802 protein-coding genes, 12 pseudogenes and 2 riboswitches (2 of these 816 running past the window's edge) are annotated in these 922746 nt (G+C 70.9%); of the genes and pseudogenes, 362 read left to right on the top strand and 452 right to left on the bottom strand.

All coding sequences use genetic code 11. The annotated features are described in order from the left end of the window. Positions 1-629: the 5' portion of an endonuclease gene (locus tag Q0Z83_RS05240; protein ID WP_317792642.1), read on the bottom strand. Its footprint begins 559 nt before the window's first position; only the first 629 of its 1188 coding nucleotides appear in the window; its start codon is at positions 627-629; the stop codon falls past the left edge of the window. Positions 630-797: 168 nt separating this feature from the next. Between Q0Z83_RS05240 and Q0Z83_RS05235 the strand changes: the two genes are divergently transcribed. Next, positions 798-1592 (top strand): alpha/beta hydrolase, encoded by a 795-nt coding sequence (locus tag Q0Z83_RS05235; protein WP_317792641.1) that lies wholly within the window; start codon positions 798-800, stop codon positions 1590-1592. A gap of 21 nt (positions 1593-1613) precedes the next feature. Here the strand turns inward: Q0Z83_RS05235 and Q0Z83_RS05230 are convergent, their stop codons facing one another. Then, on the bottom strand, positions 1614-2939 hold the full coding sequence (locus Q0Z83_RS05230; RefSeq protein ID WP_449701863.1) for an IS701 family transposase: 1326 nt from the start codon (positions 2937-2939) through the stop codon (positions 1614-1616). A 109-nt stretch (positions 2940-3048) separates the two neighbouring features. Then, positions 3049-5733: an ATP-binding protein gene (locus tag Q0Z83_RS05225; RefSeq protein WP_317792640.1), complete on the bottom strand. Its 2685-nt coding sequence runs from the start codon at positions 5731-5733 to the stop codon at positions 3049-3051. A gap of 93 nt (positions 5734-5826) precedes the next feature. On the opposite strand from Q0Z83_RS05225, the gene Q0Z83_RS05220 reads away from it, so the two are divergent. Next, entirely contained in the window at positions 5827-6837 is a 1011-nt protein-coding gene (locus tag Q0Z83_RS05220; protein WP_317792639.1) for a helix-turn-helix domain-containing protein, read from the top strand. A gap of 132 nt (positions 6838-6969) precedes the next feature. Here Q0Z83_RS05220 and Q0Z83_RS05215 read toward each other — a convergent pair whose 3' ends face one another. Further along, the gene (locus tag Q0Z83_RS05215; RefSeq protein ID WP_317792638.1) at positions 6970-9207 is read right to left on the bottom strand and encodes an MMPL family transporter; all 2238 of its coding nucleotides are present in this window, start codon (positions 9205-9207) and stop codon (positions 6970-6972) included. A gap of 166 nt (positions 9208-9373) precedes the next feature. On the opposite strand from Q0Z83_RS05215, the gene Q0Z83_RS05210 reads away from it, so the two are divergent. Beyond that, positions 9374-10534, top strand: coding sequence for a sensor histidine kinase (locus Q0Z83_RS05210; protein WP_317792637.1), 1161 nt, complete (start codon positions 9374-9376; stop codon positions 10532-10534). Continuing rightward, positions 10531-11193 carry a response regulator gene (locus tag Q0Z83_RS05205; protein ID WP_317792636.1) on the top strand — a complete coding sequence of 221 codons (663 nt, stop codon included), beginning with the start codon at positions 10531-10533 and terminating at the stop codon, positions 11191-11193. The genes Q0Z83_RS05210 and Q0Z83_RS05205 overlap by 4 nt, the downstream gene beginning before the upstream one ends. Here the strand turns inward: Q0Z83_RS05205 and Q0Z83_RS05200 are convergent. Continuing rightward, on the bottom strand, positions 11190-12206 hold the full coding sequence (locus tag Q0Z83_RS05200) for an SGNH/GDSL hydrolase family protein (RefSeq protein WP_317792635.1): 1017 nt from the start codon (positions 12204-12206) through the stop codon (positions 11190-11192). The genes Q0Z83_RS05205 and Q0Z83_RS05200 overlap by 4 nt on opposite strands. A 136-nt stretch (positions 12207-12342) precedes the next feature. Here Q0Z83_RS05200 and Q0Z83_RS05195 point away from each other — a divergent pair, with 136 nt between their 5' ends. Next, the gene (locus Q0Z83_RS05195; RefSeq protein WP_317792634.1) at positions 12343-15075 is read left to right on the top strand and encodes a hypothetical protein; all 2733 of its coding nucleotides are present in this window, start codon (positions 12343-12345) and stop codon (positions 15073-15075) included. 94 nt (positions 15076-15169) lie between these two features. After that, positions 15170-15604: a hypothetical protein gene (locus Q0Z83_RS05190; RefSeq protein ID WP_317792633.1), complete on the top strand. Its 435-nt coding sequence runs from the start codon at positions 15170-15172 to the stop codon at positions 15602-15604. 50 nt (positions 15605-15654) lie between these two features. Here the strand turns inward: Q0Z83_RS05190 and Q0Z83_RS05185 are convergent, their stop codons facing one another. The 7 genes from Q0Z83_RS05185 to Q0Z83_RS05155 all read right to left on the bottom strand — a co-directional run bounded on the left by Q0Z83_RS05185 (position 15655) and on the right by Q0Z83_RS05155 (position 24887). Then, positions 15655-18570 (bottom strand): M36 family metallopeptidase, encoded by a 2916-nt coding sequence (locus Q0Z83_RS05185; RefSeq protein WP_317792632.1) that lies wholly within the window; start codon positions 18568-18570, stop codon positions 15655-15657. Positions 18571-18930: 360 nt separating this feature from the next. Continuing rightward, a complete protein-coding gene (locus tag Q0Z83_RS05180; protein WP_317792631.1) occupies positions 18931-20304 on the bottom strand; it encodes an alpha/beta hydrolase family protein in 1374 nt (457 codons plus the stop codon). Between the two features lie 70 nt (positions 20305-20374). Beyond that, entirely contained in the window at positions 20375-20950 is a 576-nt protein-coding gene (locus Q0Z83_RS05175) for a hypothetical protein (RefSeq protein WP_317792630.1), read from the bottom strand. A gap of 54 nt (positions 20951-21004) precedes the next feature. Beyond that, a complete protein-coding gene (locus Q0Z83_RS05170; protein ID WP_317792629.1) occupies positions 21005-21820 on the bottom strand; it encodes an ABC transporter permease in 816 nt (271 codons plus the stop codon). Then, the gene (locus Q0Z83_RS05165; RefSeq protein ID WP_317792628.1) at positions 21817-22662 is read right to left on the bottom strand and encodes an ABC transporter permease; all 846 of its coding nucleotides are present in this window, start codon (positions 22660-22662) and stop codon (positions 21817-21819) included. Before Q0Z83_RS05165 ends, Q0Z83_RS05170 begins: the two co-directional genes overlap by 4 nt. 1 nt (position 22663) lies before the next feature. After that, positions 22664-23866: an ABC transporter substrate-binding protein gene (locus Q0Z83_RS05160; protein ID WP_317792627.1), complete on the bottom strand. Its 1203-nt coding sequence runs from the start codon at positions 23864-23866 to the stop codon at positions 22664-22666. Continuing rightward, a complete protein-coding gene (locus tag Q0Z83_RS05155; RefSeq protein WP_317792626.1) occupies positions 23859-24887 on the bottom strand; it encodes an ABC transporter ATP-binding protein in 1029 nt (342 codons plus the stop codon). Before Q0Z83_RS05155 ends, Q0Z83_RS05160 begins: the two co-directional genes overlap by 8 nt. 120 nt (positions 24888-25007) lie before the next feature. On the opposite strand from Q0Z83_RS05155, the gene Q0Z83_RS05150 reads away from it, so the two are divergent. The 4 genes from Q0Z83_RS05150 (at position 25008) to Q0Z83_RS05135 (ending at position 29293) form a co-directional block, all read left to right on the top strand. Next, positions 25008-25733 carry a FadR/GntR family transcriptional regulator gene (locus Q0Z83_RS05150; RefSeq protein ID WP_317792624.1) on the top strand — a complete coding sequence of 242 codons (726 nt, stop codon included), beginning with the start codon at positions 25008-25010 and terminating at the stop codon, positions 25731-25733. An 11-nt stretch (positions 25734-25744) separates the two neighbouring features. Further along, positions 25745-26437, top strand: a complete 693-nt coding sequence (locus Q0Z83_RS05145) for a cache domain-containing protein (RefSeq protein ID WP_317792623.1) — start codon at positions 25745-25747, stop codon at positions 26435-26437. Between the two features lie 24 nt (positions 26438-26461). Then, positions 26462-28513, top strand: a complete 2052-nt coding sequence (locus tag Q0Z83_RS05140) for a sensor histidine kinase (RefSeq protein WP_317792622.1) — start codon at positions 26462-26464, stop codon at positions 28511-28513. Positions 28514-28843: 330 nt separating this feature from the next. Then, the gene (locus tag Q0Z83_RS05135) at positions 28844-29293 is read left to right on the top strand and encodes a hypothetical protein (protein WP_317792621.1); all 450 of its coding nucleotides are present in this window, start codon (positions 28844-28846) and stop codon (positions 29291-29293) included. Positions 29294-29362: 69 nt separating this feature from the next. On the opposite strand, the gene Q0Z83_RS05130 is transcribed toward Q0Z83_RS05135, so the two are convergent. After that, entirely contained in the window at positions 29363-30169 is an 807-nt protein-coding gene (locus tag Q0Z83_RS05130; protein WP_317792620.1) for a hypothetical protein, read from the bottom strand. A gap of 196 nt (positions 30170-30365) precedes the next feature. Between Q0Z83_RS05130 and Q0Z83_RS05125 the strand changes: the two genes are divergently transcribed. Next, on the top strand, positions 30366-31508 hold the full coding sequence (locus Q0Z83_RS05125) for a GDSL-type esterase/lipase family protein (protein ID WP_317792619.1): 1143 nt from the start codon (positions 30366-30368) through the stop codon (positions 31506-31508). Positions 31509-31858: 350 nt separating this feature from the next. Here the strand turns inward: Q0Z83_RS05125 and Q0Z83_RS05120 are convergent, their stop codons facing one another. Next, complete coding sequence (locus Q0Z83_RS05120; protein WP_317792618.1) at positions 31859-32470, bottom strand: TetR/AcrR family transcriptional regulator; 612 nt, start codon at positions 32468-32470, stop codon at positions 31859-31861. A 74-nt stretch (positions 32471-32544) separates the two neighbouring features. On the opposite strand from Q0Z83_RS05120, the gene Q0Z83_RS05115 reads away from it, so the two are divergent. Beyond that, positions 32545-32976: a DoxX family protein gene (locus Q0Z83_RS05115; protein ID WP_317792617.1), complete on the top strand. Its 432-nt coding sequence runs from the start codon at positions 32545-32547 to the stop codon at positions 32974-32976. Positions 32977-33303: 327 nt separating this feature from the next. Here Q0Z83_RS05115 and Q0Z83_RS05110 read toward each other — a convergent pair whose 3' ends face one another. After that, the gene (locus Q0Z83_RS05110) at positions 33304-34107 is read right to left on the bottom strand and encodes an SDR family oxidoreductase (protein ID WP_317792616.1); all 804 of its coding nucleotides are present in this window, start codon (positions 34105-34107) and stop codon (positions 33304-33306) included. Between the two features lie 875 nt (positions 34108-34982). On the opposite strand from Q0Z83_RS05110, the gene Q0Z83_RS05105 reads away from it, so the two are divergent. Continuing rightward, entirely contained in the window at positions 34983-35978 is a 996-nt protein-coding gene (locus Q0Z83_RS05105) for a serine/threonine protein kinase (protein ID WP_449701856.1), read from the top strand. Positions 35979-36482: 504 nt separating this feature from the next. Beyond that, positions 36483-36821 (top strand): RNA polymerase-binding protein RbpA, encoded by a 339-nt coding sequence (locus Q0Z83_RS05100; RefSeq protein WP_014689763.1) that lies wholly within the window; start codon positions 36483-36485, stop codon positions 36819-36821. Between the two features lie 1101 nt (positions 36822-37922). On the opposite strand, the gene Q0Z83_RS05095 is transcribed toward Q0Z83_RS05100, so the two are convergent. The 9 genes from Q0Z83_RS05095 to kdd form a co-directional block, all read right to left on the bottom strand. Beyond that, complete coding sequence (locus Q0Z83_RS05095; protein WP_317792614.1) at positions 37923-38432, bottom strand: FxsA family protein; 510 nt, start codon at positions 38430-38432, stop codon at positions 37923-37925. An 82-nt stretch (positions 38433-38514) separates the two neighbouring features. Continuing rightward, entirely contained in the window at positions 38515-39285 is a 771-nt protein-coding gene (locus Q0Z83_RS05090; RefSeq protein WP_317792613.1) for a polyprenol monophosphomannose synthase, read from the bottom strand. Further along, complete coding sequence (gene lnt / locus Q0Z83_RS05085; RefSeq protein ID WP_317797034.1) at positions 39282-40889, bottom strand: apolipoprotein N-acyltransferase; 1608 nt, start codon at positions 40887-40889, stop codon at positions 39282-39284. The genes Q0Z83_RS05090 and lnt overlap by 4 nt, the downstream gene beginning before the upstream one ends. A gap of 469 nt (positions 40890-41358) precedes the next feature. Next, positions 41359-42567 carry a glutamate mutase L gene (locus tag Q0Z83_RS05080; protein WP_317792612.1) on the bottom strand — a complete coding sequence of 403 codons (1209 nt, stop codon included), beginning with the start codon at positions 42565-42567 and terminating at the stop codon, positions 41359-41361. Continuing rightward, positions 42564-42929, bottom strand: coding sequence for a 3-aminobutyryl-CoA ammonia lyase (gene kal, locus Q0Z83_RS05075; RefSeq protein WP_317792611.1), 366 nt, complete (start codon positions 42927-42929; stop codon positions 42564-42566). The genes Q0Z83_RS05080 and kal overlap by 4 nt, the downstream gene beginning before the upstream one ends. Then, a complete protein-coding gene (kamE, locus tag Q0Z83_RS05070) occupies positions 42926-43657 on the bottom strand; it encodes a lysine 5,6-aminomutase subunit beta (protein ID WP_317792610.1) in 732 nt (243 codons plus the stop codon). Before kamE ends, kal begins: the two co-directional genes overlap by 4 nt. Then, complete coding sequence (kamD, locus tag Q0Z83_RS05065; protein ID WP_317792609.1) at positions 43654-45186, bottom strand: lysine 5,6-aminomutase subunit alpha; 1533 nt, start codon at positions 45184-45186, stop codon at positions 43654-43656. Before kamD ends, kamE begins: the two co-directional genes overlap by 4 nt. Positions 45187-45200: 14 nt before the next feature. After that, positions 45201-46739: an amidohydrolase gene (locus Q0Z83_RS05060; RefSeq protein WP_317792608.1), complete on the bottom strand. Its 1539-nt coding sequence runs from the start codon at positions 46737-46739 to the stop codon at positions 45201-45203. A gap of 5 nt (positions 46740-46744) precedes the next feature. Beyond that, positions 46745-47761 (bottom strand): L-erythro-3,5-diaminohexanoate dehydrogenase, encoded by a 1017-nt coding sequence (kdd, locus tag Q0Z83_RS05055; protein ID WP_317792607.1) that lies wholly within the window; start codon positions 47759-47761, stop codon positions 46745-46747. A 132-nt stretch (positions 47762-47893) separates the two neighbouring features. Between kdd and Q0Z83_RS05050 the strand changes: the two genes are divergently transcribed. After that, entirely contained in the window at positions 47894-49255 is a 1362-nt protein-coding gene (locus Q0Z83_RS05050; RefSeq protein ID WP_317792606.1) for a KamA family radical SAM protein, read from the top strand. Positions 49256-49301: 46 nt separating this feature from the next. On the opposite strand, the gene Q0Z83_RS05045 is transcribed toward Q0Z83_RS05050, so the two are convergent. Then, entirely contained in the window at positions 49302-49493 is a 192-nt protein-coding gene (locus Q0Z83_RS05045; protein ID WP_317792605.1) for a CsbD family protein, read from the bottom strand. 138 nt (positions 49494-49631) lie between these two features. On the opposite strand from Q0Z83_RS05045, the gene Q0Z83_RS05040 reads away from it, so the two are divergent. Further along, on the top strand, positions 49632-50312 hold the full coding sequence (locus tag Q0Z83_RS05040; RefSeq protein ID WP_317792604.1) for a class I SAM-dependent methyltransferase: 681 nt from the start codon (positions 49632-49634) through the stop codon (positions 50310-50312). On the opposite strand, the gene Q0Z83_RS05035 is transcribed toward Q0Z83_RS05040, so the two are convergent. Continuing rightward, complete coding sequence (locus Q0Z83_RS05035; RefSeq protein WP_317792603.1) at positions 50309-50725, bottom strand: winged helix-turn-helix transcriptional regulator; 417 nt, start codon at positions 50723-50725, stop codon at positions 50309-50311. The two genes, Q0Z83_RS05040 and Q0Z83_RS05035, sit on opposite strands and share 4 nt — an antisense overlap. A 77-nt stretch (positions 50726-50802) precedes the next feature. Here Q0Z83_RS05035 and Q0Z83_RS05030 point away from each other — a divergent pair, with 77 nt between their 5' ends. The 4 genes from Q0Z83_RS05030 (at position 50803) to Q0Z83_RS05015 (ending at position 53611) form a co-directional block, all read left to right on the top strand. Beyond that, positions 50803-51705, top strand: coding sequence for an aldo/keto reductase family oxidoreductase (locus Q0Z83_RS05030; RefSeq protein WP_317792602.1), 903 nt, complete (start codon positions 50803-50805; stop codon positions 51703-51705). 18 nt (positions 51706-51723) lie between these two features. After that, positions 51724-52020, top strand: coding sequence for a hypothetical protein (locus Q0Z83_RS05025; protein ID WP_317792601.1), 297 nt, complete (start codon positions 51724-51726; stop codon positions 52018-52020). 154 nt (positions 52021-52174) lie between these two features. Next, a complete protein-coding gene (locus Q0Z83_RS05020) occupies positions 52175-52630 on the top strand; it encodes a hypothetical protein (RefSeq protein ID WP_317797033.1) in 456 nt (151 codons plus the stop codon). A gap of 90 nt (positions 52631-52720) precedes the next feature. Next, on the top strand, positions 52721-53611 hold the full coding sequence (locus tag Q0Z83_RS05015) for an NAD(P)/FAD-dependent oxidoreductase (protein WP_317792600.1): 891 nt from the start codon (positions 52721-52723) through the stop codon (positions 53609-53611). Between the two features lie 16 nt (positions 53612-53627). Here Q0Z83_RS05015 and Q0Z83_RS05010 read toward each other — a convergent pair whose 3' ends face one another. Then, positions 53628-54233, bottom strand: coding sequence for a maleylpyruvate isomerase N-terminal domain-containing protein (locus tag Q0Z83_RS05010; RefSeq protein WP_317797032.1), 606 nt, complete (start codon positions 54231-54233; stop codon positions 53628-53630). Between the two features lie 28 nt (positions 54234-54261). Between Q0Z83_RS05010 and Q0Z83_RS05005 the strand changes: the two genes are divergently transcribed. Together Q0Z83_RS05005 and Q0Z83_RS05000 are read left to right on the top strand one after the other, a co-directional pair. Next, positions 54262-54846, top strand: a complete 585-nt coding sequence (locus Q0Z83_RS05005; RefSeq protein ID WP_317792599.1) for a TetR/AcrR family transcriptional regulator — start codon at positions 54262-54264, stop codon at positions 54844-54846. 37 nt (positions 54847-54883) lie between these two features. Continuing rightward, entirely contained in the window at positions 54884-56089 is a 1206-nt protein-coding gene (locus Q0Z83_RS05000; RefSeq protein ID WP_317792598.1) for a pyridoxal phosphate-dependent aminotransferase, read from the top strand. A gap of 3 nt (positions 56090-56092) precedes the next feature. Here the strand turns inward: Q0Z83_RS05000 and Q0Z83_RS04995 are convergent, their stop codons facing one another. After that, positions 56093-56263, bottom strand: coding sequence for a hypothetical protein (locus tag Q0Z83_RS04995; RefSeq protein ID WP_317792597.1), 171 nt, complete (start codon positions 56261-56263; stop codon positions 56093-56095). Here Q0Z83_RS04995 and Q0Z83_RS04990 point away from each other — a divergent pair. From Q0Z83_RS04990 to Q0Z83_RS04975, 4 genes are all read left to right on the top strand, one after another. After that, positions 56262-57203 (top strand): phosphotransferase, encoded by a 942-nt coding sequence (locus Q0Z83_RS04990; RefSeq protein WP_317792596.1) that lies wholly within the window; start codon positions 56262-56264, stop codon positions 57201-57203. The two genes, Q0Z83_RS04995 and Q0Z83_RS04990, sit on opposite strands and share 2 nt — an antisense overlap. A gap of 9 nt (positions 57204-57212) precedes the next feature. Next, complete coding sequence (locus Q0Z83_RS04985) at positions 57213-57452, top strand: hypothetical protein (RefSeq protein WP_317792595.1); 240 nt, start codon at positions 57213-57215, stop codon at positions 57450-57452. A 389-nt stretch (positions 57453-57841) separates the two neighbouring features. Next, positions 57842-58066 carry a DUF397 domain-containing protein gene (locus Q0Z83_RS04980; RefSeq protein WP_317792594.1) on the top strand — a complete coding sequence of 75 codons (225 nt, stop codon included), beginning with the start codon at positions 57842-57844 and terminating at the stop codon, positions 58064-58066. 59 nt (positions 58067-58125) lie between these two features. Further along, on the top strand, positions 58126-58725 hold the full coding sequence (locus Q0Z83_RS04975) for a DUF6082 family protein (RefSeq protein ID WP_317792593.1): 600 nt from the start codon (positions 58126-58128) through the stop codon (positions 58723-58725). 27 nt (positions 58726-58752) lie between these two features. On the opposite strand, the gene Q0Z83_RS04970 is transcribed toward Q0Z83_RS04975, so the two are convergent. The 4 genes from Q0Z83_RS04970 to Q0Z83_RS04955 form a co-directional block, all read right to left on the bottom strand. Then, the gene (locus Q0Z83_RS04970; protein ID WP_093611281.1) at positions 58753-59199 is read right to left on the bottom strand and encodes an Lrp/AsnC family transcriptional regulator; all 447 of its coding nucleotides are present in this window, start codon (positions 59197-59199) and stop codon (positions 58753-58755) included. A 67-nt stretch (positions 59200-59266) separates the two neighbouring features. Beyond that, entirely contained in the window at positions 59267-60409 is a 1143-nt protein-coding gene (locus Q0Z83_RS04965) for an acyl-CoA dehydrogenase family protein (RefSeq protein ID WP_317792592.1), read from the bottom strand. Between the two features lie 20 nt (positions 60410-60429). Continuing rightward, complete coding sequence (locus tag Q0Z83_RS04960; RefSeq protein ID WP_317792591.1) at positions 60430-61086, bottom strand: response regulator; 657 nt, start codon at positions 61084-61086, stop codon at positions 60430-60432. Next, a complete protein-coding gene (locus Q0Z83_RS04955; RefSeq protein ID WP_378078512.1) occupies positions 61083-61883 on the bottom strand; it encodes a sensor histidine kinase in 801 nt (266 codons plus the stop codon). The genes Q0Z83_RS04960 and Q0Z83_RS04955 overlap by 4 nt, the downstream gene beginning before the upstream one ends. 152 nt (positions 61884-62035) lie before the next feature. On the opposite strand from Q0Z83_RS04955, the gene Q0Z83_RS04950 reads away from it, so the two are divergent. Both Q0Z83_RS04950 and Q0Z83_RS04945 read left to right on the top strand, forming a co-directional pair. Then, a complete protein-coding gene (locus tag Q0Z83_RS04950) occupies positions 62036-62725 on the top strand; it encodes an ABC transporter ATP-binding protein (protein WP_317792590.1) in 690 nt (229 codons plus the stop codon). Further along, on the top strand, positions 62722-65052 hold the full coding sequence (locus Q0Z83_RS04945; protein ID WP_317792589.1) for an ABC transporter permease: 2331 nt from the start codon (positions 62722-62724) through the stop codon (positions 65050-65052). The genes Q0Z83_RS04950 and Q0Z83_RS04945 overlap by 4 nt, the downstream gene beginning before the upstream one ends. A 98-nt stretch (positions 65053-65150) precedes the next feature. On the opposite strand, the gene Q0Z83_RS04940 is transcribed toward Q0Z83_RS04945, so the two are convergent. Further along, positions 65151-65474, bottom strand: a complete 324-nt coding sequence (locus tag Q0Z83_RS04940) for a hypothetical protein (RefSeq protein WP_317792588.1) — start codon at positions 65472-65474, stop codon at positions 65151-65153. Between the two features lie 83 nt (positions 65475-65557). Here Q0Z83_RS04940 and Q0Z83_RS04935 point away from each other — a divergent pair, with 83 nt between their 5' ends. Both Q0Z83_RS04935 and Q0Z83_RS04930 read left to right on the top strand, forming a co-directional pair. Then, positions 65558-68671, top strand: coding sequence for an AfsR/SARP family transcriptional regulator (locus Q0Z83_RS04935; RefSeq protein ID WP_317792587.1), 3114 nt, complete (start codon positions 65558-65560; stop codon positions 68669-68671). 10 nt (positions 68672-68681) lie between these two features. Next, complete coding sequence (locus tag Q0Z83_RS04930; protein WP_317792586.1) at positions 68682-69647, top strand: aldo/keto reductase; 966 nt, start codon at positions 68682-68684, stop codon at positions 69645-69647. 64 nt (positions 69648-69711) lie between these two features. On the opposite strand, the gene Q0Z83_RS04925 is transcribed toward Q0Z83_RS04930, so the two are convergent. Beyond that, the gene (locus Q0Z83_RS04925) at positions 69712-71226 is read right to left on the bottom strand and encodes a non-reducing end alpha-L-arabinofuranosidase family hydrolase (RefSeq protein ID WP_317792585.1); all 1515 of its coding nucleotides are present in this window, start codon (positions 71224-71226) and stop codon (positions 69712-69714) included. Positions 71227-71491: 265 nt separating this feature from the next. Between Q0Z83_RS04925 and Q0Z83_RS04920 the strand changes: the two genes are divergently transcribed. The 3 genes from Q0Z83_RS04920 (at position 71492) to Q0Z83_RS04910 (ending at position 76314) form a co-directional block, all read left to right on the top strand. Continuing rightward, entirely contained in the window at positions 71492-72400 is a 909-nt protein-coding gene (locus tag Q0Z83_RS04920; RefSeq protein WP_317792584.1) for a 5'-3' exonuclease, read from the top strand. 104 nt (positions 72401-72504) lie between these two features. Beyond that, positions 72505-75567, top strand: coding sequence for a putative bifunctional diguanylate cyclase/phosphodiesterase (locus Q0Z83_RS04915; RefSeq protein ID WP_317792583.1), 3063 nt, complete (start codon positions 72505-72507; stop codon positions 75565-75567). A gap of 81 nt (positions 75568-75648) precedes the next feature. Continuing rightward, positions 75649-76314, top strand: a complete 666-nt coding sequence (locus Q0Z83_RS04910) for a GNAT family N-acetyltransferase (RefSeq protein ID WP_317792582.1) — start codon at positions 75649-75651, stop codon at positions 76312-76314. A gap of 139 nt (positions 76315-76453) precedes the next feature. On the opposite strand, the gene Q0Z83_RS04905 is transcribed toward Q0Z83_RS04910, so the two are convergent. Further along, complete coding sequence (locus Q0Z83_RS04905) at positions 76454-77635, bottom strand: acyl-CoA dehydrogenase family protein (RefSeq protein WP_317792581.1); 1182 nt, start codon at positions 77633-77635, stop codon at positions 76454-76456. 83 nt (positions 77636-77718) lie between these two features. Here Q0Z83_RS04905 and Q0Z83_RS04900 point away from each other — a divergent pair, with 83 nt between their 5' ends. From Q0Z83_RS04900 to Q0Z83_RS04880, 5 genes are all read left to right on the top strand, one after another. Continuing rightward, positions 77719-79260, top strand: a complete 1542-nt coding sequence (locus Q0Z83_RS04900) for a GGDEF domain-containing protein (protein ID WP_317792580.1) — start codon at positions 77719-77721, stop codon at positions 79258-79260. Between the two features lie 27 nt (positions 79261-79287). Further along, a complete protein-coding gene (locus Q0Z83_RS04895) occupies positions 79288-79647 on the top strand; it encodes a hypothetical protein (RefSeq protein ID WP_317792579.1) in 360 nt (119 codons plus the stop codon). Positions 79648-79769: 122 nt separating this feature from the next. Beyond that, a complete protein-coding gene (locus Q0Z83_RS04890; protein WP_317792578.1) occupies positions 79770-80921 on the top strand; it encodes a vanadium-dependent haloperoxidase in 1152 nt (383 codons plus the stop codon). Positions 80922-81143: 222 nt separating this feature from the next. Beyond that, positions 81144-82358 (top strand): ISAs1 family transposase, encoded by a 1215-nt coding sequence (locus Q0Z83_RS04885; protein WP_317792577.1) that lies wholly within the window; start codon positions 81144-81146, stop codon positions 82356-82358. 256 nt (positions 82359-82614) lie between these two features. Beyond that, positions 82615-83229, top strand: a complete 615-nt coding sequence (locus tag Q0Z83_RS04880; RefSeq protein WP_317797030.1) for an HNH endonuclease family protein — start codon at positions 82615-82617, stop codon at positions 83227-83229. Positions 83230-83239: 10 nt separating this feature from the next. On the opposite strand, the gene Q0Z83_RS04875 is transcribed toward Q0Z83_RS04880, so the two are convergent. Together Q0Z83_RS04875 and Q0Z83_RS04870 are read right to left on the bottom strand one after the other, a co-directional pair. Then, positions 83240-83998 carry an epoxide hydrolase family protein gene (locus Q0Z83_RS04875; protein ID WP_317792576.1) on the bottom strand — a complete coding sequence of 253 codons (759 nt, stop codon included), beginning with the start codon at positions 83996-83998 and terminating at the stop codon, positions 83240-83242. 9 nt (positions 83999-84007) lie between these two features. Continuing rightward, positions 84008-84550, bottom strand: coding sequence for a GNAT family N-acetyltransferase (locus Q0Z83_RS04870; protein WP_317792575.1), 543 nt, complete (start codon positions 84548-84550; stop codon positions 84008-84010). 68 nt (positions 84551-84618) lie between these two features. Further along, positions 84619-84735: riboswitch (SAM riboswitch) on the bottom strand. On the opposite strand from Q0Z83_RS04870, the gene Q0Z83_RS04865 reads away from it, so the two are divergent. Beyond that, positions 84693-85490, top strand: coding sequence for a hypothetical protein (locus Q0Z83_RS04865; RefSeq protein ID WP_317792574.1), 798 nt, complete (start codon positions 84693-84695; stop codon positions 85488-85490). Its footprint overlaps the riboswitch before it by 43 nt. A gap of 73 nt (positions 85491-85563) precedes the next feature. On the opposite strand, the gene dacB is transcribed toward Q0Z83_RS04865, so the two are convergent. The 4 genes from dacB to Q0Z83_RS04845 all read right to left on the bottom strand — a co-directional run bounded on the left by dacB (position 85564) and on the right by Q0Z83_RS04845 (position 89178). Beyond that, positions 85564-86970: a D-alanyl-D-alanine carboxypeptidase/D-alanyl-D-alanine endopeptidase gene (gene dacB, locus Q0Z83_RS04860; protein WP_317792573.1), complete on the bottom strand. Its 1407-nt coding sequence runs from the start codon at positions 86968-86970 to the stop codon at positions 85564-85566. A gap of 268 nt (positions 86971-87238) precedes the next feature. After that, positions 87239-87724, bottom strand: coding sequence for a DUF1810 domain-containing protein (locus Q0Z83_RS04855; protein WP_317792572.1), 486 nt, complete (start codon positions 87722-87724; stop codon positions 87239-87241). After that, on the bottom strand, positions 87717-88112 hold the full coding sequence (locus Q0Z83_RS04850) for a ChaB family protein (RefSeq protein WP_317792571.1): 396 nt from the start codon (positions 88110-88112) through the stop codon (positions 87717-87719). Before Q0Z83_RS04850 ends, Q0Z83_RS04855 begins: the two co-directional genes overlap by 8 nt. 34 nt (positions 88113-88146) lie before the next feature. Then, positions 88147-89178, bottom strand: coding sequence for a glycoside hydrolase family 32 protein (locus Q0Z83_RS04845; protein ID WP_317792570.1), 1032 nt, complete (start codon positions 89176-89178; stop codon positions 88147-88149). A 61-nt stretch (positions 89179-89239) separates the two neighbouring features. Between Q0Z83_RS04845 and Q0Z83_RS04840 the strand changes: the two genes are divergently transcribed. Together Q0Z83_RS04840 and Q0Z83_RS04835 are read left to right on the top strand one after the other, a co-directional pair. Then, entirely contained in the window at positions 89240-89599 is a 360-nt protein-coding gene (locus Q0Z83_RS04840) for a MerR family transcriptional regulator (RefSeq protein ID WP_317792569.1), read from the top strand. Beyond that, the gene (locus tag Q0Z83_RS04835; RefSeq protein ID WP_317792568.1) at positions 89596-89937 is read left to right on the top strand and encodes a VOC family protein; all 342 of its coding nucleotides are present in this window, start codon (positions 89596-89598) and stop codon (positions 89935-89937) included. Before Q0Z83_RS04840 ends, Q0Z83_RS04835 begins: the two co-directional genes overlap by 4 nt. Here the strand turns inward: Q0Z83_RS04835 and glgX are convergent. Both glgX and Q0Z83_RS04825 read right to left on the bottom strand, forming a co-directional pair. Next, positions 89934-92042 carry a glycogen debranching protein GlgX gene (gene glgX, locus Q0Z83_RS04830; protein ID WP_317792567.1) on the bottom strand — a complete coding sequence of 703 codons (2109 nt, stop codon included), beginning with the start codon at positions 92040-92042 and terminating at the stop codon, positions 89934-89936. The two genes, Q0Z83_RS04835 and glgX, sit on opposite strands and share 4 nt — an antisense overlap. A gap of 42 nt (positions 92043-92084) precedes the next feature. Next, the gene (locus tag Q0Z83_RS04825; RefSeq protein ID WP_317792566.1) at positions 92085-93161 is read right to left on the bottom strand and encodes a serine hydrolase domain-containing protein; all 1077 of its coding nucleotides are present in this window, start codon (positions 93159-93161) and stop codon (positions 92085-92087) included. Positions 93162-93306: 145 nt separating this feature from the next. Here Q0Z83_RS04825 and Q0Z83_RS04820 point away from each other — a divergent pair, with 145 nt between their 5' ends. Further along, positions 93307-94689, top strand: coding sequence for an MFS transporter (locus Q0Z83_RS04820; protein ID WP_317792565.1), 1383 nt, complete (start codon positions 93307-93309; stop codon positions 94687-94689). A gap of 556 nt (positions 94690-95245) precedes the next feature. Here the strand turns inward: Q0Z83_RS04820 and Q0Z83_RS04815 are convergent. After that, positions 95246-95530 (bottom strand): hypothetical protein, encoded by a 285-nt coding sequence (locus Q0Z83_RS04815; RefSeq protein ID WP_317792564.1) that lies wholly within the window; start codon positions 95528-95530, stop codon positions 95246-95248. Between the two features lie 854 nt (positions 95531-96384). Here Q0Z83_RS04815 and Q0Z83_RS04810 point away from each other — a divergent pair. The 3 genes from Q0Z83_RS04810 (at position 96385) to Q0Z83_RS04800 (ending at position 100116) form a co-directional block, all read left to right on the top strand. Further along, positions 96385-97098 (top strand): hypothetical protein, encoded by a 714-nt coding sequence (locus Q0Z83_RS04810; protein WP_317792563.1) that lies wholly within the window; start codon positions 96385-96387, stop codon positions 97096-97098. Between the two features lie 1131 nt (positions 97099-98229). Beyond that, entirely contained in the window at positions 98230-99000 is a 771-nt protein-coding gene (locus Q0Z83_RS04805) for a magnesium and cobalt transport protein CorA (RefSeq protein ID WP_317792562.1), read from the top strand. A 48-nt stretch (positions 99001-99048) separates the two neighbouring features. Continuing rightward, on the top strand, positions 99049-100116 hold the full coding sequence (locus Q0Z83_RS04800) for a LacI family DNA-binding transcriptional regulator (protein WP_317792561.1): 1068 nt from the start codon (positions 99049-99051) through the stop codon (positions 100114-100116). Here Q0Z83_RS04800 and Q0Z83_RS04795 read toward each other — a convergent pair. The 5 genes from Q0Z83_RS04795 to Q0Z83_RS04775 form a co-directional block, all read right to left on the bottom strand. After that, positions 100070-101899, bottom strand: a complete 1830-nt coding sequence (locus tag Q0Z83_RS04795; RefSeq protein ID WP_317792560.1) for a glycoside hydrolase family 127 protein — start codon at positions 101897-101899, stop codon at positions 100070-100072. The genes Q0Z83_RS04800 and Q0Z83_RS04795 overlap by 47 nt on opposite strands. Beyond that, positions 101896-102729 (bottom strand): carbohydrate ABC transporter permease, encoded by an 834-nt coding sequence (locus Q0Z83_RS04790; RefSeq protein WP_317792559.1) that lies wholly within the window; start codon positions 102727-102729, stop codon positions 101896-101898. The genes Q0Z83_RS04795 and Q0Z83_RS04790 overlap by 4 nt, the downstream gene beginning before the upstream one ends. Continuing rightward, a complete protein-coding gene (locus Q0Z83_RS04785) occupies positions 102726-103592 on the bottom strand; it encodes a carbohydrate ABC transporter permease (RefSeq protein ID WP_317792558.1) in 867 nt (288 codons plus the stop codon). Before Q0Z83_RS04785 ends, Q0Z83_RS04790 begins: the two co-directional genes overlap by 4 nt. Positions 103593-103607: 15 nt before the next feature. Beyond that, positions 103608-104819: an ABC transporter substrate-binding protein gene (locus tag Q0Z83_RS04780; RefSeq protein WP_317792557.1), complete on the bottom strand. Its 1212-nt coding sequence runs from the start codon at positions 104817-104819 to the stop codon at positions 103608-103610. A gap of 271 nt (positions 104820-105090) precedes the next feature. Further along, on the bottom strand, positions 105091-106206 hold the full coding sequence (locus Q0Z83_RS04775; protein ID WP_317792556.1) for a P-loop NTPase family protein: 1116 nt from the start codon (positions 106204-106206) through the stop codon (positions 105091-105093). Positions 106207-106315: 109 nt separating this feature from the next. Here Q0Z83_RS04775 and Q0Z83_RS04770 point away from each other — a divergent pair, with 109 nt between their 5' ends. Next, the gene (locus Q0Z83_RS04770) at positions 106316-107374 is read left to right on the top strand and encodes a spore photoproduct lyase family protein (protein ID WP_317792555.1); all 1059 of its coding nucleotides are present in this window, start codon (positions 106316-106318) and stop codon (positions 107372-107374) included. A 55-nt stretch (positions 107375-107429) separates the two neighbouring features. On the opposite strand, the gene Q0Z83_RS04765 is transcribed toward Q0Z83_RS04770, so the two are convergent. Further along, positions 107430-108527 carry an alpha/beta fold hydrolase gene (locus Q0Z83_RS04765; protein WP_317792554.1) on the bottom strand — a complete coding sequence of 366 codons (1098 nt, stop codon included), beginning with the start codon at positions 108525-108527 and terminating at the stop codon, positions 107430-107432. A gap of 190 nt (positions 108528-108717) precedes the next feature. Beyond that, positions 108718-109977: an erythromycin esterase family protein gene (locus tag Q0Z83_RS04760; protein ID WP_317792553.1), complete on the bottom strand. Its 1260-nt coding sequence runs from the start codon at positions 109975-109977 to the stop codon at positions 108718-108720. 58 nt (positions 109978-110035) lie between these two features. Here Q0Z83_RS04760 and Q0Z83_RS04755 point away from each other — a divergent pair, with 58 nt between their 5' ends. Further along, positions 110036-110530 (top strand): globin domain-containing protein, encoded by a 495-nt coding sequence (locus tag Q0Z83_RS04755; RefSeq protein WP_317792552.1) that lies wholly within the window; start codon positions 110036-110038, stop codon positions 110528-110530. 26 nt (positions 110531-110556) lie between these two features. Here Q0Z83_RS04755 and Q0Z83_RS04750 read toward each other — a convergent pair. The 3 genes and pseudogenes from Q0Z83_RS04750 to Q0Z83_RS04740 all read right to left on the bottom strand — a co-directional run. Next, positions 110557-110724 (bottom strand): annotated as a pseudogene (locus Q0Z83_RS04750) (sulfurtransferase TusA family protein); the annotation flags it as partial. Beyond that, complete coding sequence (locus Q0Z83_RS04745; protein ID WP_317792551.1) at positions 110721-111119, bottom strand: NUDIX domain-containing protein; 399 nt, start codon at positions 111117-111119, stop codon at positions 110721-110723. The gene Q0Z83_RS04745 and the pseudogene Q0Z83_RS04750, both read right to left, overlap by 4 nt. A gap of 8 nt (positions 111120-111127) precedes the next feature. Then, positions 111128-112303, bottom strand: coding sequence for a PP2C family protein-serine/threonine phosphatase (locus Q0Z83_RS04740; RefSeq protein ID WP_317792550.1), 1176 nt, complete (start codon positions 112301-112303; stop codon positions 111128-111130). Between the two features lie 298 nt (positions 112304-112601). Between Q0Z83_RS04740 and Q0Z83_RS04735 the strand changes: the two genes are divergently transcribed. Next, entirely contained in the window at positions 112602-112916 is a 315-nt protein-coding gene (locus tag Q0Z83_RS04735; RefSeq protein WP_317792549.1) for a type II toxin-antitoxin system PemK/MazF family toxin, read from the top strand. A 36-nt stretch (positions 112917-112952) separates the two neighbouring features. On the opposite strand, the gene Q0Z83_RS04730 is transcribed toward Q0Z83_RS04735, so the two are convergent. Continuing rightward, positions 112953-114353, bottom strand: coding sequence for a GGDEF domain-containing protein (locus tag Q0Z83_RS04730; protein WP_317792548.1), 1401 nt, complete (start codon positions 114351-114353; stop codon positions 112953-112955). Positions 114354-114488: 135 nt separating this feature from the next. On the opposite strand from Q0Z83_RS04730, the gene gndA reads away from it, so the two are divergent. After that, positions 114489-115925 (top strand): NADP-dependent phosphogluconate dehydrogenase, encoded by a 1437-nt coding sequence (gndA, locus tag Q0Z83_RS04725; protein WP_317792547.1) that lies wholly within the window; start codon positions 114489-114491, stop codon positions 115923-115925. Positions 115926-115929: 4 nt separating this feature from the next. Here gndA and Q0Z83_RS04720 read toward each other — a convergent pair whose 3' ends face one another. The 4 genes from Q0Z83_RS04720 to pgm all read right to left on the bottom strand — a co-directional run bounded on the left by Q0Z83_RS04720 (position 115930) and on the right by pgm (position 122859). Then, positions 115930-117369, bottom strand: a complete 1440-nt coding sequence (locus Q0Z83_RS04720) for a GGDEF domain-containing protein (protein ID WP_317792546.1) — start codon at positions 117367-117369, stop codon at positions 115930-115932. A gap of 90 nt (positions 117370-117459) precedes the next feature. Continuing rightward, the gene (locus Q0Z83_RS04715; RefSeq protein ID WP_317792545.1) at positions 117460-118800 is read right to left on the bottom strand and encodes an MFS transporter; all 1341 of its coding nucleotides are present in this window, start codon (positions 118798-118800) and stop codon (positions 117460-117462) included. 48 nt (positions 118801-118848) lie between these two features. Continuing rightward, positions 118849-121149: a putative bifunctional diguanylate cyclase/phosphodiesterase gene (locus Q0Z83_RS04710; RefSeq protein ID WP_317792544.1), complete on the bottom strand. Its 2301-nt coding sequence runs from the start codon at positions 121147-121149 to the stop codon at positions 118849-118851. Positions 121150-121233: 84 nt separating this feature from the next. Then, complete coding sequence (gene pgm, locus Q0Z83_RS04705; RefSeq protein WP_317792543.1) at positions 121234-122859, bottom strand: phosphoglucomutase (alpha-D-glucose-1,6-bisphosphate-dependent); 1626 nt, start codon at positions 122857-122859, stop codon at positions 121234-121236. Positions 122860-122917: 58 nt separating this feature from the next. Here pgm and Q0Z83_RS04700 point away from each other — a divergent pair, with 58 nt between their 5' ends. Together Q0Z83_RS04700 and yaaA are read left to right on the top strand one after the other, a co-directional pair. Further along, entirely contained in the window at positions 122918-124687 is a 1770-nt protein-coding gene (locus tag Q0Z83_RS04700) for a copper resistance CopC/CopD family protein (RefSeq protein ID WP_317792542.1), read from the top strand. A 24-nt stretch (positions 124688-124711) separates the two neighbouring features. After that, complete coding sequence (gene yaaA, locus Q0Z83_RS04695) at positions 124712-125506, top strand: peroxide stress protein YaaA (protein ID WP_317792541.1); 795 nt, start codon at positions 124712-124714, stop codon at positions 125504-125506. A 14-nt stretch (positions 125507-125520) separates the two neighbouring features. Here the strand turns inward: yaaA and Q0Z83_RS04690 are convergent, their stop codons facing one another. Further along, positions 125521-126048 (bottom strand): FKBP-type peptidyl-prolyl cis-trans isomerase, encoded by a 528-nt coding sequence (locus tag Q0Z83_RS04690; protein WP_317792540.1) that lies wholly within the window; start codon positions 126046-126048, stop codon positions 125521-125523. Between the two features lie 198 nt (positions 126049-126246). On the opposite strand from Q0Z83_RS04690, the gene Q0Z83_RS04685 reads away from it, so the two are divergent. The 3 genes from Q0Z83_RS04685 (at position 126247) to Q0Z83_RS04675 (ending at position 134066) form a co-directional block, all read left to right on the top strand. Beyond that, complete coding sequence (locus tag Q0Z83_RS04685; RefSeq protein ID WP_317792539.1) at positions 126247-127008, top strand: hypothetical protein; 762 nt, start codon at positions 126247-126249, stop codon at positions 127006-127008. Positions 127009-127089: 81 nt separating this feature from the next. After that, a complete protein-coding gene (locus Q0Z83_RS04680) occupies positions 127090-132483 on the top strand; it encodes an MMPL family transporter (protein WP_317792538.1) in 5394 nt (1797 codons plus the stop codon). Positions 132484-132641: 158 nt separating this feature from the next. Continuing rightward, on the top strand, positions 132642-134066 hold the full coding sequence (locus Q0Z83_RS04675) for an SDR family NAD(P)-dependent oxidoreductase (RefSeq protein WP_317792537.1): 1425 nt from the start codon (positions 132642-132644) through the stop codon (positions 134064-134066). Between the two features lie 73 nt (positions 134067-134139). Here Q0Z83_RS04675 and Q0Z83_RS04670 read toward each other — a convergent pair whose 3' ends face one another. After that, entirely contained in the window at positions 134140-134931 is a 792-nt protein-coding gene (locus Q0Z83_RS04670; RefSeq protein WP_317792536.1) for a hypothetical protein, read from the bottom strand. 527 nt (positions 134932-135458) lie between these two features. Here Q0Z83_RS04670 and Q0Z83_RS04665 point away from each other — a divergent pair. The 7 genes from Q0Z83_RS04665 (at position 135459) to Q0Z83_RS04635 (ending at position 146832) form a co-directional block, all read left to right on the top strand. After that, complete coding sequence (locus Q0Z83_RS04665; RefSeq protein ID WP_317792535.1) at positions 135459-135902, top strand: DUF5990 family protein; 444 nt, start codon at positions 135459-135461, stop codon at positions 135900-135902. A 116-nt stretch (positions 135903-136018) separates the two neighbouring features. Continuing rightward, the gene (locus Q0Z83_RS04660; RefSeq protein ID WP_317792534.1) at positions 136019-139006 is read left to right on the top strand and encodes a DEAD/DEAH box helicase; all 2988 of its coding nucleotides are present in this window, start codon (positions 136019-136021) and stop codon (positions 139004-139006) included. Continuing rightward, positions 138999-140024, top strand: a complete 1026-nt coding sequence (locus Q0Z83_RS04655; RefSeq protein ID WP_317792533.1) for an SWIM zinc finger family protein — start codon at positions 138999-139001, stop codon at positions 140022-140024. Before Q0Z83_RS04660 ends, Q0Z83_RS04655 begins: the two co-directional genes overlap by 8 nt. A gap of 1038 nt (positions 140025-141062) precedes the next feature. Continuing rightward, entirely contained in the window at positions 141063-141989 is a 927-nt protein-coding gene (locus tag Q0Z83_RS04650; protein ID WP_317792532.1) for an alpha/beta hydrolase, read from the top strand. A 10-nt stretch (positions 141990-141999) separates the two neighbouring features. After that, a complete protein-coding gene (locus tag Q0Z83_RS04645; protein ID WP_317792531.1) occupies positions 142000-143235 on the top strand; it encodes an ATP-grasp domain-containing protein in 1236 nt (411 codons plus the stop codon). A 32-nt stretch (positions 143236-143267) separates the two neighbouring features. Beyond that, the gene (locus tag Q0Z83_RS04640) at positions 143268-145475 is read left to right on the top strand and encodes a glycoside hydrolase family 9 protein (protein WP_317792530.1); all 2208 of its coding nucleotides are present in this window, start codon (positions 143268-143270) and stop codon (positions 145473-145475) included. 76 nt (positions 145476-145551) lie between these two features. After that, complete coding sequence (locus Q0Z83_RS04635) at positions 145552-146832, top strand: cytochrome P450 (RefSeq protein WP_317792529.1); 1281 nt, start codon at positions 145552-145554, stop codon at positions 146830-146832. 23 nt (positions 146833-146855) lie between these two features. Here the strand turns inward: Q0Z83_RS04635 and Q0Z83_RS04630 are convergent, their stop codons facing one another. Further along, positions 146856-147194, bottom strand: coding sequence for an STAS domain-containing protein (locus Q0Z83_RS04630; protein ID WP_317792528.1), 339 nt, complete (start codon positions 147192-147194; stop codon positions 146856-146858). A 297-nt stretch (positions 147195-147491) separates the two neighbouring features. Between Q0Z83_RS04630 and Q0Z83_RS04625 the strand changes: the two genes are divergently transcribed. Further along, positions 147492-149117: an amino acid permease gene (locus Q0Z83_RS04625; protein ID WP_317792527.1), complete on the top strand. Its 1626-nt coding sequence runs from the start codon at positions 147492-147494 to the stop codon at positions 149115-149117. Beyond that, positions 149114-149980: a universal stress protein gene (locus Q0Z83_RS04620; RefSeq protein ID WP_317792526.1), complete on the top strand. Its 867-nt coding sequence runs from the start codon at positions 149114-149116 to the stop codon at positions 149978-149980. Before Q0Z83_RS04625 ends, Q0Z83_RS04620 begins: the two co-directional genes overlap by 4 nt. A gap of 4 nt (positions 149981-149984) precedes the next feature. Here the strand turns inward: Q0Z83_RS04620 and Q0Z83_RS04615 are convergent, their stop codons facing one another. After that, complete coding sequence (locus Q0Z83_RS04615) at positions 149985-150470, bottom strand: hypothetical protein (protein ID WP_317792525.1); 486 nt, start codon at positions 150468-150470, stop codon at positions 149985-149987. 86 nt (positions 150471-150556) lie between these two features. Here Q0Z83_RS04615 and Q0Z83_RS04610 point away from each other — a divergent pair, with 86 nt between their 5' ends. Continuing rightward, positions 150557-151687: a hypothetical protein gene (locus tag Q0Z83_RS04610; protein ID WP_317792524.1), complete on the top strand. Its 1131-nt coding sequence runs from the start codon at positions 150557-150559 to the stop codon at positions 151685-151687. A 7-nt stretch (positions 151688-151694) separates the two neighbouring features. Continuing rightward, positions 151695-151979, top strand: a complete 285-nt coding sequence (locus Q0Z83_RS04605) for a hypothetical protein (RefSeq protein WP_317792523.1) — start codon at positions 151695-151697, stop codon at positions 151977-151979. On the opposite strand, the gene Q0Z83_RS04600 is transcribed toward Q0Z83_RS04605, so the two are convergent. The 3 genes from Q0Z83_RS04600 to Q0Z83_RS04590 all read right to left on the bottom strand — a co-directional run bounded on the left by Q0Z83_RS04600 (position 151980) and on the right by Q0Z83_RS04590 (position 155106). Then, complete coding sequence (locus Q0Z83_RS04600; RefSeq protein ID WP_317792522.1) at positions 151980-152942, bottom strand: serine/threonine-protein kinase; 963 nt, start codon at positions 152940-152942, stop codon at positions 151980-151982. Positions 152943-153193: 251 nt separating this feature from the next. Continuing rightward, complete coding sequence (locus Q0Z83_RS04595; protein ID WP_317792521.1) at positions 153194-154105, bottom strand: glycoside hydrolase family protein; 912 nt, start codon at positions 154103-154105, stop codon at positions 153194-153196. 65 nt (positions 154106-154170) lie between these two features. Continuing rightward, positions 154171-155106, bottom strand: coding sequence for a sulfotransferase family protein (locus Q0Z83_RS04590; RefSeq protein ID WP_317792520.1), 936 nt, complete (start codon positions 155104-155106; stop codon positions 154171-154173). Between the two features lie 927 nt (positions 155107-156033). Between Q0Z83_RS04590 and Q0Z83_RS04585 the strand changes: the two genes are divergently transcribed. Genes Q0Z83_RS04585 through Q0Z83_RS04560 form a run of 6 tightly spaced genes read left to right on the top strand, consistent with a single transcriptional unit; the run spans position 156034 to position 163081 of the window. Next, the gene (locus Q0Z83_RS04585; RefSeq protein ID WP_378078932.1) at positions 156034-156849 is read left to right on the top strand and encodes a glycosyltransferase family 2 protein; all 816 of its coding nucleotides are present in this window, start codon (positions 156034-156036) and stop codon (positions 156847-156849) included. A gap of 43 nt (positions 156850-156892) precedes the next feature. Next, positions 156893-157849, top strand: coding sequence for a glycosyltransferase family 2 protein (locus Q0Z83_RS04580; protein ID WP_317792518.1), 957 nt, complete (start codon positions 156893-156895; stop codon positions 157847-157849). Then, positions 157846-159165, top strand: a complete 1320-nt coding sequence (locus Q0Z83_RS04575) for a glycosyltransferase family 2 protein (RefSeq protein WP_317792517.1) — start codon at positions 157846-157848, stop codon at positions 159163-159165. Before Q0Z83_RS04580 ends, Q0Z83_RS04575 begins: the two co-directional genes overlap by 4 nt. A 29-nt stretch (positions 159166-159194) precedes the next feature. Continuing rightward, positions 159195-161234 carry a hypothetical protein gene (locus Q0Z83_RS04570; RefSeq protein ID WP_317792516.1) on the top strand — a complete coding sequence of 680 codons (2040 nt, stop codon included), beginning with the start codon at positions 159195-159197 and terminating at the stop codon, positions 161232-161234. Further along, entirely contained in the window at positions 161231-162007 is a 777-nt protein-coding gene (locus Q0Z83_RS04565) for a DUF1616 domain-containing protein (RefSeq protein WP_317792515.1), read from the top strand. Before Q0Z83_RS04570 ends, Q0Z83_RS04565 begins: the two co-directional genes overlap by 4 nt. A 24-nt stretch (positions 162008-162031) precedes the next feature. Continuing rightward, positions 162032-163081, top strand: coding sequence for a glycoside hydrolase family 26 protein (locus Q0Z83_RS04560; protein WP_317792514.1), 1050 nt, complete (start codon positions 162032-162034; stop codon positions 163079-163081). Here Q0Z83_RS04560 and Q0Z83_RS04555 read toward each other — a convergent pair. Both Q0Z83_RS04555 and Q0Z83_RS04550 read right to left on the bottom strand, forming a co-directional pair. Beyond that, positions 163071-164117 carry a glycoside hydrolase family 26 protein gene (locus Q0Z83_RS04555; RefSeq protein WP_317792513.1) on the bottom strand — a complete coding sequence of 349 codons (1047 nt, stop codon included), beginning with the start codon at positions 164115-164117 and terminating at the stop codon, positions 163071-163073. The genes Q0Z83_RS04560 and Q0Z83_RS04555 overlap by 11 nt on opposite strands. Beyond that, positions 164114-164917 (bottom strand): polysaccharide deacetylase family protein, encoded by an 804-nt coding sequence (locus Q0Z83_RS04550; protein ID WP_317792512.1) that lies wholly within the window; start codon positions 164915-164917, stop codon positions 164114-164116. The genes Q0Z83_RS04555 and Q0Z83_RS04550 overlap by 4 nt, the downstream gene beginning before the upstream one ends. A gap of 238 nt (positions 164918-165155) precedes the next feature. Here Q0Z83_RS04550 and Q0Z83_RS04545 point away from each other — a divergent pair, with 238 nt between their 5' ends. After that, on the top strand, positions 165156-165818 hold the full coding sequence (locus Q0Z83_RS04545) for a hypothetical protein (RefSeq protein ID WP_317792511.1): 663 nt from the start codon (positions 165156-165158) through the stop codon (positions 165816-165818). A gap of 139 nt (positions 165819-165957) precedes the next feature. On the opposite strand, the gene Q0Z83_RS04540 is transcribed toward Q0Z83_RS04545, so the two are convergent. Further along, positions 165958-166797, bottom strand: a complete 840-nt coding sequence (locus Q0Z83_RS04540; protein ID WP_317792510.1) for a ScyD/ScyE family protein — start codon at positions 166795-166797, stop codon at positions 165958-165960. Positions 166798-166932: 135 nt separating this feature from the next. Between Q0Z83_RS04540 and Q0Z83_RS04535 the strand changes: the two genes are divergently transcribed. The 6 genes from Q0Z83_RS04535 to Q0Z83_RS04510 all read left to right on the top strand — a co-directional run bounded on the left by Q0Z83_RS04535 (position 166933) and on the right by Q0Z83_RS04510 (position 174608). Next, positions 166933-167589, top strand: a complete 657-nt coding sequence (locus Q0Z83_RS04535) for a nucleoside/nucleotide kinase family protein (protein WP_317792509.1) — start codon at positions 166933-166935, stop codon at positions 167587-167589. Positions 167590-167647: 58 nt separating this feature from the next. Next, on the top strand, positions 167648-168829 hold the full coding sequence (locus tag Q0Z83_RS04530; RefSeq protein ID WP_317792508.1) for a metallophosphoesterase: 1182 nt from the start codon (positions 167648-167650) through the stop codon (positions 168827-168829). Between the two features lie 39 nt (positions 168830-168868). Further along, entirely contained in the window at positions 168869-169246 is a 378-nt protein-coding gene (locus tag Q0Z83_RS04525; RefSeq protein WP_317792507.1) for a VOC family protein, read from the top strand. 58 nt (positions 169247-169304) lie between these two features. After that, positions 169305-170207, top strand: a complete 903-nt coding sequence (locus Q0Z83_RS04520; RefSeq protein ID WP_317792506.1) for a phosphotransferase family protein — start codon at positions 169305-169307, stop codon at positions 170205-170207. A gap of 102 nt (positions 170208-170309) precedes the next feature. Next, positions 170310-173792 (top strand): ATP-binding cassette domain-containing protein, encoded by a 3483-nt coding sequence (locus tag Q0Z83_RS04515; protein ID WP_317792505.1) that lies wholly within the window; start codon positions 170310-170312, stop codon positions 173790-173792. A 66-nt stretch (positions 173793-173858) separates the two neighbouring features. Continuing rightward, on the top strand, positions 173859-174608 hold the full coding sequence (locus tag Q0Z83_RS04510) for a nucleoside-diphosphate kinase (protein ID WP_317792504.1): 750 nt from the start codon (positions 173859-173861) through the stop codon (positions 174606-174608). On the opposite strand, the gene Q0Z83_RS04505 is transcribed toward Q0Z83_RS04510, so the two are convergent. After that, the gene (locus Q0Z83_RS04505; RefSeq protein ID WP_317792503.1) at positions 174599-175627 is read right to left on the bottom strand and encodes an alpha/beta hydrolase; all 1029 of its coding nucleotides are present in this window, start codon (positions 175625-175627) and stop codon (positions 174599-174601) included. The genes Q0Z83_RS04510 and Q0Z83_RS04505 overlap by 10 nt on opposite strands. A gap of 26 nt (positions 175628-175653) precedes the next feature. On the opposite strand from Q0Z83_RS04505, the gene Q0Z83_RS04500 reads away from it, so the two are divergent. After that, the gene (locus tag Q0Z83_RS04500; protein WP_317792502.1) at positions 175654-176856 is read left to right on the top strand and encodes an acyltransferase family protein; all 1203 of its coding nucleotides are present in this window, start codon (positions 175654-175656) and stop codon (positions 176854-176856) included. On the opposite strand, the gene Q0Z83_RS04495 is transcribed toward Q0Z83_RS04500, so the two are convergent. After that, positions 176831-177985 carry a dienelactone hydrolase family protein gene (locus tag Q0Z83_RS04495; protein ID WP_317792501.1) on the bottom strand — a complete coding sequence of 385 codons (1155 nt, stop codon included), beginning with the start codon at positions 177983-177985 and terminating at the stop codon, positions 176831-176833. The genes Q0Z83_RS04500 and Q0Z83_RS04495 overlap by 26 nt on opposite strands. A 124-nt stretch (positions 177986-178109) precedes the next feature. Beyond that, positions 178110-179426, bottom strand: a complete 1317-nt coding sequence (locus Q0Z83_RS04490; RefSeq protein WP_317792500.1) for a carbohydrate-binding protein — start codon at positions 179424-179426, stop codon at positions 178110-178112. Positions 179427-179588: 162 nt separating this feature from the next. Here Q0Z83_RS04490 and Q0Z83_RS04485 point away from each other — a divergent pair, with 162 nt between their 5' ends. From Q0Z83_RS04485 to Q0Z83_RS04465, 5 genes are all read left to right on the top strand, one after another. Continuing rightward, positions 179589-180317: an RICIN domain-containing protein gene (locus tag Q0Z83_RS04485; RefSeq protein WP_317792499.1), complete on the top strand. Its 729-nt coding sequence runs from the start codon at positions 179589-179591 to the stop codon at positions 180315-180317. Positions 180318-180320: 3 nt separating this feature from the next. Then, complete coding sequence (locus Q0Z83_RS04480) at positions 180321-181019, top strand: pectate lyase family protein (protein ID WP_317797029.1); 699 nt, start codon at positions 180321-180323, stop codon at positions 181017-181019. 81 nt (positions 181020-181100) lie between these two features. Then, on the top strand, positions 181101-182558 hold the full coding sequence (locus Q0Z83_RS04475) for a GGDEF domain-containing protein (RefSeq protein WP_317792498.1): 1458 nt from the start codon (positions 181101-181103) through the stop codon (positions 182556-182558). Between the two features lie 107 nt (positions 182559-182665). Continuing rightward, positions 182666-184525, top strand: coding sequence for a glycoside hydrolase family 5 protein (locus Q0Z83_RS04470; protein ID WP_317792497.1), 1860 nt, complete (start codon positions 182666-182668; stop codon positions 184523-184525). A 27-nt stretch (positions 184526-184552) separates the two neighbouring features. Further along, entirely contained in the window at positions 184553-185128 is a 576-nt protein-coding gene (locus tag Q0Z83_RS04465) for a GNAT family N-acetyltransferase (RefSeq protein ID WP_317792496.1), read from the top strand. A gap of 41 nt (positions 185129-185169) precedes the next feature. On the opposite strand, the gene Q0Z83_RS04460 is transcribed toward Q0Z83_RS04465, so the two are convergent. The 6 genes from Q0Z83_RS04460 to pgi form a co-directional block, all read right to left on the bottom strand. Then, the gene (locus tag Q0Z83_RS04460; RefSeq protein ID WP_317792495.1) at positions 185170-185955 is read right to left on the bottom strand and encodes an HD domain-containing protein; all 786 of its coding nucleotides are present in this window, start codon (positions 185953-185955) and stop codon (positions 185170-185172) included. A 59-nt stretch (positions 185956-186014) separates the two neighbouring features. Continuing rightward, positions 186015-187790 (bottom strand): rhamnogalacturonan lyase, encoded by a 1776-nt coding sequence (locus Q0Z83_RS04455; protein ID WP_317792494.1) that lies wholly within the window; start codon positions 187788-187790, stop codon positions 186015-186017. 153 nt (positions 187791-187943) lie between these two features. Then, a complete protein-coding gene (locus Q0Z83_RS04450; RefSeq protein ID WP_317792493.1) occupies positions 187944-188948 on the bottom strand; it encodes a hypothetical protein in 1005 nt (334 codons plus the stop codon). Continuing rightward, positions 188945-189871 carry a metal-dependent hydrolase gene (locus Q0Z83_RS04445; RefSeq protein ID WP_317792492.1) on the bottom strand — a complete coding sequence of 309 codons (927 nt, stop codon included), beginning with the start codon at positions 189869-189871 and terminating at the stop codon, positions 188945-188947. The genes Q0Z83_RS04450 and Q0Z83_RS04445 overlap by 4 nt, the downstream gene beginning before the upstream one ends. A gap of 201 nt (positions 189872-190072) precedes the next feature. Continuing rightward, complete coding sequence (locus Q0Z83_RS04440) at positions 190073-191140, bottom strand: winged helix DNA-binding domain-containing protein (protein WP_317792491.1); 1068 nt, start codon at positions 191138-191140, stop codon at positions 190073-190075. 19 nt (positions 191141-191159) lie between these two features. After that, positions 191160-192791: a glucose-6-phosphate isomerase gene (gene pgi, locus Q0Z83_RS04435; protein WP_317792490.1), complete on the bottom strand. Its 1632-nt coding sequence runs from the start codon at positions 192789-192791 to the stop codon at positions 191160-191162. A 224-nt stretch (positions 192792-193015) separates the two neighbouring features. Here pgi and Q0Z83_RS04430 point away from each other — a divergent pair, with 224 nt between their 5' ends. Continuing rightward, the gene (locus tag Q0Z83_RS04430) at positions 193016-194347 is read left to right on the top strand and encodes an SWIM zinc finger family protein (RefSeq protein WP_317792489.1); all 1332 of its coding nucleotides are present in this window, start codon (positions 193016-193018) and stop codon (positions 194345-194347) included. Then, positions 194344-197028, top strand: coding sequence for a DUF7824 domain-containing protein (locus tag Q0Z83_RS04425; protein WP_317792488.1), 2685 nt, complete (start codon positions 194344-194346; stop codon positions 197026-197028). The genes Q0Z83_RS04430 and Q0Z83_RS04425 overlap by 4 nt, the downstream gene beginning before the upstream one ends. A 409-nt stretch (positions 197029-197437) precedes the next feature. Here Q0Z83_RS04425 and Q0Z83_RS04420 read toward each other — a convergent pair whose 3' ends face one another. Together Q0Z83_RS04420 and Q0Z83_RS04415 are read right to left on the bottom strand one after the other, a co-directional pair. Continuing rightward, a complete protein-coding gene (locus Q0Z83_RS04420; RefSeq protein ID WP_317792487.1) occupies positions 197438-198103 on the bottom strand; it encodes an esterase/lipase family protein in 666 nt (221 codons plus the stop codon). 144 nt (positions 198104-198247) lie between these two features. Beyond that, positions 198248-199192 (bottom strand): SIMPL domain-containing protein, encoded by a 945-nt coding sequence (locus Q0Z83_RS04415; RefSeq protein WP_317792486.1) that lies wholly within the window; start codon positions 199190-199192, stop codon positions 198248-198250. 149 nt (positions 199193-199341) lie between these two features. On the opposite strand from Q0Z83_RS04415, the gene Q0Z83_RS04410 reads away from it, so the two are divergent. From Q0Z83_RS04410 to Q0Z83_RS04400, 3 genes are all read left to right on the top strand, one after another. Continuing rightward, positions 199342-201432 carry a serine/threonine protein kinase gene (locus Q0Z83_RS04410; protein ID WP_317792485.1) on the top strand — a complete coding sequence of 697 codons (2091 nt, stop codon included), beginning with the start codon at positions 199342-199344 and terminating at the stop codon, positions 201430-201432. Positions 201433-201622: 190 nt separating this feature from the next. Beyond that, on the top strand, positions 201623-202819 hold the full coding sequence (locus tag Q0Z83_RS04405; protein WP_317792484.1) for a DUF1996 domain-containing protein: 1197 nt from the start codon (positions 201623-201625) through the stop codon (positions 202817-202819). Between the two features lie 43 nt (positions 202820-202862). Continuing rightward, on the top strand, positions 202863-203231 hold the full coding sequence (locus Q0Z83_RS04400) for a YunG family protein (protein WP_317792483.1): 369 nt from the start codon (positions 202863-202865) through the stop codon (positions 203229-203231). Between the two features lie 2051 nt (positions 203232-205282). On the opposite strand, the gene Q0Z83_RS04395 is transcribed toward Q0Z83_RS04400, so the two are convergent. Beyond that, the gene (locus Q0Z83_RS04395; RefSeq protein WP_317792482.1) at positions 205283-205855 is read right to left on the bottom strand and encodes a 3'-5' exonuclease family protein; all 573 of its coding nucleotides are present in this window, start codon (positions 205853-205855) and stop codon (positions 205283-205285) included. Positions 205856-206319: 464 nt separating this feature from the next. Between Q0Z83_RS04395 and Q0Z83_RS04390 the strand changes: the two genes are divergently transcribed. Then, positions 206320-206703 (top strand): hypothetical protein, encoded by a 384-nt coding sequence (locus Q0Z83_RS04390; protein WP_317792481.1) that lies wholly within the window; start codon positions 206320-206322, stop codon positions 206701-206703. Here the strand turns inward: Q0Z83_RS04390 and Q0Z83_RS04385 are convergent. Beyond that, positions 206700-208085 carry an acyltransferase family protein gene (locus Q0Z83_RS04385; RefSeq protein ID WP_317792480.1) on the bottom strand — a complete coding sequence of 462 codons (1386 nt, stop codon included), beginning with the start codon at positions 208083-208085 and terminating at the stop codon, positions 206700-206702. The two genes, Q0Z83_RS04390 and Q0Z83_RS04385, sit on opposite strands and share 4 nt — an antisense overlap. A 139-nt stretch (positions 208086-208224) precedes the next feature. Next, complete coding sequence (locus tag Q0Z83_RS04380; RefSeq protein WP_317792479.1) at positions 208225-209268, bottom strand: glycoside hydrolase family 26 protein; 1044 nt, start codon at positions 209266-209268, stop codon at positions 208225-208227. A gap of 173 nt (positions 209269-209441) precedes the next feature. Between Q0Z83_RS04380 and Q0Z83_RS04375 the strand changes: the two genes are divergently transcribed. Together Q0Z83_RS04375 and Q0Z83_RS04370 are read left to right on the top strand one after the other, a co-directional pair. Continuing rightward, positions 209442-210608 (top strand): dipeptidase, encoded by a 1167-nt coding sequence (locus Q0Z83_RS04375; protein WP_317792478.1) that lies wholly within the window; start codon positions 209442-209444, stop codon positions 210606-210608. A 170-nt stretch (positions 210609-210778) separates the two neighbouring features. Further along, a complete protein-coding gene (locus Q0Z83_RS04370) occupies positions 210779-211468 on the top strand; it encodes a S1 family peptidase (protein ID WP_317797028.1) in 690 nt (229 codons plus the stop codon). 21 nt (positions 211469-211489) lie between these two features. Here the strand turns inward: Q0Z83_RS04370 and Q0Z83_RS04365 are convergent, their stop codons facing one another. Both Q0Z83_RS04365 and Q0Z83_RS04360 read right to left on the bottom strand, forming a co-directional pair. Further along, positions 211490-212893, bottom strand: coding sequence for a hypothetical protein (locus tag Q0Z83_RS04365; RefSeq protein WP_317792477.1), 1404 nt, complete (start codon positions 212891-212893; stop codon positions 211490-211492). Beyond that, entirely contained in the window at positions 212890-213225 is a 336-nt protein-coding gene (locus Q0Z83_RS04360) for a PadR family transcriptional regulator (RefSeq protein ID WP_317792476.1), read from the bottom strand. The genes Q0Z83_RS04365 and Q0Z83_RS04360 overlap by 4 nt, the downstream gene beginning before the upstream one ends. A 161-nt stretch (positions 213226-213386) precedes the next feature. Between Q0Z83_RS04360 and Q0Z83_RS04355 the strand changes: the two genes are divergently transcribed. Together Q0Z83_RS04355 and Q0Z83_RS04350 are read left to right on the top strand one after the other, a co-directional pair. Beyond that, on the top strand, positions 213387-214409 hold the full coding sequence (locus Q0Z83_RS04355; RefSeq protein ID WP_317792475.1) for a glycoside hydrolase family 5 protein: 1023 nt from the start codon (positions 213387-213389) through the stop codon (positions 214407-214409). Positions 214410-214532: 123 nt separating this feature from the next. Further along, complete coding sequence (locus tag Q0Z83_RS04350) at positions 214533-215201, top strand: helix-turn-helix domain-containing protein (protein ID WP_317792474.1); 669 nt, start codon at positions 214533-214535, stop codon at positions 215199-215201. 26 nt (positions 215202-215227) lie between these two features. Here the strand turns inward: Q0Z83_RS04350 and Q0Z83_RS04345 are convergent, their stop codons facing one another. Both Q0Z83_RS04345 and Q0Z83_RS04340 read right to left on the bottom strand, forming a co-directional pair. Further along, positions 215228-215623: a VOC family protein gene (locus tag Q0Z83_RS04345; protein ID WP_317792473.1), complete on the bottom strand. Its 396-nt coding sequence runs from the start codon at positions 215621-215623 to the stop codon at positions 215228-215230. A 44-nt stretch (positions 215624-215667) separates the two neighbouring features. Next, positions 215668-216057, bottom strand: coding sequence for a winged helix-turn-helix transcriptional regulator (locus tag Q0Z83_RS04340; protein WP_317792472.1), 390 nt, complete (start codon positions 216055-216057; stop codon positions 215668-215670). Positions 216058-216181: 124 nt separating this feature from the next. Here Q0Z83_RS04340 and Q0Z83_RS04335 point away from each other — a divergent pair, with 124 nt between their 5' ends. Further along, positions 216182-216943 carry an NAD(P)H-binding protein gene (locus Q0Z83_RS04335; protein WP_317792471.1) on the top strand — a complete coding sequence of 254 codons (762 nt, stop codon included), beginning with the start codon at positions 216182-216184 and terminating at the stop codon, positions 216941-216943. 49 nt (positions 216944-216992) lie between these two features. Here Q0Z83_RS04335 and Q0Z83_RS04330 read toward each other — a convergent pair whose 3' ends face one another. Both Q0Z83_RS04330 and Q0Z83_RS04325 read right to left on the bottom strand, forming a co-directional pair. Further along, positions 216993-217805, bottom strand: a complete 813-nt coding sequence (locus Q0Z83_RS04330) for an SCO6745 family protein (RefSeq protein WP_317792470.1) — start codon at positions 217803-217805, stop codon at positions 216993-216995. A gap of 156 nt (positions 217806-217961) precedes the next feature. Beyond that, positions 217962-218576 (bottom strand): LysE family translocator, encoded by a 615-nt coding sequence (locus tag Q0Z83_RS04325; RefSeq protein WP_317792469.1) that lies wholly within the window; start codon positions 218574-218576, stop codon positions 217962-217964. 70 nt (positions 218577-218646) lie between these two features. Between Q0Z83_RS04325 and Q0Z83_RS04320 the strand changes: the two genes are divergently transcribed. The 5 genes from Q0Z83_RS04320 (at position 218647) to Q0Z83_RS04300 (ending at position 222712) form a co-directional block, all read left to right on the top strand. Beyond that, positions 218647-219627, top strand: a complete 981-nt coding sequence (locus Q0Z83_RS04320; RefSeq protein ID WP_317792468.1) for a LysR substrate-binding domain-containing protein — start codon at positions 218647-218649, stop codon at positions 219625-219627. Positions 219628-219681: 54 nt separating this feature from the next. After that, positions 219682-220074: a VOC family protein gene (locus Q0Z83_RS04315; RefSeq protein ID WP_317792467.1), complete on the top strand. Its 393-nt coding sequence runs from the start codon at positions 219682-219684 to the stop codon at positions 220072-220074. A 70-nt stretch (positions 220075-220144) separates the two neighbouring features. Continuing rightward, on the top strand, positions 220145-220735 hold the full coding sequence (locus Q0Z83_RS04310) for an RNA polymerase sigma factor (RefSeq protein WP_317792466.1): 591 nt from the start codon (positions 220145-220147) through the stop codon (positions 220733-220735). Then, positions 220728-222266 carry a CU044_5270 family protein gene (locus Q0Z83_RS04305; protein ID WP_317792465.1) on the top strand — a complete coding sequence of 513 codons (1539 nt, stop codon included), beginning with the start codon at positions 220728-220730 and terminating at the stop codon, positions 222264-222266. Before Q0Z83_RS04310 ends, Q0Z83_RS04305 begins: the two co-directional genes overlap by 8 nt. 77 nt (positions 222267-222343) lie before the next feature. After that, entirely contained in the window at positions 222344-222712 is a 369-nt protein-coding gene (locus Q0Z83_RS04300) for a hypothetical protein (protein ID WP_317792464.1), read from the top strand. A gap of 15 nt (positions 222713-222727) precedes the next feature. Here the strand turns inward: Q0Z83_RS04300 and Q0Z83_RS55715 are convergent, their stop codons facing one another. From Q0Z83_RS55715 to Q0Z83_RS04160, 28 genes are all read right to left on the bottom strand, one after another. Beyond that, a complete protein-coding gene (locus Q0Z83_RS55715) occupies positions 222728-223240 on the bottom strand; it encodes a transposase (protein WP_378078935.1) in 513 nt (170 codons plus the stop codon). Between the two features lie 60 nt (positions 223241-223300). After that, the gene (locus Q0Z83_RS04290; protein WP_317792463.1) at positions 223301-223450 is read right to left on the bottom strand and encodes a DivIVA domain-containing protein; all 150 of its coding nucleotides are present in this window, start codon (positions 223448-223450) and stop codon (positions 223301-223303) included. Positions 223451-223733: 283 nt separating this feature from the next. Further along, positions 223734-224645, bottom strand: coding sequence for a phosphatase PAP2 family protein (locus tag Q0Z83_RS04285; protein WP_317792462.1), 912 nt, complete (start codon positions 224643-224645; stop codon positions 223734-223736). A 221-nt stretch (positions 224646-224866) separates the two neighbouring features. After that, positions 224867-225712 (bottom strand): helix-turn-helix transcriptional regulator, encoded by an 846-nt coding sequence (locus Q0Z83_RS04280; RefSeq protein WP_317792461.1) that lies wholly within the window; start codon positions 225710-225712, stop codon positions 224867-224869. 4 nt (positions 225713-225716) lie between these two features. Then, positions 225717-226658 carry an SDR family oxidoreductase gene (locus tag Q0Z83_RS04275; RefSeq protein WP_317792460.1) on the bottom strand — a complete coding sequence of 314 codons (942 nt, stop codon included), beginning with the start codon at positions 226656-226658 and terminating at the stop codon, positions 225717-225719. Positions 226659-226711: 53 nt separating this feature from the next. Next, positions 226712-227227: a hypothetical protein gene (locus Q0Z83_RS04270; RefSeq protein ID WP_317792459.1), complete on the bottom strand. Its 516-nt coding sequence runs from the start codon at positions 227225-227227 to the stop codon at positions 226712-226714. Between the two features lie 39 nt (positions 227228-227266). Continuing rightward, entirely contained in the window at positions 227267-228415 is a 1149-nt protein-coding gene (locus Q0Z83_RS04265) for a Gfo/Idh/MocA family protein (RefSeq protein ID WP_317792458.1), read from the bottom strand. Further along, positions 228412-229197, bottom strand: a complete 786-nt coding sequence (locus Q0Z83_RS04260; protein WP_317792457.1) for an ATP-binding cassette domain-containing protein — start codon at positions 229195-229197, stop codon at positions 228412-228414. Before Q0Z83_RS04260 ends, Q0Z83_RS04265 begins: the two co-directional genes overlap by 4 nt. Positions 229198-229199: 2 nt before the next feature. Continuing rightward, entirely contained in the window at positions 229200-230249 is a 1050-nt protein-coding gene (locus tag Q0Z83_RS04255; protein ID WP_317792456.1) for an ABC transporter permease, read from the bottom strand. Position 230250: 1 nt separating this feature from the next. Next, entirely contained in the window at positions 230251-231213 is a 963-nt protein-coding gene (locus Q0Z83_RS04250) for a sugar ABC transporter substrate-binding protein (protein WP_317792455.1), read from the bottom strand. Between the two features lie 218 nt (positions 231214-231431). After that, positions 231432-233492, bottom strand: a complete 2061-nt coding sequence (locus tag Q0Z83_RS04245) for a PQQ-dependent sugar dehydrogenase (RefSeq protein WP_317792454.1) — start codon at positions 233490-233492, stop codon at positions 231432-231434. Between the two features lies 1 nt (position 233493). Next, positions 233494-234423: a sugar phosphate isomerase/epimerase family protein gene (locus tag Q0Z83_RS04240; RefSeq protein WP_317792453.1), complete on the bottom strand. Its 930-nt coding sequence runs from the start codon at positions 234421-234423 to the stop codon at positions 233494-233496. A 236-nt stretch (positions 234424-234659) separates the two neighbouring features. After that, complete coding sequence (locus Q0Z83_RS04235; RefSeq protein ID WP_317792452.1) at positions 234660-235667, bottom strand: sugar phosphate isomerase/epimerase family protein; 1008 nt, start codon at positions 235665-235667, stop codon at positions 234660-234662. Between the two features lie 179 nt (positions 235668-235846). Next, a complete protein-coding gene (locus Q0Z83_RS04230) occupies positions 235847-237523 on the bottom strand; it encodes a ThuA domain-containing protein (protein ID WP_449701862.1) in 1677 nt (558 codons plus the stop codon). 66 nt (positions 237524-237589) lie between these two features. Continuing rightward, complete coding sequence (locus tag Q0Z83_RS04225; RefSeq protein ID WP_378078937.1) at positions 237590-240373, bottom strand: PQQ-dependent sugar dehydrogenase; 2784 nt, start codon at positions 240371-240373, stop codon at positions 237590-237592. A gap of 100 nt (positions 240374-240473) precedes the next feature. Continuing rightward, positions 240474-241511, bottom strand: coding sequence for a polyprenyl synthetase family protein (locus Q0Z83_RS04220; RefSeq protein ID WP_317792449.1), 1038 nt, complete (start codon positions 241509-241511; stop codon positions 240474-240476). Between the two features lie 10 nt (positions 241512-241521). Continuing rightward, positions 241522-242868, bottom strand: a complete 1347-nt coding sequence (locus Q0Z83_RS04215) for a nucleotide pyrophosphatase/phosphodiesterase family protein (RefSeq protein ID WP_317792448.1) — start codon at positions 242866-242868, stop codon at positions 241522-241524. Beyond that, positions 242865-243980: a metabolite traffic protein EboE gene (gene eboE, locus Q0Z83_RS04210; protein ID WP_317792447.1), complete on the bottom strand. Its 1116-nt coding sequence runs from the start codon at positions 243978-243980 to the stop codon at positions 242865-242867. The genes Q0Z83_RS04215 and eboE overlap by 4 nt, the downstream gene beginning before the upstream one ends. After that, on the bottom strand, positions 243980-244831 hold the full coding sequence (locus Q0Z83_RS04205; protein WP_317792446.1) for a TatD family hydrolase: 852 nt from the start codon (positions 244829-244831) through the stop codon (positions 243980-243982). The genes eboE and Q0Z83_RS04205 overlap by 1 nt, the downstream gene beginning before the upstream one ends. A 15-nt stretch (positions 244832-244846) precedes the next feature. Beyond that, positions 244847-245368, bottom strand: coding sequence for an EboA domain-containing protein (locus Q0Z83_RS04200; protein WP_317792445.1), 522 nt, complete (start codon positions 245366-245368; stop codon positions 244847-244849). A gap of 10 nt (positions 245369-245378) precedes the next feature. Next, the gene (locus tag Q0Z83_RS04195; protein WP_317792444.1) at positions 245379-246266 is read right to left on the bottom strand and encodes a sugar phosphate isomerase/epimerase family protein; all 888 of its coding nucleotides are present in this window, start codon (positions 246264-246266) and stop codon (positions 245379-245381) included. A 5-nt stretch (positions 246267-246271) separates the two neighbouring features. Continuing rightward, the gene (locus Q0Z83_RS04190; RefSeq protein ID WP_317792443.1) at positions 246272-247114 is read right to left on the bottom strand and encodes an SCO3242 family prenyltransferase; all 843 of its coding nucleotides are present in this window, start codon (positions 247112-247114) and stop codon (positions 246272-246274) included. Continuing rightward, positions 247111-248271 carry an inositol-3-phosphate synthase gene (locus Q0Z83_RS04185; RefSeq protein WP_317792442.1) on the bottom strand — a complete coding sequence of 387 codons (1161 nt, stop codon included), beginning with the start codon at positions 248269-248271 and terminating at the stop codon, positions 247111-247113. The genes Q0Z83_RS04190 and Q0Z83_RS04185 overlap by 4 nt, the downstream gene beginning before the upstream one ends. A gap of 240 nt (positions 248272-248511) precedes the next feature. After that, entirely contained in the window at positions 248512-249696 is a 1185-nt protein-coding gene (locus Q0Z83_RS04180; RefSeq protein WP_378079002.1) for a Gfo/Idh/MocA family protein, read from the bottom strand. A gap of 53 nt (positions 249697-249749) precedes the next feature. Continuing rightward, the gene (locus tag Q0Z83_RS04175) at positions 249750-250808 is read right to left on the bottom strand and encodes a substrate-binding domain-containing protein (protein WP_317792441.1); all 1059 of its coding nucleotides are present in this window, start codon (positions 250806-250808) and stop codon (positions 249750-249752) included. Between the two features lie 100 nt (positions 250809-250908). Continuing rightward, positions 250909-251910 carry an ABC transporter permease gene (locus tag Q0Z83_RS04170; protein WP_317797026.1) on the bottom strand — a complete coding sequence of 334 codons (1002 nt, stop codon included), beginning with the start codon at positions 251908-251910 and terminating at the stop codon, positions 250909-250911. Between the two features lie 56 nt (positions 251911-251966). Next, entirely contained in the window at positions 251967-253499 is a 1533-nt protein-coding gene (locus Q0Z83_RS04165; RefSeq protein WP_317792440.1) for a sugar ABC transporter ATP-binding protein, read from the bottom strand. A 133-nt stretch (positions 253500-253632) separates the two neighbouring features. Continuing rightward, on the bottom strand, positions 253633-254808 hold the full coding sequence (locus tag Q0Z83_RS04160; protein WP_317792439.1) for an ROK family transcriptional regulator: 1176 nt from the start codon (positions 254806-254808) through the stop codon (positions 253633-253635). Positions 254809-255076: 268 nt separating this feature from the next. Between Q0Z83_RS04160 and Q0Z83_RS04155 the strand changes: the two genes are divergently transcribed. Then, the gene (locus Q0Z83_RS04155) at positions 255077-255787 is read left to right on the top strand and encodes an HAD family hydrolase (RefSeq protein ID WP_317792438.1); all 711 of its coding nucleotides are present in this window, start codon (positions 255077-255079) and stop codon (positions 255785-255787) included. A 26-nt stretch (positions 255788-255813) separates the two neighbouring features. Here the strand turns inward: Q0Z83_RS04155 and Q0Z83_RS04150 are convergent, their stop codons facing one another. Beyond that, entirely contained in the window at positions 255814-258444 is a 2631-nt protein-coding gene (locus tag Q0Z83_RS04150; protein ID WP_317792437.1) for an EAL domain-containing protein, read from the bottom strand. A 139-nt stretch (positions 258445-258583) separates the two neighbouring features. On the opposite strand from Q0Z83_RS04150, the gene Q0Z83_RS04145 reads away from it, so the two are divergent. The 4 genes from Q0Z83_RS04145 (at position 258584) to Q0Z83_RS04130 (ending at position 264321) form a co-directional block, all read left to right on the top strand. Beyond that, complete coding sequence (locus Q0Z83_RS04145; RefSeq protein WP_317792436.1) at positions 258584-260878, top strand: putative bifunctional diguanylate cyclase/phosphodiesterase; 2295 nt, start codon at positions 258584-258586, stop codon at positions 260876-260878. 95 nt (positions 260879-260973) lie between these two features. Continuing rightward, positions 260974-262068 (top strand): multiple monosaccharide ABC transporter substrate-binding protein, encoded by a 1095-nt coding sequence (chvE, locus tag Q0Z83_RS04140; RefSeq protein ID WP_317792435.1) that lies wholly within the window; start codon positions 260974-260976, stop codon positions 262066-262068. A 29-nt stretch (positions 262069-262097) separates the two neighbouring features. After that, positions 262098-263675 carry a methyl-accepting chemotaxis protein gene (locus Q0Z83_RS04135; protein ID WP_317792434.1) on the top strand — a complete coding sequence of 526 codons (1578 nt, stop codon included), beginning with the start codon at positions 262098-262100 and terminating at the stop codon, positions 263673-263675. 31 nt (positions 263676-263706) lie between these two features. Beyond that, entirely contained in the window at positions 263707-264321 is a 615-nt protein-coding gene (locus Q0Z83_RS04130) for a hypothetical protein (RefSeq protein WP_378079006.1), read from the top strand. Here Q0Z83_RS04130 and Q0Z83_RS04125 read toward each other — a convergent pair. Next, positions 264318-265283, bottom strand: a complete 966-nt coding sequence (locus Q0Z83_RS04125; protein ID WP_317792432.1) for a GlxA family transcriptional regulator — start codon at positions 265281-265283, stop codon at positions 264318-264320. The genes Q0Z83_RS04130 and Q0Z83_RS04125 overlap by 4 nt on opposite strands. 71 nt (positions 265284-265354) lie before the next feature. Between Q0Z83_RS04125 and Q0Z83_RS04120 the strand changes: the two genes are divergently transcribed. Further along, the gene (locus tag Q0Z83_RS04120) at positions 265355-266293 is read left to right on the top strand and encodes an NADP-dependent oxidoreductase (RefSeq protein ID WP_317792431.1); all 939 of its coding nucleotides are present in this window, start codon (positions 265355-265357) and stop codon (positions 266291-266293) included. Between the two features lie 27 nt (positions 266294-266320). On the opposite strand, the gene Q0Z83_RS04115 is transcribed toward Q0Z83_RS04120, so the two are convergent. Further along, positions 266321-267520 (bottom strand): MFS transporter, encoded by a 1200-nt coding sequence (locus tag Q0Z83_RS04115; protein WP_317792430.1) that lies wholly within the window; start codon positions 267518-267520, stop codon positions 266321-266323. Between the two features lie 62 nt (positions 267521-267582). Here Q0Z83_RS04115 and Q0Z83_RS04110 point away from each other — a divergent pair, with 62 nt between their 5' ends. Further along, a complete protein-coding gene (locus Q0Z83_RS04110) occupies positions 267583-268584 on the top strand; it encodes an ArsR/SmtB family transcription factor (protein WP_317792429.1) in 1002 nt (333 codons plus the stop codon). Between the two features lie 204 nt (positions 268585-268788). Here Q0Z83_RS04110 and Q0Z83_RS04105 read toward each other — a convergent pair whose 3' ends face one another. The 7 genes from Q0Z83_RS04105 to Q0Z83_RS04075 form a co-directional block, all read right to left on the bottom strand. Beyond that, positions 268789-270651 carry a ricin-type beta-trefoil lectin domain protein gene (locus tag Q0Z83_RS04105; protein ID WP_317792428.1) on the bottom strand — a complete coding sequence of 621 codons (1863 nt, stop codon included), beginning with the start codon at positions 270649-270651 and terminating at the stop codon, positions 268789-268791. Positions 270652-270846: 195 nt separating this feature from the next. Beyond that, the gene (locus tag Q0Z83_RS04100) at positions 270847-271827 is read right to left on the bottom strand and encodes an N-acetylglucosamine kinase (protein WP_317792427.1); all 981 of its coding nucleotides are present in this window, start codon (positions 271825-271827) and stop codon (positions 270847-270849) included. Further along, positions 271824-273080, bottom strand: a complete 1257-nt coding sequence (locus Q0Z83_RS04095) for a family 4 glycosyl hydrolase (RefSeq protein ID WP_317792426.1) — start codon at positions 273078-273080, stop codon at positions 271824-271826. Before Q0Z83_RS04095 ends, Q0Z83_RS04100 begins: the two co-directional genes overlap by 4 nt. Further along, positions 273077-273955, bottom strand: a complete 879-nt coding sequence (locus Q0Z83_RS04090) for a carbohydrate ABC transporter permease (protein WP_317792425.1) — start codon at positions 273953-273955, stop codon at positions 273077-273079. The genes Q0Z83_RS04095 and Q0Z83_RS04090 overlap by 4 nt, the downstream gene beginning before the upstream one ends. After that, a complete protein-coding gene (locus tag Q0Z83_RS04085) occupies positions 273952-274878 on the bottom strand; it encodes a carbohydrate ABC transporter permease (RefSeq protein WP_317792424.1) in 927 nt (308 codons plus the stop codon). The genes Q0Z83_RS04090 and Q0Z83_RS04085 overlap by 4 nt, the downstream gene beginning before the upstream one ends. Positions 274879-274883: 5 nt before the next feature. Next, a complete protein-coding gene (locus tag Q0Z83_RS04080; protein WP_317792423.1) occupies positions 274884-276152 on the bottom strand; it encodes an ABC transporter substrate-binding protein in 1269 nt (422 codons plus the stop codon). A 71-nt stretch (positions 276153-276223) separates the two neighbouring features. Continuing rightward, a complete protein-coding gene (locus Q0Z83_RS04075; RefSeq protein WP_317792422.1) occupies positions 276224-277399 on the bottom strand; it encodes an ROK family transcriptional regulator in 1176 nt (391 codons plus the stop codon). Between the two features lie 164 nt (positions 277400-277563). On the opposite strand from Q0Z83_RS04075, the gene Q0Z83_RS04070 reads away from it, so the two are divergent. After that, positions 277564-278766 (top strand): chitosanase, encoded by a 1203-nt coding sequence (locus Q0Z83_RS04070; protein WP_317792421.1) that lies wholly within the window; start codon positions 277564-277566, stop codon positions 278764-278766. Between the two features lie 74 nt (positions 278767-278840). After that, complete coding sequence (locus Q0Z83_RS04065; RefSeq protein WP_317792420.1) at positions 278841-279608, top strand: NPP1 family protein; 768 nt, start codon at positions 278841-278843, stop codon at positions 279606-279608. Between the two features lie 7 nt (positions 279609-279615). Here Q0Z83_RS04065 and Q0Z83_RS04060 read toward each other — a convergent pair whose 3' ends face one another. The 3 genes from Q0Z83_RS04060 to Q0Z83_RS04050 all read right to left on the bottom strand — a co-directional run bounded on the left by Q0Z83_RS04060 (position 279616) and on the right by Q0Z83_RS04050 (position 281154). After that, positions 279616-280131 (bottom strand): hypothetical protein, encoded by a 516-nt coding sequence (locus Q0Z83_RS04060; RefSeq protein WP_317792419.1) that lies wholly within the window; start codon positions 280129-280131, stop codon positions 279616-279618. 65 nt (positions 280132-280196) lie between these two features. Beyond that, the gene (locus tag Q0Z83_RS04055; protein ID WP_317792418.1) at positions 280197-280397 is read right to left on the bottom strand and encodes a hypothetical protein; all 201 of its coding nucleotides are present in this window, start codon (positions 280395-280397) and stop codon (positions 280197-280199) included. 484 nt (positions 280398-280881) lie between these two features. Beyond that, a complete protein-coding gene (locus Q0Z83_RS04050) occupies positions 280882-281154 on the bottom strand; it encodes a DUF7691 family protein (RefSeq protein ID WP_317792417.1) in 273 nt (90 codons plus the stop codon). Between the two features lie 114 nt (positions 281155-281268). Between Q0Z83_RS04050 and Q0Z83_RS04045 the strand changes: the two genes are divergently transcribed. Continuing rightward, complete coding sequence (locus tag Q0Z83_RS04045) at positions 281269-281553, top strand: hypothetical protein (protein ID WP_317792416.1); 285 nt, start codon at positions 281269-281271, stop codon at positions 281551-281553. A gap of 1 nt (position 281554) precedes the next feature. Here Q0Z83_RS04045 and Q0Z83_RS04040 read toward each other — a convergent pair whose 3' ends face one another. Both Q0Z83_RS04040 and Q0Z83_RS04035 read right to left on the bottom strand, forming a co-directional pair. Further along, on the bottom strand, positions 281555-282457 hold the full coding sequence (locus Q0Z83_RS04040; protein WP_317792415.1) for a helix-turn-helix domain-containing protein: 903 nt from the start codon (positions 282455-282457) through the stop codon (positions 281555-281557). A 78-nt stretch (positions 282458-282535) separates the two neighbouring features. Further along, on the bottom strand, positions 282536-283375 hold the full coding sequence (locus tag Q0Z83_RS04035) for an SDR family oxidoreductase (RefSeq protein WP_317792414.1): 840 nt from the start codon (positions 283373-283375) through the stop codon (positions 282536-282538). Positions 283376-283474: 99 nt separating this feature from the next. Here Q0Z83_RS04035 and Q0Z83_RS04030 point away from each other — a divergent pair, with 99 nt between their 5' ends. From Q0Z83_RS04030 to Q0Z83_RS04020, 3 genes are all read left to right on the top strand, one after another. Then, a complete protein-coding gene (locus tag Q0Z83_RS04030) occupies positions 283475-283774 on the top strand; it encodes a winged helix-turn-helix transcriptional regulator (RefSeq protein ID WP_317792413.1) in 300 nt (99 codons plus the stop codon). Between the two features lie 5 nt (positions 283775-283779). Beyond that, on the top strand, positions 283780-284283 hold the full coding sequence (locus Q0Z83_RS04025) for a GNAT family N-acetyltransferase (protein WP_317792412.1): 504 nt from the start codon (positions 283780-283782) through the stop codon (positions 284281-284283). A gap of 79 nt (positions 284284-284362) precedes the next feature. Next, the gene (locus tag Q0Z83_RS04020) at positions 284363-284758 is read left to right on the top strand and encodes a nuclear transport factor 2 family protein (protein WP_317792411.1); all 396 of its coding nucleotides are present in this window, start codon (positions 284363-284365) and stop codon (positions 284756-284758) included. 89 nt (positions 284759-284847) lie between these two features. On the opposite strand, the gene Q0Z83_RS04015 is transcribed toward Q0Z83_RS04020, so the two are convergent. Both Q0Z83_RS04015 and Q0Z83_RS04010 read right to left on the bottom strand, forming a co-directional pair. Continuing rightward, entirely contained in the window at positions 284848-286305 is a 1458-nt protein-coding gene (locus Q0Z83_RS04015) for a pentapeptide repeat-containing protein (RefSeq protein WP_317792410.1), read from the bottom strand. Between the two features lie 12 nt (positions 286306-286317). Next, positions 286318-287097 carry a hypothetical protein gene (locus Q0Z83_RS04010; RefSeq protein WP_317792409.1) on the bottom strand — a complete coding sequence of 260 codons (780 nt, stop codon included), beginning with the start codon at positions 287095-287097 and terminating at the stop codon, positions 286318-286320. A 66-nt stretch (positions 287098-287163) separates the two neighbouring features. Between Q0Z83_RS04010 and Q0Z83_RS04005 the strand changes: the two genes are divergently transcribed. Further along, complete coding sequence (locus tag Q0Z83_RS04005; protein ID WP_317792408.1) at positions 287164-288606, top strand: dienelactone hydrolase family protein; 1443 nt, start codon at positions 287164-287166, stop codon at positions 288604-288606. A gap of 191 nt (positions 288607-288797) precedes the next feature. Next, positions 288798-289760 (top strand): LacI family DNA-binding transcriptional regulator, encoded by a 963-nt coding sequence (locus Q0Z83_RS04000; protein ID WP_317792407.1) that lies wholly within the window; start codon positions 288798-288800, stop codon positions 289758-289760. A gap of 131 nt (positions 289761-289891) precedes the next feature. On the opposite strand, the gene Q0Z83_RS03995 is transcribed toward Q0Z83_RS04000, so the two are convergent. Beyond that, positions 289892-290338 (bottom strand): Lrp/AsnC family transcriptional regulator, encoded by a 447-nt coding sequence (locus Q0Z83_RS03995; protein WP_317792406.1) that lies wholly within the window; start codon positions 290336-290338, stop codon positions 289892-289894. A 270-nt stretch (positions 290339-290608) separates the two neighbouring features. On the opposite strand from Q0Z83_RS03995, the gene pdhA reads away from it, so the two are divergent. From pdhA to Q0Z83_RS03980, 3 genes are read left to right on the top strand one after another with little or no spacing between them, the layout of a single operon-like run. Further along, positions 290609-291700, top strand: a complete 1092-nt coding sequence (gene pdhA, locus Q0Z83_RS03990; RefSeq protein ID WP_317792405.1) for a pyruvate dehydrogenase (acetyl-transferring) E1 component subunit alpha — start codon at positions 290609-290611, stop codon at positions 291698-291700. After that, positions 291700-292683, top strand: a complete 984-nt coding sequence (locus Q0Z83_RS03985) for an alpha-ketoacid dehydrogenase subunit beta (protein ID WP_317792404.1) — start codon at positions 291700-291702, stop codon at positions 292681-292683. The genes pdhA and Q0Z83_RS03985 overlap by 1 nt, the downstream gene beginning before the upstream one ends. Continuing rightward, positions 292680-293969, top strand: coding sequence for a dihydrolipoamide acetyltransferase family protein (locus tag Q0Z83_RS03980; protein ID WP_317792403.1), 1290 nt, complete (start codon positions 292680-292682; stop codon positions 293967-293969). The genes Q0Z83_RS03985 and Q0Z83_RS03980 overlap by 4 nt, the downstream gene beginning before the upstream one ends. Before the next feature lie 33 nt (positions 293970-294002). Here the strand turns inward: Q0Z83_RS03980 and Q0Z83_RS03975 are convergent, their stop codons facing one another. Continuing rightward, the gene (locus tag Q0Z83_RS03975; protein ID WP_317792402.1) at positions 294003-294587 is read right to left on the bottom strand and encodes a hypothetical protein; all 585 of its coding nucleotides are present in this window, start codon (positions 294585-294587) and stop codon (positions 294003-294005) included. A 41-nt stretch (positions 294588-294628) separates the two neighbouring features. Further along, positions 294629-294925, bottom strand: coding sequence for a hypothetical protein (locus Q0Z83_RS03970; protein WP_317792401.1), 297 nt, complete (start codon positions 294923-294925; stop codon positions 294629-294631). A gap of 48 nt (positions 294926-294973) precedes the next feature. Between Q0Z83_RS03970 and Q0Z83_RS03965 the strand changes: the two genes are divergently transcribed. Then, a complete protein-coding gene (locus tag Q0Z83_RS03965; RefSeq protein ID WP_317792400.1) occupies positions 294974-295342 on the top strand; it encodes a hypothetical protein in 369 nt (122 codons plus the stop codon). Here Q0Z83_RS03965 and Q0Z83_RS03960 read toward each other — a convergent pair. Continuing rightward, complete coding sequence (locus Q0Z83_RS03960; protein ID WP_317792399.1) at positions 295330-296172, bottom strand: DUF1028 domain-containing protein; 843 nt, start codon at positions 296170-296172, stop codon at positions 295330-295332. The genes Q0Z83_RS03965 and Q0Z83_RS03960 overlap by 13 nt on opposite strands. 116 nt (positions 296173-296288) lie before the next feature. Between Q0Z83_RS03960 and Q0Z83_RS03955 the strand changes: the two genes are divergently transcribed. Beyond that, complete coding sequence (locus Q0Z83_RS03955; RefSeq protein WP_317792398.1) at positions 296289-297071, top strand: endonuclease I family protein; 783 nt, start codon at positions 296289-296291, stop codon at positions 297069-297071. Between the two features lie 89 nt (positions 297072-297160). On the opposite strand, the gene Q0Z83_RS03950 is transcribed toward Q0Z83_RS03955, so the two are convergent. From Q0Z83_RS03950 to Q0Z83_RS03910, 9 genes are all read right to left on the bottom strand, one after another. Continuing rightward, positions 297161-297397 carry a hypothetical protein gene (locus tag Q0Z83_RS03950; protein WP_317792397.1) on the bottom strand — a complete coding sequence of 79 codons (237 nt, stop codon included), beginning with the start codon at positions 297395-297397 and terminating at the stop codon, positions 297161-297163. A gap of 161 nt (positions 297398-297558) precedes the next feature. Next, positions 297559-300303: a helix-turn-helix transcriptional regulator gene (locus Q0Z83_RS03945; RefSeq protein WP_317792396.1), complete on the bottom strand. Its 2745-nt coding sequence runs from the start codon at positions 300301-300303 to the stop codon at positions 297559-297561. 88 nt (positions 300304-300391) lie between these two features. Further along, entirely contained in the window at positions 300392-300955 is a 564-nt protein-coding gene (locus Q0Z83_RS03940) for a hypothetical protein (RefSeq protein ID WP_317792395.1), read from the bottom strand. A 10-nt stretch (positions 300956-300965) separates the two neighbouring features. Then, complete coding sequence (locus Q0Z83_RS03935) at positions 300966-302168, bottom strand: ABC transporter permease (RefSeq protein ID WP_317792394.1); 1203 nt, start codon at positions 302166-302168, stop codon at positions 300966-300968. After that, positions 302165-302929, bottom strand: coding sequence for an ABC transporter ATP-binding protein (locus Q0Z83_RS03930; protein WP_317792393.1), 765 nt, complete (start codon positions 302927-302929; stop codon positions 302165-302167). Before Q0Z83_RS03930 ends, Q0Z83_RS03935 begins: the two co-directional genes overlap by 4 nt. Beyond that, positions 302926-304140, bottom strand: a complete 1215-nt coding sequence (locus Q0Z83_RS03925; protein WP_317792392.1) for an efflux RND transporter periplasmic adaptor subunit — start codon at positions 304138-304140, stop codon at positions 302926-302928. Before Q0Z83_RS03925 ends, Q0Z83_RS03930 begins: the two co-directional genes overlap by 4 nt. A 65-nt stretch (positions 304141-304205) precedes the next feature. Beyond that, positions 304206-305600, bottom strand: a complete 1395-nt coding sequence (locus tag Q0Z83_RS03920; RefSeq protein WP_317792391.1) for a sensor histidine kinase — start codon at positions 305598-305600, stop codon at positions 304206-304208. A 41-nt stretch (positions 305601-305641) separates the two neighbouring features. Beyond that, positions 305642-306388: a response regulator transcription factor gene (locus Q0Z83_RS03915; RefSeq protein ID WP_317792390.1), complete on the bottom strand. Its 747-nt coding sequence runs from the start codon at positions 306386-306388 to the stop codon at positions 305642-305644. A gap of 60 nt (positions 306389-306448) precedes the next feature. Next, positions 306449-307666 (bottom strand): efflux RND transporter periplasmic adaptor subunit, encoded by a 1218-nt coding sequence (locus Q0Z83_RS03910; RefSeq protein WP_317792389.1) that lies wholly within the window; start codon positions 307664-307666, stop codon positions 306449-306451. A gap of 174 nt (positions 307667-307840) precedes the next feature. On the opposite strand from Q0Z83_RS03910, the gene Q0Z83_RS03905 reads away from it, so the two are divergent. After that, positions 307841-308479 (top strand): hypothetical protein, encoded by a 639-nt coding sequence (locus tag Q0Z83_RS03905; protein ID WP_317792388.1) that lies wholly within the window; start codon positions 307841-307843, stop codon positions 308477-308479. 246 nt (positions 308480-308725) lie between these two features. Here the strand turns inward: Q0Z83_RS03905 and Q0Z83_RS03900 are convergent, their stop codons facing one another. The 3 genes from Q0Z83_RS03900 to Q0Z83_RS03890 form a co-directional block, all read right to left on the bottom strand. Continuing rightward, a complete protein-coding gene (locus Q0Z83_RS03900) occupies positions 308726-309253 on the bottom strand; it encodes a hypothetical protein (RefSeq protein ID WP_317792387.1) in 528 nt (175 codons plus the stop codon). A 54-nt stretch (positions 309254-309307) separates the two neighbouring features. Further along, positions 309308-310540: an MFS transporter gene (locus tag Q0Z83_RS03895; RefSeq protein ID WP_317792386.1), complete on the bottom strand. Its 1233-nt coding sequence runs from the start codon at positions 310538-310540 to the stop codon at positions 309308-309310. 66 nt (positions 310541-310606) lie between these two features. Continuing rightward, positions 310607-311830, bottom strand: a complete 1224-nt coding sequence (locus Q0Z83_RS03890) for an MFS transporter (protein ID WP_317792385.1) — start codon at positions 311828-311830, stop codon at positions 310607-310609. Between the two features lie 74 nt (positions 311831-311904). Between Q0Z83_RS03890 and Q0Z83_RS03885 the strand changes: the two genes are divergently transcribed. Continuing rightward, positions 311905-312918 (top strand): LacI family DNA-binding transcriptional regulator, encoded by a 1014-nt coding sequence (locus Q0Z83_RS03885; protein WP_317792384.1) that lies wholly within the window; start codon positions 311905-311907, stop codon positions 312916-312918. 13 nt (positions 312919-312931) lie between these two features. Here the strand turns inward: Q0Z83_RS03885 and Q0Z83_RS03880 are convergent, their stop codons facing one another. Continuing rightward, positions 312932-313621 carry a Crp/Fnr family transcriptional regulator gene (locus Q0Z83_RS03880; protein ID WP_317792383.1) on the bottom strand — a complete coding sequence of 230 codons (690 nt, stop codon included), beginning with the start codon at positions 313619-313621 and terminating at the stop codon, positions 312932-312934. 50 nt (positions 313622-313671) lie between these two features. Here Q0Z83_RS03880 and Q0Z83_RS03875 point away from each other — a divergent pair, with 50 nt between their 5' ends. Further along, on the top strand, positions 313672-313932 hold the full coding sequence (locus Q0Z83_RS03875) for a YciI family protein (RefSeq protein WP_317792382.1): 261 nt from the start codon (positions 313672-313674) through the stop codon (positions 313930-313932). 70 nt (positions 313933-314002) lie between these two features. Here the strand turns inward: Q0Z83_RS03875 and Q0Z83_RS03870 are convergent, their stop codons facing one another. Together Q0Z83_RS03870 and Q0Z83_RS03865 are read right to left on the bottom strand one after the other, a co-directional pair. Further along, positions 314003-314584 carry an O-methyltransferase gene (locus Q0Z83_RS03870; protein ID WP_317792381.1) on the bottom strand — a complete coding sequence of 194 codons (582 nt, stop codon included), beginning with the start codon at positions 314582-314584 and terminating at the stop codon, positions 314003-314005. A gap of 41 nt (positions 314585-314625) precedes the next feature. Next, positions 314626-315393 carry an SDR family NAD(P)-dependent oxidoreductase gene (locus Q0Z83_RS03865; RefSeq protein WP_317792380.1) on the bottom strand — a complete coding sequence of 256 codons (768 nt, stop codon included), beginning with the start codon at positions 315391-315393 and terminating at the stop codon, positions 314626-314628. Between the two features lie 59 nt (positions 315394-315452). Here Q0Z83_RS03865 and Q0Z83_RS03860 point away from each other — a divergent pair, with 59 nt between their 5' ends. Next, on the top strand, positions 315453-315821 hold the full coding sequence (locus Q0Z83_RS03860; protein ID WP_317792379.1) for a MerR family transcriptional regulator: 369 nt from the start codon (positions 315453-315455) through the stop codon (positions 315819-315821). Positions 315822-315834: 13 nt separating this feature from the next. Here Q0Z83_RS03860 and Q0Z83_RS03855 read toward each other — a convergent pair whose 3' ends face one another. Next, positions 315835-317037, bottom strand: a complete 1203-nt coding sequence (locus Q0Z83_RS03855; RefSeq protein WP_317792378.1) for a hypothetical protein — start codon at positions 317035-317037, stop codon at positions 315835-315837. Positions 317038-317155: 118 nt separating this feature from the next. Next, positions 317156-318022: an alpha/beta hydrolase family protein gene (locus Q0Z83_RS03850; protein WP_317792377.1), complete on the bottom strand. Its 867-nt coding sequence runs from the start codon at positions 318020-318022 to the stop codon at positions 317156-317158. A 173-nt stretch (positions 318023-318195) separates the two neighbouring features. Between Q0Z83_RS03850 and Q0Z83_RS03845 the strand changes: the two genes are divergently transcribed. After that, entirely contained in the window at positions 318196-320889 is a 2694-nt protein-coding gene (locus Q0Z83_RS03845) for a helix-turn-helix transcriptional regulator (protein ID WP_317792376.1), read from the top strand. Positions 320890-320898: 9 nt separating this feature from the next. Here Q0Z83_RS03845 and Q0Z83_RS03840 read toward each other — a convergent pair whose 3' ends face one another. The 4 genes from Q0Z83_RS03840 to Q0Z83_RS03825 all read right to left on the bottom strand — a co-directional run bounded on the left by Q0Z83_RS03840 (position 320899) and on the right by Q0Z83_RS03825 (position 323684). After that, positions 320899-321303: a hypothetical protein gene (locus tag Q0Z83_RS03840; protein WP_317792375.1), complete on the bottom strand. Its 405-nt coding sequence runs from the start codon at positions 321301-321303 to the stop codon at positions 320899-320901. Between the two features lie 119 nt (positions 321304-321422). Next, on the bottom strand, positions 321423-321995 hold the full coding sequence (locus Q0Z83_RS03835; protein ID WP_317792374.1) for a histidine phosphatase family protein: 573 nt from the start codon (positions 321993-321995) through the stop codon (positions 321423-321425). Positions 321996-322011: 16 nt separating this feature from the next. After that, positions 322012-322320, bottom strand: coding sequence for a hypothetical protein (locus Q0Z83_RS03830; RefSeq protein ID WP_317797025.1), 309 nt, complete (start codon positions 322318-322320; stop codon positions 322012-322014). A gap of 128 nt (positions 322321-322448) precedes the next feature. Further along, positions 322449-323684 carry a CASTOR/POLLUX-related putative ion channel gene (locus tag Q0Z83_RS03825; RefSeq protein WP_317792373.1) on the bottom strand — a complete coding sequence of 412 codons (1236 nt, stop codon included), beginning with the start codon at positions 323682-323684 and terminating at the stop codon, positions 322449-322451. Between the two features lie 257 nt (positions 323685-323941). Between Q0Z83_RS03825 and Q0Z83_RS03820 the strand changes: the two genes are divergently transcribed. The 3 genes from Q0Z83_RS03820 (at position 323942) to Q0Z83_RS03810 (ending at position 326168) form a co-directional block, all read left to right on the top strand. After that, the gene (locus Q0Z83_RS03820; RefSeq protein WP_317792372.1) at positions 323942-324802 is read left to right on the top strand and encodes a universal stress protein; all 861 of its coding nucleotides are present in this window, start codon (positions 323942-323944) and stop codon (positions 324800-324802) included. A gap of 205 nt (positions 324803-325007) precedes the next feature. Beyond that, on the top strand, positions 325008-325592 hold the full coding sequence (locus tag Q0Z83_RS03815; RefSeq protein ID WP_378078949.1) for a hypothetical protein: 585 nt from the start codon (positions 325008-325010) through the stop codon (positions 325590-325592). A gap of 72 nt (positions 325593-325664) precedes the next feature. Next, positions 325665-326168, top strand: coding sequence for a nucleoside deaminase (locus Q0Z83_RS03810; RefSeq protein WP_317792371.1), 504 nt, complete (start codon positions 325665-325667; stop codon positions 326166-326168). 21 nt (positions 326169-326189) lie between these two features. Here Q0Z83_RS03810 and Q0Z83_RS03805 read toward each other — a convergent pair whose 3' ends face one another. Further along, positions 326190-327200 (bottom strand): hypothetical protein, encoded by a 1011-nt coding sequence (locus Q0Z83_RS03805; RefSeq protein WP_317792370.1) that lies wholly within the window; start codon positions 327198-327200, stop codon positions 326190-326192. Further along, complete coding sequence (locus tag Q0Z83_RS03800; protein ID WP_317792369.1) at positions 327197-327517, bottom strand: PadR family transcriptional regulator; 321 nt, start codon at positions 327515-327517, stop codon at positions 327197-327199. The genes Q0Z83_RS03805 and Q0Z83_RS03800 overlap by 4 nt, the downstream gene beginning before the upstream one ends. 158 nt (positions 327518-327675) lie before the next feature. On the opposite strand from Q0Z83_RS03800, the gene Q0Z83_RS03795 reads away from it, so the two are divergent. Beyond that, entirely contained in the window at positions 327676-327957 is a 282-nt protein-coding gene (locus Q0Z83_RS03795; RefSeq protein ID WP_317792368.1) for a WXG100 family type VII secretion target, read from the top strand. Beyond that, positions 327957-328574 carry a hypothetical protein gene (locus Q0Z83_RS03790; RefSeq protein ID WP_317792367.1) on the top strand — a complete coding sequence of 206 codons (618 nt, stop codon included), beginning with the start codon at positions 327957-327959 and terminating at the stop codon, positions 328572-328574. The genes Q0Z83_RS03795 and Q0Z83_RS03790 overlap by 1 nt, the downstream gene beginning before the upstream one ends. Here Q0Z83_RS03790 and Q0Z83_RS03785 read toward each other — a convergent pair whose 3' ends face one another. Continuing rightward, positions 328575-329165, bottom strand: a complete 591-nt coding sequence (locus Q0Z83_RS03785) for a DUF1707 SHOCT-like domain-containing protein (RefSeq protein ID WP_317792366.1) — start codon at positions 329163-329165, stop codon at positions 328575-328577. Between the two features lie 177 nt (positions 329166-329342). Between Q0Z83_RS03785 and Q0Z83_RS03780 the strand changes: the two genes are divergently transcribed. Beyond that, positions 329343-331829, top strand: a complete 2487-nt coding sequence (locus Q0Z83_RS03780; RefSeq protein ID WP_317792365.1) for a DEAD/DEAH box helicase — start codon at positions 329343-329345, stop codon at positions 331827-331829. A gap of 127 nt (positions 331830-331956) precedes the next feature. Here the strand turns inward: Q0Z83_RS03780 and Q0Z83_RS03775 are convergent, their stop codons facing one another. Further along, complete coding sequence (locus Q0Z83_RS03775) at positions 331957-333759, bottom strand: sensor histidine kinase (RefSeq protein WP_317792364.1); 1803 nt, start codon at positions 333757-333759, stop codon at positions 331957-331959. Continuing rightward, the gene (locus Q0Z83_RS03770) at positions 333756-334460 is read right to left on the bottom strand and encodes a response regulator transcription factor (RefSeq protein WP_317797023.1); all 705 of its coding nucleotides are present in this window, start codon (positions 334458-334460) and stop codon (positions 333756-333758) included. The genes Q0Z83_RS03775 and Q0Z83_RS03770 overlap by 4 nt, the downstream gene beginning before the upstream one ends. Before the next feature lie 156 nt (positions 334461-334616). On the opposite strand from Q0Z83_RS03770, the gene asnB reads away from it, so the two are divergent. Continuing rightward, entirely contained in the window at positions 334617-336557 is a 1941-nt protein-coding gene (gene asnB / locus Q0Z83_RS03765) for an asparagine synthase (glutamine-hydrolyzing) (RefSeq protein WP_317792363.1), read from the top strand. Between the two features lie 257 nt (positions 336558-336814). Further along, on the top strand, positions 336815-337165 hold the full coding sequence (locus Q0Z83_RS03760) for an STAS domain-containing protein (RefSeq protein WP_317792362.1): 351 nt from the start codon (positions 336815-336817) through the stop codon (positions 337163-337165). Positions 337166-337176: 11 nt separating this feature from the next. Here the strand turns inward: Q0Z83_RS03760 and Q0Z83_RS03755 are convergent, their stop codons facing one another. Continuing rightward, a complete protein-coding gene (locus tag Q0Z83_RS03755) occupies positions 337177-338172 on the bottom strand; it encodes a sigma-70 family RNA polymerase sigma factor (protein ID WP_317792361.1) in 996 nt (331 codons plus the stop codon). Between the two features lie 106 nt (positions 338173-338278). Between Q0Z83_RS03755 and Q0Z83_RS03750 the strand changes: the two genes are divergently transcribed. Then, the gene (locus Q0Z83_RS03750; RefSeq protein ID WP_317792360.1) at positions 338279-339070 is read left to right on the top strand and encodes an alpha/beta fold hydrolase; all 792 of its coding nucleotides are present in this window, start codon (positions 338279-338281) and stop codon (positions 339068-339070) included. 3 nt (positions 339071-339073) lie between these two features. On the opposite strand, the gene Q0Z83_RS03745 is transcribed toward Q0Z83_RS03750, so the two are convergent. The 7 genes from Q0Z83_RS03745 to Q0Z83_RS03715 all read right to left on the bottom strand — a co-directional run bounded on the left by Q0Z83_RS03745 (position 339074) and on the right by Q0Z83_RS03715 (position 345103). Further along, on the bottom strand, positions 339074-341335 hold the full coding sequence (locus tag Q0Z83_RS03745; RefSeq protein WP_317792359.1) for an excinuclease ABC subunit UvrA: 2262 nt from the start codon (positions 341333-341335) through the stop codon (positions 339074-339076). A 39-nt stretch (positions 341336-341374) separates the two neighbouring features. Further along, the gene (locus Q0Z83_RS03740) at positions 341375-341923 is read right to left on the bottom strand and encodes a MerR family transcriptional regulator (protein ID WP_317792358.1); all 549 of its coding nucleotides are present in this window, start codon (positions 341921-341923) and stop codon (positions 341375-341377) included. A gap of 173 nt (positions 341924-342096) precedes the next feature. Beyond that, positions 342097-342561 (bottom strand): bifunctional nuclease family protein, encoded by a 465-nt coding sequence (locus Q0Z83_RS03735; protein ID WP_092540989.1) that lies wholly within the window; start codon positions 342559-342561, stop codon positions 342097-342099. Between the two features lie 98 nt (positions 342562-342659). Then, positions 342660-343328 (bottom strand): transcriptional regulator FtsR, encoded by a 669-nt coding sequence (gene ftsR, locus Q0Z83_RS03730; RefSeq protein WP_317792357.1) that lies wholly within the window; start codon positions 343326-343328, stop codon positions 342660-342662. Between the two features lie 68 nt (positions 343329-343396). After that, positions 343397-343846, bottom strand: a complete 450-nt coding sequence (odhI, locus tag Q0Z83_RS03725; RefSeq protein ID WP_093611657.1) for an oxoglutarate dehydrogenase inhibitor Odhl — start codon at positions 343844-343846, stop codon at positions 343397-343399. Positions 343847-344056: 210 nt separating this feature from the next. Continuing rightward, positions 344057-344437, bottom strand: coding sequence for a glycine cleavage system protein GcvH (gene gcvH, locus Q0Z83_RS03720; protein WP_317792356.1), 381 nt, complete (start codon positions 344435-344437; stop codon positions 344057-344059). A 15-nt stretch (positions 344438-344452) separates the two neighbouring features. Beyond that, positions 344453-345103, bottom strand: a complete 651-nt coding sequence (locus tag Q0Z83_RS03715) for a DUF881 domain-containing protein (protein ID WP_317792355.1) — start codon at positions 345101-345103, stop codon at positions 344453-344455. A 144-nt stretch (positions 345104-345247) separates the two neighbouring features. On the opposite strand from Q0Z83_RS03715, the gene Q0Z83_RS03710 reads away from it, so the two are divergent. Continuing rightward, on the top strand, positions 345248-345847 hold the full coding sequence (locus Q0Z83_RS03710) for a hypothetical protein (RefSeq protein ID WP_317792354.1): 600 nt from the start codon (positions 345248-345250) through the stop codon (positions 345845-345847). 476 nt (positions 345848-346323) lie between these two features. Here the strand turns inward: Q0Z83_RS03710 and Q0Z83_RS03705 are convergent, their stop codons facing one another. The 5 genes from Q0Z83_RS03705 to Q0Z83_RS03685 all read right to left on the bottom strand — a co-directional run bounded on the left by Q0Z83_RS03705 (position 346324) and on the right by Q0Z83_RS03685 (position 352092). Continuing rightward, complete coding sequence (locus Q0Z83_RS03705; protein WP_093611661.1) at positions 346324-346656, bottom strand: small basic family protein; 333 nt, start codon at positions 346654-346656, stop codon at positions 346324-346326. Further along, positions 346653-347585 (bottom strand): DUF881 domain-containing protein, encoded by a 933-nt coding sequence (locus Q0Z83_RS03700; RefSeq protein ID WP_378079008.1) that lies wholly within the window; start codon positions 347583-347585, stop codon positions 346653-346655. The genes Q0Z83_RS03705 and Q0Z83_RS03700 overlap by 4 nt, the downstream gene beginning before the upstream one ends. Before the next feature lie 179 nt (positions 347586-347764). Beyond that, positions 347765-348367 (bottom strand): CDP-alcohol phosphatidyltransferase family protein, encoded by a 603-nt coding sequence (locus tag Q0Z83_RS03695; protein ID WP_317792352.1) that lies wholly within the window; start codon positions 348365-348367, stop codon positions 347765-347767. Positions 348368-348643: 276 nt separating this feature from the next. Further along, entirely contained in the window at positions 348644-350599 is a 1956-nt protein-coding gene (locus Q0Z83_RS03690) for a vWA domain-containing protein (protein WP_317792351.1), read from the bottom strand. Between the two features lie 68 nt (positions 350600-350667). Beyond that, positions 350668-352092, bottom strand: coding sequence for a sigma 54-interacting transcriptional regulator (locus Q0Z83_RS03685; protein ID WP_317792350.1), 1425 nt, complete (start codon positions 352090-352092; stop codon positions 350668-350670). Between the two features lie 112 nt (positions 352093-352204). On the opposite strand from Q0Z83_RS03685, the gene Q0Z83_RS03680 reads away from it, so the two are divergent. After that, on the top strand, positions 352205-353026 hold the full coding sequence (locus tag Q0Z83_RS03680) for a PhzF family phenazine biosynthesis protein (protein ID WP_317792349.1): 822 nt from the start codon (positions 352205-352207) through the stop codon (positions 353024-353026). Here Q0Z83_RS03680 and Q0Z83_RS03675 read toward each other — a convergent pair. Next, positions 353019-354800 (bottom strand): Xaa-Pro dipeptidyl-peptidase, encoded by a 1782-nt coding sequence (locus tag Q0Z83_RS03675; protein WP_317792348.1) that lies wholly within the window; start codon positions 354798-354800, stop codon positions 353019-353021. The two genes, Q0Z83_RS03680 and Q0Z83_RS03675, sit on opposite strands and share 8 nt — an antisense overlap. Positions 354801-354843: 43 nt before the next feature. Between Q0Z83_RS03675 and Q0Z83_RS03670 the strand changes: the two genes are divergently transcribed. Continuing rightward, positions 354844-356466 (top strand): ABC-F family ATP-binding cassette domain-containing protein, encoded by a 1623-nt coding sequence (locus Q0Z83_RS03670; RefSeq protein WP_317792347.1) that lies wholly within the window; start codon positions 354844-354846, stop codon positions 356464-356466. A 26-nt stretch (positions 356467-356492) separates the two neighbouring features. Next, positions 356493-358064, top strand: a complete 1572-nt coding sequence (locus tag Q0Z83_RS03665; RefSeq protein WP_317792346.1) for a hypothetical protein — start codon at positions 356493-356495, stop codon at positions 358062-358064. A gap of 6 nt (positions 358065-358070) precedes the next feature. On the opposite strand, the gene Q0Z83_RS03660 is transcribed toward Q0Z83_RS03665, so the two are convergent. From Q0Z83_RS03660 to glgA, 3 genes are read right to left on the bottom strand one after another with little or no spacing between them, the layout of a single operon-like run. Further along, positions 358071-358754 carry a hypothetical protein gene (locus Q0Z83_RS03660; protein WP_317792345.1) on the bottom strand — a complete coding sequence of 228 codons (684 nt, stop codon included), beginning with the start codon at positions 358752-358754 and terminating at the stop codon, positions 358071-358073. Positions 358755-358801: 47 nt separating this feature from the next. After that, positions 358802-360418 carry a glycoside hydrolase family 10 protein gene (locus tag Q0Z83_RS03655; RefSeq protein ID WP_317792344.1) on the bottom strand — a complete coding sequence of 539 codons (1617 nt, stop codon included), beginning with the start codon at positions 360416-360418 and terminating at the stop codon, positions 358802-358804. Beyond that, positions 360415-361611, bottom strand: coding sequence for a glycogen synthase (gene glgA / locus Q0Z83_RS03650; RefSeq protein WP_317792343.1), 1197 nt, complete (start codon positions 361609-361611; stop codon positions 360415-360417). The genes Q0Z83_RS03655 and glgA overlap by 4 nt, the downstream gene beginning before the upstream one ends. Before the next feature lie 59 nt (positions 361612-361670). Between glgA and Q0Z83_RS03645 the strand changes: the two genes are divergently transcribed. The 3 genes from Q0Z83_RS03645 (at position 361671) to glgC (ending at position 366713) form a co-directional block, all read left to right on the top strand. Then, positions 361671-363182: a GGDEF domain-containing protein gene (locus tag Q0Z83_RS03645; protein ID WP_317792342.1), complete on the top strand. Its 1512-nt coding sequence runs from the start codon at positions 361671-361673 to the stop codon at positions 363180-363182. Between the two features lie 9 nt (positions 363183-363191). After that, entirely contained in the window at positions 363192-365393 is a 2202-nt protein-coding gene (locus tag Q0Z83_RS03640; RefSeq protein WP_317792341.1) for a putative bifunctional diguanylate cyclase/phosphodiesterase, read from the top strand. Positions 365394-365480: 87 nt separating this feature from the next. Continuing rightward, positions 365481-366713, top strand: coding sequence for a glucose-1-phosphate adenylyltransferase (gene glgC / locus Q0Z83_RS03635; protein WP_317792340.1), 1233 nt, complete (start codon positions 365481-365483; stop codon positions 366711-366713). A 51-nt stretch (positions 366714-366764) separates the two neighbouring features. On the opposite strand, the gene Q0Z83_RS03630 is transcribed toward glgC, so the two are convergent. The 7 genes from Q0Z83_RS03630 to Q0Z83_RS03600 all read right to left on the bottom strand — a co-directional run bounded on the left by Q0Z83_RS03630 (position 366765) and on the right by Q0Z83_RS03600 (position 372680). Continuing rightward, complete coding sequence (locus Q0Z83_RS03630) at positions 366765-367823, bottom strand: TolB family protein (RefSeq protein WP_317792339.1); 1059 nt, start codon at positions 367821-367823, stop codon at positions 366765-366767. Beyond that, complete coding sequence (locus Q0Z83_RS03625; RefSeq protein WP_317792338.1) at positions 367820-368341, bottom strand: SigE family RNA polymerase sigma factor; 522 nt, start codon at positions 368339-368341, stop codon at positions 367820-367822. The genes Q0Z83_RS03630 and Q0Z83_RS03625 overlap by 4 nt, the downstream gene beginning before the upstream one ends. A 225-nt stretch (positions 368342-368566) precedes the next feature. After that, the gene (locus Q0Z83_RS03620; protein ID WP_317792337.1) at positions 368567-369580 is read right to left on the bottom strand and encodes an AraC family transcriptional regulator; all 1014 of its coding nucleotides are present in this window, start codon (positions 369578-369580) and stop codon (positions 368567-368569) included. 10 nt (positions 369581-369590) lie between these two features. Then, positions 369591-369965: a phospholipase gene (locus tag Q0Z83_RS03615; protein WP_317792336.1), complete on the bottom strand. Its 375-nt coding sequence runs from the start codon at positions 369963-369965 to the stop codon at positions 369591-369593. 23 nt (positions 369966-369988) lie between these two features. Beyond that, positions 369989-371380, bottom strand: coding sequence for a DUF4331 domain-containing protein (locus Q0Z83_RS03610; RefSeq protein ID WP_317792335.1), 1392 nt, complete (start codon positions 371378-371380; stop codon positions 369989-369991). Positions 371381-371430: 50 nt separating this feature from the next. Then, the gene (locus Q0Z83_RS03605; protein WP_317792334.1) at positions 371431-371706 is read right to left on the bottom strand and encodes a hypothetical protein; all 276 of its coding nucleotides are present in this window, start codon (positions 371704-371706) and stop codon (positions 371431-371433) included. A gap of 104 nt (positions 371707-371810) precedes the next feature. Then, on the bottom strand, positions 371811-372680 hold the full coding sequence (locus Q0Z83_RS03600) for a lytic polysaccharide monooxygenase (protein WP_317792333.1): 870 nt from the start codon (positions 372678-372680) through the stop codon (positions 371811-371813). A 119-nt stretch (positions 372681-372799) separates the two neighbouring features. Between Q0Z83_RS03600 and Q0Z83_RS03595 the strand changes: the two genes are divergently transcribed. Next, entirely contained in the window at positions 372800-373168 is a 369-nt protein-coding gene (locus Q0Z83_RS03595) for an FKBP-type peptidyl-prolyl cis-trans isomerase (RefSeq protein WP_317792332.1), read from the top strand. A gap of 164 nt (positions 373169-373332) precedes the next feature. Here Q0Z83_RS03595 and Q0Z83_RS03590 read toward each other — a convergent pair whose 3' ends face one another. From Q0Z83_RS03590 to Q0Z83_RS03580, 3 genes are read right to left on the bottom strand one after another with little or no spacing between them, the layout of a single operon-like run. Then, a complete protein-coding gene (locus tag Q0Z83_RS03590; RefSeq protein WP_317792331.1) occupies positions 373333-373500 on the bottom strand; it encodes a hypothetical protein in 168 nt (55 codons plus the stop codon). Beyond that, on the bottom strand, positions 373497-374384 hold the full coding sequence (locus tag Q0Z83_RS03585; RefSeq protein WP_317792330.1) for a hypothetical protein: 888 nt from the start codon (positions 374382-374384) through the stop codon (positions 373497-373499). The genes Q0Z83_RS03590 and Q0Z83_RS03585 overlap by 4 nt, the downstream gene beginning before the upstream one ends. Before the next feature lie 43 nt (positions 374385-374427). Further along, positions 374428-374637, bottom strand: coding sequence for an RNA-binding S4 domain-containing protein (locus Q0Z83_RS03580; RefSeq protein WP_093611701.1), 210 nt, complete (start codon positions 374635-374637; stop codon positions 374428-374430). Between the two features lie 84 nt (positions 374638-374721). On the opposite strand from Q0Z83_RS03580, the gene Q0Z83_RS03575 reads away from it, so the two are divergent. After that, a complete protein-coding gene (locus Q0Z83_RS03575; protein ID WP_317792328.1) occupies positions 374722-375534 on the top strand; it encodes a DUF1775 domain-containing protein in 813 nt (270 codons plus the stop codon). 171 nt (positions 375535-375705) lie between these two features. On the opposite strand, the gene Q0Z83_RS03570 is transcribed toward Q0Z83_RS03575, so the two are convergent. Then, the gene (locus Q0Z83_RS03570; RefSeq protein WP_317792327.1) at positions 375706-376644 is read right to left on the bottom strand and encodes a DHH family phosphoesterase; all 939 of its coding nucleotides are present in this window, start codon (positions 376642-376644) and stop codon (positions 375706-375708) included. A gap of 192 nt (positions 376645-376836) precedes the next feature. On the opposite strand from Q0Z83_RS03570, the gene zwf reads away from it, so the two are divergent. Next, positions 376837-378330: a glucose-6-phosphate dehydrogenase gene (gene zwf / locus Q0Z83_RS03565; protein ID WP_317792326.1), complete on the top strand. Its 1494-nt coding sequence runs from the start codon at positions 376837-376839 to the stop codon at positions 378328-378330. Positions 378331-378437: 107 nt separating this feature from the next. Next, entirely contained in the window at positions 378438-378773 is a 336-nt protein-coding gene (locus Q0Z83_RS03560; protein ID WP_093611709.1) for an STAS domain-containing protein, read from the top strand. Here the strand turns inward: Q0Z83_RS03560 and Q0Z83_RS03555 are convergent. Beyond that, positions 378760-379803 carry an ROK family protein gene (locus Q0Z83_RS03555; protein ID WP_317792325.1) on the bottom strand — a complete coding sequence of 348 codons (1044 nt, stop codon included), beginning with the start codon at positions 379801-379803 and terminating at the stop codon, positions 378760-378762. The genes Q0Z83_RS03560 and Q0Z83_RS03555 overlap by 14 nt on opposite strands. Positions 379804-379918: 115 nt before the next feature. On the opposite strand from Q0Z83_RS03555, the gene Q0Z83_RS03550 reads away from it, so the two are divergent. Further along, positions 379919-381454, top strand: coding sequence for a DUF1800 domain-containing protein (locus Q0Z83_RS03550; protein ID WP_317792324.1), 1536 nt, complete (start codon positions 379919-379921; stop codon positions 381452-381454). Between the two features lie 3 nt (positions 381455-381457). Further along, positions 381458-382732, top strand: a complete 1275-nt coding sequence (locus Q0Z83_RS03545) for a DUF1501 domain-containing protein (RefSeq protein WP_317792323.1) — start codon at positions 381458-381460, stop codon at positions 382730-382732. Between the two features lie 105 nt (positions 382733-382837). On the opposite strand, the gene mmsB is transcribed toward Q0Z83_RS03545, so the two are convergent. From mmsB to Q0Z83_RS03520, 5 genes are all read right to left on the bottom strand, one after another. After that, positions 382838-384079, bottom strand: coding sequence for a multiple monosaccharide ABC transporter permease (gene mmsB / locus Q0Z83_RS03540; protein ID WP_317792322.1), 1242 nt, complete (start codon positions 384077-384079; stop codon positions 382838-382840). Next, positions 384076-385611 (bottom strand): multiple monosaccharide ABC transporter ATP-binding protein, encoded by a 1536-nt coding sequence (mmsA, locus tag Q0Z83_RS03535; RefSeq protein WP_317792321.1) that lies wholly within the window; start codon positions 385609-385611, stop codon positions 384076-384078. Before mmsA ends, mmsB begins: the two co-directional genes overlap by 4 nt. 71 nt (positions 385612-385682) lie before the next feature. Beyond that, positions 385683-386810 (bottom strand): multiple monosaccharide ABC transporter substrate-binding protein, encoded by a 1128-nt coding sequence (gene chvE, locus Q0Z83_RS03530; protein WP_378078955.1) that lies wholly within the window; start codon positions 386808-386810, stop codon positions 385683-385685. Between the two features lie 28 nt (positions 386811-386838). Then, the gene (araA, locus tag Q0Z83_RS03525; protein ID WP_317792320.1) at positions 386839-388323 is read right to left on the bottom strand and encodes an L-arabinose isomerase; all 1485 of its coding nucleotides are present in this window, start codon (positions 388321-388323) and stop codon (positions 386839-386841) included. Positions 388324-388645: 322 nt separating this feature from the next. Beyond that, positions 388646-389629: a LacI family DNA-binding transcriptional regulator gene (locus Q0Z83_RS03520; protein ID WP_317797021.1), complete on the bottom strand. Its 984-nt coding sequence runs from the start codon at positions 389627-389629 to the stop codon at positions 388646-388648. Between the two features lie 169 nt (positions 389630-389798). Between Q0Z83_RS03520 and Q0Z83_RS03515 the strand changes: the two genes are divergently transcribed. From Q0Z83_RS03515 to Q0Z83_RS03480, 8 genes are all read left to right on the top strand, one after another. Continuing rightward, positions 389799-391217, top strand: coding sequence for a DUF2252 domain-containing protein (locus Q0Z83_RS03515; RefSeq protein ID WP_317792319.1), 1419 nt, complete (start codon positions 389799-389801; stop codon positions 391215-391217). A 36-nt stretch (positions 391218-391253) separates the two neighbouring features. Further along, positions 391254-391667 carry a TIGR03618 family F420-dependent PPOX class oxidoreductase gene (locus Q0Z83_RS03510; RefSeq protein ID WP_317792318.1) on the top strand — a complete coding sequence of 138 codons (414 nt, stop codon included), beginning with the start codon at positions 391254-391256 and terminating at the stop codon, positions 391665-391667. After that, positions 391664-392593 (top strand): pirin family protein, encoded by a 930-nt coding sequence (locus tag Q0Z83_RS03505; RefSeq protein ID WP_317792317.1) that lies wholly within the window; start codon positions 391664-391666, stop codon positions 392591-392593. Before Q0Z83_RS03510 ends, Q0Z83_RS03505 begins: the two co-directional genes overlap by 4 nt. 45 nt (positions 392594-392638) lie before the next feature. Then, positions 392639-393139, top strand: a complete 501-nt coding sequence (locus tag Q0Z83_RS03500) for a hypothetical protein (RefSeq protein WP_317792316.1) — start codon at positions 392639-392641, stop codon at positions 393137-393139. Positions 393140-393143: 4 nt separating this feature from the next. Further along, a complete protein-coding gene (locus Q0Z83_RS03495) occupies positions 393144-393884 on the top strand; it encodes a DUF6292 family protein (protein WP_317792315.1) in 741 nt (246 codons plus the stop codon). A gap of 30 nt (positions 393885-393914) precedes the next feature. Further along, positions 393915-394343 carry a hypothetical protein gene (locus Q0Z83_RS03490; RefSeq protein ID WP_317792314.1) on the top strand — a complete coding sequence of 143 codons (429 nt, stop codon included), beginning with the start codon at positions 393915-393917 and terminating at the stop codon, positions 394341-394343. Between the two features lie 1161 nt (positions 394344-395504). Then, complete coding sequence (locus Q0Z83_RS03485; RefSeq protein WP_317792313.1) at positions 395505-398570, top strand: hypothetical protein; 3066 nt, start codon at positions 395505-395507, stop codon at positions 398568-398570. A 2063-nt stretch (positions 398571-400633) separates the two neighbouring features. Continuing rightward, positions 400634-402166, top strand: a complete 1533-nt coding sequence (locus tag Q0Z83_RS03480) for a hypothetical protein (RefSeq protein WP_317792312.1) — start codon at positions 400634-400636, stop codon at positions 402164-402166. A gap of 1 nt (position 402167) precedes the next feature. On the opposite strand, the gene Q0Z83_RS03475 is transcribed toward Q0Z83_RS03480, so the two are convergent. The 6 genes and pseudogenes from Q0Z83_RS03475 to Q0Z83_RS03450 form a co-directional block, all read right to left on the bottom strand. Beyond that, positions 402168-403199 (bottom strand): GGDEF domain-containing protein, encoded by a 1032-nt coding sequence (locus tag Q0Z83_RS03475; RefSeq protein WP_317792311.1) that lies wholly within the window; start codon positions 403197-403199, stop codon positions 402168-402170. 86 nt (positions 403200-403285) lie between these two features. Then, positions 403286-404470 (bottom strand): ABC transporter permease, encoded by a 1185-nt coding sequence (locus Q0Z83_RS03470; protein ID WP_317792310.1) that lies wholly within the window; start codon positions 404468-404470, stop codon positions 403286-403288. Beyond that, positions 404466-405134: pseudogene (locus Q0Z83_RS03465) on the bottom strand (ABC transporter ATP-binding protein); the annotation flags it as partial. The gene Q0Z83_RS03470 and the pseudogene Q0Z83_RS03465, both read right to left, overlap by 5 nt. Continuing rightward, entirely contained in the window at positions 405131-406459 is a 1329-nt protein-coding gene (locus tag Q0Z83_RS03460) for an efflux RND transporter periplasmic adaptor subunit (protein ID WP_317792308.1), read from the bottom strand. The gene Q0Z83_RS03460 and the pseudogene Q0Z83_RS03465, both read right to left, overlap by 4 nt. A 74-nt stretch (positions 406460-406533) precedes the next feature. Beyond that, entirely contained in the window at positions 406534-407247 is a 714-nt protein-coding gene (locus Q0Z83_RS03455; RefSeq protein ID WP_317792307.1) for a L,D-transpeptidase family protein, read from the bottom strand. 247 nt (positions 407248-407494) lie between these two features. Beyond that, the gene (locus tag Q0Z83_RS03450; protein ID WP_317792306.1) at positions 407495-408223 is read right to left on the bottom strand and encodes a CAP domain-containing protein; all 729 of its coding nucleotides are present in this window, start codon (positions 408221-408223) and stop codon (positions 407495-407497) included. A gap of 222 nt (positions 408224-408445) precedes the next feature. On the opposite strand from Q0Z83_RS03450, the gene Q0Z83_RS03445 reads away from it, so the two are divergent. The 8 genes from Q0Z83_RS03445 (at position 408446) to Q0Z83_RS03410 (ending at position 419163) form a co-directional block, all read left to right on the top strand. Beyond that, a complete protein-coding gene (locus Q0Z83_RS03445; RefSeq protein ID WP_317792305.1) occupies positions 408446-409804 on the top strand; it encodes an acyltransferase family protein in 1359 nt (452 codons plus the stop codon). A 261-nt stretch (positions 409805-410065) separates the two neighbouring features. Continuing rightward, positions 410066-410563 carry a chemotaxis protein CheW gene (locus Q0Z83_RS03440; protein ID WP_317792304.1) on the top strand — a complete coding sequence of 166 codons (498 nt, stop codon included), beginning with the start codon at positions 410066-410068 and terminating at the stop codon, positions 410561-410563. Continuing rightward, entirely contained in the window at positions 410521-411942 is a 1422-nt protein-coding gene (locus Q0Z83_RS03435; protein WP_317792303.1) for a CheR family methyltransferase, read from the top strand. Before Q0Z83_RS03440 ends, Q0Z83_RS03435 begins: the two co-directional genes overlap by 43 nt. Further along, positions 411939-412481: a chemotaxis protein CheW gene (locus Q0Z83_RS03430; protein WP_317792302.1), complete on the top strand. Its 543-nt coding sequence runs from the start codon at positions 411939-411941 to the stop codon at positions 412479-412481. The genes Q0Z83_RS03435 and Q0Z83_RS03430 overlap by 4 nt, the downstream gene beginning before the upstream one ends. Beyond that, the gene (locus Q0Z83_RS03425; RefSeq protein ID WP_317792301.1) at positions 412478-413947 is read left to right on the top strand and encodes a methyl-accepting chemotaxis protein; all 1470 of its coding nucleotides are present in this window, start codon (positions 412478-412480) and stop codon (positions 413945-413947) included. The genes Q0Z83_RS03430 and Q0Z83_RS03425 overlap by 4 nt, the downstream gene beginning before the upstream one ends. Beyond that, positions 413947-416022 carry a hybrid sensor histidine kinase/response regulator gene (locus Q0Z83_RS03420; RefSeq protein ID WP_317792300.1) on the top strand — a complete coding sequence of 692 codons (2076 nt, stop codon included), beginning with the start codon at positions 413947-413949 and terminating at the stop codon, positions 416020-416022. The genes Q0Z83_RS03425 and Q0Z83_RS03420 overlap by 1 nt, the downstream gene beginning before the upstream one ends. An 85-nt stretch (positions 416023-416107) precedes the next feature. Continuing rightward, the gene (gene cheB / locus Q0Z83_RS03415; protein WP_317792299.1) at positions 416108-417181 is read left to right on the top strand and encodes a chemotaxis-specific protein-glutamate methyltransferase CheB; all 1074 of its coding nucleotides are present in this window, start codon (positions 416108-416110) and stop codon (positions 417179-417181) included. Next, a complete protein-coding gene (locus Q0Z83_RS03410) occupies positions 417178-419163 on the top strand; it encodes a response regulator (RefSeq protein WP_317792298.1) in 1986 nt (661 codons plus the stop codon). Before cheB ends, Q0Z83_RS03410 begins: the two co-directional genes overlap by 4 nt. A gap of 5 nt (positions 419164-419168) precedes the next feature. On the opposite strand, the gene Q0Z83_RS03405 is transcribed toward Q0Z83_RS03410, so the two are convergent. The 3 genes from Q0Z83_RS03405 to Q0Z83_RS03395 form a co-directional block, all read right to left on the bottom strand. After that, positions 419169-421472, bottom strand: coding sequence for an N-acetylmuramoyl-L-alanine amidase (locus Q0Z83_RS03405; protein WP_317792297.1), 2304 nt, complete (start codon positions 421470-421472; stop codon positions 419169-419171). Between the two features lie 301 nt (positions 421473-421773). Then, on the bottom strand, positions 421774-424272 hold the full coding sequence (locus tag Q0Z83_RS03400) for an ABC transporter permease (RefSeq protein ID WP_317792296.1): 2499 nt from the start codon (positions 424270-424272) through the stop codon (positions 421774-421776). After that, positions 424269-425036, bottom strand: coding sequence for an ABC transporter ATP-binding protein (locus Q0Z83_RS03395; RefSeq protein WP_317792295.1), 768 nt, complete (start codon positions 425034-425036; stop codon positions 424269-424271). Before Q0Z83_RS03395 ends, Q0Z83_RS03400 begins: the two co-directional genes overlap by 4 nt. Before the next feature lie 142 nt (positions 425037-425178). On the opposite strand from Q0Z83_RS03395, the gene Q0Z83_RS03390 reads away from it, so the two are divergent. Next, positions 425179-426342 (top strand): sensor histidine kinase, encoded by a 1164-nt coding sequence (locus tag Q0Z83_RS03390; protein WP_317792294.1) that lies wholly within the window; start codon positions 425179-425181, stop codon positions 426340-426342. After that, a pseudogene (locus Q0Z83_RS03385) lies at positions 426339-426976 on the top strand (response regulator). Before Q0Z83_RS03390 ends, Q0Z83_RS03385 begins: the two are co-directional and overlap by 4 nt. Here the strand turns inward: Q0Z83_RS03385 and Q0Z83_RS03380 are convergent. Both Q0Z83_RS03380 and Q0Z83_RS03375 read right to left on the bottom strand, forming a co-directional pair. Continuing rightward, positions 426973-427989, bottom strand: a complete 1017-nt coding sequence (locus tag Q0Z83_RS03380) for a sulfotransferase family protein (protein WP_317792293.1) — start codon at positions 427987-427989, stop codon at positions 426973-426975. The pseudogene Q0Z83_RS03385 and the gene Q0Z83_RS03380 overlap by 4 nt on opposite strands. Positions 427990-428210: 221 nt before the next feature. Then, positions 428211-429098, bottom strand: coding sequence for a DMT family transporter (locus tag Q0Z83_RS03375; protein ID WP_317792292.1), 888 nt, complete (start codon positions 429096-429098; stop codon positions 428211-428213). Positions 429099-429168: 70 nt separating this feature from the next. Here Q0Z83_RS03375 and Q0Z83_RS03370 point away from each other — a divergent pair, with 70 nt between their 5' ends. Beyond that, complete coding sequence (locus Q0Z83_RS03370; RefSeq protein ID WP_317792291.1) at positions 429169-430086, top strand: LysR family transcriptional regulator; 918 nt, start codon at positions 429169-429171, stop codon at positions 430084-430086. Here Q0Z83_RS03370 and Q0Z83_RS03365 read toward each other — a convergent pair. The 3 genes from Q0Z83_RS03365 to Q0Z83_RS03355 are packed head-to-tail and all read right to left on the bottom strand — an operon-like array spanning position 430076 to position 431949. Then, positions 430076-430591: a GNAT family N-acetyltransferase gene (locus tag Q0Z83_RS03365; protein WP_317792290.1), complete on the bottom strand. Its 516-nt coding sequence runs from the start codon at positions 430589-430591 to the stop codon at positions 430076-430078. The two genes, Q0Z83_RS03370 and Q0Z83_RS03365, sit on opposite strands and share 11 nt — an antisense overlap. A gap of 33 nt (positions 430592-430624) precedes the next feature. Continuing rightward, positions 430625-431200 (bottom strand): DUF305 domain-containing protein, encoded by a 576-nt coding sequence (locus Q0Z83_RS03360; protein ID WP_317792289.1) that lies wholly within the window; start codon positions 431198-431200, stop codon positions 430625-430627. Then, positions 431185-431949, bottom strand: a complete 765-nt coding sequence (locus tag Q0Z83_RS03355; RefSeq protein ID WP_317792288.1) for a lytic polysaccharide monooxygenase — start codon at positions 431947-431949, stop codon at positions 431185-431187. Before Q0Z83_RS03355 ends, Q0Z83_RS03360 begins: the two co-directional genes overlap by 16 nt. A 106-nt stretch (positions 431950-432055) precedes the next feature. Here Q0Z83_RS03355 and Q0Z83_RS03350 point away from each other — a divergent pair, with 106 nt between their 5' ends. The 3 genes from Q0Z83_RS03350 (at position 432056) to Q0Z83_RS03340 (ending at position 434153) form a co-directional block, all read left to right on the top strand. After that, entirely contained in the window at positions 432056-432403 is a 348-nt protein-coding gene (locus tag Q0Z83_RS03350) for a VOC family protein (protein WP_317792287.1), read from the top strand. Positions 432404-432499: 96 nt separating this feature from the next. Beyond that, entirely contained in the window at positions 432500-433603 is a 1104-nt protein-coding gene (gene mraY / locus Q0Z83_RS03345) for a phospho-N-acetylmuramoyl-pentapeptide-transferase (RefSeq protein ID WP_317792286.1), read from the top strand. A gap of 247 nt (positions 433604-433850) precedes the next feature. Further along, complete coding sequence (locus Q0Z83_RS03340; RefSeq protein ID WP_317792285.1) at positions 433851-434153, top strand: DUF1905 domain-containing protein; 303 nt, start codon at positions 433851-433853, stop codon at positions 434151-434153. A 357-nt stretch (positions 434154-434510) separates the two neighbouring features. Here the strand turns inward: Q0Z83_RS03340 and Q0Z83_RS03335 are convergent, their stop codons facing one another. Next, a complete protein-coding gene (locus tag Q0Z83_RS03335) occupies positions 434511-435176 on the bottom strand; it encodes a TetR/AcrR family transcriptional regulator (RefSeq protein WP_317792284.1) in 666 nt (221 codons plus the stop codon). 51 nt (positions 435177-435227) lie between these two features. Between Q0Z83_RS03335 and Q0Z83_RS03330 the strand changes: the two genes are divergently transcribed. Further along, the gene (locus Q0Z83_RS03330) at positions 435228-436175 is read left to right on the top strand and encodes a GDSL-type esterase/lipase family protein (RefSeq protein ID WP_317792283.1); all 948 of its coding nucleotides are present in this window, start codon (positions 435228-435230) and stop codon (positions 436173-436175) included. Positions 436176-436505: 330 nt separating this feature from the next. Here Q0Z83_RS03330 and Q0Z83_RS03325 read toward each other — a convergent pair whose 3' ends face one another. Next, positions 436506-438689 carry a putative bifunctional diguanylate cyclase/phosphodiesterase gene (locus Q0Z83_RS03325; RefSeq protein ID WP_317792282.1) on the bottom strand — a complete coding sequence of 728 codons (2184 nt, stop codon included), beginning with the start codon at positions 438687-438689 and terminating at the stop codon, positions 436506-436508. An 86-nt stretch (positions 438690-438775) separates the two neighbouring features. Here Q0Z83_RS03325 and Q0Z83_RS03320 point away from each other — a divergent pair, with 86 nt between their 5' ends. Beyond that, a complete protein-coding gene (locus tag Q0Z83_RS03320; protein ID WP_317792281.1) occupies positions 438776-440545 on the top strand; it encodes a methyl-accepting chemotaxis protein in 1770 nt (589 codons plus the stop codon). A gap of 38 nt (positions 440546-440583) precedes the next feature. After that, a complete protein-coding gene (locus Q0Z83_RS03315; protein ID WP_317792280.1) occupies positions 440584-441210 on the top strand; it encodes a phosphatase PAP2 family protein in 627 nt (208 codons plus the stop codon). Here Q0Z83_RS03315 and Q0Z83_RS03310 read toward each other — a convergent pair. Next, positions 441201-442601, bottom strand: coding sequence for a sulfatase-like hydrolase/transferase (locus Q0Z83_RS03310; protein ID WP_317792279.1), 1401 nt, complete (start codon positions 442599-442601; stop codon positions 441201-441203). The genes Q0Z83_RS03315 and Q0Z83_RS03310 overlap by 10 nt on opposite strands. Positions 442602-442694: 93 nt before the next feature. On the opposite strand from Q0Z83_RS03310, the gene Q0Z83_RS03305 reads away from it, so the two are divergent. Both Q0Z83_RS03305 and Q0Z83_RS03300 read left to right on the top strand, forming a co-directional pair. Then, on the top strand, positions 442695-443303 hold the full coding sequence (locus tag Q0Z83_RS03305) for a hypothetical protein (RefSeq protein WP_317792278.1): 609 nt from the start codon (positions 442695-442697) through the stop codon (positions 443301-443303). A 39-nt stretch (positions 443304-443342) separates the two neighbouring features. Further along, the gene (locus Q0Z83_RS03300; protein WP_317792277.1) at positions 443343-443984 is read left to right on the top strand and encodes a 4a-hydroxytetrahydrobiopterin dehydratase; all 642 of its coding nucleotides are present in this window, start codon (positions 443343-443345) and stop codon (positions 443982-443984) included. A gap of 78 nt (positions 443985-444062) precedes the next feature. On the opposite strand, the gene aceB is transcribed toward Q0Z83_RS03300, so the two are convergent. Then, positions 444063-445688, bottom strand: a complete 1626-nt coding sequence (gene aceB / locus Q0Z83_RS03295) for a malate synthase A (RefSeq protein WP_317792276.1) — start codon at positions 445686-445688, stop codon at positions 444063-444065. Positions 445689-445717: 29 nt separating this feature from the next. After that, positions 445718-447001, bottom strand: coding sequence for an isocitrate lyase (aceA, locus tag Q0Z83_RS03290; RefSeq protein WP_317792275.1), 1284 nt, complete (start codon positions 446999-447001; stop codon positions 445718-445720). A 129-nt stretch (positions 447002-447130) separates the two neighbouring features. On the opposite strand from aceA, the gene Q0Z83_RS03285 reads away from it, so the two are divergent. Beyond that, positions 447131-448582: a helix-turn-helix domain-containing protein gene (locus Q0Z83_RS03285; protein ID WP_317792274.1), complete on the top strand. Its 1452-nt coding sequence runs from the start codon at positions 447131-447133 to the stop codon at positions 448580-448582. Between the two features lie 16 nt (positions 448583-448598). Here the strand turns inward: Q0Z83_RS03285 and Q0Z83_RS03280 are convergent, their stop codons facing one another. From Q0Z83_RS03280 to Q0Z83_RS03270, 3 genes are read right to left on the bottom strand one after another with little or no spacing between them, the layout of a single operon-like run. Further along, positions 448599-449102, bottom strand: coding sequence for a DUF402 domain-containing protein (locus Q0Z83_RS03280; RefSeq protein ID WP_317792273.1), 504 nt, complete (start codon positions 449100-449102; stop codon positions 448599-448601). Beyond that, positions 449099-449485 (bottom strand): RidA family protein, encoded by a 387-nt coding sequence (locus tag Q0Z83_RS03275; RefSeq protein WP_317792272.1) that lies wholly within the window; start codon positions 449483-449485, stop codon positions 449099-449101. Before Q0Z83_RS03275 ends, Q0Z83_RS03280 begins: the two co-directional genes overlap by 4 nt. A gap of 15 nt (positions 449486-449500) precedes the next feature. Further along, positions 449501-450931 carry an ATP-binding protein gene (locus Q0Z83_RS03270; RefSeq protein ID WP_317792271.1) on the bottom strand — a complete coding sequence of 477 codons (1431 nt, stop codon included), beginning with the start codon at positions 450929-450931 and terminating at the stop codon, positions 449501-449503. A 105-nt stretch (positions 450932-451036) separates the two neighbouring features. Here Q0Z83_RS03270 and Q0Z83_RS03265 point away from each other — a divergent pair, with 105 nt between their 5' ends. Genes Q0Z83_RS03265 through Q0Z83_RS03255 form a run of 3 tightly spaced genes read left to right on the top strand, consistent with a single transcriptional unit; the run spans position 451037 to position 452667 of the window. Further along, on the top strand, positions 451037-451225 hold the full coding sequence (locus Q0Z83_RS03265; protein WP_317792270.1) for an antitoxin: 189 nt from the start codon (positions 451037-451039) through the stop codon (positions 451223-451225). Positions 451226-451270: 45 nt separating this feature from the next. Further along, the gene (locus Q0Z83_RS03260) at positions 451271-452077 is read left to right on the top strand and encodes a class I SAM-dependent methyltransferase (protein WP_317792269.1); all 807 of its coding nucleotides are present in this window, start codon (positions 451271-451273) and stop codon (positions 452075-452077) included. Positions 452078-452109: 32 nt separating this feature from the next. Then, positions 452110-452667 (top strand): hypothetical protein, encoded by a 558-nt coding sequence (locus Q0Z83_RS03255; protein WP_317792268.1) that lies wholly within the window; start codon positions 452110-452112, stop codon positions 452665-452667. Between the two features lie 68 nt (positions 452668-452735). On the opposite strand, the gene Q0Z83_RS03250 is transcribed toward Q0Z83_RS03255, so the two are convergent. Beyond that, positions 452736-453662 carry an alpha/beta hydrolase family protein gene (locus Q0Z83_RS03250; RefSeq protein WP_317792267.1) on the bottom strand — a complete coding sequence of 309 codons (927 nt, stop codon included), beginning with the start codon at positions 453660-453662 and terminating at the stop codon, positions 452736-452738. 66 nt (positions 453663-453728) lie between these two features. On the opposite strand from Q0Z83_RS03250, the gene Q0Z83_RS03245 reads away from it, so the two are divergent. Next, positions 453729-454124: an SRPBCC family protein gene (locus Q0Z83_RS03245; protein WP_317792266.1), complete on the top strand. Its 396-nt coding sequence runs from the start codon at positions 453729-453731 to the stop codon at positions 454122-454124. On the opposite strand, the gene Q0Z83_RS03240 is transcribed toward Q0Z83_RS03245, so the two are convergent. After that, a complete protein-coding gene (locus Q0Z83_RS03240) occupies positions 454096-454530 on the bottom strand; it encodes a hypothetical protein (protein ID WP_317792265.1) in 435 nt (144 codons plus the stop codon). The two genes, Q0Z83_RS03245 and Q0Z83_RS03240, sit on opposite strands and share 29 nt — an antisense overlap. 203 nt (positions 454531-454733) lie before the next feature. On the opposite strand from Q0Z83_RS03240, the gene Q0Z83_RS03235 reads away from it, so the two are divergent. The 7 genes from Q0Z83_RS03235 (at position 454734) to Q0Z83_RS03205 (ending at position 461180) form a co-directional block, all read left to right on the top strand. Then, positions 454734-455858, top strand: coding sequence for an ABC transporter substrate-binding protein (locus Q0Z83_RS03235; RefSeq protein WP_317792264.1), 1125 nt, complete (start codon positions 454734-454736; stop codon positions 455856-455858). Further along, a complete protein-coding gene (locus tag Q0Z83_RS03230; protein WP_317792263.1) occupies positions 455851-456747 on the top strand; it encodes an ABC transporter permease in 897 nt (298 codons plus the stop codon). The genes Q0Z83_RS03235 and Q0Z83_RS03230 overlap by 8 nt, the downstream gene beginning before the upstream one ends. Next, positions 456735-457502 carry an ABC transporter permease gene (locus Q0Z83_RS03225; RefSeq protein WP_317792262.1) on the top strand — a complete coding sequence of 256 codons (768 nt, stop codon included), beginning with the start codon at positions 456735-456737 and terminating at the stop codon, positions 457500-457502. Before Q0Z83_RS03230 ends, Q0Z83_RS03225 begins: the two co-directional genes overlap by 13 nt. A 73-nt stretch (positions 457503-457575) precedes the next feature. Next, a complete protein-coding gene (locus Q0Z83_RS03220; protein ID WP_317792261.1) occupies positions 457576-458589 on the top strand; it encodes an ABC transporter ATP-binding protein in 1014 nt (337 codons plus the stop codon). 114 nt (positions 458590-458703) lie between these two features. Next, positions 458704-460065: a cellulase family glycosylhydrolase gene (locus Q0Z83_RS03215; RefSeq protein WP_317792260.1), complete on the top strand. Its 1362-nt coding sequence runs from the start codon at positions 458704-458706 to the stop codon at positions 460063-460065. Between the two features lie 114 nt (positions 460066-460179). Beyond that, complete coding sequence (locus tag Q0Z83_RS03210) at positions 460180-460548, top strand: ArsR/SmtB family transcription factor (protein WP_093611827.1); 369 nt, start codon at positions 460180-460182, stop codon at positions 460546-460548. After that, on the top strand, positions 460545-461180 hold the full coding sequence (locus Q0Z83_RS03205; protein ID WP_317792259.1) for an SRPBCC family protein: 636 nt from the start codon (positions 460545-460547) through the stop codon (positions 461178-461180). The genes Q0Z83_RS03210 and Q0Z83_RS03205 overlap by 4 nt, the downstream gene beginning before the upstream one ends. A 52-nt stretch (positions 461181-461232) precedes the next feature. Here the strand turns inward: Q0Z83_RS03205 and Q0Z83_RS03200 are convergent, their stop codons facing one another. Next, positions 461233-462198: a sulfotransferase family protein gene (locus tag Q0Z83_RS03200; protein ID WP_317792258.1), complete on the bottom strand. Its 966-nt coding sequence runs from the start codon at positions 462196-462198 to the stop codon at positions 461233-461235. Positions 462199-462248: 50 nt separating this feature from the next. Between Q0Z83_RS03200 and Q0Z83_RS03195 the strand changes: the two genes are divergently transcribed. Next, complete coding sequence (locus Q0Z83_RS03195; RefSeq protein ID WP_317792257.1) at positions 462249-462587, top strand: MmcQ/YjbR family DNA-binding protein; 339 nt, start codon at positions 462249-462251, stop codon at positions 462585-462587. A 48-nt stretch (positions 462588-462635) separates the two neighbouring features. On the opposite strand, the gene Q0Z83_RS03190 is transcribed toward Q0Z83_RS03195, so the two are convergent. Next, positions 462636-463673 (bottom strand): ABC transporter substrate-binding protein, encoded by a 1038-nt coding sequence (locus Q0Z83_RS03190; RefSeq protein ID WP_317792256.1) that lies wholly within the window; start codon positions 463671-463673, stop codon positions 462636-462638. 85 nt (positions 463674-463758) lie between these two features. On the opposite strand from Q0Z83_RS03190, the gene Q0Z83_RS03185 reads away from it, so the two are divergent. The 3 genes from Q0Z83_RS03185 (at position 463759) to Q0Z83_RS03175 (ending at position 466702) form a co-directional block, all read left to right on the top strand. Next, positions 463759-464829 (top strand): FecCD family ABC transporter permease, encoded by a 1071-nt coding sequence (locus Q0Z83_RS03185; protein WP_378079009.1) that lies wholly within the window; start codon positions 463759-463761, stop codon positions 464827-464829. A gap of 8 nt (positions 464830-464837) precedes the next feature. Then, positions 464838-465863, top strand: a complete 1026-nt coding sequence (locus tag Q0Z83_RS03180) for a FecCD family ABC transporter permease (RefSeq protein ID WP_378079010.1) — start codon at positions 464838-464840, stop codon at positions 465861-465863. Between the two features lie 62 nt (positions 465864-465925). Further along, complete coding sequence (locus tag Q0Z83_RS03175; protein WP_317797019.1) at positions 465926-466702, top strand: ABC transporter ATP-binding protein; 777 nt, start codon at positions 465926-465928, stop codon at positions 466700-466702. A gap of 21 nt (positions 466703-466723) precedes the next feature. On the opposite strand, the gene Q0Z83_RS03170 is transcribed toward Q0Z83_RS03175, so the two are convergent. The 5 genes from Q0Z83_RS03170 to Q0Z83_RS03150 all read right to left on the bottom strand — a co-directional run bounded on the left by Q0Z83_RS03170 (position 466724) and on the right by Q0Z83_RS03150 (position 473096). Next, positions 466724-467776 (bottom strand): Ldh family oxidoreductase, encoded by a 1053-nt coding sequence (locus Q0Z83_RS03170; protein ID WP_317792254.1) that lies wholly within the window; start codon positions 467774-467776, stop codon positions 466724-466726. A 72-nt stretch (positions 467777-467848) separates the two neighbouring features. Further along, positions 467849-469489 (bottom strand): thiamine pyrophosphate-dependent enzyme, encoded by a 1641-nt coding sequence (locus Q0Z83_RS03165; protein ID WP_317792253.1) that lies wholly within the window; start codon positions 469487-469489, stop codon positions 467849-467851. Continuing rightward, entirely contained in the window at positions 469486-470346 is an 861-nt protein-coding gene (locus Q0Z83_RS03160; protein WP_317792252.1) for an amidohydrolase family protein, read from the bottom strand. Before Q0Z83_RS03160 ends, Q0Z83_RS03165 begins: the two co-directional genes overlap by 4 nt. Positions 470347-470457: 111 nt before the next feature. Next, complete coding sequence (lhgO, locus tag Q0Z83_RS03155; RefSeq protein WP_317792251.1) at positions 470458-471651, bottom strand: L-2-hydroxyglutarate oxidase; 1194 nt, start codon at positions 471649-471651, stop codon at positions 470458-470460. Positions 471652-471683: 32 nt separating this feature from the next. Next, positions 471684-473096 (bottom strand): aldehyde dehydrogenase family protein, encoded by a 1413-nt coding sequence (locus Q0Z83_RS03150; RefSeq protein ID WP_317792250.1) that lies wholly within the window; start codon positions 473094-473096, stop codon positions 471684-471686. 145 nt (positions 473097-473241) lie between these two features. Between Q0Z83_RS03150 and Q0Z83_RS03145 the strand changes: the two genes are divergently transcribed. Beyond that, a complete protein-coding gene (locus Q0Z83_RS03145; protein ID WP_317792249.1) occupies positions 473242-473538 on the top strand; it encodes a putative quinol monooxygenase in 297 nt (98 codons plus the stop codon). Here Q0Z83_RS03145 and Q0Z83_RS03140 read toward each other — a convergent pair. The 12 genes from Q0Z83_RS03140 to Q0Z83_RS03085 all read right to left on the bottom strand — a co-directional run bounded on the left by Q0Z83_RS03140 (position 473535) and on the right by Q0Z83_RS03085 (position 484159). Then, positions 473535-474476: a uroporphyrinogen decarboxylase/cobalamine-independent methonine synthase family protein gene (locus Q0Z83_RS03140; RefSeq protein WP_317792248.1), complete on the bottom strand. Its 942-nt coding sequence runs from the start codon at positions 474474-474476 to the stop codon at positions 473535-473537. The genes Q0Z83_RS03145 and Q0Z83_RS03140 overlap by 4 nt on opposite strands. Next, positions 474469-474930 (bottom strand): GlcG/HbpS family heme-binding protein, encoded by a 462-nt coding sequence (locus Q0Z83_RS03135; protein WP_317792247.1) that lies wholly within the window; start codon positions 474928-474930, stop codon positions 474469-474471. The genes Q0Z83_RS03140 and Q0Z83_RS03135 overlap by 8 nt, the downstream gene beginning before the upstream one ends. Beyond that, on the bottom strand, positions 474927-475694 hold the full coding sequence (locus Q0Z83_RS03130; RefSeq protein ID WP_317792246.1) for an alpha/beta fold hydrolase: 768 nt from the start codon (positions 475692-475694) through the stop codon (positions 474927-474929). Before Q0Z83_RS03130 ends, Q0Z83_RS03135 begins: the two co-directional genes overlap by 4 nt. Then, the gene (locus Q0Z83_RS03125) at positions 475694-476068 is read right to left on the bottom strand and encodes a VOC family protein (protein WP_317792245.1); all 375 of its coding nucleotides are present in this window, start codon (positions 476066-476068) and stop codon (positions 475694-475696) included. Before Q0Z83_RS03125 ends, Q0Z83_RS03130 begins: the two co-directional genes overlap by 1 nt. Next, positions 476058-476840 (bottom strand): fumarylacetoacetate hydrolase family protein, encoded by a 783-nt coding sequence (locus Q0Z83_RS03120; RefSeq protein ID WP_317792244.1) that lies wholly within the window; start codon positions 476838-476840, stop codon positions 476058-476060. The genes Q0Z83_RS03125 and Q0Z83_RS03120 overlap by 11 nt, the downstream gene beginning before the upstream one ends. Beyond that, positions 476840-478261 carry an NAD-dependent succinate-semialdehyde dehydrogenase gene (locus Q0Z83_RS03115; RefSeq protein ID WP_317792243.1) on the bottom strand — a complete coding sequence of 474 codons (1422 nt, stop codon included), beginning with the start codon at positions 478259-478261 and terminating at the stop codon, positions 476840-476842. Before Q0Z83_RS03115 ends, Q0Z83_RS03120 begins: the two co-directional genes overlap by 1 nt. Next, entirely contained in the window at positions 478261-479154 is an 894-nt protein-coding gene (locus tag Q0Z83_RS03110) for a VOC family protein (protein ID WP_317792242.1), read from the bottom strand. Before Q0Z83_RS03110 ends, Q0Z83_RS03115 begins: the two co-directional genes overlap by 1 nt. A 79-nt stretch (positions 479155-479233) precedes the next feature. Continuing rightward, positions 479234-480163: a LysR family transcriptional regulator gene (locus Q0Z83_RS03105; protein ID WP_317792241.1), complete on the bottom strand. Its 930-nt coding sequence runs from the start codon at positions 480161-480163 to the stop codon at positions 479234-479236. 25 nt (positions 480164-480188) lie between these two features. Beyond that, positions 480189-481139: a sugar ABC transporter substrate-binding protein gene (locus tag Q0Z83_RS03100; protein WP_317792240.1), complete on the bottom strand. Its 951-nt coding sequence runs from the start codon at positions 481137-481139 to the stop codon at positions 480189-480191. Between the two features lie 4 nt (positions 481140-481143). Then, positions 481144-482112: an ABC transporter permease gene (locus Q0Z83_RS03095; protein WP_317792239.1), complete on the bottom strand. Its 969-nt coding sequence runs from the start codon at positions 482110-482112 to the stop codon at positions 481144-481146. Further along, complete coding sequence (locus tag Q0Z83_RS03090) at positions 482109-483590, bottom strand: sugar ABC transporter ATP-binding protein (RefSeq protein WP_317792238.1); 1482 nt, start codon at positions 483588-483590, stop codon at positions 482109-482111. The genes Q0Z83_RS03095 and Q0Z83_RS03090 overlap by 4 nt, the downstream gene beginning before the upstream one ends. Further along, complete coding sequence (locus tag Q0Z83_RS03085) at positions 483587-484159, bottom strand: carboxymuconolactone decarboxylase family protein (protein ID WP_317792237.1); 573 nt, start codon at positions 484157-484159, stop codon at positions 483587-483589. The genes Q0Z83_RS03090 and Q0Z83_RS03085 overlap by 4 nt, the downstream gene beginning before the upstream one ends. Before the next feature lie 146 nt (positions 484160-484305). Here Q0Z83_RS03085 and Q0Z83_RS03080 point away from each other — a divergent pair, with 146 nt between their 5' ends. After that, positions 484306-484716 carry a cupin domain-containing protein gene (locus Q0Z83_RS03080; protein ID WP_317792236.1) on the top strand — a complete coding sequence of 137 codons (411 nt, stop codon included), beginning with the start codon at positions 484306-484308 and terminating at the stop codon, positions 484714-484716. A 112-nt stretch (positions 484717-484828) separates the two neighbouring features. On the opposite strand, the gene Q0Z83_RS03075 is transcribed toward Q0Z83_RS03080, so the two are convergent. Beyond that, positions 484829-485776, bottom strand: coding sequence for a PrpF domain-containing protein (locus Q0Z83_RS03075; protein ID WP_317792235.1), 948 nt, complete (start codon positions 485774-485776; stop codon positions 484829-484831). A 125-nt stretch (positions 485777-485901) separates the two neighbouring features. On the opposite strand from Q0Z83_RS03075, the gene Q0Z83_RS03070 reads away from it, so the two are divergent. Beyond that, positions 485902-486579 (top strand): GntR family transcriptional regulator, encoded by a 678-nt coding sequence (locus Q0Z83_RS03070; RefSeq protein ID WP_317792234.1) that lies wholly within the window; start codon positions 485902-485904, stop codon positions 486577-486579. A gap of 50 nt (positions 486580-486629) precedes the next feature. Here the strand turns inward: Q0Z83_RS03070 and Q0Z83_RS03065 are convergent, their stop codons facing one another. The 4 genes from Q0Z83_RS03065 to Q0Z83_RS03050 are packed head-to-tail and all read right to left on the bottom strand — an operon-like array spanning position 486630 to position 490503. After that, complete coding sequence (locus Q0Z83_RS03065) at positions 486630-488006, bottom strand: HAMP domain-containing sensor histidine kinase (RefSeq protein ID WP_317792233.1); 1377 nt, start codon at positions 488004-488006, stop codon at positions 486630-486632. Then, positions 488003-488701, bottom strand: coding sequence for a response regulator transcription factor (locus tag Q0Z83_RS03060; RefSeq protein WP_317792232.1), 699 nt, complete (start codon positions 488699-488701; stop codon positions 488003-488005). The genes Q0Z83_RS03065 and Q0Z83_RS03060 overlap by 4 nt, the downstream gene beginning before the upstream one ends. A gap of 8 nt (positions 488702-488709) precedes the next feature. Next, entirely contained in the window at positions 488710-489108 is a 399-nt protein-coding gene (locus Q0Z83_RS03055; RefSeq protein ID WP_317792231.1) for an FMN-binding protein, read from the bottom strand. 12 nt (positions 489109-489120) lie between these two features. Next, positions 489121-490503: a ferredoxin reductase family protein gene (locus Q0Z83_RS03050; RefSeq protein ID WP_317792230.1), complete on the bottom strand. Its 1383-nt coding sequence runs from the start codon at positions 490501-490503 to the stop codon at positions 489121-489123. 170 nt (positions 490504-490673) lie between these two features. On the opposite strand from Q0Z83_RS03050, the gene Q0Z83_RS03045 reads away from it, so the two are divergent. The 10 genes from Q0Z83_RS03045 (at position 490674) to Q0Z83_RS03000 (ending at position 505414) form a co-directional block, all read left to right on the top strand. After that, positions 490674-491276: a DUF4956 domain-containing protein gene (locus Q0Z83_RS03045; protein ID WP_317792229.1), complete on the top strand. Its 603-nt coding sequence runs from the start codon at positions 490674-490676 to the stop codon at positions 491274-491276. Continuing rightward, the gene (locus tag Q0Z83_RS03040) at positions 491273-492052 is read left to right on the top strand and encodes a polyphosphate polymerase domain-containing protein (RefSeq protein WP_317792228.1); all 780 of its coding nucleotides are present in this window, start codon (positions 491273-491275) and stop codon (positions 492050-492052) included. The genes Q0Z83_RS03045 and Q0Z83_RS03040 overlap by 4 nt, the downstream gene beginning before the upstream one ends. Next, a complete protein-coding gene (locus Q0Z83_RS03035) occupies positions 492052-493884 on the top strand; it encodes a carbohydrate-binding domain-containing protein (RefSeq protein ID WP_317792227.1) in 1833 nt (610 codons plus the stop codon). Before Q0Z83_RS03040 ends, Q0Z83_RS03035 begins: the two co-directional genes overlap by 1 nt. Positions 493885-494068: 184 nt before the next feature. Then, positions 494069-494962 carry a helix-turn-helix domain-containing protein gene (locus Q0Z83_RS03030; RefSeq protein WP_317792226.1) on the top strand — a complete coding sequence of 298 codons (894 nt, stop codon included), beginning with the start codon at positions 494069-494071 and terminating at the stop codon, positions 494960-494962. 63 nt (positions 494963-495025) lie between these two features. Next, a complete protein-coding gene (locus Q0Z83_RS03025; protein ID WP_317792225.1) occupies positions 495026-495979 on the top strand; it encodes a phosphodiester glycosidase family protein in 954 nt (317 codons plus the stop codon). Positions 495980-495984: 5 nt separating this feature from the next. Beyond that, entirely contained in the window at positions 495985-497049 is a 1065-nt protein-coding gene (locus Q0Z83_RS03020) for a bifunctional glycosyltransferase family 2/GtrA family protein (RefSeq protein ID WP_317792224.1), read from the top strand. A gap of 13 nt (positions 497050-497062) precedes the next feature. Continuing rightward, complete coding sequence (locus Q0Z83_RS03015) at positions 497063-498532, top strand: GGDEF domain-containing protein (RefSeq protein WP_317792223.1); 1470 nt, start codon at positions 497063-497065, stop codon at positions 498530-498532. Positions 498533-498688: 156 nt separating this feature from the next. Beyond that, positions 498689-502210 (top strand): AfsR/SARP family transcriptional regulator, encoded by a 3522-nt coding sequence (locus Q0Z83_RS03010; protein WP_317792222.1) that lies wholly within the window; start codon positions 498689-498691, stop codon positions 502208-502210. A gap of 62 nt (positions 502211-502272) precedes the next feature. After that, entirely contained in the window at positions 502273-504825 is a 2553-nt protein-coding gene (locus Q0Z83_RS03005) for an ATP-binding protein (protein ID WP_317792221.1), read from the top strand. Between the two features lie 49 nt (positions 504826-504874). After that, on the top strand, positions 504875-505414 hold the full coding sequence (locus Q0Z83_RS03000; protein ID WP_317792220.1) for a carboxymuconolactone decarboxylase family protein: 540 nt from the start codon (positions 504875-504877) through the stop codon (positions 505412-505414). Positions 505415-505599: 185 nt separating this feature from the next. On the opposite strand, the gene Q0Z83_RS02995 is transcribed toward Q0Z83_RS03000, so the two are convergent. Both Q0Z83_RS02995 and Q0Z83_RS02990 read right to left on the bottom strand, forming a co-directional pair. Then, positions 505600-505812, bottom strand: a complete 213-nt coding sequence (locus Q0Z83_RS02995) for a hypothetical protein (protein ID WP_317792219.1) — start codon at positions 505810-505812, stop codon at positions 505600-505602. Positions 505813-505859: 47 nt separating this feature from the next. Further along, entirely contained in the window at positions 505860-506327 is a 468-nt protein-coding gene (locus Q0Z83_RS02990) for an ICP22 family protein (RefSeq protein WP_317792218.1), read from the bottom strand. A 430-nt stretch (positions 506328-506757) separates the two neighbouring features. On the opposite strand from Q0Z83_RS02990, the pseudogene Q0Z83_RS02985 reads away from it, so the two are divergent. Next, positions 506758-507705 (top strand): annotated as a pseudogene (locus Q0Z83_RS02985) (ATP-binding cassette domain-containing protein); the annotation flags it as partial. Between the two features lie 224 nt (positions 507706-507929). Next, complete coding sequence (locus Q0Z83_RS02980) at positions 507930-508715, top strand: ABC transporter permease (RefSeq protein ID WP_317792217.1); 786 nt, start codon at positions 507930-507932, stop codon at positions 508713-508715. Positions 508716-509322: 607 nt separating this feature from the next. Here Q0Z83_RS02980 and Q0Z83_RS02975 read toward each other — a convergent pair. Then, positions 509323-509715, bottom strand: a complete 393-nt coding sequence (locus Q0Z83_RS02975; protein WP_317792216.1) for a hypothetical protein — start codon at positions 509713-509715, stop codon at positions 509323-509325. Here Q0Z83_RS02975 and Q0Z83_RS02970 point away from each other — a divergent pair, their 5' ends adjacent. Further along, positions 509716-509925 carry a hypothetical protein gene (locus Q0Z83_RS02970; RefSeq protein WP_317792215.1) on the top strand — a complete coding sequence of 70 codons (210 nt, stop codon included), beginning with the start codon at positions 509716-509718 and terminating at the stop codon, positions 509923-509925. It begins immediately after the preceding gene. A gap of 286 nt (positions 509926-510211) precedes the next feature. Here Q0Z83_RS02970 and Q0Z83_RS02965 read toward each other — a convergent pair whose 3' ends face one another. Then, the gene (locus Q0Z83_RS02965; RefSeq protein WP_317792214.1) at positions 510212-510853 is read right to left on the bottom strand and encodes a response regulator transcription factor; all 642 of its coding nucleotides are present in this window, start codon (positions 510851-510853) and stop codon (positions 510212-510214) included. Continuing rightward, positions 510850-512088 (bottom strand): sensor histidine kinase, encoded by a 1239-nt coding sequence (locus Q0Z83_RS02960; RefSeq protein WP_317792213.1) that lies wholly within the window; start codon positions 512086-512088, stop codon positions 510850-510852. The genes Q0Z83_RS02965 and Q0Z83_RS02960 overlap by 4 nt, the downstream gene beginning before the upstream one ends. Before the next feature lie 110 nt (positions 512089-512198). On the opposite strand from Q0Z83_RS02960, the gene Q0Z83_RS02955 reads away from it, so the two are divergent. Both Q0Z83_RS02955 and Q0Z83_RS02950 read left to right on the top strand, forming a co-directional pair. Continuing rightward, the gene (locus tag Q0Z83_RS02955; RefSeq protein ID WP_317792212.1) at positions 512199-512954 is read left to right on the top strand and encodes an ABC transporter ATP-binding protein; all 756 of its coding nucleotides are present in this window, start codon (positions 512199-512201) and stop codon (positions 512952-512954) included. Then, a complete protein-coding gene (locus Q0Z83_RS02950; RefSeq protein WP_317792211.1) occupies positions 512951-515257 on the top strand; it encodes an ABC transporter permease in 2307 nt (768 codons plus the stop codon). Before Q0Z83_RS02955 ends, Q0Z83_RS02950 begins: the two co-directional genes overlap by 4 nt. A 323-nt stretch (positions 515258-515580) precedes the next feature. Here the strand turns inward: Q0Z83_RS02950 and Q0Z83_RS02945 are convergent, their stop codons facing one another. Continuing rightward, the gene (locus Q0Z83_RS02945) at positions 515581-516762 is read right to left on the bottom strand and encodes an EAL and HDOD domain-containing protein (RefSeq protein ID WP_378078964.1); all 1182 of its coding nucleotides are present in this window, start codon (positions 516760-516762) and stop codon (positions 515581-515583) included. Between the two features lie 210 nt (positions 516763-516972). On the opposite strand from Q0Z83_RS02945, the gene Q0Z83_RS02940 reads away from it, so the two are divergent. The 8 genes from Q0Z83_RS02940 (at position 516973) to Q0Z83_RS02905 (ending at position 528027) form a co-directional block, all read left to right on the top strand. Further along, entirely contained in the window at positions 516973-518520 is a 1548-nt protein-coding gene (locus Q0Z83_RS02940; protein ID WP_317792210.1) for a long-chain-fatty-acid--CoA ligase, read from the top strand. Between the two features lie 436 nt (positions 518521-518956). After that, the gene (locus tag Q0Z83_RS02935; RefSeq protein ID WP_317792209.1) at positions 518957-520234 is read left to right on the top strand and encodes a hypothetical protein; all 1278 of its coding nucleotides are present in this window, start codon (positions 518957-518959) and stop codon (positions 520232-520234) included. Positions 520235-520425: 191 nt separating this feature from the next. After that, positions 520426-521412, top strand: coding sequence for a glutamate ABC transporter substrate-binding protein (locus tag Q0Z83_RS02930; protein WP_317792208.1), 987 nt, complete (start codon positions 520426-520428; stop codon positions 521410-521412). A gap of 40 nt (positions 521413-521452) precedes the next feature. After that, on the top strand, positions 521453-522652 hold the full coding sequence (locus Q0Z83_RS02925; RefSeq protein WP_317792207.1) for a hypothetical protein: 1200 nt from the start codon (positions 521453-521455) through the stop codon (positions 522650-522652). Next, positions 522649-524961, top strand: a complete 2313-nt coding sequence (locus Q0Z83_RS02920) for a serine/threonine-protein kinase (RefSeq protein ID WP_317792206.1) — start codon at positions 522649-522651, stop codon at positions 524959-524961. The genes Q0Z83_RS02925 and Q0Z83_RS02920 overlap by 4 nt, the downstream gene beginning before the upstream one ends. Before the next feature lie 19 nt (positions 524962-524980). Further along, positions 524981-526099 carry a PP2C family protein-serine/threonine phosphatase gene (locus Q0Z83_RS02915; RefSeq protein WP_317792205.1) on the top strand — a complete coding sequence of 373 codons (1119 nt, stop codon included), beginning with the start codon at positions 524981-524983 and terminating at the stop codon, positions 526097-526099. Positions 526100-526111: 12 nt separating this feature from the next. Then, complete coding sequence (locus tag Q0Z83_RS02910) at positions 526112-527377, top strand: vWA domain-containing protein (protein ID WP_317792204.1); 1266 nt, start codon at positions 526112-526114, stop codon at positions 527375-527377. Next, entirely contained in the window at positions 527377-528027 is a 651-nt protein-coding gene (locus tag Q0Z83_RS02905; protein ID WP_317792203.1) for an FHA domain-containing protein, read from the top strand. The genes Q0Z83_RS02910 and Q0Z83_RS02905 overlap by 1 nt, the downstream gene beginning before the upstream one ends. 11 nt (positions 528028-528038) lie before the next feature. Here Q0Z83_RS02905 and Q0Z83_RS02900 read toward each other — a convergent pair whose 3' ends face one another. Next, positions 528039-528821 (bottom strand): inositol monophosphatase family protein, encoded by a 783-nt coding sequence (locus Q0Z83_RS02900; RefSeq protein WP_317792202.1) that lies wholly within the window; start codon positions 528819-528821, stop codon positions 528039-528041. A 90-nt stretch (positions 528822-528911) separates the two neighbouring features. Here Q0Z83_RS02900 and Q0Z83_RS02895 point away from each other — a divergent pair, with 90 nt between their 5' ends. From Q0Z83_RS02895 to Q0Z83_RS02885, 3 genes are read left to right on the top strand one after another with little or no spacing between them, the layout of a single operon-like run. Then, positions 528912-530636: an AMP-dependent synthetase/ligase gene (locus Q0Z83_RS02895; RefSeq protein WP_317792201.1), complete on the top strand. Its 1725-nt coding sequence runs from the start codon at positions 528912-528914 to the stop codon at positions 530634-530636. A gap of 9 nt (positions 530637-530645) precedes the next feature. After that, complete coding sequence (locus tag Q0Z83_RS02890; RefSeq protein WP_317792200.1) at positions 530646-531035, top strand: VOC family protein; 390 nt, start codon at positions 530646-530648, stop codon at positions 531033-531035. Positions 531036-531056: 21 nt separating this feature from the next. Beyond that, positions 531057-531830, top strand: coding sequence for a hypothetical protein (locus Q0Z83_RS02885; RefSeq protein WP_317792199.1), 774 nt, complete (start codon positions 531057-531059; stop codon positions 531828-531830). 25 nt (positions 531831-531855) lie between these two features. Here Q0Z83_RS02885 and Q0Z83_RS02880 read toward each other — a convergent pair whose 3' ends face one another. The 3 genes from Q0Z83_RS02880 to Q0Z83_RS02870 all read right to left on the bottom strand — a co-directional run bounded on the left by Q0Z83_RS02880 (position 531856) and on the right by Q0Z83_RS02870 (position 535975). Next, positions 531856-532191 carry an STAS domain-containing protein gene (locus Q0Z83_RS02880; protein ID WP_317792198.1) on the bottom strand — a complete coding sequence of 112 codons (336 nt, stop codon included), beginning with the start codon at positions 532189-532191 and terminating at the stop codon, positions 531856-531858. After that, positions 532188-533021, bottom strand: a complete 834-nt coding sequence (locus Q0Z83_RS02875) for an ATP-binding protein (RefSeq protein WP_317792197.1) — start codon at positions 533019-533021, stop codon at positions 532188-532190. The genes Q0Z83_RS02880 and Q0Z83_RS02875 overlap by 4 nt, the downstream gene beginning before the upstream one ends. A 200-nt stretch (positions 533022-533221) precedes the next feature. Further along, the gene (locus Q0Z83_RS02870; protein WP_317792196.1) at positions 533222-535975 is read right to left on the bottom strand and encodes a DEAD/DEAH box helicase; all 2754 of its coding nucleotides are present in this window, start codon (positions 535973-535975) and stop codon (positions 533222-533224) included. Positions 535976-536019: 44 nt separating this feature from the next. Here Q0Z83_RS02870 and Q0Z83_RS02865 point away from each other — a divergent pair, with 44 nt between their 5' ends. Then, complete coding sequence (locus tag Q0Z83_RS02865; RefSeq protein ID WP_317792195.1) at positions 536020-536808, top strand: HAD family hydrolase; 789 nt, start codon at positions 536020-536022, stop codon at positions 536806-536808. Here Q0Z83_RS02865 and Q0Z83_RS02860 read toward each other — a convergent pair. From Q0Z83_RS02860 to Q0Z83_RS02830, 7 genes are all read right to left on the bottom strand, one after another. Further along, positions 536799-536990, bottom strand: a complete 192-nt coding sequence (locus Q0Z83_RS02860; RefSeq protein ID WP_317792194.1) for a hypothetical protein — start codon at positions 536988-536990, stop codon at positions 536799-536801. The two genes, Q0Z83_RS02865 and Q0Z83_RS02860, sit on opposite strands and share 10 nt — an antisense overlap. A 41-nt stretch (positions 536991-537031) precedes the next feature. After that, a complete protein-coding gene (locus tag Q0Z83_RS02855) occupies positions 537032-537928 on the bottom strand; it encodes a YegS/Rv2252/BmrU family lipid kinase (protein ID WP_378078965.1) in 897 nt (298 codons plus the stop codon). A gap of 14 nt (positions 537929-537942) precedes the next feature. Next, positions 537943-538908: a twin-arginine translocase subunit TatC gene (gene tatC / locus Q0Z83_RS02850; RefSeq protein ID WP_317792193.1), complete on the bottom strand. Its 966-nt coding sequence runs from the start codon at positions 538906-538908 to the stop codon at positions 537943-537945. 9 nt (positions 538909-538917) lie between these two features. Beyond that, a complete protein-coding gene (gene tatA, locus Q0Z83_RS02845; protein ID WP_317792192.1) occupies positions 538918-539271 on the bottom strand; it encodes a Sec-independent protein translocase subunit TatA in 354 nt (117 codons plus the stop codon). A gap of 132 nt (positions 539272-539403) precedes the next feature. Then, positions 539404-539646 (bottom strand): hypothetical protein, encoded by a 243-nt coding sequence (locus Q0Z83_RS02840; protein WP_317797015.1) that lies wholly within the window; start codon positions 539644-539646, stop codon positions 539404-539406. Positions 539647-539662: 16 nt separating this feature from the next. After that, positions 539663-540652 carry a helix-turn-helix transcriptional regulator gene (locus tag Q0Z83_RS02835; RefSeq protein ID WP_317792191.1) on the bottom strand — a complete coding sequence of 330 codons (990 nt, stop codon included), beginning with the start codon at positions 540650-540652 and terminating at the stop codon, positions 539663-539665. Next, positions 540649-541638 carry a helix-turn-helix transcriptional regulator gene (locus tag Q0Z83_RS02830; protein WP_317792190.1) on the bottom strand — a complete coding sequence of 330 codons (990 nt, stop codon included), beginning with the start codon at positions 541636-541638 and terminating at the stop codon, positions 540649-540651. The genes Q0Z83_RS02835 and Q0Z83_RS02830 overlap by 4 nt, the downstream gene beginning before the upstream one ends. A gap of 67 nt (positions 541639-541705) precedes the next feature. On the opposite strand from Q0Z83_RS02830, the gene Q0Z83_RS02825 reads away from it, so the two are divergent. Continuing rightward, complete coding sequence (locus Q0Z83_RS02825; protein ID WP_317792189.1) at positions 541706-542671, top strand: cation diffusion facilitator family transporter; 966 nt, start codon at positions 541706-541708, stop codon at positions 542669-542671. A 10-nt stretch (positions 542672-542681) separates the two neighbouring features. Then, entirely contained in the window at positions 542682-543764 is a 1083-nt protein-coding gene (locus tag Q0Z83_RS02820; RefSeq protein WP_317792188.1) for a DUF3866 family protein, read from the top strand. An 18-nt stretch (positions 543765-543782) separates the two neighbouring features. Here the strand turns inward: Q0Z83_RS02820 and Q0Z83_RS02815 are convergent, their stop codons facing one another. The 11 genes from Q0Z83_RS02815 to arc form a co-directional block, all read right to left on the bottom strand. Then, the gene (locus tag Q0Z83_RS02815) at positions 543783-545222 is read right to left on the bottom strand and encodes a sensor domain-containing diguanylate cyclase (protein ID WP_317792187.1); all 1440 of its coding nucleotides are present in this window, start codon (positions 545220-545222) and stop codon (positions 543783-543785) included. A gap of 62 nt (positions 545223-545284) precedes the next feature. Then, positions 545285-545935 carry an O-methyltransferase gene (locus Q0Z83_RS02810; RefSeq protein WP_317792186.1) on the bottom strand — a complete coding sequence of 217 codons (651 nt, stop codon included), beginning with the start codon at positions 545933-545935 and terminating at the stop codon, positions 545285-545287. A 49-nt stretch (positions 545936-545984) separates the two neighbouring features. Further along, entirely contained in the window at positions 545985-546185 is a 201-nt protein-coding gene (locus tag Q0Z83_RS02805; RefSeq protein ID WP_317792185.1) for a hypothetical protein, read from the bottom strand. Positions 546186-546255: 70 nt separating this feature from the next. Then, positions 546256-547614, bottom strand: coding sequence for a Pup--protein ligase (pafA, locus tag Q0Z83_RS02800; RefSeq protein WP_106320375.1), 1359 nt, complete (start codon positions 547612-547614; stop codon positions 546256-546258). Positions 547615-547722: 108 nt separating this feature from the next. Then, positions 547723-548526 carry a proteasome subunit alpha gene (gene prcA / locus Q0Z83_RS02795; protein WP_317792184.1) on the bottom strand — a complete coding sequence of 268 codons (804 nt, stop codon included), beginning with the start codon at positions 548524-548526 and terminating at the stop codon, positions 547723-547725. Between the two features lie 31 nt (positions 548527-548557). Then, positions 548558-549397 carry a proteasome subunit beta gene (gene prcB / locus Q0Z83_RS02790; protein WP_317792183.1) on the bottom strand — a complete coding sequence of 280 codons (840 nt, stop codon included), beginning with the start codon at positions 549395-549397 and terminating at the stop codon, positions 548558-548560. 143 nt (positions 549398-549540) lie between these two features. Then, positions 549541-549756, bottom strand: a complete 216-nt coding sequence (locus tag Q0Z83_RS02785; RefSeq protein WP_317792182.1) for a ubiquitin-like protein Pup — start codon at positions 549754-549756, stop codon at positions 549541-549543. 102 nt (positions 549757-549858) lie between these two features. Continuing rightward, positions 549859-551376 (bottom strand): depupylase/deamidase Dop, encoded by a 1518-nt coding sequence (dop, locus tag Q0Z83_RS02780; RefSeq protein ID WP_378078966.1) that lies wholly within the window; start codon positions 551374-551376, stop codon positions 549859-549861. A 47-nt stretch (positions 551377-551423) separates the two neighbouring features. Further along, complete coding sequence (locus tag Q0Z83_RS02775) at positions 551424-552773, bottom strand: acyltransferase family protein (RefSeq protein ID WP_317792181.1); 1350 nt, start codon at positions 552771-552773, stop codon at positions 551424-551426. Between the two features lie 58 nt (positions 552774-552831). Further along, complete coding sequence (locus Q0Z83_RS02770) at positions 552832-554010, bottom strand: acyltransferase family protein (RefSeq protein WP_317792180.1); 1179 nt, start codon at positions 554008-554010, stop codon at positions 552832-552834. Between the two features lie 59 nt (positions 554011-554069). Beyond that, positions 554070-555851 (bottom strand): proteasome ATPase, encoded by a 1782-nt coding sequence (gene arc, locus Q0Z83_RS02765; protein WP_317792179.1) that lies wholly within the window; start codon positions 555849-555851, stop codon positions 554070-554072. Positions 555852-556025: 174 nt separating this feature from the next. Between arc and Q0Z83_RS02760 the strand changes: the two genes are divergently transcribed. Next, entirely contained in the window at positions 556026-556319 is a 294-nt protein-coding gene (locus Q0Z83_RS02760) for a ferredoxin (protein ID WP_317792178.1), read from the top strand. 13 nt (positions 556320-556332) lie between these two features. Here the strand turns inward: Q0Z83_RS02760 and Q0Z83_RS02755 are convergent, their stop codons facing one another. From Q0Z83_RS02755 to Q0Z83_RS02745, 3 genes are all read right to left on the bottom strand, one after another. Next, complete coding sequence (locus tag Q0Z83_RS02755) at positions 556333-556923, bottom strand: hypothetical protein (RefSeq protein WP_317792177.1); 591 nt, start codon at positions 556921-556923, stop codon at positions 556333-556335. Between the two features lie 66 nt (positions 556924-556989). Further along, positions 556990-557925, bottom strand: a complete 936-nt coding sequence (locus Q0Z83_RS02750) for a tRNA (adenine-N1)-methyltransferase (protein WP_317792176.1) — start codon at positions 557923-557925, stop codon at positions 556990-556992. Between the two features lie 21 nt (positions 557926-557946). Next, positions 557947-559098 carry a site-2 protease family protein gene (locus tag Q0Z83_RS02745; RefSeq protein ID WP_317792175.1) on the bottom strand — a complete coding sequence of 384 codons (1152 nt, stop codon included), beginning with the start codon at positions 559096-559098 and terminating at the stop codon, positions 557947-557949. Positions 559099-559175: 77 nt separating this feature from the next. Here Q0Z83_RS02745 and Q0Z83_RS02740 point away from each other — a divergent pair. The 3 genes and pseudogenes from Q0Z83_RS02740 to Q0Z83_RS02730 all read left to right on the top strand — a co-directional run. After that, positions 559176-559547, top strand: a pseudogene (locus Q0Z83_RS02740) (RecB family exonuclease); the annotation flags it as partial. A 222-nt stretch (positions 559548-559769) separates the two neighbouring features. After that, a pseudogene (locus tag Q0Z83_RS02735) lies at positions 559770-560498 on the top strand (RecB family exonuclease); the annotation flags it as partial. Positions 560499-561302: 804 nt separating this feature from the next. Beyond that, positions 561303-561977, top strand: a complete 675-nt coding sequence (locus Q0Z83_RS02730) for a LuxR C-terminal-related transcriptional regulator (protein ID WP_378078967.1) — start codon at positions 561303-561305, stop codon at positions 561975-561977. 14 nt (positions 561978-561991) lie between these two features. Here Q0Z83_RS02730 and Q0Z83_RS02725 read toward each other — a convergent pair whose 3' ends face one another. From Q0Z83_RS02725 to Q0Z83_RS02710, 4 genes are all read right to left on the bottom strand, one after another. Further along, positions 561992-562786, bottom strand: a complete 795-nt coding sequence (locus Q0Z83_RS02725; protein ID WP_317792173.1) for a DUF4097 family beta strand repeat-containing protein — start codon at positions 562784-562786, stop codon at positions 561992-561994. A gap of 36 nt (positions 562787-562822) precedes the next feature. Further along, positions 562823-563293: a toxin-antitoxin system HicB family antitoxin gene (locus tag Q0Z83_RS02720; protein WP_317792172.1), complete on the bottom strand. Its 471-nt coding sequence runs from the start codon at positions 563291-563293 to the stop codon at positions 562823-562825. Between the two features lie 38 nt (positions 563294-563331). Then, on the bottom strand, positions 563332-563973 hold the full coding sequence (locus tag Q0Z83_RS02715; protein ID WP_317797013.1) for an HAD family hydrolase: 642 nt from the start codon (positions 563971-563973) through the stop codon (positions 563332-563334). A 70-nt stretch (positions 563974-564043) separates the two neighbouring features. Then, positions 564044-564748, bottom strand: coding sequence for a neutral zinc metallopeptidase (locus Q0Z83_RS02710; protein WP_317792171.1), 705 nt, complete (start codon positions 564746-564748; stop codon positions 564044-564046). Between the two features lie 196 nt (positions 564749-564944). Between Q0Z83_RS02710 and Q0Z83_RS02705 the strand changes: the two genes are divergently transcribed. Beyond that, positions 564945-565712, top strand: coding sequence for an ABC transporter ATP-binding protein (locus Q0Z83_RS02705; protein ID WP_317792170.1), 768 nt, complete (start codon positions 564945-564947; stop codon positions 565710-565712). After that, complete coding sequence (locus Q0Z83_RS02700) at positions 565712-568246, top strand: ABC transporter permease (protein WP_317792169.1); 2535 nt, start codon at positions 565712-565714, stop codon at positions 568244-568246. The genes Q0Z83_RS02705 and Q0Z83_RS02700 overlap by 1 nt, the downstream gene beginning before the upstream one ends. Positions 568247-568511: 265 nt before the next feature. Here the strand turns inward: Q0Z83_RS02700 and Q0Z83_RS02695 are convergent, their stop codons facing one another. The 3 genes from Q0Z83_RS02695 to Q0Z83_RS02685 form a co-directional block, all read right to left on the bottom strand. Continuing rightward, complete coding sequence (locus Q0Z83_RS02695; protein WP_317792168.1) at positions 568512-568952, bottom strand: SRPBCC family protein; 441 nt, start codon at positions 568950-568952, stop codon at positions 568512-568514. Further along, positions 568949-569278, bottom strand: coding sequence for an ArsR/SmtB family transcription factor (locus Q0Z83_RS02690; RefSeq protein WP_317792167.1), 330 nt, complete (start codon positions 569276-569278; stop codon positions 568949-568951). The genes Q0Z83_RS02695 and Q0Z83_RS02690 overlap by 4 nt, the downstream gene beginning before the upstream one ends. 64 nt (positions 569279-569342) lie before the next feature. Further along, a complete protein-coding gene (locus tag Q0Z83_RS02685) occupies positions 569343-569897 on the bottom strand; it encodes a hypothetical protein (RefSeq protein ID WP_317792166.1) in 555 nt (184 codons plus the stop codon). A gap of 124 nt (positions 569898-570021) precedes the next feature. Here Q0Z83_RS02685 and Q0Z83_RS02680 point away from each other — a divergent pair, with 124 nt between their 5' ends. Further along, complete coding sequence (locus tag Q0Z83_RS02680) at positions 570022-570891, top strand: PAC2 family protein (RefSeq protein WP_317792165.1); 870 nt, start codon at positions 570022-570024, stop codon at positions 570889-570891. 51 nt (positions 570892-570942) lie between these two features. Here Q0Z83_RS02680 and Q0Z83_RS02675 read toward each other — a convergent pair whose 3' ends face one another. The 3 genes from Q0Z83_RS02675 to Q0Z83_RS02665 form a co-directional block, all read right to left on the bottom strand. Then, positions 570943-571134 carry a DUF397 domain-containing protein gene (locus Q0Z83_RS02675; RefSeq protein ID WP_317792164.1) on the bottom strand — a complete coding sequence of 64 codons (192 nt, stop codon included), beginning with the start codon at positions 571132-571134 and terminating at the stop codon, positions 570943-570945. A 2-nt stretch (positions 571135-571136) separates the two neighbouring features. Further along, positions 571137-572078, bottom strand: coding sequence for a helix-turn-helix domain-containing protein (locus tag Q0Z83_RS02670; RefSeq protein ID WP_317792163.1), 942 nt, complete (start codon positions 572076-572078; stop codon positions 571137-571139). Between the two features lie 115 nt (positions 572079-572193). Beyond that, positions 572194-572574: a DUF6232 family protein gene (locus tag Q0Z83_RS02665; RefSeq protein WP_317792162.1), complete on the bottom strand. Its 381-nt coding sequence runs from the start codon at positions 572572-572574 to the stop codon at positions 572194-572196. Between the two features lie 335 nt (positions 572575-572909). Here Q0Z83_RS02665 and Q0Z83_RS02660 point away from each other — a divergent pair, with 335 nt between their 5' ends. Further along, positions 572910-573701 carry a GntR family transcriptional regulator gene (locus Q0Z83_RS02660; RefSeq protein ID WP_317792161.1) on the top strand — a complete coding sequence of 264 codons (792 nt, stop codon included), beginning with the start codon at positions 572910-572912 and terminating at the stop codon, positions 573699-573701. Between the two features lie 33 nt (positions 573702-573734). Here the strand turns inward: Q0Z83_RS02660 and Q0Z83_RS02655 are convergent, their stop codons facing one another. Further along, on the bottom strand, positions 573735-575105 hold the full coding sequence (locus tag Q0Z83_RS02655) for an alpha/beta fold hydrolase (protein WP_317792160.1): 1371 nt from the start codon (positions 575103-575105) through the stop codon (positions 573735-573737). 109 nt (positions 575106-575214) lie between these two features. On the opposite strand from Q0Z83_RS02655, the gene Q0Z83_RS02650 reads away from it, so the two are divergent. Together Q0Z83_RS02650 and Q0Z83_RS02645 are read left to right on the top strand one after the other, a co-directional pair. Beyond that, entirely contained in the window at positions 575215-576468 is a 1254-nt protein-coding gene (locus tag Q0Z83_RS02650; protein ID WP_317792159.1) for a sensor histidine kinase, read from the top strand. Next, entirely contained in the window at positions 576465-577220 is a 756-nt protein-coding gene (locus tag Q0Z83_RS02645; RefSeq protein ID WP_378078968.1) for a response regulator, read from the top strand. Before Q0Z83_RS02650 ends, Q0Z83_RS02645 begins: the two co-directional genes overlap by 4 nt. 216 nt (positions 577221-577436) lie before the next feature. Here the strand turns inward: Q0Z83_RS02645 and Q0Z83_RS02640 are convergent, their stop codons facing one another. From Q0Z83_RS02640 to Q0Z83_RS02615, 6 genes are all read right to left on the bottom strand, one after another. After that, a complete protein-coding gene (locus tag Q0Z83_RS02640; RefSeq protein WP_317792158.1) occupies positions 577437-577718 on the bottom strand; it encodes a hypothetical protein in 282 nt (93 codons plus the stop codon). Positions 577719-577951: 233 nt separating this feature from the next. Then, positions 577952-579196, bottom strand: a complete 1245-nt coding sequence (mshC, locus tag Q0Z83_RS02635) for a cysteine--1-D-myo-inosityl 2-amino-2-deoxy-alpha-D-glucopyranoside ligase (protein ID WP_317792157.1) — start codon at positions 579194-579196, stop codon at positions 577952-577954. Between the two features lie 171 nt (positions 579197-579367). Next, positions 579368-580183: an SCO1664 family protein gene (locus Q0Z83_RS02630; protein ID WP_378078969.1), complete on the bottom strand. Its 816-nt coding sequence runs from the start codon at positions 580181-580183 to the stop codon at positions 579368-579370. After that, a complete protein-coding gene (locus tag Q0Z83_RS02625; protein ID WP_317792156.1) occupies positions 580180-580779 on the bottom strand; it encodes a DUF3090 domain-containing protein in 600 nt (199 codons plus the stop codon). Before Q0Z83_RS02625 ends, Q0Z83_RS02630 begins: the two co-directional genes overlap by 4 nt. 109 nt (positions 580780-580888) lie before the next feature. After that, complete coding sequence (locus Q0Z83_RS02620; RefSeq protein WP_317792155.1) at positions 580889-581581, bottom strand: histidine phosphatase family protein; 693 nt, start codon at positions 581579-581581, stop codon at positions 580889-580891. After that, positions 581581-582633, bottom strand: a complete 1053-nt coding sequence (locus Q0Z83_RS02615) for an LLM class F420-dependent oxidoreductase (protein ID WP_317797010.1) — start codon at positions 582631-582633, stop codon at positions 581581-581583. Before Q0Z83_RS02615 ends, Q0Z83_RS02620 begins: the two co-directional genes overlap by 1 nt. Before the next feature lie 139 nt (positions 582634-582772). Here Q0Z83_RS02615 and Q0Z83_RS02610 point away from each other — a divergent pair, with 139 nt between their 5' ends. Beyond that, positions 582773-583771, top strand: coding sequence for an aldo/keto reductase (locus Q0Z83_RS02610; RefSeq protein ID WP_317792154.1), 999 nt, complete (start codon positions 582773-582775; stop codon positions 583769-583771). A gap of 52 nt (positions 583772-583823) precedes the next feature. Next, positions 583824-584015, top strand: coding sequence for a DUF5703 family protein (locus Q0Z83_RS02605; RefSeq protein WP_317792153.1), 192 nt, complete (start codon positions 583824-583826; stop codon positions 584013-584015). An 81-nt stretch (positions 584016-584096) separates the two neighbouring features. Here the strand turns inward: Q0Z83_RS02605 and Q0Z83_RS02600 are convergent. After that, positions 584097-585485 (bottom strand): annotated as a pseudogene (locus Q0Z83_RS02600) (nitrilase-related carbon-nitrogen hydrolase); the annotation flags it as partial. A gap of 114 nt (positions 585486-585599) precedes the next feature. Here Q0Z83_RS02600 and Q0Z83_RS02595 point away from each other — a divergent pair. Both Q0Z83_RS02595 and Q0Z83_RS02590 read left to right on the top strand, forming a co-directional pair. Continuing rightward, entirely contained in the window at positions 585600-586769 is a 1170-nt protein-coding gene (locus Q0Z83_RS02595) for a sensor histidine kinase (RefSeq protein ID WP_317792152.1), read from the top strand. Between the two features lie 164 nt (positions 586770-586933). Then, positions 586934-587596: a response regulator transcription factor gene (locus Q0Z83_RS02590; RefSeq protein WP_317797009.1), complete on the top strand. Its 663-nt coding sequence runs from the start codon at positions 586934-586936 to the stop codon at positions 587594-587596. A gap of 9 nt (positions 587597-587605) precedes the next feature. Here Q0Z83_RS02590 and Q0Z83_RS02585 read toward each other — a convergent pair whose 3' ends face one another. Together Q0Z83_RS02585 and Q0Z83_RS02580 are read right to left on the bottom strand one after the other, a co-directional pair. After that, the gene (locus tag Q0Z83_RS02585; protein WP_317792151.1) at positions 587606-588295 is read right to left on the bottom strand and encodes a hypothetical protein; all 690 of its coding nucleotides are present in this window, start codon (positions 588293-588295) and stop codon (positions 587606-587608) included. Between the two features lie 22 nt (positions 588296-588317). Beyond that, positions 588318-589625, bottom strand: coding sequence for a M20/M25/M40 family metallo-hydrolase (locus tag Q0Z83_RS02580; RefSeq protein WP_317792149.1), 1308 nt, complete (start codon positions 589623-589625; stop codon positions 588318-588320). A 67-nt stretch (positions 589626-589692) separates the two neighbouring features. Between Q0Z83_RS02580 and Q0Z83_RS02575 the strand changes: the two genes are divergently transcribed. Both Q0Z83_RS02575 and Q0Z83_RS02570 read left to right on the top strand, forming a co-directional pair. Beyond that, positions 589693-590274, top strand: coding sequence for a hemerythrin domain-containing protein (locus Q0Z83_RS02575; protein ID WP_317792148.1), 582 nt, complete (start codon positions 589693-589695; stop codon positions 590272-590274). Positions 590275-590399: 125 nt separating this feature from the next. Continuing rightward, entirely contained in the window at positions 590400-591380 is a 981-nt protein-coding gene (locus Q0Z83_RS02570) for a LysR family transcriptional regulator (protein WP_317792147.1), read from the top strand. A gap of 46 nt (positions 591381-591426) precedes the next feature. Here Q0Z83_RS02570 and Q0Z83_RS02565 read toward each other — a convergent pair whose 3' ends face one another. After that, entirely contained in the window at positions 591427-593970 is a 2544-nt protein-coding gene (locus Q0Z83_RS02565) for an ATP-dependent Clp protease ATP-binding subunit (protein ID WP_317792146.1), read from the bottom strand. A 159-nt stretch (positions 593971-594129) separates the two neighbouring features. Here Q0Z83_RS02565 and Q0Z83_RS02560 point away from each other — a divergent pair, with 159 nt between their 5' ends. The 5 genes from Q0Z83_RS02560 (at position 594130) to Q0Z83_RS02540 (ending at position 599658) form a co-directional block, all read left to right on the top strand. Beyond that, positions 594130-594636: a hypothetical protein gene (locus tag Q0Z83_RS02560; RefSeq protein WP_317792145.1), complete on the top strand. Its 507-nt coding sequence runs from the start codon at positions 594130-594132 to the stop codon at positions 594634-594636. A gap of 258 nt (positions 594637-594894) precedes the next feature. Next, positions 594895-595155, top strand: a complete 261-nt coding sequence (locus Q0Z83_RS02555; protein ID WP_106320458.1) for a hypothetical protein — start codon at positions 594895-594897, stop codon at positions 595153-595155. A 4-nt stretch (positions 595156-595159) separates the two neighbouring features. Beyond that, positions 595160-596080: a hypothetical protein gene (locus Q0Z83_RS02550; RefSeq protein WP_317792144.1), complete on the top strand. Its 921-nt coding sequence runs from the start codon at positions 595160-595162 to the stop codon at positions 596078-596080. A gap of 45 nt (positions 596081-596125) precedes the next feature. Continuing rightward, positions 596126-598945 carry an FtsK/SpoIIIE domain-containing protein gene (locus Q0Z83_RS02545; RefSeq protein ID WP_396349880.1) on the top strand — a complete coding sequence of 940 codons (2820 nt, stop codon included), beginning with the start codon at positions 596126-596128 and terminating at the stop codon, positions 598943-598945. Continuing rightward, positions 598942-599658, top strand: a complete 717-nt coding sequence (locus Q0Z83_RS02540) for a hypothetical protein (protein ID WP_317792143.1) — start codon at positions 598942-598944, stop codon at positions 599656-599658. The genes Q0Z83_RS02545 and Q0Z83_RS02540 overlap by 4 nt, the downstream gene beginning before the upstream one ends. Here Q0Z83_RS02540 and Q0Z83_RS02535 read toward each other — a convergent pair. The 5 genes from Q0Z83_RS02535 to secA2 all read right to left on the bottom strand — a co-directional run bounded on the left by Q0Z83_RS02535 (position 599627) and on the right by secA2 (position 604455). Next, on the bottom strand, positions 599627-599806 hold the full coding sequence (locus tag Q0Z83_RS02535; RefSeq protein ID WP_317792142.1) for a hypothetical protein: 180 nt from the start codon (positions 599804-599806) through the stop codon (positions 599627-599629). The two genes, Q0Z83_RS02540 and Q0Z83_RS02535, sit on opposite strands and share 32 nt — an antisense overlap. 255 nt (positions 599807-600061) lie before the next feature. Further along, positions 600062-600484 carry a TraR/DksA family transcriptional regulator gene (locus Q0Z83_RS02530; RefSeq protein WP_317792141.1) on the bottom strand — a complete coding sequence of 141 codons (423 nt, stop codon included), beginning with the start codon at positions 600482-600484 and terminating at the stop codon, positions 600062-600064. A gap of 199 nt (positions 600485-600683) precedes the next feature. Then, on the bottom strand, positions 600684-601316 hold the full coding sequence (locus Q0Z83_RS02525; RefSeq protein ID WP_317792140.1) for a nucleoside/nucleotide kinase family protein: 633 nt from the start codon (positions 601314-601316) through the stop codon (positions 600684-600686). A gap of 3 nt (positions 601317-601319) precedes the next feature. Then, positions 601320-601886 (bottom strand): winged helix-turn-helix domain-containing protein, encoded by a 567-nt coding sequence (locus tag Q0Z83_RS02520; RefSeq protein ID WP_378078972.1) that lies wholly within the window; start codon positions 601884-601886, stop codon positions 601320-601322. 277 nt (positions 601887-602163) lie between these two features. Further along, the gene (secA2, locus tag Q0Z83_RS02515; RefSeq protein WP_317792139.1) at positions 602164-604455 is read right to left on the bottom strand and encodes an accessory Sec system translocase SecA2; all 2292 of its coding nucleotides are present in this window, start codon (positions 604453-604455) and stop codon (positions 602164-602166) included. 172 nt (positions 604456-604627) lie between these two features. On the opposite strand from secA2, the gene Q0Z83_RS02510 reads away from it, so the two are divergent. From Q0Z83_RS02510 to Q0Z83_RS02495, 4 genes are read left to right on the top strand one after another with little or no spacing between them, the layout of a single operon-like run. Then, a complete protein-coding gene (locus Q0Z83_RS02510) occupies positions 604628-605368 on the top strand; it encodes an ATP-binding protein (RefSeq protein WP_317792138.1) in 741 nt (246 codons plus the stop codon). Beyond that, positions 605365-606339 (top strand): chemotaxis protein CheB, encoded by a 975-nt coding sequence (locus tag Q0Z83_RS02505; RefSeq protein WP_317792137.1) that lies wholly within the window; start codon positions 605365-605367, stop codon positions 606337-606339. The genes Q0Z83_RS02510 and Q0Z83_RS02505 overlap by 4 nt, the downstream gene beginning before the upstream one ends. A gap of 21 nt (positions 606340-606360) precedes the next feature. Next, positions 606361-608241, top strand: a complete 1881-nt coding sequence (locus tag Q0Z83_RS02500) for a CheR family methyltransferase (protein ID WP_317792136.1) — start codon at positions 606361-606363, stop codon at positions 608239-608241. Between the two features lie 53 nt (positions 608242-608294). After that, positions 608295-609023, top strand: a complete 729-nt coding sequence (locus tag Q0Z83_RS02495; RefSeq protein WP_317792135.1) for an ATP-binding protein — start codon at positions 608295-608297, stop codon at positions 609021-609023. Positions 609024-609052: 29 nt separating this feature from the next. On the opposite strand, the gene Q0Z83_RS02490 is transcribed toward Q0Z83_RS02495, so the two are convergent. Further along, positions 609053-610189: a SigB/SigF/SigG family RNA polymerase sigma factor gene (locus Q0Z83_RS02490; RefSeq protein WP_317792134.1), complete on the bottom strand. Its 1137-nt coding sequence runs from the start codon at positions 610187-610189 to the stop codon at positions 609053-609055. Between the two features lie 1434 nt (positions 610190-611623). Here Q0Z83_RS02490 and Q0Z83_RS55710 point away from each other — a divergent pair. The 3 genes from Q0Z83_RS55710 (at position 611624) to Q0Z83_RS02475 (ending at position 616938) form a co-directional block, all read left to right on the top strand. Further along, positions 611624-613915, top strand: a complete 2292-nt coding sequence (locus tag Q0Z83_RS55710; protein WP_396349887.1) for a pentapeptide repeat-containing protein — start codon at positions 611624-611626, stop codon at positions 613913-613915. A gap of 838 nt (positions 613916-614753) precedes the next feature. Then, positions 614754-615275: a hypothetical protein gene (locus Q0Z83_RS02480; RefSeq protein WP_317792132.1), complete on the top strand. Its 522-nt coding sequence runs from the start codon at positions 614754-614756 to the stop codon at positions 615273-615275. 178 nt (positions 615276-615453) lie between these two features. Next, positions 615454-616938: a glutamate--cysteine ligase gene (locus tag Q0Z83_RS02475; protein WP_317792131.1), complete on the top strand. Its 1485-nt coding sequence runs from the start codon at positions 615454-615456 to the stop codon at positions 616936-616938. On the opposite strand, the gene Q0Z83_RS02470 is transcribed toward Q0Z83_RS02475, so the two are convergent. From Q0Z83_RS02470 to Q0Z83_RS02435, 8 genes are all read right to left on the bottom strand, one after another. Beyond that, complete coding sequence (locus Q0Z83_RS02470; protein ID WP_317792130.1) at positions 616908-617291, bottom strand: cobalamin biosynthesis protein; 384 nt, start codon at positions 617289-617291, stop codon at positions 616908-616910. The genes Q0Z83_RS02475 and Q0Z83_RS02470 overlap by 31 nt on opposite strands. Then, entirely contained in the window at positions 617288-618628 is a 1341-nt protein-coding gene (locus Q0Z83_RS02465; protein WP_317792129.1) for a cobyrinate a,c-diamide synthase, read from the bottom strand. The genes Q0Z83_RS02470 and Q0Z83_RS02465 overlap by 4 nt, the downstream gene beginning before the upstream one ends. Next, a complete protein-coding gene (gene cobO / locus Q0Z83_RS02460) occupies positions 618622-619221 on the bottom strand; it encodes a cob(I)yrinic acid a,c-diamide adenosyltransferase (RefSeq protein ID WP_317792128.1) in 600 nt (199 codons plus the stop codon). The genes Q0Z83_RS02465 and cobO overlap by 7 nt, the downstream gene beginning before the upstream one ends. A gap of 285 nt (positions 619222-619506) precedes the next feature. After that, positions 619507-621807 carry a VWA domain-containing protein gene (locus Q0Z83_RS02455; protein ID WP_317792127.1) on the bottom strand — a complete coding sequence of 767 codons (2301 nt, stop codon included), beginning with the start codon at positions 621805-621807 and terminating at the stop codon, positions 619507-619509. Between the two features lie 33 nt (positions 621808-621840). Beyond that, positions 621841-621958: riboswitch (cobalamin riboswitch) on the bottom strand. Between the two features lie 34 nt (positions 621959-621992). Continuing rightward, positions 621993-622823, bottom strand: a complete 831-nt coding sequence (locus Q0Z83_RS02450) for a hypothetical protein (protein WP_317792126.1) — start codon at positions 622821-622823, stop codon at positions 621993-621995. After that, positions 622820-623323, bottom strand: a complete 504-nt coding sequence (locus Q0Z83_RS02445; RefSeq protein WP_317792125.1) for a SigE family RNA polymerase sigma factor — start codon at positions 623321-623323, stop codon at positions 622820-622822. Before Q0Z83_RS02445 ends, Q0Z83_RS02450 begins: the two co-directional genes overlap by 4 nt. Before the next feature lie 133 nt (positions 623324-623456). After that, positions 623457-625148: a gluconokinase gene (locus Q0Z83_RS02440; RefSeq protein ID WP_317792124.1), complete on the bottom strand. Its 1692-nt coding sequence runs from the start codon at positions 625146-625148 to the stop codon at positions 623457-623459. Positions 625149-625420: 272 nt separating this feature from the next. After that, a complete protein-coding gene (locus Q0Z83_RS02435; protein ID WP_317792123.1) occupies positions 625421-626704 on the bottom strand; it encodes a citrate synthase in 1284 nt (427 codons plus the stop codon). A gap of 173 nt (positions 626705-626877) precedes the next feature. Here Q0Z83_RS02435 and Q0Z83_RS02430 point away from each other — a divergent pair, with 173 nt between their 5' ends. Together Q0Z83_RS02430 and Q0Z83_RS02425 are read left to right on the top strand one after the other, a co-directional pair. Next, entirely contained in the window at positions 626878-627684 is an 807-nt protein-coding gene (locus Q0Z83_RS02430) for a universal stress protein (protein ID WP_317792122.1), read from the top strand. Positions 627685-627713: 29 nt separating this feature from the next. Next, on the top strand, positions 627714-630044 hold the full coding sequence (locus Q0Z83_RS02425) for a putative bifunctional diguanylate cyclase/phosphodiesterase (protein ID WP_317792121.1): 2331 nt from the start codon (positions 627714-627716) through the stop codon (positions 630042-630044). A 9-nt stretch (positions 630045-630053) separates the two neighbouring features. Here Q0Z83_RS02425 and Q0Z83_RS02420 read toward each other — a convergent pair whose 3' ends face one another. After that, positions 630054-630695: a hypothetical protein gene (locus Q0Z83_RS02420; RefSeq protein WP_317792120.1), complete on the bottom strand. Its 642-nt coding sequence runs from the start codon at positions 630693-630695 to the stop codon at positions 630054-630056. Positions 630696-630782: 87 nt separating this feature from the next. Here Q0Z83_RS02420 and Q0Z83_RS02415 point away from each other — a divergent pair, with 87 nt between their 5' ends. The 4 genes from Q0Z83_RS02415 to Q0Z83_RS02400 all read left to right on the top strand — a co-directional run bounded on the left by Q0Z83_RS02415 (position 630783) and on the right by Q0Z83_RS02400 (position 635087). After that, on the top strand, positions 630783-631556 hold the full coding sequence (locus tag Q0Z83_RS02415) for an exodeoxyribonuclease III (RefSeq protein ID WP_317792119.1): 774 nt from the start codon (positions 630783-630785) through the stop codon (positions 631554-631556). A 64-nt stretch (positions 631557-631620) separates the two neighbouring features. Beyond that, entirely contained in the window at positions 631621-633270 is a 1650-nt protein-coding gene (locus tag Q0Z83_RS02410) for a PP2C family protein-serine/threonine phosphatase (RefSeq protein ID WP_317792118.1), read from the top strand. 67 nt (positions 633271-633337) lie between these two features. Beyond that, positions 633338-634390 carry a cobalamin B12-binding domain-containing protein gene (locus tag Q0Z83_RS02405; protein ID WP_317792117.1) on the top strand — a complete coding sequence of 351 codons (1053 nt, stop codon included), beginning with the start codon at positions 633338-633340 and terminating at the stop codon, positions 634388-634390. 454 nt (positions 634391-634844) lie between these two features. Then, positions 634845-635087 carry a hypothetical protein gene (locus tag Q0Z83_RS02400; RefSeq protein ID WP_317792116.1) on the top strand — a complete coding sequence of 81 codons (243 nt, stop codon included), beginning with the start codon at positions 634845-634847 and terminating at the stop codon, positions 635085-635087. 183 nt (positions 635088-635270) lie between these two features. Here the strand turns inward: Q0Z83_RS02400 and Q0Z83_RS02395 are convergent, their stop codons facing one another. The 3 genes from Q0Z83_RS02395 to hrpA all read right to left on the bottom strand — a co-directional run bounded on the left by Q0Z83_RS02395 (position 635271) and on the right by hrpA (position 640428). Beyond that, positions 635271-636002: a LamG-like jellyroll fold domain-containing protein gene (locus Q0Z83_RS02395; RefSeq protein ID WP_317792115.1), complete on the bottom strand. Its 732-nt coding sequence runs from the start codon at positions 636000-636002 to the stop codon at positions 635271-635273. Between the two features lie 67 nt (positions 636003-636069). Further along, a complete protein-coding gene (locus tag Q0Z83_RS02390; protein ID WP_317792114.1) occupies positions 636070-636444 on the bottom strand; it encodes a DUF6401 family natural product biosynthesis protein in 375 nt (124 codons plus the stop codon). Positions 636445-636525: 81 nt separating this feature from the next. Then, entirely contained in the window at positions 636526-640428 is a 3903-nt protein-coding gene (hrpA, locus tag Q0Z83_RS02385) for an ATP-dependent RNA helicase HrpA (protein WP_317792113.1), read from the bottom strand. Positions 640429-640555: 127 nt separating this feature from the next. Between hrpA and Q0Z83_RS02380 the strand changes: the two genes are divergently transcribed. Further along, a complete protein-coding gene (locus Q0Z83_RS02380; RefSeq protein WP_317792112.1) occupies positions 640556-640930 on the top strand; it encodes a response regulator in 375 nt (124 codons plus the stop codon). Here the strand turns inward: Q0Z83_RS02380 and Q0Z83_RS02375 are convergent. Together Q0Z83_RS02375 and gsmA are read right to left on the bottom strand one after the other, a co-directional pair. After that, positions 640927-643242, bottom strand: a complete 2316-nt coding sequence (locus Q0Z83_RS02375; RefSeq protein WP_378078976.1) for an ATP-binding protein — start codon at positions 643240-643242, stop codon at positions 640927-640929. The genes Q0Z83_RS02380 and Q0Z83_RS02375 overlap by 4 nt on opposite strands. A gap of 22 nt (positions 643243-643264) precedes the next feature. Beyond that, a complete protein-coding gene (gene gsmA, locus Q0Z83_RS02370) occupies positions 643265-644374 on the bottom strand; it encodes a sporangiospore maturation cell wall hydrolase GsmA (protein WP_317792110.1) in 1110 nt (369 codons plus the stop codon). Between the two features lie 179 nt (positions 644375-644553). Here gsmA and Q0Z83_RS02365 point away from each other — a divergent pair, with 179 nt between their 5' ends. Both Q0Z83_RS02365 and Q0Z83_RS02360 read left to right on the top strand, forming a co-directional pair. Beyond that, positions 644554-645474, top strand: a complete 921-nt coding sequence (locus Q0Z83_RS02365) for a phosphatase PAP2 family protein (RefSeq protein WP_317792109.1) — start codon at positions 644554-644556, stop codon at positions 645472-645474. A gap of 287 nt (positions 645475-645761) precedes the next feature. Beyond that, complete coding sequence (locus Q0Z83_RS02360) at positions 645762-646262, top strand: general stress protein (RefSeq protein WP_317797408.1); 501 nt, start codon at positions 645762-645764, stop codon at positions 646260-646262. Positions 646263-646438: 176 nt separating this feature from the next. Here Q0Z83_RS02360 and Q0Z83_RS02355 read toward each other — a convergent pair whose 3' ends face one another. Continuing rightward, positions 646439-647146, bottom strand: coding sequence for an RNA polymerase sigma factor SigF (locus Q0Z83_RS02355; protein ID WP_317797407.1), 708 nt, complete (start codon positions 647144-647146; stop codon positions 646439-646441). Between the two features lie 348 nt (positions 647147-647494). Between Q0Z83_RS02355 and ppgK the strand changes: the two genes are divergently transcribed. Both ppgK and Q0Z83_RS02345 read left to right on the top strand, forming a co-directional pair. Continuing rightward, the gene (ppgK, locus tag Q0Z83_RS02350; RefSeq protein WP_317792108.1) at positions 647495-648289 is read left to right on the top strand and encodes a polyphosphate--glucose phosphotransferase; all 795 of its coding nucleotides are present in this window, start codon (positions 647495-647497) and stop codon (positions 648287-648289) included. Positions 648290-648307: 18 nt separating this feature from the next. Next, a complete protein-coding gene (locus tag Q0Z83_RS02345) occupies positions 648308-648772 on the top strand; it encodes a PPOX class F420-dependent oxidoreductase (RefSeq protein ID WP_317792107.1) in 465 nt (154 codons plus the stop codon). 164 nt (positions 648773-648936) lie between these two features. Here the strand turns inward: Q0Z83_RS02345 and Q0Z83_RS02340 are convergent, their stop codons facing one another. Next, complete coding sequence (locus Q0Z83_RS02340) at positions 648937-649524, bottom strand: hypothetical protein (RefSeq protein WP_317792106.1); 588 nt, start codon at positions 649522-649524, stop codon at positions 648937-648939. 549 nt (positions 649525-650073) lie between these two features. Here Q0Z83_RS02340 and Q0Z83_RS02335 point away from each other — a divergent pair. The 4 genes from Q0Z83_RS02335 (at position 650074) to glgB (ending at position 657319) form a co-directional block, all read left to right on the top strand. Further along, positions 650074-652038, top strand: coding sequence for an alpha-1,4-glucan--maltose-1-phosphate maltosyltransferase (locus Q0Z83_RS02335; RefSeq protein WP_317792105.1), 1965 nt, complete (start codon positions 650074-650076; stop codon positions 652036-652038). Between the two features lie 45 nt (positions 652039-652083). After that, complete coding sequence (gene treS / locus Q0Z83_RS02330) at positions 652084-653841, top strand: maltose alpha-D-glucosyltransferase (RefSeq protein WP_317792104.1); 1758 nt, start codon at positions 652084-652086, stop codon at positions 653839-653841. Further along, positions 653838-655142 carry a maltokinase N-terminal cap-like domain-containing protein gene (locus tag Q0Z83_RS02325; protein WP_317792103.1) on the top strand — a complete coding sequence of 435 codons (1305 nt, stop codon included), beginning with the start codon at positions 653838-653840 and terminating at the stop codon, positions 655140-655142. The genes treS and Q0Z83_RS02325 overlap by 4 nt, the downstream gene beginning before the upstream one ends. Positions 655143-655213: 71 nt before the next feature. After that, complete coding sequence (glgB, locus tag Q0Z83_RS02320) at positions 655214-657319, top strand: 1,4-alpha-glucan branching protein GlgB (protein WP_378079012.1); 2106 nt, start codon at positions 655214-655216, stop codon at positions 657317-657319. Between the two features lie 21 nt (positions 657320-657340). Here the strand turns inward: glgB and Q0Z83_RS02315 are convergent, their stop codons facing one another. Continuing rightward, entirely contained in the window at positions 657341-657874 is a 534-nt protein-coding gene (locus Q0Z83_RS02315; RefSeq protein WP_317797406.1) for a GNAT family N-acetyltransferase, read from the bottom strand. A gap of 47 nt (positions 657875-657921) precedes the next feature. On the opposite strand from Q0Z83_RS02315, the gene Q0Z83_RS02310 reads away from it, so the two are divergent. Further along, a complete protein-coding gene (locus Q0Z83_RS02310; protein WP_317792101.1) occupies positions 657922-658287 on the top strand; it encodes an MmcQ/YjbR family DNA-binding protein in 366 nt (121 codons plus the stop codon). A gap of 40 nt (positions 658288-658327) precedes the next feature. Here the strand turns inward: Q0Z83_RS02310 and Q0Z83_RS02305 are convergent, their stop codons facing one another. After that, positions 658328-659299, bottom strand: a complete 972-nt coding sequence (locus Q0Z83_RS02305) for a hypothetical protein (RefSeq protein WP_317792100.1) — start codon at positions 659297-659299, stop codon at positions 658328-658330. Positions 659300-659304: 5 nt separating this feature from the next. Beyond that, positions 659305-660024, bottom strand: coding sequence for a PP2C family protein-serine/threonine phosphatase (locus Q0Z83_RS02300; protein WP_317792099.1), 720 nt, complete (start codon positions 660022-660024; stop codon positions 659305-659307). Between the two features lie 419 nt (positions 660025-660443). Between Q0Z83_RS02300 and Q0Z83_RS02295 the strand changes: the two genes are divergently transcribed. Further along, positions 660444-662843: a Tex family protein gene (locus tag Q0Z83_RS02295; protein ID WP_317792098.1), complete on the top strand. Its 2400-nt coding sequence runs from the start codon at positions 660444-660446 to the stop codon at positions 662841-662843. A gap of 34 nt (positions 662844-662877) precedes the next feature. On the opposite strand, the gene Q0Z83_RS02290 is transcribed toward Q0Z83_RS02295, so the two are convergent. Then, entirely contained in the window at positions 662878-664686 is a 1809-nt protein-coding gene (locus Q0Z83_RS02290; RefSeq protein ID WP_317792097.1) for a serine/threonine protein kinase, read from the bottom strand. Positions 664687-664876: 190 nt separating this feature from the next. Here Q0Z83_RS02290 and Q0Z83_RS02285 point away from each other — a divergent pair, with 190 nt between their 5' ends. Then, the gene (locus Q0Z83_RS02285; protein ID WP_317792096.1) at positions 664877-665125 is read left to right on the top strand and encodes a PspC domain-containing protein; all 249 of its coding nucleotides are present in this window, start codon (positions 664877-664879) and stop codon (positions 665123-665125) included. Here Q0Z83_RS02285 and Q0Z83_RS02280 read toward each other — a convergent pair. The 3 genes from Q0Z83_RS02280 to Q0Z83_RS02270 all read right to left on the bottom strand — a co-directional run bounded on the left by Q0Z83_RS02280 (position 665122) and on the right by Q0Z83_RS02270 (position 669001). After that, the gene (locus Q0Z83_RS02280) at positions 665122-665700 is read right to left on the bottom strand and encodes a redoxin domain-containing protein (protein WP_317792095.1); all 579 of its coding nucleotides are present in this window, start codon (positions 665698-665700) and stop codon (positions 665122-665124) included. The two genes, Q0Z83_RS02285 and Q0Z83_RS02280, sit on opposite strands and share 4 nt — an antisense overlap. Before the next feature lie 92 nt (positions 665701-665792). Next, a complete protein-coding gene (locus Q0Z83_RS02275) occupies positions 665793-667268 on the bottom strand; it encodes an NADH-quinone oxidoreductase subunit NuoF family protein (protein ID WP_317792094.1) in 1476 nt (491 codons plus the stop codon). Further along, a complete protein-coding gene (locus tag Q0Z83_RS02270; RefSeq protein WP_317792093.1) occupies positions 667265-669001 on the bottom strand; it encodes a translation initiation factor III in 1737 nt (578 codons plus the stop codon). The genes Q0Z83_RS02275 and Q0Z83_RS02270 overlap by 4 nt, the downstream gene beginning before the upstream one ends. 441 nt (positions 669002-669442) lie before the next feature. Here Q0Z83_RS02270 and Q0Z83_RS02265 point away from each other — a divergent pair, with 441 nt between their 5' ends. Together Q0Z83_RS02265 and Q0Z83_RS02260 are read left to right on the top strand one after the other, a co-directional pair. After that, positions 669443-670246, top strand: coding sequence for a hypothetical protein (locus Q0Z83_RS02265; protein WP_317792092.1), 804 nt, complete (start codon positions 669443-669445; stop codon positions 670244-670246). A gap of 99 nt (positions 670247-670345) precedes the next feature. After that, a complete protein-coding gene (locus tag Q0Z83_RS02260) occupies positions 670346-670972 on the top strand; it encodes a DUF3455 domain-containing protein (RefSeq protein WP_317792091.1) in 627 nt (208 codons plus the stop codon). Here the strand turns inward: Q0Z83_RS02260 and Q0Z83_RS02255 are convergent. Continuing rightward, positions 670948-671583, bottom strand: a complete 636-nt coding sequence (locus Q0Z83_RS02255) for a hypothetical protein (protein ID WP_317792090.1) — start codon at positions 671581-671583, stop codon at positions 670948-670950. The genes Q0Z83_RS02260 and Q0Z83_RS02255 overlap by 25 nt on opposite strands. A gap of 88 nt (positions 671584-671671) precedes the next feature. Then, complete coding sequence (locus tag Q0Z83_RS02250; RefSeq protein WP_317792089.1) at positions 671672-673444, bottom strand: glycoside hydrolase family 6 protein; 1773 nt, start codon at positions 673442-673444, stop codon at positions 671672-671674. A gap of 186 nt (positions 673445-673630) precedes the next feature. Here Q0Z83_RS02250 and Q0Z83_RS02245 point away from each other — a divergent pair, with 186 nt between their 5' ends. Both Q0Z83_RS02245 and Q0Z83_RS02240 read left to right on the top strand, forming a co-directional pair. After that, positions 673631-674446, top strand: a complete 816-nt coding sequence (locus Q0Z83_RS02245) for an RNA polymerase sigma factor (RefSeq protein ID WP_317792088.1) — start codon at positions 673631-673633, stop codon at positions 674444-674446. After that, a complete protein-coding gene (locus Q0Z83_RS02240) occupies positions 674443-675291 on the top strand; it encodes a hypothetical protein (RefSeq protein ID WP_317792087.1) in 849 nt (282 codons plus the stop codon). The genes Q0Z83_RS02245 and Q0Z83_RS02240 overlap by 4 nt, the downstream gene beginning before the upstream one ends. Before the next feature lie 41 nt (positions 675292-675332). Here Q0Z83_RS02240 and Q0Z83_RS02235 read toward each other — a convergent pair whose 3' ends face one another. Further along, entirely contained in the window at positions 675333-675998 is a 666-nt protein-coding gene (locus tag Q0Z83_RS02235) for an HAD family hydrolase (protein WP_317792086.1), read from the bottom strand. 97 nt (positions 675999-676095) lie between these two features. Between Q0Z83_RS02235 and Q0Z83_RS02230 the strand changes: the two genes are divergently transcribed. Then, the gene (locus Q0Z83_RS02230) at positions 676096-677619 is read left to right on the top strand and encodes a sensor domain-containing diguanylate cyclase (protein WP_317792085.1); all 1524 of its coding nucleotides are present in this window, start codon (positions 676096-676098) and stop codon (positions 677617-677619) included. Positions 677620-677906: 287 nt separating this feature from the next. After that, positions 677907-678689 (top strand): hypothetical protein, encoded by a 783-nt coding sequence (locus Q0Z83_RS02225; protein ID WP_317792084.1) that lies wholly within the window; start codon positions 677907-677909, stop codon positions 678687-678689. A gap of 292 nt (positions 678690-678981) precedes the next feature. On the opposite strand, the gene Q0Z83_RS02220 is transcribed toward Q0Z83_RS02225, so the two are convergent. Next, entirely contained in the window at positions 678982-680124 is a 1143-nt protein-coding gene (locus Q0Z83_RS02220) for an acyl-CoA dehydrogenase family protein (RefSeq protein WP_317792083.1), read from the bottom strand. A 44-nt stretch (positions 680125-680168) separates the two neighbouring features. On the opposite strand from Q0Z83_RS02220, the gene Q0Z83_RS02215 reads away from it, so the two are divergent. The 3 genes from Q0Z83_RS02215 (at position 680169) to Q0Z83_RS02205 (ending at position 687992) form a co-directional block, all read left to right on the top strand. Further along, positions 680169-683117, top strand: coding sequence for a glycine--tRNA ligase (locus tag Q0Z83_RS02215; RefSeq protein WP_317792082.1), 2949 nt, complete (start codon positions 680169-680171; stop codon positions 683115-683117). A gap of 225 nt (positions 683118-683342) precedes the next feature. After that, on the top strand, positions 683343-686348 hold the full coding sequence (locus Q0Z83_RS02210) for a DUF7824 domain-containing protein (RefSeq protein ID WP_317792081.1): 3006 nt from the start codon (positions 683343-683345) through the stop codon (positions 686346-686348). Positions 686349-686882: 534 nt separating this feature from the next. Next, on the top strand, positions 686883-687992 hold the full coding sequence (locus tag Q0Z83_RS02205; RefSeq protein ID WP_317792079.1) for a glycerophosphodiester phosphodiesterase: 1110 nt from the start codon (positions 686883-686885) through the stop codon (positions 687990-687992). Positions 687993-688318: 326 nt separating this feature from the next. Here Q0Z83_RS02205 and Q0Z83_RS02200 read toward each other — a convergent pair whose 3' ends face one another. From Q0Z83_RS02200 to Q0Z83_RS02185, 4 genes are all read right to left on the bottom strand, one after another. Continuing rightward, positions 688319-688624 (bottom strand): hypothetical protein, encoded by a 306-nt coding sequence (locus tag Q0Z83_RS02200; protein ID WP_317792078.1) that lies wholly within the window; start codon positions 688622-688624, stop codon positions 688319-688321. 11 nt (positions 688625-688635) lie between these two features. Then, positions 688636-689901: an anion permease gene (locus tag Q0Z83_RS02195; RefSeq protein ID WP_449701855.1), complete on the bottom strand. Its 1266-nt coding sequence runs from the start codon at positions 689899-689901 to the stop codon at positions 688636-688638. A 124-nt stretch (positions 689902-690025) separates the two neighbouring features. Continuing rightward, positions 690026-691288 carry an aspartate aminotransferase family protein gene (locus Q0Z83_RS02190; protein ID WP_317797405.1) on the bottom strand — a complete coding sequence of 421 codons (1263 nt, stop codon included), beginning with the start codon at positions 691286-691288 and terminating at the stop codon, positions 690026-690028. Between the two features lie 29 nt (positions 691289-691317). After that, the gene (locus Q0Z83_RS02185; protein WP_378078983.1) at positions 691318-692604 is read right to left on the bottom strand and encodes an aminotransferase class I/II-fold pyridoxal phosphate-dependent enzyme; all 1287 of its coding nucleotides are present in this window, start codon (positions 692602-692604) and stop codon (positions 691318-691320) included. Between the two features lie 252 nt (positions 692605-692856). On the opposite strand from Q0Z83_RS02185, the gene Q0Z83_RS02180 reads away from it, so the two are divergent. The 7 genes from Q0Z83_RS02180 to Q0Z83_RS02150 all read left to right on the top strand — a co-directional run bounded on the left by Q0Z83_RS02180 (position 692857) and on the right by Q0Z83_RS02150 (position 699626). Next, positions 692857-693699, top strand: coding sequence for a nitrilase-related carbon-nitrogen hydrolase (locus Q0Z83_RS02180; RefSeq protein ID WP_317792075.1), 843 nt, complete (start codon positions 692857-692859; stop codon positions 693697-693699). Further along, positions 693696-695096 carry a dihydropyrimidinase gene (hydA, locus tag Q0Z83_RS02175; protein ID WP_317792074.1) on the top strand — a complete coding sequence of 467 codons (1401 nt, stop codon included), beginning with the start codon at positions 693696-693698 and terminating at the stop codon, positions 695094-695096. The genes Q0Z83_RS02180 and hydA overlap by 4 nt, the downstream gene beginning before the upstream one ends. A 13-nt stretch (positions 695097-695109) precedes the next feature. Next, positions 695110-696108: a TIGR03842 family LLM class F420-dependent oxidoreductase gene (locus tag Q0Z83_RS02170; RefSeq protein WP_317792072.1), complete on the top strand. Its 999-nt coding sequence runs from the start codon at positions 695110-695112 to the stop codon at positions 696106-696108. Continuing rightward, entirely contained in the window at positions 696105-696947 is an 843-nt protein-coding gene (locus Q0Z83_RS02165) for an ABC transporter permease (protein WP_317792071.1), read from the top strand. The genes Q0Z83_RS02170 and Q0Z83_RS02165 overlap by 4 nt, the downstream gene beginning before the upstream one ends. After that, positions 696944-697702, top strand: a complete 759-nt coding sequence (locus Q0Z83_RS02160; protein ID WP_317792070.1) for an ABC transporter ATP-binding protein — start codon at positions 696944-696946, stop codon at positions 697700-697702. The genes Q0Z83_RS02165 and Q0Z83_RS02160 overlap by 4 nt, the downstream gene beginning before the upstream one ends. Next, complete coding sequence (locus Q0Z83_RS02155; RefSeq protein WP_317792069.1) at positions 697699-698454, top strand: ABC transporter permease; 756 nt, start codon at positions 697699-697701, stop codon at positions 698452-698454. The genes Q0Z83_RS02160 and Q0Z83_RS02155 overlap by 4 nt, the downstream gene beginning before the upstream one ends. An 80-nt stretch (positions 698455-698534) precedes the next feature. After that, complete coding sequence (locus tag Q0Z83_RS02150; RefSeq protein WP_317792068.1) at positions 698535-699626, top strand: ABC transporter substrate-binding protein; 1092 nt, start codon at positions 698535-698537, stop codon at positions 699624-699626. Between the two features lies 1 nt (position 699627). Here the strand turns inward: Q0Z83_RS02150 and Q0Z83_RS02145 are convergent, their stop codons facing one another. From Q0Z83_RS02145 to Q0Z83_RS02120, 6 genes are all read right to left on the bottom strand, one after another. Continuing rightward, complete coding sequence (locus Q0Z83_RS02145; protein WP_317792067.1) at positions 699628-700404, bottom strand: hypothetical protein; 777 nt, start codon at positions 700402-700404, stop codon at positions 699628-699630. Positions 700405-700418: 14 nt separating this feature from the next. Continuing rightward, entirely contained in the window at positions 700419-701318 is a 900-nt protein-coding gene (locus Q0Z83_RS02140) for an SCO6745 family protein (RefSeq protein WP_317792066.1), read from the bottom strand. After that, entirely contained in the window at positions 701306-701818 is a 513-nt protein-coding gene (locus Q0Z83_RS02135) for a hypothetical protein (protein ID WP_317792065.1), read from the bottom strand. The genes Q0Z83_RS02140 and Q0Z83_RS02135 overlap by 13 nt, the downstream gene beginning before the upstream one ends. Positions 701819-701838: 20 nt before the next feature. After that, positions 701839-704121: a putative bifunctional diguanylate cyclase/phosphodiesterase gene (locus Q0Z83_RS02130; protein WP_317792064.1), complete on the bottom strand. Its 2283-nt coding sequence runs from the start codon at positions 704119-704121 to the stop codon at positions 701839-701841. After that, on the bottom strand, positions 704118-705953 hold the full coding sequence (locus tag Q0Z83_RS02125) for a diguanylate cyclase domain-containing protein (RefSeq protein ID WP_317792063.1): 1836 nt from the start codon (positions 705951-705953) through the stop codon (positions 704118-704120). Before Q0Z83_RS02125 ends, Q0Z83_RS02130 begins: the two co-directional genes overlap by 4 nt. Before the next feature lie 136 nt (positions 705954-706089). Further along, entirely contained in the window at positions 706090-706701 is a 612-nt protein-coding gene (locus Q0Z83_RS02120; protein ID WP_317792062.1) for a hypothetical protein, read from the bottom strand. 172 nt (positions 706702-706873) lie between these two features. Between Q0Z83_RS02120 and Q0Z83_RS02115 the strand changes: the two genes are divergently transcribed. Next, positions 706874-708286 carry a serine/threonine-protein kinase gene (locus Q0Z83_RS02115; RefSeq protein ID WP_317792061.1) on the top strand — a complete coding sequence of 471 codons (1413 nt, stop codon included), beginning with the start codon at positions 706874-706876 and terminating at the stop codon, positions 708284-708286. 167 nt (positions 708287-708453) lie between these two features. On the opposite strand, the gene Q0Z83_RS02110 is transcribed toward Q0Z83_RS02115, so the two are convergent. Further along, on the bottom strand, positions 708454-709464 hold the full coding sequence (locus Q0Z83_RS02110; RefSeq protein ID WP_317792060.1) for a LacI family DNA-binding transcriptional regulator: 1011 nt from the start codon (positions 709462-709464) through the stop codon (positions 708454-708456). A 91-nt stretch (positions 709465-709555) separates the two neighbouring features. Between Q0Z83_RS02110 and Q0Z83_RS02105 the strand changes: the two genes are divergently transcribed. The 3 genes from Q0Z83_RS02105 to Q0Z83_RS02095 are packed head-to-tail and all read left to right on the top strand — an operon-like array spanning position 709556 to position 712554. Next, entirely contained in the window at positions 709556-710560 is a 1005-nt protein-coding gene (locus Q0Z83_RS02105) for a GlxA family transcriptional regulator (RefSeq protein ID WP_317792059.1), read from the top strand. Beyond that, entirely contained in the window at positions 710557-711528 is a 972-nt protein-coding gene (gene gap, locus Q0Z83_RS02100) for a type I glyceraldehyde-3-phosphate dehydrogenase (protein ID WP_317792058.1), read from the top strand. Before Q0Z83_RS02105 ends, gap begins: the two co-directional genes overlap by 4 nt. Positions 711529-711537: 9 nt before the next feature. Further along, complete coding sequence (locus tag Q0Z83_RS02095) at positions 711538-712554, top strand: LacI family DNA-binding transcriptional regulator (protein ID WP_317792057.1); 1017 nt, start codon at positions 711538-711540, stop codon at positions 712552-712554. A 137-nt stretch (positions 712555-712691) separates the two neighbouring features. Here the strand turns inward: Q0Z83_RS02095 and Q0Z83_RS02090 are convergent, their stop codons facing one another. Beyond that, positions 712692-713258, bottom strand: a complete 567-nt coding sequence (locus Q0Z83_RS02090) for a helix-turn-helix domain-containing protein (RefSeq protein WP_317792056.1) — start codon at positions 713256-713258, stop codon at positions 712692-712694. A gap of 48 nt (positions 713259-713306) precedes the next feature. Here Q0Z83_RS02090 and Q0Z83_RS02085 point away from each other — a divergent pair, with 48 nt between their 5' ends. Then, complete coding sequence (locus Q0Z83_RS02085) at positions 713307-714251, top strand: class I SAM-dependent methyltransferase (protein ID WP_317792055.1); 945 nt, start codon at positions 713307-713309, stop codon at positions 714249-714251. Positions 714252-714271: 20 nt separating this feature from the next. On the opposite strand, the gene Q0Z83_RS02080 is transcribed toward Q0Z83_RS02085, so the two are convergent. Further along, a complete protein-coding gene (locus Q0Z83_RS02080) occupies positions 714272-716293 on the bottom strand; it encodes an MFS transporter (RefSeq protein ID WP_317792054.1) in 2022 nt (673 codons plus the stop codon). Further along, positions 716290-716718 (bottom strand): hypothetical protein, encoded by a 429-nt coding sequence (locus Q0Z83_RS02075; RefSeq protein ID WP_317792053.1) that lies wholly within the window; start codon positions 716716-716718, stop codon positions 716290-716292. The genes Q0Z83_RS02080 and Q0Z83_RS02075 overlap by 4 nt, the downstream gene beginning before the upstream one ends. Positions 716719-717022: 304 nt before the next feature. Here Q0Z83_RS02075 and Q0Z83_RS02070 point away from each other — a divergent pair, with 304 nt between their 5' ends. Next, entirely contained in the window at positions 717023-717625 is a 603-nt protein-coding gene (locus tag Q0Z83_RS02070; protein ID WP_317792052.1) for a hypothetical protein, read from the top strand. A 58-nt stretch (positions 717626-717683) separates the two neighbouring features. On the opposite strand, the gene Q0Z83_RS02065 is transcribed toward Q0Z83_RS02070, so the two are convergent. The 7 genes from Q0Z83_RS02065 to Q0Z83_RS02035 all read right to left on the bottom strand — a co-directional run bounded on the left by Q0Z83_RS02065 (position 717684) and on the right by Q0Z83_RS02035 (position 726730). Then, the gene (locus Q0Z83_RS02065) at positions 717684-718925 is read right to left on the bottom strand and encodes a hypothetical protein (protein ID WP_317792051.1); all 1242 of its coding nucleotides are present in this window, start codon (positions 718923-718925) and stop codon (positions 717684-717686) included. Positions 718926-719048: 123 nt separating this feature from the next. Further along, positions 719049-719768, bottom strand: a complete 720-nt coding sequence (locus Q0Z83_RS02060; RefSeq protein ID WP_317792050.1) for a fascin domain-containing protein — start codon at positions 719766-719768, stop codon at positions 719049-719051. A gap of 130 nt (positions 719769-719898) precedes the next feature. Further along, the gene (locus tag Q0Z83_RS02055; RefSeq protein WP_317792049.1) at positions 719899-721212 is read right to left on the bottom strand and encodes a pectate lyase family protein; all 1314 of its coding nucleotides are present in this window, start codon (positions 721210-721212) and stop codon (positions 719899-719901) included. Between the two features lie 199 nt (positions 721213-721411). Further along, positions 721412-722536: a Gfo/Idh/MocA family protein gene (locus tag Q0Z83_RS02050; protein ID WP_317792048.1), complete on the bottom strand. Its 1125-nt coding sequence runs from the start codon at positions 722534-722536 to the stop codon at positions 721412-721414. Continuing rightward, the gene (locus tag Q0Z83_RS02045; RefSeq protein ID WP_317792047.1) at positions 722533-723996 is read right to left on the bottom strand and encodes a mannitol dehydrogenase family protein; all 1464 of its coding nucleotides are present in this window, start codon (positions 723994-723996) and stop codon (positions 722533-722535) included. The genes Q0Z83_RS02050 and Q0Z83_RS02045 overlap by 4 nt, the downstream gene beginning before the upstream one ends. After that, positions 723993-725414, bottom strand: coding sequence for a glucuronate isomerase (uxaC, locus tag Q0Z83_RS02040; protein WP_317792046.1), 1422 nt, complete (start codon positions 725412-725414; stop codon positions 723993-723995). Before uxaC ends, Q0Z83_RS02045 begins: the two co-directional genes overlap by 4 nt. After that, positions 725411-726730: a Gfo/Idh/MocA family protein gene (locus Q0Z83_RS02035; protein ID WP_317792045.1), complete on the bottom strand. Its 1320-nt coding sequence runs from the start codon at positions 726728-726730 to the stop codon at positions 725411-725413. The genes uxaC and Q0Z83_RS02035 overlap by 4 nt, the downstream gene beginning before the upstream one ends. A gap of 217 nt (positions 726731-726947) precedes the next feature. On the opposite strand from Q0Z83_RS02035, the gene Q0Z83_RS02030 reads away from it, so the two are divergent. The 5 genes from Q0Z83_RS02030 to Q0Z83_RS02010 are packed head-to-tail and all read left to right on the top strand — an operon-like array spanning position 726948 to position 731846. After that, positions 726948-727973: a LacI family DNA-binding transcriptional regulator gene (locus Q0Z83_RS02030; RefSeq protein WP_317792044.1), complete on the top strand. Its 1026-nt coding sequence runs from the start codon at positions 726948-726950 to the stop codon at positions 727971-727973. A 9-nt stretch (positions 727974-727982) separates the two neighbouring features. Then, the gene (locus tag Q0Z83_RS02025) at positions 727983-729281 is read left to right on the top strand and encodes an ABC transporter substrate-binding protein (protein ID WP_317792043.1); all 1299 of its coding nucleotides are present in this window, start codon (positions 727983-727985) and stop codon (positions 729279-729281) included. A 5-nt stretch (positions 729282-729286) separates the two neighbouring features. After that, positions 729287-730264 carry a carbohydrate ABC transporter permease gene (locus Q0Z83_RS02020; RefSeq protein WP_317792042.1) on the top strand — a complete coding sequence of 326 codons (978 nt, stop codon included), beginning with the start codon at positions 729287-729289 and terminating at the stop codon, positions 730262-730264. Continuing rightward, on the top strand, positions 730264-731100 hold the full coding sequence (locus Q0Z83_RS02015; protein ID WP_317792041.1) for a carbohydrate ABC transporter permease: 837 nt from the start codon (positions 730264-730266) through the stop codon (positions 731098-731100). Before Q0Z83_RS02020 ends, Q0Z83_RS02015 begins: the two co-directional genes overlap by 1 nt. Continuing rightward, positions 731097-731846 (top strand): hypothetical protein, encoded by a 750-nt coding sequence (locus tag Q0Z83_RS02010; protein WP_317792040.1) that lies wholly within the window; start codon positions 731097-731099, stop codon positions 731844-731846. The genes Q0Z83_RS02015 and Q0Z83_RS02010 overlap by 4 nt, the downstream gene beginning before the upstream one ends. Positions 731847-732046: 200 nt before the next feature. On the opposite strand, the gene Q0Z83_RS02005 is transcribed toward Q0Z83_RS02010, so the two are convergent. The 3 genes from Q0Z83_RS02005 to Q0Z83_RS01995 form a co-directional block, all read right to left on the bottom strand. Further along, the gene (locus tag Q0Z83_RS02005; protein WP_317792039.1) at positions 732047-733255 is read right to left on the bottom strand and encodes a hypothetical protein; all 1209 of its coding nucleotides are present in this window, start codon (positions 733253-733255) and stop codon (positions 732047-732049) included. Between the two features lie 52 nt (positions 733256-733307). Then, positions 733308-734606 (bottom strand): hypothetical protein, encoded by a 1299-nt coding sequence (locus Q0Z83_RS02000; RefSeq protein ID WP_317792038.1) that lies wholly within the window; start codon positions 734604-734606, stop codon positions 733308-733310. A 126-nt stretch (positions 734607-734732) separates the two neighbouring features. Continuing rightward, positions 734733-735206: an Lrp/AsnC family transcriptional regulator gene (locus tag Q0Z83_RS01995; protein WP_317792037.1), complete on the bottom strand. Its 474-nt coding sequence runs from the start codon at positions 735204-735206 to the stop codon at positions 734733-734735. A gap of 127 nt (positions 735207-735333) precedes the next feature. Between Q0Z83_RS01995 and ald the strand changes: the two genes are divergently transcribed. Continuing rightward, positions 735334-736449, top strand: a complete 1116-nt coding sequence (ald, locus tag Q0Z83_RS01990; protein ID WP_317792036.1) for an alanine dehydrogenase — start codon at positions 735334-735336, stop codon at positions 736447-736449. A gap of 48 nt (positions 736450-736497) precedes the next feature. Here ald and Q0Z83_RS01985 read toward each other — a convergent pair whose 3' ends face one another. Continuing rightward, the gene (locus tag Q0Z83_RS01985) at positions 736498-736665 is read right to left on the bottom strand and encodes a hypothetical protein (protein WP_317792035.1); all 168 of its coding nucleotides are present in this window, start codon (positions 736663-736665) and stop codon (positions 736498-736500) included. A 114-nt stretch (positions 736666-736779) separates the two neighbouring features. Here Q0Z83_RS01985 and Q0Z83_RS01980 point away from each other — a divergent pair, with 114 nt between their 5' ends. Further along, on the top strand, positions 736780-737472 hold the full coding sequence (locus Q0Z83_RS01980; protein WP_317792034.1) for a lytic polysaccharide monooxygenase: 693 nt from the start codon (positions 736780-736782) through the stop codon (positions 737470-737472). Positions 737473-737540: 68 nt separating this feature from the next. Here the strand turns inward: Q0Z83_RS01980 and Q0Z83_RS01975 are convergent, their stop codons facing one another. From Q0Z83_RS01975 to Q0Z83_RS01940, 8 genes and pseudogenes are all read right to left on the bottom strand, one after another. Further along, entirely contained in the window at positions 737541-738362 is an 822-nt protein-coding gene (locus Q0Z83_RS01975) for a MetQ/NlpA family ABC transporter substrate-binding protein (RefSeq protein WP_317792033.1), read from the bottom strand. 68 nt (positions 738363-738430) lie between these two features. Beyond that, on the bottom strand, positions 738431-739078 hold the full coding sequence (locus tag Q0Z83_RS01970; protein ID WP_317792032.1) for a methionine ABC transporter permease: 648 nt from the start codon (positions 739076-739078) through the stop codon (positions 738431-738433). Continuing rightward, complete coding sequence (locus Q0Z83_RS01965; protein WP_317792031.1) at positions 739075-740166, bottom strand: methionine ABC transporter ATP-binding protein; 1092 nt, start codon at positions 740164-740166, stop codon at positions 739075-739077. The genes Q0Z83_RS01970 and Q0Z83_RS01965 overlap by 4 nt, the downstream gene beginning before the upstream one ends. Before the next feature lie 356 nt (positions 740167-740522). After that, positions 740523-740729: pseudogene (locus Q0Z83_RS56060) on the bottom strand (response regulator transcription factor); the annotation flags it as partial. Between the two features lie 501 nt (positions 740730-741230). Next, a pseudogene (locus Q0Z83_RS56055) lies at positions 741231-741701 on the bottom strand (response regulator); the annotation flags it as partial. Then, a complete protein-coding gene (locus tag Q0Z83_RS01950; RefSeq protein ID WP_317792030.1) occupies positions 741677-743068 on the bottom strand; it encodes a sensor histidine kinase in 1392 nt (463 codons plus the stop codon). The pseudogene Q0Z83_RS56055 and the gene Q0Z83_RS01950, both read right to left, overlap by 25 nt. A 59-nt stretch (positions 743069-743127) precedes the next feature. Then, on the bottom strand, positions 743128-743826 hold the full coding sequence (locus Q0Z83_RS01945) for a YqeB family protein (RefSeq protein ID WP_317792029.1): 699 nt from the start codon (positions 743824-743826) through the stop codon (positions 743128-743130). Positions 743827-743936: 110 nt separating this feature from the next. Continuing rightward, positions 743937-745124 carry a PucR family transcriptional regulator gene (locus tag Q0Z83_RS01940; protein WP_317792028.1) on the bottom strand — a complete coding sequence of 396 codons (1188 nt, stop codon included), beginning with the start codon at positions 745122-745124 and terminating at the stop codon, positions 743937-743939. A 185-nt stretch (positions 745125-745309) separates the two neighbouring features. Here Q0Z83_RS01940 and Q0Z83_RS01935 point away from each other — a divergent pair, with 185 nt between their 5' ends. Both Q0Z83_RS01935 and Q0Z83_RS01930 read left to right on the top strand, forming a co-directional pair. Beyond that, positions 745310-746386, top strand: coding sequence for a ferredoxin reductase (locus Q0Z83_RS01935; protein WP_317792027.1), 1077 nt, complete (start codon positions 745310-745312; stop codon positions 746384-746386). Between the two features lie 99 nt (positions 746387-746485). Continuing rightward, positions 746486-747664, top strand: a complete 1179-nt coding sequence (locus tag Q0Z83_RS01930) for a fatty acid desaturase family protein (RefSeq protein WP_317792026.1) — start codon at positions 746486-746488, stop codon at positions 747662-747664. Positions 747665-747745: 81 nt separating this feature from the next. On the opposite strand, the gene Q0Z83_RS01925 is transcribed toward Q0Z83_RS01930, so the two are convergent. The 3 genes from Q0Z83_RS01925 to Q0Z83_RS01915 all read right to left on the bottom strand — a co-directional run bounded on the left by Q0Z83_RS01925 (position 747746) and on the right by Q0Z83_RS01915 (position 749850). Beyond that, positions 747746-748060 carry a putative quinol monooxygenase gene (locus Q0Z83_RS01925; RefSeq protein WP_317792025.1) on the bottom strand — a complete coding sequence of 105 codons (315 nt, stop codon included), beginning with the start codon at positions 748058-748060 and terminating at the stop codon, positions 747746-747748. A gap of 73 nt (positions 748061-748133) precedes the next feature. Further along, positions 748134-749177: a carbohydrate kinase family protein gene (locus Q0Z83_RS01920; RefSeq protein WP_317792024.1), complete on the bottom strand. Its 1044-nt coding sequence runs from the start codon at positions 749175-749177 to the stop codon at positions 748134-748136. 43 nt (positions 749178-749220) lie between these two features. Further along, complete coding sequence (locus tag Q0Z83_RS01915) at positions 749221-749850, bottom strand: hypothetical protein (RefSeq protein WP_317792023.1); 630 nt, start codon at positions 749848-749850, stop codon at positions 749221-749223. 71 nt (positions 749851-749921) lie between these two features. Between Q0Z83_RS01915 and Q0Z83_RS01910 the strand changes: the two genes are divergently transcribed. After that, positions 749922-750539 (top strand): hypothetical protein, encoded by a 618-nt coding sequence (locus Q0Z83_RS01910; RefSeq protein WP_317792022.1) that lies wholly within the window; start codon positions 749922-749924, stop codon positions 750537-750539. Positions 750540-750544: 5 nt separating this feature from the next. Here the strand turns inward: Q0Z83_RS01910 and Q0Z83_RS01905 are convergent, their stop codons facing one another. From Q0Z83_RS01905 to Q0Z83_RS01885, 5 genes are all read right to left on the bottom strand, one after another. Beyond that, positions 750545-751054, bottom strand: a complete 510-nt coding sequence (locus Q0Z83_RS01905; RefSeq protein WP_317792021.1) for a GAF domain-containing protein — start codon at positions 751052-751054, stop codon at positions 750545-750547. After that, positions 751051-751320 carry a hypothetical protein gene (locus Q0Z83_RS01900; protein ID WP_317792020.1) on the bottom strand — a complete coding sequence of 90 codons (270 nt, stop codon included), beginning with the start codon at positions 751318-751320 and terminating at the stop codon, positions 751051-751053. Before Q0Z83_RS01900 ends, Q0Z83_RS01905 begins: the two co-directional genes overlap by 4 nt. A gap of 29 nt (positions 751321-751349) precedes the next feature. Continuing rightward, positions 751350-752939, bottom strand: coding sequence for a methyl-accepting chemotaxis protein (locus tag Q0Z83_RS01895; protein WP_317792019.1), 1590 nt, complete (start codon positions 752937-752939; stop codon positions 751350-751352). An 85-nt stretch (positions 752940-753024) separates the two neighbouring features. Further along, positions 753025-753510, bottom strand: coding sequence for a hypothetical protein (locus Q0Z83_RS01890; RefSeq protein ID WP_317792018.1), 486 nt, complete (start codon positions 753508-753510; stop codon positions 753025-753027). A gap of 141 nt (positions 753511-753651) precedes the next feature. Further along, positions 753652-754455 carry a TIGR02452 family protein gene (locus tag Q0Z83_RS01885; RefSeq protein ID WP_317792017.1) on the bottom strand — a complete coding sequence of 268 codons (804 nt, stop codon included), beginning with the start codon at positions 754453-754455 and terminating at the stop codon, positions 753652-753654. Between the two features lie 10 nt (positions 754456-754465). Between Q0Z83_RS01885 and Q0Z83_RS01880 the strand changes: the two genes are divergently transcribed. From Q0Z83_RS01880 to Q0Z83_RS01865, 4 genes are read left to right on the top strand one after another with little or no spacing between them, the layout of a single operon-like run. Then, the gene (locus tag Q0Z83_RS01880; RefSeq protein ID WP_317792016.1) at positions 754466-755281 is read left to right on the top strand and encodes a hypothetical protein; all 816 of its coding nucleotides are present in this window, start codon (positions 754466-754468) and stop codon (positions 755279-755281) included. A gap of 51 nt (positions 755282-755332) precedes the next feature. Continuing rightward, the gene (locus Q0Z83_RS01875; RefSeq protein WP_317792015.1) at positions 755333-756202 is read left to right on the top strand and encodes an ABC transporter ATP-binding protein; all 870 of its coding nucleotides are present in this window, start codon (positions 755333-755335) and stop codon (positions 756200-756202) included. Positions 756203-756246: 44 nt separating this feature from the next. Then, the gene (locus tag Q0Z83_RS01870) at positions 756247-757251 is read left to right on the top strand and encodes an aliphatic sulfonate ABC transporter substrate-binding protein (protein ID WP_317792014.1); all 1005 of its coding nucleotides are present in this window, start codon (positions 756247-756249) and stop codon (positions 757249-757251) included. Beyond that, positions 757248-758006, top strand: coding sequence for an ABC transporter permease (locus Q0Z83_RS01865; RefSeq protein WP_317792013.1), 759 nt, complete (start codon positions 757248-757250; stop codon positions 758004-758006). The genes Q0Z83_RS01870 and Q0Z83_RS01865 overlap by 4 nt, the downstream gene beginning before the upstream one ends. Here the strand turns inward: Q0Z83_RS01865 and Q0Z83_RS01860 are convergent. The 4 genes from Q0Z83_RS01860 to Q0Z83_RS01845 are packed head-to-tail and all read right to left on the bottom strand — an operon-like array spanning position 757981 to position 761483. After that, entirely contained in the window at positions 757981-759180 is a 1200-nt protein-coding gene (locus tag Q0Z83_RS01860; protein ID WP_317792012.1) for an ABC transporter permease, read from the bottom strand. The genes Q0Z83_RS01865 and Q0Z83_RS01860 overlap by 26 nt on opposite strands. Continuing rightward, a complete protein-coding gene (locus tag Q0Z83_RS01855) occupies positions 759177-759842 on the bottom strand; it encodes an ABC transporter ATP-binding protein (protein WP_317792011.1) in 666 nt (221 codons plus the stop codon). The genes Q0Z83_RS01860 and Q0Z83_RS01855 overlap by 4 nt, the downstream gene beginning before the upstream one ends. Beyond that, entirely contained in the window at positions 759839-760915 is a 1077-nt protein-coding gene (locus Q0Z83_RS01850; RefSeq protein ID WP_317792010.1) for a peptidoglycan-binding protein, read from the bottom strand. Before Q0Z83_RS01850 ends, Q0Z83_RS01855 begins: the two co-directional genes overlap by 4 nt. Position 760916: 1 nt before the next feature. After that, complete coding sequence (locus tag Q0Z83_RS01845) at positions 760917-761483, bottom strand: hypothetical protein (RefSeq protein WP_317792009.1); 567 nt, start codon at positions 761481-761483, stop codon at positions 760917-760919. 142 nt (positions 761484-761625) lie between these two features. Between Q0Z83_RS01845 and Q0Z83_RS01840 the strand changes: the two genes are divergently transcribed. Both Q0Z83_RS01840 and Q0Z83_RS01835 read left to right on the top strand, forming a co-directional pair. Continuing rightward, on the top strand, positions 761626-763167 hold the full coding sequence (locus Q0Z83_RS01840) for a sensor histidine kinase (protein WP_317792008.1): 1542 nt from the start codon (positions 761626-761628) through the stop codon (positions 763165-763167). 27 nt (positions 763168-763194) lie between these two features. After that, positions 763195-763851: a response regulator transcription factor gene (locus tag Q0Z83_RS01835; protein ID WP_317792007.1), complete on the top strand. Its 657-nt coding sequence runs from the start codon at positions 763195-763197 to the stop codon at positions 763849-763851. A gap of 114 nt (positions 763852-763965) precedes the next feature. Here Q0Z83_RS01835 and Q0Z83_RS01830 read toward each other — a convergent pair whose 3' ends face one another. The 15 genes and pseudogenes from Q0Z83_RS01830 to Q0Z83_RS01760 all read right to left on the bottom strand — a co-directional run bounded on the left by Q0Z83_RS01830 (position 763966) and on the right by Q0Z83_RS01760 (position 780935). Further along, positions 763966-765276 (bottom strand): ferredoxin reductase family protein, encoded by a 1311-nt coding sequence (locus Q0Z83_RS01830; RefSeq protein ID WP_317792006.1) that lies wholly within the window; start codon positions 765274-765276, stop codon positions 763966-763968. A gap of 116 nt (positions 765277-765392) precedes the next feature. Beyond that, entirely contained in the window at positions 765393-766247 is an 855-nt protein-coding gene (locus tag Q0Z83_RS01825) for a hypothetical protein (protein ID WP_317792005.1), read from the bottom strand. An 11-nt stretch (positions 766248-766258) separates the two neighbouring features. Continuing rightward, positions 766259-766753 carry a SigE family RNA polymerase sigma factor gene (locus Q0Z83_RS01820; protein ID WP_317792004.1) on the bottom strand — a complete coding sequence of 165 codons (495 nt, stop codon included), beginning with the start codon at positions 766751-766753 and terminating at the stop codon, positions 766259-766261. Positions 766754-766865: 112 nt separating this feature from the next. After that, positions 766866-767855 carry a TAXI family TRAP transporter solute-binding subunit gene (locus tag Q0Z83_RS01815; RefSeq protein ID WP_317792003.1) on the bottom strand — a complete coding sequence of 330 codons (990 nt, stop codon included), beginning with the start codon at positions 767853-767855 and terminating at the stop codon, positions 766866-766868. 39 nt (positions 767856-767894) lie between these two features. Continuing rightward, a complete protein-coding gene (locus Q0Z83_RS01810) occupies positions 767895-769943 on the bottom strand; it encodes a TRAP transporter permease (protein ID WP_317792002.1) in 2049 nt (682 codons plus the stop codon). A gap of 50 nt (positions 769944-769993) precedes the next feature. Beyond that, positions 769994-771307: a KamA family radical SAM protein gene (locus tag Q0Z83_RS01805; RefSeq protein ID WP_317792001.1), complete on the bottom strand. Its 1314-nt coding sequence runs from the start codon at positions 771305-771307 to the stop codon at positions 769994-769996. Further along, the gene (locus tag Q0Z83_RS01800; protein ID WP_317792000.1) at positions 771304-772989 is read right to left on the bottom strand and encodes a class I adenylate-forming enzyme family protein; all 1686 of its coding nucleotides are present in this window, start codon (positions 772987-772989) and stop codon (positions 771304-771306) included. The genes Q0Z83_RS01805 and Q0Z83_RS01800 overlap by 4 nt, the downstream gene beginning before the upstream one ends. Then, on the bottom strand, positions 772989-774314 hold the full coding sequence (locus Q0Z83_RS01795) for a flavin monoamine oxidase family protein (RefSeq protein ID WP_317791999.1): 1326 nt from the start codon (positions 774312-774314) through the stop codon (positions 772989-772991). Before Q0Z83_RS01795 ends, Q0Z83_RS01800 begins: the two co-directional genes overlap by 1 nt. After that, positions 774311-774637 (bottom strand): acyl carrier protein, encoded by a 327-nt coding sequence (locus Q0Z83_RS01790; protein ID WP_317791998.1) that lies wholly within the window; start codon positions 774635-774637, stop codon positions 774311-774313. Before Q0Z83_RS01790 ends, Q0Z83_RS01795 begins: the two co-directional genes overlap by 4 nt. Next, positions 774634-775953 carry an AMP-binding protein gene (locus Q0Z83_RS01785; protein WP_317791997.1) on the bottom strand — a complete coding sequence of 440 codons (1320 nt, stop codon included), beginning with the start codon at positions 775951-775953 and terminating at the stop codon, positions 774634-774636. The genes Q0Z83_RS01790 and Q0Z83_RS01785 overlap by 4 nt, the downstream gene beginning before the upstream one ends. Further along, positions 775953-776594 (bottom strand): annotated as a pseudogene (locus Q0Z83_RS01780) (TIGR03086 family metal-binding protein); the annotation flags it as partial. The pseudogene Q0Z83_RS01780 and the gene Q0Z83_RS01785, both read right to left, overlap by 1 nt. Before the next feature lie 33 nt (positions 776595-776627). Further along, positions 776628-777470, bottom strand: a pseudogene (locus tag Q0Z83_RS01775) (SDR family oxidoreductase); the annotation flags it as partial. Between the two features lie 32 nt (positions 777471-777502). Next, positions 777503-778741, bottom strand: coding sequence for an MFS transporter (locus Q0Z83_RS01770; RefSeq protein WP_317791996.1), 1239 nt, complete (start codon positions 778739-778741; stop codon positions 777503-777505). Further along, positions 778738-779961, bottom strand: a complete 1224-nt coding sequence (locus tag Q0Z83_RS01765) for an AMP-binding protein (protein ID WP_317791995.1) — start codon at positions 779959-779961, stop codon at positions 778738-778740. The genes Q0Z83_RS01770 and Q0Z83_RS01765 overlap by 4 nt, the downstream gene beginning before the upstream one ends. Beyond that, a complete protein-coding gene (locus tag Q0Z83_RS01760) occupies positions 779958-780935 on the bottom strand; it encodes an ATP-grasp domain-containing protein (RefSeq protein WP_317791994.1) in 978 nt (325 codons plus the stop codon). The genes Q0Z83_RS01765 and Q0Z83_RS01760 overlap by 4 nt, the downstream gene beginning before the upstream one ends. Positions 780936-781043: 108 nt before the next feature. Here Q0Z83_RS01760 and Q0Z83_RS01755 point away from each other — a divergent pair, with 108 nt between their 5' ends. Both Q0Z83_RS01755 and Q0Z83_RS01750 read left to right on the top strand, forming a co-directional pair. Then, positions 781044-782300: an ATP-grasp domain-containing protein gene (locus Q0Z83_RS01755; RefSeq protein ID WP_317791993.1), complete on the top strand. Its 1257-nt coding sequence runs from the start codon at positions 781044-781046 to the stop codon at positions 782298-782300. Continuing rightward, complete coding sequence (locus tag Q0Z83_RS01750) at positions 782300-783490, top strand: ATP-grasp domain-containing protein (protein WP_317791992.1); 1191 nt, start codon at positions 782300-782302, stop codon at positions 783488-783490. Before Q0Z83_RS01755 ends, Q0Z83_RS01750 begins: the two co-directional genes overlap by 1 nt. Here the strand turns inward: Q0Z83_RS01750 and Q0Z83_RS01745 are convergent. Then, the gene (locus tag Q0Z83_RS01745; RefSeq protein ID WP_317791991.1) at positions 783471-785987 is read right to left on the bottom strand and encodes an AfsR/SARP family transcriptional regulator; all 2517 of its coding nucleotides are present in this window, start codon (positions 785985-785987) and stop codon (positions 783471-783473) included. The genes Q0Z83_RS01750 and Q0Z83_RS01745 overlap by 20 nt on opposite strands. 8 nt (positions 785988-785995) lie before the next feature. After that, positions 785996-786466: a hydroxyphenylacetyl-CoA thioesterase PaaI gene (paaI, locus tag Q0Z83_RS01740; RefSeq protein ID WP_317791990.1), complete on the bottom strand. Its 471-nt coding sequence runs from the start codon at positions 786464-786466 to the stop codon at positions 785996-785998. A gap of 303 nt (positions 786467-786769) precedes the next feature. Here paaI and Q0Z83_RS01735 point away from each other — a divergent pair, with 303 nt between their 5' ends. Continuing rightward, on the top strand, positions 786770-787327 hold the full coding sequence (locus tag Q0Z83_RS01735; RefSeq protein ID WP_317791989.1) for a hypothetical protein: 558 nt from the start codon (positions 786770-786772) through the stop codon (positions 787325-787327). A 131-nt stretch (positions 787328-787458) separates the two neighbouring features. On the opposite strand, the gene Q0Z83_RS01730 is transcribed toward Q0Z83_RS01735, so the two are convergent. The 6 genes from Q0Z83_RS01730 to Q0Z83_RS01705 form a co-directional block, all read right to left on the bottom strand. Then, positions 787459-788562, bottom strand: coding sequence for a glycoside hydrolase family 53 protein (locus tag Q0Z83_RS01730; RefSeq protein WP_317791988.1), 1104 nt, complete (start codon positions 788560-788562; stop codon positions 787459-787461). A 24-nt stretch (positions 788563-788586) separates the two neighbouring features. Further along, a complete protein-coding gene (locus tag Q0Z83_RS01725; protein WP_317791987.1) occupies positions 788587-789684 on the bottom strand; it encodes a glycoside hydrolase family 53 protein in 1098 nt (365 codons plus the stop codon). Between the two features lie 78 nt (positions 789685-789762). Continuing rightward, positions 789763-790779, bottom strand: coding sequence for a LacI family DNA-binding transcriptional regulator (locus Q0Z83_RS01720; protein WP_317791986.1), 1017 nt, complete (start codon positions 790777-790779; stop codon positions 789763-789765). Between the two features lie 14 nt (positions 790780-790793). Then, positions 790794-791633 carry a carbohydrate ABC transporter permease gene (locus tag Q0Z83_RS01715; protein WP_317791985.1) on the bottom strand — a complete coding sequence of 280 codons (840 nt, stop codon included), beginning with the start codon at positions 791631-791633 and terminating at the stop codon, positions 790794-790796. Between the two features lies 1 nt (position 791634). Continuing rightward, positions 791635-792606: a carbohydrate ABC transporter permease gene (locus Q0Z83_RS01710; RefSeq protein WP_317791984.1), complete on the bottom strand. Its 972-nt coding sequence runs from the start codon at positions 792604-792606 to the stop codon at positions 791635-791637. Between the two features lie 58 nt (positions 792607-792664). After that, positions 792665-793981, bottom strand: coding sequence for an ABC transporter substrate-binding protein (locus Q0Z83_RS01705; RefSeq protein WP_317791983.1), 1317 nt, complete (start codon positions 793979-793981; stop codon positions 792665-792667). Positions 793982-794189: 208 nt separating this feature from the next. Between Q0Z83_RS01705 and Q0Z83_RS01700 the strand changes: the two genes are divergently transcribed. Next, positions 794190-796451, top strand: coding sequence for a beta-galactosidase (locus Q0Z83_RS01700; protein WP_317791982.1), 2262 nt, complete (start codon positions 794190-794192; stop codon positions 796449-796451). Positions 796452-796657: 206 nt separating this feature from the next. Here Q0Z83_RS01700 and Q0Z83_RS01695 read toward each other — a convergent pair whose 3' ends face one another. The 4 genes from Q0Z83_RS01695 to Q0Z83_RS01680 all read right to left on the bottom strand — a co-directional run bounded on the left by Q0Z83_RS01695 (position 796658) and on the right by Q0Z83_RS01680 (position 802116). Next, positions 796658-798889, bottom strand: coding sequence for an MMPL family transporter (locus tag Q0Z83_RS01695; protein WP_317791981.1), 2232 nt, complete (start codon positions 798887-798889; stop codon positions 796658-796660). A gap of 307 nt (positions 798890-799196) precedes the next feature. After that, on the bottom strand, positions 799197-799745 hold the full coding sequence (locus Q0Z83_RS01690; protein ID WP_317791980.1) for a TetR/AcrR family transcriptional regulator: 549 nt from the start codon (positions 799743-799745) through the stop codon (positions 799197-799199). A 38-nt stretch (positions 799746-799783) separates the two neighbouring features. Further along, entirely contained in the window at positions 799784-800551 is a 768-nt protein-coding gene (locus tag Q0Z83_RS01685) for a hypothetical protein (protein ID WP_317791979.1), read from the bottom strand. Beyond that, the gene (locus tag Q0Z83_RS01680; RefSeq protein WP_317791978.1) at positions 800548-802116 is read right to left on the bottom strand and encodes an AAA domain-containing protein; all 1569 of its coding nucleotides are present in this window, start codon (positions 802114-802116) and stop codon (positions 800548-800550) included. The genes Q0Z83_RS01685 and Q0Z83_RS01680 overlap by 4 nt, the downstream gene beginning before the upstream one ends. A gap of 88 nt (positions 802117-802204) precedes the next feature. Here Q0Z83_RS01680 and Q0Z83_RS01675 point away from each other — a divergent pair, with 88 nt between their 5' ends. Then, a complete protein-coding gene (locus Q0Z83_RS01675; RefSeq protein WP_317791977.1) occupies positions 802205-803833 on the top strand; it encodes an amidohydrolase in 1629 nt (542 codons plus the stop codon). 27 nt (positions 803834-803860) lie between these two features. Here the strand turns inward: Q0Z83_RS01675 and Q0Z83_RS01670 are convergent, their stop codons facing one another. After that, positions 803861-804559 carry a hypothetical protein gene (locus tag Q0Z83_RS01670; protein ID WP_317791976.1) on the bottom strand — a complete coding sequence of 233 codons (699 nt, stop codon included), beginning with the start codon at positions 804557-804559 and terminating at the stop codon, positions 803861-803863. A 364-nt stretch (positions 804560-804923) separates the two neighbouring features. Here Q0Z83_RS01670 and Q0Z83_RS01665 point away from each other — a divergent pair, with 364 nt between their 5' ends. After that, on the top strand, positions 804924-805523 hold the full coding sequence (locus Q0Z83_RS01665; RefSeq protein WP_317791975.1) for a laminin G domain-containing protein: 600 nt from the start codon (positions 804924-804926) through the stop codon (positions 805521-805523). Positions 805524-806232: 709 nt separating this feature from the next. Here Q0Z83_RS01665 and Q0Z83_RS01660 read toward each other — a convergent pair. The 6 genes from Q0Z83_RS01660 to Q0Z83_RS01635 all read right to left on the bottom strand — a co-directional run bounded on the left by Q0Z83_RS01660 (position 806233) and on the right by Q0Z83_RS01635 (position 813242). Then, on the bottom strand, positions 806233-806967 hold the full coding sequence (locus tag Q0Z83_RS01660) for a ZIP family metal transporter (protein ID WP_317791974.1): 735 nt from the start codon (positions 806965-806967) through the stop codon (positions 806233-806235). Positions 806968-807105: 138 nt separating this feature from the next. Beyond that, positions 807106-808590 (bottom strand): L-arabinose isomerase, encoded by a 1485-nt coding sequence (araA, locus tag Q0Z83_RS01655; RefSeq protein ID WP_317791973.1) that lies wholly within the window; start codon positions 808588-808590, stop codon positions 807106-807108. Between the two features lie 36 nt (positions 808591-808626). Beyond that, positions 808627-809652 (bottom strand): galactofuranose ABC transporter, permease protein YjfF, encoded by a 1026-nt coding sequence (gene yjfF, locus Q0Z83_RS01650; RefSeq protein ID WP_317791972.1) that lies wholly within the window; start codon positions 809650-809652, stop codon positions 808627-808629. Then, on the bottom strand, positions 809649-810671 hold the full coding sequence (locus Q0Z83_RS01645) for an ABC transporter permease (RefSeq protein ID WP_317791971.1): 1023 nt from the start codon (positions 810669-810671) through the stop codon (positions 809649-809651). The genes yjfF and Q0Z83_RS01645 overlap by 4 nt, the downstream gene beginning before the upstream one ends. Next, a complete protein-coding gene (locus tag Q0Z83_RS01640) occupies positions 810668-812194 on the bottom strand; it encodes a sugar ABC transporter ATP-binding protein (protein ID WP_317791970.1) in 1527 nt (508 codons plus the stop codon). The genes Q0Z83_RS01645 and Q0Z83_RS01640 overlap by 4 nt, the downstream gene beginning before the upstream one ends. A 67-nt stretch (positions 812195-812261) precedes the next feature. Next, positions 812262-813242 (bottom strand): ABC transporter substrate-binding protein, encoded by a 981-nt coding sequence (locus tag Q0Z83_RS01635; protein WP_317791969.1) that lies wholly within the window; start codon positions 813240-813242, stop codon positions 812262-812264. Between the two features lie 323 nt (positions 813243-813565). Between Q0Z83_RS01635 and Q0Z83_RS01630 the strand changes: the two genes are divergently transcribed. The 3 genes from Q0Z83_RS01630 (at position 813566) to araD (ending at position 816311) form a co-directional block, all read left to right on the top strand. Then, positions 813566-814576 (top strand): LacI family DNA-binding transcriptional regulator, encoded by a 1011-nt coding sequence (locus Q0Z83_RS01630; protein ID WP_317791968.1) that lies wholly within the window; start codon positions 813566-813568, stop codon positions 814574-814576. Between the two features lie 334 nt (positions 814577-814910). Continuing rightward, positions 814911-815390, top strand: coding sequence for a hypothetical protein (locus Q0Z83_RS01625; protein WP_317791967.1), 480 nt, complete (start codon positions 814911-814913; stop codon positions 815388-815390). Positions 815391-815603: 213 nt separating this feature from the next. Beyond that, complete coding sequence (gene araD, locus Q0Z83_RS01620; RefSeq protein WP_317791966.1) at positions 815604-816311, top strand: L-ribulose-5-phosphate 4-epimerase AraD; 708 nt, start codon at positions 815604-815606, stop codon at positions 816309-816311. 57 nt (positions 816312-816368) lie between these two features. On the opposite strand, the gene pstS is transcribed toward araD, so the two are convergent. From pstS to Q0Z83_RS01590, 6 genes are all read right to left on the bottom strand, one after another. Then, on the bottom strand, positions 816369-817409 hold the full coding sequence (gene pstS, locus Q0Z83_RS01615; RefSeq protein ID WP_317791965.1) for a phosphate ABC transporter substrate-binding protein PstS: 1041 nt from the start codon (positions 817407-817409) through the stop codon (positions 816369-816371). A 94-nt stretch (positions 817410-817503) separates the two neighbouring features. Beyond that, positions 817504-818832: a hypothetical protein gene (locus Q0Z83_RS01610; RefSeq protein ID WP_317791964.1), complete on the bottom strand. Its 1329-nt coding sequence runs from the start codon at positions 818830-818832 to the stop codon at positions 817504-817506. A 76-nt stretch (positions 818833-818908) separates the two neighbouring features. Further along, entirely contained in the window at positions 818909-820111 is a 1203-nt protein-coding gene (locus Q0Z83_RS01605; RefSeq protein WP_317791963.1) for an esterase-like activity of phytase family protein, read from the bottom strand. A gap of 52 nt (positions 820112-820163) precedes the next feature. Next, complete coding sequence (locus tag Q0Z83_RS01600; protein WP_317791962.1) at positions 820164-826319, bottom strand: DUF4011 domain-containing protein; 6156 nt, start codon at positions 826317-826319, stop codon at positions 820164-820166. Positions 826320-826408: 89 nt separating this feature from the next. Beyond that, complete coding sequence (locus Q0Z83_RS01595; RefSeq protein WP_317791961.1) at positions 826409-828055, bottom strand: hypothetical protein; 1647 nt, start codon at positions 828053-828055, stop codon at positions 826409-826411. 298 nt (positions 828056-828353) lie between these two features. Further along, positions 828354-829352 (bottom strand): NADP-dependent oxidoreductase, encoded by a 999-nt coding sequence (locus Q0Z83_RS01590; RefSeq protein WP_317791960.1) that lies wholly within the window; start codon positions 829350-829352, stop codon positions 828354-828356. A gap of 93 nt (positions 829353-829445) precedes the next feature. Between Q0Z83_RS01590 and Q0Z83_RS01585 the strand changes: the two genes are divergently transcribed. Next, entirely contained in the window at positions 829446-830063 is a 618-nt protein-coding gene (locus Q0Z83_RS01585; protein ID WP_317791959.1) for a TetR/AcrR family transcriptional regulator, read from the top strand. 21 nt (positions 830064-830084) lie between these two features. Then, positions 830085-830687, top strand: a complete 603-nt coding sequence (locus Q0Z83_RS01580) for an NADPH-dependent F420 reductase (protein WP_317791958.1) — start codon at positions 830085-830087, stop codon at positions 830685-830687. A 20-nt stretch (positions 830688-830707) separates the two neighbouring features. Here the strand turns inward: Q0Z83_RS01580 and Q0Z83_RS01575 are convergent, their stop codons facing one another. Both Q0Z83_RS01575 and Q0Z83_RS01570 read right to left on the bottom strand, forming a co-directional pair. Then, the gene (locus Q0Z83_RS01575) at positions 830708-830920 is read right to left on the bottom strand and encodes a hypothetical protein (RefSeq protein ID WP_317791957.1); all 213 of its coding nucleotides are present in this window, start codon (positions 830918-830920) and stop codon (positions 830708-830710) included. Between the two features lie 41 nt (positions 830921-830961). After that, positions 830962-831795, bottom strand: a complete 834-nt coding sequence (locus tag Q0Z83_RS01570; RefSeq protein ID WP_317791956.1) for a universal stress protein — start codon at positions 831793-831795, stop codon at positions 830962-830964. Positions 831796-831850: 55 nt separating this feature from the next. On the opposite strand from Q0Z83_RS01570, the gene Q0Z83_RS01565 reads away from it, so the two are divergent. From Q0Z83_RS01565 to Q0Z83_RS01555, 3 genes are read left to right on the top strand one after another with little or no spacing between them, the layout of a single operon-like run. Further along, entirely contained in the window at positions 831851-832063 is a 213-nt protein-coding gene (locus tag Q0Z83_RS01565; protein WP_317791955.1) for a hypothetical protein, read from the top strand. Beyond that, positions 832060-832548, top strand: coding sequence for an SRPBCC family protein (locus Q0Z83_RS01560; protein WP_317791954.1), 489 nt, complete (start codon positions 832060-832062; stop codon positions 832546-832548). The genes Q0Z83_RS01565 and Q0Z83_RS01560 overlap by 4 nt, the downstream gene beginning before the upstream one ends. 44 nt (positions 832549-832592) lie before the next feature. After that, entirely contained in the window at positions 832593-833750 is a 1158-nt protein-coding gene (locus Q0Z83_RS01555; RefSeq protein ID WP_317791953.1) for a methyl-accepting chemotaxis protein, read from the top strand. Here Q0Z83_RS01555 and Q0Z83_RS01550 read toward each other — a convergent pair. The 6 genes from Q0Z83_RS01550 to Q0Z83_RS01525 all read right to left on the bottom strand — a co-directional run bounded on the left by Q0Z83_RS01550 (position 833747) and on the right by Q0Z83_RS01525 (position 837700). After that, on the bottom strand, positions 833747-834421 hold the full coding sequence (locus Q0Z83_RS01550; protein WP_317791952.1) for a DUF6766 family protein: 675 nt from the start codon (positions 834419-834421) through the stop codon (positions 833747-833749). The genes Q0Z83_RS01555 and Q0Z83_RS01550 overlap by 4 nt on opposite strands. Positions 834422-834504: 83 nt before the next feature. Next, complete coding sequence (locus Q0Z83_RS01545; RefSeq protein ID WP_317791951.1) at positions 834505-834864, bottom strand: hypothetical protein; 360 nt, start codon at positions 834862-834864, stop codon at positions 834505-834507. A 51-nt stretch (positions 834865-834915) separates the two neighbouring features. After that, positions 834916-835524 (bottom strand): TetR/AcrR family transcriptional regulator, encoded by a 609-nt coding sequence (locus Q0Z83_RS01540; RefSeq protein ID WP_317797403.1) that lies wholly within the window; start codon positions 835522-835524, stop codon positions 834916-834918. A 26-nt stretch (positions 835525-835550) separates the two neighbouring features. Continuing rightward, entirely contained in the window at positions 835551-836279 is a 729-nt protein-coding gene (locus Q0Z83_RS01535; protein ID WP_317791950.1) for an ABC transporter permease, read from the bottom strand. Then, complete coding sequence (locus tag Q0Z83_RS01530; protein WP_317791949.1) at positions 836276-836992, bottom strand: ABC transporter ATP-binding protein; 717 nt, start codon at positions 836990-836992, stop codon at positions 836276-836278. Before Q0Z83_RS01530 ends, Q0Z83_RS01535 begins: the two co-directional genes overlap by 4 nt. Positions 836993-837067: 75 nt before the next feature. Beyond that, a complete protein-coding gene (locus Q0Z83_RS01525; protein ID WP_317791948.1) occupies positions 837068-837700 on the bottom strand; it encodes a phosphoribosyltransferase in 633 nt (210 codons plus the stop codon). Between the two features lie 150 nt (positions 837701-837850). Here Q0Z83_RS01525 and Q0Z83_RS01520 point away from each other — a divergent pair, with 150 nt between their 5' ends. Next, entirely contained in the window at positions 837851-838252 is a 402-nt protein-coding gene (locus Q0Z83_RS01520; protein ID WP_317791947.1) for a hypothetical protein, read from the top strand. 5 nt (positions 838253-838257) lie between these two features. On the opposite strand, the gene Q0Z83_RS01515 is transcribed toward Q0Z83_RS01520, so the two are convergent. Next, positions 838258-838965: a GAF and ANTAR domain-containing protein gene (locus Q0Z83_RS01515; RefSeq protein ID WP_317791946.1), complete on the bottom strand. Its 708-nt coding sequence runs from the start codon at positions 838963-838965 to the stop codon at positions 838258-838260. 205 nt (positions 838966-839170) lie between these two features. Between Q0Z83_RS01515 and Q0Z83_RS01510 the strand changes: the two genes are divergently transcribed. Both Q0Z83_RS01510 and Q0Z83_RS01505 read left to right on the top strand, forming a co-directional pair. Beyond that, positions 839171-839860, top strand: a complete 690-nt coding sequence (locus Q0Z83_RS01510) for a GAF and ANTAR domain-containing protein (RefSeq protein ID WP_378078993.1) — start codon at positions 839171-839173, stop codon at positions 839858-839860. A gap of 141 nt (positions 839861-840001) precedes the next feature. After that, positions 840002-841498, top strand: coding sequence for a family 43 glycosylhydrolase (locus Q0Z83_RS01505; protein WP_317791945.1), 1497 nt, complete (start codon positions 840002-840004; stop codon positions 841496-841498). 146 nt (positions 841499-841644) lie between these two features. Here the strand turns inward: Q0Z83_RS01505 and Q0Z83_RS01500 are convergent, their stop codons facing one another. Next, positions 841645-842472 (bottom strand): PrsW family intramembrane metalloprotease, encoded by an 828-nt coding sequence (locus Q0Z83_RS01500; RefSeq protein WP_317791944.1) that lies wholly within the window; start codon positions 842470-842472, stop codon positions 841645-841647. 78 nt (positions 842473-842550) lie between these two features. Beyond that, positions 842551-843852: a jacalin-like lectin gene (locus tag Q0Z83_RS01495; RefSeq protein ID WP_317791943.1), complete on the bottom strand. Its 1302-nt coding sequence runs from the start codon at positions 843850-843852 to the stop codon at positions 842551-842553. Positions 843853-844033: 181 nt separating this feature from the next. Here Q0Z83_RS01495 and Q0Z83_RS01490 point away from each other — a divergent pair, with 181 nt between their 5' ends. After that, positions 844034-845890 (top strand): phosphatase PAP2 family protein, encoded by a 1857-nt coding sequence (locus Q0Z83_RS01490; RefSeq protein WP_317791942.1) that lies wholly within the window; start codon positions 844034-844036, stop codon positions 845888-845890. A gap of 64 nt (positions 845891-845954) precedes the next feature. Here Q0Z83_RS01490 and Q0Z83_RS01485 read toward each other — a convergent pair whose 3' ends face one another. Next, positions 845955-846695, bottom strand: a complete 741-nt coding sequence (locus Q0Z83_RS01485; protein WP_317791941.1) for a DeoR/GlpR family DNA-binding transcription regulator — start codon at positions 846693-846695, stop codon at positions 845955-845957. Between the two features lie 59 nt (positions 846696-846754). Between Q0Z83_RS01485 and Q0Z83_RS01480 the strand changes: the two genes are divergently transcribed. Beyond that, positions 846755-847420, top strand: coding sequence for an NUDIX domain-containing protein (locus tag Q0Z83_RS01480; protein ID WP_317791940.1), 666 nt, complete (start codon positions 846755-846757; stop codon positions 847418-847420). Between the two features lie 31 nt (positions 847421-847451). After that, positions 847452-848825, top strand: coding sequence for an alpha/beta hydrolase family protein (locus Q0Z83_RS01475; protein WP_317791939.1), 1374 nt, complete (start codon positions 847452-847454; stop codon positions 848823-848825). On the opposite strand, the gene Q0Z83_RS01470 is transcribed toward Q0Z83_RS01475, so the two are convergent. The 3 genes from Q0Z83_RS01470 to Q0Z83_RS01460 are packed head-to-tail and all read right to left on the bottom strand — an operon-like array spanning position 848764 to position 851821. Continuing rightward, the gene (locus Q0Z83_RS01470) at positions 848764-850284 is read right to left on the bottom strand and encodes a tripartite tricarboxylate transporter permease (RefSeq protein ID WP_317791938.1); all 1521 of its coding nucleotides are present in this window, start codon (positions 850282-850284) and stop codon (positions 848764-848766) included. The genes Q0Z83_RS01475 and Q0Z83_RS01470 overlap by 62 nt on opposite strands. Further along, entirely contained in the window at positions 850281-850775 is a 495-nt protein-coding gene (locus tag Q0Z83_RS01465) for a tripartite tricarboxylate transporter TctB family protein (protein ID WP_317791937.1), read from the bottom strand. The genes Q0Z83_RS01470 and Q0Z83_RS01465 overlap by 4 nt, the downstream gene beginning before the upstream one ends. Before the next feature lie 44 nt (positions 850776-850819). After that, entirely contained in the window at positions 850820-851821 is a 1002-nt protein-coding gene (locus Q0Z83_RS01460) for a Bug family tripartite tricarboxylate transporter substrate binding protein (RefSeq protein ID WP_317791936.1), read from the bottom strand. Positions 851822-851927: 106 nt separating this feature from the next. On the opposite strand from Q0Z83_RS01460, the gene Q0Z83_RS01455 reads away from it, so the two are divergent. Both Q0Z83_RS01455 and Q0Z83_RS01450 read left to right on the top strand, forming a co-directional pair. Continuing rightward, positions 851928-853541, top strand: a complete 1614-nt coding sequence (locus tag Q0Z83_RS01455; protein WP_317791935.1) for a sensor histidine kinase — start codon at positions 851928-851930, stop codon at positions 853539-853541. After that, positions 853538-854215 carry a response regulator gene (locus Q0Z83_RS01450; RefSeq protein ID WP_317791934.1) on the top strand — a complete coding sequence of 226 codons (678 nt, stop codon included), beginning with the start codon at positions 853538-853540 and terminating at the stop codon, positions 854213-854215. Before Q0Z83_RS01455 ends, Q0Z83_RS01450 begins: the two co-directional genes overlap by 4 nt. 14 nt (positions 854216-854229) lie before the next feature. Here Q0Z83_RS01450 and Q0Z83_RS01445 read toward each other — a convergent pair whose 3' ends face one another. Then, a complete protein-coding gene (locus Q0Z83_RS01445; RefSeq protein ID WP_317791933.1) occupies positions 854230-855144 on the bottom strand; it encodes a LysR family transcriptional regulator in 915 nt (304 codons plus the stop codon). A gap of 103 nt (positions 855145-855247) precedes the next feature. On the opposite strand from Q0Z83_RS01445, the gene Q0Z83_RS01440 reads away from it, so the two are divergent. Further along, on the top strand, positions 855248-858604 hold the full coding sequence (locus Q0Z83_RS01440) for a bifunctional proline dehydrogenase/L-glutamate gamma-semialdehyde dehydrogenase (protein ID WP_317791932.1): 3357 nt from the start codon (positions 855248-855250) through the stop codon (positions 858602-858604). Positions 858605-858693: 89 nt separating this feature from the next. Here Q0Z83_RS01440 and Q0Z83_RS01435 read toward each other — a convergent pair whose 3' ends face one another. The 3 genes and pseudogenes from Q0Z83_RS01435 to Q0Z83_RS01430 form a co-directional block, all read right to left on the bottom strand. Beyond that, positions 858694-858921, bottom strand: coding sequence for an undecaprenyl diphosphate synthase family protein (locus Q0Z83_RS01435; protein WP_378079013.1), 228 nt, complete (start codon positions 858919-858921; stop codon positions 858694-858696). Further along, positions 858889-859034 (bottom strand): annotated as a pseudogene (locus tag Q0Z83_RS55700) (polyprenyl diphosphate synthase); the annotation flags it as partial. The pseudogene Q0Z83_RS55700 and the gene Q0Z83_RS01435, both read right to left, overlap by 33 nt. A gap of 131 nt (positions 859035-859165) precedes the next feature. Beyond that, positions 859166-859819 (bottom strand): maleylpyruvate isomerase N-terminal domain-containing protein, encoded by a 654-nt coding sequence (locus Q0Z83_RS01430; RefSeq protein ID WP_317791931.1) that lies wholly within the window; start codon positions 859817-859819, stop codon positions 859166-859168. Positions 859820-859876: 57 nt separating this feature from the next. Here Q0Z83_RS01430 and Q0Z83_RS01425 point away from each other — a divergent pair, with 57 nt between their 5' ends. Beyond that, complete coding sequence (locus Q0Z83_RS01425; protein ID WP_317791930.1) at positions 859877-860467, top strand: HAD family hydrolase; 591 nt, start codon at positions 859877-859879, stop codon at positions 860465-860467. Positions 860468-860477: 10 nt separating this feature from the next. After that, entirely contained in the window at positions 860478-861398 is a 921-nt protein-coding gene (locus Q0Z83_RS01420; protein WP_317791929.1) for a class I SAM-dependent methyltransferase, read from the top strand. Here Q0Z83_RS01420 and Q0Z83_RS01415 read toward each other — a convergent pair. Then, positions 861361-861840, bottom strand: a complete 480-nt coding sequence (locus Q0Z83_RS01415; protein WP_317791928.1) for an Lrp/AsnC family transcriptional regulator — start codon at positions 861838-861840, stop codon at positions 861361-861363. The genes Q0Z83_RS01420 and Q0Z83_RS01415 overlap by 38 nt on opposite strands. Before the next feature lie 103 nt (positions 861841-861943). Between Q0Z83_RS01415 and Q0Z83_RS01410 the strand changes: the two genes are divergently transcribed. The 3 genes from Q0Z83_RS01410 (at position 861944) to Q0Z83_RS01400 (ending at position 864676) form a co-directional block, all read left to right on the top strand. Beyond that, positions 861944-863131, top strand: coding sequence for a Glu/Leu/Phe/Val dehydrogenase dimerization domain-containing protein (locus Q0Z83_RS01410; protein ID WP_317791927.1), 1188 nt, complete (start codon positions 861944-861946; stop codon positions 863129-863131). Further along, positions 863125-863625, top strand: a complete 501-nt coding sequence (locus Q0Z83_RS01405) for a hypothetical protein (protein WP_317791926.1) — start codon at positions 863125-863127, stop codon at positions 863623-863625. The genes Q0Z83_RS01410 and Q0Z83_RS01405 overlap by 7 nt, the downstream gene beginning before the upstream one ends. A 61-nt stretch (positions 863626-863686) precedes the next feature. Beyond that, positions 863687-864676: an IS481 family transposase gene (locus Q0Z83_RS01400; protein ID WP_317791925.1), complete on the top strand. Its 990-nt coding sequence runs from the start codon at positions 863687-863689 to the stop codon at positions 864674-864676. Between the two features lie 76 nt (positions 864677-864752). Here the strand turns inward: Q0Z83_RS01400 and Q0Z83_RS01395 are convergent, their stop codons facing one another. Continuing rightward, entirely contained in the window at positions 864753-865028 is a 276-nt protein-coding gene (locus Q0Z83_RS01395; protein ID WP_317791924.1) for a hypothetical protein, read from the bottom strand. A 1835-nt stretch (positions 865029-866863) separates the two neighbouring features. Between Q0Z83_RS01395 and Q0Z83_RS01390 the strand changes: the two genes are divergently transcribed. Continuing rightward, positions 866864-867688, top strand: a complete 825-nt coding sequence (locus Q0Z83_RS01390; protein ID WP_317791923.1) for an aldo/keto reductase — start codon at positions 866864-866866, stop codon at positions 867686-867688. 115 nt (positions 867689-867803) lie between these two features. Continuing rightward, positions 867804-868076, top strand: a complete 273-nt coding sequence (locus tag Q0Z83_RS01385; protein ID WP_317791922.1) for a YggT family protein — start codon at positions 867804-867806, stop codon at positions 868074-868076. Positions 868077-868125: 49 nt separating this feature from the next. Here Q0Z83_RS01385 and Q0Z83_RS01380 read toward each other — a convergent pair whose 3' ends face one another. Further along, entirely contained in the window at positions 868126-869100 is a 975-nt protein-coding gene (locus Q0Z83_RS01380) for an acetylxylan esterase (protein ID WP_317791921.1), read from the bottom strand. Positions 869101-869158: 58 nt separating this feature from the next. Here Q0Z83_RS01380 and recD2 point away from each other — a divergent pair, with 58 nt between their 5' ends. Then, complete coding sequence (gene recD2 / locus Q0Z83_RS01375; protein ID WP_317791920.1) at positions 869159-871339, top strand: SF1B family DNA helicase RecD2; 2181 nt, start codon at positions 869159-869161, stop codon at positions 871337-871339. A 216-nt stretch (positions 871340-871555) separates the two neighbouring features. Then, a complete protein-coding gene (locus Q0Z83_RS01370) occupies positions 871556-872194 on the top strand; it encodes a DUF4360 domain-containing protein (protein WP_317791919.1) in 639 nt (212 codons plus the stop codon). On the opposite strand, the gene Q0Z83_RS01365 is transcribed toward Q0Z83_RS01370, so the two are convergent. From Q0Z83_RS01365 to dhaK, 5 genes are all read right to left on the bottom strand, one after another. Further along, the gene (locus tag Q0Z83_RS01365) at positions 872195-873430 is read right to left on the bottom strand and encodes a YibE/F family protein (RefSeq protein ID WP_317791918.1); all 1236 of its coding nucleotides are present in this window, start codon (positions 873428-873430) and stop codon (positions 872195-872197) included. Between the two features lie 104 nt (positions 873431-873534). Further along, on the bottom strand, positions 873535-874197 hold the full coding sequence (locus Q0Z83_RS01360) for an acetoacetate decarboxylase family protein (RefSeq protein ID WP_317791917.1): 663 nt from the start codon (positions 874195-874197) through the stop codon (positions 873535-873537). Positions 874198-874246: 49 nt separating this feature from the next. After that, the gene (locus Q0Z83_RS01355) at positions 874247-875815 is read right to left on the bottom strand and encodes a methyl-accepting chemotaxis protein (RefSeq protein WP_317791916.1); all 1569 of its coding nucleotides are present in this window, start codon (positions 875813-875815) and stop codon (positions 874247-874249) included. 151 nt (positions 875816-875966) lie between these two features. After that, positions 875967-876593 carry a dihydroxyacetone kinase subunit DhaL gene (gene dhaL / locus Q0Z83_RS01350; protein WP_317791915.1) on the bottom strand — a complete coding sequence of 209 codons (627 nt, stop codon included), beginning with the start codon at positions 876591-876593 and terminating at the stop codon, positions 875967-875969. A 1-nt stretch (position 876594) separates the two neighbouring features. Further along, positions 876595-877593: a dihydroxyacetone kinase subunit DhaK gene (gene dhaK, locus Q0Z83_RS01345; RefSeq protein ID WP_317791914.1), complete on the bottom strand. Its 999-nt coding sequence runs from the start codon at positions 877591-877593 to the stop codon at positions 876595-876597. An 84-nt stretch (positions 877594-877677) separates the two neighbouring features. Here dhaK and dhaM point away from each other — a divergent pair, with 84 nt between their 5' ends. The 3 genes from dhaM to Q0Z83_RS01330 all read left to right on the top strand — a co-directional run bounded on the left by dhaM (position 877678) and on the right by Q0Z83_RS01330 (position 879845). Further along, on the top strand, positions 877678-878064 hold the full coding sequence (gene dhaM, locus Q0Z83_RS01340) for a dihydroxyacetone kinase phosphoryl donor subunit DhaM (RefSeq protein ID WP_317791913.1): 387 nt from the start codon (positions 877678-877680) through the stop codon (positions 878062-878064). Then, a complete protein-coding gene (locus Q0Z83_RS01335) occupies positions 878048-878308 on the top strand; it encodes an HPr family phosphocarrier protein (protein ID WP_317791912.1) in 261 nt (86 codons plus the stop codon). Before dhaM ends, Q0Z83_RS01335 begins: the two co-directional genes overlap by 17 nt. 169 nt (positions 878309-878477) lie before the next feature. Continuing rightward, positions 878478-879845, top strand: coding sequence for an endo-1,4-beta-xylanase (locus Q0Z83_RS01330; protein ID WP_317791911.1), 1368 nt, complete (start codon positions 878478-878480; stop codon positions 879843-879845). Between the two features lie 42 nt (positions 879846-879887). Here Q0Z83_RS01330 and Q0Z83_RS01325 read toward each other — a convergent pair whose 3' ends face one another. Next, positions 879888-881165, bottom strand: coding sequence for an acetyl-CoA C-acetyltransferase (locus tag Q0Z83_RS01325; RefSeq protein WP_317791910.1), 1278 nt, complete (start codon positions 881163-881165; stop codon positions 879888-879890). A gap of 61 nt (positions 881166-881226) precedes the next feature. Here Q0Z83_RS01325 and Q0Z83_RS01320 point away from each other — a divergent pair, with 61 nt between their 5' ends. From Q0Z83_RS01320 to Q0Z83_RS01300, 5 genes are all read left to right on the top strand, one after another. After that, positions 881227-882567, top strand: coding sequence for a 3-oxoacyl-ACP reductase (locus tag Q0Z83_RS01320; protein WP_317791909.1), 1341 nt, complete (start codon positions 881227-881229; stop codon positions 882565-882567). Positions 882568-882608: 41 nt separating this feature from the next. Then, a complete protein-coding gene (locus Q0Z83_RS01315) occupies positions 882609-883685 on the top strand; it encodes a MaoC/PaaZ C-terminal domain-containing protein (protein ID WP_317791908.1) in 1077 nt (358 codons plus the stop codon). 412 nt (positions 883686-884097) lie between these two features. Further along, on the top strand, positions 884098-885309 hold the full coding sequence (locus Q0Z83_RS01310) for an acyl-CoA dehydrogenase family protein (RefSeq protein ID WP_317791907.1): 1212 nt from the start codon (positions 884098-884100) through the stop codon (positions 885307-885309). Continuing rightward, positions 885309-886787, top strand: a complete 1479-nt coding sequence (locus Q0Z83_RS01305) for an AMP-binding protein (protein WP_317791906.1) — start codon at positions 885309-885311, stop codon at positions 886785-886787. Before Q0Z83_RS01310 ends, Q0Z83_RS01305 begins: the two co-directional genes overlap by 1 nt. A gap of 78 nt (positions 886788-886865) precedes the next feature. Then, positions 886866-887384 (top strand): DUF6879 family protein, encoded by a 519-nt coding sequence (locus Q0Z83_RS01300; RefSeq protein WP_317791905.1) that lies wholly within the window; start codon positions 886866-886868, stop codon positions 887382-887384. Here Q0Z83_RS01300 and Q0Z83_RS01295 read toward each other — a convergent pair. Both Q0Z83_RS01295 and Q0Z83_RS01290 read right to left on the bottom strand, forming a co-directional pair. Further along, positions 887374-892644, bottom strand: a complete 5271-nt coding sequence (locus Q0Z83_RS01295) for a DUF3320 domain-containing protein (protein ID WP_317791904.1) — start codon at positions 892642-892644, stop codon at positions 887374-887376. The two genes, Q0Z83_RS01300 and Q0Z83_RS01295, sit on opposite strands and share 11 nt — an antisense overlap. A 125-nt stretch (positions 892645-892769) precedes the next feature. Further along, positions 892770-894344, bottom strand: coding sequence for a bifunctional NAD(P)/FAD-dependent oxidoreductase/class I SAM-dependent methyltransferase (locus Q0Z83_RS01290; protein ID WP_317791903.1), 1575 nt, complete (start codon positions 894342-894344; stop codon positions 892770-892772). Between the two features lie 81 nt (positions 894345-894425). Between Q0Z83_RS01290 and Q0Z83_RS01285 the strand changes: the two genes are divergently transcribed. Continuing rightward, positions 894426-894992, top strand: coding sequence for a helix-turn-helix domain-containing protein (locus Q0Z83_RS01285; protein ID WP_317791902.1), 567 nt, complete (start codon positions 894426-894428; stop codon positions 894990-894992). A gap of 19 nt (positions 894993-895011) precedes the next feature. On the opposite strand, the gene Q0Z83_RS01280 is transcribed toward Q0Z83_RS01285, so the two are convergent. From Q0Z83_RS01280 to Q0Z83_RS01270, 3 genes are all read right to left on the bottom strand, one after another. Next, entirely contained in the window at positions 895012-895953 is a 942-nt protein-coding gene (locus Q0Z83_RS01280; RefSeq protein WP_317791901.1) for a phosphoglycerate dehydrogenase, read from the bottom strand. Between the two features lie 63 nt (positions 895954-896016). Further along, the gene (locus tag Q0Z83_RS01275; protein WP_317791900.1) at positions 896017-897519 is read right to left on the bottom strand and encodes a glycosyltransferase family 39 protein; all 1503 of its coding nucleotides are present in this window, start codon (positions 897517-897519) and stop codon (positions 896017-896019) included. A 192-nt stretch (positions 897520-897711) separates the two neighbouring features. Then, positions 897712-899829, bottom strand: coding sequence for a PhoX family protein (locus Q0Z83_RS01270; RefSeq protein ID WP_317791899.1), 2118 nt, complete (start codon positions 899827-899829; stop codon positions 897712-897714). Positions 899830-900359: 530 nt separating this feature from the next. Here Q0Z83_RS01270 and Q0Z83_RS01265 point away from each other — a divergent pair. From Q0Z83_RS01265 to Q0Z83_RS01200, 14 genes are all read left to right on the top strand, one after another. Then, complete coding sequence (locus Q0Z83_RS01265; RefSeq protein WP_317791898.1) at positions 900360-901532, top strand: cytochrome P450; 1173 nt, start codon at positions 900360-900362, stop codon at positions 901530-901532. After that, positions 901529-902269 carry an AfsR/SARP family transcriptional regulator gene (locus Q0Z83_RS01260; protein ID WP_317791897.1) on the top strand — a complete coding sequence of 247 codons (741 nt, stop codon included), beginning with the start codon at positions 901529-901531 and terminating at the stop codon, positions 902267-902269. The genes Q0Z83_RS01265 and Q0Z83_RS01260 overlap by 4 nt, the downstream gene beginning before the upstream one ends. 378 nt (positions 902270-902647) lie before the next feature. Next, on the top strand, positions 902648-904426 hold the full coding sequence (locus Q0Z83_RS01255) for an AfsR/SARP family transcriptional regulator (RefSeq protein ID WP_317791896.1): 1779 nt from the start codon (positions 902648-902650) through the stop codon (positions 904424-904426). Further along, positions 904423-907170: an AfsR/SARP family transcriptional regulator gene (locus tag Q0Z83_RS01250; RefSeq protein WP_317791895.1), complete on the top strand. Its 2748-nt coding sequence runs from the start codon at positions 904423-904425 to the stop codon at positions 907168-907170. The genes Q0Z83_RS01255 and Q0Z83_RS01250 overlap by 4 nt, the downstream gene beginning before the upstream one ends. 149 nt (positions 907171-907319) lie before the next feature. Then, entirely contained in the window at positions 907320-909809 is a 2490-nt protein-coding gene (locus tag Q0Z83_RS01245) for an alpha-L-arabinofuranosidase C-terminal domain-containing protein (RefSeq protein WP_317791894.1), read from the top strand. A gap of 11 nt (positions 909810-909820) precedes the next feature. Next, complete coding sequence (locus tag Q0Z83_RS01240; RefSeq protein WP_317791893.1) at positions 909821-911215, top strand: family 43 glycosylhydrolase; 1395 nt, start codon at positions 909821-909823, stop codon at positions 911213-911215. 90 nt (positions 911216-911305) lie between these two features. Next, complete coding sequence (locus Q0Z83_RS01235; RefSeq protein WP_317791892.1) at positions 911306-911731, top strand: RrF2 family transcriptional regulator; 426 nt, start codon at positions 911306-911308, stop codon at positions 911729-911731. Between the two features lie 12 nt (positions 911732-911743). Continuing rightward, entirely contained in the window at positions 911744-912958 is a 1215-nt protein-coding gene (locus Q0Z83_RS01230) for a globin domain-containing protein (protein WP_317791891.1), read from the top strand. 61 nt (positions 912959-913019) lie between these two features. Continuing rightward, positions 913020-914468, top strand: a complete 1449-nt coding sequence (locus Q0Z83_RS01225) for a PAS domain-containing protein (protein ID WP_317791890.1) — start codon at positions 913020-913022, stop codon at positions 914466-914468. Then, positions 914465-916150, top strand: a complete 1686-nt coding sequence (locus tag Q0Z83_RS01220; RefSeq protein ID WP_317791889.1) for a putative bifunctional diguanylate cyclase/phosphodiesterase — start codon at positions 914465-914467, stop codon at positions 916148-916150. Before Q0Z83_RS01225 ends, Q0Z83_RS01220 begins: the two co-directional genes overlap by 4 nt. A 203-nt stretch (positions 916151-916353) precedes the next feature. Continuing rightward, positions 916354-916716, top strand: a complete 363-nt coding sequence (locus Q0Z83_RS01215) for a hypothetical protein (RefSeq protein WP_317791888.1) — start codon at positions 916354-916356, stop codon at positions 916714-916716. Positions 916717-916733: 17 nt separating this feature from the next. Further along, entirely contained in the window at positions 916734-917456 is a 723-nt protein-coding gene (locus Q0Z83_RS01210) for a YbaB/EbfC family nucleoid-associated protein (RefSeq protein WP_317791887.1), read from the top strand. After that, positions 917453-917767 (top strand): type VII secretion target, encoded by a 315-nt coding sequence (locus Q0Z83_RS01205; protein WP_317791886.1) that lies wholly within the window; start codon positions 917453-917455, stop codon positions 917765-917767. Before Q0Z83_RS01210 ends, Q0Z83_RS01205 begins: the two co-directional genes overlap by 4 nt. Before the next feature lie 12 nt (positions 917768-917779). Beyond that, positions 917780-918574: a hypothetical protein gene (locus tag Q0Z83_RS01200; RefSeq protein WP_317791885.1), complete on the top strand. Its 795-nt coding sequence runs from the start codon at positions 917780-917782 to the stop codon at positions 918572-918574. A gap of 5 nt (positions 918575-918579) precedes the next feature. On the opposite strand, the gene Q0Z83_RS01195 is transcribed toward Q0Z83_RS01200, so the two are convergent. Then, a complete protein-coding gene (locus tag Q0Z83_RS01195; RefSeq protein WP_317791884.1) occupies positions 918580-920010 on the bottom strand; it encodes a flavin-containing monooxygenase in 1431 nt (476 codons plus the stop codon). Further along, the gene (locus tag Q0Z83_RS01190; RefSeq protein WP_317791883.1) at positions 920007-921659 is read right to left on the bottom strand and encodes a GMC oxidoreductase; all 1653 of its coding nucleotides are present in this window, start codon (positions 921657-921659) and stop codon (positions 920007-920009) included. Before Q0Z83_RS01190 ends, Q0Z83_RS01195 begins: the two co-directional genes overlap by 4 nt. A gap of 88 nt (positions 921660-921747) precedes the next feature. On the opposite strand from Q0Z83_RS01190, the gene Q0Z83_RS01185 reads away from it, so the two are divergent. Beyond that, positions 921748-922521, top strand: a complete 774-nt coding sequence (locus Q0Z83_RS01185) for an alpha/beta fold hydrolase (RefSeq protein ID WP_317791882.1) — start codon at positions 921748-921750, stop codon at positions 922519-922521. Positions 922522-922570: 49 nt separating this feature from the next. Here Q0Z83_RS01185 and Q0Z83_RS01180 read toward each other — a convergent pair whose 3' ends face one another. After that, positions 922571-922746, bottom strand: the 3' portion of a protein-coding gene (locus Q0Z83_RS01180) for a hypothetical protein (RefSeq protein ID WP_317791881.1). It continues 40 nt past the right edge of the window; 176 of the gene's 216 nt are visible here — the last part of the coding sequence; its start codon lies off the right edge, out of view; its stop codon occupies positions 922571-922573.

Here is a 922746-nt window from a genome sequence, read left to right as displayed (position 1 = left end):
TCGGTGACCTTGAGGGCGGTCCAGACCCCGTCGTACGACAGCTTGGTGACGCCCGTCGACGTGATGGTGTGCAGCGCCGACTTGAGGCTGGACCCGGTTTTGCCGAGTGCCGCCGCGTAGTAGGTGTCGGTGGTGCTGGAGGCCGTCGGTGAGGCGGTGCCGGTGGCGGTGGGGCTGGTGGTCGAGCCGCCGCCGAGGCTCATCGCGGACGGCGACTTGAGGCCGGCGTGCGAGAAGTACGCGGTGAGCGTCCCGGTGACGGTCAACTGCTTACCGATCAGGGACGGGTTGCTGAGCAGCCCGAACGACGACCGGTAGGAACTGGTGATCTGGACGTACAGCATGCTGCCGGTGCTGGTCGTCGAGGCGCTGTCGGCGATGGCGAGGGCGGTGTCGCCGGTGAAGCCGCTGAACCTGACCGTGTCGGTGGCCGTCGGCTCGCCGACGATGTATCCGGTGACCGTGCCACTGCCACCGGTCTGGCTGCTGATCGCCTGGGCGACGGTCAGCGAGGCGGCGGCCGCGGGCTGGGAGAATCCGAAGACGCTGACGGTCGCGACGAGCAGACCACTGAGGACGGGGACGAGCAGCGCGACGATGCGCCGATGTCTGGTGGTGGGACCGGGCATGGGGGGCTCCGTTCGCCAGGCTGTATAGACAAGCCTCAGTGTGGGCGAGCCGGCCCGGAGGGGTCTCATACCACTTCGGTCATACGCAGGTTCTGCCGGAGGTTCTGCCTGGCCACGACGAGACGGAGGCGATTTCCTGAAGGGAACGCGACAAGGGAGCACACGAACATGAGCACGATCGTCCTCATTCACGGACTCTGGGTCACCCCCCGCAGCTGGGAACAGTGGATCCCCTACTACCGGGCCAAGGGCCACACGGTGATCGCGCCCGCCTACCCCGGTTTCGAGGTGGAGGTCGAGGCGCTGCGGGCCGATCCGCGGGTGATCGCCGAGCTGACCGTCCCGGAGACGGTCGCCCACTTGGAGAAGGTGATCACCGCGCTGCCGGAGAAGCCGATCCTGATCGGGCACTCGTTCGGTGGCACGCTGACCCAGCTGCTGATGGACCGCGGTCACGGCGCGGCCGGTGTGGTGATCGACTCGGCGCCGCCGGAGGGCATCCGGGTGACGCCGCCGTCGCAGTTGAAGTCGCTGTTCCCGATTCTGAACAACCCGGCGAAACGGCACCAGGCGGCCGGGTTCACCGCTGAGCAGTTCCACTACGCGTTCACGAACACGCTGCCGGAGGACGCCGCGAAACAGACCTACGAGCGGTACGCGATCCCGGCCCCGGGCAGCTGGGTGTGGAGTTACGGGCTGATCGCCAACTTCAAGCCCGGCAAGCAGGAGACCTGGGTGGACTTCCACAACGCGGACCGGGCGCCGCTGCTGTTCATCGCCGGCGGTAAGGACCACATCATGCCGCCCGCGGTGAACAGGTCCAACGCCGATCACTACAAGGCCGCGGGTACGGTCACCGAGTTCCACGAGTTCCCGGAGCGCTCACACTGGACCTGCGGCGAGCCGGGCTGGGAGGCGGTGGCCGACTACGCCCTGGAATGGGCACTCAGGCACGCCGCCTAGTACGGCAGCCGCCATTCGTGATCATGGTTGGAATTCAAGGGTGAGGCGGCGGGCGTAGTGGGCTTTTCTGGCTCGTGCTTGGTGGCGGCGTCGCCAGCATGACCAGCGCAAACGATCGGCGATGGTGCGAGTCGGGCGGATCAGTAGGACGTTGATCAGCCGGCGGATCTCGTTGACGGTCAGATCGATCATGTCGGGTTGGCCGTGCCGGTCTGCTGATCGGGCGTCGGCGGCGCAGATCGCGAGGACGGCGAGGGCGGCCAGGGCGAGGGTTGTGAACCGGTGCCAGGACGTCCAGCGTCGGACTTGGTGCTGGTCAAGCCCGACCTGGCCTTTCCCGGCCTGAAAGCTTTCTTCCACAATCCAACGGACTCCGGCGACCCGGACGAGTTGGGCGAGGGTGGCCGGTCGGGATGCCCAGCAGCGGTAGAAGGTCAGCTCACCGGTGGTGTTGTTGCGGCGGATCAGCAGGCTGTGCCGGCCGTCGTCGTCGGGATCGCCGTCGGCACCGACGTCGGCCAGCCAGGCCCAGTCGTAGAACCGTGGCCCTTTCGATCCGTCACCGGCGCTGCGCCGGGTCCAGGCAGTGGCGGGCAGGTCGGCGGCCAGCCGGTCGGCTCGGCAGCGGGTCTTACCTGCATCGATCGGCACGAGGTGGTCGCAGGAGACCGCCAGGACGTAGCCGAGGCGGAGTTTGCGCAGTTCACTGCGGAGTCGGGTGTTGTTGCCATAGGCCTCGTCCGCGGCGACCCACCGGGCCGGGACCAGTGCGTTCACGGCGGCGGTGATCATGTCGTCGGCCAGCTCGGATCGGGTGGCGAACACGACGTCGTCTGGGACGCCGGCCTGCTCACACCGGCTGCGGTCGTCGGTCCAGGATTTCGGCAGGTAGACCCGCCGGTCGATCAGGGCGTGACCGTGTCTGCTCGCGTAGGCCAGGAACACGCCGACCTGGGCATTCTCGATCCGCCCCGCGGTCCCGGTGTATTGACGCTGGACGCCGACCGAGTGCACGCCCTTCTTCAGATCGCCGGTCTCGTCGACCACGAGGACACCGTCGGGGTCACCGAACCGGTCGGTGACGACCTTGCGAACGTCGTCACGCACTGCATCAGCGTTCCACTTGGCCCGGTAAAGCAGCCGTTGCATCGCATCAGGCCGGGCATGTCCGGCCTGCTCAGCCACCTGCCAGCACGTCTTGATCTCCAGGTCGGCGAGCAGTCCGGTGACGAATCCGGCTGCCGCCCGGCGGGGCTCGACCCGGCGGAACCGGCTGGCGAACGAGTCGATAACCAGGTCGATGGTTCGTCGCCATCGGGCAGGCTCTACGCTGTGGCTCTCGGCCACCGCAAGGTCTGATGTTGTGTCCACAACGCACAGACGATCATGCGGTGGCCGTCCTCGTTCCCGCGGGACCTGAGGTCAACTCACGAACGGCGGCTGCCGTACTAGCCACCTAGGTCTGGAGGGCCCCGGCGAGCTGGGCTCGCCGGGTCACCCCGAGTTTCGGGTAGATGCGGTACAGGTGGGAGCCGACCGTGCGGTGCGACAGGAACAGTCGTTCGGCGATCTGCCGATTGGTCAGGCCCTCGGCGGCGAGGGCGGCGATCTGCAGTTCCTGCGGCGACAGCTGATCACGGACCGACGACACACGCCGGCTGCTGCTCTCGCCGGTGGCCCGCAGCTCGGCCCGGGCCATCTCGGCCCACGGCACGGCACCCAGCGAGTCGAACGTGTCGCGGGCCGATCGGAGCAGGTCACGGGCTTCGGCGGTGCGGTGGCGGCGGCGTTCGACCCGGCCACGATGCAACTGCAACCGCGCACGGTAGAGCGGCCACCGAGAGACGGCCGGTCCCAGAGGCGCGTCGTCCAGGACGACGGCGGCATACTCGGCGGCGACCGCCACGATCGGCGCGCGGAAGAGATCCGACAGACCCGCGACGAGGGTACGGACCTCAGCGATCCGTTGTGCGGCCAGAGCGGCGTCGAGCAGCTCCGGAACCAGCCACCACCGCATGTACCGGTGGTAGGTCGGCGAGGCCGGGTCGAAAGCGCGCGCCAGTACGGCGTACGCCTGCTGATTCTCCCCGCGGAAGAGATGGACCAGACCGCGTGCCTGGACCCGCGCCGAATGGATGTAGCTCATGCCCGCGGCGAGCGGGCTGGTGGCGACCTCGTCGAGGAGCCGTTCGGCGGTGTCGAGGTCGCCGCGCATCGCGGTGATCGCGCCAGTGCTGGTGCGGGCGGCGACCGCGTAGAACGCCTCGCCGGTGTCCCGCGCGAGCACCCCCGACTCGGTGAGTTCGGCGATCGCCTGAGCCCAGTCGCCGAGCCACAACCGGCCCCAATTGGCGCTGGTCAGCAGACGCACGATGACGGCCATCCGGCCCTGGCCGCGAGCGTCGGCGACGGCCGCGTCGAGCCATGCCGAACTGCGTTCGAAGTCGCCGAGCACCAGCGCCGCACTGCCCAGGAACCGCAGCGTGTCCGGTCCGCCGCCGGTGGCCGCGAGACGGTGCAGCCGGTCCAGGATCTCGGCGCCGCGCTCCTCCGGAACGGTGTAGGCGATCAGTGCCAGGGCGAGTGGATCGTCGCCCTCCGCAGCGGCGAGCTCCGCGATCCGGGCCCGCGCGTCGGCCGTCTCCGGGCCGGTGGCCTGGAAGAAGCAGCGGGACGCGGCCCGCCACAGCAGCTGGAGGTAGGCCTGTCGGCTGCCGGCGTCACGCGCGGCGACGGCCCGGTCGATCAGCTCGCGGACTCGGGCCGCCGGGTCCCGGTACTGCCCGAAGCGGACCACCTCGAGGACGTTCGCGAGGCGGGCCTCCTCGATCGGCCCGAGCGCCGACAGGTCACTCTCGGTGAGTAGACGCTCGACCTCGTGGCGGGCGCCCACCTCACTGGCGAGCTCGGCCGCGCGCAGCACCAGCGCGGTCGCGGCGGCCGGCTGGTCGGTCAGTTCGCCGGCCCGGTGCAGGGCGGCGACGGCCGACATGGTGGCGCCCCGCAGCCGGGCCTGCTCGGCATAGCGTTCCAGCTCGGCGGCCAGGTCAGGGTCGGGTCCGAGGGCGGCTGAGGCGAGGTGCCAGAGCCGCCGGTCGGGGAAGTCGGCGAGCTGACCGGCCAGCCGCCGGTGCACGTCGAGCCGGGCCGTCAGCGGCGCACGCTGATAGACGGCCGACCGCATGAGCGGATGCCGGAACCGCACCGACGGCCCGGACACCTCGATCAGGGCGGCGTCGATGGCCCGCTGGGCGTCACCCAAAGTCACCGGCTCCCCCGCCACCTCCGACGCGGTGACGAGCAGCCGCCGAACGTCCAGAGCCGCGTCCGCGGCCAGGGTCAACAGCAGGGCACCCTCGCGTACGCCCAGATTGCCGGCCCGTGCCGCGAACGCCGCCTCCAGCCGGCTGTTGAGCGGAAGCGGACCGGCCGTGGCGATCGGCGGGGCGCTGCGTGGCAGCTCGACCAGCGCGAGCGGGTTGCCGGCCGCCTCGGCCAGAAACCGTTCCCGCACCGACGGCGACAGCTGCGGCGCGTGCGTGTCGAGCAGCGCGGCCGCGTCGGCGGCGGCGAGCCGGCCCAGCTCCAGGTCGGGCAGGTCGGCACGCCGCTGCGGGTCGTCGAGCGCGACGGTCCGGGTGCCGCCGACGGCCAGGATGGCGTCGTTGCCGACCCGCCGGCCGACGAACGCCATCACGTCGGCGCTCGCCTTGTCGAGCCAGTGCAGGTCGTCGGTGACCAGCACGATCGGCTGTTCGGCAGCGGCGTCGACGAGCACGTCGAGGGCGGCCAGCGCCACCGCGTACAGGTCGGGGTGGCCCTCCTCGAGACCGAACGCGGCCCGCAGCGCGGCCCGGTGCACCGGCGGCAGGCCGCCGATCGCCGCCGAGAGCGGATACAGCAGCTGGTGCAGCGCCGCGTAGGGCAGGCGGGATTCGCTCTCCACACCGGCTGCGGTCAGGACCCGCATGCCACGTTTCTCGGCGGTACGGGCCAGCCAGTTCAGTAGTGCCGTCTTCCCGATCCCCGGCTCGCCCCGGATGACCAGGGCGCTGCCCCGTTCGGCGGCGGTCTGGTCCAGTAACCGGCCGAGCAGCGCCACCTCGCCGTCGCGCCCGAACAGTTCCGCCCCCGCATGCACCCGTGCATCCTGCCATTCGACTGTTACCGCATTCGCCACGCGCAGTCGTTCGACTCAAGCCGGTCACGGTGACCGTCGTCGAGGCTGAACGGCATGACCGCCCCGCTGTTCGCCACCCTGCTCCGTGACCACCGCCGCCGGGCCCGGATGACCCAGCACGAACTGGCCGTGAAGTCGGGGGTCAGCGTACGGGCGATCAGTGATATGGAGCGTGGATTCTCGGCGCCGCAACGCCGTACCCTCGATGCCCTGGCCGATGCCCTCGGTCTTGATCCGGCCGGGCGGTCGGCGCTGGCCGACGCCGCGCGGCCGACCCGTGACGTGCCGTCCGGGATCTGTGCCCTGCCCCGCGACCTGCCCGACTTCACCGGTCGTCGGGACGAGCTGGCGCTACTCGCCGACGCCTGCCGACCGGGGTCGATCACCGTGGTGCACGGGCCGCCGGGCGTCGGCAAGACCGCGCTCGCGGTACACGCGGCGACCCGGATCGCCGGCCGCGCGTGTTTCGTGGACTGTCGGGGCAGCACCCCGGACCCGGCCGCCGCGGACGAGATCGCCGACCGGATCGCCCGCGTCGGCGCACCCTGTGACCTGCTGATCCTCGACGACGTGGCGGACCCGGCAGGCTTGCCGACCGAGGCCGGGCGGGCCGTCGTGGTGACCAGCCGGCGGCCGCTGCCGGGGTTCGGAACCGCGATCCGGCTGCTGCCGTTCACCGTCGAGGAGTCGGTGCGGCTGCTCACCGCGATCACCGGGCATCCGGAGTCCGGGCATGTGCGGGCGGTGGCCGGGCACTGCGGGCACCTGCCGCTGGCGTTGCGGGCGGCCGGGAACCGGCTGGCGCTCCGGCCGGCCTGGTCGATGGCCGAGCTGGCCGGGCGGCTGGCCGAAAGTGATCGGCGGCTCGCGCTTCTCAGCGTCGGCGATCTGTCGGTGTGGCGGCGGTACGCGTCGGCGTACGCCGGGTTGTCACCCGACGCACGCCGCGCGGTCCACCTGCTCGCCTCGCCCGGCATGGAGACCCTGGTCGAACTGGGTTTCGTCACCGAATTGGCGTATCTCTACGCTCGGTCGCTCACCGGCGGCCCGTCCATCGGCGGGTGATTCACCGGCGGCCCGGCCGCCGCCGGCTCATCCCCCGACGACTCATCCGCCCGCGACTCATCTGCCGGCGGCTCATCTGCCCGCGGCTCATCTGCCCGCGGCTCATCTGCCCGCGGCTCATCTGCCGACGGCTCATCTGCCGACGGCGACCAGCTCTCGCCGGTGGGACAGGGACTCGCCCTCGACGTCCACGTTCGGCAGCAGGCGGTCCAGCCAGCGGGGCAGCCACCAGGCGGAACGTCCGAGCAGGCTGAGTACGGCGGGCACGATCGTCATCCGTACCAGGAAGGCGTCGATCGCGACACCGAAGGCCAGTGCGAAGCCGAGGCTCTTGATGATCGTGTCGTCGGCCAGGATGAAACCGGCGAAGACGCTCATCATGATCAGCGCGGCGGCGGTGACGACCCGGGCGCCGTGCCGCATGCCGGTGACGATCGCGTCGTCGGGTGCGGCGCCGTGCACGAACTCCTCCCGGGTGCGGGTGACCAGGAAGACCTCGTAGTCCATGGCCAGACCGAACAGGATCCCGATCAGGAAGATCGGCATCACGCTCACGATCGGCCCGGTCGTCTCGACCCCGAGAAGCCCGGCCAGATGACCGTTCTGGAACACCGCGACCAGCGCGCCGAACGACGCCGCCACACTCAGCAGGAAACCCAGCGTCGCCTTGATCGGCACCAGCACGCTGCGGAACACCAACATCAACAGCAGGAACGCAAGACCGACGACGATGGCGAGGTACGGGACCAGAGCGCCGGTGAGTTTGTCGGACACGTCGATGTTCACCGCAGTGGCGCCGGTGACCGCCAGGGAGGCGATACCCAGGTCCCGGATGTCGTGCACGAGCTGCTGGGTGGCCTCACTGGTGGGCGCGCTGGCCGGGATGACGGTGAGCATCGCGGTCGCACCGGACGGGTCGGTGACCGGCGGGGTGACCATCACGACGTCGTGCAGCCCGATGATCGCCTTCTGTGCGGCGGCCGCGGCTCCGGCGTCGACCACGATGATCAGCGGCCCGTTGGAGCCGGCCCCGAATCCGGCGGCCAGCTGGTCGTAGGCCTTGCGCTGGGTGGTGTCGACGGCGGCGGTGCTGTCGTCGGGCAGGGCCAGGCGCAGGTCCAGGGCGGGCAGCGCGATCGCGGCGATCAGCCCGAGCGGCACCACCACGGCCGACACCCGGTGCTTGAGCACGCCCCGAGCCCAGCGCTCACCGAACGGGATGCCGGCCGCCCGCCCCGCCCGACGAGACCGAACCTGCCGACCAGAGCCGGCCCCGACCTCGCGGCCCGAAAGCGACGAGCCGGAGCCGGCCCCGACCTCCCGGCCCGAAAGAGACGAGCCGGAGCCGGCCCCGACCTCCCGGCCCGAAAGAGACGAGCCGGAGTCGGCTTCGCGGGATCGGCGGGGCAGGATCCGGCGGCCGGCGAATCCGATCACCGCCGGGACCAGGCTCAGCGTGACCAGGACGGCGACCGCGACGGTCGCGGCGGCGGCCAGGCCCATCGCGGTCAGGAACGGGATGCCGGTGACCGACAGCGCGGCCAACGCGATGATCACGGTGAGGCCGGCGAACACGACAGCCGATCCGGCGGTGCCGACGGCACGCCCGGCGGCCTCCTCCGGATCGTCGTTGCGGGTGATCTCGTGCCGGTAGCGGGAGATCACGAACAGCGCGTAGTCGATGCCGACGGCCAGGCCGAGCATGGTGGCCAGGGCGGCGGTCGACGACGACAGGTCGAAGAAGCCGGTGGCGATCTGGATGCCGAGCATCCCGAGGCCGACCCCGATCAGGGCGGTGAGCAGCGGCAACCCGGCGGCCACGAGCGACCCGAAAGTGATCATCAGGACCAGCGCGGCCACCCCGATGCCGATCGCCTCGGCGGCGTGGCTCTCCTCGGCGTTGCGGGTGACCTCGCCGGAGAACTCCACACCCACCCCGTCACCGGCACGGACCGCGAGCAGCGCGTCGCGTGCGGCGGTGGTGACGTCGGCCGGCGCGACCGTGTAGGTGACGGTCGCGTAGGCGGTGCGCTGGTCGGCCGAGAACACCGGATCGGCGACCGACGCGACCTGCGGGGCCTGCTTCAGTGCGGCGACCGCACCGGCCAGGCTCTTCGGGGTCATCTTCCCGGCGGCGGTGAACACCACCTTGGCGGTGGCCGCGTCCGAGTCACCGGCGCCGAACTTCTCCTCCAGCACCTCCATGGCCTGCGACGACTCGGTGCCGGGGATGGCGAAGGCGCCGGTCGTCGGCTTCGACAGCGTCGACGCGCCGAGACCGAACAGGGCCAGCAGCAGCACCCAGGCCGCCAGGGTGAGCCGGCGCCGCCGGAACGAGAACCGGCCCAGCCGGTACAACAGGGTCGCCACGTTGACTCCTCCACGTCGTCGGGACCACCCAACGGTCCCGGGAAACGGCGGCCGAGTCGTCCTGCCCGCGCGGACATCCGCGTACTGCGTACGCGGTATCCCGGTCCGGTCCGGATACCGCGGGAACAGGACGAGACCGGCCGTCCGGCGGCCTACCGTCGTGACCATGCAAGAGGTGTGGCTGCCGCCGTGGCTGGAACAGCACCGGCACCGGGCCTGGATCGGTGACGTGCTGCTCGCCGCCGCGCAGGTGGTGCTGGTCCTGAAACTCCAGCAGCCGGTGATCACCGTGGTGACCGTCGGCCTGGCGGTGTTCGCCGCGGTCGCGGTGCTGGTGCGGCGTCGTGCGCCGGAGCGGATCCTGGCCGCGGCCACCGCCGTCGCGGTGCTCACCATGATCACCGACACGGTGGCGGCCGGGCTGTTCATCACGCTCGGGGTGCTGACGTTCACGGCCGCCGCCTACAGTCCTCGCCGCCGGCCGTGGCGGCACGCGGTACTCGTGTGGGGCGTGATCGTGGTCACCGGGTCGGTGATGGACTTCGCGAACTGGTGGGGGCCGGACCAGTTCGGGTTGTTCGCGTGGATCTTCGGCGGGGCCGGCGCCGGAGATTCGGCGCGCATGCGACGGGCGTACATCTCCGAGGTCACCGAGAGGGCCCGCCAAGCGGAACAGACCCGCGAAGAGGAAGCACGACGGCGGGTGATGGATGAACGTCTGCGCATCGCGCGGGAGCTGCACGACGTCGTGGCGCACCACATCGCGGTGATCAGCGTGCACGCGGGCGCCGCCGGGCACGCGCTGCGCGACCGGCCGGACGAGGTGTGGCCGGTTCTGGAACACATCCGCGGTGCCGCCGACACCGTCCTCGACGAGATCAAATCGGTGATCAGCGTGCTGCGCGACCCGGACGAGACCGACCCGACCGAGCCCGCGCCCGGCCTGGACCGGCTCGGTGACCTGCTCGACGGGCTGCACACGATGGGTTTCCGGGTCCGTCGTCAGGAGCACGGCGATCCGCGGCCGCTGCCGGCGATGGTCGATCTGGCCGCCTACCGGATCGTGCAGGAGGCGTTGACCAACGCCCATCGCTACGGCGACGGCAGCGCGCTTCTCGACCTCACCTATCGTGCCGGGGAGCTGGAGATCCAGGTGACCAACCGGATGGTGTGGCCGCGTCCGGGCCGGGCCGGGTCCGGGTTCGGGCTGCTCGGCATGCGGGAGCGGGCGGCCGCCGCGCAGGGCGAGGTCACCGCCGGGCCGATCCCCGGTGGCGGTTTCCGGGTCCGAGCCGTTCTGCCGTGTCTACAGGGGAGTCTGACGTGACGATCAGGGTGTTGCTCGCCGACGATCAGGCGCTGATTCGGGCCGGTTTCAAGATGATCGTCGGCGCCGAACCCGACCTGGAGGTCGCCGGGGAGGCCGCCGACGGGCGGGAGGCGGTCGACCTGTGCCACACCGCCCGCATCGACGTCGTCCTGATGGACCTGCGGATGCCGCACATGGACGGCATCGAGGCGACCCGGCGGATCTGCGCAGACGAACGCCTGGCCGGGGTACGGGTGCTCGTGCTCACCACGTTCGACAACGACGACAACGTGGTTCTGGCGTTGCAGGCCGGGGCCAGTGGGTTCCTCGGCAAGAACGTCGCCCCGGCCGAACTCGCCCACGCCATCCGGGTCGTCGCCGCCGGGGAGGCGCTGCTGTCACCGAAGGCCACCCGCGGGCTGGTCGGCCGGTTCCTCGAACAGAACCGGGCGCCCGCCACACCCCGGCTCGCGGCGCTCGACCTGGTCACCGAACGGGAGACGGAGATCCTGGTGCTGGTGGCGCAAGGTCTCTCCAACGAGGACATCGCGCAGCGGCTCTTCCTTTCACCGCTCACGGTCAAGACCCACGTCAACCGTACGATGGTCAAGCTCAACGCCCGTGATCGAGCCCAGCTGGTCGTCATCGCGTACCAGAACGGTCTTGTCCGCCCTTAGGGTCTGATGAAGGACAGCAGCGCGTCGGCGGTGAAGGCGGCGCCCCGATCCGACATGTGCACCAGGTCCTCGCAGTAGAGGCCGTGGTGATTGTCCGACGACGGCGACAACTGGCGGGCCGCGAGGTCGAAGTAGGCGACTCCACTCGCGCCGCCCGGCCCGCCGGTGTCCTCGGCCGCGATCTCCCGCCAGGCCTCGGTGAACCCGGTGTAATCCTGGACCCGGTGATCGGCGCCCACCCGCGGCGTGCCGTAGATGACGAACGACGGGCTGGTCACGGTGTTCGCCCGGACCGTCGCGATGATCGCTACGAGGTTTCGTTTCATCTCCGCCGCGCTCACCCCGATCCGCCAGTCGTTGACGCCCAACTGGAGGATCACCAGATGCGGCTGCATCGACCGCAGCCGAGGCGCCCAGGCCGCCGGCCGGGAGGCGAAATCGCCGCTGGTACGGCCGCCGTGGCCGCCGTTGTAGACCTGGATCCCCTTCTCCTCGTCGCCGTCGAAGGTGGCGAACCCGTGGATCCGCCCCGGCCCGCGCACCACGACCGTCCGCCCGTCCACCACGATCTCCGGGGAGCCCTCGTGCCACACCCGCACACTCGTGCCGGCGAACGTGTAGGTCAGGCTCTCCCCCGGGCCGCCCAGATCGACCGCCTTCAGACCCCAACCGGCCGTGTTGACCCTGGTCCCACCGCCGGTCACCGGCCACCAGCGGGGCGTGCCCCACGCGGCCACGTAGTTGTCCCCGCCCGGGGCGCCCGCCACCGGGAACGCCGTCCGCAGGTTCTCGGTCAGCACCGAGACGTAGCCCCGGCCGTGTCCGGACGCGCCCACGCCCTCACTGCTGGACGAACCCAGGACCGCCACCACGGCCGGGGCGTACCGCCGGTTCGCCAGCGCGGCATGCCAGGTGAGCAGCGGCAACACGGCGGCCGGGTGGGACGCGCGGGCCGGCGCCGACGTCGCCGCGGTCACCGCCACCCCGGTGGCGAGCAGTCCACCCGCTCTCATGAAGGTGCGCCTATCCGTCACGTGTCCCCCGATACGTTTTCCCTCTATTTGAGTCGACCGGCGCAACCCTCGCCCCACACCTTCCGCAGTTACCGCCGCAGAATTCTTGTCGTAGGGGGCCACTAGGTTGTCGGCCATGGTGAGCATTCCTCAGTTGGAGTCGTGGATCCGGGCCGGAGAGGGTGACCGTGTCGTCACCGCTCTCACGGGTCTCGACGAGCCGTCCCGTCGTGCTCTGGCCGCCCAGGCCAAAGGCATCCAGCTGCACTGGAGCGATCCCGAGCTCCAGTCCCTCGCCTACGGCGACTACTCCCGGCACACCGAGTTCTCCCAGCGGCGCGAGGGTGCGCTGCGGGTGGTCGGCGCGGCCTGTCTGCCTCGCGCCGCCGACGTCGTCAGCTGGCTGCGCTCCGACCGGTTCTGGCACCCGCCGCTACCGGCGACCATCGACGCCGTGGTTCAGGTGCTGCGGCTGCCCGGGCGGCCGGCACTGCCCGCGATCGCCCGCGCGATGGCCGACAAGCTGCGCCCGGCCCAGGCCGACGCGCAGTGGCCGCTGATCGAGCGCCTGCTGGCCGAGGCCGAGCTCCCGGCCCCGGCCACCGAGGCCACGCTGCGCGGCTGGATGCGGCGGGTCGGCGCCGACCGCTACCGGGCGGATCTCGCCGACCTGCTCCGCGCCGACGCCCACCTGACCTCGATGCTCCCGCACGTGTTCACCATCCCGCTACTGGGCCAGGAGCTCGACGAGGAGTGGACGAAGGCCCTGACCAGGCTGGCCGCCGACGGAGTCCTGGACCGGTCGGCCCTGCTCGACGGTTGTGTGCTGCGCCTGCACGCCGGCGACCGGACCGGCCCGCTACGCCGCATGGTCGTCCTGCACCGGCTGCTCGCCCCGACCGCCGAGGAGTTCGCGGCCCGTCGCGGCGAATATGTCGGCATGCTCGCCGGCCCCGACTCCACGGTCGTCGAGTTGGCCCTGCGCGGCCTCCGCCTGGCCGACGACGCCGGTCTTCTGGAGCCGGACACGGTCGCCGAGGCCGCGTGGGTGGTCCTGCCCCGCAAGGAGAAGAAGCTGGTTCGAGCGCAGCTCGACTGGCTCGGCGCCGCGCTGACCCGCAAACCCGACCCGCTGCTGTTCGAGGCCCTGTTGACCGGCCTCGCCAACCCGGCCGCCGACCTGGCCGAGCGCGCCCTGAAACTGGCCGGCCGGCACCTGCCCGATTTCGGCCCGTCCGGCCTGGAGCAGCTCACCGAGGCGACCGCCGCCCTCCAGGGCGACGTCCGCCGCCAGGCCACCGCCCTGATCTCCGCAGCTTCGCCGACCTCCGCCGCGTCCTCCTCCCCCGCGTCCTCGTCCGCCGCGTCCTCCTCCTCTGTCGCGTCCTCCTCCTCTTTCGCGTCCTCCTCCGTCGCCGCGTCCGCCTCCTCGGTCTCGGCCGACATTTCGGCTTCGCCTTCGTCGGCCCTCGCCGGTTTCGGGGAGCGGCCCGGCCTCGCCGAGGTGCCACCGGTGGCCGCCGCGCCGATGCCTGACCCGATCGCTTCGATTCCGGAGCTGGTCGCGGAGGCCAAGCACTATCTGCACGACTCCGACGACCCGGTCCGCTTCGAGTTGATCCTCGACGCGCTGGTCCGGTTCGTGGCCGAGGACCGTCCGGCCGTGGCGCGGGCGCTGAAACCGGTCGTCCCGCAGTGGCATTCCGCGTTCGGCAACATGCTGGGCGCCGTCGTCACCGGTGAGGCGGTCAAGTGGTCCCCGGCGGTGTGGGAGCAGAGATCCGGCCCGCCGTTCTGGATGACGGTCCGCCGGTTGGAGGAGCTCGCCGAGCAGATGACCACCACCCCACCACCGGCCCTGCTGTCCACACCCGCCACCGCCGACGGTCACGTCGACCCGGCCCGGGTGCTGCGGTTGCTCGGCGAGGCTTGGGAGCCGGGCCCCTACGACCTGGCCCAGGCCATGCTGCGTCTGCCACGAGAGATCGACCCATCGATCCGGGCTGCGGCCGCCCGGCTCACCTCCCCGGCGGGCCGGATCTGCGCCGAGTTCCTGGAGTCCGGCGGCCTGCCCGACCCGGCCGTGATCACCCTCGAGCCGGTCCGCGCCTGTCCACACCGGCGCGGGGACTACTGCAACTGCGCCGCACAGACCCGCCGCCGGGTCGTCGCTTTCGACTCGCTGAAAACGAACCTGACCGTTTCGCCCTACCTGCTGTTCCAGCCGGCCGAGTTCGCCGGTGACCGGGCGCACGACTACAGCTGGGACCGGATGGTGGGTTGGCCGATGGTGTTCCCCAGCCACCGGGAGATCGCCGCCGCGCACATGCAGCCCCGCCTGATCAAGGCGTCCGATGGAAAGGGTGCGGCCGGCGACATCACCGCCCTTCCCGCTCTGGCCGCGTGCGACGGCCCGTTCGGCCCGGCGATGGCCCTGTGCCTGGCCTACGGTTCCAGCGCGGGCCGACCCGAGGGCCGTCTGGCCACCAGTGACGCCTTCGTGGACCTGGCCGCCCGGAGAATTCTGGACGGCGCGGTGGTCGGCCGGGAGCTGGCCGCCCTGCACCGGGCGAACGCCCTGGTCCTGAAACGGGTGACGGAAACGTTCAGTCAGGTCCTGCAGGCCGGTGCCGCCGCCGAGGTGTGGGCCACCCTCCGCGAGTTCCTGCCGGCGATCCTGTCCGACCCGAAACCGGCGATCGGCACCCCCGACCTGCTCCTGGTGGCCGAGTCCGCGGCCGCCGCGGCCCACGCCCACGACGAGATCCCCGAGCTGACCGCGGTGGCCACCCGCCCCACCCGGAACAGATTGACGACGGAGGCGGCCCGCCTGCACCGAACCCTGACCGACAACCGACCGGCCGACTGATCGGGGCGCTGACGATCGCCTTCGGTGTCTGGAACGTGGGATGCGGGATTCGCGCGGGGGGAGAAAATTCAGAGCGGACCCGCATACTGCCACCATGACTGACTGGGATGAGGTCGTCGGCCACTGGGATCACGGGCCGTTCGCCTACGGGTCGATGGAGACGACCGAGCTGGTTCTGCTGCCCGACGGTACCGGGTGGGGGCTGTGGGCGGGCGCGGCCGGTGGGCAGGACCTGGTCGTGTTCGAGTGGCGCCGGTCGGGTCCCGACAGGTTGGCCATCACCGAGACCCTGCTGGCTTCGGGCACCTGGGACTCCGCCCGGCCCGGCCAGATCATCTGTGCCGAACCTCCGCAGCCCGCCGACGAACGACAGGAGTTCCGCTACGGGTTGACGACCGAGGTCCCGCCGCTCGGCGACGGCCCGGTCCCGACGCTGACCCTGGATGAGGCCTTCCTGTTCGCCCGTCGGTTCGCCCTGGTCAGCAGAGACGTCACCACCGTCGACCGCCCCAAGGTCGTGATCGACTAGCGGCACGGGTGAAGCGGTGGGCGGGGCATTCTGCCCCGCCCACCTTTGCATTATCGGGTGAAGGCCTGGAACTCGGCGATGCGCACGTTCAGCGCCTGCGGGCTAGCCGTGGCGCAGTCGGTGTTGGCGCGCGGGTCCTGGTCCTGTTCGCCGGCGTAGTCGGGGCCGCCGGTGCACTGGGTGGTGACGGCCTCGATGCGGAGATGGGTTGCCGTCACATCCGGGATGTCGAAGGACTTCAGCAGCAGCTGCGGAGCCCGGGGCCGCGGTGACACGGCCGGGAAGGCGTCCGGGCGGCTGGTGTAGACCGTCCTGAAGTCGGCGGGTGCCGAACAGGTGACGGTGGCCGTGGCCGTGCAGGCCAGGACCTTGAACTGGCGCAACGCCGTGTACCGGTTCTGGGTGCCGGCGTCGACGTCACCGGTGACCGGCGGGCGGAGCATGGCGCTCACCTGCACCCGGCGGACCCGCTGCGCGTCACCGGCCAGGTCGACGGTGACGCCCTTGCCGGCGACCGTGCTCGCCAGCGAGGCCCAGTTGGTCGCCTCGTCGTCGTCGACCAGCCGGGCCAGGTTGACGCCGTCACCGGTGGCGGTCGCGCCGGCGGCCGCCGAGGCGACGTTGCGCGGCAGCTTCACGGTGAGCGTCGAGGGCTTGCCCCACTTGAACCACTGCGGCGACACTCGGGCGTGCCCGTGACCGGGGGCCTGCGCGACGAACGCATACGAGCCCGGCACCAGGTTGACCGTGTCGGGCAGGGCGGTCGCCGGGTCGGTGTCGGCGACCGCGACGGCCCGCGCCTGGTAGTCACCCACGAACAGCTTCGCACCGACGACCGGCTTGCCGGACTCGTCGACCGGGCGGAACGTGACAGTGGACTCCTTGGCGTGCGGCGAGCTGAAACTCGGCGTCGGGTCGGCGTCGCCCGCTCCGACGCTGACCGCGCCCTCACCGAGGCCGCGCTTGGCGAACGCGTTCCAGATGATGTCCTGGTTGGCGCCGCCGAACCGGACCAGGTCGGCGCCGAGCAGCGCGTCCCGGGCGTCGACCTGGCTGTTGGCGGTGTTGGCCAGCAGCAGGAACGAGTCGAACACCAGCTGGATCCAGCGCCGGTTGCCGGGGCACGAGGTGACCGGCTTCTTGCCGAGGGCGCACGCCTTCTGCAAGGAGTCGGAGCCGTAGCCGTACCGCTTGATGAACGCGGACCGGACGTCGTAGTTGGTGGCGCTCCACACCTCGCCCGACGCATGCACCTGCAGGCCGACGAAGTCGTAGTCGACGGAACTGTAGTTGAGCCGGTTGTCGGTCATGTTGTAGTTACGGATACCGGCGACCGGGTCACTGGTCACGTACTCGCCGACGGTGAAACCGCGCTTGCCCTTCGGGGCGTAGCCGTTCTCCGCCAGGTACTCGACGGCGAGCAGGTCCGACCAGCTCTCACTCATGCCCTGCGGCGAGCTGAGGCCACCGTTCGGGCCGGCGATCATGCGGTTGGTGATGGCGTGGGTGTACTCGTGGCCGATCACCGACATGTCGTAGTCGCCGTCGGCGCACGCGCCGTAGAAGGCGGCCGCGATCGGCTGCCACAGGTACATGTTGGTGATCGGCGCCTGGCCGTCCGGCGGCGTGATCTGGTTGGCGTTGTTGCGGGCCGCGAAGTCCGGCGGGCCGCCGGAGATGCCACCGGCCTGGGCGTTGCCCTGCTCGGGGTCGCCGCCGTCCTTCTCCATGTTCCAGGTGGCCTCGGTGAAGCCCAGCAGGTACGACCAGTCGTGCATCCGGTTGTGCTGGACGAACAGGTTGGCCCGGGCCGCGTCGATGTCGTTACGCGCGGGGGTGTCGAAGACGGTGGGCGCGCACTGTTCCCGGTACCACTGGTTGGTCCACGGGTAGGTGTAGTCGCGGGTCGGGCTGGGCGTGGCCATCTCGGTACCGACCGTGAACGGGTCGTTGGACAGCCAGTTGTGCACCGCGAACGAGTTGTTGCCGCTGGTCGTGTTGGTGGATGTGCCGGTGGCCGGGTCGACGTCCCACGCCTGCGGGGAGGCGGGACCGGCGACGGCCTCGTCACAGCCACGTGCCCGAACCCAGCAGAAGGTCGAACGGGTGTCACGCGACGAGTAGTCGGTGCGCGGCGAGTTGGGGAAGACATCCCACTTGGGGTTGTCGGAGTCGTGGTCGACGATGTCCTCACGGACCAGGATGCTGCCGTCGCGGGCGTCCACCCAGGTGGTGTACGCCTCGGGGTCGGCGCTGTTCAGTGCGGCGCCGAAGGCGACCTGGTACGCGGCCCGCGCGCCCTGCTCGGGCGTGGGCACGGCGACCAGTCTGGTGCCGAGCGAGGTGGGGTCGCTGATGCCGGCGTTCTCGGCGGCGATGCGCTCGGCGTCGGCCGCGGTCAGGGTGGCGGGCTGCGGTGCGGCGGCGTCGCGGGCGAGCGAGGAGCTCACATACCAGACCTTGCCGTCGCGGAGGCCCACCGAGAGCAGGCCGTCACGGCCGGCTTCGAGGTCGCCGAACTTCTGCCGGAGCAGAACGATGCTGCCCTCGCCGACCTGCTGAGTGGTGAGGACCTCGAGCGATTCGGCCGCGGCCGGCGTGATGCCGAGGACGTCACGGTTACCGTCCACGTAGGCGCGGGCGGCGGCCACCGGGTCGGCCGGGAGCCCGGACGCCAGCGGCTCGGCGTCGACCGCGGTGAGGCTGGCCGGTGTGCCGAAGACGTTCCACCGGGCGGACGCGCTCGCCTCGGCGGCGAGGGTGCGCTGCGTCGCGGTGGGCGCTACTTTGCCTTTGCGGTTGTCGATGATGTCGGCATGGTCCTGGTCGCCGTGCACTTCCGGGGTCCCGGCCGCCGGGGCCGGGGTGGTTGGGGCCGCGCTGCTCCCTGCCCCTGGGGCGAGGACGAGCGCGGCTGCGACGAATGCTGTGGTGGTGGCCGCCATCGCACGGGATGGTGTGCGCACGGAACCTCCTCTATGGACGGTCGTTACCGGTCTTCTCGCATCCGATCGCACGAACGCATGATCACGGGATGGGCCGAACGTCCATAATCGAGATGTTTCAATCAGATCTTCATCGATGTCTCGCGGCGCCGAACCGCAGAGGCGTCGCGTCGGGGGCACGGCGAGGGAGCATCCGCACCGCGACGAAAGAGCACCCACACCAGGCCCACAGAGGACGCCGCAAGGGACCGTCCGCGACGCGACGGAAAAGCACCCACACCAGGCCCACAGAGGACACCGCAAGGGACCGTCCGCGACGCGACGAAAGAACACCCACACCAGGCCCGCGGAGAGGGCCGCGAGGGAACCTCCGAGAAGGGCCTACGACTCGCGGAACACGACCTCGGGATGATCGGCTGACGGGCCGTCGAGCAGCGGCTGCCGGATGCCTCGCAGGTGGAGGTCGAAGAACGCGGTGACGTAGTCGCGGGTGATCTGGGCGGCCCGGCTGCCCGGCAACGGGAATCCGGGATCAGGGATGCCCGCCTGCTCGCCGATCACCGGGATGTCGGTGAAATCCATGTGCCCGCTGCCGGTGACGTCGAGCCAGCGTTTCCAGCCGTCGAGCAGCGGCCAGTCACGCAGCCAGGACGCGGACGGCACCGCCGAGGGCGCGCCCAGCAGCAGGAACGGTCGCCCGCCGAGCCCACCGGCGGGAATCGGCTCGAAGAGACCACCATCCATGTTGATGCCGGCGCGGACGCGCGGGTCGGCGGCCATCGTCGTGGCGGTGGCGTTGCCGCCGATCGAGTGGCCGGCCATGCCGATCCGGGAGCGGTCGATCATGTGGGCGTGACGCCAGGCCGGGCGGGGCCCGGTGAGCCGGTCGAGGACGAAGGACAGGTCCAGCGCTCGACCAGTGGCCACCCGGGCGTAGTCGGACGAGACCAGCGTGCAGGCGGTGCAGGTCAGCGTGCGGCCGCCCGGGAAGTCGGTGCCCGCCGACTCGTAGGCGTGGTCGACGGTGGCCACGACGTAGCCGTGACTGGCCAATTCCTCGGCGAGGTGGGTGAGCGTGTGCCGGTGCAGCGTGAACCCGGGCGACAGCACCACGAGCGGGTGACGGCCGCGACGGGCCGGGGCGGAGAGGATCGAGGCGGTGCGGGTGGCGCTCAACTCCGACGGATCGATGACCCCGGCGGCCCCACGGTCGTCGATCAGCAGCCGCGCCTCAGCGGCCGAAAGATAGAGCGCGGACTGCCCCGACAACCCGACAGCAGGCCGCCCCGACAAATCGACAGCAGGACTCCCGGACAAACCGACCGCGGGACGCCCCGACAAACCGACCGCGGGACGCCCGGACAACCCGACAGCGGGCCGCCCAGACAACCCGGCCGCTGGATAGAACATCGAGACCATCAGCTCGCGAGCACGACCGGGCACCCAAGGGTCGGGCCGCGACCGGTCGGTCAGGTGCAGCACCTCACGCCCGACGGCGAACGGCCCGGAGGTCGCCGGCAACACGAACGGCGACGCAACGCTGGCGACAGCACCCACGGACGGCGAGACCGCAGCGGCCAAGGCCGCAGTCGGCGAGACCGCAGCCGGCGAAGCTGCAGCGGGCGAGGCCGCAGCGGGCGAGGCCGCAGCGGGCGAGGCCGAGAGCAGAGGCAGGGCGGACGCCGCGGCGGCCACCGCCACGGTGACGGCCAGGACCACGGCGGCGGGACGGGAGGAGCGCTCGGAGAAGGTCATGGCCTGAGCCAACCCGATCCGAGCCCTCAGAACAGTCATCCAGGATGGACACTTCGAGGTAACGCAGGCACTACCCCTCAGCCACGACCTGATACTGCGAAAGCCGATCCGGCCCGGTGAGCAGGGCGGGATCCTCGTCCGGCCGCACCGGCAGCGAGCGGACGGTGGCGCCGATCGCGGCGAGACCGTCGGACGACGAGGCCAGATGCACGATGACGAAGCCGAGCTGTGAAGGCTGCCAGAGAACGAGGGACCGGACCCGCCCGGGCACCGACCGCAACGCCGGGTGGACGACCTCCCGGCCACGGCGCCGGGCGAGAGCGATCCGGGCGGGGCTGAGCGGCCCGTCGAACCAGCCGACGAGCGCGACCGAGGCCGGCCCGGTCTCGCCCGGCAGGTCTTCCTCGACCTCGTAGACGGCGTCGTAGGTGAGGTCGACCGGCGGTGGCCCGGCCGCCGCCCGGGTACGTGACGAGGCGAGTTCGGCGTCCTCCCGGCTCTTCCAGAGAGTCAGCAGGAAGCCGGTCTGCCCGGGTCCGGAGAGGAGGAGCAGACCGGCGTAGCCGGGATGACCGGAGATGATCTCGGCGAGTGGAAAGTCACCCGAGGGACGGTTGTCGGTGGTCTGGATCCGCGCGTAGGTCATGTCCCGATCGTCGGCGTCACCGGCACCGGGGACATCAGTGCCAGTACTGAGACGTCACGTACGGCTCGCTCCGGCGGAGGGTCCCGCGATCCGTTGGGCCAGCCACACCGGCAGCACCGACAACACGATCAGCACCGCGGCCACCACGTTGACGATCGGCGCCTGATTGGGCCGGAACAGGTTGTTGAAGATCCAGATGGGCAGGGTGGTGACACCGGGCCCGGCGGTGAACGTGGTCACGATGATCTCGTCGAAGGAGAGCGCGAACGCGAGCAGTCCACCCGCGAGCAACGCCGACCGGATCAGCGGGAATGTCACGTACCGGAAGGTCTGAAAACCGGAGGCACCGAGATCGGCCGAGGCCTCCTCGAAGTTGACGCCGGTCCGGCGCAGCCGGGCCAGGACGTTGTTGTAGACGGTGACCACGCAGAACGTGGCGTGCCCGACGACGACCGAGAACAGTCCCTTGCCGATGCCGAGATCACCCATCACCGAGCGCCACGCGCTGTCCAGGGCGATGCCGGTGACGATGCCGGGCAGCGCGATCGGCAGCACGATCAGCAGGGACACGGTGTCCCGGCCGAAGAACTTGAACCGCTGCACCGCGAACGCCACCATCGTGCCCAGCACCAGCGCGATCGCGGTGGCCCCGAGCCCGGCCTCGACCGAGGTGAGCAGGGCCTGGCGGGCGCCCTCGTTCGCCCAGGCGGCGGCCCACCAGCGGGTGGTCAGGTCGTGCGGTGGCCAGGCGAACGTGCGGTCGCCGTTGAACGAGTTGACCAGCACGAGCAGCAGCGGCACGTAGATGAACGTGAGCCCGAGCGCCATCACGACGCGCAGCACCCAGCGGGCGGACGGGGAGAGGGTCACAGCTCCTCCAGGGCGCCGGAGCGGCGGACCGCGATCAGGTAGATCACCATGATCAGGACGGGGACGCAGGCGATCGCGGCGGCGAACGGCAGGTTGTTGGCGGCGCCGATGTTCGCGTACACCAGGTTGCCGATGAGCTGGGTCTTGCCGCCGACGATCTGCACGGTGATGTAGTCGCCGAGCGACAGCGAGAAGGTGAAGATCGACCCCGCGAAGATCGAGGGAATCAAAACCGGCAGAACGATCGATCGGAAGGTACGCCCACCGCGCGCCCCCAGATCAGCCGAGGCCTCCAGGAGTGAGTCGGGAAGACGTTCCAGCCCCGCGTAGATCGGCAGGATCATGTACGGCAGCCACATGTACGACAGCACGAGGATGGTCGCGCCGATCCCGTACCCGGGCCCGCCGAAGATCGAGTCCATCGGCCCGTCGTTGGCGAGCAGGATCCGCCACGCGTACGCCTTGACGAGATAACTGGCCCACAGTGGTGTGAGGATGGCGATGACCAGCCAGTTCCGATAGCGAGGTGAAGCGACCTTGGCCATGAAGAAGGCCATCGGCGTGGCGAGGACCGCGCAGATCACGGTGACCGCGGTGGCCACCCCGAGGCTGCGCAGGGTGACGTTCCGGTAGACCTCCTCGGTGAGGATGGTCCGGAAGTTCGCGAGTGAGAACTCCCGGACCACGTCTCCGGTGAAGCCGTTCACGGTCCAGAACGCCGACACCAGCAGCACCGCGAGCGCGCCGAGGTAGGCGACGACCAGCCAGAGCAGGGGCGCCGAGAGCAGGCCGGCCAGGCGCAGGCGCGGGTGCCGGTGCAGGTACGAACCGAGACTGGTCACGCTATCCCTTGATCGTCGTCCAGGCCTGGGTCCAGGCCGCGTAGTCCTTGCAGGTCACGTCGGTACGCCCGTCCACGCACTGGGCGAGCGGGGTGGTCCAGTACCAGACCTGCTTGAAGTAGTCCTCGTCCTCGGCGTGGAACGTGGCGCAGTGGTTCTTGTCCGCGGTCTCCGCGCAGGAGAGCTTGTTGGCCGGGGCCTCACCGAACCACTCGGCCACGCCGGCGTTCGCCTTCGGGCTGATGATGTGGTTCATCCACAGGTAGGCGCAGTTCGAGTGCTTGGCCTTAGCCGAGACCATCCAGGTGTCGGACCAGCCGGTGGCGCCCTCGGACGGCAGGATCGCCTCGACCGGAGCACCGTCGGCCTTGGTCAGGTTGGCGATGACCTGCCAGGTGGTGCCGAGCACCGAGTTGCCGGCCTTGAACGCCTGCACCTCCTTGGTGTAGTCGGACCAGTACTCGCCGATCAGCTCGTTCTGCTGTTTGAGCAGGTCGACCGCCGCCTGGAACTGGGTGTCGTCCAGCGCGTACGGATTGGTGATCTTGAGGTCCGGCTTGGTCTTCATCAGGTAGAGGGCCGCGTCGGCGATGTAGATCGGCGAGTCGTAGGCGGTGATCTTGCCCTTGTACGGCGACGCCGGGTCGAACACCGAGCTCCACGAGGTGGGGGCCGGCGTGACGTTGTCGGTGCGGTACATCAGCAGGTTGGCGCCGCGGCCGTGCGGGACGCCGTAGGGCTGGCCGTCGACCGAGTTCCACTTCTGGTTCTTCAGGCCCTCGAAGACATCCTTGTAGTTGCCGATCAGGTCGGTGTTGACCGGCGCCACCTCACCGCCGTAGATCAGCCGCAGCGAGGCGTCACCGGAGGCCGACACCACGTCGTACTCGCCGGTCTTCATCAGCGTGACCATCTCGTCGGAGGTCCCGGCGATCTTGTTGTTGACCTGGCAGCCGGTCTCCTTCTCGAACCCGGTGACCCAGTCGACGGCCTTGTCGGTGCTGCCGTCCTCGACGTATCCGGCCCAGGAGACGACGTTGACGGTGCCCTCACCGGCGCCGAGCGACGCCAGCTTGTCGATCTTCGGGACGGTCAGGCCGCCGGGGCCCGATCCGGTCGAGGTCGAGCCGCCGTCGCCACCGCACCCGGCGAGGGTGAGCACTCCGGCGGCGAGGGCTGCGATGACTATTCTTCCGCTACGCATGCGCGGTCTCCTTTGCAACAGGGGGGATCTCGACGATGTGTTCGTCGTGCCACGACAGGTGGACGCGATCGCCACGGGCGACCAGCGGCGCTCCGTTGTGGCGGTTCTGCGAGACGACCACGGCGCGGCTGCCCGCGTCGAGGTCGACGACATAGCGAGTGACGGGACCCGCGTAGACGACCTCGGCGACGACTCCGGGGGCGCCGTCCGCGGCGAACGAGATCTTCTCCGGGCGGATGGAGAAGGTGCCGGGCCGCTGGAAGAGAGCGGACGCGACCTCGCCGACGAAGACGTTCGACGTGCCGACGAAGCCGGCCACGAACGGGCTGGCCGGTCGTTCGTAGACCTCCTCCGGCGTACCCACCTGAGCGATGCGCCCGGACTCGAAGACCGCGACGCGGTCGCTCATGGTGAGGGCCTCGTCCTGGTCGTGGGTGACGAAGACGAAGGTGATGCCGACCTCGCGCTGGATCTGCTTGAGCTCCACCTGCATCTGCTCGCGCAGTTTCAGGTCGAGCGCGCCCAGCGGTTCGTCGAGCAGCAGCACCTTGGGCCGGTTGACCAGCGCCCGGGCCAGGGCGACGCGCTGCCGCTGCCCGCCGGACATGGCCGACGGCTTGCGCCCGCCGTAGCCCTCCAGCCGCACCGACGCGAGCGCCTCCTCCGCCTGCGATCTGCGAAGCGCCCGCTTGACCCCGCGGACCTTGAGGCCGTACTCCACGTTCTCCAGCACGGTCATGTGCGGGAACAGCGCATAGTCCTGGAAGACGGTGTTGACGTCGCGCTCGAACGGGGCCAGCCGGGTGACGTCCTGCCCGGAGAGGACGACACTCCCGGCGGTGGGCAGCTCGAACCCGGCGATCATGCGCAGCACCGTGGTCTTGCCGGAGCCGGACGGCCCGAGCATCGAGAAGAACTCGCCGTCGGCGATCTCCAGGTCGATACCGGCTACCGCGTCGACGGCGCCGAACGACTTGCGGAGCCCGGTCAGCCGGATCGCCGGGGTGAGTGCATCAGTCACGTGATCGACTTTCTGAGAGGTCCCTGAGTGCCAGGTGCCGAAAAGGTATGGCGTCAGACTTTAAAGGTCAAGACAGCCCGGTAACCGGTTCGTTAACAGCCGTACGGAAGAATCACCGGCATGGGTACGGACCGAGCCAGCGCGCGAGCAGTGGTTTTCGCACCACTCGACCCGCACAGCCGTGCCGAGACCGTCATCCGGCGGCTCACCGATGCCATCACTTTCGGCCTACTCACCGACGCCGAGCAACTACCCAGCGAAGCCGATCTCGCCGCGCAGTTCGGTGTCTCCCGGGTCACCGTGCGGGAGGCGCTGGTCGCGCTGCGCCAGCAGAACCTGGTGGAGACCCGCCGCGGCCGGGGCGGCGGCAGTTTCGTGCGTGCACCCGCCGCCAAGAACGACCTGCACTCGCGGCTGGCCGAGCTGAGCCTGCCCACCCTGCGCGACATCGCCGACCACTACGCCGCGGTCGCCGGAGCCGCCGCCCGGCTGGCCGCCCAGCGCGCCGACGCCGACGACATCCTGCGCATCGAGGAGGTCGACGCGGACACCGGGCGGCCCCTGCACCGGATGGAGCGGGCCTACCACCTGGAGGTCGCCGCGGTCGCCCAGTCGGCCCGGCTCGCCCGCGAGGAGGTGCGCTTCGCTACCGAGTTGGGAACAGTCCTCTGGTCGCCGGTTCTCCCCGGCGACGACTGCGCATATGATCCGCACACGGACCATCGGGCCATCACGGCCGCCATCGCGGCGGGCGACGGCGACCTGGCCCGCCGGCTCACCGAGGACCACATCGAGAAAGCTGTGGAGCGGCTGGTCACCCTGCACTTGACGCTGATCGAGCAGTGAAGGCGAGTCTCGTGGGACAGACGATCGTTCTGGAAGCCGCATCCCTGGCCACGGACCTCGCCGAGCATGCTTTCGCGATCGCCGACGGCCTCCGGCAGGAGACCGAGCGCGTTCTCCGTACCCATGCCGATCTGTCGGTGTTGGAGCCCGCGGTGACCGCCGCGCTCGGCGGGCTGATCAGCGGCGCCGGCGTGATCACCGCCGAGCGCCCGCAGCGGCTGGAGTGGTGGATGGGCGCCGACCCGGCCCAGCGCACCCGTCTCGACCTCGATCTCGATCCGGCCAGTGACACCTTCGTCGACGTCGGCCGGCAGCAGTGGTTCTCGGTTCCCCGCGACACCGGGGTCCGGCACGTCACCGGGCCGTATGTCGACTACGTCTGCGCCGAGCAGTACGCGATGACCTTCACCGTGCCGATCACCCATGACGGCCGGTTCGCCGGGATCGCCGGGGCCGACGTGTTCGTCGCCGATCTCGAGCGCGCGCTGCGCCCCGCCCTGCGTGCCGTCGGCAGCCCGACCGCGCTGGTCAACACGCACGGGCGGGTGGTCGCCGGCACCACCGCGCACCACCTGGCCGGTTCGCTGATCCGGGACGAGGCGATCCGGACCGCGCTGCTCACCCACACCTCATCGACATTGCCCACCGGGGTCACTCTGACTCCGTGCGGGACGCTGCCTTTGACGGTCCTGACCTGGATCTGAGCCAGACATGAAATAGTCTGAAAGATGCGGATGGGGTGGCGTTTCCTGGCCGCGCCGCTCGCGGCCTGGCTCGCACTCACCTGTGTCGGCGCCGGCGTCCTGACCTGGGTCGAACGAACCACCAAGAACGCCGTCGTCCAGCGTTACGACTGGCGGGCCGGCCTGGCCGCCGACTTCGTCAAGGCCATGGTCAGCGACCTGATCACCAGACAGGGCACCCAGGCCCACGCGTTCCTGAGCACCCCAGCGGTGGACGCGGCCGATTTCAAGCGCTCGGTCGGCGGTTTCGGCTATCCGGCCGCAGTCCTGCTCGACGCCGAAGGCCGGCTCCTGCAGGTCATCCCGCCGAACCCGGCACTGCTCGGCCAGAAGATCGCCGACCGCTACCCGCACCTGCACACCGCGGTCACCGAGGACCGTGCCGCCGTCTCCCCGGTGGTCGCGTCGGCCGCCGAAAGTCGGCCCGTCGTCGGTTTCGCGGTGCCGTTCGACACCCCGTACGGACGACGCGTGTTCTCCGGGGCGGTGGCCGTCGGCGACAGCCCGCTCTCGTCCTACCTGTCGACCGCGATCCCGCTGGACGGCGTGAAGGTGCACCTGGTCGACAACGCCGGCGCGGTCGTCGCCGCCAACCACCCGCACACCGGTGTGAGCCTGCTCGCCAACGAGGAACCCCGACTGCACGCCGCCCTCGACCGGGCCGCCACCGGCCGATACCAGGACGGCGGCGGCTGGTGGCAGTACACCTACCGCGACATTCCGGGCACCCCGTGGCGGTTGTCGGCGGCCGTCTCCGAGGACGTGCTGTTCGCGTCCACATCGGGCAGCCGGGCCGCCGGACGGGCCGCGCTGGTCACCGCGTCGGTGGTCGGCCTACTCGTGGTCGCGGCCGCCACCCGGGCCCGCCGCAACCGTCGTGAGCTGCGCTCCAGCGAGCAGCGACTGCGCAAAGTGTTCGACAACTCGCGGATCGGGATGGCGCTGACCGACATGGACGGACGGCTGGCCCGGGTCAATCCGACGCTCTGCCACATGCTGGGCCGGCCGCAGACCGACATGATCGGCCGCCACGTCACCGACCTCACCCACCCCGACGACGTGGACCTGTCACTGCGCAACATCCGCGACTGCCGTACCGGCCGGGTCGACGGGTTCGACATCGACAAGAGATACGTACACGCCGCCGGTCGTGTCGTGGAGGTCGCGATCACCGCGAGCCTGCTCCGCGACGAGGCGGACCGGCCGCAGTACATCGCCACCCAGATCATCGACATGACCGAGCGGCACGCCCTGGAGAACGAACGCCGCCGCGACGCCGCCGAACTCGCCCGGCACGCCGAACGCCTGGAACACGCCAACGAGCAGATGGCCGACTTCATGGCGATGCTCACCCACGACGTGCGCCAGCCGCTCACCACCATCGTGTCGGCCGGTGAGCTGCTGCTCGACGACTGGTCCGGCCTGCCCGACGACACCCGCCTGCACTACCTGCGCCGGATGACCACCGCCGGGCACCGCGCCGACGAACTGGTCACCGAGATCCTGACGCTGGCGCAACTCGACGCGGGTGCGCTCACCGCCCGACCGACCCGGCTCGACGTGAGCCACGTGGTCCGGGAGGCAGTCGCGGCGCTGGGCGCCGAACCCGGGACGATCACGGTCATCGCGCCCGACCAGGTGACCGCGTTCGCCGATCCGGCCCATCTGAGCCTGCTGCTGGGCAATCTGCTGGGCAACGCGGTCAAGTACGGCGCGGCGCCGGTCCGGGTCACCGTCACCCCGGACCGTGACCGGGTCCTGATCCGCGTCGCCGACGACGGCGAGGGCGTACCCGCCGCGTTCATCCCGCATCTCTTCGAACGCTTCACCCGCGCCGAGACCGGCGTCGCCACCACCAAACCCGGCACCGGCCTCGGCCTCTACCTGGTCGCCCGGCTCGCCGGCGCGTCCGGCGCGACCATCACCTACCAGGCCGGTCAGCCGCGCGGCGCGGTCTTCGTCCTCTCCCTGCCCTGCGCCCCCGGCCCGACCCGGTCCGCGACCTCGGCACCGGCCCCGCCCGTCACCGTTCGTTAACCCCCGTGGCGGTACGCGCCAGACCCTCCCGCCTCACCACGCAGTCCCGGACCACGACGCGAGCGCCTGCACCGTCCGGGCCGAAACGCGACCGCCGGGCTGAGGGCGGCCCGTCACCGAGAAGCCGTGCGCACCCCTGAGCGTTCCACGGCCCCGGGCTGGGTGGCGCGGCACGCTTACCCCCACCGCGATGAGCGCTCCGCGGCCCCGGGCGGGTGACGCGGCACCCTCACCCCCACCACCATGGTGAGCGCTCCGCGGCCTACGGCGGGGTGGCGCGGCGGTGGGATATTGGCGGAACCGGATGCGTGGAGCCGTGAGGGGGACACCGTGGCGCATGGGTCTTCCGAGGGTGTGAGCAACCGGGTCCTGGGCGTGCTGACCCTGATCCTGGTCCTGGTCGACGCGGGCCTGGTCGTGATCAACTCGATCATGTGGACGGCGTACCGGGCCGGCGACGTGACCGCGGCCGAGGTGGCGCCGTTCATGCTGTTCGCCGGTTCGGCGGCGGTCGGCGCCGTGGTGATGCTGCTGGCGGCGATCGCCCTGTTCCGGGACGGCCTCGGCCACCGGCTCGCCGAGGTGGCGGTGGTGCTGGCCGGTGTCCGGGTGGTGGCGATCCCGATCGCCGTGGTGGTCGTCGTCGTCACGGTCGGCATGTCTTCGGTCTCCGGTCCGTCCGACATCTTCCTGATCGTCCTGTCGGTGTTCGAGGCCGTCGTCGAGCTGATGGTCGCCCGGGTGGCCGCCGCCCGCACCCGCCGCACCTTCACCGCCTGAGCCGCCTTCACCCCCGCCTGAGCCGCCTTCAGCCCTCGCCTGAGCAGCCTTCACCCGGCTGTGCCGCCTTCAGAGACTGAGCAGACCGAGACGTAGATAGGCCCGGTCGTCGAAGCTGACCTGACCCGGCCGGACCGCCTTGGTGCCGGCGAGTTCGGCCACGCACCAGGGATCCTTCGCCAGCAGACGGGCCAGTTCCGACTCCGATTCGGCGAGGGTCGCACCGAGCTGCGGGTAGCCGTCACTACCGATCACCAGTTCGTCGATCCCGTCCGGCACCCGGTGCACGACGAGCAGCGACGCGGGGACCGGGTGGCCGTCGACCGCCGCATACCCGTACAGCCCGACCTTGTTACGGAAGGCGCTCTGCCGGCTGACGAGCGCCCGGGCGGCCAGGCGTCCCGGATCGTCGTCGACCACCCGGTCCAGGCTGATCCGCCCGGCCGCGGCCTCGGCGGCGAGGACCGCGACCCGGAACGACGTCGCCACCCGGTCGACGAGTTTGCGCGGCCGGCCGATCTCCGCCGGTAGTCCCCGGTAGGCGAAGCCGACGTCACCGATCTGCCAGATCTCCCGGCGTGCACGCGAGTAGACGGTGACCGAGGCGGCGGTGTGGCCCGGTTCGGCACGGGCGGCGAGTTCCGCGGTCAGGGCTTCGAGCGCGGTGTGCACGCCGACGTCCCCGGGGAGCCGGCCGAGGGCGTCACGGCAGGCGTCCATCGCCCACCAGCCACCCGACCGGCCGTGGAAACTCCGCCCGCTCACATCGGTCGCCCCGTCGATCACCGCGGCGTGACTGTCGGTGACGACGATCGCGTCCTCACACAGGTGCGGGTGCCCGGACTTGCCCAGGACGAACTGCTCGATGATCTCCACGGGACCATCCTGCCGGGACCACCGCATTCAGCCCGGCGGCCGCCTCGCGGCCCGGCGCCGGGCGGACGTCGCGTGGACAGCCACGGCGCCTTCGATGGCCGTACCAAAGGCTCTGCTCTGGGGTTTGCATCTTCCGCCTGGGCACCTGCAAGCCGGGTCTCTGACCTGGGCCGACGCTCGATGACAGGATGGGATCATGCGACGTGCGGTCGTGTTCCTCCTCCTGCTGACGGGCTGTGCGGCGGCACCGTCACGACTCACCGTCGGGTCGCCGTCGCCGCCTGGTTGGACCGGCACCTGGGCGGCCGCCGTTCAGGGCGGTGGCCGCCCCTTCGACGACCAGACGCTGCGGCAGGTCGTGCACACCAGCATCGGCGGATACGCGGCTCGGCTGCACCTGACCAACGAGTTCGGCGACCGGCCGCTGACGATCGGCTCGGCCACGATCGGCGCCGCACTGAGGGTGACGTTCGGCGGGCGACCATCGGTGACGATCCCGGCCGGTGGCACAGCGGTCAGTGACGAGGCGGCGTTCGTGGTGCCGGCCGACGCGGATGTGACGGTCAGCCTCTATCTGCCGGCCGCGACCGGGCCCGGCACAAGGCACGCGGTCGCGTCCCGGCACAACCTGGTCGCCGCCGGGGATCAGGTGTTCGCCACCGAACTGACCGGCGCACGAACCGAGAAGAGCTGGTATTTCCTGTCCGGGCTGGACGTGCGCGGCGGCGACGGCGCGATCGTCGCGTTCGGGGCGTCGATCACCGACGGGCTGGGTTCCCCGTTCGGCGGTGACCGCCGGTGGCCCGACCTGCTGTCCGACCGGCTGCGCGCGTCCGGCCGGGAGATCGGCGTGCTCAACACCGGCCTCAGCGGCAACCGGCTGACCGCCGACGACCACGGCGAACGGGCACCGGCCCGGTTCGACCGCGATGTGCTGCGCCGGGCCGGCGTGCGATGGGTGATCATCTCCGACGATGCGATAAACGATCTCGGCGCGGCCGACCCGCCCATGGTGGACCGCATCACCGGCTCCCTCCGGGAGCTGACGACCAGAGCGAGAGCAGCAGGGGTACGGGCGATCTGCTCGACCCTCACCCCGTTCCAGGGCGCCGGTTACTGGACGGACCGGGCGGAGAGCGGGCGGGTCGCAGTCAACGCGTTCCTGCGTTCGGCCGACAGCGGCTGCGACGCGGTGCTCGACCAGGACCTGGCCACCCGTGATCCGGACCGTCCGGCCCGGCTGCTGCGCCGCTACGACTCAGGTGACCACCTGCATCCGTCCGCCGCGGGGCTGGCCGCGATCGCCGACGCCGTGGACCTGGACTGGTTCACCGACTGAGCCGTCCAGCTGGTCGGTCATATCTCCGGCCGGTACCCCTTTCGGCCTGTACCTACCTCGGCCTGTGCCCCTTCGACCCGTACCCCCTCGGCCCGTACCCCCCCTCGGCCTGTGCCCCCTTCGGCCTGTACCCCCTTCGGCCTGTACCCCCTTCGGCCTGTACCCCCTTCGGCCCGTACCCCCCTCGGCCTGTACCCCCTTCGGCCCGTACCCCCCTCGGCCTCTACCCCCCTCGGCCTCTACCCCCTCCGGCCCGTACGCCCCTCGGCCTGTACCCCCTCCGGGGGCGTCGCGGGGGTTTCTGGCGGCGACCGGCCGCAAACCGGCTGGAACGCGCCCGGGTTCCGGGCTCAGGGAGCGGCCGGCGGCGTCGGCAGGGGGCGCGACACCACCTTTCGGGCGTCGCCCTCGACCAGGCCGAACATTCGCAGCAGACCGACCGCCAGCCGGTCGGCGGCGTCGTCGATCGTCTGGTCGTCGGCGTGCAGGCTGTGGTGCAGCACGCCCAGCACCGCACCGTTCACACAGGCGAGCGCCACCTCGGCGTCGTCGAAGCAGAGCCGCCCCACGTCGTGGGCGTGCCGCAGCGCGTCGATCCGGTAGGCCGCCGGATAGCCCGTGCCGACCCGGTCGATGAGCCGGGCCAGGTCGGCGTAGGTGCGCGGAAACCGGGCGGTCACCCGCACCGCCACGGCCAGCGCCTCGGCCGGATCCGTCAGGCCCGCCGTCGCGACGTCGAGCAGCGCTCGATGCTCGGCCGCGGCCGTCGCCACCGCCAGGTCGAAGAGCTCCTGCTTGGACGGAAAGTGGTTGTAGAAGCTGCCGAACCCGACGTCGGCCGCCTCGGTGATCTCCTGAATGCTGACCCCGGCCGGATCCCGGCTGGTCAGGATCGTGCGGGCGGCGTCGACGAGCGCGGCGCGGGTCTGTGCCTTACGCCGTTCCAGCCGCCCACCGTTCATGCAGCCAGTTTAAGCCCGCTCGAAACTGATGGATTCATCAGTTATGATTCGGTACTCATATCTGGAGGGGCATCATGGCGGTCTTCCGCAACGTGGGTCAGGCGCTGCTCGGCGCGGTCCTGACGTTCGCCGGCATCACCCATCTGACCGTGGCCCGCAGTGAGTTCCAGGCGCAGGTGCCGGGTTGGTTCCCGCTTCCCGCCGACTTCGTGGTGCTGGCGTCCGGCGTGGTCGAGATCAGCCTAGGCCTGGCCTTGCTGACGGTGTGGCGACAGCCGGCGCGGGGCCTCCTGGGCGCGATAGTGGCCCTGTTCTTCATCGTGATCTTCCCAGGCAACGTGGCCCAGTGGCTGGAGCACAAAGACGGCTTCGGCCTGGACACCGACACGAAGCGTTTCGTGCGGCTGTTCTTCCAGCCGCTACTGGTGCTGTGGGCACTGGCCGCCACAAGCGCGATCAGCACCATCCGAGGCCGCCTGACCAGCCGGACTCAAGCCACCCGCTGACGCTTCCCCTGCCGCACACAACCCACCCGGTCCGGCTCGCGGCTTTCAGTGGCCGCTTTCCGCCTCGCGAGCCGGCATCGCGTTCACCTCACCCGCTTCACCCACCTCCGCCGGCGAAGCCTCGGCACGCTCGCTGCCAGCAAGCTCGCTGAATGGGACACCGGCCGCCGGTTTCGCGCTCTGATCTCCGCCGCCCGGCACCCCCGCGTTTCCGGAGGTCGGCCACCGCCCTCAGTTCCGGCCGCGCTGGCGACGGTCCAGCGCCCTCGGTTCCGGCCGCGCTGGCGGCGGTCCAGCGTCCTCGGTTCTCGGGACGCCGGCGGTGGCTTAGCGGCTGAGGTCGTGACGCCGGTGGACGATCTTCTCGACGACCCCGCTGGGGAGGAGGCGACGCAGCGCGAAGACGGCCGGAGCGTTGCTGCCGACCGCGTAGCGGGCCTTCGGCCGGTCCGCTTCGATTGCGGCGACGATCGTCTGGGCGACGCGTTCCGCGGTGATCCCGGCACGCTCGTTGCGGTCGAGAGCGGCCAGCATCCGGGCGAAGTCCTCCCGATACGGCGAACCCTCACCGATGTATTTGGTACGGCGCTCACTGATCCCGGTGGCGATCGACCCCGGCTCCACCGTCGTCATCCACACCCCGAACGGCGTCAGCTCCTGCCGGGCCCCATTGCTGAAACCCTTGATCGCCGCTTTCGAGGCCACATACGACGATCGATAGGCCAGCGGGAACGACGCCAGCATCGACCCGACCATGACCACTCGCCCGTAGCGGCGCTCCCGCATCCCCGGCAGCACCAGCTGCGCCACCCGAACCGGCCCGAGCACGTTGACCTGGAAGATCCGCCGCAGAGCATCCATCGGAAGCTCCTCGATCGGCCCCGACTGACTCTCCCCCGCGTTGTTGACCAGCACGTCGACTTCGGCCAACGGCCCCGCAAGACTGTCGATCGAAGCGTCATCCTCAAGATCGAGCGCCAGATAGTCGACACCGTCGGCCCGCTGCTCAGGCTTCAGCCGGTCCGGATCCCGACTGGTCCCGAACACCCGAAAACCCCGGCTGACCAGAGCCTTCGCCGTAGCCAGACCAATCCCGGACGAGGCCCCGGTAACCAACGCGGTGCGTTCCATCGGAAAACCTTAAGACCATCGAGGTACGCCCCGTAAGCCCACCACCCATCCCGCAGCCGTCGCGCCGGCCAGGAACGAGATCGAGGCGCGGGTCCAAGGCTGCATTGTCGTGCCCGCAGAGGCCCCGGCGAGCCTGGCGAATCTTGCACACCTCGTCACATCGACAGGGATCTCACACGATCCTCACATGTGAGCGTGGTTTCTCATGCAAGGCCCACTACCCGGTGGAGACTCTGCAACCTTCTTCCCGTTGGGATGTGGACGGAGCCGCAAGATCGACGCGAGGGTGCGCTTTGTCCAAGATCCACGTGCGCCGAACGGTGGCTGCCGTCCGACGGGAAAACAGGCGGCGGGCACCGGCGCCGCACAACAGGCAACAGACGGCGCGCACCGACGCCGCGCAACAGGCAACAGACGGCAGGCAACGGGCAACGGCGGCCACCATACGCCAGGCGACGCCCAATGGACCGGCAGACGACGGACGACAGGCGACGGGCAACGGACCGGCAGACGACAGGCAACGGACAACGGACCGGCAGACGACAGGCGACGGGCGACGGACCGGCGGGCGACGGACGACGGACGGTGAACCGGCGGGCGACGAGCGGGCGGTGGCGGGGGCTTGCGAGGGTCCTACCGGAACGGAGTCGGGGTGGGACGGGGATCATGTGGGTGGTGAACGGTGTGGTTGCCGAGGTGCGGGGTGACGGCGGCCTAGGGTTGGGGGCGTTATGACTGTGCAGGATTCCGAAGCCGAGACCCGTCCCTGCGGCCACTGTGGTCGCCCGGTTCCGCAGCGTTCGTCTGCCGGCCGGCCGTTCCGCTACTGCCGGGACAACGACGGGGAATGTCAGCGTGCCTCGCGCAACGTGCGGATGCGGCACCGTCAGTCGCCGGGACTGGCGGGGCAGGTCGCCCGTACGTGGGAGGTCGTTGATCGTCTTGATCAGCTTGTCGGGTCGCTGACCGAGGCGCTGCATTCGGAGATGTCTCCGGCCGGTGTGGAGCGGCAGGTCGCCGAGGTTCGGGCGGAGACGTCCGGGCAGGTTGCGGCCGCGCATGCGGAGCGTGACGATGCCCGTCGTGACGCCGAGCACGCGACGACCGCGGCCGCTGCGGCGCAGCAGGTCGCGGGTGCCGCCACCGCCGAGCGTGACGAGGCCCGCCAGCAGGCCGAGGATGCGAAGCGGGCGGCCGAGGAGGCAGGCAAACGCGCCCAGGAGGCGGCTGCGGCCCGTGATGAGGCGGTCCGTGCTGCCACCGCAGCGGCTGCCCTGCGTGAGCGTGCCGAGGCGGAACGCGACGCGGCCGCCGAGGATCTGGAGGCGGCGCGCCGCGAGCTTCAGGACATGCGCGGCGCCCGCGACAGCGCCGAGCGTGACCTCAAGACCGCGATTCAAGATGCCAAAGATTTCCGCGGTACGGCCGAAGCAGCGCAACGCCGCACGCAGGAGGAACTGACGGCCGCTCGGGAGCAGGCGGAACGGCTGGCGGCCGACGCCGTCCGGGAGGGCCAGCGCGCCACCACCGCCGAACGTGAGCGTGACGAGGCCGCCGACCGGGCGCACCGGGCCGAGGCGGAGGCGTCCGCCGCGCGGGAGTCCCTGTCCGCGGCACTCGCTGAACGGGACGCTCTACGGCGTACCACTGAGGATCTTGAAAGGGCCGCCGACCGTGCCGCGCGGGACCAGGCCGATCTCGAACGCCGCCTCGCGTTCGCCCGCACCGACGCCGACGCCGCGCAGAACCGGGTTGCCCAATTGACGTCGCAGGTCAGCGACCTGGCGGCGGCTCTGGCCGCGCTCGGAGCCGCGCGACCGGCCGCGCCGGTGCCGGCTCCGGCCCAGCCGACGGCCTCCGACAACAGCTGAGCAGGAGAGCCGGCGGGTGTACGCGCCGCTGTTCGGGGTAGAAAACCGTGCAGGGCGGAACCCGGCGGGCCGCGATGGGGAGTGGCGTTTCCTGAGTCGAGGCCTCGCGGGAGAAGAAGTGGTGAACATTCTCACGTTCGCGGGCGGGCAGAGGAGGTGGCCGGAAGGCTTCAGCACGTCCGGTGTCAGCCGATCACTACGGTGTGCGCATCCGCGGGTGACCGAAGGTGCCGTGAATTACGAGTGAATCTGATCGAGTGACCGACATCGCACCACCCGAACAAGCTCCAAAGACCCATAAAGTGGACCAAGGGCCGCTTGGGTACCGGTTCGGTTTGCGAGCTGGGGTGAGTGGCCGGTTACGCTCATAGCGTTAACACCGCCGATACAGCGGTGCGGACAGACAACTTAGGCGGCCGGCGGGGATCCCGGCGGAGGAATCCAGCGGCCGCGCCTTTCGTTACACCAACGAGAGCAGCACCACGAGCGAGGGGAAAGCCGATCATGGGCGAACGCATGCTGCGCGGCAGCCGTCTAGGCGCAGTCAGCTACGAGTCCGACCGTAACACTGAGCTGGCGCCCCGGCAGACCCGCGAGTACCTGTGCGTGAAGGGTCACCAGTTCGAGGTGCCGTTCGCCGTCGACGCCGAGGTGCCCACCACCTGGGAGTGCAAGTTCGACGGCAGCGTCGCCCGACTGGTCGACGGCAGCGAGCCGGAGCAGAAGAAGGCCAAGCCGCCGCGCACCCACTGGGACATGCTTCTGGAGCGGCGTTCGATCGCCGAACTGGAGGACATCCTCAACGAGCGGCTGCAGGAGGTTCGCACCCGCCGCGGTCGCTGAGAACCGACACGGAAAGGGCCACCCCGACTGACGGGGTGGCCCTTTCCGCATGCCCGGCCCCGGATCCGGCGCTACAGCGTTCTTGGCGGTGCCGGTGATCAGGCAGCGGCCCCGATCGGCCGGGTTGATCCAGATGGCGGGGTCGTCGGCGTCGGCCGTATCCGACGCGCACCGCAGGTCACCATGTCCACGGTGAGCGACGGATACGTGGGCTGACGCAGCGCGATACGCCCGGTCAGGGCCACGCCCTCCCGGGGTCAAACACAGCCGGCGAGCGCGGGACACGGCAGGGGTGGGGATCACGGCGGGCGCGAGCCGCGGAATGCGGGAGTCACCGCAAGCACAGGGTCACCGCAGACGCGGGGTCACCGCAGACGCGGGGTCACCGCAGACGCGGGCGGCTAGCGCGACGCGACGAGTGCGGGCCTACGAGCGCGGCGGACACGGGCACGACCAGCGCGGACGGGCGCGACAAGCGCGGACGGGCGCGGCGGGCGCGGCGGGCGCGGGCACGGGGCTAGCAAGGGCAACGAGCTGCGGAGGCGTGGTGCCAGGTCGTACCCATTACCGCATGCCACGCCTCACCCACGCACGGCGCGGCGAGATCGGGTGGTCGCCCGCGGCTCGATCCGCACAGCGGATCACCACTCGCGGTCAGTGGGTGGGGCGGTGCGCGGGGTGTGGCTCGATTTCGCACCAGAGTGAATTGCAGGCGATGGGTGGGAGTGGCGGGGGCCGGGCCGCGAAGCACCGAGGCGACACGCCCGGAAGCGCACGCTAGAACGACCCTCCCGGGACTCGCAGCACCGAAACGACCCCCACGCCACGCAGCACTAAGACGACCCTCACTCCGCGCAGCACTAAGACCACCCGCCCGGGACTCGCAGCACCGAAACGACCCCCACGCCACGCAGCACTAAGACGACCCTCACTCCGCGCAGCACTAAGACCACCCGCCCGGGACTCGCAGCACCGAAACGACCCCCACGCCGCGCAGCGCTGAGGCGATGCGTCCAGACGCGCAGCGCTGAAACGACCCGCGCCGGCCACTCAGCGCAAGCAGCTGCCCAGGAAAAGCGGCGGGCAAGCGGCCGGTGTGGGTCAGCGGACGATTTCGCCCTCGATGGCTGCGGCAGGTGGAGTGGGGCGCTGTTCGTCGACCACGACGACCGTTACCGGGTCGCTCTGGTGGACTCGGACTCGGCGTGGGCCGAACAGGTCGCCGGTGGCGGCGCCGCCCAGACGGCGGGAGGCGAGGCGCTCGACGCCGCGCCGGGCCAGGAAACGGCTCGGCGGCAACAGCAGGACGATGCCGGTGACGCCGGTGATGAAACCGGGCAGGGCCAGCAGCAACGCCCCGGCCAGGCCGATCAGCGAGTTGGTGACCTCGGCGGCCGGGGGCCGGCCGTCGCGGGTGGCCTCCTGGAAGGCGCGGAAACCGCGGATGCCCTCACGGCGCAGCAGCAGGACACCGGCGGCGCTGGAGGCGGCGAGCAGAAGCGACGCCCAGAGGAAACCGATGGCGTGCGCCACCGAGACGAAAGCCAGGAACTCAGCGAAGGCGAGCAGCGGAAACACTAGGGGCAGATAGGCCAGTCGGCTTCGGCGCATCGTCGATCCTCCGGAGGGTGCCACGCGAGCCCGCCTCACGACGGGCTCGCTCAAGCATGACACCTCGAAGCTGAGTGTTTCCTTAACGCGGTTTGCGGCCGACCAGGTTGACCAGGCTCTCCTTGCGGGCCTGCACACCCCACACGGTGACCCTCAGCAGCTGTTCCTTGAAGATGTTGCCGCTCATCTTGGAGACACCGATCTCGCGCTCGGTGAACGTGATCGGCACCTCCTTCATCCGGAAGCCCTGCCGGTACGAACGCCAGGCCATCTCGACCTGGAACGAGTAGCCGGTGGACGCGATCGTCCCGACGTCGATCTTGTCGAGGACGGCGATCCGGTACGCCCGGTAGCCGCCGGTGGCGTCCTTGAAGGGCATGCCGAGCGCCATCCGGATGTAGATGTTGCCGCCGCGGGACAGCAGCAGCCGCCGCATCGGCCAGTTGTGGACACTCCCGCCGGGGATGTAGCGGGTGCCGAGGACCACGTCGTGGTCCTTGAGCGCGTCCAGCAGCAGCGGCAGCTCCTCGGGGGCGTGGGAGCCGTCGGCGTCCATCTCGACGACCGCGTCGTAGCCCTTGTCCTTACCCCACGCGAAACCGGCCTTGTAGGCGGCGCCGAGGCCCTCCTTGCCGGCCCGGTGCAGCACGAAGATGTGGTCGTCGGCCTGCGCGAGCTCGTCGGCGATGGCGCCGGTGCCGTCCGGGGAGTTGTCGTCGGCGATCAGGATGTCGACGGCAGGAGTCGCCTTACGCACCCGTTCGGTGATCAGCCGGACATTGTCCGCCTCGTTGTACGTGGGGATGATCACGAGGACCCGTCCCACTCCCGGGTAGCCTTCGGCCTCGCTCACCGTTCCTCCGAAACTGTCACGTCGTCACTGTCGATTCTCGTCTTACGGCGGCGCAGGGGCAGCACGCCGATGAGGGCGCAGACCGTACCAAAGACGATCAGCACCTCGGGCCAGTGGCCCGAACGAGTCGCCAGCGTACGCGGTCCGTCAAGGTTCATGTCACGGACCACCACCGCACCGGTGTTGAAACCGGTCGAACCGTGGACTGAACCCTCGCCATCCACGAAACCGGACACTCCGACGGTGGACACCATCAGGGCCTCGCGGCCGTGCTCGACGGCCCGCAGCCGTACCATGGCCAGCTGTTGCAGGGCCTCGGCCTCGTTGAAGGTGGCGTTGTTGGTCTGCACGGTGAGGATCTGCGCGCCGCCGTCGACGGTGTCGCGGACGATGCCGTCGTAGGCGACCTCGAAGCAGATCACGTCACCGACGACCACCGCACCGGTGTCGATGACACCCGGGTGGTCGCCGGCGAGCATGTTGCGGACCAGCTCGACCTTGTCGGTGACCAGACGGGCGATCGAGCGCAGCGGCATGTACTCGGCGAACGGGACCGGGTGCCGTTTCTCATACTGCTGGTCCAGGTCGGGGCCGGCACCGCCGGGACGCCACAGGATGCCGACGTTGTAGATGTCACCCTCCACGTCGGTGCGCTGCAGGGTGCCGACCAGGATGGGCGCCTTGATCGCGTCGGCGGCGGACTGGATGAGCGCGGCCGCGTCGTCGTTGCGCAGCGGGTCGATGTCGCTGGAGTTCTCCGGCCAGACGACCAGGCCCGGTTGTTTCTGTCGGCCGGCGGCGACGTCGGCGGCCAGCGCGATGGTGGCGTTGACGTGGTTGTCGAGGACCGCCCGCCGCTGGGCGTTGAAGTCGAGGCCGAGGCGGGGCACGTTGCCCTGCACGATGGCCACCGTGGTGGTCGGTCCGCCGATGCCGGCCAGGGGCAGCACGGCCGGGCCGACGAGCAGGACGGCGGTCAGCGCGGCGAACCCGGCGGCGGCCAGGACGCCGGTGCGCCGCCAGGCCAGGGCGAGCAGGGCACCACCGGCGATCGCGACCACGAAGGTGACCAGGGGCGCGCCGCCGTACGCGGCCAGGCGCAGCGTGGGGGCGTCACCCTGGGAGAACGCGAGCCGTCCCCACGGGAAGCCACCGAAGGGGGTGCGGTCGCGCAGGAACTCCTGCCCGGCCCAGATCAGGCCGGTGAGCAGTGGCCACAGTGCCCGCCAACGGTCGGCCAGCGGCGACGTCCAGGCCCCGGCCAGGCCGGCCAGGCCGATGTAGGCGGCCTGCGCGACGCTGAGGATGATCCAGGGCAGCCAACCGGCGCCGATGGTGGTCCACTCCAGCAGGGGGACGAACAGCACCAGCCCGGTCAGGTAACCGAGTCCGAACCCGGCCCGCAGGCGCCTGCGGTGTACGGCCGCGGCGAGCAGCGCCACTCCGACGGGGGCGAGCCACCACAGGTCGTACGGAGGCAGGGCCAGCAGCAGGGCGACGCCGGAGGCGACGGCCAGCGCCACGGCCACCGGCAACCGCAGCGGGCGCGGCGGCACGTCGGCCGCGGGGCCCGGCTCGGTGAGCGCCGGAGGGGGCAGTGTCATTTCCACGCTCGGCAGGCTACCCGGGATATGCAGGGGCGACGGAGGGGCGCGGTCACGATACGACCACGCCCCTCGAGTGCTCCACACCTGTTTGCGGCCGGTGAAAAACCGGCTCGCGGCCGGCGGAACCCCGCTTGCGGTAGGCGGGAGCCGGTGGGCGGCGTACGAAATCCGGTGACCTCGTCATGACCTTCGGACCGACCCGCCGCGCGCCGGCTGCCCGCGTCGTGCCGTTGTCTACTGGCCATGATCCCGGCCCTCGGAGGGCCACCCGTGCGTAGCCCGTCTCGTGCCGCCTGTGTCGCGGCGCCCCCTGGACCTGGCAGAACGCGCGACCCCTGCGGGGACTGCGGCCAGTGGACGACGAAACATGGAACAGGACCTGAAGACGGTACGTCCCTCCCCCGGCCGTCTGTCAACCGGACGCCCCGTGTCGCGGCGTGTCTCATTCATCGGCGTGTCATCCGGATTACCGGATCGAGTTACCCAGCAGTCGGGCGGCGACGTCCGGATGTTCGGCCGCGAGCAGGCCCGCAGCGGCCAATATGTACTGCTCATCGACCAGGGAACGAGCCCGTTCGGGTGGTGCCCAGCCACCGCCGACGTCGGCCAGGACGGCCTGGAGCACCTCGTCGCCGCCGCCGTGTCGCAGGACCCCGCCGGAGCCGATGACGAGACGTACGTCACGTAGGCCGGGGCGGCCGCGGGCGTGCCGCCGTAGCGCGATCACCGCGGCGGTGGCGGCGAGCTGTCGGTCGCCGTCGGGGACGGACAGTTTCTCGGCCACCGCGGCGGTGCGGGTGCCGTCGGCGCCGACGGCCACCCCGAGGTCGCCCTCGACGGTCCGGGCCCGCCACAGGGTGCCGGCCACGTCACGGCGTGGCCCGGTCTCGGCTTCGGCGTCCGGGACGAGCGCCGAGTACACGTCGGTGGTGGCGCCGCCCACGTCGACGACCAGGATGCCGTAGCCGGTGAGGTCGGCCAGTGCCTCCACGCCGGCCAGCACGGCGTCGGGGGTGGCGGCCCGCACGAGCCGGGCGAACCGCCGGCCTTTGGACAGCCGTTTGCCGCCGATGACGTGCCGCAGGAACACGTCACGGATCGCGGCGCGGGCCGGCAGTGGGTCGAGCACACCGATGCGCGGCAACACGTTCGCGGTAGCGGTGACGGGGACACCGCGTCCGGTCAGAATCGTGTGCGCCTCGTCTCGTACCTCCAGATTTCCGGCAAGAACCACCGGAATGCGGAGGCGGGCCGCGGCGAGTCGTCGGGCATTGTGGAGAAGGGTTTCGGCGTCGCCGCCGTCGGTGCCGCCGGCCAGCAGCAGGACGTCCGGGCGGGTGGCGCGCAGCCGGGTCAGGTCCGGGCCGGTCATCGGACCGGCGGCGACGTGCACGACCTGCGCGCCGGCGGAGAGGCCGACGCGGTGTCCGGCTTCGGCGGTGACCAGCTGCTCGTAGCCGATGACGGCCAGGCGTAGGCCACCGCCCGCCGACGAACAGACGTAGAGCCGGTCGCCGCCGCCCACGGCGGCGACGGCGGCGTCCAGGCCCGCCAGGACGTCCGATGACGCGGTGGTCGGCACTTCGGCGCGGCGGATCAGTTCCGCGCCGTTCAGGTCGATCTTGGCGGCTTTGGTGTACGTGGACCCGACGTCGACGCAGACGGCGGTCGTCACGGCTTCGGCGGCACCACGACCGTGCCGACCGCGGTGGTGGCCACGATCGGTTCGGTCAGCACCTGGGCCGCCGACCCGTCGGTACCACGGCAGACGACCCGCACCTCGAAACTGATCTTCCGGGAGCGGGTGCCCATCTTGGTGACCGTGCCGACGATCTCCAGGACGTCTCCGGCCCGGACCGGCGCTTTGAACTGCACGTCGTCGTAGGACGCGAACAGCCCCTCGTCACCGTCGAGCCGGATGCAGATCTCGGTGGCCACGTCGCCGAACAGGCCGAGCGAGTAGGCGCCGTCGACGAGGTTCCCGGCGTAGTGGGCGTGTGCGTAGGGCACGTAGCGGCGGTGCGTCACGGTGATCACTGCGAACCTCCGGCGAGGGCGTGGACGAGATAGGAGGCCACCTCACGCGGGGTGGTGCCGCGGCTGAAGATCCGGTCGACGCCCAGCTCCGGCGCCATCAGCTCGTCGAAGCGGGGGCCGCCGACGATCAGCAGCGGCCGTTTCCCGGCGGGCAGCGCCTCCCGGAACGCCGCCGACATGGCCCGGGTGTTCTGCAGATGGGCGTCGCGCTGGGTGACCACCTGGGACACCAACACCGCGTCGGCCTTCTTCGCGCGGGCCGTCTCCACCAGGTCGGGCACCGACACCTGGGCGCCCATGTTGGTCACCGACAGCTCGGAGTAGTACTCCAGGCCCTTCTCCCCCGCGATGCCCTTGAGGTTGAGGATGGCGTCGATGCCGACGGTGTGCGCGTCGGTGCCGATGCACGCGCCGACCACGTTGAGTCGCCGTCGCATCCGGCGCTTGATCGTCGCGTTTACCTCTTTGGCGCTGAGCAGCGGGAAGTCACGCTCGACGACCTGCACCTTGTCGGTGTCGACGAGGTGGGCGACCTTGCCGTAGACCACGAAGAACGTGAAACCGTCGCCCATCTGCTTGGCGTGCACCAGCATCGCCGGGTCCATGCCCATCTTGCCGGCCAACTGGAGGGCGGCACCCTCGGCCCGTTTGTCGTGCGGAATCGGGAGAGTGAAGGAGAGCTGCACCATGCCGTCGCCGGTGGTGTCCCCGTAAGGGCGAACGATCATGACTCCACCGCCGGGTTGTAGTAGTCCTCGTCGATCTTCGAGACCCCGTCGAGGCCTTTGCCCCGGTCGGCCGGCCGCTTCATGATGCCGAAGGTGCCGTCGGCGATGGCGTTGAGCATGCCGTCGTCGACGATTTTCTCCAGCAGGTCGATGGCCTCGCTCAGGACCTGGTCGGCCCGGCCCCGAATGAACGGGCCCGGGGTGAAGTCCTCGTGCAGGTTCCCGGCACCGTTGAGGACGTACCGGACATTCTGCAGTGCGATGTCCCGGTCGGACAGCCAGGGGGTGACGACCGCCTCGGTCATCATGCCGACCAGCAGGATGCCCTGGCCGGTCAGAGCCCCGGCGAGGTTGAAGAAGCCGTCGAGGAGGTTGCCGCGGAAGACGTCGCCGGTCATGTGCTTGGTCGGCGGCATCCACTTCAGCGGCGCGTCCGGGAACAGCTCGCGAGCGAGCAGCGCATGCGCCAGTTCCAGCCGGAACGAGTCCGGCAGGTCCGGATTTATCTCAAATGCGTGGCCCAAGCCCAGCTGCCAGTCCGCCAGCCCCGCCTCATGAGCGAAATACTCGTTCATCAGCTGCGACACTGTCACCGTGTGCGCCGCGTCCACCGCGTCGGCCGTGGTCAGGTAGTTGTCCTCGCCGGTGTTGATGATGATCCCGGCGCGGGCGTGGATCTGTCGGGAGAACCGCTGGTCGACGAAGGTGCGGATCGGGTTGATGTCGCGGAACAGGATCCCGTACATCGAGTCGTTCAGCATCATGTCCAGGCGCTGCAGCCCGGCCAGCGTGGCGATCTCCGGCATGCACAGCCCGGACGCGTAGTTGGTGAGCCGCACGTAGCGGCCCACCTCCTTCGACGTCTCGTCCAGCGCCGCCCGCATCAGCCGGAAGTTCTCCTGCGTGGCGTACGTGCCGGCGAACCCCTCCCGGGTCGCGCCCTCCGGCACGTAGTCCAGCAGCGACTGGCCGGTCGACCGGATCACCGCGATCACGTCGGCACCGGCCCGGGCCGCCGCCTGCGCCTGCGGGATGTCCTCGTAGATGTCCCCGGTCGCGACGATCAGGTAGATCCACGGCCGCTGTTTCGGATCACCGAACCGCTTGATCAGCCGGTCCCGTTCGGCCCGGCGCCGGTCGATCGTCTTCAAACCGGCGGCGGTGGCCCGTTCGGCCCGCTGCCGGGCCTTGGCGGGACGAGCGGGCATGGTGAAACGGATCGACCCGGCGGCGGCCTTCTGCGCCAGGACCGTCACGTCCTCCACACCCGCCGTCTCCATCGCGTGGAACACCGGGACGGCCACCCCGTGACCGAGCCCGACGTCCGCGCGCACCGCGTCGACCAGCCGATTCACCCACGGGATGCCGTCCGGGTCGGCGCCCGTCACCCCGGCCAGACGCAGCACCGCACGCTCCACCGACACGGTGGTGTGCGACCGCGCCAGGTCGACCACGGGCTGCCCCGCACGTACCGCGAGCGCCCTTGCCCGCGCCACCACGGCAGGATCCAGATCCAGCTTCCCGGCCAAAGAAAACGCCTCCGTTACCTCTCGAAAATCGTCGCGCCGTGCAGCACGGTCCGCAGGCAGACCGGCCGTTCCGGAGTGACACCGTCCATGTCCGGCAGCAGCGCCGGAAGACCACCGTCGACACCACCGGGGGTGTCCCAGACCGCGAGGGTCGCCGACGCGCCGGGCTTGAGCACACCCGCGCCGGACACCGCGGCCGCCCGCCAGCCGCCCGCGGTGCTCGCCGCGAACGCCGACCGCATACTCATCCGGAACCGGGGGTTACGCGGGGCGGCCGCCGCCAGCACGATCGCCCACGGGTCCAGCGCCGTCACCGGCGAATCCGAGCCGAACGCCAGCGCCACCCCGGTCGCGTGCATCGCACCGATCGGGTTGCTGGCCAGCGCCCGCTCCACGCCCAGACGCTGCGCGTACATCCGGTCCGAACCGCCCCACAGGGCGTCGAACACCGGCTGCACCGAGGCGATCACGCCGAACTCGACCATCCGGGCGATCATCGCCTTGTCGATCAGCTCGACGTGCTCGATCCGGTGATGTCCCTCGCGCAGCCGGTCCACGCCGACCTTCTTGGCCGCGATCGCGAAACCCTCCAGCACCGTCGCGATGGCGGCGTCACCGATCGCGTGGAAACCGCCCTGGAACCCGACCCGGATGCAGTCCAGCAGATGCTCGGCGGCCTGCTCGGCGGTGATGAACGCCTCGCCGCAGCCGTGGTCGCCGTCGTGGTACGGCGCACGCACCGACGCCGTCCGCGAACCGAGCGCGCCATCCGCGTACAGGTCACCGGCGGCACCGTGGGCGCCCAGCTCCCGCGCCCGCTCGGCGCCACCCAGCTCACCCCAGAACCCGAACACCTGCGGCAGCCCCCGCCCGGACAGCGCCAGCACCGACGCGAAGTCGTCCTCGCTGGACGTGCCCGGACCGGCGCACTCGTGCACCGCGGCGATGCCCATCGACGCCGCCTTCTGTAGGGCCGTCGTCTGCGCCGCGGTCCGCTGGGCCGTCGTCAGCGAGCCCAGCGCGATCGCCCGGACCGCGTGGTGCGCGGCCTCCCGCACCCAGCCCGACTCGTGGTAACCCTCCACCCCGGCCGCGGCCGGCAGCAGCGACGACGACGCCAGCGCCGAATGCACCGACGCCTGCGACAGATACACCCGGCGGCCCGCCGCGGCCCGCTCCAGCTCGGCCGCGGTCGGTGGCGTCTGGTCGGTCCAGGTCGACTCGTCCCAGCCGTGCCCGTGCACCACCCCGTCGGCCGGCCTGGTCGCCGCGAACGCCGCCACCCGGTCCAGCAGCTCACCCGGTGACCGGACGCCGGACAGGTCCAGCCCGTCGAACGCCAGACCGGTGTCGGTGGCGTGCAGATGCGCGTCCACGAACGCCGGCGTGACCAGGGCACCGCCCAGGTCGACCGTCATGTCGGCGGCGGGGGCGTCGGCGGAGTCACCCAGCCAGGCGATCGTGTCGCCCCGGGTGACCATGGCGGTGGCGCGGGGTTCCGCGGCCGAGTAGAAGTGGCCGTTGACGTAGCGGACCGAGGGAGTGTTCGTCATGCCGGTCAGTCTGCCGCGATCCGCGCCTCGAAAAGCGCCCGCACCGCGGGAACCTGACGCAGCAGATCGACCGCGAACTCGGCATGACCAGGCACATAACCGTTACCGATGAGCATCGTCACGTCCGCCGCCAGACCCTCGGCGCCGAGCGCGGCCGCCGGGAAGCTGGTCGCCATCGAGAAGAAGATGACGGTGCCGCCGTTCGCGGTGGCCAGGATCGCGCCGTGCTCGCAGCCGGGCACGTCCACGCAGACCACCGTCACGTCGGCGGGCTCCCCCACGGCTGCGGCGACGGCGACCGGATTTCGGGCGTCGGCGATCGCGACCTCATCCGCCAGTCCGGCCTCGACCAGCGCGTCCCGCTCCCTTTCATTCACCACCACGGCCTGGGTACGGGCACCCGCGCGCCGCGCCGCAGCCAGCGTGAGTGACCCGCTCTTGCCCGCGCCGCCGAGCACCACGACCTTCGCCCCGGCCGGATAGCCCCGGACCACGCGGTCGGTCAGTGCCGGCGCCCCGCACACGTCGTAGACGGCGAGCGCCAGCTCCGGCGGCAGATCGTCGGGCAGCACGCCGACGATCGAGCGCCCGAACAGGATCGCCGTGCCCTCGGCCGGCACCTGCTCACTGAGCCCGTCCCACCCGGCCAGCCCGTCGGTGATCACCAGCGGCGTCAGCGTCAGCGACACCAGCGTGGCCACCAGGTCCCCCGGCTTGACCGCCAGCGGCGACTCCGGCCCGACCTCCTCGACCACCCCGATCAGCATGCCGCCCGACCCGGTGACCGGATTGTGCATCTTGCCGCGCGTCCGCACGATGTCGAGCACCTCGGCCCGGATCGCGTCGCCGTTGTTCGCATGCTTCTCGGCCAGCTGCCGATAACTGGCGGCGTCGAGGTTGAGCCGCCGCACCCGGATCCGGGTCTCGTCCGGCCCGATCTCCGGCGACGCGGCCAGCCGCCAGGCGGCCTGCGGCAGCACGCCCGCCGGTTCCACTACCCGCCGCAACCCCACCATGCTCATGCTCCTCACGATCTCCACGCGTTAAAAACACTCTCACAGAGCAGCCTTCACCGTAAATCCTGCGTATACATGGTTACTAGGCCGGATAATCTCCGGTACCTTGATCCGAATCCAACGAGGGAGGATCTTCCGGTGGCGGACGACCTGGCAGGCCAGCCGTACGAATACCAGCGGCGCGAGCTGATCGAGCCGGACTGGACCCGGTTCCCCGGCTGGCGCGACGTGACGGCCCAGCAGTGGCAGTCCTCGCAATGGCAGCGGGTCAACTGCGTCAAGAACATCAAGCAGCTGCGTACGGTCCTCGGCGACCTGGTCGACGAGAGCTTCTACGCCGACCTCGAAGCCGACCAGCAGCAACTGGCCACGATGTCGATGCTGATCCCGCCCCAGATGATCAACACGATGGTCCCGGACCGGGTGCCGGACACCGCGTCGTTCTACGCCGACCCGGTCCGCAACTACATGATCCCGGTCGCCAGTGACCGCCGGCAGGACTGGCCGTCACACCCGCACGCCGCCCGCGACTCCCTGCACGAGCACGACATGTGGGTCGCCGAGGGCCTCACCCACCGCTACCCGACCAAGGTGCTGGCCGAGCTGCTCTCCACCTGCCCGCAGTACTGCGGGCACTGCACCCGGATGGACCTGGTCGGCAACAGCACGCCGACGGTCGCCAAGCTCAAACTCCTGCAGAAGCCGGTCGACAGGTACGAGGCACACCTCGCGTATCTCAAGGCCCAACCCGGGGTACGCGACGTGGTCGTCTCCGGCGGGGACGTCGCCAACGTGCCGTGGAAGCAGCTCGAGGCGTACCTCATGGGATTGTTGTCGGTCCCGACCGTCCGGGACATCCGGCTCGCCACCAAGGCCCTGATGGGTCTGCCCCAGCACTGGCTGCAGGACGACGTGGTCGAGGGCATGCACCGGGTCGCCGTCACCGCCGAGCGCCGCGGCGTGAACCTGGCCGTGCACACCCACGTCAACCACGTGAACTCGCTGACGCCGCTGGTCGCGAAGGCCGTCCGCACGCTCCTCGAGGTGGGCGTGCGCGACGTGCGCAACCAGGGCGTGCTGATGCGCGGGGTCAACGCCACCACCGGTGACCTGCTCGACCTCTGCTTCGCGCTACAGGGTGAGGCCGGGATCCTGCCGTACTACTTCTACATGTGCGACATGATCCCCAACGCCGAACACTGGCGGGTGCCGGTCTGGCACGCCCAGCAGCTGCAGCACGACCTGATGGGCTACCTGCCCGGTTACGCCACCCCGCGGATCGTCTGCGACGTGCCGTTCGTCGGCAAGCGGTGGGTGCACATGGTCGCCGAATACGACCGGGAGCACGGCATCTCCTACTGGACCAAGAACTACCGCACGTCCATCGAGGCCGGCGACAGCGAAGCCCTCTCCAAGCTGTACGCCTACTACGACCCGATCGACACGCTCCCGGAGCCCGGCCAGGCGTGGTGGCGCAAGCAGCAGCAGATCGCGGAATGAACTGAGGGGAGGCGCTCAGCGCCTCCCCTCAGTACTGCGGTGCCCTCTACTGGAAGGTCTCGCGGACGTCGCGGCCGGCGTCCTTGACGTGCTCGCCGGCCTGCTTGGCGTGGGCGGCGGTCTCCTGCGCCTTGCCCTCGGCGACGAGACGCTCGTTGTCGGTAGCGTCACCGATGCCCTGCTTCGCCTTGCCGACCAGTTCCTCGGCCTTGTTCTTGACCTTGTCGGTGATGCTCACGTGTCCGCCCTCCGTAGGTCTCGGTACCTCACTTGCTGGTGGCTGTCTACTGCCCGAAAGACAATGCTTTGAAACGCTTTGTGCGGTGCACCACTCCGGCTGAGTCTTCCTGGGAAAACGCCGGTTAGGATCTCCGTCGTGAATTCCCCGTCCGGCGGCACTCACACCCCCTACCTCGACGAAGCCCTCGACTGGCTCCTGCCCGACGGCGCGCTCCGGATCCTCGACCTCGGCGCCGGCACCGGGCGGCTCACCCGCCGGCTGCACGACCGCGGCCTCGACGTGGTCGCCGTGGACCCGTCCGCCGCGATGCTCACCGAGTTGCGGCGCGGACTCCCCGACGTACCCGCCCATCAGGGTGCCGCCGAGGAGATCCCGCTGCCCGACCGGCACGTCGACGTCGTCCTGATGACCGGGGGCCGGCAGTGGGACGACGCCGGGCGGGCACTCAAGGAGATCGCCCGGGTGCTCACCCCCGGCGGCCGGCTCGGCCTGATCCACACGGCCCGCGACGAACGCACCGACTGGGTCGCCCGCCTCGGCGAGATCATCGGCTCCGGGCCGGGCCCGGAGAGCGCCACCGGCCCGCTGTTCGGACCGGCCGAGCGGGCGTCGTTCCGATGGGAGCAGCAGCTCACCAGCGGCGAACTGATCACGCTCGTCGGTTCGCGCAGCCACATGATCCTCCTGCCGGCCGACGAACGCGCCGCCGTCCTCGCCCAGGTCCGCCAGCTCATCGCCACCCATCCGGCGCTACTCGGCCGCGACGGCCACACCCTGCCCTACGTGACCGTCTGCACCCGTACCACCCTCCGCTAGCCGGTCGCCGCCTCGCGGTGGGCCAGGACCTCGTCCATGTGCGACTCGGCCCACGTCTTCAGGCCGCGCATCATCTCGTGCAGGGACAGGCCCAGGGTGGTCAGCTCGTAGTGGACGGTGATCGGGACGGTCGGGGTCACGGTCCGGGTGATCAGGCCGTCGCGTTCCAACGTGCGCAGCGTCTGGGTCAGCATCTTCTGGCTCACGCCGGCCAGCAGGCGGGACAGCTCCGAATAGCGCATCGGCCCCGGGTCGCCCGCGCACTCGGGGCCACTGCCCAGCGCGGACAGAATCATCACCACCCACTTGTCGGAGATCGTGTCGAGCAGCCGGCGGCTCGGACACGCCGCGATGAACGCGTTGTACTCCGCTTTCGCCTCGGCCCGCTTCTGCGCCGCCGTCGTCGTCGCCATCAGGTCACCTCCGAGTACGTGACGCACCCACAAGTGCGTACTTCCCCTGAGGAAGCTACTCCCCGATGGTTACTCACATGGTTTCCACTTCACTTCCCGGCGGCACCTGGACGCTGGGCGATCTCACCGTCACCCGATTCGGCTACGGGGCGATGCAACTCGCCGGGCCCTGGGTGATGGGGCCGCCCGCCGATCATCACGGGGCGCTCGCCGTACTCCGGGAGGCCGTCGAACTCGGCATCACCCACATCGACACCGCGGACGCGTACGGGCCGCACGTCACCAACCGGCTGATCCGGGAGGCGCTTCACCCGTACCCCCGAGATCTGCATGTGGTGACCAAGGTCGGCGCGGATCGTGACGCACAGGGCGGCTGGCCGCCCGCCCGGGATCCGGCCGCCCTGCGCCGCGCCGTCCACGACAACCTCCGCAATCTCGGCCTCGACGTGCTCGACCTGGTCAACCTGCGGCTCGGTGACGCCGAGGGGCGTCGGCCGGAATCGGTCGCGGAAGCGTTCGGAACGCTCGCCGACCTGCGGCGCGACGGGCTGATCCGGCATCTCGGCGTCAGCAACGCCACCGCCGAACAGGTCGCCGAGGCACGAGCCGTCGCGCCCGTCGTGTGCGTGCAGAACATGTACAACCTCGCCCACCGCGACGACGACGAGCTGATCGACACTCTCGCCGCCGACGGGATCGCCTACGTGCCGTTCTTTCCGCTCGGCGGGTTCAGCCCGTTGCAGTCGTCGACGCTGTCCTCGGTCGCCACCCGGCTCGGCGCCACACCGATGGCGGTCGCACTGGCCTGGCTGCTGCAGCGTTCCCCGAACATCCTGCTCATCCCGGGCACCTCGTCGGTCACCCACCTGCGCGAGAACATCGCCGGCGCAGGCCTCGTCCTCACCCCGGGCGATCTCGACGAACTGTCCGTCATCCGTTGGGCTGGAACGGCCGACGAATCCGGAGTGGACCATCGTTGAGCTGCTAATTTTCCGTCCATGGGCTTCATTCAGGTCATCGAGTACGAAACCGACCGGCCGGATGAGATGTGGGCTCTCGGCGAGGAGCGGATCGCCGGCATGGGCGACATTCCACCGGGCTTCCGACTCACCATCACCCAGGATCGAGACAACCCTTCGCGGTACGTGACAGTCGTCGAATTCCCGTCCTATGAGGCGGCGATGGAGAACAGCGGCCACCCGGACACCGACGCCTTCGCGCGGAGGATGGCGGCCCTGTGCACCAAGGGCCCCACCTTCCACAACCTGGACATCCGCCGAACCGTCCCCTCCTGACCGCACCCCGAATCGCCACACACGCCCCCAACCCGCGACGACCAGCCAGGGTGGCTTTTCGGGGTTGAGTCTCGACCTCGTCGAGGGGGCAGGGTTGCTCCGGTGCGTCGACGCGGCGTGGACTGGAGGAGTGGTAGCGGTGACTGATTCGGTGATGGACGGGGTTCGGCGAGCTCAGGAGATGAATCTCGCCGGGGATCGCGGTGGAGCCCGGGCTCTGTTGGAAGGGCTCTGGGACAGCGCTGAAGACGCGCTTCATCGGTGCACCGTCGCGCACTATCTGGCGGATCTTCAGGATTCGGTGGCCGCGGAGCTTCGGTGGGATGAACTGGCTCTGGAGGCCTTTCCGGATCTCACCGACGAACGTGCCCGGGAGATCGACGACACCTGGCGAGCCCGGGCGTTTCTTCCTTCGCTGCATCTCAACCTGGCTGATGTGCACCGCCGGTCGGGAAACGTCGGCGCTGCTCGCACGCATCTGGCCGAGGCGGTGGCGGCGCTCGATGCTCTTCCCGAGGACGATTACGGGGCGATGATCCGGGACGCCGTCGAGAAGGTCCGGGTGGCCGTCGACAGCGGTTCCACGGCGCCGCTCGTTCCGGCCGGTTGAGGGATCCGGGCGGGCTCGGCAGTTCGGGCGGGCTCGGCAGTTCGGGTGGAGGGAAGGCTCGGCGTTCGGGTCGGGGCTAGGGTCTCGGGCGTGGACGTAGTCGTGGTCGGGGCGGGGATCGCCGGGCTTGCCTGTGCCCGGATGCTTGTCGACGGGGGCGCCCGGGTTCGGGTCGTCGAGCGGGGACGGGTCGTCGGTGGGCGGCTGGCCAGCAAACGGTTCGACGGGCGGTATGTGGACATCGGCGCGGCCTACCTCGTCGCTGATCATCCGGAGTTCGAGGCCCAGGTTTCGGCGTGGGCGCAGCGCGGGCTCGCCCGGCCCTGGACCGACCGGCTCCGGGTCTATCCGGGTGGGGAGGACACGGCCGGGCCGGTGCGCTGGGCGGCTTCCGGTGGGCTGCGTTCGCTCGCTGTCGATCTTGCCGACGGGATCGCCGTACAGCTGGAGAGATCGGTTGAATCGGTGCCCGAGGACGCGGACGCCGTCGTGCTCGCCATGCCGGGACCACAGGCTCTGCGGCTCGGGCCGCCGGAGGCGATCGCCGCCGCGGCGCGGGCGCAGGTCTGGCGGCCGGTGATCGCCGCCGTTCTCACCTACCCGTCCCGGGAGTGGGGTGGGCTGCGCGGCGCGTTCGTCAATGAGCATCCGCTGCTCGCCACCGTCTGTGATGACGGGGATCGGCGTGGGGACGGCGCTCCGGTGCTGGTGGCGCATTCGACGGCGGCGCTCGCGGCCCGGCATCTGGACGATCCGGAGGCGGCCGGTCCGGTGCTGGCCGGGGCGGTCGGTGAGTTGCTCGGTCTCCGTGCGCGGCCGGAGGTGCGGGTGCATCGGTGGACGTATGCGCAGCCGGAGCCGGGTGACACCGACTACGCCGTCGACGGGCGGGTCTGGTTGTGCGGGGACGCGTTCGGCCGGCCGCGGGTGCAGACCGCCTGGCTGTCCGGGCGCGCGGTGGCCCGGGCGTTACTCGGCTGACCGGCCGGCGCGGGGGTCAACGGGTCAGGGCGGCCTTCACCTTCCAGTCGGTCCGACGGGGGTGGCCGGGCAGAGCGACCCGCCCGGTGCACCAGAGCAGGACGGCCGACGGGTCGCCGGGCGGGGCGTCGGGGAACAGGCGGGACAGGACCCGGGCGGCCGGTGCCGGCGGGGGCGTCCAGTCGAGACGCAGGCCCTGGGCGACATCCCAGGTGTGCGCGAGGGTCTCGTTGACGCCCAGCGCGGCGAAGCCGGAACGGTCGGTCGGTCCCCAGTGCCAGGCCCGTGCCTCCGGTCCGGCGGCACGCAGCGCGAGCGACAGCAGCCGGGCGGCGGAGCCGACGATCTGCAGCACGGTCCGCGGCGACGTGTCCGGCCGGACCGTCAGGTCGAGTGGCAGGTAGGACCCGTCGGCGCGGGCGGTCGGCGCCTTCAGACCGGGTGGCAGGGTGTCGGTGGCGAGCTGGGTGGCGTACGCGGTCAGGTCGTGGGCCACGTGGGCGGCCGTGGTGAGGCAGTCCCAGTCGAGGTCACCGGCTCGCACCGTCCAGTCCCGATCTTGAAAGGGGATCAGCAGCCGCAGCATCTCGGTCACCGCCGCGTCGAGGTCGTCCGCGTTCATCGAATCCACGTGCCTCATCATGGACGACATGCCTAAGAAGGTGGACCAGCGGGAGCGCCGCACCCTGATCGCCGAGGCGCTGATGCGGGTCGCCGCCGAGCAGGGCCTGGAGGCGGTCAGCCTGCGGCACGTGGCGGCCGAGGCCGGGGTGTCGGCGGGGATGGTGCAGCACTGGTTCCGCACCAGGGACGAGATGATGGCGTTCGCCATGCAGGTGGTCCGGGAGCGTAATCAGGAGCGGGTCACCGCGGCGGTCGCCCGGCTGGGTGACGACCCGGAGCCCCGGGAGCTGCTGCGGACGATCATCGGGACGCTGCTGCCGCTGGAGGACGAGAGCCGGGCCGACGGGCGGGTGGCGCTGGCGTTTCTGGCGTACACGGCGGTGCGGCCCACGGCGTCGGCCGTGCTGCGGGAGGAGACGGCGCAGATGTCCGGCTTCTTCGGGAGCCTGTTGCCCGTACCGGATGGGGCTCTGGGTCTGCTCGCCCTCATGGAGGGCCTCGGGGTTTATCTCCTCGGCGGGCAGGTCACGGCGGCGGAGGCGCGGGCGGTGCTCGATGCGCAGCTGGACCTGCTGTTCACGCGGCCACAGTCCGGGAAACCGGGGATGTGACAGGCTGCCGGGGTCGTCGAGGTGGGAGAGTGTTCCGGTGAAGCAGGCGCAGAGGCTCAAGGCGGTCCGGTACGACATTCGCGGGCCGGTGCTGCGCCGCGCACAGCAGATGGAGGACGCCGGGCACCAGATCATCAAGCTGAACATCGGCAATCCGGCGCCGTGGGGTCTGGCCACGCCCGAGCCGATCATGGCCGATGTGGTGCACAACCTGGGGTCGGCGACCGGCTACAGCGATGCTCGCGGGATCTACTCGGCGCGGGTCGCGGTCGCCCACAAGTACCAGATCCAGGGCGCGACCGACGTCCAGCCGGAGGACGTGATGCTCGGCAACGGCGTCTCCGAGCTGATCGTGATGTGTCTGCAGGCGCTGCTCGACACCGGTGACGAGGTGCTGGTGCCGAGTCCCGACTACCCGTTGTGGACGGGCGCGGTGTCGCTGTGCGGTGGCCGGGCGGTGCACTACCGCTGTGACGAGAGCAACGGTTGGCAGCCCGATCTGGAGCATCTGGCGTCCCGGATCACCCCGGACACCCGGGCCATGGTGATCATCAACCCGAACAACCCGACCGGCGCCGTCTACTCGCGGGAGGTGTTGGAGGGGATGCTCGACATCGCCCGGCGGCACGGGCTGCTGGTGTTCGCCGACGAGATCTACGACCAGATCATCTACGACCGGGCGGTGCACCACACGGCGGCGGCGCTCGCCCCGGACGTGCCGATGATCAGCATGGGCGGCCTGTCGAAGACGCACCGGGCGGCCGGGTTCCGGTCCGGGTGGCTGGCGGTCACCGGTTTCGGCCCGCAGGACACCGACTATCTGGAGGGGCTGCAGCTGCTGGCGAACATGCGGCTCTGCCCGAACGTGCCCGCGCAGCACGCCATCCAGACCGCGCTCGGCGGCTACCAGAGCATCAACGCCCTGGTCACCCCGGGCGGCCGGCTGTACGAGCAGCGCGAGCACGCGTGGCGGGCACTGACCGCGATCCCCGGCGTGGAGTGTTTCAAACCGGAGGGGGCGCTCTACCTCTTCGCCCGCCTCGACCCGGAAATCCACAAGATCCACGACGACGAGCGGCTGATCATCGACCTGCTGGAGTCGAAGCAGCTGCTGTTGTCGCACGGCACCGGGTTCAACATCGACACCCCGGACCATCTGCGGGTCGTCTTCCTGGCCCCGGTCGACGTGCTCGACGACGCGATCGGCCGGCTCCGTGGATTCCTCGCCAGTTACCGGCAGTGACGGTCACGCCGGTTCGCGCACCCCGCCCTCGTCACCGTCGTCGGGCATCGGCTCGATCGGCGCCGGTGGCAGCGTCTCCGGCGTGTCGGGCAGCAGCTCGCCCGGGTCGTCGGGGATCGGCTCACGCGGGTCTATCGGCGGGTAGTCGTCGGGGTTCAGATCCGGCTGGCTCATGATCCCATCATCCGTCACCCGGGCCTTCGGCACCGGACAGCCGACCGATGCGCCGGTCCGGGTCGACGGGGGCGTCTCGCATGCGGTGTTCCGGCTCACCACGACCACCGGGCGGTACGCCGCCAAGCGCCTCAACACAGTCGATGAACGGTGGTGGTGGGACGCCTATCACGAGGCGGCCAGGATCGAGGCCCGGGCGGCGGCCGCCGGGGTCAGCCTGCCCACCCGGCTCGAACCGCTCGTCGCCGAACTCGACGTCGACGGGGTGCGGCAGCACTGGCAGATGCATCGCTGGTCGGACGGGCGCCGGCCCACCGATCCGGCCGGCGACGGTCTCGCCGACTGGACCGGTGCCACCCTCGCACTCCTGCACCGGGACCCGGCCGGCGGCGCACCGGAGCGTGCCCCGCTCTACCCCCTGACGTCGTGGCACGAGTGGCTCGGCGAGCAGGACACGCCGTTCACCCGGCAGGTCCGAGAGCACCTGCCGACCGTCGCGGCCGCGCTCGAACACCTCGCGCAGCCCGGGCCACCACTGACCGCAGTGCTCTCCCATCGGGACGTCAAACCCGACAACGTGCTGCTCACCGACGACGGGCCGGTGCTGCTCGACTGGGACAGCGCCGGGCCGGACATCGCCGAGCACGAGATCCTGCGGTCGGCGCTGGCGATGGGTTTCGAGGCGCGGGAGCCGTTCGAGCGTACGATCGCCGCCTATCTCCGGGCCGGCGGCCGGGCGCTCCCGGCCGATCCGGCGATCTTCCACGGCATCGTCGAGGCACAGCTGCGGACCGCCGAGTGGCTGCTGTGGCGGGCGCTCGGCCATCGTCACGACGAACCCGCCGAACGCGACCACGCCGCCCGCGAATGCCCGGCCCGGTTACGCGGCGCCGCCGAGAGCCTGCGCCGAATTCCCGAGTGGACCACCTGGCTGGGCTAGATTCGGCCGGTGAGCGCTTTTGACGAATTCTCCCCGTCGAACGGCACCTGGAACACGCTGCGGTGGGCACAGGAGATGGGTGCGTCGACGCTGGGCGAGGCCTACGACATGCTCGACCAGTTCGAGAACAGCAACGACGTCCCCGAGGTGCTGGGCGAGGACGACACGATCGAGGCGGTCCGGGAGGAGATCGAGTTCGGCCTGGACACCGTCGGTCCCGACACCGACCTGTCGACCGCGCTGGGATGACATCCCGATTGCACCTTTCCATGAATGCTGAGGCAATGGGCACGGGTCAGAGTCAGAAGCCCGCGCCCACGGCGATTGATCATCAATTGCCGCCTGGTGAGTGACCCAGATTCGGCACGACCGCTTTCGATCCCAGACCACTGGGTGAATCCGCGACGACGGGATCCCGCTGACCGAAATCAATCCCCCAACCCGAATCCCATTGGCGTAGGTTAAACCGTCCGGACGAGATCAGCATTGCCAGACACCACAGATCTAGTACGTCTGGACATCGCGACCTACCCTCACCGATATGCAAGCCGACCTCGACGGACATACCGACCCTCCCCAGCCACGGCACCCTCGAGGTGACGTTGCGGGACGATAGCGATGCGAATAGAGGAGACCCGATGAGCCTCGACGAGATAGCGGGAGCCCAGTGGCGAAAGTCGTCGCGCAGTAACGGCTCCGGCGGCAACAACTGTGTCGAAGTGGCCACTCTGACGAAAACCGTTGCCGTCCGCGACAGCAAGGACCCCACGGGCCCAGTCCTGATCTTCAGTCCGGTGGAATGGGATTCATTCGTCGCGGGAATCCGAGCCGGAACGTTCCACCTCTTCGACGACTCGCAATAAACCCCTTCAGAAGTCGACGTCACAAAGACGTGAGACTCTTGCACGCTTGAGAGGTAGATGTGCCCCTCATATCGACCATTTTGTCCATTCTTGGTCTTTTTGCGGTATCCGTCTCGCTGGCATACCAGTCCCATCAAGCCAAGATCGCTCAGATGATCGGCTCCCGCGAGCGCCACGTCGAATTGACGCAGCTGATGATGCAGTACCCGCATCTGAATTTCGAAAAGATGGACGACGCAGAAGGGCACAATCAGGGATACCGCATCGGGATGAGCTTGTGGATGGCGCACTGGAACATGCTGTGGCACATCAAGAAGATGGACGAAAAGGCGCTGCGCAGCGTGGCCGCAGATTTATTCCAGCGCCGGCCCGCCCGAGACTGGTGGATGGTGGTCGGACAGGCATGGTCGTCGAAGAATTCGCGTCGCGAACGTCGATTCATCGCGATTGTGACGTCCGAATGCGTGCGCGCCTCGACCGCGAATCCGATCTTCGCCGCCCCGATCGACGAGGAGAATTCCCCGATCAGTGCGCCGACCGAAACGACGCCTGCACCAGCGGTCTCCAGCGCCGATCGCGTCGCTCCGGCGCGGCCCGTTTCCCGAGTCGACGCCCGGCGACGCACACGTAGGAAGCGGCGGCCGGCGAGGGGCCGCTGAGGCCTCGGGCGAAGAGACGATCGCAGCTCAGGGGGCGATGCGTGGGGGGCGGTTCTCGTACGGCGTGGAGAGCACCACCGTCGTCCGGGTGGTGACGTTGGCCGCCGTGCGGATGTCCTGCAGGAGGCGTTCCAGGTCGGCGGGGCTCTTCACCCGTACCAGAAGCATGTAGAAGTCCTCGCCGGCCACCGAATAGCAGGAGTCGATCTCGGACAGGTGGGCCAGACGGTCCGGGGCGTCGTCCGGCTGGGACGGGTCGAACGGGCGGATCGCCACGAACGCGGTCAACGGCAGGTCCAAGGCCTCGTAGGAGACCTTGGCCGTGTAGCCGTTGATCACCCCGCGCTGCTCGAGCCGGCGGACACGCTGATGCACGGCGGAGACACTGAGGCCCACCCGCTCGGCCAAGTCGGTATATGACAACCGGCCGTCCGCGGTCAGGGCCGACACGATCGCCCGGTCGATCTCTTCCACGGCGCCACACTACCGACCGGGGCGGCCCGTTCCGTCATCGACCGGGCGAACGTCACGCGCGGAGGTCTCAGCCGCCGGTCATCGAGCGGGCGATCACCAGGCGCTGGATCTGGTTGGTGCCCTCGACGATCTGCAGAACCTTCGCCTCGCGGAACCAGCGCTCCACCGGGTGGTCGGAGACGTAGCCGGCGCCGCCGAGGACCTGGACGGCGTCGGTGGTGACCTTCATGGCCATGTCGGTGGCGAACAGTTTCGCCTTGGCCGCCTCGATCGAGAACGGGCGGCCGGCGTCCTTGAGGCGGGCCGCGTTCAGCAGCAGCGCGCGGGCCGCGGACACCTGGGTGGCCATGTCGGCGAGCATGAAACCGATGCCCTGGAACGACGCGATCGGCTTGCCGAACTGCTCGCGCTCCTTGGCGTAGGCGGTCGCATAGTCGACTGCCGACTGGGCGAGGCCGACCGCGCAGGCGGCGATGCCGAGCCGGCCGGAGTCGAGGGCGCGCATGGCGATGGTGAAGCCCCTGTTCTCCTCGCCGACGAGACGGTCCCGGGGGATCCGGGCGTCCTCCAGGACGATCTGGGCGGGAGCCGACGAGCGCAGACCCATCAGTCTCTCGGTCGCCTGCGGCATCAGCCCGGGTGTGTCGGCGTCGGCGAGCAGGCAGGAGATGCCCTTGGGGCCCGGCCCACCCGTACGGCAGAAGATGTTGTAGAAATCGGCCTGACCGGCGTGCGTGATCCAGGCCTTGGTGCCGGTGACCAGGAAATCGTCGCCGTCGGCGACGGCCTTGGTGGTGAGACCGGCGGCATCGCTGCCACCGTGCGGTTCGGAGAGGGCGTACGCCCCGAGCAGTTCCCCGCCGACCATGTCCGGCAGCATCGCCCGCTGCTTGTCGGTGCCGAACTCGGCGACCGGGAAACACGACAGGGTGTGCACGCTGACCGCCTCGGCGATGCCCAGCCAGGTCCCCGCGAGGATCTCCAGGACCTGGACATACACCTCGTACGGCTGGGCCGCGCCACCCACCTCCTCGGGGTAGGGCAGCCCGAGCAGCCCGGAACGGCCGAGGGTGCGCAGGACCTCACGGGGGAACTCACCGCGCGCCTCGAAGTCGTCGACCTTGCCGGCCAGCTCGCGGGTGGCGAGTTCGCCGGTGAGGTCGAGCAGGTCGTGCGCTTCAGGGGTGGGAAGCAGTCGATCCACGGTCATGCCCAGCAGCTTAACGCTCGTTAACCAGATGGGGTAACCAGGCCGGTCTCGTACGCCAGCACCACCGCCTGGGCCCGGTCCCGCAGATCCAGCTTCGAGAAGATCCGGGCCACATGAGTCTTCACGGTAGCCTCGCTCAGCGTCAACGCCGCGGCGAGTTCGGTGTTCGACAGGCCGCGCCCCAGCAGGGTCAACACCTCCAACTCCCGCGGGGTCAGCGCGGTCAGGTCACGGTGCACGGCCGGAGCCTCGGCCGCCCCGGCGAACCGCTGCACCAGCCGGCGGGTGATCGACGGGGCGAGCAGCGCGTCCCCGGTGCCGACCAGCCGGACCGCGGCCGCCAGGTGCTCGGCGGTCACGTCCTTGAGTAGGAAACCGCTCGCTCCGGCGGCTAGCGCGGCATACACATACCGGTCCAGGTCGAACGTGGTCAGCATCAGGATGCGGCAGGCCGGGGCCCGGGCCAGGATCCGTTTCGTGGCCTCGATGCCGTCCATCCCGGGCATCCGGACGTCCATCAGGATCACGTCGGGACGCAGCCGGCGCTCCGCCTCGACCGCGGCGGTGCCGTCGCCCGCCTCCCCCACCACGTCGACACCACGGGCGGTGAGGATCATCCGGAACCCGGTCCGGATCAGCTCCTGATCGTCGACGATGAGGACCCTCGGGTCGGTCATGACGCGTCCAGCGGGAGTCGCGCCCGGACCCGGTAGCCGCCGCCCAGCCTGCGACGCGCGTCCAGATCACCGCCGTAGACGGCGACCCGCTCGCGCAGCCCGGCCAGGCCACGACCGGCGCCGTCGCCCGGGGCGGGGCGAGGGGCCGGATCACCGGTCAACACGCTCGGCCCGGTGGTCAGCACCTCGACCCGCAGCGCGTGCTCGGCATATCTGATGGTCACCTCGGCCTTTCCGCCCGTGCCGTGCTTGAGCGCATTGGTCAGGGCCTCCTGCACGATCCGGAAGGCGGTGACGTCGATGCCGGTCGGCAGCGGAAGCGGCTCGCCCGACACCCGGACCTCGACCGGCAGACCGGCGAACGCGATCCGGTCGACCAGCGGGCTCAGCCGGGCCAGGGTCGGCTGCGGGGCGAGCTCCGGCTCCTCGCCGGACGGGTCGGGTGCCAGCAGGCCGAGCAGATTGCGCAGCTCGGTCATGGTGTCCCGGCCGGCCCGCTCGACCGCGGCGAGCGCCGCACCGGCCTCGGCCGGCATCGTGGCCAGCACCTCCCGGGCCGCACCGGCCTGCACGATCATGACGCTGACGTTGTGGCTGACGATGTCGTGCAGCTCGCGGGCGATCCGGGCCCGCTCCTCGTCGACGGCGGCCCGGGCCGCGGCCGCCCGCTCGCGCTCCAGCAGCCAGCCGCGCTCACCCATCGCGTGCTCGTGGCGCCGCCGCGCCCGGCGCAGCGCGACCGCCGGCACCATGACCGCCGGCACCATGACCGCTGCTCCGGCGGCCACGACGAGCATCCACATTCCCACGCCGACCACCTTGGCACGCCCACCGTCCGGGCCGCATCAACCCGTGGTCCGACTCCGTACATCTCCGGGATGAGGCGACCGGGGGATTGCATCCGGCGGCCGATGTCATACCCCGGTATCGATCCGTAGCGTCCCCTGACATGACGACAGAGACGGTGGTCCGGCTCGACGATGTACGCAAGGAATACGGCGAGACGGCCGCACTGGACGGGGTCTCGCTGACCATCCGCCGGGGTGAGGCGGTCGCTGTGATGGGCCCGTCCGGATGCGGCAAGTCCACCCTGCTCAACATGATCGCCGGTCTCGACCGGCCGACGTCCGGGGAGGTGACCGTGCACGGCGAGCGGCTCGACCAGATGACCGAGACGAGGCTGGCGCTGTTCCGCCGGCACCACCTCGGCATGATCTTCCAGTTCTTCAACCTGCTCGACGACCTGTCCGCGCTGGACAACGTGGCGCTCGCCGCACAGCTGACCGGCTCGTCGGCGGCGGCCGCCCGACGCCGTGCCCTGGAGCTCTTCGACGAGCTGGGCATCGCGGGCCGCCGCGACGTCTACCCGGCCGCCCTGTCCGGCGGCGAGCGGCAGCGGGTGGCGGTGGCCCGGGCGCTGATGAACCGGCCGGCGCTGCTGCTGGCCGACGAGCCGACCGGCGCCCTCGACAGCCGGGCCGGTGAGCAGGTGATGGACCTGCTGATCGACCTGAACCAGATCGGCCAGACCCTGCTGATCGTCACCCACGACGAACGGCTCGCGCACCGCTGCGCCAGCCGTCTCGTGCAGCTGGCCGACGGCCGGATCGCCGCCGAGTCCACCCTGGACCGGGTGTGAGCGCGGTGTGGGCGGCCGCGCGGGCCGCGATCCGCCGCCGCCGGCTCCAGACGTTCGTGATCGCGCTGGTGGCGCTGCTGTGCACGGCCACCGTGGTGGTGTCGCTGGCGCTGCTGGACGCCACGTCGGCGCCGTTCGACCGGGTCTTCGGGCAGCAGCGCGGTGCGCACGCCGTGGCGTCGTTCGACAGTTCGCTGGTCGGCGACGCTCAACTGAAGTCGGCGACCACCGGGGTGGAGGCGTCGGCGGGACCGTTCGCCCAGACGACAGTCCTGCCGGTGGGTGGGTCCGGGCCGCTGCTGGAGGGGCCGCTGACCGTGGTCGGGCGGCCCGGCCCGGACGGTGACGTGGACCGACTCGACCTCTGGCGGGGCCGCTGGGCGACCGCCGCCGGCGAGATCGTGCTGGGCTGGGAACCCGAGGCCGAGGGGATGTTCGAGGCCGGGCCGCTGGCGTCGCTCACCTCGATCACCTCCACCGACGGGCAGACGCTGCGCGTCGTCGGCTGGGCGCACAGCGTGAGCGGGTCGGCCGACGGTTGGGTGACGCCCGGGCAGATGGCCACCATGCGGCCGACCGGGATGCAGATGCTCTACCGGTTCTCCGGTGACGTGTCGAGCCGGGAGGCGGTGACACAGCGGCTCGCCGGAGCGACCACGGGGCTCCCCGGCGGCGCGCTCGTCGCCGCGCACCCCTACCAGGCGCTCAAGGAGAAGGCGGGCGAGACGGCCGGTGTCTACCTGCCGTTCCTGGGCACGTTCGGAGTGCTCGGCCTGCTGGTCGCGATCATCATCGTGGCCAACGTGGTGAGCGGCGCGGTGGTCTCCGGGTTCCGGCACATCGGGGTGCTCAAGTCGCTCGGCTTCACACCACGGCAGGTGGTCGCCGTCTACCTGACCATGGTCGCGGCACCGGCCGCGGCGGGTGCGATCCTCGGCACGGCGATCGGTGTCCTCGGCGCCGGGCCGCTGCTGGCCGACACGTTCCGTGGGCTGGGCTACGGGCAGGACACCGGGGTTCGGCCGTGGGTGTGGCTGGCCGGGCTGCTCGGGGTGCCCGCCCTGGTCCTGCTGACCGCGTTGCTTCCGGCGCTTCGCGGCGGGCGGCTGTCCGCCGCGGAGGCGATCAGCGCGGGCAGCGCACAACGGCGCGGTCGCGGTCTGCGCGTGCAACGGGCCCTGAGCGGTACGCGTCTCCCCCGCGCGGTCAGCCTGGGGCTGGGCCTGCCGTTCGCCCGGCCGGGCCGGACCGCTCTGACCATGGCGTCGCTGCTGCTCGGCGTGGCCACGGTGACCTTCGCGACCGGGCTGTCCGACACGGTGCTGCGGGTGTCCGCCCTGGGTTCGGAGACCGGCGGCGACATCGGTGTACGGCCGATGAATCCCGACTTCGGAAAGGCGCCGAGCACCCGTACCGACCGGGAGGTCGAAGCGCTGCTGCGGGGTCTGCCCGGCACGTCGCGGATCGGTGTCGCGGTGGGCCGCAGCTACGCGGCGCCCGGCCAGAGCGAGCCGATCCGGGTCGACTTCGTCCGCGGTGACGTCGCCGCCATGGGACACGAACGGCAGCTCCTGGAAGGCCACTGGATGACCGGGCCGGACGAGGTGGTCGCACCGGTCGAGATGCTGAACAAGCGCGATCTGGCGGTCGGCGACACCCTGACACTCGATCGCGACGGCGCCCGGCTGACCGTGACGATCGTCGGCTCGACGCTGATGGGCCTGCCCGGATCGGGCGACGACGCGCTGTTCGCGCCCTGGCGGGACCTTCCGGGCACGATCCCGAACGACTACTACTACCAGGTCGAACTGGTCGACGGCACCGACATCGGCGGGTACCTGGCGGCCGTCTCGGCGGCCGATCCCGGCCTGGACCCGTGGGACAACAGCGGCGGCGACGAGCTCACGCCGATCGTGGCCGGGTTCTCCACGGTGCTGGCGTTGTCACTGGCCGCGGTCGCCGCGCTCGGCGTACTCAACACGGTGGCCCTCAACGTCCTGGACCGGCGGCGCGACCTCGGCATGCTCAAGTCGATCGGGATGACCCCGCGCCAGGTGATCGCGATGCTGATCACGTCGATGGCGGCGCTCGGGGTGGTCGGCGGTCTGCTCGGCATCCCGCTCGGCATGAGCGCGCACCGGGTGGTGGTGCCGCTCGCCGCGGACGCCGCGAAGGTCACCCTGCCGGTGGAGGTGCTGCGGGTGTGGGACCCGACGACGCTGGGGCTGATGGTGACGGCCGGGATACTCATCGCGGTCCTGGGCGCGCTGCTGCCGGCCCGGTCGGCGGCCCGGCTCAGCATCGCGCGGGTGCTGCACAACGAGTGACGCCGAGGTGGAAGCGAACGGCCCGGAGCGGATGCTGGGGGGTCACCGCCCCGGGCCGTCGCCGGTCCGCCTGTCCCCGTGGATCAGGCGGAGCGGACTCAGACCACCTTCTGGATGGTCACGTCGTCGATCTCCTCACCGGTCAGGCAGGACGCCGAGGACGTGGAGCCCGAGGTGGTCTTCCAGGTCCCGTAGATGGTCCGCGTCTGCCCGCTGGTGATCTTGTAGCAGACCACCTTGACCCGGAACGACGAGCCGTTGGTGGCGGTGGTGCACTTCGCGGTGCCGGTCCGGCCCGAGTAGTTCGTCGAACAGCCGCTGAGCGCGGCCTGCGCCGAGCCCGGAGCGGCGAGAACCAGGCCGGCCGTCACGAGACCTCCGACAGCCAGGGCCTTAGCGGTACGACGGATGGCGTCCACCATGGTGTTACCCCTTTCCCGGTCGATCAGGGTTGATCGATCACTGAGGCGAATCATGACGACAGGCGTTGATACATTCCCTATACATGAGGTTCACCGTGCTCGGTCCGGTCGGCGCCAGCGTCGGTGATCAGCCGATCCCGATCACCCGGGCGCAGCGCCGTGCCGTTCTCGCGTTCCTGTTGCTGCACGCCAACCACACGGTCACGGTGACCGAGCTGATCGACGCCCTGTGGGAGACCGAGCCGCCGGCCACCGCCCGGACCCAGGTGTTCGCCGCCGTGTCGGCGGTCCGCCGGGCTCTGCGGGCGGCCGGCGCCGAGCCGGTGACCAGCGTGCACGGCGGCTACCGGCTCGACGCCGACGCGGCCCGGCTCGACCTGCTGGCCTTCGAGGGGTCGGTGACCACGGCCCGCGAGCACGCCGGCCGCGGCGACCTGGAGACGGCGGTTACGGTCCTACGGGACGGCCTGGCACTATGGACCGGCCCGGCGCTGGGCGGGGTCAGCGGCGCCTGGGTGGAACCGGCCCGGGTCTCCCTCGACGACCGCCGACTCACCGCGATGGAGCAGCTGTTCGCGTGGGAGCTCGACCTCGGCCACCACGACACGGTGCTGCCCGAGCTGACCGCCGCCGCAGCCGCCGCGCCGCTGCGCGAACGACTGGCCGGCTGCCTGATGCTGGCGCTCTACCGGGCCGGGCGGCAGGCCGAGGCACTGGCCGTCTACCGGCGGACACACCGGCTACTGGTCGACGAGATCGGTGTCGAGCCCGGCCCCGAACTGACCGCCCTGCACCAGGGCGTCCTCGGCAACGACGAGGCGCTGCGGGCACCGGCCGCGGCCCACGACGCCCGGCCCGCCACGCCTCGGCGGCGGTTCCTGCCTCGCGACATCCCCGACTTCACCGGCCGCGACGCCGAACTGGCCCGGCTCGACGAGCTCACCACCGACGCCGACCTGCTGGTGGTCGGCACGGTCGGGGTGGGCGGGGTCGGCAAATCGGCGCTGACCGTGCACTGGGGGCACCTGACCGCGGACCGGTTCCCGGACGGCCAGCTCTACATCAACCTGCGGGGGTACGAGGAACGCGCCCCGCTGCGCCCGGCCGAGGCACTCAGCACGCTGCTCGCCGCCCTCGGGGTACCCCCGCAGCGGGTGCCGTCCGACCTCGACGCCGCGTCCGCGCTGTTCCGGGCGACCCTGGCCGGGCAGCGGGTGCTCCTGGTGCTGGACAACGCACGCTCGGCCGAGCAGGTCCGCCCGCTGCTGCCCGGGTCCTCCCCCGCCCTGGTGCTGGTCACCAGCCGGGACACGCTCAGCGGCCTGATCGCCCGGGACGGCGCCCGCCGCCTCGACCTGGGGCTGCTGCCGCACGCCGACGCGCTGGCCTTGATCACCCGCATCCTCGGCGCGGACCGGGTGGCCGCCGAACCGGAGGCGGCCGACGACCTGGTCGCCGTCTGCGGGCGGCTGCCGCTGGCGGTGCGCATCGCCGCCGCCCATCTCAGTGTCCGGCCGGCACAGAGCATCGCCGGCTATGTCGCCGAGACCGCCCTCGACTCGCTCGCCATCGAGGGCGACCCGGCGAGCAACCTGCGGGCCGTGTTCGACCAGTCGTACCGGTCGTTGTCGGTGGCCCAGCAGCGTGCGCTGCGGCTGCTCGGCCCGGTGCCGGGCGGGGACGTCACCGCGGAGGCGGTGGCCGCGCTGACCGGCGGCGATCCGGCGGCGGCCGAGGAGATCGTGCGGGCGCTGGCCGACGCCAGCCTGCTCATCGAGCATCAGCCCGGCCGTTTCAGCATGCACGACCTGACCAGGGAGTACGCCCGGAGCCGGACGGACGCCGCGGAGTGGGCGCCCGCGCTGCGACGGCTGACCGGATGGCTGGTCGGTGCCGTCGAATCGGCAGTCGCCGTGCTGTACCCGGCCTACGCGCAGGCGCCCGGCAGTGGCACCGTCACCCGGTTCACCGACGCCGGCCAGGCCCGGGAGTGGTTCGCCGCGGAACTCGCCAACATCATCGCCGTCATCGAGTCGGGAACCGGGCTGGGCTGTCCGGAGGCGGTGTGGCGGCTCGCGTTCGCCTGCCGGTTCTTCTTCAACGGGCGGCTCGACGGGGCCACCGCCCTGGTGCTGGGGCGGGCCGCACTGGAAGCCGCCACCGGCATCGGGGACCCTCGGGCGCGGGCCGCCGCCGACCTGGTGATGGCCCGCGCCTACACCACCGACGGGCACGACGAACGGTGCCGGGTGCACGCCCAGCGCTGCCTCGACCTGGCCCACGACATCGGCTGGCACGACATCGAAGCCGACGCGCACAACTCGCTGAGCGTGCACCACATGTTCGCCGGCGAGCTGCGACCGGCCGCCGACCACGCGCGGCGCGCCTTCGACCTGTCGATGGCGGCCGGGATCGTACCCCCGCAGTATCTCGGCAAGGTGGGTTTGATCCTGCTGCTGATCGGGCAGCTGGCCGAGGCCGCCGACTGCTTCGAGCAGACCCTGGCCAGCGAGAACCACCAGAGCGGTTTCAGCCGCGCGATCAGCCTGCTGAACCTGGCCGAGATCCGCCGGCTGCAGGGCCGCGACGAGGAGTCCGTGCAGCCGCTCGACGAGGCGATCACGATCCTGGCCGCGGAGGGCAACACCCACCTGGCCGCGCTGGCCGAGGCCGACCGGGCGGTGCTCGTCTACCGGCAGGGCCGCCATCAGGAGGCGTGGCGGATCCTGGAACGGTCCCGCGCCACGATGGCCGGGCGGGTCGATGTGATGAGCGGTTGGCAGCTGACCCATCGGCACGCCGAGATGCTGATCGCGTCCGGGCGGGCCGGCGAGGCGATCACCGAACTGGTCGCCGCGCTCGACGGGGTCCGCTCGCTCGGCATCCGGCAGCCGGCCACCCAACTGCTCGTCGTGTTGTCGCGGGCCCATGCCGGCAGCGACCCGGAGCGGGCCGCGGAACTCGCCGCCGAAGCCGTCGACGCCGCCCGGGCCGGGCAGTTCCTGCTGCTCGAAGGACAGGCGTTGACCGCCCTCGCGGTGGCGCTGCGGGCGCTCGGGCGGGACGCGGAGGCACTCGGCGCGGCCAAGGAGGCGCTCGGCGTACACGAGCAGACCGGCCACGAGCCGGGCCGGGCCGAGACCGCCGCGCTGCTGGCCGAGTTGGAGGGGGCAGACCGGGCGGCCCCGCCGAAATAGGGTGATCGACATGGAATACGTACGGCTCGGCCGGACCGGCCTCAAGGTGTCCCGGATCTGCCTCGGCATGATGACCTACGGCTCGCGCGACTGGCGTGACTGGGTGCTCGACGAGCAGGCCGCCACCCCGATCGTGCGGCGTGCCGTCGAGCAGGGCATCACGTTCTTCGACACCGCCGACATGTATTCGGTCGGCGGCAGCGAGGAGATCACCGGACGGCTGCTGCGCTCCCTGTTCAACCACCGCGACGACTACGTGCTCGCCACCAAGGTGTTCTTCCCGGTCGGGGACGGCGTCAACGACCGCGGCCTGTCCCGCAAACACATCATGGCCTCGATCGACCGCTCGCTGCGGCGGCTCGGCACCGACCACGTCGACCTCTACCAGATCCACCGCTGGGACCGGCACACGCCGATCGAGGAGACCATGGAGGCCCTGCACGACGTGGTGAAGGCCGGAAAGGCCCGCTACCTCGGCGCCTCCACGATGTATGCGTGGCAGTTCGCGACCGCCCAGTTCACCGCGGAGAAGCACGGCTGGACGAAGTTCGTGTCGATGCAGCCGCAGTACAACCTCACCTACCGCGAGGAGGAACGGGAGATGCTGCCGTACTGCCTCGAGACGGGTGTCGGTGTGATCCCGTGGAGTCCTCTCGCCCGGGGCGTGCTGGCCCGCGGCCGCGCCGCCGCATCGGTGCGGGCCCGGACCGACCAGATGATGGCCCGCCTGTCGAACGAGGAGGACTTCGCGGTGGCCGACGTGGTCGCCGACGTGGCGAAGACCCGCGACACGTCCCCGGCGCGGGTGGCCCTGGCCTGGCTGCTCGCCAAGCCGGCGGTGACCGCCCCGATCATCGGCGCCTCCCGGCAGTCCCATATCGACGACGCGGCCGCCGCCGTCGACCTGAAACTGACCGACGACGAGATCGCCGCGCTGGAGGCCCCGTACCATCCGCACGCCGTGATCGGCCACTAGACGATCGAGCCACGAGCACGGACGAGCCGCCCCTCCGGATCGGTGGGGCGGCTCGCCGCGCGGGTCAGCGCTGGCGGGTCAGCAGGCCCGGCCGGTACGGCCACTGGCCGTAGTCGCCGCCCGAGCCGGGCGCACGGCCCTGGTACAGCAGTTGCAGGTTGCAGGGGTCGATGGTCATGGTCTGGTCGGCGCTGGTACGCAGCAGCTCACCGTGGCTGATGTCGTTGGTCCAGGTGGCGCCACTGTTGGCCTTGCCGGCGAACGGGTTGCTCTGGGTGGCCGCGTTCGGCGTCCACGAACCGTTCAGGCTGGTCGCGGTGAACGAGCGGAAGTAGCGGCCGTTGGAGCTCTGGGCCTCGACGATCATCAGATACTGGTTCTGGCCCTGCACCTTGTAGACCTGCGGCGCCTCGAAGAGGTTCTCCGCGGTGTCGCTCATGATCGTGGTGTACGAGGATCCGAAGTTGCCGGGGAAGTTCCCGATCGGCATGCTCGCCCGGTAGATCTTGCCGTTGTCGCCGGCGAAGAACAGGTACATGTTCTGGCTGTCACCGATGACCGTCTGGTCGATCGGGCCGGTGTTGGAGCCGGTGATCGATCCGGTGAACAGGGGCTGCGCCGCGGACCAGCCGTTCGGGTTGGTCGGGTCGTTCGACGTGCGGTACATGAACGGCGCCGCACCCCACTGGTAGGTCAGCACCCAGATGTTCTTCGGCGCGAAGTAGAACAGCGACGGCGCGACGGCTCGCTGGTTCATCGCGTTCTGCGACGCCGAGCCCATCTGCGACCAGTTGGTGAACAGGCCGAAGTTCATCGAGCCCCAGTCACTGCCGGTGCCGACACCGTGGGTGGTGGCGTAGACGAGCTGCTGGCCGTTGTAGGGCGCGACGGTGAAGTCCTTGAGCGACGCCCAGCCGGAACGCGGAGTCGCCAGCACACCGGTCGACGACCAGCGGTAGCTCGACGGCAGTGTGCAGGTGCCACCGGGGTTGGACGGTGACGGTGAGGACGTGCCGCCGCCGACCCGCACCAGCTGCCACTGCTGATTGGCGCCGTTCCAGTCGCTGTACTGGACGATGTTGGCGTTGTCGGCGGTCGATGCGCCCTGCACTTCGACGGCCTTGCCGCTGTTGCGGTTGATCAGCTGGATGTAGCCGTCGATGTCCTGAATGCTGAATTGCTGATTCGTGGTGTTGTTGTCTGTCCACTGCACGATCGAGCCGCCGTCGGCGGTCGAGAGGTTGTAGACGTCGAGGACCTTGCCGGAGTGCCGTGACTTCAGCCGGTAGAAGCCGCCACCGGAGTCGACGAACTGCCACTGCTGCTGGGCCTGGTCGTTACGGGTCCACTGGGTGATGCGGGCGCCGTCGTTGGTGGCCAGGTTGTAGACGTCGAGGGCCTTGCCACTCGTGCGGTTGACCAGCACATACGACGCACTGGTGTCGATCGTGGCGGCGGACGCGGCGGTGGCGGTCACCGCGACGGCGCCGCCTCCGGAGATCAGGACCAGCGCGGCGAGAGCAGTGCGCCAGGGCCGCCGTCGCCTTGAGGGTACGGGTGTGAGCTCACCCATCGACATGGGGTTCTCCCGGGGATTAGGGGAAGGGGGAACGGGTGATCGCGGACCGGGGAACTATCCGGCAATCAGATTGAGAACGCTAACAATCAGCGAGTCGATATTGCCAGACGATTTCCGGCGCTTCAAGTTTTCGATATCCATTGCTCGTGCGACTTTCTCGCGACAGCGCACATAACATTTTTCGAGGATTGTTTTGCGCGCCGCCACGCTCACCGCATCCGGACCGGGGCCCGGTCCGGCGGGGCGCGGCGACTAGGGTGGGGCGGTGAGCCGACCACTGCTGGCCGTTGACGCCCCCAGTCTCTACTTCCGTGCCTTTCACGGGATTCCGGAGAAGGCCGCGCAGACCGAGGCCGGCGAGCCGGTCAACGCGATTCGCGGTTTTCTCGACATGCTCGCTCAGCTGATCCGGACCAGACGGCCGGATCGGGTGGTGTGCGCGCTGGACGCGGACTGGCGGCCGGCGTGGCGGGTGGAGCTGGTGCCGTCGTACAAGAAGCACCGGGTCGCGCACGGTGATGTCGAGGAGGTGCCCGCCTCGCTGGAGAAGCAGGTGCCGATCCTGCTGGAGGCGCTGGCCGCGATCGGGATCCCGGCGTTCGGGGTGCCGGGCTACGAGGCCGACGACGTCCTGGGGACACTCGCCGCCGGGCAGCCGGCACCGGTCGAGGTGGTGTCCGGTGATCGGGATCTGTTCCAGCTGGTCGACGACTCGCGGCGGACCCGGCTGCTGTACTGCGGGCGGGGCGTGGCGAAGCTGGAGGACGCCGACGAGGCCCTGGTGCTCGCCAAGTACGGGGTCGAGGCCCGCTGGTACGCGGATTTCGCGGCGATGCGCGGCGACCCGAGTGACGGGCTGCCCGGGGTCGCCGGAGTCGGGGAGAAGACGGCGGCCCGGCTGATCGAGCGGTATGGCGGGGTCGAGCAGATCGTGGCCGCCCTCGACGACCCGGATGCCGGTTTCGCGCCCGGGGTGCGCACGAAGCTCGAGGCGTCCCGTGACTACCTGGCGAAGGCGCTGCCGGTGTGCAAGGTCGCCACCGACGTGCCGTTGCCCGATTTCGACCCGGTGCTGACGGGCTCGCCCCGCGACCCGGACGCGTTGTTGGCGCTGGCCGAGCGCTGGAATCTGGCCGGCTCGGCCCGTCGGCTGGTGGACGCGATAGCGGGATAGGACGGTTGCCGTCCGGTTGCGGGCGGGGCGGTGCGCTCAGATCGGGGTCCGCGGCCCCGATACGGCGGGTCGGCAACCCTGCCGCCCGACGAACGGAGTACGCATTGTCGACGCGAGTGGCTCGCGCGTGCTTCGGCGTTTGGACGCTGGTTCTGACCATCGTCTACTACGCCTTCCCGGACGCGCACTTGTACAGCTGGGCGGCGCTCGGCTACTCGTGTGCGATCGCCGTGCTGGTGGGGGTGCGCCTGAACCGGCCGCGCCGACGACTGCCGTGGTACCTGATCAGCCTCGCCATCGCCTGCTTCACGACGGGCGACAGCGCGTACAACCTGATTCTGGCGCTCGGTGAGACCCCCGATTTCCCGGGTGTCGCGGACTTCTTCTACCTGGTGTTCTATCCGCTGCTCACCGCCGGGCTCCTGATGATGATCAGGGCCCGCAACAGCGGCGACGCGAACCGTTCGGCGCTGCTGGACGCCCTGGTGCCGACGGTCGGGCTGGGCCTGCTGGCCTGGGTCTACTGGATCGCCCCGTTCACCCGCTCCGAGCACCTGTCGATGCTGGAGAAGCTGGTCTCGATCGGCTACCCGCTCGGTGACGTGCTGGTTTTGGCGATGATCCTGCGGATGTTCACCGGCTCCGGCAAGCGCCTGGACTCGGTCACCACGTTCGGCGTCGCCATGATCGGGCTGCTGATCTCGGACGTGTTCTACGGCCAGTCGCAGCTGAACAGCGCGTGGGCCCTGGGCGGCCCGGTCGACCTGGGCTGGATCGTCTTCTACTCGGCGATGGGTTACGCCGCGCTGCGGCCGGCGATGACCTCGCTGACCGCGCCGATGGAGCGGCCCAACCCCGGCATGGGCAGCCACCGACTGTTCTGGATGAGCACTGCCGCGCTGATCGCCCCGGGTGTGCTGGCGCTGGAGTACGTGCAGGGCCGGGACGCGGAGATCGCCCGTGGTGGTGTCGTCGACGCGCCGGTGATCGCGGGTGCCGCGGCGCTGATGTTCCTGCTGGTGCTGGCGCGGGTCGCGGATCTGGCGCAGTCGCAGCGGCAGGCCGGCAGCCGGGAGCGGGCGCTGCGGGAGGCCGGTTCGCTGCTGTTCGCGGCGGCCACCGAGGAGGACGTGACCCGGGCGGTCAAGGAGGCGGTGGCCCGTCTGATGCCCGCCGACCAGCCGTACCACCTGCAGTTCCTGCCGCCCGCGGAGGGCTCGGAGGCCGAGACCGCGGTCCGCCGGATCCCGGCCGCGAACCTGCCGGAGGGTTTCTCGTCGGGCGGTTTCCAGCACGTCGTGCACGCCACCCAGCGGCTGTCCGGGCACCGCACCGGCCGGCTGGTGATCGGGGCGGCCGACCCGGTACTGCACCTGCTGCTGCCCGCGTTCGAAACGCTCAGCTCGCAGATCGCCGTGGTGCTGGAGCGGATCGAGCTGACCGCCGAGGTGAGCCGCCGGGAGGGCGAGACCTGGTTCCGGACGCTGATCCAGAGCGCCGCCGACGTCATCCTGATCCTGGACGCCAACGGCACCATCCGGTACGCGACCCCGTCGGCGGAGACGCTGTTCGGTGCCGACCCGACCGGGTCGCCGCTGGCCGGGCTGATCGCCGGCGGCTCGCAGGAGGCGCTGCGCGAGATCCTGTTCCGGATCCGGTCCGGCGTCGGCGACCTCGACGACATTCAACTGACCGGGGTACGCGCCGACGGCCGCCCGATGGAGATCGAGTGCGACCTGCGTGACCTGCGCAACGACCCGTCGGTGGCCGGCCTGGTGGTGACCCTGCGCGACGTCACCGAGCGGCGCGGCCTGGAGAAGGACCTCACCCACCAGGCGTTCCACGACGCGCTGACCGGGCTGGCCAACCGGGTGCTGTTGAAGGACCGGCTGGAGCAGGCGTTCTGCGTGGCCGAACGGGACGGCGCCACCCTGGGCGTGCTCTTCGTCGACCTGGACGACTTCAAGGAGGTCAACGACACCCTCGGGCACGCCGTCGGTGACCAGCTGCTGCTCACCGTGGCCCAGCGGATCTCGGAGAACATCGGCAAGGGCAGCACGGCGGCCCGGATGGGTGGCGACGAGTTCGCGGTCCTGGTCGAGCAGAGCGACTCGGTCGACGCCGCCGAGCGGGTGGCGGCGGCGCTCGTCGAGGCCCTGTCGGTGCCGGTCGAGGTGATCGACGGCAACGGTGGCGTCCACATGATCAGCGCGAAGTGCAGCGTCGGTGTCGCCACCAACCGGGACGCGGACACCGCGACCGAGCTGCTGCGGCACGCCGACCTGGCGCTGTACATGGCCAAGGGCAACGGCAAGGGTGGCTGGCAGCGCTACCAGAGCGACCTGCACACCGCGATGATGCAGCGGCTGGAGATGCGTACCGCCCTGCACGAGGCGATCGAGGACGAGCAGTTCGTGCTCCAGTTCCAGCCGATCGTCGAGCTGGTCGACCAGCGGATCACCGGCGTCGAGGCGCTGGTCCGGTGGCAGCACCCGGCCAAGGGGCTGCTCGGCCCGTTCCACTTCGTGGAGGCGGCCGAGGAGAGCGGCGCGATCGTCGGCATCGGCGGCTGGGTGTTGCGGGAGGCGCTGCGGCAGTTCACGCAGTGGAAGACCGAGAACCCGGACACCACGCTGCGGTACGTGAGTGTCAACGTGTCGGCCCGGCAGTTCCGGGGCGCCGACTTCGCCCAGCAGGTGCGCGAGGCGCTCGCCGAGACCGGCGCGCGGCCGGAGTGGCTGCTCCTGGAGATCACCGAGAGCCTGGTACTCAAGGACGCCGACAAGGTGCTGGCCGACCTCAAGGCACTGCGGGCGATGGGCGTGCGGATCGCGATCGACGATTTCGGTACGGGCTACTCCTCGCTGAGCTACCTGCGTCAGATGCCGGTGGACGTGCTGAAGCTGGACAAGTCGTTCATCGACGACATCCTGCACAGCCGGCAGCAGCACGCGCTGGTCGACGCGATCGTCACCCTGTCGCACAACCTGGACCTCGCGGTGGTGGCCGAGGGCATCGAGGAGGCCGGTCAGCGGGCCGCGCTGGACGCCATGGGCTGCCAGTACGGTCAGGGCTACCACTTCGCCCGGCCGCTGTGGCCGGCCGACATCCCGGCCCTGGCGGTGCAGCCGGAGCCCTATCCGGTACGGCAGCAGGCGACCGTGTGATGACATCCGACAGATAAGCGTGCGGGTGGTTCGACGGTTATCTACTGGCGCGGCGGCCCGGTAGGGGGCAGGGTCTGGGGTGTGCTGAACAACCCCGTGTGGGCCGCCCTCACCGGGCCGCAGGCGTGTTTCGCCGAGGCCGCGGGCAACGCCGCCCGATTCCAGCCCGAGATCGCCCCGTTCGCCGCGCTCAGTGACCCCGCCGATCCGGCGGCCTGGCGCGACCTGGCCACGATCACCGACTATGCCGTGCTCACCGGCCCGTCGATCACCCCGCTCGCGGGGTGGCAGACCGACCGGGTGACGCCTGGCGTACAGATGATCGGGCAGAGCATGTCCGGGGTGGAGGACCCGGATGCCGTCCCGCTCACCGAGAAGGACGTGCCCGAGATGCTCGACCTGGTCGCTCGCGCCGAGCCCGGCCCGTTCCTGAAACGAACCATCGACCTGGGCCGCTACCTGGGGATCCGGGATGCCGACGGCCGACTGATCGCGATGGCCGGCGAGCGGTTTCGGATGCCGGGGTGGACCGAGGTGAGCGCTGTCTGCACCGATCCGGAGCACCGGGGCCGGGGCCTGGGTGCCCGCCTGACGCTCGCGGTGGCGGCCGGCATCCTGGCCCGCGGCGAGCTCCCGTTCCTGCACGCGGTGCACGACAACGACAACGCGATCCGCCTCTACGGCCGCCTCGGCTTCACGCACAGCGCCGACGTGATCTTCGCGTCGTATAGGTATCAGGCTCAGTGATCCGGCCGGCTGGTCCGCACGCACAGTGCGGACCAGCCGGTGACCACCGCATTCAGCCCGGCGGCCGCATTTCGGCCTGGACTGTCGCCTGCGTCGCGGGGTGGCCACGGGACTCCGCGTGGCCGTACCCGATGAAGGGTTAAAGCTGGCCGTGGTTGGGCGGCAACAGGTCCGCCAGGTCGTATGCGGCGATATGCGCGTATTTGTAATCGATCGGGTCGTGCACGCTGTGTGTGCGGGCGTTGCGCCAGTGCCGGTCCAGGCCGTATTTCGCGGCGGCCGAGCTGGTGCCGCAGAGGGTGAACAGCTCCGAGCCGGCCTCCAGCGCCACCTCACTGCCGAACGCCTTCGCCGCGGCGACCGCGAGGCTGCCGCGCGCCGCGGCCTGCTCGTCGGTCGGGATCAAACCCACTTCCTCGAGGGTACGGCCAGACGACTCCAACAATGCCTCAGCAGCACGGACGCGGGTCGCGAGGCGCCCGTACCGGTGCCGCACGTGCGGGTCGTCGGTAGCGGCCGCCGCGCCGTACCGGACCGCCTCGGTCGACGGTCGGGCCTTCTCCCGTAGGTAGTCGCGGGCCTCCCGCAGCGCCGCCCCGGCGATGCCCACCTCGATCGCCGTGTGCACGAGCTGCGCCCGCGCGCCGAGCTGCTGCGGCACCTGGTAGGCGTGCGCGTAGTCGATGCACAGCCCGGGCTCGACCGGCACCTGCCGGAACGTCGCCGTCCCGCTGATCGTGGCGCGCTGGCCGATCATGTCCCAGTCGGTGTCCACCTGAACGCCCTCGGCGTCGCGCGGCACCATCGCCAGCACCACCCGGCCGGTCTCGTCGAGTGCGCTGACCGCGATCCACGCACTGGTCAGAGCGCCCGTCGTGTAGAACTTGACGCCGTCCAGCCGGCCGTCGGCGATCCGTGTCCGCAGGTCCTGGGCGTGTTTGCCGCCGCGCTCGGCGAGGGCGTTACCGAGCCGCCGCCCGGCCAGCACGTCGCCGAGGATCCGCTTACGCGCCTCCGGCCCGCCGTGCACCACGAGGACATCGACCATCAGGTAGTGGCCCTGCGGGATCTGGGCGATCGCCGGGTCGGCGGCGGCGATGATCCGGGTCACCTCGGCCAGCGTGCGCGGCCCGAGGCCGGGCCCGCCGTCGGCGGCCGGCACGGTGATGCCGAGCAGCCCGGAGGCGTCCAGGGCGGCGATCGCCTCGTGCGGTACGACGTCGGCGCCGTCCCGATCGCGCTGGATCGCGCCCGGGATCAGGGTCTCGGCGAGCTGGTGGGCGGCGGTGACCGCCTCGTCATGGGTCTGGGGTACGGCCATCAGCCGATCCTAAGGAGCGGCGTCCCTCAAGTGACGCCGGGCGGGGCCGATCAGCACCGGCGTCAACCCATCTAGGAGGCGCTGTGCACACTCCGAGTCGACGGACGCCGCCACCACGGCACCGCCGCCCGGCCCGTGGCGTGCCGCCCGCCTACCTGGGGCTCGGCGCTCTGTACCTGGCCGCGCTGGCGATCTCGATGGTCAACCTCGCCTCGGAGCTGTCCTGGTACGAGCCGGCGGCCGAGGTGGCCCGGCTCTCCTTCGGCGTGTTCGGCCTGGTCGCGGCGGTACGCGCGGCCCGGCTGCCGGCCCTGCCACCACGGCTGCGGCAGGCCTGGGGCGCGGTCGCGGCCTGCTTCGCGACGCTCGTCGTCGCGGTGCCGCTGCTGATGATCTTCGGTGACGCCGGGGGCGCGCTCTCACACTGGGACGACGCCACCCATGTGGTGTTCGTGACCGCCCTGCTGATCGCGTTGCAGCGGTTCCCGCTGGCCCCGACGAACCGCCGGGACCGGATCAAGGCGGGTGTCGACGCGCTGACCGTGATGGCCGGCGGGTCGGTGGTGCTCTGGTACACCGCGATCGGCCCGATGCTGCAGCGTTCCGAACTCTCCACCGACGTGCTGTTCAGCGCCGCCGTCTACCCGCTCGGCGACCTGGCGCTGCTGTTCAGCGTGGTCCGGGCCCTGCTGCGCGGCGCCGACGAGTCCGCGCAACAGCCGCTGCGTCTGCTCACCGCGGGCACTCTGATCCTGTTCACCGGTGACGCCGTGCACGGGTTCCTGGACGGGCAGATGGACGCGGTGATGCCGGTCTCCTGGCAGTTCATCTGCTGGATCTCGGCCGACGCGCTCCTCGCGGCGGCGGCTCTCACCCAGGGCCGGGCCGGGTCGGCCGCCTCGCTGCGCCACTTCGGCGTCGGCCGGTACATGCCGTTCGTCGCGGTCGCCGTGGCGCAGGTACTGATGCTGACCGAGGCCGCCCGCGACGGCGAGTTCTTCCCGTGGGGCGGGCTCGCCCTGGGCGGGGCGGTGCTCAGTGTGCTCGTGCTCTACCGGCAGACGATCGTCCAGCAGGAGAGCGACGAACGGGCGCTCACCGACGGGCTGACCGGGCTGGCCAACCGGAGCATGTTCCGTAAGGTCTCCTACCGGACCCTGGCCCGCGGCCGCCGGATGTCGGTCCTGGTCATCGACATGAACGGGTTCAAACAGATCAACGACACCCTCGGGCACAAGGCCGGCGACCGGGTGCTGGTCGAGTTCGCCGCCGCGCTCCGGCAGTGCGTCCCGGCGCCGGGCCTGCCGGTCCGCCTCGGCGGCGACGAGTTCGCGGTGGTGCTGCCGGAGATCAACAGCGCTGAGGAGGCGTACGACGTGGCCGGCCGGATCGCCGCGGCACTGGGCCCCGTCATGGTCGAGGGACGGCTCATCACCCTCGCGGCGAGCATCGGGGTGGCCGTCACCGATCCCGGCGAACTCACCCACGACGAGATCGTGCACCGCGCCGACCTGGCCATGTACCGGGCCAAGTCGCTCGGCCCGGAGACCCGCTGGGCGATCTGGCAGGAATCCCTGGAACCCGCCGCGCAGGCACCCGCCGTCGAACTTCCGGTCGCCGCCTGATTGCCCACGCTCGTTACGTTGGCGGGCATGGTCACACCGGACGTGCCCCGACGCAGCGACGGCATCCTGGCCGAGTTCCGCATCGAGACCGGACCGGAGCCGCGGATCACGTTCCGCGGGTGCCCGGACGGGGCGTGCACCGCGTCGGCGCCGTACTCGGCCCTGCCGGACCTGATCGCGCACTTCGAATCGCTGCCGATGCTGCGGCCCGCCCCGGCCGGCAGCGGCGAATGGGAACGGCTCGTGCACTACCTGCGGGAGCTGGCCCGGACCGGCGAGCTCACCCCCGATCTGGAGATCCGGGTGGCCCGGGACCGGGTGGCCGCCCACTTCGCGGCGGCGACTGACAGATTTATGCCAGATCCATCAGATCCGATGGGCGGATGAAGCGTGCACTGGCACTGATCCTGTCCGCTGTACTCGCTGTTCCAGCGGCCGCCTTGTCTTCGCCTGCCTCCTCCTCCGCCTCCTCCGCCTCCTCTCCTTCCGCTCCTTCCTCCTCGGCTGCCGTGATCATCTGGAACGAGAACGCTCAGGCCGCGATCTGGGACGTCGCCCGCGAGAACCCGTGGGTGCAGAGCCGAAGCTTCGCGATGGTGCAGGGGGCCGTCTACGACGCGGTCAACGCCATCGCCGGGCAGCCCTACCAGCCGTATCTGTCGGCACCCCGGACCACCGGACGGGAATCCACCGACGCCGCCGTCGCGGCCGCCGCCCATCGGGTCCTGACCGCGCTCTTCCCGGCCCAGCGGGACCGGCTCCAAGCCCAGTACGACGAGTTCCTGGCCAGCATCCCGGACGGCCGGGCCGAACAGTCGGGCATCGCCGTCGGCGAGCGCACCGCCGACGCCATGCTCGCGTCCCGGTCCGGCGACGGCGCGTTCGGGGTGGAGGCGTTCCCGGTCGGCACCGAACCCGGCCAGTGGCGGCCCACCCCGCCCACGTTCGCCAACGCCGGTGCCTGGTCGGCCGATCTGCGGCCGTTCGTGCTGCCCCGAGCCGACATGTTCCGGACCGCCGGGCCGCCGTCGCTGACCGGCGCCACCTACACCCGCGACTTCGGCGAGATCAAGGCGATCGGGGCGGTGAACAGCACCACCCGGACCGCCGACCAGACCGACGCCGCCCGCTGGTGGCACGACCGGCGACTCGGCCAGTGGGAGATCAACCGGCAGCTCGCCGTCACCCAGCGGCTCTCCTCCGTGCAGACCGCCCGACTCCTCGCCATGGTCAACATCGCCGCGTCGGACGCCAACACGGCCTGCTTCAACGAGAAACGACACTGGGGCTTCTGGCGACCGGTCACCGCGGTCCAGCTCGCCGAGACCGACGGCAACCCGGACACCACGGGCGACCCGTCGTGGATGCCGCTGCTGATCACCCCGGGCAGCCCCGACTACACGTCCGGGCACGCCTGCGCGACCGGCTCCAACATGACGATCCTGCGCTTGTTCTTCGGCCGCGACGACATCCCGTTCCACGCGACGAGCGCCGACACCGGAACCACCCGCTACTTCACCAGCTTCTCCGGCGCCCTCACCGAACTCGTCAACGCCCGCGTGTGGGGCGGCATCCACTTCCGCTCAGCCGACACGGCAGGCGCCGGGATCGGCGCCAAGACCAGCCTCTACCTCTACCTGCACGCTTTCCGTCGGCGCTGACCCACCCCGTTCGCACCAGGCTGGTCGTGAGGGCTGTTCCGGCGTGCATGGAACAGCTCCCATGACCAGACAGGCAGGGCCGTTGCGTTCTCGCGGGCAGGCGCTCTGAGCTGGGATGATGTCGAGTGATCGGCCTATATGGAGGCGGATGGAGCGGGTGAAGCCCTCAAGGTGATCATGGAGTTCTTGACGCTGCACGACCACCGAGGACTCCACCCGCCGATGGCATCATCTCTGATCTGCGTACTGACCGTGACAACCCCTGGCATCGACACGCCACCGCCGCCGGTCACCGACGGTGAACACGGCGGGCTCCTGGCCGCCGCGAGCCTGGTCCCGGACCCGCGGAATCCTCGCGGGGTGCGATATCCGCTGGCAGCGCTGCTCGCCGTCGCGGTCTGCGCCGTCCTGGCCGGCGCCACCTCGTTCACGGCGATCGCCGACTGGCTGTACGACCTGGACGAGCCGGACCAGCGACGGCTCGGGTTCGACCGGGGCTTGCCTGCCGGCACCACGGTATGGCGACTATTGACCCGACTCGACGATGCCCCGGTCGGCAGCGTCCTGGCGGGCTGGCTCCGCACCCGCACACCACCGCTCGCCGTTCCCCGGCCGCGCCGCTACCGGACCGTGATCGCCGTCGACGGCAAGACATTGCGCGGCGCCCGTCTGCCCGACGGGCGTCAAACGCATCTGCTGTCCGCGCTGGACACCAGCACCGGCATCGTCCTCGCCCAGGTCACGGTCGATACGAAGAGCAACGAGATCCCGTCGTTCACACCACTGCTCGACGCCGTGGAGAACCTGCTGGGCAGCCTTACCGGGGTGCTGATAGTCGCCGACGCCCTGCACACCCAGACCGGCCACGCCGAGCAGATCACCCGCCGCGGCGCACACCTGCTACTGCAGGCCAAAGGCAACCAGCCCACCCTCCATGCCCAGCTCAAAGCCGTTCCCTGGGCGCAGATCCCGGTCGGTGACCGCACCCGCGAGCGTGGTCACGGCCGCAAGGAGACCCGCACGGTCAAGGCCGTCACCCTGCAGACCCCGGGCGGGATCGCGTTCCCGCACGCCCGGCAAGCCGTCCGGATCACCCGGACCCGCACCACCGGCGGCAAGACCAGCCGGGAGACCGCCTATCTGGTCACGTCCCTTCCCGCTGCCGACGCTCAGCCCGCTGACCTGCAGAAGTGGGCCAGATCGGAGTGGTTGATCGAGAACCAGGTCCACAACGTCCGAGATGTCACGTTCCGTGAAGATCTTCATCAAGCCCGGACCGGCACCGGACCCGCCGTCATGGCGACACTGCGTAACACCGCGATCGGCTGGCACCGCATCAACGGCGAAACCAACATCGCCCGCGCCAACCGCCGCGCCGACCGCCGTTCAAACGACCTCATCACGGCCGTGACCAGCAGCTACCGGAACATGCAATGACCCTGTGACCAGACAGGCGTCCCGGCGGTCGCGTTTCGGCGTTGAGATGGGCGGACGTCACGGGGACGGGCACAGCGCCGTTCACAGCTCGTACAAAGATTAAGGTCTTGTTTCCAAGGCGGGTTTGTTCTTTTTTGTTCGGACATAAGAAATTCATGAACGTCATCATCCGGTGACGTCCGGCTCCCGTAGATCTGTGTAGTCCGAATCGGACGACACAAAGGAGCCGATCATGCCCCTCTCCCCCCGTCCCGTGATGGCCGTAGTCACGGCCACCCTGATCACTCTCGGCCTGCTGGCGTCCCCGGCCCAGGCCGCGCCCACCGGAATCCCGTCGAAGTCGACGGCGCAGACCTACCTCACCGCACTGACCGTCGCGGCCGAGGCGAACGCGAGCACCTACGACCGCGACCTGTTCCCGCACTGGATCACCATCTCCGGGACCTGCAACACCCGCGAGACGGTGCTGAAGCGGGACGGCACGAACGTGGTCGTCAGCTCGGCGTGCGCCGCCACCTCCGGCTCGTGGTACTCCCCCTACGACGGCGCCACCTGGACCGCGGCCTCGGATCTCGACATCGATCACGTGGTTCCGCTGGCCGAGGCGTGGCGTTCCGGCGCCAGCGCCTGGACCACCAGCAAGCGGCAGAGCTTCGCCAACGACCTGACCCGCCCGCAGCTGATCGCGGTCACCGACAACGTGAACCAGTCCAAGAGCGACCAGGACCCGTCGACCTGGCAGCCGTCGGTCACCTCGTACCGGTGCACCTACGCCAAGATGTGGATCGCGGTCAAGTACTACTGGTCGCTGACCCTCCAGTCGTCGGAGAAGACCGCGCTCCAGACCATGCTCAACACCTGCTCCAGCTGACCACTATCGGTCAGATGAAGTAGTCCCGGATCTCCGGAACCCGGAGGGCGGCCATGGTGCCGCCCTCCGGTGGTGGGGTTACTCCCGCCAGCCAGAACGTGGTCACATCGGTAAGCAGCGCCTCATCGTCGCGACCGCCCCGATCACGCAGACACCATTCGAGCAGCCCGGCCGGCGAGTCGTTAAACGCCACCGCCGCGGCCCCGAGCCCATCGTCCGGCTTCGCCGCCTCTTCCAGACCATCCAGTTGTACGCGGAAAGCGCGCTCCGGATGAAGCTCGGCGAGCATGGCCGCGACAGGTGTTCCGAAACCGCCCCCGTGCACGCCGTATCGGACATAGCCCAGCCGAGCCATGAGTTCCGCCCAGGCTTCGGCCGTCTGTTCCGCGCCGGCCCGCACCCCACCGAACGGGAACCCCGGCAATGTCGGAACGACCAGGTGGAAGTCGGTCGCCAGCACCCTGAGATCGTCGAGAATCCCGAAGACGGTGCCCGGCCCGCCGCGCCCCACGATCAGCGGCAACGCTCCCGGCTTCTGTGAACGCACGTGCAGAAAGTGCACCCGGCACCCGTTGACAGTGGCGATGAACTGCGGAAACGAGTTGAGGCGAGCCTCCTGCCGCCGCCAGTCGAAGTGGGCCTGCCAGTGCTCGACGAGTCCGGTCAACTCGGCCCACCCGGTCCCGGCCGGCCATCGGGTGCGGGCCAGCCGTTCGACCAGGCCGTCGAGATCGTCCTGGGGCACGTCCACACGGAAGGACTCGATCACCCTGTAGGTTTACCGCGTTTCGGACAGCCGGTGTTCCAGGTAGGCGCGACATTCCGGCCACTCCTCGGCCACCACCGAGAACAGGGCCGAATCCCGCAGCCGACCGGCCTCGCCCGGAGCCCAGGATCGGGACCAGTTCCGCAGCACCCCTTCGAACCGGGCACCGACCCCGGCGATGGCGGCCCGCGACCGGGCGTTGCGGGCGTCCGTACTCAGCCCGACCCGGCGCGCGCCCCACCCCTCGAAAGCGTGCTTGAACAGCAGATACTTGGCTTCCAGGTTGATTCCGGAGCGCTGCGCCGAAGCGGCCAGCCAGGTGAATCCGACATCGATCGCGGAGAGCGGCTCACCGCGCGGATCCCAGTAGGCGGTGACACCGACGGCCCGCCCGGCCTGCCGGCTGATCTGCGCATACGGCGCCAGCCCGACCCGAGCGACCTGCTCAGCGATGTACCCGTCGACGGTCGCCGCGGTAGGCACCCAAGTCCAGCCATAGGACTCACGCGACTCCCCGGCGGCCGCGGCCAGATCGGCGGCGTGCCACTCCCCCAACGGTTCAAGCCGGACAAAACGGCCATGCAGAACAGGATGCTCTAAAGCAGTCATGAGAGTCCCCTTGGGCTCGCGGCTTGTCCAGCGCAGGTCGCACTGAACCCGGTCATCACCCGGGGCACCCCGCCCACGAAGCGGAGGGTTGCCGGCCAGCAAGCCGGGGCTGATCGCTGGCACTCATGACCCGCGCGAAACATACCACCGCGCCCCCACGAATCTCGCCCCGGTTTCCTCCACCACACCGCCCGCCGAACCCCGCGCCCCCACCCGCACCGCGGCCCGCCGCGCTCCCACCCACCGCACCGCCACGCCACCGCCCGCCGGACCCGCGCCACCACCGCACCACCGCACCACCGCCCGCCGGACCGCGCGCCACGTCGCGGTCCACCGTCACCGCCACCGCACCACCGCACTGCGCCACGTCGCGGTCCACCACCGCACCGCCCACCACGCTTCCACCCGCCGCGCCGCACGACCGCCCACCGCACCGGTGCCCGCCGCCTTGCCGCCCCGCCGCGCCGCCGTGCCGTCCGCACCGCCGCACCGCCGCACCGCCGCACCGCCGCACCGCCGTGCCGTCCGCACCGCCGCGCCGTCCGCACCGCCGCGCCATCGCGCCACCCGCGGCGTGCTGCACCGCTGCCCGCCGCACCACCACACCACCCGCGCCACCACACCACCCGCACCACCACACCACCCGCACCACCACACCACCCGCACCACCCGCACCACCACACCACCCGCACCACCACACCACCCGCACCGCCGCACCACCCGCACCGCCGCACCACCCGCGCCGCCGCACCATCGCGCCAACCGCGCCGCGCTGCGCGGCAGCCCGCCGCGACACCGCGCCGTCGCGCCGCAGGGAGACGCACTGCGCGGCCCGGGCGAAGCAAGATGGGAACCGCCAAAGCGGCCCCGGCGCTGCCAGCGGTAATACCGGATCGCTGGCGACGAAAGCGAGGCCCACCTCGGGCCGGAAAACAACGTCGGCCGGGAGGCGAAGGCAGCTAAACGGTGGCGAGGGCGACCGCCGCCTCGTCCAGAAGAGGGGCGGCGGTGTCGACGGAGGCGTTCACGATGAAAGTGAACGCCAACCGCCGCCCACCGGCGCCGGTCACGTAACCGGACAGCGCGTTCACCCCGGACAGCGTGCCGGTCTTGGCGCGGACGTTTCCGGCAGCCGCAGTACCCCGCATCCGGTTACGCAGCGTGCCACCGACCATCGGGTCTGCTGAGCCCGCGACGGGCAGCGCCGCCCGGAAAGTGGGGAACCACGTGCGCCGCTGTGCCTTCTCCAACACGGTCGTCACCTGCCGGGCGGTAACCCAGTTACGGCGGCTGAGACCGGACCCGTCACCCATGGTGAGCAGCCTGGTATCGACGCCGAGACGTCCGAGGGCACCTGTCGCCGCGGCCAGACCGGTCGGCCAACTGCCCGGCCGCGCCGGATCGGCGGCCCGTGACATCGCCTTGACCAGTAGCTCAGCGATTCCGTTGTTGGACAGCTTCAGGAACGGCGGCAGGATCTCGGCGAGCGGCCGGGAAACCTGCGCGGCCACGGCTCGGGTGCCACCGGGCGTCACACCCCGCGAGGTCGGCCCGCTCACGGTCACCCCATGTCGCCGTAACGCCGCCCGGAACAGGCCTGCCGCGGTGGCCGCCGGATCTGGCACCGAGACCAGCGCGGACCCGGAACGACCGGCCGCCACCGAGCCACTCAGCGTGACGACCGCCCGGCCGTGTGCCCGAACCGCCCCGACACTGTCCCCACTCCGGGTGACGGCCCGGTTGATCACCCGAACACTTCCGGTCGGCGGCCAGACCCGCACCGTGGGCCGCCGCCCCGCCACACCCCGATATCGGATCTCCACGGCCGCGTTGTCGAACCGCTCGTTCGCCGCGAACGACAGCGCCGAAACCGGCGCGGTGAACCCGTAACTCTCGTCTTGCCAGGACCAGTCGAGCCCCAGCGGCACCCGGTCGAACCAGGTGTCGTCGACGATCAACCGCGCATACCGCTTCGCACCGGCCCGGGCCACGGCCGCGGCGAGCCGGTCGATCCGCTCATATGTCAGCGTGGGGTCGCCCTGCCCGCGGAGGTAGAGAACCCGGCCGTGCCCGCGCACGGTGGTCCGGAACCGGTATCCCGCACCCAGCACCTCGAGCGCGGCGGCCGCGGTCAGCAGTTTCTGGTTGGAGGCGGGAAGCACCCGCACGTCTGGATCATGCTGGTAGACGACCCGCCCGCCGACCGCCTCGCGGACCTCGACCGCCACCGTCGCACCGACCAGCCGTTGATCGGTGAAGATCTGCTCCAGCCGGGCGACGAGCGGATCCGTCGGCGCGGGCGCCGCGACGGCCGGGCCGGGCGGGATCAACAGGACACCAGCGAGAATCACCGAGACAGCACGCATCACCCTGATGGTCACACGCTCGGTGTGGACGGCCCGGCGACCCACCGCCGCGGTCCCCCTTCGGATGACCAGCACTTCCATGCCCGCCATCGTGCCCGCCGGGATGGAGCGGACACGATAGCGCCAGCGTGAGTCTTCAAGGTAGCCCCAGCGTTACCCCACACCAGGCAACCGCCCAGCCGTCACCCGATGCCGACAACCGCCCAGCGGTCACCCCACACCAGGCAACCGCCCAGCCGTCACCCCACACCAGGCAACCGCCCAGCCGTCACCCCACGCCCAACAACTGCAGGGTCAGCGGATCAGGCCCGTCGTAGTACCGGCCGAGCACCCGCTCGAAAACGCCGGCCTCGTCGCCCGCCCGAAGCCACGCGGGCGACCCCGCCGCCGCGGGTGCGAATGCCGGCGCGGACGAGGATGAGGACGCTGCACAGGCGAACAGCGTCATCGACGACCGCAGCTTGAGCACGTCCGGATACCCGAGGATCTCCTCAGCGGTACCGCGCTGATGCCCGAGCACCGCCTCGGCACACGCCACGAGACGCGCCCCGAGGACCGGATGAGCCAGATAGGCCCGAGCCTCCTCGAGGTCGCGAATCGCGTACCGCCGGGCGGTGGAACTGACCCCGAGCCCGTCGAGCTGCGGAAACACGAACCACATCCAGTGTCCGCGCTTGCGGCCGTCGGTCAGTTCGGCGAGGGCCTGCTCGTGGACGCCCTCCTGGGCGTCCACGAAGCGCCGCAGGTCAGCCACGGGCCCGTCGGGTCGCGCGGTCGTTGGCCTTCTGGATGGCGTCGACCAGTTCCGCCTTGGTCATCCGCGACCGCCCGGTGACGTCGAGCCGTCTGGCCACGTCGAGCAGGTGCTTCTTGCCGGCGTTGGCGTCGACCCCACCGGCGGTCTCGGCTCTGGTGTCCCGCCCGCCGGCGGCCTTGGCGTCGCTGGGACCCTTCTTCGCCTTGGGTTCCCAGTGGTCACCGACCTTCTCGAAGGAGTGCTTAACCGCGGAGAACGCGGTGCGATGGGCCCGCTCCCCTTCGCCGTACTGGTCGACGGCCGAGTCGTGGGTCTTGATGAACGTGTCCTGCGCCTTCTTCGGCGAGCGCTTGAGGGTGTCGGGGAGTTCGTCACGTCCAGGCATACCGAAGGGGTTCCCGGCCGTGCGGAGACGAAACTCAGAGCGCCCCGAACCGGGCGAACCGCACTCCGGGCACGGTCGGGCCGGTCCGCCGGGCCACGCCCAGTCCGCTCACTCCTTCGACGGTGACCTCGACGATGTCCGCGTCGGCGAACAGGGTGGTCTCCCCTCCGGCGGGCATCGTGAGGATCAGGTCGCCGTGGTCGCGTACCTCTCCGCCGGCCGCCGTCAGCCCGGTCGCGCCGCTGATCAGATAGGGGTCGAGGTTGGGATGCGGGGTGGCGATCAGCCGGTCGTCGCGGACCGACAGCACCCAGGGCAGGCTGAGCGTGCCCGGCGCGCCGAGGCGGGCGAGGGCGCAGCGCCGCCCGGAGGCGTCGACGAACGTGACCATCGGGCCGACGTCACCACGGCCGAAGGTGCCCCAGGCCCGGGCGGTGAAGTGCATGCCGTCGTAATTGCCGATGCCGTAGGTGAGCTCCCGTCCGGCGGTCAGAAGGAGCACCCACGATCCGTCCAGGGGGAACAGTCGGGGGCAGCCCCAGGTGGTGCGGTCGCGGAAGACGATCACCCCGTCGTACGCCCAGTTCAGCAGGTCGCCCGAGTGGTACTGGAGAATCCCGGCGGTGCCACCGCGGAGGGTGCCGGCCAGCAGCATCCGCCAGCCTGAGCCGGCCCACCACACGTACGGATCACTCATCTCGGTGACCCCGGACGGTGGCCCGCCGAGCAACGGACCGGAGGGATCGCGCTGCCATCCGGCGAAGCCGGGGGTCGGGGTCGCTCGGGCGACCCCGCCGCCGGTGAGGGTGTGGAAGAGGACCGGGCCGTCCGGGCCGGTGACGACGGTGCCGCAGCGGGCCGCGTCTTCGCCGGTCGGCGGGCCGGCCTCCTGTTCGGTCCAGATGATCAGGTCGTCCGAGGTGGCCCGACCCCAGGCCGTGGCGTCGCCGGAGAGATGCTCGTAGAAGACCTGGTAACCGCCGCCGGAGGCGAGCACGCCGAAGAGGTCGCCGACGCGGCCGGCACGCGGGGTGAAGTGCAGCCGGGGCCGCGGCACTCGTTCCATGCCTCAGCGTGGCATCGACGCCTGTCCCGCGCCAGTGGGCGGACGCGGTTAGTCTGACCGGGTGCCTTACACACCGGGGGAGACGGCGGAGCGACTCGGCGTCAGCATCGACACCATTCGCTACTACGAGAAGATCGGGCTGCTGCACGGCATCCAGCGGACATCGGCCGGCCGGCGGATCTTCTCCGAGGACGACCTGTCCCGGCTCGGGCTGCTGCGCTGCCTCCGCGATTCCGGCATGCCGATCGCGCGGCTGCGCCGCTTCGCCGAGCTGCTGCAACTCGGCGACGAGGGCGCCGAGCAGCGCACGGCGCTGCTGGAGGAACACGACCGGGAGATCGACGAGAAGGTGGATCGGTTGCGGTTGGAGCAGAAGCGGGTACGGGAGAAGATCGCCTGGTACCGGTCGGTGTCGGCATGACCGTCTCGTGGGTGAAGAGCCTGACCTTCGACTGCGCCGACGCCCTGGTCGTGGCCCGGTTCTGGGCGGCGGCGCTGGGCGGCGAGTTGGATGAGGACGCGACCAGCGACAAGGCGTTCGTCGAGGCCCCCGGCTGGGGCGGCCCGAACCTGTGGTTCCAGCGGGTGCCCGAGCCGAAGACCGCGAAGAACCGGCTGCATTTCGACCTGCGCGCGCCGAACGCGGATGTGCCCGCCGAGGTCGACCGGCTGGTCAAGCTCGGCGCCACCGTGGTGACGCCGGGCGAGCTGACCGTCCTGGAGGACCCGGAGGGCAACATCTTCTGCGTGGAGCTCTAGTAACGGCACCTGAGCAGGACCAGCGTGTGGCGTGACACGGTGAACCGCGTACCGGCTCGGGCGGTCTTGCGTCTGGTCGCCAGCAGCGGGTCGGCGGTGTTGGCGGCCACCTCCCAGGTACGCCCGTAGTCGCGCCCCGGCAGGGTGAAGGCGACGTCCTCGTCCAGCGGGTTGAACAGCACCAGGAACGAGTCGTCCCGGATCTCCTCACCGAGCGCGTCGCGTTCCGGGATGCCGTGGCCGTTGAGGAAGACGGTCATGGTCATGCCGCTGCGGGTGTTCCAGTCGGCGTCGGTCATCACCTGGCCGTCGCGGCGCAGCCAGGCGATGTCCGGTAGCGCCGAGTCCCCGGCCGGCTGGCCGGTGAAGAACCGCCGGCGCCGGAAGATCGGGTGGTCGGCCCGGAGCTTGAGCAGCCGCCGGACGAACCCGGTGAGTACATCCTCGTTGCGGGCGTCGACCCAGTCGACCCAGGAGATCTCGCTGTCCTGGCAGTAGACGTTGTTGTTGCCGCGCTGGGTGCGGCCGAGCTCGTCGCCGTGGGCGATCATCGGCACGCCCTGGCTGAGCAGCAGGGTGGCCAGGAAGTTCCGTTTCTGCCGCTCCCGCAGCACGATGATGTCGGCGTTGTCGGTCTCACCTTCGACACCGCAGTTCCACGACCGGTTGTGGCTCTCCCCGTCGCGGTTACCCTCCCCATTGGCGTCGTTGTGCTTCTCGTTGTAGGAGACCAGGTCGTGCAGGGTGAAGCCGTCGTGCGCGGTGACGAAGTTGATCGACGCGATGGGGCGGCGGCCGTCATCCTGGTAGAGGTCGGAACTGCCGGTGAAACGGGAGGCGAACTCACCGAGACTGGACGGCTCACCACGCCAGAAATCGCGGACCGAGTCGCGATACTTGCCGTTCCACTCGGTCCAGTTGGGTGGGAATCCGCCGACCTGATAACCGCCGTCGCCGACGTCCCACGGTTCGGCGATCAGTTTCACCTGCGACACCACCGGGTCCTGGTTGACCAGGTCGAAGAACGCGGCCAGCCGGTCCACCTCGTGGAACTCCCGGGCCAGCGCGGCGGCCAGGTCGAACCGGAACCCGTCGACGTGCATCTCGGTCACCCAGTAGCGCAGGCTGTCCATGATCAGCCGCAGCGACTCGTGATGCCGGACGTTCAGGCTGTTCCCGGTGCCCGTCGTGTCGTAGTAGTACTGCTTGTCCTCGTCCACGAGCCGGTAGTACGCTGGATTGTCGATGCCCCGGAACGACAGCGTCGGGCCCAGGTGGTTGCCCTCGGCGGTGTGGTTGTAGACGACGTCCAGGATCACCTCGATGCCGGCCTGGTGCAGGGCCTTGACCATGGCCTTGAACTCCTGCACCTGGCCACCGCCCTCGGGAAACGACGAATAGCCGTTGTGCGGGGCGAAGAAACCGATCGTGTTGTAGCCCCAGTAGTTGGTGAGGCCACGCTCGATCAGACCGCTGTCGTGGACGAACTGGTGCACCGGCATCAGCTCGACGGCGGTCACCCCGAGCCCTTTCAAATACCTGATCATCGCCGGATGGGCCAGGCCGGAATAGGTACCCCGTACATCTGCGGGGATCTCGGGGTGTTGGATCGTCATGCCTTTGACGTGGGCCTCGTAGATCACGGTCTCATACATCGGGATCTTCAGCGGCCGGTCGTTGCCCCAGTCGAAATACGGGTTGATCACCACGGACCGCGGCGCGAAGGGCGCAGAATCAAAATCATTGAAAGACCCGGAATCACCGAAATTATACGAGAAAAGCGCCTGATCCCAGCGGTAGTTGCCGTCGACGGCCTTCGCATAGGGGTCGAGCAGCAGTTTCGACGGGTTGCAGCGCAGCCCCCGCGACGGGTCGTAGGGGCCGTGCACCCGGTAGCCGTACCGCTGCCCCGGCACGACCCTGGGCAGGTAGCCGTGCCAGACCAGCGCCTCCCGCTCCGGCAGGTCGATCCGGGTCTCCTTGCCGTCCTCGTCGAACAGGCACAACTCGACGCGGGTGGCCGCCTCGGAGAAGAGCGCGAAGTTGGTGCCCCCACCGTCATAGGTGGCGCCCAGCGGGTACGGATTGCCCGGCCAGATATGCATGGCCCCCACCTTGCCCAATAAGCGCGACGAGGAAAACTGTGATCAGGTCAACGCCGCCATCAGCAGGCGCCCCGCGATCGCCGGCGTGTCACCGCCCATCTTCAGCGTGTTCACCGAGAACACCATCCGCCGGCTCAGGTCCAGGGTCGCGCCCATCCCGTTGTTGTAGCCCGGCCGGTCGCCCGACTTGCCCCAGATCTCCACGCCATCGACGATCAGCCGGCTCAGCCCGCAGCCGTACGCCGCCGTCTCGAACGGCACGGTCAGCATCGCCCGCAGCTCACGCGGCGGCAGCAGCCGGCCGCCCAGCAGCGCGGCCAGGAAGCGGTCCAGATCCGCGGTCGTCGAGATCATCTCGGCGGCGGCCCACTGCAACGACGGGTTGGCCCTGGTCACGTCGACGTACTCGCCGTCGATCAGCTCGTAGCCGTGCGCGTGCGGACCCGGGATCGCGGTGTGCGTACCCGGCAGATAGGTGTGGCGCAGGCCGAGCGGCCGAAGGATGCCACGGCGGATCGCGTCCGCGTACGGCCGCCCGGTCACCTTCTCGATCACCAGCCCGGCCACGATGTAGCTGACATTGCCGTACACCTGCTTGTCACCCGGGGTGAACAGCGGCTCCTCGTTCCACAGCACCTGGTAACCGGGCTCGAACGTGTCGAACCGGTGCGCCAGGAACCACTCGCGCTCCTTGTGCGGAATCTCCCGGGCCCTCAGCCCACTGGTGTAGTCGAGCAGGTGCCGCACCGTGCCCGAATAGCCCTCCGGCAGCCGTTCCGGCAGGTAGCGGCGCACCGGCGCATCCAGCTCGACCAGCCCGGCCGCCACCAGCTGCAGCATCGCGGTCGCGGTGAACGCCTTGGTCATGCTGCCGATCCGGAACCGGGCATCCCACGGCACCGGGCTGCCGCTGCGCACGTCACCCACCCCGGCGCGGCCGCGCCAGCGCCCGGCCGACCCTTCGACGCGGACCAGGGCGCCACTCACCGCCGGGTCGAGCGGGTCCAGCGCTGCGGCGAGCGCGGTCTCATTAACACCTTGGGCGTACGCGGGGACGCGCCCCGTGAGCGCCAGGGCGGTTCCGGCGAACGCGGCTCCGAGCAGGGTACGACGCTGCATGTCAGACAACCTCCGAAGTGGACTGGAACCCACTCTTCCCGGCCGGGTCGTCATGGTCATCCGGGCTGTTCCCGGAGCCGTACCCCTAGGAGATTTCAGCAACACCCCGGGGTTTCCCGGAAAGATCACGGGTAGAACCGGGAGAGTGCAACCGCGTCGCTATCTGATCCTGGCCATCTGCTGCATGAGCCTGCTGATCATCAGCCTCGACGTCACCATCGTGAACGTCGCGCTGCCCGCGATGGCCGAGGACCTGGACGCGCCGGTGTCCGGCCTCCAGTGGATCATCGACGCGTACCTCCTGGTCCTGGCCAGCCTCCTGGTCCTGGCCGGCTCGACGGGCGACCGCATCGGTCGGCGTCGCGTCTTCCAGTCCGGGCTGGCACTGTTCACGATCGGTTCGCTGCTGTGCAGCCTGGCGCCGAGCCTGGAGTGGCTGATCGGATTCCGGACGATCCAGGCGGTCGGCGGTTCGATGCTCAACCCGGTCGCCATGTCGATCATCACGAACACGTTCACCGAGCCCCGCGAGCGGGCCCGCGCGATCGGCGTGTGGGGCGCGGTGACCGGTTTCAGCATGGCCCTCGGCCCGCTGGCCGGTGGTTTCCTGGTGCACTCGTTCGGCTGGCCGTCCATCTTCTGGATCAACGTGCCGGTCGGCATCGTCGCGTTCCTGCTGGCCTGGCGGTTCATCCCGGAGTCGCGGGCCGAGCATCCGCGCCGCCTCGACCCGGTCGGTCAGGTCCTGGTGCTGACCCTGCTGGCCGCGCTGACCTTCGGCATCATCGAGGGCCCGTCCGAAGGCTGGTCGTCCCCGCTCATCATCGGCTGCTTCACGCTGGCCGTCGCCGCGCTCGCCGCCCTGCTGTGGTGGGAGCCGCGCCGCGAGGAGCCCCTGATCGAGCTGCGCTTCTTCCACAGCGCCCCGTTCACCGGCGCCACCCTCGTCGCGATCTGCGCGTTCGCCTCGCTGGGCGGTTTCCTCTTCTTGAACACCCTTTACCTTCAGCAGGTACGGGGGCTGTCCGCGCTGGAGGCGGGCCTGTACACCCTGCCGATGGCGCTGATGACGATCGTCGCGTCACCGCTGTCCGGCCGCCTGGTCGGAACCCGCGGCACCCGCCTGCCGCTACACATCTCCGGCGTGTCGATGGCGGCGGGCGTGGCCCCTCTGATCTGGGCCGGCCCGTCGACGCCCGCATGGCAACTGTTCGCCGGCTACCTGCTCTTCGGTTTCGGCTTCGGCATGGTCAACACCCCGATCACCAACACCGCGGTCTCCGGCATGCCCCGGGCCAGGGCCGGGGTCGCCGCCGCCATCGCGTCGACAAGCCGCCAGGTGGGCAGCGCCCTGGGCGTGGCGGTGATCGGCGCCGTGGTGGCCTCCGGCAGCACCCCCGCCGACCAGGCGGGCTGGTGGATCCTGTGCGCCTTGGGCATCGCGGTCCTGCTGATCGGCCACATCACATCGGGCTCGTGGGCCCGCTCCACGACAACCCACGCCACACCCACCCGGGTCCCGGCCTGACTTCGCTCGTCGGTTCCGCCAGTCCCTTCTCCGGCGTCGCACCCCCTTTCCGACGCCCCCAGCGGCCGAGCACCCGTCCTCACGGCCGACCCGCACCTGTCACCCGCCGAGCGGCGCGCCCTCTGCCGACGGCCGCCGTCCTCCCCTCACGGCCGACCAGCGCACCCCCTACCGACGGCCGCCGTCCTCCCCTCACGGCCGACCAGCGCACCCCCTACCGACGGCCGCCGTCCTCCCCTCACGGCCGACCAGCGCACCCCCTACCGACGGCCGCCATCCTCCCTCACGGCCGACCAGCGCACCCCCTACCGACGGCCGCCATCCTCCCTCACGGCCGACCAGCGCACCCCCTACCGACGGCCGCCATCCTCCCTCACGCCCGGCCACCGGCGGTCTCCCCCAGCGGCCCATAGCCCCGGTCACCGCCATTCGCCCGCCCCGGCGGCCGACGGTCCGATCCAAGCCGCGTGCAGCCACCCATCCCCTCCCCGGAAGGGCGGTGAGCTGCGGCTTTATCCGTACTGGTCGCTGCGAGGCCGGGGACGGCGGGCGGCGGCTATCTTCGACGCCTCGGTGCTCCGCGCTCCCACCAGTCTTGTGCCGGCCCTTTGCGGATCAACGCCGCGGTGAACTCCGGCTGAGTCAGATTGCAGAATTTCCACAGCTCCTTCGCCGCCCGAGAGTATTGGAACAGGATCTCGTCGAACTCGAAGGCGTCGAGCTCACCGGCGCGGTAGGCATCCAGCGCGACACCTACCTGGTTCACCAGAGTTCGCAGCTCAGCCTCGTGGTAATCCCTGACCGCCGAACGAGCGGCCCGCCGCTCTCCCGCACCCGACACGAAGCAGAGATTACCCAGCGCGGCCGACGTGTCCCCCGTTCTCCTCTGGACCGATCCACCTTGAGGCCCGGCGGAGAGTCACCGGTGCTGAATCGCGACCACCCGTCCTCAGATCAAGTCAGACCGCTCGAACGTCGCCAGACCTTCCGGTCGATCACGATCTCAGCAGCCCATGCGCATGCAGCCGCACTGAGCCGAGCCTTCTGACGCCCCCGAACCGACCAGCCGACGGGATGAAGGCCGCCTGCTGCCGCTGCTTCACTCTGCAGTTCGACGTGCCCGAATCCGGCCTCCGTACGAGAACGTTTTTGGCACCCTATTGTGAATATAGCTGTGGATAAGTTTGGCATGATCAAATACTGACACTCGCGGAGCGGGATGGGGAGAATTCGTGAATGGGACAGGGGTCATTGTTCAGCAGGTCGGAGATCGCTTCGATGCGCGACCGAACCCGGTCCAGAAACTATTCAGCAGCCCGCGACGAATTCCGCCGCGAACACGAACGACACCGCACATGGGGCTTGCAACGCCGCCACGCCGAAAAGCTACGACGGCTCCGTCAGAATGAACCCGCGCCAAACAGTGGGGACAACCAGAGCCCCACCAAAGGTCACGACGAGCCACCACCCACGAGCACCAGCCAGACATCACGCGCAGGGTCCGGTCAGCCACCCGCTCCGGGAAGCGGTCAGCCTCACAGCAGAAACAGTCATCCTCGCAGCAGAAGCGGTCAGCCCCACGCCGCCGAAAGCAGCCCTGCGCCAACCGAGCGGATCACCCGAAAACCTCAGCCGCGAAACGGCAAGGCACCCGCAGCAGGAGGCATCCATGACCCTCACGCACAGCGCGAACAGGTGCCTGCCACGGAAAATCAGGTACTCACCAGGGACGTGAGTCGGATACCTGCGACGGCCGGCAGCCAAACATCAGGCATCGGAATCGGCCCAGCGCCCGCCGCGGACGGCGGCCAGCAGCCCGAAATCAAAAACAACCAGAAACCCGCCGCAGACGGCAGCCCGGCACCCGACATCGAAAGCAACCGAGTAACCGGTTCGGACTTCGCCCGGATTCCCTTCGCCGGAAGAAGCCGTATGGTCGCGTTGCGAAGCGGTATCAAGCTTCTTACGAAAATCAGCGAAGCGCTCGGCTCAAGCACCAGCCGGTTTCCTTTCACAAGGCCCAGCGAAGGGCCTGCAGCAGTCGGCGCCCCGGCAATTCCGGTGGCATTCCACAACGTGGTGAACGAAAAACGGCGAGAGGTTCCCACCTACGCGAAAATCGCCGCACGTCTCATTGCCTGCAACCCAACGCAGCCGGCCCTGGCGATGAGCACCCGCCCCTGCCGCCCCGGCCCAATCATCGCCACTCCAGCGGGCGTCATCATCTCTGGATACAACTCAGCCGTCACCGTCCCCCGACGTCGCGCCCCGCCGCCACCCCGCCAGTACCGCCCCGAGCGACCACCCACGATCACCACCACCCACCACCCACCATCCAGCCATCACCACCCAACCACCACCCGTCACCACCCCGCCCACCATCACCCCGCGATCACCGTGCCGCACTGACCGACCATCACCGCCCCACCTTCATCGTCCGCATCCAGCCGACGAGATCATGGCCAGCCGCCGTCGGCCGTCGCCCGTGCTCTGTTCTTGGTGACTTGATGGCTGATCGCCGCCCGTCGATGGATCTCGGCAACTGGGAGCGGGTGAATGGCTTCGTCCCGGACCCCGACAGGCATGACGGACGCGGCAAGGAGGGGATAGTGCTTGGCGGTGATGTCGCTGGTCAGCCCGAATCTGGAGGGTGCGGGCGGCCTTGCTCGCGCCGTTTCAGATGGCTCGCTGTGGTTTTCGAATGTGGGTGGTCGCCGCGGGATTTTGGTCACGGTTGCACTCGTTGATGTTGGTTCTGCCTGTGTCTGCGGTGGTTACCCGGTGGTGGTTGGTGACAGATTGGGCGATTGGTCAGTTTCTCGCTTCTCGTATCGGTCTCCGCCTATGTCATCGGTCTGGATCTTCGAGGGGTCTGCGGCACCTCGACGACGGTAGGTGACGCGCGTGCGGATGGCCGGTTCGACTGGTGGCGGAGACGGGGCACCGGCAGCACGGGCGCCGAAGATCGGCGGGGTTTGCGGAGGGTGGCTCCGGCAGCGCCCGATGGAGACGACGGATGGTGACAGGAACAGCGGAGACGAGGCGAGGCGGCGGAGACGGGCCAGGCGGAGCGGCACAAGGCGAGGCGGAGCGGCGGAAGGACCGGAGGCGGGCACGGAGGCCGGGCGAGGTAGCGGAGGCCCAGCTGGCGGGAAAGGCCCGGCTGGCAGGAAAGGATCGGCTGGCGGGAAAGGATCGGAGGACCGCGAAGTAACGGAAATGACCGAGAGTCCAGCGAGGCAGCCGAAGGACCGGCCAAGCAGCCGAAGGACCGGCCAAGCAGCCGAAGGACCGGCCAAGCAGCCGAAGGACTGGAGGTGGGCCGGGGAACGGATCGGAGGCCCGGCGAGGTCTCGGAAAGGACCGGAGGCGGGCGGGTGGGGGAAGGAGCGGGGGCTCGGTGAAGTGGGAAAGGGCCGGGGTGCGGGGCGGGTTGCGGTACTTGTTGGCCGTTTTGGTGGGTGGGGTGGCGGCAAAGGTGATGTCGGGGGACGGGAAATGGTGCTAGTCCTTAGCGACTACTTCCTACTCGGGTTAGAGGTGACCGGCATGTTGCCCGGCGGGATGATGCCCATTACTCAGCTTGCTGCGATGATTCGCCGGACTCCTCCGCAATCTGCGCTCAGCATGTTGAATGGGCTTCCGGCTGATCGGTTTGTGGCGGTCTCGGAAGCGCTCACTGGGGCTGAACTGGCCAAACTCATGCTCTCTCCCAAGCCTGGCGGGCGGGAGCGGGTGCTTCAGATGTTCGGGGACAAGGATCTCGTCCGGGCCTGTTCGGCTGTCGGTACCGGGCAGGCTGTGGGGCTGGTCGGGGAACTGCCCCCGGATCGGGTTCGGCGTGTGTTTCGGGAGTTGGCCGAGCCGGTTCAGGCGGCGCTACTCGACACGCTTTCCGGGGAGCGGCGCGATGAGCTGCTCGGGGAACTCGATGTGGGGCGGGCCGGCGAGGCTCGGAGCCAGATGTATGTGCGGGGTGTCACCGAGGCGCTGCGGCGGTTCAATGCCGACGTCACGGTTCCGGACCGGGCTCCCGCCGGAATCATGTACGTCTCGGCGTACCACAAAGTCGTTGCCGTCTCTGCTCTTCTCGAGGATGACGGGCGGGCCGGGGTCACCGCGGTCGAGGATGCGGCCTACTGGCTGCGGGCCCACGCCGCATTGTCGATCAGCGGGCTGCCGATCGATCCGGCGGTTCGGCGGTATTGTGCGGACGCGCGGGAGCAGGGGCGGCCGATCGGCGCGGTGACGTGGATCGATGAGCGTGACGACGGGCCGCTCAAGCGGGCCCTGGCAGCCCTGTTCTCGTGACTCAACGCAACGATGGTCGAAAACATCTGAGTGTTAGGGTTCCTGTCGATGCCTACTTCCGGGCGTGAATCAGGAGCAGAGCAGCCGGGCGGTCGGAAAGCTGTGCGCTCCATCGTCACGATGCGTGATATCGCCGCGGCTTCCGGGGTTTCGCAGAGCACCGTTTCCCGAGTGCTGAACAACGCGCCGACCCGGGTACCCATCGCGGCGGAGACCCGGGAACGGGTCATCGAGACGGCGAGGCATCTCGGGTACCGGCCGAATCCTCTCGCGCGTGGGCTTCGGGGCGCCTCGACGAATCTGATCGGGGCGGTCGTCCGGGACTTCAGTGACGTCTTCTACGCCGGGGTCATCGAGGCCCTCGTCGTCGAGTCGATGGCGCACGGATACAACGTGGTGCTGGGGCACGTGCACGAGGGAACCCCGCTCACCACGGTGCTGGAGACCCGGCACACCGATGCGATCGTGCTGCTCGGCGACATGCGGGCCTACCCGGAACTGCTCGCCGACCTGCGGGGGTCCGCGGTGCCGGTGGTCGGTATGTGGCAGGGGCCGGGGCCGATCGAGTTCCCCACGGTCAACCCGGACGATCGGGCCGGCGTGCAGACCGGGCTGGCGCATCTCGCGGAGCTCGGACACCGTCGGATCGGGTTCCTCAGCGCCGAACTGCCCAACGAGTATCGGATCCGCGAGGACGCGTACGTCGACTTCATGCGGGACCGATTCGGCGGGGTGCCCGGCGGCTACCTGCGGCGGTGCCCGGGCACTCTCGACGGTGGCGCGGCCGCGCTGACCGAGCTGATGAGCCTGCCCGAGCCGCCGACCGCGGTGGCCGCGTCGACCGACCTGGTCGGTGTCGGCGCCCTGCATGCCGCGCACCGGCTCGGCATCCCGGTGCCGGGCCGGCTGTCGGTGGTCGGTCTCGACGACATCCTGATCGCGGGGCACACGGTGCCCGCGCTGACCACGCTGCGGATGCCGATCGCGGAGATCGTCGGCTTCGGTGTCGCCCAGGCGGTGTCGTCGGCCCGCGATCCGGCCGGCGGGCGTGAGCCGGGCGTGACTGTCTTCAAGATGCCGCTGGTCGTCCGGGACTCCACGACGTCGGCTCCGTGAGCCTGGGGATCCAGACTCGCATGGCCTCGGTGGTCCGGTTGGCCCACGCGAAGTAGGGGATGGCCCCGGCGGTCAGGCCACCGGTCATCGGCACGTCGACACCGATCATCGACTCGGTCAGGTCCGGGCGGGGCACCGGGGTCAGCGGGCGGCCCGGATCCCAGGTCAGTTCCTCGATCTCGGTACGTACCGGGGCGTCGGCCGACTCGATGCAGTAGACGAGCGGCCCCCGTTCGACGGCCACGCAGCCGCGCACCGCGTCGATCCGCGGGTCGGGTTCGGTGATCCGGGCCGGCAGGTCGAGGTTGAGTTCGACGACGTCGCCGGGCTGCCAGCGGCGGTGTCGTTTGACGGTTCCGGCGCTGACCGCGAGAGTGCCGTCGGGGCTGGTCAGGGTGGCCGAGCGACACCATCGGGGCACCCGCAGGGAGAGCGTCCACGGCTCCGGCGAGGTCCGGTCGATGTGCACGGCGACCCGGCCGTCCCACGGGTAACCGGTGCCGATCCGCAGGTCGGCCCGTGGGGTGCGGATCTCGGCTGAGGTGTACTGGTGCAGTTGGACACCGCTGTCGTCGTACGTCGCCAGGTATTGGTCCCAGGAGCTGAGCAGGCGCATCAGGTTCGGCGGGCAGCAGGCGCACGGATACCAGGGTTGGCGTGGTCCGGCGCCGCCCGGGGCCCGATGGGTCCGCCGTTGCAGCGGATTGGTGTAGAAGAAGCGGGTTCCACCGAGGGCGATCCCCGGCAGCACCCCGTTGTACATGGTGCGTTCGATCGTGTCGGCGTAGCAGGTGTCGCCGGTGGCCAGCAGCAGACGCCAGGCAAGCATCACCCCGGCGATCGACGCGCAGGTCTCGGCGTACGCGCGGTCGGGTGGCAGCTCGAACGGGTCACCGAACGCCTCGTCCCGGTGCCGGCTGCCCACTCCCCCGGTCAGATAGGCACGAGTGCGGATCATGTCGTCCCAGCGTGCCCGGACCGCCGCGAGCAGCCGGTCGTCGCCGAGTTCCACCGCCACGTCGACGGCGCCGCAGTCGAGGTAGAGCTGCCGGACCGCATGGCCGGCCACGGCGCTCGCGTCGCGTACCCCCTCATGGTCCTGCCAATAGCTCGCGCCGAAACGATCCGCACCGGGCAGGGTGCGGTGACCACGCAGCTCGAGCATCCGGGCCGCCATCGTCAGATGGCGCCGGTCGCCGGTCAGGCGGGTGAGTTCGACGAGCGCCATCTCGATGTTGGGATGGCCGTCGACGAGCGAGCCGGGCAGATGGTCGACGGCTCGGAGCGCGACGGTGAGCAGCCGGTCGTCGCCGAGCGCGCGATGCCAGGCGACGGCGGCCTGGATGAGGTGGCCGAGGCAGTAGAGCTCGTGCCCCCAGGACAGGTCCCGGTACGGCTCGTCGTGCCCGGCCTGCACGTAGCTGTTCAGATAGCCGTCGGCGCGCTGGGCCGCACAGACCAGGGTGATCACGTCGTCGGCGGCGGCGACCAGCGCCGGGTCGGCCGACCAGCCGACCGCCTCCAGCCACTTGTAGACGTCCGAATCCAGGAACGGGAAGGTGGCGCCCGAGGAGTCGGCGGCGGCCCGGTAGCCGCTCGCGAGCCGCAGGTTGTCCAGGGTGGCGGTGCTCCGCAACCGGTCCAGGCCGTGTGGGATGGTGCGTTCCCGGTTGAGCCGGATCCGGTCGGCCCAGAATCCGGCGGCGATCTCGACGCTCCGGGCGTCCATCGGATGGAGCCGGGTCCGGGCGGTCGCGGACGGCTGCACCACTGTCACGCTCATTTGACGGCTCCGCTCATCAGGCCGGCCATGTAGTACCGCTGAAGCAACAGGTAGACGAGGACACAGGGGATGATCGAGATGGTGACGCCGGCCTGGAGCATGCCCCAGTCGGTGCCGCCCAGGCTGGTCTCGGTGCGCGCGGTCGCCAGGATCACCGGGAGCGTGAACCGCTCGCCGGCGCTCATCATCACGAGCGCGCCGAGGAACTCGTTCCAGGACGCGATGAACGCGAACAGGGTGACGGTGACGACCGCGGGCACGGTCGGCGGGATGAAGATCCGCAGCAGCGTCTGCAACGATCCGGCGCCGTCCATGACCGCCGCCTCCTCGGTCTCGCGGGGCACGGCGGCGAAGCTGTTGCGCAGGATGTAGAGGCTGAACGGCAATTGGATGGTGGTGTGCAGGACGGCCAGACCGATCGCCGAATTCGTCAGGCCGATCTTGGCGAACATCAGGAACATCGGGGTCAGCAGCGCCTGGTACGGCACGATCAGCGACAGCAGGAGCACGATGAAGATCAGTTCCTTGCCGGGGATCGGGAAGCGGGCCAGCGCGTATCCGGCGGGCACCGTGAGCAGCAGCGTGAGGACGATGGTCAGGACCGCCGCGCCGAGGCTGTTGCCCAGGTAGGTGAGCAGACCCTCCTGGTAGTCCCAGAGACGGCGGTAACTGTCCAGGCTGATCCCGTGCGGCAGGTAGGTCGGCGGGGTGGCGGCCGCCTCGGCGGCCGGTTTGATCGACGCGAGCATCGAATAGACCAGCGGCAACAGCATGATCGTGCTGATCGCGACGCAGCCGGCCGCGACCAGGAATCCGGTACGTCGATTCATGCCTCGCTCCGGCGGGTGAGGACGAGTTGCACGACCGTGAAGGCCAGAATGGTCGCGGCGAGAATCAGCGAGAGGGCCGCGCCGTAGCCGAGCTTCAGATAGGGGAACGAATTCAGATAGACGAAGAAGACGGACGTCGCGGTCTCGTTCTGCGGCTGGCCGGCGGTCATGATGTAGAACTGGTCGAACGCCAGCAGCGAGCCGATCACGCTGACCAGGGTGACCAGCAGAACGGTGCGCATGGTCAGCGGCAGAATCACCCGGCCGACGCGCTGCAGATAGCCGGCGCCGTCGACCAGACTCGCCTCGGTGATCTCCGTGGGAATCGCCTGAATGGCTCCGACGAACAGGATCATCCCGAATCCGATCACCTTCCACACCACCGAGACGCTGATCGCGGAATTCGAGGTGCCGGCGTCGACGCCCAGCCAGAGCACCGGCTGGTCGACGACACCGAGATCGAGCAGGATCCGGTTGATCACCCCGAAATCGGTGCTGAACAACCAATACCAGAGAAGGCTGGAAACCCCAAGACCGATAACGACAGGGACAAAAATTATGGTACGGGCGATGGCGCGCACTCTCGAAGCTGAGGCGGTCAGGAGCGCGAGAAGATATCCGCCGACGATCAGCACCGGCGTGATGAGGGCCGTGTATTCGAGAGTGAACAGGAACGACACCCAGAACTGACGGTCGCTGAACGCCGTCCGGAAGTTCTCCAGGCCGATGAAATGCGGTTCGGCGATCAGCGACCATTCGTGCAGCGACAACCAGATCATCCGGCCCAGCGGGTAGACCGTGAAAACCAGCACGAATGCCAGCGCCGGAGCCACATACGCCAGGCCGGTCCATCGGTGCCGCATGCCGTTCCCCTCTCGTCAGGATTTCGCGGCGATGGCTGACATCTCCTTCTTCGCGTCGGCGATGACCGTGTCCAGGTCGTCGCCGGTGTAATAGGCGCGTTGCAGCATCTTGAGCCACGGACCCTGCGGCGAGTTGATCTGCTCGAAGAACGTGAGCGTGTACGGGGTCCGGCCCACGAGCAGTGCCTTCGCCACGTCCTGGACCAGCGGCTCGGCCTTGAAGTACCGGTTGTCGACCATGTCGCTGCGGGTGGTCAGGTTGAGCGCCTTGGCGTACACCTCGACCTGCACCTCGTCGGAGAGCAGGAACTTCATGAAGTTGACCGCGTCGTTGACCCGTTTGCTGCCCTTCGGTACCACGACCAGGTCGCCGCCGATGAACGAGGCGCTGGAGCCGGCCGTCATCCCGGGCAGCAGGGCGATGCCGAAGTCCATGCCCGGGTTCTGCTGGCGGGCCAGCGTGATGTTGAAGTTGCCGGTGCCCATCATGCCGACCTTGCCCGAGCCGAACTGCAGGTGGAACGTCTCGCCGTTCTCGGTCCGGTCGCCGTCGTGCACGTTGCCCGCGGCGACCATGTCCCGCTCGAACTGGAGCACCTGTTTGACTCCGTCGCCGACGAGCGGTTCGTCGCCGGGCCCGGCCGCCTCGATCTTCGCACCGGACGCCCACATCAGCGGGCCGACCGTGAAGATGTTGCAGCCCGCGCAGTTGCCGGGCAGGTAGTAGCCCTTCACGTCGCCGCCCAGCGCGGTGATCTTGTCGGCGTAGGCGCGCAGCTCGGGGAGGCTGGTCGGCGGTTTGGCCGGGTCGAGGCCGGCCCGTTTGAAGAGATCCTTGTTGTAGAAGAGCGCCGACACGTCGGCGTAGAGCGGGACGCCGTAGAGCCGCTGGTCGTAGGTGGCGACCGTGATGTGGCCCTTGCTGGCGGTGGCCAGCTCCGGCCAGGCGCCGACCCGGTCGGTCAGGTCGACGAGCTGCCCGGCCTTCTCGAACTGCGGTGCGTAGATCAGGTCCATCCCCATCAGGTCCGGGACCTGGCCGGACGCGATGCCTTGGGCGATCTTGCCGACCATCTCGGTGTGCGGGATGTAGGTCAGTTTCACGGCGCAGCGAGGGTTCTTGGCGTTCCAGGCCGCGACGAGCATGTCCACCATGTCCTTGTTGCCGCCGGACCGCTCCCACATGGTGAGCTCGCCGTCGGCGGCGCAGCCGGTCGTGGCCGGCACGATCTGATCGTCGGAAGAATCGGGTGACGCATCCCCCTGGGAGCAGCCCGCGACCCCGATCAAGGCCGCGACCGTCAGGAGGGAGATCCACTGGCGGGTCCGTATACCACGTGCCTCCTGTCGAGTTCCCCCGACCCGAACGCCGGGTTTGGCGGGACCGTACCGCCTACCGCATACGTTTGCGTACATACGTTTGCTTAGTCCGGCACGACTCGTGAGTCCCGACAAAACGAACTCTTCAGGGACCGTCGGCCCGGTTCGGGCCGGAACGTCAGGCGTTGTCGCGGAGGCGGCGGGTCTCGGCCAGCAGCGGTTCGAGCAGCTCGTCGCGGACCCGGTGCAGGGCGCCGACCTGACCGACGGCCGCGGCGGCGGAGCGCGACCGGGGCGTCTCGGAGACGGCGCCACGGGCGGTGGTGAGGAGCCGGGCGGCGTGTTCGGCCGCGGCGAAGGCGGTCGCCTCCTCGGCCACGGCGGTGCGCCGGTTCAGGTCGACGGCCAGGTCGGTGAGCGCCTGCTCGGCCCGGAACAGGCGGGTGGCGACGGTGGCCCGGTGCCCGGCGGCCAGGTCGGCCAGCAGGTCGCGCAGCTCCGGACCGCCGAACCGGCCGGGGTGACCGGCCGCGGCCCGAGCCGAGACGAACACCGGGGACGGCGGGTCGGCGCCGAGCTCGTCGGCGGCCTCGGCGATCCGGCGCCGGTAGAACGGGGCCACCCGCTGCTGGAACCGTTGCCAGCCGTCACCGGTGTCGGCGTCGAGGAACGCGTTGACCACGAAGACGATCGAGTGCGGGCCGTGCGTGTCCAGGTGGCCGCCGAGGTGGTCCAGCTCGGCGCGGGACAGCGGCCGCCGGGAGTCGGTCACCCATAACAGCAGGTCACCGGCGTGCGCGACGGCCGCGGCCCGGCCGTCGGTGGCCAGGTCGGCGCCGATGCCGGGCGCGTCGGCCAGCAGCAGCCCGCCGGGGACGCCGTCGCCGCGGACCGTCACGGCCAGATGGGAGACCTCACGTGCGCTGCCGCCGAGCAGCGACCCGTGCTCGGCGATGACCGCCCGATCGAAGTCGGCGAACCGTCCGCCGCCCGGTCCGAGCAGCTCATCGGCCCGGCCGGCGCGGATCGTGTACGGATGCCCGGGGTCGGCCGGCAGCGCCCGGCCGATCAGGACGTGGAGCAGGCTGGATCGGCCGGATCCGGCCCGACCGCCGAGCGTGACGCGGACCTCCGGCTCGGCCAGCGCGGCTGCCGCCCGCTGCAGGCGTGCGCACAGATCGTCCCGGAACGCCCGCCCGACGGCCCGGTCCAGTTGTCCGAGCACACCGAGGGAGACGGGTGACGTCTCGGGGTCGAACCGGTCGGCGAACTCACTGATCGCGGGCGTCGGCATGACTCTCCATCCGGGTCTGCACTCCGTCCAGTATGGACTCTCGGGGCACGGATCAGCCGTCCCTCCGTCCGGCATGGCCGCGTCGGACGGCGACCGGGATAATCGGGTCATGGGGGAACTGCTGGACATCCGGCGCATCTATCTCGAGCCGGCCGCCGCCGAGTTGCCCCGCGGGCGCGAGATCCTGTCCCGGTGGCCCGGCGCGACCCTGGTCGAGGTGGAGAGCCATCAGCGGATTCCGGAATTGTTCGGCGACGAGACGAATGTGCGGCGCTGGGTGCGCATCAAGCAGGAGGCGCTGGTCCTCGGCGTGAAGAAGACGATGACCGCCCGACCGAACGGGCGGTCCGCCGATTTCATCGCGCCGTCGACCGCCAACGGGTGCGCGATGGCCTGCGCCTACTGCTACGTGCCCCGGCACAAGGGGTACAGCAACCCGATCACCGTTTTCGCCAATATCGAGCGCGTCGTCTCGTACCTCCGCGGTCATGTCGGTCGTCAGGGCCGCAAACCGGAACCGAACGAATGCGACCCGGAGGCGTGGGTTTATGACATCGGGGAGAATTCGGACTGCTCGGTGGACGCCCGGATCAGCGACAACGTCCGCGACCTGGTCGAATTGTTCCGGGACCAGCCGAGCGCGAAGGCCAGCTTCGCCACCAAGCACGTCAACCGGGATCTGCTGGCATGGGACCCGCGCGGGCGGACGCGGATCCGTTTCTCGCTGATGCCGCCGGCCGACGCGCGGGTCCTCGACATCCGCACCAGCCCGATCCCGGAACGGATCGCGGCGATCGACGACTTCGTGGCCGCCGGATACGAGGTGCACGTCAATTTCAGCCCGGTGGTGGTCCGGGACGGCTGGCTCGACGACTGGCGTGATCTGCTCGATCATCTGGACGCCGGGATCGGTCCGGAGGCGAAGAGACAACTCGCCGCCGAGATCATTTTCCTGACCCACAATCGTGGGCTGCACGAGGTGAATCTGGGCTGGCATCCGCGCGCCGAGGAGTTGATCTGGCGGCCCGAGCTCCAGCAGATGAAACGCTCGCAGAACGGCGACCTGAACGTCCGCTACCGCACCGGGGCGAAAGGGACGTACGTTCGCGCGCTGACCGACCTGATCGCCGAACGGACCCCCTACCTGCGGGTGCGGTACGCGTTCTGAACCGGCGCACGCCCGGCGGGGTGGACCGCCGGGCGTGCCGTGGGAACGGGCCGGGTCAGGTGAAGCGGGCGGCGATCCAGTCCGTGACCAGGGTGACCGACTGGGAGACGGCCTGGTCGTGGCTGGCGCCCTCGATCGTCTGGAGCGTGACCGGAACCCCGTAGGCGGCGATCTGGTCACGCAGGATCGGGGCGGTGAAGTACGGCACGGCCTCGTCCTCGGTGCCGTGCACGAGCAGGACCGGCGCGCTCAGCGCGGTCTGGGCGGGATTCTCGTAGGAGGCCATCTTCGCGACCACGGCGTCCGGCACCACGCCACCCTCGATCAGGTCGGTGGCGGCGAAGTCCTGGTAGGTCGCGAGGATCTCCGGCAGGCAGCCGGACTGCAGGACACCGATCTGCGCCTCGGCCGGCGCCGCGAGCACGTTGTTCGGTTTGAAGCTCGGCTCGACGACCGAGACCCCGTAGAGGGCCATCACCAGATAACCCTGGGCCGCGTTGCCGGGGATGTAGTTGATGAACTCCTGCGTGTTGTTGACCGGGGCGATCGCCGCGGTGCCCTTGAGCACCAGGTTGCCGTCGTAGCTCGGGGCGAGCTGGCTGGCGAACAGCGAGCCCTGGCCGCCCTGCGAATGGCCGTCGACGACGTACTGGGTGGAGAGGGCGGAATCGAGGTTACGGGCGGCGCGGACGTTGTCGATCAACGAGCGGCCGACACTGGCCCCGATCAGGTACGGATGGTTCTGCGGTGTGCCGATTCCCGGATAGTCCGGGGCGGCCACGGTCCAGCCGCGGGTGAGCATCGCGGCGATGGCGAGCCGCGCCTCGTTCCAGAAGACCGCCTGGTTGGTCGAGGGGGCACAGTTGTCGGCGAGCCCGGTGGTGCCGTGCCCCCACGCCACGGTCCGGTTCTTCTTGTTGGTCTTCGGGGTGAGGACCAGCCCGGTCGCGGTGATGATGCCACCGTTGATGTTCGTGGTCACGTACGTGATCCGCTTCCCGTTGGCGAGAGCGGACAAGGTCGGCGGCAGGCTCGCGGTCGTCGAGCTCAGCACGTATCCCGGCAGTGTCGCGTACGCCGGTCCGGCGGTCGCGACGAGCATCCCGGCCGCGGCGATCAGCGCGGCGAGAAGAAGTCGGGAGATCTTTCTCATGGCACCACGTTCCCCTGCAGAATCCGAAGTGGATGATCGATGGATGCCACAGCCTAAAGCTGATCTACCCCGGAATGGATCGGTAGCCACGGGCAAACGTGCGTACCTTTTCGGGTATCGGCACACGTCAACAGAATGATGTGCCACCGCAACCCAAAAGATCCATTTAATCGGCGGTTCATTATCGTAATCAGACACCGCTGGGGTACGTCTCCGGCTCGTGGACGTTCACCCGGAGAGTGTGCAGGGGCCGCAGTGCCCGCGTCTCGGCAAACCACAGAAACGCGTCGTACCGCTCGCCGAGGACCGTCGGGACGTAGTTGGCCCAGCGCTCCCGCTCCGGCCGGTAGACCACGCCGATCGCCCGGTGTGGTAACTCTGTGGTGAGCAGATCCGGTCGCGGGCCCTCAGTCGGGAAGACGAAGAGTGCGGCCGGTGGGGCGGCGTTCTGTAAGACTTCCTCCAGGGAACCGGGCCGCGCCGCCGGCACACCCATCGCCTCCATCGGCCCGCCCCACACCGGCCCGGCGACCACCGTGCCGTGGTGGGTGGCGAACCCGACCAGCACCGCGGAGTCCGCGCCGAACCGCTCCCGAGCCAGCTGGCCGAGTGTCACCTCGCCGTACCCGGACTGGTCGGTGGCCCGCGCGTCGCCCACGTGCGTGTTGTGCGCCCACACCACGGCCTTCGACGCCGGGCCGTAGCGGCGCAGCAGCCGGTCCAGGGTGGCATCCATGTGCCGGTCCCGGATGTTCCACGCCTCCGGGCCGCCGCGCACCATCGTTCGGTAGTAGCCTTCGGCGCCGGCCACCACCTCGGCGTTCTGCCATACCCCGAAGTCACCGTCGCGGAGCTCGGCCAGCATCGCCACGACCCGCCTCTCGCAGGCGGCCGGCACGAACCGGGTCGCCCAGCCGTACGCGTTCGGGTCCTCGTTGTACGGCTCGAAGCACCGGTAGGCGTCCAGCGCGGCCGGCACCCGGTCCGGGTCGTGCTCGCGCAGCCACACCAGGATCTCCCGCATCGACTGCCACAGCGAGTACACGTCCAGGCCGTGGAAACCGACCCGGTCGTCCGGCGCCCGCGTCTCGTTGAGACCACGCAGCCAACGGGTGAAGTCGACGGTCTCCTCGTTGGCCCACATCCAGGTCGGCCACCTGTCGTAGCGGATCAGCGCCTGCCGCGGGTCCGGGCCGGCACCGCGGACCGCCGCGTTCACCCGTTCACAGTCCGGCCAGTCACCCTCGACCGCGACGAACGAGAACCCGCGCTCGGCGATCAGCCGCCGGGTCAGCGCCGCCCGCCACTCGTAGAACTCGTGCGTACCGTGGGTGGCCTCGCCGATCAGCACCACCTTCGCACCGGCCGCCCGGTCCAACAGGATCTCCAGATCCCCCGGATCGTGCAGCGGCCGGGCGATCGAGGCGACCTCGTCCCCATACCGGATCACCGACGCCGGGTACCCGGACCGGGTCGCGTCATACGTCCGACCTTGCCATGCTGGACCGATGGGACGTCCCACGCTGTACGAAGCTGCCGGCGGAGCACCCGCCATGTCGGCTCTGGCCGCCGACTTCCACCAGCGCTGCCTGGCCCACCCCGGGCTGTCACACCCGTTCGAACGCGACATCGACCCGGCGCACGTGGCGCACCTGGCCGCCTACTGGGGTGAGGTCTTCGGCGGGCCGGACGACTACAGCCGGACCCGCGGTGGGCACGGGGCGATGATCCGGGTGCACGCCAACCAGTGTGACGAGGATCCGTTCGCCGGAGCGTTCGTGGAGTGTTTCGACGCGGCGGTGGCGGCCACCCTGCCCGACGATCCGGAGCTGCGGGCCGTGCTCGGTGACTACATCCGGGCGGCCACCGCCGAGGTGGTGTCCTACATGCCGCTGGCCGCGGCGGGGCCCGGCGAACCGCCGATGCCACGGTGGTCCTGGGCTGGGCGCCACGGGCTCGACGCCTCCGTCTCGACCGGAGAGCCGGACACCCGTACCCCATAGGTCCGGGGTTGGATCTCGCCCAGATATTCGTGGCCGGTGAGATGGCACCAGGCCGGAAGGTCCAGCGGCGCCGCCGGATCGGAGGCCTTCAGGTGCACCACCGCGCCCGGCGGCAGGGTCGCGATCAGCTTGCGCAGCTCGATCAGGAGCAGAACACAGCGGCGGTCGCCGCCGTCCAGAACCGTCGGCGTCACGGCAGCAGCGCCAACGTCGCCGGAAGCTGCGAATGCAGCGGAGCGGGCAGGTCATCCGCGGCGAACCAGGCCAGATCGTCGAACTTGTGCGGCTCGCCGATCCGCACGTCGGCCGGATCGACCCGCACCGCGAAGACCACCGCCACCCAGTGCGACGGCGGATCGTCGCGCAGCACGTTACGCACCCCCAGCTGCCTGATCTCCAGCGGTACGGCCGTGTACTCCTCGCCCACCTCACGGGTCACCGCGGCCTCGAACGTCTCGCCGAACTCGAGCGCGCCGGCACCGCAGTCCCACGCGCCCGGCTCGTCGCGGGCCTGCTCCGAACGCCGGGCCAGCAGGATCCGGCCCGCGCCGTCGTGACACACGAACACACACGACACAGAAGGCTTCATGCCATTGATCATGCACGGGGGCGTACGGCCAGGATGCACGTGTCGTCGTCCGGGTTGGCACGGCGCAACCGGGCCAGCATCTCGGTCAGCGGCCGCTCCGGTGCGGTCCGGACCGCGTCGTCGACCGCGGCGATCACCGAGTCCAGGCCGACATCGGGGCCGCGGTGGCGCTGCTCGACCAGCCCGTCGGTGTAGAGCAGCAGCACGTCACCCGGGGTCAGGGTGACCACCGAGTCGGCGTACCGGGCGCCGTCCACCACACCCAGCATCGGGCCCGCCGGGCGGGGCAGCGGCGCGGTCCGGCCGTTGCGGCTCAACAGCGGTGGCGGATGCCCGGCCTGCGCCCACACCAGCTCGTGCGATTCCGGATCGAACCGGGCGATCACCGCGGTCGCGGCCAGTTCCGGGTCGTCCGCCTCCAACTCCCAGATCAGCCGGTTCAGGTGCTCCAGCAGCGCGCCCGGGTCACTCGTCACCACCGACAGCGCCCGCAGCGCGTGCCGCAACTGGGCCATCGTGGTCGCGGCCTGGGTACCGTGCCCGGCCACGTCACCGACCGCCAGCAGCACCGAACCGTCCCGCAGCGCCGCCGCGTGGAACCAGTCCCCGCCGATCATCGCGTCCTCCCCGGCCGGCAGGTAACGCACCGCCACCCGCAGCCCGGGCAGGTCGATCGGCTCGGCCGGGATCGGCAGGATGATCTGCTGCAACCGGGCGGCCAGCTCGTGCTCGGCGGCCAGCGTGCGCTCCACCTCGGCCAGGCGTCCGGCGGTCGGGTCGGCCAGGCGTGCCCAGGTGATCAGCAGACCGGGACCCAGCCGGCCGGCCCGGATGGTGAACTCCGACTCGCCCACCCGGATCGGGTCGAGGTCGACCGGTTCGCCGGTGTCCAGGACCCGCTGGAAGGTCTGCCAGCGGTCGCCGGCGATCTCCTCCGGGTAGAGGCGGCTCACCGGAAGCCCGATCAGTTGCGTGCCCCGGTGACCGTCGGGGGTCACCGCCTCCGGGGTCACGGCGGCCCAGACCAGATCGGTCATCATTCCGCGGTCGTCGACCTCGGCTGCCAGATATCCGGACATTCCCGGCAGAGAGTCGAGGACGCCCTGAACCGTCGCGGCCCATCCCCACCCGTCGTCACGTTCGCCGACGCTGCGCGCCGTCCCCGCGTACGCCTGACCTCCCACCGCGAACCTCCCAGCCCACTTCGAGGTTCCTGCTTACGCCTGCACACCACACGACGGCATCCCCCGATCATCCGGCCGGGTGCCTCCGGATACATCCACGTCGCACAGGTCACCCCATCGAGGTCCGACGTTCGGCCGGTACGGCCACACCGCCCCGGTCGGGGCCGAGCCGTGGCGGCCACCGTCCGGTGGCGGTTCCGCAAGGCCGCCGGGCGGGGCGGGCGCGGGCGAGATCGGTGCGGCGGTACGCTTCCTGCCATGCCGATCCGGACCGCGCCGATCTCCGGTTCCTGCTGACATGCGGCGCGGGGAGATCTGGACCATCGGCGACCGGGCCGATCTGCGGTATCGGGTTCTCGTGTTGTCCGGGGACAGCTACAACGAGCGGAAGAACGCGGCGCCGTTCTGTGCGCCGATCGTCCGGCAGCGTGGGGTGACCGAGTTGCCGCCGTATGCGGTGGCCCTCACCGAGCAGGATCCGATCACCGGTGTGGTGGTGGTCAACCGGATGCGGCGGTTGCCGGCTTCGACCGGGGCCGAGCGGATCGGGATGGTCACCGGGGCCAGCATGGCCCGGCTCGCCGAGGCGATGCGGGAGCTGTTCGAGCTCTGACCGGGGCGCGACGAGCGACCGGGCGCGAGGTGGGCGTCAGGCGGCTCGGCGGGTCGCTTTCTCGGTGTACATGGCCGAGTCGGCACGACGGATCAGTTCGTCGGCGTCCAAGGTCTTGTCGGAGAGGACGGCGCCGATGCTGGCGCCCACCCGGACGTGTTCGCCGGCCACCAGGATCGGTGGGGCCAGAGCACCGTGTAGGTGGGTGGTGAGGCGGTGAGCCGCGGCGGCCTGGTCCGGGTCGTCGCAGAGCAGGACGAACTCGTCGCCGCCGTATCGGGCGATGAACGCGCCGGACGTGCGCATCCGGGCCGCGACCTCGGTGAGCAACTGGTCGCCGGCCAGGTGGCCGAGACGGTCGTTGACCTGTTTGAAGCCGTTCAGGTCACAGAACAGCAGCACCACCGACGGGCGGCCGGCGCGCTGTTCGGCGGCGAGGGCGGCGTCGAGGTGATGCCACAGTTCGGCGCGGTTGGGCAGGCCGGTCAGCAGGTCGTGGGTGGCCTGGTGGCGGAGCTGGTGTTCGGCTTCCGCACGCTGCCGGCCGAGACGCGCGACCCGGAACGCGACCAGTACGACGATCAGCAGGTTGCCGACGGTGAGCAGAGCGGCGTCGCCGCGGATGTCGAGGATCTCGCGGATGCCGGAGACGGTGGGCACGACCGTCACGGCGGCGGTGAGCAGGATGACCCGGCCGGCTCGGAGGCGGTCCGGGGGGACCGGGCCGGGGCGGGCGATCAGCGGGGCGGCCGGATGCAGGACGGCCAGGCCGAGCAGCACGTAACTGGCCATGAAGACCATCTCGTGGAAGGCCGAGGTCTGCGCGGTGACACTGCCGGTGACCAGGATCGCGGCGACGCCGGCGATCAGGTCGGCGAGGACCGCGCCGGCGAGCAGCAGCAGGGGCGCGGGGCGGGGCCGGGACGTGTGCAGGACCCGGATCAGCATGCCGAGGACACCGGAGAGCAGCAGCACCGTGGCGAGCATGGTGGTCTGCAGGCTCAGTGCGATGCCGGCGGCGTCCAGGGACGGTTGCAGCAGCAGGGTCCAGAGGAGGGCGGCGACGACGATCGCGGCCACCCCGGCGTCGAGGAGGCCGCCGATGTCGTTGCGACCACGGCGGAGGACCAGAGCGACCGCGGCGGCGAGCATGTGCAGGTTGCTGACGGCGAGGACCAGATCGCCGACGGACGTGGTCACACCGGCCAGCGACGTGACGGTGCTCGCCACCATCCAGACGGCGCCGAGCAGCAGCAGGACGTACGGCAGCCGGTCACCGCGCGGGACCCGACGCAGCAGCCACCCGGCCCCGGCGGCGTCGAGTACTCCCATGACGAGGAACAGCCAGAGCCGGCCGGACGAGGAGACCGCGGGCACGGCCGCCGTGCCGGCGATGCCGACGACGAGGAAGGCCGCCATGCCGGAGTAGCGGGTCACGGCTGTGCGATCGGCCGTGACGGCGCAGACTTGAGCATGCTCACCACGTGGACGTGATCGAACCGCAAAGGCCCCGTTCCCGTAAGAATGACCGCGGGGCCCGTAACGGGCGGGTAACTAGGAAGGACGTAGTCGATGTCGCAAAAGGCGCAGATCGGTGTCACCGGCCTGGCGGTGATGGGCCGTAACCTGGCCCGGAACTTCGCCCGGCACGGGCACACCGTGGCGTTGCACAACCGCTCCTACGGCCGCACCAAGGAGCTGGTCGAGGAGTTCGGTCACGAGGGCACCTTCCTGCCGGCCGAGACGGCCGAGCAGTTCGTGGCGAGCCTGGAGCGCCCGCGACGCGTCGTCATCATGGTCAAGGCCGGTCCGGCCACCGACGCCGTGATCGACGAGTTCGCTCCACTGCTCGAAGAGGGCGACATGCTGATCGACGCGGGTAACGCGCACTACGCGGACACCCGGCGGCGGGAGGCGGCGCTGAAGGCGAAGGGCCTGCACTTCGTCGGCGCCGGTGTCTCCGGTGGTGAGGAGGGCGCACTGCACGGCCCGAGCATCATGCCGGGTGGGCCGAAGGAGTCGTACGAGGCGCTGGGCCCGCTGCTGGAGGACATCGCGGCGAAGGTGGACGGCGAGGCGTGCTGCGTACACGTCGGCCCGGACGGCGCCGGTCACTTCGTGAAGATGGTGCACAACGGCATCGAGTACGCCGACATGCAGCTCATCGCCGAGGCGTACGACCTGCTGCGTCAGGTGGGTGGGTACTCCCCCGCCGACATCGCCGGCATCTTCCAGGGCTGGAACGAGGGCCGGCTGGGCTCGTACCTGATCGAGATCACCGCCGAGGTGCTCAAGCAGGTGGACGCGGCGACCGGCAAGCCGTTCGTGGACGTCGTGCTGGACCGCGCCGAGCAGAAGGGCACCGGCCGCTGGACCGTGCAGGCCGCCCTCGACCTGGGTGTGCCGGTGTCGGGTATCGCCGAGTCGGTGTTCGCCCGCGCGATCTCCGGCGGCGTGACCGAGCGTGAAGCGGCCGTGGCGGCCGACCTGCCCGGCCCGACCGGCGGCGGCGGGCACACCGGCGATCTGCAGGCCGATGTCGAGCAGGCGCTGTTCGCGTCGAAGATCGTCGCCTACGCGCAGGGCTTCCAGCAGATCCAGGCGGCCAGCAAGGAGTACGGCTGGGACATCGACCCGGGCGCGATGGCGAAGATCTGGCGGGCCGGCTGCATCATCCGGGCCAAGTTCCTGGACTTCATCAAGCAGGCGTACGACAAGAACCCCGCGCTGCCGACGCTGCTGGTGGACTCGTACTTCCAGGACGCGGTCGCGGGCGCCCAGGACGCGTGGCGCCGGGTCGTGGTGACCGCCGCGCAGCAGGGCATCCCGGCTCCGGGCTTCTCGTCGGCGCTGGCCTACTACGACAGCCTGCGGGCCAAGCGTCTGCCGGCCGCTCTGATCCAGGGCCAGCGGGACTTCTTCGGCGCGCACACCTACCACCGGGTGGACAAGCCGGGTTCGTTCCACACGCTGTGGGCTGCCGAGGGTCGTCCCGAGGTCGACGCCTGACGGTCTAGATCGTCACCGGGGCCGGCGTCGCGGGGCGCGCCTTCACGGCGTACATCGCGGCGTCGGCCCGGGCGATGAGGCTCTCCCGGTCGCCGCCGTCGCCGGGCCAGGCGGTGGCGGCACCGACCGAGGCGCCGATCCGCACGATGCCGCCGGGCACCTCGATGGGTTCACGGACGAGCGCGGTGATCCGGTCGGTCAGGCGTTCACCGCCGCACTGGACGACCACGAATTCGTCGCCACCGAGCCGGCCGACCGCCCCGTGCGGGCCGACCGCCGTGGTCAGGCGCTGTGCGACGGTCTGCAGCACGAGGTCGCCGGCCTGGTGGCCGTACCGATCGTTGACGGGTTTGAAGCCGTCCAGATCGCACAGCAGCACGGTGACCTCGGTGATCGCGCCCCGGTCGAGGGCGGACATCGCCTCGTCGATCCGGGCGACGATGTGCCGCCGGTTGTAGAGGCCGGTCAGCTCGTCGTGGTGGGCCTGGTGGGCGAGAGTCTGCTCGGCGGCGGCCCGCTGCACCGACAGCAGGCGCAGCCGCAGCACCACCATCGGGACCACGATCATCGTGCTGACCGGCAGGACCACGCTGGCCGGGCCGTCGGCGCGGATCGCCTGGACCGCCACGATCAGCGGGTTGGCACAGAGTGCGGCGCCGAGCCGGCCGAGCGGCGGGTGGCGGACGCCGGCCGGAGCCGGGCCGGGTTCGGTGATCAGCGGGGCGGCCGGCAGGAGCGCCGGGGCGGCCAGGGTCAGGTAGGCCAGCATCATGATCTGGGCGGTCCAGACCGAGCTGCCGTGCACGGTGTGCACCGCGATCACGTCGTTGGCCAGGGTCAGTGTGGCGGTGAGCACCAGGTAGCCGAGCGGGCCGCGGGCGCCGCGGGCGGTGACGCCGATGCGGACCAGGCAGCCGAGCACGGCCGCGAGCACCAGCACGTCACTGAGCAGCAGCGCCTTGCCGAGATCGGTGGCGGCCGGGCCGAGGTGGGGGCCGATCAGCCATTCCCAGAGCGGTCCGGCGGCGCAGAGGCCGAAGAGCGCGGCGTCGATCAGGCCGCCGGGGTCCGTACGGCCGTGCCGGCGCAGTGCGCTCGCGGCGCTGAGCAGGAAGACCAGGTGCGCCGACGCCATCACCAGGTCGGTGGTGGATCCCTCGGCGCTGCCGAAGTGGTGCTCGGGGATCCAGTCCGGCCAGAGCACGGTGCCGACGGTGAGGAAGCCGAGTCCGGCCACCGCGGCCAGCCAGGGCAGCCGGTCGGTGAGGTGCCGGGCGCCGAGGGCCAGCAGGTAGGTGACGATCGGCACGGCCGTGACCAGAGCGAAGATGACCTTGCGCAGCTCCGGGTCGGCCAAGCCGTACCCGGTGGCGCTGATCATCGCCAGCAGGACCAGTCCCGCATGCACGGGCCAGGCAGGCGCCGTCGCACGCGGCCATCCCATGGGCTTGCCCTTCCGTCCCGGTTTCTTCCGACTCAGCCTGATCGGCGGGCGGGGCGACGGCCTGAGGAAAGGACGTGGGGCGGCGCGCGGTCAGGCGGAGACGGCGGCCGGGGACTCCTCGGCCACCCGGCCACTGAGCGACCGGTAGGGCCGGCTGGCCAGGGCGAGCGCCGTGGCGATCACTCCGATGATCCCGGTGAGCACGAAGACCAGGGCCATGCCGCGGTTCGGCCCGGTGCCGAACCAGGAGCCGATCGCGTCCGCTCCGGCTCCGCCGTCGCTCATGAACGGGATGAACACGAACTGCGTGATCGGCGAGATGAGGAACGCGGTCAGCGGCGACGCGGCCTGCTCGACACTCTGCGCCAGGCCGAAGACCCGGCCCTGCCGCTCGTACGGCACCACCCGCTGCAGGATGGTCTGTTCGGCGGCCTCGGCGTACGGCATCAGCAGCATGTACAGATACATGCCGATGGCCATCGGGACGATCGACGCCCAGAGCGGGAAGATCAGGATGATCATCCAGAGGACCACGTTGATCAGCAGGAGCAGCCGGACCGGGCGGGACCCGAGGCCGGTACGCGCCACGAGCAGCCCACCCACGATGAAGCCGGTGCTGAGCACCCCCCAGAGCAGCCCCCACGCCTGCACCGAGACCAGCGACAGCCCGTAGGCGTCGGCGAGCGCCATGAACACGCCGCCGAGGAAGTTGTTGAACGTGGAGAACAGGATCAGCGCGGGTAGCCCGGGGACCCCGCCGATGATCCGCATCGTGCCCCGCAGGTCGACTCCCGGCGTCGCGGCCGGATCGTCGTGGGCGACCTCCCGCTCGGGGATCGTCACGAACGACATGTGCACGATCGAGAGCCCCAGCACCACGAGCGCCAGCACGAGGATCGAGAACATGCCGTCGAAGGCGACCAGCACGCCGCTGATCACCGAGGTGACCAGGAAACTGGTGCCGGAGACCGTACCGACCAGGCCGTTGGCCCGATCCCGCCGGTCCTCGTCGATCAGCAGCGTGACCAGGGTGGGCAGGGCGATGGTGCGGATGTTGCCGGCGATCACCCCGGACATCAGCAGCAGTACGAACACCCAGAGCCGTGCGTCCGCCGGGTCGTGGAACGCCTCCGCCGGCACAGCCAGGTAGACGCCGAGGGCGGCCGCGTACAGCCCCAGGGAGGCGACGGCCGACCCCTGCAGGGCGGTCTTCTTGCGGTGCCCGTCGACCAGGCTGCCGAACCAGATGCCGGTCAGCGCGGTCAGCACCAGGAAGATGCCGGAGATGACACCTGTGGCGAAGACCGATTTCGTCTGGAGGTACGTCCAGAAGGTGACGGCGAACCAGACGCTGAAGTTGATGACCGACACCAGTCCGGTGTTGACCAGCAGCTGGTAGAAGGTACGCACATGGCCGGTGATGACGGTCATGGGTGCACGGTAGTACGTGTACCCAGGTTGAAGTCCAATCGATAAGCGTCAGGCGGCGTTGACCGGATCCGCCGCCATCAACGCCCCGCAGTCCGCGGCGGGCAGTGGTTTGGCCATGTGGAAGCCCTGACCGTACCGGTAGCCCATGTCGCGCAGCCGGTCCAGCTGCTCCTGGTTCTCGATGCCCTCGGCGACCGCCTTGAGTTGCAGGTACTCGGCGAGTTGGGCGACCGCGGCGGCCACCGCGAGCCGGCCCCGGTCGGCGCCGTCGGCGATGCCGTCGACGAACGACTTGTCGAGCTTCAGCACGTCGACCGGGAACGCGCGGAGCAGGCTGAGCGACGACTGGCCGGTGCCGAAGTCGTCCAGTGCCAGCCGTACGCCCATGTCGTGCAGTCCCTGCAGGGTCTCCTGGACCTGCCAGCCGTCGACCACCGACGACTCGGTGACCTCCAGGATCACGTCGCGTGAGGTGAGACCGGTGTCGCTGAGCACGGCGGCGACCTCGTCGACGAACGAGGCCGACCGCAGCTGCCGGACCGCCACGTTGACGTTGACCGCCTCGACGGCGCCGTCGCCGAACTGGGAGCGCCACTGGGCCATCTGCTCGCAGGCCTCGCGCAGCACCCACGCGCCGAGCGGGACGATCAGCCCGGAGCGTTCGGCGACCGGGATGAACTCGCCCGGCGACACGAACCCGCGGACCGGATGCTGCCATCGGACCAGCGCCTCGCAGCCGTGCAGGCGGCCGGTGACCAGGTCGAAGACGGGCTGGTAGAGCAGCCGGAGCTCGCCGCGGGCGATGCCGTTGCGCAGTTCGCCGGCGAGCGTGGCGTGGTTCATCATCTCGTCGCGCATGCGCGGTTCGAACCGTACGAAGGAGGCCTTTCCGCTCTCCTTGGCCGCGTACATCGCGATGTCGGCGTTGCGCAGCACCTCGTCGGCGCCCTCACCGGTGTCGGCGATCGCGATGCCGGCGCTGGCGTGCAGCAGAAGCTGCTGCTCACCGACGCGGAACGGGTCGGCCAGGGCGAGCAGGAGCCGGTTGACGGCGGCCTCGGCGGCGACCGGGTCACCGTCGGGCAGCAGTACGGCGAACTCGTCCCCACCGAGCCGGGCCGGCATCTCCCCGGCCGTGCACCTGTCGCGCAGCCGCTGGGACACCTGGAAGAGCAACTGGTCGCCGGCCGCCGGGCCGATCGTGTCGTTGATCATCTTGAAGTCGTCGACGTCGATCAGGACGGCGGTGACCGGCATTTCGGCCTCCAGGCGCTCGCCGATGGCGACCAGGAACCGGGTGCGGTTGGGCAGGCCGGTCAAGTTGTCGCTGAGCGCGAGGCGTTCCAGTTCGTCCTGCTGGCGGCGGATCCCGCGCAGCGCCATGGTGTTCTCACGCAGGCTGAGCAGCTGGCGGGCAACGACACAGCCGGTGATCAGGAGCGCCCCGATGATCACGACGCGCTGGCGGGCCGTCATGTCCTGGGCGCTGACCGTGATCACCAGGCCGGCCGTCGCGACGACCGCCACGAACGGCAGCATGTTGAACACCGACCGGGCCGGGAACGACAGCTGGGACGGCTGGTTCAGGGCACGGCACTGCAGGTACGCGCCGATGCAGATGGCGGCGCCGGTGAGCGGGAGCGCCAGCACCGACAGTGCCAGCCGGGACAGCTCGCCGCCCGCGATCAGCAGGATGGTGCCGGCCACGCAGGTGATCGGGCCGGTGGTGAGCACCCGCAGCGCGGCCGGGTGGACGACCGTCTCCGGTGCGGCGGCCGCCTTGCCGACGACGACGAGCAACAGCACCCCGCCGACCCCGACGACCGCGGCGACCACCTTGTTGGCGAGCGAGGTGCCGGCGGGCGCGAGGTCGAGCACCACGTACCAGAAGATCAGGCCGCTGGCGATGGCGATGGTGAGGGTGTCGAGGATGCCGCGCAGCCAGTGCAGGGCGGTCCGGCGCGGGCCGGGCAACCCGAGGAAGGCGGTCATCAGCCAGCCGACACCGACCAGCATCGGCACCGCGACCCAGGGCGACATGCCGGTGTTGTTGTTGGCCCGGGCCAGCGTGATGATCGCGGTGATGGTGAGTGCGGCGGCGGCGATCTCCATCCGACGCCAGAAGACACGCACCGGCCGGGGCAGTTCGGCCACCCGGACCACCCGGTGGCCGGCGTATGTGGCGGCGGCCAGCGCGAACGGGCCGCCGACATATCCCCACCGCACGTCGTCGGCGTCGCGGATCAGCATCCACACCAGCACACCGATGTTCGCCCAGACCGCGACCAGCACGGGTACCAGTCCACCGGTCGGTAACCGGGACTCGGAGGCGCTCTCGGGTGTGGTCATCGGTCTCGTACGGCTCCTGCCCGGATCAGCCGGTCTGCTTACGACTGACTGTCGGCGCGGGAGCCGCCGACCTGAGACGAACCCTCAGCCGGCCAGTGCGGCCGAGACCACTGCCCGTGCCTCCTCCTGGATACGGGCCAGGTGCTCGGGCCCCTGGAAGGACTCGGCGTAGATCTTGTACACGTCCTCGGTGCCGGACGGGCGGGCCGCGAACCAGCCGGACTCGGTGACCACCTTGAGGCCGCCGATCGCCGCGCCGTTTCCGGGGGCGCTGGTCAGCACCGCGGTGATCGCCTCACCGGCCAGCGAGGACGCGGTCACCTGGGACGGCGACAGCTTGCCGAGCACGGCTTTCTCGGCCGGGGTGGCCGGCGCGTCGATCCGGGCGTAGGCGGGCGCGCCGAACCGGGCGGTCAACTCCCAGTAGTGCTCGCTCGGCGACTTCCCGGTGACCGCGAGGATCTCCGAGGCCAGCAGGTCGAGGATGATGCCGTCCTTGTCGGTGCTCCACGGGCCGCCGTCGCGGCGCAGGAACGACGCGCCGGCACTCTCCTCCCCACCGAACCCGATCGAGCCGTCGAGCAGGCCCGGCACGAACCATTTGAAGCCGACCGGCACCTCGTCGAGGCGGCGACCCAGGTCGGCGGCGACCCGGTCGATCATCGAGGAGGAGACCAGGGTCTTGCCGATGCCGGCGCCGGACGGCCAGCCGTCGCGGGAGGCGTAGAGATACGCGATGGCGACCGCGAGGTAGTGGTTCGGATTCATCAGGCCGCCGTCGGGGGTGACGATGCCGTGCCGGTCGGCGTCCGCGTCGTTGCCGGTGGCGATCTGGAACCGGTCCTTCTGCTCGATCAACGACGCCATCGCGTACGGCGAGGAGCAGTCCATCCGGATCTTGCCGTCCCAGTCCAGGGTCATGAACCCGAACCGCGGGTCGACCAGCGGGTTGACCACGGTCAGGTCCAGGCCGTGGCGGGACGCGATCTCACCCCAGTAGTCGACGCTGGCGCCGCCGAGCGGGTCGGCGCCGATCCGGACACCGGCGTTGCGGATCGCCTCGACGTCGATCACGTTGGGCAGGTCGTCGACGTAGTTGCCCAGGTAGTCGTACTTCTCCGGGCTCTGTGGCCGAGCCGCCCGCCGGACCTCCTTGAGACCGGCGGCGATCAACGCGTTGGCCCGGTCCTGGATCCATTTCGTGGCGTCGGTGTCGGCCGGTCCGCCGTTCGGCGGGTTGTACTTGAAACCGCCGTCATCGGGCGGGTTGTGCGACGGGGTGACGACGACGCCGTCCGCCCGGGCCCCGTCTCCCCGGTTCCAGCGCAGGATCGCGTGCGACAGGGCGGGCGTCGGGGTGTACCGGTCACGGCAGTCGACCAGCACCCGCACGTCGTTGGCGGCGAACACCTCGAGCGCGGTGATCAGCGCCGGCTCGCTGAGCGCATGCGTGTCCCGGCCCAGGAAGAGCGGCCCGGTGGTGCCCTGGTCGCGCCGGTACTCCACGATCGCCTGGCTGGTCGCGGCGATGTGGTCCTCGTTGAAGGCGGTCCGCAGGCTGGAGCCGCGGTGCCCGGAGGTGCCGAAGGCGACCCGCTGCCCCGCCTGTGCCGGGTCCGGGTGTTCGGTGTAGTAACGCGAGATGACCTGGGGAACATCGATCAGCTCGGCGGGCTCGGCCGGACGGCCTGCACGGGGGTGGACGGACATGACGGCCTCCTCGGTGGCGGGGTCAGGCGCTGTAACGGATCGTATCCACACCGCCTACTTGAACCTTTCCCGACGCCGATACGAACTACCCCATGTGACCCGGGTGCTCGCCTTCCTGTTCGTGCTGCTGACCGCCGTCCTCGTGCTGCCCGCGTCGCCCGCCTCGGCGCACGCCGCGACGGTCGGCTCGACCCCCGCGCCGGGAAGTGTGATCGGCACCGCACCATCCGAGGTCACCGTGACCTTCAGCGAGCCGGTCACGCCGGTCGAGGGACGGGTGCAGGTGATCGCCCCGGACGGCGAGCGGATCTCCGGGAAGGTCCAGGGCGGCGGTACCGTGCTGCGGATCCCGGTCCGCAAGGCGGGCAAGCCGTTGGGCACCTACCTGATCAGCTTCCGGGTCATCTCGGCCGACAGCCACCCGGTCGGCGGCGCGATCACCTTCTCGGTCGGCGCGCCGTCGGCCCGCCCGGAGGAACCCGCCGCGACCACCGGGCCGCATGCGTCGGTCGCGGTCGCCGTCCCGCTTCTCAAGAGCATCGGGTACGCCGGGGTCACGCTCATCGTCGGACCGGCGCTGTTCCTGGCGTTCCTGTGGCCGCCACGGCGCTCCCGGGCGGGTGCGCTGCGGACGATCCGGATCGGTCTGGCCCTCACCGCGGCGGCCACTCTCGGCGCGCTCGGCACCCAGGCACAGCAGGGTTCCGGGGCGCCCATCTGGACACTGACCGGCGCGGAGTTCACCGAGGTGCTGGCCAGTCAGTACGGGCTGCTGCTGCTCGGTCGACTGCTGGTGCTGGGTGCGCTGGCCGTACTGCTGCCGCCGCTGCTACGCCGGCCACGACGGACCGTGACCGTTTCGCAGACCGTGCCCACCCCCGTCCTGGTCGGCGCCGGAGCCCCGGCGCCGGAGCCGACGCCCGCGGCGAAGCCGAAACCACAGGTGAAGCCGCGGAAGGCGCAGTCCTGGGCGGTTCTCGGGCTCGGTGCGGCGGGCCTGGCGACGTGGCCGATGACCGGGCACGCCATCGCCGTTCCGCTACCGGCGGTGACGATCACGGCCGGAGTCGTGCACATGGCGGCGATGGCCGCGTGGCTCGGCGGCCTGGTGACGCTGAGTGTGTTCCTGCTACGCGGCACGCACGAGCGGATGCTCGCCGTGGTGCTCCCGGTGTGGTCGCGATGGGCCATGCTCGCGGTGATCTGGCTGGTCATGGCCGGTGCGGTGCAGGCGATCATCCAGCTCGGATCGGTGCCGGCCCTGTGGCGGACCGACTACGGAAGGCTACTACTGGTCAAGATCGGCATCCTGGCCGTGGTGCTGGCCGCGGCGGCCGGCGCGCGCCGGATGGTGAACCGGGCCCGCAACGGCAGCGGCCTGCGGCGCACGGTCGGCGTCGAGGTGGTCGCCAGCGTGCTGATCCTCGCGCTGAGCTCGGTGCTGGTGCAGGTCGACCCGGGCCGCAGCGCCGCCGCCAACGAGAAGTCGATCAGTGGCCAGGGTGTCTCCGAGACACTGACCAGCGATCTGTACACCGTGCAGTTCAACGTCTACCCGGTCGAGTTGGGCGAGTACAACACGGTGCACGCGTTCCTCTACCGGCCGGACGGCGCACCGCTGCAGGCCGAGGAGTGGCAGTTGTCGGCGCGGCTGACCGACCCGGCGCTGGAGTCGGTGAAACAGCCGATCGCCGGGATCCTGCCCGGCAACCAGGCCCTCGGCTCGCTCGAGTTCCCGCTGGCCGGCACGTACGAGCTGGTCTTCACGATCCGGGTCAGCGAGATCGACCGGGCGAGCGTGAAGACGACCGTGACCGTCGGGCGGTAGCGCGGGCCCGGCTAAGGTCTCGACGTGCTCATCCTGCTTCCGCCGTCCGAAGGCAAGACCCCCGCTCCGGACGGCTCCCCCGTCGACCCGTCGTCGCTGTGGCTGCCGGCGCTGGCCGCCGCCCGCACCCGGGTGCTGAAGAAGCTCGTCGCCCTCTGCGCGCGCACGAGTGAGCGATCGATCGCGGACAGCCTCGCGGTGCTGGGGCTCAGCGACGGGCAACGTGGTGAGATCGCCCGCAACGCCGAACTGCTCACCGCACCCGCCGCCGCGGCGGCGCAGGTCTACACCGGCGTGCTCTACGAGGCGCTCGGCGCGACCGAACTGCGGGGCGCCGAGAAGGACTGGCTGGACCGGACCGCCGTGGTGTTCTCCGGGCTCTGGGGTGTGGTGCGGCTCGGCGACGCGATCCCGGCCTACCGGTGTTCGGTCGGTGTCACCCTGCCCGGAATCGGTGGGCTCACCCCGTACTGGAAGAAGGGTCTGAAAAAGGTCCTGGACGAGGCGACCGCCGAGGCGCCGGTGCTGGATCTGCGGTCGGGCGCCTACGCCGCGATGTGGGCGCCCGGGCCGAACGCGGCGGCCCTGCGGGTGTTGCACGAGCGAGTCGTCGGCGGAGTGGCCAAACGGTCGGTGGTCAGCCACTTCAACAAGGCCACCAAGGGCCGCCTGGTCCGCGCGTTGGCGGTCGAGCAGGCCGCGCCGGGTTCGGTGGACGAGCTGGTCACCGCCCTGCGCGACCTGAAGTTCACGATCGAGGAGCAGCCGGGCCCGGCGGGCGGGCCACGGCGGCTCGACGTGATCGTGACCGAGCTGTAGCGGGCCGGCCGAAGCTACTGCGCCGACAGGATGTCGACGACGAACCGCAGGTCGCCCTTCTCCGGACCGTAGGCGAGGGCGGCCGGCACGTCGAGCTGGATGCGGCTGCCCACCTTCTGCCCCGGGATGCCCTTGTCCCAGCCCTGGATCAGCTGGCCGGTGCCGATCTGGAAGCTGATCGGCGACGACTTGCCGCCCTTCCATGAGGAGTCCATCTCCTCACCGGAGGTGTAGCCGATCAACTTGTAGTTGACGCTGATCGTCTGCCCCGCCTTCACCACCGGGCCGGTACCCGGGATCCGCTCCTTGATCACCAGGTCGCTGAGGGTGCCGCTGCCGGTGGTGACGACCGGCTCATCGGTGATCTTCTCGTCGGCGGACACGGCGGCCGGCGCGGCGGCCGGGGTGGGCGCCGGGTCCTTCGGGTCCTGCCGGACCAGGACGAAGACCACCACCAGGATGACGAAGACGACGATGCCGCTGATCACCCCGGCGATGGCCTGTCCGCGGCGATTGCTGGTGGACGTGATCATGTCGCTCATTCGTTGATCTCCCGGTCGGCAAGTCGGAAACTCCGGACACGCTACTCGCAACGGGTGGGAACCCGGCGAAGAACCTCCTCCGAATCGCTGAGGTGGGCGATCCACCGTACGTGCCCGACCGGTCGCCCCCTCTTCTCCGGAGCCGATCGGGATGAGATCGTTTACCGCTCCTGCCCGCCCCCGAGATCTGGAGGATCCTTGCCTCTGCCCGATCCCGGCGGACGGCGTCACCTACGGGAACACCTCGAACAGGGCGCCGTCATCCTGGCCGGCGTCCTCGCCGTCGTGGCGGTCGGCTGGGCGATCCACGCCGGCACCGGCGACGACGAACCCGCCGCCGCGCCGCCGACGGTCGCCGCCGCACCGGCCGAGCAGGTCCCGATCCCGGTGCCCAGCATGTCGCCGAGCCCGTCGATGGCCCCGATCAATGAGATCATCGTCGAGCAGGTCACCGTCGGCGACACCGTGGACCTGGCCGCCGAGGGCCGAATCGACTGGGTGCACTGGGGCGAGAAGGGCCGGTTCTCGCTCGAACGCGACAGCGGCGGTAAATTCACCCTCCTCGAGGGCACCCCCGGCGAGCCACGGCTGCGGCACACCGCCAGCCCGCAGCGCTTCACCTGGACCGGAGCTCCGGCCGGCGGCGCGACCAGCGGCGTTACGACCTGCGGCACCGGGCATGGGTTCACCCTGTCCGCACCGGCCGGGACCGGGTCGCACACGCTGCGGCTGTACGTCGGCGCGATGAAGGCCCGAGGCGACCTACGCATCGAACTCAGCACCGGCGGAGAGGCGTACACCGACTCCTTCGCGGCCCGCGGGGCGTCGATGGGGACAACTGCCTACGTCGTTTCCTATCGCGGATCGGCTACTGGCAAGATCTCGATCAAGTGGATCACCGGCGCGACGTTCGACGAGAACTGCGGCGGCGTGGCCCTCCAGGCCGCGACTCTGAGCTGAACCTTTGAAACTTCGCAAATAGGGAAGGGGAACCCTGTGTTCGCGGGCTGGGGATCGCGGGTCGCCCGCCTGAGGTGGCCGGTGCTCATCGTCGCGCTCGTCGCGGTGATCGGCTCCGGCGTCTGGGGCCTCGGCGTGTTCGGTCAGCTCACCGAGGGTGGCTACAACGACCCACGGAGCGAGTCGGCCCGGGCCGCCGAGACGGCGGTCACCGCGACCGGCGGGCAGGGTGGCGACGTCATCGCCATCTACACGCCCGATCAGGGCGGCAGCATCGACGACGCCGCGCTCACCAAGCGGATCAAGGAACGGCTCGGCGCGCTGCCCGAGTCGGCGGTCGAGGCACAGAGCTCCTACTGGGACAAGAAGTCACCGGCGTACGCGTCGAAGGACAAGTCCAGCGCCGTCGCCGTGATCACCCTGACCGGCGAGGACGACGCCGCCAAGATGGACGCCTACGCCGACATCGAGGACGCCCTCACCATCCCCGGCGCACACGTCGAACTGGCCGGCGGCATCCCGCTCGCGCACGCGTCGTCGCAGCGGTCCACCGACGACCTGGCCTTCGCCGAGATGGTGTCGCTGCCGATCGTGCTGATCCTGCTGCTGCTCATCTTCGGCTCGCTGGTCGCCGCGTCCCTGCCGGTGCTGGTCGGCGGCGCCGCGGTGCTCGGCTCGCTCGGCGTGCTGCACGCGATCGCGCTCACCCACGAGGTCAACTCGTTCGCGGTCAACGTGGCCAGCCTGCTCGGACTCGGCATGGCCATCGACTACGGACTGTTCATGGTCGGCCGGTTCCGGGAGGAGCAGGCCGTCCACTCCACGTCCGAGGCGGTCCGGCGTACCGTCGCCACCGCCGGGCGTACCGTCGTCTTCTCGGCCACCCTGCTGATGACCGCGCTCGCCGGGCTTCTGCTGTTCCCGCAGGGGTTCCTCAAGTCGCTCGCGTATGGCGGGCTCGCCGCGGTCTTCCTGGCCATGCTGCTGTCGCTGACCCTGCTGCCGGCGCTGCTCGCGGTGCTCGGGCCGCGCGTCGACCTGATCCCGATCCGGCTACCCGGCCGGGTCACCGGCGGCACCGGTGGCTGGGAACGGCTCGCCGGATGGGTGCTGCGGCGGCCGGTGCTGGTGGCCGTACCCATCTTCGCCGCCCTTCTGGTCCTGGCCCTGCCGATCGCCGGCGCCCGCTTCGGGGAGAACGACGAGCGGCAGCTGCCCGCCGGGGATCCGTCACGTGTCGCGATCGAGACGCTGAAGGCCGACTATCCGCAGTTCGCCTCGGACGGCGTGCAGGTCGTCGTGCACGCCGCGGACGGGAAGAAGCCGGACGTCAAGGCGTTCAGCGCGGAGGCCGCGAAGGTCGCCGGGATCGAGAAGATCACCACCACCGGCGGCGACAAGGCCACGGTGATCCTCACCGCCGACCTGAAGAGCACCGACGCTTTCAGTGACGAGGCCCGCGACGCGGTCGACGGTCTTCGTGCCCTCACCCCGCCCGCCGGTTCCGAACTGCTGGTCGGCGGGGTCACCGCCCGTAACGTCGACAGCCTCGAGGCGATCGGCGCCAAGCTGCCGCTGATGATCGGGCTGCTCGCCGGGGCGACGCTGGTGCTGATGTTCCTGGCCTTCGGGTCGATCCTGCTGCCGATCAAGGCCGTGGTGATGAGCGCGCTCAGCCTCACCGCCACGTTCGGTTCGCTGGTGTGGATCTTCCAGGAGGGGCACGGGGCGTCGTGGCTCGACGTCACGCCCACCCCTCTCGAAGCGGGCATCGTGGTGCTGATGGCCGCCGTCGTGTTCGGGCTGTCGACCGACTACGAGGTGTTCCTGCTGTCCCGGATGGTCGAGGCACGGCTGCGCGGATCGACCACCCGGGAGGCGGTCACCATCGGGCTGTCCCGGACCGGACGGGTCATCAGTGCGGCGGCGCTGCTGCTCATCGTCGTCACCGGAGCGTTCGCGCTGTCCTCGGTGACCACCATGCGGTTCATCGGCGTCGGCATGATCATCGCGCTGGTCCTCGATGCCACCGTGGTGCGTGTGCTGCTCGTGCCGGCCGTCCTCGCCGTGCTCGGGGACGCCTCGTGGTGGGCGCCGGGTCCGTTGCGGCGGCTCCAGGAGAAGGCCGGACTCGCTGAATACGCCGGCGAGGAGGAGGCCACCGGGCGGCACGCCTGGCGACCCGTCGACCCCTCGATGGAGGAGACCCGGGTCCTGGACGGGACGCTGATCGCCCGGGCGTTGCCGGCGGCGCCGGCGCAGGCCGCGCTGCCCTCCGGCAGCGAAACCTCCAATACGGTGGTCCTGGATTACGAGAAGGTCCTGGATTACCTCTCCGAGAAAAACCTCTCCTCCGGTACGCCGTCCGACAACCCGATCCAGAATGAGGTTTCGACGTCCGCTGCCGAGCCGGACGACCTCGCGTCTCAGGACGCGCCGGTCACGGTGACCGCTTCGTCCGGGGCCGTTTCGGCGCCGTCGCTCTCCTCCGCGGGTGACACTTCCTCCTCTGCGGGTGACACTTCGGATTCGCCGTCCGACCCTCTTTCCGGCGATTCGCCCTCCGACCTTCTTTCCGGTGATTCATCGGATTCCGCCACCGACTCCAGCACCGACTCCACCACCGACTCCACCGTCGGCGAGCCCGAGGAGGACTCGGCCGGGCCCGACGACCTGTGGGCCGAGGTCGAGGCGACGCTGGCGGCCGGCGCCGAGGTCCTCAAACCGGACACCGAGCCGTCCCTGATCGAGGCCTACGCCGAATCCCAGTCACCTGACGACTTCGACCCGTCCGCTACCCAGGTTCTGCACCTTCCGGCCGACGACACCGCAGCCACCCAGGTCATCCGCCTGCCCGACAGCGACCCCGCCCCCGAAGAACCGGTGATCTTCTCGGAGACCGTCTACAACGGGCTTTTCACCGAGGAGACGGTCCGCGCGGCGACTCCCGAACCGGAGCCCGAACCGGAACTCCCCGCACCCGACGACGCCGAATCCTCCCCTGAGTCGGTTTCCCACGACACGGCCGCCGCTTCGGAGGACGCCGCTTCGGAGGACGCCGCCGTCGAGATCGCCGACTCGGACTCCGGCGACTCGACCTCGATCGGCGCCGACAGCCTCATCGGCGTGGCCGGCGTTCCGTCCACCGACGTCGACTCCCGCGATGTCCCATCCCACGTCGTCGCGTCCCACGTCGTCCCACCCGGCGCCGCGCCCGCCGACGAGCCGCCTTTCGCCTACGACCCAAAGATCGACGCCTATTCCGCCGATATCGCGCAGCCTGACGTCTCCTTCACCGATATCCCGCAGACCCACGCCTCCTCCGCCGATATCGCGCAGACCCACGCGCCGTTCGCCGATATCGCGCAGACCGACGCGCCCTTCGCCGACACCTCGGGGGTCGGCTCCGGGCCGCTGCCGGTCGGACCGCTCGCGGCCGGGCCTGATGCCTCCGCAGCAGCCGACGTCGAATCCGCCCAGGTCAAGCCAGCCGAACCGGCGATCCCGGACACCGGCCGGACCCGCTCGGAGAAGTCCACGGCCGCCGAGGACGAAGAGGTCGCCTACTTCCTGGCCCCCTTCGTCGACGACGAGGAACCCCCGGCGACCCCTTCGGAAGCCCTCGTCGACCCGACGCCCTCCGTGGCATCCGCCGAATTCGCCCCGCACCCCTACGAACCGGCCGCCGAGCTCCACAAACCGGTTTCACCCGCCGTCGCATCCACGACTTACCGCTACGAGCCCGAGGCACCTTCCACCGAATCCCCCTACGAGCCCGTGGCCGCGTCCACCGAATCCCCCTACGAGACCGTGGCCGCGTCCGCCGAGTCCACGAATCTCGCTGACGCCACCGCACCGGCGCAGGCCGAGCCGATCGCCGACCCGTTCTCCTGGCGTGCCGACCCACGGTTGGCGAACCTCACCGCCCCGGAACCGGACGCGTTCCCCTGGTTGGATCGCTACGCCGCACTCCCCGGCACTCCGGAACCCACCCCGACCCGGCCCGAGGCAGCGCTCCCCCACCCGCTGGCGGACCGCCCCGGATCCTCCCGCCCGCAGACCCTCGACGACTGGCTGTCCACTCCCCGCACCCGCCCGGAGCAGCCCCACCCCTACCGTTCCGAGGCCGCCATCAGCGCGGCCGCAGCGGACCGTCCGCAGTCCCTCGACGACTGGACGAACAGCCGAAACAGCTCCGCCCGTCCGGAAACCCTCGGCGACATTCCGGCCGCTGCGGCCGTCGACCGCGCCCGCCCGGCCAGCCTGGCCGACCTGCCCGTCCGCCAGACCACCCCGGACAGACCCGCCCCCGAGCCGGAAACGACCGACTCGCGGGAACCAGAAGCCGTCGCGATCATCGAGGCACCCGCTCCCACGCCGATCGAGCCCCAGGCGATCGAGCCCGACCCGATCGAACCCGACCCGATCGAACCCGACCCGATCGAACCCGAGGCGACCGCGCCCGAGCCGATCGAACCCGAGGCGACCGCGCCCGAGCCGGTCGAGCCCGAGCCGATCGTGGCCGAAGCGACCGAGCCCGACCAGGCCGAAATCGCCTTCGAACCCGCCGCCGAGGTACCGGTCACGGTCCCGGACCTGGAGCCCGCCCTTCCGGACCTCCAGGACGCCGCTGACCATGCGTCAGCCGAACCGGAAGCCACCACGTCGGACACACCCGACGAAACAGTCGGATCCGACGAGGACGACGAGCCGACCACCTCGGCCGACGTCGACCTGACCGAGGACAAGGAGCAGCTCAGCACTCCGCTGGAAGCCGAGCCCACGGAGATCGACGCCTGGCGTGACCCGGCCGTCCTCGCACGTTCGGCAGTCGATTCCAGCCTCTCCGACGAAACCGGCAGCACCGAACTCGACGTCGCCGGCATCGAAGATTCCGAGATCCCGTCCGAACCGGTAGCTTCCACAGAACCGGCGAACACCGAGATCATCCCGACCGAGCCGGCACCGGTTCCGGAGGCGCCCACCGCCGACGAACCGGCCCCCGACAACTCACTCCCGGACGTGATCGAGGATGCGGTGGACGAGACTTTCGAGCAGCCGGCGGAACCATCGGTTCCGGCCCGCCGCCCGCAGACGCTGGACGAGTGGCTGAACTCCCCCACTCCCCGCCCGCAGACGCCGGCCGGCCCCGACGTGGCCGCCGACACCGGCGCGTGGCCCACCCCCGAACAGCAGCCCACCGAGGCCGACTACCTCCGGGGCCGCCGTCCGGAGACCCTGGACGACCGGATCCGGGGCACCGTGCGCCCGGCGACACTCGCCGACCACATGCCTGAGCAGGGCCGTTCGAGTAGGCGTCCGGCGAACGGCGGCCCGTCCTGGACGGGTGGGTCGGGCGAGCACCCGTACGATCGACAGATCCGCCGCCCGGCCTCGCTGGCCGACCACCCGGGCCCGGCCCGGCCGGGCCCGGAACCGACCGCGGAGGAGCCCGGACCGGACGCGGCACGCTGACGTTCGACGAACCGGCCGTCCGAGGATCCTCCGGGATCATCGGGCGGCCGGTTCGTTGTTCAGGTGAGCCGGATCGCGCCGATAGGACGGCCGGTGGGGCGCGGGCCCGGCCGGAAAGTACAGTGCGTGCGGGCAGGGAACAGAGGGGGACGTACGAAATGACCGGCATCGACCCGGACGCCGTAAGTGTGGATCCGGACCGTCTGGCGGTCTGCCTGGCGGTCCTGGCCGAGGTGGAGCAGCTGCCGACCGAGCACCCGGACGCGGTGCGGGTGCGGCGGGCGACCGCCGGCCTGTTCAAGACGGTGAAGGTGCAGCGCCGCAAGGAGCGCCGTCAGGCCGTCGTGGCGAGCGACCGCGCGGTGACCGAGTCGACCGCGACCGGCGCACCGGGCCGGATCGACGACGAGACGGCCGGGATTCCGCTGCGCAGCACGGTCCGCGGGGCGACGGCGGGTGTGCTGAAGCAGGCACGTGGCTGCTACGTGTGCAAGCAGCGGTTCACCGTGGTGGACGCGTTCTACCACCAGCTCTGCCCGTCGTGCGCGGAGCTCAACCACTCGCGGCGGGACGCCCGGACCGACCTGACCGGCCGGACGGCGCTGCTCACCGGCGGTCGCGCCAAGATCGGCATGTACATCGCGCTGCGGCTGCTGCGCGACGGCGCGGACCTGACGATCACGACGCGGTTCCCGCACGACGCGGTCCGCCGCTTCACGGCGATGCCGGACAGCGCCGACTGGCTGCACCGGTTGCGGGTGGTCGGCACCGATCTGCGAGACCCGGCGCAGGTCGTCGGCCTGGCCGAGTCGGTCGCGGCCCGCGGTCCGCTGGACATTCTGATCAACAACGCGGCCCAGACGGTACGACGTACGCCCGGCGCCTATTCCGAGCTGGTGTCCGCCGAGTCGGCTCCGCTGCCCGACGGACCGCTCCCGGAGCTGGAGTTCTTCGGCGGTGCCGCCTCGATCGGCTCCTCGCCGGCGGCGGCACTGACCGCGGCGTCCCCGCCCACGCTGTCCGCGAAGGAGGTCACCGAGATGGCGTTGACCGCCCGTTCGGTGGCCATCGACGCGGGCGGCCTGGTCCCGGACACGACGTCGACGAACAGTTGGAGCGACCGGGTGCACGAGGTCGCGCCGCTGGAGCTGCTGGAGGTGCAGCTCTGCAACGTGACGGCCCCGTTCATCCTGGTCAGCCGTCTGCGCCCGGCGATGACGGCGTCGAAGTTCGCGCGGCGTTACGTGGTGAACGTGTCGGCCATGGAGGGCATCTTCGCCCGCGGCTACAAGGGCGCCGGCCACCCGCACACGAACATGGCGAAGGCGGCGCTGAACATGCTGACCCGCACCAGCGCCGAGGACATGTTCGCCGACGGCATCCTGATGACCAGCGTCGACACCGGCTGGATCACCGACGAGCGTCCGCACCCGACGAAGATGCGCCTGCACGAGGAGGGCTTCCACGCCCCACTGGACCTGGTCGACGGCGCGGCCCGGGTGTATGACCCGATCATCCGCGGCGAGCAGGGCGAGGACGTGTACGGCTGCTTCCTGAAGGACTACGCCCCGGTCGCCTGGTGACCGAAGCGAAGCGGGCCACACCCTGAGGTGTGGCCCGCTTCGTCATGTAGGGACATTCGCTGCCGGGGCAACGTTACGCGGCGCCGCCACGGCCGCCGCCGAAGCCGATGCCACCGCCGAAGCCGATGCCACCGCCAAAGCCGCCACCACGGCCACCGCCGTCGCCGCCGCCGAAGCCACCACCGTGGCCACCGCCGAAGCCACCACCACGGCCGCCGCCGTGACCGCCACCGTGACCGCCGCCGAAGCCACCACCGTGACCGCCGCCGAACCCGCCACCGTGACCGCCGCCGAACCCGCCACCGTGACCGCCGCCGAAGCCACCACCGTGGCCACCGCCGAACCCGCCACCGTGACCGCCACCGTGACCGCCGCCGTGACCGCCGCCGTGACCGCCGCCGTGGCCACCGCCCCAGCCGCCGCCGAAGCCGCCGCCGTGACCGTGGCCCCAGGGTCCGAACCGCACGCCCGGCCACCGCCAGAACGGATGCCGGTACCCGCCGCCGATGCTGTACGAGTTCAGCACGTACGTGGGCCGGTACAGCCAGTTGTCGGGCCAGCCGCCGCCCCAGGCGGTCCAGCGCCAGTTGTCCTCCGGAACCGAGAGGATGTAGACGTCGCCGCGGCCGGGAATGGACGCGAGTCGATAGTCGAAGGCGTCCCACGCGCCTTGCGTGATGCCGTAGGCACCGGCCTTCTGGCACAGGGAGAGGCTGCTGTACATGCCGACCACGTAGTCGTCATCGTCCCAGCCGTCGGCCGCCAGCAGCGACGAGGGCGCGGCCTTTTCCGCAGCCTGCGGTGCAGGCTCGGCCGCTGGTGCGGGAGATGCTATGCCCAGCGCTCCGGCAACTACCAGGCTCATGCCGGCAACCGCGAGCATTCGCTTCGGGTTTTTCATTGTCACACCTTTTCAGGACAAATCGCCATGACTTGCCAACCTCATCACGCCCCCCAAAGGGCAGCCCGAGGTTTGCCGGAATGCTGACCGTTCGGACGACCCGACCTGGGTCCGTAAAGACAGGTTTGCCACTTCCGGGTTTACTCACGAAAGGCACCTGACCAGGCCTTTCGTCAACTCGGCCGCCCGGCTGGCCACCCCCGGCCACGCCTCGCGGGACACCTCTTCACAATGTGCAAAAAATTACTTTAAACACTAGAACCGGCATTCACTGTGGCCCGTTCTCACCCACCGGATGACCCCGAGCACACCCCGTTACCCATGCCTCATCCGTCGCACGACCGCCCGCATCACCGAACAGGAAGCCCACCGGCCCGCCGCAAACCGGGCAGACGCTCGGCGTCGGTTGTTCGGCGGCGGATCAGCCGGGTCGGAACGGGCGCTTGTGGGCCGTACCGTCGGAGCGGGTTTGTGGTGTTTAGAGTCGGGGGATGCGGATCCGGATCGAAGGGCGTGAGCTGCCGGGCCGGGCCGGGGCGCCGCAAGCTGAGGCGTTGCGGCTCGGCGGAGTGCAGGTGGGTGTGCAGCGGCGCACGGAGGTCGTCGACCGGGTGGCGGTCTTCGAGGACCACGCCGTCTGGGAGATCGACGTGGACAGCCGTGACGTGGACGGGTTCGTCGATGTCGGCGGGCCCTGGGTGCATGGGCGGCCCGGGGCGCGGTTCCTCTATCTGAGCTGGGGCGCCACCGACACCGGCGGGTTCGCGATGTTCCGGCGGGCGAAACTGATGTTCGGGGACATCCCGGGGGACCTGCTCCGAGCCGCGGCCGCCGGTGAGTGTGTGCTGGTCGGGCGGCTCGGGCTGACCGGTCCGGACGGCGGGCCGCGGTGCGCCCGGGTCAAGCCGCCCGAGATCGTCTGGAGTGCGGGGTGACGGTGGTTACGTTTCCCGGGCTGGTGGGGTCGCGGCGGACCGAAAGTGTCGGGGGGTCGGCCTAGAGTCGGCGGCATGTTCAGCAACCGCGTTGCGCAGCGGCTTCCGGGGCCGGCATGACCGCGATCGTCCGGGCCGGTGCGGCGGGTCTGCGGGTGCTGCACGGGCTGGTCGGGCGCGATGGTGGGCTGAGCCTCTGGGCGGAGGACGGGGTGGTCGCCGGGGCTCCCGCCGGGCGCGGCGCCGCGCCGCCACATCCGTTCGCGGTGAGAGCCGGCGAGCTGCCCGCCGGGGAGGCTCGGGGCGAGGCGACACTGGTGCTGCCGTCGACCGGGGCCGGGCCGCTGCCGTCCCCCTGTCTGGGGCTGCCGGAGCGGCGGGGCACACCACGGGCCCGGGCCTGGCGGGTTCCGGCGGTGAGCGTGCCGTTCGTCGATGTCGACGTGATCGCCGAGTTCGAGGGGCGGGCCGCGCCGTCGGCCGGGTGGCTGGTCGAGTTGTGCGGGTTCGCGGCCGGGCTGGTCCGGCGCGGGCGAGTGCTGCCCGGCGTGCTGATCGACGGTCCACGGCCGGTGGCGCTGTGGCGACCGGTGGTGACCGGCAGTGACGCGGTCCGGTTCGCGGCAATGCGCGACCGGATGCCGGCGGCCTGCCGGGCCGAGCAGCCCGCCGCCGGTGTGGAGCCGGGCGCCGACGAGGTGATGACGGCCGCTCTCGGCCGGCTCGTCGACGGGCTGGTGCGGACCCGGCTGGCCGAGGCCCGGGTGACACTCGCCGACTACGGGTGGCTGGCCGCGCTGACCGGCGACCCGGAGTTCGACGCCGCGCCGGCGCTCGCCGACACCCTGGCCGGGCGGCTCGGGGCCTGGTTCGAGCAGGCGGCCAGTGGCGCCGAGGTGCGGGTGTGCTTCCGGCTCAGCGATCCACGCGAGCACGAGCCGGTGATGCCCGCCGAGGTGCCCCTGCCGGAGGACACGTGGCGGCTGGAGTTCCTGCTGCAGGCGGTCGACGAGCCGAGCGTGCTGGTTCCGGCGGCCGACGTGTGGCGCGACCGGTCGGCGCCACTGCGCCGCTGGACCTCGCATCCCCAGGAGCGGCTGCTCGCCGGGCTGGGCCGGGCCGCGCGGCTCTATCCCGACCTGGCCGACGCTCTGCACGGTGCCCATCCGGGGCAGATGCTGCTCGACACCGAGGGCGCACACCGGTTCCTCAGTCACGCCGCGCTGCTGGAGGAGGGCGGCTACGGCGTGCTGCTGCCCGCCTGGTGGCGACGACGGCCCAGCCTGGGGCTGTCGCTCGAGGTCCGCGGGCGTGACCCGGTGTCACACGTGCTCCGCGACCGGGCGGTCGGGCTGCGTGAGCTCGTCGACTACCAGTGGGCGCTGGCGCTCGGCGGGCGCACCCTCACCGAGGACGATCTGACCGACCTGGCCCGGGCCAAGGTGCCACTGGTGCGGCTGCGTGGGCGGTGGGTGTTCCTCGATCCGGAGCGGCTCGCCGCCGGGCTGGCGTTCCTGCGGCGTGGTGGTGGGCGGATGACCGCCGGCGACGCGTTGCGCATGGTGCGGCTGCTGCCGCCTGAGGAGCTGCCACTCCCGGTGACCGATGCCCGGGGCGAGGGCTGGCTGGCCGACCTGCTCAGTGGGCGGCTCGACCAGCGGCTGGAGTTGCTGCCGCCTCCGGCCGGGTTCGAGGGGGTGCTCCGGCCGTACCAGATGAGGGGTTTCTCCTGGTTGGCCTTCCTCGACTCGCTGGGGCTCGGTGCGTGTCTGGCCGACGACATGGGCCTGGGCAAGACCGTGCAGCTTCTCGCGCTGCTGCTGCACCACCGGGCGGGGCCGGCGCTGCTGGTCTGCCCGCTCTCGGTGCTGGGCAACTGGCAGCGCGAGGCGGGGCGGTTCGCGCCGTCCCTGCGGGTGCGGGTGCTGCACGGCGCCGACCGGGAGGATCCGGCGGTTCTCGCCGCCGGGGCCGACGTGGTGCTCACCACCTATGCGACAGCGGTGCGTGACGCCGACGCGCTGGCCGCGATCTCGTGGGATCGGGTGGTGCTCGACGAGGCGCAGCACATCAAGAACAGTGGTGGCGCCGCCGCGCGGGCGGTCCGGCGGTTCCCAGCGCGTAACCGGATCGCGCTGACCGGCACCCCCGTGGAGAACAGATTGGCCGAGCTGTGGTCGATCCTCGATTTCGTCAATCCGGGGATCCTGGCGTCGGCGCACACGTTCCGGGCGCGGTTCGCGGTGCCCATCGAGCGATACGCCGAGGAGGACGCGGCGGCCCGGTTGCGCCAGGCGACCCGGCCGTTCCTGCTGCGACGGACCAAGGCCGACCACGGCATCGCCGGTGAGCTGCCCACGAAACGGCACGTCCGACACCTGTGCGGGATGACGCTGGAGCAGGTCAGCCTCTACCGGGCGGTCCTCGACGACCTGCTCGAACGCCTCGCCGAACCGGGCGAGAAATGGCGCAAGGGCCTGGTGCTGGCGGCCATGACCAAACTCAAACAGGCCTGCGTGCATCCGGCGCTGCTGCTCAAGGACGCTTCACCACTGCCCGGTCGATCCGGCAAGATCGACCGCCTGGAGGAGATCGTCGATCATGCGCTCGGCGCCGGGGAGAGCGTGTTGTGCTTCACGCAGTTCGCCCGGTTCGGCGGGATGCTCACGCCGCATCTGACCGCCCGGTTCGGGGTGCCGGTCTCGTTCCTGCACGGCGGCACACCGCGCGGCGCCCGGGACCGCATGGTCGCCGACTTCCAGAAGGCGGAGCGGCCAGGGGTGTTCGTGCTGTCGCTGAAAGCCGGGGGCACCGGGATCAACCTGACCGCCGCCAACCATGTGGTGCACATCGACCGCTGGTGGAACCCGGCCACCGAGAGTCAGGCGTCCGACCGCGCCTTCCGCATCGGGCAGCGCCGAGACGTGCACATTCACACCCTGGTCTGCCTCGGCACCCTCGAGGAGCGCATCGACCGTGTGCTCACCGACAAGGGCGTCCTCGCCGAGCGGGTCGTCGGCTCCGGTGAGGGCTGGCTCAGCGCCCTCTCCGCGGGGGAGATCCGAGACCTGTTCGCGCTCGCACCGGAGGCCATCGTTGACTGACTTCGCGCCGGCGTTCCTGGGCATGTTCGAGTCCCTGCGGATGGGGCCGACCTTCGCACGCGGCCGCCGTGACGAACGGGCCGGGCATGTTCGGAGCCTCACCGTCTCCGGCAGTCTCGTCGTCGCCCTGGTCCGCGGGCCGGACGATCCGAGCGCCTTCCGGGCACGGATCGCGGTGCGGGCGTTCGGTGCCTCCGAGTGGGCCCGGGTGGAGAAGACACTGGTCAGCGAAGCGCGATATGTCGCCGACCTGCTCGACGGGCGGATGCCGACCGGTATCGAGGCGGTGTTCGCGGGTGCCGGGCTCGGCCTGTTGCCGTTGTCGCTCGAAGAGGTCGCCATGGACTGCACGTGCGAGCGGTGGCCGATGCCGTGCACCCATCTGGCGGCCACCTGTTATGCCCTGGCCAGAGCATTCGAGAGCGACCCGTTCGAGGTGTTCACCTGGCGGGGGCGGCCACGTGACGAGCTGCTGATGCGCCTGCGTCGCCTGCGGGAGGCCTCGGCTGCCGACGCCTCCCGCGGCGAGGGCGCCGATACGTCCCGGGGAGCTGGTGCGGAGAGGGCGTGGGGCGGGAGTTCCGGTGCCGGTGAAGCCGCGGATGCCCCCGGCGCGACCGTGGGCGGTGAGGGGACGGCTTCGGGCCATCCGGTGCCGGCGGCCGACCCGGCCACGTTCTGGGGAGAGGTCGCCTGGGCGGAAGCGCCGGGTGCGTTTCCGCGTGCGGCCGCGGGGCATCACGACCCTTCGAAAGGTGGAGCAGGGGCCGGAAGTTCGGCGACTCAGGCTTCGGCGGGTGAAGGGGGCGGCGGGAGTTCGGCGTCTCACGCCGCTTCGGCGGGTGTTACCGCGAGCCCGGGTTTTCTTGACGCGGGGTCGGCGCGCGGGCGAATGCTCCGGCCGGATGCGTTACTCGACCAGCTTGATGCACCGGGGCTGACGCATGCGGGTCAGCCGGTCATCGAAGTGCTGCGGGTGGCGTATCTGGCTCTGCCTGATGCCTCGGACGCCGACTGACGGCTTACTTCGACGCTTTTCGGCTTGCGCTCGGTCCTTGCGCCTCGGTCCTTACGCGTCGCGCCTTACGCGTCGCGCCTTGCGCGTCGGTCCCCTTGCGCGTCGCGCCTTGCGCGTCGGTCCCCTTGCGCGTCGATTTCGGCCGTCGCGCCTTGCGCGTCGAATTCGGCCGTCGCAGCTTGCGTATCGGGTCCGCGCCTTGCGCCTTGCGTATCGGGTCCGCGCCTTGCGCCTTGCGCGGCGGGTTCGCGCCTTACGCCATGCGCGTCGGTTCAGCCGCCGAACCTTGCCCCGCGCACGCCGGGCTCACGCCTCGCACCTTGCACGCCGGGCTCACGCCTCGCACCTTGCACGCCGGGCTCACGCCTCACGCCATGCGCGTCGGTTCGGCCCTCGAACCCTGCCCCGCGCACACCGGGCCCACGCCTCGCATCCTCCACGTGGGGTTCACGCCTCACGCCTTGCGCGTGGGTTCGGCCGTCGAACCCTGCCCCGTGCACACCAGGTTCGCGCCTTACGCCTTGCGCGACGGGCTTCTTCGTCGGGCCCTACGCCGTGCACGCCGAATTCGGGCCTCGTACCTTGCGCATCAGGTTCGGCCGTCGGACCTTGCGCCTTGCGCGAAGCCGCACCGCGGAAAGCGGGAAAGATCGGGCCGCGACAGGTGCGGAACGGGGCGGTGCCGGCGCACAGCGGGCGCGCGGGCCCGAGCGGCGTTAGTGTGCGTTCATGGAGGGTGCCGGTGGGGCGTGGTGCGATGGTGCCGTGCTCCGGTTCCGGTATGCCGATCCGGGGCGCCGGCTGGCCGGGGTTCGGTTGTGGTCCTCGGCGGTCAAGGGTGACCTGGCCTTTCGGGACGATCTCGGGGTGTGGGAGCTGTGCTGTGCACGGCCGCCGTTGTGGCGGCTTGACTATCACCTGGAGCTGATCGGTCCGCGCGGTGAGCGCCGCCGCACGGTGGAGGCGGAGTTGTGCTGCCCCGATTACACGGAGCCGGACTGGTTGTCGGCTCCGGCTGCGGCGGGCACCTGGCGCCGGATGCCGCTGCCCGGTCTGACCGCCCGAGTCTGGTCCCCGCACGCGGACACCGACCGGATTCTGGTCGCCCACGACGGTCCCGAATACGACGGTCGCGGCCGGCTCGGTGACTACACCGCGGCAGTGATCGGATCGGGACGTGTCCGGCCGTACCACCTGGTGCTTCTGCCGCCGATCGGGAATACCGGAAGCCACCCGCGAAGGGCGCGGCAAGACGAGGCCGGGATTGCCGGAAGCCACCCGCGAAGGGCGCGGCAAGACGAGGCCGGGATTGCCGGAAGCCACCCGCGGAGGGTGTGGGAAGACCAGATCGGGAATACCGGAAGCCACCCCCAGACGACGCGGCAAGACGAGACCGGGATCGCCGGAAGCCACCCGCAGACCGCACGGCAAGGCCAGGTCAGGAAGACCGGAAGCCGCCCGCGGACGGTGCGGCAAGGCGGACGCGAGCGGATCTTCGCCGCCGACCCGGGATACGCGCGGTTTCTGGCGTGGGAACTGCTACCGCGGATCAGGGCGCGGCTGGGCGGCGGCCCGGTGGTCGGCGCCGGGGTCAGTCTCGGTGCGCTGGCGATGTTGCACGCGCAATGGCGATTTCCGGTGTCGTTCGCCGGGCTGTTCCTGCAATCGGGAAGCTATTTCCAGGCACGGCTCGACGGGCAGGAGGCCGGTTTCCGGCTGTTTCGGCGGATCGTCCGGTTCACCGGTCTGATGCGGCATGTCCGGGACGGGCCGGCGATTCCGGTGTCGCTGACGTGCGGCTCGGCCGAGGAGAACCTGGCGAACAACCGGGACATGGCGGATGCGCTGCGAAAACAAGGGTATGCCGTGGACTTCGCGGAGAACCCGGACGCGCACACGTGGACCGGGTGGCGGGATGCGTTGCATCCGCATCTGACCGGCCTGCTGCGACGGGTGTGGATCTAGGGGAGGCGATGTGGCCGACGTCGAGCACACCATCGGCATGCTGCTGGGCACCGAGGACGACTGGCCGCGCGCCTATGAGGCGTTGCTGCGGCGGCTCGGGGTGGTCTCCGGGGCGGACGGGAGAAGTCATCGGGCCCGTCCGGTCCGGGTGACGATCGAGCCGTTCAATCTGCGCGACACCCCCCGGCACGACCTGGTCATCGACCGTCTGGCGTACTGGTACTACCACCCGCGCGAGTGGCTGAAGAAGGTCGCGTTGATGGACGACGTGTACCTGTTGAACAGTCCGTTCACGTTCCAGTCGATGGAGAAACACGCGGCCTATTGTGCGATGATGCGGCTCGGCCTGAAAGTGCCGGAGACGGTTCTGGTGCCGTTCAAGAATCCGCTGGAGAATTCTCGCTGGGCATATACCGCGGAGCGCTACAACCGCCCGTTCGATCTGGAGGCGACGGCCGCCGCGATCGGTTATCCGCTGTGGATGAAACCGTATGACGGTGGCGCCTGGGTGGGCGTTTCGAAGATCCGGAATCCGGCCGAACTGCACGCCGCCTATGACGCGTCGGGTGAGCGGCTGATGCATCTGCAGGCGTCGGTGGAGGGCTATGACGTGTTCGCCCGCAGCCTGAGCATCGGGCCGGAGACGATGGTGATGAAGTTCCGCCCGGAGCAGCCGATGCACGCCCGCTACGAGGTGGACCACAATTTCCTGTCGGCCGAGGCGGGCGACGAGGTGGTCACGATCTCCCGGCTGGTGAACGCGTTCTTCCGATGGGAGTTCAATTCCTGCGAGTCACTCGTGCGCGCCGACGACGTACACCCGATCGATTATGCGAACGCGTGCCCGGACGTGTCGCTGACGTCGTTGCACTACTATTTCCCGTGGGCGATGACGGCGCTCCTGCGGTGGACGGTGTTCTGCGTCGTGACCGATCGTCGGCCCCGGCTGGACATGGACACCGCGGCATATTTCGCGGTGGCCGACTCCGATCGCTCGTATGGCGAGAAGCTGTCGGAATACCGAAAGCTGGCCGACGACTACTTCGAGATCGAGAGGTACCGGGAGTTCTGCGAGAAGAGCCTGGGCAATGTGGACGAAATCGTCTACGACTGGGTCTCCTCGGAGGAGTTCCGGTCATTGCTCCGCGAAACGGTCCGCGCCCACTACCCGGTGCACGAGCACGAGAAGTTCCTGGCGCACTTCGGCGGGCTGATCGACGCCTGGATCCGGGACCAGGGGCGTTGACGCCGCAACACGTACGCAATCAATATGTGTCCATGCATCTCTGGGAGCGCTCCCGCAACATAGCCGCAATCACTGTGCTGCTGATCGCCGGCGCCGCGGCGCCGGCCCAGGCCGAAGAAGTCGAACAGGTCGTCAACGGCGGTTTCGACAACGGCACGGACCCCTTCTGGACCAACGCCGGCATGACGATCGGCCTGACCGACGGCCGCGCGTGCGTCGACGTGCCGGGTGGCACGGTGAACCGCTGGGACGCCGCGGTCGGCCAGAACGACATCGACCTGGTCGCCGGTGAGACGTACCGGTTCAGCTTCGACGCGAGCGGTGACGCCGGACATGTGGTCCGTGCCATCACCGGCCTCTCGGTCAGCCCCTACGACACCTATTTCGAGCAGTCGCCGATCCTCGGCGACTGGCAGCACTACGAGTGGACCTTCACCGCCAACGCGAGCACCAGCCAGGGCCAGGTCGCCTTCCAGGTCGGCGGCAGCCCGGACCCGTGGCGCTTCTGCGTCGACAACGTGTCGCTGGTCGGCGGCGTGCCGCCGGAGGTCTACGAGCCGGACACCGGCCCGCGCGTGCGGGTCAACCAGGTCGCCTACCTGCCCGACGGCCCGAAGGTCGCCACCCTGGTCACCGACTCGACGACGGCCTTGCCGTGGGAGCTGCGCGGCAGCACCGGCCGCGTCCTGGCCCATGGCACGTCGACCCCGCGCGGCGTCGACGCCTCCTCCGGCCAGAACGTCCACACCATCGACTTCGGTAGATTCAAGAAGAAGGCGAGCGGCCTCACCCTGGTTGCCGACGGCGAGGTCTCCCGGCCGTTCGACATCGATTCGCATGGGTACGACCAGCTGCGCGTCGACGCTCTGAAGATGTACTACACCCAGCGCAGCGGCATCGAGATCAGCGACACCCTGCGGCCCGGATACGCCCGCCCGGCGGGACACGTCGACGTGGCCCCCAACGCCGGTGACGGTGCGGTTCCGTGCCAGCCCGGCGTCTGCGACTACACCCTGGACGTGCGCGGCGGCTGGTACGACGCCGGCGACCACGGCAAGTACGTCGTCAACGGCGGCATCTCGGTGTGGGAACTGCTCGCCGAATACGAGCACAACCGCGGTTCCCGCAAGCTCGACCTGGACATCCCGGAGAGCGGCAACCGGGTGCCGGACATCCTCGACGAGGCCCGCTGGGAGCTGGAGTTCCTGCTCAGCATGCAGGTCCCGGCCGGAAAGGCGAACGCCGGACTGGTCCACCACAAGATCCACGACCAAGCGTGGACCGGCCTGCCGCTGCTGCCGCACCTCGACCCGCAGCCGCGTGAGCTGCACCCGGTCTCCACCGCCGCGACCCTCAACCTGGCGGCCACCGCGGCCCAGGCGGCGCGGATCTACGGAAAGTACGACAGGGCGTTCGCGGCCCGGGCCCTGAAAGCGGCCCGCACCGCCTACACCGCGGCCAAGGCCCACCCGGACCTGCTCGCCCCGGAGTCCGACGGGGTCGGCGGTGGCGCGTACAACGACAGCAAGGTCAGCGACGACTTCTACTGGGCGGCGGCCGAGCTCTACCTGACCACCGGCGAGAAGAAGTACGCGGCCGACATCCTGGCCAGCCCGGAGCACACCGCCGACGTGTTCGGCCAGGTGGCGTTCGACTGGGCGGTCACCGCGGCGGCCGCGAAGATCGACCTGGCGCTGGTCCCGAACCGGCTGCCCGGCCTGACCAAGGTCAAGTGGCAGGTCATCAAGGGCGCCGACAAGTACCTGGCGATCCAGCAGCAGCACCCGTACGGCGTCGCCTACGCCCCGGCGAACAACGTCTGGGACTGGGGCTCCAGCAGTGTCATCGCCAACAACCTGGTGGTGATCGCCGCCGCGCACCGCCTCACCGGAAAGGACCGCTACCGGACCGGCCTACTCACCGGCCTGGACTACCTGTTCGGCCGCAACGCGCTGAACATCTCCTACGTGACCGGGTACGGCGAGGTCGCCTCGCAGAACCAGCACAGCCGCTGGTACGCCGCACAGCTCGACCCGGCACTGCCGCACCCGCCGGCCGGCACCCTGGCCGGTGGCCCGAACTCGTCGATCCAGGACCCGGTCGCGCAGGCGAAGCTGAAGGGCTGCACCGGCCAGTTCTGCTACATCGACGACATCGGCTCGTGGGCCACCAACGAGCTGACCATCAACTGGAACGCCGCTCTCGCCCACGTGATCGGCTACGCGGTCGAACTCGACTGACATCTGTCACACCGTGACGGGTCCCTCCCGCCCTAGGCTCGATCCCGAGGGCATCCCGAGGGCAAGGAGGGACCCGTTGCGCGCTCTACGTTTCGCCACCACCCTGTACCGTCGTCGACTCGACATCGCCTACCACGGCTACGTCCACGGCGACCCGATGTCCCGGCTGCATCTGGCGCCCGGCCGCCACGACCCGTACGCGATCTACGAGGGCCTGCGTGCCCAGGGCGACCTGGTGCCGACCCGCCTCGGTAACTTCGTCACGGTCAGCCATCAGGTGTGCAACGCCGTCCTGCGCGACCGCCGGTTCGGGGTGATGGCGTCGGCGACGACCGGTCCGGCCGCTCCCGGCCAGCAGGTCGACATGTCGTTCCTGGACCGTGACCCACCCGACCACACCCGGCTGCGTCGCCTGGCCCAGCCGTCGTTCAGTCCACGCCAGATCACCGGGTTCCGCCCGCAGGTCGAGCAGACCGTCGACAAGCTGCTCGGCGCGGCCGCCGAGCGGGGCACGTTCGATCTGGTCAGCGGCTTCTCGGCGCCGCTGCCGATCGCGGTGATCAGCGATCTGCTCGGCATCCCGGACAGTGACGCCGCCGGGTTCGCCAGGCACGGCGCGGCCATCGGCAGCGCGCTCGACGGCATCCGCTCGCTGCGCCACGCCGCCCGGCTGCAGACCGCGAAGACCGAGCTCGACGCGGTGTTCATCAGGCTGATCGCGGCCCGGCGGGCGGCGGTGGAGTCCGGGGCCGCGCCCGTCGACGACGTCATCGGCCGGATCCTGGCCACCGAGGGCGACCAGATCTCGGCCCACGAGATCCTGCCGATGCTGCGGTTGCTGCTGGTCGCCGGGTTCGAGACGACCGTCAACCTGATCGGCAACGCGGTCAACGCGCTGCTCGACCACCCGGAGCAGTGGGAGGCGCTGTGCGCGGACCCAGCCGGGCTGGCCGGTCCGGCGGTCGAGGAGACACTGCGCTGGGATCCGCCCGTGCAGCGGACCGGGCGGTGCGCCCGGGAGGATCTGGAACTGGCCGGGCAGCGGGTCCGGGCCGGGCAGTTCGTGGTGACGCTGATCGGCGCGGCCGGCCGGGACCCGGCGGTGTTCACCGATCCCGACCGGTTCGACATCCATCGCACCCCGGAGGCCGACCACCTGGCGTTCTCCAGCGGCATCCACTACTGCGTGGGCGCGCCGCTGGCCCGGCTGGAGGCGACGGTCGCCCTCCAGCGGCTGGCCGAGCGGATGCCGGGCCTGCGCCGCGCGGGCACGGTACGCCGCCGCAGCTCGGGCCTGATCCGGGGCCCGATCCACTTCCCGGTCCAGGTCAGCGCGGTGCCGACCCGGACGCGGTGAGACGGCTCAGGACGCTGTGACCGTCACCCGCCCACCCGCCAGCCCGGGCACGCGTTCGTCGAGGGCAAGCCGAGCAGCCCGGTCAGCCCGGTGAGCCGCAGCTGCCGGTGCACGAACTCGCTGGGGTTGCGCACCACGAACCGGGTGCCCTGGTCGAGAGCCGACCGGTGACCGCCGACGAGCAGCCCGATCCCGGTCGAGTCCATGAACGTGACGAGCGTCAGGTCCACGATCATCAGCCGGGGCCGGTCCCGGTGCAGGGCGTCGAGCATCGCCACCCGCAGTCCGCTCACGGTCGATGCGTCCAGGCTTCCCCGCACGTCCACCACGGTCGCCCCGTCGGCCTGCCGTCGTGCCGTCATCGCGGCCCCGCCCATAACCCCGCCTCCGCCCCGGCGAACCGAGCATCCGCCCGGATCACACCCTCCCGTGCGGCGGCCCCCGAGTAGCGGACACGGGGTACGCGCCGAGCGCCGCAAACGGACGGATCGCGCTCCGGCGCACCGCTCGACCGGTGGGCGGGTAGCCGTACCGCATCCGTCTGGTGATGGGCGGAAATCGCAAGTGGAGGGACGGGTTTCGGCGCATCGCGCCGATCATCTTGCGTGGCCGTGGGGGCCGGGGAGACGGTGGCTGGGAGATTCCTGGGAGGAGAGCCGATGGCTGGACGGGGCATCTTCGCGGTACGAGACGTGCGCTCGCTGATCTCGGAGACATCCGAGGAGGGCACGCAGCTGAAACGGGCGGTCGGGGCGACCCAACTGACCGCCATGGGGGTCGGCGCGATCATCGGCACCGGTATCTTCGTGGTCATCGGCAAGGGCTCGTCGCTGGCCGGACCGGCGGTGATCCTGTCGTTCGTGCTGGCCGCGGTGGCCTGCGCGTTCTCGGCGCTGTCCTACGCCGAGCTGGCGTCGTCGATCCCGGTGTCCGGCAGCGCCTACACCTACGCCTACGCGACGCTCGGTGAGCTCGTCGCGTGGATCATCGGCTGGGACCTGATCCTGGAGTACGGGGTGTCGGTCGCCGCCATCGCGGTCGGCTGGGGTGGCAACCTGAACGCGTTCCTGGACGCGACGTTCGGGTATGCGCTGCCGGATGCGATCTCGGCCGCCCCCGAAGAGGGTGGCGTGTTCAACCTGCCGGCCGTTTTCATCGTTCTGGCGATCACGTTGCTGCTGGTCCGTGGCGTGACCGAGAGCGTCCGGGCCAATCTGATCATGGTCGCGATCAAGCTCGCCGTGCTGGTGTTCTTCATCGTCGTCGCGTTCGTCAACTTCAGCACCGACAACTTCACCCCGTTCGCGCCGGAGGGTGTCGACGGGGTGACCGCGGCCGCGGCGATCATCTTCTTCGCGTACATCGGGTTCGACGCCGTCTCCACCGGCAGCGAGGAGGCCCGCAACCCGGCCAAGGACCTGCCGATGGCGATCCTCGGCTCGCTGCTGATCTGCACGGTGTTCTACGTGCTGACCGTGGTCGGCGCGATCGGCATCGCCAGCCCCGCGCAGATGGCCGAGTCGGACGCCCCGCTCGCCGCCGCCCTCGACCAGGGCGCCGGGCTGAACTGGGCGGCCGCGATCCTGGCCCTCGGGGCGGTCGTCGCGATCACCAGCGTGGTCCTGGTGATCTTCTACGGGCAGACCCGGATCTTCTTCGCGATGTGCCGCGACGGCTTGCTGCCGCGCCGCCTCGCCACCGTCAATCAGCGGTACGGGACACCCGCGCGCCTGACCATCGGGCTCGGGGTGCTGATCGCGATCCTGGCGGCGCTGGTCCCCCTGGGCACCATCGTGGAACTGGTCAACATCGGGACGTTGTTCGCGTTCGTGCTGGTCAACATCGGGGTGATCGTGTTGCGCCGGACCCGCCCGGACATGCCCCGGCCGTATCGTGTGCCGTGGTCTCCGGTCCTGCCGCTGCTCGGCATCGCGTTCGCCATCTACCTGATGACCGACCTGCCCTGGGACACCTGGCTGCGGTTCGTGGCGTGGCTGGCGGTCGGCCTGGTGATCTACTTCGCCTACGGCTACCGCAACTCCCGGCTCCGCACCGCCCCCGTTTCGCCGGTGCCCGCCGCGGCGACCGAGGCCGCCTCCCCCGCCGGGACCGCACCGTCGACCGGGGCCGCACCGTCGACCGGGGCCGCGCCGTCGACCGGGGCCGCATCGTCGACCGGGGCCGCGTCCGCTCCCGGGCCGGCGGAGACGTCTGCGCCTTCCGCTCCGCCGGAGACGCCGCCGACCGCTCCCCCGCGACCCGACGACGACGGGAGGAGATCATGACGGCCGCCGGGGCGGTGATCGTCGGCGTCGACGGCGGCCCCTCGTCCGCCGACGCGCTCGCCCTGGGTCACTGGGCCTCCACCACGTTGGACGCCCCCCTGGTGGTGGCCGCCGTACATCCGGCGCCGTCGGCGATCGGCTCGGGCCGGGTCGACGCTGAATGGATCAGCGACCGCCGGGCCGCCGCCGAGCGTGCCCTCGACGAGGCCCGCGCCCTGCAGCCGCTGAACGCCGAATACCGGGTGATCGCCTCCAGTTCAGCCGCCCACGGCCTGCACGACCTGGCCGAACAGTTGACCGCGGCCCTGATCGTGGTCGGCTCGGCGGCGGCCGCACCGAACTCCCGCACCTTCGCCGGCAGCACTGCCGGGCGCCTCCTCGCCGGCAGTGTCTGCCCGGTGGCGGTGGCCCCGGCCGGGATGCCCACCCCACCGGGAACCCTCGGCCGGATCGGCGTCGCCTATGTGGACACCCCCGACGGCCGGGCCGCCCTGGCCACCGCGGCCCGGCTGGCCGGCCGCACCGGAACCCCGTTACGACTCGTCACGGTGGTGACGCGGGGTGACGCGGCCCGCCCGTTCCTGCTGGGCGAGGACGCCGAGCGGGCCTTCCTGGACACCGCCCGGGAGTCCTACGAGGAGGCGCTGCGCAAGGCCGCCGAATCGGTCCCCGACGTCACCGTGGAGTGGGAGCTGCGCTCCGGCGACGTGGTCGAGTCCCTGGCCGAACTGGACGACGTCGACGTGCTGTTCTGCGGTTCCCGAGGCTACGGCCCGGCCCGCCGGGTCCTGCTCGGCGGCGTCTCGGCCCGCCTGCTGCACCGAGCCCGCCGCCCGGTCGTGGTCGTACCCCGCGCCCCCTGAAGCCTTACGCCCGGCTCCCCCGCTTCCACGCGGCCCGCATCTCCCGGTATCCGTCGTGCACGAATCGCGGCGCGTCCTTGGCCGGGTCGTCGTGCACCGATGCGAACGGCAGACCGAACTGTCCGATCCGGGACACCCCCCAGGCCCAGCGCGGCACCCCACCGGCCCAGACCCGCACGATCCACCCACCACTCGAGACGAGGTCGATGTCCTCCACGTCGAACCAGTAGAACCGGAACGTGCGCAGCGGATTGACGAGCTGAACGTGGTCGTCGTGCAGCACCACCCGGACCAGAGCGATCCGTAGGAGAAACGCTCCGAGCAGCGCGAATCCGGTCATCGCAGCGATCAACCCGGCCGGCACCGGTCCCGGGTCGGCGGCGGTCAGGAACGCCAGGGCGGCGAGCAGCGGCAGACAGATCAGCACGCCGCCCGAAACCGAGAAGAAGAGCAGGCCGGCGAGGGACCGAAGCACGCGGGGACGGCTCATGTCGATGAATTTAGCGGGGTAGCTGTGCCGCGCACCACCGTGCGACTCTGCATTCATCGGGGGAGCAGCCGACCATGGGAGGCCATGTGACGTTCAGAGTTGACCCGGAGGCCCTCGATCAGGCGGCCGCGCTGCTCGATCGAAATCGCAACGTGATCCCGGACATTCAGCGATACATCACGAAGCATCTCAGCAAAGGTACTGCTGACCAACTCGGCGGTCAGGGTCTACTCGCGTACTTCAGTTACAACCACGACGAACAGATCGAACGCGCGGACCACCGCCTGCACTGGGTCAACGGCGTATGGCAGAGCGGAGCAGTCAATCTCGGCGTTTCCGCTGCGACCTATCGCTCCATCGAGAAACAGAATGCCGCCGAACTCGACGCCGCGATTCGGATCCCCGTCCTCCTACAGAGACCGGCGCTCGACCCGGATCCAGCTCATTGGGATCACCACTTCGCACCGGCGGCCGGATTCGACGACGTGGCCGATCCCACCCGCGCGGTGGCGTCACCGCCGGACGAGCCAACCGACAGCCTGGAACCGAAAGCTGCCGAGGTGGCTCAGTGGGTCGGCAAGGTCAACGACACAGTGAGCCTCAACTGGTGGCTGCGATTCGCGATCAAGGAGGTATACGGCCGAGATCCGGTCAAAGAGGCCCTCGACTGGCTCGCCGGAGACTGGACGGTGTTCGCGCGATACGCGGTCGCTTGGAAACACGTCGCGTTCTCGGTGGCCGCCATGACCGACAACATCGCGCACACCGACGACGCGCTGGCAGCGACCTGGGACGGTAACGCCGCCACTCTGGGCCTGACATGGATGCAGCACTTGCACGATGCGATGACGGTGGAGACCGAGTTTTACGACAAGTTCCTGTACGGCACGTGTGAGGGTTACATCGAGATCGCCTATTACGGCTACGAGAACCTGAATTATCTCGTCGGCGAGCTGATCGACCTCCTGCTTGAGGCGGCTCTCGCCATCATGGGACTCGTCACCGACGGGCTGAGCACGATCGCCGCTGCGGTCATCGCCCTCTGCGACGCGATCCTGTTCATCGTCGACTTCTTCCGGCAGATATACCACGCCGGCAAGATCCTGACCGCGATCGCCGGTCTACCCGAGGAGCCACCGCTGGTGGTCGCTGACCTGTTGCTGGCAGACCCGGACCCTCTCGGCCGGAATTGCATCTCCGTCCCGGCGTCGAAGTGAGGCCGATATGAACGCAGATGATTTCCCTGTCCCGCCGATCGATCGCGAAGCCATTTCCCGGATACGCGCTGAACTCCGACGTCACATCCGTGACGCGCCGCCGGCCACCGACGCGATCGTCCGAGAGATGCAGGAGAACATTCTCAATGGCGCTCGGGGCCGGGACCTGTTGCAGATCGAGGCCTACCGCGAGCACTTCGCAGCGCACGGTGACAGGGTTATCCAGCGTTTCCGCCGGCTCCGCGAAGACTTCGACAGGGAGCGTGGGCGTACGACCGAGGAGGACTGTTAGTCAGGCCCGGTGGCGACCGATGTGGTCGGCGTCGTCGGCGGGGGCCACCGCCGACGTCGGGGCGGCGGCGGCTCGTTCGTCCCAGGGGGAGATGGCCGGTGGGCGGCTTCCGGGTGAGGACAGTTCGCCCAGCGGGACGTAGACGCGGGCGTCGACGGCCTCGGCCAGCAGCAGGGCCGCGACCAGGGCGGTCGGCCGTTCCGACGGGTCGCGGGCCAGGCAGCGGGAGCACAGGTCGAGCACCTCGGTCGGCAGGAAATCCAGGTGCGGGAGGGGCTCCGGGTCGGCGAAGCGTTGCGCCATCACCATCTCGGTGTGGGTGCGCGCCGACCACGGCAACCGTCCGGCCAGGCAGTGGTAGAGCAGCGTGCCGAGGGCGAACATGTCGGCGGCCGGGGTGGCCGGGTGGCCGTCGAAGCGTTCCGGGGCGATGTAGGCGGGGGTGCCCATGACCGGGCCGTCCGGGTCGACCTCGGGGGTGCCGACGACGGCCGCGATGCCGAAGTCGAGGACCTTCGCGCCGGACGGGGTGAGCATGATGTTCGCCGGTTTGATGTCACGGTGCACCACGTTCTCGGCGTGGGCGGCGGCGAGCGCGGCGGCCACCTCGGCGCAGATCCGCACTCCGATGCGCCAGTCGATCGGGCCTCCGGCGAGATGTTCGCTCAGGGTCTGCCCTTCGACGAGTTCCATCACGATGTACGGCACATCGCGCTCCGCCCCGGGCGAGGTCCCGAAATCGTGCACCCCGGCGACGTTGGGGTGGGCGAGCCGGGCGGCGGAGCGGGCTTCGGCACGGACGAGCGCGACCCCGGTCTCCCCGAGGGTGCCCTCCACCGCCGGATGCATGATCTTGACGGCGACCGGCCGGTCGAGGACCCGGTCGTGCCCGCGCCACACCTCCGACATGCCGCCCAGGCCGATCCGGTTGACCAGCCGGTACCGGCCGCCCAGTGTCCGCATCCGCACCCCCTGTAGCAATGTTTCAAGGGCTGCCGTTACCCGAGCCGGCCAGGCACAAAACTAAAGAGATGGCGGAGCCCGTCACCTTGTGGGTGATTGACTCCGCCATTCGACAGTGCGGCCGTTTTTCGCGCCCACCTGACGTCGCCGACGACGTTAGGTCATCACCCCGGGAGGCCAGAGACCGACCCCCACCTGGGGTGATCACGCTCTCAACTGATCATCGTGTGCCCGCGGACGATCACGCTGAGTCAGAACAATTCGGTACGCAGATCGTGCGCCCCATCCGGCCGGGTGGCCTCGTAGTACAGCCGCTGCCGTCCGTCGGGAAGCGCGACGAGACTGAGGTAGCGCAGCCCGTGCGGCTCGTGCGGGCTGCCGACCGGCTCCCGTTCCTCGGCGGTGAACTCGCCGAACGTGCCGTCGGCCAGCCGCACGCCGTGCGCGACGCCGGTGCGCTCCTCCCAGTTCTCCCCGGCGGTGGCCCGGCCGTCGTAGGAGGCGACGATCCGGTCACCGTCGACGACGACCGACGAGACGCGTACGCCCCGGGCGTCCCATGCGCCGGGCCGGCCGCGCAGCGCGGTCCGCACCCATGTCCAGTGCACGCCGTCGGGGCTGGTGGCGTACTCGGTGGTCATCCGGTCGGCGTCGTCCCAGGACTCGAGCGGATGCACCGACGCCCACAGGTGCCAGCCGTGGCCGTCGTGGTGCAGCACCGGGTCCTTGACGCCGGCGGTCTCGTCGCCGGCCAGCACGGTGCGCGGCTCGGCGTCGGTCAGGCCCTCCGGGGTGTCGGCTTCGAGCAGGTCGACCCGCCAGTGTTTGGTGCCGGGGGTGGCGGCGCTGACGTAGAGCCGCCACCGCCCCTCGGCGGTGCGGACCAGCGCGGGCCGTTCGAGCGACTCGGCGCCGAACCGGTCCTTGGTGATCTCGGCGACCACGGTGAAGGTGAGTCCGTCGGCTGAGCGGGCCACCACGTTGGCGATGCCCCGGCCGGCGCCGATCGGGAGCCGCAGCCGGTACGCCAGATAGACGTACCCGTCAGCGTGGACCGTGCTGGGGGCGCCGGACCAGGCGCCCGGCTCGGATCCGGGCGGCTCGACCACCACCGTGGCGTCTTCCCAGCCGGGCAGTGGCAGAGCGGTGGTTCCGATGGTCAACGCGGCTCCCCTGGTAGTCGGCGACGAATCCGTCAAGCTTGCATCATCTATCGAGATAGTGGGGTTTAGGCGACTCGGGCGTGTCGGTCCAGACTGAGCCAGTCGTCGTACCGTTCGCCGGTGACATCCTGCAACAGGGCGATGTCGTCGGCGAAGTAGGGCAGCAGCGCGGCGCGTTCCTCGGGCGTGGTGACCGGCCGGTTCCCCTTGGTGCGGTGCAGCAGGGTGAGCAGTGGGCCGCGGGCGGCCAGGCGCAGCGGGACCGGGAACCGATGGCCGAAGTCACCGCCGGCCCGCAGCAGGCTCCGCAGCACCCGGTTGACCCCGTTGTCCTCGACGTAGTGCCGGTTCACGTTCTCCCTGGGGATGGCGGTCAGGATGCCGGTGCGCACACCGAGGAAGGAGCAGACCCGGTCCAGGGTCTCGGCCGGGTTGTCCTTGAGGTCGCGGTAGCGCAGCAGGAGCACCTGATCACGGGAGAACCGCTGGTAGAGGTGCTGGAGCTGCCGCCCGTAGAGGCCGAGGCCGATGTAGTGCCAGAAGTCGGCCCAGTGCCGCGCCTTACGCGCCTCCTCGGCGTGGCAGGCGGCCAGGAAGTCGGCCTCCTCCTCGAGACCGGCCACCCACAGGTGGGTCCAGTTGGAGTGGGCGCGGTCGACCGGGTCACGGAGCAGGATGACCAGCTTCACGTCCGGAATGAGCGCCTGGATGCGGTCGTGGGCCGTCAGATCGTACAGATAGAAGGGTGTCGCCTCGCCCTTGAGGGTTTTCGGCGGCGCCGCGGCGAACAGCTTCTCGTAGTCCGGTCGGCGCCAGATGTGCTCCTGGTAGGTCTGCACGTCGCCGGGGCCGCCGATGGTGGGCGGCGGGCCGTCGGAGAGGAAGAACTTGGGCTCCTTGACCGGCGACAGGTAGAGGTCGGGGTGGCCGGTCAGGGCGGCGTGCAGGGCGGTGGTCCCGGCTTTGGGCACACCGGCGATCAGGAAGTCGGGAAGAGACATGCGGATCCCCCTCGGCTGAAATGACACTTAGCCTACAGATAAACTAGGATTTCGCAGCCCCCGGCCCCGGTGGCGGACGCCTCGTTGGGCCATGATGCCCGCTACCGGCCGCGCGTACGCCCGAAAAAAGCGAACCGTCCGGTAACCGACGACCCGGACCCGACGGGGCGGCCGATCACGGCGTCGGCCGATCCGGCAGCCTCCGGACGATTACCGGCCGCCTGAACGGCCGAGGCCGATCAACCGCCGCCACCACGGCGCCGCCGAGCGGAACCGCCGGCAGCCGGCACCTGGACAAAGGGCACATTCAGTGCCGGATCGGTAGTGCTCGTGCGCCCGGTACGGGTGCCCACAGACGCAGAGTCCGGTTTCAGTCGCCATCACTCCACCAACGGTCCACAGCGACGCAGGCCACGCGCTTCCAACGAGATCGATGCTAACCCTCACCGACTGCAACTACACCTTCACCGCAGCCGGACCGCCTCAAACACGTTCCGTGAGTGTCGTATGCCGGCTCGTAGAAATCGCCACCGAACCGACTTGTCCGGATTTAAGGAACTTCTCCGATTTTCGGATATTCGTCGTAGACGTTCCTTCTCGCCCTTCCAAGTCCACCGGTGTCCACTACTAACAGTGAGATCTGGCAGGAACCCTCACGATGTCGGCAGCGTTACTAGCTGGTACTTAACGTCACTGTGACCCTCATGGCCCCGTCGGACTGTTGACGCTGCGTAATCCGTTGCTAGGTTGATCACTCGAAGCGAGCGGCCGTGCAAACCGCCCGTCGCAACGGTCGTATTGCCGCCCCCGGAAGGGACCGACATGGAGTTCTCGCACGTGACCCCGAACACTGATAGTGACCGACTGCAATCACCGACCGTAAGCGTCGTCATTCCTACGTTGAACGAGGAGCGGAACCTCCCCCACGTGTTCGCCAAGCTCCCGCCGATGATCACCGAGGTGGTCGTCGTCGACGGCGGTTCCAAGGACCGCACCGTCGAGGTGGCGCGGCAGCTCCGGCCGGACGCGGTGATCGTTCAGCAGACCCGCACCGGCAAAGGCAACGCGCTGGCCTGCGGCTTCGCGGCCTGCACGGGCGACATCATCGTGATGATCGACGCCGACGGCTCGACCGACCCGGCCGAGATTCCGCTCTTCGTCGAGAAGCTGATCCGCGGCGACCACTTCGTGAAGGGCTCCCGGTTCAGCCACGGCGGTCACAGCCACGACATCACCCGGCTCCGCAAGCTCGGCAACGACGGGCTCAACCTGGTGGTGAACATCCTGTTCCGGACGCACTTCACCGACCTCTGCTACGGCTACAACGCCTTCTGGCGCTCGGTCGTGCCGGCCCTGGACCTGCCGGACGTCCAGCTGCCCCGCCCGGTCGGCGGCCGCAAGCTGTGGGGCGACGGCTTCGAGATCGAGACGATGATCAACATCCGGGCGGTCGCCGAGAAGCTCAATGTCGGCGAGGTCGGCAGCATCGAGCACGAGCGGATCTTCGGGCAGAGCAACCTCAACACCTTCAAGGACGGCTTCCGCGTGCTGCGGACCATCCTCAGCGAGTACGGCCGGATGCACCGCCGTCGCCGTGGCGGCCTGCGCCCCTTCGTGGAGAGCCTGCGCCTGCCGGCCAAGCCGCAGCTGCGCACCGCCACTCCCCGGCACGCCGCCGACCCCCGCCGCGAGGCCGCACCCCTCAACCGGGCCGCCCGGTCACGAGTTCCGCTCGACGACTGACGACCCGCGACGAGCCACACAGGAGCCCTCCCCCGTGAACCCCGTGAACCACACCCCCCTCGCCACGACGATCGTGATCCCGACCTACTCCGAGGTGCGTTGGGAATACCTGAACCGGGTGCTCGCCTCGGCCCGGTCACAGACCCACACGCCCGCTGAGATCGTCGTGGTCGTCGACCACAACCCGGCGATGTTCGAGCGGATCAAACGCGAGCTGCCCGGCATCACGGTGCTGCAGAACGCGTACGCCCAGGGCGTCTCCGGTAACCGGAACACCGGCGCCTTCCACGCCCGGACACCGCTGATCGCGTTCCTGGACGACGACATCATCGCCGACCAGAACTGGCTGGCCCGCCAGATCGAGCCGTTCACCGACCCGGCCGTGGTCGGCACCGGTGGCGCGATCCGGCCCGCTTGGGAGGGCCGGGCCCCGCGCTGGATGCCGGCCGAGTTCCTGTGGGCGGTCGGCGGGTCGTACAAGGGCATGCCGACGCGGACCTCGCCGATCCGCAACGTCTGGTCGGCGAACATGATCGTCCGCAAGGACGCCTTCGAGCGGGCCGGTGGTTTCCGGGTCGGCTTCGGCAAGCTCGGCTCCCGTAACCGGCCCGAGGACACCGACCTGTGCCTGCGGATGAGCCAGGTCAGCGGGGGCCGCTGGATGTACGTGCCGGCCGCGGTCATCCAGCACGAGGTGCCCGCCGAACGGGCGAGCTTCCGGTTCTTCGTGCGCCGCTGCTACGCCGAGGGCCGCGGCAAGGTGCAGATGGCCGGCCTGCACGAGAACGACGCCCTGGGCGCCGAGAAGAACTACCTGTGGTCGCTGCCCCGGGCGATGTTCCGGCACCTGGCCGCCGGCCTCTCGGGCCGCGGCTCGGACCACTTCCTGCGCGCCGGCGGTGTGGTCGCCGGCGTCGCCGCCGCCGGTGTCGGTGGCGTCGTCGAAACCGTCAGCTCCAGGCGGCCCGGCCGCCGTACCCCGGTGGAGGCCACCCCGTGACCGCGACGTTCCCGGCCACTCCGCGGCTCGACGACACCGGTGTGCTGCCGGCCGTCGTCCTCGATCTGGAGATCTCCGAGCCACTGCCGTCGGTCGCCGCGACCGCACCGGACGGCCGCCGGGTGCAGCAGGCCTGGGCACTGGTCCGGCTGTTCACCGAGCCGCTCGGCACGATGCTGGTCGACGTGCCGGAACAGGGTCTCACCCCGGTCGCGCTGGCCGCCGCGATCGACGCGGCGCTCGGCGACGTGCTGCGGCCCCGTCTCGACGGTCCGGTGCCGGTCACCGGGATCGTCCCGGCGACCGAACCGGCCTTCCTGGCCGGCCGGCGCGCGGCCCTCGCCACGGCACCCGACATCACCGTGGTGATCTGCACCCGGGAGCGGCCCGGTGCGCTGGCCCGCTGCCTGGACAGCCTGCTCGGCCAGGTCTACATGCCGGCCCGGATCCTGGTCGTCGACAACGCCCCGGCCACCGAGGCGACCGCCGAGGTGGTCCGGTCGGCGGCTCGTCGTGGCCCGATCGAGTACCTGCGGGAGCCGAAGGCCGGCCTGTCGTTCGCCCGCAACGCGGCCGAGGCGGCGACCCGCGGCGAGATCGTCGCCTGGCTCGACGACGACGAGCTGGCCGACCGGTACTGGCTGGCCGAGGTGGCCCGCGCACTGGTCGACAACCCGGACGCCGACGTGGTGTCCGGCGTGATCGTGCCGGCCGAGCTGGAGACCCGGGCGCAGGTCTGGTTCGAGCAGTTCGGCGGGCACAGCAAGGGCCGCGGCTTCACCCCGGCCACCTTCGGGCCGCACACCGCGCACCTGCAGAGCCCGCTCTACCCGCTGCCGCCGTTCGGCACCGGCGCGAACATGACGTTCCGGCCCGGCGTGATCGAGCGGATCGGTGGCTGGGACAACGCGCTCGGCGCCGGCACGCCGGCCATGGGCTCGGAGGACACCCTCGCGTTCACCCAGGTGCTGCTGGCCGGCGGGACGATCGTCTACCAGCCGACCGCGGTGACCCACCACTACCACCGGCGTGACTTCGAGGGCCTGCACAAGCAGATGGTCGGGTACGGCACCGGGCTGACCGCCGCGTACACCGGGCTGCTGCTCGGACGGCCGGGACTGCTGTGGCCGTTGATCCGGCTGGCCCCGACCGCGCTGCGGGATCTCACCGGAGCGGACAGCCTGCGGGTGTCGACTCTCCAGGACGATTTCCCACGTGAGCTGCTCACGGCCAACCGGCGGGGGATGATGGCCGGACCGGGTGCGTACCTGCGAGGACGCCGCGCGGCCCGGGCGAAGCTGCGCGCTGCCCGCTGACCGACAACCCGATTCTGGAGGGTCTTTCCATGGGGGACCACCCGACGCCCGACGTGGACGGGGCGCCGGAGGCGGAGCAGGAAGCGCCGGGTGACGAGACGGTCGCCCTGAAGACCACCGACGACACGGTGATCCTCCGCCTGCCCGACGCGCCGAAGAGCAGCACCGCGACGAAGGTCAACGCCCTGACCACGGTGCGCAAACAGGCCGAGAGCGAGACCGCCGGGGACCAGCCGGCCGCGCGTAGCGTGTACGACCTGGGCTGGGCGCCGTGGGTGCTGGCGGTGTCCAGCTTCGGCGTGGTGCTGGTCGCCCTGGCCTACGCGGGCGGCCGGCACGAGGCCGGCTGGGCGATGGCCGTCTACTGGATCGGCCAGGTCATCGTCTTCTCCCCGGTGGTGTTCCGGCTGCTGAGCCGGCTGGCCGGGGTGGCCGAGTCGTTCGTGCTGGTGATGGGGCTGGCCGCGAACCAGTACATGCTCAAGTGGATGTACAGCCCGGATCAGTTCCGGTTCCCCGACGAGCTCCAGCACTGGCTGGCCACCACCCTGATCACCGAGTCCGGCGACCTGTTCCGGCCGAACAACGCGCTGCCACCGGCCGTGCACTTCCCCGGGCTGGCCGAGATGGGCGCCGGGTTGTCGCTGCTCACCGGGCTCCCGGTGACCGCGGCCGGGACGATCGTGGCCGGGATCGCGCACCTGATCTTCGTGGGCCTGCTGTTCGCGGCCGTGCTGCGGGCCGGCAACTCCCCGGCGATGGCCGGGGTCGCCTGCGTGACCTACGCGACGGCCATGCACTACCTGTTCTTCAATTCGATGTTCCTGTACGCGACCGCCGCCCTGCCCTACTTCATGCTCACCGTCTGGGCACACCGCCGCTGGCGGACCGGCGGCGGCCACAAGTTCCTGGCCCTGGTCGTGGCCGGCATCCTGATGACCACGGTCAGCCACCATGTGACGGCGTTCGCGCTGGTCGCGACGTTGCTGCTGTTGGCGGTGACGGAGCTGGTCCTGGATCGGCCGCGCCCGTGGGCCACGCTGATCGCACCGGCCGTCGCCCTCGCGGTGGTGTGCGCCTGGATCGGGCTGGTGGCCCGGGACGTCCTCGCGTACCTGGAGTCCCCGGCCCGACGGCTGGCCGACGCGCTGAGCCAGATCTTCGGCGGCGCCGCGAGTGAGCAGACCGGTACGGCGAGCGCGGTGCCGCTGGGGCAGCTGGCCGTACAGGGGCTGGGTCTGCTGGGTCTGTTCGTGCTGTTCCTGGCGGTGGCCCGGGACATGATCGTGCGCAAGGACCGGGACAGCTGGCGGTGGGCGGCGCTGGTCGGCGGGGCGGTGTTCTTCGCCGGTAACGGGGCCCGGTTCCTCGGCTCGGGTGGGCCGGAGATCGCCGGGCGGCTGTCGACGTTCACCTACATCCCGATGTCGATCATCGCGGCGATCGCGATCGTGCACGCGGTACGGATCATCCCGGACAAGGACGAGAGCGGCCGGCGCTGGCGATCGGTGCCGCCGCCGGGGGTCGCGGTCACCACCGGGCGGCGTCTGGCCAACCAGGTGTACATCGGTACGACGCTGATCACGTTGCTCATGGTGGGCGCCCGGACCGGTGGCTGGCCGCCGGTGTCGGCGCTGGTGCCGGGTCCGTATCTGCCGGCCTCCTACGAGCGGTCGGTGGACGCCTACGGGGTGGACGCGGCGCACTGGCAGGCCCGGAACCTGCCGCACTCCTCGCGGGTCGGCGGCGACCTCACCGCGGTGGCGCTGTCCTCGACGTACGGCCGGATCGACCCGGTCCGCGAGGTCGGCCCGCTGTACTGGGCGTCGTGGTGGACCGAGGGCGAGGAGCAGTTCGCCCGTCAACTGGCGCTCGGCTACCTGGTCGTGGACCGGCGGCTGAGCGACCGGATCCCGGCCGACAACGCGTACTTCCAGGACGACCCGATGGCCGGCCGGATCACGACACCGCTCAGCGAGTCCCAGCTGGGCAAGTTCGACCTGATCCCGGAGATGTCGCGGATCTACGACAACGGCACCGTGCGGATCTACCGTTTGGAGGACTCGTGAACCCGGTACGTGCCGGTGTGCTGGCCGGCCTGACCGTGCTGGCGTCGGTCGCCGTCGAGTTCGGCCCGCTCCCGCTGTCGCTGCCGGGTGGGCTGCTGCTCGCGATCGTGCTGCCCGGGTACGCGCTGAACGAGGCGATCTTCCGGCCCGGGCGGCGCGACATCGGGGTGGTCGAGCGGGCGGTGCTGGTGCCGTCGCTGAGTCTGGCCGTGCTGGTGCTCGGCGGCCTGGTGCTGTGGGGCGCCGGCGGGCACCTGAACCGGACCAGCTGGACCCTGGTGTGCGCGGTGAGCACGCTGATCGCGACCGGGGCCGCCTACTACCGGACGCTGCGGGCGGCGACACCGGAGACCGGGCCCGGGCCGGTGCGGGCCGCGCGGGCCGGGATTCAGGACCGCCTGATCCGGGACGTGCTGCCGCTGGTCCTGGCGGTGCTGCTGGTGGCCGGGGCGGGCGTCTGGTCGTACGCCGACTCGGTCGACACCTACGACGTCACGGTGAGCACCCTGTCGGCCCAGCCGCCCGGCCCGATCGACGCCGACGGCAACCGGCCGGTCCAGGTGGCGGCGACCGGGCTGGCCGCGGGCGAGTGGACGCTGGTGCTCAGCGACCCGGCGGGTGTCGAGGTGAGCCGGCAGGACGTGGCCCCGGACGGCACGGGTGGCTGGTCCGGCCAGGTCAGCGTGCCGGGCGACGAGCGGGTCACGATGAACCTTTTCCGAGGTCAAGAGGCGGCTGCGTTCCGTACGCTGATCATCTCGGAAGTTCCGTAGGACCGCAGACCTGGAGTCGCCCGCATGCCGTCTCGCCGCTGGATGGTCGCGGCACTGCTGTTGGTCGCCGGCTGTACGCCGGCCGCCGAGGCGCCACAGGCGGCGGAAACACCCGCGCGACCGGATCCCCGGTCGGCTCGGGAGATGATCGCGCTCCCCCGGGAGGCCGGCGCCTGGCCGGGCGTGAACGGGCTGTCCGGGGTGAACGGCTTCCCGCTGCTCGACACCGCCTCGGTGACCGATTTCTGCACCGACCGCGGCCGCCCGTGCGGGATGGCGCAGACCTACACCGACCGCACCGACTACGAGTCGATGACCCGCGGCTCGGCCTGGGTGTTCGAGTCGTTCGCCGGTTTCGACGGTGTCCTGGTGATCTCCCAGTCGCTGGTCCCGGACAAGGGTGAAGCCCTGGTGAAGGACTGTGCGGCGGGTGTCTACGACCAGCACTGGCGGGATTTCGGGACGCTGATGACCCAGCACGGCCGGGGTGCCTCGGTGGTGCGGCTGGGCTGGGAGATGAACGAGTCCTCGATGGCCTGGCGGGGCCTCGACGCGACCGCCTACATCGACTGCTACCGGCGGGCCGCGACCGCCATCCGGGCGACGAACCCTCTGGTCCTGCTGGACTGGACGATCAACGCGCACAACACGCCGGCCGATCTGTGCGGCGGGCTGAGCACCAACTGCTACCCGGGTGACGAGTACGTCGACGTGATCGGTGTGGACAACTATGACCACCATCCGTGGTCGCCGACCGAGGCCGATTTCGATCGGACCGCGGCGGCCCCCGAGGGCCTGGACTGGCTGTTCGCGTTCGCCCGCGCGCACGGCAAGCCGTTCTCGGTCGGCGAATGGGGTGTGATGCCGACCGGCGACGCCGGGAAGGACAACCCGGACTTCGTGCGCTGGATGCACGCCTGGTTCGCGGAACACGCCCCGTACCTGGCGTACGAGGCGTGGTTCCAGCGTTGTGACGGCACCGTCTCCCAGTCGGCGATCCTGCGGCCGGACGATCCGGACTGCCTGCCGAACACCGGATCGTCCGAGGTGTACCGGGAGCTGTTCAGCCGCTGAACCGGGCGTTGCCGGCCATCTCCCGGTACGCGGCGGCCGCGTCCGGCAGCGAGTCGAGCCGCCAGTGCTCGGGATAACTGGGGTGGGTGTCGGTGTCGAACCAGACCACCCCGCCGATCGCCGGCCGCTGCTCCACATAGGTGGTGAGCTGACGGATCCAGTCGGCCTTGGTGGTGCCGCCGTAGTCCTTGGACCCGACCTCGGTGATCATGATCGGTTTGCGCGGCGAATACTTGGCGTAGACCGGGTCGAACAGCGTGGCCGGCGCCTCCTTGTGCAGGTTGTAGCCGGAGACACCGACCCAGTCGACGTAGTCGTCACCCGGGTAGTAGGCGTCGATCCGGTTCCAGTCGGCCTTCGGGCTGGAGTTCCAGTTCGGGCTCCACACCCACGAGACGTTCTCGGCACCCTCGTCGTCGAAGATCTTCCGCAGCTTCCGGAAACACTTCACGTACCCCTCGGTGTCCTGGTCGTTCTTGGCCCCGCCCCAGCGGTACCAGTCGCCGTTCATCTCCCAGCCCCACCGCAGCAGGGCGGGCTGGTCCAGGTCACGGATGCGGCGGGCGGCCGCGGCGATCAGGTCGTCGGCGTCGCCGTCGAGGATCTCGCCGTACTTCGGGCCGCGCCACGACACCATCGGGATCGAGTCCTTCGGCTTCCCCTCGATCCTGTCCGGGAGCTTGTCCTCCCACGCGTAGAAGACGTGGGTGATCCGCTGATCCCGGCCGATCTGCCCGCGGCGCAGCTCGACCGCCTCCGGGTAGGTCATGCCGTCCAGCCCCAGGTAGGAGCCGAGCATCGCCTTACCGGCGGTGAACGCGACGGTCCCGCCGAGCTTCTGTCCGGCGTCGGTGAAGGGGGACGGGGTCGCCGACGGGGCCGAGGTGGGTGTGCCGCTGACCGCGAGCGGCGCCTCGCGGGCGGCCGCCTTCCACATGCCGAAGACACCCGCCGAGGAGGCCACCCCCAGCCCGGCCAGGCCGAGCAGCCCGCGCCGGGTGACCACGTCGTCGACGCGCCGATGCGAGCCGGTCACGTCAGCTCCCGACCGGCTTTGCGGGCCAGCCGGCGGACCATCCGCCAGCCCGGCTGGGCACACTGCCGGAGCCGGGCGGCCGGGGTGGCCGCGGTCTGCGCGACCAGGGCGACCAGGTCGGCGCCGGTGTGGTCCGGGGTGGGCTGGAAGCGGGGCACCGCGAACCGGCGCTCGGCCGGGGTGTGCGGGCGCCGGCCGACCTCGGTGGCGTTGTCGTGGCCGGACCGCTCGACCACCCGGCGGACCAGGGCGCTGTTGTAGCCGTGCGGGTAGGCGAACGACCGCACCCGCCGCTGCAGGCGCTGTTCGAGCTGGTCGCGGCTGCTCACCACCTCCTCGCGCAGCTGCGCCGGAGAGAGCACGTCGAGCGGGTGGTGCACGAGGCTGTGGTTGCCGATCTCGATACCGGCGTCGGCCACCTCGGCCAGCTCGTCCCAGGTCAGCATCGGGCCGAAGTCGTCGGCATACCGGCCGAGCCACCCGGCGTGACCACCGAGGTGTCCGACCGAGGCGTAGAGGGTGGCACCGGCGCCCACCTTGCGCAGCGCGGGGACACCCTCGGTGAGGAAGTCGCGGTAACCGTCGTCGAAGGTGAGCGCGACCAGGCGCTCGGTGCTGCCGGCCGCCCGCAGATCGAGCGCCTCGGTCAGCCCGACCAGTCGGTAACCGGCGTCACTCAGTGCGTTGAGCTGCTCGGTCAGCCGTTCCGGTGGCACCGCGAGGTCACGCAGCGGACCGTCGACTCCGGAGACCGAGTGGTACATCAGCGCGGGCAGCGTGGTCACCGCGTCCTCCCCCATGATCTTCTCTTTCCGGCCGCCAAAGTTACCCGCTGTGATCGCCGCGCCGGGTCCTCCGTTCGACTGGACCTCTGGCCTTTTCACACTACAGCCAGTAATGTCCGAGACCTTCCAAGTCCTCGGCCAGCGCAAACGGCGTCACACGATCATTACTTAAAGTGATATGTGAACCGAAGGCCAACCGGAGACGTATCGGAGGGCAACACCGAAACCGCTCTAAACCCCGGGAGCGCGCACCATGTTCCGCCTCATTCAGTTGCACACCGAAAGCGGCGTCCCACGTATCGGCGTGGACCCCGACGGCTACGCCAGCGCCCGCGCCGCGCTGGCCCACTACCGGACCGCCCCGGCCACGTACTTCGCGGTCGGCCGCTTCGACCATGAGGGCACCCTCACCGAGGTGATACTCGACCCGATATGCGGGCTCGACGGCGCCTGCCAGCGCCCGGCTTCGGTGATCCACGCGCAGACCTACGAACGCCTCTGCGAGCGGTGCGCCTCCGGACTCGACGTGCTCACCGTCCCGCAACTGGCCCGGCGCCTCGGGATCGCCTGTCGGCTCGCCCCGAGCGTCGCCCGCTTCCGGCAGACCGCGCTCGGCGGCCTGCGCGCACCCTCCGGCAACCGGATCGCCCGCGAGTTCCCCGACCACGTCCACGACGCGGCCTGGCGCCAGGAACTCTGCATCAGCCTCACGCAGAGCCCGACCGCTCTGAACGGCCTGCTCATCGGGGTCGGCGCGCTCAGCCACCGGCAGGTCCTCGACCTCTTCCCGGCGCTGTGCGCCCTCGGCGACGAACTCCCCGACGCCATCCACGAGGACCTCACCCGGGCCACCGCGCGGCCGCTGTCCCCCGCGGGCGTCGCCGGCCTCCGGCTCGGCCTGAAGAACAAACCCTGACCCCTTATTCGGTACGGCTACGCCGGCTCGCGTGGCCACGACGCGACGCAGGCGACAGTCCCGCCCGCCAAGGCGCCTCTCGGGCGGAAGCGTCGGGTCACCGGCCCGGCCCGCAGAGCTCTGCGGGCCGGCCGAGGTCTTACAGGCGGATCTTCAGGACCGCTCCGGTGTCTCGGCAGGTGCTGCAGGTGGAGACGTAGGCGTGGCCGCCCCGGAGGGCCAGACCGCCCGGGGAGTTCAGCCCGGTTCTCGTCACCACCCGACGGGTGCCCTGCACGTCGACGCTGGTCAGCGTGCCGCGCTCCAGGACGTACAGACGGTTGCCCGGCCCCCAGGCCAGGTCGACGACGCCGGTGAAGCCGGTGGCCCACACCCGCGGGGCCCGGCCGGGTTCGACCCGCCAGATCCGGGCGGCGGGTGGGCGTACCAGCGAAGGGTCGAACGTCTCGCCGACGAACCAGGCGCCGTCCGGACCCGCCGTCACCGAACTCGGCACCCCCGGCGCCGGGAAGGTCGCGACCGTCCGCAACCGGCCGCGCGGGCCGATCCGCAGCAGGGCCCGCTCACGGGCGTCGACGATGACCGAATCCGCCGCGGCCACCGGCGCCGGGCTGGTGGTCAGCCGGTTCGCGCCACGGTAGAGGCCGGGTTCGGCGGTGGACGTGTGTACCGGCTCGCCGTCCGCGTCGATCGTCACGTCGGACGGTCCGGCCACCCCGTCCTCGGCCGACGGCAAGCCCGATGCCACTCGCCACTGGTGGCCGAATTCGATCATCGTGATCGCTCCCGAGGGGCCACCGCGTCCGGCCTCGGCCACGTACAACTCCCCGCGCGATCCGAAGGCGAGGCCTCTCGGGTTGTCCAGACCGCGGGCGACGATCTCGACCGATGTCCGGCCCGGCAGCGGAAGCACCGGATCGGTGCCGTGACCGGCGATCAGCAGCCCGAAGACAGCAAGATAGGAACGGATCGTGAGCAACTAGAACCCCCGTGTAGTCGACTCTCCTCGGACAGGTTCTTTTGCCACCTTTGCCCTCGCCTATCGCCCGAACGGCCGTTCACCGCCGGGAGTCGTTGATCCGACCCCCGGGAGGATGACCGGTACGGTCGGCGCATGACCTTCGCCGAACTGGTGTCCCGCGCCCGTGACCTGGCCGGGAACGGTCGTCGGGCGGTCCTCGGCATCGCCGGCCCGCCCGCGGCGGGCAAGACCACCCTGGCCGCCGCGCTGGTCGAGGCGCTGTCCGCGGATCCGCCGCCCGGTTTCGGACCGGACTGGGTGGCGCACGTGCCGATGGACGGTTTCCACCTGGCCGACGTCGAGCTGGACCGGATCGGGCTGCGCGACCGCAAGGGCGCCCCGGACACCTTCGACGCCTGGGGCTTCGCGGCCCTGCTGCGGCGGCTGATCGAGGACCGCGACGAGATGATCTACGCGCCCGGGTTCGAGCGGGTCCTGGAGCAGCCGATCGCCGGCAGCATCCCGGTGCCCCGGACCGCGCGGCTGATCGTCTCCGAGGGCAACTACCTGCTGCTCGACCAGCCCCGATGGACGCCGGTGCGGGAGCTGCTGACCGAGGTCTGGTATGCCGAACTGGACGACGGCGAGCGGCTGCGGCGCCTGATCGAACGGCACATCAGGTTCGGCAAGGAGCCGGCCGCCGCGGAGGCCTGGGCGACCGGCACCGACGAGCGCAACGCCGAGTTGATCGTGGCCGCCCGCGACCGGGCCGACCTGATCGTGGATTACGCAGCCCTGGCCATCGGCTGAGAGTGGGCTGAGTAACGGCTTTCGGATTTCGGTGCGGCACGGTGGCATGCTTGCCGTCATGTCGGTGGATGAGGCGGTCGAGACCGAGCCGCGCAGGCGCGGGCCTCGGTTCGCGCGTTTCGGTCTGGTTCTGGTCGCGGTGCTGTCGCTGTTGTTCGGCGTGCCGTGGGCGACGCTCGTCTGGTCCGGCAACGACTGGCCGCTGCCGGTCTTCGTCGCCGGCACGCTGCTGTTCCTCGGGGTGGCGGCCGGTTTCCCCTATCTGATGTTCCGGGGGCACGGCGGCCACCGTGACCTCGAGTCCCGGATCGCCGACACCCTGCTCGGTGTGGTCTGGGTGCTGTTCACCTGGTCACTGATCGGCCAGTTGGCCGGCCTGGTGCTGCTGGCCGCCGGGGTCGACGATCCGATCCGCTCGCGGGTGGTGTCGGCGGGCGTCGTGGTGGTCTCGGCCGGCCTGCTGATCTGGGGTTACGCCGAGGCGATGCGGGTGTCGCGGGTGCGGCGGGTGGACGTGACGATCCCCCGGCTCGGTCCCGGGCTGGACGGGCTCAAGGTCGTGCTGATCACCGACACCCACTACGGGCCGATCGACCGTTCGCGCTGGTCGCGGGGTGTCACCGAGGTGGTCAACTCGCTCGACGCGGACATCGTGGCGCACACCGGCGACATCGCCGACGGTCTGGTCGAGCAGCGTCTGGAGATGGCCGCACCGCTGGCCGACATCCGGGCCCGGTTCGCGCGGGTCTACGTGACCGGCAACCACGAGTATCACAGCGGCGCCCAGGGCTGGGTCGAGCACATGGAGCACCTCGGCTGGCAGACGCTGCACAACCGGCACGTCCTGGTCACCCGGGGCGGCGACACACTGGTGGTGGCCGGTGTCGACGACCGGACCGCGGGCGGTTCCGGCCTGCCCGGCCACCGGACCGACCACGAGGCCGCGCTGTCCGGCGCCGACCCGGATCTGCCGGTCCTGCTGCTGGCCCACCAGCCGCAGCAGATCAAGGACGCGGTGGCGCACGGCATCGACCTGCAGCTGTCCGGGCACACCCACGGCGGCCAGATGTGGCCCTTCCACTATCTGGTCCTCACCGACCAGCCGAGCCTGCAGGGCCTGTCCCGGCACTCCGAGCGCACGCAGCTCTACACCAGTCGGGGCACCGGTTTCTGGGGCCCGCCGTTCCGGATCTTCGCGCCCAGCGAGATCACCCTGCTGACACTATGGTCCGGTCGATAGCGGTCACGTTCTGACCGCTATCGGCGGCAGGATGGTGGCATGACCGCAACGTGGAAGATCGAGCTCATCCCGGTTCCGGTGACCGACGTCGACCGGGCCAAGGCGTTCTACGAGAAGATCGGCTTCACCGCCGACCACGATCACCGGGTGTCCGAGGGTCTGCGGTTCGTGCAGCTCACGCCACCCGGTTCGGCCTGCTCGATCGCGATCGGCGAGGGCATCACCGAGAAGACACCGGGTACGCAGGAGATCCAGGTGGTGGTGGCGGACGCGGACGCCGCCCGCGAGCAGGTGCTGGCCGCCGGGGTCGAGACGGGTGACGTGGACGAGCAGCCGTGGGGCCGGTTCGTGTACTTCCGCGATCCGGACGGCAACAGCTGGTCCCTGCAGGCGATCGCCTACCGTCCCGAGGGATAGCCGTTGGCCTATGTTGATCCCGGAAACACGCCGGGACGACACCACGGGGGTTCGAGAAATGGCCGACCGACATCCGGCCCGGGAGATCGCAGCCGCCGCGCTACGCCGCGATCCGGGACCGCTGACGGTAGCCGACAGCCTGTCCCATCAGGTGTTCGTCGGCGCCGACGTGGTCGTGAAGATCATCGAGGCGGGCCGTCATCCGCGTCTGGAACGGGAGATCGCGCTGGCCCCGCATCTCCCGGCCGGGGTCACGGCGCCGCTGCTGGCCAGTGGCGTCCACCCGGCCGGTGACGGCGAGGTCCGGTTCGCCTGCTACGCACGGATGCCCGGCACGGCACCGGGCATGGGGCTGCCGCAGGCCGACGCGACGGCTGCACGGACGCTGACCGAGCAGGCGGTGCGGCGTCTCCGCGTCCTGCACGAGTGGACACCGCCGGCGGACGCCGTCCCGATCCTCCGAGAACCGCTCGACCACGGCGGCTTCACCGGCCGTACCGCATTGGTGGAAGAAATCGACGCGATCGCCGCCGTCGCGCCGGCCGCCCTGATCGACGGACTGCTCGCGATCGCCGAAGGCGCGCCGGAAAGTGTCTCCGCAGCGGTGCCGGTGCACGCCGACTGCCACTGGGGCAACTGGCTGGCCGACGACGGCACGATCACCGCGCTGCTGGACTTCGAGTGGGCCCGGTTCGGCGATCCGATGGACGACTGGTTCTTCGTGATCGCGGACAGCGGGCCACACCGGTGGATCGCCCTGGACGTGGTCGCCGAGGCGACCGGGACGGCGCCCGACGAACTGCGCGCCGCGTGCGAGATCCGCCACGCGAACCACCTGGCGGCCGATGTGCGCCTGGCGGTCACCGACCCGGCGGAGCACGGCGCGCTGCTGACGCCCCGGCTGGAGAGCCTGCACGAGGTCATCACCCGGCGGACCTGGTGGAAGTCCTCTGTCGACTGACCCTCGCCGGGCGGAATGTCGGGAATAAACCCGTTGAGCCGTGCTCTATGGGCCGAGCAGGATGGTTGCACCGCCTTCCCCTTCGCGCCCTGAGGATTCTTCATGCGTCTGCTTCGCGACCTGTGGGCCACCAGCCGAAGTCGCACCGCGCTCGTCGCGTTCCTGATAGTCATCGGCGCGTCCGGTTCCGCCGGGTCCTTAGCCTTGGCCGGACCGGTGCTGGTCGATCGGTCGGCCACACTGTTCACTCTGCTCGCCGCGGGCCTGGTCGCCTCGGTGATCAGCGATGTGGTGGTCGGCCTGGTGGTGGCGAAACTGACCGCCGACTGGGCCGCCCGCACCCGCCGCGACCTCAACCGGGTCGCCTTCGGCCAGGACATCCCCACCCTGGAGAACACCCCGGTCGGTGAGCTGCTCGACCGGATCGACTCCGACGTCTACCAGGTCGGCGCCGAACTGCGCGGCAGCGGCGTACGGCTGGCCCAGTCGCTGGCCGTGGCCACCCTGTCGGTGGTCACCACGTTCTTCGTCTGGTGGCCGGCCGCGCTCGCGATGATCGCGGTGGCGGCACTGCTGTTCGTGGTGATGAACAAACCGGTCCAGCGGATCGGCCCGGTCCGCATCGCCGAGGAGGAGGCCTGGTCCGACCTGGCCGCGGTGATGGAGGAGGCCATCCACGGGCAGGACGACGTGCGTACGAGTCTGGCCGCGCCGTACGTCCGTCGCCTCTACGCCCTGCGCTCGGCCGAGGTCCTGCGCCGTGGCCGCCGGGTCTGGCGGATGTCGGCGAAGGTCACCATGGCCGCCGGCAGCATCACCCGCACCCTGATCGCGTCCCTGGTGGTCACCGGCGCCTGGGCGCTGATGAGCGGCCACATCGACGCGGCCCGGCTGACCGCGGTGTGGCTGCTGGCGCTCGGTTTCGGCGGCACCCTGGAGCACCTGACCCGGATGGTGCCGGAGATGCAGAACGCGCTGGGCGCCTGGGGCCGGGTGCGGATGCTGGCCGAGGTGCCCCAGGAGCCGGTCGACGGGGTCGACCCGGTCGACGGTGACCTGGTGGTCCGCGACCTGACCTTCCGCTACGGCGAGTCGGACAGCAGTCGCCCGGCGGCCCTGCGCGGGGTCAATGTGACCTTCGCACGCGGCCGTTCGTACGCGCTGATCGGCCGGACCGGCTCCGGCAAGAGCACTCTGGCGAAGATCCTCACCCGGGCGGTCGACGTGCCACGCGGCACGGTCTTCCTGGGTGGCATCGACATCAACGACATCGGTGTCGAAGCGCTCCGCCGGCGGACCGCGATCGTCCCGCAGCGCACCGAGATCCTGGCCGGCACGCTCGCCGAGAACATCGCGCTGTTCGACCGTGACCTGCAACCGCGGGCCGGGCAGGCGCTGGACGAGCTGGGCCTGACCTCCTGGGTCGCCGGGCTGCCGGACGGCCTGGAGACGAGACTGGGTGAGGGCGGCTACAAGCTGTCGGCCGGGCAGGAGCAGCTGGTGGCGTTCGCCCGGATCCTGGTCCGGGACCCGCAGGTGGTGATCCTCGACGAGGCGACCGCCCGGATGGACCCGGTCACCGAGTCATGGGTGCAGCGGGCCACCGACCGGCTCCTGGAGGGCCGGATCGGCGTGATCGTGGCGCACCGGCTGTCGTCGGTGCAGCGCTGCGACGAGGTCGTGGTGCTGGCCGACGGTGAGGTCCTGGAGCAGGGCCCGCTGCGTGAGTCGCGGCGGTTCGCCGAGCTGATGGCGAGCAGCAACCTCGCGGTTCCGGCGGCTCCGACCACCGGCGGCGGGGTCCTGGTGGCCGAACACGACTGGGACACCGGGATGCGTGAGGAGCTGGGCCCGGACGCCCTGTCCAACCCGCTGCCCACGGTGGAGCCACCGGCCCTGCCGGAGGCTCCGCGCGCCCGCACGATGCGCGAGATCATGCGACTGGCCACCAACGACAAGCGGTTCGGGCTGGCCGCCTGCGCCTGGTTCCTGCTGCTGGTGCTGCTCGGCTTCGACGGAGCGATCCTGCCGCTGCTGTGGGCGAACGTGGTCGACGGCCTGGGCAACCCGATGCTGCCCGCGCTCGGTATCGCGGTCGCGCTGCTGGCGCTGGTCCCGTCGCTGTACTTCACCGGAGCCTGGTTCCCGGAGTGGTGGGTCCGGCAGATGCTGCGGATCAGCCTGCGCCTGCTGCACGGCCAGATCGGCCCGCGTCGGGTCAGCAAGCACACCCCGGCCGAGGTGGTGGCCCACGGCGGCGACACCGAACGGGTGGTGCAGCTGGCCGACAACGTCATCGACAACACGGTGGCGATCTTCGCGCTGGTGTCGATGACGCTGTTCGCCCAGTCGATCGTGCCCGGCCTGTTCTTCGCCGGGACGATGCTGCTGTCCGGGCTGGCCGCGACCCTGTTCGGACCGCGGCTGGAGAAGGCGGCCCGCCGGACCGTCGCGGCCCGGGCGGCGTTCGCGACGTCGCTGGTGTCGTCGCTGTCCGCGGTGCGCACGGTGAAACTGGCCGGAGCGACCGATCCGGTGCTGCGGCACCTGGGCGACCTCGACGAGACCCGCAGCGAGCTGCAACGCCGGGAGATCGCGATCCAGGTGTGGGCCCGCTCCACACCGTCGATCGCGAGCGGTCTGCTGCCGATCGCGGTGTGGGCGCTCTACCTGGGTGGTCACCTGACGGCGGCGGCGACCCTGATCGCGGTGTCGGTGCTCGGCGCGGCCCGGTGGTTCGCGTGGACCACGGCGTCGCTGGTGTCGCACTTCCCGTCGGCACGGGTCTGGACGAACCGGACGGCCGCGATGACCGGCACCTCGGAGTACTCGGCCGACGTCACCGGTGTGGACATCTCGGCCGGGACGGCGCCGGCGCCGCCTACGGCGCCGCGCGAGCCGCTGCGCACCCTGCAGCTGTCCGGCTTCAGCGCGGTGCACGAGAACGGGGCATTGGGGGTACGCGACATCGACCTCACCGTCGAACGCGGCGAACTCGTGCTGGTCCTCGGCCCGGTCGGATCCGGCAAGTCGTCGCTGCTGCGGGCGCTGGCCGGGATCGTGCACCACACCGGCGAGCTGCGGTGGAACGGTGACCCGGTCGACGAGCCGGAGGTGTTCCTGCGGCCGAACCAGGTCGGTTACGTGGCCCAGCTACCGCGGGTGCTGTCCGGGACGGTGGCCGACAACATCCAGCTCGGACACGAGGTGGACGCGGCCGACGCGGTGTCGGTGGCGCAGCTGGAACACGACCTGGCCGCCGCCGGTGGTGGTCTGCAGCTGCTGATCGGCCACAAGGGCACCCGGCTCTCCGGCGGTCAGTTGCAGCGGCTGGCGCTGGCCCGGGCGCTCGCGCCGCGTACCGAGCTGCTGATCGCCGACGACGTCTCGTCCGCGCTGGACGTGACGACGGAGCTGTCGCTCTGGCAGGCGCTCCGTTCGCACGGTGTGACGGTGGTCGGCTCGACGTCCAAGCGGGCCGCCCTGGCCCAGGCCGACCGGGTGGTCGTGCTGATCGGCGGCCGCGCCGAGGACCAGGGCACCTGGGCCGAACTGGCCGACCGCTGGGGCCACCTGGCCGGCTGACCGGCCTCGGTTCGCGTGGTGATGTGTGGTGCTTGCGCCGCACGTCACCACGCTACGGTTGGCGGCGTGCGCGCGTTCGTCCTCCTCAAACCGGACTGCCTCCGACGCGGGCTGGGCGGTGCGGTGGAGCGGGCCGTCGAAGCGGCCGGGCTGACCGTCGACGGGCGGCTTCCCCTCGCCCTCTCCCCCGCCGACGTGCGGTATCTCTGGTCGGAGTACTCCGACGCCGGGCACAGCCTGACCCTCGGTTTCCTGGACCGCTATCTCACCACCGGACCGTCCGAGATGCTGCCGGTCAGCGGGCCGGACGCGTTCGAGGCGGCCCGCCGGGTGAAACGGGAGATCAGGTCCCGGCACGCCGACGGGCCGTTCGCCAACGTGGTCCACGCGGCCGAACGGCTCGGCGAGCTGGCCCGGCAGCGTGACCACCTGCTCGGCCGGCCCAACGCCGATCCGCCGGTCAGCCCGCCGCGCCCGCCGGGCCTGGACTTCCGTCCGCTGTTCGACGTGCCCGCCTTGATCGAGGAGTTGTGGCCGCGGACCCAGGGGGTGCCCGCCGATCCCGGCCCGCATCGGCTCGACGACGGGACCGGGGCGGTCATCCTCGGGCCGGACCGCGACCACACCCTCGACTCGACGGTCACCGCGCTGTGGCACGCGCTGCCCGGCGTCGAACCGGCCCGGGCGGTCCTCCTGGCCCTGCACAGCGGCTGGTCGGGCGGCACACCGGTCGCCGTCGGCGGCCGGGCCGCCCGTCGGCGCTGCCTGCGAATCCTCCGGGAACACGGCGTCCGCAACTGCTCCGATCAGCGCTGAAGCCGCTTGGCCAGCCACTCGACCGCCAACGGGTACCGCCAGTCGATGCCGCCGTGCTTGGCCGGGAACAGCTCGAACGCGATCTTCTCCTCGGGCACCCCGACCCGGAGCAGCCCGGCCCGGAACGCCTCCGCGCCCAGGTCCAGGAACCACTCGTCCCGGGTTCCGGCGTCGATCCACACCGCCCGCAGCGAGCGCACCTCGTCGGCGTACCGATCGATCATGCGGATCGGGTCCCAGTGCAGCCACCGCTGCCACACCTCGGGCAGAATCTCGCCGGTCCGCGCGTCGAACGGCAACCGTGGTGTCCCGTCCGGGTCGGCCGAGAACGCCGCCGTGCAGCCCAGGACGAGGACCAGCAGCATGTCCTCCTCCTTGGTGAACGCGACCCGGGACTGGAAGTCCTTCCAGTACGCGTGGATGTCATGGTCGTAGTCGCGCAGAGCCCGGGTGGCCTTGGCGAACTCGTTGAGGTAGCAGTATTCGTAGAGCGCGTCCCCGGCGTGGGTGGCCAGCGCCCCGAACAGGTCCGGCCGCAGCATCGGGGTGATCATCGCCCCGAACCCGCCGGACGACTTGCCACTGATCGCCCGCGACTCCCGGTCGGCGATCGTGCGGTAGTTGGCGTCGACGTACGGCACCACCTCGTCGCAGAGGTAGGTGTGATAATTCCCGGTGCCGGGCGAGTCGACGAACTGCGAGCCGCCGTACGCCGTCCACGCGTCCACGTAGACGAGGATGCAGCCGGGCGCCCGGCCCTGCGCGAACACCTGGTCGGCGGTCTCCACGAACGGCTGCCGGAACGGTGTCCGGTTGGCCCACATGGTGACCTGCCCGGAGTAACCCTGGATGACGTAGATGGCCGGGTACCGGTCGGTGCCGTCGGGTTCGTAGCCGGGCGGCGTGTACACCCACAGCGGCCGCTCGTGCGGGTCACCGAGAACGTTGCCGCGGAGCGCCTGCGAATCGATCGTGTCGTGATGCAGGGTCCCCGCGAGCTCACTGGTCCATATCGACATGCCCCCGAGTCAACTATGTTTCACCGATGACCGCACCCAGGTTGGCGTGGCTCGACGGGCTCCGCGCCATAGCCGTCCTGCTGGTGGTCTATGCGCATCTGACCCGGTTCGTCTTCACCGATCTGCGGGCCGTGACCGGCGAGTGGCTCCACGCGGGCACCGCCGGAGTGATGCTGTTCTTCCTGGTCAGCGGCTACATCATCCCGGCCTCGCTGGAACGGCACGGTGATCTGCGGGCGTTCTGGCGCAGCCGGATCCGGCGGTTGTTCCCGCTCTACCTCGCGGTGATCGCGGTCCTCGTGGTGGCGCACCCACCGGCCGAACCGCTCGCCGCGGCGGTGGGACACGCCACGATGCTGCCGTTCCTGGCCGGTGTGCCGCTGATCACCGCGGTGTTCTGGACGCTCTCCTTCGAGATGGCCTTCTACCTTCTCGTCACGACCCTTTTCACGGTACGGGCCACCCGGTCCGTACTTCCTCCGGTCCTCCTGGCGCTGGCCGGTGCGATCACCGCGCCGCTGGTCCCGCTCCGGTTCGGCCAGGTGCCGGTGGTGACCGCGGTGGTGCTGGTGCTCGGGCTGGCCGGGGTGGTGTCCGGCCGTCGCTGGGCCGAGGTGACCGGCGGTCTGCTGCTCGGCGGGCTGGCGCTGACCCTGCTGGTGTTCAACATGGACCCGGCGCACGCCCACGACGGCCTGCCGATCCTCGCCGTGATGTTCACCGGCACGGTCGTGTACCGGGCCGACCACGGCCAGACGTCCTGGTGGCGGGCCGGCGTGGTGATCGCGGTGGTGGCGGCGTCGCTGCTGACCACCTGGATCGGCGAGCTGGTCGCCCTGGACGCGCTGACCCCGCGTTACGTGACGCGATCGGTGCTGACGCTGCTGGTCTTCGGCGGGGCGTTCGCGGCCGGGATGCGCCTACGTCACCGGCGCACCCCGGCCTGGCTGTCCCGGATCGGCGTGATCAGCTACTCGGTCTACCTGATCCACTACGTGCTGATCGAACTCGGCGGCCCGATCCTCACCTCGAACGTCCCCGATCCACTGCTGGCGGCCGGTTACCTGACCGCGGTCCTGACCATCTCCTGGCTCACCCACCGGTACATCGAGCTTCCCGGCCAGCGGCTGGGTACACGCCGCCCCGACAAGCACCCCACCTCGGCCACCACCCGAACCTCACGAGATCGCGGCACGGGCGTGGCTACAGGTGGTGGTCCAGCCAGGTGAAGGACTCGTCCTGCATCTCGGCGGTGTAGATGTGGCCCAGGCCGGGCCAGGTCTTGGTGCGCAAGCGGTGGCCGGCGTGCTGGTCGGACCAGACTCGGGCCAGTTTGGCGTAGGCGACGGCGGTGCCCTCGGCGGTGAACAGGGGGTCGAGTTCACCGCCCATCACGAACATCGGGCGGGGTGCGGCGATGGTGGCCACGTCCGGGATGTCGAGGTGCCGGTAGAGGCCCGGGTGCAGCATGTAGAACGCGGACTGGCCGCGCAGCGTGTTGTTGCCGGGCACCATCATCTCCTTCAGGCCGGTCATCCAGCAGGCCGAGACGGTCGCGGCGATGTGGTCGGAGAGGGCGGCCACCTGCCACGCCCGGTATCCGCCCATCGAGAAGCCGACGGCGGCGATCCGGTGCGGGTCGATCTCGGGCCGGGTGGCCAGGAAGGCGGCGGTGCGGGCGTCCTCGCGGGCCATCAGTCCGGCCGGTGACGAGCCCAGGTTGAACAGGTTGCTCGCCAGGGCCTGCTGGTTGTCGTAGGTGAGGCCGCCCCGGTCGCCCCAGCCGAGCGCGTCGACGGCCAGGACCGCGTACCCGCGGGCGGCGAGCTGGTCACCGACGAACCGGCCGCTGAAGTAACGGTCCGCCCAGGCCCGCGCGGAGACGAGACGCGTTTCGTCGTACCACGGCTGGATGAGTTTTTCTTTGCCGATGTCGAATTTGGCGCCGTGATCGTGGAACAGCAGCGCGGCCGGGAACGGTCCGGGGCCGTCGGGCAGCAGCATGGTGGCGCGGACGCGGCTGTGCCGGGTGACGTTGAAGACGATCTGACGGCGGCGGTATCCGGGTCCGGCCTGCTCGTCGATGGTCTCCGGCTCGAACGGGGTGCGGTCGGCGGGTTGGCAGAGCAGGCTCTCGAACTGGTGCCGCGCCCGGCGTCGCCAGCTGCGGAAGTCGTGTTCGCGGGAGTTCGGCCAGGCCAGCGGGAAGGTGAGTTCGTCCTTGAGGCGCTCGTGGAAGACCGGGAGATTCCCGGTGACCACCGACGGGCCTTCGAAGCCGGCGGCGGCGAGGGCGTCGGTCAGGTGGGGCGCGGCGAGGGCGGCGGCGGGTAGGGAGATCAGCGAACGGCGCTTCATGGGATTCCGTTTCGTCGATGGAATCCCGACGCTAGAAAGCCCTTTCCCGCATGTCAACAGATTGCCGCTCGCCCCGGTGACGGTCCGGGCGAGCGGCAATCCGGCTAGTGGATCAGTGACCCGGTCAGCGACCCTGGAGGGCCTTGACGTTGTCGCCGAAGGTCCAGTTCTTCGAACCGTCCCAGTTGATCGACCAGGTCATCAGGCCCTTGATTCCGGGGACGCTGTTGACCGCCTGGGTGACCAGGGCCGGCGTCATGTAACCGCCGCCGGCACCGACCTGCGCGGGCAGACCGGGGACCTGCTTGTCGTACGGGATCCGGATGGTGGTGCCCTGGATGGTCAGGCCGTTGTTGAGGCACTGGGTCTGCACGGTGAAGCCCTGGACGGTGCCGGCGCCGTACGAGTCGCCGGAGCAGCCGTACATGCTGCCGTTGTAGTACTGCATGTTCAGCCACCAGAGCCGGCCGTTGTCCAGGTACTTCTTGATGATCGGCAGGTAGGAGCCCCAGATCGAGCCGTAGGTGACCGAGCCGCCGGTGACGTAGGCGGTCTCCGGCGCCATGGTGAGTCCGAAGTTGGACGGCATGGCCGCGAGGACACCGTCGATGATGCGGATCAGGTTGGCCTGCGAGGTCGACAGGGTGTTGATGTTGCCGCTGCCGGTGAGGCCGGTCTCGATGTCGATGTCGATGCCGTCGAAGTTGTAGGCCTTCAGAATCGGCACGATGGTCGCCACGAACCTGTCGGCGACGGCGCTGGAGCTGAGGTCGACACCGGCGGTCGCGCCGCCGATGGACATCAGGATGGTCGCGCCCTGGGCCTTGGCGGCGCAGATCTCGGCGGCGGTGGGCACCTTGACACCGGCGTCCATACCGTTCTCCCAGAGCACCGTGCCGTCCGAGCGGATCACCGGGAAGGCGGCCATCAGCACGTTGTAGCCGTGCTGGGTGATCCGGCTGTCGTTGATCGGAATCCAGCCCATGCCGGGGTGCACGCCGTTGGAAGCGCCGTCCCAGTTCTCCCAGTAGCCCTGGAGCACCTTGCCGGCCGGGCGGCCCTTGACCCCGCACCCCGTCGGGTTGCTCGGGCTGGGGCTGGTCGAAGGGCTGGTCGAGGGACTCGGGGAGGACGACGGGGAGGACGACGACGGCGAGGGTGACGGGTTGGTGCCGCCGGTGCAGGCGCCGAGGCTCTTCCACAGGGTCGGGGTCGCGGCCGGGTTCCAGCCGGTGCCGGCCCAGGCGGTGTGCGTGACCAGGGCCTGGTAGAGGGTGGACTGGTAGGTGACCTGCTGGCCGGCGGTGTAGCTGACGCCTTCCGCCCAGACCGTCGAGGAGCAGGCCACGGCCGCGTTACCGGTCGTGGCGAAGGCGACGGCCGAACCCAGCACCACCCCCACCCCGGCGATCAGGGCCAGCATCTTGTGGCGAACCCGCATGCGAACTCCTCGACGTGTACGGCCGGTGTGACCTGTGTGACCACATCCTGGAGTTCACATACGTAAATATCAAGGCTTCTTAACAGTAAATTCCGGTAATCCGCGACCGGGGCCGCGCATCTACCCATCGACCGTCCCCTATCCCCAAGGAAAGTGCGCTCCATGAAGAAGCGGCTCCTCGGCCCCGCGGTACTGCTCGCGGTACCGATCGCCATCGTCGCCCTGTCCATCGGGCCGTCCGAAGCGGCCACCACCCCCGTCGACGGCGGGATCTACACCATCGCCTCCGGTGCCAGCGGCAAATGCATCGACGTGACCGGGGCCGGCACCGGCAACGGCGCGCTGCTGGTGCAGATCGCCTGCAACACCGCCGCCGGTGACCAGCAGTTCCGGGCAGTCGCCCAGAACGGCGCGTTCGGCCTGGTCAACGCCAACAGCGGGAAGTGCGCCGACGTTCCCTACTCGTCCACGACCACCGGAACCCAGCTGTGGCAGTGGACGTGCGGCGCCGGCGCCAACCAGACGTGGTCGCTGACCGCCTCGACTGCCGCGGCCGGGAAGTTCCTGATCAAGAGCGCCGTCAACGGCCTCTGTGTCAGCGACAAGGACGGCTCGACCGCCGGCAACAACCCGATCGTGCAGGAGGCGTGCTCGGACATCGCCCGCATGCAGTGGTCGTTCAACCAGGTCTCCGGCAGCGCCGGCTGGTCGAACACGGCCGACGGCTTCGCCCAGGGCACCACGGGCGGGGCGGGCGGCACCACGGTCACCGTCAGCTCCTACGCCGACCTGCTGAAATACGCGACGGCGAGCGCGGCCTACGTGGTGAAGGTCAACGGCACGATCACGGTCCCGACGTACGGCTACGAGATCCCGGTGACCTCGAACTAGACGATCGTCGGGCTCGGCACCACCGGCCGGATCAAGAACGGCGGGTTCTTCCTCGGCGCCGGGGTCCGCAACGTCATCATCCGCAACCTGACCATCGGTGACACCGCGATGGCCTCGGACGACCCGGACGACAAGGACTTCGACTACGACGGCATCCAGATGGACACCGCCGACCACGTGTGGATCGACCACAACCGGTTCACCAACATCAACGACGGTTACATCGACAGCCGCAAGGACACCGACTACGTGACGGTGTCCTGGAACGTCCTCGGCGACCACAACAAGACGTTCGGCATCGGGTGGACCGAGAACGTGGTGGCCCGGATGACCATCCACCACAACTGGATCTACAACAGCAACCAGCGAAACCCCAGTGCCGACAACCTGGCGTACGCCCACCTGTACAACAACTACCTGCAGAACGTCACGTCGTACGGCAACTACGCGCGCGGCGCCACGAAGATGGTGATCGAGAACAGCTACTTCGAGAAGGTCAACAACCCGTACTACCCGGACACCGCGACCGGGGCGCAGCTACGGCAGACCGGCAGTGTGCTGACCGGGTGCACCGGGCGGCAGGAGACGTCGGGTTCGGCGTTCACTCCGAGCAGTTTCTACTCGTACGCCCTCGACCCGGCGGCGAACGTGCCGGCCCTGGTCAAGGCCAAGGCCGGACCGCAGGCCGACATCAGCATGTAGCGATGTGGGCCCGGCCGGGGGTATCCCCCGGCCGGGCCCGTACCCGCTAAGTTCCGGCCTACTCCTGCCGAGCAGAACGACATGGTGCGGCGTTGGTGGGGCACTGCCGGGCTTCTGGCCCTGGTCGTGCTCGGTGCTACGGCGGTGATCGCCATCCCCGCCCTGAGCCGAGCCGGCACCTCCACCTACATGACCGTGGTCGGCGGGTCCGAGATGCTGTTCAGCGCGTTCGGGCTGATCTTCGCGGCCTGGGCGAGCCGCCTGCCGGATCTGCCGCCACGGATCCGGCGGGCCTGGCGGTGGATGCTTCCGACATACGGCCTGTGGCTGGTCGACGTGCTTCTCTACGGGATGTTCCCGGGTCAGCCGTTCCCCAGTCTGCCGGAAGTCGGCCAGCTGCTGATCGCACCGGTCACGCTGGCCGGGATCCTGGCGTTCACCCGACTGCCCGCGGCCCGGACCGAGCGGATCAAGCTCTGGTTGGACGCCGGGGTGGTGGCGGTCGGCTCGGGGATGGTCCTGTGGTTCCTGGTGGTGAGCCCGGCCCTGGCCGGTGCGGCCGACGCGACCTGGCGGGAGTTGACGCCGAGCATCGCCCGGCCACTGCTGGACGCGGCACTGCTGTTCGGGGTCGGTGTGGTGCTGCTGCAGGGCACCGAGGTGGCGGCGGCCCGGCTGCCGCTGACCACCGTGGTCGCCGCGATCATCCTCATCCTGGCCGGCGACATGCGCCGTGCCTACGTGGTGAACCACGGCGGTTCGCTGTGGCCGTCACCGGACCAGACGATGTTCTGGGTGGGCGGGCTCTTCATGTTGATGCTCGCGCCGTACCTGCAGGTGTGGCGATCCCGGCACCCGGCGTCGCCGGGCGCGGCCGGATCCACCGGGCCGCCGAGGTGGCCCTATCTCACCGCCATTCCGGGGTACGTGCTCCTCATGATCACGGTCGGGCGGGAGCACCCGTACCCCGCCAGCGGGTTGATCGCCGGCGCCTTCATGGTCTCCACCCTCGTCTTCGGCAGGCAGATGGTCGCCGCCCGGGAGAACCGCCGGATGGCCGTCACTGATCAGTTGACCGGGCTGGCCAACCGGGTGCAGATGTATGAGGCGCTACCGCGGACACTGGCCCGCGCGCATCGCAATCACACGCTCGTCGCCGTGCTGGTCATCGACATGAACGGGTTCAAGCAGATCAACGACGAGTTCGGGCACCGGGCCGGTGACCAGTTACTGATCGGGTTCGCCCGGCTGCTGCGCGGCTGTGTCCTCGGCTCGGATCTGGTGGTCCGGCTCGGCGGCGACGAGTTCGCCGTCGTCCTGTCGAATCTGACCGAACCCGATCATGCCCAGGCGGTGGTGCAACGGATCCGGGCCGCGATGGCCGAACCGATCACCGTCGGCGCCACCGTGGTCCAGCCCAGCGCCAGCATCGGGGTGGCGTTCGCCCATCCCGACACCGACGTGTCGATCGACGAACTGCTGCATCGCGCCGACGTGGCGATGTACGACGTCAAGAAGAGGGCCAAGGTCACCGACTAGACGATTCTGAAAGTTATTCGTCTTTCTTTGTTAGGCGTGTTCCCTGAAGGGCGCTGATGCTCTTCAATGTGACCCACGGGACTCGTCGACGAAGGTTGGTGGTCGCTGTGCGTCTGTTTCTGGTTCCCCTGCTCCTGGCCGCACTGCTGCCGGGCACGACCGCCACGCCCGCGACCGCCGCGCCGACCGCGGAACCGCAGTGGAGCGGGCCGCTGTCGACCCGTGGGCGGTGGATCGTCGACGCGGACGGGCAGCGGTTCAAGCTGAAGTCCGGGAACTGGCATGGCGCCAGCGGCACCTGGAACGGCAGCGGCGACACCGCCGACAACGCCAACCATCACGCCGGCGAGAACTCCGGACGGATTCCGCTCGGGCTCGATCGGGCGCCGCTCGCCACGATCGTCGCCGGGTTCCGGGATCTGGGGCTGAACAGTGTGCGGCTGCCGTTCTCCAACGAGATGGTCCGCGACTCCGTGCCGGTCGCCGACTCCGCCGTGGCCGCCAACCCGCAACTGCGCGGATCGACACCCCTTCAGGTGTACGACCGGGTGGTCACCGAACTCACCGGCGCCGGAATCGGTGTCATCCTCAACAACCACACCAACACCACCCGTTGGTGCTGTGCCGTCGACGGCAACGAGCGCTGGAACACCTCGCAGAGCGTCCAGCAGTGGGAGGACGACTGGCTGTTCATGGCCCGCCGCTACCGGGACAACCCGCGGGTGATCGGCGCCGACCTGTACAACGAGGTGCGCCGCACGATCCTGGACGACCCGAACTGGGGCTGGGGCAACGCCCACGACTGGTTCGCCGCCTCGCAGCGCACCGGCGACCGGATCCTCGCCGAGGCCAACCCGAACCTGCTGATCATCGTTGAGGGCATCAACTGGACCGGCATCCCGGTCGACGGTTTCGCGCACGAGCGGCCCACCCTGCGTCCGGCCCGAACCCTGTCCCACACCCTGATTCGATCCGGCAAGCTGGTCTATTCAGCGCATTTCTACGACTACACCGGCCCCAACCACAGTGGCGCGACCGGGACCGGCGAGACCACCGACCCGCGCTACCGCGACCTGAGCCCGGCCGACCTGGCCGCCGTCGTCCACCGGGACGCGCTGTTCGTCGCCGCCGAGCCGGGCAGCCACTTCACCGCGCCGGTCTGGATCAGCGAGTTCGGCGTCGACGCCAACGCCGCCGACGGCAGTAGGCAGCGCGCCTGGTTCGAGAACTTCGTGAACATCCTGATCAGCGCGGACGCCGATTTCGCCTACTGGCCGACGGTCGGCTGGGCGGAGAGCGGCAACGAGTGGGGCCTGCTGTTCTTCGACGCCGCGGGGCGGCGATCAGGCGTCCTCGACGGTCCGGATTGGCGGTCCGGCGCCTGGCAGCGGCTGGTCACCGCGACTTCCCGGCAGGGGTACGTGGCCCCGGTCCCGTCCCGGAGCATGCTGAGCCCGGACAACGGCGACTTCATCGCGTCCGCCACGATGCGCGCCCAACCCGACTGGGACAGTGGCGCCCGGAAAGCCGCCTGCCCGGACGGCCGGCGACTGATCGGCCTGAGCCACACCGGTAACCGGGGCCTGTGCACCGACTTCACCCGCGCCCTCGGCTGGAGCTCCTACCAGGTGGTGAAGGACGAACGGTACGTGTCCCGGGACTGGGCGTCCGGCTACACCAAGTTCCAGTGCCCGGCCACATCGGTGCTGGTCGGCTACTCGGTGCGGGGCGCGGCGGTGTCGAGTGCCCTGTGCGCCACCGCGATCACGGCGGCCACCGACGCGGGCCGGACCGTGTGGTTCGACCGCGGCGACAACCGCCCGTCCGGCGCCCCCGGTGGCGAGTTCGCGAGTGGCCACTACAAGGGCCAGTGCGGCGACGACGAGTACATGGCCGGGATCGCCTGGACCGGACGGATCTTCTCCTCCCGTACCCCGGATGCGATTCTCTGTCGTCGTCTGCCCTAGGACGACCACTGGTCTACGATCCGCTGCATGTCGACGGTCAGCGTCCGGTTCGTCTGGAACATCGGGGACGGCATCGTTCTGATTCCGCGGACGGCGGCCATCGCCTCGGCGTACCACGAATTGTTCGTCGCCAACCAGGCCCGTCTTGCGGTCTGGTCGCCGACTCGGATGGATCCCACGCCGGAGTCCACACTCGCCGGGCTGGAACGTTCCGGGCAGGACTGGCTCGCCGGCACCCGCCTTCCGCTGGCCATCGGCATGACCGCCGGGGACGGCCACCGTCTGGTCGGCGCCACCACTCTGACCATCGACGGTGCCGCGGGAAGCGCCGAGCTGGGTTTCTGGATCGACGCCGACGTCGAGGGGCGCGGGCTGGTTCGGCGGGCGGTCGGCGCGGTGCTCGGTCATGCGTTCGGCGAACTCGGCCTGCACCGGGTCGAGATGCGGACCCTGACGACGAACGACCGCAGTCGGCATTTGGCCGAACGGCTCGGTTTCACCCTCGAGGGCATCCTGCGCGGCGCGATCCGGTTCCCCGACGGTTTCCGCGACGTGGCGGTGTACGCCCTACTCGCTGAGGATGCCGCCGACCGGAGTGCGTGAAGCCGAATCTCCCGGCGAGGGCACGGCGCCGACCCCGAGGATCAGTCCGGGTGGCGGGATCGGAGCAGGGCGGCCAGACGTTCGGCGGCGCGCGGGTCCCGGCTGAACAGTGCGGCGGTCAGCAGGGCCAGGGCCCCGGCGCCGCCGGAGACGAGGGCCCACTCCGGGATCAGGCCGCTACTGATCAGGGCGGCTCCACCGCCGAAGGCCGCGACGACCTCGGCCGCCGAGCGCGGATCGGCCCGGCGCAAGGCCTGTGTCATCCGGCGGCGGCGCTCCCGGACTCCCGGGCTGTCCAGGCTGTCCAGAGCCGCACAGGCGAGGGCGGTCAGCTCTGCGGCGATCTCCGGGGCCTGCAACCGATGGGCCAGCGGAACGTGGAAGACCAGCGTGTCCAGGGACTTCTCCCGGCGCTTGGCAGGCGGTAGCGGTCGAATGGTCCGCAGATTGTGCAGCCGGTCGGCGACCGCGACAAGCGCTGCACCGGACCTGTCCGATGGAGTGGTCCGCACGACGTCGAGAGTCAGATCCTCCACCAGGTTCGCGACGTCGGGTCCGAACTCGGCATGCAGCCGGCCCGACGTGACGCGCGTGTCCTCGATGACATCGTGCAGCAGCGCCGCACAGACAGCGGAACGGTTACCGCCGTGACCGGCAACGATTCCGGCGACCGCGACCGGGTGGCTGATGTAGGGATCACCGTTGCGCCGGCGTTGCCGACCATGAGCGCGTTTGGCGACCTCGTAGGCGTTCCAGACCGGAAGAACGTCGCCATGCCGACCAGATTCACTGAGGGTGGCCATCAGGTCACCGATTGTGTAACCCATGGGTCGAGTGTAGAGATGGCGCACGAGCCGACGGCCCGTGCGCCATCCGGACAGCGGGCTCAGCCGATCGCGAAGCTGGGGTGCGGCGGCTGGTTGTAGGCGGTGTTCTGCCAGGCCACCGCCTCGCGGTACATCCGGTCCTGCATCAACGACGGCCGGGAGATGCTCGTGGCGTCGGTGGTGGAGTAGATCCGCAGGGCGTTGTTACCGGTGGTGGGCCAGATGACCTCCTCCCGCCAGTCCCCGAGGATGTCGGCCTGCACCGACGGCGTGGCCTTGGTGCCGTTGTTGGAGTGCACGCCGTCCGCGGTCAGCAGGCGGGTGTCGGCGCTGGTCCCGTACTTGTCGATGTGCGTTCCGTCGAGCAGTTCCCGCTGGGCGTCGCCGTCCCACCAGATGACGAAGTTGGCACTCGACGGTTTGCGGCCGATGTTCTGCCCGGACGTGTTGTAGATGCCGGAGACGGCGGACGACCACGATTCGGCGCCGGGGCTGCCCGCGTAGACGTCGGCGGAGACACCGCGGCCGTTGTCGCAGCCGCAGGACGCGTTGGACCAGATGATCGATCCGGTACGGGCGTCGGCCATCCAGGCGGCGAGTTTGGTGGTGCTCTCGTCGACCTTGAAGACTTCGAGACCGGCACGGCTGGGGATCAGATCACCGACGTGGTACGCGTCCCCGTGCCCCTGCCCGTTGGTCCACAGTCCGTACCCGTTGTCGTCGACGGCCATCGCCCCGTACATGATCTCGTCCTTGCCGTCGCTGTCGACGTCGGCGATGGAGAGCTGATGGTTGCCCTGGCCGGCCCAGGCCGAGCCGTTCGTCGACGAGTTGCTGTCGAAGGTCCAGCGGCGGGTCAGCGCGCCGTTGCGGAAGTCCCAGGCCACGATCACCGAGCGGGTGTAGTAGCCGCGGGCCATGATGATGCTCGGGTAGGACCCGGTGACGTAGGCGGTGCCGGCGAGGAACCGGTCGACGCGGTTGCCGTAGCTGTCACCCCAGGACGAGACGGTGCCGCGGGCCGGCACGTAGTCGGCGGTGGCCATGGCCCGCCCGGTCTGCCCGTTGAAGACGGTCAGGAACTCGGGGCCGGTCAGGATGTAGCCGGAGGAGTTGCGGTAGTCGGCACTGGAACTGCCGATCACCGTTCCGCCGCCGTCGACCGTACCGTCGGCGGTCTTCATGGCGACCTCGGCCTTGCCGTCGCCGTCGTAGTCGAAGACCTGGAACTGGGTGTAGTGGGCACCGGCCCGGATGTTCCTACCCAGGTTGATCCGCCAGAGGCGGGTGCCGTTCAGCTTGTACGCGTCGATGTAGACCGGCCCGGTGTAGCCGGACTGCGAGTTGTCCTTGGCGTTGGACGGGTCCCATTTGAGGACGATCTCGTAGGAGCCGTCGCCGTCGAGGTCGCCGACCGAGGCGTCGTTGGCGCTGTAGGTGTAGGCGACGCCGTCCGGGGTGGTGCCACCGGCCGGGATCTGGATGGGAACGTCCTGGTAGGCGGCGGCGAGCGCGGTGACCGGGGCGGCCGCGGCCAGGGTCGAGACGCCGGTGGGCCGGACGGTGTAGGTGGCGCCGACCGGGGCGCCGGCGTCGGTGAAGTTGGTGTCGGTGGCGGTGGCGATCCGGGCGCCGTCGCGGTAGACGTCGAAGGTGACGCCGGCCGGGTCGGTGTCGAGAAGACGCCACGAGAGGAAGTTGCCGCCGCCGGCGCGGAGGCTGATCAGCGCACGGTTCTCGGTGGGGGCGGCGGCCTGGACACTGGCGGGCACGCCGGGTACGGCCAGTGTCACGGCGGTTACCACCGCGGCGACACCGGTGAGCAGTTTGAACATGGGGGATCCAAACCTTTTTCGGGGGTACGGGGATGCCGGCGCGATTATTCGGCGCAGCCGGTGACGCGTAGCCGCCTTTCTGTCAGGCGACCGGCACATGCGGGGATCATGGCAGGTCAGCCACGGTTGAAAGCTTTCACTACGCTCTGCATGCTATAGACGCCGACCAATGCCTGCAAGGGCTCGCCGGGACAGCGCCAGCAGGACCACGGTCCACCCCAGCGCGTAGACGATCACGATCGGCGGGGCGTCTCCCGCCGTCCACAGCAGCGCCATCACCAGCAGGTAGATCGTGCCGGCGACCGGCGCGTACCGGTCCGTGCCCGCCCCCGGACGCAGTGCCGAGATCGCGACGACCACCAGGACCACCAGTTCCAGCCACAGCACGACGGTCCGCCCGGTCGGCCCGAACGGCAACGTGGGGATCGAGAACACCATCATCGCGAGCGGGGTCAGCACCCCCACGGCGAGGATCCGCCACGCCCGCAGCGGGTGGCCGGCCAGCAGCAGCCGGGTCAGCAGCGCGGTCCCGAACGGTGCGGCCGCCGCGAAGATGACGGCACTGGTCAGCGGCGCGGCGCCGAGCATCGGCGTGTTCGACGGCGCGGCCGGGTTCCACACCCACCAGCGCAGATCCGGCCCCAACTGGTCGAAGATCTCGTAGCCGACATGGAAGACCACCGCGACGCACGCCGCGCCGACCAGCGGATTGCGGCGGTCCAGGATGCCGGTCCGCTGGACGAGGGCATAGGCGAGGTACGTCATCGCGGGGTAGAAGGCCACGATGTACAGCGGCAGCCGGTCGTAGAGGAACTGCACCGTGAAGACGTTGTGTACGAAGATCAGCCCGACCTGCTCGTCCAGGCCGAACAGGTCCGGGAAGTACAGCGGCGGCTCCAGGATCAGCACGTAGACGATGGTGGCGAGCCACAGTCCAAGGTTCGACGGGTCGTCGCGCTGTCGCCACCAACGGATCGCGTGGCTCAGGGCGGCTATCGCGCCGGCCAGCACGACCAGTTCCAGCACCGGCTGGGTCCAGCTTTGAAGCGCACTCGGGTCCCGTACCGTGACCAGGGGGTTTGCGGTGTTGCAGTTGATCTGGCCGAGAGTGTCGGCGAGCGCCGCGAAATCCGGATGGCACGGGCCGGCGGTCTTCACTTCGCGGTCGCGGAGTAGTAGAGGCTGAGGTCGAGGCCGCGGTCGTAGGCCTCGAACCAGCCGGCGGCGAAGGCCGGGAGCGGCTCGTTCGCGGGTCGATGGTGCGGGACCTGGGAGCGCAGCAGGCGGTAGACGAGGGCCGTCATCTCGGCGTTGCCGGCCGGCGCGAACGGTGACGGCGGTGCGATGCCGAGGCGTTTCCGCAGGCCACCGGCGAGCGGGAGCCGAGTGAGGGCCTCCTCGCGGCGAACACCGTCGGGGGAGATGTTGCGGTACTCGGCGCGGCGGTCGGCCTCCGGCACATGCCTGTCGAAGCCGCGCAGGATGTTGCGGTAGACGGTCATGACATGGCTGAAGGTGGCCTTGGTGACGCGGCTGCGGTACCAGCGGTTGTGCACGACCGCGTCGAAGACGACGAGTGCCGAACTGCGGTGCTCCACCTCCTCGCAGAAATGCCACAGGAACAGCGAGGCCACCCGCTCGTCGCCCGGGCGGAACAGGACGTCCTCGTGATCCAGCATGATCTTGAAGAGGGGCGTGAAGGTCGCCTCCAGATCCGCGGTGTACGCCAGTTGCCACTCCAGCGGGCGGGTGCGCAGGAGTTCGTCATAGCTGGCGACGGCCTCGTCGACGACCTCCTGCAGGCCCGGGTACTTCGCGACGAGCACCGCCACGTGCCGCCGGTGATTCTTGGCGTGCTGGGCCTCCTGCCGCAGGAACGACTCGGCCTCCTCGGCCGCCGCCGGGTCGGTGATCAGCGGGATCGCCTTCCTGGTCGAGGCCACGATGAACTTCTCGAACGCCACGGCGATGATGCTGATCGCGTTGCACATGAGCCCGAACTTCGGATGGCTGGGCAGCCACTGAAACGGAATGCTCTCGTCCAGGCGGAAGTCGATCCGTCGGATGGGCAGATCCGTCATCGCACACCTCGCAGACACCGGGCCCTCAAAACTAGAACACGTTCTATATTCGTGTCCACCGTAGCGGCCGGATCTACGTCCTGGCGGGGTCGCCGCCGCGGTACGCGGCGGCGACCGCGATCCCTACGCCTAGCGCACCCCTCGCCCGCCGACCTCGATCTCAGACGCCGACGGACGGGGGTGGTGGTGACTGATCGACTTTCAGAGGGATTTGACGGCCAGCGGAAGGCCCACGAAAGCGGCGAACGGCTCCAGCGCCGGGACGGCCTCGGCCAGGTCGAAGTCGGCCAGCGGCTGGACGGTCACCGTCACCGCCTTCTTGCCCAGGGTTCGTTTCCAGGTGGCCATCACCCGGCCGTCGCGGACCAGAGTGGACTGGAAGATACCGTTGCCACCCGGGATGATCTTGGCGATCTGCTCCTTGGTGGCCATCATCGAGCGGTCCTTGTAACCCAGCATGTACTCGTCGAAGCCGGGCAGTGCCCACCACCCGGTCACCGGACCGGCATCCAGGACCTCCGGGTCGACCCACATCTCGACGCCGTCGACGTCGACCGCCGTGAGACCGGCCGCCGCCACACCCTTGCGGCAGTCGGTGATGGTCAAACCGGTCCAGCCGGAGAAGTCCTTCACCGTCGTCGGACCGTGCGAGCGGAAATACCGCTTCGCGAAGACGGCCAGGCCCTCCTCACGGGACGGGCTGTTGCGCGCGGTCGCCCACTCGTCGAGCAGAACGAACGTCTGCTCGCTGCCCCGGTTGGGCGCGATCGCCGTCACGCCGCGCTGACTCACATACCAGAGCAGGTGGTAACCGCGCTGGCCCTCGACCGAGATGCCGCTGTCGGTCAACGCGGCCAGGCACTCGGAACGGGTCAGCCGGCCGCCGCCGGACGCGACCGCCGCGCCCAGAACATCCATCGCCTGGTGCGCGGTCTTCTCGTCGAGCCCCAGGAACTCCCACCGTTTCGCCACGCCACTGAGACTGCGGACGCCCGCCAGCTCCAACATCCAGTGAGCGTCGGCGGACGGGATCAGGTGGACCGTGCCGCGCATCGGCCAGGTGCGCACCACGTCGCCGCGCTCGGTGGCGGCGACCACCTCGGGCAGCGTCGACCCGGGCAGCCGGGCACCGAGCGACCAGAGCACGCTGTTGAGGTCTTGTGCCTGCATGGCGCCGAACCACTCGACGATGCCGAGCACGTCCGGCCGGGTCTGAGCACCGAGGAGCAGGCTGGTCATCCGGAGGCTCAGGGCCGTGTTCGTGTCCACGGCCCTGAGCCTAGAGATTTCAGCGGCCGCGCTGTGACCGGTACCGCTTGATCAGCGCGTTGGTCGACGAGTCACCGTCGTCGGCCGGGGTCTCCCGGGACGTCAGTTTCGGCGCGAGCTGGTTGGCCATCACCTTGCCGAGCTCCACACCCCACTGATCGAACGAGTTGATCTCCCAGATCACGCCCTGGGTGAACGTGATGTGCTCGTAGAGGGCCACCAGCTGCCCGAACGTGGCGGGGTCGAGCCGCTCGGCGAGGATCGTGGTGGTCGGGTGGTTGCCCTGCATGACCCGGTGCGGCGCGATCTTCGGGTCGGTGCCCTCGGCCTCGACCTGCTCCAGCGTGCGGCCGAAGGCGAGCGCGCCGGTCTGGGCCAGGAAGTTGGACATGAACAGGTCGTGCATCTCGCCGATGTCGTGGTTGGGCACGCTGAAACCGATGAAGTCGGCCGGGATCAGCTTGGTGCCCTGGTGGATCAGCTGGTAGAAGGCGTGCTGGCCGTTGGTGCCGGGCTCGCCCCAGAAGACCTCACCGGTCTGGAAGGTGGCCGGCTCGCCGGACAGGCGCACCGACTTGCCGTTGCTCTCCATGGTGAGCTGCTGCAGGTAGGCGGCGAACCGGTGCAGATACTGCGCGTAGGGCAGGACGGCGTGCGACTGGGCGCCGAGGAACGTGTCATACCAGACGTTGATCAGGCCGAGCAGGGCCGGCACGTTGCGCTCGACCGGAGTGCTGCGGAAATGCTCGTCGACGGCGTGGTAGCCGGAGAGCATCTCGGCGAACCGCTCCTTACCGATCGCGATCATGACGGAGAGGCCGACAGCCGACGGCAGCGAGTAGCGGCCGCCCACCCAGTCCCAGAAACCGAACATGTTGGCCGTGTCGATGCCGAAGTCGGCGACCTTGGACGCGTTGGTGCTGACCGCGACGAAGTGCTTGGCGACCGCGGCCGCGTCACCACCGAGACCCTCCAGCAGCCAGGCGCGGGCCTCCTTGGCGTTGGTCAGCGTCTCCTGGGTGGTGAAGGTCTTGGACACCACGATGAACAGGGTGGTGGCCGGGTCGAGGTCGTGCGTCTTCTCGAACAGGTCGGTGGGGTCGATGTTCGAGATGAAGCGGCACTCGATGTCGCGCTGGGTGAAGTCCTTCAGCGCCTCATAGGCCATCACCGGGCCCAGGTCGGAGCCGCCGATACCGATGTTGACGACGGTCTTGATGTGCTCGCCGGTGTGGCCCTTCCACTCTCCCGAGCGCACCTTGTCGGCGAAGGCGCCCATCTTGTCGAGGACCTCGTGCACGTCGGCGACCACGTCCTGCCCGTCGACGACGAGCGACGCGTCACGCGGCAGGCGCAGCGCGGTGTGCAGGACGGCACGGTCCTCGGTGATGTTGATGTGCTCACCGGAGAACATGCCGGTGATCTTCTCGCTCAGCCTCGCCCGCTGCGCCAGCGCGAACAGGGCGCTCAGCACCTCGTCGGTGACCAGGTTCTTGCTGTAGTCCACATAGAGGCCGGCGACCTCGGCGGCGTAGCGCTCGCCCCGCTGCGGGTCGCTGCCGAACAGGTCACGCAGGTGCACCGCGGCGAATTTCTCGGCCAGCCCCTGAAGGGTCTGCCACTCGGTGCTGTCGGAAACGTGTTCGCTCATCTCTCCCACTCCGAACCTGGACGACGCCCAAATCGTGGCACGATCCACGGTCCGGCACCCGCGAACCGGCCGCACTGTCGTGTCCTGTCCGCGAGGTTAGTCCTCCCGACCACCCGATGCGGCCTCGGTGTCCTTCTTCTCACTCACCTGAACCGGACGGTCGTCGAAACCTCGGATCCGGACGGTCGGTCGAAAATGTCGTACCCCGCCTCTAGGTTCTGCGCATGGTTTCCGCGGCGTACTCGTACCTCGGCTCGTCGGCCCTCGACGACGGCCTCACCCTCCAGACCTCAGGCGGTCCGGCGGCGCATCCCCGCTTCTACACCGGCTTCCTCACCGACCCGGGCGCCGCGGCCACCGGCCTCTTAGCCGTGGCCGAGGTGGCCCGGACCCGATATTTCCGGCCGCTCCCACCGGCCAGTCTCGATCCGGTGGTCACCGCCGGCTCCGACCGGCTGCGCTTCGAGTCGTTCTCCGGCTGCTGCGGCGTCTACGCCCGGATGGACGTGCTGCCCGCGGGGCTCGACGGCGACATCGTCGCGCACGGCACCACGAACGTCGACGTCAACGTGCCGCTGCAGCGGGCGCTGACCCGGGTCGGCCGGGCCGATCCGATGCACGTCGCGGTCGGGCCCGACGACCTGACCGTCACCACCTTCGACGGCAGGCTCGTGGAGAAGAAGGTGCCGCTGCCGTCGCGCTGGCTGCGCGGCTTCGCCGAGGCTCAGGTGCTCACCGCCCGCTTCGACCCGCGGGCCGAGATCGGCGTCGCCGAGGCCCGCATCCTGCTCAACCGGCTCCCCACCACGGACAAGTCGATTCTGTGGGCGGTTCCGGCCGGGCGTTCGCTGCGCTTCACATCCCGGCCGGTGCCGGGCGCGGTGTGCCTGCCGGGCGCCGGGCGGCTGGCGGCTCTCAAACCCTTCCTTCGGTACGCGACTGCGCTGCGCGTCTACGGCCCCGCGGTCGTCGCGGGCAGTGGCCCGGTGGCTTCCACCTGGGAGCTGAGCATGCCGTCGCTCCGCCTCTCGCTGACCCTCTCACCGGAGCCCTACCGGGGGTTCTCCGGTGAGGGCGCCGTCCTCGACGCCCTGGCCGGCGACGAGGTCACCGATGACGCCGACCTGGTCAGCGCCCTGCTGTCGTGGGATCCGACGATCGACGTGGACGCGCTGGCCACCGCCTCCGGGCTGGATTCGGGCCGGGTGCGTGACGCGCTGACCCAGCTCGGCACGGCCGGGCGGGTCGGCTACGACGTGGCCGAGGCCGGCTACTTCCACCGCACGCTGCCCTACTCGGCCGACGTGGTGGAGCGGATGAACCCGCGGCTCGCCGGTGCCCGCGCCCTGGTCACGGCCGGTGCGGTGACCAGCGGGCCGGAGGTGTCGGTGGTGCGCAGCGGCGACGAGACGTATCACGTCCGCGACGCGACCTCCTGCACCTGCCCGTGGTGGGCCAAACACCGTGGTGAGCGCGGGCCGTGCAAGCACGCCCTCGCCGTGCGCATGGTGCAGGCCGGCGTGCCCGCCGAGGACGCCGAGGAGGTCCTGGCATGAGCCTGGACTGGGAGACCGTCGACAGACGGGCCCGCAGCGGTGACCAGCCCGGTGTGGCGCGGCTGATCCTGGAGGCGACCGAGGCCGAGCGGCTGGCGTTCGCCAAGACGGTCGAGGCCGGGGTCAAGGGCGCCGACCCGGAGCTGCGCTGGCGTGCGCACGTCGACCCGGGGCCGAGCTACGCGCTCGCCGTTCTCGGGACGGCGCCGAGCGCGGCCCGCGCGGCGCCGATGTTCCTGCGGCGGCAGCTGCGCGACTCGTGGCCGCAGATCCAGTTCGCCCGGTTCCGGCAGATCGCCGAGGCCCGGCGACTCGACTGGCTGGGCGACCTGGGTGAGCGACTGTGTGCCCGGCTGCCGGTCCGTGACGTGTGGACCGGCGACGAGTGGGCGTTCATCGCACAGGTGCTCCAGGCCGGTGGGGCGCAACCGCCGGTCACCGAGGGTGTGGTGCGGGGGTGGCTGACCCGGCTGATCCGGCCGCGGGGCCAGCGGATACCGCCGTTGAGCATGCGGCTGCGCGACGATCCCCATCTCGATCTGCTCCTGCCCGGGGTGTTCGAGATCGACGGCATGGGCGCCGACATCTACAACGCCACCTGGGGTGCCGGGTCGGCACTGCCCAAGTCGGGGATCCGATTCCACGACGCGGTCGCCGCCCTGGTCGCGGAGGGCCGACTGGAGCGCAAGACGATCCTGGCCGCGATCATGGACCGGCTGGCCCGCGGCGACAAACCGAACGCGTTGCGGCCGTTCGTGCTGCTGCACGACGAGCTGGCGCCGACGGTCGACGAGATCGCCGCCCACGCCCTCGACTACGCGCGGCTACTGGCCGAGGGGCCGGGCCCGATCGCCACCGTCGCGCAGCGCGCTCTGCGTGCTCTCGACGACACCGGCCGCCTCGATCTGGACACTCTGCTGGAGACCAGTGTGCCGGCCCTGCTCCGCAAGGAGAAGACGCTGGTCAAGGCGCAGATCTCCGCCCTGGAGAAAGCGGCGAAGCGGGAGCCGGAGCGGGCCGGTGAGGTGTTCGAGACGATCGCGGCCGCGTTCGGGCACCCGGCCCTCGACATTCAGGAGCGCGCCCTCGACCTGATCACCAAGCACCTGGCCGCCCTGCCCACGGACAGTCTCGCCCGGATCGCCGACGCGTCCACCGTGCTGGCCGGTGACCTGCCGGCTCGAGCCGCCGCCGTCTTCGGCACGACCGTCCTCGCCGAGGTCGCGCCCGAGCTGCCGCCGTATGCGGGACCGGCCCCGATGCCCGCGCCGATCGCCGGCGCGGCCGAGCTGGCCGAGGAGATCTCGGTCCTGGTGCACGAGGAGACCGGGATCCGATGGGAGCAGGTGCTGGCCGCACTCGTCGCCCTGCACGCCGACGGCCGGCGCGACGAGCTGGCCGCGGTCCTGCCGCCGGTGCTCGACCGTTACTCGGGTGACCTGGCCGAGTACTCGTGGAACCAGGGTGCGGCCCTGGCCTGCCTCGGCGCCGCGATGACCGCGGCGACCGGTCTGCCCCGCGATCACGACACCCACCAGCGGCTGTACAGCGCGGTGCGTATCGCCTGGCAGGAGGGGCGTCGGGGCGGCACCGGCTCGGACCTGTCGGACGGTCCCGACGGGGTGCTGGCGCTGCGGGTCGCCGAGATCGCGGTGCACCTGAACGGTTCGATGATGCCGATGCTGGTGGCCACACCCACCCACGTGAACGGCAGTCTCGACCCGGAGGTCCTGCTGGACCGGCTGACCCGGGCCGAGGCCGAGGGCTGGCAGCCGTGGTCGTTCGACCTGGAGCAGGCGTTGCTGCGGCTGCCCCGGGGGCCGGTGTCCACTGAGGTGACCGCACGGGCGGCGGCACTGACGTCGCCGGCCGGGCGGCAGTTCGCCCAGTGGCTGGCCGGTGGTGGCCTGCCCGATCCGGTCAGCGAGCTGTTCGTGCAGAGGCCCGCGAGAAATCAGCACGGTTTCGTGTGGGGCCTCGACATCCCGCGGCGGATGGCGGCGACACTACGTCCCTCCCGTGACGGCGGGCTACGCCTGGAACGGCAGCTGCTCACCCTCGATCCGCCGAAGCACCCGGTGTGGGCGCCGGACCGGTTCGAGGACCGTCCGGGTGTGCCGGCCATGGTGCTGCCACACCATCGGGAGGTGACCGCGGCCTGGGCGATCGGCGAGCTGGCCGCCCTGGCCGACCAGGACCAGCGCGGCAACGGCCGGTTGCTGCCGCTGCTCGCCGAGTGCACCGGCCCGGTCGGCCCGGCCCTGGCCTACGGGACGGCCTATACGTTCGGCGCCAAACAGGAGGCCGACCGCGCCGCCGCCGTCGACGCGTTCCTGGTGCTGGCGGCGGGCACCGAGCCGTTCGCCGGGGCGGTCGGCGCGGCGCTGGCCGACCTGGCGTCGGACGGTTCGGTGAAACTCAACCGGGCGCTGCCCGCCCTGACCGACGCCCACCGTTCCGGCGCATCCGCCGCGATCTGGGAACTGCTGACGGCAGCCCTGCCACCGTTGCTCGCCGCCGGGCATCGGGCCGCCCCCGACCTGCTGGAGCACGCCACCCAGGTCGCCGTGGCGATCAGCGCCCGGGCCGAGATCCCCGGTTTGGCCGAGGCGGCGGCCCGACCAGGCTCGTCCCGTCTGACCCAGGAGGCGAAGCGCCTGCAGTCGGCCCTCACCACCTGACCCGGACGCTTCGTGGACGCCGCTCCCCCGGCGCCCACGAAGCGGCGACGGCCGGACGGCCCCACGCACCGCCCCACCACGCCCACGAAGCGGAGGCGGATCGGAAAGGCGGCGGCCATCAGAGATCACCGCTCCCCCGGCATCCATGAAGCGGCGACGGCCGGACGGCCCCACGCACCGCCCCACCACGCCCACGAAGCGGAGGCGGATCGGAAAGGCGGCGGCCATCAGAGATCACCGCACCCCCGGCATCCATGAAGCGGCGACGGCCGGACGGCCCCACGCACCGCCCCACCACGCCCACGAACCGGCGACAGCCGGACCGGCCTCGCGCCGCTTCTCCCCGCGGCCGCCGACCCGTGACGGCCGCGGCCCGGGAGGGGTCGCGGCCGTCGGAGAACAAAGTGGCTCAGGTGGCGAGGAAGGATCTGATCTGCGTGAGGATGCCCGTGTCGGTCAGGTAGCCGAGGTGGGTCTGGCAGACCACGTAGTTGTTGGTGGCGCCGCTCAGCGTGGTGCTGGTGTAGGGGATGATGATGCCGTCACACGGGGAGTACCAGGTCGCGTAACGGGTGCTGCCGGGAGTCTCGTCGCCCGAGCTGATCGTGTTGATGTACGACGATCCCGGGTACATCTGCTGACACGTCACGAAGACGAGGCAGGCGCTCGCGTAGGTGGTGCCGTGATTGGCGCCCGCGATCGAGGCCAGGTGGCGGACATACTGGGCGCCACCGAGCTGCTTCAGATACCACTGGCTGACCAGACCGCCCATCGAGTGGTTCACGATGTCGACCTGGGCGGCGCCGGTGCGGGCGCGGACCTGGCTGACGTAGCCGGCCAGGCCCTGCGCGTTGGTGATGTTGTTGCCGTAGGAGTTGTATTCGTAGGCGAAGAGCTGACTGCTCGGGTAGCCGCCGGCCCGGAACACCGACATCGCGGTGGTCCAGTTCGAAGCGCTGCCGGTGTAGCCGTGCACGAAGATCACCGGGGTGCCCGGGGCGGCGGCCGCCGGCAGGGCCGGGCTCAGGGCGAGTGCGGCCAGCACGGCGGTGAGGAGTACGACGAGACGGCGCATGAAACCTCCAGGGGAGATCGGGGGTTTCTGCATCCTCAGTGCAATAGATGTGAACGAGCATCGGCGAAATTGCCAGCGATCGATGTTCGACAAGATCTGCGGGGCGCCGGGCCAGGCCTTCCGCCTGCGGGGCCGGGCGCCGGGTCAGGCCTTTCCGGCTGTGGGGGCGAGGATCCACTCGACTGTGACGGTGACCGACAGGCGCTGGCGGCCCGGCTCGATCGGGACGGAGGAGTCCATCGCGGCCATCGCGGCGGTCATCTTGTCGCGCTGGACCGGCTCCGCGTAACCGTAGGTCGGTTCACTGATCTTGACGACGCGTCCGAGTGGGCGGCCCGCTTCCCGGGCGTACAACTCGGCCTTTGCCTTGGCGTCGGCGAACGCCTTCTTCCGGGCCTGGGCGATCAGGTCGGTGTTCTTCTCGATCGCGAAGGAGACCCCGTTCAAGCGGGCCGCGTCGCCGCCGGCCTTGATGGCCGCGGTCATCAGCGATCCGGCTTTCGCGAGGTTCCGGACCGTCGCGGTGAGGCCCTGGTTCACGGTGTAACCGGTGATCTTCCCGGTGTCGTCCTGTGTCGAGGTGATGCTGACGTTCGTCGTCTGCAGGTCGGCGCGGGCGACACCGGCCCGGATCAGGGCGTCTCGGGTGCGGGTGGCCGCCGCCACCGCCTGGTCCAGGGCCGCGCCGACCGTCGTCGCGGTGGCCTCGACCGCAAGATCGGCGGTGAGCGTGTCGGGCTCACCGAAGACCTCACCGGTCCCGGTGACCAGCACACTCTCCCAGGCCGGATCAGCGGAGGAAGACCGCGCGAGGGCAACCGGCCGGGCAACGGCCGACGACGGGACGGCCACAACCGGCCGGGCGACAGCCGACGACCGGACCACGACAGCCGACGACCCGACGACGGCGGCCGACCGCGTGGCGGGCGAGGCGTCGGGGGTGAACGAAACGTCGGCCGCAGCCGTAGGACCGGAAGCCGGGGTGAACCCGGCGGCGGAGGCTTGTGAAGGGGCGGCCAGCGCGGATGACAGCACGCCGGAGGCGGTCAGGACGACGAGTGCGGGAACAGTGGCGCGGGAACGGATCATTTTTCCAGCTTTTCAGCCGGATTGCCGGGAGCACCGGCTATTCACCGCATCTCGACACGTCAGGGCTAAGGGGGCCACGGCATGACCCGGCCCACGCGGCTGCGTACTGTATGTCGGACCTTGTCCAAAGATCTCGATGGGTCTGATCGATGAAGAGTCCGCTGCGCCCCGGCGACCCGTACTCCCTGGGCGGTTATGAGCTGCTGGCCCGGCTCGGCGAGGGCGGCATGGGATCGGTCTTCCTGGGGCGGCGCGACGGCGGGCCGCTGGTCGCGATCAAGATCATCAAGGCGGAGTACGCCCACGAGGAGGAGTTCCGGGGCCGCTTCCGCAGCGAGGTGAAACGGGCCCGGCAGGTGCCGCCGTTCTGCACCGCCGCGGTGCTCGACGCCGACCCGGAGCATCGCACGCCGTACCTCGTGGTGGAGTATGTCGACGGCCCGAGCCTGGACGAGGTGGTGACCCGGGAGGGGCCGCTGGCCGACAGCCGCCTGCACGGTGTCGCCGTCGGTGTGGCCACCGCGCTGACCGCGATCCACGGCGCGGGCGTGATCCACCGTGACCTGAAGCCGCGCAACGTGCTGTTCGCGTTGGGCTCGCCCAAGGTCATCGACTTCGGGATCGCCCGGGCGCTGGAGGTGACCAGCCAGCACACACATCCGGACCAGATGGTGGGAACCGTCGCCTACATGGCGCCGGAACGGTTCGACGGCATCCACCGCGACATCACCCCGGCCGCCGACGTGTTCGCGTGGGGCGCCGTCATCGCGTACGCCGGCACCGGCCGCACCCCCTTCCGGGCCGACTCGCCGGTCGCCACGGCCGCCCGGATCCTGACCCAGCCGCCCGACCTGACCGGCCTCACCGGCCCGCTCGCCGATCTGGTGGCGCTGGCCCTGTCGAAGGATCCGGAGGACCGGCCGACCGCCCACGAACTGCTCAATCTGCTGCTCGCGCAGAACACCGACCCGCAGGCGATCAGCCGTCCACCGACGCTCGACCCGCGGCTGCGGGAGGCCGCCGAGGCGGCCCAACTCTCCGGGCGGCACGAATCCGGCGGGCGGCGACGTTTCGGCCTGCCGGTGGCCGAGGTCCCGGCCAAACCAAAACGACGCAGGCGTACGGTCATAGCCGTCACCGCCGCGGCGACGGTGCTGATGGCCGGTATCGGACTGTTCAGTCGCGAGTTCGACTCCGACCCCGCTCCGTCCGACACGTACGACGCCTTGCCCACCCAGGCGTCGATGCCGGTGCCGGGCGCGGTCCGCGGCCCGTGGGTGGTCGACGCACTCGACCGCCGGGGCCAGTGGCGGGCCGCCGTCGACGACTACGAAGGCCGCTGCACGTTCAAGGACGGCCTGGTCATGACGACTCCGGTGTCCTCGATGGTCTGCCCCGGCACCGGCGAGACGTTCGCCGGCAACCAGTCGATCACCGCCCGCATGGCCGTCTCCACGGCCGGGTCGTGCGCCGAGATCCAGTTCCGCGCGGCCGGCGACAGCTCGTACTGGCTGGATCTGTGCCCTCAGATCGTCCGGATCCGGCACCAGGGCGCGGTGCAGACGACGACCCTGGACTCGGCGGAGTCCGACCTGTTCGCACCGAAGGTCAGCCACGACGTGACGCTCACCCTACGTGACGAGCAGGCGTCGGTGCGCGTCGACGACGAGTACCTGCTCGACGTGACGTTGACCGATCCGAGCCTGCTGGCCGGCAAGGTGGCCTTCGGGGTCGCGGCAACCGACGCGACACGCGACGACGAGGCGGTGGTCGGCGCGGTCGTCAAACGCGCCGAGATCCGGCCGTTCGAGGATGCCGTGCCCGAGTCCGACCCGTCGGCGCCGGTTTTCATCGACGTCCGCAAAGGCAAGACCAAATCCATCGTCAAGGTACGGGGATACTTCCCCAAGACACGGTCGATCGTCGTGGAGCCGGTGCTGTTCATGACCGGCGACGAATATTGCAAGACATTCAGCCTCGAACCGTCCCCCGACGCGCCCTGCGAGCAGGCCTGGGTCACCGAGGACAGCCGGATGCTCGTCACCCTGCCGACGACCGCCGCCCCGAAACTGACCAGCACGTTCGACGATCCGGAGAAATGCGCCGGTGATCCGGTGACCGTCGGGACCTGCACGATCACCGCCGACAGGTTCGCCACCCGGCTCGGGACCGACGGACTGGCGCAGCTGACCACCACGGACGGCGTGCTCACCGGGCTGGCCGAGGTCTACACGCCCTGACGGTCTGCGGCCCATGCCGGAGACGGGCCGGAACGGGGTGGATAACACTTTCTCGTTCGGGGCCGGCTTATTGCGTACCAATGGACGGTCTTTTCTTTTCTTTGTTTTAAGTGCCTGTCCGGTGTGCGCCGTGCCTGCCTAGCATTTCGGCGGCCGATCGGTCCACGCACTTCATGTCAGGGAGTCACCTGTGCCGTCTTCCACGTTCCCCGAACCGGCGTCGTCGGGGTCCGGCCGTCACGCCCGCCGCCCGCGAGGCGCGGCCGTCGCCGCCGTCGGAGTGGCCGTCGCTCTGGTCGCCGGAGCGGCCGTATGGGTGAGCCGGCCCGGCACCGTTTCGTCACGTGATGTCGCCGCCGTCCTGCCGCCCGAATCAGCGCCGGCCACCACCATCTCGGCCGCCGCCGTGGTGCCTTCGGCCGTCGCGGTGCCGTCCGGTTCGGCCGCGGTGAAAGCCTCGACCAGCGCGAAGCCCGCCACCCAGGCCGTCGCCAAGGGTGGCTGGCTCCCGGTCGACCAGGCCGCGTGGGGTGAGCAACTGGCCGCCTACCAACGCACCAAGGCCGACCCGCCGGTCAACGCGGGGAACCTGCCGGAATTCCGGGCCGACTGCAAGTACAGCCACCGCAAACCCGACGATCCGATCGTTGCGCCGGGCCTGCCGGGGGCCTCGCACATGCACTCGTTCGTCGGCAACAAAGCCGTCGACGCGGACACCACGGCCGCTGATCTGATGAAGTTCACCGCCACCACCTGCAAACCGACCGTCGACCATTCCGCCTACTGGGTTCCGACCCTTTACGAGGCGGCCACCAAGAAACCGGTCGAGACCTCCGGATTCCGGGTCTACTACCGGTCGCTGCGCAACAATTCGACGGGCATCGTGCCCATTCCCAACGGGCTACGGATGATCGCCGGGGACGCCAAGAAGAAGGTGCCGACACCGCGCGGCGCGCAGGGACAGTTCTACTGCGCCTTCTACGGCCCCGGCGACATCGACGGGTACGCCCGCAGCGACAACGGCAACTGGCCGATCTGCGGTGAACCGGCCGGCCTGCATTTCATGCTCCAGTTCCCGGACTGCTGGGACGGTGAGCACCTGGACAGCCCCAACCACAAGGACCACGTCGCCTTCGGCGACGACAAGGGCTGCCCGGCCGCGCATCCGGTCCGCATTCCGGCGCTCACGTTCGACATCGCGTACGCCGCGAAAGGCACCAAAGCCGGCTATTACCTGTCGTCCGACCCGACCGGGAAGAGCGCCTCGTCGATGCACGGCGACGCGTTCCTGATGTGGGATGCCAAGGCCATGAACCAGCGGGTGCGCAACTGCATCGCCCAGCGCCGGACCTGCAACAACGATGGCTACGACCCGTTCTCGTACTGAATCGCTTGACCCTCGACCCGGTCGAGGGACCATCCTCCGGTCCATGAACCTCGACGCATTGCGACAGGTGTTCCGCGCCTCGTGGGGCGCGGACACCTGCGATCCACACGATCTACCGGAATGGCGACCGGACAATCCGTCCCGTGGACAGTGCGGGGTCACCGCGCTGATCCTCCAGGAACTGCTCGGCGGCGAACTCGTCCTCGGCGAAGTCCACGTCGACGGCGTGCAGGTCGGCCACCATTACTGGAACCGCCTGCCGGACGGCCGATTCGTCGACCTGACCGCCGATCAGTTCCGCCCGGAGGAGATCGTCGGTGGCGGCGAGGTGCAGCGGCGGCCACCTGGTCCTCCCGGGCGCTGCCGCGATCAGTACAACCTTCTCCGACAGCGGGTGTTCGCCGCGATTTGACCTGCTGATCGGCGGTCATGTCGCATTTTGGGCGGTCTTCCTACGGTCGCGGTCGCCTTTCGGGCGGTCTCCCTACGGGTCGCGGTCGCCTTTCGGGTGGCCGCCCAACGGTCGCGCCTTTCGGATGGTCTTCCCAGCGATCACGCCTTCGTTTGGCCTCCCAGCGAAAGCGTCGCTTTCGGGCGGCCTCCCAGCGGTCGCGTCGCTTTCGGGCGGGTCCCCCAGCGATCGCGTCGCTTTCGGACGGGTCCCCCAGCGGTCGCGTCGCTTTTCGGGTGGTCTCCCAGCTGTGGCGATCGACGCGGCCGCTCGGGCCAAGCTCCGCCGACGATGTTCTTCGGGGAGCGTTCGGCACGTCCCTGCCGGACGTCGCCGCAGCCCACTCGCCGACCTTGGGACCCGGCCGACGGTCACCGCAACGCAGCCGTCGATCCCCACGACGGGTTCGACGGGTGCTGCCGCGCAGCGGACGGATCCGGGCCCGCCACGTGCCCTGAGCCCCGATAAACCTCGTCATTTCGCGAGCAGTGCAGCTGAATGCCCACGGTTTCCAGACTTTTCGGCACCCACAACGCTGACACACCCGCCGGGCTCCGGTCCGCCGCACACCAGCGAACCTGTTCACCTTCGTGCCCGCCCAGCTCGCCGAGGTCGAAGACACGCCGCTGTGCAGGCTTCAGCCAACCGCCACCGGCTTCAAGGATCGCCACCGGCTTCAGGCAACCGCCACCGGCTTCAGGCAACCGCCGCCGGCTTCAGGCAATCGCCACCGGCTTCAGGCAACCGCCATCGCCGCGCCGCCAGGTCCTCTCCCCACCCCGAGACCACGTGAACCTCAAATTCATCCCCAAAGAACCGACGCAACCCTGATTTCGGAGAGCTCTCGCCGATTGATCACCTGGACACGCCCGAGATCGGGTTTGGGACATTTAGGCGACGCAGCGTCCGCCATTTTGGCATGATCCATCGCTTACACTTCAGAGCCGAGGTTGGGCAGAATTTATGCATGGGCCAGGGTTCGTTGTTCAGCCGGACAGAAATTGCATCCATGCGGAATCGGAAGGCATCGCGTAATTACTCGCCAGCCCGCGAAGAGTTTCGGCGCGAGCATGAGCGACACCGTTCCTGGGGATTACGGCAGCGCCATGCTGAAAAGCTCCGGCGGGTTCACCAAGGCGAGCTGGCCGGGATGACGGCGACCACTGATAGAAGCCATCCAGCGCGGACCACAACGGCCCCTACCTCATCCGTGCCTCAACGATCTACGGCACCGCGGCCATCTGCGGCACCGCGGCCATCTGCCGCACCGCGACCCTCCGCGACCCTCCGCGGCACTCCCACCACTCGCCACACCGCCGTTGCCTGCCGCTCCACAGCCTGCCGCGGCAGGCCGATCACTTGTCGCGCCTATAGTGCCGGCCGCCCGGCGATCACCTGAGGTGCCCTCACCACCTGCCACACTGGGATCAACGCTCAAGCCTTCACCGCCTACGTGGGCCTCGCCGGCGGTCGGACGACCGCCCACTACTAGGCCAGGTAGTGCTAGCTCGATGCGCCGAGCCGCGGGCGTTCGGGGCGAGCGAGCAGGCGTGGTGGCGAGTCAACCCTGGGCGGCCAGACGCCTCACAGCGACCGGACTAACGGCGGCGAGCAACCCCACGACGGCCAGAAGTCCCACGCCGGCCGGACAGCCCATGGCGGCCCGACAGCCCACGACTGCCCGACACCCCATGGCGGCCCGACAGCCCACGACGACCCGACACCCCATGGCGGCCCGAAATCTCATGGCGGCCGGGCGACTGTCGGGAGCCGATTGGCTTCATCGGGGAAGGGATTCGGCGGCTCTCGGTGGGCTTTTGTTGAATTTTGGTGGTTCTTGCAGGATGGGGGTCGTGGCTTCACTCGATGTTGTCGAGTGTGGTCGGGCGTTTAGTGGTCGCCCGTCAGTGGATCAGGCCAGTGCGGGCGAAGATTGGGACCCTTCCTGCATTTTAATTGGTGCCGCTCCCGCGAGAGTCTGCGCCGTCTTTTCTTTCGCTTCTGCGGTGGCGCTATCCTCTGGTTTTTGCGCTTCTGTTTGTTGCCAGCATGGCGCAGAAGAGGTTGCCTTGTTCGATTGCGTCGTCCAAGGCGACGTGGGTGTGGGGCGACTCTTCGAACCACGAGCGGGGCATGGTGCGTTTCACTGTTGCTCGGAAGTCGGTTCCCAGGAGGGCCATTGCGTAGGACTTCATGTCCAGGGCCGAGTGGGAGAACGGGCTGGTTCCGGTGAAGCGGATCAGGTACCAGTAGACGAACATGAAGTCGAAGGCTGCTGGATAGCCGACGAAGACCGGGCGGCCGGGCAGGTTCTCGAGCCAGGTTCGGTAGGCGGTCATGGCGGTCGCCGGGTCCTGCTGGTCTTTTCGGCTCGCCTCCCAGGCCTGTGGCTGGGAGGCCCACCAGGCCATCGTTTCGGGGTGGCCCTGCGCTTCCGGAAGCGTGGTCAGGTTTGCGGTGAAAGTGCCCAGCAGAGTCTTGTCGGCGGTGAACGCCGCGGAGGCGAAACTCAACATCGAATGCGGGCCGGGGATGGGGCCGTCGGATTCGATGTCGGTACTCACGTAGATCTCAGGTCGTGCCACGTCGGCACGATAGGGGCGCGGCGCCCCCGACGTCGACCGTATTCCGTCGCCGAAATACCCCAGCGGACGGCTACACCGATCGGATTCCCCCGTCCACGCACCCCACGACGAACGAGCGACACCCATCGGATTCCGCCGTCCACGCACCCCACGAGGGACGAGCGACACCCATCGGATTCCGCGGCCGGTTGGGTCCGCGGTCAGTACAGCTAGGGGGTGCTCCTCGAGGGGGCGTGTTGGGCCATTTTCCGAGGTGGGAACCCTGCGGAGCGGGGACGCGTCACAGGGCCATGGATACGCGAGTGACTGTGGCCGCCCTGCTCCTTCTGTTGGCGGGTGGGTGCGCCCGCCCTGATGGTGGGGTTGAGCCCGGTGCTCCCGCTCCGGCCCCTGGGCGGAGTGGTCTTCCGGCGCCTGAGGTTCATCAGCGGTGGGAGTCCTGTGATGTCGCGGCTCCGGCTTCGGTGGATGACTGGTTCGGGGCCGGGCAGGATGCGCTCGGGCTGCCGCTGCTCGGGGACGGTTTTCAGGCCGTCTCCGCGGTCGTCTGCCGGGTGGAGATGCGGGAGAAAGCGGGTGGCACCGAGATCGTGGCTGAGGAGCTTCGTGCTGATGACCTCGAATTGTTGTTGCCTACGCTCCGGCTTCCCGATGAGGCCGCCACCGCGGAAGCCTGCACCGAGGAGTTGCCGCTGGTTCCGTGGCTTGCGCTGGTCGACCGGGACGGGCGCTGGGTTCGGCCTGGTGTCCCGGTCGACTCCTGTCACAAGCCGCGCATGGAGTTCCGGACGGCGTTCGGCAAGCTGACGACCACGGTCGTGACGAGCCGCGTGCTTCCGGGGAATTAGACCCCGAGACGGAAGGGACGAGAGTCGGGCGCGACGGGAAATGCGGAACCGGGCCCGGCGGGCGAGGAAGAGTCCGACCCGGCGGGTGAGGACGAATCCGGCTCGGCGGATGAGGAGCCCGACCTGGCGGGTGAAGACGAGCCCGACCCGGCGAGTAAAGAAGAATCGGGCCCCGCGGATGAGGAGTCCAACCCGGTGGGTGAGGAGTCCGACCCGGCCCGGGACGGGGAGTCGGGGGCGGCCGGAATGGGGGCCGCTTTGTCCGTACCGCTGAGGGTCAATGGTTTGGTGATTTTGACCAGCCAACGCCGGGCGGGTTCCTCGATGTACTGGTGGGCGCCCTCGGCGATCAGCAGGAGCAACGCGACCGTGATGAGCAGGGCCGCGTAGGGGACCAGGCCCTGGCCGGTCTTGATGTATTCGGTGGTGGGCATGGGGTGGATCAGCCAGCGATGGGTGATGTAAAGGGCGTAACTCGCCACCCCGAGACGGACCATCGGGGTGGTCGAGAGGAGGCCTGCCATCCAGCCGCGGCCGGAGGCGAGGCTGATCAGGGCCAGCGTGAACGGCACCACGAACAGCAGGCCGAACGAAGCCGTGCCCCAGCCGGGGCCGGTGCCCCGGAACGCCGCCAAGCCGAAGACGTAGCAGAAGACGAAGGCCTGGATCGTGTGGTGGCGGCGGGTGGACCAACCGGCGGTGTGCGGGATCAGGAACGCGATCGCCATGCCGCAGACGAAGAGTGGCAGGTAGCACAGCGGGTTGCGGTAGAGCCAGCGGTGCGCGGAACCCGGGTCGGCGGCCGGCAGGTCGGCCCGGCCGGTCAGGTAGAACGCCAGCCAGAGCGCGAAGACGATCAGCGTCATGGCGCCGATCAGGATGATCAGGCCGCGCGGGCCGTGCCGGCGGGCCAGGCGGGCGACCACCGGGATCAGGAAGGGAAACAGCAGGTAGAAGAACATCTCGACACCGATGGACCAGCCGGGACCGTTGTAGTGGCCCTGCGCCACCGCAAGATCACCGCTCCACGTCTGCACGGCGAAGATGTTCTGTAGCAGCGCCCATTCGTGCTGGTCACGGCCGAGGATCCAGTAGTAGGCGGCGCAGTAGGCGATCATCACCCAGTACAGGGGCATCACTCGGGCTATCCGGGCGATGTAGAACCTGACGGTGCGCCGGCCCTCCCAGCCTTGGAGGCTCGGGTAGTTGTAGGCGAGCACGACGCCGGAGAGCATGAAGAACATCGGTACGCCGATGTAACCCCATTTGGCGATCTTGGTGAGGTGTTCGGGCAGGCTCGCCGGCACCCCACTGTGCGAGATGACCACACCGATCGCGGCGACCGCCCGCAATCCCGTCAACGCCCTGATCTGTTCTGCCACTTACCTGGTCCCTCGTGCGCGTGGAGCCGACTCGGCATTGCAGCAGCAGCCGGCGAACACAAAGTGTCGGGACAGGAAATGCACAGCGAAAAGCGCCGCCCGGCGCGGAGCCGGGCGGCGCTTTTCGTGACGGAGGGGGTCAGCCGATCTTCACCTTGAAGATCGGGTTGGCGGCCAGCTTCTTGAACGCGGCCAGCGAAGCCTTGGTGCTGTCGATGCTGATGTCGCGGTCGCCCTGGTCGTCCTTCTTGGTGTCGAAGTGCACGATCGCCTTGATGGCGGGGCGCTTCTGCAGCTCGGCGACGACACCGTTGTAGACGGCGGACTTGTCGGTGTTGCGGCCGACGCGGTGGTAGGCGCCCCACTCGGCGACCATCACCGGCTTGCCCTTGTGCTTGGTGACGGCCCAGTCGTAGAAGCCGAGGCCGCCGCCCTTGGGCTTACGGTCCAGCAGGTCGGCGAAACCACCGAAGTGGTAGTAGCCCTTCTCGACCGAGACGTAGGAGTCCAGGCCGATCCAGTCCACGACGTCGTCGCCGGGGTAGAGGTCGGCCCACCAGTTCTGAGCCATCCACTTCTCGTTGCCCATGTAGGCGACCACGTTCACGACGTTGGTCACGCCCTGCGACCGCAGGCGCTTGATGGTGTGCCGGTACATGGCCGCGAAGTCCTTGGCCTCGTAGCCGGAGCCCTTCTTGGCGACGACGTCGTTCTCCGGCTCGTGGTTGAGGACCAGGAAGAACTTCTTGCCGTACGCCTTGGCGCGCGCCGCGAAGGCGTCGATGCGCTTGTTCTGCTCACCCTTGGCGACCTTGGCCCAGGACGAGCCGTAGGCGATCTTCCAGTTGAGCAGCAGGACCCGCGGGTTGGCCGGGTCGTTGGTCATGGCGATCTCGGCCTTGGTCGGGAAGGCCTCGTCACCCTTGTGGTACTGGTGGAACAGGCTGGCGGTCCGGCCGCTGGCCGCTTCCCAGGTCTTCAGCGCCTGGTCACGCGGGGTGCTGGTGAATCCGCCGGCCGCGCCGCCCCAGAGGACGCCGCAGGACGGGACGAGCTTGGCGTCGGTGACGCAGTTCGCCGCGGGGGCGGCGGTGGCGGCGGTGGTCGGGGCCAGGACGGCTCCGGCACCGGCGAGAACGGCGGTCAGAGCTGTCAGGAACTTCGGCAGCTTGGCCAGACGCATTCAGTGACTCCCCCAGTTTGTCCGGCGCGTTGTCGGCCGGGCATGTGAAAGAGATTCCAGGTCGGCGGGTGCGGGCCGAGTGCCCGTGCCGGTGCCGGCCGGTTGCGGTGAAACCGGCCCCCGAACGGGCGGATCCGCTTGCACGGGTGGTCGGCGGGCGGTAGCCAGAGGGAATGAACTTGATCATCGACGGCCACAACGACCTGCCGATGCGGCTGCGGGAGTGGCACGGGTCGGCCGTGCCCGCGCTGCAGGACGAGCACCCGGGCCTGCACACCGATCTGCCCCGGCTGCGCAAAGGCGGCGTGGGCGGGCAGTTCTGGTCGGTCTACGTGCCGTCGGACCTTCCCGAGCCGGTGGCGGTGACCAGCACCCTGGAGCAGATCGACCTCGTGCACCGGCTGGTCGCCGCCTATCCGGACGAGTTGGCGATGGCCTACACCTCGGCCGACGTGGAACGGGCGATGGCCGGCGGGCGGATCGCGTCGCTGATCGGCGTCGAGGGCGGGCACTGCCTCGCGAGCTCGCCGGCGGTGCTGCGCTGCCTGGCGCGTCTCGGCATCCGTTATGTCACCCTCACCCACAATCACCACACCGGGTGGGCGGATTCGGCGACGCAGGACGCGGCGCACGGTGGCCTGACGGCCGAGGGGCGGGCGATGGTACGGGAGATGCAGCGCCTGGGAGTACTGGTCGACCTCTCACACGTGTCCGCCGCGACGATGCACCATGCGCTGGACGAGGCCGCCGCCCCGGTGATCTTCAGCCACTCGGGCGCCCGGGCGGTGACCGACCACCCGCGTAACGTGCCTGACGACGTACTGTCCCGGCTACCCGGCAACGGCGGGGTGATCCAGTTGACGTTCGTGTCGTTCTTCGTGTCGCCGTCGGTCCGCGACTGGATGCAGGCGGCCGACGACGAGTGGGCACGGCTCGGGCTGACCGCGTACGGCGAGGACTGGCCGCGTGCCCCGCGCCCGGGTGAGGACTCCGCGCACGTACCGGTCGGTGTGCCGCACGACTGGGCGGCGGAGCCGGCCTTCGCCCCGTGGCTGGCGGCGAACCCGAAACCGTCGGCGACCGTGGCGCAGGTGGCCGACCACGTGACACACGCCCGTGAGGTGGCCGGCGTGGACCACGTCGGGATCGGCGGTGACTTCGACGGCACACCCGAGGTCCCGGACGGGCTGGCCGACGTGTCCGCCTACCCGCGGCTGTTCGCGGAGTTGCGGGACCGCCGGTGGTCGGACAGTGACCTGGAGAAACTCGCCAACCGCAACGTCCTGCGGGTGCTGCGGGACGCGGAGGAGCACGCCGAGGAGCCGCTGTGGCCGCGCTGATCCGGCCACCATCACCCGAACCAGGGTGATCGGCTGAGATGTATCGACAATCGTCACTTTCTTGTAACTTCGGCCGCGGGCACCAGCCCGTTCCCCCGAAGGCACGAAGGGACGTACACATGCGCATCCCAGCCCGGATCCTCCTGGCCGCCGCGGTAGCGGTGGTCGGCATGTTCGCGCCGACCACCGCCGCCCAGGCCGCCCCGGTCGACCCCGGCCCGGCCACCCAGGTCGTCGGCGGCGTCACCGCGAGCGAGAACTACTCGTTCATGGTCTATGTGTCAGGCTGCACCGGCTCGCTGATCAAGGCGAACTGGGCGGTCACCGCCGCCCACTGCCCGACCCCCAGCACCGTACGGGTCGGCAGTATCAACCGGTCCAGCGGCGGCGTGGTGGTCTCGGTGCGCCGCGCCGTCACCCACCCCCGGATCGACGTCAAGCTGCTGGAGCTGGCCTCCTCGGTGACCTACGCCCCGGCGCCGATCCCGACGTCGTCGGGCGCGGTCGGCACCGCGACCCGGATCATCGGCTGGGGCCAGACCTGCCCGACCCGGGGCTGCGGCTCCACCCCGGTGGTCGCCAACCAGCTCGACACCTCGATCGTCGCGGACAGCCGCTGCTCCGGCATCGACGCGGCCTATGAGATCTGCACCAACAACACCAACGGCAACGCCGGCGCCTGTTACGGCGACTCCGGCGGGCCGCAGGTCCGGGCGGTCAACGGCCGGTGGGCGCTGATCGGCGTCACCAGCCGGGCCGGTAACAACAGCTCCACCTGCGCCACCGCCCCGTCGATCTACGGCGACCTGCCGTCGATCCGCGCGTGGGTGAACACCCAGGTCGGCGGGCTGCCCGCCTGATCCGGTGAGCCGGGCGGGCGGTCAGACCGCCCGCCCGTGCACCACCGCGAGCACTCCCGGCATCGGCGACACCTCGTCCTCCAGCGCCGGGAACACCCCCGGGCTGCTCAGGTCGATCTCCCAGAAGTACGGCACCCGCATCCCGGAGTCGCCGGTGAGCGGCCCACCGTCGCAGTAGGCGTACCGGTACTCCTCGTCGGTCGGGTCGTAGTGGAACGAGAACGCCCTGGTCCCCCACACCCGGGCGATCGCCGCCTCCGCGTAGTTGCGCTGCTCGTCGGTGGAGTCCTGGGCGATGTAGACCCGGGCCACCCGGCTGAGCGTGACCTCGTCGGGTGGCGAATCGTCGGGCGGACCGGACGGGGTGCACGCCGCGGCCGCCGCGGACTGCCAGCCGGACACCACGATCACGCCGGCCAGCAGAATCGCGGCCGGGATCGCCGTGCGCAGCCGGACCGCGGCGAAGGCCGTCACCGTCATGGCCAGGATCAGCGCGCCCGCCCCGCCGGTCAGCGTCCGCAGGCTCAGCCAGACGAACTCGTCGGCGGGCCGGTCCGGTTGCAGGTTCCACAGGCCGCCGAGCAGCGCCGATCCCAGCGTCCAGACGACAGCGGTCCAGCCGAGCGCACCCGCGACCGTGGTCCGCAGCGGGTGGCCCTCGGAACGACGGCCGGCCCACCCGAAGAGCAGCCAGCCGGCCATCGCGCCGAGCACTCCCCCGGTCACCGCGACCGTGTCCAGCCAGGCCGGCGCCGACCGGGTGAGCTCGAAACTCGCGGCGCCGTCGGAATCCCAGGGCGCCCGGTTGCCCCAGAGGACGCCCGTGTAGCTGAGCACCAGGTCGTCGCGGGACGCCCAGAACGTGGCGGTGTCGATCGGGGTCTCGGACGCGACCTCGTGCTCGAACGTGACGTCGCCGTGCACGTCCCAGCCGGCCGCGGCCAGCCGCTCGCGGGCGCCCCTGGCGTAGGTGAGCACGTCCCGGGTGGTGTCGTCGTGCTTGATCCAGTAGTCGGCGTAGCCGTAGACGGTCTGTTCGCCGTCGCCGCTGGCCACGAACGTCTCGGCGTCGCCGCCGCCCCACACCTTCTGGCCGGGGAAGACCGCCTCGCCCAGCGCCTGTGACTCCGCGCCGGACGGCAGGGCCGGTGCGTTCGCCCAGCCGATCCGGGCGGCCACGGCGGCACCGAGCAGACCCGACGCGAGCGCGGCCAGGGTCGCCAGGACCACCACCGCGGTGCTCGCGGGGTGTCCCAGGCGGGCGCGTAGCCCGTACCGCATCAGGTTGATGATCTCCCGGCCGGTCGGCCGGGTGCGCTCCGGCGGAGCGCATTCGAGGAGGGTGGCGAGCATCTCGGCGCGGCGTTCGCCGGGGGGATAGAAGCGCAGCCAGTACGCGTAACGCCGCGCGAGCCGATCGCTCACGACGACACCGGTCCCAGTCCGAAGCGGCGGCGGGCGGCCAGTTGGGCGGTGGCCGCCTCGACGCTCGCGCGGAGCCGCTCGGTCTCGGCGTCCAGCGCGGTCGCCCCGTCGCTGGTCAGGCGGTAGTAGCGGCGGGGCCGGCCGTCGACCGTCTCGGCCCGGTCCGGCTCGACCAGGCCGAGCGCGACCAGGCGGTCCAGCGCGGCGTAGAGGGTGCCGGCCTGGAGCGTGATCCGGCCCTCGGAGAGGCGGGTGACCTCCTGGATCACCCCATACCCGTAGCGGGGCTCGGGGGCGAGCGCGGTGAGGATCCAGAACGTCGGTTCACGCATCGGCCCAATATAAAGATGATCTGACTATGGGGTCAACGCATGTTCGTCCGTGAGCGTTTGTGAACGAGTCGGCTCGAACAATCGCGTGAGCGTTCACATCATTACCAAGGTGTTGCCTAGCACGTTCCCCGCGTGCGTTCCCCGCGTGGAAGGACGAGACCTTGCGAACCACCTTCTTGCGTGCCGTCATCGGCAGCCTCACCGCGCTGGCGCTGATCCCCCTCGGCGTCGTCACCGGGGCGTCACCGGCCGCCGCCGTCACCAATCAGTTCCGTGGCATGAACTGGGCCGTCCTCGGCGACAACTTCAGCACCGGCCCGCTCGTCGTGCAGGGCCTGAGCCAGTCCGACAGCAACGCCACCGTGCGGGCCAAGGCCAACGCCCTGTACGACGACATGGCGGCCGTCGGCGTGAACACCGTCCGGCTGCCGATCAACACCCACACCGTCGGCACCACCTGGTGGAACGCCTATCGGGGCGCGATCGACGCGGCCACCGCCCGCGGCTTCAAGGTCATCCTCGCCTACTGGGAGGACGGCGCCGCGTCCGGCGGTCGGATCACCAACATCGCCGCCTGGAACACCATGTGGTCCAACGTCACCTATCTGTACGGGGCGAACACCAACGTCTACTTCGAGCCGATGAACGAGCCGCACGGCTACACCTCGGCCGAGTGGCGCAACGTGGCCGCGAACTGGATGAGCTACCACTATTCGGCGGTACCGGCCCGGACCCTGATCGGCGGCACCGGCTACAGCCAGGACCTGCGCGACGTCTGCAACGACAGCCGGTTCAGCGGCACGCTGCTCTCGTTCCACCACTACGCGTTCTTCTACAGCGCGATGACGTACGACGCGTTCCGTACCCACGTGCAGACCCGCCTCGGCAACTGCGCCTCCCGCGCGGTCGTCACCGAATACGGCGCGCCGATGTCGACCGGTCTCAACTACGCCGACGCCAACAGCACCGACAACTTCGTCCGGCACATCCGGGCCGTCACCCAGGTCATGCGGGACAACCAGATGGGCGGCGTCTACTGGCCGGCGCTCGGCGGCAAACCCACCGGGACCTCCGGCTTCGACTACTACTCGATGTTCGCCTTCAGCGGCAGCGGCACGAACCTCAACCTCGCCGTCCGCAACACCTCAGGACGAGACCGCATCCGGTACGGCTGGGGCCTCTGACCTTTCGCACGTGGACCGGGTCCGGGACGAGCTGCTGCGGCGCTCGCCTCGGACCCGGCCGCGTTGTTCGAGGCGCACCTGCCTGGGACGGTTCTGTCGTACCCCCGTGGCAGGGTCTCGGGTGTGTACGAGGAATGGACGTCACCGCTGCCGTATGTCGTCGCGTGGCGGAGTGTCACGCCACCCGGCGAGCACCGGGTGAAACGGATCCTGCCGGACGGCTGCCTCGACCTGATCTGGCACGACGGTCACGTCTTCGTCGCCGGGCCGGACACCACCGCCCAGATCGGGCGGCCTCCACCGGGCAGCCGCTATGCGGCACTGCGCTTCGGCGCGGGCACCGGGGCCGGTGTGCTCGGGGTGCCCGCCAGTGAGCTGGTCGACCGGCAGGTGCCGCTGGACGCTCTGTGGCCGGCGGCCGAGGTGCGGGCCATCGCCCAGGCCGATGATCCGGTCGCCGCGCTCACCGCCGCCGCCGGTCGGCGCTGGCAGGGGACCGATCCGGCGATGGTCGCGCTGGCCGGGGCGGTGCTGGCCGGGGTGCCGGTGGGCGCGGTCGCCGAGCGCTGCGGCCTCAGCCCACGGCAGTTGCAACGGCGGAGCAACACCGCTTTCGGGTACGGCCCGAAGACCCTCCACCGGATCCTGCGGATGCAGCGGGCCGTCACGATGGCTCGGGCCGGCCGCCCGTTCGCCGCGGTGTCGGCCGACGCGGGCTACGCCGACCAGGCCCATCTCGCTCGTGAGGTGCGGGCGATGGCCGGCGTGCCGTTGAGCGAGCTGCTCCGATGACGGTGTCGGGTCTCCGGCTGTGGCGTCTACGCTTCGGCCTTCGCCCAGGCGAAGAGGTCCACGACGTTGCCGTCCGGGTCCTTGACCTGGGCGTAACGCTGGCCCCAGGGGGCGTCCCACGGAGCGTTCACCGACGGGTGGCCGGCGGCGACCAGGCTCGCGTGGACGCTGTCGACCTCGGCCGGGTCCGCGCAGAGGAACGCCCAGCCGCCCGACGGCGGGCCGGGCCGGTATTCCGGGTCGAAGGTCTGCAGGGCGGCATGCGTGTCCCACATCAGACGGATGCCGCCGGCGACCACCGCCTCGGTGTGCGGCTCCCGCTCGGCGCCGTCCGGAAACTCCAGTCCCAGCCGCCGGTAGAAGGACAGGGACGCTGCCATGTCGGCCACAGCGAGGCCGATCGCGTTGAAGGTGGGTGCCATGGGTTCGACGCTACGAGACCACGTACCCCCGGGTCTTGAACGAATCAGACATCCGCGTCGAAGGTCTTCCGGGCCGCGAGCACCGACTCCTGGTGCCGCACCGACCAGTGCAGCAGCTCGGTGAGCGGACCGGCCAGAGCACGGCCGGGATCGGTCAGCTCGTACTCGACCTTCGGCGGCACACACGCGTGCACCGTTCGAGTGAGGAGACCGTCGCGTTCCAGGCCGCGCAGCGTGTGCGTCAGCATCCGCTGGCTGATGCCTTCGGCGGCGCGCATCAGCTCGGTGAAGCGGCGTGGGCCGGGCAACAGCAGCACCACGACGATCACGGTCCAGCGGTCGCCGATCCGGTCCAGGGTGTCGCGCAGCGGGCACTGCTCCTTCATCGTCGGTGTCACCGTCATGCCTGGTGGCAGTAGTAGTGCGAGTTCCATTCGATCCACTCCCGTATGCCTGGTCCTGGTCGTCTCCGCGGGCCGGTTCGGTTACCTTCGTGTGCCTGAGGCAGGTTGAAGTGCGTTCTTCCGGGTGGGCGGATGCTCGCCGACGATGGGCGGCGTGAGCAAACGAATTGTGGTCACCGGTGGGGCCGGGGCACTCGGGTCGGCGGTGGTGCGGCGGCTGATCGGCCGGGCGGATGTCATCGTCGTCACGCGGCGGCCGGAGGGCGTACCGGATGGGGTCGTGGTTCGCCGTGCCGATTTCGACGACATCGGTCCGGCGGCGTTCGAGGGTGCGGATGCCGCGCTCGTGGTGAGCACCGACCATCGGGACAATGCTCGGCGGACGGCGCAGCACGCGGCGGCGATCGCGGCGGCGGCCGGGGCCGGTGTCGGGCATCTGGTCTACACGTCGCTGGTCGGCTGCGACGGGCCGCCGGACATGCTCAACGCGGCTCATCGGGCTTCGGAGGCGGCACTACGGTCGGCCGGGGTGCCGTGGACGGCGTTGCGCAACAACCTGTACCTGGAAGGGCTCGACGGTCTGCAGGCCGCGGCGGTGGCGACCGGACGGCACGTGAGCAATGCGGGCGGCGGCGAGGTCTCCTACGTCAGCCGGTCACGGTGCGCCGAGGTCGCGGCCGAGGCGCTGCTCGGCCCGGCGCGAGGAACCGTCGACGTGCACGGCCCGCAGCCGCTGGACGCCGTCGCGGTGGCGGCACTGTTCGGTTCGCGGTCCGGCCGCCCGATCGAGCCGGTCCTGCTCGATGACGAGGCCTACTCCGCGCACCTGCTGGCGGCGGGCACTCCGCCGGCACTGGCGGCAGCCCTGGTCGCTCTCGGCCGGGCCATCCGATCCGGCGTCTACGCCGGCCGGTGAGGCCGGGATCGGCCACCTCGACTCGATCGTTCCGGGCCGGGCCTTCCGGTCAGCTGTCGGCGGCCTGAACGGCGGCGGCGATCGGTTCGAGGGTGGTGATCAGTTCGTCGAGTTCCCCGGCGGTCAGCACCTCGTACGGCGGCGCCGCCAACTCATCGGTCAGGGTCTCGATCCGCTGCCTCGTCTCGCGGCCGGATTCGGTGAACCCGCCTGCCTCGTTCACCAGGCCTCGGGCGCGCAAGCCGTCGACCACCGCGGCCAACCGAGGGCGGGGCAGGTGGTGGACCCGACCGAATTCCTCCGCGCGCATCCCCATCGCGAGCGCGAGCAGGACGTGGGCCTCGGTCCCGCCGATACCGTGCGCGACCAGCGCGGCGTTGTGGCCGTCACCCCGGTGCTCGCGGAGAAGGGTGGCCGCGTGCCAGAGGCGTGCGACCGGTTCGGTGGGCACGGTCAGGGCGCGGAGTCCGGCGTACAGCGGGCGGCCCACCGTCGGCGCGCTGACCGCGGCCCGGGTGGCGAGGTCGGCCGCCCGCACCAGGCCGGGCGAGCCGGCGAGTTCCCCGATGGCCCGGCGCAGGGCGGTGGCACTACCCCGTTCGCGGATGGCGATCGCCTCCTGCGGGGTGACCTTGCCCCACACCCACGGGATGTGCCGGGCCACCTCACCGTCGGCGAAGTTGTAGAAGACCGCGTGCACCACCTCGGGCGGCGCGAGACCGAGGGGCGCCGCCCGGCCGGCGAAGTAGCCGTCCCAGTAGCCGCGCATGCCGACGGCCAGGAAATGCTCGTTCGGCACCTCGGAGAAGGTGATCGCGCCGATCGGCTCGACCAGCTCGAACATCCGGTGGATCTGGGGCATCGGGTGCGGCATCGCTCGGCGTCTCCCGTGATCGTGACGGCACCCTCCTGGGCGGCCGTTCAACCTGACCACGAACGGCACGACCCGGATCCGACAGACTCGCCGCGAGAAACCTCGACCGAGGCGGGCAAACACCGCACGACCGGAATCCGCGGGCTACCGCTCCACCGCGAGCCGGATGCCGAGGGCGATCAGGATGCCGCCGGTTGCGGTGTCGATCCGCCGCCGCAGGCTGCGGCGCTGCCGCAACAGACCGCCGATCCGCCCGGCCAACACCCCGACACCGCCGTCGATCAAGAACTCCAAGACGATCAAGATCATGCCGAGTACGGCGAACTGCACCCATATCGAGCCGAGCGCCGGATCGACGAACTGCGGCAGGAACGCCACCGAGAAGGCGATCATCTTCGGGTTGGACAGGTTGGTCAGAAACCCGCTGAGGTACGCCCGTGACTCACCGCCGGTGGCCACGATGACGTCCCCGCGCCGGCGGATCATCTGCACGCCCAGGTAGGCGAGGTAGACGGCGCCGACGATCCGGAGCGCGGTGAACGCACCGGGCACCGCGGTGAACAGCGCGCTGAGCCCGGCCGCGGCGACCAGGACGTGGATCGCCTCGCTGGTGGCGATACCGGCGGTGGCGAGCAGCCCGGCCCGTGGGCCGCCACGCATCCCGGCGCTCAGCACGAACAGCATGTCCGGCCCGGGGGCCAGCGTGGCGACGATCGTGGTGACGGTGAAGGCGGCGAGCAGATGCGGATCGAGGGGCACCAGGTCAACCTGCCACGGCTCCGAGCACACGAACAATGCGTACTCGCATCGCTGAGCATAGGCTTTGCTTATGCTCGATCCCCGTCGCCTGGCGCTGCTGCGGGATGTCGCGGCCACCGGGTCCATCGCCGGAGCCGCCGCCCGGGCCGGGTGCACGGCCGCGGCGGCATCGCAGCAGCTGTCCGCGCTCGAACGCGCCGTCGGCACCGCGCTGCTCGAACGTTCGGCGCGAAGTGTCCGGCTCACCGAGGCCGGCCGGGTGCTCGCCGAGCACACCGAACCGGTGCTGGCCTCGCTCGCCGAGGCCGAACGCGCGGTGCGTGACGTGGCCGGGCTGCGCGGCGGCACGATCCGGGTGGCGGCCTTCGCCACCGCCGCCGCCGGCTTCGTCATCTCGGCCCTGACCGCCTTCCGGCGGCGGTACCCGGGCATAGAGCTGCACTTCACCGAACTGGAGTCGGACGAGGCGCTGCCCCGGGTCCAGGCCGGTGAGCTGGACCTGGCGGTCACCCACGACTACGCGCCGCTGTCCGGGCCGAACCTGCGCGGGCTCACCCAGCGGCCGCTCTACCGGGAGCCGATGCTGCTCGCCGTACCCCGCCGTCTCGTCCCGGCGGGGACGGCGCCGGTGTCGCTCGCCGTACCCCGTCGTCTCGTGCCGGAATCGCTCGCCGGACCCGGTCGCCTCGTCCCGGCGGAGACGACGCCGGTGTCGCTCGCCGACTTCGCCGGATCGGACTGGGTGGCCGCGCTGACCAGTACCGGTTTCCAGGCGGCGACCGAGATGGCCGGGCGGGCCGCCGGGTTCGAACCGCGGGTCAACGTGCGTGTGCACAGCTATCCGATGGTGCTCGCCATGGTCGCCGCCGGGTTCGGGGTGTCGCTGGTGCCGCAGCTCGCCGCGACCGCCCACCCCGGTGTCGGTTACCTGCCCATCGGCCACCCCGAAGGGTTGTCCCGGCAGATCCACGCCACCACCCGGACCGGTGGCCGCTCCCCCGCCGTCCGGCATCTGCTGCAGTGCGTCACCGAGGCTCTGGGGCCTCCATGATGCACCCGCCCTCCGACATTCTTCCGGCCGCCGGCGGTTTCGTAGGCTGCCCGCATGCAGATCGACCTGGTTGCCCTGATCGTCGACGAGTATGACCCGGCCATCGCCTTCTTCACCGAGGTGCTCGGGTTCGACCTGATCGAGGACTCCCCATCGGTCACCACCGACGGGCGGCCGAAACGCTGGGTGGTCGTCCGTCCACCAGGCGCCCAAACGGGGCTGCTGCTGGCCCGTGCCGACGGCGACGAGCAGTCCGCGGCCGTCGGCCACCAGACCGCCGGCCGGGTCGGGTTCTTCCTTCAGGTCGACGACTTCCAGGCCACCTTCGCACGGATGACGGCGGCCGGTGTCACGTTCGTCCGGCCACCGCGCACCGAGGCGTATGGCCAGGTCGCCGTTTTCCTGGACATCGCCGGAAACCGCTGGGACCTGCTCGGCCCGGCCTGAGATCCATCACCGTGAAGATCAACAGCCAGTGGCGTCAATCAGAAGGGACACCGGGCTACGAGAGGCAACGATGGGTGGACAAACGACCACAGAGGCGGACGTCACGGTGCTGTTGCGGTCCCGCGCCGAGCCGGACTGCTTCGCGGAGCTGTTCGAGCGGTATTTCGCCGGCCTGCACGGCTACGCGTCGCGGCGCCTGGACGGGCCGGGCGGCGACGACGTGGCCGCCGAGACGTTCCTGATCGCGTTCCGGCAACGGGACCGGTTCGACCCCGAGCGCGGTTCGGTCCGCGCGTGGCTGTACGGGATCGCCACCAACCTGATCCGGGCGCGGCGACGCGAGGAGGCACAGGGGTACCTGGCGTATGCGCGGGCCGCCGCCCATCCGCCTGATGATCCGGTGCACGAGGACCGGACCACCGATCGGATCGCGGCCGAGGCCGCCCGCAAACGCATCGTGGCGGCACTCGCCGACCTGTCCGCCGGCGATCGTGACGCGCTGCTGCTCGTCGTATGGGGCGAGTTGTCGCACGAGGAGACCGCGGCCGCGCTCGGCATTCCGGTCGGGACGGTCGGCTCCCGCCTGCACCGGGCCCGCCGAAAGATCCGGGCCGCATTCGACGACGTCAACCCGACCGGAGGGACCGCCCGCCATGGATGAACTCGATCTGCTGGCCACCGCGCGCCCGGCGACGCCACCGACCACCGAGACGACGGCCGCCGCCCGTGACCGGTTGTTCGACCTGATCCACGCCGAGACGATGGCCGCCACGCCACCGCACCGAGCCCAGACCACAGCTACACCGCAACACCGGACCGAGACCGCGACCACCGCGGGGCAACACTCGACCGAAACCACGGCCACCACGGCGCAACACCGGACCGAGACCACAGCCACACCGCAACACCGGACCGAAACCGCGACCACCACAGCACAACACCGGACCGAAACCACGACCACCACAGCACAACACCGGACCGAAACCACGACCACCACAGCACAACACCGGACCGAAACCGCGGCTACCGGGTCGCAGCACCGTTTTCGGATGTTCGGTCCGATGTTGGGTGGGGAGGCCGGGTCGCCCGGCCGGTTCCGGCGGCATGTCGGCAGGGCCGCGCCCCGGCACCGGTTCCGGCTTTGGGGCTGGGGTCTGGTCCCGGCGGTCGGTGCGGCCGTCGCGCTCCTGCTCGTGCTGACCACCACGTGGGTGCCGCCGGACGGGCCGGCCCGGAGCGTGGACATCGCCGAGGCGGGTCCGCGCCCGACCCGGGAGCTGCGCGATCTGCTGCTGGCCGCGGCCGAGCGGACCTCCGGCGTCCCCCGGGCCGAAGGTCGGTACTGGGTCTCCGAGGTCGAGTCGGGGACGCTGCTCCAGGTCGGTTCGGCCACCGACAGGTACGCGATCATGGGCCGTACCCTGGAGACCAGCTGGTACACGACTCGCGCCGACGACCGGGCCGTACACCTGCAGCAGTGGGCCGGTGGCGCGCCCGCCTCGGACACCGACCGGGCCGGCTGGCAGCGGGCCGGTTCGCCGTCGAGCTGGCCGATCGACGAGGCCTGCCCCGCGTCCGGCGACTGGACGGCCGGGCCGGGTGCGACCCGCACGGTGGTGAGCGATCCGGGCGCGAGCACGTTCCTGATCGGCGGTGACAACCTGACCGCGGCCGAGGTTCGGGAGCTGCCCACCGAACCCGGCCGGTTGCAGGTGACGCTGATCGACTCGCTGCTGCGCAACAGCCCGGAGTCGACCGCGGGTGAGCTGTCGAAGGGCATCTTCGACTCGATGATCAACCTGCTCTACCAGGCGCCGGGCACGCCGGAGCTGCGGGCGGCCGCCTACCGGGTGCTGGCCGACCTGCCCGGTCTACGCGACCTGGGACCGGTCACCGATCCGAAGGGCCGGGCCGGAAACGCCGTCACGATGCTCACGAACGAGGAGACCGAGGGGGTCCGGCAGGCCGACACCGGCGGCGCACGGGAGATCCGGCTGATCTTCGACCCGAAGTCGGGGCAGCCGCTGGCCTGGGAGACCAGGATCATCCGACCAGCCGACTATCTGTCCTGGGTACCGGCCCGCGCGGTGTTCGACTACGAGGCCGTGCTGCGGACCGGATGGACCGACGGCACCCCACCGTCGACCGCCGGGGCACTGCCGGAGAACGTGCTGGAGACACCCGCCTGCTAGCGGGTGACTGCGTTGTGCCGGGTGGTGGGCCGTGCGAGTCTGAGGTCGGCCGGCCCACTCCCGGGGAGGTGTCCACGATGGATAGGGTTACGGAGGGCCACGACGTCCAGCCCTCGTCGGCGCGCGAACGGGCCGTGCTGGTCTCGGTCGGTTGGCACGCTCTGGTCCTGGCCGCGTCACTGGCGAACGCCTATCTGGTCCCGTGGGACACCACGGCGTGCGATGACGAGTCGGGCTTCTGCGTCACCGCCAGTGACGTCATGCACATCCTGCTCTTTCTCAGCGTTCCGTTCCTGGTCGTTTCCTTCCTGGTGTCGCGGCTGCTCGCGGTGCCACTGTCGCGGCGGTTCCGCTCAGCGGCGGTCGCCGGCACGCTCTCCGCGCTGGCCGGCCTGCTGGCCACGGCACTCGGCGCCGCCGTTCTACTCGCCGCTTACCGAAGCTGAACCGGGTGACGACCGTCAGCTGAACCGGGCGACGACCGTCGATATCAACGCCGCTAAAACCCGATCGACATCCAAGGCGGCATGGGCCGATATAACGTATATATCCGAATTGGATGCTGGTGTTGGGAATGCGGCGGCGGGGGGGTGAGACGAGCGTCCCCACCCGGCGATGCGGTGACCGCTGGCGGCCAGATGACCGAACACCCGGCTGGCAACCGAATGACCGAACTGGGCCTGCCCCGTTTTGACGGCCGTCGCTCGTTTCAGGATCTCGACGTCTTCCTGTAGACGCCGGTTCTCCTGCCGCAGCCGGGCCAGCTCGGCCCGCTCGTCCGACGTCAGCCCGTCCGACCGAGTGCCGGCGTCGATCTCGGCCTGCTTGACCCAGTCCCGCACCGCGGTCTCGGTCAGATCGAAGTCCTGGCTGACCTGCCGGATCGTCCGATCGCCCCGCTGGCACAACTCCACGATCTCGGCCTTGAACTGGGGCGTGAACGCACGCCGAGGCCGAGGCCGCTTCTTACCCACGCTCTCCATGATGCTGGACATCCTCCCGGAGACCCCACGTCTCCTGATCTTGGATGTCCGTCAAAACGGGGCAGGCCCAAGAGCCTCCCGCGCCCCGGCCCGCTGGATCGAGTCACCGACGGTGCTGAGGGACGTGTTCGCCCGTTCGAGCGCGGCGTCGACCTGAGTCTTGTCATATCCCCGCAACACGATCGTGAAGTCCGGATTCATGCCCGGCATCGTAGAAACCCGACGCACGCCTCAGCCGGGCCACCGCTCCGTTGACGCCTGCTCACCTCGCCCGGCCCAGAGCCAAGCCCGCCAACCGTCATGGCGTGGGGTCCGGGACCGGGCGCACAGCCTCGGGCTGGGCCGAAGCGGCTCTCACCGATCTTGCACGAATGGGCACCCGCACGCCGAACCTGCAACTTCTTCCGCGCTCCCACGGGAGGACTGCAGGATCTGTGAGCCGACCGAGGCGCGGGCCCTACCGGCAAGGGCACGAAAGCGCCGGTCACGGATCTCGGGGTGTCCGGGACTCGATGGGGTCGTCGTCGGTGGCCAGCCACAACCAGCCGAAGAAGGCGATCGCCACGATCGCCGCGATGCCCGCCGCGCCGGTGACGAAGGTCAGGCGGCTGGGCTCCGGGGAGGCGGCCGTCATCGCGTCGGCGGACTTGCCCAGGAGCAGGCCGATCACCGTGACCGGAGCACCGATCGCGGCCGTCACCAGCAGCGGCAGGGTGCCGATCCGGCTCGGCCGGCCGGGCCTCGCCGCCCGCCGGAGGCGCAGCAGGCGGACCCCGAAGACGGCCAGAGCACCCCACGCCAGTACGACCAGCAGCGCCGCGATGATGTCGCTGGGCCGATGCCAACGGGCCCACACGGTCCCGATCGCGATGGCCGCGGTGTACCCGGCGCCGATCAGGGCGACCGGCCCGCGCAACGCCGCCGGCACCACGATGACCAGGGCGAACGCCACCGAAGCGGCAGCCGTGGTGTGGCCGCTGGGCAGCGAGTTCGGATAGGTCAACCCGTCCAGCGTGGGCCGGGGCAACCAGTCCTTGAGCAGCTGGGTGGTCGCGTTCCCGGCCAGCACCAGGACCGCGGCCGCGATCGCCAGATCGATCCGCTTGCGGACCACCCCGACCGTGGCCGCGATCAGGCAGACCAGCACGAGGCTGGTCAGGGTGGTCGCGTTCAGGGTCTGCCGGAGCAGGTCTTCGAGCCGGGCGTGGTGCACTTCGGTGCCCAGCATCGCCGCGGTGTCCAGCCACTGGCCGGAGATGGTCCGGACGAAGACGTGGTACGTCGCGATCAGGCCCAGACCGGCGAGCACGCTGATCAGTAGCGGCGCCGCCAGGTAGGCGGCACCGGGACGCCGACTGACGTGCGCCTGCACGCTGTCAGGGGTCAGCGTGGTCATTCGTGGCCACCTCCCGGGTTCGCCAAGCGAAGGGCTCGCCAAGCGAAGAGTTCGCCAAGCGAAGGATTCGCCGAGCAAACATTCGCCGAGCAAAACGTTCGTCGAGCGACAGGTTCGCCCGAGCGACGGTTCACCGAACGATGCTTCGCCCGAGTGACGGTCCGCCGATCGGAGCGAACAAGACGCACGAAGCGAACGAACGGCTCGCCGAGCGACCGAGCTTACGGCCCCCCGTCAAACGCGCCGACGACGGCGAGCAACTCCAGCTTTTCATAGCTCTCGGTGCCGGGCACGGCGGTGTACACGAGCAGGGAGTGCCCCTGGTCCGGGTCGGCGAGTGCCTGGCAGGTCAGCTCCAGGGCGCCCACCTCGGGATGCACGAATCGTTTGAGGTGGGCGTACCGAATGCCGATCTCATGCTCGGCCCAGACGGCGCGGAACTCTTCGCTCTGTTCCATCAGCAGGCTGTGCAGGTGTGCGGCCCGGGAGCGGGGACCCCGGAGGGCGAGCACGTGACGCAGCCCGGAGGCGAAGACGCGGGAGTGCAGCGGATGGTCGTCGGGGTGGTAGAGGGCCCGGCAGGCCGGGTCGGTGAACCAGCGGTAGCCGATGCTGCGGGCCGGGCCGGTGAACCGGGTGAGGTCGCCGTTGAGGGCGACGCCGAGCCGGTTCTGCCGCAGGGTCTCGCCCAACTCGGTGACGATCTCGGCGGGCGTGTCGGCGAGCCGGTCGAAGATCCGCAGCAGGCCGGGGCTGATGTGCTCGCCACTGGCCCCGCGCACCGGTGGGTGGTGGCCGGCCAGGCGGAACAGATGATCACGTTCGTCGTGGGAGAGGTGCAGGCCCTGGGCGATCGAGGCGATCATCTGCTCGGAGGGGTGCGGGCCACGCTCGCGTTCCAGCCGGCTGTAGTAGTCGGCCGAGATGTGGCAGAGCGTGGCCACCTCCTCCCGGCGCAGGCCGGACGTCCGGCGGCGCGGGCCCCGCGGCAGGCCGACGTCCTCGGGTTGCAGCGACTCGCGGCGACGGCGCAGGAATTCGGCGAGCCCGGCGCGATCGATCTGCATCAGGTCACCGTAGTTGCGCGAAGGACGTCGAGGTCGATTCTTCGGAGGTACGCCACACGCGCTCGGCCTCCTCCTCGGAACGCAGCCGGGAGTACAGCTTCTGCTCGGCCGGCGCACCACCGAGGTGTCCGGGGCCGCTCGGCCCGTAGAAGAGGCCGTCGTGCCCGGTGGTGACGGCGAGTACCGCGGGCAGCGCCGCGGTCCGGGCGGTGCCGAGCAGGATGCCGCGGGCGGACAGTGCGCCGATGAGCCGGCGGCCGACGGTCTCCCGGGACCGGCCGACCTCGGGGCGGGCGGCGAGCAGGCTGGTCGGGGCGACGCCGGGGTGGGACAGGTTGCTGGTGATGCCCCAGCCGTACCGTCGGCTGCGCCGGGCCAGCTCCAGACCGAAGAGACCGAAAGCGATCTTCGATTGGTTGTACGCGCGCATGCCGTCGTACGACTGTTCCCAGTTGAGGTCGGCCCAGTTGATGGCGCCGGAGTCGGCCGCGACGCTGATCTGCGAGGTGATCCGCGCCGAACCGGCCCGCAGCAGCGGCATCAGGTGCGCGACCAACGCGAAGTGGCCGAGGTGGTTGGTGCCGAACTGCAGCTCGAAACCGTCGGCGGTCACCTGCCGGTCCGGTGGGGTCATCACACCGGCGTTGTTGACCAGCAGGTGGATCGGCCGGCCGTCGTCCCGCAGTTCGGCGCCGAGCGCGGCCACCGACTCCAGCGACGACAGGTCGAGACGGCGCGGGGACAGCCGGGCGGCCGGGGTCCGCCGGTGGATCTCGGTGATGGCCGCCTGCCCCTTGGCGGGGTTGCGGACCGGGAGGACGATCTCGGCTCCGGCGGCGGCGAGGCGGGCGGCGATCTCGAGGCCGATCCCGTCGCTGGCGCCGGTGACGACGGCGAGCTTGCCGGTGAGGTCGGGGACGGTGACGGTGGGTTCGGTGCGTGGCATGTCACCAGGATGCGGGCGGCCACGAGGGGTATCCACGGCCTGACGATCCCAGGCTAGCCGCGACTGTTGAGGTAACCGAGGATCAGGGCCGTCCACCAGCCGGCCTGCGAGATCAGCGTCGCGATCCCCGAGCGGAGCAGCAGCGACGTGGGCGGTTCGGGATGGCGGGTCAGTTCGCGCAGGAGCACCGCGGCGTACACCCCGTTGACGCCGATGACCAGCACCGCGAGCGCTTTCGGGCCGGCCGGCAGGCCGAGCAGCGCGCCGGAGGCGAGGAGTCCGGCGAAACCGGCCCAGATCGGCACGTGGGTGCCACGGGCGGTGTTCAGGACGTCGGTGAGGGTGCGGCGACCGGCCAGCCAGAGCAGCCCGAACCAGTCGACGGTGAGCACCGCGCCGAAGCCGATCACCATCGATCCCAGATGCACGAGCAGCGCGATGTCGTGCACCCGAGGGGACACCTGCCGGTACGGGCTGACCGCGAGCACCGTCAACCAGCACGCCGCGACCAGCACGGCCCGCCCCATCGGCGAGGCGGGCCGCCGGTGCCGGCCGGTTTCGACAACCACATACGGGAGACGGTCACCGGCCCGGCCGACAACAGAAAATCAGAGCGAAACCCAGGCTCCGGTACGGACGGAGTCGAGCATGGCGTCCAGGACGACGGCGGCCGCGACCGCGTCGTCGAGGGTCGGCCCGTACGGGGTGCCCTCGGCCACCGACCGCAGGAACCCGGCCGCTTCGATGACCTTGGTGTCGTCGTAGCTCATCGCGATCCCGGCGCCCGGTTGGAAGGCCCCGAAGTCGCCGTTGCCGGGCCCGGCGAAGACGGTCCGGTAGCTCTGTGACTGGTAGTCGGCGCCGGTGCTGACCGACAGTTCGCCCATCCGTCGGAAGTCCCAGGCCAGTGCCCCGGTGGTGCCGTGGATCTCGAAGCCGTACGTGTTCTGCTCACCCACCGCGACCCGGCTCGCCTCCAGCACGGCCCGGGCGCCGCCGGTGAACCGGAGCAGCGCGTTCAGGTGGTCCTCGTTCTCGACCGGTCCGGGTGGCCCGTCGGCGCGGGAGAAGTGGCTGGCCGCGCCGGTGACCGTGGGTCGTTCCGGAATCACCGTGACGGTGTCGGCGACCAGCGACTCGATGTCGCCGAGCAGGTGCCGGGCCAGATCGACGGCGTGCGAGGCCAGGTCGCCGAGCACCCCGCTGCCGCCGTGGGAGCGGGTGAACCGCCAGGACAGCGCTCCTTCCGGGTGGGCCGCGTAGTCGCTGAAGAACCGGAACCGGGCATTGGTGACCCGGCCGATCGCGCCGTTCGCGATCAGCGCGCGGGCCTCGGCGACGGCGGGCGCGGCCCGGTAGTTGAACCCGACCGTGCTCCGGACACCGGCTTCGGTGGCGGCGGCGGCCACCGCGTGGGCGTCGTCGCCGGTAAGGCCGACCGGTTTCTCGATCCACAGGTGCCGCCCGGACTCGGCGACGGCGGCGCCGATCTCGCGGTGCAGGAAGTTCGGGGCGGTGACGCTGACCGCCTCGACTCGTGGATCGGTGAGCAGCTCACGCCAGTCGGTGGTGGATCCGGCGAAGCCGTACTGCTCGGCGGCGGCGTCGGCCCGTCCCGGTTCCGGGTCGGCGACGGTGACCAGGTGGGCGGCGATCGGCAGGTTCGGGTAGTGGTGGCGGGCACGCAGGTAGGCGCGGGTGTGCGCATGCCCCATCCACCCGAACCCGACGACCGCCACACCGAGGGAGCGGGTCATGACGGTTCCCGTTCCAGCTCGTGGGCCAGCTGGTCGAGCTCGGCACCGCCGGCCATCATCTTCGTCAGCTCCGGCAGCGACAGCTCGTCCTTCGCGAAGTCGCCGAGGCTCTTCCCCCGGTTGAGCAGCAGGAACCGGTCCCCCACCGGGTACGCGTGGTGCGGGTTGTGGGTGATGAAGACGACCCCGAGTCCGCGGCCCCGGGCGCGTGCGATGTAGCGCAGCACGACTCCGGCCTGTTTGACGCCGAGCGCCGACGTCGGCTCGTCGAGGATCAGCAGTCGGGCGCCGAAGTGGACGGCCCGGGCGATGGCCACCGACTGCCGTTCGCCGCCGGAGAGGGTGCCGACCGGCTGGTCCGGGTCGCGGATGTCGATGCCCATGTCGGCGAGTTCGCGCCTGGTGGTCTCGATCGCGGTGGCCCGGTCGAACCGGCGGAACGGCCCCCAGCCCTTGGTCGGTTCGGAGCCGAGGAAGAAGTTACGCCAGATCGCCATCAGCGGAACCATCGCGAGGTCCTGATAGACGGTGGCGATCCCGGCGTCGAGCGCCTCCCGCGGGCTGCCGAGCCGGATGGGTTTCCCGTCGAGCAGCAGTTCACCACCGTCCGGCTGGTGCACCCCGGACAGGATCTTGATGAACGTCGACTTGCCGGCGCCGTTGTCGCCGAGCACACAGGTGACCTGCCCGGCGCGGACCGTCGTGGAGACGCCGCTGAGTGAGATCACGCTGCCGAACGTCTTGCTGACGTCCCGGATCTCCAGCAGTGGAACGTCTGCCATCCCTACCTCCTCGACAGTTCGGCGAAACGGCGGATGTACTGGTTGGCCAGTACCGCGAGCAGCAGCATCGCGCCCAGGAAGAACTTGAACCAGTCGGCGTCCCAGCCGGCGTAGACGATGCCCTGCGACGTCATGCCGAAGATCAGCGCGCCGATCGACGCGCCGATCGCGGAGCCGAACCCGCCGGTGAGCAGGCAGCCGCCGATCACCGCGGCGACGATGTAGATCAGCTCCTGCCCGAAGCCGGCCTGGGCCTGGATCGAGGTGAGACGCACGATCTGGGTGGTGCCGACGAACCAGGCGGCGAACGAAGTGATCATGAAGAGCGAGATGGTGGTACGGGCGACCGGCACCCCGACGTTGCGGCCGGCGTTCGGGTCCCCGCCGGTGGCGAAGATCCAGTTGCCGAACCGGGTGCGCAGCAGCAGCCACGAACCCAGGATGGTGGCGACCACCCACCACACGATCGCGATCTGGAAACTCGCCCCGGCGATCGTGAACTCACTCGCGAAGATCGCGTGCAGTACGTCGTACCCGATGATCTTGTTGAAGTTGTTGACCTGCACGGTGTTGGTGACGAGCTTGGTGATGCCCAGGTTGAGGCCCTGGAGCATGAGGAACGTGCCGAGCGTGATGATGAAACTCGGCAGCCCGGTCCGCACCACGAGGTATCCGTTGACGAACCCGATCGCCAGGACCAGGGCCAGCGAGATCACCAGCGCCGCCCAGGTGTTGACGCCGTAGTAGGTGGTCAGCAGGCCGCTGGTGATCGCCGCGGTGCCGGTCTGCACACCGGCGGAGAGGTCGAAGTGGCCGCCGATCATCAGCAGCGCGACCGCGACGGCCATGATGCCGAGCGTGGAGGCCGGGTCGAGCCAGTTCGCGATGCCGCCGGCCGACCGGAACACGTCGGAGAGCACGGCGAAGAAGACGAAGACCAGCACGGCACCGATCGAGGCGCCGAGCTCGGGCTTCAGCAGAATCCGTTTGAGCAGGCCGGCCCGGGCGAGACGCTCGTCCGGGCCGGCCTTGCTGGCGGTGCCGGCGGTCATGTCAGCGGGTTCCGGCCGCGGCGAGCTGGGCGATCTGGGCGGCGTTGTCCTTGGTGACCAGGGCCGGGCCGGTGAGCACCTGCCGGCCGCCGCCGAGGACGTTGAGGTTCGACTTGTACTGGGTCAGCATGACGACCGCCTGGTAGCCCTGCAGGTAGGGCTGCTGGTCGACGGCGAAGAGGATCTTGCCGTCCTGGACCGCCTTGGCGACGTCCGCGTTCAGGTCGAAGGTGGCCAGTTTCGCGGCCGATCCGGCCTCGCCGATCGCGGCCGAGGCGACGTTCGCGACCGGGCCACCGAGCGTGACGACACCGTCGATCGCGGTGTCCGTCTGCAGCTTGGCCTTGATGGTGGCCTGCGAGGACTGCAGGTTGTTGATGTCCACCTGGAGGTTCTCGATCGGCGCGCCGAGGGTGGAGGCGACCGCGGCGCAGCGCTCCTCAAGACCGACGTTGCCGGCCTCGTGGATGACGCAGACGGCCTTCTTGACGCCCTGGTTCTTCAGCTCGGTGCCGACCGCCTCACCGGCGACCTTCTCGTCCTGGCCGATGTGGGTCAGCGCGCCGAACTCCTTGGACCTGGCGGCACCGGAGTTGATGGTGATCACCGGGATGCCGGCCGCGACCGCCTTCTCCACGCTGGCCTTGAGCGCGTCCGGGTTGGCCATCGAGACGACCAGGCCGTCGACCTTCTGGTTCACCGCGGCGTCGATCAGCTGGGCCTGCTTCTGCGGGTCGCCGTCGCTGGAATAGGTGATCGTGTCACCCATGTCCGAGCCGGCCTTCTCGACGCCGTTCTTCACGATGCTCCAGAACGCGTCACCGGCCGCGCCGTGCGTGACCACGGCGATCTTGTATCCGTAGCCACCCTTGCCACCACTGGTGTCGGTGCTCTTCTCGGCGTTTACCGCGTTGTCGCTGCTGCACGCGGCGAGGGCGAGCATCGTGGCGGAGACGGCAGCCACCGACGCCCACCTACGAGACCTGCGCATCATCGGGATCCCTTCTATATGTTTCCGCCGTGTTTCGCGGCGGCGTTGTGTGGAGCCTGTGACGGGCCGCGACCAAGGTCAATACATTGTTCTGACAATATTCGGAAGCAGGTGACAAGGCGCCACGATTGTCACCCCACGACGAGGCAGGCCCGGCACGGGGTGCCGGGCCTGCCGATGTGCGGAGCGTGTTACTCGGCGGGGGTGAGGACCACCTCGGCCGAGCCGGTCTGGCCGTCGGCGTCGGTGTACTCGGCGACGAAGACCGCCGCCAGGTTCTCCGCTCCGGCGTGTCCGGGGTCGATGAACGTGGTGATCGAACCGGTGCAGCCGGTGCTGGTGGACAGCGGGTGCCCGTGCTGGTCGTGGCCGAGGATGTAGGACACCTCGACGTTGGCGCAGTTCACCGGGCTGTCGTCGACGATGGCGACCTCGAAGTTCACCGTGTCGCCGAACTCGAACGCCTGGCCCTCGGTGGGCGTGACGAACGAGACGGTGGGCGCCACCGGGCCGACGTGCAGCAGGAACTCGGCGGACGCGGACCGGCCGGTGGAATCGGTGACCTTCAGGGTGGCCCGGTAGTCGCCGTTCACGGTGTACGTGTACGACGGGTTGGCCTGGCGGGAGTCGACGTCACCGTCGGCGTCGAAGTCCCACGCGTAGCGGAGCCGGTCACCGTCCGGGTCGACCGTGCCGGCACTGGAGAAGTTCACCGTGAACGGGGCCGAGCCGACCGTCGGCGTCGCGTCGACCTTCACGATCGGGGTCTTGTTGCGCGGCGCGTAGTCGACCCGGGCCAGCTGCGCCTCCGGGTTCTCGGAGAAGTAGCCGTCGCCGTACTCCAGGACGTAGAGCGCGCCGTCCGGGCCGAACTCGATGTCCATCGGGTTGTCGAAGATGATCGACGGCAGCACCGAGTCGATCGCGGTGACCTGGTTACCGGCGCCCAGGGTGAACGCCTTGACGTAGTCGCGGGTCCACTCGTAGAACAGCGGCTTGCCGTCGAAGTCGGCCGGCCACTTCGTCGCCGACCTGCTGCGCTTGTCGTAGTGGTAGGCGGGTCCGCCCATCGGGCCGATACCGCCGGTGCCCAACTGCGGGAACTGGGCGCTGGCGCCGTACGAGTAGATGACCTCGGCCTTCTCGACCGGCGGAAGGTTGCGCAGCCCGGTGTTGTGCGGCGACTCGTTGACCGGCTGCGCGCAGTTGAACGGCTGCCCGGAGACGCCGGTGGCGAAGTCGTAGTCGACGTAGGGCAGGTCCGGGGCGACGCAGTACGGCCACCCGTAGTTGGCGGGCTTGTCGACGGCCATCCAGCGGCCGTGCCCGGCGGGTCCGCGGGTCGCGTTCGGCTGGTTGGCGTCGGGTGAGTAGTCGGCCAGGTAGGCGACGCCGGTCCGCTCGTCGACGTCGAAGCGGAACGGGTTGCGCAGGCCCATCGCGTAGATCTCCGGGCGGGTCTTCGGGGTGCCCTTCTTGAAGAGGTTCCCGCGCGGGATCGAGTAGCCGCCGTTGGCGTTGACCGTGATCCGCAGCAGCTTGCCCCGCAGGTCGTTGGTGTTGGCCGAGCTGCGCTGGGCGTCGAAGGCCGGGTTGCGGTCCGGACGCTCGTCGATCGGCGTGAAGCCGGAGGAGGCGAACGGGTTGGTGTCGTCACCGGTCGACAGGAACAGGTTGCCGCGTCCGTCGAAGTCGATCTTTCCGCCGACGTGGCAGCAGATACCGCGGTCGACCGGGACCTGCAGGATCTTCTGCTCGGTGCCCAGCTGGAGGGTGTTCCCGCGCAGCTTGAACCGGGACAGCTGCAGGTGGCCCTTGAACGGGGCGAAGTCGGCGGCGGTGCCGGTCTCCGGGGCGTTGCCCTCGTTGACGCTCGGGGTGGCCGGGTCGTCGACCGGGGTGTTCAGCACCGGGGAGTAGTAGACGTACACCCAGTGGTTGCGTTTGAAGTCCGGGTCGACGGCGATTCCCTGCACACCCTCCTCGTCGTGCAGGTAGACCGGGATGGTGGCGGCCAGGACGTTGCGGCCGGTGCTGGGCTCGTGGATGCGGACCTGACCCTTGCGGGCGGTGTGCAGCACCCGCCCGTCGGGCAGGACGGCCAGGGCCATCGGCTCGCCCGGGAAGTCGTTGAGGGTCACCTTCTGGAAGTCCGAGTCCGGCGGTGGGGCGGCCTGGGCGGGGCTGCCGAAGCCGGTGACTCCGGTGGTGACGAGCAGGGCCGCGGCGGCCGCGGTGAGCAGACGTCGCATGTCAGTACCTCAGCCCGGACAGGTACTGGTAGCCGACCCGGGCGGTGTCCAGGGCCTGCGCCGGGGTGCGCGGCGGGCTGCCGGCGTCGTCGCGTTCCACGATGTATTCGACGAGCCCGGCCTCACCGGCCCGGCGGAAGACCCGTTCGAAGTCGATCAGCCCGTCACCGGGGTCGGCGAAGCCGCTGCCCACGTTCATGTCCTTGACGTGGACCTGCTTGATCCGGTGCCGGTTCTTCTCGATCAGGTCGACCGGGTCGGCCGAGCCGCGCCAGGCCCAGTAGATGTCGACCTCGAGGTGCACCAGGCGGGAGTCGGTCTCCCGGGTGAGGATGTCGAAGCCGGTACGCTCCCCGCCGTCCTGGCGCAGGAATTCGTTGTGGTGGTTGTGGTAGCCGAAGCTGAGCCCGGCCCGGCGGGCGAGCTCACCGGCCTTGTTGAGGTCGGCGGCGAAGGCGCGGTAGACGGCGCCGTTACGGATCGGGCCGTTGGCGTCGGTGCCGAAGTACGGGTGGACGATGTACTTGTTGCCGACGATCGCGGCGTCCTCGAGAGTCCGTTTCCAGGTCTCGGCGTTCCACGGTTGCGGAATCCCGGCGTGCCCGGAGGTGGCGCGCAGGCCGGCGTTGTTCAGGGCGGTGCGGAACTGGGCGGCGGTACGGCCGACGAACCCGGCGTGCTCGACGCGGGTGTATCCGATCGCGGCCAACTGGGTGAAGCTGCCCTCGAGGTCGATCGCGAGCTGGTTGCGCAGCGTGTAGAGCTGGACGCTGATCTGGTCGCGGGGTACCCGGTGCGGCGAGGACTTCCCGCCGGCGGCCGCGGGCGACCCGATGGCGGTGGACGCGCCGACTGCGGCGGCGCCGGCGGCCGCGGCACTCAACAGGCTGCGGCGGCTCAGGGCGGACTGGTGCGATGGTGACTCGTGCATGCGGTGGTGCCTCCGGTTTCGGCGGGGAACACGGATGGCATGTGGGCGATGACGGAGCCCACATGCGGCAACTTTTGTGCAGAGTGGCTTCCGTACCGCACGTTACCGCTGATTTACGTTCGTCACTAGAGAAACATCTGAATGAAACAATGTAACTTTTGCTCTCGGCAACAAAAGGGCAGCGTCGAGTGGCCGGGCGCGACGAACGCCCGGCCCCCGAGGGACCGCTACCGCTGCTACTGGTTGGAGGAGAAGGCGGCGTCGAACGCCGCCGACGGGGCGTCGAACGCCAGACGGCGCACGAACTGGAGCGCCTCGGGTGCGCCGACCAGACGGTCCATGCCGGCGTCCTCCCACTCGATGGAGATCGGGCCGTCGTAGCCGATCGCGTTCAGCGCCCGGAAGCAGTCCTCCCACGGCACGTCGCCGTGCCCGGTCGAGACGAAGTCCCAGCCGCGCCGCAGATCGGCCCACGGCAGGTGCGAGCTGAGCCGGCCGCGACGGCCGTCGCCGGTGCGCACCTTCGCGTCCTTGCAGTCCACGTGGTAGATGCGGTCGGCGAAGTCGAAGATGAAGTTGACCGGGTCGAGCTCCTGCCAGACGAAGTGCGACGGGTCCCAGTTGAGGCCGAAGGCGGGCCGGTGGCCGATCGCCTCCAGGGCGCGCTTGGTGGTCCAGTAGTCGTAGGCGATCTCACTGGGGTGCACCTCGTGCGCGAACCGCACGCCGACCTCGTCGAAGACGTCGAGGATCGGGTTCCACCGGTCGGCGAAGTCCTGGTAGCCGCGCTCGATCATGGACGATGGGACCGGCGGGAACATGGCCAGGGTGTGCCAGATCGACGATCCGGTGAAGCCGACGACGGTACGCACGCCGAGTGCCGCCGCGGCCCGGGCGGTGTCCTTGATCTCCTCGGCGGCCCGGCGGCGCACCCCCTCGGGTTCACCGTCGCCCCAGATCCGGGCGGGCAGGATGTCCTGGTGCCGTTCGTCGATCGGGTGGTCGCAGACGGCCTGCCCGACCAGGTGGTTGGAGATCGCGAAGACCTGGAGGTTGTGCTTGGCCAGGGTCTCGCGTTTGCGTTCGATGTAGCCGTCGTCGGCGAGCGCCTTGTCGACTTCGAAGTGGTCGCCCCAGCAGGCGATCTCCAGGCCGTCGTAACCCCAGCCGGAGGCCAGCCGGCACACCTCGTCGAACGGCAGGTCGGCCCACTGGCCGGTGAACAGTGTGATCGGTCGCGCCATGTTCTCACTTCCTCGCAGCGGTCACCCAGGAAAGGGATTCGATGCCCGGCGCGAGGAGCCGGCGAGAGGTGAGCGATCAGGGCAGGCTGCGGCGGATATGCCGGGATGGGTTGCGCCTCCCGTCCCGGACACCGCTGTGCCCACGGTCACCGCAACCCACCCTAATCGCGGTGGTACGTCTAGGGAAGACGCCACTGCTGGTTGGCGCCCGAGTGACAGTCCCAGATGTGGATCTGCTGACCGTCGGCCGCACTGTTCTGCGACACGTCCAGGCACTTGCCGGACTGCGGGTTGCGGACGGTGCCGTTCGACTGGGCGACCCAGTTCTGCGCGCCGCTGCCGTTGCAGGTCCAGAGTTGCGCCTTGGTGCCGTTGGCGGTGCCGCCGCCGGCCACGTCCAGACACTTGCCGGACTGCGGGTTGCGCCAGACCTGGCCGTTGACCTGCCACCTCTGGGCGCCGCTGCCGTTACAGGTCCACAGCTGGATCTTGGTGCCGTCGGCCGAGCCGCCGTTGCTGATGTCGAGGCACTTGCCGGCCAGCCCGACCACCGGGCCGCCCGGTGTGACCGGCCCGTTCAGTTCCTTGATCCGGATGTTGCGGAACGACGCGTCGTCACCGTCACCGTGGTTCTGGATGCCGATGTGGCCGGCGAGCGACCGTACCGGATCGGGGTTGGTGAAGTCGTTGATCTTGACGCTGTTGAGGAAGACCTGCAGCCGCTCGCCCTCGACCAGCAGCTCGTAGGTGTTCCACTCCCCCGGCGGGTTCAGCGCGGCATCGCGGGCGGCGATGTCGGCGGCCTTGAACGTGTAGACCGAGCCGGTGGTGCGGTCGGCCGCGTCGGTGGCGTCGATCTGGATCTCGTAGCCGTTGTTCACCGCCGACCACGGGTCGCTCGACGGCGGGAAGCCGAGGAAGACGCCGGTGTTGTCGTCGCCGGCCAGCTTCCAGTCGAGCTTGAGCGAGTAGTTGGTGAACTGCTTGGCCGAGTACCAGTACAGGCCCATCCCACCGGTCGACGTCAGGGTGGCGTCGGTGTTGGTGAAGGCGCCCGGCCCGGCCTGTGACCAGCCGGTCGTCGAGCCGTTGTAGAGCGCGGTGTAGCCGGTCTCCGGGCGGCAGTCGGCGTTCGTGCGCTTGGCCGTGTAGCGGATGCCGCCGAGGAGGTGGGCCCGGAACGCGGTCTCGCTGTACGCCGACGGGGTGTGACCGCCGCCGGTGTAGAACGAGCGGCCCGCGTCGACGGTCTTGCACCAGGCGTGCGGGTGGTCGGCGCCCATCTGGCCGCCCGAATACGAGCTCTCGTCGAGGGTGGCCAGCACGTGGGCGGTGGTGCGGGCGTTGGTGCGGTAGTCGTACCACTCGTCGGTGCGCGGCCAGGACTGCGGCAGGTGCCCGGTGGCCGCGTGCGCCCGGTCCTCCACCTTGACGGTCGCCTGCTGGACCGCCGGGTGGGAGGCGAAGTACGCGCCGACCAGCTGGCCGTAGAAGGGCCAGTCGTACTCGGTGTCGGCGGCCGCGTGCACCCCGGTGTAGCCACCACCGGCCCGGATGTACGACTCGAACGCGGTCTGCTGCGACGCGTCCAGGACGTCGCCGGTGGTGTTGAGGAAGACGACGGTCTCGAAACGGGCCAGTTCGGTGGTGGTGAACGCGGTCGCGTCCTCGGTCGCGGTGACCGTGAAGTTGTTCGCCGCGCCCAGATCGCGGATGGCCTGGACACCGGCGGCGATCGAGTCGTGCCGGAACCCGGCGGTCTTGGAGAACACCAGGACGTCGTAGGCGGGATCGGCGGCGAGGCCGGGGGTGGCCGCGGTGGTGCAGGCCAGGGTGGTCAGCGCGGCTGTCACCACGCCGAGGACGGTTCGGGAGAGTCTGCGCACGGGGATCTCCTCAGAAGGGGACGGGGTGTCCGGAAATCACGGCAGGGTCCAGAGTTGGTTGGCGGCGGCCAGGCAGTCCCAGATGTGGATCTGCTGACCGTCGGCGGAGTTGTTCTGCGACACGTCCAGGCACCGGCCGGACGCCGGGTTGCGCAGCGTTCGGTCGGCCTGAGCGGTCCAGTTCTGGGCGGCGGTGCCGTTGCAGGTCCACAGCTGGGCCTTGGTGCCGTTGGCGGTGTTGCCGCCGGCCACGTCCAGGCACTTGCCGGACTGCGGGTTGCGCAACACCTGGCCGTTGACCGACCACGCCTGCGCGCCGGAGCCGTTGCAGGTGTAGAGCTGGATCTTGGTGCCGTCGGCGGTGCCGCCACCGCTGATGTCCAGGCACTTGCCGGCCAGACCGACGACCGGCCCGGTCCGGGCGGTGGTGAGGGTGAACGCGTCCAGGTCGAAGAGCGCGCCGGTGCCGCCGCTGAACGTCAGGTACAGCGTGGTGCTGCCCGTGGGCGGGTTGGCGATGGCTCCGGTGACGTCGGTGAAGACGTTCCAACCGCCGGTCACCGGCACGGTCGCCGAGCCGAGCACGGTCCCGGTGGCCGATCCGGCCCGGACTTGCAGCGTGCCCCCGGCGCCGGCCGACGAGACCCGGGCGGTGAACCTGGTGACGTTGCCCAGCCGGTACGGCTCGAAGGCGATCCAGTCGCCGCTGTGGATGTCACCGACGGTCTTGCCGCCCTCGGCCTCCGGCTTGCTGAACGCGGCGATCCCGGCCGAGGTCTTGTAGTGCTCGGCCTGCCGGTGGGCGGGCTGCAGGGTGTGCTGGGTGTGCGTGGTGAGGCCGCCCGCGTCGGTGTACTCGGCGTCGAAGACCGCGAAGATGTTGGCCGCGGTGTCGTGCTCGCCGTCGACCGGGATGGTCAGCGAACCGGTACAGCCGGTCTTCGAGGTGATCTGGTGCCCGTGCTGGTCGTGGCCGAGCACGTAGGTCATCTTGACCCGGGTGCAGTCGATCGACGGGTCCTCCGGGTCGGTCACGGTCACCGAGTAGGCGATGGTGTCGCCGAAGTCGAAGACCTGGCCGTTGCCGGGCGTGTCGATCCGGACCGCCGGGGCGGTGTTGCCGACGCCGACCTGGACGCTGTCGCTGCCCGAGGCGCCCTGCGGGTCGGTCACGGTCAGGGTCACGTTGTACGTGCCGTTGTCGGTGAACGTGTGCGACGGGTCGGCCGCCGTGGACGTGCCGCCGTCACCGAAGTTCCACGCGTAGGTGAGCGCCGAGCCCTCCGGGTCGGTCGAGCCGGCCGACGAGAACCGGACCGTCAGCGGGGCCTGGCCGGACGTCTTGTCGCTGGTGGCGTTCGCGGTCGGAGCCTTGTTGCCGCCGCCGACGTAGTCGTAGCGGTACAGGGCCGAGTTGGCGTCGCCGCTGAAGTAGCCGGTGCCGTAGTCGAGGACGTAGAGCGAGCCGTCCGGGCCGAACGCGGTGTCCATCACCTGTTTGCCGTTCCAGGTGAAGGTCGAGATCTCACCGACCGAACCGTCGGCGCCGACGTGGATCGGCTTGATCCAGCCCCGGCCGAACTCGGCGGCGAAGAAGTGACCGTCCAGAGTCTGCGGGAACTTCGTGGCCGACGGGTTCGCGGCGTCGTAGCGGTAGACCGGGCCGGCCATCGGGGATTCCGAACCACCGCCGAACTCGGCCGGGGTGCCGGCGTCCCCGCCGTACCGAATCCATGCGGGTTTGACCGCCGGGAGGGTCGCGAGCCCGGTGTTGCGGACGGAGTTGTTGGCCGGACCGGCCGCGCAGTCGTATCGGGCGCCGAGGGCGCCGGTGGCGAAGTCGTATTCGGCGTAGGTCTCGGCCGTGGTGTTGGTGCCCGTGCAGTACGGCCAGCCGTAGTTGCCGGGTGCGGTGACCCGGTTGAACTCGACCTGCCCGCTCGGCCCGCGACTGGAGGACGATCCGGCGTCCGGCCCGTAGTCGCCCACGTAGACCACGCCGGTCGCCTTGTCGACGGACATCCGGAACGGGTTGCGGAAGCCCATCGCGTAGATCTCCGGCCGGGTCCGCGCGGTGCTCGGGGCGAACATGTTGCCGGCCGGCGAGGTGTACGTACCGTCCGCGTTGACCTTGATGCGCAGGATCTTGCCGCGCAGATCGTTGGTGTTGCCGGCGGTCCGTTGGGCGTCGAAGGCCGGGTTACGGCCGGTCCGCTCGTCCAGGGGCGCGTAGCCGTCGGACTGGAACGGGTTGCTGTCGTCGCCGGTGGACAGGTAGAGGTTGCCGGCCGCGTCGAAGTCGATGTCGCCGCCGACGTGGCAGCAGATGCCCCGGCTGGCCGGGACGTCCAGGACGGTCCGCTCGGCGCTGAGTTTCCAGTCGGCGGTCAGGGTGAACCGGGAGAGCCGGTTGACGCCGTTCCAGGCCGAGAAGTCGGTGCCGGTGTCCGGGGCGTCACCGGCCGGGGTGCTCAGCGGCGGCGCGTAGTAGAGGTAGATGAACCGGTTGGTGGCGAAGCCGGGGTCGACTCCGACACCCTGCAGGCCCTCCTCGTCGTGGGTGTAGACGGCGAGGGTGCCGACGACCGCGGTGTTGCCGGCCGCGTCGGTGCGGCGCAGGGTGCCGTTGCGGGAGGTGTGCAGAACGGACCGGTCCGGCAGCACGGCGAGGCTCATCGGCTCGCCCACCTCGGGTTCGCCCTTGGCCAGGGTGACCTGCTGGAAGTCGGCCGGGTCGATCGGGTGGGCCGCGGCCGGCGCCTCGGCGAACGCCAGCAACAACACCACGGCTGGCCATATTCGGCGCGACAAAATGGGCATAGCTCCGCCATCCTCTCGAAACCTGGATTTCGTCGCCGCGCCGCCGGCACTCTGAAACATTAAAGAAACCATCGACTTTTGTCACTACGAGCGGAACTTTTCAACGCTGACGGTGAACTGTCTCGTATGCCAGGGCGGTCAGCGCCGCCTCCGCCTCGGCCGGGATCCCGGCCCCGGCCAGCGCCGACATCGCCGCGCCGACCCGCAGCTCGATCAGCCGCTCCACACCGTCTCGAGCGCCGGTCTCCACGATGATCCGGCGCAACTCGTCGGCGCCGTCCTCGTCCAGCCCCGGGCTGCCGAGCAGCTTCCGGATCCGGGCCGCCTGATGAAAGTCGGCGGCCTCCCGGGCCAGCGCGATCATCACCGTGCGCTTGCCCTCCCGCAGGTCGTCCACTATCGACTTGCCGGTCACCGCCGGATCGCCGAAGACCCCCAGCACGTCGTCACGCAGCTGGAACGCGTCGCCGAGCGGGTCACCGAACGCGGCGTACGTCTCCAGCAGCTTGTCGTCCGCCCCGGCCAGCGCCGCACCGATCTGCAGCGGGCGGGTCACCGTGTAGCGGGCCGCCTTCAGCCGGATCACGGTCAGCGCGCTGGCCGCCGAACCGTCGCCGACGCCGGACACCAGATCCAGATACTGACCGGCGATCACCTCGGTGCGCATCGCGCCGAACACCGCGTACCCCCGGCTGATCTGCTCGTCGCTGAGCCCGCAGCCGTGGAACATCTGATCAGCCCAGGCCGCGCACAGGTCACCGCAGAGCAGCGCGGTGTTGCGGCCGTAGCGGGCCGCGTCACCCCGCCACGCCGACCTGGTGTGCAGCTCGGCGAAGAGGGCGTGCACCGACGGCTCACCCCGGCGCCGTTCGCTGCCGTCCATGATGTCGTCGTGGATCAGCGCGAACGCGTGAAAGATCTCCAGCGCGGCGGCGGCGGTGACGATCCCGGGGCCGTCCTCGCCACCGGCGCTGCGCCAGCCCCAGTAGCAGAACTTCGGGCGCAGCCGCTTGCCGCCGGCCAGCACGAACCGCTGGATCGTACTGATCAGACCGCGCGGGGCGCCCTCGGGCCACTGCGGGCCCTGGTCGGTGAGGAAGTCGGCGAGCCGGGCGTCGAATCGGGCCCGCAGCGTCACGGTCCCTCCCCTACCGGCCGGCCAGGCGCAGCAGCAGGCTCTTCACCTCGGTCGCGGCGATCCGATCGGTGACCGCCGCCGGATCCGAGCACAGCAGCACCGGGGAGTCCTCGGCCCGGTCCGGTAGCCGGCCGTGCGAACCGCGTACCGCCCGCGCGCCGGCGTCCAGCCCGACCACCCGCATCAGGTAGCGCATGCCGAGCTTCTTGCGGGCCAGGGCCACCGCGGCCCGCCGTTTCGCGCCGCCCGGGTCGGCCGGATCGAAGAACAGCTCGGCCGGGTCGTAGCCGGGCTTGCGGTGAATGTCGACGAGCCGGGCGAAGTCCGGGGCCCGGTCGTCGTCCAGCCAGTAGTAGTAGGTGAACCACGCGTCCGGGTCGGCGACCAGCACCAGCTCACCGGACCGCTCGTGGCCCAGGCCGTCGTGGATCTCGGCCACCCCGGGCAGGTCGCCGAGCAGCGCCGCCACCTTCGGCACGTCGGCCGGGTCACGCACGTACACGTGGGCGATCTGGTGGTCGGCGACGGCGAACGCCCGGGACGTCCACGGGTCCAGATACTCCATGCCGGCCTGGGTGTAGACCCGGAGCAGGCCGTTCTCCCGGAGCAGCCGGTTCACGTCGACCGGCTGCCGGACCGGCGTGATGCCGTACTCGGACAGCGCCACGATCGTCGCGCCGCGCGCCCTCGCCGCGTCCAGCAGCGGGCCGAGCACCCCGTCGAGCTCGGCCGCCGCGGCCGCCGCACGCGGGTCGTCCGGGCCGTAACGCTGCAGGTCGTAGTCGAGATGCGGGACGTAGACCAGGGTCAGGTCGGGATCGTGGGCGGCCATCACCCGTTGCGCCGCCCGGCAGATCCAGCGCGACGACTCCAGCCCGGCGCCCGGACCCCAGTAGGTGAAGAGCGGGAACGTGCCGAGCGCCGCCGTCAGGTCGTCGTGCAGCTCCGGCGGGTCGGTGTAGCAGTCCGGGTCCTTGCGTCCGTCGGCGTGATAGATCGGGCGGGGCGTGACCGTCCAGTCGACGTCCGCGCCCATGGCGTACCACCAGCAGATGTTGGCGACCGTGTAACCGGGATCGCTGCGCCGGGCCGCCTGCCAGATCTTCTCCCCGCCGACCAGGGCGTTGTGCTGCCGCCAGAGGAACACCTCGCCCAGATCGCGGAAGTACCAGCCGTTGCCGACGATGCCGTGCCCGGCCGGCGTCTCCCCGGTCAGCAGGGTGGCCTGCACGCTGCAGGTGACCGCCGGCAGCACCGGGTCGAGCCGGGCCGGCGCGCCGATCGACCGGAGGTTCGGCATGTGTTCGAGCAGGCGCGGAGTAAGCCCGACCACGTCGAGGACCACGAGTTTCGTCATGCGTGAGCTCCGGTCAGCTGGTCGCGGGTCCAGGCCAGTTCACCGGCGATGCCGTCGGCCAGTCCCGCGGGCGAGGTGGGGCGCTGCCCGGCCGGCAACACGTCCCAGGTGTAGGTCTCCACGTCGAAGTGGTCGCAGTCGACGACCGCGAGCGCCTCCCGCAGCAGCGGTGTGGTGGCGGTCAGCGGTGGCGCCGGTGGTGCGTGCAGCGGAACGTGGAAGTGGATGCGCCACGGGCCGGGCGGGTTCTCGGCCAGCGCCAGATCCAGGTCGTCGCAGGCGTGCCCGGCGGCGCTCCGGGTCTGGTGCAGGAACCGGGGTTCGGCGTACTGCTCCAGCACCGGCCGGGCGGCGACCGGATCGGCCACTTCCAGGGCGGCCGACACCTGCACCTTCACCACCGGGATCCCGGCCGTGGCCAGCCTGGTCACCGCGTCGGCGGGGTCCTCCCAGGCGCAGGCCAGGTGGGCCAGGTCCAGGCAGACGCCGAGCCGGTCGGTGTCGGTCCCGGCGAGCATGTCGACGGCCTGCGTGGTGGTCTCGGCCACACAGCCCGGCTCGGGTTCGAACGCGACCCGCACCACCCGGCCGGTCTGCCAGGCGATCTCGGCTAGACCTTCGGCGAGCCGGTCCAGCCGGTGCCGGGCCGCGTCGCGCTGCGCCTGCGGCCACGGCTCGCGCCAGGCCAGCGGCAGCGTCGACACCGACCCGCGTTCGGCGTCGTCGGGCAGCAGGTCGACCAGGACCCGGGCCAGGTCGAGGGTGTAGTCGAGGCGGGCCGTGGTGGTCCAGTCCGGCCGGTAGACGGCGTGTTTGACCACCGGCGCCTGGAACGCCTCGTAGGGGAAACCGTTGAGGGTCACCACCTCCAGGCCGCGCGCGTCGAGTTCGCGGCGCAGCAGCCGCCGGGCCTCGCCGTCGTCGGCCAGGGCGGCGGCCACCGGAGCGGCCAGCCACAGTCCCAGGCCGAGCACGTCGGCGTCGAGACGTTCCCGCACCGGTACGGCGTACGTGTCCAACTGCCCGATGATCCCGGGCAGGTCCTCGGCCGGATGCACATTGGTGCAGTAGCTCAGATGCACCGGCCGGCCGTCCGGTCGGCGCAGCCGCATCAGCTGCCCCCGCGCAGGATCGAGCTGCCCTCGAAGAGCGGCCCGGTATCGGCGACGTCATTGAGGTCGAGCCGCCCGGACTGCCGGTAGAACTCCACCGGATTGCGCCACAGCACCCGGTCCACATCGTCGTCGCTGAACCCGGCGGCGAGCATCGCCTCCCCGGTCCGCACGGTCAGCAACGGATCCGACCTGCCCCAGTCGGCGGCCGAGTTGACCAGCACCCGGTCCAGGCCGTGCTCGCGCAGGATCTCCACCATCCGCGGGGGCGACATCTTGGTGTCCGGGTAGATGGAGAACCCCATCCAACAGCCGGAGTCGTGCACGGCGGCGACGGTCACCTCGTTGAGATGGTCGACCACCACCCGGCCCGGGTCGATGCCGCTCTCCCGGACCACGTCCAGGGTTCGTTTCACGCCGTGCGCCTTGTCCCGGTGCGGGGTGTGCACCAGGGCCGGCAGCTCGTACTCCACGGCCATCGCCAGCTGCCGGGTGAACGCCTCGTCCTCCTCGGGGGTCATCGAGTCGTACCCGATCTCCCCGACCGCGACCACCGAATCCTTGTCCAGATAGCGCGGCACCAGGTCGAGCACCGGACGGCAACGGGGGTCGTTCGCCTCCTTCGGGTTGAGGGCGATGGTGGCGTGGTGACGGATGCCGAACTGGGCGGCCCGGAACGGCTCCCACCCGACCAGCGAGTCGAAGTAGTCGGCGAACGAGCCCGGATTCGTCCGGGGCTGGCCCAGCCAGAACGCGGGTTCGACGACGGCCAGGACACCGGCCGCGGCCATCCGCTGGTAGTCGTCGGTGGTGCGTGAGGTCATGTGGATATGCGGGTCGAGGATGCGCACGGGACCTCCAGGCGATCAGGGGATGGGGTCGAGCAGGCGATACGCGTCCGCCGGCAGCCGCCGCCCGGCCGCTTCGCGCTCCGCGCGCAGAGCGGCCACCATCGCGGTCAGCTCCCGGTCGGCCCGCTGGTCCAGATCGGACACGACGTCCAGGGGTACGGCCAGAAAGACGCACTTGAGCACGGCATGCCGCCACGCGTGCTGATCGAGGTGTCGGGCATAGGGGCCGAGGGCGGCCGCGACGAGCCGAGTGTCGTTGGTGCGGATCGCGTCGTGCAGCAGCGGGACGGCCTCGGCGCCGATCGGCAGATCCGGCAGCGCGGTGAGCACGGCCAGCTTCTCGTTGTTGTCGCCGTGCCGGTACAGGTCGTCGACCCAGTGCGGCAGCACGTCCGGCGGCAGGGCCAGCAGCAGCCGGATCCGTGCGCCGGTCGCGTCGTCGCTGTGCCGGCCGGCCGCGGCGAACGCCCGCACGATCCTCGGTGGGTCGGCGCTGACTCGCGCGACGGCGTCGGTGAGCCACGCGTTCTGTTCCATGACGCCTCCTTCAGTGCTTCTGGGCGGCTCTCAGGAAGTCCAGGGACCGCGCCGCCACCGTGGGGGCGGCGTGTGAGTGGCGGGGCAGCTCGACCGCGACCAGGCCGGTGTATCCGGCGGCGGACAGGGCGGCCAGCACCGGCGGGAAGTCGATCTCCCCGGTGCCGAACTCGAGGTGCTCGTGGGTACCCCGCCGCATGTCGTCGATCTGTACGTTGACCAGGTGCTCGGCGACCGCGGTGACACAGTCCGGGACCGGGTCGGGTTCCAGGCAGCGGCAGTGTCCGATGTCGAGGGTGATGCCGAATCCGGGGGGTGCGCCGAGGGCGGTGTGCAGCCTCCGCCAGGCGGCGATGTCGTCGACGAGCATGCCGGGTTCCGGTTCGAAGCCGAGCGTCACACCCTTCTGCTCGGCTCTTTTGAGAGTCTGCGCGCAGCCGTCGACGAGCCGGTCCCAGGCGGTGGTGTCGTCGACGTCGGCGGGCTGAATGCCGGCCCAGAACGACACCGCCTCGGCGCCCAGGTCGGCGCCGATGTCGACAGCCCGTCGCAGGAAGTCGAGCCGCAGCTCACGGCCTTCCTCCAGCAGGGTCGGCGAGTGTTTGCGCCACGGGTCGAGCAGGTAGCGGGCGCCGGTTTCGATCACCACGCCGAGGTTCAGCCGTTCCAGGCGGGCGGCGACCGCGGCGACCCGGCGGGGCAGTTCGTCCGCGAACGGGTCGAGATGATCGGTGTCGAGCGTGAGCGCCACCCCGTCGTAACCGAGGTCGGCGATCACCGCGAGCGCGTCGTCGAGCCGGTGGTTGGCGAACCCGTTCGTCCCGTACCCGAACCGCAGCCCTTGATCGCCAGGTCCCGAATCCCCGCGCTGAGACCTGCCTCGGTCGGGCTCTCCCACGGGGATCACGTCGGGCTCACCACCTTCGCCAGGTGTTTCGCGGCAACCGCGGCACCGGCGACGGCGACGCCGGCGACCGGCGAACCAGCCCGGGCGGTCAATGCCCCTTGCAGGGCGGGGAACGCGGTGATTCCGGCGGCCACCGCGTTCTGCAGCGCGGCCGCGTCCGGGCGGGCCAGCGCACGCTGCTGGGCGGCGCCGAACCGGGCCGCGTACCAGGCCGAGAGCAGCCCGGCGGCCGGTGCCTGCCGCGAGGCGGCCAGGCCGGCCACGACCGCGGTGCCGGCGAGGGTCACCGACGGCAGCGCGGCGTCGGCGCCGGTCGTCTCCCGACGGGACAGGACCGTGATGAGATACGTGTGAGCCGCCACCGTGAGAGCCGCGGGCAGTGCCGCCCGATGCCGCCCGTGGCCGACACCGAGCAGCACGTCGAGGCCACGGCAGGCCGCCATCACGGCCGGTCCCGCCACGGTGTTCTTCGCGACCAGGTCATAGGTCCAGACCGCCCCGGCCAGTGGCGCCGCGACCGCGAGGGCACGTCGCCCTCCGGCGGCCGCGGCCAGGGCGAGGCCCGCACCGGTCAGTCCGGCGGCGATGCCGAACGCGGTGCGGGGGCTGACCCTGCCGGACGGGATCGGCCGCCCCGGGCGTTCGACCGCGTCGATGTGCCGGTCGGCCCAGTCGTTGGCGGCCATCCCGGCCCAGTAGAGACAGACCGAGGCCCCGGCCAGTCCCAGCGTCCGCGGCCGCAGCGTGCCCGCGGCGGCCGCCCCGGCGACGACGTCACCCGGCACGGACAGCGCGGCGGGCGCACGAACCAGCCGGGCGATGTCCCGCCACCCGGTCATGCCGCGGCTTCCGGGTCGCTGCGCGGGGTGAGGGTCGCGGCGAATTCGGTCAGCAGCCGCCACTGGTCGGCCAGGCCGTGCGGGACGTCGCCGAGTGGGTCCTTGAAGAAGAACGCCAACTCGGTGAGCGGCCCGGACCGTCCGGCGGCGTGGGCGGCCGCGGTCAGCCGGGCCAGGTCCAGCACCAGCGGGGCGGCCAGCGCCGAGTCACAGCCGTGCCAGGTGAACTCCAGGCGCATCCGGGTGCCGAGGAACCCGGCGAACGTGACCAGGTCCCAGGCGGTCTTGAAGTTGCCGATGTCCTCGACGTACTCGATCCGGACCGTGCCCTGCGGCTGCTGCCCGAGCGTCTCCTGCAGCACCCGCTGTTTGCTGGCGCTCTTGGCACTGTTCGCGGCCGGATCGGCCAGGTTGGCCCCGTCGCCGCCGCCGAGCAGGTTGAACCCGGACCAGGTGCGCACCTCCAGGTGCCGCTGCGCGAACATCGGCGCCAGCACCGACTTGAGCAGCGTCTCCCCGGTCTTGCCGTCCCGTCCGGCGTACGGCAGTCGCTGCCGTTCGGCGAGTTCGGCCAGGGCCGGCAGCCGGGCGCCGGTGGACGGGGTGAAATCGACATAGGGACAGCCGGCCCGCAACGCGGCATACGCGTAGAGGGCGCTCGGTGGCAGCACCTGCCGTTCGCCGGTCATCGCCGTTTCGAGCCGGGCGAGGCTCTCGTACGCCGGATCGTCGTCCGGTACCGGCTCGGTGGAGGCGACGTTGATGACGACGACCCGGTCCAGGCGGTGTCGTTCCCGGAACTCCACCAGGTCGGCGACGATCAGTCCGGCGGTGGCCGCCTGGGTGGCGGCGTGCGGCAGCGGCCGGATGTCGGCGTCCACCGCGGTGAGGTCGGTGTGCACGGCCGCCACCAGCGACGCCGGCACCACTCCGGCGTCGGCGAGGGCCTCGGCCTTCTTGGTCAGCGGCACCGCCGACGGGTCGTGGCCGCCGAAGACGAGGTCGCCGAACCCGGGCAGGTCGGCGCCGCTCAGGTCGGGTAGTTCGGTGACGCAGCCGGTCGGCGCGGCCAGACCGGCGCGCAGGGCGAGAGCTCCGACGATGCTGGTGACCGCGACACTTCCGCGGCCGCCGACCAGCCAGACACCCAGGGACATGACTCCTCCGATTCGTTGGCGACGATTCGTGGCGACGATTCGTTGGCGGCTCGTGCGGCGGACAGGCGGAGCCGGTGCGGCGTTCCGGCTCCGCCTGCCGGTCATCGGCCACCCGGCCCGGGTACGGGAATCCCGTCCGTACCGTCGCCGGGTGGTGGTTTTCTCTCCGCCGCCCGTCCGGTCACGGGGCGCACCGTGGCCGGACCCTCGCGGGCGACGGGGAGGTTCAAGCGGCGATGGTCAGGCGGCCACCTCCGCGAGGATCGGCTCCACATCGGTCCAACCGGAGCCGTGGTCGGCGGAGCGGATGACCGCGTCCAGCACCAGTTGCACCTGCAGCGCGTCGGCGAACGACGGAGTGGGCGAGCCGCCTGTCGCAATCGCTTCGACGAGGTCACGGGCCTGGTGGGTGAACGCGTGCTCGTAGCCGATGCCGTGGCCGGGCGGCCACCACGCCGACAGGTACGGGTGATCGGGTTCGGTCACCAGGATGCGGGTGAAGCCCTGTTCGCCGGACGGCTCGGTGGCGTCGTAGAACTCCAGCTCGTTCATCCGCTCGAAGTCGAACGCCACCGATCCGCGCGAGCCGTTGATCTCCACGCGCAGCCCGTTCTTACGGCCGGTGGCGAACCTGGTCGCCTCGTAGGTGGCGATGGCTCCGCCGTCCAGCCGGGCCAGGAACAGCGCGGCGTCGTCGACTGTGACGGGGCCGGTGGCCGTACCGCTGCCGCCGTTCTCCTCGGTGGAGGCGCTGAGGCCGCTGGAGGCCTGCGGCAGCGGCCGTTCCTTGACGAACGTCTCGGTCAGCGCGGTCACCCCGGTGATGCGCTGACCGGAGACGAACTGGGTGAGATCGATGATGTGCGCCCCGATGTCACCGAGGGCACCGGAACCCGCCTTGTCCTTCTGCAACCGCCAGACCAGCGGGAACTGTGGATCGGTGATCCAGTCCTGGAGGTAGACGGCGCGGATGTGCCGGATCTCGCCGATCCGCCCGTCGGCGACCATCCGCCGCATCAGGGTGACCGCGGGAACCCGGCGGTAGTTGAATCCGCACATCGACCGGACGCCGTTCGCCTCGGCACGGGCGGCCGCGGCGGCCATCTCCCGCGCCTCGGCGATGGTGTTCGCCAGTGGCTTCTCACAGAGCACGTGTTTACCGGCTGCGAGGGCCGCGATCGCGATCTCGGCGTGGCTGTCACCGGGGGTGCAGACGTCGATCAGATCAATGTCGTCCCTGGTCACCAGTGACCGCCAGTCGGTGGTGTGTTCCTGCCAGCCGAGCCGGGCCGCCGCCGCGGCGACGTTCGCCTCGTCACGGCCGCAGACCGCCGTCATCCGGACGTGCAGCGGCAGGTCGAACACGCGGTTCACGGTGCGCCACGCCTGGGAGTGCGCGGCGCCCATGAACGCGTAGCCGACCATGCCGACCCGCAGGCTTGATTGCGTGGACAAGATGGGTCTCCCCCCGTACGCGGTCAGAACCCGAGCTGGATGTAGCTGCTCGCGTTCTCCTTCGTGATGGTTTCCGAGGCCAGCACGATCTCCTTGGGCACCTGGAGTTCCACCAGGTCGGCCATGCCCTTCTTCTGACCGATCAGCCGGGCCAGGGAGATCGCCGAGGAGGCCATCGACGGGCTGTAGGTGACCGTCGCCTTGAGTACCGTGTTGTCGGCCTGGATCGTCTCGATCGCCTGCTTCGAGCCGGCGCCGCCGACCATGATGAACTCCTTGCGGCCGGCCTGGTTGACCGCGGCCAGCACGCCGACACCCTGGTCGTCGTCGTGGTTCCACACGGCGTCCATCCGCGGCAGCGCCTGCAGCAGCTGGGACGCCTCCTGCTGTCCGGAGTCGACGGTGAACCGGGCGGCCCGCCGGTTGGCTACCTTGAACCCGGCCGCGGCCAGCGTGTCGGAGAAGCCCTTGGACCGGGTCTGGGTCAGCTCCAGCTCGTCCATGCCGGCGATCTCGCCGATGATCGGGCTGGCCACGCCCTTCACCTTCATCTGGGTGATGATGTAGTCGGCGGCGGCCACACCCATGCCGTAGTTGTCGCCCATGATCTGGGTGCGGTAGGCGCGGGCGTCCGGGAACGCGCGGTCCAGGTTGACCACCGGGATGCCGGCGGCCATCGCCTCCAGGCCGAACGAGTTGAGCTCCTTGCCGTCATGCGGCAGCAGCACGATCACCGTCGGCTTCTGGCCGATCAGGGTGGACAGCGCGGCGCGCTGGGCGGCGGCGTCGGCGCCCGCCTCGACCGACTTGAACTCCACGTCGGAGAAGGTCGCGGCCTGGGCCTTGGCGTTGTTGGTGATGGCCGCGATCCAGCCGTGGTCGGCGGCCGGTGCGGAGAACCCGATGGTGACCTTGGTACCGGGCGCCGCGTTGCCGCCCCCGGTGGTGTCGGCGGCCTTGGTCTGTGCCGGGGTCGGGGCGGCCTCGTTGCTGGTGCAGGCGGTGAGGAGTGCCCCCGCACCCACCGCGGCGCCGCCGAAGAGCAGCCGGCGTCGTGACAGGTCGGAATTGATCTTGGACATGACCATCTCCTATGTCTGTTTCGGAAAAGGAGCGATTTCAGGGTGTACGGATCCCGGCGGCCGTTGTTCGTCAACGGTCACCGCGCTTTTTCAGTTGCTTTTAGTTGCGGGCGAAGAATCGTGTGAGGGATTTGAATCGGAACTGCTGGACCAGCACTGCGGCGACGATGATGCCGCCCTTCACCATGTTCTGGGCCTCGGTGGAGAGACCGTTGATGGCGAACAGATTCGTGATCGTCGCGAAGATCAGGACACCCAGGATGGAGCCGACGATCGTGCCCCGTCCGCCGCTGAGCAGAGTGCCACCGATGATCGCGGCGGCGATGGCGTCCAATTCGTACAGGTTGCCCATGGCCGCCTGCGCGGAGGTCGCCTGTGAGGTGAGCATGATCGCCGCGATGCCGCAGCAGAGGCCGGACAGCCCGTACAGCAGCATGGTGTGGCGTTTGACGTTGATGCCGGCCAGCCGGGCGGCCTCCGGGTTGCCGCCGACGGCGACCGTGCGGCGGCCGAAGGTGGTGCGGTTGAGCAGGATCCAGCCGGCCACCGCCACCGCGGCCAGGATGTAGACCAGCCACGGGACACCGAACAGCTTCGAGCTGGCGATGCTGTTGATGAAGGTGTTCGAGGAGATCTGCGTCTGCTTGCCGGAGATCGCCGCGGCCAGGCCACGGGCCGAGACCAGCATCGCCAGGGTAGCGATGAAGGGCACGAGACGGCCGTACGAGATGAGCACCCCGTTGATCAGCCCGACCGCCACACCGACCACGATCGCGGTGAAGATCATGCCGGCCGCGCCGTAGGACTGGGTGGCCAGCGTCGTGCACCACACCCCGGCCAGGGCGACGATCGCGCCCACCGACAGGTCGATGCCCCCGCCGATGATCACGAAGGTCATACCCACCGTGACCACGCCGACCACCGACGCCAACTGCAGGATGGACAGGATGTTGGTCCACACCCAGGTGGAGTTGCCGTACAGCTCCGGCTGGGTGATGGCACCGATCACGATCAGCGCGATCAGCACCCCGACCAGGACCAGATTGCGGGTCACCGACTCACCCGACTCACCGGCCCACGACCGTTTACGACCGCCCGGCAGTTCGGGCTCGGGGCCGGTGTGCGCCGGCGTCTGTAGCCCGGTGCCTTCGCTGAGGGTCACGCTGGCGCTCCTTCCATGAGCGACCCCGCCATGACGAGGTCGAGGACCGTGTCTTCGTCGATTTCGGTGGACGGCGCCTGATGGACGACCCGGCCCTCGCGCATCACCAGCACCCGGTCGGACAGGCCGAGCACCTCGGGCACCTCACTGGAGACCAGCAGCACACCGACACCCTCCGCGGCCAGCCGGCGGATCACCCGGTACAGCTCGGCCCGGGCGCCGACGTCGACACCGCGGGTCGGCTCGTCGAGCAGCAGCAGCCGGGTGTCGCCGAGCAGCCAACGGCCGACGACCACCTTCTGCTGGTTACCGCCGGACAGGGTGCCGACCGGACGACGCACGTCGAGCGGGCGCAGATCCAGAGAACCGGCGATCCGGTCGGACTCGGCACGCTCCCGGCGGGCGTTGGTGAAACCGAGCCGGGCCAGGCCGGTGAAGGTGGCCAGGGTCATGTTGCGGTAGATCGGCTCACCGAGCAGCAGCGCCTGGCTCTTGCGCTCCTCCGGGGCCATCCCCATCCCGGCCCGGACCGCGGCGCCGACACTGCCGGCCCGCAGCGGCTTCCCGGACAGCTCGACGGTTCCGGTGTCCGGACGGCGGGCGCCGTAGATGGTCTCCAGCAACTCGGAACGACCCGAGCCGACCAGGCCGGCGATGCCGACGATCTCCCCCGCGCCGACGCTGAGCGAGACGTCCCGGAACTCACCGGCACGGCTCAGATCCCGTACGGTCAGCAGCTCCTCGTGCCGGACCGGCTCCGGGCGGGGCGGGAAGACGTACTCGATGGTCCGTCCGGTCATCCGGCTGACCAGCTCGCTCGTCGGTGTCTCGGCGGCCGACAGGTTCGCGGCCGTGGTGCGGCCGTCCTTGAGGACGGTGACCCGGTCGCCGATCTCGCGGATCTCCTCCAGCCGGTGCGAGATGTAGATGACGGCGATGCCCTGAGCGGTCAGCCGCCGGATGATCCGGAACAGGTTCTCCACCTCGTCGTGGGCGAGCACCGCGCTGGGCTCGTCCATGATCAGCAGCCGGGCCTCCTGGGACAGCGCCCGGGCCATGCTGACCACCTGCTTCCCGGCGGCCTGCAGGGCGTGCACCATTCGGCGAGCCGGGATCTCCTCATGACCGAGCGACCCGAGGATCTTGCGGGTACGGTCGGCCATCGCGCCCCGGCGCACGAAACCCAGCCGGCGCGGCTCGTGGCCGAGGAACACGTTCTCCGCCACCGACAGGTCGTCGACCAGGTCGAGTTCCTGGTAGATGGTGGCGATGCCGGCCTTCATCGCAGCCTGCGGGTTGCTGAACGTCACCGGCTCACCGAGCCATTCGACGGTGCCCGCGTCCGGACGGTGCACGCCGGAGAGCACCTTGATCAGGGTGGACTTGCCGGCGCCGTTCTGACCGAGCAGGCAGTGCACCTCACCGGCCCGGACCTCGAGTTGCACGCCGTCCAGCGCCTTCACACCCGGGAACGTCTTGACCAGGTCGGTGAGCCGCAGAACCACCTCGTGAGCATTGTCGTCGGTCATGTCGCCTCCCCCTTGCCCTTCGGCGGTCACTTCTCTCTTCGCCCTTCGGCGGTCGCTTTCTTCCTTCGCCTCTCGGCGGTCACTTGCTTTCCTCGGCCCTCGGCGGTCACTTGTTTTCCTCGGCCCTCGGCGGTCATGACGCCTGTTCGAAGGCCACGTCGCTGGCCAGCACCGCGGCCCCGGTCACTCCGGCGCGGGATCCCAGCTCGGACAGGACGATCGGCAGATTGCCGGTGGCCAGCGGCAGCGACCGGCGGTAGACGGCACTGCGGATCTCGGCGAGCAGGATGTGGCCCAGCTGGGCCAGCCCGCCACCGATCACGATCATCGACGGATTGACGAAGCTGACCAGCGACGCCAGCACCGAACCGATCCGGTGGCCGCCCTCGCGGATCAGCTTGATGCAGGCCACGTCGCCTTCGGTGGCGCCCTCGGCGACGTCACGAGCGCTGAGCGAGCCGCTGGCGGCGAGCCGGTCGGCGAGCGCCTGGGACGCCCCGGAGCGGGCCGCGACCAGCGCCTCCCGAGCCAGCGCGGTGCCGCTGAACAGGGCCTCCAGACATCCGACGTTGCCGCAGGAGCACATCGGACCGTTCGGGTCGACCTGGATGTGGCCGATGTCGCCGGCGCACCCGTCCGTACCGCGATAGACCTCGTCGTTGAGATAGATGCCGCAGCCGATGCCGGTGCCGACCTTGACGAACAGGAAGTCCTGAACGCTGTGCGCGACCCCGCCGTGTTGCTCACCGACGGCCATGATGTTCACGTCGTTGTCGACGACCGCGGGGCATCCGTGCTCGCGGGTGAGCAGTTCCCGGACGCCGAACCGGTCCCAGCCCGGCATGATCGGCGGAGACACCGGCACCCCGTCCCGGAAGCTGACCGGCCCCGGGACGCCGATGCCGATCGCGTCGAGCCGCTCGTAGGCGCCGTCCACCCGGGCCTTGGCGAGCAGCTCGTTGACCCGGTGCAGGGTGGCCTTCGGCCCGGACCGGATGTCGGCCTCCTCGGTGTAGGCGGCGACCGGTTCGAGCCGCCCGTTGGTGACCTCGACGTCGATCGAGCTGGCTCCGAGGTCGACCGCGGCGAACCGCAGCCGGGGGTGCAACTCGACGAGAGTGGACCGGCGGCCGCCCCGCGACGCGGCCATTCCGGCCTCGACCACGTAGCCCTGAGCGACCAGACGCTCGACCTCGGCGAGCAGTCGGGGCCGGGGAAGTTGCAGGCGATCGGCCAGCTCAGCACGCGAGATGGCGCCCTCGTTGCGCAGCAACCGCAGCAGCTGCAGGTAGGGGGGATCGATCGTCATACGCACGGTTGACCTCATATCCGCACGCCGCGGCGTGCCCGAGCCTGTCGGCTGTGACATCCAGGTTTCGGAGTGTTACATGCGCCACAGTAGAAGCCTTTGCTCTCACTGTCCACAGCTTCTTCATGATCTATAACGAACTTTCGACAGATCCTGCAAAAGCCTCCCGCCGACCGTGGCTCGGCCCGGTTTTTCCGGCCTCCGCGACAGTCGGCCACCGCCCGGCCGATGCCGGGGGGCGGGATCATCGGCGGTTAGGGTCACGGGCATGCCGGACTCCACCGCCCTCCCGTTCGACGCCGTGCTCTTCGACTGCGACGGGGTGCTCGTCGACTCGGAAGCCATCACCAACGCCGTCCTCCGGACGATGCTGCACGAACTCGGCTGGCCGATCTCCGAGGAGGACTGCTTCCGGCTCTTCGTCGGTCGGGCACTGCGCGACGAGGCGCCGGTCATCGAGGCGCACACCGGCTTCCCGGTCACCGACGAATGGCTCGGCGAATTCCGCAAACGCCGCAACGAGGCGCTAGCGCTGGATCTGCTGCCGATCCCGGGCGCGGTCGCCGCCGCCCGCGAGATCGACCGGCTCTACGCGGGCCGGTTGGCCTGTGCCAGTGGCGCCGACCGGCACAAGGTCGAGTTGCAGCTGACCAAAGTCGGTCTGGACACGGTCTTCGCCGACCGGATCTTCAGCGGCATGGAGACCCCGCGCAGCAAGCCGGCCCCCGACGTCTACCTGGCCGCCGCGACCGCCCTCGGCGTCGACCCGACCCGCACGGCGGTCATCGAGGACACCCCCACCGGCGTACGGGCCGGAGTCGCCGCAGGTGCAACGGTCTTCGGTTACTGCCCGCCGAACAGCCCGTCCCACAACACACCACGAACCCTGCTGGCCGCCGGCGCTACCCACATCTTCACCGACATGTCAGAACTATCGGCACTGGTGGGATCTCCACCCCCGGCGGGCGTCCCGAGCTAGCCGGCTTTTCGATCGGGCCGCGGCGGTCAGGAGGGTGACGTGTCGTGGGACTGTTCGATCAGGGCCTCCACGTGTTCGGCGGGCAGCGGGCGGGCCAGCAGGTCGCCCTGCCCGAGTCGGCACCCGGTGGCGTACACCGTCTCCAGATCGTCGTCGGTGGTCAGGCCGTCGGCGATGACGTCGAGGCCGAGGCGGCGGCCCAGGGTCACGGCGACGTCCATGATCGCGCCGACCTCGGACGAGGAGCCGGCCGATCGGCTGAACACCGCGCGGTCCACTTTGAGCACGTCGACCGGGAGGACACGCAGCCGGCTCAGTGAGGTCGGCCCGGCGCCGAAATGGCCCACCGCCGTACGCACGTCGCTCATCCGCAGCCGCCGCAGCTGTTCGGCGAGCCGCTCCCCGGACTCCGGCCCCTGGTGCAGGTCGTCCTCGCCGACCTCGACGACGAGCGCCGACCGTGGCAGCCGGTAGGCCGACAGCGCCTCGTCGAGCCCCGCGTGGAACACCTCGTCGCCGAGCTCACCGGGCCGGACGCCGATCGAGAACCACAGCGGGTGGTACCGCTGTCGCCAGGCCGCGACCTGCCGGCACGTCCGTTGCAACGCCCATCGCCGCAGGTAGCCGAGCACCCCGAGGTCCTCGGCGAGGGTCAGCAACTCGTCGGCGGGCAGTCGCCCGAGCGTCGGATGGCGCCAGCTGAGCACCGCGTCGACACCGACCGGGTGCCGACCGGCGAGCTCGAACACCGGCTGGAACAGCAGCTCCACCTCGTTGCGGTCGATGGCGGTCGGCAGGTCCTGTTCGAGCGTGGACCGGCGGACCAGCCGTTCCTCGATGACCTCGTCGTACCACTCGACACCGCCCGGCGGCTGGGACCGGGCCACCCGCAGGCCGAGGTCGGCGCGGCGCAGCACCTCGTCGACGTCGGTTTCCGGGCACAGGTCGCTGAGCCCGGCCCACACCTGCAGGTGCGCGCTGGCCCCGTCCAGTTCGTAGGGCGCGGTCAGCGCGGTGACCAGCTGGTTGGCGAGCAGGTGGGCGCGGACCGCGCCGTTGCGGGTCACCACGGCGAGGCGGGCGTCGCCGACGCGGGCCGGGACGTCGGTGTCGCCGATACGGGTACGGACCCGACGCGCCGCCTCGACGAGGACGGTCTCCGACCGCTCCGGCCCGTGCACGTCGGTGATCGCGGTCAGACCGCTGAGTTCGAGCAGGATCAGCGCGCCACCGTCGACCGCCCCCGGGCCGGCACGACGCAGCCCGCGGGTGTTGGCGAGCCCGGTCAGCGGATCCTGGTGCGACACCTGCTGCAGGGCCTGTTCGAGTTCGCGCTGGTCGGTGACGTCGCGGATGTGCAGGACGAGGCTGCGGCCGGGCATCGCCGGGTCGGCGCCGCCCACCGTCCATTCGGTGTCCCGCCATCGGCCGAACCCGTCCCGGAACCGGGCCGTGACCGAACGCGCGTCGGCCAGGTCGAACCGGTCGGAGTTGAGGCACTCGACCAGGAACGCGCCGACCGTACCGGCCTGCTCCTGATGCACGTGCGCGGTGATCGGCCGGCCGAGGACGTCCTGGTCGGACAGGCCGAAGAGGCGGGCCGCGGCCGGCGACTGCCAGCAGACGGCCAGACCGGTGTCGACCACCACGGCCACGTCGGAGGAGCCGAACATCAGGCTACGCAGCCGGTTGCCGTGGTGGGTGAGCAGCTCGGCGTGGCGGCGCAGCGCGATCGCCGAGACGAACTCCCGGGTCGCGACCGCGAGCAGCGCGATCACCGCGAGGGCGATCGAGGTCGCGTCGAGGCTGCCGCCGTGCAGCAGTTTGGCCACCACCGCCACCGACGATCCCAGCACCGGCAGCGCGAACAGCGGGAATCCGGCGGCCGGTTCGCCACCGGCGGGGACCGGGGGCCCGGCCTCCGGGTCGACCCGGACACCACCCCACCACAGCACCCAGGCGGCGACGTTGACGGCGGCACCGGCCGCGACCGCGGCGAGCGCCGAGTTGGGGTTGGCCGGGTTGTCGGCGGCGATCACCTGCGCGGTGCCGCAGACCAGGGCGAGAGCGGCACCCGGTCCGGCCCAGCGCAGCGACGCCCGGTGCCGGGTCGCGTGCACGCCGGCGACCGCCGCGGTGGCGGTGGCGATGGCGCCGAGGAAGGCCGCGATCGCCGACGGGCCGCGCAGGTAGCCGTCACTGAAGATCAGCACCCAGGTGGGCAGGATCAGACAGGCCGAGACGCCGACGATGTCGAGGCTCACCCGCAGCCGGCCGAGCGGGTCGCGGTGCTGGTGGGGGCGCAGCAGGCCGGGCATCATCACCAACACGACCACGACCAGGCTGATCAGGTAGAGCCGCGCGGACAGGGTGACCCCGTCGGCGGTGGCCTCCGGCTCGACCAGGCCGATGACCGCGCAGGCCGCGCCGGTGGCGCCGGTGAGCAGCAGCCCGACGCCGAGCACCTGGGCGCGGAACCGCGGCCCGGCGGCCGTCCCGTGGTGGGCCGCCCACAGCATCGCCACGGCCGGGATCAGGACGCCCCCGGTCAGCAGCCCGCCCGCGACGGGCAGCGGGAGCAGCAGCACGACGGTGAGAGCCCAGACCGATCCACCGACGACGTACGTGGATGGACGCACCGACCGCAGCGCATTCATGCGGCACATCCTACGGAGCCCGACTCGATCTACTAACAGGCCGTGAGCGATCGATGACTGGATCCGGGCGAGGTAATCCTTCAGTGGCCGGTCCGGCGGCCGATGGTGGGGCCTCATGCTCTGCGCGATGAGGAGACGGATGAGCGGCGAAGCTGCGACACGGCGTGTCGGTGCCGGCGCCCTGGTGGGTGTCTCCACTGTGCTGGCCGGATTCGCCGTGACGGTGTTCACCCTGAACGCGGCGGGTTTGCGTACCCCCTTGCCGTTGCTCTGGTCGTCCATGCCGTTGGCCTCGATCGTCGCGGTGATCTCGCTGGTCGGCGTCGCCCGCGGCCCCGGTCTGCCGCCGGCCACCAGGCGCTTCTGGCGACACCTGACCGTCAGCACCGGTTTCGTGGTCGCCGGTTCGCTGGCGCACGCCTACGACGGACTGCGTGGCCTGCCGGCCATGACCCTGTCGGCCGTCGCCGCGCTCGGCTACACCGGTTCGGTGGTGATGAACCTGTGGGCGATGGGCCGGTTGCCGCTGCGGTTCAGCAGTCGCGGCGACGTGCTGCGGGCCGCTCTCGACGGGCTCACCGTGCTGCTGGCGGCCGGCGCGTTCTCCTGGCACTTCGTGACCCGGCCGGTGATGGACGGCGCCGGGTTCGCCGCCACCGCGGTGCTGGCCGCCTCCCTGACCATGTCCCTCAACCTGCTCAGCCTCTTCGCGGTGGGCAAGGTGGCGCTGGCCGGTCGCGGTCATCTGGCACCCGGCGTGCTGCCGATGCTGACACTCGCGCTGATCGCCGGCACGATGATCGCCGCCGGTCAGCGGTTCGTCGACGAGCCGGGGCTGAGTTCGGCCCAGGTGGCCATTCCGGTGGTCATGCTGTGCACCGTGCTGGCCGCCCGCAACCAGGCCCGCGCGGCCGCCGGACGCCGGCGTGCACGAGCCGGTCGACGGTTGCCGTCGTGGCTGCCGTACCTGGCCATCGCGGCTGTCGACGCACTGCTGCTCACCCTGATCGCAATCGGACACGACGACGCCCTGCCGATCGGTGCGGTCGCGGTCGTGCTGACCGGTCTGGTGGTGGCCCGCCAGCAGACCGTGTTCCGGGAGAACGCGAGCCTGGTCGCCCGCCTGGACCACGGCGCCACCCACGACACGCTGACCGGCCTGCCGAACCGTGCGCTGTTCACCGAACGCCTCGACGCGGCGCTCGCCGCCGACGATCGGGACACGCCGGTGAGTGTCGCGCTGATCGACCTGGACGACTTCAAGACCGTCAACGACACGCTCGGTCACGGCGTCGGTGACGCGCTGCTGGTCGCGGTGGCCGACCGTCTCAACGGCGCGGTCCGGGCCGGTGACACGGTGGCCCGGCTCGGCGGTGACGAGTTCGTGGTGGTGCTGGAGGACATCGACGAGGACGCGGCCGAGGCGGCCGGTCACCGGATCATCGCGGCTCTGGCCGAGCCGGTGGTCGCCGAGGGTCACGAGCTGTTGGTACGGGCGAGCATCGGCCTGTCCAACGGGCACAGTGGACAGGACGCGGCGGACCTGCTGCGGCGCGCCGACATCGCGATGTACGCGGCCAAGCACGACGGTGGTGGCAACGTGCGCTGCTACAGCGACGTGATGGCCGTGTCGATCGCGGACACCGCGGCCCTGGGCGCCCGGTTGCGTCACGCGATCAGCGACGGCCAGCTGTTCCTGCAGTATCAGCCGATCGTCGCGCTCGACACCGGCCGACTGCGCGGGGTGGAGGCGCTGGTCCGCTGGGCCCACCCGGAGCGGGGCATCGTGCCTCCGGTCGAATTCATCCCGGTCGCGGAACGTACCGGCCTGATCGTGCCGCTCGGTGACTGGGTGTTGCGGGAGGCCTGCGCGCAGCTGGCCGCGTGGCGCTCGGAACACGGCGACCGCGCGCCCCGGATGCTGAACGTCAACGTGAGTGCCCGCCAGCTACGCGAGGCGGGTTTCGTGGAGCGGGTCGCCGCGATCCTGAACGAGACGGGCGTACCCGCGCACCGCCTGACCTTGGAGATCACCGAGAGCACGGCGGTGGCGCTGGGCGAGGCGGTGACCCGCCTGGACGACCTGCGACGGATGGGCATCCGGATCGCGCTGGACGACTTCGGCACCGGAGCGTCGACGCTGACCCTGCTCCACGAACTGCCGGTCGACCAGCTGAAACTGGACCGCTCGTTCACGCAGGGCACCGACACGAGCCGCCGCGACACCATGCCGGCCGCGGTGATCGCCCTGGCCGACGCGGTCGGCCTGGACCTGGTCGCCGAGGGCGTCGAGACCGGCGATCAGGCGGCCCGCCTGGCCGAACTGGGCTACCAGCACGCGCAGGGTTACCACTTCGCCCGCCCGCTGCCGGCCGACGCCATCCAGGCCCTGATGGCCGACCATCCGCCGGCCCTGGCCGCGGCGGACCGTTAAGGACACCGGGCAGACAGTTAAGAAACCGGGTCGGACTGTCGATTTTCGGGCTGGGACCGGATCGGTCCGACCGTCACTACTTCGGGGAGAGATCGGTGCTGGCACGACGGTGGGTGGCAGGTACGGCTGTGGCGGCGGTGCTGATCACCACGAGCGGCTGTGACGACGGCGCCGAGACCGCGGCGGCCGCCGTGGCCGATCGGGGGACGGTCGGACTGGCGATGCCGACGACCAAGTCCGAGCGCTGGATCGGCGACGGCGACAACATGAAGCGGCAGTTCGAGCTGCTCGGCTACCGCACCGACATGCAGTACGCCGACGACGACATCCAGAAGCAGATCCAGCAGATCGACGACATGGTCGAGCACCGGGTCCGCGCTCTGATCATCGGCGCGATCGACGGGACGGCACTGAAGGGTGTGCTGGCCAAGGCGGCCGCCGCGGACATCCCGGTGATCGCCTACGACCGGCTGATCCGGGACAGCGGCGACGTCGACTTCTACGCCACGTTCGACAACTACAAGGTCGGCGTGCAGCAGGCGACCTCGATCGTCGACGCGTTGAAGCTGAAGAGCGGCGGCGGCTCGTACAACCTGGAACTGTTCGCGGGTTCTCCGGACGACAACAACGCCACCTTCTTCTTCAACGGTGCCATGAGCGTGCTCAAGCCGTACCTCTCGTCGGGTCGTCTGAAGGTTCGTAGCGGTGAGACGAAGTTCGCCGACGTGGCCACCATGCGGTGGGACGCCGCCGTCGCGCAGAAGCGGATGGAACGACTGCTGAGCAGCGACTACCGGTCGGCCCGGGTGGATGCGATCCTGTCGCCCTACGACGGCATCAGCCGCGGCATCCTGACCGCGCTGGAGGCCGGCGGGTACGGCTCGAAGGGCCGGAAGCTGCCGGTGCTGACCGGGCAGGACGCCGAACTGGACTCGGTGAAGCTGATCGCGGCCGGCAAGCAGACCGAGACCGTCTACAAGGACACCCGTGAGCTGGCGAAGGTGGCCGTGCAGATGACGAACGCGCTGCTGCTCGACGAGAAGCCGATGATCAACGACACCGAGCAGTACCACAACGGCGTCGAGGTCGTGCCGACGTTCCTGCTGCAGCCGGTGAACGTGGACGAATCCAACTACGAACGCGTCCTCGTCGACGGTGGGTACTACACCGCCGCCCAGGTCGCCTCCTGACGCCCGGCCGAGATCAAGGAGGCCCTGAGATGTCCTACAAGACCCTGCTCGCCGACACCTCGGTCGGCACGAAACTGACCGCTCTCGTCGCCTCCGGCCTGCTGGCCGTCGGCACCTGTGTGGGTGTCACGCTCTACAACAACCAGGTCGCCGACCGTACCGCCGACGAGCTCGCCGCCCTGAACCTCGCCGGCAGCAAGGTACTGCAACTGGACCAGGTGGCCAGCGACCTGAAGAAGCACGGTCTGCAGGCGATCACCCGCCCGACCCCGCAGGAGCAGACCGGGCTGCTGAAGGATGATCTGGCCAAGGCCGATGAGCTGCTCGACGAGTTGGAGAAGATCGAGCTGCCCGGCGAGCTGTCCGCCTCGGTGGGCCGGATCCGGACCGTCTACGACGACTACGGCCAGGTGATCGAGCGGTTCGTGGCCGGGGCGGTGGCCGAGCAGAGCCAGGCCCGCCTGTCCTGGGAGCAGATCGACGTCGACAACTACCTGACGAGCGCGGTGCTGACGAACGAGCGGACCCTGTTCGCCGCGACCATCGACAAGGCGGGCGCGGACGCGACGGCCAGCCGCAACCAGGCGCAGATGATCCTGCTGGCCACCGCGCTCGCCGCGATCGTCGTGCTGTGCCTGTTGGCCCGGATCATCGTCGCCTCGATCACCCGGCCGCTGCAGCGGGTCCGGACCGCGTTGAAGGCGATGGCCGAGGGCGACCTGACCGTCTCCACCGACGTCACCTCGGGTGACGAGATGGGCCAGATGGCCCGGGCGCTGGACGAGGCGCAGGGCAACATGCGTACGGTCGTCGCCCAGGCCGCGGCCTCGGCGAAGGCCCTGTCGACCGCGGCCGACGACATGACCGCCACCGCCGGCAGCATCGCCGACGCGGCGCTCGGTTCGTCGCAGCAGGCCCGGACGGTCTCCGGGACGGCCGAGTCGGTGTCGTCGAACGTCGGCGCGGTGGCGGCCGGTGCGGCCGAGATGGCCGAGTCGATCCGGGAGATCGCGCAGAGCACCGCCCGGGCGGCCGAGGTGGCCGGTCAGGCCGTCGACGTGGCCCGGTCGACCAGCTCGCACATCGACAAGCTGGGCACCTCGTCGGCCGAGATCGCGGCGGTGGTCGGCGCGATCACCAGCATCGCCGAGCAGACGAACCTGCTCGCGCTGAACGCGACGATCGAGGCGGCCCGGGCCGGGGAGTCCGGCAAGGGCTTCGCGGTGGTCGCCAGCGAGGTGAAGGACCTGGCCCAGGAGACGGCGCGGGCCACCGAGGACATCACCCGGCGGGTCGCGGCCATCCAGCAGGACACGGCCGGTGCGGTCGAGGCGATCAGCCAGATCACCTCGGTGATCGAGCAGATCAACGACTTCCAGGCGACGATCGCGGCGGCCGTGGAGGAGCAGACCGCGACGACCGCCGAGATGAACCGGGGCATCTCCGCGGTAGCCGACGGCGCCGGGCACATCGCGGCCGGTGTGGCCGGGCTGGCGTCGGCGTCCGAGGTGACCACGGCCGGTGCCGCGCAGTCGAAGCAGGCGATCACCGAACTCGGCTCGATGGCACGCGAACTACAAGGTCTGGTCGCCCGGTTCCGGGCGTGAATCCTGCGGCGATAGGGTCCACCCGGTGGAGATGATCGACATCATCGGGTGGGCCGGCTCAGCCCTTCTCGTCTGGTCCCTGTTGCAGAGCAGGCTGCTGCGTCTGCGCGCACTGAACCTGGTCGGCTGTCTCGTGCTGATCGGCTTCAACGCGGCGGTCGGTGTGTGGCCGATGGTGGGCCTCAACGTGGTCCTCGCGGTGATCAACGTCTGGTACCTGTGGAAGATGCTGGCGACCCGCCACGACGACAAGGTCTACCAGGTGGTCGAGGTCCGCACCGACGACGCGTTCCTGCTCCATGTGCTGCGCAACAACCACGACGACATCAGGCGATTCAACCCCGGCTTCGGTACGGACGTCCTGACCCGCCCGGGCGCCGCGGCCTTCCTGGTCGTGAACACCGACGAGGTGGCCGGGGTGGTCGTCTTCCACACCGCCGGTGACGGGGTGGCGCGGGTCGACCTGGACTACGTGATCGACAAGTACCGCGACCTGACCCCGGGCGAGTTCGTGTTCCGCCGCAGCGGCTACTTCACCGACCGTGGCTGCCGCGCGGTGCTCACCCCGCCGGGGATGCGGGCGCCCTACTACGACCGCCTCGGTTTCCAGCGCGCCGGTGACTCGTACCGCCTGGAGCTGCCCTAAGCGGCCTCGTGCCGGAAGGTGCGTCGGTAGCTGTGCGGGCCGACCCCGGTGACCGACCGCAGGTGCATCCGGAACGACGCCGCGGTGCCGAACCCGGCCCGCTCGGCGACCCGCTCGACCGGCAGGTCGGTGCTCTCCAGCAGATGCCGGGCCAGGTCGACCCGCCGGCTGATCAGCCACGAACCCGGGGTGACCCCGGTCTCCTGCCGGAACCTCCTGGTGAACGTGCGGATACTCATCCGGGCGTGATCGGCCAGCGCGGCGAGGTTGAGCGGCTCGTCCAGGTGCTGCAACGCCCACTCGCGGGTCGGTGCGGTCGACGTCTCGGCCCGTTCCGGCAGGTGCTGCTCGATGTACTGGGCCTGGCCGCCGTCCCGCCACGGCGGCACCACGCAGCGCCGGGCCACCGCGTTGGCGATCTCGCTGCCGTGGTCGCGGCGCACCACGTGCAGGCACACGTCGACCCCGGCGGCCGCTCCGGCTGAGGTGAGCACGTCGCCGTCGTCGACGAACAGCACCGCCGGGTCGACGGTGATCTGCGGGAACAGTCGCTGGAAGTGGTCGGCGCAATACCAGTGGTTGGTCGCCGGGCGACCGTCCAGCAGCCCGGCCGCGGCCAGCACATACGCCCCCGTGCAGATGGACACCAGCCGGGTGCCGGGCCGGATGTGCGCGAGCGCCGCCCGGACCGGTTCGCTGAGGGTGCCCTCGGTGAACATCGGCGCGAGCGGGGCGAGTGCCGGCACGACGACGGTGTCGGCGGTGGCCAGGATCTCCGGCCCGTGCTCGACGGTGATGCTGAAGTCGGCGTCGGTCGGCACCGGGTCGGCGCTCAGACCGGCGGTGACCACCTCGTACAGCCCGGCGCCGGTGCTGTCGACGACGCTTCCGAACACCCGCCGGGGGATGCCCATCTCGAACGGGTAGACGCCGGGCAGGGCGAGGACGACGACGCGATGCATGGCCAGATCTTTGCACATCTCGACATTCAGGCCACTGTTTCGGTACGGCCGTGGCCGCGACGCTGTATCCCATGCGCGTCATCACTCAAGATCAGCTGGGCGGTCCCGAGGTTCTCCACGAGAGCACCGCGGACCGGCCCTCCCCCGGACCGACCGAGATCCTCGTCCGGGTGCACGCCGCCGGCCTCAACCCGGTGGACGCCAAGTCCCGGGCCCACGGCGGATTCCTCGGGCAGCCGCCGTTCGTCCTCGGCTGGGACGTGTCGGGTGTCGTCGAGGAGGTGGGCGTCGGGGTGACCCTGTTCACTCCGGGCGACGAGGTCTTCGGCATGCCCCGATTCCCGCGACCGGCCGGCGCCTACGCCGACTACGTGACCGGCCCGGCCCGACACTTCGCGGCCAAACCCGCGGAACTCGACCATGTGCGGGCCGGCGGGCTGCCGCTGACCGGGCTCACCGCCTGGCAGGCGCTCGTCGACCGGGCCGAGGTGCGGCCCGGACAGCGGGTTCTCATCCACGCGGCGGCCGGCGGGGTCGGTCATCTCGCGGTTCAGATCGCGAAATCCCGGGGTGCGTACGTGATCGGCACCGCCCGGGCGAACAAGCACGACCTGCTCCGTGAACTGGGCGCCGACGAGGTCGTCGACTACACCGCGGTCGACTTCACCGAAGCGGTCGAACCGGTCGACGTGGTGATCGACCCGATCGGAGGCGCCGACGGCCCTCGCTGCCTGCGGGTGCTCAAGCCCGGTGGGGTGCTGGTGTCCCTCAACTCGCCGGCCGAGCAGCATCTGGTGGCCGAGGCCGAACGGCTCGGGGTGCGGGCCGGGTTCCTGCTGGTCGAACCGGACCGGGCCGGTCTACTGGCACTGGCCGACCTGGTCCGTACCGGAAAGCTCCGGGTTTTGATCGAAGCCTCGCTGCCGCTGGCCGAGGCCGCGAAAGCCCACGAACTGAGCGAGACCGGCCGGGTGACCGGCAAGATCGTCCTCACCACCGACGCAAGCTGACCGGGTTCGGCGGCCGCCGGGCCGTGGTCAGCGCGCCGGCTCCGGGACCGCGCCGGGTTTCGAGGGCCGCCGGGCCGTGGTCAGCGCTCGTGTCCCGGCGCCGGCGGCCACGAACACGCCGCCGAGCAGGAGCCAGCCGGGCAGGCCGGACGCGACGGCGGTCGACGTGACCACCACCGGGGCGACGGCCCGGCCGATGGCGACACCGGCCTGGCTGACGCCCTGATACGCGCCGGAACGGGCCGGGTCGGCCCACTCGAAGGCCAACTCCCAGCCGCCGGTCTCGGTGACGATCTCGCCGAGGCTGTGCGCGACGACCGCCACCACCAGCGACACGACCGCCCACCCGGCACTGCCCGGGTAACCGGCGGCCGCATAACCGAGGCAGGCGGCCAGGAGCAGGACCGTGCCACGCTGGACCGCCCGCCCGGCCGACGGCACGTCGTCGACCAGTCGGGTCGACCACACCTGCAGAGACGACACCAGCGCGGTGTTGAGCAACAGCAGCAGCGCGACGGTGACGTCGGGCGCCGCGGTGTGCCCGGTCACCCACAGCGGCATTCCGACGGTGAGCAGCAGGAACTGCATGCTGATCAGCGCGTGCAGCGCCGTCGCGGTCAGATAGCGGCGATCTCCCAGCGGTGACCGGCCGGCTTCGGTCGGCCGGTCACCGCCGCCCCCGGAAAGAGCGGGCAGTGCCCGCAACGGCAGAAGAGCGAGCAGGATGAGTACGGCCGCCGACAGTACCGCCGTCACATAGGCCGAGCGGCTCCCCACCACCAGCACGACTGCCGCGAGCCCGGAACCGGCGGCGATCGACACGTTGTCGACCACCCGCAGCCAGGCTCGCACGCCGACCCGGTCGGGACCGGTGAACGCCCGCGCCAGCAACGCCACATGCGCCGTCCGCTGCACACTCTCGGCACCGACCGCCACGCAGGCGACCAGCACGAACGTGACCGAGTCGCGGGTCAGGCAGTAGGCCGCGAGCGCCCCGGCCTGTGCGGTGGCCGCGACGAGCAGCACCCGCCGTGGTCCGAACCGGTCACAGAGCCGCCCGGCCGCGAAGGCGGTCACCACTCCCCCGGCACCGGCGATGGTCAGGCCGACACCGACGGTGGCCGGGCTCAACCCGGCGACCGTGGTGAAGAACAGCGCACTGACGCTGAACATCACGCCCTTGGCGGTCGAGGTGGCCACGGTGGCCCAGGTCAGAACTTGTTTCACAGGCACGTGCACCAGTTGACCGGGGCGGGCCGCACCCCGCGATTGATGTAGCGTTCTGCTTCATGCCGGTGCGATACAGGCTGGTCGGTCCCGACCTGGCGAGCGTCCGGTTCGCCGTGTCCCCGCTCAACGAACTCGTGCTCTCCCTGCGCAGCTGGCGTGACCCCGGCCGGTTCCCGGTGCACCTGCCGTGGATCCGCGACATGCGGCGGGCCCGCGCTGCCCTCGACACCGAGATGCTGCTGGCATTGATCGACGAGCGGCTGTCGACGCCCGACTTCCTGACGCCACCACCGCGCTCACCACTGACCCGCCTCGACGACGAGCTGGCCGCGATCGCCGACACGCCACCCGATGTCGTACGGCGAAACCTGCGTTCCCTCTTCGGCACCGACGAGCACATCCCACCGTCGCTGCGGGGGCCGGACGCGCTCACCCGGATGGTCGCCGCCCTGGCCGGCTACTGGGAGCTCTGCTTCGCCCCGCACTGGCCACGGATGCGCGCCCTACTCGAAGCCGACGTGACCTACCGCGGCCGGGAGATCGCCCAACACGGCCTGGCCAGAATGTTCGCGGGCCTGTCGGAACGGGTCACGATGACCGGCGACACGGTCGAGGTCCGCCTGCACTCGGACGTCCACTACACCCGCCCGACCCTGGGTGGCCTTACCCTGGTCCCGACGATGTGGACACCGGCGGTGGCGGCCCCGATCTCCCCGGACGAGCCCCCGTTGATCATCTACCTGGCCCGGGGCTCGGCAACCCTGTGGGAGCCCGAGCCGCTGCCCGCCCCGGGCGCGCTGGCCGCCCTGCTCGGCACCCACCGGGCGGGTCTACTGGCCCGCCTGGACACCCCGGCCTCCTCCACCGAGCTGGCCACCCGCCTGGGAGTCACGACGACCGCGGTCAACCAGCACCTACGGGCCTTGCGGGCGGGCGGCCTGCTGGTCAGCGCCCGACACGGCCGCGCGGTCCTCTACCGCCGCTCCGACCTGGGCGACCGCCTCCTGGGCGAATCAGCACCCTCGACGGCCGGGGAAACCGCTGGGCGGGGCGCGCCCTGAGACACGCCCCGGCCGGCATCAGTCGTCCGCGCCCGGGACGGCCGCAGCGCCGTCACGCCGACCGTCCATCTCCCGGTGCAGATCGCGTAGGCGCCGATCGACGTCGACGAAACAGGCCATCACCTCACTCTGAGCCGGCGGCAACGCGCGAATCGGCTGGATCAGCGCCTTCGGAGCGCTGATCCAGCCGAGAGCCGGAGCGAGTTACGGGAGGGTCCAGCGCTGGTTGTCGCCGGCGAAGCAGTCCCACAGCTGCAGTTTCGTGCCGTCGGCGGAGGACGGGCCGGTGGCGTCCAGGCATTTGCCGAGGGAGCGCAGCGTGCCGTCGGTGCCGGCGGTCCACTGCTGGGCGGTGGTGCCGTTGCAGTCGTAGATCTGGACCTTCGTGCCGTTGGTGCTGGACGCGGCGTTCACGTCCAGGCACTTGCCGAGGGCGCGGATCGTGCCGTCGGTGCCGACCGTCCAGGTCTGGGCCGTCGAGCCGTTGCAGGTCCACAGCTGGACCTGGGTGCCGTTGACCGTGGACGCGCCCGGGACGTCGATGCACTTGCCGCCGAAACCGGTGATCCGGCCGGACCGTGACGGGCTGGTCCCAGCGTCGCCCGCGCCGGCCCACACGTAGGTGCCGGTGGTCTTCGCCGGCAGGGTGCTGGTGAACTGGCGCGTACCGGCCCGCAGGGTGACGGTCTGGTTCGAGGCGGTCTGGTTGACCACCACGGTGACCAGGGAGTTGTCCGGGTTCACGAAGGCCACGTTGGTGACCGTGCCGGTCGAGCCGTAACCGGTGGCGACCCGTTTCGCGCCGGCCTGCACGAACTTCGAGAACTGGGCGACCATGTTGTAGTCGGGGGTCTTCCAGAACGTGTCCGGGTTGGACGTGCTCTGCACCAGCATCGTCGGGTCGGGCGAGCCGCTCCAGCGTTCCGGGGAGCGGTTCTGGTCGAGCATCGACACCCAGCCTTCGTAGAGGGTGGACTGGTTGCGGAAGTACTGCACGATCCGGTCGGCGCCCGCGGTGCCCCAGACCGAACGCTCGGTCATCAGCACGTCCTTGTCCGGGAACTGCGCCTTCACCGCCGCCATCGCGGACGGATCACCGGCGTAGTCGTGGAAGGCGATGCCGTCGACCGAGGCGCGGGCGTCGGCGGTCAGGACCCCTTGGGCGTACGCGAGACCCTCGCTGAAGTTGTGATCGAAGGCCCAGATCCTGGTCGCCCCGAGTCCGTTGGCGACGAGCTCGGTCCGCAACGCGATCGCGAGGCGCCGTTCCTGGTCGGCGGTGACCCGCATGCCCGGGTAGTCGGCCGGCTCGAACAACGGCTCGTTCTGCAGGGTCAGCCCGTAGATCGGGATACCCTGGGCCACGTACGCCTGAATGGATTTGCGGTAGTAGGCGGCCAGGGTGGGGATGTGCTGGTCGAGCAGGCTGCCGGTGATGAGCGAATTGCTGCTCTTCATCCATGCGGGCGCCGACCAGGCGCTCGCGAAGATCTTCAGGTTCGGGTTGATCGCCAGCGCCTCGCGCAGCGTCGAGATGATCTTGTAGTCGATGTCCCGCTGGATCGAGAACCGCGACAGCGACGGGTCGGCGGTGCCGTCGTTGTAGGTGTAGAAGTCGTGCGAGGTGAAGTCGCTGGTGCCGAAGGTGATCCGGGCGACGTTGAAGCCCGCACCGGCGCTCGGGTCGACGAGGGCGCGCAGCGCGTTGGTGCGGCCCGCGGCACTCATCCTGGCCAGGTTGAAGATCGTCGACTCCTCCAGCGAGGATCCGACGCCGAGTACGGTCTGGAACTTCTGGTTCGTGTCGACCGAGATGGTGGGGGTACCGGCGGCCGCGACGGTGGTGATGTCGGCCTGCCGGCTGATCTGGTACGGGGTGCCGGCCAGACCGGTGGCCGGGCTGGTGTACCAGTTGGCGTTCTTCGGCTCATAGCCCGCGGTGCGCGACTCGGAGCTGAACCACGCCTGCACGGTGGCGGCGGGAGCGGCCTGCGCGGCCTGGGGAAGGGCGAGACCGGCAGTGGCGAGCAGGCCCACTGCCAGGCCGGCGATACGGGGACGGGTCATGCGGCGGTGGCCTCTCCGCTCAGTCGAAATGGTAAAGAAACTGAACGGAAATCCTTCTGACCCCATCGGACCGAGTCAATGATTGTGGCCGCCTCCACGACGACGGAGTGCCGGAAACCTGTGAAACACCGCAGCCGATCAGCAGGCCGCTCGCCGCCGTCTCCGGGAGCGTCGAGACAGCGGCGAGCGGGGAACTCAGATGGGGGTGGAGAGGGCGGCCCGGAGGATGGGCTCGGCGTCCGGAGCGGCGTCCAGCGTGTCCAGGGCCAGCAGGGCGGCGCCGGTCACCGGCGGGGTGTCCAGGACCGTCACCTCGGCCAGCGGCGCCTGGGCGTGCAGGCCGCCGACCACCGCGTCGTGCAACTGCGGGATGCGGGCCTGCAGGACACCGCCGCCCAGGACCACGGCGTGCGGAGCGGTCAGCAGGCCGAGGCGGGTGGCGGCCGCCCGGTGCTGGGCCAGGATCTCCGACGCCTGGCGACTGACCAGCCCCGACGCCACCTCGTCACCCGCCGCCGCGGCCTCGAACAGCAGCGGCGTCAGCTCCGGGATGCGGTCGCGGGACACCTCACCCAGGTGCAGGGCGATGCTCACCCGCTCCACGGTCGGCAGCCCGAAATGGGCGGCCACCGCCGTGGACAGGGCGGTCGGACGGCCTCGGCCGTCCTCGCCGCGCGCCGCTTCGCGCAGGGTGTGTTCGGCGAGGTCATGGCCGCCGCCCCAGTCACCCGAGATCGAGCCGAGAGCGACGAATCTGGCGGTACGCCCATCGGCCGCCCGCCCCACGCAGTTGGTGCCGGCCCCGCACACCACGGTGACCGCGTCGGCCGCCGACGTACCGGCCCGGAGCAGCGCGAAACAGTCGTTGTCGACGAGTGCCCGCCGGGCCCAGCCCTGCGCCGAGACGGCCTCGTGCAGCCGGGTCACCTCGATCGGCAGGTCGGCCCCGGCCAGATAGACCGCGACCGTCTCGATCCGGGTGTCGGCCGGGAGGTCGGCCCGTTCCCGGGCGGTCGCGATCAACCGGCCGAGCACGTCGACGGTTCCGGACAGGCCGATGTTGTGCGGGGAGGACGTGCCGCCACGGGCGGTGGCGAGCACCTTGCCGGCGGCGTCGCCGAGGACCACGTCGGTCTTCGAGTTGCCGCCGTCGACCGCCAGGTACAGGTCGCTCATCGGGCCCACGCGAGATGGGCACGGCCGGCCGCGATCAGCCGGTCGGTGAGGGCGTCGGCCTGCTCGTGCTGCCCGATCAGCGGGTGGGCGAGCAGCGCCCGGTAGACCCGGTCACGGCCGCCGCGCAACGCCGCGTCGAGCGCCAGTTCCTCGTACCCCCAGGTGTGTGTGATCAACGCGGTCAGATCGGGCGGCAACGCGGTGACCGGCAGTGGCGCCGGCCCGTCGAGGCCCGCCCGGGCCGAGACCTCGATGACGGCGTCGGCCGGCAGGAACGGGAGGGTGCCGTTGTTGCGGATGTTGACCGAGTGCACGGACGTGTCGTCGAGCCCGAAGAGCGAGGCGAGCAGCCCGACCGCGGCCTCGGAGTAGTAGGCGCCGCCGCGCTCGCCGAGCAGAGCCGGTTTCTCGGTGAGGGTGACGTCGCGGTACATGTCGAGCAGCGTCGCCTCGATCTCGGCGACGCGCCGGCCGCGGGTCTTCTCCCCGCGCGATTCACGGACGTGCTCGTCGTGGCGGTAGAAGTAGGACAGGTAGTAGGAGGGCACGACGCCCAGCATCGCGATGACCGGGGCAGGAATATCCACTTCGCCAGATATCTCCGACATGTGGTCGGCGAGCAGGCCGGGCAGCCGGTCGACACCGTCCACGAGCGCCGCCCGCTCCCAGGTCAAGTGGTTCAGGCCGATGTGGTCCAGGACCACCGCGGACGGATCAACGCCCAGGTAACCGGCGAACCGCCGCTGGAAACCGATCGCGACGTTGCACAGACCGACCGCCTTGTGCCCGGCGTCGAGCAGCGCCCGGGTCACGATCCCGACCGGGTTGGTGAAGTCGACGATCCAGGCGCCCGGTTTGGCCCGGGCCCGGATGCGCGAGGCGACGTCGAGGATCACCGGAACGGTTCGCAGCGCCTTGGCCAGGCCGCCGGCCCCGGTGGTCTCCTGCCCGACGCAGCCGCAGTCCAGCGGGAACGTCTCGTCGGTGATTCGCGCCTGCTGCCCGCCGACGCGCAACTGGATGACGACGGCGTCGGCGTCGGTGACCCCGGCGTCCAGATCGGACGTCCAGGTCACCCGCCCGGGATGCCCGTAGTGCTGGAAGATCCGGGCGGCGAACGCCCCGACGATCTCCAGCCGTTCGGCGGCCGGGTCGATCAGCACCAGCTCGGAGACGGTCGAGCCGAGCCGGGCGAACCCGTCGACCAGCTCGGGCGTGTAGGTCGATCCGCCTCCGACGACTGCGATTTTCACCCTTTGAATCCTGTCAGCGTGATGCCCTGCACGAACGAGCGCTGGGCGAAGAAGAAGATGATGATCAGTGGGGCCATGGCCAGCACGGTGGCCGCCGTGACCAGGTTCCAGTCGACGTGGTGGACGGTCCGGAACGACGCCAGGCCGAGCGAGAGCGTCCACGAGCTCTCGTTCTCGCTGGTGTAGAGCAGCGGACCGTAGTAGTCGTTCCAGCAGTAGAAGAACTGGAACAGTCCGGCCGCCGCGATGCCGGGACGGGCCATCGGCAGCACCACCCGTAGCAGGGTCCGCCATTCGCCGCAGCCGTCGACGCGGGCCGCGTCCAGGTACTCGCTCGGGATGGTCAGCAGGAACTGGCGCAGCAGGAAGATGCAGAACGCGTCCCCGAACAGCGCCGGGATGATCAGCGGGGCGAGCGAACCGGTCAGGCCGTACCGCGCCCACATCAGATACAGCGGGACGGTCACCACCTGCGGTGGCAGCATCATCACGCAGATCACCACGAGGAACATCAGGTTGCGGCCCCGGAACTTCAACTTCGCGAGGGCGTACGCGGCGGGCACGCTGGACACGAGGGTGAGGACGGTGGCGGTCACCGCGTACAGCACGGTGTTGAGCAGGTAGTGCGGCAGCGGGGTGTTCTGGAAGACCCTGAGGTAGTTCTCCGGATGCCAGGTGTTGGGCCAGTAGTCGCTGGTGAGCGCCTGATTGCTGGTCATCAGCGAGAGCAGGACCAGGTAGACGACGGGCGTGACGAACATGATGGCGAGCGCGATGGCGATGCTGTGCCGGGCGATCCAGACGAGCCGGTTCTGCCGTTTGACGGCCCGGGTGGGTGCGGCCTGTTCGACCGGCCGCTCCATGGTGATCGTCATGATTCCTCCCCGGAGAAGGCCTTGGCCCGGCGCAGCAGGATCACCGTGACCGACAGCGCGACCAGGAACAACACGATGGCGAGGGCGTTGGCGTAGCCGAGCGCGCTGTACCGGAATCCGACGGTGTAGAGCCACAGCGGATAGGTGAACGTGGAGCCCTCCGGGTAGCCGAAGGATTGTGAGATCCCGGCGCCGACGGTGGCCTGCCCGCTGGCGATCGAGCCGGCCACCGCCGCCTGGTCGAAGTACTGCAACGTGTAGATCACACCGGTGACCGCCGCGAAGAGGATCACCGGGCGGATCGTCGGCAGCGTGATCGACCGGAACTTGTGCCAGGCGTTCGCGCCGTCCAGCGACGCGGCCTCGTAGAGGCTCTCCGGGACACCCAGCACAGCCGCCAGGAAGATGATCATCAGGTCGCCGATGCCCCAGAGGCCCAGCAGGACCAGCGACGGTTTCGCCCAGACGGGAGAGTTGAACCAGAGCGGCCCGTCGATCCCGATCATCTCGAGGAAGTGGTTGACCGGGCCGGTGCCCGGCTTGAGCAGGTAGACGAACGCGATGGTGGCGGCCACCGGTGGCACCAGGGCGGGCAGGTAGAAGATCGTCCGGAAGAACCCGGCACCCCGCTTGAGCTGCACCAGCAGCATGGACAGGCCGATCGCGCCGAGGATCCGGACCGGCACGAAGACCACCACCATCCACAGCGTGTTGCGCACCGCCTGGAGCAGGAAGGGGTCGTCGGCCATCCGCCGATAATTCTCAAGACCCACCCATCGGGGTACGGAGAGCAGGTCGAACTTGGTGAACGAGAAGTAGATCGCCGAGATCAACGGGTAGACGAAGAAGATCGCGATGCCGAGGAGCGCGGGCGCGACGAACGAGAAGGTCGTCGCGCTCCGGCGCAGGGAAGTGCCGGTCACCTCGGTCAGCCGCCCAGCGACATGACGCTGTCGATCTGCTTGTCCGCCTCGGCCAGCCCCTGGTTCAGGTCGGCGACCTTGCCGGACTGGTACCCGGTCAGGAACGTCCCGAAGGTCTCCTGGTAGGCCGGGCCGGACTTCGACGGCGGTGAGGTCATCGAGTTCGGGTTGTTGAAGATGTCGATGAACGCCTTGAAGTCCTGGTCGGCGTTGAGTCCCGGGTCGGCGATCGCGGTCGTCGTGGTCGGCACGTTCTTCAGCAGGCCGGCCAGCTTGATGACCGCCTTGTCGTCGGTGGTCAGGTACTTGATCAGTTCCCAGGCCGCCTCGGGGTTCTTGGCGTTCTTGCTGATGCCCATGATGTTGCCGGTCACGTAGCCACCGCCGTAGCGGGCCGGGTCGGTGGTCGGGATCGGTGCCACCCCGTACTTCAGGTCGGGGCTCTGATCCTTGAGGAACGCCAGCCGGTACTCGGCGTCGACGTTTATCGCGACCTGACCCTTCTGGAAGGCGTTGTCGGCGCTGAACTCGTCGCCGAGGCTCGCCTTGAACTTGGTGAGGTCGTCGTAGCCGTACCAGTCGACGAGGTTCTTCTGCCAGGTCAGCAGGGCCTTCCAGCCGGGGTCGGTGCCGACCGCGCTCTTCCCGTCGGCGGTGAGCCACTTGGCGCCGGTGGCCGGGGCGAGGTGCGAGGCCGAGTTCTCGTAGAAGTCGTAGAGCGGTAGGAAGCCGACGGTCTTGAGTGAGCCGTCCGGGTTACGGACGGTCAGTTTCTTGGCGTACTCGGTGAGTTCGTCGAGGGTCTTCGGCGGCGTGCTCAGGCCGGCCTTCGCGAACAGATCCTTGTTGTAGTACAACCCGTAGGCGTCGGCGAGGAACGGCATGGCGCAGCGTTTGCCGCCGAACTCGGTGTACGACCTGGTGGTCGCGTTGAGCTTGGCGAGGTCGACCTTGTCGCGCTCGATGTACGGGTTGAGGTCCACCCAAGCGCCGGAGGAGCAGAACTTGCCGACGATGTCGGTGGAGTAGGAGAGCCCGATGTCCGGCCCGTTGCCGGCGCCGATGGCCTGGGTGACCTTGGAGTCGTCCTGTCCCGACTTGACGGTGACCTTGATGTTCGGGTGACCGGTGGAGAAGTCCTCGAGCACGTCGTCGATGGCCGCGGCCTCGCGCTCGGTGAAGAAGTGCCAGAGCTCGACGGTTCCGGAGACCTCGGTTCCCGGGTCGGCGATCTTGTTCTCTTTCGGGGCGGGCGTGCAACCGGTGACTAGCAAACCCGCAGCTACCAGGGCAAAAAGGGCATGGGGTATCCGTTTGTTCACTATTTCGGCCTTTCACATGGGGACTAGCTGTCCCGAATGGCGGCGATCAAGGCTTGCCGGACCGCGGCGAGACCGGCGTCGAGAGCACCGACCAGCACCGCGTCGTCTTCGATGGTGGTGACGGCGAACGAGCTCTCCAGCGGGGCGGCCCGCCGGAACGCATTGTTCACCGCGGTGAGCAGGGTGTCGCCGCCGGCCTGGGCGATCGGACCGGCGAGTACCACGAGGTGGGGGTCGAGGATGGCGGTCACGGCGGCGAGACCGACCACGATCCGGTCGGCCAGGGTCTCGATGAACACCTCGGCGCCGGCCGCGGCGGCGGCCGCGACCACCTCGGCCGGAGTGTCCCCCGCGAGGTTGTCGTCCCGGGCCAGCTCCATGATCGCGGCGCCGCCGAAGAGGTCCTGCAGGTCGAGCTTGCGGTGCGGAGAGTCGGGTGAGTAGAGCGGCACGTACCCGATCTCGCCGGCACCCCCGCGGGTGCCGCGCAGCAGCGAGCCGTTGATGTCGATGGCCAGACCGAGACCGTCCTGGCCGATCCAGAGCAACGCGAAGTTCTCCGCGTCCTGCCCGGCGCCGCGCCGTCGCTCGGCCACCGCGGCCAGGTTGACGTCGTTGTCCACCCCCACCTGGGTGCCGAGTTCGGCGGCGATCGCCGACCGCAGACCGGGACGATCGAAACCCGGCACGTCGACCAGGCGGATCGTGTCGGTGCGCGGGTCGTAGGAGCCGGGCACGCCGAGCTGCACGTGCCGGATCAGCCCGGCGTCGACGTCGGCCTGCGCACGCAGGCGGTCGACCAGATCGGCCACCACCGCCACCGGATCGGCGCCGAGGAAATCGATGCGGGACTCGAACCGGGCCCGGACCGCACCGGTAAGATCGCAGAGCCCAGCCACCACCGACGGTGTGCCGCTGGTTCCGACGTCACGCACCGAGACGGCGACGGCGTAGGCCGCGTCCGGATTGGCCGCGTAGATCTCGGCGTTCGGCCCGGGCCGTCCGCTGGCGTGCCCGACGACGTCGACGAGCCCGGCCTCGGTGAGGCGGCGGAGCACCTCGGAGATCGTCGGCGTGGACAGCGCGGTGATCTTGCGGAGGTCGGCCCGGGTGAGGTTGCCCGGCTCGAGGAGCAACTCGAGTGCGGCGCTCTCGTTCATGGCGCGCAGCAGTTTGGACGAGCCGGCCAGCCGCGCCATCCGAGCCTCCGTAATAGGCAAAGTGTTTAACAGTTGCCTCATCCTGTGCCACCGCACGGCTCGCGTCAAGCCCGTCAGCAAACATTGATAAAGCTACTTAACAGTCGTAGAGTCCGTCCCCAACGCGCGCGCCACCCCAACCGTTCCCCTCTCACAGGAGCGCCATGATTCGCGTAAGGACCCTCGCCTACGCCACATCAGGCCTGGTCATCGCCGGTACGGCGATCATCGTCGGACTGCTGCCGGCCAGCGCCGCCACGGCCGGCCCGATCAAGGGCCTCGGCGGCAAATGCATCGACGTCGCCGGCGCGGCGACCGCCAACGGCACCGCCGTCCAGCTCTACGACTGCAACAACAGCGCCGCCCAGCAGTGGACCGTCGGCAACACCGACGGAACCCTCCGGGCGCTCGGCAAATGCCTCGACGTCACGGCCGCGTCGACCACCGACGGCGCCAAGATCCAGCTGTACGACTGCAACGCCACCGGCGCCCAGAAATGGACCGCCACCAACGGCACCCTCGTGAACACCGGGTCCGGCAAGTGCCTCGACGCAACCGGCAACAGCAGCGCCAACGGCACCCGCCTGCAGATCTGGACCTGCGCCGCCACGGCGAACCAGAAGTGGACCCTGCCCGGCGGCACCACCACACCCACCTCGGCTCCGGCCGGAAAGAACCTCGACGATCCGGCGAAGAAGGACGTCGCGATGCAGATCGTCTCGGCGGCCGAGAACTCGTCGCTGAACTGGCGGGCCCAGTTCTCCTACATCGAGGACATCGGCGACGGCCGCGGCTACACGGCCGGCGTCATCGGCTTCTGCTCGGGCACCGGTGACATGCTCGAACTCGTCGAGGCCTACACCGCCACCAAACCGTCGAACGTGCTGGCCAAATACCTGCCGGCGCTACGCAGCGTGAACGGCACGGCGTCGCACGCCGGGCTCGACCCCGACTTCACCCGGGACTGGAAGACCGCGGCGGCCGACCCGGTGTTCCAGGCCGCCCAGGAGTCCGAGCGGGACCGGGTCTACTTCAACCCGTCGGTTCGGGACGGTAGATCCGACGGGGTACGGGCACTCGGGCAGTTCGCCTACTACGACGCGTCGGTGGTGCACGGCTACGAGGGGATGCGGTCGATCCGTACCCGCGCTCTGAAGAAGGCGAAGCCGCCTGCGCAGGGCGGCGACGAGCGCACCTGGCTGAACGCGTTCCTGGACGAGCGGGTCGTCGAGATGAAGAAGGAGGAGGCCCACTCCGACGTCACCCGGATCGACACCGCGCAGCGAGTGTTCCTGAACAACGGCAACTTCGACCTGAACACTCCGCTCGACTTCAGCGTCTACGGCGATCCGTTCCACATCGGCTGAGGCCCCGTCTATTGACTGACGTCAACCTCAACGGTAAAGATCCCTTCCTATCGCGACCCAACGAAGGGCCCCCTATGCGTCGCCTCGCCCGAGCCGGAACCGCCACCGGTTTCGCCGTGCTGCTCCTCGCGGCCACGGCCACCCCGGCTTTCGCCGATCCCCCGCACAACCTTCCGCAGAACGCCGGCGGGTACGAGCAGTCGTTCTCCCCCGCGTTCGACTACGACGGCGACGGCTGTTACGCCACCGCGGCCATCGGCCCCGACGGCACCCTCGCACCCGGCCTGAAGACCACCGGCGCGGTCAACGGCAGCTGCCGCGACCAGTGGGATCTGGACAACTCGCAGACGTACGCCCGGTCGAAATGCAACAACGGCTGGTGCGGGATCGTCTACGCCGCCTACTTCGAGAAGGACCAGGCCGTCGCCGGCAGCGGACTCGGCGGCCACCGGCACGACTGGGAACACGTCATCTCGTGGGTCAACCAGGCCACCGACCAGGTCGACTACGTCAGCACGACCCAGCACAGCTCGCAGAAGACGTACGCCCGCTCGCAGGTTCGATTCGACGGCAGCCACCCGAAGGTCGTCTACCACAAGGACGGCCTGTCCACGCACTTCTTCCGCCTCGCCAACAGCAACGACGAGCCGCCGGAGAACCACTACCACAACTGGCGTTACCCGCCCCTGGTCGACTGGAACGGCTACCCCAGCCTCGAACTCCGCAACCGCCTGATGGCCGCCGACTTCGGCTCGGCCACCATCAAGATCAAGGACGGCTCCTTCGAGTACCTGCTGAACGCCGCCAAGCCGGCCGGAATCCCCTTCGATCCGTACGCGTGACCCGCTTCTACCGCGAGCGGGGCTCGCCGCCGTAGAGGTGCACCCGGCGGTCGGCCTGATGAGCCGGCCGCCGGCGCGCGAACTGTTCGGCGTCCACCACGTCTTTGGCGATCCGGATCAGCCACTCCTCGTAGTGCCAGGTCGAACCGCAGCAGCCGCCGACGAACCGGAAGTTGGCTCGATACTCCCCCACCTGCCGCGGCCCGAGCCGGAACAGCCGGTGCGACCCGCCGTGGTGCGGTGGCGCCCCCAGACTCGGCAGCCGCTCCACCACGAGCCCGTCCCCGTCCGGGGTCAGCTCCAGGCCGATGTCCCGGACCCGCTCGAAGTCACGCACCCGGACGTCCTCGTGCCAGGCATAACCGGTCGCTTCCTCGGCGAGCAGCTCATGAACGACCACCGCTCCATCCGGCAGCGGCGACGGCAGCGGGACCGGCCGGCACAGCCCGCGCCGTGCTGCGGCCCGGGTCGCCCCGCGCCCCGCGGCACTCCACCTGACCCGGACCCGCTGAATCGTGACCACGCCCCACCATGCCCCGCCCCCACCCGCGGACCAAGCGAATATCCGTGGCGGCGCATACCTGGTCGTCAGTGGCATTGCCAGAGGAAACGGCCCTCGGTGCGGTCGGCGGAGACGAAGATGTAGGCGACACCGACGTCGCCGAAGTTGTGGCCGAGGCGGTCGGTCAACTGGCCGACCAGGCGCCAGTCCGGACCGGGTGGGGCCGGGCTCTGGAGCCATGTCGGTTCGCCGCCCAGAAACTCCATGTCGTCGGTCCCGCCGTCCACCGGGAGATGGTCCTCGGTGAATGCGGGGCCGGTGCGTTGATTCCGCACCGTGACGAATGACGGGACGCGGCCACCGGGCTGGATGATGACGGCGTTCTCGCCCGCGTCCGGCTCGGAAGTCCCGTCGATCGCGTATTCGCCGGAGTCCTCGTCATCGTCTTCCTCGTCGTCCTTCGCCTCCTCGTCGAATGAGTCGAACGGGTCGAACGGTTCGCCGTCGGCCGAGCTTGGTCACCGGCTCGTCGATCGCCCGGCCGGCCGGTTGGTATCGCACCATACGACGCATGAATTCCCCCGGAGTCCTCGCCTGTCGAGGTTAGGGCCGGGCCGAATCGCGGGTCCTGGAATCCAGCGGATCGGGGGCCGACCTCGACCGGTCTCCGATCAGTGGAAGAAACCCACGAGAGAGCGTTTCATGTCGTGTGCCTCGGTAAGCCACTGGAACACGTCACCGGCGGCGGCCATGTATTCGCTGGGTTCGTCGTCATTCGCGCCGAACCAGGAGATGCGCTCGGCGGGCTCCTCCAGGGTTCCCGAGGCGATCGTCATACGGCTCGCCCAGGATCATGTGCCGGGCGACATCGACCGGCGTAATCATGCCGACATCGCCGGTCGCGTCGTCGATGCCGTCCTGAAGGGAGTCGTAGCGCCCGGCGAAACCCTCGCCATACCGCTGCGCCAGCTCCCGATCGCCGCTACCGACCTCACCACGCAGCCGGTCGAGGTCGACCGCCCATACCTGTGCGCCGTATCCCATGGTGCATCCCCCGTACCGTCGCCCGAGCAGAGTGGCCGATGGTACGAGCCGGGTATGACATCGAGGTGAAGACGGGACCATTTCTGGTGGTGCGGGCTACCTATTGTGGACAGCGTGTATCAACAACTGCCGGGACGGCCGGAGCCTGAACCGCATTTCCTCGAGAAGGATCTGGCCGGCTGGCCGATCTGGGCGCACCTTCTGCTCGGCATCGCCACACTCGGCCTGTATTTTCTGATCCTGCCGTTCGTCGTGCTTTTCGACGCTGCCCAGAAGGCGTTCGCGAAAGTCGTCGCGGGCGCTGTGGCGCTGGTCGCCGGCGCCCTGTTCCTGATTCTGAAAAAGCCGGCCCAGGCGCTGTACCGGCAGGCCCGCCGGCTGATGGGCCGTCGTATCTGAGTCAGCCCGCCGCTCTCAGCGCGGCCGCCAGCCAGTGCAGTTCCGCGGTGGCCTCCGGCGCGCTGGTGCGGCCCTGTACCAGGGCGACGAGCAGGCGGTACCGTTCCGCGCCGGCCTCGATCCCGGCTTCCAGGGACCGGAGCACGGCCGCGCGGTCGGTGTCACCGAACATGCCGGAGACCAGTTCGACCGCGGCGGGCCCGTCGGGGTGCATGCCGTCGCGCCTGGCTTTCGCGACGGTTTCGACGACCTGCCGGGCCCACCAGATCCGCGCGCCGGGCGGGGTCGCCCCGCCCGGCGCCGGGGTGTTCAGTTCCAGGAATGCTCGCATCCGGGTGCGGAAATCCGGATCCTGTACCATCTCGGCCAGTTCTATCCAGGCGTCCACCTGCTCGGGCGTCGGATCGTCGGGCAGTTCGACACGCAACTCGCGCACCTTTTCCCGCCGATCCTGTTCGATGTCGAGGCCGCCGAAGACTTCGGCTTTGAAATCCTCGATGATCTGCGCGCGTTCGGCGGCGGAAAGCCGCGCCAACCTGTTCATCAGTGCTGTCTCCTCAGCTGTGGAACCACGTTTCGACACGGTGGACAACACGGCCCGGCTGACCTTGAGGGCACGGATCTGCGCGTCGAGGGCGGCCACGTGGGCGTCGGCGACTTCGGCGACGGTCGCCGACCCGTCCAGCACCCGGCGGATGTCGTCCAGTCCGAGGCCGAGTTCACGCAGGGTGCGGACGAGTTCGACACGTGCCGCCCCGGCGGCGTCGTAGAGGCGGTAGCCGCCCGCCGAGCGGCCGGCCGCCGGGACCACTCCCTCGTCCGCCCAGAAACGCAGGGTTCGCACGGCCAACCCCGAGCGGCGGGAAAGCTGTCCGATGGTGATCAGTTCGGCTCGGTCGTTCATGGCTGAATCCTGAAGGTTCCAGCCACTGGCGAGTCAAGCCCGATCGGCCGACGGCGGGAACAGCGGGCGCCGTACCGCTCAGAAGGTCTGTTCTGCCGCCCAGGCGGCCGCGGTGGTCTCGCCGTGGGTGAGGGTCGCCGGGTCCGGCGCCGGGGCCGGGCTGGTGTAGACCGAGGCGATACCGGCCGCGGTCGCCTCACCGAGGTGCGGGGCCAGCATGCCGGCGTACTCGGCGGGGTCGATGGTCTGCCAGCGCACCTCGCGGCCGGCGGCCGTGCTGAGGGCGGCGGCGAGCTCCGGACCGGTGAGCAGGACCGGACCGGCGACCACACACGCGGGCGCGGGGGCCGCCGCGAGCGTCAAGTCGGCGATCACCGTGCCGAGGTCGGCGGCCGCGAGCCACGGGACCGGCGCCGACGCCGGGATCGGGTAGCGCAGTTCGCCCCGGTCACGGATCAGCGCCACGGACCACGGGGCGACCAGGTTCTCCAGGTAGGGACCGGCCGGGCCGGTCACCGACGCGTGCTCGACCACGTTCGGCAGTTCGAGGGCGAGGCGGACCCGGGCGTCCACGAACGGCACCCCGATCGGCGACGACGGGGGCAGACCGCCGCCGGTGTTGAAGACGGCCCGCCGGACCCCGGCCTTGGCGAGAGCGGCCAGAACCGCTTCGGTCTGCCGTACCGCATGATCCTCGAAGTTGATCGGCAGTTGGACGACGACCGCGTCGGCTCCGGTGTAGGCCGCGGTCAGGGCCTCGACGTCGAGGAGATCGGCGGCGAACGGCTGGACGGCGGCGTGGGCGACGGGGTTGCGGGCGACGGCGCGGACGTGGTGCCCGGCGGTGAGCAGGCCGCGGAGGATGGCGCGGCCCTGGGTTCCGGTGGCGCCGTGCAGGACGACGGTGGTCTCGGTCATGGTGGCGAACGTAGTTCCCCATGGATAGCAGTACCCAGGAAGTTATATTGTTTCCGGATGGGAACCATTGGCTCTGAGCAGCTCGAACCTGGTTGTGGCGTGGAGCGGACCCTCCAGGTTCTGGACGGCAAATGGGCGACGCTCGTGGTGCGGGAGCTGATGCCGGGGCCGAAACGGTTCACCGAGTTGCGCACCGTGCTGGGCATGCCGAGCGCGAAGACGCTCACCGACCGACTGCGGGCGCTGGAGCATCAGGGCATCCTGACCCGGACGGTGCACGCCGAGGTGCCGCCGCGGGTCGTCTACGAGCTGACCGAGCAGGGCCGCAGCCTGAACAGCGTGCTCAACGCGATGCTGGCGTGGGGCGAGGCCAATCCGTCGCCCGCGGCCGTACGGTGAACGCCATGCTGAACGGCGAGCTGGTCCGACTGCGGCCGGCCACGCGGGACGACGTTCCGGCGCTGGCCGAGATTCGAAAGACCCCTGAGGTGTACGGCCGGTGGGGCGGCGGTGCCGACCTGGCCGCCGAGGTGGCGGAGGGTCTCGACGACCCGGACACCGAGGTGTACACGATCGTGCACCGGGAACAGGTCGTCGGCGCCGTCCAGTGGAGCGAGGAGGCCGATCCGGACTACCGGCACGCCGGTATCGACATCTACCTCTCCCCCACGGTGCACGGGCTGGGCCTGGGCACCGACACGGTCCGTACCGTGGCCCGGCACCTGATCCACGGCCTCGGCCATCATCGCCTGGTCATCGACCCGGCCGCCGACAACGAGGCCGCGATCCGCTGCTATGCGAAGGTCGGGTTCCGGCCGGTCGGCGTCATGCGGCGCTACGAGCGCGGCCCGGACGGCACCTGGCACGACGGCATGCTGATGGACCTGCTCGCCGACGACCTGACGTGACGGCCCGGCATGGCCGCGGGAGCCGGGATGGAGCCGCGGCAGCCGGGATGGAGCCGCGGCAGCCGGGATAGAGTGGAGAGTGGAGCTCACTCATCAGCAGGTCTTCGAGCGGTATCTGTACGCCGGTGCGATCACCCGTGACCCGGACGCGATCGCCGCGATGTTCACCGAGGACGGTGTCTTCGAAGCGCCCCTCGTCGCCGATGGTCATCCGCTGCGCCACCTGGCCGGGCGGGACGCCATCCGCGCCGGGACCGCCGCCTACCACACCCGGCCGGCGCCGCCGGGCACGATCGACATCGAACGGACCGCCTACGTCCTGCACGACACCGCTGATCCGGATGTGTTCATCGCCGAGATCGACGTCGTCCTGGCGCAGGTCGACGGCACGCGGACGACGATGTCGCTGGTGCAGATCTTCCGGCTGCGAGACGGCCGGATAGCCGTCCTGCGTGACTATTTCGCCGAGGCCTGACCGAACTCGATCTCGACGATCAGGCTGCCGCCGCCTCGGTCCAGGGCCGGCCGGCTCGTCCTGACCTCAACCGGACTTCAGGTCAAGCCTCAGCGGTTGATGATGCGGGACAGGCCGGCCACCACCGCGGTGGTCAGCACCCAGCCCATCACGACCAGCGCGGCCGCCACGTACTGTGCGGTTCCGGCCGGTTTCCAGGCCGTGTCGTGGCCCAGGTTGATGATCGGCAGGAGCAGGTCCAGCGCGTACAGGGCGGCCGACGGCTCCGGGGCCTCGGCCCGGTTGCGGGGCGGCGGCGGCCAGGCGGTGAACGCGGCCGCGCCGAGGGCCCAGAAGACGAGCAGCCAGAGGCCGGCCTGCCAGGTGCGGTAGCCGTACCCGACCAGGCCGTCGAGCAGGTAGCCGCCGATCCGGCCGGGCAGGTGCAGACCGGTCCGGCGGCGGCGCTGTTTCTCCAGCAGCACCCGGCGGGCCTCGACATCCTGACCACCGCGGCGGTACGCCTCGGCGAGCTGCTCGTACGGCTGGGGCGCGTACCCGTCCGGGCTGCGTCGCAGCCACTCCAGCCGCCGCCGGACCGGCACCGTGACCACCGCGGCCGGTCCGGGCCGCCGCCCTTCGAACGACCGCGCGATCAGCAGCCGGTACGTGCACCCGACCAGGTCCAGCCGGGCCGGCCACACCGCCGGGTCGTCGAAGACGGTCTCGGCCCGCAGCCCGGACAACCGCACCCGCCCGACCGGAGTCTCGGCGAAACACAGCCACACACTGTCGGCCTTTCCACTGCCCAGGTGCAGTGCGAACCCGTCCGGGGCGGCCAGCGTCGCGCCGACGAACCAGAGCTGGCCACCCACCTGAACATGGACCAGGAACAGCTCACCGTGTACGTCGAGCCCGTCCCCGGCCCGCAGGTTCCCGCCGATGACCAACCGGTCTCCGGCGACCGCCCGCTTCGACGGGTTCCGCAGCACCGCGCCGTCGAGCACCAGGTTGCCACCCACCTGGGCGCCGTCGAGCCACAGCTCCCCGGCCGCGTGCAGGCCGGTCCCGAGCAGGCTGCCGCCGACGGTCAGCCGGGCCGCGGCGAGAGCCCGACCGGCCGGGTGACGCAGGCGCGCCCGTTCGAGGACCAGGTCACCGCCGATCCGGGCGTCGGACAGATCGAGCGGGCCCTCGACGGTGCTGTCGGCCAGGCTGACATCACCGCGGACCACCACCAGCCGGGCCCGCAACCCGTGCAGCTCACAGCGGCTGAACCGCAGGTCGGCCGGCTGCGCGCCGGAGAGGTCGACGGGCGCGTCGAACCGGCACTCCCGGAACCGCACCGGAACCGCGATCTCCGCGTCGGTGACGTCGACCGGGCCGGTGACGGTGGCCCCGCGCAGCCGCAGCGCCGCCCGCGGATGCTCGGCCCGGTCGACCGGACGGCACAGCAGGTCGGCGATCACCGCACCGGGCAGCGGCGGATCACCGGCCGCAAGCGCGATCTCGGCGCCCGCGTGGAAGGCGGCCCGGACCCGTCGTTCCACTGCGGACATGCGCGCCATGCCGAGATGCTGTCACACCGGGTCGGCGGGTGGGGCCTCCGCGAAATCGGCGTTGACGACCCGGTGCTCCGGATTCGACAGTTCCAGACCGGCGAGGTGCTTTTTCAGCCGCTGGGCCATCGGCAGATAGGTGGCCAGGGTGAATCCGCCGGACACCACGGCGCCGAGGATCGGGACGGCTTTGGAAACGGAACGGGCGAAGGTCTGTTTCGCCATTTCCAGCCCGAGGCAGCCGGCCACCCGGGCCACCACCGGGTAGACCAGAGCCTTGGTGAGGGTCTGCCGGGACGGGTCCTCGGCGAGCAGACCCGCGACCTTCTCCACTGCGGCACCCGCCGCGGCGGTGTCGACCATGACACCGACCAGGAGGGTCAGCACACCCTTGGCCGCGTCGTCCAGGTCGTCGTCGAACAGGTCGGGCCAGCTGTACAGATAGGCCAGCATCTGCGCGATCCGCAGCATGTGCCCGAGATACTGAGCGGCGTCGGCGGGCACCGCGGCCGGCAGGAGGAACAGGCCGGGCAGCCCGGTGACGGCCGACAGCGCGCTCGTCCGGAGCCCCTCGCTGTTGATCGACTCGTTCGCCGCCCGGTCCAGGAACTCCCGGGGAATACCGGCCGCCGCGGGGCTCTCGGCGACCGCCCGACGAATCTCGTCCTCGCTGCAGAAACGCTTCAGCGCGGACTGCAGATATGCGGTCCGGTCGATTCGGACGCCGGGTAGTTCGGCGGCGGCCATCAGTAATGCGGTGAATGTCGTTTCCGGGCTCTGCGCCAATTCGTTCCCGCTCACGGCCAGGAATCTACAACATTCGGTCGAAGTGACGACGGACGATAGGATCCGGCGCGGAGGGGCCCCTTGAGACGTACGCTGCTGCTTCTGCTCGTCCTGCTGGCCGGTGGCGCCTGGCTGATCGCCGGAGCCGGGGACGGCCCGCACCGGGACCACATCACCGCGGCCGGGGTGCCGCTCGACGTGGTGCGCCCGGCCGGCGACGGCCGCCGACCCGGTGTCGTCGTGGCGCACGGCTTCTCCGGTTCGGCGCGGCTGATGGCCCCGTTCGGTGACACCCTCGCCGCCCGTGGCTACGTCGTCGTGCTGCTCGACCTCGCCGGGCACGGTGCGAACACCCACCCGCTGCCGGACCAGACCGCGAGCACCGAGAGGTCCACCGAGGCCCTCCAGTCCGACCTGGCGACCGCGGTGGCCCACCTGCGTTCGCTGCCCGACGTCGACCCGGACCGGATCGCGCTGGTCGGGCACTCGATGGGCGCGGGCGCCGTCACCCGGTACTCGGCCGCACATCCGGACATCACCGCCACCGTGGCGATCTCCCTGCCGAGCGCGGTAGTCGCCTCCGCCGACCGCCCGGCCCGCCTGCTCACCGTGGTCGGGGGCCTGGAGTTCCCCGGCTTCCGGGAGGCCGCCACCGCGGTCGCCGCGCAACGTGCCGACCGCGCGGTCCGGGTCATCCCCGGCGTCGAGCACATCTCCGTCCTGTACGCGCCGGCCACCCACCGGGAGACCGTCACCTGGCTCGACCAGGCGTTCGGCGGGCCGCTCACCGATGCCGGGATCCCGTTCCCCGGGCGGCGGCTCGCCGGGGCGGCGCTGCTCGGGCTGGCCTTCCTGATCGGCTTTCACCCGCTGGTCGCCCGGATCGGCGGCGCACCGGCGGCGACACCGGGCGGCACACTCCGGACCCGCGCCACGATCACGGTGGTCGCCGGGGCCGCGGCGGCGATCGGCGCGCTGACCGCGCGGCTCCTGCCGACGAGCATCTTTCCGCTGGCCATCGCCGGATACGTCGCCGTTTATGCGGCCGTCACCGGGGCATTGCTTCTGCTGTACGCGGCCCGCCGCGCCCCATCGACCGGTGCAACGGTGAACCGCCCCCGGCTCCTGTCGGCGCTCCCGTATGCGGCGGTCGCGATCGCCGTACCCGTGCATCTGGGCATGACCCACGCTCTTCCCGTCGGTGACCGCTGGTGGCTGCTTCTGATCATCTGGGCGGCGTTCGCCCTGTTCGCCTACGCGGCCGAACGTGTCACCGGCGGCGACCCGGTGGCCCTGCTCGCGGTCGCCGCGGTCTTCGTGGTCGTGCTGGCCGCCGCGGCGGTCACCGGCCTGACCCACGGCTTCGTGGTGCTGGTGCTGGTCCCGCTGGTCGGACTGCTGCTCTGGCAGACACTGTGGAGCGTCCTGCTGAACCGGCGCTCGGCGCCCGTCTGGCTGACCGCCCTGACCGGAGCCGTCGTCGTGACCTGGCCGCTGGCGGTGACCCTGCCCCTGGTCGGCTGACGCGCTCTGCCCGCGCTCCCCCAACCACCCTGCCGCCCGGCGACCTTCGGAGACCGTCCTGCCGCCTGGCGACCTTCGGAGACCGTCCTGCCGCCTGGCGACCTTCGGAGACCGTCCTGCCGCCCGGCGACCTTCGGAGACCATCCTGCCGCCCGGCGGCTGCTGAAACCATTCAGAGATATCGTCGGGTCATGACGGATCAACGTCCCACGCTCGCCGATGTGGCCCGGGTCGCCGGAGTGTCGCGGGCGGCCGCCTCCCGGGCGATCAACGGCACCTACGGCGTGTCCGAAGCGGTTCGCCGTCGGGTGCGGGCGGTCGCCGCCGAGCTGGGCTTCGAGCCGCACGCGGTGGCCCGTGCGCTGGCCACCGGCCGGGCCGCGGCAGGCCGCCGGGAGCGCATCGAGGTGCTGATCGTCGACCCCGATCCGGAGGCGATGAGCGTCAAACCGTTCTACAGCCGGGTGCTGACCGGTGCGATGCGCGCGCTCGGCGACCGGGACATCGCGCTGTCGGTCCGCCGGGTCGCCACCCTGCCCGCCGACGACACCGACCCGCCGTTCGGGCGCCTGCTGATCAACGTGCCGGGCGCGGCCGGGGCCGCCTACGCGCGCCGGGGGCGCACGGTGGCGCTGGGTCGTTCGGCGCCGGGTGTCATGTTCGTCGCCCCGGACAACGAGGACGGCGGGTTCCAGGCCGCCACCCACCTGGTGACCACCGGCCGCACCCGGGTCGGTGCCGTCTTCGGCCCGCCGACCCCGTGTGCGAACGAACGGAAAGCCGGTTTCCTGCGCGTGATGTCCGGCGCCGCCCGGCCGGTGACCACCGTCGACGGCGACTTCACGCGCGCCCGCGCCTATGCCGCGACCAGGGAGTTACTGTCCCGCGAGCCGCGCCTGGACGCCGTGTTCGCCTCCTGTGACGTCACCGCGATGGGTGTGCTGCAGGCGCTGCGCGAGTCCGGCCGCCGGGTCGCCGACGACGTCGCGGTCGTCGGATTCGACGGCAGCGCGCTGGCCGAGGCAGCGGACCTGTCATCGGTGTACATGCCTGTCGAAGACGAGGCCGCGTCCGCTATCGATCACCTGCTCGACCCGGCCCTGCCACCGCCGGGCCGCCTGCCCACCCACCTGACGATCCGCGGCTCGAGCTGACCGGCGCGATGGCCGAAAACCGGCTGCGGCCGGCCGAGCGCGGCCGCCCGACGATCCGCGGCTCGAACCGACCGACGCGATGACCGAAAACCGGCTGCGGCCGGCCGAGCGCGGCGATGGAGGGGAACGGCCTACGGGGTGGGCCGGCCGGCCGGGGTCGACTCCTCGAAGAGGAGCAGGGTCCGGGTGCTCACCACGCCCGCCATGCCCTGGATCTCGTCGAGGACCAGGTGCCGTAGCTCGGTGTTGTCGGCCACCCGGACCAGCAGGATCACGTCGAAGTCGCCGCCCACCAGACCGATGTGCACCACCCCGGGCAGGGACCTCAGCCGCCCCAGCACCTCACGCCAGTTGGCCTGCTGGAGGTTGAGGGTCACGTAGGCGGCCGTGGTCAGCCCGGCCGCGACCGGGTCGACGTCGGCGTGGAAGCCGCGGATCACCCCGTCCTGCTGGAGGCGGGCGACCCGGGCGTAGGCGTTGGCGCGCGAGATGTGCAGCGTCTCGGCCAGGGTGCGCATGGACATCCGCCCGTCCCGGCCGAGCTCGGCGAGGATGCGCCGATCGGTGTCGTCGATCACGAAGCCACCTGCCTTCCCCGCCGGGGCCGCCGCCGCGAGCCCGGACCCGAACACTCGATCACCGACCCGCGACCGAACGCCCGGCCACCCGCCTCCGGCCGGATCACGGCCACCAACCCGCCGCCGATCTCTTGGCCACCTGTCTCTCCGGCCCGGTCGGCGGCGACCATCCGAAAGACGAACGGCTCTCGAAAACCGGCCTATGCGAAACAATATCTCGTCTTTCCCGCGCCTATGGTGATCGTTTGGCAAGCTCGCCAGAATCCGTGCATGACACGTGACGCAGCTCTCCTGCTGCCGTCCACGGAGCCGGTGACGCTCATCGACCCGGACGGCCACCCCGTTCCGCACGTCGGCCACGACTTGCCCGACCCTCAGGCACTGGTACGCGCGTACGCTGCCCTGATCTCCGCCCGGCGGTTCAACGACCAGGCGAACGCCCTGGTCCGCCAGGGCCGGCTGGCCGTCTATCCCTCCTCGCACGGACAGGAGGCCTGCCAGGTCGCCTGCGTCCAGGTGCTCGACGACGGCGACTGGTTGTTCCCCACCTACCGGGACAGCGCGGCGATCGTGGCCCGCGGTGTCGACCCGGTGCAGGCGCTGACCCTGCTCCGCGGCGACTGGCACAGCGGGTACGACCCGCACGCCACCCGGGTCGCGCCGCAGGCCACCCCCCTGGCCACGCATCTGCTGCACGCGGTCGGGGTGGCCCACGCGGCCCGGCTGCGCGGTGAGCCGACGGTCGTCATGGCGGTCTGCGGTGACGGCGCGACCAGTGAGGGCGACTTCCACGAGGCGCTCAACTTCGCCGCGGTCTTCCGTACCCCGGTGGTGTTCTTCATCCAGAACAACGAATACGCCATTTCGGTCCCGCTGGCCCGCCAGACGGCGGCGCCGTCGCTGGCGCACAAGGGCATCGGGTACGGCGTGGCCGGCGAACGGGTCGACGGCAACGACGTCGCCGCGCTGCTGAAGGTGCTGGGCGCCGCGGTGACGCGGGCCCGGGCCGGTGAGGGTCCGCAGCTGGTGGAGGCGCACACCTATCGGGTGCAGGCGCACACCAACGCCGACGATCCGGGCCGTTACCGCTCGGCCGACGAGGTGACCCCGTGGCTGGCCCGCGACCCGATCACCCGGCTGGAGACCTATCTGCGGGGGCGCGACCTCCTCGATGAGCAGAATGCGCGGGGGTACGCCGAGCAGGCCGAACAACTGGCCGAGCGGATGCGCACCGGCCTGAACGAGGAGACCGCGGCCGACTACCGGGACCTGTTCGCCCACGTCTACGCGCAGCCCACCCCGCAGTTACGCGAGCAGCAGGCCCTGGTCGCCGACGAACTGTCCCGTGAGGAGGTCAGCTGATGCCGGAGAAACTCACCATGGCCACCGCCCTGAACCGGGCGATGCGGGACGCGATGCGCGCCGACCCGTCGGTCGTCGTGTTCGGCGAGGACGTCGGCCCACTCGGCGGGGTGTTCCGGGTGACCGACGGGCTGTCGGCCGAGTTCGGGGAACAGCGCTGCTTCGACACGCCGCTCGCCGAGTCGGGGATCCTCGGGATGGCGATCGGGATGGCGATGAACGGCATGCGCCCGGTCGTCGAGATGCAGTTCGACGCGTTCGCGTATCCGGCGTTCGAGCAGCTGGTCAGCCACGCGGCGAAGATGCGCAACCGGACCCGTGGCCGGGTGGAGGTGCCGCTGGTCATCCGGGTGCCGTATGCCGGTGGGATCGGCGGGGTCGAGCATCACTGCGACTCGTCCGAGGCCTACTACGCGCACACGCCGGGCCTGCACGTGATCGCTCCGTCGGATCCGGCTGACGCGTACCGACTGCTCCGCGAAGCGATCGAATCCGCCGACCCGGTCGTCTTCCTGGAGCCGAAGAAGCTGTACTTCTCGAAGGTCGAGGCGGATCTGACCGCCCCGGTGCCGCCGATCGGCAAGGCGGTGATCCGCCGGCCGGGCACCGACGCCACGCTGATCGCCTACGGGCCGGCCGTGCCGGTGGCGCTGGAGGCCGCCGAAGCCGCCGCCCAGGAGGGCCGCAGTCTGCAGGTGGTCGACCTGCGCTCGATCGTGCCGTTCGACGACGAGACGGTGTGCGCGGCGGTCCGGTCGACCGGGCGGGCCGTCGTGGTGGCCGAGGCGGCCGGGTTCGCCAGTGTGTCGTCGGAGGTGGTGGCTCGGGTCACGGAACGCTGCTTCCATTCGCTGCACGCCCCGATCCGGCGGGTGACCGGCTTCGACATCCCCTACCCGCCGCCGAAACTGGAACACGTCCACCTCCCGTCGGTCGACCGCATCCTCGACGCCGTCGACGAACTGCAGTGGGAGTACGCGTGACCGCCCCGAGCAAGGCCACCGACACTCGCACCTTCGTGCTGCCGGACCTCGGCGAAGGACTGACCGAGGCGGAGATCGTCCGCTGGCTCGTCACCGAGGGCGACATCATCGTCGTGGACCAGCCGATCGTCGAGGTGGAGACCGCGAAGGCGATGGTCGAGGTTCCGTCACCGCACGCCGGCCGGGTCGCCACCCGGCACGCGGCCGAGGGCACCACCCTCGACGTCGGCGCGCCACTGATCACGGTCGCTCCCCCGGCTGAGACGTCGCTCGCGGCGGAGACCTACCGCGAGGAGGAACGGGCCGGATCGGGCAACGTCCTCATCGGGTACGGGACCACACCCGGCCCGGCCGCGTCCGCCCGGCACCGTCGGCCCCGTAATCCACGGCCCTCCGCCCCCGAGCCGCCGAGCCGCCCGGCCGCCCCGAAGGTCGCGTCGCCACTGGTCCGGAGACTGGCCCGGGAGAACGGCGTCGACCTGTCGGCGCTGCGCGGCACCGGGCCGGACGGCGTCATCACCCGCCAGGACGTCGAATCGGCGTCTACCACGACACCGCGGACCGTCGAGGCCCCGATGGTCACGCCCACGGCCGGCAACGGGGAGCGGCGGGTCGCGCTCAACGGGTTCCGGAAGCAGGTGGCGGCCGTGCTCAGCCGCAGCCGGGCCGAGATCCCCGAGGCCACGGTGTGGGTGGACGTCGACGCGACCGCCCTCTGGGAACTACGCGAACGCGGTCGGGGCAAACCCGGTGCACCGGGTCTGCTGGCGTACATCGCGCGGTTCACGGTGGCCGCGCTGCGGGAGTATCCGGTGTTCAACGCGCGCCTCGACACCGAACGGCAGGAGATCGTCGAACTCGACCGGATCCACCTCGGCATCGCGGTGCAGAGTCCTCGCGGCCTGGTGGTGCCCGCGGTGACCGGCGCGGAGACGATGACGGCGACCAGCCTGGACGCGGCGATCCGGGACGTGACGGCCCGGGCGCTACGCGGCGAGTCGACACCGGCGGAACTGTCGGCGGGGACGTTCACGCTGAACAACTACGGCGCGTTCCGAGTCGACGGCAGCGCGGCGATCATCAACCATCCGCAGGTGGCCATGCTCGGGCTCGGGCGGATCATCGACCGGCCCTGGGTGATCGACGGTGCTCTGGCCGTACGAAAGATCGCACAGTTGTCCTTTGTTTTTGATCATCGGGTGTGTGACGGCGGTGCGGCGGCCGGTTTCCTGCGTGCCGTGGCCGACGCGATGGAGGACCCGTCGTCGGCGCTGGCACGGCTGTGACCTGCTGATCCCGGCCCGGACGACGGGCCGGGATCACAGTTTCTCGGCGCAGGCGTAGCCGCCCTCGGGGACACCGAGCACGGTCGAGCCCAGGTTGAACGCCTCGTCGGTGCGGGCGACCGGGCAGCCGGTCCCGCTGATCTGGAAGATCTTGTAGTTCGGGGTGTCGCCGGAGCCGTCGCACGGGACCTCGCCGACGTTCTTGCCGTCGCCGTGCAGACAGTCACCGACCTCGAGGATGCCGCCGCCCATGCCCGGGTCGCCGGGGTGCGGCGGGTTCAGGTTGCGGGCGCAGACGTAGGTCTGTGAGCTGGGGCCGGGCAGGCTGACCGCCTGGTCGGTGCCGGGCGGGCAGTCCGGTTTCAGGGTGAACCGCTGGTTGCCCTCGGCGTGGCTGACCTTCGTGACGCTCGCCTGAGCGTCCGGGTCGGTGCAGGCGACCTTGACCCAACCGCCGCCGAACGGCGCGATGCAGTCCGACTCCTGCCACGGGCCGGGCAGACGATTCCCGGACTGGGCGGGCGGATCCGTCTCGGGCGCCGAATAACCGACCTCGATACCGAAACTACAACCCGACAACAGCATCAGGGGTACGAGGAGACTCGCTGACCAACGCATCGGTTCCTCCCGATCGTCATAGCCGAGAGCACACCGACAGCCTAGGCAGGCCTGTCGATGTCGATCATCGCGGCGGCCAGGCCGTGCACCTCGGGCTCGCGCGGGGTCAGCCGGGCCGCGAGCTCGGCGCCCTGCTGCACCGCGAACGGCCGGTACGCCGGGTCGGCGCTCTCCTCACGTCTCGCCACCGCCGCCCGCTGCTCGCCGGTGAGCTGCTCACCGAAATCCTCGGCGGTGTACTGCCGCCGGATCTCGATGTTCGTCGGCTCGCCGCCCTTCGTCCGGACCAGGCAGCGCTTGAACCACTCGACGCACTCCTCCACGGGCCCGGTCGACACCTCGCCCGGAAATTCTCCGGCGTGACTGCATGACCTAAGGTCACGTCCATGTCAGCTAAACGTGGATTCATTTTTCAGGCCCTGGCCACCGTCCTGGTCGCGGGCCTGGCCGTGCTGGCATGGCTCGTCTGCCTCGGGCCGGGCAACACCTACGAGGTGTCGCAGGTCGCCGCCGCCGGAGTCGCGCTGCTGGTCCTGCTGGTCGCCGCCGAGCTGGCCGGCCTCCGGCCGATCCTGGCGTGTGCGGCGGTGACCCTCGGGTTCACCGCCGCCTGGACCCGCAACGCGGCCGGCCTGGACACGACCGGCCTCTATGCCGTCGGCACCACGATGCTGCTGATCGGCCTGGCCCTGGCGACCGCGCTCGTGTCGGCCGTCCTGGTCGGTGTCCGGAACCGCCGCGGTCACCCGGCCTGAGCCGCCGCCCGTAGCTGGGCCAGCACCAGCGGGTCGATGGCGCCCGCCACGATCCGCTCCTCCAGGTTCTCGACACCGGCCCAGCTCGCCAGCGCCTCGTCCAGGTCGTCGGCGGTGTGGCCGGCCTTCGCGAGCCTGGTGCGGACCTCGTCGGCGACGTCACCGGACAGCGGGATCAGCGTGGCCGGGTCGGGGCGCTCGAAGTAGAGGGTGTGCAACTCCAGCAGGCGGGCCAGTTCGGTGACCGGGTCCGGGTGGTCGTCGACCCGGAGGTCGACCAGAACGTCGCTGGTCCCGCCGTACCCCATGCCCTTCGCCACGACCAGCAGCGCGGCGCTCTGCCGCCCGCGCCGGTCGCCGCCGGCCAGGTCCCCGGCGCGCAGCGCGTCGAGCAGCCGGAACGGCAGCCGCGGCTGACCGGCACCGGCCAGCCAGGTGGCCTCCATGTCGCCGACCACGTCGGGACCGGCCAGCATGTTGCCCTGGATCGCGTAACCGTCCCCGGCGACCCCACCGGCCCACGGATGACACTGATCGCCGGTGAACGTGGCACCCGGCCCCTCGACGCCGACCACCCCGACCTGCCGGTGCGTGACCGGTCCACCGTCGCCGGCGGTCAGCGCCTGGACCGTGCCGGTCGCGGTCACCCCGGTGCCGAGCAGCGTGAGGGCCTGCGGACGGTAGGCGAGGTTCGCGTACGACTGGGTGGCCACCGCGCCGACGTCGGCCAGAGCGGCCGGGACAGCCGCACCGACACCGAGGAACTTGCTGGCCACGGCCACGCCGTGCACGGTCCCGTCCGCGGAACGGGCGACGATCGAGAAGGTCATGACGAGACCGTACGCGGTACGCCCGTTCGAGGGAGCGGCCCGGCGTTTCCGACGGGTTGGAGCGGCTGGGCTTTCTACGCTCGGCACGCTGATATTCCCGGGTGAACGGAGTGCTGGTGCCCAATTCGACCTCGCCGCGCCGCGTGCTGACGGTGCTCGCCGCCGGGGTGCTCGCCCTGGCCTCGACCCCGGTCGCCGCACCGGCCGTGGCCGCGGACGCCGACTACTACGACGCGGCGCGCGGCCTGTCCGGCGAACGCCTGAAGGACGCCCTGCACGGCATCATCTCGACGGGGGCGACGACCATCACGTACCACCAGGTGTGGGACGCCCTCAGGGTGACCGACGAGGACCCGGGCAACCGGGCCGACGTGATGCTGTTCTATTCGGGATTCAGCCGTTCCAAGAGTCGCAACGGCGGCGGTAAGGGCCAGTGGAACCGTGAACACGTCTGGCCACAGTCACACGGCAACCTCACCACCAATCCCGGCCCCGGCACCGACCTGCATCATCTGCGGCCGGAGGATCCCGAGGTGAACGGAGACCGCGGCAACAAAGACTTCGACGTCAGCGACAAGCCCTACGACAAGGCACCCGGTAACCGGGTCGACGGTGACTCCTGGGAGCCGCGGGACGCGGTCAAGGGTGATGTCGCACGGATGGTCTTCTACATGGCCGTGCGGTATGAGGATCGGCGCAAGGACCTGGAGGTCTCCGAATCCGTCGTCCGCGACAACAAGAAGCCGGAGCTGGGTCGGCTCTCGGTGTTGAAGGTGTGGCACGACCGGGATCCGGTGGATGCGTCCGAGCGGCGCCGCAACGAGATCATCTTCGAGCGGTACCAGCACAACCGGAACCCGTTCATCGACCACCCGGAGTGGGTCGACTCGATCTTCTGAGAGCGCGGAAACCCCGGTGCACGAACCGCACACCGGGGTTTCCGAAGAGGCCGCACCCGGGGACGGTCCGGGTCGGCCGAGTCGGCGGATCAGCCGCGGTACGCGCTGTGCAGCGACTCGCTGTAGCGGCGGGTGGCGTCCTGGCGGCTCAGGATGGCGTCGATCTCGGCGGTCTCGGCGGCGCTGTGCCGGCCGAGCATCATGTCGAGCTCGCTGCGTTCCGCGGCGGTGCGGAAGGCGGCCAGCTCGTCGCTCAGGCGGCGGTGGGCGCGGCGCTCGGCGAGACGGTCGACGACGGCGGTACGGGCATCACGAAGGAACTTCACGGCGAGACTCCTCGACGGATAGTGACGGGGACTCTGACGTGTTCTACGATCTCCCAGCCGTGCGTCATCCCCAAATCCACCAGGTAAAACTCCCGTGCGAAAAGTGATCGCCACCACCGGATTCCGGTAACCCGTGTCACTGTGCGTTGTGGATCCGCTGGTCAGGACGGGTTGGTGATCTCGCCCACGGGAATAGCCGGGGCACCGACCGGTAGGGCCGACAGCAGCTGGGTCCGGGAGCGAACACCCAGCTTGCGGTAAACCCGGGTCAGCGTGGCCTCGACGGTCTTGACGCTCAGGTACAGGCGGGTGGCGATCTCCCGGTTACTGGCGCCGTCCCGGACCATCCCGGCGATCCGCAGTTCGGTCGACGTCAGGCCCTGGTCGGGGGTGCCTTCGGTACGCGCCAGCGCCCGCTCCGCCTCGAGTAGCCATGGGCGGGCTTCGGCCGTACGAAACAGGGTCGAAGCCTCTCCGATCGCCTGCCGGGCGGCCGCGTAGCGTCGCCGCCGGCGTTCGGCACCGGCCACCACCAGCAGGGCGTGGGCCTGTTCGACGGGCTGCCGGAGCAGCTCGAAGTGCCGGGCCGCCGCGTTGGCCAGATCGGCGGCGGTGTCGGCCTGCCCGGATTCGGAGTTGACGATCGCCGCGGCCCGGTGCAGATAACCACTGAGCGCCGGCGTGCTGCCCAGCCGCTCGGCGGCCGCCTTGGCCAGCGCCAACGTGGTCGCCGCCTCGGCGTGTTCACCGAGGGACGCGAGCGCCGCGGCGAGGTCGGCGCGCCACCGCACGATCATCGGGTCCGAGCTGCCCGCCTCCGCCTCCTGGTCGCGCAGCTGCCGCAGGGTGACCACCCCGGCCCGGGTGTCACCGGCCCGGACCTGTGCCTGGCCGAGGGCGTGCAGCAGCCGACGCAGATACAGACTGTCGCCCTCCTGCTGCGACGACCTGATGCCGCGCCGGGCGAATCCGGCGGCCGCGTCCAGGCTGCCGCCCGCCAGTTCGGCGACCGCCGCGGTGTACCAGGTCGGCCCGGGACTGAGGCCCGCCTCCTGCGCCGCCCGGACCGCGCGGTGGGCGTACCGCAGAGCCTCCTGGCACCGCCCCGCCCTGGTGGCCACCTCGGAGAGGCTGCGCAGCACCTCGACCCGGGCCTCGCCGACCCGGTCGTGTTCGGCGACCGCGAGCAACCGCAGCAGCTCCGCGCGGGCCTCGTCGAGCCGGTCGTCGAAGAGCGCGAACCGGGCGGCCATGTAGTGCGGGCCGTAGTGCAGCCAGTCCGGCGCCGGCGGAGCGGGCAGCGCCAGCGCCCGGTCCAGGGTGTCCTGCCAGCGGTCCTCACCTCGGACCCGCTGGAGCTGCGCCTGCATGGTCAACGCCATCGCCTCGATGGTGAGATCACCGCTGAGCCGGGCGGCCTCCTCGGCGCGGCGAGCCTCGTCGGCACCGCCGTCCAGGTCGCCGACCAGGAACGCGGCCCAGGTCAGCCGCAGCCGGACCGGCGCCGCGAGCACCGGGTCGTCGCCCGCCTCGGCGAGCGCGGCGGCGAACGTCTCGCCCATCTCGGCGAGTGCCTGACCGGCCAGGTCGAGCAGCACCAGCCGGGCCCGCACCCGGTGGCCGGCGGGCGCGTCGGCGACCAGGACGGCTTCGGCGGCCCGGCCGGCCAGCGCCGGTGAGCCACCGGTGATGGCCGTGCGGGCGGCGGTGACCAGCCAGTCCAGGCGGTCGGCGGACCTCTCCGGCGGGCAGCGGTCGGCAGCCAGCAGGTACAGCTCGGCGGCGGTGCGTTCGGCGCCGCGCTGCGCGCAGCGATCGGCCGCGGCGGCGAGATCGGCGGCCACCGCGGCGTCCGGGCGGGCGGTCCGCAGCGCCTGCTGGCGAAGGGCTTCGATCGGGTCGTACGCGGCCGCGGCGAGCTCGGCGTGAACGCGACTCCGGTCGGCCGCCGGTGTCTCCTCGGCGAGCACCTGGGCGAGCATCGGCGGCGTGAACCGGATCCGCTCCCCGGACACCTCGACCACCCCGGCGGCGACGGCGACCCGCAGCTCACGGGCGGCGTCGTCGCGGCCGGCGCGCAGCATCAGCCCGATCGTCGGCTCGGTCGCCAGTGCCGCGGTGAGCAGGGTCTCGGCCACGTCGGCGGGCATCAGGGCGAGACGTTCGCGGGCCATCTCGCGGACCGTCTCGGGCAGGGGGGCCGGTCGCCAGGACGGTCCGCGGGCGACGGCGCCGCCCAGTTCCAGGGCGAGGAACGGGTTGCCGCCGCTGGCCCGGTGCAGCTGGCTGGCCGTACGGCAGGGCAGCCCCCGCGATTCGAGCAGGGCGGTCAGGTCGTCCGGCGACAGCGGCGGGACGGCCAGTTCGATCGCCGGGGCCGGGCAGAGCCGGATGGCGCGGGACGGGCCGGGGCGGCGCTCGGCGGCGAGCATCCGGACCCGGGCGCCCGGTCGTCGTCGCATGGCGAAGCTGATCAGCTCGGCCGACTCGGGGTCGAGCCACTGGGCGTCGTCGAGGACGATCAGCACCGGGCCGGGCCGCGCGCAGTGGGCGAGCAGCTCGGGCAGGACGAGCCGCCGGGCCAGGGCCGGCACACCGGTGCGGGACGGCCGGCCCTGTCGCAGCGCGGCGAGCGAGTGCCGTGGCGCGGGGGCCAGGGCGGCGATCGCCTCGGGCGGGACCTGGCGGAGCAGGTCGGCGACCCCGGCGTAGGCCAGGACGCGCTCGCCGCGGGCCGGGCGCAGCCGGAGGACCAGTTCCCCGCGCGCCGCGGCCTGGTCGGCGACGGCGTCGAGCAGGGCGGTGCGGCCGATGCCGGGCGGGCCCTGCAGAACGACCCCGCCGCCGGCGGAAAGCCTGGCGTCGATGGCCGTGAGCAGGGCCTCCCGGCCGTGCAGAGAGGGCACTTGGCTCTCACCCCCTAGATCTGAAGTGGTCAGCCTAGGAACAGAGACGCACACCCATCAATAAGTTCGCGGGTATGTCACACCTGGGTCATTTCGTGGCGGTCACCCGGGTGGCGGTGACCGAGCCGTCGTCGGCGGTCGCGCCCTCGACGGTGATCGATTGACCGGCCTTGACGTCGGCGAGCTTGCCCTTCGTCGCGGTGTTGACGGTGGTCGATCCGTCGGTCTTCACGGTGACGACCGTGCCGTCCTCGGTCTCCACATAGATGGTCTTGCCGTTGACCAGCTTGACCTTCCCGGTGGTGCCCGCCGCGGCGTCCGTGGTGGTGGTCGAGCCCTGGCCGCCGAAGCCACCCGGGGCGCCGCTCGCGCTGAGGCCGCCCGGGAAGTTGCCGCCACCACCGCTCCCCCGCATCCCGCCGCCGCCGGGGAATCCGCTGGCCGCCGTGCTCGTGCTACTCGTCCCCCACTGCTTCTGCGCCTGTACTCCGCCGAGGAAACCGCCCATCAGCAGCACCGCGACCCCGAGGCCGACGGTGCCCTTGTTCCACCACTTCTTCGGCGCGGCCGCCGCCAGTTCGGCGGAGAGGCCGTCGCGGTCCGGTTCCTCGATCTTGCTGATGATCGCGGTCTCGTCGTTCATCGTCGTCATTGCTGGGTCCTCACTCGTAGCGCAGCGCGTCGATGGGACGCAGTCGGGCGGCGCGGGCGGCGGGCAGGCCGCCGAAGAACAGGCCGATCGCGATGGACACGCCGACGGCGTATCCGATCGAACTGGGCACGATCACCGGTTTCACGCCGACGATCTCGAACTGGCTCCCGATCAGGGCGGCGGCCACCCCGAGGGCGCCGCCCAGCACACTCAACAGACTCGCCTCGATCAGGAACTGGGTCAGGATGACCCGGCGGGGCGCGCCGAGGGCCTTGCGGATGCCGATCTCCCGGGTCCGCTCGGTCACCGTGACGAGCATGATGTTGGTGATGCCGATGCCGCCGACGAGCAGGCTGATCGCGGCCACCGCCCCGAGCAGGGTGGTGAACGTGTCGGCGGTCTCGGTCTGGGTCTCCAGCAGCGAGGACGCGTTCTGGATCCGGTACGGGGTGCTGCTCGACGACGAGTCGACGTCCAGCTTCTGGTTGAGGATCGTGGACACCTCGGACTGGGCGGCGTCCACCTTTTCGGGGTCGGCGGCCTCCACGATGATCGAGGTGAGCGCGCCGTACCCGGTGAGCACCTGCTGCACCGCGGTGAGCGGGGCGACCGCGGTGTCGTTGGAGTCGTTGAAGCCGGTGGAGCTCTTCTCCGCCAGCACCCCGACGATGGTGAACAGCGCGCCGCCCACGGTGACCTGCTTGTCGATCGGGTCGACGCCGGGGAAGAGTTCCTCGGCCACGGTCTGCCCGATCACCACCACCCGCCGGCCCTGGTCGACGTCGTCCGCGCTGAACGCCGAGCCCCGCCCGACCGGGGTGGTGGACGCGGCGAACCAGGACGGGGTGGTGCCGACGAACGTGGCCACCGAGTGGTCGGTGCCCTCGTAGGTCATCGTCGCCGACGACGAGCTGACCACCGGCGACACCGACTTGACGTCCGGCGCCAGCTCCGGGTCGACCAGTGCGTCGGCCATGTCCTTGGTGAGCGCGGTGCTGCTGGATCCGCCGCGGCCGGTGCTCATCACGGTGATGGTGTTGGTGCCGAGCGCCTCGATCCGGTCGCTGATCGCCTTGGCCGAGCCGTTACCGACCGCCACCAGCAGGATGACCGCGGCGACACCGATCAGGATGCCGAGCATGGTCAGGGCGGAGCGCAACTTGTTGGCCGACAGGCCGCGCAGCGAGAAGCGGACTACCTCGAAGAAGTTCACAGTGTGTGACGCCCTCCCACCATCGCCCGGCCCTGCACCTTGTGATGGGCCCCGACCGGGGGCAGGTGGATCGGGGACTGCCGTACGTCGGTGACGATCGAGCCGTCGACCAGGCGGATCAGCCGCTTGGCGCGGGCGCCGACCTCGTCCTCGTGCGTGATGATCACGATGGTCCGGCCGGCCGTGCTCAGGTCGTCGAAGACCTGCAGCACGTCGTCGGTCGACTTGGAGTCCAGGTTGCCGGTCGGTTCGTCGGCGAGCAGCAGGGCCGGTTCGGTGACCAGGGCCCGGGCCACCGCGACACGCTGCTGCTGGCCGCCGGAGAGCTGGTTGGGCTCGTGGCCGCCACGGTCGGCCAGGCCGACCACGTCGAGGGCCTCCATGGCGCGCCGACGGCGCTCCTTCGGCTTCACCCCGGCGTACGCCAGCGGCAGCTCCACGTTGGCCACCGCGGTCGTACGCGGGATGAGGTTGAACGACTGGAAGATGAACCCGATGAGCCGGTTCCGGGCGAGCGCCAACTGCCCGTCGGACAGCTTGCTCACGTCCACGCCGTCCAGCAGGTACTGCCCGGAGGTGGGGATGTCGAGCGCGCCGAGGATGTTCATCAGGGTCGACTTGCCGGAACCGGACGAACCCATGATGGCCACGTAGTCGCCGCGGTGCACGGTGGCGGACACCCCGCGCAGCGCGTGCACGGTCGCCTCGCCCTGGCCGTAGATCTTCTTCAGGTCGGTGACCTGCAGGACCGGCTTGTTCATCGGGTCCTCCCACCGCCACCGGGAGCAGCGCCGCCACCGTTGAAGCCACCGCCGCCGAACCCGGTGCCGCCACCGGGGAATCCGCCGCCCTGCTGGGTGCCGCTGCCCGTACTCGTCGAGGTGGTCTTGACGACGACCTGCTCGCCCGCGGTGAGCCCGGAGGTGACCTCGGTCGCGCTGTCGCCCTCCAGGCCGATCTCCACCGACCGGTTCTCCTGGACGCCGTTGGCGACCACGGTGACCGTGTGCCGGTTGCCGACCGTGGTGATCGCGGCCGCGTTGACCAGGACGACGTTCTCCTTGGAGCCGGTGGTGACCGAGACCGAGACCGTCTGGCCGACCTTGGCGCCGGTGGGCACCTTGTCCAGGGTGAGCGTGACGCCGTAGGTGACCACGCTGTTGGACGTGGTCGCGGACGGGTCGATGGCGGCCACCTTGGCACTCTGCGAGGTGCCGCTCAACGCGTTCCAGGTGACCGTGGCGACCTGGCCGTCCTTGAGGCTCGTCGCGTCGGCCTCGGCGAAACTGGCCGACACCTGCATCTTAGTGAGGTCGGCGATCTCGACGAAGCCGCTGCTGCTGCTGCTCGATGTCGACGAACTGCTGGAGCCGCCGCCCTGAGAGCCGCCGCCGGAGGAGCCGGACGACGAGCTGGACGAGCTGCTTCCGGAGGCCGAGCCGCCGAGCGTGCCGTTGACCGCGGTGACGGTGCCGGCCATCGGGGCGGTCAGTGTGGTGCCCTCGACCGCCGCCTCGGCCTCGTCGACCGCGAGGTTCGCCTCGGTCACCTGGTTCTCGGCGTCGGAGGTGTCCGAACCGGCGTCCTCGGCCCGGTCCAGCGCGTCCTGGGCGGCGTCCAGGTCGGCCTCGGCGGCGTCCAGGGAGCGCTGGGCGGCGGCCGGGTCGACCTTGGCCAGGACCTGGCCCTTCTTGACCTTGTCACCGACCTTCACGCTGATCGAGGTGACCGTGCCGCTGGTCTCGAAGGTGGCGCTGGCGGTGCTGGCGCTCTCCAGCGTGCCGTCCGCGGTCGCGGTCTTGGTGACCGTGCCCTGCTGGACGGTGACAGTCCGCTCGGCGGCCGTCGCGGCCGTCGCCCCGTCGTCGGTCCCGGAAAATGTCTCGTACACCGTATAGGCCCCGGCGACGAGCACTACGCCGATCACGGCGTTGACCACCAACGACGGGTGGCGGCTCAGACGTACCTTCATGGCGCACACTCTGGAGCTACGGGCTATGAGGAGCTTCGGCGCAACCTGGGAGCCACCTCAAAACCTCACCCGGAGTCACCGACCGCAGGCAACGCCACACGGAACGTGGCGCCGCCGCCCGGGGTGTCCCGCAACTCCACCCGGCCGCCGTGCTGCTGCACGATGGCCGCCACGATGGCCAGGCCCAGTCCGGAACCGCCGCCCTTGGCCCGGGACCGACTCGAATCGGCCCGGTAGAGCCGTTCGAAGACGCGGGCTGCGTGTTCCGGCGGCACACCGGGACCGTCGTCACACACCGCGAGCACCGCCTCGTCGCCGTCCAGCCCGACCCGGACCGTCACCGTGGTGCCGGCCGGGGTGTGGTTCAGCGCGTTGGCCACCAGGTTCGTCGCCACCTGCCGCAACCCGTGGTCGTCGCCGAGCACGGTGGCCGGTTCGAAGGTGTCCTCCTCGTCGCTGAGTCCGGCGAGCAGCACCTGACGGCCGGGCATCCGGGCGTGCGCGTCGCGGATGGTGTCGGCGGCGATCTCCAGCAGGTCGATCCGGCGCAGGTCGAGGGTGCGGTGCTGGTCCATCCGGGCCAGTCGCAGCAGGTCCTCGACCAGGACCGCCATCCGCGCCGACTCGGCCTCGATCCGGCCCATCGTCTCGTCCAACTGCGCTCCGGGCGGCGCGCCGCCGCGCCGGTACAACTCGGCCCAGCCGCGGATCGAGGTCAGCGGGGTACGCAGCTCGTGCGAGGCGTCCGCGACGAACTGCCGCAGCCGGTGTTCGGAGGCGGTACGCGCGTCGACCTCCCCCTCGATCCGGGTGAGCATCGCGTTCAGGGCGAGACCGAGGCGGCCGGGTTCGGTGTGCGGGTCGGTGCCGGGCACCCGGCCGGACAGGTTGCCGCCGGAGATGTCCGCGGCGACCGCCTCCATCTCGGTGAGCGGCCGCAACCCGATCCGCACCACGAACGCGGCGCCGAAGGCCAGCGCGGTCAGCACCAGCATCAGGACGCCGGCGTCGATCAGCATCAGCTGTTGGGTGGTCTGTTCGACCTCGTCCAGCGACGTGCCGATCACCGCGAACGATCCGCTGTCGGCGCGCTCGACGGCGATCATCCGCCAGTCCGCGCCGTCCACGGTCGAGACCGTGTACGGCGTGCGCGTGACGGCCCGTGCGGCCGTCTCCTCCAGGGACGGCACCGCCGGGCGCACGTCACTCGCCGAATCGCTGCGGGTGGTGTCCAGCGCCCCGTCCGCGCCGATGAAGTAGATGACCTGGTCCGGCCCGATGCCCCGGCCACGGCCGCCGCGCGGGACGAAACCGCCGTTCGGGCTGGGCGAGAACTCCGCCATCGGACGGCTGATGCCGATCAACTGCTCGTCGATGCGGTCTTCCAGGTAGCGCTGGATGAGCAGCACGCCGACCACGTTGGCGACGATCAGCGCCACCCCGGAGAGCACCCCGACCACCAGGACCAGCCTGGATTTGAGAGTCCAGTAACGCCAGGGGATCAATCCTCGGCCCGGGGCAGCCTCAGCGCGTACCCCACTCCCCGCACCGTGTGGATCAGCGGCGGATCGGTCTTGTCGATCTTTCGGCGCAGGTAGTAGACGTAGGACTCCACGATGCGACCGTCGCCGCCGAAGTCGTACTTCCACACCCGGTCCAGGATCTGTGCCTTGCTGACCACCCGGCCCGCGTTGATCATCAGGTACCGCAGCAGGTTGAACTCGGTCGGGGACAGCTCGATCAGCCGGCCCGAGCGCCGCACCTCGTGCGCGTCCTCGTCCAGTTCCAGGTCCGCGTAACGCAGCACCCCGGTGTCCTCTTGCGGCTCCTCCGGTTGGCTGCGGCGCAGGATCGCGCGTATCCGTAGCACGACCTCCTCGAGACTGAACGGCTTGGTGACATAGTCGTCCGCGCCGGCTGACAGCCCCAGGATGCGATCCTCCACCGCGTCACGGGCGGTGAGGAACAGGACCGGAACCCGGTGACCGGCGGCCCGCAGCCGCCGTGCCACCTCGATCCCGTCGACGTCCGGGAGCATCACGTCCAGGACGATCAGATCCGGCTCGAACTCCTGCACCGCCACGAGGGCGCCGTGCCCGGTCTCGGCCACCCGGACGTCGAAGGCGACCAGCCGCAGCGTCGCGCTGAGCAACGCGGAGATGTTCGGCTCGTCGTCGACGACCAGGACCCGGAAGGGCCGGGCCGCGGCGTCACTGAGGGTTACGGGACCTCGGGTTTCGGAAAGCACCGTACAGAACTATCAGCGTTTTCTTTGAATGACCTATGAACGGGTGGAGAGGATGCTGCCCTACCAGGACTTGGCCACCTGGTCGCCCTCGGTGATCCCGGAGACGATCTCGGTGTACTGGTCGCCGCGCAACCCCAGCTTGACCTGGGTTTCCACGCCGTCCTTGAGGACCGTGCCGCTGTCCCCGGAGACATCGTGCACCGCCGTACTGGGCACCCGCAGCACATCCTCCTTGCTGCCGGTCGTCACCCGGACGTTGGCGCTCTGCCCGACGAGCAGTTCGTCCGGCGCGTCGTTGAAGGACAGCACCACACCGAACCGGGTGAGCGTGCCGTCGCTGGTGCCGACCGGGTCGACCTGCACCACGGTCGCGTCGAACGTCTCACCGGGCCGGTCGGCGAGGGTGATCACGGCCTTCTGGGTGACCTCCAGGTGGTCGGCGTCGGCTTCCGGGAAGTCGGCGCTGATCTGCATGTCGTAGATGTCGGCCAGGGTGATGAAGGTGGAACCGGACTTGGCCGTGCTGCCCACCTTGCCGCTCACCGAGATGATCTTCCCGGCGATCGGCGCCTTGATCGTCGCGCCCGCCAGGTTCTCCTCGGCCTCCTCCAGCGCCACCTCGGCCGCGTTGACCCGCTGCTGAGCGCTGAGGATGGCGTCTCCACCGGAGCTGCCACCGCGCGAGGAGGAGGAGCCGCCGCCGGTGGAGGCGGCACAGGTCGTCTTGGTGGCCGTGGCACGCGGTTTGGTCGTCGTCCTGGAAGGCGACGGTGATGCGGTGGCGGAGGGGGAGGCCGACGCCGAGGGGGACGCCGAGACCGAGGCGCTGGGCGCGACGGACGTGTAGGCCGCCGGCACGTTGCAGCCCGAGGTGGACGTCGTGGTGGTGGAGGCCGACTCCGCGTCCTCGAGCGCGTCGTAGGCGTCCGACAGCGTGGTCGTGGCGTCGTCGACCTTCTCCGCCGCGTCACCGTCGTCGACGGTGGCCAGCACCTGTCCCGCGGTCACCGTGTTGCCGGCCCGCACCTTGACCGTCTCCACCTCGGCCGACACCGCGAACGACAGGCTGCGCGTCTGTGCCGCCTGCAGCGTCCCGGTGGTGGCGACCTCGGTGGTCACCGCGCCCTTGTCGGCCGCGACGATCTCGGCCGCCTTCGACTCCTCCTGCGCCGCGCCGGCCGTCAGCGCACGCACCACGCCGAAGGCGATCAACGCGAGCACGACGACCGCCACGGCGAGCCAGATCAAACGCCGGCGACCGGCCAGTGCAACACCCATGGTCGCCGAGTGTGACGATCGGTCCTCGCCGCGGGCTCGGTCCTACCTGGGAGTTCGCTCGGAGCGCCGGAGACCGTTCTTAGGTAACTCCTAGGATCGTCCGACCTTGCGCACAGGTGCGGCCGCTTTCCTTCACACGTCCGGAGCACCAGTGCCGATTTAAGGAGATTCCCCGTGCCGGTGATCAGTTCGAAGGCGCCCCGCCGCGCCGTAGCCGTCGTCGCGGTCTCGGTCGCCATGCTCTTCACGGCGGCGTGCGGCTCGGACGAGGCGACCACCGACAGCAGCGGCACCACCGGCCAGAACGGCGGAGGAAACAACGCGTTCCAGGCGTACATCAGCTGTCTCAGCGAGAACGGCGTCACCATCACCATGCCGTCCGGCGGCCCCGGCGGCGGCATGGGCAACGGCGGCGCCCGCCCGTCCGGCGCTCCCGACGGGGTCCGGCCGTCCGGCGCTCCCGACGGCGTCCGCCCGTCCGGACAGCCCCGGCCGGAAGGCAGCGGCGGCACGCGCGGTGGCGGCGGCTTCCCCGGCGGCGGCGGTTTCAGCAAGCCCGAGGGCGTCGACGACGCGACCTGGACGAAAGCCCAGGAGGCCTGCGCGTCGGTGCGCCCGAGCATGGGTGCCGGCCGAGGCAACGGCGGCAACGGCAACGGTGGAGGCGGCCGCGGCGCGAACGCCGCCTACGAGAACTGTCTGAAAGAGAACGGCGTCACCGACACCGCGAACCCGGACACCTCCGACGCGACCGTCAAGAAGGCCGTGGAAACCTGCTCGGTCCTCAAGCCCACCGCCACCGCGGCCTCCTGAGCAGGCCCGACCCCAGGACCCCGTGCCGGCATCGCCGTCCCCCCGTCGATGCGATGCCGGCACGGTGACACCTCCCGACCCGCGCCTCCCGGTCACCTTCTCACTCACCGGGAGGCGCGGGTCTCTGCTCTTTCCACCGCTGATTCGGTACGGCCATCGGCCCCGCCGAACCACACCTCCCCGGGCTGCACCGCGACGGGGCTGCCCGGTCCGGGCCGCGACGCGACCGCCGGGCTGGTCGCCCGCTCACCGCCGGACGCGCGGCCGGGCCGTGTCCAGCACCGCCTGAACCAGGTCACGGTCGGCCGCCACCGCGTAGACCGCGTAGTCGCCGGCGAACACGTACCCCGACCAGGTGTTGTCCTTGCCCTGATGAATTCCCGGCCCGAACGCCGGGTCGAACGTCGCCTCCAGGTAGAACGCGACCCCGGTGGTGAACCGGCAGTCCGGCGCCTCGGCCGGCTGCCACCGCACCGACGGGGCCTCGCACTCCTCCGTCTCCGCCCGCACCCAGTCCCCCGGCACCTCGGCCCGCACACCCTGATGCTCGACGGTCTGCCACCCGGCCGGCACCGACGGTCCCCGGGACGCGGACGGCTGCGCGGACACGGCGATCGCGGGCGCGGACGGAGCGGGCGCGGACGGAGCGGGCGCGGACGGAGCGGGCGCGGACGGGGCGGTCACGCCGGCCGGTTCCGGTGTGCACCCGGCGGCGGCGACCACGGCGAAGACGGCGACGAACAGGGCACCACGCGAACCGGTCAGGAGAGTCATGGTGTTCCGACGGCCCGCCAGGGCGCAGAGTTCCGGTCGCCCCTCGATCGGCGCTCAGACCAGGACCGGCTCCTCGACCGGCGCGGTGGTCGCCGGCCGGCGGTCGAGGCGGAAGCTGAACAGCGCCAGCAGAAGCCCCGCGAACGACAGGGCGATGCCCGACCAGGCCGAGGCGAGGTAGCCCCACCCGGCCGCGATGACCGTTCCGCCGAGAGCGGCCCCGATGCTGTTGGCGATGTTGAGTGACGACTGGTTGACCGCCGCGCCCATCAGCTGCGCCCCGGGCGCCACCGCGATCAGCCGCGACTGCAGGGCCGGGACGATGAACATGCTGGCCGCGCCGACCAGGAACGCGCCGACCACCAGGCCCGCCGGATGTCGGGCGGCCAGGGCGAAGAACGCCACCGAAACGATCAGTCCACCGAACCCGAACAGCACACTGCGCCGCAGGTCGCGGTCGGCGGCCACCCCGCCGAGCGCGATGCCGACAGTCATACCGAGGCCCATCGAGGCGAGCACCCACGGGATCGTCGACTCGTCGAGCCCGGTCACGTGCGTGGTGATCGGCGCGACGTAGCTGTTCACCGCGAAGAACCCGCTGGTGCCGACGGCGACGGCGAGGGCGACGAGCCAGACCTGCGGCGAGCGGAGGGCCCGCAGTTCGGCGCGAGGTGATCCGCCGGTCGGCGCGGCCGTCGACGGTACGGTCATGAGTACCGCGACCAGGCTGAGCGCGAACACCGCGGCCACCGCCAGATAGGCGGTCTCCCATCCGCGGGCCTGCCCGAGCACCGTGATCAGCGGAACCCCGACCAGGTTGGCTGCGGTCAACCCGCCGATGACGATCGAGACGCCCTTGCCGTGGTTGCCCGGCCCGAGGATGGTGGCCGCGAGGATGCCGGCCGCGCCGAAGTAGGCCCCGTGCCCGAGTGCCGCGACGAACCGGGCGGCCAGCACGAGTTCGAAGGTGGGCGCGAGTGCGGACGCGGTGGTCCCGGCCACGAACAGCACGAGCAGTCCGACGACGAGCCGCCGTCGGGGCACCCGGGTGGTCAGCACGGCGATGGTCGGCGCGCCCGCGACGACACCGAGCGCGTAGATCGTGATCATCCAGCCGGTCTGCGCGAGCGCGTCCGGAACCGACGCCGCATAGGCCCCGGGCAGCAGGTCACGTGCCATGTCGGGAAGCAGCCCCATGGCGACGAACTCGGTCAGACCGAGCCCGAACCCGCCCAGCGACAGCGCGAGGAGCGCGGCCCAGCGGCGCCCGGCGTTCAGTGTGTCCACCCCGGCACTCTAGAACGTTCTAGTCCGGCCGGGAATAGAACGTTCTAGCAATCACAGGCTCGGCGGTCAGACCAGGACCGGCTCGGCGGCCGGGGCGGGCGCGGGGGCCGGACGCAGGCTGCGGACGGCGAGCAGCAGACCGGCCGCGGCCAGGACGGCGCCGATCCACACCGGCGACACGTAACCCCAGCCGGCGGCGATGGCCGCTCCGCCGAGCGCGGCGCCGAGGCTGTTCGCGACGTTGGCCGCGGACTGGTTGACCGCCGCGCCCATCAACTGGGTGCCGGGCGCCGACTCGATCAGGTGCGACTGGAGCGCCGGACCGATGAACGCGCTGGTCACGCCGACCAGGAAGGCGGCCGGAAAAAGGGCGGCCGGATGGGCGGCGGCGAACCCGAAGACGACGACCGCGGCGACGACGGCCACGAACCCGTACCTGACGGTCTTGCGCAGGTCGCGGTCGGCGGCGGCCCCGCCGACCGCGATGCCGACCGTCATGCCCAGCCCCATCAGCGCCATCACGTAGGGGACGGCGCTGTCCGGCAGCCCGGTCACCTGGGTCGTGAGCGGTGCGATGTAGCTGGTCACGGCGAAGAACCCGGCGGTACCGACGGCCACCACGGCGGACGCCAGCCACACCCGCGGCGAGCGGAAGGCACGGAGTTCGGCGCGGGGCGAGCCGCCCGGGGCGGCCGCGACGGTGGGCACGGTCGCGAGCACGGCCAGCAGGCTGAGAGCGAAGACCAGGGACACCACGAGGTACGCCGTACGCCATCCGTGACCCTGCCCGAGGCTGGTGATCAGTGGCACCCCGAGCAGGTTGGAGGCGGTCAGGCCGCCGAGCACGATGGCGAAGCCCTTGCCCTGGTTACCGGGTCCGAGGATGCGGCCGGCCAGGATCGCGGCCGCCCCGAAGTAGGCGCCGTGGGCGAGGGCACCGACGAACCGCCCGGCGAGGACCAGCTCGAACGTGGGCGCCGCGACCGACAGCACCGTGCCCACGAGGAACAGCCCGAGCAGCCCGAGCACGAGTTTCTTGCGGGGGAGCCGGGCGGTGAGCGCGGCGATGGTGGGTGCCCCGGCGACGACCCCGAGCGCGTAGATGGTGATCATCCAGCCGGCTTCGGCGACGGCGTCGGCCGGTGCGACGGCGTACTCGGCGGGCAGCAGGTCGCGGGCCATCTCGGGCAGCAGGCCCATGGCGGAGAACTCGGTGAGGCCGAGCCCGAAGCCGCCCAGGGAGAGCGCGAGCAGGGCGGCCCAGCGACGGCCGGGGGTCAGGGTGTCCACTCGCCGAATCCTAGAACGTTCTAGTCGCTGAGTCGGTAGAACGTTCTAGTTGTCACACCCCGTACCATCGCGGCATGCGTTCAGGGGAGCGGCGGATCACGCTCGCCGATGTCGCGGCCGAGGCCGGGGTGTCGGTGGCGTGTGTGTCGATCGTGATGCGGGGCGCGCCGGGCGCCGGGGAGGCCACCCGCGAGCGGGTGCTCAAGGTCGCGCAGGAGCTCGGCTACCGGCCCGACAGCCGGGCCCGCCTGCTGCGCAGCGGCCGCAGCCGGCTGCTCGGCGTGGTCTTCGACGTCCGGCATCCGTTCCATCACGACCTGCTCACCGGGCTCTACGACGCGGCGGGCGCGGCCGGCTATCAGCTCACCCTGAGCGCGGTGACACCGAGGCGCGGCGAACGTACCGCCGTCGGCGACCTGCTGCAGGACAGGTGCGAGGCGATCGTCCTGTTCGGCGGCAACATGCGCTCCTCCGAGCTGGCGTCGATCGCGGCCCGCCTGCCGGTGGTGGCGATGATGCGCAGTGCCCGCCGCAAGGACGTCGACGTGGTGCACAACGACGACGCACTCGGCTCCCACCAGGCCGTCGACCACCTGGTCTCGCTGGGGCACCGGCGGATCGCGCACGTGGACGGCGGCACCGTGCACGGTTCGGCCGAGCGGCGGGCCGGTTATCAGGAGGCGATGCGCCGGCACGGTCTGGCCGAGCACATCCGGGTGGTACCGGGCGGTGCGGCCGAGGAGGACGGCGCCCGGGCCGCCGAGAGGCTGCTCGTCGACCCGCCGACCGCGGTGACGGTGTTCAACGACCTGAACGCCACCGGCCTGCTCGACGTGGTGCGCCGCAACGGCCTGAGTGTCCCCGGCGACCTGAGTGTCGTCGGTTACGACGACACCAGCCTGAGTCGCCTGGCCCACATCGACCTGACCACGATCGGTCAGGACATCGACGCCCTGGCCGCCCGCGCCATCGAACGCGCGGTGGAACGCATCGAGGGCACCCCGACCGGCCCCCGGGCCGTGATCATCCCGCCCCGCCTGGTGGTCCGCACCACGACCGGAGCCCCACCCGATCCAGTGCGGCACTGATCAACCTCGCACCTCACCGCCCGGTCCCGTGCGATGCTGATGGACTTCGCACCTCACCGGCCATGAACTCGGCCAGCCGAGCTCGATCGATGATCGTGACACCGCCGGGTGACAGCCGGATCGCGGCCGAGCGGCTCAGACGGTTCAGGGCACGATTGACGGTCACCCGGCTCAGGCCGAGCACGCGGGCCAGTTGCTCCTGCGAGCCGGGCCAGGCCGTGGCGCGCCGCGGATCCTGGTCGAGCAGCCGGATCGCGATGCGGGCGACGGCGGGCAGGGTCGCCGAGTGGACCAGGTCACGACGGCCGGTCAGGGCGTCGCGGGCCAGGGCGGCCAGAACGTGGCCGGTCACGGTGGGCTCGTCGTGCAGCAGGCGATGGAAGTCGGCGCCGGGCAGTAGGCGGGCGTTGACCGCGGTGGTGGCGCGCAGGCCGGTCGGGGCCGGTTCGCCGCTGAGGACGGCCGGTTTGTCGGCGATTGCGGGGCCGGTCCAGCGGCTGGGCCACACCTCGGTCCCGCCGGCCGTGCCGTGGGTGGCGACGACCGTACCGGAAAGGAGAAAGACCACGTCGGACGCTCTCTCGCCGGCCCACCGCAGTAGGTCGCCCGCCGCGAAGCGTGCGGGACGCGCCCGCCGGCCGAGGTCGGCGAGGCGGTCCGGCGGCAGGTCGCGCAGCGCCGGGATCGTACCGAGGGAAGTCACGTATCAACTGATACATCGCCGGGCCGGGCAGGCGGCATAGCGTCGGCGGCATGTGGATCGTCGAACTCGCGTTCACCCCGGCACCGGAGCGACTCGCCGCCCGGCCCGCCCATCGGGACCGGCTGACCGCACTCCATCGCGACGGCGTGGTCCGTCTCGCCGGCCCGCTGGCCGACGACAGCGGTGCCGTGATCCTCCTGGACGTACCGAATCGCACCGAGGTCGACGAGTTTCTGGCCGCCGACCCCTACTTCCAGACGCCCGGGGTCGAGGTGCGCGCCGTGCGGGCGTGGGCGCCCTTCCTGCACTGATCAGCGGTGGTCCGGGGCGCGACTCACGAGATCGACGGCAGACGGCGGCAACCTCGATCTCAGAAGCCCGCTAGCGGCGGCGGGTGGCGACGGTCAGGTGGGTGCCGGCCGGGATGCGGACGGCGAGCAGGCGTGGGTCGGTGGCCAGGGTGTCCTCGACCCGCTGGACGGCGGCGTGGTGTTCGGGATCGGTGTATCGGGACAGGTCCATGTCGTCGACGATCAGGACTCCGCCGGGGGCGAGGGCGTTCAGGGTCAGGTCGAGGTCGGTCCATTTGCCGGCCACCGCGTCGGCGAAGATCAGGTCGAACCGGCCCAACCCCGGTAGGAGGGCGGTGGCGTCGCCTTCGAGGATTTCGGTCCAGGACGGCCACGGCGCGTCGTGGAAGGCCGCGACCAGGGCCGGGTCGAGTTCGACGGTGGTCAGGGTGACGTCGTCCCGGCCGGTCAGGCCGGCGGCCAGCCAGGCGGTGCCGATACCGGCGCCGGTGCCGAGTTCGAGGATCCGGCCACCGGCCGGGACCGCGGCGGCGAGGACCGAGAGCAACCGGCCCACCGGCGCCTCGCAGGACATGCCGAACCCCAGTCGTCCGGCGCGCTCCTCCGCGCGGGCGACCAGGTCGGGAACGGCTTGGGACAGGGAGGCGTTCATCGGTCGATGGTTTCCCGAGCGCCGGGCCGCGGCAACCGATTTCAGCGCTGCAGCGCGGCCGCCCGGGCGAAGAAGCGGCCGATCATGCGGGCCGCCGTCCGGGTCGGCAGGAGCCGGCCGAATACGAACACCTGCGCGGCATAGAGCCGGCCGTCGACGACCGCGGAGGCGGTACGCCCGCGCAGTGCCGCCATCACCGTGCCGGCCACCTGCTCCGGGCGTCGTTTCCCGCGGAAGTGACCGGGATTCATCGGCGTCTCGACCGCGCCGGGGCTCACCGCGACCACCCGTACCCCGGTGCCCTCGGTCTCGATCGCCAGCGCCCGGGTGAACGACAGCACGAAGGCTTTCGAGGCCGCGTAGGCGGCGTTCCACGGCGCCGGGGTGTACGCCGCGGTGCTGGCGATGTTGATCACGGCGCCCCGGCCGCGGGCGAGCATAGCGGGCAGGAACCGGGCGGTCGTCTCGGCGAGGGCGGTGGCGTTCACCTCGACGGTCTCCCGGATCCGGCCGGGGTCGATGCCCGCGACCGTACCGACGTGGGCGACGCCGGCGTTGTTGATCAGCACGTCGACCTCGATGTCGGCGGTCCGGGCGGCGAGTTCGGCGGGTGCGTCCGGCCGGGACAGGTCGAGCGGCACGGTCCGCACCTCGACCCCGTGTTCGGTCCGGAGCCGGCGGGCGGTCTCGTCGAGGCGGGCGCCGTCCCGGCCGACCAGGATCAGGTTGCGTCCGTCGGCCGCCATGCGCGAGGCGATGGCCAGCCCGATGCCGGTTCCGGCGCCGGTGATCAGTGCGTGGTTCGTCATGCCGGCAACGCTAAACTTTGACGCTGACGTCAATGTCAAGCCGGAGACTGAGGAGCGCCATGCGGATCGGCGAGCTCGCGAAGGCGGCCGGGGTCAGCACCCGGGCGCTGCGCTATTACGAGGAGCAGGGCCTGCTGTCCGCCGAGCGGCGCGGCAACGGCTACCGGGAGTACGGCGATCAGGCGGTCGGCCAGGTCGCGTTCATCCAGGACCTGTTCAGTGCCGGTCTGCCGTCCGAGGTGATCCGCGACATCCTGCCGTGTGCCGGCGACGCCGGGCCGACCGGCGACTGCGCCGCGTTGATGGCCAAGGTCCAGGAGGTGCGCGACCGGCTGGCCCGCCAGGAGCGGCAGATCGCCCAGCGCCGCGAGATGTTGGAGGGCTACCTGTCCGGCGCCGACGCACCGGCGGGCTTCCCGACCGGCTAGCGACGCCGCGGTCTCAACGGACGCCGAGGTCGGCCAGCAGGCGGGCGACGACCCGGGCGGGCAGGGCCGGATTGGCGGCGGCCGCCTCGGCGGTGACCGGGTCGTCGAGCAGTTCCAGCAGGCGTTCCCGGGGTAGTCGGGGATCGGCGGCCATCGCCGCGCGAACCACCTCCGACGGGTCCCGGCTGAGCCTGTGGATCAGGTCCGGCGGGGCGGCGGGATCCCGCGCGACCAGAGCCCGGGCGATCGGCGCCGGATCGGGCGCGAGACGAGCCAGGTCGGTACGCGGGAACGCCGGATGCCGCAGCAGGTCCTCGTCCCCGGTGGCGAGGTAGGTGTCCAGCACCAGGTCACCCGGTGCGTGCGCCTGATGGGCACAGAGCAGCTCCCGTACCCGAGGGTCGGGGTCGGCGGTGAGCACGGCGAGCAGGTCGGCCGGCAGATCCGGATGGCCGGCGGCGGCACGGCGCAGAGCCGGATGCCCGGACCGCACGCAGCGGTCGAGTTCGGCCGGGCCGCAGGCGAGCACCCAGTCCAGTGGCGGCGTGACGTCGGTCGGGTAGTCGATGGCGGCGCGCTGGGCCTCGGTGAGTTCGGGCCGGGTGGAGACCGCCAGGCGGACCCGGGGCGACGGGTCGGTGGCGAGCGCGGCGACCCATTCGGCGGGCAGGGCCGGGTCGGCGGCGGCGCGTTCCCGGTCCCAGTCGGAGCCCTCGGCGGCGAACAGGACGGCCTGGTCGCGGCCCATCGTGGTGGGTTCGCAGGGTTTGCGGTCGAGCAGGGCCCGGGCCGCGTCGGCGATGCCCGGATGCCGGTCGCGGGCGAGGAGCGCCACCACGTCGCGGGGCGTGCCGGGCAGGTAGACGAGCAGGTCGCGGACCAGGGGTTCGGGGTGTTCGGCGAACCGGCGGTACACCCAGTCGGGCAGCGGACCGGCCCAGCGGACCGGTGGTCCTTCGAGAACCGCCTGCAGGACCCGGATGCTGAGGTCTCCGGCCAGCCGGGCGCGCTGTTCGCCGGTCGCTCCGGGACTCTGGGCGAGCGCTTCCCGTACCTCCGGATCGGGGTGTGCGGCAAGGGTGTCGAACGCCTCGTCGGACCATGCGGGCCGGGCGGTGAGGTCCCACCGGCTGACCCGGTCGTCGCCGGCGAGCCGCAGCATGGCGGCGGCCGGAAGGGCCGGGTTGCGGGCCAGGCCGCGCAGGGGGTTGGACACGAGCAGGAACGATACGGCTCTTCGTTCGTGGTAGCCACGCGCTGTCGCGGGAGTGACCGAAATGGATCTCCGGCCGGGCGGTGCGGGCCCGCCCGGCCGGAGACGACGGTGCAGCGGATCAGCTGAGCGGGCAGCTGCTGCGGTAGTCCGAGATCGAGGTGCTGCTCGGGCCGGGGCAGATGAACTGGTCGTAGCGGGTGTCGTTGTCGACGAACCGCTTCAGCCAGGACACCGCCTGCACCGCGGTCGGGGTGTTGGTGGTCTGCGGGAAGAAGTGGCTGGCGTTGTTCAGCTCCAGGTACGACTTCTCGGCCGCCGCCGGGATGCTGGTGTAGAACGGGATCGAATGCGAGGAGACCGGCGCGATCGTGTCGCTCTCACCGCCGACGATCAGGGTCGGCACCCGCAGCTCGGTCCACGACTTGTCCAGGTTCCACGGGGCCAGCGGGACGGCCGCCTGCAGCGAGGGCCGGTCGCCGGCGGCTTCGAGGCTGCCGCCGCCACCCATCGAGTGCCCGGCCACCGCGAGCCGGCTGGAGTCGATGCGGGTCCGCACCGAGCTGCGCTGGGTCAGGTAGTCGAGAGCGGCCAGCAGCTGGTCGCCGCGGGAGTCGGGCTGGTCGGCGGTGGTCAGCGTCTCGATGCCGATGACCACGAAACCGTGCGAGGCCAGCCGCGGGCCGAGCCAGGAGATGCTCGACCAATAGGCGGTGAACCCGGGCGAGATCGCGATCGCACCGAAGGTGCCGTCGGCGGTGCTGGTCGGGTAGTAGATCTCACCGCCGCCGAAGCCGGTGGCGACCAGGCGGGACACCGAGGTGGTGCTGACCGCGTACGGTCCACGGGAGGCCTGCAGGGCGGCGAGGGTGGGTGCGGGGCCCCGCTCGTACGGGTTGTCGGCGGCCTGCGCGGCCACGGCGGTACCTGTGCTGAGGGTGATGGCGGTGGCCGTGACGGCCAGCCAGCGAAGGACTCGGGATGTCACGCCGACTCTCCTAACCTGAGGGGACTGCATCGACGGACGTCAGTCTTGGCGGGGTGACAACAAGCCCGCATCGGTGAAATCGCCTGCGTCGTGTCATCGGGCCGCAACATCCCGGAAATTTCATTTGCCGTAACGCTGTTCCGTTGCGGCGTCTGGCACGGCAAACTCGCCGCATGATTGCTGCACCGGCAGTGCACATACTTGGGCGGGCCGACACTCTGGCCGACATCGGCCGCCTGACCTCGGCGGCCGCGGCCGGGCGCGGCGGTGTCCTGGTGATCTCCGCCGGTCCCGGCGAGGGCCGGACGGCACTCCTGCACGCGGTCGCCGCCGCGGCCGACGACTGGACGGTGCTCACCGCGACCGGCTTCGACGACGAGCGCGATCTCCCGTACGCGAGCCTGCAGACCCTGCTCACGCCGCTGCGCGACCGGATCGCCGGCCCGACCCCGGCGACGCGCGACGCGCTGTCGAACGTCGACGGCGGCAACCCCGGCGATCCACTCGCGGTGGGCCTCGCCGCGCTGTCCCTTCTTCGTACGGCCACCCGCACCCGCCCGGTGCTGTGCCTGATCGACGACGCCCACCTGTTGGATCCGCACTCGTGGCGGGCCGTCCTGTTCGCCGCCCGCCGGATCGGCACCGAACGGATCGCGATCGTCGCGAGCGTCCCGACCGGTACCGAACCGCCGGGTCTCCCGGTGCACCGGCTCGCCCCACTCGGCCCGGTCGACGCCCGCCGCCTGCTCGCCGGGCACGCCCCCGACCTGGCCGAGGACGTCGCCGGCACGATCGCCGAGATCGCCGCCGGACACCCGGGCGCCCTGATCGACCTGGTCCGCGCCCTGACCCCGGAACAGCGCCGTGGCTACGCTCCCCCACCGGAGACCCTGCCCCTCGACAGTCCGCTACGCCGCCGCCTCGCCGCCGAACTGGACTCCCTCCCGCCGCGCACCCGTGACCTGCTGCTCCTCGCCGCCGCAGCTCCGGACGCCGCCCCGGACACGCTGCTCGCCGCGGCCGGGTCGGGGGCGGACGACTGGACGCTGGCCGATTTCGCCGCCGCCGAGAAGCGGGCCCTGATCACGGTCACGGCCGCGGGTGTCCGCTTTCGCGGGCCGTTGATGCGCGGGGTCGCGTACGCCGAGATGCCTGTCGCCCGCCGCCGGACCGCCCACGCCGCGCTGGCCGCCGTGTTGGAGGAACGCGGCGCCCGCCTGCCCGCGCTGCTGCATCGGGCCGCGGCGACCACCGGCCCCGACGCGGACCTGGCGAAAGACCTGGCCGGTGCCGCGCGATCGGCGGATCCGGCGGTCGCCGCGGAGGCCGGACGGTTCGCGGCGGCGCTGTGCCCCACCCCGGCCGAGAAGGCCGGGCTGTTGCTGGCGGCGGCCCGTTCGGCCTGGCTGGCGGGCCGCCCGCACCAGGCCGGGCAGTTGATCCGGCGAATCCCGGCGGCGGGTGGCACCGCCCGGGTCCGGGCTCGCGGCCTGACCGCCGAGATGAGCCTGCCGGAGGGCCGCCCGGGCGCCCGCGACGTGCTCCTGGACGTGGCGGCCGAGCTGGCCGAATCCGATCCGGGCACGGCCCTGGAGGCGCTGGCACTGGCCGGTGAGGCGGCGTGCCGTCCCGGGGAGCAGAGCCGTTATGCGGCATTGGCCCGGCGGGTCGCGGCCGGGCAGCGTGGTGACGAACCGCCGCCGGTGGCGCTGGCGTTTCATCACGTCGCCGGGCTGGCCTGCATCGCCGACGGCGACGAGGAGGGGTCGTTCGCCCGGCTGCGGCAGGCGGTGGCGCTGGCCGACCGGGTCGCCGAGCCGGGCCCGCTCCTGCGTGCCGCGACCGCCGGTGTCCTGATCGGTGATGGCCGCCGGGCCGCCGCGCTGGCCGGTCGGGCCGCGGTCCTGGCCCGGGAGGCGGGGGCGTCGGTGCTGGTCCCGCAGGCGTTGGAGCTAGCGGCGCTGGCCGGGATGGCGTCCGGCGACTACCCGGCCGCGAACGAGGCCGCACTGGACGGCGCGGCGGTGGCCCGCGGCACCGGACAGCCGGTGCTGGCCGGTACGCACCTCGCGGTACTGGCGGTGCTCGCCGCGCTGGTCGGTGACCGGGACACCGCGCTGGCCCGGATCGCGTCGGTGCCGGAGGGCCCGTCCCGGCCGCTGTGCGAATGGGCGCTCGCGCTGCTCGACATGGTCGACGGGCGCTGCCCGGCCGCCGCCGAACGCCTGCTCGCGGTGGTGTCCGCGCCGCCCGGACCGGGCTCGGCGCTGTTACGGGTGGCGGTGGTGCCGCATCTGCTGGAGACCGCGGCGCAGGCGGGCGTGCGGGCCGCGGTGGAGCCGGTGGCGACCACTTTCGACAGGTGGGCCGGGCGCACCGGCCAGCCGAACTGGCTGGCGCTGCGCGACCGCTGTCGGGCGCTGCGCGCCGACGACGGAGAATCCGCGGCGGGTCATTTCGAGACGGCGCTGCGGCACGAGGGCGAGGCGGGTTTCCCTCGGGCCCACACCGAGCTGTTGTACGGCCGATCGCTGCGCCGCCGCCGCCGGAACGTGGAGGCCCGTACCCACCTGCGCCGGGCCGCCGAGACGTTCCAGCTGCTGGACGCCGCCCCGTGGGCCGAGCAGAGCGTCCGTGAGCTGCGCGCCGCCGGGGAGCGGGTGGAGACCCCACCACCGGCCGGTCCCGCGCTGACCGCCCAGCAGGAGCGGATCGCGGCCCTGGTCGCCGGGGGCGCCACCAACCGCGAGGTGGCCCAGGAACTGCACCTGAGCCCGCGCACGGTCGACCATCATCTACGCAATGTCTTCACCCGCTTGGGCGTCCGCTCCCGGACCGAGATGGCCCGGTTGCTGTCTCAGGCCTGAGACCGGTCCTCAGGCCTCGGACAGGTCGAGGGCGGCCCAGCGCTCGGTCAGCTGGCGGCGGCGGCAGGCGACCAGATGGCCGGCCAGGATGCCGGGGTGGCCGCCGCGCACGCACACGTCGGCCCCGGCGGTCAGGACGCCGGAGACCAGCTCGGCGGCGGCCCAGTCGTCGATCAGGGCGATCAGCCGGGTGGCGCGCGGCAGGACGGCCCGGGCCAGCCGCACGTCGTGCACGGTGGCCCCGCTGAGCACGACGAGCTCCCCCGGTTCGACCGCGTCCAGCCCGTCGACCAGGCGCATCCGCCAGCCGTGCGGCAGATGCTGCGGCAGGGCGGCGACCCGGCTGAGCTGCCCGAGGACGGCGACTGTCGGCTGCGCGGCGGGGGCGATGTCGTGTTCGATCTGCACAAGCATGGTGGTCTCTCCTAGCCCGGTTCCCTCGTGTGACCTCCACGATTCGCCTCGTGCCTGTGCGTCACCATGTGCGCTTGCTGTGTGTTGGATGTCAGCCGTAGCCGCTCTGAGCTGGGCTTTCAGGGATGCGCGTTCCAGCTGGCGAGGACCGGGTCGCGGTCGTGCTCGAAACCGAGCGCGGAATAGGTGGCGGTGTCCAGTCTCAGCAGCCCACCGCCGGCCGGTGGCAGACCGATCCAGCGTGCGCCGGCCACCCGCAGGCCGTGCCCGTGCCCGATCAGGGCGACATCGCCGCCGGTCAGCAGGTCACGGGCGCGGGACAGGACCCGGTCGAGACGTTCGCCGACCTGCTCCGGGGATTCCCCGCCGGGGCAGCCGTCGGCCCACAGCGACCAGCCGGGCCGCCGCTCGTGGATCTCCCGGGTGGTCACGCCCTCGTACTCGCCGTAGTTCCATTCGGCCAGGTCCTCGGTCACCTCGGTGACGGTGAGCCCGGCCAGTTCGGCGGTGCGCAGCGCCCGCTGCCGCGGGCTGGCGATCACGGCGGCGAACGCACGCCCCGCGATCCGCTCACCGGCGGCGCGGGCCTGGCGTTCCCCCTCCGAGGTCAACGGCAGGTCGGTGTACGACGTATGCCTGCCGTTGGCACTCCACTCGGTCTGCCCGTGCCGAAGCAGCACGATCTCCGCCATCGATCCCCCTCACCCGTCAGGAGTGGGCATCATCCCAGGGAACGTTCATCGGGTGGCGCTCCTCGTCGCGGGCGGCGATCTGTTCCTGCGCGCGCAGGTACTGCGAGCGGGTGATCTCACCGGCGATCAGCTGGCTGGTGAGGACACCCTCCAGGCTGCTCGGGGCGGTCGGCTCGGCGTGCCCGGTCTCCGTCGCCGTCGCGGCCCGGTCCGGTTCGGCCCGCTCGTCACGGGACGGCCAGAAGGCCAGCGCGGCAGCGGCGATCAGGCCCAGTGTCGCCACCAGCAGGACCACCATTCGGCACCACCACCCCTCCTGTGACATCTTGGTCACTCACCGCAATGATCGGCAGGCAAAGCCCGAAAGATCCTGTTCGACACACCCGGCGGAACCACAGAGGAATGACTATCGGCCGGTGCTGTGTCCCGCCTGTCGATTCGCCGTCAACCGGCTCAGTCCTCGGCCAGCACGATGATCTTGTCGTTCGGGCCGTAGACCCGCTTCTCCGACTTGTCCGGATTCACCGTCACGCCGTACCCCTGGGATTTGTCCTGGGAATGCGCGGCCAGACTGAAACCGATCGCCGTCTCGCCGCGCCGGCGGGCCGCCTCGAGCACGGTGTAGAAGTCGACCGACGCGCCCGGCGCCACGTAGTGCGCCGCCACACGCAGGTAGATCTCGCTGCCGGCGCTCGAGAACAGGTGCTGGAACACGTCCGCGAGCTGGGCGTTCTCCGAGATCTGGGACAGCATCAGGCTGATCAGCCTGTCGCTGACGATGAAGTCGTCGGCCCGGGCCACCTCGGCCGGTTCCCGGTTGCGGTCGTCGAGCATCTCGCTGACCACGTTGAGCCGGACGCCCGCCTCGTCGGCCAGGTCACGCAGGTGCAGCAGGGTGATCAGCGACTTCGCGTCGGCCCGCTGCGGGTCCGGGTGGTCCTTGTCGGCGAGCACGATGATGTGCGGATAGTCCTGGACCTTCAGATCCTCCAGGACGGTCCGGCTGGCGACGTCGCCCGGGGTAAGGGTGACCGTCATGTTCTCGAACGACCGCAGCGCCGGCACCGTGGCGTCGGTGACCACCGTGACCGACGAGCCGGGCTCCATGTACTCGTCGAGCTCGGCCAGGATCGTGTGCAGGCTCCTGTTGTAGCCGAGCACCAGCGCCCGCTCCGGATGGGCGGCCACCGGCCCGGCCGCCCCGACCGCGCTCACATCGGGTGCGCCGGGAGCGCTGAGCGCCACCGTGCTGTCGTCCTCGGCGATGACGATGAGCTGGTCACCGGCCCGGTACACGTGATCGGCGGGCGGGTTCAGCAGCACCTCGCCGTCGGCGATGAACCCGATCACCGACGACTGCCGGAACGCGAGCTGGGTCTCGAAGTACGTCTTGCCGACCAGCGACGGCTGCTCGGTGAAGTAGATCTCGTCGCCGTCGAAGTCGAGCAGCTCGGTGTAGACCACACTCAGGCCGCTCTGCCGGCTGGTCTGCACGGTGATCCGGCTGATCAGGTCCTCGGTGAGCACCCAGTTCGCCTCGTCCCGGCCGACCAGCCGCGCGGCCTCCAGGTTTCCGGGCTGCTGGATCTCGCCGACGATGTGGTAACGGCCGGTCTTGCGGCGCGGGTTGTCGGTCAGCGCGAGCGCCATCTTGATCACCACCGAGTCGGGGTCGGCGCCGTCCTCCACGATCGGGACGACCTTGGAACTCCACCCCCAGGATCAGGGTGTGGTCGCTCTCCAGCACCGACGAGCGCGACCAGGCCACGGGACATGATGCCGTCGAACCAGTAGCGGAGCCGTTCCCTGGTGGTGATCCTGTCCATGGCCTGCTCATCGGTCATCACCGGAGAACCCTTAAGTCCCGCCGTGACGGGTCCGCACGCCCTGCACGGCACCCCATCGACAGGCGTGGAATCGAGGGAGAAGCGGACCGAGGAGGAGCCATGCTGACCGGAACCATCGTCGTCGCCACCGACGGCACCGAATCGAGCAGGGCGGCCGTCCGGTGGGCGGCCCGGGAGGCGGACCGGCGCGGCGCCACACTGCGGGTCACCCACGTTCTGGACTGGGAGTGGGCCGAGACCCGGTACGAGTTCGGCACCGGCCGGTTCAGCGAGGCACGCAAGGCCGCCGAAGGGATCGCCCGGGGCGGGGTGGCGCTGGCCCACGAGATCGTCGCGGACCTGCCCGCCGAGATCGACGTGCTGGTCGGCAACCCCACGTCCCGGCTGCTGGCCGAGGCCGACAACGCGGACCTGCTGGTGCTCGGCAGCCGGGGCCGGGGCGGGTTCGCCAGTCTGCTGCTCGGCTCGGTCGGTCAGCGGGTGGCCGTCCACGCGAAGTGCCCGGTCGTGGTGATCCGGGGCCGCGGCGACGTCACCGACGGCCCGGTGGCCGTCGGGTTCGACGAGTCCCCCACCGCCGAACGGGTACTGCGGACCGCCTTCGAGCAGGCCGCCGCCCGCCGGACCGGGCTCGCCGTGATCCGCACCTACCTGCCGGCGCTGCCGGTCTACGTGGCCGGGTTCACCGCCGTCGACGTCACCACCCCGGAGCAGGACGCCATCGAGCGCCTGCGCTTCGAGGAGCAGCTCGCCCCGTGGCGTGAGAAGTACCCGGACGTCGCCGTCGAGGCGCTGCTCTCGCACGACAGTCCGGCGGCCGTGCTGTCCGGCGTCTCCCACGGCGCGCAACTGGTCGTCGTCGGCAGCCACGGCCACGGAACGCTGGCCGGCACCCTGCTCGGCTCGACCGGCCTGCAACTGCTGCACCACGCCGACTGCCCGGTCCTGCTGGACCGCTGACCCCCGCGGCCGGCTCTCAGCGCTGTCTCCGGTCCACCCGGACAGCGCTGAGAGCCGGCCGCCTTTTCTCGTGTCGGACGGCGGGGGCCGTTGGGCCCGAAACGGGCAGGACCTTCGCGGTACGAGGAGGGGGTCTTCGGCACAGGCGTCGATGTCCACGGCGGAGCAGAGTCATGGGTGAAGACATCGTCTGGAGGAGGACCAGATGGCCACCACCGCCCGCCACAACATCGCCCAGCTCGAACAGGTCGAGGCTCCCGGCTCGATGATCACGCACACTGCCGCCCGGGTGCTGGCGGCGCTGCGGATCACCACCGGCTTCGTCTTTCTCTGGGCCTTTCTCGACAAGACCTTCGGATTCGGGTACGCGACTCCGGCCGCCAAGGCCTGGATCAACGGCGGATCGCCGACCAAGGGATTCCTCAGCGGAGTCGCGGTCGGACCGTTCGAGAGCTTCTTCCACGGCATCGCCGGAGCCGCCTGGGCCGACTGGCTGTTCATGCTGGGCCTGCTCGGGGTCGGCGTCGCGCTGATCCTCGGCATCGGCCTGCGGATCGCCGCCGTCGCCGCCGGCCTGATGATGGCCTTCATGTGGGCCGCCGAATGGCCGCTCGCCCAGCAGACCAGCGCCGGCGAGGCCACCCGGTCGACCAACCCGCTCGTCGACTACCACGTCGTCTACGGCCTCACCGCCGTCGTGGTCGCCCTGACCTACGCGGGACACACCTGGGGCCTGGGCCGCTGGTGGGCCAAGCTCCCGCTGGTCCAGAAGAACCGCTGGCTCATCTGAGAGAGCGTCGCAACGCGGAAGCCCGGCCGGGACACCCCGGCCGGGCTTCGCGTTTGTGACAGCATGGGCCGGATGACACCCGAGGAACTGGTCGGTCTGGCCCTGGACGCCGCCGAGGACGGGCTACGGGCCGGTGAGATGCCGATCGGCGCGGTCGTCGTGATGGGCGACGAGGTGATCGGGCGCGGCTACACGTCGGAGCGATCCCGGGGCCGGCGCCTGGTGCACGCCGACCTGCTGGCGATGATCGAGGCCGACGAACGCCTGGGCTGGACCCGCCGGGAGCAGCCACTGCGGCTCGGCGTCACGATGGAGCCGTGCCTGATGTGCCTCGGCACCGCCCTGACCCTGGGCGTGTCCGACGTCTTCTACGGCCTGGCCGCCCCGGACGACGGGGCGGCCGGCATCCCGGCGGTCTGGCGGCCCGGCACCCAGGACGGCATCTTCTTCCCGCTTCCGTCGCTGACCGGCGGCCTCCGGCTGCCCGAGTGCCGGGACCAGTTCCGGCGTTACGCGGCCCAGACCACGAAACCCCACCTGCGCCGGTACGCCGAGGCGCTGGCCGGCCCCGCCTGACCTGACCTACCGGTGCTGGATCTACTGGTGCTGGACGATCTGGGGCCAGCGGTTCAGGACGGCGACGACGGTGAACGCGACGACGGCCGTTCCCGCCGCCCAGGAGAACAGGAACAGGTCTTCGGCGAGGTAGAGCAGTTGCAGGAAGAACGCGTCGCCGCTGGTCCAGCCGAACTCCCGGTACAGGAAGGCACCGGTCTGCCACAGCAGGATGAGGAACGCGCTGGGCCAGACGATCAGGCTGCTCAACTGGCCGGCGATGGTCCCCTCCGGGGCGCGCCGCCCGGCCCAGCCGACCAGCAGCCAGCCGAGTAGGGCACCGACGGCCGCCCCGGCCGCGGCGACCCCTCCCATCCAGGACGGAACGGCCCGTGTCACGGTGAAGGAGGCACTGCGGGTGTTGTACATCAGCACCAGCCCGTCACGTTCCATCCGGGTGTCGGTGCCGTACATCGAGGGTTCCATGTCGGGGTACAGGTGCGGGACGGTCTGCCAGCCGGCCGCGTTCAGCCGTTGTGTCACGCCGGGGACCTCGATGCCCGCATGGTCGACGGAGTAGATGACACCCCCGTACACGCTGCGGTCGTCCGGATCGTCGGCCCAGAACGCCGCGTCCTCCTGGCTGGTCACGGTCATCCCCGGGAAAGCCGTGCGCGTCAGCGCTGCGGCCTCCGGGCCGGACGGCAGCGGGCGGGCGTACTCCCAGCCGATCCGGGTGGCGGCCGCCGCCCCGAAGATCGCGCCGAGCACCGCCGCCACGACGGCCATCGCGACGACGCCGGACGTGCCCGGACGGCCGAGGCCGGCCCGCAGACCGGCCGGCGACCACCAGACCGGCCGTCCGGCCCGGACGGCCGCTCGCAACTCGGGCAGGGTCCAGGCGGCCGACAGCAGATAGCGCACGCGTTGCCGCCGGGACAGTTCGAGCAGGTCGGCCGACCATTCGGCGCGCTGACGGTCGCGGAAGCCGGTGGGCAGCAGCCGGGCGAGCGTCGCCACGGCGATCCGCTGCACGGCCGTCGGCCGGGTCACCATGCGAGTTTCCGGGCGCCGGCACGGGCACCGCGTCGTTTCTCGGCCGCGGCGAGCGCCTCGCGGGCGGCGACGATCCCGTCCGCGGTGAGCCGGTAGTACCGGCGCCGGGGCCGGCCCTCGAGGTGCACGTCGACGTCGTCCTCCCGACTGGTCAGCCAGCCGACGGTCTCGAAGGCGACCAGGATCGGGTAGATCGTGCCCGGTTCCAGGCCCGCTTCCCGGGCGACGCTCAGGCCGTACCGTTCCTCGTCGGGTTGTCCGAGGAGGACGCGCAGCGTCAGCAGGCGCGGCGTCGTCATGCGCAGCGAAGTCACGCCCGGAACCCTAGAACCTATTTCTAGTTCTGCATAGGGCTAGTCGCAGAGAAAGGTGAACCTACCGACGGTCACCGAGAAATGTCGATGCGTGGTTGAACCGGTTCGAAGGTCCACGTGTACACCCGGGCGTCCGATCTGGGAGGAGCCGAACCGTCATGACCGATCGACTGCACGTCGACCCGCTGTCGCTCGAAGGGATCGCGGACCAGTTGCGACGTTCCGGCGGCACGCTGCGGGCCGCCGGCGAGGGCGGCCCCGGCGCACCCGACGCCGGCACCGACACCCCGATCTTCGAAGACCTGATCACCAGGCTGGTGCAGAACGCGACAGCGCTCGCCGGCGGCCTCGACGAGGCCGCCGACCGGGTCCTCCAGGCCAATCAGGCGTACGCCGACGGGGATCTCACCAATGCCCGCGACATCTCGGGGAGCCGATGATGCCGATCGACACCCGCCTGGACGGCAATCCCGCGACGCTCTACGCCGGTTCCCAGTATCTGCGTGCCCGGCTCGGATCAGAGGTGGACGGCGCCGCCACCACGCTGCGGGCCGCCGGTGACGAGGCCCGGCACGGCTGGCTGGGTTCGGCGGGTAGCACGTTCAGCATCCGGATGGGCACGGCCGCGGTCCGGGCCGACGCACTGCGGGCCGAGATCGACGCGACGGCGCTGACCATGTCGCAGTACGCCGACATGCTGACCGGCGCGCAGACCACGATGCTGGCCGCCCGGCAGATGGCCTCGGCGCAGGGCCTGATCGTGGCCGGCACGATGATCCTCGACCCGTACTCGCCGGATCCGGTGATCCACCAGCAGCAGCGCCTGGCCTACACGCTGGCGATGCAGCAGGTCGCCCAGGCGCGCACGATGATGACGACCGCCCGGTCGATCGCCCGGGTCCGGCAGTCGGTGGCACAGGCCCAGCCGATGATCCGGCCCGGTGACGTGGTCGGCGGTGCCGGGGCCGTCCTACGGGACGGGCTGCTCGCTCACGAGCAGGCCCACGTGGTGCAGCAGCGCAGCGGCCCGCCGCCCACGCCGTCGGTCACCGAGTAGCTACAGGCCCAGGGTGTCGGCGATCCATTCGCGGACGCCGTCGCCGGGGCGGCGTGACTTCACCTCGACACTGCTGAACCAGGCGTTCACCCGTACCCGGATGATGGGTGTGCCGGGAAGTCGCGGCACCGCCGCGAGCCGAAGCTCCTCGGAGCTGAGGGCACTGGTGCCGGAGAGCTCGACCTCGACGCCCTCCGGCACGATCACCTTGAGCCCACCGAAGAGGCAGGTGCCCTCGATCTCGATCTCGTCGGCGCCGGTGATCACGTCACGCAGGTCGAGGTGAGTGCCGCCGAAAAGGGTGAAGGTGCTCAGCCGCCCGGATCGCAGCCGCCATCGGCCACGGCGTTTGCGCTGGCTGAGGACGGTGACGACCTTCTCGACGGTACGGGCGGCGCCCACCACCGGAGTCGGTGCGAGGCCGTCGGTGACCCGGGCCAGCTCGACATCGGTGGACGCGGCCCATGCGGCGCCGACGCGGACACTGAACTCCTCGAGGGTGATCCGCCCGTCGCCGCACGCCTGCTGCAGCAGCTCGGCCACCCGTTCGCGGTCGCCGTCGGAGATCGGCGCCGGCACTGGAAGCACCACGCCGGTGACGCTACAACCCGGCGGCAACCGTCCTCGCAACCGTGACCGGGCAGAGTGCGCCTCATGCGAAAACTGGGAGCAGCCGTCGCCGTGGTCGCGTCGATCCTGGGTGTGGCCGGGAGTATCGCCGGTCCCCTGTACGCCGCGTTCGGGGCGAGCTGACACACTTGACCGATCATGACGCTGACCGATCGCCTCCCGGGCTCTAACGAACCTGACGCAGTCTTCGACGCCTTTCAATCGTGGGTGGCGGAGCAGGGCCTGACCCTGTACCCGCACCAGGAGGAGGCGCTGATCGAGATCGCTACCGGCGCGAACGTCATCCTGAACACTCCGACCGGCTCGGGTAAGAGCCTGGTCGCGACCGGCGCGCACTTCGCGGCGCTGGCCGACAACCGCACGACGTTCTACACCGCCCCGATCAAGGCGCTGGTGAGTGAGAAGTTCTTCGCCCTGTGCGCGGTCTTCGGCGCGCAGAACGTGGGCATGCTGACCGGTGACGCCAGTGTGAACGCGGACGCGCCGATCATCTGCTGCACCGCGGAGATCCTGGCCAACCTGGCGTTGCGCGAGGGCGCGGACGCCGACGTCGGCCAGGTCGTGATGGACGAGTTCCACTTCTACGCCGAACCGGACCGGGGCTGGGCGTGGCAGGTGCCGCTGATCGAGCTGCCGCAGGCGCAGTTCATCCTGATGTCGGCGACGCTCGGCGACACCACCCGGTTCAAAGACGATCTGACGAGGCGGACCGGGCGGGAGACCGCCGTCGTCGCCAACGCGGAGCGGCCGGTGCCGCTGATCTTCGAGTACGCGATGACGCCGCTGCACGAGACGATCGAGGAGCTGCTCTCCACGAGGCAGTCGCCGGTCTACATCGTGCACTTCACCCAGATGGCGGCGCTGGAGCGGGCGCAGTCGCTGATGAGCATCAACATGTGCACCCGCGAGGAGAAGGACAAGATCGCCGCGGCGATCGGCAACTTCCGGTTCACCGCCGGTTTCGGGCGCACGTTGTCACGGTTGGTCCGGCACGGTATCGGCGTGCACCACGCGGGCATGCTGCCGAAGTACCGCCGGCTGGTGGAGACCCTCGCCCAGGCCGGGCTGCTCAAGGTCATCTGCGGTACGGACACGCTCGGCGTCGGTATCAACGTGCCGATCCGCACGGTGCTGTTCACCGGCCTGTCGAAGTATGACGGGGTGAAGACGCGGCTGCTCAAGGCCCGGGAGTTCCACCAGATCGCGGGCCGGGCCGGTCGGGCCGGCTACGACACCATCGGCACCGTGATCATCCAGGCGCCGGAGCACGTGATCGACAACGAGCGGGCCCTGGCGAAGGCCGGTGACGATCCGAAGAAGCGTCGCAAGGTGGTCCGCAAGAAGCCGCCGGAGGGGCAGATCGGCTGGGGTCGGCCCACGTTCGACCGGCTGGTCGAGGCCGAGCCGGAGCCGTTGACGTCGTCGTTCCAGGTGTCGCACGCGATGCTGCTGAACGTGATGAACCGGGGCGGCGACCCGTACCCGGCTTTGAAGCATCTGCTGACCGAGAACCACGAGGACCGGCCGGCGCAGCGTCGGCACATCCGGCGGGCGGTCGGGATCGCGCGGGCGCTCATCGCGGGTGGCGTCATCGAACGTACCGATGACGGCGTTTACAAGCTCGTCGAGGACCTGCAGCTGGACTTCGCCCTGAACCAGGCGCTGTCGCCGTTCGCCCTGGCCTGCCTGGAGCTGCTGGACAAGGAGGCTCCGGAGTACCCGCTCGATGTCGTCTCGGTGATCGAGTCGACCCTGGAGGATCCCCGGCAGATCGTCTCCGAGCAGCGTAAGAAGGCACGCGGCGAGGCGGTCAACGCGATGAAGGCCGAGGGCATCGAGTACGAGGAGCGCATGCAGCTCCTGGAGGACGTGACCTGGCCGCAGCCGTTGAAGGAGCTGCTCGACGCGGCGTACGAGACGTACCGGCGCGGGCATCCGTGGGTCGCCGACTACGAGCTCAAACCCAAGTCGGTGGTCCGCGACATGTATGAGCGGGCCATGACGTTCACCGAGTACGTGTCGTTCTACGGCCTGTCCCGTTCCGAGGGCCTGGTGCTGCGCTATCTGGCCGACGCGTACCGGGCGCTGCGGCAGACGGTGCCCGAGGACGCCCGCACCGAGGAATTGACCGACCTGATCGAGTGGCTCGGCGAACTGGTCCGGCAGGTCGACTCCAGCCTGCTCGACGAGTGGTCGCGTCTGCAGAACCCGGACGCCCCCGTGGAGGAGGTCCGGATCGACGACAAGCCGCCGGCGGTCACCCGCAACGCCCGCGCCTTCCGGGTGCTGGTGCGCAACGCGATGTTCCGGCGGGTGGAGCTGGCCGCGCTGCGCCGCTGGGATCTGCTCGGCGAGATGGACGCCGAGCACGGCTGGACATCGGAGCGCTGGCAGAAGGCCATTCAGGACTACTTCGAGGAGTACGACACGCTGGGCACCGGCCCGGCCGCGCGCGGGCCGGTGTTCCTGCACATCGAGCAGGGCGCCACCCAGTGGATCGTCCGGCAGGTCTTCGAGGATCCGGAAGGCGACCACGACTGGGGCATCGACGCGGTCGTCGACCTGGCCGAGTCCGACGAGGCGGGCACCGCCGCGATCACGGTCACCGCCGTCGGCCCGCACTGAGCGCACGATCCTCGCCGTCGGCCCGCACTGAGCGCACGATCCTCGCCGTCCCGGTGGAGCCGGAACGGCGGCCCCGCCGGGCCGCTCTGGAGATGGCCGCCCCGGTGTCCGGCCGAGCCGGCGCGGGTCAGCGCGAGGGTGGTCGGTGGTCGAGGAGGCGGGCGATGTCGGTGACCGCGGGCAGGCGGACGGTGAAGGTGGTGCCGAGGCCCGGCTCGCTGGTGGCGGTGACGTCGCCGCCCTGGTCGGCGACGATCCGGCGGACGATGGTCAGGCCCAGGCCGGAGCCGCCGGTGGCGCGCTGCCGGGCCGGGTCGGCGCGCCAGAACCTGTCGAAGACGCGGGCGACCTCGTCGGCGTTCATGCCGACGCCGGTGTCGTGGACGGTGAGGACCGCGTCCGGCCCGTCGCGGCTGACGCGCAGCTCGACGCGGCCACCGGCGTCGGTGTAGCGGATCGCGTTGCTCATCAGGTTGCCGACGACCTGGCGCATCCGGTCCGGGTCGGCGCACACCTCGACCGGAGCGGGTGCGTCGACGACGACGTCGATGCCGGCGTTGCCGGCGACCACCCGGTGCGCGGTGGCGGCCATCTCGGTCAGCTCGGACAGGTCCATCGGTACCGGGTCGTAGCCCAGCTCACCGGCCTCGGCCAGGGCCAGGACCTGCAGGTCGTCGAGGATGCGCCGCTGCAGCAGGGTCTCCTCGTGCAGGGACGCGAACAGCTCCGGCGACGGCTCGATCACCCCGTCGGCGAGTCCTTCGAGGTAGCCGCGCAGGTTCGACAGCGGGGTCCGCAGTTCGTGGGCGACGTCGGCGATCAGCCGCCGCTGGCGTTCCTCGCTGCGCTGCAGCGCTTCGGCCATCGCGTTGAACGCCCCGGACAGCCGGGCCAGCTCGTCCTCACCGCGGGTCGGCACACGCACGTCCAGCCGGCCGGCGGCCAGTTGCAGGGAGGCGCCGGTGAGCAGCCGCACCGGCCGGCTGACCCGCCGGGCGATGCCGGCGGTGCCGACGGCGGCGAGCAGGAGCAGCGCGGCCGCGCCGAGCAGTGCGGGTTGCTGGAGCACGTCCAGGTCCTGGTCCTGCCGGGCGCCGAAGAAGATCTCCACGGGTACGACCGACGGGCTCGCCACGGCCTGCTGGAATCCGAGGAGCAGGCACTTGTCATAGCCGGTCCCGGTGAGCTCGCAGTCGCCCATCCGGGACCAGGACTCGTCGCGCCACGTGACGTCCCGGTGGACGGCGGAGATGCCCGCCTCGACACATTTCGGCTCGGCGTTGAGGCGCTCGTCGTCGAGGTATGGTGGCCGGTCGGTGGTCAGTGCCGATGACCAGTCACCGACCTCGGCCATGCAGCGGACCGCGATCAGGGCCGCACGGTACTGCGCGGCCTGGGCCAGCGCCCGCGACGACGGTTCACCGGTGGTGAGCGCGGCCGGCGCGAACAGGTCCTCCGGCAGGAATGGCCGGGTCGGCACGGCGATCGGGTGGGTCGCGGCCGGGCGGCGGCCGGAGGCCGACAGTTTCGCCTCGATCGCCGCGCCGGTCTTCTGGGCGGCGACCTGGATGGCGGGGTCCAGCGACGGCACCGGGTCGACGTTGCTGGGCAACAACTGGACCGGGCCGGCCGCCTGCCGTTCGAGGTTGTCGGAGTCGGTGAGCACGTCGCCGTCGCGGGTCTCCACCCGGATGTGCAGGCCGGTCTGCTCGGACAGCCCGGCGACCACCTCGTCGATGCCGAGCCATTGACCGTTGAGCACGCCGAACAGCCGGATCGCGTCGACGATCTCGGCCTCGTGCCGGTCGCGGGCGTCAGCGACCCGGGCCGCCTCGTGGGAGGCCAGGCTCAACGTCAGCCAGGCGGTCGCACCGATCGCCGAACCGGCGACGACCAGCACGAGCAGGAAGATCCGCAGGCGGAAACTCACGGCTCGGCCATCCGGTAGCCGCGCCCGTAGACGGTCTGGACGTACCGTGGCTCGGCGGGGTTGACCTCGATCTTGCGGCGCAGGTTGACGACGTGGGCGTCGACGGTGCGCTCGGACACCTCGTTCTCGAAGCCGAACGTCTTGTCGAGGATCTGGCCGCGGGTGAAGACCCGGCCGGGCTCGCGGGCCAGCAGTTCCAGGATGCCGAACTCCTTGGCCGTCAGGCGCACCGGCTCGCCGCTGACCCGTACCTCGAATCGGGGTGCGTCGACCTCGATCTCGCCGACCCGCAGGATCTCGGAGGCCTCGTTGCCGCGGGTGCGGCGCAGCAGCGCCCGGATGCGCGCGGTGAGCTCGCGGGGGCTGACCGGTTTGCTCAGATAGTCGTCGGCGCCGATGTCCAGGCCGAGGAGCATGTCATTTTCCGCGGACCGGGCCGTGACCAGCAGGATCGCGACGTTGGCGATGGCGGCGTCGGAGTCGGCGCGCAGGATCCGGCAGACGTCGAGGCCGTCGACCTCCGGCATCATCCAGTCCAGGACGACCAGGTCGGGACGGCGGGCCCGGGTCTGCTCCAGGGCGGCGCGGCCGTCACCCACGGTCAGCACCTGATGCCCCTCCCTTTCCAGGTAGAGGCGGATCAGCTGGGCGTGCTTCGGGTCGTCGTCGGCTACCAGGATGCGGGCGGTCACGGCTCGAATTCTGTCCCAGGCTGTCCAGGCCGACCAACAATGCGAGAAACCTATGAAGATCAGATCCCGGATTCGTGCCGCGCACATTCTCGGCAGCTTCCGCACAGGTTCTTCACAGGTCGGGGCCTACGGTCGCCTCCTCGAATCGTTGAGGAGGATCTTTCGATGTGTGGCCTGAGCGCTTTTGTCAGCAGCCGCCCCGACCCGGGGCCGCTGGACGCCACGTTCCGCGAGGCCTTCGCCGCCGCTCTGGCGACCCTGCACCACCGCGGCCCGGACGACACCCAGATCGAGTTCGGCGACGGGTTCGCGTTCGGCTTCAAGCGGCTCGCGATCATCGACCGGGAGCACTCGGTGCAGCCGCTGAGCTACGCCGGCCGGTGGACCGTCGTCTTCAACGGTGAGATCTACAACTACCGGGAGCTGCGGGCCGAGCTGATCCAGCAGCACAACGCGGTCTTCGCTACCGAGGGTGACAGCGAGGTGCTGGCCGCGGCGTTCCACTACTGGGGCGAGGCGGCCCTGCCCCGGCTGCGTGGCATGTTCGCGTTCGTGGCGTACGACCACCGCACCGGCACCCTGCACGCGGCCCGGGACGCCTTCGGGATCAAGCCGCTCTACATGCTGGAGACCGCTGACGGGCTGTTCCTGGGCAGTGAGCGTAAGGCTCTCGACCCGTTCGCGGCCCCGGCCGGCGCGGCTCTGGAGACCGAGTCGCTGGCGCACTACCTGACGTTCCAGTTCGTGCCCGACCCGATGAGCCTGCACCGGCACATCCGGCGGCTGCCGCCGGGTCACCGGATCATCTGGACGCCGGGTGGCGGGGTTCGGATGCACCGCTGGTTCCGTCCGTCGCTGCGGCCGCTGCGGGTCGAGCCGGAGGACGCGTACTCCAGGATCCGGGAGGCGCTGACCGACAGCGTCCGCGCGCACATGCACGCCCACGTGCCGGTCGGCACGTTCCTGTCCAGTGGTGTCGACTCGTCGGCGATCGCGGCGCTGGCGGCCCGGGAGAAGCCTGATCTGCACGCGTTCACCGCCGGGTTCGCCGCCCAGGGCTACTCGGAGATCGAGATCGCCCAGGACACCGCCGATCAGCTCGGCATCCGGCTGACCCCGACGGTCGTCTCCGACGAGGACGTGCTGACCCATCTGCCGCGGATCATCCAGCTGCTCGACGACCCGGTCGCCGACCCGTCGCTGATCCCGTTGTTCTTCCTGGCCCGCACGGCGTCGCAGTTCGTCACCGTGGTGCTGTCCGGTGAGGGGTCCGACGAGCTGTTCGGCGGCTACACGATCTACCGCGAGCCACTGTCGCTGGAGAAGGTCGATCGCCTGCCCCCGGGTATGAAGCGGGGCCTGAAGCACCTGGCCGAGGTGCTGCCCGAGGGGGTCAAGGGCCGCTCGTTCCTGGAGCGTGGCACCACCCCGATCGAGCAGCGCTACTACGGCAACGCGCGGATCTTCGACCCGGAGGAGAAGGCCCGGGTCATGCGGTTCACGTCGCAGCCGCACACGGCGATCACCGCCCACCTGTACGCGGAGACCGCCGACGTCGACCACGTCGCGTCCATGCAGTATGTGGACCTGCACACGTGGCTGCCCGGCGACATCCTGGTCAAGGCCGACCGGATGTCGATGGCGCACAGCCTGGAGCTGCGGGTGCCGTTCCTGGACCAGCAGGTCTACGCGGCCGCCGCCGGTCTGCCGACCGATCTGAAGCTGCCGCCCGGTGTCACCACCACCAAGCACGCGCTGCGTGAGGCGATGAAGGGCATCGTGCCCGAGTCGGTGCGTTCGGCCAAGAAGCTGGGCTTCCCGACGCCGACCCGGCTGTGGCTGCGCGGCCCGATCGGCGACTGGGTGGACCACCTGCTCGCCACGTCGCAGGCCGGTGACCTGATCGATCTGGAGTACGTGCGGGGCCTTCTGGCCGAGCACCGGGCCGGCGGCGCGGACCGCTCCCGGAAGGTGTGGACGGTGGCGATGTTCTGCCTGTGGCACGCCATCGCCGTGGAGAAGTCGATCGTGGTCGACAACCCGCTGCCCAGCCGCATGGTGCCGGCCCAGCGCCAGGAGCCGGGCCTGTCGCACGTCTTCGGCTGACCGTCGGGCCCGGTGCGGCCGCCTCCACCCGGACCGCCATCCGGTGTCGTGCCGCACCGGGTCACGGCCTTGTCCACGAACAGCCCGGCAGCGGGGAGATTTCAAGGCCGCGCAGCCTTCCCCGCTGCCGGGTTCGCCGTCGCTCTGGGTGCTCCCCCGGTAGTCGGGCGGCGGAGGGGTGACCTCCCGCCGGGTTCCGCGGGAGCCGGCCCGGCCGCCTGCGATGAGTTGCCGGGCCGGCGGTGGTCCTTCATTTCATGGGGGTCTCTGCGGTTCGGTTCGTGGTCGGTCCGGTGGTCGCCCGCGCCGACATTCCGGAGCTGTGTGCCCGGCTGGCCGATCTGCTACGCGGGCGGGCCGGTGAGCTGGTCGAATGTGACGTCGGTGGGCTGGCCGAGGCGGATGTGGCGGCGGTCGAGGCGGTGGCCCGGCTGCGGCTGACAGCCCGGCGGCACGGGCGTCGGTTGGTCGTCGTCGGCGCGGGCCCGGATCTGCGGCTGCTGTTCGGGCTGCTCGGCCTCACCGAACTGCTCGCGCCCGACACACTGCCGGCCCCCGAAACGACCGTCCGGCCCCGGCCTGGAGCGGCGGGAGCCGGACGGGACTGACATCAGGGCGGTCAGGGCAGGTCGGTCGGGGGCAGGTGTGGCGGCAGGCCGAACAGCGGGAACAGGCGGGCCGTGTCGAGGAAGTTGTTGACGGCGGCGATGCGGCCGTCGGCGATCTCCAGGACGATCAGCGCCCACGGGTCGTGGCCGTCGCCGGAGCCGGCGGCCCGGTACTGGCCGAAGGCGGGCAGGCCGTTGGCGACGACCGGGATCAGGCGCGAACCTTCGCAGCCGCTGCCGGTGCCGGACATCCACGCGCGGATGTCGTCGTGACCGCGTAGCCACAGCGCCAGCGGCGGCATCGACAGGGTGGCGTCCTCGTGCAGCAGTGTGGTGAGGGCGCGCAGGTCGTACGCCTCGAAGGCTTTGACATAGCGGGCCAGAAGCTCGCGCTGTTCGGCGTCGAGGGGCCGGTAGGTGTCGCCCGCCGAAGGCGTGGCGGCCGACAGGGTCGCCCGGGCGCGTTGAAGGGCACTGTTGACGCCGGCCACCGACGTGTCGAGCAGGTCGGCGACCTCCTGCGCCGACCAGGCCAGCACCTCCCGCAGGATCAGCACGGCCCGCTGCCGCGACGGCAGGTGCTGCAGCGCGGCGACGAACGCGAGACGGATCGACTCGCGTTCGGCGATCAGGTTGGCCGGGTCGGAGCCTTCGGGCAGGATCCGCTCGTCGGGGACCGGGCCGACCCAGATCTTCTCCGGGTGGACGGCGCCGGGGTCGGTGGCGTGACCGGAGCCGGCCGGGCCGAGGTCCATCGGCCGGACCCGCCGCTGGGCGGCCTCGGCCATGTTGAGGCACACGTTCGTGGCGATCCGGTAGATCCACGAGCGCAGCGACGAGCGGCCCTCGAAACTGTCGTGGGCGCGCCAGGCGCGGATCATGGTCTCCTGCACGGCGTCCTCGGCTTCGAAGGCCGAGCCGAGCATCCGGTAGCAGTAGCCGATCAGCTCGGGCCGGAACCGTTCCAGCTGCGCCTCGATGGGTGTGTCTGTCACCGCGTCACTCACGCGCCCGAACCTACCGCGGATTTTTTCGCACGGCAGCGATGAGTTTCCGGTACGGGCCCGGTCCACCCGATGTAGGCGATGTCGAGAAGAGCGTGAGGGAGTCGTCATGAGCTACGCCGAGGTCAACGGGATCAACCTGTACTACGAGACGCACGGCAGCGGCCGGCCACTGGTGCTGCTGCACGGCGGCCTCGGCTCGGGTGAGATGTTCGGTGCGTCCCTGGCCGTGTTCGCCGAGAACCACCAGGTCATCCTGCCCGACCTGCAGGGGCATGGCCGGACCGCGGACATCGACCGGCCGGTGGACTACGCGTTGATGGCCGACGACATCGCGGCGCTGATCGACCACCTGGGTCTGGACCGGCCGGACGTCGTCGGGTTCTCCCTCGGCGGCGGCGTCGGCCTGCAGCTGGCGATCCGCCACCCGGAGAAGGTCGGCAAACTGGTGTCGACGTCGGCCGGGATCCGGCGTGACGCGTTCTACCCGGACCTGCTGGCGCAGCAGGCCCAGGTCAACGCGGCCGCCGCCGAGTTCATGAAGGAGACCCCGATGTACGAGCTGTACGCGCGGGTGGCGCCGCGCCCGGAGGACTTCCCGCGCCTGCTCGACAAGATCGGCGACACCATGCGGCGGGACTTCGACCACACCGACGACGTGCGGGGCCTGCGGGTGCCGACCCTGGTCATGGGGGCCGACGCCGACATGGTGCCGCCGAGCCACTTCGTGGAGATCTTCGCCCTGCTCGACGGCGGCCTCCGGGACGGCGGCTGGACGGGTGACGGCCGGCCCAAGGGCGGGCACGCCCTCGCCATCCTGCCCGGCACCACCCACTACGACATCATCGACTCCCCGCTGTTCGCGACCACGGCCCTGGCCTTCCTGGACGAGAAGGCCTAACCGCTAATCGATGGCGATGTAGTCGCGCAGGTGCTGGGCGGTCAGGGTGTCGGACTTGGCGACGAGTTCGCCCGGGGTGCCGGTGAAGACGACGTTGCCGCCGTCGTGGCCGGCGCCCGGGCCCAGGTCGATGAGCCAGTCGGCGTGGGCCATCACGGCCAGGTGGTGTTCGATGACGATGACCGTGTTGCCGGTGTCGACGAGCCGGTCGAGCAGGGCCAGCAGTTGGTCGACGTCGGCCAGGTGCAGGCCGCTCGTGGGTTCGTCGAGCAGGTAGGTGGCGGCGCCGCTGCCCATGTGGACGGCGAGTTTGAGGCGCTGCCGCTCGCCGCCGGACAGGGTGTTGAGCGGCTGGCCGAGGGTGAGGTAGCCCAGCCCGACGGCGTTGAGGCGTTCCAGGACGGCGCGGGCCGCCTTCTCGGTGAAGAATTCCAGGGCCTCGCTGACCGGCATGGCCAGAACCTCACTGATGTCGCGGCCGCGCAGCCGGTATTCGAGGACCTGGGCGGTGAAGCGTTTGCCCTCGCACTCCTCGCAGACGCCGGCGACGCCGGCCATCATCGCCAGGTCGACGTAGACCAGGCCGATGCCTTTGCAGTTCGGGCAGGCGCCTTCGGAGTTGGCGCTGAACAGGGCGGCCTTGACGCCGTTGGCCTTGGCGAAGGCGGTCCGGACGGCGTCGAGCAGCCCGGTGTAGGTGGCCGGGTTGCTGCGCCGGGACCCGCGGATCGCCGACTGGTCGACGACGATGACGCCGGCACGCTGCGGCAGCGAACCGTGGATCAGGGAGCTCTTGCCGGATCCGGCGACCCCGGTGACCACGGTGAGCACCCCGGTCGGCACGTCGACCGAGACGTCCCGCAGATTATGGGTTGACGCGTTCCGGATGGGTATTTGTCCGGTATGCGGCCGTACCGAGTCTTTGACGGCGACGCGATGGCCCAGGCATCGCCCGGTCAGGGTGCCCGAGGCCCGCAACGCCGCGACATCACCCTCGAACTGGATCCGCCCGCCGGCCGGACCGGCACCGGGACCGATGTCCACCACGTGATCGGCGATCGCGATCGTCTCCGGCTTGTGCTCGACGACCAGGACCGTGTTGCCCTTGTCCCGCAGCCGCAGCAGCAGGCCGTTCATCCGCTGGATGTCGTGCGGGTGCAGGCCCACCGTCGGCTCGTCGAACACGTACGTGATGTCGGTCAGGCTCGACCCGAGGTGCCGGACCATCTTGACCCGCTGCGCCTCCCCGCCGGACAGGGTCGCCGACTCCCGGTCCAACGACAGGTAGCCCAGACCGATCTCGACCAGGGAGTCCAGGGTCTGCCGCAGGTTCGCCACGACCGGGCCGACCGCCGGGGCGGTGATCCCGGCCAGGAACTCGGCGAGGTCGCTGACCTGCATGGCCGAGCACTCGGCGATGTTGCGGCCGTCGATCCGCGACTCCAGCACAGCCGGTTTCAGCCGGGTGCCGCGACAGTCGGGGCAGGCCGCGAAGGTGGCCGCCCGGTCGATGAACGCCCGGATGTGGGGCTGTACCGACTCACGTTCCTTCGTCAGGTACATCCGCTGCACCTTGACGACCAGTCCCTCGTACGTCGTGTTGATGCCGTTGACCTTGATCTTGATCGGCGCCTTGTAGAGGAAGTCGTCCAGCTCCGCCGCGGTGAAGTCGCCGACCGGTTTGTCCGGGTCGAACAGGCCCGACTCGGCGAAGCCGCGCACGTACCAGCCGTCGACGCTGAAGTTCGGAACCGTGATCGCGCCCTCGTTGATCGACTTCGAACGGTCGACGAGCTGGTCCAGGTCGAGGCTGGAGACCTTGCCGAGGCCCTCACAATTCGGGCACATGCCCTCGGCGTTGAACGAGTAGGCGAGCGCGCTGCCGGCACCCGGCTCGCCGAGACGACTGAAAATGATCCGGAGCATGGTGTACGCGTCAGTCGCCGTGCCGAGCGTGGACCGGGCGTTGGCGCCCATCCGCTCCTGGTCGACGACGATCGCGGCGCTCAGGTTGTGCAGAGCGTCCACGTCTGGGCGGGCCGGACTGCCCATGAACGACTGGAGGAAGGCCGAATACGTCTCGTTGATCATCCGCTGCGACTCGGCGGCGATGGTGCCGAACACCAGCGACGACTTGCCGGAGCCGGAGACTCCGGTGAAAACGGTCAACCGCCGCTTCGGGATGTCGAGCGAGACGTCCCGCAGGTTGTTCTCACGGGCCCCGCGGACCTCGATGACATCGTGGCTGTCTGCGATGTGGGTCACGAACAGACAGTAGCCACGATAAAGGCCACTTTCCGACCGCTATCCCGCGCGACGCCGAGCCCGCCGGGCCGCCAACTCGTCGTTCTCATCCGGGACGGCCGCGGCGCCGACCGGCTGCGGACCCGAGGCGGGCTCCGCCGGCAGGTGCGACAGCGAACCCTGGATCTCCTTGAACGCCCCGCCGATCGCGATGCCGAACACCCCCTGGCCGCCCTGCAGCAGGTCGACGACCTCCTCCGGGGACCGACACTCATACACCGTCGTCCCGTCCGAGATCAGCGTGATCTCGGCCAGATCGTCCACGCCACGCGACCGCAGCGTCTCGATCGCCCGACGGATGTTCTGCAACGACACCCCGGCGTCCAGCAGGCGCTTGACCACCTTCAGAACGACCAGGTCACGGAACGAGTAGAGCCGCTGGGTACCGGAACCGGAAGCATCCCGCACACTCGGAACCACCAGCGTGGTCCGCGCCCAGTAGTCGAGCTGCCGATAGCTGATCCCGACCGCCTGACAGGCGGTGACCCCGCGGTACCCGAGCTCGCCGTCCTCGCCGACGAGAGGGCCTTCAAGAGGTTGCTCGTGCACGCGACTACCTCCCCGCGCCCATGATCAAAATCTAGGCGGTGTGCCGGTTCACCTGGACTTCACGAGCGTATATCTCAATCACAGCCGAAACATGGAGGTAACCGCTCGACACGCCGCGCACGGACGAACGGCGCCGGTCGATATCACCCGGCTTCGTGTCACCCGGCTTCGTGTCACCCGGCGAAGTCTTCGGGCCGCACCTGGTCGAGGAACTCGCGGAACTTCTCCACCTCGTCCTCCTGCTCGTCGGGGATCACGATCCCCGCCTCGGTGAGAACCTGGTCGGCACAGCGGATCGGCGCACCCACCCGCAACGCCAGCGCGATCGAGTCACTCGGCCGCGCCGACACCCGCAGATTGTCACCGATCAGCAGATCGGCGTAGAAGACGTTGTCTTTCAGCTCGGTGATCTCGACCGCCTTCAACGGCGCCTTCAGCGCCGCCAGGATGTCACGCAGGAGATCATGGGTCAGCGGCCTCGCCGGCTTCACACCCTGCTGCTCATAGGCGATCGCGGTGGCCTCGACCGCCCCGATCCAGATCGGGAGGTAACGATCACCATCCACCTCCCGCAACAACACGATCGGCTGGTTGCTGGGCAGCTCCACCCGGACCCCGACCACGCTCAGCTCACGCACCGCCGCCTCCGTGTCGTTATTGTCTCGGCTGCTACGCAGCCGCCCTAACCTGCACGGTACACGCACACCACGGGCACCCGATCCGCACGGCGGCGTGATCAGCGGCCCAACTCGCCCCGGAGACCCGACCGGACCAACGCCGCATGCAGCCGCTGCGAGAGCGCCTGCAGCTCACGGGCGGTCTCCACGGCACGCGCCCGAGCCGCCGGGTCCTGCTGACGGGCCAACGGTGCCAGCAACTGTGTGAACAGGCCCACCTCACGATCCGCGGCATTGCGGAACGCACGCAGGTGACGAACCTCCAGCCCGTAGTGGGTGAGACCCACCACGGCCTCCACGATGATCACCTGATCGGCGTCATACCACCCGGGCGGACGAGCCGTCACCAGACCGATCTGCTCCAGCTCGGCCAGCAGCGCCTCATCGACACCGGTCCGCTCGACCAGATCCGCCGTCGGGATCCGCGAATCCGCCGGATCCTTGGCCTGCTGCGTCCCCACCGCCACCAGCGTGGGCCGCTGCGGAACCACCGGCTCCTTCTCCATCCGGTCCAACTGCTCCCGGATCACCCGCAAGGGGAGGTACTGGTCGCGCTGAGCGGTCAGCACGAACCGCAAGCGGGCCACATCGTTCCACGAATACTTCCGGTACCCGGAGGCGGTGCGTTGCGGGTCGACCAGACCCTCCGCCTCCAGGAACCGCAGCTTCGAGATCGTGGTGTCGGGGAACTCGGTGCGCAGATGGGCCAGCACCTCCCCGATGCTCATCAGCGCACCCTCACGCCCGTCCTGAGGGCGCGAAGCCCCCGGATCACGCGCGGCCGCCCCCGACGCCGTCACGCCCGGCCCTCGCCCTCCGGCCGCGGACCGGCGATGAACACCAGACGGAACTTGCCGATCTGGACCTCGTCGCCATTGCTGAGCGTCGCGGCTTCAACCCTTTCCCGGTTCACATACGTACCGTTGAGCGAGCCGACGTCACGAACCGTGAATGTCCCGCCGTCACGGTGGAACTCGGCGTGGCGACGCGACACGGTCACGTCGTCGAGGAAGATGTCACTGTCCGGGTGCCGACCGCTGGTCGTCACATCGTGATCGAGGAGGAAGCGGGCGCCGGCATTGGGCCCACGGCGCACCACCAGCAGAGCCATCCCCGGGGGGAGCGAGCCGGCCATCCGGCTCGGAACCACGTCCGTCTCGGGTCCCTCCAGCACCTCGTCAAGGGCGCCAAGGTTCAGCGTGGACGTGACGTCGAGCGGGGGGAACTCGTCGTCTGGGCGCGTCATCGGACCACCTCACGGATCAGTTGGTCGTCGCCTCTCCCAGCGAAGCCAGCGACGTTGCGGCCCCGCCGGAGCCATTCGGCCCGACGCACGACTATCGGTTTCAAAGGAATAACAGTTCTTCGTGTGCTCCGCGAGCCTAGTCAGCGCCAATATCGCTGGGCAACCGGACTCGCGGAAGAACGAATGGACGGGCATGAAATGCCCGCGGCGTCAGCTTTCGGTGAGAGCCCGGTACGCCGCGGCGTCCAGCAACGCGGCCACCGACGCCGGATCGTCCGGCGCGATCTCCACCAGCCAACCCGCCGCATACGGCTCGCCGTTGATGATTTCCGGCTCGTCGGTCAGCGTGGCGTTCTTCGCCACCACCGTGCCGGAGATCGGCGCGTAGATCTCCGAGACGCTCTTGGTCGACTCGATCTCGCCGAGCGAGTCACCCGCCTGCACCACCGTGCCCTCATCGGGCAACTGCACATACACGATGTCACCCAGCGCGTCCTGCGCGAAATGGGTGATACCCACCCGCACGGGCCCACTGCCGTCACCGGCGACCCACTCGTGCTCCGCGGTGTACCGCAGATCCTCAGGAATCAACGCTTCCTCCGTTAATCACGACACCGGACGCGCGTATCGCAAGGCTGCCGCCTTCCGCACCGCGGTCACCTCGACCAGCGAACGCGAGTCCATGGTCACGCTACCGCCGTCACTCTTCGCCGACGCCACCACCCCGCCAGGGATCTGCAGCGCCGTACTCATCGTGCTCGCCGGCCCGATCACCAACAGATGGAACGGACCACTCAGATGCTCACCGTCGGCGATGATGCCACCACCCGACGCATCCACGAAGAAGCTCGACGCGACAAGCCGCACCGCCTTGTCGTTCGCCCCGTTGAGCTGCATCACCTCACCACCGGCGCCGCGCAGCTCCTGGACCGTGTTCAGCACATCGGACGCACCGACATCGCTCAGCGTGATGTCCAGACCCGGACCGCGACCCACCACCGTGCCGGCCAGCAACCCCAGATCCTGACTGCGCCGCTCCGCCTCCGCGACCGCCGCCTCACGGCCTCCGACCTCGGAGTTCAGCTGCTGTTTACTCTGCTCCAACTCCTGGATCTGAGCCAGCAGACGACTGTCCTCCGACTCCAGATCACTCAGGATCCGAACCAGGTCCTCCTGCCGCGTCGCGGCCAGCCCGTCATCCGCGTCGTTGCTGCGCAACTGCACCACGAGCGTGAAACCGAGCAACGCCAGCAGCACCCAGATCAGCGTCCCGGCCGGCGCCGGCCGCCGGATCCGCGGGCGATCAAGATCACCTTCCGGTTTCCCGGAAATCGACAGATCGGGTGACTCCTCCGCCGGGCGATCCGCCTCCGGCTCCCGCCCCTCGAGATCAAGATCACCATGGGGTACGGCCGGAGCACCCTCCCGACCCGCGGCACCCTCCTGGCCGCCCGCACCCACGTCACTCTCCCGACCATCGCCGACGAGCCCGGCACCACGGCCGTCATCGACCCGCCCGGCGACACCCACCCCGCCGTCACCGACCTGATCCGCACCGTCCCGCCCGCCACCGAATCGCCGGTCCCCACTCTCGGGCCCGTCACCGATGCGCCGGATTCCCCTCTCCGAGCCGTCACCGATCTGCCGGGTGACGCCGTCGGGGCCGTCACCGACCTGCGGAGTGACGCTTCCAGGACCGTCACCGACCTGCCGGATCGCCCGCTCCGAGCCGTCACCGACCCGCCTCGTGACGCTCCCGATCTGCGGGGAGACATTTTCGGGGCCGTCACCGATCCGCCGCGCGACGCTCCCGACGTCCTCACCCATCTGCGGGGAGACATTTTCGGGGCCGTCACCGATCCGCCGCGCGACGCTCCCGACGTCCTCACCCATCTGCGGGGAGACGTTCTCGAGGCCGTCACCGGTTCGATCCGTGCGGCGAGTCGGGCCGCGATCGGCCTCAACCGGTGGGTGCTCTCCGCCGGCCTGCGACAGCGGTGATGGCTTCGCGTCGATGTCAGGTGTGGAGTCACTCAACAGAGAGCCACCACCCAAGCCGGACATTTCCGAAATGTCGGATGAGGTATCGAGGGACGGCCCCTCCGAAGCATGCGGAGCCAGGTCGGGCTCCGAGAAACGCCGATCAGCCGGATCGATCTCCGGATGACGCCCGCTACCCGGGTCGAGCTCCGGAACACGCCCTGGAGCCGGATCGAGCTCCGGAACACGCCGAGCAGCCGGGTCGGGCTCCGGAACAGGCCGTGGAGCCGGATCGGGCTCCGGAACACGCCGGGCGGCCAGGTCACGGGTCGGCTCATCGCCGTCGATCGGTGAACCCGGGTCCGCGAAAACCGTGAACGGGACGGTCGGCTCCTCCTCGACATGCCGCGGGACGCCTGGGGCCGTACCCCCGACATGGTCTTCGCCGTGGGAGCGCGCCGCGCCGGGCGTGCCGTCAGGATCGGTCATCTCGCGTCCTATGCCCGGAAGAGGTGCCGTCGGATCGCCGCGACGTTACCGAAGATCCGCACGCCGAGCACGACCACCACACCCGTCGACAGCTGACCACCCACACCCAGCTGGTCACCGACGTAGACGATCAGGCCCGACACGAGAACGTTCGAGATGAACGACACCACGAACTGCTTGTCGTCGAAGATGCCGTCCAGCTTGGCCCGGACCCCGCCGAACACCGCGTCCAGCGCCGCGACCACCGCGATCGGCAGGTACGGCACCAGTTCGGGCGGCACCGACGGTTCGAACAGGATGCCCAGCAGGACACCGACGAGCAGGGCGAGTACGGCGATCATCGGCCGCCTTCCGTCACTGACGAGTCCGGCGCGGGCGACCCCGCACCTGATGAGACGTTCACGGAGCCCGACGGAACGGGCGCGATGCTGGGCTCGGCCGACCGCAACTTCAAGTCGGTCGCCGCCTCCAGCGTCACGTCATCGGCCTCAGCGGTCTCGAACGAGATCCCGAACCGGGCCGACAACGTCTCGAAGAACTGACCCGCATAACCCTCGCGGAAATCATCGGCGAGATCGTCCGGGCCGATCGCGACGATCTCGTACGGCGAACCCACCGGCCGGATGTCCACCAGAATCGCCTCGCCGGCCTGCCGGATCCGCGACGTCGCCGTCAGCCGCTGCCCGTTGATCATGATGGCCTCGGCCCCGGCCTCCCACAGCGCGTTCGCCGCCAGCTGCAGATCGGTGTCCTTCACCTGCGCCTCGGTCCGCCGCTCCCCGGTCACCGCGTCCACCGACGTCGGCCCGTCGGTGAGCGTCACCCGCGCCCCGGAACCACGCACCCGCGCCACCCCGGTGGCCGCCTCCAGGTCACGCAGCCGGGCCACCGTCTCGCCACCCAGCTCCCGGTCACGCAGCGCCGCCACCTCGGCGGCCAGCTGATCAGCGCGCTGCTGAAGATCCTCAGTCTCCGCCCGCCGGTTCTGCACCTGGCCGATCAGATCGCTGCGCGCCTGGGTCCGGGCCGGTTCCTCGGCCAGCGTCTGCCGGTACGCGATCACCAGCAGGAACCCGATCACCGCCAGGGTCAGCGCCGCCGATATCGCCGCGGCCCGCCGCCGCACACCGGTCCGGGGACCCTCCTTCGCCCGTCTCGCCGCCGCGTCGGCATAACCGGGGTCCAACGGGTTCTGGAACAACTCGGTCAGGAAGTCCGGACCCCAGCGGCGCTTTCCCGAACCGCCGTCCGGATCCGGCGGGCCACCGATGCTGCCCAGCCCCTCCCATGCACCGCTCGGTTCACGCAGTGCCGTCGCCGCACCGGGCCGGAGCGCCGCGGGCCCGGCCGGTTCCGGCGTGGATCCGGGCCAGTCGGGTGCCGCGCGGGCGGCGGTGTCGCCGGATGACGTCTCGGAGACGCCGGCCGGGTCGTCGGAGAGCGGACGGCTCACGAGGAGCCCTCACGGTCGGCGCGCAACAGCCGCACCGCCTGGACCAGGTAGAGGACGGCGGCACACCAGTACAGACCCAGCGCCCACCAGGACAGGCCCCAGCCCACCGGACCGACCCACCAGTCGATCGACGGCACCGCCTTGGCCAGCAGGATCAGCGGGAACGACGCCAGCAGCAGGAACGTCCCGGTCTTTCCCACGTAGTGCACCGGCGGCGGACCATACCCGTGGCGGCGCAGAATCAGCAGCACCACCCCGAGGACCGCCTCACGCAGCAGCAACGCGCCGGTCAACCACAGCGGGATCACCTCGCGCACGGTGAACCCGATCAGTGTCGCCACGATGTAGAGCCGGTCCGCGAACGGGTCCAGCAACTCACCGAGGCGACTCACCGAATTCATCCGGCGGGCGACATAGCCGTCCACCCAGTCGGTCGACCCGCCGATCATCAACACGACGACCGCGGCGACGTCGTTCTCGGTGACGAGCAGCAGGTACAGGAAGAGCGGCACGCCGAGCAGTCGGAGGAAGCTGATCGCGTTCGGCAGGGTCCAGATCCGATTCGAGGACTCGATGGACGACGCAGGTTGCTGCGACATCGCGACTTCCTCTCCCCCTCGGCCGAGGCCCCCGCCCGGCTCGTACGATGGCCGGTCCGCCTGGTCCCGCCGTCTCCGGACGGCGGTACGCACGCGTTCCGCTCACTCGCCGAGCAACTATAACCAGCCGCGTCCGCTCGGCCGACGCGCAGTCACACGGGCCACACCCGCTAATCCATCCTAGGAGGCTAGCCTCCTGCCGGCTGACGCCGGACGTGGTGACCCGCGGGCCGACCGGCACCACAGGTCACCACGCGGTCGGGCATGGCGGCCGGACTAGCGGGAGCGCCGGCCCCGGCGGGCCTGTACGTAGTCGTCGATCACGTAGCGGCCCAGGTCGGCCGGGTCCGGGCTGAAGACCCGGCCGCCGTTGCGGTGGGCCACGGCGGACACGAAACGGCGCAGGCCCGGGTCCTCGCCGAGCATGAAGACGTTCAGCGTGGCGCCGAAGCGGGTCAGTAGATCCACCTCGTGGATCGTCGCCTCGATCGTCTCCGGCAGCGGGGGCCACCAGAAGACGGCTTCACCGTCCGGTTCCAGGTGGGAGGTGGGCTCGCCGTCGGTCACGACCAGGATCACCGGCTCGGCACCCGGGTGGCGCCGGACGTGGCGGGCGGCCAGTTTCAGGGCGTGCTGAAGGTTGGTGCCCTTCTCGATGGTGGGCTCGATGGCGGCCAGCTCACCCTGCGAGAGGGTCTGTGCGTACCGGCCGAAGCCGATGATCTGCAGGGCGTCCTGCGGATACTTGGTGGCGACCAGATGGGACAGGGCCAGTGCGGTCTGTTTCATCGGGCCCCAGCGGCCGTCGGCGTACATCGAATAGGACAGGTCCACGCACAGGGCCACCGCCGCCGAGGCGCGACGCTCGGTTTCGGCGATCTCGAAGTCGTCGGGTTCCAGCCGTACCGGAAGAGTGGCGGAACCACCCGCGGCCCGACGCCGGACCGCGTTGCCGATGGTCCGGACCACGTCCAGGGGTTGATCGTCGCCGAACTCCCATCGGCGGGAACTTCCGATCAGGTCGCCCGCCGCCCCGGCGTCGCGCATGTCGTGCTGACCGCGTTTGCCCGCCACGTCGCGGAAGATCGCGGACAGGGCGGTACGGCCCAGGCGGCGCAACGCCTTCGGGGAGAGGGTGAGGCCGTCGGCGTCCCGCTGCACCCAACCCTGGCGCCGCAGTTCACGTTCGAGTTCGCGCAGGCGGCGCAGGTCGTCGGCGGCGCCCCGGCCGAGCTGGCGTTCGACCGCCTCCACGTCGACGTCGTCCAGGGTCGCGCCGGGGTGCTCCTGGCCGAGCTGGTCGATGAGCTCGTCGAGGTCGGCGATCTCGCCCAGCGCCGAGGCGGCGTCGCCGTAGCCGAGGTCGGCGGGGCCACGCATCCGTTCGCCACGGCCCCAGTTCAGGTTGGGGCGCAGCGCTCGCAGATTGTCGGTGAGCTCGGCCAACTGCCCTCGCAGTGGGCCGTCGCCGAGCGCCTGGGCCATCAGCTGCTGCAGTTCCTCACGCTGTTGCGGGCTCAGGGAGCGCATCAGGCGTTCGGCGGCGGCGGCCTGCCGGGCCAGCGAGTCGATCAGTTCGTCGACGTTTCGCGGGTTGTCCGGAAAGAACCGGCCATGCCGGTCCATGAAGTCCCGGAACGCGTCATCGGTGTCCTCACCACGGGCGTGCCGGGCCAGCAGATCGTTCAGATCCCGGACCATCTCCGCGACCTCGGCCATGTCGCCCTGCTGGAGCGCCTGCTTCATGCCCGCGAAACGCTGCGAGACCACCTCCTCCCGGAGGCCGGCCAGGATCTGTTGGTAGATGTCCCGCGCCTCGGACGAGGACCACTGATAATCCGACAGGTCGGACACGGCTTGGGAGACGGACCGGGGCAGGTTGTCGAGCATCGCCTCGTTGAACCGGGCCGCGTCGTCATCCCGGGCCGCCAGCGAATCACGCTCGGCGGCCAGCGCCTGGTCGAGCATCTGGCGGGCCCTGGTCACCGCCCCGTCCAGGTTTCCCCGGCGCAGGGCGTCGCGACGCAGGCGGCGGGCCCGGTCACGCAGCGAGTCCAGGCCGCGCCCGTCCCGAGGGCCGCGCCGGATCAGGTCTCGCAGCGCGTCCCGCAGGCTGTCACCGGCGAGAACCCGCTCCCCCATCTCGTCGACCGCGGCCCGCACGTCGTAGGGCGGCGCGAGCGGATCGGGCCCGTCCCGCCAGGCCCCGTACCGAAAGACGTTCCCACTCACAGCGACCCCTCGAAGATCCGGACGACGGAGGCGACGCGAGAGAACGCGGCAGGAGTGCGCATCACCGATCAGCTTCCGTAGATGGTGCGGCCGTCGTCGGTCAGCTCCTTCGCCAGGCGGCGGGTCAGGTGCAGGCCCTCCAGGGCGAACTCGATCCCCGAAGCCGCCTGCCCCGGACTCGGCGCGTCACCGAGATCGAGCCGGTCGAGGACCTTGGCCAACCCCGGCACGGTGCCGATCTGGCCGAGCAGTTCCTCGGCACTGACCAGGTCACCGGTCTGGATGATGGCCCCCTCGGCGACCAGGTCGGTGAAGCCGGACAGGTCGAGGCCGGCCAGTCGGGCCCGGAACGTCTCAGCCGTGGCGACCCGCAGGAGATGCCCGAGGATCTCGGTCTCCCGCCCCTCCTCACCGCTCTCGAACTCGACCTTGCCGCGCAGCGTCGACGTGACCGAGACGGTGTCGCAGATCCGGGCGACGGCCTCCCGCTCCCCGCGGAGCCCGGCCCGGCGCAGCGCCGAAGCGGCGACGGTCTCCGCGGCGGCGATGGCGAACCGGGCGGACACCCCGGACCGGGCATCGACCGACGGCGACTCCCGGACCCCACGCGTGTAGCGGGCCAGCACCTCCACCAGGAAGTCGGGCAGCTGCGCGACGAGAGCGGCCTCCTGCTGGATGAGCGCCGTCTCGAGAGCGAGATCGACCGGATAGTGGGTCCGGATCTCCGCCCCGAACCGGTCCTTGAGCGGCGTGATGATCCGCCCGCGGTTGGTGTAATCCTCCGGGTTGGCCGACGCGACGAGCAGCAGGTCGAGTGGCAGCCGCAGCTGATAGCCGCGAACCTGGATGTCGCGCTCCTCGAGCACGTTGAGCAGCGAGACCTGGATCCGCTCGGCGAGGTCGGGCAGCTCGTTGACGGCGAAGATGCCCCGGTTGGTCCGCGGCACGAGCCCGAAGTGGATGGTCTCCGGATCGCCCAGGGCGCGCCCTTCGGCCACCTTGATCGGGTCGACGTCACCGATCAGGTCACCGACGCTGGTGTCTGGCGTGGCGAGTTTCTCACCGTATCGCTCGGAGCGGTGCAGCCAGGCGACCGGCAGGAGATCACCGGCTTCGGCGGCCCGACGCCGGGCGGCCGGGGTGAGCGGATGATACGGATGTTCGTGCAGCTCGGAGCCCTCGATGTAGGGCGTCCACTCGTCGAGGAGGCCGACGAGTGCGCGGATGAGCCGGGTCTTGCCCTGCCCGCGCTCACCGAGCAGGACCATGTCGTGGCCGGCGAGCAGCGCCCGCTCGACCTCGGGCAGCACGGTGTCCTCATATCCGACGATGCCGGGGAATCGGGGCTCACCGGAGCCGAGCCGGGTCAGGAGGTTGTCGCGCAGCTCCTGCTTGACGGTGCGGAACTCGTGGCCGGTCGCACGGAGCTCGCCCAGGGTACGGGGCAGATCGGCGGGCGGGACGGGTGTGATCGCAATTGGCGCCTCTGTCACCGCAAGAACGCTACCCCTGTCCTGTGACAAACCACGACTGTGCGGGCGGACACATCCAGGGCCGCGGGATTGGCTCTGGTCGCGGCTCCGGCCGCGCGGCACGCTTCCCGGCATGACGACAGACATTCAGAGGTACGCCGCATTCGCCCACGATCCGGAAGGAGGCAATCCGGCAGGCGTGGTCCTCGACGCGAGCGCGCTGGACGACGCCGCGATGCAGGCGATCGCGGCCGACGTCGGCTATTCGGAGACCGCGTTCGTGACGTCCCGTGACGGCAGCCGTTTCCGGGTGCGCTATTTCAGCCCGCTGGCCGAGGTCCCGTTCTGCGGCCACGCCACGGTGGCGACGGCAGTGGCGCTGGGCCCCGGCGAGCACCTGTTCACCACGAACGCGGGTGACGTGCCGGTGCTCGTCGACGAGTTCGGTACGGCGACGCTGACCAGCGTGGACCCACAGGTCGCCGACCTGCCGGCGGAGGAGCTGACGGCCCTGCTGGCGGCCCTGCGCTGGGCGGCGGACGACCTGGACCCGGCTCTGCCGCCGAAGGTCGCGTACGCCGGCGCGTACCACCCGATCATCGCCGTCGGGAGCCGGGAGCGGCTCGCCGACCTGGACTACGACGTGCCGGCGCTGAAGGCGCTGATGACCGACCGGGGCTGGACCACGGTGCAGCTGGTCTTCCGGGCGGGCGCGAACGAGTTCGACGTGCGCGACCCGTTCCCGATCGGCGGCGTCTACGAGGACCCGGCGACCGGCGCGGCGGCCGCGGCGTTCGGCGGCTACCTGCGGGAGCTGGGTCTGGCCGACGCGACCGCGACGATCGCGCTGCGGCAGGGCGACGACATGGGCCGGCCGAGCCGCATCACCGTCCGCCTGGATCCGCGGATCAAGGGGGTACGGGTCAGCGGCGCGGCCGTCCCGATGTTCAGCTGAGCCGGGCGGTCAGGAAGGACGCCCCGGGTTGGACGCCGACGACGGTGCCCGAGGGGTAGCGCAGGGTGTGGTCCCGGTCGGTGGAGATCAACACCACGCCGATCCGGTGCCCGGCCGCGAACACGTGGTCGGTGCTCTGCAGCTCGAACCGGAACGTGTACGCCTTCCCGGCGGTGATCGGCGTGGTCCGCGACGGCGAGATCCGGTTGCGCACGTCGATCCAGCCCCGGGTGACGACCTCGTAGTCGGACGGCGCCGTCACGTACTCCCGCTTGGCGAAGCATCCGGGATCGCCGTCGATGCCGGGCCCGACGCAGTCCTGTTCGGCGAGGGTCCGCACCCGCACGAACCGGTCGGCGGTCCCGTAGTCGACGAGCAGCGCGGTCAGGTACGGCGAGTCACCGGCCAGATCGGCGCGGACCGTGATCTCGGGTGTCCCGGAGAGCCGGACATCCTTCGGCAGTGGCGCGGTGAGGTGCGCGAACCGGTTCGGGTCGGTGCCGTCGGGTGCGGCGGCCAGTGACTCGGCGGCCCGCGAGGTGTCGTCCACGAAGGTCTGCCGGGGCCCGGCGCCGAGCCGCAGGGTGGTCTCCCGGCCGGTCAGCGGCCAGGATCGTGAGGTGACCCACTGGTTGGGTGCGACCTCGACGTCGGCCACGGGTTCCCGCATGACCCCGGTGTCGATCTTGTAGAGCCACTGTTCGAACCACCTGTGCAGGGTGTCCAGCCACTCGGCGCGGCGGATGTTGAACGGGTCGGTGTGCCCGGCCTGGTGCAGCCAGATCTTGCGGGGCACGTGGTTGCGGCCGAGGGCGTCCCACCACTGTCCGGCGTGCCGGGTCCGCACGTTGAAGTCGTGCAGTCCGTGCACCAGCAGCACACTGGCCCGCACCCGGTCGGCGTCGCGCAGGTAGTTCCGCTCGGCCCAGTAGGGGCTGTAGTCGCCGGTCTCCCGGTCCTGTTCGCGTTCCAGCCGGGCCATCTCACCGGCGCAGACCTCGGGGTTCGAACGGGTCAGCACCGCCTTGGCCAGGATGTCGGTGTCCTCACCCTGGAAGCCGCCCGGAGCGACGACACCGCCGTCGGCCCGGTAGTAGTCGTACCAGCTGCTGATCGCCGCGATCGGGACGATCGTCTCCAGACCGCGGACCCCGGTCGCGGCGACCGCGTTGGGCAGGGTGCCGTTGTAGGAGACGCCGATCATGCCGGTACGGCCGGTGGTCCAGTCGGCCCGGACCGGCGCGCCGGTGGCGTCGAAGCCCGGCGCCCGCCCGTTCAGCCAATCGATCACGGCCTTCATACCGAGGGTCTCGTTGCGGCCGCCCGAGGTGGGGCAGCCGTCCGAGCCGCCGCTGCCGAGGCTGTCGGCGAAGATCACCGCGTAGCCGCGGGGCACGAAGTAGTTGTCCAGGTATCCGGCGAAGGTGATGGTCTCGGCCCGGTTCGCCGCCGAGGCGAGAGCCGAGACACCGCCGTCGCGGTCGACGTCGTCGTGGTTCGGGATGTCGTTGAGGCCGGCGTAATACGGGCTGGCCTGGAAGATCACCGGAACCCGGGTCGTGGTGTCGGGCCGGATGATCCGGACCGCGACCCGGTCGGGTCGGCCGTCGAAGTCGCTGTCCACCGGGGTCTGCACCCAGACCTGCTCCCGGATTGCGGTGGCGTAGTCGTGGACCGGCCGGGTTCCGGTCGCGGCGTGGGCCGGTGCGGCGGCGGTGGCCGCGGAACCGGCGAGAACCATGAGGACGGTGAGGCTCCTGGCGAGCAGTCGCATCGGCACACCATATCGTCACTCATGAATGTCGGAGGATGGGCGGATGAGCGCCACACTGATCGCCCGGCAACTCGCGGCGGGACACGGGGACCGCACCCTCTTCACCGGGCTCGACCTGGTCGTCGCGCCCGGCGACGTGATCGGCCTGGTCGGGGTGAACGGGGCGGGCAAGACGACGCTGCTGCGTACCCTCGCCGGGTCGATCCCCACGGAGAGCGGGAGTGTCGCGCTGAGCCCGCCCACCGCGAACGTCGGGTATCTCCCGCAGGAACGGGAGCGCCGCCCCGGCGAGAGCGTGCGCGACTTCCTCGGCCGCCGGACCGGGGTCACCGCGGCGCAGGCCGCGATGGACGCGGCGGCTGACGAACTGGGCCGGGAGCTGCCGGGCGCGGACGACAGGTACGCGGCCGCGCTGGACAAATGGTTGGATCTGGGCGGCGCCGACCTGGACGAGCGGATCGCCGAGTCCGACCTCGGGTTCGACCTGGATCTGCCGATGACCGCCCTCTCCGGCGGTCAGGCGGCCCGCGCCGGGATGGCGTCGCTGCTGCTCAGCCGCTACGACATCTACCTGCTCGACGAGCCGACGAACGACCTCGACCTGGACGGGCTGGCCCGGCTGGAGGCGTTCGTGTCGGGGCTGCGTGCGGGTGCGGTGCTGGTCAGCCACGACCGGGAGTTCCTCACCCGGACCGTCACCAAGGTCCTCGAGCTCGACCTGGCACAGAATCAGGTCAACCTGTTCGGCGGCGGCTACGAGTCCTATCTGGAGGAGCGTGACCGGGCCCGTCGGCACGCCCGCGAGGAGTACGAGGAGTACTCCGACAAGAAGGATGACCTGCTCGAACGCGCCCGGATGCAGCGCGGCTGGGCGGACAAGGGAGTGCGCAACGCCCGCCGTAAAGCCACCGACAACGACAAGAACATCAAGGCGTTCCGGGCCGACTCCAGCGAGAAACAGGCCGCCAAGGCCCGACAGACCGAGCGGATGCTGGAGCGCCTGGAGGTGGTCGAGGAACCTCGCAAGGAGTGGGAGCTGCGGATGGAGATCGCCACCGCGCCCCGGGCCGGCGCGGTGGTGGCCACCCTGCGTGAGGCGGTGATCCGCCGGGGCGACTTCACGCTCGGCCCGGTGACCCTGCAGATCGACTGGGCCGACCGGGTGGCGATCACCGGCGCCAACGGATCGGGCAAGTCCACGCTGCTGGCGGCCCTGCTCGGCCGGATCCCCCTCGACTCGGGCACGCAGCATCTCGGCCCCGGGGTGGTGGTCGGCGAGGTCGACCAGGCGCGCGGCCTGTTCCTCGGCGGCGAGCCGCTGGCCCGGGCGTTCGGCGCCGCGGTGCCGGACTGGCCGGACGCCGACGTGCGCACCCTGCTGGCCAAGTTCGGTCTGCGGTCGGCGCACGTGCTGCGCCCGGCGGTCACCCTCTCCCCCGGCGAGCGCACCCGGGCCGCCCTGGCCCTGCTCCAGGCGCGCGGGGTGAACCTGCTGGTCCTCGACGAGCCGACGAACCACCTGGACCTGCCGGCCATCGAGCAACTGGAGTCGGCGCTGGCCTCCTATACGGGCACGCTGCTGCTGGTCACCCACGACCGGCGGATGCTGGAGGCGGTCGCCACCGACCGTCGCCTCCAGGTCGACGGAGGCAGGGTCACCGGCTGACCGTCGATCATGGTTGGCTGTCCGGCGTGGACACGCCGGACAGCCTCCCCGACCTCGATGACCTGCTGCGCTTCTTCGTCGCTCTCGACGACCAGTGGCTCCGGCGCGATGGCCTGGAGGCGTTCGCCGCCCGGTCCGACGGCAGCCGGCTCGACACCGTCCTGGACGCCGCCCGGGACCCGTGGACCCAGAACCGCGTCCACCGCCACGCGGCGGCCCGGGCGACGCCGGCGCAGTTGTCCCGGATCGTCGCGGAGGTGCACCGGCGGACCGATCCGTTCGACCGCCTGACGGCGCTGGCCAGGCTCCTCGGCCGGTTGGACGGCGCCGAGCGGGCCGCCGCGGTCGAGGCGGCGATCACCGATCTGCCGCGGATTCCCGACTCCGACCGGTCCACGGCGCTCAACACGCTGCTCCCCCGGCTCGAGGCGGACGAGGCGGCCCGCGCGATCCGGGCCGGCCTGGCGGTCCGCGGCGGTCGGGGCCGGCAGGTCACGGTCATCGCGGCGATCGCGATGCACCTTCCGGAACCGGTGCTCGACGAGGCGGCACGCGACGTCGGCACGATCGCGGACGAGGGCACCCGTGCCACCGCGATCCAGCGGCTGTCCACCGGGGCCGGCGAAGCCCGGATCACTCACCTGATCGCCGCCGTGGACACCCTGCGCGACCCGCTCAGGCGGGCCCAGATGCTGGCCGGGGTGGCCAGAGACGCACCCGCCCGGCTGCGGCCGGAACTCGTCGCCACCGCCCTCGCCCTGCTGGTGGCCGAGTTCACCGCGGGCCGCCGGGAGATGGCCCACCACTGGGCGCTGCACCCCCTGCTTCCGCTGCTCGACCACGGGCAGGTGGCCGAACTCGCAGCGAGCGGCTGTCCCCATCTGACGGACCTGGCGGCCCATGCCGCGCCGGAGACCGTCGTCGAGCTCGTGGCGATCCGGCTCGCACCGGACTCCGGGTTCTCGTCCCTCAACCTGCTCCAGGACCTGGCCAGGCTCATCGGTCACCTGCCGGCCGGACACCGCGAAGCCGCCACCGACGATCTGATCGCCAGGCTCCGGCCCGGCTCCTGGCCGGACACGTTCGCGGGTCTCGTTCCACATCTGACCGACGAGCAGGTCGACGCGGCGGTCGGCCGGGCCGGGCCGGAGGAACTCCTCGTCCTCGGCCCACGGCTGAGCGCCCCACGGATCGCCGCCGCCTTCGACGCGGCCTACACCATCGGCAACGGCGTTATCCGGACCGGACTGCTCACCAGGATGGTGGAGCGTCTCGACGGGAGTCGCCTCGACGAGGTGATCGCCCACATGTCGGCGATACGCGACCCGCTGACCCGGTTCGACGCTCTGGACGGCCTCCGCAGGGTGGTGCCGGCCGATCGGCAGGCCGCGGTGACCGCTCTCGCGCTGGCCGCCGCGTCGGCGGTCCGCGGCGCCGACATGCGGGCCTTCTGCCTGATGGGACTGGCCACCGATCTGCCCGCCGACCTACGCCGGACAGCTCTGGAACGCGCCGCCACGGCGATCCGCGCGATCCGGGACAGCGAGACGCGGGCCAGGCGGTGGGTCTCGTTCGTCCCGCTGCTCCCGACGGCCTAGGAGTCGCTATCGGGCCGCCGCGAGCTTGTCGGCGGCGCTGCGGGCGGCGGCCTCCAGGTCGGCCACCTTCGGGTCGGCCTCGGTCATCAGCAGGACGGTGACCTGGGCCTTCCCGGCCGCGGCGGCCAGCAGACGGCCCTTCACGGTCAAACTCAGGGTGGGCACGGTCATCACGAAACTCACGGCCGCCGAGGCGTCACCGATCTTCGGAGCCCGGGGGTACGGGGTGAGCGCGAACTTGAGCTCCATCGGCAGTTCCCCCGGAGCCCTGGTGAACGACGCGCACCCGGGCAGCGCCCCGGCGATCTTCGCGACCGCCGCCCGCGCCGCCTGCGCCCCGGGTTCGGCCAGGGTCTCGACCAGCAGGTCCTCGTCGCCGGGGCCGCGCACGTACTCCCGGTACACCGTTCCGGCCGGCACCCGGGCGCCCTTGCCGCAGGCCGCGATCTCGGCCGGGATCCGGGCGAACAGGTCGTCGGCGGCGCCCGTCTGCGGCTGGAAACCGGTGGGCAGGTCACCGGCCGCCAGCAGCAGCGCGGTGAGCCGGTCGCTCGCCGGTTCGTCGGGCGGCGGTGGCAGCACCGCGACCGCCACCGGCCACGGCTCGCCGGGCGCAGCGGCCTGGGCGGCGGCGGGCAGGGTCAGCACGGCGGCGAGCGTGGTGGCCGTCAACGCGAGGATTCGGGGCACGGCTCACGTTAACGCCACGAATCATGCGACAAGGGCGGAATGCCGGATTACCCGGCTGTGGTGAACGGGCTGCTCAACGGGCCCTCGTTGGCCGACCGGTCCAGGCCGCTGACGCAGTAGGTGGCGGGGCCGGCCGGCGGCTTCGGGTCGGTCACCGCACTGCCCGCCCGGCCCGTCGCGACCAGGGACGCGGAGCCGTTCGCCGTACGGTAGAGGGCCCAGCTCGTACCCCCGCCGTCGGCGACCGTCAACGTCACCGGGCCCGCGTCGGACCTGGTCGCCGCGGTGATCCGCGGCGCCGCCGGAGGCGCGGCCGGGAGCCGCGCGATCCGCGGGAGCAGCGCCGGCGCCGCGTAGTGCTTCGCCCGATACCGGCCGGCCGCGCCGAGCTTGTCGTCGCGGACCGAGGCGGCGCTGTAGTGGACCTGGCCCTGCACGCCGAACTTGTCGTTCAGCGCCATCTGCCGGTCGAGCTCGGCCGGATCACTCCAGTCGCCCTTCTCGCCGACCCGGTAGTCGGCCATTCCGATGTACAGCTGCACACCCGTGCCCTTGACCGTTTTCGCCCACCAGGGCAGCACCTTGGCGTAGTCGGCCTTGTCGAACCCGATCGTCCAGTACAGCTGCGGAACGATGTAGTCCAGCCAGCCCTCGCGGACCCAGGTGCGAGTGTCGGCGTAGATGGCGCTGTAGCTCTCCAGGCCGTTGGTGTCCGAGCCCTCGCCGCCGTTGCGCCAGATCCCGAACGGGCTGATCCCGAACTTCACCCACGGCTTGACCTCGGCGATCCGCTGCTTCATCTCGCGGACCAGGGTGTTCACGTTGTCCCGCCGCCAGTCGGCGCGGCTCTTCCCCTTGCCGTACTTCGCGAACGACACGTCGTCCGGGAAGTCCTGGCCCTTGCCGTCGCCGGGGTACGGGTAGAAGAAGTCGTCGAAGTGGACGCCGTCGACGTCGTACTTCGCGACCGCCTCCAGCATCGCGTCCTCGACGAACTGACGTGCCTCCGGATTGCCCGGGTCGTAGTAGAAGCGGCCCTTCGGACCCGACGGGTGCGCGATCCGCCACTCCGGGTGCACCACCAGCGGATGGTTCGCGGGCAGCTTGGACAGGTCGGTGCCGGCCCCGTCCGGCGCGAACTGGGTGCCCCGGTACGGGTTGAACCAGGCGTGGAACTCCAGGTTGCGCTTGTGCGCCTCGTCGACCATGAACGCCATCGGATCCCAGCCCGGGTCCGCGCCGTCGAGCCGGCCGGTCAACCAGTTCGACCAGGGGGCGTAGTCGGATCTCCAGAACGCGTCGCCGCTCGGGCGCACGTGCACGAAGATCGCGTTGTGGTTCTGCGCGACGGCCAGATCCAGCCACCTCAGGTACTCCGAGCGGACCTGTTCCTGGGGCAGTCCCGGCTTACTGGGCCAGTCGATGTTGTAGACCGTGGTCAGCCACATGCCGCGCAGCTCGCGTGGCGCCGACACCGGCACCGCCCCGCACAGCCCGGTCACGGTCTGGGTGGGTGCGTCGGCCACCGCCACGGTGTCCGCGGCCCGCGACGGTGGCTCGTAGAACGCGGCCCGGACCAGGCCGACGCCGAGCACCGCCGCCGCGAACAGGACCGCCGACAGCAGCATGGCCACCCGGACCGGGGGCCGGCGAAGCAGACTCACAGCACCGACCGGTAGATCTCTAGGGTGTCCTCGGCGATCCGTGACCAGCTGAACCTCTCCACCGCTCGGCGACGACCGGCCTTACCCATCCGCTCGGCGAGCTGCGGATCGTTCAGCACCCGGGTCAGGGTGGCGGCCAGGTCGGCGACGAACTTCTCCGGGTCGACGGGCGTTCCCGTACCGTCCTGGAGCTGGTCGATCGGGACGAGCAGGCCGGTCTCGCCGTCGGCGACCACCTCGGGGATGCCGCCGGTCGCGGTGGCCACCACCGCGGTCTCGCAGGCCATCGCCTCCAGGTTGACGATCCCCATCGGCTCGTAGATCGACGGGCAGACGAAGACCGTGGCGTGCGTGAGGACCTGGATGACCTCCTGTTTCGGCAGCATCTCCTGCACCCAGATCACACCCGAGCGGGTCTTTTGAAGATCCGCCGCCAGCGTTGCCACCTCAGCCGCGATCTCCGGGGTGTCCGGAGCACCGGCGAGCAGGATGATCTGGGCATCGGCCGGCAGATCGTGGCAGGCCCGCATCAGGTAGGGCAGGCCCTTCTGCCGGGTGATCCGGCCGACGAACACCACGCTCGGCCGGTTGCGGTCGATGCCGAGCCGGTCCACCACACCGGTCTCGTGATCCGGCTGGTAGAGCTCGGTGTCGATGCCGTTGTAGACGACCTGGACCCGGTCCGGGTCGACCGACGGATAGGCCCGGAGCACGTCACGCCGCATCCCGCCGGACACCGCGATGATCGCGTCGGCGCTCTCGATCGCGGTCCGCTCGCAGAACGAGGAGAGCGCGTAACCGCCGCCGAGCTGCTCCGCCTTCCACGGGCGCAGCGGCTCCAGGCTGTGCGTGGTCACCACGTGCGGGACGCCGTGCAGCAGTTTCGCGGTGTGCCCGGCGAAATTGGCATACCAGGTGTGGCTGTGCACCACGTCGGCGCCGGCGCAGCCCTGGGCGATCGCCAGATTGACCCCCATGGTGCGCAGCGCGGCGTTGGCCCGGGCCAGCTCGGCCGGCTCCGGATAGGCCGTGACACCCGGCTCGTCCCGCGGCGCGCCGAAGCAGTGCACCCGCACGTCGGCGAGCCCGCGCAGGTCACGCGCCAGATACTCCAGGTGGACCCCCGCGCCGCCGTAGACCTCCGGCGGGTACTCACGGGTGATCAGGTCGGCGCGCAGTCGGGAGTCCGTCACGCTTGGAGCTTAGCCGCCGTCCCTCAGGTCGGCCGCCGACGGTGACGATGGGTGCGGGCGTGAGACGGCTCGACGACTGGCTGTGGTCCGGCTTCCTGCTCGGCGGGGTGGCCCTGACCCTCGGCGCCCTGCTGCTGCCGCAACCGGGCGCGGAATGGGCGCTGACCGGCGTGGAGTCCTGCGCCGGACTGGCCGTTCTGGCCGGGCTCCGTCGGTACCGGCCGGAGAACCCGCTGTTCTGGAAACTCCTGGCGGCCGGGCTGTTCTTCTTCGCCCTGACCCACCTGGCCGGTCCGCGCGGCCCCGGCCCACTCGTCGACCAGCTCGCCCTCGGTACGGCGTTCCTGCTGGTCACCGCGGCGATGGTGGTGCGGGTCCGGTCCTGCTCGCTGCCCGTCAACCTGCGGGCCAACCTGCTCGACGGCGCCATGGTGGTACTCGGTGTGATGGCCGGCGCCTGGCCGATGGTGATCGGTCCGGTGCTCGCCGAACGCTGGCACCACCCGACCCCGGCCGCGGTGTTCGGCTTCTACACGATCCTGACCCTGCTCCGGCTCGCCGCCGCGGCCGTCCTGCTGCTGGCCGGCAACCCGCGCAACCGGGCCCACCAACTGATCGTGGCGAGCACGTTTCTGCTGTTCGCCGCGGATGCCGGGTACGCCGCCTCGGACCGGCCGCCGACCGTCTGGCACATCCTGGCCTGGATGACCGGCCACCTGATGATCGGGGCGGCCGCCCTGCACCCGTCGATGGCCCGGGCCGAGCGGGGCGGCGACCCGGAGACCCTGTCGCGTACCCGGCTCGGGCTGTTCGCCGTGCTGACCGCGTTCTATCCGCTGATGACCGGGTTGAACGCGCTGCCCGGGCTGGCCGGCGGGCGACCGCCCGCGGTGGCGGACGGACTGCACATGTTCGTGCTGCCGATGCTGCTCGGGGTCGGGGTGAGTGTGCTGCTGGTGCTGCGGATGGGCATGCTCGGCAATCTGGCCCAGCGGCGGGCCCGGGCGCTGGACGCGGCACTGCGCGAGCAGGAGGCGCTGCGGGCCGAGCTGGAGCACCGGGCCACCCACGACCCGCTGACCGGCCTCGGCAACCGGGCCGCGCTCACCGAGGCCCTCACCACGGCCGTCGGCCGGCCGGTCGGTGACCGCGGCTGGTTGCTGCTGCTCGACCTGGACGGGTTCAAGGAGGTCAACGACACCCTGGGCCATCCGGTCGGCGACGAGTTGCTGGTCGCGCTCGGCGACGAGTTCCGGCGGATCACCGCCGACGGCCTGGTGGCCCGGCTCGGGGGCGACGAGTTCGCGGTGCTCGTCCCCGGCGACGCGGTCGGCACCGCGGACCGGCTGCTGCGGGCGGCCGCCGTGGAGCACCTGCTCGGCGGCGCCGTGGTCCGGGTGTCGGCCAGTATCGGCGTGCTCGATCTCGACGACGTGCACAGCTGCGCCGAGGCGCTGCGCGACGCCGACGTGGCCCTCTACGCGGCGAAGGCGGCCGGCCGCGGTTGCCATCGGGTGCACGCTCCGGAAACCGACCGTCGTGGCAACCGGGCCGCAACCGGCGTCGGGTGACATGGCGACGTGCCCATCCTCCGCATCCCGGTCTGGCAGTACACCCTCGCGGGTGGTAGCGCTGCCGTGCTCGCCCTGTACGCCCTGGGCAGCCCGTGGGCGTGGCTGATCCTCCAGGCGGCCGGGACCGTGGTGCTGTTCGGGGCCGCCCGCCGACACCGGTGCGGCTGGTGGCTGTTCTTCGGGGCGAGCGCCGCCGGGACCCTGACGTCGCTGTGGTGGACGATCCGGGGCGGCGAACCGGCGACCACGCCGATGGGCCTGAGCCTGGCCGTCCAGTACGCCCTGCACGCGGCGGCCGCGGTCCAGTTCAGCCGGCTGCGCCGCCCCGGCGGAGCCGCCGAGGCCGGCGCCGTGGTGCTGGCCCTGGCCATGCTGGCCTGGTCGTTCATCGTGTTGCCATACCTGGGACAGCCCGGCTACCGGATGGTCGACGACGCGCTGGCGATGCTCTACGCGGTCCTCGACCTGGCGATCCTGGGAACCGCGCTGCGCGCCGCGACCGGCTCCCGGCGGGTACCGGGCGGGCTCGTCGCCGGTGCCGGGGTGCTGCTGGTCGGCGCGCACCTGGTGTACGCGGCGACCGCGGCCGAGGGCACCCGGCCGTTCCTGCCCGGTGGCCTGCCACACCTGGTCCTCCAGTTCTGGTGGGTGCTGATCGTCGCCGCGGCGCTGCACCCGCGGGCCGCCCAGCCGCGGGCCGCCGACGCCGCGCCCGGCCGGGTCACCCTCACCGTCATGTACACCGCCGCGGTGGCCAGTCCGCTGCTGCCGGCCATCGCCGACCCGTCCGCGATCGTGGTGGTGCCGGCACTGCTGACCGCCGGGCTGTGCGGTCTGCTGCTCCTGCGGATCGTGGTGCTGGCCCGACTCGCCGAGCGCCGCGCCAGGCAGGCCCGTGCGGCCCTGCACGAGCAGCAGGTGCTCCAGCGGCGGCTGGCGCATCGGGCCGGGCACGACGGCCTGACCGGGCTGGCCAACCGTGACCTGCTGCTCGACCACCTGGGCCGGGCCGTCGCCGGGGACCGGCCGTACGCGCTGATCCTCTGCGCTCTGGACGGGTTCAAGGAGATCAACGACACCTACGGGCACCATGTCGGCGACACCGTGCTGTGCCAGGTGGCCGGGCGGCTGCTGCTGTTCGCGCCGGAGGTGGAGCTGGTGGCCCGGCTGGGCGGGGACGAGTTCGGTTTCCTGATCACGTCCGGGACCGACGCGGCGGCGCTGGCCGAGCGGGTCGTGACGGCGGTGTCGGCCGCGCCGTACGCCGTCGACGAGCGCCGCATCCACCTGACCGCCCGGGCCGGTCTGGCCGACGGGGTGCCCGGCAACAACGCCGTCCTCGGTGACGCCGACCTGGCCCTGCGCGCCGCCAAGCAGGCGGGTGGGGCCCGGACCGCCCGGTTCGACGAGTCGCTGCGGGCCGAGCAGTCCGAGCGCACCCGGATCGCCGCCGGACTACGGCAGGCACTCGCCGACGGCACCCTGTTCATGCACTACCAGCCGGTCGTCGACACGGGCACCGGCCGGGCCACCGGGGTGGAGGCGCTGATGCGCTGGCGCCGCGACGGCGAGTCGGTGCCGCCCGGCGTGTTCATCCCGGTCGCCGAGCAGACCGGCCTGATCGGCGCGATCGGCGCCCGGGCGCTGCGGTTGGCCTGCGCGCAGGCCGCCGTCTGGCACCGGGAGCACGGCCTCTACCTGACCGTCAACGTCTCCACCCATCAGCTGCGTGATCCCGGGTTCACCACGTCGGTGCTGTCGACCCTGGCCGACACCGGGCTGCCCGCCGAGGCGCTGGTGCTGGAGATCACCGAATCGGTGCTGATCGACGCGGCCGACACGCCGGTACTGGGTGAGCTGCGGGCGCACGGGATCCGGATCGCGATCGACGACTTCGGCACCGGGTACTCGTCACTGGCGTACCTGCACGCCCTGCCGGTCGACATCCTGAAGATCGACCAGTCGTTCATCCGCCGGCTCCAGGACCCGCCCCGCCCCCAGGACGTGAGCCTGACCAGGGCGATCCTGGAACTGGCCGGCAGCCAGGACCTGCTCGCGGTGGCCGAGGGCGTGGAGACGCCGGGTCAGGCCGACCTGCTGCGCGATCTGGGTTGCCCGCTGGCGCAGGGCTACCACTACGGCCGTCCGGCCGACGCCGACACGATCGACACGCTGATGCGCGAGCATGCTTTGCACGCCGCCACCTGACCGGTAAGAAGGCTGCAGCGCCAGCAAGATATTTCGAACCGCCCTTTCGGGTGGCGCGGGGGCGGCCGGAATATTAGCGTCCTCCCCATGGCAGTCAAGGTGCTTGCGATCGTTCTGGCTGGTGGAGAAGGCAAGCGCCTGATGCCCTTGACGGCTGACCGGGCCAAACCCGGCGTGCCGTTCGGCGGCATCTATCGCATGATCGACTTCGTGCTGTCGAACCTCGCCAATGCGGGGTATCTCAAGATCGTCGTGCTCACGCAGTACAAGTCGCACTCGCTGGACCGGCACATCTCCAAGACGTGGCGGATGTCGACGCTGCTCGGCAACTACGTCACCCCGGTTCCGGCCCAGCAGCGACTGGGGCCCCGCTGGTTCGCCGGCTCGGCCGACGCGATCTACCAGAGTCTCAACCTGATCAACGACGAGTCGCCCGACTACGTGATCGTGTTCGGCGCCGACCACATCTACCGGATGGACCCGAAGCAGATGGTCAACGACCACATCGCCTCGGGTGCCGCGGTCACCGTCGCCGGGATCCGCCAGCCGCTGTCGCTCGCCGACCAGTTCGGGGTGATCGACGTCGGCGCGGACGGTAAGAAGATCCGGGCGTTCCGGGAGAAGCCGAAGGACGCGGTCGGCCTGCCCGACTCGCCCGACGAGGTCTACGCGTCGATGGGCAACTACGTCTTCACCACCCGGGCGCTGTGCGAGGCGGTCACCGCCGACGCACAGAACCCGGACAGCAAGCACGACATGGGCGGCAACATCATCCCGATGCTGGTGGAGAAGGGTGAGGCGAACGTCTACGACTTCCGCGACAACGAGCTGCCCGGCGCCACCGACCGGGACCGCGGCTACTGGCGCGACGTGGGGACGCTCGACTCGTTCTACGAGGCCCACATGGACCTGATCGCCACCCTGCCGATCTTCAACCTGTACAACCACGACTGGCCGATCTTCACCAACTACGGCTCGTGGCCGCCGGCCAAGTTCGTGCACGGCTACGACGACCGGCAGGGCCGCGCCATCGACTCGATGATCTCCCCCGGCGTGGTGGTCTCCGGCGCCCTGGTCGAGCGTTCGGTCATCTCGCCGAACGTGCGGGTCAACTCGTGGGCGCACGTCGACGGCGCGGTGATCATGGAGGGCGTCTCGGTCGGCCGGCGGGCGGTGATCCGCAACGCCATCATCGACAAGAACGTGGTGATCCCCGAGGGCGCCCAGATCGGTGTCGACCTCGACCGGGACCGCAAGCTCTACACGGTCAGCGACAACGGCGTGGTCGTGATCGGCAAGGGCCAGCGCGTCGAGCTGTGAGACGGTACTCCGCCGGGCGGGACGGCCCACCCGGCGGAGAAGAAACCCCGATCAGAGCAACAACGTGGCGGTACGCAACACGGCCGGCTCGGGCCAGATGACGTGAATATCGTCGGGCGGTCCGGTCAGCCCCAGGCGCCCCCCGGCCCGGAACAGCAGGTTGCCGTCCGCGGACGGCCGGACCTGCGTCAGTTTCCCGGTGATCCCCCTCGTCGGATCCACGACGCCACCGGACTCGACGTCGACCACCCGGAAACCGGTCCGGATCAGGTCGGGATCGCTGTTCTGCATGCCGACGACCACCCACCGGCCGTCGTCGGAGACACCCTGCACGCTGAATCCACCCGTCGGGCTTTCGTCACCGTGGGCGACCCGGCGGACCTCGGCGCCGTCCGGCCGGGCCACCACGATGTCCGCGCCGTCCCGGTAGGCGACCCGGCTGCCCGTCGGTGACCAGGCCAGATAGCCGCTCACGTGCCGGAACGAGGACGGGCTGGTCACCCCGGACACGGTGTCGACGAGGACCCGCGGCGCGGTGTTGCCCGGCCGGACCAGCAGGTGCCGGCCGCCGGGCATCCAGACCGGGCTGTTGCCGCCGGTGCAGGCCACGCCGGTGCGAACCGTCCGCCGGTGGCTGCCGTCCGGCTCGGCCACGATGAGGTCACCCGTCGCGCCACCGCCGTCGGCGGCCACCCAGGCGATCCGCCTGCCGTCCAGCGAGACGGTCAGGCCGCAGGTCTCACCGTCCGGGGTGAACAGGGTGGTGACCTTGCCGTCGTCCCGCAGCAGTTGCAGCCGCCCGTCCGCGGCCAGGTAGAACAGCCGGTCCGGGACGGTCGCCCCGTGCGTCGTCGGGTCGGGGCCCGGCAGCGGCGGAGGGGAGGACGACGGGGCGGCGACCTCGACCGGGCCACTGCGGGACGAGCCCGGCAGGCCCGCCCAGGCGACCCCGGAGGCGATCACCAGCACCGCGGCGGCGGCCGAACCGGCGAGCCGGGCCCGCCGCCGGGTGGTCGCGCGCCGGGACGAGGCCAGCACCCGGTCCCGCATGTCTGGCGGGGTCACCACCTCGTCGGCCAGATCGGCCAGGTGCTCGGGGAGGTTGTTCACGACAGGACTCCGTTCCGGGTCTCCAGGTCGGCGAGTTCGGGGGCGACGGCCCGCAACCGGGCCAGGGCTTTCGCGGTCTGGCTCTTCACCGTGCCGACGGTGACGCCGAGCAGGTCGGCGGCCTCCCGTTCAGTGCGGTCCTCGAAGAACCGGAGCACCAGCACGGCCCGCTGCCGGGCGCTCAGTCGCAGCAGCGCGGTCCGCATGACCAGGCGCAGGCTCACCGCGCCGGCGTGGTCGTCACCGCCGGACCGATCCGGCATCACCTCCGGCATGACCTCGGCCACCCGGCGGCGGCGCCACCAGGACACCTGCAGGTGGTACATGGTGCGGCGGGCGTACGCCTCGGCGTTGCCGGTGTCGGCCAGCCGCTTCCACGCCTGGTGGGTGCGGGTCAGCGCGGTCTGGACCAGGTCCTCCGCGAGTTGCTGGTCACCGGTGAGCAGATAGGCCGAACGCAGCAGCGCGTGCGTGCGGGCACGGACGAAGGAGTCGAACTCGTCATCAGCGGCTCCCACCCGGGAGTCCCCCGTTCATCGATGTCGTTCTCGGGTCGCCACCCATGACGCTCGGCCGGGCCCGCATGGTTGCCGTTCCTCGCGAACTTTTCCCGCGGCGGCGCCACCGGGGCGGTGACCATCGCACACGCCCGGCGGTCGCGCTGTCGGCCGGGACTGTCGCATCGCTCGCGCCGGAGGGAGCGGTACCGGGCCGATGCGGTCGGCGGCCCCTGGCCGTACCACCTAGAGGCGGTCTCGGAGGGTCTGCGACGGTGACACACCGAACCGCTCGCGGTAGGCGCCCGCGAAGCGGCCCAGATGGGTGAAACCCCAGCGGTAGGCGACCTCGCTGACGCTGACCTGGCCCGGATCGGAGCGGGACAGCTCGGCGTGCACCTCGTCGAGGCGCTGGCGGCGCAGGTAGGTGAGCGGCGGCATGCCGACGTGCTGGCGGAACGACTCCTGCAGGACGCGGACGCCGACGCCGGCCAGCGCGGCCAGGTCGTGGATGGCCCAGTGTCGCCACGGTTCGGCGTTCATCGCGTCGAGAGCGCGTTTGACCGTGCGTGGGCGGTGCGGGCCCTGCAGACCGGCGGGCTCCTCGCCGTAGGGGTGCTCGACGGTGAGGGCCAGGCCGCTGACCACCATGTCGCGCCAGCGGGCGGCCATCCGGGGGCGGCTGGCCAGCGCGTCCGGGCAGCGCGACTCGTTGAGCAGCAGGCGGGTGAGGGCGGCCCAGGTCCGGCCGGGGCCGTCGACCAGATCGAAGGTGGCGCCGAGCGGCAGTGGGGAGACCACCCGGTGGTCGAGGGCGGCGTCCACCTCGCGTTCCAGGGCGGCGCGGTCGACCTTGACGCTCAACAGCCGGCAGGTGCCGGGCCAGTCGAGCTCGATGTCGCCGGTCGGGCGGTACACGACCGCGCGGGTGGCGTCGGCCTGGACCGTCGTGCCGCGGTGCCGGGAGCGGACCGCGCCGCTGAGCGGGACCAGCACGTGGTACGCCGTCTCCAACGCCCCGACGGTGATCCGGATGTCGGTCCCGTACCGCACCTCGCCGAGCGTGATCGGGCCGATGGTGACCACGTCGGCGGCGAACTGCATCCGGCCGGGGTCACCGACCGGATCGATCCGTAGTGGCGCGTAGTAGAGCTTGCGGCAGAACTCCCGGGCCTCGTCCATGTCGGAGGTGCGCAGGCCGACATGGACCGGGACGTCCGCGCCCGGCGATGCCGGGCCCGGGAGCCGACCGCCTGCCATGGCGTCCAGACTAGACCGCCACGGGCGTCCTTCCAGGGACCAGATTGGCCGGCCAGGTGACCTCGGCAACCGCCCCACCGACGACTTCAACCTGCGTGTACGGCGTGTCGTCGTCCTGCCAGACCGTGTAACGGCCCTCCGGAAGACTGTCGATGACCACGCAGAAGGTGACACCCGACCGGACGTATCGGGCGCGAACCGCCGCGTGCGTCCGGTGCCCGCTGTCGTCGACCGGAGACACCTCGATCTCGTGGCCGTGCAGGGTGGCCGGCGTGTGGATGATCAGCGCGCCGATCGTGCCGCCGATGTTCAGCATCACCGTGCCCTGCCCGGAGGGGGCGTAGGTGTGGTGGTGATGGTGGTGGTCGCCGTGTCCGAGGCTCATGCCGTGCTCCCTCGTGGTTCTCGTCAGGACGGGTTGTTGAAGCCGTCGAACGGGGTGGGCAGGAAGGGGAACTTCTTGAGCAGCGAGGCACTGACGTTCTTGATGCTCAGGCCCTGCTCGACCAGCCCGGACGCGGCGTCCGCCTTGAAGTCCTTGTTGACCAGCGGCAGCGTCGCGCCGGCGACCGCCTTGATCGAGATGGAGACCACGTCGTCGGCGATCCGGCGGCCGTTCGGGAAGCCGGCGATGTCGCCTCCGACGACACCGAAGGCGTTCTCCTTCTTGGCCGGCGGGATGGCCGTGTTCAGGCGCAGCATGTCCGCCTGGACCGTGCCGGTGTTGTTCTGGAAGCCCTCGATGATGCCGTCCGGGATACCGGTCAGCAGGATCGCCAGCAGGTCGGCACGGGCGCCCTTGGTCTTGTTGAACGCGGCCAGGTTGTCGAAGAGGCCCGGGTAGAGGACCGGCAGGAGCGCTCCCAGTTCGGGCGTGGCGACGAACTCGGCGAACCGCTTGTCCTCGCTCGGCGGGAGGCTGTTCCACTTGTCCTTCTGCGCCATCGGCACGATGACCTCGTTGAACAGCGGGTTGCCCAGACGCGAGACCTGCACCTGCGGGCCGACCACGACGTCACCGCCACCCTTGTCACCACGAACCTCGACCTGGCGGCGGCTGGCCGAGGTCCACACGCCGATGACGGCGCCCGCGTCCTTGGCCCGGACCCGCTTCTTGCCGTCCCGGCGGACCATGTCGAGGGGGATCTGGATGGCGATGCTGTGCACGTTCGTCTTGTCGGTGGCGTTGACCGCCTTGCCGGCGTAGTTGAACAGCTGGGAGCCGACCAGGTGCTTGTCCTGGAACGGGCGCAGCGTGCCGAGGTCGAAGATCGAGCCCAGGTCGACGAAGAAGGCGTCGGCGCGCTGGCCGGCGAAGACCTTCTCGCGGCTCTTCAGCTTGTGGACGGCGTCCTCGGCGAGCTTCGCGTAGTTCGGGATCGAGATCTTGCCGACGTTGCACGGCGGGCACGGCAGCTTGTTCGCCAGGACCGTGCTCTTGCCGTGGCTGTCGACCTTCGTCACCGAGTAGAACTGCCGGCGGTTCCAGTTCTCGTCGTCGAGCGACTTGATCTGACCGGTGTTGTACAGGAACGTCTTGTCGTTGCGCAGCTCGGTGCGGAACCGGAACTGGTAGGTGATGTCCGGACGGGCGTCACCGTTCGCGTCGATGTGGATCTCGTAGAGCACGTCGTCGCCGAACTCGAAGAAGTTCGGGCCACTCGACGGGAGCTGCAGCGGCACGTAGTTGGCGATGATCGTGACCGTGTCCGGGTCGTCGGGGCTGACGAACGCGTACAGGTCGGAACTGTCGGCAACCGGGTCCTTGCTGATCTCCGGCGCTTCGCGATGGGAAGACATGTTCGGGGGGATCTCCTGTCGGGAAGAACGTTAGGTCGAAACGTCGGAAGTCAGCGGCCGGCTGCTTTGAGCAGGCTGGCCACGAGCTTCTTGTCGGTGATCGTCTTGACCTTCTCACCGGAGAAGACGTCGATCGTGCCCTTCTTGACGTCGCGCAGCGAGATCACGAGCGGCGCACCGTCGTCATCGCTTTCCGACGTTCCAGCGAGGCTCAGCCCGGCTACACCGGCGGCGGAGACGCCCACACCTGTCGCGGCTAGGGCCAGCACGCGGCGGCGGGACAGCCACGAGGTGCGGCCCGGTGCGCGGTAACGAACACGACTCATGCTTGGCCTTTCGTCGTTGGGGGGGCCTGACAGGCAATGCATCGTCGACGCCGATCAGTACGAGATCGAGATGCCGGCAGTTCAAAGGAAAAATCAGGAAACTCTCAACGAGTTTCGCGGCGACGTAGCCGGGAGAGACCCGCACCGCCCGCGACCAGCGCAGCGACCGCCAGGGCACCGACGATGAGCCAGTGACCGAGATCGATCATCTTGTTGTCGGAGGCGGGCAAGAGCACGGGTGTGTCCGAGGGCTCGGGTTCCACCTCGACCGGAGTCGCCGCCGGTGCGGAGGGCTCCGCCGTGACCGGCGGAGCCTTTGTCACGACCGGGGCGGCGCTCTTGGTGACCACCGGGACCGGAGTCGGGAACACCAGGTCGGAGCAGGAGTAGTAGGTGTCCGGCGTGCTGGACGTCTCCCACACCACGTAGAGCAGGTGCCGCCCGGTCCGTTCAGGCAGGGTCACCCGCATCCGGTACGCCCCGTCGGCCAGCGGCGGATCCTTGATCTCCGCGATCGGGTCGTCTCCGAGGTCGTCCCAGGTCAGCTTTTTCAGTGGGTCGTACCCCGTCCGGGTGATGAAGATCCGGAACGAGCCCTGGTGCGGGATCGTCCCCCGGTAGTTGATCTTCAAGTTCTGCCCGGACTTCACGGGCGTCGACGGGAAGTCGTCACGCGCCAGGTCGAGACCCCGGTAGAGGTCGATGCCGGCGCTGCACAGCTTGCCGTCCGGCACCCGGGTGCGATCGTCCTGCACGTTGGCGAGGCGCAGGTTGTCGTAGGCGCCGAGGAACCCGTCGGTGGCCTTGAGAGCGGCCTTGCAGGCCGCGGCGTCCCGTTGGACGCCGTTTCCGGCGCACGCGGCGCTGCGACTGATCGGTGTCATCGGCGCGCCATGGGCGTTCGCGGGCGACGGCGCGACGGGGACGGCGGCCACCACGATCAGGGCGGCTGCGGCTATGCGGCGGACAAGCATGAGATCTCCCGGGTACGGCTGGGTGGAGCCACCCGGGGGTACGGAGTTCAGGCACCGCTCGTTCACCGGCCATCGACCTGTGATTGCATGGCCGAGTCAGTAAGAAACCAGGAGGATTCATGCACAAGCCCGATGTCGGCCCCATCCCCGATGCTCCGGCCAGCGAGCTGCTGATCGAGGACATCGTGCAGGGCGAGGGCCAGGAGGCGAAGGCGGGCGACTTCGTCAGCGTCCACTACGTGGGTGTCGCCCAGTCCACGGGCAAGGAGTTCGACGCCTCCTACAACCGGGGCGAGCCGTTCGGTTTCCGGGTGGCCGGCCAGCAGGTCATCGCCGGCTGGGACGAGGGTGTCGCCGGGATGAAGGTGGGCGGCCGCCGCAAGCTGGTCATCCCGCCGCACATGGGTTACGGCTCGCGCGGTGCGGCAGGCGCGATCAAGCCGAACGAGACCCTCGTCTTCGTGGTGGACCTGCTTCAGGTCCACTGACCGCCGCGGGCCTGCGCCCGGTCCATTCGGACGGCGGTGCACGGCGGCCGTGTCCTCCCGAGGGAGACGCGGCCGCCGCGAGCGATCGGCGACCAGATCGACTTCGGCTGCTTCCCGGTGCTGTCGCAACGGCCTTCGGACAGCACCGGGAGCCGGCCGGATGCTCAGCCGAGCGGGGCCGCGCCGGCCGGTGGCTGTCCCTTCGGCACGCTCACCTCGGGTGGGCCGGCGGGCTCGGCAGCCGGCCCGGGTCGGCGGTCGCCGTCGGCGGGACCGGTGCCGCCGCTCACCACCGGAACGCCGTCGTCGACCGGCTCACCGATCGGGTTCACGCCTGCCTCCGCAGGTCGGCGCATTCCTTCTCGTCCGGCAGCAGCGGCCGGAACTTGATCTGCCACTTCTTGCCGGCCGACTCCCACGGGGTCCGCTCGTTGCCCTTGGCCGCCAGTGCCAGCACCTCGTCCTTGGCCGCGCCCTCCACGGTCAGGCAGTTGATCCGCAGCTCCTGGTTGAGGAACGCGCCGGGCAGGTCGGCGGCCGGCCACTTGACCGGGGCGCCGCTCAGACCGTCACCGTTGTCCTGGTACGGGGCGGCCAGCACGGCGACCCGCTCCGCCTGGTAGGGCTTGGCCGCCGGGCTTGCCGCCTCGGCGAACAGGTCGTGCAGCGACTTGACGAAGTCACTGAGCTTCGTGCGCGCGGTCTTCTGCGCCGCGGTCAGTGAGGTGTCGTCGGGACGGGCCTCGCTCAGCGCCATCACCTCGACGGACTGCTCGCCACCGGCGGTGACGACACTGATCCTCGTGCTGGGGATGTCGGCGACTCCGGGCGTACCGAAATCGGTGCCGGACCGGACGCCCGCGGCGACCGCGTCGGCGGTCAGCTGCTTGACCTGGGCCTCGCTGAGTTTGATCTCCTGGAGGTTCGGCAGAGCCGGGCCGGGATAGATCAGCGTGACCGGGCCCTCGGTGACGGCGCGGCCGTCGGCGTAGATGCTGAATTGCGGGAGCCGGGAGGGGATGGTCTCGGCCGGGACGAAACCGCCGCGGTATTCGACACGCAGGACGATCGTCGCGGGATCGGCGGTGGTGCTCTCGGTGACCGGAGCGGCGGAGCCGGGGGCGCCGGCCTCGCCGGCGACGCCGGGCCGGGCGCAGGCGCCCAGCAGCAGAAGGGGGACGGCGACGGCGGTCAGCAGACCGCGGTTGGTGGTCATGCCCGGTACGACGAGCCCGGTCCCGCCGAGGTTCCGGCTTTTGCTAAGAAACCACCCGAGCCCGACGGCCGAGCACCTCGACCACATCGCCGGGATGCAACTGCCGGCCGCGGCGCACGTCGACCTCGCCGTTCACCGTCACATCACCGGAGGCGATGAGGATCTTGCCCTCGCCGCCGGTGTCGATGAGATCGGCCAGCTTGAGGAACTGGCCGAGCCGGATCATGTCGCCGTCGATGGGCACGTCACGCATCATTCAATCATCCGTCACGAGATCTCCCGGAAATCTTCTGGGTCCGGGTTGAACCATCGGGACCGGTGATCCGAACTACATGTCGTGAGGCATCTCGGGCTGGCCCGCCGTGCGGGCGTGATCACCGCTGTGACCGCTGTCGGCGTGCTCTTCGCCGGCGGCGCCGCCATGGCGGACGTGACAGTGAATCCGGCGACCGCGCCGCAGGGCAGTGGAGCGAACCTGACGTTCCACGTGACCAACGACGGCACGTCCCCGATCGGCGAGGTGGCACTGAAGATTCCGGCGGACACGCCGGTGGCCGAGGTGTACCCGCTGTCGCATCCGGACTGGGCACCGAAGATCACCTACCAGAAGCTGCAGCAGCCGCTCAGCACCATCCACGGCGGCACCCCGGCGACCGAGGCCGCCGAATCGATCACCTGGATCGCGGTGAACGGCACCACCATCGCGCCGGGCGCCTCGGCCGACCTGTCCGTGGCGATCGGCCCCATGCCGACGCTGAGCACGATGCGGTTCATGGTCGAGACCAAGTTCGCCGATGGGAAGGCCGGGCCGGTGATGCCCGCGACGATGACGCTGACTCCGTCGAACGGCGGTATCCCGGTGCACCACAGCGGGACCGGCACCACCACCGCGACGGACGACACGACGGCCGAGGACGCCCTGTTCGCGGAGCTCGTGGCCAACGCGACCGAGGGACCGTCCTGGCTCTCCATCTCCGGCTGGATCGTGGCCGCGCTGGCGCTTCTCGGCGCGGGCTGGACGATGCTGCGCGGACGGCACCGGGCCGTCGAGGACGAGAAGCCGGCGGAGGACGAGAAGGAACCGGCGGACGACGAGGAGAAGGAGCCCGTCGGCGCCGGCAGCAGCAAATGGGCCTACAAGGGCGAGTAGAGGCTCCCAAGCAGGCCGGGCCTGCAGTTTGGGAAAACCTCACGCGGGTGGGCGTGAGGAAACGTCGTGGCGAGCGCGTGGGGCGCGGAACCACGACCGGCGGGTGGGGCCCGGGCAAGGCCCGTGATCCGCGCGCCGGGCGGGCGGGACCTCAGGGTCCCGCCCGCCCGGTCATACGGTGACGACCCGCTCGGTGCGCAGCGCGTCGATGATCTCGCGTTCCACCCGGTCCGACTCGTCGTGCGGGACCTGGCAGGTGCCGGCCGCGAGGTGACCGCCGCCGCCGTAGCGCAGCATCACCTCGCCGATGTCGACCGGGGAGGTGCGGTCCAGGATCGACTTGCCACAGGCGAAGACCGTGTTGAGCTTCTGCCGGCCCCAGATGATGTGCACCGACACCCGCGACTCGGGGAACAGCGCGTACACCATGAACCGGTTGCCCGCCTCGATCACCTCCTCCTCCCGCAGGTCGACGACCACCACGTCGCCCTCCATGTGGCACACCCGGTGCAACTGGTCGACGAACCGCTGCGAGCATTCGTGGAACAGCTCGGAGCGTTCCACCACGTCCGGCAGGGCGAGGATCTCGTTGACGTCGTTGTGCTCGATGCACGCGTCGATGAGCTGCATCATCAACTGGTAGTTGGAGATCCGGAAGTTGCGGAACCGACCCAGGCCGGTGCGGCTGTCCATCAGGAAGTTCAGCAGCGTCCAGCCGGTCGGGCTGAGGATGTCGGTGAGCGAGTAGTCGGCCGAGTCGGCCTGGTCCACGGCGCGCATCAGATCGTCGGTGACCTTCGGGAACCGCTCCCGGCCACCGAAGTGCTCGTAGATCACCCGAGCCGCCGACGGGGCCTCCGCGTCGATCACGTGGTTGTCCAGGCCACCGGTGTTACGCAGGGTCTCCGAATGGTGATGGTCGAAGACCATGTTGGCGCGCGGGTCGTACGGCACGTTGGTGAGGATGTCCCGGTCGGAGATGTCCACGACGCCGTCCTGCACGTCCTTGGGGTGCACGAAGAGGATGTCGTCGATCATGTCGAGATGGCGCAGCAGTACGGCACACACGAGACCGTCGAAGTCGCTACGGGTCACGAGCCGGTACTTCACAGGGTCCCCCTCGGTTGCCAGACCTTTGAACCCAGTTTGCCACTTTTTTCGCAATGGTCCGGGCGCATCGGGGCTATGGACGTGTTCACCGCCACGTTGTCCCGCTTTGCAGGAAGCGGATGAACCCTCCGAGGGTCACCGGCCGTAAGGTTCAAACGGACGGTTACGACCCGGTCGGAGGACTCGCAGACCATGGACCACGCACCTCAGCTCATCCAGGAGCGCAGCGCCCCGCCAGCCACGCTGGTGATCTTCGGCGCGTCCGGCGACCTGACCCGCCGCAAGCTGCTGCCGGCGGTGGACAACCTGGCCCGGCACAGCCGGCTGCCCGACCAGTTCGCGCTGGTGGGCGTCGCGCGGACGCCGATGAGCGACGAGCAGTTCGCGGAGAGCGCCCTCGGCGGCCGCAGCCTCGCCGAGAAACGGCAGCTGGCCGGCGGGATCCGCTACGTGGCGGGTGGCTACGACGACCCGGACACCTACAAGCGCCTCGCCGAGACCCTGGACGAGCTGGACGCGGTTCGCGGCACCGCCGGTAACCGGCTGTTCTACCTGTCCACCCCGGCCGGCGCGTTCGAGCCGGTGATCAACGGGCTGGCCGGTGCCGGGCTCAACCAGGCGCGGGAGGGCTCCTTCTCCCGGCTGGTGATCGAGAAGCCGTATGGGCGTGACCTGGCCACCGCGCGTGAGCTGGACGGCATCGTGCACGGCGCGTTCGAGGAGCACCAGGTCTTCCGGATCGACCACTACCTGGGCAAGGACACTGTTCAGAACGTGCTGGCGCTGCGCTTCGCCAACTCGATCTTCCAGCCCATCTGGGACCGCTCCTGGGTCGACCACGTGCAGATCACCGTGGCCGAGACTCTCGGCGTCGGCACCCGTGGCGGCTTCTACGAGCACGCCGGCGCGATGCGCGACATCGTGCAGAACCACGTGCTCCAGGTTCTGGCGCTGGCCCTGATGGAGCCGCCCGCGTCGTTCGGCGGTGAGGGCCTGCGCAGCGAGAAGGTGAAGCTGCTCCAGGCGATCCGGCTGCCCACCGACCGGGACATCGCCGACGCCGCGGTCCGCGGGCAGTACACCCGGGGCGGCACCCGCGAGGAGCTGATGGCCGGTTACCGCGAGGAGGTGGGCGTCGACCCGCTCTCGCGTACCGAGACGTATGCCGCGATGCGCCTGAACGTGGACAACTGGCGCTGGGCGGGCGTGCCCTTCTACGTGCGGACCGGCAAGCGCTTGCCGGCCCGGCTCACCGAGGTGGCGCTCCAGTTCCAGCGGCCGCCGCACCTGCCGATCCCGACCGATCAGCTCACCGGTCTGGAGGCCGACGCGCTGATCCTCCGGATCCAGCCCAACGAGGGCATCTCGCTGCGGTTCGGCGCCAAGGTGCCCGGTCACTCGTTCCGGGTGCGCACGGCGAGCATGGACTTCTCGTACGACCAGACGTTCGTCGAGGAGTCCCCGGAGGCGTACGAGCGGCTCCTGCTGGACGCGCTGATCGGTGACGCGTCGCTCTTCATCCGCAGCGACGAGGTGCAGCACAGCTGGCGGATCGTCGACCCGATCATCGAGCACTGGAACAAGGACACCTCGCCGATCCCGACGTACGAGGCGGCGTCCTGGGGCCCCACCGACGCCGACCGGCTGATCGGCCGCAACGGCCGCAAGTGGCGCAACGCGTCCTGAGTGGCGCAACCTGCGTGTGGTGACGGGCTCGCATAGGGTATTCATCGATCCCCCGCGAGCCCGATCCACCGCACGCGAGCCCGCTCCACCGCAAAGGACACCCGAATATGCAGGTCTCGGTCGCGCACCATCCACCGAACACGGCCGTGCTGGTCCTGCGCGGATCACTCGACATCGACACCGCACCGGCGCTCAAGGCGAACCTGACCAGGCTCGTCGAACGCCCCGCCCCCCGTGTGGTGGTGGACGTGTCGGGCCTCGACTTCTGCGACTCGATGGGCGTCGGTGTGCTGGTCACCGCGCACGGCCGGGCCGCGGAACGGGGCGGCTGGGTCCGTCTCGCCGCCCCGTCGGGCTTCCTGCGCAGGCTCTTCGACACCCTCGGGCTCAGCGACTACCTGCCGATGTTCCCGGACGTGGCGGCTGCTCTCAAAGAGGAGTGACCGACTTGAGCGCCGCCACCGCCGCGCCCCGGGCCCCGGCCATGTCCCGGTCGGGGACCAGTGCGAAGGTGGCGACCGCCTTCTGCTCGTCGCGCAGGTCGGTGCTCTCCCGGACCGAGTTGAGGAACCACTGCCGGAAGTGCGGTGCCGCCTCGACCACGCCGCCGCCCAGGAAGTACGCCGACGGGTCGGTGAAGTTCGCCGCGATGGTGAAGAGCTTGCCGATCGCCTTGGCCTGCTGCCCGAAGACGGCCAGCGCCATCGGGTCCTCCTTCTCGCCGTACCCGCGTAGCGCCTTGGCGGCCTGAGGGATCGGCTCGGCGGCGAGCGGGTGGTCCGGGAACCGGGTCAGCCAGTACGGCAGCAGGTTGTTCTTGATACCGGTGAGCGAGGCGATGCTCTCCACGTCGCCGGCGAACCCGCAGTTGCACATCGGGACCGGCTGCCCCTCCTCGAGGACCCCGTGCAGCGGGATCTGCACGTGCCCCAGCTCGCCGGCCATCCCGGCCGCGCCGCGGACCACATGCCCGGCCTCGACCACACCGCCGCCCAGACCGGTGCCGACGATCGCGGAGACCGACGAGCTCGCCGCGGCCTCGGCGCCGAAGTGCTGGTGGTGGGCGTACAGGGCGGCCGCGTTGCCGTCGTTGTTGTAGACCACCGGCAGGCCGAGCCGGGTCTCCAGGGCACCCCGGATGTCGAACCCGTGCCAGGACACCTGGTTGAAGTTGGTGGCGCCCTTCGACGAGATCACCCCGTGCGCGCTGGCCGGGCCCGGCGTGTCCAACCCGACCGCGCGGACCAGTGACAGCGGTGTCCTGGTCAGCTCCAGAATGTTGCCGAATGCTTCGGCGAGGGCCTCGACGGCCGACTCCGGGCCCTCGAGCACCCGGCTCGGGTTCTCCACGAGGTCGCTGACGAGGAACTGCCCCGTCGCGTCGAGAACCGTGGCGTTGTTGCAGGTGCCGCCGTTGTCTAGCCCGACGACGACCCAGGAGGACGGGGTACGTACGGTTTCAGCCTGATCCACGGTCTTGAGACTAAGTCAGCACCCCGTTTCCGGTCACGGGTGCGCCCGGATTGCGGATCCGTTAGTCACGGTTGCAGCCGTGCCTCGACCCGGCTTCCAGGCCGAACCGTCTGGCATGACCAAGCCGACCCGCCGTACCGTGCTCGCCGGTTCCGTCGCCACCGCCGCCCTCACCGTCACCGGCCTGGCCGTCGAGACGCCCGCCGCCGCCCTGGCCGCGCCCGTCCTCGACCTGGCCCGGACGATGGGCGCCGACCCGATCGCCCACCTGCTGCGCCGCGCCACCTTCGGCGCCACCCCGGAGTCGCTGGCCGAGGCCCGGCGGCTGGGTGTGAACGGCTGGCTGGACCGGCAGCTCGACCCGGCGCGGATCAGCGACACCCGGTGCGACGAGGTCGTCAAGCGGCTGCCGATGGCCGGTGCCGACCCGGTCACCGTGCGCGCGAAGCTGGCCAAGGACTCCTACGACGCGTTCAAGCAGCTGGGTCGGGCCGCCGTCGCCCGGGCCGCATGGAGCGAGCGGCAGCTGTTCGAGCAGGCCGTCGCGTTCTGGGCGAACCACCTGCACGTGGCCGCCCCGTCCAGCGGCGTCTGGGACACCCGCGCCGACTACGACACCACGGTCATCCGGAAGCACGCGCTCGGGAAGTTCGCCGACATGCTCAAGGCCAGCGCCCGGCACCCGGCCATGCTGACCTACCTCGACCAGCGCTCGTCGACCAAGGCGCACCCGAACGAGAACTACGCCCGTGAGCTGATGGAGCTGCACACCGTCGGCGTCGACAACTACTCCGAGCCCGACGTGCTGGCCGCGGCCCGGCTGCTCACCGGCATGACGGTCGGCAAGTCGTCGCGGGCGTACGTCTACGACGCCTCGCTGCACGCCACCGGTGCCGTCGACATCCTGGGCTTCCGGCACGCCAACTCCGCCACCGACGGTGAGGCCGCCGCGTTCGCCTTCATCGACCACCTGGCCCGCCGCGCGGAGACCGCCGAGCGGATCGCCCGCAAGCTGTGTGTCCGGTTCGTGGCCGACACGGCCCCGGAGACGCTGGTGGCCAAGCTGAAGAAGGTCTACCTGGACAACGACACCGCGATCGCCCCGGTGCTGAAGGCGCTGTTCCTGTCGCCGGAGTTCGCCGGTTCGGCCGGGCAGAAGGCGCGCACCCCGTTCGAGGACGCCATCGCCACGGTGCGGGTGCTCGGCCTCGGCCCGGACGCCTCCGGGGTGAAGTCGCTCGACGCCATCTACAACCACCTGGTGGAGGCCGGGAACGCCCCGTTCCGCTGGAGCACCCCGGACGGCTTCCCGGACGTGGCCACCGCCTGGGCCTCACCCTCGGCGTTCCTGATGCGCTGCAACCTGCACCTGAACCTGGCCGCCGGCTGGTACCCCAAGCAGCTGACCCGGCCCGCCGACCTGCTGAAGTCGCTGGTCGGAGTGCTGCCCGGCACCTACGGCGCGTTGGTCGACGCGATCGCGCAGCGGCTGATCGGGGCGAAACTGCCGGCCGCCCACACCGCCGCCGTGCTCAGTGTCGCCGGGAAGGTGCCGACCAGTCCTCTGACCGGCAAGGACAAGTCGCTGGCCGGCTCCGCGCCGTACCTCATCGCCCTTGTTCTTGACTCGCCGTCCTTCCAGCTGAGGTGACCGATGACCGCACCACTGCTCTGCTGTGACGAGAACGAGAAGCTGCAGCTCACCCGCCGGGGAGTGCTCGGCCGCGGGCTGACCGTCGGCGCCGGGGCGGCGCTGGCCGGGTTGGCCGGGGAGACGCTGAGCACCAGCCTGGCCTTCGCCGCCGGAACGTACACCGGGGACACCCTGGTCGTGGTGTCGATGCGCGGCGGATTCGACGGCCTGTCGGCGTTCGCGCCGATCGGGGACTCCGACTACTTCAAGGCACGGCCCGGCATCGCGGTGCCGAAGGCCAAGGTGATCGCCGGGGACGGTGGCATGTTCGGCCTGCACCCGGCGCTGGCTCCGCTGCTGCCACAGTGGAAGGCGGGCAGGCTGGCCGCCGTCCACGCGATCGGCCAGCCCGACCCGACGCGTTCGCACTTCGCCGCCATGGAGGCGATGGAGAACGCCGCCCCCGGCACCTCGATCCGCAGCGGTTGGCTGGACCGGATGCTCGGCCTCACCGGCGCTTCGGGGCCGCTGGCCGCGGTGTCGATGGGTGACGCGATGCCGGCCCGGCTGATGTCCGGCCCGGCGTCCGACGTGTCGATGCGGGGCCTGGAGGAGTTCACCCTCACCGCCGACGGCAAGAAGCCGATGGCGGCGGCGCTGCGGGCGATGTACGCCGATGTCCCCGCCGTGCTCGCGGCGCCCGCCCTGGCCGCCGACCGGGCGTTGGCCGCCACCGCCACGGTGAAGGGCACGTACACCCCGGCCAACGGCGCGGTCTACCCCGACTCCGACCTCGGCGGCGCGCTGCGCGACGTGGCCCGGCTGATCAAGGCGAAGTCCGGGCTGGTCACAGCGGCGGTGGACTGCGGTGACTGGGACATGCACCAGGGGCTCGGCCCGGCGGTGGCCGGCGAGCGGATGTACGACAACCTGCTCGACTTCTCCACCGCGATGGCCGCCTTCGTCACCGATCTCGGTGATCAGGGCATGAAGAACGTGACGGTGCTGACGATCAGCGAGTTCGGCCGGCGGGTGAAGGAGAACGGCTCCCGCGGCACCGACCACGGCCACGGCAACGCGATGATGCTGCTCGGCGGCGGCATCCGGGGCGGCCGGGTGTACGGCGACTGGCCGACCCTGGACCCGCAGGCGCTGATCGCCGGCGACCTGAAGGCGACCACCGACTACCGCTCGGTGATCGGCGAGGTGCTGCAGAAGCGCTGCGGCCTGGGCGCCCTGGACACCGTCTTCCCGAAGGTCAAGCCGTCCTCGTTCGGCCTGGCCACGGCCCGCTGAGGCGGTACCGTCGATGACACGAGCAAGGGCCGGTGCTTCTCCCAGAAGCACCGGCCCTTGTCAGCCGACCCGGATCAAGGCCCTGTCCCGGGCCGGCTGGTATCCCTAGCGGGCGCCTGCCGTGCGGCGCTTCGACCAGACGTCGAAGGCGACCGCGGCGAGCAGCACCGCGCCCTTGACCAGCATGACCGTCTCGGTCTGGGCGCCGAGCAGGCCCATGCCGTTGTTGATGACACCCATGATCAGGCCGCCGGTGATGGCGCCGACGACCTTGCCGACACCGCCCTGGACGGCTGCGCCGCCGATGAACGCGGCCGCGATGGCGTCCAGCTCGAAGCTGTTACCGGCGGTCGGTCCGGCCAGGTTGAGCCGGCCGGCGAAGATCAGGCCGGCCACCGCGGACAGCACGCCCATGTTGACGAACAGCCAGAACACCACCGACTTGACCTTGACGCCGGAGAGCGTCGCGGCCTGCAGGTTGCCACCGACCGCGTAGATCTGGCGGCCGAACACGGCCCGGTTGGTGACCATGGTGTAGCCGACCACCAGCGCCGCGAGCAGGACCAGTACCCACGGCAGGTTGCGGAACCGGGCCAGCTGCACGACCAGGAACAGCACCAGCACGGCCGGGACGATGACCTTGAGCAGGAACAGCCACATCGGGTCGACGGCCTGGCTGTAGCGGATCCGGCCGGCCCGGGTGCGGAACTGGACGATGGCCATCGCCACCACGACCAGGACACCGACGATGATGCTGAACAGGTCGGCGCCGCCGAGCGCCGACCCGAGGCCGATGTTGCCCATCCAGCCGGGGATGAAGCCGTTCGCGATGGTGCGGATCTCCTCCGGGAACGGGCCGATGCCCTTGTTGCCCAGGATCATGTAGGTGACCGCACGGAACAGCAGCATGCCGGCCAGGGTGACGATGAACGCCGGGATGCCGAAGTACGCCACCCAGTAGCCCTGCCAGGCGCCGACCAACGCGCCGAAGGCCAGCGTCGCGACCACCGCGATCGGCCAGGCCAGATCCATCTCGACCATCATGACCGCGGCGAACGCGCCGGACGCGGCCACCACCGAGCCGACCGAGAGGTCGATGTGCCCGGCGATGATGATCAGCACCATGCCGATGGCGAGCACCAGGATGTACGAGTACTGCACGATGATGTTGCTCAGGTTCTGCGGGGCGAGCAGGTCGCCACCGGTCAGCACCGTGAAGATCACGACGGTGATCGCCAGAGCGATGTAGATGCCGCTCTGTTTCAGGTCGAAGTTGACCCTGCGGGGAGCCGTGTCGCGCCCGGGCGCGCCCGCGCCCTTGCCGACCTGCGCGGGTGCGGCCGTCACGGCGCTACCTCCTGTACTTCCTTCGTCATCAGGGTCATCAGGCTCTCCTGCGTGGCCTCGGCGCGGGGCACATCGCCGGTGATCCGGCCGGCCGAGAGGGTGTAGATGCGGTCACAGATCCCGAGAAGCTCGGGCAGCTCGGACGAGATGACCAGGATGGCCTTCCCCTCGTCGGCGAGCCGGTTGATGATCGTGTAGATCTCGTACTTCGCGCCGACGTCGATGCCTCGGGTCGGCTCGTCCAGGATCAGCACGTCCGGGTCAGTGAAGATCCACTTGGAGAGTACGACCTTCTGCTGGTTACCGCCGGAAAGCTTGCCGACGATCGCCTCGACGGTCGGCGACTTGATGTTCATGCTGGTCCGGAACTCGTCGGCGACCTTGAACTCCTCGTTGCCGTCGACCCAGCCGCCCTTGGCGAGCTTGCCGAGCGCGGCCGCCGAGACGTTGCGCTTGATGTCTTCGATGAGGTTCAGGCCGTACCGCTTGCGGTCCTCGGTCGCGTAGGCGATGCCGTGGTCGATCGCCTCGCGCACGCTGCGCGCCTGGATCTCCTTGCCGTCCTTGAACAGCCGGCCGGAGATGTTGACGCCGTAGGAGCGGCCGAAGACGCTCATCGCCAGTTCGGTGCGGCCGGCGCCCATCAGGCCGGCCAGGCCGACGATCTCGCCGCGGCGTAGGGTCAGGTTAGCGTTGCGGACCAGGGCGCGGTCGGGCTGGGTGGGGCTGTAGACCGTCCAGTCGACGATCCGCAGCGACTCCTCGCCGATCTTCGGCGTGTGGTCCGGGTACCGGTGCTCCATGTCGCGGCCGACCATGCCCGCGATGATCTTCTCCTCGGTGAGGTTGACGGTCTCCTCGGTCCAGATGGTCCGACCGTCCCGCAGGATGGTGACCCGGTCCGAGATCCCCATCACCTCGTTGAGCTTGTGCGAGATGATCACGCAGGTGATGCCCTCGTCACGCAGTCCGCGCAGCAGGTTCAGCAGGTGGGCCGAGTCCTCGTCGTTGAGCGCCGCGGTGGGCTCGTCGAGGATCAGCAGCCGGACCTCCTTGGAGAGGGCCTTGGCGATCTCCACCAGCTGCTGCTTGCCGACGCCGAGTTCGACGACGGGCGTGACAGCGCTCTCCGCGAGGCCCACCCGGCGCAGCAGCTGGTCCGCCGCCGCGTTGGTCCGGTTCCAGTTGATCCAGCCGTTCTTGGCCTGCTCGTTGCCGAGAAAGATGTTCTCGGCGATGGAAAGATTGGACGCGAGCGCCAGCTCCTGGTGGATGATGACGATGCCGCGATGCTCACTGTCCCGGATTCCGGAGAAGTGGCACAACTCGCCGTCGTACTGGATGTCACCATCGTAGGTGCCGTGCGGGTAGACACCCGAGAGCACCTTCATCAGGGTCGACTTGCCGGCCCCGTTCTCGCCGCAGATGGAGTGGATCTCACCCCTGCGTACCTCGAGATTGACGTCCTGCAGCGCCTTGACGCCCGGGAACGTCTTGGTGATGCCGCTCATCCGCAGGATCGTGTCGGTCATGGAGCCCTCCTATGGGCTGATGAGGCCGTGCCCCCGCCCGCCGGGGGACGGACGGGGGCACGGGTCCTACATCACTTCAGCTGGTCAGCCGTGTAGTAGCCAGCGTCGACCAGTTCCTTCTGGACGTTGTCCTTGGTGACGATGACGGAGTCGAGGAGCTGCGACGGGACGACCTTGACGCCGTTGTCGTAGTCCGTCGTGTTGTTCGTCTTCGGGGTCTGACCCTTGAGGACCGCGTCGGCCATCTCACCGGTGGCCTTGGCCAGGTTACGGGTGTCCTTGAAGATCGTGGAGTACTGCTCGCCCGCGAGGATCGACTTGGTCGAGGCGAGCTCGGCGTCCTGACCGGTCACGATCGGGTAGGCCTGCGCACCGGTGCCGTAGCCGCCGGACTTGAGGGCCGAGAGGATACCGATCGAGATGCCGTCGTAGGGCGACAGAACGCCGTTGACCTTCGAGCCGTCCTTGTAGGTCGAGGTCAGGATGTTCTCCATGCGCTTCTGCGCGGTCTCCGGGTCCCACCGCAGCGTGGCGACGGTCTCGAAGTCCTTCTGGCCGCTCTTGACGACGAGGGTGCCGTCGGCGATGTACGGGTCCAGGATGCTCTTGGCGCCGTTGAAGAAGAACGTGGCGTTGTTGTCGTCCGGCGAACCGGCGAAGAGCTCGACGTTGAACGGGCCCTTCTTGTCGGTCTTGTTGCCGGTCGCGTCGAGCACGCCCAGGCCGGTCAGCAGCGAGGTGGCCTGCTGGACGCCGACCTTGAAGTTGTCGAAGGTGGCGTAGTAGTCCACGTTCGGGCTCTTACGGATCAGGCGGTCGTACGCGATGACCTTGATGCCGGCCGTCTTGGCGTTCTCCAGCTGAGTGGTGATCGCCTCGCCGTCGATCGACGCGATGATCAGCAGCTTCGCGCCCTTGGTGATCTGGCTGTCCAGCTGCTGGGTCTGGGTCGGGATGTCGTTCTCCGCGTACTGCAGGTCGACCTTGTAGCCCAGGCCCTCGAGCTGCGACTTGAGGTTGTCGCCGTCGTGGATCCAGCGCTCCGAGGAACGCGTCGGCATGGTGATACCGACCAGCGCGCCGGCGGTGTCACCGCTGGCGGCCTCCTTGTCGGTGGTCTTCTCGGCGTCGCCGCAGGCAGCCATCGTGGCGACCATGGTGGCAGCGGTCAGAACGGCCGCGAGCCGGGGATATTTCACGGTGGAATCTCCTCTTTGAGAACGGGTGTTACAGGGGGCGGGCCAGGCGGAAGTACGCCTGGTTCCAGCGCACTCGATCGGCGAAGTCAGCCGATGTCGTGCGCTCATCGATCAGCAGAAGTTCGGTCTGGGCCATCTCCGCGAAATCGCGCAGTGTCTCCGCGCCGACCGCCTGGGTCAGCACCGTGTGGTGCGGTCCGCCGGCCATGATCCAACACTCGGCCGAGGTGGACAGCGACGGGGCGGGCTTCCACACCGCGCGGGCCACGGGCAGGTTCGGCAGCGGCTCGTCCGGCGGGATCACCTCGATCTCGTTCGCGACCAGACGGAACCGGTCTCCCATGTCGGCCATGCCCATGACCACCGCCGGGCCGGGGGCCGCGTCGAAGACCAGACGCACGGGGTCCTCCCGGCCACCGATCCCCAGCGGGTGGATCTCGGCGCGCGGCTTCGCCGACGCGATGGACGGGCAGACCTCGAGCATGTGCGCGCCGAGGATCTTAGGCTCACCCGGACCGAAGTGGTAGGTGTAATCCTCCATGAATGAGGTACCACGTCCGGTTCCGGCACCCATCGCCTTCACGGTGGCCACGAGCACCGAGGTCTTCCAGTCACCCTCGCCGCCGAAGCCGTAGCCGTCCGCCATCAGACGCTGCACGGCGAGGCCCGGCAGCTGCCGCAGACCGCCGAGGTCCTCGAAGTTGGTGGTGAACGCGCCGAAGCCGCCCTCGGTCAGGAACCGCCGCAGGCCGGCCTCGATCCGGGCGGCGTAGCGGAACGAGTCGAGACGGTCGCCGAGCAGCTCGGGGGCGATCTCGAAGACGTCGCGGTACTCGGCGATCAGCTTGTCGATCTCGATGTCGGACACCTGGTCGACGATCGCCACGAGGTCGTTGACCCCGTACGTGTTGACCGAGACGCCGAACCGCAGCTCGGCCTCGACCTTGTCGCCCTCGGTGACCGCCACGTCCCGCATGTTGTCACCGAACCGCGCCAGCCGCAGGCTGCGCAGGTGCTGGAGACCGGTCGCGGCCCGGGACCATGCGTCGATGCGCTTCACCACCGACGGGTCGGCGACGTGCCCGGCGACCACCTTGCGCGGCACGCCGAGGCGCGCCTGGATGAACCCGAACTCCCGGTCGCCGTGGGCGGCCTGGTTGAGGTTCATGAAGTCCATGTCGATGGTCGACCACGGCAGTGACCGATTGTGCTGGGTGTGCAGGTGCAGCAGCGGCTTGCGCAGCGCGTCCAGGCCACCGATCCACATCTTGGCCGGCGAGAACGTGTGCATCCAGGCGATCACGCCGATGCAGTCGCGGTCGGCGTTCGCGTCCAGCATGACCTGCTTGATGGCGCCGGAGTCGGTGAGCACCGGCTTGCCGACGATCTCGGCGGTGAGGCCACCGGCGGCCAGGGTCCGCTGGATCTCGGCGGACTGGTCGGCGACCTGCTGAAGGGTCTCCGGGCCGTAGAGATGCTGGCTACCGGTCAGGAACCAGATCTGCGGGTTCATCGGTTGGTCCTTTGGTCGAAGAAGTTCAGGCGCCCGCGGCAGCACGGCGCGCCATCGCCAGAGCCGGCAGGCACGTCTTCATCCGGTCGCCGGCCATGAGGGCGGCCGGCAACCCAGTGATCTTACGTCCGGAAACGGGGCCGCCGTCACCAAACGTCACGCCATACCCGGCCATGGGATGTACCTCCGAGGGGTGGCCGCACGGGTGGCCGCGACCACATCCCGGCGGGAGAACCTCAGTGTTATCGCTAACAAATACCGTGTCAACGGCCGTCGGCAACAACGAGGTAACGGCCCATTAACGTAGGCGGAGAGTAATCGCTCAGATGCGGCGGGGGGCACTTTCCCGAATGATCAGCTGTGGCGGCACCACGATCTGGTCGGCCATGCCGGAGTCGTCCTTCATCTGCCCCAGGAGCAGGCTCAACGCGGCTCGGGCGACGTCACCGAAGGCCTGTCGGACGGTGGTCAGCGGCGGAATGAAGTAGGCCGCCTCCGGAACGTCGTCGAAACCGACCACGCTCACGTCGTGCGGCACCCGCCGGCCACGCTCGTGCAGCGCCCGCAGGATGCCCAGGGCCAGGTGGTCGTTGGCCGTGAAGATGGCCGTCACCTCGGGCATCCGGGCCAGCATCTGCCCGGTCCGGTAGCCCTCGGCCGCGGACCAGTCCGCCGACAGCAGCGGCGGCACCTCGGCGCCCGCCTCCTCCAGGGTCTGCCGCCAGCCCTGGATCCGGCCGGCCGAGTCGAACCAGTCGGTCGGCCCGGACACGTGCCAGACCGTCTCGTGCCCGGCGTCGAGGAGATGCCGGGTCGCCGCGCGGGCACCGGCCACCTGGTCCACCGTCACCAGCGGGCGCCCGCTGGCCGGATCGCCGTCGATGAAGACGACCGGAAGGTCCTCCGGGATCTCGGCGAGCGCCTCGGTGGCCGACGCGGTGTTGGCGATCACCACGAGGCCGGCCACCCGCTGGTCCAGGTGCCGGTCGACGACCGCCGAGATGGACGAGCGGTCCAACTCGCGGACACTGCCCACGCTGACCGCGAACCCGGCGTCGGCGGCGGCCTGCTCGAACTCGCTGAGCATGGTGGCCGGACCGAACAGAGTGCTGTTGCGGGCGACCACGCCGATCAGCTGGGACCGGCCGGTGACCAGGGCCCGCGCGGCGCGGTTGGGGCGATAGCCGAGCTCGGCGATGGCGGCCCGGACCCGGATGCGGGTCTGCTCCTTGACGTTGGGATGATCGTTGAGGACGCGCGAGACGGTCTGATGGGACACTCCGGCCAGCCGGGCCACATCCGTCATCGCCGGGCTACGGGATCCCTTGTCCACTTGCGCACCTCGTCCGATCCAGGTCTCATGGAGCGTAACGGGACTCCGCCACGTGCTCACAGACTCCGAAATGTTATCGATAACATCGGCATTTCACGAGCCCCGCGCGGACGATCTTTGGCGACACGTACCCTCGGCAGCGATGCAACCATCAGGGAACAACGGGCCGGGTGTGCTCGGCAGCTTAGCGGACGAGGGCTTCACCTCGTTACGCCGGGCCGCCGCCCCGCGCGCCGAGCGCTACGAGATCGGCCGGTCGCTGCGTGACCGTTCGCCACGCTCCGACATGGCCCACTGGAAGACCCCCGGTCGGCGGCTCGACCCGGTCGCCCAGGTCGTCGCGTCGCACGAGGGCCGCCTCAGCCGGCTCGTGCCGGTCCGGATCGGCCGGATGATCGCCTCGCCCTACACCTTCCTGCGCGGCACCGCCGGCCTGATGGCCGACGACTTCGCCGGGCTGCCGAGCACCGGCATCACCCCGGTCATCTGCGGCGACGCCCACCTCGGCAACTTCGGCTTCTACGCCTCCCCCGAGCGTGAGCTGGTCTTCGACCTCAACGACTTCGACGAGGCCCACCCCGGCCCGTGGGAGTGGGACCTGCGCCGCCTCGCGGTGAGCGTGCACGTGGCCGGCCGGGTCAACGGCTTCCGGGAGAGCTCCTGCTCGGACGCCGTCCAGCACTGCGTCGAGTCGTATCGGGAGCAGATCGCCCACCTCGCCGAGCAGCCGCTGCTGGCCCGCTCGTTCGACCAGCTCGACGTCGAGGGCATGCGCTCGGCGGCCAGCCGGGCCAGCTTCCGCGACGAGATCGAACGGGCCGCCCGCCGTGCTCGCCGCCGCACCAGCGACCGGGCGCTGCCCCGCTTCACCGAGCGCAACGACGGCGCCCTGCGGATGGTCGAGGAGGAGCCGCTGATCACCAGGCTCCCGGCCGACGAACGGGAGCAGCTCGCCGAAGCCCTCGACGGTTACCTCAGCACCCTCAAGCCGCACTGGGCACGGATCCTCGGCGGGTACCGGATCGTCGACATCGCGCACAAGGTGGTCGGCGTCGGCTCGGTCGGCCTGCGGGCGTACGTCGCGCTGTGCGAGGGCAGCAGCCCCGACGACGTCCTCTTCCTGCAGCTCAAGCAGGCCCGCCGCTCGGTCGTCGCGAAACACCAGCACGGCGCGCTGGCCTGGCACCGGCACCAGGGCCAACGGGTCGTGGAGTACCAGCAGGCGCTGCAGACGGTCAGCGACCCGCTGCTCGGCTGGACCACGGTCGGCGACCACCAGTACTACGTGCGCCAGTTCCGGGACATGAAAGGCGCCATCGTCGTCGACGACATCAACGCCGGCGCGCTCGCCGACTACGCCGCAATCTGCGGTTTCCTGCTCGCCAAGTCGCACGCCCGGACCAGCGGCGCCTCCATGATCGCCGGCTACGTGGGCAGCGGCGACAAACTCGACGAATCCCTGGCCCGATTCGCCCGGGCCTACGCCGACCAGGTCGAGAGCGACCACGAGGCCCTGGTCGCCGCGGTCCGCCGCGGCGACCTGCCGGCCGAGCCGGCATGACCATCCGATGACCCCCGACCCCGATGAGGTACGCCCGTGAGCGGCGCCATTCCCCTCGACTCCCCCGCGCTCCTGGACTTCTGGACCGAACGTCACCTGTGCACGCTGACCACCCTGCGCGCTGACGGTTCACCGCACGTGGTCGCGGTCGGAGCCACCTTCGACCCGGTCGCCGGCCTGGCCCGGGTGATCACCTCGGGCGGGTCGACCAAGGTCCGCAACGTGCTGCGCGGCCACCGGCGGGTGGCGATCTGCCAGGTCGACGCCGGCCGCTGGAGCACGATCGAGGGCCTCGCCGAGATCCGTGACGACCCGGATTCGGTCGCCGACGCCGTCGAGCGGTACGCCGCCCGCTACCGCCGGCCGCGCCCCAACCCGGCCCGGGTGGTCATCGAAGTGAAGATCACCCGCATTCTGGGGTCGGCCTCGCTATTAACCTCGGTGGAATGAGCGCTTCGCCGGACATCGCCGACAGCGTGCTGCTGCCCGGCCACGACGTGCCCCTCGGGCGGTACACCACGGTCCGCCGACTGCTGCCGCACCGCGAGCGGCGGATGGTCGGCGCCTGGTGCTTCGTCGACCACTTCGGACCCGACGACGTCAGCGGCCGCCCCGGCATGCAGGTACCGCCGCACCCGCACACCGGCCTGCAGACCGTGACATGGCTGGTCGACGGCCTGATCGAACACCGCGACAGCCTCGGCAGCCATCAGCTCATCACGCCCGGGCGGCTCAACCTGATGACGTCCGGGCACGGGATCGCCCACTCCGAGTTCACGCCGCCCGAGCATCCGGACGGCATGCACGGCCTGCAGCTGTGGATCGCGCTGCCCGAGGACGCCCGGCACGGCCCGGCCCGCTTCGAGCACCACGCCGCCCTACCGTCGCGGCGCGACGGTGACGTCACGGTCACCGTCGTGATCGGAAAGCTCGGCGACCAGCGGTCCCCGGCCGGGGTGCACTCGCCGCTGGTCGGTGCGGAACTGGTCCACCACGCCGCGACCCGGCACACGCTCGACCTGGATCCGGCGTTCGAACACGGCGTGCTGGTGATGTCCGGCGAGGTCACGGTGGCCGGGACGCCGCTGGCATCAGGGTCGCTGCTCTACCTCGGCGGCGGCCGCGACCACCTCGAACTGGAGTCGGCCGGACCGGCCCGGCTCTTCCTGATCGGCGGGGCACCCTTCGACGAGCCGCTGGTCATGTGGTGGAACTTCGTCGGCCGCAGCCACGACGACATCGTCCGGGCCCGGACTCAGTGGACGGCCGGGGAGAGATTCGGCGCCGTCGCGGGCTGCGACGCCGATCCTCTTCCGGCGCCAGAGCTTCCGACGGTACGGTTGAAGGCGCGCGACCGGCACGGCAACACGTACTGACCGGCCGCGCTTCCCATTTGGGTCGGCGGCCGTCATGATCACCCGATGACGCCCGCCCGACTCCTCACGGCGCTGTCCGTCGTCCCCGGTCTGCTCCCCCGCGCCGACCAGCGGGTGCCCCCGACCATCACGTGGGACGACGGCCCGTCCGGGCGAACCGCCGCCGCCGCCCTGACCGCCGCCGGCTTCGAGGTGTCCGAGCCGTTCTGGGCCGGCGGGCTGGTCGACGTCGGCGTCGAGCCGTGCGTGTTCCAGCGGGTGCTGCGCCCGGAGACGGCGGGCCTGCTCTGGCTGCACAGCAGCGAACCGGACACCCCCGACGGCGATGCCGCCCTGGCCCGCCGGGTGTTCGCCACCGACCTGCCGGCCGAGGGCTACCTGCCGGGCACCCACGAGGACGGGCTCGCCGTCCACCTGCTGCTCGGTGAACTGGGCCCGGCCGACTTCGGCGGCGACGACCTGTTCGACCGGATGGGCGCGGCGGTGCGGCGGGTCTTCGGCGGCCGGCCCGGTCTGGTCGAACTCGCCGGCCGCGCCGTCATCTGACCGCATGGGCGGCACCGGCGGCTTCGAGGGAATCGACGGCACCGACGGAATGGACGGCAGCCGGTCGGCGCATGCCGCCTACATCCGGGCCGTCGCCGCGGCGCTCGAGGACGCCGGGGTGCCGGTCGCCGACTGGCGGGCCGACGACGGGCCGGTCCGCGACGGATGGATCCCGTTCGACCTGGCCCGGCAGGTTCGGCTGCACGGGCGGCCGGTGTGGGACCACGATCAGGCCGGGGCCGGGTGGTCCGAGGAGCGGGGCTGGTATCTGCTCACCGTCGACGATCCGGCGGGGCGCGATGTCCGTACCGCCGAGGCTCTGGGAATCGCGATGATCGCCGCGCCGGGCGCGGTGGCCCGGAGCATCGCCGCCCTCGCCGGTCTTTCCGTCTCTCCCCCGCGCGAAGCCGCAACCTCCGGACCCGTCGCAGCCTCCGGGCCCGCCGGGGCCTCCGGATCCGCCGCCACCTCCGGACCCGTCGCGGCCTCCAGGCCCGCCGGGGCCTCCGGATCCGCCGCCACCTCCGGACCCCTCGCGGCCTCCAGGCCCGTCGCAGCCTCCGGGCCCGCCGGGGCATTCGGATCCGCCGGGGCCTTCTTCGGCCTTCCTGAGGTCGACGCCGATTTTCCCGGGCATCGCGCCGGGGTGGCCGATCCGGCGTTCGAGGCGGCGCTGCTGCGTTATTCGGCGCGTCGCACAAAGTCCGTTGACGGGTGGCGGGACGCGGCGGAAGGTCGAGGGTAGACCGACCGCAAGACCGTCGGAGGAACTCCCGTGACCCTCCTCGATGCCGGCCGCATCGTCCTGATCCTCGCCGCGCCCGCGGCGGTGGCCGCCGGGTGCCGCTACGTCCCCCGGTGGTGTGCCGCCGTGGCCGAACGCCTCCGCCCGCCGGCCCCGCAACCCTGGGGTCCGCCGATCGAACGTCTCGCCGCCGACCTGCGCCGACTACTCCGCCTGCACGGCGAGCTCGCCGCCTCGGCGCATGTGTCCCTCTGCGCCCACCGACTGTGGGCGGTCGAGGCGGCCATCGGCGCCCGGGCCGTCGAGGCGGCCACCGCGCTCGGCGTGCCGCATCCGCATCCGGACGCCGCCGCCTCGATGACCCGCACCGAACTGTCCGCGCTGCTCACCGCTCTCGCCGCGGCGGGGCTGGCGCTGCCCACGCGGGTCAGCGGCTTCACCACCGACGGCCGCCTCTGATCGCCGTCCTCATCCGGGACGGCCCTGCTCGTGGGAGGCGGCCCTGCTCGTGGGAGGCGGCCCTGCTCGTGGGAGGCGGCCCTGCTCGTGGGAGGCGGCCCTGCTCGTGGGAGGCGGCCCTGCTCGTGGGAGGCGGCCCTGCTCGTGGGAGGCGGCCCTGCTCGTGGGAGGCGGCCCTGCTCGTGGGAGGACGGCGGCGGAATGACAGGATTCCGCCGCCGCCTCCGGGCCCGGCTCGGGGTGCCCGGTGACGCACACCGCGAGGGATTCGAGGGGGCTCCTCCCCGCGGGGGTGTTTCGGGCACAGCACGGCCACCTTGCTGGGGGGCGGTGGCCGCCGAGCCGGGTGGCTCCAACGCGAACCGGTGAGGACGGCGGCGGAAGATGGGCTCCCGCCGCCGCCTCCCGACCCGACCCCGTGCCAAGAACCGCCAACCGCGAGAAGACGAGGGGGCGTCGTCTCAGCGGAACGTCTCGGGCACGAAACGGCCGCCATGTAACCGGGGGGCGGCGGCCGGGGGCCGGGTAGTCGGGGCCGCAATGAACCCGCTGGGACTTCGTCGGCCTCAGCGGGGTGCACATCCACCGTGACAGATCACCGGTCCATGATCCGCGACCACGGAGCGTGTCCTTCGCCACCCGCCGGACACGCTTGCGACACCTCTCGTTCACGCGGGTTCCGATACAGGCTGTCACCTGTTCAGGGTCACCCGCTAGTCCGTGGTTCTCCTGAAGAGAAACTTAAAAAGTCCTTAAGTCGACATCGGGACCGTCACCTCGAGGCAGCGAACGCCGTTGATCAGGGCAACGCCCGGACCCCGGCCGGAACCGCCTCCGGAGCACTGTCATAGTGACTGCTCAACCCGTTGAACCAGGACCGCCCGCAGGACGTATACCCCGATGATCGCGCTCCATCGGCGAGCTGCGGCGCCGATGCGATCCACCCTCACGGGCCGTCCGTGAGGCCGATGACGGGGACCCGCAGGGCGGTGGCGCACTGCGCAAATCCGTGGTTAACCTTCCACATCCACCACGTGGCAGGTATTGATCGCGGGACGCAGGGGGCGGCACCGGGGTGCGGAGGTGGTACAGCGTGAGGACGGTGGCACGGATGCGGCGTAGGGGCGTTGGGTCCTTCACCGGCCGATTCGGGGCCGCGTCATGAGCTTCGAAGACGACGAGTACTGGGAGGACGAGTACGACGAGTACTCCTTCATGCCCAGCTCCGCGGTCAAACAGGAGAAGCACTACACCAAACGCACCACTCCGGACCCGGTCATGCCCACCCGCCGTCGCGCGGGCGCGCCCGAGGACGGCACCCTCCGCCAGAAGCAGGCGGCCTTCGACTCCGAACGGCCCTCCTGGCTCGACGACCCCGACTTCGAACCGATCGACACGTCCGTCGACAACCTGGTCGGCGACGACTTCGACGACGTCGACTTCAACCGGCCCGAACTCGGCGTCGACTTCGACAAACCCGACTTTCCGATCGTCGACCCCGCGGCCCGCCCGGAGCTCCGGCGAGGCGGCGCGGCCCAGCGTCGCGGCGGAGACAACCGCTATGAGCGTACGGCCGACGAGCGCCGTGACGACGAACGCGGCTACGGACCGTCCTCCCGCTACCGGGACGACGCGCCACCCCGCCGTCGCTCCGACGACCCGGGACGCGGCTGGGACGACCGTCGGGACGGCACGCCGGCCCGCCGGGACGACCGGGACGGGCGCTGGGACGACCGGGAGCGGCGGCCTTCCAAGCGCAGCGACGTGCGTGATTCCCGTGACCTGCGCAACCCCCGCGACTCCCGTGACCCGCGCGCTCCACGGGACCTGCGGGACGACCGCGAGGTACGCGATTCACGCGGTGATCTGCGTGATGGGCGCGATTCCCGTGATTCGCGCGGTGACCTGCGTGATCCCCGTGACCTTCGCGGCCAGTCCCGCGACCCGCGTGACGCCCGCGACCCGCGCGGTGACGTCCGCGACCCGCGCAGCGACTCCCGCGATCTCCGCGATCCACGTGGTGACGTCCGCGACCCGCGCGACGGCCGGAACGTCCGGGACGATCTCCGCGCGCAACCCGGCGACCAGCGCGACGATTTCCGCGACCCGCGCAGCGGCTCCCGCGATCTCCGCGACCAACGCGGCGCCCGCGGCGAGGCCCGCGACCCACGCGGCGACCTCCGCGACCCGCGCGGCGACTCCCGCGACCAGCGCGATCTGCTCGACGGCCGCGGTGACGTGCGTGATCCGCGCAGCGACTCCCGCGACCCGCGTGGCGACGTCCGCGACCAGCGTGGCGACTCCCGGGACCTTCGCGACCAGCGTGGTGAGCTGCGTGACCCGCGCGACGGCCGGAACACCCGGGACGATCTCCGCGTGCAGTCGGGAGATTCCCGTGACCCGCTGGCCGGTGACGACCGGCGGGATCCTCGCGACGACCGTCGTGGCCGTGGCCGGCGGGCCATGGAGATCCGCGCCGACGAGATGTGGGACGACGAGGGCCACATCGAACGCGACGGCGACCGGCCCGGCAGCGGCCGCACCATCGAACTGGGCGCCGACGAATACTGGGAGGACACCAACCGTTCCCGCGACCGTCAGGCCCGTCCCGGCCGCGGCGGCGAGACATGGGAGGACGACGACTTCGGCCCGATCCGCCCGCCCGGCGGGCGACGTCCGCGACGCGACGAGGACGCCCGGCGGTCCGGTCCGGCACGACGCGACGACCAGGCGGTCACCGGACGCGCGCAGGTCCCGGCCTCCGGTTCGGACGATTTCGACCAGGTCTTCGGTACGGGCGACGACCGCTACCGCCAGGACCAGCGCCGCGAACCGGCCCTGCCCGCAGCCGGGGACACCCGTGCCCCGGCCGAGCCGGTAGCCCGCGACCAGGCCGAACGCCGCCCGACCGCACCCGACGACCGTGCCGCCGTCCGCCCGGACGGCGCCGACATCCTGGCCGGAGACCTCCCCGGCCGGGCCGCCACCGGCCGCACCGTCACGCCCGCGGACCTCCCCGGCCAGGCCGAGACCGGGTCCGACCGCGCTGTTCCGGGTCAGACCGGCTCCGACCGCGCTGTCCCGGGTCAGACCGGCTCCGACCGTGCTGTCCCGGGTCAGACCGAGCCCGGTCGCGGAAACGCCGCCGACCGCCGCGACACACCGGTTCCCCCGGCCGGCCAGGGGAATGCCGACGAGCGCCGCGACACACCGCAGCCGGCGGCCGGTCAGACCGGACGGGGAAGCGCCGGCGACACGTCGCCGGCCACGAGCGGGCAAACCGGGCGTGGCAGCGCCGGTGGATACCGGGACACGCCGCAGACCACGGGTGACCAGGCCGGGCGTGGAAGCGCCCCCGACCGGCGCGGTATGCCGGAGACCGAGGCGCCGACGGTTCCGACCGAGTTGGCCGGTGCCGCCGACGGTCGCGGCGCGCCGGAGGCCTCGGGTGGTCACGCCGGACTCGGGAACACCGGGGACCCGCGTGGCGCGACAGACCCCTGGGGCACCGCCCCGGAGCGGCCGGCTGCGGCGAACGCCGCGCAGGGCGAGTATCGGAACACCGGTCCGGGTGGGCAGGCCTCCGCAGGACAGCGGCCGCAGGGCGGCGCCGGCAGCGGAGCCCCGCAGGGCCAGGGTGACTGGACCACCCAAGGGCAGGGCGCCACCCCGGGGCAGGGTGACTGGACCGCGCCGCAGCCGGACACGGCGGCCGGCTGGGCTACTCCGCCCGGTGCCACGGAGTATGGGGCCGACGGGTCGGCTGGTCGGCCGGTTGCGCCGCCGGTGGTCGGTGGCAAGGCCGTTCCCGGTCAGGGTGACACGGAAAGCGCTGGGCGGGAGGCTTCCGGCAAGGCTGAGCGGAAGGGTTCGGAGCGGCGCGGGGGCTGGCGTTCGGCTGTCGCGCGGCTCGTGCCCGGACAGCGGGGCCCGGCCGCGGACACGCCCGCTGAGCCGACCGTGGATCTCAGCAGCCGGGATGGCCGGGGTCCGGGAGCAGGTCAAGGCACGAACGGCGGCGCCGCACCGGATCCGTCTGATGGGAACGGGCCGGCTTCCCCGGCGCCGACAACGGGCCCCGGGTGGTCCGGAGGGCTGAGGCGCCCGTACCGCCGAAGGTTGTCAGCGCTGCGACACCGCCTCCCGCGCCGCGCGTCATCAAGGCCGAGCCGCCGGTTGCGCCGCGTGTCGTCGCCGCTCCGGCGCCGGTTCCGCCGGCGCGCGTGATCGGTCCGAACGGACCGCAGCCCGGTCCCGCAACGGACCGCCCCGACGGGAACGCGGCTCCCGGCAACGCAACCCGTCCGGATGTGACCGGCGGCTTCGAACGACCCGCCGCACCCGGCGATGGACAATGGGGCGGCCCGGGCGGACGGCCCGACGTCACCGGCGGCTTCGAACGACCCGGCGCTCCCGGCGACGCCCGCTGGGGTGGAGGACGGCCCGACGTCACCGGCGGCTTCGAACGGCCCGGCGCCCCGACCGATCCCCGCTGGGGTGGAGCCGGTGGACGTCCGGATGTCACCGGCGGCTTCGAACGGCCCGGCGCTCCCGGCGACGCCCGCTGGGGTGGAGGCCGGCCCGACGTGACCGGCGGCTTCGAGCGGCCGGGCGAGGGTGGGGTTCCGCAGCAGCGAGCCCGGTCGCCTCGGACCGCGCACGTCTTCCTCAGTGAGGGGGACGGGCCGTGGGCCATGGTTCCGGATGCGACTCAACCGGCGGCCGGTGCGCGACCGGTTTCGCCGCCCGCTCCCGAGGGTGGCGTGGCTGGTCAGCCCGCGGCGGCCACGGCGTGGCCGCCCGCGGCCCGGCCGCAGGTTCCCGGTGACATGGGTTCGGGTGTGCAGCCGATTCCGGGTGGGGATCCGGCCGTGGCCGGGCACCCGTCGGCCGCCTGGCCGCCCGCTGTCCGGAACGCGCCCGGTCCGCACGGGCCCGGCCAGACGCCACCCGGCTCAGGAACTCCGCAGTCCGGTCCCGGCATCCCGCAGTCCGGTCCCGGTGCCCCGCAGACCGGTCCCGGCATCCCGCAGACCGGTCCCGGCGCCCCGCAAGCCGCGCCCGGTGGCGGGTACTCGGCGCCCGGTTCACCGCGGGTGGCGCCCGGTGGCGCGCCTTCGGGGCCCGGTGGCGCACATTCCGGTGTGGGACCGACGGTGTCCGGGCAGCCGCAGGCCGCTCCAGGAGCGTCCCAGGCCGGTTCCGCCGACGGCTGGAACGGCACGGGAGCCGGACGGCCCGGCGACGGGCGGAACAGTGCGGCGCCACGATCGGCACCGCCTTCGAACGATCCCGGTGGGCTGGCGAACTCGTGGAACGGCTTCGGAGCGCAAGGGGCCGCCGGTACCGCGGCTCCGGGTGGCAGCGCGCCGCGTTCGGCGCCTCCGGCTACCGGTGCCGAGGGTTCGCGGACCGGGTTCGGTGCGCCGGGTGCGCCGCCGGCCGGTGGCGCACGGAACAACGCCGGTCCGGGTGACGCGTCCAGCGTGCCCCGTTCGGCGCCGCCCGCACCGGGTGTGCCGTTCGGGCCGTGGAACGGGTTCGGACCGGCTCCGGAGACGGCGTCCCCGACGGGTGCCGCCTGGGATGGTCCCACCGGCGAGCAGGCCACCAGGGGCATGCCGGGATCGGCGCCCACCTCGGGCGGCCCACGGCATGGCGCACACGCCGCCGACAACACCGCGGCCACCACGGCCGGTGCCGGACGGGCCGGTACCGGACGGGCCGAGACCTTGCAGGGCGGTGCCCACACCGGACCGGCACAAGCTGGTACCGGACAGGCCGAGACCTCGCAGGGCGGTGCCCACACCGGACCGGCACAAGCTGGTACCGGACGGGCCGGGATTACCCCCGCCGGTCCGGCGCAAGCCGCCGGTGCGCAGGCCGGACCGGCTGGATGGAACGGTGCCACGCCGCGATCCGCGCCGCCCGCGTCCGGTGCGGCGGTCCACGGGGTGGGATCGGGTGGAACCGCGACGCCTGCCTCGGGTGCGCCCGCCGGGCAGCCTGGCTGGAACGGCACCACACCGGTCTCCCCAGCCGCCACGCCGGATGGACGTCAAGCCGGATGGAACGGGCCCACACCGGTCTCACCGGCGACGGGTCCCGCAGCGACCGGATGGAACGGGCCGACGCCCGTCTCGCCCGCGCCCGCATCGGCGGGTGACGTCCGCTCGGCCGGTGGGCGGATCGGAGCCACGCCGGTCTCCGGGGCGCCCTCGGGGGCCGCGCCGGGTGACGGGCGACAGGCCGAGGGGTCGGGGGCTACGGCTGAGCGGCCCACGGTGGCGATGCCGAAGCCCGGTACCCCGTCCGGGGCCGGGCGGGAGAAGATCGGGTTCCCGCTGAGCCGTCCGGAGCCGGTCGAGGCGGATCGGCCGTACATGGACGCCGACGGGACGCTGCACAATCTGCGGCCGATCGGTCGGCTGGAGACGTCCGGGCCGGACACCGAGCCTCGGCGCTATGCGGACACGGCGTTCGGTGGTGGCTGGTTCGTCAGCAAGGCCGGCGGTTCGAAGGCTGCCGGTGACGGCGAGCCGGACGCCGGTGGCACGGCGACCGGTGGAGCGGCGAGCAGTGACACGGCGAGCAGTGACACGGCGACCGGTGGCACGGCCGCCGGTCGCGACGGGGCTTCGGGAGTCCAGGGCGGCTCCGGTCGGCACGCCTCCAAGGCCGGCGCCGACGCGGAGCCGGCCGGTGGCGAGATGGGTGACGGCCGGGCCGCCGCCGCGGCCGGGAAGGCCGGGGAAGCCCGCCATCAGGCCGCCGACGGCCGGGCCACCGCAACCGGTGGACAGTCGGCGACGACCGACGGCGAGACGACGACCGACGGGCACCCGAAGGCAGCCGGCGAACAGCGGGCCACGGCCGAGGGACCCGCGGGCGCGAACGGTGAACGGCGGACCGGAAACGGCACGGCCGCTGAACGGCGGGCCGAGACCGACCGGGCCGGCGAACCGCAGGCCGGAGACGGCGCGGGCGCCGAACGCCAGGCCGAGACCGACTCGGGCACCGGACGGCAGGCCGGGAGCGGCGCGGGCGCCGACGGGCAGGCCGCGGCGAAGCTCGGTGCGGCCGGAGAGCAGCCGGCCGGCGGAGCAGCCGACGCGGCCCGACCGAAGCAGCAGAACGGTGCGCGGGCGGCGTCCGACGTGCCGCGCGGGCCGGACCTCGCTCCGCATCTGCCGCTGACCGCGGCCGAACTGTCGGCGATCAGATGGCGGCTGGACGGGGCGACGCTGCGGGAGGTCGTCGACAACCGGGACGCGCTGCGGGCGCTCGGGGAACGGCTCGACGGGCCGCTCACCGACGAGGCGGACAACATCGTCAAGGCGGGGCTGCTGAGCGTACGCGCGGAGGTGTACCGCCTGCTCGGTGAGCTGGGTATGGCCGCCGCGGCGAGCCGGCTGGCGCTGGCGCACGCCGAGTCGGCGCACGACCTGCAGTCGATGGTGATCGCCCAGGCGGAGCTGGCGCACGTGCTGCGACTGCGGGGTGACTACATGGAGGCCGACCGGCTGTTCCAGAAGGCGGTGGAGGCGGAGGTGTCGCCGGCGGTGCGCAGTGTGGTGCACGAGAACGCCGGGCGCAGCTGCTTCGACCAGGGGCGGCACATGGAGGCGCTGGACCATTTCGCGCGGGCGGTCCGGCTGGGCGCCCCGGAGGACACCGATCTGGTCGAGCGCATCGGGGTGTGCCTGGAGGCGGTCTACATCCACGTGTTGCGGGACGGTTGGGGCCCGTACCCCCGCAGGTCTCCGGAGATCCTGACCCCGCTGGGCGGTAAGCCGGCCGCGGACGGTGACCAGCCGGGGTGAGTCAGGCCGAGGCGGGCAGTCGCTGGGGTGGATGGGCCATCATGCTGCGGCCCCGGCCACCCTCCTTGGCCCGGTAGAGGGCCGCGTCGGCGACCTTCTGAAGTTCGTCGGCGCCGGTGGCGTGGTCGGGGAGCACGGCGATGCCGATGCTGAGGCTCGGCGGGCCGCACGGTAGTCCGGTGGTGGCGCCGACATGGGCGCGGGCGAGTTCGGTGAAGCGGACGGCCGCGTAGGGCGCGGCCCGCAGCAGCACGGCGAACTCGTCGCCGCCGAGGCGGGCGACCATGTGCCGGCGGTCCTCGGCGGCGTCGCGGAGGGCGTCGGCGACGGTACGCAGGGCGAGGTCCCCGACCGCATGGCCCCAGGTGTCGTTGATCGTCTTGAAGTGGTCGACGTCGATCATGATGAGCGCGAGCGGTTCGTGGTCGTCGGCGTCGGCGACGGCCCGGTCGAGTTCGGCGTCGAAGGCGCGCCGGTTGGCGGCGCCGGTGAGCGAGTCGGAGGTGGCCTGGGTCTCCAGCACGCCGCGTAGCCGGTCGTTGCGTTCGCGGAGGCCGGCGACGACGACGGCGGTCATCGACATGGCCACGGTGATCGCGATCCAGTCGAGCAGGGCCTGTCCGCTCTCCTGGAACTGGAAGGCGGTGAGCGCGTGCCCGGCGGAGATCTGGACGACGGTGAGGGCGATCATCCGGCGGTTGAGGAACATCGCGGCGTAGAGCAGCGGCCACAGGTAGAACAGTTGCGGACCCATGGTGGCGTCCGCGGTGCCCACGTTGAGCCCGGTGATGACGCCCGCCGACATCAGTGGCACGAGCAGCCAGAACAGTCTGGGCATGGCCTGCGGGCGGCGCAGGCAGATCAGGCCGACGGTGAACAGGATGAACGAGGTGACGGCGAGGGCGATGACCTGGCCCAGCGGGTCGCCGAGCTTCATCAGGACACCGGTCACGAAGTTGTAGGGCCCGGCGGCCAGCATCAGATAGGCGACGGCACGGGCGGCGCCGTGCATGTCGCGTAACTGATGGGCCAAGGTGTTCTCCTCCGGGTCCGGTCCGAAACCATCATTCGGTTCCGGTAGGCGTCACCTGAGGCGTTGCCCGCCGGCCCGGCGGGGACTCATTCGGTACGCAGCGCGACCACCGGATCGAGCCGGCCGGCCCGCTGTGCCGGGACCACGCCGAAGATGATGCCGACGGCGGCCGACACTCCGAACGCGAGTGCCATCGACCACCAGGTGAGGGCGGCCGGTACCGGGGTGAACCGATCGACGAGCAGGGCGGTGCCGCCGCCGAGGAGCATGCCGAGGACACCGCCGGTGGTGGTGAGTAGCACCGCCTCGAGGAGGAACTGGACACCGATGTCGCGGGGCCGGGCGCCGACCGCCTTGCGCAGCCCGATCTCCCTGGTCCGTTCGCGGACCGAGACGAGCATGATGTTGGAGACGCCGACCCCGCCGACGAGCAGGCTGATCCCGGCGATCGCGGCGAGGACACCGGTGAGTACGCCGAGGATGTCGCCGAGCACACCGAGGATCTGCTCCTGGGTGACCGCGGAGAAGTCGGTGTCCGGGTGGCGGTCGGTGAGGGCGGCGACGACGGCGGTGGAGAGGTCGCCGATCCGGTCGCGGTCGGGGGCGCGGATGGCGATGCCGTCGATGCGCTCGGTGCCGAGCAGGCGCTGCGCGGCGGTGACCGGCACGTGCACCTCGCCGTCGCGGTCGACGCCGAGGCTCTGCCCGAGCGGTTCGAAGACGCCGATCACCCGAAACCGGACTCCGCCGATGGTGATCTGCCGGCCGATCGGGTCACGGTCGGCGAACAGGGTACGGGCCAGGCCGGCACCGAGGACCGCGACGCGACGACCGGTGCTGACGTCGGTCCGGGTCAGATAGGTGCCGCGGTCGAGGTTGCGGACGAAGACGGTGGGGGTGGTCTCCAGGACACCCTGCATGCTGGCGAAACCGGTGCGCGACCCGGCGCGTACCGTCTCGCCCGAGGCGATGGTGACGGCGACCCGGCTGCGGTCGCCGACCACCCGGTTGATCGCGTCGATGTCGTCCAGGGTGAGCGGTGACGAGGTGGGCGCCGAACCGGCCTGGATGCGGCCGGGCACGACCAGCAGCAGGTTCGAGCCGAGGCCCTCGACCTGGTTCTCGATCTGCTGTTTGGTGCCGGTGCCGATGGCGACCAGGGCGACGACCGCGGCCACCCCGATGATCACGCCGAGCATGGTGAGCATGCTGCGCAGCCGGTTGGCGCGCAGCGCGTCGAGGGCGACCCGCCAGGCCTCAGCGAGTCGCACTGATCAGTCCGTCCTTCATCACGATCTGCCGGCGGGCGCGGGCCGCGACGTCCCGGTCGTGGGTGACCAGGACGACCGCGACGCCGTCGTCGACGAGCGATTCGAGCAGGGCCAGGACGGACTGGCCGGTGGCCGAGTCGAGGTTGCCGGTCGGTTCGTCGGCGAGCAGCACGGACGGGCCGGTGACCAGGGCCCGGGCGATGGCGACGCGCTGCTGCTCGCCGCCGGACATCTGGTTGGGGCGGTGGGTGATCCGGTGGGCGAGGCCGACCCGTTCGAGCATGCCGGTGGCGCGTTCCCGGCGTTCCCGGCGGCCGACACCGCGGTAGACCAGGGGCAGGCCGACGTTGTCCTGCGCGGTGGTCCGGGCCAGTAGGTGGAACGACTGGAAGACGAAACCGATGGTGGTGTTGCGCAGCTCGGCCATCTCGTTCGGGGTGAGCGTGCTGACGTCGCGTCCGCCGATCAGCAGGGTGCCGCCGGTCGGCCGGTCCAGGCCGCCGAGCAGGTGCATGAGGGTCGACTTGCCGGAGCCGGAGGTGCCGACGATGGCCACGTAGTCGCCCGGCTCGACGGTCAACGACACACCGCGCAGCGCGGGCACCGACACCCCGTCCAGCTCGTAGGTGCGGCTGACGTCGTCGGCGACGATCGCGGCCGTCACGGCGCCTTCTGACCGGCGTCGACCTGGTCGGCGCCGGCGACCACGACCCGCTCCCCCGCGCTCACCCCGGAGACGATCTGCACGGTGTCCTCACCCTGCACCCCGAGCCGCACCGGTACGGCCGTGTAGCGGCCGTCCCGGACCGTCCACACCGTGTCGTGCCCGTCGGCGGTGACCACCGCCGAGGCGGGGACGGTGACCGCGCCGGCGGCCTGGCGCACCTTGAGCCGGATCACCGCGCTCATCCCCGGTCGTGGCTCGGGGGCCGCCTCGCCGCTGTCCGCGAACGCGCCTTCGCCGAGATCGAGGCGCACCCGGTAGGAGACTCCGCCACGGGCCGAGGTGGTGGGCAGCAGGTCGACCGCCCGGACGGTGGCCGGATAGCCGGCGCCGGGCGCCGCGTCCAGCTCGACCTCCGCCTCGACGCCCTCACCGACCAGGAGCACGTCGGTTTCGTCGACCTCGGCGGTGAGCCCCAGCCGGCCGGTGTCGACCACGGTCACCACCGGGGTGCCGGCCGCGACCCAGCCGCCCTCGGGGATCGCGGTGTCCACCCCGGACATGCCACCCGACGTGCCGGTCGGGGCCTGCCCGGTCTCCAGGAGCCCGGCCAGCGAGCCGCCGCCGGACTGCGCCGGGCCGCCGAGCTGGACCACACCGGCCACCGGGGCGCGCAGGGTGAGCGCGTCGACGGCGGCGTCGGCCAACTCGTACGCCTGCTCGGCCTGCAACCGCTGGGCGGCGGAGAGGGTGCCCATCGCGCGGCTCAGTGAGGCGACGCCGCGCTCCACCGACCGCAGGGCGGTCGCCGAGGCCGCCGAGGCGGTCTCGTAGTTCTTCTCGGCCGCGTCGACCTGGTGCAGCAGCGTCTTCTTGACCTGCGGGTCGGTGATCTGCGCGGCGGCCGCCCGGGCCTGCTCGAAGGCGTCGGCGGCCTGCCGGTCGGTGCGTTTGCGGACGGCGGCGAACTCGGCGGTGCCGCCGGTGCTGATCGTGCCGCCGGCGGGGGCCCGCTCGACCGCTTCGGCGGCGGCGTCCCGACGGCGGGTCAGCTCGGGCGAGTCGATGACGGCGAGCACGTCACCCTTGCGGACCCGGCGGCCGGGCTCGGCGTGGAGCTCGCGGAGGGTGCCGGAGGCGGGCGCGGTCAGGGTCGCGGCGGTCCGGGCGGTCACCGTGCCGGGCGCCTCGACGATCTCGTCGACCGTCCCGACCTGCGCGTTGCCGAGGCGGACCGGGTCGGGGGCGTCGTCGCACGAGGCCGCGGTCATCGGGAGCAGCACCACGAGACCCGCGGCCACGATCACAACACGTGAGCGATACACGATCGCCACTCTATGCCGGGTGAAAACAGCGGGCCGCCCCCGGAGGGACGGCCCGCTGCGGTGTCACGAGACGATCAGGTGCCGGGGCGGCGGCCGAAGACCTTCACGGTCATGCCGATCTTGCCGATGCTCCAGTACTTCTGGGCGTCCTGCTGGAGGAGGTTCACGCAGCCGTGCGACCCGCGCCACTTGTCGTGGATGTAGGTCGTGGTCTGGTGGAAGCCCCGCCCGCCGATGAAGCGCTGCCAGTACGGCAGCCACACCTCGTACGGGTCGGACCACTCCTTCTTCGTCCGCTTGTTGATCGTGAAAGTGCCCGCCGGGGTCCGGTAACCCTTGTACCCGGTGCGGGTGACGGTCGGCTTGACGTACACCGCCCCGTTCTTCATCACCCACGTCGTCTGGTTGGTCAGATCGACGCAGAAGGTGATGCCCTTCTTCTTGGCCTTGCAGGCCGCCGTCTTCGTCGCCGCCAGTCGCTTGGCGACGTCGAAGGTGGTCGGGCCGGCCAGACCCTTGGCCGGCTGGATGCCGAACCGCTTCTGGAACTTGATGATCGCGGCACAGTCGGCGGGCGACTGCTTGCCGTCGACCGTCACCGTGCCGTAGCCGCCCAGCTGCTTGAGGTAGCCCTCGACCTGCTTCTGGTACTTGCCGGTCGCGCACGACGCGGCGGCCGCCTTGGTGACCACGGTGGTGGTCACGGCCGCGGTCACCGGCGCGGACGCACCGGCGCTCGCCGGCGTCAGCGCGAAAGCGCCGAGACCACTGCCGACCAGTACGGCCATGGCCGCACCGGCGAGGCGAGCGGAAACCCGTCCCCTTGCCAACGTTCCTCCCCAGGAGTTGAGGCTTGTTCGCGACAACCTCGACCCACGCAGCGCAATAGACGCCCTACGAGGTCTCCACCGTCGCGAACAAGGCTCACTTGTCCGCACATAGAAGCACAGCCAGCCCCACCTGTGGAGTACGGGGACGACCGGTGACACGAAACCGGTATGCCATCGGCATCCGGGGCCACCGGGTTGAGGTGATTCAGCTACGGGGAGTGGCGAAGTCCTGGACCCAGTAGGGCGTGTCGTCGGCGGCCAGCGCCAGCCCGACCCCCATCTGGTCGAGCCGGCAGTCCAGGATGTTCTCCCGATGGCCGGGACTCCTCATCCAGTCGGCCATCACCCGGAACGGGCTGTCCTGCCCCTTGGCGATGTTCTCGCCGTAGCGGCGCCACGGGTACCCGGCGCCCGTCACCCGGCTGCCGGCCTTCTCCCCGGCCGGTGACTCGTGGTCGAAGTAGCCGCGCCGGGCCATGTCCGAGGCGTGCCGGTTGGCGGCCTGGATCAGCCGCCGGTCCAGGGTGATCGGGTCGCAGCCGGCCTCCTTGCGCTCCTGGTTGACCAGCGCCAGGACCTGCTGCTGCACCGGCGACTGCGGGCCCGGCGCGACCGACGCGGAGGTCACCGCGGTCCGGGACGCGACGATCGGGTCGGCCCCCGGCACGGCGGCCCGGCCGGTCGGCGACTCCAGTTCGGACCGTCGGTGGGGTTTCGTACGGACCGGCGCGTCGCCCCATCCGGACACCGGCGGCCGCCCGGACGGAGCGACGTCGGGTGTGCCCGGTGGCGCGTACGCCAGCGCCGGGGTGGCACTCCCGGGGACCGCCAGCGCCGGGGTGGCAGTCCCGGAGACCGCCAGCGCCGGGGTGGCACTCCCGCAGACCGCCAGCGCCACCACAGCCAGCCCGAGTCCCACCGCAGGTCCACGCATGTCCACCGTCGATCCCTCCGCTTCCACGGCCCAGCCGGTCCGGGCCGTCCAGAGATGACCAACGGCCCGGCCAGCGGAAACGGAACGGAACCCGGATCAGGCATGTCGCACAGCCGCACAGGATTCCGGCGTTCTTCCGCCTATCGGGGTAATCCACTCAGTCCGATCTCCTCACCCCTCCGGTGGTCCCGGCCGTAGGTTCGCCGTCGCTACGGTTTCGCGGTGCGCAACCGCTACCTGGACACGCTCCGTGCCGCGGCGATCGTCCGGGTCGTCGTCTATCACCACTTCGGGTGGGCGTGGCTGTCGCTCGCGCTGCCGGCGATGGGCGTCATGTTCGCGGTGGCCGGGTCGCTGACCGCCGCGTCCCTGGACCGCCGCGCGGCCGGTCCGGTGGTGCTGTCCCGGCTCCGCCGCCTGCTGCCTCCACTGTGGCTGCTCGGCGCGGTCGTCGTCCCGGCCATGATCACCACGGGCTGGACGGTGGAACCGGCCCGGCTCCTGCTGTGGATCGTGCCGCTGGCCGACCCGCCCGGCAGCGAAGCCGCGATCGACGCCTGGGAGCCGCTCTGGTACATCCGCGCCTACCTGTGGTTCGTGCTGCTCACCCCGCTGCTGTACGGGCTGTGGAAGCGGGTCGGCTGGGCACTGGTGGCCCTACCGATCGCCGGGCTGGTGGTCCTCGACAAGACCGGGTTCACGCTGCCGGACGCCGCCGACTCGGCGATGTGGGATCTGGTCACCTACGGCGCCTGCTGGATCGTCGGGTTCGCGCACCGGGACGGCCGGCTGGCCCGGCTGCACCCGGCCATCGCCTTCTGGGGCGCGATCGGGCTCGGCGCGGCCGCCCTCTACTGGCAGAGCGGGCATCAGGGCGAGGACGCGTGGGACCTGAACGACGTGTCCGAGTCGCAGGCGCTCTGGTCGCTGGCCTTCGTGCTGCTGGTGTTGCGCTGGCAGCCGGACATGACCCGGTTCGCCGCGATCCGGCCGTTGGACCGGCTGGTCAGCCTGCTCAACGGGCGGGCCGTCACCATCTACCTCTGGCACAACATCGCGATCGCCGCGATCTGGCCGGTACTGGAATTCACCGGGCAGGACGACCTGGGCCGCCTGGAGGGCCCGGTCACCCTGGCGATGACCGTCCTGCTCACCGGGGTGGCGGTGGTCGCGTTCGGCTGGGTCGAGGACCTGGCGGCGGGCCGGTCACCCCGGCTGTGGCCGACCTACCAGGCGCCCCGCGCCCAGCCGGCCGCCGGAGAGACGCCCGGTGAGCGGCGGACCGCCGGAGAGACGCCTGGTGAGCGGCAGGCCGTTCCGGAGCCGTCGGCCGGGGATCCGATCACCGAGCGGATCATCCGGGACACGCCGCCGGGGGCGCCGTGCCCTCCGCAGCAGGGCCGCCGGTACCTCTCCGAGGACCCGGTCACCGAGCGGATCATGCGGGACATGCCGGTGGCCGGGCGACCGCCGGTCCAGCCGCGGGGGCACGAGGGTGTGCCGTGGGCCGGGAACACCGCCCCCCAGCAGGGCGGGCCGCCGCTGCCGCTGCGGTTCGACGGGCGCGACGGCGCCCACTGAGCAGGCTGTCCCGGCGCGCGGAGGGCGGCCACGCGCCGGGACAGCCGGCACCTCGAAAAGCCGGACGACCCAGACCCCGGAAAGCCGGACGACCCGCACCCCGGGAAACGGGCGGCCGACTGCTCGCAGAGTCCGGCAAACCGGGTCGGCCGAAACCCGCCGGAAACCCGAAAGGGCCAGGTCAGACGGGATGCGTACGGCGTACCCCCGGAAAGTTTTGAAAGCGAGCGAAGCTCGCAAACCGATGGCTAGCCTGAGGCCGTGGGGGGGCTGCCGGGCGGTGTGCTGACTCCGGCGCTGGACGCCGGAGTCGCCGCGCTGGTCTTTCGGGCCGGGCCGCTCTACTGCGCGCTGCCGCTCGGCGAGGTCATCGAGACCATGCGCCCGCTGCGCACCAGGCCGCTGGCCGGCACCCCGTCCTACGTGCGCGGGCTGACCATCCTGCGCGGCGCGCCGGCTCCGGTGATCGACATGACCAGGCTGCTCACCGGCGTCGAGGCACCGGTCGACAGGTATGTGGCGGTGCGCGCCGGCCGCGGTCCGGTCGCCTGCGCCACCGGCCCGGTGCTCGGTGTCCGCGACATCGAGGTGGAGCCGCCGGAGGGGCCGGCCGCACTGTTCACCGGAGTCTCCAAGGCCCTGATCGCGGCGGTCGGCACGGTCGGAACCGAACCATTGCTGCTGCTGCACAGCATCGCCGCGGTGCCCGACGAGGTGTGGGAGGCCGCCGGTGGCACGCCACCGGCGGCCCCGTCATGATCAGCGCGGCGTCGCTGACCCGGTTCCGGGAGCTGCTGCAACGACGCCTGGGCTGGACGTTCGCCGACCACGATCTGGGGCCGACGGCCGAGGTGCTGGCCGCCCGGGCCCGCGCACACGGGCTCACCGACCGGGAGTACCTGGACCGGCTGACCGGACGCCGCTGGACCGCCGAGGTGGCCGAACTGGCGAGCGCGTTGAGCATCACCGAGACGTACTTCTTCCGGCACGAGGAACAGTTCCGGGTGCTGCGCGAACGGGTGCTGCCGGAGATGATCGAGGCCCGGGCCGGGCAGCGGGTGCTGCGGCTGCTGTCGGTCGGCTGCTCGTCCGGGGAGGAGGCGTACTCGCTGGCCATCGCGGCGATCCGGGCGCGGCCGGGACCGGACTGGATCGTGACGGTGACGGGTGTCGACGCCAACCGGGAGATGCTGCGCCGGGCCCGGGACGCGGTCTACTCGTCCTGGTCGTTGCGGGACACCCCGGAGGACGTACGCCGCCGCTGGTTCCGGCCGGTGGAGGACGGTTTCCGGGTGGCCGACGAGGTGACCGGCACGGTCCGGTTCGTCGAGCACAACGTCGCCGGTGACGACCCGCAGCTGTGGCATCCGGCCCGCTACGACGTGATCTTCTGCCGGAACCTGCTGATGTACCTGACCGCCGAGGTCGCGGCCGAACTGATCCACCGGATGACGCGGGCCCTGACCGACGGCGGGTTCCTCTTCCTCGGGCACACCGACTCGCTGGGCAGCCGCCCGGACGGCCTGGACGTGTGCCATGCCAACGGCACCGTCTACTACCAGCGGCGAGCCGTCGCCCCGGTCCGCGGGGAGACCCCGGCCCCGCCGCCGCGGCGGATCCCGGCCGCCGCTCCCCCGGCGCCCGCGGCCCGGGCGGTCACCGACCACGGCGACCAGCGGCGGGTGCTCGGGCTGATGCGCGACGACCGGTTCGCCGAGGCGCTCGACACGGCCGGCGACGCCGACTCGCTCACCCGGGGTGTGCTGCTGGCCCAGCTGGGCCGGGTCGACGAGGCCCGGGACACCGCGAACCGGCTGCTGCACGCCGGTGGACCGCAGGCCGACGCCCACCATCTGCTCGGGGTCTGCCACGAGCTGGACTGCGCGGAGCTCGCGGTCGGACAGTACCGGCTGGCCGCCTACCTGGATCCGCAGTTCGCGATGCCCCGGCTGCGGATGGGACTGCTCGCCCGGCGGCGCGGCGACGACCGTGGGGCGGCCGACCATCTGACCGCCGCGCTGGAACTGCTGACGAGTGAGAACGAGGAGCGGATCGTGCTGTTCGGCGGCGGGTTCGGGCGGCTCGCGCTGACCACCCTGTGCCGTACCGAACTCGACGCGTGCGGGGTCCGCCGATGATCCGGGCGACCACCGTGGCCGAGCGGGTGGCCCGGCTGCGGGAGGACTTCGACAGGTCCTTCGCCGAGCCGGCCCGCGTCTTCGACGACGAGAACATCGAGCTTCTGGCGGTACGGGCGGGCGAGCGGCCGTACGCGATCCGGCTGGACCAGTCGTCGGGCGTGCATCCGGACCGGCCGGTGACCGCGCTGCCGACCACGGTCCGGGCGCTGCTCGGGGTGGCCGGCTACGCGGGTGCCGTGGTCCCGGTCTACGACCTGGCCGCGCTGCTCGGCCATCCGATCCCGCAGCGGCCCCGCTGGCTGCTGCTCACCACCGGCGCACCACCCCTGGCCCTGGCCTTCCACGAACTGGACCGGCACCTGCGGGTCCCGGCCACCGACGTGATCGACGGCGGAGACGGCGGCGGACGGCCGGGCTGTCTGCACGGCATGGTGCGCCTGGACGACGGCGACCGGCCGATCGTGGACGTGCAGGCCACCCGAGAGCTCGTACACCAGTTGGCCGGACACCGGCCCGTCCCCGAGGAGATCCGATGATGGCCGGACGCACCTACGGCGGGAAACTGGCGATCGGTGTCGCCATCACCGTCACGCTGACCCTGCTCACCATCGTGACGTCGGTGATCGGACTGGTGTTCGTGGTCAAGGCGAAGGACGCCGCGATCGCGTCGGCTACCGACGACCTGACCGGTGCCGAGAACCTGAGCCGGATGATGGAGATGCGGATCGCCGACTACCGGGCGTTCCTGCTGAACAAGTCGACCGAGAACGCCGACCTGACCGGTGCCGACCACGAGTCGTTCCGCCAGTTGCTCAGCGAGTTGAGCGCCAGCATCGAGTCACCGGCCGCGCAGGCGAAACTGGCCGACATCGCCGCCCTCGACGACCGGCACGCGGCGGCCACCGCCGAACTGATGGCCAGCCGGTTGCAGACCGACGACATCCCCACCATCGACCGGCTCAACGACACCAAGGTGGTGCCGATCCGCAAACCGCTGCAACAGGCGCTGGCCGACCTGATCGGAATGGTCCGGGCTGACGTCGCCGCCGACCGGGAGGCCTCGTCGACCCGGGCCACCCAGGCGATCGCCCTGGTCATCGGCCTGGGTGTGCTGACCACGATCAGCGCCGTACTGGTCGCGCTGCGGCTGAGCCGGGACCTCAAGCGTGAGGTCGGCACCGCGGTCGGGCACATCCAGAGCTCATCGGCCCAACTGGAGGCGGCCGCCGCGCAGCAGGTGAACGGCGGCCGGGACCAGGCCAGCGCGATGAGCGAGATCACCACGACGATCAGTGAGCTGCTGATCACCTCCCGGCAGATCGCGGACACCGCCCAGCGGGTGTCGAAGATCGCCGAGGAGACCGAGGCGGCGGCCCGGGCCGGGGACGCGACGATCGACCAGACCCGCACGTCGATCGGCACGATCCGCTCCCAGGTCGACCAGATCGTCCAGCACATGCTCGCGTTGGGTGAGAAGTCCCAGCAGATCGGCCTGGTCGTGGACCTGGTGTCGGAGCTGGCCGAGCAGACCAACATCCTGGCCATCAACGCCACCATCGAGGCCAGCGGGGCCGGCGAGTGGGGGCGGCGGTTCGCGGTGGTGGCCGAGGAGATCCGCAAGCTGGCCGACCGGACGGCGGCGTCGGCCAAGGAGATCCGGGCGCTGATCGAGGACGTCCGGGGCGCGGTCAACACCACGGTGATGGCCACCGAGATCGGGGCGAAGGCGGTCGACGCCGGGGCCCGGAAGTTCGACGACGCCACCAACTCGTTCCGGGAGATCGTGCAGCTGGTCGCCACCACCAACGACGCCACTCGGGAGATCGAGCTGTCCACCAAACAGCAGACCACCGCGGTCGAGCAGGTGAACGTGGCCGCCTCGGACACCGCCCGGGTGTCCCGGGAGACCGAGGCCAGCGCGGTACAGACCAAGCAGACCGCCGCCCATCTCAGCACCCTCTCCAGTGACCTGCTGGAAATGGTCGGTACCGGGCGCCACTGATGGCCGAGAGCAGCAGGGATCCGCTCCGATATTTCCGGATCGAGGCGCGGGAGCTGGTCGACCAGATCAGCGCCGGGGTGCTCGACCTCGATCAGCGGGCCGGGCCGGAGGTGGTCGCGAAGCTGCTCCGCTTCGCGCACACGCTCAAGGGCGCGGCCCGGGTGGTCAAGCAGAAGGACATCGCCGACCGGGCACACGCGTTCGAGGAGGTGCTGGTCCCGCACCGGTCCGGGGAGACCGCGCCGGCCGCCGAGGAGATGCGCGAGCTGCTACGGCTCAACGACGAGATCACCTCGTTCGTGGCCGCCATGGAGAACCCGCCGCCCGCTCCCGCTCCGGCGCCGTCGCCGTCGCCCGCTCCGGTCGCGGTGAAGGAGCACGAACCGGTCGAGCCGGCCACCCAGCGGGCCTCCACCCAGGATCTCGACGAACTGCTGGACGCGATCGGCGAGACCAACACCCGGATGGCGCCGCTGCGGGCCGGCTGCGCCACCGTGGAGCGCCTGTACCGGTCCGCCGAGAACCTCGCCGACCAGCTGCGCCTGGGCCGGGGCACGGCGACGGGCACCGTCCGGACCGCCGCCGAACGGCTCGCCGGGGACCTCGGGTCGGCCAGTCGCCGGTTCACCGACGCCGTCGACCAGATCGAACGCGAGCTCGACGACGTGCGGGCGAAGGCCGAGGGGCTGCGGCTGGTGCCGGTCAGCTCGGTGTTCACCGCGCTGCGTCGGGCCGTCCGGGACGCCGCCGACGCCGAGGGCCGGAAGGTGCGGTTCGCCGCCCGGGGCGCCGGAATCCGGATGGGCGCGCACCTGCTCGGCCCGGTCAGCGGTGCGTTCCTGCACGTGGTCCGCAACGCCGTGGTGCACGGGATCGAACCGGAGGACGTGCGGCTCGCGGCCGGGAAACCGGCGGAGGGGACGATCACCGTCGAGGTCGAGCGGCGGGGGCGGTTCGCGGCGTTCCGGTGCCTCGACGACGGGCGCGGCTTCGATCTGGACGCGTTACGGCGTACCGCTGAGGATCGTGGTCTGCTGCCGCCCGGCGGCCCGCCGCCGGACGTCGACGATCTGCTGCGGCTGGTCCTTCAGGGTGGCATCAGCACCTCGCCGTCGGTGACCGAGGTGGCCGGTCGCGGCATCGGCATGGACGCGGTCCGCGAGGTCGCCGCCCAACTGCAGGGCGAGGTGACGGTACGCAGCACGCCCGGCCGTGGCGCCACGGTGGAACTGGTCATCCCGCTGGCCCTGCTGGCGATGACCGGCCTGATCGTCGAGGCCGGCGCCACCGTGGCCACGTTGCCGCTGGACGCGGTCCGGGCGTGTGTGCGCCTGGGCGCCGACGAGGCCGCGGCCGCCGTCGCCAGTGGGCGCCTGGTCCACGAGGACACCGCCGCCCCGTTCCTGCCGCTGGCCGAGGCCCTGTACGCCGGTTCGACGGTCCCCGACTCCCCGGGCATCGGCGCCGCGGTCGTGGTGAACGGCCCGGACGGTGTCTTCGCCATCGGCGTGGATCAGCTCGCCGGCACGTCCGCCCTGGTCGCCCGCCCGCTGCCGGATCTCGCCCCGGCGTCGCCGGTGATCGGCAGCGTCGCCGTCGACGCGGACGGCAACCCACGGCTGGTGCTGGATCCGGCCGGGCTGGCCGAGGAGGTGCTGCGCAGCCACCAGGGTGCCCGGCCGTTGCCCGCGGCCACCGCCGAGCCGCTGCCGATCCTGGTGGTCGACGACTCGCTGACCACCCGGATGCTGGAACGCAGCATCCTGGAGTCGGCCGGATACCAGGTCGACCTGGCCGCCTCCGGTGAGGAGGGTCTGGAGAAGGCCCGATCCCAGCGGTACGGGCTGTTCCTCACCGACATCGACATGCCCGGCATCGACGGGTTCACCTTCGTCGAACGGACCCGCGCCGACCCGAAACTCGCGGCCGTGCCGGCGATCCTGGTCAGCTCGCGGGCCAGCGTCGCCGACCGGGACCGCGGGCGTGCGGCCGGGGCCAGCGCCTACGTGGTCAAGGGCGAGTTCGACCAGGAGCAACTGCTCGACCACATCAGGCGTCTGGTGGTGCGGTCATGACCGACTGCACCGAGCGGCAGCCACCGGGATCCGACCGCCACGCCGCAGGCGAGGGCCGGGAGGGCATGGCACAGGAGACACTGTCGTGACGACCCGGGTGCTGATCGTCGAGGACTCCGCGACCATGCGCCACCACCTGCGGGAGGCGCTGCAGGCGGACCCGCAGCTGGAGATCGTCGGCGAGGCCGTGGACGGGGAACGGGCCGTGCAGATGGTCGCCCGGCTGCGGCCGGACGTGATCACGATGGACATGATGCTGCCCGGGATCTCCGGGCTGGCCGCCACCGAGCAGATCATGGCCGAGCACCCGACCCCGATCCTGGTGGTGTCGTCAGCCGACCGGGAGGAGCTGTTCAGCACGTACAACGCCCTGGCCGCGGGGGCGGTGGACGTGATGGAGAAGCCGCGCGGCGACGACTCCGACGCGGACTGGGCGATGCGGCTGCGCACGTCGGTGCGGATCGTCGCCCGGATCCGGGTGATCACCCACCCGCGGGCCCGGCTGGGCCGCCGGGACCTGCCACCGGCGCCGGCCACACCGATGCCGGTACCGGTGCCCGTGCCGCCGCCGGGTGGCCTGGCCGTGGTCGCGGTGGGCGCCTCCACCGGCGGGCCGGCCGCCCTCACCGAACTGATCCGCGGCCTGCCGCCGAGCTTCCCGACACCGGTACTGGCGGTCCAGCACATCGCGGCCAGCGAGCAGTTCGCCGAGGCGTTCTCCGACTGGCTGGCCGGGCAGACCCGCCGCGACGTGCGGTACGCCCGGGACGGCGCCCCGGTCAACCGGGCCGCCGGGCAGATCCTGCTCGCCCCGCCGGACCGGCACCTGTTCGTCCGGGACGGCCTGCTGCGCCTCAGCGCGGGCCCACCCCGGCACTCCTGCCGCCCGTCGGTGGACGTGCTGTTCGAGTCGGTCGCCGAGGACTACGGGCCGAGCGCGGCCGGCTGCCTGCTCACCGGGATGGGCCGGGACGGCGCGGCCGGGCTGCTGCAGATGCGTAACCGGGGCGCGGTCACGTTCGCCCAGGACGAGCACAGCTGCACCGTCTACGGGATGCCGCGGGAGGCGGCGCTGCTCGGGGCGGCCCGGCACGTGCTGCCACCGGCCCGGATCGCGGCCCGGCTCGGCGAGCTGCACCCGACGGCGGTCCGCCGATGACACCGACCGTGCTGATCGTCGACGACAGCCTGACCGTACGGATGGACCTGCACGAGGCGTTCTCCGACGACGGGTTCGCCACCATCCTGTGCGCCACCGGCGAGGAGGCCCGCATCGCGTTCACCGGCGCCACTTTCCAGGCGGCGGTGCTGGACGTGCTGCTGCCCGACGCCGACGGCCTGGAACTGCTCACCGAACTGCTTCGCACACCCGGCCGGGACGGGGTGGTGACGATGCTGCTGTCCAGCGAGAGCGAGGTCACCGACCGGCTGGCCGGGCTCCGGATCGGCGCCGACGAGTATGTGGGCAAACCCTACGACGCCGGGTATGTGGTGGCCCGTACCCGCCAACTGCTCGGGGAGACACCGGACCGGACCGCCGACCGCACCACCATCCTGGTCATCGACGACAGCATGACGTTCCGCGAGCAGCTGCGTGACCTGCTCGAACCGGAGGGATACGCGGTGCTCACCGCGTCCGGCGGTGAGGAGGGCCTGCGGATGGCCGCCGACCGCCGGCCGAACGCGGTGATCGTCGACGGCGTGATGCCCGGCATCGACGGCGCCACCGTGATCCGCCGGATCCGCCTCGACCCGGCACTGCGGGACACGCCCTGCCTGCTGATGACCGCGGCCGACGACTACGCCACCGAGATGCAGATGCTCGACGCCGGCGCCGACGCGTTCGTACGCAAGCAGCAGGACCTGGCGGTGGTGCTGGCGAAACTGGCCGCGGTGCTGCGGCAGAGCGCCGAACAGCTGCCGATCGAGGCGCTCGGCGGCATGCACGGCGCCGGCAAGGTGCTCACCGTCGGCCCGGACCGCGCCGAACTCGACAGATGGGCCGAAGCCCTGCGCACCGACGGGTACGACGTCGTGCACGCCACCGGCATCGACGACGCCCTCGACCTGCTCGCCGCCCAGCCGGCCGACTGCATCGTGATCGGCCTCGACGGTGACCTCGACCGGGCCCGCGAGGACTGTCGGCGGCTGCGGGAGGTACCCCAGGTCGGTGAGCTGCCGCTGGTGCTGACCGGCCCCGAGGAACGGATGCTGGACTGCCTGGCGGCCGGCGCCGACGACTACGTGCGGGACACCGATGTGCCCGAGGGGCTGCGGGTGCACGTACGCGCGCAGATCCGCCGCAAACAGTCGCACGACGAGGCGCGCCGCATCCGTGAGGAGCTGATGCGCCGCGAACTGGACGCCGCCGAGGAACGGTCGGCCCGGCAGCTCGCCGAGGCCCGGGCCGCGATGGTCGAGGAGTTGGAGTGGCGCAACCGGGAGCTGGAGGCGTTCTCCGGCTCGGTGTCGCACGATCTGCGCGGCCCGCTCCAGGTGATCAGCAGTTTCGCCGAGCACATGCTGGAGGAGGACGAGGAGCCACTCGGCGAGAAGACCCGTTACCGGCTGACCCGGATGCACGCGGCCGCGATGCGGATGGCCGACCTGGTCGAATCGCTTCTCATCCTGGCCCGGGCCAGCCGCGGCGAGTTGCGGCGGGAACATTTCGACATGACGGCGACGGCCCGCCAGGTGATCAGCGACGTCGCGGCCCGCGACCCCGAACGGCAGGTGACCTTCACGGTACGGGAGCAGATGACCGCCGACGCCGACGAGGGCCTGGTCCGGGTGATCCTGGAGAACCTGATCAACAACGCGGTCAAGTTCACCCGCAAAGTGGACGGCCCGGTCGTCGAGGTCGGCGCCGACGCCGGGCGGTTCTATGTGCGCGACAACGGCGCCGGGTTTCCGGCCGACCAGGCGGGGCAGCTGTTCCGGCCGTTCGCCCGGCTGCACGACGCCCGTGACTTTCCCGGCACCGGTATCGGGCTGACCACCGTGCACCGGGCCGTCGAGCGGCACGGCGGGGAGATCTGGGCGGAGAGCGCGGAGGGTTCGGGCGCGACGTTCTGGTTCACGCTGCCGCCCACCGACTTCACCGGGACCGAGCGGCGCGGCGGTGCGCGCCGCTCGGGGTGAGAACCTCAGCGGATGTACGCCAGCCCGTCGGACACCACGGTCGGGCGGCCGGACGTGCCCGCCACCACGATCGCGACGGTGTGCTTCTTCACCGTGGTCGACGACACCCACAGCGCCTGACGGTACTTCGTCGAGGTGGAGCGGGTGTCGATCGTCGCGACCTTCTTGCCGTCCAGGTAGACGTACACCTTGCCGGTCTTTGATCCGCGGGAGAACAGCAGCGCCGCCGACCGTCCGGTGAACGTCCAGGTCAGCTTGGCGTTCCGACCGGTCGCGGCGAGCGCCTTCGCACCCAGGTAGGAGCTGCCGGTCCGCTTCGACCAGGTGCCGGACTTCTTGGCGGCGGTCTCGGCGGACAGCACCACACCGCGCGACATCCACGCGGCGCGGCTGTTGCCGGCCACGTCGCGGGCCGCGATGTTCCAGTTCGAGGTGCCGGGCTTGACCGTGGTGGACCAGCTCGTCACCGGGCCCAGCGTCGCGGCGCGTGGGCTGGTCACGGTGTATCCGGCGAACTTCAGGTTGTCGGTGCCGGTCAGGCCGAGCCGTACCGGCACCGCCGACGCGCTGTAGGTGCCGGTGATCAGGTTCAGTGGCAGGGCGGCACGGTAGGTGGGCGCCGTGGTGTCGCCGTAGATCGGCACGCCGACCCGGGCGGTGCTGCCCGAGGTGTGCACCGCCCGGACCGTGACACCGTGGCCGCCGGCCGGGATCGCCACCGTGGCCGCACGGGCGTCACCGGGCAGCGTCGCCGTCACCGTGTTGTCGACCAGGATCTCGAAACGGGCGATGTCGGCCGACGGGGTGGCGGTGCTCCAGGCGAGCTTGGCCCCGGTCTTCACGTAGTACGCGCCGCCGGTGTAACCGCCGCCGGTCACCGAGGTCAGCGCCAGGCCGGTCACCATCAGCTGTGACTTGGCCCGGATGTCGGCCAGCTTCGCGTACAGGTTGGCGCCCGGGCAGGCGGTGGCGTCGGCGTCGCGGTGGCCGGACAGCCGGGGCACGGTGATCTTCGTACCCTGGGCGAGTTTGTCGTTTGCCACTCCGGCGGTGAACGTGCCCTGGGCGGCCGGGTTGAAGCCGTACTTACCGAGGCGGGCGGCGGCGACCTGCGCGATGATCGTCTCGATCGCGGCGGTCGACGCGGCCGTCTCGTAGTTGCCGATCACCGCGATCGCGGCGTAGCCGGTGTTGAAACCGACCGTGGCGGCCGGGACGATCGCGTTCTCCACGCCGCCCCGCCGGCCCTCGAACAGCCGCCCGCACTTGTCGACCATGTAGTTGTAGCCGAGGTCGGACAGGCCCTTGACCTTGACGTCGTTGCTCTGGATGGACCGGACGATCGCCGCCGAGTCCGCACAGTCGTAGTCGTTGGTGGTGCCGGTGTGGTGCACCCAGACCGCGTTGACCACCTTGGCGTCGGTGACGCTCCCGACGATCGTCTCGTCGGCGCTCCACGCGGTCCGCGTGTAGTAGGTCGGGAACTGCGCCTTCACCGGCGCGGTCGAGGTGGGGGCGACGGTAGGCTCACTCGCCACCGCGGCCACGGCCGGGGCGACCTCCTGGACCACCGAGTCGACACCGGTGTCCGGGTCCTCCTCGACGACGGCCGGGGCCTGCTCCTCGACGACCGCGGGCGCCTCGGCGGGCGGCTCCTCCACGGTCTCGTCGACCGGGCCGTCACCCTCGATCGGCTGCTCGGCCGGAGTGCTTCCGGACGGGCTCGGGGACGGCGACGGCTCGGCCGGCTCGGCCGACACACTCGGGGACGGCTCGCCGCCGCCGCGGCCGCCGCTCTCCGTGCCCGGGTCGATCAGGTCCAGCCGCAGGCCCTTGGTCAGGCCGGCCTTGCCGCCGATCCGGACCGCGACGCCGTCGGAGGGGCCGGCCCAGAGTGGCTCGGTCGCGCCCCGGCGGCCCGGGGTGGCCGCCTCGGCGGCGTCCGGGCCGGTGTCCGCCCGCTCCAGCTTCTGCCAGCCGGACCACTCGCCGGACTCGACGGCGCGGGTGCGGACCTCGATCGTGCCGTCCGGCTCGGCCGACGGGTCCGACCAGCTCACGCCGAGCAGGCTGAACCGCTGCGTGTCCCGCTGCTTTCCGCCGCCCGCCACGGTCAGGTCCAGGCTGCTCAGCGCGGTGCGGATGCGCGGCGGCTTCGCGGCCGGGTCCGGTGGCACCTCGGTCGGCGCCGCGGGCGGGGCGGCCTCGGCCGGCGCCGAACCGGACGGCCAGGTCAGGACGGCCACGCCGCCACCCGCCGCCAGCACGGCGACCGCCGTGCCGATACCTATCGCCAGCCTGCGCCGCATCCCGTGTCCCCCGTGCCGAGAAAGATTCACTTGCGGCGGAGAACCTACCGGACGATCCGTCCCCGCCCCGTCCCGCATAGGCGAATCGTGATGTACCGGCGGCTGATCGTGGGATCTCGACCGAAAGACCCCGCCGGGCTGGTCGTGGGAGCTACTCCCGGGCCCCCGAGGCAGCCCTCACGACCAGCCCGAAAAGATCTTGGTGAGTTGGCGGCTGAGGGCCCGTCGGCCCGCCGACCGGAGAGGTCGGCGGGCCGACGGAACGGCGCGCGACGGGGACGGTGCCGCGGCGGGGCGGCGGTCAGTCGGTGCCGAGGGCGGTCACCGGGCTCACCCGGGCCGCCCGCCGGGCGGGCAGCACTCCGGCCAGGGCGGTCAGGGCGACCAGCACCAGGAAGACCACGACGAGCTGCCACACCGGGAAGGTGAGCGGCGCGTCGTCGGCCAGCGCGGCGACCGCGAGCCAGGCGTACGGGACACCGAGAACCAGCCCGAGCACCGCGCCGATCACGCCGTACAGGGCGGACTCGGTGGTGAGCATGGCCTGCAGTCCGCCGCGGGACATCCCGACCGCACGGAGCAGGCCGGACTCGCGGACCCGTTCGACGACCGACAGTGCCGTGGTGGCGCCGACGCCGACGATCGCGATCAGGACGGTCAGCCCGATCAGGGCCAGCGCGATCACCATCAGGGTGGCCAGCGCGTCGTTGATCTGGTCGCGCTGGTCGGCGAGGACCTCGACGCTGATGTCCGGCTGGGCGGTGGCAGCCGCCCGGAGCGCCTGGAGACCGGCGGTGCGGCCCTCCTCGCCGGTGCCGGCGGCGTCGGCGAGGACCCCGGTCGGTGCGGCCGGCACCCCGAGCTTCGTCAGGTCGGACGGGTCGAGCAGGGCCTCGGTGTGCAGCGGTGTCTGCCCGCCGAGGACGGCGGCGACGGTCAGGCGTACCTCCTTGCCCTCGCGTTTGAGGGTGATCTGCCCGCCGGTGGTGATCCCGGCGTTGTCGGCGAGGTAACCCGCGATGATCGCCTTGCCGGGGGCGAGGTCGGTGACGTCGCCGGAGACCGTGTCGAGGCCGGCCAGGCGGGGCAGCGCGGTCATCGACAGGTCGGTGGCACCGGCGTCCTGGAAGTCGCCGATGGTGATCCCGGAGGCCCACCGGTAGGGGGTGACCCGGGTCAGCTCGGTGCTCTGCCGGGCGCGTTCGGCCACGTCGTCCTTCAGGACGGTGCCGGTACTGCCCTTGAGCTCGAAGTCGGCCGGGGCGGCCGCGATCGTCTCCCGTTCGGCCAGGACCCGGATCGAGTCGCCGCAGACCAGCACCCCGGTGAGCAGGGTGACGCCGAGCGCGACCACCACCGAGACGGCCGCGGCCCGGCGGGCGCTGCCGCCGACGCCGCCGACGGCGAGCCGACCGACCGGGCCGAGGCGGCGCAGCGGCCACCCGGCGAGGGTCAGAACCGGGCGGACCAGCACCGGGCCGAGAGTGATCAGGGCGACGAACGCCAGGCCCCCGGAGGCGACGATGCCGAGCAGCAGGTTCTGCGCGTCGACGTCGTCGTCGGGGCTCTTGGGCAGACCGCTCCAGACCAGGTAGGCGACACCGGCGGCGGCCAGCGCCAGCAGAATGCCGGTGACCGCCCGGAACCGGCCGACGCCCTGCTTGGCGCCGGTGGTGGAGGCCGACCGCAACGCCTCCAGCGGGGCGACCCGGGCCGCCGACAGCGCCGGGGCGAGGACCGCGACGACCGTGATCAGCACCGCCAGCGCGACCGTACCGGCCGCCTCGGCCACCGGGAACCCGGGGCTCGACACCTCGAAACCGAACGCCGACAGCGCGGGCGGGATCAGATGGCCGACGGCGAGGGCGGCCAGCACCCCGGTGACCCCGACGACCAGGCCGGTGAGCGCACCCTCGGCGGCGAGCGCTCGGGCCAGGGTGCCCCGGCCGGCGCCGACCGCGCGGAGCAGGGCGAGCTGCCGCATGCGCTGGGCGAAGACGATCCGGAACGTGGACGCGGCGATCAGGCCGGCCGCCATGACGGCGACCGCGACGAACACCTTGACCACGATGAAGACCTGGTCGACCTGTTCGGCGGCCTCGCGGGCCTCGGCGAGGCGGGTGTCGGCGCCGGTGGCGACCTCGGGCGGGCTCTCACCCTTGACCTGCGAGGCGATCTTCTCCTGTACGGCCGTCGCGTCCGCACCCGCGTCGAGGCGGATGTCGATCCGGTCGATCCATTCGTAGCCGGCCACACTCGCGGTCGGCAGCAGCCCGTACGCCAGGAAGCCGATGTCGTCGCGCGGCTGCACCACCCCGACCACGGTGACGGTGACCGGTTTGGCGTCGCCGCCGGGCGAGACGGTGTGTTTCGAGCCGACGGTCAGCGCCATCCGCTCGACGGTGCGCGGGGTGACCGCGATCTCGCCCGCCGCCGTCGGATAGCGGCCCTCGGTGACCTTGACGGTGCTCAGCGGCCCGCTGCCCGGGTCGCTGGCGATCACCAGGTCCCCGGCCGGCATCCGGACCCCGATCGAGGTACGCGGCACCGCCTCGGCGACCCCGGGCAGATTGCTGATCGCGTCGAGGTCGGCGGTCTTGATCTCGCCGTTCTGGACGACCAGGTCGACCGCCTCCGGGGTGCCGCTGAGCCCGTTGAGGACGCTGCGCTCGGTGATCTGCTGGGCCAGGACGGTGGCGTAGACGACGAACGAGGCGACGAGCACGGCCAGTCCGGTGAGCAGCAGCCGGGCCGGGCGCTTGCCGACCCCGGCGAGCTGGGTGCGCAGGACGGGGTTCACCGGCCGGCCGCCAGGCTCTGCAGAGCGTCGGTGACGGCGGCGATGTCCGGCTGGTGGATCTCGCCGGCGAGCCGGCCGTCGGCGAGCATGACGACCCGGTCGGCGTACGCGGCGGCGCCCGGATCGTGGGTGACCATCACGATCGTCTGGCCCAGGGTGTGTGCCGAGTCCCGGAGCAGGGTGAGCACCTCGGCGCCGGCGCGGGAGTCCAGGTTGCCGGTCGGCTCGTCGGCGAAGACCACCTCGGGCCGGGAGACCAGGGCCCGGGCCAGGGCGACCCGCTGCTGCTGGCCGCCGGAGAGCTCGGCGGGCAGGTGGCCGAGCCGTCCGGACAGGCCGAGCGTGTTGATCAGCCGGTCCTGGAATTCGGTGTCCACCTTGCGGCCGGCCAGGTCGAGCGGGAGCGTGATGTTGGCCGCCGCGGTGAGCTGTGGCAGCAGGTTGAACGACTGGAAGACGAAGCCGATCCGCTCGCGCCGGGCCTTGGTGAGCACCTTGTCCGGCTGCGTGGTCAGGTCGGTGCCGCCGAGCAGCACCTGGCCGGCGGTGGCGGTGTCCAGCCCGGCGAGGCAGTGCATCAGCGTGGACTTGCCGGACCCGGACGGGCCCATGATCGCGGTGAACCGGCCGCGCTCGAAGCCCACCGTGACCCCGTCGAGCGCACGGACCGCGGTGTCGCCGGCGCCGTACACCTTCACCAGGTCGACGGCCGCGACCGCCGCCAGGCTGTCGCGGTCCGTCACGGGTGAGGACTGCCTCTGCATGTGAGCTCCAAGCTCGTCGAAGAATCGGACGTGACGGATGTTGTCCGATCGATGGGTTCGGGCACATCCGCCCGCTGTCGGGGAGCCGGGTCTTACTTTCGGCCGATGGGGACCGCCTCCGGCCCGCCTACGCTGGGTCACGATGATTAACCTCGCCCTGCTCCGGATGGGTCAGCTCGTCGCCCTGGGGGCGCTGGCCCTGCTCGGCATCCTCGACCTGCGCGGCGGCCTGGGCTCGGACAGCGTGGCGATGACGCTGTGGCGGGTGGGTGCCGCGATCGCCGCGGCCGTGGTCTGGCTGCCCGCCCACAAGCAGGGCTCGACCGCGCTGCCGCGGGCCGCGCTCGTGCTCGGCCTGCACTCGATCTTCCTGACCGCGTTGCTCTACGACCAGGCCGAGTACAACCAGCTGTGGGGGTTGGCCGAGTCGTCGGCTCTGCTCGGGGTGCTGATGGTGGTGTCCCGCCGGGGCCGGGCGGACTGGGCGTTCCCGGCGGTGGCGGTGGTGCTGATGGCGGTCGGCGGGCTGCCGCTGCGCGCCGGGTCGGAGAGCATCGTCGTGACGTTCGGCCTGATCCAGGCTCTGGCCGGGGCGGCCGCCATCGGCGTCGGCATCTACCTGCGCACGTTGGAGGGCAACCGGCAGCGGGCGGTCGACGCGATCCGGGCCGAGCAGCGCACCGAGTTCGCCCGTGACCTGCACGACTTCATCGCCCACCACGTGACCGGGATCGTGGTGCAGGCGCAGGGGGCCCGGTTCATCGCCGAGCAGGATCCGCAGCGGGTGCTGCTGGCCTTGGAGCAGATCGAGCAGGCCGGGGCGGAGACGATGGCGTCGATGCGGCGGATGGTCGGTGTGCTGCGCGACCCGGATTCGAAACCGGACGCTCCGCTGGCGCCGGTGTCCGGGGTGTCGGATCTGGAGACGCTGGTCGGGCAGTTCGACGCGGCCGGCGGCCCGGCCGCGCGGCTGCACGTGGACGGGGAACTGGCCGGGATGCCGGTGGAGGTGTCGACGTCGGCCTACCGGGTGGTGATGGAGGCGCTCACCAATGTCCGCCAGCACGCTCGGGAGGCGTCGTCGGTGGATGTGTGGGTCACCCGTACCCCCCTGCAGTTGATGGTCCGGGTGCGAAACGACGGACCCGCCGCCCGCACGCCCACCGTGCGCGAACGCCCGGGGTACGGTCTCGTCGGCCTCGCCGAACGGGTCCGCGCCGTGGGCGGGCGGATCACGGCGGGCCCGGGCGTCGGCGGCGGCTGGATCGTCGACGCGGTGCTGCCGTTGGAATGGAGCAATTCTTGATCCGGGTTCTGATCGCCGACGACCAGGCGATGGTCCGCACCGGCTTCGGCATGATCATCGGCGCGCAGCCGGACATGGAGGTGGTCGGTGAGGCGGCCGACGGGGTGGACGCGGTCGCCGAGGCCCGCCGGCTGAAGCCGGACGTGGCGCTGATGGACATCCGGATGCCGCGGATGGACGGGCTCCAGGCACTGCGGCTGCTGGCCGGTCCGGACGTGCCGGACCCGGTGAAGGTGGTCGTGGTGACCACCTTCGACCTCGACGAGTACGTGCATCAGGCGCTGCTCGGCGGCGCGGCCGGATTCCTGCTGAAGGACTCCGGCCCGGCACTGCTGGTCGAGGCGGTCCGGGCGGCCGCCTCCGGGGACGCGCTGATCAGCCCGTCGATCACGGTACGACTACTGCAGCACCTGTCCGCGCCGGCACCCGCGGGCGGGGACGGCGGCCTGTCCCCCGGGAGCTCGAGGTGGTCCGCCTGACCGCCCGCGGCCAGACGAACGCCGAGATCGCCGCCGAGCTGTTCATCTCGGTCGGCACGGTGAAGACCCATCTCGGCAGCATCCACGCCAAACTGGGCACCCGGAACCGGGTGGAGATCGCCGCCTGGGCCTGGGAGCGCCGGCTCGTCGGTTAGCGGCCCTTCAGCTGGCCCTTGGTCAGCAGGGCGGCCACCGGCGCCTCGGCGGCCTCGGTCGAGCGGATCTGGGTCCACAGGTTGCGGGCCGCCTGTTTGGCCGGGCCGAGCCGGTGGCGGGCGATCAGCTTGGCGTCCGACCGCATCCGGGTGCTGCGCGCGACCGGCACCGACGGCTCGTAGCCGAACTTGGCCAGCCGGTCCCCGAAGATCGTCTCGCACCGGCGCAGCTCGTCCTCGGTGAGCCGGGTCCGCCAGCTCTGGATCCGCTCGGTGGTCGGCGCCTGATGGGTCAGCGTGTGCCAGGTCTTGTACTCCGGCACGGCGACCGAGGCCAGCTTGTTCGGCGCGCTCATCGCCGGGTCGTAGTCCTCGCCGAGGAACTCGCACATCCTCCGCAGGTGCGGTTCCGGGTCGGCGACCAGATCCTCGTAGCGGACCTGGTGATAGACGTCCTTCGGGTAGCGCCGGCCGGCCAGCAGGGACGCGTCGGCCGACTGCGCCCAGTAGTCGATGAGCGTGTCGAACTCGGACGGCTTCCACGGCGTCTCCTTGAGCGACGCCACGCAGTCCCGCCCGTCCCGCATGATGTTGATGATCTGCGCGTCCGGGAACAGCCGCAGGATGGTCGGCAGGTGCCGCAGGTAGAGCGGCCGCTTGTCGCCCCAGCGGGGCTTGCCGAACCGGGCCGAGTACATCCGGAAGACGATGCCGAACGCCGAGCCCAGGGTGGGTGGGCCGGCCACGATCGCCTCGGTCGTCTCGTCGGCGTCCAGGCCCAGGTCCTCGAACTGCGAGGACTCCACGATGAACCGGGCCAGCTCGTGCCGCTGGGCCTGATCGGTCAGGTCTCCGAACTCGGCGCGTTTCTGGTACGCGGCCAGCAGGAACCGGGTCTCCGGGGGCAGCGCGATACGCGGATGCGCGTGCAGCATCAGCTGCAGCATCGTGGTACCGGAACGGGGACAGCCGACAACGAAGATCGGGCGGTCCGAGTGCCCCAGCGCTGTCATTTCGCTCCTCTCCTCCAGGTCATCCCTTCGATCTTGATGACTTGGCAAAGATTTCGCAAAAAGTCTGTGCAGCCAAGGGGTCTGAGCTGTCGCCAGCCTGTGAGTTGACTGGAAGTTTTCCGGACCAAGCCACAAGTTTCCCTTAACAGACATATAACTTACCTGGTCAGAGCCGATCAGACGGGGGAGATCGGGGCACGATCTCCCCCGCCCGGAAACGCTCAGTTCGCCGGTTCGAGCACTTTCGGCTCGATGCGCGCCTTGACCGGCCGCGTGCAGAACCAGCAGCCGGCCACCACCAGCACGAAGCCGCCGATGGTGCCCGCGCCGATCGGCTCGTCCAGCAGCGCCACCCCCAGCAGCACCGCCACCACCGGGTTGACGTAGGTGATCAGGCCCGCCCGGTTGGGACCGGCCAGCGCGATCAACCGGTAGAAGGCGAGCAGGGCCACCGCCGTGCAGAGCACCCCGAGCACCGCAAGGGCGCCCCACGACCGGGCGCTGACCGGCTCCTGCGGCAGGTTGGCCAGGGCGACCGGGGCCAGCACGACGGTGGTGGTCACGGTGGTGCCGACGGTCAGCGTCTCCGGCGGCAGATCGGCGACCTTCCGCTGGACCAGGATCGTGGCGACCGCGTAGCTGACCGCGGCGGCCAGCACCATCGCGGCGCCGAGCAGGCCGTACCGGTCGCCGGAGAGGTCGACACCGACCAGGACCACCACTCCGGCGAAGCCGAGCACCAGGCCGAACACCCGGCCGGCGCGGAGCGGCTCGGTCCGGGCCAGCAGCAGCGCGATGAGCACCGGCTCCACCGCGATCAGGATGCCGGTCAGCGACGACGTGATGTGCTGCTCACCGTAGGTGATCAGCAGGAACGGGACGATGATGTGCACCGCCGCGATCAGCGCGATCGCCCGGCCCCGGCCGCGCAACGCCCGGAGCGTCCCGCGCATCAGGGCGATCGGGATCAGCACGGCGGCGGCGATGGCGGTCCGGCCGGCCACCACCAGCACCGGCGACAGGTCCTCGATGGCGATCTTGATGAGGAAGTACGGCAGGCCCCAGAGGACCGAGCAGAGCACGAACAACGACCAGGCGAGACGATTCACCCCCTCAGCCTGAGGCCGTACGGTAGTAAGCGGAAGCGGTTACTTACTGATGCCGTGTTAAGGAAAACTGATGATCGATCCGCGTCGTCTGCAGGTCCTCACCGAGGTCGCCCGGCAGGGCAGCTTCAACCGGGCCGCCGCCGAGCTGCGCCTCACCCCGTCCGCGGTCTCCCAGCAGATCAGCGCCCTGGAGCGGACCGTCGGCACCCCGGTGGTCCGGCGCAGCACCCGCGGCGTCGAGCTCACCGACGCCGGCCGGGTGCTCGCCGAGACCGCCGCCACCATCGCCGCCGAGCTGGCCATCGCTGAGCGGGAGATCGCCCGGCTGGCCACGATCGGCGCCGAGCGGCTCACGGTGGCCACCTTCACCAGCGGCGGCCAGCGGATCCTGCCGCACGCGCTGACCCGGTTCACCACCGCCCGGCCCGAGGTCGAGCTGACCGTCATCGAGTCCGAGCCGGAGGAGAGCCTGGCCCTGGTCCGTTCCGGCGCCGCCGACATCGCGCTGGTCTACCACTTCGACGGGCCGCCGGTCGTCCCGTCGGGCCTCGACTTCACCCCGCTGCAGGACGACCCGATGTGGATCGTGATGCCGGCCGGGCACCGGCACTCCGGGCGCACCGAGGTGGCCATCGCCGAGCTGGCCGGCGAGCGCTGGGTGCAGGGCTGCCTGTCGGTCGGCGACATGCTGGAGCACTACGCGGCGATGGCCGGTTACGAGGTGATCACCGCGTGCCGGGGCACCGACTACCAGTTCGCGCAGTCGCTGGTGCGGGCCGGTGTCGGCATCGCGATGATCCCCGAGGTGGCGCTCACCACCGACGCGTCCGGACTGACCGCGGCCCGGCTCACCCCGCCCGGCCCGTGCCGCTACGTCGGCGTCGTCGCCGCCCGGCGCCGGCGCATCGACCCGCTGGTCGCCGCCATGCTGGGCGAACTGCGGGACACGGTCGCCGCGCTGCCCGCCGGCCCGCTGACTACAGTGTGATCCAGTAGCGCCGGACGGTCCCGATCTCGGTGTCCCGGATGTCCTCCAGGACACCGCCGTTGCGCTCGATCGTGCGGGCCGACGCCACGTTGTCCACGTTGCAGGTCAGCAGCACCCGGGTCAGACCCAGCGCGCGGGCCTCCGGCAGCGTCGCACCCAGCGCCCAGGCGGCCAGGCCGTGCCCGCGGGCCGACGGGCGCAGGCCGTAACCGATGTGACCGGCCGCCTCCCGCAGGAAGTCGTTGAGCTCGTGGCGCAGGGCGATCGCACCCAGATAGCGGTCGCCCTCGACGATCCAGCGGAACGAGCACCGCACCCAACCCTCGGGCGCCTGCTTCTCCGACTCGATCAGCCCGGCCACCCAGGCCGCGAAATCGTCCGGCGTGTCCACCTCGTCGCCCGGACGCAGACCCGAACCGTCCTGGTGGACGCCACGACCCCACTCGTCACGGGACTCGATCCAGGAGGCGTGCAGGGCAGCGGTCGGCGCGATCAATTCGGGCATGCGCCGACCGTACCCAATCGTCGCCATTGATTTTCAGCCCGCCGCCAGCGCGAGAAGCCGCTGGATCTGGCCCTGCCGCGACTCCGTCATGCGTTCGGCGAGATCAACCGCTTGGGGGTACGAGCCACCGCCGGCCTCCATCCGGATGGTCTCCATCGCGTTGTGCAGGTTTCCGAGCAGCAGCGCCACCGCGGCCCGGTCGAACTCGGCGCCCTCGAACCTCACCAGGCCCTCGAAGTCCTCCTCGCGCAGCGAGTGCAGATCGCCGTGCCCGGCGTGCAGCCCGGCCGACGGGTCCGCCGCCAGCGGCCGCTGCCACTGCCCGAGCCAGCCCGCCATCGTGTCGCGCTCGGTCCGCCACTGTCCGCGCAACTCGGTGGCGACCGCGCGGATCTCCGGGTTGGTGGCCCGGCCCTCGGCGATCTCGGCGACCCGGTCACCCTCGGTGATGTGCCCCAGCCCCATCTGCAGGAACATCACGTCCGTGTCGTTGAAGGCCTTCTCGTCAACCGGAGCCGGCGAGCCGCAGGCGGCCAGCAGGCAGAGCAGCAGGAGGGTGAGGGCGGCCCGGCACGCCGGGCCGCCCGATCCTGCTAGACGGCGGTCCACAGCGCCGCGACGTACGGGGGCTCCCAACCGGCCAGCGCGGTGTGCGCCTGCCGGCACTGGTAGGTGGCGCCGTTGTAGGTGACCCGGTCACCCACCTTGTACGCGGTGCCGGCCGCCCACGTGGTCGACCCCGGGTTGGTGGTCTGGGTCGGGGTCGGCGTGGGGGTGGTCGGCGTCGGGGTCGGCGTGGTGGGCGTCGGCGTGGGGGTGGTCGGCGTCGGCGTGGGGTTGGTGACCCCGCCGAAGTTCAGGTCCACACACGAGTAGAACGCGTTGATCGTGTCGGCGATGTTCCACCGGGCCAGCACGGTCTGCCGTCCGGTGTAGCCGGCGAAGTTCACCGTGTGCGACTTGGTCGCCCCCGGCTGCGCGCCGTTGTCGCTGAAGGACGCCACCAGCTTGTTACCGATGAAGTACTCCCACGTCGAGGTGGCGTGGCGAGCGGTCAGCACCCAGTTGAAGGTCACGCTGGTGCCGACGTTCACGGCCGGCCAACTCTTGGTGGTGTCGTTGAGGACGGTGAACCGGCTGGTGCCGCCGTTGCACTGGGTCGAGCCCTTCGGCGCCTCGACGCTCTGCGGCTCGTAGACGATGTCACCGCAGCCGGAGACCGCGCCGCTCGCGCAGTTGGCCTGACGGCTGGGCGGGGATGAGATGTAGCCGTGCGCGGACGCCGGGGAAGCGGCCACGAGGAGGGATCCACCGACCGCGGCGACGGTCAGGGCGGGAAGGGTGAACAGGCGTCGCATGCTTGCTCCTTGTCAAGTGTTGCGTGTTCACCAACGTAAATTAAAGACTCCTTACAGTAAACAGTGTTAAGGAATTTTTAGGGTCGTCGAGGGATAGGGTCGGAGCATGCCCGTCGACCTTTTCGCCGGAATCTCCGTCCGGGACCTGCCCGCCGCCGTCGCCTGGTATACGGCGTTGCTGGGCAGCGAACCGGCGTTCGCGCCCAACGACGTCGAGTCGGTCTTCGAGATCGCCGAACACCGGTATGTGTACGTCGAACTGCGGCCCGACCACGCCGGGCACGGCATGATCACGCTCTTCGTGCCGGACTTCGCGGAGCGGGTGGCCGGCGCCGCCGCCCGGGGCCTCGTCCCGGCCCGCGAGGAGACCTACGAGAACGGCGTCCGCAAGACCACCTACACCGACCCGGACGGCAACGAGATCTCCTTCGGCGGCGGGCCGGTGTCCGATTAGGATCAGGCGGTAGGCGACCGGCTGATCGCCATGCCCCGCTGAGATGGCAGGATCAGGCCTCATGATCCTTGACGCCGACCTGTCAGTGCGGACGCCGTGAGGGCGGTCATCGTCGCGGCGGCGGTCGCGTTCCTCGTCTCCCTCTTCCTCACACCGGTGGCGATCCGGGTCTTCAGCGCGCTCAAGGCCGGACAGCCGATCCGCTCTCTCGGGCTCGCCTCGAACGAGGGCAAGAAGGGCACCCCCGCGATGGGCGGGGTGGTGTTCATCGTCGCCACCCTCCTCGCCTACGTCGCCGGGCACCTCGCGCTCACCACCCTGCCCGAACGGCAGATCGCGCAGGAGAAGCCGACCATGACGGCCCTCGTCCTGCTCGGGCTGTTCGTCTTCTGCGGCGCGGTCGGCTTCGTCGACGACTTCCTGAAAGTCCGCAAGCGCAACTCCGACGGCCTGTCAGCCAAGGGCAAACTGCTCGGGCAGGCGATCATCGGCACCGGCTTCGGTATCGCCGCCCTCTACGTGGTCAGCACCAACGGCCAGACCGTGGTCAGCGAGAACATCTCGTTCATCCGGGACATCAGCTGGCTGAACGTCGGCAAGGTCGGCTCGGTGATCGTGTTCGTCTTCGTGATCACCGCGATGTCGAACGGCGTGAACCTCACCGACGGCCTCGACGGCCTGGCCACCGGCGCGTCGACACTCGTCCTCGGCGCGTACGCGCTGATCGGGTACTGGCAGTACCGGCACTGGTGCGCCGACGAGACGTACGCCCGCGCCAACGAATACTGCTACCAGGTCCGCGACCCGTTGGAGATCGCGATGATCGCGGCCGCGGCGGCCGGCGCCTGCCTGGGCTTCCTGTGGTGGAACACGTCCCCGGCACGGATCTTCATGGGCGACGTGGGCGCGCTCGGGCTCGGCGCCCTGATCGGCGGGCTCGCCGTCGCCACCCGCACCACGCTGCTGTCCATCCTGATCGGCGGACTGTTCTTCATCATCACGGTCACCTGGGTGATCCAGATCGTCTCGTTCAAGACCACCGGCCGACGTGTCTTCCGAATGGTGCCGCTGCACCACCACTTCGAGCTGGCCGGGTGGAGCGAGGTCAACATCGTGGTCCGGTTCTGGACCATCGCCGGTGTCTGTGTGGCGGTCGGTCTGGGCCTGTTCTACTCGGAGTTCCTGGCGGCCACCGGATAGGTGCGGCCCACATCCGGTTCGCCGCACCCGGCGGCACGCCGTCTCGCCGCACCCGGCGGCACGCTACTCTGTCGCACCCGGCGGCACGCTGTTTTGTCGCACCCGGCGGCACGCTGTTTTGTCGCACCCGGCGGCACGCTGTTTTGTCGCATCCGGCGGCACGCTGTTTTGTCGCATCCGGCGGCACGCTGTTTTGTCGCATCCGGCGGCTCGCTGTTTTGTCGTACCCGGGTGGCATGCTGCGGGCATGCGAGTGGCGTTCGAGAGCGAGCTGTGGATCTGGGATGCGCGACGCGACGAGAGCTGGACGTTCGTCAGCCTGCCAGTGGACGCGTCCGAGGAGATCCGGGCGCGGGCCGGCGGGCTGCGGAGGGGATTCGGGTCGTTACGGGTCCGCGCGACGGTGGGCGGCAGCTCATGGACGACCTCGGTGTTTCCGGACAGCGGCCGTAACGCCTACGTGCTGCCGGTGAAACGCGCGATCCGGACCGCCGAAGCGCTGAGCGAGGGCGACGTCACCGCAGTGACCGTCGAGTTGCTCGACCTGTGATCCGTTCGGAGTCGCGGTCCGCTCGCCATCCGACCCCCTCCGCGGACGTGGTGCCCATCTATCCTCCGGCCGCCCTCGCCGGCACCGCCCGTCCGCCCTCGACGCGCCCTTTCACAGGCGCGACCACCCGGCCTCCAGGTCCCTTCGCGCGGCCCACCCGATTTCCACATCCCCTTCCGCAGGCGCGACCACTCGACCACGCCACCCTCGCGGACAGGACCCACCCGGCCTCGACACCCCCTTCCGCAGGCGTGACCGCTCGACCTCACGCCACCCTCGCGGGCACGACCCACCCGGCCTCGACACCCCCTTCCGCAGGCGCGGCCGCCCCACCTTCATGGCCTTCGGGGGCGTGGCCTATCCGCGATCGGTTGACCTCTTCGGCGCGTCGCCGATGGCGGCAGTGCCCCGAAAACCGTTGGTGATCGACGATTCGGCTCGGGGCAGGTCGTCGCCGGCACCGACGGCGAAGTTGATCAAGTGGGTGCGGTAGTCGGTGTCAGCGATGGTCGGGTCGGGATGGAAGCCGGCCAGTTCCAGGCTCACCAGGCCGTGAGCCAGGCACCAGGACTGGCGGGTCAGGACCCACGGCTCGGCCGGGCGGAAACGTCCGTCCGCGATGCAGCGGGCGAGCACGTCGTGGGCGACTTTCAGGGTGTATGCGCCGATCTCCCGGTCCTCGGCGGTCAGCTCGAAGCCGGTCGCGCCGAACATCACCCGGTACAGATGCGGGGCCCGATGGGCGGCACGGCGGTAGGCGAGAGCGAGGGCTGCGCAGTCGGCGACCGGGTCGGTGGTCTCCGGCACCTGGGCGAGTTCGGCGGCCAGGCGGGCGAAACCCTCGTGGATGATCGCGCGAACCACCGCGGGCATGCCGCCGAAATGGGTGTAGACCGCCATCGTCGAAGTGCCGGCGGCACGCGCCAGCGACCGTGCGGACAACGCTCCCGGCCCCTGCTCGGCCAGCACCCGAGCGCCGGCCTCGACGAGTTCGGCCCGGGGGTCTCGACCCTGCTTCACCACACGCCTACGATAACGAGTGTTATGCGATAACACCTGTTATGGAGGCGGATCATGGCGAAGGCACGACCGGCCGGCGGCCCGCTGCACGGCGAGTCACCCGGCCCCGGCCCCGTTCTGCGCCTGGCCGTGCTCGGCGACTCGTCGGCCGCCGGATTCGGGGCGCCCGACCACGCCACCGCGCTGGCCGGTCAACTCGCCACCGCCCTCGCCGCCGACCTCAGCCGAACCGTCTCCTGGCGGGTCGCGGCCCGCGGTGGTGCCACCGCCCGCACCGTCACCGCCCTACTGCCCCGCCTCACCGACCAGGCCACCGGCTGGCGCCCCGACCTGGTGGTCGTGGCCGTGGGCGTCAACGACACCACCCGCCTGCGCCGCCCGACCGCCTTCCAGCGCGACATCCTCCGCCTGGTCACCGCTCTCCACGCCACGCTCACCACGCCACCCGGCACCGCGCTCAAGCCCAGTCACACAGAATTGAACAATTCGCCCAAAACCCACGCCATCGACGCGACCTCCGCCGCCACTGCGAGCCCCGCCGACAACGCCGGCACCGCCGGAGGGGAAGCCGAGACCGGAGGCCGGAGCGGAGGCGGAGGCGGGGGCGAAGGCCGGAGCGGAGGCGGAGGCGGGGGCGAAGGCTGGAGCGGGGACAAAGGCTGGAGCGAGGACGGAGCCTGGAGCGGGGAAAAACGCTGGAGCGGCGGCGGAGGCGGGGCTCCGGCGGTGGTTCCCGTGCTGCTGTCGGGGCTGCCGCCGGTGCATCGGTTTCCGGTTCTGCCGGCGCCGGCCCGGTGGCTGTTCGGCTCGCATGCCCGCCGTCTCGACCGCCGACTGGCCGCGGCTGCCGCCGAACTCCCGGGCACCCATCATCTGCCGGTCGGCGACATCCCGATGGACCAGCCGGGGCTGTTCGCCTCCGACGGCTTCCATCCGGCTCCGCCCGCCTACCAGATCTGGGCCCGCCTGCTGGCCCGTCAGGCCGCTCCCCTGCTGGCCTGACCCCGCCTGCCGGCCCGCCAGGCCGCTCCCCTACTGGCCTGACCCCGGCCACCGGCCGCCGCAGAAGCCACCGACCACCACCCGGATATCGGGCGGATTCCGGAAGACGGTCTTCTTGCCGTCCTCGGAAAGGACCCGACCGCCCTGCGACCAGGACCCATCACGGCCCTCATCCTGGAAGATCTCCAGCGAATCGATGCGCGCCGTGAGGGTCGAGGGTCGGATTCGGCCCGGCGGTCGCGTGGCGGCCGGGACGGAGAGCCTGCGTCGCGTCGTAGCGTGGGGACGGTCCCGATGTTCGGGGGCGGTCCGCCCCGTACCGCATGGGATTCAAGCGGACGCCGCCTGGGTGATCTGGGCCATCGCCGGGCGCCCGAAGTGGTAACCCTGGGCCCGCCGGTAACCGAGCCGGTAGAGCTCGGCCGCCTGTTCCGCGGTTTCGACGCCTTCGGCGACGGCGACCAGGCCGAGGCCGTTGGCCACCTGGATGAGGGAGGTGGCGATGACCGCGTGGCGTCCGGCCATGGTGACGTTCTCGACGAACGACTTGTCGACTTTGAGGATGCGGACCGGCAGGGTCTGCAGGAGGCCGAGCGACGAGTGGCCGGTGCCGAAGTCGTCGAGGGCGATCTCGACGCCGAGTTCGGTGAGTTCGTGGACGGCCCGGACGGCCGCGCCGCCGCCGAAGACGGCGGTCTCGGTGACCTCGACGACCAGACGCGCCGGGTGGACGCCGGTTTCGGCGAGGATCGCGGCGACGAGGGAGACGAAGCCGGGTTCGGCCAGCTGGCGGGCGGAGACGTTGACGCCGAAGCGGTACGGTGCGACGCCCTGCCGCCACCAGTCGGCGAACTGGAGGCACGCGGTACGCAGGATCCACTCGCCGAGTTCGACGATGAGGCCGGTGCGCTCGGCGACCGGGATGAACACCTCGGGGCTGATGTAGCCGCGATCGGGGTGCCACCAGCGGACCAGGCTCTCGACGGCGACGCAGGTGCCGGTGGGCAGTTCGACGATCGGCTGGTAGACGAGGTGGAATTCGCCGCGGTCGAGGGCGGTGCGGAGTTCCGCGCCGAGCCGGGCCTCCTCGTCGGTGCTGGTGTCGAGGTCGGGGGTGTAGTGGCGGTGACGCCCGTTCTCGGCCTTGGCGGCGTACATGGCCACGTCGGCGCGGCGCAGCACCTCGACCGGGTCGGCGCAGTCGCCGGCGATGCCGATGCTGGCGCCGACCAGCAGGTCCTGGCCGCCGGCGTGGATCGGCTGGTGGATCGCCGCGCGGAGCCGGACGGCCAGTTCGTCGCCCGCGTCGGTTCCGGCCGGCAGCAGCACGGCGAACTCGTCGCCGCCCATCCGGGCCGCGACGGCCTCCGGTGGCAGCTCGGTGCGGAGCCGCTGGGCGACGGCGACGAGCAGTTCGTCGCCGACCGCGTGCCCGAACCTGTCGTTGACCGCCTTGAACCCGTTGAGGTCGAGCAGCAGCACGGTGGGGGTGGCGGCGGCGCCGAGCTGTTCCTCGAAGGCGCGCCGGTTGGCCAGCCCGGTCAGCGGGTCGTGCATGGCCAGGTCGCCGAGCCGGGTCGCCTGCACCTTGACCTGCTGCACCAGCCCCCACATGCGCATCACCACGAGCAGGCAGAGCACGACCGCCCCGGTGCCGATGGACGCCCAGGCGATCCCGGCCGGGTCGCCGGCGCCCTGGAGGAACAGCAGACCGGGGGCGATCAGGGTGAACGCGGTGAGGATGCCGAGCCGGGTGCGCCCGATCCGGTGCACGTCGAGGGCGGTCTCCGGACGGCGGCGCATGCTCGGGTGGAGGGCGGCGGCGCCCCAGCAGGCGTACGCCATCAGGAACCCGGAGTCGACGAACCCGCCGGTGTACTCGGCGGTGCTGGACATCGTGGTGTAGATCAGGTCGCCGGTCAGCATGATGACGGCTCCGGCGGTCATCAGTCGCATGCTCGGCGTGCGGTTGCCGGCGCGGGTGAGCATCCGGGCGACGGCGGTGGTGAGCAGCACGTCGGCGAGCGGGTAGCCGATGGTGACGAGCCGTTCCAGCACCGGTGCCCCGGTGTCGGCCAGGGTGGGGCCGACGATGGCGACCCAGAAGATCAGTCCGATCCCGGTGGAGATGATCGCGGCGTCGATGAGCGCTCCGCGTTCCCGGTCGCCGCGCGGGTTGCCGAGTCTCGACAGCGACGCCCAGAGCAGCGGGTACGCCGACAGGTAGAGCAGGTCCGCCCAGTACGGGTAGGGGTATTCGCCGAGGCGCAGCTCGGTGACGTCGTAGGTGATGTCGCCGGAGACGAAGGTCAGCACCCCGGCCGCGAACAGCGCCCAGGCCCGCCAGTGTTCCGGCCGGTTCCGCACGATGCCGATGACCATGGCGGCCACCGAGGAGAGCCCGATCGTGTTGACGTAGATCTTGGCGGGCAGGGTGTCGTCGGGGACCAGAGGGAAGCACAGCGCGGCGATGATCGCCGCGACCAGCCACCCCGCCCACACCGGGACCCGCATCAGCACACCCTGCGCAATCGTCCGTAACCGCAGCCGGTTGAGCGAACCGGCCTCAGCGGGTCGGCTCGATCGGCGAACATACCGGTGTGGGGCGATTCCGGCCGGCCGCGGCCTTGCACCGTGGCGAGCTGCTTCCGGTCCTTGGTCTGGTGGCGGTGATGCTGGTCATCCTGGGGGTGCCGGTCTATCTGGTGACGGTTTCGGCCTTCGACCGGGTGGAACGCAGCCAGGTCGGCCGGGAGGCGGAGGAGCTGCGGGTCGCGATCAGCGCGCACGCGCAGCGGCTGCGGGATTTCGGGGTGACCAACTCGATCTGGACCTCCCTCTACGACGACCTGGCGAACCGGGACACCCGGCAGTTCGAGGTCGACCTGCCGCCGGACGTGCTGACCGGTCAGTACGGGTTCACCGGCGCGATGATCGTCGACGCGCGGGGCGGCGTCCGGGCGGGTGGCCGGATCACCGACTCGACCTACCAGCCGATGCCGGCTCCCCTGGACGACCCGGCGACGCTGACCGATTACCTGCGCGGCGGTGCGGCCGGCACCCACTACTGCGGGCTGACCAGCGTGACCGGCACCCCGATGGAGTTCTGCTCGTTCCCGGTCTACCGCGACGAGGGCGTCGGTACCTCGAACGGGCACCTGCTGATCTTCCGGGATCTGGACGCGACCGGGCTGGCGTCGCTGGCCGCACAGACCGACGACGAGATCACCCTGCGGGCGGCGCCCCGGCCGGACGCGGAGGCGCTGCGGGAACTGACCAGCGGCTTCGGCCCGATCGCCGTGTCGACGGCGATGGCCGGCGACGACATCGCGGTGGCGTGCACGCTGATCGGGGTGGACGGCGTCCCGGTCGTCTTCGAGGGGCTCAGTGACCGGCCGATCCACGCACAGGCCGAGGCGACCCTGGCCCGGCTGGGAATGGTGGTGCTGTTGGCGGTGGCGATCGCCGGCGCCGCGATCAGCATGGCGATGCGCCGGGCGGTCCGCTATCACGTGAAGCCGCTGCGCCGGACCACGGAGAGGGTGATGGACTCGCGGGACCTGGCGCTGCGGGTGCCGCCGTCCGACGACGCCGACATCAACGTGGTGGCCGGCGCGATCAACGACATGCTGGAGGCGATCGATCAACACACCGCCGAGCTGGCCGAGATGCGTGCCCGGGAGGCCCGGGAGCAGGAGGCGAAGATCCGGGAGCGGGAGGCCCAGCGGGAGGAGATGCTGCGCCGGGTGGAGGCCGAGTCGGAGCAGATCATCGGGGGTGTCGCCTACCAGCTCGGCGACGCGGTCCGCGGGGTGGACGCGGTGAAGGCGTCGGTGCAGGACATCAACACCGGGGCGGCCGAGGCGCACACCGCGACCGAGCAGATGGCCGATCACGCGGAACGGGCCGATCAGGCGGCCGAGGCGCTGACCGTGAGCCTGCCGGCGACCCGGGAGATGGTGGCGATGATCGCGTCGATCGCCGGGCAGACCCGGATGCTGGCCCTGAACGCGACGATCGAGGCGGCCCGGGCCGGTCATGCCGGTCTCGGCTTCGCGGTGGTGGCCGACGAGGTGCGGAAGCTGGCCGACGACACGGCCGAGTCGACCGAACGGATCACCGCGACGCTGAACACGCTGACCACCACCGCCACCGATGTCTCGGAGGCGGTAGCGACGATGACCGACACGATCGAGAGTGTACGGGCGGCGATCGGTCAGGTTCGGGCGGTAGCCGACGACCAGCACCACACCATCAGTGGCCTGGTCGATCAGGTGCAGAACGCGATCGGCCAGATCAACGACTTCTCCACCGACCGGACCCGGCTGACCGACAGGTCGGGTGGCGGCGCCGGCCTGGAGCTGTTCTGACAGGTGCTTCGCAGGTTGATGTGGGGTAATGGTCCGCTATGCGCTCCGAGCCACCGGTCGTCCGAGCCGGTCTGACGGTCCTGCTGCTGGTGCCGGTCGCCGTGCTCGCGGCGTTCGTGTGCGCCGGCTGGGCGCCGCTGCGCGCCTTCGACCGGGGCGTCGCGGGCCGACTGCACGAGGTCGCACACGATGTGCCCGCGCTCACCACGGTGATGACCTGGCTGACCGATCTGTTCCAGCCGAACGTGTTCCGGGTCCTCGCGCTGCTCGTGGTGATCTGGCTGGCCCGGCACGGAGCCCGCCGGACCGCGACGTGGGTGGCGGTCACGATGATCGCCGGTGGGATCCTCGGTGGCCTGCTGAAACTGCTGTTCGGCCGGGCCCGCCCGGAGTTCCTGGACCCGGTGGCGTCGGCGGTCGGCTACGCGTTCCCGTCCGGCCACGCGCTGAACAGCGCCTTGGCCGTCACGATCGCCGTGCTGCTCGTCCCGCGCTGGTGGGCGCTGTGGCTGATCCCGGTGCTGACCGCGCTCAGCCGGGTCTATCTGGGGGTGCACTGGACCAGCGACGTCATCGCCGGTCTGCTGCTGGGCGTCGCGGTGCCGCTGCTCACCGCCCGGGCCTTCCGACCGGCCCGGGCGGCCGAGCCGGTGAGTCAGCGGTAACGCAGCAGCGGCGCGTCGATCTGCTCCCACCTGGTGCGCAGCTCGGCGGTCAGGGCGGGCTGCCTGGCGGCCAGGTCGGCCTGCTCGCGCGGGTCGGTCTCGATGTCGTAGAGGGCGTCCGCCCCGGTCGCGGTGAGCCGCAGGTACTTGTACCTCCCACGGCGCAGGGCCCGACCGGACCGGGTACGCCAGAACAGGTCCCGCTCGGGTGCCGCCGCCCCGCGCAGCAGGTATCCGGCGAAGCTGGCACCGTCGAGCGGGTAGTCCGGGTGCGCCCGGGCTCCGGCGATCTCCAGCAGCGTGGCGGTCCAGTCGTGGGTGACCACCGGCTCGTGGCTGACCTGGCCGGACCGGATCCGGGCCGGCCACCGGACGATGGTGGGCACTCGGATGCCACCTTCGTTGAGGCCGGCCTTGTTGCCGGTGAGCGGCCAGTTGTAGGAGAACCGCTCGCCACCGTTGTCACTCTGGAAGATCACCAGCGTGTCGCGCTCCTGGCCGGTCCGGCGCAGCGCGTCGAGCACCTGCCCGATCCGCTGGTCCAGGTTCTCGACCATCTTCTTGTACGTCTCCAGCGAGCCGCCGTCGTTGTGGAAGATGGCCTGCGTGTTCCCCGCCTTGATCTCGGCGGTGATCTCCTCGCTGACCACCCGGTCCCCCGGCGCCTCCCACGGCCAGTGCGGGCTGGTGAAGTTGAGGTGCAGCAGCCACGGCTCGTCGTGCCGCCGCCGCACGAACGCCTCGGCCCGGTCGCCGAGGATGTCGGTGTAGTAGCGGCCGTCGTTCTCGACCGGCGTCTCGCCCTCGTAGAGGTCGTAGTCTCCGGTGTGGCTGTACTTCGAGTAGTAGTCGACGCCGCCGGAGTAGTTGCCGAAGAACTCGTCGAACCCGCTGCGCAGCGGACTGAAGTGCGGCAGGAACCCGCCGTGCCACTTGCCGATCAGCGCGGTCGTGTAGCCGGCCGCCTTCAGCAGCGACGGCAGCGTGGGATGCGCGGCCGGGATGCCGTCGGTGGCGTTGGCGGCCCCGATCGGCTCGGGCAGGCCGCCGGGTGTGCGCCCCGGGAACCTGCCGGTGTAGAGCGCGACCCGGGTCGGTGAGCAGACCGCCCCGGCCGAATACCCGTTGGTGAACCGCACCCCGCCCCGGGCCAGCCGGTCCAGGTGGGGTGTCTCGATCAGCGGCGACCCGTAGCTGCTCAGGTCACCCCAGCCCAGGTCGTCGGCCAGGATGAAGAGGATGTTCGGACGCTTGGAGGTGCCCGGCCGCGCCCGGAACGGCGACTCCTCCGGGCTGCCCGCGAACGCGGCCTCCGAGGTGAGGGTGGTCGCTGCGGCGGCCCCGGCGAGCGCGCCGAAAACCCCGCGCCGGGTGGTCCCACGGTTGGTCACGTCATCTCCTGTGGATCGAGGAAGGCAAGGCGCACATTACCCATCGATCCGATAGGAACAAAGAAGTTGCCGCATTGCGGGACACTCAAGGTCGTGCGACGTCTCCTCACGGCCTGGCGCACCGAACGCGTCTCGATTCCCTGCCGCATGCCGCCCCACACGGCGCTGCATCACATCGCCACCGGCATCGACGCCCCGACTCAGTACCGACTCCAGCAGCATCTGTGGGCCGAGGTGGACTTCATGATCATCGGCCGCGCCGACCAGGACGGCATCCGGATCTGCGCCGCCCGCCCGCACATCACGAACGACCTGCGCACCTACCTGTTCGCCCGGTTCGTCCGGGAGGGGTCGGGAAGCCGCCTGGAGGGCCACTTCGGCTGGCGGCCCTCACAGCGGATCCCCCTCACCGCCGTGGTCGTCTTCCTGGTCCTCGCGTGGTTCGCGGCCCTGGGCTTCGTGGCCCGCTCGCTGTACGTCGGCTACCCCACCGAGCAGGCGGTGTCCTACCTGGTCGTGATCCCGATCGCCCTGGCCGGGCTGCTCGGCATGGCCGCGCTGTGCGTCCGGATCGCCCGCTCGGAGGCCGCCCATCTGCGATCCTGGCTCACCGATCGCCTCGATGTCCCCGGTCCGCCGCCTCCCCGGCCTCAGCCGACTCCGCCCCCGCCCACCAGGATCCGGCCGCCGTCGCCCACCTGACCATCGTGGTGGCGGCATGGGTGGTGCGAGCATGGGGGCATGACGAAGCTGACCGGCCGGGAGATCACCGACGGCACGCCGGAGGGATGGGTCTATCTGCGTAACGCGCTGCGGACCCGGCTGCGGACCGGTGACTTCGCGACCGGGCTGGCGCTGGTGAACGCGATCGGGGGCGCCGCCGAGGCGGTCGATCACCACCCCGACCTGGATCTGCGCTACGGCTGGGTGGACGTGCGGCTGTACAGCCACGACGTGGGCCGGGTGACCGGGCGGGACCTGCGGCTGGCGGCGACGATCAGCGAACTGGCGGCGGCGGCCGGGGTGAGCGCGGGCGCGGACGGGCTGACCGTTCTGGAGCTGGCTCTGGACAGTCCGGGCTTCCCGGAGCAGCTGGGCTTCTGGGAGGCGGTGCTGGGCTATCCGCGCGACGCCGAGGGTGACCTGCTCGACCCGTACCAGAAGGTGCCGTTGATCTGGTTTCAACGCTCCGGGGACGAGGAGCCGCGGCAACGCTGGCACCCGGACCTGTGGGTCGCGCCGGCCGAGGTGGCGCCGCGGATCGAGGCGGCGCTGACCGCCGGTGGGACGCTGGTCAGTGACGCCGACGCGCCGGCGTACTGGGTCCTGGCCGACCCGGAGGGCAACAAGGTCTGCCTGTGCACGTGGCAGGGCCGCGAATGAACCCGGGGCGCCCTGGAGAACCGGGAACGGCGAACGGGGCGGCGTGGACCGAGACCACGCCGCCCCGCCCTCATCCGATCAGGCCGCGACAGGAGCCTGAGCGGTGACCGGAGCCGCCACCCCACCGGACAGGTGCCGTAGGTAGGCCGGCAGGGTGAGGAACTCCGGGCAGGTCCGTTCCGACAGCAGGACGGTGAGCAGGGTCCGCGCCTGGCCGAAGCAGCGGGCGGCCTCCTCGTCCAGTGCGCCGGTCTCGCTGAGGACGTCGAGCTCCTCGCGCAGCATCCGGGCGACCAGGCCGGCCGTGACCGGCACGCCGTAGTCGGTCGGGGTGCCCGAGGAGATCCACTGCCAGAGCTGGGCCCGGCAGATCTCGGCGGTGGCCGCGTCCTCCATCAGGCCACCGAGCGCCACCGCGCCCCGACCGCCCAGCCAGGCGGCGATGTAGCGCAGCGCCACGCTGACGTTGGTCCGCAGTGCGACCTCGGTGACGGAGACGTCGCCGGCCTTGATGTCGAGCAGTTCGACCGCGGTGACCCGCACGTCGTCGCGCTTGCGGACGATCTGGTGCGGTTCGTCGCCGAGCCACTGGTCGAACACCTCACGGCAGGTCTCGACCAGGCCCGGGTGCGCGACCCAGGAGCCGTCGAAGCCGTCGCCGACCTCACGCCGCTTGTCCTGGCGGACCTGGTTGAGGGCCCGCTTCGCGGCGACCGGGTCACGGCTGGGCACGACCGCGGCCATCCCGCCGATCGCGTGTGCGCCACGCTTGTGGCAGGTCTTGACCAGCAGCTCGGTGTAGGCCCGCATGAACGGCGCGGTCATCGTGACCTGCGAACGCTCCGGCAGGACCACGTCCGGACGGTTCTTGATCATGCTGAACAGGTAGTCCCAGCGACCCGCGTTCAGGCCGGCCGAGTGCTCCCGCAGCTCGTACAGGATCTCCTCCATCTCGAATGCGGCGTTGATGGTCTCGATCAGGACGGTGGCCCGGATCGTGCCGCGCGGGATGCCGAGGTACGCCTGGGCGAACACGAAGACGTCGTTCCAGAGGCGGGCCTCCAGGTGCGACTCCATCTTCGGCAGGTAGAAGTAGGGGCCGCTGCCCCGGTCGATCTGCCGCTGCCCGCAGTGGAACAGGTACATGCCGAAGTCGAACAGCGACGCCGACACGGCCCGGCCGCCGATGCGCAGGTGACACTCCGGCAGGTGCCAGCCCCGCGGCCGCACCATGATCGTCGGAACGGTCGCGCCGATCTCGTAGCGCTTGCCGTCCGGCGCGGTGAAGTCCAGCGCACCGTCCAGCGCGTCGCGCAGGTTGAGCTGGCCGAGGATCACGTTGTCCCAGGTGGGCGACGTGGCGTCCTCGAAGTCGGCCATCCAGACCTTCGCACCCGAGTTGAGGGCGTTGATGGTCATCTTGCGTTCCGGCGGGCCGGTGATCTCGACCCGCCGGTCGGTGAGGTCCGCCGCGGCCGGGGCGACCTGCCAGGACAGGTCGTCCCGGATGTGCGACGTGGAGGTGAGGAAGTCCAGGTCGGTGGTACGGGTGGCCCGGCGGCGCCGGCGGCGCTCCAGCAGCTGGACCCGGCGGGCGCCGAACTCGCGGTCAAGCGCCACGATGAACTCGACTGCCTCAGCGGTCAGGATCTCGGAGTAACGGCCTGCGGTCGTACCGGTGATGGTGATCTCTTCGGCGCCCATTGTCTCTACCTACCTGTCGCTGTCGCTGATCAGAACTGCTCGGCCTCGGTGGAACCGGACAGCGCCGTGGTGGAGCTGTCCGGGTTGAGAGCGGTGGAGACGGCGTCGAAGTAACCGGTGCCGACCTCGGCCTGGTGCTTGGTCGCGGTGTAGCCGTCGGCCTCGGCCGCGAACTCGGCCTCCTGCAGCTTCACGTAGGCGCTCATGCCGGTCTGGGCGTAGCCGCGGGCCAGCTCGAACATCGAGTGGTTGAGGGCGTGGAAGCCGGCCAGCGTGACGAACTGGAACTTGTAGCCCATCGCGCCGAGCTCCTTCTGGAAGCGCGCGATCGTGTCGTCGTCCAGGTTCTTCTTCCAGTTGAACGACGGCGAGCAGTTGTACGACAGCAGCTTGCCCGGGTGCTTGGCGTGCACGGCCTCGGCGAACTTGCGGGCGAAGTCGAGGTCCGGCTTGCCGGTCTCCACCCACAGCATGTCGGCGTAGTCGGCGTAGGCGACACCGCGGGCGATCGCGGCGTCGTCACCCGGGGTGACCCGGAAGAAGCCCTCGGAGGTCCGCTCGCCGGTGACGAACGGCTGGTCACGGGGGTCGACGTCGGTGGTCAGCAGGTCGGCCGCGAGAGCGTCGGTGCGGGCGATCACCAGGGTCGGCACACCGGCGACGTCGGCCGCGAGGCGGGCCGCGTTCAGCGTACGGATGTGCTGCTGGGTCGGGATGAGCACCTTGCCGCCGAGGTGGCCGCACTTCTTCTCGCTGGCGAGCTGGTCCTCCCAGTGCACACCGGCGGCACCGGCCGCGATCATGCCCTTCATCAGCTCGAACGCGTTCAGCGGGCCACCGAAACCGGCCTCCGCGTCGGCGACGATCGGGGCGAACCAGTCGCGCTCGTACTTACCGTTCGAGGTGTCGATCTGGTCGGCACGCAGCAGCGCGTTGTTGATCCGGCGGACCACCGCGGGCACCGAGTTCGCCGGGTAGAGCGACTGGTCCGGGTAGGTGTGGCCGGACAGGTTCGCGTCGGCCGCGACCTGCCAGCCGGACAGGTAGATCGCCTTGAGGCCGGCGCGCACCATCTGGGTCGCCTGGCCACCGGTCAGCGAGCCGAGGGCGTTGATGTAGTCCTCGGTGTGCAGGAGCTCCCACAGCTTCGCGGCGCCGCGCTCGGCCAGCGTGTGCCGCTCCTGGAGCGTGCCCCGCAGCTTCACGACGTCCTGCGCGGTGTAGTCACGCTTGATGCCGGCCCAGCGGGGGTTGTTCGCCCACTCCCGGGTGAGGTCCTCAGCGGTACCGCCCCGGTTCTCGAACTCAGTCATCAGAAAAATCCCTTTCCTGCCCTGTCGCGTTCTTCCTCGTGGAAGAACTTCACTCTCACGGATCACACCAGCCCCCATGAAGGCCCTTCTTGAGGAAAGAAGTGAAGAAATTCTGTTAACGTGAAACCCGTGACCGCTTCACTCAATCCCGAGCCATCGGTGGACCTGGTGACCCTGGGCCAGCGACTCCGGCATCTACGCCGCACCCGGGGCATGACCCTCGACCAGCTCAGCGACGCGGTCGGGCGGGCACCGTCCCAGCTGTCGCTCATCGAGAACGGCAAGCGGGAGCCGAAACTGTCGGTGCTCCAGGCGATCGCGGGGGCTCTGGGCGTACCCATGCAGGATCTTCTCCGGCCGGAGGCGCCGAGCCGCCGCGCCGGGCTGGAGATCGAGCTCGCCCACTTCCAGCAGAATCCCGCGTACCAGGCGCTGGGCCTACCGGTGGTGAAGGCGGGCCGGCGCCTGCCGGCCGACGCGCTGGAGTCGCTGATCGGCATGCACCGCGAGCTCAACCGGGTGCTCACCGAGCAGACCGCGACGCCCGAGGTGGCACGGCGCGCCAACGCGCAACTGCGCGCCGACATGCGGCGCCGCGACAACTACTTCGCCGAGATCGAGGCGGCGGCGGCCAAGGTTCTCCAGTCGGTACGGCACACGACCGGCCCGCTGTCCCAACGAGGCATCCTCGACATCGCCGCGCAGATCGGGTTCAGCCTGCACTACGTCAACGACCTGCCGGCCTCCACCCGGTCCGTCACCGACCTGAAGAATCGCCGGATCTATCTCCCCCAGGTGGCCAGCGGCAAAGGCCACGACCCGCGCGCGGTGGTGCTGCAGACACTCGGGCACTTCGTCCTCGGGCACAACGACCCGGCCGACTACGGCGACTTCCTGCGGCAGCGGGTCGAGGTCAACTACTTCGCCGCGGCGCTGCTCATGCCGGAGAAGTTCGCCGTCGACTTCCTCGCCGAGGCCAAAGCCGACCGGGCCCTCGCCATCGACGACTTCCGGGACGCGTTCGGGGTGTCCTACGAGACCGCGGCGCACCGGTTCACCAACCTCGCCACACACCACTTCGGGATTCCGGTGCACTTCGCGCGGGTGCACGAGACCGGGATCGTCTACAAGGCGTATGAGAACGACAACGTGCGCTTCCCGTCCGACGTGACCGGAGCCATCGAGGGGCAGCCGGTGTGCCGCAAGTGGGCGTCCCGCACGGTCTTCGAGGCAGAGGACCCGTATTCGTCGTTCTACCAGTTCACCGACACCGGCGCCGGGACGTACTGGTGCACCGTGCACGTCGAGTCGACCCGCTCCGGGGAGTTCTCGGTGACCGTCGGCACGCCCTACGAGCACGCCCGCTGGTTCCGCGGCGGGGACGTGCCCGGGCGTACCGTGTCGACCTGCCCCGACCCGGACTGCTGCCGCCGCCCGCCGGTCGCCCTGGTGGACCGCTGGTCGGGCAACGCGTGGCCGAGCGCCCGGGTCCACTCGCACCTGCTGGCGGCCCTGCCTCCGGGCACCTTCCCCGGAGTCGACAACCGCGACGTCTACGACTTCCTGGAGCGCCGCGCCTGACCCCCGCCGGGGTGCGTCATCCCAGGAGGGTGTCCAGGCGACGCCGGGCGGCGGTCTCGAAGGGCTGGACCGCCGCCGACAGGCGGGTGTAGAGGTCGTCGCAGGTGGCGCGGGCGGAGGCGATCACCTCGGGTGGGTAGCCGTAACGGATCTGGTGCTCGGCGAACTCGTCCTCGTCGAGCACCGCCACCGAACCGTCCCACTGCCGGATCACGTCCAGATCCAGGTCGACGGCGTGCACCACCCCGTCGACCACCCGCGGCCGGTCGGTGATGTCGATGTAGACGGCGATCGACGACGCCGCCGAGGGCGCGTTGATCGAGGCGATCCAGCAACCGGACTCGGGAACCAGCATCACGAAGTCGTGCAGCTGCGGAAACGTCTCACCGTCACCGCGACGCATGCTGGTCCCGGCCCGGCCGGCGAGCCACAGTCCGTGGTCGTCTTCGCCGAGCGGCTCCAGGTCGCACTCCCAGTGCCGGAGCCCGCCCCATTTGGTGAACCGGACCTCACCGGTCATGCCGGCACCGCGGCGACGGCCTCGATCTCGATCAGCAGGTCCGGCCGGAACAGCCCGGCCACCCGCACCAGCGAACTGGCCGGCGGCCGGGACGTGTCGACGAACTCGTCGCGGATCGACCTGATCGCCGGCAGTTCCTCGGTGCCCGTCACGAAGTAGGTCAGCTTGATCACGTCACCCCAGCCGGCCCCGCCCGCCGCGAGAGCCGCCGCCACGTTGCGGAACGTCAGCCGGGTCTGGTCGGCCCAGCCCTCCGGAACCTTGCCGTCCGCGTCGATCGGCACCTGCCCGGAGATGTAGACGAGCCGGCTGCCCGGCGCGACGACGACGGTGTGGCTGTACCCGTTCGGCGCGGGTGGTCCGGGAAAGTCGATGATCGGCATCCGTCCACCCTAGAGTCAGCCGCGGAGGGTGCGGACCGCGGTCAGCAGGTCCTCCTGGGAGATCGGCGTGACCGGGCCGCCCCGGGCGTCCTGCATGGCCTTGGTCAGCTGGACCCGGCGCAGCACCTCCTTGATGTCGGCGCCGGTCATGCCGGTACTGGCCACACCCAGGGCGGCCAGGTCGAGGTCGTCGGCGAACATCCGGAAGCCGGGTGTCTCGTGGGCGCCGATCAGGCCACGGATCATCTTGCGGAAGATCTCCGCGCGGGACGTCTCGTCGGGTTTCGGGACACTGATCTTGACGTCGAAGCGGCCGGACCGGATCAGCGACTCGTCGACCCGGTGCGGGAAGTTGGTGGTGGCCACCACGATGACGTTCGGGTTCTCCTCGATCAGATCGTTCATCTCCTGCTTGAAGATGCCGGCGACCGCGTTCAGCGCCTGGCTGGCGGCGTCCCCGCCCATCCCGGCGTAGCTGACGATCGAGTCGAACTCGTCGAACAGCATGAGAGTCGGCGTCCGGTAGCGGCGGGCGTCCCGGAAGATCTGCTTGATGTTGCGTTCCGACCCGCCCAGGTACTTGTCGAGGATCTCCGGGGTGCGGATCTCCCGGAAGTCGGCGCCGATCTCGTTGGCCAGCGCGCGGGACAGCATGGTCTTGCCGGTGCCGGGTGGCCCGTACATCAGCAGGCCCTGCGGGCGACGGGCCCCCCACCTGGCCATCGCCTCGGGATGCCGGAAGGAGACGGCTATCTGGCGGAGTTCGGCGACGACGTCGGCGAGCCCGCCGACCATGTCGAGGGTGACCTCCTGGCTGGTGGCGGGGGTGGCGGCCAGGCGGCCGATCACGTAACGGCGGCCGGTCAGCGACTCGGCGCCGGCCAGGTCGGCGACCGCCTGGAGGGTGAGGGTGGCGAAGGCCCGCAGGTGGGCGACGCCGACGGCGTCGCGCGGAATCCGCGATTCGAGGCGGGCGACACCGTCGCTGTAGGTCACCGTCGCTTCGATCCCGGCGACGGCGTCGGCGAGCAGTCCCGGTTCGCGGTCCATCGGCTTCTCCAGACCCAGGGTTCGGTACGCGACAGCCGCGGCCATACCCACTCCGTCGACGAGTCGGGTCACCACCTGGTCCCCGGCGGCGATCCGGCGGGCGAGGAGACGGCCGAGCGGGTCGATGTCGAGGACGATGCCGCGCATCCGCTGCTGGGTGGCCTCCGGCGAGGTCCGGGTCTCGATGCGGGCGGTGAAGACGTGCTCGACGCCGCCGGTGCCGTCGACGGTCAGGTCCACCCGGTGCACCGGGTCCGGCCAGGTGGCCCGCTGGAGCAGGTCGACCGGGTTGACCCGGGCGGCGGCGAGCAGGGTACCGGCGTCGACCAGCTCGACGGTGGCCCCGGCGTGCTGGAAGGTCTCGGTGTGCGGCCGGGTGGAACTCGCGTCGGTCATCTGCCGTCTCCCGCCGGGGTCGGGTGCCTGACGTACTCCCCCAGCGTGACACGCGATCGCATGTCCGGCTGTTTGCCCGGGTCGTGGACGGGAAAACCGGCTGGCATGAGCGACTTCCTGAGCAAGGCCAAGAGTTTCGCCGACCAGCACGACGAGCAGGTGGATCAGGCGCTGGAGAAGGGCGGCGACCAGATCGACGAGCGGACCGGCAACAAGTACTCGGAGCACATCGACCGGGGTGTGGACGAGGCGCAGCGGCGCACCGGCGAGGGCGACACCACCCTGCCGGCCTGAGAAATCCGCTGGCCCGGTCGGTGCCGGCCGGGCCAGGATTCCACGATGGATCAGACCACCAGCGAGATCGTCGAGTTCTACACCGGATATGACGAGGCCGGGCGCCTGGACCGGAGGGCTTCGTTCCAGTTGGAGCGGATCCGGACCGGGGAGCTGCTGGAGCGTTTCCTGCCGGCGGCGCCGGCCTCGGTCCTGGACGTCGGCGGCGGCCCGGGGGCGTACGCTCGTCCGCTGCTCGCCGCCGGCTACCGGGTGCGGCTGGTCGATGTGGTGCCGGCGCATGTCGAGCAGGCGCTGGGCGGGCAGCCGCCGGTGGACGCGGTGGTCGGGGACGCCCGTTCGCTGCCGGAACCGGATCACGCCTATGACGCGACGCTGCTGTTCGGGCCGCTCTACCACCTGCTGGACCGCGCGGACCGGATACGGGCGCTGCGTGAGGCGGTGCGGGTGACCCGGCCGGGCGGGGTGGTGCTGGCCGCGGCGATCTCCCGGTTCGCGGGGCCGCTGGACTTCGCGTCGACGGGCCGGTTCACCTCGGAGCGGCTGTACGCGGAGGCCGAGCAGATCCTCGCCGACGGCCGTAACCATCCGGGGCTGGGGTTCACGCACGCGTACTTCCACCGGGTGTCCGAACTGGCCGATGAGTGCCGGGCGGCCGGGCTGACCGACGTGGCGGTGCACGGCATCGAGGGCCCGGCCTGGCCGGCGGCCGAGGCGGCGGTCGGCACCCCGAACGAGCAGACCGTGCTGGACGGTGCGCTGGCACTGGCCCGGCTCTTCAGTTCCGAGGCGGACGTGATCGCGACGAGCGCCCACCTGATGGCCGTGTCGATCACCCCCGGCGGACGATGACGCCCCGATGAACACGGTGCGAAGATGTCGGCATGCTGGTCGTCTTCGCGCACAGCAACACCGGTTCCACGGTCGCGACGCTGCATCGCGGCGACGGCGTGGTGCTCCAGTTACCCGGCTACGACCGGAAGTACCGGGTGCCGCACGATCTCGCGCACTTCGCCACCGAGCGGACGCTCGAGATGTCCGGCGGGGTCTTCGGCTCGATCGCGGCGGGCGCCGTCTTCAGCAACATGCGGGTGGTGAGCGGCCGTCCGCGCCACGACTCGGTGGCTCGCAGCAGGCTGATCCTGGACGGTTGCAAGCAGAGTCTGGGGCTCGCCGAGCTGCTCGCCGGGATGGTGCACCACGCGGTCGAGACGGACATCCCGGACCAGGCGCCGGTGCTGGTCCGTAAGGCGTGGGGCTCGTTGCGGGCCGGCGAGCCGCCGTGGCCGGACGAGGTGGTCGCCGAGGCCACGACACTCCTGTCCGAGCTGGTCACCGATTTCGAGGCGCGGGGTTCGGTGAAGGTGACCTGGCCCGACCATCTGGTCGCGGAGGTGCCCCAGCCGAAGGGTGTCCGACGCGGCCGCCGGGGCCGCACCTGAAAACCGGTCGGCTGGTCGCCAGAGCTGTTCCGAGGGGTGCCTGACCGCTCTGACGACCAGCCGGGGGTTCACTTCACGTATGTCACGGTGACGTTCGGGTCGGCCGCGTCGCCCGTGGTGTAGACGTACCGCTTGGCCGCGCTGCTCCCGGTCTGGGCGAGCAGCCACTGCGCCGACCAGCGGGCGATCGTCTCGACGCCGACCGCCTGGTCGAGGGTCTGGGCCGAGCTGTCCGGCGCGGCACCGGCCGGGTTCTGCCCGTTGGTGACGCCGTAGTGGTTGGTGCCGGTGACCGAGATGAACGCCTTCGGCGTACCCGCGGTCAGGTGGTAGGTGGAGAGGCCCTCGTCCGGGGTCGCGACACCGTCGGCGAGACCCTGGATGTAGCCCACCGGCACGGTGTTGAGCACCGGCAGGACGATCGAGGTGCCGGAGAGGATGTAGTTGCCGCCGTAGGTGACGACCGCCTCCAGTTCGCTCGGCGCGGTGTTCGCGATCGAGCAGAACGGGATGACGCAGAGCCCGGTGCTCAGGCTGAGCGCGGTCGCGGCCCCGAACGAGTGTCCGGACAGCACGAGCGTGTTCTCGTCGATCCGCCGGTAGAGCGGGGACGCCGGGTTGTCGTCCTCGGCCTCGGCCCAGTCGACGGTCCAGCCGGCCTGCGCGCCCTCGGGGAACAGGCCGCTGGTGCCGAACAGGCTGCGGGTGTGGTTGGGGACGGCCACGACGAAGCCGTACGAGGCGAGCGTCGCCGCGTACGTCGAGTAGTGCGACTTGTCGACGTTCGCGCCCTGAAGGAAGAGCGCGACCGGCAGCCGGGTGCCGGTCGTCGGGTAGTACACGTCGGCACTGTCACCGTTGATCGTCGTGGCGTAGCTCGCGACCGCCGGGGAGGCGCTCGCGGGGGCGGGGGCCGCGGTCAGCGCCGTGGCCAGGGCGGCAGCCGTCGCCGCGACCGCCGTCCGTTTCCAAGAACGGAACAATGTCACATTCATGGATACGGACTATGTCGATCAATCGGTACGCCGTCAAGAGCCGGAATTTTCTGCGACGATGCCGGAGTGACTTCGGCATCCCGCTACCTCAGCGAGCACATCGACGTTCCGGCCGGTGACGTGTACACGTTCACCAGCGACCCGGCCAACCTGCCCGCCTGGGCGCCCGGGCTGGCCACGTCGGTGACCCGCGAGGACGACAGGTGGCTGATCGGCGACGACGGCGCCGAGCTGATCTTCACGCCCCGTAACGAGCTGGGCGTACTGGATCACTGGGTGCGTCCGCCGGATGGCGGCGAGGTGTACGCGCCGATGCGGGTCATCCCGGACGGCGACGGGGCGGAGATCATGTTCACGCTGCGGCGGCTGCCGGGGATGACCGACGACGACTTCGACCAGGACGCCGACGCGGTGCAGGCCGACCTGACCCGGCTCAAAGGGGTGCTCGAGTCCCGTCGCTAGCCAGGGCGTCGGGCTCCACCCGTACCGGCTTCGTCCGTACCGCCGACTTCGTCCGTACCGCCGACTTCGTCCGTACCGCCGACTTCGTCCGTACCGCCAAGAGGAACAGCAGGGCCTGCAGGCCCGGCACCGCCAGGACCACCGCCAACATCGGGCCCCGCGGGTCCATGGCCAGGTGCAGCACCATCATGAGCCCGCTCAGGACCAGCAGGGTGATCCACGCCGCGCGGTCGGCGGGCCGGCGCAGCAGCGACCGACCGCACGGCACGCAGACGAGCGCGAGAACACCGAGGGCCGCGAAGAGCGTGGGAGCGTGCCCGGCGTGACTGCCGGCCAGCACCAGGTGAACGGCGACGCCGGCTACTCCTGCCGCCGCGGCGAGCCGGGCGAGGGCGCCATGGTCCACATCGGGGAGTCTGCCATATAACAGTCGTCCAACGACTGCTTTCGATCATCCTCGCCGCATGGAAAAGTGCAGGGAAACCTGAGGCGACGGCGGAAGGGCCGAATTCGCCCCGAGGCCTCCTTCCGTACGCCTGTCCTCCACCCGGCCCTCCCATGATCCACCAGCGCGCACCGGTCGCCGGTGCCGCAGAAGGAGGAACTACAGTGCGCACCACCCTTGCCCGCTCCGCAGTCACCACCCTGACGGCTGCCGCGATGATCGCCTTCGCCGGCGCCTGCTCGCCCCCGGAGAAGGAGTCCGAGGCCGCCACGAGCAAGGCCGGGACCGCCACCAGCGCCGCCGACCTGGGCGGCCTGGACGCCCTGATCGCCGAGGCCAAGAAGGAGGGCCAGCTCAACGTCATCGCGCTGCCGCCGGACTGGGCCAACTACGGCGAGATCATCAAGGCGTTCGGCGCCAAGTACGGCATCAAGGTCGATTCGGCTCAGCCGGACGGCTCCAGCCAGGACGAGATCAACGCCGCCACCCAGCTCAAGGGCCAGGACACCGCACCCGACGTGTTCGACCTGGGCGTCTCGGTGGCGACCGCGAACACCGCGCTGTTCGCGCCGTACAAGGTGGAGAAGTTCGCCGAGATCCCGGACAGCCTCAAGGACGCGAACGGCACCTGGGTCAACGACTACGGCGGCTACATGTCGATCGGCTACGACAGCGCCAAGGTGCCCGCCCCGACCAGCGTCGCCGACCTGCTGAAGGCCGAGTACAAGGGCAAGGTCGCGCTGAACGGCGACCCGACCCAGGCCGGCGCGGCGTTCGGCGGCGTGCAGATGGCGTCGCTGGCCAACGGCGGCACCGTCGACGACATCACCAAGGGTGTCGAGTTCTTCGCCAACCTGAAGAAGGCGGGCAACTTCCTGCCGGTCGACCCGACCTCGGCCACCATCGAGTCCGGCCAGACCCCGGTCGTCTTCGACTGGGACTACCTGAACGCCGCGCAGTCGAAGAAGCTCTCGACCTGGAAGGTCTTCGTGCCGTCCGGCGCGGTCCTCGGCTCGTACTACGTGCAGGCCGTGAACAAGGACGCCCCGCACCCGGCCGCCGCCCGCCTGTGGCAGGAGTTCCTCTACTCCGACGAGGGCCAGAACCTGTGGCTGAAGGGTGGCGCCCGCCCGGTCCGCGCCGACGCCATGCAGAAGGCCGGCACCATCGACGCGACCGCGTTCGCCGCGCTGCCGACCGTCGAGGGCACCCCGGTCATCCCGACCGAGGCGCAGAGCGCCAAGGCCAAGGAGTACCTGACCGCGAACTGGGCCAAGGCAATTGGCTGAGATCGCCGCGGACGCTCCGCAGCGCGTGGCCTCCCGGCCACGCCTGCGGGGCACCGCCCTGCTCGGTACGGTCCCGTTCTTCGCGTTCGTGACGATCTTCCTGGTCATCCCGACGCTGACGGTGGTGATCGGCGCGTTCACCGGTGACGGCGGGCGCGGCTTCACCCTGGCCAACGTCCGTGCGCTCACCGACGACTACATCATCGACGCGTTCGGCCGCAGCATCGCGCTGTCCGCGTCCAGCGCGCTGATCGGTGCGGTACTCGGTGCCCTGCTGGCGTACGCGCTGGTCACCGGGAGACCGGACGGCCTGCTGCGGCGGCTGGTCACCGCGGCGGCCGGGGTGCTCGCCCAGTTCGGCGGCGTCACGCTGGCCTTCGCGTTCCTGGCCACCATCGGCCTGTCCGGCTTCGTCACGCTCTGGCTCCAGGAACACGGCCTCGACCCGTACGCGAACGGGGTCTGGCTGTTCGAGCTGCCCGGCCTGACGCTCGTCTACACCTACTTCCAGATCCCGCTCATGGTGATCGTCTTCCTGCCCGCGCTGGACGGCATCCGGCCGCAGTGGCGGGAGGCGCACGTCAGCCTGGGCGGCAACACCTGGCAGTACTGGACCCGGGTGGCCGGCCCCCTGCTCGCCCCCGCGTTCCTCGGCTCGACGCTGCTGCTGTTCGCCAACGCCTTCTCCGCGTACGCCACCGCCGCCGCCCTGGTCAGCCAGGGCAGCCCGATCGTCCCGCTGCAGATCCGCGGCGCCCTGACCAGCGAGGTCGTGCTCGGCCAGGCCAACCTCGGCAAGGCGATGGCGCTCGGCATGGTGGTCGTGGTCGCCGTGGTGATGGCCCTCTACTCGCTGCTGCAGAAGAGGACCGCGAAATGGCTCGGGTGATCTTCAGGTGGACCGTCCTGTCCGTGATGGGGGTGTTCTTCCTACTGCCGCTGGTCGCGATGGTGGAGTTCAGCACCCGGGACGCGAAGACCTGGCCGCTGCTGCTGGACTGGCCGCGGCTGAGTGCGGAGTACCCGGCGCTGGCCGAGGGCATCGTGGCCTCGCTGCTGCAGGCGGCGCTCACCTCGCTGCTGATGCTGGTGCTGCTGGTACCGACCGCGGTCTGGGTCCGACTGCGGCTGCCCCGGCTGCGCCGGCTGGTCGAGTTCCTCTGCCTGCTGCCGCTGACCATCCCGGCGATCGTGCTGGTGGTCGGCCTGGCCCCGGTGTACGCCTGGGTCAACTACTTCCTCGGCGGCTCGTCGCTGACGCTGGTGTTCGCCTACACCGTCCTGGTGCTGCCGTACGCGTACCGGGCGATCGACGCCGGCCTGTCCGCGATCGACGTGAAGACGCTGGCCGAGGCCGCCCGCGGCCTGGGCGCCGGCTGGTTCACCGTGATCGTGCGGGTGGTGCTGCCGAACATCCGCTCGGCCGTGCTGTCCGCGGCGTTCCTGACCGTGGCGTTGGTGCTCGGCGAGTTCACCATCGCGTCGCTACTGCATCGCACCAACCTGCAGGTCTCCATCGAGTACCTGGGCAAGAGCAGTGCCGGGGTGTCGGTGGCGGTGTCGCTGGCCGCGCTGCTGCTCGCGTTCGTGCTCCTGCTCGTCCTCTCGCTGGCGGGCAACTCCAAGAAGGGGAAGACCTCATGAACGACCGAAGGGAGTTCATCATTCAGCTCAGGTCCCTCGGTCATGACTTCCCGGAGCGCAGCGGAGGGAACTCATGACCGGCGTCGCCGTTCACCTCGACGGGCTGCGCCGCACGTTCGGCACCGTGCACGCCCTCGACGACCTGGACCTGTCGATCGAGCCGGGCGAGCTGATCGCGCTGCTCGGGCCGTCCGGCTGCGGCAAGACCACCGCGCTGCGGATCCTGGCCGGGCTGGAGGAGGCCACCGCCGGTCGGGTCCTGGTCGATGGCAGGGACATCACGCGGGTGCCGGCCAACCGTCGCGGGATGGGGATGGTGTTCCAGGCGTACAGCCTGTTCCCGCACCTGAACGCCCTGCAGAACGTGGAGTTCGGCCTGCGCCTGCGCCGTTCGAACCGGACCAGGGCCGCCGAGATGCTGGACCTGGTCGGTCTCGGCAGCTTCGGCAGCCGGTACCCCAACCAGCTCTCCGGTGGGCAGCAGCAGCGTGTCGCCCTGGCCCGGGCGCTCGCGATCGAGCCGCAGGTGCTGCTGCTCGACGAGCCGCTGTCGGCGCTGGACGCCAAGGTCCGGGTGCAGTTGCGCGACGAGATCCGCCGGATCCAGACCGAGGTCGGCACCACCACCCTGTTCGTCACCCACGACCAGGAGGAGGCCCTGGCGGTCGCCGACCGGGTCGGCGTGATGCGCGCCGGGAAGCTGGAGCAGCTGGCCACCCCGTCGGAGGTCTACCTGCGGCCGGCGACCGCGTTCGTGGCCGACTTCGTCGGCACCAGCAACCGTCTGCCGGGCACTGTGACCGGCGGCGGGGTCGATGTGCTCGGCAACCGGCTGCCGCTGGTGAGCCCGCACTCCGAGGGTGCGGTGATCGCGCTGATCCGGCCCGAGGCGGTCGAGGTGACGCCCGATCCGGACTCCACCGCGAAGGTCCTGACCAGCAGTTTCCTCGGCCCGACGAGCCGGGTCACGGTGACCGTCGGGGACCACCTGGTGATCGCCCAGGTGCCGAGCGGACGGCTGCCGGAGCTGACCCCGGGCACCGGTGTCCGGGTCACGATCCAGCCGGTTGCGGTCGCCCTGGAATAGACGCGGATTAACGCAGGCGTTACAGTCGGGGTTCCTGGGAGCGCTCCCAGGGCGGGTTCCCCCACTGCCGGTCCCCAACGGCAGCCCGCACCCATCCCCCGAGGTGATGCCTTCGTGAAACGCCGGACAGCAACGGTCCTGACCACGGTACTCGCCGTGGCCGCGGCATCGACCGCCGCCTTCTTCGCGCTCCCGGCCAGCGCGGAGACGGCGGCGTTCGCCGTGCAGAGCTCGTGGAACACCGGGTACCAGGCCCAGGTGACCGTCAACAACAACACGTCGTCGGCGATCAGCACGTGGAAGGTTCAGTTGACCTTCCCGGCCGGCACGACCGTCGGCCAGTCCTGGAACACGACGCAGGCCGTCAGCGGCAACACGTACACGTTCACGCCGGCCGGCTGGAACGCCACGATCGCGGCCGGCTCCTCCACCAGCTTCGGCCTCATCACCAACGGCACCGGCCAGCCGACCAGCTGCCTGGTCAACGGCCAGGTGTGCACCGGAACGACGACCCCGTCACCGTCTGTTTCAGTAACGACCTCCACCCCGCCCACCACGGGGACTCCGGTGCAGGTCAACGGACAGCTCAAGGTCTGCGGGACCAAGCTCTGCAACGAGAGCGGTCAGGCGGTCCAGCTCAAGGGCATGAGCACGCACGGCATCCAGTGGTTCCCGAACTGCTACACCGACGCCTCGCTGGACGTGCTCGCCGATGAGTGGAGCGCCGACCTGTTCCGGATCTCGATGTACGTGCAGGAGCAGGGCTACGAGACCGACCCGGCCGGGTTCACGAACCGGGTGAACAACCTGGTCGAGGAGGCCACCGAGCGCGGCATGTACGCGCTGATCGACTTCCACATCCTCACGCCCGGCGACCCGGCGTACAACCTGGAGCGGGCCAAGACCTTCTTCGCCCAGGTGTCGGCCCGGCACGCGAACAAGAAGAACGTCATCTACGAGATCGCCAACGAACCGAACGGCGTGAGCTGGGCGCAGATCAAGAACTACGCCGACCAGGTCATCCCGGTGATCCGGGCGAACGACCCGGACGGCGTCGTGATCGTCGGCACCCGGGGCTGGTCGTCGCTGGGCGTCTCGGAGGGCGGCAACTCCTCGGAGATCGTGAACAACCCGGTCAGCGCCTCGAACGTGATGTACGCGTTCCACTACTACGCGGCCTCGCACAAGGACAACTATCGCGCCGAGGTGGAGCGGGCCGCGGCCTCGCTGCCGCTGTTCGTGACCGAGTTCGGCACGGTGACCTACACCGGGGACGGCGCGGTCGACGTGGCGAGCAGCAACGCCTGGTTCGACCTGCTGGACCGGCTCAAGATCGGATACGCCAACTGGACGTATTCGGACGCGAGCGAGGGTAGCGCCGCCTTCAAGCCCGGCACCTGCAACGCCGGTTCCTTCGCCGGCACCGGTTCGCTCACCGAGTCGGGCGCGCTGCTGCGCAACCGCATCCGCGCCTGATCCGCGAGCCGACCCGTGAGCTCCGCCGGGCCCGCCTCCCTTCCACCGGGCGGGCCCGGCGGCCTATTTCAAAAGAGTCCACTTATATAAGCCGCATCTGATAGGGTCCTGCTCGTGCATGCGTTCGACGTACTCGGTGATCCGGTCCGCCGCCGGATCCTCGAGCTGCTCGCCGAGGGTGAGCAGACCTCCGGCGCCGTCACCGCGGTCATCCGCGCGGAGTTCGGCATCACCCAGCCGGCCGTGTCCCAGCACCTGCGGGTGCTGCGGGACAACGGCTTCGCCACCGTGCGGCCCGACGGCGCGCGCCGCCTCTACGCGGTCGACCACACCGCGCTACGGCAGGTGGACGAGTGGCTGGCCCCGTTCCGGAGGTTCTGGACGCCGCACCTGTCCGCGATGGCCACCGAGGTGGCTCGCGGCAAACGCCTTCGGCGACTCGGCGAGGGCGTCGGGACCAGCGATGCGAGGAGCGCACGATGATCGAGGTCAAAGAGCAGATCAGCAGCGTACGGCGGACGATCGGCACCCGCGTGCTGGAGGCCGGTGAGGCGCGCGTGATGACGATCAGCCAGGCCTACGACACCGACCAGGACGACCTGTGGGACGTGGTCACCAATCCGGAGCGGATCCCACGGTGGTTCCTGCCGGTCTCCGGTGAGCTGCGCCTGGGCGGGAAGTACCAGTTCGAGGGCAACGCCGGTGGCACGATCACGAAGTGCGAGAAGCCGCACGCGGTCGGCGCCACCTGGGAGTTCGGCGAGCAGGTGAGCTGGGTCGAGGTGCGGCTGACCCCGGAGGGCGACGGGCGGACCCGGTTCGAGCTGGAACACGTGGCGCACGTCGACGACGAGCACTGGGAGCAGTACGGTCCGGGCGCCGTCGGCCTGGGCTGGGAGGGCGCGTTCTGGGGTCTGGCCAACCACCTGGCGAACCCCGAGGCGACGATCACGCCGGAGGCCGCGATGGAGTGGGCGATGTCGCCCGATGGCATCACGTTCATGCGGCTCAGCGCCGACGCGTGGACCGAGGCCGACATCGCCTTCGGCACCGACCCGGAGCAGGCCCGCCGCCAGGCCGCGAACACCTTGAAGGCCTACACCGGCCAGGAGTGACCCGTCCGCGGCCCGGCCACCCGCCCGGCGACCGGACCGCGGACGAGGGCGGCTACAGGCGGGCGGGCAGGGCCGGTCCGCGCAGGCGTCCTCGGACGGCCTCGGCCCGGTCCCGGGCCGGGGTGATCCGGTCGCGCAGCGTCAGCCAGGTACGGACGGCCCGGACCCGGGGTGTGCGGCGGCACTCGGTGGCCGGCTGATAGCCGAAGCGGGTCAGCCGGTCCCCGAAGACCGCCTCGCACCTGGCGATCTCGTCCGCGGTCAGGCGCTCCTGCCAGCTACTGACCCGGGCCGTGGTGACGTCCGAGCGGGTCAGCGCGTGCCACGTCTTGTACTCCGGAACCGCGACCGGGGCGAGCTCGGACGGGCGGGCCATCGCCGGGTCGTAGTCCTCGCCGAGGAACCCGCAGATCCGGCGCAGATGCGGTTCCGGGTCGGCGACCAGGTCCTCGTAGCGGACCTGGTGGAAACCGTCGCCGGGTAGGGTACGGGCGGCGCGCAGCGCGTTGTCGGCGGACCGGGCCCACACGTCGATCAGCTCGTCGAGATCACCGGAGATCCACGGAGCCTCCTTCAGCGACGCCACGCAGTCCCGGCCGTCGCGCATGATGTTGACGATCTGCGCGTCCGGGAAGAGCCGCCGGATGGTCGGCAGGTGCCGCAGGTAGAGCGGGCGCTTGTCACCCCAGCGTGGTTTGCCGAAGCGGTGGGCGTACATCCGGAAGACCGTCCCGAACGCCGAACCGAGCGTCGGTGGCGCCGACGTGATCGCGGTGACCACCGCCTCGGCCTCCAGGCCGAGATCGCCGAAGTGCGGCGTGCCGGTGATCCACTCGCCGAGCGCCCGCCGCCGTGCCGGGTCGCCGAGGTCGCCGAACTCGTGCCGGCGCGCGTAGCCGGGTAGCAGGAACCGGCTCTCCGGGGGCAGCGCGATCCGGGGATGGGCGTGCAGCATGAGCTGCAGCATGGTCGTGCCCGATCGTGGGCAGCCGACGACGAAGATCGGTCGGTCAGACATGCCTTAGACCGTAAAATAAGTATTGTCCGTTTTGCAAAAAAGAGGCATATATGACCGGTGAAGAGCTGCTGCGCTACTGTCTCGCCAAGCCCGGCGCCTGGCCCGACGAGCCATGGGAGGGCGACACCGTGGCCAAGGTCGGCGCCAAGATCTTCGCGTTCCTCGGCGGCGGCGACACCGTCGGCGTCAAGTGCGGCAAGGGTCGCGATCTGGCCGACGAGTGGCTGGACCGCTACCCGGCCGACGCCACGGCCAGCGCCTACATCGGTCGGCACGGCTGGAACACGCTACGGCTCGGCGGCGCCATCCCGGACGACGAGATCTACGAGGCGGTCGACGCGTCCTACGACGCGGTGGTGGCCACCCTGCCGAGGAAGGACCGCCCCTGACGGCCGGGGGCGAGCCGGCGGACCAGTGCCGGCTCGCCCCCGGACAGGTCAGGCGAGCTTCTTGGACTTGGTGATCGCGGCGGTCAGCGCCTCGAGCAGCGGAGCCGAGCCGGCCCAGGAGTAGATCGGGACGGCCTGCCACGGGAAGACCTGGTTGGCCTTGACCGCGGGCAGCGCGCTCCAGCCCGGCTTCGACGCCAGGTCGTTGGGCTGCAGGGTGCCGGTACGGGCGTCCAGCCAGATGATGTCGGCGTGGTACTTGTCGGCATTTTCCCAGCTCAGCGACTCGTAGTAGTCACCGCCGTCGGTCTTCTCCGGGACGATGACGTCGACGCCGAGCTCCTTGAAGTACATCAGGTCGGACGACACCTTCGGGTTCGACACGTAGAAGATGTCGGCCGCACCGGAACCGGCCAGCACCTTGATGCCACCGGCGGCCTTGGCGGCGGCGGACAGGTCGGCGGCCGCCTTCTCGAAGCGGGCCTTGTCGGCCACCACCTTCGGCGCGTTCAGGTCGGCACCCAGCGACTCGGCCAGCTCGGCGTACCGCTCGATCGGCTTGGTCAGCGGGACCCGGCCGACGGTGATGGTGGCGGTCGGGGCGAGCTTGAGGATCTGGTCCTTGCTCTCGTCCGGGATGTACCAGTAGGCGCCCGGGTCGAACATGTGGGTGACCAGCAGCTCCGGCGCGAGCGCGGCGTACTTCTCGACCGAGAACTCGCCCCACGCGTTGCCGATGATCTGGACCTTGTTGATGTCCAGCGAGCCGGCCTGCGCCTCGGCGGTGCCGTCGGTCTTCTTGGTCTCGCCGAAGACGCCGACGATCTTGTCCTGGAGACCGAGGTCGACGAGCGCGGCGGCGGTGCCGGTGAACGCGACGACCTTCGACGGGGTCTTGTCGGCCTTCAGGTCCTTGGGCTGGTCGTCGGTGAACGCCCAGGGGCCGGCGGCGGTGGCGGAGGCGGCCGGCGATGACCCGCTCTCGTCCTTGTTGCCACCGCAGGCGGCGAGCAGCGCGCCGACACCGGCAGCGCCACCGGCGGCCAGCAGGCCACGACGGGACAAGGAAAGCTGTGAATACTTCATCGTCAAGTCTTTCTGGGGTACGACCGGCCCTTCGACCGCGTGCGATGGTTAGGCTAACCTAACGAACTGATCGCGCGTCAACAGGATCCAGAACACCCCGGACGGGAGAACCCCACTGTCCACCTACGACACCCCCGTTGAGCAGGGGGTACGCACGACCGTTCCGCCGCGGGCGGGACGGCGGTCGTCCGTACGCCTGTTCGGTCTGGTCCTCGCGATCGTCGCTCTGATCGCGGTCGCCGTGCTGAGCATCGGCTTCGGCGCGCGGTTCCTCTCCCCCGGCGAGGTCTGGGCCGGACTGTGGGATCCGGACTCTCCCTATTACCGGATCGTGCACGAGATGCGTCTGCCCCGGACACTGCTCGGCCTGATGGTCGGCATGGCGCTCGGCCTGGCCGGCGCGATCATGCAGGCCCTCACCCGCAACCCGCTCGCCGACCCCGGCCTGCTCGGCATCAACGCGGGCGCCTCGGCCGCGGTCGCCACGGCCGCCGTGTTCTTCGGCGTCGGGACCTTCTTCGGGTACGTGTGGTTCGCCCTCGCCGGCGCCGCGATCGTCACCGCGCTGGTGTACGCGGTCGGTGGCGGACGGTCGGCCACCCCGGCCCGGCTCGCCCTGGCCGGTGCCGCCCTCAACGCGACACTGCTCTCCTACGTGTCGGCCGTGCTGCTGTCCGACACCCAGGCCATCGACAAGATGAAGTTCTGGACCGCCGGCTCCCTGGCCAGCGCCGACTTCGCCACGGTCGAGCGGCTGCTGCCGTTCTTCGCGGTCGGCCTGCTCACCGGCCTGCTGGTGGCCGGCCCGCTGAACGCGCTGTCGCTCGGCGACGACTCGGCCCGGGCGCTCGGCGCCAACCCGTCGGTGATCCGCGCCGCGGTCATCGTGGCGGTCACCCTGCTCTGCGGCAGCGCCACCGCGGCGTGCGGGCCGATCGTCTTCATCGGACTGCTCATCCCGCACATGGTCCGCCCGTTCACCGGGCCCGACCTGCGCTGGCTGCTGCCGTACACGGCGATCCTGGCGCCGGTGCTGCTGCTCGGCGCCGACGTGCTCGGCCGCATCCTGGGCAGCCCCGGCGAGCTGCAGGTCGGCACGGTCACCGCGGTCCTCGGCGGCCCCCTGTTCCTCTATCTCGTGCGAGCCGCCAAATGACCGCCACCCTGATCGAGAAGAAGGCCCCGATCGGCCGGAAGGTCGGTGTCCGCCCACGGGCCGTCGTGGTGGGCGTCGTCGCGGCGCTCGGCGCATTCGTGATCAGCGTCTTCAGCCTCGGCACGGGCGACTTCGAGATCGCCCCGGCCGACGTGATGACCACCCTGTTCGGCGAGGGCGAGCCGGCGCACGAGTTCATCATCGGCGAGCTGCGGCTGCCCCGGCTGATCACCGCGCTGCTGGTCGGCGCGGCGCTGGCGGCCGGTGGCGCGGTCTTCCAGTCGCTGGTACGCAACCCGCTGGGCAGCCCGGACATGCTCGGCGTCACCAACGGGGCCAGTACCGCGGCACTGACCGTGATCATCCTCGGCGGTACCAGCACCCAGCTGTCGATCGCCGCGGTCGCCGGTGGTCTGGCCACGACGGTGCTCATCCAGCTGATCGCCGGGCGGGCCCTGCACGGGTTCCGGTTCATCCTGGTCGGCATCGGCATGGCCGCGATCCTCACCGGCATCAGCGGCTACCTGCTGACCCGCGGCGTGCAGATGGAGAACGCACGGGCGCTGCTCTGGCTCACCGGCAGCCTCGACGGACGGGACTGGGGTCAGGCCGTACCGATGCTGATCGTCCTCGGGGTCACCCTGCCGGTGCTGCTGCTGGCCTGCGGGCCGGGCCTGCGGATGCTGGAGATGGGTGACGACTCGGCGTCCGCGCTGGGGGTGCCGGTGCCGCTGCTGCGCAACGGAGCGCTGATGTCGGCCGCGCTGCTCGTGTCGTTCGCCGCGGCCGCCGCCGGCCCGGTCAACTTCGTCGCGCTGATCGCCCCGCACCTGGCGAAACGACTCACCCGGGCGCCCGGGCCGAACCTGGTGCCGTCGATCTTCGTCGGCGCGCTGCTGCTCACCGGGGCCGACTTCCTCGCCCAGCACCTGCTCACCGACCGGGCGCTGCCGGTCGGTGTGGTCACCGGCCTGGTCGGTGGCGCATACCTGGTCTGGCTGCTGACCACCGAACGCCGGGCCGGGCGGATCTGATGACCGACACTGCAACAGGAGACATGATGACGGGTCACACGCCTCGGCTCAGCGGCAGCGGGATGACACTCGCCTACGACAAGCGGGTCATCGCCGAGGACCTGAGCGTCGAGATCCCGGACGGCTCGTTCACCGTGATCATCGGACCCAACGCGTGCGGCAAGTCGACCCTGCTGCGGGCGCTGTCCCGGCTGCTCAAGCCGGCCGCCGGCACCGTGCTGCTGGACGGGAAGGACGTGCACTCGCAGCCCACCCGGACCGTCGCGAAGACCCTCGGCCTGCTGCCGCAGTCGTCGACCGCACCGGACGGGATCACCGTGGCCGAGCTGGTGGCCCGCGGCCGCTACCCGCACCAGAGCATCCTGCGCCGCTGGTCGACCGAGGACGAACATGTCGTACAGGAGTCGATGCTGTCGACCGGGGTGGCCGACCTGGCCGACCGGCACGTCGACGAGCTCTCCGGCGGCCAGCGACAGCGGGTCTGGCTGGCCATGGCGCTCGCCCAGCAGACCCCGCTGCTGCTGCTCGACGAGCCGACCACCTATCTGGACATCGCCCACCAGATCGAGGTGCTCGACCTCTGCGCCGAACTGCACGAGCGTCAAGGGCGGACCCTCGTCGCGGTGCTGCACGACCTGAACCACGCGGCCCGCTACGCCACCCACCTGATCGCCATGCGCGCCGGAAAGGTGGCCCGGTCCGGGCTGCCCGCCGAGGTGCTCACCGCGGAACTGGTCGAGGAGGTCTTCGGGCTGCCGTGCCGGGTGATCGACGACCCGGAGACCGGCACCCCGCTGGTGATTCCGGCCGCACGGCGCTCAACCGGCGCAACCGTCTGACGATGCCGGCCCCACCGGGTGTCAGACGGCGGGGACGGGGACGGCGAGCTTCTCGGCCGCGGTCCGCAGTTCGGACCAGACCTTCGCCGGTACGGGGATCCCGCTCGCCGTTCGTTCGAGGGCCACGGCGGCGCTGTTCTCACCCGGGTAGCGGATGGCCGTACCGGCGTCGGCGGGGTTGAGGTTCTTGAGGGTTTCGAGTGTCGTCGCGACCGCCGGGCCGAACGCCGTGGGGTCGCCGAAGGCCGCCGGATCCAGGGCCAGGAGCAGGGCGTTCTGGCGGTGCACCCGGCCCTGGGGGTCGCCGGAGTGGAAGGCGCTGAGGATCGGCGCGCCGACCAGCACGCTGGTCAGCAGTTCGAACACCAGGGACATCCCGGCGCCCTTGACGCCGCCGAGCGGGAGCGGCATCTTCGCCAGTTCCGGATCGGTGGTGGGGGTGCCGTCGGCGGTGGCGGCGGTGCCCGGCGGGAGTTCCCGGCCGGCGTTGCGGTACTGGGCGATCCGGCCGAGAGCGATGCCGGCGGTGGCCATGTCCAGCAGCGCGGGAGCCCGCCCCGTGGCGGGCACCGCGATCGAGAGCGGGCTGGTCGCGACGGCGGCGCCGGTCACTCCGGGGTACGCCATGTTCGGCATCCCGGCCACGAAGGCGATCCCGGCCAGACCGGCGTCGGCGATCCGGGACGTGTAGTAGCCGATCGCGCCGGTGTGCACGGTGCGGCGGACCCCGACCGCGCCGATCCCGCAGGACCGGGCCCGCCGGATCGCCTCGTCGGCGGCCGCGGTCAGCGCGACCGGGCCGGGGGCGCGGTCGGCGTCCAGGACGGCGACGGCCGGGCTGGACGAACTGAACGTGAGCGCCGGGGCCCGGTTGGCCTCCCCGGAGTCGAGGAGTTCCAGGTAGCGGGGCACCCGGGAGGTGCCGTGCGAGTCGACACCGCGCAGGCCGGCCCAGGTGAGGACGGCCGAGATGGTGGCGGCGTGCCCGGAAGCGACGCCGGCCGCGGTGAACAGCGCGGTGGTGAAGGCGCCCAGCTGATCGGCGGGCACCAGAACCTTGGGTTGCGGAGGCATGACGACTCTTTCTGGCTGGTCCTCGGGGCTGTCCCGGGCTGCCGGGACAGCCCTGGAGAACCAGCCGAGGGTTCAGCGGGAGACGTGGACGTTGACGATCGCGGTGGTGCCGCCCCGCACCGACTTGACGGCGCGGGCCAGGGCCGGGGCCAGTTCGTCCGGGGTTTCGACGGTTTCCGCGTGCATGGCGAACGGGGCGGCGAGGGCCGCGAGGTCGGGCTGGTCGGCCAGGTCGTTGCCGAGGAACTCGCCGGTCGAGACGGCCGCGCCCTCGGGGTAGAAGCGCAGGTGGTTCATCTTCATCGAGCGGTACTCGTGGTTGTTGAAGACCACGATCAGCAGTGGCAGCACGTTGGCCCGGGACGCCTGCAGTGACTGGACGATCGGGTTGTAGAGGAACGCCCCGTCGCCGATGGTCAGCACCACCGTCCGGTCCGGGGCGGCGAGTTTCACCCCGAGCGCGACGGCGATGCCCTGGCCCAGGCCGCCCTGCACGTAGAAGTACGAGTCCGGCTCGTCGCGTTGCAGGTGCCGCTGGACGACCCGGCTGTGCGTGATCGTCTCGTCGACCACGACGGCCTCGGGCACCGTACGCAGCGCCGCCGCCACCTGCACCGGGTCGAGGGTGCCGGCGGTCTTCCGCTCGACCGCCGCGACCGCCTCGCGTTCGGTGCCGATCGGTGCGACCCGGGTGGGCACGGCGTGGGCCGCCAACTCCCGCAGGGTGGCGACGACGCCGCCCTCCAGGTAGTGGTCGGCGTTGAGCACCTGGTAGGCGATGTGCGGCCGCTGCGGCACCTCGTCGATCACCACGATCTTCGCGGTGGCCGGCTTCCGGGACGGCGGGTAGAACGGCGCCCGGCAGTTGAGCAGCACGATCACGTCGTGGGCGTCGGGGGCGAACTCGCTGCCGGCGTGCAGTTCGTGGGTGCGGGGGAAGTTGGCGCAGACCGCCGACGCCGGTTCGACCACGGGGATCCGCAGCGCCTCGGCGAACGCGACCAGCGCCGCCATCCCGCCCTCCTCACGGCCGGTCGTCTCGGTGACGATCACCGGGTTCGACGCGGCGGTGAGCAACTCCAGGACGGCCCGGACGTCGCCGGCCGCGCTGACCGTCGCCCCGCGCGCCACGACCGGTTTCGGGTCGGGGCCGGCCCACTCCTCGAGCAGCACCTCGAGCGGGATGTTGAGGTAGACCGGTCCGGCCGGGGCCCGGGACGCCATCTCGGCGCTCCGGGTGATCATGGTGGTCAGGGTGTGCACGCTGGCGGCCTGGTTCGACCACTTGGTGAACGGGGCGGCCATCGTGTGCGGTCCGCCGACCACGGAGAGGTTGCGGTACCACTGGCCGCCCGGGTCGGGGCCGGGCCCGTCGCCGTAGGTGCTCGACTCCGAGGAGGCCACCACCATCGGCACACCGGCCAACAGCGCGCCGTGGATCGCCATCGAGCCCTGGAGCAGGCCGGGGCCGGCGTGCAGCAGGACACCCTGCGGGCGGCGGGTGACCAGGGCGTACCCGGCGGCCATGCCGACCGCGACGGTCTCGTGGGTCAGGTCCAGGTAGCGGGGGCAGGGCAGCCCGTCACGATGCCGGCGGGCCAGCGACTCCCACACCGGGGCCCACTCGGACCCCGGCGAGGAGAAGATCCAGTCCGCCCCGGCCGCAGTGAACGCGGCGATGACCGCGTCGCCGCCGTCGGTCCGGTGGGTCATCGCGGGATCGGCCAGTCGAGGACCTCGCAGATACCGCGGCCCATGATCCACTCGAGTTCCTCGGGCGTGAGGTCGAAGTGCTTGGTGAACTGCTCGATCGTCTCCACGTAGCTGAGACCGTGCCCGAGCAGACGGGTGATGTCGGTGCCCCAGAAGCAGCGCCGCGGGCCCATCTTGTCGACCATCTCCCGCACGTACTTCTCGATGTTGAGGTTCGGGAAGGGCTGCGTGGAGTAACCGGGCAGCGCCGACACCTTCACGTAGATGTTCGGGTGCTCGTGCAGGTCGGCGGTCTCCTGCACCCAGTAGCCGATCGCGTCGTCGACGCAGCGGGCCATGATGCCCATGTGGTCGATGATGATCTTCAGGCCGGGGTGGGCGGCCGCGATCCGCCCGAGCTCGGCCTTCCAGATCGGGGCGTGCACCATGGTCGGGATGTTCAGTTCCTCGGCCAGCGGCCAGTACCAGTCGTTAGTGCCGTCGATCATCCAGTTCCGGTCGATCGGCCGGTGGAACGTCAGGCGAGTGCCCTTCACGTACGGGTTCTGGGCGAAGTCCCGCATCATCGCGGCGCCCTCGGCCGGTTTGTTCTGCGGGATGCGGGCCATGATGCCGAAGCGGTCGGGGTGCGCCTCGCACGCCTCCAGGGCGTAGTCGATGCGGTCCCCCTCCCACGACGGCGGCAGGATCAGTGCCCGGTTGACGCCCGCCTCGTCCATCAGCGCGAGGCATTCCTCGTAGCTGAAGGGGTCCTCCCGGTGGCCGTTCAGCCGGATCCGCTCACGCGCCCCGGGAACCCAGGGACGGTCCGGGGTCTCTTCCTTCCAGATGTGCACCTGGGAGTCGACGACGAACATGTGCGTTTCCTTTCGCTACCGGCTGTTCCGCCAGGGGGTGTGGATGACGTTAGGTGCGTTCCGGGCCCCTAAGGAGTCCGTGGAACGCAATCGGTTGTTGCAGGAGACGACTCATCCGAAGACCTCGGCCACCACGTGCTCGGCGATCGCCAGCGACGACGTCGCCGCAGGTGACGGGGCGTTCCGGACGGCCGTGACCGGACCCAGGCGGTGGATCCGGAAGTCGTCGACGAGGCTGCCGTCGCGGTCCAGCGCCTGGGCGCGCACACCGGCGCCGGCCCGGACCACGTCGGCGGCGCCGATCTCCGGGACGTACTGCATCGCCTCGGCCATGTAGCGGCTCTTCGACAGCGAGCCGCGGACCTCCTTGACGCCTGTCCGCCAGTGCTTTCGGGCCATGCGCCAGGTGCCCGGCCAGGCCGCGATCCCGGCCAGGTCGGGGATCGAGAAACGGGTCCGGGTGTAGCCCTCGCGGGCGGTGGCCAGCACCGCGTTCGGGCCGACCTCGACGATCCCGGTGACCCGGCGGGTGAAGTGCACCCCCAGGAACGGGTAGCGCGGGTCCGGAACCGGGTAGATCATGCCGCGGACCAGGTCCGCCTTCTCGTCGCTGACCCGCATGTACTCGCCCCGGAACGGGATGATCCGCGGCTCGGCGACGTCACCGGCCAGCCCGGCCACCCGGTCGGAGTGGATGCCGGCGCACACGATCACCCGGTCGACGGTCACGCTCTGGTCGCCCGACTCGATCCGGATCGACCCGACGTTCCGTTTGATCGCGGTGACACCGAAGTTCAGCCGTACCTCTCCCCCGGCCTTGCGGATGTCCTCGGCGAACGCCTTCGTGACGCCCGGGAAATCGGTGATCGCCGTTTCCGGCGAATGCAGCGCGGCGAGGCCGGCGGCGTGCGGTTCGATATCGCGGATCCCGCTCCGATCAACCCTTTTCAGACCGGGTACGCCGTTCTCCCGCGCCCTTTTCTCCAGATCGTCCAGGCGCCCCAGTTCATCCTCGCGAACCGCGACGACGAGTTTTCCGCATTCGTCGTAGGCGATGCCGCGTTCCGCGCAGTAGTCGCGCAGCAGCAGCCGCCCACGGGTGCAGAGCTCCGCCTTGAGGCTGCCCGGCGGGTAGTAGATGCCGGCGTGCACGACACCCGAGTTGTGGCCGGTCTGGTGCTGCCCGACCTCGGCTTCCTTCTCGACGACCACGACCCGGGTGCCGGGCCGCCGCAGGCTGATCTCCCGCCCGATGGCCAGGCCGACGATGCCGGCCCCGATGATCCCGATGATCTCGTCCGCCACGTGAGTTGCCTCTCTGATGCGGCCATCCGCGGTCAGCTGCCGAAGTGGATGGCGAAGGTCTTGACCTTGGTATAGAACCGCATCGCCTCCGGCCCCTGCTCCTTGAAGGGGGACCCGGAGTGCCGGAAACCACCGAACGGCTGGTGCACGTCCCACCCGGACGTCGTCGTGTTGACCGCGATCTGGCCGCAGTCGACCTCGGCGAGGAACCGGTGCGCGGCGGCGAGACTGTCCGTGAAGACGGCGGCGGCCAGCCCGTATCTGGTGTCGTTGACCGCGGTGATCGCCTCGTCCAGGCCGTCGACCACGCGCACCGCCAGGACCGGGCCGAACACCTCCTCGCGCCACACGTCCATGTCCACGGTCACCCCGGTCAGCACGGTCGGCTCGACGTGGCAGCCGGGGCCGGGCACCTCGGTGCCGCCCAGCGCGACCACGGCGCCCTGCTTCACCGCGAGGTCGATGTGCGCGACGACATCGCGCTGCCGGGCCCGACTGACCAGCGGACCGAGCCGCAGCTTGGCGATCTCGGCCAGTAGCAGGGGCAGGAACTCGTCGTGGACGGCCCGGTCGACGAGCAGCCGGCTGGTCGCGGTGCACCGCTGCCCGGCCTGGCCGAACGCGGCGGCGACCACGGCCGTCACCGTCTTCGGCAGGTTCGCGCCGGCCAGCACCACCGACGCGTTCTTACCGCCGAGCTCGGACTGGAACCGCACGCCCCGGGCGGCCAACCGCACCCGCAGGGCCTCGCCGACCTCGTTGCCGCCGGTGAAACTCACCGCGGCGATCCGCGGGTCGTCGAGCAGAGCGTCGGAGATCTCGGCGGTACGGCCGGTGACGACGTTCACCACACCGGCCGGTACGCCCGCGTCGTGCAGGGCCCGGGCCAGGTACAACGCCGACGTGGGGGTCTCCGAGGCCGGTTTCAGGACGACCGCGTTGCCCGCCGCCAGGGCCGGGGCGAGCTTGCGGGCCGGGGTGATCAACGGGTCGTTCCAGGGCGTGACGGCCAGCACCACGCCCAGGGGTTCGCGCTGGTAGCCGGTCCGGGTGTCGGGGCGTACGTCGTGGATCAGCGAGCCGTAGCCGTCCCGGCCCGCGCCCGCGTAGTAGTCGAAGAAGTCGGCGGCCTTCTCCGCCTCCACCCGGGCCTCGACCTCCGACTTGCCGTTCTCCCGGACGATCGCGTCGGCGATCTCGGCGTTGCGGATCCGCAGCAGCGCCGACGCCTTCGCCAGGATCGCCGACCTGGTGATCGCCGACGTCGCCCGCCACACCGCGAACCCGGCCTCGGCGTCCGCGTAGATCGCGGTCACCCGCTCGGCGGTCAGTGCGGGCACCCGAAGGTACGGCTCTCGCACATCGGCCGGATCGAAGACGTCGATCCAGTCGTCGCCGCCGATCCACCGGCCGCCGGCCAGGGTCTGCATGGTCGGAAGGGACATCGCTGCTCCTCACTCAAGGTCAGCCGAATGCTAGGAACGCGGAAAAGGGGGCCACCAGGCGTTCCGGGGGAAGCATTGGTTGCGCCCGGCGTGGCCATTTCCCTGGTGGAATGCGCTGGCCCGTCCACCGCGAAAGGAGACCGTCATGACCTACGCCGTCATCGCCCACTACCGGTGCGCTCCGGAGGACACCGAACTGGTCCGGGCGTCGCTGCTGGCGATGCGCGAGCACACCCGGACCGAGCCCGCGAACCTGGCCTACGTGGTGCACGCCGACACCGAGGACGCGAACGCGTTCGTGCTCTACGAGGTGTACGCCGACCGGGCCGGCTTCGAGGCGCACGCCGCCAGTGACCACTTCGCCGAACACATCGTCGGGGTGGTCCGCCCGCGCCTACGGGAGCGGCGCGTCACGTTCGCCGCGCCGCTCCCCGCAGACTAGAGCTCGTTGCCCCAGCACATGCGGGCGAACGTCTCCACGTGGATCAGCTTGCGCCACTGATCCTCGACGCCCAGCAGCGGACGGTCGGCGACGTCGGCGAAACCGCTGCTCGGGCTGATCGCCACGTCCTCCAGGTCGCGGATCGTGGCGACGGTGTCCATCCGGTCCATCACCGTGTCGATGTCCTCCAGCCGCGGCACGCGCGGGTCGACGATGCCGAGGCAGACGTCCCGGTCGGCGGGGACCGCCCGGAGCAGGTCGGTCTCGGCGGGCACGCCGGTGTCGTAGGGCAGGATCCACCGGTCCACCGGGATCGACGTGAACAGGTGCTCGGCGTCGAAGTCCGCACCGACCCGGGTCAGCGGGCACAGGCCGATCCGCACGTCGAACGGTTTGTCGGCGATCGAGACGGCGAGCGTGTCGACGGCCACGGCGTCGGCGAAGGAGAGACCGCCCGAGTGGTAGACGCCTTCGCCGTACCCGTGATCGTCGATCTGGATGAGCCGGACGCCGCGGGCGACGACCGCCTCGATCTCGTCCCGGATGAGCAGGGCGAGGGCTTCACCGAGTTCGCGGGCCGAAGCCCACGGACCGCCGGGCCGGAAGGTCCTGGCCGCGATCCACGCCGGTGACGGCAGGGTGGCCTTGGCCGCCACCCTCGTCTGCGCCGCGATGGCGGCGGTGTCGTCGGCGACCAGCGACCGGTCCGCTTTCAGCACGCCGTCGTCGAGGCCGTGCACCACGTCGAGCACCGCACTGTGCAGGTCGGCCCGGCGGAAGTGCCCGTCGGTGACCACGGTGAGGCCGAGCCGGCGCTGTCTGCGGACCGCTTCGGCGATGGCGGCGTCCTGGACCTCGCGGCTCGCCGACGGCAGCAGCTCGGGCGGGCGGACCAGGCTGCCGTGGTGATCGATGCGGAACTTGAAGGTGTCAGCCACGGTTCTTCCCCCACCCTGCGCTCTTCCCCCAAGCGGCGAAGACGAGCTCGTAGCCGAGCTCCGTCAACACTTCCTCGCACGCCTGCTGGTCCTCGGCCGGGGTGCCACCGGAGACGCCGAGACCGCCGAGGATCTCGCCGTCCCGTTTGATCGTGACGCCGCCCTCGGTGGCCACGATCGGGTGCGCGGCCATCTGGCTGAGCTGCGCGAAGAAGCCGGGATTGCTCTGCGCCCAGTCGTACAGCATGTTGGTCGGCCGTTCCATGATCGCGGCGCTGTAGGCCTTGGCGATCGCGATGCTCGGGGTGAGCGCGCGGGCGCCGTCCGACCGTTTCACCGTGATCAGGTGGCCGCCGGCGTCGACGATCGCGACGCTGAGCGCTTTGCCCAGGTGGTCACCGCGGTTCAGGACGAGGGCGAGGATGGTCTCGGCCTCGGCGAGGGTGAGTTTCACAGCGACTCCCGGAACGCGGAGACGGCCGCGTTGTAGAGGTCGGGCGACTCCCAGTACATCGAGTGCGGCGCGCCCGGCACGACCACCAGGTGGGAGCCCTTGACCAGCTCGTGGGCGCGGCGGACGGTGGCGACGCTGAGCACCGCGTCGGCCTCCCCGGCCAGGAAGGTGACGGAGACGCCGGAGGCGACGATGTCGTCGATGGTCGGCCCGTCCACCGCGAGGTTGCGCAGGTCGGCCATCTTGGCCACGTTGAACGTGCCCATCTGCTGGAAGAGGAACGTCCTGGCCGGCTCCTGCTCCTGGAACCGCTTGCTGAGCAGCCGGTCCAGGACGGGCAGCCGCACCGCCTCGGCGCGGTCCGCGTCGACCAGCGCCGTCAGCTCCGGGTGGGAGAGCCCGCCGAGCGAGTGGCCGAGCGCGACACCGCGGACCCGGTCCGGGCGCTTCAGGGCCGCCTTGAGGGCCGCGACCGCGCCGATCGACTGGCCGACGAGCAGCACGTCACGCAGGTCCTCGGCGTCCAGGACGGCGATCAGGTCGCCGGGGAAGTCCTGCCCGTCGAACTCGGGCATCGACGAGTCGGACCGGCCGAAGCCGCGCAGGTCGACGGTGACCACGGTGAACCTGTCGCGCAGCGCGGCGACCTGCTGCCACCAGGCGGCGTGGTGCCCGCCGGAGCCGTGCACGAACAGGATCGTCGGGCCGTCACCGTGCCGTTCGTAGTAGATGTTCGCCCCGTCCGGAGCGGTGGCGAAGGGCATCAGGCGGGCCGCTTTCCGTGGTAGACGAGCTCGATCATGGTGTGGTCGGGGTCGTGGATGTAGCAGAATTTCGACTGGTTCTCCGGGCGCTCGATCGGCCTGGTGTGCCGGATCCCGAGCGCTTTCAGGTGCTCCAGGAATCCGTCCCAGTCCTCCACCTCGATCGCGAAGTGGTAGGGCGCCATCCGGTCCATCTCCTCGACCGGCGTGAAATGCAGATCGAAATTGCCGCGGGTCATCAGCACGACCCGGGTGTTGCTCTTCGGCGTGATCGCCTTCAGCCCGAACACCTTGGCATACCACTCCTTGGTGCGTTCCGGATCGGTGGTCGGGAAGTTCACGTGGTGGATGTACTTGGGGGCGTTACTGGACATGCGGGGTGCCTCTCTCGTCGACGACGGGGTTGGACAGGGTGCCGATTCCGGTTATCTCGATGTCCACGGTGGAACCGGGTTCGAGCTGGACGGTGCTGTCGGCGCCCATCCAGAGCACGTCGCCGGGGTGCAGGGTGAGGTATTTCGTCATCTCGACCAGGTAGTCGAACGGGTCGAAGACCATGTCGCCGGTCGCGAACTCCGCTTTCACCACGCCGTCGATGCGGACCGTGGTGGTCTGCACGAGCGGGTCGACATCGGTCTCGATCCACGGGCCCATCGGTTTGAAGGTGTCGCTGTTCTTGCTGCGCCAGAAGGTGCGGTCGTGGTGTTGCCATTCCCGGGCGGAGACGTCGTTGCCGATGGTCCAGCCGAGAATCGACTCCTGGGCCTCGGCTCTCCCGGCCCGGCGCAGGGTGCGGCCGATCACCGCGACCAGTTCGCCTTCGGCCTCGAAACGTCCTTTCACCTCGGCCGGCTTCACGATCGGGAGACGGGCACCGGTCAATGCGTTGTTGGCCCGGTATCCGACCTCCGGACGGTCCGGGACGGGCTTCCCGTAATGCTCGATGTGGGCGCGGTAATTGAGGCCGACGGCATAGAACACCCCAGGAATCACCGGCGGCAGGAAATCGACACCACCGAGGGGTACGGACGACCCGGTGCGCCGTGGCTTCCCGTCGACGGGTGAGCCGTCCAGCAGGTGGGCGATGTCGCCGTCGATCTCCGCGTGCACGGGCCGGCCGTCGAGCCGGATTCGGGCGTAGCGCATCAGTCGACCAGCAGGTGCGAGACGCGCTTGGTGACGAGGTACGCCTCCAGTCCTTCGGGACCGCCCTCCCGGCCGTAGCCGCTCTGCTTCACCCCGCCGGACGGCGCCTCGGGCACCGACCCACCACAGTGGTTGATCGACAGGATGCCCGCCTCCAAGCCGGTGACCAGCTTCTCCGTGGTCGTCGACGAGCGGGTGAAGCCGTACGCGGCCAGGCCGTAGGGCAGTGTGTTGGCGATCCGCAGCGCCTCGTCGAGGTCGGCGAACGACACGATCGGCGCGATCGGCCCGAACGGCTCCTCGACCATCACCCGCGCGTCCAGCGGTACGCCGGTGAGCACCGTCGGCGGGAAGAAGAACCCGGGCCGGTCCAACCGCTCGCCGCCCCGCTGAAGGACCGCGCCCCTGCTGACCGCGTCGGTGACCAGCTCTTCCATGGCTTTGAGCCGGCGCGGGTTGGCCAGCGGGCCCATGGTGACGCCGTCGTCCAGACCGTCGCCGACGACGACCCGATCGACGGCGGCCAGGAAGGCGGCGACGAACTCGTCGTGGATCGACTCGTGCACCAGGAAACGGCTCGGCGAGGTGCAGACCTGGCCGGCGTTGACGAACTTGGCGACGGCGGCCTTGCGAGCGGCCTGAACCGGGTCGGCGTCGGCGCAGACGATCACCGGGGCGTGGCCGCCGAGCTCCATCAGCGACGGTTTCATCTGCGCGCCGGCCCGCCCGGCGAGCAGCTTGCCGACCGGGATCGAGCCGGTGAACGCGATCAGCCGGATCTCCGGCGCCTCGATCAGGTGGGTGGACACCTCGGCCGGGTCGCCGAAGACCAGGTTGAGGGCGCCGGGCGGCAGTCCCGCCTCGGCGAAGCAGCGGACGATCTCGACCGCGGTGCTCGGGGTCTCCTCGGATGCCTTGATGACGATCGAGCAGCCCGCGGACAGGGCACCGGCGAGTTTGCGCATCGGGGAGCCGGCCGGGAAGTTCCACGGCGTGAACGCGGCGACCGGGCCGACCGGCTCGTGCCGCACCGACAGGACGGTGCCGGCTTCGGACGGGATGATCCGGCCGTACGCCCGTCGTGCGTCCTCGGCGTCCCACCGCAACGCGCCCGCCACCCGGAGCACCTCGCCCCGCGCCTCGGCCAGGGGTTTGCCCTGTTCCAGGGTCATCACCCGGGCGACCCGGTCGGCCCGGGCGGTCAGCAGGTCGGCGGCTTTCAGCAGGATCCGGGTGCGGTCGGCGATCGGGGTGTCCCGCCACACGCGAAAGCCGCGCACTGCCGCGGCGACGGCCCGGTCCAGGTCGGCCGCGGTGGCCAGCGGCAGGTGGGCGATCACCTCCTCGGTCGCCGGGTTGAGCACCGGGAGGGTGGCGCGGTCGGTGATCCACTCACCGTCGATGTACAACGAAAGATCCATCATTCGCCCCGATCGCGGTTGGTGCGCAGTGTCCAGATGTGGTGCGGCGGGGTGGTCTCGTGCACCCGCGTGCCGTAGGAGTCGTCGATCCGGTCCATGTCGGCGGCCAGTTCGACCCGGCCACCGCAGGGCGCGTGCACGAACCGGAAGACGTTCGAGCCGACCGTGTGCCGGCCCAGCTTGCGGGCCTCCTGCCAGCCCCGCTCGATCATGTGGTTGCCGCCCTCGATGACGTCGTCGAAGCCGTTGACCTCGTACGACACGTGGTTCACGCCGGCTCTGTCGGGCCGGTGGCAGAGCAGGAAGTTGTGCTGGTCGGCGTCGCCCTCGACACGCATGAACGTGCCCATCGGCTTGACCACGTCGGTCGGGATGAACTCGAGGAGATCGGTGTAGAAGGCGACCGCCTCCTCGCGGCCCTCCTTCGGGATGTTGAGGGCGACGTGGCACATCCGGATCGGGCGGACCGGGCCGACACTCTCCAGTGCCCGGTTCACCCGTACGACATATCCGGATTTATTAGAAATGCGGGGTGGCTCGTGTTCGGGGCCGGTCTCCCCCACCAGGGTGAGCCCGACGCCGAAGCCGGTCCGGTCGACAGTGCGCCGGACACCCTCCCCGGCCGCACCGGCCTTCTCGGCCAGCCGATCCAGTTCCGCCGGGGTGTCCACGCCCCAGACGATCTCCCGCAGCGTGGGCCCGTTCTCCACCGGCGGCGGCAGGTCCGGACGTGCGGCCGCGTCCAGGATCAGGGTCTGCCGGATCCTGGTCTGGAAGACGGCCCGGTCCTGGCTCTGCGAGATCGGGGTCAGGCCGAAATCCGTGAAGAAACGAACGTTCGTGTCGAGGTCGTCGACGGTGTACGTCACCGACTCGATGCGCTGGATTCCCACCGCCGCCTGCCTTTCTGCTCTGCTGATGGTCAGCCTAGGAGCGATTTCGGGCGTTAAGACCGGGTGATTCCGCAACCCTTCATTGCACGGATCGCATCGATTCCTCGAAGACCGGCAGCGGATTCTCGGCGAACCATTTCGTGAGGTACGCGAGGAACACCTCGACCTTGCGCGGTGCCTGCGCGGCCGGCCCGTAGATGGCGTAGAGGGACCGGCTCGGCACCGGCAGCTCCGGCAGCAGCACCCGCAACCGACCGTCGACCAGGTCGTCGTACGCCGACCGGCTGGGCAGCAGCGCGATCCCCCGCCCATGCACGGCGGCCTTGTGCAGGGCGATGTACGAGTTCGACTGGAACGCGATGTTGCGGATCTTGTGCAGGGTGCTGGAGTGGCCGTGCCCGATCCGCCAGACCGGGTCGTTGACGTGCACCAGGCAGTCGTGGTTGCTCAGGTCGTTGGCGTCGGTGAGCAGCCCGTGCCGGGCGATGTAGGTGTCCGAGGCGCAGAGCACGAACGGCAGCGACGCGATCCGTTTCAGTCGCACGCTGGAATCGCGCAGGTCACGGGTGTGGAAGGCGACGTCGAAGCCGGAGTCGAGGAAGTCGTAGGTGCGGTCGGACATGCCGCCGAGCTCGAACCGTACGGCGATCTTGGGATGGGCGACCGAGAACGCGGCGATGGCGTCGCCGAGATCCAGGCCGCCGATCCACTTCGGGCAGATGATCGACAGGGGACCCTCGGGGCGGTCGTGCAGCTCCGCGATCCGGGCGTCCTCCGAGTCGATCTCGTCGAGGATCCGCTGGGCGAACTCGCTGTAGCGCAGCCCCGGCTCGGTCAGGCTGACCGACCGCGCGGTGCGGTTGACCAGGTGCACGCCGAGTTGTTTCTCCAGGTCGGCGACGTGCCGGGAGATCAGCGAACCGGAGGTGCCGAGCTGCTTGGCGGCACCGCTGAAGCTGCCGACCTTGGCGACCGTCACGAAGCTGCGCATGACCAGAATGCGATCCATCGGATCCTCCTCGTGGAACGGGGAATCAGCCTTCGAGGCAGTACTGCGGGGCCTCGCCCAGGTTGTCCTTGGTGATCAGCTTGATCGGGGTGTTCGTGATCTTCTCGTTCGACTTCTTGTCGAGCAGGGAGATGGTGTTGCGGACCGCGAGCTGCCCGGTGACCGTCGCCGAGTTGGCCACGGTGGCCGCGAACCGGCCGTCCTTGACCGCGGCGAGACCGTCGTCGGTGCCGTTCACCGTGACGATCTTGACGTCCTTACCGGCCGCCTGGAACGCCTGGAGCGCACCGAACGCCATGTCCTCGTTGGCGACGAACGCGTACTTGAGGTTCGGGTGGGCCTGGATCATGTTCTCGGCGACGTCCTGCGCCTTGGCCCGGTTGAACATGCCCGGCTGGTTGGCGACCACCGTCACGGTGGCCGGCAGGGCCTCGGTGAAGCCCTTGACCAGCTTGTCGGAGGCGGCTCCGGGTGCTCCGGCGATGACTCCGGCCTCGACCTGGGCGCCGGCCGCGTCCTGGGCGATGAAGCCGGCGTCCAGTTTGCCGACGCCGACCAGGTCCACCACCACCGCGCCGAGGATGTCCGAGGTGTCGCTGGTGATCACCGAGGTCAGGAAGATCGGGATGTTCGCGCCCTTGGCCTTGGTGATGTCGTTCTTCAGCGCGTCGACGTTGACGGTCTGCACGATCAGCGCGTCGACGCTGCGGGAGATCATGTCCTCGATGTTGGACAGTTCGGTGCCGGGATCCTGCTTGGAGTTGGCGGCGATCACCGTGGCACCGGCGGTCTTCGCCTCCGCCTCGACGGCCCGCTGCAGGCAGGTGTGGAATTCGGTGGTGCCGCCGTTGACGAACCCGAAGGTCCGGCCGGTGTCACCGGAGGCGTCGGCCGTCTCGCCGGAGCAGGCGCTCAGCGAGGCGGCGCAGAGGGTGGTAGCGAGAAGGGAACCGAGAACACGCAGGGATGAGGTCATTGTTTCATCGCCTTCCGAGGCTCTGGAGGGTGTTCGCCATGGCGGCGACGAGGAGCACGGCGCCGACCGAGATCTGCTGGTAGTAGGAGGAGATCTGGAGCAGGTTGAGCACGTTGGCGACCACGCCGAGCAGCAGGACGCCGAGGACGGTGCCGCCGATGGTGCCCTTGCCACCGGCCAGGGAGGTGCCGCCGATGACGACCGCGGCGACCGCGGTGAGCTGGAGCTGGAGCCCGCCGGTGCCGGGGCTGCTGGCGGCCAGGCGGGAGAGCAGCATGATGCCGGCGAGACCGGACAGAGCACCGGCCAGGCCGTAGAGCACGAGCTTGTCGCGGACCACGTCGATGCCGCTGAGCCGGGCCACGTCCTCGTTGCCGCCGATCGCGAAGGCGTCCCGGCCGAACGTGGTGTAGCGCATCACGAACGCGGTCAGGGCGAGAACGGTGACCGCCACGTAGACCAGGTTCGGCAGGCCGAGGGTCTTGCCGTTGCCGAGGCCGGACAGGTGGTCGTCGATCGAGATGCTCATGCCGTCGATGACCAGCAGCGCGACACCGTCGAGCAGGGTGGCGGTGGCCAGCGTGGCGACGAACGGGGCGACCCGGGTGAACGTCACCACCACGCCGTTGACCAGTCCGACCAGGACGGACAGGGTGATCGCGACGGCCAGGGTGGCGGCCGTCGACCAGCCGTGCGCGATCATCTGGGCCGCCACCGCGGTGGTGACCGCGACGTTGCCGCCCATCGAGAAGTCCATGCCGCCGGCCACCATCAGCAGGGTGAGCCCGGCCGCGATCACCGCGACCACACTGACCTGCCGGGCCACGTTGATCAGGTTGTTCGGGTTGAGGAACGCGTCGGTGCGCACACTGGCGAAGACGACGATCGTGACCAGGACGGTGAGCAGCCCGGCGTGCGGGATCGACCGCAGACGCAGGACGGGGGGCTTCGCGAGAGTCTGCTGGGTGGTCACAGCGCTCCTCCTAGGGTGGCCGCGATCAGCTCGTCGCGGGTGATCCGGTCGGCCCGGTGTTCGGTGCGGCGGCGGCCGTCGCGGACCACGACGATCCGGTCGGCCAGACGCATCACCTCCTCGGCTGACGAGGACGCCAGCAGCACGGCGACGCCGCGACCGGCCAGCTCGTCGACGAGACTGTGGATCTCGGCCATCGCGGCGACGTCCACGCCGTTGGTCGGGTCCTCCAGCAGCACCGCCGAGGGTTCGGTGCCGAGCCACTTGGCCAGCAGCACCTTCTGCTGGTTGCCGCCGGACAGCTGCTCCACGGGCGGGTTGCGGACCAGGGAGACGACCCGGTAGCCGTCACGCAGCGGGGCGGCCCTGCGGGCGAGCAGTCCCCAGCGGTGCATCCGGCGGCGGTCCAGGCGGTCCTGGGCGAGCATCACGTTCTCGTCGATGCTCAGGCCCGGGATCAGGCCGAGACGACGGCGGTCACCTGTCACGCAGCGCAGACCGCTGGCCAGCGAGTGACCGATCCGGCCGGGCCGGACCGGGCGGCCGCCGACCGTCACCGTGCCGCTGTCCGGCCGGCGGCGGCCGGAGAGCAGGTCGAACAGCCGGGACTGGGCGTCACCGGCCGGTCCGAGGACGGCGACGATCTCCCCACGGCGTACGTCGATGTCGAACCGGTCGAGGAAACGTCCGTCGCACAGTTGCCGGATGCTGATCCCGACCTCCGGCGAACGGGCCGGGCGGATCGGGCGCCGCGACACGACATCGCGTCCGACCATGTCGCGGACCAGGCCCTTCTCGTCGGTGTGCGCGGCCGGCCCGGCCCAGGTGACCCGCCCGTCGCGCAGGACGGTGATCCGGTCGGCCAGGTGCAGCACCTCGGAGATGTGGTGCGAGATGAAGACGATCGCGACCCCGGTGTCGCGCAGCCGGCGAACCAGTTCGCGGATCTGGGCGGCGGCCTCCGGACCGAGGCAGGCGGTCGGCTCGTCCAGGATCAGCACCCGGCCACCTCGGCGGACCTCGCGGGCCACCTCGACCATGGTCTGCTCGGCCACCGTCAGGTCACCGGCGACCGCACCCGCGTCGATGGCGATGCCCAGGTCGTCGAGCGCCCGCTGGGCGGCCGCCCGGACGCTGCGCCAGCGCACCACCGAGCGGCGGGTGGGCAGGTCGCCGAGCATGATGTTCTCCGCGACGGTCAGGCTCATCACCAGCTCGCGACGCTGCGGGACGGTGCTGATGCCGGCCTTACGGGCGCGGCGCGGGGTCAGGTGGGGCAGCTCGTGACCGTCGATCCGCAGCTGTCCGGCGTCCGGGGTGAGCGCCCCGGAGAGGATCTGCACCAGGGTGGACTTGCCGGCGCCGTTCATGCCCATCAGCGCGTGCACCTCGCCGGCCTGGAACTCCACCGAGACGTCGGTCAGGGCCCGGGCGCCACCGAAGCTCTTGGTGACGCCGCGAACGGCGAGGACCGTCATGCCCGGATCCGGGCGTAACCGCGGATGTCCGGGAACGGCGGCTCCCGGTCGGCCTGCAGGTCCACCTCGAAGGCATTGAGGCAGAGCGCCAGCATGCTGAAGTTGCCGAGCGAGCCGACCGTGTCGACCAGGCCCTGCGCGCCGAAGTGCTTCTCGGCCTCGGCGAACGTCTCCGCGGACACGAAGTGGTTCTCCAGAAGTTCGACGCAGAACCGGTAGAACGCGTCGTCCTCCGCGCGGTCGAACAGCGGCAGGCGGCGCTCGGCGATGGCCCGGACCGCCTCGGCCGGGATGCCCTCGGCGACCGCCTTCTCCCAGTGCGCGTTCCACGAGTACTGGGCGTCGAAGTGGCGGGCGGCGATCAGCAACGACAGCTCCCGCAGGCGCAGCGGCAGGCTGGAGTCGAATCGCAGGAACGCGCCGAGCGCCTCGACCCGGTCGCACAGTTCGGGACTGTTCAGCCACACCCGGAACGGGCCGCGAACGGCACCCCGGCGGCCGGCGATCCGGTCGGCGACCTCCCGTTGACGCGGGGTCATCTCGTCCGGATCGATCACGGGAAGTCTCATCGCTGACCAGCCTCTAGCTTGTGATCCCGAGCACTCGGGGTGGATGTTTCGCCAGAACGTAACGCCGGGGTGGTAAGGCTTCACACGGCTGGAAGCGCAAGGTAAGGCTGCATCTCGCGTGGCCCGCGGCGGCCTACGCTCCGGCGATGACCGTGATCATCAAGGCCTCGCTGGTGCCCGTCCTCGACCGTGGCGGAGCGATCGTCACCACTCCGTTGATCACCACGACGGCGGCCGGCGGCGAGAACCGGATCACCAGCGGAATCAGCGTCTATCCGGCCGGGACCGGGGCGCCGATGCACTCGCACAACTGCGACGAGCACGTGACGGTCCTCGACGGCGAGGCCGAGGTGCTGGTCGAGGGGACGGTGACCCGACTGGGCCGGCACGACACCACCTACATCCCGTCGCCGGTCCCGCACCTGTTCCGCAATGTCGGCGACGGGCCGCTGCGAATCCTCTGGGTCTACACCTCCGGGCACGTGACCAGGACGTTCACCGACACCGGGATCACCGTCGAGCACCTGTCGGCGCAGGACCAGATGGGCCGCGACTGACATCTCAACCCCCTGGCTGGTTCCCCGAGCCGTCCCAGCGCGTCGGAGACGGCGCCGGGAGCCTGCCCGGCGTCGGGCGTGACGGGCACGTTACGAATCGTCGACAAAGATGTCAACAAAAAAGCCGGCCATCCAGGACCAGCCGGGCGGAACTGACCGCGGACGAGCCGGGCACCACGTCGAGGAAGCCCGTCGGGTGCTCCAGGCGCAGCACGTCGCGCGGCACCACGGCCCGGTCGGCGACCCGCAGCAGCCGCGCGGCCACACTGCCGGGCAGGGTGGCCGCGGCACCGACCCCGACCGCGGCGCGGAGGCCGATCGCGGTGTGCACGCGGTGCGGCCGGACGGTACGGGTGGCCAGGCTGCCGCCGTCGGCGGGCGCGGCGAGCAGGCACATCTCCGGCTCGGCGCCCAGCAGGTCGGCGGCGAGGCGGCGCAGGCGGCCGACCCGGTGGCGCAGGCGTTCGTCGTACTCCAGGCGGGCCGGGGTCTCGTGCCCCGTGACACCGAGCGCGGACGCGTCGGCCAGGGCCACCGGAACGCCGTTGTCGACCAGGGTCACCGGCACCCCGTCCAGGTCGTCGGCGACCCGGCCGGTCGGCAGCACCGCGTCGCCGAACTCGAGGAGCAACCGGGCCGCGGTGCCCGGCACCCCACTGACCACGGTGTCGCCGGCGTAGGCGGGTCGGCCGCCCGGCGTGCGGACGTGCACCGTCACGTCGACTCCGGTGGCGGGCATGTGGACCCGGACCGCCGTGGTGCCGCCGTCCGCGGCGACCAGGCCGCGCTCGACGGCGAACGGGCCGACACCGGCGAGCAGGTCGGTGCACGGCCGGGGCTCGGTGACAGTGGTGCCGTCCACCCGCAGGAACCGGTAGTCGACACCCTCGGTGGTCCGCTCCACCACGGCGACCCGACCGGCCAGCGGGCCCGGCCAGTCGAGCAGCCGGGGCAGCAGCCGGTCCCGCTCGGCCGGGTCGGACGGCAGGTCGGAACCCACGAAGTACGCGCCCCTGGACCGACCGCCGCGTAACACCTGAACCGGGATCCCGTACGCCATGAGGCCCTCCCGAGAAGTTGTCGACAATCATGTCGCTGGCAAACGATAGGCTCACCCCATATCGTCCGGCAATTGTTGACAATCCTGTGGGTTCCACCGAAGCTGAGCGGCGGAAAGGGGAACCGATGCCGCCCGAGCACACCGAACGACGCCCGGCCCGCGCCGCGAACACGGCGGCACAGGTGCGCGACACGCTCCGCGAGGCGATCCTGCGCGGCGAGTACCTGCCCGGCGAGCGGCTCGTCGAGGCGCAACTCTGCGCTCGTCTGGAGACCAGCCGGTTCAACGTGCGGGCGGCCCTGCAGGACCTGTCCGGTGAGGGTCTGATCGAGATGCAGCGCAACCGGGGCGCGCAGGTCCGCAAGGTGTCGACGGCCGAGGCGGTCGAGATCACCGAGGTCCGGATGGTGGTCGAGGGCCTGATCGCGGCCCGCGCGGCCGAGCGGGTCGACCCGGATCAGGCGATCGAACTCGACGAGATCGCCGTGCTGATGCGCCGGGCCGTCGACGCCGGGGAGCACCGCCGCTACAGCGATCTCAATCAGCGGCTGCACGCGCTGGTCCGGCACATCGCCGGGCACGGCACCGCGGACCGGATCGTCGAGACGCTACGCGGCCAGATCGTCCGTCACCAGTACATGCTGTCGCTGGTGCCGGGCCGGCCGGAACGGTCGCTGCCGCAGCACGAGCGGATCATCGCGGCCATCCGCGACCGCGACCCGAAGGCCGCCGAGGACGCCATGCGCGAGCACATCGCCAGCGTCATCGAGGCGTTGCGCGCGATCGACTACCTCGGCACCTGAAAATCGGCGGGCAGCCGCTACCTCGGCACCTGAACACCGGCGGGCAGCCGCTACCTCGGCACCTGAACACCGGCGGGCAGCCGCACGGTGACGACCGTTCCCTGTGGATGGTTCGGGCCGGCCGTGACGCCGCCGCCATGCTGGGTGGCGGTCTGCGCGACGATCGCCAGGCCCAGCCCGGAGCCGGGCATCGAGCGGGCCGCGGTGGCCCGGTAGAAGCGGTCGAAGACGTGCGGCAGGTCCTCGTCGGCGATCCCCGGCCCGCTGTCGGCCACGGTCAGCACGCCACCGGTCAGGCGGGTGGTGACGGTGCCGCCGGGTGGGCTCCACTTGGCCGCGTTGTCCAGCACGTTCACCACCATCCGCTCCAGCTCGCCGGGACGGCCCAACACGGTCACCGGGGTGAGATCGGTGTCGAAGGTCAGCCCCGGCGCGCGGATCCGCACCCGGTTGATCGCGGACGTCACCACCTCGGCGTACTCCACCTGCTCGATGGCCTCCCGACTGCCCTCCTCCCGGGACAGCTCGACCAGCTCGGTGGTGAGCGTGGCCAGCTCACGCACCTGCGCGTCCAGGTCGTCGAGCAGTTTCACCCGTTCCTCGGGCGGCAGCCGGTGCGCCAGGTCGGGCTGCCGTTCCACCGCGATCAGCAGCTCCACGTTCGTCCGGATGCTGGTCAGCGGGGTACGCAACTCGTGACCGGCGTCCTCGACCAGGGCCCGCTGCGCCTGCCGGGAGGCGTCGATGGCGGTCAGCATCGCATTGACCGAGCGGCCCAGGCGGGCGATCTCGTCGTTGCCGGACACCTCGATCGGCCTGGTCAGATCCATCGACACGGCGACGTCCTCGACCGCGTCGGTGAGCCTGTCGACCGGGGCCAGCCCGGCCCGGGCCACGGTCCGCCCGAGGACGGCCGCCCCGGCGATGCCCGCCGCACAGCCGAGCAGGAGCAGGGCCGCGAACGCGGCGAGCACCCGCTCGTCCGGACTCGGGTCGAGGCCGACCTGGACCGCTCCCCCACCGTCGATCCGGACGGTCAGCATCAGGAACTCGCCGGGGCCGATGGTGACCTGCTCCTGCGCGTCCGGCTGCCCGGCGGTGGCGATGGCGACGGCGGTGCCGGTGACCGGTAGCCGGGTGGCGCTGCCACCGACGACCACGCCGGACGGGTCGAGGATCTGCCAGCAGGGCCCGATCTCCTTGTCGCCCGGGTCCGGCCGGGCGCCCTGGGCCTCCAGCCACTGCCAGGGGTTCTCGGCGATGGTCCGGGCGTCGGCCAGCAGCTCCGCGGAGATCTTGTTCTCCTGAATCGCCCGCACACTGACCCAGGCACCGGCCGACACGAGCAGCACCGCGGCCGCCACCGCACCGGTGACCAGCAGCGACAGCCTGTCGTGCAGGGGCCGGGACCGCCACCACGCTCTCACAGCGGCTCCTCCCGCAACACGAATCCGACACCGCGGACGGTGTGCAACAGCCGTGCCTCGCCCTCGGCCTCCAGCTTGCGCCGAAGATAGCCGAGGTAGACGTGCAGGCTGTTCGACCCCTCACCGAAGTCGTAGCCCCAGACCTGCTCGAACAGCGCGGTCCGGGTCAGCACCTGCCGCGGGTGACGCAGGAACGCCTCCAGGATGCCGAACTCGGTACGGGTCAGTTTCAGCGCGCGCTCGCCCCGCCACACCTCACGGGTGGCGGGGTTCATCCGTACCTCGGCGAAGGTCAGAAGATCCTCGGCGGTCTGCTCAGCGGGGGCGGTGGCGAGCGCCGAGCGGCGCAGCAGCGCCCGGATCCGGGCCAGCAACTCCTGCAGGGCGAACGGTTTCACCAGGTAGTCGTCGGCACCCGCGTCGAGCCCGGCGACCCGGTCGCCGACACTGTCCCGGGCGGTCAGCATCAGCACCGGCACCACCACACCACCGGCCCGCAGCTGCCGGCACGTCTCCAGCCCGTCCATCCGGGGCATGCTCACGTCGAGGACCATCGCGTCCGGCTCACCGGCCCGCACCGCGTCGAGCGCGGCCAGCCCGTCTCCCGCGATGTCCACCTGGTAGCCCTGGAACCGCAGCGTACGGGCCAGCGAGTCACGCACGGCCGCGTCGTCCTCCACCACCAGGATCCGCATAGGCCCCATTAAAGCCCGGCAGAATCGATCGCCGACTGCAGGGACTGCTTGTAGCCGCCGCTGGTGTAGGTGGCGCCGGACACCGAGTCGATGTCCGCGCCCTGCGCCGCCAGGGTGGCCTCGACCAGTTCGGGAACGGCCCGCGCGCTGATCTCGTCGTGTCTACGGCTGCCGGTCGGGTAGACCGGCACGGCGACCGAGGTGATCTTCCCGTCGGCGACGGTGATCACCACCTGGACGTCGCCCTCCCGGGTCTGCGCGGTCTGCCCGGTGAAGGTCTGCCCCTCCCCGGCCGGGGTCGCCGCGACGGTGACCTCGGCGGTGGTGCCGCCGGTACTGGTCCGGTAGCTGAACAGGAACACGAGTGCGGCCAGGGTGGAGAGCCCCCACAGGCTGATTCGTCGCATCGAAGATTCTCCTTACCAGGCGAAGAGCTCGGTGTGGACCCGGTCCACGCGGACGCCGGCACCGGTCGCGGCGGCCTTCGCGGCGGCGGCCCACTCCTCGGGGCCGCAGATGTAGACGCGGGCGGCCGCGATCCGCGGTTCGATCTGCCGCAGTGCCGCGGCGTCGTCGGTGCCGGCCAGCGCGCCGGGCAGCCAGGAGGTGCTGCGGGCGCGGGTTCCGGTCAGGTGCACCACCCGCACTCCGCGCTGCGCCGCGAACCACTCCAGCTCGCCACGGAAGGCCAGATCGGCGTCGGTGCGGGCCCGGTAGATCAGGGTCGCCTCGCCGTCGGCATAGGGCAGCTCGCCGAGCAGCGCCAGCAGCGGGGTGATGCCGATGCCGCAGGCCATCAGCACGATCGGCTCACCGGCCCAGGCCTCGCCGGTCAGTTTGCCGTAGGGGCCCTCGAACAGCACCCGGGTGCCCGGTTTCAGGTTCGCGACCCGGGAGCTGCCGTCACCGGCGTCCTTCACGGTGATCCGCAGGCTGTCGCCGTGCGGCGTCGCCGACAGCGAGAACGGGTTGGCGCGGGTCCAGCCGGGCCCGTCCAGGAACCGCCAGTGGAAGAACTGACCGGCCCGGGCGGGCAGCTCGGCGAGCCGCTCACCGGTCAGATACACCGAGGTCAGACCCGGTCCCTCGGCGACCACGCGGCTCACCGTCAGGCGGTGCCTGCGGTTACGGATCAAGGGCGACCCGATGCGGTACGCGACGACGGCGCCCGCCGCGGCCAGATAGAGCGTCCACCAGTAGGCCCGCGCCCAGGCCGTGCCGGTGAAGTCACCCCCGGTCCAGATCTGGTGTGGCAGCGCCAGCCCGACACCCAGGTACGCGTACAGGTGCAACAGGTGCCACGACTCGTAGCGCAGCCTGCGCCGGGCCGCCCGCATCGACGTGACCACGACCATCAGCAGCGCGAGCGTGCCGGCCGCGGCGAGCAGCATCCCCGGGTAGTCGACGACCAGGTTCCACAGCGTGGTGATCGGGTTCGCCCCGGCCGCGTACCCGATGGTGATCGTGACGATGTGCAGCACCATCAGCCAGAACGAGGTGAACCCGGTCCACCGGTGCCAGCGGGCCAGTCGGTCCTGGCCGAAGGCCCGTTCCACCAGCGGGATCCGGGCCATCAGCAGCACCTGGAGCAGCAGCAGGTCGGAGGCGTACAGGCCGGTCAGCCGGCCGATCGCGGTGACCGCGTCGCCACCGGTCAGATCGGAGACGCCGCCGTTGCCCACCCAGAGCACGGTGACGATCAGAAGGCTCAGCGCGGCGGCTGTCGCGCCGGCGCCCGGCCACCACACGGGGGTGACGGGCAACCGGCGCCGGACTGCGGCGGGTGCGGTGGTGACGGTCATGAGCGCCAACCCTGACCGGATCTTCTAAGACGTCCGGGGTCGGTTTCTAAGGGTTGCCTAAGAGCGTCCGGGCGAACTCACTTCAACGCCATAGAGACCTCACAGGATGCGGACAGGGTCGTCCGGCGAAATGGAAACACCTGATGAACACCACCTGAAGGAAGCCTCTAGTGACCACGTTGCTCGCCGTCGCCGCGGATCTCGTCGCGATCATCGTCCTGACGTTCGGTGTCTATTTCCCCCGCCACCGGCGGCGGGATCTGGTCGCCGCCTTCCTCGGAGTGAACATCGGCGTCCTCGCCGTCGCCACCGTCCTCGGCTCCTCGACCGTCGGGGCGGGCCTCGGGCTCGGCCTGTTCGGCGTCCTGTCGATCATCCGGCTCCGCTCCGACGAGATCAGCCAGCACGAGATCGCGTACTACTTCGCCGCTCTCGCCCTGGGCCTGATCGCCGGGCTCGGCAACGTCATGGACATCCTGCACCTGAGCCTGATGGCCCTGGTCGTGGCCGCGCTCTTCGTCGGCGACCACCCGGCCCTGTTCCGTAGGCACCGCAACCAGCTGATCCGGCTCGACGTCGCCCACAGCGACGAGACCGCCCTGCGCGCCCACCTGGAGCAGGTACTCGGCGGCCAGGTGACCGCCGTCGCGGTCAAGCAGATCGACATGGTCAACGACAGCACCCTGGTCGAGGTCCGCTGGATCGCCGGTACCGGCCAAAGCCACGCCGCCACCCGGCCGGGCCCGCGGATGGAGCGGGTGAACGCCCGATGACCGTCACCACCGAGGTTCCGCTCTTCCACCGGTTCGCGCCGATCTCCCTCGACGAGCTGGTCGGTGCGGCCGCCCTGCTGACCCGACTGGACCGCAAGTACGTGCTGCCCGCCGACGCGCTGCCGGCCCTGCTGGACCGGATGCCGTACGAGGTGCGGGCCCTGCAGATCGATCAGCAGCGCACCTTCGGCTACCGGTCGATCTACTTCGACACGGCCGCCATGGACAGCTTCCTGGCCGCCGCGCACCGCCGCCGCCGGCGCTTCAAGGTCCGGGTCCGCACCTATCTGGACAGCGGCCTGAACTTCGTCGAGGTGAAGACGCGCGGTTCGCGTGGGGTCACCGTCAAGGAGCGCATCCCGTACGCCGGAGACGGCGCCGACCTGGGCGCGGAGGGGCGGGCGTACGCGGCCGCCGTCCTCGCCGAGGCCGGGCTCCGCCCCGACGTGTTCGCGCTGCGCCCGGTGATGGCCACCTACTACCGCCGCAACACCCTCTACGTGCCGTCCACCGGCAGCCGGGTCACCATCGACACCGGCCTGGCCTGGCAGCTGCCGGACGGTTCGACGGTCCAGATGCCGCAGTCGGTGATCGTCGAGACCAAGTCCGGCCGCGCCGCCTCCGACGTCGACCGGCTGCTCTGGTCGCTCGGCCACCGTCCGGCCGCCATCTCCAAGTACGCGACCGGGCTCGCCGCCCTGCGCCCCGACCTGCCCGCCAACCGCTGGCGCCCCGTCCTGCGCCGCCACTTCACCACCACCTCGAAGGGAATCTGATGAGACTCCGCAAGAAGGTCGTCGCCGCCGTCAGCTCCCTGGTCCTGGCCACCGCCATGCTGGCCGGCTGCTCCTCCTCCGACGCCACGACGGCGGCCACCGAGGTGGCCGCGACCAGCACCGTCGACGCGTCCACGGTGGACGGCACGCAGAGCGCCGAGACCGTCCTGGCCGCCGACAAGTCGGTGCACACCGCCTCCGCCACCACCTCCGACACGGTGTCGATCGAGCTGACCGGCGACTCGGCCACCGCGTCGGGTGACGGCGTCACCGTCGATGGGAACACGGTCACCATCACCGCGGCCGGCACCTACCGGGTCAGCGGGGAACTGGCCGGGCAGATCGTGGTGAACGCTCCGGACGCCACGGTCACCCTGATCCTGGACGGCGCCGAGATCAGCAGCAGCACCGGCGCGGCGATCGCCGCCACCGAGGTGGATCAGCTGATCGTCTCGCTCGCCGACGGCACCACCAGCACACTCTCCGACGCGTCGTCCTACGCCGAGGACGCGGACGTCAACGCCGCCCTGTTCAGCGCGGGCGACCTGACGATCACCGGCGACGGGAAGCTGACCGTCACCGGCAACGGCAACGACGGCATCGCCGGCAAGGACGGCGTACTGATCGAGTCCGGCACGATCACCGTGACGGCCGAGGACGACGGGCTGCGCGGCAAGGACTACGTCGCGGTCTCCGGCGGGACGATCACGGTCACCGCCGGTGGCGACGGCATCAAGGCCGACAACGACGAGGACACCGACGCCGGGTTCGTGTCGGTGTCCGGCGGGACGATCACCGTGACCAGTGCCGGCGACGGCGTGGACGCGGCCACCGACATCGTGGTCACCAAGGGCACCATCGCGATCACGGCCGGCGGCGGGCATGCGGTCAAGCCGTCCGACGACGTCTCGGCCAAGGGCCTCAAGTCCGGGGTGATCACGGTTCTCGAAGGGGGCACGGTCACCGTCGACTCGTCCGACGACGCGGTGCACACCGACGGCGCGGTGCACTTCAACGGCGCGAAGGTGACCGTGGCCAGCGGCGACGACGGGGTGCACGCGGAGGGCCAGCAGATCATCGACGCCGGATCGCTCGAGGTCACCTCGGCGGTCGAGGGCCTGGAGGCGGCGGTCTTCGTCCTCAACGACGGCACGGTGCACGTGGTCTCCAGCGACGACGGCATCAACGGCGCCGGCGGCACCACCGGCACCGACACCGCCGACCAGGGCGGTCAGCAGGGCGGCGGCGGCTTCCCCGGTGGTGGCGGCGGTCCCGGCGGTGGTGGTGAGGAGGTCGGCGACTTCTCGGTGACGATCAACGGCGGCACCCTGGTCATCGACTCGAACGGCGACGGGCTGGACTCCAACGGCGTCGCCTCGATCACCGGCGGCACGGTCGTGGTGAACGGGCCGGAGGGCAACGGCAACGGGGCGCTCGACGTCAACGGATCGTTCACGGTCAGCGGTGGCACACTGCTCGCCGCGGGCAGCGCCGGCATGGTGGTCACCCCGAGCACCGACTCCGAGCAGGGCTGGATCTCGGCGACGCTGGACAGCGCGATCGCGGCCGGCACCACGGTGCAGATCACCGACAGCGACGGTACGGTCGTCGCCACCTACGTGACCGGCAAGTCCGTGCAGAACATCACCTTCTCGTCGTCGAAGATCACCAGCGGGGAGTCGTACACGATCCACACCGGAGGGACCGCGACCGGTGCGAGCACCGGCGGTCTGGCCGCCTCCGGCTCGCTCGGCTCGGCCGTGAAGGTCGCCACGGTGACCGCCGGGCAGGCCCCGGCCGGCGGCGGCCAGGGCCGTCGCGGAGGCCGCTGACCACCTCTCACCCCCGATGCGGCGCCCGGAACCGGCAACGGTTCCGGGCGCCGCTTTTGTGACCGGACCGTCGCTCTTCGAGTTGACCTCCGGCGCGGAACCGGCACGGTCGTGAGTATGCTGATGCGGATCGCCAACCCAGGATCCACACAGGACTCTCGAAGAGGTCCGAGGTGTCGATAAAGTGCCCGACGAAGTGACCGACAACGACGAGAACGGCCTCAGCCACAACAGCGGGGCGACGGTGCGCCGGCTGCAGCTCGGCGGGCATCTGCGCGCCCTGCGACGGGCCAAGGGACTCACCCGCGACCAGGCCGGCTACACGATCCGGGCCAGCGAGTCGAAGATCAGCCGAATGGAGCTGGGCCGGGTCAGCTTCAAGGAACGTGACGTCACCGACCTGCTGAAACTCTACGGCGTCGAGGACCCGGCCGAGCACCGCCGGGTGCTGGCGATGATGCGCGAGGCCAACGCGCCGAGCTGGTGGCAGGCGTTCGGCGACGTGCTGGACACCTGGTTCCAGAACTATCTGGACCTGGAGCAGGCGGCCGAGCTGATCCGCACCTACGAGATCCAGTTCGTGCCGGGCCTGCTACAGACCGACGCGTATGCGCGGGCCGTGATCAAACTCGGCCACGAGGACGGCGGGCCGGAGGAGATCACCCGGCGCGCCCAGCTCCGGATGGCCCGCAAGCAGGTGCTCCAGCGGCCGGATGCGCCCCGGCTGTGGGCGGTCCTCGACGAGGCGGTGCTGCGCCGGCCGATCGGCGGTCCCGAGGTGCTCCGCGAGCAGATCGAGTATCTGTTGGCGATCTGTGAGTCGCCGCGGGTCCGGTTGCAGGTCATGCCGTTCGCCAAGGGCGGGCACGCGGCCGCCGGGCAGGCGTTCAGCATCCTGCGGTTCCCACACGAGAAACTGCCCGACGTCGTCTACATCGAACACCTCACCAGCGGCCTCTATCTGGAGCGGCGCGAGGAGGTGGACAGGTATGCGGCGGCGATCGGCCGACTGTTCATCGAGGCGGAGCTGCCCAGCCGGACACCGGAGATCCTTCGCGAACACCTGGCCCGGCTGTAACTCACGATTCACCCATGGGCCGGGCACAGCAGGTCCACAAGATCCGCCGGTTGACTGCAATGCGTGACGACGAACCCCGCACCCCCGCAACCCCGCCGGATCAGCCGCCGCGGCCTGCTCGCCGGTGGACTGGGCCTGCTCGCCGCCGCCGGCGGCGGTAGCGCCTGGGCCCTCGACCGCTACGTCCTCGACCACGTCGAGGTCTCCGGCGCCTCCCAGCTGGCCGCCCAGAACGTGGTCGCGGCCGAGGCGGACAGCACCGGCACGGCGACCGCCAGCAGCTACTCCAGCGACACCGCCACCATCAAGATCAAGAACGTGGCGACCGGTACGGGCACCGACAAGGTCACCTACTACGTGGCCGACGTGCAGGTCACCGACGCGACGATCGTCAAGTCGGCGTTCGCTGACGACCAGTTCGGTGAGAACATCATCGCGAACCCGTCGGAGATCGCCGCCTCGGTGAACGCGGTCCTGGCCATCAACGGCGACTACTACGGGTTCCGGGACACCGGCATCGTCATCCGCAACGGGGTCAAGTTCCGGGACTCCGGTGCCCGGCAGGGGCTGGCCCTCTACGCCGACGGGTCGATGAAGCTCTACGACGAGACGACGACCAGCGCCGACGAGCTGATCGAGGCCGGGGTGTGGAACACGCTGTCGTTCGGGCCCGGGCTCGTCCAGGACGGTCAGGTGATCTCCGGGATCGACCAGATCGAGGTGGACACCAACTTCGGCAACCACTCCATCCAGGGGCAGCAGCCGCGCACCGGGATCGGCATCGTCGACACCAACCACCTGCTGTTCGTGGTCGTCGACGGGCGCAGCAAGGGATACAGCCGGGGCGTGACCATGCCCGAGTTCGCGGAGATCTTCACCGGACTCGGGGCACAGGTGGCGTACAACCTGGACGGTGGCGGCAGCTCGGCGATGATCTTCCAGGACAAGCTCGTCAACAACCCGCTCGGCAAGGGCCAGGAGCGCGGCACCAGCGACATCCTCTACGTGGCCGGGTGATGACGATGATCGTGCTCATCCCGGCCTACCAGCCCGACCAGCGCCTGGTTCGTCTCGTGGAACGGCTGGGCCGCCATCGCATCCTCATCGTCGACGACGGCTCGGGTGCCCCGTACCGCCAGATTTTCGAAGAGGCCCGCCTCGCCGGCGCCGAAGTGATCACCCTGACCACCAACCGGGGAAAGGGTTTCGCCCTGAAGACCGGATTCGCGCACATCGCCGCCCGCCGGCCGGGCGCGGACGTGGTCTGCGCGGACAGCGACGGCCAGCATCGGGTCGAGGACATCGAGGCGGTCGCCGAGCGGCTCAGCACCTCACCGGCGGCCATGGTCCTCGGCGTCCGCCGGTTCACCGGGCCGGTCCCGGCCCGCAGCCGGTACGGCAACGCCGCCACCCGGATCCTGTTCCGGATGATCACCGGCCTCGCCGTCACCGACACCCAGACCGGGCTGCGCGGCTATCCGTCGCGGATGCTCGGCTGGCTCGGCCGGGTGCCCGGCGACCGATTCGAGTACGAGCTGAAACTGCTGCTCCGCGCCGCCCGCGAACGCCTGCCGGTCGAGGAGGTCGGCATCGCCACCGTCTATCTGGACGGCAACAGCTCCTCGCACTTCCGGCCGATCATCGACTCGGCACGCATCTACGGGCCGCTGTTCGCGTTCGCCGGGTCGTCCCTGCTCGCGTTCGCCGTCGACGCCGCCCTGCTCGCCGTCCTCGTCTCGTGGACCGGTCAGCTCGTCACCTCGGCGGTCGTCGCCCGGCTGATCAGCGCCACCCTCAACTACACGGTCAACCGGACCGCCGTCTTCGGTGGTGCCGGCCGTACCCCGCACCGGCAGGCCGCGCCCCGCTACGCCGCCCTCGCGGTCGCCTCGCTGACCGCCAACGTGGCACTGCTCGAATGGCTTACCGCCGCGACCGGCTCGCTGGCCGTCGGCAAGGTCGTCACCGAGGTCGCGTTGTTCCTCGCCGGATTCGCCGTCCAGCGGCTGTTCGTCTTCGGCCGGCGGCCCGCCGACACCGGCACCCCGATCGCACCCGAACCACAGCCGGCCGGCACCCGCGGGTGAGCAACCTGGTGCGATGACCTCCCGTCGTGTGGCCGCCTGGCAGTTGTGCCTGGCCGCCGGCACCGTACTCATCGGCGCCTACTTCGTGCTCGTCCATGCCGGCCGGTGGCCCGGTGTACAGGTGGCGCTCTACGTCAGCGCCAACGCCACCTTCGCCGGCGCGGCACTGGCCACCGCCCGGCGGCACCCGTCGATGCGGGTCATCATGCTGCTGCTCGCCGGTTCCGCGGCGGCCGGGGTCACCGGGGACATCCTGTTCTACTTCGACGCGCTGGTGCACGGCGAGCCGCCGTACCCGGGGGTGCCGGACCTGTTCTACCTGCTCGCCTACCCGCTGATGGCGGTCGGGATGCTGCTGATCATCCGCCGCCGGACCCCCGGCTGGGACAGCGCCAGCATCATCGACGCGGCGATCGTCGCGATCGGCACCGGCTACCTGGTCTTCCAGTTCCTGATCGTGCCGCTTGTCGACTTCGGCGACAAGTTGACCTCGCTGGTGTCGGTCGCCTACCCGGTCGGTGACCTGATGCTCATCGTCGTCGGGGCGCGGCTGATGCTCGGCGCCGGACCCCGCACCGCCGCGCTCCGGTTCTTCGGCGGCTATCTGGGGCTGGTCCTGGTCGCCGACGCGCTCTACGGCTACCAGACGCAGACCGGCACCTACCAGGCCGGCAACTTCCTCGACGCGTTCTGGATGGGCGCCGGTTACGCCCTCGCCGCCGGAGTACTGCACCCGTCCGTGATCAAGATGGTCAGCACGTCCAACACGGCCACCCCGGACGCCACCCCGGGCCGGCTCGCCATCCTGGCGATCGCCGCGATCACCGCGCCCACCTCGATCGTCATCCAGCACTACACCGGCGGCGAGGAGCACGTGGTCGCCGCCGCGGCCGTGTGCAACCTGCTGTTCCTGCTGGTCATGCTGCGGATGGCCGGGCTCGTGCAGGCGCAGCGGCACGCCGCCGTCACCGACGGGCTCACCGGGCTGCGCAGCCGGCGGTTCTTCGAACAGGCCCTCGGCAACCAGGGCGAACGGTCGGTCAAGAACGGCGTGCCGGTCAGCGTGCTGCTCCTCGACATCGACCACTTCAAGAGCGTCAACGACACGTACGGCCACAACGGCGGCGACCGGGTCCTCGTCGAGGTGACCCACCGCCTGCGTGAGCTGGTCCGGCCCGGTGACGTGGTCGCCCGGTACGGCGGTGAGGAATTTGCGGTGCTGCTGCCGGACACCACCACCGCGCAGGCTGGGGAGATCGCCGAACGGATCCGTCGCGGGGTCGGCGCGGCGCCGATCGCGGTCGACGAGTCCCGCCTGCTCACCGTGACCGTCTCGGTCGGGATCGCCGGCATGCCCGCCGCCGGGACCACCGATGAGCTGGTACTGGCGGCCGACCGGGCGCTCTACGCGGCCAAGAACGCCGGCCGGAACCGGGTCGCCCGCGCCACCGAGACACCGTCCGCCGCCCCGGTTGCCGCCTGACCCGACGCCGTTTCCCCACCCGGCCCCCGGTCCCTCGGTTCTTTTCGCCGCCCCCGGGTCCTCGCCGCCGTCCCCGGCTCCTCGCCGCCGTCCGCGGATCCTCGCCGCCGTCCCCGGGTCCTTGCTGGACGGACCCGGGGCGGCAGAATCGTCGGCATGCGATTCGGCATCCTGGGTCCGGTCCAGGCGGAACGGCCGGACGGGACCCCGATCCCGCTCGGCGGCCCCCGCCTGCGTGCACTGCTCGCGATGCTACTCCTCGACGCCGGCCGGTCGGTTCCGATCGACCGGCTGATCGACGGCCTCTACGGCGATCTGCCGCCGGCCGGAGCGGCCAACGCGCTCCAGTCCCAGGTGTCCCGGCTGCGGCAGTCGCTGCCGGTCGAGCTCGGCCCGGCCGGATATCGTCTGGCCGCGGACCGCGACGATGTCGACGCCCACCGGTTCGCGACGCTCGCCGCCGACGGCCATCAGGCCCTCGCCTCCGGCTCGCTGGAGCGGGCGGTCACCCTGCTTCGCTCGGCGGCGGATCTCTGGCGGGGCGAACCCCTGATGGATGTACGCGACGCGCCGTTCGCGAACGCCCAGGCCGCCCGGCTCACCGAGCTGAGACTGACCGCCCTCGAAGATCGATACGCGGCCGAACTCGGATTGTCCTCGCCGCTGCCACCCGCCGCGATCACCGAACTCCGCGACCTGATCGCCGCCCACCCACTCCGGGAACGTCCGCGGGTACTGCTCATGCGGGCGCTGGTCGCGGCGGGCCGGCCGGCCGAGGCGCTCACCGCGTTCGAGGACGCCCGCCGAACCCTCGCTGACGAACTCGGCGCCGACCCTTCGCCGGAATTGTCCGCCCTGCATACGAGCGTGCTCCGCGGCGGCCTCGCGTCCTCGCCCGTCCTGGCCGAATCGCCGGCAGGCCACCCCTTGCCTCAGGCCGGCGCCTCGTCCCAGGTCGGCCCTTTGTCCCAGGTCGGCTCCTTGTCTCAGGTCGGCTCCTTGTCCCAGGTCGGCTCCTCGTCTCAGGTCGGCTCCCTGTCTCAGGTCGGCCCCTTTCCGCAGTCCGGTCCGGGTGGGTCGGAGCACGGGCGGAACCCGGTTCGGCACGGTGTTCCGAGTCAGCTGACCAGCTTCGTCGGGCGGGACGGGGAGCTGGCCGGGGTCGCGGCCGTACTCCGGAGTCGGCGGCTGGTCACCCTGCACGGACCCGGTGGTGCGGGGAAGACCCGGCTCGCCGCGGAGGCCGCCGCCCGGCACGACGGCGATGTCTGGTTCGTGGAGCTCGCCGGCGCCGGGCCCGAGGGCGTGCCGTCCGCGGTGCAGACCGCCCTCGGCCTCCGCGACGTTCTGGTCAGCCCGCCCCGACAGACACCGTCGACGGCGGCACCCGGCGTGGTCGACCGGCTCGTCGCAGCCCTCGGGGACCGGCGTCTGCTGCTCGTCCTGGACAACTGCGAGCACGTCGTCGACGCGGCGGCGGCACTGGCGGCGCGACTGCTGGCCGGGGCGCCCGGTCTGCGGATCCTCGCCACCAGCCGGGAGCCGCTCGGCATCACCGGCGAGGCGCTCCTCCCGGTCGGCGGGCTCCCGGTGCCACCGGCGGCTCCGACCGGGCGGCCCGCGGGCTCAGACGGTGATCATGCGGTCCGACCCGTCGGCCCGGCCACCGGCGGATTCGGGGCTGCCTCCGACCACAACCCGGCCGACGGCGGATTCCGGGTCGCCTCTGGGTTGGGCGGGCCCGGGGCGGATCTCGTCGGCTTTCCGGCGGTGCGGCTCTTTCTTGATCGGGCCGCTGACGTGGCGCCCGGGTTCGCGGTCACGGCCGGGAACGCCGACGCCATCCGGGAGCTGTGCCGCACCCTCGACGGGCTGCCGCTCGCGGTCGAACTCGCGGCGGCCCGGCTGCACGCCCTTCCGGTCACCGAGATCGCCGCCCGGCTCGGGGACCGGTTCCGGCTGCTGTCCGGCGGCAGCCGCACCGCCGAGAGCCGGCACCGCACCCTGCAAGCGGTCGTGGCCTGGAGCTGGGACCTGCTCACCGAACCGGAACGGGTCCTGGCCCGGCGGTTCACCGTCTTCACCGGCGGCGCGACCCTCGACGCGATCGAGCGGATCTGCGGGCCCGAACCACTCGACGCCTCCGCGGGGGAACCCGTCGACGACACTCCGACCGCGGTCGTCGACGTGCTCGCGGGGCTCGTCGGGAAGTCGCTGATCGAGCGGGACGGGGAACGGTACCGGATGCTGGAGACCATCCGGGCCTTCTGTGCGGAGCGACTGGCCGGATCCGGGGAACGTCGACGTATGCACCGGGAACACGCCGGATACTTCATGGAGTTGGCTGAGCGCGCTGATCCGTACCTCCGCGGGTTTGATCAGATCGCCTGGCTGGACCGCCTCGACGACGACCGTGACAACCTGCACGCCGCGTTGCGTCGCAGCGCCGCCGGAGGCGCGCTGACGACGGCGTTCCGGCTGGTCGCCGCGTTGTCCTTCTACTGGTGGCTGCGCGGGCTGCGCAGCGAGGCCGCGACGCTGTCCGGGCTCGTCCTGCGTGCGGCCGGCCCGGAGCCGCCGCCGGGACGAACCGAGGAGTACGTGCTGAGCGTCTTCAACGCGGCGCTGAGCGACAGTGCCGGTCACGGCCGTCCGGCGGAACGCTGGGCCGGGTACATGCGGACGCTGTCGGCCGCTCCGGCGCAACCGTTCCTGCTGTACCTGTCGGCGATGGCGGTCGGCCCGCCGTCCGGTGACCCCGGCGACATCCTGGAACTCAACCGCCGTCTCCGCGCGCAGATCGCCTCCGACCCGTGGAGTCATGCGCTCGGCAGCATCGGCGCCGGGTGGATGGTGCTGTTCTCCGGTGCCGACCCGGCTCTCGCCGAACCCGAGTTCCGGGAGTCGCTCGACGGGTTCCGGGCCCTCGGCGATCGCTGGGGCGCGATGCTGGCGCTGTCCGGGCTGGCCGAGGTCGCCTCCTGGCGCGGTGATCCGGCCGCCGCCATCGCACCGACCGCGGAGGCGCTGCGCCTGGCCGATGAGCTCGGCTCCGGCGTCGACGTCGCCGACCTGCTCCGCGGCCGGGCCCAGGCCCGGATGGACACCGGTGACCTGGAGGGTGCGGCCGCCGACTTCACCCGCACCGCCGAGCTGGCCCGCTCGGCCGGCGCCCCCGAACTGGTGGCGGCCGCCCTGCTCGGACTCGGTTCGCTGGCGCTGGCGTCCGGTGGTCTCGATCTGGCGGCGCGGTACGGCGACGAGGCCCTCGCCGCGTGCCCGGCCGGGTGGTACGGCGCCGACGGGACCCGGATGACGATCCTGGTGATGCTGGGCCGGATCGCGGAGATGTCCGGTGACCCGGCGACCGCGGCGGCCCGCTACCGGGAGGTGTTCACGATCCGCGGCGGGATGCTCGGCTTCCAGGTGATGGCCGAGGCCTTCGAACGGCTCGCCGGTCTGGCCGTCGCCGCCGGTTCACCGGACCGCGCCGCCCTCCTGCTCGGCGCGGTCCGGGCGCTGGGCCTGCGCCCCGACCCGGAGGTGTCCGAACCGGCCCGCGTCGCCGCCGGTGCCGCCCGGGAGGCCCTCGGCCCGGAACGGTTCGCGGCGCTCTTCGCCACCGGGGCCGCCCTGACCCCGGACGAGGCCGTGAACCTGCCACTGAGCACACCCTGAGGCCGGTCGCGTCCGGACGCGGAGGTCGGGTGTGTGCGGTCTGGCGTCGTACGATTCCGGCGATGGAGCTGTGGGAACGGGCCGGGGCACTGGCGCGGCTCGACGAGCTGGTTCGGGAGAGCCGGCGGTCCGGGCGAGTGGCTCTCGTCGGTGGCGAGGCCGGGATCGGGAAGTCGTCGCTGGTCACCGCGTTCGGCCAGCGGTGTGGTGGCCGGATCCGGCTGCTGCCGGGGATGTGTGATCCACTGGTCACGCCGCGAGCGCTGGGACCGGTGCACGACATCGGGCGGCAGGCCGGCGGGCGGCTGGCCGAACTCCTGAACGCCGGGGCGGACCGGGCGGAGGTGCTGGACGCGCTGGTCGGCGAACTGTCCGGACCCGGCCGGCGGCCGCTGCCGGTGGTGGTCGTGGAGGACGCGCACTGGGCCGACGAGGCGACGACCGACCTGCTGGTGTTCCTGTCCCGGCGGATCGGGCGGCTGGCGGCGCTGCTCGTGGTGACGTTCCGGGATGACGAGGTGGGGCCGGAGCATCCGTTGCGGGCGGCGCTGGCCGCGATGCCCCGGGAGGTGGTTCGCCGGATCCCGCTACCGCCGCTGTCCGAGGCGTGCGTGGCCGAGCAGGCGGCCCGCTCCGGCCGGGACGCCGCCGAGCTGTTCCATCTGACCGGCGGCAATCCGCTACTGGTCACCGAGCTACTCGGCGACGCCGAGCGGCCGGACGGGGCGCTGTTCGGACGCCGGCCCGGTCGAACCGGTCGGGTGGCGGTTCCGGAGGCGGTGCGGGATCTGGTTCTCGGGCGGCTTCAAGGGCTGCCGGGGCCGGCCCGGGAGTTGGCGCGCCTGGTCGCGGTGGTCCCCACCCGGGCGGAGAACGCGCTGCTCGGCGACCGGGTTCCGGAGGTGCAGCAGTGCCTGGACGCCGGGGTGCTGGTGGCGTCGGCCGATGGGGTCGGCGTCGGCTACCGGCACGAGCTGCTGCGCCGGGCGGTCGAGGAATCCCTGTCGCCGGTGGCCCGGGCGGCCCTGCATCAACGGGTTCTCGACGTGCTGGAACGCCGGGATGTCGATCCGGCCCGGCGGGCCCATCACGCGCGGCTGGCCGGGGACGGAGGCGCGGTGCTGCGGCACGGCACCGCGGCGGCGGTGCGGGCCGCCGGGCAGGGCGCCCACCGCGAGGCCGCGGCCCACTACCGGGCGGTTCTGCGGTACGCGACCCGACTGCCCCCGTCCGACCGGGCCGAACTGCTGGAGGCGTACGCCGTACAGGCGTATCTGGCCGGAGTGGCGTCCGAGGGTCTGCCCGCCTGCCGGGAGGCCCTGCGGGTGTGGCGGTCCCTCGGCGTCCCGGACCGGATCGGCGGCTGCCTGCGCTGGATCTCCCGGCTGGCCTGGTGGAGCGGCCACGGCGCGGAGGCCCGGGTGGCGGCGGCGGAGGCGGTCGACGCGCTGGAGACGGGACCGCCGGGTCGGCCGCTGGCCATGGCGTACAGCAACCGGTCGCAGTTGCACATGTTGGCGCACGAACTCGACGCGGCGGTGGAGTGGGGTGACCGGGCCCGACAGCTGGCCACCGGCCTCGGCGACCTGGAGACGGAGCTGCACGCGAGCGTCAACGTGGCCAGCGCCCGCATGCAGTCCGGCGACCCGGCAGCGGCGCAGGAGCTTCGGCGCCTGCACCGGGCGGCGGCCGCGGCGGGCCTCACCGACCACGCCGCGCGGGCCCTGGTGAACCGGGCGTCGACCCTGATCGAGCACTGCGCGCACCGCGGAGTCCTACCGGCCGGGGACGACACCCGGTCGGGTTCCGATGCCGCCGGTGCCGCGGCCGCTCTGGAGGAGGCGCTCACGTACGCCGCCGGGCAGGACCTGGACGGATATGTGCAGTACCTGCTCGGCCTGCGGGCGATGATCCGGTTCGAGACGCGGGACTGGGCGGGCGCGCTGGCCGATGCCGAGTCCGCACTGGAGCGGCCGAGCCGGGGCGGGGTGGCAGTGGTTCCGGCGCTGGTGGCGCGGGGACGGATCCGCTCGGCGCGGGGTGCGGACGGTGCGTCGGCCGACCTGGACGCGGCGGCGGCGCACGCCTACGGGCTGGCGGAGCTGCAGTGGATCGGGCTGGTCGCGGCGGCCCGGTCCGAGTACTTCCTGCTGGCCGGTGATCCGGTGCGGGCGGCGGCGGAGGCCCGGCCGGCGTTCGAGCAGGCGACGGCGCTGGGGCACCGGTGGTTCGCGGCGGAGCTGGCGAACTGCCTCCGGCTGGCCGGGGACGCGTCGGTCGCCGTACCACCGCCAAGGTTTGATCCCGGGTATTTGACCGTTCTTGATCAGCTTGGCGCGGTGCGGGCGGCGGGCTGGCTGCGGGCCGAGTTGCGGCGGCAGGGGGTGACCGGGGTGCCGCGCGGTCCACGCCCCGCGACCGCGGCCGACGACGCGGGCCTGACCGCCCGGCAGGCGCAGGTGCTCGAGCTGCTCGCCGACGGACTGTCGAACGCGGACATCGCGGCCCGGCTGACGCTGTCGGTCAAGACCGTCGAGCACCACGTCTCCGCCGTGCTGAACAAGTTGGGGGTGACCAGCCGCGGTCAGGCGGCGGCTCGACGGCGCTCAAGTTAGGGGATTTCCCCCACGAGACCCGGCCCGCGCCCGGCTACCGTCGGCGGCCATGACACTGCTGCGCACCCCGGATTCCTCGCCGCTCTACGACGCCGACCGCGAACGCCTCGGCTATGTCGCCAACTATTCGCGGGTGTTCGCGCTGGCCCCGGACGTGCAGGCGGGCTGGGCGGCGCTGTCGAAGTCGTTGCGGACCGCCATGGATCCGCGCCGCTACCAGCTGGTGACGCTGGCCGCGGCCCGACGGATCGGATCCCGCTACTGCTCGCTGGCGTTCGCGACGGCGCTGCGAGACACCTGCTTCGACGACGCCGGCCTGCTCGACGCGATCACCGACAGGTCCGGCCTGGCCGGGGTCGAGGTGGCGATCATGGAGTTCGCCGAGCTCGTGGCCGGTGACCCGACGGCCGTGACACCGGCTGACGTGGACCGGCTGCGCGCGCACGGCCTGTCCGAAACCGACATCTTCCACATCGTCGCGGCGGTGGCCGCCCGGCGGTTCTTCACCACGGTTCTGGCCGCGACCGGAACGGTCCCGGACGAGGTTTACGACTCCCTGGATCCGGCGTTGCGGGCGGTGCTGCCGTGAAAGCACCGGCCGGCGTGTCACCTCGCGAGGCGGCGGACGACGGTGGCGAGGACGTCGCCGACCGGGAGGCAGCCGAGATGCCGGGAAGTCCAGGCTCGGCGCCGGATTGCGACGACGGCGGTCGGCATCGAGCGACCCGCAGGAAGGCCCTGCCGTCGTCCGGCGGCAGGGCCTTCCTGCGGACATCAGGCGGCCGGGCAGCTGTACGTGACCCGGTCCGCGCAGTTGTCGTAAATGTACGTGTACTTGTACCGCGGGATCCGGTCGCCCGTGACGCTGCCCCGGCACCAGCCGGCCTGGACGGTCGTCCGGCGCAGCAGGATGCAGGCGGCGTCCACCTCGGTGGTCGAGGCGACCGTCGCCAGCAGGCGATCGGCGAGCTTGCCGAAGATGCTCATGTGCACACTCCCTCGTCGCACCGGCCGGTGGGTGACCGGCCGGTCTCTCACCCGCCGGTCGGCGGGCGAAGCGTGTCGCCTTCCGGCGGGTTTTCGCCGTCCGGCGGCCTTTCGCAATCCGGCGGCCTTTCGCAATCCGGCGGGCTTTCACCATCCGGCGGGCTTTCACCATCCGGCGGGCTTTCACCATCCGGCGGGCTTTCACCATCCGGCGGGCTTTCACCATCCGGCGGCCTTTTCAGGGTGCCGTGGTCGCCGAGTTCGGTGACCACCCCGCCGGACAGCACGGCGGTGGTGTCGGCATCAGGTCGACGCGACTCGGCTTCGGTACCGGCCCCGAACAGGTGGTCGAGCAGCAGTTCGGTGAGCGAGGCGACCGCGACCGGGGCCAGACCGCCGATCAGCGCGATCCCGGCGCGGTCCGCGAGCAGCCATGGAGACGTCCGCCAAGCCTGCGTGAAAGCATCGTTGAGCAGGGCTGATGAACCTTGCGCTCCGGGTTGTGGGGCGGTCACGCCACCGCCGTGATCGGCGGGTTCAGCGCGGCGGATGTTGCCACCCGTGCGTACCGGTATGCCATCGCCGCCCCCCAAATTCACCGCAGACCGCCGCGGTCACCGGCCGGTAGCCGAACGTTATGTACGGCGACTGTCGATCCACTATCGATTCACTCTCACCGATGCCCCGCCACCCTTCTCGCCGAGTTTCGCTTCGCCCTCGCCTCGCCCGGTCGGGTCCGCTTCGCCCCTTACTTCGCGCCGCTGAGTTTCGCCTCGCCCCTTCCTTCGCCCCACCTGGTCCGCTTCGCCCTTCGCTTCGCCCGGCCGAGTCCGCTTCGCCCCTCACTTCGCCCCGCGGTGTTTCACTTCGCCCCCGGCTGGGGTGGTCAGTGGGTCGTCAGCGAGCGGTGCGTGGCCGGTCAGCGGCGGGCGCCAGCCTGTGGCCATGAAAATCGCGATCGCGGCCGCTGGGCTGCGCAAACGTTATCGAGGCGGGCCGGGGACGGTGGCGCTCGACGGGTTCGACCTGGAGGTGCCCGCGGGCATCGTGCACGGGCTGCTGGGACCCAACGGAGCCGGGAAGACGACCGCCGTGCGGGTGCTCGCCACCCTGCTCGGCTTCGACGCCGGCCGGGCGGAGGTGGCCGGCGCCGACGTCACCCGCGAGCCCGGCCTGGTCCGCGAACGGATCGCACTGACCGGCCAGTACGCGGCCGTCGACGAGCTGCTCAGCGGCCGGCAGAATTTGATCCTCTTCGGCCGGCTGCATCACCTCCGATCCCGGGATGCCCGCGCCCGGGCGGACGAACTGCTGGAACGTTTCGGCCTCACCGACGCCGCCGGCCGGTCCGCGAAGGAGTATTCCGGCGGCATGCGACGGCGCCTCGACCTGGCGGCGAGCCTGATCCGGCGGCCGCGGGTGCTGTTCCTCGACGAGCCGACCACCGGCCTCGACCCGCGAAGCCGCAACCAGGTGTGGGACGCCGTCCGCGGACTGGTCGCCGACGGGACCACGGTGCTGCTGACCACCCAGTACCTGGAGGAAGCCGACCAGTTGGCCGGCCAGATCTCGGTCGTCGACGCCGGCCGGGTCATCGCCCAGGGCACCCCGGACCAGCTCAAGTCAGCTCTCGGCGCGGACCGTCTCGAGGTGGTCATCCGCGACGGCGCCCACCTCGATGCCGCGGCAGCCATCCTGGCCCGGATCAGCGGCGGCCGGCCGGACATCGACGTGGATCAGAGGCGGTTGCGCGTACCGCTGCAAAAGGACCGGGTGGAAACGCTGACCGCAACCGCCCGCGCCTTGCAGGAGGCCGGGATGATCGTGGCCGACATCGGCCTGCACCGCCCGACGTTGGACGAGGCCTTCCTGCACCTGACCGCCGGCAACACCGCCCCCATCTCGGCGTCTCCACCCGGCTCCTCGTCCGGCTCGGCGCCTCCGCCCGGTTCCTCGTCCGGCTCGACGCCTCCGCCCGGCCCGGCCTCCCGCTCCCGCTCCGGCTCCGGCTCCGGCTCCGGCTCCGGCTCCGGCTCCGGCTCCGCACCCTCGGCTACTCCGTCCTCAACCTCGACCACCTCGGCGGCCTCTTCCTCCTCGCCTTCGGGAGTGGTGGCGTGAGCGCGGCGATCGCGGACGGGCGTGTGATGGCTGGGCGCTATCTGCGGCACGTGGTGCGGGCACCCGAGGAGATCGTCATCTATTTCAGCCTGCCGATCATGTTCGTGCTGGTGTTCGGGTATGTCTTCGGCAGCGGTATGTCGGTGCCCGGCGGAGGCGGCTACCGCGAGTTCCTGATCCCGGGCGTCTTCGTGATGACCATGCTGTACGGGATCGGCGCGACCGCCACCGGAATAGCCGTCGACGTGGGCCGTGGCGTGTTGGACCGATTCCGTTCGATGCCGATGGCGAGGTCCGCGCTGATCAGCGGCCGGGTCGTCGCCGACCTGGTGCGGGCGCTGCTGGAGACGACGGTGCTGGTGGTGTGCGGACTGCTCGTCGGCTGGCGCTGGCATCTCGGCGTCGGCAACGTACTGGCGGCGATCGGTCTGCTCCTGCTGCTGCGCCTGTCCCTGAGCTGCGTCGGCGTGGCCCTCGGCCTGTCCACCCCGAACCCGGACACGGTCTCGACGATCGTGTTCCCGCTGGCGTTCCCGCTGAGCGCCGTCTCGAATGTGTTCGTCGCCCCGGAACTGATGCCCGGCTGGCTGGGGACCATCTCCGAATGGAACCCGATCTCCGCGACCACCACCACCCTACGCGACCTGTTCGGCAACCCGGGCCTGGGCTCCGACTCCTGGCCGGCCGAACACGCGATGCTCCTGGCGATCGCCTGGCCCGTGGCGCTGATGGTCATCTTCGGCCCGCTGTCCGTCCGCCTGTACCGCCGCCTGGGCCGGTAGCGCCACTCCGCACCTTCCACCCGTGGCGACCCACGGCGCGACAGGGACTACCGAACACCTCATCACCCGCACCCGGGCGACCTCCAGCGCGACCCGGACCACCGAACACCACACCACCCGCACCCGGGCGACCTCCAGCGCGACCCGGACCACCGAACACCACACCACCCGCAGCCGGGTGTTGCACGGTGACCTGCGGCTGGATCCCGGCCACAGGTCATCACCCATGGCCAACCGCGAGTTGCATGGGGATCTGGGGCACGGTCCGCGCCGCGGGTCCCCATGCCGAACGTTCGAGCGGGACGACGGCGGCTTTCGGGCGGCATGTGGCCCCTGGCTCGGCTGACGCGCTGCAGGCGGGCGGGCGCGGCAACGCCCCGCCCGCCCGCAGCGTTTCCGGGACACTCGGGTGGAAGCGTCCCGGTGGGACCGCACTCCGGCCAGGCGGTCCGGATCGACCACGCTCAGGGCGGTGAGCGTGGCCACGCCTTGCCAGGCAGTGTGCGCGCCACTTGTTACGGAAAGCCACCCCTGTCACAGCGGACAAATAACTCAAAAGCCCCCTAGGTCGGCATTTCTCCTGGAAGATCAACTCCGTTGACGTGATCTACAGCGGGGGTTTGCCGTGCGCAACGAGGAGAGCCGGAGCACGCCGGTCATCAGCAGGCCGGTGCCGCGACCGGTGTCCAGAGGGCCGCAACCGGCCCGCCTCCCCGTCGCGGAACCGGGCCAGACCGGCACCCTCCCCCTGGAACTGGTCCGCCGAGACATTGCCGGCGATCACCCCGGCGTCCCGCTGATGCTGCGAATCCGGGTACTTGACGCATTCGACGGCAGCCCGGTCTCGGCGGCCGTGGTCGATCTCCGCCATCGTGAACCCGACGGCGACGGCGAACTCCGCGGCGCTCAGGTCACCGACCCCGAGGGCTATGCCGAGTTCCGCACCGTCCACCCCGGCCGCGAACCCGGAATGCCTGTCCAGATCACCACCTCGGTCCACGTGGGCGGATACCTCGCCGGCGGCCGAACCGTCACCTACTCGGGCCCTCTCTACATCCCGGAACAGATCGCCGGCCAGGTGGCAGCCGGTCTGGCCCCCACCGATGACCCCCAGCCCACCGCCGGCGGCCCGCTCAACGTCGTCCCCCGCGACCGCTTCGACCTGTCCGCGGGCTTGCTCGCCACAATCACCGTGACCGTGGGCGACTGACCCACCGGCCCCTCCCCTCCCCCGGCCGGTCGACGTCCGGCCACAAGTGGAATCTTGGTCGCGACAGCCGGGACGGTTCTCTGGCCGCTTCCCGGCAAACGGCCCTCCCGGCGCTCCCCGGCGCGCGGCCCACCCGCAGCTCTGCGGCACACGGCCCTCCCGGCGTTTCCCGGCACACGGCCCTCCTACCGCTCCTCGGCGCACGGCCCTCCCACCACTCCGCTGCATACGGCCCTCTAACCACTCCCCGGTGCGGCCCTCTGACCGATTCCTCTTGGCACGATGATCAGCCGCGCAGATAGGCGAGGACGGCGCGAACCCGGCGGTGGTCGTCGCTATCGGGTGGGAGCTCGAGTTTGGCGAGCAGGCTGTTTATGTGTTTGGCGACCATGGCCTCGGTGACGACGAGTTCCCGGGCGATACCGGTGTTCGAACGTCCCTCGGCCATCAACGCCAGGACCTCCCGCTCGCGAGCGGTAAGCCGGTGCAACGGGTCACGACGGCGGCCCAGCAACTGCCGGACCACCTCCTGGTCGACCACAGTGCGGCCCCGCGCCACCCTCTCAAGCGCGTCGACGAACTCGGCGACCTCACCGATGCGGTCCTTCAGCAGGTATCCGATGCCTGCCTCGTGCTCGGAATCGATCAGCTCGGCGGCATAGGTCTGCTCGACATATTGGCTGAGCACCAGAACCGGAAGCTTCGGGTCGGCCTTCCGCATCTCGATAGCGGCCTGAAGACCCTCGTCGCTGAACCCGGGTGGCATCCGCACGTCGGTGACGACCACATCCGGCCGGTGCTCGGCGACCGCCTCGCGCAGGGCGACGGCATCCCCGACCGCGGCGACCACCTCGTGCCCGAACCGGCGCAGCATGCCGGCCACACCCTCCCGCACGATCACGCCGTCTTCCGCGATGACCACTCTCATACAACCGCCTCCGGCACCGGAATCTCCACTCGCAACAACGTAGGGCCACCGGCCGGACTCGACAGGTTCACCGTCCCGTCGAGGACCGCCACCCGGTCGGCGAGCCCCATCAGACCGGAACCGGTGGCCGGATCGGCGCCGCCACAGCCGTCGTCGTGGATCCGCACGATCAGCCGATCGCCGGTCAGGAACGCCTCGACCCGGGCCCGCTCGGCCCCGGCGTGCTTGGCCACATTGGTCAGCGCCTCGGACACCACGAAATAGGCGGTCACCTCGACCGCCGACGGCAGCCGCCCGGGCAGTCGCAGATCGAGGTCGACGGGCAGCGGCGCGACGGACGCCACCTCCCCCACAGCCGCAGCCAGGCCGCGGTCGGTCAAGACCTTCGGGTGTACGCCACGGATCAGCTCCCGCAGGTCGGTGAGGGCCTGTTTGGCGAGCAGATGTGCCGCGGCGAGCGACTCGGCGCCTGGCGAGTCGGCCGGCACCTCCAGGCGGGCCATGCCGAGCTGCATGCTGAGCGCGACGAGGCGCTGCTGAGCGCCGTCGTGCAGGTCGCGCTCGATGCGCCGGCGCTCCACCTCGAAGGCGTCGACGAGTCGTGCCCGCGAACGGGTCAGCTCTCTCAGCCGTGCCTCGTCGGGTGGTGTCAGCATGGCTCTGGCCATCGCCGCGCGGGCACCCGCCCAGGCGATCACCGGATAGATCAGGATCGGCCCCAGCAGCAACCCGGCCACGGTGGCGGGCAGGGTCGAGGAGAGCGGCTCGTCGGCGATGGTCCACGGCGCGCCGACCGAGATCAGCAGGGTGTACGTCACGCCGACGAGAACGAGTAGATCCATCCAGCTCAGCATCGCCGCCGCGAGCGCCGCATAGAACAGCTCCCGCCAGGTCGCCTCCTCCCGTAGCCGCAGGGTGACCCAGGCCCGGAGGCCTGCCCGTGGCGGCGGCCGGTGTGGGTCGAGCAGCTCGTCGTGGTCGACCAGGCGCAGCCGCCGCCGCTCAACCCGGGCCACGACGATGCCGGAGAGTAGACACCCCACGTAACCGGCGACACCGACGATCACCGCGGCCAGCAGGGTGCCGAGGGCGAGCATGACGACGACCGCCGCGATGGTCGCGGCGCCGAGCAGCGAGCCGCTCACCAGGTAGGCGAGCGAACGCCATGGCCAGGACGAACGCAACAGCTCCGTCGGCCGCAGAGTGAGCGCTTCGAGCGCGTTGCGGGGCTGCATGACCGGAACGCTACCGGCCGGCCGGGCCGCTGTCGGTAGTGCTGGGTTTACCTTCGAGTGTGGACTCTGCGTGACTGTGCCGGAGCCGCTGGGCCGGTTTGCTGGTCGGCATGACGGATCACGGAACACCAGCGGTCGAGCTGCAGGCGGCGACCAAGACATATGGGACCGGCGAGCGCGCGGTGACGGCTCTGGATCGGGTGGACGCCAGGTTCGCAGCGGGCACCTTCACCGCCGTCATGGGCCCGTCGGGGTCGGGCAAGTCCACGTTGCTGCACTGTGCGGCGGGGCTGGACCGGCTGTCCGGCGGCGAGGTGGTCATCGACGGCGTGCCGGTCGGTGGCCTGAGCGAGCGGGCGCTGACCCGTCTTCGACGTAGCCGGGTCGGCTTCGTCTTCCAGTCGTTCAATCTCGTTCCGGCGCTGACCGCGGCGCAGAATGTGGCGTTGCCGCTGCGCCTGGCCGGGCGTCGTCCGGAGCCGGGTGCGGTGACCGCGATGCTGGCCGAGGTGGGTCTGGCCGGCCGCGAGGGGCATCGGCCGTCCGAGCTGTCCGGGGGTCAGCAGCAGCGCGTGGCGATCGCCCGCGCGCTGGTGTCCCGGCCTGCGGTGCTCTTCGCCGACGAGCCGACCGGCGCGCTGGACGCGGCGTCCGGCGCCGCTGTGCTGCACCTGCTGCGCGAGGCGGTGGACCGTCATCGGCAGACGATCGTGATGGTGACCCATGACCCGCTGGCCGCCGCCACCGCCGATCGGGTGCTGTTCCTGGCCGACGGACGGGTGTTCGACGAGTTGCCCGGTGCGGTCGGCGCGGAGCGGATCGCTCTGCACATCGCTCACGCCCAGCACACGGTGGTGACCCGGTGAGCGCGGCGTGGGCCATGGTCCGGCATCGATTCGCGAGTTTCGCCGGCATGTTCGTCGCGGTGTTCCTGGGTGTCGCAGTCGTCGCCGGGTCGGCGGCGCTCTATCTGAGCTCACGGCCGCAGGCGCCGGCCCGCTACGACCTGGCACCGGTGCTGATCACACCACCCGACCCGGGCACTGGCGACGATCGCGACCGGCAGTCCTGGACAGCGGCGCAGGCGACCGCACTCGCCACCCGTCTGGCCGAGTTGGCGGGTGTGACGGCCGCCGTCCCCGACCCATGGTTCTACGTCCAGCGCCTGGAGTCGGGCCGGCCAACCGGCGACGCCCAGGCCGCCCTGCTCGACGGGCACGCCTGGTCGTCCGCGGCTCTCGGCGGTTATCGCCTGACCAGCGGCCGTGCCCCAGCGGCTCCCGGTGAGGTGGCGGCCGGCCCCGGCACGACTCCCGGTGAGTCGGTCGCGGTACTCACCTCGGCCGGGCCGGAGAAGTGGCTGGTCACCGGGACCGTGGACGGGCCCGGGCTCTATGTGACCGACCGGGAGGCCGCGCGGCGGGCATCGGGTGTCCGCGTGATCGGTCTGACCGTGACCGGGGATCCGCAGCGGGTGGCCGATGCCGCGGCGGCTGTCGTGGGCACGGATGGCGTGGTCCGGTCCGGCAGTGACCGGGACGCGCTGGAGCCCGACTCCGTCACCCGGATCCGGTGGATCGGCGCACAGCTGCTGATCGCGCTGGTCACGCTCGGCGCGTTCGCGACCGTGTTCGTGGTGTCCTCCACGTGTGCGCTGAGTGCGGCGCAACGACGACGCGAGCTCGGGCTGCTGCGGGCGGTCGGGGCGACTCCGGGGCAGGTGCGGCGGATGATGTATGCCGAGACGGCGCTGATCGCCCTGCTCGCCGGGCTGCTCGGCGCGCCGGCCGGGCTGATGGCCGCTCCCCTGCTGGCCGGGCCGATGGTCGGCAACGGTCTGGAGCCCGCCGGCTTCACCGTGACGTGGCAGCCCATGGCGCTGGCCGGAGCGGTCCTGCTCGGGCTGATCGTGGCCCTGGGTGGAGTGACGGCCGCGGCCCGGCGGGCCAGCCGGATCGCTCCGCTGGACGCGTTGCGCGAGGCGGCCGCCGACCCGCGCTCGATGACTCCCACCCGCTGGGTCGTCGGGTTCCTCTGCGGGATCGGGGGCGGCGTTCTGCTCGCCGCGATGCCCTCGCTGCCGCTGGAGACACGCAGTACGGCCGGTCTGGGCGCCGCGATGCTGCTGTTGTCAGGGGCTGCGTTGTTGTCGCCGGTGCTGATCGTTCCGCTGGTCCGGGTGGTGGCTCGCCCCTGGCGCGGCACCGCCACGGGCATGCTGGTTCGGGAGGGGACTCTGACGGGAGTTCGCCGGGTCGCGTCGACTGCCGCGCCGGTACTGGCGACCGTCGGGTTGACCGTGCTGCTCGCCGGGACGGTCGCGACGATCGAGGTGGCCGCCGGGATCGACGAGACGGCCCGCTATCCGGAGGGCACCGTGCTGGTCCCGGATGGCACGCCCGGGCTGTCGGCGGCCGCGGTCACCGCCCAGGGGGCCGAGCCCGCGCTCACCACCCGTCTGCTGATCACCCACGGAGACAGCACCGCCGGCCGGGACGCGACCGGGCGGGGCGATGCTCTGGTGCTCGACCGGTTGAGCGCCGCGGAACTGGGTGTCGCGGCAGGTGATGCGGTGACGGTCCGGTTCGTCGACGGGGCCGAGACACAACTGTCGGTGAAGGCCGTGGCGGACGAGACCAGCATTCCGTCGGGGCTGGTCCGGCAGCATGACCCGGATGCGCTGACCGGCATGATCATGTTGGACAGGGAGGTGGTGCCGGTCCCCGGGGCGCGCACGCTCGCGATTCACGACTTCGTCATGGAGGAGATCGAGGACGAGGGCCGGTTGATCGATCTGTTCCTGCTGGCCCTGATCGGGCTATCCGCGGGGTACACCGCCATCGCGGTCGGCAACACGCTGCTGATGGCGACCGCTGCCCGCCGCGGGGAGTTCCGGGCGCTCCGGCTGGCCGGGGCCGGGACCGGTCAGGTGGTCCGGGTCGTCACCGCGGAGGCACTGCTGGCGGTCACCGTCGGTGCGGTTCTCGGCGGGCTGGTCGCGGTCGTCTCGCTGGCCGGAGTCCGAGCCGCGGTGGAGGACGAGATCGGCCGCGAAATCGCGCTGATCATGCCTTGGGGCGTGACCGCGGCGGTCACCACCGTCTGCGCGGCCCTCGCGGTCCTGGCTGCATCGTTCCCAATCCTTCGAGGAAGGAGCACCGATTCTTAGGAGCGTGACTTCCCTGGCGAACGCGGCCGACCCCGACGAACGGCCGCAGCGAACAGCCGGCCCGACGACAGGTTGACAACGAGATGAGCCGCAGCGGACGGCCCGCAGCGACCGGCCGACACCGGCCAGCGGGCCATGGCAGACCAGGCGAGAGGTACACCGGCCAGAGCGAGCCGCCCCGAGGTGGGCCGCCCGAGCCGGACTGGCCGGGGCGAGCCGGGCACGGCTGGTGTGCCTGGGGGGGTGCCCCGGGGGTGCGAAAGCCCGGGGTGCGACGGGTGGACTGACTGATCTGGAGCGAGGGAGGGGTGGGCGTGGGACGGTCAGACGGGGCGGGGGGCGGCTGGGCCTCGGCGGCGTTTGGTGGGGCTCGGGGAGAAGCGGTGGGCGGCGGTGAGCGTCCGGGTGGACCAGCGCATCGCGTCCAGGGAGAGGCCGGCCAGGTCGCCGGAACCCCATTCGCCGTTCTCATAGGCACGAACCGCCCGCAGCACGTCGCCGAGGCGGCCCGTGCCCACGGTGAGGGCGTCGGAGACCTCGGTCGTCAGCGGCAACTGCTCGGCCATCGCGGCCGGGGTCATGGCCATCAGACGGGCCATGCCGGTGACCAGGCCCGCCACGAAGGCGGCGCCCGGGTCCGCACGGAAGCGCGGGGCCAGACTCTCGCACAGGCGGGCCTGTGCGAGCGCGGTGAGGAGCTGCTCCTCGGGGGCCTCGGCGACATCGTCGACGACCATCAGGGTGGCCCAGCGGCGGATTCGGTTGAGGCCGACGAGCATGACCGCCTGCCGGACCGACGAGATGCGGCTGACCACGCCGGCCGCCACCGAATTGCTGACCCGCAGCACGCGCAGGGCGAGAGCGGGGTCGCTGACGATGATCGAGGTGATCTTCTCGAGCGGGACGTCGGGAGACATCAGGGCCGCGACGAGTTCGAGGCGGCGAAGCCGGGACGGCGACAGGCTGGGGGTGCTGAGGACCTGGGGGCGGCTCAGCGCGTACCCCTGCCGCAGTTCCATCCCGTACCGGTCGGCGATGGCGACCTGCTCGTCGGTCTCCAGGCGTTCGGCGACCAGTTCGATGTCCGGATACTCGCGGCACGCCGCGACGATCTCGGCGAGGCGGCTGAGGTCGCCGTCGAGGAGGTCGAGTTTGACGTACGACGCGAGGCCGAGGAGCTGTTCGTGACCGGAGCCCCAGACGAAGTCGTCGAGTGCGATCTTGTATCCGGCCTCGCGAAGGGCGGTGAGCCCGGTGATCACCTCGTCGTCGACGTGGACCGTCTCCAGAACCTCGAGTACCACCTGTTCGGGGCCGAACGGCAACGGAAGCCGCCCGGTCACGAACTCACGGGTGAGGTTGATGAAGCACGGCCGGTTGCCGGCCACTTCAGCGATGCCGAACTCGGTGAAAGCGTTCACCATGACGGCGCTGGTGGCGTATGTGTCCTGCCGCCCTGACGCGACGTCGTCCATACGGCCACGGAACAGCAGTTCGTAAGCCACGACGACGCCATGGACGTCGAAGATCGGCTGACGCCCCACGTGTACCGCATCCAACACCGGGATTCCCACGCCGGTGCATTCGGCAGACAAGCAGCCGACCTAAAGAAAGACGCGAGGAAACAAAGGCGAAACGGAGCCTTCCACCGGCGCCGCCACGCATGTTGGGATGAGACAGCCGTCACAACTCATCGGTAAGAAGGGTTCCACCACATGCTCAACCTCTCCGTTCTTCTGGAGGACAGCGCCCGTAACCACCCGGAGCGCGCCGCTGTGGTGCTCGGCCCGCAGCGTCTGACATACGCGCAGGTGAACGCAGCGGCCAACCAGGTGGCCGGTCTGCTCCGGTCACGTGGCATCCAGCCTGGTGACAAGGTCGCGCTGACCTGCCCGAACCTTCCGTACTTCCCGATCGTCTACTACGGCATCCTCAAGGCCGGCGCGGTCGTGGTGCCGCTGAACGTGCTGCTCAAGGGCCGGGAGATCGCATATCACCTGCGTGACTCCGGCGCGAAGGCGTACTTCTGCTTCCAGGGCACCCCGGAACTACCCATGGGCGCCGAGGGTTTCGCCGGTTTCAACGAGGTCGACAGCACCGAGCACTTCTTCCTGATCACCGCGGACCCGGCGGCGGCGTCGCCGATCGAGGGCGCGGAGACCATGGGCGCGGGGCTGGCCGGGCAGTCGCCGGTCTTCGAGACGGTGCAGCGGTCGGAGACCGACGCCGCCGTGATCCTGTACACCAGCGGGACCACCGGCCAGGCCAAGGGCGCCGAACTTTCCCACTCGAACCTGGTGCTGAACGCGCTCACCTGTAACCGGCTGTTCGGCACGCAGCCGGCCACCGACACGCATCTGCTCGTGCTCCCGTTGTTCCACTCGTTCGGCTCGACGGTGAACATGAACGCCGGTTTCTCCACCGCCTCGACTCTGGTGCTGCTGCCCCGTTTCGACCCGGAAGCGGCGGTTCAGCTGCTGCAGAGCGAGAACGTGACGTTCTTCGCGGGTGTGCCGACGATGTACTGGGGGCTACTCAACGCCCTGAAGGAGGGCGTGGACGTCGAACGGATCGCGGCGAACATGCGGATCGCCGTTTCCGGCGGTTCCAGCCTGCCGGTGGAGATCATCAAGGCGGTCAAGGAGCGGTTCGGCGTCACCATCCTCGAGGGGTACGGGCTGTCCGAGACGTCTCCGGTCGCGACGTTCAGTGCACCGGGGCACGAGCCACGTCCCGGATCGATCGGCATCCCGATCTGGGGTGTCGAGGTGAAGCTGATCGACGGGGATTGGAACAGCGTCGACAACCCGGACGAGATCGGCGAGATCGCGATCCGCGGCCACAACATCTTCCGCGGGTACATCGGCCGGCCGGAGGCGACCGCCGAGGTGATGCGGGACGGCTGGTTCCGCACCGGCGACCTGGCCCGTCGAGACAAGGACGGCTGGTACTACATCGTCGACCGGGCCAAGGACATGATCATCCGGGGTGGCTTCAACGTCTACCCGCGGGAGATCGAGGAGGTTCTGCTCACCCACGAGGCGGTGTCGCTGTCGGCGGTGATCGGCGTGCCACACGAGAGCCACGGCGAGGAGATCAAGGCGTTCGTGATCTTGAAGCCGGGCGCTTCAGCCACCGAGGAGGAACTGGTGGCCTGGGGCCGGGAACAGATGGCCGCCTACAAGTACCCTCGAGTCGTCAAGATCGTCGAGTCGCTGCCGATGACGGCGACCGGCAAGTTGCTCAAGCGCGAGCTGAGCTGATCGACCACGCGAGACGAGGCGTCCGGCGGTCCCCGCCGGTCGCCTCAGTACGGCGGCAGAGGCCGGGCTGGGCGGCGAAATGTCGCTGTGGCAAAGAGGCGAAGGCCACCGTGACAAGGCGGCGGAAGTCGCTACGAGGCCCGCCGTGGCGAAGAGGCAGGAGTCGCCGTGGCGAAGACGCGGAAGGCGCCGCAATGAGGCGGCGGGCGAGACGCGAAAGGCGCCGCAGCGAGACGCGGAAGGCGCCGCAGCGAAGCGGCGGAAACCACCGGGACGACGATGCGAAAGCCGCCGCAGCGAAGCGGCGGAAACCGCCGGGACGACGACGTAGAAGTCGCCGCGGTGAGGCGGCGGGAATCGCCGTGGCGGGTCAGCGAGAAGCTTGCGCCCATAACGCACAGTGGACGTGCGATCCCACAGCGAGAGGCGACACAGCGTGACAGCAGTTCAGGCGCCACCACGCGCGGCGTTGACCCGCCTCGCGGGGCTGCGGCACACCTCGCCCGGCCGCCTTCAGTTGCTGCTCGCCGTCCTGCTCGTCCTGGCCGCTCTGACCGGCCTCGTCACCGGACTGAGCGCCCGTTCGGCCGGCACCGGCACCGCCGATCTGCGTGATCGGGCGCAGCCGCTGCTCGCCGAGGCGGAGACCGTCTGGTCGTCGCTGGCCGACGCCGACGCCACCGCGGCGCAGGCGTTCATCACCGGGGGGCTGGAGCCACCGCAGTTGACCCGGCGCTACGACGAGAAGCTCGCCGCCGCGGCGACCGCACTCACCTCGGCCGCCCGCCGGGTGCCGGAGGGCAGCCAGGGCGCCGAGGCGATCCGGAGCATCTCGACCGGTCTGGGCGACTACACGGCGCTGGTCGCCACCGCCCGGGCCCTCAACCGGCAGGGCAAGCCGGTGGGCGCGGCCTACCTGTCGACCGCTTCGCAGCTCAACCGGGAGACGTTGCAGCCGCAGGCGCAGGCGCTGTTCCAGCAGGCCCGTCGGGAGGCCGCCGCGGGTTATGCGGATTCGCGCAGTTCCTGGTGGCTGATGCTGCTGCTGGTCCTGGTGGTGGGGTTGGGGGTGGCGCTGATCGTGACCCAGGCGCACCTGAGCCGGACCACCCATCGCACGTTCAACGTGCCGCTGCTGACCGCGACCGGGCTGACCGTGCTGCTGGCCGTGGTCTGCGCCGGAGTCTTCGCCCACCAGCGGGCCCGGCTGACCGGCGCCGACCGGGACGGCTCGGCACCGGCGGAGGCGCTGGCCGAGGCCCGGAATCTGGTGTTGCGCGAGCGAGCCGACGAGGCGTTGACACTGGCCGCCCGGGCCGGGCGCGGCAAGTTGGAGGAGGATTTCGGGCTACTGCGGGAGCGGTTCGTGGTGTCCGGGCCGGAGTTCGACGAGGTGGCCGGGTTGATGACGAAGGCCGCGCAGCAGCACGACGCCTACCTGGCGATTCACGACAAGATCCGCGGCCTGGACGACAACGGCGACTACGAGGGCGCGGTGAAGCTGGCCGTCAGCGAGGAGACGGCGACGACGTTCGACGGGCTGACCACGGTTCTGGGTGAGGCGATCACCGATCGGCGGGCGGCGTTCGATGAGGAGATCCGCTCGGCGGGGCGCGGGCTGGGCGCCCTCACCGTCCTCGGCCCGCTGCTGGCATTGGCGATCGCGGTATTCGCGTTGACGGGACTACGGGCCAGGCTGGAGGAGTACCGATGAGCGGCGACGAAGCCCCCGGCCAGCCCGGACGAGCACAAACGAACCACGACGAAGCCCCCGGCCGGCCCGGACGAGCACAAACGAACCACGACGAAGCCCTCGGCCAGAGCAGACGGGCAACGGCGAGCGGCGGGGCGACGGGCCGAAAGACAGGCGGCGAGCAGCGAAAAGGCCCGGCTGGACGAGCGGCGGTGATCCGTACCGTGATGGCATTGGCCCTGGCCGTGACCGGCTTGGCCGCCTGCACCGACAGCGGACCGGCGACGACGGCGAAGCCGGAGGCCAGTGCGACGCCGCCGCCGAGCCCGGCGGCCTCCGACCCGACGCCGGCCTGCGACGCGGCGGCCGACTTCGACGCGAGGGCGAGTTTCCGGCCGACGAACGGCACGCAGATCACGGCCGGCAGCCACATGCAGACGATCAAGGATCGGGGCCGGCTGATCCTCGGCACCAATCAGGGCAATGTGCTGTTCAGTTCGCGTGATCCGTTCACCGGCAAGATCGAGGGTTTCGACGTGGACATGGGCCGCGAGATCGCGCGGGCGATCTTCGGCGACCCCGACCGTCTGGAGATCCGGGTGGTCGCGAACGCCGACCGGATGGACCGAGTGGCCGACGGCACCGTCGACCTGGTGATCAGCACGATGACCACCAACTGCGCCCGCTGGCAGAAGGTCGACTTCTCGACCGTCTACTACGAGTCCGGGCAGCGGGTGCTGGTCGGCAAGGACTCGCCGGTGCAGCGGATCGAGGATCTGGGTGGCCGGCCGGTCTGCGCGGTCTCCGGTTCGACGTCGCTGGACAACCTGGCCAAGGTCAACCCGGCGCCGGTCCGGGTGACCCGGTCCGACTACGGTTCGTGTCTGGTCGCGTTCCAGCTGGGCGAGGCCGAGGCGGTCTCCACCGACGACACCATCCTGGCCGGCCTGGCCGCGCAGGACCCGTATGCGAAGGTGGTCGGCCCGAGGTTCACCGAGGAGCCGTACGCGATCGCGATCGCCCATGACCACCGAGAGTTCACCCGGTACGTGAACGCCGTGCTGGACCGGATGCGCGCCGACGGCACCTGGGCGAAGGTCTACGACCGCTGGCTGGGCGCCTCGGGCCCGGCCCCGCAGCCGCCCGCGGCACGGTACCTGCCGTGCACGCCGCCCGGACCCGAGCCACGGTGCCGGTGACGATGATGCAGGCCGAGACCGAACCGGCACGGTGCCGACGATGACGATGCATGCCGCCGAGACCGAGTTGGCGCGCCTGGAGAAGGCGGTCGCCGCAATCGCCGCGAATCTGGTCGAACTGGACCAGAATCCGGACCGTCAGCAGCTCGGGCGAATCCAGCTGACCGGCCGGACCGCGACCGCGTGGGCCGACGCCGGCGACGCGCTGGCCCGGCTCTGGCAGGGGCACCGGCAGCTCGGCGAGGTGATCGACCGGGCGCGGGCGCTGCGTTCGCAGCGGCGGATGAGCGACGCCGACCGGGCCGCGTTCCAGCACGAGGTGCTGGGCAGCTCGATCACCCTGTCCACGGCGACGGTGCCACTGGCGCAGCGCGGGCTGCTCGGCGCCGGCCAGGTGGTCTCCACCAGCACTCCGGCGGAGTTGCTGGCCGCGATGGAGGCGGCGTTCGCCACGGCGGTCGCGGTGGTCACCAGCGCAGGCGACGCGTGGCGGCGGGCGACCCCGGCCGCCGCCGAGGCCGCCGACGCGCTGCTGCACGTGCGGGACCTGACCCGGCAGACCGCGGGCGGCTTGGCCGCCGAGACGTTCCGGCTGCTGGACGAGGCGGACCGACTGCTCGGTGATCTCACCGGCACGCTGCTGTCGGATCCGCTCGGCGCGGACGTTTCCGGCCTGGACCGGGTGCGGACGCTGATCGCCCGGGCGGACGCGGAGCGGACCTCCGCGGCCGAGCTGCGGGCCTCGCTGTCGCAGCGGCTGCGCGACGCCCGGTCGGTGGTCGCCGAGATCGAGGCGGCACAGACGTCCGCGGACGCGTCCCGCGCGGCGGTCACCGGGCGTTTCCCGCACGACAAGATCATGGTGGTACGGGGTGCCGACCCGCGCCCGGAGCTCGCGGCGATCGACGCGCTGGCCGCCGCCGGACACTGGGCACTGATCAGCCCTCGCCTGTCGGCCTGGAACCGGCAGGCCCGGGAGCGGCTGGCCGCGCTGCGGTCGGCGCAGGCCCACCACACCGGCCTGCTCGCCGAGCGCAACGAGCTACGCGGCCGCCTCGACGCCTTCCGGGCCAAGGCGCTGAGCCGCGGGCTCGGCGAGGACCCGGTGCTCGGCCCGCTGGCCGAGCATGCACGTGACACCCTGCACGTGGCGCCCTGTGATCTCGTGGCGGCTCGCGCCGCGGTCGAGAAGTACCAGGACGCCCTCTCCGCCACCATCGCCGCCCGGGAGGCCCGATGACCTGCCAGCGACCCGACTGTTCCGGCACGATCGAGGACGGCTACTGCGACACGTGCGGGCTGGCCCCGGCCGCCGCGCCCACCCCTGTTCCGGCCACCCCTGTTCCGGCCACCCCGGTCGCGGCCGCCGTCACCGGCCGGTGCGCGCGCGCCGGCTGCGACGGGACCATCGAGGACGGGTACTGCGACACGTGCGGGCTGGCCCCGGTGGCCGGCGCGCCGGCGCCTCCCAAACCGCGGACGGGCACCGCCGCCTCCACCCGCAGCACCAGCGCGCTCTCCACCCGTACCAGAGGAAGTGGCCGGACCTCCGCAAGCTCCCGGACCGGATCGGCCCGCCGGTTCGGTGGCGGTCTGGTGGAGATCGCGCCGATCCGCACCGCGGATCCGGCGACGGCGGTGATGGCCGTCGCCGAGGTGCCCGAGTCGAAGCGCTATTGCGCGAAGTGCGGCAAACCGGTCGGCCGGGCCCGCGGCGACCGCCCGGCCCGCTCGTCGGGTTTCTGCGCCAACTGCGGCGAGGCGTTCAACTTCACCCCGAAGCTGGTCAAGGGCGACCTGGTGGCCGGGCAGTACGAGGTGGTCGGCCCGCTCGCGCACGGCGGCCTGGGCTGGGTCTATCTGGCCGTCGACAAGAACGTGTCGGACCGCTGGGTGGTGCTCAAGGGCCTGCTCAACTCCGGTGACGAGGACGCGCTGGCGGCCGCGGTGGCCGAGCGGCGGTTCCTGGCCGAGGTCGAACATCCGAACATCGTCAAGATCTACAACTTCGTCGAGCACGACGGCGCCGGCTACATCGTGATGGAGTACGTCGGCGGCAAGTCGCTCAAGGACCTGCTCAAGGAACGGCGCGGCAACGGGGCGGTCGACCCGCTGCCGGTCGACCAGGCGCTCGCCTACGTGCTGGAGATCATGCCGGCGTTCGGCTACCTGCACGACCGGGGCCTGATCTTCTGCGACTTCAAGCCGGACAACGTGATCCAGTCCGGCGATCAGATGAAGCTGATCGACCTTGGCGGCGTGGTGCACGTCGACGACCAGGAGGCGGCGATCTACGGCACGGTCGGCTACCAGGCGCCGGAGATGGCGACCGACGGGCCGTCCGCGCAGTCCGATCTCTACACCATCGGCCGTACGCTGGCCGTGCTCACCACCGACTTCCGCGGCTATCAGAGCACGTTCGCGCACAGCCTGCCGGATCGTGGCGAGTTCGACGTCTACCGCAACCACGAGAGCTTCTACCGCCTGCTGCGGCAGGCCACCCACACCGACCCGGACCAGCGGTTCGCCGACGCCGCCGAGATGGCTGAGCAGATGCTGGGCGTGCTGCGGCAGGTTCTGGCCGAGGGCGGCACCCCGCATCCGGCGATCTCCCGGCAGTTCACCGGGGAGCTGCGCACCGACCTGCGCGACGACCGGGCCCGCTGGCAGGACCTGCCGACGCCGCTGGTCGACCTGGGCGACCCGGCGGCCGGCGTGATCGCGTCGATCACGGCCGCCGACCCGGCGACCGTGCTGGCCCAGCTGGCGACCGCCCCACAGGACTCGCCCGAGGTGGGTCTGCGGCAGATGCGGGCGCACATCGACCGGGGCGACACCGCGTCGGCGGCGGCGGTCCGCGACTCGATGGCCCCGGACTGGCGGGTGGACTGGTACGACGGCCTGCTCGCGCTCTCCACCGGCGATCACGGCCGGGCCCGGCAGCGGTTCGACGCGGTGTGGTCGGCGCTGCCCGGCGAGTTGGCGCCGCAGCTGGCGCTCGGGTTCACCGCCGAGCTGGCCGGCGATCCGGCGACCGCGTGCGGGTACTACGACGTGGTCAGCCGGACCGATCCGGCGTTCACCACGGCGGCGGCCGGGTTGGCCCGATGCCGGCTGGCGAGCGGGGACCGGGCCGGGGCGGTGGAGGCCTACAACCGGGTGCCCGGCACCTCGTCGGCGTACCCGATCTCGCAGGTCGGCGCGATCCGGGCGCTGGTCCGGTCGCATCAGGCGGCGGTCGTCGACGTCGACTCGCTGACCACCGCGGCCGGGCTGATCTCGCGGCTGGAGATGGAGGCGGCGCAGCTGGCCACCCTCCGGGCCGAACTGCTCGAGCAGGTGCTGCGTACTCTCGGCGGCGGCGCCAAGATCGCCGGGGCCGATCTGGCCACGGTGATCGGCGGCGAACCGGCGGAACGGCAGCCGGAACGGGACGTGCGGTTCGCGCTGGAGTCGGCGTATCGGGAGATGGCCCGGGCGACGCACGGCACGGAGAAGATCCGCCTGGTGGACCTGGCGAACGCGGTACGACCGCGGACGCGTACGTGAGAGGGGCGGAACCGCGCTCATGACCCTGACGACCGACTGTGCCTCCTGTGAGGACGAGCTGGCCTCCGGCGCTACCTTCTGTGAGGTGTGCGGGCGTAGGCTCGCCGAACCGCCGGTCCCGGAGATCGCCGCCGAACCGCCGGCGACGGCTCGCAAGGACTGCGTGCGGTGCGGAGCGGCGGGCTCCGTGGGCGACGACGGGTACTGCGAGGAGTGCGGCATGATGGCCGGCCGGTCCCGTGATCATCTGGAGGCCGACGGCGGCGTCTCCGGAGCGGCGGTGAGCGACCGTGGCCGCCGCCACCACCGCAACGAGGACGCCATGTGGCTGGCCGTCGGTGACGACGCCGCCGACGTGGTGGTCTCGGACGGGGTGTCGGCCTCGTTCGACCCGGACGCGGCCTCCGACGTCGCGGTCCGCGCGGCCGGTGAGCTGCTGGCCGGCGCCCGGCACCCGGACGTCCCGTTCGTCGCCGAGAACCCGGACGAGACCGTCGATCTGGAGAGCCTGGAACGGCCGCCGGGCGCGGTCGGGCTGGCCGGCGCGGTCGCGCACGCCATCACCGGGGCGGCCGCCGCGGTCGCCTCGCTGGCGCACACCGGCGACCCGCGTCGGGCCGCCGCGAACCCGGCCTGCACGATCGTGGCCGCGGCGGTCCGCGGGCCGCACGTCGGCTACGGCTGGGTCGGCGACAGCCGGGTCTACTGGCTCGGCGCGGAGGGGCCGGCCGAGCAGCTCACCGAGGACGACTCGTGGGCCACCCACGTGATCGCGATGGGCGCCGACCCGGTGAGCGCGATGAACGATCCGAAGGCGCACGCCATCACCGCCTGGCTGGGCGCCGACGCCGGTCCGGTCCGGCCGCGGGTGCGGTCGTTCACCGCGACCGAGCCGGGGCACCTGCTGCTGTGCAGTGACGGCCTGTGGAACTACCTGGTCGACCCGGCCGAGTTCGGCGACCTCGTCAGGGAGTGCCTGACGTCGGCGAACAGCCTGCTCGGTGCGGCACGGGCGATGGTCGCGTACGCGAACGCGGCCGGCGGCGCCGACAACATCACGGTCGCGGTGATCCCGGTCCGTCCGGCGGTCACCGCACCGGAGCCCGAGACCATCGACCTCGACACCACCAACGCGTAAGGAGTCCCGAGAGTGTCGTACACCGCCGAGGCCTTCCAGAACGAGTACCTCGCCCTGGGTGCGAGCGAAGTCAACGCGATCGTGACGGTCACCTCGACAGGTGGCGAGGGCGGCCGCCGTACCGGTGGCGCGACCGAGATCATCATCGTCGACGCGTCCGGGTCGATGCAGGCCGAGGGCCGGATCGGAGCCGCCCGCCAGGCCGCCAAGGCCGCCGTCGAGTGCCTCGACGACGGCGTCAACTTCGCCATCATCGCCGGGGTCAGCACGGCCCAGCAGCTCTTCCCGGCGCCCGGTCAGCTGGCGGTCGCCTCGCCGGAGAGCCGGGCCGCGGCCGCCCAGTCCATCGACCGTCTGCAGGCCAACGGCGGCACCGCGATGGGCGCGTGGCTGCTGCTGGCCGCCCAGCTGTTCGCGCAGCGGCCGGGCGACATCAAACACGCCATCCTGCTCACCGACGGCGACAACGGCGAGCGGTACGGCTACCTGGACAGCGTCCTGGAGCAGATCAAGGAGCAGTTCATCTGTGACTGCCGGGGGGTCGGCGCGAACTGGAAGGTCGCCGAGCTCCGCAAGATCGCCGACAAGATGCTCGGCACGGTGGACATCGTGGCCCGCCCGACCGAGCTGACCGCCGCCTTCCAGCAGATGATCACCGCGGCGATGGGCAAGACCTCGGCCGACGTGCAGCTGAAGGTGTGGACCCCGGTGAACGCCTCGGTCCGGTTCGTCAAGCAGGTCGAGCCGCAGGTCGCCGACCTGACCGGCAAGCGGGTCGAGGACGGTCCGCGGGCCGGCCGCTATCCGCTCGGCTCGTGGGGTCAGGAGAGCCGCGACTACCACATCTGCGTGGACGTACCGGCCGGCGCGTCGGGCGACGAGATGCTCGCGGCCCGGGTGCACATCATGGAGGGTGACACCGAGCACGCCCGCGGGCTGATCCGGGCGGTGTGGACGGACGACACGGCCCTGTCCACCCGGATCAACCGGCAGGTCGCCCACTACACCGGGCAGGCCGAGCTGGCCGACGCGATCCAGGCCGGTCTGGCCGCGCGGGAGGCCGGCGACGACCGGACCGCGACCATCAAGCTCGGCCGGGCCGCGCAGCTCGCCCACGCCAGCGGCAACAAGGCGACCGAGGAGCTGCTGGCCAAGGTGGTCGAGATCGAGGACCCGGTGACCGGTACGGTCCGGTTGCGCCGCAAGGTGGCGGCCGAGGACGAGATGGCCCTGGACACCCGCTCGACGAAGACCGTGCGGGTGGGGCGCGGCCAGTGATGTTCACCTGCCCGAAGGGTCACGCCTCGGCCGAGGGCGACTTCTGCGACACATGCGGGTCGCGCATCGACGGCGCCGCCCCGACCGTCTCGCTGATCTCCGTCCCGGCCGGTGAGCAGCCCGCCGCTCCGGTCAAGGAGAAGTGCCCCAACTGCGGTTATCCACGCAGCGGCCCGTTCCGATTCTGCGAGGACTGCGGGTACGACCACAGCACCGGCCGGGTCCCGCAGATCGACCCGCCGCCGGTGGCCGCGCCGGCCGGGCCGTGGACGGCGACGGTCGTCCCCGACCCGGACTACTTCGCGCTCAACGACATCGAGGGCGTGGCGTTCCCGGCCGGGGCGGTCCCGCAGACGATCGAGCTGGCGCCGCCGCAGGTCCGGATCGGGCGGCGCAGCACGTCGAAGGGCACCTCACCGGAGATCGACCTGGGCGCCGAGCCGTCCGATCCGGGGGTGTCGCACAACCACGCGCTGTTCACGTTCAGCACCGACGGGACGTGGCTGGTCTCCGACGTGGGTTCGTCGAACGGCACCTGGATCAACGACGAGGAGCAGCCGCTCGGCTCCGGCCAGTCCCGCACCCTGAAGGACGGTGACCAGGTGCATGTCGGCGCCTGGACCACCATCACCCTGCACGCACCCGCCTAGCCCGCGGGTGATCAGCGCAGCACGGCCAGGGCGGCGTCGCCCGTCGCAGCGTCACGGCTGTAGAGCGACGCCCCCGGGCCGGGCGTGGTCCGCCCGTCCAGTCCGCGATAGTCGCCACCGGCCTCGGTGACGATCAGCGAGGTGGCCGCGAAGTCCCAGATCTTGCCACTGGTCTGCACCGCGACGTCCAGGTCTCCGCGGGCCACGAGCAGGCCGGGATGCAGCGACCAGGGCCGCTCGTCGGCGGCGTCGATGAGGGCGGCGACGTCGGCCCGGTCCCAGTCGGGAACCACACCGAGACGGCTCGTCGCCAGGTCGGCGGGGCCACCACCGGCGACGGTGATCTTCTGCTCGCCGACGATCCGGCCGTCGGCCACCTCGGCCTGCCGGGCGCCCTCGCCACGGACCGCCCAGAAGATCTGCCCCTGGGCGGGCAGCGCCGCGACACCGACGGTGATCTCACCGCGCTCCTCGAGGGCGATCAGCACCAGCCAGCGGTCGTCACCCTCGACGAACAGGTGGGTGCCGTCGATCGGGTCGATGATCCACCGGCGGCCCTCGGCACCGAGGGTCTCACCGTGCTCCTCACCGAGGATGGTGTCGCCGGGGCGGGCACCGGTCAGCACCTCGCGGATCCGGTCCTCGACGGCCCGGTCGGCCGCGGTCACCACGCTGCCGTCCTGTTTCAGCTCGCGGGGCAGGCCGGCCAGGGCCGCGAAGTGCCGCAGTCCCTCGGCGGCGCCGGCGAGCGCGGCGGCATGGGCGATTTCCAGGTCATCAACGTAGTCGGCCACGAACTCCATCCTGCCCGGGAGGCCGCTCGGGGGTGGTCGGCTGAGCCGACGAGTTCATGAGAAAATCACCGCACCCATCGAGGAGTTCGAGTGACCGAGTGCACCGCCCCGGCGGCCGAGGAATCCCTACTCACCGAGTTGCGGCGGGACGGCCCGCCGTCGTTCGGCGCGATGTTCCTGGCGCGCGCCGGCCGTACCCCTGATGAAGTGGCCTATCGCCGACCACCGGACGCCGGCGACGGACCGTGGGTCCCGCAGACCTGGGCCGAGACCGCGCAAGCGGTCCGGGAGATCGCCGCCGGCCTGATCGCGATGGGCCTGCGACCGCAGGAGCGGGTCGCGATCGTCTCCGCCACCCGCGTCGAGTGGATCGAGGCGGATTTCGCGGTGATGTGTGCGGGCGGCGCGACCACCACCGTCTACCCGTCGTCGTCGGCCGACGAGATGGCGCACATCCTCACCGACTCGGGCAGCCGGTTCGCGTTCGTCGAGGACGAGTCGCGCCGGGCCCGGGTGGTGCCGCACGTCGAGCAGGTGATCCTGATCAGCGAGCTGGCCGAGTTGCGCGCCCGCGGCCGGGACGCGCTCGGCGTCGACGCGCAGCTGGTCGACCGGACGACCGCCGCGGTCCGGCCCGAGGATCTGGCGACGCTGATCTACACCTCCGGTACCACGGGTAAGCCGAAGGGTGTCCGGATCGCCCACGACGCGTGGGTCTATCAGGGTCTCGCGATCCAGGCGATGGGCATCGTGCGACCGGACGACGTCGGCTACCTGTGGCTGCCGCTGTCGCACGCGTTCGGCAAGGCCCTGCTGGCCTGCCAGCTGTCGGTCGGGTTCGAGTTCGCGGTCGACGGTGACGTGAGCCGGATCGTGCAGCGGCTCGCCGAGGTCCGGCCGACCATCATGCCGGCCGTGCCGAGGATCTTCGAGAAGGTGTATGCCGCGGTCAACGCCACGGTCGGCGGCGGGCTCAAGGGCCGGCTGTTCGCGTGGGCGATCAAGGCCGGGCACCGTGACCGGCTGGCCGACCGGCTGGTGCTGGCGAAGGTGCGGGCCCGGTTCGGCGGCCGGATGCGCTACTTCATCTCCGGCGCGTCCGCCCTGTCCCCCGACATCGCGGCCTGGTTCGGCGGGCTCGGGCTGCCGGTCGCCGAGGGTTACGGTCTGACCGAGTCGTGCGCCACGACGATCTTCAACCGGCCGGACGATCCGGAGTACGGCACGGTCGGCCGCCCCCTGCCCGGCACCCGGGTGCGGATCGCCGAGGACGGCGAGATCCTGCTGTCCGGGCCCGGCATCATGAGCGGTTACCACCACCGCGACTCCGGCGACGTCCTGGTCGACGGCTGGCTGCACACCGGCGACATCGGCGAGATCACCGAGCGCGGCTCGCTGCGGATCACCGACCGCAAGAAGGACCTGATCAAAACCTCCAACGGGAAGTACGTGGCACCGCAGGCGATCGAGGCCCGATTCAAAGCGTTGTGCCCGCTCGCCGGTCACATCGTGGTGCACGGCGACAACCGCAAGTACATCACCGCCCTGATCGACCTGGATCCCGACGAGGCGGCGAAACGGCCTGGTTCGGACGACTACGCCGCGTTCGTGGCCTCGTCCGACGTGCGGGCCGAGATCTCCCGTGCCGTCGACGAGCTGAACAGCGGCCTCAACTCCTGGGAGACGATCAAGAAGTTCGTGATCCTCGACCACCACCTCGATGTGGAGAGCGGCATCCTCACCCCGTCCATGAAGATCCGCCGCCGGGCCGCCGAGGAGCGCTACCGGTCGCAATTGGACGGTCTCTACCAGTAGGGTTCGATCATGCATCGCAGCCGCCTCTTCGGGATCTTCATCGACACGCCCTCCGCCGAGACGCCCGCCGCCGCATCGTTCTGGGCCGGCGCGTTCGGGGCCACCGCCACCCCGGTGCCGGGTGAGGAGGAGTTCATCGCCCTGGTCGGAGCGCTGCCGGGCCTGGCCGTCGATGTGCAGTCGGTCGACGACGCGCCCCGCTACCACGTCGACATGGAGACCGATGACGTGCCGGCCGAGACGGCGCGGCTGCTGGCGCTCGGCGCGACCATGGTGGCCGACCACGGCGGTCACAAGACGTTGCGGGCGCCCGGTGGCCACCTGCTCTGCGTCGTGCCGGTGCAGAGCGACCAGCACCTGTTCGAAACCACCGCGCGGACCTGGCCGTCGATCGATTAGGCTCACCGCCGCATATCGATCATGGGGGAAGTCTTGAAGTCGTACCACCCTGTCCTGGCCGCCGTCACCGTGCTGCTCGTCGGCGGTTGCACCACCCCGTCCACTCCGGCGCCGGTCGCCGCGCCGATCGCGTCGCCGTCGGCCACCGTCTCGGTCTCGCCCAGCCCGACCGGGCCGGACGCCCGGGAGCTGCTGATGGCCGCCCTGCAGAAGTCGAAGAACACCAGCTACCGCTTCTCCACCAGCGGTGACGTGCCCGACTCGAAGAAGGTCACCGGCTCCGGCGTCTACGACCCGAAGGCCAAGCGGATCTCGGTGAAGTACAAGGTGACCGGCGACGGCGCGACCCAGCGGATCGTGGTCGGCACCGACCTCTACTCCCGCTCCAAGGACGGCGAGACCTGGGTCCACCTCAACCTCAAGAAGATCAAAAAGGATTCACTGTACGCGTACGACATGACCGATCCGACCGGGCTGTCCCGGTTCGTCGATGCGGTCGACACGGTCACGAGCAGCGCACCGAACCTGTACAGCGGCACCCTGGACTTCGAGGGTGACCGGTTCAACGAGGGCTTCCTACCGATCGGCACCCCGGCGATCTCGGTGCTGTTCGGCGGTAACGCGACCTTCACCGCCACCACCAACCCGGGCGGCTGGGTCACGTCGATCAAGGTGTCGTTGAAGGACAGCAAGGGCGCGCTGAACATGACGACCACCCTGAGCGGCCACGGCAAGGCGTCCGGCATCAAGAAGCCGTCGAACTACGGCGAGGCGATGGACTTCTACTACAACTGACGACCCGCCGGTGGGCGCGCGCCGGTCAGGGGTCGTCGAAGAGGTCGGCGGCGCGGGTGGCGTGCAGCAGCCAGCGCAGGTGCGGCTGCGGATCGTGCAGGTGGCAGGTGGCCTGGCGGGACTCCGCCACCCGCCGGGCCGCCACCAGCATCCGCAACCCGGCCGCATCGCAGAAGTCCACCCCGGCCACGTTGATGTGGATCTGCCGGACCGGATCGCTCAGCCCGATCAGATCGTGCACCCGGGTCAGGTCGTACAGCTGGCTCTGCAACGCGTCCACCGACATCGCGTCGAGGCTGCCGTGCAGGGTGATCAGCAGCCGGTCGCCGTCGCGTGCCCCGTCGATCCGGGTCGCACTCACCAGGGTGCCTCCTCCGGCCGGGAACGGACGATGGCCCACACCAACTTGCCGCCGCGGGCCGGGAGCGCACCCCACGACGAGGCCGCGGCACTGACGATCCGCAGACCGAGGCCACGATCGGACAGCGACGGCCCGAGCGGTCCGGGAACCGGATCACGCACCCGGGGCAGCACCGTGTCACCGTCGTAGACGGCCAGATGCAGAGCGGCCCCGGATCCGGTGCCGCGCAGCGACACGATCACCTCGATATCGGTACCCGCATGCTCGGCGGCATTCACCACCAGCTCGGAAATGACCAGCCTTGCCCGTTCACACAGATGGCCGAGACCCCAGCCGGTGCAGGCCTCGGTCACCAGGGAACGGGCCTGCAACGCCGCTCCCGGGTCGGGCGGCAGTGCCAGGTGCACCCGGTCGGGCAGCGGATGCCCACCCGCCAGCGCGGCCCGGGCCTGCGGAACCGTCGCATACAGCACCAGCCAGTCACGAGCCCCGAGACGTCGCAGCCGGCGGGCCAACGGGGTGTTCGCCGCAACGCAGACCGCAATGGCGGTCGGTGGTTCCATGGCGGCACCCTGTGCGCAGGCGGTCAGCCACAGTGGGGCGCTCACCGCGTGCGGGTCGCGCAGATGCTGGAGGTCGACGATCACTCCGGTGGGGTGTTCGGCCAGGCATTTGTCGAGGACCACGCGGGCCTGCGCGGAGAGCCGCCGATCCCAGCCGCCCCACACCGTGAGCTCGATGACCGCGGTGTCCGCGTCGATGACCGCCAGCACCGAGTCCGCCACCGCGTCACCGGACCACCCGATCAGATGCGGTGAGCCCGCGCTCATCTTCCCCTACTCCCGGACCTCCGGTGTCTCGCGGGTGCGCCGCGACAACAGTTGAACCCGGTCAATGCCGCCGCCGCAATTCTTGAATCATGCGAATGACAGCGTCAACGGAGATTCACCATCCGCGACGATCGCTCTTGAACCGGACGGCGGTGGCCGCTGCTCACCCCACAGGACAGGCAGCAGCCACGTGGCCCGGGTCACAACGCGCTCTGCAGCGCCAGCACCCCCCGGTTGACCGCGGTGATCGCCTTACGCGCCGTCTCCTTGACGCTCGGCGACGCCGCCGACGCCTCCTTCACCTGACCGAGCAGGTCGAGCACCTGCCGGGCCCAGCGGACGAAGTCACCGGCCGGCATGTCGGCGTCGTGATGCCCACTGGCCAGCACCCGGGCCAGCGGCTCACCCCGGGCCCAGCGGAACATCGGCCACACGAACCCGGGGTCGGGCTCACGGGTGAGCGACAGCCCGTGCTCGCTCTCATCGGCGGCGATCTCGCCCCACAGCTTGGCGCAGGCGTCGACGGCCGCGCTGATCGGACCCTTCGGCACCGACGCCCGGTCGTCGCCCTCCCGGCGGGACTCGTAGAGCACCATCGACACGGCCGCGGCCAACTCGTCGGGGGCCAGACCGTCCCACACCCCCTGGCGCAGGCACTCGGCGACCAGCAGATCGGCCTCCGACCAGATGCGCCCGAGCATCCGACCGGCCTCGGTCACCTCACCGTCGGCGGACAGGTAGCCGCGCGTGGCCAGCACCGCGCACACCTGATCGAAGGTGCGGGCCAACGACCCGGTCCGCCCGGACACCTTGTCGCGCAGCGCGTCGGTGTCACGCTGCAGCCGGTGCCGGCGCTCGGCCCAGCGTGCGTGATCCTCCCGCTCCGAGCAGGCGTGGCACGGATGCTGCCGCAACCGCACCTTGAGCAGGGCGACCTCGGCGTCCTCACCGGGGTTGGCCCGGCTCCGGCCGTTACGCCGGCGGTCCGGATGCCGGTCCAGCCCGGTCGCGCTGATCTGGGCGGCCAGATCACGGCGGGCACCCGGGGCGCGGTGGTTGAAGTTGCGCGGCACCCGCACCCGGGCCAGCACCTCCACCTCGCCACCGAAGTCGCCGGGGCTGACCCGGCCGGCCCACCGGTCCTGGGTGAGCACCAGCGGCCGCGGCTCGCCGAACCCGACGGCGGCCGGCTCCAGCACCACGGCGAGCCCCGCCCGGCGGCCCTGCGGCACCCGGATCACGTCGCCGATCCGCAGTTTCTCCAGCGACGAGACGGCGGCCGAACGGCGCTGCTGGACACCCTGACGAGACAGCGCCTTCTCCCGGTCGGCGATGGCCACCCGGAGCCCGAAATACTCCTCGAAGTCGCCGTGATGGCAGGCGGCGTCATCCCCATACGCCTGCATGGTCTCGACGTTGCGCTGCACCTGCCGGGCCAGGCCGACCACCGAACGGTCCGCCTGGAACTGGGCGAACGAGGACTCCAGCAGCTCTCTCGACTTGTCCGCACCGACCGTGCCGACCAGGTTGACCGCCATGTTGTACGACGGCCGGAACGACGACCGCAACGGATACGTACGGGTCGAGGCGAGCCCGGCCACATGCCGCGGGTCGACGTCGGGGCTCCACAGCACCACGGCGTGGCCCTCGACGTCGATGCCACGCCGGCCGGCCCGGCCGGTCAGCTGGGTGTACTCCCCGGGGGTCAGGTCGACGTGGGCCTCACCGTTGAACTTGACCAGCCGCTCCAGCACCACGCAGCGGGCCGGCATGTTGATGCCCAGCGCCAACGTCTCGGTGGCGAAGACCGCCTTGACCAGCCCTTTGACGAAGCACTCCTCAACCGCCTCCTTGAAGACCGGCAGCATGCCCGCGTGGTGGGCGGCGACGCCCCGCTCCAGCCCGTCGAGCCACTCCCAGTAGCCCAGCACCGACAGGTCGTCGGCCGGCAGGTGCGCCACCTTGGCCGACACGATCCGCCGGATCTCGGCCCGCTCGTCGGGGTCGGTGAGCCGTAGGCCCGCGTTGAGGCACTGCTGGACGGCCGCGTCGCAGCCGGCCCGGCTGAAGATGAACAGGATCGCCGGGAGCAGCCCGGCCCGCTCCAACCGGTCGACCACCTCGGCGCGGGGCGGCGGCTGCCAGCGCTTGCCCCGACCACCGCGCCAGCCGGACGCGGCCCGGTCGGTGAACTCCATCCGCCGGTCCATCTCACGCGTGTAGCGCAGCAGCTCGGGGTGGACGTCGTGTTTCCGCGCCGCGTCGGCGTCGTGGAACAGGTCGAACATCCGGCGCCCGACCAGCATGTGCTGCCAGAGCGGGACCGGCCGGTGCTCGCTGACCACCACCTCGGTCTGGCCGCGGACGGTGACCAGCCAGTCGGCGAACTCCTCGTAGTTGCTCACCGTCGCCGACAGCGAGACGAGCGTGACCGAGGCCGGCAGGTGGATGATCACCTCTTCCCAGACCGCGCCCCGGAACCGGTCGGCGAGGTAGTGCACCTCGTCCATCACCACGTAGGCCAGATTGCGCAGCTGGTCGGAGCCGGAGTAGAGCATGTTGCGCAGCACCTCGGTGGTCATCACCACCACCGGGGCATCGCCGTTGATCACATTGTCGCCGGTGAGCAGACCCACCTTGTCGGCGCCGTAGCGCGACACCAGGTCATGGTATTTCTGATTGGACAGCGCCTTGATCGGCGTGGTGTAGAAGCACTTGCGCTCCCCCGAGCGCAGCGCCAGGTGCACCGCGAACTCGCCGACCACGGTCTTGCCCGCACCCGTCGGAGCGCAGACCAGCACACCGCTGCCCCGCTCCAGGACCTCGCACGCCTCACGCTGGAAGTCGTCGAGGTCGAACCCCACGTCGAGCATGAAATCTTCGAGCGCCGGATAGGTGGCGACCCGCGCCGCCCGCCGCTTGGATGCCGAATATTTCTCGGCGGGACTCGTCATGAGCACAAGGCTAGTTCCTGGGTATGACAAAACGCAGCACGGTTATGGGGCCGTCAGGGGCGGCGACACGGGTCGGTAAGGTGCACCACGTGCCGCATGCCTCGAATCCCCCAGCCAATCCGGTGCGGCCCGTCGAGGCTGTGCTGTTCGACTTCCACGGCACTCTGGCTCAGGTGGAGGACTCGCTGAGCTGGGTTCTCGCCGCGGCGGCCGCGTGCGGCGCACAGCTGGACCGGGGTAAGGCGACCATCCTGGCCGACCGTCTGACCACCGCGGGGCGGGCCGGCGGGCCGTTGCCGCACCGGGTTCCACCGCATCTGGCGGAGCACTGGGCCGATCGTGATCTCTTCGCGCACAACCACCGGGCCGCCTACACCGGACTGGCCGCGACCGTGCCGACCGACGTGGAGGGTCTGGCCGACGCGCTGTATGAGAGGTTGCTCGTCCCGGACGGCTGGGTGCCGTACCCGGATGTCGAACCGACCCTGCGCAAACTGCACGAGGCCGGGATCAGGGTGGCGGTGGTCAGCAACATCGCGTTCGACGTCCGGCCGCTGTTCGCCGCGTGGGGGCTGGACGGACTGGTCGACGCGTTCGCGCTGAGCTACGAGGTCGGGCGGATCAAGCCGGACCCGGCGATCTTCTGGCGGGCCTGCGGCATGCTCGGCGTGGAGGCGGAGCAGACCCTGATGGTCGGCGACACACCGGCTGACGCGGGAGCGGTCAAGGCGGGCTGTGCCGCCTACATCGTGCCGGCCGCCGACGCCGGCAAGCCGAACGGCCTCTCCGCGGTGCTGTCCCTGGCCCTGCCGAATCAGGCACCTCAGGCGTAACGGTCCAGGACGGTCCCGCGGCGGCCCTTCCGGGCGGCGGTCTCGGCGATCGCCGCGGGCGAGTCGCCCTGCGTGTTGACGGCGGCCTCGGCCATCGCCTTGAAGGCGTCCTTGGTGCTGCCCAGCAGCGAGGAGGCGTTACCGAAGAGCGAGGTGGCGCGGGTGCCGATCGTGTTCGTCATGCCCTACCGTTCGGCCCGTCCCGGAGAATCTGACAGCCGAGTCAGCACAGCAACCGGACCGCACCCGGCACACAGCTCACCTCGAGCGGCAGCGGGCCGAGCCGCTCACCGTCCGCGTACGAGATGATCCCCTCAGCCTCGATGCGAACCTCGCGCGCCCGCACCACGGTGACCCGCGGATCACGCACGTGGGTACCGTGGCGCAGCCGCGGCTTGAGCCGCATCAGGTCGAGCCGCCCCAGCGGAGCGGCGAACAGCACGTCGAGCAGCCCGTCGGTCGGATCCGCGTCGGGCAGCATTCGCATCCCACCGCCATAACTCGCACAGTTACCCACCGCGACGATCTCGGCCGGAAAGGTGCGCTGCTCGCCGTCCAGCGTCAGCGTGTAGGTCCGGGCCCGCACCTTGGCCAACTCCAAAAGGATCGCCAGGTCATAGCGGTGTGCGCCACGCGGCCGACGCATCCGGTTGGCCCGCTCGTTGACGAGCGCGTCGAACCCGGCGGCCAGGACCGCACAGAACCAGCGTTGCTCACCGTGAGCGTCAAGGGTCCGGGCGAGATCAAACCGATGGTCCCGGCCATCCCGCAACGCGGCGGCGATCCCTTCCGCGGCCGTCAACCCCTCCTGCGGTACGCCCACCGCGCTCGCGAAGTCGTTGCCGGTCCCGGCGGGCACCACCCCGAATCCGACCTCCCGCCCGGCGACCGACTGCAGGGCCCGGTGCACCGTGCCGTCCCCACCGACCGCGACGACGGCCGCCGCACCGTCCGCGACGGCGACATGGCAGGCTTCCTCGGCCTCGATTCCGCTGCCCGCGGTGAGGATCCGGACCGGCCGCCCGGCCGTCCCGAGCACTTCGACGACCCCGGGAAGCAGACCGCGGTGCCGGCCCTTCCCCGCCGAGGGGTTGGCCAGCACCGCGATGAATTCGTTCACGATCCCGAATTAGATCAGGTCATGTCGTCGAATCTGCGCTCGATCGACTGCGGTTTCTCCACCGGGGTGGGCGCGTCGATCGCGGTCGGTGCTTCGATCGGATCGGAGGCGCCGACCGGCACCCGCTCCTCCGGGAGCTCCGAGATCTCGTCGTCGTCGAGCCCGGCGTAGATCTCCTTGCCGCGGCCCTTGCGCTTGTCGTTGAGGAAGGCCACCCCGACGGCGATGAAGTACAGCAGGGTGAGGCAGGCGGCCAGCAGGGTCATGCCGAACGGCCCGGGGTCGGGCGTGGCTACCGCGGCGAACGCGAACGACAGGAAGACCACGGTCCGCCACCAGCTGAGCAGCCGCGACGCGGTGACCACGCCGGTGAAGTTAAGCATCAGCAGGACCAGCGGAAACTCGAACGCCGCCCCGAAGATCATGATCATGCTGGTGACGAAGCCGGTATACGCCGTGATCTCCAGCTGCGTCGTCTGACCGAGGACACCGGCGGTCATGATGAATTCGAGGCTGTGTTTCACCACGAAGTAGGCCAGCGTCGCGCCGCCCATGAACAGGGGCGCGGCGATCGCGACGAACACATACGCCCATTTGCGCTCGTGCCGATGCAGGCCGGGCGCGATGAACGCCCACAGTTGGTAGAGCCAAACCGGGGCGCCGACGATCAGGCCAAGCCAGAGCGCGATCTTCAGCTTCAGGATCAGCTGATCGGCCACACCCAGGATCAGCCAGTCACACTTGCCCTGGCCGACCTTCCCCAGCGTCCACGACGTGTCGAGACCACAGTAGGGCGCGGCGAGCAGGTCGAAGACCCGCTCGGAGAGGAGGAAACCGACGATCAGGCCGGCGACGATGCCGAGCGACGCGAAGAACAGCCGGTTACGCAGCTCCCGGACGTGCTCGATGAGCGTCATAGAGCCGTCGGAAGCCTGCTGGAACTTGGTGGGTCCCTTTTTCTTACGCAGGCTCAGTGCCATCGGCCCGGGTCAGCGGTCGTTGGTGCGGTGCTGCACCGGGTCCACGAACGGCTGCTGAGTCTGCGGCTGGGGCTGCTGGTAGCCCGGCTGCGGCTGCTGGTAACCCTGCGGCGGCTGCTGCTGGTAGCCCGGCTGCGGCTGGTAGGGCTGCTGGACCTCGCCCTGCAGCGGCGTGCGGCTGTGCTGGGGCTCCGCCTTCTCGGCGACGTTGTTGTCGTCGTCGACCAGGCCCTTGGTCTCCGCCTTGATGATCCGCAGCGAACGGCCGAGGGAGCGCGCCGCGTCCGGCAGCCGCTTCGCGCCGAAGAGCAGGATCAGCACAACAACGAGGACGATGATGTGCCATGGCTTGAGGACGCTCATGGGGTGACTCCAGACGGTCGGATCAGGTAGCGGGGTCCATCGTACGTGTGGATCCTGACGATTTTGCCGTGCGGATCCCTCAGGTTTCTTATGATCTTGGTAAGCCCAGGACAACAGGGCGGTAACTGCCCGTCACCGGCCGCGGCCCGCCTTGATCTCCTCGATCTTGTCCTGCGCCTGCTCGGCACGCTCCTGCAGAGCCTGGATCGTCACCTGCAGCCGCTCGGCGCTCTGCTGGAGCACCAGCGCCTCGTCACGACGCTTCTCCAGCTTGCCCGCGGCCCGGCGCAACGCCGGCAGCCGCCCGATCACCCGGGACGCGGCGAAGATCAGCACGAACAGCGCGATCACCACCACGGCGATCCAGACCCACATCAGCACGCGGCCCACCCTATCGGCCCGCGACCGGGTCCGCTCCCAGCCCGGTCGGCGCGGCGTACTGGTCGAGAGCCGTCGCGGCCTGCGCCCGGATCCGGTCGAGCAGCTCGGGCGGGCCGATCACGGTGACGTCGCGGCCCTGGCCGGTGAGGAAGCGCTGCGCCCAGCCGAGGTCGGTGACCCGCATCGTGACCAGCCACTCGGTGCTGTCCTTGACCACCTCCTCGACCGGGTAGTACTCGGTGATCCACCGGCCGCCGCGGCCCACCCGCAGGGTGACCAGCGGCAGCTCCGGGCCGGGTCGGAAGACGCCGCCGGTCACGTCGTGCGGGATCGCCTCGACCGGCGGCGCGGACGGCTCGTCCAGCTCGGTGAACCCGTCGATCCGGTCGATCCGGAACATCCGGGTCGCCTCGGCCCGACGACACCAGGCCTCCAGGTAGTTGAAGCCGCCGACCATCAGCATCCGCATCGGGTCGATGACCCGGTCGGTGGTCTCGTCGCGGGCCGCGGTGTAGTAGGTGAGCCGCAGCGCGTGACCGGAGTCGACCGCGGCGCGGACCGCGGCGAGCTTCTTCTGGTTCGCCGGGAGCCGGACCGCGACCGGGGCGTCGGCCAGGTCACCGGCCGCACTCTCGATCTTGGCGAGGGCCCGCTCGATGGCGTCACGGGTGCCGATCCCGGGTGTCTCGGCGAGCATCCGCAGCGCCACCACCAGGGCGAGCGCCTCGTCCGGGTTGAGGCGCAGCGGCTTGTCCATGCCGGCGTCGTGGCTGATCGTCACGTGGTCGCCGTCGATGGCCATGTCGATCAGGTCGCCGGGGCCGTAACCGGGCAGCCCGCACACCCAGAGCAGCTCCAGATCCTCCCGCAACTGCTTGTCGGTGACGCCCAGGTCGGCGGCCGCCTCGGAGATCAGGATGCCAGGCCGGGCCAGCAGGTAGGGCACCAGGTTCAGCAGTCGCCCGAGCCGGTCACCGGAGGGCGTGCGCACCGCGCTCATGCCGTCACCGCCGGGATCTCGTGTCTGGTGATGAGTTCCTTGAGGTGTTGAACGACGGCGTCGCGCAGCTCGGGCGGGCCGTCGGCGCGGGCGTCCGGCCCATATCCGGCGATCCGCGAGGCCAGCCAGTCGACGTCGCCGTAGACGATGGTCAGCCGGTCGCCGTCCGGGCCGGGAGTGACGTCGGCGGCCAGCCGGCGCAACCCGGCGGCCCGGCCGTGGCGGACCGTGACGGTGGCCCGGCCGTTGCGGGCGATCGGGCCCGAGGAGCGGGCCACGTGGCTGATCAGGTCGGCACCGGCGGGCGGTTCGAAAGCGTCGCCCCGGCCGGTGGCGCGGACGTCACCGACGATCCGGGACAGCCGGAAGCAGCGGGTGGCGTCGCGGTCACGGTCGTGACCCACCACATACCACCGGCCGCGCCAGCAGACCACACCCCACGGTTCTAGGCGGCGGGTGCTCGGCTCGTCGACCTCGGGCACCCGGTACTTGAAGGTGACCGCGCGGCGCTCCCGGGCGGCCGAGGTGAGCGGCCCGAATGCCGGGTCGACGGTGACCACCGGCTCCACCCCGAGGGTGGCCTGCGGGTCCACCTCGACCCCGGCGGCGCGGAGTTTGGCCAGGCCGGACGAGGCGGCGGCGGCCAGCCCGGCGTGCTGCCACAATCGGGCGGCGATGCCGACGGCGGCGGCCTCGTCCGGTTCGAGAAGGATGTCGGGCAGCGCGTACTCCCGCTGCGCGATCCGGTAGCCGGGCTCCTGGTCGAAGATGCTGGCCGTCCCGGTCTCCAGCGGCACGCCCAGATCACGCAGCTCGGCCTTGTCCCGCTCGAACTTGCGCTGGAACGCCTCGTGATCGCGTGGGTCCGACGGGTCGTGCTCGTAACCGGGCACGGTCGCGGCGATCTGCGCGGCGGTGAGGAACCGTCGCGTGGACAGGAGGCAGATGACCAGGTTTACCAGGCGCTCGGTACGAGTGCGCGACACGGCCGCAACGCTAGCAGGCGCCCCGGGCCGACGGTTATCCGTCACGGTGCCGGGGGAGACCACCCTCGTGAGCACCCCTGAGACTCCTGAGTCCGAGAGCGTCGGCACCGTACTGGTCGCCGGTGCCGCCAATCTCGCGATCGCGGTGGCGAAGCTGGTCGCCGGCCTGATCTCCGGTTCGGCGGCGATGCTGTCCGAGGCCGCGCACTCGCTGGCCGACACCGTGACCGAGGTGTTCCTCTACGTGGCTCTGCGGCGGGGCGCCAAACCGGCCGACGAACAACACCCGTTCGGGTACGGCAAGGAGAGCTGGGTCTGGGCGTTCATCGCCGCGATCTTCATGTTCGTCGCCGGGGCCGGGTTCTCCATCTACCACGGTGTGATGACGATCCTCGAGGGCGAGCACACCGGGAACTACCTGGCGTCGTACCTCGTGCTGGCGGTCGCGTTCGTGGCCGAGAGTGTCTCGTTCGCCAAGGCGCTGAAACAGGTGCGCGGGGCGGCCCGCCGGTGGGACACCACGCTCGGCGGCTATCTGCGGCACACCTCGGACACCACCGTGAAGGCGGTGTTCTTCGAGGATCTCGCGGCGCTGACCGGTCTGCTGCTGGCCGCCGCGGGGCTCGGTCTGGCCCAGGTGACCGGCTCGGAGATGTGGGACGGCGTCGCGTCGATCCTGATCGGCCTGCTCCTGCTGGTGGTGGCCGTGGTGCTGGGGCACAGCAACGCGTCGTTGCTGGTCGGGCAGGCGGTGCCGCAGCGGATGTACGACCGGATCGCCGCCGACCTGGCCGGCATCGAGGTGGTGACGTCGGTGCCGACGCTGCTCACCATGCGGCTCGGGCCGGGCGGCATCCTGGTCGCGGCGAAGGTCGACTTCGCCGACGACGTGCCGGCCGTCGTGATCGAGACGGCGTGCGACGAGGCGGAACGACGGCTGCGGGAGACGTTCCCGGAGATTCGCTACGTCTTCCTGGACCCGACCCGGGCAACAGCGGACCCGACGGGGGTACGGTCGGCGAGCGGCGGATAGGGTCGCGGCCATGGTGCGATGGCGGTCCGGAACGGTCCAGGCGGTACGACGGAGCTGGCACGGCGCCGTCGAGCTGGACGTGGTGACCGCCGACGGGCCGGTGCGCGCGCTGGCGTACCCCGATCTGGTCGGTGTCCCCGAGCCCGGTGACCGGGTGCTGCTCAACGTGGGTGCGCTGGTGATGGGCCTGGGTACCGGCGGTTACGCGCTGGTGGTGGCGATCCCGGACCGGCTGCCCGCCGACCCGGCCGACGACGGTTCCAGCCGCGACGCGGGCCACCTGGTGAAAGCGCGGTACACGCCGCTGCAGCCGATCCGGCTCGGCGTCGACGAGGAAGCGTCCCCCCATCGGGCGGTTCTGGCCGCCGCCGAGTCGATCGAGGGCATGCCGGTGGTCACGGCCGACCTGCATTCGGCGCTGCCGGCGATCCTGGCCGGGATCCACGCCGACCGGCCGGCCGCCCGGGTGGCGTATCTGATGACCGACGGCGGGGCACTGCCGGCCTGGTTCTCCCGCACGCTGGACGGGCTGCGCGGGCACCTCGTCGGCACGGTCACCACCGGCCAGGCGTTCGGCGGCGACCTGGAGGCGAGCACGGTGCACACCGGGCTGCTGGCCACCCGACACGTGCTGCACGCCGACGTGACCATCGTGGCGCAGGGGCCGGGCAATCTGGGGACCGGCACGACCTGGGGTTTCTCCGGGGTGGCGCTGGGCGAGGCGGTGAACGCGATCACCGTGCTGGGCGGGCGGCCGGTGGGCTCGCTGCGGATCTCCGACGGCGACGGTCGGGAGCGGCACCGCGGGGTGTCACATCACAGCCTCACGGCGTACGGAAAGGTCGCTCTCGTCTCCGCCGACCTGCCGGTGCCGGACCGCCTGCCGCAACCGCTCGGCGCCGAGGTCGACGCCGTGCTCGCGCCGCTGGCCGCGAGGCACCGCATCGTCCGCGTGCCCGTCGAGGGTCTGGACGAGGCGCTGCGGAACTGCCCGGTGCCACTGTCGACGATGGGTCGCAAGCTGGACCAGGACCACGCCTACTTCCTGACCGCCGCGGTGGCCGGCCGTCACGCGGCGAGTCTGCTGGTCTGAGCGGCGACCTCGACCCGGTCACGACCGGCCGCCTTCGCCGCGTAGAGCGCCGCGTCGGCCCGTCCGAGCAACTCGTCGGAGGTCTTCCACACCGTCCCAGACGGCCGGCCCGTCGGAGAAGGTCTGCCCGAGCGGGGTGGCCGCCAGCGCGCGGGTCATCGCCCGGCGGGCGTCGCCGGCCCCGGCGGCCGGCAGCAGCACCACGAACTCCTCGCCGCCGAACCGGGCGATCACGTCGACGTCGCGCAACGCCGCGTGCCAGGCCGCGCTGGCCGCCTTGAGCAGCTGGTCACCGGCCGGGTGGCCGTAGGTGTCGTTGTACCGCTTGAAGTGGTCGAGGTCGAGGATGGCGACGGCCACCGGCTCGCTGTTGCGGCGGGCCCGTTCCAGGGCGCGGGGCAGCTCGTCGTTCCAGGCACGTCGATTCGGCAGGCCGGTGAGCTCGTCCGAGCGGGCCAGTTCCCGGACCCGGTCGGCCTGCCGTTCGACGTGCCTGATGAGCAGCGCCATCCGCGTCACGACCAGCAGGAACAGGACCGCCGAGCAGGCCGCGATGCTCCACCCGTCGGCGACCTCGCCGGTGGCGGTCTGTGCGGCGAGGACCGCCGGGGCGATCAGCGAGGCACCGGCGAGCAGCGCGAGCAGGCCCTTGCCGAGCCCGGCGGGCCGCGCGTCGGCGGGCGCCGTCATCTCGCGGGCGCCCTGGTGCAGGCAGGCCACACCGAACAGCACGAACCCGACGAGGAACACCGATTCCAGGCCGGTGGTGAAGCGCGGCACCTCGAGCAGCGCCTCTCCGGTGTCGCCCATGTCGTCGAGCACCACCCAGGCGCTGTCGCCGAGCAGGAAGGCGGTCAGCGAACCGGTGATCCACCAGAACGGGGCGCCCCGACTGCCACCGGCGCGCAGCAGCCTGGTGGTCATCGGGATCAACAGAAGATCACCGATCGGGTACGCCACCTGCGTCGCGTGTGCCAGCCGGTCCATCGAGTCGCCGAGGTTCACCGGCGCGATCACGTACACCCAGGCGAGCAGGCCGAACCCGGTGGTGATGGTGGCCGCGTCGACCAGGGCCGCCCAGTCCGACCGTGCGTCGCGGCGTCGGATCAGAATGGCCAGAGCGGCGGCGCACGTCGGATAGAGGCCGAGGAAGAACGGGTCGGCCGGGGTGGGCATGTCGACCAGCCCGTACCAGGCCTCCGCGATGTCGGCGACGGCGATGCCCGTGGAGTTGCTGAACACGCCGGCCGCGAACAGCCACCAGGGCAGCCGTTCCGGGCGGGGCAGCCGGTGGGCGCCGATCAGCAGCGCCGCGACGCCGGCCCACCCGACCCCGACCTGCCAGGCGGTGCGCCACCACATCTCGTCGGGCAGGAACTGGTACGCGGCGATGGCGAGAGCCGCCATCGCCGCGAAGATCGTCGCGGTCCGTCCGGCCCGCACGCGCTGTTCCGACACGCCTATCAGGAGACGGCAGGATGGGGCCGGCGCGGGTGACCGCCCGGGTACGAACGGGTTGTTCAGTCGCGCCGGCGGATCAGGGTGACCCCGTCGCGGACCGGCAGCATCACCGACTCGACCCGGTCGTCGGTGACGATCCGGTCGTTGAGACCGGCGACCGCGTGGTCCGACTCGTCGCTCGGGTCGAGGACCCGCCCGCCCCGCAGCACGTTGTCGAGGACCATCAGGCCGCCGGGACGCAGCCGGGGCACCAGCTCGTCGTAGTAGTCCGGGTAGCCGGTCTTGTCGGCGTCGACGAACACGAAGTCGATCACCGGGTCGGCCGGCAGCGCCCGCAGGGTGGCCAGGGCGGGGGCGATCCGCAGGTCGATCCGGTCGGTCAGCCCGGCCCGCTGCCAGTAGTCGCGCGCCACCGACGTCCACTCCTCGGAGACGTCGCAGGCCAGCAATCGTCCACCCGGTCGCAGGCCACGGGCGATGCAGATCGATGAGTAACCGGTGAAGGTGCCCACCTCGACCGCGTTGGTCGCGCCGGTGAGCCGCACCAGCATGGTGAGCAGGGCGCCCTCGTCGTGCGAGACCTGCATTCCGGCGGCGCCGGGCGGGAATTTCGCCCACGTCTCGGCGGCCAGGTCCCGCAGCACGTCATCGGCGGGTGTGCAGTGGGTCAGCAGATAATCGCCGACGGCGGGATCGATGATGTCAGCCATACCGGACAGCTTTCCGCAAACCAGGCACCCGCGTCTGCCCCGGCGGTTTTCACCCGCTGAAGATCAGGTAGGCCCAACCGCCGATGAGCAGGAGCAGGATCAGGGCGAGCACCCACGTCGGCACCCGATGGTTGCCCTCGCGATTCTGCTCGATCTCGGCCCGGATCTTCGCCCGGCGGCGGTCCAGCCGGTTCAGCCGGGCCTCGGCCTCGGTGCGTTCGTTGGGTTCAGGCAGGTCAGGTGTCCTCATAGCGGGGCCAGCCTAGCCGTCACCGGTGGCCGGCGCCCACCCCGTGGTCGGGTGTGCGCCGGCCGGCCGGTCACATGCTCGCGATCAGTCGCTCCACCCGCTCGTCGTAGGCACGGAACGGGTCCTTGCAGAGGACCGTGCGCTGCGCCTGGTCGTTGAGCTTCAGATGCACCCAGTCGACGGTGAAGTCGCGCCGCTTCTCCTGGGCGTGCTTGATGAACTCGCCACGCAGCCGGGCCCGGGTGGTCTGCGGCGGTGTCTCTTTCGCCTCGAAGATCTGCAGGTCGTTGGCGATCCGGTCGACCGTCTTACGCTTCTCCATCAGGGCGTAGAGGCCACGGCCACGGCGCACGTCGTGGTAGGCGAGGTCGAGCTGCGCGATCCGCGGGTGCGACATCGGGATCTCGTGCTTGGCCTGGTAACGCTCGATCAGCTTGTACTTCGACACCCAGTCGATCTCGCGCGCGACCGGGTCGAGGTTCTCCGACTCGATCGCGTTGAGCACGCGGCCCCACAGCTCGACGACCCGCTTGGCGACCGGGTCGCCGCCGCGCCGCTCGACGAACTCGGTCGCCTTCGCCAGGTACTCCTGCTGGATCTCCAGCGCGGAGACCTCCTTGTTGTTGGCCAGGCGGATCTTGCGGCGGCCGGTGACGTCGTGGCTGACCTCGCGGATCGCCCGGATCGGGTTTTCCAGGGTCAGGTCGCGCATCACCACGCCCGCCTCGATCATGCGGAGCACGATGTCGGCCGAGCCCACCTTCAGCAGGGTGGTGACCTCGTTCATGTTCGAGTCGCCGACGATCACGTGCAGGCGCCGGTAGCGCTCGGCGTCGGCGTGCGGCTCGTCGCGGGTGTTGATGATCGGCCGGGACCTGGTCGTCGCGCTGGAGACGCCCTCCCAGATGTGCTCGGCGCGCTGCGACAGGCAGAACACCGCACCCCGGGGCGTCTGCAGCACCTTGCCGGCGCCGCAGATCAGCTGGCGGGTCACCAGGAACGGGATGAGCACGTCGGCGAGACGGCCGAACTCACCGTGCCGGCTCACCAGATAGTTCTCGTGGCAGCCATACGAGTTGCCGGCGGAGTCGGTGTTGTTCTTGAAGAGGTAGATCTCCCCCGCGATGCCCTCGTCGTGCAGACGCTTCTCCGCGTCGACGAGAAGGCCCTCCAGGATCCGCTCGCCGGCCCGGTCGTGGGCGACCAGATCGGTGACGGAGTCGCACTCGGGGGTCGCGTACTCAGGGTGGGAACCGACATCGAGGTAGAGGCGGGCGCCGTTGCGAAGGAACACGTTGCTGCTGCGTCCCCAGGAGACCACTCGGCGGAACAGGTAGCGGGCCACCTCGTCCGGCGACAGCCGCCGCTGCCCCCGATAGGTGCACGTGACTCCGTACTCGGTCTCGAGGCCGAAAATTCGCCGTTCCATGTCAGAACACTACCGGCAGAAACCGGTTCAGCGGCACCCACAACCGGCCCTTTCCATGATTGCGGGGCGTGGTCATGATGACCACGCCCCGCAATCGTCGCGCGAACCCTACTTCTGGGTGTCGTCCGTCTCCGAGGCCGCCGACTCGGTGGGCTTGCCCTCGGCCGGCGCGGGCGGGGCGGCGTCGACCTCACCCAGGTCCGCCTCCGACACCGACTCGTGCCCGAGCAGGGTCGTCAGAGCGGCGCCGGAGATCCGGCGGAACGCCCGGCCCGGCCGCCGCCGGTCCAGCACGGCCACCTCAAGCTGTTTGTCGGTCAGCTGGCGGGCCTGGCCGTTCTCCCCACCGACGCTGCCCAGCGCCTCCGACGCCAGGGCCAGCGCCACGGTCAGCTCGGCCGTCGCGTCGTGCCGGTCGCGCAGCACGTTGCCGATCGCCTCGGCCTGGCCGCCCATGGCCATGAAGCCCGGCTCGTCCATGACCGAACCGTCGTAGGTGATCCGGTACAGCTCGTCCGCGGCCGGCGTCGCGCCGACCTGCGCGACGCAGATCTCCACCTCGTACGGCTTCTGCGTCTCGGAGAAGATCGCGCCGAGCGTCTGGGTGTACGTGTTGGCCAGCGCCCGGCCGGTCACGTCCCGCCGGTCGTAGCTCAGGCCGACCATGTCGGCCATCCGCACACCGCCGCGCCGCAGCGCCTCGAACTCGTTGTACCGCCCGACGGCCGCGAACGCGATCTTGTCGTAGATCTCGCTGATCTTCCGCAGGGTGGTGATGTTCTCGGCGACCAGGAGGATGCCGCCCTCGTAGGTGAGCACCACGGCCGACCGGCCGCGGGCGATGCCCTTGCGGGCGTACTCCGAACGGTCCCGCTGGACCTGCTCGGGTGATGCGTAGAACTGCATGGCCACGGGTGGCTACCTCTCTTCCTCGAAGTGCGGGTCAGCCGCCCGGGTTCTCGTGACGGCCGGCGACCACGCGCTCGGCCACCGTGTTGATCTCTTCGTCGCTCAGCCGGTGTGTGCCGTTCGCCGTAGCGGTCATCACCACCGGGTAGATCTTGCGGATCACGTCCGGCCCGCCGGTGGCGGTGTCGTCGTCGGCCGCGTCGTACAGCGCCTCGACGGCCAGGGTGATCGCGTCCTCGGTGCTCACGCCGGCCCGGTACCGCTTCTTCAGCGCGGCTTTGGCGAACAGCGAGCCCGACCCGATCGCCTCGTAGCCGGTCTCCTCGTAGATGCCGCCGGCCACGTCGAAGCTCCAGATCCGGCCCGGGGCCATCCCCTCGGCCGGGGCCAGGTCGAACCCGGCGAACAGCGGCACCACGGCCAGGCCCTGCATGGCCGCGCCCAGGTTGCCACGCACCATCGCGGCCAGGCGGTTCGCCTTGCCGTCGAGGGAGAGCATGGCGCCCTCGATCTTCTCGTAGTGCTCCAGCTCGACCTGGAACAGGCGGATCAGCTCGATGCCGATGCCGGCCGTCCCGGCGATGCCGATCAGCGAGTAGGCGTCGGCCGGGTGGACCTTCTTGATGTCCCGGCTGGCGATCAGGTTGCCCATGGTCGCCCGGCGGTCACCGGCCATCACCACACCGTCGGCGGTCGCGATCGCGACGATCGTGGTGCCGTGCGGCGCGATGTCGGCGGACAGGCCCGGCGGCAGCGGCCGGCGGCCCGGAAGCAGCTCCGGGGCGGCCTGACTCAGGAACTGCGTGAAGGAGGACGTCGAAGTGCTGGTGAAGAAATCCGGTAGACGCCCGGATGGATCAAAGCCCGTCGCCACGTGGTTCCTTTCAGGTACGTGCAGTTGAGGCACACTATCCCGCCGGAGCCCGCGGGGGCGCTCAACATCATCGACATGTCTTGGGGAAATGGCGGACGCCGCCGAAACGGCGGCGCCCGGTCATTCAGAAACGGACAAAACCCTTACTGGCCGCCCTTTTGGACATAGCCTCGGACGAACTCCTCAGCGTTCTCCTCCAGCACGGAGTCGATCTCGTCCAGGAGATCGTCGACGTCCTCGGTGATCTCGGCGTGCCGTTCCGCTACCTCGGGATTGGCCTCGACGGTGACGTCCTCGATGTCCTGGTCGCTGGAGCCCTTGCTGCTCTGCGACTGACCACCTGTGTCTCGGGTTGCCATGGATGTCCCCCTTCTCAGCCGTCCCCGAAGTCCTGCAACATCGGGTTGGGAAAAACCTACCTCGCACCTGTGACGAAACGGCCCGCCGGAACGGGTGTTTTATTACCGGCTCGTGATCACTTCGAGCAGATCCTTCGCGCTCTCGCACGTGTCGAACAGCGCGCCGACATGCTTCTTGGTACCGCGTTCCGGCTCCATCATGGGCACCCGGACCAGGGACTCCCGGCCCACGTCGAAGATCACCGAGTCCCAGCTGGCGGCGACCACCTCGGAGGCGTACTGCGCGAGGCAGCGGCCCCGGAAGTAGGCCCGGGTGTCCTCCGGCGGCTCGTACATGGCGCGCTGCGTGGTGTCCGGGTCGAGCAGGGTCTTCATCGACCCGCGCGCCACCAGGCGGTGGTAGAGGCCCTTCTCCGGCCGCACGTCGGAATACTGCAGGTCGACGAGCTGGAGCTTGGGCGACGACCAGCCCAGGTTCTCCCGCTCCCGATAGCCCTCCAGCAGGCGCAGCTTGGCCACCCAGTCCAGGCTGTCGGAGAGCAGCATCGGGTCGCGGCCGAGCTTGTCGAGCGCGTCCTCCCACCGGTCCAGCACGTCCGAGGTCTGCTCGTCGACGTCGGCGCCGAGCCGGTCGTCGACGAACTGGCGGGCCCGCTCGAAGTAGGCCCACTGCAGGTCGAGGGCGGTGAGCCGACGGCCGTCGCGCAGACGCATCAGGTGTTTGAGCGACGGGTCGTGACTGACCGCCTTGAGCTCGCTCACCGGGTCGGCGATGCCGAGCTCACCGGTGAACACCTTCTCCTCGATCATGTTGAGAATCAGCGCGGTGGTGCCCACCTTGAGGTAGGTGGAGATCTCCGACAGGTTCGCGTCGCCGATGATCACGTGCAGGCGGCGGTACTTGTCGGCGTCGGCGTGCGGCTCGTCGCGGGTGTTGATGATCGGCCGTTTGAGGGTCGTCTCCAGCCCGACCTCGACCTCGAAGAAGTCGGCGCGGGAGGAGATCTGGAAACCGGCGCCGCTGCCGTCCTGCCCGATGCCCACGCGACCGGCGCCGCAGAAGATCTGCCGGGTCACGAAGAACGGGGTGAGGTGGGCGACGATGTCGGCGAACGCGGTCTGCCGGCGCATCAGGTAGTTCTCGTGCGCCCCGTACGACGCGCCCTTGTTGTCGGTGTTGTTCTTGTAGAGCTGAATCCGGTGCGTGCCGGGGATCGTGGCGGCGCGGCGGGAGGCCTCGGCCATCACCCGCTCGCCGGCCTTGTCCCACTTGACGATGTCGAGCGGGTTGGTCACCTCGGGTGTGCTGTACTCCGGGTGGGCGTGATCGACATACAGACGGGCGCCGTTGGTCAGTATCACGTTGGCCAGGCCGAGATCCTCGTCGGCGAGCGCCTCGGCCGGGTCGTAGGCGGCCCCGGAGTAAGTGAAACCACGGGCGTCGCGCAGTGGCGACTCCTCCTCGTAGTCCCAGCGGGCGCGGCCTTTGCTGCTGAGCTCGGGGCGGGCGCCGTAGGCGTTGACCACCTGCGAGGACGTGACCATCGGATTGGCACCGGGCTGGCCGGGAACCGAAATGCCGTACTCGACCTCGGTCCCCATAATCCGTCGAACGCTCATGCGACCACCCTGTCCGCCACGAAGCTGCGCCTGCTCATGCATCGAGCCTAGACGCTCCGCCCGGCCTTTCCGAGACTCCCCGTACCCGCGTCGGAACCTTGAGTGTCACCGGCGGGCCGCAGCGGCTGCTCCGGACCGAGAATGATCGTCGCCCGCCGCTGCAGGCGTCGGCCCAGCGCTTGTCCCGGCAACTCGACGAACCGGTAGGCGAACCAGGCCAGCAGAAGTGTCGCCCCCACGAACCCGAGCCCGAACAGCACCCGGTTGGTCAGGGTCGGATCGGTCTCCACCGGGACCACCCGCTTGACCAGCCCGACCACGACCACGTGCAGCAGGTAGACCGAGAAACTGACCGCGCCGAGCCAGGTGAGCGCGGCCGGCATCCGGCGTTCGCGCAGTGCCCAGCCGACCAGGAAGGTGGCCGTGACGGCGGCGGTGACCGACCCCCAGCGGACCAGCTCGGCGGTCTGGCCGGTGTGCAGCCAGTTGGTGAAGACACCCCCGAGGAACACCACGACCAGCGACGGAACGGCGGCCCGGCGGGTGATCTCGCCGTTCTGCAGCCGGTACACGACGGTGCCGGCGAACATCACGCCGAGCATCAGCAGCGCCTGCCAGGAGGCGGTCGCCACCACCCAGCGGGTGGCGTGCCCGTTCACCGCCGGCAGCAGCACGAACCCGATCCCGACCGCGCCCGCGGCCGGCACCAGCGGGCGCCGGCCGCTGATCTGTGAGCCCAGGCACACCGTCACCACCAGCACCAGCCCGGCCGCGAGCAGGTGCCGCCGGTCCACCGTGCCGCCCAGCAGCGCGTCCGGCAGCATCGGGCCGGCCAGCACCGCGACTAGCGTGAGCCCGGCCGCCCACCAGGCGCTGAGCCGGTGCAGGTTCCAGGCGAAAAGTCCGGCTACGATCAGATAGAAGACCATTTCGAAGGAGAGCGTCCAGAACGGCGTGATCATCCCGCTGACGCCGACCAGGTCGGAGAGCATGGTGATCTGGCCCAGCCCGGCGCCGACCGGGTCCTCGCGCACCCCCGGGTGCGGCTCGGTGACGCCGGTCGCGACGAGCAGCACGACGAGGGCGATGGTGAACAGGTAGGCCGGATAGATGCGGAACAACCGGCCGATCCAGAACTTGCGCAGCGACCCGTGCCGTTCCAGGGACATCGGGATCACGTAGCCGCTGACCAGGAAGAACAGCAGTACGCCGTACTTGCCGAGGTCGAAGTTCTGGTAGATCAGCAGATGGTTCTCCCGGCCGATCACGTACGGGCTCAGGTGGAAGAGCGCCACGACCACGGCCGCGAAGCCGCGCATCGCGTCGAGCCAGGCCATCCGCGGGGCCGCCGGGCGCGTGGCAGCCGGACCGCCCGATACATCCATGATCGTTGTCACGGACGGCGACGATAACGACGCCGCAGGAACGGCTTCCGACGTGGCGATCACAGGATGATCACAGAATCCGGACAGCCAACCGCTCCTCGGCCCGCGGGCCCTTCGGCGCCGGAGCGAGCGCCTGTGCCGGCCGCTCCACCCAGCGGTGCCCGGCCCACGCGGCGGCGAGGGAGCCGGCCGCGAAGGCCACCGCGGTCAGCAGCGGCTGCTGCGTGTGGTGCCGAACCACCGCGAGGACCGGAATGTGCAGCAGATAGAGCGAGTAGCTGATCGTGCCGAGCCGGACCAGGACCGCCGGGACCCGCCGCTCCCGCAGCAGGAAGGCACCGCCGAAGGTCACCGCGACAGCGACCGCCACCGTCGGCTTCACCTGCACCGCGACCCCGGCGGCGACCAGTATCAGCACCAGGACGGCGGGCAGCCGGCCGAGCTGCCCGTGCTGCACCCGGTAGATCACCGTGCCGGCGAACATCACCGCCAGCATCTGCGCGGCCTGCCCCGACGACGCGCTGGTCACCTGATCGGTGGCATGACCGTTGAGAAGCGGCAGCACGACGGAGACGATGCCGGCCACACCGGCGACCAGGGTGAGCGGCCTCCGGCCGAGGTGATTCCCGAGGTGGTACGCCCAGAGCACGCATCCCAGGAGCACCAGCGCCGCGACCGCGGTGATCCGGCGGTGCGGGGCCGTCCCGCCGAGCAGGGCGTCCGGCAGGCCGCACACCGCCAGGACGGTGAGCCCGGCCGCCCACCAGGCGCTGTCCCGGTTGCGCCGCCAGACGAACAGGCCCGCGACGATCAGGTAGAAGACCATCTCGAAGGAGAGCGTCCAGAACGGCCGGAGCACACCGCGGGTGCCGATCAGGTCCTGGAGCATGGTGACGTGCCCGAGGACGCTGGCTGTCGTCTCTCCGGCCAGCTGATCGGGCATCCGCATGATCCCGGCCGCGCCGAGCCCGATCGTGACCAGGACGGCGAACAGATAGGCCGGGTAGATCCGCAGCAGCCGGCCGGTCCAGAACCGCCGCAGGTCACCGTGCCGTTCCAGGGACATCGGGATCACGTAGCCGCTGACCAGAAAGAACAGCAGTACGCCGTACTTGCCGAGGTCGAGGATCTGGAAGATCCGCAGGTGTCGTTCGGAACCGAGCACGAGCGGGCTGACGTGGAAGGCGGCCACGACGACCGCGGCCCAGCCACGGAGCGCGTCCAGCCAGGCCAGGCGGGGTGCGATCACACGGGTTGAACGAGGCCGGGGCCGGAGGGAAACCCCTCCGGCCCCGGTCGTGGTACGTCCTACAGGTACTGGCCGGTGTTGGTCGCGGTCTCGATGGACCGGCCGGCCTCGGCGCCCTTGCCACCGGAGACGAGCGTACGGATGTAGACGATCCGCTCACCCTTCTTACCGGAGATCCGGGCCCAGTCGTCCGGGTTCGTGGTGTTCGGCAGGTCCTCGTTCTCCCGGAACTCGTCGACGCAGCTGTCGAGCAGGTGCTGCAGTCGGAGACCCTTCTTACCGGAGGTGAGGAACTCCTTGATCGCCATCTTCTTGCCACGGTCGACGATGTTCTGGATCATCGCGCCGGAGTTGAAGTCCTTGAAGTACAGGACCTCCTTGTCACCGTTGGCGTAGGTGACCTCCAGGAAGCGGTTCTCCTCCGTCTCCGTGTACATCCGCAGCACGACCGCCTCGATCATCGCGGCGACCGTCGCGTCCCGGTTACCGCCGTGCTCGGTGAGGTCGTCCCCACTGAGCGGCAGCTCCGACAGGATGTACTTGGCGAAGATGTCCTTCGCCGCCTCGGCGTCCGGACGCTCGATCTTGATCTTCACGTCGAGCCGGCCGGGGCGCAGGATGGCCGGGTCGATCATGTCCTCCCGGTTGGAGGCGCCGATCACGATCACGTTCTCCAGGCCCTCGACACCGTCGATCTCGCTGAGCAGCTGAGGAACGATCGTGTTCTCCACGTCACTGGAGACACCCGAGCCACGGGTCCGGAAGATCGAGTCCATCTCGTCGAAGAACACGATCACCGGGGTGCCCTCGCCGGCCTTCTCACGAGCCCGCTGGAAGACCAGGCGGATGTGCCGCTCGGTCTCACCCACGTACTTGTTGAGCAGCTCCGGGCCCTTGATGTTGAGGAAGTAGCTGGTGTGCTTCTCCTCGCCACGTCGCTCGGCGATCTTCTTGGCCAGCGAGTTGGCCACCGCCTTGGCGATCAGGGTCTTGCCACAGCCGGGCGGGCCGTAGAGCAGGATGCCCTTCGGCGGGCGCAGCTGGTGCTCCCGGAACAGGTCGGCGTGCAGGAACGGCAGCTCGACCGCGTCGCGGATCTGCTCGATCTGGGAGTGCAGGCCACCGATGTCGCTGTAGTCGACGTCGGGCACCTCCTCCAGGACGAGCTCCTCGACCTCACTCTTCGGGATCCGCTCATAGGCGTACGCCGAACGGGGCTCGATCATGAGCGAGTCGCCGGCGCGCAGCTTGTCGATGTCGAGCGAGTCGGCGAGGAACACGATGCGTTCCTCGTCGGCGTGCGACATCACCAGCGCCCGATCGCGGGGGCCGCCGGACGGGTTGTCCAGCACCTCCTTGAGCGAGACGACCTCGCCGGTGCGCTCGAAACCGAACGCGTCGACGACGTTGAGCGCGTCGTTCAGCAGGACTTCCTGTCCGCGCTGAAGCTCGTCGGCCGCGAGCGACGGCGAGACCGCCACCCGCAGCTTGCGGCCACCGGTGAACACGTCCACCGTGCCGTCCTCGTGTGCCGCCAGAAACACGCCATAGCCGCTGGGCGGCTGTGCGAGCCGGTCAATCTCTTCCTTGAGAGTGACGATCTGGGCCCTGGCTTCCTTGAGGGTCGCCACGAGCCGCTCGTTGTTCTCGGTCACTCGGGCCAGCTGCGCCTGCGTTGCCGCGAGCCGTTCCTCAAGCTGCCGGACGTGTCGGGGGCTCTCCGTCAACTTCCGCCGGACCAGAGCGAGTTCCTCTTGCAGAAACGCGACCTGACTGGAGAGATCGTTGACTTCCTTCTCCGCTCGCGCGGCGCGGGAGTCCGCTTCGTCGCTACGTGCCACGTCCCACCTCCCCGGGGGGCTCGAACGTCTTGGGTTAACACTAGCTGTTGCGAAGCGGTTTTCGACCCATGCAACACCCTCGTCACCGACTCTTGATCGATTGGTGCGACCGCGGCTGAGCCGGTCGGACATAGTTCGGGTACCGTCGGCCCCGACGGGTTGCGGGAGGTAGACGTGTCGGCTGACACTGATGAGCTGCGAGTCTGGATCGATCAGGATCTCTGTACCGGTGACGGACTCTGTGTTCAGTACGCCCCGGAAGTGTTCGAACTGGACATCGACGGCCTCGCCTATGTAAAAGACCACACCGGCGAGTTGCTCCAGGACCCGGGCGTGCGGACGGACGTGCCGCGGCAGCTGTTGCTCGAGGTCATCGACTCGGCCAAGGAGTGCCCGGGCGACTGCATCCACGTGGAACGGGCCGCCGACGGTGTGCCCGTCGCCGGCCCGTTGAGCTCCGTTGAGTGAATCTGACTGAAACTCAGAGGGTGGGACGGCCGACCAGCGAGGCGACCACCCGGGAGAATTCTTCCAGCCGGGCGATCTGACCGGCGCCGCCGTCGTCGAGCGTCTTGCCGAAACGCAGCGCGTCGTGGCGCAGCGGCGCCCGGCCCTCGTCCTCACCCACGCCCGGCGGCGGGACCGCGTCGTCGACCGAACTCAGCAGCAGGTAGACGTCGATGCTGTCGACCCGGGCCTGCCCGTTCGGAGTACGGGTGAGGCGCCGTCGACAGCCCACCTCGGTCACCGTCGACAGCGGCACCACCCGGAGCGACGAGGTCATCGCGCCGACCGGGCCGTCCCCGGGCGCCACGTCCTCGCCGTGCCACAGGACCAGGCGGCTGCCGTCGCAGACGACGACCTCCTGCCACACCCCGTTCACCTCGTTGACGAATCGCTCCAGGGTGAAACACAGGACCTGGGCGCCCCGCAGGACCCCGAAGAGCGCCTCCAGGGCCACCTCGGGGTCACGCAGGTAGGCACGGGCGGCCGAGTCCAGATCCGGATACGGCGACCAGTCCGGGAAGACCGCCGGCATCTCACTGCTCCCGCCGAACGGTGGAGAACTCATCGCGCCCACTCCCTGTCCTCCCGAGGCCTGGCCCCCAAGGAACCTACCGGATTCCAGACACGACGGTCACTCCCCCGCCGCTTCCACGGCCTGAGCCGCCAGCGCCGCCTGGGTGGCCTTGCGAATCGCGTACGCCTCGGCGCCCTTGCTGGGTTTGCGCCGCCGCGGCGGCGCGGTGACGCCCGGGGCGAGCTTGCGGGCCGACACCAGGAAGGCGGTGTGCGCGATCATCCGGTGGTCGGGGCGGACCGCGAGACCGTCGGCGTGCCAGTCGCGGACCAGCGACTCCCAGGCCCGCGGCTCGGTCCAGCCGCCCCGCTCGCGCAGCGCCTCGACCAGCTCGGACAGCTGCGGGGTGGTCGCCACGTAGCCGATGAAAACGCCACCCGGGATGAGCGACTTCTCGACCATGTCGAGAGCCTCCCACGGAGTCAGCATGTCCAGGATGATCCGGTCGAAACCGGTGATGTCGTTGCCCGCCACGTCACCGTTGTGCAGGTGCCACGCCGGGTGCGGGCCGCCGAAGAACGCCTCCACGTTCTTCCGGGCGATCGCCGCGAAGTCGTCGCGCAGCTCGTAGCTGTGCACCTCGCCGGAACTGCCGACGGCCCGCAGCAGCGAACAGGTCAGCGCACCCGAGCCGGCGCCCGCCTCCAGCACCTTCGCGCCGGGGAAGACGTCACCCATCGCGACGATCTGCGCCGCGTCCTTCGGGTAGATCACCTGCGCGCCGCGCGGCATCGACAGCACGTAGTCCGACAGCAGCGGGCGCAGCGCCAGATAGGCGGTGCCGCTGGCGGCGGTGATCACACTGCCGTCCGGCAGGCCGATCAGCTCGTCGTGCGACATCGCGCCGCGGTGCGTGTGGAACGCCTTGCCGGGCTCCAGCACGATCGTGTGCATCCGGCCCTTCGGGTCGGTGAGCTGAACGCGGTCGCCCACCCGGAACGGCCCACGGTGCGCGGGAACGTCGTCGATGGCGGTGGCTGGGGTTGTGGTCACTGCTCTTCTCTCAGGAGGTCGCTAATTCCGGCCGGCGCGCCTGGGTTCCAGCACGGCGGCCACGTCGGCGACCCGCAGGACGCCCACGACATCCTCGCCTGCGGTCACCAGGTACTGCGCGCCAGGGTGGGCCTGCAGCGCGCGAACCACCTGCTCACCGGTCAGCCCGAGCGGCAGCGTGGTCAGCGCGTCACGGGACCGGGCCACGCTCTCCACGCTCACCCAGGGCCGCCGGTCGACCGGAATCCGCTCGGCGGCGACCGGATCGACCAGTGCGGTGAGGCTACCCGCCGAGTCGGCGACCGCGAGCACCACGTCCGGCCTGGGGTCCTCCGCCCGGCGCCGCTGCGCCTCGCCCAGCGGCGTGCCGGCCGGCACCGCCAGCACCGGTCGGACCAGCGCACCCAGATCGACCAGCGGAAACCGCCCGGTCATCCGGCCCAGCCGGATCGACTGCCCCGCGCCCTGCCACAGGGTCAACACCACCAGCAGCACGAACACCAGCCCCAGCCCGGTGATCACGTCGAGCCGGTACAGCATCAGCGCCAGCGACCCGGTGATCAGGGCCAGCACCCGCCCCGACCAGCCGGCCGCCACGGTCGCCCGGTTCCGGTCCTTCATCAGCGCCCACAACAGCGCGCGTAGCGCCCGGCCGCCGTCCAGCGGCAGGCCCGGCAGCACGTTGAAGAACGCCACCAGCACGTTGCTCAGCGCCAGCTGGAAGGCGATCTGCCCGGACACCGTGTCGTTGGGCAGCGCCAGCGCCGCCACCGTCGCCACCCCGCCGAGCAGCAGCGACACCGCCGGACCGGCCAGCGACACCAGCGCGTCGACCCGTGGGGCCGGCGCATCCCGATCCATCTCCGTCCAACCACTGAGCAGTTCCAGCGTGATCCGGCGCACCCCGATGTCGAATCGGCGGGCGGTCAGCGCATGCCCCAGCTCGTGCAGCAACACCGAGCCGAGAAGACAACCCACGAACCCCAGCCCCACCAGGTACGCCCAGGGCTGCGCCAATTCCAGCTCGGTACGGGCGTAGTTCCCATACACCACCGTGACCAGCACCGCGAGCAGGAGCATCGACCCGTTCGCATGCACCGGGATACCCGCCACGTGCCCCACCGGCCGCCCGGCCCCGGGCGACGGCCCCTGCACTGCTCGGCTCTGCTCCACGCGATCGATGCTACGGACACGCACGCGCGGGACCCACCCCGCGTTTTTCGTCGTACCCCTGGCCTAGCCTCTTTGACATGACGGCGCTCTCTCCCATGGCGGCCCAGCCGGTGTCCCCGACCCCGCAGCCGGTTCCGGCCCAGTCCGGCGACCGTGCCCGGCGCCCGGAGACCCCGGCCGGGCCGTCGCTGTCGCCCTCCCGGGCGGCCGACTTCAAGACCTGCCCGCTGCTGTTCCGCTACCGCACCGTCGACAAGCTGCCGGAGACCCCGTCGGCCGACCAGATCCGCGGCACCCTGGTCCACGCCGTTCTGGAGCGCCTGTTCGATCTGCCCGCCGCCGACCGCACGCCGGAGGCGGCGGCCGCCCTGGTCACCCCCGAGTGGGAGCGCCTCGTCGGGCAGGAGCCGGAGTTGGCGGCGGTCTTCGCCACCGACCCACCAGCCAGGGGCCGCCCGGCCCGCCCCTCGGTCTCCGCCACGACATCACCCGTCGCTCCGGCAACCGACCTCGACGCCACCTCCGCGACGGTCTCCCCGGCCGCGGAGGGTCTCACCTCGGCCCTCGCTGCCGAGGGTGACCGGGGATCCGCTGATGCCGGCGGGAGTGCCGCCGGGCCCGATGACCATGCCTCCGATGCCGGTGGGAGTGCCGCGGGGGCCGGAGGGCATCCCGCCGGGGCCGGTGGGAGTGCCGCCGGGGTCGGTGGGCTGATGCGGGATCCGGCGGCGGTCGAGGCCGAGATCGACGCGACCGGGCAGGCCGCGCTGATCGATCTGCCGGACGGCGCCGCCGAGGCGGCCCGGATCGCCGCTTTCCTGGCCGGCGCCCGCGACCTGCTCGCCGGCTACTTCGCGGTGGAGGACCCACGCCGCCTGCAACCGGCCGAGCGGGAGACCCTGATCTCCACCACGATCGGCGACAACCTGCTGTTGCGCGGCTACATCGACCGTCTCGACGTCTCCCCGGCGGGCGACATGCGGGTGGTCGACTACAAGACCGGCGGCGCACCGCGCGAGGCCTTCGAGGGTCGGGCCCTGTTCCAGCTGAAGTTCTACGCCCTGGTCCTGTGGCGCGCCCGCGGTGTGGTCCCCCGGGCCCTGCGCCTGCTCTATCTGAAGGACGCCGAGGCCCTGGACTACAGCCCCGAGGCGGGCGAGCTGGAACGCTTCGAACGCACCCTGATCGCCCTGTCCACCGCGATCGAGCGGGCGAAACGAGACCGTGACTTCCGCCCCAAGCCGAGCCGCCTGTGTGGCTGGTGCAGTCACCAGGCCCTGTGCCCCGAGTTCGGCGGCACCCCGCCCCCGTTCCCCGAGCTGCCGGTCGTCGCCTCCTTCGCCCCCGACACCGAGCCCGACCGGGTCGGCACCCTGCTCCGGGATGATCCCCTTGGCTGACCCCACTCCGCCCCGCGCGGTCCAGCACCTCCTCACCGGCCGCGATCCGGCGACACCCACCACGCTCCAGCCGCGATCCGACGACACACACCACGCTCCAGCCGCGGTCCGACGACACCCACCACGCTCCAGCCGCGATCAGAGGCCACCACATGAGCAACCGGGGTCGAGTTCTCGTGGCAGACCGGACACCATGGCGGACCGCGTCCGTCGCATGAGCGGTCCATATCCCGTTCCCGCGGCGTGCCGGGCGGAGGTCGTCAGGTGAGCGGTCCGCTCCGGGTTCTGCTCGCGGACGCCGCTCCCCTGCAGCGGGCCGGCCTGCGGGCGGTACTCGTCGGCAGCCGAGCCGGTTCGCCGGGCGCCGAAGAGCCGGCAAACGCCGAGGCCGGTTCGCCGAGCGGCGAAAGACCGGCAGGCGCCGAGCCCGGTTCGCCGGGCGGCCACCGCCGGGTGGGACCCGCCACCGGTGCGCCCGACGGAAGCCGCCGGACGGGGAACGCAGCCGATCCGCCCCTGGGAAGCGGCCGGGCGGGCGACGCAACCGATCCGCCCGTCGGAAGCGGCCGGGCGGGCGACGCAACCGATCCGCCCGTCGGAAGCGGCCGGGCGGGCAACGCACGCGATTCGCCCAGCGGCATCGGTCGGGTGGGCGACGCACGCAATGCGGCCAGCAGCAGCGGCCGGACGGGTGACGCACGCGATTCGCCCAGCGGCATCGGTCGGGCGGGCGACGCACGCAATGCGGCCAGCAGCAGCAGTCGGACGGGCGACGCAACCGATGCGCCCAGCAGCAGCGGTCGGATGGGGCACGCAGCCGATCCGCCCGGTGGGAGCGGCTGGGTTGGTGACGCGGGCGATTCGGGCGGCTGGAGCGGGTCGGTGGGTGCCCGGGAGATCGTGATCGCCGGGGAGGCCGGTGACGGTGTCGAGGCTGTCGACCTGGCTCGGCGACTGCTTCCGGACGTCCTGATCAGTGACGTGGCGTTACCTCGCCTGGACGGTCTCGCCGTTGCCCGGGCCGTCTCGGAAGCCCGCCTGGCGGTTCGGGTCCTGCTCCTGACCGGCCGCGACACCGACGAGGAGGTGCTCGCCGCGATCACCGCCGGCGCCGTCGGATATCTCTGCAAGGACGCCCCGCAGGCGGAACTCGTCGCCGCCGTCCACGCCATCGCCGCGGGTGGAGCGGTGATCACCCCGCCGGTGCTGTCCCGGATGCTGCCCCGCCTCGCCGGAACCGTCACCACCGGCACCGGCGACGCGACGACCAGGCTGTCCCCGCTGACCGGTCGGGAGCGCGAGGTCCTGGTCCACGTCGCCCGCGGCCGCAGCAACAGTGAGATCGCCGCGATCCTGGGCGTCAGCGACACCACGGTGAAGACCCATGTCGGCCACGTCCTCACCAAGCTGCGCCTCCGCGACCGCACCCAGGCCGTCGTCCTCGCCTACGAGACGGGCCTGGTCCGCCCCGGCAGCTGAACGACGGGCAGTGGTCAGGCGGCGCGCTGGACGTGGATGTCGCCGGAGGCGGTTCGGATCTTCAGTTCGAGGGTGGCTCCGGTCGGTGCGGTGTCGTCGTCCGGCGCGGCCAGACTGTTGACGTTGCGACCGGAGGACGTGTCGAGGTCGAGCCAGACTCCGGTGCCGCGGGCCACGCCGACACGGACGTCGCCGGAGGAGGTCCGGATCCGGGCCTGGCCGTGGTGCAGGCGGCCCACTTCGATCTCGCCACTGGCGCTGGTGGCCTGGAGGGAGGCGCCGACCGAACCGAGACGGATGTCGCCGCTGGACGTGCCCGCAGTGACGTCACCGTTGACGTCACCGATGGTCAGATGGCCCGAGCTGGTCTTGAGGGTGACCGCGCCGCCGGCCTGCCGCACGGTGAGGTGACCGCTGGCGGTGGTGATGCGGGCGTCCCCGTCGACGGCCTCCACCTCCGAATCACCCGACGAGAGGTCGAGGCTGACCTGGGCGTAACGCCCGGTGGCACGGACCGCGGCCGCGGCACTGCGGCCGGTCAGGACGCTGCCCTCCGGGACCTTGATGGTGATGGCGAGGCTGTGCCCGCGCCGCCAGAGGGCTCCGCGCCGCTCCGGCACGTGCACCACCAGGGTGTCACCGTCGAGGGCCACCTCCACCTCGGCGGCCAGGTCACGGGCGGCGCTGCTGTCGCGCAGCGGTGTGACGTCGACCTGGATCGTCGAGCCGGGCCGGGCTTCGACGTCGACCCGGCCGCTGAGGGCACGGAGCGAGACGGTCACGGGCTCGGTGCGCTCGTACTCGTACATCTGGGTCTCCTGAGGAAGTGTGCGATCAGAAACCGCTCAGGCCTGGAAGAAGCCGGTGACGCGGCGGCCGCCGGAGCCACCGGGGCGGCCGCCGCGTATGGCGGTGGTGACCGCCCGGACCAGCCAGGCGTTGACCGAGACGCCTTCGGCGGCCGCGGTCTGCTCGACGTGGGCCTTGAGGCTCTCCGGCATGCGAAGGGTGAGTCGCGCGAGATCACCGCCGGTGTCGGTGACGGCCGGCGGCGGAGGCTCCGGAACGTCCGGGGCGGCGCCGGTGACGACGAGGTCGGCCTCGCGGCCGCGGAGCCGGACCTCGACGACCGGTCCGCTGAGCCGGGTGGTGATCTCGGCGGCGGCGTCGGAGAGGGCTTCGAGCAGGGCCAGCCGGGCGGACGATTCGAGCGCGCCGCCGAGGAGTTCGGCGGCGCGGACGGTCTCCGGCCCGGCGGGCGCCGCGACGGCGGCGAGATCGGCGCGAAGCCCGTCGAGGTATGGCGTCAAATCCATACCACCACTATGACGTCACAGTGACGTCATCGCAAGTGTCAGACTGCTGTCAGCAATGCCGCCAGGAAGGCCGGGTCCACTCCGGTCAGCGTCGACCGCAGGTGCACCCCGTCGACCGGGGTCAGCTCCAGCTCGGCCGGCACCGCGAGCACCACCGCACCCGCCGCGGCGGCGCTGGCCACCCCACTCGGCGAGTCCTCGATCGCCACACACGCCGAGATCGGCACCCCGAGCAGGCCGGCCGCGGTCCGATACGGCTCCGGATCCGGCTTGGGCCGCTCCACCTCGTCACCGCAGACGACGACGTCGAAATTCTCCGGCCCGAGCGTCCGCAGGGCGACCTCGACGAGTCGCCGCCCGGTGGACGTCACGAGCGCTGTCGGAATGCCCGCCGCCCGGACCGCGTGCAGCAGCTCCATCGCCCCGGGCCGCCAGACCAGCCCGCCGGCGAACAGCTCCTGGACCCGCACGGTCAGCCACTCGACGTCGGGCGCCTCCGGCCGCCCGAGCTGCCCGAGGTCGTCGCGGAACAACTCCATGCTGCGGGCCATGCTGGTGCCGACCATGGCCAGTCGGGCGGAGTCGGAGAGGACACCACCGGCGTGGACGGCGAGCTCGCTGAGGGCCACGCCCCAGATCCGCTCGCTGTCGACCAGCGTTCCATCCATGTCGAAGAGCACCGCGGCAGGATTCACCCGGCCCATTCTGGTCGGCCGCGGTACCGACGACCGAGCGGATGTGACGGTGCCCTCAGAGCCCGCAGGGGTCCAGCGAGTCCTCGTAGCCGTTGGCGAACGACTGGATCCGCTGCTCGGGTGAGCCGTGCGAGCCGGGCGCGAACCACGGCTGGCCGGGATCGTCGCCGACCGACCGGAGCCCGTCGGTGAGTTCCCGGGTGTCGTTGTCCTCCATCGTCAGGTTCCGCTCCCGGACCTGGTCACCGATGTAGGCCCCGGCCATGCAGTCGGCCTGCAGCTCCTGGTCGATGGTGAAGTCCTTGCGGATGCCGAGCCGAGCCTGGATGGCGTGCGCGTACTCGTGGCCGAGCAGGTAGTACACGAACGCGTCGCCGAGCTGCTGGAACGAGACGAACGCCCAGTTCACGTCGTAGGCGATGAAGTCACCGGCGGAACAGTAGACGGCGTTGTTGAGCGGCAGCGGCTGGCCGGCGCACGACACCTCGCCCTCCCGTTCGTACGGAATGATCTCGGCGACCGGCTCGAATCCGTCGCCGAGCCGCTGTGCCCAGTAGTGCTCGGCGACCGCCTGGGCGGCCTGCATGTCGCGGGCGAACTCCTCGGGCGTGTCGGTGCCCTCGGGGCCGAGAGCGGCGCTGCCGGTGCCCTTCGGCGTGGGCGCCTGACCGGAGCGGGACAACGGCTGCTGTACGGGCAGGCAGCCGGTGGTGAGCAGCACGGCGAGAAGGGCCAGGAGCATTGCCGGTCGAACGCGCATGCGGTCCTCCAGGACGGGGTTACCACGTTAGACCGAATCCACCAACATCAACGTTCTCAGGGAACTCCCTGAGAAGTTCCTAAGTGCTCTCCTCAGGGATTTCTCCGCGTCGGCCTCACCCGCCGGGCGGACGCCGGGGCCCGGAACCGCCGCAACACTGGGGCGGACGGAAATTCGGACCACAGGGGGAGACACGGTGGCAGCGACGAATGCCGGCGGGCCGGTGGCGGCGCGCGCGGACGGGATCTGGAAGGTGTACGGCTCGGGCGAGGCCCGGGTGGCGGCACTGCGGGGGGTCAGCGCCGAGTTCGGGCGGGGCCGGTTCACGGCCATCATGGGGCCGTCCGGCAGCGGCAAGTCGACACTGATGCACTGCCTCGCCGGCCTGGACACGGTGGACGAGGGCACCGTGCACATCGGCGGCACGGAGATCAGCACCCTCGGCGACAAGGCGCTGACCCGCCTTCGCCGGGACCGGATCGGCTTCATCTTTCAGCAGTTCAACCTGCTGCCGACACTGAGCGCGGCGGAGAACATCAAGCTGCCGCTGGACATCGCGGGGCGCAAGGCCGACCCGCAGTGGTGGGACACGGTGATCGGCACGGTCGGCCTCTCCGATCGGCTCTCACACCGGCCCAGCCAGCTCTCCGGCGGCCAACAGCAGCGGGTGGCGTGCGCGCGGGCGCTGATGGGCCGCCCCGACGTGATCTTCGCCGACGAGCCGACCGGCAACCTGGATTCGCGGTCCGGCGCCGAGGTGCTGTCCTTCCTACGGTCCAGCGTGCGCGAGCATGGGCAGACCATCGTGATGGTCACCCACGACCCGGTGGCCGCGAGCTACGCCGACCGGGTGGTGTTCCTCGCCGACGGTTCGATCGTCGACGAGTTGGCCGACCCGACCGCCGAGACGGTGCTGGACACCATGAAGCGGCTGGACGCCCCGTCCGACTCGGTGATGCTCTGATGTTTCGCGCGACCCTGAAGAGCCTGCTCGCCCGGAAACTGCGGCTGGTCCTGTCCGGCCTCGCGGTGATCCTCGGCGTGATGTTCGTGTCCGGCGCGCTGGTGCTCACCGACACGCTCAACCGCACCTTCGACTCGATCTTCAGCGACGTCTACGCGGCCACCGACGTCTCGGTCACCGCGAAACCCAAGGTCGAGGTCTCCGAGATGGACGGGGAAGAGGTCACCCCGTCACTTCCGGCCTCCGTCGTGGAGACGATCAAGACCCAGTCGGGGGTACGGTCGGCGACCGGCCGTGTCGATGCCGACGGGGCCCGCGTGATCGGAACCGACGGCAAGGTGCTCACCTCGTTCGGCCCGCCGCGGATCGGCTCGAACTGGACCGGCACCGACGAGATGATGGAGCTCCGCTCCGGCCGTGGTCCCGAGTCACCCGATGAGATCGCGATGAACGCGACCACCGCGAAACTGGCCGGCTACTCCGTCGGCGATCGTGTCCCGGTCCTCACCCAGCAGCCGAAACGTGAATTCACCCTGGTCGGCGTCTGGGGGTACACCGGCGGGCGGGACAGCATCAGCGGCGTGCAGGAGGTCGCCTTCACCACGCCCGTGGCACAGGAGCTGATGCTCGGCGAGAAGGACGCGTTCACGTCGGTGACGGTCGCCGCCGCCGACGGCGTGACCCCCGATCAACTGCGTGACCGGCTCACCCCGGTGCTCGGCGCCGGATACGCCGTGAAGACCGGCGACCAGTTGTCCGCGGAGAGCTCGGCGAGCTTGAAGGAGGGCATGGGCTTCTTCAACCAGATCCTGCTGGGCTTCGCCGGGATCGCGCTGTTCGTCGGCATCTTCCTGATTCTCAACACGTTCTCGATCGTGGTCGCCCAACGCACCCGTGAGCTGGCGCTGCTGCGGGCGATCGGCGCCTCCCGCCGCCAGGTGATCAACTCGGTGCTGGTGGAGGCCGTGGTGGTCGGTGTGCTCGCGTCGGTCCTGGGCCTGCTGGCCGGGGTCGGTGCGGGCGCCGGGCTGGGCGCGCTGTTCAGCGGCATGAGCGGCGGGATGGACCTGGCCCCGATCGGAGTGCCGCTGTCCGCGGTGATCAGCTCGTTCGCCGTCGGCATCCTGGTCACCGTGGTGGCCGCGGTGACCCCGGCGATCCGGGCGTCCCGGATCGCCCCGATCGCCGCGATGCAGGACGTGGCCACCCCGGACCGCCCGCTCACCAAGCTCACCGTCACCGGCACGGTGGTCACCGCGGCGGGCGCGGCGGCCCTGGGCACCGGCCTGTTCGTGGCGGACGGCAGCACCGCCCTCTACCTGATCCTCGGCGGCGTGCTCGTCACGTTCATCGGCGTCGCCCTGCTCACCCCGCTGATCAGCCGGCCGGTGGTCGCCCTGCTGGGCCGACTGTTCTCCTGGTCGGTGCCGGGTCGGCTGGGCCGGCTCAACTCGGGCCGTAACCCGCGTCGCACCGCGATCACGGCGGCCGCCCTGATGGTCGGCATCGCCCTGGTCACCGGCGTGACAGTGGTGATGGATTCGGCGAAGAGCAGCCTCCGCGCCGAGGCGGCACGCATCCTCAAGGCCCAGATCATGATCAGTGGCGATCAGGGCGGGCCACGGCCGCCGACCTACGATCCGGCGGTTCTCGACAAGGCCGCCGCGATCCCCGGTGTCCGGGCGGCCGCCGGCCTCTACAACGACCTGGTGGCGATCGGTGACGACCGGACCTACGTGGCCGCCACCGAGGATCTGTCCCGGATGGCCCAGGCCTACGGAACCACGGCGGCGAAGCTCTCCGCCGATCAGATCGCGGTGAGCGCCCCCGAGGCTCAGGAGCGGGGCTGGCAGACCGGGTCGCGGGTGTCGATCCAGACGTCCCGGGGCGAGCCCCGTACCTACACGGTGGCTCTGCTGTTCGCGGAGAACGAGTTGCCCGGCAGCATCATCCTCCCGGCCGAGGCGATCAAGGGCTTCGGGATCACCCAGCCGGTCCTCGGGTTCATCCGTCTCGACGACGGCGTCCCGGTGTCGGCGGTGCTGCCACAGGTCAAGGAACTGGTCGCGGACAGCCCCGAGGTGTCGGCCACCGACCAGCAGACCTTCGTCGACAGTCAGGCGGCGGTCTTCGACCAGATCATCACGATGATCCAGATCCTGTTGGGCCTGGCCATCCTGATCGCCGTCCTGGGCGTGGTGAACACCCTGGCCCTGTCCGTCCTGGAACGCACCCGCGAACTGGGCCTCCTCCGCGCCGTCGGCCTGGGCCGTGCCCAGACCATGCGCATGATCACCGTCGAGGCGGTGGTGATCGCGGTGTTCGGCGCCCTCCTGGGCGTCGCGGTCGGCGCAGGCATGGGCAGCGCGGTCGCCCGGGCCCTGAAGGACGACGGCATCACCCAGATCGTCCTGCCCTGGGACCGGATGGCCACCTACCTGGCGCTGGCCGCCCTGGTCGGGGTGATCGCCGCAGTCGTGCCGGCAATCCGAGCCGCCCGACTGAACGTTCTGAACGCCATCGCCCACGACTGACCCACCACACCCAGACCGGCCCCGGGCGACCACCCGGGGCCGGTCCCGTCCTGCTCCCAGCCGCCCCAAGCACCCCCGTCCAGCACCGCCGCCCGTTCCCAGCACCGGCGGGCGCGGAGGATGCCGAGACCGGGCAGCCCCTCGCAGTAACAGCGACCATCGCACCAGCCCGGCGCGCGCGATGGAGGCCGAGACCGGGCAGCCCCCTCGCGGTGTAGCTCACGGGAGGTGTGGTTCGGCGGGGCGGGTGGCCGTACCGAAAAGGTCAGGAAAGGATTTTGTCGAGCTTGGTGAAGCTGGAGCCCCAGCCTTCGCGAGCGCCGTCGGCCATCTCGGTGGGGAACGGGCTCTGGGTCAGGACCAGGCGGGTGCGGCCGCCCTCCTCATCGTGGAATTCGATGGTGAGGCGCAGTTTGTCGGCGCCGAAGTCCGGGATGTGGCTGATGTCCTCCTCACCGACGAGCAGTTCGTTCTCCACGACCTCGACGAACGTGGCGTTGACCGGCGACGACATCGACGGGTCGGCGTCGTTGACCATGGTGAAGACCTGCTTGCCGCCGGGCCGGACGTCGATGTCGACGGTGTCGCGGGGCACCGACCAGCCGACCGGGCCGAACCAGGCGGCGAGTTGATCGGGGTCGGTGAAGGCCCGATACACCAGTTCGCGCGGGGCGTCGAAGATGCGGGTGATGACGAGATCGGTCATTTGTCGTCCTCCTGGAGGCGCTTGAGGTGGGCGTCGAGCCGGGTGAAGTTGTCGTCCCAGAAGCGGCGGTAATGCTCCATCCACGCGGTCGCCTCGCGCAGCGGCGCCGCCTCGAGACGGCTGGACCGCCATTGCGCGGACCGGCTGCGTGAGATGAGACCCGCGTTCTCCAGGACCTTCAGGTGTCGGGAGATCGCCGGGAGGCTGATGTCGAACGGCTCAGCGAGCTCGGTCACGGTGGCCTCCCCCTCGGCGAGGCGGGCCAGGATGGCACGGCGCGTGGGGTCGGCCAGCGCCGCGAAGATCACGCTGAGCCGGTCAGACAAGGCTACTTAACCCCTCGGTTAATTAACGAAGACGTTAAGAACCTAACCGCGCCGATGGCGCCTGTCAAACCTTGCTGGGGACCCGGCGGTGCAGCTCGGCGAGGAGGACCTCCGGTCCGGGTGACATCAGACCGACATCGATGATGTACGCGAACTCGCCGCCCCGCCGGCGAACCCGAGGCGGGCCGCCCTTGCCGTCGAGCTCGGTCGCGTAGTCCGCGGCGATCGGGGTGATCACCAGCTCGGTGAACGGCCCCCGGCCGTGCAGGGCCACCGCGGCGATCCCCGACCAGGGCAGATGGATCGGGCGGCGGCCGGTGGCGGCGAAGTCCAGCCCGTGCACCGAGGTGTGCAGCCAGCCGAGGCGGCGCCAGACGAGGAGCATCAGCGCGGCGGCGACGACGGCCGGGACGATGAGGGTGAACTCGGCGAAGACCACGATGTCGGCGGGGCGCGGCCGGTAGCCGGCGGCGGCCCGCACCCCCAGGGTGATCAGGAGCATCGGCAGCCAGGCGGCGGCCAGGACCCACAGGGCGGTCACGTAGAACATGCCGCGCGCCTGGAAGAAGCTGACGGTGTCGTCGGTGGGCCCGAGCACCTGATCCACATGGTCGGCCATATGCCGATTATGCCCGGATAAATGCGACTTGGTGGTTGGTATCGACGATGAGCCTTATCGATGCCTCAGGTGGCCCGGCGCGGCCGCCGGGTAGGTTCCCGCGCCCGCACGTAGGCTGTGTTCCATGACTGAGTTCGACGGCCTTCCGCTGCTCCGCTCCCCCGTGGCCATCGCCGCCTTCGAGGGCTGGAACGATGCTGCGGACGCTTCGACCGCGGCCGTGGAACATCTCGAGCAGGTCTGGGAAGCCCGCGAGGTCACCAGCATCGACCCCGAGGACTTCTACGACTTCCAGGTCAGCCGGCCCACCATCACCATGGCCGAGGGCGAGACGCGGAAGATCGAATGGCCCACCACCCGGTTCACCGTGGCCAGCCCGCCCGGCTCCGACCGTGACGTGGTCCTGATCCGCGGCATCGAGCCGAGCATGCGGTGGCGCACCTTCTGCGAGAACGTGCTGGAGATCTGCCACAGCCTGGAGGTCAACCGGATCGTGCTGCTCGGGGCGCTGCTGGCCGACGTGCCGTATACCCGGCCGCTCCCGATCAGCGGCACCGCTAGCGACCGCGACACCGCCGAGAAGTACAAGGTGGTGCCCACCCGCTACGACGGCCCGACCGGCATCGTCGGCGTCCTGCAGGAGGCGGCCACCCGCGCCGAACTGGACGCGCTGTCGTTCTGGGTGCACGTGCCGCACTACGCCAACAACCCGCCCTGCCCCAAGGCGACCCTGTCGCTGCTCAGCCGGATCGAGGACGTCCTCGACCTGCCGGTGCCGATGGCCGACCTGGCCGAGCAGGCCGACGAGTGGGAGAAGCGGGTCCGTGCGGCCGCGGAGCAGGACGCCGAGCTCGGCGAATATGTGCGGGAGCTGGAGGAACGGGTCGGCGACGCGGGGATCCAGCCGCTGACCGGCGACGAGATCGCCAGCGAGTTCGAGAAATACCTGCGGAGGCGCGGCGGTTCGGCGGGCCCGACGGCCGGCTCCTGGTAACGATTCTTCAGATACGAGAACGGGCGTCCCGGCGGGACGCCCGTTCGCCGTTCAGAACGACTTTCCGTGCGCCACGACCCAATCCTGGAAACCGCTCCACTCGCTGCGGGTGAAGCCGACCGACGGCCGGTCGGGATTCTTGCCGTCCCGGAGTCGGACGACATCGCCGAACCTCGCGACCTCGACACATGTGCCCGTCGCGCAGTAGGAACTGCGCTGCCACCCCGTTGTGGTCTCGTCCATACTCAACCTCTCGTGTCCTGTTCCTTGCCATGATTTGTGCCATGGTCATTGTCTCTGGCAATGCGGGCGCGAATGTCGTAAACGCGCGCGAGAACAAGCGCACGACTGGCGTGCTCGTCGAGCGCCTGCTGCCAGAACCGTTCGAAGATATCGATGTGGTACAGGACTTCCGAAACATCCTCGGTCAATGCGTCACGGAGGTAGGACTCGCGATAAACGACCGCGTCGTCACGGTCGGGGCCGAGCCGGAGCACCGAGAAGACCCCGAACATGCCCATCAGCGCGCCCCGGTCCATCGGCAGCACCCGCAGATGCACGTTGGGCCGGGTGGCAGCCTCGGCGAGATCCTCGAATTGGTCGGCCGTCGTCGCCATGTCGCCGATGATCCGCCACAACGCGGACTCATCGAAGAGCAGCCGGTATTCCGGGGCCCCGTCGCGCTCGATCACCCGCTCCCGGCGGGCCAGCCGCACGTCCCGCCGCACGCGACGCTGCTCGTCGGTGAGCTCCAACCCGTACCACCCCAGAGTGGCCTCGGCGAACTCCTGTGTCTGGAGGTGCCCGGGCACCAGAGTGGACTGGAACTCGCAGATGGAGGTGGCCGCGAGCTCGAACTGCAGCAACTGGATCAGACCCGGCGTCAGATGATCGCGGTGCTCGGGAGCCGTCCAGTAGCGCTCACGACGAGCGATCCGCGCCTCCTCGGTGAGCTCGGCGATCCGCTCCACGTCGGTCAGGCCGTAGACGTCCACGATGAGTGCGCGCAGATCAATGGGCGAGACGGCCACCTCGCCCAGCTCGATGCGCTGCACCTTGGAGAGTGACCAGCCGAGCTTCTTGGCGACCTCGGCCTGGCTGAGCCCGCTGCGCTCCCGGGCCGCGCGCAACGCCAGCCGTACCCGCCGCCGGGAGACGGCGGGCAGGTCGTCGCGCGCAGCCGACATTCAACCCTCACTAACGCCCAAATGCCGCGAATCACCCTTGATTGCGACCTTGCAGAGTGCGGTGTTGCTTAAAGGTCTGCCGGAATATACCGCAGACCGCATGATGTCCCCGCGCTCAGGTCTCCCCATACTCCATCGAGCGCACCAACCCTCGGCAGAACTCGGCAAACTCCCGCTCGTTCCCGGACGAGAAGACCTCCACCACGGAACCCCGGTAACCGGCCCGCAGCTGCCACCAGCATCCCGCCCGCGGCCGCAGGCAGAGCATCGCGCCGACCCCCAGCGCCATCGACACCACAGCCGTGAGAAGCATCGACGCGGGGCCTACCACGGGCACCGCGATCACGGCCGCGACCAGCGCGGAAACGCCGGCGATGTGCCGTCCGGCACCGTCCTCCCCGGGATCGAAGCGGACGATGTGGACATCGGTCATCTCGGATACCACGAACAGGCGGCGGTGCTCCCTGGACACCTCGACGATGCGGTGTGTGATCACGGCGCGTGGACCTCGGTAGAAGACCGGCAACTCCCATCCCTCCCCTCGGCTTGCAAGGCGGAGGAGGACTGCACGATGATGACGACTGACACGGCGCTCCTCCTCCAATGGACGAGAGGCCTGGGCGGCGGCCAGCGGCTACTGGTCGCCGCCTCTTTGTGTGACCCCACATCCCTTAACGTCGATTCAGTATGGGGCCAACCGGGGCGTGTTCGCCAGGTGCCTGACAGCCTTGTAGCTGATAGGCGAATTCATTCATGGACTTTTGCGCGTGTCGGGTCGCTGACCTCCCACTTCATGCCGCATCCTAGGAACCTAGCTGGAAGGAGCCGGTCATGAGCATCAATCCGGGCGCCGCCGAGTTCCCGCATCGGCAGATCGCGGCCCAGCTGCGGGAACGCATCAGACGCGGCGATTGGCAGCCGGGCGAGCGACTGCCGTCCATCCCCGCCATGGCGGAGATGTTCGGGGTGGCCAAACAGACCGTCCAGCGCACCGTCGACCAGCTGCGGGTCGAAGGCATCCTGATCACCAAACCCGGCTCCGGTACGTACGTCCGCGGCACCCGCCGCCGCCTGAACCGTCTGTCGCGCGGCCGATACGGCGCGCACCGCGGCTATCACGCCGATCTCGCCGCCCGGTACCGCCAGCAACTCACCGGTGTCGGCCGGGAGGCCGCGCCGCCCGAGGTGGCCGACGCGTTCGGGGTGCGCGACGGCACGGAGATGCTGGTCCGGCGGCATGTGGTGCGCACCGACGACGCCACCGTCGAGGTCGGTGCCTCCTGGTTCCGGGTGACCGACGCCAGCGGCACCTCACTGGAGCGACTCGAAGCGTTCGGGCGACCCCTCTACCAGGAGGCGGAGGAGGTGCTGAGCCGCCGGTACACCTCGGCGACCGACACGATCAGCGCCCGCCAGCCGAGCCGGGAGGAGGCCGAGATCCTGCAGATCCGGCCGGACACCCCGGTGCTCCATCTGCTACATGTCGCCTTCGACGAGACCCGCAAGCCGATCGAGGTGGCGCAGGCGACGTGGCCGGGGCCGATGACCACACTGACCGAGGAGTACCGGATCCCCGGTTCCTCTCCGGACCCCGACCCGGATCCGGGGCTGGCTCTGGCCTGACCGCGATCCCGTTCCCCTCCGGCCCGGTCCCCGTCAGGCGGGGATCAGGTCGGCCAGGGTCGTGATGAAGCGCTGTGGCTGTTCGGCCATCGGCCGGTGCCCCGTCTCCGGGAACGTGATCAGGCGTTTGTCCGGGGACTGCAACGCCGTATACCAGGAGGCGAACGGCACGGCCAGGCCACGCATCTCCCGGCCGCCCTGCACGAAGTACGCCGGGATCGGCAGGCTCGGCACCTCCCGATGCAGGTCCACACCCTGCAGTCGGGGATACAGGGCGTCCCAGGTGTCCAGCATCGTCGTCATGTAGTGCGCCTTCTGGAGCAGCGTGTACTCCGGGACGTTCAGGTCGATCGGCGGGTCCGGCAGCCCGTACGCCTGGGTGGCGTACAGCAGGAACGGCTCGTAGTCGTAGACGTCCGCCCACGGTGGCGGACCCTGTCGCTCCAGCTGCTCGACCACGTCGGTGCGACCGCCGGCCCGCGCCCAGGCCAGCACGTCGGTGTAGAACATCCGGTCGGACTCGCGCAGGTCGACCGCCTGGCCGGTGCCGACGTAGGCACGGTACTTCTCCGGGTGGCGCCGGGCGGCCACGACCGCCGGGATCGAGCCGCCGGAGTGGCCGAGCAGGACGATCCGGTCCCGGCCGAATCGCTGCCGCAGATGGTCGGTGACCGCGAGGATGTCGGCGACCTCACTGTCCAGGCTGAGCGTCGCGGCACGGCCCAGTGCGCCCGCCGACGCTCCCCCGCCGCGCCGGTCCAGGGTGGCCACCACGAAGTGGTCCTCCAGCCCGGCCAGCCGGGTACGCATGAGGCCGGTGTCCGAGCCGCCCGGCGGGCCCGGCACATACAGCAGGACCGGCAGGGCGGCGGAACGGCCGCGGATCATCAGGGCGAGGTCGCCGGTCCGGCTCAGCTCCGCGACGCCACCGGAGATCGATGCGGTACGGGCGGGGACGGCGACCGCCACCCCGAGACCCACCGTCAGCACCGCGGTCAGACCGGCTCCCACCCGTCCGGTGACCCGTCGCCACCGTGCGCGGGCCGGTCGGCGATGGCCGAACGCGGCACCGGCCGCCATCGGGAGCAGCGCGAACAGGCCGTGCACGCCACGCCCGGTGACGAGCACGAGAATCCCGATCGGGGTCGCGTGTGGCAGGTCCACGGAGGGGCCGGACACGCTCCACCTGGTCAGTTCGAGCGCTGCCACGTACGCCGAAGGGGCCAGCAGGATCGCCCACCGGGACCGCGCCGCCCGGCCGGCCAGAACGCCGACGCCGGCGCTGATCACGATGGACCAGAGCGCTTCGGCGCCGGTCAGTGGGCCGCGTGGGGTCCACAGTGCGGCGATCACGCCCCACGCGGCGGCGGGCAGAAAGAGTAAGGCGAACCGGATCGGCGTCATGCCGGGAAGCTTGCGCCGCCGAAAGTCGATCCCGCAGCGGCCGAAGGCATCGACCAGGAACATACTTTGGTAGCTGGGCGGAGACTTCGGTCAGCCCTAGTCTTGCGGCATGTTCTTCGCGCTGCTGGTGCCCGATCCCGGTGCTCGCCGGGCCGCGGCCCGGGACCGGTCGGCCGATGCCATCGCCGTCGTCGTCGCGCTGGTCTACGGCTCGGTGATGATGCTGCTCGGCGACGCCACCCGGCCGGGCGCGGCGCTCGTGTGGCAGGCCGATCTGGCCGTCGGTGTCCTCTGTGCCGCCGCGCTGCCGGCCCGCCGCCGGCATCCACTGGGTCTCACGGTGGCGCTGCTGCCGTTCGGGGCGGTCTCGGTGACCGCCACCGGGCCGATCATCGTGGCGCTGTTCACCCTGGCGATCCGGCGCCGACCACCGATCCTGCTGCTGCTCGGGGCGGTCAATGTCGGCACCGGTGCGGTCTACTTCCTGCTGCACGATCATCCGTCCTACGGGATGTGGATGGATCTGCTGGTGCGATCGGTGGTCACCGCGGCGGCCCTCGGCTGGGGGTTGTTCGTGCAGGCGTACCGGCGGCTGACCACGTCACTGCGGGAGCACGCGGCCCGGTTGGAGGCCGAGCAGGCGCTCCGCGAGGAGCAGGCCCGGCTCACCGAGCGGGCTCGCATCGCCCGGGAGACACACGACGTCCTGGCCCACCGGATGTCCCTGATCAGCCTGCATGCCGGTGCTCTGGAGGTGCGCGCGAGCGTGTCGCCGGAGGAGCTGTCGATCGCCGCCGGGGCGATCCGCCGCAGCGCCCATGAGGCCCTCGAGGAGTTGCGGTCGGTGATCGGCGTGCCGAGCGCCCGGCCGGAGCCACCCCAGCCGGGCCTGGCCGACCTGCCCGACCTGATCGGCAGCTCCCGTGCCGCCGGCATGACGATCGACTACATGAACGGTGTGCCGCCCGACGGACCACCGGCACAGCTCGGCCGCACGGCCTTCCGGATCGTCCAGGAGGGGCTGACCAACGCCCGCAAGCACGGCGCGGCGCCGGCCGCCGCGGTGGTCCTGGCCGGCGAGGCGGGCCAGGCCTTGCGGATCACGATCACCAACCCCTTCAGCGGTACGGTGCCCGTCCGCTCCCCGGACCGCGGCGCAGGTGGCGGCCGCGGTCTGCTCGGCATCGGTGAGCGGGTCGCTCTCGCCGGTGGTCACGTCACCCACGGCCCGGCGTCGGGTTCGTTCCGTCTGGAGGCCGAGCTGCCCTGGCCGGAGGAGACCCCGTGGCCCATCGAGCCACCCACCCGGCGCCGACCACCACCGGAGCCGGTCGGGCCGGCGGATTCCCGGGGGCCGGTGTGAATCCTCCGTCCCATGCCGCGCCCCGCGAGAGCAACCCGGCCGACGTCAAGCCCTCGTCCGGCTCCGCGCCTCAGGAGGCGGGGGCGGCCGGTGGGGAGCGGCCGATCCGGGTGGCGATCGTCGACGACGATCCGCTGGTTCGGGCCGGGCTGCGGATTCTGGTGGGTGGCTCGCCGGACATCGAGGTGGTGGCGGAGGCCGGGGACGGCGCCGAGGCCGTCGTGGTGGCTGACGCGCACTGGCCGGACATCGTCCTGATGGACATCCGCATGCCGCGGGTCGACGGGCTGACCGCGACCAGGCGGATCCGCAGCCGGAGCGGCGCGCCGCAGGTCATCGTGCTGACCACGTTCGACGCTGACGAGTATGTTCTCGAGGCGTTGCGCGGTGGGGCGAGCGGGTTCCTGCTGAAGGACACGCCACCCCGGGAGATCCTGGCGGCGGTGCGGTCGGTCGCGGCCGGGGCGGGCACCCTCTCGCCCACGGTGATCAGAAGGTTGATCGATCATGTCGCCGATCCCGAAGCGGGTACCCGACGGGCCCGCGCCCGCACCCGTCTGGCCGTGCTGACCGAGCGGGAACGTGAGGTCGCCGTCCTGGTGGGAGGCGGCCGTTCCAACGCGGAGATCGGAATCGAACTCGGTATGAGCCTGCCGACGGTCAAGGGTCACGTCTCGCGACTGCTGAGCAAACTCGACCTCAACAACCGCGTCCAGATCGCCCTTCTGGTCCACGACGCCGAACTGCTCTGATCCGGCGACACCACCGCTCGTGGGTCATCAGCACGTGCGGCGAGGGGAACGGATGGCGGACCGTGCGGCGCATCCCGCAGCGGAGAAAGGCGAGAGCGCTGCGGAGATGAAGTTGCGGGAAGAGGAGACGACTGAGGCCCGGGGCACCTTGCGGCGCCTCGGGCATCAGTCGTTCATGGTGTCAAGCCGGCCTCAGACTCGGCTCGGTCCGACTCCTCAGAGGATGTCGATGCCGCCGAGCAGGTTGCTGTCCTGCGCGGCGATGTTGACGAGGCTCCCACCCTGAGTGATGGACTTGTTCGAGTAGTACGAGTCTCCGTGGCTGTGACCGAAGCCATGGCCGTAGCCGTAGCCGAAGCCGACCGGCTGCACGTAGTCGTAGCTCGTGATGACGACGTCTCCCGGGCACGGGTGGCCGCCGGCCTGGGCGGGAGCGGCCATGGCGACAGCGGCGCCGGTGGCCAGGAAGATGCCGCCGAGGTACAGAGCGCGACGCATGGTGTTTCCTTTCAACGGTTGGTTGCTTGGGGGAAATTCTGGCCCCCGGGAGTCCCTTTCGCGCGCATTTGGTCGAATAAAACGCTAACTTTCACCATTTCGTGGTTTAGTCCCAAAAGATCTCATGGCCGGGCTAGGGTGCCGCGGGGCTTTCCGTCCTGAATGCAGAAAGCCCCTGCCCGGACACCGGGCAGGGGCACTGTGGACACGTTCGTCAACGTGCCGGGGCACGCTTACAAACGCACTCCGAGCAGGGCGTCCACCGTCTTCACCAGCAGTTCGGGAGACTCGCTGTCGTCACCCGCGCCGGACAGGGCCGCGTCGGCCCACGCGTCCACCACCGCCAGCGCCGCCGGTGTGTCGAGGTCGGTGGACAGCGCCTCACGCACCGCGGCGAGCAGACCCGGGCCGGACGGGCCGGACGGCGCGGCCGCCGCCTCCCGCCAGCGGGCCAGACGCTGCTGACCGGCCTTGAGGACGTCATCGGTCCAGTCGCGGTCGCTGCGGTAGTGGGTGGTGAGCAGACCCAGCCGGACCGCCATCGGGTCCACACCGTCGGCGCGCAGCCGCGACACGAACACCAGGTTGCCGCGGGATTTGGACATCTTCTCGCCGTCCAGGCCGATCATGCCGGCGTGCACGTAGTGGGCGGCGAACGGCTCCGCGCCGGTCAGCACCTCGGCGTGGGCGGCCGAGCACTCGTGGTGCGGATAGAGCAGGTCACTGCCGCCACCCTGGACGTCGATCGTGTCGCCGAGCAGGTTCAGCGCGATGGTGGCGCACTCGATGTGCCAGCCGGGGCGGCCCGGGCCGAGGTCCGAGCCGTCCCACACCGGCTCGCCGTCGCGGGCGCCGCGCCACAGCAGCGGGTCGAGCGGGTCGCGTTTGCCGGCCCGATCCGGGTCGCCGCCCCGCTCGGCCGACAGGACCAGCATCTCCTCGCGGGACAGGTGTGACTCGTACCCGAATCGCGGAGCGGCCGTCAGGTCGAAGTAGACGTCGCCGGTGCCGTCGTCGAGCTGGTACGCCGCGCCACGCTCCACCAGATCCTGGACGTGGGTGACGATCGACGGGATCGACTCGACCGCGCCGACGTAGTGGGCCGGCGGGATGATCCGCAACGCCTCCATGTCCTCCCGGAAGAGGGCGGTCTCGCGCATGGCGAGGACCACCCAGTCCTCGCCGTCGCGCTCGGCACGCTCCAGCAGCGGGTCGTCGATGTCGGTCACGTTCTGCACGTAGCCGACGTCGAGACCCTGGTCGCGCCAGGCCCGGTTGATCAGGTCGAAAGTGATCATCGTGGCGGCGTGGCCGAGGTGCGTCGCGTCATACGGCGTGATGCCGCAGACATACATCGAGGCACTGCCGGACGGGGCGCTGGGCTGCACCGACGCCCGCGCCGTGTCGTAGAGCCGCAGCGGGCCACGCCCCGGCGTGTCCGGGAGGGCAGGTACGTCGTGACCGGTCCAAGCATCCATGCTCGGAGCCTAAACGGCACCCCGGACCCAGGGCCGGGCGCGTGAGCTAAACCTCAAGCTTCCGGCCCGCGCCACACGCGGCCCCCGCCGGAGACACGTGAGGGTCGGGCAGACCCGGGGCCCGAACGGGCGCGGGACCCGAACGAACGCCAGACCCCAACGAACGCGGGGCTAGATCGGCGGCCAGGGGATGGCGGGCCAGTCGGTCGGGGGTTGGGGGAACCGGGCCGCCCGCAGCAGCCGTTTCACGCGCAGGCCGACATGCTGCACCTCGGAGATGGTGAGGTGCTCCTCCAACTCGGCGCCGAGTGGCCCGGCCAGCTGCTCGCGCAACCGGGTCAGGACCTCGCAGGCATCCGGCGGGAGGGGCTTGCCGGTCCAGCCCCAGAGGACCGTGCGCAACTTGTTCTCCACGTGGAAGCTGACGCCGTGGTCGACGCCGTGCACACCGCCGGTGGCCGGGTAGAGGACGTGTCCGCCCTTGCGGTCGGCGTTGTTGATCACCGCGTCGAAGACGGCGAGGCGGGCCAGTCGGGGGTCGTCGGCGTGGGCCAGCGCGTAGGCGTCGCCGTCGTCGTCGCGGGCCGCGGCCACCGGGAACCAGCCGGACGGCACGTCGTAGGCCGGGACGAAACCGATCAGCGCGCCGACCTGCTCGGGCTCGTCGATCCAGAGCTGGAGGGCGCCCGGACCGAGCGGCCCGTCCCGCAGGATGGTCGGCGGCACCACATCCCACCCGGTGGCCCGGGACACCAGGTAGGCCGACACCTCACGGCCGGCGAGGGTGCCGTCCGGGAAGTCCCACAGCGGGCGCTCGCCGCGCACCGGCTTGTAGACACAGCGGCGGGTCAGCCCGTCCAGGGTGATCTCGGCGCGCAGGGTGGTGTTGGAGGCGTCGGCCAGCCGCCCCTCGATCTCGATGCGCCCCCGCTCGAGCAGCGCGAGAGCGTCGGCCTCGGCCAGCACGTGCGTGGGCTCCGCCGTCACCGGTGGTAGCCGTTATGCCGGGGGCAGAGGTGGCCGGCCGGGTCGAGCGGCTGGCCGCAGAGCGGGCACGGTGGCCGACCGGCGGCCACCACACGGCGGGCCCGGTCGATGAACGCGCGGGTCGCATCGGGGGTCAGTCGCACCCGCAGCCGGTCGAGGTCGTCGTCGGGCTCGTCGGGCTCGTCATCGTCGTCATCGTCGTCGTCATCCTCGTCGCCGAGGGACTCGCCGATCAGATCGGGCTCGGGCTCGCCGGCCTCGATCGCCTCGATCACGACGGTGCTGGTGTCGACGTCGAAGGCCAGGCCCAGGGTGCCGACCCGGAACTCCTCGTCGACCGGGGTGTCGAGGGGTTCGTTGTCGTGCACCGCCAGCAGCGGCTCCTCCGGCAGGGAGACACCGAACCGCTTGTTGGCCTCGAGCAGCAGCTCCTCGAGTTTCTCGGCGAGCAGCGACACCTGGACCTTCTCCAGCGCCACGCTGATCACCCGGCCGCCGCCGCGGGCCTGGAGATAGAAAGTGCGGTCCCCCGGCTCGCCCACCGTTCCGGCGACGAATCGCTCCGGCGGCTCGAAGGCATGCACTTGGTGGGTCATGCAGACAACCCTAACCATCCAAGCGGACGAGCGCGCGGGCCAAGGTGCCGGGTTCGCCGAGGGCGCAACGGGGTACACGCTGCGGCGATACACCGATCACGGAGCGTTGTCAGACACCGCCTCCGGCGCCACCACCGACCGCCGCGTCGCTGTCCGCGGCCTTCTCCCGACCGTCTGATTTCGGGGGTACGAGCGACGCCAGCTCACCTGTCTCGTTGACCCGCACCACGAACGGGCGGCCAGGCGTATACCTGATGACGGTGATCGATGCCGGGTCGGCCACGATCCGCTGGAACTGATCCAGATGCAGACCCAGGGCGTCGGCCACGATGGCTTTGATCACATCACCGTGGCTGCACGCCAGCCAGATCGCCTCCGGCCCGTGCTCCTCGGTCACCCGGGCGTCCCAGGACCGGACCGCGGCCACCGCGCGCGCCGACATCGCGGCCATCGCCTCCCCGTTCGGGAAGACCACGGCACTCGGGTGGTGCTGGACGACCGGCCAGAGCGGGTCCTTGGCCAGCTCCTTGAGCGGGCGGCCCTCCCAGTCGCCGTACCCGCACTCGATCAGCCCGTCCTCCAGGACCGGCTCGGTGCCCGGGGTGGCCAGTTCCAGGGTCTGCCGGCAGCGGATCAGCGGGCTGCTCACCACCGCGGCCAGCGGCAGCTCCTTCAGCCGCTCACCGGCCCGGGCGGCCTGGTCACGGCCGGTGTCGTCGAGCTCGACGGGCTGACGGCCGGCCAGCCCGCCCGAGGCGTTCGCGGTGGTCCGGCCGTGCCGGAGCAGCAGTACGGTGGCCACTAGCCGACCACACCCGACTCGGCGTACGCCTCGGCGACGATCCGCAACGTGTCGAGGCCACTCTTCAGGTCACCGACATACGGACTGATCGACAGCGTTCCGACGCCCGCCTCCGCGTACTCCCGGATGCGCCTGACGACGTGCTCACGCGTACCGATGATGGATGTCCTCTCGATGAAGTCCCGCGGCACCGCCGCGGCCGCCTCGACCGGCCGGCGGCTCAGATAGAGGTCCTGGACCAGCTTCGCCTCCTCGGCGTAGCCCATCCGGACGGCGATGCCGTTGTAGAAGTTCTGCTCGCGGCTGCCCATGCCGCCCACGTACAGCGCCGCGTACGGCCGGACCACGTCGGCACACGCGTCCAGGTCGTCGCCGATCACCACCGGCACCGAGGCGACCACGTCGAACCCGGTCAGGTCCTTTCCCCCCTTGGCGCGGCCGGCGGCGATCTGCGCCAACTGATCACCGGCCGCGTCCGGGGCGAGGAAGATGCCCAGCCAGCCGTCGGCGATCTCACCGGCCAGCTCCAGGTTCTTCGGGCCGACCGCGGCCAGGTAGATCGGGATGTCCGAGCGCAGCGGATGGAAACCGAGCTTGAGCGCCTTCCCGGCGCCGCCCGGCAGCGGCAACTGATGGTGTTCACCCTGGTACGACACCGGCTGGCGGGCCAGGGCCAGCTTCACCACGTCGACGTACTCCCGCGTACGCCCGAGGGGTTTGGCGAACCGCACACCGTGCCACCCCTCGGAGACCTGGGGTCCGGAGACGCCGAGGCCCAGCCGGAAACGGCCGCCGGAGAGCGTGTCGAGCGTGGCCGCGGTCATCGCGGTCATCGCCGGGGTGCGCGCCGGGATCTGCATGACGGCGGCGCCGAGATCGATCCGCTCGGTCTGACCGGCGATCCAGCCCAGCATGCTGACCGTGTCCGAGCCGTACGCCTCGGCCGCCCAGAGCACCGAGTAGCCGAGCCGATCCGCCTCCCGGGCCATCGCGAGGTGGTCGGCGGGCGTGCTCCACGCCGTCTGATATCCGAGGCTGAGTCCGAGCCGCACGACGGTGCCCTCCCGCAGATCATGAGCTGTCAACGGCAAGCCTACTGATCCGTTCCATGACCGTTTCGGTCCGGTAACCGACCCACCCGGCTGAGGCCGCGGCATTTCGCTGAGCAGGGAGTCTGAATAAGGTTCACTCATGCATCAGCGACCGCTCGGCCGAAGCGGGCTAGCGGTTTCGCGGCTCGCCCTCGGCACCATGACCTGGGGACGGGACACCGACCCCGACGACGCGGCGGATCAGCTGAAGATCTTCCTCGAGGGCGGTGGCACGCTCATCGACACCGCCGACGTGTACGGCGACGGCGACGCCGAGGCGGTCATCGGCTCCCTGCTCGACCACCTGGTGCCTCGCGACGAGATCGTGATCGCCACCAAGGCCGGGCTCACCCCGCACCGGTATCGTCCGCGCGACGCCTCCCGGGGCAACCTGATGCGGGCGCTCGACGCGTCGCTGCGGCGGCTCGGCACCGACTACGTCGACCTGTGGCAGGTGCACGGGTATGACGCGCAGACCCCGTTCGAGGAGACCCTGGCCGCTCTCGATCAGGCCGTCGCCAGCGGCCGGGTCCGCTACGCCGGGGTGTCGAACTTCTCGGCCTGGCAGACCGCGCGGGCCGCGACCTGGCAGTCGGCATACCCCGGCCGGGCCCCGATCGTGGCCGCCCAGATGGAGTATTCGCTGCTGGAGCGCGGCATCGAGCGGGAGATACTGCCGGCTGCGGCGGCGCTCGGGTTCGGGGTGCTGGCCTGGTCGCCACTGGGTCGCGGGGTGCTCACCGGCAAATACCGCAACGGGCGGCCGCTCGACTCGCGGGCCGCTTCCGATCATCTGGCCTCGTTCGTGCAGGCCTATCTGGAGCCGCGCAGCTCCAGCATCGTCGAGGCGCTGGTCACTGCGGCGGCCGGGCTCGGGGTGTCGCCGCTCGAGGTGGCGCTCGCCTGGATCCGGGACCGACCCGGCATCTCGTCGGTGATCCTCGGGGCGCGCACCTCCGGCCAGTTGCAGGGGGCGCTGCGCAGCGAGCAGCTGACGTTGCCGGCCGAGATCGCGTTCGCCCTGGACGACGTGTCGGCGATCGAGGTCGGATACCCGGAACGCGAGGGCGTCGGCTACCCCGACACCTACTTCGGCTGACACGTCACACAGGTCTGGTGCCCGGTCCGGGGCGGGGAGCATATTAGATCGCATGGACTACGAATACGCGCCGCTACGGTTGCCTTCGAATGTCGATCGTCTGACCGCGGCGGCGCAGCTCGCCATTCAGGCCGAGTTCTCCGGGTGGGAGCTGGCCCGCGTCCAGCTCTTCGCCGACGGCACGCGGAAGGTGATGCTCCGCCGCCGCCGCCAGTCGACGCCGCAGCCGAATCTGAGCTACTAGCAGCAGCACGCACACCGCCGGGAACCAGTCGCCCACTCGGGCGTACGGGGTGAGGCTTCCGGTGGAAGGCGTCGCGGTCCGGATCGCCGTCGGGTCCGTACCGGTGACCGCGCCCGCCACGATCCGGCCGGTCCGGTCGCTGACGAGCGCCTGCCCCCAGCGCGCCGGGCGGACCACGGACAGGCCGCTCTCCACCCCGCGCACCAGCGCCATCCGGCTGTGCAGCCATCCGTCCCGGCCGAAGTCCCAGGACGGGGCGAGCAGGACGCCCGCGCCATCCCGGGCATAACCGCGGACCAGCTCCGGGAAGTCGAGGTCCTTGCAGACGGCCAGGGCCAGCGACCCGTGTGTCACCGGGCCGGTGCCGGGCCGCAGGTGGTCCTCCAGACCGGGGATGAGACGCCGTTTGGCGTACCGGGCGACGATCACCCCGCCGGGCCCGATCAGGATCGCCTCGTTGGCCTCCGATTCCACCCCGGCCAGGACCCGGGCGTCCGGGTGGGCGAGCTCCCGCGCGACGGTTCCGGCATTCGCCGCAGAGATCTTGAAAACCTTCTCCGGGAGTACGATCACCCGCGCGCCCGCCCTGGCCAGAGCATCGATCGTGGCCCGGTAGCGCGACAACAGCGCCGTCCCGGCCGGGGTGTCCGGGTCCACCGGGTCACCGGTCTGCGGCACCACGGCCAGTCCGATCGTGATCAGGTCGGGCGCCGCGGCCGGTTCGGTCGCCGCGACGGCGCCGTTTCCCCGCGCCGCGAGGTCGCCGCTTCCGGGCACCGCGGCCGGTTCGGTCGCCGCGACGGCGCCGTTTCCCTGAACCGCCAGGTCGCCGCTTCCGGGCATCGCGGCCGGTTCGGTCGCCGCGGGGCCGACCGGGAGCAGCCGCCATACCGCCCAGCCGCCGGTCAGCAGGATGATCGTGAGCAGGCCGGCCACCGCCCGTCGCCGGTGATCGCGCCGGCTCGCGGCGGCGAGCGCGACCGGGACCGCCAGCAGCACATAGGTGATGCCCCAGACACCGGTCAGTGCGGCGAGCTGCACGACGCCCCGCTGCTCGGCCTGCGTGTAGCCGAGACTCCACCAGGCTCCGTGCGGGAGCAGCCGGGAGACCACGTACTCGCCGAGGACCCAGACGGCCGGGGCGGTCCACACCGCGGCGACCACCCGGCCGCGCCGGATCAGCCCGCGGGCCACCGCCACGGTCGCGGCCAGGAGCCCGGCGCCGAACAGGGCCATCGCCACGACCAGGACCGGCGGGATCTCCAGGTCGCCGAGATAGTAGGAGAGCAACCCGGCCTGTCCGATCAGCCACGAGCCGGCGGCGGCCGCGTACCCCGGCCACGGTCCGGCGCGCAGCGCGAACAGCAGGACCGGGAGCGGAGCCAGCCAGGTGAGGGCGGACACCGGGTGCAGACCGGCGCCGAGCAGCCACAGGACTCCACCGGCGACGGTGGCGATCAGGAATCTCATCCCGGCACTCTGCGGGCCCACGGGGTGCGGGCGGATCGCCGTACCGGACCGGTCCGATCTGGTCCTGTGGAGGGAGGCGCCACCGATCGGTGAACGACGATACTGATCGCCACCATGACTTCACGACGAGACGCCGCACTCACCGCGGTGGTGGTGGCGGTCACCCTGATACCGGTGGAACCGGGTGGGCCGTACCCCTGGTGGAGGTTTGCCCTGGGGATCGTCGCCTCGGTGCCCGTCCTGTGGCGCCGGCGGGCGCCGCTGACCGTCGCCGCGCTGACCGGGGTGGCGACGTCCGTGCTGGCGATGACCGGTTCTCCGCCGCCGCTGCCGCTCGGTCCCCTGGTGTGCGTGTACACGTTCGCCGCGCTGAGCCCGCTGGCGCCGCGGATCCTCGGGCTGGCCGGGACGGCGGCCGGGGTCGTCGTGTCGCTGCTGTATCCGCGGCCGGACCTGGAGGTGCTGCGGTATCTCACGGTGGCCTATCTGGCGGCGTTCGCGCTCGGCACCGTGGTCCGGGCGCGCCGGGCGCAGGTGGCGGCGCTGGACGAACGCGCCCGGCGGCTGGAACAGGAACGTGTGGCCGCGGTGCTGCGGGAACGTGCCCGGATCGCCCGCGATCTGCACGACGGGCTGGCCCACGCGGTCGGGATCATGGTGGTGCAGGCGGAGGCGGGGCCGTTGACCGGGCGGGCCGACGCGACGTTCGCGACGATCGCCGACACCGGGCGCGACGCCCTGGCCCAGCTACGCCGGGTGGTCGGCGCGCTACGCGAGGACGGCGACGGGGACGCCCTGCGTCCGCCCGGCCCGGAGGCTCTGCCCGCTCTGGTGGAGCAGGTCCGGGCGGCCGGGATCGACGCGACCCTCGATGCCGAGGGCGGGCCGGTCCGCGATGACGTTGCGGTGGCCGCCTACCGGATCGTGCAGGAGGCGCTGACCAACACGCTGCGGCATGCGCGGGCGCGAGCGGTCCGGGTCCGTCTCCACCGACACGGTGACCGGCTCATCGTGGAGGTGATCGACGACGGCGCCGGCCCGGCACCGGGCGCGATCGGCGGCCGGGGCGGCCCGGCACCGGACGCGATCGGCGACCGGAACGGGCCGGCACCACGCGCAATCGGCGGCCGGGGCGGCCCGGCGCCGGGAGCGGCCCACGGCCATGGGCTGATCGGTATGCGCGAACGCGCGCTGGCCTGCGGCGGGACGTTGGAGACCGGGCCGGGCCCGGATGGTCGTGGCTTCCGGGTGCACGCGGACCTGCCGGCCGGGGACGGAGCATGATGCCGCGGACGGCACCGGCCGAGATCCAGCCGCGAACAGCGCCGCCCGAGGCGAAGCCGCGAACAGCGCCCGCCGAAACACCGCCGCGAGAAGCGCCGCCCGGACCGGAGCCGCGGACGGCACCCGCCGGGACACGGCCGCCGACGGCGTCCGCCGAAGCGAAGCTGCGGGTCGTCCTCGCCGATGATCAGGAGCTGTTCCGGGCCGGATTCGCCGCGATCCTGGCGGCCGAGACCGACATCGAGGTGGTCGGGGAGGCCGCCGACGGCGCCGCGGCGGTTCGGGCCGCGGTCCGGCTGGCGCCGGACTTGGTGCTGATGGACATGCGGATGCCGGTGCTGGACGGGGTCGCCGCGACCCGGCAGGTCTGCGAGCGGACCACGGCCCGGGTGCTGGCACTGACCATGTACGACACCGACGACTATCTGTACGCCGCGTTGCGCGCCGGGGCGGGCGGGTTCCTGCTGAAGGACGCCCGCCGTGCGGAGCTGGTCCGGGCGGTACGGGTGGTGGCGGCCGGGGAGGCGCTGCTGTCGCCCGCGGTGACCCGGCGGGTGATCGGCGAGTTGCGCCGGCACGGCCGTCCGGACCCGGCGGCGGCGGCCCGTCTCGCGGCACTCACCGCCCGGGAGACGGATGTGCTGCGCCTGGTCGCCGCCGGCCGGTCCAACGCGGAGATCGCCGCGGCCCGGCGGCTGAGCGAACACACCGTCAAGACGCACATGGGCAACCTGCTGGCCAAGCTGCACCTGCGTGACCGCGCCCAGGCGGTCGTCTTCGCCTACGAATCCGGCCTGGTGGTCCCGGGTGGGGAACCACCAGGCTGACGCGTCGGGTCAGTGCTTGTGGTGGTGACCCGCGTGGTCGTGACCGTGGTCGTGCTCGTCCTCGTCCGGCAGGAACGGGTGCTCGTCCAGACGGCCGACCAGCACGTCGGAGTCGACCGGCGCGAACGGGCCGGAGCCGTCGGCGTCGTCGAAGGCCTCCAGGTCGAGCGGCTCGGCGACCTCGGTCACCGTGAGCAGGCCGTCGAGCGGCTCCAGCTCGGGCACGTCCAGCGACGCCAGCGAGCCGTCGCCGGCCTGCAGCAGCTCCAGCACGGCCTCGCCGACCGACTCGACCGGTCCGGCGTCCTCGTCCTCCGGCACCGAGCTGCGCCGGGCGGTCTCGGCGACCCGCAGCAGCGCGGACACACTCGGCACCCGGTAGTCGCGGCGCTGCCGGACCGAGACGATCTGCGGGTACGGGTCGGCGCCGGCCGCGCCACCGGCCTCGGTGAGCTGGCCGAACCGACGGTCCGCCTCGTCCGGGTCGATCGACTCGACGTCCCACGGCGTGACCTCGCCGAAAGCGTCGAGCAGCTGCTCGTCGTACGCGAAGGAAGCGTTGTTCAGGTCGACGTACGCCTGCCAGACGTCGTCGTCGTCGATGCGGCCGGCCGCCGCCTTGACGGCCGCGAGGTGCGCCCGCGCCGCCTCGATCACCCGGTCGAGGGCGACGTCGAGCTCGGCGTTCTGGTCAGTCATGGGTTTGGGGGTCCTTCCGATTTCAGCTGTTTCGAAGCAAGCGGTCGAGCACACGCACGCCGAACTTTAGTCCTTCCACCGGAACTCGCTCGTCGATGCCGTGGAAGAGCGCACTGAAGTTGAGGTCGGGCGGGAGACGCAGCGGTGCGAAGCCGAAGCACCGGATGCCGAGGGTGGAGAAGGCCTTGGCGTCGGTGCCACCGGACATCAGGTACGGCACGGTACGCGCTCCCGGATCCTCGGCGCGCAGCGCGGCCCCCATCGCGTCGACCAGGTCACCGTCGAACGCGGTCTCCACGGCCGGCTGCTGGTGCACGTGCTCGATCTCCAGGTCCGGCCCGATCACCTCGCGCAGCTCACGCAGGAACGCGTCGGCGTGCCCGGGCAGGGTGCGGCAGTCGATGGTGGCCGACGCCTTGCCGGGGATGACGTTGTCCTTGTACCCGGCGGCGAGCCGGGTCGGGTTGGCGGTGTTGCGCAGGGTGGCGCCGATCAGGTTGGCGATCGGGCCGAGTTTGGCGACCGCGAGCTCCGGCTCGTCCGGGTCCAGCTCGATCTCCAGGGCGTCGCTGACCTGTTCCAGGAAGGACCGCACGGTCGGGGTGAGAACTGTCGGGAAGCGGTGCCGGCCGACCCGGGCGACGGCCTCGGCCAGGGTGGTGACCGCGTTGTCGTCGTGGATGAAGGAGCCGTGGCCGGGCCGGCCGGTGGCGTGCACCCGCAGCCAGTCGAGCCCCTTCTCGGCGGTCTGGACGAGATAGAGGCGAAGATCGTCGTTGACGGTGTACGAGTACCCGCCGACCTCGCCGATCGCCTCCGTGCAGCCTTCGAACGCGTCGGGGTGGTTCTGCACCAGCCACTGGGAGCCGTACTCCATGCCGGCCTCCTCGTCGGCGGTGTACGCCAGGACGATGTCGCGCGGCGGGACGTAGCCGGTGCGCCGCCACTCGCGGACCACGGCGAGCACCATGGCGTCGAAGTCCTTCATGTCGACGGCGCCGCGGCCCCACAGGTAGCCGTCCCGGATCTCGCCGCCGAACGGGTCGACCGACCACTCGCTCGCGTCGGCCGGGACCACGTCGAGGTGGCCGTGGACGAGTAGCGCGCCGCGGGACGGGTCGGCACCGGGGATCCGGGCGACCAGGTTGGCCCGGGTCGGCGCGGACTCGAGGAGACGCGATTCGACGCCGACCTCGGCCAGCCGCTCGGCGACGTACTCGGCGGCGACCCGCTCCCCCACGGTGGTCCGCGGGTCGCCGGTGTTGGTGGTGTCGATGCGGAGCAGGTCGCGGCACAGGTCCACGACCTCGCTCTCGGCGGTGTTCTCCATCGCCCCTTCTTATCAGCCGGATGTCACGGGGGTTTGATCGGAGACCGCCTCTGGGTACCTCGGGGCCGTGTCTGACGTGAATCTTCCCCCGCTGCCGCCGACCGGCGGCGAGATCCCTGGGCGCAGCATCGTCGATGTGGTCGCCGCCCAGCACCGTGAGCTGCTCGGCCTGACCGAGCGCCTGGCCGAGTCCCCGGAGAACCGGGACGTGGCGTCGGTCCTGGTCGCCACGTTGTCCCGGCACCTGGCCGCCGAGGAGCAGTACCTGTACCCGGCAGTCCGCACCGCGGTGCCCGGCGGGGAGCAGATCGCCGACCGGGAACTGGCCGAGGATCAGGCCATCCTGGAGCGGCTGCGTGATCTGGAGCGCAGCGGTGACGGGCGCGACGATCTGGCCGAGGCGGTGCGCCGGCATGTGGCCGCCGACGCCGAGGAGCTTCTGCCGTTGCTGGAGCAGATGGTGCCGTCGGAGGATCTGGTCCGGCTGGGCAACCGCTTCGAGACGGCCGAGGAGGCGGCGCCGACCCGGCCGCACCCGTCCACACCGTCCACGCCGCCGTGGAACAAGGTGGTGGATCCGCTGGTCGGAGTGGCCGACAAGATTCGTGACGTGATCAGTTCGCGTGCCACATACGTACGCGATCTGTAACTAAAGGCAGGTTACGGCCTGTAAGTGCCGAACGTCCTGTTCGTTCATACGTTTGTCACAGGTTGCCGATCATTCCACGGCTTGCGGACTAGCGTTCGATCCCTTTCTAGTCCTAACGTCACGCTATGAACCTCGAGCTGCGGCATCTGAAGGTGGTCTGCGCCATCGCGGAGACCGGCAGCGTGACCAAGGCCGCGTCACAACTCGGCCTTGCCCAGCCTGCACTCACCGCCCAACTTCAGCGGATCGAGCGCACACTGGGTGGCCCGCTGTTCGACCGTGACCGCCGGGGCGCACGCCCAACCGCCCTGGGAGAGCTGGTGCTGTCCCGCGCCAGAGTGCTGCTGCCCGCGATGAAGGGCCTGCAGGACGAAGCGGCCCGACTGGCCGCCGGCGGCGATCACGACACGATGAGCAGGTACCGGATCGGAGCTGTCGGCGGACCCGTCGTCGCCCACCTGGTGCACCGCCTGTCGGCTGCCCAGCCGGAGGCGCAGATCTCCACCCACGCGTCCTACTACATCTCCGAGCTGTCCGGCATGGTGATGGCCGGCAAGCTGGACTACGCCCAGGTCGGCGTCTGCGGCGATGCGCTGCCGTCGGCCGAGTACGGGCTGGTCTGGCAGACCATCGGGATGGACGCCGTCTGTGTGCTGCTGCCCGACGACCACCCGCAGGCCAAGAACCTGTCGGTCGATCTGGCGGAGCTGGCCGACGAGCAGTGGGTGGCCGGCGCCGGTGACGGCTGTTTCGGCGACTGTTTCGCCGCGGCCTGCGCCCGGGCAGGTTTCGCGCCACGCCGGGTCCTGGAGTCGGACGTGCGCAACTGCGTCGACATGGTCGAGCTGGGCCTGGCCATCGGCCTGTGCCAGCCCACGTTCCGCCCACCGGCGGGACTGACCAGTCGGCCGTTGCGGGGCGCCCCGCTGCGCTGGCGGCTGGTCCTCGGGTGGCACCCGGACTCCCCGGCCGCGCGCAGTGCGCCGAAGCTGATGGATCACGCGCAGGAGGCGTACCAGGAGATCCTGGCGCGCAACGAGCACTACACGCAGTGGGCGCAGAGCCTTCCCGGCGCCGGCGGCAACAGCCACCTGGCCGCGGCCTGAGACACGCGGAGGGGGCGCCGTGCGCCCCCTCCACAAAAAGCCCGGCTCACCGCGCGGCGGCGCTCATCTCCACGTCGAAGACGAGTGCGCCGTCCCTGGCGTCCACCCGGACCGTCCGGCCCGGCGCCAGATCGGCGGCGAGCAGCATCGTGGACAGCCGGTTGTCCAGTTCCCGCTGGATGGTCCGGCGCAGTGGTCGCGCCCCGAACTCGGGCTGGTAACCGCGCTCGGCCAGCCAGTCGACCGCGGCCGGGGTGATGTCGAGGGTGACGTCCTGGGCGTGCAGTCGGCGGCGGGTCTCGTCCAGCATCAGCTCGGTGATCTTGTGCAGCTGGTCGTCCTCCAGCTGCCGGAAGATGATGATCTCGTCGATCCGGTTGATGAACTCGGGCCGCAACTGCTCCTTGAGCCGCTTGTCGAGCCGCTCGCGCAGCTCCTCACCGGGTGAGCGCCCGTTCTCCGCGCCGGCGAAACCGACACTGCGGGTGCTCCCGTTGATCAGGTCCGAGCCCAGGTTGCTCGTCATGATCAGCACGGTGTTCTTGAAGCTGACCGTCCGCCCCTGGCTGTCGGTGAGCCGCCCGTCGTCGAGCACCTGGAGCAGGATGTTGAAGACGTCCGGGTGAGCCTTCTCGATCTCGTCGAGCAGCACCACGCTGTACGGCCGTCGCCGCACCGCCTCGGTCAGCTGCCCCGCCTCGTCGTAGCCGACATACCCGGGCGGCGCCCCGACCAGTCGGGACACCGTGTGCCGCTCCTGGAACTCGCTCATGTCCAGCCGGATCATCCGGTCCGGCTCGCCGAACAGCGCCTCGGCCAGCGAGCGGGCCAGCTCGGTCTTGCCGACGCCGGTCGGGCCGAGGAACAGGAAACTGCCGACCGGCCGGTCCGGGTCGCCGAGTCCGGCGCGGGACCGACGGACCGCCTCGGCCACCGCGTTCACCGCGTCCTCCTGGCCGATCACGTGGCCGTGCAGGTTCTGCTCCAGCCGCAGCAGGCGGTCCCGCTCGGCCTCGGTGAGCTGGGCGACCGGGATGCCGGTGGACCGGGAGACCACCGCGGCGATCTCCTCCTCGGTCACCTGCGGCACCCCGTCGGCGGCCGAACCGGGGCCGGCCAGCTGCGCCCGCAACGTGTTGATCTCGTCGCGGAGCGCGGACGCCTGCTCGTAGTGTTCGGCGGCGACGGCCTGGTCCCGGTCGCGGGACAGCTGCTCGAGACGGCGCTCCCGCTCCCGGCGGTCGGCGTCGGGCGTCTTGGTGCGCAGCCGGACCCGGGCGCCGGCCTGGTCGATCAGGTCGATCGCCTTGTCCGGCAGGTACCGGTCGGTGATGTAGCGGTCGGACAGGACCGCCGCCGCGTCCAGTGCCTCGTCGGTGATCCGTACCTGATGGTGGGCCTCGTAGTTGTCGCGGAGCCCGCGCAGGATCGCCACCGTGTCCTCGACGCTCGGCTCCCCGACCAGGACCGGCTGGAACCGCCGGGCCAGGGCCGCGTCCTTCTCGATGTGCCGACGGTACTCGTCCAGGGTGGTCGCGCCGATCACCCGGAGCCGCCCGCGGGCCAGTGCCGGCTTGAGCATGTTGCCGGCGTCCATGCCGCCGCCCTCACCGCCGCCACCCGCGCCGACCATCGTGTGGATCTCGTCGAGGAAGACGATCAGGCCGTCCCCGGACGCCTGGATCTCCTCGATCACCTTCTTCAGGCGCTCCTCGAAGTCACCGCGGTACCGGGTGCCGGCCACCATCCCGGCCAGGTCCAGCTGCACCACCCGCTTGTCCTGCAGGGTCAGCGGCACCTCGCCGTCCACGATGCGCTGGGCCAGGCCCTCGACCACGGCGGTCTTGCCGACCCCGGCCTCGCCGATCAGCACCGGGTTGTTCTTGGTACGCCGGGACAGGATCTCGATCGCCTGCTCGATCTCGTCGGCACGCCCGATCACCGGGTCGATCTCGCCGCGCCGCGCCGACTCGGTCAGGTCGACGCCGAACTGCTCCAGCGTCGGGGTCGGCGCCGCGCTCGGCCGCGGGCCGGACTGGCCGGACTGGTTCGGTTTCGGCAGCTCACTGTGGTGCGGGATGGTGCGCGGGTCGACGATCCGACCGGCCAGCAGCCGTCCGGCCGCCGAGTCGGTGTTCATGCCGAGCGCCATCAGGATGTGCTCCGGCCCGATGTACGAGGCGCCGACCGCACGGGAGATCTGCAGGCTGTCCAGCAGCGCGCGCTTCGCGGCCGGGGTCAGCGCGATGCTCTCCGGCAGTTCGGTGGCCGCGGCCGCCGGCCGGCCCAGCTCGGTGAGCAGCTTGTCCGGGTCGGCGCCGGCTCGGCGTACCGTCTGCTTCATGGGGTCCTGCTGGAGCACCGCCCACAGCAGGTGGTCGGTGTCCAGGTCGGCCAGCGGCCGGTCGCCGCCGGCGACCTCGGCGGCCCGGCGGGCCGCGTCGGCGAGCACCTGGCGGGCGTCGTTGCTCATGTGTCTCGCGATGTCGAAACGCTGCGCCTGGCGGCGCGGCTCGGCCGCACCGAAGAAGCGCGCGAACAGGTCGTCCCACTGGCCGGGCCCCGCCGGCCCGAACGGTCCGATGCTCATCTGTCTCTCTTCTCCTGGTACCTCGGGCCGGGGTCCGCCCATGGAGGGCTACCCGGCCGGGTGGGCGGCAAACGCGAGCCGTCCGGTCGTCAACAGCGCGTGAACCTCCCCGCCGATTCCCGAATCGCGGAAAAAGTTGACACGACTACACTCAACTTCATGGTCGTGTCTCCCGATCCACCCTCCCTCACGCCGCTCTTTCAGGAGCCGGAACGGCCCGAGCCGGTCCGATCACCCTTCGACACGCCCGCTCACCGGCCGACCTCCGCTCCGGTTCCCGCACCGGGGGCCGGGCCGCCGCTGGTGATCGTCGACGGGGCGAACGTGGTCGGGTCGGTCCCGGACGGCTGGTGGCGGGACCGGGCCGGTGCGGCGGTGCGGCTGCGCGACAGCCTGGCGGCGGTGCCCGCCGCCGGCCTCCCCGACATCCCGGCGCCGGTCGAGGTGGTCCTGGTGGTCGAGGGCAGGGCCCGCGACATTCCGCAGGATCCCGAGGGCGTCCGGATCGAGCGCGCGTCCGGCTCCGGCGATGACAAGATCGTTGATCTGGTACGGGTGACCGCCCCGGCCCGCCGAACCGTCGTCGTGACCGCCGACCGAGGCCTGCGCGACCGCGTGACCAGACTGGGAGCCGAGGTCCGGGGCCCGTCCGCGGTCCCTCGCTGACCCGGCGGACTGACCCCCTGGGGAGGGCGTGTCGGCACCCGCGATGGTGATCCCGGGTGGCCCCGCAAGGCCCTGATGATCCATTGTGGATCATCTTCGGATAGGATCTCACCAGGGAGATCTTCGGCCACCGCGGGGAAAACCGTGTCGTGCCAAGCCTGGCAGGCTCTGATAAAACGGGGCATGCGAGGGCGGCCGTGCGGGAACCGGACGCTAGGCTGGAGCCGCAATGTAGACCCCGTCCAGGAGGCTGCCCGGGTGGCCAGTGTCGCCGAACTCAGAGCTGCCGTGGAGGCCGCGCTACAGCAGGTCACCGAGGGGCAGCAGGCGATACAGGCGGCGCGGGAGAAGATCGGTGAGGCGCAGCAGAGCCTCGCCGCCGCTCTCGACGGCAGCGCCAACGACGCGGTCGGAGCCGCGCACGCCTCGCTGTCCCAGGCAGATCAGCAGCTCGAGGATTCGATGAGCGCGACGCTGGCGGCGGTCGAGCAGGCCCACACCTACACGGCGAACCTCTGACGCGATGTCGCTGCTGCAGGAACTCGGCGCCCAGCTTCGCGCCACCTCTGACGACCTGCCCACCGGGCTGGTCGCCGCGGCGATGGACAAATTGCGCAGTGCCACCGACCTGCTCCGGTGGGTGCAGGAGGAGTCCAGCAAGGACCTCGGGGTGCTGCGCCTCGGCCACGCCACCGAGCATGCCGAGACGGCCGCCGCGGCGCTCCGGGCCACACAGGACGCCGTCGAGGCGTACCTCATGGTGCTCGGTCTCTCCGGAACCCCCGGCACCGCGCCGGGCCAGGAGTGGCGGACCGAGATGCGCCGGGAGGAGCGGCCGGAGCGCACGGCGCGACCGGAGGAGCCGCCCGCCGAGAAAGTGGAGAGTCTCGGGCCGTGGTGGCAGCAACGGGTGGCTCAGCTGACCGGTGAGGCGCCGCCCGGCGGCCCGGATCGTGCGGAGTTCGGGGAGCAGGCCGACCCGTCGGATCTGCTGCGGCGGATCGCGGCCGGGGTGCGCGCCGGTGACCGGGCCCGACTGGGCCGGGAGCTGCACGCGGTCAACGCCTCGAGCGGGCTGGGGCTGTCCGCGGTGACGCCGCAGCTGCTGCACCGGCTCGCCGGTGACCTGCTCGGGCACGAGCCCCGCCCGGAGGACGTGCCGCGGCTGCGGACGGCCGCGGAGGGTCGGGTGAAGGCGTTGCTGCCGGGCACCCAGCCGGACGTGCTGGAGACGCTGCTCGACCGGATCTGCCGGGTTCCGTTGCGTCAGCAGCAGGAGAAACGCGGCGACCGACCGGCCGGGCACCCGGCCGACACGGCGGTCACCGCGAGCGTGCTGACCGGGGTCCTGCTGGCCCGTCTGGGCCGGGACGCCGGTTCCCTGGAGCCGGACGCCCCGGAGCCGGTGCGGCCCCGCCCCGAGACCGCGGAGGACCGCCGATGAGGCGCCGCTGGAGTCCGATGACCACTTCGACGATGCCGGCGAGTCATGGCTGAATCCACCAAGAACCGGGTCATGGAGATCCGGGCCGGGCTTTCGCACGCGCTCGGCGCCGCGCAGGTGGCCCTGGAGCGTGCCCACGACGTCCGGGAGGCGGCCGAGGCGCGCTACCGGCGGATGGTCGCGGCGGCCACCGCCCGGCGCCGGAAACTCGCCGCGGCCCGGGACGAGCGGATCCACGAGATCGACGCGTGGCACGACACCGAACTGGCGGCGCTGGCCGGCGCGGCGGCGGGCGCGGCCGACCGGGCGGCACCCGGGGCGGCCGGCGAGCCGTGGCACAGCTGGGAGCCGACGCCGTTGGACCGGGCCGCCGAGCTGCGGGTCGGGCGGCTGATGCTGCCGGAGGCCCCGTTGCCGGCGCCCGCGCGCGCCGAGCGGCCGGGCGGCGGCGGGCGGAGCGCGCCGGGCGGGACCGAGGACTGGGGTGGCGGGGCCTGGGCCGGTGCGCCGGGTGAGGTCACCGAGGCCTGGGCCGGGCCGGACGGTGAGCCGCCGGAGAGCACCGCCGGGCCGGTCGTCGACGACGCGCCGCCCGAGGTTCCGGCGCTGGTGCGGCTGCTCGATCACGGGCACATCGTGGTCGAGGGCGACCGGCGAGCCGGCGACGACGTGGTGGCCGGGCTGCTGTTGCGAGCGCTCGGCACCAGCGTGCCCGGCCAGGTGCAGCTGATCGGGTACGACCCGGAGAACCTCGGTGGTGGGCTGGCCGGGTTCGCGCCCCTGGCGACCGCGGGCGTACTCACCTTCGTCGGGCCGGGCGGGTTGGACAAGCTGGTCGACGAGCTGGTCGGGCACGTGCGGCGGATCAACGAGACGGTGCTGGCCGGCGAGTACACGTCGGTGCGCGAGCTGCACGCGGCGACGAAACGGCGGCCGGAGCCGTGGCGGGTGGCGGTGCTGCTCGGTGGCGGTGAGCTGTCCCGCCATCAGCGGACCCAGCTGGACCGGCTGCTGCGGACCGGGGCGGCGTGCGGGGTGCACCTGGTGATCCGGGGGCAGTCGGTGGAGCCGGGGCCGGGGATCGAGTTCGTGGTGGCGGCGGCGGGTGACGAGGCCCGCATCGAGAGTGCCGGCGATCTGCCCGTACGGCTGGATGCCGCTCCGCCGTCCCATCTGATGACCGCGACGTGCCGGCAGATCGCCGAGTCGGTGGCCGCCGGGCCGGCGCCGGTGGCGCTGGACAGTCTCCTGCCGGAGGCCGGTGCCGAGTGGCGGGAGAGTTCCGCGGCGGGCCTGACCGCGCCGCTCGGGGACAGCCCGCAGGGGCCGCGCGTTCAGGTGACGCTGAGCGACTACCCGCCGCACGCGTTGATCGCGGGGCCGTCCGGGACCGGCAAGACCAACTTCATCTACGCCTGGATGGGAGCGCTTTCCGCCCGCTACTCCCCCGACGAGCTGGCGTTCTACCTGCTCGACTTCAAGGAGGGCGTGTCGTTCGCCAGGTTCGCGCCGGGCCGCCGGGACCCGAGCTGGCTGCCGCACGTCCGGCTGGTCGGGGTGAACGTCAACACCGACCGTGAGTTCGGTCTGGCGCTGCTGCGGTTCCTGGGCGCCGAGCTGAAACGGCGGGCGGACGCCGCGAAGCGGCACGAGGTGACCAATCTGGCCGAGCTGCGGGCCGAGGATCCGGAGGGTGCGTGGCCGCGGATCGTGGCCGTGGTCGACGAGTTCCAGGTGCTGCTGGCCGGCCGGGACGCGGTCACCACCGAGGCCGTGGACCTGCTGGAGGACCTGGCCCGGCGGGGCCGGTCGCAGGGCATCCACCTGGTGCTGGCCAGTCAGGACGTGTCCGGCATCGAGGCGCTGTGGGGCCGGCCCGCGCTGGTCGCCCAGTTCAGCCTGCGGATCGCGCTGCCCCGGGCACGGCGGGTGCTGGCCGAGACGAACCCGGCCGCCGACTCGCTGCCCCGCTACCACGCGGTGGTCAACGCCGACTCGGGCGCGCCGGAGGCGAACCGGATCGTCCGGGTGCCCGCCGCCGGCGACCGGGATCAGTGGAGTTCGCTCCAGCACCGGCTGTGGCGGCGTCGCCCGGCCGAGTTGGGGCCGCCGCGGCTGTTCGACGGTGACGTGATCCCGCGGCTGGCCGACAGCCCGGACTACCGGGACCTGCGGGTCGGTGACGCGTCCACGGCGCCGGTGATGCTGCTGGGGCAGACCATCGACGTGGCGGCGCGGTCGGCGCAGACCGTGCTGCGGCGGGCGCCGGGCCGAAACCTCGCGGTACTGGGCACCCGGACCGACGAGGCGTGCGCGATCCTGGCGACGGCGGGCCGCTCGCTGGCCGCGCAGTTCACCCCGGGCGGGGCCCGGTTCTCGGTGGTCTGCCTGGACCCGGACGCGCGGGCGGCGGCCGAGGCACTGCACGCCCGGATCCCGGGGTCCGGCTTCTATCTGCCCGACGACGTGTACTGGCTGTTGGAGGACGCCGCCGCGGAGGCGACCGCGTCGTGGCCGGCCGACCGCCCGCACTTCATCCTGATCTACGCGGCGGACGCGCTGCCCGGCGGCAAGGAGGCGGCCGACCAGCTGCGGACCGTGCTGCGGCAGGGCCCGGAGCGGCGGCTGCACGTGCTGGGCTGGTGGCGCGGGGCCGGGCTGCTGCGTGACTCGCTGGGCGGGCACGCGTCACGGACCGATCCGATCGGCGCGTGGGTGGCGCTGGACGTGCACGGCAGTGAGCTGTCGCCGTACTACCCGGGGCAGGGCGCGCCGAACTGGTATCCGCGCCCGTGGCGGGCCCTGCATTTCGACCGCTCGGTGCACCGTGGCGCCGAGGTGATCATCCCCTACGGAACCTCATGAGCGAACTGCAACCGGCCGACTTCGAGCGCGCCGACTACCGTACCGTCCTGCGTCGGCTGACCAGCCTGGACGCGAAGGCGACCGGGCTCCGGGAGGAGGCCCGCCGCTGGTACGCCGACCGGCTGGCCGCCGCCGACGTGGCCGTCCAGGAGGCGGCCGGGCGGTTGGAGGCAGCCGAACGGTCGGTCCGGTCGGCCCAACGCGGCCTGGAGGAGGTGGACGCCCGGGCGGCCGGCCTGTGGTCGGACTTCGTGCACCGGGTCGGTCCGGTGGCCGAGCGGTTCGGGCGTACCCTGCCGCCGGCCAGCATTCCCCGGCAGCGCGGTGACGACGGGCCGGACCGGGACGCCGAGGACTACCTCAAGGAGGTGGAGAACCGGGTGCGGTACACACCGCCGGCCCGGCCGATCACCCTCGGCACGAAGATCCTCTTCGGCATGCTGGGTTTCGTCGGCGGCCTGCTCGGGGTGATCGGCAACCTGTTGGTGCGCCGGACCGGCGCGGCCGCGGGCGGGGACTGGCAGCAGGCGGCGCCGGTGGTGGCGCTGCTGGTGATGCTGCTCTTCCCGGTGCTGGCGGTGGTGACCGCGAAACTCATCGCGGACCGCCGGGACGCCCCGCTGGACACCTCGGCGGTCGTGACGGTCCTGGCGACCGGTCTGGTCACGGCCGGGCTGCTGTTCACCGCGGTGCTGGTCGCTCAACCCCGCTGAGGTCCCGCATCCGGCGGGCTTCGTCGGCCAGGGCGGCCGGGACCCCGGGTCCGTCGTCGCCGCCCCCGTGAGCTTCGTCGTACTCGTAGTCGCCGCCGGCCGCTTCGGGGCGCTCGGGTTCACGTGCGTCGTCTGCTGTGTCGGTCATGGATCCGGTTGTACCCGACCGCGCCGCGGAAATACCGGGAACCGGGAACCGACCATCGGACGAGACCGCCGGAACTACTTGTGTTCCTCAACAATCGACGGTGGCGGAGCCGGAATTCACCGCCCGCCACCCGTTGGATAAACAATTGTTCAGTAATGAATATGTGGCGCGCGTCTCGCCGCCGCGCACCCTGTCGCCGCCGCGCTCCGAATAAGCGAAAACCGGGCCCGTCCGGTTAGGCGGGCCCGGCGGGCGTCAGCTGGCCCGGCGCTCGCGCACCTGCTTGCAGTTCACACACGTGGTGGCCGAGGGGAACACCTCGAGCCGCTCCACCGGGATCGGGTTGGAGCAACCCTCACAGTTGCCATACGTCCCGTCGTCGAGGCGCTGGAGCGCGTGCTCCGCCTGCGTGCGCCTGTCCAGCAGCGTCCTCAGCAGTGAGGTCGCGGCGTCGCGCTCCGCCGTCTTCGACCCGCTGTCGGCCTGGTCGTCGCCGGCCGCGTCGCCGATCTCGACCAGCCTCAGCCTGGTGTTCTGGGCGACGGCCTCTTCGTACTCGCGGTCGAGCTCCTCGAACCGGCCCTGCAGGATCACCCGGATCTGCTCGAACTCCTCGACCGAGCGCCCCTTGGCCGTGCTCGCGCCCTTACCCGCAACAACCGCTCCGTTGACGAGCATGCAGTCCCCCTGCCCTTCACTCAGCCCCGACCGGTGGCCATCCCCGGGTCACCCTCGTCCCGGCCGGCTCGTGCATGTGGAGCCGGACGATACCCACCGCCGGAGATCCCAAACGGGACCCCCGCGAAAAAGTAACCGGAGCATAACTGTCGGTGTTCGAATCCGCCACGGACTCGGCACGCGGGTCTTGTGCCGAGCGTCACGAGCCGGTCACGACAAGCGCCGGGTGGCGCGGGTCGTCGAGACGAACGACCACGTCAGCGAAGGTTTCCGGGGCCACCTCATCGGCGTAGCGCCGATAGGCCGGAAGCGTCCAGGCGAGATCATCGGGGGTCCGGCGGGCCAGCGCCGCCGGGGTCAGCTCAAGGTGGACGGAGAAGTCGAACGGCAACCCGGAGCCGAGCAGCAACGGGCCGCTGACCAGCACGATCGCGCCCGGCGGGAGCTCACGGTACGGCGCCCGGGCGGCCCGATCGATGTGGGCGTCCCACAGGCGCTCCAGGATCCGCCCGGAACCGTCCGGCCCGGCCGGGGACAGCACCTCGCGGATCAGCCCGGCCTCGTCGAACCAGCCGGTGTAGAAAGAGTCCGGATTGGTACGCCCGAACTCGAGCCGCAGCGACGCCGGGCGCAGGAAATCGCTGGTGTCGACACGTACCGTCGGGCGACCGCGCACCCGCAACGGGTCCACCAGGGCGTCCGCGAGACGGCCCGGATCGGCCGCGTCGGCGCCGTCCACGGCCACCCGCAGCCGGCTGTCGGATTCCCGACTCGCCAGCCGGTCGGCGAGGCCCTCGACGAGCAGGGGAAAGGAGACCGGTCGTACCCGCATGGATCAATCGTGCGGCAGGATGCTGATCCGTGCGTCGTCGGCCAGCCGGTAGCCCACCCCGTAGACGGTGGTGATCAGCGGCAGGTGCCCGCCGAGCTTGAGTCGCAGCCGGCGCACGTGCACGTCGACGGTGCGCTCACCGGCCCGCTCGTAACCCCAGACCGCGGCGAGCAGCTGGGCCCGGGTGAAGACCCGACGCGGACGCTCGGCGAGGTACTGCAGGAGGTCGAACTCCAGCCGCGTCAGCGGCAGCGCCTCGCCCTCCAGCAGCGCCTGACGCGACGAGGTCAGCAGACGCACCTCCGGCCCGTCCAGAGGCGCCTCAGCGGGCTCCTCGGCCGTCTCCGGCTCGGGCGCCGGGGCCTGCTCGACGGTGACCGTCCCCCGACTCAGCTCGACCAACTCACGGACGGCGGCGAGCAGCCGGTGCGCCTGTGGGGAAACCACGTCCCCGGTGAGCGGAATGGCGAGTGTCACGGTCAGCGCGGGCTCGGCGGTGCGGCGACCGGAACTCCGGCCGGGTCCGGCAGAACGACGATCGGCACGCGGCGACAATGCGCTGACCGGCATTGATTCATCCCCCAGAATTTGCTGACGCAAGCGAATACGATTTTTCACTCTGCGTAAAGGCCCGAACGATATTTCCGGTACGCCGGTGAGCGGGTCAAGTCGTCAACCACACTGTGGGAAAGACGTTCCATATTGTCGGGCGCGCCGCTAATTCATTCCGGGAACGCTTTCTGTCAGCCTCATTAAACATTGCCGAACGTCATGGGCATGAGAAGACAACCGGGGGCACCGCCGTCAAGGCGACACCCCCGGTATGAAACGATTTTCCGGTGTGAGATCAGCCGCCCGAGGTGAGGCGGCGGCCGACCGCGGCGATCAGCCGGTCCAACTCGGAGCCGAACGGGTTGTCGTGCACCAGGTAGGTCCAGGTGGCGCTGGGCCGGACGATCTCGGCCCGCTCCGGCTGCCAGCCGTCCGTCAGGTCGACCTCCTCGAAGGCCTCGATCGTCTTCGCCTCGACCTGGGTGAGCATCTCCTGGAAGGCCGGGACGGCCGACCTGTGGAACTCGTCCAGCGGGTCGAGCTTGCCCAGGGCGCGCAGGTGCACACCCTCCCGGACCTCGGACAGGTACGCCAGGTGGTCGGCCCACTGCTTGTCGAGGTGGTAGAGCGCGATCGCCCGGGCCGCGTCGGACAGCACGTCCTCGTCGGTCTCCTTGGCCTTGTCGGGCGACTTCTCCAGCAGCATGATCGCGGCGACCTCGGAGGTCAGCAGCCGCTCCCGGCGCTCGGCCAGCAGCAGACGCTGCTGCTCGATGACCACGCTGTAACGCCAGGTGTTCTTGTGGATCTCGTGGTTCACACCCTCGGCGACCCGCTGGGCGTGCTCGACCGCGTACTCCACCTGGGAGTCGTGCACGACACCGTCGATGTCCATCCGCGGCGAGGCCGGGATGATGTCACCGGCGTGCCGCTGGACCAGCTCGTCCTCGAGGCTGACGAAGAACACCGAGCGGCCCGGGTCGCCCTGCCGGCCGGCCCGGCCACGCAGCTGGTCGTCGACGCGGCGGCTGTCGTGCCGGCCGGAGCCGATCACGTAGAGGCCGCCCAGCTCGACCACGGCGTCGCGGTCCTTCTCGTCGCTGCCGCCGAGGCGGATGTCGACACCACGCCCGGCCATCTGGGTGGAGACGGTGACCGCGCCGAGCGCGCCGGCCTCGGCGATGATCGACGCCTCCTCGGCGTCGTTCTTCGCGTTCAGCACGTTGGACGGGACGCCCGCATCGGCGAGCTGACGGGCCAGGCGCTCGGACGCCTTCACGTCCAGGGTGCCGATCAGCACCGGACGGCCCGACTCGTGGGCGATCTTGATCTCCTCGACCAGGGCCTCGTCGCGCATGTCGTGCGCCGAGTAGATCCGGTCGACGTCGTCCTCACGGATGTTCGGCGTGTTCGACGGGATGACCGCGACCTCGAGCTTGAAGTACTCACGGAGCTGCTCGCCGACGTGCACGGCGGTCGCCGTCATGCCGCAGACCGTCTTGTACAGCGCGATGAACGCCTGCACGGTGATGGTGTCCAGCACCTCGCCCTCGGCGGTGGCGGACAGGCCCTCCTTGGCCTCCACGGCCGCCTGCAGACCGTCCGGCCAGCGACGACGCTGCGCGACCCGGCCGCGCATCTCGTCGATCAGCTCGACCCCGCCGTTACGGACGATGTAGTCGACGTCGCGACGCAGCAGGGCGTGCGCGTGCAGCGCCACGTTCACCGCGGACAGCTTCTCGACCTGGTCGTCCGCATAGAGGTCGATGTCGCCGAGCTGGGCCTCGATGTTCTTCAGCCCCTCCTCGGTGAAGGCCACCGAGCGGCCGTCCTCGGCCACCTCGTAGTCCTTGCCCTTGCGCAGGGCCCGCACCAGCTCGGCGGCCTCGTGCACCGGGTCGCTCTCCACCGAGGTGCTGCCGGCCAGCACCATCGGCACCCGGGCCTCGTCGATCAGGATCGAGTCGGCCTCGTCGACGATGCAGGTGGCCAGGTCGCGCTGGACCCGGTCGGCGACGTCGGTGACCAGCTGGTCGCGCAGGTAGTCGAAGCCGGCCTCGCTCACCGAGACGTAGGTGACGTCCGCCGCGTACGCCTCGCGGCGCTCCTCCGGCGTCATCAGCTCGGTCACCGACGCGACGGTCAGGCCGAGGAGCGTGTAGATCGGCTCCATCCACTCGGCGTCCCGGCGGGCCAGGTAGTCGTTGACGGTGAGGACGTGCACCGGGCCGTTGCCGAGGCGGGTGTGCCCATACGCCGCGATGGTCGCGGTGAGCGTCTTGCCCTCACCGGTCGCCATCTCGGCGACCCGCTTGTCGAGCAGCGCCATCGCGCCGAGCAACTGCACGTCATACGGCCGCTGGCTGATCGCCCGCCGGGCCGCCTCGCGGCCGATCGCACAGATCTCGACGTGATCGCTCGCCTCGCGCGCGGCCTCGGTCAGGGCCGCGTCGTCCATCTCCTGCAGAGCCTCCTCGCGCGCCTCGATCGCGGGGAGCCGCTTCGACAACGGGCCGAGGTCCACCGTCGTGCCCGGACGCTGGAGAAACTTGCGGAACCGGCTCTTCAGCCGCTGAGACACACCCATGGCGCGCAACGGTACTTCATTTTGCCCGATCTCAGGTGACGGACTCCCGCCGGATCGCCGGGAAGGATGTGCGCCGGTCATCGGCGCGCGAACGTTTGCCCCGCCCGGACGCCGGGCACCTGATGACCTGACGTCCGCCGGGCGTCCAGCGCGGACCGCCGGAGGGAGGCGCATGCCCAGCCAGCTCGTCTGCCGGCCGGAGCGGGATCTTCCGGTGGCGGTCCTGCGGGTCAGCGGCACCCTGGACCGGGACACCGGCGGGGCGCTCGGCACCGCGGTGCGTCGCAGCCTGGCCGGGCAGCCGGTGAAGGTGCTGCTCGACCTGACCCGACTCCGCGTCGGCGACCCGGTGGCCCTGACCGGGCTGGGCGCCGTGGTCTGCCAGGCGGAGGAGTTCCCGTCGGTGCCGATCGTGGTGTGCGGCGCCGACCCGCAGACCCGCGACGCCCTGGCCGGTGTCCGGGACTGCGCCGGTCTGGAATACGCCGACGACTGCGACAAGGCGCTGGCCGATGCGGAGGCCGAACCCGGTGGTCTCGCCGTGCGGGTGCGGTTGCGGCCGGTCCCGGAGGCCTGCCGTCAGGTACGGAACCTGATCGTCCAGGCCGGTACGGCGTGGCAGTGCGCCGATCTGACCGCCACCGCCACCCTGGTCGCCACCGAACTGGTCGCCAACGTGGTCCGGCACGCGCACACCACCATGGAGTTCACCCTCGGTCTTCGGGGCGGCCGGCTGACCATGGCGGTCCGCGACGGCAGCCGCCTGATGCCCCGCACCCTCGACCCGGCCGTCACCTCCGCCGGTGGACGCGGGCTGCGCCTGGTCCGCGAGCTCACCGACGCGTGGGGTGTCCTGCCGGTCCCCGACGGCAAGGTGGTGTGGACCCAGCTCAGCACCGGGGCGCCGGGATGACCACCGAGCATCGTGATCTGGTCGCCGTGGGCGCGTCCGCCGGCGGGGTGGAGGCGCTGCGCGCGATGGTCGCCGGGTTGCCCGCCGACTATCCGGGCGCGGTCCTGGTGGTCCTGCACGTGCCCCGGTCGGCGCCGAGTGCGCTGCCGGGCATCCTGTCCCGGGGCGGTCCGCTACCGGCAGACACGGCCCGCGACGGGGAGATCGTCCGGTCCGGCCGCGTCTACGTGGCCCCCGCCGACCACCATCTGCTGCTGCTCGACGGGCACATCCGGCTGAGCCGCGGTCCCGCCGAGAACGGGCATCGTCCCGCGGTCGATCCACTGTTCCGCTCGGTGGCCCGGGCCGCCGGGCGGCGGGCGATCGGCGTCGTGCTGTCCGGAGCCCGGGACGACGGCGCGGCCGGGCTGGCCACGATCGCCTCCCGCGGCGGTGCCACGGTGGTGCAGGACCCGGCCGACGCGCTGCACCCGTGGATGCCGCGGGCCGCGCTGGAGGCGGTGACGGCCGATCACGTGGTCCCGGCCGCGGGGATCGGCCCACTGCTGGCCGCGCTGACCGCGACGCCCCTGGCACCGGCGCCCGAACCCGAACCCGACCCGCTGCTGGACGCGGAGGTGGCCATGTCCGAGCTCTTTCCGTTGAGCAGTGACCGGATCGCGCCACCGGCCGGGTTCGGTTGCCCCAGCTGCGGCGGCAGCCTGTTCCAGATCGAGGAGAAGCCGCTTCCCCGGTTCCGCTGCCGGGTCGGGCACGCCTGGTCGCCGGAGACCCTCCTGGACGAGCAGACCGCCTCGCTGGAGAGCGCGCTGTGGATGGCGCTGCGCGCGCTCAAGGAGAAGGCGGAGCTGAGCCGGCGGATGGCCGTCGACGGCCGGGAACGCTATCTGGACACCGCGGAGGACGCCGAGACCGCGGCCGGCACACTCCGGGACCTGATCGCCCGTCTCGGCGCCACAGGTACCGGCTGACGTGCGGTAGCGTTCCGGATCGTGCAAGCGACCGACCCGCAATTCGAAGCCCTTCTGGTCTACCTCAAAGAGTCCAGGGGCTTCGACTTCACCGGCTACAAGCGGTCCAGCCTCATGCGGCGGGTCAATCGGCGGATGACCCAGGTGGACGCGACCGACTATCCGGAGTATCTGGACCATCTCCAGGTCCACCCGGACGAGTTCACCGCGCTCTTCAACACCATCCTGATCAACGTGACGGCGTTCTTCCGGGACGCCGACGCCTGGGAGTACCTGCGGGCCGAGGTGCTCGAGCCGATGGTCACGGCCAAGCCGGCCGACTCGATGATCCGGATCTGGTCGGCCGGGTGCGCGTCCGGCGAGGAGGCGTACACGCTGGCCATGGTCCTGGCCGAGATGCTCGGCATCGACCAGTTCAAGGACCGGGTCAAGATCTACGCGACGGACGTCGACGAGGAGCAGCTCAACGAGGCCCGGCAGGCGTCGTACGGCGAGCGCGAGATCCAGGATCTCGACCCGGAGCTGGTCGAACGCTACTTCGAGCAGGTCAACGGCCGGTACACGTTCCGCAAGGACCTGCGCCGGTCGGTCATCTTCGGCCGCAACGACCTGGTGCAGGACGCCCCGATCTCCCGGATCGACCTGCTCACCTGCCGCAACACGCTGATGTACTTCAACGCCGAGACCCAGTCGAAGATCCTCGGCCGGTTCCACTTCGCCCTCAACGACACCGGCGTGCTGTTCCTCGGCAAGGCGGAGATGCTGCTCAGCCACGGCAGCCTGTTCACCCCGATCGACCTGAAGCGGCGGGTCTTCCGTCGGGTCCCCCGCCTGTACGCCCCGCCCGGCGTGGTCTTCACCGACCCGCCGCCGGCCGGCACCGGCGGTGTCACCGGGCTCGACGAATTGCGCAACGAGGCGTTCGCGGCGAGCCCACTGGCCCAGCTGGCGCTCACCTCGGACGGTCTGGTCGCGCTCTCGAACCGACACCTGGAGAAGATGTTCGGGGTGTCCTCGCGCGACATCGGCCGCCCGTTCCGCGACCTGGACCTGTCCTACCGGCCGGTCGAGCTGCGCCGCTACATCGAGCAGACCCAGCTGGAGCGCCGCACCCTGCGGGTCACCGACGTCGAGTACCACCGCGGCTCCGAGGTCGTCCACCTGGTGGTGCAGATCAGCCCGCTCAGCGGTGCCGACGGCAGCCTCCTCGGCGTCAACCTGATCTTCCACGACATGACCGCTGCCCGGCGCCTGCAGGACGACCTGGAACACGCCAACCAGCAGCTCGAGGCGGCGTACGAGGAACTCCAGTCGACCAACGAGGAGCTGGAGACCACCAACGAGGAACTCCAGTCCACGGTCGAGGAACTGGAGACCACCAACGAGGAACTCCAGTCCACGGTCGAGGAACTGGAGACCACCAACGAGGAACTCCAGTCGACGAACGAGGAACTGGAGACCATGAACGAGGAACTCCAGTCCACCAACGACGAGTTGCAGAGCATCAACGACCAGCTGCGGATCAGCACCGGCCGGCTGGACGAGGCGAACGCCTTCCTGGAGACCGTCCTGACCAGCCTCCAGGCCGGGGTCGCGGTCGTCGACCCGGATCTGCGGATCCGGATGTGGAACCGGCACGCCGAGGACCTGTGGGGGCTGCGCTCCGGCGAGGTGATCGGCCAGCACTTCCTCAACCTGGACATCGGGCTGCCCATCGATCAGGTGCGGCCGCTGCTGCGCGGCGCCCTCGGGGCCGACGGCGGGTCCGGCGAGATCCGCCTCGACGCCGTCAATCGGCGCGGCCGCAACGTCACCGTCCGAGTGGCGTGCACCCCGCTGCGCAGTCGCGACGGTGGCCCGGGCGGGGGCGACGGGGCCATCATCGTGATGGAGACGGACTGACGTTTACCACACCCCGGGCGGGGAAACCGCCAGTCACTCGGAAGGGCGGTGCCATGGCGATCCGGTGTGAGGTGAGCGGCGACGGCGCCAACCTGGTGGCCGCGCTGTCCGGCGGTCTCCAGCTGACCGACAGCGCGAGCCTGCGCGAGCAACTGCTCAAATGCCTCGCCGAACAGCCCGAGGCACTGCTCGTCGACCTGTCCGCGATGTGGGTCGATCAGCCGCTCGCACTGTCGATCTTCAAGGTGGTGCTGCGGCAGGCGGCCCGCTGGCCGGGCACGCCGGTTCTGCTCTGCGCGCCCGGGCCGCAGACCCGTGAACTGCTCTCCACCGCGGCCAACCATCGGCTGCCGCTCTACCCCACCGTCGCGGCCGCGCTCGCGCACCTGCACGACGAACGGAGCACCATGCCGTCGATCAGCGAAGAACTACTGCCGGTCAGCGGCTCCACCCGGCACGCCCGCGACGTCGCCACCGAGGCGTGCGTGCGCTGGGACCTGCCCGACCTGGTCGCCCCGGCCAGCCTGATCGTCACCGAACTCGTCGCCAACGTCGTCGACCACGCCGACACGATGATGACGCTGCGTCTGTCACTGCGGCACCGGTACCTCAGCATCGCGGTCCGGGACGGCTCGCCACAACCACCGTCGCCGTCCCTCTCCGGACCGCCACAAGCGGCCACCGGGCGCGGGTTGCGCCTGGTCAACGAGATCGCTTACAGCTGGGGTTATCTGCCCTCGACCGGCGGCAAGGTGGTCTGGGCGGCTTTGCGCCGCCCCTGACGGCCGTCACGGTCCGTCACCATCCGCGATCAGGCCCGGCGCAGCACACCGGCCAGGCCCGACACTGCCAAGATCCTCGCGACGTACGGCTGAGCGCCCGTCACGCCGAACTCGACCCGTGCCGCCGCGGCGGTCTGCACGGCGTCCAGCAGCACCGACACGCCCGCGGCGTCCACCAGCGGGACCGCCGTCAGGTCGACCAGCACCGACCGTACCCCCGCGCCGTTGATCGCATGCCGCAGGCCGACCCGCAGCCGCTCCGCGGTGTCCCGGTCGACCTCGCCGCGAACCCGCACCGCCAGGGCGCCGCCCTCCCGGGTCACCGCCACCTGCATGCCCGGCCGGCCGGCCCGCGACTCGCCCTCCCAGTGCGGCGGGTTGTCGCTCAGCATCGCCTCACGCAGCCAGGTCAGCGCCCGGCTCAGCAGCCGCGACACGTGCATCTGCGAGATGCCCAGCTCCTCGGCGATCTCCGCCTGGGTGCGGTTGCCGTAGAACCGCATCGCGAGCATCCGGCGCTCCCGGGCCGGCATACGCAGCAGCAGATCGGTGACGGTCAGCTTGTCGGTCACCGACTCCAGCTCGGTGTCCAGCCCGCCCAGCAGGTCACCGAACTCCATCGCGCCGTCCTCGGCGACCGGGGCGTTCAGCGACGCCGGCGAGTAACCGGCGGCCGACTCGACCGCCTCGCGCACCGCCTCCTCGGACACGCCGAGACGGTCGGCCAGCTCACCCGTCGTCGGGTTCCGAGCCAGCGTGCCGGTCAGCAGCATCGAGGCGTGACCGACCTCCAGGCTCAGATCCTGCACCCGGCGCGGCACGTGCACACCCCAGGTGCGGTCCCGGAAGTGGCGCTTCAGCTCACCGGAGATGGTGATCACCGCGTACGCCGTGAACGAGCCGCGCTCCGGATCGTACCGATCGATCGATTTGACCAGGCCCAGACGCGCGACCTGTTCCAGATCCTCCAGATGCTCGCCGCGCCCGCGGTAGCGGCGGGCGAGCCGCCCGGCGAACGGCAGACAGAACCGGATCAACCGCTCCCGGGACGCCTCGGCCTCGGCCGGGGTCGCGCCGTCCAGACGCTCCGCGTAGGCGAGCGCGGCCGCGTCGAGATCCTCCAGCATGCTTTCGGCCGGTTCCCCGACCTGACCTCGCGAGGGCATGTCACCCCTTCCGGAAGCGGCCCGGGGCAGCACCGGCTGATCCGGCACACGCCCCGCCATCGGAAGCTACTGCCCGTTCCACACTCCCCCCAAACCCCGCTGCTACGTCGCGCGCTCGCCCCATCGGCCGCCGGACGGCCGCCGACGGGTCTGCGTCGCGTCCGTCACCAGGAGCGATCAGTCCCGACGGCAGTCTCTCCCGGATTCCGTCGCCCGGGTACGGAACAGCCGCGACGTCAGCCCAAAGCGCGACGTCTACTGCCGTGGGCGGCGGCCGGGCAGGCCGCTCGGTGCCGTCGACGGATCCTCCAACGTCTCCGGGACGCTGTCCGGAGCCGGCCGGGCCGCGGCCGGGCCGCCCCGGGACGGGAGACCGGACGGGGCGTTCTGCTCGTCGGCCGGAGCGCCGTCGGGCGGGGCGGTGTTGTGCTGACCCATGTCCGGCGCCTGCAGCGGGGACCGCGGGGCGTTGTGCTGCCCCATATCGGGCGCCTGCAACGGCGAACGCGGCGCATTGTGCTGACCCATGTCCGGCGCCTGCAACGGCGAACGCGGCGCATTGTGCTGACCCATGTCGGGCGCCTGCAACGGGCTCGGGGCATTGTGCTGACCCATGTCCGGCGCCTGCAACGGGGACCGCGGCGCGTTGTGCTGACCCATGTCCGGCGCCTGCAACGGCGAACGCGGGGCGTTGTGCTGCCCCATATCGGGCGCCTGCAGCGGGGACCGCGACGCGTTGTGCTGCCCCATATCGGGCGCCTGCAACGGGCTCGGGGCGTTGTGCTGACCCATGTCCGGCGCCTGCAACGGGGAGAGGGCCGGGCGCTGAGCGCCTTCCGCCGCGGGCGTCGGCGCATTGTGCTGGCCCATGTCCGGGGCCTGCTGCGGTGAACGGGATGTGGGGTTCATCAGTGGAGGCGTGGTCATGGGCTCGCCGGGCTGCGGGGCGGGCATCGCAGCCTGCGGCGGAGTCCCCGGCTGGTCCTGCGGGGCGGGTGCCGGGGGCGCTCCGAAGGTTCCCGGCATCGGCGGGAGCTGCGGTGCGGCCGTCGCCGGCGGGCGGGCCGAGCGGGTGAACCGGGGTGCGTCGAGCGGACTGTTCTGCTGGCTGTAGAGGGGCGGCCGCCGCATCAGCTCGTCCACGTCGTCCGACAGCGGCGCGCCCGGGGCGGGCATGCCACCGAACGCCGCCTGGCCCGGCGCGGCCGGCGGCATCCCGCCGTACGACGGTTGGCCCGGCGCGTTGGAGGGCGAACCGGGCATCCCGCCGACCGGTGCCGGACCGGAGGCGGGCGAATCCGGAGCAGGCAGGCCGCCGAACGACGCCGGGTTCTGTGCCGCGGACATGCCACCGAACGTCGGCGGGTTCTGCCCTGAGGGTGGCATCGTGCCCGGCCCCGGCGTGACCGGCACGGCCGGCATCATCCCGGTGGCATCGAAGCCGCCCGGAGTGCCGCCACCTGGGAAACCTCCGGCGTCCGTGGTGCCGTTTCGCCCGGGGACGACTCCCCCGGGAGCCATGCCGCCGAAGGTGGCACCGCCCGTATCGCCACTCGCCGGGAACGAGCCACCAGGCGCCCCCTGACCGAAACCACCCTGACCGGGGCCGTTCTGACCAGGGCTGTTCTGACCGAAACCACCCTGGCCGGGGCCGGCCTGACCGAAACCACCCTGGCCGGGGCCGTTCTGGTTCGAGGCGCCTGGAACGAAACCCTCGCCGTGGCCGCCCGGACCGGGCCGATCCTGCCCGAATCCGCCCTGGTTGAATCCGCCCTGGTTGAATCCGCCCTGGTCGAAGGAACCGGGTCCGGACGCGCCGGAGCCGAAACCACCCTGGCCGGAGTTACTCAGGCCCGGAATGCCCGATCCGAAGTCACCCTGGGCCGGTCTGCCGGACTCAACCCCACCCTGGCCGGGCACGCCCGAACCGAAGCCACCCGGACCCGGACCGAAACCGCCCTGACCCGATGCGTTCTGGTCACCCCCGAAACCGCCCGGACCAGGCATCCCCTGACCGAATCCGCCCTCACCGGGAGCGTCCTGGCCGAAGCTCGGCCGGCCCGCGACCTCAGCATCCGGCGTGTGCGGCCCGGACACGGACTGGCCGAAGCCGCCCGGGGCGGTCATTCCCGGGCCCGGAGGTCGGCCGGCTTCGCCGGGTGGGGTGCCGTAGGTCGCCGCACCGGGCTGGTTGAACGGTGCACGGACGGTGGGTCCCGGGACCGTGCGGCCCGGTTCGCCGCCCGGGAAACCGCCACCGGGGAACGAACCACCAGGAACCGGTCCGCCCGCCGGATCTCCTCCCGGATAGGTGCCGGGCGGGAACGATCCGCTGGGGAACCCCGGGCTCACGCCGCCGGGTGCGGGGAAGGCCGAACCGCTCTGGTGCTCGCCCCCGGGGTAGACGCCCGAAACCCCGAGGCCACTCCCCGGCACCGCGGCACTGCCGGAGGCCGGGCCCCCACCGGGGATCCCGGAGCCGCCTGGCACCGCCGCGGTTCCGGAGGCGGAACCCGGGAACGACGAACTCCCGCCGGAAGAGCCCGGGAAGAGGCCGTTGTGGGGCGGGAAGGACGACGAGCCCTCGGCCGGTTGAGCAGCGGGCGTGTCGATGCCGGGGCCGGTGAGACCGGCGCGGGACGCCAGACTGCTTCGCGGCGACGACGCGCCCGGGTAGGCCGCACCTCCCGGAGCCGATCCGGTCACGCCATGAGCCGCCCCCGCACCGCCGGAAGCCGATCCGGCGCCGCCGTAAGCCGCATCCAGACCGCCCGCGGCACCACCGGGAACGGCACCCGTCCCACCCGGAGCCGGCCCGAAACCACCGGGAACCGAACCCGGACCGCTCGGCGCCGAACCGAAACCACCAGCAGCCGCACCCGGACCGCTCGGGGCCGAACCGAAACCACCGGGAACCGCACCGAGACCGCTCGGATTCGGACCGGCGTCGCCAGGAGCCACGCCCGTCCCCGCCCCCGGGCCGGAGAGGGGGCCGCCCGGCGCGGACGCTTCAGTGGGTGCCGGACCCGTGTTGGCGGAGCGGGCGCCGGGCGCGCCCAGACCGAACGGGCCGGGCGGGATTCCCGGGGCCGAACTACCGGACGAGATCTCCCGGGGTGGACCACCGGCCGGACCGGACGCCGCATGACCGGCGCCGCCGGACGGAGCGGACCCGGATCCGTCCTCGGCGATCAGCCACGGCGGGCGGGAGCCCTCGGCCGGTCCGGAACCACTCGTCTGCCAGGAGCCGGTCTCCTCGGTCGCCCAACTCGGCTGGGACGGTTCGGCCGCGGGGGGACGCAGGCCGGACGGCTCGGCCGCCGACCAGGGTCGGTGGCCCTCGGCGGCGGTCGGCGGCCCGGACACCCCGGGCGATGTTCCGGATATTCCGGACACCTGCCATCCGCCGGCCGCGGGAGATCCGTCAGCCGGCGGTGGGGGCATCGCACCCGGCGGAGGCATCGCACCGGGCGGAGGCATCGCACCGGGCGAAGACATGGAACCCGGCGAAGACACGACGCCCGGCGAAGACATCGGGACCGCTCCCCGCGCAGCCCCGAACCGGGATCCGCCGGGAGCACCGTCGCCGGGACGGAATTCCCCCGGACCGAGTGCGCCATCACCGGCACGAAAGCCACCGGATCCCGCGCCGAGGGTGGAGTCACCCTCCGGGAGACCGCCATGACCAGCGGCGACCCCGGCTTCACCGCCGGAGAAGCCACCTGAGGCGCCACCGGGGAAGTCACCACGAGCCGCGCCGGAAACGCCACCGAGCCCACTACCCGCGAAGTCACCGAGCCCACTGCCGGACGTGCCGCTGGAGAAGTCGCCGGGGAAGGTGCCGGAGACCCCGGACGGCGTTTCGAACGTGGCGCCCCCGAGCCCCGCGATGGCGGAGCCGGGATCGAGCGGCGTCCCGGAAAGCGGATTCTCGCCGGAGAAGGAGCCGGTGGCCGTACCGGATGAGGCGAAGCCCCCGGGCGCGGAGGGATCTGGGACCGGAACATGTGCGGACTCCTCGACCACCCAGGGTGGCGGTGTCGGCGTGGCGGGTGGCATGAGGCCCGATGCGGGTGGGGTCCAGGCGGGCCGGGTCGCGGCGACGAGGCCGGAGGCCTCGGCGAGGCCGGCCGCGGCGAGGACCTCGGCGGCGGCCTGGGCGGTACGGCAGGGCAGCGGCTCACCGCAGGCGGGGCACTCGGTGATGCCGTCGTGCGGGCCGAGCCCGCCGCCGTGCGCCTCGACCATCTTGGTCGCGGTTCGGGCCAGCACACTTTCCGGTTTGACGTAAGTCGATGCCATAGCCCGTTCGCCCCCATCCCCGGCCTGTCCACCTGCCGGGACGACACGGTGGTCCCGCCGGTTGTCTCGGCTCCGCTCCAGTTCACCCCTTCGGGGGTAGCCGGAGGGTGGATTTCCCCAGATCAGTGCGGATCGGGGGGCGGGTTGGCGGAAATCGGGACGGCGCACGTGACCGGGCGGTATGCAGTGAGAGGAAATTCACTCACGGTATTGAGACGTGTTCGCTCCGTAGCATGAAGGTACTTCCAGGAGGTGACCCCCCATGGACGACACCGAGCTGCACCGCGAGCGGATCCTCCGGCACGTCAGTCCGATCATCACCGGCCGTTTCGTCGGTTTCCAGACGTCCTACACCCGTGAGGTGCGTATCGGCCGGCCGGTCGCCCTCGCCGTCTTCCTGCTGGCCGGCATCGCCCAGCTGATCGGCTCCCTGTTACGGATGACCCCGGCCCGGCGCACCCTGAAGGAGCTGCGCAAGGGTCCGGAGTTCCTGGTGACGCCGGTCCGGATGCGCGACGACCTCGGGCAGATCTACGAGATCGAGATGCACGGGCAGCTGCCGCAGTCGGCGCTGCACCGCGGCGACCTGATCCAGGTGCGCACCGAGCCGCAGGCCGACCCGACGCTGCCGGTCCGCCTGATGCAGGTGGTCAACCTGACGACGATGCAGCCGCTGACCCCGCGCATCCCCACCCAGTGGTCGCACATGGGTCCGGCGCTGCTGCTGCAGGCCGCCGTCGGTGTGACGATCTTCGGCGCCGTGATGGCCGTCTGGCTGGGATGATTTTCGGCCCGCCGGGGTACGTACCGCGCCCATGAAAGATCGTTTGGACATCTGGCGAGAATGGACGGTCCGCACCGGGCGCACCGCCATCGACAGCCGTCATCATGACGATGGGGGGCGGCGGCTACGGCGCCGCGCGCTCCTCTGGCGTCTCTGACGGCTCGAAAGGTGGTGCGTGGTGGGCGAGAAAGTCGACCAGACCAATTTCACCCGCGAGGACCGGACCCGCTATCGGCAGAAGATCCGCCGTAGCCTCGACGTGTTCGCGACGATGTTGCGCGAGGCACGCTTCGAGTTCGAACGTCCGCTGACCGGCATGGAGATCGAGCTCAACCTGATCGACGACCACGCCGATCCGGCGATGCGCAACGCCGAGGTGCTGGGTGCGATCGCCGATCCGGACTTCCAGACGGAGCTGGGCCAGTTCAACATCGAGATCAACCTGCCGCCGCGGCGGTTGGCCGGCGACGACTTCGCCGAGCTGGAACGCGGCCTGCGGTCCAGCCTGAACCAGGCCGAGCGGCGGGCCCGGGCGGCCGGTGCGCACATGGTGACGATCGGCATCCTGCCGACCCTGCGGCGCGAGCACCTCACCGGCGAGGCGCTCACCGTCAACCCGCGCTACCAGCTGCTCAATGAGCAGATCTTCGCGGCCCGGGGCGAGGACCTGGACATCCGCATCGACGGGGTGGACCGGCTGGCCGTCACCACCGACACCATCGCGCCCGAGGCGGCCTGCACCAGCACCCAGTTCCATCTCCAGGTGAGCCCGGCGCAGTTCGCCGCGTACTGGAACGCCTCGCAGATCGTCGCGGGCATCCAGGTCGCGCTGGGCGCCAACTCGCCGCTGCTGTTCGGCCGGGAGCTGTGGCGGGAGACCCGGATCCCGCTGTTCGAGCAGGCCACCGACACCCGGTCGGAGGAGATAAGAGCCCAGGGGGTACGCCCACGCGTCTGGTTCGGGGAACGCTGGATCACCAGTGTCTTCGACCTGTTCGAGGAGAACGTCAGGTACTTCCCGGCGCTCCTGCCGATCTGCGACATCCACGATCCGGCCGAGATCCTGGAGCGCGGTGAGATCCCGGAGCTCAGCGAGCTGCGCCTGCACAACGGCACGGTGTACCGGTGGAACCGGCCGATCTACGCGGTCGTCAACGGGCGCCCGCACCTACGGGTCGAGAACCGGGTGCTTCCGGCCGGGCCGACGGTCGCCGACACGATCGCGAACGCCGCGTTCTACTACGGGCTGACCCGCACGATCGCCGAGGCGGAACGGCCGCTGTGGACGCAGATGAGTTTCCGGGCGGCCGAGGAGAACTTTCACAACTGTGCCCGGCACGGTATCGACGCCACGGTCTTCTGGCCCGGCCACGGCACCCTGCCGGTCACCGAGCTGGTGCTGCGGTCGCTGCTGCCGCAGGCGTCGGCCGGGCTCGACCTGTGGGGGGTGGCCCCGGCCCACCGGGACCGGCTGCTCGGCATCATCGAGCAGCGCTGCCTGCGGCACCGCAACGGCGCGGCCTGGCAGGTGGAGACGTTGCACGCCCTGGAGACCCAGGGGTACGACCGGGACCGCGCCCTGCACGAGATGGTCCGGCGTTATCTGCCGTTGATGCACGACAACATCCCCGTTCACGAGTGGCCGGGCGCCGCGAAGGGCTGACCGGCGAGCGCCACGGTCACCCCGTCCCGGGCGGTCTTCGGCCGGATCAGCACCGCTCCGGGACCGGCGGCCAGCAGTGCCGCCGCCTCGGCGACGCTCGGGGCGCCGGTGGCGGCGGCCGTCCGGAGGCTCGGGTTCGGCACCGGGCAGGCGGCCAGTTCGGCGGCCGTGAAAGCGGACAGCCGCCATCCGAAGCCGGTGGCCAGCTCCTGGAACCGGTGTTCGGCGGCCCGCCGGTCCAGGGTGGCGAGCACCGTGACCATGGCCGGTCCGATACCGGCCGCGGCCAGCGCGGCGAGCACCGGTGCCCGCAGCGGGACACCGCTGCGGGCACCCAGCCCCAGCGCGATCAACGGGCCGCCGCGGCGACCAGGTTGCGGGCCAGCGACGGCGTGCCCGCCCAGTGCAGGTGCAGGTAGGACGCGTGCACCGTGGCGGTCGCGAAGCCCTCCGGGTCGGCGCCGCGCCACGCCCAGGCGGCACCGGCCGCCGGGGACAGCAGCAGACCGGACCGAGGGTGCACGGTGGTGCGGTGGAACTCGTGGCCGGTGACCCGGGTGCCGGCCGGGGCGAGCGGGCTGTCGGCCAGCGCCACGGCGTCCCGGTAGCCGAGGGTCAGCGACGGGGTCATCACCGCCTCGGCGTCGAGCACCCCACACATCGGCTGCCCGTCGAGCGTGCGGCACAGCCAGAGCAGGCCGGCGCATTCGGCGGCGATCACGCCCCGGAACGCGGCCACTTCGGCACGCAGTTCCGCGTTCTCGCTGAGCGCGGCCGCGTGCACCTCGGGGAAGCCACCGCCGACCACGAGCGCGCGGGCGCCGGCCGGCAGGGACGTGTCGTGCAGCGGGTCGAACGGGACGACTGTCGCTCCCGCCCCGGTCAACAACTCGGTCGTCTCGGCGTACGAGAAGGAGAAAGCCGGACCACCGGCGACCGCGACCACCGGGCCACCCGGCACCGGGTCCGCCGCCTCGGGTGTCCACGGCGTAGCCGGGAAAGGCGCCGCCGACGCGGCCACCGCGGCCACCGCGTCCAGGTCGACCGACGCCGCGATCAGCGTGGCCAGTGCGTCCACCGAGGCCAGCGCTTCGGCCCGGCGTTCGGCGGCGGGCACCAGCCCGAGATGCCGGGACGGCGCGGCGACCGCGTCGGCCCGCCGCAGTGCACCGAGTACCGGCGTGCCGACCTCCTCGCAGGCGTCCCGCAGGATCTGCTCGTGCCGGTCCGAACCGACCCGGTTGAGGATCACCCCGGCCATCCGCACGTTGCCGAAGCTGCGGAACCCGTGCACCAGCGCGGCGATCGACCGGCCCTGCGCGGCCGCGTCCACCACCATGATCACCGGGGCGTCGAGGAGCCCGGCGACCTGCGCCGTCGACCCGGACTCACCGGCGCCGGTCCGCCCGTCGTAGAGGCCCATCACACCCTCGACGATCGCCAGGTCGGCGCCCGCCGACCCGTGCGCGAACAGCGGCCCGACCAGGTGCTCACCCACCATCACCGGGTCCAGGTTGCGGCCCGGCCGACCGGCGGCGAGGGCGTGGTAGCCCGGGTCGATGTAGTCCGGCCCCACCTTGAACGGCGCCACCCGCACCCCGCGCCGCGCGAACGCCGCCAGCAGCCCGGTCGTCACGGTCGTCTTCCCGTGCCCGCTGGCCGGCGCGGCGATGACGATCCGGTTCACCATTCGATGCCCTGCTGTCCCTTACGGCCGGCGTCCATCGGGTGCTTCACCTTGGTCATCTCGGTGACCAGGTCGGCCGCCGCGATCAGATCCGGGTGCGCGTCCCGCCCGGTGATCACCACATGCTGGTTGCCGGGCCGGGCGGCGAGTGTCTCCACCACGTCGGCGACGTCCACCCAGCCCCACTTCATCGGATAGGTGAACTCGTCCAGCACATAGAACTTGAACGTCTCCGCGGCCAGGTCCCGCTTGATCTGCGCCCAGCCCTCGGCCGCCTCGACGGCGTGGTCCCGCTCGGTGCCGGCCCGCTGGATCCAGGACCAGCCCTCACCCATCTTGTGCCAGGTGACGGGCGCTTTCCCGGCCTCGCCGAGAGCCTTGAGCGCGGCCTCCTCGCCGACCTTCCACTTCTCCGACTTGACGAACTGGAACACCCCGATCGGCCAGCCGGCACTCCATGCCCGCAGCGCCATCCCGAACGCGGCCGTCGACTTCCCCTTACCGGGCCCGGTGTGCACGGCGAACACCGCCTGCCGCCGCCGCTGCCGCGTCGTCAGCCCGTCGTCGGGCACGCTCGTCACTTTCCCTTGCGGCACGATTTCCTCCCTCAAGATCAAACCCATGCTTCGGTACGGCCATCGCGCCCACCGAACCACCCGGTCCCGTCACATCCCGCAAACGCCCAAGACGTAGCCCACGCCTCTCACCCCTCCGCCCCACTCCCGCTCCCCCAGCCGGCTCCCAGAGCGGTCCAAGCGTGTCGCGCACAGCCCTGAAGACCAGCTGGCGTCCCGAAGCCTGGGTTTCCTCGACGCCTCGGGACAGCCCTGAGGGCCGGCCGGACGGTTGGTTCGGACCGGCGGCGACGTGGAGCGGCCGGGTCAAGCGGCTCGGCGGTAGGCACGATCGGCGGGCGACGTCGCGGCCGGAGCGTCCTCGCGGCGAGCGGCTGGGGCTTGGCGGACGGTGACGGCTTCGAGCTGGTCGAGGGGCATCACGTCGGCGTTCAGGGCGGCGGCCAGTTTTCGGGCCAGGCCCAGGCGGATCGGGCCGGATTCGCAGTCGACCACCACGGTGGCCACACCGGCGAGCAACGGGGTCAGGCGCAGTGGGTCCGGGCCGCTGGTAGCCCGGCCGTCGGTGACGATGATCAGCAGTGGGCGTCGGCGTGGGTCGCGGCGGCGTTCGGTGGCGATCGTGGTGGCGGCCGCTCGCAGGCCGGCGGCCAGCGGGGTCCGGCCGCCGGTGCGCAGGGCGGCCAGTCGCTGGACACCCACCTCGTGGCTGGAGGTCGGCGGGAGCACGACATCGGCCTCCGCACCCCGGAACGTGATCATCCCGATCCGGTCCCGCCGCTGGTAGGCGTCCCGCAACAGAGACAGCACGGCCGTCTTGACCAGGGTCATCCGCTTGCGCGCGGCCATCGAGCCGGAGGCGTCCACCACGAAGAGCACGAGGTTGGCCTCCCGCCCGACATGAACCGACTCCCGCAGATCCCGCGGCAGCACCCGGATCCCCCGCACCGGCCCCGCGACGCCCGAACCCACCGCACCCGACCCCGCAAGATCAACCCCGCCGGAACGGAGAGCGGCACCACCGAGCACCGCCGAATCAAGCCCGGCCCGGTCCAGGGCGGCCCGGTCCAGGGCGGCCCGGTCCAGGGCGGCCCGGTCCAGGGCGGCCCGGTCCAGGGCGGCCCGGTCCAGGGCCGCTCGTAGGGTGGCGAACAGGTGCGGGGCGCCGGAGAGTTTGCCCTGCGGCGGGCGGCTTCCCACCACTCGGCCTCGGCGGGCGAAAGCCGGGGACCGGCGGCCGGTGTGGCCGCCCTCGCCGCGGGCGGAGATGCGCAGTGTGCGCGGGCGATAGGCCGGACCGGCGGCGGCGGTCGCTCCGGGCCGGGTCGGGGCGTCCCCGGGTGCGGGCGGGGCTTCGGGCGGACCGGTTTCCTGGTCGAGCGCGCCGGATGGGGCGTCCGGCCCGGGACCGGACGGTGGACCGCCGGACGGGGCGGCTTGCTCCGGGGACGCGGAGTCCGTACCGCTGGAAGGGCCGCCGCCGTCTTTCGGACCGTCACCACCGCCGGGTCCGTCCGGGCCCGGGTCCGGATCCTCGTCGTCATCGTCCCCGCCGGAGGAGTCCTCGGCGGCGGCGCGGTCCTGTTCGGCCTGGCGTTCCGCCTCGGCCAGCGCCTCGTCTAGTTTCTGCTCGTCGGTGCCGGGCGGGTCGAGCGGGTCGGTACGGCGGCGGTGCGGCAGGGCGAGTCGGGCGGCTCCGGCCACGTCGTCGGCGGTGACCCGGTCGCGGCCGTGCCAGGCGGCCAGGGCCACGGCGCAGCGGGCGACGACGATGTCGGCACGCATGCCGTCGACTCCGTAGGCGAGGCAGACCCGGGCGATGCGGTCGAGTTCGGCGTCGGGGAGCCGGACGGACGGCAGCCGATCGCGGGCCGCGGCGATCCGGGTGGCGTAGTCGCGTTCGGCACCGGCGAAGCGGGCCGCGAACGCGTCCGGGTCGGCCTCGTAGGCGAGCCGCCGCCGGACCACCTCGGCCCGCTGGACCGCGTCGCGGGGCGCGGCGACCGTGACGACCAGGCCGAACCGGTCGACGAGCTGGGGGCGGGGCTCGCCCTCCTCCGGGTTCATGGTGCCGACCAGCAGGAACCGGGCGGCGTGCTTGACCGAGACGCCGTCGCGTTCGACGTGGGCGCGGCCCATCGCCGCCGCGTCCAGGAGCAGGTCGACGAGGTGGTCGGGGAGCAGGTTGACCTCGTCGACGTAGAGCACCCCGCGGTGGGCGGCGGCGAGCAGGCCCGGCTCGTACGCCTTGACGCCGTCACTGAGCGCCCGCTGCAGGTCGAGGGTGCCGACGACGCGGTCCTCGGTGGCCCCGACCGGGAGCTCGACCAGGTTCGCGGCCCGCGCCGCCGACGGCCCGCCGGGTGTGTGCGGGCCGTCGGGGCAGCCGGGGTCGGGTGCCGCCGGGTCACAGGCGAACCGGCAGCCGTGCACGACCTCCACCTGCGGCAACAGGCCGGCCAGGGCGCGGACCACGGTGCTCTTGGCGGTGCCTTTCTCGCCTCGGACGAGCACGCCGCCGACGGCCGGTGACACCGAGGTCAGCAGCAGGGCGAGGCGCAGGTCGTCGAGGCCCACCACGGCCGAGAACGGGTACGGAGTCGTCACCAGGATCCCTTCCGGCGGGTGTCCACGCCCGCGCGTCGGTTGTCACGAGCGGCCGGAGTTCCTGGCTCCCGGAATCGGTGTCCGGTCACAGTGGCGGGACCGTCCCGGATTCGCACCGGGTTCCTCCGCTACCGCTCGCCGGTCACTCTTTCCTACCGGCCGGTGACCCGTCAACGCGGGGTCCGTCACGGCAGGATCCGCGCCGCCAGGATCGTCGTGATGCCGTCGACCTGCTCGGGTGTGAGCGGGGTCTCCTTCTGGGTGCGGTCGCCGTCCAGGACGTTGAGGGTCTGGATCTGGAGCACGCGTCCGTCGGCGAGTTCGACGACGACGTAGTGGGTGAGCATGCGTTGCTGCGGGTGGTAGGTGGTGTACACCTTGCGCCGGTGCCCCTCGGTGCAGGTGCGCTGCCACTCGTTGGGCTCGCAGGTGAGGGCGCGTTCCTTCATGAGCCGGTAGTTGTCCTTGAACTTCTGCTGTTTGCGGCATTCGGCGTCGGTCGGGTCGGTGCACGGCTCGTAGGAGATGATCTCCACCGCGAGTTCACCGGTACGCCCGTCGAGCTCGATGCCCTGGACGGCCCCGAACATCTGCTCGCCGGCCCCGCCGGAGCCGCGGAAGGCGAAGTTGGGCGGCTGCCCGTCCGGGGCGGGCGGGGCGTCCGCGTCGACCCGGAGCCAGCGCGATCCGGGCGCGATGTCGCGTACCGCCTCGTCCAGGGCGGCCCGTAGCCGCCGGGCGGTCGCCTCGGCCGACTCGCGGCCGTCCGCGACCAGGCGGAAACCGTCCGATGCCGTCGAGGCCGAGACTTCCGGAACCGGCGGCGTCGCCAGCGGCGGCCGCTGCGGCTCCGGGACCAGCAGCGATCCGGCGGCCGCGAGCGCCAGGACCACGGCGGCCGCCCCGCCGAGGCGGAGGCCGGTCCGGCGGCGTTGCTCCCTCCGGACGATCGCGCGGACGTCGACGGTGCTGGGCGGGGCGTCCGCGGCGAGTTCGTCGAAGAGATGCCTACTCATGAGCGCCTTCCCTCGGCGAGGAATTCGTGGGACGGGACGCCGCGCAGCGCCTGGAGGCCGCGGGCGGTCTGGCTCTTCACGGTGCCGACCGAGATCTGGAGGATGTCGGCGGTCTGCTCGGCCGAGTAGTCGAAGTAGAACCGCAGGATCAGCACGGCTCGCTGCCGGGGCCCGAGCGAGGCGAGCAGCGCGGCGAGGGAGGCGCGGTCGGTGACCCGGTCGACGTCACCGACCGGCTGGTCGGGCAGAATCTCGGCGGCCCGCTCGGCACGCCGCCATGGACGACGTCGTTCGCTGAGCCAGGTCCGGGTCAAGACCTTCTGGGCGTACGCGTCTGAATTGTCAGCTTTTCGCACGTCACGCCAGTGCCGGTATAGCTTCGTGATGGTCATCGAGACGATGTCGTCGGCGGTGTGCCAGTCGGAGCACATCAGGTAGGCGGATCGTCTCCACCGTTCCATCCGCTGCTCCACGAACTCGAAGAACTCGTGGTCGTCCACTCGGGACAAGGTGTTCCTTCCGGTGGGCGAGGGCATGGTCACGCGTACGACGCCGCACTCGCCGGGCCGGGTTGCACGAAACCCGGCTGGTTCTCCGGGCGGTCCGGACCGCCCGGAGAACCAGCCGTGAAGATCAGTTACGGACCGCCTTCTCGGTGCCCGGGAGGGGTTCGGGGGCCAGTTTGTCGAGTTCGGTGACCACGTCCAGGACCGCCAGCGCGGACTTCTCCACCAACGGGCGCAGGCGGCGGTAGAGGTCGGCGTCGTGCCGGTCGGGGTGGGTCGGTGCGCCGGTCGGGACCAGGGCGGCGGCCCGGTCCAGGTCGGGCAGCTCGCCGAGGGCGTGCCGGGCCAGCAGGCAGGCGCCGAGCGCGGTGCCCTCGGGGACGTCGGCGACCGTCACCGGCAGGTCGAGGGCGGACGCGAGCACGCCGATCCACAGTTTCGAGGCGGCGGCGCCCCCGGTGGCCCGGATCTCGGTGAGCGGATTGCCCTCGGCCTCGAACGAGTCGCGGACCAGGGCCAGCTGCTGGCAGACCCCCTCGACGGCGGCGCGGACCAGGTGCGGGCGGCCGTGTTCACGGCGCAGCCCGAGGTAGCCGCCGCGCAGGCCGGGCCGCCACCACGGGGCGCGTTCGCCGAGCAGGTAGGGCAGGCAGAGCAGGCCCTCGCTGCCGGCGGCGATCCCGGCCGCCTCGTCGAGCAGCCGGGCGTCCCGGTCGTCGGCATCCTCACCACCGCCGGCCCCGCCAGAACGGCCGGAACCACCAGACCCAGCGGAACCACGAGGCCCACCGGAACCACCAGGCCCATCAAAACCACCAGACCCAGCGGAACCACCAGACCCGCCGGGGCCGCCGCGGCCGCCCGGACCGCCGGCGTCGTCGGGGAAGAACGTCTGGCCGGCCCACCTGACCACCGAGCCGGCGTTGTTGACCGCGCCGCCGATCACCCAGCGGTCCTCGGTGAGGGCGTAGCAGAAGAGCCGGCCGGCCTCGTCGTCGGTGGGGCGGCCGACGACGGTACGCAGCGCGCCGCTGGTGCCGAGCGACACCGCCCCGACACCGGGTGGGGTGGCGCCGACCCCGAGGTTGGCGAGCGGCCCGTCGGCGGCTCCGATGATCAGCGGGGTGTCGACCGGCAGCCCCGCGGCGGCGGCCACGTCGGCGTGCAGGCGCAGGGTGTGGGTGGTGGGTACGACCTCGGCGAGCTGTTCCGGGCGGACCCCGGCGATCTGCAGAGCCTCGTCGTCCCAGCGCCGGGAGTGGATGTCGTAGAGGCCGGTGCCGGAGGCGATCGACAGGTCGACCAGGAACGGGCCGCCGGTCAGCGCCGCGACGACGAGCTCTTTCACACCACCCCAGCGGGCGGTGGCGCGCAGTGTGCCGGGATCCTCCTCGGCCCACCAGGCGAGTTTGGTGAGCGGGGACATCGGGTGGACGGGGGTGCCGGTGCGGGCCTGCAACCGCCGGCCGTGGCCGTCGGCGACGATCCGTTCGCACTGGGCGGCGGCGCGATTGTCGGCCCAGGTGACGACCGGGCCGAGCGGCTTGCCGGCGGCGTCCATCGGGACCAGCGCGTGCAGGAACGAGCTGAGACCGATGGCGATCACCCGGTCGCCTTTCGCACGGCACTCGGCGGCGACGTCGGTGAGTGCCGTGATCGCGGCGTCGGTCAGCGCGGCCGGGTCGAGCTCGGCGCGGCCCGGGCCGGGCACCGACAGCGGGTAGTGGACGCTGGTCAGGGCACGGATCTCACCGGCCGGGCCGGCCGCTATCCCCTTGGTCGAGGTGGTCCCGGTGTCGATGCCGATCACGACTTCCATGCGTCTCCTCCCGCCGAACAGGCTGCCCCTACGAGCCTTTCATGCCCGCCGGGCCGCCGGATCAAGCCCGTCACCGGCGGCGGGCACGGGCGGCGGCCAGGCAGCGGCGAGTACGAGCGACGGCCAGGCGGCGGAGGGCAGGCGGCGGGCACGGGCGGCGGCCAGACGGCGGAGGGCAGCGGCGGCCGACCGCCGTACCGAATCCGGCGAAGTGACCGCAAGCAAACGCCCCGCCGGAAGCGACCGGCGGGGCGTCAGCGGAGAAATGCGGGTCAGCGCTGCTCGACCGGGACGAAATCCCGGACCGGCGAACCGGTGTAGATCTGCCGCGGGCGGCCGATCTTGTTGGCCGGGTCGACGATCATCTCGCGGTACTGCGCGATCCAGCCGGGAAGCCGGCCGATCGCGAACAGGACCGTGAACATGTCGGTCGGGAAACCCATGGCCTTGTAGATCAGGCCGGTGTAGAAATCGACGTTCGGGTACAGCTTGCGGGAAATGAAGTACTCGTCGGAGAGCGCGATCTCCTCGAGCTTGAACGCGATCTCCAGCAGCGGGTCGGGCTTGTCCAGGGTGTTCAACATCTCCTGGGCGGCCTTCTTCACGATGGCGGCGCGCGGGTCGTAATTCTTGTAGACCCGGTGGCCGAAGCCCATCAGCTTGACGCCTTTTTCCTTGTTCTTCACTCGCGTGACGAACGAGTTGACGTCTCCGCCGTCCTTGCGGATCTGCTCGAGCATCTCGAGGACCGCCGCGTTGGCACCGCCGTGCAGCGGGCCGGAGAGCGCGCCGATGCCGGCCGAGATGGACGCGAACAGGTTGGCCTGCGAGGAGCCGACCAGGCGCACCGACGAGGTCGAGCAGTTCTGCTCGTGGTCGGCGTGCAGGATGAACAGCATGTCCAGGATCTTGGCGACCTTGGGGTCGACGTTGTACTGGACGGTCGGCAGGCCGAACGTCAGGCGCAGGAAGTTCTCGACGTAGTCGAGCGAGTTGTCCGGGTACGGCAGCGGGTGGCCGATGGACTTCTTGTAGGTGTACGCCGCGATCGTCGGAAGTTTCGCCATCAGGCGGATTGCGGAGATATCGACCTGCTCGGAGTCGAGCGGGTCGAGCGCGTCCTGGTAGAACGTGGACAGCGCGGTGACCGCCGACGAGAGCACCGACATCGGGTGCGCGTTACGCGGGAAGCTGGAGAAGAAGGTGCGCATCTCCTCCTGGAGCAGCGTGTGCACCCGGATCTTGTCCGCGAAGTCCTGCAGCTGAGCGGCGGTCGGCAACTCACCGTTCATCAGGAGGTAGGACACCTCGAGGAACGTGCTCTTCTCGGCGAGCTGCTCGATCGGGTATCCGCGGTACCGCAGGATGCCCTGGTCACCGTCGATGTAAGTGATCGCCGACTTGGTCGACGCGGTGTTCACGAAACCCTGATCGAGGGTTACGTAACCGGTCTCCTTCAGCAGAGCACTGACGTCGATGCCGCCCGGACCGTCGACGGCCTTCGTGACCGCCATCGACAACTGACCACCAGGGTGGTCGAGCTTGACATCCGTCATGTATTTCCCTCACTTCACCGGCAGATGTCCCAAGGATTTTGCCGTTCACCGTAAACCCTCAACCTGAATGGGTCATCAGGTGGCCACCTGTTGAGGCATTGGTCACCAGTACGTATGGGTCGTTGCGCCATAGACAATGGTCGGTATATTGCGACTTCGTTACGGGAGGGCCCATGCAGATCCCGACTCAGGGACCCGTCGTCGTGGGTGTCGGCGGCCCGGCGACCGACGCGGCCGCGGTCCGCCTCGCCGCGCGGGAGGCGTGCTCTCGCGGACGGGTGTTGCAGGTCGTGCACGCTTTCACCGGCCCCGGCGACGCCGGCTGGGGACCGGCCCGGCGGGCCGCCTCACACCTGGTCGAGGAGGCGGTCTCCCTAGCGAAGCGTTCCACACCCGGGGTCGACGCGCGGCCGCATCTGGTGGATGGCCCGCCCGGACGGGTCCTTCCGCACCTGAGCCGGGGCGCGGTCCTGGTCGTGATCGGCGGCCCGCTGGTCGAGGTGGTGGCACGGGCCTGGTGCCCGGTGGTGGTCAGCCGCGCGCAGCGGACCCCGTCCGGGCCGGTGGTGGCGGCCGTGGACGGATCACCCTACGGCGCGCTGGCACTGCGGTTCGCGGTCGAGGCGGCCGGCCGACGGGGCGGTACGGCGCACGTGGTGCACGTGACCGAGCCGGGGCGCGAGGCCGACGGGCAGCGGGTGCTCGACGAGGTCACGGCTCGGGTGGGAGCGGTGGCCGTACGCCATCGGCTGTTGATCGGTCCGCCCGGGGCCACGCTGGTCCGAATGTCGCGTCGGGCCGGTCTCCTGGTGCTCGGGCCGCGTGGCGCCGATGCCGCCGGGCGGCTCGGTTCGGTGGCCGGTGAGGTGCTGCGGGGGACGGCCGGTCCGGCCGTCTTCGTGCATGGTGCACGCCGCCCGGCAGGTTTCGTGAAGCCCGGTGACGACGTGCCCGTATTGCTACCGTTGACGCATACATAGGTCTTCGGGCTATACGGGAGGAATGCCCGGTGCGATCGGTACTCCCGCCGGGAATCGCCCGCCGGCTCTGGCAGATCATGGCCGGAGTCGGCACCATCGCCACGGTCCTCTACGCGCTCTTCCCCGCCACGTCGATCGGTGACGGGGCATTCGCCCTGCTCGCCGTCACCGTGATGGTCGCCTGTGTGATCGGGCCGCTGCGCTGGGACGCCGAACCGCCGTCGGCCTGGCGGTCGATGGCCGCCGCCGCGATCCTCTTCATGATCGGTGTGCTGATCCGCCCGACCGTCTCCGAGATGGCCATGCCGTGGCCGCTGCTCGCCGACGCCGCCTCGTTCAGCGGGTACCTGCTGCTCGCCGCGTTCGTGCTGATCCTGCTGCGGGCCCGGGGCAGCCTGGACCGGCACGCCCTGCTGGACGGCCTGACCGTCTGCCTGTCGGCCGGCGTCGCCAGCGCCCTGCTGCTCGCCCTGCCGGCCGCCGAGGTGGCCGGCCGGCCCGCCCTGCTCTCCGCCATCCAGGGCATGTATCCGCTGGTCGACGTGATGGTCGTGCTGCTGATGGTGAACCTCACCTTCACCGCGAAGCACTGGCCGGTCAGCCTGATCGCGCTGATCGTGATGATGGTCGGCATCTTCGCCGGCGACCTGGCCTACGCGATCGAGGGCGTGGACGGCAACGTCTACGCGTCGCCGCTGCTCAACGTGCCGTTCCTGCTGGCGTACACGGCTCTCGGGGTGGCCGCGCTGCACCCGTCGGTGGTGGACATGGGCCGGGCCGCGAAACTGCCCGCCCAGGCCTGGTCGTGGCCCCGCCTGTCGCTGCTGCTGCCCGCCCTCGCCGTGCCGTTCGCGCTGCTGCCGACCCCGGTCGCGGAGACCACCGAGGGCCGGGCCATGATCGCCGCGGCCGGCGCGCTGTCGGTCACGCTGCTGCTGATCCGGGCCGTCTCGGCGGTCCGCGCCCAGGTCGCCGCCCAGCTGCGCTCGGAGCACCAGGCCACCCACGACCCGCTCACCGGGCTGCCGAACCGGCAGTCGATGTCGTCGGAGGTGGCTCGCCTGGTCACGGTGGCCGACCCGGAGGGCCACGACCGGGTCTGGGTCTACATGCTCGACCTGGACGGCTTCAAGTGGGTCAACGACTCGTGGGGCCACGACACCGGCGACCAGCTGGTGATCGAGGTGGGACGGCGGCTGCGGGCGGCCGTCCCGATCAACATCCCGGTGGCCCGGGTCGGCGGCGACGAGTTCCTGCTCGGCTTCATCGGTGAGAAGGGCGGGGCGCTGCGCCTGGTCGACGACATCCGCGGCTGTTTCGCCAGGCCGTTCCCGGTCCGCGACCACGACGTGGTGATCAGCGCGTCGATCGGGATCTCGCACGCCGAACCCGACCCGGTCAACGCCGCGGTCACCGCCGAGGCGCTGATGCGCGACGCCGACACCGCGATGTACCGGGCCAAGGGCGAGGGGCCGGGCCGGTCGACCATCTTCGACACCAGCATGCACGCTCAGGTCCGGGAGCGGATCGAGCTGGAGGTGGCGCTGCGGCAGGCGCTCGCCGAGGATCAGCTGTACGTCGCGTACCAGCCGCTGGTGCGCCTGGAGACCGGCGTGCCGGTCGGGGCCGAGGCGCTGGTCCGGTGGGTGCACCCGGAACGCGGGCCGATCCCGCCGATGACGTTCATCCCGATCGCCGAGGATGCCGGGCTGATCAACGCGATCGGCACCTGGGTCCGCAAGGAGGCGCTGCGCCAGCTCGGCGTGTGGCGGTCGGAGGGCACCGTCACCGACGACTTCTACCTGTCGATCAACGTCTCGCCGCGCCAGCTGTCCGACCCGGAGCTGCCGCTGATCGTCTCCGGCGAGATGCTCCGGTACGGGGTGCCGGCCCAGTGCGTGGCCCTGGAGATGACCGAGTCGGTGATGGTCGACGGATCCAGCGTGACCGCGCGGGTCCTCTTCGAACTGCGCGAACTGGGCGTGAAACTGCTGGTCGACGACTTCGGCACGGGCTTCTCGGCGCTCGGCTACCTGCGCCGTTTCCCGGTCACCGGCGTCAAGATCGACAGGTCGTTCGTGACCGGGCTCGGGGTCAACCACGAGGACGACGAGATCGTCCGCGCGGTGGTGGCGATGAGTCACGCCCTCGGCCTGTCGGTGATCGCCGAAGGTGTGGAGACGCCGCTGCAACGTGAGGCGCTGTGGGCGGTCGGCGTGGTCAACGGTCAGGGCTGGCTGTGGGGCGCGGCGGTGCCGGCGGCCGAATTCGCGCAGCGCTGGCGGGACGCGATCGTGCGATCCCCGCACCTCCCGGCGATCCTGTCGGACCCGTCGGGCCGGCACCGCCGGCCCGACTGAGGACCCGTCTCAGACCCGTGCCACCCGGCGGTCCGTGCCACCGTCCGGACGGCCCCGGTTGTACCCGGAGCGCCGCTCCTCCCGCCGGAACGGGGCGTCGCTCTTCGGGAACTCGTACATCCAGAACGACTGCGCGTCCAGCCGGGTCGGCTGCGCCCGGCCGGCCTCGGCGGCACGGCTCAGAATCACCGCGATCATCCTGGGCAGCTGGTGCCGTTCCTCGTTGTACGAGCAGATGTCGAAGAACACCTTGCCGTCCACCTCACCGATCGGGGCGTACATGGCCCGCTGCAGCGCGACGAAGACACCCTGCCCACGGTGGCCCAACGCGGAGCCGGCGAACAGGCAGTAGAACAGGCGGTGCTGCTCGTACAGCTCCGGGAAGTGGTACTTGAAATACTCCGCCGAGATCAGCGGGATCGACTCCAGCTCGTTGGTCAGCGTCCCCATGCCGATCACGGCGCCGTCCTCGTCGTCGAACGCCACGTACTTGCCGACCCGCTTGTCGGCCATCACCTCGTCGAATTCGCTGCGGTACATCAGATGCCGGTTGACCGCGAGGAATTGCAGGTCACTGAAGCAGTCCTGATAGAAGTCCCAGGACTCGTCCAACAGTTCGGCCGGCAGCTCGGGCATGATCTCCAAGCGCATCTGGTCGCCCCCTCTCTGCAGACAAACCTTTCAGGGCGCCCGGCCCCGTGCGGGCAACTCCGGCAATTCACCGGGTAGAAAGCGGGTATGCGCTTCGCCACCTGGAACGTCAACTCGGTCAAGGCCCGGCTGCCCCGCCTGCTCGACTGGCTGGCCGGCACCGCCCCCGACGTCGTGTGCCTGCAGGAGACCAAGGTCGCCGCCGACGGCTTCCCGGAGCGGGAGGTCGCCGAGCTGGGTTACACGACCGCGGCGTACGGCCAGGGCCGTTGGAACGGGGTCGCCCTGCTCTCCCGGATCGGTCTCGACGACGTACGCCACGGGTTCGACGGCGAACCCGGCTACCCCGATCCGGAGGCGCGCGCGATCAGCGCCACGTGCGGCGGGATCCGGTTCATGTCGGTGTACGTGCCCAACGGCCGCACCCCGGCGGATCCGCACTACACGTACAAGCTGGAGTGGCTGGCCGCGCTCCGCACCGCCCTGATCCCGGACCTGACGGCGGGTCCCCTGGTGGTGGCCGGCGACTACAACGTGGCACCCACCGACGACGACGTGTGGGACGTCACCGTCTTCGCCGGATCCACCCACGTGACCCCGCCGGAACGGGCCGCGCTCGCCGCGCTGCGCGACCTCGGTCTGGCCGACGTCCCGGCCCGGCCGCTCAAAGGCGACCACCCCTTCACGTACTGGGACTACCGGGCCGGGATGTTCCACCAGAACAAGGGCATGCGGATCGATCTGGTGTACGGCAGCGCCGACGTCACCGGACGGGTCCGCGACGCGTACGTGGATCGCGAGGCCCGCAAGGGCAAAGGTCCGTCCGACCACGCCCCGATCGTGGTCGACCTGAGTGACTGACCACGAATGCACGTAGGCTGGGGTCGATCCGAACAGATGGACGAGTCGACGACGGGAGGCCCCGATGACCGCGCGGACACCTGCGCTCACCCCGGCGCCCGCCCTGCTCACCGCCGTTTTCGAGGCCGCCTCCGAGGCCATGGTGCTGTGCGCCCGGGCCGGTGACCTGGTGGTCCTGGCCAACGAGGCGGCCCGTCGCCTGCTGCCCGACGCCCGGCCCGGTCGGCCGGTCGCCGCTCCCCTGCCCGCCGACGGCAGCGACTCGTTCCAGGCCGAGCACGAGGGCCGCAGGTTGTACGGGATGCGCCGCCCCGTCGACGACGACCACTACGCGTGGTATCTGCGGGACCGGACCGAGTCGGCCGCCCTGGAGGTGGAGCGATCCCGGACGGCGTTCCTCGCCGAGGCCGGCCGCCGACTGGCCGCGTCGCTGCACGTGCGCCGCTGCGTCCGGACCACCGTCGAGCTGGCCGCCGCGCACCTGGCCGACGCCGCCATGGTGGTGCTGCCCCCGCACCGGCGGCAGAGCGACTGGACCCGGCTGCTGCCCGGCCGCCCGGTCGAGGAGGGCACCCTCCGCGAGGCGACCCTCGGCGAGGTGCCCGGCCTGACCGAGGCGCTCGGCGGCTTCCCGCCCATCCCGAGCCGCTGGCTCGACCCGGCGCAGGCGCCGGCGTGGCTGGTGCCGGCCGGGTTCGGCCCGGTCGGTGCGCTGCTGGTGATCCCGCTGCCGGGCAACGCCGAGCCGGCCGGTGCGCTGATCCTGGCCCGGTGCGGCGAGCGGGCCGGCTTCACCGCGGCCGACGAGGCGCTGGCCCGGGTGTTCGCGGCTCGCGCCGGAGCGGCGGTCGCCGCCGCCGTGCTCTACCGCGAGCAGGTCGACACCACCGCCGTCCTGCAGGCCGACCTGCTGCCGCCGGAGCTGCCCCAGCCGGACGGTTTCGAGCTGGCCGGGTCGTATCAGGCGGCCGGCGACGCACTGCGGATCGGCGGCGACTTCTACGACGTGTTCACCCCGGCCGGGGCGGCCACCGACACGATGATCGCGCTCGGTGACGTCTGCGGCACCGGCCCGGAGGCGGCGGTCCTCACCGGTAAGGTCCGGCAGACCCTACGAGCGCTGCGTCTGGTCCGCACCGAGCCGGCGGCGATGCTCACGGTGCTCAACGAGGCGCTGCTGCAGTCCGCCCGGACACCCCGGTTCGTGACCATGGTGGTCGGCTCGGTGCGCCGCACCGACCACGGCCGGGTCCGGCTCGAGCTAGCCAGTGGCGGCCATCCGGCCCCGCTGCTGCTGCGCGGCGACGGCCGGGTCGAGGAGGTCCCGACCAGCGGCACCCTGATCGGTGTGCTCCCGCGCACCGTGGTGCGCCCGGCCACCGTCGAGCTGGCGCCGGGCGAGTTGTGTCTGCTCTACAGCGACGGCCTGACCGAGGCGCGGGGCGGCCCGACCGGCACCGAGCAGTTCGGTGAGGACCGGCTGCACCAGACGCTGGCCGAGTGCCGGGGCATGCCCGGTGCCGCCACCGTCGACCGGATCCGTCAGGTCGTCGCCGACTGGGTGCGCGGCGGCGGCTCCGACGACATCGCGATGCTCGCGGTCCGTGCCCCGGCCCGCACCCCGCTCAGCCTGCGCGGTGGCGGGGCACCCACCCCGTCGCCCTACGTGGTGGCCGCCCGCCGGGGCGACCGACGGCCACGGAGCCGTCCATGACCGCGCCGGACCGGGCCGAGCCGATCATGACCGTCCGAGACGGTTCCGCGGCACCGGACAGGCGGTCATGACCGCCCCCGGCGGGGTCCTCACCCCGATCACCGAGCGGATCGCCGACGGTTACCTTCAGCTGGTCGCCGACGGTGACGAGATCGGCGCCATCCGGCTGGTCACCGCACTCCTCGACGACGGTGTGCCGGCCCAGCGGATCATCGTCGACCTGATCGGCGGCGCCCAGCGACGGATCGGCGAGCTGTGGGCGGCCAACCAGTGGTCGGTGGCCCGCGAACACGCCGCCACCGCCGTCGGCGAACGCGCCCTGGCCACCGTCGCCGCCCGCAGCACGGTGTCCGCCACCCGCGGCCGGATCGCGCTGGCCTGCGTCGACGGCGAATGGCACGGTCTGCCCGCCCGGATGCTCGCCGAACTGCTGCGCCTGGACGGCTGGCGGGTGGACTTCCTCGGCGCCAGCGTCCCGGGTCGGCACCTGATCGTCCACCTGCACCAGACCGGCCCCGACGCGGTGGCGCTGAGCTGCATGCTCCCCACCCGCCTGCCCCGGGCGCACGCGGCGATCACCGCCTGCCGCGCCGCCGGTCTCCCGGTGATCGCCGGCGGCCGGGGTTTCGGCCCGGGCGGCCGCTACGCCCAACGTCTCGGCGCCCAGGCCTGGGCCGCGACCGGCGAGGAGGCGGTGACCCGCCTGGCCACCGACTGGCCGCCCCGCACGGTGACCGACCTGCCGCTTCCCGACGAGGAGGCGTTCCTGGGCGACGAGGAGTACACCCACCTGGTCCGGTGCCGCCCGCAGCTGATCGCGACCGCGATGGATCGCCTGACCACGGTGTATCCGCCGGCCGCCGGTTACGATCCGGCCCAGATCGAGGCCACCAGCGAGGACATGGGCCACATCGCCGACTTTCTGGCCGCCGCGCTCTACGTCGACGAACCGGCGATCTTCCACGATTTCGTCACCTGGACCAACACCGTCCTGAGCTCCCGAGGCGTCCCCGCGACGGCCCTGCGCACCGGCCTCACCCTGATCCAGGATCAGCTGGTCGATTTCCCGGCGGCCACCAGGATGCTGAGCACGGCGTTGAACTCGCTCCCTCGCACCTGACCGCGACCCGGTGACCGGCGGCTACGCCCGTGCGGCGCGTTGCGGTCGGGAGCGGCGCGGACGTCGCGTCGTAGTCCGGGGCGCGACGGCTGCGGTCGGGGTGTCGTCGTCCGTACCGAATAATCGGGTGGCGGTTGTTCGGGGGTCGGATTACCGTGGGCGCCATGCTGTGATGCCTTCCCGACCGCCGTCTGCCGCCCATTGTGGCAGCAGGCCGCGTTGTCTCCGTATGCCGTGATCGGCCGGATTGGGATGGTTCGCGCGTTTCTCGTTTCCGGCTCCGGCACGTCCGGGCGATCGTTCCCGTCCGGGCCCACGGTGGATCACCCTCGTGGTTCCGGCCCTCCGGGAAGCCGGGGGATACACCGTCGTCGAAATGCGCATTCACATCGGCCGTGCCCGCAGTCGCACGGTCGTTTCCCGCTCCCCCGCGGGAGCCGCAAGGAGGTCGCTCATGCCTGCCAAACCGTTTTCCGTGCACCTGAACCTCGACGAGATCGCCCAGCAGGACATCGCCGCGGCACTGCGCCCGAGCACCGGTTCCGACGGTGGCGATGATCAGCACGGCGGCCCGGCGGCCACGCATCACGGCGCCCGGGACGCCCGCCAGGCCGCCCGGGACCGTTCCGGCCGGGACCGCTCGGGACGGGCCGGGAATGCCTCGGGTGGCCGTTCCTACGCGTTCCGCCGCAGCTAGGCCGACCCACCCGGAACCGGATGCGGACGGATCGATGCCCGGCACGGCAGGAGCCGCGCCGGGCTTGCGGACGGACTGATGCCCGGCGTCGCGAGCCGCGCCGGGCATGTGGACGGACTGATGCCCGGCGTCGCGAGCGGCGCCGGGCATCGGTGTCGGAGCGGCCGGGCGGCCGGTTGACGGTCAGCCGAGCTGGACGAAGACGTCGTCGAGCTGGCCGTGGTACATGTCGCCGTCCTTGGCGAGGTTCGGGCCGCCGACGCGCAGCGGCATCGCGTTGTCGATGGCGACGCTCTCCGGGACCGGGGTGCGGCCGCCGGCGGCTCCGTCGACGGAGATGGCCAGGGTGCCGTTGAGGCGTTCGCAGGAGATGCGGTGCCAGTTGCCGTCGGCGACCGGACGGGCGGACAGGACCGAGAACGTCTGGCCGGTGACCCGGGCGACCAGGACGCACTGGGCGCGCCCGCTGCGGCCGGTGACCTGCATCTTCCACATGCTCTCGGTGCCGGCGACGCCCTTCTGCATGACGTTGGCGTTGCCGCTGAGCTGCGCGGTGGTCAGCCGTACGCTGGCCGCCCATTTGAAGTTGCGGACCCCCGGGTCGAGGTCGGCGTCGTCGGGTGCTTCCAGGAGTGCCTTGGCGCAGGTGGTCGCCTCGGCGGCGCAGACGCCCGGGAAGGACGCGAACCGGTTGGCGCCTTCGCTGGTGATGGCGACCTGCCCGCTGGCGGCGCCGCGGATGGTGAGGGCGGCACCGCGCCCGGACAGGTCGTTGACCCGGCCGTCGGTGGCGCCGCCGTCGAAGTTGTACCGGGCCACCAGGGCCGGTCCGATCGGGTCGTCGGCGGCGTACGCGGGCGCGCCGAACAGGGGCATGAGCAGTGCGGTGATAGCCGAGAGCCGCAGAAGGTTCATGAGAGAAAGATGTCGCATTGGGTGTTTTATTACATAAAGTGCCCGATAATGTAGATCTAACGGGTCATCAGAGCAGGCCCTCGGTCTCCGCGATCAGGCAGACCGCGACGAGCCGCAGCAGTGGGAAACCCGCGGCCAGCCACTCGGCGCCGGACATCGGGGCGAAGCCGGGCTCCGGCAGCGGGCGCCCCATCCGGACCGAACCGGCGGCCATCGAACGGGCGTAGGCGGCGAGCCCGTCGGCGTCGGCGACCCGGCCGGCGCCACGGAGCGCGTCCCGGATCGCGGCGGCGTGCTGGTCGAGGCGGGCGAGCAGAGCGGGCTCGGCGAACGCGGCGGTGAGGCCGTCGACCCCGACGCGGGCCATCATCTCGTCGAGGTAGGCGCCGGCGGGACGGACGGCGGAAACGGCGGCGATCGGGGCGGCGGCGGAGTTCGTCATGCCGAGAAACCTAATCGGCGCCGTCCGGTCACGACAGAGGCGTGACCGAACGGCACCGGGGGTGCACCGACTCGCAACCGACTACAGCGGCAATGCGTCCATGGCCTTGAATATGCGCTTGTCAGACACCGCGTACGCGGTCCCCAGAGCCTGCGCGAAGTAGTTGATCCGGAGCTCCTCGATCATCCAGCGGATCTCCCGCAATCCCTCCTCGGCGGGACCGCCCACGGGTGCCGAGTTCCTCAGTTCGCGGTACTCCGCCTCGATCTCGTGAATCTGCGTGGTGAGCTGGCGGTCCCGTCCGAGGCTGCCGCCGAGCCGGTCCAGCCGGTGCACGATGCCCTTCAGGTAGCGGGGCATCTGGTGCAGCTGCCGCCACCCGGTGGCGGTCACGAAGCCGGGGTGGACCAGGCCCTTGAGCTGCTGCCGGATGTCGGCCAGGGCGGGCAGCAGCGACGGGTCGCGCAGCTGCTTGAGGCGCTGCTCGACGTCGTACGCCGTGGACAGCACCGCCTGCACCTGAGTGACCACGTTGGCGACCGCGTCGACCAGGTCCTGCCGCACGGTGTCGCGCAGCGACGCGAACTCGACCGACGACCAGACCGGCCCACCGGCGTCGGCGACGAGCCGGTCCACGGCCGCGCCCGCACAATCGTCGAGCAGGTCGGCGATCGACTTGTACGGATTGGCCCGCGACAGTTCGAGCTTGGCCCGGTTGTCCAGCCGTCCCTGCAGGAACCGGGCGGCCGGCGGGAGAGTGAGCAGCAGCAGTCTCCTGGTCCCGGCGACCATCGCGACCCGCTGTGACGCCTCGTCCTCGAACACCCGGATGGCCACGCTGTCGCCCTCGTCGACGAGCGCCGGCCACACGTTGACCTCGTAACCACCGCGTACCTGGGCGACCCGCCGCGGGATGGCGCCGAAGTCGTTGGCGGTGATCCCGCGCCGCTCGATGTCACCGGCCGCCCGGGAGATGGTGGCCTGCACCTTGGGCGCCAGCCGGCGGCGCAGCACGTCCAGGTCGCGGCCCTCGGCGACGACCTCGCCCGTCTCGTTGACGATCCGGAAGTTCATCCGCAGATGGTCGGGCACCTGGTCGGGCCGCCACGCGTCGCGCGGGACCACGGTGCCGGTGAGCCGCCGCAGTTCGTTGCCGATGGCGTCGGGCAGCGGGCCACGGCGGGCCGGCACTCGGTCGAGGACCGCCTCGGCCCAGTCCGGGGCGGGCACGAAGCTGGTGCGCAGATGCTTGGGCAGGGCCCGGATCAAGGCGATCACCACCTCCTTGCGGAAGCCGGGAACCGACCAGCCGAAGTCCTCGGCGTCGACCTTGTTGATCAGTTCGAGCGGGACGCGGACGCTGACGCCGTCGGCCGCGGTGTTCGGCTCGAACGTGTAGGACAGCGGCATCTTCACGCCGTTGGACAGCCACGCGTCCGGGAACTGCTGCGGATCGACCGTGTCCCGACCGGTGTTGACCAGGTCGTCGCGGGTGAAGGTGAGCAGATCCGGTTTCTCGACCCGGGCTTTCTTCCACCACCCGTCGAAATGCCGGGCGGAGACCACATCGGCCGGTATCCGCGCGTCGTAGAGCGCGTAGACGGTCTCGTCGTCGACCGCGATGTCCCGCCGCCGGGCCCGGTTCTCGATCTCGGCGATCCGCTCGAGCAGCCGTTTGTTCTCGGCGAAGAACTTGTGGTGGGTCTCCCAGTCGCCCTCGACGAGCGCATGCCTGATGAACAGTTCCCGGGAGACGACCGGATCGACCTTCGCATAACCCACCCGGCGACGCGCGACGATCGGCAGACCGTAGAGGGTCACCTTCTCGAACGCCATGACGGCGCCCATCTTCGCGTCCCAGTGCGGTTCGCTGTAGCTGCTCTTGACCAGGTGCGGCGCGAGTTTCTCCGCCCATTCCGGCTCGATCCGGGCATTCACCCGGCCCCATAGCCGACTGGTCTCGACGAGCTCCGCCGACATCACCCACCGGGGCTGCTTCTTGAACAACGCCGAACCGGGGAAGATCGCGAACTTGGCACCGCGCGCGCCGATGTACTCGCGTTTCTCCTGATCCTTCAATCCGATGTGGCTGAGCAACCCGGAGAGCAGGGCGGTGTGCACCGGCTGCGGAGCGACCCCCGCCTCCCAGTCTTCCGTCAAACTCAAATTGAGGGTACGGGCGACCTGTTTCAGCTGCGAGTAGATGTCCTGCCACTCCCGGACCCGCAGATAGTTCAGGAACTCGTTGCGACACAACCGGCGGAACTGGTTACCGGACAGCTCCTGCTGTTTCTCCCGCAGATAGCGCCACAGGTTGAGATAGCTGAAGAAGTCCGATTCCTTGTCGACGAACCGGGCGTGTTTCTCGTCGGCCTGCTGCTGTTTCTCGGCCGGGCGCTCGCGCGGGTCCTGGATCGACAGGGCGCCGGCGATCACCATCACCTCGGCCAGCACCTCCTGCCGGTCCGCCTCGATCACCATCCGGGCCAGCCGGGGGTCGACCGGCAGCTGGGCGAGCTGCCGGCCCATCGGGGTGAGCTTGCGGTCCTCCAGCGCCCCGAGTTCCTCCAGCAGCTTGACGCCGTCGGTGATGTTGCGCCGGTCCGGCGGGTCGATGAACGGGAACTTCTGCAGGTCACCGAGGCCCAGGTTGGTCATCTGGAGAATGACCGAGGCGAGGTTGGTCCGCAGGATCTCCGGCTCGGTGAACTCGGGGCGCTGCTCGAAGTCCTCCTCCGAGTACAGCCGGATGCAGATGCCGTCCGACGTACGCCCACAGCGGCCCTTGCGCTGGTTGGCGCTGGCCTGTGAGACCGGCTCGATCGGCAGGCGCTGCACCTTGAGCCGGTGGCTGTAGCGGCTGATCCGGGCGGTGCCGGGGTCGATCACGTACTTGATACCGGGCACCGTCAACGAGGTCTCGGCGACGTTGGTGGCGAGCACGATGCGGCGTTCACTGTGCCGTTCGAAGACCCGGTGCTGCTCGGCGGCGGAGAGTCGGCCGTAGAGCGGCACGATGTCGGTGTTGTAGAGGTTCTTCTTGGCGAGCGCGTCGGCGGTGTCGCGGATCTCCCGCTCGCCGGAGAAGAAGACCAGGATGTCGCCGTCGCGGGGCAGCTCGTCGACGGCGTCCGCGATGCCGTCGATGACGTCCCTCGGCTCCTCGGTGTCGTCCTCGGTGACCGTGATCAGCGGCCGGTAGCGGACCTCGACCGGGTAGGTCCGCCCGGACACCTCGATCACCGGGGCGGGTCTGCCGTCGGCCGCGGCGAAGTGCTGGGCGAACCGCTCGGTCTCGATCGTCGCCGACGTGATGATCAGCTTGAGGTCGGGCCGTTTCGGCAGCAGGTCACGCAGGTAGCCGAGGATGAAGTCGATGTTGAGGCTGCGCTCGTGCGCCTCGTCGATGATCAGCGTGTCGTACCGGTACAGCATCCGGTCGGTCTGGATCTCGGCCAGCAGGATGCCGTCGGTCATCACCTTGACCATGGTGTCGTCGCTCACCTGGTCGGTGAACCGCACCTTGTAACCGACCGTCGATCCGAGCGGCCGGTCCACCTCCTCGGCGATCCGCTCGGCCACCGTGCGGGCCGCGATCCGCCGCGGCTGGGTGTGCCCGATCTGGCCGCGGACGCCGCGCCCCAGCTCCAGGCAGATCTTCGGGATCTGGGTGGTCTTGCCGGAACCGGTCTCACCGGCGACCACGACCACCTGGTGATCACGGATCGCGGCGGCGATGTCGTCCTTGCGGGCGCCGACCGGCAGGCTCTCCGGATAGGTGATCCGTGGCACCGACGCGATGCGGCCGTCCAGCCGGGCCCGGGCCCGCTCGGCCTCGGCGGTGATCTCGGCGAGCGCCGCCGATCTGGCCTCCTCGTCGCGGATGCGCCTGGTCCCGTCGAGACGGCGCTGGAGCCGCCGCTGGTCACGGGGTAGCAGCTCGGAGATCTGGGCACGCAGGGTGGCGACAGGCGTTATCGACATGGCGGGCCAAGGATAGGCGCAAGCGGCTGGAAACGCCTGGTGATTAACGCCGCCCCGTGTCCCGGGGCCACCGTGTCTCGATATATCGGATGACGCCGCACGCAGGACGACAGAACGGGGCCCGACGGTGATCGTAGTTGCGGAGGATCACGACGACATCCGGTACGTGCTCAAACGCTCCCTGGAACGGGCCGGGCACCGGGTCGTGGCCGCGGCCGACGGGCGGACCGCGTTGGCGGCGATCCGTGAGCACCAGCCCGACCTGGTCGTCACCGACGTCGACATGCCGAACATGACAGGCCTCGACCTGTGCCGGGCGATCCGTGCCGACGACACCCTGCGGCACATCCCGGTGGTGGTGGCCAGCGGCTCGCTGATGCCCGGCGACCACCAGGCCGAGGACGCGGGGGCCTCGGCCACGCTGCTCAAGCCGTTCGTGCCGGCCCAACTGCTGGCGCTGATCACCCAGCTGCTGCCGCCCCGGGTGGCGACCGAAGGCTAGTCCTGCCGTTGCCGCTCCGGCATCGGGGCGCTCAGCCGGTCGGGTGCCGGATCACCGAGTGGCACGGCGAGCCCCGGTAGCCGGGCCGCCTCCATCATCGCGGCCCGTTCGGCCAGGGCCCGTTCCAGCGCCTCACGGACGGCCTCGTCGTCCTGGGGTGTGTCGTCGTTCATGCCACTGTCCTCCGTGATGTCGGCGGCGGGGAGGGTGAACCAGAAGCGCGTACCCCCGCCGGGGTTGTCCGTGACACCGATCTCGCCGCCGTGCCGCTTGACGATGCGCCGGCAGATGGTGAGGCCGAGGCCGGTCCCGGCATAGCCGGCCGCCGCCTCGGTCCGGTGGAAGGTCTCGAAGACGTGCGGTTTCTCGGCGTCCGGGATTCCGATGCCGGAGTCGGCGACCTCGATCCGCACCCGGCCCGGACCGGCCGGGCCGCCGGTCACCTCGACCCGGGGTGTGCCGCCGGGACGGACGTACTTGATCGCGTTGCCGATCAGGTTGTCCAGGACGTGCCGCAGCATCCCGGGGTCGGCCCGGACCGCGGGCAGCGGGCCCAGCGTCCAGTCCGGCGGCGGACGGTCGCCGCCCGCCGCGGCGATCCGCTCCTCGATGATCTCGCGGATCATCGGGCCCGGGTCGACGGCGAGTTCCCGCAGCGGGGCGTCCCGGGCCGTCGTGTAGGCCAGCAACGTCTCGATCAGCGCGTCCATCCGGTCGACCGCGCGCACGATCCGGCGCAGTCCGTCACGGACGTCGGCGGACTCCGGCCGTCCGTCCGGCACCTCGTCCAGGACGAGTTCGGCGTGCCCGCGGATCAGCGCGAGCGGCGACTTGAGGTCGTGCGCCACCACGCCCGCGAAGATCGCCAGGTCGGACTCGTACCGCCGCAGCTCGGTGATGTCCCGGCAGACCGCGACCGCGCCGTGCTCACCGGCGCTCGGGTCCAGCGGCCGCCCGTCGATGGTGAGCAGCAACCCGTCCGGCTGCGCCGGATTGCGGATGACCACCTCCACCCCGTCGGTGGACTCGCCGTCGAGGGCCCGGATCAGCGGCATCTCGGCCAGCGGGAACGGGGTCCGGCCGTCCGGGCGGTAGACGCCGTAGTGCGCCTGCCAGTCCTCCGGGCCGTCGGGCGGCTCCGCGACGCCCAGGAGCCGCCGCGCCGCCGGGTTCTCCAGCAGCACGGCCCCCTGCGAGTCGACGACCAGGACACCGTCGCTGATGGTCGTCATGATCGCGCCGAGCAGTTCGGCCTGTCGCCGGCTGGCCGCTTCGGCCTCGCGCAGGTCGGCGGTGGCCGCCTCGGCCCGCGCCTGGGCCCGGGCCCGGGCCTCCAGCACGCGCACCAGCCAGGCCAGCAGTGCGGTCAGGACCAGCCCGCCGCCCAGCGCGACGAACGGCAGGTACCAGCCATCCCCGGCCAGCAACCGGGCGTCACCGCGGGTCCGCAGCACCCACTGCTGGTCCGGGCCCATGTCGACCACCCCGGTACGGCTGAGGTCCGGCTCACCGGACGCGGCGCGCTGGGCGACGGTGTGCCGGGCCTGGTCCGGGCCGACCGCGACGAGTTCGCCGGAGATCTGCCCGATCGGGCCGAGGATCCGTTCCAGGAAGGTGCCGCCGCGCAGGCCGGAGGCCACCCAGCCACGGAACCGCGGGGTGTTCTCCCGGGTCCACACCGGGACCGCGAAGACGAACGACTGCTGCTGCTCGGCGGCCGGCTTCCCGCGGTCGCGCTGCAGGACGCGGGGATCGGAGACGACCAGCCGGTGCTCGTCCCGGGCGGTCCGCAGGTTGGTCGCCAGTGGTTCGGAGGCACCGAGATCGCTGCCGGTCCGCGCGGCCGGTTCGGTCTCGTCGAGTTCTCGGGTGAAGACCCCGAAGATGTGCTCGTCGACGGACGGGTCCGGGTGGAAGGTCAGGCCCTCGGCACCACGCTCGCGCCACAGTCGCTGGGTCTGCTCGACATCGGCCGTGGGCACCTCGACCAGGAACGCGACGGGCACCGCGGCGAGCAGTTCGGCGTCGACCAGCGGCCCGGTCGCCACGTCGAAGTCCTCCCAGGTCAGCTCGGGGTCGTTGACGATCCCGGCGGCCAGGGTCTCGATCACGCCGCGGTAGCGCTCGGTCTCGGTGCGGATCGCCGCGAGTGCCGCCTCGTGCCGCCGGTCCATCTCCCGTTCGGCGGTCTGCCGCTGTGCGGAGTAGAGGCCGGCCGCGGTCAGCACGGTGACGGCGAGACCGATCAGGAACACGGCGACGGAGAGCAGCGGACCGGTGACCCGCCGCGCTCCGTTCGCCGATTGCTCCACCATACGGAGCGTAAGCCGTTGATCACTTCCAGGTGTCGTACCGGTACAAGTCGTACTTCACCATGATCCCGGTGACCTTGGTGTAGTAGTTCGGGTCGGTGGCGTACCCGGCCTTCCACACCGCCATGATGAACTTGTCGGCGGCCTTGGTGAACGCGAACGCGGGCGCGTACCGCTTGTTGTTGCGCAGGAAGTGGCCGTGGTCCCGGAACGAGCGGCCCATCGACGCGTAGGTGCGGAACGCGTCCGACGTCGCGAAACACTTGCCGGCCTTGTCACACTCGGTGGTCTCGTAGACGTGGCAGCCGTTGGCGTGCGGGCCGAAGGCACCGTTCTGGCACTTGATGCCGAAGTAGTTGCGGTCCACCGCGGACAGCCCGCTCCGGCCCCAGCCCGACTCCAGGATGGCCTGGGCGATGGTCACCGAGGCCGGTACCCCGTACTCCCGCCAGCCCTGCTGCGCGCCCGGCACGGCGGCCGCGATGAACTGCTCGGGCGTCAGCGCGGGCACCGGGGCGGGTGCGGGGGCGGGCGTGGCCGGCGGGCAGGTCTTCACCGTGCCGGAGACCACGTACGCGTGCGACACGTACCGCCCATCGGCCAGCCGGTCCCACAGGTTCGTGGTGCGGACCGTGCCGGCGACCTTCGCCCCGGTCACCGCGCAGACGATCTTCACGGCCGACCCGTCGGCGGCCTTGCGGACCACCGCGTTCAGCGTGGACGGGCCGCTGCGCACGTTCACCGCGCCGTCCCGGGTGCGGATCTTCCCGCTGACGTACGCCTGGGCACCCGCCTTGGCGTCGCACACCGGGATGGTCGCCGAGGCGCGGACGTAGGCGTGCGAGACGTACCGGCCGTCGGCCAGCCGGTCCCACTGGGCGGTGGTGCGGACCTTCCCGTGCACGGTCTGACCGGTCACCGCGCAGTCGACGGTGACCTTCTGGCCGTCCCTGAGCGTGCTCACCACGCTCGCCGCCCAGCTCGGTGCCGAACGCACCTTGAGCTCACTGTTCACGTCGATCGTCGCGGAGATCCCGGCCGCCTGCGCGGCTGCGGGTGAACCGGCCAGCCCGGCCCCGGCGGCGAGCACCAGCAGCGTGCCGGTGAGCAGTCGTCGGGTGGTGTGGCTCATGAAGACGTCCCCTTCGTTCCGGCAGCGCCGGATGTATCCGTCGGCATCGGATTCGAAGGTCCGCCCCGGCCGTTGCGCCCATCGGGCCCGATCGGGTGCGTGCGCGTTGCGGCGTGCTTGGAAATCGGCCGGACGGGGAAAGGCGTGTCCGCATCGCCACCGCTTCAGGAGGTCCCGAGATGACGGCCGTCGCGTCCCGCCCGGTCACCACAGCCACCCCGACCAAGACACCGGGCAGTACGTGGCACACGGTCAGCCCGCTGCTCGTCGCCGCCCTGGCCGCGGGCGGGGCGTACGCCGTGCACCGGCTCTTCGTCGGCACCCCACTGGGCCAGGCCATCGACACGGCGGCGCTGCGGGGCGGTGACTTCCATCACCCACAGGTCAGTGAGGTGCTGACCCGTACCCTCGACGCCACCCGTCTCGCCTCGCTCGCGCTGGTCTGCGTGCTCGCCGCCGCGTTCGGCGTGGTCCGCCGCCGCCTCGACCTGGCCCTCGCGTCGGTGTTCGTGGTGGTCGCCGCCAACCTGATCACCCAGCAGCTGAAGGCGAACCTGGGCCGGCCCCTGCTGGACGACTTCCCGGCACCCAACTCGTGGCCCAGCGGACACGCCACGGCCGCCGCGTCGGTCGCGTTCGTACTGGTCCTGGTCTTCCCGCGAGCGCTGCGGGGAATGGTCGGCCTGGTCGGGGCCGGCTATGTGGCGATCGTCGCGGTGGCCACCGTCTGGGCCGAGTGGCACCGGCCCAGCGACGTCATCGCGGCCCTGCTGATCGTGCTGGCCTGCGGTTCGTTCGCGGTCTTCGGGGTGCGCCTGCGCCGCCGAGGCCCGTACCGCCCCATCCACCTGCCGAACCGCCTGGTCATCGTCGCCCTCGCGGTCGCCGGTGCGCTGGCCACCGCGGCCGGTGTGTTCGGCATGGCGTCGGTGGCCCTCTCCGAACGTGCCCTGCCCGACCTGGTGTCCGGGCGCTTCGCATTCCTCACCGGCACGGCCGGCATCGTGGCCGCCACGGCCGCGACGTTCATCGTCTGGGTCCGGCTGACCGCGGCGGAACCCGCGGACCGGCCCGCACCCTCTCAGGGAGGCACCGCATGACCACCTCACCCGACAACTCCCCCACCACCGCGATACCGGCCCCCGCCGCCGCGGCCGCGCCGGTCTCGCCGGCCTCGTCGAACGCTCCGACCGCCCCGATCCCGCCGGCCCCGGCCACCGGCGGTCCGACCGAGTCGCCGACCGCCCCGATCGCCCCGGCCGAATCGCCCACCGCCCCGATTCCGCCGCAGCCGGGTCCTACCGGCTCGACCGCCACCGCGGGTCACGTCACCCCGCCCGCCGATTTCCCGGGCGGCGCCGCGGTCCCGCCCGGTCCGGCCGGCGCGGTGCCGCAGCTGCCCGCCCAGACCACCGGGACCGGCCTGGCCACCGGCCCGACCGTGGTCGTCGGCACCTATCCCGAGTACGCGCTGGCCCAGCAGGCGGTCGATCACCTGTCGGACAACCGGTTCCCGGTCGAGCGGACATCGATCGTCGGCACCGACCTGCGCCTGATCGAGAACGTCCTGGGCCGCCTCACCGTCGCCCGCGCGGCCGCCGCCGGAGCGGCCAGTGGCGCCTGGTTCGGCCTGCTGATCGGCCTCTTCTTCGGCATCTTCAGCGACTCCAGCTGGCTGGCCGTCCTGCTCACCACGGTGCTCATCGGCGCGGTCTGGGGCGCGATCTTCGGCGCCATCGCGCACGCCGCGACGGGCGGCCGCCGCGACTTCACGTCCCGCAGTTCGCTGCAGGCCGCCACCTACGAGGTGCACGCGGCCGCCGACGTCGCCGACGAGGCCCGCAGCCTCCTGATCAGCCTCAACTGGCGGGCGAGCGGCGCTAAGTAGCCTCACGGCCCGCGGATCACCCGAGATCCGCGGGCTTCCCATCCGGTACGGAACACCCCACCCACAACCGCAGACCACACCGCCCCGGACCACTCCGCGAGGCAGGCCGGACACCGGACCGAACCGCGCCCGCCGGGCTGAGGCCGCCGGTCACCGCCGCCCCACGAACCGGCTGATCAGTCGGTAAGTTGGCGGCGCAGCTTGGCGAGCGCCTTGGTCAGCAGCCGGGAGACGTGCATCTGGGAGATGCCGATCTGGTCGGCGATCTGGCTCTGGGTCAGGTTGCCGTAGAAGCGCAGCGTCAGGATCCGCTGCTCACGCGGGTCCAGGGTGGCCAGCGCCGGACCCAGGGCGACCCGGGCCTCGGCGATCTCGTACTCGTGATCCTCAGTGCCGAGGGTGTCGCCCAGCTCGGTGGTGCCGTCCGCGCTGATCGGCGTGGACAGCGACGTGGCGTTGTAGGCCCGCGCGCCTTCCAGCCCTTCGAGCACGTCCTCCTCGGTGATCCCGAGGTGGGCGGCGATGTCCGGAACCGTCGGCGACCGGCCGAGCGTGTGGGTGAGCGTCGAGTTGGCCTCGGTGATCGCGAGACGGAGCTCCTGGAGGCGTCGCGGCACCCGGACCGACCAGGTGCGGTCCCGGAAGTGGCGCTTGATCTCGCCGATGACGGTCGGGATCGCGTACCCGGCGAAGTCGACACCGCGCTCCGGGTCGAACTTGTCGACCGCCTTGATCAAGCCCACGGTGGCGGTCTGCACCAGATCGTCGGTGGGCTCACCGCGGCCGGAGTAGCGGTGCGCGAGGTGGCGGGCCAGCGGCAGCCACGCCTCGATCGCCCGGTCCCGCAGGCGGGACCGGTGCCGGCCGGGCGCCGCCGCGGCCATCTCGGCGAGCAGGTCGGACGCGCTGGCCGCGGGCACGTGGTGGACCGGCCGGCGCGGCTCGGCGGGCAGGATATCGACGGTCGGTGATTCCAGCATGGTCATGAGTGGTCCTCCATCCGACGGGCAGAGAGCCGTGCCCGTCCTGCGGCGACCGTTCTGAAGTGCAACGCTAGCCGAGAAGCTTAGCGTCGCCTAGCCGAAAGTATGAGTGACATTGCGTGAACGCGGAAATCACGCAGCGAATTCATCCTATGGTGTCCGCCCGATACCCACCGGGAGACGCTGGATTCGATGTCGTACCGGCGTGGTACACAGCAACAGCGAACGAAACCTGAAGAAGGAAGACGGATGACCATCCTCGGCATCGACATCGGCGGCTCCGGCGTGAAGGGGGCGCCGGTCGACCCGGCCGGCGGCGACCTGCTCGCCGAGCGGTTCCGCGTGCCCACCCCGCAGCCCGCCGACGTGGACAGCGTGGTGGAGGCGGTCGCTGAGGTGGCCGCCCAGTTCGACGGGTTCGACAGCATCGGTGTCACATTCCCGGGCGTGGTCGTCGACGGCGTGACCCGCAGTGCCGCCAATGTCGACAAGTCCTGGCTCGACGCGCCGGCCGCCCGCCTGTTCACCGAGCGACTGGGCAAGCCGGTCACGGTGCTCAACGACGCCGACGCGGCCGGGGTGGCCGAGGTGGCGTTCGGCGCCGGGCGCGACCAGTCCGGCCTGATCATGATGCTGACCTTCGGCACCGGTATCGGCAGCGCCCTCTTCCTGGACGGGGTGCTGCTGCCCAACACCGAGCTCGGCCACCTGGAGATCGACGGCGCCGACGCCGAGTTGCTCGCCTCCGACCGCATCCGCGAGACCGAGGACCTGACCTGGGAGCAGTGGGCGGTCCGGGTCGAGCGTTACCTGCGCCACGTCGAGATGCTGCTCTCCCCGCGCCTGTTCATCGTCGGCGGCGGCGTGAGCAAGAAGTCGGAGAAGTTCTTCCCGCTACTGGACATCCGCACCCCGATCGTCCCGGCCACACTGCTCAACAACGCCGGCATCATCGGCGCCGCGATCGCCGCCGGCCAGGCCGCCGCGGGCCCGGGCGCCCAGCATCCGGGCGCCATCCCGGTCGACGCCGCGGCGCCGGCCTGATCTGAGAGGAGCCCGCCGATGGCCCGCACCATCGCGACCAACAACCGGGTGCCCCGGGAGGAACTGGTCGAGTTCCTGCGCCCGAGGCACCGGGCGATCCTGCTGACCACCCGCAAGGACGGCCGTCCCCAGTCCTCGCCGAACACGTGCGGCGTCGACACCGAGGGCCGGATCGTGATCTCCAGTTACCCGGAGCGGGCCAAGGTGGCGAACATCCGCCGCGACCCCCGGGTGACCCTGACGATCCTGTCCGACGAGTGGAACGGCCCGTGGGTCCAGCTCGACGGCGTGGCCGAGGTGATCGACCTGCCCGACGCCGTCGAGCCCCTGGTCGACTATTTCCGCTGCATCTCCGGCGAGCACCCGAACTGGGAGGAGTACCGCCAGGCGATGCGCGACCAGGGCAAATGCCTGATCCGGGTGACGATCGAGTCCTGGGGCCCGATCGCCACCGGCGGCTTCCCGGCCCGTCTGGCCGACTGACCGGCGGCGGCCCCGAGCCGACCGAGGACGCAGAAAGAGGCCGCAAGGCCGGCACCCAGGAGGACAAGGGTGGTGCCGGCCTTGCGGCCTTCGGACCCTCCCGTTTCCGGCGGGACCGGGCGGTCGCGTGTTTCACCCGGGCCCCTCGGGAGGGGATGCTGAAATCAGGCCGCGAGGGGGGTGCGGTCCGGCTCAGCGTCGAGAAGGTAGAGGAGAGCGTCGCGGTGCATGTCCGCGATCGGCTCCAGCAGGTCGGGGTGGCGCAGCAGGGCGGCGGCGTCGCGGTCGCGGGCGTCCGGCTGGAGCAGGCGGCGGAACTCGGCGGGCATGCCGGTGGTGGCGGTACGCCGGGAGTGCGGCCGGGGACGCTGGTCGGGGAGCGGCATCGCGGCGATGACGGCGTCGACGCCGCGGCGGGCCAGTAGCGGGTCGGCGAGCAGGCAGGCGGCCCAGCTGACGACGACCTCGTCGACCCAGGTGCGCCAGCCCTCACCGTCGGCGAACTCGTCGTCGGGTTCGCTGCCGGCCTTCCAGTCGAGGATGGCGGATCCACCGGGGCCGGCGATGGCGACGAGCGCGGCGTCGATCTCGGTCGGGTAGCGCAGCCAGGCGGCGACCGTGATGGCCTGCCGGGCCTGCAGTTCCGCGAGCGTGTGCGCCACCGTGTTGGATTCGCCGCCCGGGTAGGCCCGCGCCAGCCAGTGGGTGCTGGCGGCGATCACCGGGGACAGTGCGGTGGACGGTCCGGCCACGTTCGATCTCCTCCCTTCGTGCGCTTGCCGGGTCGTCGGCTCGCGTCGAGGGTTAACTCGGTGGCTCGGTGGCGCTCTTGAGCAGGGTTCCTCGATGGCAACGCAGCGCAACCGACGCACTCCCGTGGCCCCGGCGACGAAGGCCGCGGGCCGTGCGCGCGTCGGGTGGCGCCCCGGTGGGTCGGATGTCGCGTTCGCCGTGGATGTCACCGGCGTGCCACCTTTCGCGCGGGCCGGTCTTCGGGGGCCGACACGGCGATCGGTGCTCGCCGATGCGCTCCCATCCGCACCGGTCGATGTGGTCCGCGACCGCCGGGACGGGCGCACGCGCGGAAAGATGAACGCCTGTTGCGAACAGGTGAAATTGTCGTGTTTTCCGGCGGCGCGAGGCCGCGTCCGGATGCGCTGTGGGGCTACCCCTCCGGTAGGTTGGGACGCAGCGGCGATCGGCCGTTTCAAAAACTCCACTGCGGAGAAGTCATAGAGACGCCGGCGGTGGTTTTCCCGGTCGCCGAGTCCTCCTGCGCCCCTCTGACTACGGTGGAGATCATGACCGGTCGCTTCCCCATCGAAGACGTGACACCGGCTGTTTCCGGTGGCCGCTACCCCGCGAAGGCGGTGGTCGGCGAGCTTGTCCCGGTCTCGGCGGTGTCCTATCGCGAAGGTCACCACGCGCTCGGCGTGAATGTGGTATGGCGCGGCCCGGATGGGGAGACCAAGCCGTTCACCCGGATGACGCCCGGTGAGCCGGGTCTCGACCAGTGGCACGCGGCGATCCGGCCGGATTCGGTGGGCCGGTGGACGTTCACCGTGGAGGCGTTCGACGATCCGTACCGGACGTGGCGCGACGCGGTGGTGAAGAAGATCGGCGCCGGGCAGGGCGCCGAGGATCTGGCGAACGATCTGGCCGAGGGCGCTGACGTGCTCGACCTGGCCACCAAGATCGTCCCGGCCGAACAGGAGGACCGGGTCCGCGACGCCGCGGCGGCGCTGCGCGACGAGCAGCGGTCGCTGTTCGCCCGGGTCACCCCGGCGCTGGACCTGGAGGAGCTGCTCTGGCACAACCCGGTGCGCGCCCTGGTGACGACGACCCGGTCCTTCGTGATCTGGGTCGATCGGGTCCGCGCCCTCTACTCGGCGTGGTATGAGTTCTTCCCGCGGTCAGAGGGCGCCGAGGTCGGGCCGGACGCCACCCCGATCAAGCACGGCACGTTCGCCACCGCCGCGCAGCGCCTGCCGGCTGTCGCGGCGATGGGCTTCAACGTCGTCTACCTGCCACCGATCCACCCGATCGGCAAGATCAACCGTAAGGGTCGTAACAACACGCTGACGGCCCGACCGGAGGACGTCGGCTCGCCGTGGGCGATCGGTTCGGACGAGGGCGGTCACGACGCGATCCACCCGCAACTCGGCACGATGGAGGACTTCAAGGCCTTCATCGCGCGGACCGAGGAGCTGGGCATGGAGGTCGCCATGGACCTCGCGCTGCAGGCCGCCCCGGACCACCCGTGGGTCAAGGACTTCCCGCAGTTCTTCACGACCAAGGCCGACGGCACGATCGCGTACGCCGAGAACCCGCCCAAGAAGTACCAGGACATCTACCCGATCAACTGGGACAACGACTACCGCACGCTGCGCGACGAGGTCTATCGCGTGGTGATGCACTGGGTGAACGCCGGGATCAAGATCTTCCGGGTGGACAACCCGCACACCAAGGCGGTCAACTTCTGGCAGTGGCTGATCCCCAAGGTCAAGGAGTCCGACCCGGACGTGCTGTTCCTGGCCGAGGCGTTCACCCGGCCGGCGATGATGAACGGGCTCGGCCGGATCGGGTTCACCCAGTCGTACACGTACTTCACCTGGCGCACCTCGGCCCACGAGATGCGGCAGTACATGCAGGAGCTGCTGACCTCGATCGACTGGATGCGGCCGAACTTCTGGCCCAACACGCCGGACATCCTGCACGAGTCGCTGCAGGTCGGCGGTCCGCCGATGTTCAAGATCCGGGCAGTGCTGGCGTCGATGCTCACGCCGTCCTGGGGCCTCTACTCCGGATACGAGCTGTTCGAGCACGTACCGCGGCCGGGCGCCGAGGAGTACATCGACAACGAGAAGTTCGAGCTGAAGCCGCGGGACTGGGCGGCGGCCGAGCGGGCCGGCCGCTCGCTGGCGCCGTACCTGACCAAGCTGAACCGCACCCGGGAGGAGAACCCGGCGCTGCACTGGCTGCGCAACCTGCGGTTCCACGAGGTCGACAACGGCGCGCTGCTCTGCTTCTCCAAGCGTGATCCGGACACCGGCAACACCGTCCTGGTCATCTGCTCGTTCGACAGCAGCAACGTGCAGTGGGGCAACACCACTCTGGACATGCCGGCGCTGGGCCTGGACTGGCACGAGCGGTTCACGGTGGTCGACCAGATCACCGGGGCGACCTACGAGTGGGGGCAGTACAACGCCGTCCGGATCGACCCGTTCGTCGAGCCGGCACACATCTTCGTCGTCAAGGCGGGATAGACGCCTCGAGGCATCGTCGCCGTCAAGGCGGGGTAGGGGGAGCAGATGGAGCTGTCGAGCGAGCACGACCCGGCCGAGGGTAGCCACAACGAGGGCGGGGTGGTCGAGCATCCGACCTCCGACGACTTCGGGCACGCCCGGGCGCTTCCGGCAGACCGGACCTGGTTCCAACGGGCCGTCTTCTACGAGGTGCTGGTTCGGGCGTTCTACGACTCGGGCTCCGACGGCGGCGGTGACCTGCGCGGACTGATCGAACGGCTGGACTATCTGCAGTGGCTCGGTGTCGACTGCCTGTGGCTGCCGCCGTTCTACGACTCGCCACTGCGCGACGGCGGCTACGACATCCGCGACTTCTACAAGGTGCTGCCCGAGTTCGGCACCGTCGAGGACTTCGTGGCCCTGCTGGACGCGGCGCACAAGCGCGGCATCCGGGTGATCACCGACCTGGTCATGAACCACACGTCCGACTCGCACCCGTGGTTCCAGGCGTCCCGGCACGAGCCGGACGGTCCGTACGGCGACTTCTACGTCTGGAACGACACCAGCGAGAAGTACCAGGACGCGCGGATCATCTTCGTCGACACCGAGGAGTCGAACTGGACGTTCGACCCGGTGCGGCGGCAGTTCTACTGGCACCGGTTCTTCTCGCACCAGCCGGATCTCAACTACGAGAACCCGAAGGTGCAGGAGGCCATGCTGGACGTCCTGCGGTTCTGGCTGGACCTGGGCATCGACGGGTTCCGGCTGGACGCGGTGCCGTACCTCTTCGAGGAGGAGGGCACCAACTGCGAGAACCTGCCGGCCACCCACGCCTTCCTGAAGCACTGCCGCAAGGTGATCGACGACGAGTTCCCGGGCCGGGTGCTGCTGGCCGAGGCGAACCAGTGGCCGGCCGACGTGGTGGAGTACTTCGGCGACCCGCGCAGTGGCGGCGACGAGTGCCACATGGCGTTCCACTTCCCGCTGATGCCACGCATCTTCATGGCCGTACGCCGGGAGTCGCGTTTCCCGATCTCGGAGATCCTGGCCCAGACGCCACCGATCCCGGAGAACACCCAGTGGGGCATCTTCCTGCGGAACCACGACGAGCTCACGCTCGAGATGGTGACCGACGAGGAACGCGACTACATGTACTCGGAGTACGCCAAGGATCCGCGGATGAAGGCGAACGTCGGCATCCGCCGGCGGCTCGCTCCCCTGCTGGAGAACGACCGCAACCAGATCGAGCTGTTCACCGCCATGCTGCTGTCGCTACCGGGCTCGCCGGTCCTCTACTACGGCGACGAGATCGGCATGGGCGACAACATCTGGCTCGGTGACCGCGACGGGGTGCGCACACCGATGCAGTGGACGCCGGACCGTAACGCCGGTTTCTCCACGGCCACGCCCGGGCGCCTCTACCTTCCGGTCAACCAGGACCCGGTGTACGGCTACCAGGCGGTCAACGTGGAGGCCCAGCGGGACAGCGCCACCTCCCTGCTGAACTGGACCCGCACCATGCTGGCGGTCCGGCGCAGACACGAGGCGTTCGCCGTCGGCACGTTTCGCGAGCTGGGCGGCTCCAATCCGTCGGTTCTCGCGTATCTGCGCGAACTCGGCGACGACGTGGTGCTGTGCGTCAACAACCTGTCACGCTTCCCGCAACCGATCGAGCTGAACCTGCAGCACTGGAACGGATACACGCCGGTCGAGCTGACCGGGCACGTCAACTTCCCCCGGATCGGCCAGCTTCCGTACCTGTTGACGCTTCCGGGGCACGGGTTCTACTGGTTCCAGTTGTGCGGGTCGGAGGAGAAGCAATGACGCTGCCTTTCGCCGAGTGGTTACCGAAACAGCGCTGGTACGCCGGGCGCAGCCGAGTCCTGTCATCGGTCAAGGAGGCGTCCGCCACCACCCTCGGCGAGGACCTGGAGCTGGTCCTCGTCGACGTGGAGTACACCGACGGCAGCTCCGAGCGGTACCAGATCCTGGTCGGCTGGGGTGCCGGGCCGATCCCCGAATACAGCACGGTGGCGACCATCGGCACCACCGACGACGGCCGGGTCGGCTACGACGCCCTCTACGACCCGGCGGCCGCCCGCCACCTGCTGGGGCTGGTCGACCGGTCGGAGATCGCCGGTGACGTGACCTTCGAGAGGGAGCCGGGTGTCACGCTGCCGCTGGAGGCCTGGCCGCGGGTGTTCGACGCGGAGCAGAGCAACACCAGCGTGATCTTCGATCAGGACGCCATCCTCAAGCTGTTCCGACGGGTCACCTGCGGGGTCAACCCGGACATCGAGCTGAACCGGGTGCTCGGCCGGGCCGGAAACTCGCACGTCGCCCGGCTGCTCGGGTCGTTCCAGGCCGCCGACGACTGCTCACTCGGCATGGTCACCGAGTACGCGGTCAACTCGGCCGAGGGCTGGGCGATGGCCACCGCCTCGGCCCGCGACCTGTTCGCCGACGCCGCGTTCGCCGCGGACGAGGTCGGCGGCGACTTCCAGGGCGAGTCGTACCGGCTCGGGGAGGCGGTCGCGTCGGTCCACCTGACCCTGGCCGAGCAGCTCGGCCAGGGCCCGGCGCCGTTCCCGCTGGACGCCGTGCTGGCCCGGCTGCGGACCGCCGCCAACGCGGTACCCGAGTTGCAGCAGCACGTCCCGGCGATCACCGAACGCTTCAACGCCCTCACCGGCGAGCAGGTCGAGGTCCAGCGCATCCACGGCGACCTGCATCTCGGGCAGGTGCTGCGCACCCCGGAGAGCTGGCTGCTGATCGACTTCGAGGGTGAGCCCGGCCAGCCGCTGGACGAGCGCCGGCTGCCCGACTCGCCGTTGCGCGACGTGGCCGGGGTGCTGCGCTCCTACGAGTACGCGGCCTACCAGCTGCTGGTCGACCAGGACGACGACGAGCCCCTGGCGGCGCGGGCCCGGGAGTGGGTGGACCGCAACCGGGCCGCGTTCTGCGACGGGTACACGCACGTGGCGGGCACCGACCCGCGTGACAAGGCGGCGCTGCTGGCGGCGTACGAACTGGACAAGGCGGTCTACGAGGCCGCCTACGAAGCCCGGCACCGGCCCGGCTGGCTGCGGATCCCCCTGCGGTCGATCGCCCGGCTCGTCGGATGAACCCCGGAGGGCACCCCAAAACCATGATCGGTCAGACCAGCACCGCGCGGCTCGCCGCCGACAAACGCGCGATGGACAGCGTGATAGCCGGCGACTCCCACGACCCGCACGGCATCCTCGGCGCCCACCCGCACGGTGGCCGCACCGTCGTCCGCACTCTCCGCAAAGGCGCCGAGGCGGTGGCCGTCCTGCACGAGGGCGAACGGTACGAGGCGACGAAGGTGCACCCGGACGGGATCTTCGCGGCCGAGCTGCCCGGGACCGTGCTCGACTACCGGATCGACGTGGACGGGACGCAGTGCGACGACCCGTACCGCCATCTGCCCACCCTGGGTGAGCTCGACCTGCACCTGATCGGCGAGGGCCGGCACGAGAAGCTGTGGAAGGTTCTCGGGGCGCAGCCACGTGGCGCGGGCGTCGGTTTCGCGGTGTGGGCGCCCAGCGCGCGCGGTGTGCAGGTGGTCGGTGACTTCGCCGGCTGGGGTCCCTACGACGGGTGGCCGATGCGGTCGCTCGGCTCCAGCGGCGTGTGGGAGCTGTACATCCCCGGCGCGCACATCGGCACGAAGTACAAATTCAAGATCCTCGGCCGGGACGGGGTGTGGCGCGAGCACGCCGACCCGCTGGCCCAGCACACCGAGGTGCCGCCGGCCACCGCGTCGGTCGTCTACCAGTCGTCCTACCAGTGGCACGACGAGCAGTGGATGCGGGAGCGGTCCCGCAAGTCGTGGCACCAGGAGCCGATCAGCGTCTACGAGGTGCACCTGGGATCGTGGCGGCCCGGCCTGACCTACACCGAGCTGGCCGACCAGCTCGTCGAGTACGTCGTCGAGACCGGTTTCACCCACGTCGAGCTGATGCCGGTGATGGAGCACCCGTTCGGCGGTTCCTGGGGTTACCAGGTCACCGGCTACTACGCCCCGACCTCCCGGTTCGGCTCCCCCGACGAGTTCCGGCACCTGGTCGACAAGCTGCACCAGGCCGGCATCGGGGTGATCCTGGACTGGGTGCCCGCCCACTTCCCGAAAGACGAGTGGGCGCTGGCCCGGTTCGACGGCACCCCGCTCTACGAACACGGCGACTGGCGGCGCGGCGAACACCCCGACTGGGGCACCTACGTCTTCGACTTCGGCCGCAAGGAGGTCCGCAACTTCCTGGTCGCCAACGCGCTCTACTGGTGCGAGGAGTTCCACGCCGACGGCCTGCGGGTCGACGCCGTCGCCTCGATGCTCTACCTCGACTACTCGCGCAAGGACGGCGAGTGGACCCCCAACCAGTACGGCGGCCGGGAGAACCTGGACGCGATCAGCTTCCTCCAGGAGATGAACGCGACCGTCTACAAGCACCACCCCGGGGTCATGACGATCGCCGAGGAGTCCACCGCGTGGCCCGGCGTCACCCGCCCCACCCACCTCGGCGGCCTCGGTTTCGGCTTCAAATGGAACATGGGCTGGATGAACGACACCCTCTCCTACATCGAGAAGGAGCCGATCTACCGGCAGTGGCACCACCACCAGATGACCTTCGCCACCGTCTACGCGTGGAGTGAGAACTACACGCTGCCGATCAGCCACGACGAGGTGGTGCACGGCAAGGGCTCGCTGACCGGCAAGATGCCCGGCGACCTGTGGCAGAAACTCGCGAACACCCGCGCCCTGCTCGGTTTCATGTGGGCCTTCACCGGCAAGCAGCTGCTTTTCATGGGCGCCGAGATGGGCGACCTCGCCGAGTGGAACGAGGGCCGCGGCCTGGACTGGACACTGCTCGACGATCCGCAGTTCGGCGGCATCCGCGGCCTGGTCAAGGACCTCAACCGGGTCTACCGGGAGACGCCCGCCCTGTGGACGCAGGACACCAGTCCCTCCGGTTTCCGGTGGATCACCAGCGAGGACTCGCAGCACAACACGTTCTCGTTCGTCCGTTTCGCACCGAACGGCGACACCCTGGCGTGCGTCGTCAACTTCGCCGCCATCCCGCACGAGGACTACCGGATCGGCCTGCCGCGGGTCGGCCGCTGGACCGAGGTGATCAACACGGACAGCGCCCTCTACGGCGGGTCCGGTGTCGGAAACCTGGGCGGGGTCGAGGCGGAGCACCTGCCCTGGCACGGTTTCGACGCCTCGGTGTCGCTGCGGGTGCCCCCGCTGGGCGCCGTCTGGCTGCGCCACGAGAGCTGAGCGGACGGCCGGCGGGCGCCCTCAGCGGCCCGCCGGCCACTCCTCGGCGAGCAGCCCGTACAGCAGGTCGTCGGTCCACTCGCCCTTGATGAAGGTCTGCTGCCGCAGCAACCCCTCCCGCCGGAACCCGAGCCGCTCCATCAGCGCCGCCGACCGCGCGTTGCGCGCGTCGCACTCCCCGGTGACCTTGTGCAGCCGCTGCACCCGGAACAGCCGGTCCAGCACGGCACCGACCGCCTCGGTCGCCAGACCCCTCTTCTGGTACGCCGTGGCCAGCGTGAACCCGATCTCGCCCTGCATCAGGTTGTCGTGCAGCCGGACATACACGTCCCCGATCAGGCGCTGCTCCTCGGCGAGCTCGATCGCATACTGGAACCGGCCCGCCTCGACGGGCGAACTCGCCGCGAAGTTGCGGACCGCGACCTCCGCCCGCTCGATCGGGAACGGCACGTCCCACGACTGGTAGCGCGCCACCTCCGGATCCGAGCGGTAGGCCGCCAGCACCGGCGCGTCGGACGCCCGGAAACGCCGCAGGATCAGCCGCTCGGTCGTCATCAGCACGGGCCGAGGATATGTCAGACCCGGGGCGCAGAATGCGGGGCATGGACTCGACGACCGAGCGGCTCCGTGCCATCTGCCTGCGTCTGCCCGAGGCGACCGAGCGTCTCAGCCACGGCTCACCGGCGTTCTTCGTCCGCGGCCGGCGACAGTTCGTGATGCTCTGGCCGGACGGCCACCACGACGACGATTTCCCGCATCTGTGGTGCGCGGCCCCGCCCGGTGCGCAGGGCGAGCTGATCGCCGCCGATCCGGCCCGTTTCTTCCGACCACCCTATGTCGGCCATCGTGGCTGGCTCGGCGTCCGCCTCGATCGCGACCCGGACTGGTCCGAGATAGCCGAGCTGTGCATCGACGCGTTCCGCACAGTGGCCCCGAAGGCCCTGCTCACCCGCCTCGACCAGGCCTGAATCGGCGGTGCGACAACGGTCGGGGCGGCCACCCGGCCGGTCAGGAGCCGGCGGCCGGTGGGACTCCGCAGTTGCGGCGCAGCATGGTGTCGAGGGCCTGCCGGTCGTCGTCGTCGACCGGGACCGTCGTGTAGAGCTGTTTCCCGCCGTCCAGCGAGACCCGCACCGGGAATTCGAAGGGTTTCTTCACCTCGGCGAAGGCGTGCAGGTCGCAGCGCAGCGGTGACGCCGTGAACGGCAGTGTCGCCACCGGGGCGGCCGCGGTGACCTCGGCCAGCGGGTCCGCCGTGCGGTAGGCGAGGCGGTACATCACGTTGCCGTCGAAGGAGTGCAGCCGGGCGGTGCCGGTGGCGGTCGCCGACCGTTCGACGACGAGGCTGCCACGGACCCCGTCGGCGCCCAGGTCGGTCCAGTCGCTGAACCGCAGGGAGACACTCCTACGGACCGTCTCGGCGGCGCAGTCGTCGGCGAGCAACCGGTCGAGGAGCTCGTTGGGGTACGGCAGGGCGAGCCGCACCCGCTGGGTTCGCGTGTCGCCCTCGACCCGCGCCACCACCGTCACGGAGGAGGCCTCAGCGGCCGCTGTGCAGCCTCCGGTGCCGTAGGGCACGGTCACGTCCACCCGCAGCCCGTTCGGCGGCAGGAGGGCCTCTGTGTCGGCCGGCGTCTCGCCCTCGAAGGACGGCAGGTCCGGCTCGACCCGGGAGATCCAGACCGGCGCGTCGCCATCGTTGTGCAGGGCGATCCCGAGCTGCCGGGCCACCTCGTCCTGCCGCCACTGTTCGGCGGTCGCCCGCAGCCTCAGCTCGGGCAGCGGCGCCTCGGTCTCCGTGCCGGAGCAGGCCGCCAGGGCGGGGACGAGGACGGCCGCCGCGACGCCGACAGCAAAGCGACGGACCGCGAGGCGACGGACTTCAGGAAGACGGACCGCAGAGAGACGGACCGCGAGGCGATGGACCGTGATCACGACGGCCGCCGCCGCACCGGCGAGGATGCGACGGCCTCTGATCATCGCCGTCAGGCTTCGACGACGTCGGCGACGATCACCGTGACGTTGTCCGGCGCCCCGTTCTCCAGGGTGCGGTTGACCAGCTCGGCCGCGCACATCTTGCGATCGGTGACATCGCGCAGCGTCTGGGCGATCACGATGTCCTCGACGTAGTCGGAGAGCCCGTCGCTGCACAGCAGGTACCGGTCGCCGATCCGGGCCGGGATCATCCGCCCGGCCGGCCGGAACGGGCCGCCCTGCACGGCCTGGGTGACCAGCGCCCGCTGCGGGTGCCGCCGGGCGTCGTCGGGCGTGAGCACACCCTGGTCGACGAGCGCCTGCACATAGGTGTCGTCCCGGGTGAGCTGCTGGAAGTCACCGTCGCGGAGCAGGTAGCAGCGCGAGTCACCGACGTTGAGGGCGGCCAGCCGATCGCCGGAGAGCAGGAGCGCGGTCACCGTCGTACCCATGCCGTCACGGGCGTCGTCCTCGGCGACCGACGCCTCGATCCGCTGGTTGGCGGTCTGCAACGCGTTGATCAGATCCTGCAGCGGCTCGCCGTTGTCCGGCGCGGTGTCGACGACGCTGAGACTCTGCACCAGGATGTCGCTCGCCAGCTCACCGGCGGGCAGTCCGCCCATGCCGTCCGCCACCACGAAGAGTCGATTACCGACGAAGACGGCGTCTTCGTTGTTGGACCGGACCAGGCCCTGATCAGTGGCGGCGACCGCCCGGACAGCAAGCGTCATGTGACAACTGTGCCAAAGGCCAATTCCGTTGTCTCTAGTACCTCCTACCAAGTGTCTGCGGATCCCTGGTATGCCACTGTGGGGCCGATCTCGCCCCGGACCGCCCCGAAGAGGATGATGGCGCAGGTCACAGCCCCGATGGCGGTTCCGTGGGGCGGCCCGGCGATGATCCGGGGCGATCTTGGTCAGGATCGGCGGCGTCCGCGCCACCGTGACACGCCGCGCAAGACCGACGTGACATTCGCGACATCGGGGTACGCGGGACGCCACCCGGACGGTTCATGACGGTTCCGGGCGTCCCTCGCAAGCGGTACCTCCGGCACTCCGGCACACCGGCGGACGGCCGTGGGACGGTCGCGCGCGGGTGACAGTGCGGGGTGGCGCGACAAGGCGGCGCGGGCTCGGTAACAATCGTCGACGTGACGACAGCTATCCATCAGCGCATCGCCTCGGAGCTCGGGGTACGGGAAGGGCAGGTCACCGCCGCGGTCGAGCTGCTCGACGGCGGGGCCACCGTGCCGTTCATCGCCCGCTACCGCAAGGAGGTGACCGGCACCCTCGACGACGCCCAGCTGCGCACCCTGGAGGAGCGCCTGGGCTACCTGCGGGAGCTGGAGGACCGGCGGGCCGCGGTGCTGGAGTCGATCCGCTCCCAGGGCAAGCTCGACGACGCTCTGGAGCAGCAGATCCTCGAGGCCGACACGAAGGCCCGCCTGGAGGACATCTACCTCCCGTTCAAGCCGAAACGGCGGACCAAGGCGATGATCGCCCGGGAGGCCGGCCTGGAGCCGCTCGCCGACGGTTTGCTGGGCGACCCCACGGTCGACCCGAAAGCGGCCGCCGCCGCGTTCGTGGACGCCGAGAAGGGGGTGGCCGACCCCCAGGCCGCCCTGGACGGTGCCCGGGCCATCCTGATCGAGCGGTTCGCCGAGGACGCCGACCTGATCGGTGAGCTCCGTGAGCAGATGTGGACACGCGGCCGGCTGGTCGCCAAGGTCCGCGACGGCAAGCAGACCGACGGGGCGAAGTTCTCCGACTACTTCGACTTCGCCGAGCCGTACGGCAAGTTGCCCTCGCACCGCATCCTGGCGATGCTGCGCGGGGAGAAGGAGGACGTCCTCGACCTCACCATGGAGCCGCATCCGGAGGAGGACGAGGGCTACTTCGAGGGCCGCATCGCCGGGCGCAACGGCATCAGCGACCACGGCCGGGCCGGTGACAAGTGGCTGGTCGACACGGTCCGCTGGGCGTGGCGCACCCGGATCCTCATCCACCTCGGCGCCGACCTGCGGGTCCGGCTGCGCGAGGCGGCCGAGGACGAGGCGGTGCGGGTGTTCGCCGCCAACCTGCGTGACCTGCTGCTCGCGGCGCCCGCCGGGACCCGTACCACGATGGGTCTGGATCCCGGTTTCCGCACCGGGGTGAAGGTCGCCGTGGTGGACGCGACCGGCAAGGTGGTCGCGACCGACACGATCTACCCGCACGTCCCGCAGAACAAGTGGGACGAGTCGATCCACCGGCTGGCCGCGCTGGCGTCGAAGCACAACGTCGAGCTGATCGCGATCGGCAACGGCACCGCGTCGCGGGAGACCGACAAGCTGGCCACCGAGCTGATCAAGAAGCACCCGGACGCGAAGTTGACCAAGGTGGTCGTCTCCGAGGCGGGCGCGTCGGTCTACTCGGCCTCGGCGTACGCGTCGCAGGAGCTCCCGGGCCTGGACGTGTCGCTGCGCGGCGCGGTCTCGATCGCCCGCCGGCTGCAGGACCCGCTGGCCGAGCTGGTGAAGATCGACCCGAAGTCGATCGGCGTCGGGCAGTACCAGCACGACCTGTCCGAGGTGAAGCTGGCCCGCTCGCTGGACGCGGTGGTCGAGGACTGTGTGAACGGCGTCGGCGTGGACATCAACACCGCCTCCGCGCCGCTGCTGACCCGGGTCTCCGGGATCACCGCCGGTCTGGCCGAGAACATCGTGCTGCACCGCGACCAGAACGGCCCGTTCAAGAACCGCAAGGAGATCAAGAACGTGGCCCGGCTCGGGCCGAAGGCGTTCGAGCAGTGCGCCGGCTTCCTCCGGATCCGCGACGGTGAGGACCCGCTCGACTTCTCCAGCGTGCACCCGGAGTCGTACCCGCTGGTCCGGACGATCGCGGCGGACGCCGGATCGGACGTGAAGACGATGATCGGCAACAGCCCGCTGTTGAAGGGCATCCGGCCGGACAAGTTCGTCACCGACACGGTCGGCCTGCCGACCATCACCGACATCCTCAAGGAGCTGGAGAAGCCGGGCCGCGACCCGCGGCCGGCGTTCACCACGGCGACCTTCGCCGAGGGCGTCGAGAAGATCGCCGACCTGAAGCCGGGCATGGTCCTGGAGGGCCAGGTGACCAACGTGGCGGCGTTCGGCGCGTTCGTCGACATCGGCGTGCACCAGGACGGTCTGGTGCACGTGTCGGCACTGTCCGACAAGTTCGTGCAGGACCCGCGCGAGGTGGTCAAGTCCGGTGACGTGGTGAAGGTCCGCGTGCTGGAGGTCGACCCGGTCCGCAAGCGGATCTCGCTGACCATGCGCCTGAGCGACGAGCCGAACAAGGGTCGGCCGCCGCGGGAGGACCGTGGCCAGGGCGGCGGGCAGCGCGGCGGCGGGCAGCAGCGCGGCGGCGGCCAGGGCGGACAGCAGCGCGGCGGCGGCCAGGGCGGGCAGCGCCAGCCCCGGCAGGGCGGCGGCCAGCGTGGCGGTCAGGGTGGCGGCGGCGGGAACAGCTTCGGCAACAGCGCCATGGCCGACGCGCTGCGCCGGGCCGGGCTGACCCGGGACTGATCGGAACGAGGCCCGGGTGATCGCCCGGGCCTCGTCACTTCACGTCCCAGATCTTGATGTCGGTGAAGGCCACCTCGTAGGGCCCGGTGTCCGGCACGTCGCGGGCGTTGTAGACGCCGAGCAGCACCCGGCCCTCCTGGAGCTGGAGCCGTCGCTCGATCAGCGGGGCCTCGCCGACGAGGACGCCGTCCCGGTACACCTCGACCGTCTCGCCCCGGGCGATCAGCCCGATCCGGGTCGACACGGGGGCCAGCCCGATCGGGCTGTCGCCCAGGGACAGCGTCTTGAGCACCTTGATCTTGCCGTCGCCGTCCCGGTTGTGCAGCCCGATGTAGATGTCGTTCTCGCACACCCGGGCCTGGTAGCCGACCTGACCCACGTTGCGGAACCAGATGGCCGCGCAGCTGCCCGCCGTGTTGAGCCGAACCGTCACCTCGACATGCATGTCGGCGGGGATCTCGTCGAGCGGGCCCGAGCATTTGAAGACCCCGGCCCGGTCCCGGTGGGCCACCAGCGCGTTGTCGGCGAAGTAGCACTTCGCCGTCTCCTCCGGATAGTCCTTGGCGGTCCACAGCGCCTGCCGCTTCAGGGTGTCCTGCAACCGGGGTGGCCCGGTCGGCGAGTCGATGGTGACCACCGGTGTCGGCGTCGGGGACGTCGGGGACGCCGCACCGGACCGGCGGTCGTCGTCGTTGCGCAGCTCCAGGGCCACCAGGACGGCCCCGGCGACCAGGGCCGACACGAAGACCGCGAGCAGGGCCGGCATCGCCCAGCGGCGGCCCTGACCGGCCGCGGGCCGCGGGACGGCCGCCTGGTCCGCGGAGATCGGCACGGTGACGATCGAGTTCTCGTCGTAGCCGACCATCCCCGGTGGGATGGCCAGGGTCGGCAGGCTCACCGAGGGTTCCGGCGCGACACCGGTGACCGCCTGCGCCTCGACCGCGGCGGCCCGCAGATCCGGCTGGTCGGCGAAGGCCGCGGCGGTCGCGGCCGGCCGCTGCTTACCGGAGATCAGCAGGTCGAGCAGCTCCCGGGAACTGGGCCGGTTGGCCGGGTCCTTCTCCAGCGAGTGCGCCACCAGATCGCGCAGCGGGCCGCTGAGGCCGTCCAGCCGGGGCGGCTGGGTGAGGATCCGGGCCGCCATGGCCGGTGGCGAGTCGGCGTAGAACGGCGTGCGGCCGGTCCCCGCATACGCCACCACACTCCCCCAGGCGAACACGTCCGCGGCCGGGGTGAGCGGGACTTCCTCGTCCGACGAGAACCGCTCCGGCGCCATGTAGGCGACCGTGCCGACCATCTGATCGGTGCGGGTGTTGGCGCTGGTCGCCTCCATCGCCCGGGCGATCCCGAAGTCGATCACCTTGGGACTGCCCGGCGCCAGCAGCACGTTGCGCGGCTTGAGGTCGCGGTGGATCACCCCGGCACCGTGGATCGCGGTCAGCGCGGTGGCCACCCCGATCGCGACGCCGTGCAGGTTGGCGCTGGTCAGCGGCCCGCGCTGCTCGACCACCTCGGCCAGGGTGGGCCCGTCGACGTATTCGACGACCAGGTACGGCGACTCGTGGTCGGGGTCGGCGTCGAGCACCTCGGCGGTGCAGAACGGCGGCACCTGCCGGGCCCGGTTGACCTCGCTGCGGAACCGCCGCCGGAACTCGTCGTCGTGGGCCAGGTCGGCGCGCACCATCTTGACCGCGACGAGCACTCCGGCACCGGTACGGGCCAGGTAGACCGTACCCATGCCGCCCTCACCGAGCCGACCGACCAGCTCGTACTCCCCGAGGGTCGGGGGATCGCCGGTGCGTAGCGGTTGTGTCCGCTCACCCGGCACTGAGCCGTCGACCATTCCGCTGCCCCCCGGAGCGCCCCCTTACGTATGCGCTCGCACTGTATAGGGCGCTGTCTCTTCCCGAATAGGCGGCGGCCTCATGGAGATCCCCGAGACGAGGATCGGGGCCATGCCCGATGCGGCCGGCCCCCGTCCGGCGACACCATGGAGTCATCAGTTCACCACCAGTGAAGGCAGGGATCCCCTCATGAACGCCGTGCACGACTCGCTCGCCCGTCAGGGCCTGGTTCGCCCGCAGGACGGCCGGATGATCGCCGGCGTCTGCGCTGGCCTCGGCCGCCGCTTCGGCATCGACCCGTGGATCGCCCGGATGCTGTTCGTGCTGATCCTCTTCGTGATCCCGGGCAGCCAGATCCTGGTCTACCCGCTCGCCTGGATCCTGATGCCGTCGGAGAAGCCGGCCTGGCAGTCTCCCGCCCCGCCGACCACCTACTAGGCGGTCAGCTCCTTGACCTTCTCGGTCAGCTGGAGATCGTCGAGGTAGCCCTTGTAGGCCACCTTGCCGGTGCGGTCCAGCATCACGTACCAGCTCTGCTGGACGATGCCGAACCGCTTCCACAGCTTGCCGGCCTTGTCGTTGAGGTGCGGGATCTCGGCGAGTTCGAAGTCGGCGACGAAGTCGTCCATCTCCGCGGCACTGCCGAGGCTCGCGATGCCGAGGATGCCCAGGCGGCCCGCGTACTCGTCATGGATGTCGGACAGCGACTGCGCCTCGCTGGCGCAGGTCGCGCACCAGGGCGCCCAGAACCAGAGGATGGCCGGCTTGCCGGCCATCGACCCGGCGTCGAACTTCGCACCGCTCAGCGTGGTCCCGCTGAAGGTCAGCGTCTTCGGGACGGTCACCGCTTCCGCGGTGGCCGCCCCGGAGGCCGGAGGCGCGGCAGCGGCCGGGGACGGTCCGGCCGCCGGCGCCTCCGGGGACGCGTCCGGCGTGGTCCCGCACCCGGCTGCCGCGAGAACGGCGGTCAGGGCGAGGGGCAACAGCAGCCGGGGTACGCGGGACCCGCTCATCGATGAACCTTTCTCCACCCGGCATCGGGCCCGAGAGTCGCGGAACGTCGGTCCGGGGACGGGTGACCCCGGCCCCGCCAGGTGGAAAAGGTTCACTTGGCCGGGGTGGGCTCGGTGAGCCGCAGCGCGAGCGCCGGACACACGTTGACCGCCTTGCGGGCGCCGTCCTCGAGCCACGGCGGCAGCGGCGTCTGCGGGAACGCCGGGAAGCCGTTGTTGTCGAGCCGGATGATCTCCGGGGCGACCGCCGAGCACAGGCCGTGCCCGTCGCACCGCGACCAGTCGAGGGCCAGTTTCCGGGCACCCTTCTCGGCCGTGTAGGGCAGCGGCAGGATGCCACGGACCTGCTTGCCGCAGCCCTCGCCGTTGGCGTGCAGGAGGACGTCCTCCTTGAAGACCTCCAGCGCGGAGAGCGCGAACCGGGACGAACCGTCCGGGTGGCTGCACGCGCCACGGCCCTTGACCATGCCGGCCGCCTGTCGCACCTGCTCGACCGCGTTGCCGCCGAGCGACACCAGGGTCACCGCGCGGGCCAGGTCGGGCAGGCCGATCCGGCACGGGCCGCACTGACCGGCCGACTCGCCGGCCAGGTACTGCACGACCTGGGCGACCTCGCCGACCGGGCAGGTCTTCGAGCCGATCGGGATCAGCATGCCGGCGCCCAGGGTGCCGCCGACCTTCGCGAACCCCTTACGGGAGATGTTGATGGTCCTGGCCTGCTCGGCGGTGACCCACTTGCCGTGGTAACCGCCGACCAGCAGGCCCGGGCCCAGGTCGGCGCCGCACATCTCGAGCACCTCCATGAGCGGGGTGCCGGTGGGCGCCTCGACCACGGCCGGCGCGGTGGCGGACCCGCCGACGGTCAGCATGACCGTGCCGGGCTCCTCCGGGATGCCGACCGAGTTGTACTCCCACGGACCGAGCCGGGCCGCGATCGCCAGCTGCGAGTACGTCTCCGCGTTCGACAGCAGGGTGGGCAGACCCATCACGCCGTTGTCGCTGGACCGGACCTTACGACCGGGCGGGATGTGCGCCTCGCCGTTGATGCCGCGGACCAGCGCGCCGCCCTCACCGGAGATGAACCGGTGCGGCACCACGACGATCCGGGTCGGGCACGGCATCTTCCGCTCGGCCAGGGCCGCGGCCAGCGAGTTCTGGCCGACACCGTCGTCGGCGACACCGATGACGATCTCCTCGGCGTCCAGGGCGGCCGCGGCCAGCGCCGCGCCGTCCAGGATCAGGTGCGGGCCACGGGTCAGGACCGCCTTGTCCTTCCACGACGGCGGCTCACCCTCGGTGGCGTTGACCACGATCACCGGGGGCAGATCCTGGCGGCGGCAGGAGTCGACCACCGCGCGCACCTTGCGGGCGAACGGGAAGCCGGCACCGCCGCGGCCGCGCAGCTCGATGCGGTCGGCGAGGCCGATCAGCTCACCCGAGGAGAGCGCCGCGAACCCGCCGTGCACCTCCTGGTGGGCCAGGAGGTCGAGACGGCCGTACTCGTCGAACCCCGCGGTGATGCGGGGCGTGCCGATGGCCGTGACCGGTGGAACCTGTGCCTCGCTCAATTCGTGTCCCTCGAGTCACCGCGGAGCTGGGAGAAGTAGCCGTCGTCGGCGTCGTCGCGGCCCCGGCGGCCGCCACGGCCACCGTCGTCGCGGCGGTTCCGGCGGGATCCGCTGTCCACCAGGGTGGGGCTGTCGTCGGCCGGGTAGGCCGGGCCGTCCGAGAAGTCGACGAACTCGCTGCGGCTCGGCCGACGGGGGGCCGGCTCCTCGTAGCGGGGCTCGTCGTACCGATCGCTCCGGGAGCGCGGAGCGGGCTCCTCCTCGTAGCGACCGCCACGACCGCGCGGGGCCTCCTCGTACTCGTCGTCGGCACGACGGCGGCCCCGAGGACGCTCGTCGAACTCCGGCTCGCGGCGCCGGGCCCGGGGAGCGGGCTCGTCGTCCTCGAACCGGCGCATCCGGGCGCCTGTCGACTCCATGTCGTCGCGGCGCATCCGGGTACCGGTGGCCTCCAGATCGTCGCGGCGCATCCGGGTACCGGTCGCCTCCACGTCGTCGCGGCGGCGCGAGCGCGGGGCCGGCTCGTCGTCCTCGTAGCGGCGGCCGCGTCCACGGCCGTCGTCGTACATCTCCGAGCGGCCGCCACGGGCGCGCGGGGCGGGCTCCTCCTCGTACCGGTAGTCCTCGACGTCGCGCCGTGACATCCGGGTCTGGGTGTCGTAACGCTCGTCGTCCTCGACGGCCCGGCGCTGCCGGGGCGCGGGCGCCTCCAGCTCGGGCTGCCGGCGGCCACGGGGCGGGTAGTCCTCCTCGATCGGAGCCGGGGCCGGGCTGACCGGGCGGGCGGCGGGAGCCGCGCTGACCGGGCGGGGCGCCGGCGGTGCCGACGGCTGGTTCCAGGTCGGAGCGGACGGGCCGTTGGTCGGCTGGTTCCAGGCCGGCGGGGCCATCGTCTGGGGCTCGGCACCGGCCGGGGCGAGCAGGTCGACGGCCGGGGCACGATTCGGGCGGCGGATCGGCGCGGAGGCGGTGGGCAGCAGCTCACCGGTCTCCTGCGTACGGACCGCACCGACACCGGCGGGCGAGGCGAAGTCCTTACGGCGGTTCAGGCTCACCGACAGGCGGACGGCCAGGCCGATCAGGACGCCGAGCACACACACGATGTAGCTGACGACGACCCAGGTGGCCGCGGCGCGACCGGCGCCGAGACCGTGGAGCAGGGCGGTCGGCCAGATCAGGTAGGAGATCGCGTGGATGCCACGCCACATCCACGGCCGGCCACGGCCGATGAACCGGGCGCGGGCGAGACCCGACCACATCACCAGGACCATGACCCACCCGGAGAGGGTGCCCATGCCGATCCAGAGCTCACGCCCGTCCACCAGGAACGGGATGACGATGTCGATGACACCGATCTGGCCGTCGACGAACTTCGTCCACACGTGGATGAAGAGGCCGCTGACCGCGATCACACCGGTGGTGCGGTGCGCCGACTGGAGCAGCACCCGCTGGCGGATGCTGAGCACCAGCCGGTCGGTGGCGACCAGCCCGACCATGATCGTGATGGAGAGCGACACCAGGGCGACGACGCCCATGTAGTACTTGAGGTACTCGTATAGGTACAGGTACGCGACCTTGCCGGGGGTGGTCATCATCGCCACCGCCCAGAGGGCCGCCAGGATGCTCAGGATGAGCAGGGCCACTGCTGACTTCGACACCGGACGGGTACCGGTGGATCCGACGTCGACCGGCACCCGGGCGGGGGCTGCCTTGCTGTTCTTCGAGCGGGCCATGGACTCCTCGTTTTCCTTGGTGCGGTCACGTCCCGTGGGCGGTGGGACGCCGGCGTCCGTGGGGAACGCCCCGCGCTCAAGCGCTGCGCTGGACCCGGTCCCCGGCGATGCTTTCCCCTGCGCGCCGTGGTCCGTGTCCTCCCGGGATTACGTGCCAGGCCCGGGATCGGATGAACACCGTCCGAACTTTTTGCGTAGTCGTTTGACCACCCTCCGCGCAGGCCTGCTGAACTGCGCAGACACACCAGAGGTTGCTCGGTTAAGGAAAAAATAAGGGTATTGCCAGGAAGGATCCAGACCGACCCCGACCATTCTGGCCACCGGCCGGGGCCGCCGAAAACAGGTGTGACCCACGCCACTCGCTGAACCATTTGCGCGCGCGAGGCGAACTAAGTAGTGCGGGCGAATGCACCGAGCCGTCCCGGGGGAAGGGGAACCGTCATGCGTCACCGGATCACCGCGCTTGCCGGCGCGGTCGTCGCGGGCGCCGTCCTGCACGTCCTGGCGCCGGCCACACCGGCCGCCGCCGAGGTGCCGGGGTTCGACGTCCGGGTGACCGCACCCGACCGATTCACCGTGACCCGGCCCGCACAGACGCTGACCGCCGTCGTCACCTCGGAGAGCCGTCAGTGCCGCAAGGTCCGCTGGGTGCTGGTGGTGCGTACGCCGGTGGACGCCGAGCAGCTGCGGGTGACCCGGGTCGAGGAGGCCGGTGAGTTCGACACCAGCACCAGCACCGACGGCGACACCACCACGATCATCGACGAGGACCTGGACCCGGGCACGCTGTGCCGGGGCCGCACCGTGACCGGCCGTTGGCAGATCTCCTTCGACGGGCCGGACGGTGGTGACGTGCGGTTCGAGGCGCGGGCCTTCGACCAGCAGGAGATCCTGTTGACCACGGCGGCCGCGACCGCCGAGATCCGGGGCGAGCGGACCGCCGACCCCTCGCCCGAGCCGTCCGAGTCACCGGCCGGCGAGGACGAGGAGCCCGCCGAGGACGCCGGCGACGACGGGAACGACGGGAACGACGACGGTACGGCGATCGTCCCGCCCACGGACGACACCGCGACCGCCCTGGTGGCCGACCAGACCTCGCTGCTCGGGCCCGGCCTGATCGTCGGTGGCATCTGCGTGTTCCTCGGTGTGCTGCTGCTCATCCGGCTACGCACCCGGGCCAAGGTGGCCCAGATCGAGGAACAGGCCCTGCCGACCGGGTTCTACCGGATGCCACCTCGCCGGTAGGAGCACTTCCTCCGGGTGAAATCCCCGCGGGACGGGACGCGCACGGCGTCGCGGCGTTTAGCGTGATGGCGCAGCGTCACCGTCCATAGGGGAGGACCCGTGGCTCAGCGCCCGTCTGCCGTACGCACCCTCGCCCACCGCCCCACCCGGGCCGCCGCCGCGTTCGGCGCCCTCGCCGTCGTGTCGGTCGCCGTGCCGGCCGGGGTGTCCTTCGCCGGGACCGACCGGACCCCGGCCACGTCGCCGGCGCCCGTCGCGCACGAGGCCGGCTACGGCGTCGACCCTCGGGTACCGGCGGAACTGGCCCCGCCCGCCGGGCACGTGCTGCACGCCGTGCTCAAGGCCCGGGGCGTGCAGATCTACGAGTGCCGGTCCGGTGCCTGGACACTGCTCGAACCGGCCGCCTCGCTGACCGGCGTCACCATGCGGCCGGTCAAGAAGGTGAGCGCCCTGCACTTCCGCGGCCCGAGCTGGCAGTCGGACCAGGACGGCTCGCTGCTGGAGGGCGACCCGGACGGCGTGGTGCGGGTGCCCGCGGAGAGCCCGAACAGCATCCAGCAACTGCGGATCAAGGCCAAGACCAACCGCGGCATCGGTACGTTCGGGAAGGTCACCTACGTGCAGCGGATCGACACGGTCGGCGGGCTGGCTCCGGCCGGCGCGTGCACGAACGGGACGGCTGCGGTGCCGTACCGGGCGGTCTACCGGTTCTTCGTGGCGGCCTGACTCTCGGTCACCGCCGGCAGGAATTCCCGCGCCGCCGCGACCAGGCCCTCCGGATCGTCGGCGTGGAAGCGGACGGTGGTGGCGGGCTGCCCCTTGGCCTTGCGGACGGGGAGCACCAGGGGCTCGGTGAGGCGTACGTCGATGCTGGTCTGACTACCCATGCCGAGCGAGAGCACACCGTCCTCGAGCTGGATCTGCCCGCCGGGCGGCATCGAGCGGCGGCGCACCTCGATCGCGGCGATCCGGTCCCAGCCGATGGCGGCGTCGAGGGTGAGGCTGTTGCGGATGCGCAGCCCGGACGGGCCGACCAGGTGCGGGTGCACGATCATGCTGGCGTAGAGCCCGAACATCCAGATCAGGCCGTAGACGCCGATGCCGAGCAGGACGTTGGCGACGGGCTCCCACGGGATCATCAGCTCCAGGATCGGGATCTCGATCGCGGAGACGGCGATGAACGCGATGAGGATCATCCGGACCGCACCGATGTATCCGAACCGCGTGGTGCCCGGCTCGACCGGGACCGGCCGCCGCAGGATCCAGCGGAACAGTGCCGCCCACAGCTGCAGTTCGTAGACGACCACGAATCGGGTGAGTGCCCATAACTTCGTCACGGCCACCACGGTAGGTCACAATGCACTTGTATTGCAATAGCACTGCCGGCCGGTGCTGAGCACCGGCCGGCAGCTACTGCGGGTTCGCTCAGAGAGCGGGGTAGGCGTTCGCCATGAGCTGGGCGAACTGCGCGGGGAACCAGGCGCCCGAGATCGGGGCGTCGGCCAGCGCGCCGGACATGCTGTTGCCGTTACGGGCGTTACCGGTGTAGGTCGGGTCGCACATCTGGTCGAAGCCCTTGCCCTCGTTGTTCGGGATGAGCTTGCTGGAGCCGTCCGACTCACCCGGCGGCTTCACCCAGACGTAGGCGTCGATACCGGCGGCCGGGGCCGCGGTGGGACGCTCACCCAGGCCGGCGCCGGCCTGGTTGCACCAGTTGCCGGCGTGGATCCGGCGGTCGATGCGCGACTCGTTGACGAAGGTGTCGACGTTGGTGCTGGTGCTCGCGGCGGTGGGCCGGGCCGAGCCGCCCCAGCCGTTACGCGAGGTGTCGATCAGCATGCCGATGCCCGAGTCGAAGCCGACCGAGACCAGCTTGGACCGGAAGGCCTGGGCGAACGAGAGCTCGTCGACGTACTGGTTCCAGTCCACCCACTTCGACTGGCGCACCGAGGTGCCGTTGACCGAGGAGCCGACCGTGAAGAAGGTCTCCTTCAGCGCCGAGTAGTTGGCGGTGTTGGTGATGAAGCCGTGCACGTTCTTCACGTTGCCGGAGGCCTGGGCCGCCTGCAGCATGATGTCGGCGGTCGGGCCGAAGTTGGAGTCCCAGCCGATCCAGCCGTGGTGGGCGGCGTCCACGTAGTTGTAGACGTTGCCGATCGCGCCGAGCTTGTTCAGGGCGTAACCGATGCCCTGCACGTACCCGCCGTTGGCCTTCATCGTGTCGCAGGCCGCGGTGGCACCGGCGGCGCTACCGACGTTGGTGACCAGGTTCGGCAGCGAGTCGATCTCGACGACGTTGATGATCCGCAGGTTCTTGTACTTCGCGTCCGCCTGGATCGCCGCGATCGGGTCGATGTACTCGGTCTTGTAGCGCGGCAGGTCGTTCGGGCCGAGCTCACCGTTGGAGGCGAGCGCCGCACAGTCCCGGCCGGGCAGGTTGTAGATGACGAACTGGATGTAGCCCGCGCCCTGGGCCAGCGCCGCGTCGAGGTGGGCACGCACGCCCATCGCGCCGTTCGAGCTGCTGTCGGTGGAGCCGTTGATGGCGGCGATCCGGTCGATCCAGACCGCGGTCGGGTTGTTGGAGACCCGGCTGCCGCCGGACACCGACTCGGCCTTGGCCTTCCACTCCGGGTTCACATAACCCTTGGCCCCGGCGTACGGGTTGTCGACCTTCACACCGGGCGTCACCGAGGTCGACGGTGAGGGAGACGTCGACGTGGACGGCGAGGTGGAGGTGGACGGGGACGACGAGTTCGAGGGCGACGGCGAGGTGGTGCCACCGTTGCAGACGACGCCGTTGAGCGAGAACGACGTCGGAGCGGCGTTCGTGCCCGAGTAGTTGGCGTTGAACCCGAAGTTCGCCGTGCCGTTGGTGGCCAGCGACGAGGCCCAGCTCGGGTTGGTGGCCGTGACGGCCGTCCCGGACTGGGTGATGGTGGCGCTCCAGCCCTGGGTGATCTGCTGGTTGCCGGCCCAGCTCCAGGTGAGTCGCCAGCCACCGGAGATGGCGTCACCGAGGTTGGTGACGGTGACGTTGCCGGTGAAGCCGGTGCTCCACGAGTTGGCCGAGTAGGCGACGCTGCACCCGGCAGCGGCACTGGCACTGGTCGCGACGGTGATGGCGCCGCCTGCGGCGACGACGCCCACGGCGGCGGCTGCCGCCAGGGCCCGTGCGCGGGTGGGGATGGGTCTCATGAGGGCTCCTCGAGACGGGGACGGCGTGGGAGCACGCCGGGGAACGGTCGGCAACACATCGGTGGGGATCGTTGGCCGATATGGACAGCATTCCATGGGAGCGCTCCCAGCGCAATCATTCCGAAACAGGAGGGCAATCGAGAGTTCATGACGCAACATCGGCGCCGGTCACGGCCATAGTGAGACGTGACGATCCAGCCCGACACCCCCTGGCCGGACGGCGATTTCACCGCCGTCTTCGACCGCCACGCCCGCGCCGTCTACAACCACGCCTTCCGGTTGACCGGCTCGTGGTCGCTCGCCGAGGACGTGACATCGGCGACGTTCCTGACCGCCTGGCGGCGGCGCGGCGAGGTGCGCCTCGTCGACGGCTCGCCCCTGCCGTGGCTGCTCGTCACGGCCGGCCATCACGCCCGCACCGAACAGCGGACCCTCACCCGCTGGCGCCACCGCCTGTTCCGCTCCCCCGCCGACGACACGGTCGCCGACCCGGCCGACGACGTGGCCGGCCGCCTCGACGACGAGACCCGGATGCGGGAGGTGCTCGCGGCCGTCCGCCGCCTGCCCCGCGCCGAACGTGAGGCGGTCGCGCTGTGCCTGTGGTCCGGCCTCTCCTACCCGGAGGCGGCGGCGGCCCTGGGCGTCACCGAGTCGTCGGTCCGGAGCCGGGTGAGCCGGGCCCGGTCCCGGTTGTCCCGGCAGTTCACCACTCCCGGCTCGGCCGGCCCGGCCACCGAAACCACCGGCGCTCCTGCCGGCCAGGCCACTGCCGGCGGCCATCCCCCGGCCGCCCAGACCACCACCGGCGGCCATACCCCTACCAGCCGGACCACCACCCAGAGCCGCACCCCGGCCGCCCAGACCACCACCGCCGGCCGTACCCCTACCGCTCCGGTCAGCGCCGGCGGCCGTACCCCCACCGCTCGGGTCAAGTCCAGCGGCCGTACCCCTGCTGTCGAGGCGGCCGCCTCTGGCCGTACCCCCTCTGAGGAGCCGAAATGATCGACCAGCTGGAGCCGCCCGCCGAGCGGGAGCTGACGCCCGCCCGCGCCGCCCGCATGCGGGCCCGTCTGCACCGGGAGACGGCCGCGCCCGCCCGCCCGCGCCGGACCCGGCGCCTGGCCCTGGCCGGGGTGGCGAGCCTGGCCGTCGCGGCGGCCGTCGCGATCCCGCTGACCCGGAACGACGTCTTGCCGACCACCATCGCCATGGGGCCCGGGGAGCTGGACAAGCCACTGAGTCGAGAGATCACCGACTGCCTGAACGGCTATCCGGACACGCCGATGTTCGAGAACGGGGCCCGCTTCCCGGTGACTGAAGATGATCTCGCGGTTGCGGTTCACCATGATCGGCGCACCACCGCGGTGTTCCTCACCGATCGCGGTTATCTCGCGTGCGAGCGCACCGAAGGTCTGCTGCCCGGCGACGAACCCAGCGGCGGATTCTCGGTCGAGGAGTGGCACGGCACCCGGGACTGGCTGCCCGGACCGGTACAGGTTCTGATGCGGACCTCCACCGAGGCCGACTCGGGCGCGGTCGACGCCTCCGGTCGGATCAGTCCGCGGGTCGCCCGGATCGAACTCGAACACGGCGACGGCCGGACCACCGCGGCACGGCTCGCCGGGGGCACGTTCGGCCTGGTCAGCACAACCGACGTGGGTGGGGACGCCGCACTGGTCGCCTACGACACGCGGGGGGCGGAGATCTGGCGGCGGCCCTTCTTCGTGCCGAGCCCGGACACCGACCGCTGCTGGAGTGACCCGTCCGGAAACATCGTCTATCCACCGCTTCGAGGGGAGACATCCTCAACGCCGAACTGCCTCCCCGCCGAGCCCTGGAAACCGTGACCGGGCGTCGCCGACGACGGTGAGCGCGCCGGCCCGAGGACTCAGGTGGCGGCTTCGAGGTCGGCCAGGAGGGTGGCCAGGGTGCAGTCGGCTGCGGACTGGAGTAGCTTGGTGGCCTGCCCGAAACGGGCGTTGTGGGCGTACAAATTAGGAATTGCGACGCACCGCAAGCCGGCAGCCACCGCGGCCGAAACGCCATGCGGGGTGTCCTCGAAGGCCACCGCCGCCTCCGGCGGCAGGCCGAGACGGTCCAGCGCCAGCCGATAGACCGCCGGGTCCGGTTTGTGCCCCGCAACCTCGTCGCCGCAGGCCAGAACCTCGAAACGGGCCAGGTCACCGGTGCGCGCGAGGTGGCCGGCCACCCATTCGCGCCGCGAACTGCTCGCCACCGCGAGCCGCAACCCGAGGCCTTCGGCCTCCCGCAACCAGTCGGCCATCCCGGCGGTCAGGCCCAGGCTGCGATGTCTTTCATTGCGGTACGCGGTACGCCGGGCGTGGCTGGCGGCTCTGTCGAAGCCCGGCCCGGCCGCAGCCGCGAGCAGCGCATACTGGTCGTCGGTGGTGTCGCCGCCATGATCGGCGAAGAACGTCGACTCGTCCAATCGGAGGCCGTGCCGGGTCCATTCGGCGCGCCAGCTGTCCAGGAGGGTGGTCTCGGTGTCCATCAGGAGACCGTCGAAGTCGAAGATCAGCGCCTTGATCACCATCAGGGGATTATGAACGGCACCCGAGCGCACCCGATTTGCGACCGCTCACTGGCCGTTCGCGGCTCAACCGAGACCCTGCGGTGCCGACCCTAGGGCCATGAGCGTGGGCAGCGAGATGCACACAGCCGGTCCCGGGTTGGAAGGGGTCGGCGAGGAGACGACGCCGGACCGGCAGGGGCTGATTTTGGCCGAGCTGGTGGCGTTCATGACGAAGGACACCCCGTCGGTGCAGCATGTGCTGGACCTGACGGCACCGCACCTGACGGAGATCGCCGGGCTGACCGCGGCCACCGTCTTCGAGCTCGACTCGGAGACCGGCATGATGACCGTCAGCGCGCGGGTCGGTGAGCCGGGCCGTCGTGACCACCTGGTCGCCGGCAAGGTGTTCCGGGCGCCGGCCGGCGGCAAGCCGGTCGTCAACGGCGAGCAGATGGCGATCCGCCTGCGCATCGGCGGGCAGACCGTCGGTGTGCTCCTGCTGACCGGCACCGCCCTGGACGAGCTCCAGCTCGACACCATCTCGACGATGGCCCTGCACTTCGCGACCACCCTGCAGGGGCTGGCCGCCGAGAAGCAGCGACAGTTCGTCGCGCACAGCAGCGCCACCATCCGGGAACTGTTCGAGCAGGGCATGTCGGCCGGCAACGTGGAGACCGCGGCCGAGCTGCTGGCCCGGTCGTGTGCCACCGCGTTCCGCACCGAGCATGCCGCGATGCACCTGATCGACGGCGAGGGACGGATCCGGTACGTGCACGGGGTCGGCTTCTCCGACGACATTCACCGGGCACTGACCGACAATCTGCTCGGCAAGACCGCAGCGGACTCCCCGGTCTGGCGCAACACCTCCGAAAAAGGTGAGCCGATGCTGGTCAGCGACGTCAGCACGGCCAAGGTACGGGTCGGCGGGATGGCGCAGACCATCGGATTGCAGTCGTTCATCGCGATGCCGCTGATGTCCGCGCAGGGTCCGGTCGGCATGGTGATGTGCGGTGACTCCAGCGGCACCCGGGAATGGAGTGCCCAGGACCGGATCTTCGCCCAACAACTCGGCGTCGAAGGCACCCTGATCATGGACAGTGCCCGGATGCGGCAGGCCGCCGAGGTGCACATGAACGAACTCACCAAGCAGGCGTTCCACGACTCTCTCACCGGGTTGCCCAACCGCAAGATGCTCCTCGACCGGGCCACCACGGCGGTCGACATCGCCGCCGCCACCGGCACCCGGATGGCACTGCTGCTGCTCGACCTCAACGGGTTCAAGCAGGTCAACGACACCGTCGGCCACCACGCCGGCGACGTGCTCCTGCAACTGGTGGCCAAGCGGCTGCAGGGTGTCGTCCGGCGGCCCGACCTGGTCGCACGTCTCGGCGGCGACGAGTTCTCGGTGCTGCTCACCGGCGACCCGGACGAGCAGGCGGCGATCGCCGTCGGTGACCGGATCTGCGAACGGCTCCGCGAACCGTTCGACATCGAGGGCGCACCGGTACGGATCGGCGCCAGCATCGGGGTGTCGCTCTTCCCCGATCACGGCACCGACTTCGCCGTCCTGATGCGGGAGGCGGACGCGTACATGTACCAGGCGAAACGCGGCGGCGGCGGAGTCCGCCTGGCGGGAAGCTGACCCACGGCCGTCCGGCGGGCCGGCCCCTGTTCCGGGGTCGGGCCGCCGGACTCCGTTCCGGACTCCATTTCCGGGCCCGGCTCCGGCTTCGTCCCGGTCCGGAATCCGGATCCGGGTCCGTTTTCGGCTCCCGGTTCACTCCGGGCGCCGGTTCCGTCGGTGCCCTGTTGACGGGTCGGCGTTTCGCGCGGACGCGCCGCCAACCCGTCAGAAGCGGCGAAAGGCCCTTCTTGGGCTGGTAGTTTTCGGGCTGAAATAACCCGAAACGACCCCACGGGGAGGAAATGGTGGGCAGTACCCGCTTGCTCACGATCGGCACCGCGCTGGTCGTCGCGCTGGCCGGTTCGGCGCCGGCCGTGGCAGCGCCACCGCCGCCGAAGACGGAGATCCAGACCGGCATGGAGTTCACCGCCGGGCCGGACGAGACGACACCCGGTGGCCAGGTCGTCCTGAGCGGCTGGGCGGGCATCGAGGGCCGGACCACAGGCAACGCCGGCCGTGTGGAGTTCTTCTTCCGCAAGAAGCCCACCGACACGAAGGTGCTCATCGGCACGACCGAGGCGGGCAGCTCGGGCAAGTTCCGCTACACGGCGAAGGCCACCGTCAGCGGCGAGTACAGCGCCCACTACAAGCACCGGAAACTGGACATCACCGCGTCCGGCACCGACTCCCTGAACGTCTACGTCGACCGGCCGGTGGACCGATTCCTCTACTCGTGGACGGCCGAGTCGCTGTCCTGCCTGCCGACGTGCACGGCCGAGGGGCCGGAGCAGTTCGTCAGCGCCACCCCGATCAAGGTCAAACTGACCCGGGAGTGCCTGCGCCCCAAGTCGGGCGGCCGGATCGGTTTCACCGCCGACCCGGAGAACGTCTACCGGGCCGGCACGCCCGGCTGGCGCGACTTCCCGGACGGCGTGGGGCCGACCGAGTTCGAGCTGAACCCGGGCATCACCCGCGGCCACTTCTACCTGGAGTGGACCAGCGCCACGCCGACCAGCGACGCGGAGCTCACCGCCTGCAACCTGTCGTTCAGCGCCACCCAGCAGCACGTCGAACGTCAGTACATCTGAGCGCCGGCCGGCGGCGGTCGCCCGGCCCGATTCGGGCGACCGCCGCCATCGCAGCTTCTGAGCGGCCGCCGCCCTCGCCTTACCCGGGGATCGCCACCCTCGCCGTCACCGTAACCGTCACCAAGCCACCGCCGCCATCGCCATCGCCATCGCCATGCGACCGCGGCCCTCGCCACAACATGCGACCGCGGCCCTCGCCACCACCAAGCGACCGCCACCCCCGCAATCACCAAGCAACCGCCACCCCCACCGTTTCCGAGCGGTCACGGCGGCCCGGCGGGAAGGGGACGGATCATACGAAGGCTCCGTGGCCGGTGATGGCCCGGCCCACGATCAGGGAGTTGATCTCGCGGGTGCCCTCGTACGAGTAGAGAGCCTCGGCGTCGGCCACGAAACGGCCGATGTCGTAGTCGAGGACGATGCCGTTGCCGGCCAGCAGCTCGCGGGCCCAACCGACCACCTCGCGCATCCGGGTGGTGCAGTAGGCCTTCGCCAGTGCCGAGTGCTCGTCCTTGTAGACGCCCGCGTCCTGGAGCTGGGCCAACCGCACGCACATCCCGAGTGAGGCCGTCGCGTTGCCGGCCATCCGCACCAGAAGGTCCTGGACCAGCTGGAACTTGGCGATCGGACGGCCGAACTGCTTGCGCTCACCGGCGTAGCGCAGCGCGATCTCGTAGGCGGCGATCATCAGGCCGACCGCCTGCCAGGCCACGCCGGCCCGGGTCGCCCGCAGCACCCGCGCGGTGTCCTTGAACGAGCCGGCGAGCTGGAGCCGGTCGGACTCCGGCACCCGGACCCCGGCCAGCTCGATGTCGGCGTTCTGCACGATCCGCAGCGCGATCTTGTGCTCGATCTTGGTGGCGGTGAACCCGGGCGCATCCTTCTCCACCACGAACCCCTTGACCTGGTCGTCAGCCTCGTCACGGGCCCACACCACGATCAGGTCGGCGAAGGTGGCGTTGCCGATCCAGCGTTTCCTCCCGTTGAGCACCCACGTGTCGCCCTCCCGCCGGGCGGTGGTCCGCAGACCGGCCGCCACGTCCGAGCCGCCGGTCGGCTCGGTCAGCGCGAACGCCCCGATCCGGTCGAACGACGCCATCGGCGACAGCCAGCGCTCCCTCTGCTCCGGGGAGCCGCACTCCTGGATGCTGCCCATCGCGAGGCCGGCGTGCACCCCGTAGAAGGTGGCCATCGAGGCGTCGGCGCGACCCATCTCCAGGGCGAGCCAGCCGTCCAGCAGCGACGACCGCTCCACCCCGGCCAGGCCGAGCCCGGCGAACTGCTTGATCAGGTGCGACGGGAACTCGGCCCGCGCCCAATATTCGTTGGCGATCGGCGAGACCTCGGCCGAGAGGAACTCGCGCACCCGGTGGACGGTCGCGGCCTCCTCATCCGATAGGAGGTCCTGAAAGGCGTAAAGATCTCCGGCGAGCATATTGCGTACCTACCCCCCTGTGGGCACACCTAGACTTCGGACCCATGCTCACCATGCAGGACGCGCTGGCCCGGTTGACCTCGTATTGGACGGATCAGGGCTGCCTGGTCGTCCAGCCGATGAACACCGAGGTCGGCGCCGGCACCCTCAACCCGGCGACGCTCCTGCGGGTGCTCGGGCCGGAGCCGTGGCGTGTCGTCTACGCCGAACCGTCGGTGCGACCAGACGACTCCCGTTACGGCGAGAACCCGAACCGGCTCCAGACCCACACCCAGCTCCAGGTGATCCTCAAGCCCGACCCGGGCAATCCGCAGGAGCTCTACCTCGGCAGCCTGGCCGCGATCGGCATCGACGTGACCGCGCACGACGTGCGTTTCGTCGAGGACAACTGGGCCGCCCCCGCCGTCGGCGCGTGGGGTCTGGGCTGGGAGGTCTGGCTGGACGGGCTGGAGATCACCCAGTTCACCTATTTCCAGCAGGTGGGCGGCGTCAACCTCGATCCGGTCAGTGTGGAGATCACCTACGGCATCGAGCGGATCATCATGGCGCTCCAGGAGAAGACCCACTTCAAGGAGATCGAGTACGCCCCGGGCGTCAGTTACGGCGAGGTCTTCGGCCAGTCCGAATACGAGATGTCGCGCTACTACCTCGACGACGCCGACATCGACGCCAACCGGCGGCTGCTGGAGATCTACGCCGCCGAGGCCCAGCGCATGATCGACATCGGGCTGCCGGTGCCGGCCCACTCCTACGTGCTGAAGTGCTCGCAGACCTTCAACGTCCTCGATTCGCGGGGTGCGGTCTCCACCGCCGAGCGGGCCACCGAGTTCGCCCGGATGCGGCGGCTCGCCGGTGAGGTCGCCCGACTGTGGATCGACCGCCGCACTGAGATCGGCCTGCCGCTGGGCACCACCGCCCCGCTCGCGCCGGCCCGCCCCGCCGCCACCGTCCAGACCGGCGACGGCGAGCGCACCCTGGTCTTCGAGATCGGCACCGAGGAACTGCCGCCGGCCGAGCTGCGCTCCGCCCGGGAACAGGTCGGCCGGCTGGTCACCGAAGGGCTCGCGGCCACCCGGCTCGGGCACGGCGAGGTCCGCGTCTTCGGCACACCGCGGCGGCTCATCGCCGTGGTCCCGGCGGTTGCGGCCCGCGAGGAGGATCACGTCCGCACGGTCAAGGGCCCCAAGAACCAGCAGGCGTACGGGCCGGACGGCGCACCGACGAGGGCACTCGAGGGCTTCGCGCGCGGCCAGGGAGTCACGCTCGCCGATGTGGAGACCGAGGAGCTCAACGGCGTACCCCATGTGGTTGTCAAGAAGCACGAAGCCGGACGCGCGGCACCCGCCGTGCTCGCCGAAGTGCTCGCGCAGGTCGTCACCGGTCTGCGCGCGGCCAAGAACATGCGCTGGAACGACCCGAAACTCGCCTTCAGCCGGCCGGTCCGCTGGCTGACCGCCCTGTGGGGCGACGACGTGGTGCCGGTGGCCGTCTCCACGCTCGCCGCCGGTCGCCGGACCCGGCTGCTGCGCACCGCCGAGCCGCCGGTCGCCGACATCGCGTCGGCCGAGTCCTTCCTGGAGACCCTCGGGGTGAACGGGATCGTCGCCGACCACGAGGACCGCCGGGAGCTGATCGTCATCGGCGCTCAGGACCTGGTCTACCCGGACGGGAAGATCGACGTGAAGGGTGAGGCGGCGCTCATCGACCAGATCACCGACCTGGTCGAACAGCCGCTGCCGCTGCTCGGCACCTTCGACGAGAGATACCTGTCGCTGCCGGACGCGGTGCTCACCACGGTGATGCGTAAACACCAGCGGTACCTGCCGGTGCGCGGCGAGGACGGTGCGCTGCTGCCGATGTTCGTCACGGTGGCGAACGGGCCGGTCGACGTGGAACTGGTGCGAGCCGGCAACGAGGGGGTGCTGCGGGCCCGTTACGAGGACGCGGCGTTCTTCTACCGCGCGGACCGGGAGAAGTCGCCCGCCGACATGAAAGCCCATCTCGACCGCCTCACCTTCACCGACAGACTCGGCTCGATGGCTGACCGGGCCCGACGGATCGAGGCCCTTGCACTCTCTATCGCCGAGCACCTCGGAATCGGTTCACCGGTTCTGAAACGGGCCGCTGAGCTGGTCAAATTCGACCTCGGCTCGCAGCTCGTCACGGAGATGACCAGCCTGGCCGGTGTGATGGCACGCGACTACGCCCTGCACGCCGGTGAGGACCGTCCGGTGGCGCAGGCCGTCTACGAGGCCGAGCTGCCGCGCAACACCGGCGACGCCCTGCCGGCCTCGGTGCCCGGCGCGGTGCTGTCCCTCGCCGACCGGCTCGACCTGGTCGCCGGCCTGGCCGCGACGGTCGGACTGCCCACCGGATCGAGCGACCCGTTCGCAGTACGGCGGGCGGTGCTCGGCCTGCTCGCGGTGCACCGGGCCACGCCCGCACTCGCGTCGTTCGACCTCTTCGACGGACTGTCCCTGGCCGCCCAGCCGGTGCCGGTGCCGGAGGAGGTCCTGGCCGGCAGCCGGGAGTTCCTGGCGCGCCGGCTGGAGCAGCTGCTCGTCGAGGAGGGACAGCCGGTCGACCGGGTCCGTGCGGTTCTGCCGCACGCGGGACGGCCGGCCCTGGTCGACGTGCTGCTGGCGCAGCTCGCCACGGCGGTGGCCGACCCCGGCTTCCGAGCGGTCGCGGCGGCCATCCAGCGGGCCCGCCGGATCGTTCCGGACGGGACCGTCGCGGGGTACGACCCGGCGGTCCTCAAAGAACCCGCCGAGATCGCCCTGCACGAGGCGGTGGTCGCGGTCTCCGGTTTCGCCGACGTGACCGGCTTCGTCACCGCGGTACGGCCACTGGTCGAGCCGGTCGGCCGGTTCTTCGACGAGGTCTTCGTGATGGACGAGGACCCGGTGCTGCGGGCGGCCCGGCTGGGTCTGCTCGCGACGGTCCGCGATCTCGGCACCGGCCTGCTCGACTGGGACCACCTGCGGATGTGAGTTTCTGTCGTACCCCGCTCCTAGGGTGGGTTCATGCCTCTCGCCTGGGACGGGCTCGACGAGCCGTTTCGCCGCACCGACAGCGCCGCGCTGACGACGCTCCTGCTCGACGCCACCGAGCAGGAGCGTCTGGCGTTCGCCGCCGAGGTCGAGCGGCGGATCCGGGCCGGGTCCGCCGAGTGGTCCACCAGGTCCTATAGTCCGGCCGGCCTGTTCGCGCTCGCCGTGATCGCCAGCGTCTCCACCCCGGCCCGGGCCGCCACCCTGCTCAACCGCCGCGGCATGCGTGACTGGCGGGAGATCTCGACAGCCGATTTCCTGCGGATCGCCCGGGCGCGGCGACTGCCCTGGATCGGTGACCTCGGTGTACGACTGGCCCGCGTGCTGTCGTCGCGTGACGTGTGGGGTGACGACTGGCGGTTCGTCGAGGCGCTACTCATCGAGGGTGACGCCCAGCCACCCGTCACCGAGGGGGTGGTCCGCGGCTGGGTGCAGGCGGTTCTGCGGCAGGCCTGGTCGGTTCCGCTGGCCGACACCCTGCGGGGCAGCCCATGGCTCGACCTGCTGCTGCCGTCGGTGTTCGAGATCGACGGCCTCGGTGGGGAGCTGCCGTCAGCCGACTTCGGCGATCACGAGCTGTCCTTTCCGGAGGCGGTCGCGCGGCTGGTCGCCGAGGGCCGGCTGGAGCGCCGGGTGATCGTCGACGCGACAGCCGACCGGCTGGCCCGTGGTGACCGGCCGGGAGCACTCCGGCCGTTCGCTCTACTGCATGAGGCCCTCGCGCCGGCCGCCGACGAGTTGGCCCGGCACACCACCGACTACGCCCGACTGGCCGGGGACGCGCCGTCGCCTGTCGCACGGATCGCCCTGAGCGCGCTGCGGACCCTCGGCGAGCACGGCCTCCTGGAGATCGAGACGGTGGTCGACGCCGGTGCCGGTGTGCTCGCCCGCAAGGAGAAGGTTCTGGTCAAGGCCGGTCTCGCCTGGCTGGACGAGACGGCCCGCCGTTCTCCCGACCGGGCCGGCGAGATCCTGGAGACCGTCGCCGTGGCCTTCGATCATCAGTCACTGGACATTCAGGAGCGTGCGTTCGCGGTGGCCGCACGTCATCTGGCGCACGCGCCCGCGGGTGTCGCGGCCCGGCTCGCCGCCATAGGTCCCGGTCTGCTCGGCGACGCGCCGCCGGACCGGGCCGCCGATCGGGCACCGAGCCGGGCCGCCGGGGCGGTATCCGCCTCAGCCGTCCCGGCGTCCGGCCCGTTCACGCCGGCCTCTGACCCAACCGCCTCGACCACCTTGACCACCTTGACCACCTCGACGATGCCGCCGGTACTGCCGTCGGCCCGGATGGAACCGCCTGCGCCGCCGTCCGCCCGAGTGGCGCCGCCTGCGCCGCCGTCGGGCCGAGCCGAGCGGTCTGTGCCACCGTCAATCCGGATCGAACCGCCGGCGCCTCCATCGGCCCGGGTGGCGCCGCTGGCGCCGCCGTCCGCCCGAGCCGAGCGGTCTGTGCCACCGTCAATCCGGATCGAACCGCCGGCGCCTCCATCGGCCCGGGTGGCGCCGGCGGGGATGCCGGCGGCGATCGGGAGTGCCGCCGAGCTGGCCGAGGAGGTGACGGCGCTGATTCAGGATCCGGCCGCCGTGCGGTGGGAGCGCATCCTGGCCGCGCTCGTCTCGCTGCCGTCGGAGGGCTTCGCGGAGTCTCTCGGGCCGGTGCTCGACAGGCATCCGAGCGTCTTCGGGGACCGGTGGGGGCGACTCCCCTTCCTCGGCGAGGCGATCTCGGCCCGGCTCGGGCGCGAACGCGGCCATGTGATGCGGGAGCGGCTACGGCACACCGTGAAGCGGGGCCTCGCCGACGTCACCAGCGGAATGACCCGGTCGCTGGTCAGCACACCGTCCGGCATCCTCACTCACCGGGTCGCGGAGGTCGCCGTGCAGGTCACGGAGTCCGATATGCCGGTTCCAGCGCTGCTCGCCACCCCTACCGATGTCACCGGCACCGTCGACGCCGGGGTGCTGGTCGACCGGCTGGCCCGCTATGCGGAGGTGGGTGCGGATCCCTGGCCGCTCGATCTCCAGCAGGCGATGATCCGGATGTCTCGTAACGTCGGCCCCGAAGTGTCGGCCCGGGCCGACGCGCTGACCTCCCCGTCGGGCAAGCTGGTGGCCGGCTGGCTGCGGTCCGGTGGGCTACCCGATCCGGTCAGCGCGCGTTTCGAGCAGTGCAGCCGTGACCAGGACGGTCAGGTCGTCACCCGCCGCGTGGTCGTCACCCTGGAGTCCGGGCGGGCCGCGGGTGACCGGATCCTCCTCGAGGACACACTGGTCAACCTCACCCCGAAGGCGCGCCCGGAGTATTACGTGGCCACCAACTTCCAGCCCGACGTCCTCGCGATGGTGATGCCACAGCACCGGGAGGCCGTTGCGGCCTGGGCACTGACCGATCTGGCGGCACTGGCCGATCAGGACGGGCGTGACGCCGCCCTGCTGCCGCTGCTTGCCGACGCGGCCGGTCCGGTCGGGCCGGCGACCGTCCATGCCCTGCTCTACGGCTTGGCCGCACGGTACGAGACCGACCGGGTGGCCGCCGTCGACGCCTTCCTGAGTCTCACGGCCGATCCCGAGTTGAGCGCCACCATCAATGCCGCACCGAGCATCGCCGACCCGGGCAAGGCGGGAGGCGGACCAGACGCGGCCGGGGGCCGACCGAGCGGAGAAGAGTCAGGCGGGACCGGAGACCAGCCGAGCGGAGACCAGCCGAGCGAGGAGACGGCGAGCGGGGAGAAGGCGGACGGGGACAAGGCGGGCGAGCCCGGAGACCACCCTGGCGCGGGCGGAGGCCAGCCGGGCGGGGACAAGGCTGCCGGAGGCGAGGCGGGGGCGGGCGGAGCCGGGGGTTCGCTGTTCACGGCCGCGCTCGGGGCCGCTCTGGGTGATCTGGCGGCGGACGGCACGATCAAGCTGGCACGGGTGGTGACCGCCCTGCGGGACGCCCATCAGGCGGGTGCGTCCGATGCGGTCTGGCAGGTGCTCAGGTGTGCGCTTCCGCTGCTGTTGTCGACCGCTCCGCGTGGTCTGCCCGATCTGCTCGAACTGGCCACCCGCACGGCCTCCGCCGCGGGTGCTAGGGACGCCGTTCCCGGTCTGCCCGAAATGGCCGCTCGTGGCGGTGGTACTCGCGTGGTCCGCGAGGCGAAGCGCCTCCAGGCCACCCTCACCCACTGAGGACAACGGGCCACCGGGCACATCGGGAGGAAGCGTCGTTGAGGTGGTCCGGCTGGCGACCGCCCGGAAGCCATCGGACTGGACGCGGTTTCCTGCGAGAGGTGGCGGAAAGTCCAGACGGAGGCCCGCGGGGCTGAGAAGGCAGCGCGAAACAAGGGCGGACGGGAGGAGCGGCGAGCGATTCGAGGGCTGGTGAGTCCGGCCGAGGTGGGGCGGATCGCGGCCGAAGACCACCGACCGGGCGAACGAGGACGAACTGCCGGGCGACGCGAAGCGGACCGACGCGGGCGACGCGAAGCGGACCGACGGCCGAAAACCAGCGGCCGGGCGGGGCGGAGCGGATACCGGTCGGGAGCCCGCAGCCGGGCGGGGCGGAGCAGGTTGTGGGTGGGTCGAGGTGGGGGTTCGGGAACGACCATTGGGCCCGCGTTCTCGGAAACGCCATGGGATCGTCGCCTGGGGGTCGGTTCGGTCGCGTCGACTCTTTGCGGATGTCCGGTGATCGTCGCCGGATCGAGCAATCTGGAGGAAGACGTGGCAGATCGCCGTCAGGTGCTGCGCTTCGGCGCTGTCGCCGCCGCCGCCGCCGCTCCGGCGCTGGCCGGGGCCGCTTCCGCGCCCGCCTGGGCCGGCGGGCACGGGCACGGCGGAGGCCGGACCAAGCCGCTCGTGGTGGGTCACCGCGGCGCCTCCGGCTACCGGCCCGAGCACACCCTCGCGTCGTACGAGTTGGCCGCCCGCCTGGGTGCCGACTACCTGGAGCCGGACCTGGTGATCACCAAGGACGGTGTCCTGGTGTGCCGGCACGAGCCGGAGATCGGCGGGACCACCGATGTCGCGGCCCGCCCGGAGTTCGCGTCCCGCAAGCGGACCGTGGTCCTCGACGGGGTCAGCGTCACCGGCTGGTGGACGCAGGACTTCACCCTGGCCGAGCTGAAGACGCTGCGCGCCGTCGAGCGGATCCCGGCGATCCGGCAGCAGAACACCGTGTACGACGGCTACTTCGAGGTGCCGACCTTCCAGGAGATGCTCGATCTGCGTAAGCGGCTCTCCAAGGAGTTGGGCCGGGACCTGGGCGTGTTCCCGGAGACGAAGCACCCGACCTTCTTCCGCAGCATCGGCCTGGAGTTGGAGAAGCCACTGGTCCGGACGCTGCGCCGGAACGGCCTGGACAAGCGGGGCGCCAAGGTGTTCATCCAGTCGTTCGAGGCGGCGAACCTGCGTGACCTCGCCGACGACCACCGGGTCGAGGTGCCGCTGGTCTTCCTGAGCAGCGCGGCCGGGTCGCCGTTCAACGACCCGCGGCCGTACGCCGACTACCTGACCGCGGCCGGGCTGAAGGAGCTGTCGGAGTTCATCGACGGGATCGGCCCGGAGAAGGGGCAGATCATCCCGCGTAAGGCGGACGGCACGCTCGGCACCCCGACCAGCCTGGTCGCCGACGCGCACGCGGCCGACATCAAGGTGATCCCGTACACCTTCCGGGCGGAGAACTCCTTCCTGCCGGCGGAGCTGCGGGTCGGCACCGACACCACCGCCTACGGTAGGTCGATCGACGAGCAGGTGACGTTCCTGCGTACCGGCATCGACGGCCTCTTCACCGACAACCCGGACATCGGCGTACTGGCCCGCTCGCTCGTCTGACAGCTACACCGGCCCGTCCGCCTCCCGGAAGCGGACGGGCCGGTGTAGCTCGGAACTGTGCCCGGGGCTGAACAGCCGGAGGCCGAACGACCGGGGCTGAACGGCCGGAGGCTGAACGACCGGGGCTGAACGGCCGGGCTGAACAACCGGAGGCTGAACGACCGGGGGCCGGGTACGGATCGGGCCGGCGGTGGAGCGAAGTGACCGGTACCGAATGATTCAGCCCGAAAGACGCGTTGTCGGGCGGGACCCACCGCCCGCGTCGCGGGGTAGCGCGGGAGGTGTGGCTGCGCCTGATGGCGGCGCAGCCCGTACCGCTGAAGGATCTATTTCTCGATGATCGTCGGGTAGACGTGCGAGAAGTCGAGCTTGTAACCGAAGCCGCTGGCCACGATGAAGGTCAGGCCGAGCAGGACGCCGACGACGACCACCGCGAAGAGGGCGTAGCCGATGACCGTACCGATCGGTCGGCGCGGCCCCTCGACGGTGGTGACGCCGGTGGTGACGCTGCCCGCGCCCCAGGCCAGCGAGCGGATGCCGAGGGCGAAGAGGATCGGCAGGCCGGCGCCGAGGGCGAGCCCGGCGAGGAGTACCTGCCAGGCGCCGTCGAGGGCGAATCCGAGGTTGTGCATGATCGGCCCTTTCAGTTCGCCGCGACGGCGGGGACGGGAGCTGCGGCGGCGGGGGCGGTCTCGCCGTCCCAGTCGTCGTTGACGTTCTCGTGGTCGACCTTGCCGGTGCGGGAGCGCAGGTACATGCCGCCGGAGGCGAGGGCCAGAAGGGTGAAGACGACGAGCGCGCCGGCCATGCCGCCGACCGCGTCGCCGATCCAGTACATGACCGCGCCGACGACGCCGGCCGCGGGCAGGGTGATCAGCCAGGCGAGGACCATCCGCCCGGCGACGGCCCAGCGGACCGTGGCGCCGGGGCGGCCGAGGCCGGAGCCGATGACCGAGCCGGTGGCGACGTGCGTGGTGGAGAGCGCGAAGCCGAGGTGGCTGGAGGCCAGGATGACGGCGGCGGCCCCGGACTGCGCGGCGGTGCCCTGCGGCGGGACGATGTCGGTGATGCCCTTGCCGAGGGTCCGGATGATGCGCCAGCCGCCGAGGTAGGTGCCGAGCGCAATGGCGAGGGCGGCGGAGACCTTCACCCACAGCGGGATGTTCTCCAGGTCGCTCCAGTGTCCGCTGGCGATCAGAGCGAGCGTGATGACGCCCATCGTCTTCTGCGCGTCGTTGGTGCCGTGCGCGAGGGAGACGAGGGAGGCGCTGCCGATCTGGCCCCAGCGGAACCCCTGCTCGGTGAAGCGGGCCGCGACCCCGGTGGTGATCTTGAAGATGATCCAGGTCCCGGCGGCGGCGACGACCCCCGCGATGACCGGGGAGATCACCGCGGGCAGCAGGACCTTGCCGACGACGCCGTCGAGTTTCGACCCGTCGCCGTTCCAGTTGACGCCGGCCACACCCAGGCCGGCGAGGGTGGCGCCGACCAGGCCGCCGAAGAGGGCATGGGAGGAACTGGACGGCAGGCCCAACAGCCAGGTCGCCAGGTTCCAGACGATGCCACCGACGAGGCCGGCCAGGATGATCAGCAACAAGGTGCTGCCGCCGTCGGCGAGGAGTTCCGCCTTGGGGGCGCCGCTCTTGTCCTGGATCTTGACAACGGCGTTGGTGACGGTCAGCGCGACCTCGACCGAGAGGAACGCGCCGACGAGGTTCAGCACACCGGACAGGGCGACGGCGGTCTTGGGCCGTAGCGCCTTGGTCGCGATGGAGGTCGCCATCGCGTTGGCGGTGTCATGGAACCCGTTGGTGAAATCGAAGGCCAGGGCCGTGATGACCACCAGCGCCAAGATCACGGATGTTTCTGTCACGCCGTGATCGTGACCGAGATGGACGTCCACTGCCATAGGCAGAACGGGACATGTACAAGGTTCCGCCCGCGTTAACCTCCCGTTTCCCAAACATCACCGTATAGTAGTCAGAACATTACGGAGAGTAGTCGTCAACAAACAGCAGATGAACAGCAAACACCTAGAAAACACTCTCCCCGTCAGCGACGGCGATGGCATCGGCCAAAACGGTCAATCCTTCGCGTGCCTCGTCCTCGGTAAGGGTCAGCGCGGGTCCGATCCGGAGCACGTTGCCGTGCAGGCCACCCTTGCCGACCAGCAGTCCACCGGCCCGGCAGAGATCGAAGACGCGCAGCGTGGCGGCCGGATCAGGATCGGTCGTGCCGGGGCGGACGAACTCGATGCCGATCATCAGGCCACGCCCCCGGACCTGGCCGATGATCCGGTGCGGGAGGGCCCGCAGGCCGTCCAGCAGGATCGTGCCGACCCGCCGGGCGTTGCCCTGCAGATCGTGGTCGAGCACGTAGTCGAGGACCGCGTTGCCGGCCGCCGCACTGATCGGGTTGCCGCCGAAGGTGGAGAAGCTGATCGCCGGAACCGCGTTCATCACCGAGGCGCTGCCGACCACCCCGCCGAGCGCGAAGCCGTTGCCGATCCCCTTGGCGAACGTGATCAGGTCCGGGATGACGTCGTGCGCCTGGTAGCCCCAGAAGTGGTCGCCGGTGCGTCCCCAGCCGGTCTGCACCTCGTCGGCGATGAGCAGGATCCCGTGTTCACCGAGAACCTTCTGGTACGCCCCGAGCAGCCCGTCCGGCCCGGCCACGAACCCGCCCACGCCCTGGATCGGCTCGGCGATCAGCGCGGCCACGTCCCCGGCGGTGACCGTGGCCAGCACCTCCCGCAGGTCGTCGACGGCCGCCTCGATCAGGTCGGCATCGCCGAGCCGGGCCATCCGCCCGCGCAGCCGGTCGGCCGAGGCCAGCCAGTTCACCGTGAACGGGCTCAGCGAGCTCGACGACCAGGTCCGGTGCCCGGTGATCGCCATGGTGCCGAAGGTCCGCCCGTGGTAGCTGTTCTTGATCGCCAGGATCTGGTTGGACCGCCGCACGTTGGTGGCCATCAGCAGGGCCGATTCGTTGGCCTCGGTGCCCGAGTTGGTGAAGAACACCCGCGCGTCCGGGATGCCGGAGAGCCGGGCGATCTTCTCGGCCAACTCGACCTGCTGCCGGATCAGGTAGAGCGTGGAGGTGTGGGCGACGCCGGTGCCTATCTGCCGGCGGACCGCGTCGCTGATCTCGGCCACGTCGTAGCCGATCATCGTGGTCAGCACGCCGCCGAAGAAGTCGAGGTAGGTACGGCCGTCGGCGGTGGTCACCCGGCGTCCGCGGCCGGAGACGATCTCCAGCGCGTCGTCGCCGTAGTAGACCGGCATCCAGTTGGGCATGACGGCGCGGTGCCGGTCGAGAAGCTCGCTCACGGGGTTCTCCTTCGGATGTTCGGAACGGTGGCGACCGCCAGCACGTCGGCCAGCTCGTCGTATCCGTCGGCGACCAGACCGGCGGTGATCCGCAGGTGGTCACTGCCGAGCGGGGTGACGCAGAACGGGGCGCCCGGCGCGGCCGCGACGCCGTGGGCGGCCAGCGCGACCATGGCGTTCTGCTGGTCCGGGACGGCCATCCAGAGGTTGATCCCGTCCGCCGCGGTGGCGGTCACGTCCCGGTCGTGCAGGGCTTTCACCAGGGCGGTACGGCGCGCGGCGTAGGCGTCGCGGGCGGCCGCGACGCGCGCCACGGCCTGCGGGTCGGTCAGCAGATCGAGGAGTACGCCCTGAAGCAGCCGACTCGACCAGCCGGGTCCGAGCAGCCGCCGATCGGCCAGCGCGTCGAGCACGTGCGCCGGCCCGCCGACCGCCGCCAGCCGCAGGTCGGGCCCGTGGCTCTTGGAGAAGCCGGCCACGTGCACGGTGCGTTCCGGCAGGTAGCGGCCGAGGCTGACGGGCGGGGCGGTGGCGATGCCGCCGGCGTGGTCGTCCTCGACCACGAGCAGGTGCGGGGCGTCCAGGAGGACGTTCGCCAGTAACGCCGCGCGGGACGCGTCCATGCTGGTACCCGTGGGGTTGTGGGCACGCGGCTGAAGGAACAGAGCGACCGCCCGGTAGTCACGGATCGCCTGTCGCAGGGCGTCCGGGACGATGCCGGCCGAGTCCATCGGCACCCCGATCACGGTGGCGCCGAGGGCCTGGAGCAGGTCGAGCAACGGCGGGAAGGCCGGGTTCTCGACGAGCACGTGGTCGCCGTACCGCAGGACGGCGCCGGCCACCCGGTCGAGGGCGTCCATCGCACCGTCGACGACGGTGAGCTTCTCCGGCGGGTACGGCCACCGCTCCCGCAGCAGCGCCTCGAGGTCCGGCAGCACCGGGGCGTCGAGGTAGCTGCCGGCCCACCGCCCGTCCCCGATCCGCCGTAGCGCGGCGGTCAGGTCGGGCAGCAGCAGTGGGTCGGGAACACCTGTCGACAGGTCCTGTGGCAGGTCGACCCGGGCGCCGCTGAGCTGCGCGTACCGCAACCGGGCCCGGGGTGGCAGCGGCCCGGACACGTAGGTGCCGGAGCGCCCGCGGGTCTGGATCGCCCCGGCCAGGATCAGGTTCCGCCACGCCTCGCTGACCGTCGTCGGGCTCACGCCGAGCGAGCCCGCGACCACCCGGACGGTGGGCAGGCGTGCGCCGGCGGGCAGGTGGCCGGAGGTGATCAACCGGCTCACCGCCGCCGCTATGCCGCGGGCGCTTCTGTCCTGAACCGCCCCGGTGATCAGGGTCAGCAAATTATCGTCTCCGAAACATTCCGTAACGTACGGGCAATTGTTCGCCTCAATCTGTGTCGTTAGTGTCCTACGGCATCCGGCGCCGACAAGCAAGACCTGGCGCAGGACCTATAACGAGGAGTAAACACACGATCACAGGCGCTTCCCGGCGCACTGCGCGTGCGTACAAAGATCAAAAAGAGAGGGGCCGCAATGACGACCGGAGTCGTCCGCGCCGCCCTCGTCCAGACCACCTGGACGGGCGACAAGGAATCGATGATCAAGGCGCACGAGGATTACGCTCGTGAGGCCGCCGCCCAGGGGGCGAAGGTGATCTGCTTCCAGGAGCTGTTCTACGGCCCGTACTTCTGCCAGGTGCAGGACGCCGCCTACTACGAGTACGCCGAGTCCATCCCGGGCCCGACGACCGAGCGTTTCCAGGCGCTCGCGGCCGAACTGGGAATGGTCATGGTCCTGCCGATGTACGAGCAGGAGCAGCCCGGAGTCCTCTACAACACCGCGGCGGTGGTCGATGCCGATGGTGAATATCTCGGCAAATACCGCAAGAACCACATCCCGCAGGTGAAGGGTTTCTGGGAGAAGTTCTACTTCCGTCCGGGAAACCTGGGTTATCCGGTTTTCGACACCGCGGTCGGCAAGGTGGGCGTTTACATCTGTTACGACCGGCACTTCCCGGAGGGCTGGCGGGCGCTCGGCCTGAACGGGGCGCAGATCGTGTTCAACCCGTCGGCCACCAGCCGCGGCCTGTCGTCCTACCTGTGGCAGCTGGAGCAGCCGGCCAGCGCGGTCGCCAACGAGTACTTCATCGGCGCGATCAACCGGGTCGGCGTCGAGGACCTGGGGGAGAACGACTTCTACGGGCAGACCTACTTCGTCGACCCGGAGGGTAAGTTCGTCGGTGACGTGGCGGACACCCACAACCCCGAGCTGATCGTCCGTGACCTGGACCTGAGCCTGCTCGGCACGGTCCGCGACCGGTGGCAGTTCTACCGCGACCGGCGGCCGGACAGCTACGACGGGCTGGTGGCGCCGTGAGCCTGCTGATCAAGGGTGGGACCGTCGTCGCTCCCACCGGGCCGATCACGGCGGACGTACTGGTCGACGGCGAGACGATCGTCGCGATCTTCGCGCCCGGCCAGGCGCCCGAGGGACCCGAGGTGATCGACGCCACCGGGAAGTACGTGATCCCCGGCGCGGTCGACGCGCACACCCACATGGAGCTGCCGTTCGGCGGCACACACGCCAGTGACACCTTCGACACCGGCACCAGGGCGGCGGCGATCGGCGGGACGACCACGATCATCGACTTCGCGGTGCAGCGGTACGGCGAGGTGGTCCAGGACGGGCTGGCCGCCTGGCACGGCAAGGCCGAGGGCAACTGCCACATCGACTACGCCTTCCACCAGATCCTCGGCGGTGTCGACGACGAGTCGCTCAAGGCGATGGACTACCTGGTCAACAACGAGGGCATCACCAGTTTCAAGCTGTTCATGGCGTATCCGGGCGTCTTCTACTCCGACGACGGCCAGATCCTGCGCGCGATGCAGAAGGCGCGCGACAACGGCGCCATGATCATGATGCACGCGGAGAACGGCCCGGCCATCGACGTGCTGGTCAAGCAGGCCCTCGAGCGCGGCGAGACGGACCCGATCCACCACGGCCTGACCCGGCCGCAGGAGCTGGAGGCGGAGGCCACCAGCCGGGCGATCTGGCTGGCGAGCGTCGCGGCCGACTGCCCGCTCTACATCGTGCACCTGAGCGCGTCGAAGGCACTCGAACAGGTCGCGGAAGCCCGCAACCGGGGTAAGAACGTGTTCGCCGAGACGTGCCCGCAGTACCTGTACCTGACCCTGGAGGACCAGCTCGGCGCGCCCGGTTTCGAGGGCGCCAAGTGGGTCTGCTCGACACCGCTGCGCAGCAAGCACGAGACGCACCGGGCCGACCTCTGGCAGGGCCTGCGCACCAACGACCTGTCCGTCGTCTCGACCGACCACTGCCCGTTCTGTTTCAAGGACCAGAAGGAGCTGGGGCTCGGCGACTTCTCCAAGATCCCGAACGGGATCGGCAGTGTCGAACACCGCGTCGACCTGCTCTACCAGGGTGTCGTCGACGGAAAGCTGTCGCTGGGCCGCTGGGTGGAGACGATCGCGACCACCCCGGCGCGGATGTTCGGCCTCTACCCGAAGAAGGGGATCATCGCCCCCGGCTCGGACGCCGACATCGTGCTCTACGACCCGAACGGGCGCACCCGGATCAGCGTCGAGACGCACCACATGAACATGGACCACTCGGCCTGGGAGGGCTGGGAGATCGACGGCCGGGTCGACACGGTCCTGTCCCGCGGCGAGGTCATCGCGTCCGGCGGCGAATACACCGGGCGGGCCGGCCGCGGCCGGTACCTCAAGCGCGGCCTCAGCGACTACCTGATCTAGAAAGGGGTGGGTTTTGGACATCGGTGTAGTGCTACAGAACGACCCACCCGCGCTGGAGATCGTCGAGTGGGCGAAGAAGGCCGAGGCGGCCGGCTTCAGTCACTTCTGGACGTTCGACTCGCACGTGCTGTGGCAGGAGCCCTTCGTCGTCTACTCGGCGATCCTGGCCGCGACCGAGCGGATCATCGTCGGCCCGATGGTGACCAACCCGGGCACCCGGGACTGGACGGTCACCGCCTCGACCTTCGCGACCCTCAACGAGATGTACGGCAACCGGACCGTCTGCGGCATCGGCCGCGGCGACTCGGCACTGCGCGTGCTCGGCCTCACCCCGCAGACCCTCGGCCGACTCCGCGAGAGCGTGCTGGCGATCAAGGGCCTCGGCAACGGCGAGAAGGTGACCGTTCGCGGTCAGGAACTCCAGCTCGCCTGGGCGTCGGAGAGCAGGCTGGAGGTGTGGGTCGCGGCCTACGGCCCGAAGGCGCTCGCCATCACCGGGGAGGTGGGCGACGGCTACATCCTTCAGCTCGCGGACCCGGACATCGCCGAGTGGATGATCGCCGCGGTCCGAAAAGCGGCCGTAGCCGCGAAACGGGACCCGGACGCCATCAAGTTCTGCGTGGCGGCACCGGCCTACGTCGGCGACGACCTGGCCCATCAGCGCGAGCAGACCCGCTGGTTCGGCGGCATGGTCGGCAATCACATCGCCGACATCGTGGCCCGTTACGGTGGCGACGGCGGCGCGGTGCCGCAGGCCCTCACCGATTACATCAAGGCCCGGCAGGGGTACGACTACAGCGAGCACGGCCGGGCCGGAAACAGTCACACGACCTTCGTCCCGGACGAGATCGTGGACCGCTTCTGTGTCCTCGGTCCCGTCGAGAGCCACGTCAAGAAGCTGCAGGAGCTGCGCGAACTGGGCGTCGACCAGTTCTCCGTCTACCTCCAGCACGACGGCAAGGAATCGACGCTCGCCGCCTACGGCGAGCACATCATCCCGGCGTTCTCGTGAGGCGCGTCCTCTCGGTGATCGCCGGTCTGATCGCGGCCGCACTCCTCTGGGAGGGGTACAAGGCAGTCGGCGATCCCGAGGGGACGGTGCTGTTCGGCGTGCGGGTGCTCCCGCGCGCCGACGACCTCTCCATGCCACATCTGTGGGCGATCCTCACCCGGCTGTCCGATCCGGAGATGACCGGTGGACGGCCGGTGTGGATCGTGGTAATCGACGCGTGCCTGTTCACGCTCGGCATCACGGCGGTCGGGTTCGCGGCGGGCACGGCGATCGGGCTCGTCCTGGCGGCGGCGATGCAGCGGTTCCGGATCGTCGAGCGCGGGCTGCTGCCGTACGTCATCCTCTCCCAGACCGTGCCGCTGGTGGCGCTCGCGCCGCTGATCGCCGGCTGGGGCGGCACCCTGATGCCGCCCTGGGCGACCGTGTCGGTGATCGCCGCCTACCTGGCGTTCTTCCCGGTCGCGGTGGGCATGTTGCGCGGGCTCCAGTCGCCGTCGGCGGCCGGGACCGAGCTGATGCGCAGCTATGCCGCGGGCTGGTGGCGCACGCTGGTCAAACTGCGGTTCCCGGCGGCGCTGCCCTATCTGTTCCCGGCGCTGCGCCTGGCCGGGGCGGCGGCGGTGGTCGGCGCGGTGGTCGGCGAGATCTCCACCGGCACCCGCGGCGGCATCGGCCGGCTGATCATCGAGTATTCGCGGGAGGCGACCAGCGATCCCGCCAAGGTCTACACGGCGATGCTCGGCGCGGCCCTGCTGGGCCTGCTCGTCGCCGGCGCCGTCACCCTTCTCGAACTGCCGCTGATGCGGCACCGGCGCCACGTGGAGGTGGTGACTCTATGACCGCCGTGCTGGTCTCCGGCCTTACCAAGATCTTCAACCAGGGTCGTGGCGACGAGGTCCTCGCCCTGTCGGACGTGGACCTGACGGTCGGCGACGGTGAGTTCATCTCGCTGATCGGCCCGTCGGGCTGCGGCAAGAGCACCCTGCTGCGCCTGATCGCCGACCTGATCGAACCGACCACCGGCACGGTCACCGTTGCCGGCAAACCGGCCGGGCAGGCCCGCCGCGAGCAGGAGTACGGCATCGCCTTCCAGCAGGCGGGCCTCTTCGAGTGGCGGACCGTGCTCCGCAACGTGGAACTCCCCCTGGAACTGCGCGGCATGTCCAAGGCCGACCGCCGGACCCGGGCCGAACAGATGCTGGAACTGGTCGGGCTGGCCGACTTCGCCGGTCACTACCCGGGCCAGCTCTCCGGCGGCATGCAGCAGCGGGTGGCGATCGCCCGCGCGCTGGCCGTCCAGCCGCCCCTGCTGCTGATGGACGAGCCGTTCGGGGCGCTCGACGAGATGACCCGCGAGCGGTTGCAGTCCGAACTGCTCGGCATCTGCGCCACCACCGGCACCAGCACGGTCTTCGTCACCCACTCCATCTCCGAGGCGGTGTTCCTCTCCGACCGGGTGGTCGTCATGTCGGCCCGGCCGGGTCGGATCACCGCGTCGATCGAGGTGAAACTGCCCTCCCGGGACGAGGCGGGCCGGCAGGCTCCGGTCTACTTCGAGAAGATCACCGAGGTACGACAGGCGCTGCGCTCATGAGACGCGTGCTGCCGCCCCTGGCCTTCGGGGTTCTCGCCCTGGTCCTGTGGGAGGTCTTCGTGACGGCCGGGCGGGTCGCCCCGTTCATCCTGCCCGCCCCGACGGCCATCTGGGCGCAGATCGTCGAGCAGAAGCAGAACATCTGGAACGCGGCACTGGCCAGCGGGGCGAATGCGCTCGTCGGGCTGATCGGCGGAACGGTCCTGGCCGTCCTGGCGGCACTGGCGGCGAGCCGGTCGCGGTTCCTCGGTGAGGTGTCGATCCCGTTCGCGGCGGTGGTCAACGCGCTGCCGATCATCGCGCTCGCCCCGATCCTCAACAACATGTTCGAGTCGACCAGCAGCGTCCCCCGCCGTCTGGTGACCGGCATCGTGGTGTTCTTCCCGGTCTTCCTCAACCTGCTGCGCGGGCTGCGGGAGGTCGACCCGGTCCATCAGGAGCTGATGCGCACGTACGCCGCCTCGGGCTGGACCTTCGCCCGCAAGGTACGGCTGCCCGGCGCCCTCCCCCACCTCTTCACCGGCCTGCGGCAGGCGTCGTCGCTGGCCGTGATCGCCGCGGTCGTCGCCGAGTACTTCGGCGGGCTGCAGGACGGGCTCGGCGCGCGGATCACCTCCGCCGCGGCGTTCACCGCCTACCCCCGTGCCTGGGCCTTCGTGGCCGGCGCCTGCCTTCTCGGACTCACCTTCTACCTGGTCACGTTGCTGTTGGAACGGCTCGCCATGCCGTGGCGGCAGCGGCTCATCTCCTGACGATCTCCCCGATACACCTGGAGGTTTTTGTGCGACGAAACCGGATATTTGCCTCTATTGTCACCGCGTCCGCGCTCATCTTGACCGCGTGTGGCACCGCCGACACCCCGAGCACCCCGGCCCCCGGCGCGAGCGGCGCCCTGACCCCGATCAAGCTGCAGCTGCAGTGGTTCTTCCAAGCCCAGTTCGCCGGCTACATCGCCGCCGTGGATCAGGGCTTCTATAAGGAGCAGGGCCTCGACGTCGAGCTGCTCGAGGGTGGCGTCGACATCGTCCCGCAGACGGTCCTGGCCACCGGCAAGGCCGACTACGCGATCGCCTGGGTGCCGAAGGCGCTGGCCTCCCGCGAACAGGGCGCCGGCATCACCGACGTCGGGCAGATCTTCGCCCGCTCCGGCACCTACCAGGTCGCCTGGAAGGACAGCGGCATCACGAAGGCCGCCGACCTCAAGGGCAAGAAGGTCGGCAACTGGGGCTTCGGCAACGAGTTCGAGCTGTTCGCCGGCATGACCAAGGCCGGGCTCGACCCGAGCAAGGACGTCACCCTGGTGCAGCAGCAGTTCGACATGCAGGCGCTGCTGAAGAAGGAGATCGACGCCGCCCAGGCGATGAGCTACAACGAGTACGCCCAGCTGCTCGAGGCGAAGAACCCGGCGACCGGGCAGCTCTACACCGCCGACGACTTCGCGATCATCGACTGGAAGACCGAGGGGTCGTCGATGCTCCAGGACGCGGTCTGGGCGAACACCGAGAAGCTCAGCGACCCGAACTACCAGGCGCAGACGGTGAAGTTCCTGACCGCCACGATCAAGGGCTGGGCGTTCTGCCGGGACAACGCGGAGAAGTGCCGTGACCTGGTCGTCGCCAAGGGCTCCAAGCTCGGCAAGAGCCACCAGCTGTGGCAGATGAACGAGGTCAACAAGCTGGTCTGGCCGGCCGCCGGCGCCGGGATCGGCGTGATCGACGACGCGGCCTGGAAGCAGACCGTGGAGATCTCGCAGACCACGAAGAACCAGACCGGCGACACGGTCCTCAAGGCGGCCCCGGAGGGCCTGGCCTACACGAACGACTACATCAACCAGGCGATCGAGCAGGCCAAGGCCGCGGGTGTGGACGTGGCGGGCTCGGCGTTCCAGCCCGCCACGGTGACACTGACCGAGGGCGGCGCCTGAGTCAGACCGGAATGAGACGAGCCGCGAGGGCGACCGCCGTCAGGTCGCCCTTGCGGAGTTTCTCGGCCGCGTCGACCTCGCCCAGGCCCTCCAGCCGGACCGCCGAGGCGTCGATCAGCGCGTCCTCACCGGCCAGCAGACGGCGGGCGATCCTCGACTGGGCCGGGCTCAGCTCGGCATAGGCGCACTTGTCCAGCGCCTCGACGGTCTCCTGATCGAGATGGCCGTCCATCGCCCGCTCGGTGACGATCTTGATGAGCCAGGTCGGCCACCAGCTGTACTTGCCGACGACCAGCCCGGACTGCATCGCCGCGGCCGGCTGGTGCCCGGCGGCGAGCATCTTCACCGCCAGGTCCGCGTCGAACCGCTCCATCCGCATTGCGCCGACGAAGATCCGCAAGACCTGTTGGGTCTTGACGAACTCCTCGGCCGCGTTGGCCGCCTCACCGAGCCGACCCTCGAGCAGATGACACAGCGCGTGCGCCTCGACGAGCGAGAATCCGTCACCGGACCGCTCCTCCAGGCGTGTCACCGTCTCGACGAGCCGCTGGGTGCTCTTCCGGGCCCGGTCCGCCAACTCGTCCGCCTGCGGTTTGTTGAGGTGCCGCACCACGATGTCGGTGGCGATCTCCGCCTCCCGCCGCAGGAGCGGCGAGCCGATCTTCGGAGTGATCAGGTCACCCAACCCCTCGGTCAGGTACGCGGTGTCGAACCGCTCGGAGGCCTCTTGGAACTGCGCCCACCAGGACGCCGGGTGTCTCCGCAGATGTTGTGTCACGCACCCAGCGTGACCTACCGATCACCCTCCGGCAAATGATTCGGCCGAGAGGAATGCGTGACGAGACTCATCGGGTTGAGTAGGCCACCCTTGACGATGGTCCGGCTCAGCGGACGGGTCAGCTCGGCGAGCCGTCGGCACCCGTCCTCACCGATCTCCCGCCAGGCCACCTCGGCCACCTGGTCGGTGCGGTCCTCGACGTGCGCCCGCAGCGCCACCCCGGCCTCGGTCAGCTTCCCCTCGGCGTCCATCAGCCCGCTGCGCCGCAGGTCGTCCTCGGCCTGCGCCCACTGCTCGGCGCTCCAGCCCCGGCTGCCCCGCAGGAAGCCCGCCGGGGACGCGCCGGCCGCCTCGTACATCACGATCGCGTCGAGGCCGCTGATCCCGTTCGCCAGCAGCGCGGCCACGTGCCCGTCGCCACGGAACTCACGCAGCAGCGTCTGCGCGTGGAAGAGCACCAGGTGCGGGCGGTCCGGCCAGGGCAGCGCCGCGTGTGCGGCGAACAGCGGGCGCCCGTGCGGAAGGGTCGCCGCCTTCTCCGCCGCCCGGCGGGCCAGCACGGCCGCCTCGGCGACCTCCGGCCCGTTCACCACCTCCACACCCAGGCCACGGGTCAGCGCGGCGTCAGCGGCGTCCAGACGGGCCGCGAGGAGCTGCTCCGGCGACGCTTTCGACCACGCCGCCGGCAGGGCACGGGCCACCCGGGCCGGATTGAAGTTGTAGAAGGTGGCGGTCACGATCTCCGGCCCCACCGGGCCGAACGCGGCGCCCCGCGAGGCGAAGTAGCCGTCCATCGGCCGGAGCCCGAACGCCGCGTAGCGCTCCGGGGCCTCCGGCACGAAGTAGATCATCGCGTGCAGCGGCTCGGTGACCCGCCAGGCCAGACGGTACGGACTCTCGGTCACAGCTCCCACGGCAGCTCCTCGGCGTGGACGGAGTCTCCGGAACCGACGGCCCCGGAGTGACGAGGCGCGGGCGGCGCCGCCGACACGGTATGCCATCGGCCGGACCGGCGGGACGCCTCCCGGACCACCAGATGCACCGGCAGCGGGGGCGGCGGGAACGGGCCGGTACCCCAGCGCACCCAGATCGCGACCCGGCCCGCGGCCGCCTCGGCCAGCAGCTTGTCGACGGTCCGCCGGCGGTCGGTGCGGTCGATCTCGACAGCCAGCGGCGGGCCGTCCGGGCGGGCGCAGGCCACGTCGATGACCGAGTTCCCCCGCAGCGGCGGCGGCAGCGGGAAGACACTGGGCGCCCGCCGGTACACCCGCCAGCCCTGCCACTGCGCCCACCGCTGCACCGAGTCGGCGATCCGCGCGGCGGCGTCACCCTCCGGCAGGTCGGCGAACGCCAACTGGCCCAGCCACTCGGTGAGCGACCGGGCGGTCTCGGTTCCGTCGTCGGCCACGCTCATCGCCGTACGATATCGGGGGTTTACGCGGCGGCTTTCACCCGCCGGGCCGCGAGGAGCTCGGTGAGCTGCTCGGGCGGCATCGGCCGCCCCAGGTGGTAACCCTGGCCGACGTGATAGCCGAGGCGCAGCAGACGATCGGCCTGCTCCTGGCTTTCGATGCCCTCGGCCACCGTGTCCAGGCCCAGCGCGTCGGCGAGCTGCGCCACCGCCCGGGCCACCGCCTGCCGGGCGTGCGCCGCCGGGGTGTCCGGCTCGTCGAGCTCGATGCCGTCGACGAACGACTTGTCCAGCTTCACGATCGCCGCCGGGAAGGCACGCAGCAGGCTCAGCGACGACTCGCCGGTGCCGAAGTCGTCGAGCGCCAGCCGCACCCCCATGTCGTGCAGCTCGTGCAGCACCTGGGAGACGTGCTGGCCACGCAGCACGGCCGACTCGGTCAGCTCCAGGACCAGGCGGTTCGACGGCAGACCGGCGTCGGCGAGGGCGGCCGCCACGTCGGCCACGAAGTCCGGGTCGTGCAGCTGCCGGACCGACACGTTCGGCGCGGCCTTGTCCAGCACGTCCGGGCCGAACTCGGCGATCCACGCGGCCGCCTGCCGGCAGGTCTCGCGCAGCACCCAGCGGCCCAGCGGCACGATCAGGCCGGTCCGCTCGGCCGCCGGGATGAAATCGATCGGCGACACCATCCCGCGTTCCGGGTGCTCCCAGCGGACCAACGCCTCCACCCCGACGATCCGGCCGTCATCGAGCGAGACGATCGGCTGGTAGACGATCCGGAACTCGCCGGCGTCCAGGGCCCGCCGCAGGTCGCCGCCGAGCCGGGCGTGGGCCGAGGCGGGACGTTCCATCCCACCGGCGTAGCGGACCCAGTTGGCCCGGCCGCGTTCCTTCGCGGCGTACAGGGCCGCGTCGGCGTGCCGCAGCACGTCGCCGGCCGGGGTACCCCGTGGGGCGGTGGCCAGCCCGGCACTGAACTTCACCAGCAACCGCTGGTCACTGATCGGCACCGAGGTCGCGGCCGCGATCCGACCGGCCAGTTCCTCACCCGTGGTGTCGACCGGCAGCAGCACGGCGAACTCGTCCCCGGCCAGCCGGGCCACCTCGGCACCCGGCCCGGCCAGCTCGCGCAGCACCTCCGCGAACGCGACCAGCAGACCGTCCCCGGCGTCGTGGCCGAGCGAATCGTTCACCGTCTTGAACTCGTCCAGGTCGGCCAGCAGCACGGTCGCCGGGCCGGCCTCCAGCACCCGGTCCAGGATCTGCCGGAACAGCGCCCGGTTGGCCAGACCGGTCAGCGGATCATGGGTGGCCTCGTGCCGCAGCCGCGCCTCGGACTCCTGCTTCTCCCGCAGCAGCCGGGCGTTCTCCCGGTAGACCACGTACTGCCGCAGCGCCACCAGGCCGGTCACCACCACCGCGGCCGACACCACGGCCCGGCCCTCCCAGACGCCGGGCGCCCAGTGCCAGGATCGGATCAGCACGTCCGCGACCGGCACGTCGACGGCCAGCACCGCCAGGTACGGCAGCCACACGTTGCCCTTGCCGACCACCCGCGGATCGGTGGCCGCGGTCAGCTGACGGCGCACGCCGAGCGCGATCAGCAGGCCGCAGATCGGCATGCACACCGCCTGGCCGGGCAGGATCCCGTCCGTCCCGCGGAGCACCGCGAGCAGCGCCACCGCGGCCGCCATCAGGCCGGTCGAGGCGACCAGGCGCATCGCCCGACGGTCCACCGGGCCACCGGCCACGTACGCCACCTTGGTGATCGCCCCGGCCGCGAACGCGCACGCCAGCAACAGCACGGTCAGCGCCGACGGGCTCCACGGGTCGGGCGACCAGAACATCGGCGAGATGCCGAAATGCCACAGCACGGTCGCGCACCCGAGGAACGCGATGGTCCGGTCCAGCCACTGCTTGCCGCGTTCGTACCAGCTGGTCACCCCGAGCGGGACCTGGGCGACACCCCACATCGCGACGACCACCCCGGCGCCGATCAGCGCGGCACCGGCCGGGGGCATCGACGGCAACTCCGGGGCGGTCCGGAACGCGTCCACCACCAGCAGGACGAACCCGGCCGCGAACAGGTAGCAGCAGATCTCCAGCAGCAGCCAGAACCGACGGCCGGCCGGGGCCAGCGGAACCGCCCGTCGCAGCGCGCGCACCGCCAGCCCGCCCACCGTCATCGCCAGCGGCATGAACAGGTAGCCGATCGCCACCGTGCCCGGGGCGGCGGCCAGCCACAGCACATACCAGAGGGTGCCGAGCACGCAGATCAGCGCGGTCGTGACGACGTAACGCCTCATGACGTCAACGTCCGGCTGCGCTGCTTCTCCTCGTACATCAGCAGGTCGGCGGCGTTCAGCAGATGGTCGCCGACACCGGCCGGACCGGTCGCCAGGCCGATGCTGGCGCCCACCCGCAGGTCCCGGCCGTCGATCCGGACCGGTTCGGCGATCGCCGCCCGGAGTCGTTCCACCATGCGCTCGGCGGCGGGCCGATCGCCGCCGGTCAGCACCGCGAACTCGTCGCCGCCCAGCCGGGCCGGCACGTCGCCCGGGCCGGTGCAGGCCCGCAGCAGGTCCGCCACGTGTCGCAGCACCGCGTCTCCGGCGGCGTGGCCGTACGTGTCGTTGATGTGCTTGAAGCCGTTGAGGTCGATCAGGAGCACGGTGGCGTCACCCGGGCACCCGTCCATCGCCGCGGTGAACTCGCGCCGGTTCGCCAGCCCGGTCAGGTCGTCGTGCCCGGCCTGGTAGCGCAGCCGCTCGTGCAACTCCCGGGACTCGGTGACATCCCGCGAGTTGCACACCACGCCGCCGATGCCGGGTTCCTCCATCAGGTTCACCGCCACCACCTCCAGCCAGCGCCACGATCCGTCGGCGTGCCGGTAGCGGCCCTGAAAGGTCATCTCGGCGCCGGGGGTCGCGTACACCTCGTCGAGTTCGGCGCCGAGCCGGGCCCGGTCGTCGCGATGCAGGATCTCCAGCGAGCACCGGCCGAGCACCTCGGCCGGGGTGAAACCGAGAATCCGCTCCACCGCCGGGCTGGCGTAGGTGAAACCGCCGTCCGGTCCGGCGATCGAGATGATCTCCGAGGAGTGCTCAAGCAGGCCCGTCAGACGCTGCTCACGATGGCAGATCTCGCCGACCAGGGAGTCGTTGTCGGCCAGCGCCAGCACCTGCCGGGCGATCACCACGCCCACATTGACGAGCAGCCCGGCCAGCGCACCCCACGCCGACACGCCCAGCCCCCGAGAGGCCAGCACGAAGACCAGGGCGACCGCGCAGACCAGGGTGCCGGTGTACGGCAACACGCTGTACCGGCGGCGCCGGTTGAACCACTCCCGCCCGTCCAGCCCCCGCACCCCGTGCAGGAACTGCAGCCGCGGGCCGGCCAGCACCAGGAAACACGGGACGAGGATCGCCGCCATCTGCACGCCCGTGTTCGGCACACTCCCACTGGGCAGCAGCACACTCGACACCGCGAGACCGATCGGGGCGATCACCATCGGGACGGCCGCGACCCGGCTCATCGGCGACATCCCGGTCAGCCCGGACCGGACCGCCACGAAGATCGCGCAGAGCACCACGCCGCAGCCGAACAGCGCGAGGAAGAAGTTCTCCGGCCCGGCCGCGGCCATCCCCGGCCGGGTCATCAGGCACCAGGCCACCACGGCCGACGCGGACATCAGGATCGTCGTGTCCAGCACCAGGCGGATCCGCTCGCGGCGGGACCGGGTCACCCGCTGCGTCGACAGCAGGCCGATCATCATCACCACCACGCCGAGCATCATCGTCGCCGACTGCACCGGATGGAACGTGATCCGCTGAATGCCCGGATCGGCGACGAGCGTGTACAACTCCACCAGGTCGCCGATCATGAACAGCAGCCCGCCCACCGCGACCGAGGTCCAGAAGCGGCGGGCGTGCGACGGCAGGTCGGGCACCCGGCACACCTGGCGGGACAGGTGGAACAGTGCGAGGTCCAGGATCGGGCAGGCGATCCAGCACGCGATCATCTGGGCGCGGGGCGAACCCACGTCCGACAGAAAGGCCCCGACCACGAGTACGGCGGTCACCGCCACCGTGATCAGCACCGGATCGCGCCACGAGCCGCCGCGCACCGCTGGTGGCATGCCACTACTCCGTCCTGCTCCGGTCCCTCCCCGCCAGCAATCGGCCGGAGGGCTCCCGGTCTTAGTCTTAAACGCCGACGACCGGCACGCCCCGGCTTGTCATGGCGGGTGGGGCGTACCGGTCGCCGGTGGTCTGTCAGTCCTCGGACGGCTCCGGGGAACCGGTCGGCTCGCTGGACTCGGTGGGCTCGGGGGTGGACGACTCGGTCGGGGCCGGGCTGGACGACTCGGTCGGGGCGGGGCTGGACGACTCGGTCGGGGCGGGACTGACCGAGTCCGACGGCGACGGCGACGCGGTCGGCGGCGTCGTCGGGGTGGACGGACTCGGAGCCGGCTTCACCTTTCCGGCCGCCTGGATCTTGCCGGCCAGGTAGGCGGTGTCCGTCCGGGTGCCGGTCACCGACACCTTCAGGCCCGCGGCCAGAGCGGCCAGCTTCACCTTCTTGCCGTTCAGCACGATCCGGGCGTCCGCGGCGACAGTCATCGTCACGGTCTTCCCGCGTACGTCCTTGGTGCCGCTGCGGGCGGCGACGGTGACCGTTCCGGCGGCCGCGTCGACCCCGGTGACCGTGCCGCTGGCCTGGAACGGCGTCTTCTTCTTGTTGTCCGGTTTCGGTTTCTTGTCGGTGACCACGCTGGAAGCGGCGGGCGACGGGCTCTTGGCATAGGCGGCGACACCGGTCACGGCGGTGGGGACGACGACCGCCACGGCCAGGGCGACGGCGGCGGCGCTACGGCGCATGCGCATGGGTGGTACTCCTCAACTCGGGGGTGATCTCATCGTTCGCCGCTCCGGGTTCAGTCCGGTGCGACGCCGGTTGCGGATCGGTTGCACCGGTTTCCGCACGGACGGTGAGATGCGCCGTGCCCCGCGAATCCGGGAGTTGACATGCTGTGCCGGACTGGGCGAATGTCCTGGGATGCACGAAGTTTGGCCGGACTCGGGAGTGCTGCTCGCCTCGCGGTACCGCCTCGTCACGCTCCTCGAGACAGGCGGCATGGCGCAGGTCTGGCGGGCCACCGACGAGCTGCTGGACCGGCCGGTCGCGGTCAAGTTGCCGGCCGGTGACACCCGGGCCGCACACATGGCGTGGCGCGAGGCACGGCTCGCGGCGCGACTCTCCCATCCCGGCATCGCCGCAGTTCACGACTACCGTGAGGCGGTCCGGCCGGACGGCTCGGTCGCCCCGTTCGTGGTGATGGAGCTGTTGAGCGGAGAGACCGTCGCGGCCCGGCTCTGCGACGCCGACGGCCCGGTGCCGTGGGGCGAGGCGGTGTCGATCGGGGCCGCGGTCGCCGAGGCACTGGCCGCCGCGCACGCCGCCGGGGTGGTGCACCGCGACATCAAGCCCGGCAACGTGATGCTGTGTCCGGGCGGGGTCAAACTCCTCGACTTCGGGATCAGCGCCGCCGCCGGTGAGGCCGACGACGACGACACCGGGGTCAGTTTCGGCACCCCCGCCTACGCCGCGCCGGAGCGCCTGGACGGCAAGCCCGCCGAGCCGGCCACCGATCTGTACGGGTTGGGTGTCCTGCTGTTCGAGATGGTGACCGGCGATCCGCCCTACGACGTGAACACCTGGGAGGAGCTGGCCGCCGCACAGGCGCACGGCCCCACCCCGCTCCCGGAGACCCTGCCGGCCCGGCTGCGCGAGCTGATCCTCAGGTGCCTGGACGACAATCCGACCAAGCGCCCGACCGCCGCCCAGGCCCGCCGCGCCCTGACCCGGCTGGTCCCGTCGGCCCCGGCCCGCCTGACGATCCCGCTGCCCAAGCCCCCACCGACCGGTCAGGCCAAGGTGTTGCCGCCCCAACCGCGGGTCACCTCCGCCGGCGCCCGGCGGGTCGCCTTCGGAGCCGCCCTGGCCGGTGTGGCGGCGATCTTCGTGGCGCTCGTCTACGCCGCCAACGCCCCCGAGGAGCCGGTCGAGTTCGCCGCGCCACCGGCGTCGTCCCCGGCGACGGCGCGGACCGAGTCGCTGGTCCCGAAGGAGACGGTCGAGCCCACCGCGTCGACTCCCCCGCCACCGTCCCCACCGGAGCCGACGACGATCACCCCCACCGACCCGGTCCTGACCGTGGAGGCCGCCCTGACCCGGGTCCAGGACACCGTCGAACAGGGTCGGCAGACCGGCGACATCCGCCCGGACGTGGCCCTGGACTTCCAGAACCTTCTGCGCCTCATCGACCCCACCGACGACAGCGTCACCGATCAGGTCGACGAATTGCTGGGCAAGGTCCGCCAGCGCCTCAACGAGGGCGGTCTGACCCCCGACCAGGCAGCCCTGCTACGCCAGCGTCTGACCGACCTCCGCACCGCCTCCACCCCCTGACCGCTCCTCCAGCCGGCCGTGAGATCGACCAGCTGGACTGGGTGGGCGCGGGCTCAGGCGGTAAGAGCGGGCACGGGATCGGCCCGGCAGGGCGCAGGCGGGCGGGACCGGCCGCCTGCGTCGCGTGGACAGGCACGGGGCCCGTCCACGGCGTACCAGAAGAAGGGTTAAGCGGAACCGCGCAGGATCAGGCGGGTGGGCAGGACCGTTTCGAAGTCGGCCGGCTCGTCGCCGTCGATCTTGGAGAGCAGGAGGCGGACCATCTCCTGGCCCATCTGCTCGATCGGCTGGTAGACGCTGGTCAGCGGCGGGTCGGTGTGCCGGGCCACGACGGAGTCGTCGAAGCCGACGACGGCGACGTCCTGGGGTACACGGCGGCCCGCGCGGCGCAGCACGCGCAACGCGCCCGCGGCCATCATGTCGGAGGCGGCGAAGACCGCGTCGATCTGCGGGTACTGCTGGAGGAGCCACTCCATGGCGGCGGCGCCGGAGAGTTCGCCGAAGTCGCCGCGGGCGGCCGGGCCCTCGCCGACGACGTCGCGGTAGCCGTCGTAGCGGGCGATACCGACGGCCATGTCGAGCGGGCCGGTGATCGTGGCGATGCAGCGGCGGCCCTGGTCGCGGAGGTAGGCGACGGCGGCGCGGGCACCGGCCCGGTTGTCGGCGTCGACGAAGCTGACCGGCTCCGGGTGGTAGGGGCGCCCGGCCCGCACGGTGGGCACGCCGCGTTCCTCGAGCATGGCCGGGAGCGGGTCGTCACCGTGCAGGGAGAGCAGTAGAGCACCGTCGACGTGCTGGCGGGTGAGGTAGCCTTCGAGCTGACGGCGTTCCTCGGGGGCCTGCGCGATCATCAGGACCATCTGCAGGTTGCGGGCGACCAGCACCGACGAGATGGACTGCACGATGCGGCCGAAGAAGGGTTCGGCGAAGAAGCGCTCGCCGGATTCGAAGATCACGAGGGCTATCGAATCGGTTCGCTGAGTGACGAGCGCACGGGCCGCCCGGTTGGGGACGTAGCCCAGGGCGTCGATCGCCTCTTGGACGGCTTCCCGCGCTTTGGGACTGACCTGGGCCGACCCGTTCACGACTCGGGACACGGTGCCACGGCCGACACCGGCCCTGGCCGCGACCTCTTCCAGAGTCGGCCGCCCGGTGGAGCGGCTCCGATCTTGATTCATCGCTGAACCGTCCTTTCCGCGACCGACCCACGGTACACGTGCGGCCTGCGGCTTTCCAGGGTGGTGGCGGCGCTGCGGCAGAGTTGTCGGGGTGAGAGTTCACCGCATCGCGGTCCTGGTGCTGCCGGGTGCCGCGCCTCTGGACGTCGGGATCAGCGCGCAGATCTTCGCCCCGAAGCACGGTCTGCCCTACGAGTTGCTCCACTGTTCGCTGGCGGCCGGGCCGGTCACGGGGCGGGACGGGCTGGGCTACGTGGTGGAGCACGGCCCGGAGGCGCTGGACGAGGCGGACACCGTGATCGTGCCCGGTTACCGCACTCCGCTGCGGCCACTGGACCCGCGGATCCTGGACGGGCTGCGGGACGCGGCGTTCCGTGGCGCGCGGATGGTGTCGATCTGCACCGGCGCGTTCGCGCTGGCCGCGGCCGGGATCCTGGACGACCGGCGAGCGACGACACACTGGTCGATGGCTCCGGTGCTGGCCCGGGAGTACCCGAAGGTCACCGTGGATCCGCGGGTGCTGTTCGTCGACGAGGGACAGGTGCTGACGTCGGCCGGGGTGGCCGCCGGGATCGACCTGTGTCTGCACCTGATCCGCCGTGATCACGGGGTGCAGGCGTCGAACGCGGTGGCGCGGCGGATCGTGGCCGCCCCGTACCGCAGTGGTGGCCAGTCGCAGTTCGTGCCCCGTACCGTGCCGGAGCCGTTGGGTGAGGTGTTCGCGGCGACCCGGGAGTGGGCGCTGCATCGACTGGGCGAGCCGATCGGGGTGTCCGACCTGGCCCGGCACGCGGGGGTGTCGACGCGCACGTTCGGCCGGCGGTTCGTGGAGGACACCGGGTACACGCCGATGCACTGGATCCTGCGGGCGCGGATCGATCTGGCGCGGTCTCTTCTCGAAGCGAGCGCGTTGAGCGTGGAGCAGATCGCCGCGGAGACGGGGCTGGGCACCGGCGCGAACCTGCGGCTGCACTTCCAGCGGATCCTGGACATGACGCCGACCGAGTACCGAAAGGCGTTTGGCGGAAAGCTTGCGGGATCCGGCGGTGTTGTGCCTGCCGCGCGCCTTAGAACCGAAGAAGAATTGAGGGCATGAGAGCTGCTATCAATGGCTTCGGCCGTATCGGGCGAAATGTCCTCCGCGCCGTCGCGGGACGAAACGACGGCATCGAGATCGTCGCGATCAACGACCTGACCGACGCCCGGACTCTCGCCCACCTGCTCCGCTACGACAGCACCCTGGGCCGCTTCCCGGGCACCGTCGAGGCAGCCGATGATCATCTGATCGTCAACGGTCACAAGATCGCCGTGACCGCCGAGGCCGACCCGTCCCGGCTCCCCTGGCAGGACGTCGACGTCGCCATCGAGTCGACCGGCCGGTTCACCGCCGGCGCGGGCGTGCACGTCACCCGGAAGGTCCTGGTCACGGCTCCGGCGAAAGGCGCCGACGTGACCATCGCGTACGGCCTGAACCACGACGCGTACGACCCTTCGAGCCATCGCGTCGTCTCCAACGCCTCCTGCACCACGAACGCGCTGGCGCCGATCGCCTCGGTGCTCGACGACCTGGCCGGCATCGAGGCCGGTTCGATGACCACGGTGCACGCCTACACGCAGGAGCAGAACCTGCAGGACGGCCCGCACCGCGACCTGCGCCGGGCCCGGGCCGCGGGCGTCAACATCGCCCCGACGACGACCGGCGCGGCCACCGCGATCGGCGCGGTCCTGCCCCGGCTGAACGGCAGGCTGTCCGGATACTCGGTGCGGGTGCCGGTCCCGGTCGGCTCACTCGTCGAGCTGAACGCCCTGGTCAGCCGGGACGTGACGGGCGACGAGATCAACGCGGCGTTCGCGTCGGCGGCGGCCGGACCGCTGCGCGGGGTATTGGAGTACGCCACCGACCCGCTGGTGTCGTCGGACATCACCGGCAACCCGGCGTCGTCGGTCTTCGACTCGCTACTGACCGCCGCGAACGGCCGGCTGGTGAAGGTCGTGGCCTGGTACGACAACGAGTGGGGCTTCGCGAACCGGGTCGTCGACACATTGACGCTCCTGGCCCGTTAACCTGTGCGGATGGCGGTCACCCTGGCGGATGTTGCCCGGCTCGCCGGGGTTTCCCCGGCGACCGTCTCCCGCGTCATCAACGACAGTGCGAAAAAGGTCAACGAGGACCTGCGGGAGCGGGTCCTCGCGGCGGTGCGGCAGCTGCACTACGTACCGAACGCGCACGCGCAGAATGTGGCGCGTCCCCGCAAGTCGGCGGTCGGTGTGATCGTCCATGACGTCTCCGACCCGTATTTCGCCGAGATCACCCGTGGCCTGCAACGACAGGCGGGGGCACACGACCGGCTCCTGGTGATCTGCAACAGCTACCGGGAGCCGGAGCGGGAGCTGGCCTACGTCGGCCTGCTGCGCGCCCAGCAGGTGCACGCGCTGATCCTGGCCGGGTCCGGCTACCACGACGACGAGTTCACCGAGCGGCTCAACGGGGAGCTGACGGCGTATCAGCAGGCCGGTGGGCGGGTCGCGGTGATCGGCCGGCACCGCCTGGTCGGCACCGCGGTCCTGCCCGGCAACGAGGCCGGCGCCCACGAGCTGGGCCTGCGCATCCTCGAGCTCGGTCACCGCGAGATCGGCGTGATCGCCGGCCCGCGCTACCTGACCACGACGACCGACCGACTGACCGGCTTCCGCCGCGCGTTCGCCGACACCGGCCTCGAGCTCCCGCCGTCTCGCCTGATCTACTCCGACTTCACCCGCGACGGTGGCGCCGCCGCGGCCGGCACCCTGATGGACGCCCAACCCGGCCTGACCGCGTTGATCACGCTCAACGACTCGATGGCGGTCGGCGCGATGGCCACGCTGCGTGAGCGCGGCATCCGCGTCCCCGACGACGTCTCGGTCACCGGTTTCGACGACATGCCGATCGCCCGCGACGTCACTCCCGCCCTGACGACGGTTCGGTTGCCGCTGGTCGAGATGGGCGAGCGGGCGATGGCCCTGGCTCTCGACGACGACCACGTCCCGCATTCCGAGCCGGCCGACGCGACCCTGGCCTGGCGCGCCTCATGCGTCCCGCCACCCCGCTGACGCGACAATCACCCCACCGCCGCGTCCACTCCGGCATCGCGGCGGGCTCACCCTTCGCCCGTTTCTCCGTTGATACGGCCACGCCTGCACCGACCCACGCGAGAGGCGTCGACGCGCCCGACTCGTGATGCGCGGGGTCACGCATCGACGTGGTTGCGCTCGCCATCCGGATCGAACACGGCGATCACCTCGGCCGGCCCGCCCCGCGCCCCGAAGGCATGCGGCGTCATGGTGGAGAACGACGCCGCCTCCCCCTCCTGAACGAGCACCTCCCGCTCCCCGAGCAGCAGCTCGACGGTCCCGGACAGCACGGTGAACCAGTCTCGCCCCGGATGCACCCGCTGATCCTCCGGCCGTCGCGACGCCGGCCGGCTGACCCGGATCCGGGCCACGGTCAGCCCGTTGCGCCCGTCGTCCCCGCTCAGCACCCAGGTCGTCATGCCCCGCTCCGGATGGTGATGCGGCTTGATCACGACCGCGTCACCGGCGGTCTCGACGAGCTGATCGAGACTGGCGCCGAGCGCCCGGGCGATAGCCGTGAGCTGGTCGAGCCCGATCCGCCGGTGCCCGGTCTCGATCCGGCTCAGGGTCGAGGGGCTGAGAAAACACCGCCCGGCCAGCTCGTCGAGGGACCAACCCTTGGCGATCCGGAGCCCTCGGATCCGAGCCCGAACCACCGCATCCACCTCAGCGTCTTGCGTCATACGCAAGATTGTATGCGTCAGCCGCAATCCGCATCTACAGTCGGTCCCATGGCACACGACAGCTTCCTCGCCCCGCACAGCCCGGCCCCCCACGCCGGACCCGGCCACGACAGTCGCTCCGAACGCCACGACCACAGCGGCCATGGCCATGGCCACGGCGACGGTCACGGTCACGGTCACGGCGACGGTCTGCAGGAGATCCTCGACCTGGACGCGGAGGTGACCGCCGCCCATCTGGCCGAGCTCACCGCCCGCGTCGCCGAGCTCGCCGGCGAGCATCCGGTGAACGACATCCTGGACATCGGCGCGGGCACCGGAACCGGCACGTTCGCCCTACTCCAGCGATTCCCGGCCGCGACGGTGACGGCGATCGACACCGCCGACGAGATGCTGAGCCACCTGCGGGACAGCGCGGCAGCCCGCCACCTGGCCGACCGGGTCCGCCCACTCCGCGCCGACCTGGACGAGGCCTGGCCCACCACCGGCCCGGCCGACCTGGTCTGGGCGTCGTCGTCGATGCACCACATGGCCGACCCGGACCGGGTACTCCGCGACGTCCACGCCGCCCTGCGCCCGGGCGGCCTGCTCGCGATGATCGAGATGGACCGGATGCCCCGGTTCCTCCCCGACGACCTGGGTTTCGGCACTCCCGGCACCGAAGCCCGCTGTCACACCCTGCTGGACGAGGCCCGGGCCGCCCACCTGCCACACATCGGCGCGGACTGGCCGTCCCGGCTGACCGCGGCCGGTTTCCGCATCGTGGAGTCCCGCGAGATGACAGTGGATGTGCCGTCCCCGCTGCCGGAGCCGGCGATCCGCTACGCCTACGCGACCCTGAGCCGGATCCGCCAGTCCGTGGCCGACCGGCTGTCCCCCGAAGACGTGTCCACCCTGGACACCCTGCTCACCAGGAACGGCCCGCAGGCCCTGCACACCCGCAAGGACCTGAGAGTCACGAGCACCCGCGCAGTCTGGCTGGCCACCCACTCCTGAAGAACACAGGCCGGCCGGGGTCAGGCGGTGGCGGTCTCGGCGGCCCGCTCCTCGATGATGGACTTGATCCGGTCGGCCTGGACCCGGCTCTTGATCCCGGTGACCGCCTGCACCTTGTAGCGGCTCAACCGGCCGGTGCTGCGCAGATGCTCGAAGAGTTCGGCGCCGTGCATCTCCAGCAGGTCCTCGTCGCTGGCCGGGCGGACACTCTGCGGGCGGGGCAGCAACTCGGCCCAGGGCTGGGCGTTGCCCGGGGCGGTCATGCCGCTGAGTGCGAGCACGTAGTCACCGATGAACCGCCGGATCGTCGAGTCGTCGAGCCGGGGCGCACTGGGGGCGAGCACGTCGGCGAGCTCTTCCGGGTCCATCGGCTGGCCGTCGCCGAGTTCCTCCTCGAGCGCGGTCCGCAGGTCGAGGAGCGCGTTGTGCCAGGCTTCGGAACCGGTCGGGGCGAGCGCCGGGGCGGGCAGGAAGTCACGCCACGGGTAGGCCGACTCCACGTGCTCGCCGTCCAGCTCACTGATGTACTCGTTGATGAACGTGCGGACCACGCCCTCACCGAGCTCCTGCACGCGGGGCGCGAGTTTGCGGGCGAGTTCGGTCCGCCGCATGTAGTTCATCTCGGGCAGGTCCTCGGCCGTGATCTCCTGGGCCACCAACTTGCTGAGCCGGTCGACGGCGAGCCGCCACCAGGGCGAACCGGCGATGCTGACGGCCGGCCGGGCGCCGGTCGGGGTGGCCGCCCAGGCGGGCGCGGGCGCCGGAGCCGGCGGGACGGACAGCGGCACGGGCGCGGCCGTCTCGTCACGGACGATCCCCCGCTGCACGGGGACCGGCAGCACTCCGGCCGCGACCGCGCGCTCCACCACGGTGGCCCGACCCGGAACGACGGGCTCGGCAACGGGTTCGGCCCGCACCGGGATCCCGTTGGTGACCGGCCGGTCGTCGGCGGTCGGCTCCCCGTCCGTGTCGGCGACGGTGGGAGCCGCCGAGGGCACCTCGACGGCCGGTGGCGCGACCTCGGCCGGAGCGGGCTGGACGAACCGGACCGGCTCCACGAACTGGACGGCCTGATCGGACGGTGCCGCCGCGGCTGCGGCCGGCACGTCGGCCAGTGACTGGACCAGTGCCTGCGCCGAGGCCGATCCGTTGACCGACGGCGACGGGAGTCCGGCGAGGGCCGCGGTCGCCGGGGTGTCGGCCGCAGCGGTGACCGGAGTCTTGACCGGCACGGCGATCCGCACCGCCCCCGGCACGAGCAGGTCCATGACCCGCTGGATCCGGGCGAGCTGCTCGATCACCTCGTCGACGACCGGCTCCCCGGCGGTGCGCGCGTCCTTGAGTAGCCGGTTACGCCACCACGGCTTGGGGAACCGCCCGGCGCTGACCCGGTGGTAGTTGACGACCATCCGCCGGACCTGACGCTCGGACGCCATCCGTACCAGATCGGGGTCGTCGTCCGGGATCAGCCATCCCCAGCGTTCGGCGAGGCGGCGCGGGCTGTAGGCGAAGCGCCCGCGCCGCACCCGCTGCCCGGCGGCGGTCAGCGCCGCCCACCACATCAGGAAGATCATGCACGGTACGGCCAGCCGCAGCAGTTTCTCGGTGAAGGTGACCGCGTTGCTGGCCACGATGACACCGGAGAGTCCCGCGATGAGCGCCGCGATCCACAGCATCGGCCCCGGGTGGCCGGGCGTGACGATGGTGCCGTCCGGCGCGTAGGTGGACGTACGCCGGTACTGCTCGGCGGCGAGCGAGGTGGCGGTGAGGAAGCAGATCTCGAAGACCGCGAACACCAGCACCGCGAAGATCGGCGGCAGTTTGAGCTGGTCGATGGCGATGACCCACATGCCCTCGGCGTTGAGCAGCAGCGCCAGGTTCATGCTGAAGGCCAGCGCGATCGGCCGCAGCGGCTTCTTGGAGCGTTTGGCCCAGATCGCGAAACTGATCAGCAGCACCACGCCGAGGAGGCCGCCGGCCAGCAGCACCAGGGCCGCATAGTCCTGCCAGAAGTCGGCGAGCAGGTCGTTGAGCTGCTTCACGGGGTGACGCCTTTCGAAGCCGGAGGGGGAGCCGGGAGGAACTCGTCGAGCGCCGCGGCGATCAGCGCGGAGCGGTTGCCGGTAGTGTGCCGTGCCGCCAGTTCGTCGATGACGGCGAGGTTGGCCGGATGCGGCCGGATCGACACCTGAACCCGGTCCTCGCGGTGTCGGCGCCGGCCGGACCTCTGGCTGACGAAGATGCCGTCGGTCTCGGTGTCGGGTTCGGCCGAGCCGACCACCTCGGCGAGCCGGGTGTGGGTGGCGTTGAGCGCGTCGAAGACCAGCTGGGTGTGGGAGCGGCCGGTGGCGGCGGCCCTTTCGCGCAGCCGGGAGCGCACACCGACGGGCAGGTAGACGACCACGCTGCCGCCGGCCCGGACGGCTCCGCCATCGCCGTCGGTGATCGTGCGGGTGCTCCCTGGCACGGCCGGTCCTCCCTGTGTCGATCGGTGTCGGCGGGCTTTTTACCACGTCCGCGTTACGGACTCGAACTGACACGCGCGGGAGGGGAGGCTATCCGATATTGCTATCCGACTGCGATGTGGTCGGCGTCCCGCCGGACGGACCCGAGTGGCGAAGATCCAAACGTCGCCCTACGGTCGGATCGATGGGGATCGGCAGCCGGAAGGCAGCCGGATCGAAGGGAGATCGGTCGCGGGACGGCGGCCGGATCGAAGGGGGATCGGCCGCGGGACGGCGGCCGGCCCGCGCGGGGAGGGGTAAGCAGCGATGGTCTGGACGTGGGCCGCCATCGCGGTCGCGGCCGTCGTCGCCATTCTGACGAGTGTCGCGGCGGTGGCGATCTGGCAGCGGCCGAGGGCGTCCGGTCCGGGTGAGGTCGAGCAGCTGTTGACCGACGCCGGAGCGGTGCGGGCCGCCGCCGAGCGGGCCGCCGAGGCCGCCGAGGAGGCGCGGCTGGAGGCGGAGCGGTCGGCCGGGGCGCGGGATCAGGCGGAGGACCGCTATCTGGAGGCCCGCTGGGAGGCCCGGGTGGCGACGGCGGACGAGGCGCAGTTGCTGGTGCAGCGGGCGGCGTTGGCCGCCTACCGGCGCGGGGAGTTGTCGGTGGAGCAGCTCAACGGCATCTGGCACCATGCCGGCCCACCGGCCGAGCAGCTCGACGACGGCCGGGTCCGCGACGCGAAACGGGCGTATGAGGCGGCGGTGGCCGAGACCGTGCAGTCCCGTGAGCAGGTGCACGTGGCGTCGGTGGCGGCCGAGGTGCTGGTCGAGGAGGCCCGTAACGCCGAGGTGGACGTGCTGGAGGCGTGGGAGGCCCGGGAGGCGGCCCGCCCCACTCTGGACAAGCTGTTCCAGGAGGAGAACGCGTAGCACGAGAAGGCCCGGCCGCTGAGGCGGCCGGGCCGGTTCGTCGATCAGGTGGGACAGGTCACTTGTTCAGGTTGCAGGGGGACAGGCCCTCGGCGTTCAGGTCGGGCTTGGCGGCGTTACGGCCGATCGCCGTCTCCATCCGGTTGATGGCGGCGAACCGCTTGTCCTGCAGCGGGCCGAGGATCGCGTTGTTGATGAAGTTCACGCCACCCTGGAAGGCGGTGCTCTTGATCCGGGCGTTGGCCTCGTTGATCTGGGTCTGCAGCAGAGCGAGGTTCTGGTTGACCTCATTCGCGGCCTGCGCCGGGATCGCCACGTTGATCACGACGTTCGGGCAGTCGACCTGCGCGGTGCCGTCGTTGATGCCGACGTTGCCGGTGTTCCGGCTGGCCGCGGCCTGGTTGTTGCCCGCGTTGCCGTTGTTGCCGGCGTTGCCGTTGTTCGCCGGGGCCTGCGTGGTCGGGGCCGCGGTCGGCTCGGCCGCGGCGCCACCGCCGGCGGCGTTCAGCGAGCACGTCGACAGGCCCTCGGCGTTCAGGTTCGGCTTGGCGGCGTTACGGCCGATCGCCGTCTCCATCCGGTTGATGGTGGCGAAGCGCTTGTCCTTCAGCGGGCCGAGGATCGCGTTCTGCACGAAGTTCGCGCCACCCTGGCCGACCGAGCTCTTGAGCCGGGCGTTGGCCTCGTTGATCTGGGTCTGCAGCAGAGCCAGGTTCCGGTCGATCTCGGCCTGGGCCTGCGCCGGGATCGCCACGTTGATGACGACGTTCGGGCAGACGATGGTGCCGACGTTCGCGACCGCGGCGGCACCGGCCGACACCGCGGCGGCCGGTACGTTGGCCGGCTCCGGCGAGGCGTTGCCGCCGCCGTTGGCGTTCAGCGAGCAGCCCGACAGGCCCTCGGCGTTCAGGTTCGGCTTCGCCAGGACCCGGCCGATCGCCGTCTCCATCCGGTTGATGGTGGCGAAGCGCTTGTCCTTCAGCGGGCCGAGGATCGCGTTCTGAATGAAGTTGGCGCCACCCTGGCCCTGCGTGTTGGCGATCCGGGTGTTCGCCTCCTGGATCTGGGTGTTAAGCAGCTGGAGATTGCGGGCGATCTCCGCCTGCGCCTGGGCCGGCACCGCGCCCAGCTTGTCGGCCACCGTCGGACAGTTCACCGTGGGAACACCGTTCTCGGCCGCAGCCGCCACACCCAGTCCGACGCTGACCACGGCCACCGCGACACCCGCCACCCCGGCCACACGCCAGCGTCGGATGGTGGATCCCCCGGCGTTGCTCCGGTAGCTCTGGTACCGCTTCATCTGCGTGCCTTCCTCTTGGACCACCTTCTCGCCGGTCCATACGGGAACGCTCCCAGTAGCGGATCACCCTTGATCGAAATAAAGAAAAACTTAAGGTTCAGGGGCTTCCTCTTTAAAGGAACCTCACCATGCGAACGTCTCCTCGGCACTCACACTCGTGGCCCGGGCGCGCAGTACGCCGTACAACTTGCCGGTGAACGTGGTCTCCGCGGCGACCCACCGGCGGGTGTCCTTCGTGTAGAAGGAGAACTGCCCGCCGGGTGCGCTGTTGGAGTAGAAGCGCTCCCAGCCACCGACCTTCTCGGCCTGCGCGCGCAGCATTCCGTAGCGGGCGCCGGCGTAGTCCAGCTCCGCCGAGACGTACTCGTTGTTGGCCTGCGCGCGGATCCGGGTGACTCCGGTGTCGGCGTCCCGGCAGACGATGAACTTCTCCCACTTGCCGGCCGCCGCCGCCCGCGCCCGCAAAGCGCCGTAGTCGCCGCCGTCCCAGCCGATCTCGGCCGAGACGAAGCGGCCGTTGGCGGTGGATTTGATCGCGAGATCACGCCAGCACGGCACATCCGTCGCGCCGGTTTCGGCGGCGACCGCGCGGCGCATCTGTTCGAGCGCGGCCGAGCCGGCGCCGGGCGGAGTGAGGACCGCGGTGGATCCGGAAGCCGCGGCCGGCACCGCGGAGCGGGACACGCCCACCGACCCGGTGGATCCGGATGCGTCCGCCGAACCGACCGGGCCGGATGCGGCCGGCGGCGCGATCAGACCGGACGCTTCGGCCGGGGCGGCGGGACCGGTGAGAAGAAGGATTCCGACGGGGACCGCCGCCAGGCGGCGGACAGTTGATTTCATGAGAACCACTCCGCAAATACGGAAATGTCGGGAATAGGCGTCAGCGTAGTCGAGGTGAACTCCGGACGTTCCCGAATCCGTGCGGAAAACCGATTCCCGGCCCGTCACCGACGGGCCGGGAATCAGCGACTCAGCACCGGCCCGCGCCGGCACCCTTGTTGACCAGCGCCGGAACAGCGGCGGTGGGGGTGACCGGCCCGGCCCGCAGCGCGGGCGTCCAGCCCGCGTCGGTGCCCAGGTCCGGGTCGTGGGTGGCGTTGTGCTCGGCGACCAGGTTCACCGCCCGCACCGGACCGGTGCCGACCCGCGTCAGCGTGCCGATCTCGGTGATCGCGGTGCCGCCCCAGTCGTAGACGGCGTCCTCGAGGGCGATGTCCGCACTGCGCAGCAGGAAGTTGTTCTCGGCGTAGATCGCCGAGTAGACCCCCACCCCCCACGAGTACGAATAGGTGTCCTCATCGGTCTGGTAGTAGTAGTTGTTGTAGACGTCGACCTGACCGAAACGCACCCGCGGAACCCGCTGGCCCACATTGGCGAATTTGTTGTGGTGCAGGGTGACGCGCAGTTTCCCGACATCCGCGCCGACCGTGTTGCTCGATCCGATCAGCATCGTCTTGTCGTGTTCCTGGAATACATTCCAGGAGGCGGTGACGTAATCGGACGCCCGGATGATGTCGAGCGCGCCGTCGTGCACCTGATAGGGCCGCCCGAGGTAGAGCGGCTGGTTCGCGTCGACGTTGTCGCCGTCGCTGAACGTGTTGTGATCCGCCCACACGTGCGTCGCCCCGGTCAGGGTCACCATGTCGTAGGCGGAATTCCAGTTGCCGAGCGAACCGTCGGTCGGATCCCAGGCCGGGAAACAGTCGGCCGCGTCCTCGAACCGCACGTTGCGCACGATCACGTTGTCCACGTTCTGGATCAGCAGGTTACCGCCGATCAGCCGGGCGTTCGGCAGGCCGTAGACCGTGGTGTTCGCGCCGACCTTGAGCTGGATCCGGGCCGCCTGGTTGCGCTGCGACCGGACCCGGGCCTCCTCCAGCGGACCGCTCGGCCGGGTGGCCCGGCCCCAGACCGCGGGGTCGTAGGCGGCGAGATAACCGTCCAGGGTGTAGGCCGGATCCGCGTAATCGGCACACGTCAGCGGATTACCGGCGTCATCCTCGTTGGCGTGGATGGTGCCTTTGATAAGCACGATCCGGGGCGTCGGATCGGTGCCGCCGGCGAGGGCGGCCGCCAATTCGGCGCGATTGCTCACGACGAACACGTGTGCGTCGTCGGCCGCGGAGCCACCCGTGGTTCCGGTGGTGGAGGCGGCCCACCCGTCATTCACGGGAAGGACCTCCCGCGCCCCGGCCGGAATCTTCACCGGTGCGGCGGACGCGGGGACAGTGGCGACACCGGCGGCGAGGACGAGGCCGATGGTCGCGGCGAGAGCGGTACGCACGGCCTACCCGGCCGTTTCCCGGCCCGACATGACATTCACTTCATCAAATCCTTTCTCTCCATGACGAAAACCCTTTTCCGGTACGGCCGGGAAAGCCCGCGAACGCAGGCTCGCCCTTCCGTGGCTCCGCCGCGACGCCCGGCGGCACACCGGACCGAACCGCGACCGCCGGGCTGATCCGGTGGCTCCGCGGGCGGGCTCAGTGGGCGGGCAGTGCGCCGAGCGCGACCCGGTGGCCGGGCCGCGCCCACGGCACGCCGGTCTCGGAGGGCAGCCGCCCCGTATCGGCCACCTCCCGGACCAGCGAGTCGATGCCCGCGATGACCGAGCCACCCCCGTCCGGGTGCGGCGTCAGCCATTCCGGGCCGATCTCCTCCGGCGCGGGCGAGGCCACGATCGCCTCGGCCACGGCGGTGAACCCGGCGGTCCGCGAGAGCGGTGCCAGCAACGGCACCGTCCGGTCACGCCGGTGGTCGAGCAGGTTCTCCAGCAGCCCGGCCCGACCCGGGACGTGCCGGAAGTCGGGTTCCCCGGGCAGTCGGAGGCGGTCGGTCGGGTATTCGAGCACCGCCTCGCCGACCCGGATCTCGCCGGCGATGAAGACCGGCGAGGCGAGGGTCACCGCCGCGGTGATCCGGCGCCCGTCCGCACCGGTCAGGCGCAGGAACGTGGTGTCGTCGGTCTCGATCGCCCGGGTCCGGTAACGCTCCAGTTCCAGCGTCACCGGACGGAACTCCGGACCGGCGGCGTCGGCGACGACCAGGGCCTGCATGAGCGCGTGGGCGAACGGGTTGACCAGCGCCCCGTCCAGCACCGGCCGCCCGTCGACGAGCCGTTTCCCGGCCCATGGCGCCCGCTGGTAGTAGGTGTCCGGCCGCCACCAGGCTCCGGTCACCCCGATCTCCCCGGACGGTTCGGCGGCGCACAACTCGGCGAGCGCCACCGACCCGAGCGCCTGGAACCCGATCTGCAGGATCCGCCCGCCGCACGACGAGGCCAGTTTCTCGTGCTCGGCCAGCGACATCACCGGCGGCTTCTCCAGCAGCAGATCGGCACCGGCCGCGAACACGTCGAGCGCGAGCGCCAGGTGGGTGTGCGGCGGCGTGCAGATCACCACGACGTCGGGCCGCGTGACCGAGAGCAACTCGGTGTGGTCGGTGAAGAACGGCGCCCCGTCCAGCGGCGCGTCCGGGTGGGCCGCAACCGGCTGCCGGTCACAGAGCCCGGCCACCTCGATCCGCCCGGCGTCCAGCAGCCGCTGCAGCGTCCGCCGATGCGAGAGACCGTGCCCACCGGCCCCGATCAGCGCGACCCTCGTCGTCATCGCCCGAGACCTCCGATGGTCGCCTCGACGCCGTGTCGTTCCAGTTCGCCGTACCAGCGGATCAGCTCCGCACGCAGCACCCCGTCGCCGGCCAGGTGCGGCGGGAAGACCTCGGGCAGCGCGAGCAGCGCGCCGACCACGCCGGGCGCGGTGTCCGGGGCGGCGGCGAGCGCGTCCCGGATCCGGTGCGCCAGTGGGTCGTCCAGGTGAAGGGGGGCGCCGCTGTCGGCGTACCCCCTCGCGAAGCGCATCCATGCGGCCAGGACGAGGATCGCCCAACCGGGAGTGTCGCCGGTCTTCCGCCGGTCGGCGATGGTGCCGAGCAGCCGATGCGGCAGTTTCTGGGTGCCGTCCATCGCGACCTGGAGGTTGCGGTGGCCGAGTTCGCGGTTGGCGAACCGCCCGAGGGCGGTCTCGCCGTAACCGACGACGGTGACGCCCGGTGGTGGTTCGAAGGTGGGTGCGATGTCGTCGGCGATGAACCGGCGCAGCACCGCCGGCAGACCGGGGATCTCCAGGGAGTCGGCGATCAGCTCGCGGCCCGCCAGTGCCCCGAGATAAGCGCATGCCGAGTGGACCGCGTTCAGGGCCCGTAGTTTCAGCTTCTCCCACGAGGTGACGTCGTCGGTCATGATCGCGCCGACGCCGTCCCAGTCCGGCCGCCCGCCGGGGAAGTCGTCCTCGATCACCCATTGGGTGAACTGTTCGGCGACCACCGGGACGGCGTCGTCGGCGCCCAGGGCGAGCGCGGTCCGGCGGAGGTGCTCGGCGCTGGTCGCCGGCACGATCCGGTCGACCATGGTGGCCGGGAACGCCACCCCGCCCGGCAGGTGCGCGCCGGCCACGTCGAGCGCCTGCTCGACCAGGCCACGGATACGCGGGCCGTTACCCATCAGGTTGTCGCAGCACAGCACGGTCAGCGGGCCGCCACCGGCGGCCTGCCGCCGCAGCAGACCACGGACCAGCAGCGCCGGTACGGTCGTCGGCGGCGCGTGCCCGGTCAGCTGGGCCCGCAGCTCGTCGTCGAGCAGCAACCTCCCGCCCGGGTCGAGCCGGTACGCCTTCTCGGTGACGGTCATCGACACGATCCGCACCCCGGGGTCGGCGATCGCCGCGACCACCCCGTAGGGATCACCCGCGGCGTGCCCGAACCCGGCCAGGATGCCGACCGCCTTGGCCCGGTCGGCACCGTCGCCGACGGTCAGGACGCTGTACAGCCCGTCCTGGGCACGCAGCTGGTCGAGGATGACCCGGGAGCGCGGCGCCACTCCGATGACTCCCCAGTCGCCACCCGACGCGGCGACCGCCGACTCGGTGAAGACCGCCTGGTGGGCCCGGTGGAACGCACCGAGTCCGAGGTGGACGATCCCGGGCCGTACCGAACCGGGCTCGACGGCCGGCCGGGACGCCTCGGGCAACGACGCCAGGGCGCCGCGGTCGAGGCGGTAGGTCACCGTCATGCCTTCTCAGCCAGCCGGAAGACCCGCTTCGGCAGGTGGTAGGCCAGGTCGGCGATGGTCTCGGCGGCCTCGTCGAGCGGCAGCGTGCCCTCGGTGACCAACTTGGCGAGGTATCCGGCGTCGACCCGGCGGGCCACGTCGTGCCGGGCCGGGATGGAGCAGAACGCGCGGGTGTCGTCGACGAAGCCGGAGGTGTTGTAGAAGCCGGCCGTCTCGGTGACCGCCTCCCGGAACCGGCGCAGCGCGTTCGGGCTGTCCAGGAACCACCAGGGCGCGCCGAGGTAGAGCGACGGGTAGCCGCCGGCCAGCGGGGCGAGCTCCCGACTGAACGCGGTCTCGTCCAGGGTGTAGAGCACGACCCGCAGCCGAGGGTCGGTGCCGTGCGCGTCGAGCAGCGGCCGCAACGCGTGCACATAGTCGGTGGCCGACGGGATGTCCCCGCCGGTGTCCCGGCCGTGCCGCTGGTAGAGGTCCCGGTTGTGGTTGCGGACCGAACCCGGGTGCAGCTGCATCACCAGGCCGTCGTCGAGTGACATGCGGGCGAACTCGACGAGCATGTGCCCCCGGAACGTCTCGGCGTCGGCCTCGCTCGCGCCGCCGCCGATGGCCTTGCGGTAGAGGACCGCCGCCTCGGCCTCGTCCAGGACCACGGTCCGCGCGGTCAGGTGGCCGTGGTCGGAGCTGGTGGCGCCGGCTTCGATGAACGCCTCGCGGCGGCTGCGCAGCGCGGCCAGGAACCCGGAGTAGGTGCCGACGTCCAGGCCGGTGAGCGCACCGAGTTCGGCGACCCGCTCGGCCCAGCCCGGCCAGTCCGGGTCGACCAGGTTGTCCGGGCGGAACGTGGTGATCACCCGTCCACCGGGGCCGCCCCAGCCGTCGGCGGCGAGTTTGGCGTGCGCCTGCAGCTCGTCCAGGGGACTCTCGGTGGTGGCCAGGACCTCGATGTTGAACTTCGTGAACAGTGCGCGCGGACGGAACTCCGGTTCGGCCAGGCGGGCCGACAGCTCGTCGTAGATCTCGTCGGCGGTGTCGGCGCCCAGCCGGGCCGAGATGCCGAAGACCTCGGCGAGGACCTTCTCGGTCCAGAGTCGTGACGGGGTGCCCCGGAAGAGTCGCCAGTTCTCCGCCAGCAGCCGCCAGATCGCCCGGCCGTCGGTCTCCACCGCCGAGCCGTCCACGCTCGGCACGCCGAGGCGGGCCGGCGGGATGCCCTGGCTGGCCAGCATCCGGGTGACGTAGTGGTCGGGGACCACGAAGAGCCGGGCCGGGTCGGGGAAGGGCTGGTCGTCGGCGAGCAGTACCGGGTCGACGTGCCCGTGCGGGCTGATCAGGGGCAGGTCCTTCGCGTGCTGGTACAGCTCGCGGGCGATCTGCCGCTGGGCCGGCTCGGCGGGGAGGAGGTGGTTCTCGTCGGTCACCTGTTGTCCTTGAGATCGAGGAGGTCTTGCACGCGGATGGCCTGGCCCTGGACCAGGGACTCGTTGGCGGCGAGGCCGGTGAGCAGGGCGCGGGCGCCGTCGACGGCGTCGGCGGTACGGCCGAGCGGATCCGGTGGGGCGTCCGGGCGGATCAGGTCGGCGAGCATCCGCACGTCCGCTCCGCCGTGCCCGTGTCGGGACAGCCCGTCCACTCCGATCTCCCGCGGCGGCGCCCAGAACGGCCGTACCAGCAGCCGTTTGAAGCCCTTCTCGGCGGTCGACTCGGCGCCCGGCTCGCCCTTGACCCCGGCGGCGGCGTCGGGTGCGACGTGGTCGCTCTCCACCACCTCCAGTTCGAGGCGGCCGCGGCTGCCGTTGAACATCACCCGGTAGCCCTCCCAGGGGGCGTACGCGGTGAGGTGGTAGCTCATCGACGCGCCGCCGGTGTAGCGGACCAGCACCGCCATGTCGTCCTCGATGGTCACGCCGGGGGCGAACACGTTGCGGTCGCGGTGGTAGCCGTCGTGGTCCTCGGCGTCGAGGTAGAGCTCCTTCATCGCCGGTTCGTCGGTCATCCGCAGCGCGAACGGGTCACCGTCGGCGTCGGCCGCGCCGTGCGCCCGGTCGTAGTCGCGGGCGTAGCCGTGCCGCCGCCCCGCCTCGCCGTAGAAAAACAGCCGGCCGGCCGCGAAAACGAGCGAAGGGCTGTCGTCGAGCCACCAGTTGACCAGGTCGAAGTGGTGGCCGGCCTTGTGTACGAGCAGGCCGCCGGAGTTCTGCTTGTCGCGGTGCCAGCGGCGGAAGTAGTCGGCGCCGTGCCGTACGTCGAGCAGCCATTCGAAGTGGACCGAGCCGACCTCGCCGATCTCGCCGGAGGAGATGACCTGCTTCACCGCCTCGTGCAGCGGGTTGTAGCGGTAGTTGAAGGTGACCCGGACGTCGCGCCCGGTGCGCCGCTGCGCGTCCAGGATGCGGCGGCAACCGGCGGCGTCGACGGTCATCGGCTTCTCGGTGATGGCGTCGCAGCCCGCTTCGAGAGCGGCCACCACGTAGTGGTCGTGATAGCGGTCCACGGTGGCGACCAGTACGACGTCGACGCGCTCGCGTTTGAGCATCTCGGTGAAGTCGGCAGCGTCGTAGACCGGGACGGGCTTCGCGAGCCGCCTGTTGTGGGCGGCGAGCCGGGCGGGATTGGTGTCGGCCATGGCCACCAGCTCGGCCACGTCCGCGTGGTCACCGGTGATCGCCCGGACGAACATTCCAGCCCGTGCGCCAGCGCCCACGAGGGCGTACCGGCGGGGTGGGGACGGGGGCATTCCGTCGCCTCCATTCGGCAAACGTTTGCAACAGATTAGGGACGGAAGCACGAGCGAAGTCAATGCGTAACACGGATTTGTCCAGATTTGACCCGGCCCGATCATGATCTAGAAACCGAAGCGACATAGAAGGGCGTTGACACCACCGCAACCGTTTGCATTAATGGCTCTCACCAAGAGATCCGGGTCACACCGGATCGCCAGCAAGGAGGGCACCGTGGCCGTGACGATCCGGGACGTCGCCAGAGCGTCCGGAGTGCACATCTCCACGGTGTCGCGCACGTTCTCCGCACCCCATCTGGTCAACCCCGAGACGCGTGCCCGGGTCCTGGCCACCGCGGAGCAGCTCGGATACCGCCCGAACCGGGCGGCCCGGGCACTGATCACCGGACGTACCCACAACATCGGCCTGATCGTGGCCGATATCGCGAACCCGTTCTTCCCGCCCTTGATCAAGGCGGCCGAGACCCACGCCCGGCGGCGGGACTACCACGTCTTCGTCGCCGACACCGACGAGGATCCGATCGTCGAGCTCGATCTGGTGCAGGCCCTGGCCAAGCAGGTCGACGGGATCCTCCTGTGCAGTCCCCGGATGAGCGACGACCAGATCGAACAGGTGCGCCGCGAGGTGCCCTTGGTCGTCATCAACCGCATGATCACCGGCTTGCCCGCGGTGGTCATGGACGTGGGACACGGCGCCCGGGAAGCCGTGCGCCACCTGCTCGACCTGGGCCACCGCCACCTGGTCTACCTGGCCGGGCCACGTGGCTCATGGACCAACCGGGAGATCCGCCGGGCCGCCGGGACCACCACCCGGGCGGCCGGCGCGGAACTGACCGTCCTCGGCCCGAACCAGCCGGTCGAGGAGACCGGTGCCGCGGCCGCCGAGGCCGTGCTGCGCACCGGCGCCACCGCGGTGCTCGCCTACAACGACCTGATGGCCATCGGCCTGCTCCAGGCGTTGCAGGATCGCGGTGTCGACGTCCCCGGGCAGGTGAGTGTCGTCGGCATCGACGACATCGCGTACAGCGGGCTGGTCCGGCCACGGCTGACCACCGTGGCGAACCCGACCGCGGCCGCCGGCCGTACCGCCGTCGACATGCTGCTGCAGCAGGGCGACGACGGAGCGACCGGGCAGGTCACGCTCCGGACCGACTTGATCATTCGCAACTCCACCGGCCCGGGGCCGTACGCCCCGGCCGTCGCGCTCAACGCTGAGGTTGCCGCAACCGTCAAGGAGTGACGAAACCCCATGACCGCATACCACCCCCTTCCCCGCCGCCGCGTGCTCAGCGGTGTCGTGGCCGCCATGCTGGCCCTTCCCCTGGCCCTCGGCGCCTGTAGCAGCGACGACGGTGCCGCCGACGACGGCAAGGTCGAGCTGAGCTTCTTCTGGTGGGGAGGCGAGGCCCGCGCCCAGCTCACCGAGCAGGCGCTCGCCCTCTACACGGCCAAGCACCCGGAGGTCACGTTCAAGAAGACGTGGCAGGCCAACCAGGGCTACTTCGACAAGCTGGCCACGCTGACCGCCGGTAACGACGCCCCGGACATCTTCCAGATCGACGACAACTACCTGGCCGAGTACGCGACCCGCAACGTCACGGCCGACCTGTCGGAGTACACCAAGTCCGGGAAGATCGACACGACGAAGTTCCAGAAGGGCCTGATCGACTACGGCACGGTCGACGGGAAGCTGGCCGGCCTCGCGCCCGGCGAGAACACCCAGGGCCTGGTCTACAACAAGGCCAAGCTGGACGCCGCCGGAGTCGCCGTGCCCACCACCGGGCAGAGCTGGGAGCAGCACATCGCCTGGGCCAAGGACGCCGGCGCGAAGACCAAGGTGGCCGGCACCATGGACCCGAGCGCCGACTACAAGGCGTTCTGGCTGTGGCTGCGCCAGCAGGGCAAGGAGCTCTACAAGGGCAGCGAGCTCGGCTTCACTCAGGCCGACGTGCAGGCCTGGTTCGAGCTGTGGAAGGGCGCCCGCGACGGGCAGTCCACCCCGACCCCGGACGTGATCCACGAGGGCAACGCCACCGACGTCACCAAGCAGCTGGTCGTGACGAACAAGGCGCTCACCTCCTGGGTGTGGGCCAACCAGCTGCCCGAGCTGCAGAAGAACACCAAGGACGACCTGGCCGTGATCGCCTACCCCGGTGACGCGACCAAGCAGTGGGCCCGCGCCTCGATGTACTTCTCCGTCTACCGCGGCAGCAAGCACAAGGACGTCGCCGCCGACGTGCTCAACTTCCTGGTCAACGACCCGGAGGCGGGCAAGATCCTCGGCACCGACCGTGGCCTGCCGGCGAACCTCGACATCCGTACGCAGGTCGCCGCGTCGACGGACAACGAGGCGATGAAGGAGACCATCAAGGTGATGGACGAGCTGGGCAAGAACTTCGGCCCCGCTCCGACGGTTCCGCCGAAGGGTCACAGCACGGTGCGCTCCGAACTGATCAAGGCCGCTGAGGAGGCCCAGTACGGTCGTGCCACCCCCGCCCAGGCCGCCGAGCAGTTCTTCGCCGCCAGCCAGGCCGCGATCAAGCGGTGAGTCCCATGGCGACAACAACGGCCCGGCCCTCATCGACCCGGCCGCCGGCCGGCCCCGCCGCTGCTCAGCGGCGGGGCCGCCCCGCCAAGCACCGGACCGACGGGGTCGCCGGCTACCTCTTCCTCTCCCCCTGGCTGCTCGGGCTGCTGACCATCACGGCCGTCCCGATGCTGATGTCGCTGTACCTCAGCTTCACCAACTACGACGTCCTCTCCGACTGGGAGTCGATGAAGTGGGTGGGGCTGGACAACTACCGCACGATGTTCACCGAGGACCCGTCGTTCTGGCACGCGGTCCGTACCACCCTGGTGTTCGCCCTGGTGGCCACGCCGCTGAAGCTCGCCGCGGCACTCGGGGTGGCGCTCCTGCTGAACCGCTCGTTCAAGGGCGCCGGCCTGTTCCGTGGCCTGTTCTACCTGCCGTCGCTGCTCGGCGGCAGCGTGGCGCTGGCCATCGTCTGGGTCAACATGTTCAACCGGGACGGCGCGTTCAACTCGTTCCTCAGCTGGTTCGGCATCGAGGGAAAGGCCTGGGTCAACGACCCCGACTTCGCGCTCGGCACGCTGATCCTGCTGGCCGTGTGGCAGTTCGGCGCCCCGATGGTGATCTTCCTGGCCGGTCTGAAGCAGGTACCGGTCGAGCTGTACGAGGCGGCGTCGGTGGACGGCGCGAGCGCGGTGCGGAAGTTCTTCAACATCACGCTGCCGATGCTGTCGCCGGTGATCTTCTTCAACCTGGTGCTCGAGACGATCAACGGCTTCCAGGGCTTCACCTCGGCGTTCGTGCTGTCCAACGGCACCGGCGGCCCGGTCGACTCGACCCTCATGTACACGCTGCACCTCTACATCAAGGGCTGGAACGAATACCAGATGGGCTACGCCTCGGCGATGGCCTGGGTGTTCCTGCTCTTCATCGGCCTGGTCACCGCCGTGGTCTTCCGGACCGGCAAGTTCTGGGTGCACTACTCGGACGGAGAAGACTGATGACCCTCCAGCGCCTGGCCCGGCCTCTCACGCTGGTCCTGCTCTCGGCGGTGGTGCTCTACCCGCTGGTGTGGATGCTCGGCAGCTCGTTCAAGAGCCAGGAGGAGGTCCTCAACAACATGGGGATCCTCCCGAACGTGTGGACACCCGGCAACTACAGCGCGGGCTGGGACAACTTCGACGTCAGCTTCGGGCGGTTCTTCGTCAACAGCGCGCTCGTCGCGGGGCTGACGGTGGTCGCCAACTGTGTCTCCTGCCTGCTGGCGGCATACGCGTTCGCCCGACTCAAGTTCAAGCTGCGCGGCTTCTGGTTCGCCATCATGATCGGGACGCTGCTGCTGCCCGGGCACGTGCTGATCGTCCCGCAGTTCGTGATGTTCAAGACGTTCGGCTGGGTGGGCGGCGACTGGCCGTACGCTCCGCTGATCGTCCCGCAGCTGCTGGCCACCGAGGCGTTCTTCGTCTTCCTGATGGTCCAGTTCATGCGTGGGGTGCCCCGCGAACTCGACGAGGCCGCGATCATCGACGGCTGCACGCCGTTCGGGGTGTTCCGGCACGTCATCCTGCCGCTGTCGCGGCCGGCGCTGGTGTCGACGGCGATCTTCTCGTTCATCTGGACCTGGAACGACTTCTTCCGCCAGCTGGTCTACCTCTCCGACCTGGAGAAGTACACCGCACCGGTGGCGCTGACGCTGTTCATCGACTCCAGCGGTCAGTCCTCGGTCGGTCCGATGTTCGCCATGTCGGTGCTGTCGCTGGCCCCGGTCTTCCTGTTCTTCGTGGCCTTCCAGCGTCTGCTGGTCGAGGGCATCAACACGTCGGGCCTCAAGGGATGACACGTTTCTTCAGCCGCCCGCTCGCCGCTTCGGCGGCGGGCGGTCCGCCCCTCGCCCTTTCCACACCCTCATCCGGTACGGACGGAGGCGCGCCCTCCTTCGGCAAGGACGGCGGTTCCCCGGACTGGCCGAGCGAGGACGAACCGGAACCGCGCCCCGACTGGCGGGAACGGTTCGCCCTCGGCACCGACCTCGCCCTGATCGGGATCGTGGTGACCGCCGCCGCCCTGCCGGTGCTGACTCTCACCGCCGCGCTGGCCGCCGGGTCCACGGCCGTGCACCACCGTTACCGCGACGGCCGGCTGCCCGCGTTCCGCCCGCTGCTGCGCCAGTACGGCCGCTCGATCCTGCCCGGCATCCCGTTCGTGGTGGTGGCCGTACTGCTGCTGATCGACCTGATGGCGCTGGCCCGTGGCCTGGTGCCGGGCGGCACACCGGTCCTGCTGATCACCGGCGGGGTGGCGTGCCTGCTGGCCGGGGTGGCCACGCTCGCCCTGGTGGCGGTCGGCCGCGACCCGGAGACCCCGTGGCGGGCGGCGCTGTCCTGGTCGTGGAGCCGGATGTCGGCCCGCCCGTGGTCGGCGATCGCGCCCGCCCTGGCCGGGGTGCTCGCGTTCTTCCTGGCCCTGTCGGTGCCGGCGACGATCCCGCTGGTGATCGGCTTCCACCTGTTCGCGGCGCATGTGATCAGCGACCGGCTGGCCCCGCCGTCGTCGATCCGCGGCGGTCACCACCCGTCGGCGTGACACCGGTCACAGTGGAGCAACCTCGGGGGCCGGCGCGAACACTACGGGCCGATCGGCCCGACACTCCCGCCCCCGAGGTACGCGTGCACCCGACCTCCGCCTTCCGCCTCAGCCGGCCCGGCCCGACACGGCCCCGACGGCCACCGCCGCCACCACGCCGGCCGGCCTCCCCGCACTGCCCCTCCGGCTACCGCTGACCGTCAGCTCAGCTTCGAGCCCGTCGTCACCGGGTCGCCGCTGCCCAGGTAGAAGATGCCGGGCAGGCCGTCGGTCTCGAAGAGCTTGCTCACGTTGTTGCGCAGCGTCGAGTTGCGGATGGTCAGCGTGCCGGTCCGGTCGTTGCTGACGAAGAAGATGGCGCCGCCACCCTCGTTGGCCTTGTTCTTCTCCACCCGGGTCCCGTTCAGGATCAGCTGGTAGGTGTCGCCGTCCTGGTAGATCGCGCCACCACTGCCGCCGCCGGGGGTACCGTCCCGGGCCGGGTTCGCGCCGTTGCCGACCGCCGAGTTGCCGGAGAAGACACTGTTCAGGATCGTCCACGAGACGTGGATGCTGCTCAGCGCGCCACCGTTCGAACAGACGCCGCCGGTGAAGGTGCTGCCCACCACGTACACCGGCTGGTTTCCGCCCTGGAGCCGCACCCGGATCGCGCCGCCACCGATGTCGGGGCCCGTACCGGCGCAGCGGTTGTCGGTGAACCGTGAGTTGATCACCCGCAGGCCGCCGCCGTTGACGAAGATCGCACCGCCGCCGCCCACCTCGTCGTCCGGTTCGGTGGCGTTGCCCTTCGCGAACACCATGTTCTGCACGGTCAGCCGCGGGGTCACCTTGTCGTGGCAGTGCCCGCTCGCCGGGCTCACGCCCTGCGCGGTGTCACAGACGTTCATGTAGAGGATGCGTCGCTTCCCGCCGCCGCTCAGGGTCACCCGGCCGCCGCCGTCGAGGACGACCTTCGCCACCGGGTTACGGACCTTCGCGGTCGCGGTCATCGTGATCGTCACCGGCGACGGACCACAGTCGAAGGTGATGACGCCGCCGGCCGCGACCGCCTTCACCACCGCGGCGGAGGTGCAGCTCGCGGGGGTGCCGTCGCCGATCGTACGATCCGGATCGCTCGTGTCGACGGGCTTCGCCGCCGCCGGGACGCTTGCCGTGCCGGACGCGTTGCCGGGTTTCGGAAGGGTCTTGACCGTCGCCTTCGACGGCGACGGGGTCGGCGAACCCGAGGCCGACGGCGACCCGGGCGCCGACGGTGCGTTCGCCGAAACGGCCGGCGCCGCCGCCACACCGCTCTCGGTCACCGGCGCGGGCGTCGCGGCGACCGTATCGGCCGCCGGCGTCTCGCCGGACTGGCAGGCGGCCAGGCTGCCGGCGACGAGCAGGGTCAGAGCGATCCGTCGAAGTGCCACCGGGCGATGCTACGGCGGACGGTTCGTGTCCGCTGCCCGCCGTCCGGCCACATCAGCGCCGCCGCATCAGCCCGGCGGCCAGCCGCCACGTGCCCAGGAAGAGCAGTACCAGCAACGACAGGGCGAGGATCCCGACCAGGGTGAGGAAGATCCCCTCGATGTCGAACAGCGGCGCCGAACCCGGCCGGATGTCGCCGCGGGCCAGCACCGCGTCGGCCACGTCGATCGACTCGACGTCCCCGGCCAACCCCAGGGTGTCGCCGTCCATCAGGGTCGTGCCGGTGCCCAGGTTGATCAGCCGGGCCGACTCGATACCGTCCGAGCTGGTCAGGTCGTACTGCGTACCCGCCTTGTCGAGGGTGTTCGCGGTGATGCCCTCGATCGGGGTGTACTCCACGGCCACCGGCTGACCCGACGGCCACCAGCCGACGACCCGAAGGGCATAAACCCCGTCCCGGGTGTACGGGACACCCGCCGCCGTGCCGTCCGAGGCCGAGATGGTGCTGACCGTCCAGCGGATCCGGTGCTCGCCGCAGTCGCATCCGGCGCCCGACACCACCAGCAGGTTCCGGCCGTCGCGGGACCAGGCACCCTTGCCGGCCAGCCGCGCACCGGCCGGGAGCGGCACGTCGGCGGTGGTGCCGTCGGCCCGGGTGAGGATGCTCAGTCTGTCGCCGTTCTGGTAGGCGAGCCGCGCGCCGTCCGGGGAGAACGCCGCGGTCCAGCCGCTCAGCGCGCCGACCCGGCCCAGTTCGGCGATCTCCTGCGGGGTGCCGGTGGCCACGTCGAAGAGGTAGAGGCGGGACGTGTCGTTGTTGACGCCCGGGTCCAGCCAGTCGCCGACCAGCAGCGCGATGGTGCCGCCGTCGGGTGACCAGGCCTGCGGTTCGACCGCCGCCTCGCCCCACCGGTCGCCCCAGCCGGTGTTCCGCCCGGTGGCCAGGTCGGCGATGCCGTTCTGGGAGGCCAGCCGGGTCCCGTCCGGGGACAGCACGGACGCCATGCCGGCCGTGCCGCCCCACTCGGCCACCCGGTAGGTGTCGTCACTGCGCGCGACCAGGCCGGACAGCCAGCTCGACCCGTCCGTGAACCAGGTGTTCGAGGTGTAGAGGACCGAGGCCGAGCCGATCGGTGCCTCGGCGGCGTCGGCGGTCCACGGCGAGGGCGCCCCGATCCGGGCCGGGAGGGTGCCCACGTCCTGTTCCTCGGCGGTGGCCGAGCCGCCGAACGGATGCCACTCCAGCGCCGCGCTGCGGAACCCGAGACAGGCCAGCAGCACCGACAGCACGGCGGTCAGCGCGGACGTCTTCGCCACTCGCCCGGTCCACGCCGGAAGCTCTCCCGACCGCATCGCGCCCTCCCCGTCGCCGTACCCCGTACCGGAGCCGGGCCGATCATAAATGATCTTGGCAAACCGGGTTGACCCTCGCCGATCGATCGGCGGCGGGCCGGCGGTCGATCGCGGGGAGATCGAGGCTCAGGCGGCGCCGCCTCGGCGATGTTCGAAGATCAGGTAGGTTTCGGTGCCGGCGATCAGGCGGGTGCCGCTCAGGCGTTCGGTGATCACGGCTCGCAGGTCGTCGACGTCGGCGCAGGCCACGTGCAGCAGGAAGTCGTAGGAGCCGGAGACGAAGTAGACGTCGCGGACGGCCGGGATACCGGCCAGCGACTCGGCGAAGCGGCCGATCGCCTCACGGGCGTCCGAGCGGACCCGGACCGCGATCATCGCCTGGATCGGCCGGCCGATCCAGGCCGGGTCCACGTCGGCGTGGAAGCCCCGGACGGCGCCCAGCTCGCGCAGCCGCCGGATGCGGGTGAGGCACGTCGACGGGGCGATGCCGACCCGGTCGGCGAGGGCGTTGTTGGGCATCCGGCCGTCGGCCTGCAGGAGGCTCAGCAGCTCCAGATCGATGTTGTCGAGGCCTCGAACATCCTTCGGCAGCTCGGTCATTTCCGGCCACCGCCGCGAAGAATCTGCACCCCACCCGTTACAGACAGAATCTTCTTCGCTCGACTTGCCGGTCTGCTGCACATCGTTCCACCCTATCGCCATCACTTGGTGACGGAAGGAAAGTCCCATGCACATCGGCGTGCCGGCAGAGGTCAAGAACCACGAGTACCGGGTGGCGATCACCCCGGCCGGAGTGGTCGAGGCGGTACGACACGGGCACACGGTGTCGGTGCAGGCCGGCGCCGGAGTGGGATCCGCCATCACCGACGAGGACTACGTGGCCGCCGGTGCGACCATCCTTCCGGACGCCGACGCGGTGTGGGGCTCGGCCGACATGATCCTCAAGGTCAAGGAGCCGATCGCGTCCGAGTACCACCGGCTGCGCGCCGGGCAGGTGCTCTTCACCTACCTGCACCTCGCGGCCGACGCCGAGGGGACGAAGGCGCTGCTCAACAGCGGGACGACGGCGATCGCCTACGAGACGGTGCAGCTCGCCGACGGGTCACTGCCGCTGCTCGCCCCGATGTCCGAGGTGGCCGGCCGGCTCGCCCCGCAGGTCGGCGCGTACAGCCTGATGCGCAACAGCGGCGGCCGCGGCGTGCTGCCGGGTGGGGTCCCGGGTGTCGCCCCGGCCAACGTGACGGTGATCGGCGGCGGCGTCTCCGGGGTGAACGCGGCGACCATCGCGCTCGGCCTCGGCGCCGACGTCACCATCCTCGACCTGAGCCTCCCGCGGCTACGGCAGATCGACGCCCAGTTCGGCGGGCGGGTCAAGACGCTGGTGTCGAACTCGTACACGATCGAGCAGTCGGTGCTCGCCGCCGACATGGTGATCGGCGCCGTGCTGGTGCCCGGCGCGAAGGCCCCCACCCTGGTCGGCAACGACCTGGTCAAGCGGATGAAGCCGGGCTCGGTGCTGGTCGACATCGCGATCGACCAGGGCGGCTGCTTCGAGGACTCGCGGGCCACCACCCACCAGGACCCGGTCTACCGGGTGCACGAGTCGGTCTTCTACTGCGTGGCCAACATGCCCGGCGCGGTACCGAACACCTCGACGTACGCGCTGACCAACGCGACCCTCCCGTACGTGCTGCGGCTGGCCGACCTGGGCTGGCGCGAGGCACTGCGGGCCGACCCGGCGCTGGCCCTCGGGCTGAACGTGCACGCCGGCGTCCTCACCAACGAACTGGTCGGATCCGCCCTCGGGCTCCCCACCGAGACCGTCAGCTCGGTTCTGGCCTGATCCGGCCACTCCCCGCGCGCCCTCCGTCCGATGTGACGGGGGGCGCGCTCACCCTCCCGCTTTGTTCCATTTCTCCTGCTCGGGATCGAGAGCCGTGACCCCGTCGTGGCGGCGGGTCTCGACGGTCTCGACGTAATCCTCGGGGCGGACGCGGCCCAGCAGCGCGCCGAATCTGTCGGCCTGTGTGGCCGCTTCGGCCTTCTTATCATCTGCCATGGATCGATCATCGCTGGTCAGCGCGAGTTCCGGAAGAGAGCGCTTTTCTATTAGGAAACCTTGCTTTATATTTTTGTCACATCCATTGATAGACGTTCATCTTTGGGGAGTGACATGCGCCGACTCATCACCCTCCTCGCGGTAGCCCTGCTGGGCGCCGCCGGATCGCTCCTGGTCGTGTCGCCGGCCTCGGCTCACGGCTACGTCTCGTCACCGCCCAGCCGACAGGCACTCTGCGCCCAGGGCCGGGTCGCGTGCGGCCAGATCAAGTACGAGCCGCAGAGTGTCGAAGGCCCCAAGGGCCTGCGGAACTGCCACGGCAACAACTCGGTGTTCGCCGAGCTCAACGACGACAGCAAGGGCTGGCCGGCCACCAACGTCGGTACCACGCAGACGTTCACGTGGATCAACACGGCCCGGCACGCGACCGCCAGCTGGGAGTACTTCATCGGCGGCACGCGGGTCGGCTACTTCGCGGGCAACGGCCAGCAACCGCCGGCGACGCTGTCACACACGGTCAACCTGGGCGGGTTCTCCGGCCGGCAGAAGGTCCTCGCCGTCTGGACCATCTCCGACACGACGAACGCGTTCTACTCCTGCATCGACGTCAACATCGGCGGCACCGGTGGCGGCCCCACCACTCCCCCGCCGTCCGGCTCGTGCACGGCCCCGGCCTGGAGCAGCAGCGCGGTCTACGTCGGGGGCAACCTGGCGTCGCACAACAGCCGCACCTGGCGGGCCAAGTGGTGGACGCAGGGCGAGACGCCCGGTGTCGCCGACGTCTGGGCCGACCAGGGCGCCTGCTGAGCCCACTGTCCAAGGGGGCCGCACGGCTCCACTGTCGAAGGGGAGCCGTGCGGCTCCCCTTCGACACGTCAGAACGCCGCCAGGACCGAACCCTGGTACTTATCCTCGATGAACTTCTTCACCTCGGCCGAGTGCAGCAGCTTCTCCAGCTTCACCACGCGGGCGTCGGACTCGTCGCCGGTGCGGACGACGACCAGGTTCGCGTACGGGTTGTCGGCACCGGTCTCCAGCGCGAGCGAGTCGGTGGCCGGCTTGAGGCCGGTCTCGATCGCGTAGTTGCCGTTGATCACCGAAATCGCGGTGTCCTCCAGGCTCCGCGGGAGCTGGGCCGCCTCCAGAGCCTTGAACTGCAGGTTCTTCGGGTTCCCGGTGATGTCCTTCTCGGTCGCCTTGACGCCGACCCCGTCCTTGAGGGTGATCAGGCCGTTCTTGGCCAGCAGGTTCAGGGCACGGCCCGAGTTCGACGGGTCGTTCGGGATGCCGACGACACCACCGGCGGGGACCTCGGCGATCGTCTTGACCGTCTTGGAGTACACGCCGAGCGGCTCGATGTGCACCGGCTTGAGCGCGGTGAACTTGTAGCCCTTCGCCGCGACCTCCTCGTCCAGGTACGGGATGTGCTGGAAGTAGTTGGCGTCCAGCTGCTTCTCACTGAGGGCGACGTTCGGCTGGACGTAGTCGTTGAACTCGACGATCTCGATCTTCAGGCCCTCGGCGGCGGCCAGATTCTCCGAGACGTACTTCAGGATCTCGCCGTGCGGGACCGGGCTGACGCCGACCTTGAGGGTGTCGGTCGACTTCGACTCGCTGTCATCCGACGAGCCGCAGGCCGACAGGCCCAGGGTGAGGGTGACGGCGGCGAGGACGGCGGCGAGTGAGCGGCGGCGCATCTTGTGAACCTTTCATTTCTATGGGTTTTGCAGGTTTTCGGGCACAGCCGTCTCCGACCGGCCCCCGTTCAGCGGTGCGACAACCGACGGACGAGCAGGTCGCCGACCATCTGAACGAGCTGAACGAAAAGAACCAATGCGACCACGGTCGCGATCATGACCTCGGTCTCGAACCGCTGATAGCCGTAGCGGATCGCCAGGTCACCGAGGCCCCCACCGCCGACCACACCGGCCATCGCCGAATAGCCGACCAGCGCGATCACCGTGATCGTCAGACCGGCGACCAGGCTCGGCAGCGACTCCCGCAACAGCACCTTGGCGACGATCTGCCGGCGGGTCGCCCCCATCGCGGTCGCCGCGGCCACCACATCAGGCGGAACCTCACGCAGCGCCGACTCGACGATCCGGGCGAAGAACGGGATCGCGCCGATGGTCAACGGCACGATCGCCGCGTCGGTGCCGATCGTGGTCCCGACGATCGCCCGGGTGAACGGGATCACCGCCACCAGCAGGATGATGAACGGCAGCGACCGGCCGACGTTCACGATCGCGCCGAGCACCATGTTGACCGGCCGCAGCCGGCCCTTGTCGGTGAGCACCAGCAGCACCCCGACGAGCAGGCCGCCGACCGCGGTGAGCAGCGCGGAGACGCCCACCATCCAGGCCGTCTCCTGCACGCCCTCGGTCAGCAGCTCGAAAACCTCGGACCAGGTCATGACAGGACTCCACGCTCGCGCAGGTACTCCAGGGCGGCGCGGTTGTCGTCGGGGGCGCCCGGCAGGGCGATCCGCCATCGCCCGGCCCGCGTCGCGGCGAGCGTTTCCACCGACCCACCGAGGATGCGTACGTCCAAACCGAACCGCCGAGCCAGGTCGGCGATGATCGGTTCATCCGCCGTGGGGCCGCTGACCGTGATGTCGACGATCGTCCGACCGCCCACGTCGGCACCTCCAGCGACGCCACTCACCGCAGCCGGACCAGCAGCGCCACTCACCGCAGCGAGACCGCCGACGCCGTTCACCGCAGCCGGACCACCGCCGCCGCTGACCGCAGCCGGACCAGCAGCGCTGCTCACCGCGCTGAGGCCGTCAGCGCCGCTCACAGCGGCGGGGCCGTCAACGCCACTCACCGCGGCGAAACCGTCGAGGGGGAACAGGCCGCGGGCCAACTCTGAGCCCGGTGTCCGCAGCAGGTCGGTGATCGTGCCGGACTCGACGAACCGCCCGTCCCGCATCACCGCGGCCGAGGTGCAGATCCGCTTCACCACGTTCATCTCGTGCGTGATCAGCAGGATGGTGAGCCCGAGCCGCCGGTTGAGATCGAGCAGCAGGCGCAGGATCGACTCGGTGGTCTCCGGATCCAGCGCGGAGGTCGCCTCATCGGAGAGCAACACCCGCGGACGGGCGGCCAGCGCCCGGGCGATACCCACCCGCTGCTTCTGACCACCGGACAACTGAGCGGGGTACGCATCCGCGCGCCCACCGAGCCCGACCAGCTCCAGCAGCTCGGCGACCCGTGCCTTGCGCTCGGCCCGAGGCACCCCGGTGACTTCCAGCGCGAACGCCACATTCCCGGCGACGGTACGAGACGACAGCAGCGCGAAATGCTGATGGATCATCCCGATCCCGTGCCGGGCGATCCGCAGCTGCTTACGCCGCAGACTCGTCATCTCCAGGCCACCCACGCGAACCGTGCCGGAATCCGGCCGCTCCAGCATGTTGACGCAGCGCAGCAACGTGCTCTTGCCGGCGCCACTCTGCCCGAGAACCCCGAAGACCTCACCCTCACCAACGCGGAGATCCACCCCGTCGACAGCGACGACGGAGCCTTTCCGAGAGCGGTACGTCTTACGAAGACCGCTTATTTCAATCACGTAAACACCCTGGTCAGCAGTTGTGACGAGCGTCGCAATGCCTACTGACTAGGTGGGCATTTGCGACAGGGCCCACGCTAGCCTCCGGCACGCCCACAGGCCACTCCATGTAATGACCCTCACGACTTTCGTCACTTTCACAACGGTCGCTGAGTACCCCCATCCACCCCGACCGGCCATTCACCTTTCCCTCCGCCACGGCCGTCCGCCCTGGTCGTGGCCGGCTCCGCAGGCCCGGTGAAACCCCGAATCCGTCCCGCGGTTCCGCTCCGGGAGCAGCGCGGGTGTCAGCGAGATTCGTGGATGAGGATCGCGATCTGGACCCGGTTCGAACAGCCCAGCTTGTCCAGCAGCCGGGATACGTAGGCCTTCACGGTCGGAACGCTCATGTGCAGTTCAGCACCGATCTCCGCGTTGGATCGCCCGGTGGCTACGGCCTCGGCGACGATCCGCTCACGTGCGGAGAGCCGCCGCAGAGTCGCCACAGCACGAGCACGCCGCTCGGATTCGTCCGACTGCGCATGACGAAACCGCCGACCCTTCGCGCTGTCACCGGCTCCGGCGCCCCGGCCGTCCTCGCTCTCGCTGAAGGCTTCCAGACCGGGCCGGCCGGCTCCATGTGGGACGGGCTCATCGGCCGGCCCGGAACGACCGACATCGCCGGCGAGCCCGTCGATGCCATCCACCACGGACCCGTCAACGCCGGCCGCCGGCAGGCCACCAACCGAAGCAGACCACCCACCGCCCACCGACGACGAGCCACCAGCTGCGGCCGAACGGCCGGAACTCCTCGCGGCCGACCCGCCGGCCGCGAGCGAACCGCCGGCCGCACCAGATTCGCCCCCAAGCGACCCACCAGCCGCGAGCGAACCGCCAGCCGCACCAGACCGACCTGAACCGCCGGTAAGCGACCCACCAGCCGCGGGCGATCCGCTGACCGCAGCGGACCGACCGGAGCTCGCCGCGAGCGAACCGCCGCCCGCACCAGAACTCCCCGCGAGCGAACCGCCGGCCGGGGCGGACTGGTCGGTGACGGCCCGGCCGACCGCGTAGTCGATCAGGCGAGGTAGCACCGCCGGGGCCAGGATCGATTCGCCGGTGGCGGCTCGACGGACCGCGTTCAGGATTTCGGTCGGGGCGATGTCCTTGAGCAGGAAACCGTTGGCGCCCAGTCGTAGCGCGCCGAGCAGATACTCGTCGGTGTCGAACGTGGTCAGCACGATGATCGCCGGTTCCCGGCCATCGCGTCGTAGGGCCTCGGTGGCGGCCAGGCCGTCCATCCGGGGCATCCGGACGTCCATCAGCACCACGTCGGGTTTCAGGCGGCGGGCCATGTCGATCGCCTCGGCACCGTCACCCGCCTCGCCGATGATCTCGATCTCCGGCGCGGCGCCCAGAACCAGTGACAGCCCGACCCGGACCAGCGGGTCGTCGTCGGCGATCAGGACCCGGATGGAGTCGGCCATGGCACCCAGGCTTCCAGATCGAAGGTGAGTCCGGCCCGCGGGTCGCCACGCACCCCATACCGCATCCGCCCGCCCAGCAACTCGACCCGCTCGGTCAGCCCCAGAAGTCCGCTGCCGGCCCCGGGAACGGCCGTGCCCAGACCGCCACCACCAACCGGAACATCACCGTTGGGCTCAGAAGACCAGCCGACCTGCGGGGCGCCGCCGTTCGCGTCGGGCATGCGGCTCGGGCGGGAGCCGGGGCGGCCGCCCACGGTCGAGGGTCGGTTTACCGGTGGCAGCGGATTGGAGACGTGGACGTGCAGATCGCCGCCGGGGGTCTGGTCGAGCAGGAGGGTCACCGGGCTGCCCGGGGCGTGTTTGCCGGCGTTGGTGAGACCCTCCTGGACCAGGCGGTAGATCGTGCGGCCCAGGGAGGCACTGAGCCTCAACCCGTCCAGACGGTTGGCCGCGGTCACGGTCAGGCCGGCCGCCCGGGCGTCGGCGAGCAACTCGCTGAGGTGGCTCACGTCCGGCTGAGGGCGCCGGGCGTCGGCCGGTCCGGCGCGTAGCACGCCGAGGATCTCGCGTAGGTCCTCGAGTGCGTGGTGGGCGCTGTCCCGGATGGTCGCGGCCGCCTTGGCGACCTCTTCCGGAGTGAGGTCGGGGCGGATCTGAAGGGCACCGGCGTGCAGGCTGACCATGGAGATCCGGTGGGCGAGGGCGTCGTGCATCTCGCGAGCGATCCGCTCGCGTTCCCGGGCGCGTTGCTGCTCGGCACGCAGGTGCGCCTCCGCCTCGGCGCGGGTGGCTCGTTCCCGCAGCGACTCGATCAGCTCTCGCCGGGAACGCGCGGCGACGCCGAGGGCCACCGTGGCGGCGAGGATCGCCACGGTCAGCACGAAGCTCACCACCGAACTCTCGGCGGGTGACAGCGTCGGGTCCGGATAGATGAGTGAGTAGGCGATCCCGCCGACCAGTTGGAACAGGATGAGCACGACGACCGGACGGCCGCGCCGTAGCGAGATCACCGTGTAGAGCCCGATCAGCGCCGCTATCCCGGCACCGTCGGTGACGACCGAGGCGGCCAGCAGGAAGATCGCCACGCCCATCGGGTGGCTGCGCCGCCACCACAGCGCCAGTGACACGGCGCACCCGGCCACGAAGTGCAGAAAGACGGCGTCGTCGGAGAGCCCGCGAACCGTCGCGGCGTCGCCGATCAGCAGCAGCCCGCCGAACCAGGAGACCAGGATCGCCGCCACATCCCAGGCCCGCCCGCCGCTCAACCGCCCTCGGCGCCCGGCCGGAACCGCAGCCGGCTCCCGCACACTCGTGCCATCGGCCTCGGGCGCGACACCCGAGACGGTCGCGGCGTCCGTCAGCGCCACCGCCCCGGACCTCGGCGTGGACGGAGAAGGCGCGGTCACGACGCGGTTGTCCGGGGAGGTCATGAGCGGACCAGGGGGCGCCAGAGCTGCCGATCACCGTCGTCACGGACGGCGTAGCCGAGTTTCTCCAGGGAATCGCGGAGTTCGGCGGTTTCGCGCGGGGCCTTCTTGCGCAGGGCGACGGCACGGGCGGACAGGACCGCCTCGACGGCGACCGGGAGCCGGTCCGTCCCGGGGACCCACTGCTGGTAGAGCTCGGCGAACGGGTCAGCCTCACGCCAGGGATAGCCATACTCCGTGAAGGTCCTTTTCAGCGGGCCGCTCTCCGCCTGCGGCTCGCCGTGGAACAGCTGCCGGGACTCGCGGTCGAGGATCACCAGGAAGCTGCCGTCCATGAAGACGAAGTCGATCTGCGGGCGGGTGAGGGACACCGCCCGGTCGCCGGTCTCCAGGCGCACTCCGCCGGAGCCGACCGTCACCCGGGTGCTGCGGCGCATGATCTCCACGCTGGCGAGTGCGCCGAACACGGCCAGGATGAGGGCCTGGACCGCGACCTTCCACCATGTGTCGACGGACCCGACCACCCGCCAGACCACGCCGAGGACCGGGAAGTGCACCTCGACCAGCCAGCGCGCGAGGATGGGAGCCAGCACGGCCACGACCACTCCGGCGGCCGCCGGACCGAGCAGCACGAGGACCCGACCGGCCGGGGAGAACGCGAGCACGGTCGGCTCCCGGCCCGATGTTTCGCCGCCCATCCACGCCCCCGCTCCGCCGTACCGCTGATGGGTCTGACGCTATGCCCGGCGGCGGGTGACCGGCCAGTTGCCGAAAGTCGATGGTCCGAGACTTTGGTATGTGTCCGCCGTCACGTCTCCGGGATGGCCAGGGCGATGGTCAGCGCGAGCACCCATTGCGGGTCGCGGAGCCGCTCTCCGTACAGCTCCCGCAGCCGCGCCATCCGGTAGCGGACCGTCTGCGGGTGCACGAACAGCTCGGCGGCGACGTCCTCGCGGCGGCCGTGGTGCAGCAGCCAGCTGCGTAGCGTCTCGATGAGCTTGGCGGCGGCGGCCCCGCGCTCCCCGGCGAGTGGCGTCAGCGCCCACGCACGCAGGTCCGCCAGGGCGCTCGGGTCGGCGGTCACCACCACCGCGGCGAGATGATCCTCGGTGTCGGTCACCGCGCCACCGTCCGGCGGGCCGAGCCGATACACCCGCACCGCCCGATCCAGCGAGCTGCGTGCCTCGGTCCATGGCCGGGCCGGGCCGATCACCACGTTGTGGCCGGTGAGCAGCCGGTTCAGCGTCGGGCGGGAGCAACCCTGCGGATCCGGCACCAACAAGACCGTCAAACCAGGCAGATCTGGTACGGCGTCCGCGAGCTGCAACGTACGCGGGTCGAGCAGGTCGATCACCCATCGTGCCGCGCGCTCCGGCAGCAGCAGTGCGGTGAGGCTCTGCGGCGGCGCCCACTCGGCCTGCTCGGCCAGCCCTTGCAGGACGTGCGCGGGCTCCCCCGCGACCAGCGCCTGGGCCAGTTCCTGAAGCCGCCGCAGGCGGATCCGGCCGGACGCGGCGAGCTCGTCGGCGTGCCCGGCCACGCTCGCCGCCGACAACTCGTCGATGTACGCGAACACCAGCTCGGCGAAGTCGGCGATGGTGGCGGCCGGTTGCCCCGCCTCGACGCTGATCGCGGCCAGCCCGCGCCACGCCACCCGGGCGCCCACCCGGTAGGCCGCGAGCAGCGCGTCCAGGCTGCGGCCGGAGCGGGCCTCGCCACGACCCAGCGCGTACGCCGCCTCGATCGCCGACGACATCGGGGTGCCCGGGTCGGCGCCGGGTCGGGACACCAGGTTGAGGAACGTGCCGAGGGCGGCCCGCACGGCACGTGCGATCTTGTGCCCGAGCGCGCCGGAGAACGGCTCGGCGTACGCCGGCACCTCCCTGATGATCGCCGCGATGGTCTGCGAGGACACCTTCGGCAGGCCGTGCCGGAGCGGGTCGATCACCTCCGTCGGGAGACGATAGGACCGTACGTCACGTAACGGCTGTTTCACGCGGTCTCCCACCTTTTCGCCCGACATACCCTGTCCAATCAACCAGGATTGTTCACGATGCCCCGTAAGTACGGACTGTAGGAGGCCGTGAACCCGCATCCTTGTCCCCACCGAACAATTATGCGGCTCCGGATTCACTTCCCCTGGTCAGGACTTTGCATATCGCAGGCAGCAGGCTTGGTCAGGTGGCTGTTACCCAGAAGTTGCGCGACGGCGCGTGGCGCGTAGTCGAGCTGATCACCACCCCGGTGGTGCCGGCCGACTACCTCGACGTGATCGCGCCCTTGCGCAACCCGACCGTTCTGCGTGCCCGGGTCGACGCGGTGCGCTCCGAGACCGCCAAGGCGGTCACCCTGGTGCTGCGGCCGGGGCGCGGCTGGCAGCCCCACAAGCCGGGACAGTATGTTCGGGTCGGCGTGGACGTCGATGGGGTACGCCTGTGGCGCGCCTATTCGGTGAGCAGCGCGACCGGTCGCGCCGACGGCCGGTTCACGATCACGGTCAACGCTGTCGAGAACGGTGTCGTCAGCTCGTACCTCCTGAACAACGCCCGTAAGGGCATGCTGGTCCACCTGGACCTGCCGGACGGTGACTTCCAGCTGCCCGAGAAGCGGCCCGCGAAGACGCTCTTCGTGACCGCCGGAAGCGGCATCACCCCGGTGATGGGGATGCTGCGCAGCGCCCTGCACGAGCTCAGCGACGTCGTCGTGGTCCACTCGGCGCGGACCGCCGAGGCCGTCGTCTTCGGTGCCGAGCTGCGGGAACTCGCCGCACAGGGCCGGATCCGGCTGATCGAGCGGCACACCGGCACGGACGGGCGGCTCAAGCCGGCCGGGCTCGCCGACCTGGTGCCCGACCTGTTCGAGCGGGAGACCTGGGCGTGCGGCCCCGGCGACCTCCTCGACGACCTCCAGGAGCACTGGGCCGACGCGGGCGCCACCGAGCGGCTGCACGTCGAGCGGTTCCGGACCGTCGTGCTGGTCGCCGGGGACGGCGGCACGGTCACCTTCGAGAAATCCGGCCTGGTCGTGGAGTCCGCCGGCGGCACCTCGATCCTCGACGCCGGTGAGGCCGCCGGACAGCTGATGAAATCCGGCTGCCGGATGGGCATCTGCTACAAGTGCGTGCTCCCGATGCGCGAGGGCATCGTCCGTGACCTGCGGGACGGCACCATCACCACCGCGTCCGAGGTGGACGGCGACAAGCCCCTGATCCAGACCTGCATCTCGGCCGCGGCCGGCCCGTGCCGGCTCGACGCCTGACCCGCTGACCGCACTCTCTCCGAGGCCGCAACCCTCGGAGCCCCACCCGAGAGCCGCTCCCCCGGCGGGCCGGCTCCCACGAAAGAACGAGGAAGTTCCGTGACGACGCTGCAGCGCAAGGAAGTCAACCCGATCGCCCACCTGTCCCCCGAGGACATCGAGCAGATCGGCCGCGAACTCGACGCCATCCGGGACGAGGTGCTCGCCGTCCGTGGCGAGAAGGACGCGAAGTACATCCGCCGGATGATCGCCGTCCAGCGACGCCTCGAGGTCGGCAGCCGGGCCGTGCTGCTCTTCTCGGTGCTGCCGCCGGCCTGGATCCTCGGCACGATCGGACTCTCCATCGCCAAGATCCTGGAGAACATGGAGATCGGCCACAACATCCTGCACGGTCAGTACGACTTCATGCGCGACCCTAAGATCCACTCGACCACCTGGGAGTGGGACTTCGCGGCGCCCGCCGAGCAGTGGAAGCACTCGCACAACGAGCTGCACCACAAGTACACCAACGTGGTCGGCCGGGACAACGACCTCGGTTACGGCATCATGCGCGTCGACGAGCAGCAGAAGTGGGCGCCCGCGCACCTCGGCCAGCCGCTCTACAACTTCATCAACGCCTGCCTCTTCGAGTACGGCATCGCCGCGTACGACCTGGAGCTCGGCCGCAACCTGGCCAGCAAGCGCCGCCGCAACAACCCGGATTTCCGGGCCCGGCTGCGTCAGGTCGGCCGCAAGATCCGTAACCAGGTGCTCAAGGACTACGTCGCTCACCCGGCCCTGTCCGTGCCGGTCGGCCTGGCCTTCGGCAACCCGTTCGGCGCGTTCTTCGGCACGATGGCCGCCAACGCGGTCGCCAACGTGGTCCGCAACCTGTGGAGCCACTCGGTGATCATGTGCGGCCACTTCCCGAAGGGCGTGGAGACCTTCGAGCGGACCTCGATCACCGGCGAGACCCGCGGCGAGTGGTACCTGCGGCAGATGCTCGGCTCGGCGAACATCTCCGGCAGCAAGCTCATGCACATCATGACCGGCAACCTGTCGCACCAGATCGAACACCACCTCTTCCCGGACCTGCCGGCCAGCCGCTACGCGGAGATCGCGCCGAAGGTGCGGGCCCTCTTCGAGAAGTACGAGCTGAAGTACGTGACCGGGCCGTTCGTCGTGCAGGTGGCCTCGGCGTGGGCCAAGGTCTTCCGCCTGGCCCTGCCGAACCGCAAGCCGACGCGCGCCATCGACCACACGATCCCGCCGCGGCACCCGGCCGAGGCCACCGTCTGACGTCACGCCCGGGGCCTCGGGCCCCGCTGGTTCCGCAACCTGCCCGGCCGCTCACCGCGGCCGGGCAGCCGAGCGCGCGACCTACTCCGGTGGGAGGCCCAGGCCGCCGAGGACGGTGAACTCGCGACTGTCGAACTCGCCGGTCAGCATCGGCATGGCCTCGGCGATGGCGGCCCGCGTCTCCGGAAGCCGCAGGGAGGCGTCGTGCTGCTCCTTGCTGTCCCACACCTCGTTGACCAGGATCGTCTGATCGTCGTCATCGGCCACGCCGACCACATACAGATGGCAGCCGGCGGCCCGGACGCCCTCGGCCGCACGCAAAAGGATCTTGATCACCTGGTCGCGGTGGCCGGACTTCGCCTTCATCGAACCGAAGTAGCCGTATTTCACGATCATCTCCTTCACCGTCGCTCGGCCCTCACCCTGCCAGGCGGGTATGACGATTTCCGGTGGACGGTCGAACGCCGGACTACTGGTCGGGCTGGGCGTCGGACAGGCGGGCGATGGTGGCGGTCGCCCGGTGGACAGCGGCTCGGCTGCCCGGTGGGATCACGTCGTCGAGGAAACCGAAGCGGGTCACCAGTTCGCGGTCGGTGGTGGTCCGGCGGGTCGCCTGCCACCAGTCGGCGATGTCACCCCAGCCGGGGGCCGACAGGGAACCGCCGAAATGCTGGACCGAGAGCGCGCCGACCAGCGTGGCGAAGGCGACCCGGTCGGCGAGGGGCCAGCCACCCAGGGTGCCGGTGATGAAACCGGCGGTGAAGACGTCCCCCGCGCCGGTCGGGTCGAGGGCCTCCACCGGTACGCCCGGGACCGTCGCCACCTCACCCGTGGTGCCGTCGACCGCCATCGCCCCGTCGGCACCGCACGTGACCACCACCACCGGAACCAGGCCGGACAGTTTCTCCAACGCCTGCCGTGGGTCGTCGGTGCGGGTGTAGCGCATCGCCTCCACCTGGTTCGGCAGGAAGGCGTGGCAGTCGGACAGATCGCCCAGCACGTCGCACGACCACTGCTCGGTCTCGTCCCACCCGACATCGGCGAACACCATCGTGCCCGCGGCTCGGGCCCGCCGCATCCAGCCGGTGCCCTCCGGTGACAGGCTGACCGCCGCGCTGCGGGCCGCCGGTAGGCCGTTGACCAGGCCGTCCTCGTCGGTCGGGAGCGGATGGCCGTGGGTGATCATGCTGCGGTCGCGGTCGTAGGCCAGCGAGACCGTCACCGGGGAGTGCCAGTCGTCGACCCTGCGGGACGCGGACAGGTCGATACCCTCCTGCCAGCTGAGCACCCGATGGCAGAACTCGCCGTAGGCGTCCGAACTGAGCGCTGTGCCCAGGCCGGTGTGCAGGCCGAGCCGGCTCGCGGCGACCGCGAGGTTGGCCACCCCGCCGGGGCACGAACCCATGCCGCTCGCCCACACCTCCTCGCCGGGGGCGGGCAGCTCTCGGAGGCCGGTGAAGATCACGTCGAGATAGACGACTCCCGGGACGAAGAGGTCGAGCGGTCGAGCCATCGTCCGATCTTAGCCCCGCTCCTATCGGTCAAGTCGTGATTGATCAGCCGGCTTTTCGCAGGTCGGTGTGGGCGGCACGCAGGGTGTCGACGGATCGGTCGGTGCCGGCCGGCCGGAGGTCGTCGAGCAGACGCCAGGCCTCGTCCAAGGCTTGGGACAAATCGCCGATCCGCTGAGCGTGCTGACGGCGGACGTCCTCCCGAACCTTCTCGATCCGCCGCATCCAGCCCGCGGCATTGACGGCCGACGGAGCCGAAGGAGACGACGAGGGCTCGGAAGAGGAAGGGGCCCCGGAAGCCGAAGTGGAGGGGGGCGAGGCAGGAGACGTGGAGGGAAGGGAGCCGGGAGGCGAGGAGGAAGGGGAAGCGGAACGGGACGGCGGCGCAGACATGGCAGGAGCCCCGGAGGCGGGCGGCGCGGAGGCCGAGCGGGACGCGGACGCGGCGGACGGAGGTGGGGGCGCGACGGCGGAGACCGGGGTGGACGGTGGGGCCGGGCCGGTGCCGAGGGCCTCGGAGACCGGGACGATCGCGGCGATCGGTCGGCCACCGTCGACCACGACGGTGATCTGGCCGGTCAGCCCGGTCACCCGGACCAGTTGTTGGAAACGCAGGCGAGCCTCAGCGACGGTGAGCTCGATCCGGCGGCGAATCGGAGTTGCTGGTTCTCCCATACCGCGATGATGCGCCGGGGGTATGACAAAAATGCGTGGGGCGGCCGTCACCGTACGGATAGATTCCGCCCATGACCTCAGCTGACGACGTGCGTTCCGCCGTCTCTCTCGCCGCCACCACCCTCCGGACGGCCCTCGGCCGGGACTGGCATGTGCCCGCCGCCGGCCTGACCTGGACCTGCTGGGAGACGGTGGAGCATGTCGCCGACGACCTTTTCGCGTACGCCGGTCAGGTCGCCTCGGAGAACACCCCACCGGAGGGATATGTCCCCTTCGGATGGCGGCGTGGCCGGCCGGACGGACCGGCTCTGACGATCTACTCCGAGGACACCAAGAACCCGGAGGGGCTGATCCAGGTGCTGGAGTCGTCGGGCGGGCTGCTCGCGGCGGTGGTCACGGTCGCGCCGCCGGAGCGTCGGGCGTTCCACCCGTACGGCATCTCGGATCCGGCCGGTTTCGCGGCGATGGGCGTGGTCGAGACGCTGGTGCACCTGCACGACGTGGCGGTGGCGCTCGACCTGCCGTGGGCGCCGCCGGCGGATCTGTGCGACCGGGCGCTGCGCCGCCTGTTCCGGGAGGCGCCGGAGACGACGGACCGCTGGGCGACGCTACTGTGGGCGACCGGCCGCGGCGAACTGCCGGACCACCCCCGCCGCACCGACTGGCGATGGAACGGCACGCCGGTCTGAGAAACCTATCGGAGGCGGTAGGCGCAGAGCAGCTTCATCGCCTTCTCCGCCCCGTCACTGAGCACCGCCAGGTCCACGTCGCTGAAGATGCGTGGCCGGGCGTCGATCACACAGTGCGCGCCGAGGGTGTGCCCACCGGTCCCGGTCAGCGGCACCCCGAGATAGCTGCGCAGCCCGGTCATCTGCAGGAACGGGTTGTCCAGGTGGCGCGGGTCGTTCATTCCGTCGACCACGCAGTAGGGCTCGCCGGTGAGCACGGTGTGCGTGCACATGGCCCATTCGGCCGGTACGCCCTGGGTCTCGGCGACCCATCCGGAGACGCCGTGCGAGCCGATGATGAACTGTGAGGTGTCGAGCACCACCGAGACCAGGGCGACGGGTGCTTCGAGGAGCCCGGCACTGCGCTGGGCGATGGCGTCGAGGCTGGTCCGCAGGTCGGGGTCGAAGAGGTCGTAGCCGGCGATCTCCCGGATCCGTTCCGGTACGCCGAGCCGGTCGAACAGGTCGGTGTTCACGACAGCTCCTTCGCGAGAAGTGACAGCTGGGAGTGCGAGGTGACCCGGATCGTCAGGGCGAGCGCGCACAGCCGGCTGACCGGGTCGGCCTGGTGCATGACGGCGAGCAGTCGGTCCAGCCCGTGGTCGCCGGTACCGTCCAGCCCGGCGGCCCGCAGCAGGTCGGCCCAGATCCGCGGCCCGTCACCGGCGTGCACCCGGTGCACGGCGGCCCGCGCGTCGTCCATGGTGGGCCGGGTGAGGCCGTAGGGCGTCTCCGAGAACACCTGTGTTCCCCCGATCAGCGTTCGAAACGTCAGTGCCGGAATCCGCCGACGAGGTTGGTCAGGTCGCCGGCGAGGCGGGTGAGATCGGCGGCGGCCTGCTGGGTGGCCCGGGCACCGTCGGCGGTCGCGGACGCGACCTCGGCCACCCCGGAGACGGTACGGGCCACGTCCCCACTGCTGGTGGCGGCGTCGGCGACGGACCGGCTCATCTCACCGGTGGTGGCGGTCTGCTCCTCGACGGCCGAGGCGATCGTGGTGGTGTAGTCGCCGATCCGCTGGATGACCTGGGTGATCTCGCCGATCGCGGTGGCCGCCGAGTCGCTGGACTCCTGGATGGCGCCGATCCGGCCGGTGATCTCCTCGGTGGCCTTGGCGGTCTGCTGGGCCAGCTCCTTGACCTCGCCGGCGACGACGGCGAAGCCTTTGCCGAGTTCACCGGCCCGGGCCGCTTCGATGGTGGCGTTGAGGGCGAGCAGGTTGGTCTGTTCGGCGATGCTGGTGATCAGCCGGACCACGTCGCCGATCTCCGCGCTGGCCGCGCCCAGTTCGGCGACCTGGTTGTTGGTGCGTTCGGCGACGGCCATGCCCTCCTGGGCGACCCGGGCGGCCTGGGCGGCGTTGGAGGCGATCTCGGTGATCGAGGCGCTCATCTCCTCGGCGCCGGCGGCGATCGACTGGACGCCGTGGTTGACGTTCTCGCTGGCGGAACTGGCCGAACCGGCCTTGTCGGCGACGTCGGCGGCACCGGACTGGAGCTGGGCGCTGACCGTGGAGAGTTCCTCGGAGGCGCTGGCGAGGGTGACCGCGGAGCCGCCGATGGTGCTGACGGTGTCCCGGAGTCGGGTGATCGCGGCGTCGAGGGCGCGGCCCATCCGGCCCGGCTCGTCGCGGCTGGTCAGCCCGGTCTGCTGGGTGAGGTCGCCGTCGGCGAGGCCCTCGCAGACGGCGGTGACGCGGCTGAGGGAGCGGACGATGCCGCGGGCGACGAGGGTCCCCAGGGCGAGCGCCCCGGCGATGCCGAGGACGAGCAGCAGGATCGACTGCAGACGGCTGGATTCGTACGCGGACCGGGCGTCGGCGGCGGAGGCGGCGGCCGCGGCGTTCTCGGCGGCGTCGATGTCCTCGAGTTGTTCTCGGATCTCGGCCACGAGCGGGGTGATCTGCTGGTCGCGGATGTCACCCCAGGCCTTGATGTCGTTGCGTCGGGAGGTCGGGATGAGCTTGTCGTGGGCGACGGTGATGTACTGCTGCCAGCCGTCCTTGACCGCCGCGACCTGTTCCGGGGAGGCGGCCGGGGTGGTCGCCTCGTAGTCGGCCATCGCCGCGTCGACCTCGGCGAGGTCCTTCTCGAACGCCGCCTCGTACTTCTGTTTGGCCGCCGCCTCCGGGTAGACGACGTGGCCGACCAGGTCGACCCGGGACTGGTTGATCCAGGCCTTGAGCTCGCCCAGAGCGGAGACGCCGACCACGTTGCTGCGGTAGATCCACTGGGCGGAGTCGCTGGCCGAGGAGAGGGCACGCAGACCGAGAACGCCGATCAGCAGCGCGATCACAGCCGCCACGGTGATCGTGATCATGATCTTGAGATTCACACTGAGGTCGGCCCAGAACCGATTCATCCCGTCCCCCTGGTCCGGAGGGGCAACCATTGCCCGCAATACTCAGGTCGGCAACCCGCCGCAACCTCTGAGACCAGGGAAAACGTCAGGCCGCCCGACGAGCCGGTGCGGGCTGTCGTGACCGGTTGCGATCAGGGCGGGCCGGACGCTCCCGGGGCCTGAGGTAACGGACCTCGGGGGTGATCCGCATCCGGCGCAGCAGCGGGGCGAACGGGTCGCCGAACGTGTGGGCCGCCGTGTTGAGCAGCAGCGCGGCCGAGACCATGCCGACCGCGGGCATGCCCACCAGCAGGGCGATCACCGAGATGACCAGGCCGCCCCAGACCATCACCCGCAGCCCGACGTCGGCGACCGGGATGCCGCTGGGCCGCTGCCTGGTCCAGACCGGCAGGAACGACGACGCGAGAGCCAGTGTCACGGCGCCGAGCACGGCCGCCGCGGTCAGGAACGCCTGCGGCCAGTCGAAGTGGCGGCCGAGCGCGTAGCCGCCCGAGAGCACCACCCCGAACCACACCTTGGCGAGCGCCCAGCGGCCGAAACGGATCAGCGGATCATCGGTAGCCGTCGTCATGTGCACTCCAGCCGTACACGATCCACGGGCGGGCGGTGAGGAACACCCTACCTTCCGTCACCCCCGGTGCGGGAGACGAGCCGCGAGGAGCGCGAATCGAGCCGGACCGGCACGAGAGGCGCTCCTCGCGCGGAGCGGGGATCAGGTCAGGCCGAAGGCGGCGCGGAACTCGTCACGGACCGTCTCGCGCCGGTCCAGGATCGCGAAGACCACCCGGTCGAACCACGGCGCATCGGCCAGGGCCTCGGCGAACACGGCGGCCACCTGCGCCGGATCGTTGCCGAACACCCCGCAGCCCCAGGCACCGAGCACCAGCTCACGGCTTCCGTGCGCGGCCGCCACCCGCAACACCCGCGCCGCCCTCCGGGCGAGCGCCCCGGCGACCTCGGGCAGGAGTCCGGGCTGATCGCGGGCGATCATGGCACGGTTCGGGGCGGCCGAGGTCAAGAACGAGACGGGGTACGGCCGGACGAGCATCCGCCCGCGGTCGTCGCGGAACACCGGAACCGCGGGCGACCAGATGACCCGGTCGGTGTAGAGGAGTCCCCGATCCGCCCGGTGGAAGGCGTAGAAGTCGCCCGCCGCCCGCAGCGTCGGGTAGATCGCCGAGGCCCTGGCGATGCTCTCCTCCTGTGCCTGGGCGCCGTTGAGGAACCCGCCGCCCGGGTTGCGGGCCGACGCGAAGTTGAGGCAGGCCACCCCGTCCCGGTCGGCGGCCAGCCGACGCGCGGCGTCCAGGCTGCTCTCCCCGGTCACCTCGACCACCGGCGGCCCGGCCACGGGCACCGGCTCGGCGAGCACGTCGTCCGGCAGGTGCAACCGGGTGCCCGCCACCGCCCGGGCGACGTCGGCGGCGATGTCGACGACACCGTCCGGACCCTCATACCATCCGCGTCCCACGATGGAGACCGTCTCCTGGGCGATCGCCCGTAGTCTGCCGCTCACGCTCACGATCATGACGTACGCGTACGACCAGGGTCGTATCCGCCGCTACGACCGGGGCATGACGACGCCGCCGGTCCGGGCGGGGCATGCTCCGGTCATGCGAAAGCCGGTGGAGCTCTGGGCGTACGGCATCGGCCTGGTTTTGATCTTGTCGGGGATCGTGCATCTCGGGGTGTTCCTCGTCGACGACGTGCCGTGGGCCGGCCCGGTGTCGTGGCGTAAGCCGACGACGTTCGGCCTGTCGTTCGGGCTGACCCTGATCACGGTCGCGTGGATCACCCGGGGTCTGGTCCTCGGCGACCGGGCGCGGGCCTGGCTGCTCGGCGTGTTCGCGGCCGACTGCGTGCTGGAGGTCGCCGGGATCACCATGCAGGCGTGGCGCGGGGTGCCATCGCATTGGAACACTGAGACGCCGTTCGATCGGGGTGTCGCGATGAGCCTGGCCGTCGGCGGTGCGGTGCTGGTCGCGGTGCTCGGCGCGTATGCGGTGACGGCTCTGCGCGGGCGGCTCGCCGGGCCGGCCGACATGCGGCTGGCGGTGCGGGCCGGGTTCGCGTTACTGCTGGTCAGCCTGGCGAGCGGAGTGGCGATGATCGCCCGCGGGACGGTCCTCTTCCGGACGGTGAGCCCACAGGCGGCGTACGACGGTGGCGGTTTCCTGAAACCGGTGCACGGTGTCGCCCTGCACGCCGTGCTGGTGTTGCCGTTGCTCGCGGTGTTCCTGCGGTGGCTGGGTCGGGCGGAGCCGGAGCGCCGGCGGGTGATGGTGGTCGCGGTCGTGCTCTATGTGGCGGCGACGGTGGGCGCCCTGCCGGCCTCGCTATGAACACCCACACATTCTAGTAATTCAATAGGATTACTAGGTAGGCTGCGCGGCATGAGCGCAGTGCCCCTGGAGATCTCCGGCGTCGGCAAGGAGTTCACCACGAGCGGGCGGCGGCGGGCCGTCCTGGCCGGGGTGGACCTCACCGTCGCGGCCGGTGAGGTGGTCGCCCTGCTCGGCCCGTCCGGCTGTGGCAAGTCGACACTGCTGCGCCTGGCCGGCGGCCTCGACACACCCACCTCGGGGCGGGTCCTCGTCGACGGGCGGCCGGTGCGCGAGTTCGAGCCGCGCTGCGCCGTCGTCTTCCAGGAACCGCGGCTGCTGCCCTGGCGCACCGTCGAACGCAACGTGGCCTTCGGCCTGCCCCGGGGTGTCACCGGCGACCAGGCCCAGGCCGAGGTCGCGCACTGGCTCTCCGTCGTCGGGCTCGCCGACTTCGCGAAGCACCGGCCCCGGCAGGTGTCCGGCGGCATGGCGCAGCGGGCCGCACTCGCCCGCGCCCTGGCCCGGCGGCCCGGCGTGCTGCTGCTCGACGAGCCGTTCGCAGCGCTGGACGCGCTGACCCGGCTGCGCATGCAGGACCTGCTGGCCGAGGTGCAGCGGGCCGCCGGGACCACGGTGCTGCTGGTCACCCACGACGTCGACGAGGCGCTGCACCTGGCCGACCGGGTGGTGCTGCTCGGCGCCACAGCCAGCCCGCCCTCCCAGGGGGAGCCCCCACAGGACAGTGTGGTCGAAAATGTGTCCCCCCGCCGGACGGCCTGTGGACAACCAGGCGATGTGGACGACGGCGCATCGATCCGTCTCGTGCTCGACGTGCCCGGCACCCGCCCCCGGGACCGCGCCGACGCCCGGCTCGCCACCCTCCGCTCCGCGCTGCTGGCCGAGCTCGGAGTCCGTACCCCCGCTGCCGTGCCCTCCTGAACCACCGCACAACCGCAACGAAATCCCCTGGAAGGACCCCCGATATGAAGATCTTGCGCGCCGTTTTCGCGGCGGCCGCCGCGACCGCGTTGCTGGCCGGCTGTGTGCAGGGCGAGGACGCGCCTGCCACCGACGCGGACGGCGGCGGGTCGGTCGCGCTGCGGCTCGACTACGCCTACTACAACCCGGCGAGTCTCGTGCTGCGCGAGCAGAAGTGGCTGGAGACCGAACTGGCCGGCAAGGGTGTGACGGTCAGCTGGCAGCTGTCGGCGGGCAGCAACAAGGCCAACGAGGCGCTGCGTGCGGACGCCATCGACGTCGGCTCGACCGCCGGCGCGGCGGCCCTGGTGGCCCGGGCGAACGGGTCGCCGATCAAGACCATCGACGTGTTCAGTCAGCCGGAGTGGGCGGCGATCGTGGTGCCGAAGGATTCCCCGGTCACGTCGGTCGCCCAGCTCAAGGGCAAGAAGATCGCGGCGACCAAGGGTACGGACCCCTACTTCTTCCTCCTGCAGGCACTCGACGCGGCGGGGCTGAAGCCGGCCGACGTGACGGTGACCAACCTGCAGCACGCCGACGGGCGGACGGCGCTGGAACGCGGTGACGTCGACGCGTGGGCCGGCCTCGATCCGCTGATGGCGACGTCCGAGGTGGACGCCGGGTCGAAGTTGATCTACCGGAACGTGGCGTTCAACTCGTACGGCGTGCTGAACGCGCGCGAGGCGTTCCTGGCCGAGCACCCGGATCTGGCGCAGTCGGTGGTGAACGCGTACGAGAAGGCCCGCCAGTGGATCACGGCGAATCCGGATCAGGCGGTCGCGTTGTACGCCAAGGAGGCGAAGATCTCCGAGCCGGTGGCGAAGGCGGTGCTCACCGAGCGGACCGTGCTCGACATCGACCCGGTGCCGGGCGCGGCGCAGCGGGCGGTCTTCGAGAAGATCCTGCCGGTGCTGGTCGCCGACGCCAACGTGAAGAGCGAGGCGGACGCGCGGACCGCGATCGACACGCTGTTCGAGCCGAAGTACGCCACCGCGCGGGTCGTTTCGTGACGCTGCCGCGGATCGGCCGGATCACCGCCGGGGCTCTGCTCCCGGCGGTGATCCTGGTCGTGTGGCATCTGGTCGCGGCGGCCGGGATCTACTCGGCCGCTCAGCTGCCGCCGCCCGGTGAGGTGCTGTCGGCTCTCGGTGAGTTGTTGCGCCGGGGTGAGCTGTGGCACCACGTGGCGATCAGCACGCAGCGGGTGCTGATCGGGTTCGCGGTCGGCTCGGTGCTGGGACTCACTCTGGGCGGGCTGGTCGGGTTGTCGCGTGCGGCGAACGCCGTCCTCTCGCCCACGGTGCAGGCGATCCGGGCGGTGCCGTCACTGGCCTGGGTGCCGTTGTTGCTGCTGTGGCTGGGGATCGGGGAGACCCCGAAGATCGTGCTGGTGGCGATCGGCGCGTTCTTCCCGGTGTACACCACCGTGTCGGCGGCACTGTCGCACATCGATCCGCATCTGGTGGAGGTCGGGCGGGCGTACGGGCGGTCCGGGTTGGCGCTGCTGGGGACCGTGTTGTTCCCGGCCGCGACGCCGGCGATCCTGTCCGGGTTGCGGCTCGGGCTGGCGCAGGGCTGGCTGTTCCTGGTCGCGGCGGAGTTGATCGCGTCGTCGATGGGGTTGGGTTTCCTGTTGATCGACAGCCAGAACACCGGGCGTACCGATGTGATGCTCCTGGCGATCATCCTGCTGGCGCTGATCGGGAAGTTCAGCGACACGCTGCTGGGTCTGGTCACGGTCACGCCGTCCGCAGCGCCTCGGTAGGGGCCATCCGGGCGGCGCGCAGTGCCGGGTAGAGACCCGCTACCGTGCCCACCAGCAGGGCGGCGGCCAGGCCGAGCCCGGCCGCGACCGGTGGGATGATCGGCTGCCAGCCCCGGTTCTGGGCCAGGGCCACGGTGACCGCGGCGCCGAGTAGCACACCGGTGCCGCCGCCGACCGCGCCGAGCAGCACCGACTCGACGACGAACTGTGCGGCCACGTGCCGTCGGGCCGCGCCGAGTGCGCGCCGCAGGCCCACCTCGCCGCGCCGTTCGAGCACCGAGATCACCATGACGTTGGCGATGCCGATGCCGCCGACGAGCAGGGCCACCGCTCCGAGGCCGAGGAAGAGCGAGGTGGTGGCGTCGGCGACGGCCAGCCGGGCGGAGAGCACATCGGACGGGCGGCTGACCGTGACCCGGCTCGGGGCCTGCGGGTTCGCCGACCGTGGGAGCATTCCGGCGACTTCGGCGGTACGGGTGGTGTCGGTACGCACGTAGACCCGGCTGGGATGCCCGGTCCAGCCGAGGTCGGAGGCGGCCACCCCGAATCCGACGAGCGCGGCCCGGTCGATCTCCGGTGCCAGTTCCACCCGGTCGAGGAGGCCGACCACGACGAACCAGCGGCCGCCGAGCCAGATCCGGTCGTCGCCGGTGAGGGTGGCGATGCCGAGCACGGTCGCCGCCTGGTGACCGAGGACCACCACCGGATAGTTCGCGGTGGACTCGTCGAGGAACACTCCGTGCAGCAGGTCGGCGTCCAGGGTGGCGAGCAGGGCGGGGTCGGTGGCGCGGACGTCCAGGCCGCCGCGGTGCGCGGTCGGAATCAGGTCGGAGCGGTAGACGGCGAGGTCGTTGAGCTGCGCGGTCGCCGATGCGGCTAGCACCCCTTCGGTACGGGCGACCGACGCCCCGGCACTGTCCGGAAGTCGTGTCTCGTCGCCGCCGTGCGGTTCGGCACTGGCCACGGTCAACAGGTTGGTGCCGAGCCGGTCGAGCCGGGCGAGCACCTCGGCCTGGCTGGAGCGGGTGACACCGAGCACGGCGACCATCGCGGCGATGCCGATGGCCACGCCGAGCACCGACAGGGCGGCCCGGCCGGGTCTGGTCCGCAGCCCGATGGTGGCGACCGGCAGCAGGTCGGCGAGCCGTAGCCGGGAGAGTGGGCTGCTCATCACGCCACCCGTCCGTCGAGGATGGTGACCTGACGCTGGGCGGCCGCGGCGACGTGCGTGTCGTGGGTGATCACGACGATGGTGGTGCCGCCCCGGTTGAGGTCGCGGAGCAGTTCCAGGATGGCGTCGCCGTTGGCCGAGTCCAGGTTGCCGGTCGGCTCGTCGGCGAAGAGCACCGCGGGCCGGCCGATCAGGGCGCGGGCGATCGCCACCCGCTGCCGTTCGCCGCCGGAGAGCAGCCGGGCCCGGTGCCGCATCCGGTGGCCGAGCCCGACCTGTTCCAGGACCTGTTCGGCGGCGGCCCGGCGCTGCCGGGCCGGTGTTCCGCGGTAGAGCAGCCCGGCCGCCACGTTGTCCCGGGCGTCGGCGTGGTCGAGCAGGAAGAACTGCTGGAACACCACGCCGAGGCGGTGGGCGCGGAGGCCGGCCAGGCGGCGTTCGCTGAGCTTCTCCAGGGCGACGCCCGCGATGCGGACCGAACCGGAGGTCGGCCGGTCCAGGCCGGCGGCCAGGTTGAGCAGGGTGCTCTTGCCAGATCCGGACGGGCCGACGACGGCGACCATCTCGCCGCTGTGCACGGTCAGGTCGACGCCGCGGACCGATTCGACAGGCGGGCTTCCGGGGTACGTCTTTCGCACGTTCACGAGTTCCAGGACGGCGGTCACTGTTGCGGCACCTCCACCCGGTCACCCGCGTTGACGCCGCCGGTCACCTCGACCAGGCCGGTGACCTCGTCGAACAGGCCGGGTTCGACGTCCGCGTACGCGCCGGTGGCTAGCTTCACCCGGTAGCCGCCGCCGGGCCGGGCCAGCAGTGCCGACACCGGCACGGTCAGTACCTTCTCGCGGACCGCGGTGGCCAGGCTGATCTGCACGGCCGCCTGGTCGTAGTCGGGTGAACCGGCCGGCACCTCGATGCTCATGGTCACGTCGACGGTGGCCTGCTGCGGGGCGCCCTCGCCGTCGGTCGCCGAGGTGGCCACCTTGCCCACCCGTACCACCCGGCCCTTCGTCTTGATGCCGCCGGGGAGAGTGACGGTGACCTGGTCGCCTGCCTTGAGTTGGTTCTGCCGTTCGGCGGACACCTGGGCCGTCACCACCCGCCTCGTCGAGGTGCCGGTCAGTACCGGCTGGTCGGGGTGGGTGCCGGTGCCGACGGACGCGGTCGCCGCGCTGACCCGGATCTCACCGGTGAGGAACACCACCGAGCCGAGAGTCAGGCCGCCGGTCCTGGTCACGCCCCATCTCTTCTGGAGGCGTCGCACCGCGGCAGCGGTCGCCGCGGTGAAGTCGTCGTCGATCGTCATCTCGTGGTCCGGGTCCATGCCGAGGGCCCGCAGGTTGCGTTCGAGCTGGTGGACGTCCTCGCCGTCGGTGGTCCAGAGGTTCAGGTCGCGATAGGCGGGGACGTCGCCGTAGAGCAGCCGGACCGCGGAGCCGTCGACCCGGTAGAGGACACCACCGCGGGCCACCCGGGAACCGGTCGCGGCGATCCCGGTCAGCACCCCGGCCGGGCCGCGGTGCACCGCCGAGTAGGTGCCGTCGAAGCCGTACGTGCCGGACAGCCGGAACCGCTGGCTGACCGACCCTCGGATCACCTCGGCGGTCCCGGTGGGCACCTCGGTGGCGCCGGCGGCGGCCTCCGGTTCGGCGGTCAGGGTCCAGCCGGTGACCAGTACTCCGGCGGCCACCACCACGCCGGTCAGCGAGCCGGCGATCAGCCGGCCTGTGCGCCGCACGTCATTCACCGATCGAGATCGGGCCGGACCAGTGCTGCCGGCAGGTGTCCAACGCGTTCTTCAGGCGTGGTGAATCCTTCGGGTTCTCCTTCTCCAGCGGGGTGCCGACCAGCGGGAACCGGCCGTCGGAGGTGGGGTCCGGCCACTCCGGGACACCGTTGTCGCGCAGGCACTGGGCGAACGTGCGCAGCGCGTCGACGTCCTCCGGGCCGGGGCCCTGGTCGGCGCCCTCCTCCGGGCCCCGGTCGAGGGCGCCCTGCGGCACCTTGTCGTAAAGGTCCTGGCAGGCGGTACGCGCGTTGTCGAACTGTTCGTCGCCGTACTTCTCCTCCAGCGCCTCCTGCTCGCCCTCGGGCAGTTTCAGGCGGTGCTCCTCGACGAACGGCTCCGGCACGTCCGGGATGCCGTTGTCCCGCATGCACTGGACGATCTGCCTACCCAGGGTCAGCAGGTCCGCATCGGACATCGACGACGACGGCTCGGTGGACGGATCTCCGCCGGACCCGGGGGCGCAGGCGGCCAGCGCGACAGACGCCACCGCCGCGACGCATCTCATGACGATTCTCATGCCAGTCAGGCTGGCCCGCGGGGCACCCCCGGATCGTCCGCGAACGGTCGGATTCCGGCCGGCCCGGGTATGCCCACGGTATGACGGAGAGGTCAGACCTCGGGTTGACGGCAGGCGCCCGGCGGCTCTCTAAACTGAGCGAATGTCCTGGATGAAGGGCCTGGGGTGGCTGGTTGTCGACCTGCTGTTCGCGCTCGTCCTGACCGCCGCGTCGGCGGAGGAGCTGCGTGACGACGTCGACAGGTGGTACACGTTCACGCTGATCATGGTGATCGGTCTGCTGCTGTGCCGGCACCGGCCGCTCATCGCGGTCGTCCTCACCTCGACCGGTGCCCTCGGCCACCATCTGCCCGAGCCGTCCGGAGTGGAGGCGCTCGACCTGACCGTGCTGATCGCGTTGTTCGCGCTGGCCGCCGACGATGATCGACGACGACGGATCGGGGCGATCACCTGCGGCGCGCTGATGGCGGTGATCGCCGTGCTGAGCATGGTGCTGCCGTGGCCGGCCGGCGATGTGGCAAACCTGAGCGTCGACGCCCGGGTGATCGCCGTCCGCGACGAGCGCGCCATGGTTCCGGTTCCGGAGCAGGAGGTCGTCGGCATCGCCGACCGGCTGTTGCAGAGCACCGGGCTGCTGCTCGTGCTCGCGGTGACCTATCTGCTCGGCGACAATCTGCGCGGCCGGCGCATCCACCTGCGCACCCTGCAGCGGCGGGCCGACGATCTGGAGCGCGAGGGGCGGCAGCGGGTCGCGCTGGCCACCGCCGCCGAGCGGGCCCGGATCACCCGCGAGTTGCACGACGTCGTCGCTCACGGGCTGTCGGTCATGGTGGTCCAGGCGCAGGGAGCGGCCGCGGCTTTGAAAAGACATCCCGACCGTACGGAGACCGCGCTCCGCGACATCGTCACCACCGGCCGGTCGTCGCTGGCCGAGATGCGGCGCCTGCTCGCCATCGTCCGTGAGGAGCCCGACCTGGCCCCGCAGCCGGGCGTCGACGCCCTGCCCGAGCTGATCGACCGGATCCGCGCCGCCGGCACGGCTGTCACGTTCACGATCGACGGCGATCCGGCCCCGCTGCCGGCCGGTGTCGACCTGTCGGCGTACCGGATCGCCCAGGAGGCCCTGACCAACACGCTGAAACACGCGGGTGAGGGCGCGACGGCCCGGGTGCGGCTCGGCTACCACCCGGACCTGCTGGAGATCGAAGTGTCGAACGACGGCCGTCGACCACCGGCCCGCCTGCTCGACGCCACCGGAAACGGCTTACGCGGCATCGCCGAACGGGTCCGCCTCCTCGACGGCACCTTGGAGACCGGTCCGCTGACCAGCGGCGGTTTCCGGGTCCTGGCCCGCCTGCCCTTGCCGCCCACGGCGATCCGCGCCGCACCGGCCGCCACCTCACCGACCGACACCTCACCGACCGAGAGTCCGCCAACCGGCACCCCACCAGACGGCACCCCGCAGAACCACACCTCGACGGACCCCACGACATCAGATCGCGCCTCCGCAGACCGGGCCTCGGCAGACCGGGCCTCGGCCGTCGGCGCGGCGGAGAGCGGGACGGCCGTCGGCGAGGCGGCGGAGAGCGGGGCGGCGGAGAGCGGGGCGGCGGAGAGCGGGGCGGCGGAGAGCGGGGCGGCGGAGAGCGCGGCTACCCTCGGCCGGGCCGGAGAGCGGGGATGATCAGCCGATGTGGACGGTGAGGGACTCATGAGCATCCGGGTCGTGCTGGTCGACGATCAGGTTCTGGTGCGGACCGGGTTCCGGATGATCCTGGACGAGACCGGGGACATCGAGGTCGTCGGCGAGGCCGGGGACGGGGCCGCCGCCCTGGAGGTGACCGCTCGCACCCGGCCGGACGTGGTGCTGATGGACGTCCGGATGCCCGGCGTCGACGGGATCACCGCCACCGAGCGGATCCGGGCACTCTGTCCCGCACCGAAGGTGATCATTCTGACGACTTTCGATCTGGACGATTATCTGTTCGCCGGGCTGCGTGCCGGGGCCAGCGGATTCCTGCTCAAGGACACACTCGCCGACGATCTGATCGCCGCGGTCCGGGTGGTGGTCTCCGGGGAGGCGGTCACCGCGCCCAGCGCCACCCGCCGGTTGATCGCCCATTTCGTCAACGCCCCGGCGGAGGTACCACCCCGCCCGGACAATCGGCTCGCGGCACTGACCGCCCGCGAGCGTGAGGTTCTGGTCTTGATCGCGCGCGGACTGTCCAATGCGGAGATCGCCACCGGTCTGAGCGTCTCCGAGGGCACGGTGAAGACCCACATCAGCCGGATCCTGGCCAAACTCGGCCTCCGCGACCGGGTGCAGGCGGTGATCCTCGGCTACGAGTGCGGCCTGGTCCATCCGTAGAGAGCTTCCGGAATCAGGGAGGCTCGAGCGGCGGAAGCCCGGCGCCCGGGGATCTGCCCGATTCGGCCCGGGGCGGGGCCGGCGGAGGTGAGTGGGACGGGTTGTGGGTGGGGGTCATGGGGCCAGGCGGAACAGTTCGGCGTGGATCTGGCGGGGTGGGACCTTCAAGGAGCGCAGCGTCGTCAGGATCGCGTTCGTCAAAGCGGCCGGGCCGCAGACATACACGTCGCGGGTGGTGATGTCGGGGATCAGGGCGTGCAGGTTGGCCGGGGTGAACGGCTGGTTGGTGTCGGACGTGCGGCCGGTCAGGACGTGCAGGCGGGCGCCCTTCTCGCGGGCCAGGTTGCGCAACTCGCCGAGCAGGACGGCGTCGGCGCCGGAGCGGACCCGGTAGAGGACGATCACGTCGCCGTCCAACGTCGGGTCCTCCAGCAGGGAACGGATCGGGGTGACGCCGATGCCTCCGGCGATCAGCAGGGTGGCCGTACCGCTGCGCTGGTCGATTGTGAATGCGCCGTAAGGGCCCTCGGCGAAGACCCGCGAGCCGATCGGAAGGTCCCGCAATCCGGCGCTCGTCGTGCCGACGGCTTTGGCGGTGAGGCGCAGTGAGCGGCCGTTCGGGGCCGCCGACAGGGAGAACGGGTTGACCTGCCACCAGCGGTTGTGGCCGGGGAAACGCCACAGGAAGAACTGGCCCGCCTTCGCGCCGAGCAGGTGCAGGTCACGACCGGTGACATGGACCGAGACGGCGTCGTCGGACTCGGGGACGACCGCGGCGACCCGCATCCGATGCCGGTTGTTGCGGACCAGCGGGATGATCAGCCGGTAGATGAGCAGCGCCGACAGGGCGAACGCCCACAGCCCCCACCAGTAGATCTCGGTCAGCACGTTGAGGGTGAACGCGGTGCCCTCGTACATCTGGTGCACCAGGCCGAGCACCAGGACCGCGTAGAGAAGCAGGTGTACGGCATGCCAGGTCTCGTAGGAGAGACGGCGCCGGGCGATCCGCACGGACAGCGCCACCACCAGCACGATCAGTGCGACGGCGAGCAGGCCGAGCAGCACCGGGATCTGCTTCGACAGGGTCAGGAAGGTCGCGAGGAACGACACCTTGTCGTATCGGGCGAAGCCGAGGATGACGAACGTCGGGTGCAGGACGGCGAGCCAGAAGACGGCGAACCCGGTCCAGCGGTGCCAGCCGGTGAGCCGGTCCATGCCGATCGCCCGGTCCAGCAGCGGCAGGCGGGCCACCAGCAGCGCCTGCACGGTCATCGTGAACGCCAGGTAGAGGCCGAGGAGCCGGCCGATCTGCCCGAACATGTTGTGTGCGGGCGGCCCGGCGACGATGAACATCGCGTGGATCACCGCCAGATTGACGACGAGGTACGTCCCGATCGCGGCACGCGCGACGAACGGTTGAGTCACGGCGGTCTCCCCTGCTGAACCCCTATCTTCAGCGGTGTACCGCGATCTTCGCCATCCGGTTCACGACAGAACCGCCGCCCACTTCCCCGATGGGTGGAAGCGGGCGGCGGATGCGGTCAGCGGAAGCTCGCGTCGGTGGCCAGCGCGGCCAGTTCGGTGTCGCTCAGCGGCAGCGCCGGCAGGGGCTTGAGCCCGTTGGACGCCGGGTCGGCGTAGGTCGGCGACGTCGACTGCATGACGTAGACGACCGTGCCGTCGGAGTGCCGGTAGGCGGCCCAGGCCGTGCCGGAACCCTCGTGGATCACGCCGACCTTGGAGTTCACCGGTGTGCAGTTCCCACCGCGCCCCCAGAACTCCTCGGCCAGGGCGCATGGGTCCTTCGGCAGGTTGTTGCCGGGTTCGGCGACTTCGACGAGCAGTTCGCCGACCCGGTCGTCCCGGCCGATCGCGACGGCGGCCATGTTGCGCCAGTACGAGCCGTCGTTCTCGATCGTCGACTGGTGGGAGCGGAACGGGATCCCGTCGGTGGTGTTCCCGGTCTTCGCCGTGTACCCGTCGGGAACCGCCGCGACCACGGCGGTCAGCAGCTTCTTGCCGTTCTGGTAGTGCGGCCCGGTGTCGGCGGTGGCGTCGCCGCTGTTCTCCGGCGGCCACGACGGCTCGGTCTTCTCCCCACCCGACGGTGTGGTGTCGGCCCAGCTCGGCGTCTCGGTCGGGAACGGCACCCCGGCGGCGGCCGACGGCTCACCGGCCACCTGCATGTTCGTACCACCGCCGGGTTGAGCCTGCCCCGGGATGACGGCGAGGGTGATGCCGAGGATGGCGGCGGCGGAGCCGATGCCGGCCAGCAGGTTGCGCCGGGTCGCCGCCCGGCGGGCCGCGGCGATCGCGGTCTTCGACTCCATCGGTGGCGGCTCCGGGTGGAGCGTGATCGTGTCCCGTAGCGCGGCGCGCAGTTCGTTCTCGTCCATGTCGGTTCCCCTCAGTCGGCCGTGACGGGATGGGCGACCAGGGTGCGCAGTGTCTCCAGGCCGCGCGCCGCCTGGCTCTTGACGGTCCCCGCCGTGCAGCCGAGCGCCGCCGCGGTCTCCTCCACCGAGAGGTCCTGCCAGTAGCGCAGCACCAGCACCGCCCGCTGGCGGGGTGGTACCTGGGCCAGCGCCCGCATCAGCGTCACCCGGTCCTCGCTGGGTTCCGGGTCGGCCACCCGTTCGATCCGGGCGTCGTGCGGTCGTTCCCGCTTCCACCAGCCCCACCTGCCCTCGTCGATGAAGGACGAGATCAAGACCTTGCGGAGGTACGGGTCCAGCGACTCGTGCCTCTGCACACGGTTCCAGCGCAGATAGAGTTTCGTGAAAGCGTTCTGGGTCAGGTCCTCGGCTCGATGCCAGTCCCCGCACAGCAGGAAAGCCGTCGCCCGCATAGCGGATGACCGTGCCGCGAAATACTCGGCGAACGCGTTGTCGCGGTCGCTCATGCCGGTCCCCCATCCTGTCGGTCCGCATAAACACGAGGTGACCACCTCGCAGGGTTGCACGGCCGGGCAGGAAAAAAGGGAGGCCGCCGGATCGGCCTCCCTTTCCGATCTCCTACTTCAGGTCGTCGAGTGCCTTCGCGGCGCCCCGGTGGATCGTGACCGGGCTGGTGTCACGGGCGGTGTCGAGGCTGATCTCCTTGGCCGCCGCGTTGGCCTGCTCCAGTTGTGTCCTCCGTTCGAAGAGCGTCTTGGTCAGCACGCACGCCACGTTCGGGTCGAGGTTCTCCCGGACGAGCAGCACGTTCGGGACCACGATCGTCTTCACGTCGGCCGGGGCCTGGTAGACGGCGGCCGGGATGACCCCCTCCTGGTAGACCTCGTTGATCTTCTGCATCTCCGGCAGCAGCGGCGAGATGTCCAGGAACTCGACCTTGTCGGCACTGGTGGTGAGCAGGTCGGTGATGCCCGGGGTGGGCAGGCCGCCGGAGAAGAACAGGGCGTCGATGGTGCCCTCCTTCATCCCGTCGACGGTCTTCGTCAGGTCCAGTTTCTGCGCCTGCACGTCGGTCTCGGCGAGGCCGGCCGCCTTCAGCACCCGGTTGGCGATGACCTCGGTGCCGGATTTCGGGGAGCCGGTCGAGATCCGCTTACCCTTCATCCCGGCGACGTCTTTGATGCCCGCCTCCTTGCGGACGATCACCTGCGTGTAGTTGGTGTGGATCCGGCTGAGCGCCTGCACCGGCTGTTTCGCGGTGAAACTGCCGGTGCCGTTCACCGCGTCGGCGGCGGTGTCGGCCAACGAGAACGCCACGTCGTAGGTGCCGGCGACCAGCTGCTGGATGTTCTGCACCGACGCGCCCGTCTCGGCCGCGGTGGCCTGGACGTTCTTCCCGGCCGAGTTGACCTGTTCAGCGAGCGCGTTGCCGAGGGCGAAGTAGACGCCGATGGCGTTACCGGTGGCGATGCCGACCCGGGTGGCCTGCGCCACCTCACAGGTGACGGCGCCGCCGGTGTCGGTGCTGGCGGTGTCCTGCCGGCCGCCGCACGCCGCGGTGGCGGCCGCGAGCGTGCTGACCAGCGCGATTCCCACTATTCGTCTCATGCTTCTCCTTCAGGAGGGTGGTACGGCAAGGGGCGAACTTCAAAGGGGGGTCTGGGTCCGGCTTTCCGGAGCGGGCGCGGCCTCCGCGGGCCGGCGTCTTCTTTCAAAACCACTGAGGAGTACGGCTACCAGCAGCGTGGTCAAGCCGGCGATGATGCTGGCCGTCTCCAGGTAGAGCAGCAGCAGCCCGGAGAGCCCCGCCGCCACCCGGCTCACCCGCCCGGCCGGCCCCACTCCCGGGACCCATCCGCCGGTGGCGATGGCCAGCCCGAGCACCGCGAGCCCGGCGACCACGGTCGTCCACACGATGCCGACGAACGACCCGCGGGCGAGCAGATGCTCCCCGTTCGAGGTGAGGACGAACGCGAGCGGTGCCAGGAACGCGGGCAGCGCGTACTTCAGCGCCTGCCACATGGTCGGGATCGTCCGGCCGCCGGTGATCGCGCTCGCTCCGACGGCGGCCAGCGCGGTCGGCGGCGTGACCTCGGACAACACCGAGTAGTAGAAGACGAACATGGCCGCGGCGGGCGCCGGCACCCCGAGCGTCAGCAGCGCCGGCCCGATGATCACCCAGCCGATGATGAAACTCGCCGTCACCGGCACCGCCAGCCCGAGCAGCGCCAGCGCGAACGCGGCCAGCACCGCGGTCAGCGCGAGCACCGCGGCCGGCTCGTCGGTGATCGCCTTCGCCCCGTTGACCAGCAACGACGCGAGTTGCGCACCGAGGCCGGTCTTCGTGGTGGTCGCGGTGATCACGCCCGCCGCGGCGCAGACGGCGACGACCGGGAGCACCCCGCGCACCCCGGCCGCCAGCGCCGCGAAGATCCGGGGTGGGGTGAGACGGGTACTCCGGTCCAGAAAGGACAGCACACCGGCCAGGATCGTCGCGTACACCACCGAACGGGTGGCGCTCTGGCCCAGCGCCAACAGCACGACGATGACGATCAGCGACGAGAAGTGGTAGCCGAACCGGGTCAGCAGCCGCCATGCGCCGGTCTGCGGGGCGTCCACGGCGCGGACCGCGAACCGCCGCACGTCGATCTCGACGGCCAGCAGGATGCCCAGGTAGTAGAGGACCGTCGGGATCATCGCCCAGCCGAGAACGGTCAGGTAGGAGACGTTCAGGTACTCGGCGACGATGAACGCGGCCGCACCCAGCGTCGGTGGGGACAGGATCGCGCCGACCCCGGCCGCGGCCAGCATGCCACCGGCCTGCTCCGGCGGATATCCGGCGCGGCGGAGCATCGGCCAGGTGACCGCGCCGACACTGACGGCGGTGGCCGTACCCGAACCGGAGACCGTGCCCAGAAGAAACCCGGCGGCGACCGCGGTGCGTCCCGCCGCGCTGCGCGACCGCCGGAAGGCGGCGACCGAAAGGTCGACGAAGAATCGGCTCGCCCCGGACAGGTCGAGAACCGCGCCGTAAATGGTGAACAGCACGATGTAGGTGGCCGCGACATCGAGCGGAGTGCCGTAGAAGCCGCTGCCGGAATTGTAGAGAGCGTCGACGATCTGCGCGAAGTCCAGGCCCGCGTGCGCGATCGGCCAGGTCTGCGGCAGCAGGCCGCCGTAGTAGGCGTACCCGAGGAAGAGCAGACAGACCACCGGCAGCGCCCAGCCGGTGGTGCGCCGGCAGGCCTCGATCAGCAGGATCAGCAGCACCGCGCCGAAGACGACGTCGACCGGTTCGAGAAGGCCCTGCCGCAGCAGGAACCCGTTGTAGCCGCCGTCGAACGGATTGAGCGGATAGAGGCAGACGACCAGTGCGGCGGCGGCGAGAACCCCGTCACCGACGGTGGGCGTCTCCCGGCCTTTACCCCACCCCGATTTGTACGCCAGGAAGACGAGCGGAAGGGTGAGGGCGAGAAAGACGATCAGGTAGTACTGGCTGCCCTGTGCCAACGGCCGGAACACCTGCCACAGCACCAGCAGGGCCACCCCGAACGCGACGGTCGACACCAGCCCGCCGACCCGCCCGCCGAGCACCCGGGCGGGCCGTTCCTCATCGTCGTAGTGCACGGCGGGCGCCCCGGCCTCAGCCTCGGCCAGGGCCTTGGCACTCCCCGCCGAAGATCGATCATCGCCCATGAATCGGACCCTACTATGCGACATCCCGTCCGAAAATGTGCGCCGCGCTGTCACTCCCTCTCAACGACCGAACCCGCCGTGCGCCACCAGGTCTGACCCGCGGGCGGTAGGGAGCTGATCGGGTCGTAGAAGGGGTAGCGTGCGCCGGTGTCGGTGTAGGGCTTCGTCCAGTGGGAGATCCCTCGCTCGCGGTCGTAGGCGGTGGGCTGGTGGACCCAGCGTTTGCCGACGTACGGGACGTCGCAGACGATGCGTGGGGTGGCGTAGCCGGGGAGGTGGCCCATGATGGCGTCCTGTAGGGCCTGGGCCCGGTGCAGTGGGATCCGCCAGTGTTCGGCGTTCGGGATCATGTCGCACATGTAGAAGTAGTACGGGGTGATGCCGGCCTCGCCGTGCAGGGCGAAACACAGGTCCAGCAACGAGGCCCGGTCGTCGTTCACGCCGGCCATCAGGACGCCCTGGTTGCGGACGTCGCGGACGCCGGCTCGCAGCAGCGCCCGGGTCGCCTCGGCCACCAGCGGGGTGATCGACGCGGCGTGGTTGGCGTGGGTGTGTACGGCCAGGTTCACACCACGGTCGGCGGCCAGGGTGGCCAGCCTGGTCATCCCGGTCACCACCTCCGGTTGCAACCAGTGCTGGGGCAGGCCGATCACCGCCTTGCTGGCCAGCCTGATGTCGCGGATCGAGTCCAGGTCGAGCAGCTGGGTGACGAAATGTTCCAGTTGGGGCCACGGCAGGTTCGCCACGTCGCCGCCGGAGACCACCACGTCCCGGACGGACGGGTGGCGTTTCAGGTAGTCGAGCATCAGCTCCTGGCGGTTGCCGGAGCGCAGCGCGAACCTGGCCTTCGTCACCTGCGGGGTGGACTGGCCGACCAGGTCCATCCGGGTGCAGTGGCCGCAGTACTGCGGGCAGGTGGTGACCAGCTCGGCCAGTACCTTCGTCGGATAGCGGTGCACCAGGCCCTCGGTCACCCACATCTCGGCCTCGTGCAGGGAGTCCCGCTGGGCGTACGGGTGACTCGGCCACCGCGGATCCCGGTCGCCGGCCAGCGGGAGCATGTACCGCCGGACCGGATCGGCACGGAACGCCGCCGAGTCCCGTACCGCCATGGTGTTGAGCATCTGCGGGGTGAGAAGAGTCGACATGGTGGCGTTGTCGCGCAGGTCGGCGGTGAGATCGGCGTAGACGTCGTCGCCGAGCAGGTCTCCGGCGACTTCGTGCAGCCGGCGGGCGTCGCGGATGCTGTGCACCCGCTGCCAGCGGGGGTCACGCCACTGCTGTGGGGTGACCTTCCGCCAGCCGGGCAGGCGACGCCAGTCGGGTTCGGTCAGCGCGGTCCGCGGGTAGGTGTAGTCGCTCATGCCTGCTGGAACATGGTGGCGTGTCGGGTGCGCAGTTCCCGTTTGAGAACCTTGCCGGTCGGCCCGAGCGGGAACTCGGCGACGACCTCCACGGCGGCGAGGGTGGCCAGACCGGCCGCGGACAGCTCCTTGTTGGCGGTCTCCAGAAGCCCGTCCGGGACCGCGTCCGCCTGCAGCTGCACGACGGCGATCGGCACCTGCGCGTGACCGTCCGGACCGGGTACGCCGATCACCGAACAGTCCCGGACCAGGTCGGCGCAGTCGGCGATCAGCACCTCCTCCAGCGGCAGGCTGTAGACCGGGCCGTCGCCGGTGTCGATGACGTCGACCGTACGGTCGAGGTGGTAGAAGTTGCCGTCGCCGTCGCGGCGGGCGACGTCGCCGGTGAGCCAGAAGCCGTTGAGTTCGAAACTCGCCGTGAGGCGGGGGTTCTTCCAATAGCCGGGGGTCCGCGACGGGGTGATCACCCCGAGCAGGCCGACCGTCCCGTCGGGGAGCTCCGCCCCGTCCTCGTCGAGGACCGCCGCCCGGATCACCGCCTCCTGCGCCTTGCCGACACACCTGTCGTCGCGCGGGGTCTCCGGGGTGGTCAGCCCACCGAACAGCGCCATCCCCATCTCGGACGAGCCGAGCCCGTCGACGAACTGCGACCCGGGCAGCGCCGTGCCCGCCTGATGACCGGGCGGTAGCAGCCAGGCCGCGATCAGACCGGCCGGCCGCTCCCCCAGCGTGACCAGCCTGCGGATGTGCCCGTAGTGCGCCGAGTCGCCGGTGTTGAACCACGAATGCACCTTCGCCGCGCCACGAACCGGCAGGTCACCGGTGGCGAGCTCGACGAACGTGCGCGGGAAGGACGCCAGCATGGTCGGCTGGAACACCTCCATCACCGGCTCCACCACCGATCGCCGCCAGTCGCCCATCACCACCGTGGGCAGGCCGAGCAGGATCGCGGTGAGGAAGTAGCTGAGCCCACCGGCATGCGTGTGCGGCATCAGCGACATCAGTCTGTCGTACGGCTCCGCCGGGAACCTGGTCATCCGGGGTTGTTTGCCGTCCCAGAAGCTGCGGTGCCCGAGGATCGTCGACTTCGGGGTGCCCGTGGTGCCCGACGAGTGGATCAGCGCGCACACGTCGTCGGGCTCGTGCCGGTACGGGTACTCGTCCGGCAGTGCCACGCCCGCGTCGTCGAAGGCCTGGATCTCGGCGGCCAGTGCCAGGAAGCGGGGCCGCCGGTCGGGGGTGGCCCGGTAGGCGGACGCGATCCGGGTGGTGTCGTCGGCGACCACCCCGACCACGCCCACGTGCTCCAGGTAGCGCAGCAGCACGTCGAGCCGCATCGCGTCGTTGATCATCGCGGGGATGGCGCCGAGCGCGGTCAGTGCCAGGTAGTGGATCAGCGGTTCCAGGCCCTCGGCGACCACGATGCCGACCGGGTCGCCGGGGCGGACGCCGTTGGCCCGGTACCACTTGGCGTACCTGTCGCGCAGCGCCACCAGATCGAGCAGGCTGTGGCCGCGCAGCGTGACCCGGCCGCGCGGGTCGGCACTGTGCGTGAAGATCATCGGTACGGCCCGGTTCGGGTTGAGCCGGACCGCGTGGTCGAGGAAGTTGCCGGCGCCCAGGCCGGGTTCGGTCATGAACCGTTCGCGGACGCTGAGCGGAGCGATCGGACTGTCGGACATCACTTATCCCCTTCAAGAGAGAGAACCTCGTCGGCCACCCGGTGCCCGGAGCGGATCGCGCCCTCCATCAGCCCGAAGAACTCGGTGCTGGTCTCGGTGCCGGCCCAGTGCACGCGCCCGTGCGGTGCGATCAGGTGCGGCCCGAGCCGGGTCCAGTCGCCGGGCCCGAACACGGCCGCGTAGCAGCCCTTGCTGTACGGCTCGTTCACCCAGTCGGTGATGTGCACCGCGACCGGCCGGCCGAGCCGCGGGAACAGCTCGCCGACCTGGGACAGCACCTCGGCTTCCCGGGCGACCGGGTCCAGTCCGGCGAAGCGGTACGCCTCGGCGCCGGTCACGAACCCGGTCAGCACCCCGGCGCCACCCGGCGGTGAGTCGTCCACGGTCGACAGCAACGGGCCGGTGGCGCTCACCGACCAGCCGGACAGACCCTGCTCGTGCCAGGCGGCCCGCGGGTAGACGAGTTGCACCTTCACCGCGCAGCCCCGCCCGGTCGCGGCGGTGGCCCGGGGCGCCGGCAGTCCGGGCCGGAAGTCGATGGCCTGGGCCAACAGCGGAGGCACCGCCACGATCACGGCGTCGCCGGTCAGGCACCGATCGCCGGACCGCACGGACACCCCGCCGCCGTCCTGCTCGACGGCGTGGACCGGATGTCCGAGCCACACCCGGTCACCGAGCTGTCCGGCGAGCCGCTCGGCCACCTGATGCGCGCCGCCGAGCACCCGGTCCTGCTGGGCGCCGCCGTCGAACGCGTTGAGGTATCGGATGCCGCCGCCCGCACGCAGGTAGAGGGCCATGTGCAGCACCGAGATCGCGGCCGGATCGGCGGCCATCATCTCGCCGAGGAACAACGGGAAGAACAGCCGGGCGTCCGGGTGGCGCAGGTTCGCGGCCGCCCAAGCGGCGGCGGTGGTGGAGTCGAGTGCGGCGGCGTCCGGGGTGAGCCAGGGCGCGTCCGGGCGCACCGCGTCGACCAGGTCGTAGAGCCGATCGAACATCTCGCCCAGGGCGACCGCGTTGAGCGGCGGGAACCGTCCGGCCCGCGTCTTCTCCCCGTGCCCGAGAGCGAACCGGCTGCCACCGCGCATCGCCGTGGGTGTCGCCGACAGTCCCAGACCGGCCATCAGTTTGTGCAGCTCGGTGTGCCGGTCTCCGAGATAGGCGGCACCCGCGTCGGCCCACGTGCCGGACGCCACCTCGATGCCGTGGGTACGGCCACCGACCCGGTCCCGGGCCTCCAGCACGACCACATCGACCCCGGCGGCGTCCAGGTCGGTGGCCGCGGTCAGCCCGCCGAGCCCGGCACCGACCACCAGCACCCTCATCGCGGACCACCGGAAACGGCACCGTCCGAAACCGCACCGGCCGAAACCGCGCCACCGGAAACGGCACCGGTCGGAACCGCGCCGCCCGAAACCGCACCACCGGAGACGGCGCCGGCCGAAACCGCGCCGGCCAGCGTGGCCGGGGTCGGGGCCAGCAGGAAGTCCTCGAAGGTCAGCTCGACCCCGTGGTCGCGGGCGACGGCGCTGAGCACCCGGGTGGCCAGCAGCGAGTCGCCGCCCGCGTCGAAGAAGTCGGATTCGGCGGTGACCTCCGGGTTCTCCAGCACCCGCCGGAACAGGGCGGTCGCCTGGTGGACGTTCATCGATGCATCTCCTCGCTCAGGCGCCGGTCGACCTTGCCGCTCGCGGTGTAGGCGAGCTCGTCGACCACGCGGATACGACTGGGAACCAGATGCGCGGGGACCAGGCCGCGCAGGTGGGTGGTGATCCGGGCGGGCAGGTCGGTTTCGCCTCGGCCGGCCACGACAAAGGCGGTCAGTGCGGTGCGCCCGGCGACTGTGACCCCGGTGACGAACGCCGCCCGCACCGCCGGATGGCCGGTGAGATGGGCCTCCACCTCGGCCGGGTCGACCCGGATGCCACGGATCTTGATCTCCCGGTCGACCCGCCCGTGATGCGTGCGGACTCCGTCGGTCGCGGTGAGAACCCGATCTCCGGTACGGAAGAACCGCTCCCCGCCGATCGTCACGAACCGTTGCGCGGTGACCGATGGATGTCCCGGGTAGCCGTCGGCCAGCGCCGGACCACCGATCAGGAGCTCCGCGTCATCGAGCCGTTCGATCACGTGCGGCAGCGGCCGCCCGATCGGCACCGGATCCTCGGTCCCATACAGCTCGACGGCATGCGTGATCAGCGTGGTCTCGGTGCAGCCGTAGGTGTTGAGCAGCCGTGCCCGGCCGCCCACCACCGGCCAGAGCGCGACCTTCGCCGGTGCGGCCGCCTCCCCGCCGATGATCGTCAGCCGCACGCAGTCCGGCAGCTCCGAGCCGCTTTCCCGCAGGTGCCCGACGAGTTCGTGCCAGAACGCGGTGGGCAGATCGAGCACGCTGATCCGCTCCCGCGCGACCATCCGCAGAAACCGCGGGAACGACCCGGAATGCGCGTCGGCCTCGAACACCAGACACGCCCCACCGGTCAGCGCCGGAAGGATCTCCTCGAAGCAGGTGTCCCAGTTCAGCGACGCGAACTGGAGCACCCGATCATCAGGCGAAAGATCAAAGAGAACCCGCAGCGACGGTACGGTCGACCCGATCGCCCGATGTGAGGTGGCAACCGGTTTCGGCTCCCCGGTCGACCCGGACGTGAACAGCAGATACGCCGTCGACGGGTGGTCGTGCTCGGCGGCGACCCGGGCCATCGTCGCCTGCCGCCCGGCCGGGAAGCCGGGATCGACCGGGCACCAGGTGCGGCCGGCCGCCCACGTCCCGAACAGCGCGACCACCGTGTCGGCGTCGTGCCGGGTGTGGACGCCGCCGCCGACCGGCCGGGCCGCGTAGCGGATCACCCGCCCGGCAAGCTCGGCGTAGCTGATCTCGACCCCGTTGTCCCTGATCGCGACCCGGCCGGCGTGCTCCCGGGCCGCGGCCAGAAACTCGGCGAGTACGGCGGACGCGCCCATCACACTCCCTTCTCAGCTGATATGTCCGACAAATCGGACCGACCCGAGGGGTTGGGCGAGCCAGAAGGTCGGGGCGAGCCCGAGGCGCGGAACTCGGGGTCGCGGCCTAGGAAGGCCAATAGCCGGTCCATTTCCGGCGCATCGTCGGCCGCCGGACGAGCGGGCGCGAACGTCGCCTGCGGGCGGTACCGCCGGGGACCGTCCGGGACGTCGTTCTCGGCGACCGCCCGAACCGCGGCCAGGGTCTCGTCGTCGACGCCGAACGGCCGACCGGTCGCCGCGGCCACGTCCCAGCCGTGCACGACCGCGTCGAGCAGGTGGAACCCGAGCGCTGTCCGCGCCGGCAGGGTGATCCCGTCCCGGATCGTCGGCAGCCACAGGGTGCGCGACAGCGCGCCCGCACCCGCGAAGGCGTCGATCACGTCGCGCGCGGACGCCGCGTGTTCGGCCCGCAGGTCCGCCCCGAGCGGCGTGTGCCAGTCGGCGGCCGACGTCCGGTCACCCCGGGCGGCGGCGGCGAATCCACGGTTCTCCCTGGTCATGTGCTCGACGAGCGATGCCACCGTCCACTCCGCGCACGGTGTCGGCTGTCTCCACTGCTCGTCGTCGATCGCGTCGACCAGCTCGATGCCGCGTTCCACGGCAGACCGGTGCAGATCCAGGTGACGTGGCTGGAGCCAGGACCGGGTCATGGATTGCACCGCTTCCCCGGACGGGTCGGCCAGCTTGGTCGCGGCATACCGCGAACCCCAGTCACTGGTCATGATCCGCAACGGCGGTGCCTCCTCGGTGAGTGCCCGCAGCAGCACCTCGGCGACCTCACGACCGTTCTGCGCGCCCGGATGCCCGGACCGCACCACCCAAGCGAGATAGTCGGTGAGCGCGTCGGCGTAGGGCCCGGCCTCGGCGAGCAGCGACTCCCGGGTGACACCCGAGTTCGCGCCGAACGCGGTGCCGAGGACCGGCCCGGGCTCGACCAGCACCACCCGGACTCCGGTGGCCGCGGCCATCGGTGCGAGGCTCTCCATGAACCCCTCGACCGCGAACTTGGCCGCCGAATAGCCCTCGTTGAACGGCTGCCCGATCAGCCCCCGGGTGCTGCCGACCGTGACGACCCGCCCACCGGTGGCCCGCAGGTGCGGCAGCGCGGCCCGGGTCACCGCCACGACACCGAACAGGTTGACCTCGAACCCGGCCCGGAACCGCGCCATCCCGGCGGTCTCCACGCTGGTGAACGTGTTGGCCAGTCCGGCGTTGTTGACCAGCGCGTCCAGTCGCCCGTGATCGGCGATCACGCCGGCCAGGCAGTCGGCGATCGACTGTTCGTCGGTGACGTCCATCCGGCGTATCTCGAAGGGCTCGCCGGCCAGGCGGCCGGGATCACGTGCGGTGGCGATCGTGGTGAACCCGGCCCGCGCCGCGAGGACCGCCGTCTCCCGGCCGATGCCGGAGGAGCAGCCGGTGATCAGCACCACCCTCGGCTGGTCGCCGGAGCTGTCCCCGCGCCCGCGGGACAGCCCCGAGAGCCGGCTTTGATTTCGGGCGGCGCTCATGCGGGCACCGCCGCTCGTTCCCGGTCCAGGCGGGCCTGGGTCGGCGCGATCGGGATCCACGCGAACAGCACCCCGATCAGGGTTCCGCCGACCATGGTGATCCGGGCCGCGTCGAGCACCCCGTGGGCCGGGGTCAGCTGCTCGACGAGGACACCGCCGAGCAGCGCCGCGAACGGGATGACACCCCAGGTCACGGTCCGGAACGCGGCGTGTGAGACGGCCTGGTCGGCGGCGCGCACCCGGGCCTGCCGGACGGCCGCGGTGGAGACGTTGTACCAGACCATGAACAGGCCGTAGAGGCTCAGCGTGACACCGAGGACGACCGCGCTGTTCAGGGCGGGCGCGGCCAGGACACCGAGGCCGACCAGGCAGTGCAGGAAGACCGACCAGGGCATCATCCGGGCCGGGCCGATCAACCGGCTGACCCGCTGGGCGAGCAGCGCCCCGGCGACGGCCGCCACGGCGGCCACCGACATGACCAGACCCAGCTGGGGTACGGACAACCCGAGCCCCCGATAGGCGAGGATGGGCAGGACCGTCACGAAGATCGGGCCACCGCAGTTGAGCAGCGTGGTCCCCAGGATGGTGCCCCGCAGGACCGGGTCGTCCCAGTTCAGCCGCACCCCCGCGACCAGCCGTGACCACATCGGCTCGTGGTGGAGCCGGCGTTGTCCGTACCGCCGCATGCTCTTGATCGTGATCGCCGAGAAGACGAAGGTGATCGCGTCGACCAGCAGCGACCACACGCCGAACAGGCGGTAGAGGCCACTGGCGATCGCCGGGCCGACCACCTCGGAGACGCTGCGGCTGCCTTCGAGGTTCGCGTAGGCCTGGACGCGCCCGGAGTCCGGCACGATCGCCGCGATGGTCGCGGTGTAGCCGATGTTGAAGAACACCGCCGTCGCGTTGGCCAGCGCGACGACCACGAAGATCAACGGCACCGACAGCACGTCCAGCCACCAGGCGACCGGGATCGTGACGATCGCCAGCGCCCGGATCAGGTCGCACCAGATCAGCGTCCACCGCAGATCCCATCGGTCGACGAGCACCCCGGCGGCCAGGCTGAGCAGCGGGATCGCCAGGTACTGGGCCATCCCGACCAGGCCGACCTGGAACGCCGACGCGTCGAGCAGCAGGATCATCACCGTCGGGACGACGAACAGGTTGATCCGGTCGCCGATGTTGCTGACGCTCTGGCCGAGCCACAGCCTGTTGAATTCCCGCCCCAGGCTCATGTCGCGGTCCGGTGCACGAGCGGGGACACCTTGCCGGTGCGCTCGTTGTGGATCAGGGCGGCGGTGGCCCGTACCGCCAGGGCCTCCGGGTCGCGGTGGAAGGCGGTGCTCGGGCCGCCGAACGCCGAACCGAGGACGTGGTCGCGGACCCGGTCGGCGAGTCCGTCCGGAGTGTCCCGGGCCGGCACCACCAGCACCTCACACGTGCTGCCGCGGGCCGGGTACTCGGTGAGCACCAGCTGCGCCTGCAGCACGCCCGGCACGGTCGCGACCTCGCGCAGCAGGGCGTCGGCGTTGAGCAGCAGACCACGGAACTTGACCTCGCCGTCGCGGCGGCCGAGCACCCGCAGCGCCCGGTCGGGCACCCCGCACGTGCAGGTCACCCACGCGCCCGCGTCACCGGTCTGGTACCGCAGCACCGGGTTCAGGCCGTGCGGCTTCAGCGAGGTGAAGTCGATCAGCTGGTCCGGGCCGACGTGCACGAGCTGCGACGGCAGCGGATGCCAGGTGTCGTCGGCGCATTGCGGGGTGTTGGTGCCCACCACCCACGTCTCGGTGCTGCCGAACAGTCCCCACCGGCGGGCCTGCGGGGCGACCACCGGCAGGTCCTCGTCCAGTCCCGGGTTCCAGGCCTCGCCCAGCCACAGCACGGTCCGCAGGTCGGGGAGCTTGATGCCGATCTCCCGGGCCCGGCCGATGATCGGGCGCAGCACACTCGGGGTGCCGCCGATCGAGGTGACCCCGCGGGCGGCGAAGAACTCCAGCCACACGTCGTACTCGGTGCGGTTGACCGCGCCCAGGCCGATGCCGGTGCAGCCGGTCAGGTCGGCGTACGCGCCCATCAGGTAGTGGGCGCCCCACAGTTTGCCGGCGCCCCAGCCGTTGACGAACAGGTCGTCGGGTCCGAGTGGTTTCCACTGCTCGTACACCTCGGCCATGTAGAGGCCGGTCGGCGCGTAACCGAGTTTCGGGGAGCCGGTGCTGCCGCCGCTCTGAAACGTCCACGTCGCGCCGTGCTGGGCCTTCGGCTTGAGATGGTCGAGGGCGAGGTTGAGCTCGTCCTTGCGCATCACCGGCACGTGGATCAGGTCCTCCAGGCTGTCCACGGCGACGATGTCGGCGTACCGGTCGGTCAGTGCGGGCACCGAGCGCAGTTTGGCCAGGGTGTCCCGCACGGTCTCCAGGGCCAGTGCCGCGGAGGAGAAGAAGTCGCCGGTCACAGGGCACCTCCGAGGAATCGGGTGTGCCAGTCGCGGTAGGCCAGGAACCGGTCCCGGACGATCGCCCGGTTCTGCCGGACCACCTCCGGGTCGGTGCGGTCGGGGCACATGATGGCACCGTCCGGTTCCACCTCGGACAGCCAGAACCGTTCACCGTCGTGCAGGAAGTCGACGCAGAAGTACGGCATCGGCAGTTTCTTGGCGAAGTAGTCGACGGTGGCCGCCAGTTCCTCGGGCAGCGACGTGTAATGCAGCTTCGCCCCGGTGCTGTACTGCGGGTAGCGGGCTCCGTCGCCGGGGATGCGGACCAGCGTGGTGTGCGCTCGCCCGTCGACCATGTGGATCCGGTAGTCGCGGGTCGCCCGGCCCAGGTAGGGCTGCAGCACCAGCGTGGTGTCGCCGCCCTGCGCCAGGCTGAGCAGTCCGCGCACGTCGTGGGCGTCGTGGGCCAGGTTGATGCCCCGGGACGCGGCCCAGCCGGCCGGTTTCACGATCGCCGGGTAGGTCAGCCGCTCGCACGCGGTAAGGAACTCGTCGTAGAGCAGGTCACGGCCGGCGCTCACCCGTACCGTCGGGATCGGCGGGATCGGCGAGTCACGCAGGAACAGCAGGGTGGCCATCTTGTCGTTGCCGAGCGCGGCCAGCCACGGCGGGTGCGGCAGGTAGAAACCGGCCTGCTCCAGCACCGCGTACAGGGTGAACTGGTTGAAGGTGTCCGCCGCCTGGTACGGCAACGTGTAGGGCGAGGTGACGAAGAGGGTGTCCTCGGGCGTGACCGGAACCCCGTCGACGTACACCCGGGGCGCCCGCGGGTCGGTCGCGTCCACGGTGACCGCCTCCGGCGCGGTCCGTACCCAAGTCAGGCCCAGCTCGTCGGCCACCTCCGCATAGGTGCTCCAGAACGCGGCGTTCCACTGCGCCGCGGTCCGGGTCGACTCCCGGTCCGGGAAGATCCACAACATCCGCTGCAACATGGGCCGAAGCCTGGCGACCGCCACTTCGGATCCACCACGGATCCACTACACGTCCGGCGTGCAGCGGATCTGCAGCGGATCCGTGGCGGCCATCGCGACGGTTCGGTGATGAGCGATTCCCGCACCGTCGTGATGGTCGACGCGTACGCCCCGACCCGGCGTCTCGCCCCCGTCTTCCACAAGGCCGGATACCGGGTGGTCCGGGTGCAGAGCACCCCCGAGGCGCCGCTTGTCTACCAGGGTGCGTTCGACCTGTCCCCGTACGCCGGAAACATCGTGCACACCGGTGACCTGGACGCCACCCTGGCCGCCGTCCAGGACTGGGATCCGGTCGCCGTGGTGGCCGGCGGTGAGGTGGGTGTCGAGTTCGCCGACCTGCTGGGCGAACTGCTCGGGCTGCCGAACAACGGCACCGCGCTGAGCGTGGCCCGCCGGGACAAATATGTGCAGATCGAGACGCTGCGGGCGGCCGGGTTGCGGGCCACCCGGCAGCTGCTCGTCGAGGACGCCGGTCAGCTGGAAGGCTGGCACGCCGGATTCGGCGGCCGGATCGTGGTGAAACCGATCCGCAGCGCCGCCGGTGACGGTGTGCACTTCTGCGCGACCCCGGAGGAGTCGGTCGCCGCCTACCGCAAGATCCTGGGCAGCGAGAACATCTTCTCGCACCGCAACGACGCGGTGGTCGCCCAGGAGTACCTGACCGGCGGCGAATACGTCGTCGACACGGTCAGCTGCGACGGCCGGCACCAGGTCACCGACATCTGGAAGTACGAGAAGCTCACCGCCAACGGCATCACCGATCTGACCTGCGGGGTACGGCTACTGCCCCGGCACGGCGCGGTGCAGGAGGCGCTGGTGCCCTACGCGTGTGCCGTCCTCGACGCGCTCGGCATCCGCTTCGGTGCCGCCCACCTGGAGATCAAACTGACCCCGGACGGGCCGTGCCTGGTCGAGGTCGGCGCCCGGATGGCCGGTCTGGACCTGCCCGGCTTCTGCCAGCCGGCGCTCGGTGAGGGGCAGCTGGAGTGGATCGTCGACGCGTATGTGCGTCCGCGCCGGTTCGCGGCCCGCGCCGGGGTCGACTACGAGGTACGCAAGCATGTGGTGAGCGCGTGGGCCGTCTCCACGAGGGAGGCGCGGCTCAAGGCGTACCCGATGATGGGTTTGATCGAAGGTCTGGAAAGCCTCTACGACGTCCGGCCGGTGGTGTCACCCGGCGGGCGGCTGCGGCGGACCGTCGACGATCTGAGCACGCCGCTGATCGTCAATCTGATGCATCCGGTCGAGGAGATCGTGGACCGGGACTTCGGCACGTTCCGCTACCTGGACGGGCCGTCGTTCTACGAGCTGGACGAGGACTCCTGATGCACGTCGTCGTCATCCATCGGTGGCGGGCCCGATATGCGGAGTACCACCGGTACCTCGACCATCACGCGCACACCGTCACCTATGTGTCGACCGGGGTCGGGGCGTCGGCGGTGCCTGCCGAGGCGGCCGCGGTGCTGCTCGTGGACGCCACCGACGATCTGCCGCAGGTGGCCGAGCGGGTCAAGGAACTGGCACACGAATTCGGGCCGCCGGACGCGATCGTCGCGCTCAAGGAGGACGATCTGCTCGTCGCCGCCCAGCTGCGGCAGGCGTGGGGCTGCGCCGGATGGACCCCGGAGCAGGTCCGGCCGTACCGGGACAAGGTCGAGATGTGCGGGCGGGTCGCCGCGGCCGGACTGGCCGTGCCGGCCTGGACCACGGTCCGGGAGACGTCGTCGGTCCGGGCCTTCGGTGACCGGTACGGCTGGCCGGTGATCGTCAAACCGCGCAGTGGGAGCTCCAGCGCCGGGGTGCTCCGGTTGAGCGGCCCGGGTGAGCTGCGCGGGCTCGACCCGGCCGGGATGATGGCCCAGTCGTTCGATCCGCGACCGATCCACCACGTCGACGGCTGGTTCGACGGGGTGGCGCTCGGACCGTACCGGGTGTCCCGATACCTGAACACGTGTCTCGGCTTCCGGGACGGCGACCTGCTCGGTTCGGTCGAGGAGGACGACCCGGCGCTGATCGAGGCCGTCGGGACGTTCACCGCACGCTGCCTGGCCGCACTGTCGGACCGGCCGACCGCCTTCCATCTGGAGGTCTTCCTCGACCGGGCCACCGGGGAGTGCGCGTTCCTGGAAGCGGGCGCCCGAGTCGGTGGCGCCGAGATCCCGTTCCTGTGGCGGGAGGTACACGGATACGACCTGATGGAGGCGGCCTTCCAGATCGCCCTCGGGCGGGCACCACGCCCGTGGGTCCCGCCGTTCACCGAGGTGGCCGGATGGCTGCTCGCTCCGGCGCCGGCCCGCCGACCCTGCCGGATCACCTCGGTGCGGTCGATGACCGGCCGGACCCCGGGGCCGTACGCCGAGGCGCTGCTCCGGCCGGGTGAGATCCTGCCGGCCGCCGACGCCTACTACGAGCATGTCGGCGGCCGATTCCGATTCCGCGGGCGGACGTCGGCCGCGGTCGAGGCCGCGATCACCGCCACCGCCGCCGCCTTCCAGGTCAGCGCGGAACCGGTCTGAGGCCGGAGCCGAACAGGTTCCTGGCCAGCCGCCGGTCGGTGGTGCTCACCCGGGGCGCGTCCAGGGCGTCACTCAGATACGCCACGAACCTGGCGCCCACGTGCGCGTCCAGAATCTGCCGGACCCGGCTGAACCTGGTTCCGGTGGCCGCCTCGCACAGGATCAACGCCTGCGCGAACCGCTCCTGGCCACGATCGGCCGAACCTGCCCGGACCAGCAGGTCGGCGTGGGCGTACAGGGCGATCGTCGACGCCAGCGGCTCGCGGCCCGGATCCAGCAGGTCCAGCGTCCGCTCCAACAGCGAACCCGCCTCGGCCGGACGCCCCTGCCGGGCCAGCAACGCACCCAGCCCGAACGTGGCGATCCGGACGTGATCCTCCTGATCGGCGCCGAGCAGCTGGATGGCCCGACGCAGGTGGGCTGCGGCGTCGTCGGCGCGGGCCGGGTCGGTCAGCAGCACCGAGCCGAGCTGGGTGTGCGCGGCCCCGATGATCCGTCGGTCGCCCAGCCGGTGTGCGGCGGCCAGCGCCGACTCGCACGCCTCGACCCCGACCGCCGGGGTCACCGCGAACGCCCGGCTGACGAAATCCCAGGTCAGCTGCGGGTCTCGGCGCTGGGCCACCCAGCGGGCCAGGATCGGCAGGTCGGCCCGCTCGGGGGCGAAGTCCGGGTCGGCCAGCCGGTCCATGGTGGCCAGATACCAGCGGATCGCCCGTTCGACGGCCACGTCGCGGTCGCTCATGCCGATGCCTCGGCGGCGGGCATAGCGGCGGACCATGTCGTACCAGCCGTAGCGGTCCGGGCCGGCCTCGACCATCAGGCTCGCCGAGATCAACTCGTCCAGCAGCCGTCTCGTCCGGGACAGGGTCAGGCCGGCCACCGCGGCGGCCAGGTCCAGGCGTACCGAACTCGCCGGCAGCGCGCCCAGCTGATCGAACAGCCGACCCGCCGGCGGGTCCACCACTATCCGGGCCTGCGCCAGCGCCGAACGCACGGTTCTCGGATCGTCGGCGACGTTCAGGATGTCAGCGCGTTCGCGTAGCTCGTCGGCGAACGAGGCCAGCGGCTGGGCGGACCGGGCGGCCAGGGTCGCGCCCGCCTGCCGCAACGTCAGGGGCCAGCCGCCACACAGGTCGACCACCTCGGCCCCGCCCGGACCGGCCAGACGGTCCGGGCCGACGATGCCGCCCAGCAGGTCACGAGCGGCGGCCGTGGACAGGGGGCGCAGCGCCAGGGTTCGTACCTCGTGGTGGGCGGCCAGCGCGGTCAGCCGGTTGCGGCTGGTCACCACCAGCAGGCTGCCGGAGGTCGGCGGGACCAGGGGCAGCAGTTGGGCCACCGTGCCCGCGTCGTCGGCGACCAGCAGAACGCGCTGGTGGTAGAGCCGGGTCCGGAACAGGGCGGCCCGTTCCTCGACACCCGCCGGTTGCCGGTCGGCGGGCATTCCGAGAGCGGCCAGGGCCGCGCCGACAGCCGCGTCCGGAGGGAGCCCGGCGTCCTTCGCGCCGTGCAGGTCGACGAAGATCTGGCCGTCGGGGAATCGGCCGGCGACATGGTGCGCCCACCGCACCGCCAGGGCCGTCTTGCCCAGGCCGCCGGCACCGGAGATCAGCACGACCCGCGGGTCGGCACCGGGCTCCGGAAGTGCCGCGGTCAACGTCGCCAGGTCGGCCTCCCGACCGGCGAAATGTCCGACCCCGGGCGGCATCTGCGCCGGCCGCTGCCCGGTCCCCGGCGGCTTCGGCGTCGACCGCTGCTCGGCCGTCGGCTGCCGACCCGGCGCGGCGTCCTCGTCCCGCAGGATGGAGGCGTGCAGTTCGCGTACGTCGGCGCACGGATCGCTGCCCAGCTCGTCGGCGAGCCGTTCGCGCAGCGCCTGGTAGGCGAGCAGGGCCTCGGCCCGCCGGTTGGACCGGTACAACGCGACCATCAACTGCCCGGTCAGCCGCTCCCGCAGCGGATGCTCGGCCACCGCCGTGACCAGCTCCCGGACCAGTTCGGCGTGGCCGCCGAGCGCCAACTCCGCCTCGAAACAGTCCTCCAGCAGGGCGATCCGCAGTTCGGTCAGCCGTACCCGATCAGCATCGACGCCGGGCACGGCGACCCCGCCGAGCGGCTCACCCTGCCAGAGCGCCAAGGCCTGCCGAAGCTTTTCGGCGGCCTCGGCGGGCTCCGCCCGCGCGGCCTGCCGGGCCAGATCCTCACAGCGTTTCAGATCACAGGCGACCGGCGGCACCGCGAGGTAATAGCCCGGGTCACGGGTCACCAGCGCGTCACCGATCTTCCGCCGCAACGACGAGATCATTCCCTGTACGCGGGCCCGCGGCGCCGCCGGAGGCCGGAGCGCCCACAGGCTCTCGATGATCCGCTCGGTCGACAGGACGGTGCCCTCGGCGAGCGCGAGCAGCGTCAGCACGCTGCGTTCCAGTGGGGCGAGCGGGATGCGGTTCCCGTTCGTCCAGACCTCGACCGGCCCGAGCAGCGCTATCTCCACCACGAGGCCGGTCAGTGTTCCGACCCGTTCACTGGGCGGCCGCTCGACATCACGCTCTGGCCGCTTCCCGGCGTCGTACTCTGGTTGCTGCTCAGCATCACGCTCTGGCCGCGGAATTCGGCGATCACCTCGCCGGCTGCCCGTCGCACGGTCACGTCGTACACCCCGGTCCGCCCGACGCGCCCCCGCTCGACCGCCTCGGCGACCAACTCGTCGTCGACGGCCGCGGCCCGCAGAAAGGTGACCTGCGCGTGCTGGGCGACGGCGGTCGGCCCGTGGCTGTTGCTGGCATAGGCGAACGCCGCGTCGGCCAGCAGGAACAGGTACCCGCCGTGAACGGTCCCGTGCCCGTTGGCCATGGTGCCGGCGACCCGCATCCGCATCCGGGCCCGCCCGGGTCCGAGGTCGTCCAACTGAATGCCGAGAGTCCGGCAGGTGATGTCGCGTTCGTACATGGCGGTGGCCGGCTGGATCGTGTCCATCGTGTGAATGCTCCCGGTCGTGACGGTGAGATCGAGAGCGAATCTAACGGTGCCGGTACACCCCCACCGCGACGACTCGACAAGCATCAATGTCCTTTTTGAAGGCTTTTTCCTGCGCCTTTTAAATACATCAGCTGATGTATGACTCATTCGTCATGTTCACCGAGCCGCGACTGTTCGCACCTAACAGCAGCAAGAGATCGGTTCTGCCCGGCGCGCGGCGGTTTCGTCCCTTACCCGGCCACGGCGACAGCCGAGGGCGGAGCGGGCGGTGAACTGGACCGGGATGCTTAGGCTCTCGGCATGACCGGGTGGGCTGAGGGCATGTCGGGGTGGCGTCCGGAATTCGGGGTGGCCGAGGAGCTGCTTCCGACTCGGTGGGAGGTTCTGGCAGGGCTGGTCGGGCGGTCTGTCGTCGGCTGGACGATCTGGGATCAAACACAGGAGCGGTGGTACGGGGTCGGACCGCTGGTGCTCGTCGCCGACGGCCCCGCGGGTCGGGTTCAGGTGGAGATCGGCTGGCAGAGGTGGGACGACCTGTCGATCACCGTGGGGACCGTCGACCTGACGATTCCGCCGGAGGTGGGCGGGCGGGCCGCTCAGTGGCGGGCCGCTGAACCGGCCGCGGTGGCGGCGATCGAGGGACGGGCCGTCACCGGGTTCGCCGCGGTGGAGGTGCCGTACTTCGACGGGGAGACGGATCTCCGTGCGGGGCTGCCGATGGATCAGGTGGCCGGCTGGGTGCTCAACGGGCTGTGGATCGAGTTCGGGACGGGTGGGCTGTACGTCCACAACGGCATCGACGAGAACGGATATTCGTCAGTGGTGGAGACGCCGAGCCGGGTACGCCGCCTCGGGTGAGGCGGGCAACCGGCCCGGCGGTCGCGGTGCGGCCGTGACGGGCCGCCTACGTCGCGGTGTGGCCCGGGTTCCTCCTCCTGGCCGTACGAAATGATGATGGAGGGACCCGGACCGGGCCGTCGATCAGAAGGTCATGCGGTCCATTTGATGTACGGGTTGACCTTGCCGCCCCAATCGAACGTCGCCATGTTGTCCCAGCCGTCTCCGGTGCCGTTGATGTTCGCCGGATCCCAGCCGTTTCCCTTGATGGCGTACCAGGTGGGTTCCCAGTAGAAGACGCCGATCGCGCCCGCGTTCCGGGCGGTGTTCTGGACCCAGGTGAACTGCTGGGCCTGGCCCGCCGAAGTGGCCGGGATGTTGTCGCAGAGAACGGTTCCCGGAATGGAGTTCTTCTCGCTGTCGGCGTCTCCGGTGGTGAATTGGTACGCCGTTTCGACGATCACCACGGGCTTGCCGTAACGGGTCCGGGCGTCGACGATCACGTTGTACAGGTTGGCGAGCGTGCCGTGCCACATGCAGTAGTACGACAGGCCGGTGATGTCCCAGGTCACGCCGGCCGCCTTGATGCCGTCGTAGAACCACCGCATGTTGGTCATGCTGTCCGCGTCCGCCACGTGGATGATCACCTGGGTGCCGCTGTTGCAGGCCTTCGTCGCGTTGTAGCCCTGCTTCAGCAGCGACGCCAGCGGGGTGAAGTTGCTGTTCACGACCTGACCCTTGGGCCACAGCATGCCGACGTTGATCTCGTTGCCGATCTGCACGCTGTCCGGGGTGAGCCCGGCCGCCTTGAGGCTGGTGCAGACGTCGTAGGTGTAGTTGTAGACGGCCGTCTGCAACTGGGTGAGCGAGTAGGACGCCCAGGCGGCCGGGGGATACTGCTTACCCGGGTCGGCCCACGTGTCGGAGTAGTGGAAGTCGACCATCAGCTTCAGGCCCTTGGCCTTGATCGCCGCGGCCTGCTGGAGCACCTTGGCCTTGTTGTTGTAACCGCTGGCCGGGTTGTTCCAGACACGCAGCCGGGCGTAGTTGACGCCGGCCGTCTTCAGGATGTCGTAGGGGTTGGCCTGGACACCCGAGGCGTTGTAGTACTTGCCGCCGAGGTCGAGCGTGCGCTGCAGCGACGACACGTCGGCGCCCAGCATGGTGAGGGAGGCGGCTTGTGCGGGGGCGGGTGACACCACCAACGCGACCGCGAGGACCGCGGCCGAGAAGGCGGCTCGGAGGGACGGTTTCATGGTGCTGCTCCTTTAAACGGGGATTTACCGGAGCCAGCGGACGTACGGGTTGATGCGCCCGCTGTCGTCGAAGGTCGCCATGTTCTCCCAGGCGTTGCCGGAGTTCTCGATGTCCTCGGTGTCCCAGCCGTTGCCGTCGATCGCGGTCCAGGTGGGTTCCCAGTAGAAGACGCCGATGGCACCGGCGTCCCGTGCGGTGGTCTGCACGGCGGCGAACTCCTGCGCCTGGCCCTGCTGCGTGGCGGGGATACCGTCGCAGGGGGCCGGGGAGAGCATGATGTTCTCCAGGTGGTCGTAGTTCTCGGTGGTGTACGGGTAGGCGGTCTCGGCGATCACCACGGGCTTGCCGTACCGGGACTTGACGTCACCGATGACGGTGGCCAGGTTGGTCAGCGTGCCGTGCCACATGCAGTAGTAGGAGAGCGCGGTGATGTCCCACTCGGCGCCGGCCGCGGTGATGCCGTCGTAGAACCAGTGGGCGGCGTCGATGTTCCCGGCGAGCGCCGTGTGCACCATGACCTGCGTCTTCTTGCTGCACGCCTTGGTCGCGTCGTAGCCGGCGTTGAGCAGGCCCGCCAGCGGCGTGAAGTTGCTGTTGCTGACGTAGCCGGTGGGCCACAGCATGCCGACGTTGATCTCGTTGCCGATCTGCACGCTGTCCGGGGTGGTGCCCTGCCGCTTCAGGCTGGTGCAGATGTCGTACGTGTAGTCGTAGACGTCCTGCTGCAGCTGGGCGAGGTCGTGGCCCTCCCACGCCGCGGGGGTGAACTGCTTGCCCGGGTCGGCCCAGGTGTCCGAGTAGTGGAAGTCGATCAGCAGCTTGTGCCCGGCGGCCTTGGCGGCACGGGCCTGCTTGAGCACCTTCTCCTTGTTGGAGTAGCCACTGGTCGGGTCGTTCCAGATGCGCAGCCGGACGTAGTTGACGCCGGCCTGCTGGAGAATCTCGTACGGATTACCGCGGCGACCGCGGGCGTCGTAGAACTTCTGCCCGAGTTCGATCGACCGTTGCAGCGTCGACACGTCGGCGCCGCGCATGGTGAGGCCTTGGGGATGGGCCTGCGCGGGGGTGGGGGAAAGCGTCACCGCGAGGAGAGCGGCGACGACGAGGGGGAGCTTCCTCATGACACTCCTCATGATCTTCCGTGACAAAAGGGGTGTTTCATTGGAGCGGACCGGCCTTCGGCCCGGTCAGGACCGGCTTCAGGCAGGCGACGAGGCCCGGACCACCAGGCTGGTGGGCACGGTGATGGAGAGCGGGGTACGCCCGGCGATCACATCAGTGAGCAGCCGGACCATCTCTTCGCTGATCCGTTCCAGCGGATGACGGACCGTGGTGAGCGGCGGTTCGGTGGTGGCCGCCAGCCCCGAGTCGTCGAAACCGACCACCCGCACGTCGCCGGGCACCTCGCGCCCGGCCTCGCGCAGCACCGGCAGCGCGGCCGCGGCCATCGCGTCCGACGCGGCGAACACGCCGTCCACATCCGGCACCCGGTCGAGCAGGCTACGCATCCCGGCCGCACCGCTCTGCCGGCTCCAGTCGCCGTGCACGACGTAGGCCGGGTCGACGGCGATCCCGGCCGCCATCAGCGCGTCGGTGTAGCCCCGCAGCCGGAACACCCCGCCGAAGGTGTCCTGCGGCCCGGTGATCGTGGCGATCCGCCGGCAGCCCTGGGCGAGCAGGTGCTCGACCGCGGACCGGCCGCCACCCCAGTCGTCGGCCGACACCGAGCTGATCCGGTCCTCGAAACCGAGCACCTGGCCGCACGCCACGATCGGCACCTCGGCCTCGACCAGCTGGCGGAGCAGCGGGTCACCCGAGTGCGGCGACACCAGCAGCACCCCGTCGACGTGGCCGCCGGACAGGTACGCGATGGCCCGGCTCCGCTCCTGCTGGGTCGACGCGATCATCAGGATCAGCGTCAGCTCCCGGTCGGAGAGGGCCTGGGCCACCCCGCGCAGCAGCACCGAGAAGTTGGGGTCCTCGAAGAGCAGGTGCTGTGGCTCGGTGAGCAGGAACGCGATCGACCCGGACCTGCCGGTGGCCAGCGACCGGGCGTGCGGGTTGGCCGTGTACCCGGTACGGGAGATGGCGTCGCGGACGGCCCGGACCGCCTCCGGGCTGACCCAGTCGCGTCCGTTGAGCACGCGGGAGACCGTCGCGTAGGACACGCCGGCCTCTCGAGCGACATCACGGATGGTGGGCCGTTTGCGCGACACGTTCGGGATCATAGTCACGCCTTCACACCACCGGCGGCCAGGTCGACCTGCCAGTAGCGCTGCAACGTCAGGAACAGGGCGATCAGCGGGATGATCGACACCAGTGCGCCGGTCACCACCGACGTGTACATGGACGGCTGGTTGGCACCCTGGTTGAGCAGCCCGTTCAGGCCGACCGTGAGCGGGTAGAGCTTGTCGTCGCCCAACATGATGTACGGCAGCATGAAGTTGTTCCAGATCGCCACGAACTGGAAGAGGAACACCGTCACCAGGCCGGTCCGCATCATCGGCAGCACCACCGTGCCGAACGTGCGCCACTCCCCGGAGCCGTCGATCCGGGACGCCTCCAGGATCTCGGTCGGCACCGCCGCGGCCGCGAAGATCCGGGCCAGGTAGATGCCGTACGGGCTGATGAAGCTGGGCAGCAGCACCGCCCAGTAGGTGTTGGTCATCCCGAGCTTGGCCAGCAGCAGGTACTGCGGGATGGCCAGGATGACGCCCGGCACCAGAACCCCGGCCAGGATGATGTTGAAGACCGTGGCCTTGCCCCGGAACTCGAACTTGGCCAGCGCGTACCCGGCCATCGCCGAGATCAGCGTGGAGACGGCCGCCCCGACGCCGGCGTAGATGACCGTGTTGCCCATCCAGCGCCAGTACAGGCCGTCCCGGTAACCGGCCAGGTCCACCAGGTTGTCGAACAGGTGGGTGCTCGGCGCCAGCGTGAACGTGGAGAACAACTCACTGGCGCTCTTCGACGACGCGATCAGCACCCAAAGGACCGGCAGCAGACAGTACGCGGCGCCGAGCAGCAGCAACGTGGTGGCGACCGGGCTGCGCTTCAACGTGGTGGTCACTTCAGTCCTCCTGGTTGAAGGCCCGGCGCCCGACGAGCTTGAGGAAGCCGAAGGACAGGATGAACGTGGCGAGCGCGATGATCACCGAGGTGGCGGCGGCCGCGTACAGGTCGTTGCGGGCGAACGCGTCCCGGTAGACCTTCATCAGCGGCGTCCACGTGGTCGAGATGGTGTTGGCAAGCGGCCGCAGCGTCATCGGCTCGGCGAACACCTGCAGCGTCGCGATCAGCGAGAACACGAAGGTCATCACCAGCGACGGCATCACGATCGGGATCTTGATGCGCCAGGCGATGGCGAGCTCCGACGCGCCGTCGATCCGGGCCGACTCGTACAGGCTGGTCGGGACCGCCCGCAGCGCCGTGTAGATGACGATCATGTTGAAGCCGGTGCCGCCCCAGACCGCGATGTTCGCGACCGCCCACATGGTCAGGTCGCTGGAGAGCAGGTTCGGCGCGGTGAAGCCGAGCGCCTCGATGGCGTCGTTGATCGGGCTGACCCGGGGCAGGTACAGGAAGCCCCAGAGCAGCGACGCGACCACGGCCGGCACCGCGTACGGCAGGAAGATCGAGATCCGGGCGAACTTGCCGATCGTCTCGCGGGTGCGGTTCGCGTCCAGCAGCAGCGCGAACAGCAGAGCCAGACCGAGCATGGTGGGTACGACGATCAGGCCGTACGCGCCGACCCGGTAGACGCTGGGCAGGAAGTCCGGGTCGGACAGCGACCGGGCGTAGTTGTCGAACCCGGCCCAGATCTCGGTACGGGACTTCGCGCCCAGGCCGAGGCCGCTGACCTTGACCTTGCGCAGGCTCAGATAGCCGGCGTAGACGATCGGCGCGGCCAGGAACGCGGTGAACAGGATCAGCGCGGGGGCGAGGAAGGCGTACGGCGTCCCGGCCTTCTTTCCGGTGCGCCGCCGGGGTGCCGCGGTCGGGGCGGCCGCGGTCTTTCTCGGGGCGGTGGTTGTCAGCGACATCGCCGAATTTCCTTTCGGAACGCTCCGGGCGGGCGATGGCGCCCGCCCGGAGTCGTACTCATCCGGTGACGGTGAACCCGGTGTTCTTCATGTCGTCGACGGTGGTCTTCTGCATGGTGACCAGCGACTCGGTGAAGGCGGCGGCCTTCTTCGCCTCGGCCGCCTTGCCGAAGGCGTCGTTGAACGCGCTGTAGGCGACGTTCACGTTCGGGCCGTAGGTGAACGGCTTCATCGCCTTCGAGGCCTCGGCGGCGATGGTGTAGAAGTCGGCCTGGTCGGCGAAGAAGGACGGCGGGCTGGTCAGCACACTCGTCGACTCGTTCGCGGCCGGGTAGACGAAGGCCTCGGTGGCCAGCAGCTTCAGGGCCTCGGAGTCACTGTTGAGCCACTGCACGAACTGGGCGGCCTGCTTCTTGTGCTTGGTCTGGGTGGTGACGCTGGTGGCCGAGCCGCCCCACGCACCGGTCGCCGGGGCCGCCGCGTCCCACTGCGGCATGAGGGCGGCCTTCCACTTGCCCTTGGTGTCCTTGGCCGAGCCGTCCAGGACGCCGGGCGCCCAGACCGCGCTGACCCAGCCGACCTGGGTGCCGTCGTTGAGGGCGGCGTTCCATTCCGGGGTGTACATCGGCTTGTTGTCGATGACGCCCTTCTCGACCAGTCCACCCCAGTACGCCGCGACCTTCTGCGTGGCGGCGTCGTTGATGTTGACGGTCCAGGCGTCCCCGTTCACGCCCCACCAGGAGGCGCCAGCCTGCTGGGCGAGACCGGTGAACAGGCCCGCGTCGTTGGCCGAGAACGTGCCCAGGTACTGCTTCGGGTCCGCCTTGTGGATCTTCTCCGCGGCGGCGGCGTAGTCGTCCCAGGTCTTCGGCGCGGCGAGGCCGTTCTTCTCGAAGACGTCGGAGCGGTAGAAGAACATCAGCGGCCCGGAGTCCTGCGGGACGCCGTAGACGGCCTCGGAGCCCAGGGTCACGCCGTTCCAGATGCCCGCCGGGAACTTGTCCTTGACCGAGCCGACCTCGGCCGAGATGTCGGCGATCGCGTCCGAGGAGACCAGGGTGGGGATCTTCTGGTACTCGGCCTGCATGATGTCCGGCGCGCCGGAGCCGGCCTTGATCGCGGTCAGCAGCTTGGTGACGGCCGGGTCGCCGCCGTCCTGCTTGTTGACGGTCACCTGGATGTTCGGGTTCTTGGCGTTCCAGGCGGCGGCGACCTTGTCCATGTTCGGCGCCCAGGTCCAGTAGGTCAGCGCGACCTTCTCGTTCGGGTCGCTCTGGCCCTCGGTGCCGGAGTCGGAGCTGCTGCTGCACGCGGTGGTGGTGAAAAGTGCCGCTGCGGCGAGAGTCGCCATCAGCGGGGCGAATTTAATCTTCATTGATCCTCCTTGATCGGCTTGGCCGGGAAGGGAAGCCGGTGACGGGGACCGGCCGGGAAGCGTGTGCTCCGGTCAGCCCCTGTGACCGGTTACAGTGCTGGTGTTACGGCCGTGTGTCAAGCCCTTGCGTCCCACCCGTTACGCCTGTGTATCGTGCGGGACTGCCGGCCTGTGACCGGTTACAGTCAACACCGCAAGGAGTGATCCCATGTTGTGGCCCGAGCCGCTCTCCGTTCGCCACCAAGCCTGGGCGACTCCGCTGCGCCGGCCGCGGATGAGCAACGACGAGGACGTGCGGCCCGGCCTCTCACTGACCAACCGCTACCTGACCCGCGACGGTGTTCCGGTCATCCCGGTCTCCGGCGAACTGCACTACAGCCGGGTTCCCCGCGAGCGCTGGGCGGAACGGCTGCGGCAGATGAAGGCCGGTGGCGTCACCGTGGTGGCGAGCTACATCTTCTGGCTGCATCACACGCCGCAGCGCGGTGCCGGCCGCTTCGACGGCAACCTCGACGTGGCCGCGTTCGTCGACCTGGCGGTCGAGATCGGTCTCGACGTGGTCCTCCGGATCGGCCCCTGGTGCCACGGCGAGTCCCGCAACGGCGGTTTCCCCGACTGGGTGCAGCAGGCCCCGGTGCGGCACCGCACCGACGACCCGGCCTACCTGGAGCTGGTCACCGAGTGGTTCGCCGAGATCGCCGCCGCGGTCGGCGACCGGTTCGGCAAGGTCCTCGGCATCCAACTCGAGAACGAGCTCTACGACCAGCCGCAGCACCTGGTCACCCTCAAGCGCCTGGCCCGCGAGGCGGGCATGGCCGCGCCGCTCTGGACGGCCACCGCGTGGGGCGGCGCCGACCTGCCCCCCGATGAGGTGCTGCCGCTGTACGGCGGCTACGGCGACGGTTTCTGGGTGGACGCCGACGCCCCCTGGGACCCGACCTTCCGCGACCACTACTTCTTCTCGCACGTCTGGGACGACGCGGGCATCGGCGCCGACGTCCGGCGCGCGCAGGCGATCGAGGCGGCCTCCGGCGGCCCGCGCACCCCGTCCGACGACTTCCCGGCAGCGACCTGCGAACTCGGCGGCGGCATGGCCACCGCCTACCACAGGCGTCCCCGCCCGGCCGCCCTCGACGTCGCCGCCATCGCCCACTGCAAGATCGGCAACGGGTCGGCGTGGCAGGGCTACTACATGTACGCCGGCGGCACCAATCCCGGCCCGGACCTGCACGAATCGCACGCCACCGGCTATCCCAACGACATCGCCCGGCTCGGCTACGACTTCCACGCCCCGATCGGCGAGGCCGGCACCCTGGCCCCCAGCCACGCCCAACTGCGCCGCCAGCACGCGTTCCTGTCCGCTTTCGGTCACCGCCTGGCGGAGATGCCGTCCAGCCTGCCGGACGTCCGCCCGGCCGACGTCGAGGACACCACGACGCTGCGATGGGCGCTGCGCAGCGACGGGGAGAGCGGATTCCTGTTCCTCTCCTGGCACCAGCCGCACTTCCCGCTGGACACCTACCGGGACGCCCGGTTCAAGATCTCCCTGGACACCGGCGAGATCGAGTTCCCGTCGAAGCCCATCGACATCCCGCCGGGCACCCTGGCCCGCTGGCCGCTCAACCTCACCGCGGGCGACACCACCATCACGTACGCCACCGCCTCGGCCCTGACCCTGCTGCCCGGTGACGTGCCCACGCTGGTCCTGATCGCCGAGGACGGCATCGACGTCGAAATCGCCGTGTCCGGAACTGTTCAGACCTTGACGCCGACCTTCACCCCGGTCCGCTTCGGCGGCCTCGACGTGCTCGTCCTCCCGGCCTCGGCGGCCGGTTCGGTCTGGGTCACCGAGGAGACCACCCGCCGCCTGCTGCTCAGCGACGACGAACTGCAGTGGGACGCAGGCGGAACGCTCACCGTCAAGGCTTCCAAAACCGCGGAGGTACGGCTATACGACCCCACAGTCGGAGCCTTCACCGTGGTGACAGTTCCCCAATCCACGGCACCGATGCTCCAGTCGGTGACCGTCGAGCAGTTGCGCCCGGCCGCCCCCACGGTCCCGGTCAGCTACGGCAAACACGACGGCCGTCCGTCCGCGCCCAGCCCCGAAACACTCGACGAGCTGGCCGCCGTCTACCGCCTGCACCTGCCCGACTTCGCCGCCGACCCGTCCCGCGACCCGCTGCTGCACATCACGTGGGCCGGCGACATCGGCGAGCTGCGCATCGACGGCCACCCGGTGACCGACCGCTACTGGGACGGCGCGGTGTGGACGGTCAATCTGACCGACGCCGGTTACGTCGCCGGCGCCCAGGTGACTCTGCACCTGCTGCCGCTGGCCGCCGGCTCCCCGGTGTCGGTCCCGGTGGAGGCCCGCACCCGCCTGACCGCCTCCGAGACCCAGCTGCTCACCCTGGACTCGGTGGAGGTGGTCGCCCGCACCACCTCCACCGCCGTGACCCCCGGATAGGGGGCGGGGAGCGCGGCTCCGCCAGGGCCGCGCTCCCCGGTCACGTGAGCACGTCGAGCATGCCCACGGCGCCCCGGGAGCTCCTCTCCCCAGGGCCGCGGCTTTCCGGTCCGGTGCTGCGGCAAGTCCGGGATCGGATCGTCGCCGGGCCCCACGGCGAACCGGCCGCCGCTCGGGGTGAGCGACGGCCGGCGAGTCGGGACAGGTCAGACTCCGGCCGGGACCTGGTCGGACGGGGTCAGGTTGTCGTCGGCGGCGGGTGGGCGGCGCTCCAGGGCGGCGCCCTCCACGTCCAGCTCAGGCAGCCGGCGCAGCCACGACGGCAGCCACCAGGCGGAGCGGCCGAGCAGGGCCAGCGCCGCCGGGACCGCGATCATCCGGACCACGAACGCGTCGAACGCGATACCCACGGCCAGGGCGAAGGCGATCGGCTTGATGGTGTCGTTGCCCTCCGGGACGAACGCCGCGAACACCGCGAACATGATGGTCGCGGCGGCGATCACCACCGGAGCGGCCTGGCGGAAACCGGTCACGATCGCGTCTTTCGGGTCGGCGCCGTGAGCGTGTGCCTCGTGCATCCGGGAGACCAGGAAGACCTGGTAGTCCATGGCCAGGCCGAACAGGATGCCGACGATGATGATCGGGGCGAGACTCAGGATCGGGCCGGTGGAGCCGGCGTTCACCGCGTCGGCGGCCCAACCCCACTGGAAGACGGCGACCGTGGCGCCGAACGCCGCACCGATCGTCAGCAGGAAGCCCAGCACGCCGACCACCGGGACCAGCAGCGAGCGGAACACCAGGACCAGCAGCACGAACGCCAGGCCGACGACCAGGCCCAGGTAGACCGGGAGGGCGTCGTTCAGCTTCTGCGAGACGTCGATGCTGACCGCGGTGCTGCCGGTGACGTAGACACGGGCGCCGTCGGCGTCGGCGACCTGGTCACGGATGGCGTGCACCAGGTCGACGGTCTTCTGATCCTCGGGACCGGACGCCGGGATCAGCGTGACCAGGGCGGCCGAGGCGTCGGCGTTCGGGGTGGCGGGCAGCGCGAGGGCCACGCCGGGCAGGGTGGCGACCTGCTTCTGGACGGTCGCGGCGTGGGTGGCCGCGTTCGGACCGTCGATCAGCACGATCAGCGGGCTGCTGATGCCGAGGCCGAACCGGCTGTCGATGATCGCCTGGGCGCGGGCCTGGGTGGTGCCCTCGGCGGCGCGCTGGGCGAGGGTGGTCTTCATCGAGAAGAACGGGATCGCGATGACGGCGAGGACCGCGACCGCGCCGATCAGGCTGAGCCAGCGCTGCTCGGTGACCAGCCGCGCCCAGCCACGGATGAAGCCACGCCCTTCCGGCAGCTCCTCCGTGGCGGGGGGAACAGGCTGCGGGGAATGGGTCCCGACGGTGACCGGAGCGATGACGCGCTGTCTACGGGGCAGGGCCCGCCGGCCGACGTAGCCGAGGATCGCCGGGACCAGGGTGATCGCGACCAAGACGGCGATCACGATGGTGGCCGCGGCGGCGATGCCCATCTCGGACAGGAACGGGATGCCGACCACGGACAGCCCGGCCAGGGCGATCACCACGGTCAGCCCGGCGGTCACCACGGCCGAGCCGGCGGTGCCGACACTCATCGCCGCGGCGGCCGGGACGGACAGGCCGCGACGCAGTTCGTGCCGGAAGCGGGTGACGATGAACAGCGCGTAGTCGATGCCGACGGCCAGGCCGAGCATGACCGCGAGGATCGGGGTGGTCGACTGCAGCTCGGTGAAACCGGTCAGGGTGACGATGCCGGCCGCGCCGATACCGACACCGGCGATCGCGGTCAGCAGGTTCATGCCGGCGGCGACCAGGGAGCCGTAGGTGAGGGCCAGGACGATCAGCGCGACCACCACGCCGAGGATCTCGGAGGCGCCGCCGATGTCGGCCGGGTTGCTCAACGCCTCGCCGCGGGCCTCGACGGTCAGACCGGTCGCGCGGGCGTCGGTGACGGCGGCGGTGATGGCCGCCCGCTGCTCGTCGGTGACCTCGGACGGCTGCACCGGGTACGTCACCGAGCTGTACGCGGCCACCTGGTCCCGGGAGACGGCCGGCGACTTCGGGTCGAGCGGGTTGCTCGCGGCCGCCACGCCCGGCAGTTTGCCGAGGCCTGCGACGATCTGGGCGACCTTCCCGGCGTTCTCCGGGTCGGTGATCCGCTGACCGGTCGGCGCCTCGAACACCACCTGGACGGTGGCGCCCGCGGACGCCTCGCCGAACTTCTCCTTCATCAGCGCCAGGGCCGTGGTCGACTCCTGGCCCGGGATGCTGAAGCTGTTCGCGGTGGCGCCGGAGAGGGTGCCCGCGCCGGCGCCGACCGCGACGAGAGCGACCAGCCAGGCGATCGTGACGAGTAAGCGGTGCCGTACTGACGCCAGCCCGAGCCGGTGCAGCAGCGTTGCCATGAGGAGTCCTTTTCTCACGCTAAAACCGAAATATCGGATATCAGAGGGGTACGGAGGGAGGCGCCCGACCGGAACGGACCGGTGTGAGCCGCGGGGGCGGCCGGGGCCGGGCGACGGGCGGAACGAAGGCCGGGGCCGGGCGGGGCGGACTGCGGGCGGCGGGCGGAGCGAGGGCTGGGGGGCGGGGCGGGCGACAGGCGGCAGGAGGAGCTAGGGCTGGGGCGGACGGCCGAGGCCAGGCGGCGGGCGGCGGGCGACGGGCGGAGCGAGGGCTGGGGCGGGCGGCCGAGGCCGGGGCCGGGTGGGGTCAGTGGCCGAGGGCGTCGTAGCCGATCGCGGCGAGGCGGGCCGGGGCGTCGGCGGTGAGCTGGTCGCAGAGGGCGAGACTGGCGACCGCGACCGCGCCGAGGGCGCCGGTGATCCGCAGGGCCCGTTCGGTGTCGCCGTGGAGTTCGTCGCCGAAGGCGGCGGCGAGGGCCTGTCCGAGGACCGCGCACGAGTTGCCGATGTCGCTCTCCGGCTCGGCGAGCATCGACGAGAGCAGCAGCGCGACCATGCCCGGCTGGGCGACGGCCAGGTGGGCGAGACCGGTCAGCACCACCCGGTCGCGCTCCGGGCCGGTGGGCAGCGCGGCGACTCCGGCGCCGGTCTCCCCGATCTGCTCGACGCAGCGGTCGATGACGGCCGTCTGGAGCGCCTCCTTGGTCGGGAAGCGGTGCAGCAGGCCGGTTTTGGAGTAGCCGACCGTGTCCGCGATCCGCTGGACCGAGGTCTCCTTGAACCCGTGCCGGGCGAACAGGTGCGCCGCGGCCTCGAGGATCTCGTCGTCGATCTGCTGCTTCGTGGGACGGGGCATGGGGACCACCGTAGACCGTTATGGACCAGACTGGTCCGTCAGGGACCGTGGCGGTCCCCACACTGCGTAACGTCAGGTTCTAATTCCCCAACGCAACCGCGATAAACCCGCAAAAGGTACGGATCAGGCCCGTCCACCGCCCAGCCGAAGACCAGCGGTTCGTCCTCGCACTCGACCAGATAGACCGGCAGCCACACCGGCCGCGGATCAGACGCCACCACCTCGACCGGAACGGCCGGGCCGGTGAAGTCGGCGACGTCCGCCCGGGCCGGCAGCCGACCGACGGCGTCCGGCGGAAACCGGTCGGGTCCGGTCAACGCGGTGAACACGGTGCCGTCGGGCAGGGTCAGCTCCGCCGTCGGCAGCCACACCGCGTGGGTGGCGTGCGCGAACGGCACCGGCTCCCCCGCGCCGTCGAACAGCCACGTCAGCCGCCGGCCCCGGGACAGCCGGTAGCGCCGCCCGGCCGCCATCGATCGCCGGCCCAGGTCGGTCAGCTCGAGACCGTCCGCGGTCCGTCGCACGTGCCCGAGGTCCTCCAGGAAACGGGCGGTCCGGTCGACCAGCACCGGTTCCACACCGAAGAACACGGCCAGCTCGTCGATCCCGGACAGCCCGGCCTCGGCCAACGCCCGGGTCAGGTACCTGTCGAACACGTCGTACGGGTGCGCCTCCCGGACGGTGGCCACCACGTCGACCGCCCACATCGGCAGCAGCAACGGCACGAACCGCACCGGCCGCACCCCGGGCAGCGCGCCCACCCGCCGGACCACCTCGCGCATCGGCAGGTGCGCGGCGCCTGTCACCAGCCTTTCACCGCCCGGTTGCGGGCCGGGGCACGGGCCGCGACCCGCTCGAACACACTGCCGGTGAGCAGGGCGGTCAGCTCGTCCGCGTCGGCGCCGGACGGGCAGCGGGCGGCCACCCAGGCGCCGGCCACCTCGGGATCGCGCAACGGTGGGCGGCCGGGCTCGCCGACCAGCACCGCGCGGCGGGCCCGGACCAGCGGCACCAGCGCCTCGGGCACCGGCACCCGGGCCGCGTCCTGCAGGACGAGCAGGTCGAACTCCAGATCACCATGCTCGGGACGGCCTGCGCCGAGGCAGGTGGTGGCCACCACGTCGGCGTACCGCAGGAGCTCGGTGTGCAGCTGCCGGGACGGGCGGGCGGCGCGCTGACGCCACTCGCGCAGCAGACCGCCACGGGCGCGCAGCACCGGTTCCAGCTCGTGACAGCGATCGGCCAGCGCGGCCAGGCCCGCCTGGTCGGCGGTCCAGGAGGCGACCTCGGCCACCGGCGGGGAGTCGGGCAGCAGGCGGGTCAGGTGGTGGGCGGCCCGTTCCGCGGACTCCAGCGCACGCCGGGCGGCGAGCTCGGCGAACGCGGAACGGTCGGCTGCCATGCGGACGGCGCTGTCCTGCTGGACCTCTTGCGTCAATTGTCGGAGGCGTTCCTCGTACCGGGAAATGGTGTCGAAGGACCGGGAGCGGGCCGCGGCGGCGGACCGGATCGCCTCGCTCAGCCGACGCCGAAGCCCCGGTGCGCGCCAGCGGCGAAATGTCGCGGTCTCCGCCTGCCGCACCGCGGCAGTGAGCTGTTCTACCAGGTCAGCGGCGTGCGCGGCAGCCACCTGAGCCGTCTCGGCGGCCCGCGCGCACTCCCTGGACGCGGCACCGAGACGCTCCCGCGCGGCCTCCGCCGTCGCCACCCGATGCGCCTCGGCGCGGTCGGCACGCTCACGGGCGGCGGCCGCCTCAGCGACCGCGGTGGTCAGCCGCCGCAACCAGCCGAGCGCCGGCGACGGCTCACCGAGCCACGGCTCCAGAGACCGGGCGGCGGCCTGCGAACGGGCCAGAATGCGCTGCTGAACCCCGGCTGCCGCGTCGGCCAGACTGCCCGGACCGGAACCCGGCTGATCAGGACGGATCACCAACGCACCCGGCGGCAACCGGGACAGAACGGCCTCGACCGCGGGCGGCGTCGGCGCCGCGAGCAGCACCCGCTCGCCGCGTTCCGCGGCCTCGCGCACGATCTCCAGAACGGTCAAGGTCCGCGCGGTGCCGGGCGGAGCAACCAGACAGAACACATCCGGTACGGCCAGTGCGCGCGACACCTCGTCGGTGTCCGGAGGGTCGTCACCGGACTCGGCGAAGCGCCCCTCGGCGAGCAGCGGCAGCAACCCCGGGTTGGCGGTGGCCCCGGCGCGCAGCCGCAGGATCGCCGCACGCTGGACCCGCTCGTCGAGGCCGGCGTCCCGCGCGGTGGACTCCGGGCCGAGCTCACGGCCCGCGGCGACGGCCAACTCGAGCGCTGCGCAGAACCCCTCGTTCCGGTAGGACGCATGCTCTAGATCGACAAGGCTCGACGCCATGCGCTCACCATAGTTGTGGCGGTTGCCGCCCTTCAAACGATCCGCGATTGAATGGTGGGACCACCCTCCGCACAGATCGGATGCGCCGATGTCCCACCCCTACGCCGACCTGCTCTTCACCGGAGGGCCGGTGTTCACCGCCGGTGGCGGCCCGGCCAGCGCGGTAGCGGTCCGTGACGGTCGGATCATCGCCACCGGCCACGACCTGAGTGCCCTGACCGGACCGTCCACCGAGGTGGTGGACCTGGCCGGGCGGCTGCTGCTACCCGGTTTCCAGGACGCGCACGTGCACGCCGTGATGGGCGGTGTCGAACTCAACCAGTGCGACCTGACCGAGACCACCGACCTCGACGAGTATCTGCGCCGGGTCGCCGCCTACGCGGAAGATCACCCGGACGTGGCCTGGATCGTCGGCGGTGGCTGGTCGATGGAGACCTTCCCGGGCGGGGTGCCGGCCAAGGAACTGCTCGACCGGATCGTCCCCGACCGGCCGGTGTTCCTGGCCAACCGCGACCACCACGGCGCATGGGTGAACAGCCGGGCGCTGGAACTGGCCGGGATCACCGCCGACACCGCCGACCCGGCGCACGGGCGGATCGACCGCAACCCGGACGGCAGCCCGGCGGGCGGTCTCCAGGAGGGCGCGATGGAGCTGGTCACGCCGCTGCTGCCGGAGGTGACCACAGCCGACCGGATCGCCGGCCTGAAACGGGCCCAGCAGTTGCTGCACTCGCTCGGGGTGACCGCGTGGCAGGACGCCATGGTGTGCGCGACGAACGGTTACCCGGAGGTGTCCGACGCCTACCTGGCCGCCGCGTCCGAGGGCTGGCTGACCGCGACCGTCGTCGGGGCGCTCTGGTGGGACCGCGACCGGGGCCCCGAGCAGATCCCGGAGATCGTCGCCAACCGGGAGCGACTCACCGTGGGCCGACTGCGCTGTGACAGCGTCAAGCTGATGCTGGACGGGGTGGCGGAGAACTTCACGGCCGCGATGACCGAGTCGTACCGGGACGGCTGCGGCTGCGCGACCGGCAACACCGGGCTGTCGTTCATCGAGCCGGCGGCGCTGCGGTCCTACGTCACCGAGCTGGACGCGCTCGGGTTCCAGGTGCACTTCCACGCCCTCGGGGACCGGGCCGTGCGGGACGGGCTGGACGCGGTCGCCGCGGCCCGGGCGAAGAACGGCTTCACCGACAACCGGCCGCATCTGGCCCACCTGCAGGTGGTGCACCCGGACGACGTGCCCCGGTTCCGGCGGCTCGGCGCGACGGCGAACCTGCAGGCCTACTGGGCGTCCCACGAGCCGCAGATGGACGATCTGACGATCCCGTTCCTGGACCCGGCACTGGCCGGGCGGCAATACCCGTTCGGCGACCTGTGGCGGTCCGGGGCGCACCTGGCGGCGGGCAGCGACTGGCCGGTCAGCACCCCCGACCCGCTGCAGGCGATCCACGTCGCGGTGAACCGGGTCCACCAGGGTGAGGACTACCCGCCGTTCCTGCCGGAGCAGCGGCTCGACCTGGCCACCGCGCTGGCCGCTTACACCGCCGGGTCGGCCTACGTGAACCGGCTCGACGACACCGGCACGATCCGCCCCGGCAATCGGGCCGACCTGGTGGTCCTCGACCGGGACCCGTTCACCGCCCCGACCGCCGAGATCGCCTCCGCGTCGGTGGCCGGCACCTGGGTCGACGGGCGGCAGGTCTACGCCGCATGAGGAAGGGGGCCGGTGGGCCCCCTCAGCTCAGTTCTTCTCGTCCTCGTCGTCCGGCTCGACCGCGTCCTCGTCGTCGTGCTCGACCTCGTCGGCCGGCTGCGCGTGCCGCGGCGCCGCCTCGATCACCTCGGCGACCGGCTCCTCCTCGACGTACTCGCTCATCTGCGGGGCGTCGACCCAGAGGGCGCGCAGCTGGCTCTGCATGAACCCGGTGAGCCGGCCCCGGTACTCCCGGTCGAACTGCTCCAGCGCCTCGATCTGCTGCTGCAGGGCCTCCCGCTTGGCGCCGAGGCTGCCCACCACGTCGTCGTAGCGCTGCTGCGCCTGGTGCTTGAGCTGCTCGGCACCGGCGATCGCGTCGGCGCCGATGGTCTCCGCCCGGTTGCGGGCGTCGGCCACGATCTTCTCCGCGGTGCGCCGGGCCTCCTCGGCGCGGGCCTGGGCGTCCCGGGCCATCTGCTCGGCGCCGGCACGAGCCTCGGCCAGCACCCGGTCCGCCTCGCGGCGCACATTGTTGGCGTGGGCCTGGGCGTCCCGCGCGATCTGCTCGGCCGCCGCGAGCGCATCCGTACGGATCTTGTCCGCGTGGTGCTGCGCGCTCGCCACGTGCTCCTCGGCGGTGCGCTGCGCGAGGGCGAGAACCTGCAAAGCCTGGTTCGGCAGGCCGGGGTTGGGGGCGATCACCGCGTGCTCCGAGGTCTGACTGTCCGTCCCATTGAGCAGCACTTCGACACGATCCTTACTCGAGGGGGTGAGGTCCGGCGACCGGCAGACTCTTGGGGGGTGGGCCGGCGCGCATGGCCATGATCGGGCGGATGCTACCAAGCTGAGCTGCCAGTTTGCGAGGGTCCGCCGACGATCACATTTACCCCACTAATGCCCTTTACGGACATTTCGTATATTAGGATGAATTGGATCTTGTGTCCGGCCCATCGGAGGACGATCCATGCGTACCGCCCTATTGACCTGCCTCTTCCTCGTGGCCACCGGGCCACAGGCCGCGGTCGCCAGTCCAGCCGCGAGACCCTTGGCGAACCCTTTCGCGAGGCACGGCTCGAGCCCCGATGACGTCCGGATGGCGGTCTGGCCGATGGACGAGACAGCCGGCAGCCGGTGGATGACCGACACCAGCGGCCGCGGCCATCACGGCCAGATCGGACCGGAGGTCGGCACAGGTCTGTCCGAGGGGTTCGCCATGGGCTACCGCTTCGAACGCCTGGAACCGGACACTCCGCCCACCCGACCCGGCCATCTGGTCACCATCGCCGACCACTCGGACCTCGACCCCGGCGACCGCGACTTCGCCGTCACGATCCGACTCCGAACCACCCACAAGTTCGGCAACGTCATCCAGAAGGGTCAGGCCACCGTCCCCGGCGGAAGCTGGAAGGTCCAGATCCCGAACGGCCGCGCCACCTGCACCTACCGCGGCACCCGCGGAACGATGGAACTGATCGCCCCCTACAAGATCAACGACGGGGACTGGCACGTGGTCCGCTGCACCCGCCTGAACGACGGCGTCTACCTGAGCATCGACGGCGTCGAGGCGGCGTCCCGGGAAGGCTGGACCGGCCCGATCAGCAACAACTGGCCGGTGACGATCGGCGGCAAACCTGACTGCGACCAGATCGAAGTGGGTTGCGACTACTACGCCGGAGACCTCGACTGGATAAAGATCGAAGCCGCTTGACCTCCCCTCACCCCTCGCCCCCACCTCTTGCGGGCAGGCCCTCACCTCTAGCGGGCAGGCCCTCACCTCTTGCGGGCAGGCCCTGACCGCCGCGCCCCACCGGCACCCCCGCCCCGCCCCCGCACCCCGCGCCCTTCGCCTTCCTCCCCATCTCCAACCATTTCCCTCGCCACCGGCGCTCACCCCCGCGCCCCTCGCCGACGCACTGCCCATCTCTCGCCTTCGCCACCGCAACGGCGCGCCCTCACCACCGCGTCATCGCCACCGCACAACCACACCCTCACCACCGCGCCTTCGCGACCCCAGACACCGCGCCCTCATCACCGCAACACCGCGCCCTCACCACCGTGCCTTCGCCACCCCAACACCGCGCCCTCACCCGGCGCACCTTCACCACGGCGCCCTCACCGCCGCTCCTTCACCAGCGCACCCTCACCACCGCGCCTTCGCCACCGCACCACCGCGCCCTCACCGCCGCTCCCTCACCACCGGCTCTCGCTCTCGGCTCTTGCCCGAGCAACGCACGCCACCCCCGACAGGCGGCCGAACAACACACGGCACCCGCGGCGAACTCCCGCACGACATGCGCCGACACAGCACCAACGCACGCGGCGGACGGGCGCGGGAGCGGCGACGGCGAGACGCCGCATTTCGCCTGGCCGGCGAGAGACGGTCGGCGGCGAGTGGAGTACGGGCGGTGGGGCCGGGCTCAGAGGTGGGAGAGGGCGAAGGACAGCAGGAAACCCGTCACCGTGATCAGGCCGATCAGCAGGTGGGCGTCTTCGAAGGCCTCCGGGATCATGGTGTCGGCGACCATCGTCAGGATCGCGCCGCCGGCCAGCGCCGTGATCCAGCCCAGCAAGGCGGCCGGGGCGTCGGCGAGGATCGTGTGACCGGTGATCGCGGCCAGGCCGCTGATCAGGGCGATTCCGGACCAGAGGCTGAAGACGTACGTTCGGCTCCGGCCCGCCGCCCGCATTCCGGCCGCGCTGGACAGGCCCTCGGGGACGTTGCTGACGAAGACCGCCACCACGGTGGCCACGCTGACGCCGCCGCCGGCCAGCAGGCTGGTGCCGATGACTATCGATTCGGGGATGCCGTCGAGGAGGGCACCCAAGGCCAGGGCCAGGCCGGATTCGTCGTCCTTACGGTCTTCGGAGCGTTTCCGGTTGCGGGCGCCGCGTCGGGCCAGCAGCACGTTGCAGCCGGTGTAGATCAGCGCGCCGGCGATCGCCCCGGAGGCGGCCCATTCCATGCCTGCCTGTTCGTAGGCCCCGCCGACCAACTCGAACGCGACGGCCGACAGGAGTACACCGGCACCGAACGCCATGATCGACGCGATGATCCGCCGCGGGATGTCGACGAGGTAGCCGACCGCCGCGCCGAGCAGCAACGCGGAACCGGCCAGCAGCCCCCAGCCGCCCGCCTCCAACCAACCGGGCATACCGGCGATCATGCCCAGTCATCCCGCGCGGCACACCATCCAGACGGGGTGATCGCAAAGGGCCGCCCGCAAGGCCCCATCCGAAGGGCCGCCCGCAAGGGGCGGCCCAAAGGATCGGCTGACGGGGCGGTCGGCGAGCTAGCGGCCGAAACCGCGGGCGAGCCGGTGGTACGCCTGGTTCCAGCGCACCTCCTTGACGAACGACCGGGTGGTGGTCGCCTCGTCGATGACCAGCAGTTCGGTGCCGACCATCTCGGCCAGGTCGGCCAGTTCCTCCGCGCCGACCGCCGAGGACAGCACGGTGTGGTGCGGGCCGCCCGCGGTCAGCCAGCATTCGGCCGATGTGGACAGGGACGGGGCCGGCTTCCAGACCGCGCGGGCGACCGGCAGTTTCGGCAGCGGCGCGGTCGGCGGAACCACCTCGATCTCGTTGGCGACCAGGCGGAACCGCTCCCCCAGGTCGGCCAGGCCGAGCACGATGGCCTTGCCGGGGGCGGCGTCGAAGACCAGGCGGACCGGGTCCTCGCGGCCGCCGATGCCGAGCGGGTGGATCTCCAGCTTCGGCTTGCCGGACGCGATGGTCGGGCACACCTCGAGCATGTGGGCGCCGAGGATGACCTCGTTACCCGGGGTCAGGTCGTAGGTGTAGTCCTCCATGAAGGAGGTGCCGCCACCGGGGGCCATCGCCTTGAGCGTGTGCACCAGGACCGACGTCTTCCAGTCGCCTTCGCCGCCGAACCCGTACCCGTCGGCCATCAGACGCTGGACCGCGAGGCCGGGCAGTTGCCGGAGCCCACCGAGGTCCTCGAAGTTGGAGGTGAACGCGCGGAAGCCGCCCTCGGTGAGGAACTGCCGCAGGCCCAGCTCGATCCGGGCGCCGTAACGCAGCGAGTCGAGCCGCTCCCCCAGCAACTCGGGGGCGACGTCGTAGGTGTCCTTGTACTCCTCGACGAGCTTGTCGATCTCCGTGTCCGACTGCTGGTCGACGACGGCGACCAGGTCGTTCACCCCGTACGTGTTGACCGAGACGCCGAACCGCAGCTGAGCCTCGACCTTGTCGCCCTCGGTGACCGCGACGTCGCGCATGTTGTCACCGAAACGCGCGAGCTTGAGGCTGCGCATCGCGGCATAGCCGCGAGCGGCCTTCACCCAGGTGGCGATGCGGGCGGCCACGGCCGGGTTGCTGACGTGCCCGGCGACGGTCTTGCGGGGTACGCCCAGACGAGCCTCGATGAACCCGAACTCCCGGTCGCCGTGCGCGGCCTGGTTGAGGTTCATGAAGTCCATGTCGATCTCGGACCAGGGCAGTTCGACGTTGTGCTGGGTGTGCAGGTGCAGTAGCGGGGCCCGGAGCGCGTCCAACCCGGCGATCCACATCTTGGCCGGGGAGAACGTGTGCATCCAGGCGACCACACCGAGCACGCCGGGGGTGGACGAGGCCCGCCGGCAGATCTCCAGGATCTGCTCGGCGCTGGTCAGCACCGGCTGCCAGACCACGTCCGCGTCGAGCTGCGCGTCCAGCTGTCCGGCGATCTCCCGGGACTGGGAGGCGACCTGCTCCAGGGTCTCCGGTCCGTAGAGTCCCTGGCTGCCGGTGAGGAACCAGATTTCCCCGTTACTCATGTGGTCGCCTTTCTCGTACTTTCGTAGTCATGCTGGTTATTTCGCTTTTCTCGTGACGAGTCGCTGCATCACGATGAAGACGAAGAGGAGCACGCCGATGATGATCCGCGCCCAGGCCGCGTTCAAATCGCCCTGGAAGTTGATGATCGTCCGGATCAGACCGGTGACCAGGACACCGAGCACGGTGCCCCAGACGAAGCCGGAGCCGCCGGTCAGCAGTACGCCACCGATGACGCAGGCGGCGATCGCGTCCAGCTCCATGCCGTTGCCCTGCAGGGCCCAGCCGGAGGTGGAGTTGATGCTGAACAGCACACCGCCGAGCGCCGCGCAGAAACCGCTCAGGGTGTAGACGGCGATCTTGGTGCGGCCCACCGGCAGGCCCATCAGCAGCGCCGAGTCGGCGTTGCCGCCGATCGCGTAGACGTTGCGGCCGAACCGGGTCCAGGCCAGCACCGCGGCCGCGACCACGACGGTGAGCACCGCGACGATGGCGATCGGCTTGGTGACCACACCGTCGGCCAGCACGATCCGGAAGTCGGAGATCTCCCGCCACATGTCGTCGCGGATCGGGACCGACTCGTCGTTGATGGTCAGCGCCGCGCCGCGGGCCAGGAAGAGCCCGGCGAGCGTGGCGATGAACGGCTCCACCTTGAAGTAGTGGATCACCGCTCCCTGGCCGGCACCGATCAGTGCACCCAGCAGCAGCACCGCCGGCAGGACGACGAGCGGCGGCCAGTCGGCCTTGAGGAGGGTGGCGGTCAGGATCGTGGTCAGCGAGATGACCGCGCCGACCGACAGGTCGATACCGCCGGTGATGATCACGAAGGTCATGCCGACCGCGACCACGAGCAGCACCGCGTTGTCCCGGAACAGGTTGACGATGACGCTCGGGTCCTCGAAGTTCCGGTAGTTGGCGACACCGCTGCTGTACATCACGATCAGCAGGAACAGGGTGGCGAGGATGGGAATGTACCGGCTGTTCGGCTTGTAGACCCGGCGCCGCTTGTTGAGCACCGGCCCTCCACCGTCCTTGGTGACCGGAGTCATGTCCGTGGTGGTCATGCTGGCGCTCCAACTTTCTGCACGGCCGGACGCTTGAAGCGTCCGAAGACCTTCTCCCGGAAGTCCGGCGACTGCGACAGACAGAGCGCCACCACGACGACGGACTTGAACAGCAGGTTGGCCTCGGCCGGAATGTCGATCGCGACCACGGTGACCCGCAGCGTCTGGATGATGATCGCGCCGAGCACGGTGCCGATGATCGAGAACCGGCCGCCGATGAGCGCGGTGCCACCGATGACCACGGCCAGGATGGCGTCCAGCTCGATCAGGTTGCCGGCCGAGATGCTGTCGGCGCTCTTGATGTCGGCGCTGGCGATCAGGCCCGCGAGACCGGCGAAACCGCCCGCCACCACGTACGTCATGATCGTGATCCGGCGGGCGCCGATGCCGGCCAGCCGGCTGGCCGTCGGGCTGCCGCCCACCGATTCCAGCAGCAGGCCGAGAGCGGTACGCCGGGTCAGCAGGACGGTGAGGCCCACCGCGGCCGCGGCAATCAGCAGCGCGATCGGCAGGGTCAGGAAGAACCCGGAGGCCAGCGCCGAGTACGGCCCGGACTGCACGTTGATGATCTGGCCCTCGGTGAACAGCTGAGCCAGACCGCGGCCGGCCACCATGAGGATCAGGGTCGCGATGATCGGCTGGATCCCGACCACAGCGACCAGCGCGCCGTTCCAGAGCCCGGCGGCCAGCGAGATGAGGATCGCTGCGCCGATCGCGATGAACACGCCGCTCAGGCTGTTCTGGTTCGGCAGGTCGCTGATGAGCAGACACGCGACCGCGCCGGAGATCGCCATCACCGAGCCGACCGACAGGTCGATACCGCCGGTCGCGATGACCAGCGTCATGCCGAGGGCGACCAGGATGAGCGGTGCGCTGCCACGCAGGATGTCGATCAGGGTTCCGAAGAGGTGGCCGTCTTGGAACGCGATGAACTGGTTGGAGGTGAACGCGTTGACCGCCAGCATCACCACCAGGATCAGCGACGGCCAGAACAGCCGGTTCTTGTACAGGGTCGTCATGAGGTTGCTCCGCTGGCGATGGTCTGCATGATGCGGTCGGCGTCGACGTCCGCGGTGTTCTCCAGCTCCTCGACCAGGCGCCGGTCCCGCAGCACCGCGATCTTGTGACTGAGCCGGAGGACCTCCTCCAGCTCGGCGCTGACGAACAGCACCGCCATGCCGCCGTCGGACAGCTCGGCCACCAGGCGCTGGATCTCGGCCTTGGCGCCGACGTCGATACCGCGGGTCGGCTCGTCGATGATCAGGAGCCGGGGCTCGGTGATCAGCCACCGGGCGAGCAGCACCTTCTGCTGGTTGCCGCCGCTGAGGTTGCGGACCGGGCGCTCCGGGTCGGCGGGCCGGATCTGAAGGGCCTTGATGTACTTGTCGACGATCTCGTCCTGCTGCTTACGCGGGATGGGGCGCGTCCAGCCGCGGGTGGCCTGCAGCGCCAGGATGATGTTCTCCCGGACGCTGAGCTCGCCGATGATGCCCTCGGTACGCCGGTTCTCCGAGGAGAAGGCGATCCGGTGCTTCATCGCGACCTGCGGGTCACGCAGGTTGATCCGCTTGCCGTCGACCAGCACCTCACCGGTGTCGGCCTTGTCGGCGCCGAAGAGCAGGCGGGCCAGTTCGGTGCGGCCGGAGCCGAGCAGACCGGCCAGTCCCACCACCTCACCCTCGTGGATGGTCAGGTCGTACGGGGCGATCGCGCCCGTACGACCGAGGCCCTTGGCTTCCAGGAGCGGCTTGGCCTCGGCGGCCCGTTCCCGGTTGCTCTGCGCCTTGTCCTCGAGGTCCTCCAGCGCGGCCAGTTCCTTGCCGATCATCTTCTCGACCAGCTGGACCTGGGACAGTTCCTCGGTCCGGTGCTCGCTGATCAGCTTGCCGTTGCGCAGGATGGTGAGCCGGTCGGAGATCTCGTAGATCTGGTCCAGGAAGTGCGAGACGAACAGGATCGCCACGCCGTCCTCCTTGAGCCGGCGCATGACCCGGAACAGCTGCGCCACCTCGGCGGTGTCCAGGCTCGAGGTGGGCTCGTCGAGGATGAGGACCCGGGCGTCGACGTCGATCGCGCGCGCGATGGCGACCATCTGCTGGATCGCCAGCGAGTACGAACTGAGCGGTGCGGACACGTCGAGGTCGAGGTCGAGCCGGGCGAGCAGCTCCGCGGCACGCCGCCGCATCTTGCCCCATTGGATCTTGCCGAATTTACGCGGCTCACGGCCGATGAAGATGTTCTCCGCGACGGAGAGGTTGGTGCAGAGGTTGACCTCCTGGTAGACCGTGCTGATGCCGGCCTGCTGGGCGGCCAGCGGACCGGAGATGCTCACCGGCTCCCCGCCCAGCTTGATCTCGCCGCCGTCGATCTCGTACACCCCGGTCAGGGTTTTGATCAGGGTGGACTTGCCGGCGCCGTTCTCGCCCATGAGGGCGTGGACCTCACCCGGGAACAAACGGAAATCGACGCCGTCGAGGGCGACGACGCCGGGGAAGACTTTTCGGATCCCGGTCATCTCGAGGACCGGGGACTGCTCGCCCATTCTGGCTCCGTTTCGAGCTCCGCAGGCCGCCCCGGATTCTCACCGGGGCGACCTGCGGGCAGATCAATCAGTACTTGCGGGTGGGCAGAGCCGCCTTGGCCTCTTCCTGAGTGAAGGTGCCCTCCTTGGTGAGGATCCGCTTCTCCACCGGGGTGCCGGCCTTGACCGCCTTGACGGTCTCCATCAGCTGGTCACCGAGGAGCGGGCTGCACTCGACGATGAAGTTGATCTCGCCGGCGGCCAGGGCCGTCATGCCGTCCTTGACCGCGTCGACGGTGATGATCTTGATGTCCTGGCCGGGCTTCTTGCCGGCCGCCTTGATCGCCTCGATGGCGCCCAGGCCCATGTCGTCGTTGTGGGCGTACAGGACGTCGATCTTCGGAACCGACTGCAGGAAGGTCTCCATGACCGTCTTGCCGTCGGCACGCTTGAAGTCACCGGTCTGCGACTTGACGATCTTCAGGTTCGGGTTCGCCTTGATGGCGTCGCCGAAACCGGTCTGCCGGTCGATGGCCGGGGCCGAACCGGTGGTGCCCTGCAGCTCGACGATGTTGACGTCGCCGGTCTTGCCCTCGTACTCCTTGACCAGCCACTCGCCGGCCTTGGTGCCCTCGACCTTGAAGTCCGAGCCGATGAAGGACTCGTAGAGCGAGGTGTCGGTCGAGTCGACGGCACGGTCGGTCAGGATGACCGGGATGCCGGCGTCCTTGGCCTCCTTGAGCACCGCGTCCCAGCCGGAGGTGACCACCGGCGAGAAGGCGATGACGTCCACCTTCTGCGTGATGAAGCCACGGATGTCGCTGATCTGGTTCTCCTGCTTGCCCTGGGCGTCGGAGAACTGAAGCTTGATGCCGGCCGCCGCAGCGGACGCCTTGATCGACTCGGTGTTGGCGGTACGCCAGCCACTCTCAGCGCCGACCTGCGAGAAACCGAGGACGATCTGGCCGTCGTCGCCACTCGCGGTGCCGCCGTCGTCCTTGCTACAACCGGCGAGAGCGGAGACGGCCAGCAGACCACCGAGCACCGCCACAGACAAGGTCCTACGCACTACAACCTCCAGAAACTGTTACCGTTCACAAATAAGCAGCGGGTAGGGCTACCAGCCCAAATCCGCGGAGATCGGCGTCCTTCTGCGACCGCCGTCACAGCTTGCGTTTCTGGAGTGTTACCGTTCTCATCCCGCTCGTCAAGAGATCCGGATCAACGTTTCGAAGCTGTTGCAAGAACGCCCTCCTCACCCGTGGTGATCGAACCGAAGCTGCTAGGAATCGTCCAATGGCGACATCTGAACAGGTGCCGAGCACTGATCCGGCCCTCGAAATACCCGTGCCCGCGCCCCGGCCGAGATCCGGCAAGGAGCGTGGCAGCGTCATGCGTGACGTGGCCAAACTCGCCGGCGTCTCGCACCAGACCGTGTCGCGCGTGATCAACGAACATCCCAACGTGCGCGCCGAGACCCGTGAACGGGTGCTCGCCGCGATGCGGTCGCTCAACTACCGGCGCAACCTGGCCGCCCGGACCCTCGCCACCAGAGAGTCACGAACCCTCGGCATCGTCGGTTTCGAGACCACGCTCTTCGGTCCCGAATCGATGCTTTACGGCATCGAGAGCGCCGCCCGGGCCGCCGGCTACCTGGTCAGCGTCGCCACCGTCCGGGACCTGTCGCACCGGCCGGTTCTCGAAGCCGTCGACCGGCTCGTCCAGCACGGCGTCGACGGGATCATCGCGATCGCCCCGAAACCCGCGGTCACCACCGCGCTCACCCATGCCCCGGCGGGCATGGCCTGCGTCGCCGTCGGCGGTGACGGCCAGGCCGGATTCCCGACGGTACGGGTGGACAACGCGGCCGGTGCACGGATCGCCACCCGGCATCTGCTCGACCTCGGCCACGCCACCGTGCATCATGTCGCCGGGCCGCTCGACTGGCCGGAGGCCCAGGCCCGCGTCGACGGCTGGCGGGAGACGCTGTACGCGGCCGGAGCCGTCGTGCCCCCGGTCACCGCCGGGTGGTGGGATGCCGCCGCCGGGTACGAGCAGGGGCGCCGCCTCGCCGAGGACCCCTCGGTGACCGCCGTGTTCTGCGCCAACGACCGGATCGCGCTCGGCGTGTTGCGGGCCTTGCACGAATCCGGGCGGCGGGTGCCCGATGACGTGAGTGTCGTCGGGTTCGACGACATGCCCGACTCGGGGTACTTCCTACCTCCGCTCAGCACCGTCCACCAGGACTTCGCCGAACTCGGGCGGCGGGCGCTGGCGCTGCTGCTGCGCAATCTCGGGCTACCCGACGGCGACGCGCCCGAGGACGTGGTCGTGGCGCCACGGTTCAACCCGCGGTCCAGCGCGGCGCCGCCGCGATCCGGCGCAACCCCGCCGCCCTCCTGAACCCCCGTCCCCGGACCGGCGCCAGCACCCCGGTCCGGGGACGGGCCACTCGGATGGGCTCGGCCGCTCCTCACCCGGGAGACGCTCAGCCCGCCGACTCCCACTCGGGAGACGCTCAGCCCACCGGCCCTCACCCGGGAGACGCTCGTCCCGCCGGCTCTCACCCGGGTGGGATCATCCTCGGCGGTGAGGGCCATTGCGCTCTGGCGTCACGCCACTACAGTCCGAGGAGTGCTCGACGACGACACACCGTTCGCGGAGTCCCGGTGCCCCGGCGCCGGGTGGTCCCGTCGCGCCGCCACCCGTGACGCGGTCGTGAAGGGACGGTGAGCACATGGCTCCCGGATCGAACGGATGGTTCCGCCGACGATCACCCCGGCTCTCCGGGACCCTGCACATCCGCGATGCCACCGGTCGCGAGCTGGTCGTTCCGCTGCGTGGCCGGGCCGCCCTGCTGACCACCGGCGCCACCCGGCTGCGCGGACACGGCGAGGTGTGGGCGGTGCACACCACGGCCCCGGCCGCCGAGACCAGTTTGATGATCATTTATGGCCGGGCCGGTGCGGCCGACCTGAACTCGGGGCTCTGCGCCGCGGGGCAGACGATCGCTCTCGACGGGGTCACCTTCACCTGGCGAGCGCCGAGCGCCCCGGTCAACGCGATCCCGCACCAGCGGACCACCGCCGGCGGACCGCCCCGCAACCTGCGGACTCCCCCGGCCCGGTCGTCGAACACCCGCTCCGAACCGGCCTCGGGCCTGCGGTCCCGCCTGCGCAACATGGTCCGCGTGGTGACCCAGGCCACCCGCCACTGAACCGTCGACCGGCAGCCCAGGTGAGAGCCGCGAGCCGGGCCACCGCGCGGCCGTTTACGGGTAGCGTCAGTCCCGAGACGGGCTCGAAGGCCCGGCCTGTTGGCGCTAACATGCCGTCCGATGGACGAGTCCAGTGCTTTTCGGCCTTGTGTCGGACCGTACCGGGTCCACTATCGTGAGCGCTAACATCCTGCGGTCTAGGAGAATGACGACGTGACTTACGGTTCGCCGGCCCTGCGCCGGGCCGTTCTGCTGGCCAACCAGACCATCCCCAAGGCCGGCCTGGCCCAGCTCACCTGGGGCAATGTCAGCGGCATCGACCGCGAGGGCGGCTTCTATCTGATCAAGCCGTCCGGTGTGGCCTACGACGAGCTCACCGAGGACCACCTGGTCCCGGTCGACCTGCAGACCGGCAAGGTCCTGGCCGGTGACCTGCGCCCGTCCGTGGACAGCGAGAGCCACCGCGCGTTCTACCTGGCCTGGCCCTCGATCGGCGGCGTCACCCACACCCACTCCACGAACGCGGTGGCCTTCGCCCAGGCGAATCGCGATATTCCGGTCCTGGGTACGACCCACGCCGACACGTTCAACGGCCCGGTCCCGGTGACCCGCACCCTCACACCCGAGGAATGCGCCACCGACTACGAGCTGAACACCGGCCGGGTCATCATCGAAACCATCGGCGACGACGAGGCGGCCGCCGCGATCCCGGCCGCGATCGTCGCCAACCACGGCCCGTTCACGTGGGGCGCCACCCCGCAGAAGTCCGTCGAGCACGGCATCATCCTCGAAGCCGTGGCCGAGATGGCCCTCAAGACGCTGACCCTGAACCCGAGCGCCAGCACCCCTGCCCACCTGCAGGAACGCCACTTCAAGCGCAAGCACGGCCCGGGCGCCTACTACGGAAACCCCCGCCCCTGATCTGGTGAGGTCGCGCCCGAACAGGCCTGACCTCACCAGATCGCCACGGGAACCGGGTCAGCGGAGGGCGGCCAGAGCGGCGGTCACCCGGGTCTGCAGCTCCGGCGGAAGCGGGGCGTAACCGGCCTGTTCGGCGGCCTTCTGGCCGGACTCTCCGGCCGCGTACGTGAGGAAGCTCCGGGCCACCTCGGAGATCGTGTTCCGGCAGACCAGCTCGTAGGTGACCTGCACTATCGGGTAGGCGCCGGCCGTCGCGGCGGTGTAGTCGATCTCCAGGCGCAGGTCCTCGGTCACGGCGGCGGCGGCGATCGTACGGGCCGCCGCCCAGTCGGCGGGCTGTGCGTAACTCCCGTCGGGGGTGCCCACCCGAACCGTGGGCAGGTCGGTGACCCGGGCGTACGAGGATTCGACGTAACCGATCGCGCCGTCGGTCCGGGTGATCGCGGCCACCACCCGGTGGCTGCCTCTCTGACCGATGCCGCCGGGCATCGGCCAGTCGCTGTCGGCGCCGTGTGACCAGTCGGACGGGGCGGCCGCGGTCAGGTAGCGAAGGAGGTTGGCGGTCGTGCCGGAGCCGTCCGCGCGGTGCACGACGCTGATCTTCGTGGACGGCAGGACGGTGTCCGGGTTGTCGGCGGCGATGGCCTTGTCGTTCCAGGTGGTGACGGTTCCACTGAAGATCTTGGCGATGGTGGGTGGGGTCAGACGGAGGTCACCCACGCCGGCGACGTTGTAGGCGAGCGCGATCGGGCCGACCACCAACGGCAGGTGGACCACCGGGCCGGCGCAGCGGGTGGTGGCGCCCTGCAGGTCGGCGGCGTTCAGTGGGGTGTCGGTGCCGGCGAAGTCGCCGGTTCCCTCGAGGAACGCCTTCACTCCGGCGCCGGAGCCGGAGCTCGTGTAGGCGACGGCGGCGTCGGCACAGGCGATCTGGTAGGCCTTGATCCAGGCGTTGATCGCGTTCGTCTGGGCCGAGGAACCCTGGCCGGACACCGAACCGGAGGCGCACGCGATCGGCGTCTCCGGCGTGGCGGGGGCCTCGCAGGCGGTCAGGGCCAGGACGAGCGGCGCGGCGACGGCTAGAGCTCGCAGCCTCATACCTTTCTTACCTCTCCACGGAAGAACAGAAGAACTCACGAGACCGGCCGGCGCTCACTTGCATGGGCGCGGAAGCGGGGTGCGCGTGGCTGCCTCATCGGTATTCGGCCAGGCGTGGGCGTACCGACAACGGGAGTAAGAGCAGCACCAGGAGCAGGAAGAGGGCCGGCAACCAGGACCAACCGGTCAGCGTGGTCTCCGCGGCGCGCAGCGCCCGATCGAAGTCCTGCCGCCGGGTCTCGGTGACGGTGGCGACCGACGCGTCGAAGTAGGCGAAGTCGAAGGCCGCGTCGCCGCGCCGGATCCCGGTGAGCAGACGCACCGCCTCGTCGGTCCGGCCGTTGTCGGCGAGGGTGACGATCCGCTGGTGAACGGCCTGATAGGCGATCCAGCGATCGGCGGCGACGGAACCGGCGAGCGGGGCCAGACCGCCGCGGGCCGAGGCGGCGTCCGAGCCTGCGGCGGAGGCGCCGGAAGGGGAGACGCCGGAAGCGGAGACGGCGGCGCCGGAAGCGCGGCGGCAGGACGGGTCACCGGTCAGGCAGGCGGATTTGGCGGTGAAGTCGTCGCGGTAGAAGGAGAGGTTGGCCGAGACCAGGTACCGGCCGGTGTCGGCGGCGGCGTCGTAGCCGAGCGCCCGCATCTCGGAGAGCGCCAGATAGGGGCCCAGCCCGGTGTCGCGGCCCTCGGTGAGCTGCCGGGACTGCAACTGGAGCACGACCGTGGCGGAGATCAGCAGCAGCAGGCTGAGCGCGGTCGCGGCGAGCAGTGCCGGGTTCCAGAAGCGGCGGAAACGGCGGGCCAACCACACCTGAAGGAAGATCAGGAGCGCGACGAGGCTGCCGCCGAGCAGGACGGCGACGGCGATTCCGGTGGTCTCGGTGGCGGATTTCCGGGCGTACGCGTCATCGAGGCTCTGTTGGCTTTGTCGACGCAACTGTTGGGCGTCCGGCAGTAGGCGCTGGTGCAGCAGGTTGGTGGCCTGCGTCCAGTAGCCGATCCGGTCGGACGCGGCGGAGGCGGCGAGGGCCTGGCCGACCCGCTGCCGGTAGACGGCCAGCCCGTCCATCAGGCGTAGGGTGACCGCGCTGTCCGCGGTCGACTTCTGCAGATCCCGATCGGCCTGATAGCCGCGGTCCCGGTAGAGACCGAGCGCGTCGATCCGGCTGCTCGCCGACTCGTCGCTGTCGCCGGCCAGCAGGATTCGGGTGACCTGGGCATCCAGGTCGCTGAGGGCGAAGTACAGGTCGGCGGCGGTGGCGGCCTGCGGCGCCGCCTCACGGCCGATCACCCGCACCTGATCGCGGACGCTGATCATGACGAGGGTCAGGGCCACCAGCAGTACGGCGGCCACGGCCGCGGTGACGGTGGTGAACAAACGCAGGAGTCCGGGTGTGTCGCGCCGGAGTTCTATCGCGGGCACGCCGTCACGGTAAGCCATTACCGCAATTCCGGGACAGCGCGCCCGCTCGTTTCCTAGCCGTTCATTGTTCGTTTATCTACCGGCCGTGAGCTGGAAAGATGCGCTTATCGGGGTGCAGCGACGAGGGCAGCTCAATGGTGATCCACTCATTGTTGTCAGCCACGCCCGCGGTCCGCCCGCTGGAGAACGGGAAGTTGTTGTCGTTCAATACCGCGACGGTCTTCTCGTTCAGGATGACCACGTCCTCGATGGTCTGGAACGGGAAGGTGAACGTCGGCCCGAAGCCGCCCACCTTGCGCGGGTCGGCGATGTTCATCAGGTCCACGAGCAGCGTCTTGTCGAGCAGCCCGTCCCGGTTCCGGTCACGGGTGTCGGCGATGTAGAGCCGCTTGATCACGGCGGTGGAACCCTGGCCGCCGTCGCGCTCGATGATCAGGAAACGGTTCCGGTCGATCGCGATGGCGTCGCCGATGGCCAGGTTCGGGGCACCGAGACGGTAGACGTACCGCTTGCCGGTGTATTTCCCGGTCCGGGTGTCGAACTCGTTGAGCCGCAGGTCACCCGCGGTGTCGCCGGTGACCGATCCCTCCAGCAGGGCGTAGAGGTAACGGCCGTCGGGCGACTTGGCCAGGCCCTCGAAGCCCTTGCTGCCGCCCAGGTTGGCGGTGGTGCCGGTACGGGTGGCGGTCTCCGGGGCGGTCACGCCGTCCAGCGGGACCGGCGCCGACAGCAGACGCCCGGCCCGGTCGAAGTGCAGCAGGTACGGGCCGAACTCGTCACCGATCCAGTAGCCGCCCGCGCTGTCCTTGACGATCGACTCGACGTCGAAGTCGGCACCGGTGAGCACCCGGTCGGCGCGGGTCGGCTTCCACGGCACGAAGCCGTCGGGGTCGGTCAGGTTGACGCCGCCGAGCACGTCCACCCGGTTGTCGGCGAACGACGGCGCGAGCCGCTGGATCCGCAGCAGGAAGTCGCCGGAGTTGGCCTGGTTGCCGTAGCCGTTGTCGGAGAGCACGTCGAAGGTGCCGTCGCCGTTGTTGACGATCCCGGAGAAACCCTGGACCGGCTGGTCGGCGAAGGGCGCTACGTGCCCGTTGGTGTTGCCGGTGACGAGCGCGCCGGACGGCTCGCTACCGGGGACGAAGGTGGCCGCGGGAAGGGACGCGAACCCGGTCAGGGTCGGGACGGTGACCTTGGCATGGTCGCCGGCCTGGACCCCGCCGGCCAGCGTCAGGGTGAGCGCCAGCGCCAGCGATCCGCTGTAGACGATCTTTCGCATGTGCCCGGACCTTAGGAGCCCGGAGTGAACCGTGGCCGACTCTCCGATGGCGTCAGGCCCTCACTTTCCTGGATGGCGCGCGAGCGGTGTCGTGTCGCGGCAGCGAGAGCGGGTCGGGCAGGTCGTGCGCGGCGCTGAGGCCGTCGGCCTGGCGGTTCAGGCGGCCCTCGGCGACCAGGTCGGCGATCAGGGTGGTGAGCCGGGCGTCCAGTTCGGGCGACCGGCGGGCCGCCCAGCCGAACAGCTTGCCGGTCGCGGCCAGCAGACCGTCCACATCGATCGCGCCGGCGTCGGTGACCAGGTGCTCGATCGCGACCCGCAGTTCGGCGTCGGCGATCTGGTCGGCCTTGCGGGCCACCCCCGCCGCGCGGAGCCGGACCGTCGGCACCAGCTGGCCGGGGTCGCCGAGGAAGTCGTCGGCCCAGGTCACGTCACCCTTCGCGGCCAGTTTCTCGATCGCGGTGTCGATGGCGGCGCGGGCCTGCTTGGTGATCCGGGCGATCGCCCATTCGTCGCGCATCCGCTGGAGGGCGATGCTGATGTGCACTGGTCCTTCGACGGCCGCGATCCGGCGGACCGCGTCGGCGATCCGGCGGGCGGTGTCCGGGGAGGCCAGGTTCGCACCGTCGGGCAGGGCGGTGAGTTTGGCCTTCCGGTACGGGTGGGCCCACTCCTCCGGGCCGTGCGCCAGCGGGACCGGCTTCATGGCCTTCTTCTGGCGGGTGCGCTTGGGCGCGACCGGCTCGACCGCAGCAACCGGCGCGGGCTCGGGCTCGGTGACCGGCGCGGGCTCGGTGACCGGCGCGGATTCCATGACCGGTGCCGGGGTGAATGCGGGCGCGACGAAGACCGGCTCCGGGAGCGGGAGGCCTTCCAGGGAGGCCAGCCGGTCCGCCTCGGCGCGTTCCACGTCGGCCCGGCTGAGCCGCTCGAAGGTGGCCGGCACGACGCGCGGCTCGTCGAAGCCGGTCTCGGTCCGGGTGACCCGCTCGAACACCGCCGCGGTGACCCGCGGTCCGTCCTCCACCTCCTCCTCGAAGATCTCGGTCCGGGTTACCCGCTCGAAGATCGCGGCCCGCACCCGAGGCTCGTCCGGTTCCGGCTCCTCGGTCCAGGCCTCCGGTTCGTCCTCGGCGACCGCCGGGTCGACGGCGAACACGGCGGCCTCGGGCGCCCACGTCTCCGGTTCCTCCTCCGAGACCGCAAGGTCGGCGTCGATCTCCGCGGCCGGGGCCGTCCAGGTCTCCGGCTCTTCTTCCACGACCTCGGGCGGTACGTCCTCCGCCATCTCTTCGACGACGTGTTCCACCACGTCCTCCACACCGGAGAGATAGGCGTCCACCTCGTCGTCGAGTTCGCCCAGCGCGTCGACCGGGACGGTGTCCTCCTCCTCGACGGTCTCGACAGTCTCGACGGCCTCGAAGGTCTCGACCGGCCCGACCGTGGCGTACCCGTCCGCGGTCTCCACCAGCGTGACCGGCTCCCGCTGTTCCCCTTCCGGGATCGTGGAGACCTCCAGCTCGGCGGCCTGCTCCTCGGGCGGGAACTCGGCCAGCGCCCCGTCGATGGCCGCGCGCAGCCGCTGTTCCTCGTGCTCCCGGTCCAGGTACCAGGCGGTGCCCCAGACCCGGTGCAGCTTCCAGCCGAGCCCTTCCAGGACCTGTTCGCGCAGCCGGTCCCGGTCGCGGGCGGCGGGCGCCGAGTCGTAGCTGGTGCCGTCGCACTCGATGCCGAGGGCGAACGGGGCGTTGCGCCGGGCCGAACGGCGGACCGCCAGGTCGATCCGGAAGGCGCCGGTGCCGACCCGGGACCGCACCCGGTAGCCCCAGGCCCGGATCACGTCACGGACCGAGTCCTCGAACGGCGTCTGCACGTCCGGCCGGGTGTCGTCCAGCCCGAGCGCCGCCTCGCCGCGGGTCGCGTAGTCCAGGTAGGCGGCGAGCGGCCGCAGCTCCTCGGTCTCCGGCAGGTCCCGCCCGCGGATCGTGGAGATGACCTCGATGCGGCGGGAGGCGCGGGTGGTGGCGACGTTGAGCCGCCGCCAGCCGTCCGGACCGGCCAGCCCGCCCAGGTCCGTGCCGATGGCCAGCAGGATCACGTCACGTTCGTCGCCCTGCACGGTGTCCAGGTCCTTGACGAAGAACCCGCGCAGCCGGTCGTCGTCGGGCGGCACCACCATGTCGGCGACCGCGGCCTCGATCCGCATCGCCAGTTCGGGTGTGCAGGCGATGACGCCGAGGCTGAGCTCGGGGCGGGTGACGAAGTGGTGGGCGACCCGGCCGGCGACCAGGTCGGCCAGCCCGTCGTCGCCGTTCTCCGCGACGGCCGGGAACAACTGCACCCCGGTGTCCGGGCCGGCCGGTCCGGCGGGCGGGAACGTGCTGAGCGCACCCTGATAGAAGGTGTGGTTGGCGAACGCGATGAGCGACTCGTGCCGGCTGCGGTAGTGGGTGGTCAGGTCGAGCACCGGGAACGCCGCGCAACCGATCGCCAGGTCCAGCACGGACCGGCCCTCCCCCGGTGTGGGCAGGGCGGTGAGCTGCCGGTCGTCGCCGACGACCACGAACGACGCGCCGCGGTAGATGCAGGTGATGGCGTCCGGGACGGGGACCCGGGAGGCCTCGTCGATGATCACCACGTCGAAGGTGAGGTCGGCCGGGACCAGTCGGCTCACGTCGGCCGGCACGGTCAGGAAGCACGGCTTCACCGCGAGGGTGGCGTGCCGGGTCCGGCCGATCAGCTCGCTCACCGGCAGTCTGCGGCCGGACTGGGCGGCCGACGACCGGAGCAACGCGGCCTCGGCGGCGGCGGTGCCGGACGGCTGCATCTCGTCGACGGCGTTCATCACGTCGGCACTCGCGGCCCGCTGCAGCCGGGCGTCCCAGACCCGGAACTCCTCGACGAGCCGGTCCCGGGCGGCGGCGTCCAGCGGTGGGAGCCGGTCGTCCTCGCGGATCACGGTGTCCGCCCACGACTGGAAGAGGGCGCGGCCGAGGACCGGCAGGATCTGCTCGACCGCCAGGTCCTCCCGGGCGCAGAAGTCGACCGCCGCGTCCAGACCGTGGTCGGCCAGGACCGTACGGGCCGCCTGGTAGTCGAACCACTCCTGTTGGCCCTTGCCGTCCTCGAGCAGCGCCTGGATGAGCTGCCGGGCGTGCTCGTAGTCGTCGAGGGCGGTGGTGAGCTGGGCGTGCCGGCGGGGCGCGAACGCACGCAGGATCCAGTCGCGGGCGGCCTGCCATTCGGCGACCCGGGACGGCAGCGTGTCGGTCGGCCGGGACTTGCCGAGGGCCTCGACCTGCTCCGCGGTGAGCGCGGTGTCCACGCCGACCCGGATGCGCCTGGCCTCCGAGGTCCAGGCCATCGCGGTGGCCAGCGCCTCCACGTCGGTCTGGGTGCCCCGGTAGGCGTTGCCGAGCACCTTGGCGTACTCGCCGGCGTTGGCCGCCAGGGCCGCGGCGGCGTCGGCGGCGCTCTCCCGGAGCAGTCCGATGGCGGCCGACTCGGCGAGGCTGAAGTCCCGCCCGGCGGCGACGCTGTACGCCTGGACCAGCTCGGCCGTGGCGGTGAGCGGTTCGACGTGTGCGCGCAGCCAGGTGACCGCGTCGTGCACCGGTCCGGCCGCGAGCTGCGGGCGCGGGGCCGGCTCGGGCGGTGGCCGCAGGGCCAGGGTCCACCTGTCGAACTCCTTGCGGGCCTCCGAGACGATCCGGATGATCGCGCTGTTCGGGGTGGCCGCGCTGACCCGTTCGATGACCGCGGGCAGGGCCTCCGGCGGGGTCACCCGCAGCACCTCCTCGGCGGTGCCGAGGGCGTTGCGGATGGCCTCGAAGTCGGTGTCCATCCGCTGCCAGTGGCGGCCGAGGACCCGGGCGTACTCACGTTCGGTCTCGTCGAGCTCGGTGAGCGCCTTCTTCCAGGCGGCCGCGGCGGCCAGGTTGGCCACCGCCTGCTTGCGTTTCACGTCCGGCCGGGCGATCTCGGCGGCCGCCTTCTTGTCCCGCCGGTACGGCGCCCGCAGCTTCCGCAGCCCCTTGTGCACGCTGGCGAACCGGTCGGCCAGTTCGTCCACCGGGTGCGCGAGGGCACCCTCGTTGAAGTGCTCGCGCGCCTTGTCCTCGGCTGCCTTCACCACCTCGACGGCACGTTGCAGCATCCGGGCGGCGGTGTGCGCGGCGGCCATCCCGGCGGCGTCGAACCAGCCGGCCTCCGGCTTGTCGGCCCGGGACAGCAGGTCGACGATCGCCGCGACCCGACCGATGTCGGAGAAGGCGACCACGTTGGGCAGACCGAGCCGGGCGGTGACCCGGTCCAGACTGTGCTGGTGTTGTTCCAGCCGGTCGGCCTCGTCGGCGAACCGGCGGGCCAGCCCGCGGGCCTGCGCCGCGGTGAGCGGCAGCAGCTCCACGGCCGGCGGGTCGAGGTGCACCAGGCTCGGCACGATCGGCAATTTGCCCGGGGTGGGCAGCGCCGACCAGGTGACCCCGGCCCGGGACCGGACCGCGTCCTCGGCCTGGTGCAGCGACTTGAGGTGACGCAGCAGCCCTTCGGCGGCGCGGGCCACCGGTTCCAGGCTCTCCAGGGTGAGCCACTCGTCGGCGGCCTCCGGCGGGCGTCGGGCGGCGTGCCCGATCAGCGTGGTCAGGGCGATCGCGTCGGGCAGGTGCCGGGCTCGGAAGGAGGCGGCCAGTTCGTCGTCACCGGCCGCCTCGACCAGGTGTTCTAGCGCCGTCTGGGCCTGATGCAGGCGGGCGTCGAGCCGATTGCGGTCGGCGACGTCTCGCCACAGGAAGGCGTCACCCTGTACGGCCGGGCGCCAGGCCCGGCCGAGGCGCTCGGCGGCGTCGCGGACCTTCTGCAGCGACTGGGTGGTCAGCGGAACCGGCAGGACCGGGGGGACCGGGGCGGCCGGTACGTCGGTCATCTGCGCGCACATGCCCAGCACGTCGTGCAGCCGGTGGCCGAGCGGCTCGCGTACCTCGTTCATCGCCTCGGCGTACGCGTTCAGCCGTTCCCGGTGTTCGCGCAGCTCCTGGCGTTCGTCGGTGGAGAGGCTCGGCGGTGGCAGCGGGATGAAGTCGAGGGCGGCGGCCAGGGTGGCCGCCACGTGGTCGCGCCCGGTCTGGTCGGTGTGCAGTTCGAGCAGGTAGTCGTCGAGACCGGCGTGGGCCAGCCGGTCCTTGACCACGTCGAGGGAGGCGGCCTTCTCGGAGACGAGCAGCACCCGCTTCCCGGCGAAGATCAGCGCGGCGATCATGTTGGCCACGGTCTGCGACTTGCCGGTGCCGGGCGCGCCGCGCATCACGAAGCTGCGCCCGGCCAGCGCGGCCGCGACGCAGGAGCGCTGGGCCGCGTCGGCGTCCAGCACGAGCGGGATGTCGTCCGGTGAGGCGACGTCGTCGATGCGGCGGGCACTGATCGGCTCGAACTTGAACGCGTCGATCTGCGAGCGGGCCTCGGTGGCCAGCGCGCGGACCACCGGGTGGGCCAGGATCTGCCGCTCGTTGTCGACCAGGTCCTGGTAGACGACCTCGCGGTGCACGGTGAACCGGGACAGCAGGATCGCCTCGTCGGTACGCCACTCCGGGTGCTCGCCGATCGCCGCGTCCAGCCGCGCCCAGAACACCGTGACGTCCAGCCCGGTCAGGCCCTCCACGGCCGGCAGCTCGACGCCGTGCGCCTTGAGACGTACCGCCAGGGCCGGGTTGACCAGCGGGTCGTCCGGGCGGGCGCGCAGCCGTGGGTAGTCCAGCGGGTCGGAGTCGACCAGGTCGACCGGGATGAGCAGGATCGGGCTGGCGTACTCCTGCCGGTCGTCCTTCCAGTGCAGGGTGCCGAGCGCCAGATAGAGCGCGGAGATGCCGTATTCGAGCTGGTCGCGGTGGTCGGTTCGGCGCAGGGCGCGCAGCGTGGCGTCCATCTCGACGTCGGTCATGTGCGTCTGGAACACGCTGGCGGTCCGCGGGCGCGGCCCCTCCTCCTGCTCCTCGACGCCGAGGAAGCCGCACTCGCGGCCCTGTTGCAGGGCCTCGAGCACGCCACGCGGCGACGGACTGTCGATCGCCACCATCCCGGGGCCCCACGGGTCCGCATGGATGAGCGGGTTGGAGGCGGTGAGGTCGAGCAGACCGGCACGCCAGCTTTCGAGCACTCCCCGGACACGCGCATCCGGCCGCCCGGTCAACCCGTCAGCTTCATCCCACCGCATTCGCCCATTCCAGCAAGGCGAGGTGGGTCACCGTGGCGGTTTTCCGGGTTAATCCGACGTTTCTGGTGCAGAAAGGGGCTCGGAAGGGCTCAGTCCCAGGCTGGGACCCACCAGGACCAGCCTGCCGGGGCCAGCGGCCAGGCCGGATCCGGGCGCCAGCCGTCCGGCGGGTACCAGCCGTCCGGCGGGAGCGGCCAACCCGGCGGCACCACGAACCGGATGCCGGTCGGTGCGGACGGGATCGGCGGGTGCTGGTTGCCCTCGGCCGGGGCCGCCGAGACCGGGGTCGGCCCGGCCAGGGCTCCCGAGTTCGCCTTCACCACCGCGGCGAGCGCCGGGATGACCGTGGTCTCGGCGATCGCCAACTGCTCCTGCGCCTCGGAATACTGCGCCTCGGAATACTGCGCCTCGGAATAGGCCGGCGGCGCCGGGCTGACCGGGCGGGCGCCGGTCGACGGGTCGGTGAGCAGCGAACCCGGTCCCTCGGTCTGGTGGACCGGGGTGGTGGCCGGCGGTTCGAAGCGGGATCCGGACACGTACGGCGTGGCGTAGCTGCCGGCGTTCCAGGCCGGCGGGCTCACGTTGTTCCAGGCCGGAGCCACAGCCGGAGCACCGGGTGGCGGACTCGCGTTGTTCCAGGCCGGCGGCACGGCGGGCGAGCCCGGCGCCGCGGGCGGGACGGCCGGTGAGCCGGTGGCCGGTGCCGGGACGCCCGGGGAGACCGGGTTGACCGGCAGGGTGGACGGCGGCAGCGGGGCCACCGCGGGCATCGCCGACGGCGGTGACGCCCAGCTGGGCAGCGCGTCGGCCGGGGTCACCCAGTTCGGCACCAGCCCACCGGAGGCCGGGCCGCCGGTCATCAGGCCGCCCGGCATGCTCATGCCGGGCACCGCCGAGGCACCGGCCGCGACCGGGGCGAGCGGGGGTGATGCGAGCGGGGGTGATGCGAGCGGGGGTGATGCGAGCGGGGAGGACGGCGGGAGCGGGGGCGACGGCGACACCGGGGTGGGGCCCGGCGTGACCGGTCCCGTGCTGGCCACGCCGGGGGCCGGGACGCTCGCCGTGCCGCGGCCCGCCGACGGCGCGGTGGCCGGGCGGCTCGGACCGGCCTGCCAGCTCTCCGGCAGGTCCTGGACACGGGCGATGTAGAGCATGACCTCGGTCTTGCCGCGGTTGCCCTTGACCACGGCACGGGCGGCGGTGACCAGGCCACGCTCGGCCAGGTGCCGCAGCACCGGGGACAGTTCGCCGCTCATCTTGGGGCTGAGGTCGCCGACCCGGGCGTCGCCGATGCGCACCTCGACCAGGTGGTCGGCCATCTCGTGCAGGGTCACGTAGACCCAGCACTCGCCCTCCGGGCGCAGCAGCGGGACCAGGACGTCCAGGGCCTGCTGCTGGCCGACGACCTGCACGGCCGAGCCGGACGGCAGCAGCCGGTGCTCCTGGGCCGGCGCCGCGTTCACCGGGACCAGCATGTGCGGCTCGGCGAGGTCGAGTCGGATGGTGCCGTCGAAGGCGGCCGGACGACCGTCGGCGGCACCCCACTCGCGGCCGGTGATCCGGGCGTTGACCTCGGGCAGCAGGCCGCGGTCGTGCAGCGCGGAGAGGACCGCGGTGTATCGGGCGGCCTCGGGGCGGGGCAGGTGCCCGAGCAGGCTGTTGCCGGACCAGACCCCGACGGCGTTGCGGTCGTGACGGTTGTTGCGGTCGGGTATGAGCTGGACGGCGATGGTCATGTCGGTTCCGCGGGGGTCGAAGTCGCTACCGAAGAGAGCACGTATCGCCTTTGCGTAGTGCGTCTCGCCGACCACCTCGGCACTAGCCCAGCCCGCTTGTCCCCAAAGGGGGAACCGATTCGCCACACGGGAACGCTAGTGTCTGCTTTCCGTCAGTCACCTCACCCGTACGGACGAGGGCGATCATCCGTACGTTCCGTATCCGGGCCGCTCGCGAGAGCTACTGAATTACCGTTCAGTTCCAGGCGATACCCGGCGACCCGTACGAAAAGGTCGCCGGGCGGACCTTAAGCCCTGGTTAACGCAGCTTGACCACCATCTTGCCGGTGTTCTCGCCGCGAAGCAGACCGAGGAAGGCCTCCGGCGCGTTCTCGATGCCCTCGACGACCGTCTCGCGCGCGGTGATCTGCCCGGCCCGGAGCCAGCCGCCGACCTCGGCCACGAAATCGGGCATCCGGTGCGAGTGGTTGCCGACCAGGAATCCGCGCAGATTGATCTCCTTGCCGATCATCGAGGCCAGGTTGCGCGGCGCGGCCGGCGGGGCGGTGTCGTTGTACTGGGCGATGGCACCGCACATGGCGATCCGACCGTATTTGTTCAGCACGCTGATCGCGGCCTCCAGGTGGTCGCCGCCGACGTTGTCGAAGTAGACGTCGATCCCGTCCGGCGCGGCCGCCTTGAGCTGGTCGCGGACCGGCGCGTCCTTGTAGTTGAAGGCCGCGTCGAAGCCCAGGTCCTCGGTCAGGTGCCGGGCCTTCTCGGCGGAACCGGCACTGCCGATCACCCGCTTGGCCCCGCGCAGCCGGGCGATCTGGCCGACCACACTGCCCACCGCGCCCGCCGCGCCGGAGACGAAGACGGTGTCGCCCTCGCGGAACTGGGCGACGTCGAGCAGCCCGGCATACGCGGTGAGACCGGTCATGCCGAGCAGCCCGAGGTACGCCGAGAGCGACGGCGCCGCGGCCGGGTCGACCACCCGCGCCCGCTCGGCGTCGACCACCGCGAACTCCCGCCAGCCCAGGCCGTGCACGACGTACGCGCCGACCGGGACCGACTCGGCGTTGGAGGCGACCACCTCACCGACCGCGCCGCCGTCGAGCGGGGCACCCACCTGGAACGGCGGCATGTAGGACTTCACGTCGTTCATCCGGCCGCGCATGTAGGGGTCGACCGACATGTAGACGTTGCGGATCAGCACCTGGCCGGGCCCCGGCTCGGGAACCGCGGTCTCGGCGATCTCGAACGTCTCGGCGGTGGGCCAGCCGACGGGACGGGCGGCGAGGCGGATCTCTTTCATCGGGTCTCCCAACAACTCATCAGGTCCATCAACAACTCGTCGTTGCTTTTCGACAGTACGTCGAAAAACTCGACACCGCGTTAATGTGTTCGGATGAGCACATCCCCGGGTCGGCGCCGTGGCCCCAGCAAGGGCGACCGCCGGGAGCGGGCGATCCTGGAGACCGCCCGGGAGCTGCTGGCCCGCAAGCCGCTCGCCGACATCACCATCGACGAGCTGGCCACCGGCGCCGAGATCTCCCGGTCCAGCTTCTACTTCTACTTCGACTCCAAACTGTCGGTGCTGGTGGCGCTCCTGCACGGGATGGCCGGCGAGCTGGGCCGCGACGCCGGCCCCTGGCTGGACGGGAGCGGGCCGGACGCGGCGGCGCTGCGCGAGGCGCTCGCCCCGCTCGCCCGGCTCTGGCGCGAGCACGGCCGGATGCTGGCCGGCGCCCTGGCCGCGGCGCCCGGCTGCCCGCCGCTGGCACAGTGGCGGGCGGAGCTGCGGTCGGCACACGTGGACCGGCTCGCGATGCGGATCAGCCGGGACCGGGCGGCCGGCCTCGCGCCGGACGGACCGGCGCCGCGGGTGCTGGCCGGCCTGATCGACGACCTGCGCACGGCCGCGCTGGCGGGCAGCGACGACCCGGAGGCGCTGGTCGACGACCTGGTCACGGTCGAACTGCGGATGATCTACGGCGATTTCGCCGATCACCACCCGGCCGGGTGATCCCGGGCGCACCCTTGGAGCATGCGGATCGGTGTCATTGGAGCAGGTCAGCTCGGCGGCACGCTTGCCAGGTGGTGCGCCGAGAGCGGGCACGACGTCGCGGTCACCTCGCGGCATCCGGAGCGCCTGCGGACGGAGATGGACGGCGACACGCTGCGGATCATGTCGATCCCGCAGGCGGCCGCCTTCGGTGATGTGGTGATCTTCAGCCCGAATTGGTCGTCCGCGCACGAGGCGCTGGACCTGACCCGGGGCGTCATCGCCGACAAGGTGGTGATCGACGCGACCAACCCGGATGTCCCGGACGACATCTCCGGGCTGGAGACGCTGATGGACTGGGCGCCCGAGGCGCACTGGGCGAAGGCGTTCAACACGGTCTCGACCGAGGTGCTCAGCCGGCGACGCGGGCACGATCCGCTGCTCACCGAGTATGTGTGCACGGACGACCGGGACGCCCGGGAGGCCACCTCGATGATCATCCGGGATCTCGGGTTCGCACCGGTCTACGCCGGTGGCGCGCACGCCGCGCTGCTCACCGAGACCGGCGGGCCGTTGCAGATGCGCGAGGTCGACGTCAAGGACGCCACCGACGTGCTGGCCGAGGCCCTGGCCGTCCTCCACTGAGACTGCACCGACAGGACCGGTCAGACCAGCACGTTCACGACGCCGGGCGGGGTCATCCGGGCGATGGCGTCGCGGCTCTCCAGGACCGCGGTCCGGTCGGCCTGCAACGCCGGTTCCTCGGCCCCGGCCGCGACGTCGACCCCCAGCCGGTTGCCGTCGGCACGCAGCCGTAGCCAGGCGGCGTGCGTCTCCCAGGCCGACGGCGCGTGTGACGATCCGATGCTGATGGTCATGGTGGGGGCCTCCGTGATGATCGCGGCGTTGCGGGCCCCGACTATCGACCGGCCACCGCCGGACTGAAGGAAACCGGTGGCACCAGCAGCACCGGGCTCTGCCCCGGCCCCGGCACACCGCGGACCAGTTCGGCGAACCATCCGCGCTGCCCGGCCGCGGCGATCAGCAGACGGCCCCGGCGGGAGGCCCGACCCAGGGTGTACGGCAGCTCCGGCTCGGCCACCACCAGGGGCTCCACCCGGACCCGCGGGTATTGGACGGCCCATCCGGCGAGCAGCTCGGTCAGTTGCCGACGCGCCTGCCGGCCGTCCTGGTCGCCACCGGGCGCCCAGACCTTGACCGCGACCAGGCGAGCCCCGGCCAGATCGGCCTCCTCGAAGGCACGTCGTACCGCCGAGGCCGGCCCGTCGGGCCCGGTGACCGCGAGCACGACCGGCCCGGTGCGCAGCCCCTTTCCGCGCTGGACCAGCAGCGGGCTGCGGCTGTGCCGGGCCAGGTAGGCGGCCGTGGAGCCCCAGCCGGGGCGGCCGGGCCCCTCGTCGCGGCGCCCGATCACCACCAGCGACGCGGTCTCGGAGTGCTCGGCCAGGATGCCGGCCGGGCTGCCGGTGACGAGTTCGGCGTGGACCGGCAGCCAGGGTGCGCGTTGCCGGGCGCGGCGGGTGGCGGCGTCGAGCAGCCGTCGGCCGTCGGTCTCGCCGGGCACCGGGCCGCGGCACCGGTAGCGGCCGGTGTACTGGCCGGGCCAGACGTGCAGGACGTTGAGGGGAACACCGCGCCGGGCCGCCTCGTCGGCGGCCAGGTCGAGGGTGACGGGGTGGGTGCGGGAGCCGTCGACGGCGGCCACCACGGGCTGTGCTTCGGAGGTCCGCATGTTCGGACGGTAGTTCCGGGGTCACCTCCGGCGTCACGGCCATTGGTCGCGTCCGGTGGGGTATTTCGGCTTGCCGGAGGCCGTGCAGAAACACGTCGTGGTGCTCGAACGGGCGGCACCGGCCAGCAAGACCAGGCGTGGACGGGAGCAGATCGTGCACGGTGAGGTCGAGGCGGTCCGCCGGGTGGCGCGGCTGCTGGACGGGTACGAGCAGCTGTGGCGGCAGCGGGCCGCCGGTATCGAACGGATTCTCCAGGAGGAGCAATGACGGTCATCAGCACGCAGAAGGACGTCAGCGCGCTGACGCTGACGTTCGTCGCCGAGTTCGGGGCTCCTGTCGACCGGGTCTGGCAGGTCTGGGCCGACCCGCGCAGGCTGGAGCGCTGGTGGGGTCCGCCGACCTGGCCGGCCACCTTCGAGACGTATGAGTTCAAGCCGGGTGGCGCCGTGCGCTACCACATGACCGGCCCGGACGGGACGAAGGCGCGGGGCTGGTGGGTGATCACCGACATCGACGAGCCCCACCGGCTGGAGTTCGACGACGGTTTCGCCGACGACCGGGGTGAGCCGGCCGACCCGGAGGACATCACCCACGGCGTGGTCACGCTGGAGACGACCGGCGACGGCACCCGGATGACGACGGTCACCACGTTCCGCAGCACCGAGCAGCTGGAGCGGATGGCCGCGATGGGGATGGAGGAGGGCATGCGACTGGCCATGGGTCAGATCGACGCCCTGCTCGCAGAGGGCTGAAACGCCCCACGAGGGCCTCTCGGGCGAGGTACGGTCTGAACATTATGCCGACCTGGTTGGTCCTCCTGGGAACGCTGATCGCGGTGGTGTGCAGCTCGCTGGTGGCCTTCCGGCTGGGCCGCCGTCGTGCCGGGGAACCGGAGGTCGACGGCGGCGCCGGCCGGGAGCCCGGCGAGGCGGCCGGGACGCTGTCCGAGCGTGACGCCGAGATCGAGCGGCTGCGGGCCGAGCTGGACACCCAGGCCGAGAACGCCCAGGCGCACCAGCGCGACCTCAACCAGCGGCTGCGGCGCCGGGCCAAGGAGGCGATCGACGACACCGCCGAGGTGATCGGCGGCAAGCTCGAGGACGTGGTGGTGCAGGTCGGCGAGGCCCGGGACGCGGCGGCCGCCACCCACGAGCGGGTCACCGTCACCAGCGGGGCGGCGAATGTCCTGGTCCAGCGCGCGCACGGGGCCGGCGAAGCGGCCACCGCGCTGAACGAGAGCCTGCACCAGGTGGCCGGGATCGCCGGTGTGATCTCCGGGATCGCGTCGCAGACCCGGCTGCTGGCGCTGAACGCCACCATCGAGGCGGTCCGGGCCGGTGCCGCCGGCAGCGGCTTCGCGGTGGTCGCCGACGAGGTGAAGAGCCTGGCCGACACCACCGCCCACTCCACCGAGCAGATCACCAGCACGATCTCCGCCCTGGAGTCGGACGTGGCGCAGATGCGCCAGACCCTCGCCGCGATCATCTCGGACGTCGGCGACATCGAGGACGCGATGCGCCACCTGGGCGGCATCGCCGACCGGCAGCACGAGATCGTCGGCCGGCTGCACCGCAGCGTGGACGCGACGATGGCCCAGATCGGTGATCTCTCCGATGTGGCCGAACGGCTGGAACGCCGCCGCCACGACCGGCTGCGGATGGAGGGCGTGGTCCGGCTGCAGACCGCCACCGGGCCGCAGATCGCCGCCGAGATGCTCGACCTCAGCTCGGACGGGCTGGGGTGCAGCGTGCCGGCCGGCGCCCGGCTCGTCGTCGGTGACCTGGTCCGGGCCGAGATCGCGGTGGAGGGGCTGGCCACGGCGGCCGACGCCCGGGTGGCCCGCCGGGTCGATCGGGGCACCACCATCGAGATCGGCCTGCAGTTCGAGGGCGTCCCCGAACACATCAGGCACGAGATCAACCACTTCCTGACCCGGGTCGGCGCGGCCGGCTAGCCCTCCACTCCGGTCGCCGAGTGTGAACTGCCGACCGGCTTGGACTCCGGGGAGCCCCGCTGCCGCAGGTAGATCGAGAGGATCACCATCGACGCGACGGCCAGCAGCTCGGACTGCCAGTTCTGCAGGGTGCGGTTCCAGAAGTCCGGCTCGGTCAGGTATTCCGCCCAGGTGACCGGCTCCTGCAGGTCGCGTAGCTGCCGCTCGTTGAAGGCGGCCGCCCCGGCGATCGACTGGGTGAGCCACGACGCGACGAAGAGCAGGCCCATCACCAGGCCGAGCGAGTTGGACAGCAGGGTCCGGCGCAGACCGGTGGCCCGGGCCCAGCTCGGCGACTCGTCGGTGGCGTACCGGCCGACCTTCTGTTTCTCGTCGGATTCCCGGCCCTCCTCCCCCGGTTTCTTCGACTCCGGTGAGCCGCGCTGCACCAGCCACACGGTGAGGAAGATGTAGAGGAAGAACTGGAGGTACTCGGACTGCCAGTTCTCCGCCACGTCGGCGGCGAACGACGCCGAGGTGAGGTAGCGGCCCAACGACACCGGCTCCATGCCGGACGCCAGCTGCTGCTGGTTGAAGTCGGCGTGCCCGGCGAACGCCTGCGCGACCAGCACGATCAGGAACAGCACGCCGAAGACCAGGCCGAGCGAGTTCTCCCGGAGGAACCTTCTCATCGGTGCAGCACCCCCAGCAGGGCGAAGTACAGCAGGCCGGCCGACACCACGAGCAGGAGCAGCAGGTACTGGAAGCGCATGGCTCACCCGCCATGGATCGTGCAGTCGTAGGGGCGTTCGCCGCGGGGCTCGCACCCGGCGGCCACCACCCGCCAGCCGTCCGGGAACACGGCCAGGAACACCGTGTCCCCGGCGAATCTCACCAGCGCGCGTTGGCCGTACACCTGCGAATCGGCCTGCTCGGAAGGCGCGGTGAGCGCCTCGCCCACGATGCCCTCCGCACACGGCGCGTCGATCTCCGCCTCGGTCTCCGGAGCGAGGATGCCGCAGGCGGCCGGCCCGTCACCGTCCGCGACCGCCTGGAGGAACCGCCGGGCGGTCTGCTCGGCGGCGTCCGAACGCTGCTCGACCGAGGCGCACCCGGTCAGCAGCAACGCCGTCATCAATACCGTCGTCCATCGCACGGAGCGCTGCATGCCCCCGGGGGGCCGCTTTCATGCCGGGAAGACGTCCGGAAGGTCACCCGTCAGGTAACGCTGCACGGCCGGGCCGACCGCCGCGACCAGCGTCTCGGTCGACGCGGAGGCCAGCGGCTCCACCTTGATCACATAGCGGGCCAGGGCCAGGCCGACCAGATGGCTGGCGGCCAGGGTGATCCGCAGGTGCGCCTGCTGGGGATCGAGACCGAGCTTGGGCACCGCCCGGCGCAGGATCTGGGTGATGATGAACTCGCGGAACAGCTTGGTCGTCCACTCGGTGCCGACCACGGAGCGCAACAGCGCCACCGCCGCCGCCCCGCGCGGGCCGTCCCACATGGCCAGGAAGGCGCGCACGAACCGGACCCCGATCTCGTCCCGGTCGCCGTCGGTCGCCTCGTTGATGATGTCGACCGGGTCGATCGGCGAGTTCATCGTCGCCAGGAACAGCTTGTCCTTGGTGCCGAAGTAGTGGTGCACCAGCGCCGGGTCGACCCCGGCGCCGGTCGCGATGGCCCGGATCGACGCTCCGTCATAACCCTTCTCGGCGAACGCGCTGCGCGCGGCCGACAGGATCGCCTCACGTGTGTCCGGGTTGCCGGGCCGGCGTCCGGTCCGTCGCACCATCACGTTCAACTCCTTCGCTGTACGTCCTAAGCCGTCCTGCGCCGCAGGGTGGCCGCACCGAGGATGAGCGCCACCACGATCGCGCCCACCACGACGGCGAGGTCCCGCCACATGATGCCCGTCGGCTCGGAGTGCATGCCCACCTCGGTCAGTGCCTCCACGGAGTAGGACATCGGTAGTACGTTGCTGATCGCCTGCAGCCAGCCGGCCATGTCCGCACGGGGCACGAACAGCCCGCAGAGCAGCAGCTGGGGCGCCACCACGAGCGGCATGAACTGCACCGCCTGGAACTCGGTCCGGGCGAACGCGCTGCACAGCAGGCCGAGCGCGACCCCGAGGACGGCGTTGGCCACGGCGATCAGGATGACCAGGCCGATGCTGCCCGCGGTGTGCATGTCCAGCGCCCAGTAGGCGAACCCGGCGGCGACCACGGCCTGCGCTGCGGCCGCCACCCCGAACGCGATGCCGTAGCCGAACAGCAGGTCGAGTTTGCCGACCGGGGTGGTGAACAGCCGCTCCAGGGTGCCGGTGGTGCGTTCCCGCAGCATCGCGATGCTGGTGATCAGGAACATCACGATGAACGGGAAGACGCCCAGCATGGTGAGGGCGATCCGGTCGAAGACGTTCGGCTGCCCCTCGTACATGAAGTAGATCAGGGTGATCAGCAGGGTCGGCACCACGATGATCAGCGCGATGGTCCGCGGATCGTGCCGCAGCTGGCCGAGGATCCGTTTGACGGTGCTGGCGAGGATCATGCCGTCTCCTGCTGCCGGATCAGTTTCAAGAACGCCTGGTCCAGGTCGTCGGTGCCGGCCGAGCGCTTCACCGCGGCCGGGGTGTCGTCGGCGATCAGCACGCCCTGCCGGATGAGCAGCAGCCGATCGCAGCGGTTCGCCTCGTCCATCACGTGGCTGGAGACCAGGACGGTGGCGCCGTCGGCGGCGAGCCGGCGGAAGTGGTCCCACAGCTCGTCCCGCAGCACCGGGTCCTGCCCGACCGTCGGTTCGTCGAGGATCAGCACCTCGGGCCGGCTGACGATGGCGCAGGCCAGTGAGGCTCGGCTGCGCTGTCCGCCGGACAGGTCGGAGACCAGCTGGTCACGGGCCCGGGTCAGCCCGACGGCCTCGACCGCGGCGTCCGCGTCGGCCGCCTTGAGCCGGTAGAGAGAGGCGAAGTAGCGGGCGTTCTCCGCGACGGTGAGGTCGGCGTAGACGCTCGGGGCCTGGGTCAGGTAGCCGATGCTGCGGCGCAGTGGCGCCGACCCGGCCGGGTGGCCGAGCACGGTGACCGAGCCCGACGCGACGATCTGCACGCCGACGATCGCGCGCATCAGGGTGGTCTTGCCGCTGCCGCTCGGGCCGAGCAGCCCGGTGACGCTGCCCTTCGGTATGACGCAGGAGAAGCCGTCGAGGACGGTCCTCGCTCCGCGTTTCACGACGAGGTCGCGGACCTCGATCGCGGTTTCCATGGTTCCTCCCCGGAAACTCATCAAGTGTTGAACTCAACGCTAGATGAGTTTCCGACGGCAAGGCAAGCGGGTAACTCAACACATGATGAAATTTTCTACGTCGGCGTCGGTGAGCTGCTCGAAGTCGTCGTACCAACGGCCCACCGCGAAGAACGGATCGGGCGTGCTCAGGCACACCACCAGGTCCGCCGTAGCGGCCAGGGCGTCCCGGGCCTGCGGGGCGCCGACCGGCGCGGCCATGATCAGCCGGGCCGGACCCCGCGACCGCACCCACCGCAACGCCGCGTGCGCGGTCACCCCGGTGGCCAGGCCGTCGTCGACGACGATCACGGTGCGGCCGGCCGGCGCCGGGACCGGACGGCCACCCCGATAGAGGTGGACCCGGCGCCGCAGTTCCGCGCGCTCGGCGGCCAGCACCCCGGCCACACCCTCCTCGGTGACCCCGGCCCAGAGCAGGTTGTCCGGGTCGTAGACGGGCGGGCCGTCCTCGGCGATCGCGCCCACCCCGAACTCCGGGCGACCGGGCGCGCCGATCTTGCGGGCCACCACGATGTCCAGCTCGCCGCCGAGCCGTCGCGCCACCGGCCCGGCCACCGGCAGGCCACCCCGGGGTAGAGCCAGCACCAGTGGATTCGCCCGGTCACCGAGGTCCGCGGCCAGGCGGTCGGCGAGGGCTTCCCCGGCCGCCGCACGGTTCCGGAAGATCATCGGTCGTCCGTCCCTTCTGTCGGCTTCACCGGGGGACGGTTCCTCCGAGTCGGGGATACCCGCCGGTAGACCGGAAAACCCCTCAGCAGCACCCGTCCGGCACCGATCTGGAGAACGTCGAACGCTCCACGGACGGAGGTCCTGCCGCCCATGTCCATTCCCCGGTTGAACCCGTACCGCTCGGTGATCAGCCCGCCGGCCACCGCCACCCGGCCGGTCACCCGAGACCGCAACCAGCACGCCCGCGAGGACGCCGCCTCCCTCACCGACCGCGACCGGGAGCTGATCTACCAGGCCACCGGCCAGCGGATCCGCCCCGGCGAGACCAACCCGGGCTGGATCAACTCACTGGCCGCCGCGATCGCCGCGGATCGGGCCACCGGACGGCTGGCCCCGACGCAGGAGATCACCGCGGCCTATCTCAAAGATCTCTTCCGGCGGTACGACCAGAGCCCCACCGGCCGCAACCCGATCGCCGGATATCTGGAGCCGGCACTGCGTCACCTGGAACAGACCGGCGCCGGCCCGGGCCGCCTGGACGTGACCGCCTGACCGCGCTAGCCGCGTTGGGTGCGCTCGACCAGGGCCGCGGCGACGTCGCGGAGTTTACGGTTGGTGTCCTGCGAGACGCGGGTGAGGATGGTGAACGCCTCGTCCGCGGTGCACCGGCGCTCGCCCATGATGATGCCCTTGGCCTGCTCGATCACGGCCCGGCTCTCCATCGCGGCCTGCATGTGCCGGGCCAGTCCGGCCGTCGTGTCGTAGAGGTGGGCGTTGGCCAGCGCCACCGCCGCGTACCGCACGAAGGTCCTCGCCTGTCGCATCGCCGCCGCGTCGAAGGCGCCGGGCGCGCCGCCGTAGACGTTGAGCGCGCCGCCGACCTTGTCGCCGATCGGCAGGCTCAGCGACAGCACGCTGCCCATCCCGGCCTCGGCGGCGTCGGCGCCCCAGCGGTTCCACCTGTCGTCGGTCGCGGTGTCGGGCACTTCGACGACGGTTCCGGTCGAGGCCGCCTCCAGGCAGGGGCCGGCGCCCCGTTCGTACTGCGCCTCGTCGAGCCGTAGGGCCGTCTGGCCGGTGTGGGCCGCGGTGACCGCGCCCCGCTCGCGCAGCAGCGTGATGGAGACCTGAGTGGCACCCGGAAGCGTGCGCCGGGCCAGGTCGGCGACTCGGGACAGGACCCCGTCGAGGTCGGTTTCGCCCAGCTTGATTCGACCGAGCTCCGCGAACGCGGCAGCGGCGTCGGTCGGGTCGTGCGCCTTCAACGTCAGAGGATCCCCGCAGCGGTGCACGGATCCGCCCGGGAGCGGCCGTGCCTGTCGATCGGTGTCGCCCGGGGGCGGACGCCCCTCGGACCCGCGCCGCTGCTTGACGCTGGTGGGCCGGTGTCGTGGACTCCGGCCGCAGGACGACGATATTACCCAACCCGACGAAAGGGTTCGTACGCCCCCGACGGGGTATCCACGCGTCTTGGACACCACCGACGTCATCCGGGAGCTGGGGCGCATCGACCTCGGCGAGACAGCCATGGACGAGGTTCTGTCCCGGGTGGCCGAGCTGGCCCGGCGGGCGGTGCCCGGTGCGTACGAGGTGTCGGTGACCCTGGTCCGCGGCGATGGCCCCCGCACCGTGGCGAGTACCGGCGAACCGGCCGAGCTGATCGACGAATGGCAGTACCAGAACCACCACGGCCCCTGCCTGGACGCCGCGGCCGACCGCGTGACGGTCTGTGTGGACGACGTGGCCGCCGAGCGCCGCTGGCCGGGCTGGTCGGAGCATGCCGGAAGTGTCGGAGTGTGCAGCGCGCTCTCGGTCGGGCTGCCGATCCGGGACCGGACGATCGGCGCGGTGAACGTCTACGCCACGTCCTGCCGGGCCTTCGACGACGACGCGGTGGCGCTCGCCGAGACGTTCGCCGAGTACGCCGCGGTGGCGCTCGCCAACGCCGATCTCTACCACTCCACGGCCACGCTGGCCCGGCAGATGACGGCGGCGATGGACAGCCGGGCGGTGATCGAACAGGCCAAGGGGATCATCATGAGCCAGCGCCGGTGCGGACCGGACGAGGCGTTCACGATCCTGTCCAAAGCGTCCCAGAGCGCCAATCGCAAACTGCGTGACGTGGCGGCCGGGTTGGTGCACCGGGTGCAGCGCCCTTGACAGCATATTTGTGATCGTTAACATAGCGGCAATACGTGAGTCACCGGTCCGTTCATCCCCACCGTCCAGGACGGACCGTCGCGCCCCGGCCCACCGGCGGGCGCCACTCACCCCGCGTTCCTTTTCCCCGGAGGGACTGCCATGTCTCTTGCACGTCTCAGATCCGTCGGCGCCGTCCTGCTGCTGCTGCTCTCGATCGCCGTGGCGGTGCAGACCCGTACGGCCACGCCGGCCCGCGCCGCGGCCACCTTCACCAACCCGGTCGCGTCCGCCCCCTACGGCGCCGACCCGTGGATGGGTTACTACAACGGCTACTACTATTTGGCCGCGACCACCTGGAACAACCAGATCGTGATCAAGCGGGCCACCTCGGTCGCGGCGCTGCCGGGCGCCACCGAGAACGTCATCTTCACCGGCACCGCCGCCGCGAGCTGCTGCAACGTGTGGGCGCCGTCGATGCACCGGCTCAACGGGCCGAACGGCTACCGCTGGTACTTCTACTACTCGGCGGGCACCGCGGCGTGCTGCGACGGGCAGCGCTCGTTCGTGCTGGAGAGCTCCGGCGACAACCCGCTCGGCCCGTACACGTTCAAGGGCCAGCTCAACGTGCAGGCGAACAACGGCTGGGCGATCGACGGCAGTGTGGCCACCATCAACGGGGCCAACTACTTCCTGTACTCGTCGTGGGTCGGTGACCTGCAGAGCCTGTTCATCGCCCCGATGAGCAACCCGTGGACGGTGTCCGCCTACGGCACGCGGATCTCGTACCCCACCTACGACTGGGAGAAGGTCGGCGGCAACACCGAGGAGGGCCCGTACGTGCTGCAGCGCAACGGGAAGACCTTCCTCACCTTCTCCGCCAGCTCCTGCAACACCCCCGACTACAAGCTCGGCCAGCTCACCCTGACCGGCACCAACCCGCTGTCGGCGTCCTCGTGGACCAAGAAGTCGACCCCGATCTTCTCCCGCTCCGACGCGAACAGCGTCTACGGCCCCGGCCACCACTCGTTCTTCACGTCACCCGACGGCACCGAGACGTGGATGGCCTACCACGCCAACGAGACCACCGCCCAGGGCTGCGGCGGCACCCGGACCACCCGGATCAAGAAGGTCAACTTCAACAGCGACGACAGCCCCAACCTGGGTACGCCGGACAAACTCTCGACCACCCTGACCGCCCCCTCGGGCGACCCGGGCGGCACCGTCTCGTTCCCGGTCGCCGGCACCCAGTACCGCCTGACCAACCAGGCCAGCGGCAAGGTCCTGGACGCCGTGAACTGCGGCACCGCCAACGGCACCGCGATCGACCAGTGGTCGTCGCTCGGCAACAACTGCCAGAAGTGGACGTTCACGAAGACGACCAGCAACTACTACCGGATCACCAACGTGAACAGCGGAACCGTCCTGGACTCGGTCAACTGCGGCACCGCCAACGGCACGGCCCTCAACCTGTGGGCGTCACTCGGGAACGCCTGCCAGGAGTGGAGCCTCACCCCGATCAACGGCGGTTACCTGATCGCCAACCGCGGCAACGGCCTGGTCCTCGACGTCACGAACTGCGGCACCGCCGACGGCGTCGCGGTCCGCCAGTGGGCGTCGCTGGGCAACGCCTGCCAGCAGTGGAACATCACCACCTGATCTCTCCACCGGCTCCCCGTCACCCGAAGGCGGGGAGCCACCCGTAGACGTACGCGCACCGGCCGACGCCGTCCCCCGGCTGCGGCGCGCCGTCTGCCTCCCGGGCCGGAGCACCCAGTGCTCCGGCCCGGTTCCGTACCACGCCCTCAGTACCTGATCGGGACCCGCCACAGCGGGGCGAGCACCTCACGGTCGGCCTGCCGGCGGATCACCAGCAGCCAGGCGATGCCGATCAGGGACACGCCGATCAGCCCGCCCCAGGACAGCACGGTGAACAGGTGCGGGTCGGCGGCGATGTCGGTGATCACCTGCGCGATGCTCTGCCAGCCGTCCCACAAGGCATGCAGGACCGCGACGCCGAGGTACGTGGCCAGCAGCCGCCCGGTCAGCGCGAAGTGCCGCCGGCCGCTCGCCGAGAAGAGCACCCCACCGAGGATCGCCGTCCACAGCCCGTGCCCGACCGGGGCGAGCACCCCGCGCAGCAGTTCGGTCTCGACCAGCGTCATCAGCGACAGGCCCTGTTGGGTGAAGAGGGCGGTGAAGGCGTACCCGGCCGATTCGAAGGCGGCGAACCCGAAGCCGACGGCGGCGCCGAGGATGATGCCGTCGACCGCGAACTTGTGCTGCAGGCGGCGGCAGAGGAAGGCGAGCGCGGCGAGTTTGGCGGCCTCCTCGATCAGTCCGACGCCGAGGAAGAACAGCGGGTTCGGATGCAGCAGGTAGGTCTCCAGCAGCGACGCGGCCAGCACTCCGAGGACGCCGCCGGTGACGAATGTACTGAACAGCAGTTCCGCGGTGACCTCGCCGCTGTGCCGTTTGGTGAACGCCCAGAGCACGAACGTGACCGGGACCAGGAAGCTGCCGAGCAGGACCAGGGTGGGGATGAGGTTGGGGTTGCCGGTGGCGAACGTGACCGCCACGGTCAGCAGCCAGAGGGCGAAGCCGGTCAGAAAAACGCGCCGCCACAGTTTCATGTGCGCCTCCAGCGCTCGAATGGGCGGCACCCGGATACCCGTCCGGGTGCCGCCCGACGCGCAGATGAGACGTACGAGTCAGCGACGGCTGTAGATGAAGCCCAGTTTGTCCACGGCGGTCCCGGATCGTCCATGGAAGCCGGCGATCTGGAAGCCGCTCGGCGCGGTCCTGGTCACACAGTCCGAGGTGGTCGTACCACCGGCGATGCTGTTGCCCAGGTTGGTGGTGAACTTCGCGTAGAAGATCCGGGTGTGCCCGCTGTACTGGGCCCGACACAGATACGCGGTGGTCACGTACTCGGTCGCGCCCAGGGTCAGTGACTTCGCGGTGCCGCCGGTGCCGCCGTGCGCGAGGGCGCCCAGGCTGACCTGGTCGACCCGGGAGCCGGCCCGCAGACCGACGGTGGCCGGGCGGGCGACCACCGAGTCGATGTCGTTGTAGTAGTCACCGTGCGGGCCGCCGAACTGCTCGCTGAACTCGTACGCCGAGTTCGTCGACCAGGTGAACGAGGTGCTGATCGGGAAGTGGTCGGAGAGCATCTTCCCGTCACTCGTGCGGAACCCGGCGTCCTCGTTGTGGTAGCCGGTCGCGTTCAGGGTGACGAACCGGCTGCTCCGGTAGAGGATCTTGTCGACCACCTCGCAGGTGTCGGTGACCGCGGCCGCGTCGCAGACCAGCGCGTCCGACCCGGCGGCGGGCGGGGTGCCGCCGCGCTCCAGCTTCACCCAGGCGTCGGTCAGGCCGTTGGCCGACACGAACGTCCGGATCGTGTCCGCCGTACGCGTGTATCGGGTGTTGGTGTCGCCCATGACGACGACCGCGTTGCCGGCCGAGTGGGTGGTGATGAACGCGGTCAGCTGGTTGAGGTTGTCGGCCCGCGAGGTCTGGTCGCCGTCGCTGGTGCCGGCGTTGGTGTGCAGGTTGTAGAAGTCGACGTAGACGCCCTCGGCGAGTCGATGCCGGGCGAAGGTGAAGCCCTTCGGCGTCAGGCAGTCGCCGGAGTCGAGCTGGCAGGAGTTCCAGTCGCCGCGCTCGAAGTCGTCGGTGTCGTAGGCGACCTTGGACAGGCTGTTCAGCCCGGAGCCGATGCCCGCGCCGCCGCTGGTCGGGGTGCGGTAGGCGTGTGTGGTGTCGGCCGCGTACAGGTAGGCGTGGTAGTTGAAGTCCTCCTGCACGTGCACGATGTCGTAGGGGGTCAGGCGCCGGCCGATCGCGGTGTGCGCGGTCTGCCGGTCGACCTCGGCGCTGGAGATGATGTCGGGCAGGCCGGCGACGTTGTAGGTGAGGACGGAGAACGTGCCACTGGCGGCGTAGGCGGGGGCCGGCGCCAGCAGGAGCGGGCTCAGGATTGCGGCGAGCGCCACGAGAGAGCGTTTCATCGGGGGAGGACCTTCCGGCGGACGGAGGGAACGGTTACCGGAGGGTAGCCATCGATCGACGTTGACCGAAAGCACCTTCGAGTTTTGTTCACGTTCACAACAGCGCGCGTTCCGTTTTAGGTCGCTTGATCCACCAAGGCTGAACGGCGATCTCGCCCCTTTGCGCCCCGATGGAGTCCCCGTGAACGTCAGCCGCCGCAGCATCCTGCGCGTATCCGCCGCCGGAGCCGCCGGACTGGTCGCCGCGCCGACCCTGTTCGACAACACCGCCTCCGCCGCCGTCGCGCCCGCCGCGGCCGCTGCCGCCTTCGTCGACTCCTACAAGACCAACACCACGGCGAACCTGACCGTCGAGTCCAACGCCGCGGTCCGCATCCTCTCCGGCTTCCAGAAGGTGTGGAGCACCGGCACCGCCTGGAACACCGGCACCGTTCTCGACGAGGCGTTCCTCCGGGCCAACGTCCGCTACGTCGTCAAGACCACGCGCAACCGCACGGCCGCCGAGGCCGCCCGGTCGTTCGTCGTCGACCGCCAGCACCAGAGCTACTCGGTGATCGCCGGCCTCGGTCCGCTCGCCGACGCCTACAAGGCCGGCGCGCAGGCTGTCACCGGCATCACCGCGGCCCCGGCGACCACTCCGGCCACCACGATCAGTGACGCCGTCCCGGCCGGTTCGCCCGCCGGGTCGACGCTGGGCGCCGGCAACCCGACCTCCGCCCTCGGCAAGGTGGTCACGCTGGTCAACACGGTCCGCGGCAACTGGTCCTCGGGCAACCCGAGCAAGTTCGCCTACCAGTACCCGCGCCCGTGGCGGATGACCGAGGACAGCGAGGTCGTCGACACCGGTGTGGTCGACGAGTTCGGCTACCCGGTCTACGACTCCGACGTCGTCGTCACCCCGCAGTTGCTCCGGCAGCGCAGCACCAACCCGGCCGAGGACGGCGGCTACGTCAGTGGGCACACCAACGCGCTGTACATGGCCGCGCTGGCGTTCGCCTACGCCGTACCGGAGCGCTTCCAGGAGCTGGTCACCACCGCCTACGACCTGGCGCACACCCGGATCGTCACCGGCATGCACTCCCCCGCCGACGTGATCGGCGGCCGGATCCTCGGCACCGCGCTCACCGCGGCGATCCTCGGCGACCCGGCCAACGCGACCCTCAAGGCCGAAGCACGGGCCCAGGCGCTGGCGTACTTCCAGGCGCAGACGGGTCCGGACCTCACCGTCGCCGCGCGGTCCGGCGCCGACCGGGACGCCAACGCCGCGATCGTCAAACCCAAGCAGACGTACGGGCTCCCCGCGCGCCGATCGAACCTGAGGTTCGAGGTCCCCACCGGGGCGGAGGTACTGCTGGAGACACGTCTGCCGTACCTGGACGCCGCCCAGCGCCGCGAGGTGCTCCGGACCACGTGCCTGGCCGCCGGGAACCCGATCCTGGACGGCCCCGAGCAGTGGGGTCGGATCAACCTGTTCGCCGCCGCCGACGGCTACGGAGCGTTCGACTCCACGGTCGCGGTGACCCTGGACGCGTCGGCCACCGGTTTCGCCGCCGCCGACTCATGGCGCAACGACATCGACGGCTGCGGCGGCCTGGTCAAGCTGGGCACCGGAACCCTGACCCTGACCGGCGACAACGGCTACCGCGGCGGCACCACGATCGCCCAGGGCACCCTGGTCGCGGCGCAGAAGAAGGCCCTCGGCGACGGCGACGTGACGCTCTCCGGCGGCACCCTGCGCCTGACCGCCCCGAAGGTCCACGTGAACGGCTCGGCCCGCCTCTCCTCGGGCACCCTGGCGGTCTCGGTGCGCCCGCACGGCGCGCCGCCGCTGACGGTGGGCGACGACGTGACGATCGGCGCGAACACGGTCCTGGAGGTGTCGATCCCCCAGCCCGACAGGTACGACTCCCCGGTCCCGGTCCTGAAGGCCCGCCGGGTCCGCGGCCGGTTCGCCCGGGTGGTCGTGACCACCCCCGGTTACCGGGCCACCCTGGTCCACCAGGGCGACACCATCGCCCTGCGACTCCGTAGGGCCTGACCCCCCGGGGGCGCTCACCGTTGTCGCCGGCCGTGCGAGACGACGGTGAGCGCCCCGCCCACGTTCAAGCGGGATGGACCAGGATGCCCTGCAGGGCGGGGTGCGACGGTGGGGCGTCGGTGATCACGGCGGTCACCGCGGTGGGCGGCAGGACCAGGAACGGGGACGCCGCACCGATCTTCTCGGTGCTGGCCAGCACGTAGGTGTCGGCGGCGCGGGCGGCCAGGGCCCGTTTCATCGCGGCCTCGTCCGGGTCGCCGGTGGTCAGTCCGGCCTCGTGGTGCACGCCCGTCACGCCCAGCAGGAACAGGTCGGCTGTGACACCCTGCGCGGCCTCGGCGGCCGCCGCCCCACAGGTCACCGCCGAGTGCTTGAACAGCCGCCCACCCAGGACGTAGACGTCGACCGACGGATGCGTGACCAGCGCCGCCGCGACGGTCGGGCTGTGCGTGACGATCGTCGCCCGCAGCGCGGGGGGCAGTGCCGCGGTGACGGCGAGGGCCGTGGTGCCGCCGTCGAGCAGGACGGTCTGCCCCGGCCGGATCAGGGCGGCGGCCGCGGCCGCGACCCGCTGCTTGCCGGCGGCGGCGATCCCGGTCCGGGTGGCGTAGTCGGCGACCGCCGGGGAGACCGGCAGCGCTCCCCCGTAGACCCGCTGGCACAGCCCGGCGGCGGCCATCTCCCGCAGGTCGCGGCGGATGCTGTCCTCGGCGACGCCCAGTTCGGCGGCGATGTCCTTGGCGACGACCTTGCCCTCGGCGGCGAGCCGCGCGAGCAGCAGATCACGACGCTCAGCGGCAAGCATTCCGTGTTTCTCCTCATTGTTGTCGACTGTTGCGCGTTTCCGAGTGTAGGTTCCCGCTCATGAACACACCAGGGCTCGACCTGCCGGATGCCCGGGGCCGCACCGGCCTCGACCGGGCCGGCCGTGATCTCACCGGAAACCCGGCGGTCGTCGTGCGCGACGTGGAACTGCTCGCGGCCGCCTGGCACGTGCTGCGGCGCACGACGTACGACTTCCGGCGCCGGGACGGCCGGTGGACCACCGAGCAGCGGGAGACCTACGACCGGGGCGACGGCGCGACCGTGCTGCTCTTCGACCCGCGGCGCCGGACCGTGTTGCTGACCAGGCAGTTCCGCTTCCCGGTCTATGTGAACGGCCACCCCGACGGCATGTTCCTGGAGACCGCGGCGGGCCTGCTCGACGGCGACGACCCGGCCGCGGCGATCCGGCGGGAGGCGGCCGAGGAGCTCGGGGTCACGATCGGCGAGCTGATCGAGGTTTTCCGGCCGTGGACCAGCCCGGGTTCGGTGACCGAGCGGCTGCACTGTTTCGCCGCGCCGTACTCGGTGGAGTCCCGCACCGGCGAGGGCGGCGGCCTGGCCGACGAGGGTGAGGACATCGAGGCGGTGGAGCTGCCGTTCGACAAGGCGCTCGCGATGATCGACTCCGGGGAGATCGCCGACGCCAAGACCATCATGCTGCTGCAGTGGGCGGCACTGAAGGGAGCGCTTGACAGCGATCGATGACGGTCATTAAGTGTTACCGGGAGGTAACACGATGATCGTGCGCCGTGCCGTGCTCGCCGCCACTCTGCTCGTCGCAATCCTGACCGGGCAACCCGCTGCCGCCGCCCCGCCGTCGTGCACGGCTCCGGCGCCGAGCGACACGAAACCCGGTTATCTGGTCGCTGATCCGAACTGTGAGCTGGACGGGACCCCGTTCACCGCGCTGCCCGACGCGACCGTGCACACCGGGGTGAACGCCGGTGCCGCCTACCGGATCGAGGTTCCGAAGCGCTGGAACGGGCGGCTCGTCGTCTACGCGCACGGCTACCGCGGGACCGGCACGACCGTCTACGTGAGCAACCCGGAGCTGCGGCGGCACTACGTCGACCGGGGTTACGCGTGGGCGGCGTCCAGCTACGCCACCAACGGCTACGACGTGGGTCAGGGGGTCCGCGACACGTACGCGCTGACCGGCCTGTTCCGACAGGTCACCGGCCGTACGGCGAAGAAGGTGTTCATCTCCGGCGCGTCGATGGGCGGGCATGTCACGGCGGTCGCGATCGAGGAGTATCCGCGTACGTTCGCCGGGGCGATGCCGTACTGCGGGGTGCTCGGCGACGCCGAACTCTTCGACTACTTCCTGGACGCCAACGTGACGGCGGCCGCGCTGGCCGGGGTCGGCATCGAGTTCCCGTTGCGGCCGGACGCCGCCTACCCGGCCCGGTTCGCCGGTCAGGTCGCCCGGATCAAGACCGCGCTGACCGGCACCGAGGCCGGCCGGACCTGGTCGGACGTGCTGGAGCGGCGCAGCGGCGGAGAGCGGCCCGGTTTCCCGGCGGCGTTCGCCTACTGGAACGCGGCCAGTCAGGGTGGGCTGCCGTTCCTGTTCAGCGTCTATCCGGGGCTGAGCGGCGGCACGGCCGGCATCGCACCGGGCAACCTCACCGACAACCGGCGGACGGTATACCGGTCGACCGACGGCTGGTGGCCGACCGCGGCGGAACGCCGGCTCAACGCCTCGGTGCTGCGGGTCGGGCGTACGGCGTACCCCGATCGCGGTCTCGACGGTGTCCCCCGCGTCGATGGACGCCCGAGCGTTCCGGTGTTGTCGCTGCACGGTGTCGGTGATCTGTTCGTGCCGATCTCGATGGAGCAGGAGTACGCCCGCCGTGCCGCCGCCAACGGGCGCTCCCGTCTCTTCGTCTCCCGGGCGATCCGCACCGTCGCCCACTGCGGCTTCACGTCGGCCGAGCTCAGCCGTGCTTTCGACGAGCTAGTCGTCTGGACCGACCGGGGCCTTCGCCCCGCGGGCGACGCGATCCTCGACCGGCGCAAGGTGGCTTCCGCGACATTCGGCTGTCGTTTCACCGAGGGGGTACGGCCGGAGTACGCTCCGGACGCGTGCGGGCGGGCAGGAAGCGCCTGACCAGCGGCCACGCCAGGATGACCACGACGATGGCGTAGACCACGTAGGACACCGCTCCGCCGAGCAGTCCGGACAGGTCGCCACCGGACAGCTGCAACGCCATCCGACCCTGCCGTTCGGCCATCGGCCCGAGGATCACCCCGACGATCAGCGGCAGGATCGGCATTCCGAAACGGCGCATCGCGAACCCGAGCATCCCCAGGGTGAGCAACAGGAACAGGTCGAACGGCTGGGCGTTGACGGCGTAGGCGCCCATCGAGGCGAAGAAGACGATCCCGGCGTACAGGTAGGGGCGCGGGATCCGCAGCAGGCGCGCCCACGCCGGGGCCAGCGGCAGGTTGAGCAGGAGCAGCATCAGGTTGCCGACGAACAGGCTGGCGATCAGCGTCCAGACGAGTGTCGACTCCCGGGTCAGCAGCAGCGGCCCGGGCTGGATGCCGTACGTCTGGAACGCCGCCAGCATGACCGCGGCCGTCGCGTTGGTGGGCAGCCCGAGCGCCAGCATCGGCACCAGCGTCCCGGCGGCCGACGCGTTGTTCGCGGCCTCCGGCCCGGCCACCCCTTCGATGGCGCCCTTGCCGAACTCCTCCGGATGTCTACTGAGCCGCTTCTCCAGCGCGTAGGAGAGGAAGGTGGGCAGTTCCGCTCCACCGGCCGGCATCACCCCGAACGGGAAGCCGAGGCCGGTGCCCCGCAGCCACGGTTTCCACGAGCGGCGCCAGTCGTCGCGGCCCAGCCACGGCTGACCGACCGCGATCACCTCGACCGGGCGACGGCGCAGGTGGGCGGCCACCCACAGGGTCTCGCCGACGGCGAAGATGCCCACCGCCACCACGATCACGTCGATGCCGTCGGCGAGCTGTGGCAGGTCCAGGGTGAGCCGGGACTGGCCGGTCACCTTGTCGATGCCGACCAGGCCGATGACCAGGCCGAGCAGCAGGGCGGAGAACCCGCGGACCCGGGAGCTGCCGAGTACCGCGCTGACCGCGACGAACCCGAGAACCATGATGGCCAGGTAGTCGGGGGCGCCCAGATCGATCGCGAACGCCACCATCACCGGAGTGATCAGCACCAGCAGCAGGGTGCCGATCAGGCCGGCCACGAACGAACCGATCGCGGCGGTGGCCAGGGCCTGCGCGGCCCGGCCGGAGCGGGCCATCTTGTTGCCCTCGATCGCGGTCACCACCGACGACGACTCGCCCGGGGTGTTCAGCAGGATCGAGGTGGTGGAGCCGCCGTACATGCCGCCGTAGAAGATGCCGGCGAACATGATGAACGCCTGCGTCGGCTCCATGCCGTAGGTGAGCGGCAGCAGCAGGGCCACGGTCATCGCCGAGCCGATGCCGGGCAGCACACCGACCGCGGTGCCGACGGTCACGCCGATCAGCGCGATCAGCAGGTTCGTCGGCGTGAGGATGTGCCCGAAGCCGTCCAGCAGCTGGGTCAGGTCGTTGATCACAGGATTCCCTGAAGTATTCCGGCGGGCAGATTCACGCCGAGGCCGATCGCGAACCCGTAGAAGGTGATCAGCGCCAGCGCGATCGAGACGGCGGCGGTGAGCAGGTGCCGGCGGGCGCCGAGGGCGAACGCGGTCGACCAGAACAGCACCGATCCGCTGATCACCCAGCCGAGTGGCTCGATCAGGACCGCGTTGACGGCGAACGCGAGCGCCACCAGCAGGACGGTCCGCCAGTCGATCGGCGAGGTGGGGTCGACGTCCTCGCCGCCCTCCGGTTCACCGCGGCCGCCGCGGCGCACGTCGAGGGCGTAGACCGCGGCGGCGATCAGCAGCAGCACGCCGAGCAGGAACGGCACCGGGCGCGGGCCGATCGGGTCGTTGCTGCTGGTGGCGCTGGTGGTGTTGACGGCATCGACGATGACGAGGACGCCGGCCAGGGCCAGGAACGCGCACATGCCGTACTGTGCGCGGTCCCGGCCCCGGCCGCTCACCGGAGGAGGGGCCTGCTCCGGCGAGCCGGTCGGCGACGGCCGGCTCATGCCAGGCCGAGCCCGGTCAGGATGTCGGCGACCGCCTTGTCCTGGTCGGTGAGGAAGGTGGCGAACTGGTCGCCGGTGACGAACGCGTCGGTCCAGCCGTGCTTGGTGAGTTCGGCCTTCCACGCGTCGGTGCCGTGCATCCGGGTCAGCGCGTCGATCCAGGTCTTCTTGTCGGCGTCGGTGATCCCGGGCGGGGCGACGATGCCGCGCCAGTTGGTGAAGACCAGGTCGATGCCGGACTCCTTGAGCGTCGGCACCTCGGCGACCGCGTCGATCCGCTTCTCGCTGGTGACCGCGAGGACCCGGACCTGCCCGGCCTCCACCTGGTCGAGGAACTCGCCGACGCCGCTGGCGCCGAACGCGATCTTGTTGCCGAGGACGGCCGGGAGCAGTTCGCCGCCGCCGTCGTAGGAGACGTAGCCGACCTGCTTGGCGTCGATGCCGACGGCCTGGGCGAGCTGCATCGGCAGCAGGTGGTCGGGGCCGCCCGGGGACGAGCCGCCGCCGACGGTGACCTTCTTCGGGTCGGCCTTCCAGGCGGTCACCAGGTCGGTGATGGTCTGGTACGGCGAGTCCTCGGCCACCACGATCGCGCCGGGCTCCTCGATCACCTTGGCCAGCGGGGTGGTCTCGGTGAGCTTCGCCGGGGACTTCTGCGTGTAGGAGGCACCGACCACGCCCAGCCCCATCTGCATGGCGAGCTTGCCGTTGCCCTTCTCGTTGACGGTCCGCTGCAGGCCGACCGTGCCGCCGGCGCCGGACAGGTTGAAGACCTCGACCCCGGAGGCGATCTTGTCGTCCTCCATGATCTTGGCGATGCTGCGGGCCGTGGTGTCGTACCCGCCGCCGGGGCTGTTCGGCACCATCAGCCGCAGCCCGGCGACCGGACCACCATCGGCGCCGTCGCCGCCCTTATCCGCGGTCGCCCCGCACCCGCCCGCCGCCACCAGAGTCACGGCGGCGGCCATCCCCAGGAACGCCCTGGCCAGAGATTTCATCGCGGTTTCTCTTTCGTTTCGTCGATGACCGGCGCGATGATGGTGGCCCTTCGGCGGCCGCCCGGTCTGCGTTGTGACGACAACGGAGGTTGAGTTCATTGTGGTCGTGACTTTCCGACGAACGACCCTTGCCGGCCAGCTCCTCGTCCTGCAGGTGACGATCATCCTGGTCGTGCTGGTGGCGGTGGCGGCGCTGACCCTGGCCCAGTCGGCGGCCGCGTTCAGCAGCGTCGAGGGCCGGCGGGTGGCCGCACTGGCCGAGCAACTGGCGGACAATCCGCTGGTCCGGGACCGGCTGCCCCGGCCGGCACCCGGCGAGACGCTGGCGCCGGTGGTGCAGGCGTTCCGTACCCAGTCGGACATCACGTCGGTGACCATCGCCGACGCCCGCGGCATGGTGGTCAGCTCGACCGACCCGATCCTGGTCCGCACCATGCTGCCGCTCGGCGACCCGAGTGTGGCCGAGGGCCGCGGCTGGTCCGGTGAGCTGGTCGTCGACGGGTCGCGGGAGCTGGTGGCGCAGGTGCCGGTGCTGAGCGCCGAATCGGGCACGCTGGGGCAGCGACTGGGCACCGTGATGATCGGCGAGCGGTCGCCGACGATCTGGCAGCGGGCCCGCGACGGCGCCGGTAACCTGGCCATCTTCCTGGGGATCGCCAGTCTCGTCGGGATCGCCGGATCGTGGCTGGAGGCCCGCCGGATCAAGCATCAGACGCTCGGGCTGGAGCCGCGGGAGATCGCCGGACTCGCCGAGTACCGGGAGGCGATGCTCTACGGGATCGCCGAAGGGGTGATCGCGCTCGACCCGCAGCACCGGATCACGATGGTCAACGCGGTCGGCCGGACCCTGCTCGACCTACCCGCGGACTGTGCCGGGCGCAGTCTCGCCGAACTGGGCATCGACGGCCGGCTGCACGACGTGCTGACCGGTAGTGAGCAGGGCGAACGTGACGAGGTGGTGGTCCGCGGCGGCCGGGTGCTGGTGATGAACCGGATGGCCGTCACCAAGGACGGGCGGCGGCTCGGCTCGGTGACCACCCTGCGGGACCGGACCGAACTGGCCCGGCTGGAACGGGAGATGGGATCCTTCCGCAGTTCGACCGAGGTGCTGCGGGCGCAGGCGCACGAGTTCGCCAACCAACTGCACACCATCTCCGGACTGATCCAGATCCGCGACTACGACGAGGTGGTGCGCTACGTGAACGCGCTGGCCAAGCACCGGGAGTCGCTCGACCTCACCCTGACCAGCCGGATCCACGACACCGCCGTGGCGGCGCTGCTGATGGCGAAGTCGGCGCAGGCCGCCGAACGTCGGGTCCGGCTGCGCATCTCGGAGAGCACCCATCTGGGCCGGCTGCCCGCGGACCGGTCGGCCGACGTGGCCACGGTGGTCGGCAACCTGGTCGACAACGCGGTCGACGCGGCCGCCGCCGGTGACCCGGACCGGGACGCGTGGGTGGAGGTCGAGTTGCGGCAGGACACCACGGCCGTGGAGATCGTGGTCCGCGACTCCGGGCCGGGAGTGGCACCGGAGTTGGCGCAGGAGGTGTTCTCGCACGGGTTCACCACGAAGGCGGCCCAGGGTGGCGAGCGCGGCATCGGGCTGGCGCTGACCCGGCTGATCTGCAAACGCCACGGCGGTGAGGTGGCCGTCACGAACACGCCGGACGGCGCGATGTTCACCGCCCGGCTGACCGTCCCGGAGAGGGTGACGACATGATCGGCGTCCTGGTCGTCGACGACGACTTCATGGTGTCGCGGATCCATCGGGGTTTCGTCGAGCAGGTGCCCGGGTTCCGGGTGGTCGGTACCGCGCACACCGGGCAGGAGGCGATCGACGCGGTCGCCGCGCTCGCGCCCGACCTGATCCTGCTCGACCTCTACCTGCCGGACATGTTCGGGCTGGACGTGGTGGTGCGGTTGCGGGCGGCCGGACACGACTGCGACGTCATGGTGATCACCGCCGCCAAGGAGGCCGACGCGGTCCGCTCGGCGGTGCGGCACGGGGTGGTCAACTACCTGCTCAAGCCGTTCGGGGTGGACGATCTGCGGCAGCGGCTCGAGCAGTACGCGCGTCGCCGCACCGGGCTCGGCGAGATGCGGGTGCAGGTGCGTGACCAGGCCGATGTGGACCGGGCACTGGCCCGTGCCGCGGCCCCGGCGGTGGGCCTGCCGAAGGGGCTCAGCCCGGAGACGGCCCGGCTGGTCGAGCAGGCGCTGCGGTCGGCGGCCGAGACCCTGTCCGCGGCCGAGTGCGCCGACCGGATCGGGATCTCCCGGGTCAGCGCCCGGCGCTACCTGGAACATCTGCGCGACAGCGGGCGCGCCGAGGTGCGGCTGCGCTACGCGGTCCCCGGCCGCCCGGAGCACCGGTACCGGTGGGTCAGCGGCTGACGAGACCTCTTGCCTCAGGCGGGGCGGGTGGCCGTACCGAATAGGGCCTTCTGTTCGAGGAGGTCGCGGAAGGCGCGGGCGGCGGGTGAGGCCGCGCCCGCCGTGCGTTGGGCCGTGAAGATCGTGCGGCGCGGGGAACCGGCGAGTTGCAGCAGCCTCGCGGAGGTCTCCCGGCCGGCCCAGATCAGGTCGGGGATCAGGGCGACGGCGTTGCCGGACTCGACGAGTCGCATGTGGGCCTGCAGGTCGGCGGTCTCGTAGCGGACGTCGGGCTCGAACCCGGCGACGCGGCAGACCTGCTCGGCGAAATGGCGGGAGGCGGCGCCGCGCGGCTCCATCACCCAGGGCATGTGGCGGGCCGTGTCGAGCGAGTCGACCGGGTGCAGCGACTCGTCCGCCGCGGGCAGGGCGAGGCGGATCGCGTCGGTGGTCAGGTCGTGCCGGTCCAGGCCGGGGTGGTGTGGCGCGGCGTGCGCCGGGTACTGCTCGGCGATGACCATGTCGAAATCGCGGGCCCAGGTTTCGCGCAGCGCCTCCTCGGGTTCGCGCTGGACCATCTCGACCCGCACGTCGGGGTAACGCTCGGCCATCGCGCGGAGGGTGGTGGGCATGAAGGCGAGCGCCGCGGACTGGAAGACGGCGACCCGGACCCGGCCGGTGACCCGGGTCGCGGCGGCCTGCAGGCGGGCCTCGGCACGCTCCAGCGTGTCCAGCACCTCGGCCACCGACGCCACCAGGACCTCGGCCTGCGGGGTGAGCTGGACCCGGCGGCCGGCCTTGCGCAGCAGCTGGGTACCGGTCTCCTTCTCCAGCTGGCTGAGCTGCTGGCTGACCGCCGACGGGGTGAAGTTGAGCGCCTCGGCGACCGCCGCGATCGTGCCCCGGACGGCCAGCTCGCGGAGCAGGATCAGACGACGGATCTCCAGCACTCTTTCAGGTTAGCTCAACTTAAGAGTACTCCTCACAAAGCATCGCTTTTCCTTACCTGATTCGGGACTGCAGACTGTTGCGCATTACGGAAGGAGCATCCCGATGTCTGAGATCGCCGAAGAGACGATCGCCCTTGTCCGGCGCTGGCTGCGCGAGGCGGCGTCGATCCCGGTCGGCGGCTCGGCTGCGCAGCTCGCGGGTGTTCTGCGTGATCCGGCCGGACTCGCGTTCACGGTCGGCTTCGTCGACGGGGTGATCCGGCCGGAGGACGTTCGGGTCAGCGCACGCACCTTGTCGGATCTGTCTCGCAATATTCCGACGTTCCTCCCGGCACACCTACGCCTGGCCGTTCGCGCCGGCGGCTTCTTCGCCCCGCTCATGCCCGGCGTAGTGGTGCCCGTCGCGCGGCGGGCGCTGCGTCACATGGTGGGACACCTGATCGTGGACGCCACCGACGCGCGGCTCGGCAAGGCGATCAAGCGGATCAGGCGACGGAATGTCCGACTCAACGTGAACCTTCTGGGCGAAGCGGTGCTCGGCCGCGGCGAGGCGGAGCAGCGCCTCAAGAGCACCGAGAAACTACTGGCCCGACCCGACGTCGACTACGTGTCGATCAAGGTGTCCTCGGCGGTCGCCCCGCACAACCCGTGGGCCTTCGACGAGGCCGTCGAGGAGATCGCCGCCAAGCTCCTCCCCCTCTTCACACTCGCCGCCGAGCAGCGCAAATTCGTCAACCTCGACATGGAGGAGTACAAGGACCTCGACCTCACCATCGCGGTCTTCACCAAGCTCCTCGACCGTCCCGAACTGCTCGGGCTGGAAGCCGGCATCGTCCTGCAGGCCTACCTGCCGGACGCGCTCAGCGCCATGATGCGCCTGCAGGTCTGGTCCGCGTCGCGCCGTGAGCGCGGCGGCGCCGGCATCAAGGTGCGCCTGGTCAAGGGGGCCAACCTGCCGATGGAGCGGGTCGAGGCGGAACTGCACGGTTGGCCGGTCGCCACCTGCGACAGCAAACAGGCCACCGACACCAACTACAAGCGGGTCCTCGGGTACGCACTGCACCCGGACCGGATCCGCAACGTGCGTCTCGGCGTGGCCGGGCACAACCTGTTCGACGTCGCCTACGCCTGGGTGCTGGCCGGTGAGCGCGGCGTGCGCGACGGCATCGAGTTCGAGATGCTCCTCGGCATGGCCGAGGGGCAGGCCGAGGCGGTCCGGCGCGAGGTCGGCGGTCTGTTGCTCTACACGCCGGTGGTACGCCCGGAGCAGTTCGACGTGGCGATCGCGTACCTGATCCGCCGTCTCGAAGAGGGCGCGAGCCCCGACAACTTCATGTCCGCGGTGTTCGAACTGCACTCCGATTCGGCCCTGTTCGAGCGGGAGAAGGAACGCTTCCTCGCCTCCCTGGCCGACCTCGACTCCGAGGTCCCGCAGCCCAACCGGGTCGAGGACCGGTTCGCCGCCGTCCCCCGGTCGGCGCCCGGCTCGTTCGTCAGCACCCCCGACACCGACCCGGCCGTCGCCGCCAACCGGGCCCGCGTCCGTGACGTCCTGGCCCGGGTCGAGTCGTCCACCCTCGGTGTCGACGTGCCCCGGATCAGCGACCGGGAACACCTGGACGAGGCCCTGGAGAAGGCGGCCGCCGCGAATTGGGGCGCCGCCGACCGCCGGGCCGTGCTGCACGCCGTCGGCGACGCCCTCGAAGAGCACCGGTACACACTGCTCGAAGTGATGGCCGCCGAAGCCGGCAAGACGATCGACCAGGCCGACCCCGAGGTGTCCGAGGCGATCGACTTCGCCCACTACTACGCCGAGCGGGCCTTCGCATTGTCGGAGACCGACGGCGCCGTCCCGGTCCCGGCACGGCTCACCCTGGTCACGCCCCCGTGGAACTTCCCGGTCGCGATCCCGGCCGGGTCGGTGCTGGCCGCCCTGGCCGCCGGCTCGTCGGTCGTGCTCAAGCCCGCCGGGCCCACCGAACGATGCGGGACCGTGCTGGCCGGCATCCTGCGCGACGCCCTCTCCGCGGCCGGCGCCGACCCCGACCTGGTCACCCTGCTCCAGGTCGACGAAGGCACCCTCGGCCGGGAGCTGATCGCACACCCGCTCGTCGACCGGGTGATCCTGACCGGCGCGTACGAGACCGCCGAACTGTTCCGCTCGTTCCGCACCGACCTGCCGCTGCTCGCCGAGACCAGCGGCAAGAACGCCATCATCGTCACCCCCAGCGCCGACCTCGACCTGGCCGTCAAGGACGTGGTGGCGTCGGCGTTCGGGCACGCCGGTCAGAAGTGCTCGGCGGCCTCGCTGGTCGTACTGGTCGGCAGTGTCGCCCGGTCCCAGCGGTTCCGCACCCAACTCCTGGACGCGGTGTCGTCGCTCGAAGTGGGATATCCGGCCGACGCGCGTACCAGGATGGGTCCGCTCGTCGAACCGGCCGCCGGGAAACTGCGCGACGGGCTGACCACCCTCGGCACCGGTGAGACGTGGCTGCTCGAACCCCGTGAGCTCGACGAAACGGGCCGACTGTGGAGCCCCGGCGTCCGGGACGGGGTGACCCGCGGCTCCGCCTACCACCGCACCGAGTATTTCGGCCCGATCCTCGGCATCATGACCGCCGACACGCTGGACACGGCCATCGACATCGTGAACGAGGTCGACTACGGCCTGACCTCCGGTCTGCACTCGCTGGACGAGGACGAGATCCGTACCTGGCTGGACCGCGTCCAGGCGGGCAACCTGTACGTCAACCGCGGCATCACCGGCGCGATCGTGCAGCGGCAGCCGTTCGGTGGCTGGAAGCGGTCGGCGGTCGGCCCGGGCACCAAGGCCGGCGGCCCCAACTACCTGGTCGGGCTCACCGGCTGGGCGCCCCGTCCGGCCACCGCCGACGCCGAGATCACCCACCCCGAGGTACGGGCCCTGCTCGCCTCCCTGACGACGGCCGACGTCTCCGCCGACGCTCTCGCCTCGATCGAACGGGCCGCCCGCAGCGACGCCGCGTTCGATTTCCGGGCGCCGTCGGACGTCACCGGGCTGGCCGTGGAACGCAACGTCTTCCGCTACCTGCCGACCCCGGTCACCGTCCGGCTCGCCGCCGGCGGTTCGGTGGCCGACCTGGTCCGGGTCCTCGCGGCCGGTCTGCTCACCGGCGCCGAGATCCGGGTCTCGAGCGCGGTCCCGCTGCCCGCCACGCTGGCGGCCCGCTGCCCGGGCCTCACCGTCGAGGACGACGCCACCTTCGCGGCAGGTCTCACCGCCGGCCGGGTCCGCCTCATCGGCGGCGACGCGTCGGCGCTCGCCGCCGCCACCGGCGGACGTCCCGACCTGGCGGTCTGGTCCGGGCCGGTCACCGAGTCCGGCCGGGTCGAGCTCCTGCCGTTCCTCCGCGAACAGGCGATCAGCATCACCGCCCACCGTTTCGGCAACCCGCTCCCCCTGGCCGCCGCGGTCCTTTAACCCAGACCCACCCCCATCCGGTACGCCCTCCGCGCGCTCCCCGCACGGAGGGCGTTCCCACACCCCCCGCGCCGTCGCCGGACCGCCCTTCACCGCACGATCTCCTCGCGCCCGTCGTAGCCGATCGCGATATTCAGATGAAAGCCGCCTTCGCTGTCCCGGGTGGACTCCGCGGCCGGCTTGAGAGCGTCCCGGGTGGAATCCGGAAGCACCTCGAGCCGGCCCGCCAGGTGGATGCGCCGAGAACCTCGTCCAGATGCTCGGCCCCGTACCGGTGCCCGACCCGCGCGTCCTCGAAGCCCATCTGCCGGGCCCATCGTCGGTTGCCGTCCATCACCATCGCCAGATGCCGCGGCAACTCCGCCCCGTCCAGCCGTTTCCGGAGCCGACGCGCGTAGACCGAACACACCAGCTTCTTCAACCATGTCATGTCGGACACCGAACCACCGACCTCACCGGTTCCCGGGCGCTTTCACATAGCCCACACCGATCGCACACACCACCACACCCAGCCCTCAAGCCACCCGAAGCAGAACCCGCCACGACAAGCCGGCCGGGGCATCAGAGGACGGAGAAGCCGGTGGGGAGGGTGGTCCGGCCGGTCAGAGCGCGGATGGTGGGGATGCCGTGGCCGATGGCGGCGCCGATGCGGGCGGCCAGGGCGGCGGTCGACGCGAGCGTGTCGGGGTCGAAGTCGATCGGGAGGCCGGCCGCCACTGCGGCGTCGGAGGCGTGCACGACCAGTTCGAACGTCCGGGTGGGCAGCCAGTCCTCGACGCGCATGCCGCCGACCGGGGTGGCGACCAGGTCGTCGTCGCCCGCGACGGCCAGGGCGCCGGTGGCCTGGCCGATGTAGTGGCTGACCAGGTCGGCCGGATCGTCGCCGAGGGCGGCGCCGGTGGCGCGGGCATCCTCGGCCGACGCCTGCCGGGCGGCGGCGACCAGGTCGGCCGGTGCTACCCGGGCCAGCGCGAAGTACGCCTCGGGCGCCGGCACCAGCAACGTCGGGGCCGTCGTGGCGAGAACCGTCGGAACCTGACGCAACGCCGAACTGACGGTGTGGCCGAGCAGGTCACGCAGCGTCCACTCGCCGAGGCCGGGCCCGTCGAGGGCGGCCGGCGGGATGCGGGCGACGAGGTCGGCGAAGACGATGGCGGCCGATCGGTAGGTGCGGCGGTAGTCCATGCCACCACCGTGCCACGCGCGGTAGCCCATCTCACTCATCCCCGCCGCGCGAACCGGCGCGACGGGGACAGGCCGTAGCCTCGCGGGGTGCTGCTACCTCTGCCGGACGGCGAGTTCAAGGCCTACCTGTTCGACTGCGACGGGACGATCACCGATTCGATGCCGGCTCACCACCGGGCCTGGTTGGCGGCACTCGGTGAGTGGGGCGGCGACTTCCCGGAGGAGCTGTTCTACGCATGGGGCGGTCGGACGGTGGTCGACGTGATCACCGATCTGAACACCAGGCAGGGGCTGAGCATGCCGGTGGCCGAGGTGGCGGCCCGGCGTGAGGAGCTGTTCCAGGCGATGCTCCCGCACATCGGTGCGGTCCCGGGGGTGCTGGAGCACATCGAGGCGTCGTACGGTCGGGTGCCGTTCGCCGTCGTGTCGGGCAGCACCCGCGAGTCGGTGATCGCGTCGTTGTCCGCTCTTGATCTGCTGGACCGGTTCGTGGCGCTGGTCTGCGCCGAGGACTACGCACACCCGAAACCGGACCCGGAGGGCTACCTACTGGCCGCCCGGCTGCTGGGCGTCGACCCGGCGGACTGCCTGGTCTTCGAGGACACCCCGCTCGGTGTGGCCGCGGCCGAGGCGGCGGGAATGAGATATGTGCTCGTGCCGCCACCGTGGGAACGCTGACAATCGATGGATGATTCATCAGCGGGCATTGGAGTACCTTCTCGCGCTGGAGGGTGCGGCACTGCTGCGCTCGTTCGTGGAGGAGTCGGATCCGGGGTTCGGTCGGGCGCGGGTGGCCGAGATGCGGCGGCTGTTGGCGATGGCCGAGCTCGACGTGGAGCCGGTGGCGGTCGAGCGGGTGTCCGCCACCGACGGCTACCGGGTGTGGTCACGGACCTATGACGAACCGGGCAACGGCCTCTTCCCGGCCGAGGAGGCGGCGGTCCGCGGCATCCTGGCCGACCTGAAACCGGGGGTGGTGCTCGACGCCGCCTGCGGCACCGGCCGGCACAGCGCATGGCTGGCCGACCGGGGGCATCGGGTGATCGGTGTCGACGGTTCCCCGGACATGCTGGCCCGGGCCCGTGACCGGGTGCCGGGCGCCGATTTCCGGGAGGGCCCGCTGGAGCGGCTGCCGCTGCCGGACCGCTCGGTCGACGCGGTGGTGTGCGCGCTCGCCCTCACCCACGTACGCGATCTGCGTCCGGTGTTCGCCGAGTTCGCGCGGGTGTTGCGGCCCGGCGGTGACCTGGTGATCTCGGACGTCGCCCAGGAGTGGATCGCGATGGGTTCGGTGCCCCGGGTCCGGCTCGACGACGGGCGTCCGGCGCTGACGCCCGGGCACCGGCACCGGACCTCCGACTACCTGGGTGCGGCCCTCCCGGTCGGGCTGCGGGTGGTGTCGTGCGACGAGCCGCGGCAGGGCCCGGTCGTGCCGCTGGACGCCGGCGCCGAGATGCCGGCCGGAGGGACCCCGGTCGGGGAGACCGGGCCGTGGGATCAGTGGCCGTGGTCGTTGGCCGGGATGCTCCCGCACGTCTGGCAGGCGGTCACCGGTGGCGTACCGCTGATGATCATCTGGCACTTCCAGCGGGATCCAGCGGATCGATGACCCGGTTGCGGTGGTGCTGGTAGATCACCGAACTACGGAAGCCGACGATCTCCCGGCGGCCGGAGAACCGGTCCATCAGGAACGCGTGCAGCCCCTCCACGCTGGGCACCGCCACGTGCACCAGGAAGTCGTCACCGCCGGCCAGCACGAACACCGACAGCACCTCGGGCAGCCCGGACGCGTACGACTTGAAGCCCTCGATCACCTCCCGGTTCAGCGGGCGGACCTGGACGTGCAGCAGCGCCTGCACCTCACGGCCGAGCGCGGTGAGGCTGACGTCCGCGTGATAGCCGGTGATCACCCCACGGTCACGCAGCAGACGCACCCGCTCCAGGCAGGTCGACGGCGCGACGCCGACGGCCCGGGCCAGCTCGCGGTTGGTCTGCCGGGCGTTCGTCTGCAATTCCCGCACGATCGCCGAATCAATGTCATCCACGACCATCATTCTGAACTATTTGCCGAACGTTGTTCGGCGTGATCACTCCCGGTCCGTCTGGCCTCCTAGTTTCGAAACCACAAACCCTTCAGATGTACGGGAGAAGCACATGCCGATCCACCAACGGGTCGTGGTCGAACGCGGCACCCGGTCCGGGTTCCCGATCGTCGTCGCGGTGCACTCCACCGCGCTCGGTCAAGCGGTCGGCGGCTGCCGGATGGCCGTTTACCGCGACTGGCGCGCAGGACTCGACGACGCGCTGCGCCTGTCCACGGCGATGACGTCGAAGGCCGCGCTGGCCGGTCTGCCGCACGGCGGCGGCGCGGCCGTGGTGGTGCTGCCCCGAGGCGCGTTCGGGAACACGGCGGGCGGCCTGACCGCGGACGGCAGCATGGCCTGGGGGCCGACGGGCGGCATGGCCGAGGGCGTGGCCGGAGGCCCCATGGACGGCATGGCCGAGGGCGTGGCCGGAGGTCCCATGGACGGCATGGCCGGGGGTCTGGCCGGGGGCGTGGCCGTGGACCGGCGGGCGGTCCTGCACGATGTCGGGGATGTGGTCCGGAACCTGGGTGGCGTCTTCTCCATCGGGCCGGACGTGGGCACCGGGCCGGCCGACATGCGGGTCATCGGTGAACGCACCGACCACGTGCTCGGGCGGGCCGGCGACTCCGGCCCGGCCGCCGCCGCGGGGGTGGTCGCCGCGATTCAGGCAGTCGTCGCTGACCGATTCGGATCACCGTCGCTGTCTGGGCGGACGTTTGCCGTCCTCGGGGTCGGCCGGGTCGGCGTGCACCTCGTGGACCTGCTGTCGGCGGCGGGTGGGAAGGTGCTCGCGGCGGATGTGGACGGCGCACGGCGTACCGTCGTGGAATCCCTGGGCGCGACCTGGACCGATCCGCGAACCTGTCTCACCGCGGACGTCGACGTGCTCGTGCCGGCCGCCCTCGGTGGTGTCCTCACCGCCGCGACCGTGCCCACGCTGCGCTGCGCGGCGGTCGCCGGGCCGGCGAACGCCCAGCTCGACGAACCGGCGACCGCGGACCTGCTGCACGAACGCGGCATCCTGTGGGCGCCGGACGTGGTGGCCGGATCGGGCGGGATCATCCACGCGGTCGCGACCGAACTGCACCGGGAGACGCCGCCGCGGGTCGCCGCCCGGGTCGCCGGGATCGGTGACACGCTCACCCGGATCCTGGACGCCGCCCGGGAGACGTCGTCGACACCGGCGGCCGCGGCTTCCCGGCTCGCAGGCTTCCTGATCGGCGAGCCGGTGGCTTCTACGATGGCCGCATGCTGACGGCGGAGAGCACCGGCTTCTGGGGTAGGGCGTACACCATCGCCGAGAACGGCACACCGATCACCACCTGGGACAACAGCTGGTGGAAGTCGGGTGGCACGTTCGAGTTGGCCGGGCGGACCTATCACGTCCGGGCGAACATGTGGGGCAGCCGCTACACGATGCTGGACCCGGGCGGCGCGGTGTTCGCCGAGGCCGAACGGGTCGGCCGGAAGAACTGGACGGTCCACGCGGGCGGCCGGACCTACGAGTTCCGGCGGACGTCGATCTTCAAGTCCGACCAGCACCTGATGGACGGCGAACGAACGGTCGGCACGATCCGCCGGACCAGCCCTGACCGGCAACCTCACCGCCGACCTGCCTGGCCTGCCGCTGCCGTTGCAGGTGTTCGTGCTCGGCGTCCTGATCGTCCAGTGGCAGTCCGCGAACGCGGCCGGCGCCGCCTAGTTGTTCTGACCACGGACGTTGGTAACGCGGTGGAGTTCCTGAAATAGGTGAGGACCTCCGGGTGAGGTGGAGCTTGTCTAAGGTTCCGTTTCACCCGGGAGGCCCTCTATGCCCCACGCTAATGCCACACTGACCGAACGTGGCCGATTGCGGCTGGCACGGTGCGTCGTCGATGACGAATGGCCGTTGCGCCGGGCGGCGGACCGGTTCCAGGTGAGCCCGACAACCGCGAAACGCTGGGCCGACCGCTACCGCACCGACGGCGCCGCAGGCATGGCTGACCGGCCCAGCCGGCCCCACACGAGCCCGAACCGCACACCCCGCCCGGTCGAACGTCGCGTCTTACACCTGCGCCGCAGCAAACGACTCGGGCCGGTACGGATCGGCTGGCGACTGGGTCTTGCGGCCTCGACCTGCCACGCGATCCTGCGCCGCGCCGGCGCCGCCCGCCTGTCTCATCTCGACCGGGCCACCGCCGAGCCGATCCGCCGCTACGAACATCAGACGCCCGGTGACCTGATCCACGTCGACATCAAGAAACTCGGCAACATCCCCACCGGCGGCGGCTGGCGCACCCAAGGTCGCCGCCAAGGCAATCTCAACCGCACCGCAACTCCCGGGCACGCTAACGGCAAGAACGGCGCAGCCCAGCTCGGATACGCCTACCTGCACACCGCCCTCGACGACCACTCCCGGCTGGCCTACACCGAAATCCTGGCCGACGAAACCAAAGAGACCGCCGCCGGGTTCTGGCGACGCGCCCACGCCTGGTTCACCAGCCACGGCATCACCGTCGCCCGGGTCCTGACCGACAACGGATCCTGCTACAAAGCCCGGCTCTGGACCGAGACCTGCACCGAACTCGGCGTCCGGGTTAAGAAGACCCGCCCCTACCGGCCACAAACCAACGGCAAGGTCGAACGCTTCCACCGCACCCTGACCGAGGAATGGGCCTACGCCAAGCCTTACACCAGCGAAAACGCCCGACGCAAAGCCCTACCCCGATTCCTGCACACCTACAATCACCACCGCCACCACACCGCCATCGGCGGACCACCCGCCAACCGCGTTCCCAACCTCTCTGGGCAGAACACCTAGTAGGTGACCGCCACCGCGTAGCGGGGCCGCTCGCCTAGGAGGTGACCGCCACCGCGTTGCGGGGTGCTGGAGCGCTCTAGCCGATGGTGACGGTCGCGTAGACGAACGCGGCGTAGCAGGGCAGGGCCAGCAGGGCGATGCGCTGGGCGGCCACCGCGGCCCCGAAACCGGCGGTGGCCGCCGCCGCGCCCAGGAACAGCCAGGTCAGCGAGTGGCCCCAGCGCAGGGCGAACCAGAGGAAGCCATCGGTTCCGACCGCTTTCCCCTCCGGCCAGACGAAGATCCAGACAACCGAGAGCACCAGGCAGAGGGCGGCCCACACGAAGGCCGGCACTCCGAGCAGCTTGATCACACCGGCAGGGTAGTAAGCCGGCACCAGAGACCGCCCGTCGCCGGCTCGGCTCGCGGCCGCCGTTCGGCGGGTCGGGGTTCCGGTCTGTCGGGTGTGACCGCATTGCGGGAATAAATTCTTTCCCGGCGGGGAGCCGGACATCCGGTTCGGCGGCGGCGGTTCGGTGGGCCAGGTCGCCACCGCCTGTGATGTACGACCGACGGCCGCTCGGCTCCGCTGGGCGCGCCACACGGGTTGACGGTGGTCGGGCGGATTCGTGCCGAAGTGGTTTCGCTCGGCGGCCGGACCGTTGATGACGGGTCGGACGGCGAACGCGGCGGCCTCCGGGATCGGCATTCGGAACGGCGATTCGGACGTCGCCGCGGAGGCAACCGGGAGAGGATTGCCGGTTACTCTGCGTGAGGCCATCTTCGCGCATCCACCTGGTCGCAAGTTGTTTCCATGCCGTTACAGGCGCTCCGGGAGTCTTGCGCTAAATGCACGTTCATCAATAATGAGCGCCATGAATCGAGCCGAGGCGATACCGGTTGACGGGTCCCGGAGCACGACCGAGCCCCCCAGAGGCCACGAGCCGGCGACCCCTCCGCCGGCGACCGGCCAGGCTCCCCCGCAGGTCGTCACACCGGGCCGTGCGGCCGGTGGCGGCAACAGTCTGGTGGTGCGCCCGCCGGCGCCCGCCCTCACCCCCCATCGAGGCCGTCGACGGCCGGACAGCACGCCGGACAGGCTCCCGGCCCGGCGCGCTGAACCGGCCTTCCCGACCCGAACCACCGAACCGACGCTGCCGGTCCGACGCGCCGAACCGGCCCTCCCGACCCGACGCACCGAACCGACCCTTCCGGTCCGGCACGCTGAACCGGCCCGGCCTGAACCGTGGGTCTGGCCGCCGGCTGACGGCCGCACCGCGAACACCGCGGTGACCCGCCGCACCGGGCGGCGGGGTGCGGTTCCGACCCGACGGGTGGTCGCGTTGTGAACGCCACGACACGTCCGGCGGTGCCGCCCGCGGGCCGACCACAGCGCCGCGACCGGGGACGGTCCGAACCCGCGGACAATCACCCACGTGCGCTGACGGGGGACGAGCAAACCAGGATCAACGGGCTCTGCCGGCCACGATGTGACCGGCGCGGCCCACGACGAACCAGTGCACTCCTGCCGGCGGGCTCGGCCCATCGCCACCAGTTCTCCCGGGGCCGCGCGAGCCCGGACGGGACGATCCGGGCGACGACGGGTGCGGCGGAGACGGCCGGGACGGCCCTCGCGACGGGTGCGGCCAGGACGACCCGCGCGACGGGTGCAGCCGGGACGGCCCGCGCGGCGGGTATGACCCACACGGCGGGTTCGGGACGTGTGGTGGGTTCGGGTCGCTGTGGCGGGACCGCCGGCGGGCGGGCCGGTGTGGTGCGGGCGGAACCGCGGCGACGGGCCCGATGGAGGGCTCCCGCCGGGCCTACGAGGGCGATCGTGCGGACACCCGCCACGGCGGGTGCCCATGGGCGTACCGAAAAGTGGTTTGCCGCATCGCGGACCGTGACCATTTTCGCAAATCGGACGCCAACGCGGTCTGCCTGTGACGCTGCGCCACCACCACCAGTGGCCCATCCGGGACGGCCACCACCAAGCGCCGGAGAAGTCCGGCTTTTAACCGCGATGTCACAGGTCGTCACGAGAATCTCACCGAAGCCGGGTGATACCGCGCTCGCCCGGTGGGCAGCCGTGGGACCTTGGTTGGGGCGGCGCCCTCTTCGGGGTACAAGAGAGGCACATCGCTCGCCTCGCCGGTCACCGTCGGCGAGCCGGGCGGCCGCACCCGCTTAAGAGGGAGAGCACTCTCCATGGGCGACACGCCTGTCATCACGCTCAACAACGGCGTCACGATTCCGCAGATCGGATTCGGCGTCTTCCAGATTCCCGAGGCGCAGACCGCGGCCGCGGTCACCGCCGCGCTCGAAGCGGGCTACCGCAGCATCGACACCGCCGCCATCTACCACAACGAGTCGGGGGTCGGCGCCGCACTGAAAGCGGCGGGAGTGCCGCGCGACGAACTGTTCATCACGACCAAGGTCTGGAACACCGATCAGGGGTACGACGAGACGCTGCGCGCGTTCGACGCCAGCACCGCCCGGCTCGGACTGGAGACCCTGGACCTCTACCTGATCCACTGGCCGACGCCGAAGCGGGGCAGGTATCTGGACACCTGGCGGGCGCTGGAGAAACTGCTCGCCGACGGCCGGGTCCGCGCGATCGGGGTGTCGAACTTCCTGCCCGAGCATCTGCGTGCCGTCGCCGACCTCGCCGGCACGGTGCCCGCGGTCAACCAGATCGAGGTGCACCCGGCGCTCCAGCAGCGCGACGCCCAGGCCGCGAACGCCGAGCTCGGCGTGGTCACCGAGGCGTGGAGCCCGCTCGCGCAGGCGGGTGTGCTCGGTGACCCGGCCGTGCTGCGGATCGCCACCGCCCACGACCGCACCCCGGCCCAGGTGGTGCTGCGCTGGCACGTGCAGCAGGGCCGGATCGTGATCCCGAAGTCGGTGACCCCGTCCCGGATCGCGGAGAACCTGCGGATCTTCGACTTCGAGCTGACCGCCGACGAACTGGCGGCGATCGACGGGCTGGAGAGCGACGGCCGGACCGGTCCGCACCCGGATCACTTCAACTGACGATCCTTAGCTTTTGTGACGGTCACGTCATTACGTGGCCGTCACAGAGATCGTTAAGCAGCTTCACAGGAACCCGCCGCACACTGGGGTCACGTCCCCCTCACAGGAGGTTCCGATGGGTCTCTTCGCCCTGATCAGCTTCGCGTTGCTGCTGGTCCAGCTGGTGCTGCTGGTTCGGGTCGCGCTCGACTGGAGCGTCATGCTGGCCGGTCCCGCCATGCCCGGGTCGGCCCGCGCCAAGGCCCTCGACGTGATCTATCGCATCACCGAGCCGATCCTGGCCCCGGTCCGTAAGGTGCTGCCCCCGCTGCGGGTCGGCGGCGTCTCGATCGACCTGGCGTTCATCGTCGTCTTCATCACGATCGGCATCATCCGGGCGATCCTCTGACCCGCGGCGAGCCGCGCCCACCCGGGCGCGGCTCGCTCGGCGAGGAGCGTCAGCTCAGCCGGTCCTCGACGAACTCCAGGGCCGTGGTGTCGAAGAAGCTGCGGCCGCCGGCGTGGTCGTCCCACGGGTAGACCTCGATCTCCTTCTGCGCGTCGATCGCGTTGTAGGCGGCGAACACCCCGGACGGCGGGCACACGTCGTCCATCAGCGCGGCCGACAGGATCGAGGGCGCGGTGATCCGGCGGGCGAAGTGCACCGCGTCCACGTGGTCGAGGGTGTCCAGGGTCCGCTGGGCGAGCTGCGGGTTGGCCCGCAGGAACCGGACCACCTCGGCGTACGGGAAGCTGTCGGTGATCGTGACCGCCCGCTGGATGTCGCAGAGGAACGGCACCCCGGCGACCACCGCCGACACCAGCTCGGGGACCAGACCGGCGGCGGCCAGGGCGAGCGCGCCGCCCTGACTCTTGCCGGTCACCACCAGCCGGGACGCGTCGACGCCGGGTAGCTCGGTGGCGGTCTCCACGGCCCGGGCAGCGTCGGTGATCAGCCGCCGGTAGTAGAACGTCTCCGGGGCGAGCACCCCACGGGTCAGGAAGCCGGGGGTGGACGGGCCGGCGCCGTGGTCGTCCGGGTCGGGGGTGTCGCCGCCCCGCCAGCCGCCGCCCTGACCGCGGGTGTCCATGACCAGGTGGGCGTATCCGGCGCTGGTCCAGGTCAGCCAGTCGATGGGCAGGCCGCGGCCGCCGCCGTACCCGATGAATTCGACAGCGACCGGCAGCGGGCCGTCAGCGGTCGACGGACGGTTGAGCCAGGCCCGGATCGGCTGGCCGGCGTAGCCGGTGAAGGTGACGTCGCGGGTGGTGACCCCCTTCAACGGGGTGCCGACCTCGGCGAGTTTCGGCGGCAGGGCGGCCCGGCGCGCCGAGGCGAGCGTGCCGGACCAGAAGTCGTCGAAGCCGGCCGGCTCCGGGCGGTCGAGGTGGTACGTGCGCAATTCGTGGAGTGGGAAGTCAAAGAGCGCCATGGTGATCACGCTATGCGTTGGGCTTGGCTGACGACAGCCCTGCGGGCACGATGGGCGCGTGCCACCGGAAGCCGCCGCCCGTCCCCCGCATGTCCTCGAGGCCGTCCTGGAACGGCTGACCTATGTGAACGAGGAGACCGGCTACACCGTGGCCCGGGTGGCCCACAAGAGCAGCACCGATCTGCTGACCGTGGTGGGTGCGCTGCTGGGCGCGCAGCCCGGCGAGAGTCTGCGGCTGAGTGGCTGGTGGTCGTCGCATCCGCAGTACGGGCGGCAGTTCGAGGTGATCTCGTACACCACGGTGCTGCCCGCGACCATTCAGGGCATCCGCCGCTATCTGGGGTCCGGGCTGGTCAAGGGCATCGGGCCGGTGTTCGCCGAGCGGATCGTCGACCACTTCGGACTGGACACCCTGGAGATCATCGAGACCGCCCCGGAACGGCTGATCGAGGTGGCCGGGCTGGGTCCGAAACGGACGAAGAAGATCACCGCGGCATGGGCCGAGCAGAAGGCGATCAAGGAGGTGATGGTCTTCCTCCAGGGCGTCGGGGTGTCCACGTCGATCGCGGTGCGGATCTACAAGAAGTACGGCGACTCGTCCATCTCGGTCGTCAAGAACTCGCCCTACAAGCTGGCGGCCGACGTCTGGGGCATCGGGTTCAAGACCGCGGACACGATCGCGCAGGCGGTCGGGATCCCGCACGACAGTCCCGAACGGGTGAAGGCCGGCCTGCAGTACACGCTGTCGCAGGCCACCGACAACGGGCACTGTTTCCTGCCGTTCTCGGACTTGACGGCCGACGCGGCGAAGATCCTCGACGTTCCCGCGGCGCTGGTCCCGACCTGCCTCGCCGAGTTGGTCGAGGAGGAAGGCGTGGTGCGCGAGGGCGACGAGGTCTACCTGGTGCCGTTCCACCGTGCGGAGCAATCGCTGGCATCGACTCTCGTCGCTCTGTTGAGGCATAAAGCGGACAGGATGCCGCACTTCCATGACGTGGACTGGGGCAAAGCCCTCGGCTGGCTGCACCAGCGCACCGGCTCGACCCTCGCCACCGAGCAGGAACAGGCCGTCAAACTCGCGCTCACGTCGAAGGTCGCGGTCCTCACCGGCGGGCCCGGCTGCGGGAAGAGCTTCACCGTACGATCGATCGTCGAACTCGCCGCCGCGAAGAAGGCGAAGATCCAGCTCGTCGCACCGACCGGCCGGGCCGCGAAGCGGCTCGCCGAGCTGACCGGCCACCCCGCCGCCACCGTGCACCGCCTGCTCAAACTACAGCCCGGCGGGGACGCCACGTTCGACCGCGACAACCCGCTCGACGCCGACCTGATCGTCGTCGACGAGGCCTCGATGCTCGACCTGATCCTGGCCAACAAGCTGGTCAAGGCGATCCCGCCGGGCGCCCACCTGCTGCTCGTGGGCGACGTCGACCAGCTGCCGTCGGTGGGCGCCGGCGAGGTGCTGCGCGACCTGCTGGCCGCCGAGGTGATCCCCCGGGTGCGGCTCACCCAGATCTTCCGGCAGGCCGCCGAGAGCGGCGTGGTCACCAACGCGCACCGGGTCAACCAGGGCCGGCCGCCGCGGTTCGAGGGCCTGACCGACTTCTTCCTGTTCCCGTGCGACGACACCGAGGAGACCGCGGCGCTCACCGTCGACGTCGCGTGCCGCCGGATGCCCCGTAAGTTCGGCCTGGATCCGCGCCGCGACATCCAGATCCTCACCCCGATGCACCGCGGGCCGGCCGGCGCCGGCGCGCTCAACGTGCTGCTCCAGCAGGAGCTCACCCCGCACCGCGAGGGCCTGCCGGAGCGGCGGCTGGGCGGCCGGGTGTTCCGGGTGGGCGACAAGGTCACCCAGATCCGCAACAACTACGAGAAGGGCGCGGCGGGCGTCTTCAACGGCACGGTCGGCGTCGTCACCGGGCTGTCGCCCGAGGAGCAGACCTTGACGGTACGGACGGACGAGGACGAGCAGATCGAGTACGACTTCGACGAGCTGGACGAGTTGGCGCACGCGTACGCCATCACGATCCACCGTTCACAGGGGTCGGAGTACCCGGCCGTGGTCATCCCGCTGACCACCAGCGCCTGGATGATGCTGCAGCGCAACCTGCTCTACACGGCGATCACCCGGGCCAAGAGGCTGGTGGTGCTGGTCGGCTCCCGACGGGCGCTGGCGGCGGCGGTGCGCACGGTCGGTGCGGGCCGCCGGCACACCGCCCTGACCAGGCGTCTCGGTTGACCGGCTGACTACCACAACCGGCCCTGGGCTGGGCGGCGATTCCGGAAATCCGGCCGAATGGTCGTGTTGTCCGGACGCTGGTACGGCTGTTTCGTGGCGCGCTCCCGACAGTTCCCGATCTCGCTAGTGTGGTCTTGTAAACAATTCTTCAAGGTCTTTTCCGAACCATTTTCCGGTTCCGGGAAAGGAACCCGAAAACTGACGGGGGAAATACTCATGTTGCGTTCCATGACGGCCGGTACGGCACTTCTCGGCGTGCTCGCGATGGCCGCGCCGGCCCATGCTCAGCCACAGCCGCCCAAGCCCGACAAGATGATGGTGATCGACGTGGTCTCCGCGAACGGGTCCGGCTGCCCGGACGGCAGCGCGGACATCCAGGTCTCGCCCGACTACACCGCGTTCACGGTGACCTATTCGCAGTACACCGCGTCGGTCGGGCCGCAGGCCTCGCCTCTGGACTTCCGGAAGAACTGCCAGCTGGCGCTGGACATCAAGGTGCCGTCCGGATTCACGTTCGCGATCGCCAGCGCGGACTACCGGGGCTACGCCAGCCTCCGGCCGGGGGCGTACGGCCAGCAGGCGGCCAGCTACTACTTCCAGGGCCACTCGCAGACCGCACGCAGCCGGCACGATTTCAAGGGCCCGATGGAGGACGGCTGGCAGCGCACCGACAACGTGGCGATCGCGTCGTACAGCTACCTGCCCTGCGGTGAGCGGCGATTCCTCAACATCAACACGGAACTGCGGGTGAATCGCGGGTCCTCGGACTCGAAGAAGTACACGAACTTCCTGTCCATGGACTCGACCGACGCCGCGATCAACACCCTCTACCGGGTCGCCTGGAAGAAGTGCTGATCAGTCATTCCGGTCGACGAATGCCGCCCACGGATCACCGGCCGGCCGCGGTTCCGCTCTCGACGGCGGAGCCGCCACCGGCCGGGACCGGCGGGAGGCCAGCAGCGCGGCCAGAGCCGTGGTGATCGGTACCGCGGCGACCAGGCCGATCGTGCCGACCGCGCTGCGCACCAGCTCCTGCGCGATCATCTGCGAGGTGAGCAGCTCGCCGAGCGGGGTGTCGCCGGCCGCGAACAGCAGCATCAGCGGCAGCGACGCCCCGGCGTAGGCGAGCACGATCGTGTTGATCACCGAGGCGATGTGGGCGCGGCCGATCCGGGTGGCGGCGCCGTAGAGGCGCTTGAAGCCGTACGAGGGGTTTGCCAGAGCCAACTCGGCGACCGTGGCGGACTGGGTGACGGTCACGTCGTCGAGCACGCCGAGCGAGCCGATCACGATGCCGGCCAGCAGCAGGCCTCGCATGTTCACGTCGCCCTGGGTGATGGTGAGGAAGTTCGACGTCTCGTCGGCGACCCCGGTCAGGTGCACCGCCCCGGTCGCGACGGCGGCCAGGATCGCGGTGATCGCCAGGCTGGCCAGGGTGCCGGCCACCGCGATGGTGGTGGTGATCGACAGGCCGTGTGTCAGGTACAGCACGATCAGCATGATCGCGGCGGCGCCGACCACGGCGACCAGCACCGGCGACCGGCCGTCCAGGATCGCCGGGACGATGAAGTAGAGCAGGATCACGAAGGTGACCGCCAGACCGGCCAGTGCGGTCACCCCGCGCCACCGGCCGAAGGCGATCACCGCCAGCGCGAACGCCGCGCCGAGCATCCACAGCTCGTCGCCGCGCTGATGGTCGGAGATCGAGTAGCTGGTGCCGCCCTCGTCGTTGAGTGCCAGCAGCGTGACGTCGTCGCCCTCGGACACCTCCGGCGCGCCGGGCCCGTTCGGGATGTCCGTGGTGATCACGCCGCCGTCGTCGAGCCGCACCTGCACGGTCCCGCAGTTCTCCAGCGGCTGGTCGCCCTCGGGCACCGGCGGGCACTCCTGCGGGGTCAGCGCCACCACCTCGCCGGTGACCACGGCCGGACCCGCCGGGCCCTCGGCCTGCGGGGTGTCGCGCGGCCACAGCAGCAGCATGCCGACCAGGGTGATCAGCACCGCGGGCACGAGCAGCAGCAGGGTGAGCCGCCTGGCCTGCGGGAACTCGGGCAGCTCCCGGTGGGCGTGGTGATGGTGGTCGGCGCTCATCGTGCTCCTCGTCGCGGCCGGCGGTGGTACCCGCGAACCGTACCCGGCTGGTCGCCAGGCTGGTTCCAGCGGCGCTGGGACCGCCCTGGCGACCAGCCGGGCCCTCAGGCGGTGCGACTCTTCGCGCGGTCCTCGGCGGAGCGGCCGAAGGTCAGCCAGAAGTCGGTGATCGCCAGGCTCAACACCGGGCGACGGCCGGCCAGGTAGGCGAGCGGACCGTCCGGCTCGGGGCGCCACGCCGCGGCGGCCGTGCGCAGACCGGCCCGGCCCCGCACCGGGGTCCGTCGGACCTGCTCGCCGAGCTGCTGCGCCACCGTGAACCCGAGCGGGTACCGGCCGGGGAGTCGCCGTTTGAGCCGGACCAGGGCGGACCCGATCGGCGCGCCGCCGTCCGGGGCGGTGACGGTGGCGTCGACCAGCGGCTCGGTCTCGGCGTCGAGGGTGAACTCGGCCAGCTCCTTGGGGATGCCCCAGAGCCGGCGGCCACCCTCCCGGGACGCGACGCTGTCCACCCAGATGTCGGTGATGCTGACCCGCGGACGGCCGCGTTCGTGCACCAGGACGGCGCTGAGCAGCTCTCGGTAATGCAGGACGCCGCCTGGCTCGTACGAGACCCAGGCGGCGCCGACCGCGACACGGCCACCGACGGTGACCGGGCGGACCGTGTCGTCCAGCACCGGCGGCAGGGCCGGCATGTCACGGCGGGGGATCAGGAACACCGACAGGTACATCTGTCCGCGCAGGTGCCAGGGCTCGGGCGGGTACATGCCCCCACCCTGGCACCCCGCGGGCGTACGTTCAACGCCCTCGATGTCCTCAGTATCGGAATCGGGAGACGACCGCCTGCAGCTGCGTCGCGGTCTGGCCGAGGTCCTCGGCCGCGTGCCGGGTCTCGCCGACCGTGTCGGTGGTCTTGCGGGTCGCCGCGGAGACCGTGCCGATGGTCATCGCGATATCACCGGCGCCGTTGGCCGCCTCGCTGAGCGTGCGGTTCATCTCGGCGGTGGTCGCGGTCTGCTCCTCGACGGCCGAGGCGATGGTCAGCTGGATGCCGTTGATCCGTTCGATGATCTCGGTGATCTCGCCGATCGCGGTGACCGCGCCGCTGGTGTCGGCCTGGATCGCCTGCACCCGCTGGGAGATGTCCTCGGTCGCCTTGGCGGTCTCCTGGGCCAGGTCCTTGACCTCACCGGCGACGACCGCGAAGCCCTTGCCCACCTCACCGGCGCGGGCCGCCTCGATGGTCGCGTTCAGAGCCAGCAGGTTGGTCTGCTCGGCGATGCTGGTGATCACCTTGACCACGGTGAAGATCTCCTCGGACGAGGCGCCGAGCCGACCGACGATCGCGTTGGTCTCGGCGGCGACCCGGACCGCCTGGGCGGCCACCTCGGTCGCCTCGGAGGTGGAGACGCTGATGTCGCGGATCGCCGAACCCATCTCCTGCGAACCGGCCGAGACCACCTGCAGGTTGTGCGAGACCGTGTCGGCCGCGGTGGCGACCGTGCCGGCCTGCACCGAGGCCTCACTGGCGGCCGCGTCCACGCCACCGGCGACCGAACTGAGCCGGCCGGCCGCGTCCTGCAGGGTGCCGACGCTGCCGCCGACCTGCGCCATGTCCTCCCGGAGGCGGGCCACACCCTGGTCGAGGGCGGCGGCCATCAGGCCGATCTCGTCCCGGCTGGTGATCCCGGAGGTACGGGTGAGATCGCCCTCGGCCAGCCCTTCGGCGATCCGGGAGACCTCCCGCACGGTCCGGCGCACCCGGCCGGCCACCTGAAAGCCGATGAGCAGGCTGAGCACCATGCCGACGACGAGAACGGCGGCGACCGTCCAGGCGGCTCTGGAGCCGGCCGCCTCGGCGTCGGTGATGCTCTTGTCGGCCAGCGCGACCGCCCGTTCCCGCAGCGCCTGCTGGTCTTCGGCCAGTGCCGCGCGCAGCGCGTCGTACTGCTTGACCGCCTCGGCGAGTTGCGCCGGGGTCGCCGTACCCCGGTCGGCGCTGATGAAGGTGAGGTAGTCCCCCCAGTCGGCCTTGGCCTTGGCCACCGTCTCGTCCCCGGGGAGGTGGGTGTCGAGCGCGGTGAAGGCCTCGGTGACGGCGGTCTGGTTCGCCGCCATGCCCTCCTTGATCCGGGCGGCGAGCGACGGGTAGAGCTGCATCGCGGACACGTTGCCGCTGAACGCCTCGATGTTGGTGCTGAAGGAGCCCACCGCCGACTCGATGGCCAGCGACCGTCGCTGGGTCGCGGCACCGTCATCGTTGAGGTTGTGGATGGTCGTGACCGCGAGCGCGCCCACGATGAGGCCGCTGACCGTGGCGGTCAGCGCCGCGGCCCCGATCTTGACGCGTAGCGAGCGGTCATCGATCAGTCTGCTCAGCCCCATGGTGTTCCCATCCCTCATCGTCCGGCTCGCCGTCGACCGCAGGATCGGCACCGCCGGTTCGAGCTTGAGAGCCGCCCGGCATCAGTCTCGCCGTCCGGACCGCCCCGGCGGGCCGACTTCGTCCAGATTGACGGGAGGGACGGGTGTGGCGTCAGGGTGCGGTCACGTCGGCCAGTGCCTGAAAGATCAGCCAGGTCGAGGTAGCTCCCGGGTCCTGATGACCGGCGCTGCGTTCGCCCAGGTAGGAGGCTCGCCCCTTGCGAGCGGTGAGGGAGATGGTGGCGCGTGCCCCGTCACCGGCGGCCCGGGCCGCACCGGCGGCCGCCTCGGGCAGGGCGGCGCCACCGATCACCGCCTCCTCGAACGCGGCCAGCGCCGGCCGGTAGGCGTCCACGATGGTCTTGTCGCCGGGGATCGCCCCGCCCAGCGCGGACACCGCGTCCAGGCCCGCGCGCAGGCCGCCGGCCAGGTCCGGCAGGGTCACCACCGGGCCCGGGGGCAGCGCCTTGCCGAGGGCCCGGAAGGCGCTGCCGTACAGCGGGCCGGACGCGCCGCCCACTTTGGAGATGAGGGTGCCGCCGGTCCGGACGAAGACGTCGCCGACTCCGGTGAACTCGGTGCCGTCCAGCAGCGCGGTCACCGCGGTGAAGCCGCGCCGCAGGTTGACGCCGTGGTCACCGTCGCCGATCGCGGAGTCCAGTTTCGTGAGCTCGTCGGCGTCGGCGGCCACGGAGTCGGCGACGGCACGCAGCCAGGTGATGGCGAGAGTTACATCCACGTCAGGCACCCCACCGCAACCCGGGCGTACGCACCGGAGCGTCGAACAACCGCAGCATCTCGTCGGTCACCCGGGTCACGGTGATCGACAGCCCGGCCATGTCGAGACTCGTCACGTAGTTGCCGACCAGGCGGCGGCTGATCTCGACACCGCGCTCGGCGAGCACCGTGGCGACCTCGCCGTAGACCAGGTACAGCTCGATCAGCGGGGTGCCGCCGAGCCCGTTGACCAGCACGATCACCCGGTCACCGGAGTCGATCGGCTTCGCCTCCAGGATCGCGTCGAGCGCGGAGCGGACCAGCTCCCGGGCCGGACGCAGCTTCTCCCGGCGCCGGCCCGGCTCCCCGTGGATGCCGACACCCACCTCGATCTCGTCGTCCGGCAGGTCGAACCCCGGCCGGCCGGCCGCCGGAGTGGTACCGGCCGTCAGCGCGTAGGCGAACGAGGCGGAGGCGGCGTTGACCTCGCGCCCGATCGCCGCGACCTCGCCCAGTTTGCCGCCCTCCTCGGCGAGTGCCCCGGCGATCTTCTCCACCAGCAGGGTCGCGCCGGTGCCGCGGCGACCGGCCGTCCACGTCGAGTCCTGCACCGCGATGTCGTCGTCGACGAGCACGGTCTCCACCGTGACGCCCTCGTCGGCGGCCAGTTCGGCGGCCATCTTGAAGTTCATCACGTCGCCCGTGTAGTTCTTCACCACATGCACCACGCCGGCACCGCCGTCGACCGCCTTCGTCGCGGCCAGGATCTGGTCCGGCACCGGGGAGGTGAAGACCTCACCGGGACAGGCCGCGTCGAGCATGCCCGCCCCGACGAACCCGCCGTGCAACGGCTCGTGGCCGGAGCCGCCGCCGGAGACCAGCGCCACCTTGCCCGCGTGCGGGGCGTCCGACCTGGCCACATACCGCTCCGCGGGGTCGACGCGCAACTCGGGATGGGCGGCGGCGAGTCCCGCGAGCGCCTCGGCCACCACGTCGTTCGGATCGTTGATGAATTTCTTCACGGCCGGCTCCTTTGCCTCGGTCCTCTCAGCATGGTCGCGCTGAGTGATTCGGCCAAGCCCTTCGCGTGACTACCATCGAGACCCATGGCGTACGTGGGGATCGTGCTCGTGTCACACAGCTCAACACTCGCCGCCGGGGTGCGGGAACTGCTCGCCCAGGTGGCCGGCCCGGACGTCCGGGTCGAACCGGCCGGCGGCACCGACGACGGCTCACTCGGCACCAGCGCCGACCGGATCGAGGCGGCGGTCACCGCGGCCGACGCCGGCGCCGGGGTGCTGGTCCTGGCCGATCTGGGCAGCGCCGTGCTGACCACCCGCGCGGTGCTGGCCGGGCTGCCACCGGGGCCGCTGTTGGTGGACGCGCCGTTCGTCGAGGGCGCGGTGGCCGCCGCGGTCCTCGCGTCGACCGGCGCCGATCTCGCCACCGTGGCCGAAGCCGCCGGGGAGGCCCGCGATGTCCCCAAGTTCTGAGGTCGAGGTGGTCCTGCCCGCGGCGTTGCACGCCCGCCCGGCGGCCGAGGCGGTCCGGGCCGCGTCGACGTTCAGCGCGGACATCGAGGTACGCCACGGCGACCGGTCCGCCAGTGCCCGCAGCGCCCTGCGCCTGATGTCGCTGGGTGCCCCGGCCGGAGCCACGGTGATCGTCCGGGCCACCGGCGACGACGCGCACCTCGCCGCGCTCGCCGTGGCCGAGGTCCTCCGTATCGCCGAGTAATCCGAAACTTTCGGAGCCCTCGGCCGCGATGGGCGCGCTCCCATCCTCATCATTAGCGGGGAGAAAGGACAATTCAGCCTTGGTGGATCACGGACCGAATCATTAAAGTTTCGGCCGTCCAGAGCCATCCGTCGATACCCCGAATCGACTGGACCGAAGGCAGATCCCCATGACCCGTCCCCGTACCGTTCTCGGCGCGCTGGCCACCGCCCTACTGGCGGCCGGCGCGTTCGTCGCCCTGTCCCCATCGGCCGACGCCGCGGCGTCCACCCTCGGCGCGGCCGCCGCCGAGAAGGGCCGCTACTTCGGCACCGCGGTCTCCCTCAACAAGCTGAGCGACTCGACCTACTCGACCATCCTCAACCGCGAGTTCAACATGCTCACGGCCGAGAACGAGATGAAGATCGACGCTCTCGAGCCGACGCAGAACCAGTTCAACTTCACCACCGCCGACCGGCTCATCACCCGTGCCAACGAGATCGGCGCCAAGGTCCGCGGCCACACGCTGGCCTGGCACTCGCAGCAGCCCGGCTGGATGCAGAACCTGAGCGGCACCGCGCTGCGCAGCGCGATGAAGAACCACATCACCCAGGTCATGACCCACTACAAGGGCAAGATCTACGCCTGGGACGTGGTGAACGAGGCGTTCGACGACGGCACCGGCGGCCGCCGCGACTCCAACCTGCAGCGCACCGGCAACGACTGGATCGAGGACGCGTTCGTCACCGCGCGCGCCGCCGACCCGGCCGCCAAGCTCTGCTACAACGACTACAACACCGACAACTGGAGCTGGGCCAAGACGCAGGGCGTCTACAACCTGGTCAAGGACTTCAAGACGCGGGGTGTGCCGATCGACTGCGTCGGCTTCCAGTCGCACTTCAACAGCGGGTCGCCCTACCCGAGCAACTACCGGACCACGCTGGAGAACTTCGCCGCCCTCGGCGTCGACGTGCAGATCACCGAGCTCGACATCGAGGGCTCCGGCAGCACGCAGGCCACCACCTACGGCAACGTCACCCGGGACTGCCTCGCCGTCGCGCGCTGCAACGGCATCACCGTGTGGGGCATCCGGGACACCGACTCGTGGCGGGCCAGCGGCACCCCGCTGCTCTTCGACGGCAGCGGCAACCCGAAGCAGGCGTACACCGCGGTGCTCACCGCGCTCGGCGGCGGCACCACCTCGCCGTCACCCAGCAACTCCGGCTCCGCCTCGCCGTCACCGTCGGCCAGCCAGTCGCAGGGCACCGGCGCCTGCTCGGCGACCGTCTCGATCAACGCCTGGACCGGTGGTTTCGTCGCCACCGTGACGGTCAAGGCGGGCACCGCCGCGCTGACCGGCTGGACCGTCGGCGCCACCCTGCCGACCGGTGCCGCGGTGACCAACACGTGGAGCGCCACCGCGAGCGGCAGCTCCGGCGCGGTGTCCTTCACGAACGTCGGCTACAACGGCACGGTCGCCGCCGGCGCGAGCACGTCGTTCGGCTTCCAGGGCACCGGCAACCCGCCGTCCACCACCCTCACCTGCACCGCCCGCTGAAACCCGCCGGTTCCGGGGCGCCCGTCGGCGCCCCGGAACCGCTCAGCGCTCCAGGATGGCCACCACGCCCTGGCCGCCCGCGGCGCAGATGGAGATCAGGCCGCGCCCCGAGCCCTTCTGCGCGAGCAGCTTGGCCAGGGTCGCCACGATCCGGCCGCCGGTCGCCGCGAACGGGTGACCGGCCGCCAGCGACGAACCGTTGACGTTCAGCTTCGCCCGGTCGATCGAGCCGAGCGGCGCGTCCAGGCCCAGCTTCTCCTTGCAGAACGACGGCGACTCCCAGGCGGCCAGGGTGGACAGCACCTGCGACGCGAACGCCTCGTGGATCTCGTAGTAGTCGAAGTCCTGCAGCGTCAGGCCGTTGCGGGCCAGCAGCCGGGGCACCGCGTAGGCGGGCGCCATCAGCAGACCCTCCTCGCCGTGCACGTAGTCGACGGCGGCGGTCTCCGCATCGGCGAAATAGGCGAGCACCGGCAGCGACCGGGCCGCCGCCCACTCCTCCGAGGCCAACAGCACGGCCGACGCCCCATCGGTGAGCGGCGTCGAGTTGCCCGCCGTCATCGTCGGGTTCTCCTTGCCGTACACCGGCTTGAGCTTGGAAAGCTTCTCCAGACTGCTGTCGGCGCGCAGATTCTGGTCACGGGTCAGCCCCAGATAGGGCGTCAGAAGATCATCGAAGAAGCCGCTGTCGTACGCCGCCGCGAGCCGCTGATGCGAGGTGAGGGCCAGCCCGTCCTGGGCGGCCCGGTCGATGTTCCAGGTGAGCGCCGTGATCGCGGCGTGCTCCCCCATCGACAGGCCGGTCCGCGGCTCGGCGTTGCGCGGCAGCTCCGGCTTGAGCGCGTGCTGCGGGCGCAGTTTCGCCACCGCCTTGAGCCGCGCGCCGAGCGTCCGGGCCCGGTTGAGCTCCAGCAGCGCCCGGCGCATGTCCTCGTTGAGCTGCAGCGGAGCGTCCGACGTGGTGTCCACGCCACCGGCCACCCCGGAGTCGATCCGCCCCAGCGCGATCTTGTCGGCGACCAGGATCGCCGCCTCCAGGCCGGTGCCGCACGCCTGCTGAATGTCGTAGGCCGGGGTCCGCGGGTCCAGCCGCGACCCGAGCACCACCTCACGGGTCAGGTTGAAGTCACGCGAGTGCTTGAGCACGGCGCCGGCGACCACCTCGCCGAGCTGTTCGCCGGCCAGCCCGAACCGGGCGACCAGCCCGTCCAGCGCGGCGGTCAGCATGTCCTGGTTCGACGCTTCGGCGTAGCGGCTGTTGGACCGGGCGAACGGAATCCGGTTCCCGCCCAGCACGGCCACACGGCGCACGTTCGGCACGACTATTCTCCACATCGACAGGGGACGTGTTCATAGGGTTACTCACCGGTAGGCTACTCGCATGGCTGACAGGTACGCGAACTTCGCCAACTCCGGTCTCGGCCGGACCGTGGTCAAGCGCCTCGGGCTGCCTGATCCGCCCCGGCTGCGCCGCCACACCGCGGGAGATCCGCTGGTCACCGGGCCGGTCCTGCTCGGCGCGGCCCCCGGCGGACGGCTCTCCGAGCCGACCCGCAAGCTGCTGGAGACGGCAGGCGTCACGGTCACCGACAAGGCCGACGAGGGGGTACGGGTCAGCGCGCTCGTCTTCGACGCGACCGGCATCGTCGACACCCCACAGCTCCGCGAGCTCTACGACTTCTTCCACCCGTACGCCCGCGCTCTGCAGACCTCGGGCCGGGTGATCGTGCTCGGCACGCCCCCGGAGGCCACCGCATCGCCGAAGGAGGCGATCGCGCAGCGGAGCCTGGAGGGGTTGACCCGCAGCATCGGCAAGGAGTTCGGGCGCGGCACCACCGCCCAACTCGTGTATGTCGCGGCCGGCGGCGAGGCGGGCGTCGAGTCGACGCTGCGGTTCCTGCTCAGCGGCCGTTCGGCGTACGTGTCCGGCCAGGTGATCCGGATCGGCGCCGGCCCGGTTGCGGCGCCGGCCGACTGGGAGCGGCCCCTCGACGGCAAGCTCGCCCTGGTCACCGGGGCCGCCCGGGGCATCGGTGCGGCCATCGCCCGGGTCCTCGCCCGGGACGGCGCCGAGGTCATCGCCCTCGACGTGCCGGCCGCCGGTGACGCGCTCGCCGGCGTCGCCAACGAGACTCGCGGCCGGGCCCTGCAACTCGACCTGACCGCCGCCGACGCCCCGACCCGCCTCGCCGGATATCTGGCCGCCGGGCCGCACGCCGGGGTCGACATCCTGGTCCACAACGCCGGCATCACCCGGGACAAGACGATCGCCCGGATGTCCGAGGACCGGTGGGATTCGGTGATCGGGGTCAACCTGACCGCCCCCGAGCGGGTCAACGACCTGCTGCTGGAGCGCGGCCTGATCCCGTCCGGCGGGCGGATCGTCGGGGTCGCGTCGATCGCCGGCATCGCCGGAAACCGCGGGCAGACCAACTACGCCACCAGCAAGGCCGGGGTGATCGGGCAGGTCCAGGCGTATGCGCCGCTGCTCGCCGAACGCGGCATCACGATCAACGCGGTGGCGCCCGGGTTCATCGAGACGGCGATGACCGCGAAGATGCCGCTCGGGCTGCGCGAGGCCGGGCGACGCCTGAACAGCATGTCGCAGGGCGGTCTGCCGGCCGACGTCGCCGAGGCGATCGCGTGGTTCGCGTCCCCGGGTTCGGCCGCGGTCACCGGCAACGTGGTGCGGGTCTGCGGCCAGAGCCTGCTGGGCGCCTGACATGGTCGCGGTCGTCTCGCTCGATCCGGTGGAGGTCTGACATGGTCGCGGTCGTCGAACTCAGTTCCGGGCCGGGGACCACGGCGGCCTACGCCCGTGCCGCGCTCGGGCTGATCCCCGGCTTCGTGCGATCCGGCGACACCCTGCCCGACGTCGAGGTCCGGCAGCGCGGAGTCACCGTCGATCGGGCCCACCTGGCCGCCTACGACCGGGTCTGCGGGTTCCGGCTCACCGACACGCTGCCCGCCACGTATCCGCATGTGCTGACCTTTCCGCTGGCCATGCGGCTGATGACGGCTTCGGACTTCCCGCTCCCGCTGATCGGCCTGGTCCACGTCACCAACCGGATCACCGTCCATCGGCCGATCCCGTCCGGCGCCGCCCTGGACCTGTCGGTCGGCGCCGGCCATCTGCGTGATCACCCGCGCGGCCGCCAGTTCGACATCGTGGCCACCGCGACCGTGGACGGTGTCGAGGTGTGGCGCGGCCTCTCCACCTACCTGCGCCTGGGCCCGCGCCCGGAGCCGAACGGGCCGCGATCCACGGCGGCGGAAGCTGCCGAGACGAGCACCACCGCGACGGGTTCCACCGAGACGGATGCCGCCGAGAGGGGCGCCACCGGGACGGGTTCCACCGAAACGGATGCCGCCGAGAGGGGCGCCACTGCGACGGGTTCCACCGAAACGGATGCCGCCGGGACGGGTTCCGCCGGGACGGACGCTGCCGAGAGGGGCGCTACCGAGAGTTCTGCCGAGAGGGGCGTCGCCGAGGCCGGTGCCACCGGGGCCGGCAGCGTGTGGCGGGTGCCGTCGCGGGTGGGCGGCGACTACGCGGCCGTCTCCGGCGACCGCAACCCGATCCACACGTCCTGGCTGGGCGCGAGACTCTTCGGTTTCCCGCGCCCGATCGCCCACGGCATGTGGACGAAGGCGCACGCGCTGGCCGCCCTGGAGGGCCGGCTCCCGGACGCCTACACGGTCGAGGCCGCCTTCAAGAAGCCCCTGCTGCTCCCGGCCCGAGCCACGTTCACCACGGCCCCGACCGCCGACGGCTGGACCTTCGCTCTCGCCTCCCACCACCCCCACCTGACCGGCACGCTCACCGCCACCTTGGCCTGACACCAGTTTGCGGCGCCGGGTGGGATGGCGGCCGGCGCTCAGGCCTACCACCGAACGGCCGAAACAGCCCTGCGAACCAGCCGCGACCCCGCTGCCTCCCCGCCACGTTGCGGCGCCGGGGTGGGAAAGCGGCTGGTCGGCGGGTGGGTGGGACAGCTCTGAGGGGTGGCTGGATCTGGGGCGGCGGATCAGCCCGGCGGTCGCTTTTCGGCCGGGAGTGGGGCGGACCTCGCGTCGTAGTGCGGGGCGGCGTGGGATGGTCGGGGCGGGGTGGCGCGTACCGGAGAAGGCGCCGGAGCCGACGACGACCGAGACAACACCGCGGGGTTTTTAATTCATCGATGGTGGTTGTTTTGGCGGATACGCGCTCGTAAAGTTACCGGCGAGTTAACCTGCCGGCGGGAGGCTGTCCGTGGAGTTCTGGCTCGATCTCAACGATGAGCAGCGTGAGCTGCGTGAATGGGTGCACGGGTTCGCCGCGTCGGTGATCCGGCCGGCCGCGCCGGAGTGGGATGAGCGCGAGGAGACGCCCTGGCCGATCCTGCAGGAGGCGGCGAAGATCGGGCTGTACGGGTTCGAGTTCCTCGCCAACACCTGGTCCGACAGCAGCGGGCTGAGCCTGCCGATCGCGAACGAGGAGCTGTTCTGGGGCGACGGCGGGATCGGGATGGCGATCTCCGGCACGTCGCTGGCGGTGGCCGCGATCTTCGGGTCGGGCACGCCGGATCAGCTGATCGAGTGGGTGCCGCAGTGTTTCGGCGACGCCGCCGATCCGAAGGTGGGCGCGTTCTGCAGCACCGAGCCGGAGGCCGGTTCGGATGTGGCGTCGATGCGGACCCGGGCGGTCTACCACGAGGCGACCGACGAGTGGGTGCTCAGCGGGCAGAAGGCGTACGCGACGAACGGCGGGATCGCGAACATCCACGTGGTGACGGCCAGTGTGGACCCGTCGCTCGGGTCGCGGGGGCAGGCCGCGTTCATCGTGCCGCCCGGCACCAAGGGCCTGGCCGGGACCCGGAAGCTGAAGAAGCTGGGGCTGCGCGCCTCGCACACCGCCGACGTGTTCCTGGACGACGTCCGGGTGCCCGGCAGCTGCCTGCTCGGCGGCAAGGAGGCCCTGGACAAGCGGCTGGCGCGGGCCCGCGAGGGGCAGCGGCGGTCGGGGCAGGCGGCGATGCGGACCTTCGAGCTGTCCCGGCCGGCGGTCGGCGCGCAGGCGCTGGGCATCGCGCGGGCGGCGTACGAGTACGCGCTGGAGTATGCGAAGACCCGGGTCCAGTTCGGCCGGCCGATCATCGAGAACCAGGCGGTGGCGTTCGCGCTGGCCGACATGCGGACCGAGATCGACGCGGCCCGGCTGCTGGTGTGGCGGGCCGCGTGGATGGGGCGTAACGAGAAGCCGTTCGAGGCCGGTGAGGGCTCGATGTCGAAGCTCAAGGCGGGTGAGGTGGCGGTCGCCGTCACCGAGAAGGCGGTGCAGATCCTCGGCGGCGCCGGTTATCTGCGGGAGCACCCGGTGGAGCGGATGTACCGGGACGCCAAGATCTACACGATCTTCGAGGGCACCTCGGAGATCCAGCGACTGGTCATCGCCCGGGCCGTCTCCGGTGTGCAGATCCGCTGATGGACGCCCTGTTCATCGCGTCGACGATGGCGCGGCGCGGGCTGCTCACACCGGGCAACCCGGTACGGGTGGCCAGGCAGTTCGCGTCGCTGGGCCGGTGGGGTTTCGGGCTGGCCGGCGAGCTGCGGCAGGCGGCGGCCCGCAGCCCGCAGCGGATCGCGGTGATCGATGACGAGCGGCAGCTGACCTACGCCGAGCTGCTGGAACGCAGTTCTCGACTGGCCGCGGCCCTGTCTGTCGACGCCGGTGACCGGGTCGGGCTGCTGTGCCGTAACTCGGCCCGCATGCTGGAGGCCCTGATCGGGGTGGCCACCCGGGGCGCCGACGCGGTGCTGATCAACACCGGGCTGTCGGCGCACCAGCTCGAACAGATCGTCGAGTCGCAGGGGCTGGCCGCGCTGATCCACGACGACGAGTTCACCGACCGGGTCGCCACGTTCCCGATCCGGATCGGTGAGAAGCGGGTCGACGAGCTGATCGAGTCCGCCCCGGCCGGGCTCGCGACACCGCCGGAGCGGCCGGGCCGGACGATCGTGCTGACGTCCGGGACGACGGGTCTGCCGAAGGGCGCCCGCCGGCCGACACCCGGCGGGTTCAGCCCGCTCTGTTCGGTGATCGACCGGATCCCGCTGCGGGCCGGGGAACGGGTCATGATCGCCGCGCCGCTGTTCCACACGTGGGGTTATGCGGGCATGCAGATCGCGCTGGCGCTGCGGGCGACGATCGTGCTGCGCCGCCGGTTCGAGCCGGCCGCCCTGGTGACGACCCTGGCCGAGCATCAGGTCACGGCGCTGGTGGCCGTACCGGTGATGCTCCAGAATCTGATGGACGTCTCGACCGCCTACCGTGGGTTGCGGGTGGCGGCGGTGAGCGGTTCGGCGTTGCCGGGTGGCCTCGCCACCCGATTCATGGACCGGTACGGCGAGGTGCTCTACAACCTGTACGGCTCGACCGAGGCCTCGTGGGTCTCCATCGCCACCCCGGCCGACCTGCGGGAGGCCCCGTCGACGGCGGGCCGGCCGCCGCACGGCACCCGGGTGACGATCGTCGACGGCCAGATCCATGTCAGCAACGGGATGCTGTTCGAGGGCTACACCGGGCAGGACGCGGCCACCCGGACCGTGGTCGGCACCGGTGACCTGGGGCATCTCGACGACAAGGGCCGGTTGTACGTGGACGGCCGCGTCGACGACATGATCGTCTCCGGTGGGGAGAACATCTTCCCCGGCGAGGTGGAGGATCTACTGGCGGCGTTGCCGCAGGTCCGTGAGGTGGCGGTGGTCGGCGTCCCGGACGATGAGTGGGGTCAGCGGCTCGCCGCCCACCTGGTGCTGAACCCGGGCGAACGGCTCGATGCCGAGGCGGTACGCGATCACGTGCGACGGAATCTGGCCCGGTTCTGTGTGCCGCGTGACGTGATCTTCCTGGACGAGTTGCCCCGCAACGCCACCGGCAAGGTGCTCAAACGCGAGCTCTGAACGCGAGTTTTCCTCCCACCTGCACCAACGCGACCCTCGAGTGGACCGATCGCGTCCACTGTGGTCAGGGTGGGATGCATGCTGCTGCTGCGGGCCGACACCTTCCGGCGCATGTTCCGTTCCTTCGACCGGACCGCCTTCCACCTGGAGGTGCGCGACGTCTACCGGGTCGCCGAGGAGGCACCGCCGTTCCAGCGGTTCCTGGACGGCGAACCGGACGACTTCGCCTGGCAGCGGCCATGGCTGGAGCTGATGCGTGAGGTCACCGAGTCCGGTCGCAGCGTGCGCCGGCTGCGGGTGGTCACGGCCCCGCACGGTGATTACACGCGCTGGCTGTTGAGCATCTCCGGGTTGAACGTGGAGGCCGGTGAGGACATCAGGTGGCTGCCGCGGGCCGCGACCGCCGGGCTGCCGGTCGCCCACGACGACTTCTGGCTCTTCGACGACCGGCGGGTGGTGTTCACCCTGTTCGAGCCGGACTCCTCGAGCGCGGGCGGTGCGATGACCGAGGACCCGGCGATCGTCCGGCATTGCGTACGGATCCGGGCCGCCCTGTGGGCGGCCGGGATACCGCACGACGACTACGTCAAAGGTTGACCTCGATCCGCATCGCCGGGCCGACCTCCTCGCGGCGCGGCAGGGTCGCCGGGTCGGGCAGGTCCAGCAGGTCGTTCTCCGGCGCCGCGATCAGCCCGTTGCGGTGGGCGATGAGCCGCCCCGCCGACACCAGGTCGTCGAGCATCGCGGCGAGCCGGGCCGCGCCGGTACGGCTACCGCTCCACCCGAACAGCCGGCCGGCCGCGGCGAGCAGATCCTCCCCCTCGACCAGTCCGGCGTCCAGCACCAGGTATTCCAGGGCGAGCTGGAGTTCGGAGTCGGCGATCTGGTCGGGTTTGCGGCTCACCCCGTCGGCCGGGACCCGGACGGCGGGGATCGGCGCGTCCGGCGCGGTCACGAAGGTGCCGTCGAACCCGGCTCGGGACTGGGTGATCGCCGCGTCGATGGCCGCCTTGAGCTGCTGGGTGAGGCGGCTGAGGCCCCACGCCTCACGGATCCGGCGGGTCAGCGTGGCGACGTGCACCGGCCCCTCGACCTCGGCGATGTGTTCGATCGTGCCGGTGAGCAGCCGTCGGGCCGCCGCGTCGTCGAGCCGGGTGGTGGCGGGCAGCGGCGGCACCTCGGCCCGCTCGTAGGGCAGCGCCCATTCGGGTCGCTGCGCCGGGCGGGCGGTCAGCGTCTCCTCCGGCAGGTCGGCGAAGACGTCCGGGGTGGCCAGCGCGTTCTCCACGGCGACCCGTAGCCGGGCCTCCTCGGTCTCCCGGTCGGTGTGCCAGGCGACGCTCCACACCCGGTGCAGGCGCCAGCCGAGGCTCTGCAGGATCTGGTCGTGCAGGCGGTCCCGGTCGCGGGCCGGCCCGGCCGGAGTGTCACAGCGGACCCCCAGCACGTACGAGTCGCCGAGCCGGACACCGACGCCGATGGACAGTGCGTCCGCCTGGTGACCCCAGCCGCGCAGGGTGTCCAGCACCGCCTCGTCGAGCGGGCTCGGGGCCGACTCCCCGGCGGCCGGGCCGCCACGTTCGGCGTAGTCGAGGTAGGCGGCCAGCCGGCGTTCGCCCTCGCCGCCCGGCTCGTCCCGGTCGGCGGCGCTGATCGCGGAGATCACCTCGACCCGCTGCCGGGCCCGGGTGATCGCCACGTCCAGGCGGCGGGCACCGGTGGGCCCACCGGCCGCGCCCAGATCGGCGCCGGTGGACAGCAGGATCACGTCACGTTCGTCGCCCTGTGCGGCGTCGGCGCCCTCGACCACGAAGTCACCGAGGAAGCTCTCCAGGTCGGGACGACCGGCCAGGGCGGCCTCGACCGCGTCGGCGATCCCGTCGGCGTGGGCGGCGGTCAGCGTGACCACTCCCAGCGACAGTGACGGGCGGGTGGTGAGGTGGTGCAGCACCCGTTCGGCGACGGTGGCCGCCTCGGTCGCCGGGCTCGCCGGATACAACTGCACACCCAGGTCCGGGCCGGTCTGTTGGGCGGCCGGGAAGGTGAGCAGCCGATCCTGGTAGAAGGCCTGATTGGCGAAGGCGATCAGGCTCTCGTGCCGGCTGCGGTAGTGGCCGGTCAGGCCGAGCCGGGTGAAGGCGCCGCAGTCGTTGGCCACCACCAGCACCGACGGCTGGTCACCGGCCGGCGGGAGCTGCGCGTCGTCGCCGACGATGACCAGCGACGTGCCGCGGTAGGCGCAGGCGGCCGCGGCGGCCGGGGTCATCCGGGACGCCTCGTCGATCACCACGACGTCGAAGCTCGCCTGGGCGGGCAGCAGCCGGCTGACCGCGGACGGCGGCATCACCAGGCACGGTTTGAGGGCGGCGACGGTGTCCCAGGCGGCGGCGAGCTGCTCGCGTACCGGGAGGTGGCCGTCCGGTTTCTCGCCCTCGGCCCGGATCCGGGCGGCGCCGGTGAGGACGGGCCGACGGGCGTTGAGCGCCTCGATCACGGCGCCCGCCGCGTCCTGCGTGAGCTCGGCGTCGAGCCGGCGGAACTCGGCGACCAGCTCGTCGCGGCCGGCCGAGGTGAGCGGTTGCAGGCGCTCGTCCTCGCTGATGATCGTGTCGATCCAGGCCCGGTACGCGGCCCGCTCGATCACCTCGGCGAGCCGGTGCACGTCGACGCCGTGGTCGGCGCAGAAGTCGACGACACTGTCCACGCCGAATTCGGCGAGCACCCCGCGAGCCGACAGGTACTCGAACCACTCGGCCTGGCCGGTGTCGTCGTCGAGCAGGTCACGCAGCAGGTCACGGGCGGTCTCGTAGCGGTCCAGGGCGGTACCGAGACGGACCTGCCGGGCCGGGCCGAAAGCGTCCAGGATCCGCTGCCGGGCCGTCTGCCAGGTGTCGAGCAGCCGGGTCAGGTCGGGCGCCGGACGGCCCGCGGTCATCGCCTGGGCCTGCTCGTTGTTGAGGGCGGCGTCGGAGCCGGTGCGCAGGGTACGGGTGTGCGCCGTCCACTCGATGGCGTCCTCCAGCGCCCGCAGGTCGGTCTGCTTGCCCCGGAACACCGGGCCCAGCGTGGTCTCGTACCCGTGGGCGGCGGCGGCGAACGCCTGCTCGGCCTCGATCACGCCCCGGCGTACCTCGATGACCCCGATCGCCTCGGCGACGTTGAGGTCGCGGCCGACCGCGTCACCGAGCTGCCCGAGCAGGCCGGCGGTGTCGCTCAGCGGCCCGACCTGGGCGCGCATCCAGGTGATGGCGTGCTGCACCGGGCCGTGGCCGAGTTCCGGCCGACCGGCCGGGTCGGGTTCCGGGCGCAGCGTGGACCGCCAGTGCCGGAACACGTCGCGGGCCTCGGTGACCGCCCGGTGCAGCTCGTCGCCGGCCACGTGCGGGGCGCAGACGTAGTCGACGACCTGGCCGAGCGCCTCCGGCGGGGTGACCCGCAGGACCTCGGCGACGGTCTGCAGGGCGCGGCCGATCGCCGGGAAGTCGGTGTCCAGCCGCTTCCAGTAGCGGCCCAGATGCCCGGCGTGCTGCTGTTCGGCGGCGACCAGGCCCTCGTGGGCGCGGCGCCACGCGACGGCCAGGCCGAGTTCGGTGACCGCCTCGTCGACGCCGACGCCGGGCCTGGTGAACCCGGCGACCGCCTCCTTGTCCCGCCGGTGGGGTGCGAGCAGTTTGCGGGCGCCGCGGTGCACGTTGGCGAACCGTTCGGCCAGGTCTTCGACGGGTGCGTCGAGGGCCGCCTCGGTGAAGATCTCGTGCGCGGTGGCGCGGGCCGCGCTGACCGCTTCGACGTGCAGGCGCAGCGTCCCGGCGGCGGTGTGCACGGCGGACTGGGCGCCGGGGGAGAACCACGACCGGTCCGGTTTGTCGGGCCGCGCGCCCAGTTCGGCGATCAGGTGGACCAGTTCGACGTCGGAGAAGGTGATCACGTCGGGCAGCCCGAGCCGGGTGGTCGCCCGGTCCAGGTTGCGCTGCTGGTGCTCCAGCTCGTCGGCGTCCGCGGCGAACCGGCCGGCCAGTGCCTTGGCCTCGGCGGCGGTCAACGGATCGGTGCGCACCGCCGGCGGGTCCAGGACGGGCGGCTCGGGCAGTGCGTCCAGGTCCATCGGGGCGGCCAGCACCTCCCAGGCGACACCGGCCCGGTGCCGGACCGCGTCGGCGGCACGGCGGCTGATCTCCAGGCGCTGGGCCAGTTCCTCGGCGGCCTGCCGGACCGGGCGCAGGCTGGTCGCGGTCAGCCACTGGTCGGCGACCCCGGCCGGGCGCTGCGCGGCGTGCTCGGCGATCTCCGAGAGGGTACCGGCGTCGGTCGGCAGGCGCAGGTGGAAGGCGTTGGTGACGGCCGCGTTCTCGCCCGCGGCGGCGGCCAGGCTCTCCAACGCGGACAGGGCGTCCTGCAGCGCCTCGGCGAGCGGCTCCCGCTCGGCGACCTCCCGCCAGCGGAATCCGCTGCGCTCGTTGGCCGGCCGCCACGCCCGGATCAGCCGTTCCGCGGCGGCCCGGATGCGGTCCAGGGCGTCGTCGGTCAGGGCGGCGGCGTGCAGCGCCGGAGCGGGCGCCTCCGGCACCCCGGCGAGCCGGGCGAAACGCCCGATCAGGTCCTGCAGGCTGCGGCTCAGCGGTGCGCGCGGTTCGTTCACGGCCTGGGCGTACGCGTTGAGCTGCGCCCGCCGTTCGCGGAGCAGGTCGCGGGCCTCGGTGTCGATGCCGGGCCCCGGAAGGGCGGCGGCGTCCAGCGCGGCGGCGAGCGTGGCCGCCACCTGCTTGCGGGAGGCCCGGGAACCGTGCAGGTCGAGCAGGTAGTTGCCGAGGCCCACGGCGGCCAGCCGGTGCTGCACGCTGTCCAGGGCGGACGCCTTCTCGGAGACGAACAGGACCCGTTTCCCGGCGTGTGCCAGGGCGCCGATCATGTTGGCGATGGTCTGCGACTTGCCGGTGCCGGGCGGGCCGTCGACGACGAAACTGTGGCCCTCGCAGGCGGCCGCCACGCAGGCGCGCTGGGCGGCGTCGGCGTCCAGGACCAGCGGCACGTCGTCCGGCGGGGCCAGCACGTCGATCTCGTCGGCGGCGACCGGCTCGAACGCGAACGCCCCCGGCGCGCCGTCGGCCTCGGCGAGCGCCCGGACCACCGGGTGCGCCAGGACGCGGTCCTCGTTCTCCAGCAGGTCCCGGTGGATCGCCTCGACCGCCGGGTCGAACCGGGCCAGCACGGTGATCGCCGCGGTCCGCCAGCCGGGCTGCCGGCTCACCGCGGCACCGATCGCGGCGGTCATCGCGGCCACGTCGAAGTCGGCCAGGTCGGCGCCGTCGAGCAGGTCGTCCACCTCGGGCAGGGTGATGCCGAGACGGCTCAGCCGGGCCGACAGTGCCGGGTTCACGATCGGGTCGCCGGCCCCGGCCCGCAGCCGTGGGATCTCGCCGGGGCCGAGCGCGACCAGATCGGCCGGGATCAGCAGCAGCGGGCTGGCGTGGGCGGCGCCGTCGGGGTCCTGCCAGTGCAGCAGCCCGACGGCCAGGTGCAGCACGTCCACACCGCGGTCGGCCTGTTCCAGCTGGGCGTGCCGGCGCAGGCGGCGCAGCAGCGGCCGGAGCACGTCGTCGGACAGATCGGTCCGCAGGGCGCCGGTCGTCTTACGCGCACCGGCGCCGGTCAGCGGACAGTCGCGGCCGTGGCGCAGGGCCGCGACCACTCCCGCCGGGTCGGGGGCGACGATCTCGACGAGATCGGCGCCGCCGCGGGGCAGGTCGATGAGACGGTTGGCGCCGCCGGGTTCGACGAGCCCGTCGCGCCAGGCCGCCAGCGCCGCCCGGACGTCGTCGCCCGGGCCGGCAGGTCCTTCAGCATCATCCGGCCGCATGTGCCCATTCCAGCAAGGCCACCGGGGCCACGTTGCCCATTTGCCCGCAAATGGTAGGCACAATAGCCGGACATATCGCCCGCAGAAGCCCGCCAGCCGCCACTAGCGGGCCGTTGCGGGCCCTATCACACGCGCTGGGCGACCAGGACCGCGTCCCGGATGGTGATCGCGCGGCCCTCCGGATCGGTAGCCGGGCGGGGGCGGGCCTCCGCGGTGACGATCTTCCAGCCGTCCGACGGCAGCAGCTCGGCGATCTCCTCGGCGGTGAACAGCATGTCCGGGAAGTGCATCCGGCCGACGAACGTCGCCAGATCCGACGGGTGGTGGCCGACCACCAGCAGCGTGCCACCCGGCGCGACGGACTTCGCCAGGCGCGTGTACAGCTCCCGGCGCGGCTCCGGCGGCAGATGCATGAACTGGGCGCTGACCAGGTCGTACCCCTGCTCGGGGTGATCCTGCTGAAGATCCGCGTGCCGGAACGTGATCCGATCGCCGACCCCCGCCGCGGCAGCGTGGCCGGCCGCCCGGCCCAACGCCACCGAGGAGATGTCCACCGCCGTCACCCGCCAACCCCGCTCGGCCAGCCAGACCGCGTCCGCGCCCTCACCACAGCCGACGTCCAGAGCGGTGCCCGCGGTCAGCCCGCCGACCTCGGTGACCAGGACCGGATTCGGCTTGCCGCTCCAGATCGCGTCCCGGCCGCGGTAGCGCTCCTCCCACGCGTCCTCGGTGAACATGGTGGCGATCCGGTCCCGGTACGCGGCGACCGCGGCCCTGGTGTCGTCGGCGATCAGGTCCATGTTGATGGCGGCCGCCGCGGTCTGCCCACCGGCGATCGCGACCGCCACCGTGGCACCCAGGTTCGTCACGTTCCCGGCCACCCACACCCCGGGAACCGTGGTGGCGCCGCTCTCGTCCGCGGAGATCCGCCGGCCCAGCACGTGGCCGTGCATCTCGAACCCGGCCGCCTCCAGGCCCAGCGACTCCAGCACCCCGGACCGGGCGGTGAACCGCGGCCCGGCCACCACCGCGTCCACCGCGACCACGTCGCCGCCGACCAGGCGTACCCCGGTCAGCCGGTCCCCGGCCGTCTGCAGCGCTTCGATCGCGCCCGGCACCACCGGGATGCCGCGGGCCGCCAACTCCTCCATCGGCCCGGCGGCGAACGCGTCCCCACCGTTCAGCAGGACCAGCACGTGCGGGCTGATCTGCCGCCACATCTGCGCCTGGATCACGCTCAGCGGACCGTTCGCGATCACGCCGATCCGCTTGTCCCGCAGCTCCCAGCCGTGGCAGTACGGGCAGTGCGCCACGTCCCGACCCCAGCGCTCGGTCAGCCCCGGGATGTCCGGCAACTCGTCGACCAGGCCGGTCGCCACCAGCAGTCGCCGCCCGTGAGCCACCCGGCCGTCGTCGAGCGTCACCCGGAACCCGTCACCGTCCCGCGCCGCCGACTCGGCCCGTCCGGACAGCACCTCGGCGCCGTACCCGATGATCTCGGCCCGGCCCGCGGCCAGCAGCTCCCCGGGTGGGGTGCCGTCGCGGCCCAGGATGTTGTGCATGTGCTCGGCCGGGGCGTTGCGCGGCTCCCCGCTGTCCACCACCAGCACCGACCGCCGGGACCGGGCCAGCGCCAGGGCACCGCTCAAGCCGGCCGCGCCGCCACCGATCACCACGACGTCGTACGTCTGCTTCTCCACCGGAGTCCCCTCTGTTTCTCGCCCGTCTGCTGCGTCCCACCGTGCTCCCGCTCCGGCCGGGTGGCAACTATCGTTGCCGTTATGGCAAAAGCGCTCGCCGCCGTCGGCCCCCGCCTGCGGGAACTACGACAGCAACGTGACATCACCCTCACCCGGCTGGCCGAGACCACGGGCATCTCGGTGAGCACTCTGTCCCGTCTCGAATCCGGCAGCCGCCGACCCACCCTCGAACTGCTGCTGCCGCTCGCCGAGGCGTACCAGGTCACCCTCGACGAGTTGGTGGACGCACCGGAGACCGGCGACCCACGGATCCGGGCCCGGCCCATCCAGCGCGACGGGCACACGTTCATCCCGCTCAGCCGCCGGCCGGGCGGGCCACAGGCTTTCAAACAGATCCTGCCGCCCGGACCGCCGTCGTGCGGGGCGGACCAACAGACCCATGAGGGGTACGAGTGGGTCTACGTCCTGTCCGGCCGTGTCCGACTGCTCCTCGGCGACCATGACCTGGTGCTCGGCCCGGGCGAGGCGGCCGAGTTCGACACCCGGCTACCGCACTCGATCCGCAACGCCGGCCCCGAACCCGCCGAGCTGATCAACATCTTCGGCCCGCAGGGCGAGCGTCTGCACGTCCGGGCCCGCTCCCGCTGACCCCGGAGACGCGACGGCGTCAGCGAGCGACCGGGTTGCGCAGGGGGCGGCCCGCCCGGTAGGCGGCGATGTTCTCGGTGAGCAGCGACGACGCACCCTCCGGTCGGCCGCCGGCAGCGTGCGGACTGATGATCACATCGGGCTCGTCCCAGAGACCGGACGTCACCGGCAGCGGCTCGGTCCCGAAGACGTCCAGAGCCGCCCCGGCCAGCCGCCCGGACCGGATCGCGGCCAGCAGGGCGTCCTCGTCGAGGGTGGCCCCACGCCCGACGTTCACCACCCAGGCGTGCGCGGGCAGCCGCCCGAACACCTCGGCCCCCACGATGCCCACCGTGGCCGGGGTGGCCGGCAGGATGTTGATCAGCAGATCGGTGCCCGGGAGCAACCCCGGCAGGTCCGCCTCGGTGACGACCGGGAACCCGTGCCGCTCCCCCGCCCGCCGGGCCACCCCGGTGACGTTCGCCCCGAGGGCGGCCAGCAGCGGAGCGAGCCGACCGGCGATCCCCCCGAACCCCCAGACGACCACGTTCGCGTCACCGAGCGTACGGAAGGATCCGCTCTCCCGGACCGGCTGCAACCCGCCGAGCTCCCCCGCCCAGCGCCGCCCGATCTGGGCCCGGACCAGCAGGTGCAACCGCCGCGCGACGGCCAGCACGAGCCCGAGGGTGTGCTCGGCGACGGTCCGGTCGTGCAGCCCGAGCCCGGCGGTCACGACGACGTCGTCGCCGAACCCGGCCTGCAGCACCGCGTCCGGCCCGGCGGCGAGCGTCTGCACCCACCGGACCGACTTGAGCCGCCGGGCCGCGTCGGCCAGGTTGTCGGCGGTGTTGCCCCAGGCCACGAACACCTCGGCGTCCAGGTGCTCGGCGGGCACCGGCGCCGTTACGTCATAGACGACACCCTGCACACCGGCGGGCAGTTCCGGATCGAGCACGATGGACCCGGGCAGCAGAACCTTCATAGCCCTCAGCCTGCCATCCCGGTCCGCGCAGCGGTGAGATCGACGACGCGGAAGATCACCGGGTCAGTTCTTCGCGTAGAGGGCCACCGTCGCGCTCTTCGGCTGCCAGAGACCGATCCGGTGGTAGCCGGAGGTGATCAAGGACTGAAGGTCGGGCCGGGCGGTGAGCGGGTCGTCGCGGCGGTCGGCGACGGCCAGCCAGATCCGGGGTGCCCCGGTCAACCGGGCGACCGCGTCCGGGTATTCGTAGGCGATCAGCCACCCGGTCTGCGCGGACGGCACCTCGACGAGTACGTCGGCCGGCGCGGCGGACTGCCGGCGGAGGTAGTAGCCGGTTCCGGCGCGGATGGCCCGGTTCCGGGCGGGGTAGACGACGACGTCACCGGGCTGCGCCTCGGCGCCGATGATCTTCGCGATGGTGCGGTAGTCGGGCCCGTTCTTGGCGGTGGCCGCACGGACCGCGCGTTCGCCGGGAATCGCCACGAAGGCGACCGCCAGCAGCACCACGACGGCCCGTGCGAGGGTGTGGCGGGACCGCCCGTCGAGCAGGGCCACCGCGGCCAGCAGCGTGAGCGGGGCCAGCACGACCAGCAGGTAACGGGCCACCCACATCGGCGAGACCAGCACCGACACGACGGCGACGACGGTCAGTGGCGCGAGGGCGTAGACGGCGATCGGGACGAGCCGCCGCCCCGGCCGCCAGACGGCGAGGACCGCGAGGCCGATCAGCAGCCACGCGACCTCCCGGGATCCGACGATCTCACCGGGCATGTCCCGGATCCGGCCCGAGGTGATCGGCGCGACCCAGTGCAGTTGGGTGTCCTCCTGTGTGGTGCCGAGGTAGGCGATCGGCAGCACCGGCAGGAGCGCCACGCCGACGGCGGCCGCCCAGACCCGTACCCGGTCCCGTGCGTTGACGACCAGGTAGGTGAGGTGCGCGGCGAGGGTGGTGAGGGCGATCAGATGGGAGAGGCCGAGGAACAGGACGCTCAGGCCGTACCAGATCCAGGGAAGTCGCCCGCCGCGCCGGACCGCGACGATGAGCAGGAGGAACGCGAGCGCCGCGAAGAAGCAGGCGAACGCGTACGGGCGCGCCTCGGCGGCGTACCGCGAGGTGTTCGGCACGGCGCACAGCAGCAGCCCGGCGACCAGGCCGACGGCCGGGTCGAACAGCCGCCGCCCGAGTTCCGCGGCGATCGTGACGGCGCCGGCCATCGCGATGATCGACGGCAGCCGCAGGATGATCTCGCCGGTGCCTGCGACCGCGGTCCAGAAGTGCAGGAACAGGTAGTACGGCCCGAAGACGGCGTCCAGGTTGGGGATCAGGTCGAGGATCTGCGGCACCGACCGGGAGGCGACCTCGGCCGAGGTGACCTCGTCCCAGCTGAGGACCGGCCGGCCCGCACCGACCAGGGCGACGGCGAGCATCAACAGGCCGGGCAGCAGCGGCAGGAACCGGCGGGTGTCCCGCGACGGGGCACCGGCCGGTGGCGCGGCGACAGGTGGGTCGTCGACGGGTCTTCTGGGTGCCGGTGCAGTCCTCGACGTGGTTCGCGAATCGCTCACGACCCTCACCCCCGCGGTGGTCGGCGCTTCCATCCGACCCACCCTGGCCCGGCGTGCCCGGCCCGCCAACCCCCAAACGGTGCCAATGGCACGATCACGTGAGGTCGTCGCACGATGCGACGCAACCGGCAAAAAACTCTTACGGTACGTAACGGGAGCGGCCCCGGTTCGAGCCGCTCCCGTCGCCGGCGATCAGCTACCGATCGGTCCGCCGTCCTTGCGCCACGTGACGACGACACCGGGCTTGGCGAACCCGCCGTCGGGCCAGACCGAGGCCGGCTTGTCGACCGAGGCGCCGCTGATCTCGCCGGGGTGCTGGACCGCGACGAAGACCGACCTGTCGTCGGAGGTGATGAAGGGGCCGCAGGTCTCGGCGCCCTTGGGCACGGTCAGGAACTGGCGCAGGTGGCCGCGCTCCTTACCCTCGATCGGCGTCGCGAACAGGCCGTCGTTGCTGCCCAGTGCGTTGCCGTCGGTGGAGATCCACAGGTTGCCGGCACTGTCGAAGGCGACGTTGTCCGGGCAGGAGATCGGGGAGACCGCGGTCTTGTCGTAGCCGCCGAAGTAGGTGTCGGCGGCGGCCGGGTCGCCACACACGATCGGCAGCTGCCACGTGAAGGTGAGCCCGGTGTGGTCGCCGCGGTCCTCGGTGATCTCGAAGATGTGGCCGTGCTTGTTGGCGTTGCGCGGGTTGGCCTCGTCCGGCTTGGCGTTGCTGCCGACACCACGGTTGGTGTTGTTGGTCATCGCCGCGTAGATCTTGCCGGTGCGCAGGCTCGGCTGGACGTCCTCGGGACGGTCCATCTTGGTGGCGCCGACCGCGTCTCCGGCGAGCCGGGTGAAGGTGAGCACGTCCACGGCGGTCATGCCGGGCACGAACGAGGTGTTGCCGGAGACCAGCTTGATCCACTGGCCCTTGCCGTCGAACTTCCCGTCGGCGGGCAGCTTGCCGGTCCCGTCGATCTCGGCCGGGTCGCTGTCGCCGGTGACCTTGGCGACGTAGAGGGTGCCCGACTCCAGCAGGGTCAGGTTGTGCTTACGGGCCCACGGCGCGTCGCTGTCGATGTACTTCTTGTCGGAGACGAACTTGTACAGGTAGTCGAAGCGCTCGTCGTCACCCATGTACGCGACGACCTTGCCGTTCTTGGCGACGATGACGTTGGCGCCCTCGTGCTTGAACCGGCCCAGCGCGGTGTGCTTGCGCGGGCGGCCCTCCGGGTCGAACGGGTCGACCTCGACGATCCAGCCGAACCGGTTCGCCTCGTTCGGGTTCTTGGCCAGGTCGAAACGCTCCTGGGCGCGGTCCCACCTACGGCTGTCGCCGGGGTAGCGGGCCGTGGTGGAGATGCCGTAGCGGTTGAGCTTCGGCTTGACCTCGGCCGCGACGGCGTCGCCACCGACGAAGTACTGGTTGAAGTTCTCCTCGCCGGAGAGCACGGTGCCCCACGGGGTGACGCCGCCGGCGCAGTTGTTGAGGGTGCCGATGACGATCTTGCCGGAGGGGTCGGCGGCGGTCTTCACCACGGCCGAACCGGCGACCGGGCCGGTCAGCTTGAACTCGGTCTCCAGCGCCGTGATCCGGCGGTTGTAGCGCAGCCGACGGCTCTTGACCGGCTTCCACTCGCCGGTACGCCCGACGCGCTCGATCTCGACGACGGAGAGGCCGTGCGCCGCGATCGCGATCTTCAGCTGCTCGACGGTGAGGGCGTCGAGGGTGGTGAAGCCACGGAACATCAGGTTCTCGTTGGTGTACTCGTGGTTGACCACGAGCAGGGCCCGGTCGCCACCGCAGCCCGGGATCGGGATGACCCCGACGAAGTCGTTGTTGTAACCGAACTGCTTGGCCTGGGCCGCCGCGGTCTGGTTGTCGATGTCGAACGCGGGCGCGCCGGGCACCACCGGGTCACCCCAGCGGATCACCACCGACGAGCGGTACCCGGCCGGGATGGTGACCTGGTCGAGCGTGTTCGGGGCGACCGTGTCGAAGGTGAGCTTGCCCGCCTTCTGCGGGTGGTGGTGGCCCCCACCGTGCTGCAGGGCACCACCGACGGCCGGGGCGGCCATCGCGGGCGAGGCGGCGGCGAGCGCGGAACCGCCGAAGCCGAGCACCATCGCGCCGACGGCGCCGGCCCGGACCACACCACGGCGGGTCATCTCGGCGTTGACGACGTCGCCCAGGTACGGGTTGTCCGACTCGTTCGGGGCGGGGTGGTCACAGGCGTTGCCACAGCGGTACAGACAGGTCATCGCGTCGCGGCTACCGCCGCTGTGTCCCAGCAGCGGCAGCAGTCGGCGATTGAAGTCCGGCATCGGTTCGTTCTCCTCGGTCTCTCGTCACCTTGCGATGACGGGCTGAGCGGACGCTAAGAAGCCCAGGTGTACGGCGACCACCCAGCCCGGGTGGATCCGAGGTGAACGAGGCATGAACCTCCGTCACGTTCATCCGCCGTCCACTCGCGACGATCACCATGCGCCGGTGACGAGCCCCACCGTGACTGTCCGTGGCCTGCCCGGCCCACCGCCGCTGCCCGCCCTCGGCAACCTGCCCGACCTGCTGCGCGACGGCCGCCCGCACCGCAAGCTGGAGGACTGGTGCGACAGGTACGGCCGCACCTACCAGATCGCCACCCCGGCCGGTCCCGCCGTGGTCACCGCAGACCCGCTGCCGGTGGACCACATCCGGCCACGATCTGAACTCGTTGGAGCAGCCCGAGGGCCGGCTCGCCGCGCTGCTGCCGATGCTGCTACCGGCGATCAACAGGCGGATGAGCGTGCCGGTGCCGTAATGGCGGTGGGTGCGGTTGCCCGCCGACCGCCGCCTCGCCACCATGCTCAGGGAATTGGACAGTCCGATCCGGATACGCACGGTATCGGCGCGGGACCGGGTGGCGGCCGGCGCGGAACCGGCGACCGTGCTCGAGTCGCTCATCGCGACACCCGACGGCGAGGAGCCGTTCACCCCGGCGGAGCTGTTCGGCAACGTGCTGACCATGTTGCCGGCGGGTGAGGACACCACCGCGTCGGCGATCGCCTGGACACTGCACCATCTGGCGGCCGGCCCCACGGCACAGCAGCGGCTGCGAGCCGAGGCGGTGGTCGCGTTCGGCGACGGCCTTCCGGCCGGCGCCGCCGACATACGGGGACTCGCGCTCGCCGGGGCGGCGGTGCGGGAGGCGCGCCGCGCGCCTGAACCGTCGCTGAACCGGTTTTGCAAGTGGCCGTCAAGTGGTCCCGGTGAGACTGGCCGCGACATGAACTCCCGGCCGATCGTGGCCGCTGTCCCGACCCCCGTGCGGGGCAGCGGCCACGACCGGCCGGGGTTCTCCGCGACGATCCACCGAGGAGTTTCTGCCGTGCCCGTCACGACCAGGCCGTACACCCAGGAGATGGTCTTGATCCATCGGGTGTTCCGTCGCGAGGCCGCCCAGCTGCTGCGCCTCGTCAGCGCGACCGCGTCCGGGGACGTCGCCCGCGCCCGCCGGCTGGGTCAGTGGACCCGCGAGTACATCGGCGGCCTGCACCACCACCACGCCACCGAAGACGCCCTGATCTGGCCACTGCTGCAGGAGCGGGTCGTCCTGCACCGGGAGCTGGTCGACCGGATGGAGACGCAGCACCATGCGCTCGACGCCACCCTGAACGAGATCACCGCGCGACTCGCCGCCTGGGAGGAGTCGGCCGGCGAGACCGAGCGCGACCTGCTCGCGGACAGCGTCGCCGACCACCGGCGGGTCCTGCTGGAGCACCTCCACGACGAGGAGGAGCTGGTCATGCCACTGGTCGAGGAATACCTGGAGCCCGACGAGTGGGAGCGGGTCGGTAAGGCCGGTCTGGAGAACCTGCCGAAGGACAAGGTCTTCCTGGCGCTCGGGGCGATCCTGGAGGAGGCCACCGACGAGGAGCGGGCCTTCTTCCTGGCCAAGGTGCCGACGGCCGGACGGGTGCTGTGGAAGCTGGTCGGGCAGCGTCAGTACCGCCGCCGGATGGCCGCCCTGCGCGGCGGTCTGCAGTGATCTCCTTCTCCCTGCTGGGCCCGGTCCGGGCCTGGCGGGACGGGGCCGAGCTGCTGCTCGGCTCGCCGCAGCAGCGCACCACCCTGGCCGTGCTGCTGCTCCGGGAGGGTCTGTTGACCACGATGGACGAGCTGGTCGACGCGATCTGGCCGGAGGATCCACCGGTCGCCGCGGTGGCCACCGTCCGGACCTACCTGTCCCGGCTGCGCCGCCTCCTCCCGGTCGACTGCGGGGTCCGGATCGACTGGATCGGCGGCGGCTACGTGCTCACCGCCCCGGCCGGCTCGCTGGACGTGGCGGTGTTCCGGCGGCACACCTCGCGCGCCGCCGCGGCGATGGACCGCGACGACCACCGGGACGCGATCACCCACCTGCGGGCCGCGGTCGCCCTGCACCGGGGCACACCGCTGGCCGGCGCGGCGGGCGGCTACGTGGAGGGGCAGCGGGCCCGCCTGACCGAACTGTGCCGGGGCGCGGCCCTGGATCTCGTGGCCCTGACCGTGGAGACCGGTGGCTACGCCGAGGCGATCGCCGACCTGCGGGCCATGGTCGCCGAGGATCCGCTGCGGGAACGCTGCCACGCCCTGTTGATGACCGCCCTCTACCGGGGTGGCCGGCAGGCCGACGCGCTGGCCCACTACCACCGGGTCCGCCGCACCCTGGCCGACGAACTGGGCGTCGAACCGACCCCGGAACTGCAGGCCCTGCACCGCCGCATCCTGCTCGGCGCCGGCTGAAACCCGGCCGGTTCCCAGTGCTGTCCCGCGTTCGCGGAGACAGCTTTGGGAACCGGCCGGTTGATGTGGTGGGCGGCCGGGTTCCCCACGAACCCGGCCGCCCGACTCGTACCCACCGGGATTCCCCACGGACCCGAGCGGGTGCCAGGGCCGGTGCCCGGGTCGACGCTCCGTGACCTCCGATGCCCGTGTCCTATTAGCGGGCAGGACGGTCGACAGGCGATTGACGACGACAGAATCCCGAGGCCGGGAGAGTGTCGCGTTCCCGACGGTGTCCGGTCTGGAAACGAGAAGGACTCGGAAGTCCGCCTAAGATCTCCGGGCGAACCCGCCCGCGGTCACTCTGCGTCAGGTTCGTTAGGGCGGAGGACTTGGCGGATGCAGACCGAGATACGTGTGCTCGGCCCGCTCGAGGTGCTGGTGGGTGGGCGCCCGGCCGGGCTGGGCGGCCATCAGCAGCGGGCGGTGCTGGCCATCCTGGTGGCGGCCCGGGGCCGGGTGGTGCCGGTGGAGCGGATCGTGGCACAGGTGTGGGCGGGTGATCCGCCTCCGCAGCCATTGGCGACGCTTCAGGCGTACATCTCGAGGTTGCGCCGCGCCCTGGAACCGGAACGCGCGCCGCGGACGCCGGCCCGGATCCTGGTCAGCGACAGCCGTGGCTACGCTCTGCGTCTTCCCGAGGACGCGGTGGACGCGTGGGGTTTCGCCCGGGACGTGGCCGCCGTTCCGGACGCTCCGGAGGACGCCGGGGAGGCGGCCGGACTGCTGCGCAAGGCGCTGGTCCGCTGGCGGGGTACGCCGTTCGCGCAGTTCGCCGACGAGCCGTGGGCGCGATCCGAGATCACCCGGCTGACCGCGGTGCACCGGCTGGCCCGGGAGCGTGCGGTGGTGGCGAAGCTGCGGCTCGGGCACGTCGGTGACGCGGTCCTGGACGCGCAGGAGCTGGCCGTACCGGAGCCGTTACGGGGCCGGTCCTGGTGGCTGTACGCGCTGGCGCTCTGGGCCGCGCACCGATCGGCCGAGGCGCTGGACGCGCTGCGCCGGCACCGGCGGCTGGTCACCGTCGACCTCGGCCGGTCCCCCGATCCGTCGATCGACGACTTGGAGAGGGCGATCCTGGAGCAGCGGCAGTCGGTGCTGCACGAGGCGATCGGGACGCCGCCGGCCGTCCGGGCGGTGCTGCCCGCGCGGCTGCCGCCGGAGCCGACCGGGTTCACGGCCCGCGAGGCGGAGCTGGCCGAGCTGAGCCGGCGAACCGACGGGCTACTGGTGATCACCGGTACCGGCGGGGTGGGCAAGACCGCCCTGGCGATCCGCTGGGCGCATCAGGTCGCCGACCGGTATCCGGACGGGCGACTCTACGCCGACCTGGGCGGGTTCGGGCCGGTGGATTCGCCGGTGCCGCCGGGTGCGGTGCTCGGTGGGTTCCTGATCGCGCTGGGGGTGCCCGGCGGGCGGATCCCACCGGGCGAGGCGGAACGGACCGCCCTGCTGCGCAGTGTGCTGGCCGGTCGGCGGGTGCTGCTGGTGCTGGACAACGCGTTCGACGCCGAGCAGGTCCGGCCGCTGCTGCCCGGCTCGGATGGCTGTGCGGTCGTGGTGACCAGCCGCAACCGGATGAGCGGTCTGGTCGTGTCGGACGGCGCGCGGATCGTGCCGCTGGACGTGTTCGGCGACGGCGAGTCCCTGGACTATCTGCGCGGCCGGCTCGGCGCCGATGTGGTGGACGCCGATCCGGCGGCGCGGGACACGATCGTGGCGCGCTGTGGCGGGTTGCCGCTGGCGCTGGCCGTGGTCTGTGCGCGGGCCGGTGGGTTCCCGCCGGCCGTGGTGGCCGCCGATCTGGACCGGGATGCGCTGCCCGGCCTGTGGACGGTGTTCTCCTGGTCGTATCGCCAACTGCCGGCCGAGGCGGCCGAGCTGTTCCGACGGCTGGCGCGGCAGCCGGGGCCGGAGGTGACGCTGGCGGCGGCGGTCGGTGTCTCCGGTGCGGACCGGCCGGCCACCCGGGCGCTGCTGCGCCTGCTGACCGACGCCCACCTGCTCGACGAACGATCGCCGGGTCGGTTCGTCTACCACGATCTGCTGCGGGCGTACGCGGAGCACGAGGCCCGGGCGCACCACGACGGGAACCGGCTGCCGGCGGTGTCGGCGTGATCGAGGTCCGGGTGCTGGGCCCGTTCCAGGTGCTGGTGGACGGCGAGCCGGTCGCGCTGGGCGGGCCACGGCCGCGGGCGGTGCTGGCGATGCTGGTCGCCGCGCACGGCCGGACCGTGCCGGTGGACCGGATCGTCGACGAACTGTGGGGCGAGAACCCGCCGCCGTCCGCGGTGGCGACGCTTCAGGCGTACATCTCGAGGTTGCGAAAGCTGCTGGAACCGCGACGCGCGCCACGCGCCGCGACCACCGTCCTGGTCGGCGATCCGGTGGGGTACGCGCTGACGCTGCCCGCGGAGGCGGTGGACGCCTGGCGGATGGAGCGGGAGGTGCACAGTGTCCAGCGAGCCCGGGACCTGACCGCGGAGCAGGCGCTGGCGGTCCTGCGCACCGGCCTGGACCGGTGGCGTGGCGAGCCGTTCCCGGAGTTCGCCGCGGCACCGTGGGCACAGGCGGAGATCACCCGGCTGCGGGAGGCCCGGCTGGTCGGCCGGGAGCGGTCGATCGCCTGCCTGTTGAAGATGGGGCGCACCGACGAGGCGATCACCGCCGCCGCGGAGCTGGCCGGCGAGTATCCGCTGCGCGGCCTGTCCTGGTGGCTGTACGCGCTGGGCCTGTGGGCGGGCGGACGGGACGCCGAGGCGCTGGCCGTGCTGGAGCGGCACCGGGAACTGCTCGCCGAGGAGCTGGGCCTGGATCCGGAGCCGGCCCTGACCGATCTGGAACAGGCGATCCGGGACGGCCGCACGGACACGCGGGAGCGGCTGCTGGATTTCGGGGCGGAGCCCGATGAGTTCGCGGTGCGACCGGCGCAGCTGCCGCGCACGCCGGCCACGTTCGCGGCGCGGGAGGCCGAGCTGGTCGGGCTGGCCGGGGCGGGTGCCGCCCGCACGGTGATCACCGGGCCGGGTGGGGTCGGCAAGACGACGCTCGCGATCCGGTGGGCGCACCTGGTCGCCGAGCGGTATCCGGACGGGCAGCTCTACGCCGACCTGCGCGGGTTCGGGCCGGAGGAGACACCTGCCGACCCGGGGGACGTGCTGGCCGGGTTCCTGGTCGCGCTCGGGGTGACCGATCAGCGGATCCCACCCGGCACGGCGGAGCGGTCGGCGCTGTTCCGCGGTCTGCTGGACGGCCGGCGGATGCTGCTGGTGCTGGACAACGCGCACGACGCCGCGCAGGTCCGGCCGCTGCTGCCGGGCGATCCGGGGTGCGCGGTCGTGGTGACCAGCCGGGACCGGCTGACCGAGCTCGGCGCCCGGACGTGTGAGTTGGACGTGTTCGACGCCGTGGAGGCGGCCGCCTACCTGCGGGAGCGGCTCGGCGCGACGCTGGTGGACGAGGCCCCGGAGGCGCGGGACGCGGTGATCGCCGGGTGCGGAGGGCTCCCCCTGGCGCTGGCCGTGGTGTGTGCGCGGGCGGCCGGGTTTCCACTGTCGGTGGTGGCCGAGGAACTGGCCGAGGAGGGGCTCGACGCGTTCGCCGGGCCCGGCTACGACCTGCGGGCGGTGTTCTCCTGGTCGTACCGGCGGCTGCCGGCGGACGCGGCGACCCTGTTCCGGCAGCTGGCCCTGCACCCGGGGCCGGATCTGTCGTTCGGCGCCGTGGTGAGTGCGGGCGGGCGGGAGCGGGCCGCGACCCGGGCGCTGCTGGACCGGCTGGTCGGTGCGCATCTGCTCGTCGAACGGCGGCCGGGGCGGTACTCGTATCACGATCTGATCCGCAGTTATGCCGTCGGTCTGGCCGAGGTGGACCGGGCGGACGTGCTGCGGCGGCTCGTCGAGTATCACCTGCACTCGGCGAACGCGGCGGTGCACCGGTACGCGCCGTTCAAGCGGGCCGACCGGGTGGGGCCGGTGCCGGCCGACGTGACGCCGGAGCGCTTCACGTCGGACCGGCGGGCGCTGTCCTGGCTGCACGCCGAGTACGACAACGTGATGGCGCTGGCCGGGCTCTGCGACGAGCCGTGGGGGCGGCGGTATCTGGCCCCGCTGGCCTGGGCGCTGGCGCCGTACCAGCAGGACACCAGGTTCGCGCTGGACGACTCGTTCGGGCTGTGCGAGCGGGCGCTGGCGGTGACCGGCGAGCTCTGGTGGTCCGGGTTCCTCAACTACATGATCGGGCGCGGACATCTGCGGCTGGACCAGCGCGCGCAGGCCCGTCCGTACCTGGTGCGGACGATCGAGGTGGGTCGGGCCACCGACGATCCGCAGCGGCTCGGCAACGGTCTGCTCGGTATGGCGGTGGTGATCATGGGGCTGAACAACACGCCGACCCGGGAGCAGACGATCACGGCCTACCCGTACGCCCGGGAGGCTCTGGAGGTCTACCGGCGATACGAGTACGGCGAGCCGGACTGCGCCCGCGCACTGAACCCGCTGGCCTGGTACCACTTCCACCGGCCGGGCGGGATGCCGGAGGCGCTGCGGCTACTCGGCGAGGCGCTGGCGATCAACCGGAAGTGGGGGCACACCCACGGCGCCGCCGGGACGCTGGCGATCATCGGCCGGGTGCGGCACGCGGGCGGTGACCCGGCCGGGGCGGTCGCGCCGTTCCGGGAGGCCGTCACGCTCCTGTCCGACATGCCGGAACTGCAGATCGAAGCGATGATAGGTCTCTATGCGGCATTGCGGGACTCCGGCGACGTGGCGGAGGCGGAGCGGGTCGGCGCCGAGGCGCGGGTGCTGACCGGGAAAGCTCGCTACTACGACGCGGAACGTGTGCGCACGGTTCTTGCTGGTTAACGTTAACAAATCAGCTCTCCAGGGCTTTCAGCGCTGCAAACATCGAGCCGGAACTCTTGACAGGGGTGTCGATGTTTGCGTACACATTGCTGAGCTAGTCCACCGGAAACACTTCTGAAACCGTTGCGATCCGCACCGGAGGACCCCTCATGCGCAAAATCCCCTACCGCCTCGCGGGCGCGGCCGCCGTTCTGGTCTCGCTCCCGCTCGCGGTCTCGCCTCCGGTCGCCGCCCACGCGGTCGAGCCGGACTACACCATCACGGTCGACCCGTCGTCGACCGGCGCGGCCATCCCCAAGTCCATGTACGGCGTCTTCTTCGAGGACATCAACTACGCGGCCGACGGCGGTCTCTACGCCGAACTGGTCCGCAACCGCTCGTTCGAGTTCAACTCCACCGACGCGTCGGGCTACAACGGACTGACCGGCTGGACCGTCACCGGGTCGGCCACGGTCACCAACGACGGGCAGCGGCTCAACGACCGCAACCGCAACTACCTCGCGGTCACCGGCGCGGCGAGCCTGACCAACGCGGGCTACAACACCGGCCTCGCCGTCCGAAAATCCGACAAGTACGATTTTTCGGTCTGGGCGCGCTCGGATGCGCCGACGTCGCTGCAGGTCACGCTACTGACCGCGGGCGGGGCCACCCTCTCGGCGCCGATCAGTGTCGCCGTCTCCGGTGACACCTGGAAGAAGTACAGCGGCACTCTTCGCGCCACCGCGACCAGCGACGTCGCCCGGCTCTCGGTCGCCGCTTCGTCAAGCGTCCGCCTCGACGAGGTCTCGCTCTTCCCGCGCGACACCTACAAGGGACGCGCCAACGGCCTGCGCAAGGATCTGGCCGAGAAGGTCGAGGACCTGAAGCCCGGCTTCGTCCGCTTCCCCGGCGGCTGTCTGGTCAACACCGGCAGCATGTACGCCTACGACGCCGCGAACAACTACCCGCGCGCCCGGTCCTACCAGTGGAAGGACACCGTCGGCCCGGTCGAGACGCGCGCCACCAACAAGAACTTCTGGGGCTACAACCAGACCTACGGCCTCGGCTACTACGAGTACTTCCAGTTCTCCGAGGACATCGGCGCCATGCCGCTGCCCGTGCTGCCGGCCCTGGTGACCGGTTGTGGTCAGAACCGGGCGACCGTCGACGAGGCGCTGCTGCAGCGGCACATCCAGGACGCGCTCGACCTGATCGAGTACGCCAACGGGCCGGTCACCAGCACCTGGGGCAAGCTGCGGGCCGACTCCGGGCACCCGAAGCCGTTCAACCTGACCACGGTCGCGGTCGGCAACGAGGAGAACCTGCCCAACGAGTACTGGGCGAACTTCCTCAAGTTCGAGTCGGCGATCAAGGCGAAGTACCCGGACATCACCGTGGTCAGCAACTCCGGCCCGGACGACCAGGGCAGCACCTTCGAGAACCTGTGGGCCAAGAACAAGGCGCACGGCTCGGACATGGTCGACGAGCACTACTACAACAGCCCGGCATGGTTCCTGCAGAACAACAAGCGTTATGACTCGTACGACCGGAACGGCCCCAAGGTCTTCCTCGGCGAATACGCGTCGCTGGACAACAAGCTGTACAACTCGCTGGCCGAGGCCGCGTACATGACCGGCCTGGAGCGCAACGCCGACGTGGTGAAGATGGCGTCCTACGCGCCGCTGCTCGCCAACATCGACAACGTGCAGTGGAAGCCGGACATGATCTGGTTCGACAACGACGAGTCGTGGGGCTCCACCAGCTACCAGGTGCAGAAGCTGTTCATGAACAACGTCGGCGACAGGGTCCTGCCGTCGTCGGCCACCGGCAACGTGCTGCAGCCCAAGCCGATCACCGGCGCGATCGGGCTCTCCACCTGGCGTACCGCCGCGGTCTACGACGACGTCAAGGTCACCCGGCCGGACGGCACCGTGCTCTACAGCGACGACTTCAACGACGGCGACGCCGCCGGCTGGACCTCGGTGACCAACCGCGGCAACTGGGCGGTGGCCAACGGCGCCTACACCCAGACGACCACGGACACCGAGGACACCATGGTCAAGGCCGCGACGATCGGCGAGACCGATTACGACTACACGCTGAAGGCCACCAAGACGGCCGGCGCCGAGGGCTTCCTGGTCGCGTTCGGCATCCAGGAGACCGGCCAGTTCTACTGGTGGAACCTGGGCGGCTGGAACAACACGCAGGGCGCCGTCGAGAAGGGGATCACGTCCGCCAAGGAGCAGATCCTCACCAAGCCCAACACCGTCACGACCGGCAAGACCTACGACCTCAAGATTCAGGTACGGGGTACGAAGGTCACCCTGATCCTGGACGGCGTGGAGTGGGGCTCGTTCGACGACAACGCGGTCACCGAGCCGTTCGCACAGGTCGTCACCGAGGACACCAAGCGTGGCGAGATCATCGTCAAGGTGGTCAACGCGCAGGACACCCCGGCGGTCACCAAGATCGACCTGGGTGGGCGCAAGGTGGCGCGTACCGCGAAGCAGACCGTGATCACCGGTGACCCGGGCGAGCTGAACACCCGTTCGGCGGAGCCGATCCAGCCGGTCACCTCGACCGTGCACGGCGTCTCCTCGGTCTTCACCCGCGAGTTCCCGGCGAACTCGGTCACCTTCCTCCGCATCAAGACCCGGTAAGGGGCCCGCTCATGAACCGACGAACCGTGTTGGCGGGTGGCGCCGTGGGTGCCATGGCCGTCGTCCTGCCCGTGGGCGCCGAGGGTGCCCCGCAGCCGGTCGCCCTGCCCAGCGATGCTGAGATCTACGGCGTGCCCACCGTGGATCCGCTGATCAGCCAGCGCGCCGACCCCTGGATCACCAAGCCGGTGAACGGGCAGTACTACTTCACCGGCTCGGTGCCCGAGTACGACCGCCTGGTCGTCCGGGGCGCCCCGACCATCGAAGGTCTGGCCACCGCCGAGGAGAGCGTCATCTGGCGCCGTCCCACCAGCGGGAAGATGGGCGGGCACATCTGGGCGCCGGAACTGCACCGGATCGGCGGGAAGTGGTACATCTACTTCGCCGCCGGCGACGCCGGTGAGGTCTTCCGGATCCGCACCTACGTGATGGAGTCGGCGCTCGACGACCCGCGCGACCCGGCCGGCTGGGTGCTGAAGGGCCAGCTCGCCACCGAGTGGGACGGTTTCACGCTCGACGCCACCAGCTTCACCCACCGCGGGCGGCAGTACCTGGTGTGGGCGCAGAGCGAGCCGGAGATCGCGGTCAACACCAGCCTCTACATCGCCGAGATGGCGAACCCGTGGACGCTGAAGAGCAAACCGACCCGGATCGCCACGCCCACCCGGAGCTGGGAGATCATCGGCTACCGGGTGAACGAGGGTCCGGCCGTGCTGATCCGCAACGGGAAGGTGTTCATCACCTTCTCGGCCAGCGCCACCGACTCGAACTACTGCATGGGTCTGCTCACCGCGTCGGCCTCCTCGGATCTGCTCTCCCGCTCCAGCTGGGAGAAGAGCCCGGACCCGATCTTCGTCACCAACGACGCGACGAAGCGTTTCGGGCCGGGGCACAACTCGTTCACGGTGACCCCGGACGGGACGGACGTGCTGGTCTACCACGCCCGGGACTACAAGCAGATCACCGGCGACCCGCTGTACGACCCCAACCGCCACACCCGCGTGCAGAAGCTGTACTGGCACGAGGACGGGACGCCGCTGTTCGGCATCCCGGTCGGTTCGGGCGGGCCGATCGTGCGCCTGTCGCCGTCGGACCGGCCGCGCTCGTTCGTCAAGCACGTCGGTGACGCGGTCCAGGTCGACCACGCGCCGCGGGAACTGGAGCTGACCCAGTTCCGGTTCGTGGCGGCGGCCGACGGCACCGAGACCGTCCAGTCGGTCGACCAGCCCACGAAGTCGCTGGTGGTCAGCGGTACGACGGTGACTCTCGGGACGACCGGCACGCCGGTGACCCGGATCGCGGTCAAGGGTGGCGTGACCATCCGGGTCGCGCCGGGCCGGTTCCTGCAGCACCGCAACGGCTCGCTCACGGTGTCCGCCAAGGCCACCGTGTTCAGGCTGAGCTAGTTCCGCGCACGGGGAGGACGCCTGCCGTCCTCCCCGTGATTTAAGGCTCAAAAGAGGACTATCAGATTCCTCTTTTAGTAGGGTCGACCCGTGCGACTGAATCGCTCCACCGATATCGGCCTGCGCGTGCTGATGCTCGCCGCCGCCCGCCCCGAGGATCTGCTCACCATCGACGGGCTGGCCTCCGCCGTGGCGGTGCCCCGCAGCCACCTCGCCAAGGTGGTCCAGCGGCTCCAGCACCTCGGCCTGCTGACGACCGTCCGGGGCCGCAACGGGGGTGTCCGGCTCGCGACCGGCGCCGCCGGGGCGTCGGTCGGCGGCCTGGTCCGCGACCTCGAGGGCGACACCGAGGTGGTGGAGTGCGGCGGGGACATCCCCTGCCCGCTCAACGCCGGCTGCCGGCTGCGCGGGGCGCTCCGAGCCGCACAGGAGGCGTTCTACGCCTCGCTCGACCCCATCACGATCGGCGACCTGACCGCCCCACCGGTCCGCCAGGTCCTGCTCACCCTCTCGTAGAGGAGATCCCGCATGCTGTCCGCATCCAGCGCCCCGATCATCGAGGCCACCCTGCCGGTCGTCGGCGAGCACCTGGAGGAGATCTCCGACGTCTTCTACCAGACGATGATCGGCGAGAATCCGGAGCTGCTGAACCTGTTCAGCCGCAGCGCCCAGGCCACCGGTGAGCAGCGCAGCTCGCTGTCCGGGGCGGTCGCGGCGTACGCCATGCACCTGATCGGCGCGGGCCCGGACGGGGCGGCGTTCGAGCACATCGTCGAGCGGATCGCGCAGCGGCACTGCGCCCTCGGCATCCGTCCCGAGCAGTACACGATGGTCGGCCGCTACCTGCTGGGCGCGGTCGGCACGGTGCTCGGCGACGCCGTCACCGCACCCGTCGCGGCCGCCTGGGACGAGGTGTACTGGCTGTTCGCGGCCCGGCTGATCGGCCGCGAGGCGCGGATCTACGCCGAGGCCGGGGTGGACGGCGCCGACCCGTGGCGGGAGTTCACCGTCGCGCAGCGGATCGCCGAGGCCCACGACACCGTGTCGTTCGTGCTGGTCCCGGCGGACGGCGGGGAGGCGCCGGGCTTCCACCCCGGGCAGTATGTGACGGTCGCCGCCGATCTGCCGGGGGCCGGCCGGCAGCTGCGGCAGTACTCGCTGTCCCAGGCCGCGACCGGCGGGACGCTGCGGATCACCGTGCGGCGGGTGCGCGGGGTGGGCGGGGCGCCGGACGGGGTGGTCTCCGGCTACCTGCACGAGCACGTCGCGGCCGGGGACACGCTGCGGATCAGCCGGCCGTACGGCGATCTGACCCTGCGCCCCGGGAACTCGCCGCTGCTCCTGGTCAGCGCCGGGGTGGGGGTCACCCCGATGGCTTCGATCCTGGAGCACGTGGCGCGTACCCAGCCGACCCGGGAGGTGACCGCGGTGCACGCCGACCGCAGCCCCGACCGGCATCCGCTGCGCGCCGACATGAACGCCAACGGGGCCCGACTGCGCGCGTTCCGCAGCCTGTACTGGTACGAGCAGCCGTCCGGGGAGCCGGACACGTTCACCGGCCTGATCGACACCGATCTCATCCCGGTCCACCCGGACGCCGAGGTCTACCTGTGCGGGCCGGCGCCGTTCATGCAGGCGGTCCGGTCCGGGCTGCATCTGCGCGGCGTTTCCGACGATCGGATCCGGTACGAGGTGTTCGGCTCCGAGCAGTGGCGGCCGGCTCCGGCCCCGGCCGGGGTCTGACCAGGGCCCGCTCTCCGTCCGGTCTCTCAAGTCGGACGCCGCCGGGTCGATAGAGCGGGGCGTGTTCACCGTCGAAGCCCCTCAGATGACCGCCCCGCCGGCGGCCGGCCTCCGGGACCGTGCCGTGGACGCCTCGGCGCTGGCCTACCTTCAGGTCGACCGCGCCGGGGTGATCCGCGACTGGAACCCGGCCGCCGAGAAGCTCTTCGGCTGGACCCGCGACGAGATCGTCGGCCGCCGTCTCACCGACACGATCATCCCGCCGGCGCTGCGGTCCGCGCACAGCGCCGGGTTCGCCCGCCGGCTGGTCGGCGGCGACAGCGGCGGCCTGGGTCACCCGATCGAGGTACCGGCGCTGCACCGCGACGGCTCCGAACTGCGCATCTCGATGAACGTCGACGCCGCCGAGGACGGTTTCGCCGCCTTCGTCTCCGACCAGACCGACGGGCACCGCGCCCAGCAGGAACTCCAGCGCAGCAACACGCTGATCAGCGCGATCCTGCAGCACACCACGGCGATGATCTCGGCCAAGGACCTGGACGGCCGCTACCTGTTCGTGAACGGCGAGTACGAGCGGATCTTCCAGGTCACCGCGGCCGACATGGTCGGGCGGGCCGAAGCCGACCTGGTGTCCGCTTCGGTGGCCGCGGTCGGGCGCGCCAACGACGCCGAGGTGATCGACTCCGGGGTCGCCAAGACGGTGCTGGAGGAGGTCCCGTTCGGTGACGAGATCCGGCAGTACCTGGTCACCCGCGTGCCGCTGACCGACCCGGACGGCTCCGTCTACGGGGTGTGCACGATCGCCATCGACGACACCCAGCGGCGGCGCAGCGCCGACGTGATCGCGGCCGGCGAGCAGCGGTTCTGGAACACCGTCAACAACGCGCCGGGCATGCTCTACCAGTTCCGCGCCGAACCGACCGGCGAGTCGTCGTTCACCTTCGTCTCGGACGGCTGCCGGGAGATCTTCCAGCTCGACCCGGACCAGATCGTCGAGTCGGCCGCCCAGGTGATCGACATGATCGCCGAGGAGGACCGGGACTCGTTCGCCGCCAGCGTCGCCGCGTCGGCACTGACCCTGGAACCGTGGGACTGGCGCGGCAGCGTGATCCGGCACGACGGCACCCGGCGCTGGCTGTGCGGGATGTCCCGGCCGCACCGGGAGGCCGACGGCGCGGTCGTCTGGGACGGCATGCTGCTCGACCGGACCCTGGAACGCAGCACCGAACTCGATCTGGAAGCCGTCCGCAACGACCTCGCCGACCTGGTGGACCGGCTCGCCGTACTGTCCGCGACGGTTCCCGCCGGGCCCGAGCCGGTCGCCGAGCTCGCCCACCTGGTGACCGAGAAGGATCAGGAAGCGCTGTTCGACATGTGGCGGACCGCGTTGCGCCGCGAACGGACCGACAGCGTCCTGGCCGGCCACGAGGGCCGCCTGCTGGTCCGGTTGCGCCCGCACGGCACCGACGAGATCGGGATCTCCTGTTTCCGGCTGGACGGCCCGGCATGACCGCGACCGGCGGCCCCTACCTGCCCCGCAAGCTCGGGGTGATCGGCATCCCGATGACCCCGCTCCCGGCCGGCACCCCGATCCGGGAGATCATCGCCGGGCTCGAAGCCGATCACCTCGTACCCGGCGTGATCGTCGCCACCGAGGACGGATACCGGCTGGTCAGCCGGGCGATGATCGACCGCGCCCGGGCGGCCGCGCCGTGCACGGCCGGTGATCTGGCCGGTGGCCACGGACTGGAACTGGCGGCCGACACCGACATCGAGACCGCCGCCGAGGCCGCCCTGGCCCGCCCGGCCGCCGAACGCGAGGAACCGGTCCTGGTCTGCTGGCCGGACGGCCGGTACGGCATCGCGCCGATCGTCGACCTGCTCGCCGCGATGGCCGGCCGGTTCGCGAAGCTGTCCCGTACCGATCCGCTGACCGGCCTGCCGAACCGGGCCACCATCCTGGCCGAGGGCCGGCGCCGCCTCGACGCCGGCACCCTGGTCGCCGTCGTCCACCTGGGGCTGGACCGGTTTCAGGACGCCAACGACGTGCTCGGCCACCACGGCGCCGACACCCTGCTGCACCGGGTCGCCACCGCCCTCGGCGCGGCCCGGGGCGCCGGGAACATGGCCGCCCGCCTCGACGGCGACCAGTTCGTGGTGCTGCTCTCCGAACTGCCGGCCGGCCAGACCGTGCAGAGCGTCGGCCGCCGCCTGGCCGCCGGCATCCGCGGTCCACACCCGGTCGACGGCCTGCCGATCAGCGTCGAGGCGAGCATCGGCATCAGCCACGCCGACCACCACGACGTCACGGTGCTGATGCGCCGGGCCGCCGCCGCCATGCGCCGCGCCAAACACGAGCGCACCGGCGTCGTCGAGTGGACCCCGAAACTCGACACCAACCAGCGGGTCGACCTGCGGCAGCTCACCGAACTGCGGACCGGTCTGCGCGCCGGCCACCTGCGCCTGCACTACCAGCCGCTGCACGACGCCGGAAGCCGGATCATCCACGGCGCCGAGGCGCTGGTCCGGTGGCAGCACCCGCAGCGCGGACTGCTGCCACCGGGTGTCTTCCTGCCTGACGCGGAACGCTCCGACGTGATCCTGGAACTGACCGACTGGGTGCTGGCCGAGGCACTGCGGCAGGCCGCCGTCTGGCACGCGCAGGGCCACCACCTGCCGGTGTCGGTCAACCTGCCGCCCGCCTACCTGGCCCAGGACCGGGCCGTCGACACCATCCTCACCCTGCTCGACCTGGAGCAGGTGCCGGCCACCATGCTCACCGTCGAGATCACCGAGACCGCGGTCCTCACCAACCAGGAACAGGTCGCCGCCCAACTGGCCCAGCTGAGGGCCCGGGGAATCCGGGTCGCCATCGACGACTTCGGCACCGGCTACACGTCACTGGGCCTGCTCCCGAAACTCCCGATCGACGAACTGAAGATCGACCGGAGCTTCGTCATCCGCATGCACGACTCCCCCGCCCACGCCACGATCATCGACTCGGTGATCGCCATCGCGAAGGCCCTGGGCCTGACCGTGGTGGCCGAGGGCGTCGAGGACGAGCCCACCGCCCGAGACCTGACCACCGCGGGCGTCGACCTGCTGCAGGGCTTCGGCCTGAACCGCCCCCAGCCCCCGGACGTCATCCCCACCCTCCCGGGCCTGCCCACCACCCCACTCGTCTCCGCCTGAAACCGTTCGGCTCACCGGCCGCACGATCCGCCCCGGACCGTGCGGCCTTCGGCATGTCAGCGGTACGACACCGCCCACACTGAACTCGATGCGCCCGACGGGTGTGTACCGATGTAGACGGTGCAGCCGCCGTACGAGTGAGGAGCGACGGTGTGAACAGATCGACGAGCGGTGCCACCCGGGTGGGAGCCTGGACTTCGGCGATGCTCTTCATCCTGACTGCGGTCGGGATGGCGGGGACCGCTGCGATCGTGACAGTAAGCGGCGAGTTCGCAGCAGCCACCCCGTTCGGGAGGACCGGAGTCATCGCTCTGGCCGTCGTGACGATCATTCTAGCCGCGTTCGGCCTGGTGGCCCTACGCCGTGGGGCAGCCGGCAGCTATCGGAGACCCCTCGGCTACCTGCTGGTGCTGGCCATGGTCTCGGCGGCCGTTCTGGCGTTCTGCTTCTTCGTTTCCGGAGTCGTGACGAGCGGCGCCGGATATCTGCCCGCCCAGGCGGCCGTGCTGCTCGGTCTGACCGGCCGGGCGGTTCTGGCCGCCAAGCCAGAACGTCAGGAGCGCTGAGGGAGATGCACCCGGAGATGACGCGGCGTCTGGAGGGGCTCCAGCGACGTGCCGAGGAGCTGGAGCGACTGGCCTCGGTGGCGCACACCGCAGCTCCGAAGAGCGCCGAGGGTGTGGACGCGAGCGGGTGTGTACGGATCGTGATCGGCCCGGACCGGCTACCCCTCCAGATCCACATCCGTGACCGCTGGCAGGACCGCCTCGACGCCGGGTCACTCGCCGACGCGGTATTGGAAGCGAACACCGACGCGGTCCGGAGCGCCTACCGGATCTGGTGTGACCGTCTGGACGGCAGCGGCTGGTGGCGGCAGCGGGATGCCCACGAGGCTCCGGAACGCCGCCCGATGCCGATGAACTCGCCGGCGCAGCAGCCGCGAACGCAGCGCGCCCCTGATGAGGACCTGGAGTTGGGCGAGCGGATCCTGCGCCTGCTCCAGGACACCCGGCGAAACACGTCCCAGCCGTCGACCGCGGACGGTGACGGATCGAACGACAGTGGACGCGTCAGCGTGCGACTGTCGCCTGGCGGGCTGGCCGGATGTGTGATCGACGAGGGCTGGGCACGCCACCGCCGAGGTGACGCGATAGCCGCTGCCCTCTCGCACGCGGTCCGGCAGGCGCGCCGCCACCTCACCTCGCCGCAGCCGGGGCTACGGGAGGCCGACGCCCTCATCGGAGATGCCCTGGCCGCGCTGGCCACCCTCACGGACAGGGCTTCGGACAGGGGCGGGGAGCGATGAGCCAGCCCACTCCCGACGAGGTCCACATTGCTTGCGAAGCGCTCCGAACCGAAGCCACTCAGTGGGACGTCCAGGGCGAGCAGTTGCGCATCGTCAGCGCCACGGCCGCCGAATTCGAGTTCAACCGGGTGGAGGCCGGCCTGTTCCAGGTCATGGTCGGCGCCTACAACGACGTGATCAACGCGGTCTCGGCTCGCTGCGGGGAGGGCGCGGCCGCCATGGTGGAGGTCGCCGCCACCCTCCGCCGCGCGGCGGACATCTACGAGGCCGAGGACCGCCTCGGCGAGCACCGGATTCGCGACATCTACTGAAAGGAGCCGGCCATGGAGTTCAGCCTTGCCCAGTACGAGGCCGTCATGGCCGAGATCGAGTCCGGCACGAGGACGCTGGAGGCAGAACTCGCCGAGGTCGGACCGGCAGCGGATCGTGCGGCGAATCAGTGGTGGGTGCCCCCGCCCATCGGCGACATGATCAGATGGATCGGCCAGAAGACCGTGGAATTGGGACGGGAGATCCTCGCCTTCATCGGGGACCTCCTCAAGGGCATGGTGGCGCCGGTCGTCATGTTCTACGACGCCTTCCGCTGGATGGACCTCAAAGGGGCGGCCAACGGTGTGGCGACCGACCTCGGCTCGCAGAACCTCGTCGTCGACGACACCGACTGGACCGGTAAAGGCCGAGACGCCTACCTCGCCCTCGCGCAGGCCCAGTCTGCTGCCGCGGCACGGGTCGGGTCGATCTCCGGAAACGCCTCGGGGGCTCTCATGATCAGCGCCGCGGCCGGACTGGCCTTCTACCTGGCGTTGGCCGCGGTGATCGCCAAGCTCATCATCGCCTGCACCGCGGCCACCGGAGCGTTCGCCTCGGTCATCTTCTCCGAGATCGGCGCGATGATCTTCGTTGAGGAGGGCATCGTGAACGTCATGGTGATCGCCGGAGCCGTGACCGCGCTGGCAGCATTCCTTGGCGCACAGGCCAACACCATGATCGCGCTGCACAGTGACGCCGTCGACCCGTCCAGCTTCCCGGCCGGCGCCTGGCCGAAGGCGAACACCGGGCTGTACGGCGACGCGACGGTCAAGGACGGCGACGCCGACTGGTCGCTCAAGGAAAGGTAGGCCGGTCAGCGGGGTAGGAAGTCGGTGCGGTTCAGGGTGCTGGTCCGACGGTGGTACTCCTTGGCCTTGCCGGGCCAGTTCGTCACGATTCGGCCGGTGGTGGTGCGGTACCAGGACTGGCACGCCGTCCAGACGCTTGTGGACAGGCGGGACTGGATCTCGGTGTCGTAGGTGGTGGCGACCTCTGGCCGTACCTCCAGATCGTCGCCCGCGGCGACCGACCGCACCGCCTGCGCGATCCATCGGGCCTGGGCCTCGTGGAAGTAGATGACCGAGGTGTTGCCGGTGTTCGTGTTGGGGCCGTAGACCAGGAACATGTTGGGGAAACCGGGCACCGCCAGGCCTAGGTAGGCGTGGGCGCCCCCGCTCCACTCGTCGGACAGCAGGCGGCCGTCGCGACCGGTGACACGGATCGGGACGAGGAACTCGGTGGCGGCGAAGCCGGTGCCGTAGACGAGGACGTCGCACGGGTGATCGACGCCGTCGGCGGTGCGTACGCCGGTCCGGGTGACCGTGACGATCTTCTCGGTGACCAGGTCGACGTCGGGGCGGGACAGGGTGGGCAGCCAGGCGTTGGTGAAGAGCAGCCGTTTGCAGCCGATCGGCTCGTCGGGGGTGACCTTGGCCAGCAACGACGGGTCGCGGACCTGCCAGCGGCGCTGGATCCAGGCGTAGCCGCGGACCCCGGCGTTGACCACCCGGTTGCCGTGCAGCGCGGCGCCCGGAACGAGGGTGAGCATCCAGGTCGCGCCGCGGGAGAGCCGCATGACGGCGGGCACCCGGCGGGACAGCGCGCGACGGATCCGGCCGTATCGGCGGTCGGGCTTGGGCACCGTCCAGGGCGCGGTGCGCTGGAAGACGGTGATGTGCGCGGCCGTGCCGGCGATCGCGGGGACCAGCTGGATGGCGCTGGCACCGGTGCCGACCACGGCGATCCGCCGGCCCTCGACCGGTACCTCGGGCGACCAGTGGGCGGTGTGGACGGCCACGCCGTCGAAGGTGTCGGCGCCGGGCAGGGCCGGGATCGCCGGGCGGGACAGCTGGCCGACGGCCGGGATCAGCACGTCCGCGTCGACGGTGGCACCGCCGGTCAGGGTGATCCGCCAGCGGGCGCCGTCCCAGTCGGCGGCGGCCACCTCGGCGCCGAACCGGATCAGCGGCGTGACACCCTTCTCGTCGGCGACGCGCTGCAGGTAGGCGAGGATCTCGTCGTGCGGCGGGTAGCGCCGGGACCAGTCCGGGTTGAGGGCGAACGAGAACGAGTAGAGCGGTGCCGGCACGTCGCAGGCGCAGCCGGGGTACGTGTTGTCGCGCCACACCCCGCCGGCCCGGTCCGCCTTCTCCAGGATCACGATGTCACCGAATCCGGCCCCGAGCAGCTCGACGGCGGCGGCCACCCCGCCGAACCCGGCGCCGATGATCGCGATCCTGGTCATGGCCGCCTTCCGAGGGTGAGTCGCAACGCGCCGGGCGCGGTCGCCGGGACGACCGGGTTGCGCGGCGCGACCGGGGTCACCGGCGTGTAACCGGTGAGCGGCCGAGGGTCGTCCTCACCCGCGTTGGGCCACAGTGCCACCGCCCGCTCGGCCAGCGCGGTGATGGTGAGCGACGGGTTGACGCCGAGGTTCGCGGCGACCGTCGAGCCGTCGATGACGTGCAGGCCGGGATGGCCGAAGAGCCGGTGGTACGGGTCGACGACCCCGGTCTCGGCGGTGGACCCGATCGCGCAGCCGCCGATGAAGTGCCCGGTGACCGGCCGTCCGACGAGTTCGGTGAACGCACCCGTCGCCACCCCGTCGACCTGGGCGGCGACCCGCCGGGCCACGTCGTGCGCGGCCGGCACCCAGACCGGGTTGGGTTCGCCGATGCCGGGCCGGCTGGTGAGGCGCCGCCCGAACAGGCCGCGCCTGGTGTGCACGGTGATCGAGTTGTCCAGCGGCTGCATGGCCAGCAGCACGATGGTCTCCTTCGACCAGTTCCGCGGGGAGGCGTAGAGCCGCAGGTCACGGCCCGCCCGGGCGAGCTGCTTGAGCGCCTGCCACAGCCGGGGGCGGCCCTCGTCGACGAGCACGGTGGCCAGCAGGGCGAGGAGGTTGCTGCCGGGGCCGTACCGGACGGGTTCGACGTGGGTCACCGGGTCCGGGTGGATCGACGAGGTGATCGCGACGCCGTGCGTGTAGTCGCGGTCTCGGCGGCGCGTCCGGGCGCCGAGGATCGATTCCGAGTTGGTACGGCTGAGCTCGCCCAGCCGAGGCGAGACGTGCGGCAGGTGCCCCCGGTCGCGCATCCGGTGCAGCAGCCGCTGGGTGCCGAGCGCCCCACCGGCGAAGACGACCTGCTCGGCGGTGAACCGTCGCCGGTTGGTGTCCACGCGGTAGCCGCCGTCGGGCAGTGGCCGTACCACCTTGACCGTGGTCCGCTCGTGCACCTCGGCTCCGGCCTTCTCGGCCAGGTACAGATAGTTCTTGACCAGGGTGTTCTTGGCGTTGGTGCGGCAGCCGGTCATACACGAGCCGCACATCGTGCAGGTGCGCCGGTCCGGTCCGACCCCGCCGAAGAACGGATCGGGCACGGCGGCGCCGGGTTGGTCACCGAAGAGCACACCGACCGGTGTGGGCCGGAACGTGTGCCCGACACCCATCTGTTCGGCGACCGCCCGCAGCGCGTCGTCGGAGGCCGTCAGCACCGGGTTCACGGTCACCCCGAGCATCCGTCTGGCCTGGTCGTAGTAGGGGCCGAGCTCGGTCTTCCAGTCGGTGACGTGCGCCCACTGCGGGTCGGCGAAGAACGCGTCCGGGGGCTCGTAGAGGGTGCACGCGTAACCGAGCGACCCACCGCCGACCCCCACCCCGGACATGATCATGACGTCGCGCAGCAGGGTGAGGCGCAGGATCCCGTAGCAGCCGAGGGCGGGCGCCCAGATGTAGTCACGCAGGCGCCAGGACGTCCGGGCGAACTGGTCGTCGGTGAATCGGCGACCGGCTTCGAGGACGCCGACGCGGTAGCCCTTCTCGGTCAGGCGCAGCGCGGTCACGCTGCCACCGAACCCGGAGCCGATGACGAGGACGTCGTAGTCGTACGACATCGCCGTACCATCACACCCTTATTGGCAACATGTCAACAACGCGTTTCCGGGTCTTGCGCAAAGCGCGAAACGGCTTCATAAAAGACCGATGACCGAGCTGGCGTACGAACGTCGCGGATCCGGCCCACCGCTGGTCCTGATCCACGGACTGGGCAGCCACCGTCAGGTGTGGACGCCGATCGTGGCCGAGGTGTCCACCCGCCGCGATGTGATCGCCCTGGACCTGCCCGGATTCGGCGAGTCCCCGCTCTGGCCACCGGCCCCGCACGCGGGCTCGGTCGCCCACCTCGCCGACCGGGTGGAGTCGTTCCTGGACGGGCTCGGCATCACCGCCTTCGAGGTGGCCGGCAGCTCCCTGGGCGGCGGCATCGCCCTGGAACTCGGCCGCCGGGGCCGGGCCACCGCGGTCACCGCGTTCGCCCCGATCGGCTTCTGGACCGGCGCCGGCCGCCGCTGGTGCCAGAGCGTCGTCACCGCGGCCCGGGTCGTCGCCGGCCGCCTCGACGCCCGCCTGCCCGCGATCATGGCGGCACCGGCCGGCCGGGCCGCGTTCTGCTCGCTCTTCTACGCCCGCCCGCGCCGCCTCGACCCGGCCGACGCGGTGTCCGCGGCACGCGCTCTGGCCACCGCGCCCGGCTTCGCCGCGGCCCGCGACGCCTTCGCCGACCTTCGACCTCAGGCGTACGATCAGACGACCATCCCGGTCACGATCGCCTGGGGCACGCGGGACGCCGTACTCCCGTTCCCCCAGTCCCGCCGCGCCCGCACCCGACTCCCGAACGCTCGCCACGTCACCCTGCCGGGTTGCGGCCACCTGCCCTTCGCCGACGACCCGTCAGCCTGCGCGGCGTTGCTGACCTGACGGCACTCGTCCGCCGTCGCCGGGATCGGCACGCGGGGGCGGGTCGGGGTCAGCGGACCAGCCAGATGATCAGCATCGCGATCAGGAAGACGGCTGCGGCGGCCAGGGTCACCGTGCGGACCAGGGTGCTCATGCCGGTGTCGGAGAACGCGGGCCGCTCCCCCGGCGCGGTCCAGTCGCCGACCACGGTCAGCAGGCGGTCGCCGGCGTGACGCAGGCGGCGGC

Origin of the sequence: Actinoplanes sichuanensis (assembly GCF_033097365.1) — a bacterium.
Lineage (GTDB): Bacteria > Actinomycetota > Actinomycetes > Mycobacteriales > Micromonosporaceae > Actinoplanes > Actinoplanes sichuanensis.
Note: the sequence above shows the minus strand (reverse complement) of the source record. Positions and strands in the feature narration are given on the sequence as shown.

Bases quoted from the DNA above. Each gene is read 5' to 3' on its own strand.
- Q0Z83_RS05235 (WP_317792641.1), top strand. From the start codon at position 798: ATGAGCACGATCGTCCTCATTCACGGACTCTGGGTCACCCCCCGCAGC.
- Q0Z83_RS05220 (WP_317792639.1), top strand. From the start codon at position 5,827: ATGACCGCCCCGCTGTTCGCCACCCTGCTCCGTGACCACCGCCGCCGG.
- Q0Z83_RS05210 (WP_317792637.1), top strand. From the start codon at position 9,374: ATGCAAGAGGTGTGGCTGCCGCCGTGGCTGGAACAGCACCGGCACCGG.
- Q0Z83_RS05200 (WP_317792635.1), bottom strand. From the start codon at position 12,206: ATGAGAGCGGGTGGACTGCTCGCCACCGGGGTGGCGGTGACCGCGGCG.
- Q0Z83_RS05195 (WP_317792634.1), top strand. From the start codon at position 12,343: ATGGTGAGCATTCCTCAGTTGGAGTCGTGGATCCGGGCCGGAGAGGGT.
- Q0Z83_RS05190 (WP_317792633.1), top strand. From the start codon at position 15,170: ATGACTGACTGGGATGAGGTCGTCGGCCACTGGGATCACGGGCCGTTC.
- Q0Z83_RS05180 (WP_317792631.1), bottom strand. From the start codon at position 20,304: ATGACCTTCTCCGAGCGCTCCTCCCGTCCCGCCGCCGTGGTCCTGGCC.
- Q0Z83_RS05175 (WP_317792630.1), bottom strand. From the start codon at position 20,950: ATGACCTACGCGCGGATCCAGACCACCGACAACCGTCCCTCGGGTGAC.
- Q0Z83_RS05160 (WP_317792627.1), bottom strand. From the start codon at position 23,866: ATGCGTAGCGGAAGAATAGTCATCGCAGCCCTCGCCGCCGGAGTGCTC.
- Q0Z83_RS05150 (WP_317792624.1), top strand. From the start codon at position 25,008: ATGGGTACGGACCGAGCCAGCGCGCGAGCAGTGGTTTTCGCACCACTC.
- Q0Z83_RS05140 (WP_317792622.1), top strand. From the start codon at position 26,462: ATGCGGATGGGGTGGCGTTTCCTGGCCGCGCCGCTCGCGGCCTGGCTC.
- Q0Z83_RS05125 (WP_317792619.1), top strand. From the start codon at position 30,366: ATGCGACGTGCGGTCGTGTTCCTCCTCCTGCTGACGGGCTGTGCGGCG.
- Q0Z83_RS05120 (WP_317792618.1), bottom strand. From the start codon at position 32,470: ATGAACGGTGGGCGGCTGGAACGGCGTAAGGCACAGACCCGCGCCGCG.
- Q0Z83_RS05115 (WP_317792617.1), top strand. From the start codon at position 32,545: ATGGCGGTCTTCCGCAACGTGGGTCAGGCGCTGCTCGGCGCGGTCCTG.
- Q0Z83_RS05110 (WP_317792616.1), bottom strand. From the start codon at position 34,107: ATGGAACGCACCGCGTTGGTTACCGGGGCCTCGTCCGGGATTGGTCTG.
- Q0Z83_RS05105 (WP_449701856.1), top strand. From the start codon at position 34,983: ATGCGGCACCGTCAGTCGCCGGGACTGGCGGGGCAGGTCGCCCGTACG.
- Q0Z83_RS05100 (WP_014689763.1), top strand. From the start codon at position 36,483: ATGGGCGAACGCATGCTGCGCGGCAGCCGTCTAGGCGCAGTCAGCTAC.
- Q0Z83_RS05095 (WP_317792614.1), bottom strand. From the start codon at position 38,432: ATGCGCCGAAGCCGACTGGCCTATCTGCCCCTAGTGTTTCCGCTGCTC.
- lnt (WP_317797034.1), bottom strand. From the start codon at position 40,889: ATGACACTGCCCCCTCCGGCGCTCACCGAGCCGGGCCCCGCGGCCGAC.
- kamE (WP_317792610.1), bottom strand. From the start codon at position 43,657: ATGATCGTTCGCCCTTACGGGGACACCACCGGCGACGGCATGGTGCAG.
- Q0Z83_RS05060 (WP_317792608.1), bottom strand. From the start codon at position 46,739: ATGACGAACACTCCCTCGGTCCGCTACGTCAACGGCCACTTCTACTCG.
- kdd (WP_317792607.1), bottom strand. From the start codon at position 47,761: ATGAGCATGGTGGGGTTGCGGCGGGTAGTGGAACCGGCGGGCGTGCTG.
- Q0Z83_RS05035 (WP_317792603.1), bottom strand. From the start codon at position 50,725: ATGGCGACGACGACGGCGGCGCAGAAGCGGGCCGAGGCGAAAGCGGAG.
- Q0Z83_RS05030 (WP_317792602.1), top strand. From the start codon at position 50,803: ATGGTTTCCACTTCACTTCCCGGCGGCACCTGGACGCTGGGCGATCTC.
- Q0Z83_RS05025 (WP_317792601.1), top strand. From the start codon at position 51,724: ATGGGCTTCATTCAGGTCATCGAGTACGAAACCGACCGGCCGGATGAG.
- Q0Z83_RS05020 (WP_317797033.1), top strand. From the start codon at position 52,175: ATGGACGGGGTTCGGCGAGCTCAGGAGATGAATCTCGCCGGGGATCGC.
- Q0Z83_RS05010 (WP_317797032.1), bottom strand. From the start codon at position 54,233: ATGAACGCGGACGACCTCGACGCGGCGGTGACCGAGATGCTGCGGCTG.
- Q0Z83_RS05005 (WP_317792599.1), top strand. From the start codon at position 54,262: ATGCCTAAGAAGGTGGACCAGCGGGAGCGCCGCACCCTGATCGCCGAG.
- Q0Z83_RS04990 (WP_317792596.1), top strand. From the start codon at position 56,262: ATGATCCCATCATCCGTCACCCGGGCCTTCGGCACCGGACAGCCGACC.
- Q0Z83_RS04995 (WP_317792597.1), bottom strand. From the start codon at position 56,263: ATGAGCCAGCCGGATCTGAACCCCGACGACTACCCGCCGATAGACCCG.
- Q0Z83_RS04980 (WP_317792594.1), top strand. From the start codon at position 57,842: ATGAGCCTCGACGAGATAGCGGGAGCCCAGTGGCGAAAGTCGTCGCGC.
- Q0Z83_RS04965 (WP_317792592.1), bottom strand. From the start codon at position 60,409: ATGACCGTGGATCGACTGCTTCCCACCCCTGAAGCGCACGACCTGCTC.
- Q0Z83_RS04960 (WP_317792591.1), bottom strand. From the start codon at position 61,086: ATGACCGACCCGAGGGTCCTCATCGTCGACGATCAGGAGCTGATCCGG.
- Q0Z83_RS04955 (WP_378078512.1), bottom strand. From the start codon at position 61,883: ATGCTCGTCGTGGCCGCCGGAGCAGCGGTCATGGTGCCGGCGGTCATG.
- Q0Z83_RS04950 (WP_317792590.1), top strand. From the start codon at position 62,036: ATGACGACAGAGACGGTGGTCCGGCTCGACGATGTACGCAAGGAATAC.
- Q0Z83_RS04940 (WP_317792588.1), bottom strand. From the start codon at position 65,474: ATGGTGGACGCCATCCGTCGTACCGCTAAGGCCCTGGCTGTCGGAGGT.
- Q0Z83_RS04935 (WP_317792587.1), top strand. From the start codon at position 65,558: ATGAGGTTCACCGTGCTCGGTCCGGTCGGCGCCAGCGTCGGTGATCAG.
- Q0Z83_RS04930 (WP_317792586.1), top strand. From the start codon at position 68,682: ATGGAATACGTACGGCTCGGCCGGACCGGCCTCAAGGTGTCCCGGATC.
- Q0Z83_RS04925 (WP_317792585.1), bottom strand. From the start codon at position 71,226: ATGTCGATGGGTGAGCTCACACCCGTACCCTCAAGGCGACGGCGGCCC.
- Q0Z83_RS04905 (WP_317792581.1), bottom strand. From the start codon at position 77,635: ATGGCCGTACCCCAGACCCATGACGAGGCGGTCACCGCCGCCCACCAG.
- Q0Z83_RS04895 (WP_317792579.1), top strand. From the start codon at position 79,288: ATGGTCACACCGGACGTGCCCCGACGCAGCGACGGCATCCTGGCCGAG.
- Q0Z83_RS04885 (WP_317792577.1), top strand. From the start codon at position 81,144: ATGGCATCATCTCTGATCTGCGTACTGACCGTGACAACCCCTGGCATC.
- Q0Z83_RS04880 (WP_317797030.1), top strand. From the start codon at position 82,615: ATGGCCGTAGTCACGGCCACCCTGATCACTCTCGGCCTGCTGGCGTCC.
- dacB (WP_317792573.1), bottom strand. From the start codon at position 86,970: ATGCGTGCTGTCTCGGTGATTCTCGCTGGTGTCCTGTTGATCCCGCCC.
- Q0Z83_RS04850 (WP_317792571.1), bottom strand. From the start codon at position 88,112: ATGCCTGGACGTGACGAACTCCCCGACACCCTCAAGCGCTCGCCGAAG.
- Q0Z83_RS04845 (WP_317792570.1), bottom strand. From the start codon at position 89,178: ATGGAACGAGTGCCGCGGCCCCGGCTGCACTTCACCCCGCGTGCCGGC.
- Q0Z83_RS04835 (WP_317792568.1), top strand. From the start codon at position 89,596: ATGACCGTCTCGTGGGTGAAGAGCCTGACCTTCGACTGCGCCGACGCC.
- glgX (WP_317792567.1), bottom strand. From the start codon at position 92,042: ATGCATATCTGGCCGGGCAATCCGTACCCGCTGGGCGCCACCTATGAC.
- Q0Z83_RS04825 (WP_317792566.1), bottom strand. From the start codon at position 93,161: ATGCAGCGTCGTACCCTGCTCGGAGCCGCGTTCGCCGGAACCGCCCTG.
- Q0Z83_RS04800 (WP_317792561.1), top strand. From the start codon at position 99,049: ATGCCTACTTCCGGGCGTGAATCAGGAGCAGAGCAGCCGGGCGGTCGG.
- Q0Z83_RS04795 (WP_317792560.1), bottom strand. From the start codon at position 101,899: ATGAGCGTGACAGTGGTGCAGCCGTCCGCGACCGCCCGGACCCGGCTC.
- Q0Z83_RS04790 (WP_317792559.1), bottom strand. From the start codon at position 102,729: ATGAATCGACGTACCGGATTCCTGGTCGCGGCCGGCTGCGTCGCGATC.
- Q0Z83_RS04785 (WP_317792558.1), bottom strand. From the start codon at position 103,592: ATGCGGCACCGATGGACCGGCCTGGCGTATGTGGCTCCGGCGCTGGCA.
- Q0Z83_RS04775 (WP_317792556.1), bottom strand. From the start codon at position 106,206: ATGCCGACGCCCGCGATCAGTGAGTTCGCCGACCGGTTCGACCCCGAG.
- Q0Z83_RS04770 (WP_317792555.1), top strand. From the start codon at position 106,316: ATGGGGGAACTGCTGGACATCCGGCGCATCTATCTCGAGCCGGCCGCC.
- Q0Z83_RS04765 (WP_317792554.1), bottom strand. From the start codon at position 108,527: ATGAGAAAGATCTCCCGACTTCTTCTCGCCGCGCTGATCGCCGCGGCC.
- Q0Z83_RS04755 (WP_317792552.1), top strand. From the start codon at position 110,036: ATGGGACGTCCCACGCTGTACGAAGCTGCCGGCGGAGCACCCGCCATG.
- Q0Z83_RS04745 (WP_317792551.1), bottom strand. From the start codon at position 111,119: ATGAAGCCTTCTGTGTCGTGTGTGTTCGTGTGTCACGACGGCGCGGGC.
- Q0Z83_RS04735 (WP_317792549.1), top strand. From the start codon at position 112,602: ATGCGGCGCGGGGAGATCTGGACCATCGGCGACCGGGCCGATCTGCGG.
- gndA (WP_317792547.1), top strand. From the start codon at position 114,489: ATGTCGCAAAAGGCGCAGATCGGTGTCACCGGCCTGGCGGTGATGGGC.
- Q0Z83_RS04720 (WP_317792546.1), bottom strand. From the start codon at position 117,369: ATGGGATGGCCGCGTGCGACGGCGCCTGCCTGGCCCGTGCATGCGGGA.
- Q0Z83_RS04715 (WP_317792545.1), bottom strand. From the start codon at position 118,800: ATGACCGTCATCACCGGCCATGTGCGTACCTTCTACCAGCTGCTGGTC.
- Q0Z83_RS04710 (WP_317792544.1), bottom strand. From the start codon at position 121,149: ATGACCACACCCGAGAGCGCCTCCGAGTCCCGGTTACCGACCGGTGGA.
- pgm (WP_317792543.1), bottom strand. From the start codon at position 122,859: ATGTCCGTCCACCCCCGTGCAGGCCGTCCGGCCGAGCCCGCCGAGCTG.
- Q0Z83_RS04690 (WP_317792540.1), bottom strand. From the start codon at position 126,048: ATGAGCGACATGATCACGTCCACCAGCAATCGCCGCGGACAGGCCATC.
- Q0Z83_RS04675 (WP_317792537.1), top strand. From the start codon at position 132,642: ATGACCGGCATCGACCCGGACGCCGTAAGTGTGGATCCGGACCGTCTG.
- Q0Z83_RS04670 (WP_317792536.1), bottom strand. From the start codon at position 134,931: ATGAGCCTGGTAGTTGCCGGAGCGCTGGGCATAGCATCTCCCGCACCA.
- Q0Z83_RS04665 (WP_317792535.1), top strand. From the start codon at position 135,459: ATGCGGATCCGGATCGAAGGGCGTGAGCTGCCGGGCCGGGCCGGGGCG.
- Q0Z83_RS04660 (WP_317792534.1), top strand. From the start codon at position 136,019: ATGACCGCGATCGTCCGGGCCGGTGCGGCGGGTCTGCGGGTGCTGCAC.
- Q0Z83_RS04650 (WP_317792532.1), top strand. From the start codon at position 141,063: ATGCCGCTGCCCGGTCTGACCGCCCGAGTCTGGTCCCCGCACGCGGAC.
- Q0Z83_RS04640 (WP_317792530.1), top strand. From the start codon at position 143,268: ATGCATCTCTGGGAGCGCTCCCGCAACATAGCCGCAATCACTGTGCTG.
- Q0Z83_RS04630 (WP_317792528.1), bottom strand. From the start codon at position 147,194: ATGACGGCACGACGGCAGGCCGACGGGGCGACCGTGGTGGACGTGCGG.
- Q0Z83_RS04625 (WP_317792527.1), top strand. From the start codon at position 147,492: ATGGCTGGACGGGGCATCTTCGCGGTACGAGACGTGCGCTCGCTGATC.
- Q0Z83_RS04620 (WP_317792526.1), top strand. From the start codon at position 149,114: ATGACGGCCGCCGGGGCGGTGATCGTCGGCGTCGACGGCGGCCCCTCG.
- Q0Z83_RS04615 (WP_317792525.1), bottom strand. From the start codon at position 150,470: ATGAGCCGTCCCCGCGTGCTTCGGTCCCTCGCCGGCCTGCTCTTCTTC.
- Q0Z83_RS04605 (WP_317792523.1), top strand. From the start codon at position 151,695: ATGAACGCAGATGATTTCCCTGTCCCGCCGATCGATCGCGAAGCCATT.
- Q0Z83_RS04600 (WP_317792522.1), bottom strand. From the start codon at position 152,942: ATGCGGACACTGGGCGGCCGGTACCGGCTGGTCAACCGGATCGGCCTG.
- Q0Z83_RS04590 (WP_317792520.1), bottom strand. From the start codon at position 155,106: ATGTCTCTTCCCGACTTCCTGATCGCCGGTGTGCCCAAAGCCGGGACC.
- Q0Z83_RS04570 (WP_317792516.1), top strand. From the start codon at position 159,195: ATGGGGGACCACCCGACGCCCGACGTGGACGGGGCGCCGGAGGCGGAG.
- Q0Z83_RS04560 (WP_317792514.1), top strand. From the start codon at position 162,032: ATGCCGTCTCGCCGCTGGATGGTCGCGGCACTGCTGTTGGTCGCCGGC.
- Q0Z83_RS04550 (WP_317792512.1), bottom strand. From the start codon at position 164,917: ATGGGGGAGGACGCGGTGACCACGCTGCCCGCGCTGATGTACCACTCG.
- Q0Z83_RS04545 (WP_317792511.1), top strand. From the start codon at position 165,156: ATGTTCCGCCTCATTCAGTTGCACACCGAAAGCGGCGTCCCACGTATC.
- Q0Z83_RS04535 (WP_317792509.1), top strand. From the start codon at position 166,933: ATGACCTTCGCCGAACTGGTGTCCCGCGCCCGTGACCTGGCCGGGAAC.
- Q0Z83_RS04530 (WP_317792508.1), top strand. From the start codon at position 167,648: ATGTCGGTGGATGAGGCGGTCGAGACCGAGCCGCGCAGGCGCGGGCCT.
- Q0Z83_RS04525 (WP_317792507.1), top strand. From the start codon at position 168,869: ATGACCGCAACGTGGAAGATCGAGCTCATCCCGGTTCCGGTGACCGAC.
- Q0Z83_RS04520 (WP_317792506.1), top strand. From the start codon at position 169,305: ATGGCCGACCGACATCCGGCCCGGGAGATCGCAGCCGCCGCGCTACGC.
- Q0Z83_RS04515 (WP_317792505.1), top strand. From the start codon at position 170,310: ATGCGTCTGCTTCGCGACCTGTGGGCCACCAGCCGAAGTCGCACCGCG.
- Q0Z83_RS04505 (WP_317792503.1), bottom strand. From the start codon at position 175,627: ATGTCGATATGGACCAGTGAGCTCGCGGGGACCCTGCATCACGACACG.
- Q0Z83_RS04500 (WP_317792502.1), top strand. From the start codon at position 175,654: ATGACCGCACCCAGGTTGGCGTGGCTCGACGGGCTCCGCGCCATAGCC.
- Q0Z83_RS04495 (WP_317792501.1), bottom strand. From the start codon at position 177,985: ATGAAGCGCCGTTCGCTGATCTCCCTACCCGCCGCCGCCCTCGCCGCG.
- Q0Z83_RS04490 (WP_317792500.1), bottom strand. From the start codon at position 179,426: ATGCGGGTTCGCCACAAGATGCTGGCCCTGATCGCCGGGGTGGGGGTG.
- Q0Z83_RS04485 (WP_317792499.1), top strand. From the start codon at position 179,589: ATGAAGAAGCGGCTCCTCGGCCCCGCGGTACTGCTCGCGGTACCGATC.
- Q0Z83_RS04475 (WP_317792498.1), top strand. From the start codon at position 181,101: ATGGTGCGGCGTTGGTGGGGCACTGCCGGGCTTCTGGCCCTGGTCGTG.
- Q0Z83_RS04465 (WP_317792496.1), top strand. From the start codon at position 184,553: ATGTCGACGGTCAGCGTCCGGTTCGTCTGGAACATCGGGGACGGCATC.
- Q0Z83_RS04460 (WP_317792495.1), bottom strand. From the start codon at position 185,955: ATGGGTTACACAATCGGTGACCTGATGGCCACCCTCAGTGAATCTGGT.
- Q0Z83_RS04455 (WP_317792494.1), bottom strand. From the start codon at position 187,790: ATGTTCAAACTGCTCACCGGTGTCGCCGCGGTGGTAACCGCCGTGACA.
- Q0Z83_RS04445 (WP_317792492.1), bottom strand. From the start codon at position 189,871: ATGACGGATCTGCCCATCCGACGGATCGACTTCCGCCTGGACGAGAGC.
- pgi (WP_317792490.1), bottom strand. From the start codon at position 192,791: ATGAGCGAACACGTTTCCGACAGCACCGAGTGGCAGACCCTTCAGGGG.
- Q0Z83_RS04430 (WP_317792489.1), top strand. From the start codon at position 193,016: ATGGTTTCCGCGGCGTACTCGTACCTCGGCTCGTCGGCCCTCGACGAC.
- Q0Z83_RS04425 (WP_317792488.1), top strand. From the start codon at position 194,344: ATGAGCCTGGACTGGGAGACCGTCGACAGACGGGCCCGCAGCGGTGAC.
- Q0Z83_RS04420 (WP_317792487.1), bottom strand. From the start codon at position 198,103: ATGCGCCGTCTCGTCGTACTCCTCACCGCCGTGCTGGCCGCACTCGCC.
- Q0Z83_RS04415 (WP_317792486.1), bottom strand. From the start codon at position 199,192: ATGATCCGTTCCCGCGCCACTGTTCCCGCACTCGTCGTCCTGACCGCC.
- Q0Z83_RS04410 (WP_317792485.1), top strand. From the start codon at position 199,342: ATGAAGAGTCCGCTGCGCCCCGGCGACCCGTACTCCCTGGGCGGTTAT.
- Q0Z83_RS04400 (WP_317792483.1), top strand. From the start codon at position 202,863: ATGAACCTCGACGCATTGCGACAGGTGTTCCGCGCCTCGTGGGGCGCG.
- Q0Z83_RS04380 (WP_317792479.1), bottom strand. From the start codon at position 209,268: ATGCGTCTGGCCAAGCTGCCGAAGTTCCTGACAGCTCTGACCGCCGTT.
- Q0Z83_RS04375 (WP_317792478.1), top strand. From the start codon at position 209,442: ATGAACTTGATCATCGACGGCCACAACGACCTGCCGATGCGGCTGCGG.
- Q0Z83_RS04370 (WP_317797028.1), top strand. From the start codon at position 210,779: ATGTTCGCGCCGACCACCGCCGCCCAGGCCGCCCCGGTCGACCCCGGC.
- Q0Z83_RS04360 (WP_317792476.1), bottom strand. From the start codon at position 213,225: ATGCGTGAACCGACGTTCTGGATCCTCACCGCGCTCGCCCCCGAGCCC.
- Q0Z83_RS04345 (WP_317792473.1), bottom strand. From the start codon at position 215,623: ATGGCACCCACCTTCAACGCGATCGGCCTCGCTGTGGCCGACATGGCA.
- Q0Z83_RS04340 (WP_317792472.1), bottom strand. From the start codon at position 216,057: ATGGAACTCGCACTACTACTGCCACCAGGCATGACGGTGACACCGACG.
- Q0Z83_RS04330 (WP_317792470.1), bottom strand. From the start codon at position 217,805: ATGCCCCAGATCCACCGGATGTTCGAGCTGGTCGAGCCGATCGGCGCG.
- Q0Z83_RS04320 (WP_317792468.1), top strand. From the start codon at position 218,647: ATGCTCGATCCCCGTCGCCTGGCGCTGCTGCGGGATGTCGCGGCCACC.
- Q0Z83_RS04315 (WP_317792467.1), top strand. From the start codon at position 219,682: ATGCAGATCGACCTGGTTGCCCTGATCGTCGACGAGTATGACCCGGCC.
- Q0Z83_RS04310 (WP_317792466.1), top strand. From the start codon at position 220,145: ATGGGTGGACAAACGACCACAGAGGCGGACGTCACGGTGCTGTTGCGG.
- Q0Z83_RS04305 (WP_317792465.1), top strand. From the start codon at position 220,728: ATGGATGAACTCGATCTGCTGGCCACCGCGCGCCCGGCGACGCCACCG.
- Q0Z83_RS04300 (WP_317792464.1), top strand. From the start codon at position 222,344: ATGGATAGGGTTACGGAGGGCCACGACGTCCAGCCCTCGTCGGCGCGC.
- Q0Z83_RS04290 (WP_317792463.1), bottom strand. From the start codon at position 223,450: ATGAATCCGGACTTCACGATCGTGTTGCGGGGATATGACAAGACTCAG.
- Q0Z83_RS04285 (WP_317792462.1), bottom strand. From the start codon at position 224,645: ATGACCACGCTGACCCCTGACAGCGTGCAGGCGCACGTCAGTCGGCGT.
- Q0Z83_RS04280 (WP_317792461.1), bottom strand. From the start codon at position 225,712: ATGCAGATCGATCGCGCCGGGCTCGCCGAATTCCTGCGCCGTCGCCGC.
- Q0Z83_RS04275 (WP_317792460.1), bottom strand. From the start codon at position 226,658: ATGCCACGCACCGAACCCACCGTCACCGTCCCCGACCTCACCGGCAAG.
- Q0Z83_RS04265 (WP_317792458.1), bottom strand. From the start codon at position 228,415: ATGACCCGCTCCCTCGGTGTGGCGGTCGTCGGGTTCGGGTGGATGGGG.
- Q0Z83_RS04260 (WP_317792457.1), bottom strand. From the start codon at position 229,197: ATGGCAGACGTTCCACTGCTGGAGATCCGGGACGTCAGCAAGACGTTC.
- Q0Z83_RS04255 (WP_317792456.1), bottom strand. From the start codon at position 230,249: ATGACCGCCGGCACCGCCAGCAAGGCCGGCCCGGACGAGCGTCTCGCC.
- Q0Z83_RS04245 (WP_317792454.1), bottom strand. From the start codon at position 233,492: ATGCGACGTCTGCTCACCGCGGCCGCCGCGGCCCTGCTCGTCACCACC.
- Q0Z83_RS04240 (WP_317792453.1), bottom strand. From the start codon at position 234,423: ATGCACGAGTCACCATCGCACCAGTCCGCCCTGAGCCGCCGCAGCCTG.
- Q0Z83_RS04235 (WP_317792452.1), bottom strand. From the start codon at position 235,667: ATGGCGCGACCGATCACACTGTTCACCGGCCAGTGGGCCGACCTGCCG.
- Q0Z83_RS04225 (WP_378078937.1), bottom strand. From the start codon at position 240,373: ATGCCCATTTTGTCGCGCCGAATATGGCCAGCCGTGGTGTTGTTGCTG.
- Q0Z83_RS04215 (WP_317792448.1), bottom strand. From the start codon at position 242,868: ATGACGAAACTCGTGGTCCTCGACGTGGTCGGGCTTACTCCGCGCCTG.
- eboE (WP_317792447.1), bottom strand. From the start codon at position 243,980: ATGCGGCTGCGCCGACCGGACGGCCGGCCGGTGCATCTGAGCTACTGC.
- Q0Z83_RS04200 (WP_317792445.1), bottom strand. From the start codon at position 245,368: ATGGAACAGAACGCGTGGCTCACCGACGCCGTCGCGCGAGTCAGCGCC.
- Q0Z83_RS04190 (WP_317792443.1), bottom strand. From the start codon at position 247,114: ATGACCGGGTGGCGGGACATCGCCCGGCTGGTTCGTGCGCCCGCCGCG.
- Q0Z83_RS04185 (WP_317792442.1), bottom strand. From the start codon at position 248,271: ATGTCCCTGGGTGTCTGGCTGGTCGGCGGCCGCGGAAGTGTCGCGGTC.
- Q0Z83_RS04180 (WP_378079002.1), bottom strand. From the start codon at position 249,696: ATGGTCGGCTACGCGTTCATGGGCGCCGCGCACTCCCAGGCGTGGCGC.
- Q0Z83_RS04175 (WP_317792441.1), bottom strand. From the start codon at position 250,808: ATGTCCAAGATCAATTCCGACCTGTCACGACGCCGGCTGCTCTTCGGC.
- Q0Z83_RS04165 (WP_317792440.1), bottom strand. From the start codon at position 253,499: ATGACCGACGACAATGCTCACGAGGTGGTTCTGCGGCTCACCGACCTG.
- Q0Z83_RS04160 (WP_317792439.1), bottom strand. From the start codon at position 254,808: ATGACGATCGATCCCCCCTACCTGCAGCTGCTGCGGTTGCTGCGCAAC.
- Q0Z83_RS04155 (WP_317792438.1), top strand. From the start codon at position 255,077: ATGCCGGACTCCACCGCCCTCCCGTTCGACGCCGTGCTCTTCGACTGC.
- Q0Z83_RS04150 (WP_317792437.1), bottom strand. From the start codon at position 258,444: ATGAATGCGCTGCGGTCGGTGCGTCCATCCACGTACGTCGTCGGTGGA.
- Q0Z83_RS04145 (WP_317792436.1), top strand. From the start codon at position 258,584: ATGAGCGGCGAAGCTGCGACACGGCGTGTCGGTGCCGGCGCCCTGGTG.
- Q0Z83_RS04135 (WP_317792434.1), top strand. From the start codon at position 262,098: ATGTCCTACAAGACCCTGCTCGCCGACACCTCGGTCGGCACGAAACTG.
- Q0Z83_RS04130 (WP_378079006.1), top strand. From the start codon at position 263,707: ATGATCGACATCATCGGGTGGGCCGGCTCAGCCCTTCTCGTCTGGTCC.
- Q0Z83_RS04125 (WP_317792432.1), bottom strand. From the start codon at position 265,283: ATGCATCGCGTCGTCGTCCTCGCCCTGCCCGGCGTCTACCCGTTCGAG.
- Q0Z83_RS04120 (WP_317792431.1), top strand. From the start codon at position 265,355: ATGCGCGTCATCACTCAAGATCAGCTGGGCGGTCCCGAGGTTCTCCAC.
- Q0Z83_RS04110 (WP_317792429.1), top strand. From the start codon at position 267,583: ATGCCGGTGCGATACAGGCTGGTCGGTCCCGACCTGGCGAGCGTCCGG.
- Q0Z83_RS04105 (WP_317792428.1), bottom strand. From the start codon at position 270,651: ATGACCCGTCCCCGTATCGCCGGCCTGGCAGTGGGCCTGCTCGCCACT.
- Q0Z83_RS04100 (WP_317792427.1), bottom strand. From the start codon at position 271,827: ATGAGCGACCTGTACCTGGCGGTCGACGGCGGCAACTCGAAGACCGAC.
- Q0Z83_RS04090 (WP_317792425.1), bottom strand. From the start codon at position 273,955: ATGACGATCACCATGGAGCGGCCGGTCGAACAGGCCGCACCCACCCGG.
- Q0Z83_RS04075 (WP_317792422.1), bottom strand. From the start codon at position 277,399: ATGGCGCGGCTGGCCGGCTCGTCCAAACTGCTGCGCGCCATGAACGAG.
- Q0Z83_RS04070 (WP_317792421.1), top strand. From the start codon at position 277,564: ATGATTCGCGTAAGGACCCTCGCCTACGCCACATCAGGCCTGGTCATC.
- Q0Z83_RS04065 (WP_317792420.1), top strand. From the start codon at position 278,841: ATGCGTCGCCTCGCCCGAGCCGGAACCGCCACCGGTTTCGCCGTGCTG.
- Q0Z83_RS04050 (WP_317792417.1), bottom strand. From the start codon at position 281,154: ATGGGATACGGCGCACAGGTATGGGCGGTCGACCTCGACCGGCTGCGT.
- Q0Z83_RS04040 (WP_317792415.1), bottom strand. From the start codon at position 282,457: ATGAACGACCGAGCCGAACTGATCACCATCGGACAGCTTTCCCGCCGC.
- Q0Z83_RS04035 (WP_317792414.1), bottom strand. From the start codon at position 283,375: ATGACCGAGACCACCGTCGTCCTGCACGGCGCCACCGGAACCCAGGGC.
- Q0Z83_RS04025 (WP_317792412.1), top strand. From the start codon at position 283,780: ATGCTGAACGGCGAGCTGGTCCGACTGCGGCCGGCCACGCGGGACGAC.
- Q0Z83_RS04015 (WP_317792410.1), bottom strand. From the start codon at position 286,305: ATGGCGCGCATGTCCGCAGTGGAACGACGGGTCCGGGCCGCCTTCCAC.
- Q0Z83_RS04000 (WP_317792407.1), top strand. From the start codon at position 288,798: ATGACGGATCAACGTCCCACGCTCGCCGATGTGGCCCGGGTCGCCGGA.
- pdhA (WP_317792405.1), top strand. From the start codon at position 290,609: ATGACACGTGACGCAGCTCTCCTGCTGCCGTCCACGGAGCCGGTGACG.
- Q0Z83_RS03985 (WP_317792404.1), top strand. From the start codon at position 291,700: ATGCCGGAGAAACTCACCATGGCCACCGCCCTGAACCGGGCGATGCGG.
- Q0Z83_RS03975 (WP_317792402.1), bottom strand. From the start codon at position 294,587: ATGCGTTGGTCAGCGAGTCTCCTCGTACCCCTGATGCTGTTGTCGGGT.
- Q0Z83_RS03965 (WP_317792400.1), top strand. From the start codon at position 294,974: ATGTCAGCTAAACGTGGATTCATTTTTCAGGCCCTGGCCACCGTCCTG.
- Q0Z83_RS03960 (WP_317792399.1), bottom strand. From the start codon at position 296,172: ATGACCTTCTCGATCGTCGCCCGTTCCGCGGACGGGACCGTGCACGGC.
- Q0Z83_RS03940 (WP_317792395.1), bottom strand. From the start codon at position 300,955: ATGACGACGATGAACGACGAGACCGCGATCATCAGCAAGATCGAGGAA.
- Q0Z83_RS03930 (WP_317792393.1), bottom strand. From the start codon at position 302,929: ATGAACAAGCCGGTCCTGCAGGTCACCGACCTGAAGAAGATCTACGGC.
- Q0Z83_RS03925 (WP_317792392.1), bottom strand. From the start codon at position 304,140: ATGAAGGTACGTCTGAGCCGCCACCCGTCGTTGGTGGTCAACGCCGTG.
- Q0Z83_RS03910 (WP_317792389.1), bottom strand. From the start codon at position 307,666: ATGGGTGTTGCACTGGCCGGTCGCCGGCGTTTGATCTGGCTCGCCGTG.
- Q0Z83_RS03900 (WP_317792387.1), bottom strand. From the start codon at position 309,253: ATGACTCTCCTGACCGGTTCGCGTGGTGCCCTGTTCGTCGCCGTCTTC.
- Q0Z83_RS03885 (WP_317792384.1), top strand. From the start codon at position 311,905: ATGCGTTCAGGGGAGCGGCGGATCACGCTCGCCGATGTCGCGGCCGAG.
- Q0Z83_RS03875 (WP_317792382.1), top strand. From the start codon at position 313,672: ATGTGGATCGTCGAACTCGCGTTCACCCCGGCACCGGAGCGACTCGCC.
- Q0Z83_RS03870 (WP_317792381.1), bottom strand. From the start codon at position 314,584: ATGAACGCCTCCCTGTCCCAAGCCGTTCCCGACCTGGTCGCCCGCGCG.
- Q0Z83_RS03865 (WP_317792380.1), bottom strand. From the start codon at position 315,393: ATGACGAACCACGCACTGATCACCGGCGCCGGAACCGGCATCGGGCTG.
- Q0Z83_RS03860 (WP_317792379.1), top strand. From the start codon at position 315,453: ATGCGGATCGGCGAGCTCGCGAAGGCGGCCGGGGTCAGCACCCGGGCG.
- Q0Z83_RS03845 (WP_317792376.1), top strand. From the start codon at position 318,196: ATGATTGCTGCACCGGCAGTGCACATACTTGGGCGGGCCGACACTCTG.
- Q0Z83_RS03840 (WP_317792375.1), bottom strand. From the start codon at position 321,303: ATGCTTGTGCAGATCGAACACGACATCGCCCCCGCCGCGCAGCCGACA.
- Q0Z83_RS03835 (WP_317792374.1), bottom strand. From the start codon at position 321,995: ATGGCGGAGATCGTGCTGCTTCGGCACGGGCAGACCGAGTGGAGTGCC.
- Q0Z83_RS03830 (WP_317797025.1), bottom strand. From the start codon at position 322,320: ATGTCACAGGAGGGGTGGTGGTGCCGAATGGTGGTCCTGCTGGTGGCG.
- Q0Z83_RS03820 (WP_317792372.1), top strand. From the start codon at position 323,942: ATGCTGACCGGAACCATCGTCGTCGCCACCGACGGCACCGAATCGAGC.
- Q0Z83_RS03815 (WP_378078949.1), top strand. From the start codon at position 325,008: ATGGCCACCACCGCCCGCCACAACATCGCCCAGCTCGAACAGGTCGAG.
- Q0Z83_RS03810 (WP_317792371.1), top strand. From the start codon at position 325,665: ATGACACCCGAGGAACTGGTCGGTCTGGCCCTGGACGCCGCCGAGGAC.
- Q0Z83_RS03795 (WP_317792368.1), top strand. From the start codon at position 327,676: ATGACCGATCGACTGCACGTCGACCCGCTGTCGCTCGAAGGGATCGCG.
- Q0Z83_RS03790 (WP_317792367.1), top strand. From the start codon at position 327,957: ATGCCGATCGACACCCGCCTGGACGGCAATCCCGCGACGCTCTACGCC.
- Q0Z83_RS03780 (WP_317792365.1), top strand. From the start codon at position 329,343: ATGACGCTGACCGATCGCCTCCCGGGCTCTAACGAACCTGACGCAGTC.
- asnB (WP_317792363.1), top strand. From the start codon at position 334,617: ATGTGTGGCCTGAGCGCTTTTGTCAGCAGCCGCCCCGACCCGGGGCCG.
- Q0Z83_RS03760 (WP_317792362.1), top strand. From the start codon at position 336,815: ATGGGGGTCTCTGCGGTTCGGTTCGTGGTCGGTCCGGTGGTCGCCCGC.
- Q0Z83_RS03750 (WP_317792360.1), top strand. From the start codon at position 338,279: ATGAGCTACGCCGAGGTCAACGGGATCAACCTGTACTACGAGACGCAC.
- ftsR (WP_317792357.1), bottom strand. From the start codon at position 343,328: ATGAGCATCGGGGAGGTGCTGGCCCATCTGCGCACCGAGTTCCCCGAC.
- odhI (WP_093611657.1), bottom strand. From the start codon at position 343,846: ATGACGCGCCCAGACGACGAGTTCCCCCCGCTCGACGTCACGTCCACG.
- Q0Z83_RS03710 (WP_317792354.1), top strand. From the start codon at position 345,248: ATGGGGTACGGCCGGAGCACCCTCCCGACCCGCGGCACCCTCCTGGCC.
- Q0Z83_RS03705 (WP_093611661.1), bottom strand. From the start codon at position 346,656: ATGATCGCCGTACTCGCCCTGCTCGTCGGTGTCCTGCTGGGCATCCTG.
- Q0Z83_RS03695 (WP_317792352.1), bottom strand. From the start codon at position 348,367: ATGTCGCAGCAACCTGCGTCGTCCATCGAGTCCTCGAATCGGATCTGG.
- Q0Z83_RS03680 (WP_317792349.1), top strand. From the start codon at position 352,205: ATGACGACAGACATTCAGAGGTACGCCGCATTCGCCCACGATCCGGAA.
- Q0Z83_RS03675 (WP_317792348.1), bottom strand. From the start codon at position 354,800: ATGCGACTGCTCGCCAGGAGCCTCACCGTCCTCATGGTTCTCGCCGGT.
- Q0Z83_RS03670 (WP_317792347.1), top strand. From the start codon at position 354,844: ATGAGCGCCACACTGATCGCCCGGCAACTCGCGGCGGGACACGGGGAC.
- glgC (WP_317792340.1), top strand. From the start codon at position 365,481: ATGGCAGTCAAGGTGCTTGCGATCGTTCTGGCTGGTGGAGAAGGCAAG.
- Q0Z83_RS03620 (WP_317792337.1), bottom strand. From the start codon at position 369,580: ATGGCAGGCGGTCGGCTCCCGGGCCCGGCATCGCCGGGCGCGGACGTC.
- Q0Z83_RS03615 (WP_317792336.1), bottom strand. From the start codon at position 369,965: ATGAGCCTCGGACACGGCGACCACCACCATCACCACCACACCTACGCC.
- Q0Z83_RS03610 (WP_317792335.1), bottom strand. From the start codon at position 371,380: ATGTCTTCCCATCGCGAAGCGCCGGAGATCAGCAAGGACCCGGTTGCC.
- Q0Z83_RS03605 (WP_317792334.1), bottom strand. From the start codon at position 371,706: ATGAGTCGTGTTCGTTACCGCGCACCGGGCCGCACCTCGTGGCTGTCC.
- Q0Z83_RS03600 (WP_317792333.1), bottom strand. From the start codon at position 372,680: ATGCTTGTCCGCCGCATAGCCGCAGCCGCCCTGATCGTGGTGGCCGCC.
- Q0Z83_RS03595 (WP_317792332.1), top strand. From the start codon at position 372,800: ATGCACAAGCCCGATGTCGGCCCCATCCCCGATGCTCCGGCCAGCGAG.
- Q0Z83_RS03585 (WP_317792330.1), bottom strand. From the start codon at position 374,384: ATGACCACCAACCGCGGTCTGCTGACCGCCGTCGCCGTCCCCCTTCTG.
- Q0Z83_RS03580 (WP_093611701.1), bottom strand. From the start codon at position 374,637: ATGCGTGACGTGCCCATCGACGGCGACATGATCCGGCTCGGCCAGTTC.
- zwf (WP_317792326.1), top strand. From the start codon at position 376,837: ATGGACCACGCACCTCAGCTCATCCAGGAGCGCAGCGCCCCGCCAGCC.
- Q0Z83_RS03560 (WP_093611709.1), top strand. From the start codon at position 378,438: ATGCAGGTCTCGGTCGCGCACCATCCACCGAACACGGCCGTGCTGGTC.
- Q0Z83_RS03550 (WP_317792324.1), top strand. From the start codon at position 379,919: ATGACCAAGCCGACCCGCCGTACCGTGCTCGCCGGTTCCGTCGCCACC.
- Q0Z83_RS03545 (WP_317792323.1), top strand. From the start codon at position 381,458: ATGACCGCACCACTGCTCTGCTGTGACGAGAACGAGAAGCTGCAGCTC.
- mmsA (WP_317792321.1), bottom strand. From the start codon at position 385,611: ATGACCGACACGATCCTGCGGATGAGCGGCATCACCAAGACGTTCCCG.
- araA (WP_317792320.1), bottom strand. From the start codon at position 388,323: ATGAACCCGCAGATCTGGTTCCTGACCGGTAGCCAGCATCTCTACGGC.
- Q0Z83_RS03520 (WP_317797021.1), bottom strand. From the start codon at position 389,629: ATGACGGATGTGGCCCGGCTGGCCGGAGTGTCCCATCAGACCGTCTCG.
- Q0Z83_RS03515 (WP_317792319.1), top strand. From the start codon at position 389,799: ATGCAACCATCAGGGAACAACGGGCCGGGTGTGCTCGGCAGCTTAGCG.
- Q0Z83_RS03505 (WP_317792317.1), top strand. From the start codon at position 391,664: ATGAGCGCTTCGCCGGACATCGCCGACAGCGTGCTGCTGCCCGGCCAC.
- Q0Z83_RS03500 (WP_317792316.1), top strand. From the start codon at position 392,639: ATGACGCCCGCCCGACTCCTCACGGCGCTGTCCGTCGTCCCCGGTCTG.
- Q0Z83_RS03495 (WP_317792315.1), top strand. From the start codon at position 393,144: ATGGGCGGCACCGGCGGCTTCGAGGGAATCGACGGCACCGACGGAATG.
- Q0Z83_RS03485 (WP_317792313.1), top strand. From the start codon at position 395,505: ATGAGCTTCGAAGACGACGAGTACTGGGAGGACGAGTACGACGAGTAC.
- Q0Z83_RS03480 (WP_317792312.1), top strand. From the start codon at position 400,634: ATGCCGAAGCCCGGTACCCCGTCCGGGGCCGGGCGGGAGAAGATCGGG.
- Q0Z83_RS03455 (WP_317792307.1), bottom strand. From the start codon at position 407,247: ATGGCCGTACTGGTCGGCAGTGGTCTCGGCGCTTTCGCGCTGACGCCG.
- Q0Z83_RS03450 (WP_317792306.1), bottom strand. From the start codon at position 408,223: ATGCGTGGACCTGCGGTGGGACTCGGGCTGGCTGTGGTGGCGCTGGCG.
- Q0Z83_RS03430 (WP_317792302.1), top strand. From the start codon at position 411,939: ATGATCCGGGCGACCACCGTGGCCGAGCGGGTGGCCCGGCTGCGGGAG.
- Q0Z83_RS03425 (WP_317792301.1), top strand. From the start codon at position 412,478: ATGATGGCCGGACGCACCTACGGCGGGAAACTGGCGATCGGTGTCGCC.
- Q0Z83_RS03420 (WP_317792300.1), top strand. From the start codon at position 413,947: ATGGCCGAGAGCAGCAGGGATCCGCTCCGATATTTCCGGATCGAGGCG.
- Q0Z83_RS03410 (WP_317792298.1), top strand. From the start codon at position 417,178: ATGACACCGACCGTGCTGATCGTCGACGACAGCCTGACCGTACGGATG.
- Q0Z83_RS03405 (WP_317792297.1), bottom strand. From the start codon at position 421,472: ATGCGGCGCAGGCTGGCGATAGGTATCGGCACGGCGGTCGCCGTGCTG.
- Q0Z83_RS03395 (WP_317792295.1), bottom strand. From the start codon at position 425,036: ATGCAGAGGCAGTCCTCACCCGTGACGGACCGCGACAGCCTGGCGGCG.
- Q0Z83_RS03390 (WP_317792294.1), top strand. From the start codon at position 425,179: ATGATTAACCTCGCCCTGCTCCGGATGGGTCAGCTCGTCGCCCTGGGG.
- Q0Z83_RS03380 (WP_317792293.1), bottom strand. From the start codon at position 427,989: ATGACAGCGCTGGGGCACTCGGACCGCCCGATCTTCGTTGTCGGCTGT.
- Q0Z83_RS03370 (WP_317792291.1), top strand. From the start codon at position 429,169: ATGATCGATCCGCGTCGTCTGCAGGTCCTCACCGAGGTCGCCCGGCAG.
- Q0Z83_RS03365 (WP_317792290.1), bottom strand. From the start codon at position 430,591: ATGCCCGAATTGATCGCGCCGACCGCTGCCCTGCACGCCTCCTGGATC.
- Q0Z83_RS03355 (WP_317792288.1), bottom strand. From the start codon at position 431,949: ATGCGACGCCTGTTCACCCTTCCCGCCCTGACCGTCGCCGCGGTCGGT.
- Q0Z83_RS03350 (WP_317792287.1), top strand. From the start codon at position 432,056: ATGCCCGTCGACCTTTTCGCCGGAATCTCCGTCCGGGACCTGCCCGCC.
- Q0Z83_RS03340 (WP_317792285.1), top strand. From the start codon at position 433,851: ATGCGAGTGGCGTTCGAGAGCGAGCTGTGGATCTGGGATGCGCGACGC.
- Q0Z83_RS03330 (WP_317792283.1), top strand. From the start codon at position 435,228: ATGGCGAAGGCACGACCGGCCGGCGGCCCGCTGCACGGCGAGTCACCC.
- Q0Z83_RS03325 (WP_317792282.1), bottom strand. From the start codon at position 438,689: ATGCGGGTCCCGGTGTGGGCGGGGTGGCTGGTCGCGGCGATCATCGCC.
- Q0Z83_RS03315 (WP_317792280.1), top strand. From the start codon at position 440,584: ATGCGCTCCGAGCCACCGGTCGTCCGAGCCGGTCTGACGGTCCTGCTG.
- Q0Z83_RS03300 (WP_317792277.1), top strand. From the start codon at position 443,343: ATGACGAAGCTGACCGGCCGGGAGATCACCGACGGCACGCCGGAGGGA.
- aceB (WP_317792276.1), bottom strand. From the start codon at position 445,688: ATGGGCGCCGAAGAGATCACCATCACCGGTACGACCGCAGGCCGTTAC.
- aceA (WP_317792275.1), bottom strand. From the start codon at position 447,001: ATGACTGAGTTCGAGAACCGGGGCGGTACCGCTGAGGACCTCACCCGG.
- Q0Z83_RS03280 (WP_317792273.1), bottom strand. From the start codon at position 449,102: ATGACCGGTGAGGTCCGGTTCACCAAATGGGGCGGGCTCCGGCACTGG.
- Q0Z83_RS03275 (WP_317792272.1), bottom strand. From the start codon at position 449,485: ATGCCGATCATCGACTTTCCCGGACCACCCGCGCCGAACGGGTACAGC.
- Q0Z83_RS03270 (WP_317792271.1), bottom strand. From the start codon at position 450,931: ATGACCGACGCGAGTTCCACCCGGCCGCACACCGAGACCTTCCAGCAC.
- Q0Z83_RS03265 (WP_317792270.1), top strand. From the start codon at position 451,037: ATGAGCGACTTCCTGAGCAAGGCCAAGAGTTTCGCCGACCAGCACGAC.
- Q0Z83_RS03260 (WP_317792269.1), top strand. From the start codon at position 451,271: ATGGATCAGACCACCAGCGAGATCGTCGAGTTCTACACCGGATATGAC.
- Q0Z83_RS03255 (WP_317792268.1), top strand. From the start codon at position 452,110: ATGCTGGTCGTCTTCGCGCACAGCAACACCGGTTCCACGGTCGCGACG.
- Q0Z83_RS03250 (WP_317792267.1), bottom strand. From the start codon at position 453,662: ATGAATGTGACATTGTTCCGTTCTTGGAAACGGACGGCGGTCGCGGCG.
- Q0Z83_RS03225 (WP_317792262.1), top strand. From the start codon at position 456,735: ATGGCTCGGGTGATCTTCAGGTGGACCGTCCTGTCCGTGATGGGGGTG.
- Q0Z83_RS03220 (WP_317792261.1), top strand. From the start codon at position 457,576: ATGACCGGCGTCGCCGTTCACCTCGACGGGCTGCGCCGCACGTTCGGC.
- Q0Z83_RS03205 (WP_317792259.1), top strand. From the start codon at position 460,545: ATGATCGAGGTCAAAGAGCAGATCAGCAGCGTACGGCGGACGATCGGC.
- Q0Z83_RS03200 (WP_317792258.1), bottom strand. From the start codon at position 462,198: ATGTCTGACCGACCGATCTTCGTCGTCGGCTGCCCACGATCGGGCACG.
- Q0Z83_RS03195 (WP_317792257.1), top strand. From the start codon at position 462,249: ATGACCGGTGAAGAGCTGCTGCGCTACTGTCTCGCCAAGCCCGGCGCC.
- Q0Z83_RS03190 (WP_317792256.1), bottom strand. From the start codon at position 463,673: ATGAAGTATTCACAGCTTTCCTTGTCCCGTCGTGGCCTGCTGGCCGCC.
- Q0Z83_RS03175 (WP_317797019.1), top strand. From the start codon at position 465,926: ATGACACTCGCCTACGACAAGCGGGTCATCGCCGAGGACCTGAGCGTC.
- Q0Z83_RS03170 (WP_317792254.1), bottom strand. From the start codon at position 467,776: ATGCCTCCGCAACCCAAGGTTCTGGTGCCCGCCGATCAGCTGGGCGCC.
- Q0Z83_RS03165 (WP_317792253.1), bottom strand. From the start codon at position 469,489: ATGACCCACCGGACCGACGGCGGCGACGCGGTCATCGCCGCGTTCACT.
- Q0Z83_RS03160 (WP_317792252.1), bottom strand. From the start codon at position 470,346: ATGTTCGTCGTCGACTCCCAGGTGCACATCTGGAAGGAAGAGACCCCG.
- Q0Z83_RS03150 (WP_317792250.1), bottom strand. From the start codon at position 473,096: ATGTCCCTTCCGACCATGCAGACCCTGGCCGGCGGCCGGTGGATCGGC.
- Q0Z83_RS03145 (WP_317792249.1), top strand. From the start codon at position 473,242: ATGACCTACGCCGTCATCGCCCACTACCGGTGCGCTCCGGAGGACACC.
- Q0Z83_RS03130 (WP_317792246.1), bottom strand. From the start codon at position 475,694: ATGCCCTTCGCCACCGCTCCGGACGGGGCGAACATCTACTACGAACGG.
- Q0Z83_RS03125 (WP_317792245.1), bottom strand. From the start codon at position 476,068: ATGTCCAGTAACGCCCCCAAGTACATCCACCACGTGAACTTCCCGACC.
- Q0Z83_RS03120 (WP_317792244.1), bottom strand. From the start codon at position 476,840: ATGCGCTACGCCCGAATCCGGCTCGACGGCCGGCCCGTGCACGCGGAG.
- Q0Z83_RS03115 (WP_317792243.1), bottom strand. From the start codon at position 478,261: ATGGATCTTTCGTTGTACATCGACGGTGAGTGGATCACCGACCGCGCC.
- Q0Z83_RS03105 (WP_317792241.1), bottom strand. From the start codon at position 480,163: ATGGATCGCATTCTGGTCATGCGCAGCTTCGTGACGGTCGCCAAGGTC.
- Q0Z83_RS03100 (WP_317792240.1), bottom strand. From the start codon at position 481,139: ATGACCTCATCCCTGCGTGTTCTCGGTTCCCTTCTCGCTACCACCCTC.
- Q0Z83_RS03090 (WP_317792238.1), bottom strand. From the start codon at position 483,590: ATGACGGTCCTCGCCGTTCGCGGCGTCACCAAGAGCTTCGGTGGCGCC.
- Q0Z83_RS03085 (WP_317792237.1), bottom strand. From the start codon at position 484,159: ATGAGACTTCCCGTGATCGATCCGGACGAGATGACCCCGCGTCAACGG.
- Q0Z83_RS03080 (WP_317792236.1), top strand. From the start codon at position 484,306: ATGACCGTGATCATCAAGGCCTCGCTGGTGCCCGTCCTCGACCGTGGC.
- Q0Z83_RS03075 (WP_317792235.1), bottom strand. From the start codon at position 485,776: ATGGCGTACGGGATCCCGGTTCAGGTGTTACGCGGCGGTCGGTCCAGG.
- Q0Z83_RS03070 (WP_317792234.1), top strand. From the start codon at position 485,902: ATGCCGCCCGAGCACACCGAACGACGCCCGGCCCGCGCCGCGAACACG.
- Q0Z83_RS03060 (WP_317792232.1), bottom strand. From the start codon at position 488,701: ATGCGGATCCTGGTGGTGGAGGACGACGCGGCCGTGCGTGACTCGCTG.
- Q0Z83_RS03055 (WP_317792231.1), bottom strand. From the start codon at position 489,108: ATGCGACGAATCAGCCTGTGGGGGCTCTCCACCCTGGCCGCACTCGTG.
- Q0Z83_RS03050 (WP_317792230.1), bottom strand. From the start codon at position 490,503: ATGACCGTCACCACCGCACCCGCCGCAGTCCGGCGCCGGTTGCCCGTC.
- Q0Z83_RS03040 (WP_317792228.1), top strand. From the start codon at position 491,273: ATGACCGTCACCACCGAGGTTCCGCTCTTCCACCGGTTCGCGCCGATC.
- Q0Z83_RS03035 (WP_317792227.1), top strand. From the start codon at position 492,052: ATGAGACTCCGCAAGAAGGTCGTCGCCGCCGTCAGCTCCCTGGTCCTG.
- Q0Z83_RS03020 (WP_317792224.1), top strand. From the start codon at position 495,985: ATGATCGTGCTCATCCCGGCCTACCAGCCCGACCAGCGCCTGGTTCGT.
- Q0Z83_RS03015 (WP_317792223.1), top strand. From the start codon at position 497,063: ATGACCTCCCGTCGTGTGGCCGCCTGGCAGTTGTGCCTGGCCGCCGGC.
- Q0Z83_RS03010 (WP_317792222.1), top strand. From the start codon at position 498,689: ATGCGATTCGGCATCCTGGGTCCGGTCCAGGCGGAACGGCCGGACGGG.
- Q0Z83_RS03005 (WP_317792221.1), top strand. From the start codon at position 502,273: ATGGAGCTGTGGGAACGGGCCGGGGCACTGGCGCGGCTCGACGAGCTG.
- Q0Z83_RS03000 (WP_317792220.1), top strand. From the start codon at position 504,875: ATGACACTGCTGCGCACCCCGGATTCCTCGCCGCTCTACGACGCCGAC.
- Q0Z83_RS02995 (WP_317792219.1), bottom strand. From the start codon at position 505,812: ATGAGCATCTTCGGCAAGCTCGCCGATCGCCTGCTGGCGACGGTCGCC.
- Q0Z83_RS02965 (WP_317792214.1), bottom strand. From the start codon at position 510,853: ATGAGAGTGGTCATCGCGGAAGACGGCGTGATCGTGCGGGAGGGTGTG.
- Q0Z83_RS02960 (WP_317792213.1), bottom strand. From the start codon at position 512,088: ATGCAGCCCCGCAACGCGCTCGAAGCGCTCACTCTGCGGCCGACGGAG.
- Q0Z83_RS02955 (WP_317792212.1), top strand. From the start codon at position 512,199: ATGACGGATCACGGAACACCAGCGGTCGAGCTGCAGGCGGCGACCAAG.
- Q0Z83_RS02940 (WP_317792210.1), top strand. From the start codon at position 516,973: ATGCTCAACCTCTCCGTTCTTCTGGAGGACAGCGCCCGTAACCACCCG.
- Q0Z83_RS02925 (WP_317792207.1), top strand. From the start codon at position 521,453: ATGACGATGCATGCCGCCGAGACCGAGTTGGCGCGCCTGGAGAAGGCG.
- Q0Z83_RS02920 (WP_317792206.1), top strand. From the start codon at position 522,649: ATGACCTGCCAGCGACCCGACTGTTCCGGCACGATCGAGGACGGCTAC.
- Q0Z83_RS02915 (WP_317792205.1), top strand. From the start codon at position 524,981: ATGACCCTGACGACCGACTGTGCCTCCTGTGAGGACGAGCTGGCCTCC.
- Q0Z83_RS02905 (WP_317792203.1), top strand. From the start codon at position 527,377: ATGTTCACCTGCCCGAAGGGTCACGCCTCGGCCGAGGGCGACTTCTGC.
- Q0Z83_RS02890 (WP_317792200.1), top strand. From the start codon at position 530,646: ATGCATCGCAGCCGCCTCTTCGGGATCTTCATCGACACGCCCTCCGCC.
- Q0Z83_RS02885 (WP_317792199.1), top strand. From the start codon at position 531,057: ATGGGGGAAGTCTTGAAGTCGTACCACCCTGTCCTGGCCGCCGTCACC.
- Q0Z83_RS02875 (WP_317792197.1), bottom strand. From the start codon at position 533,021: ATGAGCGCGGGCTCACCGCATCTGATCGGGTGGTCCGGTGACGCGGTG.
- Q0Z83_RS02870 (WP_317792196.1), bottom strand. From the start codon at position 535,975: ATGACGAGTCCCGCCGAGAAATATTCGGCATCCAAGCGGCGGGCGGCG.
- Q0Z83_RS02865 (WP_317792195.1), top strand. From the start codon at position 536,020: ATGGGGCCGTCAGGGGCGGCGACACGGGTCGGTAAGGTGCACCACGTG.
- Q0Z83_RS02860 (WP_317792194.1), bottom strand. From the start codon at position 536,990: ATGACGAACACGATCGGCACCCGCGCCACCTCGCTCTTCGGTAACGCC.
- tatC (WP_317792193.1), bottom strand. From the start codon at position 538,908: ATGGCACTGAGCCTGCGTAAGAAAAAGGGACCCACCAAGTTCCAGCAG.
- tatA (WP_317792192.1), bottom strand. From the start codon at position 539,271: ATGAGCGTCCTCAAGCCATGGCACATCATCGTCCTCGTTGTTGTGCTG.
- Q0Z83_RS02840 (WP_317797015.1), bottom strand. From the start codon at position 539,646: ATGTGGGTCTGGATCGCCGTGGTGGTGATCGCGCTGTTCGTGCTGATC.
- Q0Z83_RS02835 (WP_317792191.1), bottom strand. From the start codon at position 540,652: ATGAGCGCGGTGCGCACGCCCTCCGGTGACCGGCTCGGGCGACTGCTG.
- Q0Z83_RS02820 (WP_317792188.1), top strand. From the start codon at position 542,682: ATGGTGCGATGGCGGTCCGGAACGGTCCAGGCGGTACGACGGAGCTGG.
- Q0Z83_RS02810 (WP_317792186.1), bottom strand. From the start codon at position 545,935: ATGGCTGACATCATCGATCCCGCCGTCGGCGATTATCTGCTGACCCAC.
- Q0Z83_RS02805 (WP_317792185.1), bottom strand. From the start codon at position 546,185: ATGAGGACACCTGACCTGCCTGAACCCAACGAACGCACCGAGGCCGAG.
- pafA (WP_106320375.1), bottom strand. From the start codon at position 547,614: ATGGAACGGCGAATTTTCGGCCTCGAGACCGAGTACGGAGTCACGTGC.
- Q0Z83_RS02785 (WP_317792182.1), bottom strand. From the start codon at position 549,756: ATGGCAACCCGAGACACAGGTGGTCAGTCGCAGAGCAGCAAGGGCTCC.
- dop (WP_378078966.1), bottom strand. From the start codon at position 551,376: ATGAGCGTTCGACGGATTATGGGGACCGAGGTCGAGTACGGCATTTCG.
- Q0Z83_RS02755 (WP_317792177.1), bottom strand. From the start codon at position 556,923: ATGAGTTCTCCACCGTTCGGCGGGAGCAGTGAGATGCCGGCGGTCTTC.
- Q0Z83_RS02730 (WP_378078967.1), top strand. From the start codon at position 561,303: ATGGGGCACGCAGCCGATCCGCCCGGTGGGAGCGGCTGGGTTGGTGAC.
- Q0Z83_RS02725 (WP_317792173.1), bottom strand. From the start codon at position 562,786: ATGTACGAGTACGAGCGCACCGAGCCCGTGACCGTCTCGCTCCGTGCC.
- Q0Z83_RS02720 (WP_317792172.1), bottom strand. From the start codon at position 563,293: ATGGATTTGACGCCATACCTCGACGGGCTTCGCGCCGATCTCGCCGCC.
- Q0Z83_RS02710 (WP_317792171.1), bottom strand. From the start codon at position 564,748: ATGCGCGTTCGACCGGCAATGCTCCTGGCCCTTCTCGCCGTGCTGCTC.
- Q0Z83_RS02700 (WP_317792169.1), top strand. From the start codon at position 565,712: ATGTTTCGCGCGACCCTGAAGAGCCTGCTCGCCCGGAAACTGCGGCTG.
- Q0Z83_RS02695 (WP_317792168.1), bottom strand. From the start codon at position 568,952: ATGACCGATCTCGTCATCACCCGCATCTTCGACGCCCCGCGCGAACTG.
- Q0Z83_RS02685 (WP_317792166.1), bottom strand. From the start codon at position 569,897: ATGGCCGACCATGTGGATCAGGTGCTCGGGCCCACCGACGACACCGTC.
- Q0Z83_RS02680 (WP_317792165.1), top strand. From the start codon at position 570,022: ATGACTGAGTTCGACGGCCTTCCGCTGCTCCGCTCCCCCGTGGCCATC.
- Q0Z83_RS02675 (WP_317792164.1), bottom strand. From the start codon at position 571,134: ATGGACGAGACCACAACGGGGTGGCAGCGCAGTTCCTACTGCGCGACG.
- Q0Z83_RS02670 (WP_317792163.1), bottom strand. From the start codon at position 572,078: ATGTCGGCTGCGCGCGACGACCTGCCCGCCGTCTCCCGGCGGCGGGTA.
- Q0Z83_RS02660 (WP_317792161.1), top strand. From the start codon at position 572,910: ATGAGCATCAATCCGGGCGCCGCCGAGTTCCCGCATCGGCAGATCGCG.
- Q0Z83_RS02655 (WP_317792160.1), bottom strand. From the start codon at position 575,105: ATGACGCCGATCCGGTTCGCCTTACTCTTTCTGCCCGCCGCCGCGTGG.
- Q0Z83_RS02650 (WP_317792159.1), top strand. From the start codon at position 575,215: ATGTTCTTCGCGCTGCTGGTGCCCGATCCCGGTGCTCGCCGGGCCGCG.
- Q0Z83_RS02640 (WP_317792158.1), bottom strand. From the start codon at position 577,718: ATGCGTCGCGCTCTGTACCTCGGCGGCATCTTCCTGGCCACCGGCGCC.
- mshC (WP_317792157.1), bottom strand. From the start codon at position 579,196: ATGGATGCTTGGACCGGTCACGACGTACCTGCCCTCCCGGACACGCCG.
- Q0Z83_RS02625 (WP_317792156.1), bottom strand. From the start codon at position 580,779: ATGACCCACCAAGTGCATGCCTTCGAGCCGCCGGAGCGATTCGTCGCC.
- Q0Z83_RS02610 (WP_317792154.1), top strand. From the start codon at position 582,773: ATGCATCAGCGACCGCTCGGCCGAAGCGGGCTAGCGGTTTCGCGGCTC.
- Q0Z83_RS02605 (WP_317792153.1), top strand. From the start codon at position 583,824: ATGGACTACGAATACGCGCCGCTACGGTTGCCTTCGAATGTCGATCGT.
- Q0Z83_RS02595 (WP_317792152.1), top strand. From the start codon at position 585,600: ATGACTTCACGACGAGACGCCGCACTCACCGCGGTGGTGGTGGCGGTC.
- Q0Z83_RS02585 (WP_317792151.1), bottom strand. From the start codon at position 588,295: ATGACTGACCAGAACGCCGAGCTCGACGTCGCCCTCGACCGGGTGATC.
- Q0Z83_RS02580 (WP_317792149.1), bottom strand. From the start codon at position 589,625: ATGGAGAACACCGCCGAGAGCGAGGTCGTGGACCTGTGCCGCGACCTG.
- Q0Z83_RS02570 (WP_317792147.1), top strand. From the start codon at position 590,400: ATGAACCTCGAGCTGCGGCATCTGAAGGTGGTCTGCGCCATCGCGGAG.
- Q0Z83_RS02565 (WP_317792146.1), bottom strand. From the start codon at position 593,970: ATGAGCATCGGACCGTTCGGGCCGGCGGGGCCCGGCCAGTGGGACGAC.
- Q0Z83_RS02560 (WP_317792145.1), top strand. From the start codon at position 594,130: ATGGTCGTGTCTCCCGATCCACCCTCCCTCACGCCGCTCTTTCAGGAG.
- Q0Z83_RS02550 (WP_317792144.1), top strand. From the start codon at position 595,160: ATGTCGCTGCTGCAGGAACTCGGCGCCCAGCTTCGCGCCACCTCTGAC.
- Q0Z83_RS02545 (WP_396349880.1), top strand. From the start codon at position 596,126: ATGGCTGAATCCACCAAGAACCGGGTCATGGAGATCCGGGCCGGGCTT.
- Q0Z83_RS02540 (WP_317792143.1), top strand. From the start codon at position 598,942: ATGAGCGAACTGCAACCGGCCGACTTCGAGCGCGCCGACTACCGTACC.
- Q0Z83_RS02535 (WP_317792142.1), bottom strand. From the start codon at position 599,806: ATGACCGACACAGCAGACGACGCACGTGAACCCGAGCGCCCCGAAGCG.
- Q0Z83_RS02530 (WP_317792141.1), bottom strand. From the start codon at position 600,484: ATGCTCGTCAACGGAGCGGTTGTTGCGGGTAAGGGCGCGAGCACGGCC.
- Q0Z83_RS02525 (WP_317792140.1), bottom strand. From the start codon at position 601,316: ATGCGGGTACGACCGGTCTCCTTTCCCCTGCTCGTCGAGGGCCTCGCC.
- Q0Z83_RS02520 (WP_378078972.1), bottom strand. From the start codon at position 601,886: ATGCCGGTCAGCGCATTGTCGCCGCGTGCCGATCGTCGTTCTGCCGGA.
- secA2 (WP_317792139.1), bottom strand. From the start codon at position 604,455: ATGGGTGTGTCTCAGCGGCTGAAGAGCCGGTTCCGCAAGTTTCTCCAG.
- Q0Z83_RS02510 (WP_317792138.1), top strand. From the start codon at position 604,628: ATGCCCAGCCAGCTCGTCTGCCGGCCGGAGCGGGATCTTCCGGTGGCG.
- Q0Z83_RS02505 (WP_317792137.1), top strand. From the start codon at position 605,365: ATGACCACCGAGCATCGTGATCTGGTCGCCGTGGGCGCGTCCGCCGGC.
- Q0Z83_RS02495 (WP_317792135.1), top strand. From the start codon at position 608,295: ATGGCGATCCGGTGTGAGGTGAGCGGCGACGGCGCCAACCTGGTGGCC.
- Q0Z83_RS02490 (WP_317792134.1), bottom strand. From the start codon at position 610,189: ATGCCCTCGCGAGGTCAGGTCGGGGAACCGGCCGAAAGCATGCTGGAG.
- Q0Z83_RS02480 (WP_317792132.1), top strand. From the start codon at position 614,754: ATGGACGACACCGAGCTGCACCGCGAGCGGATCCTCCGGCACGTCAGT.
- Q0Z83_RS02465 (WP_317792129.1), bottom strand. From the start codon at position 618,628: ATGGTGAACCGGATCGTCATCGCCGCGCCGGCCAGCGGGCACGGGAAG.
- Q0Z83_RS02450 (WP_317792126.1), bottom strand. From the start codon at position 622,823: ATGAGTAGGCATCTCTTCGACGAACTCGCCGCGGACGCCCCGCCCAGC.
- Q0Z83_RS02440 (WP_317792124.1), bottom strand. From the start codon at position 625,148: ATGGAAGTCGTGATCGGCATCGACACCGGGACCACCTCGACCAAGGGG.
- Q0Z83_RS02435 (WP_317792123.1), bottom strand. From the start codon at position 626,704: ATGACGGATGTCAAGCTCGACCACCCTGGTGGTCAGTTGTCGATGGCG.
- Q0Z83_RS02430 (WP_317792122.1), top strand. From the start codon at position 626,878: ATGCAGATCCCGACTCAGGGACCCGTCGTCGTGGGTGTCGGCGGCCCG.
- Q0Z83_RS02420 (WP_317792120.1), bottom strand. From the start codon at position 630,695: ATGCGCTTGGAGATCATGCCCGAGCTGCCGGCCGAACTGTTGGACGAG.
- Q0Z83_RS02415 (WP_317792119.1), top strand. From the start codon at position 630,783: ATGCGCTTCGCCACCTGGAACGTCAACTCGGTCAAGGCCCGGCTGCCC.
- Q0Z83_RS02410 (WP_317792118.1), top strand. From the start codon at position 631,621: ATGACCGCGCGGACACCTGCGCTCACCCCGGCGCCCGCCCTGCTCACC.
- Q0Z83_RS02405 (WP_317792117.1), top strand. From the start codon at position 633,338: ATGACCGCCCCCGGCGGGGTCCTCACCCCGATCACCGAGCGGATCGCC.
- Q0Z83_RS02400 (WP_317792116.1), top strand. From the start codon at position 634,845: ATGCCTGCCAAACCGTTTTCCGTGCACCTGAACCTCGACGAGATCGCC.
- Q0Z83_RS02395 (WP_317792115.1), bottom strand. From the start codon at position 636,002: ATGAACCTTCTGCGGCTCTCGGCTATCACCGCACTGCTCATGCCCCTG.
- Q0Z83_RS02390 (WP_317792114.1), bottom strand. From the start codon at position 636,444: ATGACGAACTCCGCCGCCGCCCCGATCGCCGCCGTTTCCGCCGTCCGT.
- hrpA (WP_317792113.1), bottom strand. From the start codon at position 640,428: ATGTCGATAACGCCTGTCGCCACCCTGCGTGCCCAGATCTCCGAGCTG.
- gsmA (WP_317792110.1), bottom strand. From the start codon at position 644,374: ATGAGCCACACCACCCGACGACTGCTCACCGGCACGCTGCTGGTGCTC.
- Q0Z83_RS02365 (WP_317792109.1), top strand. From the start codon at position 644,554: ATGACGGCCGTCGCGTCCCGCCCGGTCACCACAGCCACCCCGACCAAG.
- Q0Z83_RS02355 (WP_317797407.1), bottom strand. From the start codon at position 647,146: ATGGCCGCGGCGGCGCCCGGCCGGCACCGGTCCCGCCTGCGGGACCGG.
- ppgK (WP_317792108.1), top strand. From the start codon at position 647,495: ATGACCATCCTCGGCATCGACATCGGCGGCTCCGGCGTGAAGGGGGCG.
- Q0Z83_RS02345 (WP_317792107.1), top strand. From the start codon at position 648,308: ATGGCCCGCACCATCGCGACCAACAACCGGGTGCCCCGGGAGGAACTG.
- Q0Z83_RS02335 (WP_317792105.1), top strand. From the start codon at position 650,074: ATGACCGGTCGCTTCCCCATCGAAGACGTGACACCGGCTGTTTCCGGT.
- treS (WP_317792104.1), top strand. From the start codon at position 652,084: ATGGAGCTGTCGAGCGAGCACGACCCGGCCGAGGGTAGCCACAACGAG.
- Q0Z83_RS02325 (WP_317792103.1), top strand. From the start codon at position 653,838: ATGACGCTGCCTTTCGCCGAGTGGTTACCGAAACAGCGCTGGTACGCC.
- glgB (WP_378079012.1), top strand. From the start codon at position 655,214: ATGGACAGCGTGATAGCCGGCGACTCCCACGACCCGCACGGCATCCTC.
- Q0Z83_RS02315 (WP_317797406.1), bottom strand. From the start codon at position 657,874: ATGACGACCGAGCGGCTGATCCTGCGGCGTTTCCGGGCGTCCGACGCG.
- Q0Z83_RS02310 (WP_317792101.1), top strand. From the start codon at position 657,922: ATGGACTCGACGACCGAGCGGCTCCGTGCCATCTGCCTGCGTCTGCCC.
- Q0Z83_RS02305 (WP_317792100.1), bottom strand. From the start codon at position 659,299: ATGATCAGAGGCCGTCGCATCCTCGCCGGTGCGGCGGCGGCCGTCGTG.
- Q0Z83_RS02300 (WP_317792099.1), bottom strand. From the start codon at position 660,024: ATGACGCTTGCTGTCCGGGCGGTCGCCGCCACTGATCAGGGCCTGGTC.
- Q0Z83_RS02290 (WP_317792097.1), bottom strand. From the start codon at position 664,686: ATGGTCGACGGCTCAGTGCCGGGTGAGCGGACACAACCGCTACGCACC.
- Q0Z83_RS02285 (WP_317792096.1), top strand. From the start codon at position 664,877: ATGAACGCCGTGCACGACTCGCTCGCCCGTCAGGGCCTGGTTCGCCCG.
- Q0Z83_RS02280 (WP_317792095.1), bottom strand. From the start codon at position 665,700: ATGAGCGGGTCCCGCGTACCCCGGCTGCTGTTGCCCCTCGCCCTGACC.
- Q0Z83_RS02270 (WP_317792093.1), bottom strand. From the start codon at position 669,001: ATGGCCCGCTCGAAGAACAGCAAGGCAGCCCCCGCCCGGGTGCCGGTC.
- Q0Z83_RS02265 (WP_317792092.1), top strand. From the start codon at position 669,443: ATGCGTCACCGGATCACCGCGCTTGCCGGCGCGGTCGTCGCGGGCGCC.
- Q0Z83_RS02250 (WP_317792089.1), bottom strand. From the start codon at position 673,444: ATGAGACCCATCCCCACCCGCGCACGGGCCCTGGCGGCAGCCGCCGCC.
- Q0Z83_RS02240 (WP_317792087.1), top strand. From the start codon at position 674,443: ATGATCGACCAGCTGGAGCCGCCCGCCGAGCGGGAGCTGACGCCCGCC.
- Q0Z83_RS02235 (WP_317792086.1), bottom strand. From the start codon at position 675,998: ATGGTGATCAAGGCGCTGATCTTCGACTTCGACGGTCTCCTGATGGAC.
- Q0Z83_RS02230 (WP_317792085.1), top strand. From the start codon at position 676,096: ATGAGCGTGGGCAGCGAGATGCACACAGCCGGTCCCGGGTTGGAAGGG.
- Q0Z83_RS02220 (WP_317792083.1), bottom strand. From the start codon at position 680,124: ATGCTCGCCGGAGATCTTTACGCCTTTCAGGACCTCCTATCGGATGAG.
- Q0Z83_RS02215 (WP_317792082.1), top strand. From the start codon at position 680,169: ATGCTCACCATGCAGGACGCGCTGGCCCGGTTGACCTCGTATTGGACG.
- Q0Z83_RS02200 (WP_317792078.1), bottom strand. From the start codon at position 688,624: ATGCACAACCTCGGATTCGCCCTCGACGGCGCCTGGCAGGTACTCCTC.
- Q0Z83_RS02195 (WP_449701855.1), bottom strand. From the start codon at position 689,901: ATGGCAGTGGACGTCCATCTCGGTCACGATCACGGCGTGACAGAAACA.
- Q0Z83_RS02190 (WP_317797405.1), bottom strand. From the start codon at position 691,288: ATGCCCAACTGGATGCCGGTCTACTACGGCGACGACGCGCTGGAGATC.
- Q0Z83_RS02180 (WP_317792075.1), top strand. From the start codon at position 692,857: ATGACGACCGGAGTCGTCCGCGCCGCCCTCGTCCAGACCACCTGGACG.
- Q0Z83_RS02160 (WP_317792070.1), top strand. From the start codon at position 696,944: ATGACCGCCGTGCTGGTCTCCGGCCTTACCAAGATCTTCAACCAGGGT.
- Q0Z83_RS02155 (WP_317792069.1), top strand. From the start codon at position 697,699: ATGAGACGCGTGCTGCCGCCCCTGGCCTTCGGGGTTCTCGCCCTGGTC.
- Q0Z83_RS02135 (WP_317792065.1), bottom strand. From the start codon at position 701,818: ATGAGCGTGGCCGACGACGGAACCGAGACCGCCCGGTCGCTCACCGAG.
- Q0Z83_RS02130 (WP_317792064.1), bottom strand. From the start codon at position 704,121: ATGAGGCGTTACGTCGTCACGACCGCGCTGATCTGCGTGCTCGGCACC.
- Q0Z83_RS02125 (WP_317792063.1), bottom strand. From the start codon at position 705,953: ATGCCACCAGCGGTGCGCGGCGGCTCGTGGCGCGATCCGGTGCTGATC.
- Q0Z83_RS02120 (WP_317792062.1), bottom strand. From the start codon at position 706,701: ATGCGCATGCGCCGTAGCGCCGCCGCCGTCGCCCTGGCCGTGGCGGTC.
- Q0Z83_RS02115 (WP_317792061.1), top strand. From the start codon at position 706,874: ATGCACGAAGTTTGGCCGGACTCGGGAGTGCTGCTCGCCTCGCGGTAC.
- Q0Z83_RS02110 (WP_317792060.1), bottom strand. From the start codon at position 709,464: ATGAATCAAGATCGGAGCCGCTCCACCGGGCGGCCGACTCTGGAAGAG.
- gap (WP_317792058.1), top strand. From the start codon at position 710,557: ATGAGAGCTGCTATCAATGGCTTCGGCCGTATCGGGCGAAATGTCCTC.
- Q0Z83_RS02095 (WP_317792057.1), top strand. From the start codon at position 711,538: ATGGCGGTCACCCTGGCGGATGTTGCCCGGCTCGCCGGGGTTTCCCCG.
- Q0Z83_RS02090 (WP_317792056.1), bottom strand. From the start codon at position 713,258: ATGACGCAAGACGCTGAGGTGGATGCGGTGGTTCGGGCTCGGATCCGA.
- Q0Z83_RS02085 (WP_317792055.1), top strand. From the start codon at position 713,307: ATGGCACACGACAGCTTCCTCGCCCCGCACAGCCCGGCCCCCCACGCC.
- Q0Z83_RS02070 (WP_317792052.1), top strand. From the start codon at position 717,023: ATGGTCTGGACGTGGGCCGCCATCGCGGTCGCGGCCGTCGTCGCCATT.
- Q0Z83_RS02065 (WP_317792051.1), bottom strand. From the start codon at position 718,925: ATGAAGCGGTACCAGAGCTACCGGAGCAACGCCGGGGGATCCACCATC.
- Q0Z83_RS02060 (WP_317792050.1), bottom strand. From the start codon at position 719,768: ATGAAATCAACTGTCCGCCGCCTGGCGGCGGTCCCCGTCGGAATCCTT.
- Q0Z83_RS02050 (WP_317792048.1), bottom strand. From the start codon at position 722,536: ATGACGACGAGGGTCGCGCTGATCGGGGCCGGTGGGCACGGTCTCTCG.
- Q0Z83_RS02045 (WP_317792047.1), bottom strand. From the start codon at position 723,996: ATGACGGTGACCTACCGCCTCGACCGCGGCGCCCTGGCGTCGTTGCCC.
- Q0Z83_RS02035 (WP_317792045.1), bottom strand. From the start codon at position 726,730: ATGCCCCCGTCCCCACCCCGCCGGTACGCCCTCGTGGGCGCTGGCGCA.
- Q0Z83_RS02025 (WP_317792043.1), top strand. From the start codon at position 727,983: ATGACCGCATACCACCCCCTTCCCCGCCGCCGCGTGCTCAGCGGTGTC.
- Q0Z83_RS02020 (WP_317792042.1), top strand. From the start codon at position 729,287: ATGGCGACAACAACGGCCCGGCCCTCATCGACCCGGCCGCCGGCCGGC.
- Q0Z83_RS02015 (WP_317792041.1), top strand. From the start codon at position 730,264: ATGACCCTCCAGCGCCTGGCCCGGCCTCTCACGCTGGTCCTGCTCTCG.
- Q0Z83_RS02010 (WP_317792040.1), top strand. From the start codon at position 731,097: ATGACACGTTTCTTCAGCCGCCCGCTCGCCGCTTCGGCGGCGGGCGGT.
- Q0Z83_RS02000 (WP_317792038.1), bottom strand. From the start codon at position 734,606: ATGCGGTCGGGAGAGCTTCCGGCGTGGACCGGGCGAGTGGCGAAGACG.
- Q0Z83_RS01995 (WP_317792037.1), bottom strand. From the start codon at position 735,206: ATGACCGAGCTGCCGAAGGATGTTCGAGGCCTCGACAACATCGATCTG.
- ald (WP_317792036.1), top strand. From the start codon at position 735,334: ATGCACATCGGCGTGCCGGCAGAGGTCAAGAACCACGAGTACCGGGTG.
- Q0Z83_RS01985 (WP_317792035.1), bottom strand. From the start codon at position 736,665: ATGGCAGATGATAAGAAGGCCGAAGCGGCCACACAGGCCGACAGATTC.
- Q0Z83_RS01980 (WP_317792034.1), top strand. From the start codon at position 736,780: ATGCGCCGACTCATCACCCTCCTCGCGGTAGCCCTGCTGGGCGCCGCC.
- Q0Z83_RS01975 (WP_317792033.1), bottom strand. From the start codon at position 738,362: ATGCGCCGCCGCTCACTCGCCGCCGTCCTCGCCGCCGTCACCCTCACC.
- Q0Z83_RS01970 (WP_317792032.1), bottom strand. From the start codon at position 739,078: ATGACCTGGTCCGAGGTTTTCGAGCTGCTGACCGAGGGCGTGCAGGAG.
- Q0Z83_RS01945 (WP_317792029.1), bottom strand. From the start codon at position 743,826: ATGGGCGGCGAAACATCGGGCCGGGAGCCGACCGTGCTCGCGTTCTCC.
- Q0Z83_RS01925 (WP_317792025.1), bottom strand. From the start codon at position 748,060: ATGATCGTGAAATACGGCTACTTCGGTTCGATGAAGGCGAAGTCCGGC.
- Q0Z83_RS01920 (WP_317792024.1), bottom strand. From the start codon at position 749,177: ATGGCTCGACCGCTCGACCTCTTCGTCCCGGGAGTCGTCTATCTCGAC.
- Q0Z83_RS01915 (WP_317792023.1), bottom strand. From the start codon at position 749,850: ATGGGAGAACCAGCAACTCCGATTCGCCGCCGGATCGAGCTCACCGTC.
- Q0Z83_RS01910 (WP_317792022.1), top strand. From the start codon at position 749,922: ATGACCTCAGCTGACGACGTGCGTTCCGCCGTCTCTCTCGCCGCCACC.
- Q0Z83_RS01895 (WP_317792019.1), bottom strand. From the start codon at position 752,939: ATGAATCGGTTCTGGGCCGACCTCAGTGTGAATCTCAAGATCATGATC.
- Q0Z83_RS01890 (WP_317792018.1), bottom strand. From the start codon at position 753,510: ATGACGACGGCTACCGATGATCCGCTGATCCGTTTCGGCCGCTGGGCG.
- Q0Z83_RS01880 (WP_317792016.1), top strand. From the start codon at position 754,466: ATGACGTACGCGTACGACCAGGGTCGTATCCGCCGCTACGACCGGGGC.
- Q0Z83_RS01875 (WP_317792015.1), top strand. From the start codon at position 755,333: ATGAGCGCAGTGCCCCTGGAGATCTCCGGCGTCGGCAAGGAGTTCACC.
- Q0Z83_RS01870 (WP_317792014.1), top strand. From the start codon at position 756,247: ATGAAGATCTTGCGCGCCGTTTTCGCGGCGGCCGCCGCGACCGCGTTG.
- Q0Z83_RS01845 (WP_317792009.1), bottom strand. From the start codon at position 761,483: ATGAGAATCGTCATGAGATGCGTCGCGGCGGTGGCGTCTGTCGCGCTG.
- Q0Z83_RS01840 (WP_317792008.1), top strand. From the start codon at position 761,626: ATGTCCTGGATGAAGGGCCTGGGGTGGCTGGTTGTCGACCTGCTGTTC.
- Q0Z83_RS01835 (WP_317792007.1), top strand. From the start codon at position 763,195: ATGAGCATCCGGGTCGTGCTGGTCGACGATCAGGTTCTGGTGCGGACC.
- Q0Z83_RS01825 (WP_317792005.1), bottom strand. From the start codon at position 766,247: ATGGACGAGAACGAACTGCGCGCCGCGCTACGGGACACGATCACGCTC.
- Q0Z83_RS01820 (WP_317792004.1), bottom strand. From the start codon at position 766,753: ATGAGCGACCGCGACAACGCGTTCGCCGAGTATTTCGCGGCACGGTCA.
- Q0Z83_RS01815 (WP_317792003.1), bottom strand. From the start codon at position 767,855: ATGAGACGAATAGTGGGAATCGCGCTGGTCAGCACGCTCGCGGCCGCC.
- Q0Z83_RS01810 (WP_317792002.1), bottom strand. From the start codon at position 769,943: ATGGGCGATGATCGATCTTCGGCGGGGAGTGCCAAGGCCCTGGCCGAG.
- Q0Z83_RS01805 (WP_317792001.1), bottom strand. From the start codon at position 771,307: ATGAGCGACTACACCTACCCGCGGACCGCGCTGACCGAACCCGACTGG.
- Q0Z83_RS01800 (WP_317792000.1), bottom strand. From the start codon at position 772,989: ATGTCCGACAGTCCGATCGCTCCGCTCAGCGTCCGCGAACGGTTCATG.
- Q0Z83_RS01795 (WP_317791999.1), bottom strand. From the start codon at position 774,314: ATGAGGGTGCTGGTGGTCGGTGCCGGGCTCGGCGGGCTGACCGCGGCC.
- Q0Z83_RS01790 (WP_317791998.1), bottom strand. From the start codon at position 774,637: ATGAACGTCCACCAGGCGACCGCCCTGTTCCGGCGGGTGCTGGAGAAC.
- Q0Z83_RS01785 (WP_317791997.1), bottom strand. From the start codon at position 775,953: ATGGGCGCGTCCGCCGTACTCGCCGAGTTTCTGGCCGCGGCCCGGGAG.
- Q0Z83_RS01770 (WP_317791996.1), bottom strand. From the start codon at position 778,741: ATGAGCCTGGGGCGGGAATTCAACAGGCTGTGGCTCGGCCAGAGCGTC.
- Q0Z83_RS01760 (WP_317791994.1), bottom strand. From the start codon at position 780,935: ATGTTGCAGCGGATGTTGTGGATCTTCCCGGACCGGGAGTCGACCCGG.
- Q0Z83_RS01755 (WP_317791993.1), top strand. From the start codon at position 781,044: ATGAGCGATTCCCGCACCGTCGTGATGGTCGACGCGTACGCCCCGACC.
- Q0Z83_RS01750 (WP_317791992.1), top strand. From the start codon at position 782,300: ATGCACGTCGTCGTCATCCATCGGTGGCGGGCCCGATATGCGGAGTAC.
- paaI (WP_317791990.1), bottom strand. From the start codon at position 786,466: ATGGACACGATCCAGCCGGCCACCGCCATGTACGAACGCGACATCACC.
- Q0Z83_RS01735 (WP_317791989.1), top strand. From the start codon at position 786,770: ATGACCGGGTGGGCTGAGGGCATGTCGGGGTGGCGTCCGGAATTCGGG.
- Q0Z83_RS01730 (WP_317791988.1), bottom strand. From the start codon at position 788,562: ATGAAACCGTCCCTCCGAGCCGCCTTCTCGGCCGCGGTCCTCGCGGTC.
- Q0Z83_RS01725 (WP_317791987.1), bottom strand. From the start codon at position 789,684: ATGAGGAAGCTCCCCCTCGTCGTCGCCGCTCTCCTCGCGGTGACGCTT.
- Q0Z83_RS01710 (WP_317791984.1), bottom strand. From the start codon at position 792,606: ATGTCGCTGACAACCACCGCCCCGAGAAAGACCGCGGCCGCCCCGACC.
- Q0Z83_RS01705 (WP_317791983.1), bottom strand. From the start codon at position 793,981: ATGAAGATTAAATTCGCCCCGCTGATGGCGACTCTCGCCGCAGCGGCA.
- Q0Z83_RS01700 (WP_317791982.1), top strand. From the start codon at position 794,190: ATGTTGTGGCCCGAGCCGCTCTCCGTTCGCCACCAAGCCTGGGCGACT.
- Q0Z83_RS01695 (WP_317791981.1), bottom strand. From the start codon at position 798,889: ATGGCAACGCTGCTGCACCGGCTCGGGCTGGCGTCAGTACGGCACCGC.
- Q0Z83_RS01690 (WP_317791980.1), bottom strand. From the start codon at position 799,745: ATGCCCCGTCCCACGAAGCAGCAGATCGACGACGAGATCCTCGAGGCC.
- Q0Z83_RS01680 (WP_317791978.1), bottom strand. From the start codon at position 802,116: ATGGCGTCGAGCCTTGTCGATCTAGAGCATGCGTCCTACCGGAACGAG.
- Q0Z83_RS01675 (WP_317791977.1), top strand. From the start codon at position 802,205: ATGTCCCACCCCTACGCCGACCTGCTCTTCACCGGAGGGCCGGTGTTC.
- Q0Z83_RS01665 (WP_317791975.1), top strand. From the start codon at position 804,924: ATGGACGAGACAGCCGGCAGCCGGTGGATGACCGACACCAGCGGCCGC.
- Q0Z83_RS01660 (WP_317791974.1), bottom strand. From the start codon at position 806,967: ATGCCCGGTTGGTTGGAGGCGGGCGGCTGGGGGCTGCTGGCCGGTTCC.
- araA (WP_317791973.1), bottom strand. From the start codon at position 808,590: ATGAGTAACGGGGAAATCTGGTTCCTCACCGGCAGCCAGGGACTCTAC.
- yjfF (WP_317791972.1), bottom strand. From the start codon at position 809,652: ATGACCACCACGGACATGACTCCGGTCACCAAGGACGGTGGAGGGCCG.
- Q0Z83_RS01645 (WP_317791971.1), bottom strand. From the start codon at position 810,671: ATGACGACCCTGTACAAGAACCGGCTGTTCTGGCCGTCGCTGATCCTG.
- Q0Z83_RS01640 (WP_317791970.1), bottom strand. From the start codon at position 812,194: ATGGGCGAGCAGTCCCCGGTCCTCGAGATGACCGGGATCCGAAAAGTC.
- Q0Z83_RS01630 (WP_317791968.1), top strand. From the start codon at position 813,566: ATGCGTGACGTGGCCAAACTCGCCGGCGTCTCGCACCAGACCGTGTCG.
- Q0Z83_RS01625 (WP_317791967.1), top strand. From the start codon at position 814,911: ATGGCTCCCGGATCGAACGGATGGTTCCGCCGACGATCACCCCGGCTC.
- pstS (WP_317791965.1), bottom strand. From the start codon at position 817,409: ATGAGGCTGCGAGCTCTAGCCGTCGCCGCGCCGCTCGTCCTGGCCCTG.
- Q0Z83_RS01605 (WP_317791963.1), bottom strand. From the start codon at position 820,111: ATGCGAAAGATCGTCTACAGCGGATCGCTGGCGCTGGCGCTCACCCTG.
- Q0Z83_RS01600 (WP_317791962.1), bottom strand. From the start codon at position 826,319: ATGCGGTGGGATGAAGCTGACGGGTTGACCGGGCGGCCGGATGCGCGT.
- Q0Z83_RS01595 (WP_317791961.1), bottom strand. From the start codon at position 828,055: ATGACCATCGCCGTCCAGCTCATACCCGACCGCAACAACCGTCACGAC.
- Q0Z83_RS01590 (WP_317791960.1), bottom strand. From the start codon at position 829,352: ATGAAAGAGATCCGCCTCGCCGCCCGTCCCGTCGGCTGGCCCACCGCC.
- Q0Z83_RS01585 (WP_317791959.1), top strand. From the start codon at position 829,446: ATGAGCACATCCCCGGGTCGGCGCCGTGGCCCCAGCAAGGGCGACCGC.
- Q0Z83_RS01580 (WP_317791958.1), top strand. From the start codon at position 830,085: ATGCGGATCGGTGTCATTGGAGCAGGTCAGCTCGGCGGCACGCTTGCC.
- Q0Z83_RS01575 (WP_317791957.1), bottom strand. From the start codon at position 830,920: ATGACCATCAGCATCGGATCGTCACACGCGCCGTCGGCCTGGGAGACG.
- Q0Z83_RS01570 (WP_317791956.1), bottom strand. From the start codon at position 831,795: ATGCGGACCTCCGAAGCACAGCCCGTGGTGGCCGCCGTCGACGGCTCC.
- Q0Z83_RS01560 (WP_317791954.1), top strand. From the start codon at position 832,060: ATGACGGTCATCAGCACGCAGAAGGACGTCAGCGCGCTGACGCTGACG.
- Q0Z83_RS01555 (WP_317791953.1), top strand. From the start codon at position 832,593: ATGCCGACCTGGTTGGTCCTCCTGGGAACGCTGATCGCGGTGGTGTGC.
- Q0Z83_RS01550 (WP_317791952.1), bottom strand. From the start codon at position 834,421: ATGAGAAGGTTCCTCCGGGAGAACTCGCTCGGCCTGGTCTTCGGCGTG.
- Q0Z83_RS01545 (WP_317791951.1), bottom strand. From the start codon at position 834,864: ATGACGGCGTTGCTGCTGACCGGGTGCGCCTCGGTCGAGCAGCGTTCG.
- Q0Z83_RS01540 (WP_317797403.1), bottom strand. From the start codon at position 835,524: ATGGTGCGACGGACCGGACGCCGGCCCGGCAACCCGGACACACGTGAG.
- Q0Z83_RS01535 (WP_317791950.1), bottom strand. From the start codon at position 836,279: ATGATCCTCGCCAGCACCGTCAAACGGATCCTCGGCCAGCTGCGGCAC.
- Q0Z83_RS01530 (WP_317791949.1), bottom strand. From the start codon at position 836,992: ATGGAAACCGCGATCGAGGTCCGCGACCTCGTCGTGAAACGCGGAGCG.
- Q0Z83_RS01525 (WP_317791948.1), bottom strand. From the start codon at position 837,700: ATGATCTTCCGGAACCGTGCGGCGGCCGGGGAAGCCCTCGCCGACCGC.
- Q0Z83_RS01520 (WP_317791947.1), top strand. From the start codon at position 837,851: ATGTCCATTCCCCGGTTGAACCCGTACCGCTCGGTGATCAGCCCGCCG.
- Q0Z83_RS01505 (WP_317791945.1), top strand. From the start codon at position 840,002: ATGTCTCTTGCACGTCTCAGATCCGTCGGCGCCGTCCTGCTGCTGCTG.
- Q0Z83_RS01500 (WP_317791944.1), bottom strand. From the start codon at position 842,472: ATGAAACTGTGGCGGCGCGTTTTTCTGACCGGCTTCGCCCTCTGGCTG.
- Q0Z83_RS01495 (WP_317791943.1), bottom strand. From the start codon at position 843,852: ATGAAACGCTCTCTCGTGGCGCTCGCCGCAATCCTGAGCCCGCTCCTG.
- Q0Z83_RS01485 (WP_317791941.1), bottom strand. From the start codon at position 846,695: ATGCTTGCCGCTGAGCGTCGTGATCTGCTGCTCGCGCGGCTCGCCGCC.
- Q0Z83_RS01480 (WP_317791940.1), top strand. From the start codon at position 846,755: ATGAACACACCAGGGCTCGACCTGCCGGATGCCCGGGGCCGCACCGGC.
- Q0Z83_RS01475 (WP_317791939.1), top strand. From the start codon at position 847,452: ATGATCGTGCGCCGTGCCGTGCTCGCCGCCACTCTGCTCGTCGCAATC.
- Q0Z83_RS01460 (WP_317791936.1), bottom strand. From the start codon at position 851,821: ATGAAATCTCTGGCCAGGGCGTTCCTGGGGATGGCCGCCGCCGTGACT.
- Q0Z83_RS01450 (WP_317791934.1), top strand. From the start codon at position 853,538: ATGATCGGCGTCCTGGTCGTCGACGACGACTTCATGGTGTCGCGGATC.
- Q0Z83_RS01440 (WP_317791932.1), top strand. From the start codon at position 855,248: ATGTCTGAGATCGCCGAAGAGACGATCGCCCTTGTCCGGCGCTGGCTG.
- Q0Z83_RS01435 (WP_378079013.1), bottom strand. From the start codon at position 858,921: ATGGGCCCGGCAGATGGGCTTCGAGGACGCGCGGGTCGGGCACCGGTA.
- Q0Z83_RS01430 (WP_317791931.1), bottom strand. From the start codon at position 859,819: ATGGGCTACCGCGCGTGGCACGGTGGTGGCATGGACTACCGCCGCACC.
- Q0Z83_RS01420 (WP_317791929.1), top strand. From the start codon at position 860,478: ATGATTCATCAGCGGGCATTGGAGTACCTTCTCGCGCTGGAGGGTGCG.
- Q0Z83_RS01415 (WP_317791928.1), bottom strand. From the start codon at position 861,840: ATGGTCGTGGATGACATTGATTCGGCGATCGTGCGGGAATTGCAGACG.
- Q0Z83_RS01410 (WP_317791927.1), top strand. From the start codon at position 861,944: ATGCCGATCCACCAACGGGTCGTGGTCGAACGCGGCACCCGGTCCGGG.
- Q0Z83_RS01405 (WP_317791926.1), top strand. From the start codon at position 863,125: ATGCTGACGGCGGAGAGCACCGGCTTCTGGGGTAGGGCGTACACCATC.
- Q0Z83_RS01400 (WP_317791925.1), top strand. From the start codon at position 863,687: ATGCCCCACGCTAATGCCACACTGACCGAACGTGGCCGATTGCGGCTG.
- Q0Z83_RS01390 (WP_317791923.1), top strand. From the start codon at position 866,864: ATGGGCGACACGCCTGTCATCACGCTCAACAACGGCGTCACGATTCCG.
- Q0Z83_RS01385 (WP_317791922.1), top strand. From the start codon at position 867,804: ATGGGTCTCTTCGCCCTGATCAGCTTCGCGTTGCTGCTGGTCCAGCTG.
- Q0Z83_RS01380 (WP_317791921.1), bottom strand. From the start codon at position 869,100: ATGGCGCTCTTTGACTTCCCACTCCACGAATTGCGCACGTACCACCTC.
- Q0Z83_RS01370 (WP_317791919.1), top strand. From the start codon at position 871,556: ATGTTGCGTTCCATGACGGCCGGTACGGCACTTCTCGGCGTGCTCGCG.
- Q0Z83_RS01365 (WP_317791918.1), bottom strand. From the start codon at position 873,430: ATGAGCGCCGACCACCATCACCACGCCCACCGGGAGCTGCCCGAGTTC.
- Q0Z83_RS01360 (WP_317791917.1), bottom strand. From the start codon at position 874,197: ATGTACCCGCCCGAGCCCTGGCACCTGCGCGGACAGATGTACCTGTCG.
- Q0Z83_RS01355 (WP_317791916.1), bottom strand. From the start codon at position 875,815: ATGGGGCTGAGCAGACTGATCGATGACCGCTCGCTACGCGTCAAGATC.
- dhaM (WP_317791913.1), top strand. From the start codon at position 877,678: ATGGCGTACGTGGGGATCGTGCTCGTGTCACACAGCTCAACACTCGCC.
- Q0Z83_RS01335 (WP_317791912.1), top strand. From the start codon at position 878,048: ATGTCCCCAAGTTCTGAGGTCGAGGTGGTCCTGCCCGCGGCGTTGCAC.
- Q0Z83_RS01330 (WP_317791911.1), top strand. From the start codon at position 878,478: ATGACCCGTCCCCGTACCGTTCTCGGCGCGCTGGCCACCGCCCTACTG.
- Q0Z83_RS01320 (WP_317791909.1), top strand. From the start codon at position 881,227: ATGGCTGACAGGTACGCGAACTTCGCCAACTCCGGTCTCGGCCGGACC.
- Q0Z83_RS01315 (WP_317791908.1), top strand. From the start codon at position 882,609: ATGGTCGCGGTCGTCGAACTCAGTTCCGGGCCGGGGACCACGGCGGCC.
- Q0Z83_RS01305 (WP_317791906.1), top strand. From the start codon at position 885,309: ATGGACGCCCTGTTCATCGCGTCGACGATGGCGCGGCGCGGGCTGCTC.
- Q0Z83_RS01300 (WP_317791905.1), top strand. From the start codon at position 886,866: ATGCTGCTGCTGCGGGCCGACACCTTCCGGCGCATGTTCCGTTCCTTC.
- Q0Z83_RS01295 (WP_317791904.1), bottom strand. From the start codon at position 892,644: ATGCGGCCGGATGATGCTGAAGGACCTGCCGGCCCGGGCGACGACGTC.
- Q0Z83_RS01285 (WP_317791902.1), top strand. From the start codon at position 894,426: ATGGCAAAAGCGCTCGCCGCCGTCGGCCCCCGCCTGCGGGAACTACGA.
- Q0Z83_RS01280 (WP_317791901.1), bottom strand. From the start codon at position 895,953: ATGAAGGTTCTGCTGCCCGGGTCCATCGTGCTCGATCCGGAACTGCCC.
- Q0Z83_RS01270 (WP_317791899.1), bottom strand. From the start codon at position 899,829: ATGCCGGACTTCAATCGCCGACTGCTGCCGCTGCTGGGACACAGCGGC.
- Q0Z83_RS01255 (WP_317791896.1), top strand. From the start codon at position 902,648: ATGCAGACCGAGATACGTGTGCTCGGCCCGCTCGAGGTGCTGGTGGGT.
- Q0Z83_RS01245 (WP_317791894.1), top strand. From the start codon at position 907,320: ATGCGCAAAATCCCCTACCGCCTCGCGGGCGCGGCCGCCGTTCTGGTC.
- Q0Z83_RS01240 (WP_317791893.1), top strand. From the start codon at position 909,821: ATGAACCGACGAACCGTGTTGGCGGGTGGCGCCGTGGGTGCCATGGCC.
- Q0Z83_RS01230 (WP_317791891.1), top strand. From the start codon at position 911,744: ATGCTGTCCGCATCCAGCGCCCCGATCATCGAGGCCACCCTGCCGGTC.
- Q0Z83_RS01220 (WP_317791889.1), top strand. From the start codon at position 914,465: ATGACCGCGACCGGCGGCCCCTACCTGCCCCGCAAGCTCGGGGTGATC.
- Q0Z83_RS01215 (WP_317791888.1), top strand. From the start codon at position 916,354: ATGCTCTTCATCCTGACTGCGGTCGGGATGGCGGGGACCGCTGCGATC.
- Q0Z83_RS01210 (WP_317791887.1), top strand. From the start codon at position 916,734: ATGACGCGGCGTCTGGAGGGGCTCCAGCGACGTGCCGAGGAGCTGGAG.
- Q0Z83_RS01205 (WP_317791886.1), top strand. From the start codon at position 917,453: ATGAGCCAGCCCACTCCCGACGAGGTCCACATTGCTTGCGAAGCGCTC.
- Q0Z83_RS01200 (WP_317791885.1), top strand. From the start codon at position 917,780: ATGGAGTTCAGCCTTGCCCAGTACGAGGCCGTCATGGCCGAGATCGAG.
- Q0Z83_RS01195 (WP_317791884.1), bottom strand. From the start codon at position 920,010: ATGACCAGGATCGCGATCATCGGCGCCGGGTTCGGCGGGGTGGCCGCC.
- Q0Z83_RS01190 (WP_317791883.1), bottom strand. From the start codon at position 921,659: ATGTCGTACGACTACGACGTCCTCGTCATCGGCTCCGGGTTCGGTGGC.
- Q0Z83_RS01185 (WP_317791882.1), top strand. From the start codon at position 921,748: ATGACCGAGCTGGCGTACGAACGTCGCGGATCCGGCCCACCGCTGGTC.